This is a genomic window from Marinobacterium marisflavi (assembly GCF_982447095.1).
The window spans coordinates 1,771,598-2,694,343 of record NZ_OZ457898.1; the positions used below are offsets into that span (position 1 = coordinate 1,771,598).

At 52.9% G+C, this 922,746-nt stretch carries 877 protein-coding genes, 21 tRNA genes, 3 rRNA genes, 3 other RNA genes, 5 pseudogenes and 2 riboswitches (2 of these 911 only partly in view); of the genes and pseudogenes, 358 read left to right on the plus strand and 551 right to left on the minus strand.

The features are described from left to right. Window positions 1-857: the 5' portion of a 23S rRNA (cytidine(2498)-2'-O)-methyltransferase RlmM gene (gene rlmM / locus AC1WNR_RS08740; protein WP_481644119.1), read on the minus strand. Its footprint begins 211 nt before the window's first position; 857 of the gene's 1,068 nt are visible here — the first part of the coding sequence; it begins with the start codon at window positions 855-857; its stop codon lies beyond the left edge, outside the window. A gap of 423 nt (window positions 858-1,280) precedes the next feature. On the opposite strand from rlmM, the gene ccoN reads away from it, so the two are divergent. The 23 genes from ccoN (at window position 1,281) to AC1WNR_RS08855 (ending at window position 24,776) form a co-directional block, all read left to right on the plus strand. Further along, window positions 1,281-2,717, plus strand: a complete 1,437-nt coding sequence (gene ccoN / locus AC1WNR_RS08745) for a cytochrome-c oxidase, cbb3-type subunit I (RefSeq protein WP_481644120.1) — start codon at window positions 1,281-1,283, stop codon at window positions 2,715-2,717. A gap of 21 nt (window positions 2,718-2,738) precedes the next feature. Next, window positions 2,739-3,359 (plus strand): cytochrome-c oxidase, cbb3-type subunit II, encoded by a 621-nt coding sequence (gene ccoO / locus AC1WNR_RS08750; RefSeq protein ID WP_481644121.1) that lies wholly within the window; start codon window positions 2,739-2,741, stop codon window positions 3,357-3,359. 6 nt (window positions 3,360-3,365) lie between these two features. Beyond that, a complete protein-coding gene (locus AC1WNR_RS08755; RefSeq protein WP_481644122.1) occupies window positions 3,366-3,560 on the plus strand; it encodes a cbb3-type cytochrome oxidase subunit 3 in 195 nt (64 codons plus the stop codon). After that, window positions 3,557-4,447 (plus strand): cytochrome-c oxidase, cbb3-type subunit III, encoded by an 891-nt coding sequence (ccoP, locus tag AC1WNR_RS08760; protein ID WP_481644123.1) that lies wholly within the window; start codon window positions 3,557-3,559, stop codon window positions 4,445-4,447. The genes AC1WNR_RS08755 and ccoP overlap by 4 nt, the downstream gene beginning before the upstream one ends. A gap of 118 nt (window positions 4,448-4,565) precedes the next feature. Next, window positions 4,566-5,966 carry a cytochrome c oxidase accessory protein CcoG gene (gene ccoG / locus AC1WNR_RS08765; RefSeq protein ID WP_481644124.1) on the plus strand — a complete coding sequence of 467 codons (1,401 nt, stop codon included), beginning with the start codon at window positions 4,566-4,568 and terminating at the stop codon, window positions 5,964-5,966. Between the two features lie 96 nt (window positions 5,967-6,062). Then, window positions 6,063-6,572, plus strand: coding sequence for a FixH family protein (locus tag AC1WNR_RS08770; RefSeq protein ID WP_481644125.1), 510 nt, complete (start codon window positions 6,063-6,065; stop codon window positions 6,570-6,572). 8 nt (window positions 6,573-6,580) lie between these two features. Then, window positions 6,581-8,992: a heavy metal translocating P-type ATPase gene (locus AC1WNR_RS08775; protein ID WP_481644126.1), complete on the plus strand. Its 2,412-nt coding sequence runs from the start codon at window positions 6,581-6,583 to the stop codon at window positions 8,990-8,992. Further along, window positions 8,992-9,237, plus strand: coding sequence for a cbb3-type cytochrome oxidase assembly protein CcoS (gene ccoS, locus AC1WNR_RS08780; protein WP_481644127.1), 246 nt, complete (start codon window positions 8,992-8,994; stop codon window positions 9,235-9,237). The genes AC1WNR_RS08775 and ccoS overlap by 1 nt, the downstream gene beginning before the upstream one ends. After that, entirely contained in the window at window positions 9,234-9,899 is a 666-nt protein-coding gene (locus AC1WNR_RS08785) for a sulfite exporter TauE/SafE family protein (protein WP_481644128.1), read from the plus strand. The genes ccoS and AC1WNR_RS08785 overlap by 4 nt, the downstream gene beginning before the upstream one ends. A gap of 494 nt (window positions 9,900-10,393) precedes the next feature. Further along, the gene (gene hemN / locus AC1WNR_RS08790; protein ID WP_481644129.1) at window positions 10,394-11,782 is read left to right on the plus strand and encodes an oxygen-independent coproporphyrinogen III oxidase; all 1,389 of its coding nucleotides are present in this window, start codon (window positions 10,394-10,396) and stop codon (window positions 11,780-11,782) included. 139 nt (window positions 11,783-11,921) lie between these two features. Beyond that, window positions 11,922-12,689, plus strand: coding sequence for a fumarate/nitrate reduction transcriptional regulator Fnr (gene fnr / locus AC1WNR_RS08795; protein WP_481644130.1), 768 nt, complete (start codon window positions 11,922-11,924; stop codon window positions 12,687-12,689). Between the two features lie 36 nt (window positions 12,690-12,725). Next, window positions 12,726-13,268 carry an adenine phosphoribosyltransferase gene (locus tag AC1WNR_RS08800; RefSeq protein WP_481644131.1) on the plus strand — a complete coding sequence of 181 codons (543 nt, stop codon included), beginning with the start codon at window positions 12,726-12,728 and terminating at the stop codon, window positions 13,266-13,268. A 141-nt stretch (window positions 13,269-13,409) separates the two neighbouring features. Beyond that, complete coding sequence (locus AC1WNR_RS08805; RefSeq protein ID WP_481644132.1) at window positions 13,410-14,288, plus strand: alpha/beta hydrolase; 879 nt, start codon at window positions 13,410-13,412, stop codon at window positions 14,286-14,288. Beyond that, on the plus strand, window positions 14,260-14,715 hold the full coding sequence (locus AC1WNR_RS08810; protein WP_481644133.1) for a thioredoxin family protein: 456 nt from the start codon (window positions 14,260-14,262) through the stop codon (window positions 14,713-14,715). Before AC1WNR_RS08805 ends, AC1WNR_RS08810 begins: the two co-directional genes overlap by 29 nt. 167 nt (window positions 14,716-14,882) lie before the next feature. After that, window positions 14,883-15,791, plus strand: coding sequence for a recombination-associated protein RdgC (locus AC1WNR_RS08815; RefSeq protein WP_481644134.1), 909 nt, complete (start codon window positions 14,883-14,885; stop codon window positions 15,789-15,791). Between the two features lie 3 nt (window positions 15,792-15,794). After that, window positions 15,795-16,439, plus strand: a complete 645-nt coding sequence (gene queE, locus AC1WNR_RS08820; RefSeq protein WP_481644135.1) for a 7-carboxy-7-deazaguanine synthase — start codon at window positions 15,795-15,797, stop codon at window positions 16,437-16,439. Window positions 16,440-16,822: 383 nt separating this feature from the next. After that, window positions 16,823-18,001 (plus strand): cation diffusion facilitator family transporter, encoded by a 1,179-nt coding sequence (locus AC1WNR_RS08825; RefSeq protein ID WP_481644136.1) that lies wholly within the window; start codon window positions 16,823-16,825, stop codon window positions 17,999-18,001. Between the two features lie 95 nt (window positions 18,002-18,096). Continuing rightward, complete coding sequence (locus AC1WNR_RS08830) at window positions 18,097-19,077, plus strand: nucleoid-associated protein (RefSeq protein WP_481644137.1); 981 nt, start codon at window positions 18,097-18,099, stop codon at window positions 19,075-19,077. A 100-nt stretch (window positions 19,078-19,177) separates the two neighbouring features. Next, the gene (locus tag AC1WNR_RS08835) at window positions 19,178-21,133 is read left to right on the plus strand and encodes a DNA topoisomerase III (RefSeq protein ID WP_481644138.1); all 1,956 of its coding nucleotides are present in this window, start codon (window positions 19,178-19,180) and stop codon (window positions 21,131-21,133) included. 129 nt (window positions 21,134-21,262) lie between these two features. Further along, window positions 21,263-22,288, plus strand: coding sequence for an IS110 family RNA-guided transposase (locus AC1WNR_RS08840; protein ID WP_481642609.1), 1,026 nt, complete (start codon window positions 21,263-21,265; stop codon window positions 22,286-22,288). A gap of 350 nt (window positions 22,289-22,638) precedes the next feature. After that, a complete protein-coding gene (locus tag AC1WNR_RS08845; RefSeq protein ID WP_481644139.1) occupies window positions 22,639-23,079 on the plus strand; it encodes a YtoQ family protein in 441 nt (146 codons plus the stop codon). A gap of 111 nt (window positions 23,080-23,190) precedes the next feature. Then, entirely contained in the window at window positions 23,191-23,643 is a 453-nt protein-coding gene (locus AC1WNR_RS08850) for a DUF411 domain-containing protein (RefSeq protein WP_481644140.1), read from the plus strand. A 107-nt stretch (window positions 23,644-23,750) separates the two neighbouring features. Next, window positions 23,751-24,776, plus strand: coding sequence for an IS110 family RNA-guided transposase (locus AC1WNR_RS08855; protein ID WP_481643174.1), 1,026 nt, complete (start codon window positions 23,751-23,753; stop codon window positions 24,774-24,776). A 340-nt stretch (window positions 24,777-25,116) separates the two neighbouring features. Here AC1WNR_RS08855 and AC1WNR_RS08860 read toward each other — a convergent pair whose 3' ends face one another. Beyond that, window positions 25,117-25,515 carry a tetratricopeptide repeat protein gene (locus tag AC1WNR_RS08860; protein ID WP_481644141.1) on the minus strand — a complete coding sequence of 133 codons (399 nt, stop codon included), beginning with the start codon at window positions 25,513-25,515 and terminating at the stop codon, window positions 25,117-25,119. Continuing rightward, on the minus strand, window positions 25,516-26,796 hold the full coding sequence (locus AC1WNR_RS08865; protein ID WP_481644142.1) for a tryptophan--tRNA ligase: 1,281 nt from the start codon (window positions 26,794-26,796) through the stop codon (window positions 25,516-25,518). A gap of 203 nt (window positions 26,797-26,999) precedes the next feature. Here AC1WNR_RS08865 and AC1WNR_RS08870 point away from each other — a divergent pair, with 203 nt between their 5' ends. Both AC1WNR_RS08870 and yaaA read left to right on the plus strand, forming a co-directional pair. Further along, the gene (locus AC1WNR_RS08870) at window positions 27,000-27,275 is read left to right on the plus strand and encodes a hypothetical protein (RefSeq protein ID WP_481644143.1); all 276 of its coding nucleotides are present in this window, start codon (window positions 27,000-27,002) and stop codon (window positions 27,273-27,275) included. Between the two features lie 88 nt (window positions 27,276-27,363). Then, window positions 27,364-28,131: a peroxide stress protein YaaA gene (yaaA, locus tag AC1WNR_RS08875; protein ID WP_481644144.1), complete on the plus strand. Its 768-nt coding sequence runs from the start codon at window positions 27,364-27,366 to the stop codon at window positions 28,129-28,131. Window positions 28,132-28,209: 78 nt separating this feature from the next. Here the strand turns inward: yaaA and clpX are convergent, their stop codons facing one another. The 10 genes from clpX to AC1WNR_RS08925 form a co-directional block, all read right to left on the minus strand. Further along, window positions 28,210-29,484 (minus strand): ATP-dependent Clp protease ATP-binding subunit ClpX, encoded by a 1,275-nt coding sequence (gene clpX / locus AC1WNR_RS08880; protein ID WP_481644145.1) that lies wholly within the window; start codon window positions 29,482-29,484, stop codon window positions 28,210-28,212. A gap of 49 nt (window positions 29,485-29,533) precedes the next feature. Beyond that, entirely contained in the window at window positions 29,534-30,202 is a 669-nt protein-coding gene (locus tag AC1WNR_RS08885; protein ID WP_481644146.1) for an ATP-dependent Clp protease proteolytic subunit, read from the minus strand. Between the two features lie 93 nt (window positions 30,203-30,295). After that, the gene (tig, locus tag AC1WNR_RS08890; RefSeq protein WP_481644147.1) at window positions 30,296-31,615 is read right to left on the minus strand and encodes a trigger factor; all 1,320 of its coding nucleotides are present in this window, start codon (window positions 31,613-31,615) and stop codon (window positions 30,296-30,298) included. Between the two features lie 232 nt (window positions 31,616-31,847). Then, a tRNA-His gene (locus AC1WNR_RS08895) sits at window positions 31,848-31,923 on the minus strand. Between the two features lie 5 nt (window positions 31,924-31,928). After that, window positions 31,929-32,013, minus strand: a tRNA-Leu gene (locus AC1WNR_RS08900). Window positions 32,014-32,042: 29 nt separating this feature from the next. Further along, a tRNA-His gene (locus AC1WNR_RS08905) sits at window positions 32,043-32,118 on the minus strand. 21 nt (window positions 32,119-32,139) lie between these two features. Then, window positions 32,140-32,216 (minus strand) — tRNA-Arg (locus AC1WNR_RS08910). 520 nt (window positions 32,217-32,736) lie between these two features. Further along, window positions 32,737-34,125: a cysteine--tRNA ligase gene (gene cysS / locus AC1WNR_RS08915; RefSeq protein WP_481644148.1), complete on the minus strand. Its 1,389-nt coding sequence runs from the start codon at window positions 34,123-34,125 to the stop codon at window positions 32,737-32,739. 16 nt (window positions 34,126-34,141) lie between these two features. Then, complete coding sequence (locus AC1WNR_RS08920; protein WP_481644149.1) at window positions 34,142-35,035, minus strand: hypothetical protein; 894 nt, start codon at window positions 35,033-35,035, stop codon at window positions 34,142-34,144. Then, entirely contained in the window at window positions 35,035-36,711 is a 1,677-nt protein-coding gene (locus AC1WNR_RS08925) for a glutamine--tRNA ligase/YqeY domain fusion protein (protein ID WP_481644150.1), read from the minus strand. Before AC1WNR_RS08925 ends, AC1WNR_RS08920 begins: the two co-directional genes overlap by 1 nt. A gap of 174 nt (window positions 36,712-36,885) precedes the next feature. On the opposite strand from AC1WNR_RS08925, the gene AC1WNR_RS08930 reads away from it, so the two are divergent. After that, window positions 36,886-37,380 (plus strand): peptidylprolyl isomerase, encoded by a 495-nt coding sequence (locus AC1WNR_RS08930; protein ID WP_481644151.1) that lies wholly within the window; start codon window positions 36,886-36,888, stop codon window positions 37,378-37,380. A 3-nt stretch (window positions 37,381-37,383) separates the two neighbouring features. Beyond that, window positions 37,384-38,097, plus strand: a complete 714-nt coding sequence (locus tag AC1WNR_RS08935) for a UDP-2,3-diacylglucosamine diphosphatase (protein WP_481644152.1) — start codon at window positions 37,384-37,386, stop codon at window positions 38,095-38,097. Here AC1WNR_RS08935 and AC1WNR_RS08940 read toward each other — a convergent pair. Together AC1WNR_RS08940 and AC1WNR_RS08945 are read right to left on the minus strand one after the other, a co-directional pair. Beyond that, a pseudogene (locus AC1WNR_RS08940) lies at window positions 38,094-38,541 on the minus strand (HD-GYP domain-containing protein). The gene AC1WNR_RS08935 and the pseudogene AC1WNR_RS08940 overlap by 4 nt on opposite strands. 143 nt (window positions 38,542-38,684) lie before the next feature. Continuing rightward, a complete protein-coding gene (locus AC1WNR_RS08945) occupies window positions 38,685-39,317 on the minus strand; it encodes a MiaE family protein (RefSeq protein ID WP_481644153.1) in 633 nt (210 codons plus the stop codon). 327 nt (window positions 39,318-39,644) lie between these two features. Here AC1WNR_RS08945 and acnB point away from each other — a divergent pair, with 327 nt between their 5' ends. Continuing rightward, complete coding sequence (gene acnB / locus AC1WNR_RS08950; RefSeq protein ID WP_481645381.1) at window positions 39,645-42,242, plus strand: bifunctional aconitate hydratase 2/2-methylisocitrate dehydratase; 2,598 nt, start codon at window positions 39,645-39,647, stop codon at window positions 42,240-42,242. A gap of 100 nt (window positions 42,243-42,342) precedes the next feature. Here acnB and AC1WNR_RS08955 read toward each other — a convergent pair whose 3' ends face one another. The 4 genes from AC1WNR_RS08955 to AC1WNR_RS08970 all read right to left on the minus strand — a co-directional run bounded on the left by AC1WNR_RS08955 (window position 42,343) and on the right by AC1WNR_RS08970 (window position 45,350). Continuing rightward, the gene (locus AC1WNR_RS08955; protein ID WP_481644154.1) at window positions 42,343-42,804 is read right to left on the minus strand and encodes a DUF192 domain-containing protein; all 462 of its coding nucleotides are present in this window, start codon (window positions 42,802-42,804) and stop codon (window positions 42,343-42,345) included. Between the two features lie 16 nt (window positions 42,805-42,820). Further along, the gene (locus AC1WNR_RS08960; protein WP_481644155.1) at window positions 42,821-43,450 is read right to left on the minus strand and encodes a DNA-binding protein; all 630 of its coding nucleotides are present in this window, start codon (window positions 43,448-43,450) and stop codon (window positions 42,821-42,823) included. Between the two features lie 80 nt (window positions 43,451-43,530). Further along, window positions 43,531-44,382 carry a D-amino-acid transaminase gene (locus tag AC1WNR_RS08965; RefSeq protein ID WP_481644156.1) on the minus strand — a complete coding sequence of 284 codons (852 nt, stop codon included), beginning with the start codon at window positions 44,380-44,382 and terminating at the stop codon, window positions 43,531-43,533. Window positions 44,383-44,447: 65 nt separating this feature from the next. Beyond that, on the minus strand, window positions 44,448-45,350 hold the full coding sequence (locus AC1WNR_RS08970; RefSeq protein WP_481644157.1) for a LysR substrate-binding domain-containing protein: 903 nt from the start codon (window positions 45,348-45,350) through the stop codon (window positions 44,448-44,450). Window positions 45,351-45,459: 109 nt separating this feature from the next. Between AC1WNR_RS08970 and AC1WNR_RS08975 the strand changes: the two genes are divergently transcribed. From AC1WNR_RS08975 to AC1WNR_RS09000, 6 genes are all read left to right on the plus strand, one after another. Next, a complete protein-coding gene (locus tag AC1WNR_RS08975; protein WP_481644158.1) occupies window positions 45,460-46,803 on the plus strand; it encodes an aspartate aminotransferase family protein in 1,344 nt (447 codons plus the stop codon). Then, window positions 46,804-47,670: a beta-keto acid cleavage family enzyme gene (locus tag AC1WNR_RS08980; RefSeq protein WP_481644159.1), complete on the plus strand. Its 867-nt coding sequence runs from the start codon at window positions 46,804-46,806 to the stop codon at window positions 47,668-47,670. It begins immediately after the preceding gene. A gap of 44 nt (window positions 47,671-47,714) precedes the next feature. Next, window positions 47,715-48,680, plus strand: a complete 966-nt coding sequence (locus AC1WNR_RS08985) for a TAXI family TRAP transporter solute-binding subunit (RefSeq protein ID WP_481644160.1) — start codon at window positions 47,715-47,717, stop codon at window positions 48,678-48,680. A gap of 89 nt (window positions 48,681-48,769) precedes the next feature. Further along, a complete protein-coding gene (locus tag AC1WNR_RS08990) occupies window positions 48,770-51,352 on the plus strand; it encodes a TRAP transporter permease (protein ID WP_481644161.1) in 2,583 nt (860 codons plus the stop codon). A 10-nt stretch (window positions 51,353-51,362) separates the two neighbouring features. After that, a complete protein-coding gene (locus tag AC1WNR_RS08995; RefSeq protein ID WP_481644162.1) occupies window positions 51,363-51,794 on the plus strand; it encodes a universal stress protein in 432 nt (143 codons plus the stop codon). A 23-nt stretch (window positions 51,795-51,817) separates the two neighbouring features. Then, on the plus strand, window positions 51,818-53,752 hold the full coding sequence (locus AC1WNR_RS09000; RefSeq protein WP_481644163.1) for an acetoacetate--CoA ligase: 1,935 nt from the start codon (window positions 51,818-51,820) through the stop codon (window positions 53,750-53,752). A 95-nt stretch (window positions 53,753-53,847) separates the two neighbouring features. On the opposite strand, the gene AC1WNR_RS09005 is transcribed toward AC1WNR_RS09000, so the two are convergent. The 15 genes and pseudogenes from AC1WNR_RS09005 to AC1WNR_RS09075 form a co-directional block, all read right to left on the minus strand. Beyond that, a complete protein-coding gene (locus tag AC1WNR_RS09005) occupies window positions 53,848-54,771 on the minus strand; it encodes a patatin-like phospholipase family protein (protein WP_481644164.1) in 924 nt (307 codons plus the stop codon). A gap of 368 nt (window positions 54,772-55,139) precedes the next feature. After that, window positions 55,140-55,403 carry a class I ribonucleotide reductase maintenance protein YfaE gene (yfaE, locus tag AC1WNR_RS09010; RefSeq protein ID WP_481644165.1) on the minus strand — a complete coding sequence of 88 codons (264 nt, stop codon included), beginning with the start codon at window positions 55,401-55,403 and terminating at the stop codon, window positions 55,140-55,142. 10 nt (window positions 55,404-55,413) lie between these two features. Continuing rightward, window positions 55,414-56,544, minus strand: coding sequence for a class Ia ribonucleoside-diphosphate reductase subunit beta (gene nrdB, locus AC1WNR_RS09015; RefSeq protein WP_481644166.1), 1,131 nt, complete (start codon window positions 56,542-56,544; stop codon window positions 55,414-55,416). Window positions 56,545-56,635: 91 nt separating this feature from the next. Next, entirely contained in the window at window positions 56,636-58,897 is a 2,262-nt protein-coding gene (gene nrdA, locus AC1WNR_RS09020) for a class 1a ribonucleoside-diphosphate reductase subunit alpha (RefSeq protein WP_481644167.1), read from the minus strand. Between the two features lie 352 nt (window positions 58,898-59,249). Next, complete coding sequence (locus tag AC1WNR_RS09025; protein WP_481644168.1) at window positions 59,250-60,200, minus strand: sensor histidine kinase; 951 nt, start codon at window positions 60,198-60,200, stop codon at window positions 59,250-59,252. Next, window positions 60,193-60,735 carry a heme NO-binding domain-containing protein gene (locus tag AC1WNR_RS09030; RefSeq protein WP_481644169.1) on the minus strand — a complete coding sequence of 181 codons (543 nt, stop codon included), beginning with the start codon at window positions 60,733-60,735 and terminating at the stop codon, window positions 60,193-60,195. Before AC1WNR_RS09030 ends, AC1WNR_RS09025 begins: the two co-directional genes overlap by 8 nt. A gap of 21 nt (window positions 60,736-60,756) precedes the next feature. Continuing rightward, a complete protein-coding gene (locus tag AC1WNR_RS09035) occupies window positions 60,757-61,233 on the minus strand; it encodes an SPOR domain-containing protein (RefSeq protein WP_481644170.1) in 477 nt (158 codons plus the stop codon). 59 nt (window positions 61,234-61,292) lie between these two features. Beyond that, window positions 61,293-62,642, minus strand: coding sequence for a Do family serine endopeptidase (locus AC1WNR_RS09040; protein ID WP_481644171.1), 1,350 nt, complete (start codon window positions 62,640-62,642; stop codon window positions 61,293-61,295). A gap of 153 nt (window positions 62,643-62,795) precedes the next feature. After that, a complete protein-coding gene (locus AC1WNR_RS09045; protein ID WP_481644172.1) occupies window positions 62,796-64,001 on the minus strand; it encodes an FAD-dependent oxidoreductase in 1,206 nt (401 codons plus the stop codon). A 2-nt stretch (window positions 64,002-64,003) separates the two neighbouring features. After that, the gene (gene serS / locus AC1WNR_RS09050; RefSeq protein WP_481644173.1) at window positions 64,004-65,284 is read right to left on the minus strand and encodes a serine--tRNA ligase; all 1,281 of its coding nucleotides are present in this window, start codon (window positions 65,282-65,284) and stop codon (window positions 64,004-64,006) included. 27 nt (window positions 65,285-65,311) lie between these two features. Then, window positions 65,312-65,680 carry a fluoride efflux transporter CrcB gene (crcB, locus tag AC1WNR_RS09055; protein WP_481644174.1) on the minus strand — a complete coding sequence of 123 codons (369 nt, stop codon included), beginning with the start codon at window positions 65,678-65,680 and terminating at the stop codon, window positions 65,312-65,314. Beyond that, window positions 65,680-67,050 (minus strand): replication-associated recombination protein A, encoded by a 1,371-nt coding sequence (locus AC1WNR_RS09060; protein WP_481645382.1) that lies wholly within the window; start codon window positions 67,048-67,050, stop codon window positions 65,680-65,682. The genes crcB and AC1WNR_RS09060 overlap by 1 nt, the downstream gene beginning before the upstream one ends. Continuing rightward, on the minus strand, window positions 67,047-67,691 hold the full coding sequence (gene lolA / locus AC1WNR_RS09065) for an outer membrane lipoprotein periplasmic chaperone LolA (protein WP_481644175.1): 645 nt from the start codon (window positions 67,689-67,691) through the stop codon (window positions 67,047-67,049). Before lolA ends, AC1WNR_RS09060 begins: the two co-directional genes overlap by 4 nt. Before the next feature lie 2 nt (window positions 67,692-67,693). After that, a pseudogene (locus tag AC1WNR_RS09070) lies at window positions 67,694-69,190 on the minus strand (DNA translocase FtsK); the annotation flags it as partial. 429 nt (window positions 69,191-69,619) lie between these two features. After that, a pseudogene (locus AC1WNR_RS09075) lies at window positions 69,620-70,228 on the minus strand (DNA translocase FtsK 4TM domain-containing protein); the annotation flags it as partial. 108 nt (window positions 70,229-70,336) lie between these two features. Here AC1WNR_RS09075 and trxB point away from each other — a divergent pair. The 4 genes from trxB to infA all read left to right on the plus strand — a co-directional run bounded on the left by trxB (window position 70,337) and on the right by infA (window position 73,101). Further along, window positions 70,337-71,293: a thioredoxin-disulfide reductase gene (gene trxB, locus AC1WNR_RS09080; protein WP_481644176.1), complete on the plus strand. Its 957-nt coding sequence runs from the start codon at window positions 70,337-70,339 to the stop codon at window positions 71,291-71,293. A 1-nt stretch (window position 71,294) separates the two neighbouring features. Further along, window positions 71,295-72,005 carry a leucyl/phenylalanyl-tRNA--protein transferase gene (gene aat, locus AC1WNR_RS09085; RefSeq protein WP_481644177.1) on the plus strand — a complete coding sequence of 237 codons (711 nt, stop codon included), beginning with the start codon at window positions 71,295-71,297 and terminating at the stop codon, window positions 72,003-72,005. Further along, complete coding sequence (locus tag AC1WNR_RS09090) at window positions 72,006-72,740, plus strand: arginyltransferase (protein ID WP_481644178.1); 735 nt, start codon at window positions 72,006-72,008, stop codon at window positions 72,738-72,740. Window positions 72,741-72,882: 142 nt separating this feature from the next. After that, window positions 72,883-73,101, plus strand: a complete 219-nt coding sequence (infA, locus tag AC1WNR_RS09095; protein ID WP_481644179.1) for a translation initiation factor IF-1 — start codon at window positions 72,883-72,885, stop codon at window positions 73,099-73,101. Window positions 73,102-73,127: 26 nt separating this feature from the next. Here the strand turns inward: infA and clpA are convergent, their stop codons facing one another. Next, window positions 73,128-75,386 carry an ATP-dependent Clp protease ATP-binding subunit ClpA gene (gene clpA / locus AC1WNR_RS09100; RefSeq protein WP_481644180.1) on the minus strand — a complete coding sequence of 753 codons (2,259 nt, stop codon included), beginning with the start codon at window positions 75,384-75,386 and terminating at the stop codon, window positions 73,128-73,130. A 10-nt stretch (window positions 75,387-75,396) separates the two neighbouring features. Further along, window positions 75,397-75,762 carry an ATP-dependent Clp protease adapter ClpS gene (clpS, locus tag AC1WNR_RS09105; RefSeq protein ID WP_481644181.1) on the minus strand — a complete coding sequence of 122 codons (366 nt, stop codon included), beginning with the start codon at window positions 75,760-75,762 and terminating at the stop codon, window positions 75,397-75,399. Between the two features lie 427 nt (window positions 75,763-76,189). Between clpS and AC1WNR_RS09110 the strand changes: the two genes are divergently transcribed. Together AC1WNR_RS09110 and AC1WNR_RS09115 are read left to right on the plus strand one after the other, a co-directional pair. Continuing rightward, complete coding sequence (locus tag AC1WNR_RS09110) at window positions 76,190-76,396, plus strand: cold-shock protein (RefSeq protein WP_481644182.1); 207 nt, start codon at window positions 76,190-76,192, stop codon at window positions 76,394-76,396. 89 nt (window positions 76,397-76,485) lie between these two features. Continuing rightward, window positions 76,486-77,076 (plus strand): pseudouridine synthase, encoded by a 591-nt coding sequence (locus AC1WNR_RS09115; protein WP_481644183.1) that lies wholly within the window; start codon window positions 76,486-76,488, stop codon window positions 77,074-77,076. Window positions 77,077-77,175: 99 nt separating this feature from the next. Here AC1WNR_RS09115 and moaE read toward each other — a convergent pair whose 3' ends face one another. Next, window positions 77,176-77,628 (minus strand): molybdopterin synthase catalytic subunit MoaE, encoded by a 453-nt coding sequence (gene moaE, locus AC1WNR_RS09120; RefSeq protein WP_481644184.1) that lies wholly within the window; start codon window positions 77,626-77,628, stop codon window positions 77,176-77,178. An 86-nt stretch (window positions 77,629-77,714) separates the two neighbouring features. Between moaE and AC1WNR_RS09125 the strand changes: the two genes are divergently transcribed. The 7 genes from AC1WNR_RS09125 (at window position 77,715) to AC1WNR_RS09155 (ending at window position 84,486) form a co-directional block, all read left to right on the plus strand. Beyond that, window positions 77,715-78,182 carry an NUDIX hydrolase gene (locus tag AC1WNR_RS09125; RefSeq protein WP_481644185.1) on the plus strand — a complete coding sequence of 156 codons (468 nt, stop codon included), beginning with the start codon at window positions 77,715-77,717 and terminating at the stop codon, window positions 78,180-78,182. Between the two features lie 4 nt (window positions 78,183-78,186). After that, a complete protein-coding gene (mnmA, locus tag AC1WNR_RS09130; protein WP_481644186.1) occupies window positions 78,187-79,296 on the plus strand; it encodes a tRNA 2-thiouridine(34) synthase MnmA in 1,110 nt (369 codons plus the stop codon). Window positions 79,297-79,301: 5 nt separating this feature from the next. Beyond that, window positions 79,302-79,973: a high frequency lysogenization protein HflD gene (gene hflD / locus AC1WNR_RS09135; protein WP_481644187.1), complete on the plus strand. Its 672-nt coding sequence runs from the start codon at window positions 79,302-79,304 to the stop codon at window positions 79,971-79,973. 197 nt (window positions 79,974-80,170) lie between these two features. After that, entirely contained in the window at window positions 80,171-81,535 is a 1,365-nt protein-coding gene (purB, locus tag AC1WNR_RS09140) for an adenylosuccinate lyase (protein WP_481644188.1), read from the plus strand. A gap of 111 nt (window positions 81,536-81,646) precedes the next feature. Continuing rightward, a complete protein-coding gene (locus tag AC1WNR_RS09145) occupies window positions 81,647-82,372 on the plus strand; it encodes an RNA methyltransferase (protein WP_481644189.1) in 726 nt (241 codons plus the stop codon). Between the two features lie 131 nt (window positions 82,373-82,503). Next, the gene (locus tag AC1WNR_RS09150) at window positions 82,504-83,370 is read left to right on the plus strand and encodes a nitrate- and nitrite sensing domain-containing protein (RefSeq protein WP_481644190.1); all 867 of its coding nucleotides are present in this window, start codon (window positions 82,504-82,506) and stop codon (window positions 83,368-83,370) included. Between the two features lie 123 nt (window positions 83,371-83,493). Then, window positions 83,494-84,486 carry a methyl-accepting chemotaxis protein gene (locus AC1WNR_RS09155; RefSeq protein WP_481644191.1) on the plus strand — a complete coding sequence of 331 codons (993 nt, stop codon included), beginning with the start codon at window positions 83,494-83,496 and terminating at the stop codon, window positions 84,484-84,486. 25 nt (window positions 84,487-84,511) lie between these two features. Here the strand turns inward: AC1WNR_RS09155 and AC1WNR_RS09160 are convergent, their stop codons facing one another. The 3 genes from AC1WNR_RS09160 to AC1WNR_RS09170 are packed head-to-tail and all read right to left on the minus strand — an operon-like array spanning window position 84,512 to window position 86,431. Next, on the minus strand, window positions 84,512-84,946 hold the full coding sequence (locus AC1WNR_RS09160) for a GlcG/HbpS family heme-binding protein (RefSeq protein ID WP_481644192.1): 435 nt from the start codon (window positions 84,944-84,946) through the stop codon (window positions 84,512-84,514). Further along, on the minus strand, window positions 84,933-85,952 hold the full coding sequence (locus tag AC1WNR_RS09165; protein ID WP_481644193.1) for a DedA family protein: 1,020 nt from the start codon (window positions 85,950-85,952) through the stop codon (window positions 84,933-84,935). The genes AC1WNR_RS09160 and AC1WNR_RS09165 overlap by 14 nt, the downstream gene beginning before the upstream one ends. Next, window positions 85,952-86,431 carry an N-acetyltransferase family protein gene (locus AC1WNR_RS09170; RefSeq protein WP_481644194.1) on the minus strand — a complete coding sequence of 160 codons (480 nt, stop codon included), beginning with the start codon at window positions 86,429-86,431 and terminating at the stop codon, window positions 85,952-85,954. Before AC1WNR_RS09170 ends, AC1WNR_RS09165 begins: the two co-directional genes overlap by 1 nt. A 104-nt stretch (window positions 86,432-86,535) precedes the next feature. Here AC1WNR_RS09170 and AC1WNR_RS09175 point away from each other — a divergent pair, with 104 nt between their 5' ends. From AC1WNR_RS09175 to AC1WNR_RS09185, 3 genes are all read left to right on the plus strand, one after another. After that, window positions 86,536-87,681 carry a JmjC domain-containing protein gene (locus AC1WNR_RS09175; RefSeq protein WP_481644195.1) on the plus strand — a complete coding sequence of 382 codons (1,146 nt, stop codon included), beginning with the start codon at window positions 86,536-86,538 and terminating at the stop codon, window positions 87,679-87,681. Between the two features lie 514 nt (window positions 87,682-88,195). After that, entirely contained in the window at window positions 88,196-89,803 is a 1,608-nt protein-coding gene (locus AC1WNR_RS09180) for an isocitrate lyase (protein ID WP_481644196.1), read from the plus strand. A gap of 121 nt (window positions 89,804-89,924) precedes the next feature. After that, entirely contained in the window at window positions 89,925-90,311 is a 387-nt protein-coding gene (locus AC1WNR_RS09185; RefSeq protein WP_481644197.1) for a response regulator, read from the plus strand. A 7-nt stretch (window positions 90,312-90,318) separates the two neighbouring features. On the opposite strand, the gene AC1WNR_RS09190 is transcribed toward AC1WNR_RS09185, so the two are convergent. Further along, window positions 90,319-92,181 (minus strand): bifunctional sugar phosphate isomerase/epimerase/4-hydroxyphenylpyruvate dioxygenase family protein, encoded by a 1,863-nt coding sequence (locus AC1WNR_RS09190; protein ID WP_481644198.1) that lies wholly within the window; start codon window positions 92,179-92,181, stop codon window positions 90,319-90,321. A 344-nt stretch (window positions 92,182-92,525) separates the two neighbouring features. Here AC1WNR_RS09190 and AC1WNR_RS09195 point away from each other — a divergent pair, with 344 nt between their 5' ends. Continuing rightward, window positions 92,526-92,735, plus strand: a complete 210-nt coding sequence (locus AC1WNR_RS09195; RefSeq protein WP_481644199.1) for a cold-shock protein — start codon at window positions 92,526-92,528, stop codon at window positions 92,733-92,735. 536 nt (window positions 92,736-93,271) lie between these two features. Here the strand turns inward: AC1WNR_RS09195 and rimK are convergent. Next, entirely contained in the window at window positions 93,272-94,162 is an 891-nt protein-coding gene (rimK, locus tag AC1WNR_RS09200) for a 30S ribosomal protein S6--L-glutamate ligase (protein ID WP_481645383.1), read from the minus strand. A gap of 81 nt (window positions 94,163-94,243) precedes the next feature. Next, window positions 94,244-94,645, minus strand: a pseudogene (locus AC1WNR_RS09205) (ATP-dependent zinc protease family protein); the annotation flags it as partial. Between the two features lie 130 nt (window positions 94,646-94,775). Here AC1WNR_RS09205 and AC1WNR_RS09210 point away from each other — a divergent pair. After that, a complete protein-coding gene (locus AC1WNR_RS09210; protein ID WP_481644200.1) occupies window positions 94,776-96,041 on the plus strand; it encodes an MFS transporter in 1,266 nt (421 codons plus the stop codon). A gap of 154 nt (window positions 96,042-96,195) precedes the next feature. On the opposite strand, the gene AC1WNR_RS09215 is transcribed toward AC1WNR_RS09210, so the two are convergent. Further along, the gene (locus AC1WNR_RS09215; RefSeq protein WP_481645384.1) at window positions 96,196-96,552 is read right to left on the minus strand and encodes a GGDEF domain-containing protein; all 357 of its coding nucleotides are present in this window, start codon (window positions 96,550-96,552) and stop codon (window positions 96,196-96,198) included. A 283-nt stretch (window positions 96,553-96,835) separates the two neighbouring features. Here AC1WNR_RS09215 and AC1WNR_RS09220 point away from each other — a divergent pair, with 283 nt between their 5' ends. Beyond that, window positions 96,836-97,021, plus strand: a complete 186-nt coding sequence (locus AC1WNR_RS09220; protein ID WP_481644201.1) for a YgaP family membrane protein — start codon at window positions 96,836-96,838, stop codon at window positions 97,019-97,021. A 150-nt stretch (window positions 97,022-97,171) separates the two neighbouring features. On the opposite strand, the gene AC1WNR_RS09225 is transcribed toward AC1WNR_RS09220, so the two are convergent. From AC1WNR_RS09225 to ylqF, 3 genes are read right to left on the minus strand one after another with little or no spacing between them, the layout of a single operon-like run. Beyond that, window positions 97,172-98,362, minus strand: a complete 1,191-nt coding sequence (locus tag AC1WNR_RS09225; RefSeq protein WP_481644202.1) for a BaiN/RdsA family NAD(P)/FAD-dependent oxidoreductase — start codon at window positions 98,360-98,362, stop codon at window positions 97,172-97,174. Between the two features lie 9 nt (window positions 98,363-98,371). Continuing rightward, on the minus strand, window positions 98,372-98,692 hold the full coding sequence (locus AC1WNR_RS09230; protein WP_481644203.1) for a hypothetical protein: 321 nt from the start codon (window positions 98,690-98,692) through the stop codon (window positions 98,372-98,374). Window positions 98,693-98,713: 21 nt separating this feature from the next. Next, the gene (ylqF, locus tag AC1WNR_RS09235) at window positions 98,714-99,658 is read right to left on the minus strand and encodes a ribosome biogenesis GTPase YlqF (RefSeq protein ID WP_481644204.1); all 945 of its coding nucleotides are present in this window, start codon (window positions 99,656-99,658) and stop codon (window positions 98,714-98,716) included. 98 nt (window positions 99,659-99,756) lie between these two features. On the opposite strand from ylqF, the gene AC1WNR_RS09240 reads away from it, so the two are divergent. Then, the gene (locus AC1WNR_RS09240; protein ID WP_481644205.1) at window positions 99,757-100,968 is read left to right on the plus strand and encodes an EAL and HDOD domain-containing protein; all 1,212 of its coding nucleotides are present in this window, start codon (window positions 99,757-99,759) and stop codon (window positions 100,966-100,968) included. Window positions 100,969-101,031: 63 nt separating this feature from the next. On the opposite strand, the gene AC1WNR_RS09245 is transcribed toward AC1WNR_RS09240, so the two are convergent. From AC1WNR_RS09245 to AC1WNR_RS09275, 7 genes are read right to left on the minus strand one after another with little or no spacing between them, the layout of a single operon-like run. Further along, window positions 101,032-102,789 (minus strand): methyl-accepting chemotaxis protein, encoded by a 1,758-nt coding sequence (locus tag AC1WNR_RS09245; RefSeq protein WP_481644206.1) that lies wholly within the window; start codon window positions 102,787-102,789, stop codon window positions 101,032-101,034. 54 nt (window positions 102,790-102,843) lie between these two features. Next, the gene (locus tag AC1WNR_RS09250; protein WP_481644207.1) at window positions 102,844-103,554 is read right to left on the minus strand and encodes a M48 family metallopeptidase; all 711 of its coding nucleotides are present in this window, start codon (window positions 103,552-103,554) and stop codon (window positions 102,844-102,846) included. Further along, window positions 103,532-105,562, minus strand: coding sequence for a transglutaminase TgpA family protein (locus tag AC1WNR_RS09255; RefSeq protein WP_481644208.1), 2,031 nt, complete (start codon window positions 105,560-105,562; stop codon window positions 103,532-103,534). Before AC1WNR_RS09255 ends, AC1WNR_RS09250 begins: the two co-directional genes overlap by 23 nt. Then, window positions 105,555-106,541 (minus strand): DUF58 domain-containing protein, encoded by a 987-nt coding sequence (locus AC1WNR_RS09260; RefSeq protein ID WP_481644209.1) that lies wholly within the window; start codon window positions 106,539-106,541, stop codon window positions 105,555-105,557. Before AC1WNR_RS09260 ends, AC1WNR_RS09255 begins: the two co-directional genes overlap by 8 nt. After that, on the minus strand, window positions 106,528-107,466 hold the full coding sequence (locus tag AC1WNR_RS09265; protein ID WP_481644210.1) for an AAA family ATPase: 939 nt from the start codon (window positions 107,464-107,466) through the stop codon (window positions 106,528-106,530). Before AC1WNR_RS09265 ends, AC1WNR_RS09260 begins: the two co-directional genes overlap by 14 nt. A gap of 46 nt (window positions 107,467-107,512) precedes the next feature. Further along, window positions 107,513-108,493, minus strand: a complete 981-nt coding sequence (locus AC1WNR_RS09270; RefSeq protein WP_481644211.1) for an NAD(P)/FAD-dependent oxidoreductase — start codon at window positions 108,491-108,493, stop codon at window positions 107,513-107,515. A gap of 8 nt (window positions 108,494-108,501) precedes the next feature. Next, window positions 108,502-109,065: a glutathione peroxidase gene (locus AC1WNR_RS09275; protein WP_481644212.1), complete on the minus strand. Its 564-nt coding sequence runs from the start codon at window positions 109,063-109,065 to the stop codon at window positions 108,502-108,504. 184 nt (window positions 109,066-109,249) lie between these two features. Between AC1WNR_RS09275 and AC1WNR_RS09280 the strand changes: the two genes are divergently transcribed. The 6 genes from AC1WNR_RS09280 to AC1WNR_RS09305 all read left to right on the plus strand — a co-directional run bounded on the left by AC1WNR_RS09280 (window position 109,250) and on the right by AC1WNR_RS09305 (window position 115,825). After that, window positions 109,250-109,732, plus strand: coding sequence for an FKBP-type peptidyl-prolyl cis-trans isomerase (locus AC1WNR_RS09280; protein WP_481644213.1), 483 nt, complete (start codon window positions 109,250-109,252; stop codon window positions 109,730-109,732). A 153-nt stretch (window positions 109,733-109,885) separates the two neighbouring features. Next, the gene (locus tag AC1WNR_RS09285; protein WP_481644214.1) at window positions 109,886-110,281 is read left to right on the plus strand and encodes a BLUF domain-containing protein; all 396 of its coding nucleotides are present in this window, start codon (window positions 109,886-109,888) and stop codon (window positions 110,279-110,281) included. Beyond that, window positions 110,281-111,042, plus strand: coding sequence for an EAL domain-containing protein (locus AC1WNR_RS09290; protein WP_481644215.1), 762 nt, complete (start codon window positions 110,281-110,283; stop codon window positions 111,040-111,042). Before AC1WNR_RS09285 ends, AC1WNR_RS09290 begins: the two co-directional genes overlap by 1 nt. 73 nt (window positions 111,043-111,115) lie before the next feature. After that, entirely contained in the window at window positions 111,116-111,706 is a 591-nt protein-coding gene (locus tag AC1WNR_RS09295; protein WP_481644216.1) for a biliverdin-producing heme oxygenase, read from the plus strand. A gap of 7 nt (window positions 111,707-111,713) precedes the next feature. Beyond that, window positions 111,714-113,234, plus strand: coding sequence for a hybrid sensor histidine kinase/response regulator (locus tag AC1WNR_RS09300; protein WP_481644217.1), 1,521 nt, complete (start codon window positions 111,714-111,716; stop codon window positions 113,232-113,234). A gap of 2 nt (window positions 113,235-113,236) precedes the next feature. Further along, window positions 113,237-115,825 (plus strand): HWE histidine kinase domain-containing protein, encoded by a 2,589-nt coding sequence (locus AC1WNR_RS09305; RefSeq protein ID WP_481644218.1) that lies wholly within the window; start codon window positions 113,237-113,239, stop codon window positions 115,823-115,825. Window positions 115,826-115,885: 60 nt separating this feature from the next. On the opposite strand, the gene AC1WNR_RS09310 is transcribed toward AC1WNR_RS09305, so the two are convergent. Further along, window positions 115,886-117,094 carry an ammonium transporter gene (locus AC1WNR_RS09310; RefSeq protein ID WP_481644219.1) on the minus strand — a complete coding sequence of 403 codons (1,209 nt, stop codon included), beginning with the start codon at window positions 117,092-117,094 and terminating at the stop codon, window positions 115,886-115,888. A gap of 240 nt (window positions 117,095-117,334) precedes the next feature. Beyond that, complete coding sequence (gene rlmKL, locus AC1WNR_RS09315; RefSeq protein ID WP_481644220.1) at window positions 117,335-119,530, minus strand: bifunctional 23S rRNA (guanine(2069)-N(7))-methyltransferase RlmK/23S rRNA (guanine(2445)-N(2))-methyltransferase RlmL; 2,196 nt, start codon at window positions 119,528-119,530, stop codon at window positions 117,335-117,337. Window positions 119,531-119,801: 271 nt separating this feature from the next. On the opposite strand from rlmKL, the gene rmf reads away from it, so the two are divergent. Further along, window positions 119,802-120,008 carry a ribosome modulation factor gene (gene rmf, locus AC1WNR_RS09320; RefSeq protein WP_481644221.1) on the plus strand — a complete coding sequence of 69 codons (207 nt, stop codon included), beginning with the start codon at window positions 119,802-119,804 and terminating at the stop codon, window positions 120,006-120,008. A gap of 67 nt (window positions 120,009-120,075) precedes the next feature. Here rmf and AC1WNR_RS09325 read toward each other — a convergent pair whose 3' ends face one another. Both AC1WNR_RS09325 and AC1WNR_RS09330 read right to left on the minus strand, forming a co-directional pair. Beyond that, window positions 120,076-121,113: a quinone-dependent dihydroorotate dehydrogenase gene (locus tag AC1WNR_RS09325; RefSeq protein ID WP_481644222.1), complete on the minus strand. Its 1,038-nt coding sequence runs from the start codon at window positions 121,111-121,113 to the stop codon at window positions 120,076-120,078. 32 nt (window positions 121,114-121,145) lie between these two features. Then, window positions 121,146-121,418: a DUF2835 domain-containing protein gene (locus AC1WNR_RS09330; protein ID WP_481644223.1), complete on the minus strand. Its 273-nt coding sequence runs from the start codon at window positions 121,416-121,418 to the stop codon at window positions 121,146-121,148. 62 nt (window positions 121,419-121,480) lie between these two features. On the opposite strand from AC1WNR_RS09330, the gene AC1WNR_RS09335 reads away from it, so the two are divergent. Next, complete coding sequence (locus AC1WNR_RS09335; protein WP_481644224.1) at window positions 121,481-122,350, plus strand: potassium channel family protein; 870 nt, start codon at window positions 121,481-121,483, stop codon at window positions 122,348-122,350. Between the two features lie 6 nt (window positions 122,351-122,356). Here the strand turns inward: AC1WNR_RS09335 and AC1WNR_RS09340 are convergent, their stop codons facing one another. Continuing rightward, window positions 122,357-123,247: a TIGR01777 family oxidoreductase gene (locus AC1WNR_RS09340; RefSeq protein WP_481644225.1), complete on the minus strand. Its 891-nt coding sequence runs from the start codon at window positions 123,245-123,247 to the stop codon at window positions 122,357-122,359. 171 nt (window positions 123,248-123,418) lie between these two features. Here AC1WNR_RS09340 and AC1WNR_RS09345 point away from each other — a divergent pair, with 171 nt between their 5' ends. Further along, the gene (locus tag AC1WNR_RS09345) at window positions 123,419-124,030 is read left to right on the plus strand and encodes a riboflavin synthase subunit alpha (protein ID WP_481644226.1); all 612 of its coding nucleotides are present in this window, start codon (window positions 123,419-123,421) and stop codon (window positions 124,028-124,030) included. A gap of 81 nt (window positions 124,031-124,111) precedes the next feature. Beyond that, window positions 124,112-125,137, plus strand: a complete 1,026-nt coding sequence (locus AC1WNR_RS09350) for an IS110 family RNA-guided transposase (protein WP_481643174.1) — start codon at window positions 124,112-124,114, stop codon at window positions 125,135-125,137. A 364-nt stretch (window positions 125,138-125,501) separates the two neighbouring features. Here AC1WNR_RS09350 and AC1WNR_RS09355 read toward each other — a convergent pair whose 3' ends face one another. The 14 genes from AC1WNR_RS09355 to AC1WNR_RS09420 form a co-directional block, all read right to left on the minus strand. Continuing rightward, complete coding sequence (locus AC1WNR_RS09355; RefSeq protein WP_481644227.1) at window positions 125,502-125,888, minus strand: hypothetical protein; 387 nt, start codon at window positions 125,886-125,888, stop codon at window positions 125,502-125,504. 14 nt (window positions 125,889-125,902) lie between these two features. Then, window positions 125,903-128,515: an aminopeptidase N gene (gene pepN / locus AC1WNR_RS09360; protein WP_481644228.1), complete on the minus strand. Its 2,613-nt coding sequence runs from the start codon at window positions 128,513-128,515 to the stop codon at window positions 125,903-125,905. 50 nt (window positions 128,516-128,565) lie between these two features. Continuing rightward, entirely contained in the window at window positions 128,566-129,411 is an 846-nt protein-coding gene (locus AC1WNR_RS09365) for a DUF2797 domain-containing protein (protein WP_481644229.1), read from the minus strand. Further along, window positions 129,404-129,673, minus strand: a complete 270-nt coding sequence (locus AC1WNR_RS09370; protein ID WP_481644230.1) for a YeaC family protein — start codon at window positions 129,671-129,673, stop codon at window positions 129,404-129,406. Before AC1WNR_RS09370 ends, AC1WNR_RS09365 begins: the two co-directional genes overlap by 8 nt. A gap of 90 nt (window positions 129,674-129,763) precedes the next feature. Next, window positions 129,764-130,609 (minus strand): rhomboid family intramembrane serine protease, encoded by an 846-nt coding sequence (locus AC1WNR_RS09375; protein ID WP_481644231.1) that lies wholly within the window; start codon window positions 130,607-130,609, stop codon window positions 129,764-129,766. Beyond that, the gene (locus AC1WNR_RS09380; protein ID WP_481644232.1) at window positions 130,606-131,586 is read right to left on the minus strand and encodes a metallophosphoesterase; all 981 of its coding nucleotides are present in this window, start codon (window positions 131,584-131,586) and stop codon (window positions 130,606-130,608) included. The genes AC1WNR_RS09375 and AC1WNR_RS09380 overlap by 4 nt, the downstream gene beginning before the upstream one ends. Continuing rightward, window positions 131,587-132,474 (minus strand): NAD(+) kinase, encoded by an 888-nt coding sequence (locus AC1WNR_RS09385; protein WP_481644233.1) that lies wholly within the window; start codon window positions 132,472-132,474, stop codon window positions 131,587-131,589. A 65-nt stretch (window positions 132,475-132,539) separates the two neighbouring features. Further along, window positions 132,540-133,475: a 1-aminocyclopropane-1-carboxylate deaminase/D-cysteine desulfhydrase gene (locus tag AC1WNR_RS09390; RefSeq protein WP_481644234.1), complete on the minus strand. Its 936-nt coding sequence runs from the start codon at window positions 133,473-133,475 to the stop codon at window positions 132,540-132,542. A gap of 40 nt (window positions 133,476-133,515) precedes the next feature. Beyond that, a tRNA-Val gene (locus tag AC1WNR_RS09395) sits at window positions 133,516-133,591 on the minus strand. A 57-nt stretch (window positions 133,592-133,648) separates the two neighbouring features. Continuing rightward, window positions 133,649-133,725: transfer RNA gene (locus tag AC1WNR_RS09400), tRNA-Asp, on the minus strand. A 4-nt stretch (window positions 133,726-133,729) separates the two neighbouring features. Next, window positions 133,730-133,805 (minus strand) — tRNA-Val (locus AC1WNR_RS09405). A gap of 51 nt (window positions 133,806-133,856) precedes the next feature. Then, window positions 133,857-133,933, minus strand: a tRNA-Asp gene (locus AC1WNR_RS09410). A 4-nt stretch (window positions 133,934-133,937) separates the two neighbouring features. Beyond that, window positions 133,938-134,013: transfer RNA gene (locus AC1WNR_RS09415), tRNA-Val, on the minus strand. Window positions 134,014-134,030: 17 nt separating this feature from the next. Beyond that, window positions 134,031-134,107: transfer RNA gene (locus tag AC1WNR_RS09420), tRNA-Asp, on the minus strand. 204 nt (window positions 134,108-134,311) lie between these two features. On the opposite strand from AC1WNR_RS09420, the gene AC1WNR_RS09425 reads away from it, so the two are divergent. Continuing rightward, on the plus strand, window positions 134,312-134,872 hold the full coding sequence (locus tag AC1WNR_RS09425) for a SecY-interacting protein Syd (RefSeq protein WP_481644235.1): 561 nt from the start codon (window positions 134,312-134,314) through the stop codon (window positions 134,870-134,872). 6 nt (window positions 134,873-134,878) lie between these two features. On the opposite strand, the gene AC1WNR_RS09430 is transcribed toward AC1WNR_RS09425, so the two are convergent. Beyond that, window positions 134,879-135,547: a DNA-3-methyladenine glycosylase I gene (locus AC1WNR_RS09430; RefSeq protein ID WP_481644236.1), complete on the minus strand. Its 669-nt coding sequence runs from the start codon at window positions 135,545-135,547 to the stop codon at window positions 134,879-134,881. Next, window positions 135,544-135,957, minus strand: a complete 414-nt coding sequence (gene msrB, locus AC1WNR_RS09435; protein ID WP_481644237.1) for a peptide-methionine (R)-S-oxide reductase MsrB — start codon at window positions 135,955-135,957, stop codon at window positions 135,544-135,546. The genes AC1WNR_RS09430 and msrB overlap by 4 nt, the downstream gene beginning before the upstream one ends. 134 nt (window positions 135,958-136,091) lie before the next feature. Between msrB and AC1WNR_RS09440 the strand changes: the two genes are divergently transcribed. Beyond that, window positions 136,092-137,303 carry a pyridoxal phosphate-dependent aminotransferase gene (locus AC1WNR_RS09440; protein WP_481645385.1) on the plus strand — a complete coding sequence of 404 codons (1,212 nt, stop codon included), beginning with the start codon at window positions 136,092-136,094 and terminating at the stop codon, window positions 137,301-137,303. Window positions 137,304-137,717: 414 nt separating this feature from the next. Continuing rightward, window positions 137,718-138,608: a protease HtpX gene (gene htpX / locus AC1WNR_RS09445; RefSeq protein WP_481644238.1), complete on the plus strand. Its 891-nt coding sequence runs from the start codon at window positions 137,718-137,720 to the stop codon at window positions 138,606-138,608. Window positions 138,609-138,669: 61 nt separating this feature from the next. On the opposite strand, the gene AC1WNR_RS09450 is transcribed toward htpX, so the two are convergent. Both AC1WNR_RS09450 and AC1WNR_RS09455 read right to left on the minus strand, forming a co-directional pair. Beyond that, window positions 138,670-139,359, minus strand: a complete 690-nt coding sequence (locus AC1WNR_RS09450; protein ID WP_481644239.1) for a flagellar brake domain-containing protein — start codon at window positions 139,357-139,359, stop codon at window positions 138,670-138,672. Next, window positions 139,356-140,495, minus strand: a complete 1,140-nt coding sequence (locus AC1WNR_RS09455) for a 4-phosphoerythronate dehydrogenase (RefSeq protein ID WP_481644240.1) — start codon at window positions 140,493-140,495, stop codon at window positions 139,356-139,358. The genes AC1WNR_RS09450 and AC1WNR_RS09455 overlap by 4 nt, the downstream gene beginning before the upstream one ends. Before the next feature lie 237 nt (window positions 140,496-140,732). Here AC1WNR_RS09455 and AC1WNR_RS09460 point away from each other — a divergent pair, with 237 nt between their 5' ends. Genes AC1WNR_RS09460 through AC1WNR_RS09470 form a run of 3 tightly spaced genes read left to right on the plus strand, consistent with a single transcriptional unit; the run spans window position 140,733 to window position 142,213 of the window. Next, window positions 140,733-141,143: a hypothetical protein gene (locus tag AC1WNR_RS09460; RefSeq protein ID WP_481644241.1), complete on the plus strand. Its 411-nt coding sequence runs from the start codon at window positions 140,733-140,735 to the stop codon at window positions 141,141-141,143. A gap of 12 nt (window positions 141,144-141,155) precedes the next feature. Beyond that, the gene (locus AC1WNR_RS09465; RefSeq protein WP_481644242.1) at window positions 141,156-141,746 is read left to right on the plus strand and encodes an SCO family protein; all 591 of its coding nucleotides are present in this window, start codon (window positions 141,156-141,158) and stop codon (window positions 141,744-141,746) included. Between the two features lie 29 nt (window positions 141,747-141,775). Next, a complete protein-coding gene (locus tag AC1WNR_RS09470) occupies window positions 141,776-142,213 on the plus strand; it encodes a copper chaperone PCu(A)C (protein ID WP_481644243.1) in 438 nt (145 codons plus the stop codon). Here the strand turns inward: AC1WNR_RS09470 and AC1WNR_RS09475 are convergent. From AC1WNR_RS09475 to AC1WNR_RS09485, 3 genes are all read right to left on the minus strand, one after another. Further along, the gene (locus AC1WNR_RS09475; protein ID WP_481644244.1) at window positions 142,185-142,787 is read right to left on the minus strand and encodes an elongation factor P hydroxylase; all 603 of its coding nucleotides are present in this window, start codon (window positions 142,785-142,787) and stop codon (window positions 142,185-142,187) included. The two genes, AC1WNR_RS09470 and AC1WNR_RS09475, sit on opposite strands and share 29 nt — an antisense overlap. Then, on the minus strand, window positions 142,787-143,521 hold the full coding sequence (locus tag AC1WNR_RS09480; protein WP_481644245.1) for a hypothetical protein: 735 nt from the start codon (window positions 143,519-143,521) through the stop codon (window positions 142,787-142,789). The genes AC1WNR_RS09475 and AC1WNR_RS09480 overlap by 1 nt, the downstream gene beginning before the upstream one ends. A gap of 117 nt (window positions 143,522-143,638) precedes the next feature. Then, the gene (locus tag AC1WNR_RS09485; protein WP_481644246.1) at window positions 143,639-144,721 is read right to left on the minus strand and encodes a HupE/UreJ family protein; all 1,083 of its coding nucleotides are present in this window, start codon (window positions 144,719-144,721) and stop codon (window positions 143,639-143,641) included. Between the two features lie 159 nt (window positions 144,722-144,880). Here AC1WNR_RS09485 and AC1WNR_RS09490 point away from each other — a divergent pair, with 159 nt between their 5' ends. Continuing rightward, on the plus strand, window positions 144,881-146,782 hold the full coding sequence (locus tag AC1WNR_RS09490; RefSeq protein ID WP_481644247.1) for a 5'-nucleotidase C-terminal domain-containing protein: 1,902 nt from the start codon (window positions 144,881-144,883) through the stop codon (window positions 146,780-146,782). 247 nt (window positions 146,783-147,029) lie between these two features. Next, window positions 147,030-147,674: a c-type cytochrome gene (locus AC1WNR_RS09495; RefSeq protein ID WP_481644248.1), complete on the plus strand. Its 645-nt coding sequence runs from the start codon at window positions 147,030-147,032 to the stop codon at window positions 147,672-147,674. 155 nt (window positions 147,675-147,829) lie between these two features. On the opposite strand, the gene AC1WNR_RS09500 is transcribed toward AC1WNR_RS09495, so the two are convergent. From AC1WNR_RS09500 to recQ, 10 genes are all read right to left on the minus strand, one after another. Continuing rightward, window positions 147,830-148,261, minus strand: a complete 432-nt coding sequence (locus AC1WNR_RS09500) for a hypothetical protein (protein ID WP_481644249.1) — start codon at window positions 148,259-148,261, stop codon at window positions 147,830-147,832. A 12-nt stretch (window positions 148,262-148,273) separates the two neighbouring features. After that, complete coding sequence (gene soxA, locus AC1WNR_RS09505; protein WP_481644250.1) at window positions 148,274-149,134, minus strand: sulfur oxidation c-type cytochrome SoxA; 861 nt, start codon at window positions 149,132-149,134, stop codon at window positions 148,274-148,276. Between the two features lie 25 nt (window positions 149,135-149,159). Beyond that, a complete protein-coding gene (gene soxZ, locus AC1WNR_RS09510) occupies window positions 149,160-149,468 on the minus strand; it encodes a thiosulfate oxidation carrier complex protein SoxZ (protein WP_481644251.1) in 309 nt (102 codons plus the stop codon). 27 nt (window positions 149,469-149,495) lie between these two features. Continuing rightward, a complete protein-coding gene (gene soxY / locus AC1WNR_RS09515) occupies window positions 149,496-149,948 on the minus strand; it encodes a thiosulfate oxidation carrier protein SoxY (protein WP_481644252.1) in 453 nt (150 codons plus the stop codon). A gap of 25 nt (window positions 149,949-149,973) precedes the next feature. Continuing rightward, window positions 149,974-150,333, minus strand: coding sequence for a sulfur oxidation c-type cytochrome SoxX (gene soxX, locus AC1WNR_RS09520; RefSeq protein WP_481644253.1), 360 nt, complete (start codon window positions 150,331-150,333; stop codon window positions 149,974-149,976). A 93-nt stretch (window positions 150,334-150,426) separates the two neighbouring features. Beyond that, a complete protein-coding gene (locus AC1WNR_RS09525) occupies window positions 150,427-151,455 on the minus strand; it encodes a c-type cytochrome (protein WP_481644254.1) in 1,029 nt (342 codons plus the stop codon). Continuing rightward, window positions 151,439-152,779 (minus strand): sulfite dehydrogenase, encoded by a 1,341-nt coding sequence (gene soxC, locus AC1WNR_RS09530; protein WP_481644255.1) that lies wholly within the window; start codon window positions 152,777-152,779, stop codon window positions 151,439-151,441. Before soxC ends, AC1WNR_RS09525 begins: the two co-directional genes overlap by 17 nt. Window positions 152,780-153,048: 269 nt before the next feature. After that, window positions 153,049-153,984, minus strand: a complete 936-nt coding sequence (gene ttcA, locus AC1WNR_RS09535) for a tRNA 2-thiocytidine(32) synthetase TtcA (protein WP_481644256.1) — start codon at window positions 153,982-153,984, stop codon at window positions 153,049-153,051. Between the two features lie 84 nt (window positions 153,985-154,068). After that, window positions 154,069-154,497 carry a YqaA family protein gene (locus AC1WNR_RS09540; protein ID WP_481644257.1) on the minus strand — a complete coding sequence of 143 codons (429 nt, stop codon included), beginning with the start codon at window positions 154,495-154,497 and terminating at the stop codon, window positions 154,069-154,071. A 3-nt stretch (window positions 154,498-154,500) separates the two neighbouring features. Next, a complete protein-coding gene (gene recQ, locus AC1WNR_RS09545; RefSeq protein ID WP_481644258.1) occupies window positions 154,501-156,318 on the minus strand; it encodes a DNA helicase RecQ in 1,818 nt (605 codons plus the stop codon). Window positions 156,319-156,401: 83 nt separating this feature from the next. Here recQ and AC1WNR_RS09550 point away from each other — a divergent pair, with 83 nt between their 5' ends. After that, window positions 156,402-156,980, plus strand: coding sequence for a YecA/YgfB family protein (locus AC1WNR_RS09550; protein ID WP_481644259.1), 579 nt, complete (start codon window positions 156,402-156,404; stop codon window positions 156,978-156,980). Window positions 156,981-156,995: 15 nt separating this feature from the next. Here the strand turns inward: AC1WNR_RS09550 and AC1WNR_RS09555 are convergent, their stop codons facing one another. The 7 genes from AC1WNR_RS09555 to AC1WNR_RS09585 form a co-directional block, all read right to left on the minus strand. After that, entirely contained in the window at window positions 156,996-157,769 is a 774-nt protein-coding gene (locus tag AC1WNR_RS09555) for a 3',5'-cyclic-nucleotide phosphodiesterase (protein ID WP_481644260.1), read from the minus strand. Window positions 157,770-157,792: 23 nt separating this feature from the next. Beyond that, complete coding sequence (gene gloA2 / locus AC1WNR_RS09560; protein ID WP_481644261.1) at window positions 157,793-158,197, minus strand: SMU1112c/YaeR family gloxylase I-like metalloprotein; 405 nt, start codon at window positions 158,195-158,197, stop codon at window positions 157,793-157,795. Further along, the gene (locus AC1WNR_RS09565; protein WP_481644262.1) at window positions 158,184-158,645 is read right to left on the minus strand and encodes an outer membrane lipoprotein; all 462 of its coding nucleotides are present in this window, start codon (window positions 158,643-158,645) and stop codon (window positions 158,184-158,186) included. The genes gloA2 and AC1WNR_RS09565 overlap by 14 nt, the downstream gene beginning before the upstream one ends. A gap of 467 nt (window positions 158,646-159,112) precedes the next feature. After that, window positions 159,113-159,658: a GAF domain-containing protein gene (locus tag AC1WNR_RS09570; RefSeq protein ID WP_481644263.1), complete on the minus strand. Its 546-nt coding sequence runs from the start codon at window positions 159,656-159,658 to the stop codon at window positions 159,113-159,115. Next, window positions 159,655-160,359: an EAL domain-containing protein gene (locus AC1WNR_RS09575; RefSeq protein WP_481644264.1), complete on the minus strand. Its 705-nt coding sequence runs from the start codon at window positions 160,357-160,359 to the stop codon at window positions 159,655-159,657. The genes AC1WNR_RS09570 and AC1WNR_RS09575 overlap by 4 nt, the downstream gene beginning before the upstream one ends. Window positions 160,360-160,455: 96 nt before the next feature. Continuing rightward, complete coding sequence (locus AC1WNR_RS09580; protein ID WP_481644265.1) at window positions 160,456-162,126, minus strand: sensor domain-containing diguanylate cyclase; 1,671 nt, start codon at window positions 162,124-162,126, stop codon at window positions 160,456-160,458. A gap of 168 nt (window positions 162,127-162,294) precedes the next feature. Further along, window positions 162,295-162,537, minus strand: coding sequence for an HP1242/YdcH family protein (locus AC1WNR_RS09585; RefSeq protein ID WP_481644266.1), 243 nt, complete (start codon window positions 162,535-162,537; stop codon window positions 162,295-162,297). A gap of 175 nt (window positions 162,538-162,712) precedes the next feature. Here AC1WNR_RS09585 and aroA point away from each other — a divergent pair, with 175 nt between their 5' ends. Further along, entirely contained in the window at window positions 162,713-163,990 is a 1,278-nt protein-coding gene (gene aroA / locus AC1WNR_RS09590) for a 3-phosphoshikimate 1-carboxyvinyltransferase (protein ID WP_481644267.1), read from the plus strand. Here the strand turns inward: aroA and AC1WNR_RS09595 are convergent. The 5 genes from AC1WNR_RS09595 to AC1WNR_RS09615 form a co-directional block, all read right to left on the minus strand. Next, window positions 163,987-164,373 (minus strand): response regulator, encoded by a 387-nt coding sequence (locus tag AC1WNR_RS09595; protein ID WP_481644268.1) that lies wholly within the window; start codon window positions 164,371-164,373, stop codon window positions 163,987-163,989. The two genes, aroA and AC1WNR_RS09595, sit on opposite strands and share 4 nt — an antisense overlap. An 88-nt stretch (window positions 164,374-164,461) precedes the next feature. Further along, window positions 164,462-165,559, minus strand: a complete 1,098-nt coding sequence (gene dinB / locus AC1WNR_RS09600; protein WP_481644269.1) for a DNA polymerase IV — start codon at window positions 165,557-165,559, stop codon at window positions 164,462-164,464. A gap of 23 nt (window positions 165,560-165,582) precedes the next feature. Further along, complete coding sequence (locus AC1WNR_RS09605; RefSeq protein ID WP_481644270.1) at window positions 165,583-165,918, minus strand: BolA family protein; 336 nt, start codon at window positions 165,916-165,918, stop codon at window positions 165,583-165,585. A 35-nt stretch (window positions 165,919-165,953) separates the two neighbouring features. After that, window positions 165,954-167,270, minus strand: a complete 1,317-nt coding sequence (locus AC1WNR_RS09610) for a DUF3422 family protein (RefSeq protein WP_481644271.1) — start codon at window positions 167,268-167,270, stop codon at window positions 165,954-165,956. Between the two features lie 13 nt (window positions 167,271-167,283). Next, window positions 167,284-167,628 carry a hypothetical protein gene (locus tag AC1WNR_RS09615; protein WP_481644272.1) on the minus strand — a complete coding sequence of 115 codons (345 nt, stop codon included), beginning with the start codon at window positions 167,626-167,628 and terminating at the stop codon, window positions 167,284-167,286. Window positions 167,629-167,713: 85 nt separating this feature from the next. Between AC1WNR_RS09615 and AC1WNR_RS09620 the strand changes: the two genes are divergently transcribed. Then, the gene (locus AC1WNR_RS09620) at window positions 167,714-168,313 is read left to right on the plus strand and encodes a hypothetical protein (RefSeq protein WP_481644273.1); all 600 of its coding nucleotides are present in this window, start codon (window positions 167,714-167,716) and stop codon (window positions 168,311-168,313) included. 74 nt (window positions 168,314-168,387) lie between these two features. Here the strand turns inward: AC1WNR_RS09620 and AC1WNR_RS09625 are convergent, their stop codons facing one another. From AC1WNR_RS09625 to AC1WNR_RS09635, 3 genes are read right to left on the minus strand one after another with little or no spacing between them, the layout of a single operon-like run. Beyond that, window positions 168,388-171,813 (minus strand): SbcC/MukB-like Walker B domain-containing protein, encoded by a 3,426-nt coding sequence (locus AC1WNR_RS09625; protein ID WP_481644274.1) that lies wholly within the window; start codon window positions 171,811-171,813, stop codon window positions 168,388-168,390. Further along, window positions 171,800-172,570 carry a DUF4194 domain-containing protein gene (locus AC1WNR_RS09630; RefSeq protein WP_481644275.1) on the minus strand — a complete coding sequence of 257 codons (771 nt, stop codon included), beginning with the start codon at window positions 172,568-172,570 and terminating at the stop codon, window positions 171,800-171,802. The genes AC1WNR_RS09625 and AC1WNR_RS09630 overlap by 14 nt, the downstream gene beginning before the upstream one ends. Then, the gene (locus tag AC1WNR_RS09635) at window positions 172,570-173,970 is read right to left on the minus strand and encodes a Wadjet anti-phage system protein JetA family protein (RefSeq protein WP_481644276.1); all 1,401 of its coding nucleotides are present in this window, start codon (window positions 173,968-173,970) and stop codon (window positions 172,570-172,572) included. The genes AC1WNR_RS09630 and AC1WNR_RS09635 overlap by 1 nt, the downstream gene beginning before the upstream one ends. Window positions 173,971-174,169: 199 nt before the next feature. On the opposite strand from AC1WNR_RS09635, the gene modA reads away from it, so the two are divergent. The 6 genes from modA (at window position 174,170) to AC1WNR_RS09665 (ending at window position 180,500) form a co-directional block, all read left to right on the plus strand. Beyond that, window positions 174,170-174,907, plus strand: coding sequence for a molybdate ABC transporter substrate-binding protein (gene modA / locus AC1WNR_RS09640; RefSeq protein WP_481644277.1), 738 nt, complete (start codon window positions 174,170-174,172; stop codon window positions 174,905-174,907). After that, window positions 174,900-175,577 carry a molybdate ABC transporter permease subunit gene (modB, locus tag AC1WNR_RS09645; RefSeq protein ID WP_481644278.1) on the plus strand — a complete coding sequence of 226 codons (678 nt, stop codon included), beginning with the start codon at window positions 174,900-174,902 and terminating at the stop codon, window positions 175,575-175,577. The genes modA and modB overlap by 8 nt, the downstream gene beginning before the upstream one ends. Then, a complete protein-coding gene (gene modC, locus AC1WNR_RS09650; RefSeq protein WP_481644279.1) occupies window positions 175,574-176,656 on the plus strand; it encodes a molybdenum ABC transporter ATP-binding protein in 1,083 nt (360 codons plus the stop codon). The genes modB and modC overlap by 4 nt, the downstream gene beginning before the upstream one ends. Window positions 176,657-176,831: 175 nt before the next feature. Beyond that, on the plus strand, window positions 176,832-179,081 hold the full coding sequence (locus tag AC1WNR_RS09655; protein WP_481644280.1) for an Orn/Lys/Arg family decarboxylase: 2,250 nt from the start codon (window positions 176,832-176,834) through the stop codon (window positions 179,079-179,081). Window positions 179,082-179,237: 156 nt separating this feature from the next. Further along, window positions 179,238-180,086, plus strand: coding sequence for an RluA family pseudouridine synthase (locus AC1WNR_RS09660; protein WP_481644281.1), 849 nt, complete (start codon window positions 179,238-179,240; stop codon window positions 180,084-180,086). A 96-nt stretch (window positions 180,087-180,182) separates the two neighbouring features. Beyond that, window positions 180,183-180,500, plus strand: coding sequence for a hypothetical protein (locus tag AC1WNR_RS09665; RefSeq protein WP_481644282.1), 318 nt, complete (start codon window positions 180,183-180,185; stop codon window positions 180,498-180,500). A gap of 18 nt (window positions 180,501-180,518) precedes the next feature. Here AC1WNR_RS09665 and AC1WNR_RS09670 read toward each other — a convergent pair whose 3' ends face one another. Beyond that, window positions 180,519-181,088 carry a DUF3047 domain-containing protein gene (locus AC1WNR_RS09670; protein ID WP_481644283.1) on the minus strand — a complete coding sequence of 190 codons (570 nt, stop codon included), beginning with the start codon at window positions 181,086-181,088 and terminating at the stop codon, window positions 180,519-180,521. A 122-nt stretch (window positions 181,089-181,210) separates the two neighbouring features. On the opposite strand from AC1WNR_RS09670, the gene AC1WNR_RS09675 reads away from it, so the two are divergent. From AC1WNR_RS09675 to AC1WNR_RS09685, 3 genes are all read left to right on the plus strand, one after another. Then, window positions 181,211-183,817, plus strand: a complete 2,607-nt coding sequence (locus AC1WNR_RS09675; RefSeq protein WP_481644284.1) for a cation-translocating P-type ATPase — start codon at window positions 181,211-181,213, stop codon at window positions 183,815-183,817. Window positions 183,818-183,899: 82 nt separating this feature from the next. Next, window positions 183,900-184,565, plus strand: coding sequence for a cupin domain-containing protein (locus AC1WNR_RS09680; RefSeq protein WP_481644285.1), 666 nt, complete (start codon window positions 183,900-183,902; stop codon window positions 184,563-184,565). 232 nt (window positions 184,566-184,797) lie between these two features. Next, a complete protein-coding gene (locus AC1WNR_RS09685; RefSeq protein ID WP_481644286.1) occupies window positions 184,798-185,082 on the plus strand; it encodes a hypothetical protein in 285 nt (94 codons plus the stop codon). Between the two features lie 96 nt (window positions 185,083-185,178). Here the strand turns inward: AC1WNR_RS09685 and yghU are convergent, their stop codons facing one another. Then, window positions 185,179-186,057, minus strand: coding sequence for a glutathione-dependent disulfide-bond oxidoreductase (yghU, locus tag AC1WNR_RS09690; RefSeq protein WP_481644287.1), 879 nt, complete (start codon window positions 186,055-186,057; stop codon window positions 185,179-185,181). Window positions 186,058-186,260: 203 nt separating this feature from the next. On the opposite strand from yghU, the gene AC1WNR_RS09695 reads away from it, so the two are divergent. Then, window positions 186,261-187,850: an ABC-F family ATPase gene (locus AC1WNR_RS09695; RefSeq protein WP_481644288.1), complete on the plus strand. Its 1,590-nt coding sequence runs from the start codon at window positions 186,261-186,263 to the stop codon at window positions 187,848-187,850. Window positions 187,851-188,010: 160 nt separating this feature from the next. On the opposite strand, the gene arfB is transcribed toward AC1WNR_RS09695, so the two are convergent. The 5 genes from arfB to AC1WNR_RS09720 all read right to left on the minus strand — a co-directional run bounded on the left by arfB (window position 188,011) and on the right by AC1WNR_RS09720 (window position 197,909). Then, window positions 188,011-188,427, minus strand: a complete 417-nt coding sequence (gene arfB / locus AC1WNR_RS09700) for an alternative ribosome rescue aminoacyl-tRNA hydrolase ArfB (protein ID WP_481644289.1) — start codon at window positions 188,425-188,427, stop codon at window positions 188,011-188,013. Window positions 188,428-188,475: 48 nt separating this feature from the next. After that, window positions 188,476-188,862: a type II toxin-antitoxin system VapC family toxin gene (locus tag AC1WNR_RS09705; protein WP_481644290.1), complete on the minus strand. Its 387-nt coding sequence runs from the start codon at window positions 188,860-188,862 to the stop codon at window positions 188,476-188,478. Continuing rightward, window positions 188,859-189,092, minus strand: coding sequence for a type II toxin-antitoxin system Phd/YefM family antitoxin (locus tag AC1WNR_RS09710; protein ID WP_481644291.1), 234 nt, complete (start codon window positions 189,090-189,092; stop codon window positions 188,859-188,861). Before AC1WNR_RS09710 ends, AC1WNR_RS09705 begins: the two co-directional genes overlap by 4 nt. 342 nt (window positions 189,093-189,434) lie before the next feature. Beyond that, window positions 189,435-196,034 carry a retention module-containing protein gene (locus AC1WNR_RS09715; protein WP_481644292.1) on the minus strand — a complete coding sequence of 2,200 codons (6,600 nt, stop codon included), beginning with the start codon at window positions 196,032-196,034 and terminating at the stop codon, window positions 189,435-189,437. 135 nt (window positions 196,035-196,169) lie between these two features. Continuing rightward, a complete protein-coding gene (locus AC1WNR_RS09720; protein ID WP_481644293.1) occupies window positions 196,170-197,909 on the minus strand; it encodes a YcaO-like family protein in 1,740 nt (579 codons plus the stop codon). Between the two features lie 150 nt (window positions 197,910-198,059). Here AC1WNR_RS09720 and AC1WNR_RS09725 point away from each other — a divergent pair. The 4 genes from AC1WNR_RS09725 (at window position 198,060) to AC1WNR_RS09740 (ending at window position 199,486) form a co-directional block, all read left to right on the plus strand. Continuing rightward, a tRNA-Asn gene (locus tag AC1WNR_RS09725) sits at window positions 198,060-198,135 on the plus strand. A gap of 29 nt (window positions 198,136-198,164) precedes the next feature. Next, window positions 198,165-198,241 (plus strand) — tRNA-Pro (locus AC1WNR_RS09730). Between the two features lie 62 nt (window positions 198,242-198,303). Further along, a tRNA-Pro gene (locus AC1WNR_RS09735) sits at window positions 198,304-198,380 on the plus strand. Between the two features lie 353 nt (window positions 198,381-198,733). Continuing rightward, a complete protein-coding gene (locus tag AC1WNR_RS09740) occupies window positions 198,734-199,486 on the plus strand; it encodes a DUF4197 domain-containing protein (RefSeq protein WP_481644294.1) in 753 nt (250 codons plus the stop codon). A 12-nt stretch (window positions 199,487-199,498) separates the two neighbouring features. On the opposite strand, the gene AC1WNR_RS09745 is transcribed toward AC1WNR_RS09740, so the two are convergent. The 3 genes from AC1WNR_RS09745 to AC1WNR_RS09755 all read right to left on the minus strand — a co-directional run bounded on the left by AC1WNR_RS09745 (window position 199,499) and on the right by AC1WNR_RS09755 (window position 201,776). Beyond that, entirely contained in the window at window positions 199,499-199,936 is a 438-nt protein-coding gene (locus tag AC1WNR_RS09745) for a BLUF domain-containing protein (RefSeq protein ID WP_481644295.1), read from the minus strand. Window positions 199,937-200,067: 131 nt separating this feature from the next. Beyond that, window positions 200,068-200,958 (minus strand): sensor domain-containing diguanylate cyclase, encoded by an 891-nt coding sequence (locus tag AC1WNR_RS09750; protein ID WP_481644296.1) that lies wholly within the window; start codon window positions 200,956-200,958, stop codon window positions 200,068-200,070. 8 nt (window positions 200,959-200,966) lie between these two features. Beyond that, on the minus strand, window positions 200,967-201,776 hold the full coding sequence (locus AC1WNR_RS09755) for an alpha/beta fold hydrolase (RefSeq protein WP_481644297.1): 810 nt from the start codon (window positions 201,774-201,776) through the stop codon (window positions 200,967-200,969). Window positions 201,777-201,946: 170 nt separating this feature from the next. On the opposite strand from AC1WNR_RS09755, the gene AC1WNR_RS09760 reads away from it, so the two are divergent. The 3 genes from AC1WNR_RS09760 to AC1WNR_RS09770 all read left to right on the plus strand — a co-directional run bounded on the left by AC1WNR_RS09760 (window position 201,947) and on the right by AC1WNR_RS09770 (window position 203,140). Beyond that, window positions 201,947-202,357, plus strand: coding sequence for a DUF1499 domain-containing protein (locus AC1WNR_RS09760; RefSeq protein WP_481644298.1), 411 nt, complete (start codon window positions 201,947-201,949; stop codon window positions 202,355-202,357). Beyond that, window positions 202,354-202,647 carry a hypothetical protein gene (locus tag AC1WNR_RS09765; protein ID WP_481644299.1) on the plus strand — a complete coding sequence of 98 codons (294 nt, stop codon included), beginning with the start codon at window positions 202,354-202,356 and terminating at the stop codon, window positions 202,645-202,647. Before AC1WNR_RS09760 ends, AC1WNR_RS09765 begins: the two co-directional genes overlap by 4 nt. 169 nt (window positions 202,648-202,816) lie before the next feature. Then, complete coding sequence (locus AC1WNR_RS09770; protein ID WP_481644300.1) at window positions 202,817-203,140, plus strand: hypothetical protein; 324 nt, start codon at window positions 202,817-202,819, stop codon at window positions 203,138-203,140. A gap of 91 nt (window positions 203,141-203,231) precedes the next feature. Here AC1WNR_RS09770 and AC1WNR_RS09775 read toward each other — a convergent pair whose 3' ends face one another. Then, window positions 203,232-203,720: a redoxin family protein gene (locus AC1WNR_RS09775; protein ID WP_481644301.1), complete on the minus strand. Its 489-nt coding sequence runs from the start codon at window positions 203,718-203,720 to the stop codon at window positions 203,232-203,234. 278 nt (window positions 203,721-203,998) lie between these two features. Between AC1WNR_RS09775 and AC1WNR_RS09780 the strand changes: the two genes are divergently transcribed. Continuing rightward, on the plus strand, window positions 203,999-204,589 hold the full coding sequence (locus AC1WNR_RS09780) for a LysE family translocator (protein WP_481644302.1): 591 nt from the start codon (window positions 203,999-204,001) through the stop codon (window positions 204,587-204,589). A 9-nt stretch (window positions 204,590-204,598) separates the two neighbouring features. Here AC1WNR_RS09780 and AC1WNR_RS09785 read toward each other — a convergent pair whose 3' ends face one another. Next, window positions 204,599-206,089 (minus strand): methyl-accepting chemotaxis protein, encoded by a 1,491-nt coding sequence (locus AC1WNR_RS09785; protein ID WP_481644303.1) that lies wholly within the window; start codon window positions 206,087-206,089, stop codon window positions 204,599-204,601. Window positions 206,090-206,209: 120 nt separating this feature from the next. On the opposite strand from AC1WNR_RS09785, the gene AC1WNR_RS09790 reads away from it, so the two are divergent. Both AC1WNR_RS09790 and AC1WNR_RS09795 read left to right on the plus strand, forming a co-directional pair. Continuing rightward, window positions 206,210-207,034: an amidohydrolase family protein gene (locus AC1WNR_RS09790; RefSeq protein WP_481644304.1), complete on the plus strand. Its 825-nt coding sequence runs from the start codon at window positions 206,210-206,212 to the stop codon at window positions 207,032-207,034. A 44-nt stretch (window positions 207,035-207,078) separates the two neighbouring features. Next, window positions 207,079-207,411, plus strand: coding sequence for a DMT family transporter (locus tag AC1WNR_RS09795; protein ID WP_481644305.1), 333 nt, complete (start codon window positions 207,079-207,081; stop codon window positions 207,409-207,411). Window positions 207,412-207,438: 27 nt separating this feature from the next. Here the strand turns inward: AC1WNR_RS09795 and AC1WNR_RS09800 are convergent, their stop codons facing one another. Further along, complete coding sequence (locus AC1WNR_RS09800) at window positions 207,439-208,506, minus strand: mechanosensitive ion channel family protein (RefSeq protein WP_481644306.1); 1,068 nt, start codon at window positions 208,504-208,506, stop codon at window positions 207,439-207,441. 84 nt (window positions 208,507-208,590) lie between these two features. Then, window positions 208,591-208,908, minus strand: coding sequence for a hypothetical protein (locus tag AC1WNR_RS09805; protein ID WP_481644307.1), 318 nt, complete (start codon window positions 208,906-208,908; stop codon window positions 208,591-208,593). Window positions 208,909-209,539: 631 nt separating this feature from the next. Here AC1WNR_RS09805 and AC1WNR_RS09810 point away from each other — a divergent pair. Continuing rightward, window positions 209,540-210,208 carry a hypothetical protein gene (locus tag AC1WNR_RS09810; RefSeq protein WP_481644308.1) on the plus strand — a complete coding sequence of 223 codons (669 nt, stop codon included), beginning with the start codon at window positions 209,540-209,542 and terminating at the stop codon, window positions 210,206-210,208. Here AC1WNR_RS09810 and gcvA read toward each other — a convergent pair. Next, the gene (gene gcvA / locus AC1WNR_RS09815) at window positions 210,197-211,102 is read right to left on the minus strand and encodes a transcriptional regulator GcvA (RefSeq protein ID WP_481644309.1); all 906 of its coding nucleotides are present in this window, start codon (window positions 211,100-211,102) and stop codon (window positions 210,197-210,199) included. The genes AC1WNR_RS09810 and gcvA overlap by 12 nt on opposite strands. A 118-nt stretch (window positions 211,103-211,220) precedes the next feature. Between gcvA and AC1WNR_RS09820 the strand changes: the two genes are divergently transcribed. Further along, the gene (locus AC1WNR_RS09820) at window positions 211,221-211,406 is read left to right on the plus strand and encodes a hypothetical protein (protein ID WP_481644310.1); all 186 of its coding nucleotides are present in this window, start codon (window positions 211,221-211,223) and stop codon (window positions 211,404-211,406) included. Between the two features lie 79 nt (window positions 211,407-211,485). Here the strand turns inward: AC1WNR_RS09820 and tcdA are convergent, their stop codons facing one another. From tcdA to AC1WNR_RS09850, 6 genes are read right to left on the minus strand one after another with little or no spacing between them, the layout of a single operon-like run. Further along, on the minus strand, window positions 211,486-212,289 hold the full coding sequence (gene tcdA / locus AC1WNR_RS09825; protein ID WP_481644311.1) for a tRNA cyclic N6-threonylcarbamoyladenosine(37) synthase TcdA: 804 nt from the start codon (window positions 212,287-212,289) through the stop codon (window positions 211,486-211,488). Further along, window positions 212,276-212,491, minus strand: a complete 216-nt coding sequence (locus AC1WNR_RS09830; RefSeq protein WP_481644312.1) for a hypothetical protein — start codon at window positions 212,489-212,491, stop codon at window positions 212,276-212,278. The genes tcdA and AC1WNR_RS09830 overlap by 14 nt, the downstream gene beginning before the upstream one ends. Before the next feature lie 13 nt (window positions 212,492-212,504). Beyond that, window positions 212,505-213,221: a TIGR01621 family pseudouridine synthase gene (locus AC1WNR_RS09835; protein ID WP_481644313.1), complete on the minus strand. Its 717-nt coding sequence runs from the start codon at window positions 213,219-213,221 to the stop codon at window positions 212,505-212,507. Beyond that, on the minus strand, window positions 213,212-213,925 hold the full coding sequence (gene hda / locus AC1WNR_RS09840) for a DnaA regulatory inactivator Hda (RefSeq protein ID WP_481644314.1): 714 nt from the start codon (window positions 213,923-213,925) through the stop codon (window positions 213,212-213,214). Before hda ends, AC1WNR_RS09835 begins: the two co-directional genes overlap by 10 nt. Beyond that, window positions 213,922-214,986 (minus strand): AI-2E family transporter, encoded by a 1,065-nt coding sequence (locus tag AC1WNR_RS09845; protein WP_481644315.1) that lies wholly within the window; start codon window positions 214,984-214,986, stop codon window positions 213,922-213,924. Before AC1WNR_RS09845 ends, hda begins: the two co-directional genes overlap by 4 nt. 3 nt (window positions 214,987-214,989) lie before the next feature. After that, window positions 214,990-215,916 carry a hypothetical protein gene (locus AC1WNR_RS09850; protein ID WP_481644316.1) on the minus strand — a complete coding sequence of 309 codons (927 nt, stop codon included), beginning with the start codon at window positions 215,914-215,916 and terminating at the stop codon, window positions 214,990-214,992. A 137-nt stretch (window positions 215,917-216,053) separates the two neighbouring features. Between AC1WNR_RS09850 and purM the strand changes: the two genes are divergently transcribed. The 4 genes from purM to AC1WNR_RS09870 are packed head-to-tail and all read left to right on the plus strand — an operon-like array spanning window position 216,054 to window position 218,735. Further along, window positions 216,054-217,112, plus strand: a complete 1,059-nt coding sequence (purM, locus tag AC1WNR_RS09855) for a phosphoribosylformylglycinamidine cyclo-ligase (protein WP_481644317.1) — start codon at window positions 216,054-216,056, stop codon at window positions 217,110-217,112. A 7-nt stretch (window positions 217,113-217,119) separates the two neighbouring features. Then, window positions 217,120-217,770, plus strand: coding sequence for a phosphoribosylglycinamide formyltransferase (gene purN, locus AC1WNR_RS09860; RefSeq protein ID WP_481644318.1), 651 nt, complete (start codon window positions 217,120-217,122; stop codon window positions 217,768-217,770). Next, window positions 217,771-218,487 carry a DUF3108 domain-containing protein gene (locus tag AC1WNR_RS09865; RefSeq protein WP_481644319.1) on the plus strand — a complete coding sequence of 239 codons (717 nt, stop codon included), beginning with the start codon at window positions 217,771-217,773 and terminating at the stop codon, window positions 218,485-218,487. Beyond that, entirely contained in the window at window positions 218,484-218,735 is a 252-nt protein-coding gene (locus tag AC1WNR_RS09870; protein WP_481644320.1) for a hypothetical protein, read from the plus strand. Before AC1WNR_RS09865 ends, AC1WNR_RS09870 begins: the two co-directional genes overlap by 4 nt. On the opposite strand, the gene AC1WNR_RS09875 is transcribed toward AC1WNR_RS09870, so the two are convergent. Further along, complete coding sequence (locus tag AC1WNR_RS09875; protein WP_481644321.1) at window positions 218,710-219,132, minus strand: secondary thiamine-phosphate synthase enzyme YjbQ; 423 nt, start codon at window positions 219,130-219,132, stop codon at window positions 218,710-218,712. The genes AC1WNR_RS09870 and AC1WNR_RS09875 overlap by 26 nt on opposite strands. Before the next feature lie 142 nt (window positions 219,133-219,274). Here AC1WNR_RS09875 and AC1WNR_RS09880 point away from each other — a divergent pair, with 142 nt between their 5' ends. From AC1WNR_RS09880 to AC1WNR_RS09915, 8 genes are all read left to right on the plus strand, one after another. Next, the gene (locus tag AC1WNR_RS09880; RefSeq protein ID WP_481644322.1) at window positions 219,275-220,141 is read left to right on the plus strand and encodes an MBL fold metallo-hydrolase; all 867 of its coding nucleotides are present in this window, start codon (window positions 219,275-219,277) and stop codon (window positions 220,139-220,141) included. Between the two features lie 166 nt (window positions 220,142-220,307). Further along, on the plus strand, window positions 220,308-222,023 hold the full coding sequence (locus tag AC1WNR_RS09885) for a bifunctional protein tyrosine phosphatase family protein/NAD(P)/FAD-dependent oxidoreductase (RefSeq protein WP_481644323.1): 1,716 nt from the start codon (window positions 220,308-220,310) through the stop codon (window positions 222,021-222,023). Between the two features lie 29 nt (window positions 222,024-222,052). Next, on the plus strand, window positions 222,053-223,789 hold the full coding sequence (locus tag AC1WNR_RS09890) for a SulP family inorganic anion transporter (RefSeq protein WP_481644324.1): 1,737 nt from the start codon (window positions 222,053-222,055) through the stop codon (window positions 223,787-223,789). A gap of 3 nt (window positions 223,790-223,792) precedes the next feature. Further along, a complete protein-coding gene (locus AC1WNR_RS09895) occupies window positions 223,793-224,689 on the plus strand; it encodes a lysylphosphatidylglycerol synthase transmembrane domain-containing protein (protein ID WP_481644325.1) in 897 nt (298 codons plus the stop codon). Between the two features lie 99 nt (window positions 224,690-224,788). After that, on the plus strand, window positions 224,789-225,802 hold the full coding sequence (locus tag AC1WNR_RS09900) for a glycosyltransferase family 2 protein (protein WP_481644326.1): 1,014 nt from the start codon (window positions 224,789-224,791) through the stop codon (window positions 225,800-225,802). After that, window positions 225,799-227,262: a glycosyltransferase family 39 protein gene (locus AC1WNR_RS09905; RefSeq protein WP_481644327.1), complete on the plus strand. Its 1,464-nt coding sequence runs from the start codon at window positions 225,799-225,801 to the stop codon at window positions 227,260-227,262. Before AC1WNR_RS09900 ends, AC1WNR_RS09905 begins: the two co-directional genes overlap by 4 nt. Beyond that, a complete protein-coding gene (locus tag AC1WNR_RS09910) occupies window positions 227,262-227,942 on the plus strand; it encodes a phosphatase PAP2 family protein (RefSeq protein ID WP_481644328.1) in 681 nt (226 codons plus the stop codon). The genes AC1WNR_RS09905 and AC1WNR_RS09910 overlap by 1 nt, the downstream gene beginning before the upstream one ends. A 33-nt stretch (window positions 227,943-227,975) precedes the next feature. After that, the gene (locus tag AC1WNR_RS09915) at window positions 227,976-229,421 is read left to right on the plus strand and encodes an FAD-binding domain-containing protein (RefSeq protein WP_481644329.1); all 1,446 of its coding nucleotides are present in this window, start codon (window positions 227,976-227,978) and stop codon (window positions 229,419-229,421) included. On the opposite strand, the gene AC1WNR_RS09920 is transcribed toward AC1WNR_RS09915, so the two are convergent. Genes AC1WNR_RS09920 through AC1WNR_RS09930 form a run of 3 tightly spaced genes read right to left on the minus strand, consistent with a single transcriptional unit; the run spans window position 229,375 to window position 232,183 of the window. Further along, the gene (locus AC1WNR_RS09920; protein ID WP_481644330.1) at window positions 229,375-230,169 is read right to left on the minus strand and encodes a CLCA_X family protein; all 795 of its coding nucleotides are present in this window, start codon (window positions 230,167-230,169) and stop codon (window positions 229,375-229,377) included. The two genes, AC1WNR_RS09915 and AC1WNR_RS09920, sit on opposite strands and share 47 nt — an antisense overlap. Before the next feature lie 4 nt (window positions 230,170-230,173). Then, window positions 230,174-231,109 carry a PDR/VanB family oxidoreductase gene (locus tag AC1WNR_RS09925; RefSeq protein WP_481644331.1) on the minus strand — a complete coding sequence of 312 codons (936 nt, stop codon included), beginning with the start codon at window positions 231,107-231,109 and terminating at the stop codon, window positions 230,174-230,176. Between the two features lie 36 nt (window positions 231,110-231,145). After that, window positions 231,146-232,183 (minus strand): aromatic ring-hydroxylating dioxygenase subunit alpha, encoded by a 1,038-nt coding sequence (locus AC1WNR_RS09930; protein ID WP_481644332.1) that lies wholly within the window; start codon window positions 232,181-232,183, stop codon window positions 231,146-231,148. A 154-nt stretch (window positions 232,184-232,337) separates the two neighbouring features. On the opposite strand from AC1WNR_RS09930, the gene AC1WNR_RS09935 reads away from it, so the two are divergent. Continuing rightward, window positions 232,338-233,225: a helix-turn-helix domain-containing protein gene (locus tag AC1WNR_RS09935; RefSeq protein WP_481644333.1), complete on the plus strand. Its 888-nt coding sequence runs from the start codon at window positions 232,338-232,340 to the stop codon at window positions 233,223-233,225. Window positions 233,226-233,242: 17 nt separating this feature from the next. On the opposite strand, the gene AC1WNR_RS09940 is transcribed toward AC1WNR_RS09935, so the two are convergent. Both AC1WNR_RS09940 and AC1WNR_RS09945 read right to left on the minus strand, forming a co-directional pair. Then, on the minus strand, window positions 233,243-234,196 hold the full coding sequence (locus AC1WNR_RS09940; RefSeq protein ID WP_481644334.1) for a glucokinase: 954 nt from the start codon (window positions 234,194-234,196) through the stop codon (window positions 233,243-233,245). 4 nt (window positions 234,197-234,200) lie between these two features. Next, complete coding sequence (locus AC1WNR_RS09945; protein ID WP_481644335.1) at window positions 234,201-235,055, minus strand: MurR/RpiR family transcriptional regulator; 855 nt, start codon at window positions 235,053-235,055, stop codon at window positions 234,201-234,203. A gap of 344 nt (window positions 235,056-235,399) precedes the next feature. Between AC1WNR_RS09945 and gap the strand changes: the two genes are divergently transcribed. The 10 genes from gap to AC1WNR_RS09995 all read left to right on the plus strand — a co-directional run bounded on the left by gap (window position 235,400) and on the right by AC1WNR_RS09995 (window position 248,402). Continuing rightward, window positions 235,400-236,404, plus strand: coding sequence for a type I glyceraldehyde-3-phosphate dehydrogenase (gene gap / locus AC1WNR_RS09950; protein WP_481644336.1), 1,005 nt, complete (start codon window positions 235,400-235,402; stop codon window positions 236,402-236,404). A gap of 92 nt (window positions 236,405-236,496) precedes the next feature. Beyond that, window positions 236,497-237,945: a pyruvate kinase gene (gene pyk / locus AC1WNR_RS09955; RefSeq protein ID WP_481644337.1), complete on the plus strand. Its 1,449-nt coding sequence runs from the start codon at window positions 236,497-236,499 to the stop codon at window positions 237,943-237,945. 33 nt (window positions 237,946-237,978) lie between these two features. Beyond that, a complete protein-coding gene (locus AC1WNR_RS09960; protein WP_481644338.1) occupies window positions 237,979-238,437 on the plus strand; it encodes a methylglyoxal synthase in 459 nt (152 codons plus the stop codon). Between the two features lie 633 nt (window positions 238,438-239,070). Beyond that, window positions 239,071-240,174: an ABC transporter ATP-binding protein gene (locus tag AC1WNR_RS09965; RefSeq protein WP_481644339.1), complete on the plus strand. Its 1,104-nt coding sequence runs from the start codon at window positions 239,071-239,073 to the stop codon at window positions 240,172-240,174. Between the two features lie 112 nt (window positions 240,175-240,286). Further along, window positions 240,287-241,648, plus strand: a complete 1,362-nt coding sequence (locus AC1WNR_RS09970) for an ABC transporter substrate-binding protein (RefSeq protein WP_481644340.1) — start codon at window positions 240,287-240,289, stop codon at window positions 241,646-241,648. A gap of 78 nt (window positions 241,649-241,726) precedes the next feature. After that, complete coding sequence (locus AC1WNR_RS09975; RefSeq protein ID WP_481644341.1) at window positions 241,727-242,725, plus strand: carbohydrate ABC transporter permease; 999 nt, start codon at window positions 241,727-241,729, stop codon at window positions 242,723-242,725. Then, window positions 242,725-243,876, plus strand: coding sequence for a carbohydrate ABC transporter permease (locus AC1WNR_RS09980; protein WP_481644342.1), 1,152 nt, complete (start codon window positions 242,725-242,727; stop codon window positions 243,874-243,876). The genes AC1WNR_RS09975 and AC1WNR_RS09980 overlap by 1 nt, the downstream gene beginning before the upstream one ends. A 110-nt stretch (window positions 243,877-243,986) precedes the next feature. Then, a complete protein-coding gene (locus AC1WNR_RS09985) occupies window positions 243,987-245,573 on the plus strand; it encodes an alpha-amylase family glycosyl hydrolase (protein WP_481644343.1) in 1,587 nt (528 codons plus the stop codon). Window positions 245,574-245,628: 55 nt separating this feature from the next. Then, window positions 245,629-247,251: an alpha-amylase family glycosyl hydrolase gene (locus AC1WNR_RS09990; protein WP_481644344.1), complete on the plus strand. Its 1,623-nt coding sequence runs from the start codon at window positions 245,629-245,631 to the stop codon at window positions 247,249-247,251. 92 nt (window positions 247,252-247,343) lie between these two features. After that, window positions 247,344-248,402, plus strand: a complete 1,059-nt coding sequence (locus AC1WNR_RS09995; protein ID WP_481644345.1) for a LacI family DNA-binding transcriptional regulator — start codon at window positions 247,344-247,346, stop codon at window positions 248,400-248,402. 183 nt (window positions 248,403-248,585) lie between these two features. Here the strand turns inward: AC1WNR_RS09995 and AC1WNR_RS10000 are convergent, their stop codons facing one another. From AC1WNR_RS10000 to AC1WNR_RS10020, 5 genes are all read right to left on the minus strand, one after another. Next, window positions 248,586-250,184 (minus strand): phosphoethanolamine transferase, encoded by a 1,599-nt coding sequence (locus AC1WNR_RS10000; RefSeq protein ID WP_481644346.1) that lies wholly within the window; start codon window positions 250,182-250,184, stop codon window positions 248,586-248,588. 102 nt (window positions 250,185-250,286) lie between these two features. After that, window positions 250,287-250,682 carry a GtrA family protein gene (locus AC1WNR_RS10005; protein WP_481644347.1) on the minus strand — a complete coding sequence of 132 codons (396 nt, stop codon included), beginning with the start codon at window positions 250,680-250,682 and terminating at the stop codon, window positions 250,287-250,289. After that, window positions 250,679-251,635, minus strand: a complete 957-nt coding sequence (locus AC1WNR_RS10010; RefSeq protein ID WP_481644348.1) for a glycosyltransferase family 2 protein — start codon at window positions 251,633-251,635, stop codon at window positions 250,679-250,681. The genes AC1WNR_RS10005 and AC1WNR_RS10010 overlap by 4 nt, the downstream gene beginning before the upstream one ends. A 14-nt stretch (window positions 251,636-251,649) precedes the next feature. Continuing rightward, window positions 251,650-253,008 carry a glycosyltransferase family 39 protein gene (locus tag AC1WNR_RS10015; protein WP_481644349.1) on the minus strand — a complete coding sequence of 453 codons (1,359 nt, stop codon included), beginning with the start codon at window positions 253,006-253,008 and terminating at the stop codon, window positions 251,650-251,652. 699 nt (window positions 253,009-253,707) lie between these two features. Next, complete coding sequence (locus tag AC1WNR_RS10020; protein ID WP_481644350.1) at window positions 253,708-254,538, minus strand: hypothetical protein; 831 nt, start codon at window positions 254,536-254,538, stop codon at window positions 253,708-253,710. Window positions 254,539-255,106: 568 nt separating this feature from the next. On the opposite strand from AC1WNR_RS10020, the gene pgi (AC1WNR_RS10025) reads away from it, so the two are divergent. Together pgi (AC1WNR_RS10025) and AC1WNR_RS10030 are read left to right on the plus strand one after the other, a co-directional pair. Next, window positions 255,107-256,699, plus strand: coding sequence for a glucose-6-phosphate isomerase (gene pgi / locus AC1WNR_RS10025; protein WP_481644351.1), 1,593 nt, complete (start codon window positions 255,107-255,109; stop codon window positions 256,697-256,699). Between the two features lie 268 nt (window positions 256,700-256,967). After that, a complete protein-coding gene (locus tag AC1WNR_RS10030) occupies window positions 256,968-257,768 on the plus strand; it encodes an alpha/beta hydrolase (RefSeq protein WP_481644352.1) in 801 nt (266 codons plus the stop codon). Between the two features lie 407 nt (window positions 257,769-258,175). On the opposite strand, the gene sucD is transcribed toward AC1WNR_RS10030, so the two are convergent. From sucD to AC1WNR_RS10055, 5 genes are all read right to left on the minus strand, one after another. Beyond that, window positions 258,176-259,057 (minus strand): succinate--CoA ligase subunit alpha, encoded by an 882-nt coding sequence (gene sucD, locus AC1WNR_RS10035; RefSeq protein WP_481644353.1) that lies wholly within the window; start codon window positions 259,055-259,057, stop codon window positions 258,176-258,178. A gap of 2 nt (window positions 259,058-259,059) precedes the next feature. Then, entirely contained in the window at window positions 259,060-260,226 is a 1,167-nt protein-coding gene (sucC, locus tag AC1WNR_RS10040) for an ADP-forming succinate--CoA ligase subunit beta (protein WP_481644354.1), read from the minus strand. 106 nt (window positions 260,227-260,332) lie between these two features. Then, window positions 260,333-261,772, minus strand: a complete 1,440-nt coding sequence (lpdA, locus tag AC1WNR_RS10045) for a dihydrolipoyl dehydrogenase (protein ID WP_481644355.1) — start codon at window positions 261,770-261,772, stop codon at window positions 260,333-260,335. A 36-nt stretch (window positions 261,773-261,808) separates the two neighbouring features. Further along, window positions 261,809-263,020, minus strand: coding sequence for a 2-oxoglutarate dehydrogenase complex dihydrolipoyllysine-residue succinyltransferase (gene odhB, locus AC1WNR_RS10050; protein WP_481644356.1), 1,212 nt, complete (start codon window positions 263,018-263,020; stop codon window positions 261,809-261,811). 48 nt (window positions 263,021-263,068) lie between these two features. Next, window positions 263,069-265,903, minus strand: a complete 2,835-nt coding sequence (locus tag AC1WNR_RS10055) for a 2-oxoglutarate dehydrogenase E1 component (RefSeq protein WP_481644357.1) — start codon at window positions 265,901-265,903, stop codon at window positions 263,069-263,071. A 522-nt stretch (window positions 265,904-266,425) separates the two neighbouring features. Between AC1WNR_RS10055 and AC1WNR_RS10060 the strand changes: the two genes are divergently transcribed. Then, window positions 266,426-267,532 carry a hypothetical protein gene (locus AC1WNR_RS10060; protein ID WP_481644358.1) on the plus strand — a complete coding sequence of 369 codons (1,107 nt, stop codon included), beginning with the start codon at window positions 266,426-266,428 and terminating at the stop codon, window positions 267,530-267,532. Window positions 267,533-267,805: 273 nt separating this feature from the next. Here AC1WNR_RS10060 and AC1WNR_RS10065 read toward each other — a convergent pair whose 3' ends face one another. Genes AC1WNR_RS10065 through sdhC form a run of 4 tightly spaced genes read right to left on the minus strand, consistent with a single transcriptional unit; the run spans window position 267,806 to window position 271,020 of the window. Further along, the gene (locus AC1WNR_RS10065; RefSeq protein WP_481644359.1) at window positions 267,806-268,510 is read right to left on the minus strand and encodes a succinate dehydrogenase iron-sulfur subunit; all 705 of its coding nucleotides are present in this window, start codon (window positions 268,508-268,510) and stop codon (window positions 267,806-267,808) included. A 12-nt stretch (window positions 268,511-268,522) separates the two neighbouring features. Beyond that, window positions 268,523-270,298 (minus strand): succinate dehydrogenase flavoprotein subunit, encoded by a 1,776-nt coding sequence (gene sdhA / locus AC1WNR_RS10070; RefSeq protein WP_481644360.1) that lies wholly within the window; start codon window positions 270,296-270,298, stop codon window positions 268,523-268,525. Window positions 270,299-270,301: 3 nt separating this feature from the next. Then, a complete protein-coding gene (gene sdhD / locus AC1WNR_RS10075; protein WP_481644361.1) occupies window positions 270,302-270,649 on the minus strand; it encodes a succinate dehydrogenase, hydrophobic membrane anchor protein in 348 nt (115 codons plus the stop codon). Beyond that, window positions 270,643-271,020: a succinate dehydrogenase, cytochrome b556 subunit gene (sdhC, locus tag AC1WNR_RS10080; RefSeq protein WP_481644362.1), complete on the minus strand. Its 378-nt coding sequence runs from the start codon at window positions 271,018-271,020 to the stop codon at window positions 270,643-270,645. The genes sdhD and sdhC overlap by 7 nt, the downstream gene beginning before the upstream one ends. Before the next feature lie 469 nt (window positions 271,021-271,489). On the opposite strand from sdhC, the gene gltA reads away from it, so the two are divergent. The 3 genes from gltA (at window position 271,490) to AC1WNR_RS10095 (ending at window position 274,292) form a co-directional block, all read left to right on the plus strand. Then, window positions 271,490-272,773, plus strand: a complete 1,284-nt coding sequence (gltA, locus tag AC1WNR_RS10085; protein ID WP_481644363.1) for a citrate synthase — start codon at window positions 271,490-271,492, stop codon at window positions 272,771-272,773. A gap of 117 nt (window positions 272,774-272,890) precedes the next feature. Continuing rightward, complete coding sequence (locus tag AC1WNR_RS10090) at window positions 272,891-273,184, plus strand: antibiotic biosynthesis monooxygenase family protein (protein ID WP_481644364.1); 294 nt, start codon at window positions 272,891-272,893, stop codon at window positions 273,182-273,184. A gap of 82 nt (window positions 273,185-273,266) precedes the next feature. Continuing rightward, on the plus strand, window positions 273,267-274,292 hold the full coding sequence (locus AC1WNR_RS10095) for an IS110 family RNA-guided transposase (protein WP_481642805.1): 1,026 nt from the start codon (window positions 273,267-273,269) through the stop codon (window positions 274,290-274,292). 355 nt (window positions 274,293-274,647) lie between these two features. Here AC1WNR_RS10095 and AC1WNR_RS10100 read toward each other — a convergent pair whose 3' ends face one another. The 3 genes from AC1WNR_RS10100 to panD form a co-directional block, all read right to left on the minus strand. After that, on the minus strand, window positions 274,648-274,881 hold the full coding sequence (locus AC1WNR_RS10100) for a hypothetical protein (protein WP_481644365.1): 234 nt from the start codon (window positions 274,879-274,881) through the stop codon (window positions 274,648-274,650). A gap of 237 nt (window positions 274,882-275,118) precedes the next feature. After that, on the minus strand, window positions 275,119-277,011 hold the full coding sequence (locus AC1WNR_RS10105; RefSeq protein ID WP_481644366.1) for a propionyl-CoA synthetase: 1,893 nt from the start codon (window positions 277,009-277,011) through the stop codon (window positions 275,119-275,121). Between the two features lie 253 nt (window positions 277,012-277,264). After that, complete coding sequence (gene panD / locus AC1WNR_RS10110; RefSeq protein WP_481644367.1) at window positions 277,265-277,699, minus strand: aspartate 1-decarboxylase; 435 nt, start codon at window positions 277,697-277,699, stop codon at window positions 277,265-277,267. A gap of 204 nt (window positions 277,700-277,903) precedes the next feature. On the opposite strand from panD, the gene metH reads away from it, so the two are divergent. The 3 genes from metH to AC1WNR_RS10125 all read left to right on the plus strand — a co-directional run bounded on the left by metH (window position 277,904) and on the right by AC1WNR_RS10125 (window position 284,910). After that, window positions 277,904-281,614, plus strand: a complete 3,711-nt coding sequence (gene metH, locus AC1WNR_RS10115; RefSeq protein ID WP_481644368.1) for a methionine synthase — start codon at window positions 277,904-277,906, stop codon at window positions 281,612-281,614. 503 nt (window positions 281,615-282,117) lie between these two features. Then, complete coding sequence (locus AC1WNR_RS10120; RefSeq protein ID WP_481644369.1) at window positions 282,118-284,340, plus strand: NADP-dependent isocitrate dehydrogenase; 2,223 nt, start codon at window positions 282,118-282,120, stop codon at window positions 284,338-284,340. A 120-nt stretch (window positions 284,341-284,460) separates the two neighbouring features. Continuing rightward, on the plus strand, window positions 284,461-284,910 hold the full coding sequence (locus tag AC1WNR_RS10125) for a YaiI/YqxD family protein (protein ID WP_481644370.1): 450 nt from the start codon (window positions 284,461-284,463) through the stop codon (window positions 284,908-284,910). A 15-nt stretch (window positions 284,911-284,925) separates the two neighbouring features. Here AC1WNR_RS10125 and AC1WNR_RS10130 read toward each other — a convergent pair whose 3' ends face one another. The 5 genes from AC1WNR_RS10130 to AC1WNR_RS10150 all read right to left on the minus strand — a co-directional run bounded on the left by AC1WNR_RS10130 (window position 284,926) and on the right by AC1WNR_RS10150 (window position 293,464). Beyond that, the gene (locus AC1WNR_RS10130) at window positions 284,926-286,017 is read right to left on the minus strand and encodes a zinc-binding metallopeptidase family protein (protein WP_481645386.1); all 1,092 of its coding nucleotides are present in this window, start codon (window positions 286,015-286,017) and stop codon (window positions 284,926-284,928) included. Window positions 286,018-286,446: 429 nt separating this feature from the next. Continuing rightward, a complete protein-coding gene (locus AC1WNR_RS10135) occupies window positions 286,447-287,850 on the minus strand; it encodes an NAD(P)(+) transhydrogenase (Re/Si-specific) subunit beta (protein WP_481645387.1) in 1,404 nt (467 codons plus the stop codon). Window positions 287,851-287,867: 17 nt separating this feature from the next. Next, on the minus strand, window positions 287,868-289,433 hold the full coding sequence (locus AC1WNR_RS10140) for a Re/Si-specific NAD(P)(+) transhydrogenase subunit alpha (protein WP_481644371.1): 1,566 nt from the start codon (window positions 289,431-289,433) through the stop codon (window positions 287,868-287,870). 246 nt (window positions 289,434-289,679) lie between these two features. Beyond that, on the minus strand, window positions 289,680-290,540 hold the full coding sequence (locus AC1WNR_RS10145) for a DMT family transporter (RefSeq protein WP_481644372.1): 861 nt from the start codon (window positions 290,538-290,540) through the stop codon (window positions 289,680-289,682). 5 nt (window positions 290,541-290,545) lie between these two features. After that, window positions 290,546-293,464 carry an insulinase family protein gene (locus tag AC1WNR_RS10150; RefSeq protein WP_481644373.1) on the minus strand — a complete coding sequence of 973 codons (2,919 nt, stop codon included), beginning with the start codon at window positions 293,462-293,464 and terminating at the stop codon, window positions 290,546-290,548. A 274-nt stretch (window positions 293,465-293,738) separates the two neighbouring features. On the opposite strand from AC1WNR_RS10150, the gene AC1WNR_RS10155 reads away from it, so the two are divergent. From AC1WNR_RS10155 to aptA, 7 genes are all read left to right on the plus strand, one after another. Continuing rightward, the gene (locus AC1WNR_RS10155; RefSeq protein ID WP_481644374.1) at window positions 293,739-294,419 is read left to right on the plus strand and encodes a Bax inhibitor-1/YccA family protein; all 681 of its coding nucleotides are present in this window, start codon (window positions 293,739-293,741) and stop codon (window positions 294,417-294,419) included. Window positions 294,420-294,567: 148 nt separating this feature from the next. Further along, window positions 294,568-294,966, plus strand: coding sequence for a sulfurtransferase complex subunit TusD (gene tusD / locus AC1WNR_RS10160; RefSeq protein WP_481644375.1), 399 nt, complete (start codon window positions 294,568-294,570; stop codon window positions 294,964-294,966). Beyond that, window positions 294,963-295,319, plus strand: coding sequence for a sulfurtransferase complex subunit TusC (gene tusC, locus AC1WNR_RS10165; RefSeq protein ID WP_481644376.1), 357 nt, complete (start codon window positions 294,963-294,965; stop codon window positions 295,317-295,319). Before tusD ends, tusC begins: the two co-directional genes overlap by 4 nt. Next, complete coding sequence (gene tusB, locus AC1WNR_RS10170; RefSeq protein ID WP_481644377.1) at window positions 295,312-295,596, plus strand: sulfurtransferase complex subunit TusB; 285 nt, start codon at window positions 295,312-295,314, stop codon at window positions 295,594-295,596. Before tusC ends, tusB begins: the two co-directional genes overlap by 8 nt. Beyond that, a complete protein-coding gene (locus tag AC1WNR_RS10175; protein ID WP_481644378.1) occupies window positions 295,596-295,946 on the plus strand; it encodes a TusE/DsrC/DsvC family sulfur relay protein in 351 nt (116 codons plus the stop codon). The genes tusB and AC1WNR_RS10175 overlap by 1 nt, the downstream gene beginning before the upstream one ends. Before the next feature lie 89 nt (window positions 295,947-296,035). Continuing rightward, the gene (locus AC1WNR_RS10180) at window positions 296,036-296,602 is read left to right on the plus strand and encodes a chemotaxis protein CheW (protein WP_481644379.1); all 567 of its coding nucleotides are present in this window, start codon (window positions 296,036-296,038) and stop codon (window positions 296,600-296,602) included. Window positions 296,603-296,704: 102 nt separating this feature from the next. Next, window positions 296,705-298,039: an omega-aminotransferase AptA gene (gene aptA / locus AC1WNR_RS10185; RefSeq protein WP_481644380.1), complete on the plus strand. Its 1,335-nt coding sequence runs from the start codon at window positions 296,705-296,707 to the stop codon at window positions 298,037-298,039. A gap of 472 nt (window positions 298,040-298,511) precedes the next feature. On the opposite strand, the gene AC1WNR_RS10190 is transcribed toward aptA, so the two are convergent. The 12 genes from AC1WNR_RS10190 to AC1WNR_RS10245 all read right to left on the minus strand — a co-directional run bounded on the left by AC1WNR_RS10190 (window position 298,512) and on the right by AC1WNR_RS10245 (window position 307,500). After that, entirely contained in the window at window positions 298,512-299,291 is a 780-nt protein-coding gene (locus tag AC1WNR_RS10190; RefSeq protein WP_481644381.1) for a TatD family hydrolase, read from the minus strand. A 44-nt stretch (window positions 299,292-299,335) separates the two neighbouring features. Beyond that, on the minus strand, window positions 299,336-299,686 hold the full coding sequence (locus AC1WNR_RS10195) for a PilZ domain-containing protein (protein WP_481644382.1): 351 nt from the start codon (window positions 299,684-299,686) through the stop codon (window positions 299,336-299,338). A gap of 4 nt (window positions 299,687-299,690) precedes the next feature. Next, window positions 299,691-300,683 (minus strand): DNA polymerase III subunit delta', encoded by a 993-nt coding sequence (locus tag AC1WNR_RS10200; protein WP_481644383.1) that lies wholly within the window; start codon window positions 300,681-300,683, stop codon window positions 299,691-299,693. Beyond that, window positions 300,680-301,306 carry a dTMP kinase gene (gene tmk / locus AC1WNR_RS10205; protein ID WP_481644384.1) on the minus strand — a complete coding sequence of 209 codons (627 nt, stop codon included), beginning with the start codon at window positions 301,304-301,306 and terminating at the stop codon, window positions 300,680-300,682. Before tmk ends, AC1WNR_RS10200 begins: the two co-directional genes overlap by 4 nt. Then, a complete protein-coding gene (mltG, locus tag AC1WNR_RS10210) occupies window positions 301,306-302,343 on the minus strand; it encodes an endolytic transglycosylase MltG (protein WP_481644385.1) in 1,038 nt (345 codons plus the stop codon). The genes tmk and mltG overlap by 1 nt, the downstream gene beginning before the upstream one ends. Continuing rightward, entirely contained in the window at window positions 302,336-303,157 is an 822-nt protein-coding gene (gene pabC, locus AC1WNR_RS10215) for an aminodeoxychorismate lyase (RefSeq protein ID WP_481644386.1), read from the minus strand. The genes mltG and pabC overlap by 8 nt, the downstream gene beginning before the upstream one ends. Before the next feature lie 50 nt (window positions 303,158-303,207). Then, window positions 303,208-304,446: a beta-ketoacyl-ACP synthase II gene (fabF, locus tag AC1WNR_RS10220; protein WP_481644387.1), complete on the minus strand. Its 1,239-nt coding sequence runs from the start codon at window positions 304,444-304,446 to the stop codon at window positions 303,208-303,210. A gap of 84 nt (window positions 304,447-304,530) precedes the next feature. Further along, the gene (acpP, locus tag AC1WNR_RS10225) at window positions 304,531-304,764 is read right to left on the minus strand and encodes an acyl carrier protein (protein WP_173481599.1); all 234 of its coding nucleotides are present in this window, start codon (window positions 304,762-304,764) and stop codon (window positions 304,531-304,533) included. Window positions 304,765-304,951: 187 nt separating this feature from the next. Further along, window positions 304,952-305,695, minus strand: a complete 744-nt coding sequence (gene fabG, locus AC1WNR_RS10230; protein WP_481644388.1) for a 3-oxoacyl-ACP reductase FabG — start codon at window positions 305,693-305,695, stop codon at window positions 304,952-304,954. 9 nt (window positions 305,696-305,704) lie between these two features. After that, a complete protein-coding gene (gene fabD / locus AC1WNR_RS10235; RefSeq protein ID WP_481644389.1) occupies window positions 305,705-306,646 on the minus strand; it encodes an ACP S-malonyltransferase in 942 nt (313 codons plus the stop codon). Window positions 306,647-306,774: 128 nt separating this feature from the next. Next, entirely contained in the window at window positions 306,775-306,957 is a 183-nt protein-coding gene (gene rpmF / locus AC1WNR_RS10240) for a 50S ribosomal protein L32 (protein ID WP_481644390.1), read from the minus strand. Between the two features lie 27 nt (window positions 306,958-306,984). Then, window positions 306,985-307,500 (minus strand): YceD family protein, encoded by a 516-nt coding sequence (locus AC1WNR_RS10245; RefSeq protein ID WP_481644391.1) that lies wholly within the window; start codon window positions 307,498-307,500, stop codon window positions 306,985-306,987. 187 nt (window positions 307,501-307,687) lie between these two features. Here AC1WNR_RS10245 and AC1WNR_RS10250 point away from each other — a divergent pair, with 187 nt between their 5' ends. Next, complete coding sequence (locus tag AC1WNR_RS10250) at window positions 307,688-308,290, plus strand: Maf family protein (protein ID WP_481644392.1); 603 nt, start codon at window positions 307,688-307,690, stop codon at window positions 308,288-308,290. 426 nt (window positions 308,291-308,716) lie between these two features. Here AC1WNR_RS10250 and sppA read toward each other — a convergent pair whose 3' ends face one another. Then, a complete protein-coding gene (gene sppA, locus AC1WNR_RS10255; protein ID WP_481644393.1) occupies window positions 308,717-309,730 on the minus strand; it encodes a signal peptide peptidase SppA in 1,014 nt (337 codons plus the stop codon). Then, the gene (locus AC1WNR_RS10260; protein ID WP_481644394.1) at window positions 309,727-310,392 is read right to left on the minus strand and encodes an HAD-IA family hydrolase; all 666 of its coding nucleotides are present in this window, start codon (window positions 310,390-310,392) and stop codon (window positions 309,727-309,729) included. Before AC1WNR_RS10260 ends, sppA begins: the two co-directional genes overlap by 4 nt. A gap of 39 nt (window positions 310,393-310,431) precedes the next feature. Here AC1WNR_RS10260 and AC1WNR_RS10265 point away from each other — a divergent pair, with 39 nt between their 5' ends. Beyond that, window positions 310,432-311,151 (plus strand): lytic transglycosylase domain-containing protein, encoded by a 720-nt coding sequence (locus AC1WNR_RS10265; RefSeq protein WP_481644395.1) that lies wholly within the window; start codon window positions 310,432-310,434, stop codon window positions 311,149-311,151. Here AC1WNR_RS10265 and AC1WNR_RS10270 read toward each other — a convergent pair. From AC1WNR_RS10270 to ppsA, 6 genes are all read right to left on the minus strand, one after another. Further along, window positions 311,130-311,507: a PilZ domain-containing protein gene (locus AC1WNR_RS10270; RefSeq protein WP_481644396.1), complete on the minus strand. Its 378-nt coding sequence runs from the start codon at window positions 311,505-311,507 to the stop codon at window positions 311,130-311,132. The genes AC1WNR_RS10265 and AC1WNR_RS10270 overlap by 22 nt on opposite strands. A 434-nt stretch (window positions 311,508-311,941) precedes the next feature. Continuing rightward, window positions 311,942-312,427, minus strand: a complete 486-nt coding sequence (rraA, locus tag AC1WNR_RS10275; RefSeq protein WP_481644397.1) for a ribonuclease E activity regulator RraA — start codon at window positions 312,425-312,427, stop codon at window positions 311,942-311,944. 16 nt (window positions 312,428-312,443) lie between these two features. Next, on the minus strand, window positions 312,444-315,494 hold the full coding sequence (gene ydiJ, locus AC1WNR_RS10280; protein WP_481644398.1) for a D-2-hydroxyglutarate dehydrogenase YdiJ: 3,051 nt from the start codon (window positions 315,492-315,494) through the stop codon (window positions 312,444-312,446). Window positions 315,495-315,518: 24 nt separating this feature from the next. Next, window positions 315,519-316,349 carry a CvfB family protein gene (locus AC1WNR_RS10285; protein ID WP_481644399.1) on the minus strand — a complete coding sequence of 277 codons (831 nt, stop codon included), beginning with the start codon at window positions 316,347-316,349 and terminating at the stop codon, window positions 315,519-315,521. Window positions 316,350-316,385: 36 nt separating this feature from the next. Continuing rightward, a complete protein-coding gene (locus tag AC1WNR_RS10290) occupies window positions 316,386-316,541 on the minus strand; it encodes a hypothetical protein (RefSeq protein WP_481644400.1) in 156 nt (51 codons plus the stop codon). A gap of 90 nt (window positions 316,542-316,631) precedes the next feature. Then, entirely contained in the window at window positions 316,632-319,001 is a 2,370-nt protein-coding gene (gene ppsA, locus AC1WNR_RS10295) for a phosphoenolpyruvate synthase (RefSeq protein ID WP_481644401.1), read from the minus strand. A gap of 167 nt (window positions 319,002-319,168) precedes the next feature. Here ppsA and ppsR point away from each other — a divergent pair, with 167 nt between their 5' ends. Further along, window positions 319,169-319,987, plus strand: coding sequence for a posphoenolpyruvate synthetase regulatory kinase/phosphorylase PpsR (gene ppsR / locus AC1WNR_RS10300; protein WP_481644402.1), 819 nt, complete (start codon window positions 319,169-319,171; stop codon window positions 319,985-319,987). On the opposite strand, the gene AC1WNR_RS10305 is transcribed toward ppsR, so the two are convergent. Next, window positions 319,984-320,418 (minus strand): GNAT family N-acetyltransferase, encoded by a 435-nt coding sequence (locus tag AC1WNR_RS10305; protein ID WP_481644403.1) that lies wholly within the window; start codon window positions 320,416-320,418, stop codon window positions 319,984-319,986. The genes ppsR and AC1WNR_RS10305 overlap by 4 nt on opposite strands. An 84-nt stretch (window positions 320,419-320,502) precedes the next feature. Between AC1WNR_RS10305 and AC1WNR_RS10310 the strand changes: the two genes are divergently transcribed. Beyond that, window positions 320,503-321,072 carry a DUF2889 domain-containing protein gene (locus tag AC1WNR_RS10310; RefSeq protein WP_481644404.1) on the plus strand — a complete coding sequence of 190 codons (570 nt, stop codon included), beginning with the start codon at window positions 320,503-320,505 and terminating at the stop codon, window positions 321,070-321,072. Between the two features lie 2 nt (window positions 321,073-321,074). Then, window positions 321,075-321,623 (plus strand): hydrolase, encoded by a 549-nt coding sequence (locus tag AC1WNR_RS10315; RefSeq protein WP_481644405.1) that lies wholly within the window; start codon window positions 321,075-321,077, stop codon window positions 321,621-321,623. Between the two features lie 29 nt (window positions 321,624-321,652). On the opposite strand, the gene AC1WNR_RS10320 is transcribed toward AC1WNR_RS10315, so the two are convergent. Both AC1WNR_RS10320 and dsbD read right to left on the minus strand, forming a co-directional pair. Further along, on the minus strand, window positions 321,653-321,973 hold the full coding sequence (locus AC1WNR_RS10320) for a hypothetical protein (protein ID WP_481644406.1): 321 nt from the start codon (window positions 321,971-321,973) through the stop codon (window positions 321,653-321,655). A gap of 18 nt (window positions 321,974-321,991) precedes the next feature. Next, entirely contained in the window at window positions 321,992-323,857 is a 1,866-nt protein-coding gene (gene dsbD, locus AC1WNR_RS10325; RefSeq protein WP_481644407.1) for a protein-disulfide reductase DsbD, read from the minus strand. A gap of 228 nt (window positions 323,858-324,085) precedes the next feature. Between dsbD and AC1WNR_RS10330 the strand changes: the two genes are divergently transcribed. Together AC1WNR_RS10330 and AC1WNR_RS10335 are read left to right on the plus strand one after the other, a co-directional pair. Beyond that, on the plus strand, window positions 324,086-325,153 hold the full coding sequence (locus tag AC1WNR_RS10330) for a 3-deoxy-7-phosphoheptulonate synthase (protein ID WP_481644408.1): 1,068 nt from the start codon (window positions 324,086-324,088) through the stop codon (window positions 325,151-325,153). A gap of 143 nt (window positions 325,154-325,296) precedes the next feature. After that, on the plus strand, window positions 325,297-325,854 hold the full coding sequence (locus tag AC1WNR_RS10335) for a methylated-DNA--[protein]-cysteine S-methyltransferase (RefSeq protein WP_481644409.1): 558 nt from the start codon (window positions 325,297-325,299) through the stop codon (window positions 325,852-325,854). On the opposite strand, the gene AC1WNR_RS10340 is transcribed toward AC1WNR_RS10335, so the two are convergent. From AC1WNR_RS10340 to rluC, 12 genes are all read right to left on the minus strand, one after another. Beyond that, window positions 325,808-326,515: an alpha/beta fold hydrolase gene (locus AC1WNR_RS10340; protein WP_481644410.1), complete on the minus strand. Its 708-nt coding sequence runs from the start codon at window positions 326,513-326,515 to the stop codon at window positions 325,808-325,810. The two genes, AC1WNR_RS10335 and AC1WNR_RS10340, sit on opposite strands and share 47 nt — an antisense overlap. Before the next feature lie 41 nt (window positions 326,516-326,556). Continuing rightward, entirely contained in the window at window positions 326,557-328,662 is a 2,106-nt protein-coding gene (locus AC1WNR_RS10345) for a putative bifunctional diguanylate cyclase/phosphodiesterase (protein ID WP_481644411.1), read from the minus strand. 126 nt (window positions 328,663-328,788) lie between these two features. Further along, the gene (gene prpF / locus AC1WNR_RS10350; protein ID WP_481644412.1) at window positions 328,789-329,967 is read right to left on the minus strand and encodes a 2-methylaconitate cis-trans isomerase PrpF; all 1,179 of its coding nucleotides are present in this window, start codon (window positions 329,965-329,967) and stop codon (window positions 328,789-328,791) included. 408 nt (window positions 329,968-330,375) lie between these two features. Beyond that, window positions 330,376-332,985, minus strand: a complete 2,610-nt coding sequence (gene acnD, locus AC1WNR_RS10355; protein ID WP_481644413.1) for a Fe/S-dependent 2-methylisocitrate dehydratase AcnD — start codon at window positions 332,983-332,985, stop codon at window positions 330,376-330,378. 20 nt (window positions 332,986-333,005) lie between these two features. Then, complete coding sequence (gene prpC / locus AC1WNR_RS10360) at window positions 333,006-334,136, minus strand: bifunctional 2-methylcitrate synthase/citrate synthase (RefSeq protein WP_481644414.1); 1,131 nt, start codon at window positions 334,134-334,136, stop codon at window positions 333,006-333,008. Between the two features lie 71 nt (window positions 334,137-334,207). Next, window positions 334,208-335,101, minus strand: coding sequence for a methylisocitrate lyase (gene prpB / locus AC1WNR_RS10365; RefSeq protein WP_481644415.1), 894 nt, complete (start codon window positions 335,099-335,101; stop codon window positions 334,208-334,210). 3 nt (window positions 335,102-335,104) lie between these two features. Then, a complete protein-coding gene (locus tag AC1WNR_RS10370) occupies window positions 335,105-335,809 on the minus strand; it encodes a GntR family transcriptional regulator (protein WP_481644416.1) in 705 nt (234 codons plus the stop codon). Between the two features lie 166 nt (window positions 335,810-335,975). After that, window positions 335,976-336,851, minus strand: coding sequence for an alpha/beta fold hydrolase (locus AC1WNR_RS10375; RefSeq protein WP_481644417.1), 876 nt, complete (start codon window positions 336,849-336,851; stop codon window positions 335,976-335,978). 58 nt (window positions 336,852-336,909) lie between these two features. Then, window positions 336,910-337,527, minus strand: a complete 618-nt coding sequence (gene thrH / locus AC1WNR_RS10380) for a bifunctional phosphoserine phosphatase/homoserine phosphotransferase ThrH (protein WP_481644418.1) — start codon at window positions 337,525-337,527, stop codon at window positions 336,910-336,912. Window positions 337,528-337,597: 70 nt separating this feature from the next. Continuing rightward, the gene (cysB, locus tag AC1WNR_RS10385; protein ID WP_481644419.1) at window positions 337,598-338,572 is read right to left on the minus strand and encodes an HTH-type transcriptional regulator CysB; all 975 of its coding nucleotides are present in this window, start codon (window positions 338,570-338,572) and stop codon (window positions 337,598-337,600) included. A gap of 130 nt (window positions 338,573-338,702) precedes the next feature. Continuing rightward, a complete protein-coding gene (locus AC1WNR_RS10390; protein WP_481644420.1) occupies window positions 338,703-339,815 on the minus strand; it encodes a hypothetical protein in 1,113 nt (370 codons plus the stop codon). A 39-nt stretch (window positions 339,816-339,854) separates the two neighbouring features. Further along, window positions 339,855-340,841: a 23S rRNA pseudouridine(955/2504/2580) synthase RluC gene (gene rluC / locus AC1WNR_RS10395; RefSeq protein ID WP_481644421.1), complete on the minus strand. Its 987-nt coding sequence runs from the start codon at window positions 340,839-340,841 to the stop codon at window positions 339,855-339,857. 589 nt (window positions 340,842-341,430) lie between these two features. Between rluC and rne the strand changes: the two genes are divergently transcribed. Beyond that, window positions 341,431-344,262: a ribonuclease E gene (gene rne / locus AC1WNR_RS10400; protein ID WP_481644422.1), complete on the plus strand. Its 2,832-nt coding sequence runs from the start codon at window positions 341,431-341,433 to the stop codon at window positions 344,260-344,262. 165 nt (window positions 344,263-344,427) lie between these two features. Here rne and murB read toward each other — a convergent pair whose 3' ends face one another. The 8 genes from murB to AC1WNR_RS10440 all read right to left on the minus strand — a co-directional run bounded on the left by murB (window position 344,428) and on the right by AC1WNR_RS10440 (window position 351,276). Beyond that, window positions 344,428-345,447 (minus strand): UDP-N-acetylmuramate dehydrogenase, encoded by a 1,020-nt coding sequence (murB, locus tag AC1WNR_RS10405; protein WP_481644423.1) that lies wholly within the window; start codon window positions 345,445-345,447, stop codon window positions 344,428-344,430. Next, entirely contained in the window at window positions 345,444-345,929 is a 486-nt protein-coding gene (locus tag AC1WNR_RS10410; protein ID WP_481644424.1) for a low molecular weight protein-tyrosine-phosphatase, read from the minus strand. Before AC1WNR_RS10410 ends, murB begins: the two co-directional genes overlap by 4 nt. Before the next feature lie 3 nt (window positions 345,930-345,932). Continuing rightward, window positions 345,933-346,697 (minus strand): 3-deoxy-manno-octulosonate cytidylyltransferase, encoded by a 765-nt coding sequence (gene kdsB, locus AC1WNR_RS10415; RefSeq protein ID WP_481644425.1) that lies wholly within the window; start codon window positions 346,695-346,697, stop codon window positions 345,933-345,935. Continuing rightward, window positions 346,694-346,885, minus strand: coding sequence for a Trm112 family protein (locus AC1WNR_RS10420; RefSeq protein WP_481644426.1), 192 nt, complete (start codon window positions 346,883-346,885; stop codon window positions 346,694-346,696). Before AC1WNR_RS10420 ends, kdsB begins: the two co-directional genes overlap by 4 nt. After that, window positions 346,875-347,888, minus strand: coding sequence for a tetraacyldisaccharide 4'-kinase (gene lpxK, locus AC1WNR_RS10425; protein ID WP_481644427.1), 1,014 nt, complete (start codon window positions 347,886-347,888; stop codon window positions 346,875-346,877). The genes AC1WNR_RS10420 and lpxK overlap by 11 nt, the downstream gene beginning before the upstream one ends. Next, complete coding sequence (locus tag AC1WNR_RS10430) at window positions 347,881-348,294, minus strand: ExbD/TolR family protein (RefSeq protein WP_481644428.1); 414 nt, start codon at window positions 348,292-348,294, stop codon at window positions 347,881-347,883. Before AC1WNR_RS10430 ends, lpxK begins: the two co-directional genes overlap by 8 nt. A 9-nt stretch (window positions 348,295-348,303) precedes the next feature. Then, on the minus strand, window positions 348,304-348,924 hold the full coding sequence (locus AC1WNR_RS10435; RefSeq protein WP_481644429.1) for a MotA/TolQ/ExbB proton channel family protein: 621 nt from the start codon (window positions 348,922-348,924) through the stop codon (window positions 348,304-348,306). Between the two features lie 99 nt (window positions 348,925-349,023). After that, a complete protein-coding gene (locus tag AC1WNR_RS10440) occupies window positions 349,024-351,276 on the minus strand; it encodes a DNA internalization-related competence protein ComEC/Rec2 (protein ID WP_481644430.1) in 2,253 nt (750 codons plus the stop codon). A 131-nt stretch (window positions 351,277-351,407) separates the two neighbouring features. Here AC1WNR_RS10440 and AC1WNR_RS10445 point away from each other — a divergent pair, with 131 nt between their 5' ends. Continuing rightward, entirely contained in the window at window positions 351,408-351,923 is a 516-nt protein-coding gene (locus AC1WNR_RS10445; protein WP_481644431.1) for a DUF2062 domain-containing protein, read from the plus strand. Window positions 351,924-351,926: 3 nt separating this feature from the next. Here AC1WNR_RS10445 and AC1WNR_RS10450 read toward each other — a convergent pair whose 3' ends face one another. Both AC1WNR_RS10450 and AC1WNR_RS10455 read right to left on the minus strand, forming a co-directional pair. Further along, a complete protein-coding gene (locus AC1WNR_RS10450; RefSeq protein ID WP_481644432.1) occupies window positions 351,927-352,607 on the minus strand; it encodes an ABC transporter ATP-binding protein in 681 nt (226 codons plus the stop codon). After that, window positions 352,600-353,847: a lipoprotein-releasing ABC transporter permease subunit gene (locus AC1WNR_RS10455; protein ID WP_481644433.1), complete on the minus strand. Its 1,248-nt coding sequence runs from the start codon at window positions 353,845-353,847 to the stop codon at window positions 352,600-352,602. Before AC1WNR_RS10455 ends, AC1WNR_RS10450 begins: the two co-directional genes overlap by 8 nt. A gap of 61 nt (window positions 353,848-353,908) precedes the next feature. Between AC1WNR_RS10455 and AC1WNR_RS10460 the strand changes: the two genes are divergently transcribed. The 3 genes from AC1WNR_RS10460 (at window position 353,909) to AC1WNR_RS10470 (ending at window position 355,575) form a co-directional block, all read left to right on the plus strand. Further along, entirely contained in the window at window positions 353,909-354,499 is a 591-nt protein-coding gene (locus tag AC1WNR_RS10460; protein WP_481644434.1) for a PilZ domain-containing protein, read from the plus strand. Between the two features lie 5 nt (window positions 354,500-354,504). Further along, window positions 354,505-354,795, plus strand: coding sequence for a hypothetical protein (locus tag AC1WNR_RS10465; protein WP_481644435.1), 291 nt, complete (start codon window positions 354,505-354,507; stop codon window positions 354,793-354,795). A 66-nt stretch (window positions 354,796-354,861) separates the two neighbouring features. Further along, complete coding sequence (locus tag AC1WNR_RS10470) at window positions 354,862-355,575, plus strand: YebC/PmpR family DNA-binding transcriptional regulator (protein WP_481644436.1); 714 nt, start codon at window positions 354,862-354,864, stop codon at window positions 355,573-355,575. Between the two features lie 103 nt (window positions 355,576-355,678). Here the strand turns inward: AC1WNR_RS10470 and sthA are convergent, their stop codons facing one another. The 20 genes from sthA to AC1WNR_RS10570 all read right to left on the minus strand — a co-directional run bounded on the left by sthA (window position 355,679) and on the right by AC1WNR_RS10570 (window position 373,937). After that, window positions 355,679-357,079, minus strand: coding sequence for a Si-specific NAD(P)(+) transhydrogenase (gene sthA, locus AC1WNR_RS10475; protein ID WP_481644437.1), 1,401 nt, complete (start codon window positions 357,077-357,079; stop codon window positions 355,679-355,681). A gap of 53 nt (window positions 357,080-357,132) precedes the next feature. Beyond that, window positions 357,133-357,363 (minus strand): (Na+)-NQR maturation NqrM, encoded by a 231-nt coding sequence (nqrM, locus tag AC1WNR_RS10480; RefSeq protein ID WP_481644438.1) that lies wholly within the window; start codon window positions 357,361-357,363, stop codon window positions 357,133-357,135. 3 nt (window positions 357,364-357,366) lie between these two features. Continuing rightward, entirely contained in the window at window positions 357,367-358,413 is a 1,047-nt protein-coding gene (locus tag AC1WNR_RS10485) for an FAD:protein FMN transferase (RefSeq protein ID WP_481644439.1), read from the minus strand. Between the two features lie 2 nt (window positions 358,414-358,415). Next, window positions 358,416-359,648 (minus strand): NADH:ubiquinone reductase (Na(+)-transporting) subunit F, encoded by a 1,233-nt coding sequence (gene nqrF, locus AC1WNR_RS10490; protein WP_481644440.1) that lies wholly within the window; start codon window positions 359,646-359,648, stop codon window positions 358,416-358,418. 31 nt (window positions 359,649-359,679) lie between these two features. Beyond that, window positions 359,680-360,288: an NADH:ubiquinone reductase (Na(+)-transporting) subunit E gene (nqrE, locus tag AC1WNR_RS10495; protein WP_481644441.1), complete on the minus strand. Its 609-nt coding sequence runs from the start codon at window positions 360,286-360,288 to the stop codon at window positions 359,680-359,682. Then, a complete protein-coding gene (locus AC1WNR_RS10500; RefSeq protein ID WP_481644442.1) occupies window positions 360,288-360,947 on the minus strand; it encodes an NADH:ubiquinone reductase (Na(+)-transporting) subunit D in 660 nt (219 codons plus the stop codon). The genes nqrE and AC1WNR_RS10500 overlap by 1 nt, the downstream gene beginning before the upstream one ends. 2 nt (window positions 360,948-360,949) lie before the next feature. Continuing rightward, a complete protein-coding gene (locus tag AC1WNR_RS10505) occupies window positions 360,950-361,732 on the minus strand; it encodes a Na(+)-translocating NADH-quinone reductase subunit C (RefSeq protein WP_481644443.1) in 783 nt (260 codons plus the stop codon). Continuing rightward, window positions 361,722-362,930 carry an NADH:ubiquinone reductase (Na(+)-transporting) subunit B gene (locus AC1WNR_RS10510; RefSeq protein ID WP_481644444.1) on the minus strand — a complete coding sequence of 403 codons (1,209 nt, stop codon included), beginning with the start codon at window positions 362,928-362,930 and terminating at the stop codon, window positions 361,722-361,724. The genes AC1WNR_RS10505 and AC1WNR_RS10510 overlap by 11 nt, the downstream gene beginning before the upstream one ends. Window positions 362,931-362,942: 12 nt before the next feature. Next, window positions 362,943-364,283, minus strand: a complete 1,341-nt coding sequence (locus tag AC1WNR_RS10515) for a Na(+)-translocating NADH-quinone reductase subunit A (protein ID WP_481644445.1) — start codon at window positions 364,281-364,283, stop codon at window positions 362,943-362,945. A 251-nt stretch (window positions 364,284-364,534) separates the two neighbouring features. Continuing rightward, entirely contained in the window at window positions 364,535-365,845 is a 1,311-nt protein-coding gene (gene tolB, locus AC1WNR_RS10520) for a Tol-Pal system beta propeller repeat protein TolB (protein ID WP_481644446.1), read from the minus strand. Next, complete coding sequence (tolA, locus tag AC1WNR_RS10525; protein ID WP_481644447.1) at window positions 365,839-366,864, minus strand: cell envelope integrity protein TolA; 1,026 nt, start codon at window positions 366,862-366,864, stop codon at window positions 365,839-365,841. The genes tolB and tolA overlap by 7 nt, the downstream gene beginning before the upstream one ends. A 3-nt stretch (window positions 366,865-366,867) precedes the next feature. Next, window positions 366,868-367,284: a protein TolR gene (tolR, locus tag AC1WNR_RS10530; protein ID WP_481644448.1), complete on the minus strand. Its 417-nt coding sequence runs from the start codon at window positions 367,282-367,284 to the stop codon at window positions 366,868-366,870. A 13-nt stretch (window positions 367,285-367,297) separates the two neighbouring features. Then, window positions 367,298-367,978, minus strand: a complete 681-nt coding sequence (gene tolQ / locus AC1WNR_RS10535) for a protein TolQ (RefSeq protein WP_481644449.1) — start codon at window positions 367,976-367,978, stop codon at window positions 367,298-367,300. Between the two features lie 3 nt (window positions 367,979-367,981). Then, window positions 367,982-368,410: a tol-pal system-associated acyl-CoA thioesterase gene (gene ybgC / locus AC1WNR_RS10540; RefSeq protein ID WP_481644450.1), complete on the minus strand. Its 429-nt coding sequence runs from the start codon at window positions 368,408-368,410 to the stop codon at window positions 367,982-367,984. Between the two features lie 216 nt (window positions 368,411-368,626). Continuing rightward, window positions 368,627-369,643, minus strand: a complete 1,017-nt coding sequence (gene ruvB, locus AC1WNR_RS10545) for a Holliday junction branch migration DNA helicase RuvB (RefSeq protein ID WP_481644451.1) — start codon at window positions 369,641-369,643, stop codon at window positions 368,627-368,629. Between the two features lie 4 nt (window positions 369,644-369,647). After that, entirely contained in the window at window positions 369,648-370,274 is a 627-nt protein-coding gene (gene ruvA / locus AC1WNR_RS10550) for a Holliday junction branch migration protein RuvA (RefSeq protein ID WP_481644452.1), read from the minus strand. A gap of 55 nt (window positions 370,275-370,329) precedes the next feature. Then, complete coding sequence (gene ruvC, locus AC1WNR_RS10555; protein WP_481644453.1) at window positions 370,330-370,851, minus strand: crossover junction endodeoxyribonuclease RuvC; 522 nt, start codon at window positions 370,849-370,851, stop codon at window positions 370,330-370,332. A 117-nt stretch (window positions 370,852-370,968) separates the two neighbouring features. Then, on the minus strand, window positions 370,969-371,415 hold the full coding sequence (locus AC1WNR_RS10560; RefSeq protein WP_481644454.1) for a VOC family protein: 447 nt from the start codon (window positions 371,413-371,415) through the stop codon (window positions 370,969-370,971). 151 nt (window positions 371,416-371,566) lie between these two features. Further along, on the minus strand, window positions 371,567-373,330 hold the full coding sequence (aspS, locus tag AC1WNR_RS10565) for an aspartate--tRNA ligase (RefSeq protein WP_481644455.1): 1,764 nt from the start codon (window positions 373,328-373,330) through the stop codon (window positions 371,567-371,569). A gap of 163 nt (window positions 373,331-373,493) precedes the next feature. After that, window positions 373,494-373,937, minus strand: coding sequence for an HIT domain-containing protein (locus AC1WNR_RS10570; RefSeq protein WP_481644456.1), 444 nt, complete (start codon window positions 373,935-373,937; stop codon window positions 373,494-373,496). Between the two features lie 58 nt (window positions 373,938-373,995). Here AC1WNR_RS10570 and AC1WNR_RS10575 point away from each other — a divergent pair, with 58 nt between their 5' ends. Next, entirely contained in the window at window positions 373,996-375,126 is a 1,131-nt protein-coding gene (locus tag AC1WNR_RS10575; RefSeq protein ID WP_481644457.1) for a GNAT family N-acetyltransferase, read from the plus strand. Window positions 375,127-375,146: 20 nt separating this feature from the next. On the opposite strand, the gene AC1WNR_RS10580 is transcribed toward AC1WNR_RS10575, so the two are convergent. The 3 genes from AC1WNR_RS10580 to fabV form a co-directional block, all read right to left on the minus strand. After that, window positions 375,147-375,332 carry a hypothetical protein gene (locus AC1WNR_RS10580; protein WP_481644458.1) on the minus strand — a complete coding sequence of 62 codons (186 nt, stop codon included), beginning with the start codon at window positions 375,330-375,332 and terminating at the stop codon, window positions 375,147-375,149. Between the two features lie 68 nt (window positions 375,333-375,400). Continuing rightward, the gene (gene hemH, locus AC1WNR_RS10585; RefSeq protein WP_481644459.1) at window positions 375,401-376,486 is read right to left on the minus strand and encodes a ferrochelatase; all 1,086 of its coding nucleotides are present in this window, start codon (window positions 376,484-376,486) and stop codon (window positions 375,401-375,403) included. Between the two features lie 136 nt (window positions 376,487-376,622). Then, entirely contained in the window at window positions 376,623-377,816 is a 1,194-nt protein-coding gene (gene fabV / locus AC1WNR_RS10590) for an enoyl-ACP reductase FabV (RefSeq protein WP_481644460.1), read from the minus strand. Window positions 377,817-377,960: 144 nt separating this feature from the next. Between fabV and AC1WNR_RS10595 the strand changes: the two genes are divergently transcribed. The 3 genes from AC1WNR_RS10595 (at window position 377,961) to AC1WNR_RS10605 (ending at window position 380,785) form a co-directional block, all read left to right on the plus strand. Continuing rightward, window positions 377,961-378,389 (plus strand): MaoC family dehydratase, encoded by a 429-nt coding sequence (locus AC1WNR_RS10595; RefSeq protein WP_481644461.1) that lies wholly within the window; start codon window positions 377,961-377,963, stop codon window positions 378,387-378,389. 126 nt (window positions 378,390-378,515) lie between these two features. Then, the gene (locus tag AC1WNR_RS10600; protein ID WP_481644462.1) at window positions 378,516-378,977 is read left to right on the plus strand and encodes a 2-thiouracil desulfurase family protein; all 462 of its coding nucleotides are present in this window, start codon (window positions 378,516-378,518) and stop codon (window positions 378,975-378,977) included. A 92-nt stretch (window positions 378,978-379,069) separates the two neighbouring features. After that, entirely contained in the window at window positions 379,070-380,785 is a 1,716-nt protein-coding gene (locus AC1WNR_RS10605; protein WP_481644463.1) for a proline--tRNA ligase, read from the plus strand. 18 nt (window positions 380,786-380,803) lie between these two features. On the opposite strand, the gene AC1WNR_RS10610 is transcribed toward AC1WNR_RS10605, so the two are convergent. Beyond that, window positions 380,804-381,082, minus strand: a complete 279-nt coding sequence (locus AC1WNR_RS10610; RefSeq protein WP_481644464.1) for an acylphosphatase — start codon at window positions 381,080-381,082, stop codon at window positions 380,804-380,806. Window positions 381,083-381,085: 3 nt separating this feature from the next. Continuing rightward, window positions 381,086-382,318 carry a YihY family inner membrane protein gene (locus tag AC1WNR_RS10615; protein ID WP_481645388.1) on the minus strand — a complete coding sequence of 411 codons (1,233 nt, stop codon included), beginning with the start codon at window positions 382,316-382,318 and terminating at the stop codon, window positions 381,086-381,088. Window positions 382,319-382,409: 91 nt separating this feature from the next. Here AC1WNR_RS10615 and arsC point away from each other — a divergent pair, with 91 nt between their 5' ends. The 4 genes from arsC to AC1WNR_RS10635 are packed head-to-tail and all read left to right on the plus strand — an operon-like array spanning window position 382,410 to window position 385,359. Beyond that, window positions 382,410-382,757 carry an arsenate reductase (glutaredoxin) gene (arsC, locus tag AC1WNR_RS10620; RefSeq protein WP_481644465.1) on the plus strand — a complete coding sequence of 116 codons (348 nt, stop codon included), beginning with the start codon at window positions 382,410-382,412 and terminating at the stop codon, window positions 382,755-382,757. Continuing rightward, window positions 382,757-383,341 carry an NAD(P)H:quinone oxidoreductase gene (gene wrbA, locus AC1WNR_RS10625; RefSeq protein ID WP_481644466.1) on the plus strand — a complete coding sequence of 195 codons (585 nt, stop codon included), beginning with the start codon at window positions 382,757-382,759 and terminating at the stop codon, window positions 383,339-383,341. Before arsC ends, wrbA begins: the two co-directional genes overlap by 1 nt. A gap of 9 nt (window positions 383,342-383,350) precedes the next feature. After that, the gene (locus AC1WNR_RS10630) at window positions 383,351-383,734 is read left to right on the plus strand and encodes a DUF2069 domain-containing protein (protein WP_481644467.1); all 384 of its coding nucleotides are present in this window, start codon (window positions 383,351-383,353) and stop codon (window positions 383,732-383,734) included. Continuing rightward, the gene (locus tag AC1WNR_RS10635; RefSeq protein ID WP_481644468.1) at window positions 383,731-385,359 is read left to right on the plus strand and encodes a SufS family cysteine desulfurase; all 1,629 of its coding nucleotides are present in this window, start codon (window positions 383,731-383,733) and stop codon (window positions 385,357-385,359) included. Before AC1WNR_RS10630 ends, AC1WNR_RS10635 begins: the two co-directional genes overlap by 4 nt. 49 nt (window positions 385,360-385,408) lie before the next feature. Here AC1WNR_RS10635 and dnaQ read toward each other — a convergent pair whose 3' ends face one another. From dnaQ to AC1WNR_RS10650, 3 genes are read right to left on the minus strand one after another with little or no spacing between them, the layout of a single operon-like run. Next, on the minus strand, window positions 385,409-386,131 hold the full coding sequence (dnaQ, locus tag AC1WNR_RS10640; protein ID WP_481644469.1) for a DNA polymerase III subunit epsilon: 723 nt from the start codon (window positions 386,129-386,131) through the stop codon (window positions 385,409-385,411). 16 nt (window positions 386,132-386,147) lie between these two features. Next, window positions 386,148-386,606, minus strand: coding sequence for a ribonuclease HI (rnhA, locus tag AC1WNR_RS10645; RefSeq protein WP_481644470.1), 459 nt, complete (start codon window positions 386,604-386,606; stop codon window positions 386,148-386,150). Further along, window positions 386,603-387,361 (minus strand): class I SAM-dependent methyltransferase, encoded by a 759-nt coding sequence (locus AC1WNR_RS10650; RefSeq protein WP_481644471.1) that lies wholly within the window; start codon window positions 387,359-387,361, stop codon window positions 386,603-386,605. The genes rnhA and AC1WNR_RS10650 overlap by 4 nt, the downstream gene beginning before the upstream one ends. A 79-nt stretch (window positions 387,362-387,440) precedes the next feature. Between AC1WNR_RS10650 and gloB the strand changes: the two genes are divergently transcribed. The 10 genes from gloB (at window position 387,441) to ahpF (ending at window position 398,199) form a co-directional block, all read left to right on the plus strand. After that, entirely contained in the window at window positions 387,441-388,214 is a 774-nt protein-coding gene (gene gloB, locus AC1WNR_RS10655) for a hydroxyacylglutathione hydrolase (protein ID WP_481644472.1), read from the plus strand. A gap of 99 nt (window positions 388,215-388,313) precedes the next feature. Continuing rightward, window positions 388,314-389,894, plus strand: a complete 1,581-nt coding sequence (locus tag AC1WNR_RS10660) for a lytic transglycosylase (protein WP_481644473.1) — start codon at window positions 388,314-388,316, stop codon at window positions 389,892-389,894. Beyond that, window positions 389,894-390,136 carry a hypothetical protein gene (locus tag AC1WNR_RS10665; protein WP_481644474.1) on the plus strand — a complete coding sequence of 81 codons (243 nt, stop codon included), beginning with the start codon at window positions 389,894-389,896 and terminating at the stop codon, window positions 390,134-390,136. Before AC1WNR_RS10660 ends, AC1WNR_RS10665 begins: the two co-directional genes overlap by 1 nt. A 78-nt stretch (window positions 390,137-390,214) precedes the next feature. Beyond that, on the plus strand, window positions 390,215-392,008 hold the full coding sequence (locus AC1WNR_RS10670) for an extracellular solute-binding protein (RefSeq protein WP_481644475.1): 1,794 nt from the start codon (window positions 390,215-390,217) through the stop codon (window positions 392,006-392,008). A 9-nt stretch (window positions 392,009-392,017) separates the two neighbouring features. Then, entirely contained in the window at window positions 392,018-393,112 is a 1,095-nt protein-coding gene (locus AC1WNR_RS10675) for a microcin C ABC transporter permease YejB (protein ID WP_481644476.1), read from the plus strand. A 2-nt stretch (window positions 393,113-393,114) separates the two neighbouring features. Further along, the gene (locus tag AC1WNR_RS10680) at window positions 393,115-394,140 is read left to right on the plus strand and encodes an ABC transporter permease (protein ID WP_481644477.1); all 1,026 of its coding nucleotides are present in this window, start codon (window positions 393,115-393,117) and stop codon (window positions 394,138-394,140) included. Next, window positions 394,137-394,658 (plus strand): ATP-binding cassette domain-containing protein, encoded by a 522-nt coding sequence (locus AC1WNR_RS10685; RefSeq protein WP_481644478.1) that lies wholly within the window; start codon window positions 394,137-394,139, stop codon window positions 394,656-394,658. Before AC1WNR_RS10680 ends, AC1WNR_RS10685 begins: the two co-directional genes overlap by 4 nt. A 93-nt stretch (window positions 394,659-394,751) precedes the next feature. Continuing rightward, window positions 394,752-395,726, plus strand: coding sequence for an ATP-binding cassette domain-containing protein (locus AC1WNR_RS10690; protein ID WP_481644479.1), 975 nt, complete (start codon window positions 394,752-394,754; stop codon window positions 395,724-395,726). Window positions 395,727-395,934: 208 nt separating this feature from the next. Beyond that, window positions 395,935-396,498: an alkyl hydroperoxide reductase subunit C gene (gene ahpC / locus AC1WNR_RS10695; RefSeq protein ID WP_481644480.1), complete on the plus strand. Its 564-nt coding sequence runs from the start codon at window positions 395,935-395,937 to the stop codon at window positions 396,496-396,498. Between the two features lie 114 nt (window positions 396,499-396,612). Further along, on the plus strand, window positions 396,613-398,199 hold the full coding sequence (gene ahpF, locus AC1WNR_RS10700) for an alkyl hydroperoxide reductase subunit F (protein ID WP_481644481.1): 1,587 nt from the start codon (window positions 396,613-396,615) through the stop codon (window positions 398,197-398,199). An 82-nt stretch (window positions 398,200-398,281) separates the two neighbouring features. On the opposite strand, the gene AC1WNR_RS10705 is transcribed toward ahpF, so the two are convergent. The 4 genes from AC1WNR_RS10705 to nfuA form a co-directional block, all read right to left on the minus strand. Further along, complete coding sequence (locus AC1WNR_RS10705) at window positions 398,282-400,141, minus strand: SurA N-terminal domain-containing protein (protein ID WP_481644482.1); 1,860 nt, start codon at window positions 400,139-400,141, stop codon at window positions 398,282-398,284. A gap of 123 nt (window positions 400,142-400,264) precedes the next feature. Continuing rightward, window positions 400,265-400,540 (minus strand): HU family DNA-binding protein, encoded by a 276-nt coding sequence (locus tag AC1WNR_RS10710; RefSeq protein WP_481644483.1) that lies wholly within the window; start codon window positions 400,538-400,540, stop codon window positions 400,265-400,267. Between the two features lie 135 nt (window positions 400,541-400,675). Further along, window positions 400,676-403,099 (minus strand): endopeptidase La, encoded by a 2,424-nt coding sequence (gene lon / locus AC1WNR_RS10715; RefSeq protein ID WP_481644484.1) that lies wholly within the window; start codon window positions 403,097-403,099, stop codon window positions 400,676-400,678. A gap of 153 nt (window positions 403,100-403,252) precedes the next feature. Continuing rightward, complete coding sequence (gene nfuA / locus AC1WNR_RS10720) at window positions 403,253-403,846, minus strand: Fe-S biogenesis protein NfuA (RefSeq protein WP_481645389.1); 594 nt, start codon at window positions 403,844-403,846, stop codon at window positions 403,253-403,255. 157 nt (window positions 403,847-404,003) lie between these two features. On the opposite strand from nfuA, the gene AC1WNR_RS10725 reads away from it, so the two are divergent. After that, on the plus strand, window positions 404,004-405,170 hold the full coding sequence (locus AC1WNR_RS10725; RefSeq protein ID WP_481644485.1) for a cation:proton antiporter domain-containing protein: 1,167 nt from the start codon (window positions 404,004-404,006) through the stop codon (window positions 405,168-405,170). A 5-nt stretch (window positions 405,171-405,175) separates the two neighbouring features. On the opposite strand, the gene AC1WNR_RS10730 is transcribed toward AC1WNR_RS10725, so the two are convergent. Then, window positions 405,176-406,180: a glycosyl transferase family protein gene (locus AC1WNR_RS10730; protein WP_481644486.1), complete on the minus strand. Its 1,005-nt coding sequence runs from the start codon at window positions 406,178-406,180 to the stop codon at window positions 405,176-405,178. Between the two features lie 88 nt (window positions 406,181-406,268). On the opposite strand from AC1WNR_RS10730, the gene rlmD reads away from it, so the two are divergent. Together rlmD and AC1WNR_RS10740 are read left to right on the plus strand one after the other, a co-directional pair. Then, window positions 406,269-407,615, plus strand: coding sequence for a 23S rRNA (uracil(1939)-C(5))-methyltransferase RlmD (rlmD, locus tag AC1WNR_RS10735; RefSeq protein ID WP_481644487.1), 1,347 nt, complete (start codon window positions 406,269-406,271; stop codon window positions 407,613-407,615). 15 nt (window positions 407,616-407,630) lie between these two features. Further along, entirely contained in the window at window positions 407,631-408,260 is a 630-nt protein-coding gene (locus tag AC1WNR_RS10740) for a pseudouridine synthase (protein ID WP_481644488.1), read from the plus strand. Window positions 408,261-408,275: 15 nt separating this feature from the next. On the opposite strand, the gene AC1WNR_RS10745 is transcribed toward AC1WNR_RS10740, so the two are convergent. From AC1WNR_RS10745 to dapA, 4 genes are all read right to left on the minus strand, one after another. Beyond that, complete coding sequence (locus AC1WNR_RS10745) at window positions 408,276-413,087, minus strand: NAD-glutamate dehydrogenase (protein ID WP_481644489.1); 4,812 nt, start codon at window positions 413,085-413,087, stop codon at window positions 408,276-408,278. Window positions 413,088-413,295: 208 nt separating this feature from the next. Continuing rightward, window positions 413,296-414,012 carry a phosphoribosylaminoimidazolesuccinocarboxamide synthase gene (gene purC, locus AC1WNR_RS10750; protein WP_481644490.1) on the minus strand — a complete coding sequence of 239 codons (717 nt, stop codon included), beginning with the start codon at window positions 414,010-414,012 and terminating at the stop codon, window positions 413,296-413,298. A gap of 41 nt (window positions 414,013-414,053) precedes the next feature. Beyond that, on the minus strand, window positions 414,054-415,388 hold the full coding sequence (gene bamC, locus AC1WNR_RS10755; RefSeq protein WP_481644491.1) for an outer membrane protein assembly factor BamC: 1,335 nt from the start codon (window positions 415,386-415,388) through the stop codon (window positions 414,054-414,056). Window positions 415,389-415,402: 14 nt separating this feature from the next. Continuing rightward, the gene (gene dapA / locus AC1WNR_RS10760; protein WP_481644492.1) at window positions 415,403-416,278 is read right to left on the minus strand and encodes a 4-hydroxy-tetrahydrodipicolinate synthase; all 876 of its coding nucleotides are present in this window, start codon (window positions 416,276-416,278) and stop codon (window positions 415,403-415,405) included. A 183-nt stretch (window positions 416,279-416,461) separates the two neighbouring features. Between dapA and bcp the strand changes: the two genes are divergently transcribed. Continuing rightward, window positions 416,462-416,911: a thioredoxin-dependent thiol peroxidase gene (bcp, locus tag AC1WNR_RS10765; protein WP_481644493.1), complete on the plus strand. Its 450-nt coding sequence runs from the start codon at window positions 416,462-416,464 to the stop codon at window positions 416,909-416,911. 17 nt (window positions 416,912-416,928) lie between these two features. On the opposite strand, the gene AC1WNR_RS10770 is transcribed toward bcp, so the two are convergent. After that, window positions 416,929-418,002 carry an AI-2E family transporter gene (locus AC1WNR_RS10770; protein ID WP_481644494.1) on the minus strand — a complete coding sequence of 358 codons (1,074 nt, stop codon included), beginning with the start codon at window positions 418,000-418,002 and terminating at the stop codon, window positions 416,929-416,931. Window positions 418,003-418,008: 6 nt separating this feature from the next. Further along, window positions 418,009-418,245, minus strand: a complete 237-nt coding sequence (locus AC1WNR_RS10775; protein ID WP_481644495.1) for a sulfurtransferase TusA family protein — start codon at window positions 418,243-418,245, stop codon at window positions 418,009-418,011. Window positions 418,246-418,337: 92 nt separating this feature from the next. Here AC1WNR_RS10775 and AC1WNR_RS10780 point away from each other — a divergent pair, with 92 nt between their 5' ends. Continuing rightward, window positions 418,338-419,726 carry a M48 family metalloprotease gene (locus tag AC1WNR_RS10780; RefSeq protein WP_481644496.1) on the plus strand — a complete coding sequence of 463 codons (1,389 nt, stop codon included), beginning with the start codon at window positions 418,338-418,340 and terminating at the stop codon, window positions 419,724-419,726. A gap of 32 nt (window positions 419,727-419,758) precedes the next feature. On the opposite strand, the gene nadA is transcribed toward AC1WNR_RS10780, so the two are convergent. The 8 genes from nadA to AC1WNR_RS10820 form a co-directional block, all read right to left on the minus strand. Then, window positions 419,759-420,802, minus strand: a complete 1,044-nt coding sequence (nadA, locus tag AC1WNR_RS10785; protein WP_481644497.1) for a quinolinate synthase NadA — start codon at window positions 420,800-420,802, stop codon at window positions 419,759-419,761. Between the two features lie 84 nt (window positions 420,803-420,886). Then, complete coding sequence (queC, locus tag AC1WNR_RS10790; protein WP_481644498.1) at window positions 420,887-421,561, minus strand: 7-cyano-7-deazaguanine synthase QueC; 675 nt, start codon at window positions 421,559-421,561, stop codon at window positions 420,887-420,889. A 73-nt stretch (window positions 421,562-421,634) separates the two neighbouring features. Beyond that, window positions 421,635-422,372 carry a tol-pal system protein YbgF gene (gene ybgF / locus AC1WNR_RS10795; protein ID WP_481644499.1) on the minus strand — a complete coding sequence of 246 codons (738 nt, stop codon included), beginning with the start codon at window positions 422,370-422,372 and terminating at the stop codon, window positions 421,635-421,637. After that, window positions 422,372-422,893: a peptidoglycan-associated lipoprotein Pal gene (pal, locus tag AC1WNR_RS10800; protein WP_481644500.1), complete on the minus strand. Its 522-nt coding sequence runs from the start codon at window positions 422,891-422,893 to the stop codon at window positions 422,372-422,374. The genes ybgF and pal overlap by 1 nt, the downstream gene beginning before the upstream one ends. A 131-nt stretch (window positions 422,894-423,024) precedes the next feature. Continuing rightward, on the minus strand, window positions 423,025-423,888 hold the full coding sequence (locus AC1WNR_RS10805; RefSeq protein ID WP_481644501.1) for a Tim44 domain-containing protein: 864 nt from the start codon (window positions 423,886-423,888) through the stop codon (window positions 423,025-423,027). Then, complete coding sequence (locus tag AC1WNR_RS10810) at window positions 423,885-424,796, minus strand: DMT family transporter (RefSeq protein WP_481644502.1); 912 nt, start codon at window positions 424,794-424,796, stop codon at window positions 423,885-423,887. Before AC1WNR_RS10810 ends, AC1WNR_RS10805 begins: the two co-directional genes overlap by 4 nt. Further along, window positions 424,796-426,490 carry a potassium channel family protein gene (locus AC1WNR_RS10815; RefSeq protein ID WP_481644503.1) on the minus strand — a complete coding sequence of 565 codons (1,695 nt, stop codon included), beginning with the start codon at window positions 426,488-426,490 and terminating at the stop codon, window positions 424,796-424,798. The genes AC1WNR_RS10810 and AC1WNR_RS10815 overlap by 1 nt, the downstream gene beginning before the upstream one ends. A gap of 3 nt (window positions 426,491-426,493) precedes the next feature. Next, entirely contained in the window at window positions 426,494-426,877 is a 384-nt protein-coding gene (locus tag AC1WNR_RS10820) for a DUF6394 family protein (protein WP_481644504.1), read from the minus strand. Between the two features lie 143 nt (window positions 426,878-427,020). Here AC1WNR_RS10820 and AC1WNR_RS10825 point away from each other — a divergent pair, with 143 nt between their 5' ends. Together AC1WNR_RS10825 and AC1WNR_RS10830 are read left to right on the plus strand one after the other, a co-directional pair. Then, window positions 427,021-427,371, plus strand: a complete 351-nt coding sequence (locus AC1WNR_RS10825; protein ID WP_481644505.1) for an FUN14 domain-containing protein — start codon at window positions 427,021-427,023, stop codon at window positions 427,369-427,371. A 190-nt stretch (window positions 427,372-427,561) separates the two neighbouring features. Next, window positions 427,562-430,303: an insulinase family protein gene (locus AC1WNR_RS10830; RefSeq protein ID WP_481644506.1), complete on the plus strand. Its 2,742-nt coding sequence runs from the start codon at window positions 427,562-427,564 to the stop codon at window positions 430,301-430,303. Here the strand turns inward: AC1WNR_RS10830 and AC1WNR_RS10835 are convergent, their stop codons facing one another. Further along, on the minus strand, window positions 430,304-430,951 hold the full coding sequence (locus AC1WNR_RS10835) for a hypothetical protein (protein ID WP_481644507.1): 648 nt from the start codon (window positions 430,949-430,951) through the stop codon (window positions 430,304-430,306). Continuing rightward, a complete protein-coding gene (gene sbcB / locus AC1WNR_RS10840) occupies window positions 430,917-432,368 on the minus strand; it encodes an exodeoxyribonuclease I (protein WP_481644508.1) in 1,452 nt (483 codons plus the stop codon). The genes AC1WNR_RS10835 and sbcB overlap by 35 nt, the downstream gene beginning before the upstream one ends. Window positions 432,369-432,495: 127 nt before the next feature. Between sbcB and AC1WNR_RS10845 the strand changes: the two genes are divergently transcribed. Continuing rightward, a complete protein-coding gene (locus AC1WNR_RS10845) occupies window positions 432,496-432,912 on the plus strand; it encodes a YchJ family protein (RefSeq protein WP_481644509.1) in 417 nt (138 codons plus the stop codon). Between the two features lie 69 nt (window positions 432,913-432,981). On the opposite strand, the gene phbB is transcribed toward AC1WNR_RS10845, so the two are convergent. Both phbB and AC1WNR_RS10855 read right to left on the minus strand, forming a co-directional pair. Next, window positions 432,982-433,731, minus strand: coding sequence for an acetoacetyl-CoA reductase (phbB, locus tag AC1WNR_RS10850; protein ID WP_481644510.1), 750 nt, complete (start codon window positions 433,729-433,731; stop codon window positions 432,982-432,984). A gap of 306 nt (window positions 433,732-434,037) precedes the next feature. Continuing rightward, entirely contained in the window at window positions 434,038-435,390 is a 1,353-nt protein-coding gene (locus AC1WNR_RS10855) for an MATE family efflux transporter (RefSeq protein ID WP_481644511.1), read from the minus strand. A 106-nt stretch (window positions 435,391-435,496) separates the two neighbouring features. Between AC1WNR_RS10855 and AC1WNR_RS10860 the strand changes: the two genes are divergently transcribed. From AC1WNR_RS10860 to AC1WNR_RS10870, 3 genes are all read left to right on the plus strand, one after another. After that, entirely contained in the window at window positions 435,497-436,213 is a 717-nt protein-coding gene (locus tag AC1WNR_RS10860; RefSeq protein WP_481644512.1) for a 16S rRNA (uracil(1498)-N(3))-methyltransferase, read from the plus strand. Between the two features lie 98 nt (window positions 436,214-436,311). Further along, window positions 436,312-437,358: an extracellular solute-binding protein gene (locus AC1WNR_RS10865; RefSeq protein WP_481644513.1), complete on the plus strand. Its 1,047-nt coding sequence runs from the start codon at window positions 436,312-436,314 to the stop codon at window positions 437,356-437,358. A gap of 59 nt (window positions 437,359-437,417) precedes the next feature. Continuing rightward, window positions 437,418-439,112: an ABC transporter permease gene (locus tag AC1WNR_RS10870; protein ID WP_481644514.1), complete on the plus strand. Its 1,695-nt coding sequence runs from the start codon at window positions 437,418-437,420 to the stop codon at window positions 439,110-439,112. Window positions 439,113-439,151: 39 nt separating this feature from the next. Here the strand turns inward: AC1WNR_RS10870 and AC1WNR_RS10875 are convergent, their stop codons facing one another. Then, a complete protein-coding gene (locus AC1WNR_RS10875; protein ID WP_481644515.1) occupies window positions 439,152-440,207 on the minus strand; it encodes an ABC transporter ATP-binding protein in 1,056 nt (351 codons plus the stop codon). Between the two features lie 53 nt (window positions 440,208-440,260). Continuing rightward, the gene (ampD, locus tag AC1WNR_RS10880) at window positions 440,261-440,833 is read right to left on the minus strand and encodes a 1,6-anhydro-N-acetylmuramyl-L-alanine amidase AmpD (protein WP_481644516.1); all 573 of its coding nucleotides are present in this window, start codon (window positions 440,831-440,833) and stop codon (window positions 440,261-440,263) included. A 75-nt stretch (window positions 440,834-440,908) separates the two neighbouring features. Between ampD and nadC the strand changes: the two genes are divergently transcribed. Next, entirely contained in the window at window positions 440,909-441,748 is an 840-nt protein-coding gene (gene nadC / locus AC1WNR_RS10885; protein ID WP_481644517.1) for a carboxylating nicotinate-nucleotide diphosphorylase, read from the plus strand. On the opposite strand, the gene AC1WNR_RS10890 is transcribed toward nadC, so the two are convergent. Both AC1WNR_RS10890 and AC1WNR_RS10895 read right to left on the minus strand, forming a co-directional pair. Beyond that, window positions 441,745-442,011, minus strand: a complete 267-nt coding sequence (locus AC1WNR_RS10890) for a GNAT family N-acetyltransferase (protein WP_481644518.1) — start codon at window positions 442,009-442,011, stop codon at window positions 441,745-441,747. The two genes, nadC and AC1WNR_RS10890, sit on opposite strands and share 4 nt — an antisense overlap. A gap of 50 nt (window positions 442,012-442,061) precedes the next feature. Further along, a complete protein-coding gene (locus AC1WNR_RS10895) occupies window positions 442,062-442,676 on the minus strand; it encodes a LysE/ArgO family amino acid transporter (RefSeq protein ID WP_481644519.1) in 615 nt (204 codons plus the stop codon). Window positions 442,677-442,812: 136 nt separating this feature from the next. Between AC1WNR_RS10895 and AC1WNR_RS10900 the strand changes: the two genes are divergently transcribed. Beyond that, entirely contained in the window at window positions 442,813-443,145 is a 333-nt protein-coding gene (locus AC1WNR_RS10900; protein WP_481644520.1) for a hypothetical protein, read from the plus strand. A 520-nt stretch (window positions 443,146-443,665) separates the two neighbouring features. On the opposite strand, the gene rrf is transcribed toward AC1WNR_RS10900, so the two are convergent. The 5 genes from rrf to AC1WNR_RS10925 form a co-directional block, all read right to left on the minus strand. Continuing rightward, a 5S ribosomal RNA gene (gene rrf, locus AC1WNR_RS10905) occupies window positions 443,666-443,781 on the minus strand. Window positions 443,782-443,990: 209 nt separating this feature from the next. After that, window positions 443,991-446,876: ribosomal RNA gene (locus AC1WNR_RS10910) — 23S ribosomal RNA — on the minus strand. A 333-nt stretch (window positions 446,877-447,209) separates the two neighbouring features. Then, window positions 447,210-447,285: transfer RNA gene (locus AC1WNR_RS10915), tRNA-Ala, on the minus strand. Between the two features lie 98 nt (window positions 447,286-447,383). Continuing rightward, window positions 447,384-447,460 (minus strand) — tRNA-Ile (locus AC1WNR_RS10920). Between the two features lie 131 nt (window positions 447,461-447,591). Then, window positions 447,592-449,131 (minus strand): 16S ribosomal RNA (locus AC1WNR_RS10925). Together the 16S, 23S and 5S rRNA genes with 2 tRNA genes alongside form the textbook arrangement of a ribosomal RNA operon. A 356-nt stretch (window positions 449,132-449,487) precedes the next feature. Here AC1WNR_RS10925 and AC1WNR_RS10930 point away from each other — a divergent pair. Further along, window positions 449,488-450,495 carry an ATP-dependent 6-phosphofructokinase gene (locus AC1WNR_RS10930; protein ID WP_481644521.1) on the plus strand — a complete coding sequence of 336 codons (1,008 nt, stop codon included), beginning with the start codon at window positions 449,488-449,490 and terminating at the stop codon, window positions 450,493-450,495. Window positions 450,496-450,517: 22 nt separating this feature from the next. Here the strand turns inward: AC1WNR_RS10930 and AC1WNR_RS10935 are convergent, their stop codons facing one another. After that, window positions 450,518-451,159, minus strand: coding sequence for an MBL fold metallo-hydrolase (locus AC1WNR_RS10935; protein ID WP_481644522.1), 642 nt, complete (start codon window positions 451,157-451,159; stop codon window positions 450,518-450,520). 33 nt (window positions 451,160-451,192) lie between these two features. Beyond that, entirely contained in the window at window positions 451,193-452,080 is an 888-nt protein-coding gene (gene pbpG, locus AC1WNR_RS10940; protein WP_481644523.1) for a D-alanyl-D-alanine endopeptidase, read from the minus strand. A gap of 147 nt (window positions 452,081-452,227) precedes the next feature. Here pbpG and hexR point away from each other — a divergent pair, with 147 nt between their 5' ends. Together hexR and AC1WNR_RS10950 are read left to right on the plus strand one after the other, a co-directional pair. Continuing rightward, window positions 452,228-453,115 carry a transcriptional regulator HexR gene (gene hexR, locus AC1WNR_RS10945; protein WP_481644524.1) on the plus strand — a complete coding sequence of 296 codons (888 nt, stop codon included), beginning with the start codon at window positions 452,228-452,230 and terminating at the stop codon, window positions 453,113-453,115. Between the two features lie 134 nt (window positions 453,116-453,249). Further along, window positions 453,250-453,453 (plus strand): PA3496 family putative envelope integrity protein, encoded by a 204-nt coding sequence (locus tag AC1WNR_RS10950; RefSeq protein WP_481644525.1) that lies wholly within the window; start codon window positions 453,250-453,252, stop codon window positions 453,451-453,453. Between the two features lie 58 nt (window positions 453,454-453,511). On the opposite strand, the gene AC1WNR_RS10955 is transcribed toward AC1WNR_RS10950, so the two are convergent. The 7 genes from AC1WNR_RS10955 to AC1WNR_RS10985 form a co-directional block, all read right to left on the minus strand. After that, window positions 453,512-454,519, minus strand: coding sequence for a GlxA family transcriptional regulator (locus AC1WNR_RS10955; protein ID WP_481644526.1), 1,008 nt, complete (start codon window positions 454,517-454,519; stop codon window positions 453,512-453,514). Between the two features lie 171 nt (window positions 454,520-454,690). Continuing rightward, on the minus strand, window positions 454,691-456,025 hold the full coding sequence (locus AC1WNR_RS10960) for a branched-chain amino acid ABC transporter permease (RefSeq protein ID WP_481644527.1): 1,335 nt from the start codon (window positions 456,023-456,025) through the stop codon (window positions 454,691-454,693). Further along, entirely contained in the window at window positions 456,025-457,032 is a 1,008-nt protein-coding gene (locus AC1WNR_RS10965; protein ID WP_481644528.1) for a branched-chain amino acid ABC transporter permease, read from the minus strand. The genes AC1WNR_RS10960 and AC1WNR_RS10965 overlap by 1 nt, the downstream gene beginning before the upstream one ends. 3 nt (window positions 457,033-457,035) lie before the next feature. Continuing rightward, a complete protein-coding gene (locus tag AC1WNR_RS10970) occupies window positions 457,036-457,740 on the minus strand; it encodes an ABC transporter ATP-binding protein (protein ID WP_481644529.1) in 705 nt (234 codons plus the stop codon). Window positions 457,741-457,746: 6 nt separating this feature from the next. Continuing rightward, a complete protein-coding gene (locus tag AC1WNR_RS10975; protein ID WP_481644530.1) occupies window positions 457,747-458,517 on the minus strand; it encodes an ABC transporter ATP-binding protein in 771 nt (256 codons plus the stop codon). A gap of 64 nt (window positions 458,518-458,581) precedes the next feature. Further along, window positions 458,582-459,778 (minus strand): ABC transporter substrate-binding protein, encoded by a 1,197-nt coding sequence (locus AC1WNR_RS10980; RefSeq protein WP_481644531.1) that lies wholly within the window; start codon window positions 459,776-459,778, stop codon window positions 458,582-458,584. A gap of 349 nt (window positions 459,779-460,127) precedes the next feature. Further along, window positions 460,128-460,595, minus strand: coding sequence for an Lrp/AsnC ligand binding domain-containing protein (locus tag AC1WNR_RS10985; RefSeq protein ID WP_481644532.1), 468 nt, complete (start codon window positions 460,593-460,595; stop codon window positions 460,128-460,130). Window positions 460,596-460,739: 144 nt separating this feature from the next. Between AC1WNR_RS10985 and putA the strand changes: the two genes are divergently transcribed. Together putA and AC1WNR_RS10995 are read left to right on the plus strand one after the other, a co-directional pair. Next, entirely contained in the window at window positions 460,740-464,174 is a 3,435-nt protein-coding gene (gene putA, locus AC1WNR_RS10990) for a bifunctional proline dehydrogenase/L-glutamate gamma-semialdehyde dehydrogenase PutA (RefSeq protein ID WP_481644533.1), read from the plus strand. Between the two features lie 88 nt (window positions 464,175-464,262). Beyond that, complete coding sequence (locus AC1WNR_RS10995) at window positions 464,263-465,135, plus strand: DMT family transporter (protein ID WP_481644534.1); 873 nt, start codon at window positions 464,263-464,265, stop codon at window positions 465,133-465,135. 24 nt (window positions 465,136-465,159) lie between these two features. On the opposite strand, the gene AC1WNR_RS11000 is transcribed toward AC1WNR_RS10995, so the two are convergent. From AC1WNR_RS11000 to AC1WNR_RS11015, 4 genes are all read right to left on the minus strand, one after another. Continuing rightward, window positions 465,160-465,600 (minus strand): N-acetyltransferase family protein, encoded by a 441-nt coding sequence (locus tag AC1WNR_RS11000; protein WP_481644535.1) that lies wholly within the window; start codon window positions 465,598-465,600, stop codon window positions 465,160-465,162. A 6-nt stretch (window positions 465,601-465,606) separates the two neighbouring features. Continuing rightward, on the minus strand, window positions 465,607-467,430 hold the full coding sequence (gene glmS / locus AC1WNR_RS11005; protein ID WP_481644536.1) for a glutamine--fructose-6-phosphate transaminase (isomerizing): 1,824 nt from the start codon (window positions 467,428-467,430) through the stop codon (window positions 465,607-465,609). 2 nt (window positions 467,431-467,432) lie between these two features. Beyond that, window positions 467,433-468,797: a bifunctional UDP-N-acetylglucosamine diphosphorylase/glucosamine-1-phosphate N-acetyltransferase GlmU gene (gene glmU, locus AC1WNR_RS11010; RefSeq protein WP_481644537.1), complete on the minus strand. Its 1,365-nt coding sequence runs from the start codon at window positions 468,795-468,797 to the stop codon at window positions 467,433-467,435. A 130-nt stretch (window positions 468,798-468,927) separates the two neighbouring features. Next, complete coding sequence (locus AC1WNR_RS11015; protein ID WP_481644538.1) at window positions 468,928-469,206, minus strand: TIGR03643 family protein; 279 nt, start codon at window positions 469,204-469,206, stop codon at window positions 468,928-468,930. A 150-nt stretch (window positions 469,207-469,356) separates the two neighbouring features. On the opposite strand from AC1WNR_RS11015, the gene AC1WNR_RS11020 reads away from it, so the two are divergent. Then, window positions 469,357-470,382 (plus strand): IS110 family RNA-guided transposase, encoded by a 1,026-nt coding sequence (locus tag AC1WNR_RS11020; RefSeq protein WP_481642609.1) that lies wholly within the window; start codon window positions 469,357-469,359, stop codon window positions 470,380-470,382. 335 nt (window positions 470,383-470,717) lie between these two features. On the opposite strand, the gene AC1WNR_RS11025 is transcribed toward AC1WNR_RS11020, so the two are convergent. The 5 genes from AC1WNR_RS11025 to AC1WNR_RS11045 all read right to left on the minus strand — a co-directional run bounded on the left by AC1WNR_RS11025 (window position 470,718) and on the right by AC1WNR_RS11045 (window position 478,605). After that, window positions 470,718-474,428: a calcium-binding protein gene (locus AC1WNR_RS11025; RefSeq protein ID WP_481644539.1), complete on the minus strand. Its 3,711-nt coding sequence runs from the start codon at window positions 474,426-474,428 to the stop codon at window positions 470,718-470,720. Window positions 474,429-474,453: 25 nt separating this feature from the next. Beyond that, window positions 474,454-474,720 carry a hypothetical protein gene (locus tag AC1WNR_RS11030; RefSeq protein WP_481644540.1) on the minus strand — a complete coding sequence of 89 codons (267 nt, stop codon included), beginning with the start codon at window positions 474,718-474,720 and terminating at the stop codon, window positions 474,454-474,456. Between the two features lie 17 nt (window positions 474,721-474,737). Then, the gene (locus tag AC1WNR_RS11035) at window positions 474,738-476,042 is read right to left on the minus strand and encodes an HlyD family type I secretion periplasmic adaptor subunit (protein ID WP_481644541.1); all 1,305 of its coding nucleotides are present in this window, start codon (window positions 476,040-476,042) and stop codon (window positions 474,738-474,740) included. Next, a complete protein-coding gene (locus AC1WNR_RS11040; RefSeq protein ID WP_481644542.1) occupies window positions 476,035-478,167 on the minus strand; it encodes a type I secretion system permease/ATPase in 2,133 nt (710 codons plus the stop codon). The genes AC1WNR_RS11035 and AC1WNR_RS11040 overlap by 8 nt, the downstream gene beginning before the upstream one ends. 90 nt (window positions 478,168-478,257) lie before the next feature. Next, window positions 478,258-478,605: a hypothetical protein gene (locus AC1WNR_RS11045; RefSeq protein WP_481644543.1), complete on the minus strand. Its 348-nt coding sequence runs from the start codon at window positions 478,603-478,605 to the stop codon at window positions 478,258-478,260. Between the two features lie 164 nt (window positions 478,606-478,769). Between AC1WNR_RS11045 and AC1WNR_RS11050 the strand changes: the two genes are divergently transcribed. Both AC1WNR_RS11050 and AC1WNR_RS11055 read left to right on the plus strand, forming a co-directional pair. Then, entirely contained in the window at window positions 478,770-479,012 is a 243-nt protein-coding gene (locus AC1WNR_RS11050; protein ID WP_481644544.1) for a type II toxin-antitoxin system Phd/YefM family antitoxin, read from the plus strand. After that, window positions 479,012-479,272, plus strand: a complete 261-nt coding sequence (locus AC1WNR_RS11055) for a Txe/YoeB family addiction module toxin (protein WP_481644545.1) — start codon at window positions 479,012-479,014, stop codon at window positions 479,270-479,272. The genes AC1WNR_RS11050 and AC1WNR_RS11055 overlap by 1 nt, the downstream gene beginning before the upstream one ends. Before the next feature lie 34 nt (window positions 479,273-479,306). Here the strand turns inward: AC1WNR_RS11055 and AC1WNR_RS11060 are convergent, their stop codons facing one another. The 4 genes and pseudogenes from AC1WNR_RS11060 to AC1WNR_RS11075 all read right to left on the minus strand — a co-directional run. Continuing rightward, complete coding sequence (locus AC1WNR_RS11060) at window positions 479,307-479,990, minus strand: transposase (RefSeq protein ID WP_481644546.1); 684 nt, start codon at window positions 479,988-479,990, stop codon at window positions 479,307-479,309. Window positions 479,991-480,184: 194 nt separating this feature from the next. Continuing rightward, on the minus strand, window positions 480,185-480,544 hold the full coding sequence (locus tag AC1WNR_RS11065) for a type II toxin-antitoxin system PemK/MazF family toxin (protein WP_481644547.1): 360 nt from the start codon (window positions 480,542-480,544) through the stop codon (window positions 480,185-480,187). After that, complete coding sequence (locus AC1WNR_RS11070; RefSeq protein ID WP_481644548.1) at window positions 480,544-480,804, minus strand: AbrB/MazE/SpoVT family DNA-binding domain-containing protein; 261 nt, start codon at window positions 480,802-480,804, stop codon at window positions 480,544-480,546. Before AC1WNR_RS11070 ends, AC1WNR_RS11065 begins: the two co-directional genes overlap by 1 nt. An 878-nt stretch (window positions 480,805-481,682) precedes the next feature. Beyond that, window positions 481,683-481,791: pseudogene (locus AC1WNR_RS11075) on the minus strand (prepilin-type N-terminal cleavage/methylation domain-containing protein); the annotation flags it as partial. 367 nt (window positions 481,792-482,158) lie between these two features. On the opposite strand from AC1WNR_RS11075, the gene pilB reads away from it, so the two are divergent. The 3 genes from pilB to AC1WNR_RS11090 are packed head-to-tail and all read left to right on the plus strand — an operon-like array spanning window position 482,159 to window position 486,033. Then, entirely contained in the window at window positions 482,159-483,877 is a 1,719-nt protein-coding gene (gene pilB, locus AC1WNR_RS11080) for a type IV-A pilus assembly ATPase PilB (protein WP_481644549.1), read from the plus strand. Window positions 483,878-483,892: 15 nt separating this feature from the next. After that, the gene (locus AC1WNR_RS11085; RefSeq protein WP_481644550.1) at window positions 483,893-485,137 is read left to right on the plus strand and encodes a type II secretion system F family protein; all 1,245 of its coding nucleotides are present in this window, start codon (window positions 483,893-483,895) and stop codon (window positions 485,135-485,137) included. A gap of 32 nt (window positions 485,138-485,169) precedes the next feature. Continuing rightward, entirely contained in the window at window positions 485,170-486,033 is an 864-nt protein-coding gene (locus tag AC1WNR_RS11090) for a prepilin peptidase (RefSeq protein ID WP_481644551.1), read from the plus strand. Window positions 486,034-486,079: 46 nt separating this feature from the next. On the opposite strand, the gene AC1WNR_RS11095 is transcribed toward AC1WNR_RS11090, so the two are convergent. The 25 genes from AC1WNR_RS11095 to rsmI all read right to left on the minus strand — a co-directional run bounded on the left by AC1WNR_RS11095 (window position 486,080) and on the right by rsmI (window position 513,430). Beyond that, window positions 486,080-486,316, minus strand: coding sequence for a DNA gyrase inhibitor YacG (locus AC1WNR_RS11095; protein ID WP_481644552.1), 237 nt, complete (start codon window positions 486,314-486,316; stop codon window positions 486,080-486,082). Window positions 486,317-486,345: 29 nt separating this feature from the next. Further along, the gene (coaE, locus tag AC1WNR_RS11100; protein WP_481644553.1) at window positions 486,346-486,942 is read right to left on the minus strand and encodes a dephospho-CoA kinase; all 597 of its coding nucleotides are present in this window, start codon (window positions 486,940-486,942) and stop codon (window positions 486,346-486,348) included. Continuing rightward, the gene (gene mutT / locus AC1WNR_RS11105; RefSeq protein WP_481644554.1) at window positions 486,935-487,336 is read right to left on the minus strand and encodes an 8-oxo-dGTP diphosphatase MutT; all 402 of its coding nucleotides are present in this window, start codon (window positions 487,334-487,336) and stop codon (window positions 486,935-486,937) included. The genes coaE and mutT overlap by 8 nt, the downstream gene beginning before the upstream one ends. 84 nt (window positions 487,337-487,420) lie before the next feature. Further along, window positions 487,421-488,635: a bifunctional glutamate N-acetyltransferase/amino-acid acetyltransferase ArgJ gene (gene argJ / locus AC1WNR_RS11110; protein WP_481644555.1), complete on the minus strand. Its 1,215-nt coding sequence runs from the start codon at window positions 488,633-488,635 to the stop codon at window positions 487,421-487,423. Window positions 488,636-488,909: 274 nt separating this feature from the next. After that, window positions 488,910-489,395 (minus strand): fasciclin domain-containing protein, encoded by a 486-nt coding sequence (locus AC1WNR_RS11115; RefSeq protein WP_481644556.1) that lies wholly within the window; start codon window positions 489,393-489,395, stop codon window positions 488,910-488,912. A 220-nt stretch (window positions 489,396-489,615) separates the two neighbouring features. Beyond that, window positions 489,616-492,360 (minus strand): preprotein translocase subunit SecA, encoded by a 2,745-nt coding sequence (gene secA, locus AC1WNR_RS11120; protein WP_481644557.1) that lies wholly within the window; start codon window positions 492,358-492,360, stop codon window positions 489,616-489,618. A 140-nt stretch (window positions 492,361-492,500) separates the two neighbouring features. Then, entirely contained in the window at window positions 492,501-493,415 is a 915-nt protein-coding gene (gene lpxC / locus AC1WNR_RS11125; RefSeq protein ID WP_481644558.1) for a UDP-3-O-acyl-N-acetylglucosamine deacetylase, read from the minus strand. 108 nt (window positions 493,416-493,523) lie between these two features. Beyond that, window positions 493,524-494,720, minus strand: coding sequence for a cell division protein FtsZ (gene ftsZ / locus AC1WNR_RS11130; protein WP_481644559.1), 1,197 nt, complete (start codon window positions 494,718-494,720; stop codon window positions 493,524-493,526). 102 nt (window positions 494,721-494,822) lie between these two features. Next, window positions 494,823-495,659, minus strand: a complete 837-nt coding sequence (locus AC1WNR_RS11135; RefSeq protein WP_481644560.1) for a cell division protein FtsQ/DivIB — start codon at window positions 495,657-495,659, stop codon at window positions 494,823-494,825. A gap of 2 nt (window positions 495,660-495,661) precedes the next feature. Then, window positions 495,662-496,576, minus strand: a complete 915-nt coding sequence (locus tag AC1WNR_RS11140) for a D-alanine--D-alanine ligase (RefSeq protein ID WP_481644561.1) — start codon at window positions 496,574-496,576, stop codon at window positions 495,662-495,664. Beyond that, the gene (murC, locus tag AC1WNR_RS11145) at window positions 496,569-497,963 is read right to left on the minus strand and encodes a UDP-N-acetylmuramate--L-alanine ligase (protein WP_481645390.1); all 1,395 of its coding nucleotides are present in this window, start codon (window positions 497,961-497,963) and stop codon (window positions 496,569-496,571) included. Before murC ends, AC1WNR_RS11140 begins: the two co-directional genes overlap by 8 nt. 34 nt (window positions 497,964-497,997) lie before the next feature. Continuing rightward, on the minus strand, window positions 497,998-499,074 hold the full coding sequence (murG, locus tag AC1WNR_RS11150; RefSeq protein WP_481644562.1) for an undecaprenyldiphospho-muramoylpentapeptide beta-N-acetylglucosaminyltransferase: 1,077 nt from the start codon (window positions 499,072-499,074) through the stop codon (window positions 497,998-498,000). Continuing rightward, the gene (ftsW, locus tag AC1WNR_RS11155) at window positions 499,071-500,348 is read right to left on the minus strand and encodes a putative lipid II flippase FtsW (protein ID WP_481644563.1); all 1,278 of its coding nucleotides are present in this window, start codon (window positions 500,346-500,348) and stop codon (window positions 499,071-499,073) included. The genes murG and ftsW overlap by 4 nt, the downstream gene beginning before the upstream one ends. Further along, window positions 500,345-501,694: a UDP-N-acetylmuramoyl-L-alanine--D-glutamate ligase gene (murD, locus tag AC1WNR_RS11160; protein ID WP_481644564.1), complete on the minus strand. Its 1,350-nt coding sequence runs from the start codon at window positions 501,692-501,694 to the stop codon at window positions 500,345-500,347. Before murD ends, ftsW begins: the two co-directional genes overlap by 4 nt. Before the next feature lie 18 nt (window positions 501,695-501,712). Further along, window positions 501,713-502,795 carry a phospho-N-acetylmuramoyl-pentapeptide-transferase gene (gene mraY / locus AC1WNR_RS11165; RefSeq protein WP_481644565.1) on the minus strand — a complete coding sequence of 361 codons (1,083 nt, stop codon included), beginning with the start codon at window positions 502,793-502,795 and terminating at the stop codon, window positions 501,713-501,715. 1 nt (window position 502,796) lies between these two features. After that, on the minus strand, window positions 502,797-504,161 hold the full coding sequence (locus AC1WNR_RS11170; RefSeq protein ID WP_481644566.1) for a UDP-N-acetylmuramoyl-tripeptide--D-alanyl-D-alanine ligase: 1,365 nt from the start codon (window positions 504,159-504,161) through the stop codon (window positions 502,797-502,799). Beyond that, entirely contained in the window at window positions 504,158-505,651 is a 1,494-nt protein-coding gene (locus AC1WNR_RS11175; RefSeq protein WP_481644567.1) for a UDP-N-acetylmuramoyl-L-alanyl-D-glutamate--2,6-diaminopimelate ligase, read from the minus strand. The genes AC1WNR_RS11170 and AC1WNR_RS11175 overlap by 4 nt, the downstream gene beginning before the upstream one ends. Continuing rightward, entirely contained in the window at window positions 505,648-507,357 is a 1,710-nt protein-coding gene (locus AC1WNR_RS11180) for a peptidoglycan D,D-transpeptidase FtsI family protein (protein ID WP_481644568.1), read from the minus strand. Before AC1WNR_RS11180 ends, AC1WNR_RS11175 begins: the two co-directional genes overlap by 4 nt. Further along, the gene (ftsL, locus tag AC1WNR_RS11185) at window positions 507,347-507,703 is read right to left on the minus strand and encodes a cell division protein FtsL (RefSeq protein ID WP_481644569.1); all 357 of its coding nucleotides are present in this window, start codon (window positions 507,701-507,703) and stop codon (window positions 507,347-507,349) included. The genes AC1WNR_RS11180 and ftsL overlap by 11 nt, the downstream gene beginning before the upstream one ends. Beyond that, on the minus strand, window positions 507,700-508,638 hold the full coding sequence (gene rsmH / locus AC1WNR_RS11190; RefSeq protein WP_481644570.1) for a 16S rRNA (cytosine(1402)-N(4))-methyltransferase RsmH: 939 nt from the start codon (window positions 508,636-508,638) through the stop codon (window positions 507,700-507,702). Before rsmH ends, ftsL begins: the two co-directional genes overlap by 4 nt. Window positions 508,639-508,649: 11 nt before the next feature. Next, window positions 508,650-509,105, minus strand: coding sequence for a division/cell wall cluster transcriptional repressor MraZ (gene mraZ, locus AC1WNR_RS11195; protein WP_481644571.1), 456 nt, complete (start codon window positions 509,103-509,105; stop codon window positions 508,650-508,652). A gap of 568 nt (window positions 509,106-509,673) precedes the next feature. Then, complete coding sequence (locus tag AC1WNR_RS11200) at window positions 509,674-510,822, minus strand: aldose 1-epimerase family protein (RefSeq protein WP_481644572.1); 1,149 nt, start codon at window positions 510,820-510,822, stop codon at window positions 509,674-509,676. 9 nt (window positions 510,823-510,831) lie between these two features. Continuing rightward, window positions 510,832-511,818: a 2-hydroxyacid dehydrogenase gene (locus tag AC1WNR_RS11205; protein ID WP_481644573.1), complete on the minus strand. Its 987-nt coding sequence runs from the start codon at window positions 511,816-511,818 to the stop codon at window positions 510,832-510,834. Window positions 511,819-512,192: 374 nt separating this feature from the next. After that, window positions 512,193-512,559: RNase P RNA component class A (rnpB, locus tag AC1WNR_RS11210), an RNA gene on the minus strand. Window positions 512,560-512,590: 31 nt separating this feature from the next. Continuing rightward, entirely contained in the window at window positions 512,591-513,430 is an 840-nt protein-coding gene (gene rsmI / locus AC1WNR_RS11215) for a 16S rRNA (cytidine(1402)-2'-O)-methyltransferase (RefSeq protein ID WP_481644574.1), read from the minus strand. Between the two features lie 45 nt (window positions 513,431-513,475). Between rsmI and AC1WNR_RS11220 the strand changes: the two genes are divergently transcribed. From AC1WNR_RS11220 to AC1WNR_RS11235, 4 genes are read left to right on the plus strand one after another with little or no spacing between them, the layout of a single operon-like run. Continuing rightward, a complete protein-coding gene (locus tag AC1WNR_RS11220; protein ID WP_481644575.1) occupies window positions 513,476-515,335 on the plus strand; it encodes a penicillin-binding protein activator in 1,860 nt (619 codons plus the stop codon). A gap of 46 nt (window positions 515,336-515,381) precedes the next feature. Then, window positions 515,382-515,756: a YraN family protein gene (locus AC1WNR_RS11225; protein ID WP_481644576.1), complete on the plus strand. Its 375-nt coding sequence runs from the start codon at window positions 515,382-515,384 to the stop codon at window positions 515,754-515,756. Between the two features lie 21 nt (window positions 515,757-515,777). Then, the gene (locus tag AC1WNR_RS11230; RefSeq protein ID WP_481644577.1) at window positions 515,778-516,368 is read left to right on the plus strand and encodes an SIS domain-containing protein; all 591 of its coding nucleotides are present in this window, start codon (window positions 515,778-515,780) and stop codon (window positions 516,366-516,368) included. A 2-nt stretch (window positions 516,369-516,370) separates the two neighbouring features. Further along, entirely contained in the window at window positions 516,371-516,946 is a 576-nt protein-coding gene (locus AC1WNR_RS11235; RefSeq protein ID WP_481644578.1) for a BON domain-containing protein, read from the plus strand. A 322-nt stretch (window positions 516,947-517,268) separates the two neighbouring features. On the opposite strand, the gene AC1WNR_RS11240 is transcribed toward AC1WNR_RS11235, so the two are convergent. The 15 genes from AC1WNR_RS11240 to AC1WNR_RS11310 form a co-directional block, all read right to left on the minus strand. Next, complete coding sequence (locus tag AC1WNR_RS11240) at window positions 517,269-517,715, minus strand: ClpXP protease specificity-enhancing factor (RefSeq protein WP_481644579.1); 447 nt, start codon at window positions 517,713-517,715, stop codon at window positions 517,269-517,271. Window positions 517,716-517,723: 8 nt separating this feature from the next. Further along, window positions 517,724-518,356, minus strand: coding sequence for a glutathione S-transferase N-terminal domain-containing protein (locus tag AC1WNR_RS11245; RefSeq protein WP_481644580.1), 633 nt, complete (start codon window positions 518,354-518,356; stop codon window positions 517,724-517,726). Window positions 518,357-518,460: 104 nt separating this feature from the next. Continuing rightward, the gene (locus tag AC1WNR_RS11250) at window positions 518,461-519,237 is read right to left on the minus strand and encodes a cytochrome c1 (protein ID WP_481644581.1); all 777 of its coding nucleotides are present in this window, start codon (window positions 519,235-519,237) and stop codon (window positions 518,461-518,463) included. Then, window positions 519,237-520,493 carry a cytochrome b gene (locus AC1WNR_RS11255; RefSeq protein ID WP_481644582.1) on the minus strand — a complete coding sequence of 419 codons (1,257 nt, stop codon included), beginning with the start codon at window positions 520,491-520,493 and terminating at the stop codon, window positions 519,237-519,239. The genes AC1WNR_RS11250 and AC1WNR_RS11255 overlap by 1 nt, the downstream gene beginning before the upstream one ends. Further along, on the minus strand, window positions 520,493-521,089 hold the full coding sequence (petA, locus tag AC1WNR_RS11260) for a ubiquinol-cytochrome c reductase iron-sulfur subunit (RefSeq protein ID WP_481644583.1): 597 nt from the start codon (window positions 521,087-521,089) through the stop codon (window positions 520,493-520,495). Before petA ends, AC1WNR_RS11255 begins: the two co-directional genes overlap by 1 nt. 286 nt (window positions 521,090-521,375) lie before the next feature. Next, complete coding sequence (rpsI, locus tag AC1WNR_RS11265) at window positions 521,376-521,768, minus strand: 30S ribosomal protein S9 (RefSeq protein WP_481644584.1); 393 nt, start codon at window positions 521,766-521,768, stop codon at window positions 521,376-521,378. Between the two features lie 13 nt (window positions 521,769-521,781). Then, window positions 521,782-522,213: a 50S ribosomal protein L13 gene (gene rplM / locus AC1WNR_RS11270; RefSeq protein ID WP_481644585.1), complete on the minus strand. Its 432-nt coding sequence runs from the start codon at window positions 522,211-522,213 to the stop codon at window positions 521,782-521,784. 218 nt (window positions 522,214-522,431) lie between these two features. Next, window positions 522,432-523,550: a cell division protein ZapE gene (gene zapE, locus AC1WNR_RS11275; protein ID WP_481644586.1), complete on the minus strand. Its 1,119-nt coding sequence runs from the start codon at window positions 523,548-523,550 to the stop codon at window positions 522,432-522,434. A gap of 66 nt (window positions 523,551-523,616) precedes the next feature. Further along, on the minus strand, window positions 523,617-524,330 hold the full coding sequence (locus AC1WNR_RS11280) for an LrgB family protein (protein ID WP_481644587.1): 714 nt from the start codon (window positions 524,328-524,330) through the stop codon (window positions 523,617-523,619). Further along, window positions 524,323-524,688, minus strand: a complete 366-nt coding sequence (locus tag AC1WNR_RS11285) for a CidA/LrgA family protein (protein WP_481644588.1) — start codon at window positions 524,686-524,688, stop codon at window positions 524,323-524,325. The genes AC1WNR_RS11280 and AC1WNR_RS11285 overlap by 8 nt, the downstream gene beginning before the upstream one ends. 134 nt (window positions 524,689-524,822) lie before the next feature. Beyond that, window positions 524,823-526,175: a TolC family outer membrane protein gene (locus AC1WNR_RS11290; protein ID WP_481644589.1), complete on the minus strand. Its 1,353-nt coding sequence runs from the start codon at window positions 526,173-526,175 to the stop codon at window positions 524,823-524,825. 74 nt (window positions 526,176-526,249) lie between these two features. Beyond that, the gene (locus tag AC1WNR_RS11295) at window positions 526,250-527,158 is read right to left on the minus strand and encodes a phytanoyl-CoA dioxygenase family protein (protein ID WP_481644590.1); all 909 of its coding nucleotides are present in this window, start codon (window positions 527,156-527,158) and stop codon (window positions 526,250-526,252) included. Between the two features lie 359 nt (window positions 527,159-527,517). Next, window positions 527,518-529,464: a dihydrolipoyllysine-residue acetyltransferase gene (gene aceF, locus AC1WNR_RS11300; protein WP_481644591.1), complete on the minus strand. Its 1,947-nt coding sequence runs from the start codon at window positions 529,462-529,464 to the stop codon at window positions 527,518-527,520. Between the two features lie 37 nt (window positions 529,465-529,501). After that, window positions 529,502-532,165, minus strand: a complete 2,664-nt coding sequence (gene aceE / locus AC1WNR_RS11305) for a pyruvate dehydrogenase (acetyl-transferring), homodimeric type (RefSeq protein ID WP_481644592.1) — start codon at window positions 532,163-532,165, stop codon at window positions 529,502-529,504. Window positions 532,166-532,399: 234 nt separating this feature from the next. Continuing rightward, on the minus strand, window positions 532,400-532,762 hold the full coding sequence (locus AC1WNR_RS11310; RefSeq protein ID WP_481644593.1) for a GntR family transcriptional regulator: 363 nt from the start codon (window positions 532,760-532,762) through the stop codon (window positions 532,400-532,402). Window positions 532,763-532,867: 105 nt separating this feature from the next. Between AC1WNR_RS11310 and AC1WNR_RS11315 the strand changes: the two genes are divergently transcribed. Next, the gene (locus tag AC1WNR_RS11315) at window positions 532,868-533,767 is read left to right on the plus strand and encodes an AEC family transporter (protein WP_481644594.1); all 900 of its coding nucleotides are present in this window, start codon (window positions 532,868-532,870) and stop codon (window positions 533,765-533,767) included. A 62-nt stretch (window positions 533,768-533,829) separates the two neighbouring features. Here the strand turns inward: AC1WNR_RS11315 and AC1WNR_RS11320 are convergent, their stop codons facing one another. From AC1WNR_RS11320 to gyrA, 12 genes are all read right to left on the minus strand, one after another. After that, window positions 533,830-534,141 carry a ComEA family DNA-binding protein gene (locus AC1WNR_RS11320; RefSeq protein ID WP_481644595.1) on the minus strand — a complete coding sequence of 104 codons (312 nt, stop codon included), beginning with the start codon at window positions 534,139-534,141 and terminating at the stop codon, window positions 533,830-533,832. Window positions 534,142-534,260: 119 nt separating this feature from the next. Beyond that, the gene (gene pyrF / locus AC1WNR_RS11325) at window positions 534,261-534,977 is read right to left on the minus strand and encodes an orotidine-5'-phosphate decarboxylase (RefSeq protein WP_481644596.1); all 717 of its coding nucleotides are present in this window, start codon (window positions 534,975-534,977) and stop codon (window positions 534,261-534,263) included. 7 nt (window positions 534,978-534,984) lie between these two features. Next, entirely contained in the window at window positions 534,985-536,157 is a 1,173-nt protein-coding gene (lapB, locus tag AC1WNR_RS11330) for a lipopolysaccharide assembly protein LapB (protein ID WP_481644597.1), read from the minus strand. A gap of 18 nt (window positions 536,158-536,175) precedes the next feature. Next, the gene (locus tag AC1WNR_RS11335; protein ID WP_481644598.1) at window positions 536,176-536,466 is read right to left on the minus strand and encodes a LapA family protein; all 291 of its coding nucleotides are present in this window, start codon (window positions 536,464-536,466) and stop codon (window positions 536,176-536,178) included. A gap of 21 nt (window positions 536,467-536,487) precedes the next feature. Further along, complete coding sequence (locus AC1WNR_RS11340; protein ID WP_481644599.1) at window positions 536,488-536,784, minus strand: integration host factor subunit beta; 297 nt, start codon at window positions 536,782-536,784, stop codon at window positions 536,488-536,490. A 62-nt stretch (window positions 536,785-536,846) separates the two neighbouring features. Then, complete coding sequence (gene rpsA / locus AC1WNR_RS11345) at window positions 536,847-538,523, minus strand: 30S ribosomal protein S1 (RefSeq protein WP_481644600.1); 1,677 nt, start codon at window positions 538,521-538,523, stop codon at window positions 536,847-536,849. A 20-nt stretch (window positions 538,524-538,543) separates the two neighbouring features. Then, entirely contained in the window at window positions 538,544-539,236 is a 693-nt protein-coding gene (gene cmk, locus AC1WNR_RS11350) for a (d)CMP kinase (RefSeq protein WP_481644601.1), read from the minus strand. Beyond that, entirely contained in the window at window positions 539,237-541,444 is a 2,208-nt protein-coding gene (locus AC1WNR_RS11355; protein WP_481644602.1) for a prephenate dehydrogenase/arogenate dehydrogenase family protein, read from the minus strand. Beyond that, window positions 541,441-542,544 carry a histidinol-phosphate transaminase gene (gene hisC / locus AC1WNR_RS11360; protein ID WP_481644603.1) on the minus strand — a complete coding sequence of 368 codons (1,104 nt, stop codon included), beginning with the start codon at window positions 542,542-542,544 and terminating at the stop codon, window positions 541,441-541,443. The genes AC1WNR_RS11355 and hisC overlap by 4 nt, the downstream gene beginning before the upstream one ends. A gap of 10 nt (window positions 542,545-542,554) precedes the next feature. After that, window positions 542,555-543,376, minus strand: a complete 822-nt coding sequence (gene pheA / locus AC1WNR_RS11365; RefSeq protein WP_481644604.1) for a chorismate mutase — start codon at window positions 543,374-543,376, stop codon at window positions 542,555-542,557. A 2-nt stretch (window positions 543,377-543,378) separates the two neighbouring features. After that, window positions 543,379-544,461 (minus strand): 3-phosphoserine/phosphohydroxythreonine transaminase, encoded by a 1,083-nt coding sequence (serC, locus tag AC1WNR_RS11370; RefSeq protein WP_481644605.1) that lies wholly within the window; start codon window positions 544,459-544,461, stop codon window positions 543,379-543,381. 15 nt (window positions 544,462-544,476) lie between these two features. Then, window positions 544,477-547,152, minus strand: coding sequence for a DNA gyrase subunit A (gene gyrA, locus AC1WNR_RS11375; RefSeq protein WP_481644606.1), 2,676 nt, complete (start codon window positions 547,150-547,152; stop codon window positions 544,477-544,479). 180 nt (window positions 547,153-547,332) lie between these two features. Here gyrA and ubiG point away from each other — a divergent pair, with 180 nt between their 5' ends. From ubiG to AC1WNR_RS11390, 3 genes are read left to right on the plus strand one after another with little or no spacing between them, the layout of a single operon-like run. Beyond that, window positions 547,333-548,049, plus strand: a complete 717-nt coding sequence (gene ubiG / locus AC1WNR_RS11380) for a bifunctional 2-polyprenyl-6-hydroxyphenol methylase/3-demethylubiquinol 3-O-methyltransferase UbiG (RefSeq protein WP_481644607.1) — start codon at window positions 547,333-547,335, stop codon at window positions 548,047-548,049. 4 nt (window positions 548,050-548,053) lie between these two features. Continuing rightward, window positions 548,054-548,722 carry an HAD family hydrolase gene (locus AC1WNR_RS11385; protein ID WP_481644608.1) on the plus strand — a complete coding sequence of 223 codons (669 nt, stop codon included), beginning with the start codon at window positions 548,054-548,056 and terminating at the stop codon, window positions 548,720-548,722. 15 nt (window positions 548,723-548,737) lie between these two features. Then, the gene (locus AC1WNR_RS11390; RefSeq protein ID WP_481644609.1) at window positions 548,738-549,505 is read left to right on the plus strand and encodes a YciK family oxidoreductase; all 768 of its coding nucleotides are present in this window, start codon (window positions 548,738-548,740) and stop codon (window positions 549,503-549,505) included. 180 nt (window positions 549,506-549,685) lie between these two features. On the opposite strand, the gene rluB is transcribed toward AC1WNR_RS11390, so the two are convergent. The 4 genes from rluB to pxpB all read right to left on the minus strand — a co-directional run bounded on the left by rluB (window position 549,686) and on the right by pxpB (window position 552,891). Continuing rightward, entirely contained in the window at window positions 549,686-550,579 is an 894-nt protein-coding gene (rluB, locus tag AC1WNR_RS11395; protein ID WP_481644610.1) for a 23S rRNA pseudouridine(2605) synthase RluB, read from the minus strand. Between the two features lie 155 nt (window positions 550,580-550,734). Then, window positions 550,735-551,133 carry an H-NS family histone-like protein gene (locus AC1WNR_RS11400; RefSeq protein ID WP_481644611.1) on the minus strand — a complete coding sequence of 133 codons (399 nt, stop codon included), beginning with the start codon at window positions 551,131-551,133 and terminating at the stop codon, window positions 550,735-550,737. 143 nt (window positions 551,134-551,276) lie between these two features. Continuing rightward, window positions 551,277-552,197, minus strand: coding sequence for a 5-oxoprolinase subunit C family protein (locus tag AC1WNR_RS11405; RefSeq protein WP_481644612.1), 921 nt, complete (start codon window positions 552,195-552,197; stop codon window positions 551,277-551,279). After that, entirely contained in the window at window positions 552,187-552,891 is a 705-nt protein-coding gene (pxpB, locus tag AC1WNR_RS11410; RefSeq protein WP_481644613.1) for a 5-oxoprolinase subunit PxpB, read from the minus strand. The genes AC1WNR_RS11405 and pxpB overlap by 11 nt, the downstream gene beginning before the upstream one ends. A gap of 138 nt (window positions 552,892-553,029) precedes the next feature. Between pxpB and AC1WNR_RS11415 the strand changes: the two genes are divergently transcribed. The 4 genes from AC1WNR_RS11415 to AC1WNR_RS11430 all read left to right on the plus strand — a co-directional run bounded on the left by AC1WNR_RS11415 (window position 553,030) and on the right by AC1WNR_RS11430 (window position 556,133). Next, a complete protein-coding gene (locus AC1WNR_RS11415; RefSeq protein WP_481644614.1) occupies window positions 553,030-553,509 on the plus strand; it encodes a disulfide bond formation protein B in 480 nt (159 codons plus the stop codon). Window positions 553,510-553,705: 196 nt separating this feature from the next. Continuing rightward, window positions 553,706-554,137 (plus strand): rubrerythrin family protein, encoded by a 432-nt coding sequence (locus tag AC1WNR_RS11420; RefSeq protein ID WP_481644615.1) that lies wholly within the window; start codon window positions 553,706-553,708, stop codon window positions 554,135-554,137. A 59-nt stretch (window positions 554,138-554,196) separates the two neighbouring features. Then, on the plus strand, window positions 554,197-555,537 hold the full coding sequence (locus tag AC1WNR_RS11425) for a heterodisulfide reductase-related iron-sulfur binding cluster (RefSeq protein WP_481644616.1): 1,341 nt from the start codon (window positions 554,197-554,199) through the stop codon (window positions 555,535-555,537). Between the two features lie 11 nt (window positions 555,538-555,548). Next, window positions 555,549-556,133 carry a DUF3501 family protein gene (locus AC1WNR_RS11430; RefSeq protein WP_481644617.1) on the plus strand — a complete coding sequence of 195 codons (585 nt, stop codon included), beginning with the start codon at window positions 555,549-555,551 and terminating at the stop codon, window positions 556,131-556,133. Between the two features lie 98 nt (window positions 556,134-556,231). Here the strand turns inward: AC1WNR_RS11430 and tkt are convergent, their stop codons facing one another. From tkt to AC1WNR_RS11450, 4 genes are all read right to left on the minus strand, one after another. Continuing rightward, window positions 556,232-558,223, minus strand: a complete 1,992-nt coding sequence (gene tkt / locus AC1WNR_RS11435; protein ID WP_481644618.1) for a transketolase — start codon at window positions 558,221-558,223, stop codon at window positions 556,232-556,234. Window positions 558,224-558,362: 139 nt separating this feature from the next. Further along, entirely contained in the window at window positions 558,363-559,118 is a 756-nt protein-coding gene (locus tag AC1WNR_RS11440; RefSeq protein WP_481644619.1) for an SDR family NAD(P)-dependent oxidoreductase, read from the minus strand. A gap of 34 nt (window positions 559,119-559,152) precedes the next feature. Next, on the minus strand, window positions 559,153-560,199 hold the full coding sequence (locus tag AC1WNR_RS11445; protein WP_481644620.1) for a transketolase family protein: 1,047 nt from the start codon (window positions 560,197-560,199) through the stop codon (window positions 559,153-559,155). Then, window positions 560,196-561,044, minus strand: coding sequence for a transketolase (locus AC1WNR_RS11450; protein ID WP_481644621.1), 849 nt, complete (start codon window positions 561,042-561,044; stop codon window positions 560,196-560,198). The genes AC1WNR_RS11445 and AC1WNR_RS11450 overlap by 4 nt, the downstream gene beginning before the upstream one ends. 147 nt (window positions 561,045-561,191) lie before the next feature. Between AC1WNR_RS11450 and AC1WNR_RS11455 the strand changes: the two genes are divergently transcribed. Beyond that, window positions 561,192-562,154: a LysR substrate-binding domain-containing protein gene (locus AC1WNR_RS11455; RefSeq protein WP_481644622.1), complete on the plus strand. Its 963-nt coding sequence runs from the start codon at window positions 561,192-561,194 to the stop codon at window positions 562,152-562,154. 98 nt (window positions 562,155-562,252) lie between these two features. On the opposite strand, the gene AC1WNR_RS11460 is transcribed toward AC1WNR_RS11455, so the two are convergent. Continuing rightward, entirely contained in the window at window positions 562,253-563,287 is a 1,035-nt protein-coding gene (locus AC1WNR_RS11460; RefSeq protein ID WP_481644623.1) for an L-idonate 5-dehydrogenase, read from the minus strand. Between the two features lie 124 nt (window positions 563,288-563,411). Here AC1WNR_RS11460 and AC1WNR_RS11465 point away from each other — a divergent pair, with 124 nt between their 5' ends. Genes AC1WNR_RS11465 through AC1WNR_RS11495 form a run of 7 tightly spaced genes read left to right on the plus strand, consistent with a single transcriptional unit; the run spans window position 563,412 to window position 569,750 of the window. Further along, complete coding sequence (locus AC1WNR_RS11465) at window positions 563,412-564,173, plus strand: SDR family oxidoreductase (protein ID WP_481644624.1); 762 nt, start codon at window positions 563,412-563,414, stop codon at window positions 564,171-564,173. Between the two features lie 16 nt (window positions 564,174-564,189). Continuing rightward, a complete protein-coding gene (ltnD, locus tag AC1WNR_RS11470; protein ID WP_481644625.1) occupies window positions 564,190-565,077 on the plus strand; it encodes an L-threonate dehydrogenase in 888 nt (295 codons plus the stop codon). Further along, window positions 565,077-566,291 (plus strand): 3-oxo-tetronate kinase, encoded by a 1,215-nt coding sequence (gene otnK, locus AC1WNR_RS11475; protein ID WP_481644626.1) that lies wholly within the window; start codon window positions 565,077-565,079, stop codon window positions 566,289-566,291. Before ltnD ends, otnK begins: the two co-directional genes overlap by 1 nt. A 1-nt stretch (window position 566,292) precedes the next feature. After that, the gene (otnC, locus tag AC1WNR_RS11480; protein ID WP_481644627.1) at window positions 566,293-566,931 is read left to right on the plus strand and encodes a 3-oxo-tetronate 4-phosphate decarboxylase; all 639 of its coding nucleotides are present in this window, start codon (window positions 566,293-566,295) and stop codon (window positions 566,929-566,931) included. Next, on the plus strand, window positions 566,931-567,689 hold the full coding sequence (locus AC1WNR_RS11485) for a hydroxypyruvate isomerase family protein (RefSeq protein WP_481644628.1): 759 nt from the start codon (window positions 566,931-566,933) through the stop codon (window positions 567,687-567,689). Before otnC ends, AC1WNR_RS11485 begins: the two co-directional genes overlap by 1 nt. Window positions 567,690-567,692: 3 nt before the next feature. Further along, the gene (locus AC1WNR_RS11490; RefSeq protein ID WP_481644629.1) at window positions 567,693-568,619 is read left to right on the plus strand and encodes an AEC family transporter; all 927 of its coding nucleotides are present in this window, start codon (window positions 567,693-567,695) and stop codon (window positions 568,617-568,619) included. A gap of 15 nt (window positions 568,620-568,634) precedes the next feature. Further along, entirely contained in the window at window positions 568,635-569,750 is a 1,116-nt protein-coding gene (locus AC1WNR_RS11495) for a mandelate racemase/muconate lactonizing enzyme family protein (protein ID WP_481644630.1), read from the plus strand. Between the two features lie 7 nt (window positions 569,751-569,757). On the opposite strand, the gene AC1WNR_RS11500 is transcribed toward AC1WNR_RS11495, so the two are convergent. The 8 genes from AC1WNR_RS11500 to AC1WNR_RS11535 form a co-directional block, all read right to left on the minus strand. Beyond that, complete coding sequence (locus AC1WNR_RS11500; protein WP_481644631.1) at window positions 569,758-570,801, minus strand: Gfo/Idh/MocA family protein; 1,044 nt, start codon at window positions 570,799-570,801, stop codon at window positions 569,758-569,760. 37 nt (window positions 570,802-570,838) lie between these two features. Then, complete coding sequence (locus AC1WNR_RS11505; protein ID WP_481644632.1) at window positions 570,839-571,759, minus strand: DMT family transporter; 921 nt, start codon at window positions 571,757-571,759, stop codon at window positions 570,839-570,841. Between the two features lie 24 nt (window positions 571,760-571,783). Next, complete coding sequence (locus AC1WNR_RS11510; RefSeq protein WP_481644633.1) at window positions 571,784-572,506, minus strand: SDR family oxidoreductase; 723 nt, start codon at window positions 572,504-572,506, stop codon at window positions 571,784-571,786. 18 nt (window positions 572,507-572,524) lie between these two features. Further along, window positions 572,525-573,412 carry an NAD(P)-dependent oxidoreductase gene (locus AC1WNR_RS11515; protein ID WP_481644634.1) on the minus strand — a complete coding sequence of 296 codons (888 nt, stop codon included), beginning with the start codon at window positions 573,410-573,412 and terminating at the stop codon, window positions 572,525-572,527. Further along, window positions 573,412-574,902: a UxaA family hydrolase gene (locus AC1WNR_RS11520; protein ID WP_481644635.1), complete on the minus strand. Its 1,491-nt coding sequence runs from the start codon at window positions 574,900-574,902 to the stop codon at window positions 573,412-573,414. The genes AC1WNR_RS11515 and AC1WNR_RS11520 overlap by 1 nt, the downstream gene beginning before the upstream one ends. Window positions 574,903-574,985: 83 nt before the next feature. Further along, window positions 574,986-576,620: a TRAP transporter large permease gene (locus AC1WNR_RS11525; protein ID WP_481644636.1), complete on the minus strand. Its 1,635-nt coding sequence runs from the start codon at window positions 576,618-576,620 to the stop codon at window positions 574,986-574,988. Between the two features lie 6 nt (window positions 576,621-576,626). Beyond that, complete coding sequence (locus AC1WNR_RS11530) at window positions 576,627-577,433, minus strand: TRAP transporter small permease subunit (protein ID WP_481644637.1); 807 nt, start codon at window positions 577,431-577,433, stop codon at window positions 576,627-576,629. Window positions 577,434-577,557: 124 nt separating this feature from the next. Further along, entirely contained in the window at window positions 577,558-578,571 is a 1,014-nt protein-coding gene (locus tag AC1WNR_RS11535; protein ID WP_481644638.1) for a TRAP transporter substrate-binding protein, read from the minus strand. Window positions 578,572-578,827: 256 nt separating this feature from the next. On the opposite strand from AC1WNR_RS11535, the gene AC1WNR_RS11540 reads away from it, so the two are divergent. The 3 genes from AC1WNR_RS11540 to AC1WNR_RS11550 are packed head-to-tail and all read left to right on the plus strand — an operon-like array spanning window position 578,828 to window position 581,784. Then, window positions 578,828-579,496: a GntR family transcriptional regulator gene (locus AC1WNR_RS11540; RefSeq protein ID WP_481644639.1), complete on the plus strand. Its 669-nt coding sequence runs from the start codon at window positions 578,828-578,830 to the stop codon at window positions 579,494-579,496. 41 nt (window positions 579,497-579,537) lie between these two features. Then, window positions 579,538-580,383 carry a fumarylacetoacetate hydrolase family protein gene (locus AC1WNR_RS11545; protein WP_481644640.1) on the plus strand — a complete coding sequence of 282 codons (846 nt, stop codon included), beginning with the start codon at window positions 579,538-579,540 and terminating at the stop codon, window positions 580,381-580,383. A gap of 60 nt (window positions 580,384-580,443) precedes the next feature. Continuing rightward, window positions 580,444-581,784 carry an NAD(P)H-dependent oxidoreductase gene (locus AC1WNR_RS11550; RefSeq protein WP_481644641.1) on the plus strand — a complete coding sequence of 447 codons (1,341 nt, stop codon included), beginning with the start codon at window positions 580,444-580,446 and terminating at the stop codon, window positions 581,782-581,784. A gap of 61 nt (window positions 581,785-581,845) precedes the next feature. Here the strand turns inward: AC1WNR_RS11550 and AC1WNR_RS11555 are convergent, their stop codons facing one another. Then, window positions 581,846-583,015 (minus strand): pyridoxal phosphate-dependent aminotransferase, encoded by a 1,170-nt coding sequence (locus AC1WNR_RS11555; RefSeq protein WP_481644642.1) that lies wholly within the window; start codon window positions 583,013-583,015, stop codon window positions 581,846-581,848. Window positions 583,016-583,147: 132 nt separating this feature from the next. Here AC1WNR_RS11555 and AC1WNR_RS11560 point away from each other — a divergent pair, with 132 nt between their 5' ends. The 4 genes from AC1WNR_RS11560 to AC1WNR_RS11575 are packed head-to-tail and all read left to right on the plus strand — an operon-like array spanning window position 583,148 to window position 587,604. Further along, complete coding sequence (locus AC1WNR_RS11560; RefSeq protein ID WP_481644643.1) at window positions 583,148-584,401, plus strand: ribulose-bisphosphate carboxylase large subunit family protein; 1,254 nt, start codon at window positions 583,148-583,150, stop codon at window positions 584,399-584,401. Further along, the gene (locus tag AC1WNR_RS11565; protein ID WP_481644644.1) at window positions 584,401-585,759 is read left to right on the plus strand and encodes a four-carbon acid sugar kinase family protein; all 1,359 of its coding nucleotides are present in this window, start codon (window positions 584,401-584,403) and stop codon (window positions 585,757-585,759) included. The genes AC1WNR_RS11560 and AC1WNR_RS11565 overlap by 1 nt, the downstream gene beginning before the upstream one ends. Before the next feature lie 17 nt (window positions 585,760-585,776). Further along, window positions 585,777-586,613, plus strand: coding sequence for a phosphogluconate dehydrogenase C-terminal domain-containing protein (locus AC1WNR_RS11570; protein WP_481644645.1), 837 nt, complete (start codon window positions 585,777-585,779; stop codon window positions 586,611-586,613). A 52-nt stretch (window positions 586,614-586,665) separates the two neighbouring features. Then, window positions 586,666-587,604, plus strand: a complete 939-nt coding sequence (locus tag AC1WNR_RS11575) for a 2-hydroxyacid dehydrogenase (RefSeq protein WP_481644646.1) — start codon at window positions 586,666-586,668, stop codon at window positions 587,602-587,604. 67 nt (window positions 587,605-587,671) lie between these two features. Here the strand turns inward: AC1WNR_RS11575 and AC1WNR_RS11580 are convergent, their stop codons facing one another. The 5 genes from AC1WNR_RS11580 to AC1WNR_RS11600 form a co-directional block, all read right to left on the minus strand. After that, window positions 587,672-587,848, minus strand: coding sequence for a hypothetical protein (locus AC1WNR_RS11580; protein ID WP_481644647.1), 177 nt, complete (start codon window positions 587,846-587,848; stop codon window positions 587,672-587,674). 221 nt (window positions 587,849-588,069) lie between these two features. Further along, a complete protein-coding gene (gene denD / locus AC1WNR_RS11585; RefSeq protein WP_481644648.1) occupies window positions 588,070-589,032 on the minus strand; it encodes a D-erythronate dehydrogenase in 963 nt (320 codons plus the stop codon). A gap of 31 nt (window positions 589,033-589,063) precedes the next feature. Then, window positions 589,064-590,215 (minus strand): fumarylacetoacetate hydrolase family protein, encoded by a 1,152-nt coding sequence (locus tag AC1WNR_RS11590; protein ID WP_481644649.1) that lies wholly within the window; start codon window positions 590,213-590,215, stop codon window positions 589,064-589,066. A gap of 1 nt (window position 590,216) precedes the next feature. Then, window positions 590,217-591,593: an FAD-binding oxidoreductase gene (locus AC1WNR_RS11595; RefSeq protein ID WP_481644650.1), complete on the minus strand. Its 1,377-nt coding sequence runs from the start codon at window positions 591,591-591,593 to the stop codon at window positions 590,217-590,219. Further along, on the minus strand, window positions 591,593-592,510 hold the full coding sequence (locus AC1WNR_RS11600; RefSeq protein WP_481644651.1) for a dihydrodipicolinate synthase family protein: 918 nt from the start codon (window positions 592,508-592,510) through the stop codon (window positions 591,593-591,595). Before AC1WNR_RS11600 ends, AC1WNR_RS11595 begins: the two co-directional genes overlap by 1 nt. Window positions 592,511-592,613: 103 nt before the next feature. Here AC1WNR_RS11600 and AC1WNR_RS11605 point away from each other — a divergent pair, with 103 nt between their 5' ends. Beyond that, window positions 592,614-593,540: an NAD(P)-dependent oxidoreductase gene (locus tag AC1WNR_RS11605; protein WP_481644652.1), complete on the plus strand. Its 927-nt coding sequence runs from the start codon at window positions 592,614-592,616 to the stop codon at window positions 593,538-593,540. A gap of 76 nt (window positions 593,541-593,616) precedes the next feature. On the opposite strand, the gene nfsA is transcribed toward AC1WNR_RS11605, so the two are convergent. From nfsA to AC1WNR_RS11620, 3 genes are read right to left on the minus strand one after another with little or no spacing between them, the layout of a single operon-like run. Further along, a complete protein-coding gene (gene nfsA, locus AC1WNR_RS11610) occupies window positions 593,617-594,348 on the minus strand; it encodes an oxygen-insensitive NADPH nitroreductase (RefSeq protein ID WP_481644653.1) in 732 nt (243 codons plus the stop codon). Window positions 594,349-594,379: 31 nt separating this feature from the next. Beyond that, on the minus strand, window positions 594,380-595,144 hold the full coding sequence (locus AC1WNR_RS11615; protein ID WP_481644654.1) for an SDR family NAD(P)-dependent oxidoreductase: 765 nt from the start codon (window positions 595,142-595,144) through the stop codon (window positions 594,380-594,382). Between the two features lie 10 nt (window positions 595,145-595,154). Next, window positions 595,155-595,853: an RraA family protein gene (locus tag AC1WNR_RS11620; protein ID WP_481644655.1), complete on the minus strand. Its 699-nt coding sequence runs from the start codon at window positions 595,851-595,853 to the stop codon at window positions 595,155-595,157. Window positions 595,854-596,020: 167 nt separating this feature from the next. Between AC1WNR_RS11620 and AC1WNR_RS11625 the strand changes: the two genes are divergently transcribed. The 3 genes from AC1WNR_RS11625 to AC1WNR_RS11635 are packed head-to-tail and all read left to right on the plus strand — an operon-like array spanning window position 596,021 to window position 599,321. Beyond that, window positions 596,021-597,802 carry an IlvD/Edd family dehydratase gene (locus tag AC1WNR_RS11625; protein WP_481644656.1) on the plus strand — a complete coding sequence of 594 codons (1,782 nt, stop codon included), beginning with the start codon at window positions 596,021-596,023 and terminating at the stop codon, window positions 597,800-597,802. An 18-nt stretch (window positions 597,803-597,820) separates the two neighbouring features. Continuing rightward, a complete protein-coding gene (locus tag AC1WNR_RS11630) occupies window positions 597,821-598,558 on the plus strand; it encodes an SDR family oxidoreductase (protein ID WP_481644657.1) in 738 nt (245 codons plus the stop codon). Between the two features lie 13 nt (window positions 598,559-598,571). Then, window positions 598,572-599,321 carry an SDR family NAD(P)-dependent oxidoreductase gene (locus AC1WNR_RS11635; RefSeq protein WP_481644658.1) on the plus strand — a complete coding sequence of 250 codons (750 nt, stop codon included), beginning with the start codon at window positions 598,572-598,574 and terminating at the stop codon, window positions 599,319-599,321. A 345-nt stretch (window positions 599,322-599,666) separates the two neighbouring features. On the opposite strand, the gene AC1WNR_RS11640 is transcribed toward AC1WNR_RS11635, so the two are convergent. The 4 genes from AC1WNR_RS11640 to AC1WNR_RS11655 form a co-directional block, all read right to left on the minus strand. Next, window positions 599,667-599,894 (minus strand): hypothetical protein, encoded by a 228-nt coding sequence (locus AC1WNR_RS11640; RefSeq protein WP_481644659.1) that lies wholly within the window; start codon window positions 599,892-599,894, stop codon window positions 599,667-599,669. 172 nt (window positions 599,895-600,066) lie between these two features. Further along, window positions 600,067-601,278: a methyltransferase gene (locus AC1WNR_RS11645; RefSeq protein WP_481644660.1), complete on the minus strand. Its 1,212-nt coding sequence runs from the start codon at window positions 601,276-601,278 to the stop codon at window positions 600,067-600,069. A 158-nt stretch (window positions 601,279-601,436) separates the two neighbouring features. Next, window positions 601,437-602,456, minus strand: a complete 1,020-nt coding sequence (locus AC1WNR_RS11650) for a methionine synthase (protein ID WP_481644661.1) — start codon at window positions 602,454-602,456, stop codon at window positions 601,437-601,439. Window positions 602,457-602,598: 142 nt separating this feature from the next. Next, window positions 602,599-603,114, minus strand: a complete 516-nt coding sequence (locus AC1WNR_RS11655; RefSeq protein WP_481644662.1) for a gluconokinase — start codon at window positions 603,112-603,114, stop codon at window positions 602,599-602,601. 139 nt (window positions 603,115-603,253) lie between these two features. On the opposite strand from AC1WNR_RS11655, the gene AC1WNR_RS11660 reads away from it, so the two are divergent. The 5 genes from AC1WNR_RS11660 (at window position 603,254) to AC1WNR_RS11680 (ending at window position 607,331) form a co-directional block, all read left to right on the plus strand. Continuing rightward, complete coding sequence (locus AC1WNR_RS11660) at window positions 603,254-604,453, plus strand: mandelate racemase/muconate lactonizing enzyme family protein (RefSeq protein WP_481644663.1); 1,200 nt, start codon at window positions 603,254-603,256, stop codon at window positions 604,451-604,453. Further along, window positions 604,453-605,238, plus strand: coding sequence for an SDR family oxidoreductase (locus tag AC1WNR_RS11665; protein ID WP_481644664.1), 786 nt, complete (start codon window positions 604,453-604,455; stop codon window positions 605,236-605,238). Before AC1WNR_RS11660 ends, AC1WNR_RS11665 begins: the two co-directional genes overlap by 1 nt. A gap of 17 nt (window positions 605,239-605,255) precedes the next feature. After that, the gene (locus tag AC1WNR_RS11670; protein ID WP_481644665.1) at window positions 605,256-606,215 is read left to right on the plus strand and encodes a 2-hydroxyacid dehydrogenase; all 960 of its coding nucleotides are present in this window, start codon (window positions 605,256-605,258) and stop codon (window positions 606,213-606,215) included. 10 nt (window positions 606,216-606,225) lie between these two features. Next, window positions 606,226-606,699 carry a DUF2938 domain-containing protein gene (locus AC1WNR_RS11675; RefSeq protein WP_481644666.1) on the plus strand — a complete coding sequence of 158 codons (474 nt, stop codon included), beginning with the start codon at window positions 606,226-606,228 and terminating at the stop codon, window positions 606,697-606,699. A 74-nt stretch (window positions 606,700-606,773) separates the two neighbouring features. Beyond that, complete coding sequence (locus tag AC1WNR_RS11680) at window positions 606,774-607,331, plus strand: hypothetical protein (RefSeq protein WP_481644667.1); 558 nt, start codon at window positions 606,774-606,776, stop codon at window positions 607,329-607,331. Here AC1WNR_RS11680 and fliA read toward each other — a convergent pair. From fliA to flhA, 4 genes are read right to left on the minus strand one after another with little or no spacing between them, the layout of a single operon-like run. Continuing rightward, window positions 607,328-608,044, minus strand: coding sequence for an RNA polymerase sigma factor FliA (fliA, locus tag AC1WNR_RS11685; RefSeq protein WP_481644668.1), 717 nt, complete (start codon window positions 608,042-608,044; stop codon window positions 607,328-607,330). The genes AC1WNR_RS11680 and fliA overlap by 4 nt on opposite strands. Next, entirely contained in the window at window positions 608,044-608,865 is an 822-nt protein-coding gene (locus AC1WNR_RS11690; RefSeq protein WP_481644669.1) for a P-loop NTPase, read from the minus strand. Before AC1WNR_RS11690 ends, fliA begins: the two co-directional genes overlap by 1 nt. Continuing rightward, a complete protein-coding gene (gene flhF, locus AC1WNR_RS11695) occupies window positions 608,862-610,226 on the minus strand; it encodes a flagellar biosynthesis GTPase FlhF (protein ID WP_481644670.1) in 1,365 nt (454 codons plus the stop codon). Before flhF ends, AC1WNR_RS11690 begins: the two co-directional genes overlap by 4 nt. Before the next feature lie 21 nt (window positions 610,227-610,247). Then, window positions 610,248-612,365 carry a flagellar biosynthesis protein FlhA gene (flhA, locus tag AC1WNR_RS11700; protein ID WP_481644671.1) on the minus strand — a complete coding sequence of 706 codons (2,118 nt, stop codon included), beginning with the start codon at window positions 612,363-612,365 and terminating at the stop codon, window positions 610,248-610,250. Between the two features lie 300 nt (window positions 612,366-612,665). Between flhA and AC1WNR_RS11705 the strand changes: the two genes are divergently transcribed. From AC1WNR_RS11705 to AC1WNR_RS11715, 3 genes are read left to right on the plus strand one after another with little or no spacing between them, the layout of a single operon-like run. Next, window positions 612,666-613,127 carry an LPP20 family lipoprotein gene (locus AC1WNR_RS11705; protein ID WP_481644672.1) on the plus strand — a complete coding sequence of 154 codons (462 nt, stop codon included), beginning with the start codon at window positions 612,666-612,668 and terminating at the stop codon, window positions 613,125-613,127. Between the two features lie 19 nt (window positions 613,128-613,146). Next, the gene (locus AC1WNR_RS11710) at window positions 613,147-614,304 is read left to right on the plus strand and encodes a hypothetical protein (protein ID WP_481644673.1); all 1,158 of its coding nucleotides are present in this window, start codon (window positions 613,147-613,149) and stop codon (window positions 614,302-614,304) included. A 13-nt stretch (window positions 614,305-614,317) separates the two neighbouring features. Continuing rightward, a complete protein-coding gene (locus tag AC1WNR_RS11715) occupies window positions 614,318-614,755 on the plus strand; it encodes a LysM peptidoglycan-binding domain-containing protein (RefSeq protein WP_481644674.1) in 438 nt (145 codons plus the stop codon). 13 nt (window positions 614,756-614,768) lie between these two features. Here AC1WNR_RS11715 and AC1WNR_RS11720 read toward each other — a convergent pair whose 3' ends face one another. From AC1WNR_RS11720 to flgB, 35 genes are all read right to left on the minus strand, one after another. After that, on the minus strand, window positions 614,769-616,307 hold the full coding sequence (locus AC1WNR_RS11720; protein ID WP_481644675.1) for a hypothetical protein: 1,539 nt from the start codon (window positions 616,305-616,307) through the stop codon (window positions 614,769-614,771). A 22-nt stretch (window positions 616,308-616,329) separates the two neighbouring features. Beyond that, window positions 616,330-617,313 (minus strand): hypothetical protein, encoded by a 984-nt coding sequence (locus AC1WNR_RS11725; RefSeq protein ID WP_481644676.1) that lies wholly within the window; start codon window positions 617,311-617,313, stop codon window positions 616,330-616,332. 9 nt (window positions 617,314-617,322) lie between these two features. Then, window positions 617,323-617,925 (minus strand): hypothetical protein, encoded by a 603-nt coding sequence (locus AC1WNR_RS11730; protein ID WP_481644677.1) that lies wholly within the window; start codon window positions 617,923-617,925, stop codon window positions 617,323-617,325. A 16-nt stretch (window positions 617,926-617,941) separates the two neighbouring features. Continuing rightward, a complete protein-coding gene (gene flhB, locus AC1WNR_RS11735; RefSeq protein WP_481644678.1) occupies window positions 617,942-619,105 on the minus strand; it encodes a flagellar biosynthesis protein FlhB in 1,164 nt (387 codons plus the stop codon). After that, a complete protein-coding gene (gene fliR, locus AC1WNR_RS11740; protein ID WP_481644679.1) occupies window positions 619,105-619,878 on the minus strand; it encodes a flagellar biosynthetic protein FliR in 774 nt (257 codons plus the stop codon). Before fliR ends, flhB begins: the two co-directional genes overlap by 1 nt. Window positions 619,879-619,880: 2 nt before the next feature. Then, window positions 619,881-620,153 carry a flagellar biosynthesis protein FliQ gene (fliQ, locus tag AC1WNR_RS11745; RefSeq protein WP_481644680.1) on the minus strand — a complete coding sequence of 91 codons (273 nt, stop codon included), beginning with the start codon at window positions 620,151-620,153 and terminating at the stop codon, window positions 619,881-619,883. A gap of 12 nt (window positions 620,154-620,165) precedes the next feature. Beyond that, window positions 620,166-620,915: a flagellar type III secretion system pore protein FliP gene (gene fliP / locus AC1WNR_RS11750; RefSeq protein ID WP_481644681.1), complete on the minus strand. Its 750-nt coding sequence runs from the start codon at window positions 620,913-620,915 to the stop codon at window positions 620,166-620,168. Between the two features lie 4 nt (window positions 620,916-620,919). Next, window positions 620,920-621,285, minus strand: a complete 366-nt coding sequence (gene fliO, locus AC1WNR_RS11755; RefSeq protein WP_481644682.1) for a flagellar biosynthetic protein FliO — start codon at window positions 621,283-621,285, stop codon at window positions 620,920-620,922. A gap of 9 nt (window positions 621,286-621,294) precedes the next feature. Further along, window positions 621,295-621,654 (minus strand): flagellar motor switch protein FliN, encoded by a 360-nt coding sequence (gene fliN, locus AC1WNR_RS11760; protein ID WP_481644683.1) that lies wholly within the window; start codon window positions 621,652-621,654, stop codon window positions 621,295-621,297. Further along, window positions 621,654-622,655 (minus strand): flagellar motor switch protein FliM, encoded by a 1,002-nt coding sequence (gene fliM, locus AC1WNR_RS11765; protein ID WP_481644684.1) that lies wholly within the window; start codon window positions 622,653-622,655, stop codon window positions 621,654-621,656. The genes fliN and fliM overlap by 1 nt, the downstream gene beginning before the upstream one ends. Before the next feature lie 6 nt (window positions 622,656-622,661). Further along, window positions 622,662-623,261 carry a flagellar basal body-associated FliL family protein gene (locus tag AC1WNR_RS11770; protein WP_481644685.1) on the minus strand — a complete coding sequence of 200 codons (600 nt, stop codon included), beginning with the start codon at window positions 623,259-623,261 and terminating at the stop codon, window positions 622,662-622,664. 47 nt (window positions 623,262-623,308) lie between these two features. Continuing rightward, window positions 623,309-624,766: a flagellar hook-length control protein FliK gene (locus AC1WNR_RS11775; RefSeq protein ID WP_481644686.1), complete on the minus strand. Its 1,458-nt coding sequence runs from the start codon at window positions 624,764-624,766 to the stop codon at window positions 623,309-623,311. A gap of 215 nt (window positions 624,767-624,981) precedes the next feature. Continuing rightward, on the minus strand, window positions 624,982-625,422 hold the full coding sequence (locus AC1WNR_RS11780; RefSeq protein ID WP_481644687.1) for a flagellar export protein FliJ: 441 nt from the start codon (window positions 625,420-625,422) through the stop codon (window positions 624,982-624,984). Between the two features lie 3 nt (window positions 625,423-625,425). Beyond that, on the minus strand, window positions 625,426-626,817 hold the full coding sequence (gene fliI / locus AC1WNR_RS11785; RefSeq protein ID WP_481644688.1) for a flagellar protein export ATPase FliI: 1,392 nt from the start codon (window positions 626,815-626,817) through the stop codon (window positions 625,426-625,428). Next, window positions 626,814-627,836, minus strand: a complete 1,023-nt coding sequence (locus AC1WNR_RS11790) for a FliH/SctL family protein (RefSeq protein ID WP_481644689.1) — start codon at window positions 627,834-627,836, stop codon at window positions 626,814-626,816. The genes fliI and AC1WNR_RS11790 overlap by 4 nt, the downstream gene beginning before the upstream one ends. Then, the gene (gene fliG, locus AC1WNR_RS11795) at window positions 627,829-628,881 is read right to left on the minus strand and encodes a flagellar motor switch protein FliG (protein WP_481644690.1); all 1,053 of its coding nucleotides are present in this window, start codon (window positions 628,879-628,881) and stop codon (window positions 627,829-627,831) included. Before fliG ends, AC1WNR_RS11790 begins: the two co-directional genes overlap by 8 nt. Window positions 628,882-628,890: 9 nt before the next feature. After that, the gene (fliF, locus tag AC1WNR_RS11800) at window positions 628,891-630,672 is read right to left on the minus strand and encodes a flagellar basal-body MS-ring/collar protein FliF (protein ID WP_481644691.1); all 1,782 of its coding nucleotides are present in this window, start codon (window positions 630,670-630,672) and stop codon (window positions 628,891-628,893) included. A gap of 39 nt (window positions 630,673-630,711) precedes the next feature. Next, on the minus strand, window positions 630,712-631,041 hold the full coding sequence (gene fliE / locus AC1WNR_RS11805) for a flagellar hook-basal body complex protein FliE (protein ID WP_481644692.1): 330 nt from the start codon (window positions 631,039-631,041) through the stop codon (window positions 630,712-630,714). A gap of 30 nt (window positions 631,042-631,071) precedes the next feature. Beyond that, a complete protein-coding gene (locus tag AC1WNR_RS11810; RefSeq protein WP_481644693.1) occupies window positions 631,072-632,502 on the minus strand; it encodes a sigma-54 interaction domain-containing protein in 1,431 nt (476 codons plus the stop codon). A 310-nt stretch (window positions 632,503-632,812) separates the two neighbouring features. After that, window positions 632,813-633,928, minus strand: coding sequence for a sigma-54 interaction domain-containing protein (locus AC1WNR_RS11815; protein WP_481644694.1), 1,116 nt, complete (start codon window positions 633,926-633,928; stop codon window positions 632,813-632,815). Between the two features lie 167 nt (window positions 633,929-634,095). Further along, window positions 634,096-634,488, minus strand: a complete 393-nt coding sequence (gene fliS / locus AC1WNR_RS11820) for a flagellar export chaperone FliS (protein WP_481644695.1) — start codon at window positions 634,486-634,488, stop codon at window positions 634,096-634,098. 114 nt (window positions 634,489-634,602) lie between these two features. Next, on the minus strand, window positions 634,603-635,994 hold the full coding sequence (fliD, locus tag AC1WNR_RS11825) for a flagellar filament capping protein FliD (RefSeq protein WP_481644696.1): 1,392 nt from the start codon (window positions 635,992-635,994) through the stop codon (window positions 634,603-634,605). 240 nt (window positions 635,995-636,234) lie between these two features. Further along, window positions 636,235-636,600, minus strand: a complete 366-nt coding sequence (locus AC1WNR_RS11830; RefSeq protein WP_481644697.1) for a flagellar protein FlaG — start codon at window positions 636,598-636,600, stop codon at window positions 636,235-636,237. Window positions 636,601-636,925: 325 nt separating this feature from the next. Next, window positions 636,926-637,738, minus strand: coding sequence for a flagellin N-terminal helical domain-containing protein (locus AC1WNR_RS11835; protein ID WP_481644698.1), 813 nt, complete (start codon window positions 637,736-637,738; stop codon window positions 636,926-636,928). A gap of 203 nt (window positions 637,739-637,941) precedes the next feature. Continuing rightward, window positions 637,942-638,868: a flagellar hook-associated protein FlgL gene (gene flgL, locus AC1WNR_RS11840; protein WP_481644699.1), complete on the minus strand. Its 927-nt coding sequence runs from the start codon at window positions 638,866-638,868 to the stop codon at window positions 637,942-637,944. Between the two features lie 59 nt (window positions 638,869-638,927). Beyond that, window positions 638,928-641,036, minus strand: coding sequence for a flagellar hook-associated protein FlgK (gene flgK / locus AC1WNR_RS11845; protein WP_481644700.1), 2,109 nt, complete (start codon window positions 641,034-641,036; stop codon window positions 638,928-638,930). A 6-nt stretch (window positions 641,037-641,042) separates the two neighbouring features. After that, a complete protein-coding gene (locus AC1WNR_RS11850; protein WP_481644701.1) occupies window positions 641,043-641,507 on the minus strand; it encodes a rod-binding protein in 465 nt (154 codons plus the stop codon). A gap of 11 nt (window positions 641,508-641,518) precedes the next feature. Then, entirely contained in the window at window positions 641,519-642,715 is a 1,197-nt protein-coding gene (locus tag AC1WNR_RS11855; protein ID WP_481644702.1) for a flagellar basal body P-ring protein FlgI, read from the minus strand. Between the two features lie 11 nt (window positions 642,716-642,726). Further along, complete coding sequence (locus AC1WNR_RS11860; RefSeq protein ID WP_481644703.1) at window positions 642,727-643,416, minus strand: flagellar basal body L-ring protein FlgH; 690 nt, start codon at window positions 643,414-643,416, stop codon at window positions 642,727-642,729. A gap of 24 nt (window positions 643,417-643,440) precedes the next feature. Then, window positions 643,441-644,226: a flagellar basal-body rod protein FlgG gene (flgG, locus tag AC1WNR_RS11865; RefSeq protein ID WP_481644704.1), complete on the minus strand. Its 786-nt coding sequence runs from the start codon at window positions 644,224-644,226 to the stop codon at window positions 643,441-643,443. A gap of 55 nt (window positions 644,227-644,281) precedes the next feature. Then, entirely contained in the window at window positions 644,282-645,034 is a 753-nt protein-coding gene (locus AC1WNR_RS11870) for a flagellar basal body rod protein FlgF (RefSeq protein WP_481644705.1), read from the minus strand. A gap of 170 nt (window positions 645,035-645,204) precedes the next feature. Then, window positions 645,205-647,661 (minus strand): flagellar hook-basal body complex protein, encoded by a 2,457-nt coding sequence (locus tag AC1WNR_RS11875; protein WP_481644706.1) that lies wholly within the window; start codon window positions 647,659-647,661, stop codon window positions 645,205-645,207. Window positions 647,662-647,697: 36 nt separating this feature from the next. Further along, complete coding sequence (locus AC1WNR_RS11880; protein WP_481644707.1) at window positions 647,698-648,381, minus strand: flagellar hook assembly protein FlgD; 684 nt, start codon at window positions 648,379-648,381, stop codon at window positions 647,698-647,700. A gap of 19 nt (window positions 648,382-648,400) precedes the next feature. Then, entirely contained in the window at window positions 648,401-648,811 is a 411-nt protein-coding gene (gene flgC, locus AC1WNR_RS11885; RefSeq protein WP_481644708.1) for a flagellar basal body rod protein FlgC, read from the minus strand. Window position 648,812: 1 nt separating this feature from the next. Further along, window positions 648,813-649,196 carry a flagellar basal body rod protein FlgB gene (gene flgB / locus AC1WNR_RS11890; RefSeq protein ID WP_481644709.1) on the minus strand — a complete coding sequence of 128 codons (384 nt, stop codon included), beginning with the start codon at window positions 649,194-649,196 and terminating at the stop codon, window positions 648,813-648,815. 241 nt (window positions 649,197-649,437) lie between these two features. On the opposite strand from flgB, the gene flgM (AC1WNR_RS11895) reads away from it, so the two are divergent. Then, a complete protein-coding gene (gene flgM, locus AC1WNR_RS11895) occupies window positions 649,438-649,785 on the plus strand; it encodes a flagellar biosynthesis anti-sigma factor FlgM (protein ID WP_481644710.1) in 348 nt (115 codons plus the stop codon). 76 nt (window positions 649,786-649,861) lie between these two features. Here the strand turns inward: flgM (AC1WNR_RS11895) and AC1WNR_RS11900 are convergent, their stop codons facing one another. The 3 genes from AC1WNR_RS11900 to AC1WNR_RS11910 form a co-directional block, all read right to left on the minus strand. Then, the gene (locus AC1WNR_RS11900) at window positions 649,862-651,028 is read right to left on the minus strand and encodes a flagellar motor protein MotB (RefSeq protein ID WP_481644711.1); all 1,167 of its coding nucleotides are present in this window, start codon (window positions 651,026-651,028) and stop codon (window positions 649,862-649,864) included. Between the two features lie 17 nt (window positions 651,029-651,045). Beyond that, window positions 651,046-651,813, minus strand: a complete 768-nt coding sequence (locus AC1WNR_RS11905; protein WP_481644712.1) for a MotA/TolQ/ExbB proton channel family protein — start codon at window positions 651,811-651,813, stop codon at window positions 651,046-651,048. 123 nt (window positions 651,814-651,936) lie between these two features. Next, a complete protein-coding gene (locus AC1WNR_RS11910) occupies window positions 651,937-653,517 on the minus strand; it encodes a chloride channel protein (protein ID WP_481644713.1) in 1,581 nt (526 codons plus the stop codon). A gap of 195 nt (window positions 653,518-653,712) precedes the next feature. On the opposite strand from AC1WNR_RS11910, the gene AC1WNR_RS11915 reads away from it, so the two are divergent. Continuing rightward, window positions 653,713-653,937 (plus strand): hypothetical protein, encoded by a 225-nt coding sequence (locus AC1WNR_RS11915; protein WP_481644714.1) that lies wholly within the window; start codon window positions 653,713-653,715, stop codon window positions 653,935-653,937. A gap of 7 nt (window positions 653,938-653,944) precedes the next feature. On the opposite strand, the gene AC1WNR_RS11920 is transcribed toward AC1WNR_RS11915, so the two are convergent. Continuing rightward, window positions 653,945-654,973 (minus strand): ion transporter, encoded by a 1,029-nt coding sequence (locus AC1WNR_RS11920; protein WP_481644715.1) that lies wholly within the window; start codon window positions 654,971-654,973, stop codon window positions 653,945-653,947. Between the two features lie 84 nt (window positions 654,974-655,057). Here AC1WNR_RS11920 and flgA point away from each other — a divergent pair, with 84 nt between their 5' ends. The 4 genes from flgA (at window position 655,058) to AC1WNR_RS11940 (ending at window position 657,178) form a co-directional block, all read left to right on the plus strand. Then, the gene (flgA, locus tag AC1WNR_RS11925) at window positions 655,058-655,798 is read left to right on the plus strand and encodes a flagellar basal body P-ring formation chaperone FlgA (protein ID WP_481644716.1); all 741 of its coding nucleotides are present in this window, start codon (window positions 655,058-655,060) and stop codon (window positions 655,796-655,798) included. A 122-nt stretch (window positions 655,799-655,920) separates the two neighbouring features. Continuing rightward, window positions 655,921-656,241 (plus strand): flagellar biosynthesis anti-sigma factor FlgM, encoded by a 321-nt coding sequence (gene flgM, locus AC1WNR_RS11930; RefSeq protein WP_481644717.1) that lies wholly within the window; start codon window positions 655,921-655,923, stop codon window positions 656,239-656,241. A 20-nt stretch (window positions 656,242-656,261) separates the two neighbouring features. Further along, a complete protein-coding gene (gene flgN / locus AC1WNR_RS11935) occupies window positions 656,262-656,720 on the plus strand; it encodes a flagellar export chaperone FlgN (protein ID WP_481644718.1) in 459 nt (152 codons plus the stop codon). Then, window positions 656,720-657,178 carry a DUF2802 domain-containing protein gene (locus tag AC1WNR_RS11940; RefSeq protein ID WP_481644719.1) on the plus strand — a complete coding sequence of 153 codons (459 nt, stop codon included), beginning with the start codon at window positions 656,720-656,722 and terminating at the stop codon, window positions 657,176-657,178. Before flgN ends, AC1WNR_RS11940 begins: the two co-directional genes overlap by 1 nt. A 9-nt stretch (window positions 657,179-657,187) precedes the next feature. Here the strand turns inward: AC1WNR_RS11940 and AC1WNR_RS11945 are convergent, their stop codons facing one another. Both AC1WNR_RS11945 and AC1WNR_RS11950 read right to left on the minus strand, forming a co-directional pair. Next, window positions 657,188-657,472 (minus strand): EscU/YscU/HrcU family type III secretion system export apparatus switch protein, encoded by a 285-nt coding sequence (locus tag AC1WNR_RS11945; protein ID WP_481644720.1) that lies wholly within the window; start codon window positions 657,470-657,472, stop codon window positions 657,188-657,190. A 2-nt stretch (window positions 657,473-657,474) separates the two neighbouring features. Further along, entirely contained in the window at window positions 657,475-658,542 is a 1,068-nt protein-coding gene (locus AC1WNR_RS11950) for a hypothetical protein (protein WP_481644721.1), read from the minus strand. A 70-nt stretch (window positions 658,543-658,612) separates the two neighbouring features. Here AC1WNR_RS11950 and AC1WNR_RS11955 point away from each other — a divergent pair, with 70 nt between their 5' ends. Then, complete coding sequence (locus AC1WNR_RS11955) at window positions 658,613-658,966, plus strand: hypothetical protein (protein WP_481644722.1); 354 nt, start codon at window positions 658,613-658,615, stop codon at window positions 658,964-658,966. Window positions 658,967-658,993: 27 nt separating this feature from the next. Here the strand turns inward: AC1WNR_RS11955 and AC1WNR_RS11960 are convergent, their stop codons facing one another. From AC1WNR_RS11960 to AC1WNR_RS11990, 7 genes are all read right to left on the minus strand, one after another. Continuing rightward, window positions 658,994-660,127 carry an OmpA family protein gene (locus AC1WNR_RS11960; protein WP_481644723.1) on the minus strand — a complete coding sequence of 378 codons (1,134 nt, stop codon included), beginning with the start codon at window positions 660,125-660,127 and terminating at the stop codon, window positions 658,994-658,996. A 17-nt stretch (window positions 660,128-660,144) separates the two neighbouring features. After that, window positions 660,145-660,912, minus strand: coding sequence for a MotA/TolQ/ExbB proton channel family protein (locus AC1WNR_RS11965; RefSeq protein WP_481644724.1), 768 nt, complete (start codon window positions 660,910-660,912; stop codon window positions 660,145-660,147). 95 nt (window positions 660,913-661,007) lie between these two features. Then, window positions 661,008-661,550 carry a hypothetical protein gene (locus tag AC1WNR_RS11970; protein ID WP_481644725.1) on the minus strand — a complete coding sequence of 181 codons (543 nt, stop codon included), beginning with the start codon at window positions 661,548-661,550 and terminating at the stop codon, window positions 661,008-661,010. A gap of 66 nt (window positions 661,551-661,616) precedes the next feature. Then, window positions 661,617-662,159 (minus strand): Lcl C-terminal domain-containing protein, encoded by a 543-nt coding sequence (locus AC1WNR_RS11975; protein WP_481644726.1) that lies wholly within the window; start codon window positions 662,157-662,159, stop codon window positions 661,617-661,619. 60 nt (window positions 662,160-662,219) lie between these two features. Next, window positions 662,220-664,319, minus strand: coding sequence for a hybrid sensor histidine kinase/response regulator (locus AC1WNR_RS11980; protein WP_481644727.1), 2,100 nt, complete (start codon window positions 664,317-664,319; stop codon window positions 662,220-662,222). Next, window positions 664,316-664,942, minus strand: coding sequence for a response regulator (locus AC1WNR_RS11985; protein ID WP_481644728.1), 627 nt, complete (start codon window positions 664,940-664,942; stop codon window positions 664,316-664,318). Before AC1WNR_RS11985 ends, AC1WNR_RS11980 begins: the two co-directional genes overlap by 4 nt. Beyond that, window positions 664,939-666,387: a lytic transglycosylase gene (locus AC1WNR_RS11990; protein ID WP_481644729.1), complete on the minus strand. Its 1,449-nt coding sequence runs from the start codon at window positions 666,385-666,387 to the stop codon at window positions 664,939-664,941. The genes AC1WNR_RS11985 and AC1WNR_RS11990 overlap by 4 nt, the downstream gene beginning before the upstream one ends. A gap of 329 nt (window positions 666,388-666,716) precedes the next feature. Here AC1WNR_RS11990 and AC1WNR_RS11995 point away from each other — a divergent pair, with 329 nt between their 5' ends. After that, entirely contained in the window at window positions 666,717-667,253 is a 537-nt protein-coding gene (locus AC1WNR_RS11995) for a hypothetical protein (RefSeq protein ID WP_481644730.1), read from the plus strand. A 69-nt stretch (window positions 667,254-667,322) separates the two neighbouring features. On the opposite strand, the gene AC1WNR_RS12000 is transcribed toward AC1WNR_RS11995, so the two are convergent. The 3 genes from AC1WNR_RS12000 to AC1WNR_RS12010 are packed head-to-tail and all read right to left on the minus strand — an operon-like array spanning window position 667,323 to window position 669,432. Continuing rightward, window positions 667,323-667,646 (minus strand): hypothetical protein, encoded by a 324-nt coding sequence (locus tag AC1WNR_RS12000; RefSeq protein WP_481644731.1) that lies wholly within the window; start codon window positions 667,644-667,646, stop codon window positions 667,323-667,325. A 46-nt stretch (window positions 667,647-667,692) separates the two neighbouring features. Continuing rightward, window positions 667,693-668,619: a sugar kinase gene (locus AC1WNR_RS12005; protein ID WP_481644732.1), complete on the minus strand. Its 927-nt coding sequence runs from the start codon at window positions 668,617-668,619 to the stop codon at window positions 667,693-667,695. 9 nt (window positions 668,620-668,628) lie between these two features. Continuing rightward, window positions 668,629-669,432: an NAD-dependent epimerase/dehydratase family protein gene (locus AC1WNR_RS12010; RefSeq protein WP_481644733.1), complete on the minus strand. Its 804-nt coding sequence runs from the start codon at window positions 669,430-669,432 to the stop codon at window positions 668,629-668,631. Window positions 669,433-669,584: 152 nt separating this feature from the next. Here AC1WNR_RS12010 and kdgD point away from each other — a divergent pair, with 152 nt between their 5' ends. The 4 genes from kdgD (at window position 669,585) to AC1WNR_RS12030 (ending at window position 674,132) form a co-directional block, all read left to right on the plus strand. Next, on the plus strand, window positions 669,585-670,487 hold the full coding sequence (kdgD, locus tag AC1WNR_RS12015; protein ID WP_481644734.1) for a 5-dehydro-4-deoxyglucarate dehydratase: 903 nt from the start codon (window positions 669,585-669,587) through the stop codon (window positions 670,485-670,487). Continuing rightward, window positions 670,487-671,617 carry a mandelate racemase/muconate lactonizing enzyme family protein gene (locus AC1WNR_RS12020; RefSeq protein WP_481644735.1) on the plus strand — a complete coding sequence of 377 codons (1,131 nt, stop codon included), beginning with the start codon at window positions 670,487-670,489 and terminating at the stop codon, window positions 671,615-671,617. The genes kdgD and AC1WNR_RS12020 overlap by 1 nt, the downstream gene beginning before the upstream one ends. Window positions 671,618-671,666: 49 nt before the next feature. Then, complete coding sequence (locus AC1WNR_RS12025) at window positions 671,667-673,247, plus strand: aldehyde dehydrogenase (NADP(+)) (protein ID WP_481644736.1); 1,581 nt, start codon at window positions 671,667-671,669, stop codon at window positions 673,245-673,247. Between the two features lie 132 nt (window positions 673,248-673,379). After that, entirely contained in the window at window positions 673,380-674,132 is a 753-nt protein-coding gene (locus AC1WNR_RS12030) for a sulfite exporter TauE/SafE family protein (protein WP_481645391.1), read from the plus strand. On the opposite strand, the gene AC1WNR_RS12035 is transcribed toward AC1WNR_RS12030, so the two are convergent. The 3 genes from AC1WNR_RS12035 to AC1WNR_RS12045 all read right to left on the minus strand — a co-directional run bounded on the left by AC1WNR_RS12035 (window position 674,129) and on the right by AC1WNR_RS12045 (window position 677,782). Next, window positions 674,129-675,079 carry an AEC family transporter gene (locus tag AC1WNR_RS12035; RefSeq protein ID WP_481644737.1) on the minus strand — a complete coding sequence of 317 codons (951 nt, stop codon included), beginning with the start codon at window positions 675,077-675,079 and terminating at the stop codon, window positions 674,129-674,131. The two genes, AC1WNR_RS12030 and AC1WNR_RS12035, sit on opposite strands and share 4 nt — an antisense overlap. A gap of 39 nt (window positions 675,080-675,118) precedes the next feature. Further along, on the minus strand, window positions 675,119-676,267 hold the full coding sequence (locus AC1WNR_RS12040; protein WP_481644738.1) for a glycerate kinase: 1,149 nt from the start codon (window positions 676,265-676,267) through the stop codon (window positions 675,119-675,121). Between the two features lie 84 nt (window positions 676,268-676,351). After that, the gene (locus AC1WNR_RS12045; protein ID WP_481644739.1) at window positions 676,352-677,782 is read right to left on the minus strand and encodes a phosphomannomutase; all 1,431 of its coding nucleotides are present in this window, start codon (window positions 677,780-677,782) and stop codon (window positions 676,352-676,354) included. A gap of 160 nt (window positions 677,783-677,942) precedes the next feature. Here AC1WNR_RS12045 and AC1WNR_RS12050 point away from each other — a divergent pair, with 160 nt between their 5' ends. Beyond that, on the plus strand, window positions 677,943-679,169 hold the full coding sequence (locus AC1WNR_RS12050; protein WP_481644740.1) for an MFS transporter: 1,227 nt from the start codon (window positions 677,943-677,945) through the stop codon (window positions 679,167-679,169). A 115-nt stretch (window positions 679,170-679,284) separates the two neighbouring features. On the opposite strand, the gene glcF is transcribed toward AC1WNR_RS12050, so the two are convergent. From glcF to AC1WNR_RS12070, 4 genes are all read right to left on the minus strand, one after another. Further along, window positions 679,285-680,493 carry a glycolate oxidase subunit GlcF gene (gene glcF, locus AC1WNR_RS12055; RefSeq protein ID WP_481644741.1) on the minus strand — a complete coding sequence of 403 codons (1,209 nt, stop codon included), beginning with the start codon at window positions 680,491-680,493 and terminating at the stop codon, window positions 679,285-679,287. Window positions 680,494-680,517: 24 nt separating this feature from the next. Further along, complete coding sequence (glcE, locus tag AC1WNR_RS12060) at window positions 680,518-681,582, minus strand: glycolate oxidase subunit GlcE (protein WP_481644742.1); 1,065 nt, start codon at window positions 681,580-681,582, stop codon at window positions 680,518-680,520. After that, window positions 681,575-683,086, minus strand: a complete 1,512-nt coding sequence (locus AC1WNR_RS12065) for an FAD-linked oxidase C-terminal domain-containing protein (protein WP_481644743.1) — start codon at window positions 683,084-683,086, stop codon at window positions 681,575-681,577. Before AC1WNR_RS12065 ends, glcE begins: the two co-directional genes overlap by 8 nt. An 87-nt stretch (window positions 683,087-683,173) precedes the next feature. Then, on the minus strand, window positions 683,174-683,605 hold the full coding sequence (locus AC1WNR_RS12070; RefSeq protein ID WP_481644744.1) for a GlcG/HbpS family heme-binding protein: 432 nt from the start codon (window positions 683,603-683,605) through the stop codon (window positions 683,174-683,176). A gap of 207 nt (window positions 683,606-683,812) precedes the next feature. Between AC1WNR_RS12070 and AC1WNR_RS12075 the strand changes: the two genes are divergently transcribed. Next, window positions 683,813-684,547: an FCD domain-containing protein gene (locus AC1WNR_RS12075; RefSeq protein WP_481644745.1), complete on the plus strand. Its 735-nt coding sequence runs from the start codon at window positions 683,813-683,815 to the stop codon at window positions 684,545-684,547. On the opposite strand, the gene AC1WNR_RS12080 is transcribed toward AC1WNR_RS12075, so the two are convergent. Next, on the minus strand, window positions 684,544-685,191 hold the full coding sequence (locus AC1WNR_RS12080) for an HAD family hydrolase (RefSeq protein WP_481644746.1): 648 nt from the start codon (window positions 685,189-685,191) through the stop codon (window positions 684,544-684,546). The two genes, AC1WNR_RS12075 and AC1WNR_RS12080, sit on opposite strands and share 4 nt — an antisense overlap. A 180-nt stretch (window positions 685,192-685,371) precedes the next feature. Here AC1WNR_RS12080 and AC1WNR_RS12085 point away from each other — a divergent pair, with 180 nt between their 5' ends. The 6 genes from AC1WNR_RS12085 to AC1WNR_RS12110 all read left to right on the plus strand — a co-directional run bounded on the left by AC1WNR_RS12085 (window position 685,372) and on the right by AC1WNR_RS12110 (window position 690,062). Next, a complete protein-coding gene (locus tag AC1WNR_RS12085; protein ID WP_481644747.1) occupies window positions 685,372-686,553 on the plus strand; it encodes an acetyl-CoA C-acyltransferase family protein in 1,182 nt (393 codons plus the stop codon). Window positions 686,554-686,715: 162 nt separating this feature from the next. Further along, complete coding sequence (locus AC1WNR_RS12090) at window positions 686,716-687,282, plus strand: hypothetical protein (protein WP_481644748.1); 567 nt, start codon at window positions 686,716-686,718, stop codon at window positions 687,280-687,282. Between the two features lie 89 nt (window positions 687,283-687,371). Next, a complete protein-coding gene (locus tag AC1WNR_RS12095; protein ID WP_481644749.1) occupies window positions 687,372-688,292 on the plus strand; it encodes a hypothetical protein in 921 nt (306 codons plus the stop codon). An 8-nt stretch (window positions 688,293-688,300) separates the two neighbouring features. After that, window positions 688,301-688,438: a hypothetical protein gene (locus tag AC1WNR_RS12100; RefSeq protein WP_481644750.1), complete on the plus strand. Its 138-nt coding sequence runs from the start codon at window positions 688,301-688,303 to the stop codon at window positions 688,436-688,438. A 52-nt stretch (window positions 688,439-688,490) separates the two neighbouring features. Then, window positions 688,491-688,988, plus strand: a complete 498-nt coding sequence (gene tpx / locus AC1WNR_RS12105) for a thiol peroxidase (protein ID WP_481644751.1) — start codon at window positions 688,491-688,493, stop codon at window positions 688,986-688,988. A gap of 87 nt (window positions 688,989-689,075) precedes the next feature. Next, window positions 689,076-690,062 carry an aldo/keto reductase gene (locus AC1WNR_RS12110; RefSeq protein ID WP_481644752.1) on the plus strand — a complete coding sequence of 329 codons (987 nt, stop codon included), beginning with the start codon at window positions 689,076-689,078 and terminating at the stop codon, window positions 690,060-690,062. Here the strand turns inward: AC1WNR_RS12110 and AC1WNR_RS12115 are convergent. From AC1WNR_RS12115 to AC1WNR_RS12125, 3 genes are read right to left on the minus strand one after another with little or no spacing between them, the layout of a single operon-like run. Next, window positions 690,059-690,481, minus strand: a complete 423-nt coding sequence (locus AC1WNR_RS12115; RefSeq protein WP_481644753.1) for a PaaI family thioesterase — start codon at window positions 690,479-690,481, stop codon at window positions 690,059-690,061. The genes AC1WNR_RS12110 and AC1WNR_RS12115 overlap by 4 nt on opposite strands. Before the next feature lie 2 nt (window positions 690,482-690,483). Continuing rightward, complete coding sequence (locus tag AC1WNR_RS12120; RefSeq protein ID WP_481644754.1) at window positions 690,484-691,761, minus strand: M18 family aminopeptidase; 1,278 nt, start codon at window positions 691,759-691,761, stop codon at window positions 690,484-690,486. An 8-nt stretch (window positions 691,762-691,769) separates the two neighbouring features. Next, on the minus strand, window positions 691,770-692,285 hold the full coding sequence (locus AC1WNR_RS12125) for an FKBP-type peptidyl-prolyl cis-trans isomerase (protein WP_481644755.1): 516 nt from the start codon (window positions 692,283-692,285) through the stop codon (window positions 691,770-691,772). 123 nt (window positions 692,286-692,408) lie between these two features. Between AC1WNR_RS12125 and AC1WNR_RS12130 the strand changes: the two genes are divergently transcribed. The 3 genes from AC1WNR_RS12130 (at window position 692,409) to rpsA (AC1WNR_RS12140) (ending at window position 697,116) form a co-directional block, all read left to right on the plus strand. Beyond that, on the plus strand, window positions 692,409-694,463 hold the full coding sequence (locus tag AC1WNR_RS12130) for a carboxy terminal-processing peptidase (RefSeq protein WP_481644756.1): 2,055 nt from the start codon (window positions 692,409-692,411) through the stop codon (window positions 694,461-694,463). Window positions 694,464-694,491: 28 nt separating this feature from the next. Next, window positions 694,492-695,259, plus strand: a complete 768-nt coding sequence (locus AC1WNR_RS12135) for a hypothetical protein (protein ID WP_481644757.1) — start codon at window positions 694,492-694,494, stop codon at window positions 695,257-695,259. Window positions 695,260-695,439: 180 nt separating this feature from the next. Further along, window positions 695,440-697,116 carry a 30S ribosomal protein S1 gene (rpsA, locus tag AC1WNR_RS12140; protein WP_481644758.1) on the plus strand — a complete coding sequence of 559 codons (1,677 nt, stop codon included), beginning with the start codon at window positions 695,440-695,442 and terminating at the stop codon, window positions 697,114-697,116. A gap of 60 nt (window positions 697,117-697,176) precedes the next feature. Here rpsA (AC1WNR_RS12140) and AC1WNR_RS12145 read toward each other — a convergent pair whose 3' ends face one another. Both AC1WNR_RS12145 and AC1WNR_RS12150 read right to left on the minus strand, forming a co-directional pair. Further along, complete coding sequence (locus AC1WNR_RS12145) at window positions 697,177-698,499, minus strand: phenylacetate--CoA ligase family protein (protein WP_481644759.1); 1,323 nt, start codon at window positions 698,497-698,499, stop codon at window positions 697,177-697,179. Window positions 698,500-698,574: 75 nt separating this feature from the next. Next, window positions 698,575-699,117: a VOC family protein gene (locus tag AC1WNR_RS12150; protein ID WP_481644760.1), complete on the minus strand. Its 543-nt coding sequence runs from the start codon at window positions 699,115-699,117 to the stop codon at window positions 698,575-698,577. A gap of 169 nt (window positions 699,118-699,286) precedes the next feature. Here AC1WNR_RS12150 and AC1WNR_RS12155 point away from each other — a divergent pair, with 169 nt between their 5' ends. Further along, the gene (locus tag AC1WNR_RS12155) at window positions 699,287-700,051 is read left to right on the plus strand and encodes a citryl-CoA lyase (protein WP_481644761.1); all 765 of its coding nucleotides are present in this window, start codon (window positions 699,287-699,289) and stop codon (window positions 700,049-700,051) included. Beyond that, the gene (locus tag AC1WNR_RS12160; protein WP_481644762.1) at window positions 700,035-700,808 is read left to right on the plus strand and encodes an alpha/beta fold hydrolase; all 774 of its coding nucleotides are present in this window, start codon (window positions 700,035-700,037) and stop codon (window positions 700,806-700,808) included. The genes AC1WNR_RS12155 and AC1WNR_RS12160 overlap by 17 nt, the downstream gene beginning before the upstream one ends. Here the strand turns inward: AC1WNR_RS12160 and AC1WNR_RS12165 are convergent. From AC1WNR_RS12165 to ffs (AC1WNR_RS12195), 7 genes are all read right to left on the minus strand, one after another. Next, on the minus strand, window positions 700,786-701,232 hold the full coding sequence (locus AC1WNR_RS12165; RefSeq protein WP_481644763.1) for a YcgN family cysteine cluster protein: 447 nt from the start codon (window positions 701,230-701,232) through the stop codon (window positions 700,786-700,788). The two genes, AC1WNR_RS12160 and AC1WNR_RS12165, sit on opposite strands and share 23 nt — an antisense overlap. Further along, entirely contained in the window at window positions 701,232-701,519 is a 288-nt protein-coding gene (locus tag AC1WNR_RS12170) for a YcgL domain-containing protein (protein WP_481644764.1), read from the minus strand. Before AC1WNR_RS12170 ends, AC1WNR_RS12165 begins: the two co-directional genes overlap by 1 nt. After that, the gene (gene rnd, locus AC1WNR_RS12175) at window positions 701,516-702,709 is read right to left on the minus strand and encodes a ribonuclease D (protein ID WP_481644765.1); all 1,194 of its coding nucleotides are present in this window, start codon (window positions 702,707-702,709) and stop codon (window positions 701,516-701,518) included. Before rnd ends, AC1WNR_RS12170 begins: the two co-directional genes overlap by 4 nt. Further along, on the minus strand, window positions 702,706-703,314 hold the full coding sequence (gene recR, locus AC1WNR_RS12180) for a recombination mediator RecR (protein ID WP_481644766.1): 609 nt from the start codon (window positions 703,312-703,314) through the stop codon (window positions 702,706-702,708). Before recR ends, rnd begins: the two co-directional genes overlap by 4 nt. A gap of 2 nt (window positions 703,315-703,316) precedes the next feature. Further along, window positions 703,317-703,655: a YbaB/EbfC family nucleoid-associated protein gene (locus tag AC1WNR_RS12185; RefSeq protein ID WP_481644767.1), complete on the minus strand. Its 339-nt coding sequence runs from the start codon at window positions 703,653-703,655 to the stop codon at window positions 703,317-703,319. 9 nt (window positions 703,656-703,664) lie between these two features. After that, on the minus strand, window positions 703,665-705,656 hold the full coding sequence (dnaX, locus tag AC1WNR_RS12190) for a DNA polymerase III subunit gamma/tau (RefSeq protein WP_481644768.1): 1,992 nt from the start codon (window positions 705,654-705,656) through the stop codon (window positions 703,665-703,667). Between the two features lie 132 nt (window positions 705,657-705,788). Continuing rightward, window positions 705,789-705,885, minus strand: an RNA gene (gene ffs / locus AC1WNR_RS12195) — signal recognition particle sRNA small type. A 172-nt stretch (window positions 705,886-706,057) separates the two neighbouring features. Between ffs (AC1WNR_RS12195) and AC1WNR_RS12200 the strand changes: the two genes are divergently transcribed. Further along, on the plus strand, window positions 706,058-708,154 hold the full coding sequence (locus AC1WNR_RS12200; protein WP_481644769.1) for a hypothetical protein: 2,097 nt from the start codon (window positions 706,058-706,060) through the stop codon (window positions 708,152-708,154). A gap of 242 nt (window positions 708,155-708,396) precedes the next feature. Here AC1WNR_RS12200 and AC1WNR_RS12205 read toward each other — a convergent pair whose 3' ends face one another. Next, a complete protein-coding gene (locus tag AC1WNR_RS12205) occupies window positions 708,397-708,696 on the minus strand; it encodes a hypothetical protein (protein WP_481644770.1) in 300 nt (99 codons plus the stop codon). A gap of 741 nt (window positions 708,697-709,437) precedes the next feature. Between AC1WNR_RS12205 and AC1WNR_RS12210 the strand changes: the two genes are divergently transcribed. From AC1WNR_RS12210 to AC1WNR_RS12235, 6 genes are all read left to right on the plus strand, one after another. Then, window positions 709,438-710,241 (plus strand): DsbA family protein, encoded by an 804-nt coding sequence (locus AC1WNR_RS12210; protein WP_481644771.1) that lies wholly within the window; start codon window positions 709,438-709,440, stop codon window positions 710,239-710,241. After that, entirely contained in the window at window positions 710,241-711,632 is a 1,392-nt protein-coding gene (locus tag AC1WNR_RS12215; protein ID WP_481644772.1) for a multicopper oxidase family protein, read from the plus strand. Before AC1WNR_RS12210 ends, AC1WNR_RS12215 begins: the two co-directional genes overlap by 1 nt. 10 nt (window positions 711,633-711,642) lie before the next feature. Continuing rightward, window positions 711,643-712,368 carry a cytochrome c biogenesis CcdA family protein gene (locus AC1WNR_RS12220; RefSeq protein WP_481644773.1) on the plus strand — a complete coding sequence of 242 codons (726 nt, stop codon included), beginning with the start codon at window positions 711,643-711,645 and terminating at the stop codon, window positions 712,366-712,368. A 102-nt stretch (window positions 712,369-712,470) separates the two neighbouring features. Further along, entirely contained in the window at window positions 712,471-712,824 is a 354-nt protein-coding gene (locus AC1WNR_RS12225) for a c-type cytochrome (protein WP_481644774.1), read from the plus strand. A 37-nt stretch (window positions 712,825-712,861) separates the two neighbouring features. After that, window positions 712,862-713,209, plus strand: coding sequence for a copper resistance CopC family protein (locus AC1WNR_RS12230; RefSeq protein WP_481644775.1), 348 nt, complete (start codon window positions 712,862-712,864; stop codon window positions 713,207-713,209). A gap of 49 nt (window positions 713,210-713,258) precedes the next feature. Further along, window positions 713,259-714,158 carry a copper resistance D family protein gene (locus AC1WNR_RS12235; RefSeq protein WP_481644776.1) on the plus strand — a complete coding sequence of 300 codons (900 nt, stop codon included), beginning with the start codon at window positions 713,259-713,261 and terminating at the stop codon, window positions 714,156-714,158. 23 nt (window positions 714,159-714,181) lie between these two features. Here AC1WNR_RS12235 and AC1WNR_RS12240 read toward each other — a convergent pair whose 3' ends face one another. The 6 genes from AC1WNR_RS12240 to AC1WNR_RS12265 are packed head-to-tail and all read right to left on the minus strand — an operon-like array spanning window position 714,182 to window position 718,448. Further along, window positions 714,182-714,637 carry a c-type cytochrome gene (locus tag AC1WNR_RS12240; protein WP_481644777.1) on the minus strand — a complete coding sequence of 152 codons (456 nt, stop codon included), beginning with the start codon at window positions 714,635-714,637 and terminating at the stop codon, window positions 714,182-714,184. 55 nt (window positions 714,638-714,692) lie between these two features. Beyond that, a complete protein-coding gene (locus AC1WNR_RS12245) occupies window positions 714,693-715,043 on the minus strand; it encodes a cupredoxin domain-containing protein (protein ID WP_481644778.1) in 351 nt (116 codons plus the stop codon). 35 nt (window positions 715,044-715,078) lie between these two features. Then, window positions 715,079-717,331 carry a heavy metal translocating P-type ATPase gene (locus AC1WNR_RS12250; protein WP_481644779.1) on the minus strand — a complete coding sequence of 751 codons (2,253 nt, stop codon included), beginning with the start codon at window positions 717,329-717,331 and terminating at the stop codon, window positions 715,079-715,081. Then, window positions 717,318-717,743 (minus strand): MerR family transcriptional regulator, encoded by a 426-nt coding sequence (locus tag AC1WNR_RS12255; protein WP_481644780.1) that lies wholly within the window; start codon window positions 717,741-717,743, stop codon window positions 717,318-717,320. Before AC1WNR_RS12255 ends, AC1WNR_RS12250 begins: the two co-directional genes overlap by 14 nt. Window positions 717,744-717,781: 38 nt before the next feature. Further along, a complete protein-coding gene (locus tag AC1WNR_RS12260; protein ID WP_481644781.1) occupies window positions 717,782-718,132 on the minus strand; it encodes a hypothetical protein in 351 nt (116 codons plus the stop codon). Window positions 718,133-718,148: 16 nt separating this feature from the next. After that, window positions 718,149-718,448 carry an SHOCT domain-containing protein gene (locus tag AC1WNR_RS12265; RefSeq protein ID WP_481644782.1) on the minus strand — a complete coding sequence of 100 codons (300 nt, stop codon included), beginning with the start codon at window positions 718,446-718,448 and terminating at the stop codon, window positions 718,149-718,151. Window positions 718,449-718,539: 91 nt separating this feature from the next. Here AC1WNR_RS12265 and AC1WNR_RS12270 point away from each other — a divergent pair, with 91 nt between their 5' ends. Both AC1WNR_RS12270 and AC1WNR_RS12275 read left to right on the plus strand, forming a co-directional pair. Continuing rightward, complete coding sequence (locus AC1WNR_RS12270; RefSeq protein ID WP_481644783.1) at window positions 718,540-719,163, plus strand: class I SAM-dependent methyltransferase; 624 nt, start codon at window positions 718,540-718,542, stop codon at window positions 719,161-719,163. Between the two features lie 674 nt (window positions 719,164-719,837). Further along, a complete protein-coding gene (locus tag AC1WNR_RS12275; protein WP_481644784.1) occupies window positions 719,838-720,290 on the plus strand; it encodes a JAB domain-containing protein in 453 nt (150 codons plus the stop codon). 226 nt (window positions 720,291-720,516) lie between these two features. Here AC1WNR_RS12275 and AC1WNR_RS12280 read toward each other — a convergent pair whose 3' ends face one another. The 4 genes from AC1WNR_RS12280 to AC1WNR_RS12295 all read right to left on the minus strand — a co-directional run bounded on the left by AC1WNR_RS12280 (window position 720,517) and on the right by AC1WNR_RS12295 (window position 723,226). Then, entirely contained in the window at window positions 720,517-720,867 is a 351-nt protein-coding gene (locus AC1WNR_RS12280; RefSeq protein ID WP_481644785.1) for a hypothetical protein, read from the minus strand. Between the two features lie 139 nt (window positions 720,868-721,006). Then, complete coding sequence (locus AC1WNR_RS12285; protein ID WP_481644786.1) at window positions 721,007-722,347, minus strand: DUF6538 domain-containing protein; 1,341 nt, start codon at window positions 722,345-722,347, stop codon at window positions 721,007-721,009. Between the two features lie 82 nt (window positions 722,348-722,429). Next, window positions 722,430-722,526, minus strand: an RNA gene (gene ffs, locus AC1WNR_RS12290) — signal recognition particle sRNA small type. Window positions 722,527-722,602: 76 nt separating this feature from the next. Then, window positions 722,603-723,226, minus strand: coding sequence for a LysE family translocator (locus AC1WNR_RS12295; protein WP_481644787.1), 624 nt, complete (start codon window positions 723,224-723,226; stop codon window positions 722,603-722,605). 45 nt (window positions 723,227-723,271) lie between these two features. Between AC1WNR_RS12295 and AC1WNR_RS12300 the strand changes: the two genes are divergently transcribed. Together AC1WNR_RS12300 and trxA are read left to right on the plus strand one after the other, a co-directional pair. Then, the gene (locus tag AC1WNR_RS12300; RefSeq protein ID WP_481644788.1) at window positions 723,272-723,814 is read left to right on the plus strand and encodes a DUF2058 domain-containing protein; all 543 of its coding nucleotides are present in this window, start codon (window positions 723,272-723,274) and stop codon (window positions 723,812-723,814) included. Between the two features lie 32 nt (window positions 723,815-723,846). Further along, window positions 723,847-724,221, plus strand: coding sequence for a thioredoxin (gene trxA, locus AC1WNR_RS12305; RefSeq protein ID WP_481644789.1), 375 nt, complete (start codon window positions 723,847-723,849; stop codon window positions 724,219-724,221). Between the two features lie 83 nt (window positions 724,222-724,304). On the opposite strand, the gene AC1WNR_RS12310 is transcribed toward trxA, so the two are convergent. Together AC1WNR_RS12310 and AC1WNR_RS12315 are read right to left on the minus strand one after the other, a co-directional pair. Beyond that, window positions 724,305-725,639: a mechanosensitive ion channel family protein gene (locus tag AC1WNR_RS12310; protein WP_481644790.1), complete on the minus strand. Its 1,335-nt coding sequence runs from the start codon at window positions 725,637-725,639 to the stop codon at window positions 724,305-724,307. Window positions 725,640-725,699: 60 nt separating this feature from the next. After that, window positions 725,700-726,089, minus strand: a complete 390-nt coding sequence (locus AC1WNR_RS12315) for a RidA family protein (RefSeq protein WP_481644791.1) — start codon at window positions 726,087-726,089, stop codon at window positions 725,700-725,702. A gap of 141 nt (window positions 726,090-726,230) precedes the next feature. Between AC1WNR_RS12315 and AC1WNR_RS12320 the strand changes: the two genes are divergently transcribed. After that, window positions 726,231-726,986, plus strand: a complete 756-nt coding sequence (locus AC1WNR_RS12320; protein WP_481644792.1) for a TlyA family RNA methyltransferase — start codon at window positions 726,231-726,233, stop codon at window positions 726,984-726,986. Between the two features lie 91 nt (window positions 726,987-727,077). On the opposite strand, the gene ftsZ (AC1WNR_RS12325) is transcribed toward AC1WNR_RS12320, so the two are convergent. The 3 genes from ftsZ (AC1WNR_RS12325) to AC1WNR_RS12335 form a co-directional block, all read right to left on the minus strand. Continuing rightward, window positions 727,078-728,289: a cell division protein FtsZ gene (gene ftsZ / locus AC1WNR_RS12325; protein ID WP_481644793.1), complete on the minus strand. Its 1,212-nt coding sequence runs from the start codon at window positions 728,287-728,289 to the stop codon at window positions 727,078-727,080. A gap of 85 nt (window positions 728,290-728,374) precedes the next feature. Further along, window positions 728,375-729,652 (minus strand): cell division protein FtsA, encoded by a 1,278-nt coding sequence (gene ftsA, locus AC1WNR_RS12330; RefSeq protein WP_481645392.1) that lies wholly within the window; start codon window positions 729,650-729,652, stop codon window positions 728,375-728,377. 581 nt (window positions 729,653-730,233) lie between these two features. Further along, window positions 730,234-730,590 (minus strand): hypothetical protein, encoded by a 357-nt coding sequence (locus AC1WNR_RS12335; RefSeq protein WP_481644794.1) that lies wholly within the window; start codon window positions 730,588-730,590, stop codon window positions 730,234-730,236. A gap of 403 nt (window positions 730,591-730,993) precedes the next feature. Here AC1WNR_RS12335 and AC1WNR_RS12340 point away from each other — a divergent pair, with 403 nt between their 5' ends. Both AC1WNR_RS12340 and AC1WNR_RS12345 read left to right on the plus strand, forming a co-directional pair. Continuing rightward, complete coding sequence (locus AC1WNR_RS12340; protein ID WP_481644795.1) at window positions 730,994-731,632, plus strand: O-methyltransferase; 639 nt, start codon at window positions 730,994-730,996, stop codon at window positions 731,630-731,632. Between the two features lie 342 nt (window positions 731,633-731,974). Beyond that, complete coding sequence (locus AC1WNR_RS12345) at window positions 731,975-732,931, plus strand: hypothetical protein (protein WP_481644796.1); 957 nt, start codon at window positions 731,975-731,977, stop codon at window positions 732,929-732,931. On the opposite strand, the gene AC1WNR_RS12350 is transcribed toward AC1WNR_RS12345, so the two are convergent. The 6 genes from AC1WNR_RS12350 to AC1WNR_RS12375 all read right to left on the minus strand — a co-directional run bounded on the left by AC1WNR_RS12350 (window position 732,903) and on the right by AC1WNR_RS12375 (window position 738,127). After that, window positions 732,903-733,613, minus strand: coding sequence for a retropepsin-like aspartic protease (locus AC1WNR_RS12350; RefSeq protein ID WP_481644797.1), 711 nt, complete (start codon window positions 733,611-733,613; stop codon window positions 732,903-732,905). The two genes, AC1WNR_RS12345 and AC1WNR_RS12350, sit on opposite strands and share 29 nt — an antisense overlap. Before the next feature lie 13 nt (window positions 733,614-733,626). After that, window positions 733,627-734,001, minus strand: coding sequence for a translation initiation factor Sui1 (locus tag AC1WNR_RS12355; protein ID WP_481644798.1), 375 nt, complete (start codon window positions 733,999-734,001; stop codon window positions 733,627-733,629). An 8-nt stretch (window positions 734,002-734,009) separates the two neighbouring features. Continuing rightward, complete coding sequence (locus AC1WNR_RS12360) at window positions 734,010-735,329, minus strand: deoxyguanosinetriphosphate triphosphohydrolase (RefSeq protein WP_481644799.1); 1,320 nt, start codon at window positions 735,327-735,329, stop codon at window positions 734,010-734,012. Window positions 735,330-735,362: 33 nt separating this feature from the next. Further along, window positions 735,363-736,751, minus strand: coding sequence for a cryptochrome/photolyase family protein (locus AC1WNR_RS12365; RefSeq protein ID WP_481644800.1), 1,389 nt, complete (start codon window positions 736,749-736,751; stop codon window positions 735,363-735,365). A gap of 130 nt (window positions 736,752-736,881) precedes the next feature. Next, window positions 736,882-737,526 carry a ChrR family anti-sigma-E factor gene (locus tag AC1WNR_RS12370; protein ID WP_481644801.1) on the minus strand — a complete coding sequence of 215 codons (645 nt, stop codon included), beginning with the start codon at window positions 737,524-737,526 and terminating at the stop codon, window positions 736,882-736,884. Continuing rightward, on the minus strand, window positions 737,516-738,127 hold the full coding sequence (locus tag AC1WNR_RS12375) for a sigma-70 family RNA polymerase sigma factor (RefSeq protein WP_481644802.1): 612 nt from the start codon (window positions 738,125-738,127) through the stop codon (window positions 737,516-737,518). Before AC1WNR_RS12375 ends, AC1WNR_RS12370 begins: the two co-directional genes overlap by 11 nt. A 144-nt stretch (window positions 738,128-738,271) precedes the next feature. On the opposite strand from AC1WNR_RS12375, the gene AC1WNR_RS12380 reads away from it, so the two are divergent. Genes AC1WNR_RS12380 through AC1WNR_RS12400 form a run of 5 tightly spaced genes read left to right on the plus strand, consistent with a single transcriptional unit; the run spans window position 738,272 to window position 743,476 of the window. After that, the gene (locus tag AC1WNR_RS12380; protein WP_481644803.1) at window positions 738,272-739,624 is read left to right on the plus strand and encodes an NAD(P)/FAD-dependent oxidoreductase; all 1,353 of its coding nucleotides are present in this window, start codon (window positions 738,272-738,274) and stop codon (window positions 739,622-739,624) included. Then, a complete protein-coding gene (locus tag AC1WNR_RS12385; protein WP_481644804.1) occupies window positions 739,624-740,415 on the plus strand; it encodes a DUF1365 domain-containing protein in 792 nt (263 codons plus the stop codon). The genes AC1WNR_RS12380 and AC1WNR_RS12385 overlap by 1 nt, the downstream gene beginning before the upstream one ends. Further along, the gene (locus AC1WNR_RS12390) at window positions 740,402-741,637 is read left to right on the plus strand and encodes a class I SAM-dependent methyltransferase (RefSeq protein WP_481644805.1); all 1,236 of its coding nucleotides are present in this window, start codon (window positions 740,402-740,404) and stop codon (window positions 741,635-741,637) included. Before AC1WNR_RS12385 ends, AC1WNR_RS12390 begins: the two co-directional genes overlap by 14 nt. Window positions 741,638-741,642: 5 nt before the next feature. Beyond that, window positions 741,643-742,929 (plus strand): MFS transporter, encoded by a 1,287-nt coding sequence (locus tag AC1WNR_RS12395; protein ID WP_481644806.1) that lies wholly within the window; start codon window positions 741,643-741,645, stop codon window positions 742,927-742,929. Next, window positions 742,922-743,476: a DUF3833 domain-containing protein gene (locus AC1WNR_RS12400; protein WP_481644807.1), complete on the plus strand. Its 555-nt coding sequence runs from the start codon at window positions 742,922-742,924 to the stop codon at window positions 743,474-743,476. Before AC1WNR_RS12395 ends, AC1WNR_RS12400 begins: the two co-directional genes overlap by 8 nt. Here the strand turns inward: AC1WNR_RS12400 and AC1WNR_RS12405 are convergent. From AC1WNR_RS12405 to AC1WNR_RS12415, 3 genes are read right to left on the minus strand one after another with little or no spacing between them, the layout of a single operon-like run. Continuing rightward, window positions 743,427-743,882: a nuclear transport factor 2 family protein gene (locus tag AC1WNR_RS12405; protein WP_481644808.1), complete on the minus strand. Its 456-nt coding sequence runs from the start codon at window positions 743,880-743,882 to the stop codon at window positions 743,427-743,429. The genes AC1WNR_RS12400 and AC1WNR_RS12405 overlap by 50 nt on opposite strands. Continuing rightward, window positions 743,879-744,628 carry an SDR family NAD(P)-dependent oxidoreductase gene (locus AC1WNR_RS12410; RefSeq protein ID WP_481644809.1) on the minus strand — a complete coding sequence of 250 codons (750 nt, stop codon included), beginning with the start codon at window positions 744,626-744,628 and terminating at the stop codon, window positions 743,879-743,881. The genes AC1WNR_RS12405 and AC1WNR_RS12410 overlap by 4 nt, the downstream gene beginning before the upstream one ends. A 50-nt stretch (window positions 744,629-744,678) precedes the next feature. Next, window positions 744,679-745,365, minus strand: a complete 687-nt coding sequence (locus tag AC1WNR_RS12415) for a DUF6134 family protein (protein ID WP_481644810.1) — start codon at window positions 745,363-745,365, stop codon at window positions 744,679-744,681. 129 nt (window positions 745,366-745,494) lie between these two features. Between AC1WNR_RS12415 and AC1WNR_RS12420 the strand changes: the two genes are divergently transcribed. After that, window positions 745,495-746,049, plus strand: coding sequence for a peptidylprolyl isomerase (locus AC1WNR_RS12420; protein ID WP_481644811.1), 555 nt, complete (start codon window positions 745,495-745,497; stop codon window positions 746,047-746,049). A gap of 16 nt (window positions 746,050-746,065) precedes the next feature. Here the strand turns inward: AC1WNR_RS12420 and AC1WNR_RS12425 are convergent, their stop codons facing one another. The 6 genes from AC1WNR_RS12425 to AC1WNR_RS12450 are packed head-to-tail and all read right to left on the minus strand — an operon-like array spanning window position 746,066 to window position 751,824. After that, window positions 746,066-748,273, minus strand: a complete 2,208-nt coding sequence (locus tag AC1WNR_RS12425) for a heavy metal translocating P-type ATPase (RefSeq protein WP_481644812.1) — start codon at window positions 748,271-748,273, stop codon at window positions 746,066-746,068. A gap of 17 nt (window positions 748,274-748,290) precedes the next feature. Continuing rightward, a complete protein-coding gene (locus tag AC1WNR_RS12430; protein ID WP_481644813.1) occupies window positions 748,291-748,734 on the minus strand; it encodes a YiiD C-terminal domain-containing protein in 444 nt (147 codons plus the stop codon). Next, window positions 748,734-749,288 carry a nitroreductase family protein gene (locus tag AC1WNR_RS12435; RefSeq protein WP_481644814.1) on the minus strand — a complete coding sequence of 185 codons (555 nt, stop codon included), beginning with the start codon at window positions 749,286-749,288 and terminating at the stop codon, window positions 748,734-748,736. The genes AC1WNR_RS12430 and AC1WNR_RS12435 overlap by 1 nt, the downstream gene beginning before the upstream one ends. A 9-nt stretch (window positions 749,289-749,297) precedes the next feature. Beyond that, window positions 749,298-750,122, minus strand: a complete 825-nt coding sequence (gene queF, locus AC1WNR_RS12440; RefSeq protein ID WP_481644815.1) for an NADPH-dependent 7-cyano-7-deazaguanine reductase QueF — start codon at window positions 750,120-750,122, stop codon at window positions 749,298-749,300. Continuing rightward, entirely contained in the window at window positions 750,122-750,895 is a 774-nt protein-coding gene (locus AC1WNR_RS12445) for an ABC transporter permease (RefSeq protein ID WP_481644816.1), read from the minus strand. Before AC1WNR_RS12445 ends, queF begins: the two co-directional genes overlap by 1 nt. Continuing rightward, window positions 750,895-751,824, minus strand: a complete 930-nt coding sequence (locus tag AC1WNR_RS12450) for an ABC transporter ATP-binding protein (RefSeq protein WP_481644817.1) — start codon at window positions 751,822-751,824, stop codon at window positions 750,895-750,897. The genes AC1WNR_RS12445 and AC1WNR_RS12450 overlap by 1 nt, the downstream gene beginning before the upstream one ends. 106 nt (window positions 751,825-751,930) lie before the next feature. Here AC1WNR_RS12450 and AC1WNR_RS12455 point away from each other — a divergent pair, with 106 nt between their 5' ends. Beyond that, window positions 751,931-752,350, plus strand: a complete 420-nt coding sequence (locus AC1WNR_RS12455) for a PA2817 family protein (RefSeq protein ID WP_481644818.1) — start codon at window positions 751,931-751,933, stop codon at window positions 752,348-752,350. A gap of 68 nt (window positions 752,351-752,418) precedes the next feature. Here AC1WNR_RS12455 and AC1WNR_RS12460 read toward each other — a convergent pair. The 4 genes from AC1WNR_RS12460 to AC1WNR_RS12475 all read right to left on the minus strand — a co-directional run bounded on the left by AC1WNR_RS12460 (window position 752,419) and on the right by AC1WNR_RS12475 (window position 752,780). Continuing rightward, window positions 752,419-752,494: transfer RNA gene (locus AC1WNR_RS12460), tRNA-Gly, on the minus strand. A 4-nt stretch (window positions 752,495-752,498) separates the two neighbouring features. Then, a tRNA-Glu gene (locus tag AC1WNR_RS12465) sits at window positions 752,499-752,574 on the minus strand. 51 nt (window positions 752,575-752,625) lie between these two features. Next, window positions 752,626-752,701, minus strand: a tRNA-Gly gene (locus AC1WNR_RS12470). Window positions 752,702-752,704: 3 nt separating this feature from the next. Then, window positions 752,705-752,780: transfer RNA gene (locus AC1WNR_RS12475), tRNA-Glu, on the minus strand. A gap of 183 nt (window positions 752,781-752,963) precedes the next feature. Here AC1WNR_RS12475 and AC1WNR_RS12480 point away from each other — a divergent pair. Then, the gene (locus AC1WNR_RS12480; protein ID WP_481644819.1) at window positions 752,964-753,773 is read left to right on the plus strand and encodes a hypothetical protein; all 810 of its coding nucleotides are present in this window, start codon (window positions 752,964-752,966) and stop codon (window positions 753,771-753,773) included. Here the strand turns inward: AC1WNR_RS12480 and AC1WNR_RS12485 are convergent. The 3 genes from AC1WNR_RS12485 to AC1WNR_RS12495 all read right to left on the minus strand — a co-directional run bounded on the left by AC1WNR_RS12485 (window position 753,722) and on the right by AC1WNR_RS12495 (window position 756,353). Further along, window positions 753,722-754,789: a PilT/PilU family type 4a pilus ATPase gene (locus AC1WNR_RS12485; protein WP_481644820.1), complete on the minus strand. Its 1,068-nt coding sequence runs from the start codon at window positions 754,787-754,789 to the stop codon at window positions 753,722-753,724. The genes AC1WNR_RS12480 and AC1WNR_RS12485 overlap by 52 nt on opposite strands. A 97-nt stretch (window positions 754,790-754,886) precedes the next feature. Beyond that, window positions 754,887-755,738 carry a pirin family protein gene (locus AC1WNR_RS12490; protein WP_481644821.1) on the minus strand — a complete coding sequence of 284 codons (852 nt, stop codon included), beginning with the start codon at window positions 755,736-755,738 and terminating at the stop codon, window positions 754,887-754,889. Between the two features lie 27 nt (window positions 755,739-755,765). Beyond that, on the minus strand, window positions 755,766-756,353 hold the full coding sequence (locus AC1WNR_RS12495; protein ID WP_481644822.1) for an FMN-dependent NADH-azoreductase: 588 nt from the start codon (window positions 756,351-756,353) through the stop codon (window positions 755,766-755,768). A 97-nt stretch (window positions 756,354-756,450) separates the two neighbouring features. Here AC1WNR_RS12495 and AC1WNR_RS12500 point away from each other — a divergent pair, with 97 nt between their 5' ends. Further along, window positions 756,451-757,344, plus strand: coding sequence for a LysR family transcriptional regulator (locus AC1WNR_RS12500; RefSeq protein ID WP_481644823.1), 894 nt, complete (start codon window positions 756,451-756,453; stop codon window positions 757,342-757,344). A gap of 3 nt (window positions 757,345-757,347) precedes the next feature. On the opposite strand, the gene AC1WNR_RS12505 is transcribed toward AC1WNR_RS12500, so the two are convergent. From AC1WNR_RS12505 to AC1WNR_RS12515, 3 genes are all read right to left on the minus strand, one after another. After that, entirely contained in the window at window positions 757,348-758,595 is a 1,248-nt protein-coding gene (locus AC1WNR_RS12505; RefSeq protein ID WP_481644824.1) for an HDOD domain-containing protein, read from the minus strand. Window positions 758,596-758,774: 179 nt separating this feature from the next. Then, complete coding sequence (locus tag AC1WNR_RS12510) at window positions 758,775-759,392, minus strand: L-threonylcarbamoyladenylate synthase (protein WP_481644825.1); 618 nt, start codon at window positions 759,390-759,392, stop codon at window positions 758,775-758,777. A 9-nt stretch (window positions 759,393-759,401) separates the two neighbouring features. Next, the gene (locus AC1WNR_RS12515) at window positions 759,402-760,277 is read right to left on the minus strand and encodes a PHP domain-containing protein (RefSeq protein ID WP_481644826.1); all 876 of its coding nucleotides are present in this window, start codon (window positions 760,275-760,277) and stop codon (window positions 759,402-759,404) included. An 82-nt stretch (window positions 760,278-760,359) separates the two neighbouring features. Here AC1WNR_RS12515 and AC1WNR_RS12520 point away from each other — a divergent pair, with 82 nt between their 5' ends. The 4 genes from AC1WNR_RS12520 to AC1WNR_RS12535 all read left to right on the plus strand — a co-directional run bounded on the left by AC1WNR_RS12520 (window position 760,360) and on the right by AC1WNR_RS12535 (window position 762,434). Next, a complete protein-coding gene (locus AC1WNR_RS12520) occupies window positions 760,360-760,911 on the plus strand; it encodes a septation protein A (protein WP_481644827.1) in 552 nt (183 codons plus the stop codon). Beyond that, entirely contained in the window at window positions 760,911-761,210 is a 300-nt protein-coding gene (locus AC1WNR_RS12525; protein WP_481644828.1) for a YciI family protein, read from the plus strand. The genes AC1WNR_RS12520 and AC1WNR_RS12525 overlap by 1 nt, the downstream gene beginning before the upstream one ends. 117 nt (window positions 761,211-761,327) lie before the next feature. Beyond that, window positions 761,328-761,924, plus strand: a complete 597-nt coding sequence (locus tag AC1WNR_RS12530; RefSeq protein ID WP_481644829.1) for an OmpA family protein — start codon at window positions 761,328-761,330, stop codon at window positions 761,922-761,924. Between the two features lie 87 nt (window positions 761,925-762,011). Next, a complete protein-coding gene (locus AC1WNR_RS12535) occupies window positions 762,012-762,434 on the plus strand; it encodes a DsrE family protein (protein WP_481644830.1) in 423 nt (140 codons plus the stop codon). Window positions 762,435-762,818: 384 nt separating this feature from the next. Here the strand turns inward: AC1WNR_RS12535 and purL are convergent, their stop codons facing one another. Beyond that, window positions 762,819-766,721, minus strand: coding sequence for a phosphoribosylformylglycinamidine synthase (purL, locus tag AC1WNR_RS12540; RefSeq protein ID WP_481644831.1), 3,903 nt, complete (start codon window positions 766,719-766,721; stop codon window positions 762,819-762,821). 113 nt (window positions 766,722-766,834) lie between these two features. On the opposite strand from purL, the gene mltF reads away from it, so the two are divergent. Continuing rightward, window positions 766,835-768,280, plus strand: coding sequence for a membrane-bound lytic murein transglycosylase MltF (mltF, locus tag AC1WNR_RS12545; RefSeq protein WP_481644832.1), 1,446 nt, complete (start codon window positions 766,835-766,837; stop codon window positions 768,278-768,280). Here mltF and tadA read toward each other — a convergent pair. The 5 genes from tadA to guaB all read right to left on the minus strand — a co-directional run bounded on the left by tadA (window position 768,277) and on the right by guaB (window position 773,337). After that, window positions 768,277-768,777 (minus strand): tRNA adenosine(34) deaminase TadA, encoded by a 501-nt coding sequence (tadA, locus tag AC1WNR_RS12550; RefSeq protein WP_481644833.1) that lies wholly within the window; start codon window positions 768,775-768,777, stop codon window positions 768,277-768,279. The genes mltF and tadA overlap by 4 nt on opposite strands. A 133-nt stretch (window positions 768,778-768,910) precedes the next feature. Next, complete coding sequence (locus AC1WNR_RS12555; RefSeq protein ID WP_481644834.1) at window positions 768,911-769,207, minus strand: hypothetical protein; 297 nt, start codon at window positions 769,205-769,207, stop codon at window positions 768,911-768,913. A 191-nt stretch (window positions 769,208-769,398) separates the two neighbouring features. Further along, window positions 769,399-769,980: a hypothetical protein gene (locus tag AC1WNR_RS12560; protein ID WP_481644835.1), complete on the minus strand. Its 582-nt coding sequence runs from the start codon at window positions 769,978-769,980 to the stop codon at window positions 769,399-769,401. Between the two features lie 199 nt (window positions 769,981-770,179). Continuing rightward, window positions 770,180-771,760 carry a glutamine-hydrolyzing GMP synthase gene (gene guaA, locus AC1WNR_RS12565; RefSeq protein WP_481644836.1) on the minus strand — a complete coding sequence of 527 codons (1,581 nt, stop codon included), beginning with the start codon at window positions 771,758-771,760 and terminating at the stop codon, window positions 770,180-770,182. Window positions 771,761-771,867: 107 nt separating this feature from the next. Then, window positions 771,868-773,337, minus strand: coding sequence for an IMP dehydrogenase (gene guaB, locus AC1WNR_RS12570; RefSeq protein ID WP_481644837.1), 1,470 nt, complete (start codon window positions 773,335-773,337; stop codon window positions 771,868-771,870). Between the two features lie 158 nt (window positions 773,338-773,495). Here guaB and xseA point away from each other — a divergent pair, with 158 nt between their 5' ends. From xseA to AC1WNR_RS12590, 4 genes are read left to right on the plus strand one after another with little or no spacing between them, the layout of a single operon-like run. Continuing rightward, window positions 773,496-774,845 carry an exodeoxyribonuclease VII large subunit gene (gene xseA, locus AC1WNR_RS12575; protein WP_481644838.1) on the plus strand — a complete coding sequence of 450 codons (1,350 nt, stop codon included), beginning with the start codon at window positions 773,496-773,498 and terminating at the stop codon, window positions 774,843-774,845. Between the two features lie 2 nt (window positions 774,846-774,847). Beyond that, window positions 774,848-775,669: a peptidoglycan DD-metalloendopeptidase family protein gene (locus AC1WNR_RS12580; protein WP_481644839.1), complete on the plus strand. Its 822-nt coding sequence runs from the start codon at window positions 774,848-774,850 to the stop codon at window positions 775,667-775,669. Window positions 775,670-775,725: 56 nt separating this feature from the next. Beyond that, window positions 775,726-776,352 (plus strand): BamJ family beta-barrel-assembly machinery protein, encoded by a 627-nt coding sequence (bamJ, locus tag AC1WNR_RS12585; protein ID WP_481644840.1) that lies wholly within the window; start codon window positions 775,726-775,728, stop codon window positions 776,350-776,352. A 3-nt stretch (window positions 776,353-776,355) separates the two neighbouring features. Further along, window positions 776,356-777,114 carry an alpha/beta fold hydrolase gene (locus tag AC1WNR_RS12590; protein WP_481644841.1) on the plus strand — a complete coding sequence of 253 codons (759 nt, stop codon included), beginning with the start codon at window positions 776,356-776,358 and terminating at the stop codon, window positions 777,112-777,114. Window positions 777,115-777,145: 31 nt separating this feature from the next. Here the strand turns inward: AC1WNR_RS12590 and AC1WNR_RS12595 are convergent, their stop codons facing one another. Further along, window positions 777,146-778,039, minus strand: a complete 894-nt coding sequence (locus AC1WNR_RS12595) for a putative metalloprotease CJM1_0395 family protein (protein WP_481644842.1) — start codon at window positions 778,037-778,039, stop codon at window positions 777,146-777,148. Between the two features lie 19 nt (window positions 778,040-778,058). Next, window positions 778,059-778,331 carry a hypothetical protein gene (locus tag AC1WNR_RS12600; protein ID WP_481644843.1) on the minus strand — a complete coding sequence of 91 codons (273 nt, stop codon included), beginning with the start codon at window positions 778,329-778,331 and terminating at the stop codon, window positions 778,059-778,061. A 341-nt stretch (window positions 778,332-778,672) separates the two neighbouring features. Between AC1WNR_RS12600 and AC1WNR_RS12605 the strand changes: the two genes are divergently transcribed. Further along, the gene (locus tag AC1WNR_RS12605; protein WP_481644844.1) at window positions 778,673-779,041 is read left to right on the plus strand and encodes a hypothetical protein; all 369 of its coding nucleotides are present in this window, start codon (window positions 778,673-778,675) and stop codon (window positions 779,039-779,041) included. A 239-nt stretch (window positions 779,042-779,280) separates the two neighbouring features. Here AC1WNR_RS12605 and bioD read toward each other — a convergent pair whose 3' ends face one another. Genes bioD through bioB form a run of 5 tightly spaced genes read right to left on the minus strand, consistent with a single transcriptional unit; the run spans window position 779,281 to window position 783,681 of the window. Next, entirely contained in the window at window positions 779,281-779,961 is a 681-nt protein-coding gene (gene bioD, locus AC1WNR_RS12610; protein WP_481644845.1) for a dethiobiotin synthase, read from the minus strand. Continuing rightward, window positions 779,958-780,716, minus strand: a complete 759-nt coding sequence (gene bioC, locus AC1WNR_RS12615) for a malonyl-ACP O-methyltransferase BioC (protein ID WP_481644846.1) — start codon at window positions 780,714-780,716, stop codon at window positions 779,958-779,960. Before bioC ends, bioD begins: the two co-directional genes overlap by 4 nt. After that, window positions 780,706-781,449: an alpha/beta fold hydrolase gene (locus AC1WNR_RS12620; protein ID WP_481644847.1), complete on the minus strand. Its 744-nt coding sequence runs from the start codon at window positions 781,447-781,449 to the stop codon at window positions 780,706-780,708. The genes bioC and AC1WNR_RS12620 overlap by 11 nt, the downstream gene beginning before the upstream one ends. Continuing rightward, the gene (gene bioF, locus AC1WNR_RS12625) at window positions 781,442-782,620 is read right to left on the minus strand and encodes an 8-amino-7-oxononanoate synthase (RefSeq protein WP_481644848.1); all 1,179 of its coding nucleotides are present in this window, start codon (window positions 782,618-782,620) and stop codon (window positions 781,442-781,444) included. Before bioF ends, AC1WNR_RS12620 begins: the two co-directional genes overlap by 8 nt. Continuing rightward, complete coding sequence (gene bioB, locus AC1WNR_RS12630) at window positions 782,620-783,681, minus strand: biotin synthase BioB (protein ID WP_481644849.1); 1,062 nt, start codon at window positions 783,679-783,681, stop codon at window positions 782,620-782,622. The genes bioF and bioB overlap by 1 nt, the downstream gene beginning before the upstream one ends. A 97-nt stretch (window positions 783,682-783,778) precedes the next feature. On the opposite strand from bioB, the gene AC1WNR_RS12635 reads away from it, so the two are divergent. The 5 genes from AC1WNR_RS12635 to AC1WNR_RS12655 are packed head-to-tail and all read left to right on the plus strand — an operon-like array spanning window position 783,779 to window position 788,278. Next, a complete protein-coding gene (locus AC1WNR_RS12635) occupies window positions 783,779-784,471 on the plus strand; it encodes a phosphoribosyltransferase family protein (protein ID WP_481644850.1) in 693 nt (230 codons plus the stop codon). A 48-nt stretch (window positions 784,472-784,519) separates the two neighbouring features. After that, window positions 784,520-785,230, plus strand: a complete 711-nt coding sequence (gene tsaA, locus AC1WNR_RS12640) for a tRNA (N6-threonylcarbamoyladenosine(37)-N6)-methyltransferase TrmO (RefSeq protein WP_481644851.1) — start codon at window positions 784,520-784,522, stop codon at window positions 785,228-785,230. Between the two features lie 53 nt (window positions 785,231-785,283). Then, on the plus strand, window positions 785,284-786,594 hold the full coding sequence (locus AC1WNR_RS12645) for a DASH family cryptochrome (RefSeq protein ID WP_481644852.1): 1,311 nt from the start codon (window positions 785,284-785,286) through the stop codon (window positions 786,592-786,594). After that, window positions 786,594-786,743 (plus strand): DUF2256 domain-containing protein, encoded by a 150-nt coding sequence (locus AC1WNR_RS12650; RefSeq protein ID WP_481644853.1) that lies wholly within the window; start codon window positions 786,594-786,596, stop codon window positions 786,741-786,743. The genes AC1WNR_RS12645 and AC1WNR_RS12650 overlap by 1 nt, the downstream gene beginning before the upstream one ends. Further along, a complete protein-coding gene (locus AC1WNR_RS12655) occupies window positions 786,740-788,278 on the plus strand; it encodes a cryptochrome/photolyase family protein (protein WP_481644854.1) in 1,539 nt (512 codons plus the stop codon). Before AC1WNR_RS12650 ends, AC1WNR_RS12655 begins: the two co-directional genes overlap by 4 nt. Here the strand turns inward: AC1WNR_RS12655 and AC1WNR_RS12660 are convergent. Further along, a complete protein-coding gene (locus AC1WNR_RS12660) occupies window positions 788,275-789,108 on the minus strand; it encodes a MurR/RpiR family transcriptional regulator (RefSeq protein WP_481644855.1) in 834 nt (277 codons plus the stop codon). The two genes, AC1WNR_RS12655 and AC1WNR_RS12660, sit on opposite strands and share 4 nt — an antisense overlap. 376 nt (window positions 789,109-789,484) lie before the next feature. Here AC1WNR_RS12660 and AC1WNR_RS12665 point away from each other — a divergent pair, with 376 nt between their 5' ends. The 6 genes from AC1WNR_RS12665 to AC1WNR_RS12690 all read left to right on the plus strand — a co-directional run bounded on the left by AC1WNR_RS12665 (window position 789,485) and on the right by AC1WNR_RS12690 (window position 795,847). After that, window positions 789,485-790,150: a response regulator transcription factor gene (locus AC1WNR_RS12665; RefSeq protein WP_481644856.1), complete on the plus strand. Its 666-nt coding sequence runs from the start codon at window positions 789,485-789,487 to the stop codon at window positions 790,148-790,150. A gap of 56 nt (window positions 790,151-790,206) precedes the next feature. Next, window positions 790,207-791,601 (plus strand): ATP-binding protein, encoded by a 1,395-nt coding sequence (locus AC1WNR_RS12670; protein WP_481644857.1) that lies wholly within the window; start codon window positions 790,207-790,209, stop codon window positions 791,599-791,601. 94 nt (window positions 791,602-791,695) lie between these two features. After that, complete coding sequence (locus tag AC1WNR_RS12675; RefSeq protein WP_481644858.1) at window positions 791,696-792,943, plus strand: ABC transporter substrate-binding protein; 1,248 nt, start codon at window positions 791,696-791,698, stop codon at window positions 792,941-792,943. Between the two features lie 52 nt (window positions 792,944-792,995). Then, window positions 792,996-793,895 carry a carbohydrate ABC transporter permease gene (locus AC1WNR_RS12680; RefSeq protein ID WP_481644859.1) on the plus strand — a complete coding sequence of 300 codons (900 nt, stop codon included), beginning with the start codon at window positions 792,996-792,998 and terminating at the stop codon, window positions 793,893-793,895. Further along, window positions 793,885-794,748, plus strand: a complete 864-nt coding sequence (locus tag AC1WNR_RS12685) for a carbohydrate ABC transporter permease (protein WP_481644860.1) — start codon at window positions 793,885-793,887, stop codon at window positions 794,746-794,748. The genes AC1WNR_RS12680 and AC1WNR_RS12685 overlap by 11 nt, the downstream gene beginning before the upstream one ends. A 4-nt stretch (window positions 794,749-794,752) precedes the next feature. Then, window positions 794,753-795,847, plus strand: coding sequence for an ABC transporter ATP-binding protein (locus AC1WNR_RS12690; RefSeq protein ID WP_481644861.1), 1,095 nt, complete (start codon window positions 794,753-794,755; stop codon window positions 795,845-795,847). Window positions 795,848-795,901: 54 nt separating this feature from the next. Here the strand turns inward: AC1WNR_RS12690 and iolB are convergent, their stop codons facing one another. After that, window positions 795,902-796,729: a 5-deoxy-glucuronate isomerase gene (gene iolB, locus AC1WNR_RS12695; protein ID WP_481644862.1), complete on the minus strand. Its 828-nt coding sequence runs from the start codon at window positions 796,727-796,729 to the stop codon at window positions 795,902-795,904. Window positions 796,730-797,080: 351 nt separating this feature from the next. Between iolB and AC1WNR_RS12700 the strand changes: the two genes are divergently transcribed. From AC1WNR_RS12700 to iolE, 3 genes are read left to right on the plus strand one after another with little or no spacing between them, the layout of a single operon-like run. Continuing rightward, complete coding sequence (locus AC1WNR_RS12700; protein ID WP_481644863.1) at window positions 797,081-799,024, plus strand: bifunctional 5-dehydro-2-deoxygluconokinase/5-dehydro-2-deoxyphosphogluconate aldolase; 1,944 nt, start codon at window positions 797,081-797,083, stop codon at window positions 799,022-799,024. A gap of 25 nt (window positions 799,025-799,049) precedes the next feature. Continuing rightward, window positions 799,050-800,906, plus strand: a complete 1,857-nt coding sequence (gene iolD, locus AC1WNR_RS12705) for a 3D-(3,5/4)-trihydroxycyclohexane-1,2-dione acylhydrolase (decyclizing) (RefSeq protein ID WP_481644864.1) — start codon at window positions 799,050-799,052, stop codon at window positions 800,904-800,906. A 2-nt stretch (window positions 800,907-800,908) separates the two neighbouring features. After that, window positions 800,909-801,805 (plus strand): myo-inosose-2 dehydratase, encoded by an 897-nt coding sequence (gene iolE, locus AC1WNR_RS12710; protein WP_481644865.1) that lies wholly within the window; start codon window positions 800,909-800,911, stop codon window positions 801,803-801,805. 78 nt (window positions 801,806-801,883) lie between these two features. On the opposite strand, the gene AC1WNR_RS12715 is transcribed toward iolE, so the two are convergent. Genes AC1WNR_RS12715 through AC1WNR_RS12730 form a run of 4 tightly spaced genes read right to left on the minus strand, consistent with a single transcriptional unit; the run spans window position 801,884 to window position 806,293 of the window. Beyond that, entirely contained in the window at window positions 801,884-803,065 is a 1,182-nt protein-coding gene (locus AC1WNR_RS12715) for an NAD(P)/FAD-dependent oxidoreductase (RefSeq protein ID WP_481644866.1), read from the minus strand. Window positions 803,066-803,067: 2 nt separating this feature from the next. Further along, window positions 803,068-803,919, minus strand: a complete 852-nt coding sequence (locus tag AC1WNR_RS12720) for an ABC transporter ATP-binding protein (protein WP_481644867.1) — start codon at window positions 803,917-803,919, stop codon at window positions 803,068-803,070. Window positions 803,920-803,931: 12 nt separating this feature from the next. Beyond that, on the minus strand, window positions 803,932-804,927 hold the full coding sequence (locus AC1WNR_RS12725) for an ABC transporter permease (RefSeq protein ID WP_481644868.1): 996 nt from the start codon (window positions 804,925-804,927) through the stop codon (window positions 803,932-803,934). 40 nt (window positions 804,928-804,967) lie between these two features. After that, window positions 804,968-806,293, minus strand: coding sequence for a CmpA/NrtA family ABC transporter substrate-binding protein (locus tag AC1WNR_RS12730; RefSeq protein ID WP_481645393.1), 1,326 nt, complete (start codon window positions 806,291-806,293; stop codon window positions 804,968-804,970). 480 nt (window positions 806,294-806,773) lie between these two features. Here AC1WNR_RS12730 and AC1WNR_RS12735 point away from each other — a divergent pair, with 480 nt between their 5' ends. The 7 genes from AC1WNR_RS12735 to AC1WNR_RS12765 all read left to right on the plus strand — a co-directional run bounded on the left by AC1WNR_RS12735 (window position 806,774) and on the right by AC1WNR_RS12765 (window position 816,881). After that, on the plus strand, window positions 806,774-809,422 hold the full coding sequence (locus AC1WNR_RS12735; RefSeq protein WP_481644869.1) for a nitrate reductase: 2,649 nt from the start codon (window positions 806,774-806,776) through the stop codon (window positions 809,420-809,422). A 551-nt stretch (window positions 809,423-809,973) separates the two neighbouring features. Further along, a complete protein-coding gene (locus AC1WNR_RS12740) occupies window positions 809,974-811,047 on the plus strand; it encodes a LacI family DNA-binding transcriptional regulator (protein WP_481644870.1) in 1,074 nt (357 codons plus the stop codon). Beyond that, on the plus strand, window positions 811,041-812,285 hold the full coding sequence (locus AC1WNR_RS12745; RefSeq protein WP_481644871.1) for an extracellular solute-binding protein: 1,245 nt from the start codon (window positions 811,041-811,043) through the stop codon (window positions 812,283-812,285). The genes AC1WNR_RS12740 and AC1WNR_RS12745 overlap by 7 nt, the downstream gene beginning before the upstream one ends. Before the next feature lie 99 nt (window positions 812,286-812,384). After that, window positions 812,385-813,464: a carbohydrate ABC transporter permease gene (locus tag AC1WNR_RS12750; RefSeq protein WP_481644872.1), complete on the plus strand. Its 1,080-nt coding sequence runs from the start codon at window positions 812,385-812,387 to the stop codon at window positions 813,462-813,464. Beyond that, window positions 813,464-814,342: a carbohydrate ABC transporter permease gene (locus AC1WNR_RS12755; protein WP_481644873.1), complete on the plus strand. Its 879-nt coding sequence runs from the start codon at window positions 813,464-813,466 to the stop codon at window positions 814,340-814,342. The genes AC1WNR_RS12750 and AC1WNR_RS12755 overlap by 1 nt, the downstream gene beginning before the upstream one ends. 20 nt (window positions 814,343-814,362) lie before the next feature. Continuing rightward, the gene (locus AC1WNR_RS12760; protein WP_481644874.1) at window positions 814,363-815,448 is read left to right on the plus strand and encodes an ABC transporter ATP-binding protein; all 1,086 of its coding nucleotides are present in this window, start codon (window positions 814,363-814,365) and stop codon (window positions 815,446-815,448) included. Next, window positions 815,445-816,881 carry a glycoside hydrolase family 32 protein gene (locus tag AC1WNR_RS12765; protein WP_481644875.1) on the plus strand — a complete coding sequence of 479 codons (1,437 nt, stop codon included), beginning with the start codon at window positions 815,445-815,447 and terminating at the stop codon, window positions 816,879-816,881. The genes AC1WNR_RS12760 and AC1WNR_RS12765 overlap by 4 nt, the downstream gene beginning before the upstream one ends. Before the next feature lie 367 nt (window positions 816,882-817,248). On the opposite strand, the gene thiC is transcribed toward AC1WNR_RS12765, so the two are convergent. Continuing rightward, window positions 817,249-819,129 (minus strand): phosphomethylpyrimidine synthase ThiC, encoded by a 1,881-nt coding sequence (gene thiC / locus AC1WNR_RS12770; protein ID WP_481644876.1) that lies wholly within the window; start codon window positions 819,127-819,129, stop codon window positions 817,249-817,251. A gap of 80 nt (window positions 819,130-819,209) precedes the next feature. After that, window positions 819,210-819,312: riboswitch (TPP riboswitch) on the minus strand. 74 nt (window positions 819,313-819,386) lie between these two features. Further along, window positions 819,387-819,475, plus strand: a riboswitch (TPP riboswitch). 44 nt (window positions 819,476-819,519) lie between these two features. Here thiC and thiM point away from each other — a divergent pair. The 3 genes from thiM to thiD are packed head-to-tail and all read left to right on the plus strand — an operon-like array spanning window position 819,520 to window position 821,713. After that, window positions 819,520-820,305, plus strand: a complete 786-nt coding sequence (thiM, locus tag AC1WNR_RS12775; protein ID WP_481644877.1) for a hydroxyethylthiazole kinase — start codon at window positions 819,520-819,522, stop codon at window positions 820,303-820,305. Beyond that, window positions 820,302-820,922: a thiamine phosphate synthase gene (thiE, locus tag AC1WNR_RS12780; RefSeq protein ID WP_481644878.1), complete on the plus strand. Its 621-nt coding sequence runs from the start codon at window positions 820,302-820,304 to the stop codon at window positions 820,920-820,922. The genes thiM and thiE overlap by 4 nt, the downstream gene beginning before the upstream one ends. Beyond that, window positions 820,919-821,713, plus strand: a complete 795-nt coding sequence (gene thiD, locus AC1WNR_RS12785) for a bifunctional hydroxymethylpyrimidine kinase/phosphomethylpyrimidine kinase (RefSeq protein ID WP_481644879.1) — start codon at window positions 820,919-820,921, stop codon at window positions 821,711-821,713. The genes thiE and thiD overlap by 4 nt, the downstream gene beginning before the upstream one ends. A 57-nt stretch (window positions 821,714-821,770) precedes the next feature. On the opposite strand, the gene nirD is transcribed toward thiD, so the two are convergent. The 3 genes from nirD to AC1WNR_RS12800 all read right to left on the minus strand — a co-directional run bounded on the left by nirD (window position 821,771) and on the right by AC1WNR_RS12800 (window position 826,185). Beyond that, window positions 821,771-822,094 carry a nitrite reductase small subunit NirD gene (gene nirD, locus AC1WNR_RS12790; RefSeq protein WP_481644880.1) on the minus strand — a complete coding sequence of 108 codons (324 nt, stop codon included), beginning with the start codon at window positions 822,092-822,094 and terminating at the stop codon, window positions 821,771-821,773. 10 nt (window positions 822,095-822,104) lie between these two features. Next, window positions 822,105-824,633 (minus strand): nitrite reductase large subunit NirB, encoded by a 2,529-nt coding sequence (gene nirB, locus AC1WNR_RS12795; protein ID WP_481644881.1) that lies wholly within the window; start codon window positions 824,631-824,633, stop codon window positions 822,105-822,107. A gap of 301 nt (window positions 824,634-824,934) precedes the next feature. Then, a complete protein-coding gene (locus AC1WNR_RS12800) occupies window positions 824,935-826,185 on the minus strand; it encodes a nitrate- and nitrite sensing domain-containing protein (protein ID WP_481644882.1) in 1,251 nt (416 codons plus the stop codon). A gap of 193 nt (window positions 826,186-826,378) precedes the next feature. Between AC1WNR_RS12800 and cobA the strand changes: the two genes are divergently transcribed. Next, window positions 826,379-827,230, plus strand: coding sequence for a uroporphyrinogen-III C-methyltransferase (cobA, locus tag AC1WNR_RS12805; protein WP_481644883.1), 852 nt, complete (start codon window positions 826,379-826,381; stop codon window positions 827,228-827,230). 108 nt (window positions 827,231-827,338) lie between these two features. Here the strand turns inward: cobA and AC1WNR_RS12810 are convergent, their stop codons facing one another. From AC1WNR_RS12810 to AC1WNR_RS12825, 4 genes are all read right to left on the minus strand, one after another. After that, window positions 827,339-827,956, minus strand: coding sequence for a transglycosylase SLT domain-containing protein (locus AC1WNR_RS12810; RefSeq protein WP_481644884.1), 618 nt, complete (start codon window positions 827,954-827,956; stop codon window positions 827,339-827,341). A 67-nt stretch (window positions 827,957-828,023) separates the two neighbouring features. Next, the gene (locus AC1WNR_RS12815; protein ID WP_481644885.1) at window positions 828,024-828,971 is read right to left on the minus strand and encodes a ketopantoate reductase family protein; all 948 of its coding nucleotides are present in this window, start codon (window positions 828,969-828,971) and stop codon (window positions 828,024-828,026) included. A gap of 9 nt (window positions 828,972-828,980) precedes the next feature. Continuing rightward, complete coding sequence (locus AC1WNR_RS12820) at window positions 828,981-829,775, minus strand: 2-oxoadipate dioxygenase/decarboxylase family protein (protein ID WP_481644886.1); 795 nt, start codon at window positions 829,773-829,775, stop codon at window positions 828,981-828,983. A gap of 14 nt (window positions 829,776-829,789) precedes the next feature. Then, window positions 829,790-830,668, minus strand: coding sequence for a LysR family transcriptional regulator (locus AC1WNR_RS12825; RefSeq protein WP_481644887.1), 879 nt, complete (start codon window positions 830,666-830,668; stop codon window positions 829,790-829,792). 187 nt (window positions 830,669-830,855) lie between these two features. Here AC1WNR_RS12825 and AC1WNR_RS12830 point away from each other — a divergent pair, with 187 nt between their 5' ends. After that, window positions 830,856-832,355 carry a CoA-acylating methylmalonate-semialdehyde dehydrogenase gene (locus tag AC1WNR_RS12830; RefSeq protein ID WP_481644888.1) on the plus strand — a complete coding sequence of 500 codons (1,500 nt, stop codon included), beginning with the start codon at window positions 830,856-830,858 and terminating at the stop codon, window positions 832,353-832,355. A gap of 175 nt (window positions 832,356-832,530) precedes the next feature. Here AC1WNR_RS12830 and AC1WNR_RS12835 read toward each other — a convergent pair whose 3' ends face one another. Continuing rightward, complete coding sequence (locus AC1WNR_RS12835) at window positions 832,531-833,316, minus strand: 2-keto-4-pentenoate hydratase (protein ID WP_481644889.1); 786 nt, start codon at window positions 833,314-833,316, stop codon at window positions 832,531-832,533. An 89-nt stretch (window positions 833,317-833,405) separates the two neighbouring features. Between AC1WNR_RS12835 and AC1WNR_RS12840 the strand changes: the two genes are divergently transcribed. After that, complete coding sequence (locus AC1WNR_RS12840; RefSeq protein WP_481644890.1) at window positions 833,406-834,083, plus strand: haloacid dehalogenase type II; 678 nt, start codon at window positions 833,406-833,408, stop codon at window positions 834,081-834,083. On the opposite strand, the gene AC1WNR_RS12845 is transcribed toward AC1WNR_RS12840, so the two are convergent. From AC1WNR_RS12845 to AC1WNR_RS12860, 4 genes are all read right to left on the minus strand, one after another. Further along, window positions 834,061-835,272: an MFS transporter gene (locus AC1WNR_RS12845; protein ID WP_481644891.1), complete on the minus strand. Its 1,212-nt coding sequence runs from the start codon at window positions 835,270-835,272 to the stop codon at window positions 834,061-834,063. The two genes, AC1WNR_RS12840 and AC1WNR_RS12845, sit on opposite strands and share 23 nt — an antisense overlap. A 355-nt stretch (window positions 835,273-835,627) precedes the next feature. Beyond that, the gene (gene pobA / locus AC1WNR_RS12850) at window positions 835,628-836,833 is read right to left on the minus strand and encodes a 4-hydroxybenzoate 3-monooxygenase (protein ID WP_481645394.1); all 1,206 of its coding nucleotides are present in this window, start codon (window positions 836,831-836,833) and stop codon (window positions 835,628-835,630) included. 266 nt (window positions 836,834-837,099) lie between these two features. Continuing rightward, window positions 837,100-838,011: a helix-turn-helix domain-containing protein gene (locus AC1WNR_RS12855; protein ID WP_481644892.1), complete on the minus strand. Its 912-nt coding sequence runs from the start codon at window positions 838,009-838,011 to the stop codon at window positions 837,100-837,102. Between the two features lie 13 nt (window positions 838,012-838,024). Further along, window positions 838,025-838,483, minus strand: coding sequence for a MarR family winged helix-turn-helix transcriptional regulator (locus tag AC1WNR_RS12860; RefSeq protein ID WP_481644893.1), 459 nt, complete (start codon window positions 838,481-838,483; stop codon window positions 838,025-838,027). 191 nt (window positions 838,484-838,674) lie between these two features. Between AC1WNR_RS12860 and AC1WNR_RS12865 the strand changes: the two genes are divergently transcribed. The 5 genes from AC1WNR_RS12865 to AC1WNR_RS12885 are packed head-to-tail and all read left to right on the plus strand — an operon-like array spanning window position 838,675 to window position 844,801. Further along, window positions 838,675-839,445, plus strand: a complete 771-nt coding sequence (locus tag AC1WNR_RS12865) for a crotonase/enoyl-CoA hydratase family protein (protein WP_481644894.1) — start codon at window positions 838,675-838,677, stop codon at window positions 839,443-839,445. A gap of 18 nt (window positions 839,446-839,463) precedes the next feature. Beyond that, window positions 839,464-840,231, plus strand: coding sequence for a 3-hydroxyacyl-CoA dehydrogenase (locus AC1WNR_RS12870; RefSeq protein ID WP_481644895.1), 768 nt, complete (start codon window positions 839,464-839,466; stop codon window positions 840,229-840,231). Between the two features lie 31 nt (window positions 840,232-840,262). Beyond that, the gene (locus tag AC1WNR_RS12875) at window positions 840,263-842,038 is read left to right on the plus strand and encodes an acyl-CoA dehydrogenase family protein (RefSeq protein WP_481644896.1); all 1,776 of its coding nucleotides are present in this window, start codon (window positions 840,263-840,265) and stop codon (window positions 842,036-842,038) included. Window positions 842,039-842,048: 10 nt separating this feature from the next. Beyond that, on the plus strand, window positions 842,049-843,911 hold the full coding sequence (locus AC1WNR_RS12880) for a feruloyl-CoA synthase (RefSeq protein ID WP_481644897.1): 1,863 nt from the start codon (window positions 842,049-842,051) through the stop codon (window positions 843,909-843,911). An 11-nt stretch (window positions 843,912-843,922) separates the two neighbouring features. Beyond that, complete coding sequence (locus AC1WNR_RS12885) at window positions 843,923-844,801, plus strand: amidohydrolase family protein (protein WP_481644898.1); 879 nt, start codon at window positions 843,923-843,925, stop codon at window positions 844,799-844,801. 127 nt (window positions 844,802-844,928) lie between these two features. Here AC1WNR_RS12885 and AC1WNR_RS12890 read toward each other — a convergent pair whose 3' ends face one another. Together AC1WNR_RS12890 and AC1WNR_RS12895 are read right to left on the minus strand one after the other, a co-directional pair. Then, on the minus strand, window positions 844,929-845,522 hold the full coding sequence (locus AC1WNR_RS12890) for an HAD family hydrolase (RefSeq protein ID WP_481644899.1): 594 nt from the start codon (window positions 845,520-845,522) through the stop codon (window positions 844,929-844,931). Between the two features lie 92 nt (window positions 845,523-845,614). Then, entirely contained in the window at window positions 845,615-848,068 is a 2,454-nt protein-coding gene (locus AC1WNR_RS12895; protein ID WP_481644900.1) for a PAS domain-containing hybrid sensor histidine kinase/response regulator, read from the minus strand. A gap of 242 nt (window positions 848,069-848,310) precedes the next feature. Here AC1WNR_RS12895 and bioA point away from each other — a divergent pair, with 242 nt between their 5' ends. Beyond that, window positions 848,311-849,603, plus strand: a complete 1,293-nt coding sequence (bioA, locus tag AC1WNR_RS12900; RefSeq protein ID WP_481644901.1) for an adenosylmethionine--8-amino-7-oxononanoate transaminase — start codon at window positions 848,311-848,313, stop codon at window positions 849,601-849,603. Window positions 849,604-849,755: 152 nt separating this feature from the next. On the opposite strand, the gene AC1WNR_RS12905 is transcribed toward bioA, so the two are convergent. Continuing rightward, entirely contained in the window at window positions 849,756-850,940 is a 1,185-nt protein-coding gene (locus AC1WNR_RS12905; protein ID WP_481644902.1) for an MFS transporter, read from the minus strand. A 207-nt stretch (window positions 850,941-851,147) separates the two neighbouring features. On the opposite strand from AC1WNR_RS12905, the gene AC1WNR_RS12910 reads away from it, so the two are divergent. Beyond that, a complete protein-coding gene (locus AC1WNR_RS12910; RefSeq protein ID WP_481644903.1) occupies window positions 851,148-851,579 on the plus strand; it encodes an acyl-CoA thioesterase in 432 nt (143 codons plus the stop codon). Between the two features lies 1 nt (window position 851,580). Next, window positions 851,581-852,177, plus strand: a complete 597-nt coding sequence (locus AC1WNR_RS12915; protein ID WP_481644904.1) for a glutathione S-transferase family protein — start codon at window positions 851,581-851,583, stop codon at window positions 852,175-852,177. A gap of 22 nt (window positions 852,178-852,199) precedes the next feature. On the opposite strand, the gene dnaB is transcribed toward AC1WNR_RS12915, so the two are convergent. The 10 genes from dnaB to rpe all read right to left on the minus strand — a co-directional run bounded on the left by dnaB (window position 852,200) and on the right by rpe (window position 860,614). Beyond that, on the minus strand, window positions 852,200-853,585 hold the full coding sequence (dnaB, locus tag AC1WNR_RS12920) for a replicative DNA helicase (RefSeq protein WP_481644905.1): 1,386 nt from the start codon (window positions 853,583-853,585) through the stop codon (window positions 852,200-852,202). Window positions 853,586-853,677: 92 nt separating this feature from the next. Beyond that, on the minus strand, window positions 853,678-855,210 hold the full coding sequence (locus AC1WNR_RS12925) for an MDR family MFS transporter (protein WP_481644906.1): 1,533 nt from the start codon (window positions 855,208-855,210) through the stop codon (window positions 853,678-853,680). A gap of 137 nt (window positions 855,211-855,347) precedes the next feature. Continuing rightward, the gene (gene rplI / locus AC1WNR_RS12930; protein ID WP_481644907.1) at window positions 855,348-855,794 is read right to left on the minus strand and encodes a 50S ribosomal protein L9; all 447 of its coding nucleotides are present in this window, start codon (window positions 855,792-855,794) and stop codon (window positions 855,348-855,350) included. A 90-nt stretch (window positions 855,795-855,884) separates the two neighbouring features. Next, complete coding sequence (gene rpsR, locus AC1WNR_RS12935; RefSeq protein ID WP_481644908.1) at window positions 855,885-856,115, minus strand: 30S ribosomal protein S18; 231 nt, start codon at window positions 856,113-856,115, stop codon at window positions 855,885-855,887. Window positions 856,116-856,137: 22 nt separating this feature from the next. Further along, the gene (gene rpsF, locus AC1WNR_RS12940) at window positions 856,138-856,548 is read right to left on the minus strand and encodes a 30S ribosomal protein S6 (RefSeq protein WP_481644909.1); all 411 of its coding nucleotides are present in this window, start codon (window positions 856,546-856,548) and stop codon (window positions 856,138-856,140) included. A 283-nt stretch (window positions 856,549-856,831) separates the two neighbouring features. Beyond that, on the minus strand, window positions 856,832-857,239 hold the full coding sequence (locus tag AC1WNR_RS12945; RefSeq protein ID WP_481644910.1) for an OsmC family protein: 408 nt from the start codon (window positions 857,237-857,239) through the stop codon (window positions 856,832-856,834). A 37-nt stretch (window positions 857,240-857,276) separates the two neighbouring features. Further along, a complete protein-coding gene (trpC, locus tag AC1WNR_RS12950) occupies window positions 857,277-858,086 on the minus strand; it encodes an indole-3-glycerol phosphate synthase TrpC (protein WP_481644911.1) in 810 nt (269 codons plus the stop codon). Then, window positions 858,086-859,117 carry an anthranilate phosphoribosyltransferase gene (trpD, locus tag AC1WNR_RS12955; RefSeq protein ID WP_481644912.1) on the minus strand — a complete coding sequence of 344 codons (1,032 nt, stop codon included), beginning with the start codon at window positions 859,115-859,117 and terminating at the stop codon, window positions 858,086-858,088. Before trpD ends, trpC begins: the two co-directional genes overlap by 1 nt. Window positions 859,118-859,213: 96 nt before the next feature. Further along, the gene (locus AC1WNR_RS12960) at window positions 859,214-859,942 is read right to left on the minus strand and encodes a phosphoglycolate phosphatase (RefSeq protein ID WP_481644913.1); all 729 of its coding nucleotides are present in this window, start codon (window positions 859,940-859,942) and stop codon (window positions 859,214-859,216) included. Between the two features lie 3 nt (window positions 859,943-859,945). Next, entirely contained in the window at window positions 859,946-860,614 is a 669-nt protein-coding gene (gene rpe / locus AC1WNR_RS12965; RefSeq protein WP_481644914.1) for a ribulose-phosphate 3-epimerase, read from the minus strand. Between the two features lie 91 nt (window positions 860,615-860,705). On the opposite strand from rpe, the gene AC1WNR_RS12970 reads away from it, so the two are divergent. Beyond that, the gene (locus AC1WNR_RS12970; protein ID WP_481644915.1) at window positions 860,706-861,461 is read left to right on the plus strand and encodes a hypothetical protein; all 756 of its coding nucleotides are present in this window, start codon (window positions 860,706-860,708) and stop codon (window positions 861,459-861,461) included. Window positions 861,462-861,693: 232 nt separating this feature from the next. On the opposite strand, the gene djlA is transcribed toward AC1WNR_RS12970, so the two are convergent. From djlA to AC1WNR_RS12985, 3 genes are read right to left on the minus strand one after another with little or no spacing between them, the layout of a single operon-like run. Next, complete coding sequence (djlA, locus tag AC1WNR_RS12975) at window positions 861,694-862,485, minus strand: co-chaperone DjlA (protein ID WP_481644916.1); 792 nt, start codon at window positions 862,483-862,485, stop codon at window positions 861,694-861,696. Continuing rightward, window positions 862,485-863,177: an N-acetylmuramate alpha-1-phosphate uridylyltransferase MurU gene (gene murU, locus AC1WNR_RS12980; RefSeq protein WP_481644917.1), complete on the minus strand. Its 693-nt coding sequence runs from the start codon at window positions 863,175-863,177 to the stop codon at window positions 862,485-862,487. The genes djlA and murU overlap by 1 nt, the downstream gene beginning before the upstream one ends. Beyond that, window positions 863,177-864,202, minus strand: coding sequence for an aminoglycoside phosphotransferase family protein (locus AC1WNR_RS12985; RefSeq protein WP_481644918.1), 1,026 nt, complete (start codon window positions 864,200-864,202; stop codon window positions 863,177-863,179). Before AC1WNR_RS12985 ends, murU begins: the two co-directional genes overlap by 1 nt. Window positions 864,203-864,293: 91 nt before the next feature. On the opposite strand from AC1WNR_RS12985, the gene AC1WNR_RS12990 reads away from it, so the two are divergent. The 6 genes from AC1WNR_RS12990 to AC1WNR_RS13015 all read left to right on the plus strand — a co-directional run bounded on the left by AC1WNR_RS12990 (window position 864,294) and on the right by AC1WNR_RS13015 (window position 871,393). Then, window positions 864,294-866,957 (plus strand): LPS-assembly protein LptD, encoded by a 2,664-nt coding sequence (locus AC1WNR_RS12990; RefSeq protein ID WP_481644919.1) that lies wholly within the window; start codon window positions 864,294-864,296, stop codon window positions 866,955-866,957. Beyond that, complete coding sequence (locus AC1WNR_RS12995) at window positions 866,944-868,224, plus strand: peptidylprolyl isomerase (protein WP_481644920.1); 1,281 nt, start codon at window positions 866,944-866,946, stop codon at window positions 868,222-868,224. Before AC1WNR_RS12990 ends, AC1WNR_RS12995 begins: the two co-directional genes overlap by 14 nt. Beyond that, window positions 868,224-869,225: a 4-hydroxythreonine-4-phosphate dehydrogenase PdxA gene (pdxA, locus tag AC1WNR_RS13000; RefSeq protein WP_481644921.1), complete on the plus strand. Its 1,002-nt coding sequence runs from the start codon at window positions 868,224-868,226 to the stop codon at window positions 869,223-869,225. Before AC1WNR_RS12995 ends, pdxA begins: the two co-directional genes overlap by 1 nt. Further along, the gene (rsmA, locus tag AC1WNR_RS13005) at window positions 869,225-870,040 is read left to right on the plus strand and encodes a 16S rRNA (adenine(1518)-N(6)/adenine(1519)-N(6))-dimethyltransferase RsmA (RefSeq protein ID WP_481644922.1); all 816 of its coding nucleotides are present in this window, start codon (window positions 869,225-869,227) and stop codon (window positions 870,038-870,040) included. Before pdxA ends, rsmA begins: the two co-directional genes overlap by 1 nt. A gap of 16 nt (window positions 870,041-870,056) precedes the next feature. Beyond that, the gene (gene apaG / locus AC1WNR_RS13010) at window positions 870,057-870,446 is read left to right on the plus strand and encodes a Co2+/Mg2+ efflux protein ApaG (protein ID WP_481644923.1); all 390 of its coding nucleotides are present in this window, start codon (window positions 870,057-870,059) and stop codon (window positions 870,444-870,446) included. Between the two features lie 179 nt (window positions 870,447-870,625). Beyond that, window positions 870,626-871,393, plus strand: a complete 768-nt coding sequence (locus AC1WNR_RS13015) for a tetratricopeptide repeat protein (protein WP_481644924.1) — start codon at window positions 870,626-870,628, stop codon at window positions 871,391-871,393. A gap of 190 nt (window positions 871,394-871,583) precedes the next feature. On the opposite strand, the gene AC1WNR_RS13020 is transcribed toward AC1WNR_RS13015, so the two are convergent. Beyond that, a tRNA-Met gene (locus AC1WNR_RS13020) sits at window positions 871,584-871,660 on the minus strand. Window positions 871,661-871,865: 205 nt separating this feature from the next. On the opposite strand from AC1WNR_RS13020, the gene AC1WNR_RS13025 reads away from it, so the two are divergent. The 3 genes from AC1WNR_RS13025 (at window position 871,866) to AC1WNR_RS13035 (ending at window position 873,808) form a co-directional block, all read left to right on the plus strand. Next, window positions 871,866-872,933, plus strand: coding sequence for a sensor histidine kinase (locus AC1WNR_RS13025; RefSeq protein WP_481644925.1), 1,068 nt, complete (start codon window positions 871,866-871,868; stop codon window positions 872,931-872,933). Window positions 872,934-873,005: 72 nt separating this feature from the next. Continuing rightward, window positions 873,006-873,377: a response regulator gene (locus AC1WNR_RS13030; protein ID WP_481644926.1), complete on the plus strand. Its 372-nt coding sequence runs from the start codon at window positions 873,006-873,008 to the stop codon at window positions 873,375-873,377. Further along, window positions 873,374-873,808 (plus strand): response regulator, encoded by a 435-nt coding sequence (locus tag AC1WNR_RS13035; protein ID WP_481644927.1) that lies wholly within the window; start codon window positions 873,374-873,376, stop codon window positions 873,806-873,808. Before AC1WNR_RS13030 ends, AC1WNR_RS13035 begins: the two co-directional genes overlap by 4 nt. Window positions 873,809-874,128: 320 nt before the next feature. Here the strand turns inward: AC1WNR_RS13035 and AC1WNR_RS13040 are convergent, their stop codons facing one another. The 4 genes from AC1WNR_RS13040 to AC1WNR_RS13055 all read right to left on the minus strand — a co-directional run bounded on the left by AC1WNR_RS13040 (window position 874,129) and on the right by AC1WNR_RS13055 (window position 878,099). Continuing rightward, a complete protein-coding gene (locus tag AC1WNR_RS13040; protein WP_481644928.1) occupies window positions 874,129-874,917 on the minus strand; it encodes a DUF3530 family protein in 789 nt (262 codons plus the stop codon). A gap of 96 nt (window positions 874,918-875,013) precedes the next feature. Next, window positions 875,014-875,673, minus strand: coding sequence for a tRNA (guanine(46)-N(7))-methyltransferase TrmB (trmB, locus tag AC1WNR_RS13045; protein WP_481644929.1), 660 nt, complete (start codon window positions 875,671-875,673; stop codon window positions 875,014-875,016). After that, a complete protein-coding gene (locus tag AC1WNR_RS13050) occupies window positions 875,666-876,829 on the minus strand; it encodes a 3-hydroxyacyl-CoA dehydrogenase NAD-binding domain-containing protein (RefSeq protein ID WP_481644930.1) in 1,164 nt (387 codons plus the stop codon). The genes trmB and AC1WNR_RS13050 overlap by 8 nt, the downstream gene beginning before the upstream one ends. A gap of 58 nt (window positions 876,830-876,887) precedes the next feature. Then, on the minus strand, window positions 876,888-878,099 hold the full coding sequence (locus AC1WNR_RS13055; RefSeq protein WP_481644931.1) for a TsoY family (seleno)protein: 1,212 nt from the start codon (window positions 878,097-878,099) through the stop codon (window positions 876,888-876,890). A gap of 185 nt (window positions 878,100-878,284) precedes the next feature. Between AC1WNR_RS13055 and AC1WNR_RS13060 the strand changes: the two genes are divergently transcribed. After that, window positions 878,285-878,659: a PH domain-containing protein gene (locus tag AC1WNR_RS13060; RefSeq protein WP_481644932.1), complete on the plus strand. Its 375-nt coding sequence runs from the start codon at window positions 878,285-878,287 to the stop codon at window positions 878,657-878,659. Continuing rightward, window positions 878,659-878,982, plus strand: a complete 324-nt coding sequence (locus tag AC1WNR_RS13065) for a hypothetical protein (protein ID WP_481644933.1) — start codon at window positions 878,659-878,661, stop codon at window positions 878,980-878,982. The genes AC1WNR_RS13060 and AC1WNR_RS13065 overlap by 1 nt, the downstream gene beginning before the upstream one ends. A 7-nt stretch (window positions 878,983-878,989) precedes the next feature. On the opposite strand, the gene AC1WNR_RS13070 is transcribed toward AC1WNR_RS13065, so the two are convergent. The 5 genes from AC1WNR_RS13070 to AC1WNR_RS13090 all read right to left on the minus strand — a co-directional run bounded on the left by AC1WNR_RS13070 (window position 878,990) and on the right by AC1WNR_RS13090 (window position 884,030). After that, window positions 878,990-879,754 (minus strand): NRDE family protein, encoded by a 765-nt coding sequence (locus tag AC1WNR_RS13070; RefSeq protein WP_481644934.1) that lies wholly within the window; start codon window positions 879,752-879,754, stop codon window positions 878,990-878,992. 127 nt (window positions 879,755-879,881) lie between these two features. Then, window positions 879,882-880,742 carry a DUF7281 domain-containing protein gene (locus AC1WNR_RS13075; RefSeq protein ID WP_481644935.1) on the minus strand — a complete coding sequence of 287 codons (861 nt, stop codon included), beginning with the start codon at window positions 880,740-880,742 and terminating at the stop codon, window positions 879,882-879,884. Window positions 880,743-880,865: 123 nt separating this feature from the next. Beyond that, window positions 880,866-882,221 carry a ribonuclease J gene (locus AC1WNR_RS13080; protein WP_481644936.1) on the minus strand — a complete coding sequence of 452 codons (1,356 nt, stop codon included), beginning with the start codon at window positions 882,219-882,221 and terminating at the stop codon, window positions 880,866-880,868. Continuing rightward, window positions 882,218-883,447, minus strand: coding sequence for a multidrug effflux MFS transporter (locus tag AC1WNR_RS13085; protein WP_481644937.1), 1,230 nt, complete (start codon window positions 883,445-883,447; stop codon window positions 882,218-882,220). Before AC1WNR_RS13085 ends, AC1WNR_RS13080 begins: the two co-directional genes overlap by 4 nt. 70 nt (window positions 883,448-883,517) lie before the next feature. Then, window positions 883,518-884,030, minus strand: a complete 513-nt coding sequence (locus AC1WNR_RS13090; protein WP_481644938.1) for a DNA-deoxyinosine glycosylase — start codon at window positions 884,028-884,030, stop codon at window positions 883,518-883,520. Between the two features lie 67 nt (window positions 884,031-884,097). On the opposite strand from AC1WNR_RS13090, the gene AC1WNR_RS13095 reads away from it, so the two are divergent. The 4 genes from AC1WNR_RS13095 to AC1WNR_RS13110 all read left to right on the plus strand — a co-directional run bounded on the left by AC1WNR_RS13095 (window position 884,098) and on the right by AC1WNR_RS13110 (window position 887,199). Further along, on the plus strand, window positions 884,098-884,847 hold the full coding sequence (locus tag AC1WNR_RS13095) for a symmetrical bis(5'-nucleosyl)-tetraphosphatase (RefSeq protein WP_481644939.1): 750 nt from the start codon (window positions 884,098-884,100) through the stop codon (window positions 884,845-884,847). Window positions 884,848-884,918: 71 nt separating this feature from the next. Next, on the plus strand, window positions 884,919-885,239 hold the full coding sequence (gene glpE / locus AC1WNR_RS13100; RefSeq protein WP_481644940.1) for a thiosulfate sulfurtransferase GlpE: 321 nt from the start codon (window positions 884,919-884,921) through the stop codon (window positions 885,237-885,239). Window positions 885,240-885,273: 34 nt separating this feature from the next. Continuing rightward, window positions 885,274-886,368, plus strand: coding sequence for a tRNA nucleotidyltransferase/poly(A) polymerase-related protein (locus AC1WNR_RS13105; protein ID WP_481644941.1), 1,095 nt, complete (start codon window positions 885,274-885,276; stop codon window positions 886,366-886,368). A gap of 342 nt (window positions 886,369-886,710) precedes the next feature. After that, window positions 886,711-887,199, plus strand: a complete 489-nt coding sequence (locus AC1WNR_RS13110) for a hypothetical protein (RefSeq protein WP_481644942.1) — start codon at window positions 886,711-886,713, stop codon at window positions 887,197-887,199. A 79-nt stretch (window positions 887,200-887,278) separates the two neighbouring features. On the opposite strand, the gene AC1WNR_RS13115 is transcribed toward AC1WNR_RS13110, so the two are convergent. The 4 genes from AC1WNR_RS13115 to AC1WNR_RS13130 form a co-directional block, all read right to left on the minus strand. After that, window positions 887,279-889,045 (minus strand): SulP family inorganic anion transporter, encoded by a 1,767-nt coding sequence (locus AC1WNR_RS13115; protein ID WP_481644943.1) that lies wholly within the window; start codon window positions 889,043-889,045, stop codon window positions 887,279-887,281. Between the two features lie 125 nt (window positions 889,046-889,170). Beyond that, window positions 889,171-890,904 (minus strand): alpha-amylase family glycosyl hydrolase, encoded by a 1,734-nt coding sequence (locus AC1WNR_RS13120; protein ID WP_481644944.1) that lies wholly within the window; start codon window positions 890,902-890,904, stop codon window positions 889,171-889,173. A 31-nt stretch (window positions 890,905-890,935) separates the two neighbouring features. After that, window positions 890,936-892,150, minus strand: a complete 1,215-nt coding sequence (locus AC1WNR_RS13125) for a glycosyltransferase family protein (RefSeq protein WP_481644945.1) — start codon at window positions 892,148-892,150, stop codon at window positions 890,936-890,938. Window positions 892,151-892,153: 3 nt separating this feature from the next. Continuing rightward, a complete protein-coding gene (locus AC1WNR_RS13130) occupies window positions 892,154-893,014 on the minus strand; it encodes an HAD-IIB family hydrolase (RefSeq protein ID WP_481644946.1) in 861 nt (286 codons plus the stop codon). Between the two features lie 168 nt (window positions 893,015-893,182). Here AC1WNR_RS13130 and AC1WNR_RS13135 point away from each other — a divergent pair, with 168 nt between their 5' ends. The 5 genes from AC1WNR_RS13135 to AC1WNR_RS13155 all read left to right on the plus strand — a co-directional run bounded on the left by AC1WNR_RS13135 (window position 893,183) and on the right by AC1WNR_RS13155 (window position 898,211). Next, a complete protein-coding gene (locus tag AC1WNR_RS13135) occupies window positions 893,183-894,409 on the plus strand; it encodes an MFS transporter (protein WP_481644947.1) in 1,227 nt (408 codons plus the stop codon). A gap of 103 nt (window positions 894,410-894,512) precedes the next feature. After that, window positions 894,513-895,172 (plus strand): GntR family transcriptional regulator, encoded by a 660-nt coding sequence (locus AC1WNR_RS13140; protein WP_481644948.1) that lies wholly within the window; start codon window positions 894,513-894,515, stop codon window positions 895,170-895,172. A 13-nt stretch (window positions 895,173-895,185) separates the two neighbouring features. Further along, entirely contained in the window at window positions 895,186-895,974 is a 789-nt protein-coding gene (locus AC1WNR_RS13145; RefSeq protein ID WP_481644949.1) for a phytanoyl-CoA dioxygenase family protein, read from the plus strand. 12 nt (window positions 895,975-895,986) lie between these two features. Then, window positions 895,987-897,285 carry an NAD(P)H-dependent oxidoreductase gene (locus AC1WNR_RS13150; protein ID WP_481644950.1) on the plus strand — a complete coding sequence of 433 codons (1,299 nt, stop codon included), beginning with the start codon at window positions 895,987-895,989 and terminating at the stop codon, window positions 897,283-897,285. A gap of 41 nt (window positions 897,286-897,326) precedes the next feature. Continuing rightward, complete coding sequence (locus tag AC1WNR_RS13155; protein ID WP_481644951.1) at window positions 897,327-898,211, plus strand: PcfJ domain-containing protein; 885 nt, start codon at window positions 897,327-897,329, stop codon at window positions 898,209-898,211. A 16-nt stretch (window positions 898,212-898,227) separates the two neighbouring features. On the opposite strand, the gene AC1WNR_RS13160 is transcribed toward AC1WNR_RS13155, so the two are convergent. Next, complete coding sequence (locus AC1WNR_RS13160) at window positions 898,228-899,247, minus strand: pirin family protein (protein ID WP_481644952.1); 1,020 nt, start codon at window positions 899,245-899,247, stop codon at window positions 898,228-898,230. A gap of 132 nt (window positions 899,248-899,379) precedes the next feature. Between AC1WNR_RS13160 and AC1WNR_RS13165 the strand changes: the two genes are divergently transcribed. After that, window positions 899,380-899,631, plus strand: coding sequence for a DUF2164 domain-containing protein (locus AC1WNR_RS13165; RefSeq protein WP_481644953.1), 252 nt, complete (start codon window positions 899,380-899,382; stop codon window positions 899,629-899,631). Here AC1WNR_RS13165 and tsaA (AC1WNR_RS13170) read toward each other — a convergent pair. From tsaA (AC1WNR_RS13170) to rpsU, 6 genes are all read right to left on the minus strand, one after another. Then, window positions 899,624-900,109, minus strand: a complete 486-nt coding sequence (tsaA, locus tag AC1WNR_RS13170; RefSeq protein ID WP_481644954.1) for a tRNA (N6-threonylcarbamoyladenosine(37)-N6)-methyltransferase TrmO — start codon at window positions 900,107-900,109, stop codon at window positions 899,624-899,626. The genes AC1WNR_RS13165 and tsaA (AC1WNR_RS13170) overlap by 8 nt on opposite strands. Window positions 900,110-900,372: 263 nt before the next feature. Continuing rightward, window positions 900,373-900,449 (minus strand) — tRNA-Ile (locus AC1WNR_RS13175). A gap of 63 nt (window positions 900,450-900,512) precedes the next feature. Beyond that, a complete protein-coding gene (gene rpoD, locus AC1WNR_RS13180) occupies window positions 900,513-902,357 on the minus strand; it encodes an RNA polymerase sigma factor RpoD (RefSeq protein ID WP_481644955.1) in 1,845 nt (614 codons plus the stop codon). A 189-nt stretch (window positions 902,358-902,546) separates the two neighbouring features. Then, window positions 902,547-904,520, minus strand: coding sequence for a DNA primase (gene dnaG / locus AC1WNR_RS13185; protein ID WP_481644956.1), 1,974 nt, complete (start codon window positions 904,518-904,520; stop codon window positions 902,547-902,549). A gap of 36 nt (window positions 904,521-904,556) precedes the next feature. Continuing rightward, window positions 904,557-905,000: a GatB/YqeY domain-containing protein gene (locus AC1WNR_RS13190; RefSeq protein ID WP_481644957.1), complete on the minus strand. Its 444-nt coding sequence runs from the start codon at window positions 904,998-905,000 to the stop codon at window positions 904,557-904,559. A 75-nt stretch (window positions 905,001-905,075) separates the two neighbouring features. Continuing rightward, on the minus strand, window positions 905,076-905,291 hold the full coding sequence (gene rpsU / locus AC1WNR_RS13195; protein WP_169451420.1) for a 30S ribosomal protein S21: 216 nt from the start codon (window positions 905,289-905,291) through the stop codon (window positions 905,076-905,078). Between the two features lie 187 nt (window positions 905,292-905,478). Between rpsU and tsaD the strand changes: the two genes are divergently transcribed. From tsaD to AC1WNR_RS13265, 14 genes are all read left to right on the plus strand, one after another. Continuing rightward, window positions 905,479-906,543, plus strand: coding sequence for a tRNA (adenosine(37)-N6)-threonylcarbamoyltransferase complex transferase subunit TsaD (gene tsaD / locus AC1WNR_RS13200; protein WP_481644958.1), 1,065 nt, complete (start codon window positions 905,479-905,481; stop codon window positions 906,541-906,543). Continuing rightward, window positions 906,536-906,892 (plus strand): dihydroneopterin aldolase, encoded by a 357-nt coding sequence (folB, locus tag AC1WNR_RS13205; protein WP_481644959.1) that lies wholly within the window; start codon window positions 906,536-906,538, stop codon window positions 906,890-906,892. The genes tsaD and folB overlap by 8 nt, the downstream gene beginning before the upstream one ends. Continuing rightward, on the plus strand, window positions 906,892-907,371 hold the full coding sequence (gene folK, locus AC1WNR_RS13210; protein WP_481644960.1) for a 2-amino-4-hydroxy-6-hydroxymethyldihydropteridine diphosphokinase: 480 nt from the start codon (window positions 906,892-906,894) through the stop codon (window positions 907,369-907,371). The genes folB and folK overlap by 1 nt, the downstream gene beginning before the upstream one ends. A gap of 108 nt (window positions 907,372-907,479) precedes the next feature. Next, complete coding sequence (locus tag AC1WNR_RS13215) at window positions 907,480-910,269, plus strand: monovalent cation/H+ antiporter subunit A (protein WP_481644961.1); 2,790 nt, start codon at window positions 907,480-907,482, stop codon at window positions 910,267-910,269. Beyond that, window positions 910,269-910,619, plus strand: a complete 351-nt coding sequence (locus AC1WNR_RS13220) for a Na+/H+ antiporter subunit C (protein ID WP_481644962.1) — start codon at window positions 910,269-910,271, stop codon at window positions 910,617-910,619. Before AC1WNR_RS13215 ends, AC1WNR_RS13220 begins: the two co-directional genes overlap by 1 nt. Then, entirely contained in the window at window positions 910,619-912,127 is a 1,509-nt protein-coding gene (locus AC1WNR_RS13225) for a monovalent cation/H+ antiporter subunit D (RefSeq protein WP_481644963.1), read from the plus strand. Before AC1WNR_RS13220 ends, AC1WNR_RS13225 begins: the two co-directional genes overlap by 1 nt. Further along, window positions 912,127-912,618, plus strand: coding sequence for a Na+/H+ antiporter subunit E (locus tag AC1WNR_RS13230; protein WP_481644964.1), 492 nt, complete (start codon window positions 912,127-912,129; stop codon window positions 912,616-912,618). The genes AC1WNR_RS13225 and AC1WNR_RS13230 overlap by 1 nt, the downstream gene beginning before the upstream one ends. Next, window positions 912,612-912,881: a K+/H+ antiporter subunit F gene (locus AC1WNR_RS13235; protein ID WP_481644965.1), complete on the plus strand. Its 270-nt coding sequence runs from the start codon at window positions 912,612-912,614 to the stop codon at window positions 912,879-912,881. Before AC1WNR_RS13230 ends, AC1WNR_RS13235 begins: the two co-directional genes overlap by 7 nt. Beyond that, window positions 912,878-913,279 (plus strand): Na+/H+ antiporter subunit G, encoded by a 402-nt coding sequence (locus AC1WNR_RS13240; protein WP_481644966.1) that lies wholly within the window; start codon window positions 912,878-912,880, stop codon window positions 913,277-913,279. The genes AC1WNR_RS13235 and AC1WNR_RS13240 overlap by 4 nt, the downstream gene beginning before the upstream one ends. Window positions 913,280-913,411: 132 nt before the next feature. Next, window positions 913,412-914,290: a UTP--glucose-1-phosphate uridylyltransferase GalU gene (galU, locus tag AC1WNR_RS13245; RefSeq protein WP_481644967.1), complete on the plus strand. Its 879-nt coding sequence runs from the start codon at window positions 913,412-913,414 to the stop codon at window positions 914,288-914,290. 9 nt (window positions 914,291-914,299) lie between these two features. Next, complete coding sequence (pgi, locus tag AC1WNR_RS13250; RefSeq protein WP_481644968.1) at window positions 914,300-915,916, plus strand: glucose-6-phosphate isomerase; 1,617 nt, start codon at window positions 914,300-914,302, stop codon at window positions 915,914-915,916. A gap of 1 nt (window position 915,917) precedes the next feature. Continuing rightward, window positions 915,918-917,180, plus strand: coding sequence for a UDP binding domain-containing protein (locus tag AC1WNR_RS13255; RefSeq protein WP_481644969.1), 1,263 nt, complete (start codon window positions 915,918-915,920; stop codon window positions 917,178-917,180). A gap of 42 nt (window positions 917,181-917,222) precedes the next feature. Then, window positions 917,223-919,217 (plus strand): bifunctional tRNA (5-methylaminomethyl-2-thiouridine)(34)-methyltransferase MnmC2/FAD-dependent 5-carboxymethylaminomethyl-2-thiouridine(34) oxidoreductase MnmC1, encoded by a 1,995-nt coding sequence (gene mnmC, locus AC1WNR_RS13260; protein WP_481644970.1) that lies wholly within the window; start codon window positions 917,223-917,225, stop codon window positions 919,215-919,217. 1 nt (window position 919,218) lies between these two features. Beyond that, a complete protein-coding gene (locus AC1WNR_RS13265; RefSeq protein ID WP_481644971.1) occupies window positions 919,219-919,872 on the plus strand; it encodes a CBS domain-containing protein in 654 nt (217 codons plus the stop codon). A gap of 68 nt (window positions 919,873-919,940) precedes the next feature. Here the strand turns inward: AC1WNR_RS13265 and AC1WNR_RS13270 are convergent, their stop codons facing one another. The 3 genes in view from AC1WNR_RS13270 to ligA are tightly spaced (at most 46 nt apart) and all read right to left on the minus strand, a layout consistent with a single transcriptional unit that may run on beyond the window. Beyond that, a complete protein-coding gene (locus AC1WNR_RS13270) occupies window positions 919,941-920,561 on the minus strand; it encodes a DUF4126 domain-containing protein (protein WP_481644972.1) in 621 nt (206 codons plus the stop codon). 46 nt (window positions 920,562-920,607) lie between these two features. Continuing rightward, window positions 920,608-920,853, minus strand: coding sequence for a YheU family protein (locus tag AC1WNR_RS13275; RefSeq protein ID WP_481644973.1), 246 nt, complete (start codon window positions 920,851-920,853; stop codon window positions 920,608-920,610). 9 nt (window positions 920,854-920,862) lie between these two features. Then, window positions 920,863-922,746: the 3' portion of an NAD-dependent DNA ligase LigA gene (ligA, locus tag AC1WNR_RS13280; RefSeq protein ID WP_481644974.1), read on the minus strand. Its footprint extends 459 nt past the window's final position; only the last 1,884 of its 2,343 coding nucleotides appear in the window; the start codon falls outside the window, past its right edge; it ends in the stop codon at window positions 920,863-920,865.

The following is a 922,746-nucleotide window of genomic DNA, read 5'->3' on the forward strand; positions in this document are numbered from 1 at the left end:
TCAGTAACTTGCGATGGTTTTTCCACCACATCACACACCAACATATCCACCGGCTTGTTCGGCTTGAACGTGAAGGCGTCTTCGCGACGATGGTCCACCTGCCCGGAATCCATCAACTCTTGTGACATTGGGCCATTATCAACCGCTGTTACAAACATATTGCGATTGACCAACTGCCAGGTCCAACCACCCGGGGCAGCACCCAGATCAACGGCCGTTCGGCCACTCTCAATCTTATCTTGCCAATCCGCCTTGGGCACAAACCAGTGCCACGCCTCCTCCAACTTCAGCGTCGAGCGGCTCGGTGCAGAGGGCGGAAACTTCAAGCGCAGTATACCCTGCTCCCAGCGACAGCTGTTCTTGATCGGCGAAACACCCAACCAGAAAGTTTGCCCATCAATGACGAATAAATGGGTACGCCAGTCGGCACGCTGTTTGCGCGGCAACATCAGACCGGCTTGACGCATTGCACCTGAGAGCGCAGAACCAAACTTACGCGCAAAACCGTTAAGGTTGCGCCCATCTGTAGTGTCAGCCGTCTCAACATAGAGCTCAGCGGACTGCGGCAGCCCCTCAGCGGCCGCTAAGAGCGGCGTGATGCGGTCCTTGGTACTGACATGCGATAGAAGATCAGTGCAAGCGACCCATTGACGCGCGAAGATCAGGCGCCGAAATTTGAGCTGCGCCATCAACTCAAGCACATTCTGCTCACCCGTCAGATGAAAAAGCACATAGGCGCTATTGGGGCTAAACTTGGGATATCCAAAAAAACCGAGCTCTGCTGCACGAGTCGATATCTCGGAAGCCGCTTCAGATTCAAACCCTGCGCGGCAATAGATCAGTAGATGGTTAAGCACGCTCGGGCCTCGCTGTTTCACCGGTGATTGCGGCGCGAACTCTAGCATAGCTGAGATTTGCGGGAAACGAGCGTTGGTCGTACCACTGCTGCAGAACTGCGTGACAGCTTATATTGATTTGAATCAAGATATACCCTGTTTTATGACCTTCGCGTTAGCGGTAGATTGCTCTAATAGCCTATTATTATCAGCAAATAACCACCAGAACTATAAGAATAAACCATTTAATATCAGTAGCTTAGATTGCAAAGCTTCAAAGCAATTTTGGCTGATTGGCGTCTTTATGTCGGAACAGCGCATGCTGCACCGCACAAAAATGGGTGAGATAAATGGTCTCTAATTCATTGAAAAAGATCGACTCATCCAACATAATTCGCCCGAATTTCGACCTTTTCTATTCACAAAGCTTGATGAGAGCCTGAAATGAGCACTGCAACTGCAAATACGTACAACTATCGAGTTGTTCGCCAGTTCGCCATCATGACGGTTGTTTGGGGCATCGTAGGCATGGGCCTAGGTGTTCTGATCGCTGCTCAGTTGGTGTGGCCAGCACTTAACTTCGATACGCCTTGGTTTTCTTTTGGACGTCTGCGTCCTCTGCATACCAATGCGGTCATCTTCGCCTTTGGCGGTAGCGCCCTATTCGCAACGTCTTACTACGTTGTGCAGCGTACCTGCCAAACTCGCCTCTTCTCTGATGGCCTAGCGGCATTTACCTTCTGGGGTTGGCAGGCAGTTATCGTAGCTGCTGCTATCACACTACCGATGGGTATTACATCAACTAAAGAGTACGCTGAGCTCGAGTGGCCAATCGATATTCTGCTTGCTGTTGTATGGATCTGCTATGCAATCGTCTTCCTCGGTACTGTCAAAAACCGTAAGACGTCGCACATCTATGTGGGCAACTGGTTCTACATGGCGTTCATCATCACTGTTGCGGTGCTGCACATTGTTAATAGCATCCAGATGCCTGTTACCCTGTTCAAGTCATACTCAGTTTACCCAGGTACTGTCGATGCGATGGTGCAGTGGTGGTACGGTCACAACGCCGTAGGTTTCTTCCTGACTGCTGGCTTCTTGGGCATGATGTACTACTTCGTGCCAAAGCAGGCTGAGCGTCCGATCTACTCGTACCGTCTCTCTATCGTCCACTTCTGGGCGCTGATCGCCACTTACATGTGGGCGGGTGGTCACCACCTGCACTACTCTGCGCTACCTGACTGGGCGCAGTCTGTTGGTATGATTATGTCACTGATCCTGCTGGCACCCTCTTGGGGCGGCATGATCAACGGTATGATGACCCTCTCAGGCGCATGGCACAAACTACGTACTGACCCTATCCTGCGTTTCCTTGTGGTATCGCTGTCGTTCTACGGCATGTCGACCTTCGAAGGCCCGATGATGGCGATCAAGACCGTTAACGCTCTGTCACACAACACAGACTGGACTATCGGCCACGTACATGCTGGTGCTCTGGGCTGGGTTGCAATGATCTCGATCGGTGCGATCTACCACATGATTCCTAAGCTGTTCGGTAAGGCGCAGATGTACTCGACTGCCCTGATTAACACTCACTTCTGGCTGGCAACTATCGGTACTGTCCTCTACATCTGTGCGATGTGGGTAAACGGTATCCTGCAGGGTCTGATGTGGCGTGCAGTTAACGAAGACGGCACCCTCACCTACAGCTTCGTTGAAGCGTTGGAAGCGAGCCACCCAGGCTACTTCGTGCGTTGGTTGGGCGGTATGTTCTTTGTCGCGGGTATGTTCCTGATGGCTTACAACGTATGGCAGACCACCCGCTCAGGCAGCAAAGTGGCCCCTGCAGAAAACCCTGATCCGGCTGTAGCCGCAGCGTAAGTCAGACCGGAGAGAGTTAAGATGATTAAACACGAAACTATCGAAAAGAAAATGGGTCTGATGATCCTGCTGATCATCGTCGTAATTAGCGGCGGTGGTCTGGCAGAGATCGTTCCCCTCTTCTTCCAAAGCTCTACCACCAAGCCAATTGAAGGTCTGCGTACGTACAGCGCGCTTGAACTGGAAGGCCGTGATATTTACATCCGCGAAGGCTGTCATGTGTGTCACACACAGATGATTCGCCCTTTCCGTGCAGAGACAGAGCGCTACGGTCACTACTCAACAGCTAACGAGTTTGTTTACGAACACCCATTCCTCTGGGGTTCTAAACGTACCGGGCCTGACCTCGCGCGCGTTGGTGGACGTTACTCTGATGACTGGCACCGTGCACACATGTACAACCCGCGTGACGTTGTACCTGAGTCAAAAATGCCATCCTACCCGTGGCTTTTCGACGATAAGCTAACAGGGCGTGACACGGCAGCGAAAATGACTGCACTGCGCAAACTAGGCGTGCCATTCAGCGATGAGCAGATTGCCAACGCGCAGGAAGATGTTGCAGGCCGTTACGAGATTGATGCTCTGGTTGCCTACCTACAGGCGCTAGGCAAAATGCATTCTGAGTACACCAACAAACGGTAATTATCAGTGAGTTACGAAACCTACGGTCCATACATTCCGGTCATCATGCTACTGACCTTCATCGGCATCTTTCTGTGGGTGATTAACCCACGCAATAAGAAGCGCTTCGATGATGCGGCAGATCTACCCTTCCAGGATGAGGCGATTGACCAGCGCACACAGCAGGCCGACCAGGAGAGTAACGGAGGAGAAAAACGATGAGTGCTTTTTGGAGCATTTGGATTTCAGTCATCACCCTAGGCGTGATTATCGGTGTAACTTGGCTGCTATTCGCTACTCGTAAGAGTGAGAAATTTAAAGAGACAACAGAAGAGACTGTCGGCCACGCGTTTGACGGCATCGAGGAGTATGACAACCCACTGCCGAAGTGGTGGTTCAACATGTTCCTGATCACCGTTGTCTTCTCTTTGGGCTACCTTGCCCTCTACCCGGGTCTGGGTAATTTCAAAGGCCTGCTCGGTTGGACGTCTGCTAACCAGTGGGAGAAAGAGATGGCGCACGCGGAAGAGGTCTACAAGCCTGTTTTCGCGAAATACGCTGCCCTCTCAATTGAAGAGTTGAACCAGCCCGGCAACGAGAACGGCCTGAAGATGGGGCAACGCATGTTTGCCAACAACTGTTCGGTTTGTCACGGTGTGGGTGGTGTCGGTGCATACGGCTTCCCTAACCTAACTGACGACGACTGGCTCTATGGCGGTTCGCCAGAGACTATTGTTCAGACACTGATCAACGGCCGACAAGGTGGAATGCCAGCATTTGGTGCAACACTCGGTGAAGATGGTGTACAGGACGTATCGCACTATGTACGTAGCCTCAGCGGCCAGCAACACGATGCATCAGCTGCAGACCGCGGCCAGGCGACCTTCAACTCCGTCTGTGCGGCCTGTCACATGCCAACAGGCGAAGGCATGCAAGCACTGGGCGCGCCTAATCTGACCGATAACGTTTGGTTGTACGGTGGTGATTTCGCGCAGATCGCACACACTATCCGCGGCGGTCGTGCAGGTGTAATGCCGGCGCAGAAAGATCTGCTTTCAGAAGATAAGATTCAGCTGATTGCAGCTTACGTATACAGCCTGTCGAAATAATCTTTCTACAGGCTCCAAAAAGGGCGACTGATATATACCAAGTCGCCTTTTTTATCGGCGCAGTATACTGCCCCAATTGTTGAGCTAGTTGATCTCTCTTTGCAGCAGGACCCACTGAATGAGTCAGATACCAGTAAAAGATGTCACCCCTCAAGTAGAGGTTGTAAGCCTCTACGCAGAACGTGAGCATATTTATGTAAAGTTCTACAAGGGTATCTTTAAGAATCTGCGTATTATCTCGAGCGCCGTGATGCTCCTCGCCTTCTATGGTGCCTCATGGCTGCAGTATGATGGTCGCCAAGCGATTCACTTTGACCTACCGGGTCGACAGTTTCACGTCTTCGGTCAGACCTTCTGGCCGCAGGATTTCATGCTGCTCTCTTGGCTGCTGATTATTCTCGCTTTCACACTCTTCTTCGTGACGGTATTCGCTGGCCGACTCTGGTGCGGTTTCTCCTGCCCGCAGTTCGTCTGGACTTGGTTCTTTATGTGGGCCGAGCGCATCACCGAAGGTGACCGCAATGCACGCATGAAACGTGATAAACAGCCGATGTCGGCCAACAAGTTCATGCGTAAATTCGCCAAGCACAGCATCTGGATTCTGATCGCAGTGACTACGTCGATTGCGTTTATGGGCTATTTCACACCGATAAGGGAGCTGATCCCGAACATTCTGGTGCTTGATTTGGGTCCCTGGGAGAGCTGGTGGTTGGCATTCTTTGCGGTAGCAACGTACGGCAACGCCGGCTGGCTGCGTGAGCAGGTGTGTATCTACATGTGCCCCTATGCGCGCTTCCAGTCCGTGATGTTTGACCAGGACACACTGATCATCTCCTACGACGAGAAACGTGGTGAGAGCCGAGGCAAGCGCAAGCGTGATGCCGACTACAAAGCTGACGGGCTAGGCGACTGTATCGACTGTGGCCACTGTGTACAGGTTTGCCCAGTGGGTATCGATATTCGTGACGGTCTGCAGTACGAGTGTATTGCCTGCGGTGCCTGTGTCGACGCCTGTGATGACATCATGGAGCGCATGGGATACGACAAAGGCTTGGTGCGATACACCACCGAGCATGAGCTTGAAGGCAAGAAGACCCACCTCGTTCGCCCCCGTTTAATCGGCTACCTAGTCGCATTGATGGCGATGATGACTGCCTTTAGTTACGTGCTACTGACGCGCACACCGCTAGAGGTCGACACCATCCGTGGCCGCGGTGCCCTTTACACAGTTGCCACCGATGGGGATATCCGCAACACCTACTCAGTGAAGATTGCCAACAAATCGCAAAATGATGAAATCTATCGAATCAGCCTAGAAGGACTTGAGTATGCCGAGTTGGTCGGCGACACCGAGGTCCGCGTAAAAGCTGGCGAGCTTTACGATCACACGATTTACGTTGAGATCGATCCACGTGCGCTAGAGAAGCCGAATTATCCTATCGAGTTTGAAGTGACGGCTGTCGGTGACGAGAGTATCAGCGCCTCCTCCGAGAGTCGCTTTATCGGACCCACAAACTAATCGCTGGCGTCTCTTCGTAACAACCGGTTTATGTTAGACTTCGCGCCGAGCATCAGTGGTCTGAGCTCGGCGTGTACTTATCTCTAAGAGGACAGAATGGAGAATCAAACACGGGATATTGGTCCTTGGTATCGCCAGAAATGGCTACTATTCGTGTTGTCGCCACTGGTTGCAGTGGTGATTTACGCCAGTATCTTTATGTACATCGCAATTTCCACCAGCGATGGCATTGTTAAAGATGACTACTACAAGGTGGCACGCGGAACCAATGTCGATAACAGCCGAGTCCTAGAGGCTGCCAAACGCGGTATCCGCGGCGAGCTGCTGGTAGACGCCCTTACCGGCGATCTGCGTCTCAAACTTAACGCAGACACCCAGCTACCTTCGACGCTGACGCTGGATCTGGTGCACCCTGCGCATAAAAAATATGATCAGCAGATCACGCTGCGCAACGTTAACAGCTCTGATGTTTATCTAGGCAGCCTGCAGGGTAACCTCGAGGGCAAGCGTTATCTTATGCTCTCGGACGAATCCGGTGCCTGGGTGCTCAAACGTGAGCTATTGCCACCCTATGATCAACGCAGCTTTGAACTGCTGCCTGAATAGCCGCGCTTATGGTTGATCAGGCGAAGGTCTGTTTTCACTGCGCAACTCCCCTGCCCGCCTCGGGCCAGTTCCAGCTTGAGTTGAATGGCAAACTGGAGTCATTCTGCTGCCCGGCCTGTCGGGCGGTCACCCAAACTATTCTCGGTTCGGGGTTAGACAAATACTACCAACATCGTGACAAACCAGCGGTTGATCCTGGCAACAACACCTCAATCGATGCTGAGCTAAGTCTTTACGATTCACCTGAAGTGCAGCGCGAGTTCGTTCGCAGACTCGCAGATCGGAGTGAAGCGAGCCTGGTTATTGAGGGTATTAGCTGCGCAGCCTGCGTTTGGCTACTGGAAAAACACATTGGCACGCTGGCGGGTGTAGCGAGTTTCAACGTTAACCTAACAAACCACCGTGCTCGACTGGTCTGGAATCCAGAGGCCGCGCCACTGAGTGAGATATTCCGCCAAATCCTCGCGATCGGTTACACCCCTCATCCCTACCACCCAAACCGCGAAGAGCAACTATACCAGCAAGAGCACAAACGCGCCGTACGCCGCCTCGGTGTTGCCGGCGTCGGCATGATGCAGGTGATGATGATGGCGATGGCGCTCTACTTGGGAGAGAACTTCACGATGGAGCCGCATATCGAGCGCTTCATCCGCTGGACCAGTCTAATCGTTGCAACACCGGTGGTACTCTATGCAGCCCGCCCGTTTTTTATCGCGGCGCTGCGTGATATCAAAACGCGTCACCTCAGTATGGATGTGCCGGTCTCGATCGCGATTGGCGGCGCCTATATCGCCAGTGTCTGGGCGACCCTCTTTGGAGGGGGCGAAGTCTATTTTGACTCGGTGAGTATGTTTACCTTCTTCCTGCTGATTGGTCGCTTCTTAGAGATGCAAGCGCGCCACCGCACGGGCCTAGCCGGTAACGCTTTAGCCAATCTACTGCCAGCTAGTGCAATCAAACTCGAGTCAGGACAGGAAAAATTGATCCCTGTGGCGGAACTCAAAGCGGGTGATCGGGTACTAGTGAAGCCTGGCCACTCAATTCCCGCCGACTCAATCCTTTTCAGTTACAGTGCCAGCATCGACGAATCTGCGCTCACCGGCGAGCCCCTTCCTGTCAACCGCCATCGAGGCGATGCTTTGACAGGTGGCACGCTCAACGTCGATCAACCGATCGAGCTAGAGGTGGTAGCGGGTAGTGAGCAGGGACGCATGTCCGCCATTCTCAATCTGCTCGATCGTGCCCAAGCAGACAAACCCGAGGTTGCCCGTGTTGCCGATAAAGTGGCCAGCTACTTCGTCGCTGCCGTACTGCTGACGGCCTGTGTAGTCGGCTTTAGTTGGTACGCCATTCGGCCTGAGGATGCGGTATGGATAGTCCTCTCCGTATTGGTAGTAACCTGCCCTTGCGCGCTCTCCTTAGCGACACCCACGGCACTCACTGCCGCGATCGGTAGTCTACGCCAGATGGGCCTGTTGATTACCCGTGGACATGTGTTGGAGAGCCTGGCGCAAGCAGACATGGTTGCTTTCGATAAGACGGGTACGTTGACGACCGGCAAGCTAAGCATACGCAGAACCATTGCGCTTAACGGTGCACCTGAGGCTGAGTGCTTGGCGATCGCGGCGGCATTAGAGAGTCGCTCCGAGCACCCGATTGCTTCTGCTTTTGCCCCATTCTTCAGTTATGCGCCTCAGTCCGTTCAGACCCATATAGGCGCGGGTATTGAGGGCCAGGTCGACCTGCGGGACCTGCGCATCGGCAAACCTGAGTTCGCGGCCGAGATCTACCTCGGGCAGCCACCCCAACGACCCGAAGGGACCGGTCTTTGCCTGCTACTCGCCTCGTCTGATGGCCCTATCTGCTGGTTTATCATCGATGATCAAATTCGCCCTGAAGCGCCAGAAGCCGTTAGTGCGCTCAAGGCGCTTGGCCTCGAGGTGGTAATGCTGACCGGTGACGCCTCAGCGAACGGACAGCGTGTTGGAGCAGAGCTCGGTATTGACCGGGTTAAGGCGCAGATGACACCGGAGGCAAAACTTGAGTGGGTCAATCAACGTCAACAAGCGGGGCAGCGTATCCTGATGGTGGGTGATGGAATTAACGATATCCCCGTGCTGTCGGGCGCGCAAACGTCTGTTGCAATGAGTGAAGCGACCGATCTAGCCAAAACCAGTGCCGATGCGGTGTTGATCAGCGCTGATCTGCGTAAGCTCGCCGCAGCCGTAGCGCAAGCGCGCCGTACTCGCTCGATTATCAAACAGAATATTGGCTGGTCGTTAGCCTACAATCTGATAGCCTTACCCTTGGCTGCATTAGGCTTCATTGCACCCTGGATGGCGGCAATTGGCATGTCAGCCAGTTCGTTAGTTGTCGTAGGCAATGCGCTGCGTTTGAACTCAAATCCCAAAGGCTACTGATGGATATTATCTACCTGCTAATCCCTATCGCTATCGTCTTGATCGGTTTCGGTACCTGGGCGTTTTTCTGGAGCGTGAACACCGGCCAGTTCGATGACCTCGAATCGCCAGCCCATCGGATCCTCTATGATGATGACGAAGAGATGATTCCGGAGGATGCGCGCGTACAGCCCGCTAAATCAGATCGCGACAGTGATGGTGCTCAGAGCATCAATAACTCTTCTGAGCCAGAGTCTAAGGCGTGATACAGAGCTCGCTTAGCTTTACCGCAGCCATTCTCATCGGACTGTTAGGTACGACTCACTGCCTAGCTATGTGCGGCGGCATCGCCTCGAGCTTGAGCCTCAGCGACCAGAAGCCCAATGGGGCGTTTACACGCCTTTTTGCCTACAACCTGGGGCGTATCAGCAGCTACATGCTTGCTGGTTTTCTACTGGGGTTGGTTGGGGCAGGAATCTACCAGACCGGTGCGGCTACACTGCTGAGATCACTCGCTGGGTTGCTTCTGATATCCATGGGGCTCTATGTCGGCCAGTGGTGGCTTGGGGTCACTAAACTGGAGAGTCTGGGAAGTCATTTATGGCGTCTAATCTCACCACTGCTGAAGCCTCTGCTGCCGGCAGACAATCCGATCAAAGCGCTTCTACTGGGTATTGGCTGGGGCTGGCTACCTTGTGGATTGGTCTACAGTACGCTGATCTGGAGCGCTGCCGCCGGCAGTGCAACTGATAGCGCGCTTCTAATGCTGGGCTTCGGCCTTGGCACCCTCCCCGGCATGCTCGCAACAGGCCTTTTAGCCCGTGAACTGCAGGCACTGACCCGCAAAGCCGGCGTGCGCAGCGCTGCGGGTGTTCTGCTGATCCTGATGGGCCTCTGGACGCTACCTTGGGGCGCTTTTCTGGGCTAGAGGAGATCTGCCTTACTGCCCGTCTCCTGCCTCAGTATTCTTATAATTTCTCTCTCAATGCGGTCAATCATCAGACGCAATCGAATCTCTCTGATATCCGCGCCTGCGGACGCTGGACTCCGGTTTGTTTTTTTTAGCAATCTATAGTCACGCAAGGTTTTTCGAAACCCTTGCGCCGTTTTAATTAGCACATAGAGGTGGTCATCCTTGGCTCGAAAATGCTGGTGAGTATGGGACAGCTCGCGAGGGGGTATGTACTCGTCATTCAAGTAGCGAGTGATGACATCTGCTATCGTCTTCTCCATTGCGCCTCCAACCACAGAAAAGATATCCATCGTTACTACATGTCAGCGTAGTCGTAAATTGCCAAACCGAACTTAAAATTTGTTCAAGTGTTCAGCTAGCACAGGCTTAAAAAAATTTGATCGGTGTCAAAACCGAGCTGGTATATTTTGTGTAAGCTCGCGTAAAAGCTCTATTGGAAGGAGCTCTGCGTGAGCCACTCTGCTGCAATTCTTTGGGATACCGATCTTATCCGCCGTTACGACAAGTCAGGGCCTAGGTACACTTCCTACCCAACTGCGCTGTCGTTTACGCCGGTCGAAAAGCCGGCGCAGTATCTCAGACAAGCGCTGTTAGAGCGCGATACAACCAAACTACTGTCGCTCTACCTACACATCCCTTTTTGTGCACATGTCTGTTACTACTGCGGCTGCAATAAAGTGGTGACAGCCGATCGTGGCCGTGCTCAGCCCTACCTTGAAGTGCTACATCGTGAGATTGAGCTGCGTTCAGCAGAGTTGCCGGCGCGCCCGGTAGTCGATCAACTGCATTGGGGCGGCGGCACACCGACTTTTATCAGCATGGAAGAGACAGCTCAGTTGATGGCGCAGTTAAGAGCCAACTTCAATCTGCGCGATGACGATCAGAGTGACTACTCGATAGAGATCGATCCGCGCGAAATGAGCATTGAACGCCTTAAGCAGCTGAGGCAGCTAGGTTTCAACCGGCTTTCGCTCGGAGTGCAGGACCTCAATCCAGACGTTCAGAAAGCGGTTAACCGTATCCAGCCGCTGGAGATGACGACAGATCTCATAACGGCAGCCCGTGAAATGGGTTTTCGTTCAATCAATATCGACCTGATATACGGCCTTCCACTACAGACTGAAGGGAGCTTCAAAGAGACCCTCAATACGGTGCTGAAGATCCGACCCGACCGGCTCTCGGTGTTCAATTACGCCCACCTGCCCGAGCGCTTCAAACCTCAGCGCCGTATCAATGCTGAGGACCTTCCCGATGCCAGCACCAAGCTGGCGATTCACCACAATGCTATCGCCCAGTTGACCCAAGCCGGCTACCGCAATATCGGTATGGACCATTTTGCGCTACCGCAGGATAGCCTCTCTGTGGCGCAGCAGTCGGGCGAGCTTCATCGTAACTTTCAGGGTTACACCACTCACGGCAACTGCGACTTACTCGGCCTTGGCGTCTCATCGATCAGCCAGATTGGCGACTACTACCTACAAAACAGTCCTGATCTTCCAACGTACAACGCCATGGTGATGAATCATGGCAGCGCGCTGACAAAGAGCTATAAGCTGAATAGCGACGACCACATCCGTCGTACTCTGATCACTCGACTAATCTGTGATTTCGAACTGAACTACGCCCAACTCAGTGAGCAGACTGGGGTTAATATCAAGCGCTATTTTGCGGACGAACTCTACCAACTAGAAGCGATGCAAGCTGAGGGTATGCTGCAATTACGCGCGGATGGGCTGGAGGTACTTCCACTGGGTCGTTTGTTGATTCGACGTATCTGCATGGTGTTCGACGCCTACATTAACCAACCAAGTGAGCGGCGCTACTCAAAGATTATTTAATCGCTTCTCTTCAATTTATAAATGATCTCGCTAACTCGCTGGTTCCCCACATTTCGCAATTTGCGTCTGGTGTTAGGAATTTTTCTTACAACCTTCTCGCCACAGCGACTATACTTAGCTTCCGAACATCGGAGGTTTTATGGCGTCTACCATCACCAATATTCGCTCAGTCTCAGCGCAATCTCACTGCCAGACCTGTAGCCTGAGCTCTTTATGTTTACCTGTTTCTCTGCAAAAGGACGAAGTTGAGAAGCTTGATAATATCATCGAAAAGAGCCGACCACTGCACAAAGGCGATCTACTGTTTCGCCAGGGCGAGCCACTCAAATCGATCTATGCACTGCGTGCTGGCTCAGTGAAGACCTTCACTGTGACACATGACGGCGAGGAGCAAATCAACGGCTTCTACTTCCCCGGCGAACTCGTCGGCCTCGCCGGTATAGATGAGGGCGAGTACCCGATGAGCGCGAAGATGATGGAGACCACAACCGTGTGTGAGATCCCCTACGAACGCCTCGATGAGCTATTAGGCCAAATGCCAGAGCTGCGCCGCTCAATGATGCGCACAATGGGTCGCGAAATTCGTGATGATCAGCAGATGATGATGCTCCTATCACGCAAAACAGCTGAACAGCGCATTGCGACCTTCCTGCTAAAGCTCTCTTCGCGTTACCAAGCTCGCGGCTACTCAGCCACCCAGTTCCGCCTCTCCATGTCACGCAATGAAATCGGTAACTACCTAGGGTTGGCGGTTGAGACAGTCAGTCGTATCTTCACTCGCTTCGCCTCTTCAGGTATGGTGCGCGTTGAAGGAAAGGAGATTGAGCTGCTCGACCTCGCGGCGCTCAACGAGGCCTCGGGTGACTGCCACGGCGAAGGATGTACGAAAGCCGCACAGCTAGGCTGAGGCTCAATCAGACCAAAGCTTGCATAAGGACCTAGAATGTCTTACGACGAGTATTACGTTAAGTCGGTAATTCGCACCATTTCAGATTGGCCGGACCCGGGTATTGAGTTTCGTGATATCACGCCTATTTTCAAAGACCCTAAAGCTCGCCGGATGGTAGCGCACGCTTTTGTGCAGCGGTACATGGACATGGACCTCTCCGCGATCGCCTGTATCGATGCGCGTGGTTTCCTATTCGGGGCCATCATCGCACACGAGCTGAATCTACCTCTGGTATTAGTGCGCAAGAAGGGCAAGTTGCCGGGTGAGTGCCTTCATCAAGAGTACACGCTCGAATACGGCACCGCATCGGTAGAGATGCAGTCCGATGCGCTGGTCGCCGGCGATCGTGTCGTTTTGATTGATGACCTGATCGCCACAGGCGGTACTATTTTGGCGGCGATGACACTGATCAAAAAGCTCGGTGCCGAAGTCGTTGAAGCGGCAGCGCTCATCAATCTACCCGACCTCGGTGGTGCCACTAAGATTCAAGACGCGGGCTCTCCTGTCTTTACGCTAATGGCGTTCGAAGGGCACTAACCGCTGGCGACGCGCCCCTTCGACGGAGTGGCGCACCTCTCCTCTCCATCCGCGACTAATTTCGACTACAAACGCGGATCGAATTGGCTTACAGTTACGTAGAGACAATTCGCTATAACGATATTCCAACAGGAGATACCAATGCGTCGCTTTGCCGCCCCTATCCTCGCTTCCGCAATTCTCGCTACGCCAGCCTTGGCTGAGACGATCGAGATCGATCACAACGGCTTAACCCTTAATGCTGAGCTGCAGCTAGCGGACGGCAGCACACTAGCGGACGGAGTACTGGTGCTTACGCATGGCACCCTGGCACATAGTGGTATGGAGTTGATCGTGGCGCTACAGGAACTGTTTGTTGATTACGGCATTAACACGCTGGCGGTCAACCTCAGCTACGGCATCGATAACCGCACACCAGCTATGTATGACTGTGCCGTACCAGCGCGACACACCATGCAGGATGCGGTTGCCGAGATCGCTGCCTGGCAGGATTGGCTCGACAGTCAGGATGCGGGGCCACGCTGGATGATGGGCCACTCTCGCGGAGGTAACCAGACAGCGCAGTACACCCTTTCAGACCCTGAGCGCGTTAGCGCCCAGATTCTGTTAGCACCTGCTACCTGGGACCTTGAGAAGACGCTGAGCGGCTACCAGAAGCGTTATAACGCTGATGTAACTGAGCTCCTAGCCAAAGCAGAAGCGATGGATGCCAGCGCCATGATGGACGGTGTGAGCATGCTCTACTGCGAGGGCAGCGGTGCAACAGCTGCAAGCCTGATGAGCTATTATGGAAACTATCCGAATTACGATACGCCGACAGTTCTGAATCAGACAGATACACCAACACTGGTTATCGCCGGTACCTTGGATGATGTAGTGGCAGATCTTCCAGAGAAGATGGCGAGCGTAACCCGAGACAACATTGAATTGGTGGAAGTTGAGGATGCGGACCACTTCTTCCGCGACCTGTTCACCGACGAGGTAGTCGACTATGCGAGCGAATTTATTGAAGCTCAGTAAGCTTATCTTGCTGCTGTTCGCACTTAACGCGCACGCAGCCGATGAGTTGACTGATGCAGCAGATCTGCAACGGTTGGCCGCTACCAACCCCAATGAGGTCATCGTTCTGATGATCTCACAGGAGAACTGCGGCTACTGCTCGCGTGTAAAAGAGGACTACCTGAAGCCGTTGATGAAGAGTGAGAACCATCCGCCGCTACGGATTCTGCATCTGGACCGCAGCGATAAGGTGGTCGACTTCGATGGTGAGAAGCGCTCAGGAAGCATCATAGCCAGCAAGTTAGGTGGACGATTCACGCCCACACTGCTGTTCGTTGATGGCAAAGGGAATAAACTGCACGAGCCTATAGTGGGCCTGACCACACCGGAGTACTTCGGCTACTATCTAGATGAAGCGATCGCCAACGCCCGCAAACGCCTGAACTAGATTGTGGTCGCGAACATTCGCTACGCGCAGATCGCTCTTACACAGAGCTGTCTTGTACGAGGGACGTACGCCAAAGGCGTATTTCCCGACTAGGCACCAACCCCCACTTGCATCTACCCCCTAGCCCCCGGATAATTCCGCCCTCAATTTAGTTAAGCGGTCTTTTCATGCTCTGGTTTCGTAATCTTATCTGGTACCAATTCACTCCTACAGCCAACTTTAACGAGGCATTGCTCAGTGACGCGCTCAGTGCTGCTCCCTTTGTCCCCTGTCGCGGGGCCGAGGCTAAAAGCGCTGGATTTGGAGCGCCAGCAGCTGTTCTGGATGAACCTGTTTTCACCAGCCAGGGCTTCCATCTGATCGCTCTGCACTCTGAAGATAAGATTCTTCCAAGCTCAGTGATCAAAGAGGCTGTCGCGGAGAAGGTTGCCGAGATTGAAGCGAAGGAGTCACGCAAAGTGTTTCGCCGTGAACAGCAGCAACTCAAAGAGGAGATGGAGCTTACCCTTTTGCCACGCGCCTTCACTCGCAAGCGCATGACCCGAGCATTGATCGCGCCACAACAGGGCTGGATCTGTGTCGACGCCAGCAGCCATACGCGCGCCGAGGAGCTTATGAGTGCGCTGCGTGAAGCGCTGGGCAGCCTGAAAGCGGTGCTGGTCAATACCAAACACTCCCCTGCTCGTCTTATGACAGATTGGGTACTCGATGCTCAACCGATTGCCGCCAACTTCGCCCTTGGCGAGGATGCTGAACTGGTTGATCCTCTTAACTCCGGTAGCCAGATCAAACTCAAAGGCCAGGTGCTCAACCAAGCCGATGTGCAGACTCACCTTCAAGGTGGCCTGATGGTCGATCGACTAGCACTCGGTTTTGATGAGCAACTGGAGTTTGTGCTGCACTCAGATCTGAGTATCAAGCGACTACGGCCAACCGAGACGGCTGCCGAACGTCTGGAGTCTGATCAGGATGATCCATTGGCTGCCCTGGATACCGAAGTTGCCCATCTGGGTCTGGAACTCACTCGCCTCCTGCCCGAGCTCGTTACAGCCTTTGGCGGACCGGCTGAGGCCTGATCTATGTACAGCGTTAAAGAGATCTTCTACACCCTGCAAGGCGAGGGGGCACACACGGGCCGTCCAGCAGTCTTTTTGCGCTTTGCTGGCTGTAACCTCTGGAGTGGCCGCGAACAGGATCGTGCTGCTGCCGTATGTCGGTTTTGTGATACTGACTTCGTTGGTGTTAATGGGCAGAACGGCGGCAAGTTCGCCACAGCACACGAGCTAGCCCAGCGAGTTGCCGACTTCTGGCCCTCGATAGAAAAGAGCAGTGGCAAACCCTATGTAGTCTGCACCGGTGGCGAACCGGCGCTACAACTCGATGAAGCACTCATCACAGCTCTGCATCAGCAGGGTTTTGAGATCGCAATAGAGACCAACGGTACCGTCGAATTGGCAGAGGGGATCGATTGGGTCTGTGTGAGCCCCAAGGGAGCCTCTGAACTCGTTGTACGCAGCGGTAACGAGCTTAAACTCGTCTTCCCCCAGGTCGAGATTCAGGCGTCCCCAGCAGTGCTCGCCAGCCTGAAGTTTGATCACTACTATCTGCAACCGCTTGATGATGAATCCCAAGGTGAAAATACCCGCAGTTGCATCGACTATTGTATGCAAAATCCGCAATGGAAAATTTCACTTCAGACGCACAAAATCCTTGACATCGACTGACTAAAAACGACCTGAATATTAGCGATTTCTGTTAAACCCCGCAGTTATGCGGGGTACAGCCGCCTACCCACACGGCCTGTGGATAAGTCTGTGAATAACATATTTAAAACGTCTCAAAACCTACACAATCTGGTAACTGACCTTAAATTGATTATTTTTTGACCATAAAACCATATTCATTAAAAACAATTACTTACACAAAGATTAACCAATATTTTAGGAATTAATCTTAATGAATGTCACTATTGTCGTTTTCAATGATCGACATTGTGAAAATACCGCCATTGTTAATAAATAATCGACAGCTTGTTGACAGACAGTAAATAACTAGAGCTCGGGAGCGGGTTTTCGTACACTAAACCCAAGCAACTAAGGAAAGCCTCATGCAAGAGCAACTCGATCAGCGTCGTAAGGCCGCTGAGCGCGTCACCCTCATTGGTTCTCTAGTTGACCTCCTTCTGGGCGTCAGCAAGATTGTTATCGGTTTTATTGCCAACTCCAGCGCTTTGATTGTGGATGGCGTTCACTCGCTATCCGATCTAGCCACCGATTTTATGGTCATTGTGGTGCTGCGCATTTCGCATCAAGAGCCCGATAAGAACCACCCCTGGGGACATGGTCGCTTTGAAACTGTCGGTACGGTGGCGCTGGGCGTCATACTGATTGCTGTAGGCGCTACGCTCGCTTACGAGATGATCGTAAAAGTACTAACCACAGACGAGATCGCGATTCCAACTTGGCCCGCACTGGTTGTTGCAGCCCTTTCGGTTATCTCTAAAGAGGCGATTTTTCGGTACAGCTTAAAGATTGGTAAAGAGCTTAAATCTGATCTGCTAATAGCCAATGCCTGGCACAGCCGCAGCGACGCGCTCTCTTCAATTGTCGTTTTTGTAGCATTGATCGGCGCTATGATGGGTGTGTGGTGGCTGGATGCCGTAGCAGCCATATTCGTCGCCGGTTTCATCGGTAAGATTGGTTGGGGACTGGTGACGCAGAGCTTAACCGAGCTGGTTGACACAGCCCTGCCACCTGAGCGCGTCAAAGAGCTGCGTGAGACGGTGTTAGAGGTTGAGGGTATAGTGAATGCGCACGACTTTAAAAGCCGCACAATGGGGAACCAGGTGCTCTTAGAGATGCACGTGCAAGTCGCACCGCATCTCAGTGCATCTGAGGGGCACTATGTTGGCGACCTCGCTGTCTATGCACTGCAGAACCGCTTCGACGACCTGAGCCATATCATCTTTCACATCGATACCTACGATGACGAGCCGTTCCATGGCGAGGCGATGCCCGTTATGCCATCACGTAAAGAGATCAAAACGGTGCTCTATCAACAGATGGATCAACTACTGGGCTCACACGAAAACTTCCAGCTGACGCTCTACTACGATCCAAGCTATGTCGATATCGAACTTAAACTACAGCCGGAGTTTATGGCGACACTGGACCAAGTTGGGCTGTCACTACCGGCGTTCCGCGCGCACATCGAACAGGAGATGGGGCGTACTGGCTGGTTCCGCACGCTAACGCTTTGGCTACCCGAACCGCAGATGCGTCCTTAACTGGGATCTAGCCGAAATAGGCGACCTACTATGGCACCATCCCAGCAGATCGGCCTTCAAGCCGCCCCAAATCGAGAATTACAAGGCAGTAAACAATGTCCGACATACAAGCGATTGCTCACCGACTGACGCGCCGCACCGGTGAGCAGTCCTACAGCCTCAGCGAAACCCCAATCGACTCAGCGACCCTGGCCGGTCGACTAATTTCAGAGGTAAAACCGCTGTTTTCCCGACGGGCCACCAAACGCTACGGTCGTTTTGCTGATGAGGCGAGCACATTCAAGGGTCTGCTACTTAACTGGCTAGACAACGCGCAGAGCTTTGAAGCCTTCAGTGCTCGCGCACTGGAGCAGTTGGCGATGCTGATCGAAGAGCAAGACCTAGAGACTGACGGACACTGGCTCTTCGCCACCGAAGAGCTGGTACACACTCGCCACCTCTGGATTGTGAACCTAAAGCAGCGTGCAGGATTGAGCATCAATGCCGACAACGCCGTTAGCGAGACCGACTACATCGACTTCTCAAAAACCGGACTCTGTGCGCGCCTTGATCTCAACAATATTCATCGGCCGGAGCGCCAGCGCTACCTAACCCTCAGCTTTGGCTTTGGTGATCGTCAGATGCAAGGGGCTCTGTTTGAGTACTTTGGCTTCTTTGACACCGTTGATACTCAGGCTGACACAGAGCGCTTTATGGCCGCGGTAGATCAGTACAGCGCCGGCATGCCTGAAGAGAATGCCAAACGCTTTCAGAAGGATGTGGCGGAGTTCTGCATGGAGCAGTCGGCTCAGGGAGAGTCAGTGAACTACCGCGAACTCGCTGCAGAAGTTGAGTCCGTTGCTGAGATGAGCTTTGACTCATTCGTTGCCGAGCAGGCACCAGAGCTGCAGGAGGAGTTTATCCCTGATCGCTCAAGCTTGAAGAAGTACATCCGCTACACCGGCCGTACCAAAGAGGTGTCGATCAGCTTCAGTAATGAATCGCTCGGCAAAACCATCGCGTGGGATGAGCACTCGGAGACGCTGACGTTGCGTGAGCTGCCCTCGTCATTGATAAAGCAGTTGAAGAAGAAATGAACACTGTAGGAGGAATCTTGGCGCAGCCAAGGTCGCGACCCACCCCAGACAAGGTCGCGACATTCGCTACGCTCATATCCCTCCTACAGGCATAACAACCATGCCACGCCTATTCATCGCCGAAAAGCCCAGCCTGGCCCGTGCCGTTGCCGCCGCCCTTCCGGGCCAAACCCGCAACGCCGAGGGTCAGATCCGCTGCTCTAACGGCGATGTCGTTACCTGGTGCCTCGGCCACCTGCTCGAGCAAGTAGAGCCCGACAGCTATGACGAGCGCTACAAGCGCTGGAACCTAGCCGATCTACCGATCGTCCCGACCGAGTGGAAACTGCGCCCACGCAAGGCCTCATCTAAGCAGCTCAGTGTGATTCGCAAACTCTTAAAAGAGTTCGATGAGATCATCCACACCGGCGACCCGGACCGCGAGGGTCAGCTACTGGTTGACGAGGTGATCGACTACTGCCGAGTCAGCAAAAAGAAGCGCGATGCGATGCTGCGCCTACTCATTAGCGACCTGAACTTGCCGGCCGTCAAAAAAGCGCTGGCACAGATGCAGAGCAACCGTAACTTTATTCCGCTCTCAATTTCGGCTCTGGCACGCTCACGTGCAGACTGGCTCTACGGTATCAACATGACGCGTGGCTACACTCTGTTGGGGCAAAAGGCGGGCTACAAGGGGGTGCTTTCGGTTGGACGCGTTCAGTCTCCTGTATTGGGATTGGTAGTGCGACGCGATGAGGAGATTGAGAGTTTTGTACCCAAAGATTACTTCACGCTGGATGCACTGATCCCGCACCAAAGTTCTGAGATCAAAGCGCGCTGGCAACCCAGCGAAGCCTGTGAGCCTTGGCAGGATGAGGACGGGCGCATCCTAAACCGCAAGCTGGTGGAGAACGTTGCTCTGCGCATCGCAGGTCAGCCTGCAGACGTGGTTGAGTCTGAGCAGAAACTCACAAAACAGGCACCGCCGCTGCCCTACTCACTGTCAGCGCTGCAGATTGACGCATCTAAACGCTACGGCATGAGTGCTCAGCAGGTGCTAGATATAGCGCAAGCGCTTTATGAGCGACACAAACTGATAACCTATCCCCGCTCAGATAGCCGCCACCTTCCGACGGAACACTTTGCCCAAGCAGCCAGCGTTGTCGCCGCTATCGGTCAGAATGATGCCGACTTTGCCACCGCAGTAGCGAACGCCAATACCCAGCTCAAATCCAAAGCGTGGAATGATGCCAAAGTGGATGCTCACCACGCCATCATCCCCACACCTAAGAAACAGCCAATCAGTTCACTAAGTAGCGATGAACAGAAGATCTACCGCCAGATTGCCCGCCAGTACCTAATGCAGTTCTATCCGGCGGCCGAGTATGCCGACTCTAAACTGGTATTTGAGATCGTCGGGGGCCGCTTTATCGCCAAAGGGCGCCAGCTCGTCGAGGCGGGCTGGAAATTGCTGATGGGCGCCGAGGTAGAGGATGATGAAACGGAGGCACCCGCCAGTGTTCCGGCACTACCCAAGGGTACGATACTAACCTGTCGCGAGGGGCTGATCAGCGATAAGAAGACTGAGCCGCCTAAGCATTTCACTGAGGCGACGCTTCTACAGGGGATGACGGGTATAGCCCGATTTGTAAACGACAAAGAGCTGAAGAAGATTCTGCGAGAAACAGACGGACTAGGCACCGAAGCGACGCGCGCGGGCATTATCGAGACGCTGATGACCCGCCAGCTGCTGAGCCGCTCGGGCAAATCCATACTTAGCACGGCTGCCGGTAGAGGCCTAATTCATGCCCTACCGGAGCAAGCCACTTACCCGGATATGACCGCACACTGGGAGTTTCAGTTACAGGCGATGGCAGAGCGCGGACAGGCCTACGCCCCCTTTATGGAGACTCTCCAAACACAGGTGCAAGAGCTGATGGAACAGATCAAAGATGGTAAGGTTCCGCCATCACTGCGCAGCTTGCCTGCGGTTGAGACTTCGAAAGGAAAAAGCCGCCGCAAGAGCTCGGGTAAACGTAAACCCACAGCCCGTCGTACCACTAAAGCGCCCAAGTAAGAGCGATCTGCGCGAAGCGCACGTTCGCGACAAATTAAACTCTGTAAGAAATGAGATGGACCCACCCACTCTGTGCCAAGATTGGTTTTTGAGAATCAATCAAGTACGGCATCCAAGAAGGGGGTCCACATGAATAAGACTAGCATTATTGGTATCGATCTGGCGAAGAGTGTTTTTCAAGCTCACGGTATGACGAGCAGTGGTAAGCAGACGTTTTCGCGTCAGCTCAAGCGCGCTGAGGTCGCCAAGTTTATAGCTAAACAACCCAAGTGCATTATTGGTATTGAGGCGTGCAGCGGTTCTCACTATTGGGCCAAGTTATTCAAGCAGTATGGTCATCATGTGAAGATCATCCCGCCTGGCTACGTAAAGGCGTACGTGCGGGTTAATAAAAATGATAAACGGGATGCCGCAGCGATTGCGGAGGCAGCGTCCCGAGAGCAGGCGCCGGTAGTAGCCGTCAAAACAACTGAACAGCTCGACCTACAGGCTCTGCACCGAGTCCGCGAAGACTCGGTTAACAACCGTACGCGCATCGGTAATCGGATACGGGGACTACTTGCTGAACAGGGCGTCGTAGTTAAGCGTGGACATGCTGCAACTCGCTATGAGGTCGCTTTGATACTTGAGGACGCTTCGAACGGGTTAAGTTACGGTTTAAGAGAGATCATTGCCGATCTCAGAGAGGAGTGGCTACGCTGCGATGATCGAGTTGATTACTACACCTCACGGATCGAAAAGATCGCTAGGTCTGATGCGCGCTGTAAACGGTTGATGACGATACCTGGTGTAGGCCCAGTCATATCGACCCTGCTGGTTGCGTATGCGGGGAATGGTCAATCATACCGGGGCAGTCGCGACCTAGCCGCCTCGTTAGGCTTGGTGCCCGCCCAGCACTCAAGCGGTGGTAAGGACGTGTTACTGGGGATCAGTAAACGAGGAAATCGACAGTTGCGCAAGCAACTGGTACACGGCGCGAGGGCTGCATACCGCTCACTAGAGAAATGCCCCGAAAGCAGCCGACTTGGCTTATGGGCACAGAGCTTGAGGGCTTCAGGCAAACACGTAAATAAGATCGTGGTAGCGATCGCAAACAAGCTGGCCCGTATCGCCTGGAGCTGCTTAGTAAACGAAAGAGATTACAAAGCGTTGTAATCAACGCAGTACGGAGCCTGCCCAAGGCAGGATAAATAGAGTTAAACCCAACCAAAGAGTTGCGCAGAACGTTAAGACACGACAGATAAGATCGACTTGCTGAAAATCTGAAGATCCCTGTGGCTCACCAAGAAGCCGGGTAAGAGATAAGAACAGCAAGAGCACATCTCATAATGGCCCGGGTGGATACGCCCAAACTGAGAGGCCGGATATAAGCGTGCAATCTACTTCTATCGAGCCAAAACGGTCTTGCAACAAACGGGTGGGTCCATATAAGGGATATGCAGCAAAGCTGCATGTCGCGACATCCGCTTCGCGGATATCCCTCCCACAAAAGCAAAGGAGACCCCATGAGCTACAAAGTTTACATGTCTGGCGAGATCCACACCGACTGGCGCGAGGCTATCCGCAAAGGCACCGATGCCCTCGGCCTGGACATCACCTACCTCGCCCCCGTTACGGACCACCCAGCCAGCGATGCTGCGGGTGACCATCTGGGTGAGCAGAGCGATAACTTCTGGCGTGATCACCAGTCATCAAAGGTGAATCTGATCCGCACAAAGAACCTAATCGAGCAAGCGGATCTGGTTGTCATCCGATTCGGCGATAAATACAAACAGTGGAACGCCGCCTTCGATGCCGGCTATTGCGCCGCGCTAGGCAAGCCATATATCACCCTACATGCCGATGACATCATTCATCCACTCAAAGAGGTTGATGCCAGTGCGCTAGCTTGGGCACAAACCAATGAACAAGTGATTGAGACGCTGCGCTACGTCCTACAACCTTAATCTGGGCGTGCACAAAGCATCGAGTGTACGCCCCAGAGTGACGGACAGCAGATCGGCAAAAAACAGATTCGGCGTGTAGACTGAAGTCAGGACTGAATAGTTGGAGGCTAAATGAAACTCTGCAAACTGCTACCGATGCTTACCTTTGCCGCTCCAGTGGCACTCGCTGAGGGGGTAATCACCGTCAACAAAGACCCAAACTGCGGCTGTTGCAACGCTTGGATCAATCATATGGCCAGCAAGGGATACAAGCTTCAGGCCCGCAATGTCGCCAATCTTAACGAGATCAAGGCCGACTATGGTGTCGACAGCACCGTCTCGAGCTGCCACACAGCGGTTACTCAGCAGGGCTATGTGATAGAGGGCCATGTACCTGCACGCTACGTTGAACAGTTTCTCAACAATCCAATCGAGGGCGCTATTGGCCTGAGTGTGCCGGGTATGCCTGTAGGTTCACCCGGTATGGAGATGGGCGACAGATTTCAACCTTACGACGTGGTGCTGATCATGGAAAATGGCAAGCACCGGGGGTTTGCGAAAGTGAACGAACCCAATGAACAGTGATACTCTGGAGTCGTCAGCCAAAGTAGGAAATGAGATGGACCCACCCACTCTGTGCCAAGATTGGATTTCGCATTCAATCAAGTACGGCATCCAAGAAGGGGGTCCACATGAACAAGACTAGCATTATTGGTATCGATCTGGCGAAGAGTGTTTTTCAAGCTCACGGTATGACGAGCAGTGGTAAGCAGACGTTTGCGCGTCAGCTCAAGCGCGCGGAGGTCGCCAAGTTTATAGCTAAACAACCCAAGTGCATTATTGGTATTGAGGCGTGCAGCGGTTCTCACTATTGGGCCAAGTTATTCAAGCAGTATGGTCATGATGTGAAGATCATCCCGCCTAGCTACGTAAAGGCGTACGTGCGGGTTAATAAAAATGATAAACGGGATGCCGCAGCGATTGCAGAGGCAGCGTCCCGAGAGCAGGCGCCGGTAGTAGCCGTCAAAACAACTGAACAGCTCGACCTACAGGCTCTGCACCGAGTCCGCGAAGACTCGGTTAACAACCGTACGCGCATCGGTAATCGGATACGGGGACTACTTGCTGAACAGGGCGTCGTAGTTAAGCGTGGACATGCTGCAACTCGCTACGAGGTCGCGTTGATACTTGAGGACGCTTCGAACGGGTTAAGTTACGGTTTAAGAGAGATCATTGCCGATCTCAGAGAGGAGTGGCTACGCTGCGATGATCGAGTTGATTACTACACCTCACGGATCGAAAAGATCGCTAGGTCTGATGCGCGCTGTAAACGGTTGATGACGATACCTGGTGTAGGCCCAGTCATATCGACCTTGCTGGTTGCGTATGCGGGGAATGGTCAATCATACCGGGGCAGTCGCGACCTAGCCGCCTCGTTAGGCTTGGTGCCCGCCCAGCACTCAAGCGGTGGTAAAGACGTGTTACTGGGGATCAGTAAACGAGGAAATCGACAGTTGCGCAAGCAACTGGTACACGGCGCGAGGGCTGCATACCGCTCACTAGAGAAGTGGCCCGAAAGCAGTCGCCTTGGCTTGTGGGCACAAGGCTTGAGGGCTTCAGGCAAGCACGTAAACAAGATCGTGGTAGCGATCGCAAACAAGCTGGCCCGTATCGCCTGGAGCTGCTTAGTAAACGAGAGAGATTACAAAGCGTTGTAACCAACGCAGTACGGAGCCTGCCCAAGGCAGGATAAATAGAGTTAAACCCAACCAAAGAGTTGCGCAGAACGTTAAGACACGACAGATAAGATCGACTTGCTGAAAATCTGAAGATCCCTGTGGCTCATCAAGAAGCCGGGTAGGAGATAAGAACAGCAAGAGCACATCTCATAATGGCCCGGGTGGATACGCCCAAACTGAGAGGCCGGATATAAGCGTGCAATCTACTTCTATCGAGTCAAAACGGTCTTGCAACAAACGGGTGGGTCCATATAAGGGATTTACGCCGCAGGCGTATTTCCCGACCCAATCGCGAACATCCGCTGTGCGCAGATCGCGCCTACTGCGTGTGAGTCTCTAAATACGATTGCGCTAACGGGTGGCCAGCATCCGCGGCCTGCAGGAAACAATCTCGCGCTTTGACCAGATCTTTTTCGAAGAAGGGTGCCAGCCCCTCCTCGTAAAACTTACCGACCAGCCAAAGCGCCTTCGCATCGCCCTGTTCTGCCGCGGCCTTTAGATAAAGCGCGCCCTGCGTGCGGCTTTGCGGATCAGCCCCACGAAAGTGCAGCAGTGAACCATAGGTTGTCAGCGAACCGCGATCACCCCGCTCTGCACCATAGCGGAACAGCTTCATCGCCAGCGTGTGGATGTGCGAAGAGCGGCGCGCCAGCGGCCCCCGAAAGAGTCGGTACGCAAACCAGGCAGCGACGCGCCCTAACAGTGTTGGAGTGGCCACCTAGAGATACTGAGCAAGCTCAATTCGCAGTGCGTCGAGTTCATTCTCTGCCTTCTGCTTCGCTTTCTTCTTCAGACCTTCAAGGTCCTGCTCTTTCTGAGCAATCAGCGCCGCCGCTGCAGTAGCCTTATCATCTGCCGCAGCAACAGCATCAATCAGGTGCTGCACCGGGCGCAGAATCGCGCGACGACGCCCCTCTTCGATCCGTGCCAGCTCTTCAGGCGTCAGCTCTTTCTTCTTCGCTTCAGCTTTTTCAGCTTTAGGAGCCACATAAGTGAGGGGACGAATACCGGCAGCGATACGAACTTGATCAAGCAGTGGCGCGGCCTCGGCGCGGGCTTTTTCAGCCCCTTTCAGCAGCAACTCTTCCACCGCACCCAAATCATTCATTAGCTCATTGTAACGGGCACGCGGGGCGCTCAGCTTAGCATCCAGAAACTCGTGAAGTTCGCGCTTAGCCTCACCCCAGGCGATACCATTCTCGAACTGACGACGCATAGCAACGCTCTCATCCGCCGATGCGAAGAGGTTGTAGAGTTGGAAAATCGTGCTGTTATCTGCGTCCTTCGGCTCACCCGGCTCGCGCAGGTCGGTTTTGATGCGGTTGATCAGCGTGCGCAACTCATCCGATGAGCAGAAGAGCGGTATGGTGTTATCGTAGCTCTTCGACATCTTGCGGCCATCAAGGCCCGGGATTAGCTGAGTCTCTTCATCAACCTGCGCCTCAGGCAGAACGAACAGCTCTTTGTATGTATGGTTGAACTTACCCGCGATATCACGCGCCATCTCAATGTGCTGAATCTGATCCTTGCCTACAGGGACCTTGTGCGCGTTGAACATCAGAATGTCTGCGGCCATCAGGATGGGGTAGCTAAACAGCCCCATGGTGATACCGTCATCTAAGTCCTCTTTGCCACCATCACGATTAGCGTCCACTGAGGCTTTGTAGGCATGCGCACGGTTCATCAAGCCCTTGGAGCACATACAGGTGAGGATCCAGGTCAATTCCGGAATTTCTGGCACATCAGTTTGGCGGTAGAACGTTGCCTTATCGGTATCGAGGCCTAAAGCCAACCAGGTCGCAGCGATCTCTTGGGTCGAACGCGCAACACGCTCCGGATCGTGACACTTAATCAGTGCATGATAGTCGGCCAGGAAGAAGAAGGATTCGGAGTTGGGTTGCTGACTGGCTTCAATCGCCGGCTTAATGGCGCCAAGGTAGTTACCAATGTGCGGGGTACCCGTGGTTGTGATACCGGTAAGAACGCGATTGTTGCTCATTCCATCTCTCTGTTATTTCTGTCAGGCGCACAGGATTAAGTGCAGAAAATTTTGGCGCCCATCATACACTTTTGCGCCCTGCCCTCCCAGACCCAAAAGCCTCGCAAACAGGACCAAAGTACCAGAAACCAAGGCTGGTCCTGTGGACTAAAAAGTCCGTATACTAGACCCAATAAAAATAAAAAATATCGGAGAACAACATCATGAGCGATACTGCATCGTCCATCATTATTCTGTGCGCATTTATACTGCCTGCCGCTGTCTTCCTGGCTCAACTCGAGCGCTTTGAAACCACCGCCGTGGTCCATGTTTTTATTATGGCCTTCATCTGTTTAGCGATTGGTATGCTATTCGCGGGAATGATGATTACCCTGAGTCATATCGAGTCTCAAACCATGATGGCCGCCAGCGTGGTTGTCGGTTCGGCGCTAGCTGCAACTGTACGCGTCATTCAGATTCGCAAAGCGCGTCGCAGTTAATAAAGCGATCGCTAAATCGCTGATCCACTTCAGTCTGAGGTCGTAAAGCATTAGTCTATAGGCATTAATGCAATGAGATTTTGGACTGATGTTAGTACTGCTTTCGCCCGCGAAAACCCTAGACTTCGAAACACCACCGGTCACTGATGCCCACAGTCAACCTGAGTTCACTTCTGAGGCTGAACCGCTGATTGATGTGTTGCGTGAGAAAGCGCCGCAAGATATCGCTGATTTGATGAAGCTCAGCGATAAACTGGCGGCGCTCAACGTCGCTCGCTATCAGGGCTGGACACCTAAGCACACCCAAGAGAACGCGCGTCAGGCACTACTGGCGTTTAAAGGGGATGTTTACACTGGGCTAGACGCTGAAACACTGAGCGAGGCGGATCTTGAGTACGCTCAGTCGCATCTCAGAATTCTCTCGGGCCTCTATGGGTTACTCAAACCCCTAGACCTGATGCAGCCCTATCGTCTAGAGATGGGTACCAGCCTGACGACTGATAAAGGCAAAACACTCTACGCCTACTGGGGCGCTACTATCACCGACCGTCTCAATACAGAGCTTGGCAGCGATGATTTTGTCGTAAACCTGGCTTCCAATGAGTACTTCAAATCAGTGCAACCGAAGAAACTCAATGGCCGTCTGATTACCCCAGTATTCAAAGATCAGAAGAATGGTCAGTACAAGATCATCAGCTTCTGGGCTAAGAAAGCCCGCGGCTTAATGGCGCGCTACATTATCGATAAGCGCGTGGAGCAGCCTGAGCAGCTCAAAGCCTTCGACTACGACGGCTACGCCTTTAATGAGGCGATGTCAGAAGGTGATACTTGGGTGTTTACCCGCGATCACGTGTAGGAGCGATCTACGCGAAGCGTATGTTCGCGACCTAGGGGTCGGGAAGTAGCGCTTTGCGCTACATCCCTCCTCCAGCGATCAGGCGTCAGGCGAGGCTTTCGCCATCTCCTGTTTTTCGTAGATCAGAATTGGCTCGGAAGAGCCTTCAATCACACCGCGATCGATGACGACCTTGCTGACCGACTCGAGTGACGGCAGTTCGTACATGATCTCCAGAAGCGTAGCCTCAAGGATTGAACGCAGACCACGGGCACCGGTTTTGCGCGCGAGCGCTTTTTCAGCCACAGCGATCAACGCATCTTCACGGAACTCGACATCAGCCCCTTCCATTTCAAACAGTGCTTTATACTGCTTTACTAGGCTGTTTTTCGGCTCAGTCAGAATCTGAATCAGCGCGTTTTGATCAAGCTCGGATAGGGTCGCGATCATAGGCAGACGCCCGATGAACTCTGGAATCAGACCAAACTTAACCAGATCCTCAGCTTCCACCTCTTGCAGACGCTCAGACCCCTTGTCATCGTCTTTGCTGCGTACAGTCGCACTAAAGCCGATCGAGCTCTTCTCGCTGCGCTCTGCAATTACCTTCTCGAGGCCAGCAAAGGCACCGCCAACAATAAAGAGGATGTTGGAGGTATCGACCTGCAGGAACTCCTGCTGTGGATGCTTACGTCCACCCTGAGGCGGTACGGAAGCAACCGTACCCTCAATCAGCTTCAGTAACGCCTGCTGCACGCCCTCGCCCGACACATCGCGTGTGATCGAGGGGTTGTCAGACTTGCGGGAGATCTTGTCGATCTCGTCGATGTAAACAATGCCCAACTGTGCCTTCTCAACATCGTAATCACACTTCTGCAATAGCTTCTGAATGATGTTCTCGACGTCTTCACCGACATAGCCCGCTTCTGTCAGCGTAGTAGCGTCAGCCATAGTGAAGGGCACATTAAGCATGCGCGCTAGCGTCTGTGCCAGTAGAGTTTTACCTGAGCCTGTCGGACCGATCAGCAGAATATTGGATTTACCCAACTCTACTGCATCTTTATCTTTGCTTTTATAACGCAGGCGTTTGTAGTGGTTATAAACCGCTACCGCCAGTACCTTCTTGGCACGCAGCTGGCCGATAACATACTCGTCGAGGTTCTCTTTGATCTCTGCCGGCGTGGGCAGACGGTCTTCATCAGAAACATCTTCAGCTTCTTGAATCTCTTCCGTGATGATGTCATTACACAGATCAACACACTCATCACAGATAAACACGGATGGGCCCGCAATGAGTTTGCGAACCTCGTCCTGACTCTTACCGCAGAAAGAGCAGTAGAGCTTAGAGTCGCCCTGGCTCTTATTTTCGTCAGACATTTAACATCCTCTTACTCCGCCACCGATGTGCTGGTAGCGGTTTTTAAAATCAACCCGCGTCGCGGCTCGTTAACACTTTATCCGCTAGTCCAAACTCTACAGCCTGAGTCGCTGACAGGAAAGTGTCATGTTTCATGATCTCATAGAGCTCGTCGTAGGTCTTGCCAGCCGTATTACGCTCAGCATAGATCTCGGTCAGACGCTCATTTAGTCGCTTCGCCTCTTCCATATGACGACGAGCATCTTCAAATTCCAGCTCTTGTACATGCACAGAACCGCTGGTACCCGGCGTACCCGAACTCACACGGTGCACCATAGTACGTGATTCAGGAAGCACAAAGCGCTTACCCTTCGCACCCGCCATAGCGAGGAACGACCCCATGCTTGCTGCCTGACCCAGCACCATCGTGCTAACGTCTGGCTTTATGAACTGCATCGTATCGTAGATCGCCATACCTGCAGTGACAGAACCGCCAGGTGAGTTGATATACAGGTGAATGTCTTTATCCGGATTCTCTGCTTCTAAGAATAGCAACTGAGCAACAATCAGGTTGGCCATATGGGTCTCGACAGGGCCCACCAAAAAAATCACTCGCTCTTTTAACAGACGTGAATAAATATCGTAAGCGCGCTCACCGCGTGAACTCTGCTCCACAACCATGGGAACCAGCGCTGAATTTACAGTTTGATCAGAACGTCCTGTAAAGATATCGGTCATTCAACTCTTTCCTTATCTCGGCACGAGAAATAAAAAACGACAGTTAGCCAAAGCCAACTGCCGTTCTCAGTACATCACAGGTTAAGGGTGGGATTACTCCGCAGCAGCCTCAGCCTGTTCTGGTTTGATTGCGTCTTCGTAGCTGACTTTTACTTCGTTCACCTTAGCAGAAGATAAAAGCTGGTCAACGACCTGCTCTTCCAATACTAGGCTACGAACCTGGTTCATCATGTCCTGGTTCGACTTGTAGTACTCAATCACTTCCTGAGGATCCTGGTAGCTATCAGCCACTTCAGCCAGCATCGCATCTACGCGAGCTTCGTCTGGCTGGAGTTCATTCGCTTTGATCACTTCCTGCACCAGCAGACCGATCAGAACACGGCGCTTGGCCTGATCTTCGAACAGTTCCTTAGGAAGAGTAGAAGGATCGATCTGAGCGTTGCCACCAAACTGCTGTACAGCCTGCTGTGCCAGGTTCTTAACTTCATCTTCTACCAATGCTGCAGGTACGTCGATTTCGTTCGCAGCGATCAGTGCGTCAAATACCTTGTTCTTCAGCTTGTTCTTCAGCGCTTGATTCATTTCACGCGCCATGTTTTTGCTAACTTCCTCTTCGAAAGCAGCCTGATCAGCAACTTCTACGCCGAACTTAGCGAAGAACTCTTCATTCAATTCTGGCAGTTCTGGCTTCTCAACGTTGTTGAGTTTGATCTTGAACGTAGCTGCTTTGCCTTTAAGGTTTTCAGCGCTGTAGTCTTCAGGGAAGGTTACTTCGATGTCGAACTCTTCGCCTTTCTTGTGACCGTCGATGCCCGCTTCAAAGCCAGGAATCATCTGACCAGAACCCAGTACAAGGTCCTGACCTTCAGCCTTACCGCCTTCAAACGCTTCACCGTCGACGAAACCTTCGAAGTCGATGTTAACTTTGAAGCCATCTTTAGCCATGCCGCGAGTCTCTTTCCATGCAGACTGCTGCTTCTGCAGAGTCTCTATCATGGTTTTGATGTCGGCTTTCTTAATAGTTGCAGACTGCTTTTCGATCTCAACGCCACTCAGATCTTTCAATTCGATCTCTGGGTAAATTTCAAAAGTCGCCGTAAACGAGAAGTCTTCACCCTCTTTATCGTTTTTGAACTCGATCGTTGGAGTGCCCGCTGGCTGCAGAGACTGCTCCTGTACCGCTTCAAAGAAGCTCTCCTGTACTACACGGTTCAGCACATCGTAGCGAATCGCTTCGCCGTACATACGCTTAATCACTTTTGGCGGAACCTTACCAGGACGGAAGCCATCCATTCGACGGGTGCGCGCCTGCTGTGCGACCTGCTTATTTACATCGTTATCGACACGCTCAGCTGGAACTGTAACAGTCAGTTGGCGCTCGAGGCCTGAAGTCGCTTCAACAGAAACCTGCATGGAAATCCTCATCAATTTTGTACATCAGTTTTATTGGGAACCTCTGCTCTATCCTTGAACATCCCGCTGAAATTGGCTGTGAGCCAAAACGAGAAGCGACTACAGAGGTCAAAAATACAAGCGCGAAATTTTCCGTGATGGAGGCGCAATAGTCAAGTAATGCGACGCATAGAAGGGCGCAATTTTGACGAATGAGCGATCAACGTATTTGGAAAGAGAAGGAAGCACGAAATGGGGTGGCTGATGGGGCTCGAACCCACGACCACCGGAATCACAATCCGGGGCTCTACCAACTGAGCTACAGCCACCATAATGGTGCGGACGGAGAGACTCGAACTCTCACACCTTGCGGCACCAGAACCTAAATCTGGCGTGTCTACCAATTCCACCACGTCCGCGTGTTTAGTTTTACATCCCTGTGGAGAGATGGGGTGGCTGATGGGGCTCGAACCCACGACCACCGGAATCACAATCCGGGGCTCTACCAACTGAGCTACAGCCACCGTAGCAACTTCGTCGAATTATGGCGCGCCCGGCAGGGTTCGAACCTGCAACCGCTCGCTTAGAAGGCGAGTGCTCTATCCAATTGAGCTACGGGCGCTCTGCCCGGTCTCTCAAGGTTTGCTTGCTGCACCCCTCGCGAAGTGGTGCGTATCCTATCCACGCCCTGCCCTCTGGTCAATAGCTTAGTTGAGATATTTGTAAAATGTTTGGAGATTATTTGTCTCGATACCTTTATAGGCGCAATTCGCACCAGCACAGATGATTTGCAAATTGCAAATATATTCGCAATTTGCAACGCATTTTAACAACCATGGCCTCGGTCGCATCAAGAGAAACAATCGCGCCCCCTGTTAAAACCAGGTCAAACAGACAAATGAATCGTCATGTCGGCTGAAAAGCCGACCTAGTCAACTCGGTGGCGATCGTAGAGTGACAGCTGGCACGAGGGTTGCTGTATCTAAAATGCTGTTGTTACCCAGTTTCCATCGGGAATTAGGGACGCGGCCACGGAGCGGCCGCTATTTTTTAAACACAGGATTTCAGTTTCGGGGCAGGCCGGATAACAATAACAAACGGCCTGTTTTTTATCTCGCGAGATTCCTACTGCGAGACCGATATTACTGGTCTCGGTACCACTGAGTCCCTTCAGGACCATCCTTCAATACGACACCTTGAGAAGCTAATTGATCGCGAATCTCATCGGAACGGGCAAAATCTTTTGCCGCACGCGCCTCTTTACGCTCGACAATTAACGCCTCAATAGCGTCTGCGCTTATTTCCCCGTCAGCTGCATGCTGCAGGTAGGCATTGGGCTCCTGTTGTAGCAGACCTATAAGCCCACCTAAGGCACGCAACTGAGCGGCATAGTAACCCGCTGTCTCCAGACCTTCGGCTTTAGCTCGGTTAAGCTCACCCGCGAGATCAAACAGCACTGCCATCGCACGCGGCGTGTTGAAGTCATCATCCATCGCCTCGAAGAAACGTGCAGCGTAATCGCTCTGCTCGTCCAACTGCGCTGGGCCTGCAGGTGCACCCTCCAGTGCCTGGTAGAAGCGATCCAGAGCGGCCTTAGCCTCTCGCAGGCTGTCGACGCTGTAGTCAATATGCGAACGGTAGTGCACACTCGCAAGGAAATAGCGGACGACCTCGGGGTTGTGCTCCTTCAATACGTCGCGAATAGTGAAGAAGTTGCCCAGGGATTTAGACATCTTTTCAGCGTTAACACGCACAGGGCCAGCATGCATCCAGTAGTTGACGTAGGTCTGACCGTTGGCCGCCTCCGACTGGGCAATCTCATTCTCGTGATGCGGGAATGGCAGGTCAGGGCCCCCACCATGAATATCAAAGGTTTCGCCAAGGCAGCACTTCGACATCGCTGAACACTCGATATGCCAGCCTGGGCGGCCAGCACCCCAAGGAGATTCCCAGCTCAACTCACCCTCTTTAGCAGCTTTCCACAGCACGAAGTCGAGCGGACTCTCTTTAGCCGTCTCCACCTCTACACGAGCTCCGGCACGCAGTTCGTCCACTACCTTGTTGGTCAACTTACCGTAGCTCGAGAACTTCTCTACGCGGTAGTAGACATCGCCGTTGGTTGCAGCATAAGCGAAGCCCTTATCGATCAACGTCTGCACCATCGCGATAATGTCATCGATATGACGGGTTGCGCGCGGCTCCTGATCAGGACGCAAAACACTGAGTGCGGCTTCATCTTCATGCATCGCTGCAATCATCCGGGCTGTCAGCTCATCAACGGACTCACCGTTCTCCGCAGCACGGCGGATAATCTTGTCGTCCACATCGGTGATGTTACGCACGTAATCCACGTCCCAACCGCGTGCGCGCAGGTAGCGAGTAATCAGATCGAAGCAGACCATCACGCGCGCGTGACCGATGTGACAGAGGTCATAGACGGTGATCCCACAGACATACATTCGAATCTGGCCGGGATTGATCGGCGTGAACGGCTGTTTTGATTTCGTCAGTGTGTTGTAGATCTGTAACATTTCTAACCTTACTAAATTATTGACTCAGTGCCGCATTCGGCAGACTGACACGGGCAATCTCTGCACCGCCTAAAACGCTCTCTTCACGGCTGATCAGCAACTCGGATCCACGCCAGACAATCGCTTCCCATTGACCCGATTCATTGAGCAAGTAACGCTTTGCTCGACCCCACTGGGGTGCACTCTGCGTCACAGGCACTAGCCAGATAAACGGCTGCAGCACACGCAGCCCCTTACCATAACCGAGTAACGCCAGCATCTGGTGCGTTTGGCTGTAATCGGCACCGGTGACCAGCCCATCAGCATGGAACTGCTCGCTACTGCTCAGCTGCTGCTTGTCTGCACCCGGTACCATTCGGTAAAGCCGAGTTGCCTGATCGTCCCAATTCTTGGTGAATAACCAGAGTTGATCGTCAACCCAGGTCGCCGCTTCGCAGTCGTTATTGTGTGCGCGGCGCTTTACCGCATATTCAACATCAGCGAAACGAAAGTCCGTGCGTGCCACCGGTGCGCTCGATTTATCCAGCGCGGCCATCTCAACCTGATAGAGCTGTAACCAGATCCGATCGCCGCGATTATTGCCGCAGTCGACGATGTAGAGATGCTCGGCGCTCTGGGCCAGAGCCTCCCAATCAAAATTTGTCGCTCCGTCTAGCGCGACAGCGGTACTGCGCCCCGCGGGCAGATCCAGACGCGCAAGCTCGGCATCACCACCCGAGTCATTCATCGTCCAAAGCCGCTCACCAACCCAGGCCAAACCCGAGCTTTCATGCAGATGTGTCCCCAACTCCGTTACCCTGTGCGGCGTCAGGCGCTCTGCCTCGGCACGCACGTAGGGCGAGCCGTCCGGCGCTGTTACGCAGCCCTGTAGCAGAGCCAACGCGAATAACAGAGCGGCGGCAGTGCGCATCAGCCCTTAGACTGTTTCGCCCAAGAGTCGCGCAGACTCACGGTACGGTTAAAGACCATGCGCTCGTCGGTTGAATCTTGATCGACACAGAAATAACCCTGACGCTCAAACTGGTAGTTACTTTCGACGGCTGCGTTGGCCATACCGACCTCAACCCGCGCGTTAGGGAACGACTGCAATGATTCAGGATTAAGGAACTCGGTAAAACTGCGCTCTTTATCGGCCTCAGGGTTCGCCTCTGTGAAGAGACGGTCGTACTGACGCACTTCACAAGGAATTGAGTTATCGGCGCTTACCCAGTGGATTACACCTTTAGGCTTGTAATCCGTTGGGTTTTCACCCTTGGTTGCCGGGTCGTAGCTACAGCGTAACTCAATGACCTCGCCCGCATCATTGGTAATGACCTCTTCACAGGTGATGCAGTAAGAGCCACGCAGGCGCACCGCAAAACCGGGAGCCAAACGCTTCCACTTCTTCGGTGCCTCCATGGCAAAGTCTTCACGCTCGATCAGCAGGTTCTGAGTCAGCGGAACGAGACGGTGTCCTAGAGTCTCGTCTTTCGGGTGTACCGGCACCTCAAACCACTCCTCCTGCCCTTCGGGGTAGTTAGTCAGCGTGAGTTTGATCGGGTCAATGACACACATAGCGCGCGGAGCACTCTCGAGGTCTTCACGAATTGCTGCTTCGAGCATACTCATATCGACGGTGGAGTTTGAGCGGGTTACGCCGATCATGTCACAAAAATTGCGGATTGATGCTGGCGTATAACCACGACGGCGAAGACCTGAGATGGTTGGCATACGTGGATCATCCCAACCAGCCACATGCTTCTCATCCACCAACTGTTTCAATTTACGTTTCGAGGTAATGGTGTAGTTGAGGTTAAGGCGCGCGAATTCATACTGACGCGGCTTAGCCGGTACCGGTAGATTTTCGACGAACCAGTCGTAAAGTGGACGATGGTCCTCAAACTCCAGCGTACAGATTGAGTGAGTGATCTCTTCGATGGCATCCGACTGGCCGTGAGCAAAATCGTAGCTTGGGTAGATACACCACTTGTCACCGGTCTGGTGGTGATGAGCTTTGCGCACTCGGTAGATCACTGGATCGCGCAGGTTCATGTTGGGTGCGGCCATATCAATTTTGGCACGCAGCGCAGCCTGCCCCTCAGCGAACCCACCGGCGCGCATCTTCTCAAACAACTCGAGATTCTCCTCAACGCTACGATCACGGTAAGGCGAGTTCTTACCCGGCTCAGTTAAGTTGCCACGGTATTCGCGCATCTGCTCAGCATTGAGCTCACAGACAAACGCTTTGCTCTCTTTAATGAGGTGCACCGCCCAAGCATACAGCTGATCAAAGTAGTCCGAGGTGTAGCGTATATCGCCGGCCCAGTTGAAACCGAGCCACTCAACATCGCGCACGATAGCGTCGATATACTCCTGTGACTCCTTCTCTGGGTTGGTGTCATCGAAACGAAGATTACAGACACCGTTGTACTTCTGTGCAGTACCAAAGTTTAGGCAGATCGACTTGGCGTGACCAATGTGAAGAAAGCCGTTGGGCTCAGGCGGAAAACGGGTGACAACCTTGCCGCCGTGCGTGCCCTGCTGCAGATCCTTTTCAACGATCTGATGAATGAAGTTGGTAACCTGCGGCGCTTCGTTAGTGCTCATTGCTGTCTCTTGATGGGCTCTTGAATGGGGTATTACTCTAAAGGGCCGACATTATATAGAAGAGGCGCAAAGGATCACAGCGAGCAATTGCGCTTTTGCGCTGATATAATCGCCCCCATTCAGCGGCTTTATCGCACTTTACTAACGGACTCTTGACTGACAGGAACTGAGACTATGATCGTTCTACACACCAACATGGGTGACATCAAAATCGAACTCGATTACGAAAAAGCACCGAAGACATGCACTAACTTCGAGCAGTATGTCAAGGATGGCTTCTATGACGGCGTTATCTTCCACCGTGTCATCGATGGATTCATGATTCAGGGCGGCGGTTTTGAGCCCGGCATGAAGCAGAAAGAGACCCGTGAAACGATCGAGAACGAGGCAGACAATGGCCTGAGCAACGATCGTGGCACACTGGCAATGGCACGCACCCCTGACCCGCACTCAGCTTCGGCACAGTTCTTTATCAACGTCTCTGACAACGACTTCCTCAACCACACGGGTAAAACCATGCACGGCTGGGGCTACGCAGTCTTCGCTAAGGTTGTTGAGGGCATGGAGACAGTCGACAAGATCAAAGCGGTTCGTACAACCAATGCCATGGGTCACTCAGACGTACCTGCTGAGGATGTGATCATCGAAACAGCTGAGATTGTGGAATAAGCGTTGCTACGCTACTTCATTTCAGATCTACATCTGCAACAACAGCGCCCAGATATTACCCGGGCGCTGCTCTATTTTCTCGAACAAATCGCACCGGGCGCTGACGAACTCTACCTACTAGGAGATATCTTTGAAGCTTGGATTGGCGATGATTACGCCGACCCCGTGCTTGATGAAATCTCACCCGCCCTGCTCCAGCTAAAAGCCACCGGCACGGCGATCTTCTTCATGCACGGTAATCGCGACTTTCTGCTGCAGGCGAAGGGCGCAGAGAAACTCGGAGCCGAGCTCCTTGAGGCTCCCCACAGGCTGCAGCTTGACCAAGGCACTGCAGTACTTATTCACGGTGATGAGCTCTGCCTCGATGATACTGAGTATCAAGCATTTAGGGCTCAGGTCCGTAACCCAGACTGGCAGGCCCTGTTCCTTGGCAAACCCGTAGAAGAGCGTTTGAAGATCGCAAGAGCGCTGCGCGAAACCAGCAGAGAGGCTGGGGTGATGAAAAGCGAGGAGATAATGGATGTCACACCTGAGGCAGTGACGGAGCTTTTCGACCAGAGCGGCGCCAAAGTGATTATTCACGGCCACACTCATCGGCCTAAACGACACCACCACGAACAGGGTGAAAGAATCGTCTTAGGAGACTGGGGGACTACGGGCTGGTACCTAGTGAGTGACTCGCAGCGTCTGGAGCTAAACGAATTTAGCCCCGCTTAACTGGCCTGCGCCACTGCATCCCACTTCGCTTTAACAGCCACAACCTGCGGCAGAGTACCCACAAAAAGCTTAACGAGATCGGGATCAAAATGGGCTCCGCTCTCCTTTTGAATATGAGCTATCGCGTCGTCCACGCTCCACGCTTTTTTGTAGGACCGCACTGATGTTAGCGCATCAAAGACATCGGCAAGTGCGACAATTCGAGCCGACTCTGGTATCTTTGCCAGCTTTTTCATTGGGGTAGCCGCTTCCATCCCAACGTTCGTGGTGGCCAAGTGCAATCTCAGACGCGAGCTGAAATACGGGCGCATCACTGACGGAGCGCAGATCAGCCTTGGTGAGTTCATAAAGAACATAGAAGACAAACAGAAGCACAGCGGTGCTGGCGACCGCAAGGATCGCACCTAATTTATGCCCAGCAGATTTGGTTGGCTGTGGCGCCATCTATGCCTCGCACCCTGTCTAAGCTAGCGCATCCCTTGCTCGGCTTCAAAAAAAACAACAGGGCTACCCCATGGCCCACTAGGTAAAACTCTTAGTAGAATAAATTTAGCCTAGAGACCCGATAAATACGAGTTTTTACTGCTTCAGGCCGTGGCTTTGAGCGAATTCGGAACGGGGACCCCACTGTGAAACCGGAATACACTGTCCGCAGACTGGATCAGGTCTGCTTCAATAACACGGAACTGAGCAATTCGCTCAGAAATATCTGTACTTGTATACGCCTGCGCCAGCTTTAAGTAATCCTGATAATGACGACCTTCCGAGCGCAAAAGAGAGCGATAAAACTTAGCCAGTTCATCATCTAAATAGGGAGCCAGCGCGCTGAAACGCTCACACGAACGAGCCTCAATAAAAGCACCCACGATAAGCACATCAACAAGGCGATCAGGCTCGCCAGAGCGGACATGCTGATGCAGGCCCGACGCGTAGCCCGACGAAGAGAGGTGGCCATACTTCAAACCACGATCTTTCATGATGGCCAAAACCTGCTCAAAGTGGATGAGTTCTTCTCGTGCCAGACGAGACATCTTATTCAGCAGTTCGGGCCGATCAACATAGCGAAACATCAGCGTCATCGCGGTTGATGCCGCTTTCTTTTCACAGTGGGCGTGATCGGTTAGCAGCAGCTCGAGCTGGTCCGGATCTTTTGCGAAATCAATCCAGGCTTGCGGTGTTTCACAGCCCAAAAACTGCTTAATTTCGTCGAGAGCGTCCAACTGAGTTCTCCTGTCAACAAGATCATGATGGTCGATGTGTAAAGGTGGCCCGCATTATAAGGGTTGAGCAGGCTGAGTACAGCCTCTGAAGGGCGCAGCGCCCAGTTCTACTTCGCGACCACCCCCAATCGCAGCCTTATATACCCGATCATTTTAATCAAAGACCAATTGGTTCTTACCACCTCATTACTCTCAGCCAAAGTATTAAAGCGCCGCTTTCGCACTTGCGGTAAAATATGCGCCGGAATTTACACCATCGATATCCACAAGGGGTATCGACCCAGGCCTCACAAGGGTTTGGGCAATGTTATTGATGAGGGCGAAATCGTGCTTGAAGCTTACCGTAAACACGTAGAAGAGCGTGCCGCAGAAGGCGTGCCACCAAAACCACTGGATCCTGAGCAGACCACTGTTCTCGTTGAACTTCTGAAAAACCCACCTGCGGGTGAAGCGGAGTTTCTGCTGGACCTGATCACTAACCGTGTACCAGCAGGTGTCGACCAGGCGGCCTACGTAAAAGCGGGCTTCCTTGCTGCAATCGCGAAAGGCGAAGCAAGCTCACCTCTGATTGATGCTGTTAAAGCGGTAGAACTTCTGGGCACTATGCTGGGCGGTTACAACATCCAGCCCCTGATCGACTGCCTGGACGTTGACGCCCTTGCGCCTACAGCTGCCAAAGCCCTGTCTCATACCCTGCTGATGTTCGATGCATTCCACGACGTTCAGGAGAAGATGACTGCAGGCAACACCTACGCTAAGCAGATCATGGAGTCTTGGGCTGCAGGCGAATGGTTCACCTCGAAGCCAGAGCTGGCTGAGAAGATCACCGTTACTGTATTCAAAGTACCGGGCGAAACTAACACTGATGACCTGTCACCAGCACCAGACGCTTGGTCGCGTCCTGACATCCCTCTGCACGCGAACGCGATGCTGAAGATGGAACGTGAAGGCATCAACCCTGAAGTCCCTGGATCTGTTGGTCCTCTAAAGCAGATCGAAGAAGTTAAAGCTAAAGGCTTCCCAGTTGCTTACGTCGGTGACGTTGTAGGCACAGGTTCTTCGCGTAAGTCTGCTACTAACTCTGTGCTATGGTTCTTCGGCGACGATATCCCCAACGTGCCTAACAAGCGCGCTGGCGGCTACTGCTTCGGCGGTAAGATCGCTCCAATCTTCTACAACACCATGGAAGATGCAGGCGCTCTGCCGATCGAGATGCCAGTGGATGAGCTGAACATGGGCGACGTAATCGACGTTTACCCCTACCAGGGCAAAGTAACTCGCCACGGCACTGACGAAGTGATCAGCGAGTTCGAACTGAAAACTCAGGTTCTGATTGACGAAGTTCAGGCTGGCGGTCGTATCCCACTGATCATCGGTCGTGGTCTGACTGAGAAGGCACGTGAAGCACTGGGCATGGGTCCTTCTGACCTGTTCCGCAAGCCACAGCAGCCTGCTGACACTGGCAAGGGCTACACCCTCGCGCAGAAGATGGTCGGTAAAGCGTGCGGCATGGACGGTGTACGTCCAGGCATGTACTGCGAACCTAAGATGACTACCGTTGGCTCACAGGACACTACCGGTCCTATGACGCGTGACGAACTGAAAGACCTCGCATGTCTGGGCTTCTCAGCTGATCTGACTATGCAGTCTTTCTGTCACACAGCGGCTTACCCTAAGCCAGTTGACGTAAACACTCACCACACTCTGCCAGACTTCATCATGAACCGCGGCGGTGTATCACTGCGTCCAGGTGACGGTGTAATCCACTCATGGCTGAACCGCATGCTGCTGCCGGATACTGTCGGTACTGGCGGTGACTCACACACCCGTTTCCCACTGGGTATCTCATTCCCAGCAGGTTCGGGTCTGGTTGCATTCGCAGCTGCGACTGGCGTAATGCCACTGGATATGCCTGAGTCTGTACTGGTTCGCTTCAAAGGTAAGCGTAACCCAGGCATCACTCTGCGCGACCTGGTACATGCGATCCCTTACTACGCAATCAAAGCCGGTCACCTGACCGTTGCTAAAGCCGGTAAGAAGAACATCTTCTCTGGCCGCGTACTGGAGATTGAAGGTCTGGAAGATCTGACTGTAGAGCAGGCGTTCGAACTGTCTGACGCATCTGCAGAGCGTTCAGCTGCTGGCTGTACTATCACTCTGGGCGAAGAGTCAGTTGCAGAGTACCTACGCTCTAACATCGTAATGCTCAAGTGGATGTTGGCTGAAGGTTACGGCGATGCGCGTACCATTTCACGCCGTATCAAGGGCATGGAAGAGTGGCTGGCGAACCCAAGCCTGATGCGTGCTGACGCTGATGCTGAGTACGCAACTGTTATCGAGATCGACATGTCTGAGATCAAAGAGCCAATCCTCTGTGCTCCAAACGATCCAGATGATGCTCGACTGCTGTCTGAAGTACAGGGCGCAGAGATCAACGAAGTGTTCATCGGCTCTTGTATGACCAACATTGGTCACTTCCGCGCTGCAGGGAAACTGCTGGAAGCGTCTGGTCAGTCAATCCCAACACGCATGTGGATTGCACCGCCGACTAAGATGGATGCCGCTCAGCTGACTGAAGAGGGTTACTACAACATCTTCGGTAAAGCCGGTGCGCGTATGGAGATGCCAGGTTGTTCACTCTGTATGGGTAACCAGGCACGTGTTGCAGCGAAGTCGACTGTAGTCTCTACTTCAACGCGTAACTTCCCTAACCGCCTGGGTGATGGCGCTGACGTATTCCTGGCATCTGCTGAACTGGCAGCTGTAGCAGCTCTGGAGGGCAAACTGCCAACGGTTGCTGAGTACATGGAGTACGCGCAGAAGATCGATAGCATGGCTGGCGATATCTACCGCTACCTCAACTTCGATCAGATGGAAGCATACGTAGGCAAAGCCTCTTCAGTGATCCCAACTGTCGAAGCCTAAGACACTGTAGGAGGGATGTAGGCGCAGTCTATTTCCCGACCTCAGACAAAAAACCGGCCTAGTTGGGCCGGTTTTTTTATTCCTAGATCACGCTGATTTCTCACAAGTCCCCGGACATAGGCAGCAGCGAAAAAGTGTGTCCTACCTCAATTTGATGCCTCTCAAGCCAACCCGAATTTACCTCCAATGCATAAAGTGCTGGCACTCTGCTAGCGGTTGTTCGGCTATCTAGCGCTGTAAGTTCAGCAACATCTACCAAACGTTTATGTCGATCAAAAAAGGCGATATCTAGGTTGAAGTGGGTATTGTGCATGCTGAAGTACTGCACCTCCTCACGCGCAAAGACAAACAGCATTCCGTGGTCGGCCGGCAGGCTGGAGCGCAATGAGAGGCCTTGTTCTCGAGCCTCTTCACTGCTGGCAACTTCTACGACTAGACTCTGTCCATTGAGCTTTATGATGGCCCTCTCAAACAGGGAAAGGGTTTGGGAGTGACCCTGGATGGAAACCAACCAAATCAGAGCAGCCGCAAGGCTTTCAACAGCGCTAAGCCTTATCAGCATTTGCACGTCGAGAGGCTTAGTCTTGAGTAGGTTCTGATTGAGCCGGCGCGCGTTTCAGCCGTTTCAGTTCCGCTACCTCCGCTTTGAGGGTGTAGATCTCTAGCTGCGCTTTCTTGAGACGATCCGCGGTCTCTAGTCGACGCTTCTCGGTTGCAGCCAGGTTCTCTTGAGAGGTCGCTAATTCTGACGCCAGGTGTTTTTGCTCCACGGTAAGACGCGCCTGCTCTTGCGCTCGGGTTGCGCCTTTGTCGCTCAGTTCAGCGACTTGGGTCTCCAGTTGGATGCAGCGCTGCTGCAGCGCATCGCGCTCTTGCTGCAGTTTAGTGACAACGTCATTGTGCTGCTGCGCCGCGCTGCGCAAAGATTCGGAGTTCTCGATAGTCTGCTGGTGCGCGGCCTTCTCCGCTTCAACCGCGGCCTTGGCCTCGCTCAAGCTCGACTCAAGCTCAGTTCGCTGCGCTTCGAAAGCAGCACGATCGGCAGCAAGTGCTTGTTTTGCGCTCTTCAAATCGGCGGCGGCTGCCCTGTGAGCTTCCTGCATTACCAGACTCATGGCCTCAACAACGGGCCCGGGGATTTTGCCGAGAACTGGAGGTGATTCGGCACCCTGTGGTGCTTCATCTCTATCCATGTTGTCGCTCTGCATACTACTTTCCTCTGTGGCACTCATTACAGTATAGAACGCGCGCGCTGTTATTACAGTGCAGTATTTGCATGCAGGCTTAGCTACAGAGTGCTTGCCGTACCGATATATATCTGCCGCAATTGCCGTGCGATCGGTCCCACACTGCCTTCGCCAATGCGGTGGGAATCTATTTCCACAACAGGCATAACGAAGGTTGAAGCCGAGGTCGAGAAGGCCTCTTTCGCGTTATACACCTCCTCGGGTGTGAACGGGCGCTCGACCAGCGTTAGTCCCGTACTCTCAGCTAAAAGGATAACTGCCTGACGCGTGATGCCGTGCAGAATGTCATGGCTGGTATTGCGCGTTAGCAGCTCATTCTCTTGAGTCAGGATAAACGCGTTACTTGAGGTCGCTTCGGTAATATAGCCCTGATCGTCAACCAGCCAGGCATCCTGAGCACCCTGCTTCTTGGCTTCGGTCTTGGCCATTGACGAGTATAAAAGACCGACCGTTTTGATATCGCGTCGCCCCCACCTTAGGTCGGGCAGCGTTATAACGCGCAGGGCGGATTGGTCGATATCCAACGCGAGAATATTTTTACGTTGGGTGAACATGACCAGTGACGGCTGTGGCTTCTCGGGGAACAGAAAATCGCGATCAGCGACGCCGCGAGAGATCTGAAGGTATACAACACCTTCAGTCAGTCCATTCTTCTCTATCAGCGTTTCTTGAATCTTAACCAGCTCTGCATTAGAGCAAGGTTTGGGCATAGAGAGCGCCGCTAGCGAACGATCCAAGCGCTCAAGATGAGATTTATTATCAATGAGTTGCCCGTTTATTACAGAAGATACTTCATATACCGCATCACCAAAAAGTGTGGCTCGATCAAAGACCGACAGCTTTGCTTCTGACTCAGGCAATAGCTCGCCATTGACGTAGACTACGGAGCTCATCGGAGCTAACTCCCTCTCTCAATTTTGGCGCGAATATACTCCCGAGGCGGCCCGATAAGGAAGCTCTATTTTGCGGATTGCAGCGCGAGTTCAGTTTTCAACCAATCTAAAAACTTCAGTATGGTGGAGTTGTGCGCTTGATAGGTAGGCGTCAAAAAGTAGAAGCCATATCCACTGGGGTAGTGAATATCGAGCGGCGATACTAGCTCTCCACTCGCCAAGGCATCATTCGCCATAAAGTCCGGTATCAACGCGATTCCCTGCTTCAATTTCGCGGCCTCTAGAGACATGTAAAAGTGTTCGAACCCATGCCTGTAATAGGGTTCGGACAGATTAGTAATACCGAGATTCTTCAAGAAACTGATCCATAGCTGAGGCCGTGTGATGTGCGCCAGCAAAGGGGGTTTCAACAGATCTTCGGGCTCTACAATCGGATTCTTCTCGAGCAGGCTGGCATGAATCACCGGCACTAATGTCTCGGAGGCGAGAAGCTCAGCATTATGCATAGAGAGCGAAAGTGGCAGGCAGCGAATCGCCATGTCGGCGCTATTCGCTTCGAATTTGTAGGGGCCATCGCCCACTACTTGGGTGAGGTTCAACTCGGGAAGGTAAGCCTGTAACTGCTCGAGTCGTGGTATCAGCCAGAGCATGCTGAACGAAGGGATAACGTCGAGTCGGAAATCTGTTTTATCACCTTTTGACTGCTGCACGCGCGTAGTTGCTTTGCGGATGGTCTCCAGTGATTCGCTGATAGCGGAGAGATACTCCCGCCCCTCATTCGTGAGTTTTAGCCCCGCCGCACTGCGCTCAAATAGCGCGCGTTCAAGATACTCCTCTAGCAATTTGATCTGTTTGCTCACCGCACCTTGAGTGACGTAGAGCTCTTCAGCTGCTTTAGAGAAACTGAGGCGGCGTGCTGCAACTTCAAAAGTTTGCAGCGCTTTAAGTGGCGGGAGTGCACTTGCCATATAGAGAGACTCACTCAGGGTATGAATTTAAGTAATACCCTGCGAGATTATATCGTTTGGCTCATCGAGGGAAGCCACGTTTAATGGCATGCTCAAATTGGGAGCGCTTATGAGCCACGTTCTGCACAGACACTGTCACACCCCTCTAGCTACGGTCGCTCGCGGCGACGGTGTCTATCTCTTTGATACCAACGGTAAGCAGTATTTGGATGCCAGCGGTGGTGCTGCGGTCTCTTGTCTGGGTCATAGCCACGCGGGCGTGCGTGCAGCGCTGCACAAACAGATTGATCAGGTTGCCTACGCCCACACCTCGTTTTTCACCTCAGAGCCTGCCGAGCACTTGGCTGATCGACTGATCGCTCGCGCGCCAGGCCAGCTCAACCATGTCTACTTTGTTAGCGGTGGCTCAGAGGCGATGGAGTCGGCGCTGAAGATTGCTCGCCAGTACTTTGTTGAGCGCGGCGAACCCCAGCGTAAACACTTCATTGCACGTCGCCAGAGCTACCACGGCAATACTCTGGGCGCACTGGCGGTTGGCGGCAATGCATGGCGCCGGGCGCCCTTCGCGCCCTTGCTGATCGACGTAGAGCATATCTCGCCCTGCTACGCCTATCGAGATATGCGCGCCAATGAGAGCGAGTTTGAATATGGCCAGCGTGTCGCCGATGAACTAGAGCGACAGATTCTAGAGCTGGGCTCAGATAGCGTCATGGCATTCGTCGCTGAACCGGTCGTCGGTGCTACAGCTGGGGCAGTGCCTGCCGTTGAGGGCTACTTCCAGCGCGTACGCCAGATCTGCGACAGATACGGTGTGCTACTGATCTTGGACGAAGTGATGTGTGGCTCTGGCCGCACCGGCACCTTCTACGCGCATGAACAGGACGATGTCACCGCAGATATCGTTGCAATCGCTAAGGGCTTGGGTGCTGGTTACCAGCCGATCGGCGCCATGCTTCTGACCTCCGAGATTCATGACACGATAGCCGGTGGCAGTGGCTTCTTCCAACATGGCCACACCTACTTGGCGCACACCACAGCAATGGCCGGCTCAATTGCGGTAATGGACGCGCTTGAGCACGAAGGCGTGCTCAAGCGGGTAACCCCCACGGGCGGCAAGCTGCTAGAGATGCTTAAACAGCGCTTTGCTGAGTGCCCTTATGTTGGAGATATCCGTGGTCGCGGCCTGTTTTTAGGGGTAGAGCTTGTCTCGGATAGAGAGACTAAGGTACCTTTTGGCCCGGCCAGTAAACTGGACTCTAACATCAAGCGTAAAGCGATGGAGTTGGGTCTGATGTGCTATCCCTCGGCTGGAACCATTGACGGAAAACTTGGCCACCACATTCTACTGGCACCGCCTTACATTATTGATGAGCCTCAACTGGACGAGCTCGTAACTAAGCTTGGAGAAGCTATCGACAAGCAGTGTGCTATTGCTGCTGGAGAGTGTAGTTAAGTGGCTCCATCCTCTACTCGCCCGTTTGTAATTGTCGCGCCCAACGGTGCGCGCCGCACCAAAGATGATCATCCGGCTCTGCCGATGACGCCGGCTGAGCTGGCTGAGGTCGCACTGGCCTGTGCCGATGCGGGCGCTGCAATGATTCATATGCACGCGCGCAAAGCGGACGGTAGCCACTCACTTGAGATCGATGACAACCGTGCCACCTACGCCGCGGTAAAAGCTGCTGTTGCTGACCGGATGCTGGTGCAGGTTACAACCGAGGCTATAGGCATCTATCGCCCCGAAGCCCAGATGCAGTTGATCCGTGAGCTCCAACCCGAAGCGGCCTCTTTTGGCTTACGCGAGCTCATCCCGTCTGAAGAGCATGAACAGCGCGCTAGTGAGTTCTTCACCTGGGTCAGTAATACCGGAATTATTGCGCAATATATTCTCTACTCTGCGCAAGACCTGCTTTACTACCTTGACCTGCGCGAGCGCGGCCTGCTGCCTGCGCAGAACCACCACCTGCTGTTCGTTTTGGGTCGCTACTCACCCGGCATGCACTCGACACCCGAAGATTTAACACCCTTTGTTCCGCACCTCTGGAAGCTAAAGCCCGTTCGCTGGGCTGTGTGCGCTTTTGGAGAGCGTGAGCATGACTGTCTAGTCGAAGCCGTACGTCTGGGCGGTGATGCGCGGGTAGGCTTTGAGAACAATCTCTTCGCCGGTGATGGCCGTCTTGCACAAGACAATGCCACTCAGGTGAAACAGCTCTACCGCAGTATTCAGATGGAAAAGATTCAGCCGCTCTCTACCAAGGAGGTGCGAGAGCAGCTACTAGCAACTGGTGAGACATCCGACATTAGTGCGGTTCTCAACTAGACTAACGTGGATAGTATCCACATATTAACAACGAGGAAAAAAACATGACAAAAATGAAATCGGTGTTAGTTGGTGCAGGCCTTGCTGCAGTACTCAGCACTGCGCCAGCTCAGGCACAGCAGTTTATTACCATCGGTACCGGTGGTGTTACTGGCGTCTACTACCCAACGGGTGGTGCGATCTGTCGTCTGGTAAACAAAGATCGTAAAGATCATGGTATTCGTTGTTCGGTAGAGTCTACCGGCGGTTCGGTTTACAACATCAATGCCATTCGCGCAGGCGAGCTGGATATGGGTGTTGCCCAGTCTGACTGGCAGTTCCACGCTTACAACGGCACTAGCAAGTTTGAGGAAGCGGGTAAATTTGAAGATCTGCGCGCGGTATTCTCGGTTCACCCTGAGCCATTCACCGTTGTTGCTCGCGCTGATGCCGGCATCAAAACCTTTGACGACCTCAAAGGCAAGCGTGTCAACGTGGGTAACCCAGGTTCAGGCCAGCGCGGCACTATGGAAGTCCTGATGGCAGCCAAAGGTCTGACTATGGATGACTTTGCTCTGGCTTCAGAACTTAAGTCAGCTGAGCAGTCTAAAGCGCTATGTGATAACAAGATCGATGCGATGGTCTTCACTGTTGGTCACCCAAGCGGCTCTATCCAGGAAGCGACAACCTCATGTGACAGCGTCCTCGTTGATGTTTCTGGTCCAGCTGTAAAAATGCTGATTGATGAGAACGACTACTACCGCTCAGCAACCATTCCAGGCGGCATGTACAACGGCAACGCGGAAGATGTAATGACCTTCGGTGTGGGCGCAACCTTTGTTAGCTCAACTGCAGTGCCAGAAGAGGTTGTTTACCAAGTCGTTAAAGCGGTCTTCGAAAACTTCGACGACTTCAAAAAGCTGCACCCAGCATTCGCTAACCTGAAGAAAGAGGAGATGATCAAAGATGGTCTTTCTGCGCCTCTGCACGCAGGTGCTGCGAAGTACTACAAAGAAGCAGGCCTGATGTAATACTGCATCATCGCTGATTTACACGCGTCACCTAGCAGGGCCTGATAATCTCAGTGCCCTGCTCTGTTTTACCCCCTGAGGATAAGAGTATGAGCCAAACCAACAGTGCAGCCACCGACAATCAGGTTGTTGATGATCTTCTTAAATCTGAAACCGGTGCGCGTTCACTCTTGGGCTTTCAGCACAAACTGGTCATTACGCTGCTGATCGCTTGGTCAGCTTTTCAGCTCTGGTACGCCTCCCCCCTGCCGTTCATCTTCAACTTCGGCACGTTGAATGAGGATCAAGCGAAGTTTATCCACCTCTCTTTCGCTATTTTCCTGACATTCTCCCTATTTCCTGCGGGCCGTCATTCGGACCGCACACGCATCAGCACGCTAGACCTGCTGCTTGCGATTGGCGGCGCAGCCGCCTGTATGTACCTCTTTATCTTGCGCAATGATATTGCCGATCGGCTTGGCGCGCCGACCACCACCGATGTCGTTGTTGCCGTAGTGGGCATGGTCGCGCTTCTAGAAGCCGCACGTCGCGCGTTGGGGCCACCACTAGTTGTCGTTGCCGTTGTATTTCTGATCTACACCTTCGGTGGGCAGTACATGCCCGACGTCATTGCGCACAAGGGCGCCAGCCTCAACAAAGTTGCGTCACATCAATGGCTAACTACCGAAGGGGTATTTGGCGTCGCGTTGGGCGTATCCACCGCCTTCGTCTTTCTTTTTGTCCTACTCGGGTCACTGCTTGATAAGGCCGGCGCGGGTAACTACCTCATCAAGGTGTCATTTTCCCTTTTGGGACATATGCGCGGCGGTCCTGCTAAAGCGGCCGTTGTCGCTTCGGGGCTCAGCGGGATTATCTCGGGCTCGTCCATCGCCAACGTTGTCACCACTGGTACGTTTACTATTCCGCTGATGAAGCGTGTGGGCTTTCCATCAACCAAAGCGGGCGCGATCGAGGTAGCTGCATCGACCAATGGCCAGCTAACACCACCGATTATGGGCGCCGCAGCTTTCTTGATGGTTGAGTATGTGGGCATTCCCTACATTGAGGTCATTAAACACGCAATTTTGCCGTCGCTGATCTCATACATTGCGCTGGTCTACATTGTTCACCTCGAAGCGCTGAAACTTAACATGCAGGGCATTGAGCGCTTACACAAGCCAACTCTGGCGCAGCGCATGCTCTCTTGGTTTAGCAGCACTCTCATCCTCATGGTACTTGGGACTGTGGTCTATTACGGCTCTAACCTGCTTGAAGCTTGGTTGGGCAGCCCGGGTTACCTCGTTATGCTGGCCGCGTTAGTTGCAGCCTATCTCTGGCTTATCAAAGTCTCAGCCGCTTACCCGGATCTGGCCGAGGACGACGATAGTATTGAGCTTGATCATCTACCCGAGGTGAAACCCACAGTAAATTCAGGACTCTATTTCGCACTGCCGATCGTTGTGCTGCTTTGGGCACTCGCGGTCAAACAGTACTCTCCGCAGCAGTCCGCTTTCTACGCTCTGGTATCGCTGATCGCTGTGGTACTGACGCACAAGCCGTTAAAGGCTTGGTTCCGCGGCGAGTCAGACTGGGGCTCGCTCTTTGGTGTCTGCTGGAGCGACTTCATCGAAGGGTTGATCGCCGGCGCACGTAATATGGTGGGCATCGGTATCGCCACTGCTGCAGCGGGTATTGTGGTTGGTACCGTGACGCTAACCGGGCTTGGCCAGATGATGACTGAGTTTGTCGAGTTCATCTCTGGCGGTAATCTGCTACTGATTCTAATTTTCACGGCCATTATCTGCATCATCCTAGGGATGGGGCTGCCGACAACAGCAAACTACATTGTTGTCTCGACGTTGATGGCACCGGTCATCGTTAACCTCGGAGCCGAGAATGGGCTGATTGTACCGCTGATTGCCGTGCATCTATTTGTCTTCTACTTTGGCATTCTGGCGGACGACACGCCGCCGGTGGGGTTAGCGGCTTTTGCAGCTGCAGCGATTGGCCGCTCTGATCCAATCAAAACCGGTATTCAAGGTTTCACCTACGATATCCGCACGGCCGTGCTGCCGTTCATGTTTATCTTTAATACCCAGTTGTTGCTGATCGGTATCAACTCGGTGTTCGATCTGCTGTTAACCGTGGTCAGTGCGATTGTAGCCATTCTAGTCTTCTCGGCGGCCACCCAAGGGTACTGGCTGGTTAAGAGTCGCCTGTGGGAGTCTCTGGCGCTGGTGCTGATTGCTTTTACGCTGTTCAGACCCGGTTTCTGGTGGGACGAAATCTATCCTCCCACTCAATCGCTGCCGGCAAGTCAGCTAGAGGCCGAAGTTGAAAAACTGGGGGCTGGCGAGTTTATCCAACTCACCATCAACGGTATCGCCATCGAGGGTGATGAGGTCAATAAGACCGTGGCGCTGCAGCTTGATGATACGAGTGGCGATGCAACCGCGCGCCTGCAGTCGATGGGCCTAATGATCAACGCCATCGGTGATGAGCGTATAGTGCAGATGGTGAACTTCGGTAGTGCCGCTGAAAAAGCGGGAGTCGACTTTGGCTTCGATATCACCGGCATAACGGTAGAGACCAAGCGCCCTGCAAAAGAGTGGATGTTTATCCCCGCGCTGCTGGCACTTATTGGCATCGCCCTACTTCAGCGTCGCAGACGCGCCCAGCTGGCGAGCATCTGAGGAGACTCCTATGTACAACAAAATTCTCGTACCCGTGGATCTCTCTGAAGAGGGATTCGCAGACCATGCGGTTGCAGAAGCAACGAAGGTCTGTGCGGCCGGCGGTACACTTGTTCTTCTAACTGTCGTAGCTGGCTATCAGATGCCGGTCGTGGGCAGTTTTTTTCCTGACGGCGCTTTTGATAAGGCATTTCATGCTATCGAGCGTCAGCTTAAGGATTTCGCGGATACCCATCTGAACGATGCTAACTTGACCCTGGAGTTGGTCGTTAAAGAGGGCGGTAGAGCGGAAACCATTCTGCAGCAAGCGCAGAGCCACCAAGCGGACCTAATTGTTATGGCCAGCCATAAACAAACAGGTGTTAAGTCAGGTATATTGGGATCGGTGGCGAATAAGGTGGTTAACCTGTCACCGATCCCAGTCATGGTGGTCAAATCCTAACGCCCTGAATAGTTGGAAGAACGATGTCTAAACTCTTGTGGCAACCCTCGCAGGAGCGCTGCGCGTCAACGCGCTTGAGCGCCTTCACTCAATATGTGAGTGCAGAACATCAGCAAAATTTTACAAACTACGCAGAACTCTGGCAGTGGAGCGTCGACGGTTCAGGAGACTTCTGGCAAGCGATCTGCGAATTCTGTGATATCGAGTTCAGCGCGCCCGCACAACATGCTCTTCATAGCGGTGTGGGTATTCGCGATGCGAAGTGGTTTGAGGGTGCTCGGCTAAACTTTGCGCGCCACCTCTTAAAACGCCGAGATAATGCCGAAGCGCTTGTGTTCCGGGGTGAGAACGGAGCGCGCCGCGCTCTCAGTTACGCCCAGCTCTATATCGCGGTAGCGCAGCTGCAATCCTATCTTAAAGCACAGGGTGTAACCGCCGGTGATCGTGTTGCCGGCTATCTGCCCAACGCGCCCGAGGCGGTTATCGCGATGCTGGCGACTAGCGCACTGGGTGCTGTTTGGACCTCCTGTTCGCCCGATTTTGGCGTCAACGGTGTGGTCGACCGCTTTGGTCAGGTTGAACCCAAAGTTCTGATTACCGTGGATGGCTACCACTACTCGGGTAAGCGCATCGATAACTTGCCAAAACTTCCCGAAATTGTTGAACGAATTCCAAGCGTCCAAGCTTTGCTGGTCTACCCCTTCCTACAGGAGACGCCTGACCTATCGGCAATAGACAAAGCGATCAGTTGGAATGATGCGTTGGACAGAAGCGCGACTGAGGTTGAGTTTGTTGAACTCCCCTTCGATCACCCGCTCTATATTCTCTACTCTTCCGGCACCACAGGCGTTCCTAAGTGTATTGTGCACGGTGCAGGTGGCACGCTGCTGCAGCATGTTAAAGAGCTAGCGTTGCACACTGACCTAGGGCCAGATGGCCGGCTGATGTACTTCACCACCTGCGGTTGGATGATGTGGAACTGGATGGTTTCTGGGTTAGCAGTGGGCGCTTCTCTAGTGCTCTTCGACGGCTCACCCTTCCACCCGGGTGCGTCAGCACTGTGGAAGATTGTCGATGAGGAGGGTGTAACCGCCTTTGGCACTAGCGCTAAGTATCTGGCGGCTGTTCAATCAGCCCGCTATCTACCGAAAGCTAATGTAAATCTCGATCGCCTAAGATCAATTCTCTCTACCGGCTCTCCGCTCTCACCCGAGAGTTTCGAATTTGTCTATTCAAACGTCAAAGCTGATCTGCATCTGGCATCTATCTCGGGCGGAACCGATATTGTCTCCTGCTTTGCGCTTGGTGTACCCACACTGCCGGTCTACTCTGGTGAGTTGCAGGCGCGCGGCTTGGGTATGGCGGTCGATATCTTCGACGATGAGGGTCAGCCCTTGCGCGAAGAGAAAGGCGAACTCGTCTGCACGGCCCCTTTCCCTAGCCGCCCTATCGGCTTTTGGAATGACCCTGAGGGTAAGCGCTACCAGGCTGCCTATTTTGAGACCTTCGACAACATTTGGGCACACGGCGACTACGCTGAACTGACGGCACGCGGTGGACTGATTATTCACGGTCGCTCAGACGCGGTGCTAAATCCAGGTGGTGTGCGTATAGGCACGGCAGAGATCTATCGTCAGGTTGAGAAGATCAGCGAGGTGGTCGATAGCATCTGTGTTGGGCTGCCTAAAAACGGTGACGTGGTCGTGGCGCTCTATGTAGTACTGAGGCCTGAAGTTGAGCTCAGCGCTGAGCTTATCAGCCGTATCAAAAGCACAATCCGTGACAACACCACCCCGCGTCATGTGCCAGCCATTATCAAAGCGGTAGCGGATATCCCTCGGACAAAGAGCGGTAAGATTGTGGAACTCGCCGTGCGCAATGTACTGACCGGCCAGCCGGTGAAAAACATTGAGTCACTCGCGAATCCAGAAGCGCTAGAGCTGTTTAAGAATCTCTAGGAGGGATGTACGCGAAGCGTATTTCCCGACCCCTCGCTAATTTTCGCGAACATGCGCTGCGCGCAGATCGCTCGTACGAAAGCGTATTACCTGATTTATAGCCAATGCTCTTGCAGCCACTCTGTCATTTCGCCCAGATGATGTTGGCTGGCGATGCGATCCATTAGGTGAATCTGATTTGGATCGTCGAGCTCTATCGGCTCGTCTAATGCAACCTGTAGTCGCGCGTAACGCTCGCCCAGCAGCTGCTTACATTGGTAATCAGAAATCCCCGCCATACCATCCATCAACAGATCGATCAGATGGCCACCCCACTGTGTAAGGCCCCAATCGAGAGTCTCGCCCTCAATATAACTTTTCGCGGCTCCGGTACCGATGGAGAGCAGAACCACCTCACCAAGCTCAGCCCGCTCAGAGTGGTGATTATCCTGTGCAATCGCCTGCGCCAAAGCTACCAGACTCGGGTTATTCGCAAAAACGCCACCATCAATATAACCATCAGCCGATGGAAAATAAGTTGGTGCAGCACTGGTGTAGAGCGCTACCTTGGCAACATTTTGATCTCCGTCGGAGTCATCCCCGATGAAGTTATGAAAGATCTTCGGCTTCCAGCTGCGTTTGTCCGGATCTTCGGCCTGGTTATCCAGATCGAACGCCGGTATCGCAACTTTTTTCTCGAGCTCTGCTAAGCTCAGCTGCCCAAAGGTACGCTCAAGCTCCTTCTGCAGTGGCGCACTCGAGTAGTCCGCGCCCACTAGCCGACCTAGGTCTTTTAGATCGTCTAGCAGAGAGTCATCAAAGATCGATTCGCCGGCGTTTGCGTAGAGTTCACACACCTCTGACGGTGATTTACCACTCGCAAGCGCAAGCGCTAGTAAACCTCCGGTTGAGGTGCCGGCGATCAGATCGACCTGCTCTAGCCAACCGGGATGCTCTTGCTGCAGGCGTTCAATTAGGCGGGCTGTTATAAAACCTCGAATACCGCCACCATCGAGGCACAAAATCCGATATTTTTTCATACCAGTAAAAAAGCAGGATATGTGCCAGTTTTGACGATATGAGAGAGCACCATTGCAGTGCATAACCAAAAACTTATCCACAAAACAGGTTACCCACAGCATCTGTGGATAACTCTGTGAATTGTTTTTGGATTAGTAGCGCAAAGGCAGGAATTACAGGGGTTTCAGCGAATTGGTGCAAAAATCACCACGAAAATAAAACCCTTATTTTTCAATAGGTTGTGTATGTCAACGGGGATTTTTAAGAAAATTTACAAAATAGCCCTAATTGATGGCATAAATGTCATGCCCTGTGTAGAACTAAAAAAAGCAAGTCCGAAAACCTGCTTTTTTTATAATTTTTTGCGCTTTATTTTAGTTTCAACAACTTACTCAGGTAACTCAATTTCGATGTGGCCTTTAGGTCTGCAGCTGCAAGTGAGAATCTCATCGTCAGCCAGATCAACTAAGATATCCTGTACCTCCTCGACCTCACCATCTATTAGCCGCACTTTACAGACTCCGCAGTAGCCACCCCGGCAGTTATACTGTGCCGGTATCTCTTGCACCTCCAACGCATCAAGCAACGAAAACTCGTACTGATAGTAGAAGGTGTGGTGATGGTTTACCTTGATACGTGGGATACCGGACATCGACAGCCTCTTAGAGATCGAAGTCGTCGAAGTCTTCGGTATCTACATCCGCATCGATCTGGCCCACAAGGTAAGAGCTGATCTCAGACTCTTGAGGCGCCACCTGCACGTTATCACTGACCAGCCATGAGTTCATCCATGGCAGAGGGTTAGTACGTACCGGGAAGAGCTCTTCGAGGCCAATCGCCTTCATGCGAACGTTGGTGATGTACTCCACGTAATCGCCAAGAATGCGCGCATTCAGACCGATCATTGAGCCCTGACTGAAGAGGTAATCGGCCCATTCCTTCTCCTGCTCAGCTGCTTCGCGGAACAGATCAATTACTTGAGGTTTGCACTCCTCAGCGATCTGTTTGAAGTCAGCATCATCACGGCCTGAACTCATCAAGTTGATCATATGCTGGGTGCCGGTCAGATGTAGTGCCTCGTCACGCGCGATCAAACGAATGATCTTGGCATTACCCTCCATCAGCGCACGCTCAGCGAAGGCGAACGAACAAGCAAAGCTGACATAAAAACGGATGGCCTCGAGTACGTTCACCGAAACCAGCGTCAGGTAGAGCTTGGTTTTGAGGTTGTACTCAGAAGTGTCGTACGTTTTGCCATCAATGGTGTGGGTGCCAGCACCATGCACGGTGTGAATATTGACCAGCTCGATCAGCTCATCGTACAAACGGGTCACCGACTCGGCACGACGCACAATCTCAGGGTTGGTGACGATCTGATCGAACACTTCTGACGGCTCGGTTACGATGTTGCGGATGATATGCGTGTACGAACGACTGTGGATCGTCTCTGAGAACGCCCAGGTCTCAAACCAGGTCTCAAGTTCCGGCAGCGAAGTGATCGGCAGAAACGCGATGTTAGGTGAGCGCCCCTGCACAGAGTCCAGCAGTGTCTGGTACTTCAGATTTGACAAGAAGATGTGCTTCTCGTGCTCTGGAAGCGCCATAAAGTCCTTGCGGTCGGTGCTTAGGTCCACCTCTTCAGGGCGCCAAAAGAACGAGAGCTGTTTCTCGATCAATTTTTCGAAAATTGGGTATTTCTGACGGTCGTAACGGGCCACGTTTACGCTGCGCCCAAAAAACATCGGCTCGAGCGTAGCATCATGAGAACTAGCACTAAAAGTAGAGTAAGACATACGCTTAAAACCACTCCATTAAAAAGATCAATTGTGTATACGCAGACCGCAAACCGCCGGTCTACAAACCCATTTTCTATAGCTGCACGCCTTAAAGCTTACATGCTCCACCTTCACAACCTTCATCCTGCTGATCCGACGCACCATCACGGGTGTTGTGGTAGTAGAGCGTCTTCAAACCGTACTTGTATGCGGTCAGCAGGTCTTTGAGCAGCTGCTTCATCGGCACCTTGTCATTCGGAAACTTCACCGGATCGTAGTTGGTGTTCGCCGAGATCGCCTGATCGACAAACTTCTGCATGATGCCAACCAACTGCAGGTAACCTTCATTGTTCGGGATGCTCCAGAGCAACTCGTAGTTACCTTTCAGCTCAAGGTACTCAGGTACAATCTGCTTCATCACACCATCTTTGCTCGATTTAACTGATACGAAACCACGTGGGGGCTCGATACCGTTGGTCGAGTTAGTAATCTGTGATGAGGTCTCGCAAGGCATCAACGCGGTCAGCGTTGAGTTACGCAGACCGAATTCACGAATATCCTCGCGTAGAGTCTCCCAGAAGTAGTGCAGCGGTTCTTCACAGAACTCATCCACTTCACGCTTGTAGGTGTCGATCGGCAGCAGACCTTTAGCGTAAGTGGTCTCATTAAATTTAGGGCAGGCACCCAGCTCTTTCGCGAGACCGTTAGAGGCCTTCAACAGGAAGTACTGAATCGCTTCAAAAGTGCGATGCACCAAACCATTCGCCGAGCCATCTGAGTACTTCACGCCATTTTTCGCCAGGTAGTATGCGAGGTTAGTCACACCCACACCCAGAGTACGGCGTCCCATTGTCGCGTTGTATGCCGCAGGGACCGGGTAGTCCTGATAGTCCAGCAGGCTATCGAGAGCACGCACGATCAAATCTGCGAGGTTCTCTAACTCATCTAGGTTACTCAATGCGCCTAGGTTAAATGCAGAGAGAGTACAGAGCGCGATCTCGCCCTCTTCGTCATTCACATCGTTGAGCGGTTTGGTTGGCAGCGCAATCTCTAGGCAGAGGTTTGACTGCTTAACCGGCGCAACAGCCGGATCGAATGGGCTGTGGGTATTACAGTGGTCTACGTTCTGAATGTAGATACGGCCTGTTGACGCGCGCTCAGAGGCCAGAATACCGAACAGTTCGACCGCCTTGATTGTCTTCTTACGGATGTCTGGATCAGCTTCATACTTGACGTACAGCTCTTCAAACTTCTCTTGATCCGCAAAAAACGCCTCGTAAAGACCAGGTACCTCATGGGGGCTGAACAGTGTGATGTTGCCACCCTTGATCAGGCGCTGGTACATCAGACGGTTGAGCTGTACACCGTAATCGAGGTGACGCACGCGGTTCTCTTCAACACCGCGGTTGTTCTTCAACACTAGCAGTGACTCAACTTCGTAGTGCCAGATTGGGTAGAAGAGGGTCGCAGCACCACCGCGCACACCACCCTGCGAACAGGATTTTACCGCGGTCTGGAAGTGCTTATAGAACGGAATACAGCCAGTGTGGAAAGCCTCTCCGTTACGAATTGGACTCCCGAGCGCACGAATGCGACCTGCATTGATACCAATACCTGCTCGCTGTGAGACGTATTTAACAATCGCGGACGACGTTGCGTTGATCGAGTCCAAGCTATCTCCGGTCTCTATCAGCACGCACGAACTGAACTGGCGAGTAGGTGTGCGCACGCCCGCCATGATCGGGGTGGGGAGTGACAATTTGAACTCGGAGCACGCGTCATAGAAGCGCTTGATGTAGTCGAGGCGCGTCTCTTGTGGGTATTTAGAGAAGAGACAAGCCGCCACCAACATGTAGAGCTGCTGTGGGCTCTCATAGATCTCGCCGGTTACTCGGTTCTGTAGCAGGTACTTACCCTCAAGCTGCTTGACGGCCGCGTAGCTGAAATTCATATCACGGTCGTGCTTGAGGTAGTCGTTCATCTGATTGAACTCTGCCTCGGTGTAATCCTCAAGCAAGTGCTGGTCATAGCGCTTATCGCCAACCATTTTCTGCACATGGGCAAAGAGGTGTGGAGGTTCAAAATCCCCAAACGCTTTTTTGCGCAGGTGGAAGACTGACAGGCGAGCAGCCAAGTACTGATAGTCCGGTGCTTCCTCCGAGATCAAATCCGCAGCGGATTTGATCAGCGTCTCGTGGATATCACTGGTGCTGATGCCTTCGAAGAACTGTAAGTGCGAACTCAGCTCAACCTGGGAGACCGAAACTGTATCAAGACCAGTGGCAGCCCACATCAGTACCTTGTGAATTTTCTCCAGATCGATCGGCTCTTTGCGTCCGTCGCGTTTGGTAACCATTAGATCTTGTTGCATGTCGCTGACCCGCTCTGTGACGCTCGCAATGTCGATCTAATCGGGGCCAGGTTAGTATTTCCTAACGCTGCAGATTAGCGACTGTCGCAAATGTCTTCTTGATGCTTAAAAAACAGACAAAACACTATATATAGTGCCTCGTGTAACCCGTGACACCCAATATAGTGATATGAGTATTCATTTCAATACTTGTTTTTGGATCTGTTTTCTGGGTTTCGACGGGAAATCAGGCCAACGCTAGAGCTGACGCGGGCTGAGTGAGAGTTGGTTTTTTTCAACCTGAAATTAAAAAATTTTTATCGTTATAAACGGCTCGATAGCGACTTTTTTGTGATCTATTTTCAACATCGGTTTAACCGTCTATCGGCAGCGTGATTGTAAAGGTGGTCCCCTCACCTTCAGTCGATTCAACTTCAATTTCGCCACCGTGGTCGACGATGATACCGTAAGCGATCGACATCCCCATTCCGGTACCTTTACCGACGGGCTTTGTGGTGAAAAAAGGCACGAAAATTTGCTCCTTAACTTCCTCACTCATGCCAATACCGTTATCCCCAATCTTGATGATCACTTTGTCCTTGGCTACTGCAGTAGCGATACTGATGGTCGCACCCTTACGACCCTCGACAGCATGACCTGCGTTAACCAGCAGATTAAGAAACACCTGGTTTAGCTCAGATATATTGCAGTGCACCAGCGGCAGAGGCTGAAGGTCTTGCTGCAGTACCACCTCGGTACGAAACTGAGAATTTAATAGCTTAAGTGTCGATTGCAGGCCCGCCACTATATCCTCAGGGTGGCGTTCCTGCGTGTGTGTACGTGCAAAGCTACGAAGGTTAGCCACTATTTCACGCACGCACTGAAGTCCATCGCGCGTGTCCTCCATCAACTCGGGAAGCTCCTCTTCAAAAAACTCCAGATCAGCATCAGCCATATGTTTGGCGATCTTAGCTGCAGCAGCCTCTTGCTGCTCGGGTGAGAGCGTTAAAGCCTCTCGCTGCAGCACCACGAGCTTTTGATAGGGCTCAAGGTAGTCCGATAGTGATTCAAGGTTGGCATGAACAAACGCCATAGGATTGTTGATCTCATGGGCAATACCAGCTGCCAAAGTCCCTAACATCGCTAGCTTCTCGTTTTGCACCAGCACGCGCTGCTGCTCTTTGAGTTGCTTAAGCGACTCCTCCAGCTTTTGGTTCTGAAGGTAGAGTTCACGCGTGTGGTTCTCTACGATCTGTTCTGCAGCTTTACGCGCCTCGCGCTCACGCTCGTAGGCCTTGCGATAGAGCTCGGCTTCATCACTCATGCGTTACACTTACCCGCATATCACAGTGGTCTGAGCCCTCATGCATACAGACAGGGTGCTCTATTTTGATCGGTGTTTTGTAGTGTTCTGCGGCACCATAAATCAGCCCCTCGGCCAATACACAGAGGCGGCGCGGCGAGCGGTAGTCCATAACTAACTGCTCATCGCCGATACGTTCACATTTTATGGAGGGAAGGTTGGTCTCGGTCATTAGCTTCCTCACTTCGAGATGAATCACCGAGTCGATACTCTCAAGAAAGCTGAACAGGTCATCGCAGGAGTCGACAAAGACGGGGTAGCGGCTGGCCAGTTGGCCAAACATATAGGTCCCGAAGGCGCTGATCACGGTCTGGGCTGGCAGCTCAAGCTCTTCCACCACGGCACCGACTATAGCGAATAGCTCGTCATCGTTGTATGTCGATACCGCGGTGTAACCACCGTCGACACCGGCCTTATCGATAACCTTTTGCCACATCATCAAGCCACCCTTCTCGGTGACCATATCCTCGAGGATATTAAAAACCACACCCTTCATTGCGCATCCTTTACGTCGTTATTAGCTATCCGCTACTAGATCGACTCTCAGATCCACTCGATCAAAGGTGGTGGCGAAGCAAGCTTCAGAGTGCTGGCGCAGCAACTTACAGAAGGCATCGGCGACACTGGGATCACTGAAAGGTCCGAGAATGACTCTATAAAGTGTAGTCCCATCCCGCTCGATTGCACGGATAATTGGAGATCTGCTTTCAAAAACAACAGGATAGTTAGTGCTGAGGCGTTGAATCAGTTTACTGGCACCGATGGGCTCTTTAAACGCGCCAAGCTGTAGACCGGTTGAAGAGGACTCCCGCTCTATGTACTCCTTTAGCAACGGCTTTACCGCCTCGGCTTTGCATGCCTCAGAGCAGACAGGTTGAGGTTCAGCGACAGTTGCAGTGGTATCCGGCTCAGTTTTGAACGGATTGTAGGTGCAGCCCACTAGGGTGAGCAGCAAGCTGCAGAGTGCCAGTTGTTTAATGTTCATCTGTGACATATGGAACACTTATTAACTAATCACTCCGATAGTGTCACAGATGAACGCCAACGCCAAGCTTATCGCAGCACCAGATAAAAGGCCGAACGAGCCCGCTGAATCTGCAGTAGCAGCTCTCCTCGACGCCCTGCCAGCATCGAACGCAACTCACCGACATTATTTATGCGCTGACGATTGATGCTCAGTATTCGGTCTTCGATCTCCAGCCCCGCCAGCGCTGCACGCGAGTCCGGCGCGAGGCTGACGACACGTACTCCGCGTCCATCGGGGGTATTATCAAAGCGCGCCCCCTCCAATAGGGGATGGACATCTTCTGCTGTCTCGTTGGTGTAGCTGCGGCTTACCCGAACCTGTAGATCGATACGTTGGCCATCGCGCAGTACCCGCAGAGGTACAGAGCGATCGGTCGGTGCAAAAGCGATCTGATTACGCAGTTGCCCAATATCAGGAGTCGCTTTGCCGTCAACACTGATAATCACATCACCTGGCTGCAAACCCGCTTGCTGTGCTGGGGAGTCATCACTGACGCCGGTCACCAACACGCCTGATTCGCCGTTACGCATTTTGAAGGCGCTCTGCAGATCCGGCGTAATCTCTTGGATTGAGATACCGATCTGACCGCGTGATACGCTGCCCTGCTCTAATATCTGATCCGCCACCTGACGCATCATATTTGACGGAATCGCGAATCCGATCCCGACGTTACCGCCGCCTGGTGCGATGATCGCAGTGTTGATACCCACCAACTGGCCGTTCAAGTCGACGAGTGCACCACCGGAGTTGCCCGGGTTGATTGATGCGTCGGTCTGTATAAAGTTCTCGTACCCCTCAATTCCGAGGCCTGAGCGTCCTAGGGCGCTGACGACGCCAGTCGTAATTGTCTGACCAAGACCAAAGGGGTTACCGATAGCAACCACGAAATCGCCAACGCGGACCTGATCCGAATCGCGCAAATCCAGCTGCGTCAGCGACTGCGCTTCAATATCAAGCACAGCGATATCCACCTCAGGATCCGCACCAATTAAAGTTGCTTCATAGCTGCGACCATCAGTCAGTTGGATCTGAATCTCATCAGCGCCTTTGATCACATGGAAGTTGGTTACGATCGTACCCTCAGCAGCATCGACAATAACGCCGGAGCCAGCTGAGTTTTGCGAACGCCGCTGCTGCGGCTGGAGCTGCTGGCGAGGAATGTTGAAGAAGCGTTGGAAGAAAGGGTCATTCAGCAGCGGGTTAACGCCTACCCGGCGGGTCGAATAGGTGGCAATGTTCACCACAGCCGGATTCACCCGCTCCAGCATTGGCGCAAGAGTCGGCAGCTCCTGCCCCTGAGAGTCAGCCAACGGTAGCGCCGCGTTAGCCATCGAACCCAAACCCAACATCAGTGTAATCAGAGCAGTTCTAAACATAACAGCACCTCTCAATTCTTCACCTAGTACGAAGATTGGGCACCCACCCGATTTTTTCAAGGTTTTCTGGGACGTATATGTGGTGTAAGGGAGTTGTCCGCTGTAGGAGGGTTGTCCGCCAAAGGCGGATTACCCGACACGCGCAGATCGCTCTTACAGGCCGGAGGCGAGTTTGATGATCTGTTTGCGCAGGGGTGGTAAGTTGCCGCTGAGGCCGAGGATTAGATTTCGAGCGAGCTTCAGCGGGCCAAGGTTGTTACTGAAGCCACGGTAGAAGGCATCCATCGCTTGCACCATAAGTAGATTGGCGTTGCGGCGCTGTTTCTCATACTGGGCCAGAGGTGTTGGGTCGTCGATCCGCAGACCCTGATCGAGCGCCTCTTTGAGCGACTCCGTCAACGCCTTCACGTCTTGGAAGCCCAGATTAACGCCCTGCCCGGCCAAGGGGTTGATCTGGTGTGCAGCGTCACCAACCAGAACCACGCCCGGCTTATAGTAGTTCAGGGCATGCAGGCGGCGCAGCGGAAAGGCACCGCGCGCATCAATGGATTGGAGCTTACCGAGACGCCGAGGGAACTCAAGCGCCAAAGCTTCTTCCAGCGCTGCATCACTCAGCTTCAACAGCTGATCAATGCGTGCCGGAGAGTCATACCAAACCAGAGATGCATGATTACCCGGCAGGGGCAGAAGAGCGTGCGGGCCTGAAGGGGTGAACTGCTGCCAGGTGATATCCTGTTGCGGCGCCTCGGTGGTGACATTGATCACCATCGCCTTCTGCGCATAGTCCCACTGATGCACCGATAGAGCTGCCGCACTGCGCACCATCGAATTGCCGCCATCAGCCGCAACCAGCAGACGTGCCACCAGCACCTGATCATTAGCCAGCTCAACCAGGCTCGCACCGGGCGAATAATCGATAGAGCGAACCTGCTCGCTGAGCAGCTCAACTGAACTCTGCTGTAGCTGCTCGATCAAAGCACGCTGAATCAAACGATTCTCAACGATATAGCCGAGCTCGCTGAGCCCCATATCATCGGAGTTGAATTCGGTCGCCAGTTTATCGGCCAGTTTACCTTGCAGACCGACAGCGTCTTCATCCAGCTCCCAAACACGCATACGGCGGTACGGACAGGCGCGCCAATTGAGAATCGTCGACCAGACATCCAGCTGATCCAGCAACTCGACTGAGGCCGGGCTAAGGGCAGAGACTCTTAGGTCCAGTGGCTGACCAGTATCAAAGGGCTGAGGTATTTGATGTTCGATGAGGGCAATCTTCAGACCAGTCTGCGAGAGCGCAAGCGCAGTGGCGGCACCGACCATGCCACCACCCACTACGACCAGATCATACTGCTCGCCCATCGTTAAGCCTGCAGAAGCTCTAGACCGCCAAGGTATGGACGCAGAACTTCTGGTACGCGCACGCTACCATCGGCATTCTGATAGTTCTCTAGCACCGCTACTAGCGTGCGACCCACAGCGAGGCCTGAACCGTTGAGCGTGTGTACCAGCTCTGGCTTACCTGTCTCGGGGTTACGCCAGCGCGCCATCATGCGGCGGGCCTGATAGTCGGTCATATTAGAGACCGAAGATATCTCGCGGTATTTCGCCTGACCTGGTAGCCAGACTTCAATATCGTAGGTCTTAGCTGCGGAGAAACCTAGGTCGCCACCACAGAGCGTCACGACGCGGTAAGGCAGCTCTAGTTTCTGCAGAATCGCTTCAGCATGGCCAACCATATCTTCGAGTGCTTGCCATGAAGTTTCAGGCGCAACCACCTGCACCATCTCAACTTTTTCGAACTGATGCTGACGGATCATGCCGCGGGTATCTCGCCCAGCTGAACCTGCCTCCGAGCGGAAACAGGGGCTGTGGCAAGCGTACTTCATCGGCAGCTTCTCTGCTTCAACAATCGAGTCACGCACCACATTTGTCACGGGTACTTCAGCCGTTGGAATCAGGTAGTAGTGGCGCTCACCGAAAGGTACTTTGAAGAGGTCCTCTTCAAACTTTGGCAGTTGCCCGGTACCAACCAGAGACTCAGAGTTCACCATAAATGGAACATTTATCTCAGTGTAGCCGTGCTCGTCACACTGAGTATCAAGCATGAACTGCGCTAGCGCGCGGTGCAGTTTTGCCATGTTGCCGCTCATTACGGCAAAGCGCGATCCGGTCAGTTTAGCTGCGGTCTCAAAGTCCAGACCGCCAAGACCCTCACCAATACTCACGTGATCCTGTGCTTCGAAATCGAACTCAGCCGGTGTACCCCAGCGGCGTACCTCGACGTTATCCTCTTCGTCTGCACCCGCAGGAACTGAATCATCGGGCAGGTTCGGAGTGCTTAGTAGAATCTCATCAAGCTTGGTCTGAATCTGACTCAGCTGCTCTTTGGCGGCATCTAACTGCTCGCCTAAAGCACCTACCTCTGCCAGTAGCGGAGCGATATCCTCACCCGATGCCTTCGCCTTACCAATCGATTTAGAACGGGTATTACGCTCGGCCTGTAGACGTTCAGTATCTACCTGCACCTGCTTGCGTTCAGCTTCGAGCGCGTTATAAGCGTCGAGCGGAAAGTCGTAGCCTTTCTTCTTCAGTTGTTCAGCAATAGCTTCAGCGTTATCACGGACCAGGCGTGGATCTAACATGGATCTATTAATTCCTTAAAAAACGGTTCAGAACATGCGTGTCAGGCCAACAGCTAAGGCCAGTGCCGCAATGCACAAAATGACGCTCAATAGTACATAAAAGAGGGCCGCGATTATATGGCCTTCGTGGATCAGCGTCAGGGTTTCGAGCGAAAAAGTGGAGAAGGTGGTAAATGCACCGAGAAAACCGGTCATCAACAGCGGACGCATCTCAGGTGGAAGTTTGGCCTTTTCTAAAATCAGCACAAACATCACCCCCATCAGAAACGAACCCAGCACATTGGCACTCAGCGTTCCCCAGGGCAGTTTTGAGTCGCCAGCATTAAGCCAGCCACTAAACCAGTAGCGTGCCACCGCTCCCAGGGCACCACCCAGTGCCACACTCAATACGTGCATCAATGTGGTTTGCCTCCTGTTTTAGAGAAGCGGGAGTAACGGCGTTTCGGGCTAGACTCATCCGCCTGACGCAAACGCTCTAGCTTCTCTCGAAGTTTGATCTCAAGGCCACGATTCTCTGGCTCGTAGTAACGCCGTTCGCTGATCGCCTCAGGCAGATAGACCTCACCTGCCGCGTAAGCGTTAGGCTCGTCGTGAGCGTAACGGTAACCCTCGCCCATACCCTGCTGCTTCATCAGTTCAGTTGGGGCGTTACGTAGGTGCATTGGGACCTCGTAACTGGGATCTTTCGCCACATCAGCACGGCACTGATTGTAAGCTCGGTAGAGTGCATTACTCTTGGGCGCCATGGCGCAGTAAACTGCCGCTTGCGCAATCGCTCGCTCACCCTCAGCCGGTCCAACCCGCTCAAACGCATCCCAGGCCGAGAGCGCCACCTGCATCGCACGCGGGTCGGCGTTGCCAATATCTTCAGAGGCGATCGCAACCAAACGGCGCACGATATAGAGCGGATCACAGCCCGCATCTAGCATGCGGCAGCACCAGTAGAGCGCACCGTCAGCATTGGATCCGCGCACCGACTTGTGAAACGCTGAGATCTGATCGTAAAACAGGTCGCCACCTTTATCGTAGCGCCGCGCTCCAGCACCGAGCACCTCTACCAACGACTGCTGCGTTACGTACTCAACACCGTCGCGCTCTTCAGCCAGATCGGCAGCGATCTCTAACAGACTGAGAGCGCGGCGGCCATCACCGTCAGCCGTACGAGCCAGAGACTCTAAGACTCCATCCTCGAACTCCAGCTTACGCTCACCCAGACCGTTCTCCACGTCGTTGAGCGCCTGAGTAATCAACTTCAACAACACAGGCTCACCTAGGGATTTGAGCGGATAGACGCGAGCGCGCGACAGTAGCGCGTTGTTGAGTTCAAATGAGGGGTTCTCGGTGGTCGCGCCAATAAAGATCAGCGTACCCTCCTCAACAACGGGAAGAAAAGCGTCCTGCTGCGCCTTATTAAAGCGGTGCACCTCATCCACAAACAGGATCGATTTACGTCCGCCCTGCATGCGATTGTGGCGCCCGCGCTCAACCGCGGCACGCACCTCTTTCACCCCGTCCATTACGGCTGAAATAGAGATAAAGTCAGCATCAACATATTCGGCAATCAGGCGCGCCAAGGTTGTTTTTCCAACGCCCGGTGGACCCCAAAGAATAAGCGAGTGGATGTTGCCCTGCTCTAACTGCTTGCGTAGCGGCTTACCCTCGCCAAACAGATGCTCCTGTCCAAGGTACTGCTCCAGCTTGCGCGGGCGCATGCGTGATGCAAGAGGCTCATAGCCCGCTGGGCTCGCATCGAACAGGTCCATCAGTTGGCCGGCGACTGGAGCGGTTGCGCCTCAATCAGGTCGGTACCTGGTGGCGGCGTAAAAACGAAGCGAGCGGGGTCTATCGCAACAGGAAAGCTCAGATTTTTGAACATTATCAGCGAGCGTTGCCCCAGACCATCTTCAATTAAGATCTCACTAAGCGAGCGCGGACCAAAGAGCATACGCAAGCGCTCGAACTCGGCATTTTCAGACGCTTTGGGCCTTAATTCGAATAGGTTGTCTGCGCCGCCAGCCTCAATCTGACTGACGAAAAAGCGTGCTTCTAATTCAGCGCGGCTGGCTCCGAGAACGCTCGCCGGGGTAAACGCAAACTCCTCGGACAGTGAACGGCGAGTTGCCTGTTCGAGGTCAGGATCGTAAATCCACAGATTATCACCATCACCAACGATCAGTTGCGGAAAGGGCTGCTCTGTCTCCCAGCGCACACGGTTCGGTGTCTCAATCCACATCCGCCCCTGGCTCAACTCCTCTCGACTACTGCCGTCGCCTAGCGTGTATTGCTGAAACTCAGCAGTGAATCGCTGATGCTCACCGAGCCGATCAGCGAGTAACTGAGCCGCGTCCTGTGCCTTAGCTACTCCAGATAGCGCAAGCGTTAACAGTGAAACAAGCAGATATCTCATTATTAATCCCTTGGTGGGGGCGGAGCCAAAACTTCGCGCTGACCATTGCTGCCCGCCTCACTGACAACACCAGCCGCTTCCATTGTCTCGATCATACGAGCGGCACGGTTGTAGCCGATCTTCAGTTTCCGCTGCACCGACGAGATCGACGCTTTACGTGACTCAGTGACAAAGGCGACCGCCTCATCGTAGAGCGCATCTGACTCATCGTCGAACAGACCTGCACCACCACCCGCTGCGCCAGTATCACCGCCACCTTCGTTGAGGATGGCATCGATAAACACCGGCTCACCCATCGCCTTCCAGGCCTCAACGACGCGGTGCACCTCATCATCACCAACAAACGCGCCGTGCACACGGTTTGGCACCGAAGTGCCCGCCGGTAGATAGAGCATGTCGCCGTTACCGAGGAGGTTCTCGGCACCCGCCTGGTCGAGGATCGTACGTGAGTCGATCTTCGATGAGACTTGGAAGGCGATACGCGTTGGTACGTTGGCTTTGATGAGGCCGGTAATAACATCAACCGATGGGCGCTGAGTCGCAAGAATCAGGTGGATACCTGCAGCGCGCGCTTTCTGTGCAATACGTGCAATGAGCTCTTCGACCTTCTTGCCAACAATCATCATCATGTCGGCAAATTCGTCGATGACCACCACGATATATGGCAGGGTTTCAAGGTCTGGCGCGGGCTCACTCGGCGACAAGCCCATCTCCATCGGATTCCACAACGGGTCTTTGAGCGGTGTGCCAGCGGCTTCAGCTTCGCGCACCTTATCGTTGTAACCGGCTATATTACGTACGCCTACTTTTGCCATCAGACGATAGCGTCGCTCCATCTCGGCGACACACCAGCGTAGGCCACCTGCCGCCTCTTTCATATCCGTAATAACCGGCGTCAGTAGATGCGGAATACCGTCGTAGATAGAGAGCTCGAGCATCTTCGGGTCTACCAGCATTAGACGCACCTGCTCGGGCGTCGCTTTGTAGAGCAGACTGAGCAGCATCGCGTTAACACCAACGGACTTACCCGACCCGGTGGTACCCGCCACCAACAGATGTGGCATCTTCGCCAAGTTCGCAACAACGGGGTTACCGGCGATATCGTTGCCCAGCGCCAGCGTGAGTTTCGAAGCCGCATCCAAGTACGGTTTGGAGTTGAGAACCTCTGACAAACGCACCATCTGACGAGAATGGTTCGGAATCTCGATACCCACCACCGATTTACCCGGAATCACCTCTACAACACGCACAGCGGCAACCGCCATCGAGCGTGCCAGGTCGCGCGCCAGGTTGGAGATCTTGCTCGCTTTGACGCCCGGTGCCGGTTGAATTTCAAATCGGGTGATCACCGGTCCGGGGTTAACTTCAACCACCTCGGCAACAACGCCAAAGTCTTTGAGTTTCTGCTCTAGCAGACGCGAAAGCTGCTCCACCTCCTCTTCGGTGTAGCCCTGGTCGGTTTGTAGCTCCGGTGGATCAAGCAGTTCGAGGCTCGGCAGCTTCATCTTCGCCGGTGCGCTCGGTTTAACATCCTTGTCGTCATCGCTCTCTAGCGGCTTGTGAGTCTGTGACAGCGGCACAATCTTAACGTTGCGCTTTGCATCAGCATCGGCCGCTTTGGTAGGCGTGTCCCAAGGCGGGGTATCAGCAGCCGATTGCGCAGCAACTGGAGTAGTCGCCGGCTTCGCTATCTCTGCTTGGGTAACATCTGGCGTAAACGAGACAGGTGCAGGTTTCTTAGCAGCCGGATTCGGATCGGTTGCTGGGCCAAGGTCCATCTCGGGTTCGATGCGATCCACTTTTCGCACTTCAACGGGACGCTCGGCACCGGCACCCGCGACTTTGGCCTTGGGTCGCTCAGGCACCGAGACCTTCACAGAGGTCAGCTTATCGCTCACCCAGAAAACGGCGTTACCTAGACCATCCAATACCTGCGCCCAACTGGTATCAACATAGAGTGTCAGGCCCAACAACAGTGCAATCCAAAGCACGACGGTGGCGCCAATCAAGTTCAACCAATGTACTGCAAACTCTCCAAGCGCTTGACCCGAGAGGCCTCCCGCCGAGAACGGGAATTGCAGCGCCTCGTTGGTGAAGTGCAGCGAAGCGAGTGCTGAGAGCGAGATCAGCATCAAGGTCGCCCCGAAGAGGCGCAGAAGAATAAAGGGTAGCTGTTGCAACGTACCCAACTGACGACGGCGTAACCAGCGCCAGGCCGGCACGATAATCAGCAGCGGCAGCAGGAAAGCCGCGGCACCCAACCAAGCGACCGTGTAGTCAGCTATCCAGGCACCAAAATTACCCACCCAGTTATTTACCTTGGCTTGATAAGCGTAGTGTGACCAGCCGGGGTCACGCGGGTCGTAACTGAAGAGAGCGAGCAGTAGCAGTACGTTGGCACCGATTGCTAAAACCAGAGCTGATTCACGCGCGATGCGGCCCAACTGCTGGGCAACGGTAGGTGTATTAGCGTTTTCCTGAGTACTCAACGAGCATCCCTTATGTCGAACAGGATCTATTAGTTGCCAAAATAGCATAAACAGGAGGTGAAGGTCTTGCCCTATCTGGGGTTGAATTGCGGCCCGCCAGCCCCATAAACTATGCCACAACTTATATTTCTATCTTACTCCACTGGACTCCTAGCAATGAGCGAAATTCAACACCACCGCCTGATTATCCTGGGTTCCGGCCCTGCGGGTTACACAGCTGCTGTTTATGCCGCGCGCGCCAACCTCAATCCAATCGTTATTACCGGTATGCAGGCCGGTGGCCAGCTAACCACAACTACCGATGTCGACAACTGGCCGGGTGACGTTGACGGGGTTCAGGGCCCTGAACTGATGCAGCGCATGCAGGCGCATGCGGAGCGCTTCGATACTCAGGTTGTGTTTGACCACATCCACACCGCTGAGCTGCAGAGCCGCCCATTCATCCTCAAAGGCGATATGGGTGAGTACAGCTGTGATGCGCTGATTATCTGCACCGGCGCATCGGCGCAATATCTGGGGCTGGACTCCGAAGAGGCGTTCAAGGGCAAAGGCGTCAGCGCCTGTGCGACCTGTGACGGCTTCTTCTACCGCAACCAGAAAGTTGTCGTGGTCGGAGGTGGTAATACAGCCGTGGAAGAAGCGCTCTACCTCTCAAACATCGCCGCTGAGGTGACGCTGGTGCACCGCCGCGACTCTCTGCGCTCAGAGAAAATTCTTCAGGACAAATTGTTTGAGCGTGCTGAAACTGGCAACGTTAACATCGTTTGGAACCACCAGTTAGACGAAGTTCTGGGCGATCAATCTGGCGTCACCGGTATTCGTGTTAAGAGCACCGAAACCGGCGAGACTCAGGAGTTAGATGCACAGGGCGTATTCATCGCGATTGGCCACAAGCCCAACACCGATCTGTTTGAAGGTCAGTTGGATATGAAAGATGGTTATCTGAAAATCCACTCTGGGACTGACGGGAATGCGACACAAACCAACGTTGAGGGTGTCTTCGCGGCCGGTGATGTGTGCGACCACATCTACCGTCAGGCGATCACCTCCGCGGGCTTTGGCTGTATGGCGGCCCTAGACGCAGAGCGCTACCTCGACTCGCTCGAGAAGTAATATGCTCCCTTGGCTGGATCCGGGATTCCCGGCCTTTCCGCCAACCGAATGGGCTCTTAATGAGCCCAACGGATTGCTCGCAGCCGGCGGCGAACTTAACGCGGACTGGCTGCAAACCGCTTACCCTAAGGGTATCTTCCCTTGGTTCAACGACGGCGAACCGATCCTCTGGTGGAGCCCATCGCCTCGCTGCGTACTTTTTCCCGATCAATTCCACCCCTCTAAATCACTGCGCAAACGGATGCGCCAACTCAATTATGAAGTGCGCATCGACAGCTCCTTCACCGCGGTAATGAGAGCTTGCGCTGCACCTCGCTCAATGCAAGAGGGCACCTGGATCAGCCCGGCGTTTATCAGCGCCTACACCGAGCTTGCCAAACGGGGTGTGGGCCACAGCGTCGAGCTCTGGACAGATGGTGAGTTAGTTGGTGGGCTCTACGGCCTAGCCATAGGCAAGTTATTCTTCGGCGAATCAATGTTCTCAGCGATACCTGACGCTTCAAAGATTTGTCTCTACCATCTGGCTGAAAAACTTGGCCAAGCAGGCTATGCTGTAATTGACTGTCAGGTCTATAACCCACACCTGCACTCCTTGGGTGCAGAGGAGATTGACCGCGAGCAGTTTGAGCAGCTGCTACTAAGCTGCAATAATCGTCCTGAGACGGACGTCTGGCGTGATCCGATATGGCACCAGCAGTCCGGGAGCAAATAGATGTCTACTCTTCAAACACTGCGTTTTTTTGCCACCCCAGAGCATGAGTGCAGCTACCTTGACAATGAGAAGGCACGCACGCTCTTTGTCGACCCTCAGGCAGATGTAGACGCAGACATCTATGCCCAGCTGACCGATATGGGCTTTCGCCGTTCAGGTTCGCACATCTACCGCCCACACTGCATCCAGTGTGATGCCTGCATATCCGTTCGAATACCGGCGTATGAGTTCCAGATGTCAAAGTCTCAGAAACGCATCTGGAACAAGAATCGCGATCTTAGCGTCGAGAGCATCGACCCCGCACTTACGGATGAGATCTACAAACTCTACGAGCGTTATATCAAAGAGCGCCACTCTGATGGTGATATGTATCCCCCTTCGCCGGGTCAGTTCTCTGGATTTCTGGCGGACTCCAACCAACAGAGCCAATTTCATCTGATGCGTGACGCTGAGGGTAAACTCCTAGCTGTTGCCGTCTCAGACAGTCTGCAGCGGGGGCAATCAGCGGTTTACACTTTTTACGATCCTGAGCATGAGCATCGCAGTCTAGGGACCTATGCAGTCCTTTGGCAGCTGATGCAACTGCGTGAACAGCGCGGCGGCTACCTCTACTTGGGTTACTGGGTAAAAAACTGTCGCAAGATGAGCTATAAAGCCCGCTTCTACCCGCTTGAGCGTCTCGAACAGGGCGTCTGGATCCGAGTTGGCGACGCTGAGCGCCAAGAGTCTCTCTAACCGAATCGACAAATTGCTCAGAAAACAGGCAATTCATTTCACATTAGGCTGCGATTAGTGCAGAATATGGCGCTTTCCAAATCCGGGTACAGCGACGTGCGCCCAATCCGGAGTGATGACAAACACCTAAGGTTAAGAGTGAATGGCTAAAGAAGAAGCTTTTGAGATGGAAGGAACGGTTGTAGATACCCTTCCTAACACTATGTTCCGTGTAGAACTTGAGAACGGCCACGTTGTGACCGCACACATCTCGGGCAAAATGCGAAAGAACTACATCCGTATTCTGACAGGCGACAAGGTTAAGGTTGAGCTAACGCCATACGACCTCAACAAAGGCCGTATCGTCTACCGCGCTCGCTAAGCCAAGACTCAGGAGCAGGTGGCCGCCTAAGCGACCACCTCTTCTATCTCCAGTGTTAGCTCGCCATCGGCGCCGACACGAATCTCTACTTCACCACCCTGCTCAGCCAACTCACCAAAGAGTATCAGCTCAGCCAACGGCTTCTTGATCTTCTCTTGAATCAAGCGACGCATGGGGCGCGCACCCATCTTCTCGTCGTAGCCGTGTTCAGCCAACCAGTCACGCGCCTCAGATGTTGCGTGAATCATGACCCGCTTCTCATCTAACTGCGCCTGCAACTCGGTCAGGAACTTGTCGACCACGCCGCGAACGATCTCGAGCGATAGTGGTTTAAACTGCACCACTGCGTCCAGTCGGTTGCGGAACTCCGGCGTAAACAGACGTTTAAGCGCCTCCATCCCGTCGGACGAGTGATCCTGATTGGTAAAGCCGATGCTCGGACGACTCATCGCTTCGGCACCCGCGTTGGTAGTCATCACCAGGATGACGTTACGGAAGTCGGCCTTGCGACCATTGTTGTCGGTCAATGTACCGTTATCCATCACCTGCAATAGCAGGTTGAATACCTCAGGGTGAGCTTTCTCGATCTCATCAAGCAGAAGCACCGCATGTGGATTCTTGGTAACCGCTTCGGTTAGCAGGCCGCCCTGGTCGTAACCAACATAACCCGGAGGCGCACCGATCAAACGAGAGACAGTGTGACGCTCCATGTACTCGGACATATCGAAACGAATCAGTTCGATGCCCATGATACGCGCCAACTGCGCGGTAACCTCTGTCTTACCGACACCCGTAGGGCCGGCAAACAGAAAGCTACCCACCGGTTTGTTCGGCTCTTTAAGCCCAGCACGCGACAGCTTGATCGCAGCTGACAGCGTATCAATCGCCTCGTCTTGGCCCAACACCACCATTTTGAGGCTGGAGTCGAGCTTGCCGAGCTGCTGCTTGTCTGAGGTCGATACACTCTTCGGTGGTATGCGTGCAATCTTGGCTACAATTGCCTCAACCTGCTCAACACCAATAACCTCCACCCGGTCTTCAGGCTTCAACAGGCGCTGATAAGCGCCCGCTTCATCGATCACATCGATCGCCTTGTCTGGCAGATGTTTCTCGTTGATGTAGCGCTCCGCCAGCTCAGCGGCAGCACGCAGCGCCTCATCCTCGTAGCGGATCTCGTGATGCTCTTCAAAGCGCGATTTCAGACCACGCAAAATCTGGTAGGTGTCATCAACGCTCGGTTCCATCACGTCAACTTTCTGGAAACGACGTGCTAGTGCACGATCCTTCTCAAAGATGCCGCGGAACTCTTGGAAGGTGGTCGAGCCGATACACCGGATCTGACCAGAGCTGAGCAGCGGCTTAAGCAGATTGCTCGCATCCATTGAACCGCCGGACGCAGCGCCGGCACCTATAATCGTGTGAATCTCATCGATGAAAAGGATCGAATGAGGCTTCTTCTTAATCTCATTGAGCAGCGCCTTGAGTCGTTTCTCAAAATCACCGCGATACTTGGTACCTGCCAGCAACGCACCTAGGTCGAGGGAGTAGACGACAGACTCAGCGATAACACTGGGTACCTGCTCCTCGACGATTAGCTTCGCCAGACCTTCAGCGATGGCGGTTTTGCCGACACCCGCCTCGCCGACGAGCAGCGGATTGTTTTTGCGGCGGCGCGAAAGGATCTGAACGACACGTTCAACCTCAGAGTCACGTCCGACTAGCGGATCAATCATACCCTCAGCAGCCTGCTGGTTGAGATTCACGGCGTACTGTTTTAGCGGACTCGAAGCGTCATTGGGGGACTCCTCTGCAGTCTCTGTTGTCTCATCAGCCTGCTCTTCGCTGCTCTGAGTTTCAGAGATACCGTGCGAAATAAAGTTCACCACATCGAGGCGCTCAACACCCTGCATCTGCAGCACGTAAACGGCGTGGCTCTCTTTCTCACTGAAGATCGCTACCAGAACGTTAGCGCCTGAAACCTCAGATTTGCCCGAGGATTGAACATGGAAGACCGCGCGCTGCAGCACGCGCTGGAACCCTAGCGTCGGCTGAGTCTCGGCCTCTGGGGTATTCTCAGGCAACAGTGGCGTCGTCTCTTCGACAAAGCGCTGCAGTTGCTCGCGCAGACGCTCAAAGTCGACGCCGCAAGCGTGCAGCACTTCGGCTGCTTGGCGGTTATCTAGCAGTGCTAGCAACAGATGTTCTACTGTCATGAACTCGTGGCGGCGGTGAAGCGCGTCACGGAATGCACTACTGAGTGTCTCTTCTAACTCACGGTTCAACATATTTCGCCCCTTACACCTTCTCTACTTCACAGAGCAATGGGTGCTTGTTCTGTCGTGAAAACTGATTTACCTGTGTTGCCTTAGTCTCAGCCACATCGCGGCTATAGATACCACAGACCCCTTTACCCTGCTGGTGAACCGCGAGCATTACCTGCGTCGCTTTCTCCTCATTCATTGCAAAGAAGGTCATTAAAACTTCGACGACAAACTCCATCGGTGTGTAGTCATCGTTCAGCAGCACCACCCGGTACATTGGGGGCTGCTTTAACTCGGGCTTTGCCTCTGCAACAGTCGTAAGGGGGTTGTACTCCGGCCCCTGCTCCTCATCGTCCTGTTGGTCGTAAATTCCGAACTCTTTAATGCCGCGTAGATTCATCTTGTTCCAAAAACGCTGTTGTCTCTATCTTCAGTTTCAGGACAGTGCCTGTGTCAATCTAATCGGCTCTGCTTAGCAGTATAGATGGTGATTGAAACCTCGCTATGCAACCCCGGCTGCAAAACCCATGCAAAATTCTAACTTGGTGAAATTGCATGTAAGCCGATAACCGTTACCACTTTCTCTACCGCTCACCTCTTAAAACTACTCCAGTGCGAGCCGAGCCGCAATGGGAGAAGTTCCTATCGGCTAATCCGAGCAGTTTCTCTTGAACTCTTACTATATATCAGTATCTTAGACGCTTAGATGTCCCTTGTGACAGGGGTACGGAAACAGAGGCAGAACGGATTTAGCCTTAAGTACAGATCGCTGATGACTGTTCGTAATTGAAAGTCATTAAACTGCAAGCACAGATGGAGTTTCTGCTATGCACACCGGAACCGTAAAGTGGTTTAGCAACGCTAAAGGCTACGGGTTTATTATCTCTGATCATATCGAAGGTGAGGTTTTTGCCCACTTCTCGGCCGTTCAGAGCGATGGTTTTAAATCGCTGCGCGCGGGCCAACCCGTTCATTTCGAACTGCAGGACGGCCCAAAAGGGATGCACGCAATCAACATCAGTCCTGCAAACTAATGACCACTCCGGTTTTCATGCGGGGTGGAATTGACAGGAAGCACTAGGGGCTAGTAGCGCTCGGAAGGCGCGGGCGCCTCGAGGTTTTAATGTCCGAAATTTACCTGCTTAACAAGCCCTTCAATGTGCTCTCCACCTTTACTGATAGCGAGGGTAGAGAAACACTCGCGGCCTATGTAGACACACCAAATATCTACGCTGCTGGTCGACTCGATTATGACTCTGAGGGTTTGCTTATCTTAACGGCCGACGGCGCGCTGCAGCACCGACTAGCCAATCCCAAGTTTAAATTCGAGAAGAGCTACTGGGTGCAGCTGGAAGGCGAGATTAGCGAAACGGCACTGCAGCAACTGCGCAGAGGTGTGGAGCTCAAAGATGGCAAAACTCGTCCCGCCTACGCTGAGCGTCTAAGAGAACCAGAGCTGTGGCAGCGTAACCCGCCGATTCGGGAACGCAAAAACCAGCCAACCAGCTGGATTGAGCTGCGCATTTCGGAGGGTAAAAATCGTCAGGTAAGGCGCATGACCGCCGCCGTCGGTTTTCCGACCCTACGCCTCGTGCGTGTGGCGATCGGCCCTTGGCGAGTGGATGGTTTACAGCCCGGCGAATGGCGCAAAGAGCAGGTAAACCTACCGACAGAGCGCCCACGCAAACCGCAGAGAAATCAGAGAAGACGGTAGGAGCGATCTGCGCGCAGCGCATGTTCGCGACTGGTCAAGCCTCAGGAAATCGCGTGATGCGGCTTTGCCGCATAACCTTCCTACAACCTCAGGAATGCGTTAGTCCCAGCTATTCGCGGCGTCCAGATCGGTGCCTTTCTGCTCCACCCAAACCGAGCCTTTATCACTCACTTCGCGTTTCCAGAAAGGCGCGTCACGTTTCAGATAATCCATAATGAAAACCGCCGCCTCGAATGCGGCTTTGCGGTGGGCTGAGCTCACACCGACCTGCACTACCTCATCCGCCAGCGTCATGCGCCCAACACGATGCACAATCCAAACGCGCTTAAGTGGCCAGCGTTCGCGGGCCTGATCAATGATCTTCTGCAGCGCCTTCTCAGTCATACCCGGATAGTGCTCGAGCTCCATCGCTTCAAGGTCCGCATCATCGAGCTCGCGCACCAAACCGGTGAAGGTCACCAGCGCGCCAACCCCCTCAGGAGACTCTTTTAGCCAGGCATTGACGTCCGCACTATTCAGACTCGCTTCAGTAACCTCGATATAATCACTCATAGATATTCAATCCTGCGCTAATTTGCTCCGCCCGACGGCGCCAAAGCTGGTATGATATGCGCTCTTTTTATTTTGATAAACCGTCGATGTCGAACTATAGCAATTCGCCCTATTCTAACCGTTGGACTCCGCGTAGCACCGTCGCCGCGATAATCGAACGCGACGGCGAGTTCTTACTGGTCGAAGAGATGATCAAAGGCGAACGCCTGATTAACCAGCCCGCTGGTCATCTGGAAGAGAACGAGACCTTCGCTGAGGGTATGGTGCGCGAGGTGCTCGAGGAGACCGGTTACCAAGTTGAGCCCGAGGCACTACTGGGCCTCTATGTCTATCGAACCACAGATAAAACACTCACCTTTCATCGAGTCTGTTTTATCGCTCGTATCACTGGGCAGGTCGAAAACGCCGTGCTTGACGATGGAATTATCGGACCGGTCTGGATGACTCGGGATGAGGTGGCAGCAGCCACAAATCTTAGGGCGCATCTGGTGCTAGAGTGCATCGACGACTATCTGCGCGGGATCAATTACCCGCTCGATTTTTTGAAAGATTAAATTGATGACCGAAAACAGCAGTAAGAAAGTAATTGTTGGCATGTCGGGCGGCGTTGATTCGTCCGTCTCAGCCTACCTGTTGCAGCAGCAGGGGTATCAGGTTGAGGGACTGTTTATGAAGAACTGGGATGAAGATGACGGCACCGAGTACTGCACCGCTATCGAAGACCTAGCAGATGCACAAGCGGTCTGTGACAAGCTTGGCATCCATCTTCACACCGCCAACTTTGCTGCTGAGTACTGGGATAACGTCTTTGAACACTTTTTGGAAGAGTACAAAGCGGGCCGCACGCCCAACCCAGACATACTCTGTAACCGAGAAATCAAGTTCAAGGCGTTCCTTGAATATGCACAGATGCTTGGCGCCGATCTAATCGCCACGGGTCACTACACCCGCCGTGCAGAGCGAGACGGCAAAGCTGTACTTCTCAAAGGGTTGGACCCCAACAAAGACCAAAGCTATTTCCTGCACCAGGTTGGCAACGAAGAGCTAGCCATGACGCTCTTCCCTGTCGGCGAGCTAGAGAAGCCCAAGGTCCGCGAAATCGCCGATATGCTAGATCTAGCCACGGCGAAGAAGAAGGACAGCACCGGTATCTGTTTTATCGGCGAGCGGCGTTTTACCGACTTCTTAAAGCAGTATCTACCCGCTCAGCAGGGCAAAATTGTTACGCCTGAAGGGGATCAGATTGGCGAACATCAGGGGTTGATGTACTACACCCTCGGTCAGCGCCAAGGGTTGGGAATCGGTGGACTTGCCAACTACCCTGAGGAGCCCTGGTTTGTAGCCGGTAAAAACCTCGACAAAAATGAACTGATCGCGGTGCAGGGCATCGACAACGAACTGCTCTACTCAGACTGGCTATTCGCTCGTGAGATCTTCTGGATTAGCGGTGAAGAACCAACACTGCCACTGCGTTGCAGAGCCAAAGTGCGTTATCGTCAGCCAGATCAGGCGTGTCTTATCGAGGCGATTGAGGGCGGCTACCGCGTTACCTTTGATGAGCGCCAACGCGCCGTAACACCCGGTCAATCTCTGGTGTTATATAGCGATGATCTCTGCCTCGGTGGCGGGGTAATCGAACATAGCTCACGTGATCTTTATTGGAAGTAAGTTAAATGATGCGAGCATCTGTTGAGCAGACCATCGCCCTAGCGGGCGTGTTTCAGGCAGCGTCACTGGTAGACCAGATCGCCCGACAGGGGCTGGTGAGCCAAGACGCTCTAGAGGCGAGTGTTGCCAGTCTCTTTGTTACCAATCCGAATAACACCGAGGATGTCTACGGCGGTGCTGACCAGCTTCGCTTTAACTTGAGCACAGGCCTGAAAGAGCTGCAGAAAACAGTCGATAAAAAGGGCAGCACGCTCACTCCGCATATGACACGCTACGCCCTGAGCATGATTGCGCTGGAGCGAAAACTTGCGAAGAACCCGCAATTTCTGCAGATAATTGGGGAGCGGCTCGATGCCCTGGAGCAGAAAGCGCGTTACTTCTCCTCCACCAGCGATTCTCAAGATGAAGATCTCGGCCCCAGTCGCTACGCGCACTCAGTTGTCATAGCCGGCCTCGATCAGCTCTATCAAGAGACAATTAGCCAGTTCAGTTTCCGTATTCAGGTGCAGGGCGACCCACGCAATCTACAAAATTCGGAAAACGCCGCACGCATTCGCGCGCTCCTGCTCTCTGGTATACGCGCCGCAATGCTCTGGCGTCAGGTAGGCGGACACCGCTGGCACTTTATCTTCCTGCGGGCACGCCTGCGCGCGCCGCTAGCGCAGCTATTGAAGTAGAAGCGATCTGCGGCGCCAGCCGCACGTTCGCGACCTGTACGTAAAGCGCCGGGAAGGCTATTCCATCACGAGCGTTTTTGTCGGGAAATACGCTGCGCGTACATCCCTTCCACAGCACTCCCTTGAGGGTGCTTTTAGCTCCTTAATTTGCTAGAATTCGCACCCTTCGAAATTCACCAATCCGAGACTATTGAGACATGGAACTTAGCGCACTTACCGCCGTTTCTCCGGTAGATGGCCGTTACGGCAGCAAAACCTCAGACCTCCGTTCAATCTTCAGCGAATTCGGCCTTATCCGCTTTCGTGTCGAGGTTGAGGTTCGCTGGCTGCAGAAACTGGCGTCACACACTGAAATCGCTGAAGTTCCATCACTAAGCAGCGAAGCTAACGCCCTGCTGGACGAGCTAGTTGCTAACTTCTCGGTAACCGATGCCGAGCGCATCAAAGAGATCGAACGTACTACCAACCACGACGTTAAAGCGGTTGAGTACTTCATCAAAGAGCGCATCAGCGCTAACGCTGAGCTCGCTGCGATTGGTGAATTCGTGCACTTCGCGTGTACCTCGGAAGATATCAACAACCTGTCACATGCACTGATGCTCAAGAATGGCGTCGCGGTAATGCGCAAAGAGATGGCTGAAATTGAGAGCCAGATCGCGAAGCTCGGTCGCGACTTTGCTGGCCAGCCAATGCTGTCACGCACACACGGCCAGACAGCCTCACCTTCGACACTGGGCAAAGAGATGGCGAACGTCGCTTACCGTCTGCGTCGCCAGATCAAACAGCTCGATAACATCGAGTTCCTTGGAAAGATCAACGGTGCCGTGGGTAACTACAACGCACACCTCAGCGCTTACCCCGAGATCGACTGGGAAGCGAACGCCAAAGATTTTATCGAATCACTGGGTCTGGACTACAACCCATACACCACACAGATCGAGCCGCACGACTACATCGCTGAGCTGTTTGACCTGGTCTGCCGCTACAACACCATTCTGATCGACTTCGATCGTGATGTCTGGGGTTACATCGCATGGGGCTACTTCAAGCAGAAAACCATTGCCGGTGAAGTGGGCTCATCAACGATGCCGCACAAAGTTAACCCGATCGACTTTGAGAACTCTGAGGGCAACCTCGGTATCGCCAACGCGATCATGGGCCACCTCACTGCTAAATTGCCGATCTCTCGCTGGCAGCGCGACCTGACTGACTCAACGGTTCTACGTAACCTAGGTGTTGGTTTCGGTCACTCGCTGATCGCCTACGCGGCGACACTGAAAGGCATCAGCAAGCTGGAAGTAAACGCTGAGCGCCTGAATGCAGATCTGGATAACAGCTGGGAAGTTCTGGCAGAGCCAATTCAGACGGTAATGCGTCGCTACGCGATTGAAGAGCCGTACGAGAAGCTCAAAGCACTGACGCGCGGCAAAGGGATGACCAAAGAGGTGATGCTCGACTTCATCGAGACACTAGAAATTCCTGAGTCGGCAAAAGCTGAACTGCGCACTCTGACGCCGGGCACCTATGTCGGTAACGCGGCTGAGCAGGCTGCGAAGATCTAATAAACCGTAGGAGGGATCTCGGCGCAGCGGAGGTCGCGACCTCAGCCAAACCCAGCTGGAATATCGCGTCATGCGGCTTTGCCGCATAACCCTCCTACATCGGACAATCCTATGCTCTCGAATATCCGCATCGTTCTGGTTGAAACCTTTCACCCCGGTAATATCGGCGCCGCTGCACGCGCACTTAAAAACATGGGGTTGGAGCAGCTCTGGCTGGTTAACCCTCGTGAGTTTCCGTCTGAAGAGGCTGATTCACGGGCGGCTGGTGCGAAAGATCTGCTAGACAATGCGCGGGTAGTTAACAGCGTTGAAGAGGCGATTGCCGACTGCCAGTTAGTGGTGGGCACGAGCGCGCGTGAGCGCGCCTATGATCTGCCGCTGCAAGATCTAGAGACAGCTTCAGCGCAGATTTGGCAGGAGGCTCAGGAGGGCCAGATTGCGATTCTGTTTGGGCGTGAGACCAGTGGACTCAATAACAGTGAGATGTTGCTGTGTAATCGTCACCTGTTTATCGACGCCAATCCCGAATACCCTGTTCTTAACGTATCCCAAGCGATTCAACTGGTCTGCTATGAGTTGCGCCGAGCGACTCGGGTAATCGATAGACAATCACTCGAACCTGCCCCCTATCCACGTCAGCACGAGATGGTGCTCTTCTTCGAACACCTTGAAAGGGTACTACGCCGGGTTAACTTTATTATTCCGCAGCATGAGGGGCGCGTGCTCGACAAACTACGTCGCTACTTCAACCGCACCCGCCCGGAAAAAGCCGAGATGGGGATGCTGCGCGGTATTCTCAACGCCGTCGAGGAGACACTCGACAACGAGAAGAAGTAAGACACTTCAATTGCTCAAGCGGCTCGCTAAGCAGCACACCTCAAAACCCTAGACTATATTTCAATCCATTAGATTCTAACATTGATACCGCGCACGCCGGCTGCGGTATCTAGATATAGTGGAAATTCCAAATGAAGCTACTAGGCCGTTTCTCACTCGTTAAGATCAACTTCGCCAGTTCCATTCTAGCTGCGATCGTAATTCTGCTACTCGCCGCCCTTGCGATTAGCGTTGAGCTAACAGAGAGACGCAACGCCTTGAATGACCTGCGTTTGCTCGAAGCGCTCAAAGCCCTCGACAATGTTGCCCATCAACATGCAGTTGAGCGCGGTCTTACCGCCGGTTTCCTCGGTAACCCCTCCGATGAAGCCCGCGCCAAGGTAACTAAACAGCGCTCTAACGCAGATGCTGCTGTACAGACTCTGGACGAGGTGATCGCTACGCTCTCCAGTGATTTTCCCGCGGTTGCAAACTCAACAGAGCTGCTGCGTCAGCAATTAAATGGAAAACCCAAACTACGCCGTGAAGTTGATGCCCTCTCAGGCGCCAATGCTTTTGGCTTCTACAGCCAAGCTAACCGTCTCGCGATTGATGCCCTTGGCAGCCTCACCAACGAAATTAGCTCTAACGCGGTCAATACCGACCTAGCAATGGCACAACTACTCGGGAAATACAAAGAGCGTGCGGGCCAAGTCCGCGGCAAGATCAACGGCACACTTGCACGTAAGGCGATCAACGATGCTACCCGTGCAGAGGTACGGGGTTACCAGCAGGAGATGGAGTTGATTGTCAGTTACCTAGAGAATCAGGTGAGCGGCGATCGCTTAGAGAAGGCTCGCGCTGTGCTAAGCGACTCCACCAGCCAGCAGATCTCCGCCATCCTCCAACAGGTGCTGGGCGACTCTCCCAACTTCGATCAACTTCCAGCCCCTGCGGAGTGGTTCCCGCTGGCAACCAAGCAGATCGGCGGCGTTAAAAAGCTTCTTGATGAGGAGTGAGCCGCCATTGAAAGCCAGGCGCAGAGAAGTGCTGCAGCAGCCAATCTAAAACTTTGGCTTACTATAGGTCTGCTGATTATTGCGATTATTCTTTTGAGTTGGGTCAACCTAGGATTCGCCTCCGTGCTGCGCAACTCCCTGCGTCGACTAACACAACAGCTGCAGCAGATCGCTGGTGGGAGAGACCTGAGCATCAAACTCGATACCGACTCAAAAAATGAGTTGGGAGAGATCGCTCGAGCGGTTCAGCAGACACTGGATGCAGTTGAGTCGACACTGAAGGAGTTGATCGACTCTGTCAGCGCCAGCGGCACCCTGGTGACCGAGCTGGATAGCTCTAGCGATCATTTGCTCGGCAACGCCAGGGAGACTCAGCGCGTCTCTACTAGCATCTCCTCGGCGGTTGAGGAGAATGCAGCAACCGCCTCCGAGATCGCCAACGCGGCTGCCTCCACTCTGGATGCTGTGCGTGAGCTCGGCGATAGCAGCAACGAAAATCAGCAGCGCTTCAGCGACACCTTGCAGAAGATGGACGCACTGCAGCAGAGCGCGCAGGATATCGCCGGACTCAGTAACAAACTCGACTCTCAGGTCGACCAGATAACCGACGCAGTAAAAACGATCAATGTGCTGTTTGAACAGACCAACCTACTGGCCCTAAATGCCTCGATTGAGGCTGCTCGCGCCGGTGAGCAAGGACGTGGTTTCTCGGTGGTTGCAGATGAGGTGCGCAGTCTGGCCCTGAAATCGCTCGAATCTTCTGAGCGCATCTCCGAAGTGCTTGCCTCTCTGCAGCAGGCTAGCGCCGCAATTAGTCGCAGCTCCGAACAGAATGGTGAACTAAACGCTCAGGCTGCCGAGCAGATGCTGGCATCGCAAGCATCGATGGCGCAGATGAACGAGGTGATGGCCAATCTAGAGTCCATGGCGACCAGTGTCGCGACGGCCTCAGAGGAGCAATCCACAGTTTCAGCGGTGATTGCTCAGGATACAGCCTCTGTACTGGACGCCTCAAACGCCAGTTTGGAACTCTCTGAAAAGTTGCAGACGATGAGTAAAACCTACCGCGACTCAAGCGAGCATATGCTAGGAGTCGCACGCAAATTCAAGGTGTAAAGCGCAGAATAAAAGGCTCTGCAGCTCAATCCTGCTGTTCAGCCAGAAACTTATCCAGCGCCGCTTGGGCCACCTGATGGTCCTCTGGCGCTTTAGCTCCGGCAACACCGATGGCCCCGATCGTCTCCCCTTCAACCTGCACAGGAATACCCCCGGCAATTAAGCTCACTTTCGGATTCTGCGCTAATCCCTGCATCACTAACGGTCGCTCGCCAACGATATCGTCCCATTTAACAGTCGGCCAGCCATAGCTCGCTGCGGTATAGGCTTTACGCTGAGCAAACTCAAGCGAGGCGTCAGGCGCTTTGGGATTACGCAGGAGTGCCAGGGGCAGGCCGGCACTGTCTACCACAATCACATTCATCGCAAAACCCAGCTCATCAGCACACTGCTGGCCAAGCTGGGCCAATCGGTGTGCAGCCTCCACTGTCAAACTGCGCTTGGTCTCAAATAACGCCATGGGTACTCCCCTCGGTATGCTTGTGTTGTTTATGGTAGAGCTCGATCAGCAGCCCCATCAGCAGCAGCGCTAGCAGTAGAAGCGACAGATAGCTCAGAAAACTACTCGCCATGTCAAAATCACTGCCGACTAGATAGCCCAGCCCAAAATAGATAAATAACCAGACCACCCGCCCAAGCACAGCGTAGCTCAGAAACAGGCGCAAACGGATACCCGATGAGCCAGCCAGTAGGCTCGCAACCGCACTGATGTGAGCCACCAGCGACCGTGTCAGCAAAAGCGTTAAGCCACCCCAACGCTCAAACAGGTGCAGCACGCGCACGCGATTCGCGGCGGTGTAACCGACCCAACGCCCATATCGAACAAGCTTGGCATCATCCGTCTTGCGGCCCACTAAATAGATCAACAGATCACCGGCTACCGCCGCTGCCAAGATTGTTAGAGCGGTCGGGATACCCGACATCAAACCATCAAACGAGAGCACGCCGGTCAACGCCGCCAACGGCCCTGCAGGCACCGGCATTCCGAGCGCGCCAAGAAAGACGATAATGACTAAGACCACTAATCCGTATGTCTGAAGCCAATCAAGGAGTAAGGTCTCAAAACGCTGATAGAGGCTTGGCTCGCCCTGCTCTTCCATCTGCTGTTCAAGCGGTACCAACCGCTGAAGCTGCGCAATCAAAATCAGCTCATCCAGCCCCATCTCAGCGGCCAGGGTTTTAACCTTGGTTACTGAACTCGGCAGCTCGGTGCGCCCCAATGCCTGTAGTAGCGCACTCTCCCTGATACCGAAACGCGAGATCAGCTCGTCGACGCGGGTGTAAGCGCGCAGGTCTGCTGCCTGCTCAACCCCAAGGGTACGTGCACTCGAGAGCACCTGATAGGTACGCCAAGTTTTGTTGGCCAGATAGATTTGCGCCAGCGCCAATAGCATTAGCAGGGAAACAAGCACCTTAAGACTGATGGGAGGCAGGTGCGCAAGGCGATGAAAACGCGGCAGGTGCATTAACGCAGTTTTTTCTGCCAGAAGAGAGCTTCACCGCCAGTTTCACCTACCTCATAGCCTTTGAAACCGAGTCGACGATAGGCTGACTGTGCTCTACCGTTGTCCTCCAGGACCTCTAAGGTGATCTTGCAACAGTTAAGCGCGCGCGCCTGCTGTTCAACCGCATCAAACAGCATCTCAAGTGCGCCGGCACCACGCACCGACGGCGCTACATAGACATCATGAATATTGATCAGAGGGCGGGCATTAAAGGTGCTGAATCCAGTGAAAGCGTTGAGCAGCGCGACGGGCTCCCCTTGCTCGCGGACAACAAAGGAGTAGGCACCCGGAATTTTAGCGAGCTCCGCCGGCAGCGATTCGCGTACCTGCTGACTAAGCGAAACTCCACCGCCTAACGGCTCTTCGGCATAGGCATTGAGCAGGCTGACTAGCGCAGCTGCATCTTCAGAATCGCGGTAATCAACTCGTTTAATCTGCATCGTTCACCTCAAAGAAAAATAACGCGCAAAGTGTATCAGACTATGGCTGCAGAAGCGGCTGAGATACACTGCGCACTTCAAAACTGAAACAAGTGAAAAGTAACATGAGCGAACTATATGAGATAAGTTGGGGCGAACTAACCCCCGAACGCTTTCTGGCGGAATTCTGGCAGAAGCGACCTGTACTGATTCGCCAGGCTTTTCCTGACTTGGAGCCGGTTCTAGAGGCGGATGAGCTAGCTGGCTTGGCACTTGAACCAGAAGTGGAGTCACGTCTGATCAGCTTCAAACCCCAAAGCGGTGCGTTCGACCTACGCAAAGGTCCATTCACTGAGGAGGACTTTGCCACGCTGCCCGAGTCTCACTGGACTTTACTGGTTCAAGCAGTGGATCACTACGTAGAGGCCGCGAGTGAGCTTTTAGAGAGCTTCACCTTTATCCCGCGCTGGCGTATTGATGATTTGATGATCAGTTATGCGACAGTCGGTGGCGGCGTCGGTCCGCACTACGACAACTATGACGTCTTTCTGCTGCAGGCCGGCGGCAAGCGCCGTTGGGAAATCGGCGGCATTGAGTCTAGTCAGTCGCCACGCATTCCAGAGATTCCACTGATGATTCTGAGTGAGTTTGAGGCTTTGGAAAGTTACGAGCTCGAACCCGGCGATATGCTCTATCTACCACCTCAGGTTGCGCACAACGGCGTTGCCACCTCACCGGACTGCGTCACCTACTCTATTGGCTTCAGGGCCCCCTCGGATGCAGAGATGCTGAGGTCATTCTCTGATCAAATTGGCGAGAAGCTCAGTAGTGAAGCGCGCTATACAGATCCTGAATTAACTGTAACTGCGAATCCGGGCGCTATCGACCCGGCAGCACTCGCGACGGTCCGTTCACGCCTGAGCGCGCTGCTCGATGATTCTGAGGCGCTGGCGCACTGGTTTGGCCAATATGTCTCTGAACCGAAATACGCTGAGGATTGCTACCAACCCGATGAGATGGAGACTGCGCACTGGCTCGAGAGCTTGGACGCTGATGAGGGTGTCTATGCACTACCCGATGCGCGCCTGCTCTACATCGAACAACCCGGTGGTCTTCTGCTCTTCTGCAATGGAACAGAGTTGGATACGAGCGGGTGCGACCCAGAGTGGATCACTCAGCTCTGTGATCATCGCGTGAGTGGGCCAATCAATATTTCAAAAGCGAACTGCAAACTCATTAGCAAATTGCACCAAGCAGGTGGGCTCAGCTGAGCCCTATCTGCCCAAATTTCTGCTGGTCAGGATCGCCTCTCTTCGCCCTCAATACTCTACTTTTTTCGTAATACGAAAGACTAAAGCACAAAAATGGTGCGCCGCAATAATCCGTTCAATGTCGCAATAATTACATTAGCGATATCTAATTAGACAAATACCTGAACTCGTTTTTAAGACTCTTTAGGAATTTGATTAGATTATTATCTATTAAAAATGTGATAAAAAAATGCCAGAAAACCTGTACTACTTAAGTTGATGATACTTATTAACAACTATTTATATTATTGTTTTTATTAATTTTTATATAAAAAAATAGCAAACTCGTCTTGTAGTCTGACTACAAAAAACAACCCCGCCTTTTCGCAACTGCAACAAAGCCAATGCTGCTCTGCACAACACCCCTTTGACAGCTTTGCAACCCGCACCCAATATGTCGCTTAACTTAAAGAGCGAATTCACACCGCACTTTAGCAACATGTGAAACACCACATCCCGATAGAGGAAGAAGTAAATGTCGAACTACAAACAAGAGATCGAATCTATCCAGCAGACGTGTAACAAGTACGGTGCTACTTGGGGCGCAATCAGCGCCGAATCTGCGACCCGCATGAAACTCCAGAACCGTTTTAACTCTGGTCTCGATATCGCTAAGTACACTGCAGCGATCATGCGCAAAGACATGGCTGACTACGATGCAGATAGTTCACAGTACACTCAGTCGCTGGGTTGCTGGCACGGTTTCATCGGTCAGCAGAAGCTGATCTCTATCAAAAAGCACTTCGGCACTACCGATAAGAAGTATCTCTACCTCTCAGGCTGGATGGTTGCTGCGCTGCGCTCAGACTTCGGTCCACTGCCAGACCAGTCTATGCACGAGAAAACCTCAGTACCTATGCTGATCGAAGAGCTATACACTTTCCTCAAGCAAGCTGATGCCTGGGAACTGAACCACCTCTTCCGTGAGCTGGACGCTGCGCGTGAAGCGGGTAACCAGACACTCGAAACTGAAACTATCGCTAAGATCGACAACTTCGAAACTCACATCGTGCCTATCATTGCCGACATCGACGCTGGTTTCGGTAACGCTGAAGCAACCTACCTACTGGCTAAGAAGATGATTGAAGCCGGCGCTTGCTGTATCCAGCTGGAGAACCAGGTATCTGACGAGAAGCAGTGTGGCCATCAGGACGGTAAGGTAACTGTTCCTCACGCTGACTTCATCGCTAAAATCAACGCAGTTCGCTACGCATTCCTCGAGATGGGCGTCGATGACGGTGTAATCGTTGCACGTACCGACTCACTCGGTGCTGGCCTGACTAAACAGATCGCTGTAACCAACGAGCCAGGCGACTTGGGTGACCAGTACAATTCATTCCTCGACGGCGACGTTATCAGCAGCGCTGACGACATTGCTAACGGTGACGTTGTAATCAAAGCAAACGGCCAGCTGATGAAACCTAAGCGACTGCAGAGCGGCCTGTTCCAATTCAAGACAGGCTCTGGTGAAGATCGCGTGGTTTTGGACTGTATCACTAGTCTGCAGAGCGGTGCTGACCTGCTGTGGATCGAAACTGAGAAGCCACACGTGCAACAGATCGCTGGCATGGTTAACCGTATCCGTGAAGTGATCCCGAATGCGAAGCTTGTTTACAACAACTCACCATCATTCAACTGGACGCTGAACTTCCGCCAGCAGGTATTTGATGCTTGGAGTGCAGAAGGTAAGGATATGGCTGCCTACGATCGTGCCAAGCTGATGAGCGCGGACTACGATGAGACTGCACTGGGTCAGGAAGCTGATGCACGCATCCAGAGCTTCCAGGCGGACGCTTCTCGCGAAGCGGGTATCTTCCACCACCTGATCACTCTGCCTACGTACCACACCGCGGCGCTCTCTACTGACAACCTGGCAAAAGGCTACTTCGGTAACGAAGGTATGCTGGCATACGCCGGTGGCGTACAGCGCAAAGAGATCCGTCAGGGTATCGCAACGGTTAAGCATCAGGATATGGCTGGCTCTAACATCGGCGACGACCACAAAGAGTACTTCGCGGGTGATGCTGCACTGAAAGCCGGTGGTAAAGATAACACTATGGGGCAATTTGAGAACATCGGCTAAGGCCTAGTCTCTCGAACTCTAAAGCCCGTCTTCTGACGGGCTTTTTTGTGCCTTAAAGTTGGCAGGCAATATGCAAGGCTCTCTATGATCAACACACCGAGCACGAAAAGTAGGAGGGTCTATGGTTGTTGTAATAGATGATGATGGTACCCAAGGGCGGGTGCTGGCAGAGACGATAAAGAACCGTGGTGTGGACGCGCAGAACATCACACACTGGGATCAGTTACAGAAAATATTGATGCGCAAAAGCATCTCTTGCTTAGTGATCGATTACTACCTGCAGGATGGTTGGGCTGGCCCAGAGCTCGCCAAACTACTGCGCAGTTTCGGGCTCGGTGAGGTTCCAATTTTCTTCACCAGCAGCGACAACTCTGAGGTTGTGCGCCGCCAGTGTGAGGCAAGCGGTTTCCCATTTGTTCCCAAGAAGTGGCGCTGGCTGCTAGCTAATCTTGTTGTTGCTCGCGTTCTGCGCCAGCTATCATCAGGGGTAATGCAGCAAGCGCGCTGATAACGCCCTACAGTGTTAGAAGCGCATTCCACTCGTTCAGGTAAGCCTGCGCGGCGAAGCGAATATGAGCGTTCGGTTCGCCGTACCCCTGATAGTTCCCGACACGCTGTACCACCTCAAAGAAGACGCCCTGTACTTCACGGGTGTAGCAATGAAAGAACTCACCCTCGTCATTGCGATCGAACAGTACATTCGCCGCTTTGAGCTTTTCTATCTGCTGCGGCGGCAGTTGGAAGCGCGCCTCAATATCGCGGTAGTAGTTCTCTGGAATCGGCAGAATATTCTGCTCACCGATCTGTGCCGCCATCTTAAAGATATCCTCACAGGCAAAAGCGATCTGCTGCACACCCGATCCGCGTGAGCGCTGAATAAAGCGCTGCGGCGATGCCTGACGCGCCTCGGTCATATTGATTGGTAGTCGCACCTTGCCATTGGGGCTTGAGGCAACCCGACTTGTCACCAAACCATAGATATCTGGTAGGTCCTGGGCGGGATCAATTTTGAAATCGAGCACCGATTTGTAGAAGAAGCTGGCCGAGAGAAACTCAGTGTTGCTGACCGACTGAGCGACATGGTCGACACGCTGGAGGCCAAGATCCGCTGTTTCGACACCTTCAATCTGTTCAAAATCGATATCGAAGAAGCGAAATTTCTTGGAGCGTTCCACCAGATAAACCAGCGAGTCACCAATCCCTTTAATGGCTGGAATATTGAGCTCACCGGGGCCTGTTTGGTTATTGAAGCGACGCATGCGGTAACGGTCCGCGCGCTTCAGAGAGCCTTTGGCATCATTAGTGGTAAACGCCAAAGCACAGACTGAAGCGCCGTGACGCTTGTAGTGCTGATGCGCAGAACTCTCTCGCTCGCGATTGAGCACTAAGTTGATGTCGTTCATCTGCATCAATCCGACATCTTTAGAGACATGGCTGTAGTTCTCTTTGAAGCCGAGCGCCTCCAGCATCTTCAGCAGCGCGTCGCCCTCCTCGCCCTCAATCGCAAATTCGATAAATTCGTAATCGGTCACCTCAGGCTTCGGCTCTTGAATAGCCTCAGGTTGCTGAAGCTGCTCATCTAGCCAGATCATCGAGCGCATACCATCGACAGCACGCTCTCTGGCCGAGGATGCACGGAACTCATCATTGAAGATCTCGTGCGAGATATAGTCATCAAAGCCTTTATCACGAAGTACCTGCATAAACTCTACTACAGGCAGATCACCCTGCCCCGGGAAGCAACGGAAGTGACGGCTGTACTGCAGAAAGTCGTGCATCTGCAGCAGCGGTGCATCTGCGATCTGCACCAATGCAATTTTATCGTTGGTGATCTCATCGCGTAGGCAATCGAGTGTGTTACCGCGCGAGAACATATGGAAGGTATCAAGGTTGATACCCAAAGCCGGATGATCGGCCAGTTTGACGATATTCCAGGCATCTTCATAGTCAGCAGTATGGCGTCCCCAAGCCAGCGCCTCATATCCGACTGTAAAGCCCTCTTTTGCAGCTAGGTCGGCAATATGAGCAAGATCAGCGGCTGCGCGAGCAGGATCATTGATACACAGGGGCGACACGTTTGAGCAGCAGAGCATACGGCGAGTGCCGAGTTCATGCATCATCTCGAACTTGCGCTGGACATAGTATATTTTCTGTTCGCGTATAGGATCGGGGTTAGCTTCTAGATCGCGAAACGGTTGGAGCGCGAGGATATGCAGGCCTAGGTCATCAGCGATCTGCCGTACATCAGCTGGCGTCCCCGAGAACTGTATTAGGTCGTTCTCAAAGATCTCCACAGCATCAAAACCAGCATCAGCTGCGGCTTGGAGCTTATCTGGCAGAGAACCAGACAGAGTGACTGTGGCGATCGCTGTTTTCATAATCCGAATCCTCAATATCCAACGCAGGGACGCTACTTAACCTTCCTTTTAATATTACTAAATTAATTAAATAGTATCTAATAACTTTTGTTATACATGTGCTAGGGCATCGTGAAGCGGACAAATCAATAAATAAAATTGATCAAAAAATTAAAGACAATTGACTTTACAAATATTAATGAGTAACCTTCATTCTGCTCGACGTTTTATCGACTATTTATGCCCACCGTTTCGAAGTATTGCCCAATTCCTCGTCCTGTTTTCATAAGTACACTTAAAAATCTAGCAAGCCGACCGCCTCGATATCGAGACGGAAATTTTTACGAAAATAGGATATCTATCCCATGTCAAATACACATACTGGAACCGTTAAATGGTTCAACGACGATAAAGGTTTTGGTTTTATTGAGCAGGCTTCAGGCCCTGATGTCTTTGCCCACTTCAAGGCGATCACGGGCGACGGCTTCAAAACCCTTAAAGAAGGTCAGCAAGTAGAGTTCACTGTCTCTCAGGGCCAGAAAGGGCCACAGGCTGACAATATTCGTGTGATCTAACACCGATTGCCCGCTTCAGGGGGGCTTTTAACAAGTCCCCCAAATTTTCCTTGCGACCTCTCTTGTTTCAAATCTAATTCAACCTGCTTGGGTTGTGACCTGAGTACTCATTTGCATCCGATGCGGCCACCTCGGCACCGCGGATCGCAAATTCCCCAGAACATACAGATTTCACACTCTTGCTCTCATTGAAAAAGAGAGATCATCGCTCAACCCAACGTCTAGGTATGCGCTTGAAAGGGCTCCATACCACTAGGTGTTACTGAGACAGAACAACATGGACAACTATCTGATTACACTGCACTCTGATGGTAGCATTATGTGTGCGGAAAACCGGCACGGGCTTCTGTGCTTCAAAACAGACACAGAAACACTCGAACAATGGACACTGCGATGTTCGCAGCAATTGAGCACTGGCTCATCGCTGAGCGAGGCGGCTGAGATCCGGCGCTGACCCTTGTAGACACCTCGCCGCCAGACTAGGTGTCACAGAGCTTTTCGCGTCAGCAAGTCGTAAATGCACCTCGCTGTTTAGGCTACTTACGGCGTTTAGCGATGCGCTTCTCTATTTCAGCGATCATCGCGCCGGCCATATCCATGCCAGTTGCATACTCTATGCCCTCAAGGCCGGGAGATGAGTTCACCTCGAGCAACAGCGGACCTCGACTCGAACGGATAATATCGACACCGGCGACCTGCAGACCAAGAGTCTTGGCAGCTTTGATCGCCAGTTTACGCTCATCCGGTGTGATCTTAACAACAGCCGCGCTACCACCTTGGTGGATATTGGCACGAAACTCACCGGGTGCTGCTGTGCGTTGAATCGACGCGACCACCTTGCCATCAATCACGAAGCAACGCAGATCCTTACCCTGAGCCTCTTTAACAAACTCCTGCACCAACAAGTTTGCTCGTAGAGATTTAATTGCATTGATCACCGACTCCGCCGCTTTATCGGTCTCAGCGAGCACTACACCGCGCCCTTGAGTACCCTCCAACAGTTTCACAATGAGTGGCGCACCACCCACCATCGAGATCAAATCCTCAGTCTCCATTGGCGAGTTAGCAAAACCACTGACCGGGATGTCCAGGCCACTTTTTTGCAGTAGCTGCAGCGAGTAGAGCTTATCGCGGGACATGGTAATGGCGTCAGCCGTGTTCTGAGTGTAAACACCCAAACTATCGAAGTGACGCGTCAGCGCACAGCCATAAAAAGTGATAGACGGACGGATGCGCGGGATAACCGCGTCCAGGCCAGTCACTACGTCTCCACCGCGGTAGTGAATCTCTGGATTCTCGGCATCCAGCTTCATGTAACACTGTTTGATATCGAGGAACACCATCTCATGCCCACGCTCCTCGCCCGCTTCCATCAGGCGGCGGTTAGAATAGAGCTCGGGGTTGGAGGCCAGCACACCGATACGCAGACCTTTCGCCGCGCGCTCAGAGACACCGTACATCTTGCGCACCTCTGTGATGGAGAGATCGCCCAGGTTAAAGTGGGCGCTTGGGTCGACCAGCATCCGACCCTGCATCGCCTCGCGTCCCAGCAGCATGCGGTAGCCCATGGTATCGCGATTGGTCAGCGTCAATTCGATATCCCAGTTCTGACCACCGAGAAACATGGGTACACGAATCACATAGCGCCGCTCAGATGTGCCGTTGGAACTGCGAATAGTGCGACGATCCACCACGGGGGACTCACAGCGCAGCACTGTGGTGTCACTCTTCTGAATGGGGTGGATATCGAAACTGACCCACTGCTCGCCGTTACGGTTAAATGAACGGATATTGAACGCGTGTAGCGCCGAGGTTTTTGCACCCGAGTCTACGCGGGCTTTGACAGCATGAATGCTCAGCGTTGGAAACGCACACCACTCTTCACTACCAACAATAATACGATCTTCCATTAATTCTCCTCCGTGGGAGCATATATCCGGGTAAAAAAGTTCCGCGAGAATAGTGTAAAAAGTAGACACTTCATAGGAATTTTTCCGCCAAACTGGTTATAGTTCGTCAATTGTTTGCGGAGAAATATTCATGTCAGTTGCAGCCACCTCCCAAAGCCGAATGATCACGCCGGTGTTGATCGCAAGCTGTATCATTCTGCTGCTCGGATTCTCTATCCGTGCCTCCTTTGGCTTGTTCCAAATTCCGATCGCTCAAGAGTTTAACTGGTTGCGAGCTGACTTCTCCTTTGCAATCGCTATCCAAAACCTCGCCTGGGGCATAGGTCAGCCGCTCTTTAGCGCGATCGCCGAGAAGTTTGGTGATCGTAAAGCGATCGTTCTTGGTGTGGTCTGCTATGCGATTGGTCTGTTTATCTCAGCTTTCGCTATCACGCCAGGGCAGCATCAATTCCTGGAGATTTTAGTTGGATTTGGTATCGCCGGTACTGGCTTCGGCGTACTGCTAGCGATTGTTGGCCGCGCAACGCCCGCTAAGCACCGTTCAATGACGCTGGGTATCACGACCGCAGCGGGTTCCGCAGGTCAGGTTATCGGCCCTCCTGTCGTACAGATGCTGCTAAACAACTTCGTTTGGCAGGAAGTCTTTGTAATTATGGCGGTGGGTATTTTAGCTGTGATGCTGCTTCTACCGTTCATCAAAGCGCCCTCGGATGACAGCAGCGCACCCACCACAGACTCCATGGGAACAGTGGTCAGAAACGCCATTAAAGATAAAACCTTCATCTTTATATTTATCGGCTTCTTTAGTTGCGGTTACCAACTCGCCTTTATCACCGCGCACTTTCCCGCCTTTATTACCGAAGTGTGTAGCGTTATAGAACCAACGAGCCTAGTTCGCTCGCTGGGGATCACCACAGCTTCAGGCCTGGGAGCAGCAGCCATCGCGTTTGTCGGCTTCGCCAATATTGGCGGTACTATTTTGGCCGGTTGGTTAGGCGCGAGACATTCGCGTAAGTATCTGCTGGCGAGTATCTACGCGGGACGCACGATCGTTGCCGCGGTCTTTATTCTCTCGCCTATCACACCGGAATCGGTGGTTATCTTCTCCATTCTGATGGGTGCTCTGTGGCTTGCGACTGTACCGCTAACGTCGGGGCTGATTGCCCAGATCTACGGCCTGAAGTACATGGGCACACTTTACGGACTGGTCTTCTTCTCGCACCAGCTAGGTGGATTCATTGGAGTCTGGCTGGGCGGCACGCTCTACGACGCTTACGGCAGCTACGACGTCGTCTGGTGGGTCGGCATAGGCGTCGGGGCACTCTCAGCGATTATCCATCTGCCGGTGGATGAGCGCCCAATGGCTGAGCGCAATACGGGGCTACAGCCCGCCTAACTTCTCGTCAGGGTCAGGCGATTTGAACGCGGTCGCGCCCTTTAGCTTTAGCTAAATAAAGGGCGCCATCGGTGATCTCAATCTAGCGCTCGAGGTTCGCCAAACTAGCCTGATGCTGGCTCAATCCAATTGAGACAGTGACGGCTGGCACATTTTAGAGCTTCGTTTCGCGAATGGCAGTTCTGAGCCGGTCTGCTAATGTTTCCGCCTCCTGCTCTTCGGTGTCGGGTAAAAGAATCAAAAACTCCTCCCCTTCGAAACGCCCCAAGAGATCGGATTCACGTAACTGCTGCTGCGCGATTTTCACAACCTGTTTTAAAACGTTATCCCCGACTAGATGCCCGTAGTTGTCGTTAACCTGTTTAAATCGGTCAATATCCAACATCAACAAAGTACTTGTGGTCTGATCGAGCTGTCGCTTCAAACGCGAGAACTCCTGTACAGCAAGACGTTCCCACCCCTCACGATTAAGGCAGCCAGTTAAACCATCCAGATCGGCCCGCTTGGCAATTTATGCGAGTTTCTGATTCTCAAGTTCAAAGCGTGAAAGATGCTGCGCCATCCACAGGTTGCCAGCACTCGATATCGAGAACAGTGTACGGGGACTGGTTGAGTTGCATGATCTTCTCTATCTTAAACAAAAAGAGCGCAATAACTGCATATGTACTCTCCGAGTCTCCTGTCGATGCCGTGCTCTGTCGGTAATAAGATTTACTCAGCTTAGTCTAAAATTGTGCTTTCGCGAGCGCAGAATCGCGCTATGCTTGATACAAATCACAAAAGGGAGAGTTCAGATGAAACTCAATGTTGGCGGTATCGATAAAATTCTACGCGTTATTCTGGGTGTAGCGCTGATCGCGGCTGCGGCAACCGGTGCGCTGCCTGTGTGGGGTTACATTGGCATCGTGCCGCTGGTGACCGGTCTAGTGAACTTCTGCCCGCTCTACACGGTGCTCGGTTTTAGCTCACGCAAAGGGTAAATGTAGGTCGCCTCTTGAGGCGACACACTGTGGGAGCGATCTGCGGCACCAGCCGTAGGTTCGCGACCTTGGAGTAGATGTCGGGTCGACACCCGACCTACCATCAATCTAGGTCGCCTCTTGAGGCGACATCTGGCCTTTGTAGCGACCCTAAACAGCCTGCCCGCAGCAAAACCCGCTGGCCCAAGCCCACTGGAAGTTATGCCCACCCAGGTGGCCAGTAACATCTAGACACTCCCCTATAAAGAAGAGCCCCGGCGCCTTTTTAGCTTCGAACGTCCTCTGTGAGACCTCATTCGTCTCTATACCACCGATGGTAACCTCGGCCGTGCGGTAACCCTCAGTCCCTGAGGGTTTAACCTGCCAGTGTTTAAACGCTCTCGCGATCTCATCGATGCGTTCGTTGCTTAACTGAGTGAGCTCGCCCGATAGCTGCCAAATTTCGCACAGAACCTGTGCCGTTCGTTTACTCATATGTTCGCTTAGGCTGCGCTCGAGGCTCCAACGCGGATGCTCGCCGCGCTGATTTTTCAACAGCTCAGCCAGATCCAGATCCGGTAGAAGATCGATCTCAACAGTCGACCCCGGTGCCCAGTACGAGGAGATCTGCAGCACAGACGGCCCACTAATACCGCGGTGAGTAAACAGAATCGGCTCTTTAAAGCTCATACCGTTGCAGCTCACTCTGGCCGGCTGCGCCACACCCGAGAGCTCTTTCAGTGGTGTCAGCAGGTCGGGTTGCAACGTAAACGGAACTAGCGCAGCGCGTCGATCGGTGACAGCCATGCCAAAGCGCTCGGCTAACTCATAGGCAAAACCGGTTGCCCCACCGTTGGGGATAGAGAGACCACCGGTGGCAATCACTAGCGATTCACAATCAACAACGCCGCGTGCTGTGGCCACTTTGTAGCCAGACGCCTGCGGATCAACCTGTTCAATCGCACAGCCGATCTCAAGCTGCACGCCCGCCCAATCCGCCTCTGTCAGCAGCATCTGAAGAATCTCTTTCGAAGAGACATCGCAAAACAGCTGCCCCGGTGTCTTCTCGTGATAGTCGATACCGTGACGATCGACCATATCGACAAAATCCTGCGGCTTATAACGGCTCAACGCGGACTTACAAAAGTGTGGATTAGACGAGAGAAAGTTAGCCGGTGTTGAGAACATATGAGTGAAGTTACAGCGCCCGCCACCCGACATCAGGATTTTGCGACCGGCCTTATTGGAGTGCTCCAATAGCAGCACCGAGCGCCCACGGTAACCGGCCGTGATTGCGCACATCAGCCCCGAGGCGCCAGCACCAATAACAACAACATCAACCTGTTGCGGCAGACTGCTCATGCTTGCTACTTATACCTGTTCGGCGCTGTCGTCGCTGTTGCTCTGTTCCTGATCCCGCTTCTGCGCGTTGAGCTTGCGGATCTTATCGGCCAAACGTCCGCCACTGCGCTCTCCTCGGCGACCCGCTTCGGTATCGCGCTCAATGGCAGACTTAGTCGGTTTAGCTTTGATGCGTTTCTGCTCCACCGACTGATGCTTTTTCTTCTTCGCCATTGCGCGCTGTTTGCGGCTTTCATAGCTATCCGGATCGGCCAGACGCTCCTGTTTTTTGGGCGTCTTGTCCAGCACGATCTTGTTCGCCATACGGCGCTGTTTCTTTAAACGTGTCATATTAAATCTCTACCTAAAACCTTAGCGCTGGCGCTTATCAGATTGTTTTTCAGACTGCTTAAGCGCAGCTTCTGCAGCAGCAGCTTCTGCCTCAGCGGCAGCGATTTCTGCCGCGATGCGGTCTTTCTCGCGCCACTCCTCGACCTGTTCAAAGCTGATACGGCCCAACTTACCCGAGCGCATTTCGTTCATCAGGATCTCTGCCGCTTTGTGAATATCGACAACTCCGCCAGCACGCAAACAGCCGCGCTTACGGCCAATCGCGTCCAACAACTTTTCACCGGTTTCGGGCATCGCTTTGAGCTTGTAGCGCTCCTGAAGTCGCTCTGGATACGCGTTTAGAATAAAACTCGCCCCGTACACAGCAACCATTTCGTAATCGATCGCTGTATCCTTGATAGCACCACTAACCGCCAATCTGTAACCCGAGTCCTGATCCTCGATCTTCGGCCAGAGAATCCCGGGCGTATCCGAAAGCACCATCCCCTGAAACTCGGAGTAGCGTTTGTTTGCCTTGGTTACGGCGGGTTCATTACCCACCTTGGCGATCTTGCGTCCCAGCAGCGCGTTAATCAGCGTTGATTTGCCGACATTGGGAATACCCATAATCATCGCCCGCACAGGACGATCTTTATCGGCGCGGGCTGGCACAGCCTGCTTACAATGCTGAGGAATACGTTTAACAGCCGCTTTATCCGCGGTAGTCAGGGCAATCGCCGTAACCTCTGGCTGGGCATTGAACTCATCCAACCAGCTCTGCGTCACCTCCGGGTCAGCAAGATCGGCTTTGTTGAGTAACTTCAGTACCGGCTTGCCGCGACGCAGTTGCTCTACCAGCGGGTTCTCACTAGAGCGCGGCAAACGCGCATCCAGCACCTCAATAACTATATCGACCTCAGCAATCAGCTCAGCAATCTCTTTGCGAGCCTTGTGCATATGTCCGGGGAACCAGTTAATCCGTTCCATAACTAACCTGAAAAATAATCCAGCGCGCAGTATACCAGCTCAGCCGGTGCGAGACTTCTGATCTATACTCATTTTATCAACCCCGATGGAACAGACTCATGACCGCTGCAAACTCCCAGGTACTGCTTGTTCGCCAACCCATCTTCGACCATGAGCAACGCGTTGTCGGCTATGAACTGCTTGGCAGTGGCGCCGCTTCTGATCTCAATTTGATGGCAGAAGATGATTCGGGCGAACTGATTCTGAGTGTCTACACCACCCTGTCGGAGCACGGTGAAGAGAAGCGTGTACCGGGGTTTGTCACTATCCCTGAGAGTATGATTCTTAACGATCAGCTACCCCAGCTTCCTGCTCGCCAAGTCGTTATGCAGGTCCACTCAGCCGAAGCCACTCGACCTCAACTGGCTGAAAGAGTCCGAAGCTTAGTAGCCGACGGCTACCGCATCGCTATTCAGGTTGACCGACTCACCAAGTCGATTGTGCCACTGCTTGATGCCGTGCAGATCGCGCGCGTTGATGTGAGTACTAAGGATGCCGCCGAGATTGCTAAATGGGTCAAGGTACTGCGCGGTCATAAAGTGGCTGTGATGGCGGTACAGATCGCCAGTATGGATCAGCTCGGAGAGTGTATCGAAGCCGGTTGTAAACTGTTTGAGGGCAGCTTCTTAAGTAAACCGAAGGTGGTTAAAGGCCGCAAGATCAACGCCAATGAGGTGGCGCTGATGCAGCTAATACAATCACTTCAAAAACCTAACGTAAAGCCCGAGGAGATCGAGCAACTGGTCATGCGCGACCCTGTGCTCACCTACAAACTATTACGCATCGTCAACTCCGCAGCCTACTCGCTGGTGCGTAAAGTCGAATCCATCGCAGAAGCGGTAGTGATGCTGGGTATGGAACAGGTAAAAAAGTGGGCCACACTGATTGCAGCGACCAGTCACCAGGAGAAACCTGAAGAGCTATCACGTGCACTACTGATACGCGGACGTATGTGCGAGCTGATTGCTGAAGGGTTGAAGTACCCTAACCCTTCAGGTTTCTTTATGGCCGGTATGATGTCAGGTTTTCATCTAATGTTGGATATCACGCCGGAAGAGCTGATGGATCAAATACCTCTAGGTGAGGACATTCAGCAAGCAGTGCGTGACCGTGCGGGCTTGATGGGCAAAACCATTACCCATGCCATCGCATACGAGGCTGGTGATTGGGATCAGCTACCGGCCGACTTTGATTCAAACGTCTTTGAAAGCGCCTATCGACAGAGCCTGCAGTGGACCAAAGAGGCAATGTTGGCAATGCATGAGGGCTAAGTCGTGTACCTGCAATCTGCGACGCCAGTCGCACGTTCGAGAAACTGGTGTATTCCTGACGTTCTACTCATCCAATAACTGCTTCGGATCAAACCCCATAATCAAGCCACCCCAATGCTGGCCACCGACATAGAGCGGAATCGACAGGTCGTTGAGTACCTCTCCGGTGTCACGCACAAAGGTCTGTAGCAGGAAGGGTTCGGTATGGCTGGCACGGCGTATTTCCGCGCGGTTGCCAGCAAAGATGCGGCGATGACGGCTCTTCAAATTATCCACATCAAAGTTGCCAGTGAGCGCATTGGAGACCTTAGTGTGGTGCGCCGGCGCATACCCTTTACGATCAACCGCAATCGCGTAGATAAACTCCGGGCGCTGCGAGATGAAACTGTCGAACATCGGCCGCAGCAGGCGCTCATAGGCATCCGTGTAGCTCAGGTCGTACTTCTCGGGCTTTTGCCCCTCGTTAGTACGCTGATACTTTTCATCGAAAAGGTTCAGCCCCTGCGCCTGTAGCGATTCTAGCGCCTTACTCACCTTCTCTGCCCAACCGCGTCCGGTCTGAATCATATTTTCGAAGCCGCCGAACCCGATAATAAAGCGCGATAGAAGCTCCTGTGTCTGTTCAGTCGCCAACTCTAGCTCATCGGAGTACACCTTAGACTCCTCCATCTCATCACGGATACCCTCCGACATACGGGTGATTTCAGAGACATTGCTGTGCGACTCTTTGTTGGTGTACGCCAGCTCATCTAGCGCAGCGCTGATACCGGTGAGCTGTCCGCCGACGGCTTCAAATTGATCAATCAGCGCGCCAAAATTGTCGGTTGTATTGCTAATATAATCCTCGGTGTTCTCCACATACCCCAAAATTTGCTTGGCACTGTCGTTGGTATGACCCACCAGCCCCTTCATGGTATTGATGCTGGCGTCGATTTCGCCGGTAGCCTGACTCACTTTCTGCGCCAGAATACGCACCTCATCGGCAACAACTGCAAAGCCACGCCCTGCTTCACCGGCGCGCGCCGCCTCAATTGAAGCATTCAGTGCCAATAGATTGGTCTGGTCGGAGAAGCTCTGTACCGTAGAGACTATCTCCGTCATGCTCGCTGAGTTATCCAGCAGCTTATCCACTGACCCCTGAAAACCAATCACCTGCTCGCGAATCGCACGCACCTGCTCCAGCACTTTGCGCAGCTCGTCACCGGACTGGTTAACGCGCTCTAGGTTGTCGGCATTGTTCTCATTGATGTGCAGCGTCGTCGTGGCAATTTCGCTAATAGCCGTTGTCGCCTCAGAGCTTGATTGAAACACCTGCTGCGCCTGCGACTCCTGTTGTGCTGCCACCACACCCGCCTCCAGCGTCACCTTACGCACACGGGTGGCGCCCAGCGCCACTTGCACTGACCGCCGGCGAGTTTCGGCGATCATTTTCTTTAGACTGTCGGCAAAGGCGTTGTACGCCTGCGCCATCTCAGCAATTTCATCTTGGGTCTGTACTGGTAAGCTAGCCGAGATATCACCATTGCGATCACGTATGCCGGTCAGAACCTCAATCATCGCCCGCACCGGCTTGAGAAATAGATGACGCATAAAACCGATGGTAAAGAGACCTGCCAAAACCGAAAAGGCGATGAGCAGGTAGAGCATCCCATTGATCCATAGTGTAGCGCTCGGATCTAGCGTTTCTCCCTCTGACGGGAGGTGTACCAGGACCAGTAGTGCGATCAGTATGGGCGGGATAGAGACGAAGAGAAGATTACCCACAATCTTCTTCGTCAGACTATTGAAGAAGGTTTTCTCGATACTGCGATACAGGCTCATGAAGGACTCCGACCGAAACTATCAACAAGTTGCCGATGTGAAGAGCTCCGAGCGCTACCACATCAGACAGGCGCCGTACTGTTTCAGCTGTTTGCGCCGCTGTACGTAGTCTGGGCAGTGCTGCTCGACCAAATTCCAAAAGGCCGAGCTGTGGTTCATCTGGAGAAGATGGCAGAGCTCATGCACGATTACGTACTCTTGAAGTGTGGTTGGTAAGTGCAGAATTCGCCAGTTCAGAGTGATCTCTTTACGTGAGCTGCACTGCCCCCATTTACGCTTATAGTTGCGTACGTGGACAGCCGAGGGTATCAGGCCTGTGCGTTGGGCAATCTGCTGAGTTAGCTGTTCTAGGTGAGATCTACCCGCCTCTCTCAAAAGGCGTTTTAGGCGTTGCTCTAATTTCATTGGATCACTGAAGCTATCACGCCCGCTCAGGTAGATAAGCCGCGGCTCTCTATCCACGGCTTCTGAGGGTGCGCGTCGCACGGGTGAATGAACAAGATGGTAAGCCTCACCGAACAGCTGGATCTGGCCACTGCTTAGATCAATCTGGTGTCGCTCTAAATCTGCTTGCTGACGCCGTAACCTTGGATAGATCCACTGCGCTTTACTCTGTACCCAGCCATCGATCCAGAGTGTGTCGGCCGAGGTAGGAGCGCGCACCACAACCTCTCCCGCATCAATCTGAATACTGACGGTGCGGCGTCGGGAACTGCGCTCGATGCGGTAGCTAAACTCGGCATTATCGGCCAGTTGAACCTGCATCTCTCTCCTTACTACTCTTTAAGCTGGCTAGTGCGTTCTGCCGCGAGACCTTCATTGACTCCAGCCGCAGATCTTTGGCAACTCTGTTCAGGGCTCGAATCAGCTCAGCTCGATCCACCTCGTCGGGCGAGTAGCGCATGCGCTGTTCTATAAACGCCAGCAGATCCAATGCTGGGGAGATCTCAGAATACTGGGTTTTAAGGCGTCTGGCGAGTTCGCCGAGTGTCTCACTCGGTTGGCGCTTGTACCCCAACCCTGCGGCTACACGTTCGAACCTCTGCTGCGCTCGGATTAACGCATCTTTGCTGCGTCTTGGGCGCAGATTGAACCCGACAAACCCCATAATCAGCGCAGCCGGTATCAGTAACGCCAGCGCCATGCGCACAGGCGTAATTTCACCGAGCAGCGATCGCAGCAGGTCGGTCTGTTGATTCTGGTAGTTCAGCACCCAGCGATGCCAAGAGAAGTTAAGCGCATCGATTGCCCGTCGCGCCTCAAGCAGCCACCCGCTGTTGGTAAAGCGCAGGGGCGAGAGGGGTCTGTCCGCTAGGAAACCTGGCTGATCCGCAAACAGATCCTCAGCGGACTGTTCAATGCGTTCGGGCGCAACTGCTGCCGTAGGATCAAAGCGTACCCAGCCGCGTTCAACATCGTGATACTCCACCCATGCGTGAGCATCCCACTGGCGCACCGTTAGATACCCCGCGCCAGCGTTGTATTCACCACCCTGATAGCCACCGACCAAACGCGCCGGTACGCCCGCAGCCCTCAGCATAAGCGCCGTCGCACTGGCAAAATGACCACAGAAGCCGCGCTGACTCTCAAACAGAAACTGGTCGACCGAGTTGGCGCCTAATAAAGGCGGCTGCAAGGTATAGACAAAGCTCTGATTGAAGTGGGCTGCGATACGGCGAATATAGATCTCAAGGTCAGCGTCAGCCTCCTGCCACCACTGACGTGCCAGCACTTGAGTCCGTAGGTTTTGATCCGTTGGGAAAGCGAGGTTCCGCTCTCTCGACTCTGCATCAAGTTCAGACTGCAGCTCGAAGCGTGATGCCGAGGTCACTCTGTAGCTCGAGCGCTTATCAATCGGACTTTTAGAGACCGCCTGCCGGGCTCCACGCAGATCCGCGCCCTGCACAGAGACCGGAACATCCAGCACTGGTAGCCAAGGTCGATGACTCGGCTCCATAATAATCTCATAACTGAAGCGCCCTAGGGGGTTGTTTACAGTCTCAAGCGGACGTCCCAAACGTTTAGACAGGCTCCAACTGCGCCCATCAAAGTCCGAGTAGACCAAGGCGCGCCAGTAGCGCTGGGAATTGGCAGGGACAGGCCCGTCGAAACCGGCTCGGAATGCCAACTCATCAGAGCGGGTCATCGACGATATATCCCCCGGTGATACTGAATCAGACAGACCGGTCGCTGCTGCACCCGTATCCAGCGGGACACTCCAGAGCGGTCCGATGCGCGGTATCAATAGAAACAGTAAGACCATCATCGGCAGCGCCGGAAGTATCAGTTTGAAGGTGTTGCGCAAACTCGGCAGAGGCGCTCTCAAGCGCGGGTCAAACAGCGCTACTTGTGAGCCCATAACCACGGCAAACGCGACAAGTGCGTAGAGTCCAGAGAGAATGCCCTGCTCAAACAGAAACTGAATCGCGATCAGCAGATAACTCAGATAGATAATTACCAGAGCATCGCGGCGCGTGTGTATCTCTAACAGCTTGAATGCTGATCCACCAATCAACAGGGCAACGGTACCGCGCATCAAGGTATCGCGGTCAAAACTAAAAATCAGCCCGAGCCAAAGCAGCCCGAGTAACGCAAGCTTGACGTACCAAGGTGGGAAGCGCCATATACCCCGGTAAATCTGTATCCGCACGCCCGAACAAGCAACCAGCATCAATGTGCTCCAGAGCGGTAGAATCAGCAAATGGGGGAGTACGGCGGCCCAGAGCGCAGCTAACTGCCAGTTCAGGGCTCTGGGAGTGAGCCAATTATTCATCATCTGCACTCCTTTGCTGCGAGTTATGCGAACCCTCTTGCGCCAGCGCCAACAGTGCTGCCTGCACCTGACCAGTCGCCACAGGCAGGGTCTTTGAGGGCAACTCAAGTCCAAAAGGCTTACCCTCACGCTCCAACCGCAGCACCCAATAGCAGAGGCGACTATATCGCTCCTCCCCTCCTAGCTCCGGCCAGAAACTCCAGCGCAACCAGCGTGAGTCACCCACCGGTTCAGTAAACTCTTTGACCTGCAGCGGCAGCCCGCGCGCTAACGTGCCCCAAGCCACTCGCCCCAAAGGCATGCCCGGCTGATACTCCTGCAGCCCGCTGAACTCCTCATTTCCGACCACCTCAGTTAACCCCGTATCGCTCTGTGCAGCTGAAGGTGGGAGTTCGCCACCCGGCTCCGGTTTAGGGTAGATCCATGCCTGCTGGCCGAGGTTGACGTAACTCCAAGCGCGAAACAGCCCCATTGGGTAACGTGCCGAGAGTCTCAGTATTCCCGGATGGTGGCGTCCTCGTTGACCTGCAGCTGCAGTTAGCTCCACCGTCAACTCATCGCCCGCACCCAGGGTCACTACAGCGGTCTCTCCACCTTGGTAACTCAGATTCAAGCCAACCACCGGATGCTCAGGTGCACGGATGTGCACCCTGTAACGCGTCTTTTCACCCGCATAGACCGACTCATGTCCGCGCGACGAAACCAGCGTATCGCGCAGATTATTGTGGGTATGAACCATCGAAACCAACAGCACAGAGACCAGCAAAAATGTGAGACCGTAGATCAGGTTGTTTTCGTAGTTGATCGCCAGCAGCAACATTACAAGCAGCAGCAGAATGAACCCCGCACAGGCGGCAGTGGGAAGAATGTAGATTCGGCGTTTGTCGATGCGCTGCTGCTCAACCCTCGGATGCCGGCGTGCAATCCAACGCTCGCGTCGCCGTTGATAGAGCGAACTGAGCCGCTTAACGAATAACATCGACCTCGTCCAACAAGAGGCTCACCAATCGCTGAGCACTGAGATCTGAGCGCTCATCGGCAGAGCGAATACGGTGCGACAGCACCGGCAACAGCAGTTGCTGTATATCCTCTGGCACCACGTATTTACGCCGTTTCAACCAGGCCCTTGCGCGCGCTGCCCGCAATAGCGCCAACCCACCACGAGGCGAGACCCCAGTATGAAAGGCTTGCGAGTCACGCGTGAACTGCAGTAGCCGCTGCAGGTAGTCGATCAGATCGGGCGCTGCATGCACCTTGGCGCACTCAGCCTGAATCGCCAACAGTCGAGACCGATCCAGGGTTGGGCGCAGCGCGGCAATGCGACCACGGCTATCGCCTTGGGTCAAAATTTCACGCTCAGTTTCAGCACTGGGGTAACCCAGAGAGATACGCATCAGAAAACGGTCTAGCTGCGACTCTGGCAATGGAAAGGTACCGAATTGTGTCTGGGGGTTCTGTGTCGCGATAACAAAGAAGGGGTGATCAACCCGATGCACTTCACCGTCGATACTCACCTGTTGCTCCTCCATCACCTCTAACAGAGCCGATTGAGTTTTGGGTGTGGTACGGTTAATTTCATCGGCCAGTAGCAGTTGCGTAAAAACTGGGCCTGGGTGGAAGCGAAAATCTGAACTCTGTGTGTCGAAGATTGAAACGCCCAAAATATCAGCTGGCAGCATATCACTGGTAAACTGAATGCGCTGATGCTCCAGGCCTAGTGCTGCAGACAGAGACTGCGCCAGCGTGGTTTTACCCATACCAGGCAGATCTTCTAGCAGCAGGTGGCCACCGGCGAACAGCGTTACTAGCGCCAGCTCGACCTGCTCGTGCTTACCGAGCAGTAGTGATTCGACGGCGTTAAAGGTATCTTCAGCCGCTTGGTGCAATGACGCTGTAACAGACACAGGGTTTCTCCTAAAAACAGGGCTCCTTCCCAGTGTAGTTCAAGCCTCAGGCTGCGCTCTGGCCACTCTTCAAGAGTTGATCGGCTAGATGCTGCGCACTCAAAAAGCTCCCCTCCAGGCCTGACGGGCCAATCCAGTCGCCACACGCACCGATACGCGTATCTGGGTCCCAGAGTGAAAGCTGCTCCTGCACAGGCTGGTATGAACAGTTGTACAGCCACCGGTGCGTGCGTTCCACCTTGACGACCAACTGTTCCTGCACCCAAGACTCTAGCTTGCTTTTGATCTGTCGCCCTATCTCGTCAGCCGGCAGATCGATATGTGCCTCGGACCAATCTCGCTCCATCTCTACTTTGATGACCGAGCCGCTACGGCCCGGTTTATTCGACTCGACAGATACCAGCGAGATGCTGGGGTGGCCCTGCGTTACTCGATCGACATCTTTGAGTCGCTCCGGCAGTTGAGCTAGGGATGCCGCGTAAACCCAACCGGGGTCTGTTACTGACTCCTCGGCAAGGTGAGCGAACCTGGGCACTGCCTCAAGTAGTCTGCAAGCCTGTGGAGCCGGTGCTGTGCAGATGACGGCGTCGAAATAGCCGAGCATTTGCCCCTCATCATCTCGGAGTAGCACACCCTCTCGGTCCGGCCAAACAACGCCAATTCGCCGCTGGGTTTCGAGTTTTGCACTGCCGATCAGCTCACGTGTCAAACTGGAATTGCGTCCTTTACCAACCCAAACCGACTCGCTCTTGATCGGCTCGCCACGAAAATTGGCTGCACGAGGCTGCCAAACTTCGACGCGGCCTAACTGCTCCTGACGTGTCAACCAAGCGCGAAATAACTCACCGTCAGCGTTGATCGCTGGGGCCCCGAGGTCAGCGCTCATATCGCCGAGCCGAGCTGACGCCAAACGCCCACCCGTCCCGCGACTCTTCTCAAATAAGGTGACATCCATTCCAGCTTCTATCAGCCGGTCTGTTAAAACAGCGCCGGCCAGGCCAGCGCCGATAATTGCTATGTTTTGCATCGTTTTCCTTAGCCCTTTGGTGCTTCTGCCAAAGCCGCCTCAATCTGTTTTACCACGGTACCCGACTCTGGGCCGGTGAAGCTCGCGTAGCTATTAATCACTTTGCCGTCGCGACCAATCAGGTATTTGTAAAAGTTCCACTTGGGGGAAGTTCCGCTCTGTGCGATCAAGTGTTTCCAGAATGGGTCTGCAGAGTCGCCTTTAACGCGCGCTTTTGCGAACATTGGAAATTGCACCCCATAGGTGGTGCGGCAGAAATCGGCGACTGCAGATTCCTCACGAAACTCCTGGTTTCCGAAGTCTGCCGACGGAAATCCCAATACCGCGAAACCTTGATCAGCGTACTTCGCTTGGAGCGCCTCGAGACCTTCATACTGCCCGGTGAAGCCACACTTACTCGCCGTATTTACGACTAGAAGCACCTTACCCTTGTACTCCTGAGCTAGGTTTACACTGACATCCTCGTTCAGCTTGCGTACTGTATAGTCGAGCAACTCGCCTTCAGCGACTGCCTGTTTAACTCCGAAAATTCCAAACACAATCATCCACCCTGCTATTAATATCCCACGCATAGCCCTAACTCCTATTTAATTCGAAGAAGATACGCGCATCCAAGCTGCTCCGATTAACCGGCAAATCCGGAAAAACCCCTCGTTCGCCGCAGAAATCAGCGCGAAAAGTTGCACCTGTGCGTGGTGACCTCTAGCATACGGCACTTATATTCACTCACAGGCATTCACTCACAGGAGCAACCTGATGCAAATCGCGGACAAAACCGTCGTCTCAATTCACTACACTCTCACCAACGCAGATGGCGAGACACTGGACAGCTCTGTGGGTCAGGATCCACTGGTTTACTTGCACGGCTCTAACAACATTATTGCAGGCCTTGAAGCAGCCCTTCTGGGAAAATCTGCAGGCGACAGCCTGCAGGTGAGCGTCGAACCGGGTGACGGCTACGGCGAACTGCGTGATGAGCTAGTACAGGAAGTTGACCGCAGCGCATTCCAGGGTGTTGATGAGATCGACGTGGGCATGCAGTTTATGGCGCAGACCCCATGGGGTGAGCAGCCCGTAACAGTCGTTAAGGTTGAAGGCGACAACATTACGCTGGATGGCAACCACCCGCTGGCCGGACAGGTACTGAACTTCGATGTTGAAGTCGTTGAAATTCGCGAGGCCTCAGCCGAGGAGCTTGACCACGGGCATGTGCACGGTCCCGGTGGGCATCACCACTAATCTCAATTTCAAACATCTAACGTTAAAGGCCGCTTATTCAGCGGCCTTTTTTGTTAAATTTTTAATTTGGACTAACCTGTCATGTGAGACCTAATTTTTGCAGTCGAAACATAGATCTAGCAGGGACTTGCGCTAATCATTACGGAGAAGAGCATGTCCAATCAAATTTTGAAACAGTTGATATACACCAGCGTCAGCTCGCGTGGGCTGTTTGAGGTGATGTCTCCGGACTCTTTACGGCGAATTAGAGCCAACAACATTGCAGCTGAGATAACCGGTGCCTTGGTCTGGAAAGATCCAAAGTTCATGCAGGTGATTGAAGGTCCCGCCGATAACATTAATCGTCTCTTCTCAACCCTACTCAAAGATGATCGCCACAGCGATCTTGTTCTGATTTCTGAGCGGATTATCCACGAACGCGAGTTTCCGAACTGGGCGATGCAGAGCTCGAGTCTGGATCAGGACCCTGTTCAAAATTTAAGCCGGCACACCGAATTAAACAGCCGCGCCAGCCGAATTTTGGCCGCTTTCGCCCGAGGGAGTTGGTGATGGGAGTGCCACTTAGTCGCCCTGAGGTCAGCGAGTTCACATCACCAGAATTTGAGCACGCTTTTCAGCCCATTATCGATATCCACACGGGCGATGTTTTTGGCTACGAAGCTCTGCTACGCGGTGTTGAAAACCAACCTCCCTGGTACCTTTTTGAACAGGTCGAAAAAAAGCACGCGGCTAACTTCGAAAAAAGAATCAATACCGCTGCACTGCGCAAACAGCGGGAACTGGGTAACCCTTACCACACTTTTCTCAACGTCACGTCCAGTTCGCTGATTGAGGATTCGGGCCAATACCTGATCGACTTCACACCAAAAGCCTCGTCGATTAGCGCATCAAACGTTGTGTTAGAACTCAGTGAGGGCTCGATCATTCACAATTTCAAACATTTTGTCCGCACGCTAAACAACCTGCGTAGCGCAGGCTTCTCTATCGCTATGGACGATTTTGGCGCTGGTTACGCCGGGCTCAATGCGTTGGTTGAAGTGCACCCAGACATTATCAAATTGGATATGTATCTGATTCGCGACATCCAAGAGAGCGGGCCGAGACAAGCAACGGTAAGGGCGATCGTAAGCCTGTGTGAAGCGTTGGGAATACTGGTTTTGGCCGAGGGGGTGGAGAAGCTCAAAGAGTATGATTTCTTGTGTAATCAAGGCATCCACCTCTATCAGGGCTTCCTGTTTGCCAAACCTGAAATCAACTATCTGGAAAAAAGTATTGAACTGCCCAACCGGACCCGTTCAACACTGAGCTGATTTGGCATGATGCGTGCAGAGAAAAGTTTAGCTAAGGCGCTAACAGATCAAGTTCACAGGACGTCGTTATCACATGATTACTGCCCATAAAGCCTTGAAAGAGACGACTAAAAACCTTCATGCAGAGTTGGACTCGATGCCAGCGATGCGCCAACTGATGCGCCCGAATCTCACGCTATACGAGTATCGGACGGTTCTCCTTAACCTCGAGAGCTGGTTGCACGAAATGGCAGCACATCTCCACCTGTGTTCAAAGCCCTCTTTCGCAGCGATTGATCGCAAATTAATCGCCCTACGAACGGATCTCGAAAACCTAGGAGAGTCCCGCCCAACTCTAAAGCTTCATCTGGCATCCACAGATCCATACTACGCGCTGGGTGTACACTATGTTATCGAAGGCTCCACCATGGGAGCACGCATACTCGCACCGAGAATCGAAACAACTCTCGGACGCACCGATATCACCCACTTCTACCGCCTCTACGGCGAAGATACGTTGGCGAACTGGGCTGAGACAATCGATCTGCTTGAACAGGAATTGGTAGACCAATGCCAGCGGGATAGGGCCGTCGAGGGCGCGAGTACTGCGTTCAGATCACTGATTGAGCGATTCTCTATGCAGGTACAGCCCCTGCCCACCTTAGAGAGAGATCTTCTCGGATGACGCTCCTATGATCAAAACCATGCAGCCCCAAGCCGACATTAACGTGATGAGCCACGAGATTCGCACACCGCTCAATGGGCTGGTTGGTCTGCTGGCTATGCTCAAAGAGTACGAACTACCCGAGCCAGCGATGCAACTCTTGGAGCGCATGGATATCTCCGCCGAGACGCTGCTTGGAGTGCTGAACAATACGATTGAAGTACAGCGCATTCAGAACAATCAGGTTGTTTTCTCCCAGCGTGAGTTTTCACTGTTGGAGATCGCGGAGAACTGTGTGCGTATGTACTCTGCGGATGCCGAATCTAAAGGGGTAGAACTCGGCCTGCAGTTCGATCCAAGATTGATAGGTAAATCCTACATCGGCGATAGTGAGCGCCTGAGTCAGATAATCTCTGCGCTGGTCTCAAACGCGACCAAATTTACTCAAAACGGCTCAGCTATCCTGACGCTCGCTTTGAAAAAAGAGAAGGTCACATCGACTCAGATCGTCGTGAGGGTACTAGATACCGGTGCAGGTATTGAGCCGCACGAGCTGGATAAGATTTGCGCACCTTACTATCAAACTTTGAAAGCCGATGGCAGTCGGCCCTCAGGCACCGGTGCTGGCCTCTACATCGCAGATAATCTCCTGCGCCTGATGGGCTCCCAACTGGTAATAGACTCAGCGTCCTCCGGCTCTTCCTTTAGTTTTACGCTAGACCTTCCAGTCAGCAATAGGTCCCAGCAGAGCTGGGTTGCGACCGGCTCGGCTACCAAGGTCAATATTTATGCGCCGGCCGATGCTCAGATCGAGCTGGTGATGATGATCTTATCTCACTACGGTCTGGAGGCGGAGCGCTTCGGCGAGCTCACAGCAGAAGCACTGCACAGCCCAGCAGCATTGAATCTAGTCGATTATCGTGTGGCCGCGGCGAATCTTGTGGTTTTTCGCAAAATGGTTGAGACGCTACCCGGCCAGGCTCTCTGCGTACTGACATCTGAATTTGAACCGGCAACTGCTCTGCTCGCAAAGGGAGCCCAGCAATGGTACGCCCCGTATCTACCTAGCGCCCTATGCAAACTCTGCCAAGAGGCAGATCTGGTCGAGCTGGAGCAGCATGATGCTGCCGACACCACCCACGCTCCAGAGCTGCCAGAGGATCTGTCGATCTACTCAATTCTTTGTGTCGATGACAGCCCTACAAATCTGATCGTTCTGGTTGGCGCGCTGACAAAGCTGGGGTTCAACAAGGTTTTACGGGCCGCGGACGGCCAGCAGGCGGTCGAAGCGATGCTTGAACACCCCGAAGTAGACCTCGTGTTGATGGATTTCCATATGCCCCGCCTTAACGGCGCAGAGGCGGCGCGCAAAATTCGGGAGAACGGCGCCAGTGTGCCAATTCTCGGAGTGACCGCATTGTCAGAAGCGGACATCAATAACCAGATCAGTGACACAGACTTTGAGCAGGTTATTACCAAACCCGTTCGCAGTGAGACTCTTGAGACAGCGCTCGCGCGCTGGCTACCCAGACATAGCAAGGACGTGTAGAGATGAACACCTCAGTAGAACCAATGACCTACGACTTATCAACCTGTGACAGGGAACCCATACATCGCCTAGGCAAAATTCAGTCAGGTGGCGGAATGCTAGTACTGAGTGCGGATTGGTTGGTTGTCGCCTTCTCGGAAAATGTGCCAAAAATTCTACGGCGTGAGGAAAAAGACCTCTTAGGCCACCCCCTGGTCGATCTTATCTCTCCTGAAGCGACGCGCGCGATTACCGGTTTAGTGAAACGCTTTGAAGACGAGGATCAACTGGAGCGAATCCTCGACATTAAACTATTTTCAAGCCCGGACTGTTACGACCTGTCAGCCCACTTCAGCTCAGATAAACTGATTCTTGAGTTCACGCCAGCTCACGCTGAGGCGAGTGATACGCTGTCGCAAGATCTACGCAGCGCACTCAGACGGCTCGGGAAAGCAGAAGGATCGCTGCAACTTTGCGATCAGGCCGCTCGTTCGGTTGCCAGCATGGTCAGGTTTGACCGGGTCATGATCTACAAATTCCATCCAGATGGATCAGGTGAAGTAGTCGCAGAACATCGACTGTCTGATATCGACTCCTTTCTTGGCCTACGTTATCCACCGTCCGATATTCCACAACAGGCACGCGCACTCTACAAGCGCTCGATACTGCGGGTGATACCCGACATTGACGATACGGGACTGCTGATAACGCCCTGTGATGCAGAGGTTGATCTCTCACTCAGCACGCTACGCACAGTTTCCCCAGTGCATATCGAGTACTTGCGTAATATGGGCGTTCAAGCCTCGATGTCTATCAGCATCATGGTCGATGGTGAGCTCTGGGGGCTAATCGCTTGTCACCACTACAGCCCCCGTGATCTGAGCATGATAACCAAAAGCTACACAGAGCTCTACGCTGAGAGTTTCGCGCTCGAGCTGCGCAGTCAACTGGAGCGCGAAGCGCGTACCGGTGAGGGTGGCGGACAAAAGCTGCACGTGCAGATGATGGCGAGTTTAGATCCTAGTTTGCCCCTTTTTGAAAACCTCAGTGCGTTTGGCGGGCGCATAAAGAGCCTGATCAAGTGTGACGCATTGGTACTGTCTATTGATGGCGAACGCGCAGTCTTTGGTGATCCTGTCAACAATGAGGATGTCGATTTATTAGTCAAACGTTTAAACCGCCAAGCGACTACCCGTGTCACAGCTGTAGAGAACCTAAGAAACTGGTTGGATATGGATGTGACCATTGCTGAGCGATTCGCCGGCGTATTGGCCGTACCGATCTCTAAACGCCCACGAGACCTTCTACTCTTTTTACGCCGTGAAGAGGTTACCGAAGTGCAGTGGGCAGGCAACCCAGAAAAACCGGTCGAATTGGGTCCTAACGGCTCTCGTCTAACACCACGCAAAAGCTTCGCTGCATGGCAACAACTCAGGGAGGAGTTCTGCGCTCCTTGGTCGCCACTGGACCTCAACTTGGCCAACGATCTGCGGGGCACACTGCTTGAGCTGGTTGTACGCAATATCGACGAGCGCAATAAACTCGCAGCCGAGGCGCAACAACAACAAGATATGTTAATCCACGAGCTCAACCATCGGGTACGCAATATCTTAGGCCTGATTAACTCAATCGTAGGCCAAACTGCCACCTCTGTGGAAAGCGTTGACGAGTTTAAAGGGATACTCGCCGGGCGTATTCAGGCTCTGGCGCTGGCCCAGAATATGTTAACCGAGGGCAACTGGGCCAACACGCCGTTCACCACCCTCATCCAGACCGAGCTTAACGCCTTTGTAACCGAACCCGATCGCGTGAAGGTGATTGGGCCTGATGTCCTATTGACACCGAAGGCGTACACCACAATGACTCTGCTCGTTCATGAGCTGATCACCAACTCGATCAAATATGGGGCGCTATCAACCCCCACCGGATCCATTGAAATTCAATGGACGGTCGACGCTCACTCCAGCATGATCCTGACTTGGAAGGAATTAGGGGTGACGGTGGAAGAGCCTCCTACCCGACGAGGTTTTGGCTCGCTAATCATTGAACGCGCCATCCCGCTGGATCTTGGGGGAGAGTCGGAGCACAAGATCACCCGCGACGGTGCGCGTGCGCGGTTTATTATTCCCGACAAGCACTTCACCTATAGCTATGAAGATCATGAGCCTAGTGGCCTTAGTGGAGAGACCCGCTTAGATGAACAAGTACCGGAGTCGGTTAAATCAGTCGGTGATAATAATGAATTGAGCGTAGCCTTAGTTGTTGAAGACAACATGATCATCGGACTGGATGAAGAGAGTGCACTCAGTGAGATGGGCTTCAAAGAGGTTCATCTTGCCGCTAGCGTCGCATCCGCTATGCAGATCATTGCTCGCGGCCAGCTTAGTTTCGCAGTGTTAGACGTCAACCTTGGCGTTGAGAGCAGCGAACCGATCGCTGAAGAGCTACACAAACTCGGCGTGCCATTCATATTCGCTTCGGGTTATGACGAAGGTTTGGAGCGGCTTACACAGCGTTTTAGCGCGCCGCTACTGCGCAAACCCTTCACCAGTGCAGATATAAAACTAGCTGCCAGAAACTGCCTCGATGCGTTTCATAATGCTGAGGCTTAACGGATAGTGAGTCGCAAAAAAAGGCCGCTCACTGAGCGGCCTTTTTTGTGCAAAGAAGACTTAGTCGTTAGAAGAAGCTTCGATACGGTGGATTGACAGGTCGGCACCGCGGAACTCTTCCTCTTCGGAGAGACGAATACCAGCAACCTTGTTCACCACTGAGTAGACAACAAAGCCACCGACCAGCGCCACAGCAACACCCGCTGCAGTACCAATAAGCTGTGACATGAAGCTTACGCCGCCCAGGCCGCCGAGCGCTTCCGCACCGAAGATACCTGCCGCAAGACCGCCCCAAACACCACAGATACCGTGCAGTGGCCACACACCCAGCACGTCATCGATCTTCCACTTGTTCTGTGCCATCGTGAACATCCAAACAAACAGCGCACCTGCAACACCACCAACAACCAGCGCACCGATTGGGTGCAGCACGTCAGAACCAGCACAGATAGCTACCAAACCCGCCAGCGGACCGTTGTGGATGAAGCCAGGGTCATTTTTGCCCAGCAGAGTCGCAGTCAGAATGCCGCCAACCATCGCCATCAGGCTATTCACAGCAACCAGACCAGAGATACCGTCCAGGGTCTGAGCCGACATCACGTTGAAGCCGAACCAACCGATACAGAGGATCCATGCCCCCAGAGCAAGGAACGGAATGTTTGAAGGTGGGAATGCAATAACACGGTCGTTGCGGTAACGGCCGTTACGCGAGCCCAGTACTAGTACAGCCGCCAGACCAATCCAACCGCCAACAGCGTGCACTACTACGGAACCTGCGAAGTCATGGAAGCCTGCGCCGAAGCTCTCCTCCAGCCAGCCCTGGAAACCGTAGTTGCCGTTCCAGATCACGCCCTCGAAGAAGGGGTAGACCAGTGCAACGCAGAGTGCAGCAGCAATCAGCATTGGGTAGAAGCGTGCGCGCTCCGCTACACCGCCAGAGATGATGGCAGGGATAGCCGCCGCGAAAGTCATCAGGAAGAAGAACTTAACAAGGTCGTATCCGTTGCCTTCAGCTAGCGTTGCGGCGTCGCTGAAGAAGGTCACGTCATACGCGACATAGTACCCAATAAAGAAGTAGACCACGGCAGATACGCCGAAATCTGTCATGATCTTAACCAGTGCGTTAACCTGGTTCTTGTGACGTACGGTACCGACCTCAAGGAATGCGAAGCCTGCGTGCATCGCGAAGACCATGATGGCACCCATCAGAATGAAGAGCGTATTCGCACTCTGCATCAGCGTTTCAACGGCGCTGTTTACTGTTTCCACGTTAAATTCTCCCAAAAGTGCACCACAAGGGCGCTTTTAACATCCACACGCACTCTTTTGGTGCGTTAATCGAATGATCGAACGGCTCCGTGCCGATCCACCTAACGGGTTTTGATTTCATCTATTCCATTTAAAATCAATGAGTTAGGAAGGAAATCTTGATGCACCAATTTGATGCAACCGCGTTAGGGTTGCACCAATTTAGCAATGGGTATGCCAAACAGAATATAACCAATAAAATCAATCAGTTAAATGATCAAGCCGACGAACCTCAAAGCAGACATGGATCTTCGCGTTACGCTTGAAGTCCTGATCGATCGTCTGAGGTGTGATCTCTTTAATGTCGAACTCTGAGAGCGCCTCATAGTCCATTTTGAAGCGGCGGTAGTTGTTGGAGAAGATCAACAGACCACCCTGTTTCAGAAGCTCCACAGCAGCGCGCACCAGGAACTGATGATCGCGTTGCACATCGAGGATATCCTGCATGCGCTTGGAGTTGGAGAAGGTCGGAGGATCCATAAAGATCAAGTCAAAGCGCTCACGCCGTGGGCGATCGAGCCACTGCATGCAGTCGGCTTGAATAAATTGATATTGCGCACCCTCGAGCTTATTGAGTGCAAAGTTACGCTGTGCCCACTCCAGATAGGTGGCCGACATATCGACGCTGGTGACCGACTTTGCACCTCCCACAGCCGCATGCACACTCGCGGTTGCGGTGTAGCAGAAAAGGTTCAGAACATCCTTCCCTTTTGCGAGCTCTTGGATACGTTTACGCACAGGACGATGGTCAAGAAACAGACCGGTATCGAGGAAATCACGCAGGTTAACCTCAAACAGACAACCCTTTTCGCGCACCAAATCGGTGCGTCCTTGCTGCGCCTGACGCTGATACTGATCAGCACCCGCCTGACGCTTGCGCTGTTTTAGGATAATATTGTCCGCGCCCACCTCGAACACACGCCCTACGACATTGACCGCATCCTGCAGACGCCGGAAGGCTTTAACTGGGTCCACCGATGCCGGTGGTGCATACTCCTGAATCACCAACTGCTCGCCGTAACGATCGATCGCGACAGCATATTCAGGCAGATCCGCATCATATACACGATACGCCTCTAGCTGTTCTCGCTTAACCCAACGCGATAGCGCTTTGAGGTTTTTGCGCAGGCGGTTTTCAAGCATCTGCGCCTGTTCAGAGATCTGTGCAGGCTGTTGGTTATTCTCAGCTTGAGCAGCCTCTCTCTCGGTCTCTACCTCAGCTCGCTGCTGTTGCGAAAAGACCGAGAACAACAGTAGTTGGCTAGGAAGTGCACCATTAAATAGTTTGTAGATCTTTTCGGCACGTAATCCCATCACCTTGCCTAGTTCGGGATTGGAGGTGAATACGGCGGCTCGCCATCCGCCGCACTGGGTTTTCAAGAAGCTGCCCAACTCGGCATAGAGAAAACGTAGGCTAGACTGCTCGCCGAGGCGCTCACCATAGGGAGGGTTACTAACAACTAAGCCCGCCTGCGCCTGTGGCGCTTTTAGGCTCGCCAGATCACAACGCTCGAGCGTTATCAGGTGCTCAATGCCGAGCTCTACGGCGTTAGCGCGTGCTCTGTCTAACACCTGTGCATCGGCATCATAGCCTTGCAGTTGCGGCAGCGACTGCTGCAGACCCGCCTCACGGCGCGCTTGCGCCTCCTCTCTAAGCTGATTCCATAGCGGTGCTTGGTGCGGCACCCAGCGGTCAAAACCGAACTGACGTCGTTTCAGCCCTGGGGCGATATCCGCCAGAATCATGGCGGCTTCTGTCAACAGCGTGCCCGAACCACACATTGGATCGAGAATCAGATCAGGTAGGTCGCTCACACCCGTCTTCACACCCGCGCGTGCCAAAATGGCGGCCGCAAGGTTCTCTTTCATCGGGGCAGCACCTGCCAGCAAGCGATAGCCGCGACGGTGCAGACTCTCGCCGGAGAGGTCGATGGCGATCTGCGCCTGCTCGCGCTTTAGGTGCACGTTAATGCGTAGGTCTGGACGTTTACGATCAACCGAGGGCCGGCTGCCGGTCTTATCACGCACTGCGTCAACAATGGCATCTTTAACCTTAAGCGCGCCAAAGTGGGTGTTGTTTATCGCATCCGAGCGGCCGTTAAAATCCACCGTCAAAGTACCTTCTGGGCGCAGGTGTGCGAGCCAGTCGATAGCATACACACCCTGATACAGCGCCTCAGCGTCAGCCGCTGGCACCAGGTCGAGCAGCAGCAATACGCGGTTAGCTAGGCGCGACCAGAGACAGGCGCGGTAGGCGAACTCAAGATCCGCCTCCACCCGAACACCGGCTTGAGTCAGCTTAAATGTGTGCTCACCATCGGCATTTGCAGAGAGTAGCTGAAGCTCCTCTAGCAGAGGCTCCTCTAACCCTTTGGGGCAAGTGATAAAAAGTTCCAAATTGGCCTCGCAGGACGCAAAAAAACGCCCAAAGTTGAATATATTTCAGCTATTTTACACTCGATCTGATCGCGGCGCTAAGCTGCTGAAAACGCTCTCTATTTTGCTGGTGCGAAAGTGACGAATTTATTGCAACTCTGTTGCAGATAGCATTTTTAAATCGCACACCCTCAATTTTTACGATAGAAATAGAGTGTAGGCGAACATTATTGCCTGCCGCCGAGGGTAGCGCCGAGCTACCTAAGAACGATCAAAAAATGAGGCGTTGTTTATGAGAAAACAGAAACGAGATCGTAGCTCTACTCTTTACAAGCGCGGTTTTACCGCGGGTTTGGAAGGGAAATCACAGTCTGACTGCCCTGTCGAATCAACGGATCTTCGCAGTTATTGGATGAACGGCTGGCGCGAGGGCAGAGACGCCCACTGGAGCGGAATGTCCGGCGTTTCTGCTATACAGGCCAACCCGGCCTTGCACTAACTCAAATTCTCAACTCAAGCAAAGAAAAGCGGCTCCCTTTTGGGAGCCGTCTACGTTTTAGACTAACTCAGCCCGCTTTGATCGTTGCTCTATCTCGAATTGCTTCTGCACACTCACGTACCAACTGCGGTCCACGGTAAATAAAGCCCGTGTAAAGCTGCACTAGGCTAGCCCCCGCTTCAATCTTTTCGACAGCGTCAAAACCCTCGGTGATACCGCCGACACCGATAATCGGCAACGCACCGTTTAGCTCTGCAGCCAGCATCTGAATGGCTTGAGTCGATAGATTGCGCACAGGCGCACCACTGAGGCCACCGGCCTCCTGCGACAGGACCGAGCCCTCGACACCCTCACGTCCGATCGTCGTGTTGGTTGCGATCACGGCATCCATCTCAAAGCTCTTCAGCGCACCCGCGGTTGCGACAAAACCATCCTCGTCCATATCCGGGGCGATCTTAACCGCTACCGGAACATAGCGCCCGTGGATACCGCAGAGGCGAGCCTGTTCGGTTTTGAGCGCATCCAGCAGCTGATTCAGGCTGTCACCCACCTGCAGGCTGCGCAGCCCAGGCGTATTCGGTGACGAGATGTTTACCGTAATGTAGCTGGCGTGCGGGTAGACCTTGCGCATGCAAAGCAGATAATCATCTGCAGCGTTTTCGTTGGGCGTATCTTTGTTTTTACCAATATTAATGCCGAGAACACCCTTGTAGTTGGCCTTCTCGATATTGGAGATCATCTGATCCACACCCAGGTTGTTGAACCCCATACGGTTGATAATGGCACTATGCTCTGGGATGCGGAAAAGGCGCGGTTTTGGATTACCCGGTTGTGGACGCGGCGTTACCGTACCCACCTCAACAAAGCCAAAGCCCATGGCGGCCATACCATCGATCGCGGCAGCATTCTTATCCAGACCCGCAGCTAGGCCGACTGAGTTGGGGAAGCGGATACCCATCACATCCACCGGAGCCTCAACCTTCTGTGCGCCCATCAGACGCGGTAGGCCAAATTCCGCTGCATAGTTCATGCTGGCGAGTGCGAGGTCATGCGACTTCTCGGCATCCATACGGAACATCAGGTTACGGGCTAGGTCGTAGAGCATTATCAATCCGCCAAAAATTCAAAGTGGCGCGATTATACCAGCTTCTCAATGGAGCTAAAGCGCCCTTCGGTATCGAAGCGAATCCTAAAGCGACCACGGATACCGGTACGCGTCACATAGGGCTGGAGGATATTGGCCGGAAAACTGACGCGACGCCCATCAATGCTATAGGCGAGCACCGTCCTAGCGCTGCCGCGGTAGACACGCAGAAATTCATCTTCGGAGATATTTAGATCCACCACCACCTGTTTGGCTTTAGTGAAATTAAATTCGGGCGTCTTGGCCATTTTTCGTTTAATACTCAACAAATTGCGCCACTCGCGCTAATCTTAATAGATAAAGATCCAGAGCGCATTCAAGGAGCAGCGTGAGCGACCACAAGCAACATGACAAACTGATGCGCTTTATCGGCTTAGCCGGGGTAGACCCGCGCGAGAACGAAACCGCTCAGCGCTGGGGTCGCGCACTTGAGTGGCCGCTGCTGATTCTAGCCTTCTGGATTCTAATTGACTGGTATCACCAAACCTCAGGAACCGGTAACGCCAGTTACCTTCCGCTTTCAGACTGGATCATCTGGGGCTTTTTTGCCGCAGAGCTCACGTTAATGCTCTGGTTAGTGGATAGCCCTGCGCGCTATCTGAAGCAGAACTGGCTCAGCCTATTCATTGTGCTGGTCGGTATTCCATTGACGATTCAGGCGGTTGCGTTTAACTCAGGCCTTCTGCGCTCACTGCGGCTGCTGCTCTTCTTCGGCATTCTCTTTAGGCTATCGGCAGACCTGCGCTCCGTACTAGGACGGCACAACTTAGGCATCACTCTGATGGTCGCTTTCGGCTTTTTGGTGCTTTCAGCCTTCTTAATATCGGGCTTAGACCCGGCGTTTAAAAACCCCGTAGACGGCTTCTGGTGGGCCTGGGTCACCATGACCACCGTAGGTTACGGGGACCTGGTACCAACAACGCTTGAGGGGCGTCTTGTCGGGATGTTGTTGATACTGGTTGGCGTAGCCCTATTCTCACTACTGACAGCGAGCTTCTCGGTCTTTTTTATCGAGAGAGATGAGAAGGAGATGGTTGATCGTGAGCAGGCGACCTTGCTAAAAATCCAGATGCTGGAGGCGCGTCTGGAGCGCATTGAGAGTCAGCTGCATACGGCAGTATCGGCGCTGCAGCGTATGGAGACACTCGAAGCGGATCGGCGCGCTCCGAAGCGGCAGCATCCATCGGATGAGGCCTAATCGGTATCAGTAGCTTTTAGCAACCGCTAGCAGCGCGTTCTCCAGAATCGGATAGGTAAACTGAAAACCACTCTCCTCGAGACGCTGGGGTACGACTCGCAGCCCCTCGGTCAACAGTGCACTGGCCTCTGAACCCAGCATCAAATCAACCGCGAAACCAGGCATTGGCATAAACGCAGGCCGTTTCAAACTCTCAGCGTAGGCTTTTACGAAATCACGATTACGCGACGGGTCAGGCGCTGTCAGATTGAAGGGACCGCTCAAATCGTCGCGATCGAGCAGATGTAGAATCGCATCCACCTCGTCCTGCAGGTGAATCCACGGCATCCACTGTTTGCCTGAAGCGATCGGACCGCCGCCCCCCATCAAGAAGGGCAGACGCATTTTGGCAAGCGCCCCGCCCTTACCCAGCACCACACCGGTGCGCAGCAGACAGACGCGCACGCCAAGACCTTCTGCTCTCATTGCCTCAGCTTCCCACTGCTGACAGAGGTCAGCCGAGAAGTCCTGACACAGAGGCGCAGAGGCCTCTGTAATCTTCTCATCGCTAGTGCAAGCGCCGTAAAAGCCGATGGCAGAGCCTGAGATCAGCGTTTTCGGCGGCTCTTTTTGCTGCGACATCCAATTAATCAGAGCATCGGTGGTGTCCAACCGGCTTGAGAGCAGTAGCGCCTTGCGCGAGTCGCTCCAACGCGCATCCGCAATCGGAGCGCCAGCAAGATTAACCACCGCATCTATCAGCCCCTCTAACTGATCAAGCTGATCGATACGTTCTAGGCCCGTCACCTCTGGTTCGCTTTTGTGAACCCAGGCAACAACTTGATCACCGCGCTTTAATAGCGCTCTACAGAGCGCTGTGCCGATAAAACCGCTGGCACCCGTAACAAGAACGCGCACGCATCTCTCCTCAGAAAACTGTTAACACTTAAGTTACGCACCCGCCCGATGGACAGACCATATCCCCGTGGGAGCGATCTTGGCGCAGCCAAGGTCGCGAACAACAAGGGAATCTGTGTGCTAGGATTGCGCGTAACTCAGGGTCACAAACAGAGAACTAAAGGATTGCGCATGTTTACGGGTATTGTTCAGGGTACAGCCGAGGTATTAGCGATAGAGCCAGCCGATCAGTTCATCGCGCTGAATCTGGTGTTTCCGACTAGCGCGGGAACCGACTTTGCGCACGGTGCAAGCATAGCCCTCAACGGCACCTGCCTGACGGTACGCAAGTTTGAGGGCAGTCGTGTCTGGTTTGACGCGATCGCCTCAACACTAAAGCTTACCAATCTGGGTGAACTGGAAGTGGGCAGCCATGTAAACTTTGAGCGCGCGGCAAAGATTGGTGATGAGATTGGTGGCCACCTGATGTCGGGTCACATTATCGACACCGTCAAAATCACGGCGATTGAGCGCACCGAGACCAACTGCTGCATCAGCTTCGAGCGCCCAGCCAAATATGCTCGCTATCTGCTGGATAAGGGATTTGTCGGGCTCAATGGTTGTAGCCTGACGATGACCGATGTTACCGACCAAACCTTCAGTGTTTGGCTGATTCCAGAGACACTGGAGCGCACCCTGTTTGGTCAGGCGCAGGTGGGTGACAGAGTGAACCTGGAGATTGATCCGCAGACGCAGGCGATTGTGGATACGGTGGAGAGTTATTTGGCCAGCCGGGAGTTGTAGGAAATGAGATGGACCCACCCACTCTGTGCCAAGATTGGATTTCGCATTCAATCAAGTACGGCATCCAAGAAGGGGGTCCACATGAACAAGACTAGCATTATTGGTATCGATCTGGCGAAGAGTGTTTTTCAAGCTCACGGTATGACGAGCAGTGGTAAGCAGACGTTTGCGCGTCAGCTCAAGCGCGCGGAGGTCGCCAAGTTTATAGCTAAACAACCCAAGTGCATTATTGGTATTGAGGCGTGCAGCGGTTCTCACTATTGGGCCAAGTTATTCAAGCAGTATGGTCATGATGTGAAGATCATCCCGCCTAGCTACGTAAAGGCGTACGTGCGGGTTAATAAAAATGATAAACGGGATGCCGCAGCGATTGCAGAGGCAGCGTCCCGAGAGCAGGCGCCGGTAGTAGCTGTTAAAACGACGGAACAGCTCGACCTACAGGCTCTGCACCGAGTCCGCGAAGACTCGGTTAACAACCGTACGCGCATCGGTAATCGGATACGGGGACTACTTGCTGAACAGGGCGTCGTAGTTAAGCGTGGACATGCTGCAACTCGCTACGAGGTCGCGTTGATACTTGAGGACGCTTCGAACGGGTTAAGTTACGGTTTAAGAGAGATCATTGCCGATCTCAGAGAGGAGTGGCTACGCTGCGATGATCGAGTTGATTACTACACCTCACGGATCGAAAAGATCGCTAGGTCTGATGCGCGCTGTAAACGGTTGATGACGATACCTGGTGTAGGCCCAGTCATATCGACCTTGCTGGTTGCGTATGCGGGGAATGGTCAATCATACCGGGGCAGTCGCGACCTAGCCGCCTCGTTAGGCTTGGTGCCCGCCCAGCACTCAAGCGGTGGTAAAGACGTGTTACTGGGGATCAGTAAACGAGGAAATCGACAGTTGCGCAAGCAACTGGTACACGGCGCGAGGGCTGCATACCGCTCACTAGAGAAGTGGCCCGAAAGCAGTCGCCTTGGCTTGTGGGCACAAGGCTTGAGGGCTTCAGGCAAGCACGTAAACAAGATCGTGGTAGCGATCGCAAACAAGCTGGCCCGTATCGCCTGGAGCTGCTTAGTAAACGAGAGAGATTACAAAGCGTTGTAACCAACGCAGTACGGAGCCTGCCCAAGGCAGGATAAATAGAGTTAAACCCAACCAAAGAGTTGCGCAGAACGTTAAGACACGACAGATAAGATCGACTTGCTGAAAATCTGAAGATCCCTGTGGCTCATCAAGAAGCCGGGTAGGAGATAAGAACAGCAAGAGCACATCTCATAATGGCCCGGGTGGATACGCCCAAACTGAGAGGCCGGATATAAGCGTGCAATCTACTTCTATCGAGTCAAAACGGTCTTGCAACAAACGGGTGGGTCCATATAAGGGATCTTGGCGCGGCCAAGGTCGCGACCCTGTCGCCTCGTTCGGCTCTGCCTCACAAGCCTCTCACAAAGCGCAGGTCGACTACGTCCTACCGATACAAGCTATCGTTAAACGGATCTAGAGGGTTATCGAGCTTGAGATCATCTTTGAAGTAGAGCACCCTGCCCTCAAACTTAAGCCCCTGAGACGCAAACCAGCGCTCGGACTGCTCACGTCCCTCTTGTACCTTGGTAACCTCGATGTACGCGACGCCGATACGGTAAAAGTAGAGACCAAAGAGCGCCGCACTGGCACCGAGGAAGAAGTCAGACGCCAACGCAAACAACAACATGATCAAAGCCGCTACCCACACCTTGGAGGCGCGCGCTAGCTTCAGCTGGTCAGAGTCAGCGCCGTACTGATCAAGAAAACGCAAGTAACGGCGGTAGTTCTGCTGCAGATCAAATTTTATCGAAGCGTTCAGGGTACGCTGCATGGGGTCAAATCCTCTTAAGCCAGACTCTTGCTGACAACTTCATAAACATCTGGTGAAAGCTTAGGCTCCGCTAGCAGACGCTGCAACTGCTCGCGCATAAGTACCTGTTTAGCTTCAGGGTAACGCTTCCAGCGCGTCAGTGGCGTTAATAGGCGGGAGGCCACCTGGGGATTCTGCTCATTTAGGCGGATAATCCAATCGCCCAAGTAAGCGTAGCCCGAGCCATCCTCTGCATGGAACTGGGTTGGGTTGGTGCCGGCAAAGACGCCAATCAAACTGCGCAGCTTATTCGGGTTCTTCGCATCGAAGAGCGGATCTTGCTCTAGAAGACGGATGCGCTCCAACGCACCCGGATTGGATTCACTCGCCTGAATTGAGAACCAGCTGTTCATCACCAATGCCTGATCCTGCCAACGCTCACGAAACTCGGTGAGTGCGTCAGCCGCCGCTTCGCGGTGCTCTGAGTGCACCAACATCGACAGCGCGGCCTGCTCGTCGGTCATATTATCGGCGTTGGCGAACTGCTGGCTGGCCAGCTCCGCGTAGACTGCTTTACCGGTTGCTAGTAGGTAGCCCAGCGACAAGTTCTTAAGGCTGCGCGCAGCGATCTGCTCGGCCGTTGGCGCGTATGGCGCATCACTCTGCAGACGTTTATAGAGTTCGATCCACTCACTCTCCAGCGCCGTCGCTAGCTGTTTGCGCAACTGATCACGTACGCTATGGATCGCCTCAACCTCGATCACTTCAGCCAGCTCACTTAGGTAGGCCTCGCTGGGCAGTGTGAATAGCTTGGCCAACATCGCCGCATCAAGCGAGGTATCTGCCATCAGCTCGCGCCAGCTTGAAATCAGCTGATCAGGAGCTTGAGCCGGTTTGTCAGGATACGCCGCAATGGCGCTCTGCATCAGATTGACCAAGTAGCGCTGAGCTGCATCCCAGCGGTTAAATCCATCGCCATCGTAGCGCACGAGGTGCAGCAGTTGCTCTTCGCTGTAGTCATAGCTGAGTTTGACCGGTGCCGAGAAACCACGCAGCAGCGACGGCGTCGGCTCTTCGCTCAAACCATCAAAGCTGTAGCTCTGCTGGGCTTCGTGCAGCTCAAACATACCCGCTTGTATCTCATGACCGCGTGAGTCGATCAGACCGTAGCTCACAGGTATATGAAAGGGCTCTTTCTCGCTCTGGCCCGGCGTTGCGGGGCAGCTCTGTGTGAACGTTAACGTATAACGGCGCTGCTCAGCATCCCAATCTGAGGTCACCTCAATACGCGGTGTACCCGCCTGGGAGTACCAGCGCTTGAACTGAGTCAGATCCCGCCCAGACGCATCCTCCATCGCCTGCACGAAGTCATCCGTCGTTACCGCCTGGCCATCATGTCGCTCAAAGTAGAGGTCTGAGCCCTTGCGGAAGGTATCGGCACCCAAGAGTGTATGGATCATGCGTACCACTTCTGCGCCCTTCTCATAAACGGTGAGGGTGTAGAAGTTGGAGATCTCGATAAAGGAGGCAGGACGCACCGGGTGCGACATCGGGCCGGCATCCTCAGCATACTGGGCGGTACGCAACAGGCTGACATCTTCGATACGCTTCACTGTGCGCGAGTTCATATCGGCGGAGAACTCAGAGTCGCGGAATACGGTAAAGCCCTCTTTGAGGCTCAACTGGAACCAGTCACGGCAGGTAACACGGTTGCCCGACCAGTTATGGAAATACTCATGCGCGACCACCGCCTCCACACGCTGGAAGGCCATATCGGTTGCTGTTTCAGGGCTCGCCAGCAGACAACTGGTATTGAATACGTTAAGACCCTTGTTCTCCATCGCCCCCATATTAAAGAAGTCGACCGCAACAATCATGAATCGGTCCAGGTCGTACTCGCGCCCGTAGACCTCTTCATCCCACTTCATCGCGCGCTTAAGCGACTTCATCGCATATTCAAGCTTGTCATGATCTTTTGGTTCGGAGTAGATCTCCAACTTCACGTCGCGGCCGGAGGCGGTCGTAAAGCTATCTTCAATCAGGCTCAAATCACCCGCCACCAGTGCAAATAGATAGGCCGGTTTGGGATGCGGGTCCTCCCACTTCACCTGGCGGCGACCGTCATCAGTCTCGCCCTGCTCTACCAGATTGCCATTCGAGAGCAGCACGGGGTAACGTTTAGGATCAGCAATAATAGTGGTGTCGAACAGCGACATTACATCAGGACGGTCGGGGTAGAAGGTGATACGACGGAAACCCTCGGCCTCACATTGAGTGCAGAAGACACCGTCAGACTTATAAAGCCCCTCCAGTGCCGTATTCAACTGCGGCTGGATTCTTGTCAGCGTCTCAAGCGTGAAGCTGTCTGGCACTTCTGCGATGGTCAGTGTCTCATCCGTGCGCTGGTATTCGCGCTCTGGCACTATCTGGCCGTTGATGCAGATACGCTGCAACTCTAGGGATTCATGACCGTGCAGTACCAAAGCCGGGTTTTTCTCATGGCTGGCCGGATTGCGCGTCACCTTGAGACGACTGCGGACCAACGTCTCCTCTTCATCGAGTTCGAAGCAGAGAGAGACCTGATCGATCAGGTAGGCAGGAACACGGTAATCTTTTAGGTAGATCGTTTTCGGTTGACCGTCACGCACGTGCGCCGCTCCTTAAAGAGTCGAGCACTAAACCACCCATCAAGCGTGATTTAGGCGAAAAACTTAATGTTGTAAGCGCCGAACTTTCTGAGGTTGATTACACCGGTATCGAGCATCAAATATTGACCCTTGATTCCCTGCAATACACCTTCAACGACCGGATCCTTGTCTAAATTCAGGCTTGAGACTTTAGTAGGATAATTAATCACTGGGTAACTAATTTCAAGTGGCTGAGCGTCTAATTCGCGAATCGCATCAAATCCGTTCTCTGCACGCAGCTCCTCAAGCCCTGCGGCACAGAGTTGCATCAAGCGATCGCGCTCTGCGATTAGATCAAGCTGATCCACCTGCCCCTTCAGCATGGCCCGCCAATTGGTTTTATCCGCTGCATGCTTAGCAAACAGCGTCTCAACCAAACCGGACTGTAAGCGGGTATCAACCTCAAGAATGGGTAGTGCTTGAATCGCACCCTGGTCTATCCAGCGTGTTGGAACCTGTGAGCCACGGGTGATGCCCACCTTCAAACCACTGGAGTTAGCTAGGTAGACAACATGAGGGGTAAAACAGTTGCGCTGCCCCCACTCTGGATCGCGGCAGGTCCCTAGCGCAAAGTGACAGGTCTCAGGCTTGACGATACAGGAGTCACACTGCGGCAATTTGGTGAAACAGGGGTAGCAGTAGCCTTGGGAGAAGCTCTTCTTGGTTTTACGATTACAGGCCAGACAGTTAATCGCGCCTTGATACTCTAAACGTACCGGTTTGCCCAAAAACTGATTAAGGATTGGACCCTCATCGGCACCATCAAGCGCCAACTGGTACTCAACGGGGTCGCCAAGGCGCACGCGCATCTTTCGCAACACTCCCTGGTGCTGCATCTGCATTGGAATATCAGTCATCAGTCAGGATTCGCAATACGTCAGGTTGCAGAGGGTCACTACCGTGTTGAGACCCATCAGGGCGCGAACGATTTATATAACCAACACGCTCTTCGGCAGGTAGATCACGTTTAACTTCGTAGGCGATAACGGCGCGTAGACTGGTTTCGCGCTGCTCTGGTGTGAGGCGCTGACCATTGGGCCATTTACCCAACTCAACCGCCTGCTTGAGGGAGGCGTAGACCTCGGGGGTCATCGTCTCGATCATGCGTTCGTAGTTCACTGAACTCTTCCTTTTTTGCTTTAGTAGCAATACGAATAGATTAACCTGAGTGTATCACAGCCCTGAGGGTGAAACGGACGTTGACGGGCTCTAACGGCGCAGAATCAGCCCCATCAATGCCGCCCAAATCAGACCCGCGACCAGACCAATCAGGTGAGCCGTATTGGCGATAGCACCCAGCCCCATAAACTCAAGCGCACCCGAGTAGCCCAACGCCAACCAAAAGAGCATAAAGCCCATTAGCGCCGGTGGCGTGTAGAAGATGGGCCGGTGCAGTCGGTCCCAGACCCAGGAGTAACCCAGCACGGCAAACACCACTCCAGACATACCGCCAAAGAACGGGCCACTGACAACAAATTGTGCAAAGTTCGAGGTCACACCACTAAATAGCGCCAAGCCAATCAGCGCCATCGCCCCCTGTAGCTGCTCAATACGCCGGCCGATAACCCAGATCCACAACAGATTAAATAGGATGTGTAGCATGCTGAAGTGCAGAAAGATCGGTGTAATCAGACGCCAATACTCACCGCTGCCTAGCAGCGTTGCGAAGTCGGAGTAGTAGATCTCATTGCCACGTATATCGAAAGGGGAAAAGCTGAGTCGACCTAGCCAATCGGCGTTAGCGCCGAAGTTAATCGCCAACGTTGCTAAAATAGAGAGCGCTATCAACGCTAAGGTCACCGGCAGACGCTTTAGATCGCCGACAGAAACAGCCTGTCGACGCGCGGCGCTGTTCACCTGAATACGATTCAGATCGCCGCCCTGCTCCCAGTACGCGTAGAGCTCAACCACTCGCTCACCACTGACGCGCGGAGAGACCCAAAGCGTCTGATCGGTCTCATCTTCGGTGACGCGATGGGGTACCTCGTTGGCCCAGAGAAAACGGGTGAACTCGCTAAGGTCCTGACTTAATGGAACTTGCAGGACGGGCCTCATCCGTTCGCTCCGTCGCGCGGAAACTCCTGATCCACATCGACCCAGACAAACTTGCTCTGATCGATAAGCGGTTCGCCATCAAAGCGGTATGCGACTAGCTTGCCATACTTCACGGCACTGTAATCTAGACAGGCGATATTAGGTGCAACGGGTTTCGGCTCCCCCTCACACCAGAAGTGGCCGATAAAGAGAGCGCGCTCATTAGGTGCGTAATACTGAAGCTGTGTCAGGTTGCCCGCCGTCAGCGGCTCCATCGCTATATGCTCGGGGAGTGGATCGGGCTGGAACACCACGTCGATCATCTTCTGCGGCTCTTGTGCCCAGAACTTGGTGCGGAAGAAGGTGCGTTTAAAGCCATCCTTACTCACCATCACCTCATTATTCGGCAGGCGCATATGTGTGCCCCGCAGCAGGCGATCCATAACCAGATACTCGAAAGATTCATGCACCGTCGAGCGGTGCACAAACTCCATATCGATACGCGCATCGGCCGAAACCCCGGCGCGCAGACGCTTGATTAGCGGCTTGTGCCAACAGGCGTGTACCACACGTAAGCTGTCGTACTCGAGTAACAGAGGAATATCCAGAATCCAGCTCAGTAGGTCCTGTTCATCGGCCGGATGATTGGCATACTGATCCAGTGTTTGCTGAACGATGCGAGTATTGCGTGGCGTATGGTCGCGCAGATAGCGACCCGGTTTCGTGCGTGATTCGGTACGAAAACAGAGGTAGTTGTACTCGTGGTTGCCCATCACAATCTCGGCCTGACCCGCCTCGACCATCGAGCGCACGATCTCAATGGTTTCGCGAATTCGAGGTCCGCGATCGATCAGATCACCCACAAAGATCGCTCTTCGCGCTGGATGTCGGTAGACGCCCGCCTGCTCGCTGTAGCCCAAACGCTCCAGCAGCAATCGAAGAGAGGCCGCACAACCGTGGATATCGCCAATAAGGTCGACACCCTGATCCAATCGCATCTAAACATTACCTCCAGGCTTAGAGCTCCAGCCCAGCTTTTCACGACAGGTCTGATAGAAGTCGTAATCCAGCGGATGCAACAGCTTAAGCTTCTGCGGTTTCTTGTGAATGGTCACCGTATCACCCGGCGCCAGCGCGATATTCATCTGGCCATCACAGGCGATTGACGGATAAGTCTCGTTGCTTTCGCTGACAACCAACTTAAGTTCGGAGTTACCCTCTACCACGATAGGTCGGCTCGAGAGGGTGTGCGGGAACATCGGCACGAGCACTAGCGCATCCAATTTAGGCTGCATCAGCGGTCCACCACCGGAAAGCGAGTAAGCCGTAGAACCGGTAGGCGTTGATACAATCAAACCGTCTGAGCGCTGGTTGTAGACATACTGCCCCTCAATCCAGAGCTCAAATTCAATCATACGCGTCGCTTTACCCGGGTGCAGTACACAGTCATTCAGCGCGGTCGCCTCTGCGATAGGCTCACCGTTGCGCTTAACCACCACATCCAGCAAGAAGCGTTTATCCACTGAATAGCGACCTTCGAGAACGTCACCCACCTTCTGCTCGATTTCGTCGGGTCTGATATCTGTTAAAAAGCCGAGGTTACCGCGGTTGACCCCAAGGACGGGTACACCGGTTGCCGCAAGCACTCGCGCAGCACCCAGCAACGAGCCATCACCACCGACAACAATCACCAGATCACAGATCTCGCCGATCATGCGCCCTTTGGCAACCTGATAACCGTGGCCGGGCATTAGATCGGCGATCGCAGCATCAACAACGACCTGCAAGCCACGCTCTTCCAGAAAACGTCCAAGCTGCTTCAGTGTATCGATAACTGTGCGGCTTCCAAGACGGCCAATCAGGCCTATCTTCTTAAATTCAACCATCAGATTTCCCTTGTACGGTCGCAGATAAGCTCTCTAAAGTGGAGCTTTAGATAAGTATTACTGGATTATAGAGGGATGGGACCACAATGGGCAGAGGCCAAACGGCTAAGACGCTCTTGCTGGCCCCGCAGCCCCTGAAGCCCCCCGGTGTGCACCAGCATAATACGGGAACCCGGCTTGTATTCACCTTTAAGAAGCCGTCGAATCAGTGTATGCAGCATTCTGAGCGTATACACGGGATCTAGCTCTAGGTTCTGCTGGGACGCAGCCATCCACAGCGCCGCAAGCTCTGCATTTAAACGCGCAAAACCTAAGTCAACACCGGGCAGAAGCGTCCAACTGACGTCTGGATTCAGCCTGCGTCCCAACAGTACGGCACCAATGGCAGGTCTGAGATAGTTGAAATCCGTAATAGCAGCAACGCCTTCCAATCGGGTTCCTGCCGGCGCACCCAAGACCAGACCCGCAAGGGTGGTACCGGTTCCGACGCTTACCATGACAAGATCTGGACGGTAATCATTAGGCACCAAGCCCCATATCTTTGCGCAGCCCTGCAGAGCGCTGCCGGTAGCTCCGCCCTCCGGAATCAAATCGAATCGACCGAAGCGCGCAGTTAACTCACGTATAACGTTTGAGCGCTGCACAGAGTTTGAATCCCGCATTGCCCGATAGTTATCGCGGTCAATAAAGTGGAGCTGCATACCCCAGCGCTCTGCGTCCTCAAGGGTCGGCGTATATTTACGCTCACCGCGTACCACGCCGATGGTTGGAATCTCATAGCGCTGTCCGAAGCGAGCGAGGGCGTGTAGATGGTTTGAGTAACTCCCGCCGAAGCTGAGTATCGGACGCTTAGCTTTTCGGCCAATTAGAAGAGGCTGAAGTTTGAACCATTTGTTCCCGCTGATCAGCGGATCAATTTTATCGAGACGTAGAACATCAACGCTGACCTGGTGCCGGTCAAAAAGCGGGTGATCAAAAGGGTTCAATAAGTCGGGTTTCATGAGCGAGCTTTAGCCCATTAACAAAAAGCTGCATAGGTTATGGTGGGCGAAGAGGGGTTCGAACCCCCGACCCTCTGCTTGTAAGGCAGATGCTCTCCCAACTGAGCTATTCGCCCATAACCTTGGAGGCGTGCCACTGTCACGTGGCGATGCTTTTTGTGAAAAAGCGAAAATGGCGGAATGGACGGGACTCGAACCCGCGACCCCCTGCGTGACAGGCAGGTATTCTAACCAACTGAACTACCACTCCGTTTTGGTGGGCGAAGAGGGGTTCGAACCCCCGACCCTCTGCTTGTAAGGCAGATGCTCTCCCAACTGAGCTATTCGCCCAAAACGTACGGTGTCTTGCGACTTAATTTCTCTTACCGGTTTAAAGAGAAATGGCGGAATGGACGGGACTCGAACCCGCGACCCCCTGCGTGACAGGCAGGTATTCTAACCAACTGAACTACCACTCCGTTATGGTGGGCGAAGAGGGGTTCGAACCCCCGACCCTCTGCTTGTAAGGCAGATGCTCTCCCAACTGAGCTATTCGCCCATAACGTTTTGAGTAAGTGGCGGAATGGACGGGACTCGAACCCGCGACCCCCTGCGTGACAGGCAGGTATTCTAACCAACTGAACTACCACTCCAGCTTACTCTTGCTCCCAGTCGCCCGAGAACAGGTGCCGAATTTTAATGGCTTTTGGATAAGTGTCAAACGCTTTTAACACTTTTTTTGTAAATCAGTACGCGGTTGGTCAAAGAGTGAACGATCGCGTTCAAATTTCAATCAACCAAGCGATTAGGGCATACTCTGCGCTGGTTGAGCAACTGAACCCGAGGAAGTGAGTGCGATGACATTAGAGGCCCAGCTTGATAGTTTCATCAGTCAATACAGGGAGCTTCAGGAACCTCTCGGCTGGCCGCAGCTACCCTGGGAAGCCGAATGGCAAAGTCCCTGCCTTGTGAGTGAGGCGCAAGAGGGTGATGATGTAGGCTGGCGGCCTGTTGCAATCGATACGCCTATCGATATGTTCGAGCGTCTCGGCGAGGCACTGGATACCCCTATCCACCCTGACCTAGCCAACTATTACAGCCGTTACTGGTCTGATCCTATCTATGCTGAGCATCCGGATGGGGAACTGACACTCTTATTTGCTTGGAATCTGGAGGAGTTCGAGCGCTTACGAGCCAACTTGATTGGTCATGCGCTGAACAAACGCCGTATGCGCCAGCCGCTCACACTCTTTTTCGCCTGCACCGAACCCGATGGCGAGGAGTTTATCTCGCTGATGAATGAGGATGGCAGCATCTGGCTGGAGGCGCCGGGGAAGCGACCGCTGCGACGCCTTGCTGAGAGTTTGACGGCCTTTCTAGCTGAGTTAAAACCCCTGCCACACCCCTCTACTCGCTGAAACCAATCAACCGATCGAGTGCGCCAGCAAACGGCTAATCTGACACTGATCCAGACCCGACTCCTGCTGCCACTGATTGAAAGCCTCTTGCACTAGCTTGAGATCGCGCTGTGCCGTGGGGCGTTTATCAACAACACCCTGCGCCTTCAATGCAGTCACCACATCATCTGTAAGCACCGGCGTGTCGCGCCCTATGATTCGCAGCGAATAGGCACCTGAATTACCCCCGAGCTGACTCCCCTCTTTCTTGAAGAACTGCCAAAGGCCAACGGTATCCTTCACCGGCCAGTCAGCTAGGAAGCGGCCAAATCCGCCCGCCTTACGCGACGCCTCCTCAATCATCAACGCATTAATACGGGTCGCTTTGATCTTACCCAGGTGACGAATCAGATCGCGATTCTGCATCAACTTCTCGAGATGCTCGTCACTCATCAATGAGACTTTCTCGGGTACAAATCCAAAGAACGCCTTCTCAAATGCCGGCCATTTACCATCAACCACCGACCGTTTGAGTCCAGCGCAAAAGATGCGCCAAGACATGGCACTGAGAATGCGGTCGTCCGGCACGGCGCAGAGTTCGGCATGAGTTCGGGCGCGCGGCCCCAGCAGCGCTTCGAGCGGTGTTCCCTTGTGATGATTTAGCGTTTGGTCTTTAAGCTGCTCGAAGGATTTCATTCATCCTCCGGTATGAAGTTGAGCGATGCTGAGTTAATGCAGTAACGAATACCCGTCGGCGCCGGACCATCAGGGAAGACGTGCCCCAGATGGGCGTCGCAGCGACTGCAGCAGACTTCGGTGCGAATCATGCCGTGACTGGTATCGCGGTACTCATCGATCTTCTGCTCATCAGCCGGCTGGTAGAAGCTCGGCCAACCACAACCGGAGTCATACTTGGCATCGGCTCCAAACAGCTGTTCGCCACAGCACTTACACAGGTATGTGCCTTGACGTTTCTCATTGTAGAGAGCTCCTGTAAACGCACGTTCAGTGCCTTTGAGTCGACAGATATGAAACTCTTCGGGTGTCAGTTCCAGCTGCCACTCAGCGTCAGATTTTCGGATCTTTTCAGGCTTATCGTTAGCCATAATTCCTCTCTTAAATTCAATCAGTTGTTGCGTGCATCTGTGCATAGTGGTGCTATACGCAAGCTCAGCAAACACGTATCATTGCCGGCTGAATTCGCCATTTAATGGCACAACTGACAGGTATTGAGAACGAGATGTCTGTAACACGCAAATCCAACAAACTTAACAACGTTTGTTATGACATTCGCGGCCCCGTCATGCAAGAGGCTAAACGCCTTGAGGAAGAGGGCCACCAGATCCTTAAACTGAACATCGGTAATCCGGCGCCTTGGGGCTTCAACGCGCCAGAAGAGATTGTTCAGGACGTCATCTATAACCTGCCTTCGGCCCAGGGTTACTGTGACTCCAAAGGTCTGTTTGCCGCCCGTAAGGCGATCATGCAGGAGTGTCAGCGTAAACAGATTGCCAACGTGGGTATCGAGGATATCTATATCGGTAATGGCGTCTCTGAGCTGATTGTTATGGCGATGCAGGGTCTGCTGAACGACAATGACGAAATGCTGATCCCGGCGCCAGACTACCCGCTTTGGACCGCAGCTGTGAGCTTGGCGGGCGGTAACCCGCGCCACTACCGTTGTGAAGAGGAGAACGGCTGGTTCCCGGATATCGAGGATATCCGCTCGAAGATTAGCGATAAGACTCGTGGCATTGTGGTTATTAACCCGAACAACCCAACAGGTGCCGTCTACCCCGCTGAGTTGTTAGAGCAGATCATCGATCTGGCGCGCGAGCACAACCTTATCCTCTTCTCTGACGAGATCTACGACAAGATCGTCTACGATGAGGCGCAGCACGTCTCTACCGCTTCACTCTGCGACGATGTGCTCTGTGCAACCTTCAACGGCCTATCCAAAACCTACCGTGCGGCAGGCTTCCGTTCAGGCTGGATGATCATCAGCGGTCCTAAGCACCGCGCTCGTGATTACATCGAGGGTTTGGACATGCTGGCCAACATGCGCCTGTGCGCCAATGTACCGGCGCAAAACGCAATCCAGACCGCTCTCGGTGGTTACCAGAGCATTAACGAGCTGATCGTTCCCGGCGGTCGCCTTTGGGAGCAACGCGAGCTCGCCTACAATATGCTCAACAGCATTGAGGGTGTCAGCTGCGTTAAACCGGCCGGTGCCATGTATCTGTTCGTGAAACTGGATCCAGAGATCTACCCCATCGACAACGATGAGAAGTTTGCACTCGACCTGCTGCAGCAGCAGAAGGTTCTTATTGTGCAAGGTAGCGGGTTTAACTTGCCTGATACACAGCACTTCCGTTTGGTGTTCTTGCCGCAGGTGGATATGCTGGAAGATGCATGCAATCGTATTGCTAAGTTCTTGAAAACGTATAAATAAGATCTTGCGGTTAGCGCTGGGAATACCTGTTACAAACCCGCCGTGGATACATCCTTGTAGGCTTCGTGGCAGCATCCCTGCTGCCAAGAGTTTGTAACAGGTATTCCCAGCGCTTCTGGCCCGCGATGTTGTCTTCAGAGAACTAGTCGGCTCGGTGTATTCGGTGTACGAGCGATGTAGTGCGCAGCGCTATTTCGCGACACCTACTCTTGTCGGGTCGTGTCGGGGCAAGACCAGACACACAAATCCAAGTAGGTCACCTGTTGAGGCGACGTTGAAGCCTATGATTGGAGAGGCGTTTAAAGCGCCCTTTCAGCTTCGCTAGACTAAGCTTCGGTTCGCGAGCTGCGGCTTGAAATTAGCTGCCCTGCCCACACTATTTTTGTAACGAAACTTAATGAGGATGTGCGCATCATGATGCGAATTGGACTCTTTCTTTTAACTAACCTAGCGATCATTTTGATTGCCAGCGTGACTCTTTCACTGCTGGGGGTTAACTCGTATCTGACCGCTAACGGGTTAGATCTGACGTCGCTGATGATCTTCTGTCTGGTGTTCGGAATGGTCGGCTCGTTCGTGTCGCTGTTCATGTCGAAGTGGATGGCAAAGCGCTCTACCGGCACGCAGATCATTGAGCAGCCGCGCAACGCGCAGGAGAAGTGGCTGGTTGATACCGTGGCCGAACTGGCTGAGAAAGCGGGCATTGGGATGCCTGAGGTCGGTATCTTCCCATCAAACGCTCCGAACGCTTTTGCGACTGGCTGGAACCGCAACAACTCTCTTGTGGCAGTGAGCTCCGGCATGCTGCAGCGCTTTAAGCCCGAAGAGGTTAAGGCAGTTATGGCACACGAGGTGGGCCACGTTGCGAATGGTGATATGGTGACTCTGGCACTGATTCAGGGTGTCGTGAACGCCTTCGTTATGTTTATGGCACGCATTGTTGGCTACGCTGTGGACTCTTTCCTGCGCCGCGGCGACAACTCGGGTGGCGTCGGCATCGGTTTCTACATCACCACATTTGTAGCAGAGATCGTCTTCGGTATTCTTGCGTCTGTGATCGTCGCTTGGTTCTCGCGTCGTCGCGAGTACCGCGCCGACCAAGCAGGTGCACTCTACGGCAGCCAAGCGGGTATGATCAGCGCGCTGCAGCGCCTAAAAATGGAGAGCCAGCGTCAGTCTGAAGACCTAGGCGGTCAGCTGACCGCCTTCGGCATCGCCAGCGATACTAAACAGAGTCTGATGGCGCTCTTCGCAAGCCACCCACCACTGGATGATCGCATCGACGCGCTGCGTAACTTGAAATAATCCGTCTCATTTCGACTCGAGTTCAGATACCGCCCAAGCAGGTCGGTATCTGAATGTTATTCTACAGCTCGTAACCCAGATAACTCAGTCGCATCTGCGCAAGGTACCCCTGCAGATAGACTCGTGTCTCGTCATCCATCGGATCAAGACGCAGGCCATACTGCTCGGTATAGATAGCACCGGGGTCAGCACTACGATGATTAACGATATGCGCCGCCAGCATCACTAGGTTTTCAGTCTGCGCAAAACTGAGGCGAGTTGTCAGAAAAATGTGATCACCTACTTCACCAACGGGAACATGGGTGAGTAGTGCAGCCCCCCGCATGTGCAGATCACTGACAAGGCCATTCCCCCCCTCTGGCCCCTCAAGCGGGTCACTGCCGTCTACTCGAACACGAATAGCCACCGGCAGACGTGTCTCTTCACGCAAGCGTGCAACTTCGATACTCGAGGGATAGGCCAACAGCCATAGCGCTTCCGGCTGCGCCAGATGGTGTTGAATCTCAGTAGTGAAGGCGCAGACCCAGTTATCTTGCAGCACCCTCACTCTGACGCGCGTTCCGGGCACCAGACGACCAGCGCCTTTGGGCGCACGAATATAGATCAGATCTTTTGCGCTGGAACCTATCCACTCACTTTTGTAACGCTGCGACTTGCTGACCAACTCCAGCTGGATCTGCGTGCCGGAGTGAATCTGCAGGTCACTGAGCGCCTGAGGCACAAAACTTTGCAGGATCTCTGGTCGACTCAAGACTGCAGCTCAACCTGAAAGCCCATTGCCGTCAGTTCAGCCTGCTGTGCTGCCGATGCAACGGCTATACGTAGCGCGGCAAATTCGCGGCGGTAGGGGTAATTTTTGCGCAATTGATCGAAATTAGTCCGTTGCTGAGATAAATCAGCTACCAAAGACGCACGGAATCGACGGTCGTCAGCCCACTGATCATAAACCAACTGCAACAGACGGTGAGGCTCAGCATCCTCTGCCAGCGTAACGCCCAAAATACGGGGCGCCGGCAAGATATCCTCGAGTTTGAAACGCTGCTCAATGCCAAATCTTTTACATACCTGATCGTAGAGCATCCAGGTGCCGCGCAACTTACCATCGATACTATGGCCGGCAATGTGGGGCGTGGCGATAAAGCAGCGCTGGGCCAGCTGCAGATTGACGCTTGGCTCGTGCTCCCATACATCCAGAATCAGCACCAGATCAGGACGTTCAGTCGCCACACGCAGCAGTGCCGCGTTGTCGATCACGGCACCTCGACCGGCATTTAGCAACATGGCGTTGGTTTTGAGTTGGCGTAAGCGCGACTCGCTCAGTAGATGCTCACTTGGCTCTTCACCCTGCTTGGTAAGCGGGGTATGAAGACAGATAACATCGGCCTTGCGCACCACTTCATCGATCGGAGTATGTTGGAAACCAGGTTCGTCTGCACGAAAGGGGTCACAGCTAAGGGGCTTATGGCCTAGTGCCCGCAACCGTTCCAGCAGGCGTGAACCCACCTGACCACAGCCAACTACGGCAAAGCAGAGCTCGCTTAAGTTCTGACCGCGGACCTGAGCATCTTTATAAATTCCGCTCAACGTGTAATCGACAACCGCATCAGCGTTACAGCCGGGTGCATTGGTGTATTGAATAGCGCGCCTCTCGAGGGCGTGGGTATCGAGGTGATCGATTCCAATCGTTGCGGTACCAACAAACTTCAGTTGCTCGGCCTTGGCTAAAAGCGACTCATTTACCGAAGTAATCGAGCGCACCAGCAGAATATCGGCATTCGCTAAATCGCCCGCCTGCATCTGCCGACCGGCTAAGCGAGTCACTTTGGCAAAATCGCCAAAGAGCGCCTCAACGGCGGGCATATTTTCGTCGGCAACAAGGTTTAGCATCGCTTCGAATCTCGAAAGGCAGTTGGGCTGGTGTTAAACCGGGATTATACGCAAAACCTAGATCGAGGTTTACCTCTGATCTAGCGCAATTGAATTTCAATAAATTAGACCATTCTAATTTAACCACTTCCGTTTTTGTGGCACACTCGACGCTGTTTTTCCAAATGCATACCCTAAACGAGGTGCAGGATTAAAACCAGCAACCGCAAATTCAGTCTGCTGGGCGCAGCGCTTCTGTTGGCAGCTGCGCTGGGAAGTGCGCTCTGGCTACAACAGAGAGGAGAAAGCGACGCTACTGTGGTAGATTGCGATCTGCTCGTTGGACCTTGTGAATTTACAACCAATGCCGGTGTAGCGTGGCTCGAACTTAGCCCGCGCCCGATCTCATCAGCATCGCCATTTCAGGTCAATGTCAGCTACCCCGGCGATGCTCCGAGCAACATCTGGATCGACCTTCAGGGTAAAGAGATGTACATGGGCATTAACCAGGTGACTCTAGAGCGGACAGATGAGAGCCAGAGCAAACATTGGGAAGCAGAGGCTAACCTCGGTATCTGCACAACCGGCATAATGCGCTGGGTGCTTAATCTGATACTCGAACAGAAGGATGGACAAGAGGTCTATCAATTCGAATTTGACGCACGCTGATAGGGAGCAACGATGCGCAACCTTTTACTCTACACATTTCTCGGCCTAGCCGTTGCCGCAGGCGCGTACGTTAGTTTTGAACTGTTTGGCCCAAAAGCTCCGCTACCCAAATATGCTCAAGCGGGCATCGGTGGCGACTTTAAACTCACCTCAGTCGAGGGCGAGATTAATCTCAGTGACTACAAGGGTGAGATCGTACTGATCTACTTCGGCTTTATGTCCTGCCCCGATGTCTGCCCAACCTCGATGGGTGTGATGGGCACGGCCATTCGCCAACTTGACGATGCGCAGCAGCAGAAGGTTCGCGGCCTGTTTATCTCGGTCGATCCCCAGCGCGATACGCCCGCGGAGTTACACGCCTATACCCAGTACTTCTCAGATCGTATCTTTGGCGCAACCGGCACCAAAGAGCAGATCGACGCGATCGTTAAACAGTACGGGGCCTACTACTCCTTTGTGCAGATGGAGGATTCCGCCTTGGGCTATACAGTTGACCACTCCGCCCGAATCTATCTGATAGATCCAGACGGCCAGCTCGCTGATATCTTGGCTCACGATATTAATCCGGTTGAGCTGCATGAAAAGCTCGCCGCTTATCTCTAAGCGTTAAATTGTACTCTGAAGGATATCTAATGAAGTTTTTGATGCCTGCGCTGCTTCTAAGCGCATCTCTGACCCAAGCAGCCGATCTAAACATTGAAGATGCGATGGCTCGCGCAGTACCACCTACAGCCAAGATGAGTGCGGCCTTCATGACGCTGACCAACAATGCCGATACTGATTTGGCAGTCATAGGCGCTGAATCCAGTGTCGCTAAGGCGGTTGAGCTGCATAACAACACGATGACCGATGGCAAAATGAAAATGCGCCAGGTAAATCAGATCGACCTGCCCGCCAACCAGACCACTGAGCTAAAGCCCGGCGGACAGCACGTGATGCTTATTGGCCTAAATAGGGCTCTGGTAGAGGGTGAAACGATCGACCTTAAGCTCAACTTTAGTGACGGCTCATCAGAATCGATGGAGATCCCGATCCAGCAAATTAAACCGATGATGCAGCACAAACACTGAGCCTTTCAGCAAAATTTGCAGCCGCGCACGCTAGAGGCTCTGGTTGAAGTTCAAACTGCGCTGCGCGTAGCTCAGGTTGCCCATAAAATTCTCGAAGCTTATCACTCAACGCTTGCAGCCGCGGATTCATGCCCTGCTCTATCGTTTGCTTAGCGCGGTCTGCAACCGAGTGTTTAAACCTATCGCTCGGCCCAACTCCACCACTGAGGTTATCCGCACTGAAGTGGAAACGTTTACCGGCAGAGACAGAGAGAATCCACTCATAGGCTTGTGGACGCTGTTCTACCTGTTCGAACTCCTGCTGCTCTAGTTGCGTTCGTCCATCGGGCTTGTACCAGTACCCAAAGTCCTCGAGCGTGCGACGCTCGGGTCCTGCAACACACCAGTGGGCGATCTCGTGCAGAGCGCTGGCAAAAAAGCCGTGTGCGAAAATGACGCGGTGATGAGGATACTCCGCCGAGGCCGGTAGATAGATTGGCTCATCGTCACCGGCCACGAGCTCGGTGTTAAGCGTGTCAAGAAAGAGCCCGTTAAATAACGGAATCAGATCTTCGATGCGGTGTTGCTCGCTCACTAGTAGGCCTGCCAGGTCCTGTCGTTGAGCCACCAGGTTGTGCCGCTGGAGCGGTCCAGACGCACAGCGACATAGCCTTTGGAATCGGTATCGCGACGCTCTATTTGCACATTATATGCACCGCCCGTCGGCGTACTCTCTTCTTTGAGCAGAGTCCAACTACCCTTCTCTGCAATCCAGCTCTCACCGGTATCTATGCGGTAGCGAATCAGAATCCAACCTTTGTTTGTGACCGCACTCGCCACACCCCAAGGAGAATCGATGCTCTGTTGCGATCTGTTCACCTGCATCTCATTGGCGATCTGCAGCAGTTGATTCAGCGCGGCATCAAGCTGCTCGCTCTGCGCATCAGAGACCGCGTCAGCTTCAGCGGCCGGTTTAGTCTCATCGATCAGTGCGGTATTGGTCATCAATTGCACGCGCTGCAGAATCGCTTGGCTCAACTCTAACTGCTGCTGCGCTAAAGCACGCTGATTGATCACCTGCTCCTGCACCAGCGTCAGACGCCCCATCAACTGATCAATCTGGTTAGCGATATTGGAGGATTCGCGCTCTACGACCACCTGCTCCACGGTAGTATCAGACGCTGCCGCTTGCGCTTGTGGCGCAGGCTGCTCTGCTGAAGCTTGCGCAACCAGCTGTGGTTCAGCAGCCGCTTGAGGCTCCGAACCAGAACCTAGGCAGCCGCTCAGTAGCAGAGCCGAAGAGAGCATAAGTAGAATGCGATGATTCACAGTAGTTTCCTCAATGGGATCGCTTTGACGAAATTCTATCAGGAGCACCTAGGAGCGATCTACCGCGAAGCGGTACGTTCGCGATTTTACACTCCTGTCGGGAAATAGCGCTGCGCGCTACATCCCTCCCACAATTTCTAAGCGCTCTATAAACCAGAACAGCCCCATCACAGCAATTACCAGCGAAGCGGGTGTCACCACCACTCGCTGATAAAGCGCCTGAGACTTGAACCAGTAGGCAACACCAAAGAAAGCGACCAACACAATCGCCAACTGGCCTAATTCGACACCCACATTGAAGGCCACCAGCGCAGCGATAAAGTCATCAGTCGGCATACCGAACTCGGTTAGCACGGTGGCAAAGCCAAGCCCATGCAGAAGACCGAAACCAAACACCAGTGGCAGACGGAAGGCGCTGACTTTATGAACAAAGATATTCTCCACCGCAACATAAGCGATAGAGAGCGCGATCAGAGGCTCAACAATGCGCGGCGAAACCTCCACAAGCCCCAACACGCCCAAAGCTAGGGTAATCGAGTGAGCCAGCGTAAACATGGTCACCTGCAACAGAATCGGCTTGAGCCGACGGCTGAGCAGGAAGATACCGAGCACAAACAGAATGTGGTCCAGCCCCATCGGTACGATATGTTGAAAACCACTCACCGTGTAGGTGTGAATCACTTCGGTAAAAGTCGGCTTAGAGAACACTTCGTTTAGCGGGTACGGCTTGGTGGGCACATCCTCTTTGACCCACTGATGCGAGGACCAGTGGTACTCCTCAGTCTCCACATTTACCTGCCTAACTCGCGTCGCATGGTCACCAAAGGCCAGAGGGTAGTACCAAGTGAGGGATTTACTGTTGCGCGGGATCGCCCCCTCAAGGGTGATTACTGAATTACGCGGCACCTTGGTATAGCCCTTTTCGGCTATGTAAATCTCTTTAATCCGAAGCTCAACCGGCTGCCCATCTGCTGCGAGCTCTACACCATCAAGCAGCGTTTGCTCAAAGGGCTTGAATGCTTCTCGAAGGTCCGCCGGTTCCATTTGTCTATACTGGTCATACTCATCGGCATTGGGTGCCTCTTTGGTGTTGCGATAGCGGCCATTAATTCCGGTCAGCAGAGCCTCTACACTGGCGCGAATCTCCACCTCTACGACTTCAGTCGTGTAGGCGCTAATCTCGATCAGTGCTGGCTTCACAACATCTGCCCTAACAGGGTAGAATAAGGATGTGACTAAAGTGCATATAACTAGAATGCTGGATAGATAGTTCAACTGAACTCCTCTCGTTCTAACGGGACCAGTAATTTGCCGAAAATGGCCCTTTGGCCCATTCGCAGACAGGAACCTAAGGTAACTATGAATCGTCGTCAACTATTGAAAGCAATGGCCGCTGCCGCTGCAGCGGGTTCAATCCCAGCTATCTACAGCGCGCGCGCACTCGCGAACAAAAGCGCTCCAAACGGATTCTATGACATACCCATGTCAGGTGATGCGCGTATTCTTCATATCACTGATGTACACGGCCAGCTTAAGCCGGTGTACTTTCGCGAACCCAACGTAAACCTCGGTGTGGGCGACGCTTATGGCCGTGCGCCACACGTTGTAGGTAAGAACTTTCTAAAAGAGATGGGGCTGGCCGAGAACTCACCAGAGGCTTACGCATACACCTACCTCAACTTCCTAGAGCAGGCGAAAAAGTACGGCCGCACCGGTGGTTTCGCACATGTTAAAACTCTGCTGGATATGCTGCGCGAGCAGGCTGGCGGACGCCAGAACACTTTGACCCTTGATGGTGGTGACCTCTGGCAGGGTTCAGGTACTTCACTTTGGACACGCGGTGTCGACATGGTAGAGGCGTCAAACATCCTCGGTATCGACGTAATGGTTGGCCACTGGGAGTTCACCTACCGTGAAGAGGAAGTCCTTTCTAACGTTGCGCTGTTCAAAGGTGACTTCATCGGTCAGAACGTTAAAGTCCTCGAGGACTCACTCTTTGGCGACGAATACTACGAGATGGTTGAGCGCTACGACGGTCGCGGTCTTTACGACGAAGATACCGGCCACGCTTTCCAGCCGTACGTTATCAAAGAGATCAACGGCGCACGCATCGCGGTTGTTGGTCAGGCTTTCCCACGTACCTCTAACGCCAACCCGAAAGAGTTCTTCCCAGACTGGTCGTTCGGTCTACGTGAAGATGACATGATCGAGCTGGTCGCGCAGATCCGTGAAGAGGAGCAGCCAGATGCCGTAATTTTGGTATCGCATAACGGTATGGACGTCGACATCAAGATGGCTGAACGCGTACCGGGTCTGAACGCGGTATTCGGTGGCCACACCCACGACGGCGTACCACAGCCAATCAAGGTTAAGAACGTTGATGGCGGTGAGTGCTGGGTAACCAACGCCGGCTCTAACGGTAAATTTGTCGGCTGTATGGACTTCTCTATTGAAGGCGGCCAGATCAAGAACATGGTCTACAAGCAGCTGCCTGTTATCACTGACTGGCTCGAAGCTGACAAGGAGATGGAGTCATTCATCGACCAGATGCGTCAGACCAAGTATGATGATCAGGTTATCGAAGCACGTAACAAGAAGTGGCAGAACAACCCCGCTCGCGTAGGCAAGACCTACGAAGAGATCCTATCTGAGAAGCTGGCTAAGGCTGACCGCACTCTCTACCGCCGCGGTAACTTTATGGGTACCTGGGATCAGGTAATCTGTAATGCTCTGCGCTGGGAGTACAAAGCCGATATCGCGCTGTCAGCGGGTGTGCGCTGGGGTACTACCACGCTGGAAGGCGACTGGATCACCATGGAAGATGTGATGAACCAGTGTGCTACGACCTACTCTGAGACTTACGTCCAGGATATGACCGGTAAGGCGATCAAAGACATGCTGGAAGGCGTCGCTGATAACCTGTTCGATCCAGATCCATACCTGCAGTCAGGTGGTGACATGGTGCGCGTAGGCGGCCTGGACTACACCATCGACCCAACTGAACCGCTGGGCTCACGTATCTCTGAAGTGCGTCTGGACAACGGCGAAGTGATCGAAGATGACAAAAACTACAGCGTCTCTGGCTGGGCGACGGTTAACCGTACGCCAGAAGGACGCCTGCTGTGGGATATCATCGCTGACTACCTGCGCTCTGAGCGTGATGGCAACATGGTTATCAACCTGCCTAAGGTCAACAATCCTAAAGTAGTTGGCGTATCGGACAACCCAGGCTTCGCTGACTACCCAGGTGAGTGGGCTTAATTCCCGCCCCTCCCCTAACCCTAAAAAGCCCGCATCCGCGGGCTTTTTTGTGGCCGCATGTCGATGTCGCCTCAAGAAGTGACCTACTGTACGAGGGATCTTGGCGTAGCCAAGGTCGCGACCCCGCGCTCTGCGCGAGAGACCTTCTACATCGCACAAATCAATCTATATCGGCTCTGTTACGTATCAGATTTCGATGCCCAATACTGGGCTCACCAACCTATTCAGCCTTAAGCGGACTCTATAAATGGATTCAATTTTTAATAGCTACCTTGACCTCTACACACTCAAAATTCTGATCCCAAGCATGATACTGATCCTCTTCGTGCTCTTTCTTGCAGGCTATGGTGTCGCCAAATTAAAGATGCTGATGAGTATTGATCACGAGAGTGTTGGCTACCAGCAGGAGGCCGAATATATTTCCAAACGTGGACGTCATTTGGCTCGCTACTTCATTCGCGCCTATGTAATAACTGTGCTTGCTATTGGTGCAGCACTCATACTGATGGCTCAAAAACCACCAGCGGCACTCAACCCGGAGCTAGTAGCGAAAAACATAATGCCCGATGGTTCGGTCTGCGTAGCTGGAGATGAGTGTGCCGAGGCACCGACTGCAGTGGCAGATACCGAGATGGTAGCTGCAGCCACATCAGAGGGCGAACTACCCGGTAAAGCCAAATACGCTGGCTGTATGGCCTGCCACGGCGCTGATGGTTCAGGTGGAGTAGGTCCTGCCCTCAAGGGACGGGAAGCGAGTTATATCATCGATCGTTTGAATGCCTACAAAGCCAAGGAGACGGTTGGACCGAGCAGTTCTCTGATGTGGGGGCAGGCGGCAGGGCTCTCAGACACAGATATCTCTGAGCTCGCAGACTATATCTCTACACTCTAGTGGGGTCGCCTTAAGCGGCGAACTACGATGGCCGGTTATACAAGTCGCGAACTTGCCGCTTCGCGACCGATAGCTCCTACACTGGTCTGTCGCACCGAATAAAAGGCACAAAAAAGCCCGCTGAATTGCGGGCTTTTTGGGTGTAGCTTGAACGCTTAGTTCAGCGGTGGTACCGCTAGAATCCATTCGTTCTTCGCAGTCTCAGCCTGCTCTAGGCCGATGCGTGACTGCAGGTGTGAACGTGCAGCTAGATCCATCGACTTCTGGTATTCACCAGCTTCCAGAGCTTCTTTAGCCTGCTTGAGGTACTTAACGTTGTCACGCCAAGCGAAACCGGCTTCACGAACTTCTGCCAACTTAGCTTTAGCAGCGTCGAACAGAGCCTGTGCATTAGCCTGGTTAGCTGGTTTTGAAGCCAGCTCCTCTTCAATGTAGTTGGTGTTGTAGCTCTTACCATTCCACTCGAAGGTAGCGCCAGCACCGTACATCGCGCGGTTCATGTCGAAAGCTTCCTGGAATGACTGCGCCATTGTCAGTGAGCTTGCGGTCAGGGCAGCAACTGCTGCGATCGTAGCGATCTTTTTCATCAGTTCTGCTCCTTACTTACGTGAACCTGGACCGTTAACAACGAGACCGTTAGACATGTAAGTCTGGAAGTACTCGAGGTTACGGTAAGTTTCGCTCTGCACTTTCAGGAACTCTGAACGTGAATCGCGGTGACAGCCTTCGTAACGGCGGTGGATAGTACCGATATCACCCCACTTAGAACGAACCACTGGGAAGTGCGTAGAGTGACCCAGCGCTGGGCTAGGCAGGTCAGCACGTACCAGACGGTTAGTACCCGTCAGGTGACAGTCAGCACAAGAGAGGTTCAACTGACCACGCTTGGTGTAGAAGAACTTCTTGCCGTCGAGGTAAGCCGCTTTTGCATCGTCATTCGGGATGTCGATTGCAAACTCGTTACCACGTGAAGTGTACGCCATGTAAGCAGAAACCTTAGCGATTGGACCTTTTTTCCAGCCGTATGGTTTCTCACCGTTCTGTAGACGACATTCATTGATTGCCATCTCAAGAGTTACAACGGTCTTACGCTCGTCGTTCCACATTGGGTAGTTCTGGCGGATACCTTCACCACCGTTATCAAAACAGTCAGCCAGGCTCTTGCCGTTTGCGAACTGTTCGTTAAACAGGGCTTCACCCTCTTCCAGATCCAACTCGTAAGGAGGGAACTCTTCGATCTCCTCCCACTGTGCACGAGATGCAGCATCAACTGCGTAGATACCGTTTACGTACTCAGAGATTGGAGTGTCTGGGAAACGGTTCTTCATGTACTCTTGAAGTGCAATACGGTCCGCCTCTGGATCAACAGTTGCCAGAGTCGCTCCCGTTTTCGCAGCCATCGCCGTCTGGCTCAGGGCTGCAACGCTCATAGCGAGCAGTGTCGTTTTTATAATTTTCATAAGTCCTCCGGGCTCCGAACCCTGATTACTTGATATCGCCAGATTCTGTGCCTGATGCACCTGAGTTTTCAGTCCACGCGATGTCGAGGGTTTCGCCCTTCGCGCCGCCCTCGAAAGAGAACGCCAGGTATGGGTTTTTAGAAACCGCAGTACCGAGGTTTGCTTCGAAAACCACTTTGCCACCGTGAGAAACGGTTACAGTGTCCAGGAATTTAGCAGGGATCAGGTTACCGTCTTTGCCTTTGCGCTGACCAGTTTCCATATCGTGCTTAGCCATCATTTTGACATCTGTGCTGCCTTTACGGGCTTTAGCTTTAACTCGAAAAATTGCCATTGTAGTGACTCCTATTGAACTCGCTGATTAACCGCCACAACCACCGATGGTGACTTTAACTTCTGAAGTAGCGCTGTAAGTGTTGCCACCCGCTTTAACAACTGCAGTTACGTTAGTGGTCTTACCCATACGTACGCGAGTTGAGAAATCAGCGTTAGTGCCCGCTGGCACCATGAACTGTGCAGCCAGAGGAGTTGGGTTGTTCTCGATGAAGATAGCAACTGACTCAACATCTGCGAGGTCTGTGCTTACAGACAGAGGTACTACTGCACCGTTCTCAGCGATTGCTGGCGCTTTCAGCATTACGTTAGCGCTAGCTTCTGCGCTGCCACCGTAGAGGGCGTTCATTGCTGACGCCTGATCTTTCGCGGAAAACGCATCTTTGTTCCATGCTGCCAGCGCAACGCGCGGCATCAATGCACCCATGCCCATCAGCGCACCGCTTGCAGCGATCGCTTTGACAACTGTACGACGATTCATACTCATTTTACTCCACCTGCTCGTATCAGTACTGATAAATGTATTCGACAACAGCGTCGATTTCGTCTTCTGTCAGAATGTTATGCTTACCCATAGGCGGCATGATTGACAGAGGATTCTTAGCTGTTGCATCCCAAATCTGTGCACGAAGCTCAGCTTTACTTGGGTAACGTGCTTTCATTGCGATGATCATTGGTCCCTGATTACCTGCCTGATTGGCGATCGGATCAGGGATCTCGTGACAAGCAATACAGTTACCGCGAGATTTACCGTGGTAAATGTCCTGCCCCTCTTTGATCATATCTCCGTGTGAACCCGCCACTGCAGTACCGGCAACACCCAGTGTTAGACCAGTAATCGCGAGCGTTGATATCAACTTACGCATGGTCACTCCTTCCAGTGATAAATGCGCCTTGAGGCGCTCTTTTTATAATATCGAGGGTACTCGGCAAACCCAAGCACCCCCGCATCTCGTCATTTACTGACTAGATTCTGCCATGTAAGCAACTGCGTTGGCTACCGCCTCGTCAGAGAGATCTGCACGACCACCCTTGGCAGGCATCACACCATTGTCGCCAGCGTAGCCGTTGATCGCGTTGCTGATCATTGACTCCATACCACGTGCAATGCGTGCTTTCCAAGCACCTTTGTCACCTACTTTCGGTGCACCTGCAATTCCTGCGCCATGACAAGCTACACATGCCATGTTGTAGGTTGCTTCACCGGCTACTGCAGCCTCAGAGAGAGCAGCGGGTTCAGAAGAAGCTTCTTCCTCTTCAACCTCTACGCCAAGCTCTTTCAGACGCTCCATCTCCATCTTCTTCTCGAGTTCATGCTGAGCCTCGTGAGATGCCGCTGGGCCATCCGCACCTTCGATGAAGTGACCTACAGGTGTAACACCACCGATAGAGCCAGTCACCTGCAGCGCAGCTGGGTCAGCACAGTCAGACATACAACGCGTGTTTGCTACGTCTGGACGTGGATCAACAAAGAAGTTCGGCTCGTTCGGCATTTTGACGTCAGCCAGATTTTCGTTGGTTAGCACGAAGTCTTCATCAACGATCTCGTTCAGGTACAGCACGTATGCAGAGATTGCATAGGTCTGATCTGGAGTCAGAGAACGTGGCGCTGGGAACGGCATCGCCCGGTAGATGTAGTCGTACAGCGTCGAAGCATAGGGCCAGTATGAACCAACAGTCTTAGTCGGACGCTCATCAGCCAGTGTACCCTGTCCACCAGAGAGTACTGGCCAACGGCCTTCGCCTTCACCGAACAGACCGTGACAAGAAGCACACTGTGCTTCGTACAGGCCCTCACCGTCGAGAACGCTACCAGAACCTACGGGCAGACCCATGCCGTCAGGACGTACATCGATGTCCCAACCTGCAATCTCTTCTGCAGTTGCAGTGCGGCCGAAACCGAACTGCTCGCCTGCATTTACCGCACCCGCTACTAGCGAGCCTGCAACAGCTGCAGCTACTAGGGTGGGCTTAGCTAACTTGAACATTCTTAACCTCCCCAGTGTTTGATACCTGCCAAGTGTGGATGGAGTTCTTGTGGTAGATCGACTCCGTACCACGTACGTCACGCAGCTGCTGCAGCGTTGGCTGTACGTAGCCGGTTTCATCGATTGCACGTGCCTGGAGCAGCCAAGGCTGACCATCCCACTTAGTAACCAAACTGAAGCGAGTCAGAGCCTTATCCAGCACCAGCCCCTTCAGGTTGGCTGGGGTCCAAGAGACACCACCATCAAACGAGATATCAACCTGCTTGATCTTGCCGCGGCCAGACCATGCGATACCTTCGATTTCGAGCATGCCAGAGCCTTTGATTGGGTTCTCAGGACAAGGTGAAGTGATAACCGAGTTACACTCCTGAACGAAAGTAAACTTACGTGCAGTACCGTCGGCCATCAGGTCGGTGTACTTCGAAGTCTCTTCGCGGTGGTACCAAGGCTTATCACCAACTTCCAGTCGACGTAGCCACTTGATAGAGGTGTTACCTTCCCAACCTGGGTTCATCAGACGAACTGGGTAACCCTGCTCTGGACGCAGCATCTCGCCGTTCTGAGCGTAAACGATCAGAGCATCGTCAAGACACTTCTCCAGAGGAATTGAGCGGCTCATGTGCGCACCGTCAGCGCCTTCAGCCAGTACCCACTTACCTTCTGGTTTAACACCAGCTTCTTCAAGCAGTACTTTCAGTGGTACACCGGTCCATTCACAGCACGACAGCATGCCGTGGGTGAACTGCAGTGCCTCCATCTGAGTACCGCGCCACTCCATACCACCGTTAGCAGGACACTCAAGGAATTTGATCACTGAGACAGAAGGGAAGCGCATCAGATCTTCCATAGTGAAGATCAGTGGGCGCTCTACCAGACCGTGAATGATCAGGCGGTGCTCTTCTGGGTTTATCGTAGGTACACCACCGTGGTAACGCTCAAAAACCAGACCGTTAGGGGTGATGATACCTTTAAGTTCGTGCAGCGGAGTCATCGAGATAGAAGAGATAGACTCAGCTGTTAGCCATGGCACTGTACGACGTACAACGTGGCTTTCGTATTTAGATGGCTGACCGTATGGGTACTCGATTACACCGTGACCCAGCATGCGACCCCATGATGGCTCGTTTGGTGGCAGGTTAGTCGAGTTGATCATTGCATCAGCGGCGTTTGCGCCGCCAGCAACAGTCGCTGCGGCCATACCGCCCACTGCTGCAATACCCTTACGGAGAAAATCGCGACGATCGTTGACAGTCATTCCTTCAGAATCTGTCACCAGCTGCTGCATCAGCTCACGAGTCGACGGCCCTTTGATGATGTTTCCCATCAATGCCTCCCGGCTATGTTAGTTTTTTGTGTCCCGGCGCGAATGTTAGTGCTGTTGCATATAGCATTCAAGAATAAGCTAACCATATTACTAAATGATCTATACGAAGATCGCTTAGCTGAAAACGTGCTAACCACAAACGCATTTGGTCATTACACCATACTAAAGATGAGTGGAAATGGTACTGAAAAAAGTCTTAGGTCGACTAAAGCGCTAGGCGCGACGGCGACTGGCCTGACCAACCATCAAGGGGCATTAGCCAGCCGCTTTTAGGCGAGATTTTGCAAATCGATTTTATCAACCATCTGCACACCTGAAGCTTGTTGCGGCTCCTGCGCGTGTGAAGTGGTCAGGCGCAGCACAGTGTCTGGGTCGGCAATCCCGTGGGCATAGCCCTGCTGCAGGCCTTTGAAGTCAAACAGATTCTCGTCTGCCAGATGGGAGGGCACAACGTTGCACATCGCTTTGAACATCGTCTCGATACGGCCCGGGAAGCGCTTGTCCCAATCCTGCAGCATCTCTTTAATCGAGGCGCGCTGCAGATTCTCCTGCGAACCGCAGAGATTACACGGTATGATCGGGTAGCCCTTGAGTTGAGAGAACTCGGCGATATCTTTCTCACGCGCATAGGCCAGAGGTCGAATCACCATATTTTTTCCGTCATCTGAGACCAGCTTTGGCGGCATCGCTTTGAGCTTTCCTCCATGGAACATATTGAGGAACATCGTCTCAATGATGTCATCACGGTGGTGACCCAATGCAATCTTGTTACAGCCGATCTCATCAGCAAAGCCATAAAGCGTACCGCGGCGTAGACGTGAACAGAGGCCGCAGGTGGTCTTACCCTCTGGGATCACTGACTTCACAACCGAGTAGGTATCCTTCTCGATAATGTGGTACTCGATATCAAGCTGGTCGAGATAGGCAGGCAGAATATGCTCCGGAAAACCCGGCTGTTTCTGATCCATGTTGACGGCAACCAGATCAAATTTAACGGGTGCACTCTTCTGTAGGCTCATCAGTATATCGAGCATTGTAAAGGAGTCTTTCCCCCCGGAGAGGCAAACCATCACCCGGTCGCCCTCTTCGATCAGGTTGAACGCCTCAATCGCCTGCCCAACTTCACGACGCAGGCGCTTCTGCAGCTTATTAAAGCGCAGCTTCTGTTTGCGATCGAACTCTTCCTGATGTGCTTGGGCGGTCATAATATCGGGCTACTCCTTTGAACGGCGCGGATTATAACTCAAGCTTTAGCCAGTGACACTGAGCACTTCTCATTTGGTTTCCAATCAACCAAACAGACCTAACGCCAAGAGCGCAACCACGAGAAAACGCAGCAGCTTACCGATCAGTATCGCCACAAACGAGTAGAACAGATTGAGGCGCAACCAGCCGGCAATTAAACAGAGTGGATCGCCAACAACGGGCAACCAAGCGAGCAGTAGCACCCAGGGACCTCGCTGAGCTAACCAGCGTTTCGCTTGAAGGTGAGTGGGCTTATCGAGCGCTTTAAATGGATAGAAGTGAGCCAGTGCGGCCCCCATCCCAAAGGTTAAGTAGGAGCCGAGCGTATTTCCCAGAGTCGCCACAGCGATTAACAACAGGGGCGAGCTAGTCTGCTCGCTCACTTGATAAGCTAGTAACGCCTCTGCCCCACCGGGTAGCAAGGTTGATGAGATGAACGCGCTGATAAATAGGGTCCAGAGCGACTCTAGCATCGTCTAGGCCTCAGTCAGGTGGTCAGAGATCACTTTAAGAAATGCGGGACCGTAAGCCTCCAGCTTGCGATCGCCGATCCCGTTGATACGGCGCAGCTGAATCGCCGAGGTAGGTTTAAGCGACACCATCTCCAGCAGCGTTGAGTCATGGAAGATGACATAGGGCGGTACATCTTTTTCATCGGCGATATCACGTCGGCAATTTCGCAACGCTTCCCACAACCCTTGATCGGCATGGGTGAGATTAAACTCTGGCCGTTTACTGCTGCTGCTCTTGGTAAAGCGTTTAGCCGGGCGTACATCTCGGCGCAGTTCGATGGTCTCTTCACCCTTCAACAAGGCTCTACAGCTCTCTGACAGATAGAGTGAGCCAAAGTTGTCCGGTGTTACGCGCAGCAGACCACGCGCCACCAACTGCCGAAAGACAGAGCGCCAGGTCGTTTTATCCAGCTCGCGCCCTATTCCCCAGGTTGAGAGCTGATCATGACCGCGCTGACGACTACGGTCACTCTGCTCCCCGCGCAGGATTTCGATGACGGCATTAACACCGTACTGCTGGCCACTTCGGTACACAGCAGAGAGCGCCTTACGCGCAACCTCAGTTCCATCCCAGACTTCAGCCGGCTCTAAACAGTTATCGCAGTTACCGCAATCGGGATGCTCAGGCTCACCGAAGTAACTCAGCAGCGCACGCCGACGACAGCTAGTGATTTCACAGAGGCCCAACATCGCCTCGAGTTTCTGCCGCTCTATCTGCTTCTGCTCATCAGCAGCCTGCCCCGCTTCAAGCATCTGACGTTGGAAGATCACATCTTGCAGGCCGTATACCATCCAAGCATTCGCAGGCAGACCATCACGCCCGGCACGCCCTGTCTCTTGATAATAGGCCTCAATCGACTTAGGCAGATCCAGGTGCGCAACGAAACGTACATTGGGCTTATCGATCCCCATACCGAAGGCGATAGTCGCCACCATGATGACACCCTCTTCCGTCAGGAAACGGTGCTGATTATGGTTGCGCAGCTCAGGCGTCAGGCCCGCATGATATGGGAGGGCGTTGAAACCCTTCTCGGCCAACCAGGAGGCAGTATCCTCTACCCGCTTGCGGGACATACAGTAGACAACTCCGGCATCGCCAGAGTGTTCAGCCCGAATAAAGCTTAGGAGCTGCTCTTTTGCACGATCTTTCTGGGCAATGCGATAACGGATATTCGGACGATCAAAGCCCTTAATAAAGTGCTTGGCTCCCTCGAGATGGAGACGCTCAGACATCTCTTGGCGAGTGCGCGCATCGGCAGTTGCCGTCAGCGCAATACGCGGAACATTCGGGAAGCGTTGGGCCAACTCACCCAGCTGCAAATACTCTGGACGGAAGTCGTGTCCCCACTGTGATACACAGTGCGCCTCGTCGATCGCAAAGAGCGCCAGCTTCGTACGCGCAAGCAGATTCAGCGTGCGCGGCTGCAGCAGCCGCTCAGGCGCTATATAGAGCATATCCAGCTCGCCATTCACCAGCGCTGCCTCGGTGCGCTGTAGCTCGTCAAACTCGAGCGAGGAGTTCAAACAACCCGCCTTGATACCCAGCAGCGACAGTGCATTCACCTGATCCTGCATCAGCGCGATCAACGGCGAGACAATTATGCCGGTTCCCTCTCGCACAATAGAGGGCAGTTGATAGCAGAGAGATTTACCCCCACCGGTCGGCATTACAACCAACGCATCACCGTCTGCTAGCAAGGTCTCGATGACCTGCTGCTGAGGGTCGCGAAATTGGTCAAAACCGAAAGTTTGGATGAGGGTTTGGCGGGCCTGTTCGATCATGGGCGCTATTATCCGCGAAGCAACGCTGCAAGTCACTGTAGATTCGCGCTACACTAGCGTCATATCAATTAGGACAGACTACGATGACAAATGATCTCGCCCTGATCACCGAAGATGAACTGGATGATCTGGAAGCTTTTCTTATCTCCGATGCGGTCCCAGAAACAGCGCTGGATCTGATTGGGGCTCACGGTCTTCTGTGTGCTTTAAATATTGCCCCGAAGCCGACACCGGCTTCAGAGTGGATGGCGATGGTATTTGATGGCCAGCCCAGTTGGGAGAGCGATGCGCAGCGCGCGACCATTGAAGAGCTACTCTCCAAACTGGATAAAACCATCAGCAACGATCTGTCGTCCGAAGAGGAGGTACCTCTACCTCTGGATCTGACACTCGAGACTGAGAGCGACGATGAGACCGCCGAGACGACCCTCTGGGCTGAAGGCTTTATGGAGGGTGTTTTCCTCAACGAAGCGCTCTGGTTCGAGCGTGACGAAGAGACTGTAGCCGGTCTGTTGCTGCCGATTATGGTTGCATCAGAACTGTTTGACGATCCGGAGATTCAGGATATCCGCAAAGACCGCTCACTGAGCCAAGAGATGTGTGATCAGATTCCTGAAGTATTGGTCGACCTCTACCTGCTCTACCACGCGCCAGAAAAGTAGGCCGCCATCCTCGCCTCAGAGCACGTTAATCCGCTGCTCTAACTCACAGTGCTGCACCTGCATGGACTGCAGCACTGGATTAGCTTTCACCGCCTCAATTAGTTTCTGCTCGTAGCCCGGTTTGGCGTGCATCAATTGCACTGTTAGAGGCCGCTCTAACTTACTGAGGTCGTGCGCCAAACTTGCCAGATCGTAGTGGCCCGAAACCTTCGCGATCTCCGCCTCCTCTGCTGGGTAAGAGAGCTCTATAAAGAGCTGTTCGATATCACCGCGCTCGTTGATACGCTGCCAGAGTTTATCAGTCGGTCCCGTATCACCACAAAAGCAGAAAGCCCTGCCAGCGCGCTCAACAAAATAGGCAAAGCTCGGAACGGTGTGACTAAGAGGTAGCGCCTCGATCTGCAGCTCACCCAGCTCGAATGGCTGACCAGGACTAATCGGGTGGTACTGCAGCACGGGGCTATCTTCGCTTGGAAGTACGGCGAAATCGGGCCAGATCTGCCAGTTGAAGATATGTGCCTTCAACACATCAAGTACTTCAGAAGGGGCGAAAATAGTGAGCGGAGTTGTGCGTCTATCGATCACTGACGCCAGCATAAGCGCAGCGCCAGCAATGTGATCAAGATGAGCGTGTGTCAGTAACAGCGTATCAATCAGCTCCATCTCGGATAGATCAAGTGAGCCAACGCCCGTACCACCATCCAGAAGAATTCGCTGGTCCAACAAAAACGCTGTTGTCTCGCCGGTTTTTGTAACGCCACCCGACGCGCCAAGTACTCTTAGTTCCAATTCTGCTCCAACTGTATTTTGCGTTACGTTTGATAGAGTTCGAGCGGTAAGTTATCGGGATCTTTGAAGAAGGTAAACCGTTTGCCGGTATAGGGATCGACTCGGACGGGCTCAACATCGATATCACTCGCCTCAAGATAGCTGATCCACCCCTCTAAATCATCGACACCGAAACAGAGGTGGCGCAGCCCCTGAGCCTCAGGCCCCGAGGGACGTTTTGGCGCTGCGGGAAAACTGAAGAGTTCGAGCTGTGTGCCATCTGGGGCTCGCAGGTCCAGCTTCCAGGAGTCACGCGCCTCACGATAGTTCTCATCAACCACCTCAAGCCCAAGCAGCTGTGCATAAAACTGTTTGGACTTGGTGTAATCACTACAGATCAGGGCAACATGGTGTACCCCGTTGAGATCCGGACGCTTAGTAGCTGACACGTACTGTGCCACCCTGGGTTGTTAGCACTCGAACACGGTCACCGGAGCGGAACATCATATTGTTCTGCACCTCTTGAACCACCGAGAAGAGACGACCCGAGTCGGTGCGAACGACAATCTCCTGCCCCTGAACAGTAGTAGCGTTCTCTTCGATCGCCTGACCGGCCATACCACCTGCGACGGCACCTAATACAGTCATGATGCTGCTACCTTTGCCGCCCCCCATGGTGGAGCCTGCAATACCGCCGATGATTGCTCCCGAACCCGCTCCGACAACACCATCGGTGCGACCTTGAATAATGACCGGCTGTACCGAATCCACCACGGCATACTCAATCTGCTGCGCCTGCTGTACCTGATTGCGGCTGTAAGCCGAGCCGGAGAGATTCTGCTGAACACAGCCGCCAAGTAGGGCTGTAGCAACCAAAATAGTGATGATCCGTTTCATCTTTAGCTCCTGGATAGATTTGTATTAAGGATAGCTAACATGAGGGGGTTTGGGTAATGGTGAGCATACGAATTTTGTTTGGCTGCTGCGCCGCGCTCGCACTTGAGATCAAACGAACTTTGTTCGCCTACGACGCCGCTCTCGGGCTTCACGCCTGAAGACTTTGTCCGCCTACGACGCCGCTCTCGGCCATCCATGGCCTTCGCGGCATAAGTGCGTCCATGCACAAAAAAACCCGCCAGGAGGCGGGTACAATTCGAGAGCGACCAATATGAATCAAACAAAGGTGTTTGAATTCAAAGTCTGTAGCCTGATCAGTTCGGAGAACAACACGCGGGATTAGGGCGAGAGGTACCAACCAAGCTATAGGTATAATCTACGCGCTATTCGGGTGGGGGTAATTGATATAAATCAACAAAGCTTCGGCAAGTTAAAAACGGCGGAGTGATCGGTCGCTATTCAGAAGGCTATTCGTCGCCCATCATCAATTCAGAGACGAGAGCAGCGGATTCACGAATGAGCCGGCGGTCATTAATTGTGCGTGCAACAATACGCGCCAATGTCTTCAACATCTCCTTCTCGCCTTCGCTCAAGCCTTCTCTCTTTTTATAATCGAGCATGCACAAGGCACCGATGTTAAAGCCTCGAACGGTTATCGGTGCCCCGGCATAATATCGAAGCCCTAGCTCGCCAGTCACCAGCGGATTGTCTGCGAAACGAGGGTCTGTCTGAGGATTGTCCACCTCAAACACCTCTGTATCCATTATTGTGTAGTTACAAAAAGCAACATCCCTATCAGTCTGTTGCGCGGGCAGACACTGCCGACTCTTAAACCACTGTCTCTCGGAATCAACCAACGAAATTATCGCGGTTGGGATATCAAAAATAGACGCAGTTAAAGCTGTAATCTCGTCGAACACCTCCTCGGCAGACGTGTCGAGGATCTTCAGTTCGTGCAGCACTTCAATGCGCTGTTGGTCATTATCCGCTTTCGGAAAAGTTCGTTGGGTCATCTTATGTCCCCCACGTTCTCGGGCCGATGAAAGTGGTAGCCCTGAAAGGTCGTAAATCCAAGATCAACCAGGTTCTGATACCGTTCTTCTGTCTCGACACCCTCGACAACGTGTGTTTTGTCCAAAGCATCAAGTAACTCACGTATGTGATGCAATATCTTCTGTTTTTGGGGTCGTGATTCAATACCTGAGATCATCGAGCGGTCTATCTTGATGATGTCAAAGTCATAATCAGCAAACACAGACATTCCATTAAAACCGGTACCAAAATCGTCCAGTGCTATCGTAATGTCGTTCAGTTTAATATCGAAGAAGAGCCGATTTATCTCGTCGGCAGGAGGCATCGGACGTAACTCGGTGAACTCTAAGATCATCGGATATCGATAGCGTTCACACATCTCCAACAGCCGCTGTTGCAGCTGCTTTTCCACCAGCACGCTGTTGTCTACGTTTATTGAGACGGAGATACCCGTTTGTGAGTGCAGAATGGAGCCCGCGAGCATCTGACGTTCAGCCACCTCTAAAGTTTGAGCTGGGGTCATCTCACGGAAAAGATCCTCAAGAGCGATATTACTCTCTCCGATCTCGAGTCGTGACAGCAACTCAACCTTTTGAGTATTACCCGCTGTATCAACGATTCTCTGGGCATAAATTTGCAGATTCTGAAGCGCTCTGTCGCAAAATTCTTGATCGATAATCATGCTCACTCCCGAAACACACCCTCACTTACAGTTTAGTGCAAGTCACACATTTCGCGAGTGTCAGACTGGGTATTACGCGCGTGATGGACGGACCCTTTAGCTCGCTGTCTTCACGTCCGCTAGGGTATCAAAGTGGGTGCAGCAGTTGCGTCCAGCACTTTTAGAGCGATACATCGCTTCGTCTGCCCAAGTTAGCAGCTTCTCTACGCCTCCCTCGAGCTGGGATTCGGTCGTTGCAACACCGACAGATATCGTCACTTTGAGACTGTCTGAATAGAGCGGGATGCGTTGGGCTTCCATGTGTTTTCTCAGCTTCTCGCCGATAACCATGGCATTGGTCTTAGAGGTGTCAGGTAACAGCACTACAAACTCTTCGCCACCCGATCGGAAGAATAGGTCGTTTGTACGCAAAACTTCTGCGCAAAAGCTGGCAACGTTTTTCAGGACCAGGTCTCCAACGTCGTGACCATAGGTGTCATTAACGAGCTTGAAGTGATCTAAGTCGAACATTAATGCGCTGAGCGGGCGCTGGTTACGCAAAAAAGATTCGTATTCGTGCCGGGCGCACGCCTCTAAATGTCTGCGATTGTAGAGTCCGGTTAAGCTATCATGAGTCGCCTGATAGTAGAGCTCGCGCTCGGCATCACGAAAATCGCTAATATCCATCAAGTAAATGACTGCTTGTTCAGACTCTTCACTTTTGATCCAAATTCTGCGCATCAATAATTGAACTTCAACTCCATCGGACCGGTAACCCGTAATTTCACAATTAAGAACCGAGCCCTGATCACCGGTGAGTGCGTCGTAGTTAGGGAGCAATTGGCTAATCGCCGAACCCCGTATTTTATCTTTGTCGATCTTAAATAGTTGCTCGGTCTGAGCATTGATAGATTCGATCTCGTTATTTGAGTTAACGACTATCACGGAATTTAAACCCTCCGTTATGATCGTTTTTAACTGCGCACGGCTTACATTCAACTCCTTCAGATTTATTCGCAGTTTCGTTATCAAAGAGGTAGAAAGGCCGATCCCAACCGCTGCAATGACGCCAAGAAAGATGATAACCCCTAGGTAGGCCCGATCGACACTGTTAGACACCCCCATCATGTCTGCTGAGGCTATGACTCGTACTGATTTCATCCCCTCGTAGTGCATTCCCGTAATGGCCAAACCGAGCAAAGCGCCACCCACTAGATGGGCATACAAGGTTTGCCACCTTGCTCGCAACTCCTCATCCGCCCATATACCAATGTAAGAGAGCAGGATTGCGATTAAAATCGAATAGGTGAAGTCCATCACCTCAAACCGCAATAACGCTTCCATCTGCATCGCAACCATTCCGGTGTAATGCATTACGCCTATTCCCACGGCGATAAGCAGCGCTGTAGTCGCACGATTGGCCTGACTGCGCTCCCGCCCCGCAGTCCAGCGTATCGCAAACCACGCAGCGATGATTGCGGGGAAGGATGAAACTAGCGTCATCCAAGGCGAGTAACTCATCGAGACAGGGATAGACACAGCGAGCATGCCGACAAAATGCATTGCCCATACGGTCACGCCAAAGGTAACCGCTCCAGCCAGTTGCAGGGAACGTCGAGTCAACGTATGTTTGATCTGTTTAGAGAGGTCGGCGATCGTCAATCCGGCGATCGATCCTACCACTGCAACAAGAATTGAAAATCCGATCCAAAACCCGTCATAGGTAATGGGAATGACAGGCTCCTGTCCCGCATAGAAGAAGCCTTGTAGGAATTGCGGTATATCCATACTTAAGTCTCCTCTTCTGACTTGCGTTAATCAGCGCTCTAGATTCGCCAATCAAATATTTCAAGCATAGACCAAAGTGGAGATCGGAGGCGGATGACGTAAAAACGGTTCACCCATATACAAAAAAGGGGCTTACGCCCGTTTTTTTCGTGAGAGTCTCTCTCACTCTTAAACAGCTGCCTGTAACATCGCGTGCAGCTCATCTTTAAGTTGCAGGCGGCGCTTTTTGTACTCCTCTTCCACCTCTGTGGTTACTGGCTCAACCTCCGCCTCCATCTTGTACACTTCGCGAGTGACCTCGTGGTACTGATCGAACAGTTTGGCAAAGTGGTTATTACTGGTTTTCAGCGTATGGATCTGGTCGCGAAATTGTGGAAATTCATTGGCTAGATCGTGATGCTCTTCGCTCATGGGAGCTCCTTGTTTGTCACATTAAATATGATGTTGTGTACTAAGTATTATCTAAGTTCCAGAATAAGCTATTGATGTCGGTCAATATCCCGTCAAACAGCAGTAAATATGGACTTAGAGGGCGTTTACCTGTAACTTCTGGCCCCTAATTTTTAGCTCTACAGATCCGGAAATCATGGAAACTTTGACGCTCCAACCCCGCAATTTCGCCAACGGCGAAGTACAACTTCCCGGCTCCAAAAGCCTGTCGAACCGCATCCTGCTGTTGGCCGCTCTGGCTGAAGGTAAAACGACGGTGACCAATCTGCTGGACAGCGCCGATGTAACGCACATGCTAAACGCTCTGACCGAGCTTGGCGTGAGTTACGAGCTGGCGGCAGATCGTCGCAGTTGTGTAGTAGAGGGTGTGGGGGGGGCGTTCAAATCCTCTGGTGCAGAGATGTTCCTGGGTAACGCCGGTACCGCTATGCGCCCACTGACTGCTGCGCTCTGCCTCGGACAGGGTGAGTTCACCTTGACGGGCGAACCGCGCATGTATGAGCGTCCAATTAAAGATCTCGTTGATGCCCTGCATCAGCTCGGAGCTGACGTGGAGTACCTTAAAGATGAGGGCTACCCGCCGCTGAAGATTAACGCCAACGGCCTTAACGGCGGTCGTGTCAGCATTCGCGGGAATATCTCCAGCCAGTTTCTAACTGCCCTACTGATGGCAGCGCCACTAGCACAAGAGGACCTCGAGATTGTGATGGATGGCGAGCTAGTATCAGTGCCGTACATCGATATCACCCTGCATACGATGAAACTCTTCGGTGTTGAGGTTGAGAACAACAACTACGAGAGCTTTGTAGTCCGTGCCGGCCAGACCTACCGCTCGCCGGGCGAGGTGATGGTTGAAGGTGACGCATCCTCTGCCTCTTACTTCCTTGCAGCAGCCGCTGTCGCAGGCGGTACTATCCGTGTTTATGGCGTGGGTTCTGAGTCTGTACAGGGCGATAAAGCCTTCGCTGAGGTGCTCGAAAAGATGGGTGCTAAAGTGACTTACGGTCCAACTTGGATCGAAGTAACCAAAGGCGAGCTTAAAGGGGTCGATCTCGACCTGAACGCCATTCCCGATGCGGCGATGACAATCGCCACCGCCGCGCTCTTCGCTGAGGGCAAAACTGCGATTCGCAACGTCTACAACTGGCGTGTTAAAGAGACCGACCGTCTGAATGCTATGGCTACTGAACTGCGCAAGGTGGGTGCTGAAGTTGTCGAGGGTGAGGACTTCATAGAGGTGACTCCTCCGGCGAAGATCCAGTCAGCAGCAATCGATACCTACGATGACCACCGCATGGCGATGTGCTTCTCCATTGCCGCCTTTGGTGATGCCGCGATTACGATCAACGACCCGGGCTGCACCAGTAAAACCTTTCCTGAGTACTTTGACCTGTTCGAGCAGGTTACAAGCTAAAGCGCTTCGTTTATCTGTAGGTTGTGGGATTTCAGCAGAGATTCCACTTCAAATAGCAGCGCATCAGCCGCTACCGGTTTGATCAGCGCTGCGTGTATCTGCAAGTTGATCAGTTCATCCCCGGATACGTCCTGCGGGTAGCCACTAATCATCATCACTGGAACCGAGGTGTAGCGCCGAAGCTTACGAACGACACGCGGACCACTCTCTCCGGGCATGCGAACGTCAACGATAATTAGATCAGGTGGGGTTTGATCGATAATCTCTATAGCCTGTTCGCCGTTAAGCGCAAAGCGTACGTTGTACCTGTCACCCAGAACGTCACGATACTGTGACAGGGTCACTGGATCATCATCAATCGCTAGAACTACTTTTTGAACCATCCTTGGTGCCTTTATTAAAGCCTACGTTTGAGACTACTCTCTGAAAACAGCCTTTGCAAACCCGGCTTTTGGTTAATTTTTGTACTGACTAGAGTTCTAGATTGAGTTGAGGATCCTGACCGATCTCATCATCTTCTACTAAATTGGATAGCGATACACCGACTAAGCGTATACCCCGCTCAAGTGGCAGAAACTTCTGCATCTGAGCCAGTGCGGCCAGCTTGAGCGCCTCAGCCGAGTCGATCGGATCACTGAAACTGGCTTGTCGAGTGTGCAGTTCAAAGTCTTGATACTTTATCTTCAGTGTCGCTGTTTTGCCTCGCAGATGAATTCGATCTGACCTAGCGAACACCTCATCCGCAACGCGTTCAATTGCAGCCGTTAACAGCTCTTCCGTTCGAATATCCTCAAAAAAGGTGCGCTCAGCACCCACTGACTTACGTATTCGGTTAACTCGAACGGGCCGATTATCTATACCCCTGGCAGCGTTGTAGAAATAGCCCGATGATTTGCCAAAACGCGATCGAAGCTCGTCTAACGAGCGCTCGCGCAGGTCAGCACCGGTAAAGATACCCAGCTCATGCATTCGTTCAGCTGTACGGGGCCCAACACCATGAATCTTTGCGACATCACAGCCGGCGATATAGTCGGCTCCCTGCTCGGGTCGTATGACAAACAGACCGTTGGGCTTGTTCTCTTCGCAGGCGAGTTTGGCTAGCAGCTTGTTGTAGCTCACACCCGCACTAGCGGTTAGTCCTGTCTCGGCAAGAATCTCGGCTCTAATCTGCTCGGCAATCAGGGTTCCACTACCGATCCCTAGCTTGTCTTCGGTGACATCAAGATAAGCCTCATCGAGCGCCAAAGGCTCAATCAAGTCTGTGTGACGGCGAAAAATCGATCGGATGGCCTGCGAGATCTCGCGGTAGACCTCAAAGCGGGGTTTAACAAAGATAAGGTCGGGGCAGCGCTTCTGTGCACTGACGGAGGGCATGGCCGAACGCACACCATACTTGCGCGCCTCATAACTCGCCGCGGCAACAACACCGCGCTTAGAACCACCTCCCACGGCAACCGGCTTACCCCGCAAATCGAGATTATCGCGCTGCTCAACACTGGCGTAAAAGGCATCCATATCGACATGGATGACCTTACGCTGCCTACTCTGCTGAGCGCTCTCTTCGGACATGAGTCGGAAGGATTGAGGACTGATTAGTGCTTGGTCTGTTTCTGCTTATCATGTTTGGAACCACCCAAACATTTAGGGCTCAGCGGTACTTCACCGGCACGCTCTTCCCACTCATCGGCTGTGTAGAGGTGCATCGAGAGGGCGTGAATCGGGTTCTGCATCAGATCTCCGAGCAAGCCAAAGATCGCCTGATGACGCTGAATGAGTCGTTTCCCAGCGAAGTCATCGCTGACAGCGACCAGTTTGAAGTGAGTATCCATGCGTGTGCCAGAGTGCATATGACTCTCGTTGACGATATCCAACACCTGCAAGCTAAGGCCGGCGGTTAATTTCTCTTCAATCTGCTGTTCAACACTCATCACTGCTACTCCACAAAACACGTCTACTCTGCACACTAAGATGCGCCCCGCTCCTCTTTTGCCAGCTCATGAAAACGGCGATGAATACGGCGGGTCACATAAAAAACTGAGCCAAGAATAATCGGCACAGAGATGCCTGTCACTAGACTCTTATCAAACTGCACACCGGAACTGGCTGCGGCATCGGTCAGATACTTTACCAAACCGACCAGGTAGTAGCTGATTGCGGCGACCGAGAGCCCCTCCACTGTGTGCTGCATCATCAACTGTACCTTAGAGCGGCGATCCATTGAGCCAAGCAGCTCGCGGTTCTGATTCTGTATCGCCAACTCAACGCGAGTACGCATCATCACAGAGGTACGATGAATTCGAGTAGAGAGGTCATCGAGGCGCTTTTGCATTGTTTCACTCGAGCGCACAGCAGGAGAGAGTCGGCGAGTCAGGAACTCGCGCATGGTCAGATGGCCCGAGACTTCATCTTCCCGCAACTCGTCGAGGCGGGTTAGCATGATGTCGTGATAGGCACGTGTCGCATTAACCCTAAAGCTTGTGCGTGCACGGTGTGCCTCAATTGACGCTGCCATATCGGTGAGTTCGCGAAGAATGCCGGCATCGTCATCATCATTGTTATCGGCCAGGCGATTGGTCAGTGCAACCAGTTGGTTATCCATCTGCGCCAGCACCGGCGTCAGCGCCCGAGCATCAGGAAAACCTAATAGTGCCATCATACGGTAGGTCTCAACCTCAATCGTGCGCTGTACCATCCGCCCCAGCTGTGTAACTGACAGGGATCGGTTGAGCACCAAAAAACGACCAAATCCACCCTCATGCAACCGGAAACTAGTCCATACCTGAGCCTGACCGCTTAGCGGCGAGCTCCCTACCAGCATCTGATCATTAAATAGAGGGCGCACCTCATCCGGTGTAGGCAGCGGATCGGTAGCATCGTCAACCCGCACATGGAAAGCGGCGACCACAGTGCCCGGCATCTGCTCCAGCCAACCCTGTGGCAGGCGCTCGAGCGCTGTCTTATCAAAAGGCTGCTCCAGCGTCTGCTGAGTGCCATCAGTAAATGTAAGACTCGTAAATTCGAGGTGGCGCTCCATGCGAACATCGAAACTACCGATGGAGAAGGAGTTCAGCGCGCCTGACGATACACTATGGTCAGCTCCCAACTCTTCAATCAGCGACTGCAGATGTTGCGCCTGTGCCTCTTTGATCGACTCATCGCTGAGCAGCGCCAGATGGGTAATTGACGTACCACTGTTAATAGCGCGAAAGGGCCGCGAATGCAGTTCATTGATCAACGCGCCGCGCTGCGGATGCCACTCTAGGGCTTGGTTATTACTCATCGCATTCGTACCCTTAACTTTTCAACGGCGCACGCATCAGAGCAGCGTCACTCAAATCGAAGCTCATCAACTGAATATCGAGTTCAAACCAGACCTCAAACATCTCAGGTGTTAAAGGTTCGGGCCAGTTGTCACCAAACTCATCCCAGGCTTCTAACTCATTCTCAAAGATGGTACGCCAGTGACGATCTATCGCTTTGGCGAAATCCTCCTCGGCCTCAACCTCATCAATTAGGTAGAGCATCGCCTCAGCCCGAAGCTCGTCCAGCGACGGCGCTTCAGCGTTGAAACCCTGCAACCAGTCCGCAAAGGGCTGGAGCGGTCGAATTGATAAACCGGAGCGGTTCAGTAGTTTCATCTGTTATCCTAGCCGTCGGTCCGCGATAAACAGCGGGCCCGTAAAAAAGTAGTTATAAACTTATTACAAAAACTACACTAAAGCGATGATGATTCCTATCCTGCCAGCGCTGGAAAACCGTAAACAGTGGATTGAGTTCTTTCAGCGTGAGCGCTCTTACGCCCAAGTGCGCACACCTAACTGCCGAATAGACCTGCAGACCACCTACCTGCAGCTGACTCGTTTCGACCAGCAGAAGGCGATTCGCTACACACTAGGCTCACGAACAACGCTGGAGCCCGTATGGGAGATTATCAGCCGCTGTAACTGGTCGTTAAAAAAGCTCGTTGCCGGCTTGGATAGCCTAGAGCCAGGCTCAACAGTGCGAGATAAAGGGTTTAGCGATTGGAGCCCTGATTTGACTGTACGCCGCTCGATTCCGAGGGAGCAGCAGCTCTACTCTGAGGCGGCTTTAGGGGCCTGGCCTGAGCCAACAGATATCATGGCTATCGACTCACTTGATGCGGTCTGCTCGCTAGTTGCTTGGCGCAAAATCGAAGAGTGGGAGTCAGTGTTGGCACCGCTACATTGGCTGCTGGAAGCTCAGGATATGCCTGAAGGCTGGGAAGTCCGGTATTCCCGAGATGGGACCGTTCGGGTGGAGCACCCAGAACGGCCCAGCGCGAATTTTAAGGTACGGTTGTAGGAGGGATGTCCGCGAAGCGGATTTCCCGACCCGACGAGATTGTCGCGAACATGCGGCTGCACCGCAGATCGCCCCTACAGCAACTCCTCTTCGAACTCTTCGTCCTCTTCGGCCATCAGCTTTTTGGGGCTGTCAGACGCCAGCAGCGCCTTGCCCAGATCAGTCGGAAACTCAACATCCACATCCACTACACGGCCATCACGGCAGACGTTAACGATTGTGTCCATGCAGGTTGAGAGCAGCGAGTACTTCTCATCCGGTGCAGCGATGATGGTCTGTAGACCCAGGTCGCTCATAAAGCCGAGTGAAGTCACGGTATTCTCCGAGTCGAGCTTGTTGAACGCCTCATCGAATACCGACAGGCTAAAGCCACCTACAGGCCGGCCATCACCGCCCTCTTTCAAACGGTAGGTGGCACCCAGTGCCGCTGCCATTGCAACGTAGAACGGCACCTGGTGCTCACCACCCGAACCGGTTTTGATACGCTGCGTCAGCGTTGTCTTACGGTTGCCGTCCAGATCCTTAACCACCAATTCGAAGTTGTAGAAGTTACGGTAATCCTGCAGCAGGCTCGACTCGCCCTCATCCTTGAGCACATCATGAATCCGCTCAAGTGCCGACTTGTGGCGGGTGTCCTGATCAAACTTCATATCGAAGAGTGAACCCACATTGGCCGAATCCAGGCTAGTGTATGCCTCTACCAACTCCAGAATCTCTTTGAGCTCTGGGTTTGGCGTCATCTCAAAGCTGTACATCTCTTTGTGGAACGGGCGGTTCTTAAGATGCGAGTTCAGTTCACGAATCAGATCCCGGATCTTGTTGATCTGGTCATTCAGGTGAGCAACGAAGTCAGAACGGAAGGCTGACTCAGCCTCCATCCGCGCACGTTCCGCCTTAGCGGTGTATTGCGCCAGCTCCGACTCTTTCAGCGAGTCGACCGTCTCGTTTACATACTGCTCAAGCTCGGCGTGGGTTGAGTCAGGGCCAACTTTGTCGAGCTCTTGGTGACTCAGACCACCGCCGTGATGACGCGCCTTGTACTGGGCGACGCCGTCGCGTACACCATTCTTCTTGCGCTCATGCAGCGACAATTCAGACTGAGCCTTTTTGGCCGCTTCAAAGATGATGCGCTCTAGCTCACCGCCACAGCTCTCATCCAGGTAGTCGCGCTTCTCTTGCGCAGATTGCGGGTCAAACTCAGCATTGCCTTCACACTTGGCACGCGCCTCGGCGTGCTCGGTAAGATCTTTCTCAAGCACCTCAAGCTGGGCACCATCTTTAATCAGACCGGTGCGCGCCTTCTGCAGCTTATCCATCAACAGCTGTTGCTGCTGTTCTGTCTCTTTCTGCAGGTTCGCCAGGTCAGCGATGCGCTGCTGGATGCCGGAGTCATCATGGTTCCGCAGATCGGTGATCGTCTGCTGATGCCCCTCAATCTGGTGCGTCAGCTGCTTACGTTGCTGTACCAGATCGAACACTTTTTCGTTTACCTGCGTCAGGCCACCATCAAGACTGATCAGCGCGTCACGCAGTTTTTCCAACGAGTCGTGCTGCTTACCGAGCAGCGTAAACTCGTTGATCATGTCGTCTACCTGCTTACCCTGCAGCGCCAACTGATCACCGCGACGACGTATGCCCATGATTGGCGTCATCTCGTTGATTGATGTAGTTGAACCCTCTGTCTGCAGCATGCAGTCATAGGTCAGTGCGCGCTCGTGGCGCAGCAGTTCAGTTTCGGTCTCAACCGCCATCACCCCGCCCAGCGCACGGTTCATGTAGGCCATAGCGTGCTCGTTATCGGTCTCAACAAACTTCGCCAAGGTACCTGGCTTAGAGCGGTTGGCCCAATCAGCCGACTTGGTCGTGTTGATGATTCGACAACCCTTAAGGTGGCGACCTTTACGACGATAGAGCGTGATCGCCTCTTTCACGCGATCTGGATCAACAATCAACGCTTCACGACGCGCACCCAGGAAGGACTCAATCGCGATACGCCACTTATCTTCGGTGATATCCACCAGCTCACAGATTGGTGTGGACTCGATGCCATACTCATCCAGCAGCTCCATTAGCTCAGCAGTGTTACGTCGCACTGGCGCACGCCCCTGCTGTAGCTGTTCAACCGCAGACTTCTGGCTCTGAATTTGGTTACGCAGCTCGGAGATACGGATAACCGACTCTTCGAAACGGCGTGAAACTTTTCGACGCACGTTCTCAATCTGCTTGCGCAGTGCATCCAGCAGATTATCAACGTCAACCGGCTCATGCGGCCAAGCATCCGCCATCAGGTTCTCGCCCGAGCGCCAGAGCTCAACAGCCTGATCAACTAACGCCTTGAACTCGTCGGGCAGCAGGTCGCGATGGTGGTTAAATCCAACCGCGGTACGCATCAGTGAATAGGATTTCTGAATGCGCTCTTGCACTACATTGAGCTCATGCTGGTTCGCACGAATCGATGATTCGAGTGCGTTCACCTGGTGGGCTGAGTCGGTGTTATTTAGCGCAGCTCGGGCATCAGCGAGGTCCTGCATCACTTGGTTCAGCTGCTGGCCAACCTCAGTTAGCTGCTCTTGAACCTCGGTCTCCTGCTCCTGCCAAGTCTCAAGACGCTCTTCGGCCTCCTCTTTGCGCAGGTCGGCATTTTCGAAGCGGGTCTCATGTACCACCCACTCGTACTCAACCGCATTCTTAAGATTACGGCTGATACCGCGGCAGAGCTCCTGCACCTTCTCGAGCTCGTCGATACGATCGGCCACCTCTTTGGTTTTGGCCTCCATCGCACGGTACTCATCGAGTGACTTGCGGAAGGCACCGACGTGTACCACGTTTTCATCCAGCACAAACTCACGCACAAAGCGTGTTGGACTATCGATAGGGACAAACTTCAGCGCGTTCTTAAAGTTTTTGATGAACTTATCATCATCATTCGGCATCGCGGCATCGTGACTCAGATGCGTCACCAGCTCTCGAATGTAGCGGCTGGCACGCTTCTCCAGAATCATATCTGGGCACTGCTTCATCAGTGAGTCGCGCACTTCAGGCCAAGGACGCGGCATACGGCCGTTGCCCTGTTTTACTGTGAAATCATCGAGCGATACGGAGAAGTCTGGCAGGATAAAACGCCCCAAGATCTCCTCTTCTGCGCTAGCAGTCGATGCACTAATGGCGATACCGACACAGCTCTCTTTCGCTGTCTCAGTATCAAAGAAACTCATCGCCAAGTAGGTGATTGAATCTTCACGAGCACTTGCAGCCTTACCGCCGTCATCCAGATAACCCAAGCAGTAGGTGCGCAGTGAGCGCTCTGATTTCTCGCCCGCTGAGGCGTTGAAACTCAAATGGCGTTTGTGGCCACCCATCAGGATGGTCTGCATCGCATCCAGCAGTGACGACTTACCCGAGCCGTTGGGACCGACAATCGCAACGCTACCTTTGATCGGTATCTCTTGGGCGCCCAAGACATACCAGTTAACCATGACTAGACGATTAAGCTGTTTCATCGTTCGCCTCCTGTGCGTCCGCTTTCTCGGCGTTCACTTCCTCTGTAGCAGAGTCTGCCTGTTCGTCCGCACTCTGGGTGCCGTCCTCGGCAGCGTTTCCTGCCTCTACTTCGGCTGCACCCTCTTCAATCAACTCGGCGTCAGTCTCTTCGGAGCTCAACTCCATATCACGGTTTTCGGTATCGCAAAGCGCTTCGAGCTGACGAATATAATCCTCAATAACCACCTGACGCACAGTTGGATAGATACTCAGCGGTACATTTTTGGGGTCAGTTTCATCAGGACGGCCGCGATCTATCAGGCCGTGACGCGACATCAGCGAGAGGATCTCTTTTAGACGCGTCTCGTTGGGAATCTCTTTACCGGTCAGACTAACGTACAGGTTCAGCAACTCATCACTGCTGGTGTAGGCCAGTCCGCTCTCAACCTCAAAGTTTTCCAGCTTCTGTTCGTAGATCTGACGCACGCATAGCAGCAACAGCGACTCATCTAGTTTGAGGCGCATCACGCGCTCTTCAGCCGCCGGGATAATGCCGAGATAGGCCTCATCCGGCTGGTAAACCAGCGTCCAGCCAATCGCGCGGAACAGGTTACGGAAGTAATCGATATTGTGTGACACCAAAAAGTAGAGGTCACGCTGCGACGGTTTATCAGCGTAGACAAACTGATTGGTCAAAATCTGATTAGCGGCGCGCACGAAATCATCTTCGGTGGCTTTCTCGTTGCGCTCTAGCGCTCTCTTTAAATCAGCAAGCATTAGGCATTGCTCCTGTGAATCGTAAAGCCACGGCACTCAACCATGTCGGCGACGCAAACGTAGCTATCATCAAACTCTATCTGGTAGCGCGCCGCGGTCTTGCGCGCTTTTTTACCGAGGGAATTAAGGTGTCGGACGTAACTGAAGCAGATGTAGTCCTCAATCGAGTCGATCGCAAAATCGGTTGCCGCAATCTGCTGCTGACCCGCTTCGAAGTGGCGTTCTAGGTAGGCCTCAATACGATCCACCTTCACCTCACGACGCGCTTTCCACTCTTTGAATAGTTCGCGCTGACGCAGCACTTTCGGATCGATCTGCTGCTGCGTAATTACGCGCGGTTCAGTCGCCACACGACGCTTGATGGGTGAGCGGATACTGATAGGCGAAATGAAACCGTACTGATCGAGCGTGCGAACCGGCGGAATTTCGCGGCCATCTTTCTGACCGAGCTGGGTAATCAAACGCGACAGACGCGACGCCATACCCGGCGTGGTCTTGTCCATGTAGCGCACGGTATCGGCGACGCGCTTCTCGAGCTGGTAACGGAAATCATCAATCGCCTGCAGGCGCAGATCCACTGACTCAAAGATACGAATGATACGGCTGATGTGCTGATGCACCATCGCCTCGGCCGTCTCCTGCTCCACTTCGTACTGCATCTGATAGTGCTGCGTCAGCTGCTCGAGCTTGAGCGTATCGAACTGTAGATCGCGCAGTATCGACAGAATCTGCCGGCGGAAACGGAAGGGGTTGTTCTTAGTCTTCAGTGTCTTGTAGTCAGAGACCAGAATCTGTTCAACAAAGCGCTCGAAGAAGCCGCGCACAATCTCTTGTGGGTTGTGACTCTCAGCCAGATTGATCTTTAGCTCACGCAGACCCAAGAGCATATCAGTCAGATGCGCACTAAACTCGGCCGCAGTCTCTGAAGCCTCAGACAGTGTAATGCCTCGACCGAGCGGATCGTTGATCGCCGCTTCGAGTGAGGAGAGCACGTTCAGAACGGCGCCACCATAACTGCGTTTTTCGAAACGCGCGATGGAGACTAACGAGCGCATCAGATAGCTCACCGATGGCTGCAGTAGCACATAGGTGCGGTAGATCTTCTGCTCTTCCTCGAGCCAACCGGTCTGCACAAGACGGCGGTAGATGCGATTGGTGTAGTCGGCGCTACTGCTGGGCAGCTCCGTCTCCTCTTCAGACTCCGCGACCCAACGGCGGACGCCGAGACGTACCACCGCACCCTCGATAGTCGAGCGCACCATATCCTTGGGTATAAATGGATCGATCAGGTCTTCATCGAAGAAGAGGTCCGACAGTTCAAGCAGTACAGCCTGGTAAACCTGACGGTTCTGCCCGGAGAGTGGCGAGAATATATCTTCGGGTAACTTACTAAAAAGCACTTAAATCTGGCCTTAAAATCTCTGTAGCAGTGCCGCAACGACCCACTACTTTTCTAATCATTAGCGCTCGATTCTAGCCTAAAAGAGAGAGCGGTATAAGTGTCACCTCAGGGATAAATTAGCAGTGACTTAAATTCACTGTATAATCAGCCGCTTGGCATCTTAACCTGTCTCTGGACACGAGTTCACTTTGATTTGCATGCTGCGCGTTACACTGTCTCTTTTGCTTGCTTTGAGCCTGCCGTTGCAGGCTGCAGAGCTGCGTGTCGCTGTTGCGTCCAATTTTCTGATTACCCTAGAGAAACTAGCTGACACGTTCGCCTACGAGACTGGGCATCGTGTAAAGGTGAGTTCCGGTTCGACCGGGAAGCTCTACACCCAGATCCGCGCAGGCGCACCCTATGACCTCTTTCTTGCAGCGGACAGCGAACGCCCGAGGCTACTGGAGAGCGAGGGTCGAATTTTGCCCGAGAGCCGTATGACTTATGCACGGGGACAGCTGGCGTTTTGGAGCAGAGAGGCGGGGATTGAGATCAGCTTTGATGTACTCCAATCTAATCCGCCCAAACGACTGGCTCTGGCCAATGCTAAAACTGCTCCTTACGGCCGCGCCGCTGAGCAAGCCTTGAAGAGCCTAGATCTAGACTCTCTTGGGAGCCTGCGTGTGCGAGGCGAGAACATAAGCCAGACCTTTCAGTTGGTCTATTCCGGCGCAGCTGAACTAGGCCTAGTCGCGTACAGCCTAGTTTTGGCGCAACAGAGCGGGAGCAGTTGGTTGATACCCACGGAAAATTACGAGCCGATTGAACAGCAGATGGTGATTGTGAAACGGACAAAACAGCCCGAACTTGCGCGCCAGTTCCAGCAGTGGATGCTGACCAAAGGGCGTCAGATTATTCTGGACGATGGCTATCTGTTGGAGCCACAGGATGGCTGAGTTGTCCCTGTTTGAGCCAATTTGGTTAACGCTTAAGCTTGCGCTAGTGAGTACGCTAGTGCTGCTAGTACTGGGCATTCCCTTTGCTTGGTGGTTAGCCCAGCGTCGCGGCTGGTTTATCGATACCCTGAACACCCTAGTGGCACTGCCACTGGTGTTGCCACCGACGGTGATCGGTTTCTATCTATTATTGGTGATGTCACCCGAGTCGCCGCTGGGAAGTTGGCTGGATAACACTTTCGGACTGATATTACCGTTTAGCTTCACCGGTCTGGTGATCGGTTCGGTGATCTACTCCCTCCCTTTTGTTATCCAACCGGTACGAAATGCTTTTGCTGCCATCGGCCCTGAACCCTTGGAGACGGCAGCTACCTTGCGAGCCAACCCCATCGACGCTTTCTTTACCGTCGCACTGCCATTGGCGCGCCCCGGTATATTAACAGCGGCCGTGTTGGGCTTCGCCCATACCCTAGGGGAGTTTGGCGTCGTTTTGCTGATCGGCGGTAATATTCCAGGTGAGACACGGGTGGTCTCAATCGCTATCTACGATCAGGTAGAGACACTTGAATGGGCCAATGCACACTGGCTCTCTGGCATTATGCTGGTGATCTCGTTCCTACTGCTACTCGTGATGCAGCGCCTGCAGCGCCGCTCACAGGGGATGCTATGAGTCAGATAAAACTTAGCTCTCAGTTGCAGCGCGGGGACTTCAAACTCGACTTTGAACTCTCAATTCCCGAGACCGGTATCACCGTTCTCTTCGGCCCATCAGGTTCGGGCAAAACAACGCTGCTCCGTATGTTGGCAGGGCTAGAGCAGTACGACCACACCCAGATGAGCTGGGGTGATGAAGTGTGGCAGAGCGCCGAGGCGTTTATACCCTGTCATGAGCGCGATATCGGTATGGTGTTTCAGACGCCGCGGCTCTTCCCACATCTGAATGTCGAGCAAAATCTACGCTACGGCATGACACGTGCGAGCAAACCAGCCAGTGAGTATGAGTTCAATGAACTTATCCGTTTGCTAGGGTTGGGCTCTATGCTCGAACGCGACCCGAACAGCCTCTCGGGCGGTCAGCAGCAACGTGTAGCCATAGCTCGCGCGCTACTGATGCAGCCCTCACTACTGCTGATGGATGAACCCCTCTCTGCGCTGGATGCAAAGAACAAAGCGGAAATTCTGCCCTACCTTGAACGCCTGCATCAGGAGTTGAGGATCCCGCTGGTTTATGTCACACATGATCTAACCGAGATGGCGCGCCTAGGCGATAGCCTGGTCCTGCTTGATGAGGGCAAAGTTATCGCCGCTGGTCCCATGTCCTCACTCCTGACCGACCCGGATCTTCCGCTGGCCAACCGCCAGGACGCCTGCATGCAGTTTGACCTACCGGTGGTCAGCTCAGATCGCGAATACGGCCTGTGTGAGCTGCGCTTTAACGATCGTGTAAATCTTGAGTTCGCCTGCACCAGCAGCACCCCCGGAAGTCTCAGACGCGTATTGATTCAGGCCGAAGATATCACCCTGTCGAACAAGAGCCACAAAACCTCTGCACTCAACCAGATACCTGTGTTTGTGCGCGAGAGCTGGTCGGTCGGCTCTAGCCACGAGCATGTGCTGCTTGAAACTATTGGCGATCAGCTACTCATTGCGCGCATTACCCGCAAATCTGCACGTAAGCTGGGTATTGAGGTGGGCAGTACACTGATCGCTTCTATAAAAACCTCGGCACTACGCGGCAGTATTCGCTAAATATTGATCTCCAACCGCCCCGCAAGGCTTTACCTACCGACTAGCACTGATAGAATGCGCTAAAATTACCTGGTACCCAGTGCTCAATTACTGAGTGCCCCAAGCGACCGCCTGACTAGGCTCTACCCTGATGCCAGCGCGCGGATTTTTTCACCACCTCAACTAGGGTTTGTGGATGAAATTTCGTTTTCCCGTCATCATTATTGACGAAGATTTCCGCGCCGAGAACATCTCGGGTTCTGGTATTCGTGACCTTGCCGAAGCGATTCAAAAAGAGGGTATGGACGTCACTGGCCTCACCAGTTACGGCGACCTAACCGCCTTCGCACAGCAAGCGAGCCGCGCCTCATGCTTTATCATCTCGGTCGACGATGAGGAGTTTGAGAGCGGAGAGTCTGAAGACCTCTCCGCACAGGTTCTGGGTAACATCCGTGATTTCATCGGCGAAGTGCGCAAGCGCAACGCTGAGATTCCGATCTTTCTCTACGGTGAGACACGGACCTCGCGCCACGTAACCAACGATATCCTGCGCGAGCTGCACGGCTTCATCCACATGTTTGAGGACACGCCAGAATTCGTAGCGCGTCACATCATTCGTGAAGCGAAAGTCTACCTCGACTCTTTGGCACCGCCGTTCTTTAACGCCCTGATGGATTACGCCAGTGACTCATCTTACTCTTGGCACTGTCCGGGTCACTCAGGTGGCGTGGCATTCTTGAAGAGCCCTGTCGGTCAGATGTTCCACCAGTTCTTCGGTGAGAACATGCTGCGCGCTGATGTCTGTAATGCGGTGGAGGAGCTAGGCCAACTGCTGGACCACACGGGCCCAGTGCATGACTCTGAGTCCAATGCTGCGCGTATCTTCGGCGCTGACCACCTATTCTTCGTAACCAACGGCACCTCAACGTCTAACAAAGTCGTTTGGCACTCAACAGTAGCACCCGGCGATATCGTGGTCGTAGACCGTAACTGTCACAAGTCGATTCTGCACTCCATCATTATGTGTGGTGCGATTCCGGTCTTCCTGATGCCGACGCGCAACCACTACGGCATTATCGGCCCAATTCCGAAGAGCGAGTTCGACCCAGAGACGATTCGTAAGAAGATTGAAGCGAACCCCTTTGCGCGAAACGCTGCGAATAAGAAACCGCGTGTGCTGACGATTACACAGAGTACCTATGACGGCGTGCTGTACAACGTTGAGACGATCAAAGAGATGCTCGGCGATACCATTGATACGCTGCATTTCGACGAAGCTTGGTTGCCGCACGCGGCGTTCCACTCATTCTACAACCATATGCACGCAATAGGTGGTACCGAGGCACGTCCGCGCTCTGACGACACCCTGGTGTTTGCAACCCAGTCTACGCACAAACTGTTGGCCGGTCTGTCACAGGCGTCACAGATTCTGGTGCAGGATGCGAAGAACCGTCAGCTGGATACCTACCGATTTAACGAGTCCTACCTGATGCACTCATCCACCAGCCCGCAGTACGCGATTATCGCCAGCTGTGACGTGGCGGCGGCGATGATGGAGCCTCCGGGTGGTCAGGCACTGGTTGAGGAGTCTCTGCTCGAGGCGATCGACTTCCGCCGCGCAATGCGCAAGGTGGCTAACGAGTTTGAAGATGACTGGTGGTTCAAGGTCTGGGGCCCAGAGAAGTGGGCTGACGAGGGTTTGGGTGACCGCGACGACTGGATTATCCACGACGAAGACACCTGGCACGGCTTTGGTGATATCAAGTCGGGCTTCAATATGCTCGACCCTATCAAAGCAACCATTATCACCCCCGGGCTTAACATCCACGGTGAGTTTGATGATGAGGGTATCCCTGCTGCGATTGTTAGCAAGTACCTGGCTGAGCACGGCATCATCATTGAAAAGACGGGGCTCTACTCCTTCTTCATCATGTTCACTATCGGTATCACAAAAGGCCGTTGGAATTCGATGGTAACTGAGCTGCAGCAGTTCAAAGATGACTTCGACAAGAACCTGCCGATGTGGCGTGTAATGCCAGAGTTCGCCAAACAGCATCCGCGCTACCAGCGTGTAGGCCTGCGCGATCTCTGTCATCAGTTGCACAACATCTACCGCAAGTACAACGTGGCGAAGATCACCACCGAGATGTACCTCTCTAACATCGAGCCAGCAATGACCCCTGCTGATGCCTGGGCGAAGATGGCTCACCGCGATGTAGAGCGCGTCTCAATAGATGAGTTAGAGGGTCGTACTACTGCGATGCTAGTCACACCTTACCCACCGGGAATCCCACTGTTAATTCCGGGCGAGCGCTTCAACAAGACGATTGTTGATTACCTCAAGTTTGTGCGTGAGTTCAATGCCCAGTTCCCAGGGTTTGAGACCGATTGTCACGGCCTGGTGCGCGAGAACGAGCAGTACTTTATTGACTGTGTGAAAGAATAATTCTGTCGCGACCTTCGCAGCACGAAGATCCCTCCTACTCCGACGTAGGAGGCTTATTCGGCATAGCAGAATGACGCGACCACCTCTAAATCATCGGCCTACGTAGGAGGGATGTACGCGCAGCGTATTTCCCGACAAACCAAGTATGAAACTGCTGTGAAACTAGAACAAACCTACACCATAGACCCAACAACCGCCGGCCAGATCGCCTGCGATTTTCTGGCCGATGCCACCGGCATCTCCAAACAGAAAATCAAAGACGCAATGACCAAAGGGGCTGTGTGGCTAAAACGCCACAACAAGTCCCGTAAGCGCCTGCGCCGCGCTAAAGAGGTGCTGCAAAATCGCGACAAGCTAGAACTCTTCTACGATGAGACCCTTCTGGCTCGCAAAGCCCAGGGGGCTATCTGCCTGCTGGACGCCAACGGCTACTCGGTCTGGTTTAAACCCGCAGGCGTTGTCGCCCAAGGGAATGATTGGTGTGATCATCTGTCGATTCAGCGTATCGCCGAGCAGACTCTTGAGCCCAAACGCACCGCCTTTGTGGTGCACCGCCTCGACCGGGAAACGGCCGGGCTAATGCTATTGGCACACTCTCAGGCTATCGCCGCAAACCTATCCGAGCAGTTCCAAAAGCGCAGCGTGACCAAACACTACCTCTGCCAGACGCTGGGCGAGACACCCGCGCATGGCGAGATCAGTACAAAGCTTGATGGCAAAGCGGCACAGACTCGCTTCACTCGACTTAGCTACGACTCTGCCAGCAATACCAGCTGGCTCGATGTAGAGATTCTGACGGGACGCACCCACCAGATTCGACGTCATTTGGATCGAATTCAACATCCGGTCATGGGTGATCCGAAGTATGGCAAGGGCAATAAAAACAAGCTGGGCTTGCAGCTGTTTGCCGTGAAATTAGCCTTCACCTGCCCGACTACGCGCGAGCTTAAAACCTTTGAGCTGTCGCGCGAGTTTCTTGAGAAGAACTGCTCTATTGCAGATTGATTAAAATTTAACCAAATCTTCCTGATAATGTTTCGATAGGTCTGAGGCTTTGCTAGACTAGTAACCAGTTTCGCAACGCACTTTGAGAGAGTCTGAATGCTGTTTAACCGCAAAACCAAAGCCGAAATTCGTGCTGAGCTGCAAGCTCAGATGGATGCGTACGTGCGCGCCGGCGGTGAGGTTAAGCAGATTCCTCGCGGGCTCAGCGGCGTAACCCAAGGTAATCTGATTCGCCCGGTATTCCATGACGGTAAGCCCAAAGAGAGTCGCACCCCCTGCGATAAAGTGCTGCAGACCATCGATGCGCGCCGTGTCGCCAAAGAGAAGCCCGGCCTGCTGAAGAAGCTGCGCAAGCCGCAGCGTAAAGTGATCTACGACGACTTCGGCGAGCCGCTGCGAGAAGTCTGGGACTAAGCCTAAACACTCAACGGGCTATTCGCCTGTAAATTCAATTGCATCAAACCAAGCCGTAGTACTCTGCCCGGTATTATCGCCATCAACCATAATGGCGTAGCCATCCAACGTATCAACCTCTTCGCCGAAGTAGGTTTTGAAATCCTCAATCACATTGCGGCTATGAGACTGCCAGAGGTTAATATTCTCCTCGCCCGAGTCAAGCACCACCATCACTGCTTTGTCGGTAAAGGCGTTCTTCCAGCTGGTACCCATCGGCTGATTCGATGACCAGACATAGTTGAGCGCGAGAGTTTGCCAGGGTAAGAATCCCGTTTTCACCACCACATAGAGCCTGGCTGGATAGTCATCACCGGATTTACTCTGCTCATTATGTTCGGTGCCATAGGTATTTGAGATCTTCCAACGCCAGTTCACGACAGGCGTCTTGCTGAGGTCGATCTTCTCCTCTTTATAAAGCACCGAGGCTGTGCCGCGAGTCTCGCCACGAATAGCCGTGCCGTCATGCGAATAGTCAGTGTTGCCGTCAAACGAGCGCTCTTTCCAGTCGCGCAGATCCATCGCCTGAACCGAGCTGGCTATCAACACTAATGAACTGATAAAAAGTTTGATCTGTCTCATGCTTTTAGTATGGCACAACCGGCTGAAAGCTGAGTGAACGGGCATCTGGACTATACTGCTGCTAGATTCAGCCAAAATGGAACATATCGATGGAACAGACGGGGCTAAGCGCAGGGGAAGCCGCTCACCGGCTGGAGCAATTCGGCCCCAACGAACTGCCGCAAAAAGCCCAGCAGACACTGCTCTCTATCGCATTAAGCCAGTTTAAAAGCCCGTTTATCTATGTTTTGCTCGCCGCCTCTGTCGTCTCGCTTGCGCTTGGACAGACGGTTAATGCTTTTTTTATCTTTGTCGTTCTATTGCTGAATGCATTGATCGGAACCCTTCAAGAGCACTCGGCTGAACGCTCGGCAGCCGCACTGCGCTCGATGGTGCCTCAGTTCGCTAATGTTATCCGCGACGGCGTAACGCTGCGCGTTGACGTGAGCCAGTTGGTACCGGGTGATCTGGTGATGCTCGTCAGCGGCGACCGTGTGGGCGCGGATATGCGGCTGGTACGTTGTCAGGATCTACTCGTTGATGAGTCGCTGCTAACTGGCGAATCGGTTGCGGCAGAGAAGTCAGCCACACCGCTTGAACAACCCTCACTGTCACTGGCAGAACAACGCGATAGACTCTTTGCCGGCACCATCGTGACGCACGGCAGAGCCTACGCGGAGGTAACAGAGACGGGCATGGCGACCCAGCTTGGACAGATTGCTGAAAGTATTACCCAAGAGCAGACCGCCAAGCCACCACTGCTGAAACGCATAGAGGCCTTCACACTCAGAATTTCAGTTGCTGTTCTACTAATTATCGCCCTACTCTTTCTGATCACACTATCGCGTGGCGAGCCTTTGGCGCAGGTCTTCCTGATGGGCGTTGCTCTGGCAGTATCCGCAATTCCCGAAGGCTTACCCGCTGCAATCACCGTCGCACTGGCCATCGGCATGCGTCGTATGTCGCGCGCGGGGGTTATTGTGCGCCGTCTGGTTGCCGTTGAGTCGCTAGGCTCATGCACGTACATCGCCTCAGATAAAACCGGCACGCTGACAGTGAACGAACTGACCGCTCGCGAGATTTGGTTGGCGAACAATCAACGCTATCGTGTCAGTGGTGAGGGCCTGGACGCGCATGGCGAGATTGAATCACTGGACGGTGAAGGCGTTGATGACGAGCCACTGCGGGCGCTTGTTGAGTGTGCCTCGCTGACAAATGAAGCCGAGTACCGGCTTGTGGAGGGCGAGCTTATCGCCAACGGAGATGGTGTGGACCTAGCCTTTTTAGTATTGGCGGCGAAATTCGGTGTAGACCATATTGAACTCCAGCATCGCCATACTGAACTACAAAGTATCCCGTACGAATCGGAGCGAGGCTTTAGTGCCAGCCTAAACCAATACGCTGACGGCCCACGCCTGATGGTCAAAGGCAGCATGGAGCAGGTATTGGCGATGTGCCCGAACAGTGAGTCGGTCCAGCTGGAGGTTCAGCAGCAACTCATCGCGATGGCTCAGCGCGGCTTGCGTGTGCTGGCCTGCGCCAGTCGTGAGGCGGATGCCAGTATCGACATTGAGGAGCAACTTACCGGCCTGGATTTTCTGGGTTTAGTCGGCATGATTGACCCGCTGCGCGCAGAGTCCGCCGATGCTGTGGCCCAGTGTCGTGCGGCGCATATCGAGGTAGCAATGATCACCGGCGACCATCCACAAACCGCTCTAGCGATCGCGCGCGAGTTGAAGATTGCGGATCAGCAAACAGAGGCGGTAACCGGTGTACAGATCGCCGCTGCTGTTGCCCAGGACAAGCAAGACGATAGCGGAGCGCTCAGTAGACTGGTGGCGAGTACCCGCGTATTTGCACGTATTGAACCCACACAGAAGCTGCAGATTGTGCAGCAGCTCATCAAAGACGGAGAGTTCGTTGCGGTTACCGGTGACGGCGTTAATGACGCGCCGGCACTGCATAACGCCCATGTGGGTATCGCGATGGGTAAACGGGGAACCGATGTCGCGCGCGAGAGCTCGGACTTGATAATCACCGATGATAACTTCGCTTCAATTGTCGAAGGGATCAAACAGGGACGTATCGTCTACAACAATATCCGCAAAGTGATCTTTCTACTGATCTCCACCGGGGCAGCCGAAATCACCCTGTTTATCCTCAGCGTGCTGTTCGGTTTACCTATTCCACTCTTCCCTATTCAGTTACTCTGGCTCAACCTTGTAACCAACGGTATTCAGGATGTGGCTCTCGCCTTTGAACCTGAAGAGGGTGACGAGCTCAAACGCCGTCCAAGACCACCCAAGGAGCCGATATTTAACCGTTTGATGGTAGAACGCGTGCTGATCAATGCAGTGGTTATGGGTGGGTTAGCCTTCGCAGTATTCGCTTGGCAGATCGGCAACGGCGTTGATGTGGAGAGTGCTCGCAATATCACGCTGCTGCTGATGGTGCTGTTTGAGAATGTCCATGTGCTCAACAGCCGCTCTGAGACACATTCGATATTTAGAATTTCACTGCTAACCAACCCCTTTTTGATCGGCGGAATGCTGGCCGCACAGAGTATTCATATCATTGCTATGCAGACGCCTGGGCTCTCATCTCTATTGGATCTGGAACCGGTTGACCTGACCACCTGGTTCACCCTGCTTGGCATCGCTTTAATTCTGATCATTGTCGATGAACTGCATAAGCTGCTGAAACATCGCTCAGCCTAGTGTTTAAGAAAAGCGGCGAACCAAAATCGATCGATTACCTTATAATCACACCGACCCTCAAAGCCCTTTAAAGGAGTGATCTGTGCGCCTAAACGCCGACTTTGACCGTGCCGTTGTCATTCGTCCCGATCAGTATCAGTGGAGCGCCTCGCCTATGCCCGGCGTCGAGCGCATGATGTTGGACCGTATAGGTGATGAGGTTGCGCGGGCAACGAGCATAGTGCGGTACGAGCCCAACACCACCTTCTCCCAGCACCGCCATGATGGCGGCGAAGAGATCCTAGTTTTGGAGGGCGTCTTTGGTGATGAGCACGGCGCTTACCCTGCCGGCACTTACCTACGTAACCCTATCGGCACTGCGCATACACCAGTAGTGGGCGATCAGGGTGCGACAATCTTCGTTAAACTCCATCAGTTTGATTTAGAAGATCAAGATCAAAAAGCGATCGACACCAATCAGGCAACCTGGCGCCCCGGACTTGTAGAGGGTCTAAGCGTAATGCCGCTGCATCAACACAAGCATGAGAACGTAGCGCTAGTTAGATGGGCCCCCAACACACAATTTAACCCACACCGCCACTGGGGTGGCGAAGAGATATTCGTGCTGGAAGGCACCTTTTACGACGAGCATGGTGTATACCCCGCTGGTAGTTGGCTGCGTTCACCACACTTGAGCCAGCACCGCCCATTTACCAAGGAGGATGGCGCGCTGATCTATGTAAAAACAGGCCATCTGCAAAGTCTATAGGGGGGCGCCCGACCCCGATTTAGCTATCTATTTTCAGGGCAACGCTGTACTCTCAGGGTTACTTTGGCATATCGGTGAAGATCGCTAGCTCGAGCGCAAAGCAATCTTTGAGGTATGCCGCAAAATGAATCTTTTCATAAACTCTAAAATCATCGGACTTCGTCCTTCCTATATACTGTTGGTCAACGCTTCCAACACGACTGACGCGCTGTTTCACTCGAACTCCTTCTCATTGAACAGATCGCTTTTTGTAGCGAGCAGCCTCAGAGACGGGATAGAGAAGTTCAAGACTGAAAGAACAAAGTTCGTCTTTATCGATGAAAGACTGCTGCTATCAGACCCAGCAATGTCGGATCAGTTCCTGCAGCTATTGAAGAGTGACAGCGATAGCATCGTCACAGTGCTGGAAGAGGCTGGTAACTCTCGCCTTAAGGAGGATATTCTCTCGATGGGCTTTGGCTATGCCGAGAGGCCATTTTCTGTCTCTCAGATGACGAGTCTATGTAGCCTGAGGTAGGCTGCACAGCCTACCCACACCAGAGCTAATCAATCAGCGTGCCCCGAGCGCAGATCAATCAAGCGATCGTTTGCCCGCACGTCAAAATCGCAACACTTACGAGTTTTCAGGCTTTTCAGTGAGTTCAGCAATCGCCTGGTCAATATCTGCGCCAGAATGGCGTTCTCTCAGCTGGCCGTAGGTTTCGCCCCAAGTGCGATTCACAATCGCCCCGCGGCGCACGGCAGGACGGGCCTCAATCTCTTTCGCCCAACGCTGCAAGTGGGTGTAACTCTGCACATCCAAAAACTCGGCTGCGTTGTAGAGATGGCCGAGCACCAATCCACCATACCAAGGCCACACCATCATATCGGCGATTGAGTACTCATCGCCGGCCAGGTAGGCGTGCTCTGCCAGATGTTTATCAAGAACGTCTAATTGACGCTTACTCTCCAACGCGAAGCGATTGATTGGATACTCGAACTTCTCTGGCGCATAGGCGTAAAAATGCCCGAACCCGCCACCAAGAAATGGCGCCGAGCCCATCTGCCAGAAGACCCAGTTCATACACTCTGTTCGTGCGGCAGCATCCTGTGGAATAAACTTACCGAACTTCTCTGCCAGATAGAGCACAATCGAACCCGACTCAAACACCCGCTGCGGTGGGTTGACACTATGATCCATCATCGCCGGAATCTTAGAGTTGGGGTTAGCTGCAACAAAGCCCGAGCTGAACTGATCGCCGTTCATAATGTCGACAAACCAAGCATCGTACTCCGCCTCAGTTACACCTGCGGCCAACAACTCCTCGAACATGATGGTGACCTTGATGCCGTTGGGTGTGGCCAATGAGTAGAGCTGAAACGGCTGCTCACCAACAGGCAGCGGCTTTTCATGAGTCGCCCCCGAGATAGGACGGTTAATGTTGGCAAACTTGCCACCATTTCCGGGTTCCCATTTCCAGACTTTAGGTGGGGTATAGGTCTCGTGAGTCATGATAATTCAACCTTGGCGTATAAGATCAGTTGGGTAGCTTACGCGACATAATCGCGCTCAGACTATAGCTCAAACCCGGGATTAGACCCCAAATTAAATAATCGTCTGCGCCATTTTGGTCGACTCTGTACTGTCACCCCCCTATACTGCGCGCCACTTTGACGTTGCCGCAGTGCACCCCTCCAGATTTTCGGAATTTCACATTGATCACGACCGCTAACATCACCATGCAGTTTGGCCCTGTGCCGCTGTTTGAAAATATCTCTGCCAAGTTTGGTAACGGTAACCGCTACGGCCTGATTGGCGCCAACGGCTGCGGCAAGTCGACCTTTATGAAGATTCTTAGCGGTGCACTAGCACCCACATCAGGTAACGTCTCTTACTCACCTGGCTGCACTTTGGGTACACTGAGTCAGGATCAGTTTGCCTTTGAAGAGTATAGCGTTATCGACGCTGTGATAATGGGCAATACAGAGCTATGGCGCGTGAAGCGGGAGCGAGATCGCATCTACTCTCTACCGGAGATGAGCGAACAGGACGGTATGGATGTGGCACATCTGGAGGTGGAGTTTGCCGAGCTTGATGGCTACAGCGCCGAAAGCCGCGCGGGAGACATTTTGTTGGAAGCGGGTATCCCTGAAGAGTATCACTTCGGTCTCATGAGCCAGGTCGCACCGGGCCTTAAAGTGCGAGTGTTGCTGGCACAGGCACTCTTTGCCGAGCCCGATATACTGCTGCTTGACGAACCAACCAACAACCTGGATATCCACACCATTGAGTGGCTCTCGGACGTACTGAATCAGCGCAAGTGCACCATGGTGATCATCTCGCACGACCGCCACTTTCTGAACTCCGTCTGCACCCACATGGCCGATATCGACTACGGCGAATTACGCATCTACCCGGGTAATTACGAAGCCTACCAGGCTGCCTCGTCTCTGATTCGGGAACAACTCCATACGGAAAACGCCAAAAAGAGTGCGGAAATTGCCGAACTTCAGGACTTTGTAAATCGGTTTGGGGCAAACGCCTCTAAAGCTAAGCAGGCCAGCTCACGCGCCAAACGCATGGAGAAGATCAAACTTGAGGAGGTTAAACCCTCAAGCCGCCGATCGCCCTCCATCCGCTACCGCCAAAACAAGAAGCTACACCGCCAGGCCCTTGTACTCGAAGGCCTCACACATGGCTACGACGAGCAGCCCCTGTTTAAAGAGATCGATATGATCCTTGAAGCAGGCGCTCGCCTCGCCGTAATCGGTGAAAATGGTGCCGGTAAAACCACTTTCCTGCGCTGTCTGAATAACGAACTATCGCCACGTAGCGGCGTAATCAAATGGTCAGAAAACGCTACCATTGGCTACTGCCCACAGGATAGCAGCGCCGATTTCAACAACGATATGACCCTGTTCGAGTGGATGTCCCAGTGGCGCACCCCCAAACACGACGACCTCGCCGTACGCGGCATGCTCGGCCGCATGCTATTTGGTGCCGACGACCTCAACAAAAAAGTCCGCGTCTGCTCTGGTGGCGAGAAGAACCGTCTGCTCTTCGGTAAATTGATGATGCTGGAGATCAACGTGTTGGTTATGGACGAGCCGACCAACCACTTGGATATGGAGTCGATAGAAGCGCTCAACCGTGCGTTACTGGATTGGGATGGTACGTTGGTGTTTGTTAGCCATGATAGGGAGTTTGTATCGTCGTTGGCGACAAGGGTGTTGGAGATTAAGGCTGATCGGGTGGTAGATTTTCAGGGGACTTATTTGGAGTATATGGGGGAGCGGGTGCATTAAGTGCGGCCCTCCCACTCTGGTTATTCGTAATGTCCGCCGATGGCAAATATATAAATCGTTTCGCTATCAAATCGATAAATAAGTCGATCTTGCTGTGACAATCTACGTGTATTGAACATCGACTATTTTAGCCGATCCGCCCTGCAAGGGTCGGACCTCCTCAGCAGTCACTAACACGACCACGCATCGATTTTGTTTTGCCCCTGAGTGTCTTCTTGTCCATGCGCTTGCGCTGCGAGCTTCGCGTCGGTTTCGTTGGACGTCTCACCTTCTCAATCTTGGTGACGCTTTGAATCAACTCAGTCAAACGTTGCAGCGCATCAATCCGATTCTTCTCTTGGGTACGAAACTGCTGCGCTTTGATAACAATAACGCCATCACGGCTAATGCGGCTGTCTCTCAGAGCTAACAGGCGCTCTTTGTAAAACTCGCTCAGAGACGAATTTTTGATATCAAACCGCAGGTGTATCGCAGAAGCGACCTTATTAACATTCTGCCCACCTGCACCTTGCGCTCGGATTGCAGTGAGCTCGATCTCGTCATCTGGGATTGAGATTGTGTTGGAGATTATTAGCATCGACAGACCGAATGGATTACGTACCGTTACACATCCAATTAATCAGCGTTATTTAAAGGGATTTAGTGTCCGAATACCGTATTTCTTAATATTTGAATCATGAGTGACCAATACCAAACCCTCAGCCTGAGCCTGGGCTATCAGCATTCGGTCGAAGGGATCTTTATGAACATCCGGCAGCAGTCCAGCTTGGTCTCCGTGAAAGAACGTAATTGGCAGTTCAATAAAGCCGTTCTCTTCAACTACAGAACTCATATCCTCTGGCGCGCTCAGTTTACCTACTGCACGTTTGATCGAGATCTCCCAGGTGGTGGCTGCACTCACAAATCCCTCGTTTCTAAAATCGGATACTTGCTCAACTAACTGTGAACCTAAGCGCTCATCGCCCTGCAACCACCACAGAAAAGCCGCTGTATCCAGTAGAAGACGCTTCATAGCTCCCCTGCAAACAACGCTACAACCTGCCCATCAGCCGCATCGAAATCTTCGTGGATCTCTATAACTCCTTTGAGAACCCCTGGAGTTCGTGGCTTCAACTTAGGTTTGTGGGGAACCAAATCTAAATAAGGCTTCCCCGCCTTTGCGATGACAATCTCTTCACCTTTCCAGGCTAGTTCACCCAGTTTCGAGAGACTCGATTTGGCTTCATGCATATTGACCTGCATTTACGGCTCCATTGGCTTAGTTCGACTTAGCTTAGTATGAGCAAGAAGATAGGCTAGTCAATTTTCTGATTCGCGCGCATCGTTATTATTACAACGAAACGCTGGAGGCGTAAGCTATTCAATCGCCGCACCCTCGAGAAACACGACAATTATGCCTTGAAGGGGTTTGACCACTCCACTCCAAAGGAGTGGCAGGACTTTCCTATCTCAAAGGGCCTAACCCCATTTAGTTGCGACATTTATGCCTAAAAGGGGTGCCACCCGTTTATAATTTCACTGATATTCAAAAACCCGACGACTGTCGGGTTTTATTATGATGGAAATTAACAAGTTAAGAATTCCTCAAACGCTACCGTCGTCGATATTACCGCTATTCAGAAGACTCTGAACAAGCGCAGCGTCATATGTAACACCCTCGAGCTCGACTGCCTGTACCACGGCGTCACTGTTGTTAGTATCAACTACTTTCAACAAAGTACCACCGGTGGTGGTGTCCTCGGCACGCAACTCGTACCCAGAATTGGAATCTAATAGATCCGAGAAGTCTAAAACATCACCCTCGCTAGCAGAAAAGTCTGTCACAGTATCGGTACCTCCATCTGCATCAGAGCTAAGCCAGAAGAATGTGTCGGCTCCCGCAGCGCCTGAGCCATCTGTAGTATCCCCCGTAAGCGTATCAGAACCGCGATTACCGAAGATGAAATCATCACCCTCATTACCGACTATCAGGTCATCACCATCTCCGCCAACAAGCACATTGCCTTGCAAGTCTCCAGTCAGGGAGTCTGCGCCCGAGGTACCTTGAAGATGTGGGTAGGTAACGGATGCAGTTCCGTTGTCTACGTCGTACTGAATTCCTTGTCCATCGGGGACAAGAGCGAAGCTCAAATTCGAATCAATCGCGTCACCATCGCCATCAACTAATTCAATTGCCCCTGGCAAGTCTATTGGAAGAGGGAGTTCTGATTCGATCATCGCTCCAAAGTCGCCAATTTTAAATGTATCTCCACTGACATAAGTGTACTCAAGCGTTGTGTAACCAGTAGCGGTAAATACCGAAATCATTGGAGATCCAAGATCATCAGAAACGTTGTTAACGTTTACAGTACCATCAGCGTTCCAGCTTACTACGAAATCAATCGCACCGATTGTGTATGTACCGTCCGTGTTGATCGACTGAGATTCACCGTTATGAGCTATGGCGATAGCTGTAATATCAACACGAACCCCGTCACCAACGACATCCTCTCCCGAAGTATTTACTTCCTGGTTTAGGGTGGCTGGATCTGGATTCACACTACCATCAAAATTCGCATCGCCATCGTCATCAAGGAAAGCAGCGAAATTGATCATGGTGCCAGATGTCGCAGTAAACATTGCAGATGCACCATTGGTAACGTAGTGCCCGTCAAACAAGTGGTCACGTTTGGTAATAGTATCGTAATCACCACCGCCCGTTGACTGAGGGTCACCCTGCAAATTCCAAACGAAATCAACACGAAAACTCTCTCCATCTCCTACACTCGCTCCACCGGAAATACCGCCGGTGTTTGCTGTTGTGTTGATGGTGCCATCATTGACGTATTCGGTACCATCGTCGATAGCAGGAGTAAGCAGCAAATCTTGCGTATCAATGGTTACATCTCCAACGAAGCCAGCCCACGGAGCATTGCCCCCGACAAAGTCATAACCTGAATTATCGTCAGCAAAACTAACCAGAGTTGTCGTATCAATTTCTTGAACTGTTGTCACGGTATAACTAGCAGTGTCAACGTCTAGCGCTACACGTATCACCTCATTTGAAATAGAGACCCAGTCCACTGGCGCCACCGAATCTGTGGTACCAACTAGGGTCAGTCCATCATCACTCACATAGAAATAGATCGGCTGGTTGTTCGAGGTGTAAATCGAGGGATTATTGATCTCTATAGAGTCTTTAAATCGAACGGTGAGTCCATCGCTGTCTGCGCCAGCATTATCTGTGAGGCTATTATCTATATCTAGATAGCCTGTAAATGAGCCAAGTTTATCCAGAAGACCGTACTCCGTTTGCAACGGAGTGACTGGAAAATCGTCAAGGATCGTAATACTGCCTGAGCTCACCGATACATCCTCGAATTGCTCGGCTCCAGTAGTAACTACTCCCGTAATATCTATATTCAACTCACTATCTGTCGCTGAACCAGGAGTGCCGTGTTCAATAACCGGAATGTTGAAGCTAGCGGAGGTAGTATCGCCACCTGCAACGAACGTCGCATTTGCAACCAAAGTCGTTGTATCGTTTATCACAATAGAGAGGGCGACCGTAGTCTCTTGAATTGGAGCGTTCGTGATCGATAGATCCACTACAGCGTTATTGCCCTCGAGAACTGTGACATTGCCAATTTGAATTGTCGTTAGATCAACGCTGTCCACCAGGGTTTCACCCGTCGCATTGTTAGTCAGCGTCAGTGACTCGTAGTTACTTGCACCGTCTGCATCAGTGGCCGCGAAGTTGCTCGCAACACCCACGGTCTCAGCATCCTTAAATACATCAGGGTCACTGTAGGTAACCGTCGTATTACCGGTAGTCCCGCCCGCCGCTACATTGATCGTCCGCTCAACACCGTCAACGTCGAACGTGAACGTCTCAGCAACAGCCGTTGGATTCGTCAACGTTACGGTGTACGTCACTGTCGCACCGTCTTCATCACCTACGATCGCTGAACTCAACGTCGCTGTCGTTGGATCAACGCTGTCCACCAGCGTCTCACCGGTCGCATTGTTGGTCAGCGTCAGTGACTCGTAGTTACTTGCACCGTCTGCATCAGTGGCCGCGAAGTTGCTCGCAACACCCACGGTCTCAGCATCCTTAAATACATCAGGGTCACTGTAGGTAACCGTCGTATTACCGGTAGTCCCGCCCGCCGCTACATTGATCGTCCGCTCAACACCGTCAACGTCGAACGTGAACGTCTCAGCAACAGCCGTTGGATTCGTCAACGTTACGGTGTACGTCACTGTCGCACCGTCTTCATCACCTACGATCGCTGAACTCAACGTCGCTGTCGTTGGATCAACGCTGTCCACCAGCGTCTCACCGGTCGCATTGTTGGTCAGCGTCAGTGACTCGTAGTTACTTGCACCGTCTGCATCAGTGGCCGCGAAGTTGCTCGCAACACCCACGGTCTCAGCATCCTTAAATACATCAGGGTCACTGTAGGTAACCGTCGTATTACCGGTAGTCCCGCCCGCCGCTACATTGATCGTCCGCTCAACACCGTCAACGTCGAACGTGAACGTCTCAGCAACAGCCGTTGGATTCGTCAACGTTACGGTGTACGTCACTGTCGCACCGTCTTCATCACCTACGATCGCTGAACTCAACGTCGCTGTCGTTGGATCAACGCTGTCCACCAGCGTCTCACCGGTCGCATTGTTGGTCAGCGTCAGTGACTCGTAGTTACTTGCACCGTCTGCATCAGTGGCCGCGAAGTTGCTCGCAACACCCACGGTCTCAGCATCCTTAAATACATCAGGGTCACTGTAGGTAACCGTCGTATTACCGGTAGTCCCGCCCGCCGCTACATTGATCGTCCGCTCAACACCGTCAACGTCGAACGTGAACGTCTCAGCAACAGCCGTTGGATTCGTCAACGTTACGGTGTACGTCACTGTCGCACCGTCTTCATCACCTACGATCGCTGAACTCAACGTCGCTGTCGTTGGATCAACGCTGTCCACCAGCGTCTCACCGGTCGCATTGTTGGTCAGCGTCAGTGACTCGTAGTTACTTGCACCGTCTGCATCAGTGGCCGCGAAGTTGCTCGCAACACCCACGGTCTCAGCATCCTTAAATACATCAGGGTCACTGTAGGTAACCGTCGTATTACCGGTAGTCCCGCCCGCCGCTACATTGATCGTCCGCTCAACACCGTCAACGTCGAACGTGAACGTCTCAGCAACAGCCGTTGGATTCGTCAACGTTACGGTGTACGTCACTGTCGCACCGTCTTCATCACCTACGATCGCTGAACTCAACGTCGCTGTCGTTGGATCAACGCTGTCCACCAGCGTCTCACCGGTCGCATTGTTGGTCAGCGTCAGTGACTCGTAGTTACTTGCACCGTCTGCATCAGTGGCCGCGAAGTTGCTCGCAACACCCACGGTCTCAGCATCCTTAAATACATCAGGGTCACTGTAGGTAACCGTCGTATTACCGGTAGTCCCGCCCGCCGCTACATTGATCGTCCGCTCAACACCGTCAACGTCGAACGTGAACGTCTCAGCAACAGCCGTTGGATTCGTCAACGTTACGGTGTACGTCACTGTCGCACCGTCTTCATCACCTACGATCGCTGAACTCAACGTCGCTGTCGTTGGATCAACGCTGTCCACCAGCGTCTCACCGGTCGCATTGTTGGTCAGCGTCAGTGACTCGTAGTTACTTGCACCGTCTGCATCAGTGGCCGCGAAGTTGCTCGCAACACCCACGGTCTCAGCATCCTTAAATACATCAGGGTCACTGTAGGTAACCGTCGTATTACCGGTAGTCCCGCCCGCCGCTACATTGATCGTCCGCTCAACACCGTCAACGTCGAACGTGAACGTCTCAGCAACAGCCGTTGGATTCGTCAACGTTACGGTGTACGTCACTGTCGCACCGTCTTCATCACCTACGATCGCTGAACTCAACGTCGCTGTCGTTGGATCAACGCTGTCCACCAGCGTCTCACCGGTCGCATTGTTGGTCAGCGTCAGTGACTCGTAGTTACTTGCACCGTCTGCATCAGTGGCCGCGAAGTTGCTCGCAACACCCACGGTCTCAGCATCCTTAAATACATCAGGGTCACTGTAGGTAACCGTCGTATTACCGGTAGTCCCGCCCGCCGCTACATTGATCGTCCGCTCAACACCGTCAACGTCGAACGTGAACGTCTCAGCAACAGCCGTTGGATTCGTCAACGTTACGGTGTACGTCACTGTCGCACCATCTTCATCGCCTGTGATCGCCGAGCTCAACGTCGCTGTCGTTAGATCAACGCTGTCCACCAGGGTTTCACCCGTCGCATTGTTAGTCAGCGTCAGTGATTCGTAGTTGCTCGATCCATCTGCATCCGACGCCGCGAAGTTACTCGCAACACCCACCGTCTCTGCATCTTTGAACACATCCACATCATCGTAATCAACCGTGGTGGTACCTGTGCTGCTATTCGCGTCAACCGTAATACTGCGCTCAACACCGTCCACGTCGAACGTGAACGTCTCCGCGACATCCGTCGCATTCGTCAGTGTGACTGTGTACGTGACTGTCGCACCATCTTCATCGCCTGTGATCGCCGAGCTCAACGTCGCTGTCGTTAGATCAACGCTGTCCACAATCTGTGCGGTCGCTGATGCAGTTCCGATATCTAGCTGCTCAAAGTTACCGCCGGTAGCTGCGATGATCGTCGCTGTAATGCTATCGGCATCCAGGTAAACATCGCTGTCTTGGGTCTCAACCACCAACGTACCGGTCGCTGCACCATCAGCGATGGTGATATCGCCCAAGTCTGTGGTGACTGTCACTGCACCCTCAGCGGGGTTGGTCAAGGTCGCGGTGAACGTCACGCTTGCGTCATCCTCAGTCACATCCGAGGTGCTCAAGCTGACGATTGTGCTGTCATCATCATCAATGACTGTGATTAAAGCGTTTGCATTTGATAGATCAAAGGTTTCACCCGAGCCCCCCGTCACACTAGTCACAACCAGAGCAAGTGCGTCATCACCCTGCAAAAAGAATTCATCTTCTCGGGTACTTATAGCCAAATCAGCCGCAAGGCCTCCCGCAGGTACCAAGACCGAACCGAATTCGGTGTTTATGGTTATAGGTGAGCTCGATGCCTCGCTCAAAGTAAATCGAACGATAGCTTGATTTCCTTCAACTACAGTATCGTTTTCGGCATTAATGAATGCTGCAGAAATCACGATTGTGACGTCCTGAACAGGCTGCTCCTCCTGAGGCGTTTCAACCGAAGTCGTAAACGTCCCAGTCTGGTAACCCGCATCCGGATTAACCTCTCCACCAGTACGATCGAGTGATACAAAGTCAGAGCCACCACCATCAGTAGACGCAGTATCACCACCCGCTGCAGGTGCACCACCTGCTGCAGATGCTTCGCCCACCTGCGTAGGGTCGGCGCCGGCCAAGATCGCTTGTTGCAGGGCGTCGATATCGGAGTTGACTGCGGTGGTCTGATCAAACTCGCTGCTTGGGGTGTAGGTGTCGCTTGTTGCTAACCAGCTCTGGCCGTCTTGCAGGACGATGGGTTGGCCGCTTTCGTCGACGGTTGTTAGTTGTACGGATGCACCTGGGTCTGTGCGAATCACTTCGTCGGCGAAGATCTGATCGCCGTTCTCAAGCACGCGCTCGTTACCCTGCGCATCTACAGCAACTACTGTGCCGTTGGTGATAACAACGGTGCCGACGGATTCTTCAGTGGTGTCGAATGGAGAGTTCGGTGTGGATGAGTCTGCGTTAGCGAGCCAGCTTTGGCCATCTTCAACGACAACAGGCTGGCCACCGTTGGATGAAACGAGTGAGATAGATGAGCCAGGAGTAGTTCGGATAGTCTCATCAGCAAAAATCTGATCGCCCGGCTGCAGAATACGCTCGGAACCATCGGCCGATACAGCAATCACTTCGCCAGTGATTTCGTCTACCTGAGCGATCGGTTCAAGCTGCTGCAACAGCGCTACGGTTTCAGGCGAGAGTGCATCAACACCTATCCAGTTGACGCCATCGGCTAGGCTAACCGATTCACCATTACTAAGGATGATCTCAATTTCGCCGCCTTCGGCAACACGTACGACATCATCGTTGAGGACCTGGTCGCCAACACTTAAGCCGCGTTCTGCACCATCTGTTGAAACTGCTGAGGCCTGACCAACGAGAAAATTAACTGTACCAATTGTGAAACTCATAACCTGTCTCCACCGAGAATCATCCAAACTTATGATTAAAGGTAGAGCAATCTGCGGGCCAGCTTATTGTACCGTGGTACAGTATTTACGATTTATTTTTGATTTAAGTCGTTGTTTTTAAACAAATTTAGCGACTTATGAGCAACTAGTGACAGTTGCGACATGATCAGAGAGGCGGCGGTATGTCCCTAACAGTGACTGGTAGAGTTGAGAGCGGTTCAGTGACTCAAGTTTCTCAATAAAGGGCGCAAACACCCCCTCACCCTTTAACAGGGCTTTCACTTCTGAGTAGAGCTCCTCACCGTAGAGCGATAGGAAAATACGTTCAAAGTCTATCTGCTTATGATTGGTATCCAGCTCAATCTCCACCATCTGCGCTAGCAACTCATAGCGTTTATCAGATTCAACAGCCAACCCAGGTAAAGCGCGCACCTGTTTGATCATGCTGGGCAGGAGCTCCAACTCGCGTGTCGCGAGCGCCAGCAGTAGTTTGAGTTCGGCGAGATAGAACGCATCATTTGTCCGGGCATCTACAACAAGCCCCAGCAACTCCGACAGCCGCTTGTCGTTGGCGTAGACCGGCTGATCTAACTCATCGAGTAGGTCTAGCAACTCATCCCTATCCAACTGGGGCGCTGCGAGCAGCAACGGGCGCAACGGGATTACAGCGTTATCGTTGTTCCACACCAGCTGATCGACCGGGCGCACTTCAGACATCCCTGGCACGAGTATGCGACACACAGGCAACCCGAGGTGGTCATATTCGGCGATGTATATCTGCACATCCACTGCATGGACACGCCTTGCCATTTCAGCAAACTCAGCCTCAGCATCACCGTCAATATTCCACTCAACAAAAGGGTAAGCGGATTGATCGGAGTACATGTCCCAAGGCAGTACTCCATCACCTGTGAGAATATGCTGAGTCAGGTTGGCTGCTGTCGCGGCCTCAGACAGATCAAAGGTCAGCGTTGGTAATTCGACCAGATCATCGAGCGCTCGTCCCTGGAGCAGAGTGGTAAGCGCACGCTCCAGAGCGATATTGAATTTTGGATGGGCGCCGAAGGCAGCGATTGCACCCCGCGACTGGCGATCGAACAGGGTAATGCTCACCATTGGGTATTTACCGCCAAGGGAGGCGTCGCGCAGGTCCACCACAAAGCCTTTAACTCTCAACGCTTTTATCGCCGCTTCAACTTTTGCATTTTTCGCCAGCACCTTGGCCGGTATGCGCGGCAGCGCTATGCCGTTGGCGATAATTGTCGATTTTATGTGGCGCTCGAACACCTCAGATATCGCCTGAACCCGCGCCTGCTCAACGGTGTCGCCCGCAGCCATACCGTTACTGTCGTAGAGATTATTGATCAGATTGACTGGAAACCAGACCTTCTCACTATCGCTCTGACGAATAAACGGCAAAGCACAGACACCGCGCACCTCATTAGAGGAGTTGATCTCGACCAGTTGATCACCACAGATCTGCTCTTGCGGGTCGAAGTGGTTGCGACAGTGCGAGTCGAGCAGGCCGGCCGGTAAACCGCGTCTTGAGGCCTTAAACCAGCACTCACTCGGGTGGTGTACAAACTCGGCTTGCGCAATCTCTGCTCCCAAATAGTAGGGGGCGAAGTAGTGGTTCGTTGCCAAGCGCTCGATAAACCCACCCAGCGCACTCGCTTTAGCCGCTTCGGGTGTTGTGCCCTTACCTAAACTGCTGAGCAAAGTGCAGTTAGCGTCGCGCACTTCAACTGACCAAACATGCGCCACCGGGTTGTTCCAATTGAGCTCTTCCAGCTCAAAACCCAGCTCACTTAGCCGAGTGATCATCAGCTCGATTGATGCCTCAACAGGTGGCTTGGCGGGCGGCAATTCGGTCATTTATGAGTCTCGTTGTTCAAAAAACAGACAATGGCGCAAGCGCTTGTGGTTACTGGGAATTCTACCTCAGTATCAAAGCAAAAAAAGTGTAATCCTAACCTTGACGATGCCGCTACTGGTCATTAGTATACGCGGCCTCAGATGAGCAATTCCTCGATAGCTCAGTTGGTAGAGCAGTAGACTGTTAATCTATTGGTCGCTGGTTCGAGTCCAGCTCGAGGAGCCAATCTTCATTGGATCATCTGAACTTAGTGTCGGAGTATAGCGCAGTCTGGTAGCGCATCTGGTTTGGGACCAGAGGGTCGGGGGTTCGAATCCCTCTACTCCGACCACTTATATTTTACCCCTCATATTCATCCGAATATTCGCAGCGGGTCGCTCGCAAGAGCATCGTCGGAGTATAGCGCAGTCTGGTAGCGCATCTGGTTTGGGACCAGAGGGTCGGGGGTTCGAATCCCTCTACTCCGACCATTTATTTATTACCACCCCACTCGATACACCTTCTGCCATAAATTTAGTGTGCCCGAGTTATTTGGTAGAGGGAAATTCGAACCCAATAAGGGGGTTTGACAAAATCGCCTGGAGCGATTTTGAACGGACTTTAGTCCGGGCCCGAAGGGCCGAGGGCAGGACAGCCCGAGTAGCGGTTGCACAGCGATTGAGACCGCCGAAGGCGCCCGAAGGGGATTTGGACCGCGCGAGCGAGCCAAAGAGTCAATCCCTCGTTACCCACTTTTACGATTTCCCTTTCACAACAAAACTCACCACCCCAATATTTAGCCTATCTTTAATCTCAAAGGTTTTATTCAAATGAGACGACCAAGATGCGCAAAACTCCTATAACGATAGCACTACTAACCCTAACCCTCAGCCTTCCAGCCAGCGCCTTTAACCTCGGCGATCTAGTCAAACAGGGTGAGAAACTCTTGGAACAGAAGCCCGCCACATCCGCTCCTTCACAAACCACAGGCCTGGACTCAGCTACCCTATCCAGGGGCCTAAAAGAGGCGCTGACTATTGGAGGCGAACGGGCCATCTCCCGACTCTCAACCAATGGCGGCTTCCTTAACAGTGCAGATGTAAAAATCCCTCTGCCCGGCTTCCTTGATACTGCAGGCAACACACTGCGCCGCTTCGGTCTATCAAGCCAGGTCGACGCCTTTGAGAGAAGTATGAACAGCGCTGCCGAGCAGGCCGTTGGAGAGGCAACACCGCTCTTCGTTGACACCATTTCCAATCTAACACTGGAAGATGCCCAAGCGATTTATAACGGCGGTGATACGGCCGCCACGGAGTTTTTTCAAAACAAAATGTCAGACAGACTGGGAGAGAAGATGCGACCATTAATCAACCGCGCCATGGCCAAAACAGGCGTGACTCGCTACTACGATGCTTTAATGGATAAAGCTTCTTCGACACTCCCCATGCTGGGAGCGAAGAAGACAGACCTCGGCTCTCACGTTACAGACGCCACCCTGAAGGGCCTGTTCCTGCGGCTCGCCCAAGAGGAGAAGCAAATCAGACAGAATCCTCTAGCTCGCAGTACTGACCTACTTAAATCCGTGTTTAGTCGTTGAGAGTTGATCCTCTCAACGCTTCCACTCCGGTAACTCGCGCATCATCTTAATATCACTGATAAATGCGAGTGCCGCCCACTCCTCAAGTGGAAAACGAATCCCGCCATCCTCCTCGCCGTACTTCTTTTTCAGCGCGAGTTCGAGTTTGCTATTCAGGTCGAAGACCCCAATTCCCCGCATTCCCCAACCACCGAACAAACGCGCATCGATCACCGAAAAGGCGATCACCGTAAAATCGAAATGGCGCTCATCTTTGACGATCCTCTGGAAGACTCGATTCACTTCCTCAAAGGTCCCTTCGATAACCTGTAGATAATGTGTTTGAGTCGCCAACAAAACCCCTGTGAGGCCCGCTTGTTCATTTCGTGCCTCACTCGGAGTTGCGATAGAGCGAATCAGATCTAACGACATCTGCTCCGTCGAGCGGCTCTTATAAATCATTCTGTACATCTTTGTTCCTTAAAGATTTCCGTATGACTAACTCATATGGCGCAAGCAAAAGCTGTGCCGTTCTTTTAGTGTTGAGGGTGTAATACGGCACAGAGCGTGTAGCCGAAACAGTGCTGGGGTAACCCGCCAGCCTAACTATTTTTCGCCAGAATTGTTCGATTTCGACCAAACTCTTTGGCTTGGTAAAGCGCCTTATCTGCAGCCAGCAACGCGTGATCAATCGCGACCGAGGCAGAGTCCAAGTCAAGGTCCACTGCAGCCACGCCAACGCTGGCATGGACGGTAAATCCATCCAGTAGCACGCTTTCCAGGCCTTTATGAATTCGTGGACTAAAACCGGCCGCGCCCGCCAGATCGGTATCGTATAAGGTGATCAGGAACTCCTCACCGCCCCAGCGCGCACCTATATCGACGGTTCGCAGGGTTGAGCGAATCACCTCTGCAATCTCAATCAAGATCCGATCCCCTTCGATATGCCCGTAGCGATCGTTGATCTGCTTGAAATGATCAATGTCGATCAATAAGAGTGAGATCGGGCTATCCGTTCGCTTACTCTGTTGAAATAGCGTTTCAAACCTCTGTTCGGCGGCGCGTCGATTCAAAAGTCCTGTCAAAGAATCTGAGGATGCTAGGGCTTTCAGCTCTTGGGCTTGGCGCTGAAGCTGGTCACGCGCAGCGATTAACTCCTGATACATCTTGTCGCGTTCAATCGCACTGAACAGTGCCCAATGCAGAAAACCCTGCTCATTTGCACGAATGTTCGCCAGCACGGGGATACGCTCTCCGTCACGTCCTAATAGCACTAACTGAAGCTCAGAATGCTCTCCGTCATCGAGAAGCGAGGGGTAGACATAACTATCCATAAAAATTAGCGAAGCTTTGGAGAGAAACTTCTCCAGTAACTGACCCGCCATCTCCTCGCTGGTGTATCCCAGCATCGAGGCGACGTACTCATTCGCAAAGGTCAGCTCGCGTTTGGAGATATCGCTTACCATCAAACCACAGGGGAACCGATCTGCCATATGTTAAGTTACTTAAATTTCAGTATCTCGCGTGCGACATTTGCTGGATGTGTCATGTGCAGACAGTGTCCCGTCGCCTCAATCAGCGCAAGTTTGGAGTTGGGTAAGTTAGCGTGAACATAGTCACCAATTTTCTGGCTAGCGAGCGCATCATGCGCACTTTGCAATATAAGACAGGGCACAGTGCAAGCGCTCAGATCGGCGCGATGGTCGGAGAAGAAAGTCGCCATGGCAAAGGGTTTAAGATAGGTCGGATCTGTCGAGCAAAAACTATCAGATAATTCTGTTACCATCGTGTCACCGTTGGTTTCACCCATGACTACAGGTGCCAGGTAATTCGCCCAGCCCATATGGTTCTTATCCATTAAGTTGATTAACTCCTCCAAATCCTCTCTTTCAAAACCACCTTCATAATTCGGGGGTATGTTGAGAAAACAGGGAGAGGGACACACTAACACCAGCCCAGAAAATAGGTCAGGTCGTTGAATTGCAGCCAGGATACCAATGGTGGCACTGACGGAGTGCCCCACAAGACAGACATTTTTGAGCTCCAGAGCATCGCAAATCTCAATAATATCGAGCGCGTAACCGTGCAAGGTTTCATAGCGTTTGGGGTCATACTGCGTGACGTCTGAGCCGCCTGAACCGGTGTAATCGAATAGCACCAAACGAGTATTCTCTTCGATCTGGGGCGTTAAAAAACGCCACATGGTTTGGTCACATCCAAACCCATGCGCTAAGAGGTACGTTTTCTTACCCTCGCCGTACACATTAATGTTGTTCCGCAGTACTACCGGATGCTCTAAGGTATTGCTCATCAAACAAACCTCCGATGAACTTGTTTGAAATTTAGGATAGTCGAAATCTGCGACGACGAATCGTGAAATGAACTTCCACCAGTTTGTTTTCATTAAGATCTACCGGCTGGTGCTATCGTAAGTTATGACTCAATCACTAAGTTTTTAACTGACAACAGAGAACACAGGCTATGCGCTTACCTCTAATCTTTACCTCCGTCGCAATACTCGTTGGTTGCAGCGGTACGCCACCGACAAATCTTGGCGTCGTTGATAGTCGGTTGGCTCCCTGCCCCGATTCACCCAATTGCGTCTCAAGTTTCGCAACAGCTCCCGATCAAGCTATCCGACCGCTCGCCGCAAACCTTGTACAGATACAAGACGCTATAGCTCAGCTTGATGAGGCAACGATCGTAGAAAGCACACCTGAATATCTGCATGTGGAGTTCACCTCAGCAGTGTTCCAATTTGTTGATGATGTCGAATTTCTTTGGGATGCAGAACAAGGTGTGACGCAGCTGCGCTCAGCGTCGCGTCTGGGCTACAGCGACCTGGGGGCGAACCGCGCGCGCATCGAAGATCTGTGTGGGATGCTCAAATGAGCAGCGCTCAAAGCGATTTGAAAGAAGCACTGTTAGCGGCAAGAGCCGAACTAAAAAAACTATTCACCGACGTGCTCGACAAAAGCAGTGCTGACTGGCCTGTAGATACAACTAAATACCGGTTCTACCGTCTGGGAGAAGACCATATACCACAGCCAAATTACGGATTTGGTGTCTACCTTAAGCGGACAGCGCAATACGGACTCTGGTACAGAGATAGCCTAGAGCCGCAACGTCCGCTGAAAATTTTCCGCTCAAACAAAACATTTACCCTCAGAGAACCGCTTTAGGCTCCGCAGACTCAAACATAGGCACCTCTGTCACAAAAGGCTTAAAGGCCACTTGAAAGCTTTTGATATAGGCCGAGATTTGCGTTGAAAAACCGCAATTCGGAACACCTAAGCCAATCGACATATAAGAATTAATCGTACGTTGAATCAAAGTGTGGGGGCGCAAGCTATGCAACTGGTCAAAGATATTCAAGACTCTAAAGTCGTCTACTATTGGGGCAAACCCGGTAAGTTAACGAGTCCGGCTTTCGGCCAGATAGAGCAGGCACGCAACTGGTTGGTCAGCAAAATTTGGAGTCGCTACACTGGGCCTGAACGTCGAAAAGTAGTCGGTGATCGCAGACGCGATTCAGATACTAGTCTGGAATTCAGTCAGAACTACAACTTGAAGCGGCAACGTCCAAAAGGACGTCGGATGACCGACCTAATCGAAACCCGTATCTCAGTGGATCTTTGCCCAACTCGGTTGCAGGCGGCCCTAAAAAGCGCCTGACACTTACCCGAGGCGCCGGTGAAAGCGCAGACACAAAAACGCCAAGCAATTTACAGACACCTGCTCGGCGTTTGTTTATTAAAAGCGAAGGTTAGGCCTTGTCGCCCTCTAAAGCAGACAACATCGCCTCGGCCTTACTCACCTCAAAGGCACCACCCTCTTCAACGTTGAGTGCGGACACAACACCGTCGTCAATTAGCATCGAATAGCGCTGAGAGCGCACGCCGCCGAAGCCCGCAGTATCCATATCAAGACCCAACGCCTTGGTGAAACTCGCATCTCCATCACCCAGCATCATCAGCTCAGAAGCATTCTGCGCCTCGCCCCAAGACTTCATAACAAAAGCATCGTTCACCGACAGGCAGATGATGGCATCAACACCCGCAGCTTTGAACTTATCAGCGAAGACCACGTAACCGGGCAAGTGTGCCTCTGAGCAAGTGGGTGTGAATGCACCCGGAACCGCGAACAATACCACTTTTTTGCCTGCAAAAAGTTCATCGGTGTTGTGGTTAACCATGCCATCAGCGGTAAGTTGGCTGAGGGTGGATGAAGGAATACGCTGGCCTACTTCTATCATTTCTATGTACCTAAATTATTGAATGTGTGGGGAAGTTTACGAACGGCTTTGGCGCCCTAGATCAGGGCGTCTGGTATGGATGACAAAAAGTCACGATCCGATGAAAAATTGATCAATATTTTGTACCGCTCTGGTGTGCGATCCTACACCTATCTAGGAATTAATGGGAGATAGGTTATGATTGACGATACATTTCTGTTCACTGCCATCTCTGCCCTTCTGCTTATCGCGCATAGCCTGATTATCGAAGAGTAGAGTGCACACTAAAGAGCCGCACTTTGCTGACATTCGCGCTTGCTGTTTTTCTTCTGATAGTCACCCCTGGTCCGGGGGTTCTTTCGTTGGCGGGTGTCGGTGCGGCCTTCGGCTGGAACCGCGGCTTGCGCTACATGATGGGACTATGGCTCGGTACTAACCTGGTGTCACTTGCCGTAATCACTGGCGTAGCAGCGGTTATACTCGCTGACCCAATTATTCGTACTATTTTGTTGGTCGCATCGGCCGCCTATCTGGGTTATCTAGCACTGCGTATAGCCTTTGCCGGTGCAAAAATCGCCTTCATGCATATGGAAGCGCCGGGCTTCACAACCGGCGTTATGTTGCAGCTGATCAATCCAAAAGCCTACGCTGTAAACACCACCCTATTCAGTAGCTTCGCCTTCTACCCTGAAAGTTACGCGGTAGAGACCGGGATAAAACTCGTTATCACCAATATTATCTGGTTGATTCTGCATGCGCTCTGGCTGGCTGCGGGCGTCAAAGTTAATAGTCTCGATCTGCACCCGCGAACGCAGAGGATCATCAACCTAGGGATGGCGACTTGCCTGACGGGTGTCGTTGGCCTGTCGCTCTGGTCGCTCTTTCGTTAACAGCCTCTGCTAGAACTTAAAGCTTTGGGTACTGCGGTTGAGGCTCTCAGCAAGCTCACGCAACTCTTGAGTCACACCGGCCGAGTCAGCTGAGTTCCGTGCAACCTGCTCCGCCCGCTCAACCAATCGATCGAGATTTGATGAGAGGTGATCAAGCACGGCACTCTGCTCGGTAGAGGCCGCTGCAATCGACTCGTTCATTGAGCTCACATTCTGGATAGCCTGAGACGCATCCTGCATCATCTGAGATGAGCTCTCGACGTTACCGACACAGAGATCAACATTCGATTTGGAGTTACGAATCTCCGCCACGGCAGAGTTGGAAGCACTCTGTAGCTTGCCAATCATCATCTCGATCTGCTCGGTCGATTTTTGTGTGCGCTGCGCGAGTTCACGCACCTCATCAGAAACCACCGCGAAGCCTCGTCCATGCTCTCCTGCTCGTGCCGCCTCGATCGCCGCATTCAATGCCAGAAGGTTGGTCTGCTCGGTGATATTCTGAATAACCGTAAGCACCTCGTTAATCTCTTGAGTATGCCCATCAAGCTCTTCGATGGTTGCTGCTGCAGCGCTGATCTGCTGCGCTAATTGATCGATACTCGCCTTGGTTTCACCGCTGAGTTTTGCAGCACTACGCGCATTGTCATCAACATCTCGTGCACTGTCCGAAGCAAGATTGGCCGACTGAGAGACCTCTGCAACCGCCTGATTGATCTCGCGTATCGATGAGCTAATCACATCATTCTCTTGCTGCTGTTCAGAGGCAGCATGACGCATCATATCGGTTACGCTGGAGAGCTTCGCGCTCTGTTCAGTAAGCGTGTTTGAGCCAGTGCTGATGTTTGCCAGCAAGTCCGAGAGTTTGTCCAAGAAGGCGTTATAGGAGTTGATTAGTGGCGCCTCGCCTGAAGCACGCACACGAAGGTCGACCGCTTTCGATTCGGTCATCTGAGTGATGGCGCTCAGAAGAGCATTCGACTCATTGGTCTGTTTGCGCATCTGCACTGCCAGCCAAACGAGAACCGCCGTCTCTACCACAACATAAGCGGCGTGGAGCAAAATTATTCCAATCCCCATCGACATATCCTGCATTACATAGACAGGCCAGCCGGACATCTGCATAAAGTGGAAACCAAGGTGGTGCACAGCGATCACACCCGCAGCCACCACTATCGGTCGCCAGTCTTGATAAGCCAGTAGAAACGCGAGGAGTACAAAGATCCCAAAATGAATTTCGATCAGCCCCTTGGCTTGCTGGATATGCAGCGCGCACATCAGCATAAAAACGGTCGCACCGATTAGTCGGGTCAGCAAACTGCCGGGCGCTATCTTGTAGGCGGCACCGAGAACCGCAACGAGCAACCCTCCTACTATCATTGCTAGCAGCCAAGAGTCGGTAAAGTAGGCAAGAATAAGGGCGTAAGCGAAGAGCCCGAGCGTGACCCGAAAGACTAGTCGGTCAGCCGTGACGTACAAAAAATTACTCAGGGATTCAGACATACTAGCGCACCTCAAAATATTTCAGCGGTCAGCAGATCCGTCTACTATAGGTTGTATCGCTCCTTAGTGTTGTAGCATAGTCTGTGATCTTGAGATCTGCCGAGAAAATGAATTCTAAGCATGCAGCGTACATACAAGCTTTACCTTATCAGTCTGCTGACACTGAACTCTCTCTGCCTGAGTGCCGAGCCCATCCCTCTGTTTGATACCCATCTACACTACAACACCGATGCTGTGGGGCAGTTCGATCCGCAAGCGGTTATACAGAAACTTGATAGCGCGGGAATTGAGAAAGTACTGGTATCGAGTACCGACGACAGCGGAACACAAGAATTACTAAAGCTTGCACCCAGTAGAGTAGTTCCTGCGCTGCGCCCCTATCGGCAACCCGGCACTATCAAAACCTGGATGTACGATGAGAGCGTGATTGAACACCTTGATTCCAAGCTTGCGCAACACACCTACATCGTATTTGGCGAGTTCCACGCATTCGAGGAGCATATCGATCTGCCGGTTGTACAGCGCTCCGTTGAATTGGCAAAAGCACATAATCTGATTCTACACATTCATGGGGATGCACGAGCAGTCGACAAACTCTTTAAGCAATGGCCGCAAGCTCGAGTTCTATGGGCACATGCCGGTTTCGATGACCCGGAGAATGTGACAGCGTTACTAAGGCGCCACGCAAATCTCTGGGTCGACCTTTCCCATCGATCAGATATCTCTACCTGGGCCGGACTGGCAGCTAATTGGGAGGAGGCCTTCATGACGCACCCCGATCGTTTTATGGTGGGCAGCGATACCTACTCTATAGAGCGCTGGAGTAAGCTTAGAAATATCGTCCTTGATACGCGAGATTGGCTCTCAGTGCTGCCGCAAGAACTGGCGCGTAAAATCGCTTATCAGAACGCGCAGGCGCTCTTTGATCAAAAAACGACCGACTAAACCACCTTCAACTACAACTCTCAAATAAACATCGAGGCCTAAACGTGATTACCTGGTTTTATCTATTCATCGCGATCGTCGCGGAAGTAATTGCTACTTCGACCCTACCGGCTACACAGAGTTTCACTAAATTCTGGCCATCGGTTATCGTAGTTTCAGGGTATGGAACTGCAATCTATTTTCTAACGCTAACACTCAAAGCGATGCCTGTAGGCATAGCCTATGCAGTTTGGTCGGGTGTTGGAGTAGCGCTAGTGGCGTTGATTGGCTGGCTATTACTGGGACAGAAGCTAGACACGCCGGCGATGATCGGTTTGGCCTTTATAGTAACCGGCGTACTGACAATTCACCTCTTCTCGGGTAATGCTCCAGCCTAGCCTACCAACGAAGCCTGGTCAGGCTATTCACAACCTAGAGGGCGGTAGCTCTTTGATATAAAGATCCTGTTTGCTGAAGGGGATTTCGATCCCCTCGTGGTTAAAGCAGTTATAAACTGCCGTGTTTAGAGCATCGATCACGCGACCGCGAATTTCAGGATCATCGATCCAGACAAGCAGTTCCAAATCCAATCCCGAAGCGCCAAACGTACGGAAACGTACTCGCGGCTCGGGGTCTACACAGATTTGCCGTTCATCCGCAGCGACCTCAAGTAACAGCTTTTTCACCCGCTCCAGATCAGAACCGTAAGCAACGCTAACCGCAATACGGGTGCGTGACTTTACGTGACGTCCAGAAGATTCATTTATGATTTTACCGTTGGCAATGATCGCGTTCGGTATATTAATTTCTAGGTCGTCTCGGGTGAGGAGCCGGGTGGAGCGCAAGCCAATGTGTGTTACTTTGCCTCGCTCGCCTGAATCGATAACGATGTAGTCACCAATTTTGTAAGGCGAGTCTGCCAATATAAATACGCCGGAGAGAAGGTTTGCAATCGTATCCTTTGCGGCAAAACCGACTGCGATACCGACTATACCCGCCGATGCAAGCCAGGCGGTCATATCAATTTTCCAGACTAGAAATATCAGATAGACCACTAACAACACGTTTAGTACGGCCGCGACGTTTTCTAGCAAGGGTAAAGTCTGCGGACGAATGATCCCCTCTTCAGGGCTCTGCAAACTAATGTTCTTGAGAACGTACTGAGTCGCTCGGTAAACAAACTGGCCCCATGCCAAGACCGCGATTGTAAGGAAGATGGAGGCTAGAGACTCTACCAATCCCAGTGGAAGCATACGACTGGTGAGCTGCGTTCCCCCAATCAACACTATCGATACCATTACCGGGTATCGGGCCATCGTAACGACATGACGTGTCCGAACTCGGCGTCCCTGCGATTGCCAATGTGCTGGCAGGCGTTTGAGAATTGATCCCGCAATAAAGAGAGCGAGCAGTGTCGAAGAGATGATGGCTAGGCTGTCAGCCCAGAGTCGATTATCACTAATAAAGTTACTAAGCGCTTGAAGTTCAACCATTTAGCCAAATCCTATGTCGACGGGTCGAATTTCGATACTAGATCAGCGTCTTGTTTTTGTGAACAGAATTTGGGGCGGATGGGCTCAGTTAAACTTGCCGTCAGCCTCAGTCCACCAGCCGCACTCATCACGTCGATCGGCACGGAATTTATCCATCAACGTGCGAAAACGGATGTTGTCAGGATCAACAATATACTGCGCAAGTAGCGCGTTGCGCGCAGCGGAATCGGAGCTCATGTCGCGCAGCAGCACACGATTTTCTCCATATTTCAGATCGAGATTGGATTTGAGCTGGATAACTTCCAAGCGGTATGCATTACAGGCTTCGCGACTATCCGCCAACACCACCCCTGAACTCAATGTGCTCGTTGCAAATATTAGAGCTGCTAGCGATCCCTTCATTCGATCTTCCAAATTCGATATTTCATTACCTAAAACTTAGATCAAACGGCCAGATAATCCAGCGTCTACCGCATATCACCGTGAAAAAATCATGCAAGAAATGACAAAAATGGGCTAAAAACTTTTAGTTATACGGTCAATAGTTCGATCTACGCGTTAGTCAGCGCCACTGAAAAGGATTGTGGCGAATGCATCTCTTACTTATTGCTGAGGGCATCAACACGTGACCCCTGCAGCTCACTGTTTCGCTGTAACTGTATTGTTGGACAGATCTCTGCTGCCTCTCATTATTCGTCGCAAAATAAAAATAATAATTGCAATTTGCAACGCTTTTACGCAAGCCCAAGCTCGGGTTGGTCAATCTTCTCTCGTTTGAACCAGCACACGGTATCTCCAAAAAAACTGGGGTTCTTGCTTGCGGATCCGTCGCGATTAAGTCCAGATATCTCCTCCTAACTATAGTGTGCAAAACACCTTTAACCAGCCAGCTAAAGCGCATTTTGTTCAAGTCATAATTGAACGAAAACGTCAAAAGGCATTTTTGTCACTAGAACAATAAAAGTCGGCACAAATATTGCGTTAAATCCATCAGAAAAAGACCCTGACAACCCTAAAACGGGCGGTACACCCTATGCAGAGCATCGAAACTGAAAACATCGAAATTAAGCTGAGTGACGAACTCTGGGAGATCTTCACTCTACAGGCCCAGATTGAGGCAATGCGACAGTGCGGGCGCAACTATGCCTCGACGCCTGACGAGATGAGAAGAGAGCTCATCATTGAGGCTGCCCAGCTTAGGGTAAAAGCCAAAGCCAAATTAGATAACCTGCGTCGACGACCTGTTGATGTCTCCGACCTACTGCACCTGGCACGAGTCTGTTTTATCTCGACTGAACTGGAAGCAGCAAACCTCTCAACCGAACAAAATTCGGTTGAACAGCATTCACTGGAACAGCGTATATCAGAGCTGGAGACGAAAGCGCAAGAGAGCATACATGAGGTGGTATCAGATTGGATGATGCTGCGCTGTGGTGATTGGATAAAGGTGTCGGTACTCTCTGACGAGGACCCAACTGAGTTAATTCGCCACAACATCACGATGCTAACCGAGGAGGATGTAGATCATCCTGCCATAGAAGCGCTCACGCAGGCGCTGGTGATGATGGCGCGCGACTACAAAAAAGAGTTCGAGTACCTCAGCGCTACTGCGGATGATGAAGGCTGGGAAATTGTGCCGCTACAGCCGTCGATCAAACCTACCGATTACCGCGCACTCGCCGAAGCCGCTCTAGCCAGCTAGAGCGCGCTTATCTTCCGCCATCTCTTCAAGAATCCAATCGCGGAAGGCCTCCATCGCTGCTGTCAGCGACCGATTCTCTTTGTAGACAAGGTAGAAGGCGTTGTGACTGTCGAGGGACACATCGAAGGGTGCAACTAAACGACCACTATCTAACTCGCGCTGTAGCAATGAGCGGTCTGCCAACGCTACACCTATCCCCTCGGCCGCAGCTGAGACCGCCAACGAGGTACTCGAGAACGAGATGGTATGGGCGATGCTGGAGATACTTACGCCCAGCTTCTGTAGCACCTTGCTCCACTCGTGGTTACGCCCGGTCACATTGATCAACGTAAAGTTGGCCAGATCGCTCTCACGTTTCAGACCACCCTTCTCTTCCAGTAATTTAGGCGATACAACCGGCGTCAGGTCGATATTACGCATCAGATGCGTCTCAATGCCGCTCCAGTGCCCTTTACCGTAATAAACGGCCAGATCCGTATCCGAATTCTCAAAATCGATGTAATCGATCGACGATTCAAGTCGCAGTTCAACCTCTGGGTGACGCTCTTGAAAGCGTGCGATGCGCGGCACCAACCAGCGTGTCAGAAAGGCCGGTGCGACGCTCACATTGACGACATTTGAGTTCGGCGAGGTGATCAACTTTCGCGTTGCAAACTCTACCTCATCGAGTGCCATCTGCACCGAAGGCAAGTAGCGCTCCCCAGCTGGCGTTAACGCGATGCTGCGCTTTTCGCGTTTAAACAGCTCCACACCCAAGAACTCTTCCAGCGACTTGAGCTGATGGCTGACTGCTGATGGGGTAACACACAGCTCTTCACTGGCACGGTTGAAGCTGCCATGACGGGCCGCTGCATCAAAGACTCGCAGCGCGTTAAGCGGAGGTAGACGGCGCATCGATTTTTCCTGAGATGAATTTTACTCAACAATACCCTAAGAAAGCATCGTTTGTCGATCCAAACTCTCAACTTTAGTATTAGCCTTAATTGAACAGGATTAAACCGAGGTACCGGAAATGTCTAACTACGAAGCGATCAATATGGAAAAAATCGACCTAGCTGCACGTCGCGAGCGCGCTGCTTTTATCGCTGAACTAGCGCAGGGCGTATCACGCAAACTCGACAGCCTGCTTGGTAAAGTATTTGTAAGCGAACTGCGCACCTCACGCGCTAAAACTCTGGCTCGCCTGAAGGCTGCATAAGCACCCGAGTTTGTCCCTTCTTTGGTGGGTACGCAGCCCTGCGTACCTGCCTGTTTTATTCCGCCAACACTTCTTGACGCTACACCCGCTCTCGATTGCGTGCATCGCGCTCACTGATTTTTAACAGAACTCGACTAGCAGCTGCAAAACCAAAGCTCGCTGTCACCATAGTGACTGCACCTAGTCCACCTGCGCAGTCCAAACGCACATCACCATCGACAAACTGCTTTGTGCTGCACACCTCGCCATCACTTTTGGGGTATCTTGCCTGCTCGGTTGAGTAGACACACTCTACTCCAAACTTACGACCCGAGCGGCTGAAACCGAAGTGACGCTTGAGAATAGAGCGCACTTTAGAGGCGAGCGGGTCATGCTCGGTCTTGGTTAAATCAGCCACAGCAATACGCTGCGGATCGATCAAACCGCCAGCTCCACCCGTGGTGATGATAGGGATTTTATTGCGTTTGCAGTAACTAATGATGGCCGCTTTTACACCAGCACTGTCGATGGCATCGACAACGTAGTCAGGCTTGGACTCAAACAACTCAGCCAAATTATCCTGAGTTGCAAACGACTCAACCTCATTAACGATCAGATCGGGATTGATATCGCGCATCCTATCTGCGCTCACCAATACTTTTGACTGACCTACCGAAGAGCTGAGTGCGTGCAATTGTCGATTGATGTTGGTGACACACACATCGTCGAGGTCAACCAGTGTTATCTCACCTACACCCGAGCGCGCCAAAGCTTCGGCCACCCAAGAACCAACACCACCAATACCCACAACAACGACATGCGCCTTGTGAAAAGCCTCGAGGGCGTTGACACCATACAGGCGTCCGATGCCGGCAAAACGATCAAGGTAATCAGAATTCATCATCACTCAACTCAGTAAACACCACCTCGCCGCAAGCTTCGCAACGCCCTTCAACGAAGCGCAGCCCAAACTGCTCGTACTCTTGCGGGTCGGTCATACCGAGATCTGCCTGCTGACAGTTGTCACACCAAGTGTGCTGCAATAGTGAGGCCTGCTCTTCGGCACTGCGCTGGGTAAAGTCGAACTCTACTCTGTCGTCACTCATTCCTATTTACTCTCTAATTCTCGCTCGCCGTTGACGGTCTCAGCAGTGGCAGTGACCAGTGCTTCGGTAAGTTTTCCAGATCAACTTGGTTAAGTACGCCAGCCGCGGTGGCTTGTATAAACAACTCACCCGACTCGGGATCAGCGCGAAAGCAATACGCTGCATCCTGATAACGAAATCCGAGTTGCCAAGCATGCAGATAGCCGCGATCACTCACTGGCGCATCCGGCTCATAGCGACTATCCCCTAGTATGGGTGCCCCTTCACTTTTCAGGGCCACGCGAATTTGATGGGTTTTACCGGTCAGCGGATGGCAAAGTATCAAATTGTACCCGGGAGCAAAATTTTTGCAGATAAACTCAGTGCGCGCCGGATTCGAACCCCCGCGCGTCAGCTTCCAATTACCTCGGCGGGCCGACTCCATATCACCCGAGATCATACCCTGCTTGCGTTTGGGTTTATGACAGCTTATCGCTAGATAGAGCTTATCAACCTGTCTGTCGGCAAAACAGCCGCTCAGCGCTGCGGCCGCTGTTTGATTGCGCGCCAATAACAGCAGACCAGAGGTCATTTTATCGAGTCGATGCACGAGCCACAGAGGCTCTGCGCGCGACTCACTCAAAGCCCCCACATACCCCTGTTCAGTATCGTCCTTGTGAACACTGACGCCAGCCGGCTTGTTGACCAGGATAAAGTCAGCATGTTCATAAACCAGTCCGCCTAGCTCCACCCCAACACCTGTTTTACGAAGGGTATGGTGACACGCCGCTTCTGCTCGAGCGAGGCGCTATCGAGCTGATCCAATTGCCGCATTAATATCCGCAGATTACGATCAGAGTGGTTTAACAAAAATTGCAGAACATCCTCGGCGATCACTAAGCCGCGTGCACGAGCCTGCGCATCGAGTGCAGCCAGTTTATCGGCGTCATTGAGTGGTTGTAACTGGAACACCAGGCCCCAAGTCAGCCGCGAGGCTAGATCTGCTAAGCCCACTGCAAGGTGTGCGGGGGTGTTATTCGCCGAAATCAGTAGACGACGACCGGTATCGCGTAGACGGTTATAGAGGTGAAACAGCGCCTGCTCCCACTCCGGTTTACCCAACAGCAATTGCAGATCATCAATACAGACGAGATCGTAGGACTCTAGCGCTTCAAAAATGGCCGGATCCAGAGTTTCAAGCTCCTCAGCCGGAAGGTAAAGCGCTGCCAACCCAGCCTGCTCAGCCTCATGACAGCTCGCCTGCAAAAGATAAGTGAGCCCCGCACCGTTTGGGCCCGCTAAAAAGATATGCTGCTCGCTGAGTTCCGAGCGGCTAAAACGCTGCAACTGCTCGACGACCAGCGCATTTTGTCCGAGTGTGAAATTCTCAAACCGAGCATCAGCACGTAGGTGAACGCTCAGCGGCAGTTGAGTTGGTTGAATCGAAGCGCTCACTGCGAATCAGTATCCGGTTTGGTATACAGACGACTGGCAACATAGCCTCTATGTAGGTGACTCAAGAGTACGCGAATCACTGCAGCCACCGGCAGAGCTAGCAGCACGCCGACAAACCCGAATAGCTGCCCGCCCGCCATAATCGCAAAGATCACAGCAACAGGGTGTAGGCCGATACGATCACCCACCAATTTTGGCGTCAATACCATCCCCTCAAGCACCTGCCCAACGCCAAAGACAACAGCAACGCCTAGCAGAATCATCGGATCCTGCATCTGCACGTAGGCCGCGACACCCGAGCTGACGATGCCAACGATAACGCCGAGGTAGGGAACAATACTGGCCAAACCCGCCGTAATGCCCAGCAGCAACGCGAGATCCACACCCAGCAGGGCTAATCCGATCGCGTAGATGATACCGAGCACCAGCATCACGACCAGTTGCCCCTTCATGAACGCACCCAGTACCCCGTCGCACTCACGCGCCCAGAGTGATACGACCGGTTCGATGTTGCGAGGTAACAGGTCGCGGATACGATCCATCATCAGATCCCAGTCACGCAGCAGGTAGAAGGTGACTACGGGAATCAGCACCAGGTTTGCGAACCAGGCAACAACCGCCAGACCCGACTGGGTTACCGAGCTGAGCACCGCGGTAGCGATGCTACCCGTTGCTTGCCAGTGCTGCGTCAGAATCGATGCAACCTGTTTAAGGTCCGGTCGACCGAGCTCAACCCCAAGATTGGCCTCGATAAACGGAAATATTTCACTATTCAAAATCTCGATTACGCGCGGTACGCGCTCGATCATCAACTGCACCTGAGTCAGCAAGTGCGGTAACAGCAACAGGAAGGCGATCACCACCAGCGCACTGAGCACCAAGAATACGATCGCCACGGAGCCCGTGCGACTCAATCCACGCGCCTCAAGACGATCTGCCAGAGGGTCGGACAGATAGGCCAGCAGAGCACCAACGAGAAACGGACTGAGGATAGGCGAAAGCAGATAAACCAACGCGAAGCTGATAAGTCCAACCGTCAATATGAACCAACGCTGCTGCATGGATTACTCCGCGGGGGACGCTATCGCGGGGGCCGAACCGGCAGGAGCCTCGGCACTAGTTTCGACCGCTGTAGCGACCGGCCCCTGAGCTGTTTGTCCTCCGGGAAGAGGTAGCGCCAACGCATCCCACCGCAAGCCGCCCTGCTCTGTCCGTCGCAACCAAGGCTGCTGAGCGAGCAGCGATTGAAGCTGAGACGAAGAGAGGCTGTCGCTGCCCAAAACTAACTGCACATCGGTTCCATTGATGCTCGCAGGATAGACCCGATCTACACCCTCCAAGGCGCGCAGTCCTTGCGTCAGGCGCAAGAAATCCGGCGCATCAAAAACGCCGCTGACGTTAATCTGAGTCCCTTTATGCTGATAAGCCAGCGCTGCAGGAACCGCAGGAGTCGTTGCGGGCACGGCTACACCAGTCTGCGGCTGTGTCGTAGATGGAGCAGAAAGCGGACCCGTCGCTGCCGGCAGCAGTGGCTGAGTGGACTGGTCTGCAGAATCAGGAGTGGCCATGCTCAACTGCATACCCATCCAGTTGAGACCCAGTGCCAGGCCATCACTCGTTGCGGGTGTACGTAACTGCTGCGCTTCACCATTCTGTTCGAGTACCCACTCCAAACCGTTCGCATTTAGCTGAACCCAAAGTGCGGCATCTGAACCTGTTGCCAACCGACTGGTCATCAATGCGCCAACATCGGCTTGTGCCGCCAGATGCATCGGATAATCCTGAGCTACGCCGGCCTGCGTTGGCGTCACCAGCGGGTTGCTTGCCTGCGACTGGCTCTGCAGATAGCGCAACCACTCGGCCTGCTCAGCACGAACCGGCTGGCCAGAACGGTTATCACTCGCCCAAATAAGAACGTCAGCTGAGAGGCTAGAAATCGACATCAGTGGCAGCAGTGCACCGAGCTTAAAAAGGGTTTTGAAACTGCGCATCGACCTTCCCTAGGTGTTTGGCATTAAATATTGCCGAAACTGTAACACACAATGGCTCCTACCGGTGCAAACTGGTAGAATCCCCCGCCAACAAATCGTACCCCTTTTGCACACCCGTTTTATGAGGTCTTACACCCATGTCTGATGCGTCAAACAACCAATCTATTAGCTACAAAGATGCCGGCGTCGATATCGATGCAGGTAACGCGCTTGTTGAGCGCATCAAAGGTGTAGCTAAGCGTACAGCGCGCCCAGAAGTGATGGGCGGTCTGGGCGGCTTTGGCGCTCTGTGTGAGATCCCCGAAGGCTACCGTCAGCCAGTACTGGTTTCAGGTACAGACGGCGTTGGCACCAAGCTAAAACTAGCAATGGACCTGGGCAAGCATGACACCATCGGTATCGACCTAGTCGCTATGTGTGTCAACGACCTGGTTGTCGCAGGTGCCGAGCCACTGCTGTTCCTCGACTACTACGCAACAGGCAAGCTTAACGTCGATATGGCCGCCGATGTTGTTACCGGTATCGGTGCAGGCTGTGAGCTCGCAGGCGCCGCCTTGGTGGGTGGTGAGACTGCCGAAATGCCGGGCATGTACGAGGGTGACGATTACGACCTAGCCGGCTTCTGTGTGGGTGTGGTTGAGAAATCCGAAATCATTGATGGCTCAAAAGTGGCTGCAGGCGACGCAATCATCGCCCTGCCGTCTTCTGGACCGCACTCAAACGGCTACTCTCTGATTCGTAAAATCCTCGAAGTGACTAATGCCGATCTGAACACACAGATCGGTGACCGCTCACTGGCCGACGCACTGATGGAGCCGACACGCATCTACGTGAAATCACTGCTGCAGCTGATCAAGTCATCTCAGGTCAACGCCCTGTCACACATCACCGGTGGTGGTCTGCTAGAGAACATCCCTCGAGTACTGCCAGAGAACACCAAAGCAGTCATCGATACCCAAAGCTGGGCTATCCCTGAGGTGTTCCGCTGGATTCAGGCAGGCGGTAACGTGGCTGATCGCGAGATGTACCGCACACTGAACTGTGGTGTTGGCATGGTCATCTGTGTTCCTGCAAGCGAAGCTGAGAACGCACTGGCAATCTTGAAAGACGCAGGTGAAGCACCTTGGGTTATCGGCCAGATTGCCGACGCTGCTGCCGACGAAGAGCAGGTAGAATTGGTAGGACTTGGTGCCTAACAGCTAAATGAGCAAAAAATCTGTTGTAGTCCTGGTCTCCGGATCAGGCTCGAACCTACAGGCAATTATGGATGCCGCGGCCCAGTCCGACGGTTTCCAAATTGCCGGTGTGCTATCAAACCGAGCCGACGCCTATGGCCTGGTCCGCGCCGCAAACGCCGGCATTCCCACGGCACTCATTGAGCACACACTCTACGCTAACCGCGAGACTTTTGACGCCGCTCTGATTGAGCAGATTGATGCTTGGCAGGCCGATCTTGTTGTACTTGCCGGTTTTATGCGCATTCTCACCGACGGTTTTGTAGAGCACTACAACGGCCGGCTGGTCAATATTCACCCTTCGCTCTTACCTAAGTTCAAAGGGCTCAATACTCACGCTCGGGCACTGGAAGCTGGCGAAGCGGAGCACGGCTGCACTGTCCACTTTGTCTGCCCTGAACTGGATGCGGGAGCGCCGATTGTGCAAGCCGCCACCACTATTCGCGCCGATGATAACGTCGAGAGTCTACAACAACGCATCCACCACCTAGAGCACTGTATCTACCCCTTAGCGGTTGAGTGGTTCGTGTCAGAGCGCCTGACTCAACGACGCGGTTTGGCCTTTCTAGACGGCGAACAGCTTCCCCCTGGAGGCAAGCGATTCGAGGCGGATCTCTAAATGCCTCTTCGGAGCCGCGCTATCGTCAAGCTGACTGCAGCCAGCTTGCTCCTACTCGCTGCTCTAACGATCCGGGCCCAAGCACAGCTGGCGCCATTCTCAGCGCAGTACAGTGCGACGCTTGATCTCTTGATTGATCTGCCGGTGACTGCGACTCGAAAACTTGAACAGTCGCCCAGCGGACTCTGGCACTTCTCCAGCGAAGCTAAATCAACCTTCGCCTCTCAAAGCGAAGCCTCGACACTGGGTTATAAAAACTCGCGCTGGACCCCACTGAGCTACAAGTTCAATCGCTCGGTATTTGGACGCAAACGTAACCTCAGTATCAGTTTTGATGCCGAGCGCCAGCGCATCACAACCGTGGCCAAGCAGCAGCCTTGGGCGCAAGCCTATGAAGCCGATGTCCAAGATAAACTGAGTTATCAACTGCAATTGCGTGAAGACCTGATCGCAGGACGCGAGGAGCTGAGCTACCGCATCGCTGACGGCGGCAAGATAAAAACTTACCGGTTTGTGCGCTCGGGCGAGGAGACACTAACCACGCCTGCCGGCACCTTTGTCTGTGTGCGCCTGCAACTCGAGCGTGCTGCAGATCAGCAGCAGACCCTGATCTGGATGGCGCCAGCGCTGGACTATCTAACGGTACGCCTGCTACGCGTGGATGCATCGGGCCGAGAGCACTTCCTCAACCTAAAATCCCTGGAAGCCAACCGATGACACAGAACTACGAGCAGATCTCAGAGCGACTTGGACAACTAGAGCAGCAGGCGCTTGAGACACCCGAGCAACTCTTCGCCCTCTCCTATGTTCGCAGCCACCTGGATCTACTGGACCTAGAGCAGATAGATAGTTCGATAACCGAAGCGCTATTGCTGGCGGTAGAGAATACCTTTGACGCAGACAGAATGTCTGAGCAAGATCGAACAGATGTAGTGGCTATTATTCGTAGTTTAGCGTCGCGATAAGGCTGCGCGAGCCTGCGTGGTCTCGATGTTCGCCTAACCAGATCCCCTGCCAGATTCCTACCAACAATTCCCCCTGCCCGACCGGCAGCAGTAGGCTAACGCCGTTCAAACTCGATTTGATATGCGCAGGCATATCGTCCGAACCCTCGAGCGTATGGGTATAGTCAGGATGGTTTTCAGGGGCGAGACGATTGAAGGCTCCCTCCATGTCACGTCGCACATCAGGATCAGCGTTCTCATTCAGTGTGAGTGACGCGGAGCTATGCTGGAGGAAGAGATGTAACTGCCCAACCCTCACCTGCCGGAGTTCAGGCAGAGCTGACAATACCTCGTCAGTGATTAGATGAAAGCCACGTGTTCTGCGCTTCAGTTCGATTCTGCGTTGTAGCCAAGCCATATTGATCCTAGTCAAACTACTGGTAAATATAGGTGGATTGAACTTCCAGTGTACATTTTTTCATCCTCAAAGCGATTGACTTTCCATCAGCAAAAGCTAATATATGCGAAATTGTGATATAGATATAACTTTTTGGAGAAGTATGATGACACCTTTAGTTAAGACATTCTTCGACGAACCAACCTTTACTTTTAGCTACGTTGTTTCAGACCCTGAGACCAAACGCTGTGCGATTGTCGACTCAGTACTGGATTTTGACTACGCTGCTGGCAGGACTGATACCGTATCTGCTGATCAGATTGTTGACTATGTAAAAGCTGAAGGTCTGACGGTTGACTGGATTCTGGAGACCCACGTGCATGCTGACCACCTGTCAGCAGCACCCTACCTCAAAGATAAGCTGGGCGGTCAGCTCTCTATCGGTGAACACATCACCACCGTACAGAATGTTTTCGGCAAGGCGTTTAACGAAGGTAGCGCCTTCCAGCGTGATGGCAGCCAGTTTGACCACCTTTTCAAAGATGAAGAGCAGTTCAAAATAGGCACGATCGAAGCGCGTGCCATGCACACACCGGGTCACACTCCAGCTTGCATGAGCTACCTAATCGGAGATGCTCTGTTCGTTGGCGACACGCTATTTATGCCGGACTACGGCACAGCGCGCTGTGACTTCCCAGGTGGCGATGCGCATACACTCTATATCTCTGTGCAAAAGATTTTTTCGCTGCCTGATGAGACACGCATGTTTATGTGTCATGACTACAAAGCACCAGGGCGTGACCATTACCTGAATGAGACGACTGTGGGTGAAGAGCGTCTTCACAACGTGCATGTCGGTGAGGGTAAGTGCGAACAAGAGTTTATCAAGATGCGCACCGAGCGTGATGCGACACTGTCAATGCCGCGTCTAATTCTGCCGTCGGTACAGGTCAACATGCGTGCTGGCCATATGCCAGAACCTGAGGAGAACGGGCAGTCATACCTCAAGGTGCCGGTAAACCTTTTTTAAGATGCTGACTTTAAAATTGGACTGCTGGCAAAAGTTACCCTCATCGGCGACTATTGCCAGCAGCACTCACTCTATGAACCGTGAAATTGAACAGCCCGTGAAATTTCAAACAAAGTGCAAATCTAAAAAATAACTATAAAACACCTTTTCCCACGGAGAACAAACCATGGATGCACGTAAACTAACGCCCTTTTTAAGTGTGGCCCCACAGATCAGTGTTGAAGATGTCGGCATTGCCGCTTCAATGGGCTTCAAAACACTCATCTGCAACCGGCCCGAGAACGAGAGCGAAGACCAGCCTGAAATGCAGGCAATTATTGATGCGGCTCAAGCTCAGGGTATGGAGTGGCGCTTCCAGCCAGTCATCTCTGGCAAAGTTACGGACGAGAACGCAGCCGAGTTTGGCGCTCTCCTAAAAGAGGTACAGGGCCCCGTTCTGGCCTTCTGTCGTACCGGCACACGCTGTACAACGCTCTGGGCACTGTCCGAAGCAAACCATTTGGCACCCGATACACTGTTAGAGACTGCTAAAGGCGCCGGCTACGACCTAGCGGGATTGCGCTCGCGTCTTGAAGCAATTCACCAAGCAAACAACCCAGCGGTAAAGATCGCGGGGCGTCGTCATGAGATTGTAATCGTCGGCGGCGGTGCCGGCGGACAGGCCGTTGCATCGAGCCTTCTCAAGCGTCGCCCCGACCTCGATATCGCGATTATTGAACCGCGCACTGAACACTACTACCAGCCTGGCTGGACTATGGTTGGAGCCGGCGTCTTTAACCGCGCTGAGACGATTCGCCCAATGGCTGATGTGATGCCGAAACAAGCCACATGGATTCAGTCCGCAGTTTCCAGCTTTGAGCCGGATCAACACCAGGTAATTTTGGAGGATGGCGAGTCAGTCGGTTACCGCTTCCTCGTAGTCGCGCCCGGTCTATCGCTGAACTGGGACGGGGTGAAGGGCCTTAAAGAGACCTTGGGCAGTAACGGCGTTACATCGAACTACATGGTGGATCTGGCTCCTTACACCTGGGAGCTCGTGCAGGCACTCAAGAAAGGTAAGGCGCTATTCACGCAGCCACCTATGCCAATCAAGTGTGCCGGCGCGCCACAGAAGGCGATGTACCTATCTTGCGACCACTGGTACCGCAACAATCGCATCAACGATATCGATGTCGAGTTTTGCACCTCTACTCCAGGGCTATTTGGCGTGGCTGACTACGTCCCTGCACTGATGGAGTATGTGAAGAAGTACCAGGCACAATTGAACTTCCAAACGACTCTGGTTGAGGTAGATGGCGCTAGCAAAACAGCGCACTTCAAACAGACCAATGCCGAAGGTGAAGTGACCGATATCGAGAAAAGCTTCGATATGATGCACGTTTGCCCACCGCAGAAGGCACCGGATTTCATCGCCAATAGTCCACTAGCAGATGCTGCAGGCTGGGTAGATATCAGCCCTGAAACCATGCAGCACGTACGCTACGGCGATATCTTTGCGCTGGGCGATGCCGGCAACTCTCCAAATGCCAAAACTGCAGCTGCAGTACGCAAACAGGCACCCGCTGTCGCAGAGAACATCATCTTCGCACTCAATGGTGAGTCTCCGCGCGCTGTCTATGACGGCTACGGTAGCTGCCCATTGACAGTCGAGCGCGGCAAGATCGTTCTGGCCGAGTTTGGCTACGGTGGCAAACTGCTCCCAAGCTTCCCGAAATGGCTGGTTGACGGTACGAAACCCTCTACTCTGGCCTGGTTGCTGAAAGAGAAGATGCTGCCTTGGCTCTACTTCGAAGCGATGCTGGAAGGGCGCGAGTGGCTGGCGGGTCCAAAGATTTTGCCGAAATCTCCAAACAAACATGAGGCTCTTGAGAGCCAGAAGTAAACGTGTAACTAAGTTTTAGAGAGACACCGATGCTAGAACGCTACCTACCTATTCTGCAGTGGTTACGCACCTACAATAAGGGCACTCTGACTAGTGATATGGTCGCCGCCCTTATAGTAACCATCATGTTGATCCCGCAATCGCTCGCTTATGCGCTACTTGCGGGATTACCTGCCGAGGTGGGCTTGTATGCCAGTATCTTGCCACTGGTCGCGTATGCGATCTTTGGCACCAGCCGCACTCTGGCAGTAGGTCCAGTGGCGGTTGTCTCTCTAATGACTGCAGCTGCAGTGGGTAATCTTGCTCTGCAGGGGACCGCCGAGTACCTAACAGCAGCTATCGCCTTGGCGTTTATCTCCGGCTTAATCCTGATTCTGATGGGCGTTCTGCGTCTTGGTATGCTGGCAAACTTTCTGAGTCACCCCGTAATCTCAGGCTTTATTACTGCTTCAGGCATCATTATTGCCGCCAGCCAGCTGAAACACATCTTTGGCGTCGACGCATCAGGTCACAACTTGCTTGAGCTGATCGTCTCTATCGGCGAGCATGCTGACCAACTGCATTGGCCCACGCTCATTATCGGTGTTAGTGCAACAGCCTTTCTCTTCTGGGTACGTAAAAACCTGAAGCCCCTGCTAATCAAAAGCGGCATGAGTCAGGGCATCGCTGACATTCTTGCGAAAGCGGGCCCGGTTGCGGCTGTGGCAGCGACGACACTGGTTACATTCGCATTCTCACTAGATCAAGGTGGTGTGCGCGTTGTAGGTCAGGTGCCGACCGGACTTCCCGGTTTTGCGCTACCGAGCTTTGATATGGATCTGTGGCAACAGCTGTTTATCTCAGCGCTGCTGATCAGCATCGTCGGCTTTGTTGAATCTGTTTCGGTCGCCCAGACCCTGGCAGCCAAACGTCGCCAGCGGATCGATCCAAGCCAGGAGCTTATCGGACTGGGGACCTCCAATGTCGCGTCGGCTGTCTCCGGTGGTTTTCCTGTAACCGGTGGTTTCTCACGCTCAGTAGTCAACTTTGATGCGGGTGCCGAGACCCCAGCGGCCGGCGCATTCACTGCGGTGGGAATCGCTTTAGCAGCGATATTCTTGACGCCACTGCTCTACTTTTTGCCAAAGGCGACACTGGCAGCAACGATCATTGTGGCGGTTCTCTCTCTGGTAGACCTGGGTGCGCTAAAACGTACTTGGAAGTACTCTCGGCCGGATTTCGTGGCGATGGCTGCGACCATCATTCTGACACTCGTTTCTGGTGTTGAGGCAGGTATTATTGCAGGTGTTAGCCTGTCGATTCTGCTCTACCTGCACCGCACCTCCATGCCGCATTCAGCCGTTGTAGGACGTGTGCCAGGCACTCAGCACTTCCGTAACGTTGAGCGTCATGAAGTTGAGACCTGTCTCGATGTAATGAGCCTGCGTATTGATGAGAGTCTCTACTTCGCAAATGCACGCTACTTGGAAGATCGTGTCTACGACCTGGTTAGCCGCAATGACTGCGTCAAAGACTTCATCCTGATGTGTCCAGCGATCAACCTGATTGATGCCTCAGCTCTCGAATCTCTCGAGGCGATTAACCAACGCCTCAAAGATAGCGGCGTGCGCTTCCACCTCTCGGAGGTAAAAGGGCCTGTGATGGACCGGTTGAAGCGCTCTCACTTCCTTGATGAGCTGACGGGTCAGGTTTTCTTGTCTCAAAACGATGCCTGGGAAGCGCTCAAACCGGTTGAAGAGTGTCCGTCAATGCGAACCAACGCTTAATCGATGAGTATCGCACTACGCTGGATTCTGGCATCGCTGATTTTTGCGCTGCTGATTCTGCTAGTGGAGCACTACTATGGCTGGGCCGGTATTCTGGCCCAGTGGTCAGTAGTTGATCTATCCGATCTACTGCTACTTACACTACTGACACTGCTCTCGTATGTGCTGCGAGCTGAGCGCGTCTATCGCTACTTCGGCCAACGCATGCAGCACCCTCGCAGGGCTTATCTCAAGATCAGCTTTCTGCACAACGCTCTGAACAACTTTCTACCCATGCGGCTGGGTGAAGCGGCCTTTCCACTGCTGATGAAGCGCCAGTTTAAACAGTCGATGCTCAGCTCAACTGCCGGTTTAGTCTGGATTCGTTTGATGGATCTGCATGTACTGCTGTTGCTGGCCGCTATTGCGCTCGGCGCCCTGCTGCCGACTATCGGCTATCTAGCGCTGGCCGCATTGATAATCGGGCCTATTGTGATTGGGTTATTTCGCCGTCATTTGCTTGCGCTACTGCCGGAGCGTTTACAGGTAAAGCTTACTGAGCTTGAGCACCTACTCCCCCACTCGCGCGGGCTGATCGTCGCGACCTACCTGCAAACACTGATTATCTGGATCGTTAAGCTTGTAGCCCTAACACTGGTACTAAAAGCCTTTCTCTCCATCGATTTCATCTCAGCTTGGGTGGCAGTGACGACTGCAGATCTTAGCGGAGTTCTGCCAATCCACGGCATCGCCGGTTCAGGCACCTACGAGGCTGCTATGTTAGCGGCACTGATCCCCCTCGGCTTCGGAGTAGAGGCGGCCTTGAGCGCCGCAATCAACCTGCATATTTACCTGCTCGGTGTCAGCGCACTGTCCGTACCTCTAGCACTGCTAATTCCAACTCAGCGCCAAACATCCTAGCTAGGTCTGCAAAACCTACTCGAGACTCCCCTTCAGGGTGAACCTAACGCCGCCGTGGTGTAAAATCGCCGCATATTTTGACCCATCTGAGCCGATTAAATGACTGAATCATCTAGCCTTTCGATTGTCGTTCCCATGTACAAAGAGGAGGCTAACGCTGCCCGCCTCGTTGAACGCGTGCATGAGGGCATGGCCAACTACTCTGGCCCCTGGGAGTTAGTGCTGGTCGATGACGGCTCGCCGGATGGGACAGTTCACGCCATTAAGGCGGCACAAACTCAATGGGGTGAGCACGTTCGCTTGATCGAGCTGCAGCGCAACTTCGGCCAAACCGCAGCCATGCAGGCTGGTATTGATGCGGCTCGTGGTGAGCTGATTGTGACAATGGATGGCGATTTACAGAACGATCCGACCGATATTCCTCGCATGGTGGAGGAGCTAGTTGAGCGGGACCTCGACCTGTTACAGGGCTGGCGAGTTAACCGTCAGGACGCGGCTATTAAGCGCAAACTCCCATCCAAGATCGCCAACCGACTTATTGCCAAGATGACCGGCGTTGCGCTGCACGACTACGGCTGCAGTCTCAAGGTGTACCGCGCCAGTGTACTTAAACAGGTTCGGCTCTACGGTGAGATGCACCGCTTTATCCCAGTCTGGGTCGCAGGCGTTACCTCGCCATCTCGCATAGGCGAAACACCTGTAACCCACCATGCGCGCGAGTTTGGCGAATCCAAGTATGGTATCAGCCGCACCTTCCGCGTGATTCTGGATCTGATCTCGGTGTTCTTCTTTCTCAAGTACCGCGCCCGCCCGGGCCACTTCTTTGGTTACCTTGGTCTAAGCGCGGGAACTATCGGCGGCTTAATGCTCAGCTGGCTGCTCTTCGTTAAAGTATTCCTAGGCGAAGATATAGGTAACCGACCGATGCTGATGATCGCTGTCTTCCTTGTTTTGATGGCGTTCCAGTTCTTAACCACGGGCGTCGTTGCTGAGATGCTCAGTCGCATCTATTTCCAGGGTACAGAGAACCGTAACTTTGTGGTTCTGAAACGCCCCGAAGTGGATCCGTCTGAGGCTTGGCACAAACAGAAGGCTGTGGAGAGCGCTGAGTGAGAGCAGAGCCGAGAGCTTATGGGCTCTATGTCACACTCTTAGCGCTAGCACTATTCGGCTACCGCGAATGGATTACCCTGAGTCAGCCTATTCGACTTTTTTTCGATGAAGCCTACTACTACGGCTGGTCGCAATCACTCGACTGGGGCTACTACTCCAAGCCGCCAGTTGTTGCTTGGTTGATACGCCTGACCACAGACCTATTCGGAAATGCCGAGTGGGCGCTAAAGCTCTCGGCACCGGTGCTCTACAGCCTCACTGGTGGCGTGCTCTATCAGATCGGCAAACGTCTCGCCAACGCCCGCGCCGGTTTCTACACCGCGGCCATTTTTCTAACGATGCCTCTGGTGAGTTTCAACTCTCTGTTTATCACAACGGACGCGCCACTACTTTTCTGTTGGGCATCTGCACTCTGGCTCTTCCTGCGGGCACAAGCAACCAACCGGTGGCACTTCTGGTTAATGGCCGGACTAGTTGGCGGGTTGGGCCTGTTATCGAAGTACACTTTTATTCTCTTTCCTGCGGCCTTTTTAATCTACGCTCTGTTATCACCTCAGGGACGGCTGATTCTTGCCAATCCGCGTTTTTGGGTCGCCTGCGGATTAGCAATCACACTACTGCTGCCGAATCTCTGGTGGAACTATCAGCACGATTTCATCAGCTTTCAGCACACGGCTGAGATATCAAAACAGAGTGAGAGCCAGATTGAGCTGAGCCGTTTGTGGGAGTTTTGGGGCACTCAATTTGTCGTCTTCGGCCCAATCGCTATGCTCCTGCTGCTAGTTCGATTGTTCAAACCGCGGGCAATTGAGGCTGGACACCAAGAGGCGCTGCTCTGGTCGCTCTTTATTCCAATCTTCGCAGTTATCTCAATTCAGGCGCTTACAGCACGGGCCAATATCAACTGGGGCGCACCAGCCTATGTCAGCGCCAGCCTGATTGTGGGGATCTACCTAGCTAAACTGCGCTGGAAACATTGGTTTAAGGCTGCGTTTGCAATCAACCTCGTGCTGATGCTCGCCTTCTATCACTACGGCTCTGTGCTCAAAGCGCTCGATATCGAGTCGAAAAACGGCAACGACCCCTATGTGCGAATCCAAGGCTGGAAAGAGTTGGCCGATGAGATCCAGCCGATCTTCGATCAATATCCCGATGCGCCGTTACTCAGTGAATCACGCAAAGTACTCGCCTACTTCGGCTACTACCTAGAGCCAAAGCAACTGAACGGCAGAGCACTGAACTTTGATGACCATATCAAGAATCAGTACGAACTGCTCTACCCCATTGAGACAAGTCCAGCGAGCCAGCACCTCTTTGTCAGCGAGCATATGCAGGCCCAGCAATTGCAGCGCTACTTTGAATCGGTTGAGGAGCTTACCAAAGCCGATGCCATCGTGCGTTCAAACCTGACCCGCTCCGTTCGCGTTTTCCTGGTTAGCAATTTTAAGGGTTACAACTGATGCTACTGCGCCGTTGGGATATGCGTCTTTTCCTACTGTCGCTGGTCCTGTTTACCTTTGGCTGGCAACTCGACCTGATCAGCTCGGGTTGGTTCTATGTCGATGGCGATTTTGGACTGGGTCGAACGCTCTTTTTCGTCGTTATTTATGAAGTGTTCGGTTTTCTGCCCTACCTGCTTGTGCCGGGACTCTTGGCAGCAGCACTCTGGATGCTCTGGCACTACCGCGATGGCCGCAACCCTTTTAAACGCAAGATCTTTCTATTCCTGTTTCTATCACTGTTGATAGGACCGGGCCTGCTGGTTAATACCGTTTTTAAGAACAATTCAATTGGTCGCGCGCGTCCCTCCCAAATTGTGGAATTTGGTGGCGAGAACCAATTTACTCCGGCGTTCGTCTATTCGGGCGCTTGCGAGAAGAACTGCTCATTTGTCAGTGGACACGCATCCATGGGGCTCTACTTCATCGCACTGGGGTGGCTGCTGCGCTCGCGCCGCTGGTTCTGGATCGGTCTGGGAATCGGCTCAGTCGTTGGCCTTACTCGTATCGTGCAAGGGGGGCACTTCCTCTCCGATACTGTTTTCGCGTTCTGGAGCGTCTACTGGGTCAATATTGCACTCGGCTACTGGCTTGGCATAGCTTCCCCCTTCGATAGAAGTGTTACGCAGCCCGCTAAGTGATCTAAACGCTCTGCTGCGGCGCTATACAGGGCCATGAACTCTGCGATCAATATACTCTGGTTTAAGCGTGATCTGCGCCTTGCCGATCACCGCCCGCTGCTCGAAGCGATTGCGGCCGATAAACCGCTACTTCTGCTTTACATCTTTGAGCCAGAGCTACTCAGCGACCCGCACTACTCGATGCGCCACTGGCGCTTCATCTGGCAGTCGCTAGAGGATCTAAACCTAGAGTTAGCCCGCTTAAATTCCCGTATTCATATCGTAGAGGGTGAAGCACTCGATACGTTCAAACAGATCCAGCAACAGCATCCGATCGACAGGATCTTCAGCCATGAAGAGATCGGCTTGCAACTCACTTTTGAGCGCGATCTGCGCATAAAGGCCTGGTGTAAGTCTGGGGGTATTCACTGGCACGAGAGCCCTTGCGGAGCAGTGATCCGCGCAGCGCGCGATAGACGCGACTGGCAACGCAACTGGGATAAGCAGATCAAGCGGCCGTTATTAGATGCACCCAGCGCTCCAATTAACTCAGCCAAAATCGACCTTAAGGCGTTCCGACCACCCACCGAATGGCTTGAGCATCACTCAGCATTTCAGCACGGGGGAGAACGCGCTGCCAGACACTGCCTAGAGAGCTTTATAAACGAGCGCGGCAAACCCTACTACAAACATATATCTAGCCCGATGCTGAGCCGCAAAAGCTGTAGCCGCCTCTCACCTTACCTAGCCTGGGGCAACCTCAGCCTCGCGCAGGTCTACAATGCAGCTAAGAACCACCAAGGTACAGGGGAGTGGGAGCGCTCGATGCGCGCGTTTCGCTCGCGCCTGCATTGGCACTGCCACTTTATGCAGAAGTTCGAGAGCGAAACGAGCATGCAGATGCGCTCGATGAACGCCGGTTATACCGAGTTTCCTTGGCGCACCGATGAGAAAGTATCTGCAGATCTAGAGCGCTGGAAGTTTGGGCAAACAGGCGTCCCCTTAGTAGATGCCTGTATGCGCGCACTCAACGCCACCGGCTATATCAATTTTCGGATGCGGGCGATGCTGGTCAGCTTTCTCTGTCACTACCTCAAAATCGACTGGCGCCTAGGCGCTGAGCACCTCGCCTCACAGTTTTTAGACTTCGAACCCGGCATACACTACCCGCAGATGCAGATGCAGGCGGGTGTCACCGGTATACATACACTACGAATCTACAACCCAACCAAACAGGCGCAAGAGCAGAAGCAGGTTGACCAATTTATCCAGCGCTGGGTGCCCGAGCTTGGTTGCCTACCCGAACAACTGCGAATGACACCTTGGGAGCTGACACCAATGGAGCGCCTGATGCTGGACTTCCCATTGGAGTACCCAGATCCTATAGTGGACCTGAAACAAGCAGCCAAAGAGGCACGGGATCTTTTCTGGGGTTGGCGCGAGCGCGAAGCGGTTAAGATTGATGGGGAGCGGATTCTGGCTCGGCACGTGATGCGCTAAGTGATCGACCCAGCGCTGCAAAGTAATCTGTAAACGCCCAATTAATTTGCTCGCGCTGCTCTCCCCGAGGGTATGGGTCAAACCCGCGCTCTTGTCGACGCGTACCGTAGGCTAAAAACTGGTTACTGATATGAGCATCTTCGATAAACGACTCAAACGCCCGCGCGCATAGCTCTTCCGGCTTGCTCCAATAGAGCCCACCCTCAGAGCGGTCATGCGCGATCGCACGCTCAACGAACTCGCTAGGGCCCTCACCGGCCTCATTCAACAGAATCAAACGGTAACAGTGCGCCAAGAGCTGACAGAGCCCATGCGAGCGCAGTTCAAAATCGGTCAGCCAAGCAATAGATGCAAAGCGACCACCGGTCTCGCGTGTGAAAATATGCTCAGCGATATAGTGATCGAAGGCGTGAAACCACTCATGCGCCAAACTCCCAGCGCCGGCATTCTTAGCCAGCGCCAGTACGCGCGCTGCTGGCATGTAGTGCGCCGAAACTCCGGGCTGCCCGCCGGTACCGTAATGCAACGACAGCTGTCCACGCAGGGATATTACAAAGGGGGGAACCTGCAGGATCTCTTGGAGATCGAGCAAGGCGATAAAAAAGTCGCGGGCGCGCAGCTGCTGCTCTTGCTGTTTAACCCAGCCACCTATCTTAACGCCACGAAAATCAAAGAAGTTGCGGACTTCATTGAACCCGGGTGCAGCGCCAAGATGACGCGGCGGACCCGAGCGGTTATAGCTTCGCATTACACTAGATATCGACGACCAACAGGTCCGATTTGGCACGTGAACAGCAGAGCGTAATCATATCGCCCTCTGCATGCTCAGCCGGGGTCATAAAGAGATCGCGATGTTCCGCTTCGCCCTCTAACAGCGGAACCATGCAGGTACCACACACCCCCTCCTCGCAGGAGAGCGGTACGAAGTGACCTGCCTCATCGAGCACTTCGGCAATACTGCGATCTGGCGGAATCTCGTACTCTTCACCGGAGGACGCGACGCGAACTTTGAATATATGCTGGGGATTCTCTGACTCAGCCAGCGTTGCACTGAAATACTCGCGATGCAGAGACTCCTCAGGCCAGCCCGCTGCGGCTGCCGCTTCCAGCACCGGATCGATAAAGCGCTGAGGGCCACAAACATAGAGCTGTTCCCCATCGACGGGATCAGCAACCAGAGAAGCAATATCAATTGCGCCATCGCAGGAGTAACTCTGCTGTACTGAAGCGGCGAAAGGCGCCTCAGCCAACTCAGGACCAAAGGCCGTCAACGCGGGGGATTTGGTGCGGTAGTGCATCGTAAAATCTTTCGATTCTCTGTGCAGCTCTAGCGCCATTGCCCAGATCGGCGTGATGCCGATACCGGCCGCCAAAAGACGGTAACGGCTGCCATCAACCAGCTCGAAGTGGTTGCGCGGTGGCTCCACTTCAACCTCGTCACCGACCTTGAGCTCGCCTACAGCTTTGGAACCGCCCTTTGAGTCAGGATCGATATAAACCGCAAGCTCATAATACGCAGGCGTATCAGAGGGGTTACAGAGCGAATACTGTCTCGAGAGATCGGGACGCAAATGCAGGTCTAGATGAGCGCCCGCGCGAAAACCTGGTAGCGGCTCGCTCTCTGATACCAGTCGCAGCGCTACAGTTGATTCGGTCAACATTCGACGCTCTGATACACGTACTTTCATCTCAGTATCCACTCCATAATTAACTTAGTTAGCCTCTCAGGCCGCTTCGCTCTCAGCCTTAATTAGCTTATCGATCATACGACGCGCAGCGACACCGCCCGCATCGATATCGAGCTTAAGTAACTGGCGATCCGGGTAGAGCTCCAGATTACGCTGCTGCGCTTCGAGCACTGCCAAATCCTCGGAGAAGATAGTGTTCTGCCCTTCACGAATACGATCAGTAAGCTCAGCATCATCCACTTTGAAGTTACGTGCCATACCCCAGAAGTACCACATAGAACCATCGGTTTGAGGCGTCAGGAAATCTACAACGACACTGCCCGCACGCACCTCTGCAGGTGCTTCAAAACCGCCTTGGCCGGCAAGCGCAACACCCACATCAATCATAATATGGCTCGGCGCATTGAAGCGGCAGATCTGCCAACGATCAACGTCCGCATCAGGGTCTAGGCCCTGAGACTCCATTGCCATACGCCAGAATGGCGGCGCCTTGATATCGTTCATGTAACGCTCGGTCACTACCTGGTCACCATTCATGCGGGTACGCACCGGTGCCTCATCAATCTCTTTCTGGCCGATACTGCCACTGTGCACGTAGTTCTCGTGGGTAAGATCCATGAGGTTGTCGATCATCAGACGGTAATCGCATTTGATATCAAATACACCGCCACCAAAGACCCAACCCTCTTTGGTGTGCCAATCAAATTCGGGGATAAGAGAAAGATCAGCCGTTTCAGCCTCGCCCGCCCAGTACCAGACAAAGCCGTCCCGCTCTTCAACTACTGCACGTTTCACACAGGGAAAACGCTCTGTGCGCTGCTTGGGCATTGAGAGAGTTTTACCATCCTCACCCATACGCAGACCGTGATAGCCACACACCAGCTCGCCATCGTCGATAGTTCCTAATGACATAGCAGCGCCGCGGTGCGGGCAAAAGTCTTCAACAGCGGCGACTTTGCCCTGTTTATTGCGCCAAAATACCAGCGGTGAGCTACAGATAGTGCGTCCCATCGGTTTATCAGCACTGATCTCATCTGACATCGCAGCCACGTACCAAGCATTCTTAATGTGCATTAGAGCGTCCTCTTATTTTTCCTATGCTGACAACTATAATGGTGCGGCCAGCCAACACGCACTGTATTTACTGCACAGATTTTTGTACTTTTAGATCATATTCACGGATATTCTGACGACTAATAGCAAAACACTTGTATTTTAAGCTTAAATCATGAACGAAAAGCCCGTCCCATCCTATGCACTCTACGGTAGCGAGGCTGCGGCCGATGACCCCGGCTTTCTACATATTGAGACGCTGGCAATCTCGAGCCGCCCTTTTGCCGGTCGAATAAAAGCGCATCGTCATCGCGACCTGTTTCAAATCTTGTTGTTACAACAGGGCGAGGCGCAGGTTGAGGTTGATGGCACTGATCTGTACCTGTCGGAACCCACGGTAATCACACTCCCTCCAGGATATGTTCACAGCTTCAGGTTCTTTGAGGGCACCGACGGTTTTATCCTGACTCTGGCCCTACCGTTGATGTCTCAAACAGACAGTGCCTCGCGCTTCTCGTTTATGACGCTCGACCCAATGATTATTCCGCTGCAGCGACAGAGTCGTGCTGCGCAACAAATTGAGGGACTGATTGAGATGATGGCCCAGGAGTTGAGTGAACCGGATAACTGGCGAACGGAGATCTGCGGCCACCTAGTGCGCGCGCTGTTGATTTGGCTTCAACGGGCCACCCAAGATTTGGATAAAACCAAAAACGATCAGACCTTCTCGCCGCTATTAAATGACTTTAGACATCTGGTCGAACTGAAATTTATTGAACACCTGAGTCTAAGCGCCTATGCCGAGCAGTTGAGCACTTCAGTAGCGACACTCAATCGCCACTGTCGTAAGCACCTGAATCTAAGCGCGCAGGAACTGGTGCATCAGAGATTGAATCAAGAGGCGAAGCGCCGGCTCAGTTTTACCCAGCGAACACTGGAGCAACTCGCTACAGAGCTGGGTTTCGAGGACCCCGCCTATTTTTCGCGCTTCTTTAAACGTATCAATGGACAGACACCCAGCCAGTTTCGGCGCGCAAACAACTTCGGCACCGAAACCCGCTAATTGGCTAAGAGTCTGCGTCAGTCGAGAGCTGCAGCAGCAGCCCCAAGCAAGCCAGGTTGCTTATGCGTAACTACGTAAGTTGGAATGCTCTGCATGTACTCTACAAAGCGCCCCTTAGCCTCAAAGCGCTGGCGGAAACTACTCTGTGCAAAGAACTCCAACATACGAGGAATAATCCCGCCGGTGATAAATACTCCACCCTGAGCACCATAAGTGAGCGCCGTATTACCGGCGACACTCCCTAGAATTGCACAGAACTGATCGAGCGTCGCCAAAGCTAACTCATCCTGAGAATCGAACGCCAACGCACTGATTTGGGCGGGCTTGAGCAGCTCAACCCTCTCACCACGAATCTGTGCGAGTGCTTGGTAGATATTTTCTAACCCCATGCCGGACAGAAGACGCTCGGCAGAAACATGCTCATGCTTTTTCAACAGAAAACGAAGGATCTCAATTTCTTGCTCATTAGTCGGTGCAAAGTCGACATGACCACCCTCTGTCACTATCGGAGTCGCATGGCCTTGATAATGCGCCAGACCTGCCACGCCCAGACCTGTACCGGGCCCGAGTACCGCGACTGGAAAGTTCGGTAGCGGCTCGCCTGTTCCGACCTTGATGCGATCTGCATCAGTCAGATTCGGTGCAGCCAGCGCCATAGCAGCGTAGTCGTTGATAACGTCCAGTTGCTGGATACCCAGATCGCTCTGCAGAGCTGACTTGGAGAATACCCAACCATTATTGGTCATGCTGATTCGATCATTGTGCGTCGGGCAAGCGATAGCGATACAGACACGCGGCGGCATTACAACGCCCGCCTGCTCAAGGTAGCTTTTTATCGCGAGATCGATATTGGTGAAATCATCAACCGCTAAATTAATAATCTGCTGCGCCTCAAGCGACTCGCCAAAGGTGAGCGCAAAACGCGCGTTGGTACCGCCGATATCAGCAATCAGAGCACTAGGTGTTGTCATTGGGTTAGTTACTCGCCGGGTGGCGAACCTCTTTCAAACTGTCTTTGATCTTTTTCAGATGCTTGAGGAAATCAGGACCGCGGCGCAGCGTGACGCCAGTCGCTAGAATATCGATAACGGTCAGGTGCAACATACGCGAAGTCATCGGCATATAGACGTCGGTATCCTCTGGCGGGTCGACCTCTATAACAATCGAACACTTCTCAGCCAATGGAGAGTTCGCCGCGGTGATACCTAGTACGGTTGCACCCGATTCACGCGCCAGCTCGGCTACATCGACAATCTCTCGAGTTCGACCTGTGTAAGAGATCACCACGATTACATCACCAGTGTTAGAGGCCGCTGAGACCATCCGCTGCATCAGAAAGTCATCGTATGCAGTCACCGGGATATTAAACCGGAAGAACTTGTGCTGCGCATCCGCAGCGACCGGGCCTGATCCACCTAAGCCAAAAAAGATGATCTGCTTCGCCTGAATCAGTTGGTCTACCGCGAGGTTAATGGTCTGCGGGTCTAACGACTTCTTCGCCGTGACCATCGCTGCGATCGCTGCATCGATAATCTTACCGGTGTAGCTATCGGCGTCGTCATCGGGTTCTACGTTACGGTTAACATAGGGGACGCCGCTAGCGAGCGCTTGCGCTAGGTGTAGTTTAAAGTCAGGAAAACCGGCCGTGTTGAAACGCTTACAGAAACGGTTGACCGTGGGCTCACTGACTTCAGCCGCTCGCGCGAGTACCGCTATAGAGGAGCGCGTCGCTGCTTGCGGGTCGGCTAGAATCACCTCTGCTACTTTGCGCTCGGAGCGATTCAGCGAATCCAGTGCGCTATTGATCTCTTGGACAATATTAGAAGCCACAATACACCTCGGTTATCTCTATCGGGCTAGCTGAATTCGGCGTCCGAAAGAGTTACGTAATTTAATACCGAACTTTACAACGAATCCGGTAAGAATTGAACAAACTAGATACTAAATTACAAATAGGTAAGAGAATTTCATCGTATTTAACATCATAAATAGAACGTAAATTTCATCAGAGACCGCTTACTAACTGGCTATGCGACTTCTAATTACCCCTATTTATATGGTTATGCCGTGAATTTTTCTCGTTATTAAGGCTATTGAACTAAGGTCGCCCCGCCGTCACAATAGATGTAAGTTTACAACATCAATTTATTAGAAAACTTTCACAGGTGGATAGGATGGCAATTCGAGTAGGGATTAACGGCTTCGGACGTATCGGTCGCATGGTATTTCGCGCAATCGCGCAGGACTTCAATCAGGATATTGAAGTTGTAGGTATTAACGACCTGCTTGAAGCAGATTACCTTGCATACATGCTGAAGTACGACTCTGTACACGGCAACTTCAAAGGCGACATCGCCGTTGAAGGTAATAACCTAGTCGTTAACGGCAAAACCATCCGCCTAACCGCTGAACGTGATCCAGCACAACTCGCGTGGGGCGATATCGACGTTGACCTCGTACTTGAGTGTACCGGCTTCTTCCTAACCGAAGAGGGCTGTCAGAAACACGTTGAAGCGGGCGCGAAGAAAGTCATCATGTCTGCACCTTCAAAAGATGGCACGCCGATGTTCGTTTACGGCGTTAACCACGAAGAGTACGCCGGCCAGCAGATCGTCTCTGCCGCTTCTTGCACGACTAACTGTCTGGCACCAGTTGCAAAAGTGCTGCACGACAACTGGGGCATCAAGCGTGGCTTGATGACCACCGTACACGCAGCAACTGCGACTCAGAAAACCGTTGATGGTCCATCTGCAAAAGATTGGCGCGGTGGCCGCGGCATCTTGGAAAACATCATCCCTTCATCGACGGGTGCTGCAAAGGCTGTTGGTGTAGTAATGCCTGAACTGAACGGCAAGCTGACCGGCATGGCTTTCCGCATCCCAACCTCTGATGTCTCAGTGGTCGATCTGACTGTCGAGCTAGAGAAAGACGCAGATTACGATGCAGTCTGTGCCGCTATGAAAGCAGCCTCTGAGCAGGGTGCGCTGGGCGAAACTCTCGGTTACACCGATGAAGCCGTTGTTGCGACTGACTTCCGCGGCTGTGATAAGTCATCAATCTTTGACGCAACAGCAGGCATCCAACTGGACGGCACCTTCCTCAAAGTTGTCTCTTGGTATGACAACGAGTACGGCTACACCTGCAACATGCTGCGCTTCGCTAAAGTTGTCGCTGCCTAATTAGCCTGTTGCAAACGGCGCTGCTGCACTTTTGCTGCACTTTGGCTGCATCAGTGGCAGCGCTAATTTATTGAGTTAAGGAGCTTCCTTTTATGGAACGCAGAACCAAAATTGTAGCGACACTCGGCCCCGCTACAGATACGCCAGAGATGATTGATCGTCTGGTACAGGCCGGTGTAAACGTGGTGCGTTTGAACTTTTCGCACGGCAGCCCGGAAGATCACAAAAACCGTGCGCAGATGGTACGTGACGCAGCGAAACGTCGTGGCAAATTTGTGGCGATCCTCGGCGACCTTCAGGGCCCCAAGATCCGCATCGCACGCTTTGTTGAGACCAAAATTCAACTCGCCGTTGGCGACCGCTTTGCGTTGGATGCCAGCCTGGATAAAAACGCCGGCAACCAGTTCGAAGTTGGTATCGACTACGAAGCATTGGTTGAAGATTGTTCAGTGGGTGACATCCTGCTGCTCGACGACGGTCGCGTACAGCTGAAGGTTATCGAAAAACTACCAAAACGTCTCGAGTGTGAAGTGACAATTGGCGGCCCGCTATCGAACAACAAAGGCATCAACCGCCAAGGTGGTGGCCTTTCAGCAGGCGCACTGACTGAGAAAGACATGGCGGATATCAAAACCGCTGCCGAGATAGACGTTGATTACCTCGCAGTATCTTTCCCGCGAACAGGCGATGATATGCGTCAGGCGCGCGAGCTAATGATTGCTGCGGGTGGTGACGCCGGCCTGATCGCTAAAATCGAGCGCGCAGAAACGGTAAGCTGTGTTGAAAACATCGACGAAATCGTAGAAGCCTCTGACGGCGTTATGGTTGCCCGTGGCGACCTCGGTGTCGAGATTGGTGATGCAGAGCTGATCGGTATTCAGAAGCTAATTATTGCCCGAGCACGCTCACTTGATAAGACTGTTATCACGGCTACTCAGATGATGGAATCGATGATTAGCTCACCGATGCCAACACGTGCCGAAGTATTCGACGTTGCAAACGCGGTACTCGATGGTACCGATGCTGTGATGCTCTCTGCGGAGACAGCTGCCGGTGAGTACCCCGTCGAGACCGTTGAAGCGATGGTGCGTGTGATTGTTGGCGCTGAGAAGAATCGCCTGTCGCAAGTCTCTAAACACCGTATGGATGAGACTTTCGAGCGTATTGATGAGTCTATCGCGCTTGCAGCAATGTACACCGCTAACCACCTCAAAGGCGTCAAAGCGATCATCGCGATGACCGAGTCCGGCGCTACGCCACTGCTGATGTCGCGCATTCGCTCGGGTATTCCGATCTTCGCCTACTCTGCTCGCCCTAAAACGCAGACACGCGTCGCTCTGTACCGTGGCGTTAAGACGATTCCGTTCGATATCTCAGAGATGGAGAACTCGTCTGTCAACCAGTTGGCTGTACAGAAGCTGGTTGATCGTGGCGATGTGGTTGAGGGCGATATCGTACTGATCACCAAAGGCGATTACGTTAATGCGCTAGGCGGCACTAACACAATGAAGATCGTCAAAGTCGGCGGCACGATTCAGTAACTCGCGGCCAACTTGGCACGAAGGCAGATAACGATGATGCAAAACACCGAATACTCAGTCCCATCGAAGAAGTCGATCGCTTTAGTGGCGCACGACAACCGAAAGCCGGATCTGATCGCCTGGTGCCAGCGTCATCGTGATCGCCTGCTACACCACAACTTGGTTGCCACCGGCACAACCGGCCATAAATTGGCCGATGCGCTGGGCCTGCAGATCACCTCACTGATTAGCGGCCCGATGGGCGGTGACCAACAACTGGGGGCACTCATTGCCGAACAGAAACTCGATCTACTGATCTTCTTCTGGGATCCAATGAACGCTCAACCGCACGACCCCGATGTAAAAGCGCTGCTAAGGCTCGCCGCCGTCTGGAACCTACCAGTCGCCTGCAACGAGAGCACCGCCGATTTCATGTTCAGCAGCCCACTGCTGGACAACCCGCACAAACGGATAGTCCCCGACTACCAGAGCTACCTCGCCGAGCGCGTCTAGCTCAAACTCAATTTCTTAGTTTTACCTGCGAAAGCATTTACCCCTCCTCGGAGGGGTATTTTTTTGGCCAAGGATGGCCTTATGCCGCGAAGGCCATGGATGGCCGAGAGCGGCGTCGCCAGACCTTTAGACTATAGCTCGGGCTCTCACCTGCGAGAGCGGCGTCGTAGGCACCAAAAAGTCATCAAAAATACCAAAGAGCACACTGCCGGGGTTCGTAGGCTAGCTGTATTGCAGAGGCAGGATGGCCTTATGCCGCGAAGGCCATGGATGGCCGAGAGCGGCGCCGCAAGACAAAAAAGATCATTTTAAAAACCAAAGAGCAAACTACCGAGCTTTACAGCCCCTTTAATCTTGGTAAGACCAATCACCAATCCCCCCACACTTTGCTGCACTGCAGTTAAATTTAAGTAACGTTTAAGATGAGTAAAAGTATCGACAGACAAATTTTATCTGCTAGGATGTGCATCATTCTAAAACGTTTAAGTAATCTAGAAACTTGGCTCTTAGATAAAAACTGCTAGCCATAACTAGAACGTTTTACAAAATCAGCAACTTACAGACAATTCAAGCGGCTGAACGTTAAGACACACAGTTAAGTGCGCATGAGCGCACTGTTATTGGAGGTTATTGGTGGCATCGGTACAACTGGTCAATCTCAACAAGATCTATGGCGAGGGCACTAAGCAGCCCGTGCACATTCTGCACGACGTCAATCTGGACATCGCCGATGGTGAGTTCGTTGTATTCGTTGGCCCATCCGGCTGCGGCAAATCCACGCTTCTGCGCTGTATCGCTGGCCTTGAAGATATATCCTCAGGCGATCTAAAGATTGCAGGCGATCGTGTCAACGACCGCACACCCAAAGAGCGTGGCATCGGCATGGTGTTTCAGTCTTACGCGCTCTACCCACACATGAGCGTGTACCACAACATGGCGTTCGGCCTTGAGCTGGCAGGCATGCCAAAAGAGCAGATCCGTGAGCACGTTACTGCAGTTGCAAAAACGCTGCAGCTTGACCATTTGCTTGATCGCAAGCCGAAAGCTCTGTCTGGCGGTCAACGTCAGCGCGTAGCAATTGGCCGCGCCATCGTTCGCGAACCCAAAGTATTCCTGTTTGACGAGCCGCTATCCAACCTCGATGCAGCGCTGCGTGTACAGATGCGTATCGAAATCGCTCGCCTGCACGGTGAGTTGAAGAACACCATGATCTATGTAACACACGATCAGGTTGAAGCGATGACGCTGGCCGATAAGATCGTTGTGCTGAGTGCGGGTCGTGTTGAGCAGGTAGGCGCACCACTCGAGCTCTACCACCGCCCTGCCAACCGCTTTGTAGCAGGCTTCATTGGTTCGCCTAAGATGAACTTTATCGACGTCGACACACAGAACGGAACAGACAGCTCGGTCACCCTCAACCTCGATGGGCAATCAATGGTTCTCGCACGTCAGGCTGCCGATGTTAGCGGTAAAGCTGTGCTGGGCATTCGCCCTGAGCACTTTACCGTGGACGGTACTGGCGACCTATTTATCGAAAGCACCGTTAGCGTGGTTGAGCACCTGGGCGACCAGTGCATGTTATACATGGAACGCGATGGGCTCGAAGGCCCGCTTGTTGCTGTAGCGGACGGTGACTTTATGGCGAAGAAAGGTGATGTGATTAAACTGGGTATTCCAGCTAGCCGCGCACACCTGTTCGATCAGAGCGAGCAGCGCGTACTGCCACTCGACGAATAACATTCGCATAGGATTAGATTTCATGCCTCGGCATGATCTTTTTGAGGACGGGCGCCTCAGCATGTTGCAGACAGCCCAACATAATAAATGAAGAAGATAGAGGTTTGCTCTAATGAAAAATCTACGTAAGACCCTTGCAGTCGCTGTCGCACTGGCAACCGTTTCTGGTGCTGCTTCAGCTGCTGGCCTGAAATTCGACAAGGCTGACAACCGTTTCTCATGGGACTCGCTGGCTAAATTTGAAGCGATGGACCTGAGCGGCAAAACTATCCGTTTCGATGGTCCTTGGATCGACGGTGATGCTGATAACCTGCTGACCGTACTGGCTTACTTCGAAGAAGCAACTGGTGCAACTGTTGAGTACAACGGCTCTAACGACTTCGAGCAGCTCGTGCTGGTTGATATGAAGGCGGGCAACCCACCAAACCTGGCAGCTTGGCCACAGCCTGGTACCGTTGCTGAGCTGGCTTCACAGGGCAACCTGGCGCCGCTACCAAACAGCGTTGAAGCCGCTGTAAAAGAGAGCTACGCAGCGGGTCAGAGCTGGGTTGATCTGGGCACTTACGCTGGCGCAGACGGCAACGAAGCGATGTTCGGCCTGCCTTACAACGTAAACCTGAAATCAATCGTGTGGTACGTACCTGAGAACTTCGAAGAAGCAGGCTACGAAATTCCACAGACTATGGAAGAGCTGATTGCACTGAGCGATCAGATCGTTGCTGATGGTGGCACTCCATGGTGTATCGGTATGGAATCTGGCGGCGCGACTGGTTGGGTCGGCACTGACTGGATGGAAGATCTGATGCTGCGTACTCAGACTCCTGAAACGTACGATGCTTGGGTATCGAACGAAATGCCGTTCAACGATCCTAAAGTGATCGAAGTTATGAACACCTTCGGCCAGTTCGTACTGAACGATGACTACGTAGATGGTTCATCTTCTGCTGTTGCATCTATCTTCTTCGGTGATTCACCTAAGGGTCTCTTCGAGACTCCACCTAAGTGTTACATGCACCGTCAGGCTTCGTTCATCCCTGCGTTCTTCCCAGATGAGTACAAAGAGACTGTCGGAACTGATTCTGACTTCTTCTACTTCCCATCTTACGCAAGCAAAGACCTGGGTAACCCAGTCCTTGGTGCGGGCACGCTGGTAACTATGATGAAGGACTCTCCAGAAGCACAGGTGCTGATGGACTACCTCACAACTCCAGTAGCACACGAGCTATGGATGGCTGGCCAGGGCTTCCTGACACCACACAAAGGCGCGAATCTGGATGCTTACTCAAGCGAAGTACTGCGCAAACAGGGTGAAATCTTCCTGAATGCAACAACCTTCCGCTTCGACGCATCAGACCTGATGCCAGGTGCGATCGGTGCCGGTGCATTCTGGACAGGTATGGTTGACTTCACTTCAGGCAAGTCTGCTGAAGAAGTGACTGCCGACATCCAGAAAGCTTGGGATGCTATCAAGTAAGTAGCCCTACGCTAATCCGGAGCCGGCCTCTCATCAGGGGCTGGCTCCTCTCTCTGAAACAACTCTCTCGAGACCAACATGACTGAACAGATCTATTCAGCCCTGATAGCAATACTCGTCGGTGTAACGGCGGTCGTTGTCTATTTTTGGGGTAGTAACTGGATTCTCGATACGCTTATCTCGCGCTCATCCCGTGACAATAAAGAGGTACTGCGCGAAAAGATCCGTCCATGGCTATTTGCCGGTCCAGCGATCTTCTTCTTGACGCTCTACCTTGTATACCCCGTTTTCGAAACGCTCTGGCTCTCGTTTCACAACTCGGACTCCAGTGCGTTTGTTGGCCTAGCCAACTACGAATGGCTTTTCGCTGATCGCGAATTCCACCAGACTCTGCAGAACAACCTGCTGTGGTTGATTATTGTACCGACTCTGTCGACTGTATTGGGTCTTGCTGTAGCTGTGCTCGCAGACCGCTCTAAGTTCGGCACCGTCGCGAAATCAATCGTATTTATGCCGATGGCGATCTCATTTGTGGGTGCTTCGGTTATCTGGAAGTTTGTCTACCATTACAACGGCGAGGGTGATATCCAGATCGGTATCCTCAACGCGGTCATCGTAGCCTTTGGCGGCGAACCACAATTCTGGCTCTCAATCACCACGTGGAACTCGGTTCTGCTGATGCTGATTCTTGTATGGATTCAAACGGGTTTCGCCATGGTTATCCTCGGTGCAGCGCTGCGTGGCGTGCCTGAAGAGACACTCGAGGCCGCTATTATTGATGGCGCTTCGCGTCGGCAGCTGTTTTTCCGCATAACGCTGCCGCAGATCATGCCAACCGTGATCGTTGTCTGGACGACCATCGCAATTCTCGTGTTGAAAGTCTTCGATATCGTACTAGCGATGACCAATGGTCAATGGGAAACCCAGGTACTCGCGAACCTTATGTACGACTGGATGTTCCGTGGTGCCGGTGATTTCGGTCGCGGTTCTGCTATTGCAATTATCATTATGATCTCTGTTATTCCGATTATGGCGTGGAACATCTACCGTTTCCGCAAAGATGAGGCTGGACGTTAATGAGTGTTTCTAAATCTAAACTTCCGGGTTTCTTTAACGGTACGGCACTGATCGCTCTGGTTATCTTGTGGTTGATACCGACTCTTGGACTGTTTGTCAGCTCAATCCGTGACAAAGACGCGCTTGCTGCATCAGGCTGGTGGACTGCCTTTAACGCCTCCACTCAGGTTACCTTCGCTCGCACCGCGACTCCCTCAGAGCAGGTTCAGACGGACAAGGGATATGTACTAGCGGGGCAACTGACGAGCAACGAAGGTGACACGTACACCAATATAGTGGCGTTTGGTAGCACCTCAAATACGCCGCAAGAGGCTGAACCCGGCTCACAGATCACACTCAAAAATGGTGACTTGCTGCAGGTCAACGCTGATGGTAGCTATGAGTACCTATCAGATGAGCCGATCAAAGGTAGTCGAGGCAAGCGAATCTTCTTCGCCTATGCTCAGCCGGCTGAATTTACGCTGGAAAACTATGACAACGTCATTTCTAACGGCGGTATCGGCCAGGCATTCCTTAACACCCTTGCGGTAACCATTCCAGCAACGGTCATTCCGGTTCTTATCGCCGCGTTTGCAGCCTATGCTTTCAGCTGGATGCGTTTTGCTGGTCGCGAGTGGCTCTTCGCTGCAGTTATCGGACTGTTGGTGGTGCCTCTACAGACTTCACTGGTGCCGTTGCTACGTCTCTACTCGGATCTGGGGCAAATGTTTGGCTTCGAGTCTAAAGGCTACGTTGGCGTGTGGATGGCCCACACCGGGTTTGGACTGCCTTTGGCGATCTATCTGATGCGCAACTACATGCGCAGCCTTCCTGGCGATCTGATTGAATCAGCGCGTGTGGACGGCGCGAGTCACTTCCAGGTGTTTGTGCGCATCATTCTGCCACTGTCTATCCCCGCGTTGGCAAGCTTCACCATCTTCCAGTTTCTTTGGGTCTGGAACGACCTGCTCGTGGCGATGGTATTCCTAGGCCAAGGCGAAGATCAGATTGTATTAACGGCCCAGCTGCGCGCCCTTCTCGGGACACGCGGGTCGAATTGGGAAGTGCTTACCTCGGGTGCATTCATCAGCATCATTCTACCGCTGGTTGTCTTCTTTGCACTGCAGCGCTTCTTTGTGCGCGGCCTCGTGGCGGGTTCCGTCAAAGGCTAAGTTTTGGGGTGGCCGAGCTTCGCTTGGTTGCCCCCGTTTATTTTTATTTTTTGAGCTGGGGTCAGACCCCTTTAAAAGATTAAAAGGGGTCTGACCCCGTGGAGAGATTCATGAGCAATAATTGGTGGAAAGGTGCGGTCATTTATCAGATCTACCCGCGCTCTTACCAAGATTCCGATAACGACGGCATTGGTGATATTCCAGGGATCACATCACGTCTGGAGCATATTGCGCAGCTGGGTGCTGACGCAATTTGGCTCTCACCGATCTTTACCTCCCCGATGAAAGATATGGGGTACGACGTCTCCGATTACTGCGATATAGATCCAACCTTTGGCACGCTCGCCGACTTCGATGCAATGGTTGAGAAGGCGCACTCTCTGGGTCTGAAAGTGATGATCGACCAGGTTATCAGCCACTCATCTGATCAACACCCGCTCTTCCAGCAGAGTCGTCAGGATAAAACCAATGATAAGGCCGACTGGTATGTATGGGCTGACCCAAATCCAGATGGCAGTGCACCGAACAACTGGCAAGCGATCTTTGGCGGTAATGGCTGGACCTGGGAACCGCGTCGTCGCCAGTACTACTTGCACAACTTCCTAGCAGAGCAGCCCGACTTCAACTTCCACAATCCTGAAGTGCAGCAGTATCACCTCGATAATATGCGTTTCTGGCTTGAGCGCGGAGTCGACGGTTTCCGCCTGGATACCGCAAATTTCTACTTCCACGATAAGCATCTGCGCAACGATCCTGCGAACCCAAAAACTGATTTGTCTGTTGGCGAGTGGAACCCGTACCACTATCTGTACCACATCTACTCTAAGAATCAGCCGGAAAACCTTGCGTTCCTGGAGAAAATGCGTGCGCTACTCGATGAGTATGACAACCGAACTCTGGTTGGCGAAATCGGTGAGGCGCACCACCCGATTGAAATTATGGGCCAGTACACCTCCGGCCGCCGTCTCCACATGGCCTACTCCTTTGAGATGCTTGGCCCAACATTTACGCCTGAGCACTTCCGCCATCAGATTGAAGCCTTCTTCCAGGGCGCACCGAATGGCTGGCCCTGCTGGGCACTGTCAAACCATGACGTTGTGCGCCACACCAGTCGCTGGCATCGGGACGGCATGGATTGGAACGACCTAGCAAAACAGGCCGGTGCTCTCCTTCTGACTCAGCAGGGCTCTATCTGTATCTACCAGGGCGAAGAGCTCGGCATGCCCGAGTCTGACCTCGAGTATCATGAACTGACAGACCCTCAAGGCCTTAATTTCTGGCCTGCGGATAAAGGCCGCGACGGTTGCCGCACGCCAATGACTTGGAGTGCCACTGAGAGCCATGGTGGTTTTGCCGAGGCGAAACCTTGGCTGCCCGTAAAACAGCCACAGCAGCAACGTGCCGCTGATACGCAGGTCGGTGTAGACGGATCGGTGTTTGAGACCTATCGCGAATTGCTCAAGATACGCGGCAATAGTGAAGCCCTGCGTACCGGTGCAACTGAATACCTGCACTCCGGTGATGCGATTCTCGACTTCGTTCGTGGCGACCAGGTGCAGTGTATTTTCAACCTATCTGCGCAGTCTCAGACATACACGGCAAGAGCAGGAGAGGTGCTCCTCAGCAACGCTGCCACGCAGAACGGTAACGAGTGGCAATTAGAACCCAATGGCTTTGTATTGCTGAGTCTGGGCTAACGGATATGGGGTCAGACCCCGTTAAAAATTTAAAGGGGTCAGACCCCGCAGGAAGATGTTTATGAGTCAGACTTGGTGGAAAGGCGGGGTTATTTACCAGATCTACCCACGCAGCTTTATGGATAGCCGCAGCGACGGTATCGGTGACCTTAAGGGCATCACCATGAAGCTGGAGTACGTCGCATCACTCGGTGTCGATGCGATCTGGCTCTCTCCATTTTTCACCTCGCCAATGGATGACTTCGGCTACGATGTCTCCGACTATCGTGATGTGGACGACATGTTCGGCTCGCTGGATGACTTCAAAGCCTTGGTGGATGAGGCTCATCGCCTGGACCTTAGGGTCATCATTGACCAGGTGATCAGCCACTCATCTGACCAACATGAGTGGTTCAAAGAGAGTCGTGCCAGCCGCGATAACCCGAAGGCAGATTGGTACGTCTGGGCTGATCCCAAAGAGGATGGCACGCCACCCAACAACTGGCTATCACTCTTTGGCGGCTCGGCATGGCAGTGGGATACGCGCCGTGAGCAGTACTACCTGCATAACTTCCTAACCAGCCAGCCCGACCTCAACTTCCACAACCCTGAAGTGCGACAGGCTAATCTAGACAACATGCGTTTCTGGCTGGACCTGGGCGTTGATGGCTTCCGTTTGGATACCGTTAACCTCTATTACCACGACGCCGAACTGCGCAACAACCCGCCATTACCGGCCGATGAACCAACCCCGGGTGGTATTCATCGTAGTAACCCCTTCTCGCGTCAACGTCACATCTACAACCTGAGCCGTCCAGAGAATCTCGAGTTTTTGAAGGACATGCGCAAGTTGATGAATGAGTATCCCGGCTCCACCACTGTGGGTGAGATTGGGGTGGATCCGTACAGCGCCCTCGAGCGCATGGCCGAGTACACCAGCGGTAGCGATAAGCTCCATATGGCCTACACCTTCGACCTGCTAGAAAATGAGAGCGGTGCGGAGTTTGTGCGTGGCGTGTTGAAAGAATTCAAAGAGAAGGCTGGTGACGCTTGGCCCTGCTGGGCGCTGTCGAACCACGATGTTCAGCGCAGCGCCACGCGCTGGGGCAAGAACGAAGACCCAACGCTTTTTCCTGCCATCTCTTTAGCGATGCTGATGAGTCTGCGCGGGAGCGCTTGTCTTTATCAAGGTGAGGAGCTCGGTCTTCCCCAAGCGGAGGTTGCATTCGAGCGTCTGCAGGACCCTTACGGCATCACCTTCTGGCCAGAGTACAAAGGCCGTGACGGTTGCCGCACGCCCATGCCTTGGTCCGATGCCGATCATGGTGGCTTCGCGATCGTAGAGCCTTGGCTACCAGTGGACGAGCGCCATTTGCCATTGTCGGTTTCAGAGCAGGAAGATCGCAAGAGTTCAACGCTGCGCTCTGTACGCCAGTTCATCAACTGGCGTAAACATCAGCCAGCATTGATCGATGGCGACCTAGACCTGATTGAGGGTACAGGCGAAGCTCTGGTGTTCACGCGCAGCTGTGACCAACAGAAGTTATTGGTCGCAATCAATATGACCGGTGAGAGCATTTTCGTGCAATACAGCGGCGAGATTCAGAAGGTACATACCGAGCACGGGTTCACTGGCCGTTTTGTTGATAACCAGATCGAACTACCACCGTACCAAGCGCTGTATGCCGACCTCCCGTAGTCGCTCCGTAGGAGGGTTATTCGGAACAGCCGAATGACGCGACCGAACAAGATAAAAGGCCTCTTTTGAAGAGACTTTTAAAGGTAAACCAAATGCCAACAAGAAAAACAAAAAAACTAACGATTAAAGACGTTGCCCGAATACTCGAAGTATCCACCGCAACCGTCTCTAACGCCTTCAACCGCCCAGACCAACTCTCTGAGGCGCTGCGCGAGCGCATTTTAACCGAGTGCAAGAAGCTCGGTTATGTTGGCCCCAGCGCAGCTGGGCGTTACCTGCGCACCGGCCGTTCAGGCGTAGTCGGCGTAGTACTCACCGACAGCCTCGCCTACTCCATGAGCGACTACGTCGCCTCGCACTTCTTGGCGGGTCTTGCCGAAGTCTTCGACGAGGCTCATCTCAACATGCTGCTGCTATCGGCGCGCGATATGGACCAATCCGGCCGCCAGCGTCAGCATGAATCGATGGTCGATGGCTATATCGCTTACGGCATGATCACCGCAGATGGCCGCACCTACGAGCACCTCCTGCGCCAGCAGAAGCGTCTTATCGTTGTCGACAACCTGATCGAGGGATACCCGGCAATCAACGTCGACAACCGCGGCGCCGCTTATGAAATTGCCCGCTACGCACTGAAAGAGAAACCCCAAAACTTGGGTATTCTTGGCCTGAGGGTTACCAGCTTTCCGCGCATCTCACGCCTCACCGAAGAGGATATAGATGGCGCACCCGAGTCGATCTCAATCGATCGCCTCAACGGCTACTTCGATGCAATCAAAGACGCGGGAATAGAACTCCCGCTGGACCGTATCTGGAACATCCCACTGAATACCCACCGCTGGGCCTATCAGGCGGCCAGAGAGGCGCTAAACACCGTCCCCCGCCCTGACCTACTCCTGTGTATGTCAGACGTCATAGCGATGGCAACGCTGCAGACCGCGCTGCAGATGGGCCTCAGAGTACCTGAGGATCTGAGAATAGTCGGCTTCGATGGCATTCCAGAAGCACAAAACCTGCATCCAACCATCACCACTGTGCAGCAGCACTCGGTCGAGAAAGGACGTCGTGCAGCAAGGATGTTCTTGGAAGCGGATAATAATGAAAATGTGGTTTTACCTACCGAGCTGCTGATCGGGGAGTCTTGTCCCTGAAAGATGCCGCCGGTCGGTTAATTCGCTGCGCGAACAAACCTCCTACATCAAGCTCTGTAGGAGGCTTATCGACCAACGGGAGATGAGGCGACACCTTTCGGACGCTCCCTTAATCGTTCGCCAACAAAACCCTACCTATCAGCCTATTCTAAATTAGCCAAAAATGGGTCTGACCCTGATTTCCTATCCTCGACACCCACTCAACAGATCCAAGTCAGGCTGATAAATAGAAGTCTCCACTCCGGTAATGCTCAACATAGTGTCAAACAAATTATCATGCGAGTAACCACCCTGCTCGGCTCGAGTCTTCAGGCAGTTCACATCAATCGCTAGCTCTCGCTGAGCAGCATCAGAGAACCAGAGCAACCAGGGAACATGCGTCTGCTCATCAGGCGCGATCGCGTAAGGCATGCCATGTAAGTAGACGCCATTCTCACCCAAAGACTCGCCGTGATCAGAGATATACACGACCCGCGAAGCATATTGCGGATACTGATCTCGAACCTTCTTAATGGTCTCCGCAATCAGATTATCGGTGTGCAAAATAGTGTTGTCGTAGGTGTTTATAATCTCGTCACTTGAGCAGTTCTGAATGTCGGCACGCTGGCAGTCTGGTACAAATCGACGAAACTTATCGTCGTATCGCTCAAAATAGGTTGGCCCATGACTACCATTGGTATGCAAGGTAATCACAATATCCCCTGTGGATCGGCTCGCAATTGCTCTATCCAACTCTGAGAGCAGAATATGATCATCACAAAACTCGTTGGTACAGAACTCTGAATCCGTGTCTTGGGTGTAGTTCCAAGTTTCAATACGATCACACACCCCTTTACATCCGCCATCTGTGTCTAGCCAGAGGGGATCAATCTGAGCGTGAGCCAACACATCCATCAACTGGTCTTGATAGCGAACCGCCCTACCATCAAAGTTATCCTTGGACATGCGCGCAAACATACAAGGGACAGAGAGCGCAGTTGCTGTTCCGCATGTACTCACATTCTGCACAGCAACTACACCCAGTTGGGACGTAGAAGGGTTAGTCGCTCGCGCATAACCATTAAGCTGAAAGCTCTGAGCACGTGCAGTTTCACCCAGAATAAGCACCGTGAGTCGCGGTTTGGAGCTCGCTAGCAAACGAGCGTCGTTTCCAAGAGTTTGATACTCCAAGGGCTGAGCAAGAACATTACGATTAACATACTTAATCGTTGCAGCAATGTACTCCACCGGAATGATCATCTTATTGAGATAAGAGTTATTCCTTCCAAACGCGGAGTAATCTTTAAAGTAAAGCGCCGCAATCACTCCAATCACAGCCAAGGATGCGAGCATTGCACCCCCTTTATACAGGCACTCACGCAGAATTGGCTTGTAGATGACCCGAGTCCGCATTATCACAAATGCTGGAACTATACCTAGCAGAACAAAGCTACCAGTTGCCGATAGGCTTAAATACGAACTTGCCTCGCCGTAATTGGTCTCGAAGACATTCTGAATCATCGAGTAATCAAACAACGTACCGTAGGAGTACATCGCATAGGTCACCAGTGCCGATACCAAAACCAGCCCAATACTCAAAGGCTTCAGCAGCCACCGAACGGTGATAAACGAGAACAGGAAGTAGAACAGCGCCCCAAAGAAAAACGGAAGTGAAATTAAAAATCCGACTGAAAGCTCACTCTCTCTGTTTGCGATGATTTTGTAGAGCTGTAGCGTTAACGGGATATTGAGAACGAGCAGAAAATAGAGCGTAAGCCAGAGGGTAAAGCGGTTTGCGGTCATGAGTCAGCCCCCGAGGCTTTCAAAGAGTGGCGAGTCTAGCACAGATACCAATCGACTGAGTTTACAGATTTGTAAGGCTATCCCCACAGAGTGCCCGCGCTGCTATTTAAAGGCCCATACCCGAGATAGGCCAAAGGTGGCAAGCGGTACTAAAAAGACCATCGGCAAAATAGCCAGCAAATAATGAAGCCCGACAACATCTGTGGTTAGCCACACCGCGAGCGAATTTAGACCTAAGCCGAGCAGCGCAACAAGGAAAAACCGCAGTTGAATACCAAAAGAACTGTGCAGGCTGCGCCCTTCCATCTCTTTAGCGAAGGTGATTTTAAAATGCCCCACATAGGAAAAGACGAAGGCTAACAAGAACGCAAAAAAGTTTGCCAGCAGGGGTGATATGAGCGCCATCCCCCCAAGCAGCGCGTAGGCCAAGGCGTGGACACCGGTAGCGACCAATCCGACAGTTGCAAATCGTGTGATCTGACTCAGCAGTTCTCTCATGGGTAATCGTCGGAAGAATCAAAACCGACGGTTTCTCGCACCAAATAGATTGGACGGCGTTTCGTCTCCAAAAAAATGCGACCCACATATTCACCCATAATGCCCAGGCCCATCAAAATTGCACCATTAAAGAAGAGCGAAATTGCAACGAGGGATGGGTAGCCATCGACTGGATTTCCGTAAATTAGCGTGTCAGCGACTACGTAGACCAAATAGAGCGCAGAGAAGGCTGAGAGCAGAAAACCGACATAAGTCCAGATACGCAGAGGTGCTGTGCTGAAGGAGAAGATTCCATCCAAAGCAAAGTTCCAGAGTTTCCAACTACCCCATTTGCCCTCGCCGGCGCTGCGTGCTTCGCGCTTGAACTCTATTGAGGTCGTTTTGAAACCGAGCCAAGCAAAAAGCCCTTTCATAAAGCGGGTGCGTTCTGGCAGCCGCTTCAACGCCTCAACCACCCTACGGTCCATCAATCGAAAGTCGCCCGCATTACTCGGCATATCAACCTGACTAACTCGACCAAACACTCTGTAGAAACCGTTGGCCGTGAGTCGCTTCATGAAGGAGTCAGTTGAGCGGTCTGAACGCAAGGCGAGAACCACGTCATAACCCTCTTGCCATTTCGCGATCATCTGAGGAATGAGCTCAGGCGGATCCTGAAGATCAACGTCGATGGGAATAACGATGTCTCCGCTGCAAATATCTAGACCTGCGGTTAGTGCTGGCTCCTTGCCGAAATTACGCGAGAGATCCACTACTTTGATCTCTGGATACTGCTCTCGCAGCTCGCAAAGCAGATCAAAGGTGTTATCCCGGCTACCGTCATTAACACACACTATCTCATACGCTAGCCCCGTAGACTCCAATATAGGCCTAAGACGTTCGAAAAATAGCGCTAAGGCTTCCGACTCATTGTAAGCAGGTGCAACGATTGACAGAAAGGGAGCGGTATTCATCAATAATTTGGCCTTCAGGGCTTAGCAGGTGGAACACTAATGTATTGAATTACAATTGGTTTGTCAGCCTTATCTGGATGCCAAACAAACTCCGCCTGTTGTGATTGTGCCAAATCAGCGTTCAGCGACACAGCGAAAGCGACCAACGAGTCTGTAGGATTCCCCTGCCAAACTATTAGTGCCCCCGATGTTCGAGCAACCTCTGGAGTTATCCACGGCGATTTAAGTGCATCTCCATCGATACTAATCCGAGGCTTATCAGCCATACCTGCAGCCATACCTCCAACGATAGTACCGCTGAGCCAATCAGAACCAGCAATAAGCCGCAACGGCACACCCGTCTCCTGCTGATACCGCTGCTCAAAAAGCTGTGCCATTTCAGCTTGCGGCCAGAGTGTCCGCATTGGCTTATCACTGAACTCTGCGCGCCAGATATGTTGGGATATGTACAACAGACCGATTAAAGGGATAAGACACAGTGCAGCAATTTTTATCCGGCGTTCCCTCAGGTCATTCATTCGATTGCCACCGAAATAGAGCAGCAAAAGCCCGGAGAAGTTAAACATCGGCGTGCCCCACATGGACTTCAACCCCTTCCCAGACAACAGGGGTAGCAAAGCCACCATGACTACCGGCATCACAACAACCAGAAGCAGAAACTTGGTTTGACCAGCTACTCTCTGGGACTTAGGCACCAACATCCCTCGACCCAGAAGAGCACCAATCAATAGCAGAACAATGAAGAAGAGATGATTCGCCAGCTGTGATAGTACAAACTTCAAACTATCGCTTATCCCACCGGTTTCAGCGCGCCGCGCCGCATACTCGAGCGGAAGGAAATCGGAGCCAATTAGATACTGAGCTTGCGGTATGGCCGCCAAAATGAAAAGTGCAGCGGTTAAATAAGGTCCGATAACTCTGAAGCGACCTCTACCTGCACTACTCGATAGCATCCAAATAAAGATCCATAACAGCAAGATGCCAGATGAATACTTTGTCCAGACCATCGCACCAGCCACGACACCCAACCCAATCCAACTGGACAAGCGATTGTAACGAACTGCTTGCCAAGCGAGATGGGTAGCCCAAGCCCAGAGCGGGATCTGCAGAATATTGTGATTAAACTCAGTAGTCGGCCAATGATAGTAGAAGATCGCACTTGTCAGTAGCACTGCAACAATAGCCTTACACTCACCTACCAAGGCTTTTGCTAGCAAATAGATAGCAATATATGACGCAACAATAGAGAGTTGAGACAGCAGGTAGACCGATCCGAAGCTGCCGGTCAGCCAAGCCACCAGTTCATAAAGTAACCCAGGCAAATTTGGGTGTTTGTAGTTGGCGATAACGCCCTCTCCCGAGAAAGCGACCAACTCAGCAATATCTAAAGGTAGGGAAGTATGAAATAACGGAACTATTAATCCCCAGATCAAAACCTGGAGAGAGCAGAGTAAGAGAAGTGTTCGCGAAGCACTAGACATAAAAAAAAACCGGCGACTGACCTAGCACGGTCAAATACACATTAGTTTATCAAACCTATGCGATTCCTGACATGCTCTAGATTAAAACCAATAATGACCCCCAATTCATTAGGGGAATCTAAATTAGCGAAAAACTGGGTCTGACCCCAAAAAAGCACAAGAATCGTCGGCTTCGATGGCATTCCCGAAGCACAAAACCTGCACCCAACCATCACCACTGAGCAGCAGCACAGCGTCGATAAAGGACGTCGGGCAGCAAGAATGTTCTTGGAAGCGGAAACAAATGAGAATGTAGTACTGCCGACTGAACTGCTGATCGAGGAGTCTTGCCCCTAAGTCCTGTCACTGGCCGGCTAATTCGCTGCGCGAACAAGCCTCCTACATCAACAGGGGAATAGCCCTGTTGGATGCTTGTCGACCAAAGGGAGATTAGCCGACCAAACCTAGAGCGCCTATCTACTCACCCTCCCACGTAGTCAGAAGCTCGGATATAGACGTGGACTGACGCCAGCAAAAGACTAAAAAGAAAAGGGAAGCCACAGCTTCCCTTTCCTAGGTTTCTAACAAGAGCAGGTTTAAACCTGCGCTAGATTAGAATGCGTAGTCGAGACGTACGCCGTAACGAGTGTCACGGCCAGGAGCGTCAGAGTCACCAGCACCAACAGTCACTGTGAAACCTTCGATACCAGCAGCGTTAGCTACAGCGTAGGCACCGTAAATTTCCTGCTCGTCAGTAGCGCCAACTTCATCGTTCTGTACAGCCAGGCTGAAGCCCATGTAAGAAGCATTGATGTTAGTTGAGTTGTTATCACCCTGTGAACCGTAAGACGCGTTTACAGCAACACCACCCAGAGTAGTGCCAGCAGTAACAGATGTCAGGTTGTCACCGCCATCGATGTTCTCAACTGCACCAGTTACTGAGAAAGAACCGAAGTTGTAACCAACTACCAGACGTGTGTCATCTGTGTTGTCCATGTCAGTTGAAACCTGAAGAGTCAGACCTTCAACTGCAGTAACGTTAAGACCAACGTTCTGCATGCTACGAGCGCGCAGTGAACCTTCAGTAGAAGCAACAGCAGCGCCGTTCTGGAATGCATCAGCACCTGAAGAGAACGCACCAGCAGGTTCGAACGCACCAAGTACAACGTTTGCAGCCGCGTTACCAATAGTAATAGCGTTGTCACCGTCGCGAGTTACGCCAGCGTTGCCAGTCATCTGCAGAGTTGCGCCTGCAGAAACGAACATGCCTGACTCAGCAGTAGTAGAACCAGCGACAGAAACCAGAACACGGTTAGTTGTTGCAGCCCAGTCAGCGCCGTTACCGTTGTCAGCCTGGTAACGAGCAGAACCACCAATAGTCAGGTCAGCCATAGCAGGTGCAGAGATTGCAGTAGCAACTGCAAGTGCAATAATTTTTTTCATGAGAATTTTCTCCAGTTTGTAAGCCTCAAATGTCCCCTGCCTGATCTTGTCCCTCCGCGCTACACGTAACGAAGAAAGGCCCGCCGGCTCGGGATACGACAGCATCTTATGCAATGCTTTGCGGGTTGGTCAACTTAATAAGAGGAAAAAGTTCCCCGGTTTGGGCACTTTTTTACACTTTTTTTTGCCGCACATTCAATTCGAACAATAAAACACAATAAAAACATATACTTATGAATTTCGTTAAGTTTTCGTTAATTTATAAACGCATTTGTTATATGCATAGGGATTTTAAGAATATGCTGATTTTTCGCTACTTGAGGTATGCTCTTGCTGGAAACCGCAGCAATTCAGATCCTTGTACTATTCCTACATTTGCTTATCAAAACCTGTCCAAAGCTCCCATTTATTTAGTAAACTTACCGAAATTTCGAACAAAACCGACTAAAAAACGCGGTCTTTGCTTCAGTTTTTGTTAAGATTGCAACAAAGATGTAGTACCCGCTGATAGTTAAAGTGCTACATATGTACGCAATCTACCGAAGACCTTTTTAAGGATTGAATCGCAATGAACCTACTCAGCTCTTCTGTTTCATGGAAAAAGCTCGCCAAGCTGGCAGAGGATACACGCAACGACAATATCTCGGATTACTTTGCCCAGGATGAAAAACGTTTTGACAGGATGAGCCTGCGTTTAGGTGAGCTGTTCCTCGACTTCTCGAAGAACAAGGTCAATGACGAGATCATGAACGCCCTGATCGACTTGGCCGAGCACTCACCACTGCGCCAACGTCGCGCGCAGATGTTTTCGGGCGATATCGTCAACGTCACCGAGAAGCGTCCAGTACTGCACACCGCTCTGCGTAACCGCGGCGACGAGCCTGTGGTTGTAGACGGCGAAGATGTGATGCCAGCTATCCGCGCGAGCCTTGAGAAACTCAAAGAGTTCAGCGAGAAGGTTCGCAGTGGTGAGTGGAAAGGCTGTAAAGGCAACCGCATCACCGACATCGTCAATATCGGTATCGGTGGATCAGACCTCGGCCCTAATATGACGGTGCGCGCGCTGCTTCATGCTAAGCATCCAGACCTCAAACTCCACTTCGTCTCAAACGTTGATGGCCAGCATATCAAGAAGGTGCTGAAGAGCCTTAAGCCAGAAACCACCCTCTTTATTGTCTCTACTAAGACCTTCTCGACTCAAGAGACGCTACTCAACGCTCAGACAGCACGTAAGTGGTTCTTCAAGAACGCCGGAGATGATGCCGATATCGGCCAGCACTTTGTCGCGGTGTCGACTAACCAAGCTGCGGCAATGGAGTTCGGCATTCGTCAAGAGAATATCTTCGAATTCTGGGCTTGGGTTGGCGGTCGCTACTCTCTATGGTCAAGCATTGGCCTACCAATCGCACTATCGATTGGCTACGAGGGCTTTATCGAGCTGCTGGAAGGCGCCTATGAGATGGACCAGCACTTCCTCAATGCGCCGCTCGAGCAGAATATGCCCGTGGTGATGGCATTGATCGGCATCTGGTACATCAACTTCCTAGGCGCAGAGACCCAGGCGGTGATCCCTTACGATCAGGCACTGCACCAGCTACCTGCCTTCCTGCAGCAGCTCGATATGGAGTCCAACGGCAAGTCGGTTGATGTTGATGGCAATCAGGTTGATTACGCTACCGGCCCAATCGTTTGGGGTCAGACTGGCTCGAATGGTCAGCACGCCTTCTTCCAGCTTCTGCACCAGGGCACGCGTTTCGTTCCGATCGACTTTATCGGCTCACTCGAGACTGATGACCAGACGGCAGAGCACCACTTTGCCCTGTTAACTAACATGCTGGCCCAGGCGAACGCCTTTATGAACGGTGACAACTCTGATGGCTTGCTGGAGTACCAGACCTGCCCAGGCAACCGTCCGTCAAACGTGATTCTTCTCGATCGCATAAGCCCGCGTAGCCTTGGCGCGCTGATCGCCCTGTACGAGCACAAGGTCTTTGTTCAGGGTGCAATCTGGAACATCAACTCGTTTGACCAGTGGGGTGTACAGCTCGGCAAGCGTCTGGCTAATGAGATCAGCCAGAATATCGATGAATCTACTAAGGACTACGATCAGTCTACCCAAGGATTGATGAAGCTAGTTCGTGCGGCTTTTGATAAAAGGTAGTAACCACTGTAACTGGCAAAAGGGATCTAGCGCGAGCGGGTCCCTTTTTTGTTGGCGCTTGAAAGCTCGCTGTCGCGACCTTCGCTTCGCTCAGATCCCTCTCACTGAAGTAGATCCCCTGTACGAGGGTTGTGAGGCGCAGCCGAACGACGCGATTTAGAACGATGTCGGGAACGTACGCTTTGCGTAGATCCCTCATACGATCGGTTTCGTAGTATTCTCGTGAAATTGTCGGCTTTAAAGCCGACCTACTTTTGGAGTCGATGGTGTGAAGCGTGTTGTAGCTGGAATTGTGGGACTGGGTGCAGCCTTATATTTGGGTGCAAGTGGGTATATGTACGCAGCGCAGGAATCGTTGATTTTTAAACCAGACTCTAAGGTTAATCCAATCGATAGTGTCTTTCCTGGCGCAATTGAACACTGGATCGACACACCCGATGGCGAACGCCTCCAACTTTGGCACCGCCCTGCTCAACCAAACCAGCCCACCCTCGTCTATCTACACGGCAACGCCGGCAACCTGAGCACCCGCAAACGCCTAATAACCGACCTAGGTAACGATGGACGCGGGTTGGTGATATTCAGCTGGCGAGGCTACGGCCAAAGCACCGGCACCCCGAGTGAAACTGGAATGTACACCGACGCCCGCGCTGTGTTTGATTGGCTTGAAACCATGCAGCTTCCAGCTGAGAACCTCTATTTATACGCCGAGTCTCTAGGCACCGGTGTGGCAGCACAGCTGGGAACTGAGCGTGACTTCGCTGGAATCATCTTCGCCGCGCCCTACACCAGCATCGCCGCAATGGCGAAAGCCGACTACCCTTGGCTACCTGTCGATTCGCTACTGAATCACCGGTTCGATTCAATCACAAAGATTCAAGAGATCACCGAGCCCATGGTGGTGATGCACAGCGAGGATGACGCCGTTATACCCTATCGATTTGGTATCGAGCTCTTCGAAGCGGCCACCGAGCCCAAGCGTCTGCAGGCATATACCGATCGTAAGCACACTGCCTTTACCGAAGGCGATATTGAAGAGGCTCTCAGCTGGCTGATACAGCCAGAGTAGGTCGACTCTTGAGTCGACGAAAGGCCGGGGTTATTTGACCAGCCAGTGTAAGAGGTAGTTAGAGGTAATAATGTCAGCTCAAGAGCTGACCTACTTTGCTTCGGAGGCAACCTCAGCGCCGTGTTTATTCGGCTGTATACACAGGGACACCGGCCGGCTGGGACTACCTATCCAGACCGTTGATTTACAAGGATGTAAATCACCGAGCGCCCACGGATGGCTCGCAGCGCGTCTGGATAGGTAGTTCCAGACGGCGTGAGGCAGTCAGGTTTAAGCCAGATAGGGTCGGGAACATACGCTTTGTGTAGATCCCTCCTACCCAGAGCCCCAAACGAGCATCATGGCGGGCCTAAAAAAGGCGACGCTCTTAAAAAGAGGGTCGCCTTTTTTCATAGCAGGTAAATGACTTACTTCATTTCCCAGCCAGTGATCTCAGCCAGTGCAACACCGATATCAGCCAGTGAGCGAACAGTCTTAACGCCAGCGTCTTCAAGTGCAGCGAACTTCTCGTCAGCTGTACCCTTACCGCCAGAGATGATCGCACCAGCGTGACCCATGCGCTTGCCTGGAGGTGCAGTTACACCAGCAATGTAAGAGACAACAGGCTTAGTTACGTTAGCCTTGATGTATGCCGCAGCTTCCTCTTCAGCTGAACCACCGATCTCACCGATCATAACGATCGCTTCGGTCTGTGGGTCGTTCTGGAACATCTCCAGAATGTCGATGAAGTTAGAACCAGGGATTGGGTCACCACCGATACCAACACAGGTAGACTGGCCGAAACCAGCATCAGTCGTCTGCTTAACCGCTTCGTACGTCAGAGTACCTGAACGAGAAACGATGCCGACTTTACCTGGCAGGTGGATGTGACCTGGCATGATACCGATCTTACACTCCCCAGGAGTAATAACACCTGGACAGTTAGGACCGATCAGGCGAACGCCTAGCTCGTCACACTTAACTTTACACTGCAGCATGTCCATTACCGGGATGTGCTCAGTAATACATACGATCAGCTCGATACCTGCGTTAGCCGCTTCTAGGATAGAGTCCTTACAGAAAGGCGCTGGAACGTAGATAACAGATGCAGTTGCGCCAGTCGCTTCAACAGCTTCAGCAACGGTGTTGAATACAGGCAGACCCAGGTGAGTAGTACCACCTTTGCCTGGTGTTACGCCGCCAACCATTTTGGTGCCGTACGCAATAGCCTGTTCAGAGTGGAAAGTACCCTGACCGCCAGTGAAACCCTGACAGATTACTTTAGTGTCTTTGTTAATTAGTACTGACATGATTAGTTGCCTCCTGCTGCTTTAACTGCCTGCTGTGCAGCATCAGTCAGACTGGTAGCCGCGATGATGTCGAGTCCAGACTCGGACAGCAGTTTAGAGCCGAGGTCAGCGTTGTTACCTTCAAGGCGAACAACGACTGGTACTTCAACGCCCACTTCTTTAACAGCGCCGATGATACCTTCAGCGATCAGGTCACAACGTACGATACCGCCGAAGATGTTAACCAGAACCGCTTTAACTTTAGAGTCTTCCAGGATGATCTTGAACGCTTCAGTAACACGCTCTTTAGTCGCGCCGCCACCAACGTCCAGGAAGTTAGCTGGGAAACCGCCGTGCAGAGAGACGATATCCATCGTACCCATCGCCAGGCCAGCACCGTTAACCATACAACCGATGTTGCCAGTCAGGGCTACGTAGTTAAGATCCCACTCAGCCGCGCGTGCTTCACGCTCGTCTTCCTGTGATGGATCTTCCATCGCCTGAATATCTTTGTGACGGTAAACAGAGTTGCCATCGATAACGACTTTAGCGTCCAGACAGTGCAGGTTGCCGGCATCAGTGATAACCAGCGGGTTGATCTCGAGCAGTGCCAGATCTTTCTCTTCGAACATCTGCGCCAGACCCATGAAGATCTTAACGAACTGCTTGATCTGATCACCTTCCAGACCCAGTTTGAACGCCAGTTCACGGCCCTGGTATGGCTGTGCGCCAGTCAGTGGGTCGATAGTTGCTTTCAGAATTTTCTCTGGAGTCTCGTGTGCAACTTTCTCGATCTCTACACCACCCTCAGTAGACGCCATGAAAACGATACGGCGTGAAGAGCGGTCTACAACCGCACCGAGGTACAGTTCGTTAGCGATATCAGTGCAAGTTTCAACCAGGATTTTAGAGACAGGCTGACCGTTAGCGTCAGTCTGGTAGGTCACCAGGTTAGTACCGAGCTTATCTTTAGCGAACTGTGCTGCTTCTTCTGGGCTATCAACCAGTTTTACACCGCCCGCTTTACCGCGGCCACCGGCGTGAACCTGTGCTTTTACAACCCACTTGTCGCCACCAATCTGCTTGGCTGCTTCAGCGGCTGCTTCTGGAGTGTCCACTGCAATGCCCTTAGACACTGGCAGACCATACTCGGCAAACAGCTGTTTACCCTGGTACTCATGAAGATTCATACTTTGATCCGTTTCTCAATCTCGTTAGTCGTACGGGAATACCCGTCGAAAGGCCGAACTGAATCGCCCTCTGGCTTGTGGCCAGAGGGTGAGCAGTTAACGGCACTTAGCGTTTTTTGCGGTTGGCGATGTGGATAGCGTGGTTATCCACTGCCAGTGCAGCTTCGTGAATCGCTTCCGATACAGTCGGGTGAGCGAAGACAGTCAGCTGTAGATCTTCCGCACTAGATGCGAACTCCATTGCGATAACACCCTGAGCGATCAGCTCAGATGCGATGCCACCGACAATGTGCACACCCAGGATACGATCGGTGACTTCATCAGCCAGGATCTTAACGAATCCTTCAGTTGCGTTCGCCGCCATGGCACGACCAGAGGCCGCGAACGGGAACTTGCCACTCTTATACTTAACGCCTTCCGCTTTGAGGTCCTGCTCGGTCTTACCGACCCAAGCCATCTCAGGGAAGGTGTAAATCACGTTAGGGATGCAGTCGTAGTTCATTGCAGCTTTGTGGCCCGCAATGATGTCTGCAACCATGATACCCTCTTCTGACGCTTTGTGCGCCAGCATTGGGCCGCGCACTGAGTCACCGATAGCGTAAACGCCTGGGACTTCAGTACGGCAGTTTTCGTCAACGAAGATAAAGCCGCGCTCGTCCAGCTTAACGCCAGAGTCAGTGCCCAACAGGCCCTGAGTCTGAGGCTTACGGCCTACCGCTACGATCAGCTTATCAACAACCAGCTCTTTGTCACCTTCAGAGTCGGTGTACTTAACTTTAACCTGCTTACCGTCAATCACCTCAGTGCCAGTACAACGCGCACCCAGCTTGATATCTAGACCCTGCTTGGTCAGCAATTTCTTAGCTTCTTTAGCAACATCAATGTCGGCCAGTGCCAGGAAGTCATCCATCGCTTCCAGCACAGTCACTTTAGAGCCACAACGCGCCCAGATAGAGCCCATCTCAAGACCGATAACACCGGCACCGATGATGCCAAGATGCTCTGGAGTCTCATCAATGTCGAGTGCGCCAGCGTTGTCGAGGATCAGACCCTCGGTCAGTGGTGCTGGTGGGATCTCAACAGGTACAGAGCCTGAAGCCAGAATTACGTTCTCAGCTTCGTGCGTGCTCTTGCTGCCGTCAGCGGCAGTCACTTCGACAACCTTGCCACCAAGCAGCTTACCCATACCCTGAAGCAGAGTGACACCGTTGGCTTTGAATAGACCTGTGATACCGCCAGTCAGGTTCTTAACGATGCCGTTCTTACGCTCAACCATCGCTTTGGTGTCGATACGAACGTTTTCGGCAACGATACCCTGAGCCGCGAAGCCGTGCTGGGCTTCATGCAACTTATGAGTGGTTTCCAGCAGCGCTTTAGATGGGATACAACCGACGTTCAGACAGGTACCACCGAGTACCGCTGTACCTTTGTCATCAACCCACTTCTCAACACAGGCCGTCTTCAGACCGAGCTGTGCTGCACGAATAGCCGCCACATAACCACCAGGGCCGGCACCAATTACAATTACGTCAAACTTGTCAGACATTAACTTTTCCTGTCTCTTGAATTCTTTATCGAGGCCTTAGACGTCAAGCAGCATACGTGCTGGATCTTCCAGCAGGTCCTTGATAGTCACAAGGAACTGTACTGCCTCTTTGCCATCGATCATACGGTGATCGTATGACAGTGCCAGGTACATCATTGGCAAAATCACAACCTGACCATTAACCGCCATGGGACGCTCTTGGATTTTGTGCATACCCAGGATTGCAGTCTGTGGTGGATTCAGGATTGGAGTAGACATCAGTGAACCGAATACACCCCCGTTAGTGATGGTGAATGTACCGCCCTGCATATCATCAATGCCGAGCTTACCTTCACGACCGCGCTTACCGAAGTCAGCGATAGTCGCTTCAACTTCAGCCAGACCCATCTGGTCAGTATCACGCAGAACGGGAACCATCAGACCACGCTCAGTCGATACCGCCACACCGATATCCTGGTAACCGTGGTAAACCATATCGTTACCATCGATAGATGCGTTCACCGCTGGGAAGCGCTTGAGTGCTTCAGTCGCTGCTTTAACGAAGAAGCTCATGAAGCCCAGACGTGTGCCGTTATGAGTCTTCTCAAACAGGTCTTTGTACTGCTTACGCAGATCCATAACCGGTTTCATGTTCACTTCGTTGTACGTTGTGAGCATTGCAGCGTTCTGCTGCGCTTCTACTAGGCGTTTAGCGATAGTGGCGCGCAGGCGTGTCATCGGTACGCGTTTCTCTACACGCGCGCCAGTGTCAACGCTGACAGCAGGAGCCGCGGCTGCAGGCGCAGCCGGCGCTGCCGCAGGAGCAGGCGCTGGTGTAGAAGCCTTGTTCGCCATGTAGTTAACAACGTCTTCTTTAGTGATACCGCCGTTCTTGCCAGTACCCGGGATCTGTGAAGCATCCAAACCGTTCTCGTCGATCAGCTTACGTGCTGCTGGACCCACTTTATCCGCATCGCCCGCTGGAGCCGCTGCTGGAGCCGCAGCGGCCGCTGGAGCTGCAGCGCCTGCTGCGCCCGCTTCAAAGTGCGCGATCACTTCGTCACTCAGGACAGTCTCGCCTTCGCCCTTAACGATCTCTTTGATAACGCCGTCCGCTGGAGCAACAACCTCCAGCACAACTTTATCTGTTTCAATATCAACAATCAGTTCGTCCGCCGATACAGCCTCACCAGGCTGCTTGTGCCAGGTAGCGACGGTGCCGTCTGCTACAGATTCTGGAAAAGTTGGCGCTTTGATTTCGATTGACATGTTTTACCCTTTCTAAAAGTCGTGTACTCGTTTCGAGTTAGCTTAGGCTTAGTTTGTGCCCAGAGCGTCGTTTACCAGTTTGTCTTGCTGTTCAGCGTGAACCGACATGTAACCTACTGCCGGTGCAGCGGCGTGCGGACGACCCACACCTTCAAGATGCAGATCAGGATGCGCGGCACGCAGCGATGCACGCATGTGGTGCTGCGAACAGTACCAAGCGCCTTGGTTCATAGGCTCTTCCTGACACCAAACGACCGTTTCGAGATTTTCGTACTGTGCCAGCTCGTCCGACAGAATTTTCTCTGGGAATGGGTAGAGCTGCTCAACACGCAGAATCGCTGTATCGGTCTTCTCTAGTTCTTCGCGACGGTTGTAGAGGTCGTAGTAGACCTTACCGGAACAGAGAACCACACGTTTCACTTTCTTATTGTCGAGTGCATCTGCTTCGCCGATGACCGGCTTGAAGCCACCTTCAGCCATCTCTTCGAGTGAAGAGATCGCCTGCTTGTGACGCAGCAGAGATTTAGGTGACATAACCACCAGCGGTTTGCGTAGTGGACGTGCAACCTGACGACGCAACAGATGGAAGATCTGAGCCGGCGTCGTTGGTACACACACCTGAATGTTGTGCTCAGCACAAAGCTGCAGGAAGCGCTCCAGACGTGCTGATGAGTGCTCAGGGCCCTGACCTTCAAAGCCGTGTGGCAGAAGCATCGTCAGACCACAGAGGCGCTGCCACTTGGTCTCACCTGAGGTGATAAACTGGTCGATCACAACCTGCGCACCGTTAGCGAAGTCACCAAACTGTGCTTCCCAGATGACCAGTGCGTTAGGTGTAGTCGTTGCGTAGCCGTATTCAAAGGCCAGTACCGCCTCTTCCGACAGGAATGAGTCGTACAGATCAAAATCTGGCTGCCCTTCTGACAGGTGACAGAGCGGCGTGTAGGTTGTCGCATCGCGCTGATCGTGCAGCACGGCGTGACGGTGCGAGAAGGTACCACGACCTACGTCCTGACCGGTAATACGCACCGGATGACCTTCAGCCAACAGCGTGGCGTAAGCTAGAGTCTCAGCGAAGCCCCAGTTAGCTGCCATACCACCGTGTGCCATCTTACGACGGTCTTCATAAATCTTAGCCACCTGACGCTGGACACTGAAGTTCTCTGGCAGAGTCGCAATCTTGCTCGCCAGCTCAGTTAGCAGCTTAATGTCCACGCCGGTGTCGCAATCAAAGCTCCACTCATGACCCAGGTAAGGACGCCAGTCAACGAACAGCTCTTCGTTTGGCTCAAGCACCAGCGAGTGCGCAACGTGCTTGCCGTTTTCGAGGTCAGACCGATACTGCTTCTCGAGCTCTTTGCTCTGCTCTGCGGTCAGCACACCTTCGGCGATCAACTGCTCCGCGTAAAGCTCACGCGTAGTCTTCTGCTTCTTGATCTGGCTGTACATTACTGGCTGAGTGCCAGATGGTTCGTCTGCTTCGTTGTGACCGCGACGGCGGTAACACACGAGATCGATAACCACGTCTTTCTTGAACTCGTTGCGGAAATCAACTGCCAATTGAGTCACGAAACGGACCGCTTCAGGGTCGTCGCCGTTGACGTGGAAAATAGGTGTCTCAACCATCTTCGCAACGTCAGTACAGTACTCCGTAGAACGTGCATCTTCGGGCTTGGACGTGGTGAAACCAACCTGGTTGTTGATAACGATGTGGATGGTTCCGCCGGTCTTATAAGCGCGAGTCTGAGACATCTGCAATGTCTCCATCACAACGCCCTGACCCGCAAACGCAGCATCACCGTGGATATTTACTGGAACAACGGTCGTGCCGACCGGATCGTTACGGCGATCCTGACGTGCACGCACAGAACCCTCAACTACGGGCGCAACGATCTCAAGGTGAGACGGGTTAAACGCCATCGCCAAGTGAACTTCGCCACCCTCTGTCATGACGTTTGAAGAGAAGCCCTGGTGGTACTTCACGTCACCCGAACTAGTAACAAGCTTCTTGCCTTCAAACTCACCAAAGAGGTCAGATGGGTTCTTGCCAAAGATATTTACAAGGGTGTTCAGACGACCACGGTGGGCCATACCGATGACAACCTCTTTCGCACCGCGTTTACCGGCGCGTTGAATCAGGGTGTTCAGTGAAACGATTAGCGACTCACCCCCTTCAAGACCGAAGCGCTTAGCACCTGCGTACCGAGAACCGAGGTATTTCTCGAGGCCCTCAGCCGCTGTCAGACGCTCGAGCACCATCAGCTTGCGCTCTTGGGTCGCTTGAGGATGGGCACGCACAGGCTCTAGACGAGACTGCAACCAAACACGCTGTTCGGTGTCGACGATATGCATGTACTCAGTCGCAAGGGTGTCACAGTAGGTCATCTCAAGGTCGTTAACGATCTCACGCAGAGTCGCCTCTTCCTTGCCAAACTGCAGATCACCCAAACGGAAAACTGTATCGTAATCAGCTTCGCTCAAACCGTGGTAGCGCAGACTCAAGTCAGCAACCTGCTCACGATTAATCAGATTCAGCGGGTCAATCTTCGCGTGCTGATGGCCGCGCTGACGGTACGCATTGAACAGCGCCAACGCCTGAACCTGCTTCTTCTCGTGCTCAGAGCTTACACTCGACACGACAGCTGGCTGGGCGCGCTTGGAGTTCTTTGCTAGATACTGAAAGTGATCGCGGATGGGAGCGAGGGGAATATCTTGGCTGTGGTTGCCTTCAACCTTCGGAAGCTGATCAAACTCATCACGCCATTGCGGCGGGATCGAGTTGGGATCGATCAGGTACTGTTCGTATAGTTCTTCAACGTATGAGAGGTTGCCGCCGTAGAGATGAGCATTCTTCCAAAGATGCTCCATCATACCGTCTTGCATTTCACATTTACCCTGCGTTTGGGGGATGCTGGACCCGCGACGACTCTTTTGAAGTCTGTCTGTTCCATGCCCTAATGGTTCGAAATGTTTTCAGGCGATCTGTACGATCTTATATTTTTTGTGCTTGTAGCAGTGCTATCGCTGTAAAAACGTGCATAGTTTACGCCTTTTTGCCGGACTTTACAGTTCGAATATACTTTATTAATACTAAAGTAATCAGATGTTTATAATGATTTAGAATAACTTAAGATCATAAGAAATTAAGAAGCGATCCTTAACTCATTTCCGCCTAAAACCGGCTAACTTCGGCGTAGTAACGACATAACTACAGTGACCATACTCAACTCAAACATCGCTATCAGAGCCAGCGGGTGGTTTCTTCTAGTCGCCATCCTTTTGACGGCGGATTCGCAGATACGACTAAACAGCACCAGCGCAGCGGCCGGGATTGCTATCTGGATCTTTTTTCTACTGAATATAGGCAAACTTAATCGCCGTCAAAAGGTGCAAAATATCGCTGTAATGTCACCTGGAATCGCACTTTTGGGTTACTCACTCTGGCTCTCACCCGACGCAAACTGGCTCAACCCACTACTGAATGCAAATCAATTGATCATCACGTTACTCGCAGCAATCAGCTTTCTTCAGGTGACCACAAAACTTTCGAGCGATACCGGCCAGAAGAGCGGAAAAAGTGGTTTCAAGCGTACCTTTCTGAGCACTCTCTTAATCTCTACGGTGATCAATGTGTCGGCTATGGTACTGGTTGCTGAGCGACTTAAGAGGGAGGGGAAATTAACTTCAATTCAGGGAGTTACACTAACCCGCTCGTTCGCGATTTGCGCTTTTTGGTCGCCCTTTTTTGCAGCAATGGGTGTCACACTCATTAGTGCACCGGGCTCAGAACTAGCACGTTTCTTACCCTACACAGCCGCAGCCGGAATTGCCGCTCTCGCCATCACCTATCTACAACTTACTCGCCGATCAGATATCGCCCAGTTCGAGGGATACCCAATCTCTGTCGACAGCCTGAAACTACCCCTCGGGCTTGCGGCAGCGGTATTACTGCTGCACTACCTGCTGCCACAATTCTCAGTGATCATGCTGGTCTCGTCACTATCGATCCTACTGGTACTGGCAATACTGTTTATTCAACACCCTGCTCGCGAGGCAAGCAGGCGCTTTAGCAATCACATCAGTGAAGGCCTTCCCAACATCCGTGGAGAGATAGCGCTATTCATCTCCTCAACCGTACTGGCGGCCGGCACCAGCGCCATTCAGAGCGCTCTGCAGATAGACCTTGCACCTAACAACTTCGACGCCCTCGCCGCCTGCATCACCCTAACGCTTCTGGTCGCCCTATCCCTCGTCGGCGTCCACCCTGTCACCAGCAACCTAATCGCCGGCGCCACACTGATGCCCGCAACCGAAGACCCCAACCTCCTCGCCATCACCCTGCTAATGTCCTGGTCGATGGGCTCCACTGCCTCGCCACTCGCCGGCAACCAGATCATCCTGCAGGGGCGCTATGGAGTCCGCGCGCGCGACCTCCTGCGGGCTAACATCCCCTACACACTCGCACTCCTACCGGTCTGCTACCTCATCCTCTGGCTCTATGAAGCTACCTGAATAGCGACAGCCCAAGGCCGCTTTACCCGCAGGCAAAAGCGCCCGGTGATAGCTACTCTGGAGTCTTGTTTTCAGGGATGAAAACACGAAGCGTACAAGGATGTATTTATAGCGTCTCCAGAGCAGCTATCACCGGGCGCCACTGCCGGAATCTGTTAACCAGGGTTAGACCCGGCTTTACGCTAATACAGCAAAGGCTGATTTGGGAGAAAACCCGGTCTGACCCCAATAAAAAACCCGCCGGATGGCGGGTTTCTTTGGAGGAGGTAGAGATCAGGTAGCCTGCTGAATCAGCATGTTACGGATCTTACCAATCGCCTTGGTCGGGTTCAGGCCCTTAGGACATACGTTCACACAGTTCATGATGCCGTGGCAACGGAACACTGAGAACGGATCATCTAGGTCTGCAAGACGCTCGCGAGTCGCTGTATCACGGCTGTCCGCCAAGAAGCGGTAAGCCTGCAGCAGACCTGATGGACCGATGAACTTGTCTGGGTTCCACCAGAACGACGGACAAGAGGTCGAACAACATGCACAGAGAATACACTCGTACAGGCCGTCCAGCTCAGCACGCTCTTCAGGCGACTGCAGACGCTCGATAGCAGGCGCTGGTGTGTCGTTGATCAAGAACGGCTTGATCTTCTCGTACTGCTTGTAGAACTGGGACATATCGACAACAAGGTCACGGATAACCGGTAGACCAGGCAGCGGACGTAGTACCAATTTGTCATCTTTCACCACAGCAGAGAGCGGAGTGATACATGCCAGGCCGTTGGTACCGTTCATGTTCAGACCATCTGAGCCACACACACCCTCACGGCATGAGCGACGGAAAGTCATTGATGAATCTTTCTCCTTCAGGAGGTGAAGAAGGTCCAGCACCATGATGTCTTTGCCACCCGGGATATCGATGTGGATATCCTGCATGTATGGCTTGTCATCACTCTCAGGATTGTAACGATATACACTAACTAACATCGTGACCGCTCCTTAGTATGTACGAACTTTTGGTGGGAAAGCTTCCATAGTCTTCGGCGCGAAGTTTACGGCACGCTTGCCCAGCGTTTTAGTTTGTGGGTAGAAGACAGAGTGACAGAGCCAGTTCTCATCATCACGCTCGGTAAAGTCGTTACGGGCGTGTGCGCCGCGTGACTCTTTACGCTCATATGCAGCGATCGCAGTTGCTTCAGCAACTTCCATGAGGTTTTCCAGCTCCAGCGCCTCAATACGTGCTGTATTGAAGTAGCTGCTCTTGTCTTCCAGGTGTACGTTGGCAACGCGCTCGCGGATTGACTTCAGCTTCTTAAGGCCCTCTTCCATCGCATCACCATCACGGAACACGCCGAAGTAGAGCTGCATAGTCTGCTGCAGGTCTTTACGAACATCGGCAACCTTCTCGCCGCCTGTTGTGCTATTGAGACGATCAACGCGCGCCAGCGCAGCAGCGATCTGCTCGTCAGTTGCATCATTAACTTCGTAGCCATCTCGCATCTGCTGCTCAATCTGCAGACCACAAGCGCGACCGAATACAACTAGGTCGAGCAGTGAGTTACCACCGAGGCGGTTAGCACCGTGTACAGATACACAAGCAACTTCACCACAAGCGAACAGACCGTTAACGATCTTATCTTCACCCGTCTCTGGATCTGGGTTGATAACCTGACCACCGATGTTGGTGGTCACACCACCCATCATGTAGTGACAGGTTGGAACAACTGGGATCGGTTCTTTAACTGGGTCAGCCGCTGCGAATGTCATAGACAGCTCACAGATACCTGGCAGACGCGAGTGCAGAACTTCTTCACCCAGGTGATCGAGCTTCAGGTATACATGATCGCCATCAGGACCACAGCCTCGACCCTCAAGAATCTCAAGAATCATCGAGCGAGCAACGACGTCACGACCTGCGAGGTCTTTAGCGTTTGGAGCGTAACGCTCCATGAAGCGCTCACCATCTTTGTTGACCAGGTAACCACCTTCACCGCGACAGCCCTCTGTTACCAGAGTACCTGCACCGGCAATACCGGTTGGATGGAACTGCCACATCTCCATATCCTGCGCCGCAACACCTGCACGCAGTGCCATACCCATACCGTCACCGGTATTGATCAATGCGTTAGTTGTTGATGCGTAGATACGGCCGGCGCCGCCTGTTGCTAGAACAGTAGCTTTTGCCTTGATGTATACGGTCTCGCCAGTCTCGATACAGATTGCGGTACAACCCACAACCGAGCCATCAGAGTTCTTGACCAGATCGAGTGCATACCACTCGTTCAAGAAGGTCGTTCCCGCCTTCATGTTCGCCTGGTACAGCGTGTGCAGCAGCGCGTGACCAGTACGGTCAGCTGCAGCACAGGTACGAGCAGCCTGACCGCCCTCACCGAAGTTCTTCGACTGACCACCAAATGGACGCTGGTAGATACGGCCGGTTTCAGTACGAGAGAAAGGCAAACCCATATGGTCAAGTTCGAATACTGCGCGTGGACCTACAGAACACATGTACTCGATAGCGTCCTGGTCACCAATGTAGTCTGACCCCTTGACGGTGTCATACATGTGCCAGCGCCAATCATCGTTCGGATCAGCACTTGCGATCGCACAGGTGATACCACCCTGAGCCGATACAGTGTGAGAACGAGTTGGGAAAACTTTAGTTACACAAGCAGTGTTTAGACCTGACTGTGCAAGTTGCAGTGCGGCACGCATACCTGCGCCACCACCGCCAACAACGATCGCATCAAAAGAGAGCGTACGTAGCTTAGACATCGATTAAACCCCCCAAAGAATCTGGATGCCCCACACGACGTAAATAAACGCCAGCAGGCCACACACGGACTGGAATACAAAACGGATGCCAGTCGGTTTGATGTAGTCGGTCGATACAGACCACATGCCGATCCAAGCGTGCGCAACCATAGAGAGCATAGCGAGCAGCGTGAAGATCTTCATAGCCGTGCCTTCAAACAGGCCTGACCACTGCGCATAGTCCAATTGAGGGTTAAGTAGCAGGTAGCCCAGCATAAAGACGGTGTAAGCCGCCAACACAACCGCTGTAACGCGCTGCATCATCCAGTCGTAGAGACCACTACGACCAAAACTTGTAATAGAAGTTACCATATCCATACTCCTGCCAGCAGAATGGCTACCACAGCGATCGCAAGTGTCGCTTTAGCGGCTGCTTTTCCAGATTCGATCTCTTCCCAGTAGCCAGCGTCCATCACGAGGTGCTTCAGACCTGCGAAGAAGTGGTACAGGAGCGCCGATGTCAGACCCCAAGCGATGAACTTCGCGATAAAAGAGTCAGTAAGCATGGCGGCTGCTTGGTCGAAACCTGCCTGAGACTCAAGCGAGAGGCTCAGTGCGTACATCATGAAGATTGCGCCAACGAACAGCACAACACCTGACACACGGTGCAGAATGGAGGTAATAGCCGGTAAAGGCTGTTTGATTGTACGTAGATCTAGGTTTACAGGTCGTTTTTTGTTCACGGCTCTAGTTCACACTCTACTGCCCTCTTGCGGGGCCTCGGTTACTAGGTAGTACCTAAAACGCGGCGCTTCGTTAATAAGCTCTAGAAGGAACCTTTGAAGCGTCCGTCAGGACCATTAAGAAATAGCCTGCCAGCATAAGCTTATGCCATATTGCAGTGCGCAATTTCACGGGGCCGCATTATATCAATTTGTTTCAGCGTGACAACGCAAATGGACCATCCATAGCCTATTGTTTAATGCGCAAATATTGGATTTCAGACCTTAGTCGATATTTATAAATCGTTCGGAATAACCTCATTACATATTGGTCTAGTTGCCGTGCTGCAGCGCAAAAAGTTGGATTGACAAAAAGTTTGCCCTCTCTATAGTGGAACAGCCTTTTTTGTCGCTGGTTTATCCACGAGCGACTTCACAGATGCAGCGGTAACCTCGCCTTGCATTTCCAGATAGTAAAGAGGAGCCACACATGGCTGAAAAAACAGCACGTCTAAGCGTCGATGGTATCGACAAGGATATCGAACTGCCGATTTACTCCGGCACCGAAGGTCCAGACGTTATCGACGTACGCCCACTGACGGGTGAAGGTCTGTTCACTTACGACCCAGGTTTCGTTTCAACCGCCTCTTGTGAATCTAAGATCACATATATCGATGGCGGCAAAGGCATCCTGCTCCACCGCGGATACCCCATTGAGCAACTGGCTGACCACGCTGACTACATGGATGTCTGCTTTCTTCTGTTGAATGGTGAACTGCCAAATGCAGAGGAGAAAGCAAAGTTCGTTCATACTGTGACTCACCATACTATGGTGCACGAGCAATTGAGCCAGTTTTTCCGCGGCTTCCGTCGTGATGCTCACCCCATGGCGATCATGTGTGGTGTTGTTGGTGCTCTCTCTGCCTTCTACCACGACTCACTCGATATCAACGACCCGCACCACCGCGAAGTCTGTGCATACCGTCTGATCGCGAAAATGCCTACACTAGCAGCGATGTGTTACAAGTACTCAATCGGCCAGCCGTTTATGTACCCACGCAACGACCTGGGTTATGCCGAGAACTTCTTGCGCATGATGTTTGGCACACCTTGTGATGACTACAAAGCGAGCCCAACCCTAGCCAGAGCGATGGATAAGATCTTTATCCTTCACGCTGACCACGAGCAGAACGCATCAACTTCAACTGTTCGCCTGGCAGGCTCTTCAGGTGCTAACCCATTCGCCTGTATCGCTGCCGGTATTGCTGCCCTGTGGGGTCCTGCACACGGCGGTGCAAACGAAGCTGTACTGCACATGCTGAGCGAAATTGGTGATGTTAAGAACATTCCTGAGTTCATCCAGAAAGCGAAAGATCCTAACGATCCGTTCCGACTGATGGGCTTCGGCCACCGTGTTTACCGTAACTTTGACCCACGCGCCAAAGTTATGAAGAAGACCTGTGACGAAGTACTGGCTGAACTGGGTATCGAGAACGATCCACAGTTGGCTATCGCCAAAGAGCTGGAGCGCATCGCACTGGAAGATCCGTACTTCGTAGAGCGCAAACTCTACCCGAATGTCGACTTCTACTCAGGCATCATCCTGAAAGCGATCGGTATTCCAACCTCGATGTTCACAGTAATCTTTGCACTGTCTCGAACCATCGGTTGGATCTCTCACTGGAGCGAATTCCACTCTGGTCCAAACAAGATCGGTCGCCCACGTCAGCTCTACACTGGCGAGAAGATGCGCAACCATCCGGACGCGAAGTAACCGACTTAGTGTTAAAAAAATCCCCGCCTCGGCGGGGATTTTTGTTTTATGCTCCGCTTGGTACCGCAATCGTCACCTCTTCGAGGCGGCTCCAACAAAAAGTCGTGAGGAGTAGCTATGTACATTGTGATATTTACCGCGAAAATTGCTGAAATCGATGCGAAATACTCCGATTTGGCAGCAAAGTTACGTGATCGGGCGATAAACGACTATGGCTGTACTGAATTTGTCAGCGCCACCCAAGGCAAACAGGAGATCGCGCTCTCTTACTGGCCCGATCTGGATAGCATCAAACGTTGGAAGGCGGATGAGCTTCATATTGAGGCGCAGCAACTGGGTAGATCAGCCTGGTACCAAGGCTACCGTGTGGAGATTTGTGAGATAACCCGAGGCTATGGCGAAGGGCTGTAGGAAATGTGATGGACCCACCCACTCTGTGCCAAGATTGGTTTTGAAAGATCAATCAAGTACGGCATCCAAGAAGGGGGTCCACATGAATAAGACTAGCATTATTGGTATCGATCTGGCGAAGAGTGTTTTTCAAGCTCACGGTATGACGAGCAGTGGTAAACAGACGTTTTCGCGTCAGCTCAAGCGCGCAGAGGTCGCTAAGTTTATAGCTAAACAACCCAAATGCATTATTGGTATTGAGGCGTGCGGTGGTGCTCACTATTGGGCCAAGTTGTTCGAGCAGTATGGCCATCATGTGAAGATCATCCCGCCTGGCTACGTAAAGGCGTACGTGCGGGTTAATAAAAATGATAAACGGGATGCCGCAGCGATTGCGGAGGCAGCGTCCCGAGAGCAGGCACCGGTAGTAGCCGTCAAAACAACTGAACAGCTTGACCTACAGGCTTTGCACCGAGTCCGCGAAGACTCGGTTAACAACCGAACCCGCACCGGCAACCGGATAAGAGGACTGCTTGCAGAACAGGGCATCGTAGTAAAGCGCGGACATGCTGCAACTCGCTACGAGGTCGCGTTGATACTTGAGGACGCTTCAAACGGGTTAAGTTATAGCTTAAGAGAGATCATTGCTGATCTGAGAGAGGAGTGGCTACGCTGTGATGATCGAGTTGATTACTACACCTCACGGATCGAAAAGATCGCTAGGTCTGATGCGCGCTGTAAACGGTTGATGACGATACCTGGTGTAGGCCCAGTCATATCGACCTTGCTGGTTGCGTATGCGGGGAATGGTCAATCATACCGGGGCAGTCGCGACCTAGCCGCCTCGTTAGGCTTGGTGCCCGCCCAGCACTCAAGCGGTGGTAAAGACGTGTTACTGGGGATCAGTAAACGAGGAAATCGACAGTTGCGCAAGCAACTGGTACACGGCGCGAGGGCTGCATACCGCTCACTAGAGAAATGCCCCGAAAGCAGCCGACTTGGCTTGTGGGCACAAGGCTTGAGGGCTTCAGGCAAGCACGTAAACAAGATCGTGGTAGCGATCGCAAACAAGCTAGCCCGTATCGCCTGGAGCTGCTTAGTAAACGAAAGAGATTACAAAGCGTTGTAACCAACGTAGTACGGAGCCTGCCCAAGGCAGGATAAATAGAGTTAAACCCAACCAAAGAGTTGCGCAGAACGTTAAGACACGACAGATAAGATCGACTTGCTGAAAATCTGAAGATCCCTGTGGCTCACCAAGAAGCCGGGTAGGAGATAAGAACAGCAAGAGCACATCTCATAATGGCCCGGGTGGATACGCCCAAACTGAGAGGCCGGATATAAGCGTGCAATCTACTTCTATCGAGTCAAAACGGTCTTGCAACAAACGGGTGGGTCCATATAAGGGATATCCGCAAAGCGGCTGTCGCAACTAATAAAAAGGAGGCCGAAGCCTCCTTTTCGAAACTCAGTAGCCGAGCTACTTAGTGCTGTCCGCGCATCAGCGGTGAGCTAAAGATCGTCTGCAGTGCACGGTGGTTGATCACCTGATCAACGATGGTTTTCCAAACCTTTACAACCAGGCTTGCACCCTCAGAGTAGTTCGCTTTGCGTTGCTGTGCTGTGTAAGCACGCGCCAGTTCAATTTTCTGCGCTTCAGTCAGAACGTTGCTATCAAGCAATTCCATCAGAGTTTCTTTATCAATGTAACGAGACATATTGGCGTCCCTCCTTTCCACTAAGGACAACTAAATTAAGATGGCGCTAATATATTCGACCTTAGTACTAGACCTCAAACGATCTATTTTCACTAGATCTGTGAAAAAAATTTCATCGACAACTGGAAATCAGACAAAGAAAAGGGCGCCGAAGCGCCCCAACAATCGCCGTTCTCGGCCATCCATGGCCTTCACGGCAGAAGTAAATCTATCTACAAAACAGCACAGAGTTCTAAGTTAAGAAGCGATCATGCCATTCTCACGCATAATGCCCTCGATCTCAGGCAGGCTGGCAGGATCATCGATAGTTGATGGCACGACGTAGTCCTGACCATCAGCAATCTGACGCAAAAGTTTACGCAGGATCTTACCTGAGCGTGTTTTTGGAAGACGCTTAACGACTGCGGTGCGCTTATAGCAAGCGATAGGACCAATCTCTTTACGGATGTTAGCCACCAGCTCAGCTGCCAAATCCTCATCAGCGATATCCACACCATCTTTCAGAATGACCAGACCAACAGGCTCCTGGCCTTTGAGCTGCTCAGCGATACCGATAACAGCACACTCTGCTACCGCGGGGTGCGCTGCAACGATCTCCTCCATCTCACCGGTAGAGAGGCGGTGGCCAGCAACGTTGATCACATCATCCGTACGACCCATGATGAAGACATAACCATCTTCGTCTTTGTATCCACCATCACCTGAAGTATAGAAGCCCTCGACATCGCTTAGGTAACCCGACTTGAAGCGATCGAAGTCGCCCCAAACTGTTGGTAGGCAGCTTGGTGGCAGCGGTAATTTGATTGCGATAGAACCCTGCTGTCCCGCTGGTAGCTCATTCCCCGCCTCATCAACGATCTGTACGTTGAAACCCGGGCTTGGCAACGCTGCAGAACCTGGCTTAGGTGGCATCGGCTCAATGCCCATCAGGTTGCCACAGATCGCCCAGCCGGTCTCAGTCTGCCACCAGTGATCGATAACAGGCTTGCCGGTTTTCTCTACCGTCCAATCATAAGTTGGTGGATCAAGACGCTCGCCCGCCATAAAGATAGTATTGAGGTTGGACAGGTCGTATTTGCCGACTTCCAACGCGTCCGGATCCTCTTTCTTGATCGCACGGAAAGCCGTAGGCGCCGCAAAAAGGATCTTCGTCTTGTACTCTTCACAAACACGCCAGAATGCGCCTGCGTCAGGTGTGCGGACTGGCTTACCTTCGTAAACAATCGTGCTACAACCTGCCAACAGAGGTCCGTATACGATGTAAGAGTGACCAACGACCCAACCCACATCCGAAGCAGCCCAGTAAACGTCGCCCGCCTCCACGTTGTAGATCGCCTTCATTGAGTATTTAAGTGCGGTCGCGTGGCCACCATTATCACGAACAACACCCTTAGGTTTACCGGTGGTACCCGAGGTATAAAGAATGTAGAGCGGGTCGGTACCTTTAACAGCAACAGGCGCCACAGCTTCAGCTGAAGCCATCTCAGTAGCCCAATCACAGTCGCCGGCATTATTTAGCTCTGCTGTGACCTGCTCACGTTGGAATACGATTACAGAATCAGGTTTATGCGTTGATAGCTTAATACCTTCATCCACCATCGGCTTGTACGGCAGCACCTTAGCAATCTCGATACCACAAGATGCGGTTACGATAGCCTTGGGCTCAGCATCGTCGATGCGAACTGCCAGCTCGTTTGGCGCAAAACCGCCGAAAACAACCGAGTGGATCGCACCGAGGCGAGCCGTTGCTAGCATTGCAACTATAGCTTCAGGAATCATGGGCATGTAGATAACAACACGATCACCCTTCTCTACGCCCTTCGAGCGCAGCACACCGGCGAAGCGAGCAACTTGGTCCTGCAGTTCTGCGTAAGTGACAGTCCGCTTGGTACCGGTTACTGGAGAGTCATACAGCAGTGCAGCCTGTTCACCACGCCCTTGCTCTACATGGTAATCGACCGCCATATAACAGGTGTTCATCTCACCATCAGCAAACCAGCGATCGATGCCGTTCTCGTCTTTGGAGAGAATGGTCTGTGGCTGTTTAAACCACGGCAGATCTGCTGCTTTCTCAGCCCAAAACTTCTCTGGCTGCTCAATCGATGCTTGGTATTCGCTCTGGTATGACATGGATGTCGATCCTTTTCGATCTTGTTTAAGTGCGCAATTTTCTTGAATTAAGTAATCAAACAGGGAGATTGTTGACACTTTTATTCAGTAACTGGCGCTCACCTTATCTAAAGTGGAGCTCCAAACCGATACGACTTAAGGCGAAAAGAGTTAAATATCCATTATTTTCAGATGGTTAGAATACACTATCCAAAGGTATGAGACAGTTTCCTAAATAGAGAAATTGTCGACAATCTCTAGATACAGCGGCTTTTTACATCGCTGCGCTCTGCGTTGGGATCGCACGTTTGAAGTCTGTCATCTTATTGCGCGCACGTAGTTCAGCATCGCTAATGCCCTCACCGCTATCGTTCTTCGCATTCTCGAAGTAGCAGAGTCTAGGCTGGTGGCTCTTTGCCTCCTCCTCGTCGAGTTGCACATAAGAGCCAATAATCAGCAGGTCACCCTTGTTAGCTCGGTGTGCGGCCGCGCCGTTTACCGAGATCACACCGCTGCCCCGCTCTGCACTGATGGCGTAGGTGGTGAAGCGCTCGCCGTTGTTGATATTGTAGATGTGGATCATCTCGTATTCGTGAATGCCGGAGGCATCAAGGAGGTCTTGGTCGATTGCGCAGGAGCCCTCGTAATGCAGTTCCGCATGGGTTGCAGTTACACGGTGTAGTTTGGCTTTGAGAAAGGTCTGATACATTGCTGCCCCGTTGAGCCTGAATCCAGGCACCCGTTAAGTTGAGCGCATTCTACCGAGTCGAAACTGATTACGCACTTGCACAAAAGTAAGGCGTAAGATGAGTTGGATTCACAGATAGTTGAATAGCCCTCAGCCCACAAAGAATCGCTTTCGTTTAATATATGCGCCTCGAAATTCAATGATCTAGCTTCCACGAGGTTCTGCGTGCGCAACTACAGCGAAACTTTTGACCGCCTTAAACAGCTTCTGAACGAGAGCATTTTGATGCTCGATGGTGCCATGGGCACGATGATCCAGGCTTATAAACTGGAAGAGGCTGACTACCGTGGTGAGCGTTTCGCAGACTGGCAGTGTGATGTGAAGGGCAACAACGACCTACTGGTACTGACACAGCCACAGATCATTGAGGCGATTCATCTCGAGTACCTCAAAGCCGGTGCCGACATTGTAGAGACCAACTCGTTTAACGCCACGTCGATTGCGATGGCCGACTACGAGATGGAAACGCTGACGCATGAGATCAACCTTGAAGCTGCACGGGTTGCACGCCGCGCCTGTGACCAGATGACCGCTGAGACGCCAGACCGTCCACGTTTCGTAGCGGGTGTCCTCGGTCCAACAAACCGTACAGCAACCATATCTCCGGATGTGAACGATCCGGGCTTTCGCAATATCACCTTCGATCAGCTAGTAGACTCCTACATGGAAGCTATCGATGGTCTCGTAACAGGTGGCGCCGACCTCCTGATGATCGAAACAATCTTCGACACGTTGAACGCCAAGGCGGCTATCTTCGCCGTCGAGAAGTATTTTGACGAAAACGACCTACGTCTTCCACTCATGATCTCCGGTACCATTACCGATGCGTCTGGACGTACACTATCGGGCCAGACTACTGAGGCGTTTTGGAACTCCGTACGGCACGCACAACCTCTGACGATCGGTCTTAACTGTGCCCTCGGCCCGAAAGAGCTGCGCCAATATGTTGAAGAGTTATCTCGCATCTCACAGACCTACGTCTCAGTGCACCCCAACGCCGGTCTGCCAAACGCCTTTGGCGAGTACGATGAGACCGCACAAGAGATGCGCGACGAAATCGCCGAGTGGGTTGAGTCCGGTTTTGTAAACGTTGTTGGCGGTTGCTGTGGTACTACACCCGAGCACATCCGTGTTATCCGCGAAGGTATTATCCAACACCCGCCACGCCAGTTGCCTGAGATTGCTGTTGAAGCGCGTCTTGCTGGCCTTGAGCCTTGCAACATCGGCGCCGACACCCTGTTTGTGAACGTGGGTGAGCGTACCAACGTCACCGGTTCAGCGCGTTTCCGCCGCCTGATCAAAGAGGGCGACTACGAAACTGCACTTGAAGTTGCCCGCCAGCAGGTAGAGTCCGGTGCGCAGATCATCGACATCAACATGGATGAAGGGATGCTGGATGCCGAAGCGGCGATGATCCGCTTCCTCAACCTGATCGCTTCCGAGCCTGATATCTCTCGCGTGCCAATCATGCTGGACTCATCCAAGTGGGAGATCCTTGAAGAGGGTCTCAAACGCATCCAGGGCAAGGGCATCGTCAATTCGATCAGCCTTAAAGAGGGTGAAGAGAAGTTTATTGAGCAGGCGCGCCTGTTGCGCCGCTACGGTGCCGCCGTGGTTGTTATGGCGTTTGACGAGACAGGTCAGGCTGACACCTACGAGCGCAAGATTGAGATCTGTGAGCGCTCATACCGAGTGCTAGTCGACAAGGTTGGTTTCCCACCCGAGGATATCATCTTCGACCCGAATATCTTCGCGATCGCCACCGGTATCGAGGAACACGACAACTACGCTGTCGACTTTATCCGCGCGACCGGCTGGATCAAGAAAAATCTGCCTCACGCTAAGGTCTCTGGCGGCGTCTCTAACGTCTCCTTCTCTTTCCGCGGCAACGACAAAGTGCGTGAAGCGATTCACTGTGTGTTCCTCTACCACGCTATCCGTGAAGGGATGGATATGGGTATCGTCAACGCCGGTCAGCTGGCGATCTATGACGATCTGCCAGAGGAGCTACGCGAGCACGTTGAAGATATCGTACTCAACCGTCGCCCAGACGGTACAGAGCGTATGCTGGAGCTCGCCGAAAAGTACCGCGGTGACGGCAGTGCAGAGACAGCCAAACAGGATGCCGCTTGGCGTGAACTGCCTGTGAACGAGCGTCTGTCACATGCACTGGTTAAGGGTATTGCTGATTACATCGACGAAGACGTTGAAGAGTGCCGCCACCAGTTCGATCGCCCTCTGCAAGTGATTGAAGGCCCATTGATGGCCGGTATGGGTATCGTGGGTGACCTCTTTGGCGAAGGCAAGATGTTCCTGCCACAAGTGGTTAAGTCGGCCCGCGTTATGAAGAAAGCGGTTGCCTACCTCATGCCGTTTATCGAAGCCGAGAAAGAAGGTAACGAGAGCAGCTCAGCCGGCAAAGTGATCATGGCAACAGTCAAAGGCGACGTACACGATATTGGCAAAAACATTGTGGGCGTGGTCTTGCAGTGTAACAACTTCGAGATTATCGACCTGGGCGTGATGGTGCCGGCAGAGACCATTCTGCGCACCGCGCGTGAAGAGAACGCAGACATCATCGGTCTCTCTGGATTGATTACACCATCACTTGACGAGATGGTACACGTCGCCAAGGAGATGCAGCGTCAGGGCTTTGAGATTCCGTTAATGATTGGTGGTGCTACCACTTCGAAAGCACACACCGCGGTTAAGATTGAACCTGCCTACCAGAACAATCTTGTCGTGCATGTCACCAACGCCTCGCGTTCGGTGGGTGTTGCCTCTGCCCTGCTCTCCAAGGAGAAGCACACCGCCTTTGTCGAAGAGACACGCACCGAGTACGAAGCGGTCCGCGAGCGTCACAAAGCCCGCCAAAACGAGCAACGCCGCGTTGCTATTGAGGCGGCACGCGCTAACGCTGAACCGATCAACTGGGACGGATACTCAGCACCTAAACCAAAACAGCTCGGCGTTCAGGTATTTGAGGATATCTCTTTAGAGAGCCTGATCGACTACATCGACTGGACGCCATTTTTCCAGTCTTGGGAGCTGGCTGGTCGCTTCCCGCGCATTTTAGAAGATGACGTTGTGGGTGAGCAGGCAACCAAACTCTACGCTGACGCCAAAGCGATGCTTGAGGATATTGTCGATAACAAAAAACTGCAGGCGCGCGCCGTAATCGGTTTAGTACCCGCAAATGCAGTTGGTGATGATATCGAGCTCTATACAGATGAATCGCGTACCGAAGTTCTGACAACGGTGCACCATCTGCGCCAGCAGACGCAGAAGATCGAAGGCAAGTACAACCACTGTTTGAGTGATTACATCGCACCGAAAGAGAGCGGTATCGCCGACTACTGCGGGGCCTTCGCGGTAACAGCAGGTATCGGGGTAGATGAGATGGTTGCCGAGTTCGAAAAAGATCACGACGACTACAACTCCATCATGGTCAAAGCGCTGGCCGATCGTCTGGCTGAAGCGCTCGCAGAGAAGATGCACGCCGATGTACGTCGCGAGCACTGGGGCTATGGCGCCAACGAGGGCCTAGATAACGAAGCTCTGATCCGCGAAGAGTACCAAGGCATCCGCCCTGCTCCGGGCTACCCGGCCTGTCCAGATCACACCGAGAAAGGCTTGCTGTGGGACCTTCTCGATGTCGAAAACAACATCGGCATGACGCTCACCGAAAGCTACGCCATGCTGCCGACAGCAGCTGTATCAGGCTGGTACTTCAGCCATCCTGATGCCAAGTACTTTGGTGTGGCGAAGATCAGTGAAGATCAGGTTGAGGACTACGCCAAGCGTAAGGGCATGTCGATGTCAGACACAGAACGCTGGCTCGCTCCAAACCTAGGCTACGAACCGGAATCGCTCTAAATCCTTCAATGGATATGGGGAGCACCGGGACTACCTCTTCAAGACACGCTGCGAGCCATCCTTGGGCGCTCGGTATTTTACATCCTTGTAAAATAACGGTCTTGAAGAGGTAGTCCCGGCACTCTACCGTGCACTTGATCAAGTGCCACATCATGCAACTAGTTCGGTAGCAGCAAATCACAGGAAAAGCGGTGCTCGCAGCCTCTTTCAACCGTTGATTTACATGGATGTAAATCACCGAGCGCCCATGGAAGGCCCGCAGCGTGTTGAAAGAGGGTGTGAGGGCCGCTCGACCGCGGAAACACCTTATTCGCTTGGCATATAAACTAGTAAGATCTAGTCATATTCTCCATTGGAAGCAATACCCCTACTTCTTATATCCAAAAGCCCCCTCCATCGGTATAATCTCCGGCGCGAAATTACCACTGTGGAAGCTGGAGATAAACAGCGGGTCACAAACCCTCTGTTGATGGCTCCCTTCCCGCCACATTTTGGGGATCAGAATGGCTAAAAAACCAAGCAAAATCGTCTACACACTGACAGACGAAGCACCAGCCCTCGCTACATCATCACTACTTCCAATCGTACGTAAATTCACTAAGAGCTCTAACATCGAAGTGGATCTGTGCGACATCTCTCTGGCCGGACGTATTCTCTCGTCTTTCCCTGAGTACCTGAACGACCAGCAGAAAGTGGAAGATGGACTGGCTGCACTTGGCGAACTGACTGCGGATCCGCAGGCAAACATTATCAAACTGCCAAACATCTCTGCATCTGTTCCTCAGCTGAAGGGCGCGATCAAAGAGCTTCAGGGCCAGGGCTACCATGTTCCTGATTTTCCAGATGATCCACGCAACGATAAAGAAGCTGAAATCAAAGATCGTTACTCTAAGATCCTCGGTTCTGCGGTAAACCCAGTTCTGCGCCAGGGTAACTCTGACCGTCGTGCGCCAGCGGCTGTTAAAGCCTTCGCACGTAAGCACCCGCACTCGATGGGCCCGTGGAGCAAAGCTTCACGTACTCACGCTGACTACATGAACGGCGGTGACTTCTTCTCTAGCGAGCAGTCAGTAACCATGGAAGAGGCGAACAAAGTTCGCATCGAGTTCATCTGTGGCGATGGCAACATCACTGTTCTGAAAGAGCTGGCTCTGCAGAAAGGCGAAGTGCTAGACGGCATGTTCATGAGCGCAAAATCACTGCGTAACTTCTTCGAAGAGACACTGCAGGACTGTAAGGAGTCTGGCGTTATGTGGTCTCTGCACGTTAAAGCGACCATGATGAAGGTGTCTCACCCAATCGTATTCGGTCACGCTGTAACTGTTTTCTACAAAGAGGTGTGGGAAAAGTGGGGCGACAAGTTCAAAGAGCTGGGCGTTAACCCTAACAACGGTCTGAACTCTGTTTACGAGAAGATCGCTGAGCTGCCAAACTCTATCCGTGAAGAGATCGAACACGACATTCACGAAGCTGCACGTCACCGTCCAGAGATGGCGATGGTTGACTCAGTTAAAGGTATCACCAACCTGCACATCCCATCAGACGTTATCGTTGACGCCTCTATGCCAGCAATGATCCGCAACTCTGGTCACATGTGGGGCCCGGATGGTAAGCCTAAAGACACTAAAGCAGTTATGCCTGAGTCTACTTACGCACGCATCTACCAGGAGATGATCAACTTCTGTAAGACTCACGGTGCGTTCGACCCAACGACTATGGGTACTGTACCTAACGTTGGTCTGATGGCGATGAAAGCTGAAGAGTACGGCTCACACGACAAGACTTTCGAAATGACTGAAGATGGCATCATGCGTGTCGTTGCTGAAGACGGCACCGTACTGATGGGTCACAAAGTTGAGAAGGGCGATATCTGGCGTGCATGTCAGACCAAAGACGCTGCAATCCGCGACTGGGTTAAACTCGCTGTGACTCGCGCTCGTCAGTCTGAAACTCCAGCAATCTTCTGGCTTGACGCTGAGCGTGCTCATGACCGTGAACTGCGCAAGAAGGTAGAGTTCTACCTGCAGGAGCATGACACCGAAGGTCTGGACCTGCGCATCATGTCTTACGTGCGTGCTATGCGTACGACTTGTGAGCGTCTGCGCCGCGGCATGGATACCATCTCTGTTACCGGTAACGTACTGCGTGACTACCTGACTGACCTCTTCCCAATCATGGAACTGGGCACTTCTGCGAAGATGCTCTCTATCGTTCCTATGCTTGCGGGTGGCGGCATGTACGAGACAGGCGCAGGCGGTTCTGCACCTAAGCATGTACAGCAGGTTCAGGAAGAGAACCACTTACGTTGGGACTCTCTGGGTGAATTCCTAGCGATCGCTGTCTCTCTGGAAGAGACGGGCATCAAAGAGAACAATGCACGCGCTAAAGTCGTTGCTGCAGCTCTGGATAAAGCGACCGGTACTCTGCTGGATAAAGGCAAGTCACCGTCACGTCGTACGGGCGAGCTGGACAACCGTGGTAGCCACTTCTACCTGGCAATGTACTGGGCACAAGAACTGGCTGCACAGACTGAAGATGCTGATCTGGCGAAAGAGTTTGCTCCTGTGGCTGAGGCACTGGTTAGCCAGGAAGAGCAGATCCTGTCTGAACTGGCGTCTGTTCAGGGTGCACCAGCAGACCTGCAGGGCTACTACCACGCGCCACTGGAGATCGTTGATCAGGTGATGCGTCCAAGTGCTACACTGAACGCGGTTATTGATGCATAATTGCTGACATAACGTGAGAAAAACCGCGGCTTGCCGCGGTTTTTTTTGACCAAGGGAAGCGGGGTCAGACCCCTTTTTACCAAAAAGGGGGCTGACCCCACCTCAAGGAACCCAAGTAATATGAAAATCTGGGTCGACGCCGATGCCTGCCCCGTTCCCGTCAAAGAGATTCTATTTCGCGCGGCTGAACGCCAAAAAGTTGAAGTGACACTGGTCGCCAATCAGCGCCTGAGTGTGCCTCAATCGGCCTACGTACGCATGCTGCAGGTGGAGAAAGGCTTTGATGTAGCTGACAACGAGATTGTGAGGCGCATCGAGGCTGGCGACCTTCTAATTAGCTCCGACATACCGCTGGCAAGCGAGGTACTGGAAAAAGGCGCCCTAGTCATTACCCCACGTGGTGAGCGCTACACCGAAGATAACATCAAGGCGCGCCTGAATATTCGCGACTTTATGGAGACCCTGCGCTCCAGCGGTATCCAGAGTGGCGGCCAACCCTCCTACAGCCAGACTGATCGTATGCAGTTCGCCAATCAGCTCGATCGCATCTTGGCAAAACGCCCTCGCTAACACGCGGATACAAAGCTACTCGCCAACAGTCTCATCAAGATTTGGTACCTCAGCCTGAGTCAGATCGCTCAACCGCGCCAGCAGACGAATAAAGGCATCAACCGACTCCACAGAGGCTGATTCAGACATCGTGTGGTAACCGGTAGTCGGGACCTGAATAGTTGAGCCATCAACCAAACCATTAGAGCTTGCGATGATACGCCCTAACTCTGTGCTGCCGAGCGACTTAGGTCGCTCACCACGCTCTTCCGCGCTTTTGTTGGCGGCCTCCACATACTTGTCCTTGTAGACCACACTGATCCCAAGCTGCTGGCACATCTGCTCAACAATCTCAGTCGCCTCGGTGTTAAATTCAGCGTTGGCATCCTTAGTGCGCAGCACCAACTGCTGCTTGTCAGCGGCTTCCACATCTGGGAACGGACTGGTATCCACCACGTAGAGACGGTTAGTTGAGCCACCAAAGCGGCGGAACCACTCCAGCAGATAGCGCCAGCTTTTACCCGCCTCCTCTTGCGCCGTAAAGAACGCAGTACCCTGAAAACCCAACGTAAACAGATGCACCAACGCCGCCGCTGAGAGCACGTTGTCCAGCTGGCCACTCAAACGCCCATCCTCAAGTGTAAGCTTGTCCTTAAACGCCACCGGCGTGCCGGCCACCACAGACTCCAGGCCCTCAATTTCAAAGATCAGGTTATTGCGAAATTCACAGACATAGGAGTTCTTGATCGCTCCCTGACCTCGATAGGCGCCAGACCAGGGCTCATAGGCAAAGACATCTTCCGAGCTAAAGCGCTCGCTGACCTTGTCCATCAACTCTTCGTTAACCGAATTGTTCAGCAAATCAGTCCTGTTACCCGCTACGAAGGCGGCGTACTGAAACTCATTCGGTCCGGTACAGACCAAACCATGGCGATCAATATGTGCCGAAAACATCAATCCAAAGGGATCCGCACCCTGCGCCACCAATAGACCCTCATACCAGGTAACACGGGCACCGCGATCCTCCAACTCACGCTGCAACACCCGAAAAAACGAATGCTCCGCCCCCACCACACTCGGTTGACGAATAAGCGTCTTTAAAAGATCAATAAACTCACTATTAAGCACAGACAATCACACTCCAATTTCAAGAGCGCATATATAACGCGAGATCCACATATTACCTAGCGAAAAATTGCGAAGTGGATATGAATTTTTCGCGCCTATGCACTTCCGTGACCAATGCCTAGGGTCGCCACCCTTTCAGGGGAGCTCCTACAGAGACGCTACCACAACATTCAAGAATCACGAGCTCCCAAGTGATTTCCGGTAAAGAACCGGTCTGGGATACCTATCTCAACCGTTGATTTACATGGATGTAAATCACCGAGCGCCCATGGATATGTTCAGGGATGAACGGTATGCCGCGCGACGCAGGAGCAAGCGCGCGGCGGGCTCGCAGCGTGTTGAGAAAAGTATTCCAGACCGCCCCTTTCCGATAACCACAAAAAAGCCCCGCATTCTCACGAACACGGGGCTTTTAGAAATAGCGAACGCTTAGCTAATAACTTTCAGGATCTGATCCAGCCGTTCTTTAGCATCACCAAACAGCATGCGCGTATTCTCTTTGTAGAACAGCGGGTTATCCACACCGGCATAACCTGTACCCATAGAGCGCTTCATCACGATAGTCTGCTTACCGTTCCAAGGCTCCAGTACTGGCATACCCGCGATTGGGCTATCCGGTACTTCCTGAGCTGCAGGGTTTACGATGTCGTTGGCACCGATAACGATAGATACGTCAACTTTGGGGAAATCTTCGTTGATCTCTTCCATCTCATAAACGATATCGTAAGGTACTTTAGCTTCTGCTAGCAGTACGTTCATGTGGCCTGGCATACGACCCGCAACGGGGTGGATACCGAAACGCACATTGATGCCTTTTTCGCGCAGCTTCTTAGTAATCTCGAAGACTGTATGCTGCGCCTGAGCTACTGCCATACCGTAGCCTGGCAGGATCATAACCTCTTTGGCGTTCAACAGCATGTCTGCAGCTTCTTCCGACTCAACCGAGCGAATATCCTCTGCGTTACCCGCAGGACCCGAAGCGCCAGCGCCACCTGAAGTTTTGCTGCCGATACCACCGAAGATAACGTTGAAGAACTTGCGGTTCATCGCCTTACACATAATGTAGGAGAGGATTGCACCGCTCGAACCAACCAACGCACCGACCACGATCAGCAGGTCATTGCCGAGCATGAAGCCCATTGCCGCAGCAGCCCAGCCCGAATAGCTGTTGAGCATCGACACAACAACTGGCATGTCTGCACCACCGATCGCCGCAACCATATGGATACCGAAGATCAGTGCAACAATCGTCATGATGGTCAGCTCGAGCACACCACCTGTAGCCGCTGTATCCATGTACTGCAGCATGAAGTAGAACGCGATCAGACCCAAAGCGATGTTAAACAGGTGACGACCCGGCAGGTGCAGCGGCTTACCGCCCACCTTACCACTCAGTTTGAGGTAGGCCATCACTGAACCTGAGAAGGTCAGTGCACCGATCATAATACCGAGGTAGGTCTCGACAGCATGAATCGACAGCGCAATACCCACCAATGCCGGGTCATGCTCAAGCGCATTTGCCCAACCAACGAATACCGCTGCCAGACCCACTAGCGAGTGCAGTACAGCTACCAGCTCTGGCATCTGCGTCATCTCAACGCGCTTAGCCAAAATGTAACCGATGATGCCACCCACAACGATGCCTGCAACAAGCATGAATTCGTTGTTTTCTACGAACCCAATGATCGTTACAACAACCGCAATACCCATCCCGAGCATACCGTAGAAATTACCGCGACGGGCTGACTCCTGATGAGCCAAACCACCCAGCGCCATGATAAACAGGGCGCTAGCAGCGATGTAGGAAGCTGTGATGATTCCTTCATTCATAATCTTTCTCCAAAGCTCCCTTACTTACGGAACATGCGTAGCATGCGCTGAGTCACAGCGAAACCGCCGACTATGTTGATACTGGTGATAAAGACCGCGAGCCCAGCCAACGTGGAGACAACTAGGTTATCACTCGAGATCTGTATCAAAGCACCGATAACGATGATTGAACTGATTGCGTTGGTTACTGACATCAGCGGTGTATGCAGCGAGTGCGAGACACCCCAGATAACCATGTAGCCGATAAAGCACGACAGTACGAAAACAGTCAGATGGCCAATAAACTCAGGTGGTGCCACTGAACCCAGTCCAAATAGAGCGCTGCCGGCAATCAGCAGAGGAATTAGGAACGCCAGCGGATGAGCCGGTTTCTCCTCTTTTGCAGCAATCTGTTGCTGAGCCTTCTCGCCGACATCCGCTTTAGGAGCGACTGAGAGACGTGGCGCTGGTGGTGGCCAAGTGATGTTACCCTCTTTAACAACCGTTGCTCCGCGAATCACTTCATCTTCCATGTTGATGTCGATCTCGCCGTTTTTCTCTGGGCAGAGCTCGCTCAACAGGTTGAACATGTTAGTCGCGTAAAGCTGTGAAGACTGTGCCGCCAAACGGCTCGGCAGGTTGGTGTAGCCGATGATAGTTACATCGTGCTTGCTAACAACCTTGTTCGCTTCGGTCAGCTTGCAGTTACCGCCCGCTTCAGCAGCGAGGTCAACGATAACCGAACCTGGCTTCATCGCTCTCACCATGTTCTCAGTGATGAGCTCAGGCGCCTCTCTACCCGGAATAAGTGCGGTAGTGATGATGATATCGACCTCTGCAGCCTGAGCTGCAAACAGGTCCATCTCCGCTTTGATGAACTCAGGGCTCATAGTCTTAGCGTAACCGCCAGAACCGCTGCCATCTTCATCATCCGGGAAGTCGAGCATCAGGAACTCAGCGTCCATCGACTCAACCTGCTCTTTAACCTCAGGACGGGTATCGAATGCACGAACAATCGCCCCCATACCCTTGGCTGCACCGATAGCTGCAAGGCCCGCAACACCTGCACCAATAACGAGTACTTTGGCTGGCTGGATACGGCCTGCTGCCGTGATCTGGCCAGTAAAGAAGCGACCAAAGTGCTGCGCTGCTTCAACGACCGCACGGTAACCCGCGATGTTGGCCATTGATGACAACGCATCCATCTTCTGCGCACGCGAGATACGCGGCACAGAGTCCATCGCCAGTGCATTGATGCCGTGGCCAGCCATCTCTTCTAGCATCTCAGGGTTCATCGCAGGGTAGAGGAAGCTGATGATCGTCTGATCCCTCTTCATCAACTCTACGCCGCTGAAACCCAACTCTGGATGCGGCTTAGGTGGACGCACCTTCAGAATAATATCTGAAGATCCCCACAACGCTTTCGGATCCTCCACGATCTCGACGCCAGCTTTAGCGTACTCCTCATCAGAGTAACTCGCCTCTGCGCCAGCACCGCTCTCAATTGCGAGAGTAAAACCCAGCTGCTGCAGTTTCACCGCAACATCTGGGGTAAGAGCAACGCGCTTTTCGCCCTCTTCGTTCTCTCTTGGTACACCGATTCTCATCGATCTGCCCTCTTCTCGAGTGCGACACCCTGATTGAGGCGCCGCAACTTGCAAATGGTCGTTTATAAACCTAAGACTTTCGGCCTAGATAAGGGCCAAACAAAAATAAGCTTATAACTATTTTTAATGAATCCGAGTAATGTAACAAAAGGATTGAAGGTTTGACAGCCGGTCAACCTGACAAATAGGTGAAAAAAAGTGAAGTCTAGATGAGAGATACTTAAGAAGATTTGCGTAAAGTTGAGATTAATTTGATTTGGCTCGTGCAGTCAGCGCCCCGCCCACTAAAATCAGCAACATGCCGAGCAGCGTCAGTGTGCCGAGCGACTCATCCCAGATCAGCCAGCCAAGCAACGTGGCGATGACAACCGAAGAGTAGGTAAACGGGCCAAGGTAGCCCGCGGGTGCGTTGTGATAAGCACGCGTCATGGAAAGTTGCGCCAAGGTCGAGAGCCCACCTATTGCCGCAACCGCGATCCATTGCCCAAGAGTCAGCGGACTCCAACTACTCAGCGCAAAGGGCGCACTGAATAGCGCACCGAAGAGTGCGAAGTAGAACACGATGCGCCTGGAAGGCTCAGTCTCTTTCATCTTCCGAATGTAGATCTTCGCCAGTGCGCTTAGCGCTGCACCGACCAGCCCTATAACAACGGCGAACTGAAGCGTTGAGTTACTGGGCTGCAGCACAAGTGCTACGCCAATAAAGCCAATTGGCAAACTCCAACGCAAGATAGGACTAATACGCTCACCGAGCATCCAAAGCCCTAAGATCGGGATAAACAGAGGCGCGGTCTGTTTCAGCAGAGCGGCGGTACCGAGAGGTAAGTGGGTCCAGCCGTAGTAGAGACACCCCATGGCGCTGACGCCAACAGCAGCACGCATGAAGTGCAGGTGTAATCGGGAGGTGCGCAAACTGACATTTCTCTGCACGCCCACCAACACCAGCATGTAGCCTAACCCTAGGATATTGCGCAGAAATACTAGCTGCGCGACACCTGCGTCAGAACCGAGCTCACGAACAATAATTCCGTTAAAAACCAGTATCGCTTCAGCGGCGATAATTAGGAGAACGCCCAGCAGCGGGCGTTCAACTCGAGCAGTAGACAATCAGACTAAACCTTGAAGCGAGCAAACTCAGCCGGCATCGCCTCAGCCGCTTTGGCATGTGTCACCAGGGCAACACGCGCTTTGGACGGGTCAGCGAGGTAAGTCTGAGCTACGCGATGAAGATCATCAAGAGTGACGCCAAGGATCGACTGACGGAAGGCAGCACGCTGCTCCGGCGTACGTCCAAAAAGCGAATTAAGGTACGTTGCCTTTGCCTCACCAGCCGGTGAGCCTGGCTTATCGATTGAACTGACGACGCCAAGAATCGCCTCCTCCAGCTGAGATGCATCGGCACCACCCTCGAGCAACCAACGGATCGAGCGGTCAAAGTCCTCCAGCGTTTCAACGGAGCGAGGATCACGGTAAGAGAAGAAACGGAAGAGCGCATCACCGCTATCCTGACTCGCACCGCCACCGTATGCGCCACCTTTTTCACGGATTGCACGGTGTAGATAGCCGTTACGCAGCAACTCACCCAACACGGTCAGCGGAGCGGCATCAGCGTGGCCGACCGGAACCGTTGGGAATACCTTGGCACAGAAACTAACCTGAGTATTTGCCACCCAAACCTGCGCAGGTTCCGATTCAACAATCTCACCGGTGAAGCCAGCGTCCGCGCTGCTCGGAGCCAGGCGCTCAAGTACCGCTGTCAGTGACTGCTGGTACTGAGCTTTGTGTTCAGCCTCACCAACCAAGAGCGCACGGCGCGGCATCGCCATTACCTTTGAGTGCAGGGCTCGCAGCTCAGCGCTAAGCGCTGCGACACCCTCATCACTGGCGATAGACTCTTTTAGCGCTCGCGTTTTCTGAATCGATGGCAGACCGCGCGACTGTGTAGATAGACTCGCACCCGCAGCTATGCCTGAGCTCGCCGCCAGCATCGCCAGCATATGTCCCTGCCCGGAAACGCTCTGCTCCTTGCGCGACAGCGCGTGTGCAACCAGTTCGCGGATGCGACTATGCTCATCAAAGCGCGGAGAATCGAGCATATCGAACATCAGATCAGACATCGCAGCTTGATTCGGTGCCAAGGCCTTTCCTGAGAGTACCATCAGCGTCTGCAGCTGATTAGCGTTCTCAACACGGCCACGCGCACTAACGTACGCACTGATACCGCCAGAGATAGCACTCTCCAGTGCCTGATGCTCTTTATACGAGCGTCCAGCAGAGCCCAGCTCAGAGAGGCACTGAGTGTAGAGGGGTAACAGCGCCTGCTCGCGCTGACTCAACTGCGGCAGGTCGAAGATAATCTGCTGGTACACCAGTCCATTGGTGCCAGCATCAAACCAGTGCAACGAAGGGGAAGTGCTGAGTACCTCACCTTCCGGTAGATGCATCTGAGCAGAGACATCATCTAAGGTCACCTTCGGCAATAGACCTGGATCGTCCTGCTGCCCCTGGCGCGCCTCAAGTGCTTCTGCCAATTTGATCAACTTCTGTGAATCAGACTCCGACAGACCCGTCTTGATCTCAGCGAGGCGCGCGGCTTCAGCCGCCTCTTTGCGTTCAGACAGATCGGGATCTGGGCGCAGGGTCAGGCGCACACGGTGCGGGTTATCGATCAACCAATCGCGCACCAGGTTGGGGATATATTGATGATCCTCGATATCCTGGCGCATCTGCTCCAGCACAGCATCGATATTGAGGCTAGCGATAGCATCGCCACGATGAATCGCATTCGACAGTGATGCCAGTATCAGCGACATGCCAAAGGGGTAGTGGTCGCCAGTAATCTCGCGCTGCTGCAGCTCTAGCTGGTGAAGTTGGGCCGCAACCATCTGCTGATCGACACCCTGCTCTACAACCTGCTGCAAGGTATCCATAACCAGAGTTTCAAACTCTGCAGCCTGCTGCGGGTCACTGCCCTCAATGCCACACATAAAACTCATCTCACGGTTCGAATCTTCGATTCCGCACAGCGGTGAGGGGGCAGCGCCGAGATCAGTCGACTCAAGCGCCGCACGCAGTGGCGAGCTCGAGTTGTCCAGCAGCACACGCGACAAAAGTTGCGCTTTGAGCTCCGCTTCGAGATCGATCGAGCGTGGCAACAGCCAGCCCATCACGTGGTGAGTGCGCCCCTCAAGTTCATCGCCATCTAAGGCATAGGCTTCCTCAACCCGCACAGGCGAGAAGTAGCGCTGCTCATCCGGCACGCTCAACTCGATATCAGAACGCTCAAAGCGGCTCAACGCTTGAGCATCAAAGCGCGCCTGCAACTCTTCAACGGGTTGGTTACCGAACGTCATAAAGATGGCGTTGCTCGGGTGGTAGTGCGTGCGATGGAACTCGACTAGCTGCTCGTAACTCAGATCTGGGATCTGCATCGGCTCACCACCGGAGTTGTGATGGTAGGTTGTCGTCGGAAAGAGGTATTTGGTCAGCGTCTGCCACAGCACCGATGAGGTTGAGCTCATCGCCCCTTTCATCTCGTTAAATACAACACCCTTGTAAACCAGATCAGAAGCGCTGTTGCCCGGCTCAGCATACTCTATGCGATGCCCCTCTTGGGCAAAATCAAGCGGATCCAGACGGGGGAAGAAGACTGCGTCTAGGTAGACATCCAGCAAGTTGTAAAAGTCTTTGACGTTCTGACTTGCGAAAGGGTAAGCGGTCCAGTCGCTACTGGTGAAAGCGTTCATGAAGGTGTTGAGTGAACGACGCGTCATCATAAAGAAGGGATCGCGTACCGGAAAACGTTCGCTACCGCACAGAGCTGTATGCTCTAGGATGTGGGCGACACCGGTCGAATCCTCTGGCATGGTGCGCAACGCGACCAAAAAGACATTCTCATCGTAGTCGCTGTGCATATGAAAGTGTTTGGCACCAGTGCCATGGTGCTGGTACTCCGCAACTTCAACACCCAAGGAGGCGATCGGCTGTGAACGGAGAAACTCAAAACTTGCATGTGCATTCATGGCGGTCATCTACAGAAGTACCCTTCTAAACTATTAATTCATTCGCTGCGAAACTGCGCCGTATTGTAGCGACTAAACACCCAATACGCACTTCGCTACGCTCTGTATCAGACTAGTTCTTTCAGCTTCTCGTCAGTCTCTGAGGTAAAACTGTATAGGACTTGAATTTCTCGTAAAAATACCCAAGATAAAGGGTAGGAAAAGGCGAAGCCTCTGGCATGCAGAGCTTTTGCGGAGTCATCGCCCCGACGAGACCGATCAAAAACAAGGAATTGAGGTACATATGGCAACCTATAATCACGTGACACCTGCTTCAGCGGCATCTGCACGCGATACCAATAAGGTGATTCGCAACACCTACACGCTGCTGGCGATGACCATGGTGTTCAGCACCATCATGGCGGCCGTCTCTATGGCGATGAACCCACCGTTCATGGTGTACCTGGGCAGCATTATCGGCAGCTTCATTCTGCTGTTTGTCATTAACAAAAAACAGAACTCAGCTGCGGCACTACCGCTGACCTTCCTGTTTACCGGGCTGATGGGCTTCGGTATCGGCCCATTGCTCAACCACTACTTGGCGATTCCAAACGGTGGTCAGGTAGTCATGACAGCACTGGGCATGACCGCTTTCACCTTTTTTGGACTCACCGCCTACGTGATGAGCACACGTAAAGATTTCAGCTTTATGGGTGGTTTCTTGGCAGCGGGCTCAATGGTGCTGTTGGTATCTATGCTAGCGCTGTTTGTCCTGCCGATGTTCGGCGTTAACATTTCTGGCCTGCAGTTGGCGTTCTCAGCAGCCGTTGTTGTGCTGATGGTAGGCTTCTTACTATACGACACTAGCCTGATCGTTAACGGCACACACACCAACTACATCATGGCAACCGTCGGCCTTTACCTGAGCATCTACAACCTGTTTGTACACCTGCTTAGCCTCGTCGGCGCGTTTAGCGACGACTAAAACTTGGTTAAGCCGGAGCGTTTAGCGACGACTGATAGCTACATAAGCCGGTGCGTTTAGCGACGACCAACCCGCTCAATCAAGAAAAATCCCCGCATGTGCGGGGATTTTTTATGGCTCAAACTCAGAGCTTTGATACTATTACCCAATGAAATTTACACTCCTGATTCAGTCCGCACCTATAGATTCGCAGAGCAGTGCGACTGCGCTGCGATTTGCACGCGCCCTTCTTTCTAAAGGACATGAGATCGAACGTCTCTTTTTCTATCGCTCTGGTGTTCAAAGTGCCAATCGCCTGGCGTTAGCACCTCAGGACGAGACAAATATTCCAGCCGACTGGCAGCAGTTGATCAATGAACATGAGCTAGATGCAGTCGTTTGTATCGCCGCTGCGATTCGCCGTGGCGTGGTCAACGCGACTGAAACGGCGCGCTATGGCGTTGAAGGAGATAATTTACTGGAGAACGCTGAGCTTTCTGGACTTGGCCAACTCGTTGCCGCCTGTGCCGCATCAGATCGTGTGGTCACCTTCGGAGGTGGTGCATGAACTCCTTCTTGATCATCTCAAGAGCAGCACCCTACGGCAGCGCAGCAGCGCGCGAAGCGCTCGAGCTAGCCTTAGCTTGCGCGCTCTTCGACCGAGAGGTCGCGCTGTTATTGCTGGATGACGCGGTTTACCAGCTTCTGCCCGACCACAGTCCTACGGGCATAGGTCAGAAGAACCTCGCAGCGATGCAACAATCACTGCCGCTTTACGACGTAGAGAAGATCTACGTCTGCCAGACCAGTCTTGAGGCGCGCGGTTTGACTACAGAATCACTCGCACTACCAGTGACCCCAGTAGACCCACAGAGCTTAAAGGCGTTACTACGAGAGTACGAGGCGATTATCAATGTCTGACTCCACCCTACATATCCTTAATCGTGGGCCGAACCAGCCAGATCTGTTGCAGCACCTACTCGATGCGATGTCCGAAGGTGATCAAATTCTTCTGATTGAGGATGGTATCTACTGGGCCAGCGAACACTTCGCAGAGCGATTCCTGTTAGCCCGACCTAAGGTCCTTGCTGCAGATGCCGAGGCACGCGGCCTGACAAACCTCTCCTTCGAAACCGTCGATGATGGCGATTTCGTCGAACTTTGCGTTGAACATCGACGCTCTGTGAGCTGGTGTTAATGACTCAAATTAGTGTTGCAGGCCAAAACTTGGCGCTTGACCCTGAGGGTTATTTGGTAAATCTCGATGAGTGGTCACCAGAGGTAGCCCAAGCCCTGGCCGAGGATGAGGCGCTGGAGCTGCGTGATGAGCACTGGGAACTGATTGAGCTGATTCGACAGTTCTATGCCGAGTTTGACCACTCACCCGCCATGCGTCCCCTGGTGAAATACATCAGCCTACATCTGGGCAAAGAAAAGGGGCGCAGCATCTATCTGATGCAACAACTGCCTCCCAATGATAAGACCGGCAGCCCGCCCAAACGCCTGGCGCGAATCGCTGGCCTACCCAAACCCGATAACTGCCTTTAACTTCTGACGATTATGAGTCGTTTTCGGGCGAGATTCCTAATTCAGTTCTATACTTTTACTACTCTTAGAGGCCAGCCTTTGGCCAGTCGTTGAAATACGGGGTAGTACTTATGGGTCTGGAAGCGGCTGCAGAAGAACTTCGAATGATGGAGGCGGTTCATCAACGCCAAGAGGATGAGCGCAAACGCAAATCCCAACAGGAAGAGATTGTCTACCATCAGTGGGCCACTTTTCGCGTAGATAACGAGCGCTATGGCGTCGACGTGATGCGTGTGAAAGAGGTGCTGCGATACTCTGATATCACGCCGGTACCCGGCTCCGATAGGTCGATTCTAGGCATCTTGAATCTACGCGGTAACGTCGTGACCGTTATTGATACTCGTACCCTCTTCCACCTTAGCCCTGCGGAGCCAGACGATGCAACCCGTGTCATCGTGGTGGAGCTGAATGAGCACGAGGTGATTGGATTGGTCGTATATTCAGTGGATGAGGTGATCAACCTACCGCAGAATGAGGTCGACCGTGCCCCAAGCGCTGTGAATGAGGAGTCGACCCGACGCTTTGTGCAGGGGGTCTGCTACCACAATAAGGTGCTTATTATCCTTCTCGATCTGGCCAAAATGTTGGTTAGTATCACTCCTGACACTGACGACTGAACAACGTCGCGGGCGAAAAGCACTACAGCAGTTCGCTCGCCTACATCGCCAAATTCATCTACTCTAGGCGCTCTAGGATAAACGCTGTTTGAGATCTCATAGATGAACCAAGCTGAGCTTGCGGGTTTGACCCAAAATCAACTCGACTCATACTGGATGCCGTACACCGGCAACCGCGAATTCAAAGCTGACCCGCGCATTATTACCAGCGCCAAAGGAAACTACCTAACCGACGCTACAGGGCGTCAGGTACTCGACAGTCTCTCCGGGCTCTGGACCTGTGGTGCGGGACATAGCCGACCTGAGATCGCAGAAGCGGTTTATAAACAGCTCAACACCCTAGATTACGCACCGGGTTTTCAATTCGGACATCCACTTGCCTTCCAGCTATCCGAGCGGTTGGTAGACCTCGCACCCGCAGGTCTAAACCGAGTCTGTCTGACCAACTCCGGCTCTGAAGCAGCCGACACTGCTACCAAGATTGCTCGAGCCTACTGGCGCCAGTGTGGCCAAGGCTCAAAGACGAAAATTTTGGCACGCCAAAAGGGCTATCACGGAGCGAGTTGGGGCGGTATCAGTTTCGGCGGTATACCCGCCAATCGTAAGCTCTGGGGTCAAGGACTAGAGACCGACCTGCTCAACCACACCTGGCGCGCTGAATCCGCCTTTTCCAAGGGCATGCCAGAGCACGGTGCGGAGATGGCGGACGAGCTTGAGATGCTGATCGCTCTGCACGATGCCTCTAACGTAGCTGCCGTGATCGTTGAGCCCTTTTCCGGTTCCGCTGGCGTGATTGTGCCCCCTCAAGGCTATCTGCAACGCCTGAGGGAGATCTGCACTAAGCATAATATTCTTCTGATATTCGATGAGGTGATCACAGGCCTAGGACGCTCTGGTGCAACCTGGGGTGCCGATGCCTTTGGCGTAACGCCCGATATGCTCACCTTCGCTAAACAGGTCACTAATGGCGCTGTACCTCTTGGCGGTGTGCTGTTGCGCCAAGAGATATATGACGCATTTATGGCTAAGGGTGGCGCTACGCACGCAGTTGAGCTGCCGCACGGCTTTACCTATTCGGGTCACCCCGTTGCCTGTGCTGCTGCGATGGCGACCCTAGATATACTCGAGTCAGAAAAGTTAATTGATCGAGTTGCGCAAAGAGCGTCTGAGTTCGAGACCAAGATACACAGTCTCAAAGGCACCGAGCATATCGTCGATATCCGCAACTTTGGCTTCGCTGCTGGTATTACGCTATCACCTAAAGATGGAGATCCGACTCTGCGCCCTTATGAAGTCGCGCTGGAGTGTTGGAAGCGCGGTGTTTATGTCCGATGGGGTGGCGACACTCTGCAGTTTGGCCTACCGTTTCAGATAGAGTCTGAGGAGATGGATCGTATAGTGGCGACGGTGGCAGAGTCGATTGAGGCGTTAGGGTAGATCAGGCAACCTGCGACGCCGCTCTCGGACTTCCCAAGCCGTGGAGAACTGCCTTCCTGCGAACCCCGGCAGTGTGCTCCTGCACTGCCGGGATACAGTACATCCATGTACATAAAAAAGGGCGATCATATTGATCGCCCTGAAGTGCCCCTTACGGGGAGAACAACACTGGTAAGGACAGTGCAGGTTGCTTGTGCCATAACACTTTGCGGTCTGCACTGTTGACCTAATCTCGCTGTATGACCGAGGACTTAATGTCATTGGTTATAACGATAGAACAGATAATACGTATGAGAATCTCTTTTGGCAACCACAAACGCAAAAAACCCGCCGAGCTTATCGTCGGGGTATCGGGTGGATTCTTTGCTGGAACTTTTGTAGGAGCGATGTAGCGCGCAGCGCTATTTCGCGACAAAGAGTAGTGAGCAGGGTCGGGTAACACGCTTTGCGTATAACCCTCCTACACCAAACCCTACCCTGCGCGCTTAAACAGACGGTGGAAATTGTCGGCGGTGCGCTCAGCAACCTCCTCCACTGAGATGCCTTTCAGCTCTGCCACACAAGCTGCGACTTCGGCTACATAACCCGGCTGATTGGGTTTGCCGCGGTAAGGGATGGGCGCAAGATAGGGGGAATCAGTTTCGATCAACAGGCTCTCCATAGGCACCGCTTTTACCACCTCGCGCAGATCCGCTGCATTCTTAAAAGTGATAATCCCGGAGAAGGAGACCATGAAACCCATCTCAATAGAGCGCATCGCCATCTCGTGGGTCTCGGTGAAGCAGTGCATCACACCGGCACTGTTTGGATCTGAGTGCTCTGCCATCACCCGTAGTGTCTCCTCGCGCGCATCTCGCGTATGGATGATCACGGGTAGATCCAACTCGCTGCCGAGCTTGAGATGGTTGGCGAAACTCTCAACCTGCTGCTCTTTAGTATCAGCCGTGTAGTAGAAGTCGAGACCGGTCTCCCCTAGAGCCACTACGCGATCATTTGACGCTACCGCCTGACGTACAAAGGCCTCATCCCACGGGCTCTCAACCACATGACAGGGGTGCACACCGACTGAAGCGTAGACATCCTTCTGATCGGCAATCGCCTCTAGCATCTCAGGGTAGAGATTAAAGTCTATACCAACACAGAGCATCTTATGTACGCCGCGCCCGCGAGCGTCATCGAGAATATTGCTCAGGGAGTTGTCATGTTTAGAGAGGTCGAGTCTGTCTAGATGACAGTGAGAATCGATATACATAGGAGCGCAATGAGACCTGTATTAAGCGCTTCAATAAAGCGCTCTTAAAGTGTATTGGTACGACGACCGGAGGCCAAAGCCCCGGCTAGGTAGGTCTCAATTTTACCAACAAGGGCCGCATCATCGCTAGAGAGCTGAATACCGATTCCAGGAGTTTTGCCACCCTGCGCCCCTTTCGGGGTCACCCAGACCACTTTGCCGGCCACTGGAATTTTATCGGGCTCTTCCATCAGAGTTAGCAACATAAACACCTCCTCACCGAGCTGGTAGGAGCGTGTTGTGGGAATAAACAGACCGCCGCTACCGATGAACGGCATGTAGGCGCGGTACAGATCTTCCTTATTGCTAACGGTCAGCGACAAGATGCCGTGACTGATCCTTGGCATAATGGCCATAGTTCTAGTCCGTCTGAGTCAAACTCTTCCAGTCCATAAACAGCTTCTCTAAAAGCAGCTGCTTATTGGGGTTTTGATGATACATCAGGGCTGCACGCTCCTGATGTATCTGATCGTTAAGTTTAAAGATAGCATCTGATTGGCAGCGTTTCGCTAAAGCGGTGACTAATTTTGCCATATCCAAGTTTGTTCTCGGACCCTCAGCTCCTGCAAGCTGCAGATGAATCACATCACTCATCAGTGTTCCCCACCAATTGAGCATCAATGCGACGTCCTCTTTCTGCAGTTGCTCGGCGAGCGTTAATGGGCTCTGGCGATTGCGAATCAGGTCCGCCAGCCCAGTCAAGAATTTGGCCCTAAGGTCTTTGACACCACTAAGCTTCCAGTCACGTGCCAACAGCGGCGCACCCTGAGCTAAGGCTAGAAACTTACCGGCCTCATCTTCACTAATCTGAGCCTCAGCAGCGAGCCAACTCGTTGCTTCAGCGGGTTGAGGTCCAGGGAAGTCGATACGCTGACAACGACTACGAATAGTCGGCATTACTTTACCCAACTGATCAACCACCAACATAATCAGTGTTGCATCGCCCGGCTCCTCAAGCGTCTTGAGGATCGCGTTTGCAGCCGCAACGTTCATCTCTTCGGCGGGGTGGACAATCAATATCCTGTACCCGCCCTGCTGAGCTGTGCCATGTAGCTTGTCGATCATCTCGCGCACAGGATCGACCTTAATCACCTTGCCCTCTTCCTCGGGAGAGAGGCGCAACAGGTCTGGATGACTGCCACCTTTGATCAGCTCACAGGATTTACAACGACCGCAGGCGGCGCCATCCGAGGGTGCGTGACACAGCAGTCCAGCACCAATGGCCTCAGCGAACTGGACCTTACCTACACCCTTAGCGCCAGCAAAGAGCATCGCATGCGGCAAACGCCCTTCAGCCTGCTGTTTCACTAGTCGTTGCCAGAGTGGCCGATGCCAAGGAAGAACAGCGTTCATCGGCCAACTCCTAACGTCTGCAGGGCTGCTGCGATCTGCTCCTGCACCTGCTCGAGAGCGGGAGCGGCATCGATTATAACGACACGATTGGGGTCTGCTTGAGCTCTAGCCAAGTACGCACTGCGCACCGCCTCAAAAAAACTCATCTGCTCTTGCTCAAACCGATCAAGTTCCGCTCGAGCTCGCGCACGCGCCATACCTACTTCAACAGGAAGGTCGAGCAAGAGAGTCATATCCGCTTTGATGTCGCTGAGAACCAACTGCTCCAGGGCTGCGATGACGTTAAGGTCCATCGCACGGCCACCCCCCTGGTACGCGTATGTAGCATCAATAAATCGGTCACAGAGCACCCAGGCACCGCGCTCAAGCGCAGGCTTTATCAGTTGCTCTAGGTGCTGTGCTCGGGCAGCAAAGACCAGCAGCAACTCAGACAGCTCGCAGATAGGCTCATCGGAGGGGGTCAGTAGCAGTTCGCGGATCTTCTCAGCGACCTCGGTACCACCGGGTTCGCGAGTCACCACTAGATCGACACCCGCAGACTCTAGCTGCTGCTGGATAAATGCTAGGTTAGTCGACTTACCAACACCTTCACCGCCTTCAACGGTGATTAGCTTGCCTCTCATCAATTCGCCTCTGGTGTGGAGCGGTAATCTTTACGCCGCTTTAACTGGTACTCGCGCACGGCACGGTTGTGGTCATCAAGGGTATCAGAAAACTGATGCGAACCATCGCCTTTGGCTACAAAGAAGAGCGCAGTACCCTCTGCAGGATTTAGCGCGGCCTCTATCGCCTCCTCACCCACAGTCGAGATCGGCGTGGGGGGCAGCCCTTTGATGACATACGTGTTGAACTCGGTCTTCTCACGCAGATTCTTACGGGTCAGGTTACCTGTGTAGCGGTCACCCATACCATAGATAACAGTCGGGTCAGTCTGAAGGCGCATCTTCTTGTTGAGTCTGCGGATAAACACCCCCGCGATATCTGGGCGTTCACTACTTAGCCCAGTCTCTTTCTCAACGATTGATGCCAGTGTCAGAGCCTCATATGGGCTTTTCAGAGGCAATTTAGTATCGCGCGCTTGCCAATGTTTATCGAGCGTATCCAGCAGCATTCGATGCGCTCTTAACAGCAGCTCACGGTCGCTCATACCCGTCTCAAACTGGTAGGTTTCAGCCAGAAACAGCCCCTCTGCAGAGGGGAAATCAAGCTCTAGCTCGGCCGCTAACTCTTGCGCACTATTCGCGTTGAGCTCTTTCACCAAAATTTCATCCTGACGCAAGCGCGCCAGCATCTGTGGAATCGTATTTCCCTCAATCAGAGTAAAACGATACTGAATCGCCTCACCTCTATTGATACGCTGCAGCAGATCCATCAAAGTATCTTGCGCCATCACGCGATACTCACCTGCTTTCAGTCCTGTCAGTTCAGGGCGCAGCTTGAACAAACCACGTAACCAGCGAGCGTCTTCAATCCAGCCTCGCTGCTCCAGCGTCTGAGCTAACTGATAGGCTGAGGTACCACGCTCCACTTTTAAAACGCTATCCTCACTCAACTCCAATGGCTGCTGGGGTAGCGCTAGAAGCTGCTGGTAGCCCCAATAGGCGACGCCTGCGCCGACCGCTGCTATCAAGGTTAGCGCTAAAAAAAACTTCTTAATCATAGAGAACTCGTGCCAGGTCAGCCTGTAACTGCCCCGTAAATGTTTTGCTACCCACAGCATACTGGTTTTGAGCCAAAGCTTTAACCGGCAATATACCTTCAGCACTGTTACAGAAGAAGAGCTCATCGGCCAAGTTCAACACATCAGGAGTTTCACGCACCTCATGCACTGCCAGCCCCTGTTGCTGAGCGAGACGAATCACTGCCGAGCGCATGGCCCCGCGGATACCGCTTCGATTCAGATCGGGCGTAAACAGTTTGCCTTGCTTGACCCAAAAGAGATTGGAACGGGTACCCCCAACCAGAACACCTGATGTATCAAGCATTACACCTTCACGTATACCCGGATCACGCCATTCGGCGCGCGCTAACACCTGTGCCATCCGATTGAGATGTTTGATTCCCGCTAATCTTGGCTGAATCGCCAAAGGCGTCACACACAAGATCGCCTCTACGCCCTCAACCGGCGGCTCAGAAAAATGACAGGGCTCAATCTGCAGGATACGTGTTGGCTGCAGATCTACAGGCGTAACCAGGCTATTTGAGCCCAGCCCAGCGGTTAGAGTGATACGTAAGCTTAGGTCCGCTTTGGGAATCAGACCGAGGTCACGCTTAACTAACTTCTCTACTGCATTTATGTGGAACCCAAGCGCACTGCAGCCGTGCTGTAACAGCGCCATATGCTCGCGCCAGAGTTGTGTCTTACCAGCCACAACTTTGACCCGCGTGCTAACGCCCTGACCAAAATTTAGTCCACGATCGGATGAGGCCAGAGTTCGTGTGGCGCTACCGTTAATAAGCGTGAGAGGTTGCATCAGGTCTAAAATCAATCAGGCCGAGAGCTCCCCTCGGCCCGACATTGGCTTTAGATGCGGTTGAAAACCAACGTACCGTTGGTGCCGCCAAAGCCGAAGGAGTTAGAGATAGCGGCCTCAAGTTTGGCCTGCTGTGCTTCATGCGCCACGTAGTTGAGGTCACAACCTTCGGAAGGGTTGTCAAGGTTGATCGTTGGTGGAGCAACCTGATCCCGCAGCGCCAGCACGCAGAAGGCCGCCTCAACAGAGCCTGCAGCACCAAGCAGGTGACCAATCATCGACTTAGTCGAACTCATGCGCACCGATTTAGCTGCATCACCCATGACGCGCTTAGCTGCATTAGATTCGGCAATATCACCCGCCGGTGTAGAGGTACCATGAGCATTGATGTAACCGATCTGCTCTACAGCAAGACCCGAGTCTTTGATCGCGTTGCTCATGGAGAGCGCCGCGCCTGCACCATCTTCTGGTGGTGACGTCATGTGGAAGGCGTCATCGCTCATACCAAAGCCACTGAGTTCACAGTAGATGTGCGCGCCACGCGCCTTGGCGTGCTCGTAAGACTCCAACACCATCATGCCAGCACCATCGCCAAGCACGAAACCGTCGCGATCGCGATCCCAAGGTCGGCTAGCCGCTTGCGGGTTGTCGTTGCGAGTAGAGAGAGCACGCGCTGCTGCGAAACCACCCAGGCCCAGAGGCGTGGTGGCCATCTCAGCACCACCCGCCACCATCACATCAGCGTCGCCATACTGGATCATGCGCATTGCATGCCCGATGTTGTGCGTACCCGTAGTACAGGCAGTGGTAATAGCGATATTTGGACCGCGGAAGCCGTATTTGATCGCCAGGTTACCGGCAATCATATTGATAATACTGCCAGGCACAAAGAATGGAGAGATACGGCGAGGACCTGAGTTGTTTAGCGTGTCGTGAGTCGCCTCAATCATTGGCAAACCACCAATACCTGAACCGATCGCACAGCCGATACGTGGAGCGTTCTCTTCAGTAACCTCTAGTTTGGCATCCTCAACCGCCTGAATCGCAGCGACCATGCCGTACTGAATAAACAGATCCATCTTGCGAGCTTCTTTGGGGTTGAGGTAGGGCTCAAGCTCAAAGTTCTTCACCGATGAAGAGAAACGAGTACCGAAGCTCGATGCATCAAAATGGCTAATATCAGCCGCACCGCTTACGCCGGCAAGAATGTTCTTCCAAGTATCTTCTACGTTATTACCAACGGGAGTCAGCAGACCCAGTCCGGTGACAACGACTCTCTTACGAGTCATTAGCGATCCTCCATCACGCCTTAAACAGAAAAGCCGCAACTACACTAGGCAATTGCGGCTTCAGAACCATACAGGGTGGTTCGATTACTGGTTAGCGTTTACGTAATCGATAGCCAACTGAACAGTAGTGATCTTCTCTGCTTCTTCGTCAGGAATTTCAGTCTCGAATTCCTCTTCCAGAGCCATAACCAGCTCTACAGTGTCCAGAGAGTCAGCGCCAAGATCTTCAACGAAAGAAGCTTCGTTGGTAACTTCTTCTTCTTTTACGCCCAGCTGTTCAGCGATAATTTTCTTAACGCGATCTTCAATATTGCTCATATCGATTCCTATAGTGTTTCTAATCCCATCGCATCCCAGGTGCACTGGGATTGATAAATTTTGCCGTAATTCTTGTCTGCATCCACTGCTCGCAAGCGACAACGTTTTTCAACTGGAGGCAATTATCCTGAAATCGGGGAAAATTACAATCTTTAGATGCTTAATTCTCCCAATCACCTCCAGAGTTTTAGCCCATGTACATGCCGCCGTTTACATGCACTGTTTCACCGGTCACATAACCGCCCGCTTCGCTGCAGAGGAAACCGACAACTGCAGCCACCTCTTCCGGCTGACCTAGCCGTGACAGGGAGATCTGCGACTGCAGCATCTCTTTATGCGCTTCAGGAAGCTCAGCAGTCATATCGGTAGCGATGAAACCTGGCGCCACACAATTAGCAGTCACATTACGGCTACCGATTTCGCGCGCTAACGCACGAGTAAAACCTTCCATGCCTGATTTCGCCGCAGCGTAGTTGGCTTGACCGGCATTACCCATGGAGGCAACCACAGAGCTGACGCTGACGATTCGACCCCAACGCGCTTTTGTCATACCACGCAGAACCGACTTAACCATACGGTAAACTGAGTTGAGGTTGGTATTAATTACACCGTCCCACTCATCGTCTTTCATGCGCATCATCAAGTTATCACGCGTGATGCCGGCATTGTTGACCAGAATAGTCACGGCGCCGAAATCCTCTTGGATCTGTTTCATGCAGCTTTCAACAGACTCGGCATCCGACACGTTGAGCACGTACCCTTTGCCCGGATTACCTGCAGCGGCAAGGTACTCAGAGATCGCTGCAGCGCCGTTTTCACTCGTTGCAGTACCAACAACCGTGGCACCCTGGGCAGCGAGGTTCTCAGCAATCGCTTTACCGATGCCACGTGTTGCGCCGGTCACCAGCGCGATTTTGTTCTCAAGACTCATAGCAATTCCTTACGCATTTAGCAGCTCAAGCGCTTTCGCCAGACCCGCCACATCGCCTATATTGGCGATATTAAGGGCGCGATCAACTTTCTTATTCAGACCCGAGAGGACCTTACCTGGCCCACACTCGATCAAGGTTTCAACACCCGTCGCCTGCATCGCCTGCACAGACTCGGTCCAACGTACCGGGCTATAGAGCTGACGGACTAACAGGTCACGCAACTCGGCAACATCATTGGCGGTCGCCGCATTCACGTTGTGGATCAGACTGATGGCTGGCATGCGCACATCAATGTTCGCTAGCGCCTCGCCAAGTTTTTCAGCAGCAGGCTGCATCAGCGCACAGTGTGAAGGTACAGATACTGGGAGCTCAACGGCACGCTTGGCGCCAGCTTCTTTACAGGCCTCCACACCACGCGCAACCGCGGCTTTCTGTCCGGCGATGACAACCTGACCTGGGCAGTTGAAGTTAACTGCAGAGACGACCTCCCCCTGAGCTGCTGCTTCACAGGCAGCAACCACATCAGCATCGGCCAGACCCAAGATAGCGGCCATCGCACCGCTACCCGCTGGTACTGCTGCCTGCATCAACTGACCGCGCAGCTGTACAAGCTTCACACCATCTGCGAAGTCAATCGCTCCCGCACAAACTAGGGCTGAATATTCACCCAAGCTATGACCAGCAACAGTGGCTGGAGTCTCACCACCCTGCTGTTGCCACAAACGCCACAAGGCTACGCTCGACGTGAGTAGAGCAGGCTGGGTATTTTCAGTTGAGTTCAGATCAGCTTCTGGCCCCTGCTGGACCATAGACCAGAGATCAAAACCCAGAGCTTCTGACGCTTCGGCGAAAATCTCTTGAATAATGCTGTGTTCAGCAGCTAGGTCGCCGAGCATGCCGAGCTGCTGTGAGCCCTGACCCGGGAAAACCAATGCTAAAGATTGGGACATAACTTCCTCTGCATAGATGGTGCGGTAAATCGCATGGTGAAATCTGCCCGCCAGTTTACATCATCTGGCGCTAGAAATAGAAACGGGGACCGAAGTCCCCGTTTACATAGCCGATTACAGCAGCGAGATTACTCTTCGCCTTTAGCTGCAACAACCTGACGGCCGCGGTAGAAACCGTCAGCGCTTACGTGGTGACGACGGTGAATTTCACCTGTGGCCTGGTCTACCGATAGAGTTGGGTTACCCAGCGCATCGTGTGAACGACGCATGTCGCGACGTGAGCGTGACTTCTTGCTTTTCTGTACTGCCATTGTTAGTTAACTCCTAATCAATCTCTGTTAGCGTTTCTGTTTTAGAGACGCCAACACACTAAAGGGGTTGGGTTTCTCATCCGCCTCGCTCTGTTGCACTTCGTCCTCTCCGTAAGAGAGTTGTACGCTGCAATCCTCGTGGTAAGCCACCGCTGGCAGAGTGAGGATCAACTCCTCTTCAACCAGTGAAGCTAGCACCACATCCTCTTCAACCAGCAGAGGATCATAGTAGCGAGGCAGGTTCTTAGCCTGTTCTTCGTTCAGTACTACCGCCAAACTAAATTCAGCTTCCAGCTCAACCTCAACCGGTTCAAGACAACGCTGACACTGCTGTCTTACCCGTGCTTTGGCCTGACCGGTAACAGTCCGGAGTTTCTGCTCATCGAGTGCGAAGGCTAGCTCAACGCTAACTTCGCCCTCATCATCAACCAGCAGCGATAACAGTTCGGGCATCGATTTAAGCTCGACACTACCCTGCAACTGCACCTCTCGCTCGGCGAGTTTTCGAGGATCAACTCTTTTCGGTAAGGGGCCGTACGACATAAGCGCGCAATTCTAGGGATGTCGAGTGCCGGTGTAAAGTGAAAGCTGGCTTTTTTACTGCTAATCTGGCGCTAGTTTAGCATTTTGTAGCGAATTAACGGACAGAGGGATGCCTAGCTAACCTCAATTCGAGATTGATACGCCTGAAACAGCCTATTCACATATCAATACCCTTTTTTGAGTCATCATGAAAATTCACACACCAGAGATAATCCTCGCCTCAAGCTCCGCCTACCGTAGAGAGCTGCTATCGCGGCTAGTGAAATTCTTTGATATATCCTCACCTAATATTGACGAATCGATTTTAAGAAACGAAAACCCTCATGACTATGTATCTCGCTTAGCCCGCGAGAAAGCACAAGCAGTAGCTGATTCCGGACCTAGCGGACTCATCATCGGTAGTGATCAAACTGCAGTGACAGATACCGGCATTCTGGGCAAACCCGGTGGATTTGATCGAGCAGTTGAGCAACTGACTCAATGTAGCGGTAAAGAGGTAAGGTTTCTGACAGGTCTAGCGTTGCTCGATACAGAATCGGGACGCACTGAGGTCGAGGTAGACGAAGTAATCGTGCGGTTTCGTCAACTGACACCCCTTGAGATTGAGAACTATCTACTAGCAGAGCAGCCCTACGATTGTGCGGGCAGCTTCAAATGCGAAGGCTTGGGTATCTCTCTGTTTGAGTCTATCGAATCTAGCGATCCAAACTCTTTGATAGGCCTACCTCTTATTCGACTGAATAAGATGCTAATTCGGTTTGGGTACAATCCGCTTCTGCACCAAGGTTAATTTACCGGTAACTTTTCAGGGCAAGCCCACCGGCGAGGAGGGTTATCGAACGCGCTCGAGTCTGCCGCGCGCTTGCTCCTGCGTCGCGCGGCATACCGTCCATCCATGGACATATCCCTGAGCGCTCCGTGGCTGTTCCATACGGCCAAGGGTTCGAAAACCCTTCTACCCAGCAAGTTCAGCCCACAGGATCCCTAGGCTATGTGATCGCATCTAACCGAGGCTAACTCAGATCGAGGCTGTTGCGGCCGAACTAGGGTCTGAAGACCCTTGGCGGTAGGGAACCGCCACGGAGCGACCAGGGATATGTCTAAGGATAGACGGTATACCGCGCGACGCAGGAGCAAGCGCGCGGTGGGCTAGAGCGAGTCTGAAGCCCCTAGTTCGGTTGCGACAGCCGCGGATACTGATGAAATCGAGTTTTAATCACTTAATTGGAGATGTGGCAGAAAACCCAAGCTGATTAATAACGGCAGTTGCGACGCCGAGTCCGAAACGTTCTGCCAGTTGCTCGATTGGGCTCGCCTTACGTGAGTAGTCGATCAACTTTTCGATATCGAGCTTGTCGCGCGCTAGCGCTGAGGAGCTTGAGAGACCATCGATAAGGCCGAGCTCCACGGCTTGTTCGCCGGTCCAGATAAGGCCTGAGAAGATGCGTGGATCATCTTTGAGTCGATCACCACGACCCTGTTTGACCTGATCAATAAACTGCTGATGCGTTGTCGCCAGCACCGTTTGCCAGAACTCTTTTTGGTCCTGTTGCAGTGGCTGGAAGGGATCTAGCAGCGCCTTGCTCTCGCCAGAGGAGAGCGCACGGCGCTCTATGCCAAGTTTATCCATCAGGCCGACAAAGCCAAAACCTGAGGAGATAACACCAATGGAGCCGACCAGAGAGGCTTTATCAGCGTAGATCTCGTCAGCTGCAGCAGCGATATAGTAGGCACCTGAGGCGCCCATATCGGTAATGACAGCGTAGGCGGGCTTGTCAGGATAGAGCGTACGCAGGCGTTTTATCTCGTCGTAGACATAGCCTGATTGGACCGGCGAGCCGCCAGGGCTGTTGATGCGCAGTATGACTGCTTTGGAATTTTCCGCCTCAAAGGCGCGTCGCAACGACCAGATTAGGCTATCGGCGTTCGCTTCGGCACTGGAGGCGATAGCCCCTTTGACCTCAACAATGCCGACATGGTCGGGCTCGGTGAAACTATCTGTGGTGAAGTTCTGTTGCCACAGCAGATAGCCGGCGATGCCGAAGAGGTAGAGAAAGGTAAGCGACTTAAAAAAGATACCCCAGCGGCGCGAAGCGCGCTGCTCTTTCATGACCGAGTTAGCCCACTTGTGCAGTAGTCGCTCCTCGTCGCTCTGTGTTGTATCACGGCTTGCCTGAGCGCGTTCTGCTCTTGCTAGCTGATTAGACGGGCCCCAAGGGTCCTGATTCATACCTCTATCCTCTGTCGATCCTGAATCCAATCTATAAAGTCTACGAAACTATCAACCCTATGGGTCGGTTGAGCCTGCTCTAAACGACTCAACTCATGAGCACCATAGGTTACTGCTAGCGCATCCATACCGGCGTTCGTTGCCATATTTAAATCATAGTCGGTATCGCCGATCATGAGCGCCGAATCGACTGAAACCTTGGTATGAGCCAAAATTTCCTCAAGCATCCTTGGATGCGGCTTAGAGCGCGTCTCGTCAGCACAGCGGGTAACTTCGAACAGATGTCCAAGTCCTGTCTCCTGCATCACTCTGTCGAGCCCGCGGCGGCTCTTACCTGTCGCAACAGCCAATCTGAAGCCGCGAGCGCGTAAGTGCTCTAACCCCTCTGCAACCGCATGAAATAGCGCTGTCGGAGTTTCGTCTAGCTCAAGATAGTGCCGAATGTAGGCCTGCGCCAGAGCATCCACTTGTGTGCTATTCAGTTCAGGCATTACCTGCTCAATCGCCTCTTTAAGACCCAATCCAATGATATTGCGTACATCCTCGTCAGGAGGAATACGCAGACCTAGCTCGCGAGCACCGCCTTTAAAACTGGAGATAATGCGACCGGTTGAGTCGATAAGTGTTCCATCCCAATCGAAAATCAGTAGTTGATAGGACAACTGCCCTCTCCCTTTCTTAGTATGTGCTATAACTGTGGCATGTATAGATGGACACCCACTCTTGCGCTTAACGCTAAAGCCGTAGGCCAAGCCACAATTCTTGCGACCCTACTGCTTGCTGGAGTAGCTCAGGCCGAGATCGTTAAACGCACTCTGCCCGACGGTCGAGTCGAGTATACCAATGTCCCCTCCAAATCGGGCAAGACCAAGGGCGACACCATCTATAAGTACCGCAACAAACTGGGGATTCTCTCGTTTAGTGATCGCAAACCAACTGGCAATTTAGACTTCGAGGTGATGCGTTTTGACTGCTTCGCTTGCCGCGCTCAGCCGGGCGTAAATTGGCAAACAACGCCTCTAAACTTGCAGAGCTATCGTGACCAGACTCGCACTTTGGCGCGCGTCACCGGCGTCGATGAAGCACTTATCCGCGCGGTAATTCATGCAGAATCTGCATTTAACGCCGGTGCAATCTCATCCAAAGGCGCTACCGGGCTAATGCAATTGATGCCGGCTACGGCAGCGGACCTGGGGGTAGATGATCGTTTAGATCCGAGCAAGAACATCGCCGGCGGTAGTCGCTACCTGGAGCAGCTGCTCGCGATCTACGATGGGGATGAGAGACTGGCTACCGCGGCTTACAATGCCGGCCCCGGTGCCGTAGCGCGCTACTCAGGAATACCCCCCTACACTGAAACTCAGAACTATGTCAGCCGAGTTCAGATTCTGCGGGGCCGCTATGCACGGGCGCTCGACTGAGCCATGCCTGTCGCCAGACGTTCATAAACAAAGCGCTGCACTATATCTGATTGATGCTCGGGAATAGAGCTCCAGCGCAGTCCCATTACACATCGACTCTGCCGTTCGCGTCGCTGATAGACCACTCGACAGAAGGTGTGAATCGGACAGCCATCTAAACCAAAGTGCAGGTTGAACTCCATGGGAGCGCCACTGGCGACAGACTTCAAACCCATCAACTGCTCATCCCCGACTATCTGACAGCCAGAGATCGACAGATCGACGATCTGGACGTTGATGCTGTCACCAAAGAGCATGTGCACCTCAGCTGCGATCTCACAATTTACTCGAGGGGCAATACGACGGTCAGACTGCATTTGCATCTCCAAACTTGGAAAGATACTCACATTATAGGCGCTGCCTAGAAGTATAGGTGGCAAACTGCAGGCAATAAAAAACCGCAATCCGAATTAAGGGGGAGATTTCGGATTGCGGCTAGCGTAGTTACCGCTAATTTTTTGGAGGCTTCAAGCTGGCAGAAAAACTAAACAACCTTTTACAGTTCAACCTTTTACAGTTGGGTCTGCAACCTAGTGCACACCGGTGTGGTAATGCTGCTCAGTTGAATGCTTGCTTGTAAACTATAGACCATCTACGTGGCCTTAAAGTTCCGAAGAAATCAAAAAAAATCAAAAAAAATTTAAAAACAACCTAGATATGGTCCTAAGCTGTTGAATTGATTCATATAAAAAAATTTAAAATTTTCTTATCAGCAAGCGGCCTTGGATATTAAAGCTTTATCCAACCTTAATCAATCAGTTTCTAACGGCTTGGGCGATACCAACACACCGTTGTTATCGGCATAACAGTACTCGCCCGGGACAAAGTCGACGCCGCCGAAACGCACTGGCACATTCAACTCACCCACCCCCCTCTTATCGGTTTTCAGCGGATGAGCACCCAGCGCCTGAACGCCAATGTCTAGATCTGCGATCGCATTCACATCACGAATACAGCCGTAGATGATAATACCGGCCCAGCCGTTCTTCGAGGCCTTCTCCGCCAGCATATCCCCTAGCATGGCGCGACGCATGGACCCGCCACCATCAACCACTAAGACACGTCCCTCCCCTGGCTGTGCAACTTGCTCACGCACCAGAGAATTATCCTCGAACGCTTTAATTGTGACAATTTGACCGAAGAAACGCTCGCGTCCGCCAAAATTACCCAGCATAGGCTCCAAAATACGGACATCGTCTGGGTAGCGGTCGCAAAGTTCAGGTAGCAAGTCTTCCATCGATTCGATCCTTCAGTTAGCGCATCAGCTCAAGCAGCGCTTGAGCAGGGTGTTTTAGCTGTTTCTGATCCAGGCGTTTCACCTGAGAGCGACAGGAGTAGCCGGTTGCCAACAACTCATCATCTACAGCGGCGAAATTTACGATCGGCTGCCAACTCTGCGAGTAGATCTCTTTCGATGCAGCCTGGTTAGCCGACTCATGACCAAAGGTTCCGGCCATCCCACAGCATCCCGTTGCCACAACGCTAAGATCCAGACCGAGGTCAGCGAAGATGGTCTGCCACTGCTTAACGGACGGCGCTGCATTGGTCTTCTCTGTACAGTGCGACATCAAACGGTAGTTCGCGCGGCCCTCGAGTTTGATTTCCGACAGGGCTTCACGCTGCTGCGATAGCCACTCCTGTAACAGTTGCACCTTGGGCAGTTCGCCAGAGACAACCTGCGCATACTCCTGACGGTAGGTCAGGGTCATAGACGGATCGACACCAATAAGCGTAACACCCTGAGCCTCAAACTGACGCAGCATCTCTACGTTTTGCTGAGCCACCTTGGTGAATCGCTTCATAAATCCGTGCACGTGCAGAGGCTTACCGTTCGGCGCGAACGGCGCCAACTGTACGTTAAATCCCAGTCGTTTGAGGAGGTCTGCAATATCGAGTACCAGTTGCGTCTCGAAGTAGCTGGTGAAAGCGTCCTGCACGATCACCACCGTCTTCGCTCGCTGCTCTTCACTGAGTGCGCTCAGCGTGGCGGCTGAGGCTACTGGAACACCACGCGAATCCATCTCTTGCTTCAGACCGAGCTTGCAGATGGTTGGCGAATCGACCAGACCGGCAAAACGTGCAGTCAGGCCTTTCACAACGGAGTTAGTCATCGCCCAGTTATACGGCGCCGGGAACTTCGCCAGTGTCGGCATCATAAATTCAAGACTCGCCACCATATAATCCTTCACTGGACGCAGATAACGGGTGTAGTAGAGCTCGAGGAAACGAGCGCGAAAGTCGGGCACATTGACCTTGATAGGACACTGGCCCACACAAGACTTACAGGCCAAACAGCCCTGCATCGCCTCATGCACCTCATTGGAGAAGTCGTACTGGCCGCGTTCACGCTTGAGTGTGTTCAACGCACGTTTGGGCCAACTCAGCAGCGGAGACTCATTTCGCATCGCCTGAGCATAGCCGTCAGCCTCAACGCCGTGCTGCGATAGCAGACGTAGCCACTCACGCACTAGCGACGAACGCCCTTTGGGCGAGTGAATACGCTCGCGTGTACCCTTCCACGACGGGCACATCGCGTCATTCGGATCGTAGTTATAGCAGGCGCCATTACCGTTGCAGTTCATTGCGGTGTCGTACGCTTCGCGAGTCACCGCCGGAATCTGACGGTCATGCTGACCACGCGTTGGCACCTCATCAATTTTAAGCAGCGCAGCACCGTCAATCGCCGGCGAACAGATCTTCCCTGGGTTCATCTGGTTACGCGGATCGAAGCCCGCCTTTACGCGCTGAAGAACGGGATAGAGGGGACCAAAAAACTCTGGAGCATACTCTGAACGCACACCCTTACCGTGCTCGCCCCAGAGCAGACCTTTATATTTCTGCGTTAACGCGACGACTTCATCGGTCACTTCGCGGATCAGCTTCTCCTGTTCAGGGTCTTTCATATCAATGGCCGGACGAACGTGCAGTACACCGGCATCAACGTGCCCGAACATGCCGTATGTCAGACCACGGCTATCGAGTGCCGCACGAAACTCCATAATGAAGTCAGCCAGATTTTCTGGAGGAACAGCGGTATCTTCCACAAATGCGATGGGGCGTTTCGGGCCTTGCGCATTACCCAGCAGACCAACTGCACGCTTGCGCATACCCCAAATCTTATTGATCTCGACGGCACCACGCGCAACGGTGTAGCCAAAGCTTTTGCCTGGCTGTCCTGCTACCGCATCGAGGTGTGCCGTTAAACGGTTCAGTTTTTCATCGATCTCAGCTTCGGAGTCACCGGTGTACTCCACCAGGTTGATACCTTGAATCGCCGGCTCACCTTCATTCGCCGGGAAGTAGCTAGAGACCGTATCCCAGGTGATATCACCCATCGCTAGGTTGAGCACCTTAGAGTCGATCGTTTCGATCGACGTAGCATCCCAACCCATCAGGTCGTTGGCATCGCGCAGTGAAGATTCAAAACTATCGTACTTGATATTGACCAGCACAGAGACTTTCGGAATTGGCAGCACATTCAGCTTCGCTTCCGCGATAAAGGCGAGCGAGCCCTCGGCACCGCAAAGTACTGAGTTGAGGTTAAAGCGCCCTGATTCATCGCGTATGTGCGCTAGGTCGTAACCGGTCAAACAGCGATTGAGTTTCGGGAAACAGGCGTCAATCTCATCACCATGCTGCTGTTGAATCTCATCCAGCAGACGGTGCATTTCGCCGATACGATCCTCACGTGCGCTGTATTGCGTCAGTTCTTCATCAGAGATCGGACCCGATTCCCAGGTTTCACCGCCAAGCCAAACAGACTTGAGCGCCAGCACATGATCTCGAGTTTTTCCGTAGAGCACCGAACCCTGGCCGCTGGCATCGGTGTTGATCATGCCACCGATGGTTGCGCGGTTCGAAGTCGATAGCTCAGGTGCAAAGAAGAGTCCGTAGGGTTTGAGCGCCGCATTGAGCTGATCTTTAACCACACCTGTCTGGACGCGCACCCAACGCTCTTCTGCGTTGATCTCCAAAATCTGATTCATGTGTTTAGAGATATCAACAACCAGACCGTCGGTGAGCGACTGGCCATTGGTGCCGGTACCGCCACCACGAGCGCTCAGTACAATCTCAGCAAACTCTGGCAGATCAGCCAGGCGCGCTGCAAGCTGCAGATCTTCAATACTGCGCGGGTAGATAACACCTTGAGGGAGCACCTGATAGATCGAGTTATCGGTAGCCAGCACAACGCGATTGGCATAGTCAGGATTGAGATCGCCGGCAAAACCCTCAGCTTTAAGGCGCTCGATAAAACGTAAATAGCGCTGCTGGGTAGCGTTAATCTTGTCTAGGCGTGGAATCATTAAACAACCTCATCCTTGGGGATATTACTCGACCAGGTGCAGACCTTTGTCGTCCTGATCGATCTTCTCTTTTTTCAACAACTGGCCGATCGCCATCTTGAACGCTTTCTTGCTACAGCCGTAGCGCTCATTGATTGCGTCTGGTGCACTCTTATCGTTGAGCGCTACAAAACCGCGATTCTCACGCAAATCTTCAAGAATCTGATACGCCAGACCATCTACCCGACCATAACCGGGCGCTTGCAGCATCAGGCCGATACGCCCATCTGCGCGCACCTGCTTGATATAACCGGGGGTGCGGTAACCCAGTTTCAGATGCTGGGTCAGATCCTGACGGTGAATTAGCCCCTCATACCGATGATCTACGATACAGAGCATTCCCAGATCAGTCATACGCCACGGCATCAACTCTACCATGTCGCCCACGTTGAGATCTGTCGGGTTCTGCTCTAGATAGCGATCTGTTTTAGTCGTCGCCGCTATACGGCCCGAGTTATCCACGTACAGGTAGACATTGACCCAGAGTCCGGGCCGAACGGGCTGACGCTGCTCGGCGTAAGGCAGAAAAAGGTCCTTTGCCAGTCCCCAGTCCAAAAAGGCACCAATATCGTTGACCTCTTTAACTTTCAGACGAGCGAACTCACCCACTTGCGCCAACGGGTGCTGCAGCGTTGCGATCTCTTGATCTTCCGAATCGAGATAGACAAACACACGCAGGCGATCACCGATATTGGCGTCCTGGGGCACTTCATTATTGGGTAGCAGAATACCGGTGCCGTCACCGGCATCGAGATAGAGCCCATAGGGGCTTGCGCGCAATACTTTCAGGAGATTACGTTTACCGAGTTCAAACACTGGAAGGTCCGGTTAAATTAACTGGTGCGTATTCTACTACAACAGCGCAGCTAACAGAAAAGCGATAAGCGCAATTGCATAAAACACCTCCTCAATGCGTTTTGCGATCGGATTCTCATCACTTTTCCCGACACGACCAGCTAGATAGCCAAGTGCGGCAACAACAACGGCAACGCCAAGATAGGGGCTCATAGCAGTGGACTCTCAAAATAGCGGCAGCTGACCAAAAAGGCACGTTGGTTAAACGTGCCTCTTGGTGCAGCGGATCAGCGGATCACCGAATCAAACTTCTTCGTTTGCCAAGTAGAACCAGGTATCCAATACCGAATCCGGGTTGAGTGAGACGCTAGCAATACCTTGGTCCATCAACCAGCGAGCAAAGTCCGGATGATCTGATGGGCCCTGACCGCAGATACCCACATACTTGCCTTGCGCTTTACAGGCAGAGATCGCCATCTCAAGCAGCTTCTTAACCGCCTCATTGCGCTCATCAAAGAGGTGGGCGATGACCCCCGAATCACGGTCCAGACCGAGGGTCAGCTGAGTCAGGTCATTTGACCCGATCGAGAAACCATCAAAATACTCGAGGAACTGATCAGCCAGCAGAGCATTAGACGGAATCTCACACATCATAATGAGCTTCAGTCCATTCTGCCCCCGCTTGAGGCCGTTCTCAGCCAGAAGGTCAACGACCTGTTTGGCTTCACCCGGCGTACGCACGAACGGCACCATGATCTCGACGTTGGTCAGTTTCATCTCATCCCGGACGCGTTTAAGCGCACGGCACTCGAGATCAAAACAGTCGCGGAACTGCTCAGAGATGTAGCGCGCAGCGCCGCGGAAACCGAGCATTGGGTTCTCTTCATGTGGCTCAAACGCCTCACCGCCGATCAAATGACCATACTCGTTCGACTTGAAGTCGGACATGCGCACGATCACCTTTTTCGGGTAGAAAGCGGCAGCCAGGGTCGAGATACCTTCCACCAGTTTATCAACATAGAAGTCGACTGGTGATGCGTAACCTGCTATCCGACGCTCGATAACCTGGCGCACCGAACGTGGCTGCTCTTCGATATTGAGCAGCGCTTTTGGATGCACACCAATCATACGGTTAATAATGAACTCTAGGCGAGCCAGACCCACACCGGCGTTGGGTAGAGCCTGGAAATCAAAAGCGCGATCGGGGTTACCGACGTTCATCATCACGTCAAACGGCAGCGACGGCATGGTCTCGACATTGCTGGTCTGGTGTTCGAACTCCAAGCGACCTTCATAGACGCGACCGGTATCGCCTTCAGCACAAGAGACAGTCACTTCGACGCCATCTTTCAAGAGCTCAGTGGCATCGCCACAGCCAACAATGGCAGGGATACCGAGTTCACGCGCGATAATCGCCGCGTGACAGGTACGACCACCACGGTTAGTCACAATCGCTGATGCGCGTTTCATCACCGGTTCCCAGTCTGGATCGGTCATATCAGTAACTAGTACATCACCATCCTGCACGTGGTGCATCTCTTCGAGACCGGCGACCATACGCACAGGACCTGAGCCGATACGGTGGCCAATTGAGCGACCCTCTACCAGCACACTGCCGGTCTCTTTCATCAGGTAACGTTCTATCACAGTGGCCTGGGTCTGGCTGCGAACCGTCTCAGGGCGCGCCTGCACAATGTACAGCTGACCGTCATCACCATCACGCGCCCACTCGATGTCCATAGGGCGGCCGTAGTGATTCTCGATAGTGACAGCGATGCGAGCCAACTCTTCGACATCCTGGTCAGAGACGCAGAAGCGATTGCGATCAGCGTAAGGTACTTCAACCGTCTCTACCGCCTTACCTGCGCTACCCTCATCGGTGTAGATCATCTTGATCGCTTTTGAACCCAAAGTGCGGCGCAGAATCGCCGGCGCTTTCTGTTTCAGTGTCGGCTTGTAGACGTAGAATTCATCTGGGTTGACTGCACCCTGCACAACCGTCTCACCTAGACCGTAAGCAGCGGTGATAAATACGACGTGCTGGAAGCCAGACTCAGTATCGAGCGAGAACATTACACCTGAGGAGGCTGTCTCAGAGCGTACCATGCGTTGAATACCGGCAGAGAGTGCCACTTCAGCATGCGTGAAACCCTTGTGGACGCGGTAGGAGATAGCCCGGTCATTGTAGAGTGAAGCAAACACCTCTTTGATCGCGTGCTTGATATTGTCCAAACCACGAATATTGAGAAAGGTCTCCTGCTGGCCCGCAAAGGAGGCGTCTGGCAGATCCTCCGCGGTTGCCGATGAACGTACAGCAACACTGATCTCCTGCTGACCGCCGAGCATCTCTGCGTAAGCAGTTTCAATCGCAGCGTCGAGTTCAGGCTGAAAATCAGCCTCCATAATCCAACCACGAATCTGAGCGCCGGCCTGTACCAGTGCGCGAGTATCGTCGACATCGAGCGCATCCAGACATGCATTGATGCGGTCTGCAAGACCGCCATAGGCGAGGAACTCACGATAAGCGTCAGCAGTAGTTGCGAAGCCACCTGGTACACGCACACCCGCTTCGCTCAATTGAGTGATCATCTCGCCCAGCGATGCGTTCTTACCGCCCACTTTATCAACGTCGTCCATGCCTGCCTGATCAAGGCGCAGTACATACTCAGTCACAGCTTCTCTCCCTTAGGGTCGTGGTTCGCTTTAGCAGCAACTCTGCTTTCGATTGCTAGGCATACTAGACCCAGATCAACTAAAAAAAACCCTCTTTTGATTTTGTAATTTCGCTACAAAAACTTCTGTTATAGTCGAGCCAACCACCTATCGACTGAGACTGTTTGATGAAACGTACCGCCTACTTTATCTCCGATGGCACCGGCATCACTGCCGAGACACTGGGTAATTCACTGCTGACACAGTTTGAAAATATCGACTTTGAAGAGATCACCCTGCCCTATATCGATACCGTTGAGAAAGCGAAGCAGACTGTAGAACGGATCAACAAGAGCTGCGAAGACGATGGCGGAGCTGCGATTGTGTTCGACACTATTGTGAACGAGGAGATTCGTGCGCTGATCTCTGCGTCTAACGGCTTTAAGATCGATGTCTTCTCCACCTTCCTTAAGCCGCTCGAGCGCGAACTTAATACAGAATCGACCTACACCGTGGGTAAGTCACACGCCATCAATGAGGTCGACAAATACCGCGCGCGTATCGAGTCAGTAAACTTTGCGTTGGATAATGACGATGGCGCGCGCACTAAACAGTACCAGCATGCCGATATCATCCTGGTGGGCGTATCACGCTCCGGCAAGACTCCCACCTGCCTCTATCTGGCACTGCAGTTTGGTATTCGCGCAGCAAACTACCCACTGACTCCGGAGGATATGGAGGCTCCAGATATCCCTGAGATTCTCAAGCAGCACCGTCATAAGCTGTATGGGCTCACCATTGACGCTTTCCAACTAGCCGCGATTCGCAATGAGCGCCGCCCCAATAGCCGGTACTCATCTTTGGATCAGTGTGATTTTGAGACTCGAACCGTTGAGCGCTATTTCAAGCAGAATCGCATCGGCTATATCGACACGACTAACGCATCAATCGAGGAGATCTCAACTCGCATCATGGCTGACGCGGGGCTGATGCGTAGGATTGTTTAACAGCCTTCGATCAGCATTGGATAGTGCGGGATACCGCCCTCATCAAACTCATCGCCACAGATGCTAAAACCAAGCTCCTCGTAGAACCGGCGAAGATAGGCTTGGGCACCGATTTTAATCGGTGATCCAGGCCAGCGCTGCTGACAGTAGTCGATAGCCGCCTGCATCAGCGCCTTACCCTGCCCTTGACCGCGGGCCTCGCTGGCTACAACGACACGGCCAATCTTGCAGTAACCCTGCTCGGGCCCAAAGATGCGGCAGTATCGATCTACTGGATCCCCAGCAAAAAGATGCATGGCTTTTTGGTCTAGATCGTCCATATCTTCGCAATCGACCTTCTGTTCAAGAAAGAAGACCTGCTCGCGCAAACGGAAACATTGATAGAGCTCATTGACGCTAAGCTGTTCAAACGGCTTTATTGTCCAAGTCATCTACGGCACACTCAGTTTAGGTTTTTACATAACTTGTAAGTTTGCCCAGATTTATCCATTTATGCACTAAGGAGTCAAAGCTTCATGGCACTACCCACCCCAAAAGCACGTGAACAGGTACATCGACGCCAAGTCACTTGCGACGGTTTTCTGCGTCAGGACGGGCTCTGGGATATCGAGGGGCACCTTCGGGATACCAAAAACCAAGAGATCAAGATGCCTGACAGACCGGGCGGTATCATCCCAGTGGGTGAAGCACTGCACGACATGTCGATTCGTATCAGCGTTGACTTGGAGCTACGTATTCATGAAGTTGAAACTACAATGGATGCCACGCCATTCAACCACTGCCCCAGCATTGCACCGGTCTACAAAAGACTGATCGGCGAACAGATTCGACCCGGTTTCACGAAACGCGTTCGTGAACTCTTCGGTGGTACTGCTGGCTGTACCCATCTCGTTGAGCTGATGGGTCCCGTCGCAACGACGGCGATGCAGGTCACTTTTTTTGCTCGCATGCAGGCTCACGAAGATCCACGTAACGCACCGGCTGAGCACCTTCTCGGCAGTTGTCACGCCTACGCGCCCGACTCGGTTGTGGTCGAGAAGTACTTTCCTAACTACTACGTCCCAGATCACTCGGAGGAGGCATAGCCATGTTGATTAACACGGAGACCAGTGCACTATTGGTGATCGACGTTCAACAGCGCCTACTACCTGCTGTGCAACAGAGCGACACTATTGAGCAGACTGTCTGTGACCTCATTGGTGTTGCCCAAGAGCTGTCGGTCCCAACACTCTACTCCGAGCAGTACCCCAAAGGTTTGGGGCCGACTTCAGACAAAGTGGTTGCAGCTCTTGCAGATTCAGCGCTGCGTCTAGAGAAACTGACCTTCTCCTGCGCCGCCGATGCTCAATGCACTAACCAGATCAAAGCGGTCAATCGTTCTCAGATCATCATCTGTGGCATGGAGACGCACATCTGTGTGCTACAAACCGCACTCGAGCTAAAGACTGATGGGTTCGAGGTTTTTGTAGTGGCGGACGCGGTTAGCTCACGCACCGAGCAGAACAAGGAGCTGGGCCTCGCTCGAATGCGCCAAGCAGGGGTTGAGATTGTCAGCAAGGAGATGGTGATATTTGAGTGGCTAGAGCGAGCGGGCACTGAGAGTTTCCGCTCGATCAGCAAAGGGTATCTGCGCTAGGGGCGCTTACTGCACCTCCAGAGCGGGGCTCACTCCTCTGGGAACTTGTAGAACTCGCGGTTGAGGTAGGCAGTGACATCATCGACCTCCTCTGGGAACCAGGCGGTATTCATCGCCTGATTACACGCATTTACCCACCAGTGCACACCACGGTAGTTCTCCGCTTTACGATCTGCTTTGGTGAAATCATTGGGAACATGACAGCTCGAGCAGGTCGCATCGCTCATCATTTCACCGTTGATCTCTTTTTCGAACTCAGTCTCTTCATAGAGCTCTCTGCCTGAATCAGCGTCAGCACCGAAAGCAAAAGGCGAGATTGCAAGAGTTAGGATCAGTGCGTGTATTTTCATCTTCTCAAATCCTCAGGGTTATAGACGTTGGAGATTATTCAGTAACTCCTGCGGCGCAGGAACACCAATCAGCGTTAAATCTTTACGCCACTCACCAGCGCTGTTAATCAACTGTAGGGTAGGTGGCCCCAGTACCTCATACCGCTGTGTCAGCTGTTTTGCTTCAGCGTCGTTGGCGGTCACATCGACTTTGATCAGTAGTACGCTCTGCAAGGCTTGTTGTACCTGCGTGTCAGCAAAGGTGACGTAATCTAGCTCCGAACAGGACACACACCAATCCGCGTAATAGTCCAACATCACCGGCTGTCCATTGCGCTGAGCAACGGCGAGCATACGATCCAGCTCGGCGTTGGTGGTAATGGTTGCGAAGTTAAGCTTGCTGGTTGAAGCAACAGCTCCACCTGCGCCGTTACCTGTGAAACTCTGTAGTGGATAGATGAAGCTCTTGCCGCCCGAAAGCAGCCCCAACAGCAGCGCAATACCATACACCAGCAACACAACGCCCAAGCCGCGGAAGAACTTAGCCCAGCCCTGCACACCTTCGTAGTTAGTGTTGAAGACACCCATATAGATCGAGCTGACAATCAGTACCAGTGCGCTCAGCAGCATGCTGACCTCAGTAGGCACCACACGATCCAGCATCCAGATCGCCATCAACAGCAGCACCACACCAAAGCCCGCTTTGACTGACTCCATCCAGACACCCGCTCGCGGCATCACTTTCGCTGCCGAAGTGCCGATCAGAATCAGCGGTACCCCCATACCCAACGACATCACAAACAACGCCATGCCGCCGAGCAGCGGATCACCCGTCTGCCCAATATAGATCAGCGCACCCGCGAGAGGTGCCGCCATACAGGGACCGACAATCAGTGCCGAGAGGAAGCCCATCACTGCGACTCCAGCGTATGTGCCACCCTTCTGACGGTCACTACCGCGTGTCAACCAAGTCTGGAAAGCGGAGGGGAACTGCAGGTCATAAAAACCGAACATCGACAGCGCCAGCCCGACGAAAATCAGACTGAAGATGCTGATAACCCAAGGCTCCTGCAGCGCAACCTGCAGATTCGCACCGAATAGCCCGGCGATTACCCCTGCGATGGTGTAGGTCACAGCCATCGCCAAAACGTAGACAACTGAGAGTGCCAGGCCCCTGCGGGTGTTCACCCTATGCCCCTGTCCAGCAATGATACCGGACAGAATTGGGATCATAGGGAAGACGCAAGGTGTCATAGACAGGGCGAGACCGGCAACGAAAAAGATTGCCAACAAACTCATCAGAGAGGCTTTTGTCAGCGTCTCGACAAATTGATCTTGAGCGGAGAGTGGCGTCGCGGGGGTTGAACTCGCCCCAGACGTATCAACCTGAGCACCTGCTGGAGTTTCAGCAGACTCAGCAACGGTGGCCGCTATCTGCCCTACTTTGATTAAACCAACATCAGCAAGGCTTAGTTCCTTAGTCACCGGCGGATAGCAGATACCCCCTTCCCAGCACCCCTGATAGGTCACTTTAAAGCTGCTCGATGCCGGAACTGATTGGTCGGCACGTCCGATCGTTAGACCAACCTGGGCAATCTTATGAAATACTTGAACCTCTCCAAAGAGCGGGTCATCTTTGGTATCCGTTGCAGAGTCTTCGCGCGAAAGAACATCGATGCCGGGTGCAAACTCAATCTCGATCCGATCCTGATAGAGGTAGTAGTCATCCGCCACCTGCCACACCAGGTCTACTCGATCAGATGCCGTCTGCCCGCCTGTCAGAACGAACGCCTGCTCGACGTCCAATGGCTGATTGGAGCTACCCCCAAAAATTGATGCCTGTGCTGATAACGTCATTAGCATCAGCGCAAAAATTTGGAGAGTGGATGCAAATCGTCGAATCACCGAAAACCTCTAAAATAAAACCTACTTAACCCGTTAACGAAGACGTAAAAATCGCTGTGATATCTATTATTAGCTTTTCCGCTAAATAGTTCACTATAAATACGTTTTTCCGCGTTTTCAGCCCTTATATAGCGACTACCCTTGTGTTACAACAACGCCTTTCGCGTAGTTTCGCGTAGTTTCGCGTAGTTTCGCGTTCAACCGTATCCGAGAGTTTGGAAATTAATAATGTCTGATATCCGCGTCGACGATCTAAATATCGCCTCCAACGCACCGCTGATTACACCTGATCAGCTCAAAGCCAAGTTACCGCTGAGTGAGAAAGCAGCAGCGAGTGTTATGGCTGGCCGCCAGGTGATTCGCGATATTCTTGATCGCAAAGACCCACGCCTCTTCATCGTAATCGGCCCCTGCTCAATCCACGACCCGGAAGCAGCGATCGACTATGCTCGCCGCCTCAAAGCGCTGCAAGAGGAGGTCAAAGAGTCCTTGGTACTGGTTATGCGCGTCTACTTTGAGAAGCCGCGCACAACAGTAGGCTGGAAAGGTCTGATCAACGACCCGCACATGAACGACAGCTTCGAGATTGAAGAGGGTCTGCATATCGGTCGCAAACTCCTGCTCGACCTTGCAGAGATGGGGCTCCCGCTAGCTACTGAGGCGCTGGATCCAATCTCTCCACAGTACATGCAGGACCTGATTAGCTGGTCAGCGATTGGGGCACGTACCACGGAATCGCAAACTCACCGCGAGATGTCATCTGGTCTGTCTGGAGCTGTTGGCTTCAAAAACGGTACCGATGGCGGTCTGGAAGTCGCCGTGAATGCAATGAAGTCGGTCAGCCACCCACACTCATTCCTCGGGATCAACTCTGAGGGTCAGGTATCGATCGTACGTACCCGAGGTAATCAGTACGGTCACGTTGTTTTGCGTGGCGGTAATGGCCGCCCGAACTACGATACCGTCTCTGTCAGCCTGACTGAGCAAGCGCTAAAGAAGGCAAAGCTACCACAGAACATCATGATCGACTGTAGCCACGCAAACTCAAGCAAAGACCCTGCACGCCAGCCGATGGTAGCTAAAGATGCCACACATCAGATCCTGCAGGGCAATAAGTCGATTGTTGGCCTGATGATCGAATCTAATATTGGTTGGGGCAACCAGTCGATTCCTCAGGATCTGAGCGAACTCAAGTATGGTGTCTCTGTCACCGACGCATGTATTGATTGGGAGAGCACCGAGTCTTGCATGCGCGAAATGAACGAGGCGTTAAAAGACGCTTTAGCAAGCCGCTAACTCGCCGCTAATATCCGTACTAAGGCGCGACCAGTAATTGGTGGCGCCTTTTTTTCAACGAAATATAACGAGTTATCTCCAAAGATAAGTGATACTCTGAGAAGTTCACACCCAGGTTGTTATCGATATCGACAGGGAAACGAATGACTGCTGCGCTTAAGTACAAACAGGGTAAGACCCCTATGGGGTACCTGCTCATCGCCACCGATGAGGATGCTCTGGTCTATGCCGAATTCGGTGAAAACCCCGACACCCTGCTTGGGCAGTTCCAATCTGAGCACCCGGAAGAGAGCCAGAGCGTGACAACAGACCCTCTACTAAATCACGCCTGGGATGCCTACAGTAACTACCTACTTCGGCCTGATGGACTCAAAGATATCCCAGTAAGAATGGGTGGCACTGAGTTTCAGCGACAGGTGTGGAGCGCACTTCAACGGATGCCTGCTGGCAGCCGACAAACCTACTCAGACCTTGCGGTATCTATCGGACAACCTACGGCAGTGCGTGCCGTAGCATCAGCCTGCGCGCGCAACTCGATTGCACTGCGCATCCCTTGTCATCGGATACTGCGCTCTGATGGCGGCTTGGGCGGCTACCGTTGGGGACTGGCTCTAAAGCGCCGGTTACTCAGCACAGAGCGCAAGATCTACGGTACTAAACCATCTGCTGCCGAGCCATCCAACCCAGCAGTAGCTGACTGAACTCTTGCGGCGCCTCTGCCTGCAGAAAATGGCCAACGCCATCTAGTTGATACACCTCAGAGGAGCTGACTCGCTCTGCCATCTGCGAATGCTGTGCGGGCGTGCTCCAGCCATCATGTTCTCCAGCCACAAATAGGGTGGGAACACTCAGCTGTTGTAGAACATTCGTCGCATCTGGACGGTTGATCAGAGCGCGAATCTGTCGCTCGTGCAACTCTACACCAGCGTCCAACACCATCTGTTGCAAGGATTGGTATAGCGACGAATTTGTCTCTTTGGTACCCGGCGCAAGCATGGGCGGTAACCACTGATCACAAAGAGCCTGCATGCCTTGCTGGTTTGCCAGATCAATAACACGCTCTCGATTAGCAACCTCCCCCGCGACTAGCGGATGGGCGCCCGTCGCGACCAAAACCAACCCGACCAAACGATCTGGCGCTTGTCGTGCTATCTCCATCGCAACCCGTCCGCCCATAGAGTGGCCCACTGGCAGCATCGGTCCATCAAACTGAGACAACACTGCAGTTGCCATCGTTTCAATCGAGTCCGCCGCAGACAGATCAGCAATACCAGTTTGCACACCTGCAACGGTTACCAGCGACTCCACGGCCGACCAAGCTCGATTATCAGAGACCAGCCCCGGAATAAAAATGCACTTCATAAAGTTCGAGTCCAAGTGTTGAAGTGAGAGGTAGTTGAGCGCTAAGTATCTAAGTTGAGTTTTTCACGAGCGCTCTGATCTTCCAGCAGTCCAATAAAGGCTTCTGCGCTCATTGAGCGACCAAAGAGATACCCTTGCAGGTAGTCACAATCGAGCCCCTGCAAAACCAACTGCTGCGACTCAGTCTCAACGCCCTCTGCGACTACCGTTAAACCGAGTGTGCGAGCCAGACTGATAATTCCGGCACAGAGCGCCTGACTACTGGCATCGCTCTCTATACGTTTTACAAAGCTCCGATCAATCTTGACCTGATGAATATCGAGATTCATCAGATACGTTAGCGCACCATAGCCCGTACCGAAATCGTCGAGTGAGATAGTAAAACCTTGCGTGCTAAGCTGATTAAAGAGGGATAAGACATCATCACTCGCATCGAGCAGTAAGCCTTCGGTGACCTCTAAAACTAGCTGCGACTGATAGACACCCAGAGCCTGTAACTCATCTTCCAGGCCAAAAAGTCGCTGTGGCTCGCGCATGATTCGCCGAGGGGATATATTGACCGAAATCCTGACCGGTGACACGCCCGACCGGTTGACCCACGCCAACTGCTGAATGGCCGTATCAAGGATCTTATCCTCTAAGCGCTGTATCAATCCTGTCTGCTCAGCTATCGGGATAAACTCCTCGGGGCTAACCGAACCAAGCTCCGGGTGATACCAACGGCAGAGTGCTTCAGCGCCAACAATGCGATCATATTTGGCTGCAACAACCGGCTGATACTCGACCTGAATCTGCTCGGTATCGATGGCAGAACGCAGGTCGGACGCAAGGCGCAAGCGGCGTTTACTTGTTGCGGAGAGCGCGGCGGAGTAAAGGGTATAGCCGGCGCGCCCCTGATCTTTGGTCGAGTACATCGCCTCATCCGCGCGCGAGAGTAGCGCCTCAGCCGAAGCGGCGTCCTGAGGGTAGATGGCAACACCGATGCTGGCGGAGACAACCACTTGCTCATGGCCCAGCACAACCGGTTGCTCAATTCGCTCTAAGAGGCGATTCAACAGCGGACGAATCTCCTCGGCGTCCGAAAGCTCCATAATGATCGCAAACTCATCACCACCCAAACGGCCAACTAGGTCAGTATCACGCCGTTCGCCGGTAATACGCTGAGCAACCTGAACCAATAACTGATCCCCTTGAGAGTGTCCGAGCGTGTCGTTGATCTCTTTAAAACGATCAAGATCAAGCAGCAAAACGGCAAAACTATCATGCTGGTTTCGCGCCTTGATGAGACGGGAGTGAAGCGACTCTAGGAAGAAATTACGATTCGCCAAGCGAGTCAAACCGTCATAGTTCGCTTTGTTCCAAGCGTCAGCCTCGCGCCGCTTGTGCTCGGTAATATCGTGCGAGATCCCGGCGATGCCAATCACATCACCTTCGGCGCTGTAGATTGGCATCTTGGTACAGACGTTCCAACTCTCCCTTCCATCCCCCCAGTGCTCGTGGTGCAGCTGGTTAAAGACAGGCCGTCGTTGCTGCATCATCTCCAACTCTTCGCCTCGAGTCAGCTTCGCATGCTCGGCGCTGTAGAAATCGGCATCGCTCTTCCCTATTGCCTCGGCGGCGGAGTCAAGACCATAGCGTCTAGCCAGAGCCGGATTTATCCGGGTGAAGCGCGACTCTAGATCCTTGAAATAGATCTGATCAGGTACCTGATTTATCAATTTAAGTAGCAGATCGAGTTCGGTCTCGATCTCCCGAAATGCTCGCCCGACCGTTGAGTGGTCAACCCAATGCTGCACATTGATATCACCGAGTTCTGGAAGAGATAGTTGCTGATACAGGACCTCAATAACTCGCCCGTCTTTGAGGTGCCTGAGATTAGCCTGCGGGGATACCGCTGCGCCAAAGACACCCTCAGCAGCAATGCGAGCGGGCTGCGCTTCTAATTCGAGGAGATGAGCCTTCAAACCAGCAGCGTCTAATACTTCTAGCTCAGAAGGGCTTAACGAACAGAGAGTTTGAAAAGCGTAGTTGGCAAACAGAAAACTGCCATCTGTCCCGAAGCAGATGGTTGCTACGGGTAGCATCTCAAGACAGTCAAAATAGCCTGCCTCTGTACCACCAATCTCTGGCCTTACCCTCTCTTGCATATATGAGACAATTCGTCGTGTAATTCTTCGGTCTCTTAAGAGTGGTCCTTAATGGACTCGAACACAAGTAAAACCGAAAAAGGAGGCTAAGCCTCCTTTCTACATCACGAAATTGACCATCGAGCGCTAGAAAGTATCTCCTGGCACATGCACCCAACCCGTCATCATCAGACGCGCACTGCGGCTCATGATGGCAGCCTTAGCCGTCCACTCACCATTGACCTCTTCAGCCTTAGCACCCACGCGCAGAGTACCGGAGGGGTGACCAAAGCGCACCGCATCACGCTCACCACCACCGGCAGCAAGATTCACCAGCGTACCCGGCACTGCTGCTGCAGTAGCGATAGCAACCGCTGCAGTACCCATCATCGCATGGTGCAGCTTACCCATAGAGAGTGCGCGCACGAGTAAATCTACATCGCCTGTGCCTATCTCTTTACCGCTTGAGGCTGTGTAAGCCTTTGGCTTGGAGACAAACGCAATCTTCGGCGTATGTTGGCGCGTTTCCGCCTCTTTTAGATCCGTGATAAGACCCATCTTCATAGCACCGTAGGCACGCATGGTCTCAAAGCGCTCCAGCGCCGCAGGATCATTATTGATAGCCTCGCGCAGCTCAGTACCCTGGTAGCCAATCTCCTCAGCGTTCAAGAAAATCGTAGGAATCCCTGAGTTAATCATCGTCGCCTTAAAGATACCGACGCCGGGAACCTCAAGATCATCAACGAGGTTACCTGTAGGGAACATCGAGCCCTCACCGTCGGCCGGATCCATAAACGAAACCTCGATCTCAGCCGCCGGGAATGTCACCCCATCCAGCTCGAAATCACCGGTCTCCTGAACCTGACCATTGGTGATCTGTACCTTACCGATGATGGTCTTCTTGATATTCGCCTGCCAGATCTTAACCTCGCAGATGCCGTTCTCAGGAATCTTAGCCAGATCCACCAGTCCTGCATGAATCGCATATGGACCCACTGCAGCAGACAAGTTACCGCAGTTACCGGACCAATCAACAAACGCACGATCAATCGCCACCTGACCAAACAGATAGTCCACATCGTGGCCAGGCTGAGTGCTCTTCGAGATAATCACAGTTTTCGAGGTCGACGAGGTCGCCGCACCCATACCATCTATCTGCGCACCATACGGATCAGGCGAGCCAATCACGCGCATCAGCAACTTATCACGCGCCTCACCTGGCACCTGACACGCCTCTGGCAGGTCAGTCAGACTAAAGAAAACACCCTTCGAAGTACCCCCACGCATGTACGTAGCCGGCACTTTAATTTGAGGAACAAAAGCCATGGGCTCTCTCCTATTTCAGTTCAGGTGAGCACAGGGCTGTGCATTTCAGAAGACGCCGTAAACACGTCCGTGTGGGCTTCGTGACAGCATCCCTGCTGTCAAGACTTCTGAAACGCACACCCCTGCGCTTCCCTCAAGATTAGGAATCTCCGGCCATGAGAGCCAGAGATCTGTATTCACGGCGAGATCATAGGAATTGTCTCTCCGCTAGGGCCTCAAGAGAGCGTCGCGAAGCGCGCGTGTCTTCAATCCCAGACCGTTAATCGCACGGACGGCGATTACCGAGCCCCCATGGGTATGTTCATGGATGAACGGTATGCCGCGCGACGCAGGAGCAGGCGCGCGGCCGTGTTTACGGCGTGTCTGGGATGAAGATGCGGGCGATTCGCGGCGCTGGCATTGACCCGATTACGCGTTTCCTTCGAGGAAGTCCTGAGCAAAGCGCTGCAGTACGCCACCCGCTTTATACACGCGAACTTCCGCCGCGGTATCAAGACGACAGGTCACAGGAATGCGAACCTCTTCACCGCTACGACGATGCATAATCACAGTCAGCGTTGCACGTGGAGAGATTTCGCCCTCAACGTCGAACGTTTCTGTACCATCAATCGCGTAGGTGTTGCGCGTCTCGCCCTGCTGGAACTCCAGCGGCAGAACACCCATGCCGACCAAGTTAGTACGATGAATACGCTCGAAGCCTTCAGCTACGATCGCTTCAACACCGGCCAGACGCACGCCTTTGGCTGCCCAGTCACGTGATGAGCCCTGCCCATAATCAGCACCAGCCACGATGATCAGGTTCTGCTTACGCTCCATGTAGGTCTCTATTACCTCCCACATGCGCTGCTGCTCACCTTCCGGCTCTAGGCGTGCCAGCGAGCCCTGGATGATCTCGCCGTTGGAATCACGGCACATCTCGTTGAGCAGTTTCGGGTTAGCGAAAGTTGCGCGCTGAGCTGTCAGGTGGTCACCGCGGTGAGTGGCGTAGGAGTTGAAGTCCTCCTCTGGCAGACCCATCTTCGCCAGGTATTCACCTGCAGCAGATGAAGCCAGAATCGCGTTTGATGGCGACAGGTGGTCGGTGGTGATGTTGTCACCGAGGACCGCCAGTGGACGCATACCTTTGAGGGTACGCTCGCCGGCGAGTGCGCCTTCCCAGTAAGGAGGACGACGGATGTAGGTAGACATCTCACGCCAGTCGTAGAGCGGGCTAGGCGCTTTTTCAACTTCACCGAGGTCAAACATCGGGATGTAGATCTGCTTGAACTGCTCAGGTTTCACCGCCTTCGCAACGATCGCATCGATCTCTTCATCCGAAGGCCAGATATCTTTGAGTGTTACTGGGTTGCCGTTGTTGTCGGTACCCAGAACGTCGTTCTCGATATCAAAACGTACGGTACCGGCAATGGCGTAAGCAACCACCAATGGCGGTGATGCCAGGAACGCCTGCTTAGCGTACGGGTGGATACGGCCGTCGAAGTTACGGTTACCCGAGAGAACTGCTGTAGCGTAGAGGTCGCGGTCGATGATCTCCTGCTGGATTACAGGATCAAGCGCACCCGACATGCCGTTACAGGTCGTACAGGCGTACGCCACGATACCGAAGCCCATCTTCTCCAGTTCTGGCAGCAGACCCGCCTCTTCGAGGTAGAGTTTGGCAACTTTAGAACCTGGCGCAAATGATGATTTCACCCAAGGCTTACGGATCAGACCCAGCTCATTGGCGCGCTTGGCAACGAGGCCAGCAGCAACAACGTTGCGTGGGTTAGAGGTGTTCGTACATGAAGTGATCGCTGCGATGATAACTGCACCATCAGGCAGCAGACCTTCAGCCTCTTCCTGCTTGGCAGAGGCGAGCATAGCTTCGTCAGCGATACCGCGCTCAGTCAGTGCCGACGTTGGCAGACGACGGTGCGGGTTAGAGGGACCGGCCATGTTGCGTACAACCGTAGACAGATCAAACTCCAGTACGCGCTCGTACTGCGCTGCAACCATATCCGTTGCCCATAGGCCCGTCTCTTTAGCGTACTTTTCTACCAGAGCAACCTGCTCTGGCTCACGACCGGTGAGCTTGAGGTAGTCGATAGTCTGGCCATCGATGTAGAACATCGCCGCAGTCGCACCAAACTCAGGTGTCATGTTGGAGATAGTAGCGCGATCCCCAATAGAGAGTGAATCAGCACCCTCACCGAAGAACTCAAGGTAAGCACCGACAACGCGCTCCTGACGCAGGTACTCGGTCAGTGCCAGTACGATATCAGTCGCGGTGATACCTGGGTTACGCTTGCCGGTCAGCTTTACGCCGACGATGTCCGGGAGACGCATCATAGATGGGTGGCCGAGCATCACAGTTTCAGCTTCCAGACCACCGACACCGATCGCGATTACGCCCAACGCATCAACGTGCGGAGTGTGCGAGTCGGTACCGACACAAGTATCTGGGAAGGCTACACCGTCACGCGCCTGAATCACTGGAGACATCTTCTCTAGATTGATCTGGTGCATGATGCCATTACCGGCTGGAATCACATCAACGTTCTCAAACGCTGTTTTAGTCCAGTCGATAAAGTGGAAACGATCCTCGTTACGACGATCCTCAATGGCGCGGTTTTTTTCGAACGCCTCTGGATCAAAACCAGGCGCTTCAACTGCCAGTGAGTGGTCAACAATCAACTGCGTAGGTACAACTGGGTTAACCTTGGATGGGTCACCACCCTGATCTGCAATGGCGTCACGCAGACCGGCAAGGTCAACCAGTGCGGTCTGACCAAGGATGTCATGACAGACGACGCGCGCTGGGTACCAAGGGAAGTCGAGATCGCGCTTACGCTCGATCAACTGCTTCAATGAATCAGTTAGTGCTTCAGGCTCGCAGCGACGCACCAGCTGTTCAGCCAGAACGCGTGAGGTGTACGGAAGCTTGGCGTAAGCGCCCGCTTCGATCGCCTCGACAGCTGCACGGGTATCGAAGTAGTCGAGACCTGTGCCGCCCAGTGATTTACGGTATTCAGTATTCATTCTCTAAATTACCCTCTCAATTAAGCGCGATCAGCGATATCAACCCACTCAGATGACTCTGGGCCGGTGTAATCAGCGCTTGGGCGGATGATACGGTTGTTAGCACGCTGCTCCATTACATGAGCAGTCCAGCCTGAGACGCGCGAACAGACAAAGATCGGCGTAAACAGCTTGGTTGGGATACCCATGAAGTGGTAAGCCGAAGCGTGGAAGAAGTCAGCGTTACAGAAGAGTTTCTTCTCACGCCACATCACAGCTTCAACGCGCTCAGAGACAGCGTAGAGATGAGTATCACCAACCTGCTCAGAGAGCTTCTTCGACCACTCTTTAATGATCGCGTTGCGCGGATCGTTATCTTTGTAGATCGCGTGGCCAAAGCCCATGATCTTATCTTTGCGCGCCAGCATGCCCAGAATCTGCTCTTCAGCTTCATCAGCTGATTTCCAGTTTTCGATCATCGCCATCGCCGCTTCGTTGGCACCACCATGCAGTGGGCCACGCAGAGAACCGATCGCGCCGGTTACACAGCTATGGATATCAGACAGCGTAGATGCACAGACACGCGCAGTGAACGTAGAGGCGTTGAACTCGTGCTCAGCATAAAGAATCAGCGATGCGTGCATCACCTGAGAGTGTAGCGCTTCAGGCTTCTTGTTATGCAGCGTCCAGAGGAACTGCTCAGCGATAGAGTCAGCATCGGTTTCAGTCTCGATGCGGATACCGTTATGAGTGAAGTTGTACCAGTAGTTGATGATCCCCGGGAACACCGCCAGCATGCGATCGATATGATCGAGCTGCTCACTGAAGTCCTCTTCGGTCTCGAGGTTACCCAGCATAGAGACACCGGTGCGCATCACATCCATTGGGTGCGCATCTTTAGGGATGTTCTCTAGCACGGTTTTGAGTGCAGCTGGCAGCGCACGCATGCCCTTGAGGCGAGCTTTGTAGGCATCCAGCTCAGCCTGGTTTGGCAGTTTACCGTAGAGCAGCAGGTGAGCAACCTCTTCAAACTGCGCGTTGTCCGCTAGATCTTTGATATCGTAACCACGGTAGGTCAGGCCAGCACCTGATACACCACAGGTACACAGAGCTGTCTGACCCGCAGACTGACCACGTAGACCCGCTCCACTTAATACTTTAGCTTCAGCCATTTCTCATTCTCCTTACACAAACAGAGAGGCGGCGCCTCATAGATGTACCTGCGCCGCTTCAGTGGATTTTGTTACTTGTTTTTACCTTCCTGGAACAGCGCATCAAGCTTCTGCTCAAAGTCGTGGTAGTTGAGGAAATCGTAGAGTTCCATACGCGTCTGCATGGTGTCGACAACGGCTTTCTGATCGCCATCTTTGAGCAGGTGCTCGTAGACATTAAGCGACGCCTTGTTTGCAGCACGGAAGCCTGAAAGTGGATAAAGCACCATAGTACAGCCGTTCTCAGCCAGCTCATCTTTGTGGAACAGTGGAGTCGCACCAAATTCAGTGATGTTGGCCAGCAGGTGACCGCCGTTGATGCCATCAGAGAAGGCTTTGTAGTCTTCCAGCGTGTGCACAGCTTCAGCGAAGATGCCGTCAGCGCCCGCTTCCAGACACGCCTGCGCGCGCTCAACAGCGGCGTTCAGACCTTCCATCTGGAAGGCATCAGTACGTGCAACGATGAAAAAGTCGTCATCTGTTTTAGCGTCGACAGCTGCCTTGATACGGTCGACCATCTCAGCCATAGAGACGATCTCTTTGTTTGGACGGTGACCACAACGCTTCTGTGCAACCTGATCTTCCAGGTGACATGCAGCTGCACCACCGCGGATCATCTCTTTAACGGTACGAGCGATGTTGAATGCGCCACCCCAACCCGTATCGATATCCACCATCAGAGGCGTATCACAAGCAGCGGTTACACGACGTACATCTTCCATTACATCGTTCAGTGAAGTCATACCCAGATCTGGCAGACCGTAAGACGAGTTTGCAATGCCACCGCCAGAGAGGTAGATCGCCTGATGGCCTACACGTGTTGCCATCATTGCGTTGTAGGCGTTGAAGGTACCTACAATCTGCAGGGGCTTGTTATCGGCCAGCGCTTTACGGAATTTAGCGCCTGGGGACATAGATTGAGCCATTGCTTACTCTCCTCTCTCGTTTAACTTTTCATTCAATTTGGATTCGATGTTACGACGCGATGCGCTGATATGTCTGCGCATCAGTAGTTCGGCCAGCTCCTCATCACGCGACTCAATCGCATCGAGGATCTGATGGTGCTCGCGCAACGCTAGGGTTGGGCGCGAGCTAGAAAGACTGAATTGGTAGCGGTACATGCGCACCAGGTGATAAAGATCCGCAGCCAGCAGCTCTTGCAGCTTGGAGTTACCTGATGCCATGACAATGCGGTAGTGGAAGTCGAGGTCGCCCTCTTTCTGAAAGTAGGCCTGCCCCTCCTGCTCTTCGATGTTGCCCTGATGCTGGTCCAGCAGCATGCGCAGGCTATCGATCTCACTCTGGGGCATATTGGATGCGGCCAGACGACAAGCCATACCCTCAAGCGCTTCACGTACGCGGTAGATCTCTAGCAGCTCTTTGACGCTGAGCTCAACCACTCGCGCGCCGATATGCGGTTTACGCTCTATCAGACGCAGACTCTCCAGACGCCCCATCGCCTCACGCAGCGGCCCACGGCTTATACCGTAGGTGCGCGCCAGCTCGGGTTCAGAGATCTTGCTACCAGTGGGGATCTCACCTTTAACTATGGCAGTAATGATCTGCTGACAAACACGGTCTGCCAGGGTCAGAGTCTGCTCAGAGTTAGTCATTGGCGTAGCGGGCTGAGTCATGGATTGTCGACAATCTTATTGAAGTGGAACCATTATCCACGCCCAAAACCGCTAAACAATCCACCAAAAGGCTAAGATTGTCGACAATTTTGACTAAAGAGGTAGGTAAGCTGCGCGATGATGAAACTTAAGGCTAACACGCGGGTCGCGCAGAGAATCTGCGCACCTACGCACCAGTCTGGAGATATCGTTCTAGCTCAGCATTCATCAGCTGCGCAATCTGCCTTGGCTTCTGATAGGGCAAGGAGTGGTCGGTACCGGGTATCATAAAGTAGTGCCAATTAGGCATCTGCTCGGCCAGACAGCGATGCAGCTCATGCATTGGATCAACACTGAGACTGCCAATAAAGCTACTCACATCGCCTTGAGCGGCCAACAGACGTTCGCGCTCAAGCTGATTAATAGCAGCGTTAACGGCTTCCAGAGAGTGCGCAAAACCTTTGGCGCGCTCCCCTAAGCGCTGAATGGTTAGCTTCTCTACCTGCTCGCTGACGCGACGATTAGGCGAAATAGTATCAAGAAAACGCTTGATGCCGGTCTCTGCGTCCTGCTGGTGCAGAACTTGAGCCGCGGCCGCGAATTGCTGACGCACGCTAACCGTCTCCTGCCAATCAAGCCGATCGAGCGCCGCACTCTCAAGCAGGTACTGCTTCTCTACTTGATCTCGCAGGTTCTGTTTTAGCAGCAGCGAAACCAAACCGCCCAGCGAGTAGCCACCCAGGTCAAAGCGGGTCCAGCCCAGATGACTCAATAGTGCCTGCAGGTCGGCCACCAACTCCTCAACCAGAAACGGGTGTTCGTGAGAATCTAAGCTCTGAGTATCCCCAGCACCGCGAAGATCTGGCACAAGAATCTCGGACCAGCCGCTCAGAAAGCGCTGCAGCGCCTCCCAGGTATAGCGCCCTGCAACACCAGCACCATGAATCAGAACTAGGCGTCGGCTCGTTGTTACACCGGGGTGGGAGTAAATTCTATAAGCAATAGAGTGCCCAGCATGCTCAAAGCTGTGCTGCGCCGATTGAGTTTGATTTTGAGGAGTCATGTGCCAAATAAGCATCTGGTGGGAGCGTCACCCCCACCAGCATGGGTAACCGAGCTATTTATAGACTCAGATCGCGGTTACTAGCAGCAAGGAACGCCTTCTTCAGGTCTTCGTAGTTGTGTACCGCTGGGAACTGCGGAAACTCATCAATCACGTTCTGCGGTGCGTGGAACAGAATGCCCTGCTCTGCCTGACCTAGCATTGTTGTATCGTTGTACGAATCACCAGCAGCGATCACACGGTAGTTGAGCAACTGGAATGCGCGTACAGACTGACGCTTAGGATCACGCTGACGCAGAGTGTAATCGGTAATTCGACCCGTCTCATCTACCTCAAGCTTGTGACAGAAGAGCGTTGGGTTACCGAGTTGAGCCATCAGTGGCGCAGCAAACTCGTAGAAGGTATCCGACAGGATGATCAGCTGAAAGCGCTCGCGGAGCCAGTCAACAAACTCCTGCGCACCTGGTAGCGGGCTAAGACGGCTAATCGTCTCTTGGATCTGTGGAAGCTTAAGACCGTGCTCATCCAGAATACGCAGGCGCTGCTTCATCAGCACATCGTAATCAGGAATGTCACGGGTAGTTGCTTTAAGTTCTTCAATACCGGTCTCTTCTGCAAATGCAATCCAGATTTCCGGGATCAGAACACCTTCAAGGTCAAGACATGCAAGTTCCACTAAATCGCCTCCAGCTAAAATGTGTTGGCACTCTAGCGATTTAGTGGCGTGGTTTCAATGCATAAGACGTTTAGCGGCGTGGCAAATCCAGACCGGCAAAGAGCTCGTCAACTTCAGCTCTGTTTGAGCAGGCCTGAACATTTTCAACCACCTCAGCAGTGAGGTGCGGGGCAAAAGCGCGAATAAACTCGTACATGTAACCACGCAGGAAGGTGCCTTTTCGGAAACCGATCTTGGTAACGCTGTCAGGCACAAGATGACTGATATCCAGAGCCACGAGATCGGAATCCAGCTCTGCATCAAACGCCATCGATGCGATGATGCCAACACCCAATCCAAGTCGCACGTAGGTTTTGATAACATCCGAGTCCACCGCGGTAAAGACGATCCGCGGTTCAAGGCCCTGTTTGCGGAACGCTTTGTCTAAATCACCACGGCCGGTAAAGCCGAAGGTGTAGGTGACAATAGGTACCGTGGCCAAATCTTGCAGTGTGATCTCTTTAAGCTGGGCTAGTGGATGGGTCTTAGGCACGACAACCGAACGGTTCCACTTGTATACCGGCATCATGACCAGATCAGAGTGGCCGCCAATGGCCTCCGTAGCGATCGCAAAGTCTACGTCACCATCAGCCGCCATCGTCGATATCTGCACTGGGTTACCCTGATGCATGTGCAAGGACACGTCAGGGTAGCTCTTGATGAATTCGTTAATGATGGGTGGCAGCGCATAACGAGCTTGAGTATGAGTAGTCGCCACTGAAAGGCTACCTTTGCGCTCATCACTGTGCTCTTGAGCAACCTGACGAATCGAGTCAACCTTCTGCAGAATGTCACCGGCAATCTCAAGAATCGATTCACCAGCAGGTGTAATACGAGTGAGGTGCTTACCACTGCGAGCAAATACTTCTACGCCCAGCTCATCTTCAAGCAGACGAATCTGTTTGGAGATACCCGGCTGTGATGTGTACAGGCTCTGGGCCGTCGCAGAGACGTTAAGATCGTGTTTTGAGACTTCCCAAATGTAGCGCAGCTGCTGCAGTTTCATTATGTACCCCGAATAAAGCAGTGGTGGGCTGTATATCGTTAGCACGAAGTAATATAACACTTCAGAACAAGCATATCAAAATAACATATGCTTATTCTTTATACTTACATCTGGTCAGGCCGTGATTTTGTTAGAGCTTAGCGTTGAGTCGACGAATTTGATCTTCCTGTGTCGTGATACGCTTCTCTAGCGAGTTAACACGCGCATTTGCACGGGTTAGTTGCTCATCACGCTCTTTAATCTGTTGACGCAGCGTATTCTCGCGCTTGGACTGCTCGTTAGACGAAACAGCTGCGCGCTGATTGAGACGACGATTGTCCTCCTCCAGCTCGGCAATCTGCGCTTCCTGGCGCCGCGCTGTGTTGCCCTCGCGTAGCAGTTTGGAGTTGAGAGTAGCAATCTCTCGGCTGTAGCTCGTCAGGGTCTCTTTCAACTGCTCGACCTCTTTCTCGAGGTCCGACAGGGTCGCATTTTGCATATCGATACGGGCATCTTTGCGAGCGGTCTGTGCTTGCAACTCATGCACCTGACGCGTCAATTCAGCTTCACTACGACCTGCATCATCTCGCGCTTTCTCCAGCGCATTTCGGTAGTGACGCGCTTCAACCTCAGCGCGGCTCACCGCCTCTAGTGCCTGACGTTGCTCCTCCTTGATACGCTGATCAAAGAGCTTCTTACCGTCCTCATACTGCTTACGAAGTTGCGATAGTTCGGACTCAACGTTGGCGCGCTGCTGCTCAAACTTCTTACGCTGGTTAGTTTCCGAGGCTAAATTGGCTTTAAGAACGGTAATTTCAGCTTCGAGTGTGCGCACGTGCTGCGCTTCTTTCTCCATCGCTGCAGTCTGATCGCGATATTTGCGCTCCAACTCACGGTAACGGGCCTCGGAATCACGCACCTGATCCTGTGTTGCCCTGCGCTCCTCTTCGTCACTGACACGGGAGGCGCTGATCTCATCGCGTACGATGCCGACAGCCTCATCCAGCGCCGCGGTCCAGATTTGGCGCAACTGCATCTGTAGCATCTCAGGCGGATTGTGCTGTTTCTTGGCGCTGACCGGTAAGGCCTTATTTTGACGCTCGATGAACTGTGTCGTCCAACGCGCGAAGGGGAGCTCTACCTCGTGCACCTGAAGTGCCGTCTCTTCAATTAGACGCTCCAAACTTGGCAATTCGCCCTGTTCCACCAGTTGATCGGCGATTTCAAAAATACGCTGTTCTATATCAGGCATCTGCTCGTTCATATCCAAACCCAGCTAGTAAGATCGGTTCCGCTTGGGCTATTAAAGTTTATCCATTAAATCGGTCAGTGCAGAATCTAACGGCGCACTCACCTCCAATCGTTCACCCTGTGGAAGGCTAACCACCAGACCTGCAGCATGCAACATCAATCTTCGAAATCCGAGATCGCGGAACTGTTGATTATCCTCATCAGCGGTGTACTTGGTGTCGCCGACAATTGGATGCCCGGTAAACTGACAGTGCACACGAATCTGGTGGGTACGGCCGGTTTTAGGACGAGCCTCCACCAGCGTCGCCAAATCACCAAAACGGCGCAGAACTTTGTAGTCGGTGACGGAGGCCTTTCCTTCAGCGTCCACTTTAACGAAACGCTCACCGGAACGGACCTCTGCGCGCAGCAGTGGTGCATCAATCCGCTTGTGCCGCGATTCCCAACGTCCAACGACAAGCGCCTGGTAGACCTTTGTGACCTTTCGCTCTCGCAGCGCCTCGTGCAATACGCGCAACATGGAACGTTTTTTGGCGATCATGATACAACCCGAGGTGTCCCGGTCTAGGCGGTGTACTAGCTCAAGAAAACGGGCATCTGGACGCAGCTTACGCACCGCTTCAATCAGACCTAGGGAGACGCCACTCCCTCCATGCACAGCAAGGCCCGAAGGTTTGTTCAGCACCATCAGGCGATCATCCTCAAACACCACAGCTGATTCGAGATGCGCGAGCAGCGAATCGCTAACCGGGGCAGCCTCGCCTTTTTCCGGCAAGCGCACCGGTGCAATACGCACCGTATCGCCGCCCTGCAGCTTATACTCAGGTTTAATGCGCTTCTTATTGACACGCACCTCTCCTTTACGCAGCAACCTGTAAATCAAACTTTTTGGAGCTCCTTTAAGAGCCGTTCTCAAAAAGTTATCGATGCGCTGCCCTGCCTGATCGGGCTCGATATCGATGTACTGAACTTTGGGCGCGTCTGATTCGGCTGCAGCAGGAGCCAAAGCGCTGCGTTTTTGGTGCTGAGGTTGCGTCATTAAAGGGACTGATTAGTAAATGATTGATTGCTGATATACAGCGTTGTTGCTATATTCTACCGTTGCTGATTGGAGAAAGCCGCAAAAAGTTGTCCGGCTGTCCGCCACGACCTCAGACGAGCCCCCTGCAGAAACAGAGCAGGGCCACGCAGTGAGGCGATGTAAGAGCCCTGATTTAATCCAGTGTGCCAGTCGCTCAACTGGTTGTTGAACTAATCGTCGAAAGATTCGTCGCGCCTCCCTCCAGCCCATGGGCTTCGCACACTGAGTGCTGAAGTTAATAGAAGAGTTTTTATCTAGGCTACGCCTGCTAGATTGCTGATGCGCTCAGCGACTGGTTGCAGGTGGAGATGCACGCTTACCAGGAACCTGCGCAACAGGGAGCTATTGATCGACCATTTGAATCGGTCACCAAAGGCTGCGCAGTAACAGCAAGAAACTATAACGATATAGGTCAGCGTTTCCTCCACCGTATGAGATCCGTTTTAAGGTTGCGGCACTGCCCCAGCCTTTGCGTTGATTGTGAAAGACCAGCACCGCCTTTGCGCACCTCAGCCTCTACAGATGCAGCTGCAAGAGACTGATTTTAATGAAAAGAATGCTAATTAACGCAACTCAACCAGAGGAGTTGCGCGTAGCGTTGGTCGACGGCCAGCGCTTGTACGATCTGGATATCGAATCGACCAACCGTGAGCAGAAGAAAGCGAACATCTACAAGGGTCGAATCACCCGAGTAGAGCCCAGTCTCGAGGCTGCTTTCGTTGACTACGGCGCCGAGCGTCACGGTTTCCTCCCCCTGAAAGAGATTGCTCGCGAGTACTTCAGCGGCTCACCTGAGCGTGGCCAGCGTCCGAATATCAAGGAGCTGGTTAAAGAGGGAAGCGAGATAATCGTACAGGTCGAGAAAGAGGAGCGCGGTAGCAAAGGTGCTGCACTGACGACATTTATCAGCCTCGCCGGCCGCTATTTGGTACTGATGCCTAACAACCCACGTGCCGGCGGTATCTCGCGCCGTATCGAGGGTGACGAGCGCACCGAATTGAAAGACGCAATGTCTGGTCTGGAGATTCCAAAAGGTATGGGCGTTATCGTTCGTACCGCGGGTATCGGCCGCAGCACAGAAGAGCTGCAGTGGGACCTGAACTACCTAGCAACCGTCTGGGATGCCATCACCAAGATTAACGACCGCCCTGCTCCATTCCTGATTTACCAGGAGAGTAACGTGGTGATTCGTGCCGTACGTGACTACCTGCGAGCTGACATTGGTGAAGTCCTCATCGATGACAGCAGTGCACATCAGCAAGCACTTGAGTTCGTTCGCCAAGTAATGCCGAGCTACGAGGCGCGCATTCGTGAGTACAAAGAGCAGACTCCACTGTTCAACCGCTTCCAGATTGAGAGCCAGATTGAATCCGCTTTCGAGCGTGAAGTTAAACTGCCATCTGGCGGTTCAATTGTTATTGATCCGACCGAGGCACTGGTCTCTATCGATATCAACTCAGCGCGCGCTACCCGCGGCGGTGACATAGAAGAGACAGCACTGAACACCAACCTGGAAGCGGCTGATGAGATCGCTCGCCAGTTGCGTCTGCGCGATATGGGTGGCCTGGTAGTTATCGACTTCATCGACATGACGCCGATTAAACATCAGCGTGAAGTCGAGAAGCGTCTGCAAGAGGCTCTCAAGCTAGACCGCGCACGTGTTCAGATGGGTCGTATTTCGCGCTTTGGCCTACTGGAGATGTCGCGCCAGCGTTTGCGCCCATCACTGGCTGAGAGCCGCGGCCACGTCTGTCCTCGCTGTCACGGACAAGGCACCATCCGTGATACCGAATCATTGGCGCTCTCTATCCTGCGCCTGATCGAAGAGGAGTCAGCGAAAGATCGCACGGCTCAGATTCGCGCGATTCTGCCGGTCTCTGTGGCGACCTACCTACTGAACGAGAAGCGTCATCAAGTGCACGACATCGAAGTGCGCAACAAAACGCGCGTCGTTGTGGTACCCAACCCGAATATGGAGACCCCTCACTACGAGGTCGTTCGCCTGCGTGATGACAACACGCTGACCACACTCAACGATGCTAGCTACACGCTGCAGCCGGAAGAGATGGAAGAGGACACCAGCGAAGAGCCTAAAGTTGTGCGTCGTGAGCAGGCCGCCGTACAGGGTGTACTGCAGACTGCCAACCCTCCTCAGCCAGCCGCTCCTGCCACACCAGCTTCGGAGCCAGCAGAGCCTCCACCAGCTGCACAGGCCGAGCCAGCGCCAGCACCTGCGGCTGCGCCATCACTCGGCCAGCGCATTATGCGTGCACTGAAGAACCTGTTCGGTGGCAGCAGCGAAGCTGAGCCAAAAGCCAAAGCCGAACCCGCAGAGAAAACTGAAGAGAAGAGTGACGAGAACCGTAACCGCTCCAACCGCGGCAACCGCGGTGGCCGCAACTCCAACAACCGCCGTCGGAACGACAATCGCCGTGGTGGCCGTCGGGGCCAGCAGGAACGTCGTGATAGCGATGAGGTGATCACTGTTGAACAGGAGTCAAACCTTCCTGAGATTGGTAAGTCTGACGAGCAGAACAGCGAAGAGCGCAGCGAAGGCCGCTCACGTCGCCGTCGTCGCGGCGGTCGTAACAACCGTCGCAACAACGATGAGGAGCAGGGCAACAACAACGCCGCTGAGAACTCGGATGAGAATCAGGAACAGCAGCCTAAACGTGAGCGCAGCAAGCGTCGCGGCCGTTCACGCCGTGCCAATAGCGATCGCCAGGCTGAACGCACCAATCCGTTCGTAGCAGAGGCTCAGGAGGAGCAAATCCAGCAGACGGATGAAGGCACAGCTGAGGCAGTAGCTTCTACCGAACAGGCTGAGGTAGCTACAGCTGAAGTTCAGAGCGAAGTCCCCGCAGAGGCAGAAGTTACTGCTGAAGAGACTGCGACTGAAGCTCCTGCGACTGACGTTGCTGAAGAAGCGCCCGCAGCAGAGGCATCTGATACCGAAGCCACAGCTGAGACGGAAGAGCCTTCAGCTAGTGGAGAGCCTTCAGCTGGTGAAGAGCCTTCAGCTAGTGAAGAGCCTTCAGCGGACGAGGAGCCCTCAGCTAACGAGGAGTCAGTGGACGAAGAGCCTTCAGCAGAATCAGAAACTGAAACTGCTGAAACTGCTGAAACTGCTGAAACTGCTGAAACTGCTGAACACGCAGCAGAGCCGGAAGCAGCGCAAGCTACAACAGAAGAGGCACAGACAGAAACCGCAGCGGCAGAGACCCAACAGCCAACTGAAACGGCTGCAGAGGAGTCTGAGGCAGCTCCAGAGTCCAGCGAAACAGCTGAGCCGGCAGCACCTGCAACACGCCGTCGCCGTCGCGCTGCCAACGATCCGCGTCTGAAGCGCAAACAGCAGGAAGAGACCTCATCTAATTGAGAGACCTCATCCAATTGAGAGACCTCATCTAGTTAAGGGCGTTCTCAGCAACCCGCAGACAATAAAAAAGCCCCACTACATCAGAGTAGCGGGGCTTTTTCTTTGGCTGCACAACGGTGTTTATTTAGCCCGAGATAACTCGACAAATTACACCCTCAGCTTCGTTCAGCTAAGCGGGTAAGAGATGGGCTCCTGCTCTAGAGCGATACCAAACTTCTGCTGCACCCTTTCAAGCACCAGCGTGGATAACCGCTGGATATCGGCTTTGCTAGCACCACCGTAGTTAACCAGCACTAGCGCCTGCAGCTTATGCACTCCAACCGACCCATCGGTGTACCCCTTAAGCCCTGCCTGCTCGATCAGCCAGCCGGCCGCCAGCTTGCGACCTGAATCAGCTGGGTAATTCGGAATTGCAGGATACTCCGCGAGTAACTCCTCGAATTGCGCCTGAGTTACAACCGGGTTTTTAAAGAAACTACCGGCGTTACCCAGTGTCGCGGGGTCCGGAAGTTTGGCGCTACGAATTTCACACACAGCATCAAACACGGCTAGAGCATCGACTTCCGACTCTTCTCCAAAGCGCTGCGCCAGCGGTGCATAATTAAGTTTGGGGTGGTACTTGCGGCTGAGGCGGAAGGTGACGCTAGAAATTACAAAACGCCCGGGATTGCGTTTGAACAACGAATCTCGATAGCCAAACAGGCAATCCTCTACAGTCAGGTTAACCCACTGCTGAGCCTGACTGTCATAGGCGTCGACGCACTCGATAAGCTCGCACACTTCAACGCCATAGGCGCCAATGTTTTGTACCGGCGACGCGCCGACAGAGCCCGGAATCAGCGCCAGATTCTCTAAACCGTAGTAACCCTGTTCCAAAGTCCAGCGTACAAAAGGGTGCCAGACTTCACCAGCGCCAACACGTAAAAGCGCACTTTGATCGGTCGACTCCAACAGCTCAACACCTTGGAGTTTCAGCTGTGCGACGATGCCCGGCACTGACTCAGCCAGAACTAAATTGCTTCCACCACCGAGCCAGAGCACCGGTAGACTCTGCTCTGCAGCGTAGCTGAACAAACGTGGAATCTGCTCAGGCTCAGTAATCGCAATATAGGACTCTGCAACGCTGCGAAGACCAAGGGTGTTGAGGGCGGTAAGGTCAAACTGAGGTTGTAGCCTGAGGCTCATCGTCCGGCCTTTAACAGGTGCTCGAGTAGACCATCGGTCGCAGCTTCTATCAAATCAACCACCTGATGGAAGCCTTTATCACCGCCGGTGTAGTAGGGATCGGGGACCTCAGCGAGACCGGTATCTGCGTAATCCAGAAACAGCCCCAAGTGCCCTGAGTAATCCGCCGGCATCATCTGCTGAAGATTTGCAAGGTTACTCTGATCCATCGCCAGAATGTAATCAAACTGTTCGAAATCCTCAGGACGCACCTGACGAGCGCGCAGATCGGCCATAGGATAGCCACGTTGGGCACCGACCTGTTGTGAGCGTTCATCAGGACTCTCACCCACATGCCAAGCGCCGGTACCGGCAGAGTCAATACTCAGGTCAAGCTGCGGATAATCGCTGACACGCTGACGAAACACCGCCTCAGCTGTGGGCGAGCGGCAGATATTTCCAAGACATACAAAGAGCACCGATTTCGAGATTTTGCCCGCCACCGCTTAAGACCCCATCATCGCCCGCAGACGCTCGAGGTCCTCAGGGGTATCCACACCTGTAGGCGGAGCTATCAATGCATTATCGACGTGAATCTTGGCGCCATTCCACAGCGCACGTAGCTGCTCCAGTGACTCACAGGTCTCAATCGGTGCCGGCGACCAATTCACGTAGTCGTTGAGGAAACGCACACGATAGGCGTACATGCCAATGTGACGTCGCCAGTTAAAACTATCCGGTAGCTCTGTGAGGGGCTGACCAGCTACCATCGCGTCACGTGGCCAAGCTATCGGCGCGCGTGAAAAGTAGAGCGCCATGCCATCTCGATCGGTCACAACCTTAACGACGTTGGGGTTCATCAACGCTTCGACAGACTCAATCGGCTCGCACAGAGTCGAGATAGCAGCTTCGGGACGCGCAGCCAGATTGTGGGCAACCTGATTAATGATCTTTGCGGGAATCAGCGGCTCATCACCCTGTACATTGACGATGATCTCATCGGCGTAGAACCCCAGCTTCTCTGCAACTTCTTGCAGGCGATCAGTACCGCTGGGGTGCTCGCTCGAGGTCATCACCACTTCGGCGCCAAAACCCTCGGCAACAGTCGCAATACGCTTATCATCAGTCGCGACGACGACCCGCGTAGCTTCACTTTCGCAGGCGCGCAGATAGACATGTTCAATCATCGTCTTGCCGCCCAGGTCAGCCAGTGGCTTCCCAGGAAATCGACTAGAGGCGTAGCGTGCCGGTATAACGACGGTAAAACTCATGACTCTTCCTGCGATCGCTCTTCGCTGGACAGTGCTCGAGCTTCAGACTCCAACATTACCGGAATACCATCGCGCACCGGATAAGCAAGTCCGCTAGCACGGCAGATCAACTCGTTGCGCTCCTTATCCCACTCCAGTGGCGCTTTACTCACCGGACACACCAAAATATCGAGCAGTTTAGGATCCATGGGTCTCTCCAACTTGGGGTGCAGCAACTCTACGCACCGCCTCGGTTAACTTCTGTTGCGAGCGCTCATCTAAACGGGCTTCAACGCCCAGCGCCCAGCAATTTTGATTTGCAATGTCCGCGCATTTTACCGCATCTTTCTCGGTCATCACCAAGGTTTCACGCGAAAGCTCTGTCACGAGTTGCGGATCGATCTCGGCATGATCAGACAGCGGAGTTGGTTTCACACTAAAACCTAGCTGCACCAAAGTATGGAAAAAACGCTGCGGATGGCCGATACCGGCAATAGCGTTGACCTTTGTACTCCCCAGAGCTTGAGCACTGGCCTCGCGCACCTCGCCGGTTTTCAGATTTCTTAGGTGAATCGGCTGCAACTCATAGCGCAGCGCGTTCGGGTATTCGAACCGGCCGCACCCATTAAGCACAACAAAATCGACCTCAGCGAGCCGTTCGGGCGACTCGCGCAGTGGGCCCTCCGGCAATAACTGCGCATTACCCAATCCGCGAGCTGCGTCGACCACCGCGATCTCGAGCTGGCGTGAGAGGCGGTAGTGCTGCAAGCCGTCATCGCTCAAAATCAGATCTACCGGCTCAAGTCTTATCAACATACGCGCTGCCGCAACTCGATCCGGATCGACTACAACCGGCACACCCGTTAGCCGCGCAATCATCGCCGGCTCATCGCCGCAAATACTAGGATCAGTACTGGGATTTACTTGGATCGGATAGAGCGGTGATTTACCACCATAGCCGCGACTGATCACACCGACGCGTAGCTTCTCTCGCTGGCAGAGCTTAATCAGTTCGATCAGCAACGGTGTCTTGCCACTGCCACCGACAGCAATATTGCCAACCACAACAACCGGAATATCTAAACTTATGGCTGCGGCAGATAACCGCTGACGGCGCGCCCGGCTGAGCGTGCCAAACAGCAGCGACAGTGGTCGCAGTACGAGAGTCCAAGACGCCTTGCCGTACCAGGCTCGCTCTAAGATACTACTCACTTTCGCGGGTGGTTATACTGAGTTTAGTGAAGCCGAGTCCACCCGCGACGTCCATCGCGGTCACAACAGCCTGATGAGGTGTACGCGCGTCAGCGCTGATAGTCAGCGGTAACTCGAAGTTATCAGCTGCGGCTTTAGCGAGCGCCGTTCTGAGCGTTCGCGCTTGAGCATTCACCAGCCCCTGACCATTGACTCGATACTCACCCTCTGCGGTGATAACCACTTCAACCGGACGCTCAGCACTCACTTCAGCGGTGTTATCCGCCTGCGGCAGATCAACCTCGAGCTGGGTTTCACGGGTAAAGGTGGTAGAGACCATAAAGAAGATCAACAGCAAAAACACCACATCGATCAGCGGTGTTAGGTTGACGTTGATCTCATCGGCCTGATGGCGTTGGAACTTCAACAGCGACCCCTACTTCAGATCAACTTCACGGTGGCCATGCATGATGTCCACCAATTTGATTGACTCCTGCTCCATCTCAATCACAAGCTCGGAGATACGGCGCTGAAAGTAGCGATGCATAACAACCGCTGGAATCGCAACCGCCAAGCCCGCCGCCGTTGTCAGGAGCGCTTCAGAGATGCCGCCGGCCAGCACACTCGCGTTACCGGTACCCTGAACCATGATCTCAGTAAACACCTTGATCATACCGATAACGGTACCGAGAAGACCGAGCAGAGGCGTGATCGCAGCAATGGTACCGAGGAAGTTGAGGTAGCGCTCCATTTTATGCACCACACCCGAAGCAGCCATCTCAATAGCCTCTTTCATCTGGTCGCGGCCATGTTTGGCGTTATTCAGACCCGCCACTACTAGGGTACCCAGCGCACTCTTATTGCGGATCTGATTCAAGTGTTCAGTGGTCAGTTGCTTCTCTTTGTAGAGGGCCCAGACATACCCCAATAACCCCTTAGGCAGAATAATTTCACGACGCAGTGCGATCAGACGCTCTACACAGATAGCCAAAGCGATAACAGAACAGAGCAGAATCGGTAGCATCAGCCAACTGCCTGCCTTAATTAGCTCAAACACTGAGCTCCCCCTAAAACGCACATTCTTATCTAGTTTTCTCGACTCTAGCACAGCCCCCAGAGACTGTTAATGGCTGTTGGCTTTCGTCGGTGTGAAAGGTCAATGCCAATATCGTCGGTTTGTCTCAAGAAAGCTCGTGGTACTGCAACCCGAGCCGTCAGCCTGTAGGTGGATAGCACCAACTTTAGCGGTATCCAACAGCGGAATCGCACGTTGTTTAAGGCGCGCTGTTACGCTCGAATGTGGGTGGCCGAAGTGGTTATTTCTCCCGCGTGAGTTCAACGCCAATCTGGGTTGCCAAAAATTGAGCCACCCGTCACTGGTTGAGGTTTTGCTGCCATGGTGCGATAGGTGTAGCCAAGTAAGCGGTTGCCCTACCCCCTCTGATTCCAATTTGCGCATCAAGCGCTCCTCAGCGGCGGTAGAGAGATCGCCTGCAATTAACAGAGAGCACTCCCCGTTGGACAGATAGAGCCAACAAGAGGCGTCATTGTCATCTCGCACCTGGGTTAACCCTCCGACCCGTATATGCACACCTTCGATCTCTCGCTCATATCCCAAATGGCACGCTCTCCCCTCCACCTGCTCCGGTTGGCCGCTAAGTCTCAGTTGGGGTCGATGAAATCGCCGCAGTGCTGCGACACCACCCGCGTGATCGCGATCGCCGTGGCTCACGACCAACAGCACCGGCTTGCGATCAACTCTGCGTTTGAGCTCGGGTATCAATGTGAGTTGCGCTACGGCAAAGTTATCACCAAAAGCCGGGCCGGTATCATATACCCATCGCTCTGTGGGCAGATCGATAACTGCGGCCTGCCCTTGTCCTACATCCAAGAGGGTTACCGCAAAGCCTGGATGCTTTTCTGGTGTATAGAGGAGCGCGGGTAAGAGCAGTAGTACGCCAACTAACCTGAGCCTAAGTGGTACCAGTAGCAAAATCATACCCACCAAGCTCAACAGAGTGAGTGCAAGCGGTGCCGGTGTCCACAATGGACTGAGCCCGATCTCTGCATTGATTGATAATCCACTCCAGAACAGTGCGACCCACTGCTCAACCAACCACTCCCCCCAGTCGGTATAAAAGCCCAACGGCAGCATCAGCGGCAGGACCAACACGCCACTACTGACCCAAGGAATTGCCCATAGGTTACTTAGCACAGAGAGCAAGTTGAGTTGTGAGAGCGCGAAGAGCAGCACCGGCAGTAATAGCAGGCTGAGTATCAGTTGAACCCGCATCGCCTGAAACATAGCTGACGGGCGATCGCGCAGTCGTCCCAGCTGCATCAAGATCCAGACCAACCCAAAGGAGAGCCAAAATCCGAGATCCAGCACCGCCAGCGGATCAAGCAGCGTCACTAGCAACAGTGCCAGTTTGAATCTTAGACTGAGGGCAGGTGTGCGTCTGAACAATTGCCCCACGAGCAACAGGCTGATCAATACCCAAGCCCGCTGCAGCGCAAGCCCTGCACCGCCAAACCAGAGATAGAGGGTTGTCAGTAGAAGCGCTAAAAGCCAGGGCAAACGCTGCGTCAGGGCAGCCGAGTTGGGATAGCCCAACCGCAGCACCCATGCCAGCATGCGCCCGATATATACCCCCGCAAGCGCCAACACGCCCAAATGCAGCCCACTGACGACCACCAGGTGAACAGTACCGGTGGTTGATAGCAGCTCCCATTGGTTCGCATTCAGGTCGACGGAGTGACCCAATACCAACGCCGAGAGGAAGGCGGCTACCGGGGAGCTAAAGCGCTCGTTTAAATGATCGTAGATCAACTGACGCAGACCGCTTGCGCGGGCCGGAAGCGACTCTAGGTGCGTCTGCAACTCACGCACATACCCGGTGGCATCAATTCTGCGTTGCAGAGCCCTGCGCCGTGAGTCGGGTGAAAAGGGATTCAGATAGCTCTGCGGAGTCTGTAGCCGAGCCGTTAAATGCAACTTATCTGACTGCGTCAGCGGCGGCTCATGTGCGTAGAGTCGTAAGCGAACCGTTCGTAGTCGCGGATAGAGGGGATTGGGCTCGGACAACTGCAGAAGAAACTGCTGACTCCCCTCCTCTACCCTAACAATAGAGGTAATAACACCTTTAAGTTCGAGATCAACTTTGCCAACTTCATCCGGTAGACGGTGGCTGAGCTGATACTGTCCCCAAAGACTGGCATAAAGAGCTCCAAACAGCAGGCCGATGAGCTGCGTTACGATAAACGCCGCTCCAAACCAGCGCAATCCTGGCCCCCACCGAGCGCGTACTAAAAAAACAACGCAAACAACAACAGCTGTAATAACAAGTAGCGCCCAACTCAGCTCACTCATCCGTGCAACACCGAGCAGGCCCGAGATAAATCCGATCATCCTTGATCTTCCCTCTTATCTAGAGCTCACTCAATTGAGTCTAGCAGGCACCTTTGCGCTTGGCTTATAAGGGCAGGCTGGGCATAATCCTACTTCACTTTTTTGTGCACTATTTAGTCAAGTAAGTATTCATGCCTCGTCGTATTTTTAAGCGCTACATGCCAGCACCCGAGACGTTAAGGCAGAACAAAAGCCTCAGCTGGTTAGGCGAGCATCTACACAACCCGAACCTCTGGCATCTTAGCCGACGTTCAGCTGCACGCGCGTTTGCTATTGGACTCTTCTGTGCATTTTTGCCCATACCTGGACAGATGGTTGTCGCCGCGTTTCTGGCGCTCTGGTTAGGCGGTAATCTGGCGGTATCGGTTGGACTCGTATGGCTGACCAACCCTATCACCATGCCACCGATCTTCTTCTCAACCTACAAATTGGGTGCTTGGATACTGGGCTCTCAGCCAGTTGAGGTGCACTGGAGTATCGCGGGCATTGAGGCCCAGATAGCCGCCATCTGGTGGCCGCTGCTATTCGGTTCGGTCCTTTGTGGGATACTCTTTTCTGGGATAGGCTACACCGTCGTAAATCGACTCTGGATCTGGCACGTTCAGAACAACCGCAAACGTGCCTTAAAACGCCGACTGAAAAGCTAAAAGCTACAGCGCCTCAAGCTTGCCGCCTGTCAACACAAGCGCGCGATCCATCCGCTGAGCCAGCTGGTGATCATGGGTCACCATTACAAAGGAGATCCCTAGCTCACGATTGAGCTGATGTAGATATCCCTCAACCTCCTGTGCTGTCTGCGGATCGAGGTTGCCTGTTGGCTCATCCATCAATACACATCCCGGACGGTTAGCCAAGGCGCGTGCAATCGCGACACGTTGACGCTCTCCGCCGCTGAGTTTGGCAGGTCGGTGTGTCATACGCTGCGCTAGGCCCACCTGAGCCAACAGATCTTCAGCACGCGCTCGCGCTTCAGTGACCGACCGCTTGGCCAACAACAATGGCACAGCCACATTTTCTAGCGCGCTGAACTCAGGTAGCAAGTGGTGGAACTGGAAGACAAACCCAAGGTGTTCATTGCGCACGCGAGCTCGAGCCTTTTCAGAGAGACCGTTGAGCAGCTCGCCACCCACTCGTACTTCGCCAGCATCCGGCTTATCAAGTCCAGCGAGCAGATGAAGCAGTGTACTCTTCCCGCTACCCGAGCTACCGATAATCGCCACGCGCTCGCCAGTCTCCACCTTTAGCTCGAGATTATTCAAGATCTCCAAACGGCGCTCAGCATCGACAAAGTGACGGTTCAGACCTGTAGCCTGTAATACTGCACTATTCATAACGCAGCGCCTCCGCGGGCTGGGTTCGCGACGCGCGCCAAGCTGGGTAAATAGTGGCAAAGAAGCTGATCCCTAGGGTAACGCCGACAACGGTCAATAGATCACCCATCTGCAATTCAGAAGGCAGATAACTGATGAAATAGACCTCAGACGATAGAAATTCGATACCAAACTGGCGCTCGACCCAGGCGACCAGATCTGACACGGTCAGCGCCAGAGCAACGCCCAAAATAGACCCTAGTAGAGTTCCGAGTATGCCGATTAGAGAGCCCTGAATCATAAAGATGCGCAAGATAACTGCGGGCGTTGCGCCGAGTGTGCGCAATATCGCGATATCTGCGCGTTTATCGGTAACCACCATTACCAGCGTGGAGACGATGTTAAAAGCGGCGACAAACACTATCAGGAACAGCAGCAGCCCAATCATCCGCTTCTCCAGCTGAATCGCCTGAAACAGATTACCGTGCGTGCGAGTCCAGTCAGAGGTGTAAACCGGCGTCGGCAACTCTCGCGCCAACTCCCGTACCCGCCAAGGGGCCTCAAACAGGTCGACAAACTTGATACGCAAACCCTCAGCACTGCCGGCACCCATCCTTTTTAGGCGAGCAGCATCCTGCATATGAATATAGGCAAGATTAGCGTCGAGCTCTGCACCCACTGAGAATATCCCACTTACCGTAAAGCGCTTCATTCGAGGCACCACCCCAGCAACACTAACCGACGCCTCTGGCAGCACCAAATTGACCTTATCTCCGGGCTGTACGCCCAGAAAACGGGCCAGTAATTCGCCCAACACGATCTTGTATTCACCGGCCTGCAAGTCATTTAAATCGCCTTCTGTCATCTGCTGCGCAGCAATCGAAACGCTCGCTTCTAGATCAGGAGCAATACCGCTAACCATCACGGGTTGCACTCGACCACTGGCGCTGAGCATCCCCTGCGCTTGCGTGTAAGGCGCCACACCCTCAACCTCAGGCGAAAGCAGTAGCTGTTGGCGTAGTGGCTCCCAATCACTCAAAGGGGCGTTGTAGCCATTTATCACAGCGTGAGGAACCATGCCGAGAATACGCTGCTTAAGCTCTCGATCGAAACCGTTCATTACGCTAAGTACGACAATCAGCGCCGCCACTCCTAGCATCAGCCCGAGCATGGAGACTAGTGAGATAAACGAGATGAACAGATTACCTCGCGCCGAGCGTGTATATCGCCAACCCACAAAGAGGGAGAAAGGGGAGAACATTTTTGCTAAATCATCCTATACTCAAAGCAAAACAAGCGATTTGAACGCGCGAGGAGACATTTTGGCTACACATGAGCGCCGAAGCTACTACCGTATCAATTATCCCGTTGCACTGGAATATCATGCAGTCGATATGGACACTATTTTAGCTTCAGAACAGCCAAAGCAGTTCAATGTATCACCCTATTTCACCTTGCAGTTGCAACTGGCTGAGCTTGAGACCGAGATGAGTCAGATTCTAACTCGCGTCAATGACACCCAACCGCACGTAGCTAATGCACTGGACCTACTAAACCGCAAAGTGGAACTGATAGGTCGAACACTCGCAGTGGGCGACCTCCTGGTTGAAGACGCCCATATTGTCGAGGCCAATATTAGCGAATCAGGGATGTCGTTTGCGTCGAACGAATCATTTTCTGAAAAGAGCTTTCTGGCCCTTAAGTTGATCTTCCCAAACGATGCGCTGGGACTTCTGCTCTACAGCGAAGTGGTCCGCTGCGAAGCTAAGGAGAAGGGATTCGAAGTAAGCATTAACTTCATGAAGATGCCGGAAAGCTGCCGCTCTATACTGGCGCGCACGCTGATGCGGGCGCAGATGCGTCAGCGCCGTCTTGAAGCGCTAGACCGCGAGGATGAAGATCTGCGACACTAGGCGCCATGATTCAAGACAACACCAAACTACTCCATCACTTAGGCGCCGGTGCCGGCTTTCTCGGGCTTATCCTCTGGGGCTATCTCGCCGATCGCTTAGGTCTTTTTACGCTACTGAAGCAGTTCTTCCCCGAATCACACTCGGGTGCCGCCGTCATGCTTGGAATCATGCTGATAATGACACCGGGATTTTTCCTCTGGAAGCATTACAACCGCTGGCTTGAGAAGCGACTTGAGATCAGAGGGCGCTACTACGAAGATGACTTCTATAAACAGGATTCAGACAAGTTAAAATAACTTGGTTGTACCTCACTAGATTCCCTATAATTACGGCTTCGAATAACACCAAGGAGCACTAGCCTTATGGGCCGAGCGTATCAAAACCGAAAAGATTCAATGGCGAAAACTTCGGACATGAAGGCGAAGTTGTACAGCCGTTTCGGGCGCGAAATTTATGTCACTGCCAAAGCTGGCGGTACTGACCCTGCGGGCAACCTGGCACTGCGCAGCCTGATGGACAAGGCGAAGCGTGAGCAGGTACCGGCACACGTTATCGAGAAAGCGATCGCTAAAGCGGAAGGCGGCGGTGGCGAAGACTTTGCTCCCGCGCGCTACGAAGGCTATGGCCCAGGCGGCTGTATGGCGATCATCGAAGCACTCACTGACAATCCAACGCGCACCTTCGGTGACGTTCGCCAGGCGTTTGTTAAATCCAAGTCCAAGATCGGCACACCTGGCACCGTTGCACATATGTTCGACCACTGCGCCATCTTTGTCTTCCCACACGATGATGAAGATGCGGTGCTGGAAGCTCTGCTAGAGGCTGATGTCGATGTAACTGATGTCGAGAACGAAGAGGGCAAACTGACCGTCTTCGCGCCGAACACTGAGTACTTCAAGGCAAAAACCGCACTGACCGAAATGGGCATCGAAGAGTTTGAAGTGGACGAGATCCAGTTTGTCCCTCAGAGCTACACCCAGATCAGCGACGAAGATATGCCGATGTTCGAGAAGTTCCTGGCAATCCTCGACGACAATGATGACGTACAGCAGGTTTACCACAACGTAGAGTTGTAAATTGTCACCGGTATAAAAAGAGGGGAGCTTAGGCTCCCCTTCTTAGTCTCACGCCGGCGTACCGCCGTCACTGACCACTGTTCAGGTTTTACTCGTCACACAACTAAATATGCTCGATGCGGTTTAATCCGGCGAGCGCAGCCACACGGTAAGCCTCTGCCATCGTTGGGTAGTTGAAGGTGGTGTTAACAAAGTACTTCACCGTGTTCGCCTCACCCTCTTGTGCCATGATCGCCTGACCGATATGGATAATCTCTGAGGCTTGGTCGCCGAAACAGTGTAGGCCTAGGATCTCAAAGGTCTCACGATGGAACAGGATCTTCAGCATACCGACCGGCTGACCAGAGATCTGTGCACGCGCTGTATCTTTGAAGAATGCTTGACCCACTTCATAGGGTACCGCCTCTTTAGTCAGCTCCTCTTCGGTTTTACCGATCGAGCTGATCTCAGGGATGGTGTAAATACCAGTAGGAACTTCGTTCACGAAGTGGAAGTCCTCAGAACCGAGTAGATCGGTCGCAGCAGCACGGCCCTGATCGATCGCAGCGGAAGCGAGACTTGGCCAACCGATAACATCACCGACAGCGTAGATCCCCTCAACTGCAGTACGGTAGTGGCCATCTACCTGAATCTGTCCACGAGAGTTGGCTTTAAGCCCCACTTTATCCAGGCCCAGGCCTGCAGTATTACCCGTGCGCCCGTTACACCAGAGGAAGGCGTCACAACGCAGGCGTTTACCCGATTTGAGCATCACAGTGACCCCCTGCTCGTCGCCCTCTACCGAATCGTACTCCTCATTGTGGAATATGCGCACACCGGAGTTACGGAAGTGGTAACTCAGAGAGTCTGATATCTCGCCATCCAGGAAGGAGAGTAGACGGTCGCGGTTGTCGATCAGATCGACTTTTACGCCCAGTCCACTAAAGATCGACGCATATTCACTACCGATAACGCCCGCGCCATAGATAACCAGTGTACGAGGTGTGTGGCTCAGTTTAAGGATGGTATCTGAGTTGTAGATTCGACCATGAGTGAAATCAATATCCTTGGGTGTCCAGGGGCTAGATCCGGTCGCGATAATAATGTTAGTCGCCTTGAGAGTGTCCACTGCACCTTTGTTAGAGGTGACACTCAACTCCCCTTTAGCTACGAATTGAGCGCGTCCGAAAAATACATCAACACGGTTACGCGCGTAGAAGTTAGTTCGCAGCATCACCTGATTTGACATCACCTTCTCCGCACGGCTAAGCACGCGTGGGAAAGAGAACCAACGCGGCTCGCCGATGTCTCGGAACATCGAGTTGGTGTTGAACTCAATGATCTGCTTTACGGAGTGACGTAGCGCTTTCGATGGAATGGTGCCTTTATGAGTACAGTTACCGCCAACCTGCGCCTGCTCTTCGATCACTGCGACGCGACGTCCGCGCTTGGCCGCGTTCATCGCCGCGCCCTCGCCTGCAGGACCAGATCCGATAACTACAACGTCATACTCATACACTGCCATTGAATTCCCCTTAAATAACGGCAAAGGGCGCCGAAGCGCCCAATAAATCTCTGTTACTTGGCCTCGTAGGCCAGATCGCTCGTGCTAGTTTTGGCCTGTTTCTGGCCCTCTTCGCCGTCGCAATCTTCCGGGCGGCCACCGCAGATATCACATACGGTATCCATGCCCAGAGCGCTCATACCACCGCATGAGCCCTTAATCGGTTTGTTTCCCAAGAGTACGCCCACCGACATCCCTACAATGATAAGTAGCAATACAGCAAACGTCATAAACATCACTTCCATGACTTACTCCTGTGTTTGTACAAATTCTTCGAACTCAGGGGTCGCCTTCTCAACGAAGCCCTCTGAGTTGGCGTCCTTCACCAAGAAGTAAGCCGCTATACCGCGCTCCTTAGCAAATTCAAATCCCGCCTCTTCACCCATAACCATCAGTGTCGTAGCCAAAGCGTCAGCTTCTGCACAGGTTGGACGCAACACAGTGACCGAAGCCAGCTTGTGCGTAATAGGTCTAGCGGTAGATGGGTCTATTGTATGCGAGAAGCGAACACCGTCCTCTTCAAAGTAGTTACGGTAGTCGCCGGAGGTGGCAATACCCGTATCTTTAACATTGATGATGCGGCCAATAGAGCGCTCCATCGTATCGGGCGACTCGATGGCGATACGCCAGTGTTCTCCCTCTGGCTTAACACCCTTAGCTCGCAACTCACCGCCGATCTCTACGAGATAGTTTTTGATGCCAGCCTCTTCGAGCATTCGAGCTAGCTGGTCAACCCCATAGCCTTTCGCGATTGCTGAGAGATCCAGGTACTGATCGCCCGCCTTTTTGAGCCGGGTTGGATTTTCCAGAACGCTAATATTGGCGTAACCGATACGCGGTTTGAGCGCCTCGATCTCTGCATCTGTTGGTGCTTTCTCGATACGGCCATTCGGCCCAAAGCCCCAGAGATTTACCAGTGGGCCGACAGTCGCATCAAATGCGCCCTTTGATTCGGCGCTGATACGCAGGGCTTCAGCAGTTACGAACGCCAATGCGTCGGAAACTTCCATCTCACTGCCGCCTGGCAGTTTGTTAAAAGTCGACAGTTCTGAGGTCGGATCATAGGTGGACATCTGCTTGTTTACAGTCGCTAGCACCTGATCAGCGCGCACCTGCAGCCCCTGTACGCGCGCGGCGTTCTTATCCACCCATTTTACTGAGTAGGTCGTCCCCATGGTCCGGCCCTCAAAGCCAACCACGGTCTCCTGATAAGCGAAGTCGCATCCGGTTAGAACGAAAACGGCCAGTAGCATTGCTACCGGCCATCTAACCAGGCGTTTAAGGCCTGCCATCATGCTTAACCACCGAAATCGTCAAGCAGGATGTTTTCACGCTCTACACCCAGATCCAGCAGCATGTTAATCACCGCTGCGTTCATCATTGGTGGTCCACACATGTAGTACTCACAATCTTCCGGAGCTTCGTGATCCCTCAGGTAGTTTTCGTACAGTACGTTGTGGATAAAGCCGGTGTAACCGTCCCAGTTATCCTCTGGGAGAGGATCTGACAGCGCCAGGTGCCACTCGAAGTTGTCGTTTTCAGCCGCGAGCTGATCGTACTCTTCACCGTAGAAGGCTTCACGCATAGAGCGTGCGCCGTACCAGAAGCTGATCTTACGCTTAGAGTTAAGACGTTTCAGCTGGTCAAAGATGTGCGAACGCATAGGCGCCATACCCGCACCACCACCGATGAATACCATCTCAGCGTCGGTCTCTTTCGCGAAGAACTCACCGAAAGGTCCGTATACAGTGATCTTATCACCTGGCTTGAGGCTGAAGACGTACGAAGACATCTGGCCAGCAGGCAGGTCATCACGGCCTGGAGGTGGCGTCGCGATACGGATGTTGAACTTAACAACACCGCGCTCTTCTGGGTAGTTCGCCATAGAGTAGGCGCGAATTACCGGCTCAGTTACTTTAGAGCTGTAGCGCCATATGTTGAACTTATCCCAATCCGGGTGGTACTCCTCCTCAATATCGAAGTCCTTGTACTGGATTTCGTGTGGAGGACATTCCAGCTGTACGTAACCGCCAGCACGGAAGTCTACGTTTTCACCTTCAGGCAGACGCAGGGTCAGCTCTTTGATGAAGGTTGCCACGTTGGGGTTAGACTCTACAGTACATTCCCACTTCTTCACGCCGAAGACATCGTCTTCAACCTGAATCTTCATGTCCTGCTTCACTGCCACCTGGCAGCTCAGACGCCAGCCCTCTTTGGCTTCGCGCATAGTGAAGTGAGACTCCTCAGTCGGCAGCATAGAGCCGCCGCCTTCGTGTACTTCACACTTACACTGCGCACAGGTACCACCGCCACCACAAGCTGATGCTAGGAATACACCCTTGTCAGCCAGTGTCTGCAGCAGCTTACCACCTGCTGGAACTGTAATTGTTTTCTCCGGATCACCATTGATCTCAATGGTTACATCGCCGGAGCTTACCATCTTAGCGCGGGCAGCGAGGATAACGGCAACCAGTGCCAGTACCACCACTGTAAACATCACCACGCCGAGGACGATTACTTCTGCATTCATTGCTTAATCCTTCCTAAATTGACCTGGTTGCTTAGAGCTGTACGCCAGAGAAAGACATGAAGCCCAGTGCCATCAGACCTACTGTGATAAAGGTAATACCCAGACCACGAAGACCTGCTGGTACATCACTGTACTTCAGCTTCTCGCGAATACCCGCCAGCGCAGTAATCGCCAGCGCCCAACCGACACCGGCACCTGCGCCGTACACAACTGACTCGCTGAAGGTGTAGTCACGCTCTACCATGAACAGCGCCGCACCCATGATGGCACAGTTAACTGTAATCAGTGGCAGGAAGACACCCAGCGCGTTGTAGAGCGCAGGAACGAACTTATCCAGGAACATCTCAAGGATCTGTACGATCGCCGCGATAACACCGATGTATGAGATGTAACCGAGGAAGCTCAGATCAACTTCTGGGTAACCCGCCCAAGCCAGAGCACCTTCACGCAACAGGTTGTTGTAGATCAGGTTATTGACTGGAGTGGTGATAACCAAAACCACGATTACCGCGATACCTAGGCCAAAGGCTGTCTGCACCTTCTTCGAAATCGCGAGAAATGTACACATCCCCAAGAAGAAGGCCAGCGCCATGTTTTCAACAAAGATCGCCTTAACGGCGAGGCTAATGAGCTGTTCCATTAGTGCGCCGCTCCTTTAGTGTTGGGTGCCATCTCGTACTCTGGTTTCTCAACCTGTTTAGGATCGTAGGTGCGGATCAACCAGATGAAGATACCGATCAGGAAGAAGGCACTTGGCGGCAACAGCAGAAGACCGTTGCTCTGATACCAGCCACCGTTAGTCACCAGTGGCAGAATCTCGATACCGAAGAGTGAGCCTGAACCGAACAGCTCACGGAAGAAACCAACGAACAGCAGAACTACGCCGTAACCAATACCGTTGCCGATACCGTCCAGGAAGCTTGCCATTGGCGGGTTTTTCATCGCGAAAGCTTCAGCGCGACCCATTACGATACAGTTGGTAATGATCAGACCTACGAACACTGAGAGCTGCTTAGAAATTTCGTAAGCGAACGCTTTCAGAAACTGGTCAACCACGATTACCAGTGATGCAATAATCGTCATCTGCACGATGATTCGAATGTTACCCGGAATGTGGTTGCGGATAACTGACACGAACAGGTTGGAAAATGCAGTAACAACAATTACAGCCAGTGTCATAACCATGGCCGTAGCCATGTTAGAGGTAACCGCAAGTGCCGAACATACACCCAAAATCTGCAGTGCTATCGGGTTATTCGCAACGATTGGATTCGTCACGATCTCTTGTGTCTTAGCCATGCTTAGGCACCTCCTGCACGTAGGTTAGCCAGGAACGGTGCATAGCCGTTCTTACCCATCCAGAACTGTACAAGGTTTGTCACACCATTAGCGGTAAGCGTTGCACCTGACAGCCCGTCGATCTTGTACTCAGCATTTGGCGTAGATGAGTCTACCTTGCCTTTGATAAGACCAATTTCTGGGCTCATCATGTCATCTGCGTAGACTTTTTTACCTGGCCAAGAGGCTTTCCACATGGGGTTATCCACCTCACCGCCCAGTCCCGGAGTTTCAGCGTGTGAGTAGAAACCCAGACCTACAACAGTGTTGAGATCGCCTTCGAGTGCCAAGAAACCGTAAAGAGTCGACCAGAGACCGTAACCGTGTACCGGCAGGATAACCTTATCCATTTCACCATTCGCACCCTCTACGATGTAGACAGGCATGTACTTAGGCTGGCGCTTGATAGACGCTTTGTCATCAGCACGATCAAGAGTTACAGACAGCTCAGGGTCTTTAGCTGCTTTCTGGATATCGAAAGTGGCGCCATCTACTGCATCAGTAAACTTACCAGACTCCATATCAACCACTTTAGTGGTGATCTGAGCGAAGAGTTCGTCAACAGACTTACCCTGCTCCATCAAACCCGCTGCCGCAAGAATGTTGCTCTTACGGTCCAGGTCTTTATTTGCCACCTGTTTAGGCTTGAGAATAACAGCGGCTGCTGAAACTACTACCGAACAGATAACACACAGCAGAACGGTAACCGTGACCGTCTTGCCGATAGTATCGTTATTAGCCGACATTACGTGCGAGCCTCCGTTTAATGTTTGCCTGAACAACAAAGTTGTCGATCAGTGGTGCGAACAGGTTGGCAAACAGAATCGCCAGCATCATGCCCTCTGGGAATGCAGGGTTCACGACGCGAATCAGAACAACCATCACACCGATCAATGCACCGAATACCCACTTACCGGTGTTGGTCATAGAGCCTGACACTGGGTCAGTCGCCATGAAGAACATACCGAAAGCGAATCCACCGATAACCAGGTGCCAGTAGAATGGCAGACCGAACATCGGGTTGGTTTCAGAACCGATCAAGTTAAACAGAGTGGACATCGCCACCATGCCGAGGAATACACCTGCAACGATGCGCCACGCAGCGATACGTGCGTATACGATTACGGCACCACCAATCAGGATCGCCAGAGTAGAGACTTCACCGATTGAGCCCTGGATCGAACCTAGGAAAGCGTCCATCCAAGTCACGTTTGCAGCCAGGATAGCGTCTACGCCGCCCGCAGCAGCCAGACCCAGCGGAGTCGCGCCAGAGAAGCCATCAACTGCAGTCCAGATTGCATCACCCGACATCTGCGCAGGGTATGCGAAGAAGAGGAATGCACGGCCTGTCAGCGCAGGGTTAAGGAAGTTTTTACCGGTGCCACCGAAAACCTCTTTACCGATAACCACACCGAAACTGATACCCAGAGCAACCTGCCAGAGTGGCACGGTTGGAGGCAGAATCAGAGAGAACAAGATAGAGGTTACGAAGAAGCCTTCGTTAACTTCGTGGCCACGTTTCATGGCGAACAGTACTTCCCAAAAACCGCCGACAATAAAGGTCGTCGCGTAGATTGGAAGCCAGTACATGGCGCCGTGAATCATGTTATCCCAGGTGCTTGAGGCGTCGTAGCCCGCCAGCGCTGAAATAATCGCACCGCGCCAGCCTTCAGCCTCGGTCAGACCCAGACCGGCCATTGCCGTGTTCGCCTGGAAACCGACGTTGTACAGACCTACAAAAACTGCAGGGAAAGTACACATCCATACCAGGATCATCATACGTTTAAGGTCGATAGCGTCACGCACGTGCGAAGCCGCGCGAGTCACCTTACCCGGAGTGTAAAAAATGGTATCCACCGCTTCATACAGCGCGTACCAGTTCTCGTACTTACCGCCCTTGTGAAAGTGCGGTTCCATGTTATCTAGAACAGAACGAATACTCATACCAGACTCTCCTTAAGCTTCTTTCTCAATGCGAGAGAGGTTGTCGCGCAGGATTGGACCGTACTCGTACTTACCCTGACACGCGAAGGTGCAGAGTGCGAGATCTTCCTCATCCAGCTCAAGACAGCCCAGCTGCATTGCAGTAACAATGTCGCCAGTAACCAGAGAGCGCAGCAGCTGTGTCGGTAGGATATCGAGCGGCATTAGACGCTCAAACTGACCTACAGGCACCATTGCACGCTCAGAACCGTTAGTGGTGGTAGTGAAATTAAACTTCTTACCCGGTGAGAACATTGACGCGAACATATTAAGAACAGAGAACTTCTCTGTACCTGGAGCGACCCAACCCATGAACTCACGCTCACGACCTTCGCGCAGCACGCTGATCTGAGTCGCGTAACGACCGAGGTAAGCAAGTGCACCGCTCGCCGCGGTACCGTTCCAGACTGAACCGCTGATGACACGGTTATCACCTTCGTTCAGGCGTCCCGCTGTCAGCTCATTCAGATCAGCACCCACGCGCGTTTTCAGCAGCGTAGGCTCTTTAACCTGTGGACCACCAAGCGCGACAACGCGATCTACGTTGAGCTTGCCGGAAGTGAATAGCTTACCGATGGCGATAACATCCTGGTAACCGATGTACCAAGCAAGTTTGTTACGCGATACTGGGTCAAGGAAGTGAATATGCGTACCAGGGTTACCCGCTGGGTGCTTGCCTTCGAAGGTCTCGGTGGCAACACCGTTCACCTGAGGCAATGAAGCGCCAGGCGCAGTACAGAGGAACACCTTAGCAGCGCCAAGACGAGTCAGAACCGTTAGACCCTGAGCAAAAGCTTCGCTCTCAGCAGAGATAACAACCTGCGGATCAACCGCCAGAGGGTTAGTATCGATTGCGGTGACGAATATAGAGCTTGCAACTGAGCCCAGAGCAGGCACCTTGCTGAACGGGCGTGTACGCAGTGTGGTCCACATACCAGAGGCAACCAGGTTTTCTTCAACCTGCTCGCGGCTCAGTGAGCCGAGCTGGTCTGCACTGTACGATGCAAATTCAACCGCCTCTTCCTGTTCGCTCAACTCAATCACGACCGATTGCAGAGCTCGGCGCTCGCCACGGTTGATCGCCTTTACGACACCCGCGCCCGGTGCTGTAAACACCACGCCTTCGTTTTTCTTGTCGGCAAAGATCACCTGCCCCAGTTTGACCTGGTCGCCTTCGCGTACAGACATCGTGGGTTTAAGCCCTACGTAATCAGTACCTACAATGGCTACAGACTTAACCGCTACTTCCGCCGAAACGGTCTGTGCGGGTTCACCTGTGATAGGTAGATCCAGACCTTTGTTGATCTTGATCATTCGCTAAATCCAATCCCCAAAAATTTTTCAGGCTTATGCTCATCCGGATTATATGTGTAATAAACCGACATAATGAGCACAAACCCACCCTAAATTCGCGCAGCATTATACCTGAGCACAAGCTTTTATCGCTACCGCACAACCGGGCTGAACCCCTATATTTTGTGGGTTTACGGACCAAACAACCAACTAATTTGGCATAAGATTGGCGGTATTTGTTATATGTAACAAAACTACCGCCATAGAAGGGATTAGTTTAGGAACGGACTCCAGGCAGGCTCACGCACGTCGCCTTGACGCAACGGCATGCGAAAGCGAACGAATCCATCGAGGGATACCGCAGAGAGCACACCGCGAGTGCCTTCTTGAGTTGCATAGAGCACCACACTTGCGTTTGGTGCAATTGTTGGCGACTCCTCTAGACCGGTCTCAGTCAGGATATCAAGCCGATCGGTTTTCAGATCCAGTACGGCAACCGCAAACTTGTTACCCGAGCCGGAAGAGCGATGGATCAAGGCCAAGAAGCGCCCATCAGGAGTGAGACTCGCCTTAGCGTTGTAGTTACCTTCATAGGTCAAACGGGTAAGCTGGCGACTGGCAATATCTAAACGGTAGATCTGCGGTGAGCCGCCACGATCTGAGGTAAATACAATGGAACGACCGTCCGGTGCCCAGCTTGGCTCGGTATCGATACCGTAGTGGTTCGTCACACGCTGCAGGTCGCTGGTTGTCGTATCTAGAACATAGATCTCTGGGTTACCGTCTTTCGACAGCACCATAGCCAACTGACGCCCATCGGGTGACCAAGCCGGCGCACCATTGATACCGGCAAATGACTGAATACGCTCGCGCTTGCCACTGGCCAAATACTGCACGTAGATCGCTGGGCGGCCTGACTCGAACGAGACGTAAGCGACCTTCTTGCCATCAGCCGACCAACTTGGAGACATAATCGGCTCTTGAGATTCCAGAATGATGCGCGGACGATTACCATCCCAGTCAGCCATCTCCAGACGGTAGCGGCTGCGCTCATTGCCAAACTGCTCTGCGGTAACGTAAACAATCCGGGTTGAGAACGCACCGCGATTACCGGTGAGCTTTTCGTAGATTTTATCAGCCATAAAGTGCGCTGCATCACGCAACTGACTGATATCCGCCTCCAATGGCTGAATCATTAGATTCTGCTCTTTAAGAACATCGTAGAGTTCGTATGTGATACTCACGCGATTCGCATTGACAGGCTCAATTCGACCAATCACCAGGAAGTCCGACTGTGTCATGCGCCAATCACGGAAAAATACCTGCTCGCGCACAGAGGGCAGACCCAGCATCGCTGAGCGTGGCAAGGTACTGAAGAGCCCCGAGCGACTGAGATCCTCATCAATGATCTGGGCAACGTCTTCCGGCAGCGCTGCGCTGCCCGAGTATTTAAACGGCACAACAGCAACCGGGGTCGGCTCTGAGACACCCTGCGTAACCTCGACCACCAACTCAGCTTTTACCGCCAGCGGCAGCAGAAGCACCAGCACCATGCACGCCTTTAACACTCGCAAAATTACCATCTCAATCCCTCTGGTCTAAAGGTTACCAGGATGCGCCTCAGACGCCTCTCAAACAGAATAGGGTCGACATCAGAGACCCGTTCGAATCGTTCTACGCGGAAGACCGCCTGCAGCGCTGAGCGATCAAACGCCTGATCACCACTACTTGTCTCTATATACGCCTGATCGATCTCCCCGCTCGGGAAAAGATTGATCGCTACAACGGCACTCATACCGTTGCGTGCCGTAGAGGGTATACGCCAGGCTTGTTGCAACAGCCCCTGTATGTACCCCTGAATATCTCCGACGACACGGTTGGCACGCTCTTCGGCTGCAGCCTGTTGACGCGCAGCCTCCTCAGCTCGGCGCTTGGCTTCAGCGTCAGCTTTTGCCTTGGCTTCTCGCTCTGCTTTGGCCTTGGCATCCGCTTTACGCTTCTCTTCAGCTTTCGCTTTAGCCTCGGCTTTTTTCTTCGCCTCGGCTTTTTTCTTCGCCTCAGCCTTTTTCTTGGCGTCCGCTTTCTTCTTCGCTTCAGCCTTAGCTTTAGCCTCAGCTTTTAACTTCGCATCCTCTTTGGCTTTAGCTTCAGCCTCTAACTTCGCCTCTGCTTTCGCTTTAGCTTTAGCCTCAGCCTCAGCCTTGGCTTTGGCCTTCTGTTCGGCGAGCTTCTCAGCCTCTTGCTCAGCCTTGGCCTTAGCTTGCGCTTCTGCCTTAGCCCTCTTCTCGGCATCAGCCTTCGCCTTGGCCTCAGCCTTTTGCTGCTGCTCACGCTTGCGCTGTTCAGCTTCACGCTGCTGTTTCTGCTGCGCTTCGCGCTGCTTAGCAGCCTCATCTTGCTTGCGTTTCTGCTCTGACTGCTGCTGCGCAGCCTGCTTATCACTGAGTGCCGTAAGATCAAACATCTGCGCCTGTATATGGCGCGGACGCTCCGTTTGACTCTGTGCGGTACCGATCCAGAAACCAGAGATCACCACTAGAACCACTAGATGAACTAGGGTGGCGAAAGCGGCCGGCAGAATGTAACTCTGATCAAAACGCACAGACTACTCCGTCACCAACCCGACGCGCTCGGCACCGACTCCCTGTAACAGCACCATCAACTGTACCACCTGCTCGTAGCTCGCATCGCGGTCGCCACGTACCAACAGTAACTTACCCTGATTAACCTGCAACACTCTTCCAACCGAAGTAGCTATATCATCGGCTGTGCGAGGACGCATCTCATCCTCACCCAGATTAATGTAGTACTGACCTTCGGCATCCACGCTGACAATCAGCGGCTCATTATCTTCAGTCTCTACCGGCTCAGCTGCTGCTTTAGGCAATTCAACATCGACACCCTGAGTCAGCATCGGAGCCGTCACCATAAAGATAATCAGCAGCACCAACGTGACATCAATGTAAGGAACGACGTTGATTTCGGCGTTGAGTTTGCGCTTCGAGCGCGCTCGTCTAATCATTCCAACCTCTTAATCAGCCGCTCGCATGGACGCGGCGGTAGAGGATGCTTGAGAACTCGTCCGCAAAGGTCTCGTAGCTCGCCAACAGATTATCAGCCTGAGCTGAGAAGCGGTTGTAAGCGACTACAGCGGGAATCGCTGCAAACAGACCAATCGCCGTTGCGACCAGTGCCTCTGCAATACCCGGTGCAACTGAAGCAAGGGTCGCTTGCTGTACGTTTGCCAGCCCACGGAAGGCGTTCATTATCCCCCAGACCGTACCAAACAGGCCGACGTAAGGGCTCGTTGAGCCGACAGTCGCTAAGAACGGCAGGTGGCGTTCAAGACGCTCCTCTTCTCGCGACATCGCCACACGCATCGCGCGCTGCACACCGTTCATAACCACGTCTGGGTCAGCGGTGCCGTGCTGAGTTAAGCGCGTGAACTCTTTAAGCCCCGCCCGAAAAAGGTTCTCTGCGCCACTTTCAAGGTTTGGATTCGCGGTAGATTCACGATAGAGCTGTCCGAGATCCACGCCTGACCAGAAACGGTCTTCAAAAGCTTTAAATGCCCTTTTGGCTTTGCTGAGCGCCGCTCGACGCTGGAAAATCATCACCCAGGAGAGAAAGGAGGCGGCCATCAGTGAAAGCATCACCAGCTGGACGATAAAACTCGCCTCCAGCACCAAACTCCAAATCGACATCTTATCGTCCACAAACTACTCCTGTTCAGACCATGCCTGGGGCACCTTTGCCCGCATGGTGTCTATCAATTCCGTTGGCCAACGTCGTGGTTTCATGCTGACTGGATCAACACAGATCACCTCAACTGTCCCCCTACTGAGCTGCTCTGCTTTTTGCGCATCATCTACGGACTGAGCAAATATCAACCGTGCGCCTTTCACCTGTTGGATACTTGTACGCACATAAAGTTCCTGATCCAAGCGAGCGGGCGCACGAAACTGAACATCAACTCGCCCAACAACAAACAGCAGCCCTGAGTTGATCAACTCCGCCTGCGACCAGCCGGCCGCTCGCAGGCACTCAGTGCGGGCGCGCTCCATAAATTTGAGGTGATTTGCGTAGTAGACAAGACCACCAAAATCGGTGTCTTCGATGTAAACCCGCAGAGGCCATTCGAAGGCCATAGACTCCCCCAAAAATCAGAAACTTGGCTCACAATAACAGCGCCAGTTTTTAATACAAGCATCCAGTAATAAGCTCGGAATATCAGATACTTGTTTCAAATTAGCGCAGAGGATATCAGCAGCGGATTAACCCGGGCTTAAACCCAGACTAGGTGTAGGGCATTCCGGTCACTGAACACAATCAAGCGAAGAATTAGTCGGATCTGAAACCTCGCTCTAATCCTCTAGACGAGTGCGATCCACACCGAAGTACTGATAGGCAAGGTCCGTCAGAACTCGCCCCCTCGGGGTACGCATCACAAAACCTTGCTGAATAAGATAGGGTTCAAGGACATCCTCTATGGTATCGCGCTCCTCGCTGATTGCAGCGGCCAAGCTGTCGACACCTACTGGCCCGCCGCCAAACTTCTCAAGCATCGCCAGCAGCATGCGTCGGTCCATATGATCAAAGCCTTGCTGGTCAACATTGAGCATATTTAGAGCTCTGTCGGCGATCTCTTCAGTGATGCGACCATCGCCCTTCACCTCGGCAAAGTCACGGGCACGGCGCAGCAGGCGGTTGGCGATACGCGGTGTGCCGCGCGAACGCCGAGCAATTTCATGCGCACCGCCCGGTTCGATATCACAGCCACTGAGGTTAGCTGTGCGGGTAACGATATGGCTGAGATCTTCTACCGAGTAGAACTCGAGGCGCTGCACAATTCCGAAACGATCACGCAGCGGCGAAGTCAACAGGCCTGCGCGTGTCGTGGCGCCAACTAAGGTGAACGGTGGCAGCTCCAGCTTAATAGATCGAGCCGCAGGACCCTCACCAATCATAATATCGAGCTGATAGTCCTCCATCGCCGGATAGAGAACCTCCTCAACATTGGGGCTCAGGCGGTGAATCTCGTCAATAAAAAGCACGTCACCGGGCTCGAGGTTGGTGAGCATGGCGGCGATATCGCCAGCCTTCTCCAACACCGGACCCGAGGTTGTTTTAATCTGGCCACCCATCTCATTCGCGATGATGTTCGCGAGCGTAGTTTTACCCAGACCTGGAGGGCCGAAGATCAGAGTATGATCGAGCGCTTCGTTACGCTTGCGTGCCGCATGGATGAATATCTCCATCTGCTCACGTACACGAGGCTGCCCCTCATAATCAGCGAGTGTCTTGGGGCGAACAGCACGGTCCTGCGCCTCTTCTCCGGGCGCCGTTACCGGCGATACAAAACGGTCAGCATCGATCTGCATCTAACTACCCCGCTACCATGGTTTTCAGCGCCTGACGAATCAGATCCTCAGTGGATGCTCCCGGCAGCTGCTCCGCTGCGGCCTCGATCGCCTTAGTCGCCTGCAGCGGTTTATAACCCAATGCCACTAACGCAGTCTCAGCATCAGCACGATTATCCACAGCTGCAGCTTTGGCGCCGGGCAACTCGACAGCACCCAGTTCAAACTCAACAGCGGTCGGCATCTCCAGTTTATCGAGTTTATCTTTAACCTCTATAATCAAGCGTTCGGCCGTCTTTTTACCGACACCCGGCAGGCGAACCAGTGCCGCAGTGTCCTCAGCATGTACACAGCGCACGAACTCATCGGCAGAGATACCAGAAAGTATTGTCAGTGCGAGTTTTGGACCGACTCCATTCACCTTGATCAACTGGCGAAACAACGAGCGCTCCTGCTTATCCGCGAAGCCGTAGAGCAACTGGGCATCTTCACGCACCACAAAGTGAGTGTAGATAGTGACGAAGGTGCCAACCTCAGGCAGCTTATAGAAGGTGTTCATCGATGCCTCCACCTCATAACCGACGCCTGATACGTCGACCATCAGGCCTGGAGGTAGCTTCTCAATCAACTCACCGGTTAAGCGTCCAATCACTCGGGATTCCTTCTGTTAAAAATCTGTGAAAACTCAAATAACTGAGCTGGCATTATTACAGTCGCCAGCGATTGCTGCGTACCGTTTTGCGTGACCCTGCCGTTGCTATCAAGCCCTGTCGAGTGTACGCATGACAGAGTGCGATAGCGAGACCATCCGCGGCATCAACCTGCGGCAAACCCGGCAGCTTTAAAATGCGCGCAACCATCTGTTGAACCTGAGACTTATCTGCGCCCCCTGTACCGGTCACTGCCTGCTTAACCAGCCGCGCCGCATACTCATGCACATCAATACCGCGAGAAGAGGCCGCGACAATAGCAACGCCACGGGCTTGCCCAAGCTTGAGCGCTGAATCAGCATTGCGCGACATAAAGACCTGCTCAATCGCAACCTCTTGCGGCTGATACTGCTCTACGATCTGACCAATACCTTGGAAAACCTGATTAAGCTTGTCGGGAAGGCTGGCGTCGGCGATTCGAATACAGCCGCTGGCGACATACTCGACCTGATTTCCCAGTGCGTTAATCACACCGTAACCAGTAATTCTGGAACCTGGATCGATTCCTAATATCAGCATCTGCGCCTCATTCGCCCACCGGGCGCCACCTGTTTAGCTGCATGATAACAGCCTTAACCAGCGACCCCAACGCTAGGTGAGCTTTTGAGGGATTCTGTTGAGTAGCTCAAGGAGAGCCTAGAGGTAGAGTTCGTCATCTTTGGCGAACAACATCTCGATGTTGCGAAAGCTCTTGAACTCAAGATGGTTGCCACTGGGATCTGCGATAAACATGGTAGCCTGCTCCCCTTTACGGTTCTCAAACCGCACATAGGGCTCGACCACGAACTCAATGTTCGCCGACTCCAATTTAGCCTGCAACGCCTCAAACTCATCCCAGGCGAGAATTGGCCCAAAGTGCATCGCCGGAATTGCCTTGCCATCCACGCCATTGGTTGCCGCGGCTGGGTGGTCTTGCGGAGCAACAAGATGCGCAACAACCTGATGACCCCAAAAATCGAAGTCGATCCATTTATCTGACTCCCGGCCCGTCTTGCAGCCGAGGATATCAATGTAGAACTTACGCGCTGCTTCCAGATCGGTCACAGGGAAGGCTAGATGAAAGAGGTGACTTACACTGTTCATGATGGCTCCGAAATAAAACTAGTGATTGATCATCGTACGAAAAAAGATGGCTGTCAGCCCCCTCGACTTTCAGATCGTGCACAAAACAGAAAAGGGGCTAATGCCCCTTTTCAATTTACCCTGCGGTCAGTAGCGCTCGAGCGCTACCCATTTAAGGTGTTTTACGCAGCTTAATATTCAGTTCACGCAGCTGCGCTGCGCTCACCTCTCCCGGTGCATCAGTCATCGGACAGGCCGCACTCTGGGTTTTAGGGAAGGCGATCACTTCGCGGATTGAACTAGAATCAGTCATCAGCATGATCAGGCGATCAAGACCGAAAGCCAGACCACCATGTGGCGGTGCACCGTACTTGAGTGCATTCAACAGGAAGCCAAACTTCTGTTCAGCCTCCTCGTCGGAGATACCCAGCACTTTGAATACCGCTTTCTGCATCTCCTGATCGTGGATACGAACAGAACCACCGCCGAGCTCAGTACCGTTTAGCACCATGTCGTAAGCACGTGAGAGCTTGCCCTCTGGCTGCTCCAGCAGCTCCACAGGTGTGCAGCTTGGTGCTGTGAATGGGTGGTGTAGCGCCGTCAGGCTGCCATCTGAGTTCTCTTCGAACATTGGGAAGTCGACAACCCATAGAGGCGCCCACTCGCGTTCGAGCATGTTAAGATCTTCACCGACTTTGATACGCAGCGCACCCAGAGCTTCGTTGACGATCTTCTCTTTATCCGCACCGAAGAATACCAGGTCACCATTCTGCGCACCCAGGCGCTGCATAATAGCAACGGCAACTTCTTCACCGAGGAACTTAACGATTGGAGACTGCAGACCCTCTGATCCAGCAGCCAGGTCGTTCACCTTGATCCACGCCAGACCCTTAGCCCCGTAGATAGAGACATACTTGGTGTAGTCGTCGATCTGTTTACGAGTCAGTTCTGAACCGCCCGGTACTTTGAGTGCTGCTACACGACCCTTAGGGTCAGTTGCAGGGCCAGAGAACACTTTAAAGTCGACGCCGGCAACGAGATCGGCCACATCAACCAGCTCCATTGGGATACGCAGGTCGGGTTTGTCTGAACCGTAACGGGACATCGCCTCAGAATATGGCATGTGTGGGAACTCACCGAGATCCACACCCAGCTGATCCTGGAACAGACCACGAATCATGCGCTCAGTGATACCCATGATCTCTGCTTCGTCACAGAAAGAGGTCTCAATATCGATCTGAGTAAATTCTGGCTGGCGGTCAGCACGCAGGTCTTCGTCGCGGAAACATTTAGCGATCTGGTAGTAACGATCAAAACCCGAAACCATCAGCAGCTGTTTAAACAGCTGGGGTGACTGTGGCAGTGCGAAGAAGCTGCCTTCGTGAGTACGGCTAGGAACCAGGTAGTCACGCGCGCCTTCTGGAGTAGCACGCGTCAGGATTGGAGTCTCGATATCGAGGAAACCCTCGTTCTCGAGGTAAGCACGTACCTGATGCGTCACTTTCGAGCGGAAACGCAGCTTCTGCTGGATTTCAGGACGACGCAGGTCAACGTAACGGTGGCGCAGACGCACATCCTCACCCACCTGCTGATGCTCATCAAGCTGGAACGGAGGTGTCTCAGCCTTGTTGAGGATCTCCATCTCTTTGCCAAGAACCTCAATCGCGCCTGTACCCATGTCAGCATTTGTCGTGCCTTCTGGACGCGCGCGAACTAAACCATTCACCTTCACGACGAACTCATTACGGCAGCTATCAGCCAGCGCAAAGCTCGCTTCACGGTCAGGGTCAAATACCACCTGTGCGATACCTTCACGATCACGCAGATCGAGGAAGATAACACCACCGTGGTCACGGCGACGGTGCACCCAACCAGTTAGAGTAATCTCTTGTCCAATATGTTCTTCGCGAAGGTCGCCGCAATAGTGGCTGCGCATAGTTTGCTAATCCTGTACTTTCGCCGAGCGCCGTTAAACGCTCGTGCCCAAAAATCGTGCTGAAAATTAAAGGCGCAAAGTATACCTGAATTATGCGGCTCTGACAGGCCCAAATTAGGGCCTGCTCATCCGAGAAAAGGATAAGAAAGGGACAAGGCGGAGATTAGGCGGGTGTGAAGGCGAGTTCCCCTTCAAGGAGCGTATCGAGACGCGACTCTATGCGTTTCAGCTCCTCATCGGTGTACGCTTGCGTAGGGACTTTACCCCAAACCGGTCCCGGCCATGCGGCATCTGACTCTTTGCGCACAATGACGTGAACGTGTAACTGAGCCACCATGTTCCCCAGGTTGGCCACATTCATCTTTCGAGCGGCAAAGATATCTGCGAGGTTTTCAGCCAGAGCTGCGGACTCACGCATCAACTGGTGCCGATCTTTCTCCCCTAGGTGGTAGATCTCAGTCACGCCGGCGCGACGTGGTACCAGAATAAACCAAGGGTAATTGGAGTCGTTCATTAACAGCACTCGAGAAAGCGGAAAGTCACCCACGTGCACAGTATCAGCGGCCAATTGCGGATCAAGCTGAAATTCGAGTTCTAATTCATCCATTTAACCTAGCTCCTCGTAGCGCTACTATCACCTAACTACTTTTCCACTATAGCGCATTATGTTTGAGATCAGCACGCACAGTTCCATTGCCGAGATCGGCCAGCAACGCTGGGAAGAGCTCAACACTGAGGCTTACCCCTTCACCCGTTACGAGTTTCTCAATGCGCTCGAGACGACCGGCTCGGTATCACCTAAAACTGGCTGGCAGCCCCTGCATGTTGAAGTGCGACAAGACGGTGAGACTGTCTTGCTCATGCCGCTCTACCTAAAACAGCACTCCTGGGGCGAGTACGTCTTTGACTGGTCCTGGGCTGAAGCCTATGAGCGTGCAGGTCGCAACTACTACCCAAAACTCCTGAGTGCAATTCCATTTACGCCAGCCACAGGACCACGCTGGTTCTCTAGCCTCAATAAAGAGCAGATTGAGCCACTAATAGCGCAGATTCTGTCGCAACTCTGCGAGGAGTATCGCATAGAGACAGCTCATCTACTCTTCCCCCGCACTAGCGATAAACCCTTTAAGGGCACCGGCATGATGCAGCGCATGGGATGTCAGTACCACTGGTTTAATCAGGGTTTTAAAGATTTCGATGACTATCTGGCCAGCTTCAATGCGCGTAAACGTAAAGACCTCAAAAAAGAGCGTCGCAAGGTGGCCGAGCAAGGTATTAAATTTGAGCAGCTAACAGGTGACGAGATCAACGCGCAAGTCATTGAGACCTTCTACGACTTCTATGTGATGACCTATCTGGTTCGCGGCCAGCAGCCCTATCTCACCAAAGCCTTCTTTCTCGAGCTGAGTGAAACGCTTGCAGATCAGATGTTGCTGGTGATGGCCCGGCATGAAGATGAATATGTTGCAGGTGCCTTGAGCTTTTTTGACGACTCAACGCTCTATGGACGCTACTGGGGCTGTACTCAAGAGTTTGATAGTTTGCACTTCGAAACCTGCTACTACCAGGGTCTAGACTATTGTATTGCAAAGGGTTTATCACGTTTTGACCCAGGCGCGCAGGGAGAGCACAAGATCAAACGAGGCTTTGTTCCGACCCCCACCTACTCCTATCACCATATCAAAGACCCGCAGTTCAATTTGGCGATAGAACGCTTCCTTGATGAGGAGAAACGCGCCATGGAGCATCGTATGCTGCAACTACAGGATCACCTCCCCTTCCGAAAGGAGGGATGACCTCTTGCATGCAGGCTCGCCTAATGAAGCGGCTGCTCGTACTTTTTCTGGATCGCAATCAACTGGGGTTGAATATCAAGAGGAGCATAGGCGATCGCCTGCTCGAACAGCTCTCTGTTCTGTTCAGAGAGCCGCTCTTCTTCGGACATAGCGGAGAGTTTGCGCATGGCATCCATAAATTTTGGGTGCGGTGTATTTGCAGACATAACGAGCCCTCCACTCTTCGTTAGATATCACCATTCTTGTCGCAGACGCGCCAAGGTGCAAGTGAATTTTACTTGTCTGCACCCATCGCGACCGCACGATCGCCACGTGCCTGAACATCATCACCGGCTGACTCAAACCAGTGACCCACTTCAGCGCGGATTACATCCTCCAACGCATCGATGTGAGCAGGCTCGTCATTCAGGGCGCTGATATACTCGTAGCGCTCACCACCTGACTCCATAAAGTACTCACGGTTCTCCTCACCAATCTCCTCGATTGTCTCGAGACAGTCAGAGGAGAAACCCGGGCAGAACACTTGAACAGACTTAACACCCTCATCCGGCAGCGCCTTCAGCGTCTCATCGGTGTATGGCTTTAGCCACTCTTCGCGGCCGAAGCGTGACTGGAAGGTGGTTTTGTACTCACCCTCCTTGAGTCCCAAACGCTCAGCCAATAGGCGGGACGTTTTGTGACACTCACAGTGATAAGGGTCGCCCGACATCAGATAGCGCTTGGGCACGCCATGGTAGGAGAGCAGCAATAGATCGGTCCGGCCATGTTCATCCCAGTGTCGCTGAATACGCTGTGCCATCGCGTCGATATACTTATCGTTTTCGAGGTAACTGCGAACAAAACGAAAATCGGGAATCCAACGACGCTTCTGAAAATCGGCAGCTACGGCGTCAAAGGTAGAACCCGAGGTTGACGCGCTGTATTGCGGATAGAGAGGCAGCACAACCAGTTTTCGCACACCCTGAGCCTGCATCTTATCCAATACCGACTCGATCGATGGGTTACCGTAGCGCATCGCGAAATCGACCACGACACGCTCACCGTACTGCGCCTGCAAGCGCTCGCGAATAGCGTTCGCCTGATTTCGCGTGTGAATTAGTAGCGGAGAGCCACCCTCAGTCCACACCGTCTGATAAGCCTCAGCGGAGCGTTTCGGACGCACATTCAGGATGATCAGGTTGAGTACCATCCACCAGATCGGCCGCGGTACTTCCACTACACGCGGATCCCACAGAAACTCCTTTAGATAGCGCCTCAAGGCCTTAGGAGTCGGCTCATCGGGCGTACCCAAATTGGTGACCAGAACTCCGATGCGGTCAGCTTGGTAGTGGCTAAATTCGGGAAAACCTTTGTATTTCATGCGTCCGTGACTCTTCTTCAGTTGCTCTGTGGTGACTTACCGTAACTTGCGATTGTGCTACGGAATATGGTCAGTCCAAGATCAGTCGAGCTATAAAAAAGGCCGCAACTTAGCGGCCTTTATCTAAGAGAATCTATTAGATCTCAACCGGCTCGAAGCTCACTTCAGGGCTGACATCCGCTTCATAGTCGACACCTTCGCAGCCAAAACCGAACAGCTTGAGGAACTCATCTTTGTAGAGCTGATAATCCGTCATCTCAAACAGATTTTCGGTGGTAATCTGCGGCCAGAGATCGCGACATGCCTGCTGTACATCATCACGCAGTTCCCAATCATCCAGGCGGAAGCGGTTACCCTCATCCATCTGCGCCGAATCGCCATACAGACCTGTTCTGAACAGACGATCAATCTGCTCCTGACAGCCTTCATGCAGCCCCTGCGCTCGCATAATCTTGAACACCATAGCCAGATAGAGCGGCATAACGGGAATCGCGGACGAGGCCTGAGTGACTACCGATTTCAGAACCGCAACATTTGCCTGCCCGCCCTGCTGTTTCAGACGCGCATCGAGCTCAGCAGCGGCACGGTCCAGATCCTGCTTTGCCTTGCCGAGCGCACCGTGCCAGTAGATTGGCCAGGTGATATCAGTACCGATATAGCTGTAGGCGACAGTTTTACAGCCTTCTGCTAGAACACCGGCGTCGGCCAAAGCATTGACCCAAAGTTCCCAGTCTTGGCCGCCCATAACCTTGACGGTCGCTTCCACCTCTTCCTCGGTCGCTGGCTCTACTTCTGCCTCAATGATCTGGTCTTTGTTGGTATCAATCGCTGTAGAGCGATAGGTCTCACCGATCGGTTTGAGCGCAGAGCGGATCAGTTCACCCGTCTCAGGCATCTTACGAACAGGTGAGGCCAGCGAGTAGACCACTAGGTCAATCTGACCCAGATCCTGTTTGATCAGATCAATTGTCTTCTGCTTCGCTTCGTTAGAGAAAGCATCGCCATTGAGTGATTTGGAGTAGAGACCTCCCTGCTGTGCTAGAGCGTCAAAGCTTGCTGCATTGTACCAACCTGCAGTTCCCGTTTTACGCTCTGTGCCGGCTTTCTCAAAGAAGACACCGATAGTTGATGCGCCAGCGCCAAAGGCAGCAGTGATACGCGAACTCAGTCCGTAGCCGCTTGATGCGCCAATCACCAACACGCGCTTAGGGCCGTTTTCGATAGTGCCCTGAGCCTGAGTCTTAGCGATCTGCTCACGCACATTGGCTTCACAGCCCGTTGGGTGAGTCGTTGTGCAGATAAACCCGCGAATCTTTGGAGTGATGATCATGGTTGGTCAAACTGTCCTGGTTAATCAAAAGAGCGCTAAAGATACCCGATTTGTCGCCCCAAGAACATAAATAGCCGTACAAATGGAGTTGATATCTCTGGCCAACCATATGAAGATGCGAGCAGATTTTTAAGGAGAGTCCAGATGGATCAGCTACACGGTTACTACCTAGAAGACCTCGAAGTGGGGATGAGCGACAGCTTCGCAAAGACAATCTCTGAGGCCGATGTCTACGGCTTTGCCGGGATCTCTGGAGATACCAATCCAGTGCATATCAACGAGGAGTACGCTAAAACCACAATGTTCGGTCAGCGTATCGCACACGGCATGCTCAGCGGCGCATTGATATCTACTGTCGCCGGCACCAAACTCCCGGGACCCGGCGCAATCTATGTTGATCAGACCCTAAAGTTCAAAGCGCCGCTTTTTATCGGTCAGACAGCGCGAGCTGAAATAGTGGTGACAGAGGTTGATCAGCGTCGTCGTCGTGTTAAGTGTGACACCCATGTTTGGGTGGGCGACAAACAGATTGCAACCGGTACGGCGACCTTTATGGTCGATAAACGCCCCTAAAGCATAAGTCTCTAAACGGGGATTTTTGTAGTTAGCCATTTGAGAAGGCGGACGCACTTCGGTATAGTGCGCCGCCTTGGATAACTCCAAAAGGTAACAACAATAATTACTACTCCGTTTTGAGATATGTCAGCTATTAAAGTACTTGTTAGCGCCTGTTTACTGGGCGAAGCGGTTCGTTACGACGGCCGCGATAATCAAATATCCCACCCGTTTTTACGAGATCTCCTGGACAAAGATGCGATCGTGCCGGCCTGCCCTGAGACTCTCGGCGGCTTACCGACGCCACGCCCCTATGCAGAGATCGTGCAGCGCTTTCCCATTCAAATCATCGCCAGTGACCAAGCTGATGTTACCGATGAATTTGTAACGGGTGCCGAGATCACGCTTGAACTTGCTCAGAAACATGGCTGTGTAGCCGCGCTAATGAAGGCGGGCAGCCCCTCCTGCGGCAACAAAGCTGGATCAACTGGGGTTGCTGCCGAGGAGCTACTGCGTCACGGCCTGCCAGTGTTCAATGAGGATCAGATAGACGAGCTTGAGAGCTTCTTGCTGCAATCCACTGCAGACTTAGCGATTACTGCTTAGCTCATCTCGCCAATGGGGCTGGCGCTTGGCGCCTTAGCCCCATAAAATACGCACTCTTTTTTCGACTCTAATACTACCGGGAAGCCCAAAAGATGCGCGCGAGCCAATTTCTTATCGCCACAGTCAAAGAAACACCCGCCGACGCAGAGGTGATTAGCCACCAGTTGATGCTGCGCTCAGGCATGATCCGCAAATTGGCTTCTGGCCTTTACACTTGGCTACCCATGGGTCTGCGCACACTGCGTAAAGTTGAACGAATTGTGCGCGAAGAGTTGGACGCATCGGGCGCCCAAGAGCTACTAATGCCGGCCGTTCAGCCCGCCGAACTTTGGCAAGAGTCAGGGCGTTGGGAGCAGTACGGACCTGAACTGCTGCGCCTGCACGATCGCCACAACCGTGAGTTCTGCGTGGGCCCTACTCACGAAGAGGTGATCACAGACCTGATCCGTCGTGAGTTGAAAAGTTACAAACAACTGCCCGGTAACTTCTACCAGATTCAAACGAAATTCCGTGATGAGATCCGTCCTCGCTTTGGCGTTATGCGCTCTCGCGAATTCATAATGAAGGATGGCTACTCCTTCCATATCAACCATGAATCTTTGCAGCAGACCTACGACATCTACTACGACACCTACTGCAAAATCTTCGATCGCCTCGGCCTGGACTACCGCCCAGTGATCGCCGACAACGGCTCGATCGGTGGTACTGGTTCACACGAGTTCCACGTACTCGCAGACTCGGGCGAGGATGATATCGCCTTCTCTGACAGCAGCGATTTTGCAGCCAACGTAGAGATGGCAGAGGCAGTCGCCCCAGAAGGGCCAGCTGCACCATCACAAGAGATGCACCTGGTTGATACGCCAAACGCAAAAACAATTGCAGCGCTGGTAGAACAGCACAATCTGCCAATTGAGAAGACCATCAAAACACTGTTCGTGCGCGCCTCCCAAGAGGTAGAAGCGGACCTAGTCGCACTGCTGGTTCGCGGTGATCACACGCTCAATGAGATCAAAGCCGAGAAGCAGCCTGAAGTCGCATCGCCGCTGGTGATGGCAACTGAAGAGGAGATCCGTGCTCTCGTTGGCGCAGGACCGGGCTCACTCGGCCCTGTTGGCCTCACTGTTCCAGTTATCGTTGATCGCGCTGTTGCAGCTGCCTCTGACTTCGGTGCCGGCGCTAACATTGACGGCAAACACTACTTCGGCATCAACTGGGGTCGCGACGTCGAATTGGGTCGCGTCGCCGATATCCGCAATGTTGTAGCGGGTGATCCCAGCCCCTGCGGCAAAGGTACGCTCAACATTCGTCGAGGTATCGAGGTGGGTCATATCTTCCAGCTTGGCCTGAAATATTCCCAAGCGATGAATGCGACTGTTCTCGATGAGAATGGTAAAGCGGTACCGATAACCATGGGTTGTTACGGCATTGGCATTACCCGAGTTGTTGCTGCGGCTATCGAGCAAAATTACGACGATCGCGGCATTATTTGGCCTGAGGCATTGGCGCCTTTCACGGTTGCACTGGTTCCACTGAACTACGACAAGTCTGAGGATGTGCGCAACCTTGCTGACCAGCTCTACAACGAGCTGAAATCTCGTGGCGTTGATGTACTGCTGGATGATCGCAAAGAGCGCCCCGGCGTGAAGTTTGCCGATATGGAGTTGACGGGTATTCCACACCGCTTGGTTATATCGGATCGCGGTATCGCTGCGGGTCAGTTGGAGTACAAGGGCCGTCGTGACGCCGACTCCTCAGATATCGAGCTTGCCGATGCGGCGAATCAACTGATCGCCAAACTAGGTCAGTAATTAGGATTGAGGTCAGGCCTAGCGCCTGACCTCAAAACTCTCAAACGGTTGAAACGGGACTTCGGCTGATACGACTTCCGCCACCTGTGCCAGCTCCGGCCCCTCACCCAGCCAAGCCTCTACCTGACGCACCGCAGCCGCTTCCCCACTCAGGACAGCCTCGACCCTACCATTGGGCAGATTGCGAACGTACCCAGTTACCCCATAAGCCTCAGCTTGTTGGCGGGTGAATTGACGAAACCAAACACCCTGCACCCGACCATTGACCAATAGGTGCAGGGTTAGCGGTTGTTCCATATCTTAGAGCTCCTTTATTTTTTGCTTTGGATCTGACTTTGCTGACTCAGCGAAAAACAGCTCAGCCAAACTCAGTTCAAACTGAGCATCCCGCCCCTCCTGCAGCGCCTGCAACCGAAGTGATAGGTTACGCTCCCAAGCTTCAGCTGAATCTGCAACTTGCAACGCGGTTTCGTTAAACATCTGATCGACCTGCTGTAGCTTGACCTGATGCAGTTCGCGTTTAATCAGCCAACTGCCATCCTCATCCCGCGCCAGCAACTCCAACGGCTCCAATTTCAACCAGATACGCTCCAGTGAAGCCGCTGTCATACCTTCAACCTGCTTCAACAGATGCGCCGGTTTGACACTTTCGCCCGCCAATTGCGCATGCGCCAGACGCTGCAGCAGGCGCAACGTAAGGTAGAGCTCCGATGTTGGGCTCTTGGTCGCCCCAACCGGTGTACTCAACAGCCGCGACAGAGTGCCGCCTGCAATAAATATCGACCAGCAGATAAAGATCCAAACAAGGAAGATTGGTACTGCGGCAAAGGCCCCATAGATCAGTTTGTAGGTCGGAAACTGGGTAATGAAGAAGCTAAATCCGCGCTTGGATAGCTCGAAAGCAAGTGCAGCAACAATGCCTGAGATAAGCGCCGCTCTCCAGGGCACAGGCGCATGGGGCACCACAGCGTAGATCAGAGTGAAGGCCGCAGCCGTCATCAGCCAGGGCAGCACCACGAGCAGATCGGCGGCACCGGTCAGCTGATCCAACCGCGCGAGCCCATATAGATAAGAACTCAACGCTAACCCAACACCAATAAGCAGCGGCCCCAGCGTCACCACAGCCCAGTAGATCAGTAAGCTGGCGAGGAATTTACGTCCCGAGCGCACCTGCCAGATACGATTCAACGCAGCCTCGATACTGCGCATCATCAACAGTGCCGTGATGAACAGGAAGATCACGCCGACCAGCGTCAGCGAGCGCGCCTGCTCCGCGAACTGAGCCAAAGAGGATTGGATCGCCGTACCTGTATCCGGTAGAAAGTTGGAGAAGATCATATCTTCAAGCTGCGTGCTGAGCCCTTGGAACGACGGCACCAACGCCAGCATCGCATAGCTGAGCGTCATCAGCGGCACTAGCGAGAAGAGCGTGGTGTAGGTCAGAGCAGCGGAGTGGAGTATCCCCTGTTCAGCCATGAAGTGCCCCGGAAGCCGCGCTAGGTTGCGCGGCAGTTGTTGCAGAATCGAGCGCATTTCAGACAATTTAAACTCCAACTGGTTCATCCAACTCACTACTTATACAATAGAGCGCTCTTGGCAATGTCACAAAGCTATCGAGAAACTTATGTCTATCACGATCTTGCACAATCCTCGCTGTTCTAAATCCCGTCAAACGCTCGCTCTCATGCAGGACCAAGGCATAGAGCCTGACGTGCGCGAGTACCTCAAAGAGCCGCTAAGCGCTGCTGAACTTAGCAACCTGGTTGAGTTGCTGGGCGTCGAGGCTAAAGCCCTGGTACGCAGTAAGGAAGATGAATTCAAAGCCACAGGTCTTGATCTCAATAGTGCCGGTGCCGATGAGTTAATCGCAGCAATGGTCGCAACGCCGAAACTTATGGAGCGTCCTGTTGTGATCAGTGACAAAGGCGCCCGTATCGGGCGCCCACCCGAGCAGGTGTTGGAGATTCTCTAATGTCCGACTACGTACTGGTGCTCTACACTAGCCGCCACGGCGATACCGCCAAACTGGCAGCGCACATTGCTCGCGGTGTTGAGGAGTCCGGTATGGAGGCGCGCCTGCGCACCTTGCCGCACAATCCCGGCGATACTGGTGAGCAAGCCGAGGACGGCACCCTCTATTGCACGTTGGACGATCTGAAAGGCTGCGCCGGCCTCGCTCTCGGTAGCCCCACTCGCTTTGGTCATATGACCAGTGCGATGCACCTGTTCCTAGAAAAGACCTCAAACCTGTGGATCAGCGGCGCACTCATCGATAAGCCGGCAACGGTCTTCACCTCTAGCAGCACGCTGCATGGTGGCCAGGAGAGCACACTACTCAGTATGATGCTGCCGTTGATTCACCACGGCATGTTAATTCACGGCATTCCATTCAGTGCTGAGCCACTGCATAGCGGCAGCGGCGGTGGATCACCTTATGGCGCGGGACATGTGGCCGGTGACAATGGTGAAAACCCCATCAATCAAGATGAACGCCAGTTGGCGCGCCTACAGGGTAAGCGCCTCGGTAAACTAGCGCAGCAGTTGGCTGCCGACTAAGGAGTCAGAGTGACACTCGAAGCTAAAGCCCGTATCTCGGGGCAGATCACCCGCATCAGTTTTGTGCTACTGCTAATCTTCTACACCGCTCGTTTTTTGTGGCTGGCACCTGCAAGTACCGGTAATTTTTGGGTGATCTGGCTGGTCTATCTGCTACCGTTGATCGGATTCACGCCTTCGGTTTTGTCTGGCAAGCCTCGCCCTCACGCCTGGCTGTGCTTTGTACTGCTAATCTACTTCCTGGGTGCCGTGATCACGGCAACTCAGCCACATCTGGCCCTTTATGGTTGGATCGAGGTGCTGCTGCTAGTGACTTTGTTTAACGGTGCAATGCTCTTCGCTCGCTGGCAGAGCCAGTGGAATCGAGCCCAAGCTGAGATCGCGAGTCAATGACCGAGCAGGAGCTCAAACGCCTGCGCACCGAGTTCCCAATACTCTCCACCCGTGTGGGGCGAGAACATCTGGCCTACTTCGATAACGCGGCGACCACTCAAAAGCCGCGCGTTGTTATCGATGCGCTGACAAACTACTACCGTAAGCACAACGCCAATGTACATCGCGCCGCTCACTATCTCGCGGCAGAGGCGACTCAGGCTTATGAAGCAGCGCGCAGGCGTGTGGCCGGTTGGTTGAATGTCGAGGCGCGCGAAATCGTCTGGACCCGCGGTACCACGGAAGCGATTAATCTGGTCGCCCAAACGTTTCTTGCACCCAAACTATGCGCTGGTGACCGCATCCTGCTGCTTGTCTCCAACCACCACGCAAACATTCTACCCTGGCAGCAGATCGCAAAAACTAAGGGCGCCCAGCTCGATGTAGTTGGGCTGACAGAGACCGGCGATCTTGACCTGCACCAGTACACCGAACAACTGAAGCAGCGGCCTAAAATGGTGGCATTGACGCATGTCTCAAACGCACTGGGAACCATCTACCCTATTGCAGAGATGGTGACTCAAGCCAAAGAGGCTGGTGCTTACGTGCTGGTCGACGGTGCTCAGGCCGTTGCGCATTTTGATGTAGACGTCAAAGCGATGAATGCAGACTTCTACACCTTCTCTGGCCACAAAACCTTTGGCCCCACCGGCATCGGCGTGCTCTTCGGTCGCTACGAACTGCTTGAAGCTATGCCGCCCTGGCAGACAGGCGGTGAGATGATTGAGCACGTCAGCTTTGCCGAAGCGGTGTATGCCGCCCCGCCTCTGCGGTTCGAAGCCGGGACCCCCAATATCAGTGGTGCTATTGCACTAGATGCAGCACTGCAGTACCTACAGCAGCGTGATCGCACAGCGCTCGAAGCCCATGAGCAGCGACTCATACGCCGGGCAGAGGCAGCACTTCAAGAGTTGCCCGGCCTACACCTGCTGCCTGCTGGTAGCCAACGCGTCGCGCTGCTTAGCTGCACGTTCGAGCAGTTCCAGGTGGCTGATGTTGCTGCCTATTTGGACAGCCGTGGTGCCGCTGTTAGAGCGGGCCACCACTGCGCACAGCCGCTATTACAAGCACTGAATATCGATGCGAGTCTGCGTATCTCGTTCGCGTTCTACAACACTGAACAGGAGGTCGATAGCCTTGTTAGCGCGGTGAAAGAGCTACTTCTACAGCCGTACCGCAGCAGTCAGGATGATCTCGAGACCCTAGTTACACAAGTCTACGAAGCAGCAGATTGGCCGAGTCGCTTTAGTTCACTGATGCGCCTTGCTGCAGGGCTACCGCCGGTGGCGACAGACCTGAGAGCACCTGAGTGGGAAGTTTTCGGCTGCGCCACCCGCACTTGGATGCGAATAGAGAGAGATACCAGCGAAAAAATCCACCTGCAGACCGATGCACAATCAAGGTTGATGCAGGGGCTGCTCTACCTGATCGCCCATGAAGTTAACGGAAAACAGGTTGAGCAGATCAATGTCGAACAGGTTGAAGACCGTTTGATTGAACTAGGTTTTGCATCTCAGCTAAGCCAGACGCGGGGCAACGCCATCCGTCACCTACTGTCGCACTTAAGGTCGCTGATTGCCGGTTGATAGCAACCCGACTAGTTTTTGCTATCAACAGGCACTGGTCGCTTCTGAGTCAGTGGACCGATTCCGGTGTTTGGCGCCAGACAGCACCCTCACTTTTTTTATCCAACAGGTCGAGAAATTGCTCGTGAGCGCTCAACTCCTCATCGTCGGCCATTACAACAGGTAGGCCTTGCGCCAGTTCAGCGGCAACTCGGCGAATCGCCTCACCGCCATCAGCATCCTCTTGCTCACCCGAGGAGAGCATCAGGGATGTCTGCCCTCCGGTAATCGCCAGATAGACATCCGCAAGGATCTCTGAGTCCAACAGTGCGCCGTGAAGTTCACGGTGCGAGTTATCAATATCGTAACGCCGGCAGAGTGCATCGAGGCTGTTCTTCTGTCCCGGATGTTTTTTGCGCGCAAGCAGCAGGCTATCGGTTACCGTGCAGATATCCTCAATACGCTCTTTGACGCCGTTACGGGCCAACTCAACATTAAGAAAGCCGACATCAAACGCCGCGTTGTGGATGATCAGCTCAGCCCCTCGAACGAACTCGACGAAATCTGCCATCACCTCTTTGAACTTCGGTTTGTCGTCGAGGAACTCATGGGTAATGCCGTGAACTTCCATCGCCTCAGCGTCGATCTCGTGATCGGGTTTTACATACTGGTGATAGGTGCGGCCAGTAAGCTTGCGCGCCTCCATCTCGACACAACCGATCTCGATAATGTTATGCCCTGCGTCAGGTTCCAGACCGGTGGTCTCTGTATCCATTACAATCTGACGTGCCATGCTCTATGCACCTCTATTACGCATTCTTAAGGTTCTCTTCAACTCCGCGATTGGCCAACTCATCAGCCTTCTCGTTACCGGGATCGCCACTATGCCCTTTGACCCAACGCCACTCTATTTGATGGTCCGCGCGCGCCGCATCAAGGCGCTTCCACAGGTCAGAGTTCTTCACAGGGCTACCTGAAGCGGTCTTCCAACCCTTTTTACGCCAGTTAGCCAACCACTCAGTGATGCCTTTGCGCAGATATTGAGAGTCTGTGTACAGGTGTACCGTTGAAGGGCGGTTGAGCAGCTCCAGCGCAGAGATCGCTGCAAGCAGCTCCATGCGGTTATTGGTAGTCTCGCGCTCTCCCCCCCAGATCTCTTTTGCGGCACTGCCATAGCTGAGCAGCGCTCCCCACCCCCCTGGACCGGGGTTTCCTTTGCAGGCACCATCGGTATAGATGGTGACCACCTTTTCTGAATGTGACGTCAAGTTTGGTTTCGCCTGATTCCGGAAGTTCTCGCGTTGGATTCTATCACTTGCAGGCCGCCAAGTAGACGTCTGTTCCACTCAGGTCGCAGCGGCGTCATACCTGCCACATCTTTTCGCGCCGTCATCAGCAGTAAATTCCCACTATGCCCGGGCAGCAATCGCACCAGCGATCCGAGCCAACGCATACGCCTGCGCCACTTCTCCTTTTCAAATGGGTAGTCGTAGCCTTTGGAGCGGGTTTTCAAGGAAGTTAGCTGCAGCAAGCGAAACCAGTCATGCAGGCGGCCCGAAGCCAGCATCTGACTACTGAACGGCGCCACTTCGCGCCCTTTGAAAAGCGAATGTAGCCCCATCAAACTATTCGGGTTGAACGTCAACAAGATCAGCGTTCCGCCGGGCCTCAGCACGCGTGCTGCCTCTCGCAGCACCTGATGGGGGTCATCAGAGAACTCCAACGCATGGTGCAGCACCAGAATATCGATCACTGCAGACTGCACCGGTAACTCCTCGGGTGTCGCTATCAGCGTATTGGACTCCATTCCCAGCTCAACCTGGGGTGCCAACAGCACGCCATGCTTAGCCCGGGCATGCTCACAAAACCAGCGACGCCCATCCAAGCTCACCTGCAACAGCCGATTGCCCTGTACCTCTGCCAGCGCCCGGTCAATCATCTGGCGCTCTTGCTCCAGCATCTGCTGACCCAAAGCTGTATCGTACCAGTGCTTCAGCTGGGATATTTGATTGCGAATATCCATCGTTAACGCGCCCCTTTTGCGTATACTGAACAGAAGTATTTATTATAGCTCTGTGCAGATCAACTCACGGGAGAGACCTATGCTACACGCCCACCCTATACCTGCCTTCGACGACAACTACATCTGGGCGCTGCGTGGCCATGCCCAGGACCAGGTCGCCGTGGTAGATCCGGGTGATGCAGAAGCGGTGTTTCACTACCTGCGTCAAACCAATGCCCAGCTCGCAGCTATCTTGATTACGCACCACCACTGGGATCACGCTGGAGGCGTTGCAAAGTTAGCCGCGCATTTCAAAGTGCCAGTCTACGGCCCGGCAGATACGCCGTTCAGTGGCATCACGGAGCCGCTGGTCGACGGAGCGGAGATTGAGTTGTTAGATAATCGCCTTCAAGTGCGAGCTGTACCGGCACACACGCTGGATCATATCGCCTACTTCCAGCCCGATGAACGGCCTCAGCTCTTCTGTGGCGACACGCTCTTTTTAGCCGGTTGCGGCCGGCTGTTTGAGGGTACGCCGAAGCAGATGCAAGAGGCGATGGACTACTTCGCCGCCTTGCCGGGCGAGACTGAGGTCTACTGTACCCACGAGTATTCGCTCACCAACCTGCACTTTGCAATTAAGGTTGAACCAAAGAACCGCGATATTCTTGCCGAGATGGAGCGCTGCACCGAACAGCGTCAGGCTAATCAACCTACTCTGCCAAGCAGCATCGCCACAGAACGTAAGATAAACCCCTATATGCGTACCCGCGAAGCCAGTGTTCGAGAGGCTGCAGAGCAGTTTTCAGGGCAGGCTCTACACAATGAAATTGAGGTGCTTGCAGCCGTGCGCGAATGGAAGAATAGCGCCTGAAAACTTTCCTTAATGCAAAATTAACAAATTTGACGTTGAGCGATCTGACACGTAAAATCTGGCGTACTTTTTCGGGTCACATTTGTCAGGTTTTACTTAATGGTTCGTCACGCCAAAATAGCAGTAGCATCACTCATAGTGCTGTTTATAGCCGGCTGTCAGACCGTCGCGCCGCAGAAGGATGCTGCGGTCTCTTCGCAGGAAGCGCCGGTCCGATACGTCAAACGCCAGAGCGCAACAGCGCCGGATCAGAAGGTTAAATCCGTTCTTCTTTCGCTAGAAGAGAAGCAGCAGAACAAAGATCTATGGCAGCTGACGCGTGAAAACATGGCACTGCCACGTTCACTTGATAACGAGAAAGTTCAAGCACGTATTAAGTGGTACGCGAAGCACGACCGTTATCTCGACAAAGTAGTGGTTCGTGCATCACGTTACTACCACTACATCCTGCATGAAGTTCTTAAGCGGGACATGCCTGCTGAACTCGCCCTCCTGCCGGTTATCGAGAGCAGTTACGACCCGATGGTCAAGTCACCTGCTCGCGCTGCCGGTCTCTGGCAGTTCATCCCAAGCACAGGCGACCACTTCGGTTTGAAGCGCAACTGGTGGTATGACGGTCGCCGGGATGTTGTCGCATCAACCGACGCAGCGTTAGATTACCTTGAGTACCTACACGGCTATTTTGATAACGACTGGTTATTGGCACTGGCTGCCTACAATGCTGGCGAGGGTAACGTTCGCAAAGCGATTAAAAAGAATCTAAAGCGTGGCAAGGCGACCGACTTTTGGAGTCTCGACCTGCCAAAAGAGACACGCGCCTATGTACCCAAGCTGTTGGCCGTCTCGGAGATCTTCCGCAACCCCGAAGCTCAGGGTCTAAGCCTCGCACCACTGGCAGATGAACCCCAATTTCAGATTGTTGAGACCGGTGGTCAGATCGACCTGGCACGTGCAGCCGAATTTGCTGGCGTTGAGATCGAACAGATCTACCAACTCAATCCAGGTTTTAGCCGTTGGGCAACCGATCCCGAAGGTCCGCACCACCTCCTTATACCTGCAGATAAAGCACCGCTCTTTGCCGATCGTCTGGCACAGATCGACGGCTCCGAACGAATGAGCTGGGCACTATACGAAGTTAAGCCAGGTGACACCTTGGGCGGTATCGCACAACGATTCAACACGAGCGTCGCCTCGGTACAGAGCACCAACAAGATCAAGGGTCACCTGATCCGTGTAGGCCAGTCTCTTCTGATCCCTGCTGCACTGGTTGACGCATCGGCTTATGCTTTAAGCGCTGATCAACGAGCTGAAAAGCGTCTGGCGCGCAAGGCTCCTAGCGGCAAAGCAAAACAGATTCACACCGTCGCATCGGGCGAGTCTCTCTGGAGCATCTCTAAGCTCTACAATACAACGCCGAAACAGATAGCACGTTGGAATGAGATGGGCGTCAAACAGACTCTCGGAATTAACCAGCAGCTTGTTGTCTATATTGATGCGCCACGCATCAGTGATGCTCTGGCTAAGGCTTACACGGTACAATCGGGGGATAACCTGGGTGCCATTGCTGCGAAATACTCGGTCAGCGTAGCGCAATTGCTGGAGTGGAACGATCTTCGCATTGACTCCCTCCTGCGGCCGGGCCAAAAGCTGGTTGTATCCGCTTTACCTGAGCAGAGCTAATGGACTGGCTTGCGATCACAATAATTGTGATCTCAGTACTGCTCGCTTTTCTTTTTAAGTTCGTATTTATCAAACGAGTGCGTCAGTGGGTCGATAGAGACCTGCTGAAAACCCTGTCGTCCGGGGATGCGGCCAAGCTTCAACAGCTGACACAACTCGACAACGAACTCAAACATCAGGGTGTCTCTCGAACAGAGCGCCACCTCCAGCTTGAGCAACTTGCGAACCAGCTGAAACAATAACTGCTGACAGAGTCGACAGATCCGGATTTTTAACGTTTACTTATAAAATAATAAGTTGCGATAGATAAGGAGTCTTAGATGAAGTTTTGCTGGCGTCAGAGTCTCGCGTCACTCGTGTTAATCAGCTCTAGCTTGGTGCAGGCAGCCGCTCCTGAATCACACGGCTTGGCGATGCACGGGGATCTGAAGTATCCCGCTGATTTCACCCACTTTTCCTATGCCAACCCCGATGCGCCCAAGGGCGGTAGTTTCCGTCAGGCCGCTATAGGCACCTTCGATAGCTTCAACCCCTTTATTGTCAAAGGCACCTCAGCCAGCGGCATCGGTCTGCTGTTCGACAGCTTGATGGGCCGTTCACTCGATGAACCCTTTACCCAGTACGGACTTCTCGCCGAGACCATCCGTATGCCGGAAGGCCGCAAATGGGTCGAGTTTGATCTGCGCGAGGCGGCTCAGTTCAGTGACGGCTCGCCAGTGCGTGCCGATGATGTAATCGAGACCTTCCGCCTACTGCGCGAAGAGGGTAGTCCTTTCTACAAGGCCTACTACAAAAACATCAGCAACATCTCCTCGCTAAACGACGGTTTGACCGTGCGCTTCGATTTCGGTGAGGAGGAGAACCTTGAATTGCCGTTGATTGTTGGCGAAGTGCCGATCATGAGTGCCGAGTATTGGGCTTCGCGTGATTTCGCTGCTCCTTCACTGGACCCTATTCTTGGATCTGGCCCCTATCTCGTAGGTGACATTGATCCCGGACGTAGTATCACGTACCAGCGCAACGCCGACTACTGGGGTGCTGACCTCGCAGTCAATAAAGGGCGCTACAACTTCGATCAGATGATCTACGACTACTACCGCGACAGCACGGTAGCCCTTGAGGCGTTCAAAGCGGGGCAGTATGACTTCCGTGAAGAGAACTCATCGAAGAACTGGGCGACCGGCTACACAGGCCCTGCGTTTGAGGATGGTCGCGCTAAACGTGAACTGGTAGATGACGCTAACCCGGCGGGGATGCAGGCGTTTATAATGAATACCCGTCGTAATCTATTTGAAGATAAACGTGTACGTCAGGCGATTACACTCGGCTTCGACTTTGAGTGGACCAACGCCAACCTCTTCTATGATGCCTACACCCGCAGTCACAGCTTCTTCTCTAACTCAGAGATGGCAGCAACTGAGCTGCCGACAGCTGCTGAATTAGAGATCTTGGAGCCACTTCGCGGCCAGATTCCAGATGAGGTATTTACTGAGGTCTATCGTGCCCCGACCACGAACGGTGATGGCCGTAACCGCACGCAACTGCGTGAAGCTCTGAAGCTACTGCGCGCAGCGGGCTGGAATCTCGATGCGGGCACACTGAAAAACAGCCAGGGTGATGAGTTCAAGTTTGAAATTCTTCTCGTCCAGAAAGATTTTGAGCGTGTAGTAGCGCCGTTCATCCAGAATCTTGAAAAGCTCGGAATGGAGGTGAGTATCCGCATCGTTGATGTCTCCCAGTACATCAACCGCCTGCGTGAAACTGACTTCGATATGATCGTCGGTAGCTTTGGTCAGTCGAGCTCACCGGGTAACGAGCAGCGTGAGTTCTGGGGATCTGAAGCGGCTGATCAACCGGGTAGCCGCAACCTTATCGGTATCAAGGATCCTGCTATCGACCGACTGGTAGAGCTGTTAATTCAGGCGCCAAATCGCGAACAACTGGTGCTGCGTGCGCGCGCACTCGACCGTGTTCTGCAGTGGAACCACTTCGTTGTGCCGCAGTTCCATATCGCGTCGCACCGAATCGCCTACTGGGATAAATTTGGCTTCCCAGCAACCCGCCCAACCTATGCGCTGGGCCTGGATACCTGGTGGTCTAAAGAGGCCAACTAAGGAGACAAGATGGCCGCCTACATTGTTCGGCGTCTGTTACTGATCATACCGACCCTGTTCGGCATACTGCTGCTGAACTTTATGATTATCCAACTGGCCCCGGGCGGGCCAGTGGAGCAGGCGCTCGCGCATATGCAGGGTATCGCGGTCGATGCCACAAGCCGCATAGGCTCTGGCGAAAAGTCGGACATCAGCGCGGATGCTTCCTCGGGCAGCGATAGTAAGTATCGCGGAGCCCAGGGGATGGATCCTGAACTGGTTGCCGAGATTGAGAAGCTCTATGGCTTTGATAAGCCCGCACATGAGCGCTTCTTCAAAATGGTTGGCGACTATTTAACGTTTGATTTTGGCCGCAGTTTCTTTAGTGACAAACCGGTTGTTGACCTGATTATTGAGAAGATGCCGGTCTCAATCTCTCTAGGGCTCTGGACGACATTGATCACCTATCTAGTCTCCATCCCGCTCGGTATCAGAAAAGCCGTTAAAGATGGCACGCCCTTCGATGTATGGACCTCCTCATTCATCATCGTAGGTTACGCTATACCCAATTTCCTTTTCGCTATTCTGTTGATCGTTATATTCGCGGGCGGCACCTATCTCGACTGGTTCCCATTGCGCGGACTCACCTCTCCCGGATGGGAGGAGATGAGCCTGATCGAGAAAATTGGCGACTATTTTTGGCATCTGGCACTACCTATTCTGGCGTCTGTCATATCGAGCTTCGCGACTCTGACGATGCTGACCAAAAACGCCTTTCTCGATGAGATACACAAGCAGTACGTGCTCACAGCGCGTGCCAAAGGGTTGAAGATGAAGGAGGTGCTTTACGGCCACGTCTTTCGTAATGCGATGCTGCTGATCATTGCCGGCATGCCAGCAGCCTTGATTGGGATCTTCTTCACCGGCTCGATGCTGATAGAGGTTATCTTCTCGCTTGATGGACTCGGACTGCTCGGTTATGAAGCGGTCATCAACCGTGACTATCCGGTGATTTTCGGCACGCTCTTTATATTTACGCTGGTAGGGCTGCTGCTGAAGCTGGTCTCTGATATCACTTATACCCTAGTCGATCCGCGGATCGACTTTGAGAGCAGGGATATGTGAGTATGGAATTAACACCATTACAGCGAAGACGCTGGCTAAACTTCCGCTCTAACAAACGAGCCTGGTGGTCACTGTGGATCTTCGGAGCTCTTTTCATACTGTCACTCTTTGCCGAGTTGCTTGCCAATGATAAGCCGCTGGTCATTACAACGCCTGAAGCCAACTTCTATCCGCTCTTCAGTGAGTACACTGAGCTCGATTTCGGCGGTGATTTCGATGCCCGAGTCGACTATCGCGACCCCTATGTTATCGAGCTTATCGAGGAGCAGCAGGGGCAGATAGTATGGCCGCTGATCAGGTTTACTTACGATACAATCAACTTCGATCTCGACCAGCCAGCACCCTCCCCGCCTACCGCTGTTAACTGGCTCGGTACTGACGATCAGGGGCGCGATGTGGTCGCGCGGCTGATCTACGGCTTTCGCATCTCAGTGCTCTTCGCGCTGGTGCTTACACTAGCCAGTTCGGTGATCGGAATCGTCGCCGGGGCCATGCAGGGCTACTACGGAGGCCGTCTGGACCTACTGATGCAGCGCTTTATCGAGATCTGGTCGGGACTGCCGGTACTCTTCCTGCTGATCATCCTCGCCAGCCTAGTGGAACCGAACTTCTGGTGGTTGTTAGGCATCATGCTTCTGTTCTCTTGGATGAACCTGGTTGACGTGGTGCGAGCCGAGTTTCTGCGAGCCCGTAACCTGGAGTATGTGCGTGCCGCCCGCGCACTCGGTCAGCCCAATCGCGTCATCATGTTTCGCCACGTACTGCCTAACGCGATGGTCGCCACGCTTACGTTTATGCCGTTTATATTCAATGGATCGCTGGTCACGCTAACGGCACTGGACTTCCTCGGTTTTGGCCTTCCGCCAGGCTCACCCTCGCTAGGTGAACTTGTGGCTCAAGGTAAAGAGAACCTACACGCGCCCTGGTTGGGTATCAGCGCCTTCCTTTCGCTCTCAGTGATGCTGACATTGCTGATCTTTATTGGGGAAGGGGTTCGTGACGCCTTTGACCCGAGGAAATCGATATGAGTCAGGATGCTCTGCTAAAGGTCGACAACCTGCATATCCGCTTTGCCGGACAAGCTGAACCGGTTGTAAAAGGGGTTAGTTTTGAGATCAAACCTGCTGAGACGCTTGCGCTGGTTGGTGAATCAGGGTCGGGCAAATCGGTCACTGCACTCTCGTTGCTAAAACTACTCCCCGAAAGCACCGAGTACCCTGAAGGCGAGGTGCGCTATCACGAGCAAGCACTGGTGCACGCGACTGAGCCGCAACTGCGTAAGCTACGTGGCAACCGTATTAGCTATATATTTCAGGAGCCGATGACCTCGCTCAACCCTCTGCATACGCTGGAGAAGCAGATTGGTGAGACGCTGCGGCTGCACAAGGGACTCAGTGGTAATAAAGCCCGCGCACGCGCTCTGGAGCTACTCAACCTCGTCGGTATCCCTCAGGCTGAGCGGCGTTTAAGCTCTTATCCTCACGAACTATCTGGCGGGCAACGCCAGCGAGTTATGATCGCGATGGCACTGGCCAACGAGCCCTAGTTATTAATCGCCGATGAGCCCACAACCGCGCTGGACGTCACCATTCAGCAACAGATTCTTGAGCTGCTGCAGGAGTTACAGCAGAAACTAGGTATGGCGATTCTGTTGATCACCCACGACCTCAACATCGTGCGTCGCTACGCCCACCGGGTCTGTGTGATGCATCAGGGCGTGCTAGTCGAACAGGCAGAGACTGCCAAGATCTTCAGTCAGGCAGAGCACCCCTACACGCAGAGCTTGCTGGATGCAGAGCCCAGCGGGCAGCCAGAGCCCGTCAGCGACACCGCGCCGGTGCTACTCAATGCTGACCAGATGAAGGTCTGGTTTCCGCTCACACGTGGTCTGTTTAAGCGCGTCTATGATCATGTCAAAGCGGTTAATTATATTAGTCTGCAGCTACGTCAGGGCGAAACGCTTGGCATTGTTGGCGAGTCCGGTTCCGGTAAGAGCACTCTAGCGATGGCGATTCTGCGATTGATCCGTAGCGAAGGTGAGATCAGCTTCGAATCCAACCGCATCGACGCGAAAACTCAAGTTGAGCTGCGCCCTCTGCGTCAGTCGATGCAGATCGTATTCCAAGACCCCTACGGCAGCCTCAGTCCGCGTATGACGATTGAGGAGATAGTTGCCGAGGGGTTGGAGGTGCAAGGAGTTACCGACCGTGCTGAGCGCGCGCGCAGAGTGATAGACGCACTCAATGACGTACAGCTAAATCCAAACATTCGTGATCGCTACCCGCACGAGTTCTCCGGCGGACAGCGCCAGCGTATCGCTATAGCGCGCGCGCTGGTTTTAAGACCTAAACTGATTGTTCTCGATGAGCCCACCTCAGCACTGGATCGCAGCGTGCAGAAGCAGATTGTTGAGCTACTGCGTGACCTGCAGGCACGCTATCAGCTGAGCTATCTATTCATTAGCCACGATCTTGCCGTGGTACGCGCGTTGAGCCATCGCATTATGGTGATGCAGGGTGGTGAGCTAATTGAGGAGGGTGAGACCGAGCGACTCTTCCACGCTCCTCAGAGTCCATATACCCAAGCGCTGATCGAGGCCAGCGGGATCGCCTGAACGGAGGAGCCCCCTCGAAGAGCTAGCGATCAAGTTCTCGCACCAACACCCGCTCATTTTTTAATCAATTCTATTACTTACCGTAATTCTCATAAAATTTTCTTATCGACTATCTAAAAACTATTAATTTTGACTCTTTAATAGATTTCATTAACATGCGCTCCGTCTTAAAGATTAAGCAACCAACCTATAGATGGAGTTTTACTGAATGTCTTACATCAATTCTGAAGTTAAGCCGTTTAACGCTACCGCTTTCCACGCTGGCGAATTCGTTGAAGTTTCTGAAGCTGACCTCAAAGGTAAGTGGTCTGTAGTTTTCTTCTACCCTGCTGACTTCACTTTTGTATGTCCTACTGAGCTGGGTGACCTGGCTGACAACTACGAAGAGTTCAAAGCTCGCGGCGTCGAGATCTACGCAGTTTCTACTGACACGCACTTCACTCACAAAGCGTGGCACGACTCTTCAGAGACAATCAACAAGATCCAGTACCCAATGATCGGCGATCCAACAGGTACTATCACTCGCAACTTCGGTGTAATGATCGAAGAAGCTGGTCTGGCTGATCGCGGTACTTTCGTAATCAACCCAGAAGGTCAGATTCAGATCGTTGAGATCTCAGCTGGCGGTGTCGGCCGTGACGCTCAGGAGCTGCTGCGCAAGATTAAAGCAGTTCAGTACGTTGCTGCTAACCCAGGCGAAGTGTGCCCAGCTAAATGGAAAGAGGGTGAAGAGACTCTTGCTCCTTCGCTGGACCTAGTTGGCAAGATCTAAGCGATCGCTAACCGGCTGTACCCGGGGCCGCCAGTCGGCGGCCTCACTTTTGAGCGCTTCTGCGCTGCTCGCCACACCTTCCCTTAAAAACTTAAGCAATAGATCGAGGTCTATATGTTAGATGCGAACATCCTTAAACAACTTGATGCTTACCTTGGCTACATCAAACAGCCAATCACCCTGCACCTCGCTGCGGATGAGTCTGCAAAGGGACAGGAGTTGAGCAACCTGGCAAACACACTGGCCGAGCGCTCTGCGCTAATCAGCGTTGAGAGCTGGGAAAACAATCGTAAGCCAGCCATGTCGATCTCTGCACAGGGCGACAAAACCCCGCGCGTAGTTTTTGCTGGCGTACCTATGGGTCATGAGTTCACCTCACTGATCCTGGCACTGCTACAGGCGGGCGGACATCCGTCTAAGGCCTCGGAGCAGGTGCAACAACAGATTAAAGGTCTACAGAGCAAGATGAACTTTGAGATTTATATCTCACTGTCGTGCCAGAACTGTCCTGACCTGGTACAGGCGCTTAACCTGATGGCGCGTCTGAATCCAAACGTAAGCGCCACCATGATTGACGGTGCGCTATTCCAGCAGGAGGTCGATTCACGTCAGGTGATGGCTGTACCTGCGGTATTTTTGAACGGTGAGCTGTTCGTACAGGGCCGTACAGAGCTGGAGGAGATTCTGGCGAAGCTGGACACCGCCGGTGCCGATCGCGCCGCAGCAGAGCTCTCAGAGCGCGAGCCATACGAAGTGATGGTTGTGGGTGGTGGCCCTGCGGGCGCTGCAGCGGCGATCTATGCGGCTCGTAAGGGTATTCGCACTGCGTTGGTCTCCGAACGTTTCGGTGGTCAGGTGCAGGAGACTATGGGCATCGAGAACCTCATATCTGTACCTTACACCGAAGGACCGAAGCTAGTTGCAGCGATGGAACAGCACGTCAAAGAGTACGATGTCGACCTGATTACCCATCAGCGTGCAGCAGCACTCGGTGCGGCGGATGGTTACCACGCGCTAGAACTTGAGAGTGGTGCAACGCTTAAAGCGCGCTCTGTGATTCTTGCAACTGGTGCGCGCTGGCGCGAACTGAATGTACCCGGCGAACTAGAGTATCGCGGCAAAGGCGTAGCCTACTGCCCTCACTGTGATGGCCCGCTATTCAAAGGCAAACGCGTTGCTGTTATTGGTGGTGGTAACTCGGGTATCGAAGCCGCGATTGATCTGGCCGGTATCGTTAAGGAAGTCACCGTACTGGAGTTCAGCGATACCCTGCGTGCCGATCAGGTGCTGCAGGACAAAGCTAACTCTATGGGCAACATCCGCATCATTAAGATGGCTCAAACTACCGAAGTGGAAGGCGACGGTCAGCGTGTGACCGCGATCAACTACACCGATCGCAAAAACGCAGAAAATCATCGCATTGAGCTTGAAGGTATCTTTGTGCAGATCGGTTTGATCCCGAACACCGAGTGGCTTAAAGGCGGTGAGCTGGAGCTTTCAGCGCACGGCGAAATTCAGATCGATGCCAAGGGTGCGACTAACATCCCAGGCGTATTCGGTGCCGGTGATGCTACCAGCGTGCCCTACAAGCAGATCGTCATCTCAATGGGCGCTGGTGCCACTGCTGCACTGAGTGCATTCGATCACCTGATTCGCACTCCTGCACCCGTGGTCGAAGCCGAGGAAGCGGCGGTCGCCTAACTGAAACCAGTCTAAATGCTGCAAGCAATAAAAAGGCGAGCTGAGGAGCTCGCCTTTTTCGTTCTCTGATCGAACCGATCTATCAGTTAATCTCGATCTCTGCTGACGCCTTCAACTGTTCAAAGTAAGCGTTGAACGCCTTCTCTCCTTGCAGATTAGCCAGCATACGACCGATCTGCTGACGCTGCTCAGCTTCGAGCTGCTCACCGGCAACACCCACCGCGTCAACGGTTAGCACGGCAGCACTCCCATCAATCAATTTGATGCTGGTGAACACCGGTGTGGTACCAGGTTTGGCCTGAGCGAAAGCGCGAGAGACCAACTGCGGTGGTAAACCAGCATCAGCACCACGCATCACCGCCTCAGCAGTTTCAAACACGAGGTCAGTCGTTTCACCTGCGTTCAGCTGCTTCGCTAGCGCATCCGCTTGCTCAGCAACGGCTTTTGCTGCCTTCTCCTGCTTGAGCTGTGCAATCAGGTCTTCGCGAACATCGTCCAACGTCAGCTGACGTGCAGGGATCTCCTCATTGAGGTGCAGCACCATCGTGCGGCCGGAATCGAGCTCGACAAGATCAGAGTTGAGTTGCTCTTTGAGGACGGTATCTGAGTTCGCCGCACGGATAACGCGCTGATTGGCAAACAGCCCCTCACCGCCACTCTTAGCAAAAGGCTCTGAGGTCAGAATCTTCAGTCCGAGCTCTTCGGAAGCTGCCACCAAGTCACCCGATGAGAAGGCCAAATCAGCCAGACGCTCTAGCGCAACCACATAGGCCGCCTCGGCCTCCTGCTGGGCGATCTGTTCACGCAGGTCGTACTCTGCTTCAGCAAAGCTCGGCGCCTCAGTCTGGCGAATCGAGTCCAGTTTAATCAGGTGAACACCAAACTCAGTGGTAACAGGTTCAGACACTTCGCCTTCATTCAGCGCGAACAGCGCATCATCGAAAGCACCAGCAAAGAAGCCTTTTGTCATGTAACCCAGCTCACCACCCATAGGTGCAGAGCCGATATCCTGAGATTCTACTTTAGCCAACTCTGCAAAATCAGCACCAGCTGCAATCTGCTGACGCAGCTCCGTAGCTTTAGCCACGGCCTGCTCGGCGCTCTGAGAGTCGTTAACCTCGAGTAGGATGTGACGGGCGAAGCGCTCCTCTTGAGCCTGGAAATCTGCCTTGAGGTTCTCGTATGCGGTATTGAGTTCAGCTTCGCTAACCTGATCAGGGAAGGAGAACTGCTCAAGCTCGAGCAGGACGTAATCCATAACGAGCTGTTCTGGTGTCTGCATCAATGCCGAGCGCTCATCGTAAGCGGCTTGTAACTCTGCATCACTAATCTCAACACTCGCTTCATCCGGCGCGATCAGCGCATAGCGAATGTCACGTGTCTGGCGATTAAGTTCCAGCATGCGGTCCAGCTCAGCCGGCGTAACAAAGGCGGAATCTGCATAGGCACGACGCTGCTGGTCGACGAGTGTCATTGTGCGGAGCAGATCACGGTAGCTCAGCGGTGTGAAACCGGCACTACGCAGCGTAGCTTCAAACTGGTTGCGATCGAAGCGACCCTCAACCTGGAAGTCTGGCGTATTGACGATCAACTGATCGAGCATCTCTTCAGACACAAATAGACCACGGTCATCAGCGGTTGTCTCTTGCAACGTACGGTCTACAAGGCTCTCGAGTACCGATTTGCGCAGTAGGTTGTCGTCCAACATCGCAGGGTCCGCATCCGCACCCATCTGATTCAAAATCTGTCGGCGCTGTAACTCAACACCACGGAACAGCTCCTGCTCTGTAATTTCAGCACCATTTACCTTAGCTGGCGCAGGCTTCGCTGTCGCCAAACCAACGAGGGAATCCACACCCCAGAGAGCAAAGACAACAATAATCAAACCCACAAGGATCTTCGCGATGATTCCTTGTGAGTTGTCGCGCATAGATTGCAACATCTCTATATCAATCCTTAAAACTAAAAAAAGCGCATCCGAAGGTGCGCTTTTTCTTGGTTAGCTGAACCGGCTACCAATCAAATCCTTCTGTAATTGATCGGCTGCGGCCAGCTAACAGATGTCTTACTTGTTTACAGCGTCTTTCAGCGCTTTGCCTGGCTTGAAAGTAGGCAGAGTCGCAGCAGCGATCTTGATAGTCGCACCAGTCTGTGGGTTGCGACCGTCGCGTGCAGCACGCTCTTTAGTAGTAAATGTACCGAAGCCTACCAGTGCAACAGACTCGCCCTTTGTCAGAGCAGCAGTTACAGCATCGAGAGTAGCGTCCAGTGCACGACCAGCAGCAGCTTTTGGAAGATCAGCAGATGCTGCGATTGCATCAATTAGTTCAGACTTGTTCACATTGTTCCCCTTTGTGAAAGAGTTTTCTTTTAATGTTGTTGTGTTTGTTCAAATGCCAGCGCAGTTGTGAGTACTTTATAGCAACCCCTCGGCAGAGCGTCAACAGCTTAAAGCCAGAAAATACGCGGCTTCTACTTAATGTCGACTCACTGCCTCAGCTTTTGCATCACTCTTGGCCGCCTCGGTTGCCAACGCCTCCTTTTGCTCTTCAGTCAGCGGTTCTGGCTGGCGCATCAGTGCGATGCTAAGAACCTCATCAATCCACTTAACTGGCCTTATTTCGAGATCTGCCTTGATATTGTCAGGAATTTCCTTCAAATCGCGGCGATTTTCATCAGGTATGACCACTGTCTTGATACCACCGCGGTGCGCTGCCAATAGCTTCTCTTTGAGCCCGCCTATCGGCAACACCTGTCCGCGCAACGTGATCTCACCGGTCATAGCAACATCCGAACGTACTGGGATGCCGGTTAGAGAGGAGACTAAAGCAGTACACATTCCTATACCCGCACTAGGGCCATCTTTAGGCGTCGCGCCCTCAGGCACGTGTATATGTAGATCTTTTTTCTCATGAAAGTCTGTCGGAATACCCATAGACTCTGCTCGATTGCGGACGACCGTCAGAGCCGCCTGAATCGACTCTTTCATCACGTCACCGAGTGAACCCGTCAGAATCTGGCGACCTTTACCCGGTACAATTGCTGCTTCAATCGTCAATATGTCACCGCCAACTTGCGTCCAAGCTAGACCTGTCACCTGACCAACCTGATCCTGCTCTTCTGCACGACCAAAGTTATGTTTCTGCACGCCAAGGTAGTGTTCCAACTGCTCTTTGGTAACGGAGAGCGATTTACCCTCAGCTGTACCCAGCGCCAGCTCCTTGACCACCTTGCGACAAACCTTAGCTAGTTCGCGCTCAAGACCACGCACACCGGCTTCGCGGGTGTAGTAACGAATGATATCGATGATCGCATCATCGCTAACCTCCAGCTCCTTAGCTTTCAGACCATTTTGCTTAATCTGCTTAGGCAGAAGGTAACGACGGGCAATATTGAGTTTCTCGTCTTCGGTGTACCCAGGAATACGAATCAGCTCCATACGGTCCAGCAATGGACCCGGTATGTTCATCGAGTTGGAGGTACAGACAAAGAGCACCTCAGACAAATCGTAATCCACTTCAAGGTAGTGATCGTTGAAGCTTGAGTTCTGCTCTGGATCGAGCACTTCAAGCAGCGCCGAAGCAGGGTCACCGCGGTGATCCATACCCATCTTGTCAATTTCATCCAACAGGAACAGCGGGTTTTTCACACCAACCTTCGACAGCTTCTGGATCAGCTTACCTGGCATGGAACCAATGTAAGTACGACGGTGGCCTCGTATCTCAGCCTCGTCACGTACGCCTCCCAGCGCCATGCGAATGTATTCGCGGTTGGTAGCACGGGCTATTGAACGACCCAGAGAGGTTTTACCCACACCTGGAGGTCCAACCAGACAGAGAATTGGACCACGCAGCTTACGCACGCGCTTCTGTACCGCCAAATACTCAATAATGCGCTCTTTAACCTCATCCAGACCGAAGTGATCCTCGTCCAGAATCTTGGTTGCACGTTTCATATCCAAGCGTACCTTGGTGCGTTTTGACCAAGGAATCTGCAGCATCCAGTCTATGTAACCACGCACAACGGTCGCCTCCGCGCTCATCGGAGACATCATCTTGAGCTTATTGAACTCAGCCATGGTCTTGTCGAGCGCCTCTTGCGGCATGCCTGCGCCTTCAATCTTGCGCTGCAGCTCATCCAGGTCGCTACCGCCAGACTCATCCAGATCGCCCAGCTCTTTCTGAATGGCCTTCATCTGCTCATTCAAGTAGTACTCGCGCTGGCTCTTCTCCATCTGCTTCTTAACGCGGCCACGAATGCGCTTCTCAACCTCAACCAGGTCGATCTCCGCCTCCATAAGTGACATCAACTTTTCCAGACGCGCTTTAGAGTTCAGCAGCTCCAAAAGCTCCTGCTTCTGCTCGAGTTTGAGCGACATATGCGCAGCGATAGTGTCCGACAGACGGCTCGGGTCATCGATATTGTTGAGCGATGTCAGAACTTCATTCGGGATCTTCTTATTGACCTGAATGAACTTCTCAAACTGATCCAAGACGGTGCGTTTATAGATATCGGCTTCGGCACTCACTACCTCCTCTTCATTGAGCTGATGGAGGCTAGCAGCATAGTGCTCCTGCTCTTCATAGAGTGTATCGATACGTGCACGGTACTCACCCTCTACAAGCACTTTAACTGTGCCGTCGGGCAGCTTGAGCATCTGCAAGATAGTCGCGACGGTACCGCAGTCAAACAGATCCGACATGCGTGGCTCGTCTTCCGATGCACTGCGCTGAGCGACAAGCAGGATCTGCTTATCTCGTAGCATCGCCTCTTCGAGCGCCTGAATCGATTTCTGACGCCCAACAAAAAGCGGTATCACCATGTGCGGGTAGACAACTACATCGCGAAGCGGCAATACAGGTAGTTCCAGCACGGGGGAGTTTGTTGCGTTCTGATCCATCTTGGATGCCTCCGGTAGCGGCGCGGAAGAGATATAAACAGCTGCGCCAAATGTTCCTTACTTTCACTATGGGGTCTGCGCCAGAAAAAGCAAGGGAGAGTCTTTCACTCTCCCTTAACATTTTGATCTATGGCTAGTGCAAAGGCGCTAGGATCACTTGAAGTAAGCGTTCTCACGCTGACTGTGATCAGTCTCATCACGCACACCGACTAAGCCTGGAAGTTTCTCAACCAGAGTCTTCTCTACACCGTCTTTGAGCGTCATATCGACTGCGCTGCAACCCTGGCAGCCACCACCAAACTTGAGAACAGCAATCATGCCTACGTCCTCTTCTACCAGTTCGATCAGCTTCACTTCACCACCATGTGAGGCAAGGCCTGGATTGATCTCAGAGTAGAGGATGTAGTTGATCTGCTCCTCCATTGGGCTATCGGCTGAAACCTTGGGCACCTTGGCATTTGGTGCTTTGATGGTCAGCTGCCCGCCCATGCGATCCTGAGCGTAGTCAATAAAGGCTTCATCAAGATACGGGATGGAGTTGCGCTCGATGTAGAAGCGCAGCTGCTCAAGATCCATAATCTCATCTTCAGCATTCACCTCTTCTGGACGGCAATATGCCAGACAGGTTTCTGCATAGGTTGTACCAGGCTGGGTTACGAACAGACGAACCGCGATACCTTCAACGTTCTGTTTTTCCAGCAGCTCCGCAAGATAGTCCGCGGCACCTGGGGTTACTTCGATATTCAGCATTTCACTGAGTCTCCGCTATGATTCTGTATAGACCAAGAATACAGTCTATTAATATCTGAGTAAATTAATCGGTTATTATTTGTACGCTCGCCTATGGACTATCCTCTGATACACTCTTATTAAAATTGTGACTCTACCCTAGGATCTTTCCGGCATGCCCGAGCACTCGCTATTTACCTCCTTCTTTCTAATATTCAGCGGTGCAGCTGTTCTCGCCTCAATCGCTCTCTATACCCGCCAACCTCTACTCGTCGCCTATATCGTTTTGGGGGCCCTTTTAGGACCTTCAGGCTTGGAAGCAGTGACTGATACCGGATTACTCTCAGATATTGCGCATATCGGGATTATCTTTCTGCTGTTTTTATTGGGCTTGGATATGCAGCCCTCGCACCTGATTCACATGCTAAAAAAGGCGACTTTAGTGGCGTTAGTAAGCTCACTGATCTTCTTGGCACTGGGGTACGGAATGACCTTAGCCTTCGGATTCACCCAGACCGAAGCGCTGGTTGTGGGCGCAGCGATGATGTTCTCAAGCACGATCATAGGCATAAAGCTGTTACCGACAACGGTGCTACATCATAAGCATACCGGTGAGCTCGTAGTGGGACTCTTGCTGCTGCAGGATGTAATCGCAATCCTTGTGCTGCTGCTACTGAATTCTGGCGGCGACGCGAGTCCAGCCATGGGCTTCGTAAAGTCCATGGTCGCGCTGCCCGCGATGGTACTAATCGCTTACTTGGCGGTGCGGTACGTGATTTTGCCGCTGTTGATGCGTTTCGACAGATTCCACGAATATATCTTTTTGGTCGCGATCGGCTGGTGTCTGGGTATGGCTGAAGCGGCCGAACTGGTCGGTCTCTCTGCCGAGATGGGCGCATTTATCGCCGGGGTCACCCTGGCCACTAGTCCAATATCACAGTACATCGCTACCAGTTTGAAGCCCCTGCGTGACTTCTTCCTGATTCTCTTCTTCTTCTCGGTCGGCGCCAGCTTTAACTTGACGTTGCTGGATGACATTTTGCTACCGGCACTGGCAATGACGGTTGCTGTATTGGTGGTGAAACCGGTCGTCTTCAGAACCTTGCTCAGAGGTATCAGCGAAAGCAAAGAGACCGGCTGGGAGATCGGCTTTCGTCTGGGGCAGACCAGTGAATTCTCTCTGCTGATCGCCTATCTTGCGTTTGCCTCTCAATTAATTGGTACTGAGGCATCGCATGTGATCCAAGCGACAGCGATTCTTACCTTCCTATTATCGACCTACGTGGTGATCTTCAGATTCCAGTCCCCCATAGCGATCAAGGATTCGTTGCGGCGCGATTAAGCCGCCTAATTGAACCGCGCCCTATCGCGCTGATCCCAGCGCTCACGCGCCTGCAAAATCAACTCTGAAGGGGTTAGCTGGGCATTACCGGGCAGCAGCCGGAGTACCGTCGCTAAGGTTGTAATAACCGCCCCCTCACCGTAGGGGTGGTCTAACTCGCCGCGCCAAAGGGCTTTCATCTGATCAATACTCAGATCTTCGCTTTTTACCAAGCGCTGGGGATAGAGTCTGGGCCAATCAGAGAGGCTCAGTTCGCCCTCTATGATCCAGTGCAGCTCTGTTTCGCTATCCGGCTTAGTCTCTGCCTCACCACCATCACCGCGCACTGTTACCGAGTTCTGGGTACCCAGTAGCAGCGCAGTATGCTGATGCATTGGGGCATAAGGTGGGTGAAAAACACCATCAACACAGGCGCGAGCACTTAAAGGGTTTAGCAGACGACAGAGCGTATGTACTGGCGAGCGCAATCCGAGAATATGCCGCAGCTGAATGATCTCACCCAGCGGCGGGCAGAGCTGATCTATTCCCATGAAGCTAAAGCCGGTTTGATCGAGTTGTTGCTCAACCTCCTGCCAACTTGACGCAGCGCGAATTCCCAACTGAGCCAGTGCATCCTCAGAGTAGATACGGCCCAACGTATGGCCTCGCGCTCCATGCATAAAGACTCTGATGCCCTGCTCTGCCAACAATAGAGCAGTTAATAAAAACCATGGCTGGTGACGCTTTTTGCCGGCATAACTCGACCAATCCAAATCGACTTTAAGTTGCTCAGGTATTGGAAAGCGAATACGCACAGCGTCAATGAAGCCGGCGAGCTCTTCAGGCGCCTCCTCCTTGATACGCAGAAGCATCAGAAAAGCGCCGAGCTGTTCGGGTTCAACCTCTGCATCCAAGATCATACCCATTGCTACACGCGCTTCTTCTCGGGTCAGGGAGCGGCTCCCCTTCTTGCCCTTACCCAGTATGCGGACAAACTGTGCAAATGGGTGTTCTACTGGACTCTCTGGCATTAAGGCTATCCCGTTAACGGCTAAAATTCGGTAAAATCAGATTATACCCAATGCTAGCCTCAATACTCATTCAGCTCTCAGGTCTTTTATGAAGCATCGCCGCATTCGTTATGGTGGCCCTCGCCAGGCTGCGAAAAAGCCAACCCACCTCGATACCCCGGTAGAGATACTGTCTTTGTCACTTGATGGGCGCGGTGTTGCTCGGCCTAACGGCAAGACCCTCTTCGTGCGCGATGCGCTGCCGGGCGAACAGGTAGAAGTGACCATCGAGAAGAGTGGTAAGCGCTTTGACGAGGGCAGCTTAGCTCAGCTCATCACAGCCTCCGAACAGCGTGTGGAACCCGCCTGTCAATATTATGGGCGGTGTGGCGGCTGTGATCTTCAGCATCTTGATTCACAGGCCGCTGTAGAGATGAAGCAACAGGAGCTTTTGACTCAACTAGCGAAGCGCGCCAAGGTCGAACCGAAAGCCATAGATAGTCCGCTGCAGGGAAAAAACAGTCTCGGGTACCGGCGTGCTGCCCGTATCGGTATCAACCAGCGCGAAACCGGTGAACTGCTAATCGGTTTTCGCCGCCGCAATAGTTCAAAACTGGTCGATATAGAGCGGTGCCCGGTGTTAACTCCCGGCATTAACAACCTGCTGGCAGATCTGCGCAGCACGCTCGAGCAGTTTGATCGCATCAAACACCTGACCCAGATCGAGTTGGTCGAAGGCAAGTCTGGAGTAGTCGTAGAGCTGCGAGCGACTAAAAATCTCAGCGACGAGCTACGGGCTGCACTCACTGACCTTGCCCAACAGCACCGAGCAGACTTTGTATTGAGCGTTAAAGAGGGCGCAAAAACCAAGCTAAACGCGAATCCCGCGGCGACAGAACTTGAACTTGCGAAATCGCTCAACCTAGAGTTCAGCGCGCGCGACTTTGTGCAGGTGAATAGCGAGGTTAACGAGCAGATGGTTAGTCGCGTAATCGACTGGTTAAACCCTCAAGCCGATGAAAGCGCGCTCGATCTATTTTCTGGACTGGGTAACTTCTCACTGCCGCTGGCGCAGAAGCTCAAACAGGTCACTGCTGTCGAGGGCAGTAGTGCAATGGTTGAGCGCTGCCTGGCTAACGCCGCCACGAACGGCATCAATAATATTGACGCCTACAGTGCCGACCTATCTCAGCCTAATCCAGCCGCCCCGTGGTTGGCACAGAACTACGATCTGATTCTGCTCGACCCCCCACGCCAGGGTGCGGCAGATATCATCGCTCAGATTGAGCATCTGCGCCCCCGGGCACTCGTCTACATCGCCTGTGATCCGTCATCCCTCGTACGCGACGCCGAAACACTCACTGCACAGGGTTACCGCATGAGCAAACTCTGTATCGCGGATATGTTTCCGCAGACTCACCATATTGAGTCCTTGGCCCTGTTTGAGCGAGGCTGAAGATTGAAGCCTAGGATGCAGTGCCACTATGAAGACACCGAGATGCTGATACTGGAGAAACCCCAAGATCTGCTCTCCGTTCCTGGCCGAGGTGAAGAGAAACAAGACTGCCTCTGGAGGCGCGCACAGGAGATCTGGGATGATGCCTTGATCGTTCATCGTCTCGATTGCGCCACTTCAGGTCTGATGGTGCTCGCGCGCAACAAAGAGTCTCACCGCGAGTTGAGCCGCCAGTTTCAGCAACGCCAGAACTTCAAACGCTATCAAGCACTCATTGCCGGACAGCCCGATCAAAATGAGGGCGTCAGACGCGAACCGATGCGTTGCGACTGGGAACGTCGCCCGCTGCAGATGATCGATTTTGAGCAGGGCAAAGCGGCAACCACTTTCTGGCGCACTCTGGATCAGGGTCAGATTGGCGAGCTCGATTACACCCGCGTCGCGCTCTATCCAATTACGGGTCGTTCACACCAACTACGGTTGCATATGCAGGTTCTTGGACATCCCATTCTTGGGGACAACCTCTACGCTGCGGGAGCTGCACTCAGCAGCGTTGACAGACTGATGCTGCATGCGGATCTGCTTGAAGTGTTTCATCCGGTAACTCAGGAGCGAATGAGTTTCAGCTCACCCGCTCCATTCTGAGGTTGCGATTGACTTTCAATTCGACGATTGACTGAACGCCTGCAGTTCACGCATCGCCACCGTCAGTATCGCAGAGTCAACGGCGTTGGTCTGAAGCTCTGATGTGAGCTTCTGCCAACGCTGCAGCAGCAGCTCATTGCTATGCTCCCAACTACTCACCGGTGCAAGGTCCTCATCAGCGTTGGCCAGGTGGGTATCCAATGCACTGAGCGCCAACAGATGCTGCTGCCGGTTGAGATCCTCACGGAATACCTCGCGCGCCTGCACTTGCCAACGCGTGGTCGCATTGAGCTCTTTTATCTGCTCTTCTAGCCAATCCAGTGCCAGCAGGTCGCTGACCGCAAAATAGGTTTCGCACACCGTTGCTAGGCTGTGCTCATCTCGCTCAGCGATTAAACTGATATCTAACAGTGAGAACGAGGCCTCTAGCGAGGCCGCCTCGTGCGCTAAGGACTCTGGCAGACCTGCATCAATCAACTGTTTATTTAGATCTCTCCAGGCTTGGAGTGGCGCACCAGCCAGATGGTTCTCAAGTTCGCCACGTAGAGCCGCTACTGGAGCGGCAAAGCGCTCAACCAGCTCAGCCGGACTCGGCAGTTGCGGGTACTGGCGCAGAATCCAGACACAGACCCGGCGCATCAACCGTTGGATATCACCCATGACCTGATGCAGTACTGCAGCTGAGACAAAGTTATCTTGCTGCTCCAGAGCCTCCCACAACGCATTGATCCCGAAGATATCCCTGGCCGCAACCCAAGCTCGGGCAATATCTACGCTGGAGCGTCCCGTCGCCTGCGCTACGCGCATGACAAAGGCGATACCCATCTGATTGACCAAGGCGTTGCCTAGATGTGTGGCGATGATTTCAGAGCGCAGTCGATGCTCACTGATAGCCGTAGGGAAGCGCTCGACTAGCGCACCGGGAAAACCCTCAAACAACACCTTGGCGACGTACTCATCGCCGGCAATTAGCTCGTCATTGAGGCTCTGTTTTAGCTCCCCTTTGACGTACGAGATCAGCACCGATAGCTCGGGGCGCGTCAACACTCTGCCCTGCTTAACCCGCTCCTCCAGCTCTTCATCCGATGGAATATACTCCAACGTTCGATTCAGCCGCGCACTCTGCTCCAACTGACGAATCAGCGCGGGGTAGTCGTCGTTTTGACGTGGTAGCTGTCCTTCAGATAGCGCTAAAGCGAGTGCTTGACGATAGTTATTGGTCAGCACCAACTCGGCGACATCATCGGTCATCTTGGCCAGCAGTTGATTACGCTGTTTCTCCGTCAGATCACCCTCTTGCAGTACCGCTTGCAGCGCAATCTTGATATTGACCTCATGGTCCGAGCAGTCGACGCCACCGGCATTGTCGATAAAGTCGGTATTACAGGCGCCGCCATTGAGCGCGAATTCGATACGGCCGCGTTGAGTCAGGCCGAGGTTACCACCCTCACCGACGACCTTCGCGCGCAGTTGACACGCATCAACCCGCAGCGCGTCATTCGCTTTGTCTCCCACCTCGGCATGGGTCTCATCGGTCGCTTTGATATAGGTGCCGATACCGCCATTCCACAAGAGGTCTACTGGTGCGCAGAGCAGTGCAGAGATCAACTCGGTTGGCGACAGCTTATCCGCTTTAATATCGAAGGCTACCTTCATCTCTGGAGTGATATCAATCGACTTGGCTGCGCGCGAGAAGATGCCGCCACCCTTGGAGATCAGTTTGGTGTTGTAGTCACTCCAGCTAGAGCGTGGCAATTCAAATAGACGCTTGCGCTCAACAAAGCTCGTGGCTGGATCCGGGTCCGGATCGACAAAAATGTGCAGGTGGTTGAAGCCGGCTTGCAGGCGAATGTTTTCTGACAGCAACATACCGTTGCCAAAAACATCGCCGGACATATCTCCGATACCAACAACGGTGAAGGGTTCAGACTGTATGTCGACTCCCTTTTCGCGGAAATGCAGCTTAACGGATTCCCAGGCACCGCGCGCAGTGATACCCATTTTTTTATGGTCGTACCCCTGCGAGCCACCTGACGCGAATGCGTCATCGAGCCAAAAACCATAATCCTGTGCAATTTGGTTGGCGATATCGGAGAAGGTGGCTGTGCCTTTATCAGCGGCAACCACCAAATAAGGGTCATCCTCATCCAGTCGCACCACCGAATCAGGTGCGATCACGGCGCCGTTCTGCAGATTGTCGCTCAGATCTAGTAGGCCGCGAATAAAGGTCTGATAAGCGGCCACACCCAAGCGCTGCATCTCATCCCGGTCAGCCTCCTCAGGAATAGTCTTAGCCACAAAGCCGCCTTTGGCTCCGACCGGCACAATCACCGCATTCTTCACTTGCTGCGCCTTAACCAGCCCCAGCACTTCGGTGCGATAGTCCTCCAGACGATCGGACCAGCGCAAACCACCACGCGCAACCTTGCCACCGCGCAGGTGTACGCCCTCTACCTGAGGTGAGTAAACGAACACCTCAAATTCTGGCCGGGGCAGCGGCATCTGCTCGATACCGCTGGGACGGATTTTAAATGAGAAGTAATCGCGTAATTCGCCCTGCTCATCGGTGCGGAAAAAGTTTGTTCGCAAAGTTGCACGAATTAGCTCGAGGTAGCGACGTAAGATTTTATCATCGTTGAGGTTTTCAACCTTCTCTAAGGCCTCCTCAATGCTGCTAATTAGTCGGACACCCAGTGCTTTAACCTTATCGGAAGCCTGACGTTGAGGCTCAAACTGAGCTCTAAAGAGTGCAACCAATAGACGCGCGATCTGTAGGTGGCGCGCCAGCGTTGCTGCGATGTACTGCTGACTAAAACCGAAACGAATCTGCTGATTGTAACGCGCGTAGGCCCGCAACATCGCCACTTCACGCCAGCTCAGATGGGCGCCAATCACCAAGCGGTTAAACGCGTCACTCTCAGCCTGTCCGTGCCAGATATTCTCGAAGGCGTCCTGAAAGAGGTTTTTAACCACATCCATATCGACCTGTTCAGCCCCTTGATACTCAAGAGAGAAGTCGTGAATCCAGTAGGTGTTACCTGCTTGCATTCGCACCTTGTAGGGGTGCTCGCCAAGTACCCGCAGACCGAGATTCTCGAGAATTGGGATTACATCAGAGAGCACCAGAGCTGAATCGGGTGCGAACAGCTTGAAGCGTAATAGGTCGTTGGACTGTTCAATTTGACGATAGAAACTCAGAGCGATATCTCGCCCGGTGCGCAGTTGTTCCAGATGCTCGATATCTGCCGCAGCTGAACCTGAATTGAAATGTTCACGGTAGGCTGCAGGGAATGCCATTCTGTATTGACTGGCGAGTCGGCTGCCTCGCTCCTCACCATAAAAATCTAACAAGGCCCCAGTCAGCTCATCGTCCCAGGAGCGACTTAGCGCAGCCACCTCCTCCTCTAGCGCTTGTGGATCAAAATCGTTGAACTGCCCGTCACGACTTGGCAGTACGAAATAGACACGGGTGAGCACGGATTCGCTGTAATAGCTCGTGAACTCTGAATCCTCAACGCCCAAACGCTCACAAAGCAGTTGCTGTACTTGGCTGCGCAACTGAGTATTAAAGATATCGCGCGGTACATAGTAGAGGAATGCTATAAAGTTGCCGCTTATATCGCGACGATGCAGAAGACGAACTTTGCGACGCTCTTGCAGATTGAAGATCCCCATAACATTTAGCGCCAACTCATCTTGAGTAGAGAGCATCAGCTCATCGCGCGGCATCTCGATAAAGGTCTGCTGCAGCGTTTTATAGGCGTGACCGCCATGTGGGAAGCCACTCTGCGCAACAATCTTTTCGATCCGCTTGCGCACTACCGGTATCTCCCAGGGCGCTTTCACATACACTGGTGAGGTGTAGAGACCAATAAAGCGATACTCGCCGCTTACCTGCCCTTTCTTGTCGCGCGCTTTGACGATCACCATATCCTGATAGGCAGGTCGGTGAATACGTGAGCGGTGGTAATCCTTGGCAAAGAAGATAGGCGATTCAGACGTCCGAAACTGCGCCTCCACTTGCGAGAGAGTGCGCAGCCGCTTAGGCCCTTTAGGCGCATAGATTCGCATAATGCCAAGCTCCGTGCCGGGATCACGTTCTACATGAATCTCGCTCTTGGAGCGTTTGTAGTCGACCTTATCAAATCCCAAAAAGGTGAAGTGGTTATCACACATCCAACGCAGCAGCAGCGCCGCTTCAGCGCTCTCCTCACCGGATTGAGTCTCTAACTCTGCGGCCAAGTTCTGCGCCTGCGCAAGCATCTGCTCGTAATCATCGACGGCGGCACAGAGATCATCTAGCACCTCAAACAGCCCCTCTTGTAGCTGTTTGAGTACCTGAGGGTCAGTTGTGCGATCAATCTCGATATAGAGCAGACTGATTTCTACACCAGTATTACTACCCGGATCAGTCACCTGACAGCTATCTGAATCGACCTGCAGCACACCGGAGTGAACCACATGGATACCGACACCCCGGCGATTTAGCTCCATGCGCACCGAGTCAACGATAAACGGCATATTCTGATGCAGCAGTTGAATTACCGTATGTGAGCAGTGCCAGCCATGAGCTTCAATGCTGGGGTTGAATACTCTCAGTTTGCGCTGCTCGCACTTCCACTCTTGCAGATAGGCGTAGCAACTCAGAGAGGCACCGTAGAGATTCTCCGGTGATCGCTCTTTCAGCTCCTCGATTGGTGACACGCCATAGTAGCTTTCGACGAACTTGATGATGGGTTCAACGTCGCTCGCATCGAGACGCTCTCTTATCGTTGAACAGAGTGATTTGAGCAGTTTAGTTTTTTGCTCTAGGCGTTGCTGTGGCATTGTGCGCTCCAAACTTTCAGTCCGGCTATCTATCAGAAGAATAGCAGGTGCCGCTGGTTCTGCCGGTTTGGAAGCGGATTAGAGGGTCTTCACCCTCAATCTACAAACGATTATTTCTCCTCAGGTATTCCTCAATCTCATGCGGCTTAAATGTTGAGCCGGAAACAGAAACGGCGCCCGAGGGCGCCGTTTTATTGAAAGATTACCTTTAAGCGTCAAAATCGATGCCCAGTCTGGCACCCACCTCTTCGTAAGCTTCGATGACACCGCCAAGACCCTGTCTGAAGCGGTCTTTATCCAACTTTTTGCGAGTCTCTTTATCCCAAATACGACAACCATCGGGCGAGAACTCATCACCCAATACAACCTCGCCTTTGAACATACCGAACTCAAGCTTGTAGTCCACCAACAACATTCCGGCGTCATCAAACAGTTTGCTGAGAACTTCGTTCGCTTTGTATGTCAGCTCTTTAGAGCGTTGCAGGTCTTCCGGCTTTGCCCAACCGAAAGTTTCAACCAGAGACTCGTTTACCATCGGGTCGCCCAACGAGTCGTTCTTCAGAAAGAGTTCGAAAGTAGGTGGGTTCAGCTGCTGCCCCTCCTCAACTCCCAGACGGCGGCAGAGTGAGCCCGCAGAGATATTTCGGATGACACACTCAACAGGCATCATATCCAGGCGTTTAACCAGACACTCGTTATCTGAAAGTAGCTTTTCAAAGTGCGTTGGAATCCCGGCATCAGCGAGTTTCTGCATAATGAACGCGTTAAACTTGTTATTCACCATACCTTTGCGGTCTAGCTGCTCGATGATTTTGCCATCAAAAGCTGAGGTGTCATTGCGGAACTCAAGCACCATGTAGTCGGGGTCATCAGTCTTAAATACTGACTTCGCTTTGCCCGCGTATAGCTCTTCACGTTTTTCCATTTAAATCTCCAGTAACGCCCGGTACCCAACTACCCAGCGTCTTAAATTCCGATATTGTCTTTGATGGTCCAGAGCAACTCAGCGGCGGTGCTCTCTGACACTAGGTTGCCTTTGCGATCATGCACAGAAATTAGTACACCCGAGCGTGCACGATTGAAGACCAGTTGATAACGCTTCACGACGATGAGATCACCGTCTTCGTCTGTACGCTTTTGGTTATCCTGCCCAAAAACTTTGACTACTCGTTTACCCACGAAGATCTTAAACCCATCCATCGCCAACAGCTCTTCCTGAGTCGGCACAGAGCCCACAACCGGAGCATCAGGATCGCTCGTGTAGTTAATGTTCTCGTCCACAGGCTCTGGCGCCGCGGCTGGGTTCCAATCCAAACTGATCGGACCCGACTCACGATTTCTCAACCAGTCAAACAGCCCTTGAGGTTTCTCTTCCGGCGTCTTACCCACGTACGTTAGGTAGATTCTGCCGCTCTCCTCTTGGCGGGTACCAACGTCCACGCCGGCTCGATCAAGCGCCGCATTCACTAATTCCCATGCTTGCTCTGCTGGAGCCTTAACGCTCAACAATGGACGATTACGAGAATCCCGACCCACCTCGCTCTCGAGGCGATCTCCCTGCTGAAAGTCTGACAGAGTCGGTGCCGTTTCACTGCTACGACTCAGAAAATCAAGCATAGTGAACATAATTTCGTTGGTGTACGGAAGCTCCTCGGCATCCAACAACCAGTCGACCTCACGCCCCTGAGCACTCAGCGGTATCTGTACCTGCTTCATGCTAATTGCTGTACGGCCCTCAACTTCAGGATCCGGACGAACCTGAAGGCGCAATTTATTCAGTGAAGGCTCGTTGGCTTCGGAGTTAAATTTGAGCGTATTCAAAACCTTCTCGAAAGGCGAAAGATCTTCACCCTCAACACGTATCCACTCGGTCTCCATCACGCCAGTGCGGGCATCCTGAGTGACCAGTTGCACTCCAGCGTCACTCCAGTAACCCAGCACCTCGGTCCAAACACGATCGATCGACTCATCGACTAGGATCACGCGCTCGCCCTCGAGAGGACGAATCGATGCACGCTCACCACCCTCAGTGGCGAAGAAGAACTCGGGGCGCGGCACGTCCGCAATAATTTCGGCTTGCGCCATACTGGCTGTATTCAGCTGCGGTACCCGCAAACCGTCGCGGGTCTGCTTCGCATCCATACCTTCAGGGATCTGCAAACGCTTACCAGCTTGTGCCTGTGCGTACTCAGTCTTGCGATCTTTAATAATCCCCGATTCGCCGTAAATCGGGTTATCCGGCAGTGACTCACAACCGGCGATCAGCGTAGCTGCAGTCAACAGAACGAGGCGTTTTGCCATAGCTAAACCCTCTCTTAGAGCAGTTCGGACTGTTTCAATACATCGACCAGCGAAGCACGCAGGTTGGCCGATAGCGGCGTCAGCGGTAGACGAATACCGGTGTCACACCAGCCCAACTCATGCATAGCCCACTTCACTGGGATAGGGTTGGACTCGGTAAACATGGCACTGTGTAAAGGCATCAATTTAGCCTGCAAAGCACGCGCCTCGTTGGCTTTGCCCTCTAGGCCAAGACGGCAGAGTTCGGACATCTGCGCGGGCGCAATATTCGCCGTCACCGAGATGTTGCCCTGGCCGCCTGCGAGAATTAGCTCAATCGCAGTACCGTCATCGCCTGAGTAGATAGCGAAATCATCTGGCGTGTTCTCAACTAGGAAACGAGCACGGTCAATATCACCAGTCGCCTCTTTGATACCAACAATGTTCTTTACAGCGGACAGACGCACCACCGTCTCAGGTTGCATATCACAGGCAGTACGACCTGGAACGTTGTAGAGGATCTGCGGAATATCTACCGCTTCAGCAACAGCGGTGTAGTGCAGCACCAAACCCTCTTGGGTTGGCTTGTTGTAGTACGGAGTCACCAACAAGCAGGCGTCAGCACCCGCCTCTTTGGCACCACGCGTCATCTCAATCGCTTCACGCGTAGAGTTGGCACCTGTACCGGCAATTACAGGGATGCGGCCGGCAACACGTTTAACAACACGTTTAACAACCTCCAAGTGCTCGTCGTAGTCCAGAGTTGCCGATTCACCCGAAGTACCCACTGCTACAATTGAGTCAGTGCCATTCTCCAAATGAATATCGACAACGCGGTCGAGCGCTTCCCAATCGAGATCACCATTGGGATGCATTGGGGTGGCGAGTGCTACCATACTGCCGCGAATCATGCTGTTTCACCTTTTGTTGTCTTACGCTCGAGAACCGACGAATTCAGCTCTCTGGCAAAAATAAACCAATGCGACATTTTAAACGAAATAGCGCTAACATTCGTAGTCTCAACACACACTTTTTCGGTCAAAGCGCCGATAAAAGTGAAACAATCGCACTACACAGCCGTTAAGGAGAGATAGATGTTAGAAGTTGGCCAGCAGGTACCCGATTTTACCGCCCGTGACCAGAACGGCGACCCCATCACCCTCAGCCAGTTTAAAGGCAAAAAAGTGGTGATCTACTTCTACCCCAAAGACAATACTCCGGGCTGTACTGCGCAGGCATGCGACCTGAGAGATAACATCGATCGACTGACCGCCGCAGGCTACCAGATCATCGGTGTTAGTCAGGACAAAGAGGCGTCGCACCAGAAGTTCATCGCGAAGTACGATCTGCCATTTCCACTCATTGCTGATACCGAGCATGAAGTACACGAGATCTTTGGCACTTGGCAGCTGAAGAAACTCTATGGCAAGGAGTACATGGGTACGGTGCGAACCACTTTCATTATTGATGAAGAGGGTAAGCTTGAAGAGGTGATCTCTAAGGTGAAAACCAAAGAGCACGCGAATCAGATCCTGCCAGCTTAAGCTAGCAGGTGCCGCTACTACTCAGTAGCGGCCTCCTCTGCCGCATGGTTCTGCGGCCAAGCGGTTACCACTGCCTTAACTAAGGTTGCTAGCGGGATAGCGAAGAATACGCCCCAGAATCCCCAGAGGCTCCCGAAAACCAGAACCGCCACAATAATGGAGACTGGATGCAGGTTCACCGCCTCCGAGAACAGCAGCGGTACCAAGACGTTGCCGTCCAGCGCTTGAATCACGCCGTAGGCGATCATCAGATACATGAAGTCTGAAGAGATTCCCCACTGGAAGAAAGCGATCAGCGCTACCGGTACAGTCACCAGCGCCGCACCAATGTATGGAATAAGTACAGAGAGCCCCACCAGCAGCGCCAGCAGAGCTGCATAGTTGATCCCTAAGATCGCGAAGGCGATGTAGGAGGCGACGCCGACAATCAGTATCTCAATCGCCTTACCGCGAATGTAGTTGGCGATCTGATCATCCATCTCATGCCAGACCTGATTCAGCACATCGCGCTTTTCGGGCAGCGCAGCGGTCCAGCCACTAACTAGAGAGTCGCTGTCTTTAAGGAAGAAGAAGACAAGGATAGGTACGAGTACTAGGTAGATGAGCAGCGCCATCACACCGGTTACCGAACTCAGGGAGAAGCTCAGAATGAGCTGCCCCAATTGACTCACCTCGGCTGCAGCCAGACCAAAGAGTTGTCGGATCTGTGTCTCAGAGATCATGTCGGGGTATTTCTGCGGCAGCAGAAGCAACAGATTCTGAACCTCAATCACCATCCGCGGCAGCTCGTTAAATAGAGTCACAGACTGACGCCAAGCGATCGGCATAACAAACAACAAAAATGCTGCCAGAAAACCAACAAATCCAACAAACACCAGGATAACGGCCAGCATCCGCCCGACCCCTAGGCGAGTAAGACGATTAACAGCCCCCTGCATCATAAAGGCGAGGATCAGACTGGCGAATACAGGGATCAGAGCACCGCCGAGGTAGAATATCACCAACCCAGCAGCGATCAGCAATGCGAAGAGCAGCAGAGCCCCCTCATCAGAGAAGTAACGCTGGACCCACTTGCCCAATATTTTCTGCATCTTTGCTTAGCCTCTGCGAAGAATATGAATGTAGACCTGATCAACCTCTTCGGTCGAGATCAGCTCGTGCGCTGACAGATCAGCATAAGCTTTAAAATCACGGACGGAGCCTGCATCAGTAGCCCGCACCTCGAGTACTTGGCCCGCGCTCATGGCATTGAGAGCTTGCTTAGCTTTTAACAAAGGGAGTGGGCACGCCAAACCACAGGCATCCAATCTCTCGTCAATTTGAATCTCTGTCATACTCTATTAAGGCGCCTTATGTAATATCAGCGCAATGTAACCTAGTTTGGTTCTAAAGACCACGATACGCCGCGTATAGGCACAGGGACAAAATGTACAGATACCTGATTTTCCTGACACTTTTGTTAATCACTCTCGGGGCTCGCGCAGAGTTGCCAAGTATTAGCTCGGCTAATAGCTCGGCACTGCAGATGGATCAGGAGTATCGACTTGGACAAGCTTGGGTGCGTATGGTTCGGGGACGAGCCAATCTTTACGACGATCCTGTCGTGGAGTCCTACCTGCAGGGACTGTTGAGTCGCCTAGCACCCGTGTCGGAGCTAGAGGATCAACGCTTAACGCTGGTGCTTATCGATAGTGCAGAGGTTAACGCCTTCGCCGCACCTGGCGGTATTATCGGCATTAATGCGGGGCTCATGCTGGCTGCTCAACGAGAGGATGAACTCGCATCGGTGATCGCACACGAACTCGCCCACCTGAGCCAGCGTCACTACGCTCAACAGCAGGCTGCGTCAGAGCGCAGTAAACCGCTAGTATTAGCGGGCATTTTGGGTGGCATCCTACTCTCTTCAATCAGCACTGACGCTGGCATCGCTGTTATGCAGGGTACCGTTGGTGCGACCGCCAGCACTCAGCTCGCCTTCAGTCGCGCCAACGAAACAGACGCCGACCAAGCGGGCATGCGCACACTAGTGAACGCCGGATTTAGCGCTACGGCGATGCCCCGGATGTTCACCCGCCTTCAAGAGGTGCACCGGTTCTCTGGTAACGCCGTGCCCGAATTTCTGCGTACTCACCCGGTCACACAAAACCGAATCGCTGACACCAGTAATCGTGCACTGAGTATGCCGCAACCGAGCGTCTACAGTGATAGCACCGAATTTCTGATTGCCCGGGCACGAGTAATGGCCCACCTAGCCGATAAAGGTCGTACGCTGGAGGGCTCTAACCAACCCCTGAACGCTTACATACTGGCTGTCAAAGCTGAACAAGCAGAACGGGCTGAGTCACTCTGGCAACAGCTCAACCCAGCGCTGCGCCAGAGCCCCTGGTTGCAATTGACGCGTATCGAGCAGCTTGAAGCCAAGCAGAGCGAGGGGGCCCAAAGCCTCAAAGCGGAGTTGCTAGACCTCTACCCCGATGACTATGCTGTGCAGCGGGCTCAAGTAGATTGGGCACTACAGGAGGGGCGAGTCGCGGACGCTGTTTGGGTTTTAAGGGATCTGACACGCGAGCATCCAGACAACCCCGAACTCTGGTACCAACTTGCCGAAGCCTCGGGGTTGGAGGCGGACCGCGTAGGCGTACACCGCGCGCGAGTGGAGTACTTTCTGGTGCGTGGAGACTACGATTTGGCGCTGCGCCAACTCGACTTTGCCCGCCGTGACGCGCGACGCCAACCGGATCAGCTAGAGTGGGTCAGTCAACGCGAGCTAGAGGTGCTCGCGCAACGTGATGAGGTCGACAGGCTTTTCAACTAGACGTTATCAGCCGATTTACTGAACGCTTGAGCCTACTGCGCCTGAAAGCTGAGCATACGCTCAAGTGGGCGCAACGCATTCTGGCGCAGGTCAGCATCAACGAACACCTCTTCTTTACCCTGACGCAGACCATCGAGGATGTTTTGCAGACCGTTCATAGCCATCCAAGGACAGTGCGCACAAGAGCGACAGGTAGCACCTGAGCCTCCGGTTGGTGCCTCAATAAAGGTCTTACCGGGCGCCGCTTGCTGCATCTTGTAGAAGATGCCACGATCAGTCGCAACGATCAGGGTCTCATTGGGAAGCTCTTGCGCTGCTTTGATGAGCTGGCTGGTAGAACCGACAGCATCGGCCAATTGCACTACCGCATCGGGCGACTCGGGATGGACCAGAATTGCCGCGTCTGGGTAGACCTGTTTAAGATCCAGCAAACCTTTGGCTTTGAACTCCTCGTGAACGATGCAGGCCCCATCCCAGAGGAGCATATCTGCACCAGTCTCTTTTTGAACATAAGTGCCTAAATGCTTATCTGGAGCCCAGATAATCTTCTTGTCCTGCTCAGCTAAGTGCTCGATAACCTGTACCGCAATACTCGATGTAACCACCCAGTCAGCACGCGCTTTTACCGCTGCTGAAGTATTGGCGTATACCACGACTTCACGATCGGGGTGCTGATCGCAGAACGCACTGAAATCGTCTACGGGACAACCCAGATCCAGCGAGCAAGTCGCCTCGAGGGTTGGCATCAGAATACGCTTTTCCGGACTAAGGATCTTTGCCGTTTCGCCCATAAAGCGAACCCCGGCAACGACCAGAGTAGAGGCGGAGTGTTTGGCTCCAAAGCGGGCCATCTCGAGCGAGTCAGCTACACAACCGCCGCTCTTCTCAGCGATAGCCTGCACCAAAGGATCGCAGTAGTAGTGTGCAACTAAGCAGGCATCCCGCGCTTTGAGCTCAGCGATAATCTCGTCGTTCAGCTGCTCTATTTGCGCCTCGGTCAGCTCATGCGGCAGGTGCTCTTTGGCAAAGTGTTCCTGCACAAGAATACGCTTATCGAGTTGTTCCTTACTGAGCATGGTCAAATCCTGAGATATTTAAAAGCGGCGCTAGTGTACTAGAGCTGAGCAAGTCAAACTAGAGTCGCCCAGACTGGCTTGGATCTAGCTCTGATAGCGAGTTGGATCGGCAAGGCCTGCATCGGCAAAGCCTTTCGCTCTCAGATGACAACTATCGCAGTTGCCGCATGCCCGCCCATCGTCGTCGGACTGATAGCAAGAAACGGTAAGCGCATAATCCAGACCTAGCGCTGTGCCCTGCTGGATTATCTCTGCTTTTGTCAGGTCGATCAGCGGCGTCTCTATTTTGAACGGCTCACCAGTCACGCCATTACGCGTTGCCAGATTAGCCATCTGCTCGTAGGCAGCAATAAATTCGGGACGACAGTCTGGGTAACCCGAGTAGTCTACGGCGTTAACGCCGATAAAGATCGCATCTGCGTGCAGCACTTCGGCCCAGGCTAAAGCGAGCGAGAGAAAGATTGTATTGCGGGCGGGAACATAGGTAACAGGAATTCCCTCCTCGGCATCCGAGGGTACATCAATGCTGCTATCTGTCAGTGCCGAACCACCAAACTGTGCTAGATCAAGATTGAACACCCGGTGCTCCTTTGCACCCAATGATTTCACTAGAGCACGTGCGGCATTGAGTTCCGTCTGCGCACGTTGACCATAATCGAAACTCAACGCATAGCATTCGTAACCCTGGCTTGCAGCTATCGCCAGCACCGTCGCGGAGTCCAATCCGCCAGAGAGCAATACTACAGCTCGCTTATTCATCGGTTAAATCCTATCAACGGTTTTAGGAGTGACAGCTTTGCTACCAATAGCTACGCGATCGGCAGCTCTGCTGTTATCGACTCTGATAATTCCGTGCAAGGCCAGCAGCGGAACTCTTGGGATAATTCGCAATCAACTGCTCAAACGTCGATGTACGGGCAGCAACATCGCCCAATCGATCTTGAGCCACACCCAACTTGTACAGAGCGTCAGGACGCTTTGGGTGCTGACTAAACTGGTCGACCACCAGCTGAAAGGCTGCACGCGCTGGCTCAAGCTTCTGCTGCGCAAGCTGCACTTCACCAATCCAGTAGTGTGCATTTGCCAAACGATCACTTGATGGATAGGTTGCGACAAATCCCTCAAAGGCGGTCAGTGCCTCTTCAAATCGACGCTCGCGCACCAGAGCAAAGGCAGACGCATAAGCTTCGGAATCGCTCACAGCCGTTGCTGCAGGCGCTGGTGCGGCCGGCGCAGGCGCAGCTGCAACAGGCTGTTGTGACGGAGTCGGCTCAGTCGGCTCAGGTGCCGCAGCCGTAGCAGCCGGCTGAGGCGCGGGCGCCGCAGCCGAACCGCCACTGAGGATAAGCGCACTGAGGCGGCGATCCACATCACGGTAACGTTCAAGCTGCTCACGCTCGAGCTTCTGCACGCGATACTGCTGAGTCTCTATTTCCCCACGCAGCTGGCGTACTTCAGCCTGAAGCTGCTGAATCATCAGTACCAGCTCGCTCTGAGCAGACTGGGACAGAGATTCTGCTTGCACCAGACTTGAGGCAGCCAGTGCGACTACAAGGGTCAATTTCTTCATTAGCGGCTAGTGTAGCTCAGCTCTACGCGACGGTTCAGAGACCACTCGTTCTCAGTGTGGCCCAGCATCGCTGGCTTCTCTTCACCGTAAGAGATAGTTTCGATCTGGCCATTACTTGCACCGTTGACGATCAGCAGACGCGCAACAGCATTGGCACGAGACTCACCCAGAGCGATGTTGTATTCACGCGTACCGCGCTCATCAGCATGCCCTTCAAGGCGGACTTTTGCACTTGGATTGTTGGCTAGGTAGCGCGCATGACCCTCGAGGTCTGCGAAGCCTTCTTGACGAACAACAGACTGGTCAAAATCAAAGTAGAACGTGGTGCGTAGGCGCGCAACATCAGCGTAGCTAGTGCCCGCCTGTACGTTGGAACCGTCAGCACCCTGTGTCTGTGCAGCGTTGTTAGCATCAGTCACATCTGCGCCACCATCTGTAGTCGTACTCGTAGAGCTACAGCCAGCAATAAGTGCAACGGCAGCAGCGAGTGCTGCGGCACGAGTAAGGTTGATTGCACGCATGATTTTTCTCCCCGAAAAATGTTTTGTCGTTTGCTTTCTTATTTAGGTTTTTGCAAACCTTATTATGAGTGGTCTTAAACTATCGATTAACCCCTCATTTTTCAACTATTTGCCCCAAAAAGGGGCGATTTTTACGGCTGTTCGATTCCCAGGATAACCCAGTTAACATCCTCTTCGGTCGCAACCCGCCCCAGGTGCCAAATCTCTGAGAACTCGGAAGGCTCTTGTTCACCCTGCTCGCGGATCCAACCGTGGAAGTGAATACTGACTACAGTCTCAGCACGGCTCTGCTGGAAACCGACCAATTCCGCCATACAAGAGACCACTTCAGTCTGCTGCTGTTCTGGAAGGACTGCGCGGTTTGTCTTTAACTGCGCCAACAGCTCAGCTGAGGTGTACTCGGCAATCTCCTCCCAGTCCTGCGCATCCCAAGCGCGCTGCAACTGAGTGAAGTGCTCTGGCGCCTGTGCCAGAAAGGCATCTGCATCAAACCAATCAGGCGTCTCGACTACCCTGGTATCTTGCTCAAACTCAGCATCCCCCGACGCGGAGGGTGCTGAAGTCGTGCTCTGACGATTCTGCTGCTGAGCGCTGGTGCTGTTGGCACTGTTGTTACCTGCGCCAGCATAGGCAGGCTCACGCCGTCCGCCCATCAGACGCATCAAAAAGAATATCGCCAACCCGATCAGTAGAATATCCATTAACTGAATACCCTCGAAAGCGCCGCCAAAAATCAACGCACCTAAAAGTCCGCCAGCAAGAAGACCGCCAAATAGACCACCCATACCCGGCTTAGCCGGTTGCGTAGCAGCACCACTTTTGGTGCCATCAGCTTTGGTTGTGCTGGTCTGCTTAGTGGGTGCAGGCGCTACTTTTTTCTGTGTACTGAAACTTTTACCCAACGAAAAACCGCCGCCAAAGCGCTTCGCTTCAGCCTGCTGCGGCACTCCTAAAACCAACATCAATGAGAAACAGGCGATCAAAAAACTTTTCATGACAACTCCTTTGCACGTCGCTGCTTTAGATATCCAGAGATACGGCGAATCATCGCCAACAAGATTCCAGCAGCAATCAATAAAATTCCGGCCAAATGATACCCATGAAGGGACTCATTTAGGAAGAGGATAGCGAGTACTAAACCGAAAACAGGGATCAGATAGATGAATAAGCCGGCCGTTGCTGCGCCGATCTCAGCCACACCACGATTCCAGAAAAGGTAAGCTAAGATCGATGGAAAGATCGCTATGTAGCCAACCACAGCCCAAACCCATGTATTCCAGTGCGGCACCACCAAACCACCCTGCTCCCATATAGCGAAAGGCAGAAGGGCAACAACACCGAAGGCGACAGAGAAGCCGAAAAAACCGAACGGGCTGACTGTTGTCGGACGATGACGCAGCGTCACCGAGTAGATCGCCCAAGAGACCACTGCCACCATAACCCACAGATCTCCCGGATTCATCCGAAAACCCAGCAGGCGCGATAGCTCTGCCTTGGAGACGATTACTAATACACCGCTAATCGATAGGAGTATTCCCAGCCCCTGTAGGGCATTGACTCGCTCGGAGTAGAACATCCAGCTCAGTAGCAGGATCAACACCGGAATGATCGCCTGAAAGATCGCCGCATTACTGGCCGTGGTGCTCTCAACCCCCAGGTAGATCATGGTATTAAAGACAGCGACACTCCAGAAGGAGAGCCAACAGAGTATCGGTAGGTTCTGCCGCATCGCCGACCACTCGCGTCTGACCACCGGCCACCACCAGGGCAGTATCAACAGTAGCGCAACCAGCCAACGCAACAGCGCCAAGAGCAATGGATCAGTCTCAGGTGCGATTGCACGGGCACTAATAAAGTTACCGGCCCAGAACATCGGGGTCAGTATCAGCAGAAAGTAAGCCATCAGGCGTTAAAGCTCCGAATCCAGCGAAGTACGGGGTTGGGGTTGTCGTCTTGACCAGTCAGTACATAACTGAGCGTTTGATGATTCTCTAACGTCCAGAGCTGAGATTTCAAGTGCGCGTACTGACCACAAAAGAGCAACTCATCACCGAGTTTCAGCTCCAGCAACTCGCCGGGAGTCAACTGCACCTCAGCCTCTCTCTTATGCAGCAGGGCAAAGCACTCCAGATCTTTAGTCCGGTCATTAGGCCGCTTCATCAGAGCTCGCAAGTTGACGCTCTCTCCCGCTCTGATAGCGGCAGCTAGGGCTGGTGTCTGCTCATCGCTAATAATGAAGCTGCGGCTATCCACGCGTGCGTCGCCAACTGCATCTGAGATACGGTTAATCAATGTATGTGACCACACCTCATCCATCTGACGCAGGCGCTCAAAAAAAAGCCCCAAGAGCGGCGTACGCAGGTGTGCCAGGATCTGAATAGCGACAGTGTGCCCAGGCTGCATCACGTAATCTGCATTTGAGTTGTCGAATATCAATCGGTTCGCAGCGTGATTCTGGCGCACCACGGTAGTCAGCTTGGGATTTAGCTCACGTGCAGTCATCAGGATTGAGAGGTTATCTGCATCATCTGGGGTACCGGCGATGATACCGACAGCATCAGCAACGCGGGCGGCTTCGAGTGTTACCGCTTCTGTTCCCACACCCTGCACATAATCACACCCCTCTTCGACTCGCATTGCATCAGGCTCAATGATTGTGATCTCAGTCTGATCCCCCGCCATCGCGCGCGCCAATGCTTGCCCAAAACGACCATAACCACAGAGCACCCAGCGCCCTTTCGCATGTTTATAGATACTCGAGAGCGGCCGGTGGTCAGGGTTCAGGAGCCAGTCGATAACCAGATGCTGGTGCGGATGGCGCACGGCTAAGCCGAGATAGTCCGCGAACTCTTTGAACGGGTCGATCACGAGATCAGTACCGAAGGAGGCGAGATTCGCCGTCGTTACCTGATTCTCACTGCGGCTAATCACCAAGCGCTGCGGCATCACTAGCTTGCTCGCAATCGCGATCGCGAGGTTGACGTTATCTCGATCGGTCAGCGCCAACACACCAAGACAATTTGATTTACGCAGGCCAGCCATATCGAGGTTGTCGGGCAACGACGCATCAGCACAGAGGCTGTACGCGGGCAGCGCCCACTCCTCGAGCTCAACACTGTCGATGCGCTCTTGGCGTATATCGATTACCACTGAGCGAATCCCGCGGCGCTCAAGTCCCAACACCACTTCACGGCCTGTCGTGCCGTAGCCACACACCAGATAGAAAGGCTCCTGCAGGGCCTTCACCTTCTGCGCAAAGCGGCGCGAGCGCATCAAACGCAGAAAGCCATTGTCCTGCAAGATCGCCAGTGACGAACCGATCGCATAGAGCCAAGCGATAACCGTGGCGTAGATGCAGACCAACGTCCACATGCGTTGACCCGGTGTAAATGGATAAGGAACTTCACCAAAACCGATGGTCGACCCCATAAACGAGACGAAGTAGAAGGCGTGGAAGAAATCCATGCGCCAGGGCTGTCCCTGGTCATCAACTCCAGGGATCAAAACCAACCCCAAAGTTGAGACGGCGTAAACTGAAATCGGCACGATCAGCGGCATACGCAGCCGCCGCAGCATCACGTAGAGAAGCGCATTCATGCCTTAGCGGCGCACCAAAACTGTTTCGATAACCAGCAGCACGACTGAAATAATGTTAGCCACAAGTGCGCCAGCTGCAAACGAAACCACGCTGGCCATCGCATCACCGGTCATTCCCGCTGCGGCAATATGGGCGTAATAGCCCCAAATGGCCCCCGCTGCGATCAACTGCAAATCAGCCACGAGACTGGTCGCCAACATCAGCGCGCCGAGGTGACTGCGATCACCAAATTTGAGCACGGTACAAACGAGAGACACTACAATAGCGAAGAAGAGTTCCAGCACTTCGTGGTGCGCCGGATTGTCGACATCACCCACAACAAAGCCGACGTTTAGGGTCAGCGCCAGTACGATAAAAAAGGCAAAAATAACCTTTTCACGATTCATTCGAATCTCCTTATTGGACTTATACACCAAGACTACACCAGATAATCTGTTACAGCATCTGGGTAAACTGCTGTTTTTGGTGGAATTAAGCTGACAAATTGCTCAGACTAGGCGGTATCATTTTTATTGGCCGCTGATCAGCTATGGAACCACAAACAGCAGCAACAACCACCGCTGACACTGACTTTCTCTCGAGCACCTTCCTACTCGGTAACGTAGGTGCACCCTTCGTCATCGGTCTGGCCGTCGGTTACTTTGCGAAAAAGATGCTAAAACTAGCGCTTCTTATCGGCGGTGGCGCACTGATTCTAATGTTTGCCGCCGAGTATTACGGTATCGCCACCGTCAGCGATGAGAGCATCGAACAGGCCGCAACCGCAGCGACCGAGTTTGCTAGCCAATCCGGCAGCTTCCTCATGGATCGCCTCTCCACCTTCACCGCCCGAGGCGCCAGTGCCACCACCGGTTTCCTCATCGGTCTAAAGCTCGGCTAGCCGAAGCATAGTATTCGATTCTAGTTTTTCCGCTTAGCACAATCTCAAAAGAATTGGCGCTGCAGAATTCCTGCTCCGAGGTCAAAGGAAATTCATAACCATTTCAGCTGAAAACTAGAAACTCTAATCACTGACCTAATCTTTTCAGAGCCTCGCTCGTATACACTAGAAGTTGGAATAGGAGTTGTCTGTGAAGCTGTTAAGCATCTTTGTTACCACGATTGCGATCTCTACTGCTCCGTTTATCTCTGCGGCAGAGGTGATCAAGAGCGAACTCGATCAGCGCGAATACCGAGTCATCGAACTTGATAACCGAATTAAAGTTGCGCTGGTATCCGACGAGCGTCTGCAAAAAGCTGCTGCTTCACTGAGCGTAGGTGTGGGCTCTAACGCGAATCCTCGGGGCCGCGAGGGGCTCGCCCACTTTCTCGAGCACATGCTTTTTCTCGGTACAGAGAAGTTTCCTGAGGTCGACGCCTACCAAAGCTTTATTAGTGCTAACGGCGGTAGCCACAATGCGTTTACCGCTTACGACAACACTACCTACTTCTTTGACATCAAAGCGGACTCACTAGAGCCAGCACTCGATCGATTCTCACAGTTCTTCATCGCCCCACTCTTTACACCAGAATACGTCGAGCGAGAACGCAAAGCGGTGCATTCGGAGTTTGAGTCGAAGCGTTTGGAGGATGGCCGACGCAACTATGTAGCCGATAAGCTACTGATGAACCCCGACCACGCCTGGTCAATGTTTACCGTCGGCAACCTGGATACGCTGTCGAACGATGCCGACAATCCAATCCGCCCGGACCTTATCGAGTTTTACGAGCGCTACTACTCGGCCAACCTGATGACCGCCGCGCTCATCGGACCCCAATCAATCGACCAGCTCGAGCAACTGGCTACCAACTACTTCGGTCCTATTGAAGACCGAGATGTTGAACCCTACATTGACCGACTGCCGCTCTATGATGAGCAGCAGTTGCCTCTACAGCTGGACGTAAAAACTGTCAAAGCGATGCAGCAACTGAGCATCGCCTTTCCGCTGCCGGAGCGAACGCCTCACTGGAGGACCAAGCCCCTCTACTACATCGCAAACCAGCTCGGTTATGAGGGTGAGGGCAGTCTGCTCTCCTATCTCAAAGCACAAGGCTGGGCTGAGAGCCTAGGCGCTTGGATAGGTATAGATCTCGATAACCAGAGTCGTTTTGATATCAACATTGATCTGACACCCGAGGGCCAACAGAATGAAGCGAAGATCATAGAAGCGCTGTTCGCCAAGTTGGAACTGATGCGTCAAGAGGGGCTACAGCAGGCACTATACGATGAGCAACGCCAGCTCGCCGAAATTGACTTCCGTTTTCAACAGCCAGGCGAACCCTCGCATGAAGTAACACGGTTTGCGCGCATGCTAGCCGAGTATCCCGCCGAAGAGCTGCTGCACGCAGGGTATCTGTTTGAGCAGTTCGATCCACAACAGATCAGCACCTACCTCGATTTGATGCGGCCTGAGCGCATGATTCTGTCACGCTACTCCGATCAGGCGCAGACCGACGCAACCGAAGCCTTCTACGGCATTGAGTACCGCATCTCGAAACCTGATAAGAGCCTGATAGCTGAGTGGCAAACACCTGAGCAGATCGACGCACTGCAGATCAAAGCGCTCAACCCCTTTGTAGCAACCGCTTTCGATATGAAACCGGGAGACATTGCTGACAAACCGCAACGCTTGGTGGAGACCGATCTACTCGAAGTATGGCATCTACAAGATCGAGACTTCGGTCAGCCTCGAGGCGCTATCAACCTAGCAATTTTCACACCGCAGGTTACTGCGTCTCCACAAAATGCAGTCGCGAGCACCTTGCTAACCCGAATGCTTAAAGAGCTGGCAAACGAGACACTCTATGATGCCGCCTTAGCGGGACTCGAAGCGGACCTTTACCCACACCTGCGAGGCCTGTCCATCAAAGTCAGCGGCTATGATGACCGCCTACCCGCACTGTTTGAAGCAGAGCTCGACTCCCTCAATACACCGCTTACTGACATCGCTCTATTTGAGCGTCTCAAACAGAGCTATGCAGAAGAACTTGCCAACAGCCTGAAAGATAAACCGTACAACCGCACTTTCGCGCTGCTATTCGATAATCTGATGGAGGGTTGGAGTGTTGAGGAGAGATTGGCAGTCCTTCCAGACGTCAGTCTGGAACAGCTCAATCAGCAGCGTGACCGCCTGCTCGCTGAAGGTAGCCTCAAACTTTTCGTTCACGGCAACCTGACCGAATCAGAGGCGCAGAATCTCGCTCAGATGGTAGAGGCCCAATTCAGTCAGATGCAGCCTATCCCTGCTCCGCAACTTAAAGTGGAGCCACTGAGTGAGACGCGAGAACTGCAAGTCAGCGTTGATCACACAGACACAGCACTGCTGCTCTACTTGCAGGGCAGCAATAAGAGCTTAGAGCAACGAGCAGAGATTTCGCTGTTAAACGAGATGCTCTCGGCACCCTTCTACACCAGTCTGAGAACAGAGCAGCAACTCGGATATATCGTATTCAGTAACTATCTGCCGATGAGCGAGCAACCGGGCATCGCTTTGGTCGCGCAATCACCGGTCGCGAATAGTGCTGAGCTGCGCGCAGCGTTCCAAGCATTCCTTGACGACTGGCGTAGAGATCTGCCGAACCTTCTGGAGCGACGCTTAGATGAGTTCAAAGCTAGCTTGGCGTCACGTATCAGCACGCCTTCACAACGCCTCAGTGATGAGACCGCGAGACTGTGGCGTGAGATAGACCGCGATAATCCTAGCTTCGATACCCGTGAACAACTGTTGCAGGCGTTGAATGAAGTTGACGCCGCTTCACTGTTGCAACGTATTGATGAGCTGCTAGAACGGCGCGCCTGGGTTGAGACCAATAGCGTCGTCGCCCAAAACTAATTAGGCGTCGGGGAAAGGCAGCTGGTCAAGCTCAGGGATTGGCGAGAAGGGTGAGATCAGCTCAGTTTCAAAAATCTCAAAGCTGGGCTTGGATGTTCGCTCATCCTCTGGCCATGGGGGCAGATCTATGCTGCCCGCGCCCTCAAGCCCCACTCTGTAGTCCAGATCGATTTGGGCCAGTACCTGCTCCTCATCTGCCACTCCGTTTGTCTCAGCCTGGTAAAGCAGCCACTCAGGCTCCAACGGTGCTGCCTGGGGTTCAAACAGAATCCACTCGGGTGGCTGGTTTGCAATCAATGCTGGCTCACCCGGAGGAACGATGGTTGGCGTCGGAAGTTGCTTGGGTGAGGGTAGGATTTCCAGCATAGGCGGCAGCGGGTCCTCACCCGCCACGACTGACCTATACTCTTGCGAGTCCGGAACGTAGTCATCTTCGCGCAGCAGAAGGCGTTGATCATATTGACGCGCGAACTCCGCAGCGAGCGGGTCCTCTGCCAGATCTATATCGGGGGTATCATCCGCGGCGATCGTTGGCTGCAAGCTGATCAAACAGATCGCCGCTAGCGATATCGCGTATCGCCAACCGGTGTGTTCGCGCGCGCTTGGGCCCGGCTTAGATAAACTCCATCGGATAGATCGACTCGGCATAGAGCGCCAACTCCTCCAAAATCATTCGCTGCTGATCAGTGGTCGCAGGGTCCGCCGCCAGTCGATTCATCTCGGCATAGAGGGCTTCAAAGCTGAGGTGGCCATTTTCGCCTGTTAGAAGTTTCTGACTGCGGTACTCCTCCCAGCGCTGACTCTCCTCTTCCGACAACGTATGCGGGTAGTTACGCGCTTTGTAGCGCAACAACATCTCCTCCAAACGCGTGTCCTGAAATGGCAGATCCAGTGTAGCTAGGGTATCGGCATCAGCCGCGCGAACTTTATCCATCAGTTTCTTGTCATCAGCACTGAAAAAACCACCCGAATAGATCGCTAGATCCGGGTCAGACTCAGGTTCACGCTGCTCATCATAGATCGCTTGAACCTTTTGGATTAGACCGGGCGCATTGCGCAGCATTGCAAGATGTCGGCGACAAGTCTCTCCATCTATCTCAAAGCGGCTCGCCTCGTCGGCACTGAGCATATTTGCCGGAGCCAGAATTGGACAGCGGTTCGCATGCACCGCCTTCAGCGCAATCTTCGGTGAACCCTCAGGCAACTGATCATGACGAGTAAATAGCAAGTGGCGCAGCTCCTCAGGCGGCAGATCAAAGAGCGGCTGAGGGTCAGCGCGCAGGTCCCAAACGAGCGTCGCATTAGGATTACCCGGCTGGCTAACTATTGGCGCTACTAGGGCGAGATTTCCCTGCTCAATCGGATACTTCGATGAGACATGCAGGATAGGCTTCATACGCTCCGTATCAAGCATCGCCTGCACCCGCTGTTTAGTTCGGTTCTGCAGCACATAATCGTAGAGTTTCGGCTGCGCCTGCTTGACCAACTTAGCCACAGCGATGGTTGCCAATACATCGGAGAGCGCATCATGCGCCTGACCGTGATCAAGTCCGTTGGCCGCGGTCAGATCCTCAAGTCTGAGGCTCGGCGTACCATCTTCGTACTGGGGCCAATTGATCCCATCGGGACGCAGTGCACGGGTCAAGCGCAACATGTCGATAATGTCCCAACGTGAACAGCCGTTCTGCCATTCACGAGCATAGGGGTCAAAGAAGTTACGGTAGAGGGTGTTGCGGGTTACCTCATCATCGAATCGCAGAGAGTTATAGCCGACTGAACAGGTACCGGGACGTGCCATCTGCTGATGAATCAGATCAATGAACTCTGTCTCCGGATACCCCTCATCCAGCGCTTTTTGCGGTGTAATACCGGTAATTAGGCAAGCCATTGGGTGCGGTAACAGATCATCAGCCGGTCGAGCGTAGATAACTAATGGGTCCTCAATTAGGTTGAGCTCAGCGTCCGTGCGCACGCCAGCAAACTGCAGCGGCCGATCGCGCCGAGTATCAGTGCCAGAGGTCTCATAATCGTGCCAAAAAAATGTATCTATCTGCCCGCCGGCCATGTCATTTCCTATTCAATCAACTCTGTTCGCGTGATAATGCGCTCAAAATAATGCGTAAAGAGTATCAGGCGTAACTGCGTCTGGCTAAGAGTACCCCGTTTTAAACATCAAATTATTGAGTACCAAGATGTCGACTGAAGATAACGCGCCCTGCCCCTGCGGCTCAGAGAAAGCACTCAAACAGTGCTGCGGGCCATTTTTAAGCCAAGAGCGCCTAGCTCCCACAGCAGAGCAGCTCATGCGCTCGCGCTTCAGCGCATTTGCTTTAGGTGCAGCAGACTACCTCATCTCAACACTTGCGCCAGAGCGGCGCTCCCCCAACGAGCGTCGTATGCTGGAGCAGGAGTTGCGCCAGACTCAATGGGTCAAACTGGAGATTGTCGAAACGCTGGCGGGTCGTGCAACGGACGCAACCGGTGTGGTCGAATTCAACGCCTATTTTATCGCGCCCTCCGGTGCTGGCTGTCTGCATGAGCGCTCTAACTTTCGCAAAGAGGGCGAAAAGTGGTTCTATGTTGATGGCCAGGTTGAGGTCAGCAAATAGCGATAATTAGGCAAAAAAAGAGGCGCCCACTTTCGCAGACGCCTCTCTTCAGATTCTTCAGCGAACGCCTTAGAACATATGCAAACCGCCGTTCACGGAGAAGTCTGCGCCGGTGATGTAACCGGACTCATCATCTGCAAGAAACGCGACCGTACGGCCGATCTCATGCGGCTGGCCAAAGCGGCCGACAGGAATAGTTGAAGTAATCGAATCCTGGATCTTCTGATCAATCTTGGCAACCATCGCAGTCATGATGTAACCGGGTGATACGGTGTTAACCGTTACGCCTTTGCGAGCCACTTCCTGCGCCAGCGCTTTGGTGAAACCGTGAATACCCGCTTTGGCAGCAGAGTAGTTTGCCTGACCAAACTGACCTTTCTGTGCGTTTACAGAAGAGATGTTGATGATACGGCCAAAGCCCTTGTCGAGCATCGGATTGATCACCAAACGGGTCATATGGAACATCGAGTCTAGGTTTGCAGAGAGCACCTCGTCCCACTGTTCCCAGCTCATTTTCTTAAACATACCATCGCGCGTGATACCGGCATTATTCACCAGCACATCAACGCTACCGCCCGTCAGCGACTCAACGGTTTCGATACATTTCGCACAAGATTCCGCATCAGTTACATCGCCGTAAGCGACCTCAATTTCGTAACCATCTTTACGCTGCTCTTCCTGCCAGGCTTTCGCTTTGTCGTGGTTACCACCTGAGTTGTATCCTGCGACAACTTTGAAACCCGCATCTGCAAGTTCACGACAAATAGAAGTACCCAGTCCACCGGTACCACCGGTTACTAGTGCGATTTTTTGGCTCATAGCTTTTTAACACCCCATGGTTTGAGTAAGACAGGTACTCCTTACCCGCCTGAAAGTTAGCGGAAGCTCCCTAATCCCTGAGTCTCTTCGCCGGTTTAAACTACCTTCGAATAACAAGAACTATGCCAACCTGACGAACCTTGTCAGGCTCCGCAAACCACTCTTAACGGGGTCTGTAGCGTGCCTTTGTCAGCATTGCTGCGCTATTGTAGTGCAAGCCTAAGAAAAATTCGCACTAGAATGCAGCATTTTTGTGACACTAACATGATACTCAGTTGAAGGAGATTCGACTTTCAGCCAGAGACTCTATTGCTGGACTTCTCGAATCAAGCGGCCCTGCACGCGCAGCATCCAGAACCAGGCGAAGAGCGCAGTCAGTGCATTTGCAACGACCAGCGCCACAAACATCCCCTTGAGCTCGAACAGATGGTTACCCAGCCAACCGAGCGGTACATAGAGGATAAACAGTCGCACCAGACTGATGCGCAAGGCACGCAGTGGCTGGTGTAGCGCATTGAACGTTGAGGAGGAGAGAAAGGTCGCCGCCTGAAAACCAAACCCCAACGGCACAACCAAAATCCACAGTGTCAGCCAACGCAGTACTTCAGGGTCATCTGTAAAGAGCTGTGCCACCCAACCTGCTGAAAGTGCCAGCAGTAGATAAACAAGCAACTGCCATATGAGCGCAAATTGGATCGCACTCTGATAGGCACCCTGCACTCGGTGTATCAATCGGGCACCAAAGTTTTGCGAGATAAACGGCGGTAACGTCATCGAAAGCGCTAAACAGACAAGTAGAGAGAGCGACTCCAAACGATTACCGACACCGAAGGCCGCTACTGCCTCAGGACCATGACGGGCAACAACCGCGGTGAGCACGCCATTGGCGACTGGGGTCATCATATTAGAGAGCGCTGCAGGCAGGCTGATGCGCAGAACAGAGCGCCAGTTATCCCAGATATCGGGCCAGCGCAGCCACTCGAGCAGCAACAATCCCTTCAGACGTTTCAGTAGATAAAGCGCCACAAACGAAGTACTTGCCCAAGCGATCAAACTGGCCAAGGCGGCACCTTCAATTCCCAACGCCGGAACTGGCCCCCAACCAAAGATAAGGATGGGATCAAGAATAAAATTCATCACCGATGAGCCGAGCATAATCACGGCTGTAATACGGGTATCACCTGAAGCTCGGAAAGTGGCGTTGCACACCATATTCAGCACCATAAAGATCGATCCGAAGAACCAGATACTCATATACCCCTCTATCAGCGGGTAGAGGGCATAAGGCGCACCCAAGAGCTGCGCCAGAGTCGGGAGTAAAAACTGTCCGAGCAAACCGACAAGGGCCGTGATCAAAATAGCCATTAGGTAATTATCAGTCGCTACCCGAGCTACACGTGCGGTTTGACCGCTGCCAATTAATCGCGCGAGGGTCGCTGAAGTACCAACGCCTAGCCCGATCGCCAAGCTCGTAACGGAAAAACTGATTGGGAACGTAAACGATAGTGCCGCCAAGGGATCGGTACCCAACTGCCCCACAAACCAAGCATCCGCAAGGTTAAATAGCATCAGACTGACCATGCCGAACATCATTGGCACGGTCATACGCACCAGGGTCGGTCGGATCGGATCTTGAATCAGGTCGGGTGCGTTGCTCATTCCGCTCTTGCTAGCTTATCGAAAGTGAATCGGCACCACCCATCCATTAGGTGACCCCAAGTAAAGATGGGTAGAATAACGACCTTAGACGATGGAGGCACCCTTTTTGAACCTACTTCTACTCGAACCCGCAGATTTTGTTGCACAAAATCGAGTTCTACTCAGCGGCCGACGCCTCAAACATATGTTGGAGGTGCAGCGCGTTGAACAGGGCGACCAACTGCGTACCGGTGTAGTTAATGGTCGACGCGGCCACGCCCTCGTTGAATCGATCAACACCTCCGAGGCGCGACTCTCTGTCGAGCTAACTCATGATGCACCAAGCCCTTTGCCTCTGACTCTGGTATTGGCCCTGCCCCGACCCAAAATGCTCAAACGCATCCTGCAAAACTGTGCAACCTTGGGTATTAAAGAGATCTTTCTGATCAACGCCTATCGTGTCGATAAGAGCTACTGGTCCACCCCGATACTGCAACCGGAGAGTGTTGACGAGCTGTTCAAGCTTGGACTGGAGCAAGCGGGCGATACCTTGATGCCAAGATTACATCTACGTAAGCGCTTCAAACCCTTTGTCGAGGATGAGCTTCCAGCCTTGGCTGAAGGTAAACGTGCACTCATTGCTCACCCCTATGATGCATCCCCCTGCCCGGAACCCAGCCTAGATCAATCCTTGGTGGCGATTGGTCCAGAGGGCGGTTTTATAGCGTACGAAGTTGAGCTAATGCAGCGCCAAGGCTTCTCTGCGTTTCACCTCGGGGAGCGAATACTGCGCGTTGAAACAGCGATCCCTGTTATAGCAAGCCGAATTTTTCCGGTCATTTAGAGATATCAAATGAGAATCATTAACATTTAGGTTGACAGTCTAAATATAAATGATAATCTTTCTCATTATCGTTTACGTTATCTTTATTGGAGAGCAAGATGTCTGTTGTTTCAACTAAGCCACTGTCTACTGTTTTTGCTATTAGTTCCCTCGCAGTCCTCACCGCAGCCCCACAGGCGAGCCTGGCGGATGAAGTTAATATCTACTCCTACCGTCAAGAGTTCTTGCTGCGCCCTCTACTGGATGCGTTCAAAGAGAAGACGGATATTGATGTAAACATTATATACGCGTCCAAAGGCCTGATAGAGCGAATCGAAAATGAGGGGCGCAACACCCCGGCTGACATTCTGTTAACCAGTGACATTGGCCCCCTACACGACGCTAAAGCGCGTAACCTACTGGCTAAAATAGACTCAGCAGAGATTAACGCCAACGTTCCTGCACAGTACCGTGATGACGATGGTACCTGGGTGGGTCTGACTGCACGCAGCCGTATCATCTACACATCTAAAGAGCGTGTCGCAGAAGGTGAGATCGGCAGCTACGAAGATCTCGCGGACCCCAAATGGGCGGGTCGCATCTGTACTCGCAGCGGTAAGCACTCCTACAACCTATCACTTATTGGCTCGATGATTGAACACAAGGGTGAGGCCGAAGCTGAGGCCTGGTTGGAAGCGGTGAAGGCTAATCTGGCACGCAAGCCTCAGGGTAACGACCGTGCACAGGTTAAGGCAGTAAAAGAGGGGCAGTGTGACGTAGCCCTGGGTAACAGCTACTACTTCGGTGCGATGCTCACAAACGAAAAAGAGCCAGAACAGAAAGAGTGGGCCAACTCGGTTAACCTGCTCTTCCCTAACCAAGCCGACCGTGGAGCGCACATGAATATTTCAGGTGCAGCTATCACTGCAAATGCACCCAACCCCGAATCAGCTCAAGCGTTGCTGGAGTTTCTGACATCCGAGGAAGCGCAGCGTATCTACGCAGAGGTTAATTACGAGTTTCCTGTGCGTCCCGGTGTTGCACGTTCAGCGCTGATCAACGAGTATATGGGCGAATTCAAAGCCGATGAGGTTAGCCTGACGCGCGTTGCTGCCAACCGCAGTGCTGCAGCGAAAACGGTCGACCGTGTCGGATTCGATAACTAACTGAAAAGGGCTTAAAGCCTAAGCAAGGCCCGGGGCATTAACACTCCGGGCCACTTTATATGCAGACCATTGAAACCAAGCTAAACACTCAGGCTCCGGCAGTGCGCACTGCAGGACTGCGCTTACCCAGTAATTGGACCGCTCTAGGTTGGCTGGTCGCGTTACTTGTAATTATGCCCATAGCGGCGGTTATCTGGCTGGCATTCAACCCCAGCGAGAATATCTGGCCTCACCTCATTAGCTCCGTGCTGCCAGTGTATGTGGAGTCGACTCTGCTGTTACTGGCTGGCGTCGGCGCGCTATCGCTCTTTATTGGCGTCTCTACCGCTTGGCTCGTGACCCTCTGCAACTTTCCGGGGCGCCGAGTGTTTGAGTGGGCGCTACTGCTCCCATTTGCCATCCCCGCTTATGTGATCGCCTACATCTACACTGATCTACTCGAGTATGCAGGACCGGTGCAGAGCGGATTGCGTGAGTTCTTTGGTTGGAGTAGCGCACGCGATTACAGCTTCCCAGAGATACGATCGCTCGGCGGTGCTGTGCTGATGCTCAGCCTGGTGCTCTACCCCTATGTTTACCTGCTGGCACGCTCCAGCTTTCTCGAGCAGTCGATCAATATCCGTGATGCCAGCCGTACGCTGGGTTGCAGCGCCTGGCAGAGTTTCTTTCGCATCTCGCTGCCCGTTGCACGTCCAGCAATTGCTGTGGGCTTGGCGCTGGTTGCGATGGAGACACTCAACGATTTCGGAACCGTAGATTTCTTCGCGGTTAAGAGTCTCTCTGCCGGTATTTACGATGCTTGGCTTAACATGTCCAACCTGGGTGCGGCAGCACAGATCGCCACATTGATGATGCTGTTCGTGGTGCTATTTATCTGGCTCGAGCGCACCAGCCGAGCGAAAGCCAAGCAGTTCAGTGGCGCTGATCGCTTCAAACGCCTTGAACGCTACAATCTGACCGGTGGTAAAGCCGTAGCAGCGACTCTACTCTGTTTAGCCCCGGTACTTTTCGGTTTTTTGGTCCCTCTGGCCGAGCTGGGCAGTATGACGCTGAACCACCTAGATCAGTTCAGTGATTCGCGCTTTCTACAGCAGGCAAGCAACTCCTTCCTGCTCTCCAGCGGAGCCGCCATCTTTACGGCTATCCTTGCACTACTGCTCGCCTACTCTCAACGCCTTAACCCAAACCTTGCCGGGCTCAGGTTTGCAGCAAAACTAGCGCACTTGGGTTACGCCCTGCCAGGTGCAGTCTTGGCCATCGGCGTAATTATCCCGTTCGCTGCCTTCGACAATACGCTCGATAGCTGGATGCGCGACACCTTTGATATCTCCACAGGGTTGCTCCTGAGTGGTACCCCATTTGCGATTCTATTCGCCTACTCCGTGCGCTTTCTCGCGGTATCCTCAGGTAGCATTGAAAGCTCTCTAGCTAAAGTGACGCCAAGTATGGATATGGCTTCGCGCTCCCTAGGGGCGAACTCCTTTGATACACTCAAGCGCGTGCATCTGCCGCTGATTCGCACCGGTCTGCTAACCGCACTACTGGTGGTGTTTGTCGACTCAATGAAGGAGTTGCCCGCGACGCTGATCCTGCGGCCGTTCAACTTCGATACCTTGGCAACAGCGGTTTATCAGTTTGCGTCTGACGAGAAGCTAGAAGCGGCAGCGCCGGGCTCGCTTCTTATCGTATTAGTGGGAATCATTCCGGTGATTCTGCTAAGCCGTACGATTACCGCAACGCGCGATGCGTCTTAACGGCTATTTAGGCAGCTCAACGGGTAGCTGGTAAGCGTTCTAAGCAGATTTTGAGAAAATCAATGGACGGTGGGCGTTCACATGCACACCGACATGCTGCCCGGTCTCAAACTGACTGATACCCTGTTCTGCTACCTGTAGAGTCCTACCAGAGCGAGTGCGTAGATGATAAAGCGTGTGTATCCCTTGAAACTCAATCTGCTCGATCAGACAGGGAGCATCGAGCTCCTCCGTTAGCGCTAAATCGAGCGGACGCAGATACATACTTACGGTCTCGCCCACTGCGGCTTGCACCGGTTCAGCAAACTCGATCACACCTAATTCAGTCTCTAGACAGGCTTCATCGCAGACTAGGCCGTCGATCAGCGCCCCCATACTCAGGAAGCGCGCAATTTGCGGCGTGGCCGGCTGGTAGAACAGTTCGGCTGGCGAGCCCCACTGATGGATAACGCCGCCAATGATGACGCCTACTTTATCACTGAGCGTAAACGCCTCCTGCTGATCATGGGTCACCAAGATAGCCGCAATGCCCTGACGCTTGAGAATCTGCTTCATCTCCAGCGATAACTGGCGACGCAGATCCGCATCTAGGTTCGAAAAGGGCTCATCGAGCAACAAGAGATCAGGCTGGGGGGCTAGGGCTCTAGCCAAGGCAACACGCTGCTGTTGACCGCCAGAGAGTTCATGCGGGTAGACCTCAGCTTTATCGCTCAGACCAACCAGAGCGAGCATCTCGTGAACGGTCGCATCCCGCTCGCTCTTGTCGACTCCGTTCAGACCGAACGCTACGTTGCCGGCGACACTCAGATGCGGAAACAGCGCGTAGTCCTGAAACACCATACCAATACCGCGGGTCTCTGGAGGAACCATAACGCCGCGGGCACTGATAGCCTGACCTTTTAGCTCGACCGTGCCACTATCGGGCTCAAGAAACCCTGCGATTGCGCGCAGTGCCGTAGTCTTACCACAGCCACTCGCACCGAGCAGACAGGCGATTTCGCCCTGCTGCAGTTCGAAACTGAGTCCTGGAAGAATTGTAGTCTTACCCAGCGTGCAGTGAACATTGTTTAGGCGCAGAAGCGGCGCGTTAGACACAAAATATCCCTAATGGTCGGAGGTGATAGACCGATTGTAAATGATATTGATTATCAATTAGAACTTTTTAACAGCTTATTTAGATAAAAGTCCCAATCAAACAGATGGCCAGGGTCCGTTTTACGACCGGGGGCGATATGCTGATGACCCGTTATCCGCTCTTTAGTGATAGCGGGATAGGTTTCCATCAATGCCTCTGACACCCGAATCAACTGTTTATACTGTGCTTGGGTGTAGGGCAGATCATCGGTTCCCTCTAGCTCTATCCCAATAGAGAAGTCATTACAGTTATCGCGCCCATCATAGCAAGATGCACCGGCATGCCAGGCGCGCTTATCAAAGGGCACAAACTGTGTAATCTCACCGGATCGGTCGATCAGCAAATGGGCCGACACCTCGAGACCGCGAATCTGCTGAAAATAGGGGTGGGCATCCCAGTCGAGTTGATTGGTGAACAGTTGCTCTATGGACGCCGAGCCAAACTGCCCCGGCGGTAGGCTAATGTTGTGAATAACCAGCAACGAGATCTCTCCCTCGGGGCGCTCGTTGAAGTTCGGCGAGGTGAGAAGGCGTACCCCCTGCAACACACCCTGATCGATAACGAGCTCAGTTTCACGCTCAAACAACACCTAGTTCCTTAACTTTTGCAGTACGAATCCCGTACAATGCGCCCAGTTTATTGACCGCCAGCGAGACTGTAAATGCAAACCTTAGATCAGCTTAAACCCGCCATCATCGCCAACGTAGAGGCTGCAATCGCCGAAGATATAGGCTCGGGTGACATCACTGCAGAGTTGATCCCCGCGGAAGAACAGGGTGAAGCACGCATTATCACGCGCGAGCAGGCGGTGATTGCTGGCACGGCTTGGGTTGATGAGGTTTTCCGTCAAGTTGATCCTGAAGTTGTTGTGAGTTGGCAAGTTAAGGATGGCGACCGGGTAGAGCCAGATCAAACGCTATTTACACTCAAAGGTCGTTCACGCAGCCTACTAAGCGGTGAACGAACTGCCCTAAACTTCCTTCAGACCCTCTCCGGTACCGCTACAGTTGCGGCGCAGTATGCGGACAGAGTTGCCGAGACAGCGGTGCGCCTTCTGGATACGCGTAAAACTATTCCTGGCCTGCGCCTGGCGCAAAAGTATGCTGTGACCTGTGGCGGTTGTTATAACCACCGTATCGGGCTGTTTGACGCCTTCCTGATCAAAGAGAACCATATCCTCGCCAGTGGCGGCATAGCAGCCGCAATCAGCACGGCCAAAACTAACCATCCGGGCAAACCTGTCGAAGTTGAGGTGGAGGGGTTCGGCGAGCTTAATGAGGCGCTGGACGCTGGCGCGGATATCATCATGCTGGATAACTTTACGCCAGAACAGATGGTCGAGGCTGTCGCAACCGTAAATGGCCGAGCAAAGCTCGAAGCATCAGGCAATATCACCGATGCTACCTTACTGGATTACGCCAGGACAGGTGTGGACTACATCTCGATTGGTGCGCTCACCAAACACTGCCGCGCAATCGACCTCTCCATGCGGTTACTTTAAGCGACCGCATTAGCAAGATAACTATCGAAAAGAGCCGCTCCCAGTGGGCTAATCGGCTCTTGAGGGCTCGGCAGTCGACCCGTCTGTGCTTCCACAATTCCAAGCAAGCGCCGCCCTAAACCCTGACCACGATAGTGGCGGCGCACAAAGATATACTCAATTTCAGCTTCAGCCGTATAGCGCACAAAACCAAGCGTGGTGTTGGCATTTTTGAAGGTGATCACACCGGGCTGATGGTCAATAAAATAGTCAGGCAACTGCATATATACACCTCTAATTATGTTCAGAGATACGCAGTGGGGGCGCGTTTTGATTAGCTAAGTAGAGGCAGAACTAACGATATGGCCAGACCAAACATAATCAAGGCGATCAATGAATCGAGTAGTTTCCATGCAATTGGCCTGCTAAACATCGGTGCCAGCCACCGAGCACCATAGCCGAGCGCAAAGAACCAAGCGAAAGATGCAACAATGGCCCCCGCTCCAAACTGGACCCGTTCTACCCAACCGTACTGTCCAGCAATACTACCGAGCAAGATGACCGTATCGAGATATACGTGGGGATTGAGGTAGGTGAAGGCCAGCGTGGTAAGCAGTGCAGTTTTTAACGGAGTAGCTACTAGAGCTCCACTCGCTGCATCCAGATACTCACCTTTGATGGCCGCTTGAGCCGCGCGAACCCCATAGACAGATAGGAAGAGCGCTCCACCTATACGAACTAACGTCAAAAGCGTTTCAGAGCTCGCAACCAAGGTTCCAGTGCCAGAGACACCAATGGTGATCAGCAGAGCATCGGAGAGCGCGCAGACCAGGCAGATCAGTAAGACATGCTCACGCTTGAGACCCTGACGTAGCACATAGGCGTTCTGACTACCGATCGCAATAATCAGTCCCGCTCCAAGAACGAACCCTTGAAAAAACGCTGCCAACGCCATACCTCATGATGAGATGGATGAGAATGTGATGCCCTCTAAATGCCCAATAATTGAAGATCAGAAGGGCCAGCAATCACGTAATAGTAAACAGCAACCAACCACAGAGGAATAGTAAAGCGGTTATTTCCAAATGAATAGTCAAGAGAATCAGATACAGCTGACCACCGGCACCGGTATGCCCAATGAACCCTTCGAGGTCCTAGCCAGCGAAAATACCACGTCATCAGAAGTCACCGCCTACATGCGCGACCACATCCAGCAGATGGCGGCTCGTCAACATTGGCGCGCACTTGAGTTGTTGGAGACTAAAATTCATACCTACGGGCTACGCAAACTCTACTCAGTAGAGGTTAATTACGAAATGGAAGAGCACGGCGAAACCGACTACTACAGCGCCCTAATCTGGTACGACATCACCCAACCCTTCACGCAGATAGAGGCAGCTGAGCAGCCTAAACACTAACCTGAAACGCATCTGTAGGAACTGACTGTAGGAGCTCACTTTAGTGAGCGACACCGATCTCTGGCTTTAGTCGCCCAATAATTGCATCGTTGAGACCGCTAGTGGGACACCAAATAGGTGGCAACCCAACCGGCAGATGTCCTAAGACCCGCTCGAGACGTCCGTGTATCGCTTCGTGATTTACATCCCTGTAAATCAAGAGTCTCAGGACACCTACCGGTTGGGTTTCGAATTTAGGCACAAGACATCTGAATACAAGGAGTATCGGGATAAGGGATCGCGCAGCGATCGGCAATTAAAACCAGGATGGTTTTATGTCGCCGAGCGCATGGATGCGCGAAAGGCGACGCCCTACTCTGCAGCCTGCAAGGCTGCCCTCTCCGAAGTGCTACCCAGCGTACGCTGAGGTAGATATTCAGTGTGACTTCACCTTGAACTTGTCGTGTAGCGTCCGTTTACGGACGCCACAAAGCAAAAACCCCCACCAGCGTAGCTGATGGGGGCTTTTGTTTTGTTAGGTGCCTGGCAATGACCTACTCTCACATGGGGAAACCCCACACTACCATCGGCGATGACGCGTTTCACTACTGAGTTCGAGATGGGATCAGGTGGTTCCACGGCTCTATTGTTGCCAGGCAAAACTGGTTGCTAGTTTTGCGTTTGCTTTCTAGCTAAATCTGGATCTTGTCTGTCTGACACTTCTTAGGTCAGATCAGTGAAAAAGTCTGTTTGTCTTTCTGTTGTATTGGTTTGCTACAAGCAACAACCGTAATCAATCTTAAACCACTCAGTTGTTCATCTTGATGCGCTTCTAATCAGCACACCTCAGACAACTTTGGCGTTATATGGTCAAGCCTCACGAGCAATTAGTACTGGTTAGCTCAACGCCTCACAACGCTTACACACCCAGCCTATCAACGTCCTAGTCTTGAACGGCTCTTTAGGGACCTTAAAGGTCCAGTGAGATCTCATCTTGAAGGGGGCTTCCCGCTTAGATGCTTTCAGCGGTTATCCCGTCCGAACGTAGCTACCCGGCAATGCCACTGGCGTGACAACCGGAACACCAGAGGTTCGTTCACTCCGGTCCTCTCGTACTAGGAGCAACTCTTCTCAAATCTCAAACGCCCACGGCAGATAGGGACCGAACTGTCTCACGACGTTCTAAACCCAGCTCGCGTACCACTTTAAATGGCGAACAGCCATACCCTTGGGACCGGCTTCAGCCCCAGGATGTGATGAGCCGACATCGAGGTGCCAAACACCGCCGTCGATGTGAACTCTTGGGCGGTATCAGCCTGTTATCCCCGGAGTACCTTTTATCCGTTGAGCGATGGCCCTTCCATACAGAACCACCGGATCACTAGAACCTACTTTCGTACCTGCTCCACGTGTCTGTGTCGCAGTCAAGCACCCTTATACTCTTGCGCTCATTGGCTGATTTCCGACCAGCCTGAGGGTACCTTCGTGCTCCTCCGTTACTCTTTGGGAGGAGACCGCCCCAGTCAAACTACCCACCACACACTGTCCTCGATCCCGTTCCGGGACCTGAGTTAGAACCTCAACGTTACCAGGCTGGTATTTCAAGATTGGCTCCATGAAGACTGGCGTCTCCACTTCAAAGCCTCCCAGCTATCCTACACAAGTAAGGTCAAAGTTCAGTGTGAAGCTATAGTAAAGGTTCACGGGGTCTTTCCGTCTAGCCGCGGGTACGCTGCATCTTCACAGCGAGTTCAATTTCACTGAGTCTCGGGTGGAGACAGTGTGGCCATCGTTACGCCATTCGTGCAGGTCGGAACTTACCCGACAAGGAATTTCGCTACCTTAGGACCGTTATAGTTACGGCCGCCGTTTACTTGGGCTTCGATCAAGAGCTTCGCCTAAGCTAACCCCATCAATTAACCTTCAAGCACCGGGCAGGCGTCACACCCTATACGTCCACTTTCGTGTTTGCAGAGTGCTGTGTTTTTAATAAACAGTCGCAGCCACCTGGTATCTTCGACCGGCCTCAGCTTAGGGAGCAAGTCCCATCACCAAAACCGGCGCACCTTCTCCCGAAGTTACGGTGCCATTTTGCCTAGTTCCTTCACCCGAGTTCTCTCAAGCGCCTTGGTATTCTCAACCTGACCACCTGTGTCGGTTTGGGGTACGATCCCACATAACCTGAAGCTTAGAAGATTTTCCTGGAAGCCGGGCATCAACTACTTCACTTCATATAGAAGCTCGTCATCAGATCTCAGCCTTAAGAGGAACCGGATTTACCTAGCTCCTCAGCCTACATCCTTAAACGCGGACAACCAACGCCGCGCTAGCCTAGCCTTCTCCGTCTCTCCATCGCAGTTATGCGAGGTGCAGGAATATTAACCTGCTTCCCATCGACTACGCTTTTCAGCCTCGCCTTAGGGGTCGACTCACCCTACCCCGATTAACGTTGGATAGGAACCCTTGGTCTTCCGGCGAGGGAGTTTTTCACTCCCTTTATCGTTACTTATGTCAACATTCGCACTTCTGATACCTCCACGGTGCCTTACAGCTTCCGCTTCAACGGCTTACAGAACGCTCCTCTACCATGCCCTAAGGCATCCGCAGCTTCGGTGTCTAGTTTGAGCCCCGTTATATCTTCCGCGCAGGCCGACTCGACTAGTGAGCTATTACGCTTTCTTTAAAGGGTGGCTGCTTCTAAGCCAACCTCCTAGCTGTCTGAGCCTTCCCACATCGTTTCCCACTTAACTAGAACTTTGGGACCTTAGCTGGCGGTCTGGGTTGTTTCCCTTTTCACGACGGACGTTAGCACCCGCCGTGTGTCTCCCATGATTGCACTCTTGGGTATTCGGAGTTTGCATCGGGTTGGTAAGTCGGGATGACCCCCTAGCCGAAACAGTGCTCTACCCCCCAAGGTGAGACATGAGGCGCTACCTAAATAGCTTTCGAGGAGAACCAGCTATCTCCGGGCTTGATTAGCCTTTCACTCCGATCCACAGGTCATCCGCTAACTTTTCAACGGTAGTCGGTTCGGTCCTCCAGTTGATGTTACTCAACCTTCAACCTGCCCATGGATAGATCGCCCGGTTTCGGGTCTACTCCCAGCAACTATGCGCCCTATTAAGACTCGGTTTCCCTACGCCTCCCCTACTGGTTAAGCTTGCTACTGAAAGTAAGTCGTTGACCCATTATACAAAAGGTACGCAGTCACCGAACTAAGTCGGCTCCCACTGCTTGTACGTACACGGTTTCAGGGTCTATTTCACTCCCCTCACAGGGGTTCTTTTCGCCTTTCCCTCACGGTACTGGTTCACTATCGGTCAGTCAGGAGTATTTAGCCTTGGAGGATGGTCCCCCCATATTCAGACAGGATAACACGTGTCCCGTCCTACTCGATTTCACTGTAAAAGACTTTTCATATACGGGGCTATCACCCACTATGGCCACACTTTCCAGAGTGTTCTATTAAGACTTAAACAGCTTAAGGGCTGGTCCCCGTTCGCTCGCCGCTACTAAGGGAATCTCGGTTGATTTCTTTTCCTCTGGGTACTTAGATGTTTCAGTTCCCCAGGTTCGCCTCTCTAAACCTATATATTCAGTAAAGAGATACCCGCAAGCGGGTGGGTTTCCCCATTCGGACATGTCCGGATCAAAGCTTGTTTACCAGCTCCCCGAACCTTTTCGCAGGTTACAACGTCCTTCATCGCCTCTGACTGCCAAGGCATCCACCGTGCACGCTTATTCACTTGACCATATAACCCGAAGGTGTCTGATCAACTTAATGGTTCGTAACGATTGATTACGCCGGTTGGCGCTTGTATCAAAACAATACAAGACAATCTTGTGCTAACACCCTACCCGGCTAGAGTAGGCCAATTAGCACGACTTTTTCAGATCCAAATTTTTAAAGAGCGAGAGCATTCGTAAGAAAGCTCTATAAGTTAGTCATCAAATGTTGCTGATGAGTAATTTATAGAGCTCTGATCACAGAGTGTTTACAGTCACCATTTTGCGCAGATCAAGGCGAAGGGTGAGGAAGCATAGTGAACTATGCGACGAATCCTTCAACGCAGAGATGCGTGAAATGGTGGAGCTATGCGGGATCGAACCGCAGACCTCCTGCGTGCAAAGCAGGCGCTCTCCCAGCTGAGCTATAGCCCCATTGTATGTGCCGTCCGCATTTTTCGATTATCGAGGCGGTTTGTGAGGAAGCATAGCCTGCTATGCGACGATCAAACCAACGAAGAGAATCGGAAAATTGGTAGGCCTAAGTGGACTTGAACCACCGACCTCACCCTTATCAGGGGTGCGCTCTAACCAGCTGAGCTATAGGCCTATTATCTCGGCATACACTCGAGCTAATCTTGCTAAAGCTTGCTCGGCTCGAGTTGCTGCGAACAACATTTTGCTCTCTTTACATTCGATCAAGTAATGCGTGTGAACGCTTGCCAGGACTCGGCTATCGTTTAAGGAGGTGATCCAGCCGCTGGTTCCCCAACGGCTACCTTGTTACGACTTCACCCCAGTCATGAACCCCACCGTGGTAACCGCCCTCCCGAAGGTTAAGCTAGCTACTTCTGGTGAAGTCCACTCCCATGGTGTGACGGGCGGTGTGTACAAGGCCCGGGAACGTATTCACCGCGACATGCTGATTCGCGATTACTAGCGATTCCGACTTCATGCAGTCGAGTTGCAGACTGCAATCCGGACTACGACCGGTTTTCTGGGATTAGCTTACTCTCGCAAGTTCGCAGCCCTCTGTACCGGCCATTGTAGCACGTGTGTAGCCCTACTCGTAAGGGCCATGATGACTTGACGTCGTCCCCACCTTCCTCCGGTTTGTCACCGGCAGTCTCCTTAGAGTTCCCACCCGAAGTGCTGGCAAATAAGGACAAGGGTTGCGCTCGTTACGGGACTTAACCCAACATTTCACAACACGAGCTGACGACAGCCATGCAGCACCTGTCTCAGAGTTCCCGAAGGCACCAATCCATCTCTGGAAAGTTCTCTGGATGTCAAGAGTAGGTAAGGTTCTTCGCGTTGCTTCGAATTAAACCACATGCTCCACCGCTTGTGCGGGCCCCCGTCAATTCATTTGAGTTTTAATCTTGCGACCGTACTCCCCAGGCGGTCAACTTATCGCGTTAGCTGCGCCACTAAGTAATCAAGTTACCCAACGGCTAGTTGACATCGTTTACGGCGTGGACTACCAGGGTATCTAATCCTGTTTGCTCCCCACGCTTTCGCACCTCAGTGTCAGTATCAATCCAGGGAGTCGCCTTCGCCACTGGTGTTCCTTCCGATCTCTACGCATTTCACCGCTACACCGGAAATTCCACTCCCCTCTATCGTACTCTAGTTCCGCAGTATCAGGTGCAGTTCCAAGGTTGAGCCCTGGGCTTTCACATCTGACTGACGAAACCACCTACGCGCGCTTTACGCCCAGTAATTCCGATTAACGCTCGGACCCTCCGTATTACCGCGGCTGCTGGCACGGAGTTAGCCGGTCCTTCTTCTGATGTTAACGTCACAGTAAGCAGGTATTAACTACTCACCTTTCCTCACATCTGAAAGTGCTTTACAACCCGAAGGCCTTCTTCACACACGCGGCATGGCTGGATCAGGGTTGCCCCCATTGTCCAATATTCCCCACTGCTGCCTCCCGTAGGAGTCTGGGCCGTGTCTCAGTCCCAGTGTGGCTGATCATCCTCTCAGACCAGCTAAAGATCGTCGCCTTGGTGAGCTCTTACCTCACCAACTAGCTAATCTTACGCAGGCTCATCTAATAGCGAAAGGTCCGAAGATCCCCTCCTTTCTCCCTTAGGACGTATGCGGTATTAGACCAAATTTCTCTGGCTTATCCCCCACTACTAGGTAGATTCCTACGCGTTACTCACCCGTCCGCCGCTCGTCAGCAGATAGCAAGCTATCCCTGTTACCGCTCGACTTGCATGTGTTAGGCCTGCCGCCAGCGTTCAATCTGAGCCATGATCAAACTCTTCAGTTAAAAGTTTTCGATTTCAAACCCGAAGGCTTTCCATCTAAATCTGCTCAAGAAAAACATTACGCTAAATGAATTCACATATAGGTTGCTTGTCTTGATTAAGCTTTGTTGCCTAATCCCAACAAGCGCCCACACGCATTACTTGATCTGTTTGTTAAAGAGCGTTGCCTCTGAGAGGCTATCGAAAGCGCGTCTGTGCGTCTCAATGTGGGGGCGCATTATAGAGATCCCAGCAGGGGCGTCAACGGCAAAAAAGGCTTTTTTTAAATTAATTTTCGCAACTGGTTAAAGGGTGATCAGTTTACTCGACAGAATCACTATTTCACGTTAGAACTGAAGAAAGTTTTAGGGAAAATTCGATGCTACAGACACCTAATTTTCGACCCAGCCTCAAGCTCAGACGAATTGCTGTTCTAACCAGCGGTGGTGAAACACCCGGGATGAACTCGGCTATTCGCGCTATTGTGCGCACTGCTGATAAAGAGGGCATCGAGGTCATCGGTATTCATCGCGGTTTCTCTGGCCTCATCCAACAGGACTTTGCGGTACTGACTAGTAGTAGTGTTAGCCGTATCAGCCAAGGCGGAGGCTCCATTCTCCATTGCGGCAGTTGCCCTGAGTTTTATCAATCCAACTTTCGGCAGCTTGCAGCTAGCGTACTTCAAGACCATGGGATTGAGGCGCTTATCGTGATCGGAGGTAAAGGCTCGATAGAGGGAGCTTCTCTACTTGCCCAGGAGTCAGGGATACCGACCATCGCCCTACCCGGCACAATCGACAATGACATTGCCGGATCGGATGACGCGATCGGTTTTGACACAGCTATCAATACGGCAGTGGATGCGATCGATAAACTGCAGGACACCGCCTACTCGCATCAACGTCTGTTTCTTGTTGAAGTCGCCGGAACCACATCCGGGTTTATTGCCGCACAAGTTGCGATCGCTATAGGTGCTGAGATGCTAGTTGTCCCTGAGCACTCAGTTGATATCTCTGAAGTTGCTAAAGAACTTAGTCAGAACCAGCAGTCCGGCATCTCAGCTAACGGCATGGTAATCTTGGCAGAAGGTTCGGCGGAGCCGAAGATGATTCGCAACTTAGCCAATGAACTGAAAGCCTGCGGAGAGGATCCAAGAATCTGCGTACTCGGGCATATACAACGTGGCGGCGCTCCAACAGCGCATGATCGCGCTTTAGCAGCCGCACTCGGCAACTGCGCAGTTCATGCTCTGTTGGCAGGGATGCATTCAAGCCTGATCGCTGTCAAAGAATCAGCCCTTGTATGCCTGCCGTTTGATCACGCAATACAGCAGATAAAACATCTACCTGAATCCGCGTTGCGTTTGGTGGCAGAGACGGGTCGCTAAGAGAGAGGCTTAGAGGAACTGCTCAGCCCCAGCGCCCTGAAACGTATGGATTGGTCTTACGCTCATGACCAAAGGTAGACTCGGGACCGTGCCCGGGTACAAAACGAATCTCGTCACCGAGTGGAAAGAGCTTATTCTTAATCGAGTCGATCAGAGTTTGATGATCGCCCTGTGGGAAATCGGTTCGACCGATAGAGCCTTGAAACAGCACATCCCCAACCTGGGCCATTGAATTTTCTTTGTCGACAAAGACTACATGACCTGGCGTGTGCCCTGGACAATGCACCACATCCAAACAGAGATTGCCGACTTGAACCTGTTCACCATCTTCCAGCCAACGATCCGGCAGGAAACCTTCGACTTGCGAGAATCCAAACATCGCACTCTGCTGCTCCAGTCCATCTAGCCAAAACTGGTCAGCTTTATGCGGTCCGATGATCGATACACCCAACTGACGCGCCAGTGTCGCCGAGGCGCCAGCATGATCGATGTGCCCATGGGTTAGCAGCACCTGTGTAACCTGCACTCCCTCTTCGGCGATCGCCCGCTCAATCAATTCAATATCACCACCTGGGTCTACCACTGCCGCCTCAAGGGTTTCAGGGCACCAGATCAGCGTGCAGTTCTGAGCGAAAGGGGTAACAGGAATTACTCGATAAGCCATAGGGTTTACTCAACAGTCCGGTTTTGCCGAGGATTAACGTTTCGCCAAGGCTCTGAGTTTGGTATCTCGGTAGTTCGCAGCGCCCTTAGGCACTTTCCCCGAGTTACCGGTCTCCAGCCAGCGTTTGATGCGCTGTGCATCGGCCAGATGGGTCTTCTTGCCATAGGAGTCTAGGAGCACAATACCCACATCACGCCCAGCAATGCGTGCGCGCAAAACCAAACAGCGCCCCGCAGTGTCAGTGTACCCGGTCTTGCTGATCTGCACACTCCAGCTCTTCTTATTCACAAGCGAGTTCGTGTTAAAGAAGGCGAGTATGTAGCGCGGTTTGCTGAAGATCACATCGCGCTTTGACGCAGAGGTCGCCTGACTTATCAACGGATAGAGATCGGCCACCTCAAGGAGGCGCATCAGGTCTGAAGCGGTCGAGACGTTCTCGGAAGAGAGCCCCGTTGGCTCAACAAACCGAGTATTTTCCATACTCAATCCTTGGGCCGTCAGATTCATATTCTCAATAAAAGCCGCCATACCGCCCGGGTAGGCATGCCCAACTGTTGCAGCAGCTCGGTTCTCTGATGCCATCAACGCAATGTGCAAAGCATCCTGACGCCGGATGGTAGAACCGATACGGATGCGCGAGTGGACGTTGTGCATGATTGGTACATCCTCCACCGTTACGCGTATCCGCTCTTTCATGGGCAGACCCGCGTCTAACACCACGAGGGCCGTCATCACCTTGGTGATTGAAGCGATCGGCTGGACCAAATCAGGATTGCGCTGGTAAAGCACTTCACCCGAATTTAAATCCTTAATCATCACAGAGACCGAAGCCAGATCGAGCTTAGCAGGATCTGGCTGAGCAGCTTGCGCAGGAGAAATAACAGCGAGCAGCGTGATAAATAGGCTCAGTAGCGGAAACATCGGCGCTTTAGAAAACATAGATAAACGGGTAAAAAGTTGTATTGCTCAAATTGTTAAAGCAGGTAAGGATACTTGGGCAGGCTTAAAATGTCTCGCTCGATGTCGAGTTATACTGACACCTGTGTCGCATCCCAATAAGGACTTACCGTGCAAGCATCGAATGTGTTGAAGTTAATCGCAGATACCCGCGAAAAACTGCGTAAATCTGAACAGAAAGTTGCGGACTTCGTGTTGGCACAGCCCAACGAAGTTATTCACATGCGTATCGTTGATCTGGCATCTGAGGCCAATGTCAGTGAGCCAACAGTTGTGCGCTTCTGCCGCGCTCTGAATTACGATGGCTTCCAAGACTTCAAGCTAACGCTTGCCCAGGCTCTAGCAAGTAACAGCGCTTTCGAGCAGTTCTCTATGAACCGCAAAGACACGGTACTCGAGTTCAAGCAGAAGATTTTCGACTCGATGATCGGCAATCTCATGAGCACCCGCGAGCAGCTAGATGATAACGCCCTTGAGGAAGCGATCTCCGCGCTGGCGAAGGCGGGTCGCGTGGAGTTCTACGGTTTTGGCGCCTCAGCACCAGTCTGTACCGATGCCCAACACAAGTTCTATCGGCTGATGATCGCGTCAGCAGCACACTCTGATCCGCATATGCAGACCATCTCAGCCGTTACCCTGCGCGAGAATGATGTAGTCGTCGCCGTCTCGCAGACCGGCCGCACCAAAGATCTTTTACATACCGTTAAACTAGCCCGTGATACGGGCGCCACTGTAATCACAATCTGTCCGGCAAATACGCCTCTCTCAGACCTAGCGACCATACCCATCCATGTCGACGTCGAAGAGGATAAAGATCTAAATACTCTGATGTCGTCACGAGTTGTTCATCTTGTCGTGATAGATGTATTGGCTGTCGGCGTGGCGATGCGCCGCGGGCCGAAGCTGGTAGACCACTTAAAGACGATCAAACGTAGCCTCAGAAACCTGCGCCAGACCGACAAGCGGTTACTAATGCGTCGTGAATTTGGGGATGACTAACGCCGAAAATCACGATTCGCCTTTTTCGCCCGTGTGCAGTACATTTAGAGGAACAGCAAAGCTCTTAACGGGCAGACAGCCTAGTCGACCAATAACTATAAACACGACATGCAGTCAGAGAGAGGAACTTTCTTATGCTGATTCGAAAGGAAGAAGATCTAGACGAGATCAAAACTGAGATTTTTGATGCGGCGATCGGTTTCGAAACCGAACGATCTTTAGAGGCTAAAAAGACGCACTCTCAGCGTCTACTGCAAGCACGGCGTGCGATTGAGCAACGGCGTGAAGAGGCAGAGCTTCAGACCTATTTCGATCAAGACAGCTGGTTTGACGAGTAACTCGTTCTAATCAGCGCCTAGTCGGTAACATCTAGAGATACCCGACCACGGGACATCTCTAGTCTCGCTCACCCAGCTCTATCATGCGGTGCACCCCAGTTCGCGCCTCGCGCGGAGTGACACCAAACTGCTTACGATAGCAGCGCGAGAAGTACGAGGTGGAACTAAACCCAGCGCCACGCGCGATCGCCTGAATAGGCAAAGCTGAGTTCTTTAGTTGTTGGCGAGCGTTTTCTAGCCTCAAACTCATGTAGTAAGCCGTTGGCGAAGTATTTAGATGCTGCCTAAACAGCCGCTCTAACTGACGCGTCGATAGTCCGATACGATCACAAATCTGATCACAGGTCAGCACATCGTCAAGATGCTCCCGCATCAACTCCAATGCCTGAGTCAGGCGCGGATGACTTCCGTGCTGTCGCAACTGCAGCTTCATACGCTGTTTGTCATGCGCAGGACGTATATTGGGGTGAATACAGTTTTCTGCCACCTGGTGCGCCAGGGACTCACCATGCTGCAACGTAATGAGCTGCAGAATCAGATCCAGACCTGACAGACCGCCAGAGCAGGTCATCAGATTGCCATCGATTTCATACAACTCTTCACTAACATTCAGGTTAGGGAATGCTTTAGTCAGACGATCCCGCTCCTCCCAGTGAACGGTACAGGTTTTACCCTCAAGAACACCGGCTTGAGCCAACAACAGACTACCCGTTGACGTCGCACCAATACTGACACCATCGCGGACCAGATTACGCAACCAGCTACAGAGACTCTCCTCGGCCACTTGGTTCGCACCAATGCCGCCAACCACGAACATACGATCCACCTTTTCGGTGTCACGCATCATGCGAGTGGGTGTGAACTGAATCCCGGTACTACAGGTGACTGTTTGATCAGATGGGCCATAGAAGTGCCACTCGTACAAATTTTGACCGCTGAGCTGGTTAGCCAAGCGCAGCGGATCAATAGTGGCTGCAAACGAGATAATCGAGAAACCCGGCATCAAAAAGAAACCGTAGTGCTCGGTCTGTACAGGTGCTGCTGTTGTGGCGCTGCTCTTTGGCATTTCGATTATGTCGCTATTGTGTAACTTTGTCGGATTATATGCCTATCCTAAAGTATAAAGAAGCACAAAAGCGTCATTTTTAATACAAAGGCGAAAATACCGAACTAAACAGGCGTACAACTGGCAACAAAAAAGGCAGCCGAAGCTGCCTTTCATCGTGTAGCCACCAAATTAGGCTTTACGCGCCGTTCTCTCTGGAATGAGGCCCTCAGGGAAGTAGCGTAGAGCCACCAAGAGCACAATACCGACAGTCATCAGACGCATATGCGCAGCAGAGTCCATCAGGTGCAGACGAAGCGGGTGATCACCATCCATAAATGAGGTGAGGGTATCGATCAGCCAGAGACCAATCGGCTCCGCTTCAATCCAGAAGAACCAGATAAAGAAGCCACCCAACATCGCTCCCCAGTTGTTACCCGACCCACCAATAATCACCATAACCCAGATAAGGAAAGTGAATCGCAGTGGCTGGTAGCTGACCGGTGTGAACTGACCATCCAGCGTCGTCAGCATCGCGCCCGCTAAGCCGATCACGGCAGAGCCGATAACGAAAATTGCCAGATGACGCTTCACAACGTTCTTACCCATCGCCGCCGCCGCAGTTTCGTTATCACGGATGGCGCGCATCATACGTCCCCAGGGTGAGCGCAAAGCAGTCTCGGAGAGGTACATAAGAATGGCGATCACAGCGATAAACAGACCGGCATAGCAAAGCTTCACGAAGATAGATGAAGCCTCAGTAACGGACATACCCCAATCAGCCGCTAGCTTCTGGAACCACTCAGCCTGCTGTAGGTCAACTTCGTAAGGCACTGGTCGCGGTAGACCGTTCACGTTTTTAACACCGCGAGTGAGCCACTCTTCGTTCTTGATGAAGTAGAGAATGATCTCTGAGATACCCAGCGTTGCGATCGCTAGATAATCCGAACGCAAACCCAGTGCAACCTTACCAATCACGAAGGCAGCACCTGCGGCGAATAGACCACCCACCGGCCAAGCCAATACGATTGGCAGCCCCAGTCCTCCGAGGTAGCCGGAAACTGATGGATCTATCGCCTCAATCGCCTCGACCGCTGGCAGGAAGAAAACCCGGCCCAACACGTATCCAACGGCGATGACCGCAAAGATCAACCAGTAGGCCAGCTTCTTGTTCTTGTTGAACTGCTTCCAAACGAAGATCGACGCAAAGATTGTAGCAACCAGAATCAGTAGACCGATCAGAATACCTGAACCACCGGCAGCCTGAGCTTCATGAATCGGGGGCATAGAGACAATTACCGCCGCCAAGCCACCAAGCGCAGCGAAGCCCATTACGCCAACATTGAACAGCCCGGCATAGCCCCACTGCATATTGACGCCAAGTGACATGATCGCACTGATCAGACAAAGATTAAGAATAGAGAGCGAGACAGACCAACCCTGCCCGACCCCGACGATTACCAGCAGTAACGCCATACCGGCATAGAGCACCGGCACACGGTTTTGAGAAAAGAAACTTTGGTTCATCACAACGTCTTCCCGCTAAATATGCCGGTCGGGCGCACAATCAGCACGATAACCAGAATGATAAAGGACACGGCGATCTTGTAGTCCGTACCCAGCAACTGCACCAGAGACTCTGGCTCGTATGCAGTAACGTAGGTCACCACTTTCTTGTAGGCGAAAGTCACGGCGATCTCAGAGAACGCGATCACATAGCCACCTGCAATCGCACCCAAGGGATTACCCACACCGCCGACAATGGCGGAGGCGAAGATTGGCAACAGCAACTGCATATACGAGAACGGCTTAAAGCTCTTATCAAGTCCGTATAAAGACCCGGCGATGGTTGCCAGTGCACCTACCAAAATCCAAGTAATCAATACAACACGGTCAGGATTGATACCCGAGAGCAGCGCAAGGTTCTCGTTATCCGAGAAGGCACGCATCGACTTACCGGTGCGGGTCTTATTGAGGAACCAGAACATCGCAGCAACGACCAAGATCGCTGTAACGATCGTCACGGCTTGCGTCATTTTCAGCGCCAAGCCCTCATCCAAGCCTGTCGCTTTTTTGAAGTCACGCGCCGAGAAGATAAAGCGCGTACCGTCAAAGAAGATCTGATCTCCGGGGCCGATAACAAAGCGCACCAGACCACCAATAAAGAACATCAAACCGATTGAAACGATCAAGAAGGTGACCGGACTCGCTTTGCGCTGACGGTGATACTTATACACCGTTTTATCTAGCAACAGCGACAGCACTACGGCACCAAGGATACCCAAAGGCAGAGCGAGCAGCGCTGTCGGGAGCGGTCCCGCCGATACACCCATCGACTGCAGGCCCCAGGTGCCGAAGATCGTGATCATCGTACCGAAGGCCATCGTTTCACCATGGGCGAAGTTGGAGAAGCGCAGTACGCCGTAGACCAGCGTAACACCCAGAGCACCGAGCGCCAGCTGGCTACCGTAGGTCAGCGCAGGTACCAGCAGAAAGTTAGCGAGCACGACGAGCGCATTGATAATATCAGTCATCGCTTAACCTCCCAGGAACGAACGGCGGACATCAGGGTTAGCGAGTAGCGCTTCGCCTGTGTCGGTGAATCGGTTAGCGCCTTGAACAAGGACATAGCCTTTGTCCGCAATCTCTAGCGCCTGTTTAGCATTCTGCTCAACCATCAGAATCGCCACGCCCATGCGCGCGATCTCAATGATTCGGTCGAACAGCTCATCCATCACGATCGGGGATACACCCGCCGTTGGCTCGTCGAGCAATAGCACCTGCGGATGAGTCATCAGCGCGCGGCCAACCGCCACTTGCTGACGCTGACCGCCCGAGAGCTGGCCCGCAGGTTGTTTGCGCTTCTCTTTCAAAATCGGAAAGAGATCGTAAACCTGCGCAATGGAGTCGGAGATATCGTCGGTGCGGATGAACGCACCCATCTCGAGATTCTCCTCAACGCTCATCGAGGTAAACACGTTGTGGGTCTGTGGAACAAAACCCATGCCCTTCAGAACGCGTTCTTCAGGCTTCAGATGAGTAATATCCTCGCCATTAAACTTCACGTGCCCTTCGCGCAAATTCAGCATCCCGAAGGTCGCCTTCATCGCGGTGGATTTACCCGCGCCATTGGGGCCGACGATCACTGCGATCTCGCCCTTCTCCACACCGATGGTGCAGTTGTGCAATATGTCCGCGGAGCCGTAGCCACCCGTCATATTTTCGCCAATCAAGAAACTCATCAACAACTACCGTTTATGTTTGAGGCCGGTACCGAGGTATGCCTCAATAACCTGTTCATTGTTCTTAACTTCATCGACAGTACCTTCAGCCAGCACTGTGCCCTCAGCCATACAGATGACGGGATCACAGAGGCGAGCGATAAAGTCCATGTCGTGTTCGATAAGGCAGAAAGTGTAGCCACGCTCTTCATTCAGCTTCAGAATCGCGTCACCAATCTTGTAGAGCAGTGTACGGTTTACACCTGCACCAACCTCATCGAGGAATATGATTTTGGGCTCCACCATCATAGTGCGCCCCAGCTCGAGTAGCTTTTTCTGACCGCCGGAGAGATTACCAGCCAGCTCATTTGCGACATGACCGATTTCGAGGAAATCGATAACCTCATCAGCCTTTTCGCGCACACGCTGCTCATCAGCGCGAACTCGATCTTTGTTAAACCAGACATTCATCAGGCTCTCGCCCGCTTGATCGCCCGGCACCATCATCAGGTTTTCACGCACCGTCAGCGACGAGAACTCGTGCGCTAACTGGAACGTACGCAAAACGCCTTTATTGAACAGCTCATGCGGTTCCAGACCGGTGATATCCTCACCATCCAGAAGAACGCGACCCGATGTCGGTTTGTAGTGACCGGCGATACAGTTGAACAACGTGGTTTTACCCGCGCCATTAGGACCGATCAGACCGGTAATAGACCCTGTCTTAATGTGCAGGGATGCGTCATTAACGGCGTGGACACCGCCAAAACGCTTATGCAGATTTTCTACAACTATCATAATGCTCAGATGTAAAAAGGGCCCGGAACCCTTGCGAGTACCGAGCCTCTAGTGAGGTTACCGATTAACGGTAACGTACAGTCGTGTTCTGCTGGTCTTTAACCAGAATCTCACGGTAGCTACCCGCAGACTCACCGCCACCGATCAGTTCAACCGCAGTTGCACCTACGTAGTCGATGTCGCCACCAGCAGCGAGGATTTCAAGACCTTTCGCCAGCTCTCCTGGGTAGATTTTTTCACCCGGAGCGTTAGCGATATCAAAGACTTTGTCTTTGAACACTTTAGAGTCTTTAGTACCTGCTGCCTGCATAGCCAGCAGAGTCATAGCCGCTGCGTCGTATGAGTAGTCAGAGTATGGACCAGGTGCTGCACCGTTAGCCGCAGTGAACATCTCGATGTAAGACGCTGACCCTGGGCTATCAGTACCTGGAACAGTACCGATAGAACCGTTCAGATCTGCACCGATTGCAGTTGTGAGGCTCTCACCGATCATCGCATCAGGTAGGAAGAAGTGATCGAATGCACCTGCGTCCAGTGAAGACTGGATGATGCCCTTACCACCCTGATCGAGGTAACCCGCTACCACGAGGATGTCGCCGCCAGCCTGAGCCAGTGCACCCACTTCCGCACCGTAGTCGCCTTTACCATCTTCGTGTGGTGAATTGATTGTTACCGTGCCGCCGGCAGCAGTAAAGTTAGATTCGATGCTGTCAGCCAGACCCTTGCCGTAGTCGTTGTTGGTGTAGGTCATCGCGATTGACTTGTAGCCTTTCTCAACCAGCATCTCAGCAATTACCTGACCTTGACGAGCATCAGATGGAGAAGCACGGAAGAAGTAGCCGTTATCTTCCAGCGTAGAGAGCGCTGGAGATGTCGCTGAAGGCGAGAACAGTACAACACCCTGAGGCATCGCTACGTTCTGCAGAATAGAGATAGTCGCGCCTGAACATAGTGCACCGACGATCGCATCAACTTTCTCAGCTGAGATCAGACGCTCTGCAGCAGCCGCAGCAGCAGCTGCGTCAACACAGGTAGAGTCAGCGCGTGCTACTGATACTTTCGCGCCACCCAGCAGCATGCCAGAGTTAGACACTTCAGAGATTGCCATCTCAGCACCAGCAGCCATATCTGCAGCCAGTGATTCAGCAGGACCGGTAAAACCAAGCGCGATGCCAAGTTTTACGTCTTTAGAGTGACCGCCTGCAACGGCTGCACCAGACACCATTGATGTAACGGCTAGGGCTAGGGCCAATTTCTTCATCGTTTTCTCCTAATAATTCGTACGACTTGAAGTCATTTTGCACTGCATAACATGAGGGTCGTCATCGCAAGCCGGAACTCGTTTGCCCGACCTCATTAAGGCACAAGAGTACCTAGGTTTAGACTGCGTAACAACTGGTTATTCAGCAACTTTGCTCAATACGCGACCAAACTTGAAACCGATTGCAACAACTTCACCTACGCATCTTACCGTCTACCTAGTGTACACAATATTCAACATACCTTACTTCCCAACATTCTCACAAAAAGAGGATATAAATCTAAAATCAGACCAATCTTCAGAACAATTAACCTCGTTATGTGGAATTTTAGGAGAAATAAGCGAGGTACTACTCGAAAACCTGACCGTGCTCTTTGACAGCCTCCATGCAGACAAAGGTTGAGGTGCTCGCGACATAAGGTAACTCGGAGATTGTCTCACCCAGAACGGTGCGATAGCTGGCAATATCTCTGGTGCGAACTTTGAGGATGTAATCGAAACTGGCAGCCATCATGTGGCACTCCTCGATCTCCGTAACGTCCGCTACTGCCTCATTAAAGGCTTGCAGCGCCGCCGCTCGGGTGTCAGTGAGCCTGACCTGCACAAACGCGATGTGGTTGGTATCCAACAAACCATAATCCATCACTGCAGCGTAACCACGAATGTAACCGCGCGCCTCCAAACGTTTCATACGGATCTGACAGGGTGTCTTAGACAGACCCACACGCTCCGCTAAGTCGGTAACCGTAATACGGCCGTTGCGCTCCAACGTTTTTAGAATCGCGCGATCGTAGCCATCCAAATCTAGCTTAGACACTTTCACTACCTAAATAAATTTTTAATAAACTTATCACCAATACTAGTAGTTATTTTAACCTTTAGCACCAAGTATTGATCTTAAATTAGACGATAAGTTTAAACACTCAGACTTATACTGGCCGTATCTATTTGAGGATACGCTATGAACGCTAAAAGCCCACATATTCAACTACCCACAGACTCACTCTGCGAGCTTGCTCAACTGCAGCAACTTATCGAGAAGGAGAAGCTCTTAGAGCGGGTGTCATCAGAACTCCAAAATGAGGCGAGCCGTCTCGTCTCGGCGATTCGTGATAACGCCAAACCCTCCATACTTGAGCAGTTTCTCCGCGCCTACCCCTTAGACACCCAAGAGGGCCTGGCGTTGATGACTCTGGCTGAGGCCTACCAGCGCGTACCGGACCACCGCACTGCCAACGAACTGATCATTGATAAGCTCGGTAACCGTGACTGGTCCGTGAAGGCCGCCCAGAAGAGTGCACTGGTTCGCGGCGCTAGTCTTGGCCTGAAGCTCAGCAGCGCTAGCCTCAAAGTGAAACCCCTTCGTAGCGCCATACTCGCAGCAATGCGAATCGGTGTGGGTGCAGGTATGCGCCTTATGGGACGAGCATTCGTACTTGGCGAGAGTATCAAAGGCGCTCAAAAGCGCGCCACCAAACTTGAGTCGCAGGGCTACACCTTCTCTTATGACATGCTGGGTGAGGCCGCTTACACCCAAGCGGATGCTGATCGTTATTTCGATTCCTACCGCAACGCCCTGCTAGCCCTTATCGAGCAATCAAACTCAACTCAGATCGAGAAGAACCCCGGTATCTCAGTAAAACTCTCGGCGCTACACCCGCGCTACGAGCTATTCAATGAGAGCGAGGCGGTAACTCAGCTGAGCGAGCGCATGCTGTCACTCTGTTTGCTCGCCAAAGAGCACAATATCGGCCTTAACATTGATGCTGAAGAGTGTGCTCGCCTGGAGATATCACTCAATATCATTCGCAATCTGATTGAGGCGCCTGAGCTATCCGGTTGGGATGGCCTCGGTGTCGTTGTGCAGGCATATAATCGCAAAGCCTACACGGTACTTGATCAACTCTACGCCTGGGCAGAGCAGAGTAACCGCAAACTGATGGTACGTTTGGTTAAAGGCGCCTACTGGGATACCGAAATCAAACTTGCTCAAGAGCAAGGGCTGGACCATTTTCCAGTGTTTACCGCGAAGCACCACACCGATATCAGCTACCTTGCCTGTGCGCGCAAACTGGTGCGTTACGGCGACCGCATCTACCCGCAGTTTGCGACTCACAATGCGCAGACAGCCGCCTGTGTGCTCGACTGGGCCAAAGAGGCCGGCATTGCCTTCGAGATGCAACGACTACATGGCATGGGTGAGGCACTGCACCACGAACTGCTAGACAAGCACCAAACAGGCTGCCGTATTTATGCGCCCGTTGGAACGCACAAGGATCTACTCGCCTACTTAGTGCGCCGCCTGCTTGAAAACGGAGCGAACTCTTCGTTTGTCAGCCAACTCGCTGATGAAGCCATTGCGCCACAACAGGTCGTTGCGAGCCCAGTGCATCAACCACTGATCGAGCAAGCGGTCACACCCGGAAGCGCGATATTCGGCAAGCGACGCAACTCGCGCGGTTTTGACTTGGGCGAACAGGCAGAAGTCGATGCTCTAATGGCCAGCCGTTCTCTATTTATGGAGACGATCTGGGGCCATGAAGGAGATATCACAGTCGTGTCGCCACACACCGGGGAGCTAGTCGGCAATTACCAGACAACTGCTCTGAACAGCATTGATTCAATCTATGAAGCAGCCAAACGCGCGCAACAAGAGTGGAGGCTAGAGCCGTTGAAAGGCCGTCTACTGCGCATTGTTGCGGACCTTTACGAGCGTGATACGCCCGAGCTGTTGGCTCTGCTTGCGCGTGAAGCAGGTAAAACACTGGCAGACGCTATCAACGAAATTCGCGAAGCAGTCGACTTTTTGCGCTACTACGCCGATCAAAGCGATGTGCTCAGCAAAAATCGAGAGGCACGAGGAGTTGCTGTCTGCATATCTCCTTGGAACTTCCCTCTGGCAATCTTTACCGGTCAGATCGCAGCATCCGTCGGTGCGGGTAATGCGGTGCTGGCAAAACCCGCCGAACAAACCAGTCTAGTCGCACGCAAAGCGATCGAGCTTTGGCACGAAGCGGGTATGCCCGCTGAATTGGTGCAGTTGGTGCTAGGTACCGGCGCACAACAGGGTAATGCACTGGTCTCGCACCCAGACGTGAACGCGGTGATCTTTACCGGCTCTACAGCCACTGCGAAGCGTATCGAAGCGGCACTGGCGCAGAACGCTGCGCCGGATACTCTACTGGTCGCTGAAACAGGTGGTCTGAATGCGATGATTGCCGATGCATCGGCGCTGCCCGAGCAGGTGGTAAAAGCAGTGATGGCCTCGGCTTTTCAGAGTGCCGGCCAGCGCTGCTCAGCGCTGCGTATGCTCTATGTGCAGCGCGAGGTTTACCGGCAGATTCTCGAAATGATTAGTGGCGCTATGGCGCTGTTGAAAGTGGGCGATCCGAGCGAACTGAAGAGCGATGTGGGTCCTGTCATTGATGCCGCAGCTGCGACTGCGCTTAACACGTATATCGAGCAGCAGCGCTCGAAAGTTGTTTACCAATCGCCTGCCGCAGAGCTCGACGGACACTTTGTTACTCCGACGCTACTTGAGGTTGAGGGTATCAACGATCTGGACTTCGAACGCTTTGGCCCGATCCTGCATATTGCGCCATACGATGCCGATCAACTCGACAAGGTGGTCAGCGATATTAACGCGCGCGGCTACGGCCTAACCTTCGCAGTGCATTCACGCATTCAGAGCAGAACCGAACAGCTCTGTGCTGATCTACGAGTTGGTAACTGCTACATCAACCGCAATCAGATCGGTGCGATTGTCGGCTCACAGCCCTTTGGTGGTGAAGGGCTCTCTGGAACCGGACCTAAAGCAGGTGGGCCGAACTACCTATCTAACTTGTTTAAGCCCGAATCTGTGGTAAGCGATTGGCAACCGGGAGCGGGGACTGGCGATAGCGAAGTGCAGAACGCTTGGCAGGGTCTCAAGGAGACCTTTGAAGCAAGTGCGCGCGAACTTGAGCTCAACTGCCCGGGTGTAACCGGCGAGAGCAACAAACTCTACCGAGCGGGTAGGGGATACTGGCTCGCTGCCGGTGACCAGCAGTGCTGGAAGCAAGCTATTGCTGCTGCGCAGGCGGGCAACCCGACACTGGTGGTATGCGGTGACAAGCCCGATTTTGATATCGATCCAAAGCTGCCGATTCACCATCTGGAGCAGGATTTACCCGTTAATGTGATCAGCCAGCTAAACGATCTGGCTGGGGTGAGCTTGAGCGCAACACCTGAGTATCTGAGCGCAGCCCGCAAGGCGCTGATTTCCGAGACTGGTGCTATCAAACCGCTTCTTACGGACTGCTCTAGCTCGGTACGTCACTACCGTGAACAGCATATCTGTGAAGACACGACTGCTTCAGGCGGCAACGCAGCATTGATGATGGGTAAAGCGTTATAAATCCCTCTGACTAACTACAGACAGAGACGGGGGTGGTTTGCTATAAACGCTAGCACACTGGCAACTCACCCCCTGACAGGATTCACACATGCAGCGCTCCACCATCGGCATCTTGTTGTGCATGGGCTCAATGCTCTCGTTTGCCGTGCAGGACATCATCACCAAGATCCTGCTAACAGGGGGTATTCCGCTGGGCCAGTTGCTGACGGTGCGCTATTTCACCTTTGCACTTTTTGCGATGGTCGTTGCCGGCGGCATTCAAGGTATTCGCGTGGCTATGCGCTCAAACGCTCCTGCGGGCCAAGTGGGTCGCGCGTCACTGTCGATGGTTGAGATCGCGTTGATCAACTATTCGTTCGTGCTAATGCCCGTTGCCAAAGCGCACTCCATCGTTGCACTTTTCCCGCTGATCGCCCTAGTGATGGCTTGGTTTGTCTTAAAGGAGACTTTCCAGCCCAAGCATCTAATCGCAGTTTTGCTCGGGTTTGCTGGCACGCTGTTTATCGTGCAGCCGGGCAGCAGTAATTTTGATTCAGACCTGCTCTATCCACTTGCCGGCGCAACGGCGCTAGCTAGCTACACCATCGCCAGCAAATACCTAAGCGCCAAAGATAAGCTGCGCACTCACCTACTCTATCTCGGCCTGGTTGGATTCCTGATCGCCCTCCCCTTTGGATTAATGCACTGGGAAGAGCCGTCATTAACGCAGTGGGGACTGCTGGCGTTGGTGAGCCTGATGAACATCGGCTCGCAGTTGCTCTTCATTCGCGCTATGGAGTTTGCCGATGCGGCGACGCTGCAGCCGTTTAACTACACCTTACTGCTATTCGCCACCTTGGCGGCGCTGATTATTCTGCAGGAGGTGCCAACACTGCATACTGTACTGGGCGGCGCACTGATTGTAGTGGGTGGATTGATCACGATGATCAGACGACGATCATCGACCTTCAAGATTCAGTAGCGCAAGACAGTCGCTACTGCGGTGCTAACCGGCGGGAGCATCATAGATAATAAAATTGCTCTTCTGTGCCAGCTTGTCATACAGCGAGCGAGCACGGTAGTTGTCCTCAGCTGTCACCCAGCGCAGCTTTTCAAAACCTTCGTTCTGACAGATGGTGATCAGCGTCTCGATGATTGACCCAGCACAGCCACGTCTACGATAGGTTTTATCGACATAGAGGTCATTCAAGTACATGCGATAGCTAGCCGTGAGCGGGTTGGGATGCACCTGATAGTGCGCCAGCGCCACGAGCTTACCCTCACTCTCAACCACAAAGCCGTACTGCGGGTGGTTTTCGTCCAAAATCCAATCGAACGCAGCGCGTAGATCCTCATCAGTAGCGGCCAGGTTGTAGAAAGCTTTATAGCCAGAGTAGAGGGCTGCCCAGCCCTCATAATCAGCAGGTTCGAGTTCACGAATGTTCATGCTGACCTACTCAACAGTCACCGACTTTGCCAGATTGCGAGGCTGATCCACATCGGTACCTTTGAGTACAGCGACATGATACGAGAGAAGTTGCAGCGGGATGGTGTAGATCAGTGGCTCAATCCAGTTCGGCACTTTCGGCAGCTGAATGACATGCATACCCTCTCGGCTAACCAAGGTCTCTTCACCAGCAAACACATAGAGCACACCGCCACGGGCACGTACCTCTTGCAGGTTGGCTTTGAGCTTGTCGAGCATATCATTACGTGGAGCCACGGTGACAACCGGCATCTCTTTATCAACCAGCGCCAGTGGGCCGTGCTTCAGTTCACCGGCTGGGTAGGCCTCTGCGTGGATGTAGGAGATCTCTTTAAGTTTCAGCGCCCCCTCCATAGCAATCGGGTAGAGCGCACCGCGACCCAGGAACAGAGAGTGATTCTTTTCGGCAAAGTCGGCCGACATGGCGCGAACTTCGAGGTCTAGATCGAGCACCTCCTGCGTCAATGACGGCAGTGTCCGTAGCTGCGCCACAATCTCTGCTTCTGCCTCAGCCGAGAGCCCATTGCGACGACCCAGCGCGATTGTGGTCAGCATCAGGGCGACCAGTTGCGAAGTGAACGCCTTGGTCGACGCCACACCTATTTCGGGGCCCGCGTGAGTCATAAGCGAAAGCTCGGATTCACGCACAAGCGAGCTACCTGGAACGTTACAGATCGCTAACGAGGCTAGTACTTTATCCTGCACATCGCGCAGCGCTGCAAGCGTATCAGCGGTTTCGCCCGACTGAGATATAGTCAGCAGCAGCGTACCCGCGGGGATAACCGACTTGCGGTAACGGAACTCAGAAGCGACCTCCACGGTACAAGGTACACCGGCGATCTCTTCGAGCCAGTAGCGCGCAACCATGCCGGAGTGGTAGGAGGTGCCACAAGCGAGAATCAGTACATTACGAGTTTGATCAAACAGCTTACCGGCTTCGGTACCGAAACACTGCTCGAGCAAACGATCACCTGAAATGCGACCTTCCAGAACATTCGCCATCACTTCCGGCTGCTCAAAGATCTCTTTGAGCATAAAGTGCTTGTACTCACCCTTCTCAGCCGCGCTGGTTGAGTGCTCAAAGCGGGTCACCTCACGCTCTACTGCGGCCCCCTCTGCGTTCCACACCTGAATCGACTCGCGACTCAGACAGGCGATATCACCATCCTCGAGGAACATAAACCGGTCAGTAACCGGCAGCAGCGCGAGCTGGTCTGAGGCGATAAAGTTTTCACCGATACCCACGCCGATTACCAGCGGCGAGCCTTTGCGAGCGGTATAGAGTTGAGTCGGGTTGGAGAGTTCGATAACACCGAGGGCAAAAGCCCCTTCCAAGCGTTTGATAACCGCGGAGAGCGCTTCGCCAAGCGTTTTACCAGCATCCAATTGATCCGCGATTAGATGGGCGACAACCTCGGTATCTGTTTCCGAGGTGAACTGCATGCCCTTGGCCAGCATCTCTGACTTGAGTGCTTCGAAGTTCTCGATAATACCGTTGTGAACCACCGCGACTGTGTCGCCGGACATATGCGGATGAGCATTGTGCTCGGCTGGAATACCGTGAGTCGCCCAGCGTGTGTGTGCGATACCCAGAATCCCGGTGATGGGTGCATCGTTCTGAGCATCAGCCAGGGCCTGTACCTTACCGATGCGACGCAGACGGCCAATGCTCTCACCATCATGAATCGCCATACCGGCTGAGTCGTAGCCGCGATACTCGAGGCGACGCAGCCCCTCTAGCAAAATTCCGCTGACCTGACGCTCCGATACTGCGCCAACAATACCGCACATAGTTAAACCTTCTTAGTGGGACGTTCCCACGTATCAATATTGCGCTGCTTACCACGGGCCACAGCGAGTTCACTTTCACCGATCTCTTTAGTGATCGTTGAACCGGCACCCACGGTCGCACCTTTGCCCACTTTGACTGGGGCAACGAGCGACGTATTCGAGCCAATAAAAGCGTTGTCGCCGATCTCTGTCAGCGACTTATTCACGCCATCGTAATTACAGGTGATCGTTCCAGCACCCACATTTACATCGCTGCCAAGCTGAGCATCACCGATGTAGCTGAGGTGGTTAACCTTCGAACCGACTCCGACTGATGCCTTTTTAATCTCAACAAAGTTGCCGACCTTGGTCTTCTCAGCAAGGTCTGTGCCAGGACGTAGGCGGGCGTAAGGTCCGATCTGCGCGCCTGCGGCAACGACGGCGCCTTCGATATGGGAGTTGGCCAAAATTTCTACGCCATCACCAATCTTTGAGTCTTTGATGACACAATTCGGGCCGATACTCACGTTTGAGCCAATCTCCACTTCACCCTCGATAATTAGATTGATATCGAAGCTACAGTCAGTACCGGTAGATAGGTTACCGCGCACATCAATTCGTGACGGGTCAGCAAGTGTTACACCCGCATCCATCAGACAATTAGCCTGCTGTAGTTGGTACCAGCGTTCGAGCTCTGCCAACTGGCGGCGGTTATTGACGCCTTGAACCTCAAACTCTGAGTCAGGGTTCAGTGTATTAATCGCAACGCCCGCCTGCGCGGCCATCGCTATAAGATCGGTGAGGTAGTACTCGCCCTGAGCGTTGTTGGATGAGAGCTTGGGAAGCCACTCCATCATCAGTTGGGTAGGCAAGGCTAGAATGCCGGTATTCACCTCGGTGATTCTCAGTTGCTCTTCATTGGCATCTTTCTGTTCAACGATACCGACGACATCATTTACCGCGTTGCGCTCGATGCGACCGTAGCCGGTTGGATTTTCCAGCACTACTGTCAGCAAAGCGAGATGTCCGCGAGCCGCGATTTGAACCATAGCTTGCATCACAGCGGCAGGTGTCAGCGGCACATCACCGTAGAGGATTAACGAGACGCCCTCGGCATCGAGACCCGGAACCGCTTGTGCTACCGCGTGTCCCGTCCCGAGTTGCTCTGCCTGCAGGTAAAAAGCGGCCTCTTGATTGGCCAAGGCAGACTCGACTTGATCGGCACCGTGTCCAACGACGATGTGCATCCTCGCACCTGCGATGGTACTAGCTTGATCAATCACATGCTGTACCAGCGGTTTGCCGGCTAGAGGATGAAGAACTTTGGGGAGTTTGGATTTCATGCGGCTGCCCTGTCCGGCAGCCAAAATCACAATGTCGGCCTGCATTAAACGCTGTCCTTAGAGATAGATCGCCTGATGTGCAAAACACACAGCAAATGTAGTGCCAGAGACTATAGCCGATCAGCGTTTCTAGGTTAAGGCCAGAGCCTGCATTTAGAAAAGATTTAGCGCTTAATTAACGCTTGTTACGCGGTTTGGAGTTGATCTTGTACTGGCGTGAGCAGTAACCGCGATCTATGCCTTCAGGACGCACCTTCGCGTGCTTGGTGTTGCGGCCACTGACACGCGCGCGCCACATTCGAAATGAGCTCGGTTTCATCTCACGACGCATGAGTTTAATGACTTCGGGTTCAGAGAGACCAAACTGCTCTTTGATGGACTCAAATGTAGTGCGGTCTTCCCAGGCCATTTCGATAATGCGGGAAGTGGTTTCGTCGATCAGTTGTTCTTGCATGGTGCTTAGCTAAATAGTAATTCGGTGGAACTTACGCACAGTTCAAGAAATCGGATGTCCCCTTGTAAGAAATGAGATGGACCCACCCACTCTGTGCCAAGATTGGTTTTTGAGAATCAATCAAGTACGGCATCCAAGAAGGGGGTCCACATGAATAAGACTAGCATTATTGGTATCGATCTGGCGAAGAGTGTTTTTCAAGCTCACGGTATGACGAGCAGTGGTAAGCAGACGTTTTCGCGTCAGCTCAAGCGCGCTGAGGTCGCCAAGTTTATAGCTAAACAACCCAAGTGCATTATTGGTATTGAGGCGTGCAGCGGTTCTCACTATTGGGCCAAGTTATTCAAGCAGTATGGTCATCATGTGAAGATCATCCCGCCTGGCTACGTAAAGGCGTACGTGCGGGTTAATAAAAATGATAAACGGGATGCCGCAGCGATTGCGGAGGCAGCGTCCCGAGAGCAGGCGCCGGTAGTAGCTGTTAAAACGACGGAACAGCTCGACCTACAGGCTCTGCACCGAGTCCGCGAAGACTCGGTTAACAACCGTACGCGCATCGGTAATCGGATACGGGGACTACTTGCTGAACAGGGCGTCGTAGTTAAGCGTGGACATGCTGCAACTCGCTATGAGGTCGCTTTGATACTTGAGGACGCTTCGAACGGGTTAAGTTACGGTTTAAGAGAGATCATTGCCGATCTCAGAGAGGAGTGGCTACGCTGCGATGATCGAGTTGATTACTACACCTCACGGATCGAAAAGATCGCTAGGTCTGATGCGCGCTGTAAACGGTTGATGACGATACCTGGTGTAGGCCCAGTCATATCGACCCTGCTGGTTGCGTATGCGGGGAATGGTCAATCATACCGGGGCAGTCGCGACCTAGCCGCCTCGTTAGGCTTGGTGCCCGCCCAGCACTCAAGCGGTGGTAAGGACGTGTTACTGGGGATCAGTAAACGAGGAAATCGACAGTTGCGCAAGCAACTGGTACACGGCGCGAGGGCTGCATACCGCTCACTAGAGAAATGCCCCGAAAGCAGCCGACTTGGCTTATGGGCACAGAGCTTGAGGGCTTCAGGCAAACACGTAAATAAGATCGTGGTAGCGATCGCAAACAAGCTGGCCCGTATCGCCTGGAGCTGCTTAGTAAACGAAAGAGATTACAAAGCGTTGTAATCAACGCAGTACGGAGCCTGCCCAAGGCAGGATAAATAGAGTTAAACCCAACCAAAGAGTTGCGCAGAACGTTAAGACACGACAGATAAGATCGACTTGCTGAAAATCTGAAGATCCCTGTGGCTCACCAAGAAGCCGGGTAAGAGATAAGAACAGCAAGAGCACATCTCATAATGGCCCGGGTGGATACGCCCAAACTGAGAGGCCGGATATAAGCGTGCAATCTACTTCTATCGAGCCAAAACGGTCTTGCAACAAACGGGTGGGTCCATATAAGGTATCTACCCGAAGGGTAGTTGCCGACCCGATAATCTCAGGCCGACAACTCACTGGCCTTAACTCGCCTTCAAGTGCCAACTCTCACTGAGCGTATTGCTCAGATGCAGCTGCGCATCAGCCAATTCCGACTCAGTCTCAGCCGCATCAAACGCGACCATCGCCTCAACCATGCGCTCAATATCCGTGGCGTAGGCTTGCACCTCTTCCATTTCAATCGCATCCAAAGTTGCACTGTCGGCAAACCAGTCATCAACTTTGATAGAACCAGCCTCTGACCTGAAACTGACGATCAGGTCATCGTCGCGCTGTGTCAGCCAGAGGTCGCCTTGGTCGAAGTTCTCTATCGCAAGTATATCGAACCCCTCGGGATCTCCCGAGCGCAGGATCTGATCATCGCCATCACCAGCACGGTAGAGGTAGGTATCGTTGCCCCGCCCACCCTCGAGCTGATCGTTGCCGACGCCGCCGATCAAAGTATCCATGCCCTCATCCCCGAAAAGCTGATCGTTCCCAGACTCACCCTCAATGAGGTCATTACCCCGACCACCATCCAAAAAGTCACTCTGGCTACCGCCAAAAAGCTGATCATTGCCGCGCTCGCCATAGAGTGTGTCCGCGCCAGCGTTACCCTTTAAAAGGTCATCCTCGGCTCCGCCAAACAGTTGGTCTTCACCCAACCCACCGGTCAACTGATCTTGCCCGGCACCGCCGTCCAACCGATCATTGCCCGCATCACCAAAAAGCTGATCGGCACCTTGTTCGCCGTAAAGGTGATCATCTCCACTGCCGCCAAACACTAGATCATTGCCAGCTTGGGCCGAAATTCTATCGGTGGAGTTTAACCCTTGAATAAAGTCATCCCCTTGGGTGGTCTGCATCGTCAGATCAGCAATTTCGTTTAATCCGAGCGTTGAGCCATCGGCGAAGCGAAACTGATCCACCGCGGTCTCGCTAATTCGATCGCCATCAAAATAGCCGTCAAGCAGCATGCTCTCAGCATTGCGGTTGTGGCTGATAAAGAGGTCATCGCCGAGCCGGTTGATTTGCAACTTTTTCTGACTGATATTCGTATCAAACTCAATCCTGTCGAAACCTATATTGTCGGTGTTCTGCACACGATCGTGCCCCATACCCACACTGAACCGATAACAATCATCTCCACTGCCGCCATTGATAAGGTCATTGCCTTCTCCACCATCAAGGAGATCATCTCCGGCTTCACCAAAGAGTTGGTCATCACCTCCTCCACCCTGTATGCGGTCATTACCGCCGGCAGCATGAACAGTATCGTTGCCAGAGCCCGCATCTATCGTGTCGTCAGACTCAAAGCCGTAAACCAGATCATCGCCATTGCTGATGCCGAAGGCTTTGATCAGGTCCATCAACGCCAAGGGTGGTGTGTCGGGGAGGTCATCCTCAAAGGTGAGCCACTCAATTTGGTTATCGGACGCGGTCAGATTTTGGTACGCCTTACGGATAAGAACGCCATCGTTGGTGGGTTCGCCAAACTCATCCAACAGTTGTACCAAAATATCTTCGCCCTGTTCACCGGTTCGAATGAGCTGCAGAGATTCGGGCCCTACCCCCGCCCCAAAACTGAGTGTATCGCTACCGGAGTGCTCGAATATTTCGTCCTGACCGTCACCGCGCTCGAAGAGATAGGTGTCATCACCGGCGCCGCCGTAAAGCTGGTCATCACCCTTTTGTCCGCTAAATTGATCGCCTTGTTCGGTGCCATAGAGTTGATCAACGCCGTCAGTCGCAATCTGCTCAATACGTTCAATCACCTGCACTAGAGAGAGTTCGGTGCCATCTGCAAAGGCGAGGGTTTCTATTGCACCCTCCGCTACTGAACCATCGAAGTCGAACAAGTTCTGTAGCACAATTTGATCCGTTGTCGGATTACCAAACTCATCCAAACGCGTGATGATTAGCTCAGATGCTGTGCGTGTGATCTGCAGGTTTTCAGCACTGATTCCCTCCCCAAATTTCAGTGTATCGGCCCCAGCACGGTCGTAGATCGCGTCCGCCCCATCACCTAGTTCAAAGATATAGGTATCGTCGCCCGCCCCACCGGCGATCTGATCATCACCGGCTTGGGCATTGATAAGGTCTGCTTCATCACTACCCTTCACTAGGTCATCGCCCGCTGTGCCCTCTACCAGGTTAGATGCGAGTAATAGCATCAGAGCAGGCGCTGCGGCGACTTCACGAGCAGCGGCGGTGTAGGTTGAGGAGAAAGCCCCCAAATCCTCGAGCAGCTCGTGCGCTGTGATTACTCGAGCGATATCACCCTGATTCACTAGTGTTTCGAGCGCAGCAATGAATGGGGCCATATCAGGAGCAAACGAGAGTGACTCTGCGTCCCAGCGCACCCCTATCTGATCAAATAGATCGGCTTGGCTGGTCTGCGCTTCTAGCTGTGCAAAGACAAAGTCAGCGAACTGCTGATACTGTGCAATCAAAACTGGCGCCGCTCGCCCGTGAGGATTGGGATCGCGCTCGCCCCAGCACCAGGTGCCGAGATACTCTTGGCCTACAAGCTCCTCCAGTGTTTCTAGCTGCCTCGCATCCATGACATGGCCGTAGATCCGCGTTGCGTCACGGCTATTCGGGTCGACATCAGCAACCCCAGCCCACTGATAAATAAGTGCGTCGATCATCCCTCGACGTTCGTCCACGCTCACTGTCGCGACATATTCTGAAACGAGACCCGCCAGCACCGAGTCGCGCGCCATCGCCTGATCAAGATTGTGCAGATTACCGAAGCCTTGAGCAGTCGGTAGCGCCGCTATCTCAGGCGATAGATCCAGCCGTTGAACCGTTTGTGTTAGACCCGTATTGGATTGAAACCAGACATCGTTTGCGGCAACTTCGGTGCCATCAGCGAGGGTGGCAGTGCCAGCTTGAAGCGTGCGATTACCGTTAACATCGAGGGCGTTGGTGGACTCATACCCCGTTCCAATCGCAGAAACACCAGCCTCATCTAGCGTGAATAGTTCGTCTGCCTGCGACACACCATCTTGGTTAACGTCGCGCCATACGCGCAAGTCCGCGTAGCGTTCGTCATCAGCATCGATAACCCCATCAGCGTTCGAATCGAACTCCGCTAGAGCCTCAAAGCCATTGGCAGCATCGGTTCCGTCACTGAGTTCAGTGTTGTTACCAAAGAGTTCCGCGCCGGAGTCGATAACACCATCGCCGTTGCGATCTATTGCCAGCAAACCGTCATCAGATGCGGCCCAAGCAGTTTTCTCAGCCAAGCCGTTACCGTCATGGTCAAAGTAAACGCCGTTCCTAAGGGTAGTTGTTTCAACACCATCGCCGTCTAGGTCGATGATGATTGGCGACGTGATCGTTTCAGCGTTAGCGAAGGTGGGTTGCTGGTCGTAGACGTCGTGAGCAGCGAATTCCCATTCAAAAGGATCGTCACCATCAATAGGGACATAACTAATAGTCGCACTGACATCGAACCAGTCTTTTATACCAATGCCCAGGCTTACAACTGCTTGCTCAGAGTCAGGCGGGGCAAAAGAAAGCACAATCGGAGAACCGCTTGGAGTGCCAAAAAATTCAGTGCTAACGACCGAGTCAAATTCTACCCCCCAGTCTTTTATCTCCCATACTCCAGATATCTGAGCTTCATAGCCTACCGAAAGCCCTGTTCCAACAGCAACCTCACCACTGAACGTGCCATCATCATTCGCGCGCAATCCAATCGATACGCTTTTGTTGAAAAAAGTAAACGTAATTGAATATGTATCCATGTTTTACCATCCTTGGTTTTGGGTTTTATTTTTCGATAATAAAGAAACCGATCTTCTCCTTTATTGTTCTCCGGCTCTGATCATCCTTGACCAGAACGTAAAAGAAGAGAGACATGTACATACTGCCCAAAGACAAGACAGCTGGCATGAAACTGAACAAGAGCGGCAGTGTCACAAACAGATAATGTTTTCCTGTGCCATCGGGAACATGAATAACCTCATCAGCCACGTACGCTAAAGATATCAAACCTATTGCCGTACCAGTGTTCCAAAAGAATGTAGTCGTTTTCATACTCGAAGTCCCTTTGCTCACCGCTCCCTCAAACTCTCATTCCGATACCGCATCAGCGGATCGAAAACATAATCAATCACGCGACGCTTCCCAGTTCGTATTTCAGCTGTCACGCCCATCCCCGGCATCAGCGCGACAATCCGATTATCAATCTCTATTTCGCGACTGTTCAGCGCTATGCGTGCTTTGTAAATCAGCCCCGTGTCTGTTTGAGTTGCGTCGGGAGAAAGGTCTAATACCTCGCCATGTAGCACGCCGTATTTTGTAAACGGGAAGGTTTCTAGCTTTATTTCTGTTTGATCACCTCGCTCGACGTAGCCAATATCTCTATTGGCCAACCAGGCCTCAATCTCAAGCTGTTCGTCCTGAGGAACAATGGTCATCAACTCTTCACTCGCACTTATCACCGCATCGACAGAGAACACCTTGAGATCCTTTACCCGACCGCCAGTAGGCGCCCTTATTTCAAGCTTAGACCGTCTCTGCAGTAGTTGGGTCCGAATTTGTTCCTGACTTGCGATGGCACTTCGGTATTGTTCAATCGCTGCATACTTTTCTGCTTTGGCTTCATTGATATAGGCCGCGAGCTCACTCTCACGCGCTTGAATCTCTGCCTTCAACTGGCGCTGCTGTAGCGCAGAAGCACGACGTTGATGCTGCAGATCGATCAATCGTTCTCGCTGTTCAAGCAAGGCTATACGTGATGCGTGTTTTTGAGCTTGTAGCATTTCGAGGGCATCCACTTTTTCTTGAACGATCGGTTCGAGTGCAGTCAATCGAGCGAGGGTTTGAGCGGCACTCTCTTGCGCAGCAACACGTTCAGCAATCGAGCGTTGCATCTGGAGTACACGCTGCTGATAGGCACCAAAACTGCGCTCAAGCTGACGATCACCCCCTGCCGGAATCAGATCGCCTTGTTCATTTAGGTTGATATAGTCGAGTAGTTTCTGTTCGCGAGATTCGAGTTGTTGGAGTCGCTCAATCTCAATTCGGGTGCGTTCTAACTCGGAATTGATTAGCTTGGGTGATAGACGCAGAAGTGGCTCCCCCTCTTTTACGGTTTCACCTTCAATAACCAAAATTTCACTAACCACACCTGCTTCTGCAGACTGCACCGGTCGCACCTGGCCCAACGGAATAATCTTCCCCTCGGCCCGGGCAACGATATCGATCTCAGCCAAATAAGCCCAAGCGCAGAGCAGCACCAACAACGTAATGATTGTGCCTGCGGTATAGTGCGAGGCTGGATGGGCGGCGCTCTCCCTCACCTCCAAAGCGGCAGGCAAAAAGTCAGAAATATGTTCATTTTTGTTTTTACGCACAGCGCACCTCCTTGTGACTGTAGCCCTCGGTTTGCAGGTGCCAGAGGTCTGCGTAAAGCCCGTCTCTGCCAAGCAGTTCCTTATGCGTCCCTCGATCAATAATTTGCCCTTTATCCAGCACCAGAATTTGATCGCAATCACGCACTGACGCTAGCCGATGAGCGACGATTAACAACGTTCGATTGGCACCAATTTGATGCAGGTTTCGCTGGATCAGCGCTTCAGATTCGTAATCGAGCGCGCTGGTGGCCTCATCCATGATCAGGACTGCCGGATTCGCGATAAGCGCTCGAGCGATGGCAATGCGTTGACGCTGACCACCCGATAGGTTGCATCCACCCTCACCTACTGAATAATCGAAACCCTGAGGTAGACGTCCGATAAACTCGGTAGCGCCCGACAGCTCTGCCGCTCTCAGCACTTCCGTTTGAGTCGCTGTTGGCCGAGTGATCGCGATATTGTCTCGGATGCTGCCATCAAAGAGTCGACTCTCTTGAAGGACAACGCCAACATTTCGTCGAAGCCAATTTAGGTCCGCTTGCGCGATATCTTGGCCATCCACGAGGACTCGACCCGACTCGGGACGATAGATGCGCTGCAGCAGTTTAGTCAGCGTACTCTTACCCGAGCCCGAGCGGCCAATAATCCCTATTTTCTGACCGGCGGCAGCGTTAAAACTAAGTGACTCTAAGACTTTGCTAGTTTCAGACCCATAACGAAATGAAACCCCTTCAAAGCTGACAAAGCCGCCCGGGCGCAACGCAGGCGCTCCAGTCACAGCCTGCTCTGCCGGAGTATTCAGAAGCTCAGCTAAACGACGCATACTGATACCGGCCTGCTGGAACTCCTGCCATAATTGCACCAGTTTCAATATGGGGGCCGAGACCCGTCCGGCCAGCATGTTAAAGGCTACCAACTCGCCCACCGTCAACATGCCATCAATGACTAAATGAGCTCCGAAAAAGACAATTCCTAACGTGGTAAGTTTGTTTATCAGTTGCGCACTCTGATTGGCGATATTATTCAAATTCGCTGCTTTAAAGCTCGCTTTTACATAGCCCGCTAGCTGCTCCTCCCAGCGACGCTGAAACTGATTCTCTAGCGATAAGGCTTTCACTGTTTCAATACCGCTGACTGACTCAACTAGCAGCGCCTGGTTCGCCGCCCCGCGCTGGAAACTTTGATCTAAACGGCGACGCAGAACCGGCGTAATCAGTATCGATAGCAAGATATAAAACGGGATCGCCGCAGCCACGACCGCAGTGAGTAGCGGACTGTAGAGATACATCACGCCGAAGAATACAAAGGTGAAGCTAAGATCAACAATCAGGGTTAGAGCCGTACCCGTAATGAAATTGCGAATAGTTTCCAGTTCTCGAACACGTGCAACGCTCTGGCCAACCTGACGCGCCTCAAAATAGGCTTGTGGTAGTCGTAAAAGATGCTGATAAAGTTTAGCTCCAAGCTCCACATCCACGCGGTTGGCAGTGTGTGCGAACAGATAGTTACGGAGCCCGCCCATCACAGCATCAAATAGCGCCAGCGCCAGAAAACCAACAGCCAACACCTCCAGCGTCGTAAAACCGCGATGGACCAACACCTTATCCATCACGAGTTGGAAAAAAAGCGGTGTCATCAACGCAAAGAGCTGTAGGAAAAACGATAGAACCACCACCTCGGCAAAGAGGTGCTTGTAGCGTTTCAAAGCGGGAATAAACCAACTGAAACCGAAGCTATCGCTTGTAGCCTGAGCGGCATTCTTTCGCAGAACTATCCAGCTATCGACGTTTAAACTCTTGAGTTCATCGACAGTCACAGTCTTAGTATCTGCGGTTTCCGGGAAGTAGCCCAAAAACTCCTGATCAGAACGTCTGCGCAGAATCGTGAAAAACTGACCTGTTGACGACTGTCCAATTATCGGCAGCAGTGATTGTTCGATTTTTTCGATATCGATTTGCGCTGGTTTTGCAGACATGCCGAGTGTTTTTGCCGCGCGAATCAGCTCATCGCTATTGAGCGAGCGGTCTGCCAGCGCAAAACGGTTGAACAGCTGCTCAGTGTCGACCGCACCCGAGTGCAGCCGCGCAATCGCAGCAAGAGAGAGTAGACCTGTATCCTTGGTCATCGCACCACACCATCCTTGTGAGTTCCTTTAAAGGTCTAGCACAGGGATTGGAGTGGCGCTAAAAATCGAGCGAGATTTCGTTCTTAAGTATTACTTTGAGCAGACTGCAGCACCGACCTGCTCCCAGTCATCATCGTTCTGAATTTTAAGCACATCAAAGACTTGCACAGTCGCAGGGCGCACACCGTGCTTATCCAGAATCTGGCAGACGCGGCGAGCATCACCATCATGGTTTTGTCCCTCAAAGATCACACCAACGCCCAGTAGGTGGCCCTTCTCCCACCATACAGGGCGTGCAGGAAAAGTCGGATCCTGAGCTAGTTCGGCTTCAACCTTCGCCCGCGTCTCCAGCGATACCTCTTTCTTGTTCACCTCAATGTAATAGGTCACCCCGATGGAGAGGATAATGAGGATTAGAATCATTAGGCGTTTATTCATGGGGAGTACCGGTGAGTTTAAGTGTTTGCCGAATTGTAGAGAAAACGGGTTCCGTTCGCATCCCGACCAACGTTGCAGCTTTTCGGAATGCGTGAGACAAAACGTACGTTTTGACGTACGTTGTATTTTGATCTACCCTGAAGACGTATAACTGGGAGAAATATATGGACGGAATTAGTGCTACTGAAGCTCGCGGAAACCTCTACCGATTGATCGACGAAACCGCCGAGCACCACCGCCCAGTCAAAATTCAGGGAAAGCGCAACAGTGCTGTGTTGATCTCGGAAGAGGATTGGAACGCAGTCCAAGAGACCCTTTACCTCCTGTCTATACCAGGCATGCGCGAGTCTATCCGCGAGGGTATGTCAGACGATACGTCGAACTGTGATGAGACGCTCGACTGGTGATGTACAGACTGCTTTACACCAAGCAAGCCCAGAAAGATGCGAAGAAGCTCAGCTCAAGTGGTCTTCGGCCTAAAGCACAACAGTTGCTCGATCTTATAGCCAACGATCCTTACCAGAATCCTCCACCCTTCGAGCGATTGATTGGTGATCTTGCAGGAGCAATTTCCCGAAGAATAAATATCCAACACCGATTGGTCTACCAGGTTTTGGAAACCGAGAGGTGCGTGAAAGTTCTGAGGCTGTGGACGCATTACCAGTAATGGCAAAGTGCCAAAGGGGTCAGACCCGTTTAAGTCACTTTTGCCGCAAGATGTCTATTCGAGGCTGCCTGCCTACCGACCTGAGCGCCAATCGACGGCCCACCATCTGCTCGATCTGAGAGATAAAACCAGAATCTCCCATGGGTAGGCCCTGGCTCGTGGTATCGCGAATATGCTTGACCACCTCTCGCGTCAATGTTTCTTGAAAAAGTGCCTGATAAGTTTGCGCTCGGCCGGTAGAGTTGGAGCCGAGCCTTAAAAAGGCCTCATGGGGTGTAACCAGTTCTGAGGGACAAAAACCAGCATTAAACTTATAGCTGGACCACGGGTAATGCGATGGATCTGAGACCATTTTGGCGCGAACTGGGTTCAACTCTATATAGCGATAACAACTGAGCAAATACTTATCGGTGCCCACCAACGCTGTTTTGTAGCGTCCTGACCAGAGTGGTCCGCAGCGACCATACAACCGATTAATCCGTTGCACATAAATCTGTGTCAGTCGCTTCATGGCAGGTGACAAGTCATCTGCTTGTGCAGGAGTAAGAAGAAGGTGAATATGATTTGTCATGAGACAGTAGGCATGAACGCTAAGGTCAAATAACCCAGAGACCTCGCGCAGTAGCTCCAGATACAGCAGATAGTCTTCAGCAGTGAAGAAGGTAGCCGCACGATCGACACCGCGCTGAACGACATGTACTGCCATACCGTCGATCAAAATCCTAGGTTTCCTTGGCATAGGTACTCCATCAACTCCGTTTGATGATGTTTTAACACTAGACCAAAAAAGAGAAGGCCGCATATAGCGACCCTCCTATAACGTCTCGTGACATTTGTCCCATAAAGGGGTCTGACCCCTTTAAGCTAGATCACGCTAAATTAGCTGAAAACTGGGTCTGACCCCGATTTTCCTTACAGCCGGCCAAGTACCTCCGCTGCACCAATTAACGGCAGCAATTTCAGTACAACTTGATCGAGCACGCCGTCATCAGCAATAGCTATTTTTTTCGCTTTGCGTTCTCTCCAAGACAAGGTCTGAACGAGACTAGCTGTCACTACCGAGGGCTTCTCGAGCCCATTAACGGGCACTTCTATTGGGCCTCCGCGGACACTGGTGCTAATTGGACAACAGATCAATAGTCCTGTTTGCTGGTTGTACACCTTGGAGGATAAAACCAAGGCCGGCCGATACTTGCCGATCTCCTTCCCTTTTGTTGGCTCAAAATCCAGCCAAATAATATCGTTCCGCTCCGGCACGTAGCTTCTACCCATCACTCGCCCCACTCACTGCTAAGTGGAGCCGCAACAGCGTCAGCATGTGCAGTATTCTCGTCAAGGCCCGCTAGAAGTTCGGCCTCTGAGTAGGGCAGCTTTAATCTGGTAATAGTGGAATCCAAAGGCTCAATAATGATCTTTCCATTGTCTACCTGTATGTCGATTGTACTGTGAACGGACAGTCCCAGTTCGGCTAGGACGCTGGCTGGGATACGTACCGCGGCACTGTTACCCCATTTGTTGATCTGCGACTGCATAACTCGACCTCAAACGATATCTACTATGTAGATACCTAGTCTACCATTTGCTCGATCTGTGTAAACACTGTAGATACAAAAAAACCTAGCGTCTCTGCAAGGGCTTGATATTCGGTCGAGATATCAGATCAAGCTAAATAAGCCAAAGACTGGGTCCGACCACGATTTTCTCTGCCCCCCCCGATTTTCTCTAGTCTAAAAAAGAGAAGGCCGCCTAAAGCGACCCTCCCACAACGTCTCGTGACATTTGTCCCATAAAGGGGTCTGACCCCTTTAGGTTTGGTTTAAAAAAGAGAAGGCCGCCTAAAGCGACCCTCCCACAACGTCTCGTGACATTTGTCCCATAAAGGGGTCTGACCCCTTTAGGTTTGGTTCTGACCTCTTAAGGTTCAAGGCGCTACGCGCCATGCCTGGCGCACAAAAGAGAAGGCCGCATAAAGCGACCCTCCCACAACGTCTCGTGACATTTGTCCCATAAAGGGGTCTGACCCCTTTCGCATTTGCCCCCTTTCGCATTCGACCCCTTTAGGTTACTCCCGGTTAGAACGGACAGCGCGCTGCGTCGATATCGCCCTGACTACAATCGTAAGTCCACGACAGATTACCTGCGCTTGTTGCGTTAGCTTGGAAGTAGAATGACTCGTCGGTCGCATCTGGGTCTGTTCCGTTCGATTCAGCGTTTATGAATTCGAAATCACCACCGGATGCATCTAGGTTGGTTGCTGTAACGTCGCCCGAAAGATAAGTACCCTGTAAGGTGGTGGTATAGCCTGCAGCCGAAACAACTCCCGCCAAGGTGCCGTTCTGTGACCAGAATTCTTCTATAATAATTTTGTTTTGACCAAAAATTGATCCGGCCTCAGCCAACTTAGACCGAATCGTATAATTCTGATAAGCCGGCAAAGCAATCGCGGCCAAAATCCCAATAATCGCCACAACGATCATCAATTCAATGAGCGTAAAGCCCTTCTGCATCTGTTTCTTCATGATATTCTCCAGCGAGTAATTTTCTCTCACTGCAGCTACGACGTCCTGCCGAACCACAGCGACTGCTTCTTAATTGTTTAAGTCCCAGTCGACCGATTTGCTTGCGCTCAATACGACCCACTTGATTTCAAATATAGACGCAATCTGAGATTTGCAAAGTGCAGTCAAAAACTTTTTTCGACACCAAAAGTACGTAAGTCACAAACGCATCTAGATAAAAAGCCAATATGCAGACGTTTCGCGACGAATGCCTCAAAACCCCTTTAGAACAGAATTAGGCAATGGCGACACAAATTGCTTATGTAGCTAGTCTTTGCCATTTTTGAGCTAAACTGAAGAGTAAATTAGAGCGATCGGAGCCAAGACGTTGGCACAAGGTTTTCAACCCCTAAGCGGTCTGGCCAAGCGGCTGGTTAATGACGGTGTATTCACTGCCGAGACGGCGATGGATGCGCTGAGCAAATCACGCACTGCGAATCAATCCTTTGTTACCTTCATTATTGCGCAGCGCCTCGTCAGTGCTCATCGCGCTGCGTGCGCCGCAGCAGAAGAGTTTGGCCTTCCTCTTCTAGACCTTGACGCCTATAACTCCGAGTCTATTCCGCAGGGCCTAATCGCTGATGCGTTGATTACCAAACACCGCGCACTCCCATTGATGAAGCGCGACAATCGTCTGTTCATCGGGATTGCTGACCCGACAAATATCCAAGCCCTCGATGAGATCAAATTCAGCACCGGTATCACTACCGAAGCGGTTATTGTTGAAGAGGATAAGCTAGAGCGCCGTATCGACCTGCTGTTGGATGCCGACGATGGTTCTGGTGCATTGGGCGATCTTGAAGATGGTGACCTTGATAACCTAGAGATCGGCGAGACTCAGCGTGCTGCTGAAGAGGAGAGCGCCGAGGACGCCGCTTCGGATGCCCCCATCGTCCGCTTCATCAACAAGATACTATTGGATGCGATCAAAAACGGTGCTTCGGATATCCACTTCGAGCCCTACGAAAAGACCTACCGCGTGCGCTGTCGTATCGACGGCATCCTAACCGAAGTCAGCAAGCCACCGATCAACCTCGCCTCGCGTTTGGGCGCTCGCTTGAAGGTTATGTCTAATATGGACATCGCAGAACGGCGCGTGCCTCAAGATGGACGCATAAAACTGAAGGTCTCGGCTAAACGCTCAATCGACTTCCGTGTGAACACCCTACCCACCCTGTGGGGCGAAAAGATCGTACTGCGTATTCTCGACCCGACGAGCGCAACCATCGGTGTAGATGCGCTCGGCTTTGAACCCGAGCAGCGCGAACTCTACATGTCGAACCTCCACCGCCCGCAAGGGATGATTCTGGTCACCGGCCCTACCGGCTCAGGTAAGACGGTTACCCTCTATACAGGCCTGAACATTCTTAACGAAGTTGAGCGCAATATCTCCACGGCCGAGGATCCGGTAGAGATCAATATGGAGGGGATCAACCAGGTTCACGTGAACCCCAAAGTTGGCCTCACCTTTGCCGAGGCGCTACGGGCCTTCCTGCGTCAGGACCCTGACGTCGTCATGGTGGGTGAGATTCGCGACTTGGAAACCGCTGAAATCGGCATCAAGGCAGCACAGACCGGCCATATGGTGTTATCAACACTGCACACTAACTCCGCACCGGAAACGCTTACGCGTCTGCGCAACATGGGGGTACCCGCATTCAACATTGCAACATCGGTGTCACTGATCATCGCTCAGCGTCTGGCACGCCGACTCTGTACTGGGTGCAAGCAGCCTGCACAGATACCCGAAGCTGCGCTGATCGAGGAGGGCTTCAAAGCTGAGGATATTCCCAAACTGCACCTGTTTGAGCCCAATCCCAGTGGATGTCCCAAATGTAACCGCGGCTATAAAGGGCGTGTGGGTATCTACGAAATGATGCAGATGACGACAGAGATCGCTGAGACCATTATGCAGAACGGCAACTCACTCGATATCCTGCGCAGAGCTCGCGAGCAGGGATTCAAGACACTGCGTGAGTCCGGATTGAGGAAAGTTGCCGAGGGTTTGACTAGTCTTGAAGAGATGAACCGCGTTATTAAAACCTGATCAGGACGATAGACTATGGCAACGGCCACCGCTACAAAGACCAAGAAGGCTGAAAAATTCATCACCTTCGAATGGACCGGTCGCGACAAAAGCGGCAATATTTCAAAAGGCAAGATCGACGCTAAAGATGTGGCCGGTGCCAAAGCCACACTGCGTAAACAGGGTATAATTCCGCAAAAGATCGCTAAAGAGCGCACCTCGATTCTCGGCAACAAAGATAAACCGATAAAACCGGTTGATATCGCCTTTTTCACCCGCCAGATGGCCACTATGATGAAATCTGGCGTCCCTATGCTCAAGGCGCTGGAGATCGTTGCTGGCGGTGCTGAAAAGAACAAACTTAAGAAACTCGTATACGATATTCGTGCCGATGTGAACTCCGGTACTGACTTCTCTCGATCACTCGCGAAATATCCTGAGTACTTCGATGATCTCTACTGTTCGCTGGTCGCAGCCGGTGAGCAGTCCGGTGCGCTTGAGACCATGCTTGATCGTATCGCGACCTATAAAGAGAAGATGGAGTCGCTGAAAGCGAAAATCAAAAAGGCACTCACTTACCCGATCGCCGTTATCGTGGTGGGTGTTCTGGTTACCGCGATTCTACTCGTGAAGGTCGTACCCGTATTCGAAGATGTATTCTCGAGCTTCGGTGCTGACCTCCCAGCATTCACCATGTTTGTCGTCAATCTCTCGTACTGGGCCCAAGACTGGTGGTGGGTTGGTTTACTGGGAACTATCGCTGCCGGCTTTGCTTTCAAGCAAGCTCATTTACGTTCAGAGAAGTTTCGTAACTGGTTAGATAAAACCGTGTTAAAGATTCCAGTGATCGGCAACGTACTCTACGAAGCGGCGATCGCCCGCTTTGCCCGCACCTTATCGACCACTTTCGCAGCGGGTGTGCCGCTGGTGCAAGCACTGGACTCCTGTGCCGGCGCCTCAGGTAACTATGTGTTCCGCGAATCTATTTACCAGATCCGAAACGGCGTCGCCGGTGGCCAGTCGCTCACAAACGCCACCAATATGACCGGCATCTACCCCGCCATGGTGGTTCAGATGATCTCTATTGGTGAAGAGGCGGGTTCACTTGAGGGGATGCTGGACAAAGTCGCTGCCTTCTACGAGGAGTCAGTCGATAACGCTGTTGATAACCTATCGAGCCTACTCGAACCCCTAATTATGGTGATTCTGGGTACTCTGGTCGGTGGCCTCGTTGTCGCCATGTATCTACCGATCTTCCAGCTGGGTAATGTCGTTGGTTAAACCATTCGGCTGAGACAGATTAAGGAAAAGAAATGCCCGAATTTCTCTTGGACGGAGCTCTAGCTTGGCCCATCGCTGCCGTACTCTCACTGATGGTCGGCAGCTTTCTGAATGTAGTGATACTGCGCCTCCCAAAAATAATGGAGCTGGAGTGGCAGGCCGAAATTGACGAAGCGGAAGGCAAGGAAACCGCCGATTCAGAACCACAAACCTTTAACCTCTCCAAGCCCAGATCGCGCTGCAATAACTGTGGTCATATGATCACTTGGTACGAGAACGTTCCCGTCATCAGTTGGCTGATTCTTCGTGGCAAATGCTCCAACTGCAGCACCGCCATCTCAGCACGCTACCCGCTCATCGAAGCACTCACCGCACTGCTCGGCGGTTTTATTGGCTGGCAGTATGGCCTCGGTCTAGAAGGCGCAGCCCTGCTGTTATTCACCTGGTCACTTATCGCACTAACCTTCATAGATATCGACCACCAACTCCTACCTGATCGCATCACGCTACCACTAGTCTGGCTGGGCCTACTCCTTAACACCCAAGAAGTGTTCACCACCCTCTCCAACGCAGTCTGGGGCGCTGCCATCGGATATCTCGCTCTTTGGACTGTTTACTGGGTCTTCAAGCTGCTCACTGGCAAGGAAGGTATGGGCTACGGCGACTTCAAACTGCTGGCCGCGATCGGTGCCTTTGGGGGCGTCGCAGTGCTACCGCTCACTATACTGCTCTCGTCAGTCGTCGGTGTTGTGCTAACACTTGCGATCTCCGCCACCGGAAAACGCTCCGCTTCTGAACCTCTGCCGTTTGGCCCTTATCTGGCGATTGCTGGATGGGTGGCGATTATTTGGGGTGGGAAAATTAATGCTTGGTATCTTGACTTGCTGATGCATTGAGCAATCTTTGGCTTGGTCGCCCGATAAATCGGGCTCCTACAGAGATCTAGTGTTTGGTGTAGGGCATCTCTTCCGGAGTATCACCAATAGAGAAGTCCTCAATATCAGGCTCAGCCGGGATTTGATAACCCTCCGACGCCCACTCACCTAAGTCGATCAACTTACAGCGTTCAGAACAGAACGGACGCCACTTGTTATCGGGTGTAAACGGACTCTTCTTACCGCAGGTAGGACAATCAACAAAGGTAATCTTGGTAGTGCTCTTAGTCTTACTTTGGGACAAATCTTAACCTCTCTTTATCCTAACTATGCCTAGCGCTCGGCCACAAGCTCAGCGTACAAGGAATCTACCTTAGCGAACAGCTGCTCCAGTGTTCCGCTGTTCTCAATGACTCGGTCCGCTTTTTCCAGCCGCGCTGCGCGACTCATCTGTGCACTGAGAATCTGTTCAACCTGATCTTCAGACACAACATCACGCGCAAGCACGCGTTGGCGCTGCAGATCTACCGGCACATCCACAACCAGGTTCAAATCTGTATGCTGATATTGACCGCTCTCAAAAAGCAGCGGCACAACCAGCACCGCGAGTTGAGCTTGCGAGCGCTGAGCTCTATCCAAAGCCGTCTGCCGAATCACGGGATGAAGCAACGCCTCCAACCACTTACGCTCACTTGGGTTGGCAAACACCTTTTCACGCACAACCGCGCGATTGAGCGTGCCGTCTTCAGCGATCACTTCAGGCCCAAAATGCACAGCAATCTGGGCGAGTGCAGGCGTGCCCGGTTCAACCACTTCGCGGGAAATGAGGTCGGTATCGATAATATCAGCGCCCAATTCGGCCAAGCGATTGGCGACGGCACTCTTGCCCGACGCTATACCACCGGTAAGGCCGATTAGCATCCTAGCCATGCTGAGCGCGCTCTAGAACTGCAGCGATGATCGGCTCATTCGCTGCGGGGAAATCGTAGTCGGTCAGCCGATCAACCGAGACCCAGGCCAGCGGCTGCCCTTCAACGCCACGCGCTTCACCACTGAATGCTGTAACGCACCAGACATCCAGTACAACCGATTTGTCGGTGTAGTCGTGCGCAATTCGAACCAGTGGTTCAGAGGCGCTTACCTTGATTGCTAGCTCTTCGTAAAGCTCACGCGCCAGCGCCTGCTGAGCCGATTCACCCTGCTCGATCTTACCGCCGGGAAACTCCCACAGACCGCCCTGATGCTGATTATCAGCCCGCTTGGCTATAAGAATTTCGCCTTCGGGGTTGTAGATAACACCGGCAGCAACTTCGACTATCTTCATCGGTAACTCTAAACTCCTTAAACCTGGTTATTAGCGACTGCTCTTAACTACGGTTTCTTGACTACGGGCTCTTAACTGCGGCTCTTAACTACGATAGTCCGCATTGATCGCGACGTACTCTTTGGAGAGATCCGTTGTCCAGACCGATTCTGTTACCTCACCGCGGTTAAGCACCACGTGAATCAGGATATCCTCTTGATTCATTACCGCCTGGCCCTGCTCTTCGGTGTAGCTGGCAGCACGACCACCGTTCTCTACAATACAGGTCTGGTCCAGATAGATCTGCAATGCATCTAAATCCAGATTCTCAACACCCGCACGACCCACACAGGCCAGAATACGGCCCCAGTTTGGGTCCGAGGCGAAGAGCGCTGTTTTGGTCAGCGGTGAGTGCGCAATGGTGTAGGCAACATCCAACGCCTCTTGCACCGTTGCGGCTTTAGAGACGCGCACCTCAACAAACTTAGTGGCGCCCTCACCATCACGAACAATCAGTTGCGCAAGCTGCAGCATCACGCGGTTCAACGCCGCTACAAAAGCATCTGCGTCAGCACCTGAAGCCGGAACCTCAGTGCCTGAAGCGCCCGTAGCAACCAGCACACAGGAGTCATTGGTCGAGGTATCGCCATCTACTGTAATGCGGTTGAACGATTTCTCTGTCGCCGCACTCATCCACTGCTGCAACAGAGCCTGATCCACTTTCGCATCGGTCGCTACGTAGCCTAGCATGGTCGCCATATTGGGCTTAATCATGCCGGCACCTTTAGAGATACCGGTCAGGGTAACCGTCTTACCACCAATCTCGACCTGCTCGCAGGCGCCCTTAGCGCGAGTATCCGTTGTCATAATGCCCCAAGCAGCGTCGAGCCAGTTATCCTCTTTTAGATCAGCAATTGCCGCATCCAACGCGCCGGTAATCTTGCCAACAGGGAGTGGTTCACCAATAACGCCAGTCGAGAACGGCATGATCTGCTCCGCACTCAAACCGACACGTGCTGCCATCTCGTTACAACAGGTGATCGCATCCGCCATACCTTGCTTGCCAGTACCTGCATTCGCATTACCGGTGTTGGTCAACAGATAGCGAATCTGACCGGCCTCGAGGTGCTTTTTACAGAGTGTGACCGGCGCTGCACAAAACGCGTTTTTGGTGAACACAGCCGCCACCGAAGCGCCCTCGGCCACTTCCATCACCACAATATCGCGACGCCCCGGCTTTTTGATGCCCGCCGAAGCGATACCGATTTTGAAGCCTGAAATTGGGAGCAGAGTTGGAAGAGTATCTGGACCGACAGCCATGGAGTGTTCCTTTCGAAATAGATAGCGCTACACAGTTGAGCGCGATGCGAAGATTTTAAACTAGCGGATGTTTCAGGGCTATTGCTCGGGGGCGATTTGTTGGCAGAAGGTCGGGGTAGGCAAATACGCTTCGCGAAGAAGCCTCCTACCGTGGGTACTGAACAGACCGACGGGGTCGTGACTCTCTCCGACACTTGATTGCGGGCAAAAGCGGCTGGGAACAAAAAAACGCCTGCTTGCAGGCAGGCGTTTCGGGACACTCAGCTAAAGTCGCTTATGACTTCGGTAGAATCACCTTATCAATCACGTGGATGACACCGTTGCTCGCCTCGATATCCGCGCCAACAACGGTAGCACCATCAATCTTAACGCCGTTCCAACCCGTCACAGTTGCGGTGTCACCATTCAGCATCTCAACACCCATACGTTTGCCATTAACGTCCGATGCCATCACCGCACCGGGCAGTACATGGTAGGTTAGGATATCTACCAGCATAGCTTTGTTCTCAGGCTTCAGCAGATTTTCTACTGTGCCCTCTGGTAGCGCTGCAAACGCCTCGTCTGTTGGTGCAAATACGGTTAGCGGGCCATCACCTTTGAGTGCGTCGACCAAGCCTGCTGACTGAACCGCTGCAACCAGCGTATTAAATTGTCCGGCACCGACTGCAGTGTCGACAATATCTTTCTTCATCATATCGCCAGCGAACGCGCTTGAGGCCATACCCAGTGTCAAAGCCATTCCTAAAATTGTCTTTTTCATCATGTCGCTCCAAAAAATTATTCGTTCCGTTGTGCATTCCACCTTCGCTTACGGACGAAATTTTCGAGGCGGATCCCGATAAAAAAGATCGAACAAACTGAATTAGAACAGTTATGACTTAACCCTGTAAAAGCTACCGGAGCATCACTAAAAAGTGACTTTTTCCGACTACAAAAAGCAAAAAACCCCGCAAGTGCGGGGTTTAACAATTTTTTTTGGCTTAAGCCAGCTTACCGTGACACGCCTTATACTTTTTACCTGATCCACAAGGGCAAGGGTCGTTACGGCCCACTTTTGGGGTATCACGGACAACCGTGCCAGCGCTCTGCTCCGGCTGTTCTGCGCCCTCTTCACCCTCTGCACCCATACCTGACGCATTGGCGTGCTGGAACTCCATCGCCTGACGCATGGCCGCTTCGCGACGCTGACGCTCAATTGCCTCAACGTCTTCTGGCTGACGCACCTGCACGTGACTGATGATCTTAACCACTTCACGCTTGATGTTATCGAGCAGCGCCGTGAAGAGTTCAAACGACTCCCGCTTGTACTCCTGCTTCGGGTTCTTCTGCGCGTAGCCACGCAGGTGAATACCGGCTCGCAGCAGATCCATGGTCTGTAGATGCTCTTTCCAGAGGTTGTCGACGACCTGCAGCATGACCTGCTTCTCGAAGGTACGCATGCCCTCAACGCCAACCTGCTCCTCTTTGGCTTTGTACTCATCCAACAGCTGGTTCAAGATGCGCTCACGCAGGGTCTCTTCGTAGAGCGCTTCATCCTCATCCAGCCACTGCTGCACCGGCATCTCAGTGTTGAACTCACGTTTGATCGACTCTTCAAGCCCGGCAATATCCCACTGCTCCGCCAACGACTGTGGCGGAATGTGATCACTGATAATGTCGTTCACAACCTCTGCGCGCACCGCTTCGATGGTGTCAGAGATATCATCAGAAGCCATCAGCTCGTTACGCTGACCATAGACAACGGTACGCTGATCGTTGGCCACATCATCGTACTCAAGTAGCTGCTTACGGATATCGAAGTTGCGGCCCTCAACTTTACGCTGCGCCTTCTCGATCGCATTCGACACCATCTTATGCTCGATCGCTTCGCCCTTCTCCATACCTAGGGCTTTCATCATGTTGCGCACACGGTCAGAGGCGAATATACGCATCAGGTCATCTTCTAGCGACAGGAAGAAGCGCGATGAACCCGGGTCACCCTGACGACCCGCACGACCACGTAGCTGGTTATCGATACGACGCGACTCGTGACGTTCAGTACCAACAATGTGTAGACCACCTGCTTCCAGAACCGCCTCATGGCGCTGGCGCCAATCTGCAGTCGCAGCTTCAATCTGCTCTTCGGTGGCGTTTTCACCTAGCTCAGCCAGTTCAGCTTCAAGCTTACCGCCCAGCATAATGTCGGTACCACGACCGGCCATGTTGGTGGCGATAGTCACCGCACCCGGACGTCCCGCTTCAGCGATAACACCCGCTTCACGGTCGTGCTGCTTGGCGTTAAGAACGTTGTGCTTAATCTTCTCTTTGGTGAGCAGCTGGGACAGCAGCTCAGAGGCATTGACTGATGCAGTACCGACCAGAACAGGACGGCCATTTTCCTGGCAGTGCTGAATCTCTTTAACGATCGCCATGTACTTATCTTCAATCGATAGGTACACCAGATCGTTGTAATCGATACGGGCAATCGGGCGGTTGGTGGGGATAACCACAACGTCTAGACCATAGATCTGACGCAGCTCGAACGCTTCGGTATCGGCCGTGCCGGTCATACCGGAGAGCTTCTCGTAGAGACGGAAGTAGTTCTGGAAAGTTGTTGATGCGAGTGTCTGACTCTCCTGCTGGATTGTCACACCCTCTTTCGCCTCAACTGCCTGATGCAGACCATCTGACCAGCGACGGCCAGACATAATACGACCGGTGTGCTCATCTACGATAACCACCTGACCGTTCTGCACGATGTAGTCACGATCTTTTACAAACAGATGGTGCGCACGCAAGCCTGCCAGTACATGATGCAGTAAGCTGAGGTTAGCAGGCGCATAGAGGCTATCGCCCTCCTGCAGAACACCCAGCTCAATCAACAGACCCTCAACCTTCTCATGACCCGCTTCGGTCAATTCGATGGTGCGGTTCTTCTCATCCATATGGAAATCTTCGTTAATCACCTGGGTGGTGTCTTTAACGTCGATCTCACCCTCAAACTGAGTCAGTTGTGGGATGATGGTATTGATCTTGCGGTAGGTCTCCGAGCTATCTTCAGCCGGACCCGAAATAATCAACGGCGTGCGCGCCTCATCGATCAGGATTGAGTCCACCTCGTCGACAACGGCAAAGTTAAAGTCGCGCTGCACCTTGTCATTGATGCTAAACGCCATGTTGTCACGCAGGTAGTCGAAGCCAAATTCGTTGTTGGTACCGTAGGTGATATCACAGTTGTAAGCCGCGCGCTTGGTCTCACCATCTTGGCCCGAGACCACGACACCCACAGTTAGACCCAGTGCTTCATAGAGTGGACGCATCCACTCTGCGTCACGGCTCGCTAGGTAGTCGTTGACGGTGACAACATGAACACCTTTAGCCGTCAGTGCGTTGAGGTATACCGCCAGTGTCGCCACCAGGGTTTTACCCTCACCGGTGCGCATCTCAGCAACCTTGCCCTCATGCAGCGTCATACCACCGATCAGCTGAACATCAAAGTGGCGCATACCCATGACGCGCTTCGACGCCTCACGACAGGCTGCAAACGCTTCAGGCAGAATTTGATCGAGCGACTCGCCCTGCTCTAGGCGGGCGCGGAAGTCTGCAGACTTTCCTTTGAGTTCATCGTCGCTCAGGGCTTCGAAACTTGGTTCGAGCTCGTTAATCTGTTTGACCACCTTCCCCATGCGTTTTAGTTCGCGATCGTTTTTGCTACCGAAGAGTTTTTTAAGAATATTTGTCAGCATGGTTTGGTCATCTAGAGTTTCAGTTTGTATCTAATTGGGGACGGTGAAGCGACAAATCAACTAGCGCTTAAAAATCATCGACCCCTGAATGAAAACAGGGCCTCATCACGAGGCCCTGTTTTATACCATAAGTCGATCCGTTAAACAGCCGCCGCAGGGCGCTGATAGGAGATTGGCGCTTTGTGCTCGTCGGTTTCGAAGGTGACGATCTCGTAAGCCGACTCATCCGCCAACAACGTACGTAACAGGCGGTTGTTGAGGAAGTGGCCCGATTTCAGACCGTAGAACTCGCCGATCAGGCTCTTACCAAGCAGGTAGAGGTCGCCGACAGCATCCAGAATCTTGTGTTTTACAAACTCATCCTCGTAGCGCAGGCCGTCATCATTAAGAATGCGGTAGTCGTCTACAACGATGGCGTTATCGAAGCTGCCACCGAGTGCCAGATTTTGCGAACGGAGGTACTCGATATCGCGCATAAAACCGAAGGTACGGGCGCGAGCCACCTCTTTTACGAACGAGGTGCTGGAGAAATCCAGTGCCGCTTCCATCGTGCCATCTTTGAAGGCTGGGTGATCAAACTCAATCTGGAAACCGACTTTGAACCCATCGAACGGTTTGAACATAGCCGCTTTGCCCTCAGCTTCAACCCGCACCTCTTTCTTGATACGGATAAACTGCTTGGCCGCTTCCTGCTCTTCAATACCGGCTGACTGCACCAGGAACACAAACGGAGCCGCACTACCGTCCATGATAGGCACCTCTTCAGCGCTCAGTTCAATGTACGCATTATCGATGCCCAGACCAGCCAACGCAGAAAGCAGATGTTCGATAGTCGCTACACGCACACCGTCTTTAGCAATATTGGTGGAGAGAGTGGTATCGGCAACGTTCAACGCCAGCGCCGGGATCTCAACCACGGGATCAAGGTCAACACGTCGAAATATGATACCCGTGTTTACAGGAGCCGGACGAAGGGTCAGATAGACTTTCTGACCGCTATGGAGACCGATACCCGTCGCTTTGATGCTGTTTTTGAGGGTGCGTTGCTTGATCATGCGAAGCGATTACCAACTTAAAGTTCAACTAACCACTTATGATATAGCAAATAACCGCCTGATCCTAGGGATCAGACGGCCATTGCTTAAAAAATATTCAGTTTCGGTTCAGCGACGAGCGAAAGCTGGAATATCAAGAAGATCGAGATCAAGTTCCGCAGTTTCGGATTTTGGACGGTCCAAAAGCGCCTCTTTACGATCGCGACGCAGGATCTCTGGCAATTCGATTTTTGTCAGATCGATCTCTACACCCGACTGAGTCGTTGTAGATACGAGCACCGGCGCTTCAGTCGCAAGCGTAGTCTGCTGCACAACTGGCGCATCCTCTACCGGCGCTACAACGGCTTCTGCGCGATCCAGACCTGTGGCTACGACGGTCACCTTAATCTGATCACCCAGAGATGGGTCGATCGCCGTACCGATCACGACAGTCGCATCATCGGCAGCGTACTCGTGAACGATCTCACCCACTTCCGAGAACTCACCGAGGCTCAGGTCTTCACCGGCAGCGACATTGACCAACACACCCTTGGCGCCCTTGAGGCAGACGTCCTCAAGCAGCGGGCTGTTCACAGCCATCTCAGCCGCTAACGTTGCACGCTCATCGCCCGAAGCGATACCGGTGCCCATCATCGCCATGCCCATGGAGTCCATAACGGTGCGCACATCGGCAAAGTCGACGTTGATCATGCCCGGTGCAGTGATCAGATCTGCGATACCTTGAACGGCTCCCTTCAGCACATCGTTCGCTTGACCAAAAGCGTCAATCAGCGACGCTTTACGTCCCAACACAGGAACCAGCTTGTCGTTGGGGAGGATAATTAAAGAGTCGACGGCAGCGCGCAGCTCTTCAATGCCTTTGTCCGCCACATCGGTACGACGACGGCCTTCAAATTTGAACGGGCGGGTTACCACCGCAACACTCAGTGCGCCGACATCACGCGCAAGCTCTGCAATTACTGGTGCAGCACCTGTACCTGTGCCGCCGCCCATACCTGCTGTGATAAATACCAGATCTGCACCCACAAGCTGCGCGCGTAGCATATCGGCATTCTCGATCGCTGCCTGCCGGCCGATATCAGGATTAGCACCGGCACCCAGTCCGCGTGTCAGATCCTTACCAATATGTACGACAGAGCTCTGCACCAAACGCTCAAGCGCCTGTGCATCGGTATTGGTGCAGATAAACTCGACCCCCTCGAGCTTCTGCGCCAGCATATGCGCAACCGCATTACCACCAGCACCACCGACTCCTATCACCTTGATCTTTGCGCCAGTTTCTACCTGATCAACCAATTGAAACATGTTTAACCCCCTTCTGTGACGGCCCCCAAATTTGCTGCCACAGCTGTTTTGCTTCTTTTTAGTGTGTGAGCCTGGCTTCTCTGTCCAGCGCTCGAATTTAATCTATTTTTTTGCCGTCTCTTGCGCCTTCCAGCGCACCGCTACGCCATTGGTGTAACGAATATCGACCTCGGCTACCTCACTAGCGCGATCCACTAGCTGGATTTTGTAAACATCCAGAAAACGGCGCAAACGCGGCATCAAATCCTCACGTCCGGCGATAATGTGCATGCCGTTCTCAAGCTCGATATTCCATGCACCACGCGCCTCTAGCACAAGGCCCACTATGCGCAGCTCAGAGCGACTGAAGAGCTGACTCAAATCGTGATACTGCTGCATGATGCGCACTGTCTCATGCGACGGCCCATTCAGTTTCGGTAGCGACATGTACTCCGCTTTAAGATTCGGCCAGAAGATATCGCCCTCATGGTTCAACAGACCGCGATCACCCCAGCGCGCGACCGGTACCTCTTCGATCACCTGCACCTCTATCGCCGCAGGCCAGCTGCGCTTGACGCTAACTTCGTTAATCCAAGGCTGCTGCACTAAGGTTTCGTGCAACTGCTGCAGATCGACGTCGAGCAGCGGTGCATCCATCTGCGCCCAGAGCCCCTGTTCTACCGCGGTTTTATCGATATGACGAGTCGCACCCTCTACACCGATGAAGCCGATCTGACGATCAATCCAACCCACATACTCACGTACGCCGGCATACCAGAGCATCAACACACAACCGGCCAGCGTGAAAGCGAACAGCGGCTTCCAGATCCACTCACTCTCCTGCTGGACCTCTGCCTCAATGGTTACCTCACTGGTTTCAAATAGCAGGTTGGCATCTACCTCTACCATCGGTTCGATGCGCTCATCAGTCTGGCGGCTCCACGGCATAGAGATCGTCATGGTCAGCAAGCTCCCTTCAAGATCTCAACCACCAACTCAGAGAAGCTCATGCCCTTACGTTTCGCAGCCATCGGCACCAACGAGTGATCTGTCATGCCCGGAGCAGTGTTCACCTCCAGCAGTTGAAACTGCCCATTGGCATCCAGCATCAGATCAACACGCCCCCAACCACGACAGCCCAGCGCCTCAAAAGAGTCGACCACCAACTGTTGCATCTGTGTAACGCGTTCTTCACTCAAACCTGTGTCGAACTCATAACGTGTGTCGTTCGCCTGATACTTGGCATTGAAATCGTAGAATTCGTGCGGTGTCTCTAGGCGAATCACTGGCAGTGCTTGGCCATTGAGAACGGCGACAGTAAATTCAGGACCATTGACCCACTGCTCGGCGATAACACTGGAGTCATACTGCTTGGCGTCAACGTAAGCCTGGCGCAGCTCCTCAGCGCTAGTCACGCGGCTCATACCGATACTCGAGCCTTCATGTGCTGGCTTAATCATCATCGGGAAGCCCAAAGATTGAGCAACAGCGGCTAAATCAGAGCGATCATTGAGTACGGCGAACTTGGGGGTCGGAAGACCCGCGCCAATCCAAACCTGTTTGGTACGCAGCTTATCCATACCGATCGCTGACGAGGCCACACCACTCCCCGTGTAGGGTTTACCGAGCATCTCGAGGGCAGCTTGCAACAGACCATCTTCACCGCCCGGGCCATGGACAATAAGAAAGGCACGGTCAAACTCAGCCTGCAGCAGCTGTTGCAGAGGATTAGCACCCTCAGCGCCGAGGTCTATCGCGAAGGCATCAACGCCGGCTTCTAATAGTCCTTTGAGTACCTCAGCACCCGAGCGCAGTGAAACTTCACGCTCCGCAGAGGTGCCGCCCATAATGACGGCCACGCGACCGAAATCACTCATATCCGGCCTCCCAATTATGCTTAAGCTGATGCGCCAGCGTGGTGATATTGCCAGCACCCTGAGTCAACAAGAGATCGCCCGGTTGCAACACCTGACGCAGCACGTTGGCAATTTCGGCATCGGACTCGACGAAGATAGGTTCACGACCGCGCTGCCGCAGACTACGACAGATCGAGCGACTATCGGCTCCGGGAATCGGCTCCTCACCAGCCGCATAGACATCAAGCAGTAACAACTGATCTGCCGCCTGCAGCACATTAACGAAATCTTCGTAGAGGTCACGAGTACGGGTGTAGCGATGCGGCTGATACACCATCACCATACGGCGACCCGGCCAACCTTCCTGTACGGCACTAATAACCGCCTGCACCTCGGTAGGGTGATGACCGTAATCATCAACCAGCGTTACGCTGCCGCCTTCAAGTGGCAGCTCACCCAACACCTGAAAACGACGACCTACACCCTGAAACTGCTCGAGCGCGCGACAGATCGCGCCATCATCCAGCTCTTCATCGGTTGCAACAGCGATCGCAGCTAACGCGTTCAGCACGTTGTGACGGCCAGGCATATTAAGCGTTACATTAAGATCGGACAGACCGCCTGGACGGATCACGCGGAAGTGACTCTGCAAGCCAGTCTGGCGCAGATCCACAGCGCGAAAATCAGCACCCTCATTAAAGCCGTAGGTCAGTACCGGACGACCGATATCTGGGATCAGCTCGGAGACCACGTCGTCGTCCGAGCAGACAACGGCGAGGCCATAAAAAGGTAGGTTTTGCATAAAACGAATAAAGGTCTGCTTCAGCTTGCCGAAGTCACCATCGTAGGTGTCCATATGGTCGGCATCGATATTCGTAACTATTGCCACCATCGGCTGCAGATGCAGGAAAGAGGCATCAGACTCATCAGCCTCAGCCACCAAGTAACGGCTGCCGCCCAGCTTAGCATTGGTTCCCGCGCTGGTTAGACGCCCGCCGATAACATAAGTCGGATCCATATTCGCTTCAGCCAAAATAGAGGCGACCAAACTGGTCGTTGTGGTCTTACCGTGCGTTCCAGCGACGGCGATGCCGTGGCGGTAGCGCATCAGTTCGGCCAACATCTCAGCACGACGAACTATTGGCAGACGCAATTCAAGTGCCCGTTCGACTTCAGGGTTCGCTTTAGTCACCGCCGTCGAGGTGACCACCACATCAGCCTCCTCAACATTGCTTCCCTCGTGGCCGATGAAGATCGTAGCGCCTAGTTCACGAAGACGTTCCGTCACAGCCGAGTGGCGAATATCCGACCCGGAGATCTCATACCCTTGGTTGAGCAGCACCTCAGCAATACCGCACATACCCACACCACCAATACCGACAAAATGAATCGCACGAATACGACGCATCTCTGGCACTTCATAATCACGACGATGACCGGCCTTAGGACTCACGGCATACCTCCAGGCAAATATCTGCGACGCGCTGCCCGGCATCGGGGCGCCCCTGCTCACGTGCGCGCTCAGCCATAGCGAGCAGCTTGTCACGCGAGCTGTGTTGTTTGAGCCAATCGAGCAGGCGCTCAACCGTTAAATCTCTCTGCTGAATCAGGTCGGCACCGCCAGCGGCAACCAGATATCCAGCATTCTCAGTCTGATGGTCATCCACGGCGTACGGGAAGGGCACAAAGAGAGCTGCCACCCCAGCTATTGCGATCTCCGACACTGTCAGTGCACCTGCACGGCAGATCACCAGATCCGCATCGGCATAAGCGGTGTTCATCGCCTCAATAAAGGGCACAACCTCTGCCGTCACACCGGCTCGTTTGTAAGCGTCCTGAGTCGCCGCCAGGTGCTTTTCACCCGTTTGATGAAGCAGTTCTGGACGCTCATCCTCTGGCAGCTGAGCCATCACTTTAGGCATCAGTTCATTAATCGCCAGAGCACCGAGACTGCCACCCACCACCAGAACCCGCAGTCGACCGGTGCGTCCGGCAAAACGCTCTGCCGGCGGCGACATCTCTAAAATAGGGCCGCGAATCGGGTTACCCACCACTTCACCCTGCTCGCCCGTTTTAAAAGCATTAGGGAAGGCCTGCAGAACTCGTCGCGCAAAGCGGCGCGATTGGGTATTAGTCACGCCGGCTATCGCGTTTTGCTCGTGGATAACCAGTGGACAGCCCTGCAGATACGCTGCAAGTGCACCAGGACCAGACGCGAAACCGCCCATACCGAGCACCACATCGGGGTTGAATCGACGCACTACAGCGCGTGCTTGCATCACCGCCTTGATGATCTTGAGTGGCGCTAGTAGCAGACTAAGTTTGGACTTGCCACGCACACCTTCGACGGATATGGAGTTCAACTTAATGCCCGCCTCCGGTACAACACGCGCCTCAATACGTTGGGCTGTGCCGAGCCACTCAATTTCATGGCCCTGTGCCCGTAGCAGATCAGCAACAGCGAGGGCCGGGAAGACATGTCCACCCGTTCCGCCAGCCATCACCAGTACGCGACTCATGCGGCACTCTCCTGACTCGTTGCGGTGTTGCCTCTGAAGCGCTGCAGCAGTCGCCCTAGCAGACCGGGCTTGGTCTTGATACCCAAGCGCTCACGTTTGAGTTCAAGGTCGATGCGCTGCACAATGGCGATCATGCCGGCACACACAAGCAGCGAGGAACCGCCATAACTCATCAATGGCAGCGTCAGCCCCTTGGTCGGCAGTGCACCGACGTTTACACCAATATTGATCAATGCCTGGCCCGCCAAAATAAAGCCGAAGCCGTAAGCCACATACGACATAAAAAACTGACGCTGACGTTCAGCCTGGCGGCCGATCAAGAAGATACGGACGATCAGAATGCAGTAGAGTGCGACAATCGTCAGCGCGCCGATCAAACCCAGCTCCTCGGCCAGCACCGAGTAGACAAAGTCAGTATGTGCCTCTGGTAGGTAGAAGAGCTTCTGCACTGAGTTACCCAAACCGGCGCCAAACCAGTCACCGCGCCCAAAAGCGATCTGCGCCTGCGAAAGCTGATAACCCGCGCCGTAAGGGTCAGCCCAAGGGTCTGCAAAAGATTTCAGACGCGCCAACCGATAAGGTTGGGCAAGCGCCATCGCGCCAACCAACGAACTTACAATCGTTACCAGAGTGACGAGCTGTAACGGCTTCATACCACCCAGGAAGATCATCCCCATCACGGTCGCCGTGGTAATAACGATTGCGCCGTAATCAGGCTCTAGGTAGAGCGCGAACACATAGAAGGCGAGCGGTACTGCAGGCTTGATAACACCCTTCCAGGTAGAGCGCACCTCGTGCAGACGTCGCACCAGATAGCCTGAGATGAACATCACCATACAGAGCTTGGCGATCTCTGATGCCTGCAGGTTAAAGCTACCCAAACCGATCCAGCGACGCGAACCGTTCACCTCGCGGCCAATCCCCGGAATCAAAACAATGACCAGCAGGAAAAGCCCGATAAATAGCAACCAGACCGAGAAGCGCTCCCAGACATGCATCGGAATACGCACTAGCATCGAGAAGGCTAGTAGCGACATCAGCACGAAAAGCCCATGACGGAATATAAAGAAGAAAGGTCCGCCGAAGTTGTCCGCCGCAACATCCATTGAGGCAGAGGAGATCATCACAAAACCGGTCAGCATCAACGCCAGCATGCTGGCGATCATCAACCCATCAAAGGGCAGCGTCCCCTTAGGTAGGCGCATCAGAGCCGGTTCAGCCGGAGCTCTCAATTTTGCGAGGGGCCTCTTTGGCACATTCAGATTGATCTTCATGCCAACGCCTCCACGAGTTCAACAAATCGATCACCGCGCGCCTCATAGCCACTGAACATATCGAAGCTGGCACAAGCGGGTGAGAGCAGAACAAGATCGCCAGCAACAGCGGCAGAGGCTGCAAGCCTGACCGCCTCATCCATATTGGCTGCATACTGAGTATTGGGGTGCTCAATCTGTGCACCGATCTGCTGAGCATCCTCGCCGATCAAAATCACCGCGCGCGCTGCACTTATAAGCGGCTGCTTCAAATCAGCAAAACTCTGGCCTTTACTCTGACCGCCTGCGATTAGAACCATCTTAGCCTCGCCCGTTTGAGTGGCGTTGAGCCCATTGATGGCGGCAAGCGTGGCACCCACATTGGTACCCTTGGAGTCATTAAACCAACTGACTGCGCGATGTTCTCGCACCCACTGACAGCGGTGCGGGAGCCCGGCAAACTGACTCAAAGTCTGTACCATGGAGTCCAGCGGTAGTCGCACCGCCTCACCCAGAGCCAGCGCCGCCAGCGCATTAGCAATATTGTGTTCACCACGAATTTTCAGCTGATCTGTGTTCAGCAGCGCCTGAGCCCCTTTGGCCAGCACAGCACCTTTATCAGATCGAAGCAGGCCGTAGTGCCCGAGATCAGGCGCGCCCAGACCAAAGCTAATCTGTACAACATCCTTCGCAACCAGAGGCCGGCTTAGCGAATCGTCACGGTTGTAGACTGCAACCTGGGTCCGGCGATAGATGCGGTGCTTCGCCTGATGGTACTCCAGCATGTTCGCGTAGCGATCCATATGGTCCGCTGAGAGGTTTAGAACGGTTGCAACACGGGGTCGTAGTTCGGAGCAGGTCTCTAATTGGAAACTCGATAACTCCAAAACATAGAGTTCAACGTCCGGATCAATCAGGTCCAAAACCGGCACACCGATATTACCGCCAACGGCAACATTCACACCGGCATCTGCCGCCATCTGACCGACCAAGGTGGTTACAGTGGTCTTCCCGTTTGATCCAGTGATCGCAACAACCGGAGCGTTTACTTCACGGGCAAATAGATCGATATCTCCAAGTAGACGGGCGCCGCGGATCTGAGCTGTCTCAATTGCTGGGTTGGACTTGGCCAGACCCGGACTAATGATCAATTCGGTCGCGCGCCCCAACCAATCGCCATCTAGCTCACCGGTGCGCAGTTCAACTTGAGGAAACTCCTGACGGAAGCGCTCGATCGCAGCGCCCGATTCACGCGTATCGCAGGCAGCGAACACCAGGCCTCGTGAGGCGAGGTAGCGTGCCACACTGAGGCCGGTCTGCCCGACTCCAATGATGATTCGGAATTGATCGCTCGTTATTAACGCCACTCTCGTCCCTTTGCCCGATTAACGAAGTTTCAGCGAGGCCAAACCGACCAGCACCAAGATAAAACTGATAATCCAGAATCGCACAATGACGCGCGGCTCCGGCCAACCTTTGAGTTCAAAATGGTGGTGAATCGGTGCCATTCGGAAGATGCGACGTCCGGTTAGCTTGAAAGAGCCGACCTGAAGCATCACCGATACGGTCTCCAATACAAAGATTCCACCCATTACGAACAGCACCAACTCCTGCCGCACGATAACCGCGACCACGCCCAGAGCAGCTCCAAGCGCCAGCGCACCCACATCACCCATAAAAACCTGCGCTGGATAGGTGTTGAACCAGAGGAAACCGAGCCCCGCACCGATAATCGAACCGAGGAAGATAATCAGCTCACCCGAACCCGCCACATACGGAATGTCTAGGTAACTCGAAAAGTTTACGTTGCCGCTAAGATAGGCAAATACCGCTAGCGCACCCGCCACCATAACTGTGGGCATAATCGCCAGGCCATCAAGGCCATCCGTCAGGTTAACTGCGTTGGAGGTGCCAACAATGACGAAGTAAACAAAGGGGACAAACAGCAGGCCGAGCGGCAACGCTGTATCCTTAAGGTATGGAATGAGAAGATCGGTATGCACCGGCTCATCGGCTAGGGTATAGAGCGCGACTGCCGCCGCAATACCGCCGATCGATTGCCAGAAGTATTTCCAACGCGCGGGCAGACCTCGCGAATCCTTCTCCACCACTTTTCGCCAGTCATCAACCCAACCGACAGCGCCAAAAATAGCCGTAACGCCAAGCGTAATCCAAACATAGGCGTTTGTTAGATCGCTCCAGAGCAGCGTGCTGATCGCAATCGCAAGTAAAATCAGGCCACCACCCATCGTTGGTGTACCCGCTTTACTCAGGTGCGACTCAGGACCGTCCTGACGCACCGCCTGACCAATTTGCTTAACCTGCAGCTTGCGGATCAACTTAGGTCCAATCAACAGCGAAATCGCCAGCGCTGTCAAAATTCCCATAATTCCGCGCATCGTCAGGTAGCGAAAAACATTGAACGCACTAAAGTGATCCGCCAACCAGTCTGCAAAAAACAGCAACATGCTAGGCATTCCCCTCAATCAGAGCAGCGACAACCTTATCCATGGCTGCACTGCGTGAACCTTTAACCAAAATTGCACCCTCAGAGACTGTAGAGAGAAACGTCATTATCTCTTCGTGATTGGCACTAAAATGTGCTTCGACACCTGCTGCCGCTGCAGCCTCTACGGTATCGCGCATCAACTCGCCAGTAGCTATCAAGGTTTTAATACCGGCTTTACCAATGTATTCACCCAACTCACGGTGCAGCTGACGCTCGCTCTCGCCCAGTTCAGCCATCGCCCCAAGCACCAGCGTATGAGGGCCCGCTAACGAACCCAACACGTCCACAGCGGCACGCATTGAACCTGGATTAGCGTTGTAGCTATCGTCGATCAGTTGCAACTTGGGTGTGAGTTGATGCGACTGCATGCGACCCTTGAAGCCGCAATACTCAGACAGCGCTCTAACCGCCCGCTCTAGCGGCAACTCCAATGCTACCCAAGCGGCGATCGCGGCGAGCGCGTTGAGCACCATATGGCGCCCCATGACATTGAGAAAAACGGGATAGCTCTCACCGCGCACGCGCAGACGGAAGTTAAAACAGCCATTGCCACGTTGCACCAACGCTTCCGCGCGCACATCTGCGGCCGCATGAGTACCAAAGGTGATCACCCTACGCTGGAGTTTTGCCAGTTTCGCACTCCAAACATGCGAGGCGGGGTCATCCAGATTTACAATACCTATGCCGCCGTCCTGCAAACCTTCATAGATCTCCGACTTAGCCTGGATAATATTCTCGAGGCTGCCGAAGCCCTCAACGTGAGCCTCCATCGCGTTATTAAGGATGGCAACATGCGGCTGTGTCATCGCAACGGTACGGGCAATCTCACCGATACCACTGGCACCTAGCTCGATAACGGCATACTCATGTTCAGGTGCAAGTTCTAGCAGCGTGAGTGGCGCTCCGATCTCGTTGTTAAGGTTACCTTTGGTCGCCAGTGTCCCCGCGCGGCTCGCAAGCATGCTTGCCAGCATCTCTTTCACTGTCGTTTTACCGGCCGAGCCAGTGACCGCTGCGACCTTGCCGTCAAACTGGTCGCGATTAAACCGCCCTAGATCGCCCAGCGCCTTTAGACGATCATCAACCACCAACTGTGCAATCGTTGCCTCTTGCGGCTGTGAAACCAGGGCTGCAGCGCCACCGGCTTCTGCCACCTGCCGAACAAATTGATGAGCATCAAAGCGCTCACCCTTGAGCGTGACAAACAGACTGCCCTCGCCCGCTTGACGGCTATCGGTTGTGATTGCGGAAATAGTCTGATCACTCCCCACCAACTCGGCACCGCAGGCCTGAGCCAATTCAGAGAGCAGATATGAGCGCATCATAAGTAGCCTCCGGCACGCAGTGCATCTGTGGCCACCTCAGCATCCGAGAACGGCATGCGTTCGTCATTAATCTCTTGGTAGGTTTCGTGCCCCTTACCGGCGAGCAAAACAATATCCCCCTCGCCCGTTGCGCGAATAATAGAGGCGATAGCACGTCCACGATCCACCTCTGTAACCAGTTGTACTCCTTCGGAGAAGCCGGACAGGGCATCGCTGATAATCTGCTCTGGATTCTCTGTTCGCGGATTATCGCTAGTTAGCCAGATCAGATCAGCGTTCTGCTCCGCTGCGGCCGCCATCAATGGGCGCTTGCCTCTGTCACGATCTCCACCACAGCCAAACAGCACAGCCAAGCGGCCCTCTGACATATGGGCTCGGCAGGCGTTCAAAGCCTTAACGAGAGCGTCGGGGGTATGGGCATAATCCACCAGCACCACTGGCCCTTCACGGTTAGCCAGCCGCTGCATGCGCCCTTCAACCGGCTGAACTTGGTTCAGTGCCGGCTCCAACTGTTCAGCGCCGTAGCCCAATTGGTGCATTAGACCAATCACTAACAGCAGATTGGAGATGTTGAACTCACCCAGAAGTGGCAGTTCGAGCTGGAGCTTGTTTGCACCGAGTTTAATCTCAAGATCCATGCCACCAGTTCGCAGAACTTTTGAGACTAGAGCAACCACCTGGGTCTGATCCGTGAGGGAGAAGCCGACGCGATCAACACCCACTGCAGGGGTGCATAAGAGTGCCGCCGGACGCAGATCATCAGCATTCAACACCTGACGGCCCACGTTACAATCTGTAAACAACTTCGCCTTAGCCGCCGCATAAGCCTCTTCAGAGCCGTGGTAATCAAGATGATCTCGCGTCAGATTGGTGTAACCGACAACATCAAAATCGATACCATCAATACGTCCCTGATCAATCGCGTGACTAGACACCTCCATCACTACCATCTGCGCGCCCTGCGCCTCATACTCGGCAATCATACGGTGCAGGGAAACGGCATCGGGCGTGGTGTGAGTCGCTGTGTCTAAACAATCGAGAAAACCGTTACCGAGCGTTCCAATCATCGCAGCACGGCGACCCAGAGCATTAGACACCTGAGCAGAGAAATGCGCTGACGAGGTCTTACCATTAGTACCCGTGATACCAATAACCTGCAGTTTGCGACTCGGCGATTGATAAAACCGATCCGCCAAGGCTCCCAAGCTCAAGCGCGCAGGTGTCCATGAGATAACAGGCACATGTAGAATCGATGCAAGGTATTCGGCACTGGTTCGGTCGGTCTCAAGGAGAACGGCGGCGGCACCCTTGTGTACTGCATCGCGCGCGAACTCAGCTCCGTCAGTTCTGAACCCTGTGCGGGCTACGAAGAGATCACCCTTCTCCACGGTGCGGCTATCTTGGGTGAGCCCCGTCACCTCAGTGGTATCCAAACAACCTAATTCGGGCAACAGCTCCGCCAATGTCCAGCGCAGATTCAAACCACTCATTTCGACACCACCTGCAGCTCGGACTCCTCCCAGTTATCAGGTGGTACATTCATCAAGCGCAGCACCCCGCCCATAACACGTGCAAAGACTGGAGCCGCGACTTCGCCGCCGTAGTACTCCTGACCCTTAGGATTATCGACCATCACCGCCATAATGATGCGCGGGTTGCTGATCGGTGCGATACCGGCGAATACGGAGATGTAAGCGTCATCGTCATAACCGCCAGCAACCGCTTTGTGCGCCGTACCGGTTTTGCCACCAACCCTGTAGCCAGTCACTGCCGCTTTGCGCGCGGTACCCTGAGGTGAAATAACGGTCTCCATCATCTGTAGTACAGAATCCGCAACCTCTTTGGGCATCACGCGCTCACCAATGGGCGACTCAGACTGCTTATACAGCGAAACCGGCAAGAGCCGGCCACCATTTGCGAAGGGAATATAGCTCTGGGCGAGTTGCAGCGGCGTGACCGATAGGCCGTAGCCATAGGAGAGCGTCGCTTGCTCTACCTCCTGCCGCTCACTTAAATAGGGTAAGACGCCGGTTCGCTCCCCAGGAAAGCCAGTACTTGTCGGCCGACCCAAACCGAGGTTGGCCATCAGGTTACGTACCGAGTCATGCTCCATTGAGCGCGACAGCTTCACCACACCGACGTTGCTCGACTTGGTAATAATTCCGGTAATATCCAGTTCACCATAGTTACGGTGGTCACGAATTGAGGCACCCCGCACACGAATGTAACCAGGCGAGGTATCAACCACATCCTGAACTTGGTAGTCACCACTCATCAATGCTGCTGCAACCGTGATGGGCTTCATCGTTGAACCCGGCTCGAAGGTATCGGTCATCGCACGATTACGCAGTGCATCGGTGGTCAGCCTCGAGCGATCATTGGGGTTATACGATGGCTGATTGACCATCGCCAACACCTCGCCGGTGTGTGCGTCCAGAATCACCGCTGAAGCTGAGTCAGCTTTGTGCGTCTGCACCGCATCTTTGAGTTCGCGATAAGCGAGGTACTGCAGTCGCAGATCAATACTCAGCGCCAGATCTTCACCGGGCATCGCCTGCTGCAGATTCTGCAAGTGTTTAACCGTGCGCCCTTTGCGATCCTGTAGCACCAACGAGCGCCCCGGTTCGCCACGTAGCACCTCATTGAAAGCAAGTTCCAGCCCCTCCTGCCCCTCACCATCGACATTGGTGAAGCCAACCAGATGAGTCGTCACCTCTGCAGCTGGATAGAATCGCTTAAACGATCGATCGACATGAATGCCACGAATATTAAGTTCATCAATCCGCTGTGCAACTTCAGGAGTCACCTGCCGCTTGATATAGAGGAAGCGACGTTTGGGGTCTGATTTAAGGTCGCCCAACAGCTCTTGCGGGCTCAGATCCAACAGGCGTGCCATCAGCGCGATGTTTGGATTCTGTAGATCGGTCTCTTTGGGGTCAGCCCAGATGGTAGCAACCGGAGCACTCACCGCCAGAGGCTCGCCGTTACGATCAGTAATAAGACCGCGGTGTGCAGGCGTTAGACGTGTACGCAGAGAACGGGCATCGCCCTGCTTCTGCAGAAATGCTTGCTCCGAGGTGTAGAGCGAAACCATCTTAAACAGAATACCGCCGGAGACCAGCACCAGCAGAAAACCAACAATCCAGAGCCGCCAACTACCGGCAGCGTGTATTTGCACAAGCTGCTCATCTTTCATGGCGAATCAACCTAATCTCTTTCGGGTCCGGCGCCCGCATGTCGATATTTTCAGAGGCCAGTTTCTCTACGCGTGAGTTAGAGCCCCAGGCGCTCTGCTCAAGCAGTAACTGGCCCCACTCAATCCGATAGTTATCGCTCTCACGCACCAGTGTCTGCTGTTGATGAAACAGGCGACGGTACTCATAAGAGGTGTAGATAACCGCTAGCGCTGAACCGATCACCAGCAAAACCAGCAACGTCAGCGCAAGCAACTGTTCAAAAATCTGTCCAAGCGTCAGCAACGGTGCCTCTTTACGCGACACTTTAACCGGCGCAAGTTCAAATTTTGGCAGCGAGAGATTCATTTAACCTTCTCCGCCACACGCATCACCGCGCTACGAGCGCGCGGGTTCTCCTTAAGCTCGGCGCCACCGGCTTTTATCGCCTTACCCACAGCCTTAAGACGAATGCGTAGCATGTCATTGGTAAACGGAATACCCGGCGGCAGATGCTCATCCCCTTTCACGTGGGTGCGGATGAAGCGTTTAACGATCCGATCTTCCAACGAGTGGAAGCTAATCACCGCCATTCGACCGCCTACTGCCAGCACTTCCAATGCCTGATCGAGCACCGACTCAACATCTTCAAGCTCACGATTGATATGAATACGGATTCCCTGAAATGCTCGAGTTGCCGGATTTTTACCCTTCTCCCATTTGGGGTTTGCAGCAGCCACGATGGCCGACAGGCGGGCAGTGGTTTCGATTGGGGCGTCTGCACGTTCGCGAACAATCGCCGCCGCCATCCGTCGACCGAAGCGCTCTTCGCCATACTTAAACAGAACATCGGCGATTTCACCCTCTGGAGCGCTATTAACCCAATCAGCAGCGCTGGGGCCACGCGTCGTGTCCATGCGCATATCCAGCGGGCCGTCAGTCTGAAAACTAAAGCCGCGAGTAGGGTCATCCAACTGTGGCGAACTCACACCCAAATCCATTAGGACGCCAGCAACCTCACCCTCTAGCCCCCGCGCCTGCATAAACTCCTGCAGTTGCGCGAAAGAGCCATGCTCTATCTGAAAACGCGGCTCTTCGCCAAAACGATGGTGCGCGTATGCGATCGCTTCAGGGTCTTTATCGATAGCAATCAAGCGACCTTTATCACTAAGACGATCGAGAATTAGCTGCGAGTGACCACCGCGGCCAAACGTGCAGTCTACATAGACACCATCTGGGTCGTGCACTAGCGCATCGACCGCTTCGTTGAGCAGGACGGTGATATGACTGAGGGGCTCACTCATGGCGCACCCCTTTATAAAGAGAGAGTTTGTAGCTCATCCGGCAATCCTTGAGTCTGATCTGACTCGGCCAGATATTCGTCACGCTGAGAGCTCCAGAGCTCTTCGCTCCAGATCTCGAACTTGCGCCCCTGCCCCATGACCACGAGCTTTTTGTCGAGCATCGCATACTCACGTAGCGGCGCAGGTAGAAGAAGGCGGCCGCTCGCATCCAATTCAATATCGGTCGCATGACCAATAAGGAGACGCTGGATGCGGCGAGCCGCAGGGTTAAAGCTGGGTAGAGCTTCAAGCTTCTTCTCAATCACCTCCCATTCGGGCAGCGGATAGAGAAGCAGACAGCGAGCTTCGGTATCGATTGTGACGACTAGTTCGTTTTCGCAGCAGTCAGCAATCTGCTCGCGATAGCGGGCCGGCATTGCCATGCGCCCCTTCGCGTCCAGATTGATTTGATTAACCCCACGAAACATATCGTCACGTACTCCTGTCAGTGAAGCCCTGGAGCACACTCTACGGTGTTGCTCCTATGGAAATTATCTCCCCCAAGAAATTTCCACATTGACCCACTTTGACCCACTTTTTACCACACAGCGACACTATAGGGCCTAAATCTCCCCTTTGCAACTAAGGAAATAACCGCACACCTCAACTGTAAAAAGCGCAACACGAGGACGAAAAAAGACTCAGAAAAACTAAAATAACTCTATTTATCAAAGTGTTAATAAGATTGTACCCATGCTCTGCTGAGGCAGTTAAGGTGAGACATCTGGTAAGTGGTAGAAAAGTGGGAGAGATTTGAACGAAACCCTCGGTTTCGTCCATTCTCATATGCAGAAATAGTCTATGAAATTCAGCGAGTTGCAGGCGCAAGGCAGCCAATTCCAGCTAAGATGAAAGATTCTCAGGTTACACGCCGGTAGTTTGAACAAAATTTATACAGCCCTGAGCGCATAGAAACCGCCCTGAGCTTATGACAACAGCCATGAGCACATAAAAACAGCCATGAACTTATAAAGCTGAAAAAGCCTAAAGCGCGCCTTATAGCGTTACCAAAGGCTCTGCACGAAGTTCCAACTCAGATTCACCCTGCAGCAACTCCACCTTGGCTTCAGCGTTCGCAACCGCCTGGGCATCCAACAGAAGATCAAAATTGACAACAAAGTTACGACTCTCACCAGCCCCTATAGATGGCACCAAACCTAAGTCGCGTTGGTATCGCCGATTGTAGGCAAAGCTTGTACCGGGCTCTAACCCAACCACATAACCCTGCTCGGGAGTGTCACAATTCTTCCAGAGCGTCAGTACCGGTAACTGCCGCAAGTTGAAGCCCATCGCAACTCCCCTATCAGCTGCAGCATTATGGAGGAGCGTCAGCGTATCACCCTCAGAGTCGCCGATAGGCCTGATGTTAAATACCTCCTCATCAAACCCCGCTGTTGGAGCCGGCATACTTGCCCAGCTTGCAAGCCCCTCGGCCGCTCTCGCATTAAATGGCGAGACCTGACTCGCAGGCACGCGTACCTGCGCCCCCTCCTCCAATATCGGCGCACCGAAGTTGTTGTGGTAGAGCGCTTGATACTCTTTTGGGTAGGAACTGCGATTGATCAACTCATCTTCAAGTGTGAAACGAGCCTCCCCAGGAGTGATGACCAGATGCGTCCACACCTCGAACTCCACTTTCTTAAAACAGCGCTCATCAACACGACCCGAGAGACGAACACGGTAAGGCGGTGTGTCCTCTACCGTCAAACGAACCACTGAAGCAGGGATGTTCTGGATCTGACCATGAAGAGTTAACATCTCATCGCCATCCAGACCCGGATGTCCGGACCACTGGTATCCGCAGCGCGCAACGAGCTCATTAAACCCCTCAAGCCAGCCTAGACCGTTATGTTTCGAGAGCTCAATAAAGCTCGGATTCACCACCTCCTTCACCGGAGAATCCCAGCCTAAGCGCAGATCGCCCTGCTGCGCATAGAGCACACCCATACCACGACTGGGCGAGACGGCGACCGAGAGCGCGCCAACATTCAGCGTGATCACCTCGGAGCCCTCCTGCTTACCACCACGCAGAGTCTGGTGACGGCAATCAAAGGCAACTGGAAAATCAGCCGGCAGCGCGCTGTTGTCGAGCCTAAAGTCTCGTTCAGCGACGCCCGTGCGGGTATCGGTAATCAGGTATTCCATAGAAACTCTCTAGAGCAGGTTTTCACAAGGCCGTGCTTGTGCCAGCAGCGTTAAATTTGAGACGGTGGTCTGAGCAATATTCTGCAGCGCCTCGCGGGTGAGGAACGCCTGGTGCCCAGTAATTATAACATTGGGAAAGGTGGTTAAGCGCATTAGGTCGTCATCTGCAATAACCTGATCTGAGAGATCCTCGAAGAAGAGATCCGCCTCCTCCTCATAGACATCTAGCGCAAGCCCGCCCAAGTGTCCGGATTTTAATCCTTTAATAACTGACTGGGTATCCACTAAACCACCGCGACTGGTATTTATTAGCAAGACTCCCGGTTTCATTCTGATGATCGCACTATTATCAATGAGGTGGTGGGTCTGCGGTGTTAACGGACAGTGCAGACTTATCACATCCGAACACCGGTAAATCTCGTCGAGCGCAACATAGCTGACACCGGCATCGATGAGACTCTGATTAGGATTGGGGTCAAAGGCCAATACCTGCGAGCCAAATCCTCGCATAATTGAGCAGAAGACCTGACCTATGGTGCCGGTACCAATAACTCCGACAGACTTACCGTGTAGATCAAAACCCACCAACCCATCCAGAGAGAAGTTACCCTCGCGTACACGATTGTAGGCTTTGTGAATATGGCGATTGAGTCCTAATAGCAGTGCTGCTGCGTGCTCAGCGACCGCGTAAGGCGAGTAGGCTGGCACCCGAACAACCTGTATAGAGAACTGCTTGGCCGCCTCTAAATCAACGTTGTTATACCCGGCACAGCGCAAGGCGATTACGCGCACGCCCATTGTGGCTAGTACCTCAATGACACCAGCATCCACCTGGTCATTAACAAAAACAGAGACCGCCTCATAACCCTCAGCAAGAGCAGCGGTGCGCGCGTCGAGATGGATCTCTTCAAATTGGGGTAGCAAATCTGAGCCAGAGAAGGCATCAGCCAAGAACGCACGCTCATCTTTGCGCGTGCTATAAACAAGAACTTTCATTGGAGGCAATTCCTAGACGCGGAAACTATAACCACCGAGGAGTAGTGGACAGCGCTGTCAGGAGGAGTGTGCCTAATCAGTTTCACGTCGTCCTTGCGGCCGCACCCTGCGTTCAAATTGATTTACGCGTGTGCGCCTCTCATACCCATCACGTCGATCGCCACCTTTGCGTCTCTCCGGGACGTTGCTACCCATTCTATAGCTCTCCGTAAAGTTTTCCGTGCTCAACTTCGTTTCGATTTTCAAAGTATAGTTAAGAAATTCAAATGTATGGAGCGGTTCACTCTGAACCAAGCAAGTTCGAGGCCAAGTTTTAACCCGCGTTGACTATGTAATGCGAGACCCGGTAATTTCAGGGAAGGAAAAAGAGGGAAAAAGCGAGTCTGCCGATAAGCCGGGTTCTGTCGTGGACAGTCATTCCTCTAGGGCTAGCATCACTACTAGCCTCAAGCGACCTACCCGGACCCGGCATGGGCCATGCCTTAGTGGGTCCCTATTTGGTCTTGCTCCGAGTGGGGTTTTCCATCGCCGTAGAGTGTTGCCACCTACGCGGTGCGCTCTTACCGCACCATTTCAACCTTACCGGTCACGCCTCCGAAGAGAGCGCCACTTAGGCGGTATACTTTCTGTTGCACTTTCCGTCGGCTCACGCCGCCCAGACGTTATCTGGCACTTTGCCCTGTGGAGCCCGGACTTTCCTCCCCTCCAGCAAGCTGAAGCGGCGACTGCCTGGCAGACTCGGCGGCGATTCTATCACAGCTGCCCCTAGGGTTTAGCCTTTTTTATCGAGTAGCAATTGATAGAGCGCTTTTTTGTTAGCTCCGGTAATCTCAGCAGTGAGCGCCGCCGCTTTTTTCGGAGGTAGCTCCGCTACTAGCAGACCGAGAATCCGTTCCGCCTCAATACTGATACCTGTATCCGCTCGCGCTGGAGCGCCATGCACAATGACAACGAACTCCCCGCGCTGCTGATTAGAGTCCGCCTGAATCCACTCAAGCAGCTCATTGAGCGGCGCCCCTTTGATTGTCTCAAAGGTTTTAGTCAGCTCCCGGGCCACCAGCACAAAGCGATCGGCCCCAAGAGTGGCTTGCATATCTCGAAGTGAATCGACAATACGATGGGTGGACTCATAGAAGATCAACGTCTGTGTCGCCTCGGCCAGCTCGGAGAGAGCCTGTTGACGAGCGCCCGATTTGGCCGGCAGAAAGCCTTCAAAACTGAAACGATCTGAGGGCATACCGGAGGCACTTAGGGCTGCAACAAAGGCACAACATCCTGGTACTGGAGAGACCTCAAAGCCCGCCTCGCGTACCGCTCGCACCAGCACAAAGCCGGGGTCAGAGATCAACGGCGTGCCTGCATCAGAGACCAACGCAATCTGCTGCCCCTGCTGCAAACGATCAATAATCATATCGGCACGCTGACGTTCGTTATGATCATGGACTGAAATCAGATTGGCTTTAATGTTAAAGTGCTGCAAAAGCCGACCCGTATGGCGCGTATCCTCAGCTGCAATCAGATCAACCTCTGCTAGAATTTGCTGAGCGCGAGGCGAAAGGTCCGCAAGATTACCTATGGGCGTTGCGACAACGTAGAGTCTCGGCGCTGACATAACTGAATTTTCCATCCGTACTGATCACAGGGTGTGAACTATACCATGACAGGCAACAGATTTAGGCTGCTCTGGGCCGCCGGCATTACCACAGCACTTCTCGCGGGCTGTGCGGCACCCCCGCAATCCACTCAGGCACCGAGCGTCACTGAAAAGACGTTGAGCGTCGAGCAACTGCTGAGCAGCGCAGCAACTGCTCAACCTCTGCGTGCAGCCGAGCTTAGACTGCAAGCAGCACAAATGCTGAAGCAGCGCGGTGATATTCAAGGGGCAACTCAAGCACTCGAAACGGTTGATATCGCTATTCTGCCGCCCAACCTCGCATTCGAGATCACCAGCCTGCGCGCCGGCGCAGCTATCGACCGCAAAGATGCTAATGGCGCCTTACAGTTTCTCGATGCGGCGCAATTTCCAGACCTAAGCGTGACGCAACGCGTCGAGTTTAGCCGCCTGCGCGCCCAAGCCTACGAACAGCAGCAAAACCCACTTGCGGCTGCGCTAGAGCTTATCAATGTTGCCAAAACCACCGAGGGCGCTGAGCTTGAACGGCTCAACAATTTGATCTGGCGCCAACTGTTGGACGTCGATTCAGAGCGCCTGGTCGCCGCTAGTCTGAATAACTACGGTTTTTATGAGCAGGGCTGGATCGAGCTGGCACTTAGCCTAGCAAAACAGGCGGACCTATCAACCCAGCGTGACGCTCTGACCCAGTGGCAACAACTCTGGGCAGCTCACCCAGCCAACACGAATCCACCCCAGGCACTTGCAGCACTGCTGAATGCCGATCTCCTGGTACCGAAACGCGTTCTACTCGCGCTGCCCTTTGGTGGACAGCTTGCAGAGCCCGCTCGCATCATCAGTGAAGGGGTTAGCGCCGCCCTCTATCAGCGCCAAACACAGAACCTGCCGGTACCCGAGCTGCTGACGCTTGATACTAAGCAGATTCAGAGCGCACAGGCGCTGTTGGACTACGCCCAGAGAGAGCGCATTGACCTGATTATCGGACCGCTCAAGGGCTCTCTGATCGATCAACTGACTGCTCGTCAGGCTTTACCGGTTCCAGTTATTGTGTTTAACCAGAGCCAAAACACGGCACCCAACATTTACACACTGGACCTCTCCTCCGACCAAGAGATCACGCAAGTGGTTGAGCGCGCGGTACTCGAAGGCAACAGGCGTTTTGCTCTAATTACTCCAGCTGCTGCTTGGGGCCTAAAAGCACGCGAGGATTATCTTAAGGCGATCACGGAGTTTGAAGCGGAGGTTGCGACAGAGCTGCAATACCAGAGCAGCGAGGACCTCTCGAGCCAAGTATCCGAACTGCTAAATACCCAGCTTAGCTCCGCGCGCTACGATGAGCTGCGCAAAACGCTGGGCCAGAAGCTAGAGTTTGATGCTCGTCCACGACGCGATATCGATGCAATTCTACTAACAGCATCTGCGCGCGACGCGCGACAGCTTAAACCGATGCTGGCTTTCCACTTTGCGGGTAACTATCCGGTCTACGCGACCTCGCATCTGTTCGATGGCAACCCGGATCCCGTGCGTGATATCGACCTTAACGGTGTACAATTTGCTGATACACCTTGGCTGCTAAACCCGGTTTCACCGATTAACTTGCAGCTCGGTGCCGAACGTCCCGATACCCAAAGTCGTCTCGGTCGTCTCTATGCGCTAGGGGCTGACGCTTTCACGCTCCACCCCTTCCTGCGCCAGCTCGAGGGCTCTGATGAGATTTTCTTCGACGGGCTGACAGGTCGGCTAACACTGGGAACCGACCGTCGGGTGCGACGCGAACTGGTATGGGCGGGGTTTGATCAGGGACTGCCTGTACTACTCGGCCCACCGAAGATCCCGGTCGAAGAGCCGATAGCTGAAGAGGCACTTTTTAGCTCCAGCAACTAAGCTAAGACTATCCAAATTATCCAACGACGCACTCAAGGAGGAGAGCATGGATAGTCGAAACGACACTCGGGCACGAGGTGCTCGATACGAGCAACTCGCGGAGCAGCACCTAATAGGGCAAGGTTGTCGGGTACTAGCGCGCAACGCCAACTACCGACTTGGTGAATTAGACCTGGTAGTTACCGATGGCAGTTGCTTGGCGTTTGTAGAGGTGCGCTACCGCCAGCACGCTGGTTGGGGCGGTGCACTTGAGTCAGTCGACTGGCGTAAACAACGTAAGCTTATCCGCGCCGCTCAACTCTGGCTGATGCGCAATCCTGGATATGCTGACTCGACCTGTCGCTTTGATCTGGTTACCATCGACTCAAATCAACAACCCAATCAGTGTCTGTGGTATAAAGATGCCTTTCGACCTGAATAACGACGCACAAACAGGGACTTAATGGAACTCGAAGAGCGCATAATCAGCCATTTCCACAGCACGATGGATACCTGTGCTCAGACCATTGAGCACTACACTCCAATGATCGCTGAGGCCTCGGAGCTTATCCTCCCGTGCCTGGTTTCAGAGGGTAAGATCCTCTGCGCCGGTAATGGCGCTTCAGCGGCAATCGCCGCGCAATTTAGCGCCCAACTACTGAACCGTTTTCGCCATGACCGTCCGGGTCTCCCCTGCAGCGTACTCAATGCAAGCTCAGCCGTAATGACGGGCATTGCACACGATTCAGGTTACGCAGAGGTCTACGCGCGGCAAATTCAGGCACTTGGCCACGCCGGTGACATCCTGCTTGTCATCTCCACAGGCGGACGCGATGCCAGCCTAGTACAAGCCATTCAGGCAGCACATGACCGCGACATGCAGGTGATTGCACTTACCGGGCGTGATGGCGGTAATATGACCGCTCTTCTTCGTCCTGAAGAGATCGAATTTTGTATCGCCAGTGATGATGATCCCTGCATCCACATGGCTCATACCCTAATACTTCACAGCCTTGCTGACCTTATCGAATTTCAACTATTTGGAGCTGAATAAGCATGAAGAAACTGGCCATCGCCCTACTCGCAAGCACAACACTGATCTCCGGCTGCTCTAACCTGGTCAGCGCCACTCGTGAGGAGCCGATCCGCGAGAACCAAGGCAACCGCACCATCGGTAATTACATTGAAGATGAGGCTATCGAGCTTAAAGCTCTGGTCAATATCAGCAAAGGCTCTGCGCCACTGTCGCAGTCTCATATCAACGTAACCAGTTTTAACGGCCAAGTACTGCTGACCGGCCAGGTACCAAATGAGTCGATAAAGCGTGAGGCTGAGGATGTCATTAACAAGACACGTGAAGTGAAACGCGTTCACAACGAACTTGAGATCGCAGGCCCAACCTCAACAATCGTCCGTTCAAACGACGTCTACCTCACCAGCCGTATCAAATTGCAGCTGCTAGCGGACAAAAGCGTTGAAGGACTTCGAATCAAGGTCATCACTGAAAACGGCATAGTTTACCTGATGGGCCTCGTAAGCCAGGCCGAAGCCGATAGAGCTGTAAACGTTGTTCGTGCGGTACCAGGCGTTCAGCGAATCGTTAAAGTATTCGAGTACGTCCCTCTCCCGTAGACGGCGTTCACCCGTCTAACTAAAGGCTAGCTTCCCAAAACTCGAGTGCGACCGCGCACTCGGTGTTACCTTCTAGGACCGCTTCAAGTTCATCCCTGAAACGCTTTTGCTCCATCTTCCCTGGCTACGAAAATCCTAGAAGGTAACACCGAGCGCACGGCCACTCCTAAGAGCTTTACCAAGCCTCGGCGGCAATTGATCTTTCCAACCTTGAAACATTAGAAAACCCATTACAGAAATGAGCCTTCAACCAAAACCAAGACTTAGGGCTTTTTCGACTGCCGGAAACGGCAACGTTGGGAGGCTAGTGTATCCGGTGGTGCTATTTAACGACTCGAAGACCAGGCTTCTTCGGTTTTGTAGTCTTGGGAGTCTCAGGCGCTTCGGTCGGAGCTACTGGTTCACCAGCCTCAAGAGCTGCTTCAATCTGAGCTTGAAGCAGATCCGCACCAGGTTCCATACCAAAACCCATGCCCTGGCCATTCTCTCGTGCAAAGATCGCAAGAATAGATGCCGTAGGCACATAGATCTGTGTAGGTACACCACCGAAGCGAGCGTTGAAGCTAACCGCATCTGCGTCCATGTAGAGGTCACGGACCGCTGAGGGTGCGATATTGAGGGTGATCTGCCCATCTTTGACATAGGCATCAGGTACATCGGTGCCAGGCACCTCGGCCGCAACAACCAAGTGAGGCGTCAGATCGTTATCGATAATCCAATCAAATAACGCTCTAACGAGGTAGCCGCGGCTCGGGGTGATATCAGACATATCAGCGTTTAGTCGCGCAGTTCGCGCTCAACCTCTGACAGACTCTCTTGGAAAGACTCACGGTTAAACAGACGCTCCATGTATTTAACCAGAGGCTTGCACTGCGCTTCTGGGATCTCAATACCCATCGCTGGCAGACGCCAGAGGATAGGAGCAATACAGCAGTCAACCAAGCTGAACTCGTCGCTCATGAAGTATGGCTTCTCAGCGAAGATCGGTGAGATAGCGACCAGGCTGTCACGCAGCTCTTTGCGCGCCTCTTCGATCTCGGCGTCGGTACCATCACTGTTCAGAATGGTGTCTGCGTAACGTGACCAGTCGCGCTGAATACGGTAGATGTAGAGACGGCTCTCGGCACGTGCTACCGGGTACACAGGCAGTAGTGGCGGATGTGGGAAACGCTCGTCAAGGTACTCCATCATCACACCCGGCTCAAACAGCACCAACTCGCGGTCCAGCAGTGTAGGCAGGCTGTTGTATGGATTCAATGCAGCAACATCTTCAGGTAGTTCATCTTCCTGACAGTCAATTACATCAACTGCAACGCCTTTCTCTGCAAGCACAATGCGCACACGGTGGCTGTATTGGTCACCCGCATCTGAGAAGAAGGTCATTGAAGATCGTTTAGCTACTACGCCCATTTAAGGTCACCCCATAAAATTCAACGGCAAAAATAAAAAAATCTACGCGACCCCGAAGGATCGCGTAGTTGTCTTTTCCTAAGAGAACTCTACAAGAGCGACTCTTAGTGGATGTCTCTCCAGAACTCTCGCTTCAGGGCATAAGCCAGGAAGAAGAAGAAGAACAGGAAGACAAGTACATAAGTACCGATGCGGTGAGCGTCCTGCTTAGACGGCTCCGCCATGTAGGCCATAAAGTTTACCAGATCATAGATAACTTTATCGAACTCTTGTGCGGTCAACTCACCGGTTGCAGCATCGTGACTCAAACAACCGCCTACGCGGGCTCCAGTCAGAGGATCGATGTCGCCCTCGATACCGTAGCGCAGCAGCACTTCTTCAGTACATGCTAGTTTTTGAACACCCTGCAGATCTTCCAAAACGTTAGGCATACCAACGTCTTTGAAGACTGCGTTGTTAACGCCCCAAGGACGAGAGGGATCTTCATAGAAACCTAGCAGGTAGGTGTAAACCCAATCAGCACCGCGTAGACGTGTTTCAAGAGTCAGATCAGGCGGTGGATTACCGAACCAAACCTGCGAATCCTCTTTCGCCATGGCGATAGTCATCTGCTCGCCAATTTTCTTGTCTTTATCGAAGATCAGATACTCTTCTACCAGGTTGTTTGGCATACCCAGATCCTGAGCAGCGCGTTCGAAACGCTGGAACTCAGCTGAGTGACAACCCATACAGCGGTTTACAAATGTCTGCATACCGCGTTGCAGTGAAGCCTGGTTTGTGTAGTCTGTTTCGATGTGCTGCAGCGGCAGTTTTGCACCGCCCGCAGCGAGCGCTCCGATAGGCAGCAGAGCGACTAAGAAAGCAACAATAAACTTTTTCATTAGCCTGTAACCCTCTCCGGAACTGGTGACGTTTTCTCTTTGCGCGTGTACCAAGGCATCAGAATGAAGTACGCGAAGTAGAGCGCAGTACAGATCTGAGCAACTGTAGTACGGCCTGGGGTAGCCGGAATCGCACCAAGAATACCCAGGATTACAAAGCAGACCGCAAATATCAGCAGAGCTGTCTTGCTGTACCAACCTTTGTAGCGCATTGAGCGTACAGGCGAGCGATCAAGCCAAGGCAGAACAAATAGGATCGCGATCGCAGCACCCATTGCTACTACACCCCAGAACTTCGCATCAAGACCAAAGAGCGGGAAGGTGATCGCACGCAGAATCGCGTAAAACGGCGTGAAGTACCATACAGGCGCTATGAACTCCGGTGTCTTCAGCGGGTTTGCCGGCTCAAAGTTCGGCTTCTCGAGGAAATAACCGCCGCCCTCTGGGAAGAAGAAGACCACAAAGCAGAAGACGAACAGGAACACCACGACACCCACGATATCTTTGACCGTGTAGTACGGGTGGAATGGGATACCATCTAAGGGTACGCCGTTTTCATCTTTCTTATCTTTGATGTCAACGCCGTCAGGGTTGTTAGAACCCACCTCGTGCAGCGCGATGATGTGCAGCACAACAAGGCCGAGGATAACAATCGGCAGAGCAATAACGTGTAGCGCAAAGAAGCGGTTCAGCGTGATGCCTGATATCAGGTAGTCACCACGAATCCACTGCTGCAGGTCTTCACCGATAACAGGGATAGCGCCAAACAGGGATACGATTACCTGTGCACCCCAGTAAGACATCTGACCCCATGGCAGCAGGTAGCCCATGAAGGCTTCAGCCATCAATGCCAAATAAATAGTCATACCGAAGAGCCACACCAGCTCACGTGGTTTCTGGTACGAGCCGTACATCATTCCGCGGAACATGTGCAGGTATACCACCACGAAGAAGGCTGATGCACCGGTAGAGTGCAGATAGCGCAGAAGCCAGCCAAATTCGACATCACGCATGATGTACTCAACAGAGGCGAATGCACCTTCTGCTGATGGGTTGTAGCTCATAGTGAGCCAGATACCCGTAACGATCTGGTTTACCAGCACTAACAACGCCAGTGAACCGAAGAAGTACCAGAAGTTAAAGTTACGCGGCGCGTAGTACTTCGCAAGGTGATCGTCCCACAGCGCAGTTGCTGGGAAGCGATCATCAATCCAACCCATGAAGCCTGGGTTACCCTTATTACGTGAACCAGCCATTATGCAGTCTCCGTGTCTACGCCGATGACGAGCGTGTTATCGCCCTCATAAGAGTGAGGTGGAACAACCAGGTTAGTTGGTGCAGGTACGCCTTTGTATACACGACCAGAAAGGTCAAAGCGTGAACCGTGACAAGGGCAGAAGTAGCCACCCAGCCAATCGGCACCCATATCATCTGGCGCAATCTCAGGACGGTAAGTTGGTGAACAACCTAGATGCGTACAGATACCCACCATCACCATGAACTCAGCACGAATCGCACGAGTCTCGTCAGCAGGTACATACTCAGGCTGCTGTGGCTTCTCAGAGTTTGGATCAGCAACAGCATCGTTAAGTTTCGCTAGGTTAGCCAGCGCTTCCTGGGTACGGCGAACAATCCAGACTGGCTTACCGCGCCACTCTACGATCATCTGCTGGCCAGGCTCAAGCTTACTGATATCGGCTCTTACCGGGGCACCGGCCGCCTTCGCTTTTGCACTGGGATTCCATGAAGCAACAAAAGGTACCGCCGCACCAATCGCACCCACCGCACCAACTGCTGAGGTGGCTCCGATTAGTAGTCGACGCCGGCCCTTGTTTACGCCGTCATTGCTCATCAACTAATCTCCCTTGAGCCCTATAGATCGCCTGCCTATCAAACGATTTAGGACGCGTGATTTTTGAAAACATGAATTCGTTTTCCGCGATTCCGTGGCTTATAACCATAGAGTCGGATTCTTGGCGCGGATAATAAAGAAAACACCCTATTTTTACAAGGTGAAACAGGACCTTACCGGACCAAATACTAAGACCATTAGGCTAACTTTTTTGGAATAACCTAAGAACGAAAAAGCCCGAGCGGTAAGGCTCGGGCTTTTCTTGACTGCATATACAGTAAGCGAATTAACGCTTCGAGAACTGTGGCTTCTTACGTGCTTTACGCAGACCCACTTTCTTACGCTCAACTTCACGTGCATCGCGAGTAACGAAACCAGCCTGACGCAGTGAAGGACGCAGAGTTTCGTCGTACTCCATCAGCGCGCGAGTGATACCGTGACGGATCGCACCAGCCTGACCGAAGCCGCCGCCACCTGTTACGGTAACGTATACGTCGAACTTCTCTACGTTGTCAGTCAGCTCAAGTGGCTGCTTAACGATCATGCGAGCAGTTTCACGACCGAAGTACTCTTCGATAGTGCGGTTGTTGATTGAAATGTTACCAGTGCCTGGACGCAGGAATACGCGAGCAGTGGAAGTTTTGCGACGGCCAGTGCCGTAGTACTGAGTAGTTGCCATGTTCGCTTTCCCCTTAGATGTTCAGTTCTTGAGGCTGCTGTGCAGCATGCGGGTGGTTACCACCAGCGTACACTTTCAGCTTGCTGTACATAGCACGACCCAGAGGGCCTTTTGGCAGCATGCCTTTAACCGCGAGCTCAATAGTACGCTCAGGGAAAGTCTGCATCATCTTCTCGAAGTTAGCTTCCTTCAGACCACCTGGGAAGCCAGAGTGACGGTAGTACATTTTGTCTGAACGCTTGTTACCAGTAACGTGTACTTTCTCAGCGTTAACAACAACGATGTAATCGCCTGTATCAACGTGCGGAGTGTATTCCGCTTTATGCTTACCGCGCAGGCGGCGAGCGATTTCAGTTGCCAGACGGCCGAGGGTTTTACCTTCAGCGTCTACAACGTACCAGTCGCGTTTTACTTCGGCTGGCTTAGCACTAACTGTGTAAGACATTTTAAGTTTCCTATCTATAAACCTCGAATCAACCAGTGGGTTGGTCCCGGCTTACCTTATAATTATTGGTTGCAAGCCCACTAACTCCGGGGAGTCAGCTTTAGATACAACTTTCTAGTTACGACCACTATTTCTAGCGGAGCGCGGATTATACATGAATCGCAGAAATATAGAATAGCCTAACTCTATAAAGTTTTGTCTCGCTAGGCACTGGGGTTTTACGCGCGGTGCTCTCTGGCCAGGTATTCGGTGGACTGCATCTCAAGGAGGCGGGATTTGGTTCTTTCGATTTCGAAGTTGAGTTTGCCTTCAGTGTAGATCTCGTGGATCGGTTTTTCCGCTGAAATGATAAGTTTCACGCCAGAATCGTAGAACTCGTCGACCAAATTAATGAAGCGGCGGGCAGCGTCATCTCGGGCGCGGCCGAGTTGTGGGACGTTACTGAGCAGAACCGCATGATAGAGCTTGGCGAGTTCGATGTAGTCGTTCTGCGAGCGTGCGCCCTCGCAAATAGCATCGAAATCAAACCAGATAACATCCTCACACGCCTTGCGGGCTAGGATGTGACGATTGTTGATCTCGATCTTAATGTTCTCTTCCAACTCCTCTAGATCGGGTGCGAGGCTCTCAAAGCTTGAGTTAAGACTCACATCGGCCTGCGCATCGAGGGGCCAGTGGTAGAGTTCTGCCTGTTCTAGAGTGCGCAGACGGTAATCAATTCCGGAGTCGACGTTCACAACCTCGGTGTATCTGTTCAATAGATCGATAGCCGGCAGAAAGCGAGCGCGCTGTAGACCGTCTTTATAGAGACCATCAGGCACAATATTGGACGTTGCGACTAGAGACACGCCGCGAGCGAAGAGCTCCTGCAACAGACTACCCAGAATCATCGCGTCCGTAATGTCCGACACAAAGAACTCATCAAAGCAGATGATGCGAGTCTCCGCCGCGTACTTGTCGGCAATCGTTGTCAGCGGGTTCTTGGTGCCGTCGAGCTCTTTTAGCTCCTTGTGCACGCGCTGCATAAAGCGGTGAAAATGCGTACGCATTTTGCGCTCAAACGGCAGGGTGTCGTAGAAGGTATCCATAAGGTAGGTCTTACCGCGGCCCACCCCACCCCAGAAGTAGAGACCTTTGACCGGCTCAACCTGCTTGGCCTTACCCATCTTAAAGCGGGTGCGAATACGTAAAAAACCGCCGGGGCGTGGTGCGTTCTCAGCCGCAACGAGCTCATCAAATAGACGCTGGAGGTGCTGAACCGCCATCTCCTGGGTGGCATCGTAGGAAAAATCATCACGCTGCAGATCTTTCTTATAACGCGCTAGCGGAGTTGGCATCGACTTCTCACCTCAACAGTTCTAAAAACTGCGCGCACTTTACTGCGCCTCTCGGTGAATTTCAATTCAGAAGAGGGCCACCAGTAGCGGTAGCATCAACGCCGTAATTAATCCCGTCAGCCCCATAGCCAGGCCGGCAAAGGCTCCGGCCAAGGCTCCCGTCTCTAGCGCCAATGCCGTGCCAAATCCATGGGAGGTGAGGCCGAGCACAAAGCCTTGGGTCTCCTGATCGGACACCCTTAACACCTTCAATACGGAGGGTACTAACAGACTACCTAGCACCCCAGTTACAAGGCAGAGCGCAGCAGATAGCTCGGGGAATCCTCCTATTTTCTGGGAGATACCGAGGGCGATAGGCGAAGTGACGGACTTCGGCGCGATCGATAGCAGTGTCTCTATGCGAGCATCAAATAGCCAGGCCACTCCCACCGCTATCGCTGCCGCACTGAAGGCACCAACCAGACAAGCAACCAAAATAGGTAACCAGAGCTCTCGTATTTTCTCGAAGTAGTCGAACAGCGGCACCGCTATCGCAACGGTAGCCGGGCCTAGCAGGAAATGAATAAACTGCGCACCGCTAAAGTAGGTTTCATAAGGGGTAGATGTCAGTGACAGCAGACCGATCAACACTGACATACTCACCAGCACCGGGTGCAAGAGCGGGGTTTGACCTGACAATCTATGTACAACCAGTGCTGCGCTGTACACAGCCAGCGTCACCACAATCCACAGTAGCGGCTGAGCTGCAAAATAGACCCAGAATTCAGTCGCGCTAAGCATCGCCTCTCCCCTTAGCTCTCTGACGCTTAAGCAGTAACGAGAAGACCATAGCCGTTGTTAAAGCTGCACCAATAGAACTAATAATCAGCGCCAGCAGGATAATCCACCACTCGGACCTTAGCAGTTCAAAGTGCAACACTAGCCCAACACCGGCAGGTACAAACAGCAGCGCGAGATTCGATAGCAGCGTATCCGAGGTGGTGCGCAATGACTTTGGTACTCTTTTAGTGAATAACAACACTAATAGCAGAAACACCATACCCAGCACTGGCCCGGGTATCGGTAGACTGAGAGATACGACGATCAGTTCGCCGATCAACTGAAACAGCAACACCAACAACAGGCCATGTATAATCATACCTCTCCCTCCACTAATTGGAGATTAGAACCAGGCACCAACCAAAACAATCACATTATGACATTTAAATTTCGCAATGTGGCAGGTGACACAAAAAAGGCCAGCAAAGCTGACCTTTTCTCTAACGGCACCAACTACTCTGCACTGGCGACTTCCACTGATTCACGAAGTTCTCCCCGGTCATTGCGATGCTCGGGATGCTCTGGCACTCCTAGCTCCATGAACTCTAGCAGGCGACCTACGCGCGCTAGCAGGGTATAACGCGCAAGTTGCTCATCAATCTTGGCAGAGATCAGCTCGTTATTTGCGCTGAAGAGTTCGTTCTCTGAGTCGAGCAGATCCAACAGTGAGCGCTGACCGATATTAAACTGCTGCGCGTAGGCATCGCGCGTGGCCTGAGCTTCAGTTTGACGACGTTCAAACTCAGGAATTTGCAGGTAGATAGACTCCAAGTCGTACCAAGCGATCTGAGCATCCGCCTCTAGATCTCGACGATCTTTTTCACCCTGAGCGCGGGCGACACCCGCCAAGTGCTCATTGGCTGCGATACGCGCCTCGTCAGATCCGCCGCGGTAGACGTTCTGCCGAGCTCGCACCATGGCCGATAGTGTCTGCGCGCGCTCAGCGACACCATTTGCCCCTTTGTTGCTGGTGTAATCCACCTCGAGAAAGACCTTCGGATGCATAGCCGATTTAGCGACACCCACCTGTCCTAGCGAAGATTCATGATCAGCAACAGCGGCCGCAAAACGCGGGTGCTCCATAATGGCAACATAGCGCGCATCCTCAGCGGTGTAAGGAAGGTGTGTACAGCAATCATCCGCTGGCATCTCAAGGTCACCCGGCTTGTAACCAACCACGCGCTCAAAATTGATCTCGGATTCCCAAAGGTTGCCCTCAACAACGCTGAGGTTGTAGTTCGCCAGCGCTAACCGACCGCGAGCTTGAGTCTCATCAGCCTTACTGCCGACGCCCATCTGCGCTCGGCGAGAAATCTTATTGAAAGTATCTTGGTGAGCCGCCAGGTTATTTTTGGTGCTCTCCAATAGCTGCCGTTGACGGATTACATCAAGGTAGACAGTTGCAACCTCTAACCCCAACACCTCGGCCTGCTCAGCACTGCGCGCCTCTTGAGCTCGCGCACCCGCTGAACTCGCATCAACACGAGACTTAGTTTCATAGCCATCATAAAGCATCTGCGTCGCGCTCAGCCCAGCCTCGCGACGCGTATACCAGTCATTATCTGAGCTGCGAAAGGCACGCTCGCGCCCGATACCAGCACTAAGATCCAGCGTCGGACGATAGCCTGCCTCATCCATCTCAACCATCTCTAAAGATGCAGCGTGTCGCTCAACCGCACGCAACTGTTGCGGGTGCGACTCTAGCGTTTCGGCAATTGTCTGCTTGAGCGGTTTACTCTGCGCAGATGTTGAAAGCAGCGCAATCAGCGCAGCGGCTAGAATAGTGTGAGACGAGGGCATACGCATGCTGATGTTTCCTTACGAGCAAAGTACCTTCAGGATAGACCCTGCTTGCGAAACCTGCCAACTCCTGACTCGAGCTACTTTTGAGTTTCAGGCTTGGTAAAGGCGCTCTTTGCGCCACCGTAGCGCTGCTGCTGGAATATCGAACCGATTCCCACTGAGGGCGGTAGCGGCATACGTACAGGTACGGACTCCAGCCGAGGGACTATGCAGGGCTCACCAATAATTGTGCGGTCTTGCAGATCCTCCCAGAACTTCTGCTGGCCCAGCGCATGAATGTAGGAGGAAGCACCGAGGATAGGCCAAGCATCAGCCTTAGCAATTTCGTAAAACAGGATGAGCCGCGGACGATCACTCAGGTTCGGAGCCGAACCATGCAGAGTCCTCGCATGATGCACCGTCATACTTCCCGCCCTCCCCGTAAGCGTCACAGCCTGACTTACGTCAAACTCTGGGTCATCGGCATCAACCGCACCACAGAAGCGTCCTTCATGCATATGACTAAGAACGGGACCCCGATGGGATCCTGGAATCACCTGAAGCGGACCATTTTGTAGGTCTACATCCTCTAACATGAGCCCAAAGGCGAGCAGATCATCGTTTGTATGCGGATAGAAGGCCCAGTCTTGATGCCACTCCACTGCGGCCCCACCGCCGGGCGCCTTGGTATTTAGCTTGGCCGTAATCAGATTCGCATTGTCGCCCAACAGTTCACGCAACACCTCAGTTACACCGGAGTTTTTCAGAATCTCATCAAAGTAGGGATGCTGTTTATGTGGTAGCTTGATTCGAGTCAGACGTGGAGTTTCAGCGCTATGCCCCTCATCAAGATCAAACACCTCATCGCTCTCATGGACCTGACGCGACGCCTCAATAAACTCATACGCGATAGCACGCATGCGCTCCAGCTGCTCAGCCGTAACCACATTCTCGACAAGCAGGTAACCGTTCTCTCGGTAGAAACTGATCTGTTCCGCGCCAAGCATGTTTCACACCCTCGATTTTTTCTTCGAATTTACTTAGTTTTCTTGAGCGTGAAAAGCGAACTTACCTGTATTGTGGTCAACGACGGCTAAAACTGGTTACTCGAATACACTGCTAAAGTAGGACCTTGCGCTGAGGGTAATTGCGGATCCGGGGAGTGTTTCTCGGATCTTGTTTGCCATGGAAGGCAAACACGAAGCGTCCCATGGATGGGCTCGAAGCGTGCCGAGAAATACTCCCCGGATTTGCCCACCGCCGAGTTAGTAAGCCACTACCCGACATGCAGTCCAAATTGGGACCATATAACAAAAAAGCGGGCCCTGAGGCCCGCCTTCACTACTGCATTGACTCTGAAGCTAGATCAGAGAAGCAGACGACGTACGTCGCTGAGCAGCCCATTCATCTCTGTAAGGAAGCGACCTGCATCACCACCATTAATCGCACGGTGATCGTACGACAGGCAGAGTGGCAGCATTAAGCGTGGCTCAAACTCTTTGCCGTTCCAACGCGGTTTGATATCCGCCTTAGAGACTCCGAGGATAGCAACTTCTGGCGCATTAACGATCGGCGTAAATCCGGTACCGCCGATGCCACCGAGGCTAGAGATAGTGAAACATGCACCCTGCATCTCGTTTGGCTTGAGCTTGCGATCTTTCGCTTTACCCGCCAACTCCATCGCTTCGTTCGAGAGTTCGTAGATGCTTTTCTTATCCGCATCCTTGATCACCGGAACCATCAGGCCGTTTGGCGTATCAACCGCAATACCGATGTTCACATACTTCTTGTAAACAATGTGCTCGCCGTCAGCATCGAGTGAAGCGTTAAACTTCTGATGACGTGACAAACAGACTGCCGCCGCTTTAATCAGGAACGGTAGCGGAGTGAGCTTAACGCCCTGCTTCGCAGCCTCATCCTTCATCTCCTTGCGGAAAGCCTCGAGCTCGGTGATATCCGCATCATCAAACTGAGTCACATGCGGAATATTCAGCCAGCAGCGCGACATGTTGTCACGGGTGATCTTGTCGATCTTGCTGAGCTTAACCTTCTCGATCTCACCGAATTTGCTGAAGTCCACAGCCGGGATTGCAGGAATACCGGAACCACCGGTCACTGCACCGCCAGCGGGCGCTTCGGCCAGTTTCTTCAGCGCGCCCTTAACGTACGCCTGAACATCCTCTTTTACGATACGACCCTTGCGACCAGAACCGCTAACCAACGTCAGATCGACACCGAACTCACGTGCGATTGCGCGCACGGCAGGACCAGCATGAACTGAACGATTCTTCTGCTCAAGTGCAACCAGATCAGTGCTCGCTGCCGGCTTAGCAGCCGGAGCCGGAGCCGGAGCTGATTGAGCAGGAGCTGATGGAGCTGAAGCTGGAGCCGCTGCCGCAGGCGCCGCCGCTGGTGCTGCACCTACCACTTCAAGCTCGAGCAATAGGTCACCTTCGTTGACCTTATCGCCCTCTTTGATCTTCATCGACTTAACCACACCGCCCTTAGGCGCCGGCACTTCCATTGAAGCTTTGTCTGTCTCCAGCGCAATCAGGCTATCGCCCTCTGCGATCGTGTCGCCATCCTTCACCAGAACTTCGATAACGTCGACATCTGTCGCGCCACTCAGATCTGGAACAAGGACATTTTCGACACCACCAGACACCGGCGCTGCCGCAGCAGCTGGAGCAGGGTCAGCAACAGGTGCCGCAGCAGCTGGAGCTTCGGCAGGCGCAGCACCAGCCACCTCCAGATCCAGCAACAGATCACCTTCGTTAACCTTACCGCCCTCACTGATGTGAACCGCTTTCACCACACCGCCCTTCGGCGCTGGCACTTCCATTGAGGCCTTATCGGTCTCCAGTGCAATCAGGCTATCGCCCTCTGCAATGGTATCGCCTGCCTTTACGAGGACTTCGATAACGTCGACATCTTCAGCACCACTAAGATCTGGTACCAGCACCTGCTCGACAGCAGAAGCTGCAGGCGCAGTTGCCGGTGCCGCTGCTGGTGCAGGCGCTTCAGCAGCTGCAGGAGTAGCCTCGGCTGCAGGCTCAGCAGCCGGTGCAGCAGCACCGCCAACCTCGAGCTCCATCAGCAGATCGCCTTCGTTAACCTGATCGCCCTCTTTCACAGCGATTGAAACAATTGTACCCGCCTGTTCAGCCGGTACTTCCATAGAGGCCTTGTCGGTCTCCAGTGCAATAATGCTGTCACCCTCGGCTACAACGTCACCTGGTTTCACCAGAACTTCGATTACGTCGACGTTCTCAGCTCCACTCAGATCCGGGATGCTAACTTTAATTGTGCTCACAAAAATTCTCCTTTCGGGTTGTGACTAGTTAGCCGAATCAGAGCGTCCAAGGCGCTGCTTTTTCGGGGTTAATGTTGAACTTCGCAATTGCCTGAGCAACAACGGAAGCCTTGACCTTGCCCTCTTCCTGCAGAGCTTTGAGTGCTGCAACCGCCACATAGTGACGATCGACTTCGAAGAAGTTACGCAGTTTGGTGCGTGTATCCGAACGGCCGAAACCATCGGTACCCAACACCTTGTAGCGACGTGGAATGTACTCACGTAGCTGATCTGCATACATGCGCATGTAGTCAGTTGACGCAATTACCGGACCCTCGTGACCTTTCAGGCACTGCTCCAGGTAAGACTCGCGAGGCTGATCTTCTGGGTGCAGCAGGTTCCAGCGAGCGACTTCCATCGCATCGCGCTTAAGTTCGTTGATAGAGGTGGTGCTCCATACATCGGACTCAACACCAAACTCTTCACGCAGAATTTCAGCACCGGCTTCCACTTCACGCAGAATAGAGCCACAGCCGAAGAGCTGTACTTTAAGGTCAGCTTTTTTGCCTTCTTTCAGCAGGTACATACCCTTAACGATCCCCTCTTCAGCGCCCTTAGGCATCTCTGGGTGCTGGTAGTTCTCGTTAAGTGTGGTGATGTAGTAGAACTTGTTCTCCTGCTCCTGATACATGCGACGCATACCGTCCTGTACGATCACAGCAACTTCGTAGCCGTAAGTCGGATCATAAGAGACACAGTTTGGAATCATCTGCGCCATCAGGTGGCTGTGGCCATCCTGGTGCTGCAAACCTTCACCGTTGAGCGTAGTACGACCAGAGGTTGCACCGATCAGGAAGCCACGTGCTTGCGAATCACCCGCAGCCCAAGTCAGGTCCATTACACGTTGGAAGCCGAACATTGAGTAGAAGATGTAGAACGGCACCATGGTGCAGTTGTTGTTGGAGTACGAGGTCGCACAGGCGAGCCATGCAGAGAATGCACCCGACTCGTTAATACCCTCTTCGAGGATCTGACCGTCTTTGGACTCTTTGTAGAACATGATCTGATCAGCATCGACCGGCGTGTACTTTTGACCGCCTGATGAGTAGATACCGAGCTGACGGAACATACCTTCCATACCGAAAGTTCGTGCTTCATCAGGAACGATTGGCACTACACGCTCGCCCATCTGTTTATCTTTAACGATCACACTCAGCACACGGTTGAGCGCCATCTGCGTAGAGAGGCTACGCTCACCGCTTGATTTGAGCTGACCTGCAAAGGCTTCAAGCGCAGGCGTATCGAGTTTTTCACACTCAGTACGACGCACTGGGTAGAAGCCGCCGAGACGCTTACGCGCTTCGAACATGTACTTCATCTCTGGTGAGTCAGGTGACGGGCGGTAGTACGGCACCTCTTTGAGCTTGTCGTCTTCAACAGGAATGTTAAAGCGATCACGGAAATCTTTAAGATCATCCACACCCACTTTCTTCATGGAGTGGGTGTCGTTTTTCGCTTCGCCAGACTTACCTGTGCCGTAACCTTTCACAGTCTGAGCCAGGATCACTGTCGGCTGACCTTTGTGCTCTACAGCCGCTTTAAATGCAGCGTAGACTTTGTATGGGTCATGGCCGCCACGGTTGAGGTTCATAATGTCGTCATCCGACATGTCCTTAACCATCTCGAGCAACTCAGGGTATTTACCGAAGAAATGCTCGCGGGTGTATGCACCACCGTTGGCCTTCATATTCTGAAGCTCGCCGTCAACCACTTCGTCCATGCGCTTCTGCAACAGACCTTGAGTGTCGCGTTCAAACAGTGGATCCCAGTGACGACCCCAGAGGCATTTAACAACGTTCCAGCCCGCACCGCGGAATACGCCTTCCAGCTCCTGAACGATTTTACCGTTACCACGCACAGGGCCATCGAGGCGCTGCAGGTTACAGTTGATTACAAAGATCAGGTTCTCGAGGCCTTCACGACCTGCTAGCGAGATAGCACCGAGTGACTCAGGCTCGTCACACTCACCATCACCGAGGAATGCCCATACCTTGCGATCACCACGCTTAACGAGGTCACGCGCAGAAAGGTAACGCATTACGTGAGCCTGGTAGATTGCCTGAATCGGCCCCAAACCCATAGATACCGTTGGGAACTGCCAGAAGTCAGGCATCAACCAAGGGTGTGGGTAAGATGAAAGTCCGTTGCCATCAACTTCGCGGCGGAAGTTATCCAACTGCTCTTCGGTCAAACGGCCTTCGAGGTAGGCGCGAGCGTAGATACCCGGAGAGATGTGGCCCTGGAAGAAGACCATATCCGCATCCTGCTCACCCTCGTTACCACGGAAGAAGTGGTTGAAACCGATATCATAAAGGGTCGCTGAAGAGGAGAATGAAGAGATATGACCGCCAAGGCCCTCATCATTGTCGTTGGCGCGCATAACCATTGCCATCGCATTCCAACGGACAAATGAGCGGATACGGCGCTCCATGAATAGATCGCCAGGAAGCGGCGGTTCGTCTTTCGGGGAGATTGTATTTTTATACGGGGTAGTCAAAACGGAGCTGTTGTCTACGCCCAGCTCAGCCGCTTTGTGGCCAAGTTTGGAAAGGATGTACTTCGCGCGCTCGTTACCGTCGCTATTGGCGACAGATTCGAGTGCTTGCAACCATTCGTCCGTTTCAATCGGATCGATATCGTTAGTTAAGTCTTGCACCAGCAATCTCCCTTATGCGCCGAGATCATCGGCGACCAGTCTGAGTTCGTTGAATCTTTTCTTTCGGGCGCTAAAGCGCCTCTTATGATGAGAATAAGTAGTAGCGACACTACACCCGACTTAAACTTTAGTCCAGAAAAAAGAGGAAAATTTGCGACAATGTTAAAAAAATTGCGCCATGACTGTAGTTTTACTACGTGGGAAAATAAGCTTACTGCTCTGAGTTATTAAAATTCGCTGCTAGTGAGTTGATAGCTGCTCTAGACGCTGCAACAGTGCCGTGATGGAAGCCGGATATTGCCCCTGCTGCGTGCTTGAGAGCTTCTCGACAAACTCAGAAAGGTCAGCCCTCACCCCAGGCTCCATCTCCATCAAGCGCTCAAGTGCCAGCGGTGAATCCTGCTTGACCGCGACACGTGGACAGTGGCCTGCCTGATGCTCGACGACCCCCTCGGCGATTAACTGCAGTATGGCTCGTTTAATACTCGCGCGTGAAACATCATAATCCTGAGCTAGGGCACGCTCGCTCGGTAGACGTTCGCCCGGCTCTTTACTCTGTAGAACAGTACGGATCTCTTCTACTAATCTGCTGTGCTCTTCCACCTTCTCACTCCCGTAGTTTGGAACCGACCAAGCTTCCCACTTGAAACTGTATAGCGTACCCTGCGCCGCTAATTCTAAACGTCAACCGAGGCAGAGCACTCGCTAATGTCCAACCCTCCCGAGCTGTATCCACTCTTAGAGCGCGTCTTCCTGACGGTCTTTCCGCTTGCAGTGATAGTGCTTATCGCTTTCATATACGCACGAAAGTACGAAACGGATATGCGGATTCCCAACCGGCTCAATATGGATATCTTTCTGCCGGCACTGATATTCGCCGTTATGGCTTCTGAGAGTTTTGACCTCTCCACCTACTCAATGCTGTCTGCAGGCGCTCTGGTCACCGTACTCGGTTCGGGCTTGATCGCTCTACCAATCGCGCGAGCGCTAGGTTTGGGCGCCAAAACCTTTGTGCCGCCGATGATGTTTAACAACTGCGGCAATCTCGGCCTTCCACTGGCTCTGCTCGCTTTTGGTGAGTTAGGTCTCGCTGCAATGATGGCGATGTTCTTGATCAGCAACACCCTCCATTTCACCCTAGGTTCTTATATTGTCAGCGGATCTGCCTCGCCACGTAAGATCCTGCTAAACCCGATGATTATGGCGACACTACTGGGGCTGGCATGGAACCTTTTAGGATTGCCCTTCCCTGAATTTATCCAAGTTCCGCTGCGCATGCTTGGAGATATCGCGATTCCGCTGATGCTGTTTGCACTCGGGGTACGCATGAGGGGTATCGATCTATCGAACTGGAAGATGGGAGCTTATGGCGCAGTGCTTTCGCCGTTGACCAGCCTAATATTCGCAATCCCTTTTGCAATCATTTTTGACCTCTCGACGGAGTTCACGGCTTACCTGATACTCTTCTCCGCCATGCCACCAGCCGTACTGAACTATCTTGTTGCAGAGCGTTACAACCTCGAGCCGCTTGCGGTCGCTTCGATTGTGATGATCGGAAATATGGCGAGCCTCATCATCGTTCCAATCACGTTATTTTTTATCATCTGAATCAAAAAAGGGCGGCCTCGTTATTGAGGGCGCCCAAATTTAATTACTGCTGGGATCACTGCTTATTCAGTCGCGAGCAACTCCGGATCTGAAGTCAGTAGAATGTAGTCGAGATTTTTCTCTAGCGTAGCCGGTCCAATACCTCGCACAGCGACTAATTCAGAAGGCTCCATAAAGGGGCCAAACTGCTCACGATATTCAACTATCGCTGTCGCTTTGCTCATGCCGACACCGTCAAGCGCATCGGCTAGCTCCGTCGCACTAGCAGAGTTGATATCAACCGGAAAACCGGCAAAAGTCTGGGATGAGGCTGCCAACAGTGCGCCGGCAATCAGTTTTGTAACCAGAGAAAAACGAGAAGTAAGAAGTTTCATGATAACTACCTCCATGTAGTCTTAGTGATTCTGCGACACACTCCTTGCGCCGCTAATTTCACTATAGACCAGTCTGAAGCCAGTGCCAGAAATTCACCAAAGATTCGGTGCCAATCACTTTAACTCAGAGCAGCACTGACCTCTGCCTGAATCGCTGCGGCAGCAGCGGAAGGATCTACTGCCCCCGTTATTGGGCGACCCACAACTAGGTAGGTACTACCTGCAGCTATCGCTTCAGCCGGGGTCATAACACGACGCTGATCACCCTTTTCGGCATTGGCTGGGCGAATCCCAGGTGTGATCAATTCGAACCCATCACCAGCCTGCGCGCGCAACGCAGCAGCCTCTTGCGCCGAGCAGACAACGCCATCTAGGCCAGACCTCTGGGTCAGCGCAGCCAACCGTTTGACCTGCTCAAGAGGATCAATATCCAACCCGATCTCCTGTAGATCAGAGCGTTCCATACTGGTTAGCACAGTAACAGCGATCAATTTAGTGCGCTGATCAGCCGAACTACTCTTCTCCACCGCTTCGCGAGCAGCCTCCATCATGCGACGGCCACCACTCGCGTGGACATTAACCATCCAAACACCCAGTTCTGCTGCAGCCGCACAGGCTTTGGCAACCGTGTTGGGGATATCGTGAAACTTGAGATCGAGAAAGAGTTCAAAACCGAGCCCGTGCAGGGACTCTACGATAGCTGGACCGCATCGAGTGAAGAGCTCTTTGCCCACCTTAACTCGACAGACTTCAGGATCGAGCTGCTGCGCCATCGCCATCGCCTGCTCTGCTGTTGGATAATCCAGAGCCACTAAAATGCGCTTATTGTCGGTCATGGCGGTGCTACTCTCCCTCAAGTCCAAAAATCGGACGAATACTACCCCATTGGCGGCAGCTTGGACACTGCCACACAAGATTGCGGCCAGCAAAACCACACTGACCGCAGCGGTATATAGGCTTAGAGATCTCAAGTTGCTGAGTCAAAGAACGCAGGCTCATCAAGCTCTCACGTGCACTCGAGGAACCATACTCCAAATGCATATCGATTAGGCGATTGAAGCCCTTAACCGAGGGTCTAGATTTGAGCGCCTCTGTAATGAAGAGCCCGGCACTTAAAACCCCCTCACGGTCGCGTTTCTGCTCAGCGAGCGCCAACATCGTACTGGTTGCAGGGTGTGCCTCTTGGAGTCGGTTCAAGCAATCGCGAAAGCCCGCCTCATCATCGCAGGCTTCATAAGCACGGCGCAGACCTCGCAAGGTTTCAGGTATGAATTGTGGATCCTGCTGCGCCACCTGTTGCAGCGCATGAATTGAAGCGCGCCACTGTGACTGCTGCTGGAGTATTCGCGCCAGCGTGAGGTTGGCCCGCACACACGCGGCATCCTCCGATAACGCCTGCTCCAGCCTTTGCCGTGCGGCCTCAGCCTCACCCTCGGCCATCAACTGTTCACCGCGCTCACAGTAATAGTGAGACAGCTCGACCTTCAACAATTCACGTTCAGCCGGTGGTAGCTGTTGCGCTACATCCAGAGCGGTCTGCCACTCCGCTTCCTGCTCATAAAGCCGTATCAGCAAGCGTAGAGCACGCACTCGCAGTTTCGAGTCTTTGGCCTCATCCAAAAGGGTATTGAGTGACTCCTCAGAGCGATCAAGCAGACCAAGCGCGTGGTAGTCCAATGCAAGAGCTAAATTAACGCGCTGGCGGTCAAATTGGCTCAGGCCGGGCCGGGACAACAACATCTCATGAATGCGAACCGCCCTATCCACATCCCCCTTACGCCGCAAGAGTTTTGCCAGCGCAATATGAGCAGATAGCGTATCGGAGTTCACCTCCAAAGCCTCAATAAAGCTCTCGATCGCCTCTTCGGTTCGGTTATCAATCAGATAATCTAGACCACTCAGATAGGCATCAGGTAGCGCGCTCTTTGCTTGACGCAGTTGCTGCCATCGGGCGACACCCCATCCCGCAAAGACAGCAACCAGGAGTAGGATGAGTAGTAGAAGTGTGTTGTCCATCAAGGTTAGAGAGGGCGCTTAGTTTGGCTGTTGCAGTCGCTTAAGCTGCTCTTCCGCTTTCCGCTGTTTACGGTTAGTGCTACTTAGACGCGCGCTCAACATCAACGAGCGAGTACTGGTCAGGATCATGCCCAGTAGCGTACCGGCCACAAAGAAACCGATGAGCCAGAGTGATAAGCTCGCCTCGGGTAGCTGCAACCAGATCAGGTCGATACTGACTTTATCGGTGTTATGAATAGTGAATAGCACGCCAAGCAATAGCACTAAAAGGCCAACGGCTAGGGTTAAGATCAGTTTAATCGTGCGCACACTGCTACCTGTGGGCTGGGCTTATCGCTCGTGCTTGAGGCTATCGTTAACCTGTTCGCGCAGCTCTTTGCCGGGTTTAAAATGGGGAACAAACTTGGCTGGGAGTGACACCGACTCACCGGTTTTAGGATTACGTCCCACACGGGGCGCTCGATAGTGCAAAGAGAAGCTACCAAAGCCGCGAATTTCGATTCGCTCACCCTCAGACAGGGTCTCAGTCATATGCTCCAGCATTATCTTCACGGCCAACTCGACATCTTTGACCGATAACTCAGGGTGTTTATCTATCAGCTGTTCAATCAACTCAGACTTCGTCATGCCCACTCCAGCTATCAGGTAGATAGAGCGGCCTCAACGAGACCGCCCGTCTTTGATGGATCCTATTTTTTGTCCATCTGCTGTTTGATCAGATCACCGATGGTTGTCGGGCCAGCCTCTTCAACACTCTGCTGCTGCACAGCTTCAAGTGCTTCTGACTGCTGCTTAGACTCCAACTGCTTGATCGATAACTGAATCGTGCGGTTGCGACGGTCAACATTACTGATCATCGCCTCAACGCTATCACCCACCTTCAATTCAGCACTCAGATCCTCAGTACGCGCAGTGGAGAATTCAGAGACGCGAAGCACCGCCTCAACGCCCTCAGCTAGCTGCACTGATGCCTGACGCGCATCAACCGCGGTCACCGTACCGGCAACTACCTGACCTTTAGAGTGAGACTCTGCAAAACCAGAGAAGTCATCACCGGTAAGGGCTTTGATGCTAAGAGAGATACGTTCGCGTTCAGCGTCGACTGACTGCACCACCGCCTCAATCTCTTGGCCTTTCGAGTAGGCCTTCACCGCCTGCTCACCCGGCTCATCCCAAGAGATGTCAGAGAGATGTACCAAGCCATCGATACCACCATCTAGGCCGATAAAGATACCGAAATCAGTGATAGAACGAATGGCACCAGTTACTTTTTCGCCTTTGGCATGAGCTGCTGCGAAGCTATCCCAAGGATTGTCCTGACACTGTTTGATACCCAAAGAGATGCGACGGCGTTGCTGATCGATATCGAGAATCTGTACCTCGACCTCATCGCCCACCTGCACCACTTTCGATGGGTGAATATTGCGGTTTGTCCAATCCATCTCAGAGACGTGTACCAGACCTTCTACGCCATCGCCGATCTCAGCAAAGCAGCCGTAGTCGGTTAGATTAGTGACGCGTGCTTTGATGCGTGAGCCCACAGCGAACTGGCTTGTCATTGCAGTCCACGGGTCATCCTGAAGCTGTTTCATACCAAGAGATACGCGCTGGCGTTCAGCGTCATACTTCAGCACTTTAACATCGATCTCATCGCCGACATTGAGCACTTCACTCGGGTGCTTCACGCGCTTCCAGGCGATATCAGTGATGTGCAGCAGACCATCAATGCCACCAAGATCAATAAAGGCACCGTAGTCTGTCAGGTTCTTCACGATACCCTTGAGAACCGCGCCCTCTTCCATCTGCGCTAGCAGCTTCTCGCGATCTTCGCTGTTAGCCTCTTCCAGCACAGCACGGCGAGATACGACAATGTTGTTGCTGCGTTGATCGAGCTTAACGAGTTTGAACTCAAGATCCTGGTTCTCTAAGTGGGTAGTGTCGCGCAGAGGTCGCACATCAACTAGAGAACCGGGTAGGAAAGCGTTAATACCATTGAGGTCGACGGTCAGGCCACCGCGTACGCGACCACTGATTCGGCCTGTGACGATCTCACCTTTCTCATACGCTGCTTCGAGCACCTGCCAAGCTTCGGCTCGTTTAGCTTTTTCACGCGAGAGTTTAGTTTCGCCGAAGCCATCCTCGAAGGATTCGAGTGCAACACGCACCTCATCTCCGACCTGTACTTCGATCTCACCCGCATCGTTTTTGAACTGTTCCGCTGGGATGGCACCGTCTGACTTCAGACCGGCTGATACCACAACAAAATCGTTCTCGATTGCGATAACCGTTGCGACAACGATCGCACCCGGAGTCATCTCTACTTGTTGCAGGGACTCTTCGAATAGGTCCGCAAAACTCTCGCTCATGTTTTAACCTCAGTTTGGGGTTAACGCACCCCTCTGTGTCGTGCTTCTTCCAGTACGGCAGCCAGCACCTCATCGATGGTCATCGAAGTGCTGTCCAACCGAATGGCATCTTCTGCAGGCTTGAGCGGCGAGGCTGAGCGGTTCATATCCCGATCATCACGTGCCCGCAGGTCCTGCAATATATCCTCAAGGCTAGCACCCACTCCCTTATCTATCAACTGCTTATAGCGACGTTGCGCTCGCTCCTCAGCACTAGCATCCAGATAAATTTTTAGCAGTGCTTCGGGAAACACCACGGTTCCCATGTCGCGACCATCAGCAATTAAGCCAGGCTGTTGGGCAAAATCTCGCTGGCGGCTCAACAGTGCTGTACGCACCGGCTGAATCGCAGCCACTTTAGAAGCATCCAAACCCACATCTTCAGCTCGAATCGCTTTAGTCACCTCTTCACCCTCAAGGAAGATCTGTACCTCAGACTCAGCATCAGACGCAACAAAACGCACATCCAAGTGCGCTGCCAACACCTGCAGCGCCTCTACATCATTTGGATCGACACCATGGTGACGTGCGGCGAGAGCCGTGAGTCGATAAAGCGCGCCGCTATCTAATAGATTCCACCCGAGTTTCTGGGACAGAAGACGGCAGATAGTGCCCTTTCCTGACCCTGAAGGCCCATCCACCGTTATCACGGCACTCATTGTTGTTGGGCTCATTTAACTCTCCTTTAACAATCGCATTCCCACACGTCGAGCCTGCTCAACATACTCAGGAAATACGCTACTTAGTGCTCGACAGCCGGCAATACTAAGCCCCTTCTGTGACACTACTCCTACAATCATCAGCGCAAGCGCGGCAACTGGGTGCTCATACGCATCGAGCTCAATACCGCCCTGAATATCAGTTGGCACAATCTTTACACTGCCAGCCAGACGCTCTACGCCCACACCAAGTTTTTGCAACTCGCTAAGCAACTGCTCTAACAACTGCTGATGTCTTTGCGGCAGGCGATCGACACCCGAAAGCTCCGACACACCTTCTGCACAGCTCATCGCGACTAGTAGCAGTGGCAGATCATCGCCTAAACCAGCCAACTCGGTACTCGTGCAGTCAGCACCGACCAACTGGGAAGACTGCACACGGATATCGGCGATCGGCTCACCGTTCGATGAAGAGTCGTTAAGAAATTCATAGCGAGCCCCCATGCGGGACAAGATTCTCAGTAGCTGCTGACGGGTTGGGTTCACTCCCGTGTGCTCAATAATCAACTCCGTTTGCGGAATCAAACTGGCCGCCAACACAAAAGCAGAGGCAAACGAGAGATCCGCCGGTATCTGAATATTTTGAGCTTTCAGCTGTGCTCCCGCTGCCAGTCGCAGCGAGCGCCCCTCACGCTTCAAATCAACACCAAAACCGTGCATCAAGCGCTCAGTGTGGTCTCGGGTTGTGTTGGACTCATACAGATCCAACGAGATGCCAGAAGCCATCGACGCCAGAATCAGCGCCGCTTTTACTTGCGCACTTGCAAACCCCGGTGCGTATTCGATTGGCGTCAACCTTTTACCAGCGATGACGCGCACGGGAACACCCGCAGCGCTTAGCTCAAACTGTGCCCCCATCTGCTGTAGAGGTTCGAGCAGCTCGGTATAACTCTGCTGCATCAACTGTGCGCTGCCCGCGATCTGGCTATCGAATGGCTGAGCGGCCAACAGACCCAACAGCATACGCAGAGAGGTCGATGAGTTACCAAAATAGAGGGGACCTGCAGGTTGCTGCAGACCATTGAGTCCTACGCCATAGACGCGTACCCGCCCCTGATGCGGCCCCTCGATCACCACACCGAGATCACGAAACACCTGAATAGTTGCCAAGCTATCTTCGCTTTCAACAAACCCATCGATGTCGCTGACACCCTCAGCCAAAGCTGCGAGCATAATTGCGCGGTGGGAGATAGAGCGGTCACCCGGAACTCGCAGGTGGCCAGACAGCGCAACTGCCGGCTGCACAACCAGAGTCTCTGGGGTGCTGCTCGCCTGCAGGTAGCCTGCGCGCTCAAGAATACGCGAGAACTGCTCACGCGATGCCCGAGCTCGGGTAAAGATGCCCGTCAGGCGCTGACTATCACCGGCATCAACAGCAGCACGCAGCTGCGCCAGACCTTCAGTGAATCGATCAATCTGCGCCAAGATCGGCTCGCGGTTGGCAAAACAGACGTCATGCCACATGGTCGGATCGCTCGCTGCGATCCGGGTAAAATCACGAAAACCGCCCGCTGCATAACGAAAAATATCCGTACTCTCAGCCTCAGCCGCCAGCGTATCCGCCAACGAGAAAGCCAGCAGATGCGGGAGGTGACTCGTTGCTGCAAGCACCTCATCATGGCGCTTGGGCTCCATTTGAAGCACCTCAGCACCCATGGACTGCCACAGGCGCGCCAGTGTGAGACGCGCATCTTCAGGAGTGGTGGCGAGCGGGGTAAGTATAACTTTGCGCTGCACGAAGAGCTCAGCGTCAGACGCGGCTACACCCGACTTCTCAGCGCCAGCGATAGGATGTCCGGGAATAAAACCGGCGGGCACATCTGACCAGATTCGCTGCGCAGCCTCAATTACATTGACCTTGGTGCTACCCACATCAGTAATCAGTGCAGTCTCTTTCAGCCAAGGCGCTATTTGAGCTAGAACATGCTCAATCGCCTTTACAGGAACAGCCAGCATCACCAGATCCGCCTGACGCACTTCGGCTTGCAAATCCTCGGCGACACTATCAATTACCTCAAGCGCAACGCCCAGCTCACACTCCTCACGATTTAGGTCAAAGCCGACAACCTGATCCACTTTAGGGAGGCGACGCGCGGCGCGCGCAAACGAGCCACCAATCAACCCTAGGCCGATGACCAAGATTCGCGAGGTCTCAAAGCTCACCCGGCCAACACCTCAGCTAGCGCTTCAAGAAAACGACGATTCTCTGCTTCTGTGCCGATGCTGACACGTAGGTGATTCGGCATTGCATAGATGCCGACTGGACGCACGATCACTCCGCGACGCAGCAGCGCATCGTAGATCGGCACAGCGTCGGATTTGAACTCAACGGCGATAAAATTACCGTAACTCTCAATGTAGGTGACACCCAGCTGATCCAACCCCGTATAGAGTTGCTGCAAGCCGGCGCGGTTCACTTCAACGCTGCGACTCAGATATTCCGTATCATCAAGTACCGCTTCAGCGGCAACCAGCGCTGGAATATTCACGTTAAATGGCTGGCGCAGGCGATTGAGAAGATCAGTAATCTCGGGCGAGGCGGCAGCAAAACCAACACGCAAGCCGGCTAGACCCCAGGCTTTAGAGAAGGTGCGTGTAACGATCAAATTCGGGTAGTCTGCCAGTAGCTCCAAACCGTCCGGTAAGGAACCATCATCGACATACTCGGTGTAAGCCTCATCCAGCACAACCAAGGTTGTCGGCGCTACAGCGGCCATAAACCTGTGTAGTTGCGCTGCTGTGAAGGCAGTACCTGTTGGATTGTTCGGATTAGCTAGGAAGATCAGCTTGGTGTTGGCTGAAGCAGCTGCGGCCATAGCCTCAAGGTCATGAGCATAATCCTTCGCTGGTATCTCAACAGCCTTGGCATTGATGGCCTGGCTCACCAGCTTATAGACAATAAATGCGTGCGCCGAATAGATAACCTCGTCACCTGGATTCAAAAAGACTCGCGCGATCATATCCAGCAAGTCATTCGAGCCATTACCGAGGGTCAACTGCTCGGCGCTCAAACCATAAACTGCACTCAGCTTCTGCTTCAAGCGGTAGCCCATTGCGTCGGGGTAGAGCGTCAATTCGCTCAACGAACCTTGCACCGCATCGAGTGCCAACTGACTCGGGCCAAGGGGATTCTCGTTACTTGCTAGCTTGATACTTTCAGAGATACCGAGCTCGCGTTCGAGCTCCTCAATCGGCTTACCAGCCTGGTACGGATGCAGTCCCCGGACACCAGGAACTGCTAGTTGGATAGCATCGCATGCCATAGATTGGTTCCTACAAAACCGCTATTGGGAAAGAGCCTAGATTTTTACAACGCAGCACCGTCTGCTCCACGGTTGCGCAAAGTTGCTGCACTGCATCCGAGTTACAGTGACCGATAAAATCGATATAGACCTGACAAACGTCATCAGCCGTATTTTCAACAATCGCCGTTGGGTGAACGCCGGCCTGCTGAAAGATCTCATCCAGCTGTTCAACGCTCCCGCGGAGCTCAACTAACAGAGCGGTCTTATCTTCACCGGATGGGCCAACCAACTGGTCGCCAATAACGAGATAGCGTGAACCCAACTCAGAGACTTCACCACAGAGCGCCAAATCAAACTTCGCCAGCGCGCTAACTGCCGCTTCGCTGAGTCGCGGATCCACACCCTCAATCGGTACTATGCCGTAATGGGCAGAACCCTCGGCCACCTCTGAGAAGATCGCTTCGATACTGTCGACCGGCACAAACTCGGCCGACTGACCGAACTGTTTCATCGAGGCTTGATGCGACTTCGAACAGAGAGAACCGGGAAAGACGACACGCAGCGGCTGCTCGAGCGCCAGACACGACGACATTACCTCACGAAACAGGCGTGCAATCTCCGCATCAGGTAGCGGCCCCTCATTACGCTCCATCGCACCGCGTAGCACCTGCGCTTCGCGTTCAGGACGGTAAAAAACCACCTCATCTTGCTCAAACTGAGCCTTAACCTCAGCCACCTCTTGGGCGCACTGAGCACGCTCATTCAGCAACTGATGAATCTGACGGTCTAACGCATCAATTCGGACACGAATCTTAGCGAGTGCGATCTCTTGCTCTGTCTGCTGCGACATATTCAGCCCCAACGTCTCTCGAAATCAGCCATAAATTCAACCAGAGCATCGACAGATGACTCTGATACTGCGTTGTATATGCTCGCGCGCATGCCACCCACCGAGCGATGGCCCTGCAAATTCAACAGCCCTGCCGCCTCTGCTTCAGCGAGGAATTTCGCATCGAGGGAGGCGTCGGCCAGAGTAAATGGCACGTTCATAATTGAGCGGTTATTAGGTGCTACTGGGTTAGCGTAAAAACCGCTCGCATCGATTGCGGCATAGAGTTTGGCAGCCTTGCGCTTGTTAATTTCAGCAATCGCTTCAACACCGCCCTTTGCCTTCAACCACTTGAACACCAGACCAGCCAGATACCAAGAGTAAGTTGGCGGCGTGTTGTTCATCGAGTCCGCTTTCGCATGCACCTGATAGTTATACATCGTCGGCATACCGGGCAGCGCATTACCAAGCAGTGACTTGCGCACAATGACAACTGTGATACCGGCTGGACCAATGTTCTTCTGCGCACCGGCATAGATCAGGTCAAAGTTATTTACATCCATCGGGGCGGAGAGAATGTCGGAGGACATATCAGCCACCAGCGGACGATCCTGCGCATCAGGAATGTAGTCAAACTGCACACCGCCAATGGTTTCGTTGGTGGTGTAGTGCAGGTACGCCGCGTTGCTATCGATCAGGAGTTCCGACTGAGCGGGCACCCGTGTGAAGCTCTCAGCTTCTGTCGACGCCGCTAGGCAGACATCGCCAAAGCGTTTCGCCTCTTTGATCGCCTTAGTCGACCACATGCCGGTATTGATGTAAGCGCCGCAGCGCTTATCACCCATCATATTGACGGGCACCATGGCGAACTGACTGGTCGCCCCGCCCTGCAAAAACAGCACCGCATACTCATCGGAGATGTTCAGCAGATCACGTAGATCCTGTTCGGCGGCGGTCGCAATGCTGACATACTCAGCACTGCGGTGGCTCATCTCCATTACGGAGAGGCCTTTACCCTGCCAATCCAGAATCTCAGCCTGGGCTTGCTCTAGTACAGCCGTCGGCAGCGCGGCAGGTCCCGCGCTGAAGTTGTGTTTACGACTCATTGAGATGTGCAGTCCTTACTCTTCAGATGCGCTATCATCACCCGCTGCTTCGCCACTTTCGTCAGCGGGAGCGCTGTCGCTAGCCGCCGTTGCATCCGCTTGAGGAGCATCTGATGCAGCACCGTCAGCTGCCTCACCCTCAATAGCTTCAGACTCATCCTCTTCAGGCTCTTCAATTCGGGCGATACCGATCAGCTTCTCACCTTCAGCGACGCGGATCAGGCGAACACCCTGAGTGTTACGGCCCAGCTCGGAGATCTCGGAGGTGCGAGTACGCACCATCGTGCCCATATCGGAGATCAGCATGACGTCGTCGCCATCAAGTACCTGAACCGCACCAGCCAGCTCGCCGTTACGCTCAGTGCACTGCATCGCAATCACACCCATACCACCACGACCACGCAGCGGGAACTCGCTGGCAGCTGTCTTCTTGCCGTAGCCATTCTCCGATGCCGTCAGAACCATGCCATCTTCCTGCGGAATGATCAGAGCGATAACGTTGGCCGTGCCGTCCAGTTTAACGCCGCGGACACCGCGGGCTGTTCGGCCCATCTCACGCACATCACCCTCGTGGAAGCGAATCGCTTTACCAGCACTCGTCACCAGCATTACGTCGTTTTCGCCTTCAGTCAGTGCGGCACCAATCAGGCGGTCACCTTCAACGATATCCAGCGCGATTAGACCTGTGCTGCGCGGACGAGAGAAGGCTGATAAACGCGTCTTCTTAACCGTACCTTGTGCCGTGGCCATAAAGACACAGCGCTGATCGTCGAACTCTTTAACCGGCAGAATGGTGCTGATGCGCTCATCCTGTGCCAACGGCAGAATATTGATCATCGGACGACCGCGAGATGCACGGCTCGCCTGCGGAATTTCAAACACCCGCAGCCAGTAAACCTTACCAAAGTTGGTAAAACAGAGAATTGTATCGTGGCTGTTGGCCACCAGCAGATGCTCGATGAAGTCCTCATCTTTCATCGCCGTCGCCGATTTACCCTTACCGCCACGACGTTGCGCTTGGTAGGCCTCTACCGGCTGAGTCTTGGCATAACCACCATGAGAGATGGTAACCACCATCTCCTCTTCGGCGATAAGATCAGCCACCGACAGGTCTGCCATCGAGGCGGTAATTTCGGTACGACGCTCGTCCGCGTACTCTTCAACCAACTTAGTCAGCTCTTCGCGAATCACTTCCATCAGGCGCTCGTAAGAGCCCAGAATCTCCAGCAACTCAGCGATCTTCTCGATCAGCTCGCGGTACTCCGCGATCAGCTTATCGTGCTCGAGACCCGTCAAGCGGTGCAGACGCAGCTCAAGGATCGCTTGAGCCTGTGCCGGTGACAGGTAGTAAGACCCGTTACGCAAACCGTACTGCTCTTCTAGGTCCTCAGGTCGGCAAGCGTCCTCGCCTGCACGCTCAAGCATCTCTAACACATCACCCGGAGCCCAAGCGGTAGAGATCAGTGTCTCTTTTGCATCCGCCGGCGTTGGTGACTGCTTAATCATCTCGATCACAGGATCGATATTCGCTAGTGCAATCGCCAAACCTTCGAGTATGTGACCACGCTCGCGCGCTTTGCGCAGCAGGTATACAGTACGACGAGTAACAACCTCGCGGCGGTGACGCACAAAGCTCTCAAGCGCAGATTTGAGATCCAGCAGCTTAGGCTGACCATCAACCAGCGCCACCATGTTTATACCGAAAACGCTCTGCAGCTGCGTCTGGGCAAAGAGGTTATTGATGACTACATCAGGCACTTCGCCACGGCGCAGTTCGATGACGATACGCATACCGTCCTTATCGGACTCGTCACGCAGCTCAGAGATACCCTCGATCTTCTTCTCTTTGACCAGTTCCGCGATCTTCTCAATCAATCGCGCTTTGTTGAGCTGGTATGGAATCTCGTCGATGACCAGCATCGGACGGCCATTTTTTGGGTGATCTTCGATGTGGTGCTTGGCGCGAACGTAGATACGGCCGCGGCCAGTGCGGTACGCCTGCAGAATACCTGCCCGCCCGTTAATGATGCCGCCTGTTGGGAAATCCGGACCCGGGATAAACTCCATCAACTCATCGATGCTGATATCGGGGTTATCGATCAGCGCCATACAACCACGCACAACCTCACCGAGATTGTGTGGCGGAATATTGGTCGCCATACCGACGGCGATACCGGCAGAGCCATTCACCAGCAGATTAGGGACGCGAGTCGGCAGCACTGCCGGAATTTTCTCGGTGCCGTCATAGTTATCAACGTAATCCACGGTCTCTTTATCGAGGTCAGACAGGAGCTCATGCGAGATCTTGTCCATACGGATCTCGGTGTAACGCATCGCTGCTGCGGAGTCGCCATCCACCGAACCGAAGTTACCCTGACCATCAACGAGCGTGTAACGCATCGAAAAGTCCTGAGCCATACGAACAATCGTGTCGTATACAGCAGAGTCACCGTGTGGGTGGTATTTACCGATTACATCACCGACTACACGAGCCGATTTTTTATAAGGTTTGTTCCAATCGTTGCTCAGCTCATTCATCGCAAACAGAACACGGCGATGGACCGGCTTCAGGCCGTCTCGAGCATCAGGGAGAGCACGCCCAACGATTACGCTCATTGCGTAGTCCAGGTAGGACTGTTTAAGCTCATCCTCAATGTTAACTGGTAATACTTCTTTAGCTAGGTCACCCATTAGCTGGCGTTCCTTTTTTGCAGGCTAGTGCACCTCTTGATAGCCCCAAAACGGGACCTTGGCGAGATGCCAAAAAAATCTGCCCAATCATATCACAAATTACTGAATCAAATCAGCTTTTGGGACTGATCAAAGGCAGTGTTAAACTAACGGCTTTAGAGCCCTAAACAGGACAGCTTAATGAGCGAACAACCGCGCATGAATATCGATCCGGACGAGATTGCCAAGTTTGAGGAACTCGCCTCACGCTGGTGGGACAAAGAGAGCGAATTCAAGCCCTTACACGACATCAATCCGCTTCGTGTCGGCTTTATTGATCGTTATGCGCAGCTTGGTGGGCAGCGAGTATTGGACGTTGGCTGCGGCGGCGGCATTCTGGCCGAGTCGATGGCGCAACGCGGCGCTGAAGTAACTGGTATCGATATGGGCGAGGCCCCACTAAAAGTCGCCAAACTTCATGGCCTAGAGTCCGGAGTTAAAGTGAAGTACCAGCGCACAACCGCTGAGGAGTTTGCGGCGGAGCACGCAGGCGAATTTGATGTAGTGACCTGCATGGAGATGCTTGAGCATGTACCCGACCCAGCATCAGTTGTGCAGGCCTGCCAACAACTGGTGAAACCAGGCGGCAAAGTGTTCTTCTCAACGATCAATCGCAATCCGAAAAGCTATCTGTTTGCCATTCTAGGTGCTGAGCGCGTCTTGAAGCTGGTCCCGGCCGGCACGCACGATTTCAACAAATTCATCCAGCCTGCAGAGCTCGCAGCATGGATGCGTCTGGCTGGATTGGATCTCGATATCACCAACGGCATGACCTACAACCCGATCACCAAAGAGTACGCACTGAGTGCGACTGATGTGAGCGTCAACTATCTGGTTGCCAGCACCCGCCCGGAATAGACTCATGCCCGAGTTCAGTGCAGTACTTTTCGACCTCGACGGAACCCTTCTCGATACAGCACCTGACTTCTATCAGGTGCTCGTTGAGATACAGCGTCGTCGCAATCACACACCCGTCGATTACAGCCTAGTCAGAACCCGAGCATCGGATGGGTCACGCGCAATGCTCAAGCTCGCGTTTGGAGAAACTATCTCCGAGGCGCAACTCAATCCACTGGTGACTGAATTTCTCGAACTTTACGCGTCAAATCCAGTCGCCCATGGTGCTCTGTTCGAGGGTATAGACGAGTTACTGCTGCAGCTGGAGAAACAACAGATTCCCTGGGGCATTGTGACCAACAAACCTCGCAATTTGAGTGAGATAGTGCTTCGCAATCTGCAACTGACGGAGCGCTGCTCGGTACTGGTTTGCCCGGAGGACGTAAGCCAATCCAAACCCTCGCCCGAGGGGTTAGTTTTGGCTGCTGAAGAACTGGGCTTGAGCGCAGAGAACTGCCTATATCTGGGCGACCACCAGCGTGATATCGACGCCGGACGCGCTGCAGGCATGACGACCATCGCCTGCGGTTTCGGCTATCTGAAACCGGGTGAATCGGCGCATGATTGGAACGCAGACCACCTAGTGGAGAGATCCGCTGACCTACCTAACTTTATTCGCGAGCTGATCGCATAATTCTCTGGAGAGAGCATGTTTAACTACACCGCCCCCGAATCCCTGCTAACTGGCCGCGTGGTTTTGGTCACTGGTGCTGGAGACGGCATCGGCCGCGCAGCCGCGCTGAGCTATGCCAAAGCTGGAGCGACGGTGATTCTTCTAGGACGCACCACAGAGAAACTTGATGCGGTCTATGACGAGATCGAGAACGCAGGCTATCCGCAGCCGGCCATGGTACCTCTTAACCTGGATACCGCCGGCGAAGCCGCCTATGTTGAGCTGGCAAACATGATCGATTCAGAGTTCGGCCGCCTCGATGGCATTCTGCACAACGCCAGCCTTCTCGGTCAGCGCACACCGCTGGAGAACTACGACCCGATCACCTTTGAACAGGTAATGCGCGTCAATGTAAACGCCGGCTTCTTGCTGACTCAAGCACTGCTGCCTCTCGTTAAGCAGTCCGAGGATGCATCGATCATCTTCACCAGCTCTAGCGTCGGCCGCAAAGGCCGAGCCTACTGGGGGGCTTACGCGATCTCGAAATTTGCGACCGAGGGGATGATGCAGACCCTGGCTGATGAGTACAGCAACTCGGGCAACATTCGCGTTAACTGCATCAACCCAGGCGCCACAGCAACGAATATGCGCTCCTACGCTTACCCAGCCGAAGATCCAAGCACCATTGCCTCAGCAACAGACATACAGCCTGTTTACCTCTATCTCATGGGGCCTGACAGCAAAGGTGTTACCGGGCAGTCTATTGATGCTCAGAGTGATAGTTCCCCCTCGGATTACGTCTAGCTAAACCTTGGAGAGTATTGTCTCTATCTGACACTCCGGCAGAGAGGCACTTGCCATCTCATCTTCAGACTCGCTCGAGTACATCCCTGTAACGCTCCGTATTTGCCGTCCTGGCAAATAAGGGTCTGAAGAGGAGACGCCAAGCGCCTTTTAGCCAGCGTATATCGCCAGCTTTAATGGCTAGCCGCGTTTACCCACGACACGCACCTTGCGTTTCTTGCGTTCGGCTGGCGTATGAGGATTGCGGGCGTCGTCACGCTGACGGACGCGTTGACGTTTGTATTCGCGCTCTTGGTCCTTGGCAGCGTGAGGGTCGAACTTTGGCAGTGAGCGACGCGACAGCTCAAGTTCGTCAGTTAGAACATTGAGCTCCTTCTGCGAGAGGTCACGCCAGGTTCCGACTTTGACGTCGCTAGGCAAGAAAACCGGGCCAAAGCGCACTCGTTTTAGGCGGCTGACCTGAACATCCTGCGACTCCCATAGACGGCGCACCTCACGGTTACGACCCTCCATCACGACACAGTGATACCAGCGGTTAGCGCCTTCGCCGTCGAAATACTGCACGTCGGTAAACTTCGCCATACCGTCATCTAGCAGCACACCCTGCTTCAAGCGCTCCAGCATGTCGTCATCGACATTTCCAAGCACTCGCACAGCATATTCGCGGTCGATATTGCTGGAGGGGTGCATCATTTTGTTAGCGATCTCACCATCGGTGGTGAAGATCAGCAGACCTGAGGTGTTGATATCCAGGCGACCGATAGCCACCCAGCGCCCCTGCTTTAGCTTGGGCAGCGCATGAAAGACAGTTGGACGCCCCTCAGGATCGTGGCGAGTACAAACTTCGCCAAGGGGTTTGTTGTAGATGATGACGCGCGCTTCAAGCGCATCGCCAGCAGTAATTTCAATCTGCTTACCATCCACAACAACTTTATCTTCAGCTGATACACGATCACCCAATTTAGCCGTCTCATCGTTTACCTGAACACGGCCTTCATCTATCCAACGCTCCATCTCACGACGTGAGCCTAAACCGGAGCGTGCCAATACCTTTTGTAACTTCTCATCAGACATATGACAACGCCTTACTATTTAGAACTACTTAAGCGGCTTTTACTCTTCAAGCCGCTATCAAATCGGTGTTCAACGCGATATCTATCGACTGTAAAACCCAGAAACAAAAAAGGCCCGTACAAACGGGCCTATTTGCAGTGCGGTAATTTTATACCTTATTCAGCGCTGGGCAACTGATCTTTGCTAATGCCTTTCGCTGCCATGTACTCAGCAAAAGCCGTTGGCGTGCGACCGCGACCCGACCAAGTGTGAGTTTCACCCTGCGCATCAGTGATCTGGTACTTCGCTTTTACCGCTGCCTTTTTAGGTGCAGCTTCAACCATACCCATCAAATCAGACAGATCGACACCGGCACTGCGCATCGTTTCGCGAATTGCATCAATAGCTGCCATTTTAGCCTGCTGTTCAGCCTGCATTGCAGCCTCTTCAGCCTTACGCTCTTCCAAGATATCTCCCAGATCAGCAATCACTTTCTCGATTTCAGAACCTGAAAGATCCTGACACTGTTTACGCAGAGAGTTTTTACGCAGAAGAGTTTTCACGAAGTCGCTCATAGACAATCCCACCAGTTTTGGTAAAAGATATTAATTAAAAGGTTCGGGGAAATTATGGTTAATAAAAAATAAAATTCAATATTTATCTTTATTCGCTTTTAAAAGAACTAATTTAAAGTGAATTTTTTAAACCATAAAAGCGATTAAGTCTCAAATTTTAAATTAAAATTTTCCGCCCTATTTTGCGCCTCGTGCAAAGAGATTTTTCTGAAACTTATCTGTTTGCCCGGCAACTGCTGACTCAATCGATCCAAATCCAAACTAAATACCCGCCCTAACTTGGGATAACCTCCTAAAGTTTGGCAGTCCGCCATCAAAACAATAGGCTGTCCGTCAGGGGGGACCTGCATGGCACCTGGCAGGACGGGTTCCGATATCAAGGATTGATTAGATGCGCATATTTCAGACCCACTCAGTCGATAACCCATACGATCACAATCTTTAGACAATTTAAAATCTAAGTTAAACAGTTTTTCACGCTCCCCAAACGCAAAATCCGAAAATTGAAATCCGGGTATCACGGCGTATTGATAATCAGCGTTAAAATCTGGGATTAACCAGGCTGGCATTGAGCGTAAAATGTTTTCATCGCCACCTACGGAATCCAGAGTATCTCCCTGCGCAAGGGGCAGACCCTCTCCGCACAAGCCGCCTAGATTTTCTCGCATATGAGTAGAGCAGCTACCCAGTGTGCTTGGCGCTTTCCAACCGCCGGTCACGGCTAAATAGGCACGCAGGCCATTCATCGGTTTCGTAAACAGCAGCTCATCACCCTCTTTCACTGTGAAGGGAGACCAGAGCTCCAAACTCTTGCCATTGAGTGTCGCTGCCAGATCCGCTCCGGTCACCACCAGTTGGCCGGGCTGCGTGACCTCTAACTCGGTTTGACCCAGCGTAATTTCGACAACAGCAGCATTGGCATCATTACCCAGTAACCAATTGGCCCAACGAAAGCTACTACGATCCATCGGCCCACTAATACTGACACCTAGGTGCCTAAACCCCCAACGTCCACCGTCTTGCAACAGGCAGAGACCCGCGTTGCGTTTGACCTTAATCTGCATCTAACACTCCACCCAGGGTCAGAAACTCTTCACGGGTGATAGCATAGAACTGCACCTGATCACCGGCATTGACCCGCATGGGCAACTCTCTATTCCAATCAACCATCTCAATGGGTGAGCGTCCTATTATCTGCCAACCTCCCGGAGAACTAGCCGGATAGATCGCGGTCTGACTATCCGCCAGTGCGACACTGCCTTTGGGCACAATCAATCGAGGGGTGCTCTTACGGGCTACTCTGATCGCTTCTGGCGTCGCCCCCAGGTAGGCAAAGCCCGGCGCAAAACCTATTGCATATACTCTGTAAGCCTGACGCTGATGCAGTTCGCAGATCTCATCAAACCTAAGACCGGTTATCTGCTCCACGTCAGCACGATCCAGTGCAACCTCGTCGCCATAGTAGACGGGAATCTTTACCAACTCCCCAGAGATACCTTCGAGCTGCGTCTGCATTACTTCGCTCACCAGAGCTTCGAGAACCTTCGCGAGCAAGCGCCGGTCTTGCACTGGCGCTCTAAAACTTAACAACACGCTGGTATATGAAGGAATAATATCGACTAACTGCTCACCGAAGCCGCGTCGAGCTAGATCTACAGCCAGGCGTACGCGGCCAGCACAAGGTTCACTAATCTGATCACCCAGTCGCAAAAGCCAGTTCGACTCATCTATTGCTTCTACCTGATTCAGAACAGCCATTTTTTCGCCAAACCTCCGACAAGCTGAACTCAGGGTAGTAGACGCCCGAAAAGGATTGGAAGTTTCATATTGAGTTCATTCAAAAGATAGACAATCCTACCCCCTGAGAACGAAAACCACACCTACTAGGACAATCTGATGCTGAAAGACCGCACTGCACAGCTCTGGCTTGCTCTTCTATCAACCAGTATTGCGCTCGAGATCGCTGCTCTCTATTTCCAATACGTGCTCGATTACGGTCCCTGTATCCTTTGCGTCCAGATCCGGGCCGTGCTCTTCGTTGTTATCCTACTCGCGGCACTTGCACTACTGCTGCCCGTTGCCCGCAAACTCACTACTGTACTACTGACTCCCTGCACACTCACCTTTGCTTGGTTCTGTTATCAGGTGCTGGGCATCGAACGCGGTTGGTTTGAGGGGAGTTGCACATTTGAACCCGCTTTTCCCGCTTGGATACCTTTACACGAGTGGCTTCCATCAGTGTTCGAACCCTGGGAGTTATGTGGCTATACCCCCGATATACTGCTCGGTATCACTATGGCCGAGACACTCGTTGGCTTGGCCGGGCTCTTCCTAATAGCGAATATTTTTCTTTTGAAAGATTTTCGCAGACAGTGATTTGGTCAGACCGCACGCCATTGCTGGAACACAGGGCAGTGGCGCGGATCAATTAAGATTTTTTATGACCTATATCCTTAAATTTTATTGGGCAATTGTCTCTAAACCGATCTAAGGTCTTACTGCAGACGTAAATTGACCGAGCCTAAGCTCTGGCAATTTTCATGCTATTAACCCAACAAAGAGGCAAGTAGAAATGTCACTGAAAGGAACAAAAACAGAAGAGAACCTGAAGGCAGCATTCGCTGGTGAATCCAAGGCTAACCGTCGTTACCTCTACTTCGCCAACATGGCTGACATCGAAGGCGCTCCAGAAGTTGCTAACGTATTCCGCAACACTGCGGAAGGTGAAACAGGCCACGCACACGGCCACATGGAATACCTGATCGATGGTGGTTCAGGCGATCCAGAAACCGGTCTGGCTGCTGGCAACGTTGCTGAAGCACTTGAGTCAGCAATTGCTGGTGAAACTCACGAGTACACTGACATGTACCCAGGCATGGCTAAAGCCGCTCGTGAAGAGGGCTTCGACGAGATCGCCGATTGGTTCGAAACTCTGGCTAAAGCTGAGCGCAGCCACGCGAACAAATTCCAGAAGACTCTGGAAGCTTACAAAGCAGAAGCATAATTCTGCCAGCGGACTGGAGCTCTCCAGTCCGCTCTATCGCCAACCTCCGAGGATTCATCATGAGTGATAAACGAGAAGGCAATCTGGAAGCACCGACGCGCCACGCGCTTGACTGGAAATCTGAAGAATTTTACGACCGCGACAGCCTCAACGCTGAAATGGAGCGCGTCTTCGATATCTGTCACGGATGCCGCCGCTGCCTGAGTCTGTGTCAGTCATTCCCAACCCTGTTCGATCTAATAGATGACAGTGAGACGATGGAGGTCGATGGCGTCGACAAAGCTGATTACAAGAAAGTGGTCGACGAATGTTACCTCTGTGATATGTGTTACATGGCCAAGTGCCCTTATGTACCACCGCACCAATTCAACCTCGATTTCCCGCATCTAATGCTGCGTGCTAAGGCGGTCGAAGCGAAGGAGAATGGTCTTACAATGCGTGACAAGGTGCTATCGAGCACCGACATGACCGGCAAACTAGCCGGCATACCTGTGATTTCTGAAACGATCAACACCGTAAACCATTGGACGCCAACCCGTAAGGTACTCTCGGCTACGCTAGGTATCGATGAAGAGGCTTGGCTTCCGCCTTTCGCCAGCAAAAAGCTGCGCAGCAAAATGAAGCCGAACGAGGCACCTGCTGTTGTTGATGGTGATCGCACCAAAGGTAAGATCGCGATCTTCGCTACCTGCTACATCAACTACAACGAGCCAAGTATCGGTGAAGATCTGATCGCGATTCTTGAACATAATCAGCTGCCGTGGACCTTTGCGCAGAAAGAGGTGTGCTGTGGCATGCCGAAACTTGAGCAGGGTGATCTGGAAGCGGTCGAGAGCCTCAAGCGTATCAACATTCCACAACTGGCCAAGCTGGCCCGCGAGGGTTACGCGCTGATGTCAGGTGTACCGAGCTGCACGCTGATGTTCAAACAGGAGCTACCACTGATGTTCCCAGACGATGAGGAAGTTCAACTGGTAAAAGAGGCGTTTTGGGATCCGTTCGAATACCTGATTGCACGTCAAAAAGACGGTCTACTCAAAGCTGAATTTAGCCAGGCGCTAGGCAAGGTAGCCTACCATGTTCCCTGCCACAGCCGTGTGCAAAACGTCGGCAAGAAGACCGAGGAGATGCTCAAGCAGATCCCTGACACCGAAATCAAGACGATAGAACGCTGTAGCGGCCACGCCGGCACCTATGGTGTGAAGAAAGAGTACCACGAGCACGCGATGAAGATTGGTAAGCCTGTCTTCAGAGCTATGGCCCAGGCTGAACCGGACTACATCTCCAGTGACTGTCCGCTGGGCGCTGCACATCTGGCTCAGGGTATTGAAAAGAACCACGACAAAACGCCGGAAAAAGCGCACCCGCTGAGTTTGTTGCGCAAAGCCTACGGCATATAGAGGAGGCATAAATGGGTAAACTTGCACCTAGCTCACTGATGTCACTCGAGACCTACCACAAAGAGCGTCCAGAGTTTCGCAAGCGTGCGCTCGAGCACCGCAAGCGCCGCACTGTGTTTGTAGGCCCTCATGTGACACTGCAGTTTGAAGATGAGCTGACTATTCGTTACCAGATTCAGGAGATGCTGCGCATTGAGAAGACCTTCGACACTGAGGGTATTCAAGATGAATTGGACGCATACAATCCTCTGATTCCTGACGGCGCGAACTTCAAGGCAACTCAGTTGATTGAGTTTACTGACCCTGATGAACGTAAAGTGATGTTAGAGAAGCTGGTTGGGCTGGAGCACAAAACCTACGTACAGGTGTTCGGCCATGAGCGTGTCTACGCAATTGCTGACGAAGATATGGAGCGCAGCACAGCAGACAAAACCTCAGCGGTGCACTTCATGCGCTTCGAGCTAACACCTGAGATGGTTGCAACACTCAAGAGTGGTGCGGCACTGGGTATGGGCGTGGACCATCCTGAGTACAAGCACCACCTCGAGGAGGTTGCCCCAGAGACTCAGACTGCTTTGGTCGCCGATCTCAAGTAAGCGCCTCCAAGCGGTTCGCTGCAGCTAACCAAAAGCGCCCGACACTGCAAAGTTGTCGGGCGCTTTTTTGTGAGCGAAGCACGCAATACAACAGCCGCTTATTTCATGCGTTCTATAACCTGAAGCACGACATCCTTAGATGTGATGCCGAAGTGCTCGTAAAGCTCCTCTGCAGGGCCAGACAGACCGTAGCCAGTCATACCCACAAACAAGCCATCAATACCGATGTACTGATCCCAGCCAAAGCGCATCGCAGCCTCTATACCCACGCGCAGCGTGCCCTCACCGAGAACCTGCTGACGGTAGGCTACGGGCTGCTGATCAAATAGTTCCCAGCATGGCAGAGAGACAACGGCAGCACCGATCCCTTGAGCCTCAAGCTGAGTCCGCGCCTCTACAGCGATTGCAACCTCAGAACCCGTTGCCAGCAGCGTAACCTGATGCGCACCACACTGGGCCTCCTGCAGCACATAACCACCCTTGGCAGATAGATTATCAGCCAGCATCTCTGTGCGGACGAGTGGCAACTCCTGACGCGCAAACACCATAGACGACGGGCTCTGCTTGAGCTCCATTGCCGCTTCCCAACACTCTGCAGCTTCAACTGCATCTGCAGGACGGAAAACGTACATGTTAGGCATAGCGCGCAACGATGCGATGATTTCAACCGGCTGATGGGTCGGGCCATTACGCCCCACACCGATGGAGTCGTGGCTAAAAACGAACTTGGTCGGCAAGCCCATTAGCGCTGCCATACGCATAGCAGGGCGCTCGTAGTCAGAGAACGCTAAATAGGTTACCGCCAGCGGCATTACACCCCCATGTGCGGCCAGACCGTTAGCCATAGCACCCATAAGGTGTTCGCGTACGCCACAGTGAATATAGGAGCCAGAGTTATCAGCGGCGGTAAAAGCTGTCAGAGCCCGTTTATGGGAAGTGGGGGCTTCGAGGTCGGCACATCCGACCAGGCGCTCCGGCATCAGGTCGGCAAAGAGGTCATTGATCTCTGCCGACGCAAAGATACCCGCTTTAGCACCACCCTCTTCTATGATTTGCTGTTTATAATCGGCCAGCACGGACTGCCAGTTTGCTGGCAACTCACCTGCCTGAATACGATCCCATTCAGCACGTAATTCTGGACTCAGAGCAGCCAGACGCTCATGCCACGCAATGTATTCGCTATCGCTGCGAGCACCGGCAGCATGCCAGTCGGCAAGTGTTTCGGCAGGCGTTTCAAAGGGTGCATGCGGCCAGTTGAGTGCTTCGCGAGCTGCCTGCGAGTCTTCGTCAAACAGACGCGCGCTGTGACCGCCACGCTGCCCCTGCACACGAGGGATACCGCGACCAATGACAGTGCGACAGGCGATCAACGATGGACGCTCATCCTTCTTGGCTTCAGCAATCGCCGCCGACACGGCCTCAACATTATGCCCATCAACCTCAATCACGTGCCAATTGGCTACGCGGAAGCGCTCCGCCACATCTTCACTGATGGAGAGTTCTGTACTGCCGTCGTCGGTGATCTGGTTGTCGTCCCAAAAGAGGATCAAACGTCCGAGGCTAAGATGCCCTGCTAGAGAGATCATCTCTTGGCCTATACCCTCTTGCAGACAGCCATCCCCAACGAACGCGTAGGTGTAGTGGTTCACCAGATCGGCACCAAAGCGCGCACGCTGATAGGCTTCGGCTACCGCCATACCCATCGCATTGGCAATACCCTGCCCCAATGGCCCCGTGGTAATTTCGATACCTGCTTCAGGTTCATACTCAGGATGGCCAGCACAGACAGAACCGAGCACACGGAAACGCTTAATCTCATCCAGACTCACCTTCTCGTAACCGGTCAGGTAGAGCAGCGAGTAGATCAGCATTGAACCGTGGCCGTTGGAGAGCACAAAGCGATCACGATCCGGCCACAACGGGTCCTTCGGATTAAAGCGCATGTGCTCGCCAAAAAGTGCAGTAGAGATCTCGGCCATACCCAGCGGCACACCCTGATGCCCCTCCTGGGCACGCACTATCGCGTCAATCGACAGAAAGCGAATCGCGTTCGCCATCGGGTTATCAACTTTGGGCATCTGCTCAGACATGCCAAGACCTCACAATAATTTCAAAAACTGACTCTAGATTGGTGCGCCGACAGACGCAAAAAAGAGAGCCGGGCCTCTTTTTAGGGAGGGGTCCGGCCCAAATCCAGAGTTTCCACAAGCGTAGATATGGAAAAGGGTATTAGTGGATCAGTGAACCACCGTTCACATCCACCTCAGAGCCTGTCACATACGACGACAGCTCAGAAGCCAGGAATAGGCAGCAGCCCGCAACTTCATCAGCACGGCCTGGACGACCCAGTGGGATGCCCGCTTTGATGCCTTCGAGCATCTCAGGTGTCAGTTTGCCCGCCGTGATGTCAGTCGCAATAAAGCCAGGACACACAGCATTTACACGGATGCCGTCTGTAGCCAACTCACGTGCAGAGGCTTTCGTCAGACCCAAAATACCGGCTTTAGCCGCTGAGTAGTGTGGACCACCAAAAATGCCACCACCGCGCTGTGCAGAGACAGACGAGATGTTAACGATAGAGCCTGTCTGACGGCCCCGCATGTGCGGGATCAGCGCCTGAGTCATGTACAGAGTACCGCGCAGGTTCACATCCAGAACCGCATCGTAGTTCTCAGGCATGATATCCATCATCTTCAGCGGCTGAGTGATACCAGCATTGTTAACCAGAATATCGATCTGGCCCCACTGAGCGATCAGAGCGTCAGCCGCTTTCTGACAATCATCTTTGTTAGTTACGTTACAGGCCAGACCCACATGCTGCGCACCCAGATCTGCCGCAGCAGCCTGTGCCGCTTCCAGATTAAGATCGAGGATTGCCACGGTAGCGCCGTGCTCTGCAAACAGACGTGCAGTCGCTTTACCCAGACCATTTACTGATGCAGCACCGGTGATAACTGCAAACTTACCTTCAAGAACTCCAGACATTTTTCTATTTCTCTTCTTCAATAGGGATGACCGATCAGGCCATCCACCCTTTAACTTTTGTGATTACTGCTTCAGTGGAGATACCGTATTGATCATGCAGCACAGGCAGTGCACCAGCATCGAGGAACTCATCCGGCAGGCCCACCATACGGAAGGCAGGTGTTACGCCATTCACCATCAACTGAGTCGCGACCGCTTCACCCAGACCACCTATGATTGAGTGGTTCTCTGCAGTCACAACTAGACGACCCTCTTTGCGGCACTCCGCCAGAATCGTCTCGACATCCAGTGGCTTAATCGTTGGGCAGTGCAATACCGCACAGTCAATGCCATCTTTCTGCAGTGACTTGGCCGCTTCTAGCGTGCGCATTGTCATAAAGCCAGATGAGATAAACAGCACATCCTTACCGTCACGCAGCAGCTTGGCTTTACCCAGTTCGAACTCGTAATCGTAGTCTTGCAGCACAGACGGCACGTTGCCGCGCAGTAGACGCATGTAGACTGGGCCCTCATGAGCTGCAATCGCCTTGGTCGCCTGGTAGGTATCCAGAGCATCACAAGGGTCAACAATGGTCATGTTCGGCAGACCGCGGAAGATAGCGATATCTTCAGTAGCCTGGTGGCTAGGACCGTAACCAGTCGTCAGACCCGGCAGCGCACAGACGATTTTCGCGTTGAGGTTGTCCTCTGCGATCGCCATAGCGATAAAGTCATAAGCACGACGTGAGGCAAATACCGCATAGGTGGTCGCGAAAGGCGTGAAGCCCTCTTTCGCGAGACCTGCAGTGGCACTAATCATCACCTGCTCCGCCATACCCATCTGGTAGAAACGATCTGGATAAGCTTTAGCAAAGACATGCAGATCGGTGTATTTCGACAGGTCAGCTGAAAGGCCAACGATATCTTCGCGCTCAGCTGCCAGTTCAACCAGCGCCTTGCCGAAAGGTGCGCTAACTGTCTCTGCACCCTCAGCAGAGAGCGACGCGATCATCGCAGAGGTGAGCTGACGCTCGCTAGCATCTACCGGCTTGCGCGGCTCCCACTTAGACTTGCGACGGCTGTTTGGTGCGTATCCGCTCATGCTGATTTGTCCTCTTCAAGTACTGCCAGGGCTTTATCCCACTCATCCTCATCAACACGAACGAAGTGAGTAATTTCGCGTGCCTCAAGGAAGGGCACCCCCTTACACATCACTGTGTCGCAGATAATTGCGCGCGGCTTGTCACCGTCGTAGTTGCGTGCATTGTCGAATGCTGTCAGCAACGCATCCATATCGTTGCCATCAACGCGCTGAGCGTACCAGCCAAAGGCTTCAAACTTGGCATCAACCGGCTCTGACGAAAGCATCTGCGTAGAGGCACCGTCCGCCTGCTGATCATTGAAATCGACAATACAGATTAGGTTATCAAGCTTGTGATGAGCTGCTGACATTGCCGCTTCCCAAGTAGAGCCCTCGCCCAGCTCACCATCAGACATCAGGTTGTAGATGAAAGACTCAGAGTTTTTACGTTTCAGACCCAGCGCCATTCCAACGCCAATGCCCAGGCCGTGACCCAGCGAGCCACCGGTGATCTCCATGCCCGGCGTGTATGAAGCCATACCTGACATCGGCAGACGGCTATCATCAGTACCGTAAGTCTCCAGCTCGTACTCGGGCAGCACACCCTTCTCAATCAGTACTGAGTACAGTGCGATGGCGTAGTGGCCGATAGAGAGCAGGTAGCGGTCGCGACCCTCCCACTCTGGATCTTCAGGCTTCATATTAAGTGCATGGAAGTAGGAGACGGCCAATACATCAGCGACGCCCAGCGCCTGGCCGATGTAGCCCTGTTTCTGTACTGCGCCCATACGCAGCGCTTTGTGGCGGATAGCCCAAGCGCGGCGCTTCAACTCGGCAAGCAGTTCATTACGATCTGTTTGAGTCATCAATCTGTCTCTCAGGTTTATTTGCGCCCTATTCTTCACCCGAGTAGGCAATCATACAAGCAGTTGCTCGTAAGCATTTGTTAAGCTGTACTTAACAAAAAAACGTATTAGACTAAGCTGAATTAACACTCAAAGGCCGATTTATCTATGTCCCGCGACCCCCGTCTCAACGCCATGATCTACTTTGAATCGGTCGCCCGCCAGGGCCGAGTGGCGCGTGCAGCAGAGGAGTTGCATGTCTCTGCCTCTGCTGTCAGCCAGCAGATCAAGCAGCTTGAAGAGAACCTGGGGATCAGTCTTTTCCGACGCGAGAAGCGTCAACTGAGCCTGACGCAAGAGGGTGAGCAGCTTTATATGGCTGCCACATCCGCCTTTACAGCGCTGCGTGATGCACGCAAATCTATCTCGCGCCAGCGCGAGAGCCACCAGATCATTATGCGGGCATCTCCAAGCTTCGCCGTACGCTGGTTGGGGCCTCGACTGAGCCGATTTATAGCCGAGCACCCTACCTGGGACTTCCGCGTGGATGCCTCACCCGACCCATCCAACTTTGAACGTGAAGTGGTCGATCTAGACCTGCGCTATGGCCGAGGCAACTGGCCCGGTCTTCATTCAGAGGCGATCGTCTACGACTACCTGATGCCGATGTGCAGCCCGGACTATCTTGTCCAGCTAGAGGACCACGGCACCAGCCCAGAAGAGCGACTGACCCAAGCGCGGCTGATAGACAGTGTAAAGACCACGATGCAGTGGGATAACTGGCTAGCGCGCCACCGTATTCAGCGGCGCAGCGACACCTCTGCCCTGCGCTTTGACCGCTCTTCGATGGCGATACAGCAAGCGATCAATGGTTTAGGCGTGGTACTGGACTCAACGACACTGGCGCGTGACGAACTGCTGGATGGAACTCTGGTGCCGCTGGTGCCTGAGCTTGGCGCCATACGTTTTCCGGGCTACTGGATTGTAAGCCCGGCTCGCCACCAGAGCCGACGTCTAGTTAAGGTGTTCTCAGAGTGGATTAAAGCTGAGGCTCAGCAGCACTCACGGGAAGTAGAGAGGTATCTGGCGCAACATAAGATCGCCGTTATCGACGAGGAAGCCGTTGTATAGGAGCGCAGTACGCGAAGTGTCTTGCCCGACCTCAATGCCAAGAGGCTGCAGTCGCGAAATAGCGCTCTGCGCTACATCGCTCATACACCGTAAATTTCCTACTGATCGAAAGCGACCTGAACCTTCATCGCCGCTTTGCGATCGACCGCCATCTCGAAGGCGTCGTGGAAGGCATTAAGGCCGTAGGTGTGAGTCAGGATCGGCTTAACATCAATCAGACCAGCCGCCATAAACTCAACCGCTTTGCGGAACTCCTGATGGAAACGGAATGAGCCACGCAGCTCTAGCTCTTTTGCGGTAACTGCCATCATCGGCAAGCTCATTGGACCACCCAGACCGAGCTGCACAATCACACCACGAGGGCGCATGCAGGTGATGGCATTTGTCAGCGCAGCTTCAGAGCCAGAACACTCGATCAGGGCATCAACCTGCCCTTTGCCCTCGCGCAGTTCATCAAAAGAATTTGGCTGAGTCAAAGAGTTTATCACCAGATCGGCGCCAGCGAGTTTGGCAAACTGCAGGGTAAAATCTGAGATATCTACGGCAACCACTTTAGCGGCACCGGCGCGGCGAGCTGCCAGCACACACATCACACCGATGGGGCCACAACCGGTCACCATAACGGTTTTGCCAAATACGTTGCCTGCACGGCTCACCGCATGCAGACCAACCGACAGAGGTTCAGCCATCGCCGCCTCTTCAGGAGAGATACCCTGAGCAGGAACTGCCTGAGACGCATGGATCACTAGAGAGGTGCGGAAAGCGCCTTGAATGTGAGGGAAAGGCATCGCCGAACCGTAAAAGCGCATGTTCATACAGTGGTTCTGTAGACCCTGCTGGCAGTATTCACACTCACCGCAAGGGCGTGATGGAGAGACAGCCACCAAATCACCAACGCTGAGCCCTTCAACACCCTCACCGATCTCAGAGATGTAACCTGAAACCTCGTGCCCCAGAATCATCGGTTCCTTCAAGCGCACGTCGCCAAAACCACCGTGATTGAAGTAGTGCAGATCCGAGCCACAGATACCGCCTCGGGCCGTGTTAACACGCACTTCACCGAGCTGAAGTGGCTCAGCCTCGATATCAGTCAGACGTATATCTTTTGGGCCGTGGGCGAATATCGCTTTCATCAATGGTGCCTCGCTAAATGAGCAGCCGCAATTGGGCTTTAACTCGGTTTCTATTCAATGAGCAGATGGTATACCATCGACCTTTAATAGAGAACAACTACTACACAGCAGTGCAGAGACGAACATGAAACTTTTTGATCTTACTGGACAAACCGCCCTCGTAACCGGTTCATCTATGGGTATAGGTTTTGCCTTAGCTCGCGGCCTCGCAGAGGCGGGCGCGCGCGTCATTCTGAACGCTCGCAACCCCGAAAAACTTGAGGAAGCAGCGAAGACCCTGGCTGATGAGGGGTTCACTATCGACACCCTCTGCTTTGACGTCACCAAAGCTGACGAAGTCAAAACCGTTATCGATGACTACGAAGCCAACAAGGGGCCAATATCTATCCTGATCAACAATGCCGGTATGCAGTTCCGCACCCCGCTGGAAGAGTATCCGGTAGATACGTTCGATCACCTGATGCGAACCAACGTTAACTCTATTTTTTATGTGAGCCAGGCAGCGGCCAATCATATGATCCCGCGTGGGTATGGCAAAATTGTGAATATCGCTAGCGTCCAAACAGCGATGGCGCGCCCGGGCATTGCCCCTTACACCACCTCCAAGGGTGCGGTAGCTAATCTCACTAAGGGTATGGCAACCGATTGGGCCAAACATGGTCTGACATGCAACGCCATTGCTCCGGGCTACTTCGATACGCCTCTAAATGCCGCCCTGGTAGAAGATCCGGAGTTCTGTGCTTGGATTAATAAGCGCACGCCAACAGGTCGTTGGGGACAGATTGAGGAGCTCGTGGGCGCTTGTGTCTTTTTGACCTCAAGCGCGTCTTCCTTCGTAAATGGGCAGACACTGTTTGTTGATGGCGGAATGACCGCCTGCCTCTAATTCTTGGAGAATATAGATGAATGTAGTTGTAGTGGGCCTCGGCTCAATGGGCTACGGCGCGGCGAGTAACTGCGCCAAAGCCGGCTTGAACACCTGGGGCTTTGATCTAAATCCAAGTTCAGTTGAGCGCTTTCAAAGCGAATACGGTCAGGCAACCAGCGACTGGAGTGATATCGATGCCATCGATGCGGTTGTGCTTTTTGTGGTGAACGCACAACAAGCTGAGTCCGTACTGTTCGACTCTCCACTGATGGATAAACTTTCAACCGGCGCTACGGTCATCAACTGTGTGACCATTCCGCCATCAAAGGCGACTGAGATCTCCAGCAAGGTGATTGACGCAGGTTTCGGTTACATCGATGCCCCGGTCAGCGGTGGTGCAGGTAAAGCAGCGAGCGGTGAGATGTCGATCATGGCCTCAGGTGCGCCCGAGTCGATGAGCCAAATCAAACCGATTTTTGATGCAATTTCGGCAAACGTCTTCGACCTCGGGGCTGAAGCTGGCAACGGCTCGCGCATGAAACTAATCAACCAGTTGCTTGCGGGTGTTCATATCGCCTCTACTGCAGAGGCGCTAAATATGGCTGCCTCATACGACATGGACCTGCAGCAAGTATTCGAGATCATCACTAAGTGTGCCGGTAACTCATGGATGTGGGAGAACCGCGGTCCACACATCGTCGAGGGTGACTACACGCCGCTCTCTACCGTGAATATTTTTGTTAAGGACATGGGTATCGTCACTGACGAAGCAAACCTCAAAGGTGTCGAAACACCGCTGTCGCAGACCGCATTAGACCTCTATAAAGAGGCCTCTGAGTCTGGTTTGGGGCTCGAAGATGACAGTGCGATCGTGAAAATTCTGGCGCAGAAATCTGGCGTCAAAGTGCCGGGGATGGATTGATGAAACTAGGTTGTATTGCAGACGACTTCACCGGCGCGACCGACCTAGCTGGCCTACTGCGTCGCAGCGGCGCCTCGGTAAAACTCCATTTTGGTCTGCCTGACCAGCCTTCAGATGGCAGCGCAGATATCGAAATCGTTGCGCTTAAGTGCCGCACCGAACCTGTCGAAAAGGCGGTGGCTGACTGTTCAGAGGCCGCACACTGGCTGCTAGCAGGTGGCGCTGAATCGCTCTACTGGAAGTACTGTTCCACCTTCGACTCTACAGCTGAAGGTAACATTGGCCCCGTAGCCGAGGCATTAATGGCTATTACCGGTCAGACACAGGCGCTCTACTGCCCCGCGTTTCCAGAAAACGGCCGTTCAGTCTTTATGGGCAATCTTTTTGTGGGTGAGCAGTTACTCAATGAATCGAGCCTCAAAGATCACCCACTAACACCGATGACTGACTCAAACCTGGTCCGTGTTTTAGAGCCTCAGGTAAAGGGTAGCGTGGGTCTGTGGAACCGAATCCAACAGGCTGATGATCAGCCAATGCCAAAGACAACCCACATAATTGCTGATGCAGTTGAATTCAACGATCTTGTGCGACTGATAGAGCGGACACCTGAGACGGTGCTGCTCACCGGCGGCAGTGCGCTGGCAATGCCCATTCCAGATAAGCTTGGCTTGAGTTCAACCGACCCCGTCGCTGACCCTCAGCCGGCTAAAGCGGCCATCATCTTCAGCGGTAGCTGTTCGCAGATGACCAACAGCCAAGTTACTGAGTGGAAAGCCTCAAATCCAAGCTACCAACTCAAACCGAGCGAGTTGAACGCAGAGACAATAGAGCAGTGCTTGAACTGGATTGATAGCCTCGATGCCAATCAAGTGGGGCTCATTTACGCAACGGATACGCCCGAAGCGGTAAAAGCCTCACAGGCGCAACTGGGTGTAGCTGCAGCGGGAGAACTCGTTGAGCAAGCGATGGCGACTCTTGCACAGCAGGCATATATCCGTGGCGTGCGTCGATTTGTGGTTGCCGGTGGTGAAACCTCGGGAGCCGTGACTCAGGCACTGGGTGTGCGTGAGGTCTTGATCGGCAAAGAGATCTGTCCAGGCGTGCCTTGGGTCTACTCAGGCAGCAGCAAGGATCCGGTTGCACTGGCACTCAAGAGTGGTAACTTTGGCAGTCCAACCTTCTTCAAAGATGCATTGAGCCTACTGGAGCAATAGAGTGGATATTCGTGAGCAGCTATGCGAGTTGGGGCTCAGCCTCTATAACCGCGGCCTTACCCACGGCAGTACCGGCAATCTCTCGGCCCGCTTACCGGACGGTAACATCATTGTTACACCCACGGGCTCCTCGTTGGGCCGTCTGACTCCCGAAGGGCTTAGTGTGATCAGCCCAGAGGGCGAACTAATTTCGGGGGCTAAACCAACCAAAGAGGTGCCACTGCATCAGGCGTTCTACAATACGCGCGGCGACAAAGCGGGTGCCGTGGTGCACTTGCACAGTTGCCACTCAACGGCACTCTCTTTGCTGCCTGCGCAGGACGAAACGGACTGGCTACCGCACCTGACGCCATACGGCATTATGCAGTTAGGCAAGGTGCGCCTGCTGCCCTACTACATCCCCGGCAGCCCCGAAATAGGCAAAGCGATAACGGGTCTCGCCGGTAAACATGCTGCCGTTATGCTGGCTAATCACGGTCCCGTTGTGACCGCAAAAAATATTGAAGCAGCTGTGTATGCTGCAGAGGAGCTAGAAGCGACGGCAAAGCTCGCCTTCTTAACTCGTGCGCTTGAACCCAACGGACTCACCCCTGAGCAGGTTGATGCTCTGGTGCGCCAATACAATGTGGAGTGGAACTGATGCCCGCTTTTTCAGCCAATCTTGGTTTTCTCTGGACGGATCGACCACTTGCCGACGCAATTCGCGCGGCAAAAGTGGCAGGTTTTGACGCCGTCGAGTGTCATTGGCCCTACGATCAACCCGTCGCTGATGTACAGTCCGCCTTGAGCGAAACCGGACTCACCATGCTTGGGCTCAATACCGTTCGTGGCCCACTCAATGCCGGACTGGCTGCACTGCCTGATAGTGTGAATGAAGCGCGCGCAGCCATCGACCAAGCGATCGCTTACGGCGCAGCGATTGGCGCGCTTAACGTTCATGTAATGGCCGGACAAACTGAAGGCGACCTCTCAGAGCAGACCTATTTAGACAACCTGCGCTACGCATCTGAGCAAGCCCAGGCTCAGGACATGGGAATACTGATAGAGCCACTCAACGCCTTCGATATGCCGGGTTACTTCTTGCGTGATACGGTGCACGCTGTTGAGTTGCTCGAGAAACTTAACTTGGCAAACGTTAAGCTGATGTTTGACTGCTACCATGTCGGCAGAATGGAGGCGGATGTAATAGCCCGCTTTGACGCCTGCCTGCCCTACATCGGCCATGTGCAGTTTGCGGCCGTTCCTGACCGCGGTGCTCCCGATCATGGTGAGGTCGACTATGCCGAGATCTTTGCCCACATCGATAACGCTGGGTGGGAGATACCTCTCGGAGCAGAGTATAAGGTCGCGGGAAATACCGATGAGACCTTGGGTTGGATGAAGAGCCTCGGCGCCTAATCGATGCTGACAGTCTTTCTAAATACGCTGCCATTTTTTGGTCTGATCGCGCTCGGGTTCTTTGCCGCATTTAGTGGCAATTTCTCTCGTGAAGCGACGGCCTATCTAACCAAATTCGTCTTCTACTTCCCGCTCTCTGCGATGATCTTTAACTTCGCATCCGAGCTAAGTCTGGGCGAAATCTTTGAGTTTAGATTTACCGCTGCCTACCTAATCGGCTCTTTCGTCGTCTATCTAGGCACACTCTGGCTGCGTCGCCTTCGCGGCGACAGTTTTGAGATGGCACTGGTAAGCGGGCACTGCTCTGTCATCGGCAATATGGGCTGGATGGGGCTCGCCATGCTCCCTATTCTGCTGGGTGAAGAGTCCATCCCCTATGTAATCATGGTGCTGATTTGTGACTTGGTTGTCTTCTACCCACTGATCGTTAGCCTGATTGTTGCCCACCGCAAGGGTAAGTTCGATATCAAACTGGTTTTCAGTGTGCTCGCAGGTCTGCTGAAAAACCCCATGGTGTTGTCGATTCTAACCGGTCTGATCTGGTCCACCTTCAGCTTTAACACTCCTGATGTAGTTCATCAGTTCCTGGTAATTCTCGCCGGAGCCTCTACACCGGGTGCGCTGTTCGCGATCGGTGCATCGATGATGTATGCCCAACGCGGTGAATATGGCGGCACCGCACTGATATCGGTAAATAAGCTGCTAATACATCCGCTAGCCGTCGCTTTAGTAGCACTCTACCTGTTTGACCTCCGACCCTTTGAAGCAGCAGTGCTAGCAGCCTGCGCGGCGATGCCTGTGGCCGGGAATATCTACATGCTGGTGAGCCACTACAACATCCCATCGGATAGGGTATCCTTCTCTATATTGGTCTCAACAGTCGTAAGCATACTGACGATTCCGTTGATTATTGGACTATCCTTCGGCTAAATTTCGAGGCGTTTCATGAGCAAAATAGTAAGAGTTGTTAACCAGGTCTTCGACATTCCCCTCGCTGAGATTTTGGTGGATGCCAAGCACGGTGATCACACTCACTTCGAACTGGTTACGAGTACCCTCTATCTCCAGGATGGCAGCGAAGGCACCGGCTATACCTATACTGGCGGCAAAGGCGGCCGCTCAATTCTTGCGATGCTCGAGCATGACCTCACACCCTTTCTACTCGGTAAAGAAGCGACCGATGTAGAGGCGCTCTATGAAGCCATGCAGTGGCACGTTCACTATGTCGCACGCGGCGGTATCGCCTCCTTTGCCATCTCGGCTGTTGATATCGCACTCTGGGATCTGCGCTGCAAGGCCGCCAACAAGCCACTCTGGCAGATGGCCGGTGGACACTCAGATCGCTGCAAAGCTTATGGCGGGGGTATCGACCTAGGTTTTGACCTGGATAAACTCCTGCGCAACATGCAGGGCTATCTCGATCAAGGCCTAAACGGCGTGAAACTAAAAGTAGGACGACCGACCATCGCCGAAGATATCGAGCGTGTTGCTGCGATTCGTGAACTTATTGGACCGGATCGAGCACTCGCTGCAGATGCCAACTACTCCATGAGTGTCGAACAGGCGATTGAGGCTGCTCGCGGGTTTGCCGAGCATAACATTCTCTGGTTTGAAGAACCGACCATCCCTGATGACTATCTCGGATTCGCCAAAATTGCCGACGCCACCGGCGTACCCTTAGCCATGGGGGAGAACCTGCACACAATTCATGAGTTTGAGTACGCCTTCGAACAGGCGAAACTGAGTTTTATCCAACCCGATGCATCCAACTGCGGTGGGGTCACTGGCTGGCTACAAGTGGCCGAAATGAGTCGCAAATATGGCATCCCGGTGTGTAGTCATGGCATGCAAGAGCTACACGTCAGTCTGCTATCGGCGCAGCCCAACGCGGGCTGGTTAGAGGTTCACTCATTCCCAATCGACCAATACACCGACCGGCCGCTGGTAATCGAGAACCATATGGCAGTGGCTCCAAACGAAGCGGGAACCGGCGTACGCTTTGACTGGGAGAAATTGCGCGAAGCAGACAAATGCATGAATCAGGCTAGCGCAACTCGTTAAATACCCGTTAGAGCGCTATTAGCTTACCACTGGCAATAGAGCGCTCTATCGCATCCACCACACGCAGATTCTGCATACCGTCAAAGGCACTGACCCTGGGCTCGGCCAAACCTAGCGCTAGGTCACAGAAGTGGTCTAACTGAAGAATCAACGGGTCTTCACGCTGAAGTTGATGTACCGAGCACTCCAACTCTTTCCACCAGGAGCGCTCTACCCCATCAGCAAAGCGTTTAATCCGCATGGTGGGCACAGACAAGGTCCCTTGAGTTCCTGAGATCACGTAGCAATCCTCATCCTCGTAGGTTGAGTAGGAGGGGTTCTCCTGCGCGGTCTGCTCCCAAGAGCGAGCTGCAGCCGTCGCATCGGACACTAGGAAAGTTGCTAGTGCTCCACTGGTGAAACGCAACAAGATCGCGGCAGTATCCTCTACCTCAAACTGCCGGGTGGCGTTCGAGCTGATAGCCTCCACCGCCTCGATCTCACCGGCAATTTGACGCAGATTGCCGATTTCGTGGATCAGGTTAATCAAGATCGGACCACCACCTTTGCGGGTACGCCAAGGCGCAGCTTCGAAGTAGTGCTCGGGTTTGTAGAAGGTCGCGCTGCCTTGGATACCCACCAAGCGCCCAAGAGTCCCCTGTTCAACGATCCGCTGAGCCTCACGCATAATCGGACTGTGCGCACGGTGGTGACCCACAAGGACTCGCCCCTGCCTTGCTGCAACTAGATCAACAAGTGCTCGAGCAGTCTCAAGACTGTGTGTAATCGGTTTTTCAACCAGAACAGTGAGGCCTGCTTCAACCAACTGAGTCGCTTGCGGCGCATGCAGGTGGTTGGGTGTAGCAAGAATAACTGCATCGGCTAAACCAGCGTCGAGCAGCGCGTCAAGGTCGGTAAAGTGCGGACAACTTAGCTCATTGGCGTACTTAGCAGCCTCAGGTGTCGGATCAACTGTAGCCGTCAACTGTGCCCGTTCAGAGGCGATAATTCGAGCGATATGCTCCCGACCGATAAGGCCACAACCTGCTACCGCTATTCGCACCTGATTCATGCTAATCTCCAACGCTATTATAAGACCAACTCTATCGTTAAGTTTCCGGCTGGGTTTCCGGCGTCGGCGGCAGCGGCTGCTTGCGCTTGCGTCGCTCGCGATGCCAGATGTAGATCCCGGAGCAAATAATCACCATACCACCTGAGAGCGTCCAGACAGTTGGCCAGGTATCGAAAATCAGCACACCGACCACCGCGGCCCAGAACACCTGGGTGTAGAACATCGGCGCCAAAATAGATGCATCCGCCAACCGATGCGCTTTGGTAGAGGCCATATGTCCAAAGGCACCGAAGCAACCGATAGCCAATACGATAATCCACTGATGTAGGTTCTCAGGCCAAACCCAGACATAGAGCGCAAAGGGTGCCAGGGCAATACTGGCGACACCGCTGCCCCAGATCTGCTGCGTAGCGTTACTCTCGATACCGGCGATCATCCGCGTCATGATGAAGTAACCCGAAACAATGATGAGGTTACCCAGACTTAACATCATCGCTGGATGGAAGGTAGCGCTCCAAGGCTGAATCACCAGCACGACCCCGAAGAAGCCCACGCAAACCGCGATAATACGGTGAATTCCCACCTTTTCGCCAAGAATTGGAATCGCCAAGAGGGTTGTAACTATGGGCCCGGCAAACGCGATGGTGGTGGTGACCGTGATCGGTAGGTACTTCAACGCCCAGAAGTTAAAAACCGTGCTCAGAAACAGGAAGATCGAGCGCAGAAACTGCTTTTTCGGAGCGTTTGAACGAAATATCGACAGTCCATCCTGTGGAATGTAGATCAGCATCGCCAACAGAAAATGCACAAAGTAGCGTAGAAAAACGATCTCCAACACAGGTAGACCCGCAATGGAGAGCCATTTTGCTGAGGTATCGATGCCAGTGAAGAGGATGACAGCAAGCACCATCATCATTACACCCACCCCAGCACGATCCTCGAGAGGTTTTACCGCCAAATTTAGGCTCCTGAAAACAGGTTGTTAAAGCGTCATGCCGCCATCTATCGCAACACACTGGCCGGTCATGTAGCGGCTCTCATCAGACGCCAGATAGACAACGAGGTCAGCGATCTCCTGCGCTTCACCAATACGGCCCATAGGCTGACGGGCAATAAACTGCTTCATAGCCTCAGCGTAATCACCAGTAGCCCGCAATCGATCATGCAGCGACGGACTGTCCACGGTGCCCGGTGCGATACAGTTACAACGCACGCCCTGCGCAATATAGTCAGCAGCAACCTGCTTTGTAAGGCCAATCGTTGCAGCCTTAGAGGTACCGTAAATAAAACGATTAGGAAGCCCCCGCAGGTGTGAGCAGACCGACGCGATATTAACGATTGAGCCGTTACCCTTTTCTAGCATTCCCGGCAGCGCCGCTTTGATTGAGTGCATATGCGCGCGAACATTAAGGTTCATCGCAAAATCGAACTCTTCGTCCTTTGCATCCATGATCGTACCCGCATGAACCACACCGGTACAGTTGACCAGAATATCCACATCCGCCGCCGCAACAGCCCTCTCCAGCGCTGCACTATCCAGTGCATCCAGCGCGAAAGTTTCAGCCACATCCAGCCCCTCTAGTAACTCAGCTTTCAGGTCCGTCGCGATAACATGCGCACCCTCTTTCGCCATCGCCTCCGCAGCTGCGCGGCCAATACCCTGACCGGCTGCTGTAATGAATGCGCGTTTACCCGCTAATCTCATTGAAATAACTCCCGTACCCTATTTTTGTGGCTCGCTATCCAGATGATCGCTGAACCAGTCAACAATCGCAGGTACCATCATATTGCCATCTCCGCTCTCGCATACTTCAGACAGAAGCGCGTAGGTCGATGCTGACATGCGGCTATGTTTACCAAGGTCATCCGCCATTTGGCGGTAGTAACCGATATCTTTGCGCGCATTGGCTGCTGAAAATGCCAGATCAATCTTGCCCTCAACGGCGTAATTGCGAATGAACTCCATCATACCCGAACGGTTCGGTCCGGCCGCGAGCACATTGAACAGCGCATCGCGCTCGATACCGGCAGCATCAGCCATAGCAAAGGCCTCAGCCATCGCGTTTGCGCTGGTCATGGCGTAGTAGTTGTTAAGCAGCTTAATCGTGTGACCATTACCGAGTTTACCAAGGTGAAATGCGTTTTCACCCAACACGTCCAAGACCGGTTTAACCTTGGCGTAAGCCGCCTCATCACCGGCACACATGATATTCAGCAGACCCTCTTTTGCGTGCGCGGGTGTGCGCCCTAGAGGTGCATCCAGATAGGTAGCACCCTTCTCAGCCAGATCCGCGCCGATCTTTAGAGTCGAAGCCGGGAGCGAGGTACCAAAATCGATTACAATCTGCCCCGCCTTGGCTCCTGCCAAGACCCCTTCGTCACCATAGATGCGCTGCTCAACCTGATCTGAGGTGCCGACACAGATCATCACAATATCGCTCGACTCAGCCAGGGCTTTGGCCGATGCGGCCTCAATGCCGCCGCGGCTGATAGCCTCCTCTACGCCCGTACGATCGCGATTACCAAGCACCGTTAGCTCAAAACCTGCCTTCTGTAGACACTCAACCATCGCCCGGCCCATTAGACCAAGGCCGATAAATCCTATCTTCATCACATCACCGCTCCTACCTGCCAAGGGACAAATTCATAATCTCCCAATCCCTGAGCCTCAGATTTGGTCGCCTCACCTGAAGCGACCTTAAGCCATAAAGCGTAGATCTCGCGACCCACATCCTCCACCGAAGCTCCTTCAGTTAATACACGACCGGCATTTACATCCATGTCTTCAATCATGTGCTCGTACATGGGTGTGTTGGTGGCAACTTTTACCGTTGGTGAGGGCTTAGAACCAAAGGCCGATCCACGCCCGGTAGTGAAGGTCACCAGATTACAGCCCGAAGCGATCTGACCGGTCACACTGGCCGGGTCATACCCTGGGCTATCCATAAAGTTGAAGCCCGGAGTGCGAACGGGTTCGCCGTATTTATACACGCCATTGAGTGGCGTAGTGCCGCCCTTCGCTACCGCGCCTAGCGACTTCTCTAAAATGGTAGTGAGCCCCCCCTTCTTATTACCCGGCGAGGGATTGTTATCCATCGATCCGTGATTGCGGGCGGTGTAGTCCTCCCACCAGCGAATCAGACCCACCAGTTTGCCGCCAATCTCTGTGTTTCGCGCCCTCGCTGTTAGCAGATGCTCAGCGCCATAAACCTCAGGCGTTTCGGCCAGCACCACAGCGCCACCCTGAGCAACTAGCAGGTCACTAGCGTAGCCCAAAGCTGGGTTTGCGGTGATGCCGGACAACGCATCCGAGCCACCACACTGCAGTGCAACCATGAGCTCAGAGGCAGGACACTCTTCACGCTGAGCCTGATTAACCAGCGGCAGCATCTCCTCGATCTGCGCGATACCGCGCTCAACGGTTTTACGCAGGCCACCTACATCCTGAATATTCATTGTCTGGAACAGTGGGTTGTGGGAGAGGCCATAGAACTCCAGCAGTTTATCCAACTGCATCGTTTCACAGCCCAAACCCGCTATCAGAGCTGCGCCAACATTGGGATTATGCACATAACCCCAGAGCACGCGTTGCAGGATGCCAAAGCCCGTGCCGTCACCACCCATTGCACAACCTGTACCGTGAACAAACGCCACTACGCCATCAACGTTGGGGTATGCCGCCAACTTATCATCAGTAAAGTGTTGCGCGATCATGCGCGCAGCGGTAGCGGAACAGTTCACACTGGTCAGCACTGCGATGTAATTACGAGTACCGACCTTACCCGTAGGACGGCGATAACCCATAAAGGTGTCAGGCGTCTCGACTGGAGTGACCTCTCGCAAGTTCGTCGAGAAGTCATAGACTGCAGAGACATTTCGAAACTCAAGGTTGTGGGTATGAACATGAGCGCCCGCAGGAATGTCCACGGCCGCATAGCCGATCACCTGCGCGTACTTGTGTACCGGCTCGCCTTGCTTAATTTCACGCAGCGAAACCTTGTGACCTTGCGGAATAGCCTCAATCGCACCTGATTCACCCGGCTCAATCGCTTTAACAGCTACCGCAACGTTGTCCTGCTCTGATAGACGAACTGTACTCATACTTAACCCAATCGAAATAAAACTCTATGCCTAAACGAAAAGTGACGCTTCACAGAAGCGCCACTTTGAACTGCATGCTCGAATTAATCGAGCATCAGGGTAACGATCTCTGGCCAAACAACCAGCAAGGTTAGCGCTGTCAGCTGCAGACCTATGAATGGCAGGAAGCCACGGAAAATCTGCGTCAGCGTGATATGCGCTGGTGCTACAGACTTCAAATAGAAGGCTGCAGGACCGAATGGCGGTGACAGGAAGCTCACCTGCATGTTCATACAGAAGACCACACCAAACCAGATAGCCACCTGACGTGGATCTAGCGCCTCACCAAAGTAGCCAAGCTCTTCAACGGGCAGTTTCAGTACGATGGGCAGGAATACCGGCATGATCAGCAGTACGATACCAACCCAGTCCATGAACATACCCATGATCAGGAAGATCACCATCATCGTGAAGATGATGCCCATAGTTGGCAGATCAGCCGCCACTATCATGTTGGCTACATAAGTAGGACCGCCCGCCAGCGTATATGCCGCTGCCAGTGCTGCCGCACCAATGGTTACCCAGATGATGGTACCGGTTGATTTGAGTGTACGAACGAGCGCATCCCACACCACCTCAAAGGTCATCTCGCGGCGAATCACACCGAGTACGAATACAGCTATTACACCCATACCCGCAGCTTCAGTGATGCCGGTGATACCCATGTAGATTGAACCCAGAACCACGCCGATAACGATAATAGGCGCGACTAGACCGCGACCCATCTCCCAACCCTCAGCCGTACGCTGCGGGCCAACGAGGAAGCGGGTAATCACCAACATACCGACAATGAAACCGATCTGGAACGGCAGGTCAGAGACCATACCCCAACGCATCGGCTCATCAAGAATCGCAGGATCGTTCTGCCCGGTCAGCGTCAAGAAAACAGTACGTAGCAGCACTACGCTCATCACGTACATCGCAAATTTGGCTACAAAACCAATAAAGCGCAGACCTTTCTCCAGACCCTCAGGGTCATCAGGTTCAGCCTCCGGCAGTGGTGCCAAAGATGGATTGATACGTGTGCGGATAAAGATGTACGCCATGATCAAACCAGCCAAAATAAAGCCTGGCAGGAACGAAGCAGTGAACAGCGCTTTAATCGAAGTCTCAGTTACCAGACCGTAGAAGATCAGAACGATAGACGGTGGGATCATGGTGCCCAGCGAGCCCGACGCACAAATAGTACCGATTGCCAGGTTCTGGTTATAACCCAGACGCAACATCTGCGGCAGAGCGATAAGACCGAGCAGTACAACCTCGCCGCCGATGATCCCTGACATCGCTGCCATGATTACCGCCATCAACGAAGTGACAATTGCGATACCACCACGGGTACGGCTGAGCCACATGTTGAGCGAGTTGTACATGTCGCGTGCGATACCCGAACGCTCCAATAGCGCCGCCATAAATATGAACAAGGGTATGGATATGAGCACATAGTTGGTCATTTGCCGGTATACAGCCTGAGCGAGTACCGATAGAGGACCCTGACCGAAACTTCTGAACGAAATTTCCGGACCAAACTTCATAACAATAACCGCAACCGCGAGGAATGCCGAGGCAAAGCCCAGCGGCATACCGATCGCGAGCAGGATGAACATCCCGATCAGCAGCACAATGGAGAGGGTGGCAACGTCGCCCACCTTCATCCAGGAGAATAGTTCTAAGAATTCCATAACGTCTTACTTCTCCAGTGTCCGTCGGATGTTATCGATCTCACTCTGGTCGATATCATCGAGCGGAGAGTGTGATTCGGGCGCCTTATTCCAGTCTGCAATCAAATTTGAGATCGCCTGTACAGCCACCAGCACAATAATGATCAGGATGGCTGGCTTAACGATACCCGGAATCGGTGGATCCCAAGCCGTACCAAAGGTCTCCATACGCAGGAAGCGACGCATCGCATCAGCGTAGTTACCCCACACCAGCGCAAACGCGAAGAAGACAATTAGGAAACAGGAGATTACGTCTGCAGTTTTCTGCATCCAGCGTGGCATCAGATCGTAGATAACATAGATGCGGATGTGGCTGCGCTGCTGCATGGCGTACTGGCCAGCAAACAGGAAGATGAATGACGCCATCCACAAAGAGAGTTCATTTGCCCAAAGCGTCGGTGCTGAGAAGAGGTAACGCAGTATTACCTCATAGAACATCACCAGTACGGTCAGCGCTGTCAGCACCATAGCAGTGCGCGAAACTACCAATGACAGAATATCGAAGAAGCCCTGCGGGTGTCCTTCAATGCTCTCGACTGTGTCAGAGAGATAGAGTGAAGAGGTCAGCATAGTGCCGGCCAACAAGAAGAGCATAATGCCAACCATGGGACGTCCCTCAGGACGAATCATCTCATGGACGCCAAGAAACTCCTCAGAAAACAGGTTAGAGACAAGAATGACGCCAAACATCACCACCGTCAGGGAGATGAAAGCGATCATCAACTTGCGCATGGGTTGTCGGAGGGAACCAAGCCAAAGGCTTTCAGTATTCATACCGAAGATCCTACTCAGGATTGTTCTTATAGTGCAGAGCCAGTGCAGCTCTGTAGTGTAGCGTGAGAGGCGGGCTCAGGAAGAACCCACCCCTCTACAGAGTTACTTCAGATGAAGTGCTCTATTACTTGATCAGACCAAGCTCTTTCAGGTAGGCCTTGTGGCTTGCAACCAGTGCGCCTGCTTCCGGTGAACGAGTCGCCCAGTCATCCCATGCAGCCTGTGCAGCTTTACGGAATTCAGCGCGATCTTCTTCAGACCAAGCGTGCAGAGTAACGCCCTGCTCTTTCAGCATTGCAGCAGCTTCGGCGTTCTTCTTACCGTTAGACAGTGCTACCTGGAATGACAGTTTCTGCCATGCAGTGTCGATGATGCGACGCTGCTGGTCAGTCATGCCGTTCCATACGTCCAGGTTACATGCCAGGTGGTCAGAAGGCATAGAGTGGAAGCCTGGGTAAGTCGCGTGCTTAACGATGTCGTACAGACCCAGACCTACGTTGTTGTACAGGCCTGATGCGTCAGCACCGTCGATGATACCAGTCTCAAGCGCGGTAAAGATCTCGGTGAAGTCCATTACGATTGGAGATGCACCCAGTTTTTCGAAGATCTCAGTTTCCATACCTGGTGGTGAACGGAACTTCCAGCCTTTCAGGTCTTCAAAGCCACGGATTGGCTTAGATGAAGACATAGATTCCTGGCCGTAGATAGACCAACCGATCAGCTGCATGTTCTGTGCGTTGTATAGTTCCTGTGCAGCGGCGTAGCCGTCACCGTAGTACAGCCAAGAGTACTGCTGCCATGGAGTGTCGTAGCCACCCATGATGTCACCAACGAACTGGAACGCTGGGTTTTTACCAGTCTGGTAAGCACCGCCAGTCGCGTCACAGTCGAGGATGCCGTTGATTGCAGCATCGAAAGTTTCGGTAGTCGCTACAACTGAAGATGAGTAGAACATCTCAACAGTGATTTCGCCGCCAGACATAGTCTGAACGTCGTCAGCCCAAGTAGCCAGCATCTGACCAGTTGGGTGTTCGGTAGCGTAGTGAGTCTGTACACGCAGAGTCATTGGATCTGCGATTGCAGCGGTAGAGACTGCTGCAGCAACAGCAGTAACGAGCATGGATTTCTTCAGGTTCATACCTTCATTCTCCGTTGTCTCGGCACATCAAAAATTAGCGCCGATTATTATTTTTGTTCTACCCCAACAGGTGAGGTTCTTCCGATGCTATACAATTCCGAAAGCAATTGGTATACCATTCAACAACCAAGACTAACCAAACAGAATCTCAGTTACAACACTTTGGTTTAGTAAAAAATACAATTTTTTTAACGTTACAAATGTGTTTCAGTAATAAAACTCTTATAACAAGAAAGATATTTAGAGACCTTCCGATATGCCGAAAAACACCCTTGCTGAGCGTATAGCGGCCACCTTGAGGCGCGACATTCTGCGCGGGAAACTCAAGCCCGGCGCACCAATCAAAGAGCGCGACAACGCCGCTGAACTCGGTGTAAGCCGCACCCCGATGCGCGAAGCGATTCGCATCTTGGCCAAAGAGGGACTTATCGAACTTCGCCCTGCTCGCAGCCCGATAGTTGCTCAACCCGGCTTCAAAGAGGTTGAGGATCAGGCCGCAGTCTTGATTGCGCTGGAAAAACTTTCAGTCGAACTGGCCTGTTCGCACGCCACAGCAGCAGACCTCGAACTGATCGAAGCTTTAGTGCAGCAGATGTCAGATACCTTTGATGAGACGGATCCGCTAGACATGTTCGAACTGGATATGCAGTTCCATTCAGCGATTGCCAAGGCTTCACACAACCAGCCGCTGATCAACACCCACACTCAATATCTACAGAAACTCTGGCGCGCTCGATATATCGCCGCCAGCCAGCGCCGCAACCGCGAGCGCGTGGTTTGTCAGCACACAGACATCGTTGACGCACTGCGAGCCAAAGACTCAAAGGCGGCACTCGCCGCTATCGAAACTCACCTTGATCATCTGGCGGAAGATGTCCGCGAGGTGATTGAACTTGAATCAAATAACAGTGCGCTCTCTGCCTAAAAACAGTTCAGCCCAAACGAGACAAATAGGAAAAGAACAACATGAAACTACTGCGATTTGGCCCTAAGGGTCAGGAAAAACCTGGTGTGATCGATCAGGAAGGCAACATCCGCGATCTCTCTTCAGCGGTTGCTGACTACCAGGGCGCGAACATCTCGCTGGACGCTATCGCGAAAATCAAAGCACTCGACCTGACACAGTTTCCTGTTGTGGAGAATCCAGAGCGTCTGGGCTCTTGCGTGGGCACACCACCAAACTTCTACTGCGTTGGCCTTAACTACGCTAAGCACGCAGCAGAGTCTGGTCTCAACCCGCCTGCTGAGCCTGTACTGTTCAACAAAGCAACCTCCTGTCTCTCAGGCCCGAATGACGATGTAGTCATTCCGCGCAAATCATCGAAGGCGGACTGGGAGGTTGAACTGGGTGTGGTTATAGGTAAAGAGGCGCTCTATGTCAGCGAAGAGGACGCGTTGGACTACGTTGCCGGCTACTGCATCATCAACGATATGTCAGAACGCGAGTTCCAGATTGAGCGCAGCGGTCAGTGGGTGAAAGGCAAGTCAGCGCCAACCTTCGGTCCAACAGGCCCTTACCTGGTAACGACCGATGAGATCCCTGATCCTCAAGTACTCAACCTGAAACTGAGCCTCAATGGTGAAGTGCTGCAGAACTCGAACACCAGCGACATGATCTTCACAGTACGTCAGATTGTTTCGCATATGAGCCAGTTCATGCAGCTGATGCCGGGTGACATTATCTGTACCGGCACACCAGAGGGCGTTGGCCTAGGTATGAACCCACCGCGCTATCTTAAAGCGGGCGAGGTGATGGAGCTTGAGATTGATGGTCTTGGCTCACAGCGTCAAACCACAGTAGACGCACAGTAAACTCTTAAAACGCCGGCTCACTCAGCCGGCGTTTTCAATTCAGTCGCAGAGAAAACAACAATGAATCTCCACGCAAAACTGGCCGAGCGCAACGCGCAAGGCAAGCCTGTTCGCATCGGCCTAGTCGGCGCAGGCAAGTTCGGTTCAATGATTCTGGCTCAGGCTAAACACATAGAGGGTTACCACATCGTTGGCATCGCCGACCTGGATGTAGCGAAAGCGCGGCAATCACTCGAGCGCGTGCACTGGGATGCGGAACAGTACAACGCAACCTCGATCGCAGAGGCTTACGCCAGCGGCAAGACCTGCGTGCTTGACGACGCCAACAAACTCTTTGAGGCGGGCGAAATCGAGGTAATCATCGAAGCGACTGGCCACCCAACTGCGGGCACCCGCCATGCGATTAAAGCGATTGAGAACGGCAAGCATGTGGTGATGGTGAATGTTGAGGCAGATGTGATGTGTGGCTCCTACATCGCGGAACTCGCCCGCCAGAATGGCGTCGTCTACTCAATGGCTTACGGTGACCAGCCAGCGGCTATCTGCGAACTGGTCGATTGGGTGCACGCCTCAGGGTTTGAGCTCATATCTGCCGGCAAGGGCATGAACTTCGCTCCACACTACCGCTACTCCACCCCTGACACCGTCTGGGGTTTCTTCGGCTGGACCGATGAGGAGGTGGCAGCCGGCGACTTCAATCCGAAAATGTATAACTCGTTTACCGATGGCACCAAAGCCGCCATTGAGATGGCTGCAGTGGCCAACGCAACCGGCTTAGACTGCCCCGATGATGGCTTGGACTTTCCGCCTGCCGGCCTGCACGACCTAACTCGCGTATTTAAACCAACCTCAGAAGGTGGGCGCCTGCCGAAGAAAGGACTGGTCGACATCGCTGCCAGCCGTGAACCCGATGGCCGAGTGGTGGTGAACAACATTCAATACGGCATGTTTGTCACCTTCAAAGCGCCCGACGAGTACACTCGCGCCTGTTTCAAGCAGTACGGTATGCTCACCGACGAGTCCGGCTGGTACGGCTCTATGTGGCGTCCATTCCACCTAATCGGCCTGGAGACAAGCATTTCAGTGCTGTCAGCGGTACTTCGCAATGAACCGACTGGCTGCTCACATGAGTTCCGCGGCGATGCCGTGGCAACCTCAAAAGGGGACTTTGCAGCCGGTGAGTTTCTGGATGGTGAGGGTGGCTTTAAGGTTTGGGCGAATGCGATACCGGCAACCAAGTCAGTTGCGCACAAAGCCTTGCCAATCGGTTTGGCACACAACGTGAAGCTCAAGCGCCCAATTAAGAAAGATCAGATAGTGACGCTGGATGACGTAGAGATCGTCGATGATCTAGATATCCACGCGATTCGAGAGAAGCAGAACAAGCTGCTGGCGGGGTAAAACTAAAACGGTCGCGTGCTGCGCTGGTAGCACGCGACCTCTTCACCTATTACAGGGAAGCTTACATTACATCCCGAATACGATTTATCGCAGTCTGAATATTCTCCAGCGAGTTAGCGTAGGAGAAGCGCACGTAACCTTCACCCCAAGCACCAAAGGCTGTACCACTCACGGTAGCCACACCCGCCTTCTCTAGGAACAGGTTCTGAATCTCAGTCGACGACTTACCCGTACCGGAAATATTCGGGAAGGCATAGAAAGCACCCGCCGCATCGGTACAGGTAACACCCGGCAGGGTATTCAACTCAGAGACAATCAACTGCCGACGCTTATCGAACTCTGCGAGCATGCTGTGTACTGCATCCTGAGGTCCATTCAGAGCGGCAATCCCGGCATATTGAGTGGCTGCATTCACACAAGAGTGATCATTGATACATAGGCGTGTCACATGCTCCACACAAGAGTCTGGCCAAACGGCATAGCCAAGACGCCAGCCGGTCATGGCGTAGGTCTTAGACCAGCCATCTAGCATAATCAGTCGATCGCGGATCTCTGGATACTGCAGTAGGCTGACGTGCTCCCGACCGCCGTAGAGCATGTTGGAGTAGATCTCGTCTGACATCAGACAGACGTGAGGATGATCAAGCAGTCCGGCTACAAGCTTGTCGATCTCTTCACGCGGCGTCACACCACCCGTTGGGTTTGCTGGCGAGTTAATGATAATCAGACGCGTCTTATCGGTGATCTGCGACAACACTTCTTCCGCCGAGAAGGCAAAACCGTTCTCCTCTTTCAGCGCGATAGGCACTGGCGTCGCACCGGTGTACTTAATGACAGACTCATAGATTGGGAAGCCCGGATTCGGATACATGATCTCGGCCCCTGGCTGACCAAACAACATCACCGCAAAGAACATGGTTGGCTTACCGCCCGGCACAACGACAACATTATCAGGGTTCACCTCAACGTTATGACGACGGTGCAAATCCGCAGCAACAGCCTCACGTAGCGCAGGAATACCATTGGCCGGTGTGTAGCCATGATGGCCATCTTTCAGCGCTTTGATACCCGCTTCAACAATGTGTTCAGGGGTTTGAAAGTCCGGCTGACCGATCCCTAGGTTAATGATGTCCTGGCCTTGGGCCGCAAGCTTGTTAGCCCGAGCAAGGATTTCAAAAGCGGACTCTGTACCCAGACGAGACAGACTATCGGCAAATATTGGTTGGAACACGAGACAATCCTCTTCTTGTTTTGAAGACCTAATTTGGTATACCATTTCGTAAAATAATGGTATACCATTTGAACCATACTACTAAACGCGCTCGAGCATACGCTCGCGTGCAGGCGAAAGAAAGGTACTTTTATGAGCTGTGTCGACGACCGTTTTGAAGCGGATTACATGATCGAAACACCCGTTAACCCCGAGCAAGCTGCCGCAGCCATGGCGGGTGAGCAAAGCTCGGGAACCTTTGTTACCGTCCCCGGTGACACGCCTGAGTTGCAAGAGCGCTCAGCCGCACGCGTTGAATACCTAGAGGTGGTCGGTACAACACTCACCCCTTCACTACCCGGTCGCCACAACGGCGATACCTACTATCGCGCTAAAGTAACGCTATCCTGGCCAATGGCAAATATTGGACCAGACCTACTAAATCTGATGGCGACAGTTGCCGGCAACCTGTTTGAACTGTCACAGTTTTCCGGGCTTAGAATTCTCGATATACGCGTGCCAGAGGATTTTGCGGCAGCCTATCCGGGGCCAAAGTTTGGCATCGAAGGGACCCGGAGGCTGAGTGGCGTTGAAACAGGGCCATTAATCGGCACTATCGTTAAGCCTTCAGTTGGATTTGACGCACAACAGACGGCCGACCTAGTAAAGACATTGGCTGATGCTGGCATCGATTTTATCAAGGACGACGAGCTGCAGGCTAACGGCCCGAACTGCCCATTCGACGAGCGCGCATACAAGGTGATGCGCGCTATAAATGAGGCCGCCGATCGTACCGGCAAGAAAGTGATGTACGCTTTCAACCTCACAGGCGAGATTGATGAGATGCGCCGTCGCCACGATCTGATACAAGAGCTGGGCGGCACCTGTGTGATGGCAAGTCTCAACTCGGTCGGCCTAGCCGGCATTATTGCTCTGGCTCGCCATACGCAGCTACCGCTGCACGCCCACCGTAACGGTTGGGGATATTTGTCCCGCGATCCAATGCTTGGTTGGGAGTACACGGCCTGGTCTAAATTCTGGCGTATCGCCGGCGTAGACCACATGCATGTAAATGGTCTGCGCAATAAATTCAGTGAGTCGGACGAGAGCGTCATCCGCTCGGCCAAATCTGTGACTGAACCTCTATTCAAATCCAAGAGCTGTGCGATTATGCCGGTATTCTCGTCGGGGCAGTCGGCCGTACAAGCGAGTGAAACCTATGCTCAGCTCGGTCATGCAGACTGTATCTATGCAGCGGGGGGCGGAATTATGGCGCACCCTGACGGCCCAGCAGCCGGTGTACTCGGTTTGCGTGAAGCTTGGGATGCGGCAATCCAAGGTTACACTGCCGATGAGTACGCTAAGACTCACCCAGCTCTCGCTGCAGCCCTAGGAAAGTTTAAATAATGTTGGCGCTACCCGAAGGGCTACTGGTTAGCTGGTACGGTGATGACTTTACCGGCTCCGCCGCGACCATGGAGGTGCTGGAGTTTGCCGGGCTCCCATCGGTGCTGTTTCTAAAACAGCCGACCGATGAGCAGCTCGCCCGTTTTCCGGCCGTGCGCGGTTTGGGAGTCGCCTCAACCGCACGAGCGCACTCGCCCGAGTGGATGGATAAGCACTTGCCAGCTGAATTTGAATTTATTAAATCGACTGGCGCGCCAATCTGTCACTACAAGATCTGCTCCACCCTGGATAGCTCACCCTCTTCAGGGTCGGTCGGACGAGCGATTGATATCGCCAAGCCCATCATGCAAAGCCCTTGGATCCCGTGCCAGGTAGCAGCACCGGTTATGCGTCGTTATCAGGCGTTCGGAAATCTGTTTGCAGCAGCGGGGAGTGATGTTTACCGGCTCGATCGTCATCCAGTTATGGCGCGTCATCCAGTCACACCCATGGCCGAGGCCGATGTTGCCAGACACCTAGCTGAGCAGACCCGTGCACAATTTGGCCTGATGGACGTTGAGAACCTTCAACAGCGTGCAGAAGAGCATCTGCAGCAGCTTATTGACGAAGGTGCCGAGGTTATAAGCTGTGATGCTATGTCACAGCAGGATATCGAGACACTTGGTCGCCTCTACTGGGATAGCGCGCCACTCTTTGCAGTGGGATCTCAGGGCATCGAGTACTCACTGGTCGCCTACTGGCGCAAGCAGGGCTGGATACCGGCAACCGATCGCAACCACTCAGCAGGACCGGTTGAGCAGATGCTGGCCGTCTCTGGTTCCGTCTCACCCGTTACAGCGCTACAGATCGATTGGGCCGCAGAGAATGGTTTTGAGCTGATCGAGCTCGATGCCTCGCGCGCTGCACTGGACGACCGCCATTTAGAGGCTGAGGTTAAACAAGCAGCGCTGGATGCTTTGGCACGGGGTCTGGACCCTCTGATATACAGCGCAAAAGGTCCTGATGATCCGGCCGTAACACGCATGCGCGAAACACTTGAGCGCCAGCAGATATCTATGGATCTGGCCAACAGCCGTATTGGTGCTGCGCTGGGACGCGTGCTGGCGGACCTTATTCACACCACAGGGATTCGTCGAGCCGTGATATCAGGGGGTGACACCTCGGGCTACGTCTCTCGAGAGCTAGACCTTTACGCTTTCACGGCACTTGCACCGACCATACCGGGGGCGTCTCTACTAGAAGCACACTCCGACAACCCAAAACTGGCAGGGTTACAGCTTGCACTTAAGGGCGGTCAGATGGGCAGTGCTGATTACTTTGGATGGATTAAACGCGGCGCTGGCGCCGTAAACTGTTAAAACAAGAGGATAAAAAGATGACAAAAGTAGCACTTTTAGGCGCGGGCGGAAAAATGGGCGTCCGTTTGGCGCAAAACCTAGCCAACTCACGCTTTGAACTGGATCCAGTCGAGGTTTCTGAGTTTGGCCGAGAGCGCCTCAAAGAGGCCACTGGCCTCGAGGTTGTAGAACAGGATGTGGCTCTAGCTGGAGCCGACGTTGTCCTGATGGCGGTACCCGACAAACTGATCGGTAAGATCTGCCACACCTTCATAGATAAACTGAAGCCTGGTACTGCGGTTATCGTATTAGATGCGGCAGCGCCTTACGCTGGCGAGATGCCAGTTCGTGATGATGTCACCTACTTCTGTGCTCACCCGTGTCATCCACATATTCTTGAGGCACACGACTCAATCGAAGCGCAAAAAGATTACTTCGGTGGTATCGCCGCTCCTCAGGGCATCGTCTGTGCGCTGATTCAGGGTCCTGAAGAGCATTATGCGCTCTGTGAAGAGGTTGCTAAGGTGATCTACCAGCCTGTATCACGCGCGCACCGCTGTACATTGGAGAACATTGCTGTACTTGAACCGGCTTTGTCGGAAACAGTGGGCGCAACCTTCGCCATGGCGATGCGCGAAGCAACAGACCGCGCTGTAGCGATGGGCGTGCCAAAAGAAGCAGCACACGACTTCCTGCTAGGTCACTTGAAGATCGAACTGGCAATCGCCTTCGGCATCTTTGAAGGTCGTTTCTCCGATGGGGCACTGCTAGCAATCGACCAAGCTAAGTCAGTCGTATTCAAAGAGACTTGGCTCGATGACGTGTTTAATCTGGACGCGATCAAAAAGTCAGTTCAAGATATATGTGCCGATTGATCGGCACTTTTTCTTAATTCAGGTAAAACCGCCACAGTAGGAGCAACATCCAATGTCAGATGTACTGGTAATCGGTAGCTACGCCCAGAACGACGTCGACGCATTCAACAGCACCTTCAATCCAACTTGGTGCGCCGCTCCCGCTGATGTGGCCTCGCTTGATGAACTTGCCCGCGCTGCGATAAAGGTGGTTGGTTTTAAAGGCCATATCGCCTTTGGTGCTGCAGAGATGGATCTACTGCCGAATTTGCAGCTGGTTGCCAACTTTGGTGTGGGCTACGACGCGATCGATACCACAGCGGCTTCTGCTCGCGGTATCAAAGTAACTAACACGCCCGATGTACTTAATGATGATGTAGCTGATCTCGCGGTGCTGCTGCTGTTGGCACACGGCCGCAAGTTTGAACAGGCGAGCCAGTGGGCGCGCGACGGTAGCTGGGCAGCCAAGGGCGAATACCCGCTAGCGCGTAAGATATCGGGCGGTAAAGTGGGCATCCTAGGACTCGGTCGTATCGGCCGAGAGATTGCTAATCGCATGGCGGCGTTCAAGATGGACGTACACTACTTCGCTCGCTCGGAGAAAGAGACGCCTAACTGGACCTATCACAGCGATCCAGTCGCCCTGGCTGCAGCTGTCGACTACCTTGTGGTCGCACTTGTAGGTGGCGAAGAGACCAAAGGGTTTGTCTCCAAAGAGGTGCTCGAGGCTCTGGGGCCACGTGGCATCATCGTTAATATCTCTCGCGGCACGACGATTGATGAAGAGGCGATGATTCAGGCGCTAACAAACGGCGCGCTTGGCGGCGCAGCACTGGACGTGTTCCTGAATGAACCGAAGATCGATGAGCGTTTCTACGCACTCGACAACGTTACCATTCAACCGCACCAAGGTTCTGGTACCGTTGAGACCCGCGCAGATATGGGTCAGCTGCAGCGTGACAACATCAGCGCTCAGCTCGCGGGCACAGCACTGCTGACACCGGTGAACTAACCCCCCCGACGGGTCCATAAGAAAGGGAGCACTAGGCTCCCTTTTTTTGTGACTCAGGCTCATTACTTCAGATTGGTAAACCCAAGACCGGATCATAGCTGCGCGCGCGCATATCAAACTCTTTGGCGGCTCGCTCCAGAAAGTTGTCGGTCTCTTCATCCGTCTTTGGAAAGACCAACATTTTGTCGCGTTCTGCACAGATCAACTTACCGGAAGCGGTAACAATCACTTTAATATCGTTCATAGTTCTACCCTCACTTCTCTACGCTATCGGCCAAGGGCGCTATATATGAAGCGCGCTCTCTGGCGAGTTACTCTTTACTCTCAGTCGTTAGCAAAGTGCGGGCCAACTTTCGTACATCGATAGTTTAAAGCGTAAAAAAGCCCTCATAGCTTACGCCATAAGGGCTCTCGTTTCTCAATGTGCTGCGCGCCTATCGATTCAATGATGCGCTACTAAGGTGACTAGGGACGATCATCCTCAATATAGTAACGGATGTTATCCTCGAAAGATTCGTCCGCAGTCAGGCCTAGCTTCAGCGACTTCTCGGGACGCAGATCAAAGCGCCAGCCTTTAACAATTTTCTGAATCTCCGGCTGAGCTTCCCATTTAATGAGTTTGGCAGGTTCAGGACCTGCTACCTTGGTCATCGCATCGATGAGCTGGCCAATAGTCCACATACGACCGGGCATCATCATGCATCGGTTCTGCCCCAGATCTTGTGCCTTAAGCTCAGCACCTTTGATAAGGTTCTCCACACACTTACGTGGCGACAGGTAGTAGTGCGGGAAGTCTGCATCAACTGGACAGACCGCTTCCTCGCCATTCAGCGGCTCGCGCAGGATGGAGGACATGAAGCTCGATGCTGCGCGGTTCGGTTTGCCGGGGCGCACAGAGATAGTGGGTAGACGGAAGCCCACTCCATCAATGTATCCCTTGCGGCTGTAGTCGTTGATTAGCAGCTCACCCACGGCTTTCTGCGCGCCATAAGAGGTCTGCGGATTGAGGAAGCTGTGATCAACGATTGGATCCGGTACCTCACCGCCATAGACAGCGATAGAGGAGGTAAACACCACGCGAGGTTTGTTACCCAGCTCACGCGCTCGCTCCAGCACGTTGAGCGTACCCATCATATTGATGCTCCAACCGGCGTCAAAATCCTCTTCCGCATGCGCAGAAACAATCGCAGCGAGCAGGTAGATCACATCAGTATCGGCCGTTACCGCTTCTGCAACAGAGGCGGTATTGGTGATGTCACAGATGCTGGTGTTTACCGCAATAGAGCCACCATCGATGGCACCAGGCTCCATTACATCAACTAGATTAATGCTGCTGAGGGCTTTGCCGTTGAGTTCACCACGAGCAACCAGTGCACGTGCCAGCTTCTGGCCGACAAAGCCGCCACCACCGATAATCAGAACGTTCATATTGTTATTCTCTCCAATTGCAGACCCGCTATTACAGCAAGTCTCGTTTAGCTAAATTGCGGATCAGAGCAGAGGTTCCGAAGGTCCACTCTGGACACTCAGTGGAGTAACGCACACGGTTGCGCAGCTCACCCAGGTTCGGCTCTGTAATTTTGACGATATCATCGCTGTGATGGGTAAAGCCCTGCCCTGCTGCATCGCGGTCTTTGACGGGCGCGAACATAGTGCCGAGGAACAGGAAGAATCCATCTGGGTACTGGTGATGACGGCCAATGGTCTGCTTCACGATGCTGGCAGGGTCTCGACTGATCTTAGTCATTGATGAGAAGCCATCGAGTTCAAACCCATCGACACCCTCAACGCGCATCGACAGATCGGCTTTGCGAATAGAGTCCAGCGTGAACTCACCATCGAACAGACGCACGAAGGGACCGATAGCACAGGAGGCGTTATTATCCTTCGCCTTGCCCAGCAGCAGTGCCGAGCGCCCCTCAACGTCACGCAGATTCACATCGTTGCCGAGTGTTGCGCCAACGATATCGCCGCGCGAGTTCATCGCCAGCACGATTTCCGGTTCAGGGTTGTTCCAGGTTGAGATCGGGTGGATACCGACATCAGCGCCAAAGCCCACCGCGGCCATCGGCTGACACTTGGTAAACACCTCAGCATCAGGCCCGATACCCACTTCCAGGTACTGTGACCAGAGCCCCTCTTGCTGCAACACGGCTTTAACCTGCATCGCCTGATCTGAACCAGGTTCGATACCCGAGAGGCTGTCGCCAATGACGGATTTCACCCGTTCACGAATCGCCTCAGCGCGGTCTGCATCGCCGGCCGCTTGCTCTTCGATCACACGCTCAACCATGCTCTCGGCAAAGGTGACGCCCGAGGCTTTAATCGCCTGCAGGTCGGCAGGGGCTAGCAGGTGAATATGCTGTTCACGATCCTCTCGCAGCGAATTCTCAGTGAGTTGCGCCAGCGAGCAGAGTTCTGTGCCCGCGGCGTTGCGCGCTACAGATACAAGGTCGTCACTCTCCAGCAGCGCCTGCATCGTAGGCACCGCTTTGCTGGTGATATTGATCACCTGTTCGCCATCAATACGCACCAGCGCCGGGCCAACTGCAGGTATCCAAACGCGCCCAACCAAGAGCGCATGAGGTGTGGGGTTTGAGTACGGCAGCATTTTAGGCCTCCGCCGGGATCATTTTGCCCGGATTTAGAATGTTGTTCGGATCGAAGCTCTTCTTAATCATGCGCATGTACTGAAGCGACGCACCGTGCTCGGCATCCATAAATTTGAGTTTACCCAGGCCGATACCGTGTTCGCCCGATACCGTGCCCCCCAATCGCAGAGCGGTCTCGGCCAGCGCAGTAATAAACTGCTCACAGCGCTCCATCTCATCGGCATTATTTGGATCCACGCTCACACCGGCATGGAAGTTACCCTCGCCCACGTGACCGACAATAGTCGAGGTAAGACCCAAACGAACAGCATCATCTTTAGCCTGCACAACGGCCTCAGCCAGTTTAGAAATAGGCACACAGACATCGGTTGGCCAAAGGTGACCGCCCTCGCCCAGTGCAGCACTGGCGTAGTGTGATTTGTGGCGCATCGCCCAAAGCTTGTTGCGATCCTCAGCCAGGGTCGCCGTGGTCCAACCTTCAGCACCAAACTCTTCAGCGATCTCGCCAAAGGCTTGCATCTGCTCTTGGACGCCCGAGGTGGTGCCGATGAACTCCAGGAAAAGATGCGGTGTTTCAGGCAGCTCAGACTTGGAGTAGTTATTGAAGCCGCGCACCATCATCTCGTCGACCAGCTCGATGCGCCCCACAGGCAGGCCGCACTGGATCGTCATAATGACGCAGTTCACCGCATCTTCAATGCTTGGGAAGCGGCAAGTGGCCGCAGTTAGCGCTTCAGGGATACCGTGCAGTTTCAGCGTAAGCTCGGTGATAATGCCCAGTGTGCCCTCAGAGCCAACCATAAGGTGAGTCAGGTCATAGCCAGTTGCGGATTTCTTCGCCTGGTTACCGGTACGCATGATGGTGCCATCTGCCATCACCACTTCCATCGCCAACACGTTATCACGCATGGTGCCGTATTTCACCGCTGCAGTACCCGATGCACGTGTAGCGGCCATACCGCCAACAGAAGCGTCAGCACCTGGATCAACCGGGAAGAACAGGCCCGTGTTACGCAGCTCGTTATTCAGCGTTTTACGGGTAATACCCGGCTGAACAATCACGTTGAGATCTTCAGCGTTGACCGCCAGCACTTTACTCATGCGAATCATATCGAGGCTGATACCGCCCTGTACTGCTAAGTGCTGACCCTCTAGGGATGACGCAGCACCGTAAGGCACAACCGGGCAGAGCTCTTCGTTACAGATCTTGACGATCTGCGACACTTCTTGGGTTGACTCTGGATACACTACAGCGTCGGGCAACGCCTTCTGATAGTAGGACTCGTTTTCACCATGCAGCTCGCGCTCAGCGAGACTGGTAACAACGCGATCACCCAACAAGGCTGAAATTTTATCGATAGCAGACTGGATAGACATTACTTACCCCAACGCAGAACAAGCGGATCAAGAGGCTGAATAAGCTCCATCAGCAGCGCTTTGGTATCCGGGTGCAGTGGAGAGATAGGGTGGCGACAGAAGTCAGATTTAATGACGCCACCGGCAACCATCGCCGCTTTGGCAGACTGGAAGCCACACTGGCGGTTCTCATGATTAACAGCGGGAAGCACGCGGGCATAGCCTTCAACGGCTGCAGCACGGTTACCGGCAAGAAAATCGCGCACGATAGGACCGATAAGATCAGGAATCATTGCCGAGGTCATCGTACCCGTTGCACCCGCATCGAGATCGGCCAGCAGCGTGATCGCCTCTTCACCATCAAATGGCCCCTCAATAGCGGCGCCACCTTCGGCAATCAGAGCACGCAACTTGGCAGCGGCGCGTGGACACTCAATCTTAAACAGCTTGAGCATCTCAATCTCTTGCGCCATTTTTACCAACAGCGGGACAGGAAGGTCGACGCCTGAGAGCGGTGCATCCTGCAACATAATAGGAATACCGACCTCACTGACTGCCTGGAACTGCTCGAAGGTCTGCTGAGCGTTCCCTTTGAGCAGAGCGCCGTGATACGGCGGCATCATCATGACAATATCGGCACCGAGATCCTTGGCGAAGCGCGCACGATCAACAACGATCGGAGTCGCAAAGTGGCTGATGGTAACAATAACCGGTACACGACCAGCCACATGCTCAAGACAGAGGCGCGTCAACGTTTCGCGTTCGGCATCGGAGATCAGAAATTGTTCTGAGAAGTTAGCGAGGATACAGATACCATCCACACCCTGATCTATCATCAGATCCAGGACGCGCTTCATCCCCTCCAAGTCGACGGTGCCATCATCACTAAATGGGGTTGGCGCAACCGGCCAAATGCCGGTGTAAGTAGCGTGTGTCATACTTCCTCTTAACGGGCGGTTTGCAAGCCCCCTAAAATGGTATACCGTTTATAAAAAGTCAAACAAATTCGCGGCCCGCGCCGCGCCTTATAAGGAAAACAAGATGAGCGCAAAACCCACAATTGGCTTTATTGGTGTCGGCTATATGGGCCATGGCATGGCGAAGAATATTCTCAAAGGCGGCTACCCTCTGTGGATCAAAGGAAACCGCAACCGTCAGCCGATCGATAGTCTGGTTGGCATAGGCGCAAATGAAGCGAGTAGCATCAAAGAGCTGGCCGAGAGGTGCGACATCATTCACCTCTGCCTTTCCAACTCTGAACAGGTACAGGCCGCTATTCGCGACAACGGCATTCTGGCTGGCGCGCGTCCCGGCACGATTGTAATCGACACCTCAACATCCGACCCTACAGTCACCCTCGCATTGGCTGCGGAACTGGCCGAAGCCGGCATGCATATGGTGGATGCACCACTGGGCCGTACACCGAAAGAGGCTGAATCGGGCGAGCTGGATGCGATGGTGGGTTGCAGTGAAGAGATCTTTGCGCAGGTACAGCCCGTTATCGATTGCTGGGCGGGCACCATCACGCGTATTGGCGAGGTGGGTACCGGCCATAAGATGAAGCTGCTGATGAACTTCCTCGGCGCCAGCTACGCTTCACTCTACTCCGAAGCGATCTCACTGGGCGCCGCCGTTGGTATCTCACCGCATGCATTCCGCGAGGTGATCGCGCCGAGCCGCCTCGGCTCCGGCTTCTTCAACACCTTCATGCAATATGTCTGCGAACGCGACGAGAACGCCCACAAGTTCTCCATCGACAATATGGCCAAGGACATCCGTTACGTTAACGCTATGGCAACCGATGCCGGGGTTATGAACGTTATGGCCTCAGCGGCACGCCACTACTACACCCACACCCAAGCAATTGGTGCCGGTGGCGACTTCGTACCGATGCTCAGCGACCACGTTGGCCGACTCAATGGCCTGGATATTGATGCAATCGCCCGCGAAAGCATGCCGAAGACGTAAACCGGCGTACTAAAACAAAAATCAAAGGGAGCGTTATGCTCCCTTGTGATTTTTATAAAGCACATTCGCAACCCTGCTAAGATCTGAAAAATCCGGAGTCATTCAGCATCTCGCGCATGTGCTCGCGGCGTTTCAGCTGGAGCGCTTTTGACACAGAGTCACTCCAATTGGTTCCAGCCACTCCACGATCTGCGTAGTAAGCAGCCATCACCTCATCGTAACCATCGACAAGCGGCTGAATCTTTTCGCTGTCATAGCTATCGGTATGAAGCACTGCTTCAAGCGGCAAGCGCGGCTTGGTAGCGTTACGCTCTTTCGGTTTACCCAGACACATTCCAAACAGCGGGAAGACAAACTCGGGCAGTTGGAGTTGTTCAATGACCACATCCGGTGCGTTACGGATACCGCCAATAAATACACCACCCAGTCCTTCAGACTCCGCAGCTAGAAGCACATTCTGAGCAAATAGGGCCACATCAACAGCTGCAGCCACCGAGTGCTCGGTCAGTCCTTCAAGTTCACCCATACCCGCTTTGGTGCAGGCGTAGTTAAGTCGGCGAAGGTCAGCACAGTAGACCAGAAACTCAGGGGCGCTGATCACCCACTTCTGGCCTCCTGCCGCTTCACTGATGGCTTGGCGTTTGGCCGGATCCGTCACTCGCACAACCGAATAGGCTTGCACATGGCTCGAGGTGGAAGCCGACTGACCCGCTTCAATGATATTTAACAGCGTCTCCTGCGCTACCGGCTCATCGGTAAAAGATCGAACCGAGACGTGGGATCTCATTAACTCTCTAACTGAACTCATTGTAAATCCTTGTATACCGGGGTTGTGGGCATCAATACGTCGCGCGACCACCAGAGAGATCAAAAACCGCTCCAGTCGTAAACGAGTTCTCGGGGCTTACCAAGAAGCCGATCATCGACGCCACCTCTTCCACTTCTAGGAATCGATTACGCGGAATTTTTGAGAGCATGTATTCGATAAACTCTTCTGAGAGCTGGTCGAAGATTGGCGTACGTGCTGCCGCCGGCGTAACGCAGTTACAGGCGATATCGAAACCAGCGAGCTCTTTACCGATCGATTTAGTCAAACCGATTACGCCTGCTTTGGAAGCCGAGTATGGACCTGCGTTAGGGTTACCCTCTTTACCGGCAATCGACGCGATATTAACGATGCGACCGAAGTTACGCGCCTTCATACCGGTGATAACCGCTTTATTCGTGTAGAAGGTGCCCATCAGGTTGATATTGACGATCTGCTGGAACTCCATAACATCGTAATCTTCGATCGTCGCGTTTGAACCGGCGATACCTGCAGAGTTCACCAGAATATCCACACCGCCAAGCGCCTCCTCAGTTTGCGCTAGTGCCGCTGTTACGCTGTCATAGTTGCTGACGTTACACTCAACGGCAACGGTCTCTCCCAGAGTGCTAAGGTTTTTCGCAGCCTCCTGAGCCTTCTCTACATTCAGATCCCAGAGTGCAACACGTGCACCGTTGGCCAACAGTTTGGCCGCAACCGCAAAACCGATGCCTTGAGCACCACCGGTCACTACCGCGATACGCCCTGCAACTGCATATTTGTTCTCAGTAACTGACATGGTGCGCTCCTCAATCCACAACTACGGCACGGCCGTCAGCAATCATCTCTTCAATAGCGGGCATCTCGCAGTAGCCAGACTGCACCTTGGCATCCAACTCATACTCCAGCGCTTTGATGTCTTCGAGCTTGGCAATTATTTCGTCGATGCGAGCAAAGGGAACGACCGCGACGCCATCACCATCAGCTACGATAATATCGCCACTCTCAACATAACGGCCTGCCACTACAGCACCAAAGCCGACTCGGCCAGGACCCTTAGAGTAAGGCGAGTTAGGGTTAAGACCCGCACACCAAGCTGGTAGCCCTACTTCGACAATACCCACGTAATCACGCATCTCGCCATCGGTGACGAAGCCAGCAGCGCCCTTGTTTTTCAGCATGCCGCAGAAACGGTCACCGGCAGCCGAGCAATTTGTGTGGCCATGCACCGCAGAGACGATGATGTCCCCAGGTTGCATAATGTGGATAGCGCCCATAGTGGCCAGGATCTCAGCGGGGCCATTTTCAGCAACCACCGCTACACCTGTGGCGACGCACTTAATATCGCGACCACCGCCGATGGGCTTAACACTGGAGTTCATTGCCGCTTGGCCATCTAGCGCGTCGCAGATGAAGCCAGTTGGAATGTCTTTGAAGGCAGCGACTTGCTCGGCGGTTGGGCGAGGGAAATTCTTGCGAATGGTTAGCAAAGCGGGTTCTTTAATCATGGGAATCTCTAATTTTTCTTGTCGGTTTCTATCAGAAGTTTCCGGATAAACAACATCCAGAATTATTAATTTGTAATGGTTGCTTTTGGTATACCAGCTTCACATAATGATGCCAACTAAAGACCGATAAAAATCACAATTACAACCATCAGCCAGGAGTTCATGGCATGTCCAATACCAAGGCCAACAAGCGTTTTCGTTCCCAAGAGTGGTTCGACAACCCAAACAACCCAGGTATGACCGCGCTTTACTTAGAGCGCTACCAGAACCAAGAGTTCACCCGCGAAGAGCTGCAGAGCGAGAAGCCCGTTATCGGTATCGCGCAGACCGGTAGCGATATCTCTCCGTGTAACAAAATTCACGTCTTCCTGATGGACCGCATCAAGGCCGGCATCCGTGAAGCTGGCGGCATCCCGATGGAGTTCCCAGTTCACCCGATTCAGGAGACAGGTAAGCGCCCTACCGCTGCGCTAGATCGCAACCTATCCTACCTCGGTCTCGTTGAAGTGCTGCAGGGTTACCCACTGGATGGCGTTGTTCTGACAACTGGCTGTGACAAGACGACCCCGGCGATGCTGATGGGTGCTGCCACTGTTGATATCCCAGCGATCGCCCTCAATGGCGGTCCAATGCTGGACGGTTGGTGGAAAGGTAAGCGCGCGGGTTCCGGCGCTATCGTCTGGGAGAGCCGCCGTCTGCTGTCAGCTGGCGAGATCGACTACGAAGAGTTTATGGAGCGCGTCTGCTCGTCGGCTCCATCGCTTGGTCACTGTAACACTATGGGCACGGCCAGCACGATGAATGCCATGGCCGAAGCCCTGGGTATGTCACTGAGTGGTAACTCCGCGATTCCTGCACCCTACCGTGAGCGCATGGCGATGGCTTACCAGACCGGTAAACGCATCGTTGAGATGGTTTACGAAGACCTTAAACCATCGGACATCATGACCCGCGAAGCGTTTGAAAATGCGATTATTGTGAATGCGGCGATTGGCGGTTCAACGAATGCGCCACCACACCTGCAGGCCGTCGCTCGTCACATTGGCGTAGAGCTCAATGTGAAAGATTGGGAGAAGATCGGTTTCGACGTACCACTGATGGTTAACATGCAGCCAGCCGGTGAGTACCTCGGTGAGAGCTTCTTCCGCGCCGGCGGTGTACCAGCTGTGATGGGCGAGCTGATCAAAGCAGGCCGCATTCACACTGACGTAATGACAGCGACCGGCAAAACCATGGGCGAAAATCTGCAGGGCGCTGCAAGTGAGGACCTCGACGTAATCACCACGTACGACGAGCCGCTGCGCAAAAACGCGGGCTTCAAAGTGTTATCGGGCAACCTGTTTGACTCGGCGCTGATGAAGACCAGTGTTATCTCAAAAGACTTCCAGGAGCGCTTCCTATCACAACCCGGCAACGAGGGCGTATTCGAAGCCAAAGCTGTTGTCTTTGAAGGCCCCGAGGATTACCACGACCGCATCAACGACAAGAGCTTGGGCATCGATGACCATACCATTCTGTTTATCCGCGGTGTAGGTTGTGTTGGTTACCCGGGTTCTGCCGAGGTGGTCAACATGCAGCCACCCGATGAGATCATCAAACAAGGCATCAACCACTTACCTACCGTGGGTGATGGGCGCCAGTCTGGAACCTCTGAGAGCCCTTCAATTTTGAATGCGAGCCCAGAGTCAGTCGTCGGAGGTGGCTTGGCCTACCTGAAGACCGGTGACAAGGTACGTCTGGATCTGAACAACTCAACACTTAATGCGCTGGTATCAGACGAAGAGTGGCAGGCTCGCATCAAAGCGTGGAAGAAACCTGAACTCATTCATATGACACCTTGGGAAGAGATCTACCGTACACACGTTGGCCAATTGGCGGATGGCGGTTGTCTGGAGCTTGCAACTAAGTACCAGAAGACCGGCCGTAATATCCCTCGGGATAACCACTGATAAGGAAGAATAATAACAATGTCCAAATCGATTATCGTTACGGGCGCCGGTTCAGGTATCGGCCGTTCGACCGCTGAGCATTTCCTCGAAGCTGGCTGGAAAGTCGGCCTGGTGGGCCGTCGTAAAGAGCAGCTCGAAGAGACTGCCGCGGGCAACCCCAATGCACTGGTAATGCAGTGTGATATCACCAACGAAGATGATGTAGAGCAGTCATTCAATAGGGCGCGCGATACCTGGGGCCGAGTTGACGCTCTGTTTAACAACGCAGGTGTCGCACTGCTGGGCAAAACCATTGATGAGCTTAATGTTGATGAGTGGCGCAACCTCATGGATATCAACGTAACTGGCTCATTCATCTGCGCCCGCAAGGCGTTTGCGATTATGCGCGCGCAGGACCCTCAGGGTGGCCGCATTATTAACAACGGCTCTATCTCCGCGCATGTACCGCGTTGGGGTTCTGCACCTTACACCACGTCTAAGCATGCGATTACGGGTCTGACGCGCTCAATCAGCCTCGATGGACGCCCCTACTCCATCGCCTGTGGTCAGATCGATATCGGCAACGCGCTCACAGCAATGGCAGCATCGATGACAACCGGTATGCCTCAGGCTGACGGACGTATTGAGATTGAACCCGTCATGGATGTAAGCCACGTCGCTAAATCGGTACTGCATATGGCTGAGCTACCGCTGGACGCCAACGTGCAGTTTATGACGGTGATGGCAACCAATATGCCATTCATTGGCCGCGGTTAATCGGAGAGCTGGCATGACTAAACCTGTAGCGCTGGTTACCGGCGGTGCTCGCGGCATCGGTATGGCGACAGCAAAGCTGTTCCTGGAAAACGATTATGAGGTGATCATCCTCGACCGTGATGAGCCTGCACTGGAAGAGGCCGCCGCTGAACTCGGTGCCAGCGCCTACCTCTACGATGTCTCCATCATTGAAAACACAGCCAAAGTAGCTGAGCAGATTCGTGCTGAGTTTGGCCGTTTAGATGCGCTGGTTAACAACGCCGGCGTCGCAGACTTCGGACCGATTGAAGAGTGCGATGAGAAGCTCTGGCGCAAGATTATGGACACCAACCTCGATGGTCTTTTCTATCTGAGCCAAGCACTAACGCCGCTGCTAAAAGAGAGTTCAGGCGCTATTGTAAATATCGCCTCCATCTCTGGCCTGCGTGCCTCAACGCTGCGCGTTGCCTACGGCACGTCTAAGGCGGCTGTGGCGCACCTGACTAAGCAGCAAGCCTGTGAACTCGGCGAATACGGTATTCGTGCCAACTGTGTTGCACCGGGTCCGGTAAAAACCAAACTCTCGGTTGCGGTGCACTCACCCGAGATCATCAAGGCGTACCACGACTCTATCCCTCTGAACCGCTACGGCAGCGAACGTGAGCTCGCGGAAGTTATCTACTTCCTCTGCTCGCCCAAAGCATCGTTTGTCAGCGGTCAGGTGATTGCAGTCGATGGCGGTTTTGAAGCGACCGGCGTGGGGCTGCCAGCACTGCGCGTTTAATCGATCGCACACTCGATATCGAGTAACTAAAAAGAGGGCGAATGCCCTCTTTTGTTTTTTAAGCACCCGTTTATACAGCTGTACGAGCGCTGTACGAGCGCTGTACGCAAAGCGTATCGCGCGGCTGCTTACGGCACTTAGGCGCCATTTAGCGGAATGACTTGGTGAAACTCTCGCGAATAACCGCCGCCTGAATCAATCTGCATCACGCTCAACAATTTCAAACACTGCGTGTTTGCCCAATGCGAAGATCAACACATACTGCAGGGTTACGACGCGAAGGCTGCTATAAATTACGAAAAAGGATACGGAGTTTCTTGCCGCAGCCTCGCTATAGCGACAAGCTTAGCGTCCAGCGCCATATTGAGCTTCGATGCGCAAACCCTCCTGCTCAATAGCCTCAGCCGCTCGCCGAGCAGACTCTGCCATCAACTCCAGCGCTGCAGCCTGATCAGCTAATGAGCGTTTATTCGGCAAGGCTTTAGCCATCATATCGAATCCAGCGCGGCACTGTTTGACCAGTTCTTGCGGAGTCACCTCGCCCACAATATTTAAGTGATTGATATCGTTCATATTCGTGCATCCATCCATGTTGCCTTAGTAGTGCGTATACTGATTTCAAGGAACGAGAGACAATGGTCGCGCCCGGTAGCAGCTCTCAGCTCTCTACACAGCTCCTCAAGTGCGCTCTGAATGAGGAGGCCTCAATGCACTGCTTCCATAAGAGACTATTCGACTTCTGACGCTAGCGTCCTAACCCCAGGTTTTTTTTAACCGCGACGATGGCTAAATTTCGTGGGGTGACTTCTCTTGGGCAAAACTCTGTGATGCTAACTTGAAAGCCTCGTTCCTCCAGATAACACCCAAGATCAAGAACAATCAAATGCTCCAAAAAGCGTTTTAGCCCCTGACGCACAATGCCCAATCGTTCGCAGAGCAAGAACCGCTCTCTGCCGACGATTAAGTAGGATTCTAAATCTTTCTCTTCCCATTCCAGACCGTGCTGCTGTGCTGCCCAGTGAAAAAAACCAGACGGATCTTGATTGAAGATCGCTTTAGGAACCGATGCGAGGGAGCGATAGCTCGTGTCACCCGTAGTCTCTACACGCCAGTTTTCATACGCCAGACGCCAGATTAGTTCGGTAGCACGTAGGCGTTGTACTCGTACACCGCCGGTTACTGTCTCGAGCAACGGAAGGCGTAGGGTATTTCGATCAAACACTAGGGAGAGTTTCTGCGCGGCACTAGAGAGGCGACTGTCCGTCTGATCGCTATACAGGTGGTAACAACAGGGGGCCAGAATTATCTGTTCCGCCACCTCGCTCGCCTGCCTCAGCATACTGCGATGCAGACCACCGCAGGCGTGCAGTGCGGTATGCCTCTGGCCAAGGGTAAGCAGATCGCTATCCAAGGGTTGCAACACATCACAATAGTGGAACTGGGTTTGGAGGTTGAAGCTTTGTGCCCGCGCGCGACCAGAGCAGCAAAGATGGTTATCAATCTCCAGACAGTGTGAGCTCTCGATATTGTGAGTATGCTCCAGCGTCGTTGCCAAATAGCCTTTACCCGAACACCAGTCGAGATGACTTCGAAGCGGAGTTAGGGGTTTAATCAGGTCACTGAAGTAATTGATCTGCTGCCACTTGCGGCCCGGAATACCCGCTGCGATAGCCGGCTGACTGATATCGACTCGATGGTTATTAGTGGTAGGTTCCCAGGCTAATAGCGGCTCAATGTAATCAGGCACAAGATTCTTTAGCCACTGCGTGCACAGTTCAGGGGACTTAATAAGCGCCTCTACCTCATCATGGGTCAGAGCCATCAGCGCAGTATCTAACTTTGACTCACTTTCACTCCAGGGCGATGCACTGCATAGAAACGGCTCTGGCTGCCAAAGGTGCTGGCAGGCATGCAGGGCCGATCCTAGTTTAAGTAACTGATCGCTGAGCGAGGTCATCAAAACTCCGTGCACTTCAGACAAACCCAAACTTGGGTCGATAATGTGCGTATTGTGCCTACTCGAGAATCAGCTGTCAGTGGCGCAGCGGATTTACCAAGTCCCAAAAAGCAAAACGCGCAGCCTGGACCGCACGTTTTTGCTAGGAACCGGCTAAATTAGCCAAACTTTTCGCTGGCTAGCTTAGCGCCCTCAGCCAGAGCCTCAAGCTTCGCTTGGGCAATATCGCGATTCATGGGCGCCATACCGCAGTTGGTACAGGCGATAAGATGATGCTTAGGCACATATTGCAGTGCCTGCCCGATTGTCTCAGCGATCTCTTCCGGTGTCTCTATAACCTCACTAGCGACATCGATCACACCGACCATGACGTCCTTGCCCTCAAGCAGTTTCATCATTTCCATCGGCACATGCGAGTGCATGCACTCCAGACTTACTTGATCGATGCTGCTTTTCGCCAAGGCTGGAAAAACCTTTTCGTATTGGCGCCACTCATGACCCAGAGTCTCTTTCCACTTATTGTTGGCTTCGATGCCGTAGCCGTAACAGATGTGTACTGCGGTAGTACAAGTGAGTCCCTGACAAGCACGCTCTAATGCAGCAACCCCCCAGTCAGCGGCCTCTTCCATGTAGACATTAAAAGCAGGCTCATCGAACTGAATAATATCAACGCCATCAGCCTGCAGCGCCAGCGCCTCTTGGTTCAGTAGCTCGGCAAAAGCCATCGCCATTTTGACTCTGTCACCGTAGTAGCGGTCGGCCACGGTATCAACGATGGTCATCGGACCTGGGAGGGTGAATTTCAGCTTTCTCTTGGTATGCGCGCGTGCAATGCGTGCTTCAAACTCGTGCACGCGACCTTTTAGACGCAGGGGCGCGACCACCTGAGGTACCTGAGCGTCGTAGCGATTGTTACGAATACCCATAGTCACCTTGTTGTCGAAGTCGATACCCTCAACGTGCTCAACAAAACCGTGAACAAAATGCTGGCGAGCCATTTCACCGTCACCGATCACGTCCAGCCCCGCATCCTCCTGCGCTTTAATCCAGAGCAAGGTTGCATCAGCCTTTGCCTGCAGCAACTCGTCACCATCGTACTTCCACTCTGGCCAGAGCTTCTCGGTTTCAGCAAGCCAGTTTGGCTTTGGCAGGCTGCCAGCAATTGCAGTTTTGAACATTGGAGTTCCCCTCGAATTAAAAAGCACCCACAGCTATACGGTCCAGCCAATCTGGCGGGTCAACTAATATGGATAATAAGCGGAAAATGGATCGAAGCGACCACAGCAGACGGTAATTTTGGATCCGCTGTACGCCTAAAGATCAGCTAAGAAGGTCTACAATCTGAGTCACAATCTGATCAACCCCAAGTGCAATATCCACCTCAACGGCCAGCTCGTTTTCGTTGGGCGTCTCTAAGGTCTCAAACTGTGACTTCAACAGCGCGGGTGGCATAAAGTGCCCACCGCGGGCATTCAAGCGCTCGGAGATCAACTCATAGCTACCTGCCAGATGAACAAACAGAACAGGCTGCCCCGCAGCTTCAGTAATTCGATCACGATAGGCCTGGCGCAGCGCCGAGCAGGCGGCGACTGCACCACTAGACGCACCCGCCTCAGAAGCGAGCTCTTTGCCGACAATATCTAGCCAAGGCCAGCGATCATCATCACTCAAGGGTACCGACTGACTCATCTTAGCAATGTTGGCTGAAGGGTGCAGATCGTCGGCATCAATGAAGGACATACCCAAGCGTTTTGCAAGTTCAATTCCAACAGTCGACTTGCCGCAACCGCAGACACCCATGACGACTATCGCTTTTGCTTGTTGAAGGTCACTCACGCTTTTTTCCATCCTATATACGCCGCTATCACTTGCCGCTTTATTCAACCCGTCAGAAATGGTATACCATTCTTAAGAAAAATAACATTGCCGGAAAGGCGCGAACCTTCGCTTCCGGTTTGACCCCAAAGAGCGCTTCATGAAGATCACAGGAATCCGTACCTACCGTGTCGACGAATTTGCCAACGTCCTCTGGGTGCATGTCGAAACCGATGCCGGCATCACTGGCCTAGGCGAAACCTTTTACGGCGCCGAAGCCTGCGAAGCGCACATTCACAACACGCTAGCCGTACGTCTGCTAGGCAAGAATCCACTCAATATCGAAACACTGCACAAAGAGATGATCTCTTTGCCGAATGCGCAGGCCTCGACGGGTGTCGAGTATCGCGCCGCGTCGGCGATCGATATCGCCCTCTGGGATATTTTCGGAAAGGTCGCAGGCCAGCCGGTACACACCATGTTGGGTGGGCAATCCTGGGACAAGGTGCGCATCTACAACACCTGCGCCGGCACCCGCTATGTGCGCTCCAACGATATTAAACCGGTCAACACCTGGAACTTAGGTGAGTCAGGTCGCTACGAAGATCTTGATGCCTTTATGACCAATGCCGGCGCGCTCGCCGAGGACCTGCTGGAACAGGGCATCACGGCAATGAAGATCTGGCCATTCGACCCACCGGCTATTGAGAATCAGGGACAGTTCATCACCGTGGAACAGATGCGCACAGCACTGCAGCCATTTGAGAGCATCCGCAAAGCGGTCGGCGACCAGATTGATGTGATGGTGGAGATGCACTGCTTGTGGAACTTGCCGGTTGCACAGGATATCGCCCGCGAACTGGTACAGTTCAAGCCGCGCTGGTGTGAGGATCCTATCCGCATGAACAACCCGCAGGCGCTAGCCGATTTCCGCGCTGCCACGCCGATCTGGAGCTGTGCATCCGAGACACTGGGCTCACGTTTCGCTTACAAGGACTACCTCGACAAAGACGCGATAGATGTTGTGATGTCCGACCTCTGCTGGACCGGCGGTCTAACAGAGGGGCGCAAGATTGCGGCCCTGGCCGACCTGCACCACAAACCCTTTGCGCCGCACGACTGCATAGGTCCAATTGGCTTTGTTGCAGCCATTCATATGAGCATCAGCCAGCCCAACACCTATATTCAAGAGTCGGTGCGCGCCTTCTACAAAGGCTGGTACCTGGAACTCGTAACCGAGATGCCAAAAATCGAGGGGGGCTACGTCTACCCCATGGAGGCACCTGGACTCGGCGTTGAACTACTCCCCTCTTTCTTTGAACGCGGCGATCTTACCACTCGACAGAGCGAACTGAACTAATGAGCACAACTCAATTAAATATCTCTGGCTTATTTGATCTATCAGGGCAGACAGCCCTAATCACAGGCTCGTCACGCGGGCTGGGCTTCGCCTTTGCGCAAGGGCTAGCGCAAGCGGGTGCACGCATCGTACTCAATGGCGTTAATCCAGAGCGACTTGAAGAGAGCGCAAATAAGCTGCGCGAATCCGGCTATGAAGTTGTTACCGCCGCCTTCGATGTCACGGATGAGAGTGCAGTAAAGGCAGCCTTCGAGCGCTTTGATAACGACGGCATTGAAGTCTCAATTCTGGTGAATAATGCTGGTATCCAGTTCCGTAAACCGATGGTTGAGCTGGAGACAGCAGACTGGCAACGGGTGCTAGACGCCAATCTGACATCGGCCTTTGTGATTGGCCGCGAAGCGGCCAAGCGAATGATCCCGCGCGGGCGTGGCAAGGTCGTTAATATCGGCTCACTCACCTCTGAGCTGGCACGCGCAACTGTCGCCCCCTATACCGTCGCCAAAGGCGGTATCAAGATGCTGACCAAAGCGATGGCAGCCGAGTGGAGCGAACACGGCATCCAGGCAAATGCGATTGGCCCGGGCTACATGATCACCGATATGAACGAGGCGCTGATCAACAACCCTGAGTTCGATGCCTGGGTTAAAGGGCGCACGCCAATGCGCCGCTGGGGCAAGCCCGAAGAGCTTGTGGGCACCTGTGTTTATCTTGCATCCAATGCGTCTAACTATGTTTCAGGCCAGATCATCTATGTCGACGGCGGCATGATCTCCGTTCTCTAATTTGGGTTATTAAACGAATGAAAATCGTCTTTCACGGGGCTAATGCCCAAACCTTTATGCCGCAGTTTGAAACTCTGTTGGAGCAGGATCACTCAATCAGCTATGTACCGGATCAGATCGACAGCGCAGAGAATATTGCGACCTATCAGGCGGCGGATATCGTTATTGGTATTCGCTACGACAATGCTCTGCCACAGCTGAACGCCAAACTCTACCAGTTACCCAGCGCCGGCTACGACAAGGTCGACCTGAATGCACTGCCGCCTAGCTGTGACGCCGCCAACGTCTTCGGTCATGAGAAGGCGATAACCGAGTATGTGATGATGGCGCTACTTAGCCGCCACGTGCCGCTATTCGAAGCAGACTCTCAGCTGCGCGAGCGCAATTGGCACTACTGGGCCGGTAAGCCAACAGGCCTGCGTAGCGAGCTGGGTAGCGAAACCATCGGCATTGTAGGCCACGGCCATATCGGTAAAGAGATTGCCAAAAGAGCACAAGCCTTTGGCATGAAGGTGATGATGGCAAACCGCTCTGCGATTGATGTGCAGTACAATAAGAACTTTGCGCTAACGGACCTCGCTCAGATGGCAGCTGAGGTCGATATTTTGGTTAACTGTCTTCCCCTAGCGCCAGCCACTGAAGGCTTGATCAACGCCGAGATCTTTAACGCAATGAGGGCGGACGGGGTCTTTGTGAACGTCGGACGCGGTGCCGTTGCCGATGAGCAGGACCTGTTCAGTGCGCTGAAAAATGGCAATATAGGTTCGGCGATCATCGATACCTGGTACCAGTACCCGAGCCCAGATAACGCCAATCCAAACCCGTCTGCCCTGCCCTTTGCTGAGTTAAACAATGTGTTGATGACGCCACATATGTCAGGCTGGACCGAAGGCACTATTGCACGGCGCCAGCAGCAGATGGCGGACAATATCAACCGACTCGCACGTGGCGAAGCGATCCTTAACTCACTGAAGTAGAGCTAAAAAAATGAACCTATCCCCAATTGAACTCGGCATTCTTATGGGCATCGGCGGCACGATCGCTATGGATATCTGGGCCCTGATTCAACATTGGATCTTCAAAATGCCACTGCCTAACTGGGGCAATCCAGGCCGCTGGTTTGCGCATCTACCAAAGATCTTTCATGAGGACATTAGCAAATCACCCGCGGTGAAAAACGAGGTCGCGATTGGCTGGGCATTCCACTATGCCGTCGGCATCAACTACGGCGTTTTCTGGATACTGATCGCCGGTGAAGCTTGGATTGCAAACCCATCCTTCCTGCCGCTGTGGATCTTTGCACTCGTTACGATAGCCGCTGGATGGTTTCTGCTGCATCCGGGAATGGGGTTGGGCTGGGCTCTATCGAAGACACCAACGCCCTGGAAAGGCCGTTTCCTTGGTCTGGTTGCTCATACAGCCTTCGGCCTAGGGATGTACCCCCCGGTGCTGTTTATCTGACTCCTGATGTTCTTTAGCTCGAGCATCAGCCTTGGTATGCTGTTGTTCAGAGGTTTCGTTATTTAGGAGTCAGCATGCGCGCCTACGCTATACTTCCGAGTACACTGTTAGCCACACTACTAATCTCAGGTTGTTCGGTAAGTATGGCGCCGACGAAAAACTCAAACTCCGTAATCAGTACGCAGAGCGCCTGCAGCACTCTGAACTCAACACAACCGAGTATAGAAAAGCTGACTGTGCTCAGTCAGTGCTACGCCGATTACACCCAATCGATCGCAATGCACCTCGACCTAGATACCGAGCGCGCTCAGCTTCATCATTTGCAAGGTTCACTGAATGAACTCAATGGACAGACACGTGCCATCGCTTCTATCTACTGTGAACTGCACGCACAGTGTAAGTTGGAGGTGCGTGCGGATCAGCCGATCTATAACGACTACTATGAGATCGGGCGGGCAATTCAGAAGATGAACTCAGCCGAGGGAGAGACCAAACGACTCAGCCGTCTAATTCGACAGCTGAATGATAAAGTGCGCAACGAAGTATCGCGGCTAAAGGAGTCTAATTCCAGTTTGGGTCGCGAGCTGCTAGAAGGCCTCGAGGCGTGCAATAAGGCCGCCAGCCAGTCTTAATCGATGTGCTCGGCTAAGAGCGTCTGAAGTTTTTTGATCGCCTGACGTTGAATTTGGCAGACTCGAGACTCTGTCACGCCCAGGATTAGCGCAATCTCTTTGAGGTTCATCTCGTCGTTGTAGTAGAGCGAGAAAATCAACTGTTCACGTTCACTAAGCTCACCGATTGCCGTCGCGAGAGCGGTGCGAAATTGACCATCAGCCAACTGTTTACTGATACTCAAGCCTTCGAAGCGCAGTTCAGACTCGCTCCCTGATTCGCTATCCGTAAGTGAAACCGTCTGGTATTGATGGTTTTTACTAGAGTTAGCGTGATAATCCTCAAGCGAAACTCCCATATAGTCCGCCATCTCTGAGTCATAGGCAGCACGACCGAGGCGCTGCTCCAACTCCCCGCGAGCCTTTGTAGTCTCGCGAATATTGCTCATAACACTGCGCGGAAGGTTACTAGTGCGACGAACTTCATCAATCATCGCTCCACGAATACGGAAGCGTGCGAAGGTTTCGAACTGCGCCCCTCTAGTCGGATCGAAAGTCTGATCAGCTTCAAGCAGACCGATCATGCCCACCTGAATCAGGTCATCCAGCTCAATACTCGCCGGTAAACGAGCAATCAGATGCATTGCAACCTGCTTAACAAGTTGCGCATGCTCCTCTAGCGTGGAGCTTGCTTTGACTCGCGCATTCTCTCTGTAGAGGCTAAGATCACGCATTAGGCTGATGCCCTCTCAATTAGACGCTCAACAAAAAATTCCAACTGACCTCTGGCGACTGTTGGCTTCGTCCATTTGGCAATTTTGTTCGCCACATTGAGGTAAGACTGAGATGACTTCGCACTCGGTGTTGCTTCAAAGACTGCACGCTGCTGACGGTTCGCCTCACTTAACAGGCGATCCCGGGGGATAGCGCCCAAGTAGTTAACACCCTGACCTAAAAAACGCTCAACTACAGAGTTCAACTTATCGAACAGTTTCTGGCCGTGTAGGGCGTTGTCCACAAGATTGGCAACCAACCAGATGTTGTTAACATCATAGTCACGGCGCAAAATTTTGATCATTGCGTAGGCGTCTGTCACGGAGCTTGGCTCATCGACCACCACAACCAACACATGGTGAGCAGCCTGCAGAAATGAGAGCACACCCGCTGAAATTCCTGCGGCTGTATCCACGATCAAATAGTCATAGGCATCGTTAAGTTCGCTGAATGCCTGAATAAGATGACCAATCTGCTGTTCACTCAGTTCGGCCATACTCTTAACCCCGGAGGAGGCAGGCACTATCTGTATTCCAGCGGGTCCCTCAATTAGAATCTCACCTATCCGCTTCTCACCTGACAACACATGCGATAGGTTGTGTCTGGCATAGAGACCCAGCATAACATCGACGTTAGCAAGGCCTAAATCAGCATCGAGTAGGAGTACTCTGTTCCCCGCCCGCTGCAGGGCGATAGCAGTGTTAATAGCAGCGTTTGTCTTACCAACCCCCCCCTTACCTGAGGTCAGCGCAATCACTTGGACACTTGGGCTCTGGTTCATTGGGCCGCTCCTACTTTAAAGTCAGTCAGCGCACTAAAGCCAAGGTCAGTATCGGCGGTTGAGACTTCTGAAGACCCCGGGGTCTCGGTGTCAAGATCAAACCAGTGAGCAACTAACTCAGTGCTGGTCATCGGCGTATAACACCCAGGAATTTCAGGTCCCTCACAAGCACCCACCAATCCGATACCCGAATCGACAAGGGCCGATACAACCCCGCCGCAGTCTAGTGTCTCATCTAGTTTGGTCACAATAGTTCCTGCCGCTTTACCGCGCAGCGCGTCACAGTTCTGCTGGTTGATCGCAGTCTGATTGTTAGCAGCAAGCGTTAGCAGTACCTTCAGCCGGGGATGGCTCGACATCAATGAATCCACAAGTACCGATAGTCCGTTGGACCTGAGGCTAACGCCCGCAGTGTCTATCAGAACCAAACGTTTGCTTCCTAGTGCTGCTAATCCGCGTTTTAACTCTGCCGTACTTGAGGTGTTTATGACATCCACACCCAGCATCATGCCGAACAGCTTCATCTGCTCACGTGAGCCAATTCTATTGTGGTCCAAGGTAATCAAAGCAATATTACCACGGCCATGTATTAGCGCCGCCTGTGACGCAAGTTTTGCGATAGTCGTCGTTTTTCCGACACCCGAAAGTCCAACAAGGGCATAGATACCACCCTCTTCAATCGGATTAAGATCAGATGTACACAAGCGCTCGTTAAACCAATCCAGAGTGTCATCAATCACCTGGGCGTCCTCAACACCATTGAGGTGTGTCTGCAGCCGCGCCAATTGCTGTTGCTGGACGCTCTGCTGCTCCAGTGTACGCAACATATCTTTAGCAGACAGCCCAAGTGCATTGCGCTCCTGTGCCATTTGATTCTCAATATGACTTTGAAACAGATCCCGCAACATCCCCATCTCCAGCGCAAGACTTGCGAGTGAAGGTTCAGGTTTTGGTGCCACTGCAGTCGGTGAAGACGCCTCAGCCTCAGGACGAGTTTTTTCCAGCAGCTTGCGAACTTGGTCAATACTCTCCTGTTCGCTGAGTGGAGCTGCATGAGGGCGCTCGGATTGATCGCTTGTACGTTGTTCTGCCGCTCGTCGAGCCTGCATCCAGTCGACAGTCGGTGCATCACTATTCTGGGATTGCACACGGGCCCGCGGCTTTGACACCACCGCCCCGACATTCGCGTGCGGATCATCCTCCAGTGCGTAACTGCCATCGTTGAGATCGATCGCGACAACAACTTCAACCTGTGAACCGACCTTCTTATTAGAGAGGATTGCCGTGTCTTCACCGTACAAGGCTTTGATCTTCTCAAAGGCGGTACGGGTATCTTTCTCGACTACACGTTTAATATTCATAACTCGGCCTCAAACTACTCACTAATTTTCCAGTTGATCGCTTACTTTGCGGTCTATGGTTCGAACAACACGTATGCCCTGCTCATCCGGTATTTCATTGAATCCCAACACCACAAGCCCAGGTACACGGTGCTTCACAAATTTAGCCAACCAGGGGCGCACGGTCGGCGACACAATTAGCACTGGCTGAATTCCCTCTTCTACCAACTGCTCACTGCTGGCATAGAGGTTTGTTAACAGTTGCTCAGCTAAGGTTGGTTCAATGTTGTCGCCACCCATACCGCCCTGCTGCAGAACAGTGTGCAGTAGTTGTTCTAGGTCTGGTGCGAGCGTCATCACCGAAAGATCCTCACCAATATCTGCCAGCGACTGCACAATCATGCGACCTAAACTGGGGCGCACGGCAGCGGTAAGATCCTCGGCATTTTGGGTACTATCAGCGCAGTTCGACAGCACCTCGACAATGCCTTTAATGTTACGGATGGGCACCCCCTCCTCTAGGAGGTTCTGCAGTACCGCGGCAAAAACACCGAGCGAAATTTTCTTCGGCACCAGACTTTCGACTAACTTAGGCGCGCTGGCGGCCAACTGATCCAGCAACTGCTGCGCCTCATCATGACCGATGAGGTCGCTTGCATTCTCTTGAAGGATTTTATTTAAATGCGTAGCCAGTGCAGTGGAGGCGTCCACGACTGTATAACCTAGCGTCTGTGCGTACTCGCGCTGATCTGGGGTAATCCAAATTGCTTCCAAACCAAACGCTGGATCACGAGTCTCAATCCCGTTCAGCGCCCCATGGGTAACGCCCGGGTTGATCGCCAGCTCGCGCCCCGGCATCAACTCGGCCTGACCGCGCGTCACGCCGTTGATGTTGATTCGATACTGATTCGGGGAAAGGTCCAAATTGTCGCGGATATGAACAGTTTGAATCAGGAAACCAAGCTGGTGTGACAGCTTTTTGCGCACCCCTTTGATCCGCTGCATTAGATCGCCACCCTGGGCCTTATCAATCAGCGGAATCAAGCCATAACCCACCTCCAGGCCAATCACATCAACTTTAGGCACATCATCCCACGACAGCTCGACCATTTCTGCACTTTGCTCTTGCGCCTCGTCGGCCTCCTCTTGCGCCTCCTCCAACTGGTCACGCCGATAGGCGAGGTAACATAAGCCGGCCGCTAGCGCTGCCATCGACAGGAAGATCAGATTCGGCATGCCCGGAATAACACCGATGATCAGCAGAATACCAGCGGTCAATGCAAGCGGCTGGAAGCTTCCCATCTGCGTTTTTATTTGGCTATGCATGGTGGTGTCTGCTGAGACACGAGTCACGATTATCGCCGTGGCAGTTGCCAAGAGGAGTGACGGGATCTGGGCCACTAGACCATCACCAATTGTCAGTAGTGCGTAGGTCTGGGCTGCATCGCTGAGGCTCATGCCGTGGAATGCCATCCCAATAATCAATCCACCCACGATATTAATCACTAGAATAATGATACCGGCGATCACATCACCTTTGACGAATTTGCTGGCACCATCCATCGAACCGTAAAATTCTGACTCTGCAGCCACCTCAGCACGGCGAGCTTTAGCCTCCTCTTTGGTAAGGATACCTGCATTAAGATCTGCATCGATCGCCATCTGTTTTCCGGGCATCGCATCCAAGGTAAATCGTGCTGTCACTTCCGAGACACGCCCGGCACCCTTGGTAACCACTACGAAGTTAATGATCATCAAAATTGAAAAGACGATGATACCAATCAGGTAGTTACCAGCGATGATGAACTGGCCAAAGGCTTCAATCACGCTGCCCGCAGCATTACTCCCGGTGTGCCCTTCAACCAACACTACACGGGTTGATGCAACGTTAAGCGCCAAACGCAACAGCGTGGCAAAGAGCAGCACTGTAGGAAATGAAGAGAAGTCGAGTGGTTTCAGTGCGCTGATACAGATCATTACAATGATCAACGAGAGCGCGATATTCGCTGTGAAAAAGATGTCTAGCAGAATGGCGGGTAACGGAATTACCATCATAATGATGATGCAGAAGAGCACCGCTGGGATCGCCAAAGAGGCGCCCCCAAAGGCCGCCATGTGACGCCAAATATTTGACAGCTGTGATGTCAGCGCATCGACCATTATTCTGGTTCCAATCCGCTTGTAAAGCGGCTAAAACTGATAAAAAAGCCTATAAACAACTGATTTTATTATGAATAATAGGCCACTCTGCAATCCGTCTCTTTTGCCTCAATTTTCACTAAAGTCACTAAAAATCGGACGCAATTGAAGAATTGCAAGCACCATGCCAGATCTGCGTTGGTCCCAAAGAATAAAGCACTAAAGTTCTTCAGATGCCTGCCGATAACCAATGTATAGAAGCGGAAGCGTTGTAAACCTGGCGAGTTGAGCTTGGCCAACACATTTTTGGAGATTGTCTTGATGAAACATCTACTAATTCTGAGTCTCTGCCTAGGGGCGCTGGGCGGTTGTAATCATCTGCAACCTCAACAAACAGTGGCAAATAGTATGCAAGTTGAAGTTGCCCAGGAGGCGCTCCCGCTTTATGAAACGCGTGTACTAACCAGTAGCGGTTACGCCAACATCAGCGCTCAACTCTCAGACAACCCTTCGCAACGCCGCCTGATGGCAATCCGCGCCTCGAAGATCGATGCCTACCGCAACCTCACTGAACAGGTGTATGGTCAAAATATTAACGCTACCACAACACTGCAAGAGGCGGTCACTAGTCACGATGCCATCCGTGCCCAGGTAGAGGGTCTGGTCTATGGCGCTCGACTCGTCAGCATCACACCGATCGGTAGCGACAGCTATGAGACGCGGCTAGAGATTGAGCAGAGTGCAGTAGATGAAATCCGTCAGCGTTATCTGTTCATAAACTAATCGGCTACCGAGACACGCTATGGCAACTTTCCACGCTCACCTGTCGCCCAAACTCCTAATCCAGACACTAACGCTGGCGGTGACCCTAAATGCTGGGCCGACACTACTGAGCGCACCGATCACAGCGACAGGCGCTGCTACCGTTGATGATGTGGAATCCGACCTTGAGGTGCGCAAAGCGCGCCAGCGTGCGATTGCCGATGGTTTGCGTCAGATTGCGATAAGCCAACCTACGCGGGTCAGCAGCACATCGTTTGTCGCAAACAACTTGCAGCTACACGAGAGCACACACCTCGCCAGTGATTTCAGACTTGCAGGACTTGAAATAACTAGCGAGACCCTACTCGGTGGTGTCTATCAGGTAAGACTCAAAGCGCAGGTAACCGACTCGAACTCCGGCCAAGACTGTGAGCGTTCAGCCAGTGGAGTGCAGCAGCTAGTTAGGTTGCAGATTGAACCTTCCAGCATATTTCTCGATATCGATGCCAACAGCATGCTCTTAGCAGCTAGCAACGACCTGCAGCAGCGTCTGCATCTGAAGGGATATTTGGTAAGCGAAACAGTTGCACTCGGACCGCCCCAAACTCGATCCACTTACAGCGCTAGTTATATGCCATCGCGTAGCGAGCAGGATGAGTTAGTGATTGCTTTGACCCTGCAGGCAAATCGGCAACAGGCATTAGCTCGAACCGTGAGGACACTTGATCTGATTCACTCGATCAATGCTGCCGGAGTGCTGCCCATCAAACTTGATAGCGCTCGACCGAAAGTCCCTGCAGAGTACTCACTAGAGGTCAAACTTCCTACGGGCAAGTCGCTGATTTCACCTCAGTATAGCGCTTCGGATTTGCAGCCTGGTTTGACGCTGTGGCTTGATAAGCAGGTGCCAGCGGTTAGTCGGGCTTTGGATTGTCAGCCACTCGCGCTGACCACTCGAGAGCTTAATGATGGGAGTCTAAGATTGGCAGCGGGCAGTGTCCAAGGGGTCGTTAAAGGCCAGCGGTTGTTGTTGCTTGATCAGAGTGGCCATTTAAGTTATGGCCTAGATGATATGAGCCAGGCGCATTTTGGCCTCTACGAAGTGGCGAGTTTGGGTCGCAACCACGCGCGGCTTGAGTTGATGCCCGGATCGGCTAAAACGAGCAACCCGGGCCCTAAAATCGTAATACCTTTTTAAACGGAGTACAGCGATGAAGATCAAACAACTAGGAGCGGCAGCCTCAATGACACTCGTGTTAGCCACCAGCCCCTTAGTCGCAGCTCCGTTGATGGGGCCAAACGACCCACTGGGCGTTTTAACGAGCGATTTTGATCAGACTCAACGAATGATGAAACGCGAACCGGCTGAACTTTCACCCGGAAGCGAATACACCCTATTAGAGAGTGACACCCTGCGCACGCTAGCTAAGCGTAGCTACGGTAACACGCCCTTAAACCAAGAGATCATTCGTAAGTTGATATACGACCTCAACCGCAAGGCTTTCTTTCGCAACAATCCAGACTTCCCTATTACTGGAAAAGTAATCCGCATCCCTAATCTTAACGACGTGCGAGACTACGTATTCACCTATGAAGCCGGCACCAAATACCCATACGACTCCCCTAATAGCTGGATCTCCTATCCCTGAAGGAGAATCAGCACTACTCAAAGCCAGGTAGCGGTTTGATCCCGAAAAGGGACTCAGGTAATGGATCGCCCTGCGGTAGATCTTTTTTGGGCTCATCGAGTTTTTCAGGCTGGGAATCCGCCATAACGCTGCGATCTACAATCACCACCTTGGCCGGATCATGTGGCAGTTCGGGGACAGACCTTGCGGCTACCGGTTTTTCCGTCGGAGTTTGCTTTGGCACAGGCTTTGGTGCAGGTTTTGGTGCAGGTTTTGGTTGCAATTTCGGCACAGGTTTGGGTGTCGGCTTGAGCTCTGAGTCAAGTTTTGGCTTGGTACCGGGCTTAGCCTCAGGTTGTTTCTGCGCGGCTTCCGCTGGCGCAGATACCGTATCAACAGCTCTACCTGAATCTGGCTCTACCATCTCACTCGTTTGCCCAACTGGAGACTGCACAGGTCGATCAGCTGAGCGTTTTAATGAAAGGTTGTAAACCTCGGCCAGCGAGATGCGCGGCGCATCTGGAGCTCGCAAAGGCACCGTAGAAGTCACCTCTGCAGCAACCGCTTCGCTCACTAAGTTACTTGGCTGTCCAACTAAGTTCTCCATACTAGGAGTCTTCGCTATATCGCTAGCAAGCACCGCTGGATCCCGGGGACCTGGCTCTGGGCTCTCTGGCGTCGCTGGCGGCTCTACCAATTCAGCCGGAGCTTCAGACTCTATCGGCGGCTCGGGCTCTTCTAGTTCAGGCGGTAAATCAATCGATTCTGCTAATCCGGGCTCAACTTCAAGCGGCTCTACAGTCTCGAACTGACCTAGGGAGAGCTCACCGAGGCGGATTTCGACCGTCGAACTTCTCGAAGGCTCTTCTTCACCCTCCTGCTCTGTACTCGCCGCAGGAGGGGACTCACTGGCCAAGGCCATGTTTAATTCAGCGGTTGTTTCGCTGATCGCCTCAGACTGTTCACTCTCGCTCAGCTCAGGCGCTCTGTCAGTCGCGGCTTGGGTCGTAGGCGTGGGTTCAGCAACGGTAGCTGCTAGCTCAGCAGCTGGCTCAGTTATTGCCTCAGCTACTATTCGAGCAGCAGATTCCGAAGTTGGTTCCGGAATAGGTTCCGGAATAGGTTCAGGAATAGGTTCCGGAATAGGTTCAGGAATAGGTTCAGAAGTTGGTTCAGGTACTGGTACTGGTACCGGTTCAGCTACTGCTTCGGTCCGAGCCACCTCTAGAGCGATTGGCGCCTCCTCAACGACTTGCACATCTACCTCGGACTGGGTCAAAACCAACTCAGCAGCAGTTGATGGACCCACTAAATCTGCCACCGGCGTCGGCCCTATTATCGAACCAACTGCCTCAATTACAGGCACTAGGACTGTTCCCAGCGAACTGCCAGCAAAAGCATCATATTGTGCATCAACAAAACGTTCTCCTGCAGAGGCCAGGGCCCGTGCAGGGTCGTAGAGGGGATCACTGAAATCAAGCGGCGCAGGCGCCGGCCCTCTAACCAGAAAACCGGTTAGCAAGACTAGGGCCGCAGCGGTCTGAACCAGGATTAACTTAAATAACGCGGTCATAGCCTAATCTTAAATAGGTTCTCTAACAGGGGAAACCTAGCACCGGCTTACACTCTGCTTCGCTCTCATCCGCCGACTCTCCATTTTGGGGGTCCCCCTTGCCAACAGAGGGAGTCGGGGAAGGTGCAGCCGGTTGAGCATTACGTTGCTTCTGCAGGTTAATTAGTGAATCCACTTTTTTGGTTAAACCCGAATCTTGGAGCTGGTTGATTACCACACGCAGCTCTGCCAATTCATCACCTGCCGCTGCAAAACGTACTTCGCTCGCTTTTACCCGATCATCTAACGTCTGAGTCTGCTTGGCCAACTTATCAAACTTCAGCTCGACCCGATTGGCAATTCGTTCTATCTGGTCGCCAGCGCGTTTTATACCAGCCTCTTCACGCCCTTTCGCATTTTTCTCAAATTGACTCATGGTTGCCAGAGCAGTCTCAACTTGCTTATTCAACTCAGAATTGACCTTAGTCAGTTGATCTAATGACTTGCGCAGGTTCTCAACGCGTTTAATATCGGCGTCGAGTTGCACAATTCGTTTACCCACCGTCAGCATAATCTCATCAGCCTGCAGGGCACTCTGAGTGAACCGCTCCATCAGGACGCCACTCACCGAAACGGCGACCAGCATAAAGACCAAGAAACACCAGAACATGATGTATTGGCGTTTCTGCACCCGCCCCATCGTCTCGTTGAAGGCAGCGACGCTATTAATCACCAACTCGGAAGAAGCGTTGGCATTGCGCGCTGCTTCGTGTGCGGTCTCGGCTGAGTCGATTACGATCTCAGTGAGCACCTCCACTGTGCTCGGTCCACCCTCTTGAAGATCCTCAGATTCAGCAGGCGCTGCGTCATCCAACGACTCAAGAGCTAAAGCATCGCGCTCGTCAGACTGGTCTTCAGCGCTGTCCAATTGCTCAATTTCAGCCGGATCTTGCTGTGGTTGTACAGCCGCCTCCGCTTGCTGCTGTTCTTCGGTCGACTGGTCGACCTTATTATTCTCGTCACTCATAGTCTTTACCTACTTCAACGCCTTACGCGCCTCGTTCAGTCTCTCGGTCTCGGCCCGAATATTCTTCACTTCTGACTTAACCTGACCGATACGCCCCGCCAACTCTTCGGATAATTGAGTTGCATCGTGCAAGGCTTTTGTTCGACGGAGATCGCCAGCCAGTGTCTGCATCTCGGACTTCAAACCCCTGAGCTCAGCTTCAGCGAAGCTATAGGCCCCTCCGGCTGATGAGGAAACCTCCCCCTCTTTGAAGCGCAGGTGGCTATTGATACCTTCATTATCAAGATCGCCATCGAGCACGATATCCGTCCCCGCGCTCTCTGGGTCGGCATCAAACTTTAAATCCGATGCCTCTCTCTGTTTATCGCCTGATTCGCCAGCAAAGTTTATATCAGACACCCCGCCTTGCGACTGACCTTCAAAGGCAATATCAGAGTTAGCGTGGCGACTCTCATCCTGGGTGAGGATGGTTTCACCGATCGGCCCTTCAATTGGCTCACCGGTCTCTGCGTTGATTGCTAAACGACGCCGACCGGAGTGATCAATCGCCGTCTCTTTCGGATCCGAGATTACACGCCGAAACTGTTTATCGTCTCTATCCTTGTCGCTCATAACACTCTCCCAAACTCTAGATCGCCGCGCCATCAGCGGCTGGCTTTCCTTCACTATCAAACTGGTAATCCACCGGAACATCAATATCTGGCATCTGCGGCGCACTACGCGCGCTGTATTGGCTGTCATTCATCGCAAAGACATAGCTCAACACCTGCGCCACGGCGAGATAGAGTGGTTCCGGTATCTCCTGCTCAAGCTCAGTGGTGTAGTAGATCGCCCTTGCCAAAACGGGAATGCGAACGATCTCAATCCGATTTTCCGTCGCTACCTCACGAATCCGCTGACTCATATGTTCAACCCCTTTCGCCACCAATACCGGTGCGCCCTCGGAGTCTTGGTTATAGGCCAGAGCCACAGCGTAGTGCTGCGGGTTAACAATAACCACATCCGCCTCGGGTACAGCATCAATCATCCGTTGCGACGCGAGCTCACGCTGTTTCTGTCGAATCGCCGCCTTCACCTCAGGGCGACCTTCAACCTCTTTAAACTCATCCTTGACCTCCTGCAGCGTCATCTTCAGCTTCTTGGAGTGCTGATAGAGCTGAAACGGCACATCAATAAATGCGATGACCAGCAGTGACAAGCACATGTAGAACGCGCTCCAACTGAGAATGGAGCCTGCCTCCACAAAAGCCGCATTGCCGCCTACCCGACCCAAGTGCAAAAACGAATCCGAGAACCACAGTAGTACCAGATAGGCTACCGTCGCGACCAACCCAAACTTGGCAATGGCTTTAAGCAACTCCACCAGCGCCTGTACCCCAAACATCCGGCTGAATCCTTTTGCCAAACTAAGTCGGTTTAGTTTTGGTAGGGCTGACTTACCGGAAAACACCCAGCCACCCAGTACCGCCGGTGTCGCTAAACTAATCACAAAGGTCACCAGCAGTAGCGGCGTGATAACCAATAGCGCATCGCTTGCGAAAGTCCCGAAACTGAGCTGCATGCTGCTGACATCAAAAATCTGCGCCCGTTCAATACTCAGTCCCCGTTTTAGCATTTCACTTAGCCCGATAACCAAGTCATCACCGATGAAAAGCATAAGACTGGCTGAAGCGATCATAATCATCGCCATAGCTAACTCTTTCGAGCGGGCAACATCCCCATCTTCGCGAGCTTTCTCTAAGCGCCTTGCGGTGGGGAGTTCCGTCTTTTCCTGTGCGCTATCTTCAGCCATTACTCAACACCCATGTAAGTCTGTAACTGTTGGTAACTCTCGACCCAAATTTGCTCCATACCACTGGTCATTGACGGTATCAGAATCACCAGTGTTACAAAGCCAACCAGCATCGCAGCGGGAAAACCAACCGCAAAGATATTTAGCGTAGGCGCTGCACGCGCCACCACACCCATAGCCATATTGGTTACCAGCAGCGTTATCATCACTGGCAATGCAATCATCATCCCGCCAGCAAAAATGATACCGGACCACTGAATGAAGTCGTTCACCATCGCTTGGTCGAAGCGTACGCCATCAATGGGCATCAGACGGAAGCTATCTAGCAGCATCTCGATCAAGACTAGATGTGCGCCTAGCGTCAAAAACAGTAGGGAGGCGAGGATCACAAGCAGTTGTGATAACACTGGCGTTTGATGACCGTTGTTGGGGTCCGACATCATTGCAAAACTGAGTCCCATAGAGATCGCGATAAAGTCGCCTGCAGCGCTAATTGCTCCAAAGGAGATCTGGAGGATCAATCCCATCAGTATCCCTAGCGCGATCTGTTGCAGTAGCAGAACCAAACCTAGGCCGCTGAGTACATCGATGATAGGCCAGTCATAGAGTGGATAGACCACAAAGGTCAGCGCTGCGACTAGCGCTAACCGAAAGCGTAGATTAACTGAGCGAGCGGAGAAGATCGGAGCGACCAAGAGCGCTGCACTGATGCGAGTGAATGGCCACAGCAGTGTGTAGAAAGCGCCGAGGATGTCGTTCATCACCGCAAACATGGCTAACCTCCTAGCAACAGCAGGATTCGCTCATATTGGCGGGCGGTGAAGTCAGTCAGAACCGCCAGTTGCCAACTGCCAAAGAAGTAGATCGCGATTGCTAGCGCAGCGAGTTTAGGAATAAAACTAAGAGTCATCTCATTGATTGAGGTTGCTGCCTGAATAATACCGATGAAAAGACCTACGACCAGCGCTGAGATAAGCAGGGGACTAGAAATCATCGCAACCACCCACAAGGTTTCGCGGCCAATATCGAGAACATCACCCTGTGTCATTCGAACTCTCCTTTAGGTCGCCGGATAGAAGCTGCCGGCGAGCGTTCCCAACGTCAACTGCCAGCCATCAACTAGCACAAACAGCATTAATTTAAAGGGCAGTGAAATCATCATGGGTGAGAGCATCATCATACCCATCGACATCAGTACACTGGCAACCACTAGATCTATCACGACAAACGGAATAAAGATCATAAACCCGATCTGAAATGCGGTTTTCAACTCGCTTGTGATAAACGCAGGAATCAGCACACGCAGCGGGATTTGATCACTGTCCTCGATCAGTAGCTCACCGGCTAAATTGGCAAACAGTTCAACATCGGACTCGCGCGTTTGAACTAACATAAACTCGCGCATGGGCACGACCGCTTTCTCTAGGGCTGCAACCGGCGCAAGATCACCCGCCAAGTAGGGCTGTAAAGCATCATCATTTACGCGTTCAAACACCGGGGCCATAACAAAGTAAGTCAAAAAGAGCGCAAGTCCCAGTAACACCTGGTTAGGCGGGGTCTGCATTGTGCCCAGTGCCTGGCGCAGGATAGAGAGCACAATAATAATGCGAGCAAAAGAGGTAGTAGCAAGGAGCACCGCTGGCAACAGCGTCAGCAGCGTCATCAACGCCAGAATCTGTAGGGTTAGACTATAGGTCTGCCCTCCATCGGCGCTATTCTCCACCACGACACCAGGGAGAAATGCGGTCTCAGCCGATACCGGCGTGGTGCTTGCAAAAAGAACGATTAGCGTAAGATAGATAAAGCGCATTGTTCTATCCCTGACCACGCGATTTGGGGAGCTGACCCAGCGAACTGAGCAGACGAGCGCGAAATGAAATCGCTTCCCGAGTCGGCACAGAGGCCTCAGCCGCTTCTGATACTGGGTCGGCCTCGATTTCTGTCAATAGATTAATATTTTGTGCCGTCACCCCTAACACCAGCCGCCGCCCAGAAACATCTGCGATGACAATACGCTCACGTGTCCCCACTGAAGCCGCCTCTATAACTTGAATCGTGCGCCCATCAAAGATATTGCGCTTGTTCTGTAGCGCTTTTACACCCCAAAGCACCAGCCCCAAAACGGTGAAGGTGATCAGCAAACCGAGCAGCGGTTGAAGTAAAGAGGTGGAGCTATCCATAGCCGGTTCCTAGATTTTGCGCAGTCGTTCGGCGGCATCAAGAACTTGCGTCAAACGAACCCCGTAGCGCTCGTTAACGACCACCACTTCGCCGCGGGCAATGACTGTGTTATTGACCAGAATATCGATCGACTCACCGGCGACCCGGTCCAACTCTATGACGCTCCCTTCGCTGAGTTTCAGCAGATCGCGGATCTGCATACCGGTACGACCCACCTCTACGGAGAGTGTTACCGGGATATTTTGCAGAACATCCAGATCCATCTCATCTTCGAGCGTTGCCAATGTGGGTTCAGCGCTGTCCTCGAACGGCGGGTTTTGTGAATCCTGCGGATTCTCAACCGCTTCGCTTTCTAGCTCGTTACTCATTAGATCTCTTCCTCTTTTTTTAGGCCCAGCAGTCGGATCGCCGCATGCCCGTTAACGGAGCCGTAGATCCCTTCATAGGTTGGAACACCCGCCACCTGCACGACCACTGTTTCGGGCATTTTAATTGGAATCACATCCCCTACCTTTAACTGCATTAGGTCGTAGAGCGAAATGCGCGGATAAGCCAGGTCGCACTTTATGTCCATCTCCACACCCTTAATACAAGAGCGCATTTGGCGTTTCCACTCACGGTCACGCTCATCGGCGTAATCGGCCTGAACCTGGTTTTTAAGGAGGTGGCGAATTGGCTTCATCGCCCCAAACGGGTAGACCAACTGAATCCGTCCACTGATATCGTTGGCCATCTCGATTTCGTACTCACTGACGACCACTAGGTCGTTGTCATCCACGATCTGAGCAAACTGGGGGTTGATCTCGTCGCTGAGATGCTCAAATTCGAGCTGATAGACAGGCTTCCACGAAGCCTCCAGATCATTGATAACGCCTGTAATGATCATCTGAATCACACGATGTTCGGTCGGCGTAAACTCGCGCATGCCTTCAATCGATGTGCGCGATTTACCGCCACCACCAAAGAAACGATCTAGCGCATTAAAGATGATGCGAGGGTCGACACAGAATAGAGCATTACCGCGCAGACCGTTGAGTTTGGTAATGCTCAAAGAGACCGGCAGCTCCAACTTTCTTCGATACTCAGCAAAGGTCTCAACCCGCAGCTCGAACACCTTAATTTTCGGCTGGTAGTGCAACATGCTCGCTAGCGTTACGCGGAACAGTCGCGAGAAACGATCTGAAATCATATCCAGTGCACCGAGATGAGCGACGAGTGCACTATCCTCTGCAGCGAGGTCATAGTTGACGGCATCAGGAGCAGAGCGGTAGATACCTGGGGTGCTAAAACCCGAACTATCACCGCCGGCACTGGTTACCAGCGCATCGATCTCCTCTTGCGATAACAACTGTGACGTAGTTGAGCTCATACCGACCTACTGTATTACAAACTCAGTGAAGTAGACCTCTTCAATGCCACCAAAGTCCTCAAACTTCATCAACACTTTATTTAGAGCATCACGGATTCGGAGGCGTAACCCGTCCATCCCGTCAACACTCTGATAGGTCTCAATTGGCTCTAGTGACACGAGGCTAATGACTGCCGAGCGCAACGCTGTCTCGTGCTTATCTACGTTTGAGAGCACCCGCTCGTCGTAGAAGGTCATAATAGAGAGCGAGAACTGAACATACTTCTTACTATTTGGTACGTTCACAGTGAATTTGGCTTTGAAGTCCTGGTAGGACTGCTCAAATTTCTGCGGATCTGGATACTCTTTGACCTGCTTCTCGGGGCCGATATCGGCAATGGGCTCACCGTTCTCATCGAGCATGGTGTTCTCGAGCTCTTCGATCACCTCGGTCGAGGTTTGCTCTTTTTCTACATCAAAGAAACCGGTCAGATAGAGGGTTGCACCCACACTGACAGCGATGACGATGATCAAACCAAAAACGATGGCTAGTATCTTAAAGATACCTCCGCCTCTCTTTTTGCCACCCTCTTCCTGGGTATCGTCTGTCTTATCTTCTTCTGCCATCTCGGCGTTCCTCGTTACCAGTGTCCAATATGTAAATCAGCTTTATCCTAGGCGAAAGTATCGAGTTCACCATCGTGACTGCCGCCAACATGGCCACCCGCTTTCAGTTCAGTGCCATGCGCATCGCCCAGCTCGTTACTGCCACTATCGCTAGCGGCGCCATTCTGAGCAAATTGTGAACCACTCTGTTGGCCAGCACTCTCCTGCTGTACGCTGGAGTTAGCCAACTGAATGCCTTGCTCCTGCAGACTGTCACGCAGGCGCGGCAGACCTGCTTCGAGCAACTCTTTAACCGCTGAGCTCTGAGATGTCATAACCAATTGCAGCTCGCTATTCTCCATCGACATACGAATACGGACAGTGCCCAAACGCGCAGGGTAAAGCTCCATCTCCGTATCCCATTTACCGGACTCAACCATCTGCAATACCCGCTCACCCATCGCCCGCTGCAGACGCTCTTGGTTCTGAACGGTATTAAAGTTCTCTGCCAGCGGTTGTTCAGTCACGCGATGAAGCTGAGCATTGGCGTGCTGACTCGTATCTAGAGCGGTCAGTTGCACGGCTGCTCCCGAAAAGGGAGTTGTCGTGACTGGACGCTCGGTCAGTTGAACCTGTCCCGCACGCGTCATCGGTGCAGTGAGTTGACCCTCTGACTGCAACTTTGCTTGTACCAATTGCTGCGCGCCCAGTGCCCGACTGGTGAGGAAACTATCGGCTGTCACAGCCGTAGCTGACTTTGACACCGCTTCGCCGGCTACGCTCAGCTCCGCTTTAACTCTCAGACGCCCCTGCATCTGCTGCAATATCTGTCCAATATCAGCACGTGCGGCATTCTCTGTGTTCACTGCAGCAGCTACGCTAGCTTGTACTTTGCTCAAGGTTTGCTGAGTCGCCGCTTTAGCGAGTACAAGAAGATCCTCATCGACTAAAACCTTTTGCCCATCCGATCCGGCTATCACCTGCCGCGCAACCGATTCAGCACTGCCAAAGCGCTGAGCAACCTGCAGCAGCTGTGTATCTGTAATTGTAGGTTTTGCCGTGCCCTGTGGCATTACAAGAGAGCTTGTGTTCTCTGCAGGCACAGTAAGCTGCTGCGCCAGCGGCACAGCCGACTGAAGACCGGTCGCGTTTTGAATACTTTTAATCAGCTTAACAATCGCCGTCTGCGCATCTGAGTCAGCCATCTGCGGTGGTAACGCCTGACCCTCAGTACTGGCCAATGCCAGTTGCTGCATGACCTCAACCAACTGCTCAGCACTGAGCTCTTTCAGCTCCGGAAAGGTATCTAACAGTCCTGCTGCCATCTTTTGCCCCTGAGGCGGCAAATTTTTGACACCCTCCAGAAGCAGCTTGGACTCGTCACCCTGGGCTGTTCCAGCCAATAATGACTTAAATGCCTGAACCGGCGAATTTTCGCTAAGTAATTGATTTTTAGAACCTTTAATATCTGTCGCTGCAGTTTTATCCAGCGAGATTCCAAAAAAGTTGAGGCTCGAATTGTTCACAGGCATACCACCTTAGTAAATCGCTATTCGTTCTGTTGTCACTAACGATGCAATTAGCTTGCCAACAGGCTGTTTCAACCCCAATATATTCTGCAAAATTCTTTGTAAGTTATTGAATAATAATACATAAAAAACGATATATAAAAATCGTGATGTGCATCAAATCAGATTAAACGGCAGAGAGGAAAAAGCAGACAGAAGATAATTTATCATCATTATGTCGATAAATTGGCCATATATTGCCGCCTGGCCATCTCGTCCAGCTCCTTCGCCTCGGCAACTTGCCGCAACCGCCGCTGCGATTGTACGGCGTTGTCCTGCAATTTCTCGACCGCACGCAGCTTTGCACTGCACTCGATCAGATATCTCTCGTTCTGTTGCAGCACGAAACTGAGCTGCACTAGCAGTTGCTCCTGCTGGGCCGCCGACTCAGCTAGCTGTTTAATCGCCGCACGGGTGCGAATAATCGTTGCGATCGGAGCGCCCTCAGCTTCAAGTTGGCTCAGGCTAAGCTTATATTCACTAAGGAAGGAGAGAACCTGGTTGAGCGACGCGAGTGTTTTCTCTTCACCTAGCCTGGTCTCCTGTACCCGAATTTTCGCCTCTTCCTGCTCCCGCAGACGCAGGTCGTACACAACTTGCCAGTTAGTACTCATCGTTTAACCCTCCAGAACCTGAGGTTCAGTGGTGCGATTAGGTGCCTCGCGACCAGTCGTAGGTGACTCAACCTCCTCTGGTATGTTCTCTAGAAAATGAATCGACTCTTTAAAACTCACAGAACGATTGATCTCCTGTTGCAGAAAGCTACGCATAAACGGTAGTCGACTAATCGCCTGATCAACCTGCGCATTACTGCCGCGCTGATATGCACCCACACTGATCAGATCCCGATGCTCCTGATAGGCCGCGTACAGGCGTCGAAACTCATTAGCGCTCTCGAGGTGGTCAGGGCTCGCCAGTTGCGGAATCAGACGGCTTACCGACTGCAAAATATCGATCGCTGGGTAGTGTCCCTGAGCGGCCAACTCACGTGTGAGGACAATATGACCGTCAAGGATCGCCCGGGCCGAATCGACGATAGGATCCTGTTGATCGTCCCCCTCCGCCAGTACGGTGTATATCGCCGTAATCGAGCCGTTTGCCACCTGCGTATTGCCGGCCCGCTCAATCAGTGAGGGTAAGAGGGTAAATACTGACGGCGGATAGCCCTTGGTTGTCGGTGGTTCGCCAACGGCCAGCCCTATCTCTCGCTGCGCATGGGCGACGCGGGTGAGCGAATCCATCAGCAGCAGTACGTTTTTACCCTGGTCGCGGAAGTACTCGGCAATTGCGGTGGCTAGCGATGCGGCATGCAGGCGCGAAACGGGCGAAGTGTCGCCCGGTGCAGCAACGATAACGGCCCGTTGCAGCCCCTCTTCACCGAGTGTATCGCGAACAAACTCATGCACCTCACGGCCACGCTCGCCGATTAAACCGATAACCACCACATCGGCCTCGGTGAATCGGGTTATCATGCCCAGCAGCACACTTTTACCGACGCCGCTACCCGCCATCAGGCCGACACGCTGCCCGCGCCCAAGAGTGAGTAGTGAGTTAATTGCACGGATGCCGACGTCTAGAACCTCAGCGATCGGACGGCGCTGCAGCGGGTTAATTGGATCGGCACTAATAGGACGGTAGCTGGTCGCTCTAATGGGCTCGCCACCATCCAGCGGTAGGCCCATGCCATCAATGACCCTCCCCAACAGATCTGGAGAGAAGCCAAAACTATTGCCTGTGGTACGCACGACCACGGGCTGCCCCGGGGCGATCCCGCGCGTCCGTTCAAACGGCATCAGTAGCAGGCGATCATCGGAAAACCCAACCACCTCCGTTTGAATAGACTTACCGTTGGGTGCAAGTACATCACAGCGCGAGCCGATCGGCGCGTTGATCCCGGTCGCCTCGAGCGTCAGCCCAACCACGCGGGTCAGTACCCCTTGTGCTTTAGGCGGTGCGATCTGAATCTCATTGATCCACTGATCGACCTTGGTACCGAAGCGCGTGCTCACTCTTGCGGCTCCCTAGAATCAGTATCAGAGCCTGCGTCACCCCCTGTCTCCGAATCTTGTGCACGATCTAAGGGTGACTCAGACTGATCCTCAGGCGATGCAATCGGAGTAAGCGGGGTCAGCACACTAGGATCTACCTCAGTTAATAGGCGCTGCGCCAACTCTGACAGCCGCTGTTCCATCAGATCTTCGGTGCGTCGCTCGCCCTGCTGTAAACGAATACTCCCCTGACTCAAAGTTGCATCCGCCACGAATTGTAGATTACTAGATGTACGCGGTTCGAGCTGCTCCAACGCAGTCTTGTCGCTGGGGCTAACGAAGAGTTTAAGAGCACCATCAACCGGGAACTCACCCAAGGCGCTTTCGACCAGTTGAGCAACCACTGGAGCGGGCGTGCGAAGCTCACCCCGGACTAGTTGGCGTGCAAGATGCAGCGACAGACGTGCTAGCCCTTCATCAACCCCTTCTGCCAGGGCTGCACCTGCAGTTTCCAGTTCGTCCAGCACCTGCTCCACTTGCGTGCGAAGAGTCGCCATCTGCTCATTGGCCAACCGCTCGGCATCGACTGCCGCCTGCTCTAATCCTTGTGCAATACCGGCATCGAAGCCGGCGGCATATCCAGCGTCGTAACCCTCTTGCGCCTCCACTGAGCTAACCTCACCCGATAGCTGCTCAAGCTCAAGGAGATCTGACTCAGAAGCTGTCTCATCGACGCCCAACGTCGACTCACCGTCGACGGGCTCAACCTGGTGTTCAAGCGCAGCGAACTGACTCTCGTTCTCTGGCGGTTGAGGAAGTTGGCGCAGCGGCTTCCAGCGACTACTCGCTGTATTTGAGTGATCCACCCGATCAGTTGATTGATCGGGTTTAAAGTTGTTTTTAGAAGGCTCGGAGCCAAGCGCTAGAAAGGGGCGAAACTCTTTACTCTCCTCCCCATTTTCAAGGATCCAAGCACTGAGTTCCAGGTTCCAGTCGCCGATCCCATCGCCGATGTGCCCTGCTTTAACAATCTTAGACAAAATCATCGCCGCGACCTGACAAGATTATCTCACCTGCATCCGATAATTTACGCGCCTGGCGCAGTATCTGTTTCTGCGCCTCTTCGGCCTCGGTAATACGAATCGGCCCTTTGGCTTCCATATCATCAATGAACATCTCAGCTGCACGCTTCGACATATTCTCGAGGAACTTATCTTTGACCTCTTCGTCGGCACCCTTCATCGCGGTCATCAGCATATCGGGTTCGATATTGCGCATCAGCACCTGAATAGACTTGTTGTCGATGCCGGCCAGGTTATCAAACACGAACATATTGTCCTGAATCCTCTGCGCTAGATCCTCATCCGCCTCTTCAAGGTTACCCATGACCGCCGTCTCAAGTTCGGCTTTGGTGTAGTTCATAATCTTGGCAGCGGCTTTCACGCCTCCGACACTCGACGACTTAACCGCCGAGTTGTTGGCAAACTGCTGTTTCATGATAACTTCAAGCTCATCGAGCGCTTCGGGCTGAATGGTTTCGAGGTTGGCAACACGCATAATCACCTCAGCTCTAATCTCCGGCGCGAGGTAATTCAGCACATCAGCGGCCAAAGAGTAATCTAGGAACGCAAGAATAATGGCGATAATCTGAGGGTGTTCGTTGCGGACCATTTCAGAGATGGAGCGAGCGTCCATCCAGCGCAGAATTTCCAAGCCACTGCTGCTCTTGCGCGGCATGATCCGCCCCATAACACTGGAGGCTTTATCCTCTCCGAGAGCACGAACCAAAACGGTCTCAACATAATCAGAGGTACCAAAGCCGAGGCTAGTTTGATGTTTAATGGTGGAGATAAATTCATCGAGTACGGCACTAACCGCCTCTTGTGAAATCTCCGATACTGACACCATCGCAGCCCCCAAGTGCTGCACCTCACGCGGCTCAAGGTGGGTCAAAATATTGGCCGCCTCCTCTTCACCGAGCAGCATCATCAGCAGCGCAGTTTTTTGAGTCGGCGAGAGCAGTCGCAGCTCTTCCTCTAGTTCAGGGGTACGCTCCTGGATACCGTCCATGCCAAGTTCTGCCATGATGACCTCTTAACCTATATCGCGCTTGAGCCAGCCGCGCATCACATTGGCAACGCGGCGAGAGTCTTCGGACACCAGCATCCGCACAAGAGCAACCTTGTCGTCGTAAGTGTTGGCTGTGTCCAGCATATCCGCAGAGATCTGCGATTTTTTCTTCGGTTTCAGGCGAGCCTTCATCTCCTCGAGCGTTTCACCCTCACGCAGCCCCTCTTCATGTTCACCCGCTGGCGGAATAGCGATTGGCTGACCATCCGGGCCTATGGCGATCTGCTGACCACCCACCAGCGTGCCAGGGTTGATCACATTGCGGATAAGTGGTCGGAAGACGAAGAAGATCAGCAGAATAAAGGCTAGAGCTACCATCAGCTGTCGGGCGATGCTGAGCACCTGCTCATCTTTCCAGAGCGGCACAGGCTCAGCCAACGGCAGCTCTTCAAAGGCAGTAGACATAACTGTTACCGAGTCACCACGTGCCAGATCAAACCCGATTGCACCTTTCACCAGAGTTTCAATCTCGTCCATTGACTTCTGAGGTTTCTGAACGCCATCTTCACTCTCCAGCGGCTGATCCACCACCATCGCGACCGTTAGCTTAGTGAGTTCACCGGCAACCTTCTTCTCGTGGCGAATAGTGCGGTCTACCTCAAAGTTACGGGTGGAGTTGCGATTAACCGTACCCGACTGCCCCTGAAGCGCCACCGTTGCATTGGCCAATGCCTGTTTATCGGCCTCCTGCTGGGTGGCTAGGGTCGCCTCCGGCGGCGGATTATTCGATGTAGCGCCCGGTGTACCCACCGCTTCGGCACTGCCGTTGCGCCGCTCTGAAACCTGTTCACTGCGGACCGCGTTGGCACCGGGGAAGAGCTCACTCATACTCTCGACGCTGGTGAAGTCGACGTCAGCATTGACCTCAACGTGGATATTCTCCTGACCTAGGAAGGGGGTTAGCAGCGCAACGATACGGCTGCGGTACATCTCCTCTAGGTCACGGCGGTAGCGCATCTGTTCGTTGCTGATGCGTAGCTCCGCGGAGTTAGTATTGGAGTGCAGCAGGTTGCCGTAGCGATCTACCACCGACACCGACTGTGCATCCATAAAGGGCACACTGGAGGAGACCATGTGAATAATGGCCTGCACCTGGCTGTTGGAGACGCTGCGTCCGGCCTGCGGCCAGACGACAACGGAGGCTTTGGGTTTTTCGCGCTCGCGAATAAAGACCGACTGACGCGGTATTGCCAGATGCACTCGCGCCTGCTTGATTGAGTTGATAGTTGCGATGGATCTAGCTAACTCCTCCTCAATCGCTAAACGGTAGCGCATCTGCTCCATAAACTGGCTGGTGCCCAGCGACTGATCACCACGAATCATCTCATAGCCACCAGTATCCACGCCTTGCGGTAACCCCTGTGCAGCAAGTAGCATCTTCGCTTGATGATAGGCGTCATCAGGTACCGTAATGGCGCCGGTCGTCTGCTGGATCTGGGCGTCTATGCCCGCCTCCTGCAGAGCGGCGTAGACCGCGGCGCTATCTTCACCGTTGAGGTTATCGAATAGCACTCGATTGGCCGAACCGGTAAACAACGAGTAGACCAGCAACGATATCATCAACAGCACAATCGCGATGATCGCGGGAATGGCTCGCTGCACCGCAGGCTGCGCCATAAAATTGGTAATCTGCGCACTGCGGGTAATCTGTTCAGCCGGCGGATTAGCGCTCTCAACAGGGCCGACTGCGGTGTCCGCGGCCCCCTCTTGGAAATGTTCGCGATCTGCTGTGAGTTGCTCTGCCATATCTCTTCAGCCTTACTAACTAGACTCTGTAACAACCGTTTATACGGGCATCTGCATAATTTCTTGATACGCAGACAACACCTTATTTCGAACTTGGAGCGTCGCCTCGAAGGCGATTGATGCGCGCTCTTTCGCCAGCATCACCTCTGCAATAGAGACATCCTCACCCATCTCAAATGCCACACGTTTATCTTCGGCGACGCCCTGAAGTTCATTGACCCTTTGCAAAGACTGGGTCAGGGTGTCTGAGAAACTCGTCGCCTTAGTTGCGCTGGAACCTTGCAACCCATCAGTCGACACCTGCTCTGCCATCACCCGCATACGGGTGATCATCGCTTGCATATTGGCGTTTGAAATTGGCGAACTCATCCTCTAATCCTCTCTGACTGCGCTAACTCGTTAAGGGATAGCAACCCCTTCATTTTTCAATTTGGCCAATTTGTAGCGCAACGTACGTGGGCTGATACCCAGGGTCTCAGCCGTACTTTTACGGTTACCACTATTGCGCGACAAGGTGTTGATGATCATGCGTGACTCGCTCTCCCAGGCCAGATCACTCAAGGTGGTTGGTTCATCGAGACGTTCAGGTTCGGGGGCAGATTCAGGTGCAACGGGCGCAGGGCTAGAAACAGCCGCAGTGGACTGACCTGTATGCTCCGGTGTTGACTGTGTCGATACAGATTGGGAGGACGCTAGGTTAGCCGACAGATCACCTTCGAGTAATAGATGCTCAATCTCAATGACCCCATCAAAGGCGAGCACCATAGCCCGCTGCAATACGTTCTCGAGCTCACGCACATTACCCGGCCAAGGGTAGGCCTTAAGAAACTGCTGGGTCGCTTTGGAGAGGCGGCAACGATTGCCAATACTTTTGCGATGTTTCTGCATCAGTACTCGCGCGATAGGCAGGATGTCCTCAACGCGCTCGCGAAGTGGGGTAATTTTTAGGGGGAAGACATTCAGACGGTAGAATAGATCCTCACGGAACTCACGCTCACGCACCCGCTGTGCAAGGTCACGGTTGGTCGCAGCAATCACACGCACATCCAACTTAATCAGCTCAGAACCACCCAAGCGCTGGAGTTCACGCTCTTGTAGTACCCGTAGAATCTTCGCCTGCAGCATGATTGGCATCTCACCAATCTCATCAAGGAAGAGCGTGCCGCCGTTGGCCTGTTCAAACAGACCTTGATGGCTCTGATGAGCACCGGTGAAGGCCCCCTTCTCGTGGCCAAACAACATGTCCTCAAGCATTGATTCGGGAATAGAGGCGCAGTTGAGCGCTACAAACGCCTGAGTGTTGCGGTTAGAGCACTGATGAATCTGGCGTGCGAGCACCTCTTTACCGGTACCAGAATCGCCGTTTATCAGAACTGTAACGTCCGTCGCGGCAACACGCTCGGCCAGCATCACTAACTGCCGTGACTGCTCTGCTTCGCAAGTAAAGCCGTTGTTCCCCCCCGAGGTATTCAGTTCCAGTAAACGCTCCAGCAGCTGTTCCTCACTACCAGGTAGGGTCAACACATCCGCCGCGCCCTGACGCGCAGCAGCCACAGCCAGCGGTACCGCGCCAGGATCAACTAACACTATAAATGGACAGTCAATGATCGATAGGGTGCGCTGACGCAAGGCTGCGTCCAGAAACTGTTGATCACGCTGGGCATTGATCACCAAACCCGAAATTCGGCTCTGGTTTGCCAGCTCAAACAGCTGATCTATGTCGTTTAGCAGCACCACAGGCGCACCACTACGGGAAAGCATATCGCTTAGCTGTGTCGCCTCTTCACCGCGAGGGTCTAAAAGGGCTATCTGTGCGTTGGCATTTAACATAGGTGCACTTACTCTCAAAAATTTGACGCTGAGGCGCCTTTGCTGAGAGATTTGCAAACAGTGGGCCAATTAACTTTAAATGCTACATTTCAATAACTTAAATTAGTTTTTACTTTAAAGTAGGGACAAAGATCACACCAGATAACAGGCAAATTTTGAGGCTTTAGTGTTAAATAGGCGCCGTTTTGACAAAAAAATGACACCCATCGGCAGGCCAGATGGAGGTCGAAAGGGGAAATACGACGATAAGAGAGGTATTGGGAGAAAGCGCTGCGTTTAGCCCAATCGCGCCGGCTAGACATCGAGTCGGCTAGGCGGCGCTGCTAAGACCGTACTTTTTGATCTTTTCAATCAGGGTGGTGCGACGTAATCCAAGCAGACGCGCTGCAGAAGTGACATTGCCCTTTTCAGAATCTAGCGCTTGGCTAATACAGGCCACCTCGATCTGTTGCAAATGTTCCTTCAGGTCAATACCCTCACTAACATCTACAGCGGCAGCAGGGTGCTGAGCTGCAACAACGGGCTCTGCAAAGGTTGGCTCTTCACGCCCCCTCAGGGCAGCGTGCTCAGAGGCAGTTGTAGCTGAGGCCTGCACTGCCGTTAGCCTGTCAGGAGATGGGTGTATAGCCGTCGCCATCTGCTCTTGCAGTTGCGTTTCGCGCCAACCAGCAGGTGGTAGCATCTCCAGCGTTATCTCTTCACCCGGGTAGCGAATTGATAGCCGCTCAACGAAGTTGCTCAGTTCGCGCACGTTACCCAGCCACTGGCGCTTCTGCACCTCTACCCGCGCATACCCGCTCAGACCTATCGGCGCCTGATCTGCTTCAGCGAACTTAACCGCGAGCGCATCAAAGAGCTCAATGATATCGCCATCACGCTCGCGCAGTGGCGGCACAAAGATTGGAAATACATTGAGTCGGTAGTACAGATCCTCGCGAAAAAGACCAGCGGCTATAGCAGTCTCTAGGCAGCGATTGGTAGCGGCAACAATGCGCGCATTGACGGAGATAGATTTAGCGCCACCGACACGTTCGATACACCGTTCTTGCAGGGCGCGTAACATCTTAACCTGCATCTTCAGCGGCATCTCGCCTATCTCATCGAGGAAGAGCGTGCCTTCAGACGCCAGCTCGAACCTGCCAACGCGGGCCGCAACAGCGCCTGAGAATGCACCCTTCTCATGACCAAACAACTCGCTCTCGAATAGATCTTTCGGAATCGCACCACAGTTCAGCGGTACTAAATTGGCATCTTTGCGCCCGGATAGAAGATGAATACCGCGCGCGACCAGCTCTTTACCTGTGCCGGACTCACCGAGCACAAGCACAGTGGCACGGGTTTTGGCCACCTGAGCGATTTGACTTCGCAGCTCTTGCATCGCTGCAGAGCTGCCGATCAGGATATCGGTAAGAACTTCGCGCGCCATCTTTAACTACCTTTTGACGGGACCTGAGATCCAACACGCTCTGGTATAAACGTCTACCATAGCACATGTGTCATAAAATACACAAAAGCGCCACGATGTGAATGGGTAGAAACTACCCAAAAATGCACAGAATTAGAAAAAACTGCCAGTTTTTTGACTTTTCAGCGCTAACCACGCAACTCAACCGGGATCTGACCCCAAGCGTCGTCGATCTCACCGAGCAATGCACGCACCTTGCGCACCGCTTCGGGCTCCTTCGCGCGATGCGCGCGTAACACCTCGCGTGCCATGTACTCGTAGAGTTGATAAAGGTTCTCGGCCAACTCACCCTGGCTTAAATCCAGCGATTCACGTAGCCCGTTAATAATGCCCACCGAGCGCGAGACCTCTTTAGCACAGTGTGCATACTCCTGACGCTCCATCAGCACCGGCACCAGCGCCAGCGATTTCATCGCACCCGAGAAGAGCATTTGGGTAAGCTGGTAGGGGGTCGCGAAGCTCGCCTTGGCATCGGTATCTACCGTGTTGTAGTTATGAAGTGCACGCTTGGCAAGGTACATTGTGTTAGCTCCATCAGTCCTATTCTGACCGGTTCTGGTTGCAGAACCCTTCCATAATAGTATCGGCTGGGGAGCTCGTTTCTTTAGCCCTTACTCGGGCTAATTCTGTACTAATTAATCATTTTTTGCCGTGAATGGCAGGTTGCTCAACTGGCTGTCGAGGTAATCTTTGAGTGAGTTCATCTCGCTGACGATCTGGTTCATCGTGGTGAACTGTTTGGTGTAGCGCGCCTCGAGCGTGGCACGTTTAGAATCGAGCTCAGCCTGATCATCACTGAGCTTTGCAACGGTTTTGCTATTAGCCGACTCGCGCGTGGAGACCAGACCGTTAAAACCAAGGTAATCATCCATCTGCTTTACCAGATCGCCGGCGAAGCCGCGCGGCGCCACACTGAAGTCCGACTGATCGTTGCTCGAGCCGGTAAAGAAGGCCCTAATCTCGGCGTAGTGTTCACTCACTGAGCTTGCGAGCTGAGCCTCATCGACCTGAAAGACGCCGTTGCGATCTACACTGACACCCAAATCGCTCATGCGCTTAATGTTATCCCCCGCAACTGAACCCTCAGCGAAGAAGAGCTCGCGCGCCTGGCTAAGGATGCTACGAATGGTTGGGTCACCGGCAAAAGCACCGCCCTCGCCCGACTCATCGACCACAGCAGTCAACTCTGTCATTACGCTACTGAAACTATTAAACGCATCGACCAGATCATACACTGCGCTGGCGGCAGCGAAGTTATCCTGGCCTATATCTAGCGTTGTGCTCTCACCAGCGCTAAGCAGGTTAAGTGACACCCCCGGCACCAGATCATCAATCAGGTTAGCGCTGCGCGAAATGGCCACGCCGTTATAGGTGAGGGTGGCGTCCTGCGCGCTCTGGGCCAGGTTGGCATTGTCTCCAAGCTGAAGCGAGGCCAGATCTGTATCAATGCTAATGCTATTGGCCAACCCCGACTCATCCGCCTGCAGAAAGAGGCGATAGGCGCCCGAGCCCACCGTTACAACGCGGGCATTAACCGGTGCATCCGTGGCGTTAATCGCCGTGGCCAGGTCCTCCAGCGAGTCACCGGCGTTGAGTGTAATAGAGCTCTGCATGCCGTTAACGCTAAAGCTAAAGGTTGAGCCGCCCTCACCAAGGTCCGCGGTTTTGTCGGCCACCGTGTTGGAGACGCGAATCTCCTCGCGCGCTAGCGTATTAACCGTGATTGCTTGACTTCCAGCCTGGGTGTCGCCACCGCTCATGACCGCGCTGATGGCAGTGCTGTTGGAGTTGGTGAGGTAGTTAAAATCGAACTCGCGCTCATCATTCAAGGTCTCAAAGGCGCTCTGCAGATTCTGCATCGCCGACTTCAGTGTCGCCATACCCGAGATATTCGTTTCAGCGGCCGTAAGGCGAGTCTCAATACTCGATTGGCGCGGGGCGACCTCGGCATCCACAATCGCCGTAACCAGGGCAACGGTGTCTAACCCCGCCCCTACGCCTAACGCCTTTAAGTAATCTGTTGCCATCGAAAACACACCTCTAATAGCCTAGGTATCGGCACAAAAGCGGCAATCTATAGCCGCTGCGGCCAATAAAGGCCTCTCAAACGGAAAGACTTGAGGCCTTTAGCCCCTAAAACTCTCCCTTTTAAGGGGTAATACAGAAAACGTGCCAACTCATTTATGGGCAAAACGGCGGGCATAAAAAAACGCCAGAAGCGCAAGCCTCTGGCGTTTTATCTGCTTCGAGCTTCAATCGCGAACCGGTTAAGTTCGACTGTCGAAGATCATTCCCACCATATTTTCCATGTTGCGGATAAACTGGAGCATATCCTCATTTGGAAGCTGGCGTACCGTTTGACCGGTGTTGCTGTCAGTTACGCGAACCACATCCTTGCCACTCGCGCTATCCACTGAGAAGTTTACACTGCGGTTCATCTTCTGCATCTGATGATTGAGCTGGTCAATCGCAGCCTGCAGATCTTCCCCGGAGATCAGCACCTTCTCATTGGCCTCAAAGCTCGCTGCTGGCGGTTTAACCGCCTCTGGCGAGCTACTTGACGATTGTGCTGCTGCACGGGCCAAGTCGAGAGACTGAACAGCAGAGCCTTTCACGGCCTCAATACTACTCATAAGTTTCGTCTCCACGCTTGCTACGCAAACGCTGTGTAACACTCTTGCCAAACTCTCCCTCAATCGCTGTAAGAGTAAGTTCGAGTGAAGCGATTCGTTGTTAAAGAGCGTTTGAGTAGTTCACTCCCCAAGTACCTGTTCGTACTCAGATCCAGATCCACTTGGTGGGTTACCCTGACACCAGGCCTGAATCTTTTGCCCTCTCAACCGCGGCTGAGAGTTTGGAGAGTCTGCTCTCATCTCTGAGAGCTTTAGTACCCTTCAGGGCACCTGACTAAGATTTTTATCTTAACCAGGTGTTAACCCCTAGCCGGCGTACCGCCCGTTACTTCAGCAGTGACAGCACGTTCTGAGTGCTGGCATTCGCCTGTGACAGCATCGCTGTACCTGCCTGCTGCAGTACCTGTGCTTTCGCTAGGTTCGCAGATTCAACCGCGTAGTCAGCATCTTGGATACTCGAACGAGCAGCAGATTGATGCTCTACACGCGACATTAGGTTCGACGCTGAATGCTCCAAACGGTTAGCTGTGGCACCCAATGTTGCCCGATATGAATCCACAGTTGCTATCGCAGCATTGACCTGCCCTAGTGAGGTAGATGCGTTTCCTGAAGTTGTAAGATCAGAGGCAATTGTCAGGGTGGTTGCGTCCATTTCTTGTGGAGTAAGGCTAATTGCATCTGCTGCTGCGTCACCCACAGCAAAGGAAATAGCAGTTGTTGAGTTCAGAACATCAATTCCATTGAAATCTGTATGGGTTGCAACTCGAGTTATTTCGGTACTCAGAGCCGTATACTCGGCACTAAGGTTAGTCAAATCTGTAGAGCTATATGTACCGTTTAGTGCTTGGGTCGACAACTCTTTCATACGAGTAAGCATCGAACTGATCTCTTCAAGAGCGCCTTCCGCTAGATTTATCATTGCAATACCATCATTGGCATTTCTGACCGCCTGATTCAAACTCGCAATTTTACCATCTAGGCTATGGGCAATCGTCAGGCCCGCAGCATCATCCATTGCTGAGTTGATGCGTTTGCCTGACGACAGACGTTCCATCGCCTGCTCCATATCTGCACGAGAGGATGCAAGGTGACGTTGTGATGCGAGTGACGCTACGTTTGTGTTAATTACCATTGACATAATATGTCTCCAATATTTTTAAGTTTTCACCGCTTCGAGTCCCTGAGCATTCTCTCAGGTCTTTCCACTAGAAGCTGCGACTGGCAACTCCTGTACCCTTAATATCGGATGGCGTTTGGATAACTTTAATGGCGATTTAGAATTTATTTTCCAGGACCGTTAAGCGCTTAGCTAGTACAGGGGCTCGTTAAAGGCCGGCGGAGCTACTTTATGTAGTTGAACAGCGAGAGGTTGGAGATCTGGGCAAAGCTCGATTGGCCCGCTTGCAGCGCTAGGCTCTGGTTCTTAAGTTCGGTCACGGCGGAGATGTAGTCTAGGTCCTTCACCGATGAGATCATCCCCTCCAAAGTGAGTGTGCGCTCATCGAGTATCTGTGTCTGAGTGTCGGTGACGCGCATTTTGGCACCCACCTGAGTCAGGCGCACATTAATATGCTCAAAGCCACTACTCACTCTATCAATCGCAGCACGAATGCCCGCCTCATCGTTGGCACGCAGCGCATTGCTCGCCTCTTTTATCACCTTAAAGAGGTGTGTGGTATCGCCGTTCTCATCGCTAAAACCGGAGAAGAGGCGTGAGCCAGGAAGACCCACATCGACCGCATAGCCGTCATCTATCGCCACGCGCTGAATCGCATCATTACCGGCAAAAAAATCTGTAAACTCACCGACTAGCGGATCGTTTCCCGCACTGAACGGGGGGACACCCTGAATAAAACCGGAGAAGAGGTAGCTGCCATCCGTATCCTTGGCGTTACCGACGGAGATCAGATTGTTGTAGATTGAGTCTAGCTCTATCGCCAGCGCCTCTTTGGTGGTCTTATCCAGGGTACCGTTGGCGCCTTGAATTAACAGCTCTTTGGCGCGTATCAGATCATCATTGACGGCAGTAATTGCAAGCTCCTGCAGGCTCAGTTTGTCGTTCACCGCGGCGATATTTTTAAGATACTGATCCGCCTTGCGCACCGAGCTCTCTAGCCTATCTAAGGCCGCGACCTGATCGGGCGCATCGGATGGCTTGAGGTAGTTACGCCCAGTTGAGATACGCTCCTGCGTTTGGGCCAGGCGCGCCTGCTGCTGCCCTAGCTGGGTGGTTATGCGGTCAAAAATGGTACTGGTGGTTACTCGCATCTTGGTTCCTGCTCTACATCCTAGTTCGGCGCTGCCCGTTAACTGCTCATCGGCGGTTGTTAGCGGATCTGTAGTATCACATCAAAAAGTCGGTTAGCCGCCTGAATCACCTGCGCGTTGGCCTGATATGCCTGCTGAAAGCGCAACAGGTTGGCAGCCTCCTCATCTAAACTCACCGCCGATACCGAGTCACGCTGCTGGCGCGCCTCATCAGTTAATACCGACTGGGCGTCGCGGCTAATCTGCGCCTGCACCACCACCGACCCCAGGTCGTTAATCACATCGGCGTAAACCTCGCCCAGCGTACCGCGGCCGTTAAAGATATCGCGGTTGGACTGCAGCTGCGCCAGTTGCAGCACGTTACGGTTATCGCCCTGCGGCGAGGCGTTGGGAGCGACGGTAAAGCTATCTCCGGCCAGCGGGTTGTTCTGCAGCTGCGCACTCCAGCCGTTGATCTCGATCAGATCACCCGGCGTGTAGCTGCGCGTACCGATCGAGGTGCCGGTGGTGATATCGGTTATCGTGTAGCTATCGGCTGTAGTGAACTCAATGCGCACCTCAGAGAGCAGCTGCTGGCGCGTCTGCGCCTCATCTTGAGGGTACCAACCGCCGGAAAATTCAGTGGTACCATCGGTCACAAAGACCAGCAGGTCATCGCTGATCTGGCCGGTCATCATTAGGTGAGTTTTGCCGTCGGCATCAGTGGTGAGAGTGAAGGCATCTTTGTAGCTGGCCGCCCCCTGCTGATTTAGATAGCTGTTGTTGTAGTTGGCCACATCACTGGTGTTAAAACCGTTGGCGGTAGAGATCAGCGTCGCTTTCAGGTCCGCGCTAATACCGGCATCGCCAAAGATGTGGCGCCCATCACGGGTAAAGATCTGCACGCCGCTGGCGTTATCAAAGGCGAGGTCAAGTCCGCCAATTTTATTCCCTTCAACCACGAAGGCTTTAGCGGGTATTTCTGCTGAGCCCAGCACCTTTTTACTGCTCACAGCACCCAGTACCTGCTCGATACTCTGCTCGCCTTTGCGCAGAGATCCCTCATTAATTGCCGACCAGCTAGTTAGCTGCAAGGTGGAGTGGCTGCTGCGTTGGTCCACCATCAGCGGGGCTGCAGTGGCGATATCATCACCCCCACTGATCAACACCTCAATCTCGCCTGCAGCGTGCGCGCTGGCGTCCGTCACGCCAAACATATCGCGACCGTAGTTACCGGAGGCGTCCCAACCACTGCGCTGCACCTCATTCACAGCGTTCATAAATCCCAGTGCCAACGCATCAAGCTCATTGCGCGCCTGTTGCAGCGCGTTGTTACGAAAATCTTGCAGGCCCGCCAGCGAGCCGCTGGTAATACTGGATAGCGCTTTGGGTGAGCCGTACGCGTCCAGGGTAAAGCCAATGCGTTCCGGATCGCTACTCAGGCGTTTTGCTGACACGATCTTGGAGATATCACCGTTAACTATCTGAGTGTCGGGCGACTGAAAACCGAGATAGACATCAACCACACCGCTCTTACGCTCAACCACCGCGAGTTTTGTTAGCTCAGACATCTGTTGGAGTAGATCATCACGCTGGTCCAGCAGCGCGTTGGGCTGCTTACCCACTTCGCCATTTTTATAGAGCGACTGGTTTACCGCCGCCAATTGCTTCGCGAGTGTGTTGAGGCTGCTCACTTTGCTTTCGATCTCTAAAAAGGAGTCGGTATCGAGCTGATCGAATTGGCGTGCCATCGATTGGAAGCGCTCAGAGACGTTGCGCGCCTCATTCAGCAGCCCTTCGCGGGCACTGGCTGACGAGGGGGACACCGAGAGATCCTGCGCAGCGGAGAAGAAACGATCCAAAATTGTGGTGACCGAAAGTTGCGGATCACCCAGAATATTCTCGAGCTTACGCGCATAGTCATAGAGCGAATTCTGCTGCTCTAACGCCGAGGTGTTCTTGCGCAGTGTCTCTGTGGCGAAGCTATCATAGGCACGGCGCACCGCCTCCGACGATACACCGAGGCCCACTTTGATCATGCCTGAGCCGGAGCCGATCTCTTGACGGGTCTCATGACTCTGCCGCGAATAGCCTTCGGTATCGACATTGGAAATGTTGTTGGCAACGGTCGCCAGCGAGCGCTGGTAAATTTTTATCCCCGAGGTACCAACCGACAGCAGATCAGCCATAATCTGTTACCACCCTTTATCTATACTTTGATAGACATCTAGCGCCATTTCGGCACTACCCGCCTTTGGCAGTTCAAACGCTTGCGTGGCGCTGTTTAATTGGAAAGCACGCGCGCTCTGCTGCAGATGTTGCAAGGCCGCTTCAAACTTTATTTCAGACTCACCCGAGGGGAGCTGACCCGCCAAATTCTGTTTCAGCATATCGGCAAAACCTAGCGGCCCCTGTTTGGCCATCGCCATCGCCATCTGCTGGTCCTGCATATCGGTAAACATGCGCAGTGCTGAGGAGTTAAACAGCTCGCTTTCGGGCACCGTCTTACGCATCTCTTTGAGCATCATATTGAGGAACATTCCCTCAAATTGAGTCGCCACCTCATCCAGGGCGGCACCCTGATCGCGCTGGGCTTTCGCGCGCAGCTCCGCCATCCCTTGGAAGTCGTTGTAGCTCGAAATCTTATCGCTAACGTCCATGCCGTCCACCGTTAGATGATGATCAGTTCAGCCCGCAAGCTGCCTGACTGTTTCAGGGTTTCGAGGATTGCCACCAAGGCACTTGGGGAGGCCCCCACCATGTTCACCGCATCCACGATTTCACGCAGCTCTACACCCGGCTCAAACAGAAACATCGGTTTCTCCTCTTCGGTCACTGTCAGATCGGTATTGGTCACCGGTACGGCTTCTGCTTGGGTAAAGGGGCCCGGCTGGCTCACCTCATTACGCTGCATAATCTTTACCATCAGGCTGCCATGGGTCACGGCCGCGGCGCTAACACGCACATTGCGGCTAATCACGACGGTACCCGAGCGCGAGTTAACGACTACCCGCGCAGGTGGCTCACCCGGATCGATCTCCAACCCCTCGATCATAGAGACGAAACCGACCCGCGCGCTCATCCCCTCGGGCGCAACTACGCGTACTGATACTCCATCAATCGCCTCAGCGGTACCCGCACCAAAGGTGTCGTTAATCGCTTCCACGACACGCGTGGTAGTGGTGAAGTCGCGACTCTTCATATTTAGAACCAAATAGTCACTGCTGCCAAAAGGGGTATCGACCAACCGCTCTACCGTTGCTCCGGATGGTACGCGCCCTACGGTGGGCACATTAACCACCACTTTTGACCCCTCAGCGGCGGCACCCAAACCGCCCACAGCGAGGTTTCCCTGCGCCATGGCGTAGACCTCACCATCTACGCCCAACAGGCGGGTCATTAGTAGCGTGCCGCCACGCAGGCTGGTCGCTTCCCCGATCGTGGAGGCGGTTACATCAATACGCTGCCCCGGTTTTGCAAACGCGGGCAACTCCGCGGTTACCATGACTGCCGCCACATTGACCAGGTCCATATCCTGCGCCCGCGCGGCGATAGAGTTGTAGGCCGACTGCGAGAGATCAGAGGTCACATCGTTAATATTTAAACCAAAACGCGACAACATCGAGCGCAAACTCTGGTTGGTGAAGTTGATCGCCCCATCGCCGGTGCCATTTAAACCCACCACCAGACCGAAGCCGATCAACTGGTTATCCCGAATTCCAGCGATATCGCTGAGGTCTTTTATGCGGTCGGCATTCGCACCGCTCGCCCAAGCCAGCACGAGAATCAGAGCTAAACCACGTAGAAACAGGGTTGCACTGATCAGAGAGGATGTCAGCACCGCTTTTTCGAGTGAAATTTTAGACATAGTACCCTCGCTTAAAATGGCCAGAATTTGAGGAAGAAGGCGTTACCCCAGGCGAGCTTGGTGGCATCGTTCAACTGCCCTGAGCCGCTGTAGGTGATCTGTGCGTTGGCGATGCGCTTGGACAAAATAGTGTTGTCCGGCTGAATATCATCCGGGCGAATCACCCCGGAGACCTGCACATACTCATCGCCGTGGTTTAGCGTGATGAGCTTCTCACCACGAATCACCAGGTTGCCATTGGGCAAGAGGCTCACCACACTGACGGTAATATCACCGCCAAGCTGGTTGCTCTGGGTAGCCGCACCGGTGCCATCATTACTGATGGTTGAACCCATTGTGGAGTCGCTCGAGAAGAGGCCACCGGCCGAGCCAAAGCGCGCTAACTGCAGCGGTGAGAGGGCGTCATTGGAGGAGCTGCGTTCAACCGAACCGGACGCCTCTTTCACCGCGTTGGTGCGCTCGCGCAGCAAGATGGTGATAAGGTCACCCGCCTGGTAGGCCTTGCGATCACCAAAGAGGCCGCCATTTACCCGACTGGAGTAGATGGAGCCATCCACCACCTTCTCGGTAATCTGCGCCTGCGGCATCACCGGCTCAAAGTTGTTAACCCGTTGCGGCATCGGCTGATTACCACCACAGCCCACTAACAGCCCCAACGCTGCCGCTACTGCCACGCGCTTAACCCCTGCACCCATGCTCATGCTACCCCTCCTTCAACCACTGCCTTAGAGGTTGTTATTGACGAACTTCAGCATCTGGTCAGCCGCCGAGATCGCCTTAGAGTTAACCTCGTAGGCGCGCTGTGTCTCAATCATATTGACCATCTCCTCCACCACGTTGACGTTGGAGGCCTCTAGCGCACCCTGTACTAACTTACCCGCACCAAGCTGGGCCGGTGTGAGTAGCTGGGCAGCGCCGCTAGCAGCGGTCTCGATATACATGTTCTCCCCGGTCGCTTGCAGACCCGCGGGGTTTACAAAGGTTGCCAGCTGCACATTGCCAACAATGGTCGGTTGCGGCTGACCAAAGCGCATCACGCTCACGGTGCCATCCAGGCCAATAGTGATCGACTGGGCATCGGCTGGAATGGCAACGGTCGGCTGTAGTTGAAAACCGTTAGAGGTAACGAGACTGCCATCAGCGCTGAGCTTAAACGAGCCATCGCGGGTGTACCCGATGGTGGCGTCAGGGCGCAGAATCTGGAAGTAGCCGGGACCATCAATAGCGACATCCAGCGCATTTTCGGTCTGCACCATGTTGCCCTGCGTGTGCAGTTTCTCGGTGGCAACTATACGTGTACCGGTACCGAGCATCAGGCCGGTTGGAGCCTGGCTGTTGGCTGCGGTATTGGCGCCTGCCTGACGCACGTTCTGGTAGAGCAGATCCTCAAACACGGCACGGTCACGTTTAAAGCCCATGGTGTTGACGTTCGCTAGGTTGTTCGAGATCACAGACATACGCGTCTGCTGCGCATCAAGTCCGGTCTTTGCAATCCATAATGTAGCGTCCATTGTTCTATCCTCTTTTTATTCAGTGGTCTTAAGCCACTTACCCCTGATCTGTACGTTAACTATCCAAGCGCATCACACTGGCACCGGCGGTGGATAGCTCTTTTGCATTTTTCATCACACTGATCTGCATTTCGTAGGCGCGCGAATCACGTATCATCTGCACCATGGCATCAATCGGTGTCGCTGAACTCCCTTCTAAAGCACCGGTGGTTACACTGATCTGAGCATCAACAGGTAACTGGGTCTGTGCAGCCGACTGATAGAGGCCATCCGAGCGAATCTGCATCACCTCGCCCTCAGCGTTTACCAGCTTCAGTCGGGCGATGGGCTCCATCACATTACCTTCCTCGCCCTGCGCCAAAATATTGACAGTGCCATCAGCCGAGATCTCGATCTTCGACGTTGGCGGCAGCGTGATGGGACCGTTATCCCCCAGCACCACGTGGCCGGCACCGGTCGTCAAGACGCCATTGTCGGTGATCTTCAGATCCCCCCGGCGGGTGTACACTTCAGTTCCATCGGGAGCCTGCACGGCAAGTAAGCCCTGACCGGAAATATAGAGATCCAACGGATTACCCGAGCGCTGCACTGGACCGGGTGTTAAGTCCACCACGTTTTCAGTTTTCAGAATTGGAATGGCACGCGAATTGAGCCCGGTGGGTGCCACTAGGTCGCGGGAAATCACCGCCGAGTTGAAGCTCTTTTTAAAGCCTACCGTACTCACGTTGGCCAACTCGTTAATGGTGTTGGCTTGGCGCTGCTCTGTTACTTTCATACCGTTAAGCACGGTATATATCATCTTGTCCATCGGTCTTTACCCTGTGGTTTGCGGCAATCTTTTGCCGCTTTGGCGACGTTTTTATGACAAAACGTCACGATTACAAAGATTGATACAGATAGCGTGCCATAAACAAAAAAAGCCCTCATATCAATAAGATAGAGGGCAAAAGATCCAAACCTAATATTCAGATGGAGGGGTTATCCGCGAATATTAATAATGGCCTGGGTCAGGGTATTTGAGGTTTCAATTGCCTTAGCGTTGGCCTGGAAGTTACGTTGTGCGGTAATCAGGTCAACTAGCTCCTGAGTCAAATCCACGTTAGAACGCTCGATTGCACCGGCGCGTATTGAACCGAAACCCGAGGATCCCGCTTCACCGATCTTCGCATCACCCGATGAAGCTGAGGCTAGGAAGCTTGAGTCACCCATCTGGCGTAGACCTGATGGCGAGGCAAAGTTAGCGAGGATAATCTTACCCAGCGACTTCTGAGTACCGTTGGAGAACGAGGCGTTCACCAGACCGTCACCACCGATATCCAGACCCATCAGGTCACCTTCAGGCTGACCATCTTGCGACTGGCTCAAAACCGAGAAGGTGCCGGTGTACTGACTGGATCGAGTCAAGTCTATGGTCATGTCGCTGATTGGGATATTGGTATCCTGGCCCGCCACAATGCGTGCAGTGAATGGGATACCCATAAAGGGCGATAGCGCCTCACCGTTGAGTGTAAAGGTCAGCTCACCTGGGTCTAGGAAGACAGGCTTCCACGTCTCTGAGTTGATGGTTGAGTCCACACCTGAAGGGTCAGTCACCTCCTCGTAGTAGCCATCATCACCGAGCTCCACAAAGGTCTGAGTACCGTTGACCGTATGCTGCGACAGGTTAACCCAGGGGTTAGTCACACCGACGGCTCGGGTGGTATTGGCAAAACCGAACAGCTCAGGCACCTCAGCTTTATCACCCGTTGTTTCAGCAATCTTTACGATATCGATAACAGAGGCCGAACCTGTGGTAGGGCTGGTGACGGTAAACTGGTTGGTGGTCTCATCAAACTCCACGGTTACACCACGCAGCTTTTGCCCCGATTCCGTCACTGCTGTGCCAGCATCCTGCAGAACCTTCGTATCGATGGCCGCATCTGGGTAGTTAATCCCCTGCTCTAGCAGACCGGCGATGACACTTGGTTTGAGACTTGAGTTACCGATATCGAGTGTAAAGTTAGACTTCACACCGTTCACCACCACCTCGATATCTAAGTCAGAGGCGATTGTCATGGTTCCGTCCGACTTCAAAATGACCGGATCGGATTTGAGCACCGCCGGGTCCGATACCTTACCGCGCACGGCGTTATCGGTTGCGCCAATAGCGTAGACAGCGTTATCGGTACTCACACCCAGAATCTGCGACGCACCGGTCGAGGTATCAATACCCTGAACATCGTATTTATCTACATCGGAGAATTCGATGCTCGAAGAGTCACCCGTAGAGCCAGAAGAGAAGGAGAACTGCCCCTCTTCATAAACCACTTTCATGCCGTATTTCGGTTCAACTGCGGGGGTTGCATCTGAGGTATTTGCTGGATCAGAGAAGGCGTTGTTGATCGCCACTGTCAGCTTAGAGGCCAGATCATCCCCAGCGATTTCGTGGTCAACGACATCATCATCACCGGTCAGATCAAGGTTTATGGCCTGCGAAACCCCATCGACGGTCAGTGTGAAGTCAAACTTTAGGTTGTCTCCGGTAACTTCGATGTTGTCATCCGCATCAATAATTGTTGACGCACTCGGCACTGATGAGACGGTCGTTGCCGGCACAGAGTTCTGCTTGGTGACGTTCTCGTCATAGCGGAACATACCGACTTTCTGCGATGCCCGAGCAGTCACATAACGCATATCACCGTGACCATTCATCTCCAAGTACTGTCCCGACTCATTGGTCACCTGCTGCAGGCGTGAGTTAAAGGCCTGATCTCCGATAAAGAAGTAGGTCTGCCACTTACTCTCCGGCGTGCCAATATTTGCCGTCTGTGTCTTCACGTAATAGATGGTGGCCAGATACCCCTCACCGGAGTCGTCGTAAACCGTCAGTGCCGTGGATTCGTTATAGGTGGACGGATCAGTTCGGTCGAATTTCGCATCGATCACTGCGGCATCCGCTGGCAGGTTAAGGCCCAGCTTCACCTCGGTTGTTTTTTGCGCCTCGCCCGTTGTTTGTGACGGAATTGTAAGAGCACTCAGGTTACTCAAATCCGCCGTGCCGGATGAGTCGACCGATGCCGCCATCAGTCGCTGTCCAGTCGAGTTCACCACGTTATTCTGCTCGTTGAGCATGAAGGCACCGTTACGGGTGTAGATATCCTGCAGACCGTCGGCGGTTTTTAGTGGGAAGAAACCGTCACCGGTAATCGCCAAATCGAGCGAGTTACCTGATGTCGAAATGTTACCCTGGCTAAACTCCTGGTTAACCCCCTTGAGGAGTACACCCTGACCAATCTGGGCCGACGATTTCTGCAGCGGCGAGGTGGAGAAGATATCACCAAAGTCGGCCCGTGAGCGTTTAAACGCTGTGGTACCGGAGTTGGCAATGTTGTTTGAGGTTACCGCCAACTGAGAGGTGGCCGAGTTAAGTCCTGTAAGTGATGTATAGAATGACATAGCTGTTGTCCCCTAAGTGTATCGTCTCTAATCGCTCTACTCGCCGACGCGATAGACCTCGTTAAATGGAATGTTGCCGACACCAGCGACCTCCAGCAGAAGTTCGCCCGCGGGGCTTGTCGAAATTGCATTTACATTGGCGTAAACCAGTGTGGTGGGGGTATAAGCCTCACCATTTTTCAGTGCCACTGGCTCAACAAAATATTCACCCGGTTCGGCCGGGTAGCCGTCATTGGTGATGCCATCCCAAGAGAACTCATGGATTCCAGGAAACATGAGCCCCACATGCTCGGAGTAGACCACCTCACCCTTGAGGTTCTTCACCACAATCTGTGTGCCATCAGTCGCCTGATCTAGGCTAATTGCTCCTTTGAGTCCCTTGGTCGCATCGAGCTGGGCGAAGGCCCCCTCAACCAAGGCACTCTTATTGATAAGGCCACTGGCCTGCATCAACTGCTGCGAACGGAAGCTGTCTGACATCGACTGCATCGAGGTGTTCATCTCGGTTATGCCACTGACAGTCGAGAACTGCGCCATCTGCGCCAAGAACTCTCCATTCTCCATCGGCTGCAGGGGATCCTGATTCATCAACTGAGTGGTCATCAGCTTCAAAAAGTCACTCTGGCCAAGCGTTGATGAGGTGCGTTCGGCCTCTGCCTCTTGAGCCTTAAGATAGTCGTCGGTCGTGCGCACCGCGCTGCTAATTCCTGTTGCTAACATTGGGGCAACCTCCTAGCCTCTACTGTCCTAGGCGTAGCGTCTGTAACACCAACTTTTTCGCGGTGTTAATCGACTCCACGTTGTTTTGGTACGAGCGTGACGCCACGGTCATCTCCACCATCTCTTCGATTGAGTTGACGTTGGAGATATAGATATTGCCATCGGCATCGGCCATTGGATGGTTGGGCTCAAAACGCCGATCATTGGGTTTATCGCTGTTACCGATACTCTCTACCGACACACCTGCCGCGAAAGTTTCGGTTGTTTGATCCATTACCGTGCGAAAGATCGGCCGCTTCGCTTTGTAAGCTTCTTCGGCACTCGAGGCTGCCACACCCACGTTGGCAAGGTTGGATGAGATGGTGTTCATTCGAACCATTTGGGCATGCATGCCCGAACCCGCTACCCCTAACACATTAAAAAATGACATTTTATTCCCCTCTCAACGCGGTCTTAATGCCTTTGATTCGGCTGTTCAAAAAGGTCAGTGTTGCCTGATAACGCATGGCGTTGTCGGCGAATATGCCCTGCTCTGTATCGATCTCAACCGTGTTTCCATTTAGGGAGGGGTTGGTTGGGATACGGTAGAGCAGGTCCCCGCCCTGTTCGCCATAGGCACTCTGGATATGATCACGGTCACTCATCCTTAACTCACCTACAGAGTTGCCGGATAACAGCGGTTTGAAGTCGATATCACGCGCTTTGTAGTTTGGCGTATCGGCGTTGGCAATATTTGCTGCTAGCACGGTAGAGCGCATAGACCGAAGCGTGAGCGCCTGAGCGTGAATACCAAATGGATCTTGTAATAAAGACATTTTTTGCCTCTTTTCTTATACCCTTGCCAAGCAAAAGCAAACAGCAGGCCAAAAATAATTTAAATAATTAAATCAATATTTTATCGTAAGATTTACTGACTTTTTGGCTCATCTATGTCTACAAACAGGCGTTGTAGTAGGCAGAGGAGGCAACCGTTTGCCGCCCACAACGGCACTCCTCGCTAAAGTTTTATCAGGGGTTGCCGATAAGAGAGTGAGAAACTATATCTAGGAACGATTGATGGCTGATAACGTGCACTTTTTAACTCGCAATAGCGCTACGAGAACTGAGACCAGTCCGCGTAAAAGTAGCGCTGGCGAAACTGTGCCCGCTAAGGATCCAATCGATCTACAACAGCAGCGTGAGCTGCGTGCAAGTTCTGATCAGGTCAGCCTGACCCATACGGCAAAAAGTGCGAGCAGCACAAATCAGTTGGCGGCGCAGTTATCAGGCGTCGATATGGAGAAGGTAGAGATGATAAAGCGGGCTATAGCCGAGGGTCGATACCCGCTAGATCCCGATGCAATCGCTGAGCGGATGCTCAACCTAGCCGATCTGATCGATCCCCCGCCGGGCATCAAACGCTAACCCACTTAAACAAAAAACGCAGACCGGTGAATCGCTCTGCGTTTTACTTTTCTCTACTTAAGATTCAGATTAGCTGTCAGTTTACGTCCATTACAATTTCAATACGCCGCTCGCCCAACGCACTCCCCTGCGCGGGTGGTTTGGTGTCCCCGTAACCCTTAACAGTCAAACGCTCAGGGTCAATCGCATATTGCCCAGACAACGAGTTTGCGATCGAGGAGGCTCGAGCAATCGACAAATCCCAACTCGACGGGAACTGACCATCCAATTGGACTGGTTCAGAAGAGGTGTGCCCCTCGATCGTAACCGGGCCGTCATTCTTAGTGATCACACTGCTCACTTTGCGCAGCATGGCTTCAGCGCGGCTGGTATTCATCTTGGAACCGCCTGATGGAAAGGTAGCACTCTCGGCCAAGCGAACAATTATCTGATCTCCCTGGCGTTCCACCTCAGCAATCCCGCTCTCTATTTCGCGCGCCAGCTCATTGTTCAACTGCTCAATCTTATGTGTAACCGCGTCCATCGGCTCATCTGTTGGCTGCTGGTCGGCCCAATTCGGTGTATCAGCGTACTCAAGAACCTCGATCGGCGCTTGCGCACTCTTCTGGAACTCTGCAACTCGCCGCAGCAACTCAACTTTCTCTTGTGGAATGACACCACCAACCTCTTGCGAGCTCTGCTGTTCATTTGCCTGAGCCGAACCGAAGTTCTGAATCTCTACTAGGACACGCTGATCATCTTGGCGGACCGCCACCTGCCCCCTAGAGATATACTCCGCCAACAAGGACTCAAGCTGCTCACTCGGGCTATTCTCGCTGGACTCACTCTTCTGTTTGCGATTGCGGTCCAGCTCCTTCTCGGGGTCGTCTTCATCGACCTTACTCTGCTCTACAGAACTGACAATAGTGGGGTTGGCGTTTGATGAACTGAACGAGTTATTGATAATCATGGTGCCATCGGGTCGCTCAAAGGTCTGTACCTCTTTCTGCACACCGAAAGCCTCTGAGAGGGCACCGGCAGCCTGTAGATACTGCAGTCGACGGGCTTCTGTAAAGGAGAGAATAAGGACAAAGAAGGCCATCAATAGAGTTGCCATATCAGCAAACGTGGCCATCCAGAGAGGCGCGCCGGGTTTACACTCCTCGCACTCAACCTCTTTTTCGGGTGGGGCATCCTCTGCGACTGCAGTGCCAATCACCTCTTCTGGTGCGTTCTCTTGGACGGTCTCTTCGTTCGTGGCCATAACTCTCTCAATGCCGTTTAAGCGTTGGCAAATTTCGCCCGGGTGGCCGGATCAAGATAGATCACCAATTTGTCGGACAATACACGAGGGTTGCCGCCATCCTGCATAAAGTTCAGGGCGCTTAGAATCAGCTCATTATTTAGCGCTTCATCCACCAGACGCTGCTTCAACTTCTGCTGAATCGGAAATGCAATAATATTGGCCAGAAAGGCACCGTAAAGCGTCGTTAGCAGCGCCACCGCCATCGCCGGACCAATCGACTTTGGATCACTCATGTTAGCAAGCATCTGCACTAGACCCACCAGTGTCCCAATCATACCCATCGCCGGCCCAAAATCCCCAATGGCGGACCAGACATCCGCGCCGCGCTCGTGGCGGATCGTCATAATTTCGGTCTCTTTGGTTAGTTGAGTCTGTACAAAGCTCTTATCCTTACCATCCACCAACATCTCTAGACCGTTCTTGAGGTAGGCGTTCTTCTCTTCTGCCACCTTGCTCTCCAGCGCGATCATGCCATCTTTGCGCACCATTTCGGCGTACTCGACGAACTTTTCAATCAGCGCCTCGGGTTTCTCCAGTGGGTTGCCAAAGCTGCGTCCAGCAACTTTCACCGCACCCACAAAGTCCCCCATCGAGGAGCGCATCATCGTAACCATCAAGGTACCACCAAAGACGATAACCAAGGATGGTACGTTTATGAACATGCCAGCAGAGCCGCCTAATACGACCGCCATCACGATGGTACCAATGGCACCTAACAAACCTATGAGCGTTGCGATATCCATGACTCAACCAATCCTGAAATACTATTAACCTTTCAAACTAAAGGAGAAACTCTGGTTTAAACCTCTAGACTCATATCGGCACTTTAGCGCACTACTTTAGCCCCAAGTCGCCCAACAGTGGCGCTAATCTTCCGCATTAAGATAGTACTCCTCGATATGCTGCTGTGAAATGACACCTTGTGTTACCCCGTGCTTTTGGACCACTAAGCGCTCGCACCCGTTAGTCTGCATCATATCGATCGCTTGAAGTAGCGACGCACGCGCATCAATGGTGCAGAACTGGCATTTTTGACCAGGTTCATCGGATCGCTCATGCAGCTCTTCACGATGGAGAATAGAGTGCTGTTCGGTGTGACTGACAAGGTGCCAATTGGCATCCGCTAGGAGATTTAGGCTATCCAACGCACGATGGTCATGGACCGAGGGGTCCATCAGATCTCGTACATTCATGCTCATCATTAAACGGCGATAGATATGGGTATCACGAGACAGCCCCTGCACCTGCAACAGACGCTCAAATATAGAGGGCAACCGGAATACCGAGCGCATTAACAGATCAGAGAGCACAATCACAGCCATCGCCAGCGTCAGTGTCTGTACGCTGCCACTGAGCTCAAATACCGCCAAAAGCGCTGCCAGCGGTGCATGAATCACGGCCGATAGCAGTGCCGCCATACCGATCAGAGAGAGTGTTGTTGCATCCACAGCTTGCGCCCACTCCCCCATCGAAACACTTAACAAAGCACCGATTAGAGCCCCTAGGGTGAGCGAAGGACCGATCAACCCCCCGGGTACACCCACTCCCAACACGATCGCCGGCACGAGCAGATAGAACAGGGTATATTTCCATAATTCCGCCACGCTGTAATTCACCTCCAATGCATTCTGCATCACGTGATGCACTGGCGTTACAAAAGCCGGTTCAAAGGCCAACAGTAAGCCGACCAAAACCCCTGCAAAGAGACAATTCGCGAGTAAATTTTTGGAGCGATGCCGAGCCAGCGTAATAATCAGTTGCTGAAACAGATAACCAGCCAGTGCCACGCATAGGGTAAGTACCGCCAATACCGGAAACTGAGACAGGGTATCGCTGCTCTGAATAGCGTGCCCCAACACCTCAGGCGAGCCAAAGATATAGCGGGTCAGTGCATCGGCACTCACCGCCGCCACAATAATAGAGGTAAACCCAGCAAGACTGTACTCCAGCAGAATCACCTCCATCGCAAACAGTACCCCGGCCAACGGCGTATTAAACAGCGCAGCGATAGCCGCCGCCGCGCCACATCCAAAAAGCAGGCGTTGATGATTGAACGAGATACCACATTTTACCCCGAAGAAACTGCTTATCGCAGCACCGATGTGTACGCCCGGCCCTTCGCGCCCAACCGGCTGGCCGGTGCCAATAGCTATGGCGGCACCCACCAACTGATTCACCAAATTACGGAAAGGGAGCTCGCCATGATGGTAGGAGAGATGTTCATAAAGGTGTGGCACACCGACCCGCCGAGAGGCTGGGGGTTGCGCACGCCAGTAGAGCCAGAACAGAATCGCGCCAACAACAGGAATTGAAAAGCGCGCCCAGAAAGAGCTGTGATCTAACCCCATCGAGGTATAGAGCGCTGCCGGCAGCTCAATCAACCAGCGGAAGAGACTTATGGCTATGGCGCTTACCAGACCGGATCCTAGTCCAAGAAGAACCAGCATCGGCAACTTCGAAAACTGGTTATGCGCTCCTACATTTTTTCCGGATCTATTTGCGCTCATTGCTCCGCCCTTTTTATTTTTGCTGATGACACAGCCATCAAGCCTAATCGGCCAACTTGTATTCTTGCGACTATTTGCCTCTTTGGACCTTTGTGCTAACTTGAACCCAGAACGGAATTGATAGGCACAGACTCTATGTTCAAGCGCCCACCAACCTACAGACGCAAAGATTGCAGCTTCTGCAAAACCATTCGCGTGGTCATTGCGCTTTCGGTTCTAGTCCTGATGCTCGCGTCATTCTCCTTCGATTACGGCGTTCTTAAAGGAATCCAGTTTACCGACTTTTTTGCAGCCCTTATTGGCATCGCCTTTGTGTCGGTTATCTCCTACAAAGTATGGGATGAATACTACCGCAAATAAGCACGCTTCAAAGGGCGCCACCGCAGTGCGGGCAACACTTCTGCGCAGCCGAGGTCTGCGCGAGTTGCTTGGAAGACTCTATCCGTAAGGCTGTGGTTTCATTGATCTCTAGACTTTCTCGGGTCTCGCGCAGCAGCTCCTCCTCCTGAGCATCAACAACGCCATCTTCATAGACCGTATCTAACACTTCCTCATACATTTTCTCCCGAAGACGGAGCTGCTCGGAGAACGCAGACGCGAGTATGCCGGCGGGCAGCGCTACCATACCCACGCCGACTACAGTAATCGCCGCACCGAACACCTTCCCCATCGTAGTGATCGGTGTAACATCGCCGTACCCCACCGTCGTTAGGGTCGCAAAAGCCCACCACATTGCATGAGGGATACTGCCGAACGCCTCGGGCTGTGCCTCCTTCTCGAACACATACATACCGCTAGCTGCAAGCAACATGACGATGAGAAGAATAAAAATCGCGGCAACAAAGGAGCGAATATGCCCACTTATAGCATTGAGCATCAGCGCCATACTCTGAGAGTAGCGCGTCAGTTTAAAGATACGCAGCAGCCTGAAGGCTCGCAGAATCCGCAGGTCGGTATCAGATGAACCTAATAGGCCAATATAGAAGGGCAAGATCGCAATCAAATCGACGAGAGCAGCCGGTGATCGCAGATATTTCAATCGCGCGCGCCAGGTCGATACCCCCTCATGCTGATACGCTGGATTCTCCACACTGACCCAGATACGTGCTGCATACTCGAACGTAAAGATGACAACGGAGAAAGTATCAAAAACGCTAAACCAGTCGCCGTAAACGCGATTAATCGCGGGTACCGATTCAAGCAGAATCGCCAAAACGTTTGACAGAATCAGCAGAATTAGCACCAAATCAAACAAGCGACTAGCGACATCACCGGGTCGTGCCACCTCTAAGATCTGAAATAGGCGGCTGCGCAACGGGTTAGACACTGCCGAAGTAGGTAGCTCCGTTTGGCTCGTCATAATCTGCGTACCTTCGTTGAGTTCAGTTGCTTTCACAAAAGGTAGTCGTTACCGTACTAAACACCATTTAACCGCATTTCGCTAGTTTTAGAATCTTTCAAACGCGGGGCAATACATTCTATGAAGCACCTCACCTCACTCCTGTTATTGGTCATCTCCAAGGCCTTTTTAGTCAGTGCAGCGCCTGCTTTGGCAGATGAACAGGATCACGAACAGGTCTATCAGGCGGTGCATAAGCTGACCGGACCAAGTGTTGAGATTCAAAAAGTCGACTCGCGTCTGCGTTTAAAAGCCTGTCAGGGTACGATTACCGCTCGATACCCCTTTGCACGCTACAGCACCGTTGAGGTGCGATGTATGGATAAGAATGGGTGGAAGATCTACCTCAGTGTCAGTGGTGTTGTGCAACAACAGCTGGACGACGACCCGGTTGAACGTCCGAACGCAGAGCCACACAGGAGTTTGGAACCCCAGTTTCGTCAAACTGAAGCCGTTGTTGCTCGGACTCTTCTACCACGTGGCGTCCCGATAAAAGCCTCAGATTTAGTAATTCAGGCATTTCCAATCCACCGCATCAGGGCTTCGAACTTCAGCTCCCCAGAGGAGATCATCGGATTCGAACCGATCCAGACGATCACAGCAGGCACTCTTCTCTCGCTAAATATGCTGGCTCCACCCTACCTCGTGAAGAAGGGGGATGCAGTCACACTGGTCTACCAGAGAGGCGGAATACAGGTTAGTAATGAGGCGTTAGCGCTCGAAAGTGGAGTACTCAATAAGAAGATTGACGTTCAAATCCCCGAGACCGGAAAAGTGGTCTCCGCCATCGTTACCGAGGCTGGTGTGGTGACTGTTCAATAAATTTTGAAAACCCGCTAAAGTAATTTAAAACGCAGTCGATAAGATTACCGAGGGCTTCCGTGTCCAACGAGACGCACTGAATGTCAGGGTAAAATGAGCCCCGTAAAAATGGGTATACAGTCATGATTGATTCAACATCAAATGTCACGAGAGCAGGTGTTCTTAGCACCAATAAAGTCAACCGCACACAAGAACCAAACGCTAAAGATAACGCGTCTAGCAGTGCAGCGATTACAGCAACAGATTCAGTCGATATTACGGCTCAGTCTGAGGAGATGCTTGCTGCCAGCGAAATTAGCAAAGGGGTTGATGGGGTCAATTTGGATAAAATCGAGCATATTAAGGCCGCGCTTTCAGAGGGCAGCTACCCACTCGACAGCGAGCGCACAGCTAAAAATATGATTGAACTCGAGGGACTATTGTCCGATATTGGTAAGCAATAGATCAGCGGACTTGAGCGCCATTGAACAATTTTACTGAGCAACTTATCCAGGCTAACGCCAGTATCGACTCACTCCACAGCGTGTTAGAGAGCGAGTTTACTGCGCTAAGCGAACAGGCTCTCGACCAATTTCAACAGCTTCAAGAACAGAAGCTCGGACTACTTCAACAGATCAAGGCGTTTGATGGCCAAAAGCGGCAGTTCCTCAGTAGTTGTGGCTCGACCAATCCTGATAACGCCAATCTAGAAGCCTATCTTAGCCCCGACCAACAGCAGCTTTGGTCACACTTTTTGCAACAACTCAAAGCCTGCGATGAACTGCACCGCAAGGTTGATCTCTACCTCAACCAGAAATTAAAAACTGCCAACGAAGTGCTGGAAATCCTGCAAGTCAGCGCGAGCCACAGCGCCACCAAACTCTACGATGAATTTGGTACCAGTAAGCTCAGCACTATTGGCAACAAAATATCGGAAGCCTGATGGACAATCTCTTCTTTATCACCGTCGCTGTTCTGATTCTTGCCATTCTATTCTCTATGATACTGGCCTACCGCCTCTATCAAGATAACCAGCGCCGTGAAGCCAACCTCAAGAACGAGGTTCTCAGCCTACTCGCAGAGAAAGCAGGAGCCGACCGTGAAGAGTTGCAAGAGATTCGTGAACTGGTGAATGCTTTGAGACGCGAGCTGAAAACTCAAGGAACCGCACCTAACCTTGCACCGGTGATGAGCGCGCTAATGCATAAGCTAGAGATGGCAGAGAAGGCCGCATCAAGCACACCAAATCTCTCTCCCAGCGGCAACCGGGACGACCATTCAGTCTTTAACCATGCGATACGCCTTGCCAAAGAGAACCACAATGCGGAGAAACTGGTGGAGATCTGCGGTATCGAGCTGGCTGAAGCCGAGCTAATTGTGCGGATGCACGGCAACACCTAATTCCAATTTCTAATTGTCGCTCGAACGCTTCTCGTCTCCTGGCTTCATACCCCTTATCCAGTAGCTATAGGCTAGCACCTCGGCGACGACCCGATAGAGAGATTCCGGAATCGCTTGCTCCACCTCGAGGAGACTCAAAAGCCCAGTAAGGTCGGCATCGGTATGTATAGGAATCCCAAACTCTTTAGCAGCGGCGATGATCGCCTCGGCCAACTCCCCTCTCCCAGAAGCTGTGACGACCGGGGCATCGTTTTTGCCGTATTCGAGAGCGATTGCCAGTTGTTCTCTCTCCATCACTACACCTTCAAATCAAATATACTGGGGTCCAGCTTTCCAGTGCTGTAGGGATCTGGACGATCCGCTTTAGACAATACCGCCGAAATTCGCTCAGCCGTCAATCCGGCATCCGCTACTGCATCAACTAACCGCTGCTGATTATTGTTAATGGCGTCTACGACCCACTTTTGGTCTGATTTAAACAGAAGCGTGACACGGTGCATGTACAAAAGGATATCAACCACATATTGCCCAAGCTCAGCACTATTGTGACGCAGATGAACCCGGTACTGATCACGCTCCATCTCTGCAGCTGTTTGTTGAATTTGCGCCTCTATGAAGCCCTGGCCAAGAAAAGGCATTAAAAAATTGTAGAACAGATTTCCATTGAGCTGGGCATCAAGCGCCTTGATTTGTGACGAGACGAGCCCCTCTAACGCTCCGTGCAACAGTTGAGAATCGACGCCCTCCTGCCCCATCAGTGAAATGAGTAGCGACTTGAGATCCTGCACTTGGACTCCGGACTGCTGGCGTTGGTGGCCATCCCCAAATAGCCCGGAGCGCGCCAACCACTTTTTTAACTGTGCAGCATCAGTGCCATCCAAGCGACCGATTAGCCGTTGCAACAGCTCACGAGGCTGCTCAACTTGAGCAGACGAGGATTTCAAACCACTAGCAGTAAGCAGTTGCTGCAGAAAAGCCTGTGTTGGCCCGAGTGATTCCTGGCGAAAAAGTAGGCTACGCATAGCCGGGCCAAGGCTTGCAATTAGCGAAGCTGGTAACTCGTCATCACTCAGGAGCTTTAAACGAGGAGGGGTGGTAGTGGGGTCTAATACTTTCAATAAAAGGCGCTCGCCGACCACTGCACCCATCGGTGGGGCAGCCGCCCGCAGCATATGGTTGGCGCTCTGTAGCCAGAGTTCGGAAGCCGAAGCACGTACCACCGTCACCTCTAAAATTTGACCCAGGAACAGCCGCCCGCCGGAGCCGCTACCAGCCGCAGCAGCCCCATTGGGGTCGACCGGCTTGCTAGTCAAACTATCTGAAACAACACCCGAGTAGCGGGTATCTATCGGTGGTAGTGCCATTAAGTGCCCCAATTGCCATCTCATCCAGACTGGGATACAGTGATTCTAGTAACAAAACGAGATACCTGTCATGGAAGTATCTAACTCAAGCCGCCCTTTTCCGCCGCTGCCTGACAAACCCGCGCCACTAAGAGAAGCCCAAGAGTCTCTCAATGAAACCGCTGCTCAAGACAGTTTCAAAGCGGTTGAAGAGAGTGCCGAATCAGCTGCAGCTAAGGCTTACGCTGACAATGACACGAGTCTGATTGAGGCAGAAGCTCAGCGATTTGCTGATAGCCAAGCGACTGATCGATTCCTACAAGATCGGATTCAACCGCAGGACACACCAGCGAAAGTTCAAGCCAACGATCTCATGGAGCGTTACCAAGCAAGTGAAGAGGGCAGCCGTGACCGCGCTAGCCACCGACTTGACGAAGTGGTCTAACGCCCAGTACAACGCCCGCCTAAACAACTAGGCAGCAGGTCGCATAAGGATCTCAACCCGTCGATTTTTACGCCGGCCCTCCTCGGTCGCGTTATCAGCGATCGGTCGAGTATCTGCATGCGCCTCTACTTCTAACCGCTCAGCAGGCACTCCCAATAGCTCGGTCATCGCATGAGCTACAGCGGCGGCTCTAGAGGACGACAGATCCCAATTGGTCGCAAACAGTCCAGACCCAGTAATTGGAACGTTATCTGTGTGGCCAGCAATCACCACGGTGCCAGAGCTGCTAAGGATAACATCGCGCACCTCTTTCAAGGCGTTCACCGCAGCTTTACTGATCACCGCAGAGCCTGAGTCGAAAATATCCTCTTCAGAAATCACCAAAGCGACAAGATCATCGCGCCGCTCAATGCTCACTTTACCTGACACTAACTGGCTCTTCAGCGTCTCTAACATCTGGGCCACCTGCTGCGTCTGCTGCGCATCAAGCTTCACCGGTGCCTTGGGCGCAGACGTGGCCAATTCAGTTTCAGCCGCCTGCTCACCCTCTAGCTCTACTCGTACCTCGGTCTGCGCCTTCACGGTCTGCTGCGCCCGAGAAACTTTTGCCATCAGGCCTAGCCGCTCTGGTGTGTAAAGACCCGCACGTTTAACCTGGTCAGACTCAATCTGATCAGCACCGGTCATTCCGTCGCCTTTCAGTTGAATGACGAGTTTTTCACCCTCAACCTTCACATCGACCTGCCCCTTCACAATCTCCTGCTGTAACTCCTGTTCAAGCTTGCGCTTCTCAAGCTTGATATCAAAGTCCGAGCTCTCTGGGCTATCCATTCGCATCGGGACATCCTTATCAGGGTCCTCGACCTCTTGATTCATCTGATTGATCGGAGTCGGTTGGGAGATAGAGGGGCTAAAGTCGGACTGAATAACGGTGGTACCCATCGGAACAATCTGTACTTTGGGCATACCAAAGGCGTTCTCTAGCGAACCCACTACCGCCTTATATTTGTCGACTTTGGTCTCTGAGAATGAAAGGATTAGAACGAAGAACGCCATGAGCAGCGTCGCCATATCTGCAAACGTAGCCATCCAAAGCGGTGCGCCCGGTTTACACTCGGGGCACTTTTTCTTTTTTTGAGGATTATTGTCTTCGTCAGCCATCGCTACTGCCTATCGATTTACGCGTTGGCAAATTTCGCCCGCGTGGCCGGATCCAGATAGATCGCCAACTTGTCGGACAATACACGAGGGTTGCCGCCATCCTGCATAAAGTTCAGGGCGGTTAGAATCAGCTCATTATTCAGCGCCTCATCCACCAGACGCTGCTTCAACTTCTGCTGAATCGGAAATGCAATAATATTGGCCAGAAAGGCACCGTAAAGCGTCGTTAACAGCGCCACCGCCATCGCCGGACCAATCGACTTTGGATCACTCATGTTAGCAAGCATCTGCACTAGACCCACCAGTGTCCCAATCATACCCATCGCCGGCCCAAAATCCCCGATGGCGGACCAGACATCCGCCCCGCGCTCGTGGCGGATCGTCATAATTTCGGTCTCTTTGGTTAGTTGAGTCTGTACAAAGCTCTTATCCTTACCATCCACCAACATCTCTAGACCGTTCTTGAGGTAGGCGTTCTTCTCTTCTGCCACCTTGCTCTCCAGCGCGATCATGCCATCTTTGCGCACCATTTCGGCGTACTCGACGAACTTTTCAATCAGCGCCTCGGGTTTCTCCAGTGGGTTGCCAAAGCTGCGTCCAGCAACTTTCACCGCACCCACAAAGTCCCCCATCGAGGAGCGCATCATCGTAACCATCAAGGTACCACCAAAGACGATAACCAAGGATGGTACGTTTATGAACATACCAGCAGAGCCGCCTAATACGACCGCCATCACGATGGTACCAATAGCACCTAACAAACCTATGAGCGTTGCGATATCCATCTAAAGCACAATCCAACTAAATTAAAAAAGTATCCTAGCGTTACGGCTAGCATGAGATATATCGACTCGCTTCGTGAAAACTTAACCCATTCAAACTAAGCGTGTTCATCTCGAATCGCCTGCAGTGCAGCCAGATAGCGCTCTTTGCGACGTTTGAATGCTTTCAAACGCCGTAGTTGCGTTATCAGCGGCACTCCGAGAGGTAACACCAGCAGAGCAGTCTGATAGAGACGTCCAGGTGTGCCGAGCGAGTCACTCGCCCACTGATCCAGATCCTCAAGGGCATCCTTGGCGAGAAGATTCACCAGCAAGAACAGCGAAAAAAAGATCCAGAGGCTCTGCAGCAGTTTGTCACCGTCCGTCTCAATCACCAGTGAACCTGAAATCGCCCAAGGCAGAAATACCCAGACTGTCCACGCAAAAAAGGTCAGCACCAGATAACCCACGACTCCGACCCCAGGAGAGAGCATCTTCACTTTAATCAACGAACTGAGGAGTACACTTAATCCCCATAGCAGCAACCCAACCATTACTACTGCACCAAGCATTGCTGCAACGGTCACTCCAGCCTGAGCGAAAAGCGGCCAGGTTGATATATCGGGTGCCCATTCGATCAGAGCGACATACCAACTATCCATGCGTTAATCCCCGTTCTGATAACGCTGCAGGACCCACTCGAACCGGAAGAACACTCGCCATAATCATCAGGGATTACGCACCAATAATAGGAGATACTCACTCTCCTTAGAGTGACGTCCGAAGTCGGTAGCGTTAAACATATACACCCCCCACCCGAGAAACTTGTTAAAAAAGTTTTGCTCGCTGGTCCAGTACACTTCGGTCTGAGCGGTAGGGAAAACAAAGGTATTCATTGAGGGGTTTACACACTTCTTCTCCACAATGGAGAGCAGTTCTTTAACAGTTGGTACGCGCCAATCGGTATAGCCTGCCAGCTCAAACTTACCTGCCGCTTCGGCGGCTTGATGCCAATTTAAGCGTTTTGCCACGCCTCGACATTCACCATCGTGGAAAAACTCACCAACGCTGCAGCGGTACCAGATCAAACCCGTGCGGGTATCAATCGCTGTACCGCTTCCAGTGAGCCGAAACTCAGTCATCGGGTAGTTTGTTTTAAAGTAGATTGCACAATCTTCTTCAGGCACACCCAGTGCGAAAGCAGACGAAGCCAGTGCAGCCATAAACACACCAATAAAGGTTTGAAGAAGATAGTTCAGTAATCTGGGCATCGCTCCTCCGTTAGATATTCAAACCCTTACCTCTGTGTTATCGACCCAAAACGCTCTTTCTTAAGAGGCTCTAGTGTCTATATTCACCTCTTTATCCACCAATTTGACCAAAATTTCTAGACTATCGCCCAACTGCGCCAAGGAGAGTGAGGTATCGCTTACGTCGGTTTCGATCTCCCCACAGACACGCTGCAATTTGGTCAGCCCTAGCATGGCACTGTTACCTTTGAGCTTATGGAGTTCTTGCCCAAGCGCGTCACGATCACCGCGCTCAACTGCAGCGCGTGCAGCCAAAATAACCTGTTCTAGAGTCTCTCTGTAGCCTTCGGAAATTTGCGCGTTGATCACATCTTGAGGTTCAGGAACCTCGGAGGCTAGCGAGGTATCGAATGCGCGGTTCAAGATTCTACTGAGCTCGCCAACTTTAAAAGGCTTGGCTAAGAAGTGGTCTGCACCTGCGTCGATGGCATATTGCTCATTCGCTGGACGATTATCAGCTGACTGGACAATGATCAGTGCCGGTTGATCATCCAACCGCTTCTCTAATGCGCGAATCTCGCGGCAAGCTGTAAGACCACCCATTACTTCCATCTGCATATCCAGAACCACTACCTGATAGGTCTCAAGCATATACGCATCCACAGCCTCCTGTCCCGAACGCACCTGTGTGATACTTTGCCCCATACGAGCAAAAAAACTCTTAAAGAGTTCCAAGTTCAGCTCTGAATCGTCAGCAACGAGAATCGAAAGTTTACCAATATCTGCAGACTGCTCTGCACTCAAATAAATGTGTTCCTCATCAACCTGATTATGGGCCAATTCCAGGGGTAGCTCCGTGGTAAAGATTGTGCCGCGTGACGGTTGCGACTGAACTTCAATCTTCCCACCCATAAGCGTTACCAGCCGATTGACAATAGCGAGTCCAAGGCCCGTGCTGTTTGGCGTCTCGACACCTACCTCAGATGCTTGATAGTAGGGTTGAAAAATGTGTCTAAGATCCTCCTGAGAAATTCCGCAGCCCGTGTCACTTACGCGTATCTGCACGAAACCGGGAACCGCTTGATCACTCAAACTTATCTGAATTTCACCTGCATCAGTGTACTTCACAGCGTTGCTGAGCAGATTAATCAGTATTTGGCGTATATACCGAATGGGGCCGACGTAGAACTGATAATCCAGTTGGTCAGTGACAAACTGCAATTGCACTCCTTTCTGAGCTGCCTGAATCTGATACTGGGAAACCAGACTTTCGCTCAGTTCGAGGATATCGAAACGGCGATTTTCAACAGAGTGTTTATTGGAATCAATACGCGAAAAATCGAGTACATCCGTCACTAAAGAATTAAGGTGTTCGGCTGAGTCAGCAATGATATCAATCTTATGTGAAAGGTCAGGATCTAGGGGCTCAGGATACTGCTGTAACAACTCAGCCATACCTTGTACAACGTTCAGAGGAGTACGAATCTCATGACTTAGTGATGCGACAAACTGACCACGTAACTCAACAGCATGCTCCGCATTGAGTCGCGCAGACTCGAGCTCACGCTGCTTATGTTCAAGTTCAAAGGTGCTTTTCAAATTTTTCTGGATTCCTCGTGCCATCACAATGGATGTGAAGACTAGCGCTCCCAACATAACCAGCAATCCCAGTCCTTCGTAGTTATCCAACTGCCTTCTGTTTGAAAATAGAGCGCTAATCATTGGCAGTAGAGTAAGAGTAGCCGTCATGACAGCAAGATTTCGTAATGGGGCGTAAGCGAGTACGACAATGCCGGCAACGATGGCGGTGTAAAGAGTAATCAGCCCGATCAAGCCTGCTGAGCCTGAGCCTAACTGCAGAGTATAAAAGGCGGCACCCCCTCCCCAAACCAGCGCGTGAAGCAGCAAAAGAGCTTGATAAATTGGGTAACTTCGATTCTGAAATTCAGCCCCGAATATATTGGTGGCACCATACAGAGCCACTTGAGCCGTTACGATAGTACATATACTAACGTACCAGACCAGGCCAAAATCCTCACCAAATGTATATTTGAGTTGATAACTAAGCAGGCCCGAGACAAAAACGATAAGAATTGATGCAACGATGGATTGCCGATAGATCAGGTTCAGCAAGTTGTGCTTTATAAAAACCGTCTGCTCTTCATTTGAACTAACAATCAAATGATCAACCCCTCGACTTTCGCTCTCCTCAGGAGCGCACTGACGGAGTGGGTATCAAATTTCTCATTCAGCGATGCTCGATACTTTTCAACCGTTCTTACACTGAGGTTTAGCACGGGAGCCATCTCTACGTTCGTATACCCCTCAGCTAGCAACTCAAGCACCTGAAGCTCGCGTTTAGTGAGTTCTAGAGCTTCTACGCTCGATGCATCCAAGTGAGTGTCGCTATCAGCAAAATAGGGGGTGCCCAGGATCACCTGCTCAAGCGCGGCAACAAAGGTTTCCCTATCACTGTGCTTGACGATGTATCCATCGCAGCCCGCCGTTCGGGCCTCGGCAATCTGTTCGGTGTGGGCAAAGCCACTTAACATCACAATTTTGGCCTTATGCTCAAGTCGCTTCAGACGAGAGACCACCTCCAGTCCACGCATATTCGGCATCATCAAATCAACTAGAATCAGTTCGGGCTGGTGTTGCTGCGCCATCTCTAGACCATCCAGCCCTGAATAGGCCGTCGCCACAACCTCAAACGCAATACCACTCTGAGGGGCCTCTAGCAAAAGTTTCACGGCTTCAGCGACTAGTTGCTGATCATCAATTACGACAACCTTAACGACTCTCAAGGGTAAACCCTCAGTTCTTGTCCGGGCAAAATCGCAGAACTCTGTGTCAAGCCGTTCCACTTCAACAAACTGTCTAACATTACCCCGTACTTCAAGGATATACGATACAGATTCTCCCCCTTAGCAACTCTGTGCGTAAGCATAGTTTCACCGATGTTGGTATCCTCTGGTGAACTCAGGCTCGGCGTTACCGACATCCCAACGAGAATCTCATCTCCCTGAGCAAATGAGCCGATCGCCGACAACCCATTCCACTCTACTAACTCATCGGTCGTAACATTAAACCGGCGCGCCACAGACCATAGCGACTCCCCCGGTTCCAAAAGGTAGGGGGTCAACTGAACCGTTTCGAGCGGCACGTCCGCCTGACCTTGATCGGCTAACTCTGCTGGCGCTATCGCGAGCTGCGATTTTTCCTGAAGTTCGGTGGGAATCATCAATATCTGCCCCACGCTTAGGCGAGTGCTCTGTAGATTGTTAGAGCGCTGAATACTGCGAATATTGCTGTCGAACTTCCGTGCCAATATGGAGATAGTTTCCCCCTTAGCCACTGTGTGCCGGCGCCAGGTGACCAGTTCTCCCCTCTCTGCCGAGGCGAGTGATAACCTGAACTGCTGAGCACTCGCTACAGGTAACAGCAGAGTGTAGGGACCATCAGGATCGGTTGCCCAGCGGCGATATCCAGCATTCAAATCGTAAAGTTCTTCAATCTCAATACCACTGAGTTCCGACGCTTGGGCGAGCTCAATCTGAGTTCCCAGATCTACCACCTCGAAGTACGGGGTATCTGCTAAGGGCGCCAGGGCTAAGTCGTATTTTTGCGGCTGGCGAATCAGCTCACTTAACGCTAAGAGTCGCGGCACGTAAATCCGGGTTTCATCGGGTAAGTCTAGACTCCAAAAGTCCGTAGGTAGACCCTGACTGCGGTTCTTCTCAATGGCTCGACCGACTCGCCCCTCCCCAGCATTGTAAGCCGCAAGCGCCAACAACCAGTCTCCATCAAAATAGTCATGAAGATATTCAAGATAGCTTAGAGCCGCATCAGTGGATGTCAGCACATCGCGCCGACCGTCAAACCACCAGTTATCCTTTAACCCATACTGAGCTGCAGTCGCGGGCATAAACTGCCAAAGTCCAAGCGCCCCCGCCGAGGACTTTGCCTTGGGATCATAAGCGCTCTCTATCGCGGGTAGGAGCGCGAGCTCTGCCGGTAATCCGCGCTCAATTACACGGTGAAGAATGTAGTGATAGTAGAGCGCAGCACGGGCCGCCAAACGGTTGAGGTATGCGTCACTCTTCGCCATCCAGCGAATTTCGCGCTGCACTCGCGGACGATCAACGCTTGCAGGTAGTACCATCGACCGCCGAGTACGCTCCCAGATATCTGTGAGCTCAGCATTGTTGGTAAATTTGAGTCCCTGACTCTGCAGAGTACTCCAACTCAAGCGAGAACCAACAGGGGCACGTTGGACTAAGCTTGTTTTCGACAGCTGCGTTTTAACCTCGCCGGTGTCCTCTACAGCGCAAATTTCTGGCTGAGTAGTGGCACAGCCCGCCAGCCATAGGAGGCCAAAAAGGGTAAAAACTCTTAACGGAGTGGAGCTCATAGTTAGTCCAGTGCGCTACCCAGTATCGGCTGCGTTGAATGGGTATTCATCCCAACCCAACGATCACCGGCGATCCATAAGTAATCGAATTCTCAATCTAGCAATTGAGACATTTCGCCGCAACCGATAATCTACAGCAACTGATGCGAGACGAGGCGACTAGCGCAATGAGAGATATACAACTTCCTGTCGATCAACAAACGATATTTCTAGATAAGAGTTTCCTCTCTACCTGCTGGTGCTTGATGGTCACGTACCCCATAGCGGTCTACAACAATCTATTTGCCCACACAAACTTCTATCAACTGACCTTTGTCACCTGCCTTGCAATCTCGACAGCAATATTGCTGTCAATACATGAACGCCTCTCTCAGATTGTGAAAAGGGGATGGTACCTGCTAGCGATCAGCTCGTTTGCAACGACCGTCATCCTTCGAAACTTTCAGGATGCAGCCCTGATACTGGATATTTTGTTGATCGTCCTGTATGCCCCAGTTTTTGGTTTGAAAAGGACTTTCGTAGGCTTCTCCGTACTGATGACCATACAGGTAGTGCTGATCATCACACTCTTACCTGAACGCAACGGCGCCTACATAACGGTACTCTGGGGTATAATCGCCTACACCGCTGGTGTTGCGACACTTTTTCCACTGCACTTTCTGCTAACGCAAATCAACAGGCACTCGAGAAACGAGGAGGGTTAGTTTGGCTTTGGCACCGCAGCGCATAGACACGACCTGTATCAATGGTTGCCAACGCTTCCAGGAGAGCTCTTACTGCTGGGAACTGAGCTGATCGATAAGCTTCTGAGAGTGGGCTTGGCGCTGCTGATCCCACACTTTAAAACGTCGGTTTGTCAGGAAGAAGATCAGGTAGCCAAAGGGAACAGCGGCCATAGGCACTAGATCAACGCCGTCAGTTCTGCGCAGTAAAAGCAGCGCAAAAAAGAGCGTAACTCCGGCAACCACCCCTAAGGGTTTAGGGTAACGACCCGCTTTGTCGATAGGGTTCTCAGCTTCCCAAAGTTTCATCAGGCGAATCCACTCAGCTTGCTGTTCATCAGAAAGTTCCGAGGCGTTTGGGGGTAGTTTATTCATCAATGCTTAACTAATTTCAGTTCCGCTTAGTTAAAAATGGGTGTGATCAGATCGCGCGCAACTCAGCATAGGGCACCAATGCACCGCGCTGCTGCACAACTCTAGCAGAGATAGCCTGTCCTTTACGAATAGACTCTTCGACTGAGGCACCCTGAATATAGGCGCTTAAGAACCCTCCATTGAAGCTATCTCCTGCCCCTGTTGTGTCCACCGGGAGCACCGGGCTACTAACTTCAAAACTGGCCCGCTGCTGGCTGTCCGCACTGAGAGTCGGTTCTGTGCCGTTCTTCACAATAATTTGCTTTGCCCCCCACGAGAGCAGACGGTCGGCCGTCTCATCCGGCGACCTATCACCAAAAGCCGCTATTTCGTCATCAAAGGTTGGCATCACCAGCTCACTCAAGCGCGCAATCTCGCGGGAGAAGTCCCTCATCTGAGCAAGGTCACCCCAGAGCTTGGGCCGAAAGTTGGGATCGTAAACAAACTTCACACCTCGTGCTCGCAGCGACTCAACCACGCTTAGTAGGTTTTTACGTCCGCCGGACTCTATAACCGCCGCGCTGATACCGGACAGGTAGACCCAGTCCATATCGGACAATGCGCGCTCAAGCGACTCGGCATCGTCGGCAAGGAGCTTGGCCGCTGACTGACTGCGCCAGTAGTCAAACGTGCGCTCACCTTGAGCATCTGTTTTGATGGTGTAGAGGCCAAGTGTCCTCTCTGGGTCACGGCCAGTACCCGCGCTGCCTAGATCGGCCTGCGATAAAAATTCGAGCAGATCATCAGAGACGCCATCCCGACCAACTCGGGTCACATAATCCACCGACCAGCTATCTGGTAAAAGTGCTCTCAATGCCCAAGCCACGTTCAACGAATCGCCAGCGAAACCGCGGCGCCAGCAGTTATTCCCGGTATCGAAAAACTCAACCATCGCTTCACCCAAGGTGGCGATACGCTGCCTATTGTTGTTCATTTATCTGTTCTACTTGGTGATTAGAGGTGCTTTGAGCCAGACACCTCCCTGATAGGTTAATAATCCTTGCTCTATTGCTGAGGCATAGGGTGTTAAATCAGAAAACTCCGCAGCAAACTGCTCGGAATCATCTTTGGGCTCCCAGCCTAGGTTCGCTGCGAGCTTATCATCCCAAAAACGACGCGTATTGGCCGAAGCACCGTAAACAATGGTGTAACCAAGATGCTGCACTGTAAAGGTGCGATCGATCAAACTGATGAAATCTTCAGGACTAAGCCAGGTAGACAGCATGCGTGGATCTTTTGGCTTAGGCAGACAAGAGCCAATGCGCACCACCAGCGTCTCCTGCCCAAACTTATCGTGGTACATGCTGGCAACCTGCTCGCCAAAGGCCTTCGAAACGCCGTAGTAGCCATCTGGACGCGGCAAAGCCGAAGCATCGAGCATATCAGTGAACTTATAGGCACCCATCGCATGGTTGGAGCTGGCAAAAATAATGCGCGGCTGACCGAACTTCTGCGCAGACGTATAGAGGCAGTGCATGCCGATAATATTGGAGACCAGGATCTTCTCCCAGGTATCTTCAACCGAAATACCGCCCAGATGCAGCACCCCATCACAACCTTCAACAATGGCATCCACCTGTGCCTGATCACTCAGCTCTGCAGCGACAAACTCTTCATGCTCGGCCAGATCTGTGATCTCACGAATGTCGCTTAGGCGCACCTTTTCCGCGATCTGAGTCAGCAGCGCGCGTAGCTGAGTTGCGACCCCACCCGATGCACCGGTTACTAATAGTCTTTTTAACAACACCCTATCCTCTCTGATACAGCTGCGGCAGCCCGGTTGAACACTCAATTTGCACTACTCTGACACGTCTAAAAATGGTATACAATTCTGCATCAACAAAAACAAACGCCAATTGAGCGACTCCGCGGGGGTATACGCTCAACTTAGGAAACAGCATGTCCCCAGAAGAACTTAAGGTCGCTCTAGGCTCAGGTCTACTCTCTTTTCCGGTCACCCCGTTCGATGCTCAGGGTGAATTCAATCCAGCACCTTATGCTAAACATCTGGAGTGGCTCAGTCAGTTTCCGGCAAAGGTCCTTTTCGCAGCGGGGGGAACCGGCGAATTTTTCTCTCTCGCGCCTGAAGAGATCCCAACAATCGTTGCGCACGCAAAAGCCTCAGCGGGCACCATTCCGATCGTAGCCGGCTGCGGTTACGGCACTCGAATGGCTATACAGATTGCCCAAAACGCTGAAAAAGCTGGCGCAGACGGTATTTTGCTACTGCCACACTACCTAATCGACGCAGGCCAAGAGGGGCTCTATGCACACGTCAAAGCCGTCTGCGATAGCGTAAAAATCGGGGTGATGGTCTACAACCGCGATAACGCTGTTCTGCGACCTGACACGTTGGAACGACTGGCAGTAAATTGCCCTAACCTTGTTGGCTTCAAGGACGGTACTGGGCATATCGGCTTGGTGCGAGAAGTAACCGCTCGCTTGGGCGATCGGCTAACTTATCTGGGGGGTATGCCCACAGCGGAACTCTTCGCAGAAGCCTATCTGGGGGCAGGTTTTACCACCTACTCCTCAGCGGTGTTCAACTTTGTGCCGCAGCTCGCTTGTGACTTCTATCGCGAACTACGTGCCGGTAACACCGAACACACTTCCAAGGTACTCAAATCCTTCTTCTACCCCTTCATGGAGATTCGTGATCGCGGCAAGGGATATGCGGTCTCAGCGATTAAAGCGGGTGTGAGACTGCAGGGCTTTGAAGCCGGCTCGGTACGCAGCCCGCTTACTGATTTGAAGCCAAACGAATTAGAGGATCTGCGCGACCTGATTGAGGCACACAGCTAATGAAAATCGTTGATGTACGCACTCATCTACTCGACTTCAAACTCGACACTCCATTTGAGAGTGCATCAATGCGTTTCGATCGCCGCCAACATCTGCTGGTTGAGATCGTGTGTGATAATGGCCTAGTCGGCTGGGGAGAGTGCCTGGGGCCGGCACAGATGAATGCCGCGGTGGTGCAGGGCTATAGAGCCCGTCTACTGGGGCAAGATCCGCTGCAGTCTGAGGTACTCTGGCTCGATCTATATCACACCTTCAGAGATCAGGGGCAGCGAGGCCTCAGCCTCACAGCGCTATCAGGTATAGATATCGCGCTCTGGGATATTAAGGGCAAGTTCTTCGATGCGCCAATTTCCACGCTGATGGGTGGCCGCTTCCGCGAGCAGGTTGAGGCCTATGCCACAGGCTCGTTCCGCCGTGAAGGTGTTGACCGCATCAGCGATGTCGTTTCGGAAACCAAGCGCTACCTCGCTGAGGGTTTCGCAGCGACCAAAATGAAGATCGGCTTCAACCTCGAGGAGGATCTGGAGCTTATCCGTCAGGTTCGCGCGGCCGTAGGACCGCAGATGCAACTGATGATCGATGCAAACCATGGATACCAGGTGGATGAGGCAATCCAGTTGGGTCGTGCGGCAGCAGCTCACGATATCGCCTGGTTCGAAGAGCCGGTGCTACCCGAGTGGATCAGCGCCTATCGCGAAGTTAAAGATAAACAGCCCATTCCAGTGGCGGGCGGTGAGACCTGGCACTCTCGCTGGGGCATGCTTGAACCTATTACAACTCGGGCGGTCAGTATCATCCAGCCGGATGTCTGTGGTGTTGGCGGCTTTAGCGAGTTTCGTCGTGTTGTTGATATGGCCCAAACCCATGGCATCCGTGTGGTGCCGCATGTTTGGGGCACGGCAGTTCAAATCGCCGCGAGCCTGCAGGCGCACGCCAGCATTGCGCCGGCCCCTGTGCGACAGAGCCCTTTGGATGCGATGTTTGAATTTGACCGCACAGAAAACCCCTTCCGCCAGGCTGTTGTAATCCAACCGCTTGAGCATGAGAACGGTGTTATCCAGATACCGACGGGGCCTGGGCTTGGCATAGAGATAAACCGCGAGGCACTTGATGAGTTCAGACTCGTTTGAGTGCTCTAATGAGTTAGAAAATTACCCAGTTAATTTATAAGGAAAAGGTATGCAGACTTTAGGCGAGATGCTGATAGGTTCACGTTCAGTAGTAGGTACAAAAGCACCCATTCAGGCGGTTAACCCTGCAACCGGCGAACTGCTTGAGCCAGTTTACGCGGGTGGCAGTCAGGCAGAAGTTGACCAGGCTTGTGAGCTTGCAGCAGCTGCGTTTGATACTTACCGCGAAACCTCACCCGAAGCGCGCGCCGCTTTCTTGGAAGAGATCGCAGATCAGATCTTGGCCTTAGGTGATGACCTTATTGTTCGTGCTATGGCTGAGTCGGGTCTGCCGCGTATGCGCCTAGAGGGCGAACGTGGCCGTACTATGGGTCAGCTGCGCATGTTCGCTGGCGTTGTGCGCTCAGGTAACTTCCTGGATGTACGTATCGATCCTGCGATGCCAGATCGCGCGCCACTGCCACGTGCTGACCTGCGCCTGCGCAATATTGCGCTGGGTCCAGTTGCTGTATTCGGTGCCTCTAACTTCCCATTGGCATTCTCTGTTGGTGGTGGCGATACCGCCTCTGCTCTGGCTGCGGGTTGCCCTGTTATCGTTAAAGCACACTCTGCACACCCGGGCACTTCAGAGCTGGTTGGCCGCGCAATTCAGGCAGCTGTGGCGAAATGTGGCATGCCAGAAGGCACCTTCTCTATGCTGTTTGGTTCAGGCCGTGACGTCGGCGCAACGCTGGTTGCTCACCCAACTATTAAAGCGGTTGGATTTACCGGCTCACGTGCCGGTGGTACTGCGCTGATGACGATTGCAGCTAACCGTCCTGAACCGATTCCCGTGTACGCTGAGATGAGCTCTATCAATCCAGTATTCCTGATGCCAAACGCACTGGCAGCTCGCGGTGAAGCGATCGCTAAAGGCTTTGTCGGCTCACTCGCTATGGGTGCAGGTCAGTTCTGTACGAATCCAGGTCTAGTGATCGCCGTTGAGGGTGAAGGCTTGGATAACTTTCTGCAGGTTGCAGCAGTTGAGCTCGAAGCAGTAGCGGCTCAGACGATGCTGACTCCGGGCATCTGTGATGCTTATGGCAAGGGCGTAGATCGCCTCAAAAACCATGCAAAAGTCACTCAGGTTGGCGAAGGTCAGGCAAGCACGGATCCTAACCGTTGTCAGGCCGGCATATACGTAACTAATGCTGCAGACTTCATGGGTGATGAAGAGCTCTGCGAAGAGATCTTCGGCGCAAGCTCACTGGTGATTCGTTGTGCCAACCTGGATGAGTTCAAAGCTGTTGCTGAGTCTCTGGAGGGTCAGCTGACCGCCACACTACAGCTCGACGAAGGCGATTACGCTGCGGCTCGCGCGCTGGTTCCAACACTTGAGCGTCGCGCAGGTCGTATCCTGTGTAACGGTTTCCCAACAGGTGTAGAGGTGTGCCACGCGATGGTTCACGGTGGCCCATTCCCAGCAACCTCTGATGCGCGCACAACCTCAGTCGGTAGCGCTGCAATCAACCGCTTCCTGCGTCCTGTCTGCTACCAGGATTTCCCGGCTGAGCTTATGGCTGATGCGATTCAGGACAGCAACCCTCTAAGGCTACGTCGCCTGATGGATGGAAGCAATACGCTAGCCTGATCCGAAACCTGCAATCTCAGCCAAAGCCGCGCAGACTTGCGCGGTTTTTTATTTCGGATTTGAGCAACGATATGCTCTAATTCCGATGACCTAGTGTTAACGCTCCAGAATTAGGACCACCTCGTGTTAGATATGCTATTTTTGCTGGCAGCCGGACTGATAGGTGGCGTTATAAACTCCATCGCGGGTGGCGGTTCATTCATCACCTTTCCTGCTCTTCTGATGGTGGGAGTTCCACCGATAGCTGCAAATGCGAGCAACACTTTTGCGGCCTGCGCAGGTTACATCTCAGGGACCTGGGCACTGCGCTCTGAGATCAAAACACCCCGCAGACGTCTGATTTTCCTATCGCTCTTGTCAGCACTCGGCGGAGGTTTGGGGGCCTACCTGCTCACCTTGACCGATGACAGCGGTTTCGAAGCAGCCATTCCCTGGCTACTGCTATTTGCCACGGTTGTTTTTGCTTTTGGATCACAACTCAACCAAGCGCTTCAAACCTGGAGCCAGAAGCGGCCCCATCTCGGCTTGATCCACCTAGTATTGATGCAACTTATGTTTGTAGCCGTATCGATTTATGGTGGCTTCTTCAATGCTGGGTTAGGAATTATTATCCTCAGTTACTTGAGCCTGGCCGGTCACACACAGATTAACGAGATGAACGGTCTTAAACTGCTCTTCTCCACTACAATTTCACTCTGCGCAATTCTGCTGTTTCTGTTCAAAGGTCTAATCGTTTGGCAGGAGACGATGGCTGTCTTGGTGGGGACATTGATTGGTGGGTATCTGGCTGGTCATCTCTCGAAGCGGTTGCCACAAGCGATCGTTAGACGCGCTATTCTGATCGCGAGCATAGGTATCACTGGCTACTTTTTCATTACTGGCTAGACATAGCCGAAGTATTTCAAAACCATCAATCCCGTGGGAACAGTCACTACGGAACCCAGCGTCGCCAACACCACGATAGTCGCAGCCAGACCATGATTTCCCTGCGCGGCGCGAACCATAACAACGCTGGCTGCAGCTGTTGGGCTCGCCATAAAGAGTACCAGCGCACCTAGCACCATTCCCTCAACGCCCATAGCGATCAGCACTACCGCGCTGATCCCGGGTATCCAGATCAGTTTCACCAGGGCCGCCGACAGGGCTACTCCGCCAGAGACTCTAACGCTACTCAGACTCAAGCTCGCACCCACACAAATGAGCCCGAGCGTGAGGGTTAACGAACCGAAACTCGTAAGACTCGTCTCGATCCAGGGTGAGAAGCGTATTCCCAGCAAATTGAGCGCAATGCCGACAATGACTGACAGTATCAATGGGTTTTTTACGATGTCGAGTGTGAACTGAGCAGGTTTTAGCTTGAGGGTACTACTGTAATAGCTCAGAACAAAGATCGACATGATATTGAAAATAAATGCATGTAGGGCAAGTAAAAAACTCGCTATGCCTAAGCCCGCCTCGCCGTACTGATTAACAACAAGCGCTAAACCCACCATACCACAGTTGTGACGAAACGCCCCTTGGACATAGACGCCTCGATCAGCTCGAGGTTCAACCCGAAGGCGCGCCCAAACCCAAATCAAGCCAAAACTCACCACCGAAAATAGTGTGAAAAGGATACCCGCCTGAACATCAAATGCGGTACTGATGTCAGTCTTCATCAGTCCGACAGCGATCATAACCGGCATAGTCGCTCGAAAAACGAGGTTGGACGCCTGCTGAACGAAAACTTCATTGATGAGTTTCGTGCGCCGCAAAACCAGGCCCAGAAGAACGAGCACAAACACAGGCCCGGTTACGTTGAGAACCTGACTAAATAACTCACTAAATTGCACGGCAGCTCCTCAACCCACATCAACGGAGATAGAACTTTTTCAATGAAGATTTAGCGCCAGAGTACGCGCTAGCTGCGCAGCTGTACGCTCCAAATTCACCGCCGCCTCAGCCATCGCCTCATCTATAGTGCAGACGCCAGGAACGACAGTGAACAGCGCATCGATACCGACCTTGTGCACACCCTCAGCGCCCGCGCCAATCGAGCCACACAGAGCAATCACAGGTAGATCATGACGTTTAGCCCAGCGCGCAACCCCTACAGGGGTTTTACCGCTCAGGCTCTGGCCATCCACTCGCCCTTCTCCGGTAATCACCAGATCAGCCCCCTGCAACTGCTCGTCGAAACAAACGGCTTCAAGAACGAGGTCGATTCCCGGTGCCATGCGCGCATTCAAAAACTGCACTAAGGCATAGCCTAGCCCGCCCGCAGCGCCAGCACCGGCAACCTCACGACAATCTCTGCCCAGTAGTTTGGCGCTGATATCCGCAAGATTAGCCAACGCTGCATCGAGTTGCTCTACCTGCTCGGGCGTAGCCCCTTTTTGCGGGCCGAAGATCGCTGATGCACCGCGCGCACCCAGCAAGGGATTATCAACATCACAGGCCACCAGAAACTCCGTCTCTGCGACCCGGCTATCCATCTGACTAAGATCGATACTCGCTAAGCGTGCGAGTGCGGCTCCGCCGGCCTCCAACACCTCGCCCTTAGCGTCCAAAAAGCGCGCGCCTAGCGCACTTAACAGCCCCATACCACCATCATTGGTTGCGCTGCCACCCAGGCCGAGAATTATGCGACGTACTCCGCGCTCAAGTGCGGCCAAAATAAGTTCGCCAGTGCCGTAGGTCGTTGCACGCAGGGCATCCCTTTGAGCTGAACTAATCTTGTCCAAACCCGATGCAGCCGCTGTCTCAACAACCGCGGTCAACGCCGTGTTTGGCTGTTCGCCTAGCAATCCCCAGATCGCATTCAAGGGTTCGCCGAGAGGACCGCGTACAGACTCAGAAATCTGCACACCCGCAGTCGCAGCAACTAGGGCCTCGGTTGTGCCTTCGCCACCATCCGCTACCGGAACACAAACCGTATGAATCTCAGGAAAGATGGATTGGAAGCCGCGTTCGATGGCAAATGCGACCTGCTGCGCATCCAGACTCTCTTTGAACGAGTCTGGGGCGATGACTAATTTCATATTGGGTCTCTACGAGGATCGACAGAACAGTTAGCTATAGCTTACACCCCTGTTCCCCGACCGTCAGTAGCTCCAGTAACGAAATTAAACGGCCGCTGTTTCGCTGTTTTGGTAGTAGGTGGCGATGTTAGCCAGCACCTGCTGACATAAGTGTTGCGCACGCTCGATATCATCTGCTTCAACGTAGCAGCGCAGCTCTGGAGCGTTACCCGAGGGGCGCAGGTGGACGATTTCTCCACTGGCAAAGGTTGTGCGCACGCCGTCTGTCGTGTCGACGGACTCAACCGTACCAAGATCCAATTGAATCAGCTCAGTGAGTGCCAAATCTCCGGCGGTTAATTCAGCAACCCGCTCCAAACTCCACGCAGTCGGTATGCCCGGAATCCGATCGCTGGCAGTAAAGCGCGCCGGTAGGCTGGATAAGAGTGAACTGATTGGCGTGCCTGACGCTTTAGCTAGGGCTATTAACGCCAGCATTGGCAATACTGCGTCACGCGTCGGCAGCGCTCTTAGCAGAGAGCTCTCTCGTTGAATATCGCTACCCAACAAGAAACCGCCATTCGCTTCATACCCGGCGACCTGGCCACTGGCCTCTGCCATACCTGCCAGTACGTAGGGCGAGCCAATTCGCGTTCGCGACGTATTGGCAAACCAGTTAGAGCGCTCAAGTAGGGTGTTGCTGCTGACCGGTGTGACAACTGTATCGACACCGAGGGCACGGGCACAGAGCACGCCGACAACATCGCCGCGCAGCCAATTACCCTGCTCGTCACCTATCAGGGGGCGATCCGCGTCACCATCAGTCGAAACAATCAGATCAAAACGGTGTTCATTAGCCCAGCTCCGCGCCTGTTCAATATCCTCAGGGCGAACCGCCTCGGTATCGATAGGTACAAAACTATCTGAGCGCCCCAGCGGAAGAACTTTAGCACCCAACTGAGTAAAGAGCTCAGTCAACAGGTCGCGTCCTACGCCTGAGTGTTGGTAAATAGCGATACGCATTCCGGCGCACAGGTCAGAAGCGAAAAACTCTGTGTAGCGTTGCAAGTAGGCCACTCCCGCTTGGCTGTCCAACAACGGCAGAGGGGCCAGCAACAGTTCGTCCGATACCTGGATTTCTGACGCTAAAATTGCCTGTTCATCGGCTTTAGTGATCTCACCTTCGGCACGATAGAACTTAATACCGTTGCGGTCGAAGGGGATATGACTGCCTGTGACGACGATTGCCGGAGCACCCTGCTGCATCGCATAGTAGGCGATCGCTGGCGTCGGTAGTGCGCCCACGTAGATCACCTCTATACCCAGATCAACACAGGCCTGAGCGCAGGCTTGGGTGATCTGCGGGCTAGATGGCCTCAGATCGTGTCCGATGACCATCTTCGAGGGTTTGTCGATCGCTCCAATAAACGCCTGGGCATAGGCGTAGCAGATGGAATCTGTCAGATCACTGACCAATCCACGTACTCCAGATGTACCAAAACTAACTCCACAGCTTTTCAGGGCGATTACAGGCATTCGAGCGTCCAACTTTCAGAATAGTCTGGTTATTGTCTGCAAAAGCTTTGCCAAGTTCTACCCAAAGATGAGAGCCGCGACCTGAGCCTTTGTCGCACATCCCTCTTACATCGGGATGGATCCTACTTCAGAATATGATCTCCTCTGTCGGAGAGCTTCAATGAAACTTCCAGCGCCTTTTGATAACCGCCACTTCAGCCAGTACTGGATAGGTCAGATGTGTGGTTCTCTTTCCCAGCAGATGTTGTTGGTGGGTCTGGGCTGGCAGGTATACCTCCTAACGGAGAGTGCGCTGGCGCTGGGTTTGGTGGGGCTTGCGCGATACATGCCGCTACTACTGCTGACCGTTCATGCCGGGCATATGGCAGATCGCCATAGCCGTGTAAAACAGATGCTGTTTGCTCGTTCCATAACCGGTGTTGCCGTGCTAACACTTGCCGTTACCAGCTACCTGGACCTAATAACGGCGAATATCATCTACCTCTGTTGTGTCGCGCTGGGCGTCGCACAAACGTATGGCATGTCTGCAGGCTCTGCTGTTGTGCCTAACCTGGTTAGCAAACGGGAGCTGGCGCAGGCAATGACGGTAACTGCCGCCGGCCGCGAATTCTGTACCATTGTCGGCCCAGCGATCGGTGGTTTCATCTACATACTTGGCGCCAGCACGCTCTACTTCAGCAGCTTCGCATTGATACTGGTTTCGCTCTCTGTGATCTTCTTGATGCCGCCAATCCCACAGGTAAAAGAGACACGCAAAACCAACGTGGCGGAACTTCTAGCCGGCTTTACCTTTGTCTGGCGCACGAAACAGGTGCTGGGCTCTATCTCGATGGACATGCTGGCAGTTCTGATAGGCAGTGTCACCGCTCTGCTTCCAATCTTTGCCAAAGATATCTTGGAGACCAACTCGGTCGGGCTTGGGTTTCTGCGCAGCGCGCCTGCGGTGGGTGCCCTGCTTATGTCGCTCTACTTGGCACGTAACCCCATTCGCCGAACTGCTGGCCACAAACTCTACGCGGCTGTCGCTGTGTTTGGCCTCGGTACTATCGGATTTGGGTTCTCAGAGAGCTTTGCGTTTTCAATGCTGATGCTATTTGTGCTCGGAGCAGCCGATATGGTGAGCGTGGTGATTCGTTCGACGCTGGTTCAGATTGAGACGCCAGATACCATGCGGGGGCGTGTCTCTTCGGTTAACTCTCTGTTTATTGGTACTTCAAATCACCTAGGTGAATTTGAATCGGGGGTTCTGGCCGCACTGGTAGGTGCCGCGCCCGCCGTATTGATTGGTGGGGTTGGCACACTGTTGATTACAGCGTTTTGGATACCGCTCTTCCCCGATCTGTGGAAGCGCGATGCGCTAGTGCCTGAAGAGGATGGTTCTTTGTAGGACGTACGCGCAGCGTATTTCCCGACATCCTAATTAGGGTCGCCCAACAGCGCTGCGCGCTACAGGCCTACTACCCGTCGCGAACATGCGGCTTGCGCCGCAGATCGCTCATACCTTACTTGTCCAATAGTTCTATCCAGTGCGACACAGGTACAGGAGCCTTGGTCTCAATATGCAGCTGACAACCGATATTCGAGGTAACGATCTGGGTTGGATTATCACCCGTCAACGCCTTCACCTTGTTGTCCAGTAGTCGCCCACTCATTTCAGGTTGGAGAATCGAGTAGGTACCGGCTGAACCACAGCACAGATGCTTATCCTTGGTCACCGCCAGATCAAACCCAAGTTTGCTCATCACCTGTTCAACAGCAGTGCCCTGTTTCATAGCATGCTGCAAAGTACAGGGGCAGTGAACCGCAACCTTCTCACCTGAGGTGGTCGGTTTGAGTGCACTCAGATCTTCATTTAGCAGCACCTCAGAGATATCTTTCGTCAGCTCTGATACCCGTTTGGCTTTCTCGGCATACTCCGGATCATTGCGCAGTAGATGACCATACTCTTGCACCATCGCACCACAGCCAGAGGCGGTCATAACGATCGCCTCGCAGCCACCCTCCACCGCTGGCCACCAAGCATCGATGTTGCGACGCATAAAGTCCAACCCCTCATCATGTGCCGAGAGGTGGTAGCTGACGGCACCACAACAGCCTGCATCAGGCGCTTCAACCAATGTAATACCCAGCTTGTCCAAAACGCGAGCGGTCGCCGCGTTAGTATTGGGCGCGGCACTCGACTGGGCACACCCAGCAAGAGCCATCATAACGCGCGCGTGACGTTGCTTTGGCCAGGGTGATGCCTTGCGCTTCGGCGGAATCTTAGCGCCGAGTTTCCCAGGGATCAGCGGCTTGAAAACTTGCCCAACAGCAATCGCTGCACCAAAACGTTTTGAGTAGGGCAGCAACTGACGCAACCCCCAACGCACGGCTTTCTGCGGAGCTGAGCGCGGCAGTTTTTTCTCAACAATCCCACGGCCGATATCAACTAGGCGGCCATACTGCACACCTGAAGGACAGGTTGTCTCACAGCTGCGACAAGTCAGACAGCGATCCAGATGGGTACGCGTTTTCTCGGTGACCTCGTCGGTCTCTAACAGCTGTTTGATGAGGTATATGCGCCCTCGTGGGCCATCACGCTCATCGTTAAGCTCCTGATAGGTTGGGCAGGTCGCGGTGCAAAATCCACAGTGCACGCAGGTACGCAGAATCTGTTCTGCCTCTTGGCCGTCCGGTGTATTCAGGAAGGTCTGTACTATGTTCGTTTTCATTCTGTCGGTTCCTAATACAACCTGTTACAACCAGCTGTAAGCACGGCCTGGGTTGAACACCCCCGCCGGATCAAATGAAGCTTTTAGTCGCTGCTGTAGCGCCTGTATCGCTTCGCTCTGAGGGTGCAGCACCTCAGCAACGCGATTGCCACCCCGATAGAGCGATACCTGGCCACCCGAGTGTTTAGCGATAGATACCATCTGATTCCAGTCGAAGTCGCCGGCATACCAACGCTGCGCGCCACCCCAATCAATTAGTTTTGCCCCTTTGAGGTTCAACTCGGGCGTTTTGGAGTTGATCGACAGGCGCCAAATTGGCTCTTGAATCGCAAAAAACTCATGCTGCTGATTCGCCAGATTGCTCCAGAAAAGCTCTGCATCCTCAAGCTCGCTGCCTCCCAAAGCCTTAGCCGCCGCTTCAACTGCTGATGCAGCGCCTGCCAAACGCGTATAAAGTGTGCCTTCGTACCAGGTAGCGGCGGTGATCGGTTTAGGCTCACCGGCACGCTGATTCATCAACTTCAGCGCTTCGGATTGGCTGCAGTCGGTCACTAGGGTGCGCTGCATCGCAGGTTTAGGTAGTACCTTCAAGCTGATCTCAGACATCACCCCCAAACCACCGAAAGCCCCGGCTTGAAGACGAGAGACATCATAACCGGCTACATTCTTCATCACCTGGCCACCAAAACGCAGATGTTCCGCTTTACCGTTTATCAAACGCACGCCCAACACATGATCGCGCACCGAACCCCACCATGGACGGCCGGGACCCGACTGATTGGTCGCCAAGGTGCCACCCAAAGTCGAAGCGTCAGAAAATACGGGAGGCTCAAAAGCCAGCATCTGGTTCTGCTCGTCTAATGCCGCTTTGAGCTCCGTTAGTGGGGTCCCGGCGCGCGCAGTCATAACGAGCTCGACCGGTTGATAGCTCACGATACCACTGTGCTCAGCGAGGCTTAGCACCTCTTGATCGGCATCAATAGCGCGTCCCATGAAGGCTTTCGTGCCGCCGCCCTGAATCGCCAATTTTCGGCCCGCATCTGCAGCAGCGCGAACCTGTTCAATGAGCTGAGAAGTCTGATCAGCCATGGGTAGCCCCTTTCGTATCTTGCTGTGACTCCACAGTCGCATTAGGTGTGATGTTCATATCGAGCGAACGGTACTCCTGACAGCTACGCAAGGTTGGAATACCTTTGCCCGGGTTCAGCAGCTCTTTCTGGTCAAACGCACGCTTGAGTTCATGGAACTGCACAATTTCAGCATCGTTGAACTGAGCTGGCATCTGGCGCAGTTTTTCGTAGCCAACGCCGTGTTCACCGGTGATACAGCCGCCAACCTCTACGCAGAGCTCAAGAATCTTTCCACCAAACTCTTCGGTGCGTTCCAATTCACCCGGCACGTTCGCATCAAACAGAATCAGCGGATGCAGGTTGCCATCGCCAGCGTGGAAGACATTAGCAACACGCAGGCCGTAGTGATCAGACATCTTCTGCATCTCTAGCAGGACGTGACTCAGCTGACCACGTGGAATCGTTCCATCCATACAGTAGTAGTCAGGGGAGATACGACCCACCGCGGGGAAGGCTGATTTTCGGCCCGCCCACAGGCGTGCGCGCTCCTCTTCGGACTGAGAGGTGCGAACCGAGGTCGCTCCGAGTTTATGAAAAAGGGCTTCAACGGCGGCAATGTGCTCATCGACCTCTTCGTTGGTGCCATCCACTTCACACAGAAGCAGCGCCTGAGCATCCAAGGGGTAGCCTGCCTTAGCGAAGTCTTCGGCAGCCTGAATAGCAAAGCCATCCATCATCTCGAGTCCGCCAGGGATGATTCCTTGAGCAATGATCTCTCCTACCGCATCGCCGGCTTTAGTTACCGAGTCGAAACCGGCCACAACGACCTGAGCGCGCTCAGGTCGAGGCAGCAGCTTAACCCGCACTTCAGTGACGACACCCAGCAGACCTTCCGAGCCCGTAAACAGTGCCATCAGATCCATACCGCAGCTGTCTAGCCCTTCGGAACCGATGGTGAGCAGCTCGCCTTCCATCGTCAGGAACTGCACACTCAAGAGGTTGTGTACGGTGAGTCCGTATTTCAGACAGTGCACACCACCCGAGTTCTCGGCGACGTTACCGCCAATAGAACATGCGATCTGTGAAGATGGATCCGGACCGTAGTAGAGCCCCATCGGTGCTGCCGCTTCACTGATAGCCAGATTGCGAACACCAGGTTGCACCCGAGCCGCACGCGATTCTGTATCGATCTCTAGGATCTTGTTGAATTTCGCCATCGACAGCACCACACCCTCTGAGTGCGGCATCGCGCCAGCGCAAAGTCCGGTACCCGCGCCACGCGCGACCACAGGCACATTCTCGGCGTGACAAATCTGTAGCACTCGTTGCGCCTGCTCTACGGTCTCGGGCAACACAACAATAAGCGCCTCTTCGCAGTAGGCTGATAAGCCATCACACTCATAAGGCTTCAGAGTCTCCTCATCGGCAATTACATAGTGTGGATCGATAAATTCAGCAAAGCGCTGCGCCAGCGACTGGCGCTGGGCAAACTGCTCCGCGGTACGGGCTGTCGAAGTTTGCATCCGAACCTTCCTTTCTCTTAGTCGGCGCTGTCATACGCCTGACGCGGTCCAAGTGACAGCGGACCGCCATAATTTAGCGTTAAAGTTCTAGCCCAGTGAGGCTAGAAAGTGCTCCACTCCTGCTGTGGCGCACTCCAAATCCTGGCTTGGGGTCCCACTGCTGATACCCACACCACCAACGCAAACGCCATCAACGAAGATCGGCAAACCACCGCCAACGATACAGAGGCGTCCTCCCATTGCGGTGTGGATACCAAACAACATGTTGTCCGCTCCGGGGATACAACCCGCGTTGTAGTCGTGTGTCGCTTTGCGCGCTGATGCAGCGGTGAAGGCTTTGTCCTGCGCCAGTGTAATACTGTGAATCTTGCCACCATCCATACGCTCAAAAGCTAGAAGGCTGCCGGACTCATCGGTGACTGCAATACACATCGGCACACCGATCTCCTCAGCCTTGGCTCGCGCTCCGGCTAGAATTACTTGGGCATCACTCTGGTCCAAACGCTGTACGGTCAACATAGGTCTCTCCTGCGCCCACTGCGGGCATGATTGCTAATGTCCGTAAGTGTACGCCAACAGTCAAAGGGGACAGACACTGGTCAGACCAGTATTTTGTAAACTATAATTTCACGATGTGGGTAATAACGACCTACACTGATTTTGTCAGCAACCTTGGCGCCAGCCGGCTACAGATGCCCACTGGTCCTACCAGATGAGAACAGCCCGTTGAGTGAGAAAACCAAGACCATCTCTCAATCCATCGCGTATCGTTTGGAACAGATGATTATGGATGGCAGTCTGCCGCCCGAGAAAAAACTACCCTCAGAGCGTCAGTTGGCCGAGCGTTTGGGTGTTTCTCGTTCTGTGGTACGCGAGGCGTTGCGCGAGCTAGCCGGGCGAGGCATCGTCGAGACGATTCATGGGCGCGGCTCGTTTGCCAAAAAAGTGATCGAAGAGATCGGTGAGACAAGCCCGCTGATGGAGCTCTACAACACTCACGCACGCACATTCTACGACCTCTACCAGGTCCGCGCGCTGCTAGAAGGTGAGGCCGCTGCTTTAGCGGCTGAAAACGGCACTCAGGAGGAGCACTACGCGATTACCAAGGCGTTCAAGGAGATGGAGGCCGTACCCGCTCCTGCCAATTTCGCGCTGGACTACACCTTTCACCAGCGTATCGTAGAGGCGTCGCACAACCCCGTGCTCGTGCATCTGCTGGCAAGTCTAAAGAACCCACTGCTTAAAAGTGTAGCGACCTCGCTCAGCAACCTCGTGCATCGGGAGACCTTCCGTGAGCAGATAGAACGCCACCACAAGCAGATCTACAATGCGATCATAAGCCGCAATGCCGCCTGGGCTCGTAAATCCGCTGCTGCACACGTCAAACACGTCAGCGACGCACTGCAAAACTTGGAGGCGAGCGACCAGCCGGTTATTCGCGACTTTAAAATCGAACTTTAACTCAGATCTCCTCGCTGGAGCGCTGCCAGAGACTCCTCGAGGTTTTTGTCGATACGGTTCGCAATCGAAAAGTGCTCCATCGGTGAGTAGTTAGTTGCGGGAACCGCAACGACCTTCATACTCGCAGCACGTGCTGCAATAACTCCATTAAGCGAGTCTTCGAACACCCAGCAATCAAAAGGGTCAGCATTCAGGCGCTCAGCGGCTTGAAGGAACACCTCAGGATGCGGTTTGGAGGCTTTTGCCTCAGCACCCGAAGTAATGACTTCGATCGGCAGTTGGTGCCGTTCCACCACCGCTTCAACTAGCATGCGTGGGGTCGATGAAGCGATGGCCATAGGAATACCTTCAGCTTGAAGGAAATTGATCAGCTCTCGTGCACCGGGAAGCAGGGGCGCATCCACGATGCGCTGTGCCATCATCGACAAAATCAGTTCGATCAATGCAGGCTCATCGACGCTTAATTGCGGATTATCTAATGCCACCAAACGCACAAAGTCACGCGTTGCCCGCCCGGTGAAGCGCTTCAACTGTTCGGGTGTTAGCTCCAGCCCAAGCGCGCGCTTCAGCGCTTCACTCTCTACTCGTTTCCAAGTGGGCTCTGAATCGATCAGTAACCCATCCATATCAAAAATAACGTTCATCACAGCGGTAGCGCCTACTCATCTATAGGGTGAGAATTAATCAGCTAAATATTCTCCTTTTATCTCCCTAATTAGTCGATAGCGTCATGTAATTGTCTTTTTAATGTCATATGCTCTTAAGCAAATTTCTTAACTCGTTTTTTGCAGACGCAAATTGATACATATTAAAGGGAGTCATAGATGACACGTGAAGTTGTAGTACTTAGCGCAATGCGCTCACCCATCGGTGCTTTTGGCGGTAGCCTGAGCTCTATCGAACCGGCTGAACTCGCCGGTACCGTAATGAAGGAAGCAGTTTCTCGCTCAAAAGCTGACCCCGAGAAGATTCATTACGTGACAGTCGGTAACTGTATTCCGACTGAATCGCGCTACCCATACGTAGCTCGCGTTGCCTCGATTCAGGCGGGATTGCCAATGAACTCCGTAGCGATGGCAGTCAACCGCCTCTGTGCGTCGGGTCTTCAGGCTGTTGTATCAAGCGCCCAGCAGATTGAACTCGGTCAGTGCGACTACGCCGTAGGTGGCGGTGTTGAGGTGATGTCACGCGGCACTTATATGGCGCCTGCGATGCGTACCGGTGCGCGCATGGGTGATACGGGTATGATCGATGCAATGGTCTCTGTTCTGACCGATCCGTTCGGCGCTGGCCATATGGGTATCACTGCAGAGAACCTCGCTGAGAAGTGGGAAATTACTCGCGAAGAGCAAGATGAGTTTGCGGCTGAGTCACAGCGTCGCGCAGCAATCGCTATCGAAGAGGGTCGTTTTAAAGACCAGATCGTACCGATCACGCTGAAGTCGCGTAAAGGCGAAACCATCTTTGATACTGACGAGCACCCAAAACCGGGCACCACGGCTGAAAAACTTGCCGGCATGCGTCCAGCATTTAAGAAAGACGGTACAGTGACAGCGGGCAACGCCTCAGGTATCAACGATGGTGCTGCTTTCCTGGTACTGGCTGACGCTGAAACGGCGAAAGCTAACGGTGAAACTCCAATCGCTAAGATCGTCTCTTACGCAGTTGCCGGTGTACCTAACCACATCATGGGTGAAGGCCCAATTCCAGCTTCGAAGAAAGCCCTGGAGAGCGCCGGCCTGACCATTGCTGATATGGATGTAATCGAGTCTAACGAAGCCTTTGCGGCGCAGGCGATTGCGGTATCTAAAGGCCTAGGTCTACCGGCTGACAAAACCAACCCGAATGGCGGTGCCATTGCACTGGGCCACCCCGTTGGCTGTTCAGGCGCGTTTATCGCGACTAAAGCGATCCACGAACTGCAGCGTATCAACGGCAAATACGCTCTGGTAACTATGTGTATCGGTGGTGGTCAGGGTATTGCGGTCGTGTTCGAACGCATCTAGTCAGACTTTTACAATCCAAAAACCGGCTACAAGCCGGTTTTTTTTATTGTCTCGTATCAGCTACTAGATTAATTCTCGTTTTACCGCGGGCAAAGATCGCGTTTTGCGACTACTTTTAAAAGGTCGAGTCATCTAACTTTTGACTGAGCCCAAACCCCGTAGATGAAATCAGAACCCAAGCTATCCCCACTTGCGGAAGTCCAAATACCCGAGGATATCCTTGCGCGCTTTGCTGCGCTCTTCGTGCGCATCTGTCTGCTGATCTACTTGGCCCCTGTTGCTATCTCGGTGTTTCGCAATCTAGTACTCGAACCCTCATTACTCGGTGTACCCATAATTGCAATCTACCTATTTACGGCCTTGCTCGCTTTACGCCAAAACCTTTTTAGCCCGCGCGCGCAAATAGGCGCAATGATCCTCTTGCTTTGCTTAGGATCTATAGCCGTCACAATCCGTAACGAATCGATCATGTCGTCATCGACAACGGTTTTATTCGCTTCCATCGCGCTGATGATGCTTTACGGGTTTCGTTGGGCCGTGGCAGGATCCTTGCTATTCCTAATTGCCCTGTTTGCACTCTATCTGAGCCTCTCCCCCCTCAACCTGATCTATGGAGTTATCCATATGGCGTTGGCTGTGGGTATACAGATCGGGCTACTGATTGCGATAAACGCCTTATGGAATAGTTTATCAGTAGTCGCCACCGCCTCGAGCAGACACTGCGATTAACCGAAATAGCCTCAACTCAATCCCGCATCGGTCTGTTTCGCCAAGACCAAAAAACCGATATCTGGATGGTCAATGAGGTGTACCGCCAGATGTACGCTATTAAGCATGATGAGCCCATACACGGGCGTGAGCACGTAATCGCGGCAGCTGACCCAAGCGATATCCCGGAGATTGTTAAATCCCTTAAAAAGGGCTTGGCTGTGGGCGAATCACTATCACTCGTTCATCGACTGATCGGGGACTTGGGGCCTCGCTGGGTTCGAGTAAATATCAATATGCTCGAAGAGGATGGCCATCACGTGTCATACGGCAGCATTGTCGATATCCATGAACACAAACTTCGTCAAATTGAGCTTGATCAGATCCATCAGCAGAATGCTGAGCTGCTGGACCACCTCAACCTTGCGACCGAAGAGCCTGATATCCGAATTATTGAGGAGAATCTAACTCAAGGGACAGCAGGCTTCCTCGCCCGGGGGAAAAGCCCTCTCCCCGAGGCGCCAACTTTTAAAGATCGTCTTGAACTCGTCGCCCCAAACTATCGAGAGTCCCTCGAGCACGCCTATGCAGCGCCCGGTAATGTTGCGGAATATCCTATCATCGGCAATAAATACATAACCGGTATCGAGTGGCTAAGGCAACGTTATGTGCGAAAGATCGAGCGTGATGGGGATGAGATCGCACTATTCATGGTGACTGCGGTTACTAAAGAGAAGAAATCACAGTTGCAATTAGAGCGTAGTCTGCAACATTTGGAGGAGGCGCTCAATCGCCAGGATGAGATCGCCAAGTCCGGAGAGATTGGGCTCTTTGAGTGGGTAATCGATAGCGATATTATCCGCTCCAACAGTATCTTCAGAGAACAGACAGGACTGGATGAAGAAGGCTACCCGCTCTTAACCATACAGAATCTAACCGACCTAGCGTGTGATGAAGAGTGTCAGGGCTTTGTTAAGAAGCTCTGGCTCTCGTCGCAATCGAACACTCTGAATCCCCGCTTGGACAGCTAACGGTTAGTTTGGGAATCACCACGCTAAAACCGATGGAATTAGCTTCTACTCAGGCACTCGTCGATGCAGCAGACGGCGCCCTCTATGCTGCAAAAGAGAGCGGCCGCGACCGCACAGAATACAGGGCAGTTTCGGAGCTAATTTAGAGATCCCAGATCGAACCAATTGCGTATCTGTGCTTGTTGAAAGGAGCACAGCATGCAAACAACTCGTTTAGATATAGTAATGAACACTTGCGGCGACCTACCCTCGGTTGGCACAGCCGCACCAGACTTCACCCTCGCCGATACAGCGCTCAACGATTTGAGCTTAAGCGATTTCGCCAACGAGACACTGGTTCTGAACATCTTCCCCAGCATTGATACACCGACCTGCCAAAAGTCGGTGCGTCAGTTCAACGAGCGTCTGAACGCAATTGAAGGGGTAAAAGTGTTGAATGTCTCTGTCGACCTCCCCTTTGCGCAAGCACGTTTTTGTGCGGCAGAAGGTCTGGAGCGTGTCGCTAATGCATCAGCATTCCGCTCGCCCGAGTTTGGCAAAGATTACGGCATTGAGATTATCGACACCCAGCGTCGCGGACTATTTGCACGTGCTGTTGTGGTGATTCGCGATGGCACAGTGATCTTCTCTGAACTGGTTAAAGAGCTAACCGAAGAGCCCAACTACGAGGCTGTCTTGGCTGCTGCCCAGAGCTGATACCCTTACTGGCAACCTAGAGTTCAATTGGCAGCTCTTCCCTGCTAGGCTAAGCGCACAATTTAGCTAACAGAAGAGCTGCCTAATATGAGCGACAAACTCGAGCTTTTTAAATCCTCTCCTATCGGCCTGGGTTGCATGAATATGTCCCACGCCTACAACACACCGGTATCGGATGACGAAGCGATCCACGGCTTCCGCGAAGCCTTTGAGATGGGCTACCGTCACTTTGATACAGCAACTCTATACGGCGGCGGCAAGAACGAAACACTCGTCGGCGAAGCACTGAAATCGGTCCGCAACGATATCTTCCTCGCTAGCAAGTGCGTGCTCTACGTCGAGCCCGGTAAAGGCAAAGCTTTGGATGGCCGCCCTGAGACAATCAAAGCCCAGTGTGAAGAGAGCTTGCGACGCCTACAGACCGATCATATAGATCTTTATTATCTACACCGTCTGGATACAAACGTGCCGATTGAAGAGTCCGCAGGCGCACTGGGAGATTTAATTCGCGAGGGTAAGATTGCTCACTACGGTGTATCAGAGATGTCCGCAGAAACCATCCGTCGCGCACACAAGGAACAACCTGTCGCAGCGGTACAGACTGAGTATTCGCTCTGGACCCGCAACCCAGAGATCGCAGTTCTGGACGCCTGCAAAGAGTTGGATATCACCTTTGTCGCGTTCAGTCCTCTGGCACGTGGCTTCCTGAGTATGACCTTTGATGACCCAGCTGAACTGGTAGAGAACGATATTCGTCGTGCAATGCCACGCTTCTACCCAGAGAACTTCCCTGCCAATAAAGCGCTACTGACAGAGTATGTCGAGATTGCCAAACAGCAAAACTGTACACCGGCACAGCTCGCGCTGGCTTGGATTCGCACCAAGGATCCGGCAATCGTATCGATCCCGGGCACCCGTTTTGTCGAACATATGCGCGATAACCTGGCAGCGGCAGATATTCAGCTCTGTGCGGATGTAGCCGCGCGATTGGATCAACTGATTAATAACGACACGGTCGCAGGCCCTCGCTACAGCGCAGGTCAGCAAGTTGAGATCGATACTGAGCAGTTCTAGTCAGTGAGTTGACGAGACGGGATCGAGTAGTTGGCGGTGACATGAGCCACCATCAACTCCTCCGATCCTGAGTAGATCCAGCACTCTCCAACGCCGCTGCGTTTGCCTACACGCAGCACGCGAGCACGAGCAAGCATATCAACGGGCTGCGGTTTAGCGAGGAAATTGATATTTAGATTGCTGGTAACGGTGAGCGGAGACGGACCGATTTTAGTCTGTAGTGCGGTCCAGATGGCCACATCAGCCATACCCATCATAGTTGGACCCGATACGGTCCCTCCGGGGCGCAGGTGTGAATCAGCCACGCTCAGTCGCATCAGCACCCAGCCGTCGCCAACCTCATCCAAAGATCCAAACTCCACTCCTTGTGGGAAGTTTTCCTGCATAAACTGATTGAGCTCTGGGATAGTTCTGAGCATGGTTAAACCCTCGCCTTAGCGTAGAAGCGCTTCAGAATACGGTAGAGCGAGTGCGCATCGGTAACACCAGCCAGTTCGCGAATTGAGTGCATAGCAAACTGCGGCACACCGATATCCACAGTTCTGACACCCACTTCAGCTGCAGTGATTGGGCCGATAGTGCTACCACAGCCCATATCAGAGCGCACTACAAAGGCTTGCACCTCAACCTCCTCCTGTAGCGCGAGCTGTTTAAAGGTTGCACTGGTCTCGCTGTTTGTGGCGTACCGTTGGTTAGCATTGAGCTTGATAACCGGGCCCCGATTCAGGATCGGGCCGTGATTCTCATCATGTTTATCCGCGTAGTTAGGGTGTACACCGTGGGCGTTATCGGCCGAAATCAGCATTGATGCTGCCAGCGCCCGGTTGCGCTCTTCGTTGTTGGGCATTACACGCTCGAGCCACTGTTCCAACATGGGGCCAGCTGCACCACAAGCACTCTGGCTACCGATCTCTTCGTGATCTGTGCAGATCAGCACCTGTGCCTGCCCTAGCTCAGCCTGCAACAGCCCCTGCAATCCGATGTAGCAGCTTAATAGATTATCCAGACGCGCCGACGCAAGAAACTCCTGTTTCAGGCCGATCAGTGCGGCCGGTTGGGTATCGTAGAAACTTAGCTCGTAGTCTAAGACCTGCGCTACTTTTATCCCCTCGGCCTGCAGCTTTTGCGCCAGCATGGCGCGCAGATCAAGTTTCTCGTCTCCCTGCCCCAGCAGCACCGGCAGATGCAACTGAGCATTCACGGTGCGACCGGTGTTAGCCTCACGATCAAGGTGGATCGCCAAACTCGGCACAGTGCCAATCGCAGTTTCAAAATCGACCAACTGATGCTGGAGTTCACCCACCTCATCCAGGAAGCTGACCCGACCGGCCAGGCTCAAATCACGATCGAACCAGGGGTTGAGTAGCGCACCTCCATAAACCTCGACACCGAGCTGATGATAGTTTGTGCGATGCAGCTCGGGGGTCGGTTTAACTTTCAAGCAGGGCGAGTCGGTATGCGCACCAACCAATCTTAAGCCTGCATCGAAGCTTTCGGGTTGGCGCCAAGCGAGAATCGACGAGTCATTACGCAGCAGGTAGTAGCCCTGCCCCGCTTTCAAGCTCCACGCTTCATGCTCTTTAACCTCGTCGAAGCCTGCCAGTTCAAGGCGACTAGCGAGATTGCGAGCTGCGTGAAAGGGCGTTGGGCTAGCATCAAGAAAACTGAGTAGCTCAGCATTGAAGGCATCTAAGTTCATCACAGCTCCTATTGGGCATCGTCGAGAATATCAACCAATTCGACTTTAAAGATAAGGGTGGAGTTGGCAGGTATCAACTCAGCAGGACTGGTTGCACCATAAGCTAGATCCGCAGGAATGTAGAGCTCCCACTCGGCCCCTTTCGGCATCAGGCTCAACCCTTCGCGCCAGCCTTTAATAAGTCCTTTCAGTGGAAAGGTCGCCGTTCTACCTTCGGCGGTACCATCAAAAACAACGCCATCCACTCGGCGGCCCTCGTAATTCACTACCACCAGCTGATCGAGCTGCGGCTTTTCACCTGAACCGGACTTCAGCACTTTGTACTGCAGTCCACTTGGACGTGTTACTACACCCTCAGCCGCGGCATTCTCTGATAGGAACTTATCACCCATTTTGCGCGTATCATCATTTAACGCTTTGTCGATAAGCTGCTGACGAAAGGCCTCGCGTTCGGCTTCACTCTTTGAATCTGAATCACAGCCGTTCAGAGCAACGACAGCAATGAGTGCCAAAATTAGACGCAAACTTGTATCCTCATCAAAGACTTAACTCGCTGGGTATTTTACATCTTCCCAGCGGCTGGCCTACACTCAATTGACCAGTTTTCCGTTTTGATGAGAGAAAACGGAGCATTAAGGAGAGAGACCGTGCGTTTCGGACAGCGACTGATCCTGATAGCAGTGGCGGCGCTACTGCCATTTACCGCCCATGCCACACTAGAACCTAGCAAGATGCACGAGAGTGCCGTGAAATCTGTGGCTCGCGCTTTTGAAAAAGGGCACTACCGTAGCCAGAAGCTCGATGACAATTTGTCCGAGATCGTATTCGACCGCTACATCGAACTCCTCGACCCGTCGCGTTCCTACTTCCTCAAGAGCGATCTGGATAAGTATATTCAGTACCGCACCCAGCTTGATAATCAGATCCGCAAAGGCGATCTCTCCATTGCTTATGCCATCTACGATCTATACCTGACACGCTTCAACAACCGCCAAGAGTATCTGCTCGAGAAGCTCAGTCAGGGGGTGGACTATGAATTCACCGAAAACGAGACACTGCCCGTTTCCCGAGAAGAGGCCCCCTGGTTTGCGAGTCAGCAAGAGGCTGACCGCTACTGGGACAAGCGCCTCAAGAGCGCTTTGCTAAACCTCAAGCTGGCGGATCGCAGTCGCGAAGAGGCGGTAGAGACACTCACTAAACGCTTCACTGCGCAGCGTAACCGCGCGCTGCAGTCTGAATCAGACGATGTATTTCAGACCTTTGCGAATGCGCTGGCCAACTCCTATGACCCGCACACATCCTACTTTTCGCCACGAGTCTCTGAGAACTTCCAGATCAACATGAGCCTGTCGCTTGAAGGAATTGGCGCGGTGCTGCAGACCGAGGACGAGTTCACCAAAATCGTCAGCCTGGTACCCGCAGGACCTGCCGATAAGAGCGGGCAGCTCAGTCCTGCTGATCTTATCGTTGGTGTTGCACAGGGTGAGGATGGTGAGTTTGAAGATGTTGTTGGTATGCGCCTAGACGACGTTGTTCAGCTGATTCGCGGTCCAAAGGACTCAATCGTTCGCCTCGAGGTAATTCCTGCCGGCTCTCAAGAGGGAGCCAGTCGTCGAATTGTTAGCCTTGTTCGTTCAAAAGTTCAGCTCGAAGAGCAGGCCGCGCAGAGCAAAGTGATTCGTATCGATCGTGATGGTAAGAACTACAAACTTGGCGTCATCGAAGTGCCCGCGTTCTACATCGACTTCGCTGCACTCCAGAAAGGTGATCCCAATTACCGCAGCACGACGCGCGATGTCGCCGTGTTGATTGAGGAGCTGAAACAGCAAAACGTGGACGGTTTAATTATTGATCTTCGTGACAATGGCGGTGGCTCACTGCGCGAAGCCAACGAACTGGTCGGTCTATTTATCAGCCGCGGCCCAACAGTGCAGATTCGTGACTCCAATGGTCGTATCGATGTACTGGGCGACTATGACCCTGAGACACTCTGGACCGGGCCGCTTACGGTTATGATTAACCGTCTCAGCGCCTCAGCGTCAGAGATTTTTGCCGGCGCCATTCAGGATTATCGTCGTGGTCTAGTTGTCGGAAGCCGCACGTTCGGTAAAGGCACGGTTCAGACCTTGCAGCCGCTACAGCACGGTCAAATCAAGCTCACAACCGCCAAGTTCTACCGCATCTCGGGTGAGAGCACACAGCATGAGGGGGTCAGCCCTGATATTGACTTCCCGAGTCTGATTGATGAAGAGGAGATCGGTGAGAGCGCTTTGGATTTCGCACTGCCTTGGGACCAAGTTCGTCCAGTACGCTTCGGTCGCTACTCTGAGTTAGATCGCTGGATTCCCGAGCTGACCAACCGCTCGCGAGCACGCACCTCCGATAACCCCGACTTCACTCACATGTGGGACGAGCTACAGCTAATCAACCAGCAGAAGGCGCTCACCGAACTGCCCCTAAACGAAGCCGCACTGCGACAGCAACGTGACCAGTTTGATAAGGCTCAGATCGATATCGAGAATCAGCGTCGGATGGCTAAAAATCAGTCCCCAATCAGCTCGCTGGATGAGCTATTGGCAGAATCTGCTGAGGGTGAAGAAGCCGTCAACGCAGATGCCGAAGCGCTACTGCGCGAATCGGGAGAGCTCACAATCGACTTGATTGAGTTGCAGATTGAGCATGGGCGCCAGCTCAAAAGCTAATAGCTAGAGGCTGAACATGAAGGGTTGGATGAAGATCACTATCGGGGTTACGGCCGTGTCGCTGATCGGTGTAATCGGCTACTTCGTCTACCCCTTGATCGCCTCACAGCAGAGCAGCAACTCCATTCGCTTTGAAAAGTTTGGTTTGGCGGTTCTACCTGGCTCGCAGTTTACAACAACCGTCGGCGAGCTCGGCGCCACTCAGCTTCCTGCGACCTTCGCAGAGAACGAACTCACGCCTGAGGAGAGAGTCGTCGAAAGTCTAGTGCGCAAGCGCAATGCGCTGTTGGAGGAGAACGAACTCTTTCGTCTCAAAATTGAACAACTAGAGCAGCGCGTCGCCGAGCTAGAGAACTACAAAGAGACGAACGAACGCTACGCGCCAGAGCAGTTCAATATTGAGTTGGAACGTGTACGCCGCGAGATAGAGGAGCGTTTGCGCGCGCTGCCAGAGGCGGAAAACTACTCCAGCTTAATGATTGAACTGATGGCGGTCGCGGCACAACAGGAGTACACCCATACCGTCCGCGAAAACGACCGCATGATGGATGAGGCGCGCAAGGCGATACTGGTGCAGCGCTACTTACCCACTTACGCTTTCTGTGTCGGCAATGCCCTAAGTATCGCTGCCAATAACAGCGGCGAACTCAGAGCCGTAGCAAGCTGGTTGCAAGAGCCGGCACTTAACCCACTACCCAATGAACTGCGAGCGGATTTAGACATCGTCTTACCACCTTGCCAAGTCAGCTTTCGTGAGGCGTTGGACCAAGTTCTCAACGCGGCGATAATTCGCTGATCCTCATAGAAAAAATTACCCTTCCCTGCTGGTTTTCTGTATAATTTCGCACCACTTAACGTCTTAGCACTGGACATACATCGGCCCAGTCCACTGATAAGGCGTATTTAAAACCGACCCTACGCAGCCGATGGTGTAGGCAAGATCGCCGTAAAGGCATCTTTTTAGTAGGAAAATTTCATGAGCGAAAGCTTTGCTGATCTGTTTGAAGAATCCCTCCAAGACCTCGCGATGACTCCAGGCACACTGGTAACTGGTGAAGTTGTTGATATCGACAGCGACTGGGTTACTGTTAATGCTGGTCTAAAATCTGAAGCCGTTATCCCACGTTCACAGTTCCTGAACGATGCGAACGAACTCGAAATCGCTATCGGTGACAGCGTCAAAGTTGCACTGGAAGCTGTTGAAGACGGTTTCGGTGAGACTAAGCTGTCTCGCGAAAAAGCGAAACGCGCTGAGGCATGGGAAGTTCTGCAGGCTAAATTTGAAGCTGAAGAAGTTGTTAAGGGTTACATCTCTGGCAAAGTCAAAGGCGGCTTCACTGTTAACGTCAATAACATTCAGGGCTTCCTGCCAGGTTCACTGGTAGACGTTCGCCCAGTACGTGACGTTGATCACCTCGAAGGCAAAGAGCTTGAATTCAAACTGATCAAGCTAGACCAGAAACGTAACAACGTTGTTGTATCTCGCCGCGCAGTTCTGCAGGAAGCGAACAGCGAAAAACGTGATGAGATCCTCGCGTCTCTGGCTGAAGGTCAGGAAGTTAAAGGTTACGTTAAGAACCTCACCAACTACGGTGCATTCATTGATCTGGGCGGCGTTGATGGCCTGCTCCACATCACTGACATGGCTTGGAAGCGTATCTCACACCCAAGCGAAATGCTGACTCCAGGCGACGAGATCTCTGTGAAGATCATCAAGTTCGATCAGGAAAATGGCCGTATCTCACTGGGTCTGAAACAGCTGTCAGAAGATCCATGGGAAGCTATTAAGAACCGTTACCCAGCGGGCACTCGCGCAACTGCGAAAGTGACTAACCTGACTGACTACGGTTGCTTCGCATCTCTGGAAGATGGCGTTGAAGGTCTGGTACACGTTTCTGAAATGTCTTGGACTAACAAAAACATCCACCCATCTAAGATCGTACAGATCAACGAAGAAGTGGAAGTTATGGTACTGGACGTTGATGAAGAGCGTCGTCGTATCTCTCTGGGTATCAAGCAGTGCACACAGAACCCATGGGCTGCATTCTCTGAGCAGAACGCTGCAGGTGACAAAGTCTCTGGTACTATCAAGACTATCACTGACTTCGGTATCTTTGTTGGCCTAGACAACGACCTAGACGGTCTGGTTCACATGTCTGACATCACTTGGGAAGCTGACGCTGAGACTGCTCTGCGCGCTTACAAGAAAGGCGACGAAGTTGAAGCGGTTATCCTGTCTATCGATGCAGAGAAAGAGCGTATCTCTCTGGGCATCAAGCAGCTGGCTAGCGACCCATTCTCTGAGTACCTCGCAGCTAACGACCGTGGCGCTATCGTAACCGGTAAAGTCATCGCAGTTGACGCAAAAGCAGCAACTGTAGAGCTGGCTGAAGGTATCGAAGCTGTACTGAAAGTATCTGAGCTGTCTGTTGACCGCGTTGAAGATGCATCTTCTGTACTGAGCGTTGGTGACAGCGTTGAAGCTAAGATCGTAAACGTTGACCGTCGTAACCGCGCTATCAACCTGTCTATCAAAGCGAAAGACCAGGCTGATGAGAAAGCGGCTCTGAAAGCAGTTCAGAACGCTGAGGTTGAAGTTGAAGGTCCTACCACCATCGGTGACCTAATCAAAGCACAGATGAACAACAAGTAATTCTTGTTGAGCATCAAAAAAGAGCGCCTCGGCGCTCTTTTTTTTCGGCTGCAATCCAACCTAGTTATCCAGATGTGAGTAATCTACCAGTTTTGATTTGTAGGTCTCTCGCGCCACTGTCCCCTGAGTCACCAGCTCTATTCGAGTAGTCACGAGTAGACGCTCTTTGATCTCTGCTTTGATCGCATTCGCAAGCTCCGTATTGTGTAGATCAGCGTCATTCTTGACCTCGACCTGTATAGGTAAAGGCGGATCCTGCTGTACGCCTCGGCTATTCGGTCTAATGCGGAACATACCCGTTAAACTCTCTAGGTGATTCTCGATAACGCTTCGTACCGCGGTTGGGAACAGATTCACACCACGCACGATCAACATGTCATCGGTGCGACCCACACAACGGATACGGGGGCCGGTGCGTCCAGTGGGGTTTGGCTTCATATTGACGACAACATGATCGCGACTGCGGAAGCGCAGCAATGGCATCGCTTCACGCTGCAGTGCGGTGTACACCAACTCACCTTGAGCGCCGTCCTCCCAAGGGATCGGCTCGCCGCTCTGCGGGTCAATTAGCTCTACGTGCACAAAACCACGCGCCATAAAGTTCATCCCTTGAGCATCGTCATCTTCCGCCCATACTGAAAGCGAAATATCGCCGATACCCATGGACTCACGCACCTGACAACCCAGCGCTGACTCAATTTGGTTGCGTATCATTGGATCGCCACCACCGGGCTCACCCGCGGTGATAATGTTTTTAATCCCTAAAGACTCAGGCGCAATATTGTGCGCCTCACACCACTCGATTAGGTATAACGCGTAGCTCGGAGTACAGCTGATACCGGTTCCACCCAACTTCTGAATCGCGGTAACCATACGCTCGGTATTGCCGGTACCCACCGGAATAACGCTACAGCCGATCTTGTCGAAGCCATAATAGACAGCCCCGGCAACAAAGGGCCCCGCATTAAATCCAACGACGATCTTCTGCCCTTCACGAAAGCCAGCCGCGGTGTAACCACGCGCAACGTTGGTGGCATACATATTCAGGTCATTAGTGGTGAGCCCGAGGTAACAAGGCACTCCCGTGGTACCACTGGTACTAAATACGCGGCGCAAAGCTGACTCATCACAAGCCAAGTGCGAGCCAAATGGAGGATAGTCAGCTTGTGAGCTGCGTAACTCATCCTTCTCGGTAAATGGCAGCGTCTGTATCTGCTCAAGGGAGGGAATATCAGCAATATCCGTCAAGCCCACCTCAGCCAACTTTTTCTTGTAAAAGTGCGAGTTCTTAAGCAGATACTCCATCTGGTTCCGGAAGGCCTTAGCGTCATCTTTGAACTGCTCAGCAGGGTCTCGCGTCTCAACGCTAGGATCATAGATCATTCTGAACGTACTCCTCCCGTATTCTGGGAACTGAAGAAAAAATGGGGCGCTTCGCACCCCACTTCTAATAACCGCTTAACGGTGGAACTGGGTGTTATTCGGGGTGTGGTCACCGGCTAGCCAATTGGCCAACTCGGCGTGCGCTTTCGCTGCGCGCTCGGCGTTGATTGCCTCTACATCATCATGATCAACGGTAAACTCAACAATCAGACCATTAGGATCAACCACGTATAGTGAGTAGCAGTATCCGTGGTTGAGGATGTAGGTCTGCGGCTCTTTGATGCCAGCTGCCGCTAGACGATCACGAATACCGTCCTGAGTCTCTTGGTCGACCTTCATGGCCAGATGTCTGAAAGCAGAGGGCGGCAGTTCAGGGCCAAACTCCTGAGCATCTTCCTCGTCTGCGAACTGAAAGAACGCTAGGCTGGAGCCGTCGCCGATATCAAAAAAGCAGTGCGCATAGGTGCGCTCTTTACCGAACAGGTCCGCTTTCTCCGCCCAAGTCGCTGACAGCTTGTAACCGATGATATCCTCGTAAAACTGGCGGGTCGCCTCCAAGTCACGCGTAACATAGGCGTTGTGGTGCATTCTGCTGCGAATCTGACCAACTGAACTCATTGCTTTACCTCTTCTTAGAATTGTATGGGGCTCTGCCAACTGTAAAAGAGTTGCTACGAGAACTGTCTGGCGACTAGTCTCGTATTGGCAGTGTAAAAGTTACGCCGCAACTGCGGTTCCAGATTAGCGATAGTCAAATACCCATTTCGTTATATGAAAAGGACAATTCATGGTTAAGCCCGAGGCTCCAACAACACAGATAGCAGGCTACGATGCAGACTCAGTCAAAGTTCGAGGCAAAGATCTTGTTCATGAAATTATGGGTAATTTCGGGTTTGTCGAGTACGCTCTGTTTCAGGCCCTCGGTGAGCACCCCACCCCCACACAGGTTCGCTTAGTTGAGGCTGTGATGGTCTGTATTATGGAACACGGCCTCATACCCTCAGCTGTCGCTAGCCGTCTAACCTACAGCGGTGCGCCTGAGTCGTTTCAGGGTGCTGTGGTTGCGGGTCTTTTGGGCGTGGGTGATCGCTACGCAGGGACCTCAAGTGCCTGTGGGAAACTACTTGAAGAGATTGTAGCCGCTGCTGACGCGAGTGCATGTGCAGATCAGATAGTAAAAGATCATAGAGAGAGGCGAGCCCCTCTTCCCGGTTTTGGTCACCCTGTCCACAAGGGATTAGATCCGCGTGTAAACAAGCTGTTAAAGATCGCACGCAGTGAGCCGATTGATGGACAATTCTTAGCGGCTCTCGAGACCTTGCAGCAATCACTCAACCAAGTCGTTAGCAAACCACTCGTAACTAATATTAGTGCCGCTATCCCTGCGGTGCTTGCCGAGGCAGGCATTCCGTCTAACCTGATGCGCGGCATCATCCTGATTGCACGCTGCGCGGGGCTAGTCGGACACGTCTTCGAAGAGCAGGCAAACCCAATAGGCGATGACCTGTGGCACGCCGCGAGTGACTCAGTGACCTATGACGAGACGCCCTAAACTTCTACTGCTTCACGGCTGGACGCTTGATCACCGTTCGATGCTCAAGCAAGCGCGAGCGCTTGAGGACTACTTTAAAGTGATCAACCTGGATCGACCTGGCTACGGCTCAAACGACTGTAAGCCGGACCTTCCAAACGAGCACAGCTACTGGTTCGATTATATAGACCGAGAACTAAACGCCGAGCCCGTTCATCTCTTGGGTATATCCCAAGGTGCTCGGGTTGCGCTTCGAATGGCGGCAACCCAGCCATCTAAAATTGCCTCTCTGGCTCTTCACGGAGCAGCAGTGGACGGCGTTAAAGCTCCAACGCAACAGCAAGCAATACCGCTAAACAACTTCATAGATCTGGCTAAGGCCGGTCAGCTTGAACGCCTAAAGCAAGAGTGGCTATCTCATCCGATGATGCGCGAGGGACTGACAGGTGCGCAGTTAAGCGAGGTTTCAAAAATAGTTGCCGATTACGCAGCAGCCGATCTCAAGACCCCGGCCGGGCACAACTTTGAATTCAGCTCAGATCTAATTACAAGTCTAAAAAAGTACGAGGGACCGGCACTAATAACGACAGGCTCACTAGAAGCCAGTGAGCGTCAGTTCCACGCCCTGTGGTTGCGCGAAAATTTAAGAAACGCAAGCTTCCACAGCTTAGACGACGCTGGGCACTTGGCTAATTTCAGCCACCCCGATACGTACAATGCAATTTTGACGAAGTTTTATACTCATACGGGAATTATCACCCCTCATCCGGATCGATAATGTAGTCGATGATCTCATCTTCTGAGATCTCGTTATCTTTGACTTCGTAGTAGCTCAAGACTGAAGCATTAGCCTCCATCACCGAGCGAGGATTGCCGGTTTCGAGGGGATGCCACGCGGGTAGCTGGTGGCCTTCATACAACAATCGATATGAGCAACTCGGCGGTAACCAGTGAAACTCGGCTACATCGTCGGGACGCAACTTCACACAGTTCGGCACAAGCTCGGAGCGACGCTCATACTGGGTACAACGGCAGGTGTCAGTATCAAGTAGATTGCAGACTACGGTGGTGTAGAACACCTCCTCAGTGTCTTCGTCCTCAACCTTGTGTAGACAGCAGAGTGCGCAACCATCACAGAGTGACTCCCACTCCGTCTCGGTCATCTGCTCTAGCGTTTTGGAACGCCAAAAAACCTCGGACATTAGCGCACACCGGTCTCTGGGCGATCGATGTGGATATCGAGCATATAGTCCTCTTTCGGTGGTGGCATCTGCAGATAGAAGCCCTGATCACGGATGCCATCTAGCACCTTTGCCGTATCGGCACGCGCTAGCTTGCGCTCTGCCGTGAGCGGCATATCCATCACATGTGCCGGTGCACCAAACATCTCTTTGAGCGCATCTGGGACGCGATCTAGACCATCACGCTTATCCACATAGAGGTACATCTCCTCTTTTTTCGGACTACGATAGATAGAACAGACAATCATTCACTTCTCTCTTCAATAATTCGTTGCAGCTCAATGGCCAAAGGCTCACCAATGAGGTTTTGACGCCACCCCTGCAGGCTTGGTGGCAGAATTGAATCACCTTCAACGCCCTCATCAAAGGCACGAATCAGATCTTCAATATCGCGCTTGCGCAGTAGCAGCTCTTGCGGGATATCCTGCTGTTCACAAATCTGTTGTCCGAACTTACGAAGCTGTTTCACCACACCGTGCCACTTAAAGTCGAGTGGTTTTGGCATTGGCGGCGCTGGATTAATTTTGTGCGCCGTACGCGCCTCTCGCAGCATCGAAACAATAGTCATCCCATAGGTACCCACCACTGAACCGCGCATCTCTTTGATCTCTGAGAAATCTTTCAAGCTCTTAGTCCAGCGTTTAAAGACCTCGACGATCAGGTGGTTCGACAGCAGAGAGTTACGCGTACGATCTTCCTCGCGCACTACACGCTCGCGCCAAGCACACACATCCCGTAGCGCTGTTTGTCGATGCGGAGCCAGATTAGCCAACTGTGTAAAACGCTGGTAGTAAGTGTCGACCTCCGCCTCGGCGTTAGCAACGTTTGCCACCATCTGCGCCGTCTCTTCACTCGCCCAAGGGCCACGACCATTCGCAACCAGTTTGGCCTGAATACGACGGTAAAGCTCAACAAGGTGCGCCACATCGAGCGCTGCGTAGCGCTCCTGCTTGGCCGTCAGCGGACGCTGCAGCCAGTCGGAGCGCGTCTCCTCTTTATCGAGATCAACATCCAACACCAACTTGAGCAATTTCTGCAAACCGCGGCTGTGTCCCCAGCCCGCAAAGGCAGCTGCAATCTGAGTATCAAATAGTGGTTGTGGCACCACCTGATAAGAGTGACGAAAGAGTTCGATATCCTCACTCGGAGCGTGGAACAGCTTCAAAACATCTGGATTAGTCAGAAGTTTGCGCAAGGGATTCCAGTCATTAATAGCAAGTGGGTCAATCAGATAACAGTACTGATCATCCGCTAATTGGATAAGACCCGGGATCGGATAAAAGGTTTTAGTACGGATGAACTCAGTGTCCAGCGCAATTAGCGGACAGTGACTCCACTGCTCGCACTTCTGCGCGAGAGTTGCGTTGTCAGTAATCCAGATCGGCGCGTCGGCCGATTTGATCAGTGATTCGGAGTTGTACTGCTCTAATGGAATCACCTGCCGCGCTCCATCTGACGGCGCCCAGCCAATGCGTGGGCCAGTGTTCCGCCATCAACGAATTCGAGTTCTCCCCCAACAGGTACACCATGTGCGATCCGGCTTACCTTGATATCTAGGTCACCCAACTGCTCAGCGATGTAGTGCGCCGTCGCTTCACCTTCAACGGTCGGGTTGGTCGCGAGCACTAACTCTCGCACCTCGCCCTGCTCTACACGATCGAGGAGTTGATCTATCCCCAACTCCTCTGGACCTATGCCATCAATCGGCGATAGATGGCCGCCAAGCACAAAGTAGAGCCCTGAGAATCCACCGGTCTGCTCAATCGCCATTAGGTCTATTGGCGACTCCAGAACGCAAAGTGTGGTACGGTCGCGGCCCGGGTGCTGGCAGATATCACAGACTTCGGTTTCAGAGAGTGAATGGCACTGCTGGCACTCGCCGATATCGCGTGCCGCCGCTGCAAGTGACTCGCTGATCATTAGCGCCGCATCGCGGTCGCGCTCGAGCAGATGCAACGCCATGCGCTGCGCCGTCTTAGGTCCGACACCCGGTAGACGACGCAGTGACTCAATAAGCGCCTGAAGCTTTGGAGTTAACGCCATCGTTAGAACGGCATCTTAAAGCCAGGAGGCATACCCATGCCCTGAGTGATCTTACCCATTTTCTCCTGGGTATTCGCCTCAACCTTACGTACCGCATCATTGATTGCAGCAGCGATCAGGTCCTCGAGAATCTCTTTATCATCATCCATCAGCGCGTCATCAATTGAGACGCGTTTAACGTCGTGACGACCGTTCATCACTATGCTCACAAGGCCTGCACCCGACTCACCTGTCACCTCAGCTGCAGCAACCTCTTCCTGCGCCTTCTGCATCTCTTCCTGCATCTTCTGGGCCTGCTTCATGATGTTACCCATGCCGCCCATACCGCCTTTATTAAACATGCGATCTCCTTACTCTATATTCAGTGGTTCAACCGAATCGCTGAGGATTTCGGCCGAAAAAGTTTCGATAATCTGTTGTACCGCCGGATCAGCTTGCAGATGAGCCAGGGCTGCTGCACGGCGTTCACGGTCTCTACGCAGGCGATACAATTGCGGCGTCTCCTGCAACTGCTCGCCTAATACAAATTCAATCGCCAAAGGCTCTGCGAAATAGCCCTGCAGAGCCTCACTGATACGCGCCTTGTGTACATCATTCAGCAGGGCCTCCTGCTCGCGAGTGTAGTGCAAAGCTAGTTTGTTGCCGCGAATCGACTCAAGCGAGAGGCTGCGCGCTAGGCTCTCCGTCATACCGCTTAACCCCAGTGCTTCTACCAGCCGCAGCCAGTGCGGCAGTTGCAGCGCGGCGAGCGACGTCGCCGGTTCAGGTGCTAGGCCTGAGGATAGATTGATTGAGGAGGTATCCGTAGCAGCCTTGAGGTCAGCAGTATCAGCTTCGACTTCAGGTAAAGCATCCTGCTCGGAATCCTGTTCAGACTCTTCAGCAACATCCGCCTCTTCAAAGCTCTCCTGAGAATCTTCTGCAACACTGCCCTGCGAATCACTAACCGACGCAGAGCCAACTGCCTCTGCGTCAGGCGCAGCAATGACAGGTACGTCGGTTTCAGGCTTTTTTGATGCTTCGTCTCCATAGGCGTCAACCGGCATCGGCTCTTCATCCCAGGGGGGTGGCTCATTGCTGGACACTGGAGGCCTATCAACAACCGAAGGTTCTGGCGCAGAGTGAGTTGGCGCAGGGGGCTCGGCCCGAAGCGCGGGTGCGCTCTCTGCAGGTGCAGGTGCAGGTGCAGGTGCAGGTGCAATAGGCGTGGAAACGGCCGCAGATTCAACCACCGGAGCGGCGTTAATCGGACGCTGATCAGCAGGACGGAACGCCAACATACGCAGCAATGTCATCTCCAGCCCCTCGCGCGGCTGCGGTACCATTGGCAGATCTTTACGGCCGGTCAGAGCGATCTGGTAGTAGAGCTGCACCTCTTCTGCACGCATCCTGGCTGCCAGATCAACCACCTGTGCCTTATCACCCAGGGCGTTATCAATGGCGTCTGGAACAACCTGTGCCAGCGCAATACGGTGAAGAATGCTGATCATCTCTGCCAGCACGCCTGCATAATCCGGCGCAAACTCCGACATGGAGGCGACCAACTGAACAAGCTTCGCACCATCAGACTCTGCCAGAGCATTGAGCAGTTCAAATACCACGCGATGATCAATAGTCCCGAGCATGGCACGGACGTTGTCATCGGTGATTGAGCCAGCGCCAAAGGCGATCGCCTGATCGGTCAGACTCAACGCATCACGCATCGACCCCTCGGCCGCACGCGCCAGCAACCAGAGCGCCGCCTCATCAGCCTGAATACTCTCTTCGCCGAGAACGAAACTGAGGTGCTCAACGATGCGTTCAGCAGCTAGATTCTTGAGGTTGAACTGTAGACAGCGCGACAGAATAGTGACAGGTAGCTTTTGCGGATCAGTCGTCGCTAACAAGAATTTGATATGTGGAGGTGGCTCCTCCAAGGTTTTTAGTAGGGCGTTAAACGAGTGCGTAGAAAGCATGTGCACCTCGTCTATGAGGTAAACCTTGTAGCGTCCCTGAGTAGGTGCGTACTGGACATTCTCCAGTAGTTCGCGAGTATCCTCTACCTTGGTACGCGACGCCGCATCGACCTCAATCAGGTCAACAAAACGCCCCTCGGCAATTTCTGTACAGGCCGAACACTGGCCACAAGGCTCTGAGCTGACGCCCTGCTCGCAATTAAGTGACTTCGCAAAAAGACGCGCAATCGAGGTTTTACCCACCCCTCGAGTACCAGTAAACAGATAGGCGTGGTGCAGCCGATCATCATCGAGCGCATTCACCAGGGCCTTGAGCACGTGCTCCTGCCCTACCATCTCTACAAAGCGTTTTGGACGCCACTTGCGCGCCAGTACCTGATAACTCATCCGTCTTCCCTAGGAGCGGTTTTTTGTAGTTCAGATACTACCACACTCAGTGTAGTGCTCGACATTTTGAGAAGGAATCAATCGGGGAAATTTAACTGAAATTTTGACAGTAGCGGCCATAAATGGAGATGGCCCCACCAGCCACATCCCGGCACATGAGTCCACCGCTGTGGCTGCTCCCTTCCGGGCCTGACCAGGTTCACGGTTTATCATTGCGAGAGGACCAATATACTGGACCTGTAGCCAACTTATTGTTTACGAATGCACAATTAATTTTCATAACTATATAACCATATCCACACATACAGGTTCAAGTGAAAGTGTCTCACTTTGTGCTTAAGTTCCAATCCTTTTGTTTTTTATTTATATTTGGAAGAAATGGAACGATCTTGGGTGTAAAGATGAGTCAATCAAGTAGAGTAAAACGAATTAATCAGGTCGAGCAAAAGCTGCTGACATCAACTACACCAGTAGATCCAGCCATTTTTACTGAAAAGGTCACATCATTCTTAAAAAAGCATGGCGTTCTAGTTTCTGAAGACACACCAAAAGTTATCGATAAACTTTGTAGGCTCCTTAACTACTCAATCACCAACCCAAAGTTAGGCGGCTTACTCAACAGAAAAAACATCCTGATTTATCCTGCTCAGACTGGTATCGGGAAGTCTGTATCCATACAACACTTTGCTGCAATGTTAAAAACAGAGTCTTCTTTAATTGTCGTAAACACTGTAGAGGAGGCACGCGAATACTGCCAGACAATTAACAAACTTAAAGCACAACCAAACTACGCGCAGTTTTTTTCAACAAAGAAGCTAAAAGATCCTAACCAGCACAAAGACCCAATCGCCAATAAGATGCGGTATATCCAGTGCTTGGTAATCACCAATAAAATGTTCAAAAGTTTACATTCGTATTCAGTGCACCCAGTGGAAGAGTTTTTGTATTACCTGCCTGATGATGCTGAATATTCGTCACCCCGAGACTTAGTAGTCATAGATGAAAGACTATCTTTCACGTCGAAAAAAAAGATCAGCTTTAATGAGCTAGAGGGTATTGCTAAGTTTTTGGAGCAAGCTCACGGTAACTCACCAGGTTTTAAGGGTGATAAAAAACTCAAGACATACCACGAAACATTACAAGTAATTCTTGACGTAATAACTGATGAACAGCAAAAACATCCTGACCATGCGGCTGTCATTGATCAACTGACTATTGAGCCTCACTTAGAAGCAAGAAAATTGCCTGTAAGAATTAATTATCAGGGAATCGCTAACGCTGTTGCTGCAAGGCTAGATGAAATCAATAGCGAAATCTCATTTTTGAAACCCTCAAAAATCGCAAACCTTAAAGAGATAAAAAACACAGTTGTAGATCATCTAAATACATTGATGGACATAGCTCGCCCACTAGATGATCCAAGCATTACCTTTTCAGATAGCGAGGAGGTTTTCTTGCCATTTGCTGTGTACAACAAAGATTTGTATCGAGTAAAAACACTCTACAATCAATTTGGAACGGCGGTAGTGCTCGACGCCACAGCAGAGGTAAATAGCTTCTTTAGTCTGTCCTCCCAAAGCAACTCCCAGATAGATGTTATTCCAGCACCTAAAATTCGAAAGTATAAAAACCTGACCATCAATCTAGCAAAGGGCGTTAGACAATCAGCTGCAGCCATCAACCAAGTAGACACAGCAAAAGCTGCAGAGGTGAAGTTTTATTACAGCTCAATAATCAACGAGATTCTCCAAGACGGCGATAAGCTACTGGTCATTTCATTTAAAGAATTCATTGAAAACCACCTAGAGAAAGAGTTCGCACTTAACGAGCAGGTTGTATTCACCAATTGGGGTAAACATGTTGGAAGAAACAACTGGAGTGATTGCAATAAGGTTTTATTGATTGGATGGCTAAGACTTCCCGAGGAGGAGTACATATCTCGGCTCTTCAATATCTCCGCTACGGGCACTTCAGACTTTACTGCAATGAAAAAAATCTCATCTGAAGCAATTAAGGAGCTTAAGACATCTGAGATAGCAGATGACCTTGTTCAAGGAGCAATGCGTTGTTGTGCAAGGATTATTGATACGGATGATTCTGATTGTAAGCCTGCTTCAATATATTTGTTCCAAGACGAACTTGATGGTAGCTCTGAAGTCATTGACTTATTCATGCACCAATTTCCGGGCGCAGCACTCCGAGATTGGAAACCTAAAACACCAAAACCACGAGGCTCATTAACCAAGCCGAATCAGAGAAAGCAGGATGTGCTAGACAGCATGGCTTCCAAAATCTATGAGGAGGGTGTTTACATGAGAAACCAGCTCTGTCTTGATCATGACCTCCCACAAGCAACGCTGACAGCATGGCTTAAACCAGGCAACTATTTTAGTGATCGTATGTTTGAATTAGGTATAGAGTTCGATGACTCAGTTAAGAAAGGGCATAAGTTTACTTCAAAGGGAACTGCTTCTCAGAACAGCGCAAAAAGCGAATAGATGAAGAATTTTTTATTCTGTTTTATTTTTATCTTCAGAGAAAACAGAACAATAATTATATGTGCGCAAAACATAGACAGCTCTAAAAGTCGGTTCGATGTGAAGTGCGCAATCCTGCGTACCCTCCTGAATTACCTACACGACCATACACCTAGCTCTCACGTATCCATTCAAGAACCTTTACATACAAGCCTCTACACAGAACAGGTTTAGACGTACTCGAGCGTACAGATAACTTTGGACTATTCAGTATCGAACACAAAGTCAGACATATCCCGCTTGGTAACCATCGAAACTAGTCTGTATCCATCCTTAGGCAGTGCAGTAAAGACCAGAGAGCTTGATCGATGTACCCAGAACTCGAGCCCTGGTGAGGGTACAGGTATTACTAGCTGATCTATCTCTGCACTTTGTAAAATACGTATAGCGTCATTCGTGGCGGTTGTTTCATCACCGTCAGCCTGCTCTTTAATGAAGTACCTGACGACGTGCTTCGATATTGATACTGGACCTAGGTTCGGTGTTTGAATAAGTGGTTGCATACAGTGTCCTAGATCTCTTGATTACCGGTTTGTACACAACCACATTTTAGAACCATTAACGGATGGATAATCAAATACCTAGCGACACTAAATCCGTCCGCTTTGCATAAATGTTGAGCGGCAATTCACGACCCTAGGCGGGCATTTCCTAGGTCGGCGTGAATGGCTAGTTTTGGCCCATTTCGGACCGTTAGCATTATCTAATGAATCGGTTAAGCAGACGTACTTGTCGGTGACTACGACAAGCTGAACCCTTTGGTATCTCATAAGTTCAGCGGTTCAGTTCTCAGTCAGACTAATAGCTGTAAAATTTAAAAATTCGTTTTAGCCAGATGTTTACTTACTTACTTTAGTGATGAAGCTGCTTATTTCCACATTGCTGTCATTTTTGCTGCTGGGGTTTGCCTCCCTGAGCATAGCTGATGTGTCTGGTGTAGAAATGACCGAAGTGATGTCGTCATCTGTTCATATGAGTCAGCACGCTGCGCAGCATGGCTGTTGTAATCAACAATCGCCGAGGTGCTCCTCCGTCTGTACCAGCCTGTTTGCTACAACTCTACTACCCGTCGATTCGCGCATCAGATTAGCTGATGTGCCATCCTTCCAAACCTCAGTGCCTGCGACACTTACCGGGCACTACATGATTACTGTCCCGCCACCGCGCTGATAACTCTGAAACTTATCCATCTTTAAGTAGTTTCTGCCGACTTGTATCGGCATCTATTGTTTCGGAGAATATTAATGGACGGGATTTTAAGCCGTGTGCTCTGTAGCCTGGCAGTAATAGTAAGCGTTGCGATGACCCCTGTTTACGCAATCGATAACAGCGATGAAATCGAACGTATAGTTGATCAGCGCATCAGTGAGTATCTAAAGAGTGATGACTTTGACAGAGAAGTTGAAGCATCGATCAATCGCTACATAGCTAAGCAGAATCAAGCGAGAGCAGATCAAGAACGTCAGGCGTTGGAGCAAGCAGCCAAGAATCTGGCAGCTGTTGATCCTGATAAGGATCACATTCGCGGACGTGAGGATGCGGACTTTACGCTGATTGAGTACTCCGATTACGAGTGTCCTTTCTGTAAACGATTTCATACTACTGCGATCGAGTTTATCGAGAAACATCCAGACGTAAACTGGGTGTATCGACACTTCCCGCTCGATTTCCATAACCCGGGTGCCCAAGCTCAGGCTGAAGCGTCTGAATGTGCGGCTGCGGTGGGCGGATCTGATGCGTTTTGGCAGTTTTCAGACCTTATCTATGAACGAACGACCTCCAACGGGAAAGGTTTCCCTATAGAGAACCTGGTTCCACTTGCTGAAGAGATCGGGCTGGATCGTGGCGCTTTTATCGCTTGTATAACCGAAAGACGATTCACAGACAAAGTCGAGGCAGACTACCAGAACGGCGTGGTGTCAGGCGTGAGCGGAACGCCGGGTAATTTCTTGCGGGATAATCGTAACGGTAATGTGATTCCAGTCAGTGGCGCACAGCCTCTGCAAAAACTGGAACAAATACTTGCTCAGATGAAAGAGGCTCGCTGATGAAGCTGAACCGCAGAGACTTTGTGCGCCTAGCGGCCATGAGCGTATTCGCTCAGCCCGTTCTGGCTGCGCTTCAGTCAGTCACAGAGGTGCGTCGTTTTCGGTTGGAGTTAAGGCCCGAGCAGCGGAATTGGATTCCTGAATCAGAGATGCCTGTTGATCTCTGGGGGCTAAGCGATACCCAATTAACCATCACACAAGGGGAACCGGTGGAGATTGAGGTGGTCAATCAACTCCACGAGCCCACCACTCTTCATTGGCACGGATTACGAATTGAAAACGCAATGGATGGTGTGAGTGGTTTGACCCAGGAGCCGATTCCACCCGGCGGCACGTTTACCTATCGCTTTACGCCCGAAGATGCCGGAACCTTCTGGGCGCATTCTCATCACAAAACGTACGAACAGTTGGCTCGGGGGCTATACCTTCCCGTAGTCGTAGAAGAGAAGATGGCCTCAGATACCGATCAGGATATCCTAATGGTTATCGATGACTGGCGCGTGAACAATGAAGGGCAACTGGATACGGAGAGTCTTGGGAGTCTTCATGAGTGGGCGCACGGTGGTCGGCTAGGCAACTTTCTGACGATCAATAAAGAGGTACAGCCAAGCTTTACCGTAAAAGCAGGATCACGCGTGCGTTTACGGCTACTGAACACCGCAAATGCGCGCATCTTTGCTGTCGATCTGCCGGAAGTTCCTGCTTGGATCCTAGCCAAAGACGGTCAGCCGCTTGCTAACTTGATGCAAGTTACACAAACGTTGGTGATGGCACCGGCCGAGCGATACGATCTTATCTTGGATATTCCCAGAGATGCAGAAGGCCAGCTATCCGTGACGATGCCCACGGATAGAGCTCCCATCGAGATGGCCTATCTTCAGGTAGAGGGTTTGCATGAATCGAAGCGAGTGCAGTCTCCCAACCGCTTACCGGCTAACCCTATAGACGAGATATCACCCGATCAAATGCCGGATCACAAGGTGGTGCTCGACATGACTGGCGGAGCCATGGGCTCAATGACTCAGGCTGTCTATAACGGGAAGCAGATGAGCATGCAGGAGTTGATCCAGCACAAGCAGATCTGGGCGTTCAACGGTGTGGCAAACCAACCGCTTGAACCCTTACTTGAGGCGCGCTCGGGTGAACTGATTGAGATAGAGATTATCAACAACACCGGTTGGGCACATGGCATGCATCTGCATGGACACCATTTCAAAGCTGATCTGGCGCGATACAACCCCGATTTGTGGCATGACACGCTGCTGATGGATAGCGGTGAATCAGCCCGAATTCGCTTTGTTGCGGGTAAGCCCGGTAGCTGGCTGCTTCATTGTCACATGATAGAGCATCAGGCGGCGGGCATGGTTAGCTGGATCAAAGTGATTGGTTGAGGGAGATGTAATGGAAAACCTCACCCAATTAGGCGTGCTGGCCGCCTTTACCGGCGGAATTATATCCTTCCTATCACCCTGTACGCTGCCGCTCGTGCCCGGCTACCTCTCATTTGTTGCAGGTTCTGGCGACAAAAGCCACTCCGAGCACCACTGGCCTCATATGGTGCTTAGCCTGTTTTTTGTGATGGGCTTCTCTATCGTATTTGTATCCTTAGGTGCCAGTACCAGTTTTCTGGGACAGATGCTTACCGAGTATCGATACGAGGCCAACCTCGTCGGAGGTAGTTTGGTTATCGTATTTGGGCTTTTCATGACAGGAGTTCTAAAGCTGAGCTGGTTGTACCGTGATATTCGACTGCATCCTGTGATCCGCTCAGCAAACCCAACGACAGCCTTTATATTGGGAATCTCGTTTGCGTTGGGTTGGACTCCATGCATTGGTCCAATATTGGCAGTTATTCTCACCCTGAGTTCTTTAAATGCTGATCCTCAGGGTGCTGTGATTCTTCTGACATTTTATGCGCTTGGGCTCGCTATACCGTTTCTGCTGGTTGCGATGTTTATGGGTACCTTTAAAAAGCGGATGGCTCGCTTGGCGCGATTCAGTCGTCATCTTCACGTTGGTGCCGGTATCACAATGGTGATTATGGGGATTGCCATGGTTACCGGGCGGATGACGCTCTTTGCGGTTTGGGTGATGGATGCGTTCCCGGTTTTAGGCACCGTCGGATAATTTCATACAACAACTTAGGAAATAAATAAGAGAAAAATTAACATGAACACTAAACAGCTATTCAAGAATCTTTTTTTCACCGCCGCATTAGGCGTGAGCGCGATGGCCAATGCGGACCATCGCGACGGGCATGTTAACGTGACCGTCGGGGAACTTTCGGGCCGTGCTGAATTTGGGCAGAAAGTCTTTAACGGTACCTGTGCAGCCTGTCACGGGGAGAACGGTTCAGGCTCACAGAAGGGACCGCCACTCATTCATGATATCTATAATCCCGGACACCACTCCAATCAGGCGATAATGAATGCAATCAAGCACGGCGTCCGAGCGCATCATTGGCCATACGGAGATATGCCTGCTCAGGAGAAAATTGGATTTGCAGAAACCATGGCCGTGATCGAATTTATTCGCGAGGTTCAGACACAAAATGGCGTGGAGCGTCGGGCACACAATATGTAATTGGCGGGTACATCCAAACTAAATCAGGAGAACAGAGATGAAACGATTGAAATTATTGCTTTTAAGCTCAGCTATGTTGCTGTCTACCAACCTATTCGCGCATGGCGTTATGCATGAAACCTTTCCGGCCAATGGCGCGTCAATGTCGGCGCCGACAGATCGTGTAGAGCTGACCTTCAAGAATCCTACGAAGCTGATCAGTATCAAAGTACTCGACTCAAATGAGAACTCCGTACCGGTTAACTTTGCGCGTTCGACGGAAGCAGGGACTCACTTTGAGTCGATGTTTCAAGCACTACAACCCGGTAGTTATACCGTTCAATGGAAGGCCATGGGTGAGGATGGGCATATGATGAAGGGAGATTTTGGATTTAAGCAGGAGTAACTCTACAAAGTAGGGTAGCCATAAGAAAGCTAGTAAAGGGAGTTAACGTATGGAATTGATTGTTTGGGACGGTCTTGTTGTTGGTACGCGCTGGTTACTTTATATCGGCGCTGCGGCTGCGATTGGTGGTACAGCCAGTCTATGGCTGATGCAGCAGCAGATTTTGCTCAAACCGGCGTTGATGCGTTATTCCCTGATAGCGACACTGTTGGCGGTCAGTGCCGCGATTCTGCATTTTCTGGTCCGGGTGGGCAAGGCCTATGACGAAGGGTTAAGCGGGATGTTCGATCCCGATATGATCGGATTTATGTGGGAGTCGCCGCTGGGTGAAGCACTGTTTCTAAGAAGTATCGGTTTGCTAATGATTCTTGGAGGTCTTCTGTTTCTAGCATTAGTTCGCAGTGGGAACCGTGAGCAACGTATTGAGCTCGGATTGATTGAGGGACTCTTTGTGCTGGCCGGTATGGGGCTTATGGCGCTGTCGTTCAGTGAGGCGGGGCACGCAGTTGAACAGCCACTGTTATTTCAAAGTGTTCTGACAATCCATGTTGTTTTGACCGCCTGGTGGATGGGTTCGCTCTTTCCACTCTGGTTGGCCTGTCATCACCTTGAATTTAGCGAAGCCTACAGGTTGCTTGATCGTTTCGGCCAGCTAGCGGTAACGGCCGTACTGGTGTTGCTTGCTGGTGGCGTGTATATGAGCTACCAGTTGACCGGTTGGTCGAATCTTTTTACCAGCGATTATGGCATTTTACTTCTGGTTAAAGTCGCTCTGGTGGGGGTAATTCTGTCGCTGGCTGCGATTCATAAATTGGTGTTGGTACCCCGGCTTCAACACACTCAGGATGCAGGTGTATTGAAGCGTTCTATCTTCCTGGAGAAGATCATCGGGGCATCAATCTTTGCAATAACGACCGTTCTGACCACGTTGGTCGGACCGGTTCACTGATGTGTCTGTACTATTCCAGATGATCATTTATCTATGAAGATCTGGGTGTGCCGTTGCGCTATTTCTTGAGGCCACTCGGATTTGATATACGCCAAAACCGACCAGATTTGGTCATCGGTCAGCTTGCCGGCGAAAGCCGGCATCTTTGATTTATAATCCGCACCGGCGATCGACTGCACACCCTCTTTGGTTAACTGGAACAGAAGCGCATCATCGTGATGCCAGGTGTGTCCTGTTTCATCGTGTGGTGGTGCTGGAAGATAGTCATTCTCGTCACGCTTCTGCCAATCAGGCTCTCCCTTCAGATCGACACCGTGGCAACTAGCACACTCGTTTTGATAAATCGTTTTACCTGCACTCACCGCCTTGGCATCAGTGTAGGGAATTTTGCCCCCAGCGCTGTTCGACGAAAGGAATGCAACCGCTGTACCCAAAACGACTACACCAGCAGCAACGCCTAATTTTGCTCCGTTATTCATAATCCATCCAAGTTAAGCCTTTAAAAACAAGAACTTTGCTGAGAACTCAATCGATCTATTCAATGGTAATATCACCCCGGTACATCTGCATCTGGCAATGAAACGCGTAGCTGCCAGCAGGGCTCTCCGGTATCTGGATCGCTTTTACCTTGTTGATCGGTAGCGATTCGCTGATGCCGAGATCGGGCACCAGCAGCATTTCAGAGCAGGGCGCTTTATCTTCGCGCAAAAAATTGAGCGTTACAGGTTTGCCAGCCGGTATCTTGATATGTGCGGGCGTGTACACACCGTCAGCGACTTTGATGGTCTGCTTCGCTGACGCAACCGAGGCGACAGGCTTGTATAGCCAGAACCACCAGACAATCAGTCCGATTAATACCAGGCCAGCTAGGTTGATGAGTATCATCGGTTATTCCTCCTCAGCGCTCTAGCGCCCAAAAATTAATGCTGCTGCGCTTTAAACAGGCGCAATCGATTGGCATTGGTGACGACCGTTAGTGACGAAAAGGCCATCGCACCACCGGCAACAATCGGACTGAGTAGTACGCCAAAGACTGGGTATAACAGACCGGCTGCGATGGGTATGCCCGCAATGTTGTAGATGAACGCGCCAACAAGGTTCTGTTTGATGTTCGTTAGCGTAGCCTTGCTGACCGCAACGGCATCGGCCAGTCCGTGCAGCGAACCACGCATTAGGGTGATATCTGCACTCTCGATCGCAATATCCGTCCCGGTGCCGATGGCGAAGCCAACATTGGCCTTAGCGAGCGCCGGTGCATCGTTGATACCATCCCCCGTCATGCCAACAATCTCGCCCGCCATCTGCAACGTTTCGATATGGGCAAGCTTATCCTCAGGCATTACTTCGGCATGGTACTCATCGATACCCACCTGAGCGGCTACGGCTTTAGCTGTGGCACTGTTATCACCGGTTAGCATAACGACCCTCATACCCTGAGCTTGCAGGCGCTGAATGGCTAGTTTGGAATCAAATTTGATAGGATCAGCGACGGCAACAATTCCCGCAAACTGATTGTCGATCGCAATAAACATCGGCGTTTTCGCCTGACTGGCAAGGCGCTGGGCTTCATCGACCTGAGCACTGACCTCGATCTCGTTATGCTTCATAAATGAAGCGTTACCCAGTAACAAGGTTTTCCCACTGACGTTGCCAGAGACGCCCTGACCGGAGTGCGCTTGAAAATCTGTGACTTTCTTCAGGCTCAAACTTTGCGCTTTTGCGGCTTCGACAATGGCTTCTGCCAGTGGATGCTCTGATCCAGTTTCGAGGCTGGCAACGAGGGCTAACAGATCTGATTTGTCTAGGTCAGATGCCGGTAAAATATCGGTCACAGCCGGTTTGCCTTCAGTGATAGTGCCGGTTTTATCAAGGACCATCGCCGTGATCTGAGAGGCGGTTTGCAGTGCTTCACCATTGCGAATTAGGACACCGGCTTCAGCGGCTTTACCCATCCCAACCATGACGGACATCGGTGTTGCCAGCCCAAGTGCACAGGGACAGGCGATAATCAGCACGGTTGTTGCTGAGATAATCGCGAAGGCAATCGTGGGTTCGGGTCCAAAGTTGGCCCAGATCAGCGCGCTGACAATTGCGATGATCATAATCGCGGGTACAAAGTACTCGCTGATCTTATCGGCAAGGCGCCCAATCGGTGGTTTGGAGTTCTGTGCTTTTTTAACTGAAGCGATAATCTGCGACAGCGCGGTGTTCTTGCCCACACGCGTCGCTTCATAGAGTAGCGAACCTCTCTTATTTAGTGTGCCAGCGATAATCTCATCACCGATCTCTTTGACGACTGGAACAGGTTCACCAGTCAGCATCGATTCATCAATAGAGGAGTGCCCTTCGACAACGCGGCCATCGACGGCAATCTTTTCGCCTGGGCGAACGCGTAGCTTGTCGCCCATAACGACATCATCGATAGGGATATCTATCTCTTCATCACCACGGAGGACACGGGCTGTTTTGGGTTGCAGGCCTATCAACCGCTTTATCGCTTCTGAGGTACGTCCCCGCGCTTTAACTTCCAGTGCCAGACCCAGATTGATCAGACCAATGATCATCGTTGTCGCTTCAAAGTAGATGTGTCGTGCCATTTCTGGGAAAAGCGAGGGTGCAGCCACTACAGCAAACGAGTAGAGCCAGGCGGCTCCTGTTCCCAGTGCGATCAAGGTATCCATATTGGCTGAATGGGTACGAAACGCCTTCCAGGCTCCGACATAGAAACCACGACCGGCGAGCACCATTGTTGCCAGCGTAACCAGGCCGATAATGCCCCAAACGAGTCTCTCCGTACCGGTGGTGACAGACATTTCACCTATGAACAGCCCATAAATCATCAGAGGCACACCGAGGCTCAGGGAGATCACGACGTTGCGAATCAGTAGCCGGTAGTACTGCGCGTCAGCGGCTTCTTTCTCTGCCAGACTGTCAGCTTCCGACTCGTTTTCAGATTCTTTTGCACCGTAACCTGCCTGAGTTACCGCATCTATCAGGGTATCGGACGCTACGTCGCCTTCGATCGTCGCGGTGCGATCCGCAAAGTTCATTTCAGCCGAAGTCACACCGGGTACTGCTTTCAAAGTTTTTTCGATTTTGGCGACGCATCCGGCGCAACTCGCGCCTTGAATATCCAGAATAATTGGATGCTTCGCGACCTTAATGCTCTTCATGGCCTTCCTCCTCTGTAAACGTTTCAATGAGGTGGCAAATAGACGCGTTGGTAGGACACTGGTCTTCCATCTCGTTCCAGGTTTTAGCCGCTGCAATCATGCGGTTTCTTAGCGCGACCATGTCACGGAACCTGGCTTCAGTTTCTTCCAGGCGCTGGTTGATAATGTCCCTAACCAGACCACAGGCAGAATGCTGATGATCCGTCCGGGCGAATATCTCTCTAACATCATCGATACTGAATCCCAGGCTTCGCGCAGCTAGGATAAACTTGAGCCGGTTGATGTCCGATGGACTGAAATGTTTGTACCCATTGTCTGGATTGATCTGAGGTTTAAGAAGACCGGCGCGAGTGTAAAACCTTACCGTATCGGGCGTAATAGAGAGTAGCTTCGCGACTTCATTTACCTGCATGAGAGACTCCTTTTTATATCGGGGTTTAGTCAGCCAGATCAGTGCCCGGTTGGGGGTTTACTACAGCAGTGGGGTACGTGCTTTGCGTTGTCGCGCACGTTCTGATCGATCTGTTTATCCCAGCTTATCTTGAGCCGGTTCCACCAGTCAGATGCAGGCTCAATACCCTGAGTTTGAAGTATGTCCAGAATAGCGCTGATACTCGTAATAGACGCGTCGTACGAGACTGACAATCGGCCGCTCTTTACGCTCAGGTCCACCCTATCAACGCCTCTTATCGACTCTACCTCTAGTTTGGCAAGCTCTACACTTTGCTGTGTCAGGCCGGTCAATTTGAGTTTGCGTTTAACCAAAAATGCTTCGTTAATACCCACTTTATGCGTATCCATATCGTCTCCGTCGATTTCACTCGGATTTGCTAAGTACACGTTTACGCTTCTCATATTCCTCTTCGTCAATCTCGCCGCGAGCGTAGCGTTCATCGAGAATCCGACGGGCATTATTGGATTCTTTGGATCCAGCGCGAACAGATTTGACAGCCAGTACTATGATGAAAATGAAAATACCCCAGAACAGTAGCATCCCGAAGCCACCAAACATTCCAAATCCCCAGGCCATTGGGTGGTAGTCACTGTCAGGATCTGCGACCGTAATTCCGCTGAGGAATATTGACGTTGCTGCGTATAAGCTTAATCTTTTATCCATGAGTGGTTCTCCTGCTTGTGCATTACACTATGAAACAGTCGATCTATTGTTAGCCTAAACCTGTGTGTCGCTCACAGGTCAAGGATTGAAAATGAATAAATTAGAAGTACATTGGAATGAGCGGTACCAAAACCGCGTTGATGAAGAGCTCTCATGGACCGAGAATAGGCCGGACCTTTCCCTTCAATGGATTGAAAAGCTTGCCCAAAAAGGCGACTCGATTATCGATATCGGTGGCGGTCGCTCATCATTGATAGTGTGCCTGTTGGAAAAAGGTTATACCCAGTTGACCCATCTTGAGCTATCAAATGTAGCCAGTAGTCAACTGCAAGAAAGGTTGGGAGCAAGGGCTCGTCAGATCAATTGGATCTGCGGTAGTGTATTGGAGTTCTCGTCGGGAACCACATTTGATGTTTGGCATGATCGGGCAGTGTTTCATTTTCTGACGGACGCTCATGATCGCTGGCAGTACGTTAAGGTACTTGAGCAACATCTATCACCAGAAGGCAGAGTGATTCTCGCGACTTTTCATACCTCGGGGCCTGAAAAATGCTCCGGACTCCCAATTTGTCAGTACACACCTGAGAGCTTGGTGCAGGAGTTCAATCAGTGGAGTGAGATTGAATGGGAACTAGAGATGGATGCGATTCACGATCATGTCACGCCATCAGGGAATGTTCAGATTTTTCAGTACAGTTGTTTAAGAAAAGGTTGATAAGGAAGCAACGTACAAAAAGTGCTATTGACGCTTGTTTTAGAAGCTCGGATAGCACGGCTTTCCCAGACGATTCGTGGTTTGTCTAAGGTCTGCTTCAGGGAAATCGAGTCATCTCTGTTTTGACTGCTAAGTGCGCAAACGGTCATCTTTTCTCGGCGACGAGATGACGCATATGTGCCGGTAACAGCCGCTGAACCAGTCACCCTTCTCGCAACGTTTGCCACTCCTAACGGAGTGTCATCATCTCTTATATTTCGCGCTTATGGAGTGGCGTAGCTCCGTGTCGCTTCGCTAACTCCGCTACTGTTCCAGCGCTCAGTAACGAGCTGAACAGCATTGGCGGCTAGTTCTGAAGTTTAGTTTTGTTTTTATTTTTACTTATATAAAAATGGAACGATATTGGGTGGCATGATCATGTTGGGCTGTTTATGAAACTAGGGAGGTAGGTCCAAGTCTTTAACGGCGAGGAGCAGCTGGGCACTTATCCCTAGATCCCCTTCAGTGCTAACCTGAACTCGCCATACCTGAGATTGCTCGCGTTTTGTCAGATGGTATTACTTACCGAAGTGATAACTGTATTCAAAGCTACCCCCGGGTGCTTTGTAGATGCCGGGCATGTTGTTCTGAGGTCGTTGGTTGTTGGTGGATTCCGATAACTAGAGGCAATACCCGTGACCAACTTCACCAACCAAGAACAGCAGGCAATCGACGCTGCACTTTTCATCATCCACACAAAGCTCAGCAACCAGAATGCAATAGCTTTACCGGTCGAGATTAAGAACTATCTGCACATCAGACTGGCGTGCGATACGGATGAGTGGCTATGCGCTATGTTGATGAACAATCAGTACAGGATGATCAGCTTCCAGAGACTCTTTAGAGGCCCTGTGAGCGTATCTAGCATCATGCTGAGATTAATTGCCCGTAAGGCTCTAGAACTCAATGCTGGGGCTGTGGTGCTGTGTCAGAATCATATTGAGGGTGACTTAGTACCTAGAGATAAAGACAGGGAGTTAACAGGTAAGGTTAGAGATGTCTTGGTATTGTTTGGGGTACAGCTGCTAGATCACATCTTCGTATCAAGGCATGACTCATACTCGCTAGCCGAATACGAACTATTGTGATTTAGCCATTCTCAGCTTCGCAGCACGATAGGAAGCACCATTGAAAAATGATGCTTTTAAATGGATCAAAAAGCGGACGGATTAGGAAACACCAGGGCGATCCGCATCCGTCCGTCGGCTATTCGAGGAGCCGTAATTACTTATTTTGAGCAGTTGAATAATCAACATTGTAGACTTCGAACGTCTGATTTTGAGTTCCGAAGAGATGTAGACCTAGTGACTTCTCTCAAACAACAGCAGAAAGGGAGGGTCTTCCTCCCTTACTAACTGGAAGTCTCTCAACTAGGTAACGATTGTGACCGTCCTCGACAGACCAACCCTCGGAATGACGTTCCGGATTGTTGTAGTTCAGACTGTCACTGACAATCGGTAGGTTAAAGTCGATTTCCAAACTGTGTTGATTTGATTCGTTATCAAAATGGACAACGATCCGATCAACTACACCGTTCAGAAATTCACGCTTCTCCTCGTCGGTGTACTGATTCTTCGATTCAATCTCGGACTCAAATTTCTCCAACCAGTTAACCCAACGAAGTCCATCATTGAACCGTTTCTCTTCTGACTCTAAATTCCCCACCCGCTCTTTGATCGACTGAAACTCTTCATTGAGTTTTTGACGAATCAGACCTGGATCACCATGACCTCTTAACTAAAAAGTTCAGACAGCACAAAAACCTCAACTCCAAAGCTAACCCTGCGCACAACACCAAATAATTTCAATTGTTCTGCTTTTTATTTCTTGTAGGGGAAATGGAACTATTTAATTCCATTAACTCCACTATTTTGACCAATATTTCAGGCTGGAAATCTTTACCATAACGACCAAATGTAATCCCACCTGAGGTATGACCCAGCAACGCACCGGCTAGACTTTCAGAAACACCCTGCTGTTTCAACTGATCAGCAACCGTGTGCCTGAAACTATGGAAATCTTTGCACCCTTCCCCACTCTTTAAACCTAATTTACGAAGATAACGACTGAACCACTTTGAAGGTGCTGCTGCGTAACCGTGATATTCGCTCCACTTTAGCTCTGGGAACAGCCTAACCTCTCCCCTAGCTCTAAGGTCAGCAACATAATCAAGCAATCCAATTTTTCTCAGTTCACTATGAAGTGGCACCAGTCTTTCAGAGCTAAAGGATTTCAACCTCTGCTCTTCCCGCCCTTCTCGAATATGAATGCACTGAAGACCTTTTATGGTGACAAAGTCATCAAGGTACAACTGGCAGAGCTCATTCAACCTAGCACCAGTAAAAAGCCCTAAATACGGTAACCAGTAGCGGTAAGGATACTTTTGATCTTTCACTGGGTAATGGGCCAAATCGAAAACTGATTCTAAGTCAGCATCACTAAACCGATGCCTGAAAGAACTAACTTTTACTCGCTGCTTTACCTTCAACCCTTCCAGCGGGTTGTTATGGCTATACCCTTCACGAATGGCAAATTTGAATACCGTAGTTAAATTCTTAACGTAGTTGTTGAACGTAGTGGTGCTGATAGTAGTTTTGGTATTCTGTATTAATTGCTTTATCGACTTCCCTGCTAAGTTTTTACAGCTAGGCGGGAGTTGCTGAGCAATCTCCTTAAAAAACCTCGCCTCTTCACGACCAAAGTTACGTATTGGAATATCGCCTACGATTCTAATTAAAAGGGCAACCTGGGCATCTTTATCACAGATTGTCTTTTCACGAACACCTTCGTGTTGCTGCTCAAGTCTATACCTTGCCCACACCTCTGAAAGCTTAATACAAGGCATTTGAGGATGTTTAGAGGCAGAATCATCTTCCAGCACGGGTAAAGGCAAACTAACTTCTAGTGGGCGGCTTAGAAGCTTCCTAGTGTCCACAAGATCACCTCTTATTGCAGCATCAAACAACGGTTCTAATTGCGATAGCATTTCAGCACTACGCACAATGGCTTCACGCCTAGATTTAGTGTTTAACGATCGACGAATGTGTGTACATGCAATTGCTGCTCTTGCAGCTAGTGGTACACGGATACGGAAGTAGTAAACAGAGTGTCTTGAGGTCTCTAAATAGGCTGTTGTTCGAGGCATGTGTCTCACCTTGTGTCTCACCAAGGCATTCACAAACAACAAAGGTATACTAAATCAATAGGTTACCCAGAAATGGAGATGGCCCCACCAGCCACATCCCGGCACATGAGTCCACCGCTGTGGCTGCTCCCTTCCGGGCCTGACCAGGTTCACGGTTTATCATTGCGAGAGGACCAATGGAGCCACCACAACAGCCTCGTTTTGAGGAGCGCGAAGTATAAGCAGCCCCCCGGCTGATTGCAAACGGACTGGGTACTAAATCTCAGCCAAGCCGATCAGCAGCAGCACCGCAATTAGCACCAGCGCTAACGCCAATACACGGTTGATAACCTGTTGACGCTGCTCGAGCCATGCGAGGCTAGCCGGACGACTGAGCAGCACTGCGACAACCAAATACCAGAGCGTATCCGTCGCCCAGGGCGTTAACACCAGCAGATACTGTTCACTGAAGTCCCGCTCAGCATCGACAAACGGGGTAAAAAGCGCCAAAAAGAAGAGGGCTAATTTGGGGTTAAACAGCGCAATTGCCGCACCGTCTGATACTGCCGAGGCAAGGGATTTGGCCCTCTGTGTACGCTGAGTGTTAATCTGCATCTTGCCACCGCGCCAGGCGCCTTGTGCCAGATAGAGCAGATAGATCACCGCGAATATCGATAGCAAGATCTGCAGAAAGGGTATGTGCAGCAGCAGTTGGCTGATTCCAAGCACTGTTACCAACGCCCAAACGCCAACCATCAACCCATGACTGATAGCCGTTAAAATACCATTTAAGCGCGAACCATTGAGTGTCTGATTAACCACAACCAACACACTCGGACCCGGCGAAACAGCACCCATCAGGCAAACAAGAGCCAGACTGAGCCACTCTACAAAAGTCATACTATGATACACTCGCGCGACTAATTGAATTTGGACACAGAGGCTATGGCAGGTTCACTCCAAGATCAACTGCTCAAGGCGGGTATCGCCAACAAGCAGCAGGCAAAGAAAGCGACCATCGATAAGCGCAAGCAGAAAAAGCAGGCGCCTCAAGAGGCAGAGGCTGAGCGCCAACAGCGACTCGATGCGATCGAAGCGCAACGCAAAGAGAAGGCTGAGCGCGACCGCCAACTGAATGAAGCGCGCAAAGCAGAACAAGATCAGAAGGCGATCGATGCGCAGGTTAAACAGCTGATCGAGCGCCATCAGGTAAGGCCCTCAGACAAGGCTGAGACACGCTTTCAGTTCGTCGATGGGACTACAATCAAGTCGCTCTACGTTGATGCCGATATGATGTCACCGCTTGCGCGAGCGCAATTACGCCTGGCTCGATCTGGTTCATCCTACGCACTTGTACCTGCGGTTGTGGCTGAGAAAATTGAAGCGCGCCGCCCAGAGGTCATCATCCCACTCTCGAGTGACCAGCAAGCATCTGATGAGGATGATCCCTACGCTGAATACGTCATCCCTGACGACCTGATGTGGTAATAGCAATTTAACCCTACCGAAGGAGGCCAACAGTGGCTGTAGTTGAACTAAACGAAGAGAATTTTGAAGCCACCGTATTTGGCAACCCTTTTGTCATCGTCGATTACTGGGCACCCTGGTGTGGTCCTTGTAAGGCGTTTGGCCCTACATTTGAAGCCGTATCTGAAGAGTTTCCCGATGTTGTTTTTGCCAAAGTGAATACTGAGGAGGAGCAGGCGATTGCAGCGCACTTCCAGATTCGCTCTATTCCAACGCTCATGGTCTTTCGCGATAACATCCTGCTCTATAACGAGGGCGGCGCACTGCCTGCAGGTGCTCTACGCGAACTGCTAGCTAAAGCAACAGAGCTGGATATGGATGAAGTTCGTAAGCAGATCCAAGAGTCTCAAAGCGCTGAAAATAGCTGAACTACAACGACGAAGGAACGCGTCTTGGCGCGTTCAAACCTTCCAAGCGTTTTTCAAGCGGCTCGGGTACACCCTATCTAGACTTAGCGCCCAACCACCTGCGATTGCCCTGTGCCCTCACCAATAATTCGTACTTCGCGCTGTGGGTACGGAATTTCTACATTTGCCTGTTTTAGCGCATGCCAGATCATCAGTAGCAGGTCACCACCCACCCTATTCTGACCATCGTCGATCCCCTCCATCCAGAACTCGATAAGAATATCGATACCAGAGCCACCGAACCCTTTGATCTCAGCATCTGGACGCTCCTCTAACGGAACCTCATCACCGCTGATGACCTGAGGGTGCTCAGAGACAACCTCACGCAGCAACGGGAACAATCGGTCCAGATCAGTGCTATAGGCCACCTGAAGGTTAATTGAGTAGCGCTGTTTGGAGTTTTTGTGTGTCCAGTTGGTAAAGGTGCTGCTCATAAAGCGCTCGTTCGGCACCATGATATCCTTACCATCAAAGGTCTCGAGCGTAGTCGAGCGCATCTTCAGCTCGCGAATCACTCCTCCTTGCCCATCATCCAACTCGATATAGTCGCCAATTTTAAGTGAGCGATCGAGAAGCAGGATAATGCCCGATATGAAGTTAGAGGCGATAGACTGCAATCCAAAGCCCAGCCCGACACCGACAGCACCTCCAAAGACAGCCAATGCAGTTAGGTTGATACCCATCACCTGCAGCAGCAACAGGAAGATAATGACCGTCAACACCACTTCAAACAGCTTGGCGAAAAGCTCTCGGGTTCCCGCATCAAGCTCTTCTTGGCGACGGATAATCCGATTACCCGCAGTGCGTGATAAGCGACCCAGCCAGAATAGCAATGAACCAAACACCAACATTCTCAACACGCCGTAGGCCGAGATTTTGATATTTCCGACTTCAAGTGCGACCTGATCCAGATATTGAATCACCGCGCCCAGCAGATCGAACACATGCAGTACGGCGGCCGGTATCAGCAACCAGAGTATCAGGGTCCGCAGCAACTTGTGTTGTACAAAATTACGCACAAAGGTGAAAAGCAGAAAGACAAGCGCAGCACTCTCGCTGATACGAACCAGGTAGCTCTGAGCAAAAAAGTGATCACTGGCATCCACTGCCAGCGCTAGCGTGATGATCAGCAGTAACGGAAATAGTAGAGGACGGGCACTGGCCAGCAGATCTCGAAAGCCGCCGACAGCCTGCTCGTCGCGTTTGTGGTTAAAGATCGCCGCACGGGAGCTCAGAACCTGCGAGAGGGCGTACGCAAAAATCAACGCCACAAACACTAGACCCAACTGGATGTAGAATCCTGGGCTGTTAAACCAATCGATTAGGGTTAAAGAGAGCGCCTCAAAATGAGCAAAAAACGCATCGTTAGATAGTGTCACACAGCGACTCCTGAATATTTAACCCTAATACGTTGTTGTCCAGTATAGCTCCGATCTAGCCTAGTCGTTGGTCAACATCACACCTTCAATCTCGATATCTGCGCCTTTCGGAATCGCCTTTACTGCAAAGGCAGCACGCGCTGGATATGGCTCATCAAAGTAGCGTGCCATTACCTCGTTCACCTGCGGGAAGAAATCCATATCGGAGAGCAGAATCGTCAACTTAACGATGTCGTTAAGTTCGCCTCCAGCAGCATTTGCCACAGCCTTGAGATTCTCAAACACTCTTACGGCCTGAGCTTCAAAGCTCTCAGTTACCAGCTCCATCGTTGCTGGATCAAGTGGAATCTGCCCCGACATGTAGACGGTATTTCCAACCTTAACAGCCTGAGAGTAAGTACCGATAGCGGCGGGTGCATTAGGCGTGCTGATCGTACTGCGGTTAGACATATTCATAGCTCCAATTCAAAAAGTGAGTAACAAGCAAAGGTTACATGCATTATCCCGCTAACAAGAAGGGTAGCAAGCATTTTCCAGCGATAACCCGCACTGTTAAACTAGCCTGGTCAATCGATACGAGATGTAGTCACCGTGCCAATCCGTCTAGATCAACTCCTTGTAGAGCGTCAGCTTGTCGCCAGCCGTGCACAGGCTCAGCGCGTCATCAAAGAGGGGCGCGTTGAGGCTGACCTCAGAGGTTGGCAGGTGCTGGATAAGAGTTCATTCAAGCTTGATGCTGACACCCCCATTCGCATTAAACCCGACGAGTCAGACAAGTACGTTTCACGCGGCGCGCTAAAACTGAAAGCGGCGCAAGAGCAGTTCCACCTGGACTTCAACGATCTCGTTGCGATCGATGTTGGCCAGTCTACCGGCGGGTTTACCGACTACCTACTTCAACACGGCGCTGCGGCCGTGATCGGTATCGAGGTGGGACAGGATCAACTTGCAGCCCGCTTACGGGAAGATCCGCGGGTAACCTGTATCGAGGGGTATAACGCTAGAAATCTGGAACCCGACCTGGTTTCAAAAAGCCCAACCATGAAGTTCGATCTGGCGGTTATGGATGTTTCATTCATCTCACAAACGCTGATATTGCCCGGACTTTGCAGCTTACTTAGCCAAGGCTCCCAACTCATCACACTGATCAAGCCACAATTTGAGCTTGGCCCAGAGCACATTGGCCGCGGCGGACTGGTCCGCTCGCAACACCTCTACCCACAACTGAAACAGCAGATGTGCGAACTGGTTACAGAGTTGGGAATGGAAGTTGAGGGATATATCCCCAGCCCAATTAAGGGTGGTGATGGCAATCAGGAGTTCTTGCTCGTCGCGCGCAAAAGTTGAACCCCAAGCACTGGGCCCTGCGGCAAGAAAAGACCCGCCACCCCATACGAGGGGCGGGTAAACCTGGACGGTTTAAAAAACGTTAAATCTGTTAGTCCGCCTGGCGACGCAAGAAAGCTGGAATATCCAGAAACTCCATGTCGTCAGTGCCGGTCTTCTGCACTACTGGCTGCTCTAACGGCAGGTCCTGCTGTTCAGTTTTGCGGTTACGAATAACAGTCGGTGTATCAAGATCAGTAAAACCAGCCGTTGTTGGTGCAACAGCAGTACGCGTTGGCTGGGTCTGCGGTGCTGGCTGTGCAGACACCTGAGCATCTGAGTTTACAACCTGCGCTTCCATCTGCCGTGCACGTGCAAGACCGGTAGCTACAACAGTGACTTTGAGCTCTTCGCTCATATCTGGATCGATAACTGTACCCACAACAACAGTAGCGTTGTCAGAGGCGTACTCCTCAACGACTTCGCCCACTTCAGCGAACTCACCCAGACTCAGATCCATACCCGCAGTGATATTAACTAGGATGCCGCTGGCACCCTTAAGATCTATATCCTCCAGCAGCGGGCTGTTGATAGCGGCCTCGGTCGCCTCGCGCGCACGCTCATCACCACGCGCCACCCCCGTACCCATCATCGCCTTGCCCATTTCGGACATAACGGTGCGCACGTCAGCAAAGTCGACGTTGATCATACCCGGACGGATAATCAAGTCAGCAATACCCTGCACAGCGCCCTTCAGCACGTCGTTTGCCGCGCTGAATGCCTTAATCAGGCTGGTGTTTTTGCCGAGCACTGGGAGGAGTTTTTCGTTTGGAATGATAATCAGCGAGTCAACGCGATCCTGTAGCTCACGGATCCCCTCTTCAGCGATTTTCATGCGCTTGCGACCTTCGAATGGGAAGGGTTTAGTCACAACAGCGACCGTCAGAATCCCCATCTCTTTCGCCACTTCTGCAACGATCGGCGCGGCGCCGGTACCCGTGCCACCGCCCATGCCGGCAGTAATAAAGACCATGTCTGCACCTTGTAGTGTCGCCATAATCTGTTCGCGATCTTCCATCGCTGCAGAGCGACCCACTTCAGGATTCGCACCAGCACCTAGGCCTTTGGTGAGCTCACCACCAATATGCAGGGCTGCGTGTGAAGCAATTTTAGCCAGCGCCTGCGCATCAGTGTTGGCACAGATAAACTCTACGCCATCCACGTCCGACGACACCATGTGTGATACTGCGTTACCACCGCCTCCCCCGACGCCGACAACTTTGATCACAGCACTTTGAGTCGCGCTATCTACCATCTCAAACATAAAACACCTCCAGGTTTCTTTTTAATGGCTCCGATCTTTGCCGGCTCGCCACACTCAGCACTCTGTGAGTGCAAATTTCATTGGATCAGAAGTTACCCTGAACCCAAGTCTTAATACGCGACACCCAGCTCCCCTGCTCGGTATCACGGGATTCTCTCTTTTCAACACGATGCTCTAAACGCTCATCAGCGGTCAGGCTCATATCGTCCACACTGTGCGTGTCGACTGACTGGACTAACTCATTGTCAGCTGAGTAGAGCAATAGGCCGATCGCGGTGGCATAGATTGGATTAGTCAGCAGGTCATCGACTCCGGCGACACCGGTTGGACGTGCCAGACGCACCGGCATATGGAAGATCTCCTCAGCCAGTTCGACAGCGCCCTCCATTTTGGAAGTACCGCCAGTCAGAACCAATCCTGCGGCAACCAGATCTTCAAAACCGCTGCGGCGCAGTTCAGCCTGCACTAGGGTGAACAACTCTTCATAGCGCGGCTCTACCACTTCAGCCAGCGCCTGCCGTGACAGGTCACGCGGCGCACGATCACCCACACTCGGGACCTTGATCGTCTCATCGGCACGGGCCAACTGTGCTAAAGCACAGGCGTACTTCATCTTGATCTGCTCGGCGTGCTGCATCGGTGTACGCAACGCCATAGCGATATCGTTACTGACCTGATCACCAGCGACCGGAATGACTGCTGTATGACGAATAGCACCCTGAGTGAACACAGCGATATCGGTGGTACCGCCACCTATATCCACCATACATACACCGAGATCTTTCTCATCATCAGTGAGTACGGCATAACCTGACGCTAACTGCTCAAGTACGACAGCATCAACTTCTAGCCCGCAGCGGCGAACACACTTTTCAATATTCTGGATCGCGTTAGTTGCACCGGTTACTAGGTGAACCTTCGCTTCGAGGCGCACACCCGACATACCCAGAGGTTCTTTAATGCCCTCTTGGTTATCGATCAAGTACTCCTGAGGAAGAATATGGAGAATGCGCTGATCAGCAGGAATGGCAATTGCCTGGGCTGCCTCAATAACACGTTCAAGGTCAGATTCGGTCACTTCGCGGCTCTGCAAAGCGACTATACCGTGCGAATTATGACTATCGATATGGCTACCGGAGATACCGACACTGACGGAGTGCACCTTACAACCCGCCATGAGCTCGGCGGCTTCAACTGCACGCTGAATAGATTGAACTGTGGATTCGATATTGACGACAACGCCGCGCTTTAGACCGCGAGAGGGGTGTGACCCAACACCGACGACATCAACGCTGCCATCTTGCCCAACTTCGGCGACCATACAGACCACTTTCGAGGTACCGATGTCGAGCGCAACAATCATTTTAGGATCTGTCACCTGTTTTAACCTGTCCAGAAAAAGGCGGTTACCCGCTGTGAGCGCAAAAACCATCTTTGTATTTGAATAAATAAAAGAGATTTCTGCGCTCTTATCATTAATATTAGCACAATTATCAACCAGCGCTGTTCATAAAAGCAACAACTAATTTAGTCATCGAATATCATCTAAAAAGTCTATAAATTCAACTTAAACTATTATTTATCAATCACTTAAAGATGACCAAAAGCATAAATAAAGGGCTATCAGATACATAAGTTGGATTATATTTTTCTATGAAATAGGAATATAAAATCAATATTAATTTTTGAATAATTATCGAAATATCAAAAATAGATATTGAATAAACATAATTTAATCAAAATCTAATATTGATAATTTAAATACAATTCAAAAATCGTTTTTGATTTTAAGAAAAACTAATACACAGCTCTATGAACATTTACTGCGGGCTCAGCAACGTCAATACCAAAAAAGCGCTTCTATTCAGAAGCGCCTGTTTAGTATGGAGGACGGAAGGGCGGAGCAACTCTAAATCGAAGCAAGAATCGCTCAGATGAGAAGGGTTAGGGCCAATTGATGTAGAGATAGATATCGGCCAGCACAGTCAGCGGTAACATCAGTATCAGCGTAGTCTTATCACCCAGCATGCGCTGCAACACAGCAATATGAATGATAGGAAAGGTCAGAAACATGCAGGAGAGCGGTATAGACCAGTGCTGAGTAAGAAAGCCATACGCCATCGCCCCCACTAAGCTTAGCGCAGCAAAGTTACCGGTAAGCACCACCGATACCTGCGCGTTCTTGCTTTTGAGCCAATCAGGCTTCTCGTCGTCAGTCAGTTTGTTCAGCGCGCTGGCGCTGAGCGCAGCAGACATTGAAACAAGACCCGCAGCAAGAAAGATGTATAGCGCTTCGTTCATCAGTATAATCCTAAACAGTTTCCGCAGATTGTACGAAGAGCGAAGCTTCAGCTCCAGACTTATACGATGAAAGAGTTAAGATTTTTACTATTAGCCCCGGCTTTGGCCCTAGCGAGCACAGCTACCTCAGCGCAGGAGTCACAGCATTGGGTGTGTCAAACTGAGCCACTCTACCGGCAACTACTCAGTGCCCGCCTCTATGGCGTTGGCAAGGATCCTGAGCAGGGTTGTCAAAAACTCCCTACGGGCGTTTCTATTGAACAACTCGAGTGTGTCACTTCGGATCTAGAGTTGTGCCAATACCGCTGGAAAGGCCTCGAGTCAGGCACGACTTTCTGGGGAAGCCCCATCATCAAAACTGTGAAACAGGCCAGCCAATAAGCCGCCCCACAAGGAGCCCCACATGCCCGACTTTCTCGTCGATGAAGCAATCGAGGATTACGCTTTTCTGGTGACCGGCGAAGAGCCGGCGCTGTTGCAGGAGCTGATCGACCAGACAAATCTCAATATGGGTTGGCCGCAAAAGCTCTCCGGCCGCCTGGTCGGACGCACACTGAAAATGCTTGCAGCGCTCAAGCAACCCAAGCGCGCACTCGAGATAGGTATGTTTACTGGTTACTCGGCTCTATCCATCGCAGAGGGGATGCCGCAGGATGGCAAGATCATCTGCTGCGAGACCAATCCACGTGCGATCGACTTTGCCAAAACGTTCTTTGAACGCTCAGAGCACGGGCACAAGATTGACGTAATTTTCGGCCGCGCGCTAGACACGCTCGACACGTTGGAAGGCCCGTTCGACTTCACCTTTATCGACGCCGACAAGCGCAACTATATGAACTACTACCTAAGGGTGAAAGAGCTGACGGAGCCCGGCGGCCTGATCATACTGGATAACGTGCTCTGGTCAGGGAAAGTGCTGCAGCCCGAATCTGAGATAGACGACGTGCTGGTCGAGTGCAACCAGTTTATCGCGGATGATCCAGAGGTTGAAAATGTCTTCCTCACGGTGCGTGACGGTCTCAACGTCGTTCGTAAGCTCTAGGCTTAAGGCTTCGCTATCCAAATGGCTCGGCTATCCTAGACGCTCTGCTATCCAATGAGCTGCGCTAGGACCCGCCCCAAACCGTGACACTTCGCTTCGCGGTTGAAGATTCTGGCCATCCATGCCGATGGATACGCGAACACCCGTTAGTCCATACAGCAGACCGGAACTGACCAACAACATGAAAACATCTCTGCAAATTGGTTTCAGGTGAGCTCCATATGAGCTGGACTCAGCTCATCAGTTAAACATTTCATGTTTAGAGAGGATCACTTGAAAATGATTCACCTATATACTTACACCCCACTGCATTCTGACGACAATACTGATTAAGGGGCTGGCATGTCTTTGACACTCGCCGAGAAACTGAGCAAACGCGACCTAGGGGTCTATCTAATCGGAACCACTCCACCCAAGGAGGGTACAGATGATGAGACCATGCGCGGGATCGCTCGGAAGCTGCTGGCCCGTTTGAGTAATAGCGAGTACGACGGCATGATCGTCTACGATATTCAGGATGAGAGTGCGCGAATTTCAACGCCTCGCCCCTTCCCGTTTTCGCGGACTCGCGATCCTCGCGAATATGCAAAAATTCTCGGCGAGCTGAACGGTTTAGGGACCGTTACCTACAACTCGGTTGCACAGGGCAGCAAAGCAGAATTTCGATCTTGGTTAGATGAGACGGTCCACGAATTTGATCAGTCAAATCTTGTGCTAGTTGGCAGCCCAGCAGCGAATTCCGCGAAAATGTCACTGCCAGAAGCTTATGAGACAACCCAAACATCAGCGACCGCAATCCAGCTGGGCGGTGTCAGTATCGCTGAGCGTCACGTAAAGAAAGGTGATGAGCACCTTCGCCTAATTGAGAAGCAGCGACAGGGTTGCAGCTACTTTATCTCTCAGGCCGTCTATAACCCCCAGGCCACCATCGATATGTTGACGGCTTACGCCCGTGAATGTCGTGAGCAAGATATTGAGCCGGCACGCATCATTCTCACCTTTACCCCTTGCGGAAGCCCGAAAACATTGGAGTTTATGCGCTGGTTAGGTATCTCTATTCCAGAAGCGACCGGTTACCGTATACTCGATGCCGAAAACCCACTGCTTGAGAGTCAGCGCATCTGTTATGCGAATCTCAGACAGATCCTCGCAGCGGTTATCCCACTGGGCTTACCCTTAGGATTGAATATCGAGAGTCTGACAAATCGCAAAGAGGAGATCGATGCAGCGATCGCCCTCTACCGCCTTCTGAAGGCTCGCATGGAACTCTCTATGGCTCAGGCGCAGATTGGGATCTAAGCTCAGGCTGTTGCCGCAGCGGTGCAATTCGATCGATAAGCGATTGACGCTCAACCTCAAGTTCTGCGATCTGATCTGGCGCCCACTGTAGCTTTTTTCCCTCCAGATCGAGTTGATATTCAACCTGGGAGAGCAGATCCATACCCAGCAGCCCCTGATGCGCTGAGCTACCACGAAACTCTAACAGTTGTACCTGAGCCGGACTAATTTCGAACGGGCCGATCTGCAGGCGATCAACTTTCGCCTGATAAAGAGGGATCTCCTCACCGCTTGCCGTACGGGCGCCACCGACCAATCGGTCCTCAGAGACTAAGCCTGAGAGCGCTTCGCGATGAAACACCGTACGGTTAGCACCGGTATCCAACAGCAGCTTCAAAGTGCGACTGCGATTACCTCGGCCTATTTCGACCGGCACAACTACCTGATTGTTGTTAAAACTGATCGGTGAACTGGCGTTAGCAAGCAGTCGATCGATGCGGCGCAAAGCCACCTCCAACTGACTGATCTCACGCAGCCTCTGCGCAGCAACACGTTCTAAGGGTGAGGATTGATAGGTTTCGCGAGATACGAGCTGATCACGATATTGCAGCGGGACTGCCGAAATACGATCGACAAACACACGCCGCCCCGTGTTATCCCGATACTCATAGAGTTGCGCCCAAACCAGTGTGCTGAGCGACATAGCGAGCAAAAAGCTAACCGCCGGCCAACTTAACGTGGTAGCCCTCTTTCTCCAGCATGGCTTTAATCTTGTCACGATGATCACCCTGTATTTCGATGACCCCTTCGCTTAAAGTGCCGCCGGTACCGCAGCTCTTTTTAAGACGCTTAAGGAGTGCTTTGAGCTCAGTATCAGGCTGAGCCACTCCTGAAATTGTAGTCACACCCTTGCCTTTTCGCCCCGAGGTTTCGCGACGGATTCGCACAATGCCGTCCAAACTGGACATACGCTTCTGATCGGCCAGTTCCGCGCAGACACACTGAGCTCGTGCCTCCCTGCACTCTGGACAGAGGTCGCCCTTTTCGGTTGAGTAGACTAGACGGCTAAGTTGATCTGATAAAGATGCCATGCCCCCTCCTATACTCGAATACCGCCGCCAATTTGGCGCGCAAGGTAACTGGCGTACGAGTCGGTCATACCGGAGATAAAGTCCAACGCACGCATATAACCCGAATAGAGTGAATCATCGGCGCTTGGCGCATGGATACCCATTAGGCTCATTATCTTCTCACTGCGATAGCAGAGGTTATCCGCCCCTTTGTCGTGCTGTTCCCACACTGCCTCAATGAAGGCTTCAACTAGAACGCCGAGAATTGTGTATGCGCCAACCTCCAACTCCGCCTTGCGGGTATCAGGGAAGACTCGCTGCTGCGCAATCCCTTTAGCTTCAGCCAGTCCATCACGCACCATTGGATCGCCATCACCGAGCAACTCTCCGTGATACTCTCCGGCCATCAAAGCATCCAAGTTTGATGCGAAAACATCGACCGATGAGTTAACCATGTTCTCCATCGCACGGCCACGCAGCGCCGATATTTTCCGGCGCGAGGAGGCCTGAGTCGCAAAGATCTCGTCATCGAAACTCAGATCGCCGCAAAGTTTCAACAGTATCGGTTTCACCTCATCAAAGCTGAGCAGCCCCAGTTCAATTGCATCCTCCAAATCGAGGATGGCGTAACAGATATCATCTGCCGCCTCCATCAAGAAATTGAGAGGGTGACGGCACCAGCGATCAGACTCTAAGCGAACCAAGCCTAGATCACGCGCCAAAGACTCAAGAATATCGAGCTCGGCTTGGTAGCAGCTATATTTGCCTTTTTTACCCCCATGGCGGGCCGACCAAGGGTACTTGAGTAGTGTCCCCAAGGTTGCGTGGGTCAGACGCAGGCCTCCATTCATCAAATGATTTTCAATACGCGTCACCACGCGAAACCCCTGAGCGTTACCCTCAAAGGTGGAGAGATCTGCCCACTCCTCAACACTCAGCTGGGAAAAACGCGCATCGCCTTGTCGCTGACGAAACCAGTCGCGAATGGCATATTCGCCCGCGTGGCCAAAAGGGGGATTGCCGATATCGTGTGCCAAGCAGGCTGACTGCACAATGGTGCCCAGATCATCTGCTGAGATTCCCTCAGGCAGACGATCTGCAATGAGTTCACCGGCGCGAATACCGAGGCTGCGACCTAAACTGCCCACCTCAATCGAGTGCGTCAGGCGAGTATGGATATGATCATTGAGGGCCAGTGGGTGCACCTGAGTCTTGCGACCCAGGCGACGAAAAGCACTGGAGAAGATGATACGGTCATGATCCTTGTGGAACTGACTGCGGCCAGCCTCCTGCGCACTCGGCTGCGCATGACCAAAGCGCTTAGCCGAGAGTAGTTTATGCCAATCCATCGTAGACTCTAATAGCGTGACTCGAAGTTCGTGTTAACCACTATTGTAACTGTCTAACGCTCGTTTGCGCGCACTTGAGTAATCAATAATTGGCGCCGGGCGACCGAACTCAGCACCTGCGCCCGGCAGATGACGTTGCTTGGCGGGTAGATTGGCCAGCTCCGGCAGCCAATGCGCTATAAACTCCCCTTGAGCATCAAACTTTTGACTCTGCGTTATCGGGTTAAAAATCCGGAAATAGGGGGCTGCATCAGCTCCAGTCGAGGCCGACCACTGCCATCCACCAAGATTAGAGGGGAAATCAGCGTCGATTAGGTTCTGCATAAAAAACTTCTCACCGAGACGCCAATCCACCCCAAGAAGCTTAGTCAGGAACGAACCTACGACCATTCTCAAGCGGTTGTGCATCCAGCCTGTCTCGAGCAACTGCTTCATCGCAGCATCAACAATCGGAAACCCCGTTTCACCACGGCACCAGGCATTAAAACCCTCGGGGTTTTCCAACCAGGTAATGCGAGCTTCAGTCTCGGGTCTGAAAGGTTCAAGTTTGTTGAGTTCTGGAAATGCGACCAGAAGATGACGATAGAATTCGCGCCAGATAATCTCATTGAGCCAACTGCCTTCCAACCAAGACTCATCTTTATAGTGGTTGCGCAACACATGCATCAACTGCAACGGCGAGACCGCTCCGATCGTCAGATACGGGGAGAGCTTGGAGGTACCGTCAACCGCAGGGAAATCGCGTTTCTCGGCATAATCCGCCTCGCGCTGCTCAACAAACTCATACACTCTGGCGCGAATTGCCTCCGAGTCAACAGGCCAGCGCTCTGCATCATGCCTCAGCGGCTGCCATCCCAGATCCTCAGGCACCTCATCAGAGGCGACACCGCTTGCGGGAAAGATCTCCTTAACTGCGCGAATGGGTCGATCAAAACGGTGCAACTGCCGACGCCAAGCGCGCGCGAAGGGGGTATAAACTTTGAAATCTGTACCCTGCCCAGTTTTCACCTCGCCCGGGGGAATGATCAACTCACCATGGAGGCTTTCGAACTGAAGTCCAGCTGAGGTCAAGGCCTGCTCCACTGCCAAGTCACGCAGACGTTCATTCAGTGGATACTCTTGGTTACACACAAGCCGAGTAGCTCCCAGCTCCTGCATCAGTTTCAGCAGCGCATCCGCGCAACCTGAAAAGTGCCCAACCTCCAACACTCTGAGGGGAATGCCTAACTGCTCGAGTTCTGCTTTGAGGGCGAGCAAGCGCGCGCGCCAAAAGCCCATGCGCACAACACCCTCATCGTGCTCACTCCAGCTCTGAGGGGTAAGACAGACAACAGCCACTGCTGCCTCGTTAGTCTCAGCCGCTCGCTCGATTGCAGGGTTGGCGTGCAGCCTTAGATCATTTCGAAACCAAATTAGATTCAACGCCAATTTTCCTTCTCTGTTCTTCTAAATCTTTCGGGACGCTTCTAAATCCATTATGCCAGTCAAAAAGAGCTTAAAAACAAAAAAACCGGCGCACTCGCACCGGTTTTTTAGAGGTAAGCAGCTCGCCCTAGAGACCGATAAACGGCTGAACCAGCTTACCCATCAGGCCACTGAACTTCAGCGGCGCGTCAGTCGCGATCAGACAGATACACTCGTGTTCAGTATCTACGATAGGCTGGTGCTCTAGCTGATCATCCAAATCTGCAACGTCACCGACCTGGAAACGGCCGATCTCATCGCTGTATGAACCGCGCAAAATAAGCGTCAACTCACTGCCCGTGTGCGTGTGATGAGGCACAGAGACCCCTGGCTGAATACGCAACAGTCGGGCTGCGCCTGTTCCACCCAGTTTGAGGTCGTACTGTTGAACACCTAACCCCATAGTCTTCCAGTCGAGCGCGTTCAAGTCATCGCCGATATACTCTACCAACGACGCTGGTACTTCTGCGTTGCGAGACCGAGAGACCGCTGGAACCTCAGGCTCCACATCGTCCAACATACTGAGCACCTGATCTAAGGAGCCGCTCTTCATGGCCACTGGCTCTATCTGACGCAACAGATCCCCGCCAATTCTATTCGACGTCTGCACCTGCTCCATGCAGTGCCCACACATCTCCAAGTGACTCTCAACCAGCAACGCCATCCCTTTGTTCAGCGTGCCACTTGAGTACGCAATTAGAGTTGCGTCGTCAAAATGGTGACTAATCTTCACTTTTCTCCCCCCAGTGCGCTTTCAACTTGGAAAACGCCAAACGTAATCTTGATTTAACACTGCCAAGAGGTATTCCGAGTTGCTCCGCAATCTCTGAGTGACTCTTGCCTTCATAGTAGGAAAGATAGAGAACCTGGGCCTGGGCCTCTGGTAGCTTAGCGATGGCATCCTCCATCCGCTGAGCGACTACTGCATGCTCGCCGTAGTGCCGTTGATCTGGATCGGCCTCCTCTTCGGGGAGCTCGTACTCCACTGCTTTTTCACGACGCAGCCGGTCAATGCACTGATTCCGCGCCAAAGTGAAAATCCACGTACTTGCACTCGCTTTAGAGCGGTTGTACAGATGGGCTTTGCGCCACACCGCCAGCATTGACTCTTGCGTTAGCTCTTCGGCCGCCGCTGGATTCATGCCAAACCGGATGATATAGGCTTTGACGCGGGGTGCGAAATATTCGTACAGTCGAGAAAATTCCAACTTATCACGAGACTCAGCTAACGAACTGAGGCACGCCGACCATTCGTCGCGTATTCTTTTCTTTTTATCTTCAACAAGCGCAGCTGCAGCGTTCACATCAGCTTCCTCGGTCTTATCTTTACTCACTGACCACCTCTACGCTCATTTTATTATGGCGGATCACTCACACTACTCTCATTTTACTTGATAAACCACCCTGTCACCGTTGATCCACAAACCGAGGCCAGCCCGTAAACCACACATTAGTTTTGTGGGATTAGAAGGAAGCTGATGAACATCCACTACATAAAGCCGCTCAAGATCGCTGTGATCGGTTCGGGAATTTCAGGACTGTCGGCGGCTTGGCTGTTGAACAAGCGACATGACGTCACGCTGTTTGAGAAGGATGATCGCCTCGGAGGCCACACCCACACGGTTGATATCGAAACGCCGGAAGGAAAACGTGGGGTCGATACCGGCTTCATCGTTTACAACCCGGTTAACTACCCCAACCTGATCAGCTTGTTTGACCATTTGGACGTTGAAAACACCGAAACCGATATGACCTTTGGTGTTTCAGTGGATAAAGGACGAATAGAGTACAGCGGTTCGGGACTGAGCGGATTCTTCGCCAAACGCTCTCAAATAGGCTCACCGCGTCACTGGCGACTGCTACGGGATATTCTGCGGTTCTACAAGGACTCAGATCGACTATTAAACGACCCAACACTCGAACAGTTATCGCTGGGCCAACTGTTGAAGCGGGAAAAATACAGCCACACCTTTATTCACGATCACCTTATCCCAATGAGCGCAGCCATTTGGTCGACACCCGCGCAAAAGATGCTGGAGTACCCAGCGCTGACGTTCATGCGATTCTGCATGAACCACGGGCTGGTACAATTAGACGACCGCCCCCAATGGCGAACAGTGGTTGGCGGGAGCCGTAACTATGTCGACAAGATCGCTGCAACTCTGGATGGCAAGATCCGCCTCAACGCCCACATCCACAAAGTACACCGTCGCGGTGGCAAGGTGATCCTTGAACACCATCACGGGAAAACTGAAGAGTTCGACCATGTTGTGATGGCCTGTCACGCAGACCAGTCTCTGGCGCTACTAGCCGACCCTACTCCAGAGGAGAAGCGCCTGCTCACAGCTTTCCCATATCAGCGCAACCGTGCAATTCTGCACACCGACGCGCGTCAAATGCCCAAACGCCGCAGCGCCTGGTCAGCCTGGAATTACCTTGCCGAATCCAAATCGGAAAGCGAGGATGTCGCGGTAACCTACTGGATGAATAAGCTCCAGCCTCTGAACACCAGTAAGGAGGTGTTCGTCACGCTGAATCCGCTGGAGGAGCCGAGTGAGGGTAGCATTCTTGGAAGTTACCTCTATGATCACCCAGTGTTCGATATGAAGTCGATTGCGGCACAGAGAGAGCTCTGGTCGCTCCAAGGCGTAAACCAAACCTGGTTCTGCGGCGCTTGGTGGGGCTATGGCTTTCATGAGGATGGTCTCCAGTCCGGCTTGGCCGTGGCTGAGAACCTTGGACGCGTTGAGCGCCCCTGGCAGTTGGACAACCCAAATAGCCGTATCCACGCGCCAACGCTTAAACGTCACTCAAAAGGTGAAGTCGCGTAATGCGCTCAAGACTCTACGCAGGGCAGGTGATGCATCATCGCTTTATGCCTAAACGTCATCGTTTCATCTACCGCGTCGTATCGATGCTGCTTGATCTTGATGAGGCGGCTACTAACAGCCTTCGTTTAAAGCTCTTCTCGATCAATCGGTTCAACCTCTTCTCCTGGCGCAACCGAGATCATGGAAACGGGACGGATGCGCCCCTCGCCGGACAAATCAGAGCGCTGCTGGAGGAGCGAGGTTTCTCGCAGTTCAAACACCGCATACAGCTGCTCTGTTACCCCCGAATTTTGGGTTTTGTATTCAATCCTTTGAGCGTCTACTACTGCTACGACACCAATGACCGACTCGGTGTGATTCTGTATGAGGTCTCCAACACCTTTGGCGAGCGCCACACTTACTGTATACCGGTGCCCGACCAAGCAAAAGTGGTACGCCAACAGGCGACCAAGGCCTTCTACGTTTCACCCTTCATGCCGATGTCGGCAGACTACCAATTTCGCATGGTGCCACCTGACTCGCAGGTCGCCGTCTGTATTCGCCAGACGGAGAATAAGCAGTCGCTGCTGCATGCAACCTTTACCGGTGAGCGCCGCGAACTGAACGACAAAGCGCTTTTGGGCGTATTTGTAAAATACCCGTTGATGACGCTAAAGGTGATCGCCGGCATACACTGGGAAGCACTACAGCTCTGGCGTAAGGGCGTCAAACTGCAGCCCCGCGTCGCAACAGAGAATAATAGAATTACCCTAGGTTCCCCGATGGAGGCGTCGCAACATGAAACCCTCTGAGTACTCAACAGCTACTCCAACTCAGGTTCTACCGCAAAGCGAAGGTTGGCTCGCTAAGCGCTATCTTTCGAAGGTATTGAGTCATTTACCGAAATTAGAATACGGCACCCTGAGTCTATTTCTGCCCAACGGCAAAGAGCTTCAGTTTGGTAACGCCTCGCCCGGCGAGCCTCGAGCCGAAGTAAGACTCAACAGTCTAAAACCCATTTCACGCCTGATCCGCTCAGGTTCGGTGGGCTGGGCCGAGAGCTACATGGCAGGTGAGTGGGACACCCCCGATCTTACCGAGATGATTCGCTGGGGTGCGGGCAACGAACACCAGATGGAGGAGGTTGTGGGTGGCAGCACGCTGCTCAATTTCTTTAACCGACTGATTCACCTAGCACGCGCCAACACCCGCAGTGGCAGTCGCAAGAACATCTCTTACCACTACGATCTTGGCAACGACTTCTACGAGCTCTGGTTAGATCCAAGCATGACCTATTCGTCAGCTCTGTACGATCAAACAGAGGATCTTTTTGAGGCTCAGCAGACCAAATATCGTCGAATTTGTCAGATGCTTGATATCCAACCTGGCGAGACAGTTCTGGAGATTGGTTGCGGTTGGGGTGGATTTGCCGAGCTCGCTGCGCGCGAATTCGGCGCCCAAATCACTGGTATCACGCTCTCTAAAGAGCAATTAGCTTATGCCAAAGCGCGGATTGAGCAGCAAGGCCTTAGCCAGCAAGCGCAGTTCCACTTGATCGACTATCGCGATGTTAGCGGACAGTACGATCACATTGTTTCCATTGAGATGTTCGAGGCGGTTGGCGAAGAGCACTGGCCAACCTACTTCAACCAGGTGAAGCGTCTCCTGAAACCGGGCTCAAGCGCACTGCTGCAAATTATCACCATCGCTAATGAGCGTTTCGATAGCTACCGCAAATCAGCCGACTTCATACAGAAATACATCTTTCCTGGCGGTATGCTACCTAGCCCCGAAGCCTTGGAGCGAGAGTTCGACAACGCGCAGCTAAGGTTTGAAGATTCGCTCTACTTCGGCAAGGATTACGCGCGCACCTTGGCACAGTGGCGCCACGCCTTCCTGGCACAGTGGCCACGCATTCAAGCACAAGGATTTGACGAGCGTTTTCGCCGAATGTGGCTTTACTACCTGTGTTACTGCGAGGGAGGCTTTGCGGAAAGCTCCATCGACGTAGGTCTATTCAAGATTAGCAACTGATCAGCATGCTACAGCGCCAGAGTTGGATTTACGCGCTGCCGGCCCTACCGCTGGCTTTGCCAACAATGGTGCTGTTTATCTACCTTCCCACGCTCTATGTCGAGGAGTTCGGCCTCAGCTTAGCCCTAGTTGGGACGCTATTGATGCTAGCACGCGTCTCCGATCTTGTGATCGATCCTTGGGTCGGGCGACTCAATGATAATCTCTCAACTACACAGCAGCGTCAGTTGATGCTGATCGGCGCAGCCCTGTGCGGCGTTGGCCTCTTCTGGCTGACCCGACCGATCAGCGGCTGGAGTGCGAGTTCTCTGCTGCTCTCCCTCTCGATTCTCTACTTCGGTTGGACGCTGGTGCAGATACCCTATCTAGCACTTCTCCCAGGTTTGAGCACTGACAGCCGAGCGAGGACTCAGATCGCTAGTCTGCGTGAAGGTATGGGTGTCATTGGCCTACTCTTCTCTGCCGCCTTTCCGGTATTCCTGATTAATGGTGGCAGCTCAACCCTGGAGGCGCTGCGCCAGCTTGGCGATCTGAGTATCCTGCTTGTCGCCCTCACTCTGGGCTTGCTACTGACGAAACTGCACTGGCCTGAGCGCATCACACCTAGCAGCAATGCACGCTGGCTCAGTCTCTGGCGCAACCGACCGGCGCGCGTTCTGATGTTTGCCTGGTTCAGTAACGGACTGGCCAACGGCATACCAGCGGTACTGTTTCCGCTCTACATCACCGAGGTACTGAAGCTCGATGAAGCAGCACGCGCCAACTACATCCTGATCTATTTTATCTGTGCCATTCTCTCGCTACCGCTCTGGTGGCTCGCTAGCCAGCGCATCAGCCGTAAGCGTCTCTGGCAAGTAGCGATGCTGATCGCTTTGATCTGTTTTTTACCGGCGAGTCTGTTGGGTCCGAGCGACGCTAATCTATTTATGCTCATCTGTATGCTGACGGGTGCCATGCTCGGGGCCGATCTCGCTCTACCGCAGGCACTGCAAGCTGATGTGTGTGACTGGCATCGTTTCCGTTTCAAACGCGACCAAAGCGCGTCTCTGTTTGCTATCTGGAATGTATTTACCAAACTTGCGCTTGCGTTTGCGGCGCTGGTTGCGTTTGGTTTACTGGATCTTAGCGGTTTCGACCAAGATACCAATCAGGTAGGTCTACTGGCGCTGATCTACGCTTTTTTACCCTGCGTATTGAAGTTATTAGCGATATTGATGATGGAGAAGTTCGCGCTGAGCGAGGCTCAACACACCGAAATCATCGCCCGAATAGAACGGAGAGAAGATGTATAAGCTGTTCCTCGTCGCGTTTTTAACTCTTACCTTGCAGGGTTGCACTACTATGGACATCGCCGACATGAGCAAACCAACACCCGAGCTTAGAATCGAAGAGTATTTCGATGGCAAGGTATACGCCTGGGGCATTTTTGAGGATCGATTTGGGCAGATACGACGCCAGTTCCAGGTCGAGATTGATGGCACCTGGGATGGTAAAGAACTTGTCTTAGATGAACGCTTTCTCTACGACGATGGTGAGCGTGATCAACGCATATGGACCATACGCTCAGCAGGCAACGGGCGCTACACTGGGACTGCAGCCGACGTTATTGGCGAAGCGCAGGGTATTGCCAAAGGCAATACACTCAATTGGAGTTACCAGCTCGACCTACCGGTCGGCGACTCCACCTGGAAGGTAACCTTCGATGACTGGATGCTACTGCAGGAGGGCGGCGTTCTGATCAATCGCGCGTTCGTTAAGAAGTGGGGATTTACTATCGGCAGCGTTACGCTTAGCTTCCAGCGAAGCGATCAACTTCAGGCAGTGCCATTCGCCCTTTAAGCCGGCGCAACAGTGCCCCAATTAAAGGCAGTTTCAGATAGATCGGCGCGCTATCCCAATAGTCTAGATGTTCACTGATCAGCCCTTGATTGTTGAACTGCAGGCGTGACACCCCCTCCACATCCAGACGGCCCAATACCGGCAATTGTGCACTGAAGTGCCAGCGTATAAAGCCTGTATCGCCGCCAAGACGGTGCTCCAACACACTAAACTTGGGCACTTCGCTGCGCTCAAACATATCCTGCAAGATCGCCTGCATCTTGCCTATGCCACGCACATCGTTGAAGGGGTCGCGAAAGTGAATGTCTTCGCTGACCCAATTGGAAAATTCAGGAATGCGCGCGGGAGTGAGGTTGGCGAAGAGTTCCAAATACCCCTGACAAACCTCTTCGTGTGGATGATTCATTGTGCGGTAATTCTCTTAATCAGAGCGAAGTAGAGCCTATAGGGTAGCATGCTAAGCGCTCTCAAAGTGCCGGCAAAGAGGGTGGGAAAACGAATCTCAAAGGCGGTACCGTCTAAGCCTTTTACAATGCGCTGAGCAGCCTCATCCGCATCGATAAGACTGGGCATCTCAAACTGGTTACGATCTGTTAATGGTGTTCTGACAAACCCAGGATTGATCAGGCGCAGGTCGACGGGCCCGTCCTCAAGCTCGACTCGCAAAGCCTCGGTGAGGTTGATCAGTGCAGCCTTACTGGCACCATAGGCCGCGGCCAAGGGCAGACCTCGGTAGCCCGCTAACGAAGCGACCACCGCCAACTGCCCGCCCTGCACACGCAGATCAGGTAGGATCTTTTCAATAAGGCGCGTCACCCCGTAAAAGTTCACATTCATTAGGTGTTCAACGGTCTGCTGATTAAACTCTGCCGCCGGCATTTCGCGATGATCGCCTGCGTTGAGGATAATTCGATTCACCTTTCCCGCTGCATCACTGACTTGCCGCCAAGCTTCAGCACAGGCCTGAGCGTCCGTTACATCTAGTACCACCGCAGAGACCTGTCCTTGCAATGACTCTGCTTCAGCCACAACCTGCGATAAAACCTCGGTGCGACGCCCACTGATCCAGACCTGAGCGCCACGGCGTGCATATGCCAGCGCTAGCTCGCGACCAATTCCCGTGCCGCCACCGGTAATCCAAACAGACTCCATGGAGCTCCTTAATTCTGCCTACAGTTATTTGTGCTCGATCGTTGTGCGTCTTAAATTTGAGCGCCGCGCCAGCGAACATCGATGGTTGAACCATCTTTCGCTTTGAAAGTCATACCGCGCCAGATTCCGCTCTGGTCATACCAACTCAACGTATTATCCAAATCGCCACCTAAACGAAAGCCGGTCACCGGTACTGCCAATCCATCAATCGTCCACACTTGTTCTGCCTCGGACTGCACGGCAATCTCACTCGTTTTACCATTCAAGGTGTTCAGTACTTGCGATTGAGTAAGAATCGTATCGAACCAGTGATGGGTAGTCAGCAGATTCGCAGGTAACAGACGCTCGCGGCCCTTTTGATCAATTACCTCCAGCAGATCGCCCTGCCGCCTGGCCTTAATCTGCTCTTCATCGCCATTGGTCACCATATTCACCACCAGCGACTCTAGCTGATCATCACGCCAAACCTCCTGCGCGCGGTAGTTATAGTCGTAACTGAACAGGCCAAAGATCCTGGTTTCGATCCTCATCTCAACCTCTACCTTCAACTGTTCCTGAGAGGGTTCAAAGTTGATTCGGTATTGGCCCACAGGCTTGTCATTGCGGTAGACATCATAGTTAACGATAGGGTCGTAGCGCTCGGCTCGCTCAAGCAGTAGTGAGGCGCGCGCATCTGCACCGACCAAACCAGTGCCAACCAAGACAACAAAAGCGAAGAAAGCCGAGAGAGTGCGCATCACTGTGCTCCTACTAGTTATCTATGCGTACGAGACAATATAAGTCTGCGGTTCATCTTGGCTCGATCGCCGAATTTAGCTAGTCTGAGCTACCTACTAATTGACTGTGTTAATCACTCGGAGATACAGATGCGCAAAGCCCTCTGCCTAGCCTTAGGTTTAACAGCATTTACCAGCCTGGCCGTACAGGCTGAAGTGACTGTAGTTATGGACACTAGCCTTGGTGAGATTGAGCTGAAACTGGATGACGAAAAAGCACCGATAACCGTGGCTAACTTTGTTCAGTACACAGAAGCTGGACACTATGACGGCCTGATTTTCCATCGCGTGATCCCCAACTTTATGATTCAAGCCGGCGGCATGAACGCGGATATGCAACAGCGCGACACCCAAGCACCGATTAAAAATGAGTCGAGTAACGGACTGCGCAACGTGCGCGGGAGTATCGCCATGGCACGGACCCAAGCATTGGACAGCGCCACGTCCCAATTCTTCATAAATACCAAGGATAATCCATCCCTGAACGATGGCGGCCCCTACGGTGGCTACGCGGTCTTTGGCAAGGTAAGCCGTGGTATGGATGTGGTTGATACAATCTCAGCCACCGAGACCGGCAGTGTCGGCTACTACCGCGACGTACCAGTCGAACCCATTGTTATCAACTCAGTGAAAGTCCTGGACTAGTACCGAAACTGACAAGCTAGTCCAGTTTCACTTTCGCGAGCCGGCGGGCGTTGCCGACGACAGTCACCGACGAAAGCGCCATCGCCGCGCCGGCGATCATTGGATTCAACAGCACACCGAGCAGTGGATAGAGCACCCCCGCCGCTACAGGTATCGCAAGTGTGTTGTAGATGAAAGCGCCGAAGAGGTTCTGCTTGATGTTGCGCACCGTTGCGCGCGAGAGCTGGATTGCATTCGCGACTGAGTGCAAAGAGTTCTGCATCAGCACTACGTCGGCCGACTCTATCGCTACGTCGGTACCCCCACCCATCGCATAGCCAACATCCGCTTGTGCAAGTGCAGGTGCATCGTTTATGCCATCACCGACCATCGCAACGACTTCACCCTTGGCCTGAAGCGCTCGAATTTCTGCAAGCTTATCTTCAGGCTTCACACCCGCCTTGTAGGTATCAATACTCAATCGCGTTGCCAGTGCCTTGACGGCTAGTTCGTGGTCACCGGAGAGTAGCACCAACTTAAGCCCTGCTTTGTGCAGGCGCTGGATCGCAGCCGCGCTATCCTCTCTAATCGCATCACTCAGTGCAAATAGCGCCCTAACTTCAGTGCCAACCGCTAGCCACACCAGCGAGCAGCCCTCTTCAGCCCAACTCTCTGCTTGTTGAAGAAACGGTGTAGAGTCGACACCCTCAGACTCCAGCCAAGTTTGACTGCCCAGTCGGATCTGCTGTGAATCAAACTGAGCTCTGACGCCTGCGCCGGTAATCGACTCAAACTGATCGAGACTGAGGTTCGACGCTGGCAGCGCATCCGCCAGAGCACGCGCCAAAGGGTGCTCAGAACGCTGGGCTAGAGCCTGGGCCAGGGCTTCAGCGCCACTGTCTTGAATATCCGAATGAGCGAGACTCGGCGCGCCCTCAGTGAGGGTTCCGGTTTTATCCAACACAACCGTGCTGAGCTCTTGAGCGCGTTGCAGTGCATCACCCTGACGTATCAACACGCCGAGATCAGCCGCCCGTCCAACGCCCACCATCACCGCCATCGGTGTGGCGAGGCCTAGCGCACAGGGACACGCGACGATCAGCACAGTCAGCGCCGCGAGAATAGCGTAACTCCAACTCGGCTCAGGACCATAATTGATCCAGACAAGGTAAGTAACCAACGCAATCAACATCACCACAGGAACAAATACCGAGGCTACTCGGTCTGCCAAACGCCCCAGTGCCGGTTTAGTATTTTGTGCCTGCCGGACGGCATCCATAATCTGCGCAAGACGTGTTTTAGCACCTACCTGAGTGACGCGTACCAACAGGCTGCCCTGCTGGTTTTGGGTGCCACCCGTCACACTATCACCGGCCCTTCGGCTCACCGGAACCGGCTCACCCGAGAGCATCGACTCATCAACGTAGGTCTCACCCTCAACAACTTCGGCATCAACGGGTACTCGCTCACCCGGACGAATACGCACCAGATCGCCTGGCACCAGCATCTGAATCGAGACCTCTCGCTCCTCGTTATCGCGCACGCGAAGCGCGTATTTGGGCTGCAAGTTCATCAATTTTCGCAAAGCTGAGGCTGTTTGGGTCCGCCCACGTGTCTCTAAAGCTTGGCCCAGTAAGATAAAGCCAATGATCATCAGTGTGGCTTCGTAGTAGAGGTGTCGAGCAGCTTCAGGAACCCACTCCGGCGCAATACTAATCGCTAACAGCAAACCAGAAGAGTAGATCCACGCGGCGCTCGTACCCAGCGCGATCAGCGTGTCCATGTTGAAGTTGAGTCGCTGCGCAGTCCTCCATGCACCTGTGTAGATATGCGCCGCTGTTTTACGCATCACCATCAGTGTAAGAACAGCTGTAATCAGACCAGAAATAAGCCCTTCAGACGCATCAAACGGAGGAATCCAGCCCAGCATCATCTGCAGCATCAGCAACAAACCCAAGCCTAAAGCGAGCCAAGCATGTTCAAACTGCTGCTTGAGTTCAGCGCGTTGCTGCTCATCACGCGCTTCGAGATCTTCATCATTCTCGATCAGCGTAGCGCCATAGCCTGCATTGGTAATTACTTCGATCACTTTGTCGGGTTGCGCTTCAGTGTCGATGGTTGCGGTGCGCTCAGCAAAATTGATCGCGTGATCTTTAATGTCGGTCTCGGCATCCAGAGCGCGCTCGATCGAACGGACACAGCCTGCACAACTGACTTTGGAGAGAGCAAACTGATAGATACTCATATTGACTCCGTTGGCGATCAGCGGACTTTAGCTGCGTAATCGCCGCTTAATTTTAGAACAGGCGCGTCGGCCTTACCCAGCGTTACCGTCAAAGGTAAGCGAGCGCGGCCCCGCTCTCTGAGGCGAGCTTCGAAGGTCTGCATCTGCTCTACTTCGGGCAGAGCGACTTGGGTCATCAAATCTTCACTAAGTGGCGCAAGGTACTCAATCTCAGAACGCGCGATCATCACATCCGCATCTATCCCGCGCGAGCGCAGCCACAGAGTAATCAGGCACCAACCACTGAGTGTCGCCAACCCCGAAGTGGATCCGGCGAAACCGGTCCCCTTATCGTTGAGGTTAGGCGTCAAAGGTGCGTGCAGACTGAGGTGCTGCCCATCAAACTCGACACGGTCAATCTGCATGGCTGCGGTCAGCGGTATCTGCTGATGCAGCCAGCTTAAAAATTCAGGCTGATGCATTAGCCCCAGCTCTGAGCCAACGTAGCGGCATCAAATTCTGGTGCTGCACGCACTTTGAGCGACTGCCCCAGGTAGACAAAGCCTACAATCTCTTCGTTGTCAGCAACGCCCAAACCCTCACGCACATCTGGGTTGTGCGTCATCGCGCCAGTACGCCACATCGCACCCAACTGCTGTGCAAAAGCGCTCTGTACAATGGCATGGGCAGCACAGCCAGCCGTGATTACCTGCTCAACTTCTGGCACTTTTGGATGCTCCTGCTTCACGGCGATGGTCACGATAATCATAGGCGCTCTTAGCGGCATGTTACGCAATTTCTTCTGCGCCATCTCGTCCAGTTCTGGATCTTTCTTCAAACCCGCAGCGAGGAAAAGCTCGCCCAGTTTTGCCAAGCCCTCTCCCTCAATTACAAGGAAACGGTACGGGCGTAGCATGCCATGATCCGGAGCACGACAAGCCGCATCCAGCATAATTCCCACCTGCTCTGCTGATGGCGCGGGCGCGCGCAGCGCAGGTGTTGATGTGCGTTGTGTCAGAAGCTCAAGAGCATCCATGATCGTCTCCTACTGGCGCGAAAGGCGCAGGTTTTTCGGCCGCTCGTTCAGACTCGAGCGGAAAGGGTTAATATCTAGGCCGCCGCGGCGCACGTAGCGCGCGTAGACACTCAATTTTTGCGGTCTGCAGCGGTTCCAGATATCCATAAAGATGGTCTCAACACACTGCTCATGAAAATCGCCATGCTCGCGATACGAAATAAGGTAAGCGAGAAGACCAGACTCATCAATCTTCGGCCCCTGGTAGCTTATTTGCACACTCGCCCAGTCCGGCTGACCAGTCACAGGGCAGTTAGATTTAAGCAGGTGGCTCACCAGCGACTCGGATACCGACTCTCCAGTAGAGCTAAGTAACTGGGGAGCGGGCTCATAATGCTCAATATCAACATCCAGCGCATCGATACAACGCCCCTCGAGCCGGCCTATCTCAGCGTTATCCTGAGGATAGGTAATCAGCACCTCAACCTCACCGCCGGCGGCTTTCGACAGGTCCTGCTGCATCAACTTCACCACCTCAGCCTCAGAAGCAAAGCGCGTCAAGTTGAACGAGTTGAGGTAGAGCTTGAACGACTTCGACTCAATGATGTGGGTAGAGCTTGCGGGCAGACGGAACTCAGCCAGAGCAACAACCGGCTTGCCTTTGGCATTCAGCCAGCTCACCTCATAGGCGTTCCAGATGTCGACACCACGAAATGGCAAGGCGGTGCGCTCTACGCCCTGACGTTTCCAGTTGATATCGCGCTCAATTGGGTAGAGCAACTCTGGGTCGTAGCGGTTTACATAGACCGTACCCTTGCCCAGAGGTGAATGAAGTACTGACTCGTGTTCAGACATTAGCTACGAATCCCCCGACCAATTTTAAGCAGATGAAGTGCGATTGCAGAGAGCACAACGACAAAGAGTCCAATCATCCCCAGTGCAAAACCAACATCGATATCGCTAACTCCCAGTACACCATATCTGAAGGTGTTTACCATGTAGAGAATCGGGTTGAGCTGCGACACCCACTGCCAGAACTCAGGCAGCATCGAGATGGAGTAGAAGACGCCACCCAGGTAAGTCAGCGGCGTTAGTACGAACGTCGGGATAATGGAGATATCGTCAAAAGTATTAGCGAACATCGCATTAAGGAAGCCGCCTAAAGCGAAAACAACCGCCGTTAGGAACACAATGACAACAGTGATCAGCGGGTGCGCCAGACTCAGGTCCGTGAAGAAGAGCGACAGCGCAGTAACAATAATACCGACCATCAAACCTCGCGCCACGCCACCGATAACAAACCCTGCCAGAATCACCCAGTTGGGTACCGGTGCAACGAGCAACTCCTCGATATGTCGCTGCATCTTGGTGCCAAAAAACGACGACACAACGTTACCGTAAGAGTTGGTAATCACCGACATCATGATCAGGCCCGGCGCGATATACTGCATATAATCATAGCCGCCCATCTCACCAATACGTGAACCAACCAGGTTACCGAAGATAATAAAGTAGAGCGTCATCGTAATTGCAGGTGGTACCAGTGTCTGAACCCAGATGCGTGTAAAGCGGCGCACCTCTTTCACTACAATCGTCCAGAAGGCCGTCCAGATAATTTGAGAGTTCATTAAGCGGCCCCCTCCTTCTGCTGTTCAACTAAGGAGACAAACAGCTCTTCTAGGCGGTTGGCTTTATTACGCATACTCAGCACTTTGATCTCTGCGCGGTTTAGGTGCTCGAAAACACTGTTAAGACCTAACTCTTTGGGCACATCAACTTCCAATGTATGTGGGTCACTTAAGCGTACCGTGAGACCAGCAATCTCAGGAACGTCAGCCATATCCTCGGCTAGATCGAGAACAAAAGTTTCCATATTAAGTTGCGCCAGCAGCGCCTTCATTGAGGTGTTCTGCACAATCTCGCCCTTATCAATGATGGCGATATTGCGGCAGAGTGATTCGGCCTCTTCGAGATAGTGGGTCGTCAGGATGATCGTCGTTCCCGCCGCGTTGATCTTACGCAGGAATTCCCACATTGAGCGACGCAGTTCGATATCAACGCCCGCTGTAGGCTCGTCAAGAATCAGTAGTTTAGGGTCGTGCACCAGCGCACGCGCAATCATCAAGCGACGCTTCATACCACCTGACAGCATGCGCGAAACGTTATCGCGTTTCTCCCACAGACCCAGCTCTTTGAGATAGAACTCAGCACGTTCCAGCGCCTGCTTGCGACCGATACCATAATAACCCGCTTGGGTGACGACGATATCCAGAACTTTCTCAAACTGGTTGAAATTAAACTCCTGCGGCACGATCCCCATGCTGAGCTTCGCTTCAGTCGGGTGGGTATCCGTATCAAAGTCAAAAACCTGAACGCTCCCCTGCGTCTTATTCACTAAAGAGGTTACGATTCCCAAGGTTGTCGATTTACCCGCGCCATTGGGCCCTAAGAGCGCAAAGAAGTCCCCCTTCTTCACTTCTAGATCTATACCTTTCAGTGCCTGAAAGCCGTTGTCATACGTCTTGCGCAGATTACTAATCCGCAGTGCGACATCCATAGGGTGAATCCTTCTGCTAACTTCTCGTTGAGATGGGGCCAAAAGCGGCGTAAATCAAGGTAAACTAGCCCCAATTTCCATTCTACCTGTTTCAGGAGCGCTTAGGGTGACCAGTTTTCATCAGTTCCACCTAAATCTACTCAAACTCGGCTACAACAACCTGATTAAGCAACCGCCGTTTAGTCGGTCTGAGGATGACTACTCTGCTGAAGCTGACGAGTTGCTTGCGCTGTTCCAAGAGACTATTACCCTCTACCAAGAGCATGCAGCCGAGGCTTTTGATCTGGGCCAGGTATTGATGACACGCCTGGTACGCAACTATCCACAACTGACACAGCTACTCGCGCGCGATCTTCTTTGGCTTTTTGGCGGTGATTGTATTCACTACCTAGCTGATGAGGAGATCAGTGATTTTCAGGCACTGGATGAGGCGCGCTACATTAAAGAGGCACAGAATGAAGCCTACGATTATCTTGAGTTGCGTAACGTAATGATTGGCGAAGTCCAAAACCCGCAGACGCATTAAAACCAGAGCGGACTGCCGTTTTGTTCAAATTTAGGTAGGTGAAACAGAGCTCTCGGAGTGAGAGAGAATGGAGCGGGATATCGGGCTCGAACCGACGACCTATACCTTGGCAAGGTATCGCTCTACCAACTGAGCTAATCCCGCTTAATGGCGTCCCATAGGGGGTTCGAACCCCTGTTACCGCCGTGAAAGGGCGGTGTCCTAGGCCACTAGACGAATGGGACGCAGCCTACGCGCTTTTAACACTCCCACATTGACCAAGAGTGCTGCGAATTTGGAGCGGGATATCGGGCTCGAACCGACGACCTATACCTTGGCAAGGTATCGCTCTACCAACTGAGCTAATCCCGCAAATGGCGTCCCATAGGGGGTTCGAACCCCTGTTACCGCCGTGAAAGGGCGGTGTCCTAGGCCACTAGACGAATGGGACGTGACCTTCGCATTTCGCGTTCCTCGTTGAGGAGGCGCAGATAATACGGAGCCCCCCTTTAAGCGTCAAGACTCGCAGCTAACTTTTTTACAAATTTATCTGCCTTTTATGGGGTGTGGGCGACAACTGTCTGAAAACCCAGAGTTTGACTATCCTTAGTGTAGGAAAAGCTAGGAGCGGAAAATGACGCCGACTCAAATAGGCCTGCTTGTACTGGGCGGGTTAGCGGTATTCATTGTTGCGGCAATGGTGATGCAGGGCATCGAAAACCAACGCCGACAAAAGCGCCTTCGCGTTTTAGCGCTCAAGGATCAGATACGTCGTGCCGACCACCTGTTTCATGCACTGCCAGCCGAATTACGCAGCGCAAACATGGACACACTGCTAATCAATTATCTCATTCAACATTGGCGCGAAATTGGTAGCCTAGATCGAGCTGCCGGAGCGCCTGCGCAGATCGAACGTCTAAACGAGCGGGCAAAACAGCTGAGCGAAGGGCCCGCAGCCGCAACAGGGCTGACCCTTTTTCCTGATCGGGATCTGGCGCGAGGCGCCCGCGCCATCATGCGCGAATTTGCTCAGTTTCTGACAGACCTAACCAAAACAGGTCGCTACTCGGTACAGCAGATCCAGCCGATAATGAACCAAGTAAAGATCGCTTATGCGCGCGCACGTCTGGATCTAGAGTTAATGGACGCTAAGCTTTTAGATCAAAATCGCGGCCCTGCTGTTGCTCTGCATCAGTACCGCTCCTGCATAAAAACTATCGAGAAACTCGGTAACTATGTCCGCATGGAGAACCAGCTTGCGCATGCAATGAATCTCTTGGAGCAGGCAGAGATCCGGGCAGAGCAGGCGCGCGAGCAGCAGCAACAGGCGCTTAACACTCCAGAGGAGCTCAAGCCTCTGCGCTCAGGTCCTGAGGATACATGGATAGCAACTCAGGCGGCACCGCCAAACCGGATTTGCAGATCCAAGTTATTCTTAGAGTAGGCATTGGCTAATGCCGTCTCACGACTGATCCTTCCAGCAGTAAATAGCTCAAACAGACTCGAATCAAAAGTGTGAGAGGCAGTATCAGAACTCTTCTCCATCGCTTCACGCAACCCTTTGTGCTCACCGTTGGCAATAAGTTCCGACATAAACGGGGTATTGATAAGAACTTCGGTAGCCGGAGCGAACTTCTGATCGACATCGCGTACCAAGCGCTGCGCCACTACCCCTTTGAGGTTTACCGAAAGGTCTGAATTGATACGCCTGAGTTCAGAGTCATTGAAGAAGTTACAGACATGCTGAATCGCCTGAGGTGCTGAGGTCGAGTGTAAAGTAGCTAAAACCAAATGACCCGTTTCGGAGTAGCGAATAGCCTGCTCCATTGTATCGCGGTCGCGAATCTCACCAATCATAATCACGTCAGGCGCCTCACGCATGGCGTTCTTGAGGGCTTGCTCGTAGGAGTGTGTATCGATTCCAACCTCGCGCTGATTAACGATAGAGCGCTTGTTAGCGTGGGAGAACTCAATAGGGTCCTCCACAGTAAGAATGTGTCCAGTAATATTGGTATTGCGGTGGTCGATCATAGCCGCCAGTGAAGTCGATTTACCCGAACCCGTACTACCCACTAACAGCACCAGACCAGTCTTCTCCATCACAAGTTTGTTCAGCACGGCCGGCAGACCGAGCTCTTCAATCGATGGGATCTGTTCGCGAATATAGCGGAATACTATGGCCAAATCGCCGCGTTGCCAGAGAATGTTCACACGAAAACGTCCGATACCATCGACCTCGTGAGCGAAGTTCATCTCTAGGTCGCGCCGAAAAACGGCCATCTCCTCATCACTAAGTAACTGCCTCACGACTTCAGCAGTTGCACCTTGCTCTAGACGGTTATCGCCAATGGGACGCATCACCCCATCAATTTTCAGCTGTACACAGGCACCCGTGGTGAAGAAGAGGTCGGATGCCTGCTTTGTCACCATGAGTTTTAGGTAGGGGTTTAGATCAATCATCGGTTCGTCCCGTTTGAACACAAAAAAGCCAAGCACTATGGGTCTATTCAGACTAGTAGCGCTTGGCCATTTTTTCCAAAACCGGGTCGAAAAGAGACTAGCCCGTCAGTCGGTTAGCCTGATAGTCGCTGATCGCTTGTTCAATCTCATCATGGGTGTTCATCACAAAGGGGCCATATTGAGCGATAGGCTCACCAATAGCTTTAGCCGCAACAATGAGTAGGCGCGCACCGCCCATACCAGCTTGCAGATCAACCTGATCACCACCATCAAGCTCAGCCGCTTCAGCGAGATTGAGGGGCTCATTCGGCAACCGAGCACCGCCCTCAAACAGGTAGACAAAACCGCTCAACTCAGCCGGCACCGGCAGGGTGTAACGGGTATTGGGTTGCATCTGTATTTCTGCAAACAGCGGCTGACGGCTGATTCCGTTGACAGGGCCTACCTGGCTGCTGCCCCCAATATCCATTAATTGACCTGCAACGAGGCGAACATGAACCCCCTCAGCTGCATCAAATTCGGCAACCTCTTCAGGTTCAATGTTTTGATAGGCAGCGGGCTTCATCTTCTCCGCTGCGGGTAGGTTGATCCAGAGCTGGAAGCCGCTCATCAGCCCCTCCTCCTGCTCTGGCATCTCTTCGTGAATGACGCCACGACCGGCAGTCATCCACTGCACGCCACCGGAGCGCAGAATACCCTCATTACCCATATGATCACGGTGGCGCATACGCCCCTCGATCATGTAGGTGACGGTTTCGAACCCGCGGTGCGGATGCGCAGGAAAACCTGCAATGTAATCGTCCGGGTTGTCCGATGAGAAGTTATCGAGCATCAAGAATGGATCTATGCGCGCGAATTGTGAGGCACCAACACTACGCTTGATGCGCACGCCTGCCCCATCCATTGAGTCACGACCGGCAATGCGACGTTTTATGCCTCGACTTCTCATCGAACTCTCCTGACTTAGTTAGGGCCGTTAGGCCAGCGCTGCGCGCGCTTTCTCGAGTGCTGCGTCTCGATGATCATCCATTGCAAGACCTTCGGCAACTACAAGCTGCTGGCTGTTAAGGCCCATGAAACTGAGCAGTTGCTTGACGTAGCTGATCTGCATATTAGAGCCCTCGTCACCATATACTCCGCCGCGGGTTGAGATCAGGTAGACAGGACGATCTTCGATCAACCCCTGCACACCCGTTTCAGTGTACTGGAAGGTCACGCCGGCACGCGCTAGGTGATCAAACCAAGACTTAAGTTGTGATGGCACGCTGAAGTTGTACATTGGCAGACCGATGACGATAACGTCAGCTGCTTTGACCTCAGCCAGAAGCTGATCAGCCAATTCCACAACAGCCTGCTGCTCTTGCGAACGATCAGCTTCTGGCGTATTCAGTGCTCCCATGCGGAATGCATCCAGATGTGGTACCGGATCTGCAGCCAGATCTCGCTCGATAACGCTCGAATCTGGATTTTCCTGTGTCCAACGGCTAATGAATGAGCCCGCCAACTGCGCTGACTGCCCCTGATCGCCAAACAGACTGCTTTTAACGTGAAGTAGTGTTTTCATGTGTATCTCCCGATGATTTTCATTTTATTTATTATTTGATCTACACTTTCGATAATAAATAGCTAAATATCGCTTAATTAGATCGAAAAAACTGATTATGAACATCACATTAGAACAGTGGCAGGCGCTCATAGCCGTGGTAGATCAGGGTGGTTACGCTCAGGGCGCGGAATCATTGCGCAAGAGCCAATCCACGCTGAGTTACGCAATACAGAAAATCGAGGATCAACTCGGTGTGACTCTTTTCAGGATGGAGGGACGTAAAGCAAAGCTCACAGATACCGGCGAGGTACTCGTCAGGCATGCTCGCGATCTTCTTAACCGCGCAGCACTCACCGAGGAGCTAGCGATTCAGTACGGCGAGGGAGCTGAGCCGTTAATTCGTCTTCAAGTTGAAGCGATCTTTCCTGAATCAGTGATATTCGAGGCTCTAAAAGAGTTTTCTCAAGCTCAACCGCAGACCAGGATAGAGCTTCGACAATCGGTGCTGAGCGGAACTGAGGAGGCGATACTCCAGCGCAGGGCTGATCTAGTTATTGGAGGTCGAGTTCCACCAGGTTATACCGGTGAACCTCTCAGTACAATAGAGTTCATCGCTGTAGCTGCACCTGACCATACACTCGTTCAAAGCGGCAACCAACTAGGCTTAGAAGACCTGCGACCCTATCGACAAATAGTTGTGAAAGACTCGGGACAACGCAATTTAGATGACGGTTGGCTGGGAGCCTATCAACGCTGGAGCGTTGATAGCATCGAACTCTCCATCAATGCTGTAATCGAGGGATTAGGTTTCGCTTGGTTGCCAGAGCTGAAAGTGCAAGATCATATAGACTCTGGCCGCTTAGTAGAGCTACCTCTGATTGAGGGTGCACGTCGCAACGCTCAACTTCACTTGATACTGACGAATGGCGAATACACTAGTGCCGGTGTTATCGAGTTGGGTAAGCTGATTAAGCAAGTCGTAGCACAACAGTGCCCACACCAGCGCTGATCATCAAACAGACCCAGAAACCGAGCGCTCAGCCTGTAAACGGAAGCCATTGGCTTCCATTTTCCATTTTGGCAACAACTCGTCGAGTCCTGCACGAATCAAAAACTCTCTATCCAGCTCCGCATTGATACGCACATCGACACGAGCTTCGAGTGGCGGCAGCAGAGCATCAGCGGCGTGCGCGATTGCCATCGGTGTTAGGCCGTTTTGGAAATAATCACCGGGACGATGGTGATAAAGCACCGCATCAACCACCATCGGTGGAAGGTTCCACTGGGTTAGCAGGTTGGCACCCAGTTGAGCGTGAGTCACTCCGAAAGCCTTCATCTCTACCAAATCGAGCGACTGCTGATGCTTGGCAGCGTAGCCAAAGATCTTGGTGTACGCCTCGCCCTGCTCTGTCGCCAGCATCACCATCCCAATATCTAATAACAGTCCCGCGAGGAATGCCTGATCGCGTACTAGAGGATCTTTGGTGGCAACCTTAGCCAACGTCTGAGCTAGCCGAGCAACCATCAGTGAACGCGCCTGTAGGGCCTCGAGGGAGAAGAGCCCCCAGCCCTTCGCATCTTTATAGTGACGCCCAAAATGACCGGCGAGCGCCAGTCCGCGGAGGGTTCGTGTTCCAATCAGTGTCACAGCTTGCTGGATATTGCTGACCGGGTTGCGCAGTCCAAAATAGCTAGAGTTCACAATTCGCAGTAACCGCGCTGTCAACGCAGGATCTTTCGCAACAACATTTGAGATGTGTTCTGAGGTTGTGCGCTCTGAGTTTAATTGTCGGGTCAACTCATGGAAGATCGAAGGTGGCGAGGGGAGCTGCTTGAAGGCCGCCATAGAACGGCGCACTTTCTCGTGTGACAGCATCCTGTTGGAGGCGATAGCCTGATCGACCAGCGCGACTGTCTCCTCGAAGGAGTTTGAATTTAGACAGACGCGATGCACCACATCCAGCGCCTTTACTAAGTAGTTTGAGGAGAGAACAGGCGTAAAAAGTACACGCACGCAATGGGGCGCAGCCTGCATTACCTGACGCAAATACCCAACTTCGCGGTCCGGCGTCGCAGGAGCCGCCACGACAATCGCATCGTAGCGACGAGACGCAAGCATCTGCAGACCTGCCTGCAAGTTATCGAAACGCTCTATATCCCAATTACACCCGGCGCGTTTCATATCCTCCGTCCAGTGCATAAAGCTACCGGACGGGTCGCAAAAAAGTACCTTAGATCGAGCCTGAGTGTTTTCACCCATCGCTGAACTCTCCAAACTGTCGCTAGCAGCCAGTCGCGCTTCGTCTTTTCGCGGTGGCGAGCGGAGCGCTTTGACTAGAAATTGATAACTAAAGGCTAGCAGTTTTGAGAGCGGCTTCCCGGTATATTAATTCAACTCATGCAGGAGCGATCTACAGTTGCGACATTCGCGACTGTTGATCAGAAATTTTCGATTGACCCCGCGCCCTCGCGCACGACACGGACCTCTTCATCGGTTAGGTCGACAACCGTGGTCGCCTCCATTCCACAGTAGCCACCATCGATAATGAGATCGACCTGAGACTGCAGAAGATCACGAATATCATAAGGGTCGGTGAGAGGCAGGTCGTCCCCGGGAAGAATCAAAGAAGTACTCATAATCGGCTCACCGAGCTCCTCGGCAAGGGCCAGCGCGATTGCATTGTCAGGAATCCGAATACCAATAGTTCGCCGTTTAGGGTGCATCAAGCGTCGCGGCACCTCGGTCGTGCCATTGAGTATGTAAGTGTATGCGCCCGGTGTGTGTGCCTTGATAAAACGAAATACTGAGTTACCCACCTTGGCGTAAGTACCAATTTCTGACAGATCTCGGCACACCAACGTAAAGTTGTGTTTGTCATCCAACTGTCTAATGCGCTGAATACGCTCCATCGCCTTCTTATCACCCAGGTGACAGCCAAGCGCATAAGCCGAATCCGTTGGATAGACAACAACCCCACCTTTATGGATGATCTCAACAGCCTGGTGAATAAGTCGTTTTTGCGGGTTTTCAGGGTGAATCTGAAAGAATTGGCTCACTAGGCCTCCTTAGGCACTGGCCGCAAGCAACCGCTCTGAGATCAGGCGCTCTGCTTTAAATTCAGGGTAGCGCCCAAGAGAAGTCCAGCGCTGGTCCGGGGAGTGGAAATCACTGCCTGCGGAAACATAACACTGGCGCTGCTGCGCCAGCTTGATTAATTCGTGCTGATGACCCGGTGTAACTCCTGGAAAGCTCACCTCTAAGCCGATTGCACCGGCCTCTAACAGATCAGTCATCAACTCACGGATCTTAGTGAAGGTGAAGTTGTATTTCGTAGGGTGCGCCAGCACAACCATACCGCCAGCGTTGGTAATCAGTTTGATAGCTTCACTATAGCTAGGCCAGGTCGCTTTCACATCGCCAATCGTGCCCTGTCCGAGATAGGCGTCAAACGCCTCTTGCATCGAGCCTACCTTACCCAACTGCATCAACGCTTTGGCGAAGTGTGGCCGACCAATCTGTGTATCACCCGCCTGCTCCCGAGCGAGCTCATACAGATTAGATCCCAAGCCGCGTTTCTCGAGTTTCTGCGCGATTACTCGGGCCCGATCATCTCGCAGTGTCATCAAGTTTTGCATGTAGGCCTCAAAGGCCGGGGCCTGCGCATCGAAGTTAAGGCCCACCAAATGAATAACACGCCCGCGCCAATCAGCCGTTAATTCAACACCATTAACAAATCGCATACCCTGAGACTCTGCAGCGACTCGCGCCTCGTCCAAGCCATCCAGCGTATCATGATCAGTCAGCGCAATGAGCTCAACACCGGCAGCCGCTGCACGCTGCATCACCTCCGCCGGTGGCAATGCACCGTCTGAGGCACTGCTGTGCATGTGCAGATCAAAATGCGGCCCGGCGTTCATCTCGGTTTCACTCTGTTGTAACAAACTCTTATACTCCCCCAACTGTCATGGCCTTACTCTGTTAGCCTGAGTCCGGCCCGATAAACAGCAACACTGGATATCTATAATGAAAATATTACTCGATTTTTTACCGGTTATCGTCTTTTTCGCGGTTTATAAATACACCGGCGATATTTTGATCGCCACTGCTGTGCTGATTCCAGCCACGCTGCTGCAGATGCTTTACACCTGGAGAGTGCAGAAAAAAATCGAAACCATGCAGCTCGTTACCTTAGCACTCGTCGTGTTACTCGGTGGCGCCACGCTACTGTTCCAAGACAAAGCGTTCATACAGTGGAAACCGACCGTTGTTAACTGGTTGTTTGCCGTTGGCTTCTTGGGGACCAAGTTTATCGGCAAGAAGACCGTGGTAGAGCGTTTGATGGGCTCGAGCATCGAACTACCTCAGCAGATCTGGCGACGCTTGAATCTAATCTGGGTGGTTTTCTTTATTGCACTGGGTATCGTTAACATCTACGTCGCTTATAGTTTCAGCGAGGAGACCTGGGTCAACTTCAAGCTATTTGGCATGCTGGGTCTCACCTTTGTATTTATCATCGCGCAGGGTGTATACATCTCGCGCCACGCAAAAGAGCCGGAACAGGAGGCTAGAAACTGATGTACTACGCCATAATCTCTGAGGATATTCCCAACTCTCTGGAGCGTCGCATGAGCGTGCGTCCGGCGCACGTTGATCGTTTGAAAACACTGGCTGACGAAGGACGTCTTATGATCGCCGGTCCACACCCAGCTATTGATAGCGAAGACCCGGCAGATGCAGGCTTCAGTGGTAGCCTTGTGGTAGCCGAATTCGCCTCTTTAGAAGCGGCTCAAGCCTGGGCTGATGCAGATCCCTACGTAGAAGCGGGTGTTTACCAAAGCGTAAAAGTAAAGCCGTTTAAAAAAGTTTTGCCTTAGACTACAAAAAATTCTGATTTAGGCTATTGTTTAACCTAGATTAAGGAATAACAGTGTCTAATAGGCTGCACCAGTTTGTATCCTTGGTCCTTACTCAATACAAAAGGAACTTATAGTATGAAAAAGATTGCTCTCGCAGCTAGCCTTGCCCTGATGGTCGGCTCTACTGCAGCGATGGCTCATGGCGACAAGCCAGGCTACGCGACTCACGCCACTGATGGTTACGTGATCACAAATGGCTCTGGCGATTGCTGGAAAACACCAAACTGGACTGCCGACTACGTAGCACCAGAGTGTGGTGGTGAAGCTGAAATGGCTGCTGAACCAGCACCTAAGTACATGACCGAAGACATGACCAAAACTTACGCACTGTACTTTGACTTCGACAGCACTGTTGTCGGTCGTACTAGCAACATCGTTGACTACATCAACTCACAGCAGACACTGAACTCTGTAGAGCTGACTGGCCACGCTGACCCACTGGGTGATGCAGGCTACAACTTTGCACTGTCACAGCGTCGCGCCGATGCGGTTGCAGCGAAGCTGGTTGAAGGTGGTGTTGCCGCTGACAAGATCGTTACTCGCGCTATGGGTGAGAACGCTCCAGTTGCTAACTGTACTGGTTCAGGTGCACAGCTGATTGCATGTCTGCGCCCAGACCGTCGTGTAGACGTGACTGTAAACAGCACCGTAGGCAAGATCGTATACGAGTAAGCCGAAACGCTGTTACGAAGAAGCCGGCTAATGCCGGCTTTTTTAATTGAGTATACAACAGAGATTTTCCGTTAGAGGTTGTCGACTATGCGCTATCTAATCAGCCTTATCTTCGCTCTCTCGACAAGTTTGGCAGTTGCCGATGAGTACGCCCCCCAAAAAGTCGTTTATCACATCAACTACAAAGATATGAGTCGCTTCAGCGCAACGCTCGCTAACATGGCCAACCATATTGCGGCGGTGGGTGAGGATCAAATAGACCTCAAAGCCATGGTCCACGGCGAGGCAGTTGAGATCTTTATGAATGCAGTTGACGATGACGGCCTGCAGATAACGCTTGATGCTGCCCGCTTCAATGGTGTCCAATTCATCATATGCGGCAACACACTGACTGGCTACAATATCACCTATGAAGACCTATACGACGTTAATGCCGAAGATGTTGTCCAGGCCGGCCTACCCGCGATTATCAAACTCCAACAACAAGGCTATTTCTACGTCCGCCCTTAGATTTGTGACTGGCTCACCGGGGAGGAATAGTTGGAAGACGCGGTAAATACGTCCATGTACGCTTCGTGACAGCATCCCTGCTGTCAAGACTTCCAACTACCCCTCCCCGGTGGCTACCCCATACTCCAAATAGCCACGCTCGCGAGTGGTTCATAGGCCCAGAGAGTTAAACCGAACTCCTTGGTTGAATACATTATTACTGCAGAAACTTAGGAGAGCCCTGCCCGGAAGGGGTGGTCGGGAGTCTTGTTTTCAGGGATGAAAACACGAAGCGTACATGGATGTATTTATAGCGTCTCCCGACCACCCCTTCCGGGTAGGCGATCAGCGAATCGCAGAAACAAAAACGGCGACTAAGAAGTCGCCGTTTGATCTGCGTGAGGATTAACCAACCCACTTGCGCGCGTTTCGGAACATTCGTATCCAAGCGCCATCTTCCGACCACTCGTCCGGTGCCCAAGAGTTCTGCACTGCGCGGAAGACACGCTCTGGGTGCGGCATCATGATGGTGACGCGGCCATCGCGCGTGGTCACACCGGTGATACCTGCAGGCGAACCGTTCGGGTTAGCCGGGTAGGTCTCGGTCGCGTTACCCCGGTTATCCACATAGCGCAGGGCGATAGTTCCGGAGTCACTGAGATTAGCCAGATGGGTCTGATCAGCGAACTCTGCTCGACCTTCACCGTGAGCGACAGCGATTGGCATACGTGAGCCAGCCATGCCGTCGAGGAATAGCGAGTCTGACTTCTGCACTTCAACCATGGCAACACGCGCTTCAAACTGCTCAGAGTTATTGCGCACGAAGTGTGGCCAGAGGTCTGCACCAGGGATGAGCTCGTGTAGGTTAGAAAGCATCTGACAGCCGTTACATACACCCAGGGCGAAGCTATCTTGGCGCTCAAAGAAAGCGCTGAACTGATCACGAGCAAGTGGGTTGAACAGCACCGATTTAGCCCAGCCCTCACCAGCCCCAAGCACGTCACCGTAAGAGAAGCCGCCACAAGCAACCAGACCTTTGAACTGATCCAGCGAGATGCGACCACTGAGGATGTCGCTCATGTGAACATCAACGGCGTTGAAGCCGGCGCGATCGAAGGCAGCTGCCATCTCAATCTGACCGTTTACACCCTGCTCACGCAGGATAGCCATCTGCGGGCGCGTACCTGTTGAGATATACGGTGCAGCAACATTGTCATTCTGATCGAAGGTCAGAGAGACATTCAGCCCTGGATCTTCAGCATCGAGCAGCGCATCAAACTCCTGCTGAGCGCACTCTGAGTTATCGCGCAGTGACTGCACACGGTAGGAGGTCTCGGCCCACCAACGCTGCAGTGTTACACGGCGTTCAGTGTAGATCTCTTCATCATCAAAGCTCAGGGTGACGCAATCGTCCGGGTTTGGTGCGCCGATAACAGCAGCGATATCACCCAGACCTGCAGCAGATAGCTCGGTCAGCACCTGCTCAGTGTTCTCACGCTTCACCTGAATTACCGCGCCCAGCTCTTCATTGAAGAGTGCGGCGGCAACGTCGGCACGATCCTGCGCGATGAGATCCAGGCTGATGTCCAGACCAGTACGGCCAGCAAAGGCCATCTCAGCCAGAGTCGCAAACAGACCACCGTCAGCACGGTCATGATACGCCAGCAGCAGGCCCTGATTGTTAAGCTCCTGTACCGCCGCAAAGAAGGTTGCGAAGGTCTCGGCATCATCAAGGTCTGGGACGGTCTGACCGACTTCGTTGTAGACCTGCGCCAGCGCAGAGAGGCCCATGCGATTTTGGCCGGCACCGATATCCAGCAGGATCAAATCAGTGTCGCCCAGATCGGTGCGTAGCTGAGGTGTCAGGACTTTACGCACGTCAGTTACAGGCGCGAAGCCAGAGATAACCAAGGAGAGTGGCGCGGTAACGCTCTTCTGCTCATCACCATCCTGCCAGACGGTACGCATAGACATTGAGTCCTTGCCCACCGGAATCGTGATTCCAAGCTGTGGACAGAGCTCCATACCTACCGCGCGAACAGTGTCGTAGAGTTTCTCATCTTCACCTGGGTGGCCCGCAGCACACATCCAGTTAGCAGATAGTTTGATATCCTCAACCGCACTAATGGGCGTGCCCGCCATGTTGGTCAGGGTCTCACCGATCGCCATACGACCTGACGCAGGACCATCGACGAGTGCCAACGGTGTGCGCTCGCCCATTGCCATGGCTTCGCCAGTGTATGCATTGAAGCCGGTTGTAGTCACGGCACAGTCAGCTACAGGCACCTGCCAAGGGCCAACCATCTGGTCGCGCACAACCTGGCCGGTAATCGAGCGATCACCGATGGTTATAAGGAATGACTTAGAGGCAACTGCGGGCAGCTTCATCACGCGCTCTACGGCGTCTGCCAGTTCAATCTTAGAGCAATCAAATTCACTCACTTCATAGGCCGCACGGTTAACCGAACGGTGCATTTTTGGCGGCTTGCCGAAAAGAACCGACATCGGCAGATCGACCGGTTTATTTTCAAAGTGTGTATCACCCAGCGTCAGGTGATGCTCTTCAGTTGCCGTGCCGACAACCGCATATGGGCAACGCTCACGCTCACAGATAGCCTCGAAACGCGCCATGTTTTCAGGAGAGACAGCCATGACGTAGCGCTCCTGCGCTTCGTTACACCAGATCTCTAGCGGCGCCATACCTGGCTCATCGTTGTTAACCTTACGCAGCGCAAAATCGCCGCCGCGGCCGCCATCTTTAACCAGCTCAGGAAAAGCGTTCGACAGACCACCGGCACCCACATCGTGGATAAAGGCGATCGGATTGGCGTCACCCAACTGCCAGCACTGATCAATAACTTCCTGACAACGACGCTCCATCTCTGGGTTACCACGCTGTACTGACGCGAAATCCAGATCTGCAGAAGAGCTACCTGAGGCCATCGATGAGGCAGCACCGCCACCCAAGCCGATAAGCATTGCCGGGCCACCCAGGCAGATCAGTTTTGCACCGACCTCGATTTCGCCTTTCTCTACGTGGTCAGCACGGATGTTACCCATGCCGCCAGCCAACATAATCGGCTTGTGGTAACCGCGAACCTCTTCGCCGTTTGCGCCGTTTACCTTCTGCTCGAAGGTACGGAAATAACCGTTAAGGTTGGGACGGCCGAATTCGTTGTTAAACGCGGCGCCACCAATTGGACCTTCAATCATAATATCGAGCGCAGAGACAATGCGCTCTGGCTTGCCATACTTAGACTCCCACGGCTGTTCGAAGCCCGGAATGTTAAGATCGGAAACAGTAAAACCAGTCAGACCCGCTTTGGGCTTAGCACCGCGGCCAGTTGCACCTTCGTCACGTATTTCACCACCAGAACCTGTAGCGGCACCCGAGAATGGGGCGATCGCAGTGGGGTGGTTGTGAGTCTCCACCTTCATCAGAATGTGCACAGGCTCTTCACTGAAGCCGTAAGCCTTGGACTCTGGGTTAGGGAAAAAGCGTGCAGCAACTGAACCCTCAATAACTGCAGCGTTATCTTTATACGCCGAAAGAACTCGGTCACCGGCCATTTCATAGGTGTTTTTGATCATGCCGAAGAGCGACTTCTGCTGCGCTTCGCCATCGATATCCCATGACGCGTTGAAGATCTTATGGCGACAGTGCTCTGAGTTCGCCTGAGCAAACATCATCAGCTCAACATCACTTGGATCGCGGCCCAACTCCTGGAACGCCTGCACCAGATAGTCGATCTCATCGTCCGCTAACGCTAGGCCCAGTGAGACGTTTGCTGCCTCTAAAGCTGGACGACCGCCCGCCAGGATTTCAACGCGAGACATTGGACGAGGCTCTTCATGGCTGAATAGCGAAGCGCCCTGCTCCATCTGTTCAAACACAACCTCAACCATGCGATCGTGCAAGGCCGCACTGACCGCGTTTAACTCGTCTGCGCTGAGCTCAGACTCGGCGCTGATGTAGTAGGCAACGCCACGCTCAAGTCGGTGTACCGCTTCAAGACCACAGTTATGAGCAATGTCAGTCGCTTTACTCGACCAGGGCGAGATAGTACCCGGACGCGGTACCACTAACTGGAGCTGACCCTGAGGTTCATGTGGCTCAGCTTTCGGGCCATAACGCAGCAATCGACCAAGAATTTCAGACTCTTCAGAAGAGAGGTCACGAGTGACTTCGGCGAAGTGGATAAACTCAGCATACAAGTCAGTGACTTTAGCTACACGCGACTGAACAGCGTTCAGAAGTTTGGCGTGACGGAAGGCTGAGAGAGCTGGAGCTCCACGCAATACGAGCATCTTGGTACGAACCTCTTAAGATTCCTGAAATCAGGCGTTGGAAAGCGCGTAATTTTATCGCAAACTGCGTCAATAAGGGAGCCCAAAACTGGTTGGAGGCTCGTAGTCCCCTAATGTTTCAATCGCGTCGAACACCTCATCTGCGCCAAGCGATCTACGTTGGCGGTATTCTGCTGCTTACCTTCTGGATTGTTCTGGCGGGTTTGAACTCGAAAACCCAGATTGAGCGCATCATCGAACGCGGCACACTGAGAGTTGCGACACTCAACTCCCCAATGACCTACTATTTCGATCGCGACCAACCCCAGGGTTATGAGTATCAGCTGGCACAAAGCTTTGCTGACTTCCTCGGCGTTAAACTGGAGATAGAGATCGCGACTGACCCCAAGCGGTTGTTTCAGAAGCTCGATTCGCGAGAAGTTGACCTGTTAGCGGCAAATCTAGCAAAACTCCCTGAAAGAGACCTAGAGCACAACTCAGGGCCGATCTACCGCAACGAGAGCCTTGTGGCTATCTATCGCGTGCAGCAGGGTTATACTCCGCCCGCCTCAATATCGGAAGCAAAGGATATGAAGATAGAGGTATTGGTGGACTCAGGAGAGAGTAGCTACCTCGCAAACCTGATAGAAAACGAACTGCGGAGCCAATTAGACGGTTCAAACAATTTGCGAGTTCGCGAGCTCACCAACACCAATCGTCTTGATCTGCTGACTCGGTTGCAGAATCGCGACTCACAGCTCACAATTGTTCCCGCATCACTTTGGAAGACCTATGCCTCCTATCATCCAGAGCTTGCTCTCGCTTTCGAAGTCGATGGGGAGCTACCGATCAGTTGGTACTTCGGCCCCAGCCAAGATGAGAGTCTGCTCGAGCGAGCCAACCTCTTCTTTGGAATCGATCAAACAAAGGATCTGCTAACTAAATTGGAGGCAGCGCCGCCCCCTCAATCTAACCCACTCAACTATTTCGATACCACCTCATTTCGTGAAGGCGTGGAGCAACGTTACACCGAACTACGCCCCCACTTCGCTGAAGCGGCTGCACAGACTGGCTACGATCCTCTGTTTCTGGCTGCCGTAGCCTATCAAGAGTCACACTGGAGGGCCGATGCCGTATCACCTACCGGTGTGCGCGGCATTATGATGCTGACTAAAGACGCGGCACAGGATGTCGGAGTAGCCGATCGTACCAATGCCCGCGAAAGCATCATCGGCGGGGCCAAGTATCTGCGCAAGGTAAAAGCGAAAATACCCGAGCGAATCGCAGAACCGGACCGAACCTACTTCGCACTGGCCGCCTACAACATCGGCTTCGGTCATCTTGAAGACGCGCGTATTCTGACACAGCGCGCAGGTGACAACGCAGACCTCTGGAGTGACGTTGCCAAACACCTCCCCAAGCTTGAACAGGAGGAGTACTACTCAATGACCCGCTACGGGCAAGCGCGGGGGAACGAAGCGGTTGGTTATGTTGAAAATATTAAACAGTATCAGAAGATACTGCCGACCGAGGCACTGCTTGCGGACATTCGAAAACTCCCCATCAAAATGCCGGATTAGCCTTTACGCTGAGCGCGTCGCTGCTTAAAAAAGTCACTTAGCTGTTGTGAACAGCGATCAGCTAGCACGCCTCCAACCTGCTCTACTCGGTGATTAAGCCAAGGACTGCTAAGAAAATTCTGCCGACTCTCCAGCGCACCCGCTTTTGGCTCGGATGCACCATAAACCACCCGCCCAACGCGCGCGTGCACCAATGCGCCAGCACACATTGCGCAGGGTTCGAGTGTTACGTAGAGAGTTGTATCGAGTAACCGGTAGTTATCGATTTTGGTCGCTGCCTCACGAATAGCGTTGATCTCTGCATGTGCCGTCGGGTCGACCCCACTGATTGGCGAATTAAACCCCTTACCAATAACCTCACCATCAAGTACCAGAAGAGCCCCGACAGGGACCTCTCCCGCCTCGGCAGCCTGCTCTGCCAACAGCAGCGCCTGCTCCATCCAGTATTGGTCTTGACCTTGAACCAGCTCTTGGCCTGGTTCCTGAACTCTACTCATCAGGGTTCCGTTACTATCACTAGTTCAACTGAGGACGATCCACCCTCTTAAGTCCCAAAGTATGGCGTACTCATCATAACGAAAAAAGGCCCCCATAACTTGGGAGCCTTCTCGACAGAGCGTTTCAGTGAACTTAGACGTTCAGCTTGTAACGCGAGCTACGTGGGCCAGCAACGCGCTCAATCAGCTTGCAATCTTCAAGCTTTTTCAGCGACTTGAAGAACTGTGAACGGGAGACTGAACCCTCCTCCACTTCGTTCTCAAGAAAACGCTCGTAGCTAAGTGCAGCCTCGCCAGAGTTTTGATCAGCTACTTTCCACAGCACATTTAGTACCTGACGGTCAGCTTCGGTCAGACCCTCTACCCCAAGCTCACGGGCGGTCGAGTCGATCAAACGAAGAAGGTCCAGAAAAAATCTCAAACTGCTCATACGGTCTCTCCTTGAGTACCTGCTGAAGTTTTCTGCTTGTAATTGCCATAAAGCAACCAGCAGCGCTTCTTAATCTTCATTACAGGAGTAAGAATAGCACGGAAGTAGTACGAAGCTACTCGGAAGGATGTCCACTATATGAAACAGATTCAACTTAGCGAATGATCGAGCCTGATGGCTTGGATGAGGAATTATTCGACCAAACGATGACTGAGACGAATAAACTGACGTTTAAATAGAACCAACAGCAGCAACACCGCAACCGTACCTCCGAGATCACCGGTTACATAGCGGAAGGCCAAAAGATCTATTTGCAAACCTTGGTGAATAGTCGAATGAATAACGGAATTGAGAATGGTAGCGATGAAAGCCAACAGCAGAATGATACGCGCTATGTTGTAATTACCCTGTGACAGATCAAGACGACCAAATAGAGGGCGTTCGCGACTGAAGTTGAAAAGCACGATCGGAAAGTAGACCACGAAAGCCCCTAGAGCGCCGTATAGCGCGACTTCAGATAGACTTTTACCGAAATAGAGATCCATCGTAGCGTGGGCGAAAAAGATCGGAACAATCGCTGCGGCGCCACCAAAGGCGGCGAATATCACTTTAAAACCGAACGGGATAAACAGCAGGCTCACTAAGCTCACGACACCTGAGCTAACAACCATCTGCTCGATCGGAAAGATGATATTGACCTGCACCAAAAAAGCGAGCATCAACACTGCATACATGCCCAGTTGGAAGATAATAGTTGACTGTAGGTATCTCAAGAATTTTGACGCTATTTTCGTCAAAAAACAGGGCAAGTCCTACGACATGGACAATCAACCTAGCCCCCCTAGATCAAGAAAACTCCGCGTCAACACCCCTGCAACCGATTGCAAATATTTCATGTTAATGGACATAGAAAGACATTAAATAAACACAAAAAAGCCCGCAAAAGCGGGCTTTTTTGTCAGGGAGTTTCGATTATTCCCACTCAATCGTTGCAGGCGGCTTCGACGAAACGTCGTAAGTCACGCGCGAAACCTGAGCAATTTCATTGATAATACGGCTCGAAACCGTCTCAAGTAACTCGTATGGCAAATGCGCCCAACGAGCCGTCATAAAGTCGATTGTCTCAACGGCACGCAGTGCAATGACATACTCGTAACGCCGGCCATCGCCGACCACACCAACAGACTTAACCGGCAGGAACACGGCAAAAGCCTGGCTGGTTTTGTGGTACCAGTCAGCCTTGTGAAGCTCCTCGATAAAGATCGCATCAGCTTCACGCAGGATATCGGCATACTCTTTCTTCACTTCACCAAGGATACGCACACCCAAGCCAGGACCAGGGAATGGGTGACGGTAGACCATATCGTACGGCAGACCCAGCTCAAGGCCGATCTTACGTACCTCGTCCTTGAACAACTCGCGCAGCGGCTCTACCAGTTCAAACGCCATATCTTCAGGCAGACCACCGACATTGTGGTGCGACTTTATAACATGCGCCTTTCCAGTTTTCGATGCAGCAGATTCAATCACATCGGGGTAGATTGTACCCTGAGCGAGGAATCGACAGTCTTGGAGTTTGGCCGCCTCTTGGTCAAACACCTCGATAAAGGTGTTACCAATGATCTTACGCTTGGCTTCAGGATCGTTCTCACCGTTTAGGCGACCAAGGAACATCTCTTCAGCATCGGCACGAATAACACGTACGCCCATATTCTTGGCGAACATATCCATAACCTGATCGCCCTCAGCTTTTCGCAACAGGCCGTTATCAACGAAAACACAGGTCAGCTTGTCACCAATCGCCTTATGCAGCAGCGCTGCCACGACGGATGAGTCGACGCCACCAGAAAGGCCCAGAAGAACTTTGTCTGTACCTACCTGTGCCTGAACACGCTCAATCATATCTTCAATAATATTTGCCGCTGTCCAGAGAGCTTCTGTGCCACAGACTTCACGCACGAAACGCTCTAGGATACGCAGACCCTGCTTGGTGTGAGTCACTTCAGGATGGAACTGCACGCCGAAAAGCTGGCGTGCCGGATCGCACATAGCCGCTACCGGTGCAGATTCAGTTGACGCGATACAGTGGAAGCCCTCCGGCATCTCAACCACCTTATCACCGTGGCTCATCCAAACATCTAGAGAGAGCACACCATTGTTGGCGATGTGATCCTCAATACCTTCTAACAGGCGGCTCGGGCTATCAGAGAGGCTTACTCGAGCGTAACCAAACTCACGCTCATCGGAGCTCGCTACCTTTCCGCCTAACTGTTCAGCCATTGTCTGCATGCCGTAGCAGATACCCAGCACTGGCACACCCAGATCGAACACCACCTGCGGTGCACGTGGCGAGTCAAGTTGAGTCACTGACTCAGGGCCACCTGCAAGAATGATCCCCTTAGGGTTGAATGCGCGAATCTCTGCCTCATCCATATCCCAAGCGTAAATCTCAGAGTAAACGCCGATCTCACGCACGCGGCGTGCAATTAGTTGTGTGTACTGCGATCCAAAGTCGAGAATCAGAATACGCTGTGCATGAATATCGAGACTCATTTCAGTGACTCCACCGAGGGGCGAATCTAGCCCGTAAATAAAAAATGGGGCAGTTCAGCTTTCAACTACCCCACTTGAATAAGTGTTTCTGGCGCTACCCTAGGCTCTTAACGAATACGGTAGTTCGGCGCCTCTTTAGTGATGCTAACGTCATGAACGTGGCTCTCACTCATACCAGCATTGGTGATGCGCACAAACTTAGGTTCGGTACGCATGGTTTCAATGTTGGCTGAACCGGTGTAGCCCATAGAAGCGCGCAGACCGCCCATCAACTGATGGATAACGCCTGCCAGAGGTCCCTTACACGGCACACGACCTTCGATACCCTCAGGCACCAACTTATCTTCGCCAGCCTTAGCATCCTGGAAGTAACGGTCAGATGAGCCAGTCGAACCCGACATCGCTCCAAGAGAACCCATACCGCGGTACGACTTGAAGGCACGACCTTGGAAAAGTTCAACTTCGCCCGGTGCCTCATCGGTACCGGCCAGCATCGAGCCAACCATGACAGCAGATGCTCCAGCTGCGATCGCTTTCGCAATATCGCCTGAGAAGCGGATACCACCATCAGCAATCAGCGGCACGCCACGCTCTTTAAGCGCTGCAGCAACATTGGCGACCGCACTGATCTGCGGCACACCGATACCTGCAACGATACGGGTAGTACAGATAGAACCTGGACCAATACCCACTTTCACACCGTCGGCACCAGCATCAGCCAACGCGATGGCAGCATCGGCAGTCGCGATGTTACCGCCAACAACCTGCACCTGCGGGAAGGTCTCTTTAACCCAACGCACGCGATCAATTACACCTTTTGAATGGCCATGTGCCGTGTCGACGACGATCAGGTCAACGCCCGCGTCAACCAGAGCGCGGACACGAGACTCGGTCTCGGCACCAGTACCCACAGCTGCGCCAACAATCAGACGACCGCGGCTATCTTTGGCAGCATTCGGATACTTCTGCGCTTTCTTCATATCCTTAACGGTAACCATGCCGGCAAGAGCAAACTTGTCGTCAACCATCAGGATTTTTTCAATACGATGCTTGCGCAACAACTCACTGATAACCGACTCATCTTCGTCTTCGCGCACAGTAACCAGACGCTCTTTTGGCGTCATGATGCTGTAGACTTTGGCGTCAGCATCGCTCTCAAAGCGCACATCACGGCTTGTTACGATACCGACCAACTCACCGTCATCAACCACAGGAAAACCAGAGAAGCCAACACGCGCGGAGAGCTCACGAATCTGACCCACCGTGGTATCAGGGGTACAGGTAACTGGATCGGATACGATGCCCGACTCATATTTTTTAACGCGGCGTACTTCGTCAGCCTGCTGCTCTGGAGTCAGGTTCTTATGGATGATACCGATACCACCCTCCTGCGCCATAGCAATTGCCAAGCGGCCCTCGGTTACCGTATCCATTGCGGCGGACACTACGGGGATGTTGAGGCTGATCCCTTTTGTCAGTTGGGTTTTCAGCTCGACGTTATTAGGCAGTACTTCAGAGTAAGCGGGGACCAATAGAACGTCATCATAGGTCAACGCTTCTTCGATAACTCGTAACATGAGAAAACCTGCAATCTTGGGGAAAAAATTAAGCGCGCGATTATATAAAAAACTACGCCCGCATTCAATCTCAAGCGCGTAAAACCTGCGATCACCACCGGACCGGTTTTAACTGACAAACCCTGTTCGACAGGGTCGAAGCTGGTTAAGATGAGTCTATGAATTCAAACACAAAATCAATCAGCGTCAGCGAGCTTAATCGGCAGGCAAAGTCCCTGCTCGAACACTCGTTTATGTCGCTGCGCGTAACGGGCGAAATCAGTAATATGGTGCGTGCCAGCTCGGGGCACTGGTACTTCACGTTGAAGGACGAGCGTGCCCAAGTGCGCTGCGCCATGTTTAGAGGGCGCAACGCCCAAGTGCGCTTTCGCCCGCAAGAGGGATCGCAAGTACTTTGCACCGCGAAAGTTAGCCTGTACGAGGGGCGTGGCGATTTTCAGCTGATCGTCGATGCGATGCAGGAGGATGGCCAAGGTCAACTACAGCAAGCTTTTGATCAGCTCAAAGCTCGTCTACAGGCCGAAGGCCTGTTTGCCCAAGAGCGCAAACGCCCCATACCCACCCATCCGCGAACAGTCGGCGTGGTAACCTCGGCTACCGGTGCTGCACTACACGATATTCTGACTGCATTTGAGAGACGTTACCCCGGCCTTCAGGTCAATCTATATCCAACACTTGTGCAGGGCACCGAAGCGGCTGATCAGATCGTAGCAGCGATTAGCTTGGCTAATCGTCATGCCGAAGCTGATGTTCTCATTGTGGGTCGTGGCGGCGGTTCGCTCGAGGATCTCTGGCCATTCAACGAGGAGCGCGTCGCTCGCGCCATCATCGCATCCGACATTCCGGTGGTTTCAGCGGTGGGCCATGAAGTGGACTTTTCGATCAGCGATATGGTGGCTGACCTACGTGCACCCACGCCTACAGCAGCTGCTGAGCTGCTCAGCCCCGATCAGCGTCAAATCCAACAGCGCCTGACCCAACTACAGCAAGGGCTACAACGGCGCTTCGACTGGCAACTGAAACGCCAGCGCGAACGTCTAGCGGCACTGCGCCGCCAGATGCGCCACCCGGGCGATCGTATCCGCGAACAGCAGCAGCGTTGCGATGATCTGGAGATGCGCCTGCAGCGGGCAATCCAACGCCGGTTCGAGCTTCGCCGTCAGCGTTTAGCTGCTGCTAGCGCAAGGCTCGAGCTGCAGAACCCCGTTCGTCTGCTGGGTAAACAGCGAGAGCGCCTGAGCGACTTGCACGCGCGCCTCGCTACCCGTATCGATGCGTTAATCGAGCGTAGACGCCTACAGCTGGGCCAAAAAGTAGGACGCCTTAACGCCATTAGCCCTCTAGCAACTCTTGAGCGCGGCTACTCACTGACGCAGACCGACAGCGGCGAATTGGTACGAGATGCCCGACAGCTCAGAACTGGCTCCGCAGTCAGAGTGAGACTGCAGTCCGGCGCCTTCAGCGCTGAAGTAACCGACATCGAACCCGCTACCAACAACGGAGATTGATCATGAGAAAGTTAGCCGCGATATTCGCCTTACTCCCCACGCTGCTGATATGGAGTGGTTTAAGCTGGGCTCTGCCAGCCGAGTCTCGCGTACCCGGCGGCGTAGCGCTGATCGATCTACCCGCGTCAGACCAGCCCCCAAAAGTTGATTACCAGGGCAACCGTGTGATGGTGGTCCCAAGGGAGAGTGGTAGTGGCTGGACTGCGGTTGTCGGTATACCGCTAAGTGCCAAAACCTCCGAAGCACAAAAGTTAAGTGTAAACGGCAATCCGATGAGCTTTGGTATCTCAGGCAAGGAATACCCAGAGCAGCGCCTGAAGATCAAGCAGAAAAAATATGTCGAGCCGGATCCTAAACAGGTTGAGCGCTGGCGTCGCGAATCCGCAGAACAGAAAGCCGCCTATAAACAGTGGAGCGAGCCGAGTGTGGCGGTGACTAAGTTAGCGATGCCAGCCCAAGGCCCCTACTCCAGCGCCTTTGGACTGAAACGCTTCTATAACGATCAACCACGCTCGCCCCACTCAGGCCTAGATATTGCCGCTCCTGACGGTTCTCCAATCACGGCCGCTGCACCCGGTGTAGTTACCGCCAAGGGACACTACTTCTTTAACGGCAACACCATCATCGTTGACCACGGCCACGGTCTCTCGACGATGTACTGCCATATGAGTGAGATCTCCGTGGAGCTTGGACAGAAACTAGAGACAGGTGACCTGATCGGTTTAGTTGGCAAAACCGGCCGCGTTACCGGACCGCATCTACACTGGGGAGTCAGCCTGAATAACACCCGTGTCGATCCGCTGCTGTTCGTTCAGCAAAACTGATCTGCCTATGGTAATCTGCGGCCTCTTTTTTCCACTCACACAGAAACGGACAGATAATGAGCGAAGTAAAACTCGATACCGTTGAACAGCGTGCTAGCTACGGCATCGGCCGTCAGATGGGCGACCAGCTGGCTCAGAACGGTTTTAAAGGCGCAGACATCGAAGCCGCTGCGCTGGGCCTAAAAGATGCATTCAACGGCGAGGCGCTGCGCATCGACGCTGAAGATCTACAGGCAGCTTTCAACGAACTGACAGAGCGTCTGCGCGCTGAGCAAGAGGCGGAAGCAAAAGCACAGGCTGAAGAGGGTCAGAAGTACCTCGAGACCAACGCTAAGCGTGACGAGATCACCGTGACCGAATCAGGCCTGCAGTATGAAGTGATTGAAGCGGGCGACGCGAGCAGCGACAAGCCACAGCACCAGTCAAAAGTGCGTGTTCACTATCACGGCACCTTCATCGACGGTCGTACCTTCGATAGCTCTTACGAGCGCGGTCAGCCAGCTGAATTCCCAGTAGGCGGCGTTATCTCTGGTTGGACTGAAGCACTGCAGCTGATGAATGTTGGCGCGAAATGGAAACTCTACATTCCATACAATCTAGCATACGGCGCACAGGGCTCACCCGGCGGCATCCCACCGTACTCAACTCTAGTATTTGACGTAGAGCTGCTGGACATCCTCTAAGCGATGCAACTGCACTATCACCGCAGCGGACAGGGACGTCCGCTGGTTATTCTGCATGGGCTTTTCGGCACTTGGGAAAATTTGGGTGCCAGTGTTAAAGCGCTAGCTGAACACTGGGATGTCATCGCACCAGACCTGCGCAATCATGGTCGATCTCCGCACTCTGACGAGCACTCCTACCCTCTGATGGCGTCTGATTTGGCTCAGCTATTGGATAGTTTAGAGCTTGAGACAGTCTCGATCCTTGGCCACTCAATGGGCGGCAAAGTGGCAATTGAGTTTGCCCTCACCTACCCAGCTCGGGTTGATAAGCTGATCGTAGTTGATATTGCACCCGTGCAATACCCGCCACATCACACCGATGTATTCGCCGGCATTGCAGCGATCAATCTGCAAGCGATTAAGAGTCGCAGCGACGCGGATCAGCAGCTCAGCCAACAGGTAGAATCGGCAGCTGTGCGTGCATTTCTGCTGAAGAATCTCTACCGCGAAGAGGGCTCTTTCAGGTGGCGCGCTAATTTTACCACGCTTGAGCGCCAGTACCCTCATATCGCAGCCGCACCAGCTAATGGCTCTTTCTCTCGACCGACCCTCTTCATCAAAGGGGCAAATTCCAACTACCTACTGAATGAGTATCAGCAGGCAGTCACTGAGCGCTTTTCAGATGTACAGCTGAAGATCATCAGCGATGCTGGCCACTGGCCACATGCGGAGAAACCAGAAACCTTTCTACGCCTAGTAACACGTTTTCTGACCAGTTGATGGTCTAGAGCCGGATGGAATGTAGGGAGCGTTAAGCGCGTTCCGTCAGTACGCTACCGGTCTGATAGATCTCTTCCAACACGCCCAGCTCAGCTAGACGTTGGTTCACCTCGACCAAACGCTGATTAACCTCGTTCATCGTCTGCTGGAATTCGGCTAAGGATTCTGCTGTTCGCTCACGCGTCTCAGCGATTCCTTCTTGAATATCTTCCGCTTTAGACTCATCGTCCCTGCTCGCCCCAGACTGGCTCTCAGCGAACAGGGTGGTCTCAAGACTCTCGCGGCCAGCATCTGAATCAGGCGCATCATCTGATGTCGTATCGCTCTGGGCCTCACTCCGAGCCCCAGCTAGCTCGGCTTGTGCTTCAGCCAACATCGCTCGTGCTTGCGCTGCCACCTGACGATCCTGGCTAGAGGGCTCTGCCGGTGCAAGAGCCGCCCGAATCACCTGTTCGGCATAGGCAACCACATCCGCCGGGTCACTGGATGCCGGCGTCGTGCGAATATCGACCTCGCCACCCACAGCGTAGAGCTTACCATCAGGTCCGCGCTGATAATCGAAACTGATCGCGCCGGCCAAACTGCCTGCAGCGCTCTTATGCGCTAATTCATGCTGACGGACCTCACGATCACGCGCCACCAATTCTCGGATCTGCGCGGCCTCTGCCGGATCGGGTGTAGAAAAACTAGAGTCCTGCGCACCGAGTGCTCTATCGCTAACGGATGCCTCATTCTCATCGGTTGGCGCCACCTCTTCGCTCAAAGTTGTTACAGAGACAACCTGTGCCGGAAGAATCGCGGATTGAGAAGGACGCTCAACCTGAGTGAGATCCGATGATGATTCAGAGCGCGTGGATGTGAGCGTAAGCTCCTGAACCGGGTTACGCGGTTGAATACTATTGAGTGATACGGCTGGAGTGATCATACAACCCTCCTACATCACTTCAGGCCGAAGTGCTGATCAGACTCCCCAATTGAGTGTCTGATGAGACTCCACCTGAGGGTGTTACCAGCTCAACACTTGCTGTTGAACTCTCCTCTACGGAATCGACTGCTGACTCCGCAACCGCCTGCTCTGTCGCTTGATCCTCATTGGATGTAGCCTGCAGACTAAATTCCGTCCCACTGCTCTGAATTTCAGAGGTACGACGACTACCATCAGTATTGGATGTCTGAGTCAGATAATTCGCTGCTGATAAATTCGCTACTGCGTCCATTGAACTCTCTCCGATTAGCCCCTTACTTCCTGCCAATCACTCGTACGACGATACCTGCTTGTTACTTGTCACCGGTCACTTGTCACCAGTCACTTGCTGCTTTCGCTGGTGTCAGATACGGCTGCGCACGAGAATATTATTTCCTTCTGTACAGCTTAGCGACTCAGCTCATTTTGTCAAAAAATATCTATATATTTTAATAACTTAGGTGACATTAAGCCGCAAGTGTCTCGACTGTCATCTGCTTATTCGAGGGAGACTGGTTGAAACCTCCCACATACCGTCCTATTCCTGTCATAATTTAGCGGTAACTTCTGCGCTTTAAACCAAGGTGAGATTCAATGTTTTTGAAGATTAAGAAAGATCGCGGTATTTCAATTAGCCACAACGGCATGGAGAAGGACTGGGTTCACGATGTTACCTCTGACTTCATAATCAACGTTGCGCATATCGGTGAGATCTCGTTCTACACCCAGCAGTCAGAGCGCGAACGTATCGACCTCCAAGGCAGACCGTTCAATCAAGCGCCCGGCACGCGCGTTATTCACCTACAGATGACTCACACCTACGCCACCTTTGACGAGAGCCTAGCTGCGGGCGTAGGACGCCGCCGTGTGAAGGTGTACTACAAACTCTACTTCGCGCCAGAAAATGTCGATGCCTACCAGGAGTTACGCGGCGCTATCGAGTCTCAGGTCGTAAATCTCTAACAAAAGGCTGGCCTTGGAAGAGAAGTGCCATCGTACGTTGCGAGGGCACAATCCATCAGGGCAACCTCTTCAGGCACGCTTTTCACATCCCTGTCGCTTCGTTCCGGCCCGCCGCGCGCTTGCTCCTGCGTCGCGCGGCATACCGTTCATCCATAAACATATCCATGGCCTTCAACGGTCTGGAGAGGGTGCTCTGACCGCTATCGCCTGCGCCACCTAAAACTATACCTGCAAAACAATCAGCCCAATGAAGAGAGATCTAGATACTGAGCAGCTTCTGCCGCCGAGGGTGTGGAGAGGTGTGGGATTGTGCCCAGCCGAGGGACGCCTATGGCTTTAGTGAGCCACTCAAGGTTGGCGTCAAACTCAGACATCTGCGGTTCTGCTCGGTTGGCTACCCAACCGGCTAACTGCAGCCCATCTCGACGAATCGCTTCGGCGGTCAGAAGTGCATGATTCAGACAGCCCAGCTTCATCCCAACCACCAAAATAACGGGAAAGCCGAGCTCTTGTGCGAGCCGCGATAGTGGCTCTCGATCATTTAGAGGTACGCGCCAGCCTCCGGCCCCCTCAACCAGCGCGCGGTCATATTTGCGCATCAGGGTGCCGCGACAGTAGGCCGCCAGACGGTCTGAGTTGAGGTTTACGCCCGCTTGAGCAGCTGCGATGTGAGGTGCAATAGCTGGCTCCAATGCAACGGGGTTTACCTGCGAGTAACTCAGCTCGATGCTCGCTTGCGCCATCAGCGCCAACGCATCGTCATTCTTCAACTCGCCATCTATCAGCTCGCATCCAGCCGCTACGGGCTTTATACCCAGTGTTTCTAGCCCCTGCTTGCTCCATGCGTGCAGCAACGCCGCGCTCACCAGTGTTTTGCCTGAATCGGTGTCGGTGCCGGTAACGAAATAGCTCTGTTTCATCGACGGATAAACTCCAAATAGTGCACTTCATAACTAGCAGGAATCCCCTGCTCGGTTCGAAACTGTTGATAGTGCTGCATCATTGCCTTGAGCTCTGCCTGACCGCCCAAACCCTGCCGGCGCTCAGGGTTCACATTATGCGCGCCGAGGGTACGCAGTTCTCTTAGCAGATGCCCGACCTCAGCATAGTATTCCACTTCGGTGCTCTGCTCGTGCCGAACAAGCTCTAGCGGTAATTGATAGCCAAGCCATTCAGACGGCGGTATGAAACGGTTCACGTGCTGCTGCTCATTCACCGAAGCCCAGGACTCACGCAGCTCGAACAGTGTCGAAGGGCCAAGAGTAGATATCAGGATCCGACCGCCAGGTCGCATAACACGACAAAGTTCCGTGATTAGCGCTTCGGGTTGCTCGCTCCACTGCAGCGCCAAGGATGACCAAAGAAGATCCAGGGTGTTATCAGCGAGCGGCAGAGATTCAGCATCCCCTGCGACATGGGAGCCCTTGCATCCCTGAGATTGGGCAAAACTCAGCATCCCCTCTGCCAGATCAACATTAACCAATTGCTCCGCACGTTCGCTGAGCCAGCTGTTGGCATAGCCTGTACCTGATCCAAGATCCAAAGCTCGCTCCACCCGCGAGTCCGCGAGCCAGGACGCCAGTTGATCGGCAATACGCCGCTGCAGACCCGCTACCCGATCATATCGGGGCGCAGCACGGCTAAACGAAGCGGCAACCAGCCGTTTATTGCGCATCTTGACCACTCTCGAGCCTACCAAGCCAACCCAGAACAGACGCTGTTAGCTGCGTTGGCTGATCTTGAAACAGTAGATGACTGGCGGATTCAATCAGACTCAGGTCAATCTCAGGCAACAGGGAAAGTATTCGATTGGCCAACTCTATCGGAACCAGTGAGTCCGAATCAGCCAGTATCATCAATGCCGGAACCTCGAGCTGGTTTAACTGCTCGCGGCGATCAATAGCCAGCAGTTCCAATAGCTGCGCAAGCACGACCTGCGGCTCTAACAGATTAGCTTTCAGCGCTCGCAACTGCCCTCGTGGCTCGGCGGCACCAGCCACTTGCAAGGAGGCGAAGCGCTGCAGGGTTTTCGCAGGTATCTCGCGGTAAGCCTGCAGAAAGCTAGCAAAGGTCGCGGCATCCATCCCGGGCCAGTCAGACTGCCCCACAAAGCATGGATTAGTCGCCAGAGTAATGACACCTCGGATAGATTGGGGCGCATAACTCGCGAGATCGAGTGCGATCGCCCCCCCGAGCGACCAGCCGAGCCAGTAGCTATTGGAGGGCGCCGATTGCAGCAATCGCCTAGACCGCTCTTCAACGCTAAGTAGTTGTCCGGCGTCTAAATCGGGTATATCCACCCGATGGATATCCATAGATTCTTCCAGCGTTTCAAGCCAAGGGCGCAAAATTTCTGGCGAGACACCCCAGCCACCCAGTACCGCTAACGAAGGACGTGCATCAGCCAAGAGCCAGCTCCTTCTGGGCAACCTCTAATGCGTTGAGCAACCGCGCCACCTGTTCGCGTGTGTGGCTGGCACTGAGCGTCACGCGCAGACGGGCACTGCCCGCAGGTACTGTTGGCGGTCGGATTGCCCCAACAAAAATACCCTGCTGCTCCAAGCTGCGACTCATCGCCATCGCCCTGTCGGACTCACCGATTACAATAGGTTGTATGGCTGTTTCGGACTCCATCAGCTCTAGACCGAGCTCAGACGCCCCCGCTCGGAACATTTTAATCAGCTCAGCCAGATGTTCGCGCCGCCACCCCTCAGATCGCACAATCGCTAAGCTCTCCAGCGTTGCATGCGCGACTGCTGGCGGCATCGCCGTGGTGTATATGTAAGGTCGGGCAAACTGAATCAGATACTCGATCAGCGCTTCACTACCAGCGACAAACGCACCGGCGGTACCGAAGGCTTTGCCCAGTGTGCCGATCAGAATTGGGAGCTGCTCTTGGTCCATGCCAAAGTGCTCTGCAATGCCTGCACCCGTTGCCCCCAAGGCACCAAAACCGTGCGCATCATCAACTAGTAAGTGTGCAGCTCGCGCTTCACAGATCTTGCTAATTTCAGGTAGCGGGGCTAGGTCTCCATCCATACTGAAGACGCCATCGGTCACGACGAGCGTATCGCTCTTTTGCGCACCCTCTAGCAGGGTATCCAGCGAACCAGCATCAGCATGGCGATAACGTTTAAAGCGAGCACCACTGAGCAGCCCGCCATCAAGAAGTGATGCGTGATTTAACTTATCCTGAAGCACCAATTCGCCACGCCCAGTAAGCGCAGCAATGCTGCCAAGGTTAGCCATATATCCGGTGGAGAAGAGCAGTACGCGATCGCGTCCCGTGTGTTCAGCCAGAGCTTCCTCCAACTGCTGATGTGCCCGGCTATGACCCAAAACGAGGTGCGAAGCACCGCTACCAGCTCCGTAAAGCTCAGTTCCCTGACGCAAGGCAGCAGCAATGCGCTGATCAGCGGCAAGCCCCAGATAGTCATTGGAACAGAACGCGAGATACTCACGCCCATCTACGCGCACTAGGGGCGTTTGCGCACTCTCGAGTGTGCGGCGCCGACGGTAGAGGTGCGCCTGTTCGCGCGCCTCAAGCTGCGGCTTGAGACGCTGATCTAACCGACTCATTAGTGACTCGCGTCGTAAAACTTCGGCTCGTCTGCCTGTTTGATAAGTTGCTGCTCGATCGCCTGCTGTTGTGTCGCGTCATCCTCTTCAATGCGCTGCTCAGGGCGCAGCCCCAAACGTTTGAAGAGCTGCAGGTCGCGGTGAGTCTCAGGATTTGGTGTGGTCAAAAGACACTCGCCGTAAAAGATCGAGTTGGCTCCAGCGAAGAATGCCATCGACTGCAGCTCGTCGCTCATCGACTCACGACCTGCCGAGAGGCGCACATGTGAGGTCGGCATCAGAATACGTGCGACAGCAATATTGCGAATATATTCAAACGGATCCAGATCTTCGACGTTCTCTAGCGGTGTACCCGCCACTTTAACCAGCATATTGATCGGCACGGACTCTGGCGGCTGCGGTAGGTTAGCTAGCTGCTGCAGTAGACCGATGCGATCACTCGCCGTTTCGCCCATCCCAAGGATCCCGCCGCTACAGATCTTCATGCCGCTATCACGCACATGCTGCAGCGTATCCAGGCGGTCCTGGTAAGTGCGCGTTGTGATGATCTTGTCGTAGAACTCAGGCGAGGTATCGAGATTGTGGTTATAGTAGTCCAGACCCGCATCGGCCAACTGATCGGCCTGCTCGGGCTTAAGCATACCCAGCGTCATGCACGTCTCCAGACCCATCTCGCGCACACCGCGCACCATCTGCAAAATGTATGGCATATCGCGATCAGTTGGGTGCTTCCAAGCAGCACCCATACAGAAGCGCGTGGCGCCAGTCTCTTTCGCCTGCTTAGCTTTGTTCAGTACAGCTTCTACTTCCATCAGTCGCTGCTTCTCAAGACCAGTATCGTAGTGAGCGCTCTGCGGACAGTATTTGCAGTCCTCTGGGCATGAACCAGTCTTGATCGAGAGCAGTGTACTTACCTGCACTTCGTTCGGATCGAAGTTCTCGCGATGCACAGTCTGCGCACGGAACAGCAGATCATTGAACGGCAGGTCAAAGAGCGCCTGAATCTCTTCAGTGCTCCACGCTTTCTTGGTGTTGGCCGTTGCAGATGCGGTTGCAGACATAAACGAAATTTCTCCTAAACTTATATGAAGCACCACTTCGGTGTGACTGCTCTCAAGGATACGAGCAGTTTAAAGTGACACGGAGAACTGTCAACTAATGAACCGTCAATTATTGAACAAATGCTTAAATATTAATCACACCTGTCCACTCTGTGATATCGCTCCAGCAAACCGTTATGGCGTCTGTAACGACTGCGAACTAGACCTCCCCTATCTCCAACAAGGCTGTGCGCGATGCGCCCTGCCCGGAAGGGGCGGCACGGATGGCCTCTGTAGCGAATGTCGGGACTCACCTCCCTGCTTCGATAAGGTCTTAGCAGGGTTTAACTACCGTTTTCCCCTCCCCCAACTTATCCATCGAGTAAAAACCAGCCGTGACCCAGAACCGCTCTATTGGCTGAGCTACCTGCTAGCGAAATTCATAGATCAGCGTCTGGACCCGGTTTCAACACTGATCCCAGTACCGATGCACTCGTGGGACCAGACCCTGAGAGGTTTCAATCAGAGCGAACTGATCAGTCGCAGGCTAGCTAAACTTCTGCATCTGAGGCACCAGCCTCGTCTACTAAGTAAACTGCATCGCACACCGCATCAGGCCAGACTCAATCGCACCGAGCGCAAAGCCAATCTACAGAACTGTTACGAACTAGGTGATGATATTCCTAACCGGGTCACGCTAGTTGATGATGTGATGACGACGGGTACGACTGTTGAACGGCTGAGCTCGCTGTTGATAAAAGCAGGCTGCCAAAAGGTTGATGTAGTCGTTCTCTGTCGCACGCCTGAGTGATATGAGACACAGCTAGCGCTATAGTTAGCCCTCATCTAGCAGACCGAGATGGATGCAATGCAGGTCCAGACAATCGCCCGTATCTCAAGCCCATTTACAGAGAAGTTTGGTATCCCGCGCCAACCCGGACTGGCACCATCGATCACTGCAGAGGTGATTCTCGAGCCCGAATTCTCTAGCCGCGAGGCTGTCTCAGGGCTAGAACGGTGCAGCCACATCTGGCTAGTGTTCATCTTTTCCAAAGCTATTGATCAGGGCTGGAAACCGCGTGTTAGGCCGCCTCGTTTGGGTGGCAATCAGAAGCTCGGTGTCTTCGCGACTCGCTCTCCCTTTCGCCCTAACCATATCGGCATGTCGGTGGTTGAGCTTCTGAATATCGAAATGCAGGGACAGACAGCTGTTCTGACGGTCCGGGGCGCCGACCTATTGGATGGTACGCCAATCATCGATATCAAACCCTACCTACCCTATGCCGACAGCCTTCCGGAAGCGACCTATGATTTAGCGAGTAGTGCGACCAAACTGGAGCTACCGCTAGAGGTCTCCAGTGAGGCACAGCAACAGCTCTCTCAAATAACCGCAGACTACCCCTCAGACTTGCAACAGCAGATCAGTGAACTTCTGGCCTGCGATCCGCGACCCGCTTATCAGCAGGACCCAGATCGCACCTACGGTGTTCGACTCTACGATCTCAATATTCGATTCCGAATCAGCGATACAGCAATACACTTAGTCAGCCTGGAGAAAACCCCAGTTTAGATGCTCCAAAGCCCCGCACACCGCGTAACTCAGGCTCTAAAAGGAGTACCCTGATGCCCGGCCCCACCCTTCTCTGGTTCACACATAACCTGCGTCTTGATGACAACCCTGCTGTCGAAGCAGCACTCGAGGCTGATCAACTCATCTGCCTATTCGTGGTGGAGCCGAGTTGGTTTAGAGCAAATCGATACTCTTTGCACTCTTTGGGAAGTCACCGGCGGGCTTTCTTGCAGCAGACACTGGACGATTTGAACGAACGGCTGAAACAGCGTGGGCAACGCCTGCTGCTGTGGCACGATACGCCACTGGAATCGCTAACACGCCTTGTGCAGCTAGCGAAGGTGAGCCGCGTCATTACCGCCGAACATCCCGGGCACTATGAGCGTCACGCCCTTAAACAGTTGCACAGCCGCTTCCCGCATCTCAAGTGTGATGCCATTAGCAGTCAGACACTCTTCAGCGCAAATCAGTTACCCTTTGAGTTGGAACAACTTCCGGAGAGCTTCAGCTCTTTCAGACGCAAAATCGAAAAGAAAAAGCTCGAGCCAAACACGCCAACAATCGCGCCTGAGCAATTGCCCCCACCCGTGCCTAACCTGAGCGATAAAGTCGTCGACCTACCGGCATCCGAAATGCCCTCACTTTTTCTGGGGGGCGAAACCGGTGCCAAGACCCAGCTGGATTACTACTTCGGCGGCGAACTACCACAAACCTACAAAGAGACACGTAACGGCCTTGACGGTTGGGACTACTCTTCTAAATTCAGCGCCTGGCTAGCGAACGGCAGTCTCTCTCCACGCCGCCTGTGGCACCGTATCAATCAATACGAAACAGAGGTTGTAGCCAACGAGTCTACCTATTGGCTGAAATTTGAGCTTTTGTGGCGCGAGTATTTTCAGTGGTACGGCATGCGTTTCGGAGCAAAACTATTCAAACTGCAGGGGCCGTTTAACCGCTCCCCGCTGACCTCTTTCTATCCGGAGCGTTTCAAAGCTTGGTGTGAGGGCACAACCCCCTATCCGATCGTGAACGCAGCAATGCGACAACTGAACGCGACCGGCTACACGTCGAACCGTGCTCGCCAGTTAGTCGCCAGTGCCTTTGTGCATGAACTTGGCCTAGATTGGCGATACGGTGCCGCCTATTTTGAGCAGCAACTGATCGACTATGACGTCGCGAGCAACTGGGGCAACTGGCAATACCTAGCCGGCGTAGGTGCTGACCCGCGCGGGCATCGCAAATTCGACCTCGATAAGCAGACCAAAATTTACGACCCGGACCAAAATTTTGTTAACGCTTGGCAGGGCAAAGAGCACGCACACCCGTTGCCGAATCGCGACTACTACGACTGGCCGGTTGCCTAATGCACAAGAAAGCGCACCTCCCCGAGAAGATCTGCCTGCACTGCCAGCGCCCGTTCACCTGGCGTAAAAAGTGGGAGCGCGATTGGGAGCAGGTGAAATACTGCTCCGAACGCTGTCGGCGCGCGCCAAAATCCAAGGATCAACAATGAAACGTCTGCGCCTAATACTGGGCGATCAGCTCAACGCGCGACATAGCTGGTTTCGCGAAACAGATAACGACACCTACTATCTGATTGCAGAGCTGAAGCAGGAGACTGGGTACGTACGCCACCATGTACAGAAGATCTGCGCTTTCTTCGCAGCAATGCAGCACTTCGCGCAGGCCCTAACCGAAGCTGGCCATCAGGTGATTCATCTAACACTCGATGAGACGAGTCAGCACACTGACCTTCCTGCCCTGCTGCGCGCTCTTATCTCCGAACATAGCATTGAACAGTTCGAGTATCAGCGGCCAGATGAGTGGCGTCTGCTGCAACAGCTGCGTGATTTTGACCCGGGTATTGCCATGCGCGAAGTCGATACCGAGCACTTTTTGCTACCTTTCGACGATATCTTTAAGCAATTTAAGCCGGGTAAATCCAGCCGCATGGAGGCTTTCTATCGCCGGATGCGCAAGCGCTACGGCTACCTGATGCAGGGTGACGATCCCGTAGGCGAGCGCTGGAACTTCGATAGCGACAACCGCCAAAAACTGAAACCAGCCGATATTGAGCAGGTACCTGAGCCGCTCGTTTTCAGCACCAATGTTAGCGGGATTCTAGAGCGTCTTGAGCGTCATCAAGTTGATCATTTCGGTGACGCACAGACTCAGCTGATCTGGCCAACCCGTCGCTCAGAAGCGCTCGAACTGCTGGAATTTTTCTGCGCCAATCAACTCGCCCTTTTCGGGCGTTTTCAAGATGCGATGACCGCTCAAACTCAGCACAAATGGAGCCTGTATCACTCTCGACTCTCCTTCGCGATCAACGCCAAAATGATCTCGCCACAGCAGGTGATCGAACGCGCAATCGCCGAGTGGCAGCAACGTCCGGATGAGATCGATCTCGCACAGATTGAGGGTTTTGTGCGCCAAATTTTGGGATGGCGAGAGTTTATCCGCGCCATCTACTGGGTCAATCAACCCGAATATGGGACGCTGAATGCGCTAGATGCATATAACCACTTGCCGAGCTACTTCTGGAGTGGCGAGACAAAGATGAAGTGCATGCAGCAGGCCATAAGTCAGTCACTTGAATACAGCTATGCCCATCATATTCAGCGCCTAATGGTAACCGGCAACTTCTCCCTCATCGCACAGCTTGACCCCAATCAGGTGGATGCCTGGTACCTTGGCATCTATATTGATGCGCTTGAGTGGGTTGAGCAGCCCAATACACGGGGCATGGTGCTTTTTGCCGATAACGGCATCGTCGCCAGCAAGCCTTATGCAGCCAGCGGCGCGTACATCAATCGCATGAGCGACTACTGCAAAGGGTGCTATTACAAGGTAACCGAGCAGACCGGCGAGCGTGGCTGCCCATTTAACAGTCTCTATTGGGGATTCATGCTGAAGCACCGCGACCGCCTAGCGGCAAATCCGCGCTTGGGGATGCTGTACAAAAATTGGGATAAGCGCGACGAGCAGAGCCAGCAGGCCGTGCTAGATCGCGCCCGCTGGTGTATCGATAACTTGGAGGCGCTCTAAGCGTCCTTCTCGGTGCGGTTGGCGAGACTGACCGACAACGCCTGCGCTATACAGAGAGAGGCCGACAGAGAGCGTATCCCGTGAACATCCGCCTCTTTAACGATCAGCATACTACTGGCTAGAGGCGCCAGCGGACTGAGTTGGCTATCCGTGATCAGAACGACGGGAACTCCTTTGCCAGCCGCATCGCGAACAATCTCCTGAGTTTCAGCAGCGTACGGGTGAAAGCTTACAGCAATAAGCGCATCGCCCTTGCGTACACTGCAACCCTGCTCCTTCGTCAAACCACCCACACTGTCGACAAGAAATGCGCGACGCTCCGCATGACGAAGGGCATAGGCAAAGTAACTTGCAACAACGAACGCACGCCGTACACCTATGATGTAAACGGTATCCGCTTCAAGTAAATACTGCTCAGCAGCGCGCAGCGCATCCATATCGACCTCGGAAACAAGCTGATCGAGCGTTGCTGAGTTGGCCGAAGCGAATTGCCCCAGCAGATTGACCGGATCTGCACTGTTCTCACCCAGCGACTCACGCGCTATGCGCATACGATCTGAGTAGCTAGGTGACTCCTGCAACAGCTGCTGCTGAAACAGACGTTGCATCTCGGAGAAACCAGAGAAGCCAAAAGCGTTGGCAAAACGCACTAAGGTAGAGGGGTGCACTTCGGCATCTTTAGCGATAGTGGCAACGGTGCCGAAGGCGATCTGATTGGGATGGTCTACCAGATACTGCGCAACCTGGCGCAGACGCTTACTCAAACTCTGATGTTGCTCAGCAATAACGAGCTTTAGCTCATTGAGCGTTTTTGGCAGTCCAGACGGCATCGCGATTTTCCCTAATTTTTTCTTTCATACTAGCTTTAAGCTTTAGCTTTTGGAATATTTTTTCCAGATAACGAAGAAAAATTCTAAAACACTGGTAGCATTCTGCCTAAATCTGCGAGAATCAACGGAAATCGAATCTTTAAGGAACCACTATGATTCGCGATCAGGACCTCGAGTTCTTCCGTCCCGTTAGCCGACGATACGGCATCACAATTTTCTTAGCTGCATGGACTCTCTACGAGTGGTTTGTTATCGGCAGCCCATTTTGGGGGATTCTGACTGGCGCCCTGACGACTTATTGCTACTTCAGGCTGATCCGAAATTTCCCGCGCGACGAAAGCTAGCTAGATAAACGCCGCGACCAATGGAACCCGATATGCACTCAGTAGTTTTAGTTGATGACGATCGTGAAATCCGCGAACTATTAACAGGTTATCTGGAAAAAAGCGGGTTCAGCGTATCAGCATTCCCATCGGCGGAGGCCTTAATGGCGACAGGCTTAGGGGCGAGCGATCTGGTGATACTCGATGTCGGGCTCCCGGGTATGGACGGACTGCAGCTGTGTCGAGAGCTGCGCAAAACCTCTGACCTTCCTATTATTATGCTCACCGCAGCCAGTGATGACATAGATCGGATACTCGGTCTGGAATTAGGGGCGGACGACTATATGGGTAAGCCGTTTAATCCGCGCGAGCTCCTAGCACGACTCAAAGCTCTGCTGCGTCGAAGTGCAGTTAGCGCGATAGATTCAACAGAGGGAGCTATCAAGCTAAATGCTAAACAACGCGTGGCTTACTACAATCGGGCCCCACTTGACCTGACCGGAGCCGAGTTTGACCTGCTGCAGGCACTCGTTAAACGACCCGGCGAAATTGTCAGCCGCGACCAACTCTCACTGGACCTAAAGGGCAGAACTGCCAGTGCTTTCGACCGCTCAATCGATACCCTTGTCAGTAGACTGCGCTCTAAGCTTACTCAACACTCAGAGCATGACCCAATAAAATCTGTGCGTGGCAAAGGGTATCTCTTGGTAATCGTATGATTGGTTTTTGGTCGAGACAGCGTGACAGGTTACTTCCTCAATCGATCATTGCCCGAATGACTCTTATTCTGCTTCTGGGAATTCTGCTAGCACAGCTAATGAGCGCGCTCATTTGGAACCGTCAGTTGCAAGCGACCGAACGTGCACGACTCACAGAAGTCTCCGAGTCAATGGGCGCGCGAATAGGACAAACCCTAGAGTTTTTTAGCCGTCTTCCAAAAAGCTATCGTCACATCGTGCTCGATCAACTCAGAGACATGGGGGGCACAAGATTCTTTGTATCGGTAAATCAAAATTACCTTGAGCTAGAAAAACTACCAGAAAACGACTTACAAGGCTTGGTGCGCGGTAGATTGATAGAGAGTCTCGCTGCCCAATTTGACGTGTCAAACCGCACAGTAGACGTGCAGTTTGTCTCCTTTGACGACCTGCGCATATTGAACAACCGCAATCGGATGGTTGAACTGCCACCTAAGTGGCAAAGTTTCGCTCTTCTCAATCCCGGAGACAACAGCCCTGCCGTAGTTGTACAACTGCCATTGGGAGAGCAGGAGTGGGTTTACTTAGCAACAGTGTTTCCTGAGGGCCGTATTCTTGTTGATACCGTCTTCAATGCTGAGCGAATACTCTCGATGGCTGTTGTGACTCTAACCGCGGCGCTTCTTACAATGTTGTTGGTCCTAGGGATCGTGCGACCTCTGCGGCGCCTGGCAAAGCAGGCAGACGCTCTTGGGCGGGGCCAAACAATGGAGACCATTCCTGTGGAGGGTACACGGGAAATGCAGACCACTATCCGTGCGTTCAACCAGATGGCGCAGCGTATCGAAAAATACATCTCGGACCGCGAGCGCCTTTTCGCTTCGATCTCCCATGATTTGAAGACTCCTCTAACTCGAGCACGTTTACGCGCGGAGCTGATAGATGATGAAACGCTCCGTAATGCGCTGACCAATGATTTGAACAATCTCGAAGCACTGGTCAAAGCTTCCCTACAGATGATCAAAGACGGAGCAATCCATGAAAATAGTGAACCGGTCAATTTAAGAGAACTGGCCGAGCGCTGCCTCAATAGCGCAAAAGTTGAGGACCTACCCTGCCGGAGCAATATTACAGCGGACCTCTGGATCAACGGACGGCCTCTATCCCTTGAAAGGTTGCTGACCAATCTGATTGATAACGCCCTGCACTACGGACGCGCAGCAGAGATAAATGGATGGTTAGAGGAGGACTCGATCGTAATTGCAGTATGCGACCGGGGCCCGGGGATCAGCAACGAACTCAAGGAGAAAGTGTTCGAGCCATTTTTCCGAATCGATAAGGCACCTACCTCCGTTCACGTAGGCTTAGGAATGGGCATCGTCCGTTCCATAGCACAACTGCATGGCGCATCGATAGAGCTCAAGGATCGCGAACCTAAGGGTTTAATTGTTGAAGTTCGATTCCCTTTGTAACACTTTGTAACGTTCGACAAATCTTCGTCATATACGGATTGATATATTTACTCTGTTCCAAAAAACCAATCCAAAACAAGAAGAGGAAATCTCAATGTTCAAACGTACACTCGCAGTTTGCGTGGCTGCAGCATCCATCTCAGCGACTAATGCTCAAGCAGCAGATGTAGAGGTTCTACACTGGTGGACGAGTGGTGGCGAAGCGAAATCAGTTGCATACCTGAAAGAGAAACTCGCTGAAGCAAACGTGGGCTGGGAAGACTTTGCAGTTGCAGGTGGTGGTGGCGAAAGCGCCATGACCGTGCTGAAATCACGTGCAGCATCAGGTAATCCACCTACTGCAGCGCAGATTAAAGGCCCTTCAATTCAGGAGTGGGGCGACCTCGGTTTCCTAGCTGATATCGACACTGTAGCAAAGTCCAACAACTGGGACGCTCTACTTCCTAGCGTTGTATCTGATGTTATGAAGTTTGATGGTAAATATGTCGCTGCTCCCGTGAACGTACACCGCGTTAACTGGCTCTGGGCGAACCCTTCTGTCTTCCAGAAAGCGGGTGCTACTATCCCTACAACTTGGGATGACTTCATCGTTCAGGCTAAAAAGGTTCAGGATGCAGGCTTTATCGCGCTAGCTCACGGTGGACAGGCGTGGCAGGATGCGACTGTATTTGAGGCTGTGGTATTGGGTGTAGGCGGCGCTGACTACTACCAGAAAGCCTTCGTAGAGCTCGATGCTGAGGCACTGAACAGTGCTACAACAGAAGAGGTATTCCGTGTCTTCGGTGAACTTCGCCAGTTTGTCGATAGCAACGCAGCCGGCCGTGACTGGAACATTGCAACGTCGATGGTTATCAATGGTGAAGCAGCAATGCAGATCATGGGTGACTGGGCGAAGGGTGAATTTACCGTCGCCGGCAAAACACCGGGCGTTGACTACGCTTGTGTTGCAGCTCCAGGAACCTCTGGCGCGTTCACCTTCAACGTCGACTCTTTCGCCTTCTTCAATCAGGGTGATGCGGGTGCTCAAGCCGCTCAGCAGGAGATGGCCAAGCAGATCCTCGGTGAAGACTTCCAGAAAGTATTCAACCTGAACAAAGGCTCTATCCCAGCTCGCCTCGGCATGGCTCGCGACGAGTTTGATAGCTGTGCACACGCATCTATGGACGCCTTCGTGGCAAGCGCTCAGACTGGCGGTCTGGTACCAAGCTTTGCTCACGGCATGGCGGTATCTGAAGCAGTTTCTGGCGCAATCTACGATACCGCCACTAACTTCTTCAACTCTGATCAGTCTGCAGCAGACGCTAAAGCTCAGCTGATCGCATCAATTCAGGCTGCGATGTAAGTCTGTGTGGGCCCCGTACAGGGGCCCTGTTCTATTTTTCAGGAGTCAAGATATGTCTGTGTCGAAGGCATCGAAGCCGCTGACGCTAGAGACCCTATTGCCTAAAATTGTACTCGCCCCTACAACTGTAGCGATGCTGGTATGTATGTACGGCTTTATGCTCTGGACCGGTGCGCTATCATTTACCAAGAGCCGTATGCTACCGCAGTGGGAGTTTGTAGGCTGGGATCAATACGGCCGTCTGTTCGCCAATCCTCGCTGGGATGTTGCACTCAATAACCTGCTTGTCTTCGGCGTTCTCTTTATCGCTATATCTCTGCTGATCGGTCTCGTTTTGGCAATATTCCTCGATCAGAAAATTCGCGGCGAAGGCGCTATACGAACCATTTATCTCTATCCCATGGCAGTCTCCTTCGTGGTGACAGGTACAGCGTGGAAGTGGATCCTAAACCCAGGCTTGGGCCTCGAAAAACTGATGGTTGATCTTGGCTTTGAGAGCTTTGAGTTTCGCTGGTTAGTTGAGCAAGACATGGCAATCTACACCATCGTTATCGCGGCTGTATGGCAGTCCAGCGGCTTCGTGATGGCAATGTTCCTTGCAGGTCTTCGCGGTGTAGACGACAGCCTTGTAAAAGCCGCCCAAATCGATGGTGCGAGCCCATTCAAAGCCTACTGGCATGTTATTTTGCCGATACTGCGCCCCGTGTTCTTTAGCGCTATTGTGATTCTGTCTCACATCGCAATTAAGAGTTTCGATCTCGTTCAAGCACTGACGGGCGGCGGCCCTGGCTACTCGTCAGATCTGCCGGCTAATTTCATGTATACCTTCGCTTTCAACCGGGCTCAGATGGGACTCGGTGGCGCTAGTGCGATGGTAATGCTGATGGGTGTGCTCGCAATTCTAGTTCCTTATCTCTACTCCGAACTAAGAGGACAGCGCAATGGCCAGTAAGACTCAACTGACTCCGGGCCGTGTACTGATATACGGCTTTCTTCTGATCATGGCGTTGCTCTACTTAACGCCGCTTTATGTGATGATCACAACCTCGTTCAAGGACATCGAAGAGATCCGTAACGGTAATCTGCTAGCGCTACCGCAAGATCCGACTCTCTACGCCTGGATTAAAGCTTGGAGCAGCGCATGCACAGGCTCTGAGTGTGAGGGATTGGCTCCATTTTTCATGAACTCAGTCAAGATCGTCGTTCCGGCAGTACTTCTGTCAACAGTCATTGGGGCACTCAACGGCTATGTGCTTGCCAAATGGCGTTTTCGCGGCAGCGAACTCCTTTTTGGTATGTTACTTTTCGGTTGCTTCATACCCTTTCAGGTCGTTCTGCTACCCATGGCACGTCTGCTGGCAGAGCTCGGACTGGCAAACACGGTAACGGGTTTAGTACTGGTTCACGTGGTCTATGGACTCGCATTTACCACGCTGTTCTTCCGTAACTTCTATGTTTCGGTTCCTACTGAGCTCGTCAAAGCAGCGCAGCTGGATGGAGCGAGTTTCTTCGCTATTTTCCGTCACATATTCTTGCCGGTCTCACTGCCCATCTTCGTGGTAACGATCATCTGGCAGTTCACTCAGATCTGGAATGACTTCCTTTTCGGCGTGGTTTACTCCGGTCCGGGCACCCAGCCCATCACTGTGGCACTTAATAACCTCGTCAACACCTCTGTAGGTGGTAAAGAGTACAACGTCGATATGGCCGCCGCCGTAATAGCCGCGCTTCCGACTCTATTGGTTTACATCTTTGCCGGAAAATATTTTGTCCGCGGCTTAACCGCCGGCGCAGTAAAAGGTTAATAACATGGGCGCACTATTAATTGATCAGGTCACCAAGTCCTTTGGTGATACGCAGATTCTAAAAGGGATTAACATCGATATTCAGGATGGTGAGTTCATCATCCTAGTGGGGCCTTCGGGATGCGGTAAATCGACCCTGATGAATATCATCGCTGGCTTAGAGGACGCGACCACGGGTCGCCTCGAACTTGCGGGTAGGGATGTCACAGATGTTTCACCCAAAGATCGAGATATTGCCATGGTGTTCCAGTCCTATGCGCTCTATCCAACGATGAGTGTTGCGCGCAACATCTCCTTTGGACTTGAGATGCGTAAGGTCCCAAAAGAGGAGCGAGACAAGGTGGTTGCTGAAGTTGCTAAGCTTCTTCAGATCGATCACCTGCTGGATCGTAAACCAAGCCAACTCTCCGGCGGGCAACGCCAACGCGTTGCTATGGGGCGTGCGCTAGCTCGCTCACCACGCGTGTTCCTTTTCGACGAGCCACTCTCGAACCTAGACGCAAAGCTGCGTGTTGAGATGCGCACAGAGATTAAGAAGCTTCACAAGCGTTTGGGCACAACTATCGTATATGTTACTCACGACCAGATCGAAGCGATGACGCTTGCTGACCGAATCGCCGTAATGAAAGACGGTATTGTGCAGCAGTTGGGCACACCCGATGAGATCTACAACGACCCATCGAACATGTTTGTTGCCGGTTTCATGGGATCACCACCAATGAACTTCATCGAGGTGGAGTTAGAGAATGGCCAAGCGGTCATTGAGAGCTGCTCAGAGCGTCACCTGTTACGCCTGCCGCAGTCAGAGTCACTTGCCGCACAGGCTCGCACAAAAGTGGTTCTTGGTATCCGCCCAGAGATGATCACAGAGCCCAAACCTGAGGAGGAGACTGAGTTTCTGCACCGTATAGTGATGGACTTTGAAGTGGTTGAACCTATGGGTGCGGATACTATGGCTATTGGTCAGTGGAACGGCGTCGATGTCCACTCAAGGCTGTCACCTAAAGCAGGCTCTCAAGCCGGGGAGCGTACAGACATTCAGGTCAATACGGCCCTCGCTGTTATATTCGACAAAGAGACGGGTGAGAGAATTCGTTAATCACAACGCACAAAAACGGGAGCTCTCTGCTCCCGTTTTTATTCCGATTCGACTTTACTGCGACGCTGCTCGCTTCTTGTCCGCTTCAATAATCCACTCGTGATCTGGATCGTTGTGGAAGATCCACTCGCGTGAAGGACCCGCCATCACATTAAGGTAGTAAGAGGTGTAACCGTGCGGTGCACCGACTGGGTGATAACCCTCAGGAACCATAACCACGCCGTTCATCTCAATCGCCATGGTCTCATCGAGTGAGCGGTCATCGGTGTAAACGCGCTGGAATACGAAGCCCTGCTCTGGATCCATCTTGTGGTAGTAGGTCTCTTCCAACAGTGTTTCAGCCGGCGCGATATCGCGGTCATGCTTGTGCGGCGGGTAGCTAGACCAGTTGCCGTCTGGCGTGATTACTTCACACACCAACAGCTTCTCAGCAGCCATATTGCCGAACAGGACGTTGCAGACGTGACGTGTGTTTGTGCCCACACCGCGCGTTTCGAAACTCGCTTTCTCTGGAGTAATCAGTCGTGCAGGGTATTCGCCTTTTGCCGGCGCTTTACACAGCGCGATCTCACAATCAGTAGTGGCGGTCACTTCATAGTGATCAGCAGGTGGAACATAAACAGCGTAAGGCGCCTTCTGCTCGAAAACGCTCATGCGATAACCGAGGTCCGTCCAGCTGTCGTTCGCGGTGCTTACGTTAGCCTTACCGGTCACCAGAACAACACAGACCTCTTTATCTTCGGTGTTCTGCTTCAGGCTCTGACCCGCCTTCAATTGGTACACATCAAAACCAACGTAGGTCCAACCAGCAGACTCTGGAGTGATGTGCTGAATACGACCTTCAGCATCCGGCGCTTGAGCGCGCGATAGCAGCTTAGACATCTTATACCTCGAATGTTTCGGCACCCCAAAAAGCAGGTGCGTTCAATATTTAAACGATGAAAGGGATACTAAAGCGGATCGCATCAGAACTAAAGACAATTTTGGAATTAACATTCCATTTACAGCTATATAAAGCCTATTTACAGCCTTTTTAACTGTTAAAGAAACGCAAAAATAAAAATTAAGCTACTGTTTTTATTATATTATTTATATTTTTGAAATATATTTTCCAAATCATTGACTAACACACCTCAACTTTCTATCCTGTCTTCTACAATTTTTAATTTGCAGAGCGTGCGCCTATGCGATCGCGCCTATCTGCTTCGATCACATCAAGTGGGAGTCCCTCAGATGAGCGACCTGAAAGCGAGTGTTGGCGAGCGCCAGCTTGACATCATAAGCATCGGCCGAGCAGCCGTTGACCTTTACGGCGACCAGATTGGTAGCCGCCTTGAAGATATGGGGAGCTTCTCCAAATACCTCGGCGGATCGTCTGGCAACATCGCTTACGGCACCTCACGTCTGGGTTTGCGCTCCGCAATGCTGACCCGAGTTGGTGACGAGCATATGGGACGCTTCGTGCGCGAAGAGTTCGAATCGGTTGGCGTAGATACCAGCAACCTAATTACCGACCAGGAGCGCTTAACAGGACTTGTTATCCTAGGCATAAAGGATCAAGACACCTTCCCGCTGATCTTCTACCGTCGTGACTGTGCCGATATGGCGCTATGCAAAGAGGATATTAACCCAGAATTCATCGCCTCTAGCCGCAGTATCCTAATGACCGGCACCCACCTGTCGACGCCAAAAACTTACGATGCTTGTATGGCAGCGATCGAAGCGGCTAAAGCTGCGGGCACAAAAGTGGTGTTGGATATCGACTACCGCCCAGTGCTTTGGGGCCTGACCGGTATCGGCGAAGGTGAGAACCGCTTCGTATCAAATGATAAAGTAAGCGCACACTTACAAACTGTACTGCCACACCTGGACCTCGTTGTCGGTACAGAAGAGGAAGTGCACATTGCTGGGGGCACCACTGACACTATTGCAGCACTGAAGAAAATCCGTGAACTGAGCAACGCTACCATCGTTCTGAAACTGGGCGCACTGGGTTGTACTGTATTGGATGGCGCAATTCCAGACTCAATGGATGACTTCGACGTATTCACCGGCGTGCGCGTTGATGTACTCAACGTACTCGGCGCTGGTGATGCATTCATGAGCGGCTTCCTGCGCGGCTGGCTGCTCGGCAAGGATTACCAGACCTGCTGTCAGTACGCTAACGCTTGTGGCGCGCTCGTAGTTTCACGTCACGGCTGCGCACCAGCGATCCCTTCCGCCGAAGAGCTGGACTACTACATCGCTCACGCCGAAGAGATTCCACGTCCAGATCAGGACACAGAGCTTAACTACCTGCACCGCGTAACGACTCGCCGTAAAGCAGAGTGGAACGAGATCTTTGGCCTGGCTTACGACCACCGTATCCAGCTATTCCAGATGGCGCGCGAAACCGGTGCTGATGAGAAGCGCCTCAAGAAGCTCAAACAGCTGCTGGTTGAAGCAACTCAGGCCGGCGCTGATGCCGAAGACCTGGAAGGCAACATTGGTGTACTGATTGATGATACTTACGGTCAGGATGCGCTGAACGACGTTACCGGCCGCGGCTGGTGGATTGGCCGTCCAGTGGAGATGCCAACCTCTAACCCAATCGAGCTTGAAGGTGGCCGTTCAATCGGTAGCCGTCTGAAAGAGTGGCCGCTGGAGCACGTGGTTAAGTGTCTGATCTTTTACCATCCAGATCAGCCAGTTGAACACCGTCTGGCGCAAGAGCGTCAGGCTCAGGAGCTCTACCAGGCGTGTTGTGCGTCTGGCCACGAGCTGCTACTTGAGATCATCCCACCTAAGGAAATGGAGCAGGACGAAGAGACGCTGGTTCGCGCTCTGACACGCTTCTACAACCTAGGTATTCGCCCTGACTGGTGGAAACTGCCTGCACCAAGCAAAGCCGTATGGCAGAAGCTGACAGACCTGATCAATGCGCGCCAGCCACACTGTCGCGGTGTTGTTCTGCTGGGTCTGGATGCACCAATCGAACAGCTCAAAGCGGACTTCGCTAACTCAGCTGGCTTCGATATCTGTAAAGGGTTCACTGTGGGTCGCTCACTCTGGGCAAAAGAGAGCCGTGCATGGCTGGCAAATGAGATTGATGATGCTCAGTTTGTAGCTCAGGTTAGCGGCAACTTCGTTGAACTGATTCAGAACTGGCGCCAACGCGGTCTGGCGGCAACAGCCTAGTTTCCGGACCTGAGAGAGATAAAAAATGAGTACAGTACGTCTTACAATGGCCCAGGCGCTGGTGCGCTACCTGATGGCCCAGAAAACAATGATCGACGGTGAGAAGCAGCCAATCTTTGCAGGTTGCTGGGCTATCTTCGGTCACGGTAACGTTGCCGGCTTGGGTGAAGCACTTCAGCCTGTACAGGCTGAGTTCCCAACGTACCGTGGTCAGAACGAGCAGACCATGGCACACGCTGCTATCGCTTACGCAAAAACCATGGACCGCAAGCGTTTCATGGCAGTGACTGCATCAGCAGGTCCAGGCTCAGTGAACATGGTGACAGCTTCTGCGGTTGCTCACGTTAACCGTCTACCTGTGCTGTTCCTGCCGGGAGATACCTTCTCAACTCGCCAGCCAGACCCAGTACTGCAGCAGGTTGAGAACCCACATGACTACACGCTGACTTCGAACGATGCGTTCAAGCCAGTAAGCCGTTACTTCGACCGTATCCACCGTCCAGAGCAGCTAATGGCTGCACTGCCAAACGTGATGCGTGTTCTGACTGACCCAATCGACTGTGGCCCTGCTTGTCTGGCAATCCCACAGGACGTGCAGACCATGGCGTTTGACTACCCTGAGAGCTTCTTCGACGAGAAGATTCACTACATGCGTCGTCAGGCTCCAGATACCGACGAATTGGCACGTGCGCTGGAGTTGATCAAGACGGCGAAGAAGCCAATGGCTATCGCTGGTGGCGGCATTCACTACTCAGGCGCTCTGAACGAGTTCGATCAGTTTGTTTCGAAATTCCAGATCCCAGTAGCCGAGACTCAAGCGGGTAAAGGTGCACTCCCTTGGAACCACGCGCAGAACCTTGGCACCATGGGTGTATCAGGCTCAGCATCTGCAAATGCCATGGCGCCTGAGACCGATCTGGTGATCGCTGTGGGTACACGTCTGGGCGACTTCGCGTCTGGCTCACGTGCACTGTTCCACAAAGATGCCAAGCTGGTCTGCATTAACGTCGGTTCATTCGACGCAATCAAACACAAAGCGCAGCCTCTAGTGGGTGACGCTAAGCTGACACTGGCTCAGCTAACTGAAGCACTGGACGGCTGGAGCATCGATAACGACTGGATCGCTAAAGGCGAAGCTGAGCGTCAGGCGTGGATTCACACCTGTGACGTCGCCATGTCTGACCGCGGTACCGATCTGCCAACCGACGCAGAAGTTGTCGGCGCTGTACTGCGTTCATCTGACATGAGCAAAGATATTGTTGAATGTGCCGCTGGCGGCCTGCCAGGCGAGCTGCAAAAACTCTGGCGTACCGAGCACTCCAAGGGTTACCACATGGAGTACGGCTACTCGTGCATGGGCTACGAAGTGGCTGGCGGTATCGGCGTGAAGATGGCTAAGCCAGACTCAGAAGTTTACGTGATGGTGGGCGATGGTTCCTACATGATGGCGAACTCAGAAGTGTTCACATCCGTAATGCTGGGTCAGAAATTCATTCTGGTGGTACTGGATAACCGCGGCTACGGCTGTATCCACCGTCTGCAGACTATGGGCTGTGGTGGCGCAGGCTTCAACAACTTGCTGCAGGACTGTCTGACGGCAAACGGCGCACCTGCTCCTAAGATCGACTTCACTGCACATGCAATTGCGATGGGCGCTAAAGGCGAAACCGTAAGCACCATAAAGGAGCTTGAAGAGGCGCTGGTACGTGCTCGCGCATCTGACACAACCTACATCGTCAGCATCGACACTGACCCACTGATCACCTCTCCCGGTGGCTGCTGGTGGGAAGTTGCGATTCCTGAAGTTTCAGGCCGCACCCAAGTGAATGAAGCGCGCGCGAAATACGATGAAATGAAAAAACGCCAGTTGGAGAACCTATAAACATGAGCGTACGCATTGGTATAAACCCGCTGACATGGACCAACGATGACATGCCAGCACTCGGCGCAGAGACGCCACTGGAAGTCTGCCTGTCTGAAGGTAAAGAGGCAGGCTACGCTGGCTTCGAGCTGGGCCAGAAGTTCCCACGCACACCTGAGATTCTTGGCCCTATCCTGGATAGCCATGGCCTCTCACTGGTATCTGGCTGGTACTCAAGCAACCTGCTTGAGCGCAGCGTAGATGATGAGATAGAGGCGATGCAGCCACACCTGCACCTGCTCAAGACTCTGGGCGCAACCGCGATGGTTTTCTGTGAAACCAGCCGCTGTGTACACGGCGAGATGGAAACTCCAGTTCGTAACCGCCCACAGATGAGCCCAGCAGAGTGGCCAGTGTTCCTCGAGCGCCTCAACGAAGTTGCAGAGTACCTGGAGACTCAGGGTGTATCTATGGCGTACCACCACCACATGGGCACAGTGATCGAAACTGAAACGGATATAGATCGCATGATGCAGGGTGCACCTGCAGTGGGTCTACTGCTGGACTCTGGCCACCTCACGTTTGCGAGCGGTGACCCAGTTGCCGTGGCTAAACGCTACGCCGATCGCATCAAGCACGTGCACTGCAAAGATATCCGCAAGTCAGTGATGGTAGATGCGAAGAACCGCAACCTGAGCTTCCTGCACGCAGTTCTCAACGGCACCTTCACCGTGCCAGGCGATGGCTGTGTTGACTACCCAAGCATCTTCGCTGTGCTCAAAGAGAGCAACTACGAAGGCTGGTTGGTCGTTGAAGCGGAACAGGATCCATCAATCGCACATCCGCTGACCTACGCCAAGCTAGGTTACGCAAATCTTACGAAGCTCTGCAGCGATGCAGGGATTTCAGTGAGTCAGTAAGCACTGCAATACTGCTGAGGTTGGCCCTCCACCAGCAATGGTGGGGGGCTTTTTTTCGCACCTTGGATGGCGTGGATACTACCAAATCAAGGCCTCAGCCCGATCCGCATCGGCGCGTTGCAACACTGCCTCAATCACATCCGGCCCGCGCGATGTATCGCCGTACATAACAGCGCCAACTAAACGATCATCGTCAAACCAGAATCGTCGGTACTGACCAAGCTCAGCGTCCAGGTAAAAAGCGGTCTCTTCAGACCGATCAATCTCACCGCAGGAGAAGAGCTCAACACCACTCACCTTCAACTGCGTGGCAAAGGCTTCATCCATATATTCATCACTGACTCCACTAAGCGTTGCCGCAAGAACTGCGGACTGACGCCAGATTGGCGCAACCAAGCCATAGGTATTGCCATTGAACTCAATACACTCACCCAGAGCGAAGATACGTGCGTCAGATGTGCGCATCTGCGCATCTACACAGATTCCTCTGTTGTGCTTCAAGCCACCAGTTTGCGCGAGTTCAGCATTGGGCAAAATCCCGGTGGCGAAGACTAGCAGGTCAGCACTAAGCCTCTCGCCATTAGAGAGAGTCACAGACTCAAGCTGACTATATTTGGTTTGAATCGACTGCAGTTGCTCCTGCGTGCGAACCTCCAACCCGCGAGACTCCATCTCATAACGCAACAACGCAGCGGCCTGCGGATCGAGTTGGCGATTGAGCAGATAGCCACTGCGATGCACCAAAGTGACACTCATACCAAGTTTGCGTAGTCCCTCGGCGGCCTCTAAACCGAGGAAGCCACCACCAACAACGACCGCCCTACCTCCGCGGGCAGCAACTTGCTGCATCCGTTCAACATCACTCCAGGAGCGAAAGGCCAGAACCCCGCGCGCGTGTACACCCTTGATATCCGGAATAATGGGGCGCGCACCGGTGGCAATCACCAGTTTCTCGTAGCCAAAACTCTCTCCAGACTCAGTTGTGACAGTTTGCAACTGGGCATTAATCGCCACCACACGGGCATCGGTGATTTGCTCAACAGCGTTTTGTGCTTCAGCTGGGTAATGCAATTGGAGCTGCGCGGGATCGATCTGTGCCGCCAGCAGTGGGGAGAGCAGAATGCGGTTATACGCCGTACGTGACTCCTCACCGATAACCCCCACCGACTTAGGCAACGCCTGGAGTGCACAGAGGTCGGTTATCAAGCGGTGCGCTGCGGGGCCGTTACCGATTATCAGAAGCTCATACCGCTTGGTCATCTTCAGGCACTCTTTGCTGTCGCTTCAGTCTGGCTCTTTTTTGCTGTCTGATGCTCTTTAATATCCTCAACCTTGCGCTGCTTCTCGTAGAGGAATGAGAGCACTTCGTGACGATAGTGGTTGTATTGAGGGTCATCGGCTAGCTGGATACGGTTGCGCGGGCGCTCCAACTCAACCTGCAGAATCTCTCCCACCGTAGCTGCCGGACCATTGGTCATCATTACAATGCGATCAGAGAGCAACACCGCCTCATCTACATCATGGGTAATCATAATGACGGTATTGTTAAGGTCTTTCTGTATCTCCATCAAGGAGTCCTGAAGATGGGCACGCGTCAGAGCATCCAGCGCCCCGAACGGCTCATCCATGAGCAATACACTTGGTTCCATCGCCAACGCCCGCGCTATTCCCACACGCTGCTTCATACCCCCGGAGATCTCATCCGGGCGCTTGTTCATCGCATGTGTCATGTGCACCAAATTGAGATTATGCTCAATCCACTCACGCATCTCGGCCTTGGACTTCTTCCCTTTAAAGACCTGTTTAACGGCCAGCTCTACGTTCTCATAGGCAGTGAGCCAGGGCAGCAAACTGTGATTCTGGAAGACTACGGCGCGCTCTGGACCAGGTTCATTCACCTCTTTGCCATCAAGTACAACACCGCCTGTAGTCGCACGATGCAGACCCGCCACGATGTTGAGTACCGTCGATTTACCGCAGCCCGAGTGACCAATCAGCGATATAAACTCACCTTTTTTGATCTTCAGATTGACGTCATCCAGGGCTTTAAAGCTCCCCTTCGGCGTTGGAAACTCGATTGATACGCCAGTCAGTTCTAAATGTGCTTTGTTCATTATCCTTACCTCTTAGCGAATCACTGCGGTTTTGTCCCAAGAGACAAAGCGTTGAACCATTAGCATGATTCGATCGAGTGCGAAACCGATTAGACCAATCACTAGCACCGCAACCATAATGCGACCCAATGAGTTGGAACTACCATTCTGGAACTCGTCCCAGACAAACTTACCCAACCCAGGGTTCTGCGCCAACATTTCTGCCGCAATCAGTACCATCCAGGCGATACCCAGTGATAGGCGCAGTCCAGTAAAGATCATCGGCACGGAAGATGGCAGCACGATCTTAACCACGTGAGTCATCCAGCTGAGGCGCAGCACTTTAGAGACGTTCTGTAGATCCGGGCTAATTGTCGACACACCTACTGAAGTGTTCAGCAAGGTTGGCCAAAGGCAGCACAGCGCTACGGTAAACAGTGAGGTGATGAACGACTTAGCGAACATTGGGTCGTCGCTGACATAAACCGCGCTCACTACCATAGTAACCAGCGGCAACCAGGCCAGCGGGGATACCGGCTTAAAGATCTGAATAACCGGATTAAGTGCAGCATTAAGACTGGCACTTAGACCTATACAGATACCCAAAGGAATAGCGATCAGTGACGCTATTACAAAACCGGCCAGCACGGTAACCAGACTCGTACCGATCTGATCGAAGAAAGTCGGCTTACCGATATACTCACGTATTTTGATCGGCGCGTTGGGATCCTTCTCCAGGCGTTTGGCATTGCGCTCCTCCTGGCGTTGATAAAACTCCTCTGCGCGCTGCTGCTCCTCAAGATGCTCAGCCACCAGTGCCTGAGTCTGCTCCCAAACCTCAACAGGGCCAGGAAAGGTACCCAAAGAGGTCTCGACTTTGCTTGCACCCGCCTGCCAAAACATCAGAAACAATGCGAGACCTAGAATGGGCAGCCCCAGGGTTCTAGCAACAAAGGAGATCACTCCTGCGAAACCATCTCCCTGAGCTATTCCTGCTGGCAACATCTGTACTAGTTTTCCACTACTCATCTTCAACTCCTGGCCCCGCACTAGGCGGGGCGGATAAACCTTAAAGCTTGGTGTCGCCTTTCAGACCGATGCTGAGGCTATCGAGATAGGCATTTGGCGCCGTGCCGTCAAAGGTGATGCCGTCGATGAAGGCACTCTGTGGCTCGCGGAAACCATCCTCGGTCGCAAAGTCAGGGAAGTCAGCCGCATCCATAACACCCTCATCAATCAGAGACTGAGCTGCTTCGGCGTAGATATCAGGACGGTAGACCTTCTTAGCCATATCCATGTACCAGCTATCAGGTTTCTGTTCAGCAATCTGGCCCCAACGACGCATCTGCGACAGGTACCAAACAGCGTCTGAGTAGTAGGGGTAGGTAGCGTTGTAGCGGAAGAATACGTTGAAGTCTGGTACCGGACGTTTGTCGCCCTTCTCGTACTCAAAGGTACCCGTCATGGAGTTAGCAATGACATCGTAATCAGCGCCAACGTAGTAGGGTTTAGAGAGTATCTCTACGGCCTCTGGGCGGTTAGCGTTGTCGTTCGCATCCAACCAATGCGCTGCACGAATCATTGCGCGCACTACGCGCAGGTGAGTGTTGGGAAACTCTTCAGCCCAAGCCTTAGATACTCCGAATACTTTTTCTGGGTTGTTCTGCCAGATCTCGTAGTCGGTAATAACTGGCACACCGATACCTTTGAATACCGCCTGCTGATTCCAAGGTTCGCCGACACAGTAACCGTAGATAGTGCCCGCCTCCAGAGTGGCTGGCATCTGTGGTGGAGGCGTAACTGAAAGCAGTGCCTCAGCATCAATCTGCCCCGAGGTATCACCCTTCTCCGGCGCATAGAAGCCCGGGTGAATGCCGCCGGCTGCTAGCCAGTAGCGCAGTTCGTAGTTATGTGTAGAGACTGGGAATACCATTCCCATATTGAAGGGTTTGCCTTCAGCACGGTACTTCTCGATAACCGGCTTGAGCGCATCCGCTTTTATTGGGTGGACAACCTTACCCTCTTTATCAACTTCCAGGTACGGCTTCATCTCATCCCAAATCTCATTAGAGACGGTGATGCCGTTGCCGTTGAGGTCCATGCTGAACGCCGTAATGATGTCGGCCTGAGTACCATACCCAATGGTGGCACCCAGCGGTTGACCCGCAAGCATGTGTGCACCATCCAACTGACCATCGATCACGCGGTCCAGCAACACTTTCCAGTTAGCCTGTGCTTCAAGCTGAACGTAGAGGCCTTCATCCTCAAAGAAACCTTTCTCGTAAGCTACAGCCAGAGGCGCCATATCTGTCAGCTTGATAAAGCCGAACTTGAGGTCCTCTTTCTCTGGGTAGCCAATCTCAGCCAAGCTCACAGCTGAGTAGCTCATTGTCATAGCAGTGGTTACAACTGCAACAGCTTTTGAGAGTGATTTAAATTTCATAGTCGCCTCCAATAAAACGAAAAAAGCGCTGCCAGCTGCAACTCAAAGGAGTTGGTTACTGATAGCGCCATTGCTAAATAAAATCTGTTTGTTGCAGATGAGTTAGCAGCAAGGATGCCAACATGTTTATTTCTATATTTTTCAGACAGTTAAAAACACAACCCTCGTACCAACCGGCAGCACAGCATGCTGCACCGCAAAATAACGCACCAGAGTAGTGCGACAGGCACCAAAAAAAGACAAATTTGGCGTCGCCATTCAGATGAGAAAGGCTATAGGGTGCAAAAAACATGGGTTTCCCCCAAGTTGGACTGATATCTGCAAGAGTCGGGGAAACAGATATTTCAAGCTATGACAGCTCGTTTCTTGGTCAGTTTCGATGCACTGACCGAGTGCGGGCTGTTGTTTTAAGTGTTGTTCTAAGGAGAGGCCATGAAATTGAGGTCTACCTGTGCATACTGCGGTGTCGGCTGCGGTATTGAGGTCAATATAGATAAGCAAGGCGTTAGCGTAGAAGGCGATACTACTCACCCGGCTAACTATGGAAAACTCTGTATTAAGGGGAGCTCGCTAGCCGAAACGTTGGGCACTCAGGACCGCCTAACCCACCCTAGCATCAATGGCGTACGCAGTGATTGGAGTGAGGCGCTTGATAGCATCGCCGCCAAGCTCAACCAGACTATCGAGCAGCATGGCCCTGATGCTGTAGCACTCTATCTCTCGGGACAGCTTCTGACCGAAGACTACTACGTAGCCAACAAACTGATGAAAGGTTTTATTGGCTCGGCTAATGTTGATACCAACTCACGACTCTGCATGGCCTCCACCGTCGTTGGCCACAAGCGCGCTTTTGGTGAAGACATCGTGCCCGGCTGCTATGAGGACCTCGAGCTTGCTGACTTAATTATCTTTGTTGGCAGCAATGCCGCCTGGAACCACCCGGTAATCTATCAACGGATCAGCGACGCAAAGCAACGCAATCCTAAGATGAAGGTGGTACTCGTAGATCCCAGACGCACAGCCACGGCCGACCTAGCCGATCTTCACCTGCAGATTAATCCTGGGAGCGATGCCCTGCTGTTCAACCACCTCCTTAGAGCAATCGCAGAATCTGAAGCACTTAACCCAGAGTATATCGGCAACTACACGCAGGGCTTCGACGCCGCACTGGAAGCCGCTAAGCTAGATACTGCCGACAGCAGATTGACCCTGGAACGACTCGGCATTGATGCTACTGAACTGGATACTTTCATTGAGCTGTTCATCTCAACTGAGAAGAGCGTCACCCTCTTCTCGCAAGGCATAAACCAGTCGAGCAGCGGTAGCGATAAAGTGAACGCAATCATTAACTGCCACCTTGCAACAGGTCGAATAGGTCGCCCTGGCATGGGGCCCTTTTCCCTTACAGGGCAGCCCAATGCCATGGGCGGGCGCGAAGTGGGTGGCTTGGCAAACCAACTGGCGGCGCATGAGGACTTTGCCGACCCCGATGGTCTGGCACGCGTTGAAGAGTTCTGGAAAGCTCCGCGACTGGCGCGTAAAGAGGGCAAGAAAGCCGTTGATATGTTTGCCGCGCTTGAGTCTGGCGAGATTAAAGTGATTTGGATAATGGGTACCAACCCGGTAGTCAGTATGCCAGACGCCAATCAAGTTAAACGCGCTCTCGCCAAAGCTGAGATGGTCATCGTATCTGAAGCAATGTCCGCCACTGACACTCTGAGTTTCGCCGATATCGCCCTACCCGCTTCAACCTGGAGTGAAAAACAGGGGACTGTAACCAACTCTGACAGGTTAATGAGCCGTCAGCGTGGATTTATTCCGCCACCGGGCGAAGCCCAGCATGACTGGTGGGCAATCTGCGAAGTGGCGAAACGCCTGGGCTTCAGTGACGCCTTCAACTTCAACTCTCCGGTAGAGATTTTCCGTGAACATGCGCAACTCAGCGGATTCAAAAACGGTGGTCGTCGCCTGTTCGATATCAGCGCAATGGCAGAGATCAGCGACGAGCAGTACGAACGCTTCCCTCCCATTCGCTGGCCCGTCACGGACAGCGCACCCGAGGGGACAGCCCGCCTGTTCGCTAATGGTGGTTACACAACACTAGAGAGCCGGGCACGTTTTCTACCGATAACAGCTAAAGAGCCGCGACAGCAGCCTGATGATACACAGTGCGTTCTCAATACTGGCCGTCTGCGCGATCAATGGCACACGATGACGCGCACCGGTCGTGCAGCCCGCCTGTGGCAGCACCGCCAGGAGCCCTTCGTTGAAATATCACCATCAGATGCGCAGAGGCAGGGCCTTGAGAACTCAATGCTTGTGAGGGTGCAACATCGTACTCAGGGTGAAACCCTGGTACGGGTAAGAGTTGAACCCGGACAGCGCGATGGCGAGCTGTTTGCCCCCATGCATTGGACTGAGCAGTTCAGTTCAAATGGCCGAGTAAATCAGTTGATCGAGTCGGTTACTGATCCCTTCTCAGGACAGCCGGAGCTGAAACAGGGACGAGTTTCGCTGAAGCCTGTGGCGGCAGACACCGAATATGCCTACCTACTCACTGATCGACCGATCGAAAGATCCGAGCTAAATCAGCTGACTTACTGGAGCCACTCGCTTATCGATCAAGGGCACCTTTACGCCCTCGCAGCGCCAAATGGGAAGATTAACTGGCAGGCTCTTTTCTATCGAGCCACAGAACAAGAGCCGAAACTAATTGCAAAGGGGCGCAATGCTTCAACCCTGCGCGCAGCCACACTCCTAAATCAGCGACTGACGGGCTTTCTCTACCTGAGCAAAACCCATCAACCACCCGAGCTCAGCTGGGTTAGCTCAAAGATTGGAACGACACTAGCCACGGCAGATCGCCAGCGTCTGCTCTCCTTGAAAGCCCCCTCGGGTGTTGATACTGGAAGAGTCATCTGTAGCTGTTTTCAGGTGAGAGACTCGCAGCTAAAGGAGGCAGGAGCAAAGACGCTTAAAGACCTACAGAAGCAGCTTCGCTGTGGCACAAATTGCGGCTCCTGCATCCCAGAACTCAAGGCGTTTTTACCAACTAACTTAGCGCTAGAGGCTGGCCAATAATCGCAACAAAGTATCAGCTAATGTAAAATACATATGCCCGTATCATTAACGAGCATTTTGATTTTCAGCCCTGTTCATCAGGGCTTTTTTCTTTTCGAGGGACTGACATTCGCAACAGAGTTTGACCAAGCCCTCGCTCAAACTAGTCGCTTTTCGGCACAGAGCCGCCATCTTAGCTAAGCAACAATATGGCTGTTGTACACACTTTACAGTCTTAACTAAGTGGCGAGGTTCTTCCGTCAGCAGGAGGAAGGTATAAAGTCCATAATTCTAGTCAGGTCGGCCCATTGTCGGCGAATGATGATTGAGCCGCCCTCACATAATCAAATATTTAATTGCTGCTAGCTTCCGGTAATTCTCGATCTTCCAGTGCATATGACCCCGCAACATTTATAAAGCAAGAATCTCAGCCAAAGCTCCGTATGAAGCAGTAAATTCCTTCTCCGAACAATTCGATCACTCAAACTTTATGGTTGCATTCAAATCTACTTTGAAGTTAAATGACACCGATGTCATGACACCGGTGTCATAAAAATAAAACGAGTTAGCCGATGCCAACGATCTACGATGTAGCCAAACTAGCTGGCGTGTCGCCCAAGACAGTTTCCCGAGCCCTTAACGCTGATGCCCCTGTTTCAGTATCAACGCTCAAGAAAGTTCAAGACGCAATTAAGACTCTTGGATATGTTCCTTCACGAGCGGCACAGTCGATGCGTTCCAACAAGAGCGGCCTAGTTGGACTTATCACAGGCGCAATCTCTGTATCGACGTCGAACAGCCAGGGGCCTGCCGGTCTACCCGACCTTTATATAGTTCAAGGCATTCAAAAGGCTTTTCTCGACTCTGGCTACACGTTAATGATTGCCGACACCGGCAACGAGCAAACACGTATCCCCGGGCTAATCGATACTTTCATCAACCATAGGGTTGAGGGTTTGATCATCGCCGCTGAATTCATGCAGAGAATTCGAGTTCCCCAGACCGCAAAACTCCCGCCTACCATTCTCGTTAATTGCTTTGATGAGGCTGATACCCCTTCAGTCATACCAGACGATTATGAGGGTGAGTACAAATTGGTTGAAAGGCTTATTAACGTTGGTCACAGACGCATTGCCTATTTGACGCTGGATCAGTCACTACACGCTACTGCCGCGCGCACACTTGGATACTGCGATGCACTCGAGGCTGCAGGTATCGCTTTTGACCCCGACCTTTTAATTGCGGGTGAAGACATCAGTGTGATTGACGATGAGAACCAGACAGCGAAAGCTCTTGAGGCATTACTGGCCCTTCCGGATCCTCCAACGGTCATCTGTTGCGGTAACGATAAGCTCGCGATGCGCTGTTACGGAATGCTCCGCGTCCGCGGCGTGAAGATTCCGGGCGATATGTCGATCGCTGGATATGATGATTATCGCTCAATTTCAACCATGCTCTTTCCACCGCTTACAACCGTTGAGCTCCCCTACTTCCGCATCGGTGAGACTGCGGCTCAAACTCTGATCAAAAAGATCAGACACTCCGAATCCGATCTTCCCACACTTCAAAAGGTGAGCGGATCAACGATATGGCGCTCATCCGTGAACGCTAATAACAAAAACCAAAATGGAGAAACACCATGCTAAAAAGATCCCTGTTGGCTGTTGCCGTAGTGGGTGTCAGCTTGAATCTGCAAGCTGCTACTGAACTTTCAATGTGGTACCACGGCGCTGGTAACGAAGTTGAAAGCCAACTGATTAATCAGATCGTTGGAGATTTCAACGCAAGTCAGTCCGACTACTCAGTGAAGCTGGAGAGTTTTCCTCAGGCGTCTTACAACGACTCAGTTGTAGCCGCGGCTCTTGCCGGTAACCTTCCAGATATTCTCGATGTTGACGGACCTGTGATGCCTAATTGGGCTTGGTCTGGTTACATGCAGCCACTGAACATTGATGAGAGCAAAATTGCCAACTTCCTGCCGGGCGCTCTCGGCAAATGGGAAGATAAGCTCTACTCAGTGGGTCTATGGGACGCTGCTGTCGCACTTGTTACTCGCCAGTCAATTTTGGATGAGCTAGGCCTGCGAACTCCGACGCTAGACAACCCTTGGTCTAAAGATGAGTTCATGGCGGCGCTGGATGCAGCCAAAGCCAGCGGCAAGTACGAGTACCCACTGGATCTGGGCATGGCTTGGACCGGCGAATGGTACCCGTACGCATTCAGCCCATTCCTGCAGTCATTCGGTGGTGACATCGTAGATCGCAGCAACTACCAGACAGCTGAAGGCGCCCTCAACGGCGACGCTGCGCTCGCATTTGGTGAATGGTGGCAGAACCTCTTTACCGGTGGCTATGCACCGGGCACTAGCCAGGATCCGGCTGATCGCGACTCAGGTTTCGTAAACGGTAAGTACGCTTTCACTTGGAACGGTAACTGGGCTGCGATGAATATCCTCGAAAAGTATGACGATACGCTCTTCTTGCCAGCACCAAACCTCGGCACTGGTCCGAAGATTGGCGGCGCATCATGGCAGTTCGGTGTATCTGCAGCGTCTGAGAACCCAGAGGGTGCGGCTGCATTCATCGAGTTCGCTCTGCAGGACAAGTACCTGGCAGCCTTCTCTGATGGTATCGGTCTGATTCCGCCAACACCAGGCTCTGCGGCAATGACAAAGCACTATAAAGAAGGTGGTGCGATGGAAGTGTTCTATGAGCTGAGCAAACAGCAGGCGGTCGTTCGTCCTGTAACACCTGGCTATGTAGTTCAGGCAAAAGTGTTTGAAAAGGCACTGGCTGACATCGCCAACGGCGCAGACGTTGCCGATACGCTCGATGCCGCTACCGACGAGATCAACCTCGATATCGAACGTAACTCTGGTTACTAATCGCTGATCCTGTCTTGAACGGCACCCGCTGATGGAGGCTGCGAAGTGAACTTTCGCAGTCTCCTGATGCGGGACATAATTTGTTTCTCCGGATTTACCATGAGCATTCAATCAAAACTGACTTCAGCCAACAGAACTGGGTGGTTGATGGCACTGCCGACGCTATCGCTGATAACCCTGTTTATCATAGTGCCGCTGATCTTCGCGTTCGGCTTGTCTTTCACTAATCAACGTCTGATTTCGCCGAATCCAACTGAATTTGTTGGTTGGAAGAACTACTACCAACTTCTCGATCTGAGTTTCGTAAAGTTATCGCCCGAAGTTGATGAAGCGGGCGCTGCAAAGGTTAATAATGACGGTAGCTATGAGTACCCGCGCATTAGAACTCTGAGCCGAAGCAACCCCGAGTACGAGCACTTGCGTGGCATGCGCGAATGGACCTCCTGGCAGCTTGGCGAGGATCGCCTCTACCTGATGGCGCGCGATGTGGTGTTTATGAAGGCCGTGGTAAACACACTATTTTTCGTACTGGTCGTCGCCCCACTGCAAGGAGGCCTTGCACTCGCATTGGCATTGCTGATCAATCAGCGACTGCGCGGTATCAACCTCTACCGCGCTATCTACTTTATGCCAGTAGTGGTCTCAATTGTTGTAGTTTCGCTACTTTGGCGCTTGATTTACGACGCCAATGACGGTCTGCTCAATAACCTGCTTGGCACCCTCTCATTTGGCTTAATACCGCCATTAGATTGGTTGGGTAGCCCCGATACAGCGATGGAGTCGATCATCGCCATGTCGATCTGGCAGGCAGTCGGTTTCCATATGGTCATTTGGCTATCGGGTCTGCAAACAATCTCGCCAACACTCTATGAGGCGGCAGCAATTGAGGGCTCGAATAAGTGGCAGACGTTCCGCTATGTGACCTGGCCAGGACTGCGTAACACTGCTGTGCTCGTATTGATTGTTATTACCATGCAGGCCTTCGCGCTGTTTGCCCAGATCGATGTAATGACCCAGGGCGGGCCACTGGACAGTACCCAGACGATCGTTTTCCAGGCCGTTGAACGCGGTTACGGTAAACAGGATATTTCTGGCGGCTCTACAATTTCAGTGCTGTTGTTCATCATTGTTCTGAGCATCTCTCTGATCCAACGTTACCTCACACGGGAGAAGCACTAATGGCTGTTGCTAATCCAGATGATCGCGGACTGCGCCTCTTTGTGCGCTACCTCGTACTGACACTTATCGCCCTGATATTCATTTTCCCGTTGGTCTTTATGGTGATGTCATCGCTCAAGCCGGATCTGCAACTACTGACAGATACAAACAGCTTGCGTGCCTTTTTACCGGTCGGCGACATAAGCTTCGAGAACTATTTCGCGGCATTCGAACGCGCGCCCGTTGGGCTCTTCGTTTTCAATTCCGTATTCGTCACCGGACTGACCGTAATCCTCTCATTGGCAGTCTGTTCACTGGCAGCTTTTTCATTCGTCTTCCTAAACTGGAAAGGGCGTGATCTGATGCTAACGGTCATTCTGGCCACACTGATTGTGCCGTTCGAGACGATCGCCATTCCGCTATTGCTAATTGCGTCGAAGCTCCCGTGGCTCGACTTTGATGGTCTAACCTTAGGCTGGTTAAATACCTACCGAGTGCAGATCATTCCGTTCATCGCCGATGGCCTAACTGTCTTTCTATTTGTTCAATACTTCAAAGATCTGCCACGCGAGCTCGTCGAGGCAGCACGCGTCGAAGGCGCAACCTGGTTCCAGATTTTCCGCCGCGTGGTGATGCCGCTCTCAGGCCCTGTAATCGCAACAGCAGCAATCTTGAAATTTTTGGCGATGTACAACCAGTACCTCTGGCCACTGATGGTGGTTCAGGAAGAGACCTATCGGCCAGTCATGGTTGGCTTACAGTACTTCTTCCAACTAAACCGCGCTTGGGGTGAGATCATGGCTTATTTGTCTTTAATCACCCTTCCGGTACTCGCCTTCTACCTCTACCTGCAGAAGGCATTTATCGCATCAATCGCGTCCACTGGCGTCAAAGGTTAACGAGATTTAAGAGAATTAAGATGGCAAATCTTTCACTACGTAAAGTTAAGAAATCCTACGGCGATACACCGGTTATCAAAGGCGTGGACATCGAGATCAATGATGGCGAGTTCGTTGTGTTTGTCGGCCCTTCCGGTTGCGGCAAATCAACGCTGCTGCGAATGATCGCAGGACTCGAGGATATCACCGACGGTGAGCTAGAGATTGGCGGCCATGTGGTTAACGAGCTTGAGCCCAAGGATCGTAAAATTGCGATGGTATTCCAGAGCTACGCCATTTTCCCGCACATGACCGTGCGCGAAAATATGGCATTTGGACTCACGATTGCTAAAGCCTCACAGGAGGAGAAAGACTCGAAGGTCAATGAGGCAGCTCGAATTCTGAAGATGGAGCATCTACTCGACCGACGTCCAAGTCAGCTATCCGGAGGCCAACGTCAGAGGGTCGCTATCGGACGTGCCATTGTACGCCAGCCCAGCGTCTTCCTATTTGACGAACCCCTCTCCAACCTAGATGCGGCACTACGTATGGATATGCGAATGGAGATCAGCAAACTTCATAAACAGCTGGACGCTACCATGATCTATGTAACTCACGATCAGGTGGAAGCGATGACACTGGCTGACAAGATCGTTGTCCTTAAAGATGGCGAGGTTCAGCAGATTGGCGCACCGATGGATCTATATCACAACCCGGTCAATAAATTTGTCGCCGGTTTCCTCGGCTCACCCTCAATGAACTTTATCGAAGTGCGCGTCAATGCTGTCCGCGAGGGCGAAGTAGAGGTTCAAAGCAACTCTCTAGATCCTATTTGGATACCATCAACTATAGACGCGCCTACCATAGGCGAGCAGCTGTCATTAGGCCTCCGCCCCCAGTATCTCACCCTCTGTACTGATACACATGAAGGTAAACTGCACGGCAAAGTAGTGATTACCGAGCGCTTGGGTACAGAGACGGTCGTGGATTTAAGTCTCAAGGATGAGAGTCGAATCATTGCATCAGTAGCTGAGGATGCAATCTTCGCAGAGGACCAGGAAGTCAGCCTTACATTTGACCCAACTCAGGCCCATCTGTTTCGCGATGTACGGAAATCAAATTCATGAATACTTTAACTGACACTCGCCCCAAGGCGCATTTCACGCCGCCCGCAGGGTGGCTGAACGATCCGAACGGGCTTGTCTTTTTTGAGGGTGAATATCACCTCTTCTACCAGTATCACCCTGACGGCCTTGTTTGGGGCCCGATGCACTGGGGACATGCTGTGAGTAGGGACCTAGTTAACTGGGAGCACCTTGACATCGCACTCTGGCCCGATGACTTAGGCACTTGCTTCTCAGGCTGCGCGGTGGTCGATATTAACAATACCTCAGGGCTTTTTCCCGATAAACCAGGCCTCGTGGCTATTTATACATGTCATCGTGATGCTCCAGGTTTTGATCGGGGCTACATTGAGGAGCAGTGTATTGCATACAGTCACGACAACGGTAGAAGCTGGATTAAATACGCTAAAAACCCGGTCATAAGCACAATTGGAAAATCAGATTTTCGCGATCCAAAAGTGTTTTGGCACGAAGCGTCACAGCACTGGGTTATGTCTCTGGCTGTTAGCCAGGAAGTGCACTTTTATCGTTCATCTAACCTGTTGGATTGGGAGTTTTGTAGTCGCTTTGGTGAAGGTCATGGAGCTCATACTGCACACCCTTGGGAGTGCCCAGATTTATTCCAGCTTCAAGTTGAAGGAACGACAGAAAAACGTTGGGTACTTGTTATAGGACTCGGAGCCAGTGAAGAAGCGTTCGGTTCGTTTACACAGTATTTTGTGGGCGAGTTCGATGGTAAAAATTTTATCAACGAGAACCCGCCTGAAACCATTCTCTTGATGGATGAGGGGCGCGACTTTTACGCTGCGCAGAGCTGGTCTGACGCGCCAGAGAAACAACGGCTTGCTATTGCGTGGATGAGTAATTGGAAATACGCCAACCAATTTCCAGCTAGCTCATACCGAGGCAGTATGTCGTCTGCTCGCACGCTTACGCTTTCTCAGCAGCGAGACGGCGTACGCATGAAACAACAGTTTTCAGCGCTAACTGCGCCGACAAATCAACTTAGCTCATCAGTATTAATTAATGACACATGGTGTGCTGAAACTGACACAGGCGCGCGTACTGGCTATGCTCACTTGAACTTAGCTACCGGTACCTCTGTAGAACTGTCGTTCTTTGATCCCGCGAGTGCTGACCTGAGAGTGACCCTCGATGAGTCTCGCTACAGATTTGATATCTTGCGAGCTTCAGCGCAAGGGGAAGCCACTTTTAAGGGATTGTTCGACCACGAATATTCGTGTGAATTACCCGCAACTGGCTCACTGAGACTTGAATGGACTACCGATCAAAATTCACTCGAGGTCTTGCTAGGGGGTGGTTTAATGTCCATTACACAGCTTGTTACCTACTCGGAAGCGGGCGCTCCTCTGCATATCCGTAGAATAGAGGGCGAGTGCTTACTAGAGGAACATGCAGAAGCTTTGATTGCTTGAGTCAAAGCTGCGAGTTCCCCCGATCTCGCTGCTTTAAAAAACTTGCACCTTAATCTTCCCAGTAATTGTCTCTTCAATGGATAAGATTAGGATCTCGAGTGTGCAGTTTTGGAGACTAGCCCTAACTGATATAGGCATATTGGATTGTTATCCGCGATGATCCCTGTGGTCTGTCCTAAGTGGCGTTAGCCGGTTTAATAGGGATCGAAACTGGCCGCTTAGTCACAGATTAAAAGGCAATTATCGTCTGGATTAAGACCAAAACTGCTCATATACTCAGATCCTGAAAACGGCCGAGAGGGGTCGTCTTTGACCACTCATCTTTATTCAAATGGGCGACAAAAACGTCGCCCCTTCATTCTGACTACTAGAGATACAGCGATGAGCCCAGCTTCTCGTACTTTTCAGACATCTCTTTAAAGCCCTCAGCCCTTGTTTCTGCAAGCGCTTTAACCTCCTGGCTTATTTTCATTGAACAGAACTTAGGCCCACACATCGAGCAAAAGTGTGCAACCTTTGCCGCAGGTGCTGGCATTGTCTCATCATGAAACTCCCTAGCCCTGTATGGGTCGAGTGATAGGTTAAATTGATCTTCCCAGCGGAATTCAAATCGAGCTTTTGACAGCGCATTATCTCTGATCTGCGCTCCGGGGAATCCTTTGGCTAGATCAGCAGCATGAGCTGCGATTTTGTATGTTACTAGGCCTTCTTTCACGTCTTCCTTGTTAGGCAGACCCAGGTGTTCTTTGGGGGTCACGTAACAGAGCATGGCACATCCATACCAACCAATTTGAGCTGCACCAATCCCTGAAGTGAAGTGGTCGTAGCCCGGCGCTATATCCTGCGTCAGTGGTCCTAGAGTGTAGAATGGCGCCTCATGACAGTGCTTTAGCTCTTCAGTCATATTTTCCTGAATACGCTGCATCGGAACATGGCCAGGGCCCTCTATCATGACTTGCACATCATATTCCCAAGCGATTTTCGTTAACTCACCGAGTGTTCGAAGTTCACTGAATTGAGCCTCATCATTTGAGTCCATGATTGAACCTGGACGCAGCCCATCACCCAGAGATAGAGCTACATCGTAGGCAGCACAAATTTCACAAATTTCTCTGAAGTGAGTGTAAAGGAAGTTTTCTTGATGATGCGCAAGGCACCATTTGGCCATGATGGAACCACCGCGAGAGACAATTCCAGTTAAACGGTTGGCAGTCATCGGCACATATTTAAGCAGCACCCCTGCGTGAATCGTAAAGTAATCTACGCCCTGCTCAGCTTGCTCAATAAGCGTATCTTTTATAACTTCCCAACTGAGGTTTTCCGCAATCCCATCAACCTTTTCTAATGCCTGATAAATGGGAACTGTTCCGATTGGTATAGGCGAATTTCGAATGATCCATTCACGCGTCTGATGGATATCATCTCCAGTCGATAGATCCATTAGGGTGTCAGCCCCCCATCGAGTGGACCATACAAGCTTTTCTACCTCCTCCTCTATCGAAGACGTTACAGCGGAGTTACCAATATTCGAGTTCACTTTTACCAGGAAATTTCGCCCTATAATCATTGGCTCCGATTCAGGATGGTTAATATTAGAGGGTATGATTGCTCGACCCTCTGCGACCTCTTTTCGCACAAACTCTGGAGTTATTTTCTCTGGAATATTGGCCCCAAAACTCTGTCCCGGGTGTTGTCTGAGCAGCAACTCGCTTTTAATCGCTTCCAAGTTTTGATTTTCACGGATGGAGATGAACTCCATTTCAGGGGTGATGACTCCCTGTCGTGCATAGTGCATTTGAGTAACGCATTTTCCCTTCAAGGCTTTACGAACACGAACACGCTTTTGAAAACGCTTAGCCTCCCCTCGAATATCTACCTGCTGTAGGCGAGCATATTCGGACGTTAAAGCGTTCAAGACTTCAGTATCTTCTCGCTCAGCAATCCATGCTTCACGGAGAGGCTCCAGCCCCTGCGTAACATCAATTGTTTCATTTGGGTCAGAGTAAGCCCCCGCTGTTTCGTATACATAGATAGGTTCATTCTGCTCCCAATTTGACGGATCTTTTTCACCAGCAATCGGTGTTGGATTGCAGCTGATTTTCCGCATGGGAACACGTATATCGGCCCTTGAGCCTTGAATATAGATTCGCTCTGAACCTGGGAAAGGATTAGATGATAGTGAATAGATAAAGTCTCGCGCAGACGCTTGATCTGATTGCGAGCTTTTGGATGTTGTATCTTCTGACATAAGCACTCCTGAGCTAACTGGATTGCTTGTCGAGTGGTACCGATTAGATACGTGGCGTACCCAAGAAAAGGGTAATTGCAGAATCAAGAAATCTTGTTCCCTACGCGGGTTCTAACCCGTTCAGGTTCTGCGGATCCCGCACAACGTGCGATCTCAGCCAATAAGGCACTCCGACAAGTTCACTCAAGATAGAGAGGAAAACGGAACTAATCAATTGTTTTTCTATTTGCATTAATAGGATTTGGTAAATATATTGTGATTCGCGACAGGGGCGCCGTAAGGCTGAGAAGCACCCTTAGAACCTGAACCAGATAATGCTGGCGTAGGGAGTCGGGGATCCACTAGCCATGAGGCTAGCGTTTTCCGTCTCTCTGTGGCCTTGGAGAGACCATGGAAACTATCGGACACTACCTCGATCAGATGCGTTCTGCATCACCGCTCGTACACAACATCACTAACTTTGTCGCCATGAACAGTATGGCGAATGTTTTGCTGTCTGCGGGAGCCTCACCTGCGATGGTGCATAGCGTAGAAGAAGTAGAGGACTTTGCCGCAATTTCAAATGCACTAACCGTAAATATTGGTACGCTGGAACCGGCCTGGGTTGACGCTATGTGCATTGCAGCGAAGCAGATGAATTCCCAAAGTAAGCCGTGGGTGTTTGACCCTGTAGGCGTTGGTGCGACCAAGTACAGACAACAAACCTCTAAACAATTGCTTGCTTTAAAGCCAACGGTTATACGCGGTAATGCGTCTGAAATTATGGCCCTTGCAGGTCTTGAAAGTTCAGCCCAAGGGGTTGATGGACGCGACTCAGTAGAATCCGCGGTTGAGGCTGCACGCAATTTAGCGAGGCAGTTAGGATCCGTTGTCGCTGTCACAGGTCCAACCGATGTCGTGACCGATGGCGAGCGAATTGTAGAGATCCCTCATGGTAGCCATTACATGAGTCGGGTGACGACCCTCGGCTGCTCTCTTAATGGCGTTATCGCTGCGTTCTGTGTCGGTCAGCCATCCTATGAAGCAACAGTTGCCGCGATAGCTTATTACGGCATTGCGGGAGAGACTGCAGACAATAAATGTCAGGGACCCGGTTCTTTCTGGGTAGAGTTCATTGACGCACTTGCGTCTCTCTCCGGAGATGATGTGACTAGTCGTTCACAGGTTAAATCGTGAACACACATGGCCCGATCTATGTCATCACAGACACTGCATCAAACTGGTCGATAAGAGATCAGGTTAATTTTGCGGCTGAAGGTGGAGCTCACTTAATTCAGTATCGTGACAAGCAGATCAGCGATGCAGGCTATTTCAGTACCGCTGTGCAACTGATAAAAGACCTCAAAGGATATGGATGTGAGTTGATTCTGAATGACCGAGTATCCATAGCTAAGGAGCTGCCCCAGTGTGGGCTTCATGTTGGTCAGAGCGATGGTGAGCTAGCTGCGATTAAAGCTTCACTGGCCTCTACTCAACTCTTGGGTCTATCCATCGAACACAGTTCGCAAATCACCGAAACGAATCAGCAACTGGTTGATTACTTCGGCATTGGTCCGATCAGAGCAACTCAAACAAAGTCAGATCATGCTCCACCTATTGGGTTTGAGGGTTTAAGAGAGGCTGTGAAGCGGTCCTCAATTCCAACCTATGCAATTGGAGGAATGTCAGCATCTGATATCCCAACCCTTATAAACCTTGGAGTAACCGGTATAGCAGTTGTATCAGCGGTTACTCGCTCGGATAACCCAAAACAGTCCGTAGAACAGCTAAGACAAGAGTGGAGCAAGTCATGATCAAGAACATTCTAACTATTGCAGGCTCTGACTCATCTGGTGGAGCAGGTATTCAAGCAGACATCAAAACGATTTCTGCGTTAGGGTGTTACGCAATGTCCGTAGTTACTGCCATTACCGCTCAGAACACCAGCGGTGTCAGGGCTGTAGATCTAGTTGATACAAAGCTAGTCCGAATGCAATTGGAAGCGATTTTTGATGATATCCGTGTAGATGCAATAAAGATTGGAATGCTTGGCTCAAGCGAGATTATTTATACCGTCGCAGACTGTTTGATAGATCGAAATATCCCGATTGTACTTGATCCTGTGATGGTAGCGAAAAGTGGTGATTCACTCCTGAATGCTGATGCAGTAACCGCACTCAAAGATGCCCTATTGCCCCTAACAACGCTGTTAACACCCAATCTTCCAGAAGCGGCTGTACTGCTTGGTCAGAAAGAAGCCGATAGCCGACTCGTCATGGAGCGTCAGGCTAAGGCCTTATTAAAACTCGGTGTTGGAACTGTTCTCCTCAAAGGCGGGCATCTTTTGGGCAGTGAGAGCCCTGACCTTTTAGCCACAGAGGCCGAGCTGATGTGGTTTGATGAGAAGCGTTTCCATACAAAGAACACTCACGGTACCGGTTGCACTTTGAGTTCAGCCTTAGCTACTTTTATTGGACAGGACTACTCAGTTCCTGACGCAACGTCATCTGCCAAAGAATATCTCACGAAAGCGATTCAGAGCGCGGATCAGCTGGATGTCGGATCAGGGCATGGACCCACTCATCACTTTTGGAAAAGAAGTTGATAGACCGGCGCGGCTGGTGTTTGATACGCCAACAGCGCCGCAAAGGCCGCCTCCCCCCTAAATGCGCACCTCAACCACGCCGTCACGGCTATGGACTTCATAGACCGGAATACTCAGTTCAGAATTCTCTAAGCAGACACCGGAGTTCAAGCAGTAGTGCTGCTTGTAGAGCGGTGAAGCGACGGTGAACTTATCACCTAATTGCGCCAGCAGACCGCGTGACAGTACGTTGGCGTTGCCGACGGGATCGTAGTTCCCAACCGCAAACAGCCTATCTGTTGAGGCTTGGCGGAACACCGCCACCTGTTCACCAGCTACCAAGGCACAGATACCAGTATCAGGTGCGATATCGTTCAATTTACAGACGCTAGTCCAGCTCATGTCCATCTCCTCAGCTCGCTTTAGCAATCAGTTGTAGTTTCTCTTCTGGAGTTGCCGGACGAATCTGCTCGCGTTCTTTAACGAAGCTAAGATTCGCATCAGTCTCGTCTGAGTTGATGAAGTGACTGAAACGTTTCAGTCGGTCCGGGTTATCCAGGGTTGTGGCCCACTCGCATTGATAGTTGGAAATATTCAGAGCCATCTCAGCCTCAAGCTGCTCACACAGTCCTAAGCTGTCTTCAATTATTACTTCTCGTAGATAGTCCAGACCGCCCTCAAGGTTATCCATCCAGACTGACGTGCGCTGCAGGCGATCCGCAGTGCGGATATAGAACATCATTAAACGGTCGATGTAGCGAATAAGGGTGTCGCGGTCGAGATCGGTGGCGAAAAGGTCTGCGTGACGCGGTTTCATCCCGCCGTTACCACAGACATAGAGGTTCCAGCCGTTTTCTGTTGCGATAACACCGAAATCTTTAGACTGAGCTTCGGCACACTCGCGCGTACAACCCGAAACAGCAAATTTGATCTTATGCGGTGCACGCACACCCTTGTAGCGATTTTCAATATCGATCGCCAAGCCAACCGAGTCATCCACACCGTAGCGACACCAGGTGCTACCTACACAGGACTTCACTGTACGCACTGACTTCCCGTAGGCATGGCCGGTTTCAAACCCGGCCTGAACCAGACGTTTCCAGATCTGCGGCAACTGGTGCAGCTGAGCACCGAACAGGTCGACACGCTGTCCACCGGTGATTTTGGTGTAGAGATCGAAGTCCCGCGCCACCTCACCAAGCACGATCAATTTATCCGGGGTAATCTCCCCGCCGGCAATACGCGGTACAACCGAGTAGGTACCGTCTTTCTGCATGTTGCCCAGATAGATGTCATTGGTGTCCTGCAGGCTGATATGCTTATCGTCCAGCACATAGTCGTTCCAGCAGCTTGCCAGAATCGAGGCGATCGCCGGCTTACAGATCTCGCACCCATCCCCTTTACCATGTTTGTGCAGCATCTCAGCGAAGGACTTCACTTCGCCAATACGCACCAGGTGGTAGAGCTCCTGACGCGTGTGCGGGAAGTGTTCGCAGATATCGCGTGACACCTCAACGCCTAGCTCCTCAAGCTCATGGTTCACCAGATTCGTAAGCAAGGGCACACAGCCCCCACAGCCGGTGCCCGCTTTGGTCGAACCTTTTACATCACCTACTGAGCAACAGCCGCCCTGCACCGCCTGACGCACATCACCTTTACTCACTGAGTGACAAGAGCAGATCTGAGCGGTTTCTGGCAGTGCAGCGACACCCAGACCTGTCTGCGCATCATCTCCACGATGAGGCAGGATCAGCGCTTCAGGAAATTCAGGTAGCGCGATGGCATTGAGTTTATACTGCAGCAGCGTTCCGTAATCCTCGGTATCACCGACTAACACCGCCCCGAGAAGGGTTTCGTTGTCCTGGCTGACTACTAGCTTCTTGTACACTTCATCTGGTTGGTTGTAATAGGTGTAGACGCGCGCACCCTGTGTCTGTGCCTGAGCATCACCAATGGATGCTACATCTACGCCCATCAGTTTGAGCTTGGTGCTCATATCAGCTCCAGCAAACTCTGTTGGCGTGCCAACAATCTGGTCAGCGGCGGCTTTCGCCATGGTGTAACCCGGGGCCACCAAACCAAAAATTCGACCCTCCCAGAGCGCACATTCGCCAATGGCATAGATGCTTGCATCACTCGTACGGCACTGATTGTCGATCTTAATACCACCGCGTTCGCCAAGTTCTAGCCCGGTTTCACGGGCCAGACTGTCCTCAGGGCGGATACCCGCAGAGAAGAGGATCAAATCGGTCTCAAGTGAGGTTCCATCTGAGAATTCGAGCCGATGAAGGTGCGCTTCACCATCAACAATCTGACTGGTCGCTTTAGAAAGATGCACTCCAACGCCGAGGTCCTCTATTTTCTGTTTCAGCAAGTCACCGCCACCTTGATCGAGCTGCACCGCCATAAGGCGTGGTGCAAACTCGACAACATGCGCTTGCATACCCAGGTCCTTCAACGCCTTGGCAGCCTCAAGCCCCAGCAAGCCACCGCCAATAACAACGCCTACTTTGGCGCCCTTCTCGGCGGCTGCAGTAATCTTTTCGAGATCATCGATAGTGCGATAAACGAAGGTATTCTCGCGATCATTGCCGATAATGGGTGGCACGAAAGGGTAAGAACCTGTGGCCAATACCAACTGATCGTACTCCACCGTAACTCCAGCCGATGATTTCACCGTTTTGGCGACCGTATCGATGCTTTCAACCGCATCGTTGAGATAGAGTTTCACGCCACGCTCTTGGTATGTCGCAGCATCTGCCAGCATCAGTTGCGAAGCGCTTTTAGTCTGAAAGTACTCAGAGAGATGCACGCGATCATAGGCGGGTAAGGCTTCAGCGCCGAACACGCTTAACTCAATCTGACCGGGCGCAGCCCGATCTAACAAAGCCTCAACGAAGTGGTGACCCACCATACCGTTTCCGACGACTACTACTCTCATACTGCACCTCTTACTTTGCGAAAAAAAAACGCCCACAGAAGCTGACTCTCATCAGTCTCTGTGGACGCCTTTGTCCGGGGCCCGAGTTCAACGGGCTATGTCATTTAGGTTTCGCTTCGCTGCTCACCTATTTACCTAATAGCCTCGATTTAGCAACGCTCGTGCCAGACCAACCTAAACCCCTGTATCTACTGCATTTTCATCAGTTAAGCGCTTTTTTAACTTACGAGAGTTGCCGCATTTCTGCTCCAGTTTGCGCCGCTAAATCGCTCACTTGCACCAGAGTAGTGCAATTGGATTTTTACTTTTCCACCTGTTTTGCCATGGCCTCCAGCACTCTCGCCGCCACATCCGCGACCGAACGACCTGAGCCCATCGCACTTTTCTGCAACTGACGATATGCAGCATCGTCGTCGAGCTTCATCTGCTGTTTGAGAATCTCTTTTGCTCGCTCGATCAGCTTACGCTCCTGCAGAGCTGTGCGCGCCCGCGTCAAATCGACCTGCAGTTGCTGGATCTGAGCGTTCTGTTCGCTAATAAGCTGATAGAGCGACCCTTGGGTACCAACAATCGCCGCATCATTGGCTGATGTCTGTGACAACGGATCTACAGGTTTACTCGGGATCAGCTCTTGCAGATGCCTCTCAATCTTCACTTTAGAGCGTTGCGCATCATCGATCTGCATCCGGCACTCGGCGTCAAGTAGCTGAATCGCTTTTGCCTCAAGCAAGGCTAACTGATCAATATACTCCGTTGCTTTGTCATACCAGGCCTCTGCAATTGCCGGATCGATACTCTGCCCCTTGCACAGTTGCGTGCGCAGCCCTCGCAGTTGTGTCATCTCACTAAAAAGCGAGCTAGCCTCTATCTGCTGCCAACTGGTAAGCAGCTCTTGGGCAGCACTTTGCTGAAAAATTGCGATCATCTGAGCCGTGTCAGATTGATTGCGCGCTAAGCGCTGGCACAACCGCTCTACGAAATTACCGCGGGCAAAACCAATCGCTGTCCAGGCGCGCTCCTGACCCGCTAGCTCCTTCACCTGAATTAGATGAACCAGAGCGATCATTGCACGGGCGGTTTTGGGCTCCCGAGCGGTTTCGGCTAGATCGAAGATCAGTGTCAGTATTTGTTGGATGAGGTGGTTATACCCCAGCGTAGCGTCGAGTGGCTGTAGCTTCATCGCCTGAATTTCAGTGCGGTGATGCGCCAGCGTGGATAGAGATAGCATCAACTGAGCTAGCGATGCCAAAAGCTTGGGCTCCTTCGCTAGTCTGCCCGAGTCAGTTGAATCCGAAATTTGCGCGCAGAACCGCTCCAACTCCTTATCAGCCAGTTTCAACTGAGCCTCGCGCTCCGCCCGCTTACGCGCGCCTTCACTAACCAACCAGATATTAGTCAGTCCACGTTCGCGCTGCAGTTGATGAATCAGGTTACAGGCGGCGCTAAGCCACTCCAAGTTAGACTCAAGCTCTTTCAGATTGGCAATTGCCGCATCCTTTGCAGCCAGAAGGTGCTGTTCAGCAGAGTTTAGATATCCGTTCATGTCAGCCATTTAAGTTCTATCGTCGAATAGTGCATCCACTGCAAAGCACGTTCCAACATCAATGCTGTTTTCAGTTTCGGCACGCCCTTTGCTAACACAGTAGTAACAATCTATTTAGGTGTTCAGCTGGCAAAGCTGAACATCGGGCAATGAAGCCCAGCACTCCCTAACGGAGCGCTGGGCTTTTTTATTGGAGTTTCCCATGTCAGCACTCAGTCTGAATCGCTACGCACGCACCCTGAATGATTCCAACAAATCTGCACGAAACACGCTTTTTAGCGGATTTAAACGCCTATTTAGCAACAAATCGGGGCGCGTAGATCTGGTGGGTGCAGGTCCTGGCGATCCGGAGTTGCTCACACGTAAAGCTTGGCGCTTAATGCTGGAGGCCGATGTTATCGTCTACGATGCCCTCGTCAGCCAGGCAATGTTAGCCGAGCTTCCGGACTCTATTCGGCAGATATATGTCGGTAAGCGAGCGGGGCAACACTCATCCAGTCAGGCTGAAATCTGCACCCTTATAGTGCACCTGGCAAAGCAGGGCCATAAAGTAGTGCGCCTCAAAGGCGGTGACCCACTGGTTTTTGGCCGCCTAGGTGAGGAGTTAGATGCGCTTTTGGCAGCTGACATCCCCTACTCCGTTGTTCCAGGCATCACATCGGCATCTGGAACTGCAGCTAACCTGGGTTTCTCACTTACAGAGCGGGAGATTGCCCCGCGCCTTCGCTTGGTAACAGCCCAATTTAGCCGCGAGAGAACTCACAACTGGCGGGAGCTGGCTCAATCTGGCGAAACGCTTGTCTTCTATATGGGGCTCTCAAAGGTGGCACAGATCAGCGCAGGCCTACTGGGGGCCGGCCTGCCAAGCGAGCATCCGGTTTTGCTGGTAGAGAACGGTACACTGCCGGAACAGCGTACGGTAAAGACCTCTCTCGCACAAATGGCCCAGGCTGTGGAGAAGCACCAGCTTAAAGCACCGACACTCATCTACATTGGCGAGGTGGTAAATCAGCGCCCGCTTCTCACAGACAAGACGACGGTAATCGCTCAGTAAACTGAGTTCTGGATGATTCGCCTGTAGGAGCGCACTTAACGTGCACGATTGTTGCTCTCGGTCTCTCATCGCGCAGCAAGCTGCGCTCATAAACGGGATTGGAACTGCCTAAAAAGGCCACCACCAAGATGAGGAGCCCAGGCTGCTTTTACAGTTTTTCAACTGTGCGCCGTACATCTGCGCGTTGCGCTCAACCTTTTTCGCCACACCAATCAACCACTGCTTCTTGTTGTAGCTCTTCTTTTTCCAGCCGCCGTGGCCCTCATGATAGGCCAGATATTGGTTATAGGCATCCCACTTGGAGATTCCCAGCGTGCGCTGCGAAATACTTGTGTACCAACCCATAAAATCGACTGCATCTGCGTAATTCTCGCGACTAGCAAACCAGCGACCGGTCTTATCCTTGTACCAATCCCAGGTGCTATCTTTAACCTGCGCGTAGCCGTAGGCGCTGGAGATACGCCACCACATCGGGATACCCAAGAGTGTATCGCGTGGCGGAGCGGCATCATGCTTGAAGCTGGACTCCTGGCGCATGATGGCTAGCTGAACCTGAATGGGTAGCCCGTAACGCTTCTCCACATCCAGTGAAGCATCAAACCAGTCTGGCTTCTCCTGGAAGATATAGCAGGCATTCTCAACATTAGAGGGCGGACTGGTAGCACAGCCCACTAGCAACAATGTCCCTAATAAAAACCCTAAAGCTCTCATGAAACCCATATCCATGTGGGTCGCCTCTTGAGGCGACAATTAACCAATATATAGTCGGCTTGAAAGCCGACCTACTTTTGATTCAACTAGAGGGCTGAGTGACCCAGAACGCTTTGGAGGCCTGCCGCGCGAGAACTAAACCGTAAATCAACTCATTACGCGGCACGCTGATATTGTGGCGTGCAGCGGCTGCAACAATATAGCCGTTGAGTGACTCTATCTCTGTCTCGCGATCAGCTCGCACATCCTGCAGCATGGAGGGCTGATGGTAAGTGTGCTCCTGCGCTGCGAAGTCAATCATGGTATGCAGCGCACCTGCATCGACCATGGCACCCTCGGCGTGCGCCACCGCAATGCCCTCGTCAGCCAGCGCATGTGCCTGACTCATCAACTGAGGCGTTCGGTAGACCAGCCCTGGCGGAGCATCCGCGAGGGCACAGATACCGTTCATCGCCACATTGAAACAGGCCTTGTGCCATACTCGGGTGCGAACCTCTGACTCGTACTCAGTGGTCAATCCTGAGGCGTTCAGCATCTGCGCAAGCTCTTGTCCCGCGGCTTGCTGTTTTGCGTTTTGCGGATCTAGCGGGCCCAGCCAACTAGTGTGTGCACCGTGCGACCGGACATGACCCGGTGCAACAAGCGTTGATGGAATCAGTGTGACGCCCTGCAACACTTCACGCCCACTCAGCTCAGCCAAACGTTCAGCATTTCCCAAGCCGTTTTGCAGGGTCACTATGACGGCCTCGGGGCTCAATTTAGGCAACACAGCATTGAGCGCCGCCTCGGTTTGATAGGCTTTGGTGACGAGCATCACAAAGCGCGCATCACTGGCACTGTCGAGTTGCGCAGCTGAGAGCTGAACAGTTTGATTGCCGGCATCCAACTCCATCAACAAACCACGCTTCGCGATCGCCTCAGATGTAGCCGCCGAGCGATTAACCAACTCCACCGAATAGCCCTGTGCAGCCAGGTGGCCGCCCACCAGACAGCCCACAGCACCAGCACCCAGAATCATTACGTCATTCATCACAGCTCCCTATCGGCTGTTGGTTGAGTCAAATATTTTGTCGGCGTTCCCTTCCACAAAGCCCTGGAACAGAGCTCCATCGGATTGAGGATAGCGCAGCGCAAACTCGTAGAAACAGGTTGCAATCAGGTGATCATCGCCGTCAGCAAACTCAACCTGCTGCTTATCTGCAAGTGTCGAGGCTTGCTCAAGGAACACCTCAGATGAGCCTTTTATCTCACCGCCGACGGTATTCAGTGCAAAACCTGCCTCTTTAACCGCCTGCACAACCTGCTGCAGCGTTCTGTAGTTCTCTAAATGATTTACACTGATCGTAAAGTGGTTGGCCCGTAACCCGATTGCCAACAACCAAGCGGCATATTCGCTCTCGGCTAACAGAGCCTGATATTCAGCCCAAGTTGGCATAGCCCAAGCCCGCCCTGAGTAAAAAACAGTGCTATCTAAAACTGCATCAGAGATCTGCTCAGTATAAGCCGCCAGAATGGCTTGCGCGCCCTCGCTTAACTCATTGACCAACAACTCAGACAGGAAAATCTTCGGTACACCCGATTGCGGATGAATATAGGAGCGCGCACGCAGCTTTTTCTGCTCAAAACGGTACTGCCCTTGAACCTGGTAGCCCAACGCCAACAGCAGCGGTTCGAGCCGATTAAGTTCAACAGGCGTTTGTGCGAAAGTTCGAAAAGCGACGTGGTCATTAACCACTCTACTCTCTCTGGCAAAGAGGTCTTGAATGATCTGCGCCTGCGGCGCGAGATACAGATAATCCTGCCAGAGCGCATCGAAAAACTGATCTGTATTCATAGTACCTTTATACGCTATTCAACACTTAAGCTGGAGATAAAATCGATCGCCGCACGAATACGCGGGATGCGCTCCGTACTCTGATGGTAGACGAGATAGAACTCACGTTCACGGTCAGCTTCGGGCAGCAGATGGACAAGGTCGTCAGCGGGCGATAACAAGAAGCGGTGCAACATTCCAATACCCAAACCTGCTTTGACCGCCTCCACCTGACCAATCGGCGAATAGATTGCCGCCTGAGATTGCCATGCAGTATAGACGGCCTTGGGAATATTCAGTTTTTCGGAAAATAGCAGATCCTCAACATAACCCACCAACCGATGCTGCCCAAGCTCGTCGAGTGACTTTGGTGCTCCCTGTTTCTCGATATAGCTCGGCGCAGCAAAGAGCCCAAGACTGTAGCCGCCGAGTAAAATAGAGTCGAGCTTAGCTTCGCTTGGCTTACCCACCATCACAGCTATATCCGCCTCACGCCTAGACAAGGAAAATCCACGTGACTGCGGTACAATTTCCACGCGAAGCTGTGGGTTCGGATCCAGCAGACGCCCAAGATTTGGTGTCAGCACACGCAGCGCAAAACCCTCGGGAGTAGCGATACGCACGGTACCGCTAACGGAGTTGGTATCTGTGCCGAAAATCTCACCCGCGGCCTCTATCTCGGCCTCGGCCCGCTCAAGATACTCCATCAGGCGTACTCCCTCATCAGTGAGTTTCAACCCTTTAGAGTGACGCGTGAACAGCGGTGTGCCAGTGCGCTGCTGCAGATAGGAGAGATGGCGCGACAGTGTAATAGTGGAGATATTCAGACTCTCTGCGGCCCTGCCCAAGGTGCCGCTACGCGCCACCGCCAGAAAATAGCGCGCATCTTCCCAATTAAATGTTCTAGGTTGCATAAGATCTCCACATCCTGTGTAGGAGCGAGCGCAGCACGCGACCCTAAAATCGCCACCTCTTGGAGGGGGCTCCTACTGCACCCCTACAAGATATATCATTTTTGATACATCATACACAAAACATTTTCTATTGTTGCAACATATTTGATGCTGTCTAATAGCCGCATACAAACAAAGGAGACACAGCATGTCTATCGTGGGTAACTTCATCGGCGGCCAGCACGTCGCTTCAAACTCAGGTCGTACAGCACCTGTATACAACCCCGCTACTGGTGCGCAGACAAAAGAAGTTGCGCTCTCAACTGCAGACGAAACGCGTACTGCCATTGCGACAGCACAGGAAGCATTCAAGAGTTGGAGCAAAGTCACTCCCCTACAGCGCGCACGCGTGATGTTCAAGTTTAAAGAGCTGGTAGAAGCGAACGCCGATGAACTTGCTGAGATGATCACATCAGAGCACGGTAAAGTATTCTCTGACGCAAAAGGCGAACTGACTCGCGGTCTGGAAGTTGTTGAGTTTGCTTGTGGTATCCCTCACCTGCAGAAGGGCGAGCACAGCCTGAACGTTGGCCGTGGAGTAGATAGCTACAGCCAGATGATGCCAATGGGTGTGTGTGCGGGCATCAGCCCGTTCAACTTCCCAGCAATGGTTCCAATGTGGATGTTCCCAGTTGCAATCGCCTGTGGTAACACCTTCGTAATGAAGCCCTCTGAGAAAGATCCTTCCACGACTATGCGCCTCGCTGAGCTGCTGAAAGAAGCAGGCCTGCCAGACGGTGTATTCAACATCGTAAACGGCGACAAAGAAGCGGTAGACGTTCTACTGACTGATGAAGCGGTACAGGCGGTAAGTTTTGTAGGTTCTACTCCAATCGCTGAGTACATCTACTCAACGGCGAGCGCGCACGGCAAGCGTGTACAAGCCCTAGGTGGTGCCAAGAACCACATGATCGTAATGCCAGATGCTGAACCATCACAGGTTATCAGCTCGCTGATGGGTGCGGCATACGGTTCTGCTGGTGAGCGCTGCATGGCGATCTCTGTTGCGGTATGTGTAGGCGACGAAGTTGCTGATCACCTGATCAAAGATATGACTGCAGAGATCGAGAAGATGTCTGTCGGTAACGGCATGACCTCTCCAGAGCCACATATGGGCCCTCTGGTAAGCCGTGTACATGCAGATAAAGTTCTAGGTTACATCGATTCAGGTGTAGAAGAGGGTGCAACTCTGGTCGTTGATGGCCGCAACTTCAAAGTTGTTGATCACGATAACGGTTACTTCGTTGGCCCAACCCTGTTCGACAACGTTAAGCCTGGCATGCGCATCTACAACGAAGAGATCTTCGGCCCAGTACTGGCGGTTGTTCGCGTAAGCAGCTACGAAGAGGCTCTGAAACTGATCAACGACCACGAGTACGGTAACGGTACTGCGATCTTCACCCGTGACGGTGACACTGCTCGCAACTTCTGTGAAAACGTGCAGGTCGGCATGGTTGGCGTAAACGTGCCAATCCCAGTACCTATGGCATTCCACAGCTTCGGCGGCTGGAAGCGTTCACTCTTCGGCCCACTGCACATGCACGGTCCAGATGGCGTACGTTTCTACACATGCATGAAGACTATCACTGCACGCTGGCCAACCGGCCTAAGCGCAGGCCCAGAGTTCTCTATGCCTACAATGAAATAAGCGATAGCTGAACTAAAAAAGGCGACCTCATAAGAGAGTCGCCTTTTTTATTGGTCCATGCAGGAGGGGTGTTCGCGAATGCGTATTTCCCGACTTTGCTTGAACTACAAATGGAGTCAGACCACCCAGGGTCAAGCTAGTCTCCCGCGAAATAGGGCTTCGCCCTATTTCGCTCCTAAATAAACGAGCAACTCACCTGCCCTAGAATCCCAAAATCTCCGACTACCGTATCACCCGGCTTGATCGGCATGGGTACGGTAGTGGTTCCGGTTGTAACGATCTGACCGGCTTGCAGCGTAATTCCGAGCGAGCTCAACTCATTCACTAGCCACACTAGCGCAGCTCGTGGATCGCCCAACACGTTAGACCCCTTACCCGGAGCATCCGGCAGACCGGTTACCCGCCCGACCGTCTCATGCGCAGCCAGATCTAGTTCACGCCAAACCTCTGGCGCTTTAGGGCCCAGAATGAAGTTGTAGGCGCAGGCATTGTCGGCGATTAGTTGCGGGCCGCCAGCCGTGACAAAATCTTCGAAACGCGAGTCAGGTGTCTCTATCGCTAGGTGAAGATCTGATACCGCCTCGAGCACTTCTACCATCTCGTAAGGGAGCTCACGCGGCTCAAGATCGCGCCCAATTTTGAACGCAAATTCAGCCTCAGCCACGGCCATGCGATTGGCACCAAAGGGTATTGCGTCACCATCCTGATATACGGTCTCTGCAAACACTCGGCCAGCTATTGGACCATCAATACCAATATGCGCCTGCCCTGCAGCACTGGTTGCCGCGATCTTCCAACCAAACACCGGCCGGCTGGAGAAGCCTTCGAGCTGCTGTTGAATTTGATAACCCTCATCGCGTGATGTCGGACGCAGTGCGTCAGGCATAGCATCTATCACCTCACCCGCTTTCCAGCTTCTATCCAGAAGTTCTGCGGCGGCACGTGCACTCTCAAGCTTCATCCCAGGGATCTCCTCAAATCGATGACGCTCAGCTTAGCAGATGGTGTACAGTGGAAAACAGAGATAAGCCAACAGACTAGAGTGTGAAAATGAAACGCGATACCATCCTGTTTGATATCAATGAAACCGTACTCGATCTCAGCTCGCTGAAGCCCCTGTTTGCCAAGCATTTTGGCAGTGAAGCGATTACCGCAACCTGGTTCTCTATGCTGCTGCACAGCTCCAATGTTTGTGCGTTAACGGGCGTGAAGAGCGATTTCGGCTCATTGGCCGGGATCATGCTGGAGACACTGGCAGCGCGCATGAAGCTAGCGCTGAGCGCCGACGCCAAACAGGAGATTCTGGGCGCTTTCGCTACCCTACCCGCTCACCCGGATATGCGAGCGGCGTTGGAGAAACTGAAAGCCGCTGGCTACCGCGCGGTCGCGTTCACCAACTCATCGATCAACTTGGTAACATCCCAGATCAGCAATTCAGGTTTGATGGAGCTTTTTGATCAGCGCATCTCGGTAGAGTCGACCGGTAGTTTCAAACCCGATCCGAAGGTATATCACTTTGCTGCCGAACAGCTCGGACAACCGATAGAGCAGCTGCGACTCATCGCCACCCATGACTGGGATACACATGGGGCACTGAGCGCGGGCATGCAGGCTGCTTATATAGACCGTTCAGGCGCACCCTACCACGCGCAGTACTTAAAGCCAGATGCCTTTGCCACAACGATGACGGAGCTAGTCGAGCAGATTATTGCGCTGGACGCTGGCTAAGCTGAGAGAGCCGCAGCGCCAGCATCACGCCAACCAAGGAGAGCAGACCAGTCATCCACCAGGTGTAACTCCAACCACCCATCTGCACGGCCACCCAAGCAAACAGCGGTGGTGTGCTGAGCTGCCCAAAGGCAGACACCTGCTGCACCCAACCGATAGTTGTAGGCACCAGATCCGGCCTTGGTGCGCGCTGCACGGCAACGGCAAAGAGCACTGCCGGTATAATACCGCCGATCCCTGAGAAGCTCAGTACCGCCGCAAATTGTAGCCAGACTAAACCTGAAAATAGCGGCGAGTAGGCCAGCCAGGTCATACAGCCCATTAACACAAAGACGAGCATAATAAGCCGCTCGCCCCCAAACCCTCTGTGAAGCAAGCGTCCACCCAACACATTTCCAACTGCATTCATCATAGCAACCAGGGCAGTGAGCAGTCCGATCCATAGGCCGCTAATACCCGCTTCGGCATAAATAGTCGGTAGAAATCCGATGACTGCCAGCCACTGGCCTGAATAAGCCCCGAACATGATCGCCAGTAACCAAGGGCTCTGCTTACGAAGGACATGCCCAAGATTTTCAAACAGATGCCCCAAAAAACCCGCTTGCGTACTCCCCTTGGGTTTCTGATCCACCGCCGGACTGATCTGTCCGCGCACCCAAATTAACGAAACTAGCGTAAGCACCGCACTGGCCCACCACCAGATATGCCAGTCAAAGTACTCCAGCAGCAAAGGGCCAAGGAACATCGCGCCACCGGCACCCAGCCCCATAAAGGTGCCCCACCAACCGATCGCGAGGTTTAGCCGTGCTGGCGGCACCAACGCACGCATCAAACCCGGCCCAGACAACACCACGAGCACGAACCCCAGCCCTTCTACTACCCGCAGTAGAAGCATCATCGTTGAGCCGGTCGAAAAACCACCCAGAAAACTACCGACCGTTAGCAGCGATAGCCCCGTCAGCACAGCCCGGCGCAGCCCAATACGCCCAACCGCAAAGCCCCAAAATACACCAGAGCTCATACCGACAAACTGAACTAACGACAGCAACAAACCCGCTTCAACCAACGAGATACCCATCTCGGACTGAAGTACAGGGATAGCGGGTGCTAACTTACCAATATGAAAAGCGGCTACGATGCCGGCGAAGAGAACGACCCATTCAGGTGCAATTGAAGTGCGCTTGGTCACAAGCTAATTTCCAAACCGAATTTCTCTCATTCTGCCGCATGTCATGAGATCTGCAAACCATTAACGGAGAGAGTCTACCCGCAGGTATTTTCCCGAGTCGCTGCTGGCCATCCATGGGCGCTCCGTGTTTTACATCCCTGTAAAACAAGGCTCGGGAAAACACCTACGGGCAGACCTTGATCCTTAGCTAGTGCATACAACTGAGATCAAAAGAGACCGAAAATTGTCGGGCGCTGATCTCGCGGAAGGGGGAATCAGGACTCTTGATTTACAAGGATGTAAATCACGAAGCGACCCATGGATGGTTCAAGCGGGTCCTGATCCCCCTTGCGGGAGATCAGCAAAGCGCATGAGCTTACTTCAAATCTTCGTAAGGAAGACCCACGTACTGCTCGGCAATGACCTTACGACCCGCCTCACTCTGCAGGAAGTAGTTCACTTCAGACGTCATGAAGCGATCGCGCATCTGTGGATCCATAGCGCTATCACCGGCCTCGTCACCGAACTCGTGTAGCAGACTCGTGAGCCACCAACTGTAACGCTCGGCATTCCATACGCGACGTAGAGCGATCTCTGAGTACTGCTCGGTGCAGCTTTTGTCACCCTGCTCGTACACGCGGCGGAAGATCTTTAACAGCGTTGCCACATCGCCGGCTGCAAGATTGAGGCCTTTGGCACCCGTTGGTGGAACGATGTGAGCAGCATCGCCGACGAGGAACAGATTTCCATACTGCATTGGCTCACAAACGAAAGAGCGCAGAGGCGCAATGCTCTTCTCGATGCTTGGGCCGGTCTGCATATTAGCGGCGACTTCAGGCGGTAGGCGTTTCTTCAGCTCTTCCCAGAAAGCGTCGTCTGACCAGTCTTCAACTTTGTCAGTCAGTGGCACCTGCAGGTAGTAACGCGAGCGTGTGGGAGAGCGCTGGCTGGCGAGGGCAAAGCCGCGTTCGTGTTTGGCATAGATGAGCTCTTCGTGACAGGGAGGCACATCAGCCAACAGACCCAACCACCCGAAGGGGTAAACACGTTCAAATTCAGTACGTAGCTCTGCTGGAATAGTCTGACGAGATACACCATGGAAGCCGTCACAGCCGGCAATGTAATCACAATCCAGACGGTACTGCTCGCCCTCATGCGTGAATGTTACATAAGGTGTGTCGCTCTTTACGTCCATTGGCTGCACGTCAGATGCTTCGTAGTAGGTTGGCAGATTCGCACCGCTACGAGCCTCCATCAAATCCTGAGTGATCTCGACCTGTCCGTAGCACATCACGACGTCACCGCCGGTCAGCCCTTTGAGGTCAACACGGGTATCCTTGCCCTGCACGGAGAAGATTACACCTTCATGAACATGACCCTCAGTCTCCATGCGCTGCTGCACGCCAGCCTCACGCACGAGGTTAACAAAGCCTTGCTCAAGAATACCCGCACGAATACGACCCAAAACGTACTCACCGGTAACACGCTCCAGAATAACGTTGTCGATACCGTATTTGTGCAGCAACTGACCCAGCAACAAACCGGACGGACCGCCGCCGATAATCGCGACCTGTGTTTTTATCGTTTTCATCTGACACTCTCAAACTTGGATTTATCACTCAGTGCCTACATTTTGCTCAGATAGAGCGGGTACGCACAGGTAGATATCAGACAAAGAATTGTACTTTTCCGTTAATATATAGCTTTAATTGACTAAATACTGCGATTTAGGTGTACTTTGCCGGAGGAATACTTCATCACCTTTGAGAGGGGCGCGTATTTCGATCGCGCAGCGTAGCTACGCTCATACAGGGGTGATTAGAGTAAGAGCGCAGCTAGGCTACGCGATTAAAGCGAGTCGTCGGGGGCGTCGTAGTGCTGGTCGCGGAACTGACCCGGAGCGCTGCCGGTTGCACGCTTAAACGCGCGGGAAAAGTAAGCAGGGTCTTTAAAGCCCAAATCAAAGGCGACCTCATCCAGACTCGCCCGGGTGTAGATAAGACGACGTTTCGCCTCCAACATAAGACGCTCTGCTATGAGGTTTTTTGCGGTGCTGTCAAAAGCCACTTTGGATTGACGATTGAGGCGATCAGCACTCATACCCAGCTCCTTGGCATAACGCTCGACCGTCCAGTGCTGCCGGTAGCGCTCCTCAATGAGTTGTCGAAAGCGCCGCATAGCCACTGAAAGGGTTTGCATCCCACCGGCCTCGGCATCCACCTGATCTAAGCGCCGCTTGAAGGTTAGCAGAGCGGCTCTGGTCAGCCACTCACACATCAGAGAGCGTCCTGCATCTGCACGTTCTAGCTCGCGGCCAATCTGCTCAAACAGTAAGACCAACTCGCCAAGTAGAGGATCCGACTCGGCATAGCATGTGAAATGGGCCTGTTCGAATAAGGCCGATAACTGCTGATGGATACGCGCCTCAGACGCCAAGACCATCGGTTCGGCCAACGTAAGCACATAACCTGAGGTGTTGGGCTTGAATTTAAAACCATGCACGACACCGGCCGGGACAGAGATGACACAGGGTTCAGCACTTGTATAGATCTGCTCATCCAAGCGAACCTCAACCTCACCCCGGCGCATGATCAGTAACTGAAACATATGAGCATGACGGTGCGGCTGAATCTGCCAGGCGTTCACACTGGAGCGGCTAGCGATGTTCTCGAGGTGGACGAACTGAGGATTGTCAGAGTCGGCCTCACCATAGAGGCCAAAAAGAGGGATGGCTGCAGTAGGCTTCGCGTCGGTCGCCATCACTACCCCTAGCTTACGCCTTAGCTGCGTTAAGCTTCTGCAGCAGCGCGAGCAGTTGATCGCGCTCCTGCATATCAAGATTGACTAACACACGCTCCTCTTGATCCTTCACTTTATCTTCCGCAGAGGGGTACCAGGAGAGACAGTACTCAGTGGCATAGAGAGCATAAGATCGTCGATCGTTAGCAGATGGACGACGCTCAATCAGGTTCATCGACTCTAACTTATCGATGGCCGCCACCATCGCGGAGCGGTCTGTATACAGCGCTTTTGAGACAGCAGTCTGTGTCAGCCCGGGGTTGTGGTACACGACCTCCAGCACAGCGAATAGCCCAGGGCTGAGACCTAGATCAGCACAAGCCTCGGAAAAGCCAGCGAAGAAGCTGAGCTGAGCGCGGCGCACATGATAACCGAGCAACTCCTCGAGTACTCCCATGTTCACTTCTGCTGCTGCACGCTTACGTCCTGCCATGACCTCTGCCCTATCCAAATATGTAGTTTCAGAAACAAGTGTAACTGAAAATTGTTGGATACATAAACAGTTTGTATAAGAAGATTTTAATTGATTAAGACCATAATTGTTTATATCTTTAACAATTATATAACGCACCAATATTCACCACGACGTGAGTGTGCCGACCGATCACAAATAGGAAGAAGATAATGAGCGATTACACCTACATTCAATTCAGCATCAATGACGGCATCGGCCACCTACACCTGAACCGCCCAGAGAAGAAGAACGCGATCAATGATCAGCTCTGCCTGGAGATCGAACAGGTGTTCATCAACATGCCTGAAGATGTACGCGTGGTTATCTTCTCAGGTGCCGGTCCAGAGTTTTGTTCGGGACTCGATCTGGCTGAGCACAAAGCGCGTCAGGGTTTGGATGTCGTTAAGCACTCAAACATGTGGCACCGCACCTTCGGGCACATTCAGAACTCTGGTCTACCGGTTGTTGCTGCAATGCAGGGCGCTGTAATTGGTGGCGGCCTTGAGCTGGCAACCTGTGCCCATGTCCGTGTCGCTGAAAAAGGTACTTACTACCGTCTGCCAGAAGGTCGTCACGGTATCTTCGTTGGCGGTGGTGCATCACGTAACGTTGCCCGTGTTATCGGTGCTGGTCGCATGACTGAGATGATGCTGACCGGTCGCGATGTTGATTCTGAAGAGGGTTACCGCCTGGGCCTGTCACACTATGTTGTAGAGAACGGCCAGTCACTCGAAAAAGCCAAGGAGCTGGCTGCCAGCATTGCTACAAACTCACCTTACTCTAACTGGGCGATGACTACTGGCCTGCGCCACATCGACTCTATGTCTCACGATGACGGTATGTACACCGAATCACTGCTGTGCGGTATTACCCAGACTCACCCGGACGTTGTTGCACGTCTGGAGAAGTTCCTCAACCGCAAGAAACAGCCACAGCAGTAAGAGTAGTCGGAGTTCAGCATGCAGATTCAAGACAAACTCTTTCTGGTCACCGGCGCAGGCTCTGGCCTAGGCGAAGCGGTAGCGCGTCGCCTCAGTGCCATGGGCGCCAAGGTATGCATTGCCGATATTAACGAAGCGGGCGGTCAGCGGGTTGCTGCGGATCTGGGCGGTTCAGCCCTCTTCTGCAAAACCGACGTGGTTGATGAAGCCTCAGTAGAGAGCTGCATCGCTGCGGCTACCGGGAAGTTCGGCGCACTCTCAGGTGTTATTCACTGCGCCGGTGTAGGTGGTGCTAAACGTGTCGTTGGCCGCGACGGTCCGCACGATCTGGCAAGCTTCCAGCGCATCGTTAACATCAACCTGATCGGTACCTTCAACATTACGCGTCTGGCTGCCAATGCAATGCAGAGCAATGAACCAGGCGAATCAGGCGAACGCGGCGTGATTGTTAACACTGCATCGGTTGCCGCCTTTGATGGTCAGATCGGCCAGGCTGCTTACTCAGCATCCAAAGCCGGTGTGGCAGCGATGACTCTGCCAATCGCGCGTGAACTGGCCAAACTCGGTATCCGCATCATGACTGTTGCACCTGGTCTGTTCCGCACACCACTGATGGACGAACTACCTGAAGAGGTTCAAGCTGCATTGGGTGCTTCAGTACCCTTCCCATCGCGCCTGGGTAAACCAGATGAGTTTGCGATGCTGGCCCAGCAGATTATCGAGAACCAGATGCTGAACGGTGAAGTGATCCGCCTCGATGGCGCGATCCGCATGGCGGCCAAATAAGACACAAACGATAAGTAGGAGCAGATCAACCATGAGTGATTACCGCGCCCCGCTAAAAGAGATGCAGTTTCTGGTAGAGCAAGCCGTTGCTGCTACCGGTGTACAACAGATTGAAGCGCTAGCCGATTTCGATATGGAGACAGTTGCTGCTGTCCTCGAAGCGGCTGGCGAATTTGCCAACCGTGGCCTGGCGCCGCTTAATGCAGTAGGCGACGAACAGGGTTGTAGCTTCGCCGATGGCAAGGTCACTACGCCTGAAGGCTGGAAAACCGCTTACGCTCAATTCTGCCAGGATGGCTGGATGGGTCTGGCTTTGCCTGCAGATTTTGGCGGCCAACAGCTTCCTAAATTTATCGCTCAGCCTGTCAACGAGATGTGGCACAGCGCCAACCTCTCATTCGTTATGTTCCATGCGCTGGTGCAGGGTTGCAGTGAAATCCTACTGAAATTCGGCACCGAAGAGCAGAAAGCACGCTACATAGCGAAGATGATAAGCGGCGAGTGGACTGCAGCGATGTCGCTGACTGAACCCAGCGCAGGGTCTGACCTAGGCGAGCTGAAAACCAAGGCGACCCTCCAGGATAATGGTCATTATCTGATCAAGGGTCAGAAGATCTACATCTCCTATGGCGAGCATGACCTAGCCGACAACAAAATCCATTTTGTACTGGCGCGTACGCCCGAAGCGCCCGAGGGCAGCCGCGGAATATCACTCTTTGCGGTACCGACTTACCGCATTAACGACGATGGCTCACTCGGTGAATTCAACGACGTACTCTGTACCGGTATCGAACATAAAACCGGCCTGCACGGCAGCCCAACCTGTTCTATCAGCTACGGCGATAATGACAACTGTTACGGCGAACTGATCGGCACTGAGAACAAGGGCCTGGCGGCGATGTTCATCTTGATGAACGAGGCACGCCTGTCTGTTGGCCTGCAGGGCGTTGCGCTTGGTGAGCTGGCCTATCAGAAAGCGGCGGAATACGCGCTGGAGCGCACTCAGGGTGCTCACTACGAGACCAAAGAGCGTCGTGTGCCTATCGTTCAGCACCCAGACGTTGCCCGTCTTCTGCTCACTATTAAGTCACAGGTGTTTGCTCAACGCGGCTTGGGTTATCTGGTGGCAGCCCTGGTTGATAAGTCAGAGTACTGCCAGGATGAAGCTGAAAAAGCGGCGATGGAAGCGCGCATTGCACTGCTTACACCAATCTTCAAAGCGTTCAGCACTGAACAGAGCAACTTGATGGCGGGTTCAGCAATTCAGGTGTTCGGCGGTATGGGCTTTGTAGAGGAGACTGGCGTCGCTCAGATTATGCGTGATGCGCGGATCACAACGATTTACGAAGGTACCACAGGCATCCAGGCGAAGGACCTGTTGTTCCGTAAGATTATGGGTGATAAAGGCGCTGCGCTTGAGTCCCTGCTGGCAGAGATCAATGAGACTGCTGATAAGCTCAAAGCTGAGGTAGATTTGGCAGCACTCGGCGGCAACCTTGGTGGCGCTATCTATGCCGTCCGGGGTATCGGCGCCCAAATGGCTAAAAGCAGCAACCTGCTGCAACTCAATGCCGGCGGCGTAGCGATGCTTGAAGCGCTCGGCTTCCTAACCTCAGCTTGGCAGTTGGGCGAATCGGCTCTGCGTGCCAAAGCCGCTCTTGCGCAAGGTTTGGATCCAAGGTTCAACACCAACATCATTGCTATGGCGAAGTTCCATGATGCTCACCTTCTGCCGCAGTTGCACGCTCGTTTGAGCACCTTCAGTCAGGCCGCAGCGGGTATTGCTGAGTACAGTTTTGCAGAGTAGGCATAAGAAGATGACAGCGAAGACACAACACGAGTTTCACGCAGTTAATATCAACAATTTCGGCGTTACCATTGAGAATGCTGCCGATGGTGTGCAGTACGTCACCAGCACAGAGCCGCTGAGTGACTACCCGGTAAAGCTGACCGATAAGCTGGTTCACTGGGCTACAGAGACACCTGATACCGTGCTGATCAACCAGCGTGGCGAGAGCGGCGAATGGGAGTCACTCACCTTTGCTCAGACGCTTGAGAGCGTGCGCGCTATTGCAAGCTGGATGCTGACGCAGAACCTCAGTAACGATCGCCCTGTGGTTATCCTCTCAGGCAACTCGACTGAGCATCTACTGGTGGCGCTGGCGTCTATGTACATTGGTGTGCCTTTCTCACCGATTTCGACGGCCTACTCCCTGATCTCCAGCGACTACGGCAAACTGCGGCATGTCTTCGACACTCTGACACCGGGCCTAATTTTTACAGACAATCTGGGCCCATACCGCGATGCTATTGATGCTGTTAACACGGCTAAAGTACCGGTGCTGACTTGCTCTTCAGACCATGCAACCGACGCTTTGCACTACAGGGTTTCAAACTTTAGTGATGCGCTGAGCACTACCGCTTCAACGGAAGTGGATGCAGTTCACGCGGGGCTGACCGGCGATGCAATTGCGAAGTTCCTTTGGACTTCAGGCTCGACGGGTATGCCTAAGGCAGTTATCAACACACAACGTATGATCTGTGCAAACCAGGAGATGGTGCGCTCAGTCTACGCTTTCCTCAAAGATGAGAGACCGATAATTCTGGACTGGCTCCCATGGAACCACACCTTCGGTGGCAACCAGAACATCGGCATGGCGGTCTACAACGGCGGCACCTTCTACATCGACGAAGGTAAGCCTGTGCCGAAGATGATTCACCACACGCTGGAGAACCTCAAAGAGATCTCGCCGACCATCTACTTCAACGTGCCTAAGGGCTACGAGTTGATGGCAAAAGAGCTGGAAGCTAACCCTGAGATTGCTAAGTCGCTATTTAAGAACCTCAGGATGTTCTTCTTTGCCGGTGCTGGCCTGGCGCAGCATGTTTGGGATCAACTGGATGCGCTCTCCGTAGAACACACCGGTAAAAAAGTCCCAATGGTGACTGGCCTGGGCGCTACCGAAACAGCTCCCTCGGTGCTTTTTGCCTCAGTAGAAGAGTCAGCATCCGGCGTAATTGGAAGCCCCGCCCCCGGCATCAAGCTGAAACTAGTTCCCAATGGCGACAAAACCGAGATCCGTGTTAAAGCGGTCACCATCACTCCGGGATACTGGCGCAATGAAGAGCAAACCCAAAAAGCCTTTGATGAAGAGGGCTTCTACTGTTTGGGCGACGCGGTTAAGTGGATTGACCCAGAAGCACCTAACCGAGGCATGCTATTTGATGGCCGCGTCTCGGAGGACTTCAAACTCGATACCGGCACTTGGGTCAGCGCAGGCACACTGCGCGCCAGCCTGATTCATCACTTTGCGCCTTATGTTCAGGATGCTGTGATCTGCGGTCGTGACCGTAGTTACATTGCAGCGATGATCTTCCCAGATTGGGCGCATCTGCAGGCGCTTGTACCCGGTGGTGAGGATATGGATAACGCGACTTTAGCGTCTCAGTCGCAGGTCAAAGAGGTAATAGCAGAGCGTCTGGAGCAGATGGCAGGCTCTAGCACTGGTAGCTCGACACGCGTGAAGCGCATCACGATTCTGACGGAGCTGCCATCCATTGATGGTAACGAGATCACCGATAAGGGCTCTATTAACCAGCGTGCTGTTATGAGTCGTCGCGAGGGTATAATGAACTCTCTCTACGAAGAGCACCCAGCCGACCACCTAATCTCACTTTAACGGAGCAGATAATGATTAATCTCGACGAAATTATCGCAATCGACTTCCACACGCATGCGGAAGAGCCCTGCTCCTGTGAGCGTGACGACGGCTACTTCGAGTTCCAGGAAGCGTTTGCCAAGTACTTCAAGAATCCCGCTGGCCACAACATGATGCCATCGCCGGATGAGACTGCAGCCTACTACCGTGAGCGCAAAATCGCCTCGGTTATCTTCCCGGTAGACGCGGAGCGCAACACCGGCTTTAAGCGTTACGAGAATGAAGAGGTTGCACGTATCTGTGCAGAAAATGATGACATTCTGATCCCATTTGCATCCATAGACCCTGCAAAAGGGCTTCTGGGCGCGCGCGAAGCGCGACGTCTGGTGCGTGACTTTGGCGTGAAAGGCTTTAAGTTCCACCCAACCATGCAGGGCTTCTACCCTAATGACCGCATGGCCTACCCACTCTATGAAGCGATTGCTGAAGAGGGTGCGATTGCGCTGTTCCACACCGGCCAGACCGGTGTAGGTGCAGGTGCTCCCGGCGGTATGAACATGCGCCTGAAGTACTCTCAGCCGATCTACCTGGATGATGTAGCCGCTGACTTCCCCGATATGCCAATCGTGATGGCGCACCCCGCCTTCCCATGGCAGGAGGAGCAGCTATCAGTACTGACGCACAAGCCCAACGTATACATGGACCTATCGGGCTGGTCACCGAAGTACTTTGCCCCAATTCTGCTGCAGTACATGAACAGCCTGCTGAAGAAGAAGATGCTGTTTGGATCTGACTGGCCGGTAATCACCCCAGATCGCTGGATTGCTGATTTCGAAAAACTCGACGTGAAAGAGGAAGTGAAACCTCTGATCATGAAAGAGAACGCCGCGCGCCTCCTCAAACTAAAATAAATCGTGTTCACGGAACGGGGTCTGACCCCTTTAGTTGCCCACGCCTCCTCAAACTAAAATAAATCGTGTTTACCTAAGGGGTCAGACCACGTGGGGTCAGACCCCTTTCCTTGCCTGGGGTCAGCCCTTAGCGCGGATAGAGCGTCAGACTATCCCCATCAATCAACACGCAATCCATACCCGCTGCATGCGCAGCTTGCAGGCCGATCTGCGTATCCTCAAACACCACACACTCTTCAGGCGGCACATCTAAGTGCTTAGCAGCCGTGAGGAAGGTCTCGGGGTGGGGCTTACCATTTTCGACATCGGTGCAGGCTACAACGGAATCAAAGTGATCAAGAATATCCACATGCTTGAGCATCTCTAGCGCGTGGTCACGGCGGCTACCCGTGCCAATTGCCATAGGTTTCAGGCCGCGATGCTCGCGCACAATTGCTGTTGTAAGTTCAATCAGGTCGGGTAGGCGCCCAAGTGACTCCCAGGTAGCGATCTTGTGCTGCGCCACCGCTTCAGGATCGTGATTTAGGCCAAACTTCTCATTCAGCATCGAAGCGGTGGTCACAGACGGCACCCCACCCAGCGCATGAATAAACTCACGATTCACCGCATAGCCATAGTGCTTGCAGGTGACCTCCCAGGCATCCAAATGGGCTGGCATGGAGTCGATCAGCGTGCCGTCCATATCGAAAATCAGGGCGTTGTAGGGGGTCAGGTCGATCATTACAGATCCTTAAAGAGTAGAGAGTGGCAGAGACGAGACTCTACCAGCCAACAGCTAGGGACAAAAGCACTCGCGCAGATTAGCGGTTCGATCTACACAGGATTCGACAACGCAACTAGCTCTGCCAATTTAGCAGATAATTTCGACAGAGTGATGGGTTTCAACAACACTGCACTTGCACCAGCAGCCAGCATCTGATCGGTCTCTTTACCAATCGTCGCTGCAGTCAGTCCTATCAGCGGCACTTTGGTATCAACACGCCGCACCTCGCGTGCGAACTCATAGCCATTCATCTCGGGCATAAAGATATCTGACAGTACTAGATCAAACTTACCCGACTCAAAGACCTCCAGAGCCTCTTTGCCGTTGTTAGCAATAGTCACCTGCGCACCCTGTTTACTGAGCATTTTCTGCGTCAGCATCTGAATCATTTTGTTATCCTCAGCCAATAGCACCCGCATCCCTTTCAAGGACGATTCGTTTGCCTGAGGCTTGAGCTGCTCGGATGGATCCGCTTTAGCCAGATCAACCTCCAACTCAATCACGAAGCAGGCGCCGCCCTCGGGGCGAGGCTCATAACGCAGTTCTCCACCCATATTTTGGATAATCTCACGGCAGATATGCAGTCCAAGGCCCGTGCCCTCGGCCTCGGTAGAGCCACGTACAAAGGCTTCAAACAACTGTTCAACCTTATCAGCAGAAACCCCTTTGCCGTTATCTGCAATCCAAAAACGCAGCGCCTTACGCTCTCCCTCCAGCAGCGTACCCGAGGCACCCACCTCGAGTTCTGTTCCGCCTGAATGGATCAAGGCGTTCTTGATGAGGTTTGAAAGCACCTGACGCAACAACGTTTTCTGAATATGGACTGGGTGAAAGGTCAATCCGGTTAAATCGGTCCTGAGCTCAATCCCTTGGCGCGTAGCCAAGGATTGGAAGCTCTCCGCTTGCTGCTGCAGCATCTCATCCAGCACCACATCATCAAAGGCTGACTGGGCCATACGCTGAGGCTGCGCCACAGCACGCAAGGTATCAATGACGGAGAGCAACTGCTCAATGTTAGCGCGCGCCAATGTCGAGTCCAGGCGTTCACCCTCACCCAGATCATCCAGCATCATCTGCAAACTAGCCGCTGGCGTGCGCAACTCATGCCCGATCACCGCATACATCTGCGCTTGGCGATCTTGCTCCTGTGCAAGTTTGATAGCCGCCGATTCGGCTTGCTCTTTGGCCTGCACCTCTTCAGTCACATCGACACTTGCTCCTACAAAGAATGGACGACCATCTCGCCGCTCTAGCTTTTCGAATATACGTATTTTATGGGCGGTACCATCACTGTGAATTTCTTCAATCATCCACGTTGAAAAGTATCCCTCAGACGCTGTTTTCCCCGCCTCGATATGTGCAAGTGCAGTGACTCGGGAATCGTCGGTGAGACTATCAAGCAGTTGCTGTTGAGTTATCACCCCAATATCTGGATCAACCCCATGTCGCTCACACAACACAGAGTTGGCATACATAACGCCCTCTTCGAGATCAAACTCATAAAGACCAATATTGCCCTGGACGGTAATTAGCTTCAGCTGATCGGCCTGCTTCTCTGCCTGCTGCCGAGCTACCACAGCGTCCGTAATATCAATCGACGCTCCCATGAACAGCAAGCGGCCATCGCGTTCAATATTTACACCGGTAACACGGAGGGTACTGGCAACTCTCTCCTCTCCTATGTACTGTTGGTGAACGAACGTCACTTTGGCGCCAGCAGGTTGTTGGCTCATTTCACCTATTTTCTGCTGTATCAACGCTAGACTCTCGGCCGGAAAGTCATCGAAGCGTCTGGAAAAATCTATTGCCCCATCATCCGCGTTGCGCCCAAATCTTTGCTGCAACGCCAGATCTCCATTTAGCATTCCCGTAGCGTAATCGTACTCCAGGTGGGCAATATCAGCGGCACTGGCAACAAGATCACGGCGTGCTTGCTCTTTACCCAACTCGGCAAGCGCTTCATCTATATCCTTGCGCAATTTTATCTCTTCCTGCACGCGTCCCTTTGCATGAGAAACAACACCCCCCACCAACATATTGGCGACAGCTGCCATTCCTGCCATTGCTAAGGCCTGACTGATGACCACCGCCCAACCCAACTGCCCGGTAAAATGTGAGATGACCGCCGCCGCAGGGAAAACAACGGCGATAAAAATGTAGCGGACAGGCCCAATCGTTATAGCGGACAGGAATATGCTGGCCACAATCAGCGAGGCCATCCCGACACCCGAATCCGGATTACGAATCACGGACCCTATCGCTATCGCAACGCCGATACCGACGAGGGAGTATGTACGTACCGTAAAACTCGTTCGGCTAAGTGGCAGCGCTAGATAGACGATCCATGCGAAGATCAATACTTGGAAGAAAACAACGCCATAGGCACCATCAGCGTTGAGGGCGCGTAACGTACTGGCTAGCAGCGCTGGTAACATGATTATCGCCAGCAGAACAACAACCCGCTGACTTAGACGTTGGAAAAACACTTCGGACGAATTCGTCATAAACTAATACTCATTTTGCTTCTCGTAATGCGACGCATATTGAGAATACCAGTGTAAAAAACAAAGCTAACAATGAAATAGGGTGGCACTGCACCTACAGTGTCGAATTACTACGAAGTAACCCATCGAATTTAGCAGCTATTAGCAATCAACATACCAACTTGTATAAATGTCACCAGACCATAAGAGCGCGTCTCTAAGTCTGCTACAATCAGCCCCAATCTGAATTAGCGAGAGCACACATGTCTATCACGCCCGAGCAGTTAGAGTTTGACCGCGAACACATCTGGCACCCCTACTCATCGATGATTAATCCACCCCCGATGACGCCTGTAGTTTCGGCCAGCGGTACGCGTTTGAGACTCAATGACGGTCGGGAGCTAATAGACGGCATGTCCTCTTGGTGGTCCACCATACATGGCTACAACCACCCAGCACTAAACGAGGCCGCGAAAAGCCAGATCAGCAAGATGTCGCATGTGATGTTTGGTGGAATCACTCACGAACCGGCCATAGAGCTCGCGCGCAAGTTGGTGCGCATGACGCCCACCGGCTTGGATAAGGTCTTTATCGCCGACTCCGGCTCAGTCTCGGTAGAGGTTGCGATTAAGATGGCACTGCAGTACTGGCAGAGCCTGGGACAGGGTAAAAAACACAAGCTGGTCACACTGCGCGGTGGCTACCACGGCGATACCTTTGGTGCGATGTCGGTCTGTGACCCGGTAACGGGGATGCATGAGATCTTTACTGGAGTACTGCCCAAACACCACTTTGTACCCCGCCCTGTTTCCAAATTTGGAGAGCCGCTACTGCAGAGCGATAGCGATGCACTTGAAGAGGTTCTGCGCGAGCATGCCGATGAACTTGCCGCCCTGATACTCGAACCGATAGTTCAGGGTGCCGGCGGCATGTATTTCTACAGCGCTGACTACTTGAAGCGCGCACGCGATCTCTGCGACCAGTACAACATCCTGCTAATCGCCGATGAGATCGCCACAGGCTTCGGCCGCACCGGTAAACTATTCGCTTGCGATCACGCTGGCATCAGCCCCGATATCCTCTGTGTCGGTAAAGCACTCACCGGCGGCTACATGACATTGGCCGCAACGCTAACAACCAACGAGATTGCCCAAACCATCTCATCCGGCGGTGCCGGCTGCTTTATGCACGGCCCCACCTTTATGGGCAACCCACTCGCCTGCGCCGTGGCCAATGCCAGCCTGAGGCTGATAGAGACAGGTGAATGGGAGAATCAGGTTGAGCGTATTTCCGATGGACTCAAATCAGGGCTTGCTCCGGCGGCAGAGCTAGATTCTGTTGCAGAAGTGCGTGTGATTGGCGCTATCGGTGTCGTGGAGCGAAAAGAGCCTGTGTCACTGGCTGAAGTGCAACCAATGTTTGTAGAGCGCGGCACATGGGTGCGTCCATTTGGCCGCAACGTCTACCTAATGCCGCCGTATATCAGCACTAGCAAGGATATCGCTGCGCTGACATCGGGAGTAGTGGATGTGCTCAAAGCGCTTGAGAGCGACTAATCGCCTCGTTCGGCTTTGCCTCACAAGCCTCCCACAAGGGCACCCCCTCTGCACGTATCAGATCGCGACCTTGGCTTCGCCAAAATCCCTTCTACATGAATAATTCAATTTATGAGGGTTATTCGGTGCAACCGAATGACGCGACCCTTCTTTTAAGCCGCAGCCGCCTCCAACGGGTAGCGACGCAACAGCAACATTACCGCCAGCACCAACGCACAGATAGGCATTACAACTAGGTTGAGCGTGTACCAGCCGCTTGCGTTAAGCAGCACGCCAGCCATGAACGAGCCCAGGGCCACGGTAGAGAAGATCATAAAGTCGTTAAACCCCTGAGCCAGACCTTTCTCTTCAGGGGTATGCGCTTCAGCCACCAGCGCTGTCGCCCCGATAAAACCAAAGTTCCAACCAACACCCAATAGGATCAGCGAGCCCCAGAAGTGCGCGAGCTCCAGCCCTTGTAGGGCAATGATACCGGCCAAGGCTATCAGGATAAGTCCTAGCGCCGTGATACGCGCTTTTCCAAAGCGCACCATCAATTTGCCAGTAAAAAAGGATGGAGCAAACATAGCCAGTACGTGCCATTGGATACCGAGCGCCGCATGCTTCACTTCATGCCCATGGTCTACCATCGCAATGGGTGCGGCTGTCATTACAAAGGCCATCAATGTATAGGAGACAACACCCGCTGCAACGGCAATGGTATAGCGTGGACGCTTAAGCAGATCGATTAAGCGGGTATCAGATGCTGACTTGACCCTCTTCGGTGCTGGACCCGCATCGCGGATTTGCATAATCACAGCAAGACCAATTAGCACCAATACGGCTTGACCGATGAAGGCGCCGGCGTACTGCACCTCCATCGCATCCTGCGTCCAGACAACCACTTGCGGACCTATAATAGCCGCTATCAAACCGCCGATCATAACCCTCGATATCGCTTTCGGTGCCTGCTCTTTGGGCAAGCCCTCGACCACGGCAAAACGGAAACTTTGCACATGCGCAGCGTAATAGCCCGCTAAAAGAGTACCGGCACAGAAGAGCGCAAAGGTTTGAGTCAGAATGCCAGTTGCACTCAACGAAGCAGATACCAGAGCGAAAATCCCGGCGATAATGTAGGCGGTCCTGCGCCCTAGTTTGGCCATCAAAAATGCCGCTGGGAGTGCGCTGAGCGCCAGTCCCAAGTTGAACAGGAACACGGGCAGGGTCATCAACTCGTGCGGCGCACCCATCGCCATACTTACTAGGCCGCCCAGTGAAATAATAATCGGTGGTGTTGAGGCACCGAATGCTTGTGCAGCGGTGTATAGATTGACGTTGCGGCCGAGGGAGTTGGACATGGTGGAGTTCCCATTTAATTCGAATGTGTCGCCTCAAGAGGCGACCTACGGCGAGTCGAACAAGCCCGACAGGTCGAGTCTCGACCCGACATTACGAGCGAAACGAGTTTATATCAGCTTTTGCTAAATAAGGAAAATCTTAAGCCCTCTGGTGTACACTTAACACCCTCTATTCGAGCACTGTTTTAAAATCTAGGGAGCCCAACCTTGGCACGTATTAAACTGGATATGCCAGAGAACTATCTCTTCACAACTGAAATCCCCTTGCGCATTACCGACATTAACTACGGTGGTCACCTAGGTAACGACGCCGTACTCAGCCTGATTCACGAAAGCCGCGTACAGTTTCTGCAACAGAACGGCTACACGGAAATGGATGTTGAAGGCTTCGGCATCATCATGACCGACACTGCCATCGTCTATAAATCCGAGGGATTCTATGGCGATCGCGTGAAAGTAGATGTTACGGTCGGCGACTTTAACAAGTACGGCTGCGATATCTACTACCTGCTGAGCAACAAAAAAACCGCCGTTGATGTGGCCCACGCCAAGACTGGCATCGTATTCTTCGACTATGACCAGCGCAAAGTGGTGCCGCTACCCGAAGCGTTTAGGGAAAATCTGCTGAAGGATATCTAAGATGCAACTGTTGCTATCGCCCACCTCACCCTATGCCCGAGCTATACGCATCGCCTTGATGCTCAAAGGCCTGGATGACGAATGTACAGTGGGTTGGGTTGATCCAGCCTCAGACACCCCCGAATTAGTGCAGGCCAATCCCATGAGTCGTGTACCCACGCTACTGCTGGATGATGGCACAGCGCTCACCGAAACAGCACTTATTCTGCAGTATCTCGATCGCAGAGCGCCTCACCCCCCGCTAATACCGAGCGCTAACGCCAATAGCGAGCTCGCCCTCGCTGGCCGCGCGCTGGCAATGCTGGACGCAGCCCTCTGGATAATGAATAACCGTAAGTATCTAGGTGCGACCGCGAACGACAACGCTCTCGGTGAACGCCGGATGGAAACACTAAAACGCACCCTTGCGAGTTTTAAAGAGACTCCACCTAGAGCTGTTGGCCAGGTGGTCGGTATGGGGCAACTTCTACTGCAGGTTGCCATTGAGTATTTAGAGTTCCGTTTACCCGAACTGGAGGCAACCAAAACAAGCGGCCTTGGTGACTGGGGCAAGCCGCTGCGCAAACTCGAAGCCTTCCAACTGACTGAGCCGCAATAAGAGTGCGAGCCTTGAATCGGGTTTAGAACTCCTCAGGTGGGATCTGGTAATCACGCGCTAGGTTTTCAAAGCGCGTGAACTTACCGATAAACGCCAAGCGAGTGGTTCCGATAGGGCCGTTACGCTGCTTACCGATAATGATCTCAGCGACACCCTTCTCCGGCGAGTCTTCGTTGTAGACCTCATCACGATAGATAAACATGATGACGTCTGCGTCCTGCTCGATCGCGCCTGATTCCCTCAGATCCGAGTTAACCGGACGCTTGTTAGGACGCTGCTCCAGCGAGCGGTTCAGCTGCGATAGCGCGACAACCGGACACTCCATCTCCTTGGCGATCGCCTTGAGCGAGCGGGAGATTTCGGAGATCTCGTTGGTGCGCGACTCAACTTTGCCGGTCTTAATCTGCATCAGCTGCAGGTAGTCGACCATGATCATTGAGAGCGGCCCATGCTCGCGCACGATACGACGCGCGCGGGTACGCATCTCGTTGGGGCTAATACCGGCCTGATCGTCGATAAACAGCGGTTTATTCTTCAGCATGTTGACCGCCGCGGTGAGCTTAGGCCAATCGTCATCTTCTAGCTGTCCGTTACGCACCTTGGTCTGGTTAATACGCCCCAGCGATGACAGCATACGCGTTACCAACTGCGCCGCCGGCATCTCCAAGCTGAAGACCAGCACTGGCTTATTACTCGCCATCAGAGCGTTCTCGACCAGGTTCATGGCGAAGGTCGTCTTACCCATCGAGGGCCTAGCCGCGACAATGATCAGGTCCGACTTCTGCATACCGCCGGTCGCCTCATCGAGATCATCGAAGCCGGTGGTTACACCCGTGAGTGAATCCGAGTTACCGAAGAGCTCATCAATACGCTCTACGGCCTCTTTGAGCAGCGGGTTGACCCCCTGAGGGCCACCCTGATTCGGACGATCTTCCGCGATCTGGAAGATCTTGCTTTCGGCTTCGTTGAGAATCTCTTCAGCACCACGACCTTCTGGGAAGAAGGCGGAATCGTTGATCTCATTCGATACCGAGATCATCTGACGCAACAGCGCACGATCGCGCACGATCTCTGAGTAGGCGCGAATGTTTGAAGCGCTTGGCGTGTTGCTAGCCAGGTCGACCAGATACTCGAGGCCGCCACAGGCTTCAAGCTCGCCAGTACGGTCTAACTCTTCAGAGAGGGTAACCACATCGATCGGGCGCCCCAGGTCGATCAACTTTTGCATAGTGCGAAAGATATTGCGGTGATTGCCGCTGTAGAAGTGCGAATCAACAACAATCTCCGAGACCACGTCCCAGGCGTTGTTATCTAGCATCATGCCGCCCAGTACAGACTGCTCCGCCTCCATCGAGTGCGGGGGTACCTTGGCACGCTCTACTTCACGGTCGTAATCAGCTCTTTCCACGCGTAACTAACTCAAATAAATCAGAAATATGTTGGGCCGCTCACTATAACACAGGCATTCCAGAGTAGGAGCGCAGTTTACTGCGCGACGCACTACTCCCTCTTTTCTGCCTCAGGTTTGACCATGCGGTTCTCAAGCCGTACTTCCTGCAGAAATAGCGCGGCGATAAGGCCCAGCACACAGAAACTACCAGCAACCCAGAAGATCGGATGCATTGCATCAACCACCACAGCGCCAATGGTCTGCTGCACCTCAGGTGAAAATAAAGCAAGCATGGCTGGGCTGATGACGAACTCACCGCTCTCACTGAATATGCCGTCAATTTCAGCAGTCTCAAACTGCGCCAACATACGCGCAGTGAAGATCGCACCAAGCACGGCAACACCCAGGGAACCGCCAACCTGACGAAACATCACGCCTGCGGCCGTTGCTGTACCCAGCTGTTGGCGCGGCACGACATTCTGTACAGACGAGGTGACCACGGGAAAGATACATCCCATGCCCAGACCAACCGTCAGCAAGTAAACAGAAAACGTTACTAAGCCGGTGGTCACATGCAACTGCGATAGCAACACCATACTCAGTGTTAGAAAGGCCATACCAATAATGGTGATGTAGTAGTAGCGCCCCGTTTTACCCATGTAACGCCCAGCGAGGGTAGACGAGGTGACGATGCCTAGAGTCATCGGAATCATCGCTAAGCCCGACTCAGTGGGCGATATACCCAAGGCGATCTGAAGATAGAGCGGCAAAAAGGTGATTGAGCTGAACATCGCCATACCCGAGATAAAACCTATGACACTGGTCAGCGTGAAGATATTCATTTTGAACAGACTCAGCGGCAAAATGGGTTCCGCGGCGCGGCGCTCAATCCAGACAAACAGTAGCAACGCACCAATCGAGATCAAGATTAACGCCTGCGCCTCGAGTGACGACCAGGGAAAGGAGCGTCCACCCAAACTAGAAACGAGAGTCAGCGCCGCCAATGTGATGCTCAAAAACAGAGCACCCGCCCAGTCGATTTTATGTTTTACCCTTTGGCCAGTGGGGTGAAAACCTGCGATAAAGCCTGCAATAGCCAAGAGCCCTACGGGAATATTGATAAAGAATATCCAGTGCCAGCTCGCCACATCGACCAGCCAACCACCTGCCAACGGGCCCACGACGCTGGCGAGCGAAAATATCGCCGCGAAGACTCCCTGCATCTTGCCGCGATCTTTGGGCGGCAACACATCAGCAACAACTGAGAGCGCTAGCACAAACAACCCACCACCACCGAAGCCTTGTATGACGCGAGCAATAATTAGCGCATTCATGCTGTATGCAAGACCACAGAGCACCGAACCAGTGAGAAACAAGCTGACTGAAACCATCACCATAGCGCGGCGTCCGAACAGATCGCCAAGCTTGCCATAGAGAGGGGCTGAAACCGTTGAGGAGAGTATGTAGGCGGTAACCACCCAAGATAGCTGATCTATCCCTTTTAGATCCGCAACGATGGTCGGAAGTGCCGTGGAGACAATCGTTTGATCGAGAGCTGCCAACATCAGCAACATACCGATCGAGAGTATAACCAGAGGAACCGATTTTGCCGGCGACGCTAAAGCTGTATTCGAATCAGACATGGGGACCTCGATTGGAATCCGGGAGTTTGCGTCTCCGGCGATCGCCGCGCTCGGCCACCCGGGCATTCGCGGCATACGTTACATCCCTGTACAAAAAAACCGCGCCGAAGCGCGGTTTTCTTATAACAACAAACTAATTACTCTGCTTCAACAGTCAGAGTAATTGATGCTGTAACTTCTGCGTGCAGCTGAACGTCAACTTCGAACTGGCCAGTTGTACGGATAACACCGTTTGGCAGACGAACTTCTGACTTCTCAACTTCAGTACCAGCAGCAGTGATCGCATCAGCGATATCTTTGCTACCGATAGAGCCGAACAGTTTACCTTCGTCACCAGCGTTGGCAGCGATAGTAATTGCCAGACCTTCCAGAGCTTCACCGCGAGCTGTAGCAGAAGCCAGCTTGTCAGCAGCCTCTTTTTCCAGTTCAGCGCGACGCTCTTCGAAGCGAGCCATGTTTGCTTCAGTTGCAGAAACTGCTTTGCCCTGAGGGATCAGGTAGTTACGGCCGAAACCAGCCTTAACATTAACCTTATCACCCAGACCACCCAGTTTGCCGATCTTCTCGAGGAGGATAACTTCCATCTCTCAAAACCTCATTTAGGCTGCAGGTATACCTGCAGTAAATACTTATGTTTCACTCAAAGCGCGATCAGATCGCGCTTAAAAGCAGTCTTACAGATCGTGACCGTCTGTGTACGGCAGCAGCGCTACGTAACGAGCGCGCTTGATCGCAGTTGCCAGCTGACGCTGGTACTTAGCTTTAGTACCAGTGATACGGCTAGGAACGATCTTGCCAGTTTCAGTGATGTAACCTTTCAGTACATCCAGGTCTTTGTAATCGATCTCAGTAACGCCTTCTGCAGTGAAACGGCAGAACTTACGACGACGGAAAAAACGTGCCATCTGATCTATCTCCTAATCTTAATTACTCTTCAGAAGCCGCTTCTTCAGACTTTTCAGCCTGAGGTGCTGGCTTCTCGCTGCGATCTTCACGACGTGGCTTGCGCTCTTCACGTGCTTCAGCAGCTTTGATTGGAGATGGCTCAGTGATCGCTTCTTTAGTGCGAAGAATCATGTTACGCAGAACGGCATCGTTGTAGCGGAACAGGTTTTCGATCTCGTCCATCACAGCCTGAGTAGCTTCCACGTTCATCAGAACGTAGTGTGCTTTGTGAACGTTGTTGATTGGGTATGCCAGGTGACGACGGCCCCAGTCTTCCAGACGGTGGATCTTGCCGTTATCGCCTTCAATCAGGGCAGTGTAACGTTCGATCATCGCTGGAACCTGCTCGCTCTGGTTCGGGTGAACCAGGAACAGTACTTCGTAGTGACGCATTGTAGCTCCTTACGGTTTTGCAGCCTCCGAGGTATGCAACTTCCAGCACCTTTTGAACTGGAAACCCCGAAAGCAAGGAGGTTGATATAAAAAAGGAGGCGTAATTATAGAGAGATTGTTTAAAAAAACAACAGTTAGTTGAGGCGCCGCGTCATCGCCTTATGGGCCATAACCCTCGTACAATTACTGACCGTCGCGGCATCGCCTACTCGGCGAAAACCCTCCTACAAACGTTCTGTGCGAGGCTTGTGCGCGCAGCGCATGAGGCGACCCTGAAAGGTGGTTATTCAGCCTCGAGAATCTCAACGCAGTGAGTGATCTCTACACCACCGCCCTCTAGCATCTTCGAAACCGAGCAGTACTGCTCAGCAGAGAGCTTAGCGGCGCGCTCCACAGCAGATGGTTTGAGGTTACGGCCGGTTACTTTGAAAATCAGGTGAATTTTGGTGAATACAGCAGGTACGGCATCGGCTCGTTCAGCATCGATAATTGCGACACAGTCGGTTACATCCTGACGACTCTTTTTGAGCATACTCATCACATCGACGCTAGCACAGCCGCCCAATCCAACTAGGATGTACTCCATAGGACGCGGACCCTGCTCTAGGTCGCGATCGATTACGGCTTCAAACTTTGAGTCGGTGGTCGCTTTGAAGCGCTCATCACCATCCCACTTAACTTCTACGTGCATGTTAATTTTCCTTAATTCATTCGCTCAGGTTCAGCGCTTATCCAAATAGTTCCGCCAAACGCTGGCCCGGATCATCAGCCCTCATAAAGGCCTCACCCACCAAAAAGGCATTCACCTGATTCTGACGCATCAAAGCAACATCATCCTGCGCCAGAATGCCACTCTCGGTAACCACTAAGTAGTCATCAGGAATACGCGCAAGCAGATCCAATGTAGTCTGCAGCGTCACTTCAAAATTGTGCAGGTTACGGTTGTTGATACCGAGGAGGCGATTGCCCAGCGGCAAGGTGCGCTCCAACTCCTCACCATCGTGCACCTCAATCAACACATCCATCCCCAGCTCTTGTGCTAATCCATTGAGATCGGCCATCTGCTGATCCTCCAGGCAAGCGGCAATCAGCAGGATACAGTCAGCGCCGATCGCACGGGCTTCATAAACTTGATAGGGATCTACAATAAAATCTTTGCGGATTACCGGCAGTGAGCAGGCGGCTCGTGCCTGCTGCAGGTAAGTTTCGTGCCCCTGAAAAAAGTCGGCATCGGTCAAAATGGAGAGACAGCTCGCACCACCTTGCTCGTAAGAAGCCGCGATCTCAGCAGGATGGAACGGATCACGCAGCACCCCCTTGCTCGGGCTCGCTTTTTTGATTTCAGCGATTACTCCAGCGCGACCCGCTGCGATGTTTGTCTCGAGTGAGCGCACAAAACCACGCGGATCAGTCTCTCCGCCTTTTTGCGACTCAATCTGCTGCTTCAACTGTTCAACGCTGACTGAAGGAGTACGCTCAGCAATCTCCTCGAACTTACGCTTTACGATACGCTCAAGTACTGTCGGGATTTTCGCCATCACTGAGCTCCCGCCGCAAAGTTCTGCGAGAAACTCGCCAGCTCTTCCATCTTCGCCTTAGCGGCACCACTTGCGATCACTTCAAGAGCTTTGGCAACGGCCCCCTCAAGCGAGTCGTATATATCCGCCGCATAGAGTGCAGCACCTGCGTTAAGTGCAATCATGTCGGCGGCTTTAGGGTTCTCGCCACTGAAGGCTGCGCGGATAACCTGCAGCGATTCGCTCGAATCCGCTACTTGCAGACCTTCGAGTGTCTGCGCCTCTAGTCCGGCCGTCTCTGCCGTAATGTCGTACTCGGCGATCATGCCATCCTTAAGTTCAGCAACGTGCGTAGTCGCAGCAAGACTGATCTCGTCCAGCCCATCTTCAGCGTGAACGACCAGTGCGTGCTTGGCACCCAGTTCCAACAGCGCTTCAGCCATTGGCCAGCAGAGCTCTTTATCAAACACGCCAAGCAGGTAGTGCTTGGCACCTGCCGGGTTAGTCAGCGGACCAAGAACATTAAACAGCGTGCGCATGCCCATTTCACGGCGTGGACCAATCGCGTGCTTCATTGCACTGTGGTGCTGCGGCGCGAACATAAAACCAACGCCCACCTCATCAATACAGCGTGCCACCTGCTCAGCATTCAGACCCAGGAATATACCGGCCTCCTCAAGCAGATCCGCCGCGCCAGACTTAGAACTTACCGAGCGGTTACCGTGCTTCGCTACCGTACCGCCCGCTGCAGCGACAACAAAAGAGGCTGCGCTGGAGACGTTGAAAAGGTTAGAGCCATCACCGCCGGTGCCCACAATATCAACCGCGTTATCAGTGGAGAGTTTCACGCCGATCGCCAATTCGCGCATAACCTGAGCCGCAGCGGTAATCTCGTCAACTGACTCACCCTTGATGCGCATAGCGGTGAGGAAAGCGCCGATCTGTGAATCCGTCGCCTGCCCCGTCATAATTTGCATCATCACCGCATGCATCTCATCACGGCTCAGATGTTCACCAGCAACGGCGTGCGCCAGTGCCTGTTTGATATCCATGGTTGTTCCTTCGCTCTTATCCTTGGGGAGAGAAATTAACTGCTCCAAAAATCATCTGCGCAGAGTGCCTGAAGCCATCTAGCACTTCAAGCTAACTCAATGTCCGCTCGGCTGCGGTTCCGTATCGTCGCCCTCTTCGGGCAAGTCTGCCACCAACGTGAGGTCAAGCTGATCTAAGCGATCAACTAACAGGTCCGGATGTGAGTCAGCGATGTTCTCACCGTGGTTGTAGCCATAGGTTACAGCCGCAACCTTACAGTCGGCAGCACGTCCCGCCTGTACATCATTCTTTGAGTCACCGACGATCCAACAGGCCTGCGGCTCAGCGTCTAGCTGTTCGATTACGTGCAGCAGCGGTGCCGGATCAGGTTTTTTCTGCGCCAGCGTGTCGCCACCAACAACGAAATGGAAGTAGCGTGAAAGGCGCAGGGATTTGAGTAGCGCTTTGGTAAACAGCATCGGCTTATTGGTCACAACGGCCAGCGGTACCCTCTGCTGCGTCCACTTCTCTAGCGCGGCTTCAACGCCCGGGTATATTTGAGCAAAACGCCCATTGGATTCAGCATAGGCTTTTAAGAAAGCCAGATAGGCAGCTTCATAAAGCTCACCCTCTTTATGACAATCCTGTGGATCCATTGAGTCAGAGAGCGCACGCGCCACCAACATAGAGGCACCGTTTCCGACCCAGTCACGCACTTTAGCTTCGCCGGCTTTCGGGCGATCAAGCTCGGTTAGCATCTGGTCAACGGCAACGGCCAGATCCGGCACTGAGTCCACCAGCGTGCCATCCAAGTCCAGCATAATGAGTTGCGGCAACTGCGCCATCGATTAAACCCCTGCCAATTCAGCGCGCATCTTGTCGATGGTCGCTTTGTAGTCGTCGGTGTTAAAAATCGCTGATCCAGCAACAAAGGTATCTGCGCCTGCAGCAGCGATCTCAGCGATATTATTGATGCCCACACCACCATCGATCTCAAGGCGAATATCCAACCCTGAATCATCTATGCGCTTGCGTGCTTCACGCAGTTTATCCAAGGTACCGGGAATAAATTTCTGGCCACCAAAACCGGGGTTGACTGACATCAGCAGGATCATATCGACCTTATCCATCACATGATCAAGGTAGTGCAGTGGCGTGGCTGGATTGAACACCAGTCCTGACTTACAGCCGCCATCGCGCACCATCTGCAACGAACGATCGATATGTTCAGACGCTTCGGGATGGAAAGTGATGTAGCTTGCACCTGCCTCGATAAAGTCACCGATCATACGATCGACAGGTTTAACCATCAGGTGCACATCGATCGGAGCCGTAATACCGTGTTTACGCAGTGCTTTACAAACCATCGGGCCGATTGTCAGGTTAGGGACGTAATGGTTGTCCATCACATCGAAGTGAACGATATCTGCACCTGCATCAAGCACCGCATTAACTTCGTCACCCAAACGAGCAAAATCTGCCGAGAGAATCGACGGTGCAACCTTGTAATCAGCCATTTCCAGATCCTTAGCGTTAAATCGGGCGCTATTGTACCCTGCAGTTTTCGAGAAAACAGCCGATAACCCGATTTCAACGGGAGATGCTGCGATGTACCGGATACTGCCACTTCTACTCTGCCTCTGGACACCGGCGCTGATCGCCGGAATCAGCACGTCTGCGCCAGAGCCGCTGGACTACCGTGCCCAGCTCAGCAAATTCACCGACCTGCTTACCGTCGAATCGAGCGGTGGCTTTCGTGCCTTACAGAATCAAACACTATCACCCGCTCTTTTAGGCGGCGCCGTGCTCCTGACCGACCAACGACCCGACTGGATTGAAACGACCCGCAACCTGCGCCTGGGACTTGCGCGTCAGGGGTGGGATACGATGACCCCCGAACCAAGCAACGATACTGAGCAGGTCCGTAGTCGTGCTCAAGCCCTGATCGATAACCTACGCGAAGCGGGAAACAGAAGAATTCTCGTGATCGCCCTCGAAAACCAAGCGGCGAACGCGATCGAACTGGTCAAAGAGGCCGGTGACCTGCGACTGGTGATGTACAACGCTAGCAGCGATACACGCCTCACCGAGGATCTAAACACTCAAATAGAAACCCTAGACCGAGCGCTCACCATCGAACTCTACACCCGCTCACCCGAACCCTCGGAAGCCTCGGAAGCCTCGGAAGCCTCGGAAGCCTCACGTCGACACATCTTGGCCAAAAAGAACAACCTAGCCACCTACAGAGCCCGCCCGCTTCTAGGCCCACCGGCAATGCCAGGCGATCTAAACCCCGCTCACACAAAACGCATCCTAGGCGCCATCAAAACCCTAATCGTTGAATTCGAACAACAGAAGTCCTAACCACCTGAGTGAGACTAGACGCAACAAAATCGCAGGCTGCGGCCCGCTCCTACTCAGGCTTAGCTGCACACGCAGGAACCGAACCCCTCAACATGAGTAAGCGAGCGGTGTTAGGTAGGGCTTGGAGGGGAGTACCCCTCTAGGGCGTTGAAGGCCAGGGAAGGCCGGAACCGAGCGACATGGAGGTGCATAGCGTTCCTAGAGGGGTACTCCCCTCCAAGTCCGATCTGTACTAACCCCGGACCTGACGAATCAGATCGTATGCCGCCTGTATCTCCTGCGTCTTCTCCTTAGCGATCTGCATCATCTCCTCCGGCAGACCCTTGGATACCAACTTATCAGGATGATGCTGCGACATAAGCTTGCGCCAAGCGCGTTTCACTTCACCATCTGAGGCGCTTTCACTGACACCCAGTACCCCATAGGCTTGGCTAATCTGTGCAGCAGTGGGCGCTCCGCCCTGCCCGCGATGGAAGGCACGCTCAGCTTGCATGCGCGCCAGCAGTGCCTCAATCTGATCAGCAGGCAGACCCAGTTTAATACAGACATCTGTAATGACCTTGCGCTCTGGGTCACTCATTTCTCCATCAGCAAGTGCCGCCTGCAGCTGAATCTCCAGGAAGATTAGACGAAGATTTGGCTGGTATTTGAACAGTGTTGTGAGCGGCTGTAGCACCGGATCTAAATCGAGGCCCGCGTCCTTACCCTCGGTAAAGAACTGAATCGCCTCACGGCGCTTCTCTTCATTGAGGCGCATCTGCCCCATGATGGCGCGGGCGAAATCGATCTCGTTTTCGGTCACCTGGCCATCGGCTTTAGCGATACGCCCCATAACGGTAAAGGTCGCCTTAAAGAAGATCTGCTGCGGCGCGACGGTCGCTGCTTTGCGGAAGATGCGCTCCACGCTAAAGCCAAGAATGCCTCCAAAAACAAGTCCGGGGAAGCCACCCGAAAAGAGACCAATTGCGGCACCCAGCAAAATGCCGGTACGAAATTTATAAAGGTCGGCGCCAAACGATTGCATCAGTTAGGATCCTTGTGCGAAAGAAAACGTTCCACCTGTTCTAAACGCTCAGGCGTACCTACATCATTCCAGTATCCGCTGAGAATTTCACCCTGAGCTCGATCATCGGCTATCAATTTTCTCAGCAAGGGTGCCAAAGGTTCTGGCCGATCCAAGGCAAAATGGGCGAACAGGGAGGGACGAAGCAGACTGATACCTGCAAAGGTAAAACGCAAACCTGTATCGGGACTCAAGCGGCCGTCCACACGCAGATGAAAGTCACCTTCCCGATGCCAGCTCGGGTTAGCCACCAGCCAAAGCCGGGCATCAGTAGCGTCAGGCAGCGCGAGATTGAAGCTAGCGTACTCGACATCGGTAAACACATCGCCATTGACCAACAGGAAGGGTGCGTCGCTCTGGGCTGCAAGCCAGGGTAGCGCTTTGCGCACTCCACCCGCAGTCTCAAGCGGTTCGTCCTCGGCAGAGTAGAATAGCTGCACCCCAAGGGCGCTACCGTCACCAAGCTCTGCTTCGATTTGCTCGCCCAACCACGCGTGGTTAATAACAATCTCGCTTATACCAGCCCGTTTCAGATTGTTGATCTGATACTCAATCAAACTTCGTCCAGCCACTTTTAGAAGCGGCTTGGGAGTTTTCAGAGTTAACGGCCGCAGCCGCGTGCCGAGGCCAGCTGCTAAAATCATTGCACGCATCAGTCGGCATCTCCGAAATGCTGTCCAAGTAGTGGATGAGCCTGCAATAGCGGACGCATCGCACTAAACGCCAGATCTAACTGCGCAAACTCGGGATATTTAGCGGCAGCACGGTGCAGGTAGTTGAACGTGCGAGGGATATCTTTGAGGTAGCCCTGCTTACCATCGCGCAGCCAAAGACGGCAGAATATGCCGACAACCTTCAATTGACGCTGCATCCCCATCAGGTAGAAGTCCTTTAAAAACTCACTTGGATCCGGCATTTCAAACCCAGCATGCAGTAGCTGTTGGCGGTACTCTTCAACCCAAACCTCAACCTGTTCATCAGGCCAGTCGATATAACTATCGCGCAGCAACGATACGAGGTCGTAGGTGATAGGCCCAAACAGAGCATCTTGGTAGTCGATAACTCCGAGTGAGCCATCGGCACAGAGCATCAAGTTGCGCGAGTGATAATCGCGATGAACCGGCACCTGTGTCTGCGCTTCAGCACGCTCTATCAGTTTGGCGTAGACAGGGTCTAATAGAGGCAACCAGTCCTTTACATCCAATCCCAAACAGCGACTTAGAAACCACTCATCAAATAGTCCCATCTCGCGCTGCAGCACTTCAGCGTCGTAGGGTGGGAGTTCGTTATCTTTGACTTGTTGCAGTTGCAATAGTGTCGCCAGCGCAGCTGAGTATGGAGATGAGGACTTCGCCTCTAACGTCGGCAGCAACATCCGATCACCAAAATCCTCCAGCAGCATAAACCCGAGTTCTAAGTCTGCTAGCAAGATCTTTGGCACCTTGATCCCCGCTGCTCGCCAGCGCTGACCTATAGCCACAAACGGGGCGGAATCCTCTTTATCAGGGGGGGCATCTACCGCTATGAACTGGCCGCCTGCTGTGCGCGCACGAAAATACCGTCTGAAGCTGGCGTCGCCAGAGACTACTTCCAACTCTGTGGGAGCTGCCTCGGTTGATTCTGCTGCCGCCCAATGAGTCTGCACCCACTGTGTTAACTGCGCTAAGCGCTGCCCCATTCTGCTCTATCCTCTGGCACTTAGTGGCCGTAATGCTTATCATGCTGGCACAGAATGTTACTCGACTTTGCTAGCCGGCGGAAACGGACGCATGCCTCTAAACAATAAGAGCCACAAAAAGCTTCTTCTCAGTGTAATTATTGCAGGCACCTTGCCGTCGGCTCAGGCAGCTGACGGGTGGAACTGCGTTCAGGCAGCTGACGGGTGGAACTGCACTGCAGCCGCTATTCCGCAGCAGCCATCTCAGCCTGTAGCGCAGGCGCAGCCCAAACCCGCGGTGACACCAAAAGCCGTTGAAACACCAAAGACAGAAGAGGCTCCTACCGCTGTTGCAACCGAGGAGCCTGAGGTTGTTGACTCACCCACATCGGCTGTTGAGAGCCAGCCCGAAAACAGCGCTGCGCAAGAAAGCCCAGCGAGCGTGCTGCCAGCTGCTGCGCTTGGAGAGCCTCAGCCCGCAGAAGAGCCTGTGCTAGCAGAAGAGCCAAAATCGCAGCAAGCGTCACAGCTCGTTGCTCCATCTAAACGCGAAGTCGCTGCCGTCGCTGAAGCACCAGCAGAAGCACCTAAGCCACCTCTCCCCGCTGGCTCTTACCTTAACCTCGATTGGGTTATTCGCTCTCCATTGGAGACCGCGAACGAGGTCTGTAAAGGTGCGTACGCAGAGCCACAGATTTGGAACGGACTGCTGACGCCAGGCAACAGTAACTCGGCAACAACAATCGATGCTGATAAGTCCTCATCACTGATCGGCGGCATCACAGAACTCGAAGGCGACGTCATCATTCAGCAGTCTGGCCGTCAAATGGAGTCTGGATACGCCGAATTTGATAGTGCCAACCGCCAAGCTCTGCTGCGCTCCAACGTGCGTTACCGCGAACCTGGCTTCTTGCTGCGCTCTGATGCCATTTCGGCAGATCTGGATCGAAGTATCGCCATCGCAAACGAGTCGAGCTATGTACTGCACGAGAACGAACTGCGTGGTGAAGCCTTAGCATTAACCCGCTACGCCGACAAATCGATCGAAACTCAACTGTCGCGCATCACCTATTGTGAGCCGGGCAATGATGATTGGGCCATTCGCGCGCAGGAGATGACCCTGTACCCTGCTGAGGGTTATGGTGAAAGCTGGCACACCCGTTTTGAGGTGGCCGGTGTTCCTGTGTTCTACCTGCCCTACTTCTACTTCCCGTTGGATGATACACGTCGCTCCGGCCTGCTCTACCCAACATTGAGCAGCAGTGAGACCGATGGCTATGACCTGGCGATTCCGTACTACTTTAATATCGCTCCGAATGTCGATGACACGCTCACCGCACGTCTGATTGAGCATCGTGGCTTGCTGCTCGAGAACGAAGCGCGCTACCTCAACCGTTATTCAATGAATACACTGAATACTGGCTGGATAAGCGATGACGATATCTACGGGGATGAGCGCTGGCTGCTCAACTTCAACCACAGTGGTAATCCTGCCCCCGGCTTCAGCAGTGCAATTGAGTACTCACGTGTCAGTGACAACGACTACTTCGACGATCTGATGCCGGTTGAGATTCGCGTACCGACCAGCGACAATCTTAACCAGCGCGCGAGTCTGAGCTACAGCGCAGCCACTTGGAATGCGTCGGTATTAGTGAATGACTACCAGACCATTGATGGCGGCGCTGAGCCCTACGCGCGTATGCCTCAACTTACACTCAGTGGAGCCGAAAGCTACAGCGACCTGCGTTTGGGCTACCTCGGACAGTTTACTGAGTTTAAGCACGATACACTTACAGACGACGGGCAGCGAGTACACTTACGCCCTGTTATAAACTATGACTTGAGCCGCACCTGGGGCTACCTTCGCCCAGAGCTGGGCCTTTGGCATTCAAGTTATGATTTGTCGGATGGAAATTCATATAGCGCTACCGCTAACTTTGCGTCACTCGACTCGGGTCTCATATTTGAACGCCAAGGCGAGTTGGCAACCCATACGCTGGAACCACGCATGAAGCTGATCAGTGTCGCAGGCGACGATACGGCGACGCTGAAGAACTTCGATTCAAGCCGTTTAGGCTTTAGTGCGGGTAACCTGTTCAACACACTTGGCTATTCCGGTAACGACCGTGTTGCTCAAACTGACCAAGCAACTCTAGGACTCACTAGCCGTGTATACAGCCTCTCAGGCCGTGAAATGGTGACCGCCAGTATCGCGCAAGCACACTACTTCAACGATCATGATGCGCGCCCAGGTGATGCTAGGGGTACCGAGGACTCATCGGACTACGCTGTCAGTGCAAGCTGGAAACCCTCTGATGTACTCAAGCTGAGCCATGACAGCCGCATCGACAAAGATGACGGCACACTGCTGTCGCAGAACTACGGGCTAATGTACAACCCTGATGATGCCAAACTTGTCTACGCTAGCTTCCGTCAGGCGAAGAGCAATGCCGACACAGTTACCAAAGAGCAGATCGACCTCGCGGCGAAATGGCCACTGAATCCTGCCTGGAGTGTTGTCGGTCGCTACACTGAAGATTTGAAAGAGAGCGAAAACCTCGAGACACTGCTGGGCCTTGAATATGGCAGCTGCTGCTGGAAGATACGCTTCACCGGCCAGCGCGCTGTGAAAGATGGCAGCAGCGACTACGAGCGTGAAAACGCCCTCTACCTACAATTTGTACTCAAAGGTCTGGGAACACTCGGCGGCGCTGAAGGCCGCGAATTCCTGAAAGATTTGACCGGTTTTGATGAGGATAAGAATGAGAACTTTTAAGCGTCTGCTAGCCACTGCTCTGCTACTGACTCCGCTCTACGCCCAGGCGCTAGAGCCGATCAACAGTGTTGCCGCGGTCGTTAACGATGGCATCGTGATGGCTTCTGAAGTGGATCGCCGCGTCGCGCAGATAACCCAGCAGCTGCAAGCTCGCCAAGCCAATATGCCACCGGCTGATGTGTTGCGCTCGCAGGTACTGGAACAACTGATACTCGAGAGCTTGCAGCAGCAAGTTGCCAAAAAACAGGGGATCCGCGTTAGCGATCAGGAACTGAACCAGGCGATGCAGCGTGTCGCGCAGCAGAACAATCTGAGCTTGCCGCAGTTTCGTGAAGCGGTAATTGCCCAAGGTGGCTCATACGCTGAAGTACGTGACCAGATCCGTCGTGAGCTGCTGTTACAGCGGGTACAGGAGACCAACGTTAACCGTCGCATAAGCGTGACCGACCTGGAAGTTCAGAACTACCTTAACTCTGAGCTCGCCAAAGGCAATGACAACTCAGAACTTCTACTGAGCAATATTCTCGTTGCGCTGCCCTCACCGGCCTCTCCACAGCAGATTCAGGCCGCTCAGGCGCGAGCACAAGAGCTCGTAGGTCAACTGCGACAGGGTGCTAACTTCGCCGATCTTGCGGTTAGCTCATCCGACGCTCCGAATGCGTTGAGCGGTGGTGACCTCGGCTGGCGTAAACTCGCGGAGCTACCCACCAATATTGCGATGGCCGCCAACAAGCTGGAGAACGGCCAATTTACCCAGCCTATCCGTACACCTTCGGGATTCAACATCATCTCGTTACGTGATCGCCGTGGTAACCAGCAAACGCTGGTTGAGCAGTCGCGCACGCGTCACATTCTTGTGCGTCCAACCGAGATCCGTACCCAAGAGCAAGCAAAAGCCTTTGCAGACGAGCTCTACACCCGTCTACAAGAGGGTGAACCTTTTGCTGAGCTCGCCCGTCGCTACAGTGATGACCCAGCGAGTGGCTCACTCGGTGGAGAACTCGGCTGGGTGCAGCCGGGGCAGATGGTTCCAGAGTTCGAGCAGCAGATGAACAGCCTCGCGGTCGGTCAGGTCAGTGCTCCGTTTGAGTCACGCTTTGGCTGGCACATCGTTGAAGTTGAGGAGCGTCGCACTGAGGACTTCTCATCTGAAATGCGTGAAAACGCCGCGCGTACCGAGATCCGCAAGCGCAAAGCAAGTGAAGAGCTACAGAACTGGCTCCGCGAACTGCGCTCTGAAGCTTATGTCGATATAAAGGCGCGTTGATGCAACCTCTGCGCCTAGCCCTCACACCCGGTGAGCCGGCCGGTATTGGTCCCGATCTGTGCGTGCAGATCGCCCAGCAGGGCAGCCCGCACCAACTGGTGCTGGTCTGCGACCCCGACCTGATTGTTGATCGCGCTCGCCTGCTAAACCTGCCCATCAAACTCCTTGAGTTTGATCCGGACCAGCCGGTTCAAGCGTGCAATCCCTCAGAGCTCTACTACCTCGGCACGCCGCTGGTCGAAGATGTGATCCCCGGGCAGCTAGATAAAACTAACGCACGTTACGTACTCAACGCGCTGCGTATGGCGACCGATGCGACCCTAGCGGGAATGTTCGATGCACTGGTAACAGCACCCATGCATAAAGGCGTAATCAATGACGCCGGCATCCCCTTCAGTGGTCACACCGAATTCCTCGAAGAGCGCTGCGGTGCTGACAAAGTCGTGATGATGCTGGCAACTGAAGGGTTGCGAGTGGCGCTGGCTACGACACATCTGCCGCTCAAAGATGTCTCAGCGGCGATTACTCCAGAGCTACTTGAAACGGTAATTCAGATTACACTCGACGAGCTGCGCCTCAATTTTGGTCTGCAGCAACCGCGCATTTTAGTTGCCGGATTGAACCCACACGCTGGCGAGGGTGGCCATATGGGTACTGAGGAGATCGATACGATTATTCCCGTGCTCGAGCAGTTCCGGGCACGTGGTGAGCAGCTAATCGGACCGCTACCGGCAGATACCCTCTTTACCGAACACCACCTCAAAGATGCCGACGCTGTGCTGGCGATGTATCATGACCAGGGTCTTCCGGTCCTCAAGTACAAAGGTTTCGGACAGGCCGTCAATATTACGCTGGGTCTACCCATCATCCGTACATCGGTTGATCACGGTACCGCCCTTGATCTAGTTGGCACCGGTGAGGCTGACTCTGGATCCCTGCTTACTGCTATCAACTGCGCAGCAGAGATGGCCGCTCACCGCGCTCAAATAAAGCAGTCTTAATGAGTAAAAAACATCTAGGGCACGTTGCCCGCAAGCGCTTCGGCCAGAACTTCTTACACGATCCAAGCATTATAGGACGCATCATCACAGCGATTCGTCCGCGCCCCGCAGATCATCTCATCGAGATCGGTCCCGGCCTCGGTGCACTGACTGAGGAGCTTCTCGAGGGCGCCGGTGCACTTGAAGCGGTCGAGCTCGATCGCGACCTTATCCCAGTGCTGCGTACTAAATTCTTCATGTACGGCGACAAGTTTCAGATTCATGAAGCTGATGCGCTGAAATTCGACTTCAGTTCCCTACAGAACGATGATCGTCCTCTACGAGTCGTGGGTAACCTGCCGTACAACATCTCTACGCCCCTCATCTTTCACCTGCTCAGTTTCAGCGGGCTGATTAGCGATATGCACTTTATGCTGCAGAAAGAGGTGGTGGAGCGGCTTGCGGCTCAGGCTGGCGACTCAGCTTACGGTCGGCTCGGTATTATGGCGCAATATTACTGCCGCGTTGAGAAGCTCTTTCTGGTCCCCCCCGGTGCGTTTAATCCGCCGCCCAAGGTAGACTCAGCGATCGTACGTTTGACGCCCTACACCGAGCTACCGTTGAAAGCAGAGGATACTGAACTGCTGCAAGAGGTGGTCCGTATCGCTTTCGGGCAACGACGTAAGACGCTGCGTAATAACCTTAAACCGCTCATCAGCGGCGAACAGTTAGAAGCAATCGGAATCGATCCGGGCCTGCGTCCTGAAAAATTGGAGTTGGCCGACTTCGTAAAAATTGCCGATACTGTCTACCATCAACGCCAACCGAAGAGTTAAGAGCAAGCGATACCGCATGACTGAAATGGACCTAGCCAAGTACGTAGATATCAGTGTGACCACCCACTACATCAGTGAGCAATCGGACCCCGAGACGCACCGCTACGTATTCTCGTACCACATCACCATCACCAACAACGCCTCCGTTGCAGTGCAGCTGATCAGTCGTCGCTGGCTCATCACTGATGGCAACGAACAGACCCAAGAGGTTGTGGGTGAAGGTGTAGTAGGTGAACAGCCCGTTATTGAGCCGGGTGAGAGTTACAGCTACACCAGCGGCACAGTGATGGCGACGGAAGTGGGGAGCATGCAGGGCCACTACTCAATGATTCGGGTTGAAGACGGTGCAACATTCGATGCGCCTATTCAGCCGTTTACCCTAGCTCAGACACACGCACTTCACTGAGTTAGCGTTCTACTCCAGACGCCTCAGCTCACACTCTTATTACCGAGCTGGCTACCCCACTTTAAATAGATATTCCATAGTGAAAACCTCCTGTAATTAAAACAGGAGGTTTGTCTAGGGTGTACTCCCCTTCCTGCTACTAGGCTTAAATAGAACTCCAATAAAGCAGGGGTCGTACGATGCTAGTATCTGAACGCTTCGCCCTCGCGCTTATGCTTTTCGTTATCCCTTGGGTCTCGCAAGCCTCCTATATGGATGAGTTGATTGATCAGGGAGACGCCGCTTTCTATGGCAGGGGCGCAACGCAATCTTACTCAACGGCAGCAGAGCGTTACCAGCTCGCCGCTGATCTTGGCTCGGCAAAGGCCGCACACTACCTAGGATTCATGCACGATAACGGGCTCGGCTTTGAGTACGATCCGCTAAAAGCTGTGGAGTACTACCAGATTGCCGCAGAAGCCGACCATGCCCCGTCCCTCTTCAGCCTGGGCCAGCACGCCGAGATGGGGGTTGGTCTAAAGCGTAACCTGCGCCGCGCTTTCCAACTTTACAGAGCCTCCGCGCACCTCGGATATGGTATGGCGCAGACACGACTTGCCTTCATGTACGCCCAAGGCCTGGGGACTTCGATCAGCTATAGTTGGGCAACCTACTACAGCGCTATGGCAGCGAGTAATGGCGATCAGCTAGCCGAGATTTTGTTGGAGCAGTTACTACCGCAGCTTCCCAGTTATACGACTGAACTGGAGTACTCAACGCTCTGGCCCATTCCTGACACTGACGCTAAGCCCGTAGGGCAGGTCTATTTAGGTAGCGAGGTCTATCAATTGGAGCGTGTCAGCCCTGAGTGGATGGTGGTCTACTCACCTGAAGCGCGGCGGGTGGCTTATCTGAATATGATGAGTTTTATACCAATGGAGGTTACGGCTTCTGGAGGGAACGAGTAGGATTTTACGGCTCAGGGCCAGATTTACGCGTGCACATCCTTGTGCACGCGCCCTTCGGGCCATCGCGCTGCGCGCGATGTTGCAAATGGCTCTCCTGCCATTTGCTGAACTGACTTCGTCAGTACTCTTTGCCCGGTAAACCAACGCAAAAAAGGGAAGTACACTTTCAGTGCACTTCCCTTTTTTACGTTGGTAGCGGGGGCCAGATTTGAACTGACGACCTTCGGGTTATGAGCCCGACGAGCTACCGGGCTGCTCCACCCCGCATCAACGTGGCGCGAATTATACAGGGATTTGCGGGTTTGACAACAGACTATTTGAAGAAATGTGATGACCCGCAACTCTTAGCTCGGATACCGCCCAACGCCTTTACGGTCAACATTCGCTGGACTATACAGATACAGTAGTGAAATGGCAGCACGTGTACAGCAAAGAGAGATGAAATGGCTGCAGCGACGAACCCGAATATCCGATGCTGGAAGAGAAGTTGGTAATAGCCGCCGATACTGGCGAACCAGCCGCACTCGTTTGGTTAGCGCAGGACAAGGGGTTCTTTGCTGATTTCGGTCTGGACGTTGAGGTGACGCCTCACTCTGCAGGCAAGTTGGCGGTGGACGCTCAGCTTTTCTGCTCTGGCGGTCCTACTAATCACGCTGTCTGTGGCGGCGATATCAATCGCCGCATTCTGCAGCCGATTCGACTGCAGGAGCGAGAGATCGCTCGTGTCACTGATACCAATCTGAGTTACCAACTCACATTGACTCATCAAGATGAGATCAGCTCACTGTCTGACTCACTCAAACTGATGATTCAGAAGCGCCGTGAGGCTGAGACCGACCTTCAAGCAGCTAACGAGACGCTTCAGGCTGCCAATAAAGAGCTAGAGAGCTTTGCCTACATCGCGTCACATGACCTCAAAGCCCCACTAAGAGGCATTAAAAGCTTGGTCAGCTTGCTGACACGCGAGCTTGGCGAAGATCTTAGCCCCGATGCGAGACGCTACGTGGATCTGATGGCTAATCGTACCGAGCGTATGCAGGCACTACTTGAGGGTCTGCTGCAATACTCCCGGATTGGTCGCACGCTCTCGGAGGATGAGGAGATCGACACAAGTAAACTCGTTGATGAGATCAGAACATTGATCGATGCTGGCGGTCAGTGGACCATCATCAACGGCGATAACCTGCCCCGCCTAACAACTCAACGCGCCCCTTTTGAGCTGGTACTACGTAACCTTATAGACAATGCGATTAAGCACCATGATCGCGAGTCCGGCACCATTCGCATCGATGCGCGTACTGTTGCAGAGCGCTATGAATTCATAGTGTCCGACGATGGTCCAGGTATCGCGCCGGAGTATCAGGAACGGATCTTTCAAATTTTCCACACGCTTAAACCTCGAGATGAGGTTGAGGGAAGTGGGCTAGGCTTGGCGCTGGTGCAGAAGACCGTAGAGCACTTTGGTGGCAGCATCAGAGTCGAGTCCGATCCTGAACGCGAGCGAGGCGCAAAGTTCCACTTTACCTGGCCGAAAGCATAGCGTTGGCGCAAGCAGCTCAATAAAAATGTTCTACACTTTCCAAAGTAAGTAACCACAAAAAGGATCGCTCGGTTGGCACATATTCTTTTCATAGATGATGATGAGGTGGATCGCCTTGTGCTGGCGGATATTCTGCAACGACACGGCTTCTCTTACACCTCGGCATCGGACGGTGAAGAGGCGGTACGCCTTGTAAGACAGGAAGGTGCACCAGACCTTTTGATCACCGACCTAATAATGCCAGGCAAAGAGGGTATCGAAACCATCCGCGAGATCAGAAAGCTCGTTGGTGATCTGCCCGTTATAGCGGTGTCTGGGGTGCCGAGCGCTGGAGAGTACCTAGATATGGCGAGCATACTAGGTGCCGATGCTGTTTATGAGAAACCTCTGGACGAGGCGGTGCTGATTGAAAATATTAACGCGTTAACCGGAGCACAAATATGACCCAGGGGCAGTTAGTAAACATTCTACTGGTTGACGATGATGAGATTGATGTCGAAACAGTAAAGATGGAACTGCGCGACCACCGCATCGCAAACCCTGTCCATGTTGCCCGTGATGGCGTTGAGGCGTTGGAGATCTTGCGTGGTGAGAATGGTCGGCAAAAATTGGGAGCGCCCTACCTCATTCTGCTCGATATCAATATGCCACGCATGAATGGTCATGAATTTCTAGAAGCGATCCGTCAGGACCAAGAACATAAGCGCGCAATTGTTTTCGTGCTAACGACATCAAATCATGATGCCGATCGCTTCAAAGCCTACCAGCACAACGTCGCCGGATATATTGTCAAAGATCACGCGGGAGATAACTTCCACAACGCAATCAAACTACTCGAGCACTACTGGAAGGTTGTCGAGTTTCCACCCAAGTAGGTGCGCACTTCTGTCAGTGTTTCAACCAGCGCCTTAACAAATTTATCGCTGTTCGATTTAGCTGCGGGCCTAGCGACCTCAATGTTCATTAGCGTGTCGCAGAGGTCTGAGGTGGTGATGTTTTTTCCAAGATTGCATCTCTGAGCAGGGCCCGGCTAACAGGGTCACTTCATCGGACTGCACGTCCAACTCAAAAATCGCCCAATCACATTAGAGAAAGAGTTCTTTAAACGATTTCTGGTATCTCACCAACGGATTACCGTTAGAGCTACTCTCTATTCTCCACTGCTCCCTAGCCGATAGTTAGACAAGTTAGTTGCTCACAAGAGATCCAGCCAACTTTGAATAGCTGTGATTAGCGCCTCATTCTGCCCTTTAAAGTAATGGTCGGCACCCGGTACAGCTAACTGCTGTGACTTCGGATTTCCCGCCCTCTCGATCATCTCCAATCGCTCTGGAGCCATACGCAATACCGCGGGGTAGTCGTTAAAACCGTAAAGGTCGAGCACCGGCATCGGCATTTTATCGAGCTGGAAGGGTTCAACCATCGGCTGCTTATAGTCGGTCGCGCCCATACCAATGCCGACATAGGCATCAAATTTAGCTAGTGCAGCCTCGGACTCATTCTTAATCCAACGCTGCGCCATATGCGAACCACAGCTGTGTGCCAGTAGTATCGTCTTCTCGCTCTCTTGTTCTTTGGCATAGTCTAAAGCTGCAGCAATGCGCGGGCCAGCCGCATCAAAGATCTCAGCGTAATCGAAGTATTTGGCGGACTTTTCGAGTACGGGCAACTGTATGCTCAGGGTATTCCACCCAGCTTCGGCCAAGCCCACACGTAGCGGATTAACAACGGTCTCCCAATCAGGATGGAAGCCGCGACCATGCGCAATGACCACCGTCCCCTGAGCCTCATCCGCCTCCATGTAGATGGCTAGGAAGCTGTGTCCCTCAGCCTCAAGTTCAATCGCCTCACCGTCCCAAATCACATCAACGATCTCATCAGCCATGCGCTGCTCACGCGCAAGGTCGGGTTCGGTCGCCTGCACGCTAACAGCCATCAACAGCGCGCTAGCCGGTAGTAGGAAAGAGAGCTTGGTTCTTTTCATTTGAGTATCTCCCGAGACATTCGGCGATCGAGCTTTCAGCTCAGTCTGTATCGTTATTGCCGTAGAATTACATCGACACCGAGCTTTGAGCAAGTATTAGCTTAACTGAGCCAGGCACTGCCAACTCTGTTGCCCACTCGCCCAGTACTTACGCTCAAAGGCGCTCATCGGCTCTACGGCTCTGTATTCCTCTACATCCGTTTGGATACCGGCTACACCCAAAGCGAGCGCAAACTCATCTATATAGGTTTTCCAGTTACTGCGTACACAGAGCTCTCCGCCCAGCTGCAGAAGCGAACTGAAAACCGGACTCGCATGCCACCGACGCTGCAGATGACCTGGTTTCGGATAGGGGTTTGGGTAGAGCAAAAAGTGATAATCCAGCCGCCAACCTGCCTTTTCAGCAAGACGCCAGAAGTCCATCAAATCAGCGCGTACAAAGAGCAAATTATCGACGGCGTCATCAAAACAGCGCTGATGTTTATCCAACCGTGCCTCGGAGCGATCCAACGCGATGACCGCATGATTCGGATAGCGTTGAGCGATCACCCGAGAGCTTTCACCGACGCCACAGCAAGAGTCAAAAATCAGCGGCTTTTGTTGCCCCTGGTACCACTCACTCGCCCGATCAAAAGCTGCTTGGGTGTGTTCGGCGATCGGTTTTTTGAAGGGGTGTTCCAAATTGCGCCGAACGACCTCCTCTAAACGTTCATGTATACCTGTCTGACTAGAGGTCACGACACGAGAGTTAGCCATATTGGTATAAACCTCCCAGATCAGAGTAACGTGCCAAGAGCTGTTGCAGTCGTAAACGTCCAATCGACTCAATATAACCCCACAAACCTCCTTCCTGATGCTGCGGAAAGCCAAGCCCTATGGCGGCAGCTAGTTGCAGATCGTCAGAGCACTTAATAACAGACTCATCAAGAGCACGCAGAGATTCAGTCAGCATCGGCAGCATCATGCGCCAAAAAATATCCTCATCGCTGATACTGCTTGCCTCTGAACCCCGATTAGACAGCAGATCCACATTAGGCTCGCGCAAGCGCTCTCCCTTCTCGTTTTGTGAATAGCTGTAGAATCCCGATCCGGTTTTCTGCCCTAGCTGGCCAACCTCGAGCAGTTTTTCAAAAACTGAAGGCTCTTTATGCGCCATGCGCTCAGGATAGCCCTCTTGCAGGACTCGGTCGGCCCCCACCATCACATCCATGCCGATCAGGTCAGCCAAATAAGCTGGGCCCATCGGCCAGCCGAAGGTCTCCATCACAGAGTCGATCCGCTCGATAGCGACCCCCTCTTTGACCAACAGATCAAAGCCGTGGAAGTAGGGAAAGAGAACACGGTTAACCAGAAAACCAGGACAGTCCCTCACAACCACCGGCTTTTTACCCAAGCTAAGAGCAAATTCGACACAGGTCTCGAGCGTTTGCTCGCTGGTCGCTGTACCCTGGATAACCTCAACCAGTTGCATCTGCGCGACTGGATTAAAGAAGTGAAGTCCACAGAAACGCTCCGGACGCTCTAGTTCTCCTGCAAGACGATCAATTGAAATTGTCGAGGTATTGGTGGTCAGAACCGCATCCGTCGCGAGCGTTCGTTCTGTTTGCTGCAAAACTGCAAGCTTTATCTGTTCACTCTCAACAACAGCCTCAACGAGTAGATCGAGCTGCCCAAAACCAGCCTGATCATTCTGAGTCACCAGACAGGATTGCGCCCTAGCCAAAGTCACTTGATCGATGCGTTGGCGCTCCAGTTGGCGTTGCAGAAGGTTGGTTATTTGCCGCTCAGCGCGCTTGAGGGCCTCGTCGGAGAGATCAACAAGGCGGGTTGGGATACCACAAAGCGATGCTTGATAGGCGATACCGGAGCCCATCACTCCGGCACCTAAAACGGCAAACTGCTTTACAGACATGAGAACGCCCCTAGGTATTCGCTTACGTAGGGGCGTTATTGTACGTCAAATAGCGACTTTATACTGCCGGTGCTAGTACCAGTTCACGGTGTTGCAGCAGGTTGCGAGTCAGGCGAACAAAAGCGTAGATAGTCAGCATCTGCACGGCAACCATTGTGGCCATTCCCATCCAGTAGACCAGACCAAATTTAGCAACCAGTCCGGTATTAACGAAACCGACATGCCACCAGAAAACACCCATAACGAAGAAGGCAACACCCGGACACACAAGGCCAAAGCTCACAGGGCTGCGGCTATCACCGTGCAGGTAGTTGGCCAGGTAGCCATTGAGCTTCATCACCCGGTAACCAAGCAGCAGCATGATAGCTTGCAGGCTGAAGAGCAGCGTTAGCATCTGAAAGCTTGAAGCCGCGTTAGCTTCAGAACCAAACAGATGCGCCAGGCCATGCTCCATGCGGATCCACTCGATACCCAGCAGGGTGATGATTGGGATCAGCATCCAGATACTCGGTGTCGCCTGCTCTTGCAGACCGTGTTGCATCATCGCCGTCAAACCCGAGACCAGCACTACCATTATCACCAGTACAGCCGCGACCAAGAAAACATACGAGAGCACGCTAGCGACAGCTGCAACTGAAGTGGTGTGCGCCATCGCAGCCGGTGCTGCGAAACCAACAGAGAGCATTGAGAAGGTGAAAGCTGCCATCAAAGGTGAGAGGTGATTATGCTCCTCTGAGCGGTATCCGCCTTGGGTCAGCATGCGGCCGAGGTAGCGTCCATAGATTTTAATAGCGGCGTAAGCAATATAGGCAAAGGCTGCAATGGCACCGGGGAAGAGATACTCAACGAAGTCCCAGAGGCCGGGCACAAATAGCGCACCAAAGACAAAACCTACATTTACCGTCATTGAGAAGGTCAGAGGCAGTGCCATCATCTGAACCTCAGCCGGAGAGTTCATCAACGCGTCAAATGCAGCAGTGCTCTTTGTTTCGCGGTATTCACGAATGTTCCAGATTAATAGTGCGATGTGCAGTAATCCGAAGATGAGCACACCCGCAATGGCCAAGCCAACAATCAGACTCATAGGCACACCCGACGCGATATCAGAACTCAATGCAGCCTGCCAATGATCAAAAGTTGGCATAGGAAAGCCTTTATGCGGCACAAGCCACATTAGATACATAAAAAATGAGATCGACAGACCGCCGGCACCGAGTGCGGCGAGAAAGTAGCTTGGATGCCAAGCCTGGCTAGCGTCACGTCTAAACATGTTTCACCTCAAAATTTGGTTGGCTCATCTGAGCTTTATATTAGGTATATCTAATTTAGACTAAACTTATATTAAAGTAAATACTAATTTAGCAATTACTAATTTAAATACTGCGCGAGGTTTTTAACGATTTAGCGTCTACACTACATCTAGGACAGTTATTACTACGGAGACAGATCATCCCTATGCCCTCTTACACTGCGCATCCCGTTATGTTCCGCAATCGCCCATTCAGTTTTATTATCTCTGTGCTATTGATACCGGCAGGGATCGGCATCCTGATTTTGCTCTACTGGTACCTGATGTGTAAGGCGACATCTCTAACGGTTGCGGACGGCCAGATCTATCTCGAAGAGGGGCTACTATCGAAGTCGCGCTCTGAGATCGACTGTGACTCAGTTCGCACAGTTAAAGTGTATCAATCCTTTATGAACCGAATTTTCGGTGTCGGCAGTATCGAGATCTACACTGCGGGCGATCAGCCCGAGATGCTGGTAAAAGGCCTACCTGACCCGAATGAAATTCGCGATGTGATTAAAAGGAACAAGGACGGTCTGTAATGAAACTCAATATCAACACGAGTGACTCAGCAGATAAACGTAGCGCCCGCACAACTGCAGTGCTTCTGGTGATGATTATCCTAGCGCTGGTTGCTGGCATTGTTTTGCTGGCACCAGAACTCTTCGCGGCGATCGAACCCGCGTTTAGTGACGGAGTCGGTCTGCGCACATCGGCGATTATCAGCTTCTTTGTTACACTGGTCGTCATGCTGCTGTTCACCCTGGCAGCCGGTGACGGATTAATCGGCGAGTTACAGTTTGTACTGCCCGCCTTCTTCGTCTTCTTTATGTTTTTCTGGCTCGGAATTGCTTGGCTTTTCTAGCCGCAGCTTAGGACTCGTCCCAGTTAAACTGCTGTACGGAATTGCGCTCACCCTCAGGCGAGTACTGCGCTTCCGTGACACTAATACGGTTGTTTTGATACAACCGCAGCCAGGTACGCGCTCGGGTTCCGTACTCCGCACCAACAATCGTCTGAGCCGACAACAAGGATTCCCACTCGACTGGAACACCCGTGCTAGGAAGCTCCGATTCGGGGTAACGCGCAGTGGAGCTCAAAACGTCGGTATTTATATTCCCTGCTTTCAGCAACCGAACAGAGTCGTACATCTGCTGGCGTGCTAACTGCACCTTAGGCCAAGGCGTATCCAAGGCGTCATTACTCAAAGCATGAACGCCCGCTTCGAGCCAACGCCCCTCGGGGTGATCGCTACTGAACCAGAATAGTTGCTCGCGATTACCGAGCAACAGGTTAAACCCACCATATAGGCCTATATCGGGCAATAAAGCTCGATGGAACGCTCTTATGTCGGCCCCTGTCTGGATAAACCGCGTTGGCAGCGCGCCGCGACTGAGCCCGGCGGCCTTGCCAACATAACCGGGACGAATGTTGGTAATCAGCGCGAAGTTCGACGCACGATCAACTGCAAACCAGGTACCACCCGCTTGTAGGTCGCGCCCAGCTAGCATCGGCGTGGGTTGATCGCTCCACCAGTGCATAATTTCGGTCGGACGCGCCCTAAACTCATCGCGGTTTGCCACAAGGACCAACGGCACATCAGCACCGGGCTCCCAGTTCAGAACAACCAAACACATCTAAGGTGTCTCCACGAGCTCAACGCCTCGAGCTGACTTTTAAAGGATTGACTGAGTAATCGACTAATAACAATGCGGTCTGTCATGACCGCATTCTAGAAAGGCTGATTGGAGTGTGTAAAGGCCACTACATCACTGTTTTGAGCGGCATCAGTAGCAGGCGCTCTTCCTGCTTAACCAGATCCTCCTGTGCCAGCGCCATCTTGTGACTCTTCATATGGGCTAACAGTGGGTGGAGCGCTTTAGGCGCAAACTCCTGCAGATAGACCAGCGCTTCAACTTGGGAAGTAAACAGCTCAGCGTGGTTATTGGCTCGGAAGAATCCATCCTGCGGCCCCATCTCTACCCAACGCGCCGGGATAAGTAGTGCATCGTGCTCAGCCAGCAGACCCATCTTCATCCCTTCGGGGGTAAAGTCATAGAAACCAACATTGAGTTTGGGACGCTGCTCATCAATCACGCTCATTAGTGTGACCGCATCACGCTCCTGACCACGAAATATAATCACTGCCGAACCGAGCTCTTTTGGCAGGTGTAGATTGCTCCAATCCCGAACCAGCGAGCCATTATCGACTACCAGAACCACCTCTGAGGATAGATCAATATACTCGGGTTCAACACTTAGCATTGCGCCGGAAGGAACCCTAGCGGCACCGGTTTTCATTGGAATTTCACCCCCACCAGCACGTGCAAGACGCAACATACGTCCAAATACGGCTCGTGGGCTAGGCTTTTGAAATTGTGGTTGTGCTGTGCCGTTTTTCGACGCGCCTGGAAGGTGCTCTCGCTGCAAGGGATCTATGCCAGTCTCGTCTTTGACCCAAAAGCGCAACTGTCCCTTCTCATCCTCATTAAGTGCCAGAGTGCCACGGTTGGTCACTTCGCCCACTTTCAGACGACGGTGAATGTCGTACCACACATCAGTCAGCTTTACCTGCCGAGTACCACGCATCAGCAACTCGCGAACAGCCTCAAACTCTTTACGCACTGGACTCTCCAAACTTCATCGAGTTCTTTGAGTCTAGTCCAACAAAACTGATTGAATACTGAAAAGGTAAAGCTATCTGCAGAAAAGTTGAGATCAGTACACAGATGTCACAAATGCTGATATCTAGCGCTCTGCGAGGGGGATACGACCGGCTTTCACGGCGCCAAAATGAACTCTCGCGCGCGGTGCTAGCTCGTATAGGTCACCATTAAGTCCGGTTAACTGGATCGGCACAGAGTAGCGTTTAGCAATCTGCGCATTGGCATGCATGTGCTCAGGTTCGCCATGTAGAGGCACGGCAATATCCGGCTGCACCATGGCGTACATATCCGCCAACTCAGCCTGACACGGGTGACCCGAGGCGTGGATTGGAGTGCTGCTCTGGGCTGATTCTATGACTTCAATATTTCGCGCACGTAACGCATCCACCATCCGCTCTACTAAACGTTCATTGCCTGGAATCAGGAAGGAGCTCATGACAACACGATCGCCTGCTTCAAGTTGTAACGGGTCAAACTGATCCTGCGCCAGTCGGTTTAACACCGCTCGCGGCTCACCCTGACTGCCAGTTGCCACCGCCAACACCTCGTTGCGCGGTAAAAATCCCAGATGAGCAGGGTCAATTGCCTCTAGATCAGCCGGCCAATAACCCGTCATGCGTGCAATGCTGTACATGTTCTGCAGCGACCGCCCCAGCAGCGCAAAGTAGCGTCCTGTCTGCTGCGCGACTCGAGCCACAGTGACTAGACGTGCGAGGTTAGAGCTGAAACAACTGACGACTATACGCCCTGGGTGGTTCTCAATTTGGCGCACCAAACCGTTGTGGCAGATCGACTCGGACAGAGATGCGCCGCTTTTTAGGGCATTAGTTGAATCACACAGCATCGCCCGTACGTTTCGCTCTGCCAGTGCCTCAAACTGTCCACGATCAAACGGCTCCCCAATCACGGGGTTGTGATCAATCTTCCAATCGGCGGTGTGGAACAGGTTGCCGGCAGGCGTTGAGATTAATAGCGCTTGGGGCTCGGGAATAGAGTGCGTAATCGGCAAAAACTCGAGCGAGAAATTCCCAACCTCAAAGCGTCCACCGGATGGAATTTCGTGAATGGGGACACGCGTCGCCAATCCATGCTGACGCAGTTTTCGCCTCAGCACTTCCGCTGCAAAAGGGGTGGCGTAGACTGGTGCTTTCAGGCGAGGCCAGAGATAAGGCAGTGCACCGAGATGATCCTCATGCGCGTGCGTCACTATAATTCCTTTGAGACGCTCACGCTGGTCAACAATAAACTTAGGATCAGCACCAACCACCGGATGGGTTCGATGCGAATCTGGAGTCAGCGGTTCATCGAATGTCACCCCACAGTCCACCATCAACCACTCACCATCATGGCCGAAAAGATTCATATTCATACCGATCTCACCCGTTCCACCCAAGGGCAGGAACCAAAGATCAGAGGAGCCGGGAACTAACTTATTCAATTTGCTGCGCTTACTTCAGACTGAACGTCCTCAGTGATAGGGTGTGCCGTGGCAAATCGGATCAGCAGCAATGATACAAAGGAGCAGACTGCGAAGCCCGCTAGCATCGGTATCAGAGTACCGTTAAAGCTCATGCCGATTACGCTGCCAGCCAATACACCGATGATCATGTTTAACGCGCCAATGGTGCCCGATGCCAGCCCGGCCAACCGACCAAAAGGCTCCATTGCCAGCGAGTTAAGATTGCCAAACAGCAGGCCAAAGCAGAAAGTAGTGATCGACATCATCACAATAAACACCCAAAGCGGTGGATGTAGATCAAAGAGGGCAAACAGCGCCGCTTCAGATGAAGTCACGACACTGAGAAAGACAAACACAGCCATCACCAGCGTGCGCAGTGAGTAGCGGTAGACGAGCTTTGAGTTGATAAAGGAGGAGACCGCCACACCGATCGCCATCATGCCGAAGTAGACCGGCATCATCGCGCCCGTATCGTAGATACCCTGCAGTATTGCCTGAATCGATGTTAGAAATCCGATCAACGCGCCGTGAATAAGGCCGCCAGCCAGTGTGTAAACCAACGCCTCAGGGTGCGCCAAAACTTCACGCGTGCCGCGCAGAATTGGCCGCAGTGAGAACTCACGTACGTTTTCGGGTGCCAGTGTCTCCTCTTGGCGCAACGCAAACCAGAGAGCGGTGGCAAGTGAGATCAGCAGCAACATCATGAAAATCGCCTTCCAACCTGCAAATAGCAACACCAATTGACCCAAGAGCGGCGCAACAACAGGACTGAAAATAAAGATCGTCATCACCAGAGACATAATGCGGGCCATCTCAGGTCCGGCGTAGCGGTCGCGGATAATCGCCACCATCATCACACGCGGACCGGCAGCGCCTAACCCCTGCAGCACTCGCCCGGCTAGCATCCACTCGAAGGTCGGTGCAAAAATACTGATCAGAGTACCGATAAGAATAAGCACAAACCCAAGATAGACTGCGGGCTTACGCCCAAAGGCATCCGAAAAGGGACCGTAAAAGAGCTGTCCGACGCCCATGCCTACCATCAGGCTGGTAATAACCCACTGATAACAGTTCCCCTCTATCGCATCAAACTCTTCACCGATCTGGCGCAGGGCCGGCAACATCGCATCGATAAATAGCGCCATCAGGCACATCATGGCTGCCATCAAGAGCAGAAACTCGAGGCGCACAGGGGATTTTGTCATGAACTACTCAATTCAAGGTTAGCGGGCGCTGAGTATAGCAAACCCAGAATCACAAACGCACTGAAGCGCTCTATCGGAGCACAGAGTTTAGTACTTTGGACCAGTGGCGATACTTGTCATCAAAGCTGAGTGCAGCATTGGCTGGACTGGTAGATGGCAGCCTTATTTTATCTACAGCACTCAGTGACTCGGCCCAGTGTTTCTCGGCTTTGCGAAAGAGTTCCTCGGCCGCACCGCCATTGAATACGATCAATTTGAGCTGCGGACACTCAGCGACGAGTTGCGGGATTGGGTTGTAGCGCACACTCTGCCTCACAATCGCACTATCAAGCGAGCCGGGCCGCTCGGCTTCACCCACCACATCCCAAAGTGCAACGCCGTACTCCTTCAAAGCAAAGAGGCGGGCTTCGTATGGCTGTTGATAATCGATACCCAAAAGCCGCCCCATGATCGGCCAGAAGGCGTTACGTGGGTGCGCGTAGTAGCCTTGCTCGGCGATCGAGCGTTTTCCCGGCAGTGAGCCAAGTATCAGAATTCGGGCGCCGGGGTCATATGCAGGGGCAAAACTTTGATCGGTAGACAATTGGGTCGGGCCTCAATTTCCGTTATGCTTCGATTTTCGAGCCTACAAAAGTGACCCTAATCCCGCAATGCCAACCTATGCAATCGGCGATATTCAAGGCTGCTACCGCTCTCTGCGGGCGCTACTGAAGTCAGTCGACTTCAATGCAGACGATCAACTCTGGCTCTGTGGCGACCTGGTCAATCGCGGACCACAGTCGGCTGACGTTTTGCGCTTCCTGATTGATCTTGGCCCACAGGTGCACACAGTACTCGGCAACCACGATCTCCACTTGCTCGCCATCTATCAGGGTGCAACCCAACGTAAACCCGGTAAAACGCTAAAGCATCTTTTGGATGCACCGGATCGTCATGAGTTGATGCACTGGTTACAGCAGCAGCCACTGCTTATCGATAGTAAAGAGCTTGACGCAGTTATGACCCATGCGGGAATACCCCACATCTGGTCACTTGAGCAGGCCAAGACCTACGCCCGTGAGGTCGAAACTGCACTGCAAGGCCGCAACGCCTATCAATACTTCGCTGCAATGTACGGCAATGAACCGCCTAACTGGAACGAGGGGTTGGAAGGCACAGATAGACTGCGCACGATCACTAACTACTTCACGCGTATGCGTTTTGTAGCGGCAGACGGCAGTTTGGACTTCGACGCCAACGGGGGACCGGAGTCTGCACCAAAAGGATACCGCCCTTGGTATCAGCAACAGCGAACCGAACCCCTATCAAGGCGTATAATCACCGGACACTGGGCTGCACTGGGTCTGTACCAAGACGAACTGGTATCTGCGCTAGACACGGGCTGTGTCTGGGGTAACTAATTAACTGCTCGGCGACTCGAAGATGGAACTATTTTTAGTGTTGCGAGCCAAGAGACAAACTAGGAGTACAAATGAGCAACTTTACCGCTGTTAGCAGCCAAGAGGCGCTGGAACTTATCGATGCTGGCGCGATCGTCGCTGACATTCGCGACGCTGGCAGTTTCGGCAACGGACACATTAAAGGTGCCGTCCCCCTGAGCAACGAGAATCTACAGCAGTTTATCGATGACACTGAGTTCGATCAGCCGATCATCGTCTGCTGCTACCACGGTGTCAGCAGCCAGTCAGCTGCAGCATTTCTGTGTGAACGCGGCTACGAAAAGGTCTACAGCCTCAATGGCGGTTTTGAAGGCTGGGTTCTCGGTATGCCCGACCACGTCGAGCATGGCTAAAACCGAAAGCAAGAAGCGATAGAAAGAGCCAAGAATGCAGATCTATCTCGTTGGTGGCGCCGTGCGTGACCAACTACTGGGGCTTGAAGTCAAAGATCGTGACTGGGTTGTGGTCGGTGCCACTCCAGAGGCGATGGCTGAGGCTGGCTATCGCCCGGTCGGCAAGGACTTCCCGGTATTCTTACATCCAGAAACACATGAGGAGTACGCCCTCGCCCGTACCGAGCGGAAATCAGGTAAAGGGTATAAGGGTTTTACTTTCCACACCTCGCCGGACGTCACCCTAGAACAGGACCTGATCCGTCGCGATCTGCGCATCAACGCAATGGCGATGAGTGAGGCGGGAGAGATCATAGACCCCTATGGTGGCCAAGCCGATCTCGAAGCACGCAAACTTAGCCATGTTTCTGACGCATTTAGCGAAGATCCCCTACGTGTGCTCCGCGTCGCCCGCTTCGCGGCGCGTTTTGCTCCTCTTGGATTCTCCGTGGCATCCGAAACATTGGAGCTGATGCAGCAACTGAGCAGCGATGATGAGCTGCAACACCTTAGTGCCGAGCGGGTCTGGCAAGAGTTTGAACGCGCACTTAACACCGCAACGCCAGCAACATTTCTGGAAGTACTGCACGCTTGTGGTGCGCTCACCAAGTTGATGCCTGAACTGGCAGAGAACGAAGCTGAGAGTTGGCAGCAACTCAATGCAGAGACCCTGAATCTGAGCACTGAGCGTTTTGCTGTTTTGGCACATCAGATCACTGAGCAAAAGTCCGAAGCGGCAGTTGAAGCGATGGCGCAACGCCTGCGCATACCAAAGCGCTACACCGAAGTTGCCAGAGACCTGCACCAATGGGGCGAGCAGCTGGTGCGCTTTGCCAAGCTTAAACCCCAAGCCAAGCTACAGTTAATTGAAGGACTCAAGCTGCAGCGCTCAGAGCAACGTCTAGCACCCCTTCAGGCACCTGCCGAACTGATCCATAACACACACGTCGACCGGCCTGCGATTACCCAAGCGATCGCCGCTGTTACCAACATCTCACCCAAAATCCTTCTCGCTGAGGGGTTCTCCGGACCTGCGCTAGGTGAAGAGCTGCGCCGTCGTCAGATTCACGCCCTAGATTCTGCTCTGTAGAAACGATCTGCCAAAAGCACGTTAGCCCCCTCGATGTAGAACGCTTAAGTCGGGAAGATGCGCCGGTGGCGCACATCCCTCCTACACCTGAGCTCCGATTCCACTCTGTCGGAGCGATCTGCCGAAGGCAGGTTCGCGACCAAGTCCAAAACCGACCAGAACTAGGAAAAATTCTTAGTGAAAGCCACAACTGTCATTTTTTACTGGTTAATTCTTGACCTAAATGTCACTTATTATTATATTTGTCACCAATTGGATACATTAGCTTACTTACACGAAGTTAAAATGTGTTGCTCAAGTCACACAGAGTGGCTAACCAAAGAAGAACCAAGGCGGTGAATCATGGCAATTGAAGGACTGGGACAGACAGCAGCATACAACCCATACGCAGGTATGCAGAGTGGCACTGCAACGTCAGCGGGCAGCGAACCTTCAGCGAGCAATGCAGTAAACGCTGCGTCTCAGACAGCCAACAACACATTGACTAGCGTTGTATCAGACACCAGCGGTGTAATCTCAGACAAGATGATGCAGATCGCACTGATTTACAAGATGGTCGCAGAAGCAGATGGTACGGACGAGCAAGGTAGCAATATGTTCCTACAGATGCTGCTTCAGAACATCCTCTTCGGCAGCGAGGGTGCAACACATCTTAGCCCGACTGAGCAGGCCGAGATGATCAACGAAGTGATCTCTGGCGGTCAACCAGGTTCAGTGGCTCGGGCGATGGGTCAGTCCACTGGCGGCGGCGCTCAGGGTGCGACCTACGGTGCCGGCGGTATGATGTCTATGGGCGGCGCTATTGGCGGCATGATCTCAACAGCGGCCTAAGCAGACACCTGCTGCAATACAAAATCCAGCGAATGTCCCTACGGGGGCATTATAGGCGCCAACACTGAGAAAAAAGGTGTTAGGCGCTATTTTTTTGCCCAGTTTCTGGGCCTTCGAAACCTGCACACTCGCCGAATACGCGTTTAGTGCAGCGAGAGCAGATAGTCTGGTCAACTCGTCCAAGCATCAACTCCAACGCCTCACCAGTGGTCTCGATAAAGTGCTGCGGGCCGATTTTTTCGAGCTGCCCCATCTTTTGAAGTTCGTCGCGTACATAGCCTTTGAGTGAGCTAATCAAAACCCGGCGTCCATCACGCTCGAGCCGTCGAATTTCTGTATCGAGCATCTGCGCGCCGGCAAGATCTATATGATTGACCCCCTTAGCGACGAGCAGAACATTCCCCTGCCCTAGAGCTAGTGCTTGCTGCAACTGATCCTGCAGGTGTTCGAGTGCGCCGAAGAAGAGCGAACCATCAATGCGAATAATCTGAACCTGCGGACACTGAGCGATCGCGTAGCGGCCGACGTTACGCAGGTATCGACCATTCTCTCGCTCAAGCGGGGCTATGAGGGTCAATTTAGGACGTGAGGTACGGCGCAGATAGAAAGCGAGTGACAGAAAAACACCGATATAGATAGCGAACTCAAGCTCAGCTAAGAGCGTCGCACTGAGTGTCACCAGCAATGTTATCGCCTCATTACGATGGGCTTTCGCTAGACCTAGCAGATGTTCGAAGTCGATTAGATTCCAAGCGATCAACAACACGATGCCACCCATCGCAGGCATAGGTAGGTAGGCGGTCATCCCCGGTATTAACAGCAAAATAAAGACGAGCAGGATGGCAGCAATAATGGCCGCAAGTGGGGTTACGGCACCGGCATCATAGTTGGCACCGGAGCGAGTAAATGATCCTGAACCTGCGTAACAGGAGAAGAGACTGCCAACAATGTTCGACAGTCCTTGGCCGATGAACTCTTGGTTACCATCGATACGCTGACCCGACCGCAGAGCAATAGAGCGCGCGATAGAGACCGCCTCAATAAGGCCGAGCAGCGCGACAGCAAAAGCCCCGGACAGCATTCGACTGACACTATTAGCATCCATCTCAGGAAGAGCGAAAGGTGGCAAAGTTCCTGGTAGTGCCCCGACCAGTTTTACACCATTCGCTGCACCATCCAGCGCAAGGCAAAACAGCGAACCAATCAACATAGCCAACAACATATAAGGCGCCTTTGGAACAAACCGCCGTATCAGAATTGCCGCGCCAAGTGTGACTAGCGCGATCGCCAGCGAATATCTATTTGTAGTGCCAGCAACGGCGATTAATTCGCCAATCTGCTCATAAAAATGCAGACCTGAAGGAATACTCACGCCGAGGATATGTTTGATTTGACTCGTGCCAATCAGCACCGCAGCGCCCGCCGTAAAACCAATAACAACGGTATGCGAGATGAAATTTACCAGCGTGCCTAGTCGTAACAGACCCAGACCGAGTTGAATAAGACCGGCTAACAGCGTCAGCAACATGGTCGTTGCAATGAAAGCTTCGCCCGGTGTGGCTCCGAGTGACGAGACCACACTCATCACAACAATAGAGATCGCTGCGGTTGGGCCTGAGATCAGATGATGAGAAGAGCCAAACAGCGCGGCGATAACCGGCGTAACGATAGCGGTATAGAGACCGTATTCAGGGGGCAAGCCAGCAATGAAAGCGTAAGCCACGCCCTGGGGTAGAACGATAATCGCACCCGTTAGACCCGCCATAAAATCTGCGCGCAGCGTCGCCGGGGTCATCTGAGTCAACCAACTCAGAAACGGAAACAGACGCAACAGAGAGGAGTTCATACGCGAAAAGTGCCAAACAATTTATGATCTTGGCATCATACCGCGGCGCCAACCATAAGAGTAATTCAATTATGGAGCGCTGAAATAAGATCTATGTATAGCTCGATGGCGTTCTCTGTGCGCGGCTAAATGTTAGTTAGCCAAACAAACTGATAGGGCAGAAGTTTGAGTTGAGCCCCTCGATCATCATATCGCTCGCCTGAAATCAGATCGGTCCAGACATCTGTTAGCGTCAGGTTCAGCTCCGATAGCGCCAAACTCTGTGGCTGATCACTGAAGTTGTACAGCGCGAAGATACTCTGACGGCGATCGATACTCTGACGCCAAAAGGCAAAAATCTGCTCGCCAGTATGCAGAGTAAACATGGTCGCATTGGGGTGAAACGCGGGTTGCTTGCGACGAATGCTCAGTAACTCTGTTAGCGCTTTGAATACACGTGCGTGATGGGTATCCGATGAGAGGGCAGTCTCTAGTTTGTCTGCATCCCAAATGTGACGATTGATCGAACGGAAGCTACCGGTATGCTCGACTCGCTCCTGATCATTCTCTGTACCGATCAGGGAGTGAATATAATAGGCGGGTACGCCTTCGAGCGCCGCCATGACTGCGGCGGCACACAGATAGCGAGCAAACTGCCACTTATCAGGCCCCCCAGCGGCCGTACCCGACATCGCATCCCAGAGGCTAATGTTGATCTCGTAGGGTTTGGCTTCACCATCCGCAGTCGTACGAGAGCTGACTCGCCCACCGAAACGCTGCATCGTATTGATCAACGTTTCCAACTCCCAATCACTTAGCAGCCCTTCCGCTGGCCGCAGACCCACCCCATCATGCGAGGCGATAAAATTCAGATATGCAGTGCCGTTCTGTGCCGGTGGCATGGTCATTAACCACTGTTTCAGATGCATACAGGAGCCTGTCACCAGGGAGTTAATCAATAGCGGTGGTAGGGAGAAGTTGTAGATCAGGTGCGCCTCATTGGCGTTACCAAAGTAGGTCAGGTTCTCGGCATTGGGAATATTGGTTTCGGTAATCACCACTGCGTCTGGGGTGTGGTGTTCAATCATCAAACGCAGCAGACGTATCACTTCATGGGTCTGTGGCAGATTAATCGAGTTGGTGCCCGGTTCCTTCCATAGAAAGGCGACCGCATCGAGGCGGAACCAACGAATTCCGTAATCGAGATAGAGGCGAATGATGCCTAAAATCTCGATCAGTACTTTGGGGTTGGCGAAGTTTAGGTCCACCTGGTCATGACTGAAAGTGCACCAAACATGCTTAACCCCATTGACGGTCTCAACCTCGCGCAATAACGGCGAGGTTCTAGGCCGCACGACTGCACTCAGGTCGGTCTCTGGAGACTCCTCAACAAAGTAATCGGCGCCCGGGTCGATACCCGCTCTGTAGTTCTCAAACCAGCGACTGCGAGCCGAGCAGTGATTAATCACCAGATCACCCATCACTTTATAGCGCTGGCAGATCGCACTGACATCATCCCAATCGCCCAGTGCCGGATTCACCGTGGTGTAATCCATTACGCTAAAACCATCATCCGAGGTGTAGGGGAAAAACGGCAGAATATGAACGCTCGAGACCGCCTCTTTGACCCGTTTATCGAGAAATTCAGTCAGAGTGTGAAGTGGAGTCTCGCCCTCACGTTTGATGCTATCACCATAGGTGATCATCATTACGTCACTCTGGTCCCAGAGATTTCGGTGCGGTTCAGGCGTTAAACTGTCAGCGGCGGTGCCAAAAACATCCAGACACTGAGCGACCAGCTCGTTGATATCGAGGTCAGGATAGATCTGTTTCAGGTGGCCAGCGATACGCTGTTCAAACATGCTCTGTTGTGACTGCATATCAGACCTCCGCGCGCTGCGGTGTTGTACTTTAGTCGCGCATATCCGCCGCTACAGCATCGAGAATTTCGTGCTGAAGGTTCGGGTAAGCGCTGTTTACACGGTTCCAGCTTGGGATAAACGGGGTCTCCATCGGGTTCTCGAGGAAGTGATTACCCGCTTTCATAATGTTGCGCGCGAACAGCTCTACCGCTTGCTCCTCGCCATGAACATCGAGTTTCAGACCGTTGATCTCCGCATCATTGCGATAGGTCTCAACAAAATCGAGCGCGATACGGAAATAGGTCGCCTTGATCGTGCGGAAAGTCTCTTGGTTAAACACCACCCCATTGGTTGCAAGTTTGCGGAACACCGCTTTGGTGATATCGATGGACATCTTCGACAGCCCGGTGCTGGCATCCTCTAGCGACAGGTCCTGATGTTTGTGATCGTAAATATCAGCAATATCCACCTGACAGAGGCGGTTGTTGGAGTAGTTACGTGTCATCTCAGACAGTACACCAATCTCTAGCCCCCAATCACTCGGAATGCGGATATCGCTCATAACATCACGACGGAAAGAGAACTCTCCTGCCAGAGGGTAGCGGTAGCTATCGAGGTACTCCAGATAGTCCATCGGACCGATCACTTTCTTCAGCGACCGCAGCAGTGGTGTTACTAACAGTCGCGATACCCTGCCGTTGATCTTGCCGCTCGCCACACGGGCATAGAACCCTTTGCAGAACTCGTAGTTGAAATTCGGGTTGGCCACGGGATAGATCAGGCGTGCCAGAAGTTCACGATCATAGGTGAGAATGTCACAATCATGCATTGCAATGGATTCGGCCTGCCCCGCAGCCAGGGTGTATCCCATACAGAACCAGACATTTCGCCCCTTGCCCGGCTGCTCCGGAGACAACTCCTCGCGCTGAAGCTTGGCGTCAATCGCGCGTAGTCGCGGACCATCGTTCCACAGCACTTTGTAATCCTGGGGTAGTTCTGAGAAGAACTCCAACGCGTGGCGATACTCTGCTTCATTCGCACGATCCAGTCCGATAATGATCTGCTTGAGATAGGGTACCTGCTTGAGATGACTCAGAATCAGCGGCATCGCCTCGGTCTGCAACTCAGAGTAGAGGCAAGGTAAGATCAGCGCCATCGGCCGCTTCTTAGCGAAACTCATCAACTCAGCTTCAAGCTGCTCTAGTGGTCGTTGTGACAGATTATGCAGCGTGGTAATGATGCCATTTTGGTAGAAATCACCCATGGTCTACTCCTTTGCACCCGTCACTGAGGATGCCTTTGAATCGTAAGTTGAAAGAATTTTCAGAATGGCTTCGTTCCATCCTGCCGGTCCCAGACCAGCAGTAACGAGCGCGTCGGGTCTATTGGGTAACTCAAGCGGTGGATGAACGGGCGAGCGAATAATTACCGGAATATCAGCGGCGCTGAGCATCTCGATATCGTTCTCACCATCCCCCAACGCCACAGTTTTCGCCCAGCCAAGTTGCGCGGCTAACCAACGCAAAGCCTCTGCTTTGTCGTGCTGCCCCATTAGATGAACAAAGCGACCGCCCCGCTGCACTTGCACCCCAGCCTCGGCAAGCTCTAGACGCAGATCGACCAAGGCTGTTTCGGTGTCGCGCCAGTGCAATGGCTCTGAGTAGTCGCGTTGCAATGCCTGTTGCGCTTGAACAGCACCGAGACCCGTCAGCTGTGCTAACGCCGACGGCGTCAGCTCTGAAAAACTGGTAAAGCGGTAACGGCTTCGAAGAGGTTCGAGCAGTTCCAATAGATCGCAACGCAGCTTTCCGAAACGCTGCACGGCATATCCATTGATTTTGTCTAGCGATGCGAATTGCGCCAAAGGGTGCTCACCCGGGATGTAGATTGCCGCACCGTTTTCGACAACAAACGGACCAGTATGCTCGAGTTGCGCGCGCAGTGGCTGCAGTTCTGCGAAGGTTTTGCTGGTGTTGGGTATCCATGGAATCTTCAGACGCTCCAATACATCCAACGCTAACTGAGCCTCAGCGAAGCTGTATGTGAAGTGGTCAAGTAGCGAGCCATCCAGATCGGTAAAGATCAGTAATGTCCTTCGACCCCGTTGTGGTGCAGTTTTATCGCTCATACCACTGACAACGCAATATGAGCGCCAGCCAGTTTTTATTAGATGTATTTCAGCTAGTTATAACTACTAACCGTCACTTACAGATATGATGAACGCACCAATATGGTGCACACATAGGCGTACTGGCCCAATTTTTTGCACCAGAAAAACCGTCTGGTAATTTCTCTCTTGCCAACCGATACTCAAACGATCCTTGCCGTTCAAATCTGGAGAGGGCCTATCAACTCTCACATTCGTCCAAACAGAATTCTGCCGCTGATCATACTGGCGCAATTTTTGGGTACCGCCAGTTGGTTCGCGGGTAATGCCGTTCTGCCGAGTCTGACTAACTTATGGGGCCTTGAGGTCGGCGCTCTGGCTCAGGTCACCAATGCAGTTCAGTTGGGCTTCATCACCGGAGCCTTGCTCTTTGCACTGTTCTCATTAAGTGACCGTTTACGACCTTCGCACCTCTTCTTTCTGTGCGCACTATTGAGCGCTCTAATCAACCTGGTCTCTGCATACCTAGTAGAGAACCTGATGCAGCTTACATTGCTACGATTTTTAGCTGGTTTTATGCTGGCAGGAATCTATCCGGTGGGCATGAAACTGGCAGCGACCTGGTATCCGGAAGGCCTAGGGCGAGCATTGGGGTTCCTTGTTGGCTCACTCGCACTTGGGACTGCTGCGCCGCACCTGTTTGCAGCCTATGATCAGATTGACTGGCGCCAAGTAATGGGGCTTGTTGGGGCGTTGAACCTATTCAGCGGGCTTATCATACTGCTAGCAGTTGGCGAAGGTCCTAACCGACTCAGCCCCGCTCCTGTGCGCCTAAGACAGATTCGCGGTCTATGGAATATGTCGAAACTACGTGCCAGCGCGCTGGGTTACTTCGGCCATATGTGGGAGCTCTACGCCATCTGGGCTATTGCACCTATCTGGATTGCAGCCTGGGCCAATTATCACCAGTTCGAACTCAGTATCTCTCTCGGAAGCTTCTCAATCATCGCTATCGGTGCGCTCGGATGCGCTCTGGGCGGGATCTGGTCACAACGTATCGCAAGCGCAGTGATCGCCGCGCGGATGCTAACCATCTCTGGGATCTGTTGCCTTCTATCCCCCCTCATCTTCGAGACAAACATTTGGCTTACGACTATATTTTGGGCTATTTGGGGCTTTGCCATAGTGGCCGACTCCCCGCAGTTTTCAGCCCTAAGCGCGCAGAATGCGCCCCCTGAAGCCGTAGGTACCGCGCTAACGCTGATCAATGCAATCGGCTTTACACTGACCCTGATCGCTATACAGCTTAGTGTCACTCTACTGCAGTGGCTGCCGGTGGCGTGGATCCCGCTGATACTTCTACCGGGCCCCATCCTTGGCGTCATCGCCATGCGCCCGCTGACTAGAAAACTCTGACTCTTCGACTTTTCATAGAAATTTTCTATTTGATGACAGGCTCTTTTGCTGGCTAACTACATTCTGAATTCAGAATTCAGAATTCACAAATAGAGTTCTCGCAATGCGCATTCAAAAAACCGATCTCGTGAATCAGGTATACGAGACGCTGAAGCAGAATATCCTCAACGGCAAATTAGCGCAGGAGACACCGCTGCGTCAGGAGGAGCTGTCCGATACGCTCGGTGTTAGCCGACAACCGATCAGCCACGCACTGGTTCTGCTAGAGCGTGAGGGCTTGGTATCGGAGTTGGGACGCAAAGGCAAAATGGTGACGAAGGTCGATGCCCAGCACTTGAGCGACCTCTATCAGGTGCGTGCTGAGCTAGATGGCTTAGCCGCCTACCGCTGTGCTCAAAACCCCTCGCCTGCCCTACGCTCCACCTTAGAGACGTCACTGCAGCAAGGTCGTGATGCGATTAAGGCACGCTCGATTGATGCTCTGCTGCAGGCCGATATCGCCTTTCACAGAGCCTTGTACGAGCACTCAGGCAACCCTGAAATTGGACGCATCGCAGATAACTCGTGGAACCATCTGGTGCGAGCTATGCATCAGGTGCTCAATGACGATTCAATCCACGACTCGGTCTGGAGTGATCACGAGCAGATTGCTCAGGCCATTCTAGCCGGTGAGGCAGATCAAGCTAGGGAACTGGCCCGCGTGCACGCAAATTCCAGCGGCAGGATGACCTTTCTGAGACTCAACTCACCAGTACAACAATAACAACGGAGCGACTATGAAACTCACCCCCGAACAGTTAAAACAGTTTGACCGTGAAGGCTACCTCTTCCTACCCGGTCTCTTTACACCGGAAGAGGCCGCACTGCTGAAAGAGGAAGCTGAAAATATCTACCAGCTCGATCGAGACGAGGTGTGGCGCGAAACGAGCGGTATCGCGCGCACCGCGTTCGCAGCTCACACCTATAACGAGGCGCACCGCCGCCTCGGAGCGCACCCACGCCTGATCGAACCAATCCAGCAGATTCTGGACGGTCCGGTCTACATGCATCAGTACAAGATCAATGCGAAAGCACCTTTCGATGGCGAGGTGTGGCAGTGGCATCAGGACTATGGCACCTGGGCGCGCGATGATGAGATGCCAGAACCACGCGCGATGAATATCAGCGTATTCCTAGACGATGTTACCGCTGCGAACGGTCCTTTGCTGTTCATTCCCGGCAGCCACAAGAAAGGCGTTGTCGATGCAGGTCACGACCTTGAAACCACTAGCTACCCACTTTGGACGCTAGACCGAGATACCGTCAGTAAACTGGCCGATGAGGGCGGCTGTGTTGCGCCGACGGGCCCAGCCGGCAGCGTATTGCTGTTCTCATCGCTACTGGTACACGCTAGCCCACCCAATATTTCGCCCCTAGGCCGTATTATCGTTTACCTGTCGCTCTGTCATGTCGATAACCACATTCGAGCATTCAACCGCAAAGAGTGGATCGCACACCGTGATTTCACCCCGATCGAAGCGCTGGAAGATGACTGTCTGACAGAGATGCTAACCGCGACCGCCTAAGGAACAGAGTGAATGTACATTTTTGATGATCTGGTAAAACGCCGTAACGATCCTGTGCGAGTAGGCCTTATTGGCGCTGGCAAGTTTGGCTCGATGTTCCTCAGCCAAGTACCAACCACAGACGGCCTCTGCGTCCACGGTATTGCGGACCTCGATCCAGAGCGCGCCAAAGCTGCGTGCCGCAATGTAGGCTGGAGCGAAGAGCTGATCGCGCAGACCAAGTTCTACCCCAGCACCCAAGCGATGATAGATGCCGGTGGCGTTGAAGTTTTAGTTGAAGCGACGGGCAACCCCATCGCCGGTATCGCCCACGCGAAGATGGCCATCGCCAGCAAGACTCACATCGTTATGGTGAACGTCGAAGCCGACGTGCTGGCTGGCGGTATCCTTGCTCAAGAGGCCCGTGAAGCTGGTATCGTCTACTCCATGGCGTACGGAGACCAACCCGCGCTGACCATCGAGATGGTTGAGTGGGCACGTTCAAACGGTTTTAAGGTAGTGGCCGCGGGCAAAGGCACCAAGTACCTGCCGGAGTACCACTACTCAACGCCCGATACGATCTGGGATCACTACGGTCTGACGCCAGAACAGGCAGCCGACGCAGGCATGAACTCGCAGATGTTCAACTCCTTCCTCGATGGCACCAAATCAGCGCTGGAGATGGCCGCCATCTCAAACGGAACCGGCCTAAAGGCGCCAGAGGATGGTCTCTCCTTCCCGCCTGCCGGCATGGACGACCTGGCACACGTGCTACGCCCTAAATCGGTAGGTGGTCAACTGGATGAAGCGGGTATGGTTGAAGTAGTCACCTCAATCGAGCGTGATAGCCGCCCGGTCTACCGCGACCTGCGCTGGGGTGTCTATGTGGTTATAGAGGCACCGAATGACTATGCCGCCGCTTGCTTTAAACAGTACGGTATGAATACCGACTCTACTGGTCGCTACTCTGCAATGTACAAACCCTTCCACCTAATCGGGCTAGAGTTGAACACCTCAATCCTCTCAGCGGCACTGCTGGGCAAACCGACCGGCTCAACTCAGTCGTTTAATGCCGACGTCGTGGCAACGGCTAAGCGCGATCTCAAAGCTGGCGAGATGCTGGATGGCGAGGGGGGCTTTACCGTTTACGGCAAACTGATGCCAGCTAAGCGCTCACTTGATCTGGGCGGTCTTCCGATCGGTCTCGCTCACCGAGTGAAGCTGGTCAACAATGTCGCCAAAGATAAGCCCGTTCGCTGGGCCGATATTGAGATCGACATGACAAGCCAGGCAGTGAAGGTACGTAAGCAGATGGAGGATGCAGCGCGATAACTGAACCACTGGGATACGCACAGGCTGCAGTATTGCGCTGGGTGGAGTCCGATAGACACGCAGCGCAACTTCAGCAAACAGCACCTACGCTATTGTGGTTGTTGATCGGCCGCCAACAGACTGTTGGTTGGCCTGATCAGCATGTGCAAACTCTTCTGCGCTCTTCGCGCGTGCATATTTTGCGAGCTGTGTGTGGCGTTGGCTACCGCTCCGCCCTCAAATGGCTTGCTCGTATTAAGTTGAGCGACGCTGACCTGACTGAGTTCAACACCCTGATAACCGGTTTGAGAGCAGAACTGCATCGCAGTCCCTGGGCGCACGCTGAAAGCATCCCGATTCACTGGGTAAGGGCAGCACTTGAACATCTCGAGCTGCAATCTTCACCGGCCTTTAACTCCTACTGTAGACATACAAATCTAGAGGGGGACAACTTTGTTGAGCATCTAAGACAAGCTGCACGCTTTTGGCAGGATGCGTTGAGAGTCGCTGAAATGCTAGGGATTCAGGATGCCGAGGTGGCGCTTAGTCGCAGCAGAGATTTCGCTGCAGTGCGGCGTCTACATGACCGCTGGACTGACCGATTGAATCAACGCCAAGCGCAGGTAATCGACGGTCCAACGCTATTCCCTCCTCCACCTGTACCCGGAAATGACGAGATCCACCCCATAACCTCTCTCGAGGATCTGCAGGCCGAAGGTCGATTGATGCACCACTGCATCACCGTTTATCAGCCAAAGATCTTGGCACGCGAGAGCTATATCTACAGAATGCTCGTACCAGAACGGGCAACCATCGAACTCAGAATAGAGAGCAATGTATTAAAAGTAGGTCAGATTTCGCTGGCCTATAACGCCCAACCGAGTGAGGCAACCCGAGCGACTGTCTCGAGCTGGTTAAGCTGTTTACACGAATCAAAAATTAGCTAGCTTATCACTTAGTTGCTCACGGCCGCTCTTCAGTACCATCAGCTAAACGCGCGAGGCGCGATTCTGTCTGAGGGTGCACGGGATCATTTCTACCCCATTCCCATCCCCCAAACTGCGTATTCTGGTAGTCGCGAAACGCTTGTTGAATCTCTGCATCAGAGTTCATTACAAAGGGGCCATATTGCGCCACCGGCTCAGCGATAGGCCGCCCCTGAAGCAGTAGGACTTTTGCCCCCTGCTTGCCCGCATTGAGCGCTGCTGGAAGATCAGACTGAAGCACAGCAGCGCTCATTTTCTGCAACTCGGTTCCGTCCACAGAGAGTGTTTCCCCCTCGTAAAAATAGAGCACGCGGTTGAGCCCAGAACTCGCTGCCGGCAGGATCCAGGTGGAACCAGGCTGCATATCAATCACCCAAACTGCGACTTCGTTTTCCGGCTCAGATGCCCATGAGGCAGGCGGCGGAGTTTGAGCCTCAGTACCGTCTAAAGTACCAGCAATGATTTCCACATCCACTTTGCGACCGTCTGCATCAGTAAACTGTCGACGCGGCGTCTGCTCATTCCAGAACATGACGAAGTGGGGATCGGCCAGCTTGCGTGCTTTCGGAAGGTTGATCCAGACCTGAAACAACACCAACGAATTGTCGCTGTCGGTATTCACCAGTGGAAACATCTCACTATGCTGCACACCACTGCCAGCAGTCATCCACTGGGTATCACCCGCGCCATAGCGCCCAGTGGCGCCCATGGAGTCGAAGTGATCGACGACACCTTGGCGCACAACTGTGATAGTCTCGAACCCGCGATGCGGATGGACGGGAAAGCCAGGCACAGTCTGACCGTGATACATACGCCATGAGCTACTCGGATCAAAGTCGCTGCCCATTGAGCGCCCTCTCAACGACTCCGCAGGCGGAGCCATTTGGGCATTACCGGCTGGATACTGATCCATATGAAAAGCACAGAAGAGGAAGGGGTCGAGCGTTGGCCAATGCATCTCGATGGGCACAACCTGTCGCACAGCACTATCAGACATACTCTTCTCCACTTCAGACTATCTGCTTCATCCAATTATGCTCGGTACGCAGCGAAGACGCACGCGAATCACACTTATGTTGATGAGGCGCTAGAATACCCAGACCCAGAATCAAAATCCTCGAGAAATTCCATGTCCAACATAGAGTTTAGCCAAGACGAAAAGCAGGCAATCATCCAGAAAATTCAGCTCTACTTTAGCGAGGAGCTCGACTCCGAGATTGGCGGTTTTGACGCTCAATTTCTACTCGACTTTTTCTCCGAGGAGATTGGCAGTTATTTTTACAACCGGGGACTTTACGACGCCCAAACAGCGCTAGAACAACGAATCGAAAGCCTTAACGAGGCGATCTTTGAACTAGAGAAACCAACCGGGGTCAGATAGGGTCGGTCGGCTTTGGCCGAGCTTTTGGAGTGAACAGTGAGCGCTCGGGTTTGATATCAATCAGCGGAGTGCCATCAATGCAGTCTAGCCCCCGCACGGTCAAGACATTCCCCTCTACTCGCTCGAGCTTTACGATAGAGGTCCCGATTGGATTGGGCCGCACGGGTGAGCGCAGAGCGAAAGTCCCGAATGTACGACCATCCTCTCGTGGGCTCTGTCGAATCAGATCTCGCCGGCTCAGGCTCATCCAATAGAGCACCTCCAGTTGGGGATACTCCTCAATGCCCTCTAACGCATCCTGCCAACGGGGATTAACGATGAGCTGGCATTCGGGCCCATCCATTTTACCTTGGCGCGGGCAGTCGAAGCGCTCTAGCCACGGCGTGCGCACCTGCCCAATAAACTGGATCGCTGCATCCTCAGACAGAGGAGCCTCGATCGCTTGCTCGTTCTCTCGAAGATCTGTGTCTTTATTCATCCTTGGATCTCTTACCTATGCGACTGTTGAGTGTCGTTCGTTTTGGCATAGTATTGAAACCCAGCGTTTTGCGCGACCTCCCTTGCCAAGAGTTGTCGCGAAATAGCGCGTCGCGCTACATCGCTCCACAAAAAAGGACCTACCAGTCTAAACCAATAAGTCCTTGAAATAAGTGGTCGGCCCTAACGGACTTGAGCCGTCGACCTGCCAAACTATAGAGAGCGAGTTGGATGCGATAGCATCCGAGAAAGGTGCTTTGGAAGTGGTGGGCCCTCCGGGACTTGAACCCAGGACCTGCCGATTATGAGTCGGATGCTCTAACCAACTGAGCTAAGGGCCCACAAAAGCGGTGCCCATCATACCCATGTATGACGGGCGCAACAAGATGAAAAATCTAGGATTTTTACTCGTCGATGAAGCTGCGCAGATGATCTGAGCGGCTAGGATGACGCAGCTTACGCAGTGCCTTAGCTTCAATCTGACGGATACGCTCACGGGTAACGTCGAACTGCTTACCCACCTCTTCAAGCGTGTGGTCAGTGTTCATATCGATACCAAAGCGCATACGCAACACTTTTGCTTCACGCGCAGTCAGACCTGCCAGTACCGCACGTGTAGATTCACGCAGACCTTCACCGGTTGCTGACTCCACTGGAGACTCCAGTGTTGTGTCTTCGATAAAGTCGCCCAGGCTCGAATCTTCATCATCACCAATCGGCGTCTCCATAGAGATTGGCTCTTTGGCGATCTTCAGAACCTTGCGGATCTTATCTTCAGGCATCTCCATACGCTCAGCCAGCTCTTCAGGTGTCGCCTCGCGACCCATCTCCTGCAGCATCTGACGTGAGATACGGTTGAGTTTGTTGATCGTCTCGATCATATGTACCGGAATACGGATGGTACGCGCCTGGTCAGCGATCGAACGTGTGATCGCCTGACGAATCCACCAAGTAGCATAGGTCGAGAATTTGTAACCACGGCGGTACTCGAACTTGTCGACCGCCTTCATCAGACCGATGTTGCCTTCCTGAATCAGATCAAGGAACTGCAGACCACGGTTGGTGTACTTCTTCGCGATAGAGATAACCAGACGCAAGTTCGCCTCAACCATCTCTTTCTTGGCACGGCGTGAACGTGCTTCGCCGATAGAGAGCTGGCGGTTAATCTCTTTAATCTCTGGCAGGGTTAAACCCACCTCTTGCTCAACCTGGATCAAACGACGCTGAGCGCGCTTGAGGTCAAACAGTTGTGCTTCAATCGCAGAGGAGTACGGCTTACCGCTAGCAACAACTTCGTCAAACCAATTTTCATTGGTCTCGTTACCTGGGAAGCCTTTAATAAAGTCCTGACGCGGCATACGACCGCGCTGGGTACACAGACGCATGATGGTACGCTCTTGCGTACGAACACGATCGATAAACCCGCGCACACGGCTAACAAGCTCATCGTAGTAACGCGGTGACAGTTTAATTGGCGAGAATGCCAGCATCAGCGCTTCAAGCGCTTCACCAAACTCTGCAGAGTCACGGCCTTTCTTGTTCTCAGCCGCCTGCAGCGCATCGTATGCCTCTTGTATAGCGCCGAAACGAAGCTTCGCCTCTTCTGGATCTGGACCACGCTCCTTCTCATCATCTGATGAATCGTCGCTATCGTCCTCATCATCATCGTCATCGTCGTCTGACTTTTCTTCGTCAACTTCGATGGTGTCTGGCTCAGCCTCTTCGATGTCTGAGTCTGGATCGATGTAGCCTGAGAAGATATCGCTGAGTCGACCCTCTTCCTGCAACACACGGTTGTAGGCTTCAAGAATCTCTTCCACACTGCCCGGGAATTGGGCTAGTGCCATCATCACACCACGAATACCGTCTTCTATGCGTTTGGCGATCTCGATCTCACCTTCACGAGTCAGCAGCTCAACTGTGCCCATTTCACGCATGTACATGCGCACTGGGTCAGTGGTTCTGCCCGCATCGGACTCAACTGCCGCAAGAGCTGCTACGGCCTCTTCATCCGAGTCATTGGTGGTATCACCATCGGTCATCAGCAGAGTCTCTGCGTCAGGCGCGACTTCAGACACGGATATGCCCATGTCATTGATCATGCGGATGATATCTTCAACCTGATCCGGGTCTGCTATATCTTCTGGCAGATGGTCATTTACTTCGGCGTAAGTGAGGTAGCCCTGCTCTTTACCACGAGCGATAAGCTCTTTAAGACGTGACTGCTGCGTTTCGGTATTGTCTGCCATACGTTTCCTGTGAAAATCCACGGTGGACGTTCAAAAAATCAAGCGCATAATTATAACAAATGTGACATTTGTGCGCCAACTTCAGTGCAACTGCCTCTTGCCGGGGAATTTAGCAGAGCGCAACTGCACTTGACGTCATAAACTTGCAACTAAATGTAGTTCATAATCCCCGATCTCGCACAAATTTACCTACTTCTTATTCGCCGACAATAAAAGGGTCTGAAGCCTCTGCTTCTCGGCATCTGTAAGCGGCCTTTCACGCGACCAGGTTTTTAGTTGTTCGAGCTCAGCTTTCAATTTGCGCTCCATAATGCGCGACATCGCATCGCTGAGTAATTTCTCGGCATCCACGCTCTCAAGCAGCGGATCCAAGTGCGATATCTCGTTTAGCACCAGCAGGCCCGGAGCCTTGGTCGCATCCTGCTCCCAATCAAACATCAGCGTACCAAAACTACGCTCTTCATCTTCTTGAAAATACTCTAAAAGATCGCGAAGTAGATCAAGATTCGGCCCCTGCACACCCTCAAGCTCTTCTGCCTTAAATGTTAGGCGCGCTAACTCAGGGCGGTGCAGTACAATCGAAATTGCACTGGCAATAAGATCGATGCGCGAGCCGCTCTGTTTTGCCGGGCGCTCTGCACGTCGGTTGGATGCACCCGAGGAGAACGGCATATCTGAGGACCCGCCTGCGAGTCCGGTGAACGCATAATCAGTCTCGGCATAATCAGTTGGATAGACAGACGGGGCATAGCCATCGGTAGGATAATCATCCTGCATCGGCATTCCGGTATACTCATCGGCCTGCACCTCAGCCCGCGGCTTAGCTCGCTGAGGCTGACTAACCTGCACAGCCAACTTAGACTGGAGTGCGACCACCGAGTTGATCTGCTCCATAGTCAAACCGGTCATATCGGAGATGCGATCCAGCATCATCTGCTGCAGCACCGATGGCTGCATCGACTGCAAGAGCGGCAGTGCCTGCGTACAGAACTGCGCTTTAGCATCCATACTCACCAAATCCAATCCTTCAGAGAGCGCCTTGAAGAAGTACTCACTAAAAGGGAGCGCCTCGTTCACACGTTCAGTGAACGCTTCCAACCCCTCAGCCCGAATCAGTGTATCTGGGTCTTCACCCTCCGGTAGGAAGAGGAAGCGCGCCATCAAACCATCGCGCATAACCGGCATGGCGTTATCCAGCGCGCGCTTCGCCGCTTTTCGACCCGCGGAGTCTCCGTCGAAACAGAAGATCACTTCGGGAACGACTTTAAAAATGCGTTCGAGGTGAGATTCAGTACAGGCGGTACCGAGGGTGGCAACTGACCAATCCAGGCCGTGTTGTGCCAGGCTCACCACATCCATGTAGCCCTCAACCACCATCAGGCGCGCAAGACTACCTTTACTCTGACGCGCCTCCCAGAGCCCGTAGAGCTCCCTTCCCTTGTGAAAAGTTTCCGTCTCTGGTGAGTTTAGGTATTTGGGTTTTTCGTCGGTGAGCACTCGACCGCCAAAGGCGATAGTTCGGCCGCGTACATCACGGATAGGAAACATGATTCGATCGCGGAAACGGTCATACTTGCGGCCACGATCTTCATTCTCAATCAGCAGTCCGGACTTCAACAGTAACTCTTCGGCATCGCTGCGCTCTGCGGAAATTGCACTGAGTAGGTTATCCCAGCCCGGCGGCGCAAAGCCTAGCCCAAAGCGTTTAGCGATGGCACCAGAGAGGCCTCGCCCTTTGAGATAGTCGACGGCTTTCTGCTTCTCGGAATGCTGGCGTAACTGCGCCTGATAGAAAGCACTCGCCTGCTCAAGCACGTCATACTGCTGCTTAACACGTTTCTCGCGCTCGATATCACGGCCACGATCGTGCTCGCGCGGCACCTCAAGACCTAAGCCTTTTGCCAGCTCTTCAACCGCTTCGGGAAAGCTGCAGTGCTCATAGTCCATAACAAAACCGAGCGCATTACCGCCGGCGCCACATCCGAAACAGTAATAGAACTGCTTATCGGGGTTTACCGAAAATGAGGGAGATTTTTCTTTATGAAAAGGGCAAAGAGCCGAGTAGTTCTTACCGGTCTTTTTCAGTTTGATACGCGCGTCAATTACATCAATGATGTTTACGCGTGCTAACAGGTCATCAATAAAGTGCTGTGGTATCGCCATCTGCTACTTCGCTGTTCTTTGTCAGCGAAGACGCTATCAGAGCTTCGCTTTGACCCGTTTAGAGACGTCGCCCATATCTGCACGGCCTTGGAGCTGCGGTTTGATGATAGCCATAACTTGGCCCATCGCCTGCATTCCAGTCGCGCCGGTTTCGGCAATCGCTGCATCGATAATCTGGTTTACTTCATCATCACTGAGAGGCTGCGGCAAGAAAGTTTTAATCACCTCCGTCTCTTGCTGCTCCTTATCAGCCAGCTCCGGGCGCTCAGCCGCCAGGTACTGGGCAATCGAATCCTTACGCTGCTTGACCATTTTATCAAGCACTGCAAGTACACGTGCATCATCCAACTCAATGCGCTCATCCACTTCGATACGTTTGAGCTCAGCGAGCATCAAACGGATAGTGCCGAGGCGCGCTTTATCTTTAGCGCGCATCGCATCTTTCATCTGTTCAGTTATCTGGGCTTTGATTGCCGACATCTGAGATGACCTAATCGTTGGACACGTGTGTGAGTTCGACTGCAAGGAACTCTATACGCGTCTCTGCGTTAATACTTAGTAGAGACGTACGCGGCGAGCGTTTTCACGCTGCAGCTTCTTAGCGTGACGCTTAACAGCAGCTGCTGCAGCACGCTTACGAGCAGTTGTTGGCTTTTCGTACGCTTCACGCTTACGTACTTCAGCCAGGATACCGGCTTTTTCGCAAGAACGTTTGAAGCGACGCAGTGCAACGTCAAATGGCTCGTTATCTTTTACTTTAACGGCAGGCATTGTTTCTATTACCTTGATTAGTTAACTTTGATAAACCCTAGGAGCAAAAACTCCAAGGGCGCCATATGATATAGATGAGCTTCTAGAGTGTAAACCCCGCTCAACTGCTTTTTAACGGTTTAACCGCCGCCCCAATTATTCGATAATACCCGGCCACAACCAAACTAACTTGAGAGCACCGCACACCATGCTTGTACTCGGTATAGAGACCTCCTGTGACGAGACCGGCGTCGCACTGTATGACAGCGAAAAAGGACTGTTAGGCGATGCCTTATATAGCCAAATTAAGATGCATGCAGAATATGGTGGCGTTGTACCTGAGCTGGCATCGCGTGACCACGTGCGCAAACTTATCCCGCTAATCCGTGAAGTGTGCCAGCAGGCAGACCTTAAATTGAGCGATCTTAATGCAGTGGCCTACACCTCGGGCCCGGGTCTTATCGGTGCGCTAATGGTTGGCGCTTCTACCGGTCGCGCTTTGGCGCTTGCGCTGGGTATTTCCGCGATTGGCGTTCACCACATGGAGGGCCACCTTCTAGCCCCCATGCTGGAGGAGACACCCCCGTCTTTCCCATTTGTCGCTCTACTAGTCTCAGGCGGCCATACCCAGTTGGTGCGCGTGGACGGTATCGGCAGATATGAACTGCTCGGTGAATCACTTGATGATGCGGCGGGCGAAGCCTTTGATAAGGCCGCCAAGATGATGGGCATGGACTACCCCGGCGGTCCATTGATTGCAAAAGCTGCGCAGAATGGTGACAGCTCAGCCTACAAATTCCCGCGCCCAATGACGGATCGCCCCGGTCTAGACTTTAGCTTCTCGGGGCTCAAAACTTTCACCCTCAACACAGTCGAGGCGGCAAAGGATGAAGATGGCAAACTGGACCCTCAAACGCTCAGCAACATTGCTGCTGCTTTTGAAGAGGCCGTTGTCGATACGCTGGCAATAAAATGCAAACGCGCCTTGCAACAGACGGGATTCAAACAGCTCGTTATAGCTGGGGGCGTCAGCGCTAACCGCAAACTACGCGAAAAACTTGATGAGATCGTGCGCAAGGAGCGCGCCGGTCTCTTCTATGCTCGTCCCGCTTTCTGTACCGACAACGGTGCTATGATCGCCTACGCCGGTTGCCAGCGCCTGATGGCTGGCGAATCAACGGGGCTTGCAATCCAAACACGCCCTCGCTGGCCGATGGATACACTTCACCCGCTTGGCGGTGTGCAAGCAGAGGGAGAGGCCCAGCGTGGATAAGATCTTCATTAACCAACTCGGCTTCGATTGCATCATAGGTATCTACGCGCGCGAGCGAATCGAACCTCAGCCTCTACTGATCGATCTAGAGATGGCCTGCGATATCCGTCCCGCCGCCGAAAACAATGATCTGGATGCGTCTCTCAATTATGCAGCCATCAGTGAGTCGGTTATTAGCTTCTGCCAACAGGCGCAAGCTGAGCTACTGGAGACCTTAGCAGAGCAACTCTGGGCTCATCTTAAATCTCAATTTGGCATTTTGGGGATCAGACTGACTATTCACAAACCCAATGCAGTTCCGGAAGCGAAGTCCGTTGGTGTCTCTATTACACGTGGTGACTTCAGCTGATGGCCCAGATCCTACTTGGACTCGGAAGCAACATCGAACCGCAAACGCGCCTTGAGAGCGCTGTTCGAGCTTTGCGTCAGAGCTTCGATTCAGTCACAGAGTCGCCCTGGTTCGAAAGTCACGCCCTTCGCGGCGGCGCTAACTACCTTAACCTGGTTGTAAGCGCTCAGACCCAACTAGGTATTGGCGAAGTCAATGCGCTACTACACAGCATCGAAGCTCAAAATGGGCGCGAGCGAGGCAACGAAGCTTCGGGATGTGCGCTCGATATCGATCTACTCTGCTTCGATCAGAGACTGATCGATACCCCTGACATTCGCCTCCCAAGAGCCGACCTGCTAGAACATGCACACGTACTCTGGCCAATAGCCGAGCTCTGCCCTGAGCTTAAACACCCTACTGCTGGCATGACCTATGCTGAGTTGTGGCAGGCACGTAAAGACGAGCTACTGAAGAATCAGACTCTCTGGCCAATCTAAACTGCCTCACTTTACGAAAATTACCTACACTAACTTAGTCTTTCACCTCTTTTTCAGTAAGATGTAATAAATAAACAACTAAGCGCTATAAAAAATAGGTATCAACGGTTGTACTGGATTCCATTACTGACGATTCTCGGCACTCTGGTGCCGATACTTACCCGCAATTGGTCGCGCACAGCCTGTGCGACGGCTACTGCATTTCTCCCAGCTATCTCCCTAATACTGGTACTCCTGAATGCACCCGAGGTGTTCAGTGGGGCTACCCTTGTAGAGAGCTATACTTGGGTTGAGCAACTTGGCTTAGAGATAGCGTTCAGACTCGATAGCTACGCCCTGCTCTTCACGCTACTCATTCTTGGCATCGGCCTGCTGATTATTCTCTATGCCCGCTACTACTTGTCGGCCAATGACAATATGGGGCGCTTCTACTCCTACTTGATTCTCTTCATGACAGCGATGCTCGGTATTGTGCTGTCAGAAAACCTGCTGCAGCTCTGGGCTTTCTGGGAGCTCACCAGTATCAGCTCCTTCCTGCTGATCAGCTTCTGGTCGGATAAATCGGAGGCGCGCAAAGGTGCGCGTATGGCGCTAACGGTCACCGGCATGGGTGGTCTGGCACTGTTAGCGGGCATACTGTTACTGGGCGATACCCTGGGTACCTATAACCTTACTGAGATACTCGCGCGCGGTGACGAAATTCGTGAATCAGAACGCTATCCATTTATTTTGGTGCTAATCCTGCTTGGCGCTTTCACGAAATCGGCGCAGTTCCCGTTCCACTTCTGGCTGCCTCACGCCATGGCTGCACCGACACCGGTCTCGGCCTACTTGCACTCAGCTACCATGGTAAAAGCGGGTATATTCCTAGTTGGCCGACTCTACCCTGCACTCTCGGGTACCGAGCTCTGGTTCTTCCTAGTGACGTTTACCGGGATGGCAACACTGCTTGTTGGCGCCTACATCGCTCTGTTCAAGCATGACCTCAAAGGGCTGCTGGCCTTCTCTACCATTAGCCACCTCGGTCTTATCATGCTGTTGTTCGGCCTCAACTCCGACCTAGCGGCAGTTGCTGCGGTGTTCCATATTATCAACCACGCGACCTTTAAGGCGTCTCTCTTTATGGCGGCTGGTATCGTTGATCACGAAACCGGCTCACGCGATATGCGCAAGCTGAGCGGACTGTGGAAGTATATGCCGCACACGGCGACACTCGCGATCGTTGCCGCTTTGGCTATGGCAGGGGTTCCGCTGTTGAACGGTTTCCTCTCAAAAGAGATGTTTTTCAATGAGACGGTACAGCAGAGTGCTTTGGGTGCGCTCTCTTGGATACTGCCGGTACTTGCCACCGTTGGCGCCACTTTCTCAGTCGCCTACTCTGCTCGCTTCATACACGACGTCTTCTTCGGCGGTGAGCCCACAAACCTGCCACGCACGCCACATGAGCCACCGCGCTATATGAAGGTGCCGGTCGAGATTCTGGTAGCTCTCTGTATCTTGGTGGGTATCGCCCCAGCCTTTGTAGTCGGAGACCTGCTCAACAGTGCCTCAAGTGCTGTACTGCAAGGTCCACTACCGGAGTACAGCTTATCCCTCTGGCACGGTTTCAACATCCCACTGATGATGAGTATTGCCGCGCTCATCATTGGTTTGATTATCTACAACATCCGCCGCCGTCTGTTCGCTTTCCAGGCGCAGTTTGTTGATCGCGATGCCAAGCTTGAGTTTGAACGTTTAGTGCAGCTCTGCGTTGATGCGGCCGGAAAGCTTTACACCCGAATCGAGACCAACAAACTACAGAACTACGTATTAACGCTGTTTGTGTTCACCCTAGCCGTTACTGCGCTACCTCTGATGGAAATTGCTGAAACTGCTGGAAGTCACCCGCAGCTCCCACCCGATCTAATTGGGTTCGGCGCCATTACCATTCTCTCCCTTGCATCCGTTATGACGCTGGTGTGGCACCGCAAGCGTGTCGTGGCACTAATCGCGGTTTCAGTTGTCGGACTGATCGTGTCATTAATGTTTGCGCGCTTCTCCGCGCCGGACCTAGCGCTGACTCAACTCTCGGTTGAAGTTGTCACCATCATTCTGCTAATGCTGGCACTCTTTTTCCTACCGCAACAGACACCGAAAGAGTCGAGCCCCGGCGTGGTGTTCCGTGATCTCGGTGTCGCCGTCGGCGTTGGTGGTGTAATGGCTACACTGGCGTACGCGATGATGACGCGCGACCTTGAGACCATCTCAACCTATTTCACTGCCAACTCGAAAACAGGTGGTGGGGGTACCAATATCGTTAACGTTATACTGGTCGACTTCAGGGGCTTCGATACCTTAGGTGAAATTACCGTACTCGGCATTGCCGGATTAGGTATCTACAAACTGATTCGCCGCATGAAACTGTTCATGCCAACAACCGACTCAGGCGGGCGCACTTGGTCAACGGACAGCCACCCAGTGATGCTGGCAATGGTGTCCCAAGCGCTACTACCACTTGCACTGCTGGTGTCTGCCTACATCTTCTTGCGCGGTCACAACCTACCGGGCGGCGGTTTCATCGCGGGTCTGATCACCGCAATCGCATTGATCCAGCAGTACATCGCGAATGGCGTGCTGTTTATGAAGGGCAAGCTTCGCCTCGACTACCAGTACCTTATTGGTTTCGGTCTGCTGATCGCGGTCGCGACAGGTTTGGGATCTTGGCTCTTCGGGCGCCCATTCCTAACCTCCTGGTTCGATTACCTCTACTGGCCAATCGTAGGCAAGTTTGAGGTGGCCAGTGCCATGCTGTTTGATCTAGGTGTCTACCTCACCGTTGTGGGAGCAACGCTATTGATACTATCGAACCTCGGTAAACTCAGTACCACAGAGCGTTCAACCGAAGGGGAGAATATCTAATGGAGATGTTAGTCGCTTTGGCTATTGGCATTCTGACCGCTACCGGCACATTTTTAACGCTACGCGGGCGAACCTTCCCGGTTGTTCTAGGCCTAACGCTTTTGGCATACGCCTGTAACCTATTTATCTTCTCATCCGGCCGCTTGGTGATCGATGGCGCTGCCGTGCTGAACCAGGATCTCCCGATACCCGACCCGCTACCACAGGCGCTAGTACTCACTGCGATCGTGATCGGTTTTGCCATGACCGCCTTCGCGGTAATTTTGGCGATGCGCGCACGTGCTGACCTAGGTAACGACCATGTCGATGGTACCGAGAAACAGGACGATCAGAACGGGGAGCAGCGTTAATGAACCACCTGCCCATTCTTCCAGTTCTGATCCCGATGCTGACCGGCATCCTGCTACTTCTGCCGCCGATCCGTACCACACTGACGCGCCAGCGAATCTTCGCTCTGACAGCGGCCGGATTGAACTTGCTGGTTGCCATCGTACTGATCAATCAGAGCGCTTCAGGTGAAATCGCGGTCTATGCGCTCGGAGACTGGCAACCGCCCTACGGTATAGTGCTGGTAGCCGATCGCCTCGCATCGCTGATGCTGTTGCTCACCTCTCTGCTACTCTTTGCTGGGCTCCTCTACGCCAGCGCAGGTCAGGATGAGGCCGGACGCTACTTCTACCCGCTGATGATGTTTCAGGCTCTAGGTATTAACGGCGCTTTCCTGACTGGCGATATCTTCAACCTGTTCGTCTTCTTTGAGATTCTACTGATCGCCTCTTACTCGCTACTGATTCACGGGGGTGGTAAACACAAGACGCGTGCTGCCGTGCACTATGTTCTGCTAAACCTGGTCGGCTCAGCCATCTTCCTATTCGCACTCGGTGTACTCTATGGCGCCATCGGCTCACTCAATATGGCGGATATGGCACTGCGTGTGCGTGAGCTTAGCGGTGCTGAGTTGCAGCTAGCGAAAGTGGGCGGCCTGCTTCTGCTCGTGGTCTTCGGCCTGAAAGCGGCAATGCTTCCACTACAGTTTTGGCTACCTCGCACCTACGCCACTGCTGCGGGCCCGATCGTGGCGCTGTTTGCGATTCTGACCAAAGTGGGCGTCTACTGTCTGCTGCGCGTGCACGGTATGATTTTCGGCGACTACGCCGGAGAGATTGCCGATATCATCCAGCCCTGGCTCTGGGGCACGGCGGTACTAACGATCGCGATTGGCGCTATCGGTGTGCTATCGAGCCCCAGCCTGAAGCGCTTAGCCGGTCACTTGGTTATCGTCTCTGTGGGTACTTTGCTATCGGCGTTGGCGATTAATACATCTGCATCGATCAGCGCAGGGCTCTACTACGCAGCCCATTCAACGCTAGCGGGCGCGGCACTATTCCTTGTCGCAGAGCTGATATCAGAGCAGCGCGGTGGTGCGCTCGATATGATTGTGCGCTCTCGTCCGGTCGCTCAACCAGTTGCCGTCGGCATCACCTTCTTTATTACGGCGCTTGCCCTGATCGGCATGCCGCCCTTCTCAGGCTTTATCGGCAAACTGATGGTGTTGCAGTCGGCCCAGAGCATTACTCAGATAGGTTGGACTTGGAGTACGCTTTTGATCGCAACCTTGTTCGCGCTGATCGCCTTCTCCCGTGCCGGCTCAACGATCTTCTGGCGTGCCAAGGGTAAGAACACCGACACCGTTGCGGGCAGCAGCACGAAGTTTGCCGCGATCTGGTTATTGCTGCTGGCTGCACCGCTGATGTCTCTGTTTGCCGGTCCGATTGTAGACTTCACGGCAGCCACCGCAGCGCAACTGGACCAACTGGCACAGACACCGCAGATCTTACTGAATGGAGGTGGCCAATAATGGTTAGACACTGGCTCCCTAACCCACTTCAGAGCTTAGTGCTGTTTGTCGCCTGGCTGCTTCTTAATAACAGCATTGCAGCGGGTCATATTCTGCTGGCACTGATCTTCGCCATAGCGATTCCGCGCTTTTGTGCACCGGTGCAGAGTCCACAGCCAAAGGCGCACAAGCCGCTGAAAATAGTTAACTACTTTCTGGTACTAATTTGGGACATCATGGTGGCGAACCTGCGTGTTGCTGCACTGATACTCGGGCGCAATCGCGACCTTTCACCTAGCTTTATTGCGGTGCCTTTGGACATGCGCGATGAACTACCGATCACCATTCTCGCTTCAACTATTTCACTGACACCCGGTACGCTAAGCGCCGATGTCAGCGAGGACCGAGAGTGGCTCTATGTCCATGCACTCGATGTGGACAATGAAGCGGAACTGATTGCCGAGATCAAACAGCGCTACGAACGTCCGCTAAAGGAGATTTTCCAATGCTGATGACCGCCCTATACATCGCTTTTGCGCTCATTGCTGTAGCGTTGCTGCTTAACGTGATTAGTCTGGCGCGCGGACCCAGCATTCCGGACCGCGTGCTGAGCCTCGACACCCTCTACATCAACTCAATCGCATTGATCATTGTATACGGCATTGCAGAGTCATCAACGATTCACTTTGAAGCTGCACTGTTGATTGCAATGCTCGGCTTCGTCAGCACCGCCGCTCTCTGCAAGTACATGGTGCGAGGAGATATTATCGAATGAGTGCACAACTCCCTATGCTGCTTGAGCTGCTGCTGTCGGTATTGATTGTCTTTGGTGCAGCGCTGGTTCTGATCGGTTCAATCGGCCTGATAAAGCTGCCGGATTTCTTCACTCGTCTGCATGCGCCAACCAAAGCAACGACGCTCGGCATGGGCTCGCTGCTAATCGCCTCGTTGATATTCACTAGCTTCGTGACGGGTGACCTGCATGTACAGCAGCTGCTAATTACGCTGTTCCTCTTTATCACCGCACCCATCGCCGCGCATATGCTGGCAAAAACGGCCCTGCACATGCGTATACAGACCGTCGAACGTACAGCCAATGCTGATCTGCAAAAAGCTGCACGCGAAAGAACCGCTCCGCAGCCTGCAATCGACAGTGCATCGCCAGATCAGTGAATTGATATCTAGCTGATCTGGCATGTATCCTGCTTCACAAAACAGACATATTTCTGTCATAGAGTTGTAGATTGGACATATACTCGTCGCGTTAAGGCTCTGCGAGTAGACCCCTGAATCTAAGGAAAAACAATGCTATCCAAAGTAATTATTCCTGTTGCCGGCCTCGGTACACGCGTACTCCCCGCCTCCAAGGCGATTCCAAAAGAGATGCTGCCAGTTGTTGATAAACCGGTTATTCAGCACGTCGTTGAAGAGGCGATGCGCGCCGGCTTCCGTCAGATTGTGCTGGTAACACGGTCGGGCAAAGAGGCGATAGAAAACCACTTTGATGCCAACTACGAGCTTGAGCAGATGCTCGCGCTGAAGAATAAAAAGGCGCTGCTTGATGCAGTAGAGAACACGCTTCCAAAGGGAATTGAGGTCATCTCCGTGCGACAGCCGAGCGCGAAAGGCCTGGGCCACGCTGTGCGCTGTGCCGCACACGTGGTGGGGAACGAAGACTTCGCGGTGATGCTACCCGACATGGTGATCGACGATGAAGGCCTCTCGTGTGACTTTTCTGAGATGGTGAAGCGCTACCAAAAGAACGGCGCCGGCCAGATCATGGTAGAGGGTGTTCCGCAGGAGCATGTCGATCGTTACGGTATCGTGGATTGTGGCGGCATTGAACTAAAAGCGGGCGTTGGCGCACCGATTCGGGGCATGGTTGAGAAACCCAAGCGCGATGAGGCGCCCTCTAATCAAGCAATTGTTGGACGCTACATTCTTCCTAACCGCGTTATGCAACTCCTAAAAACCACTGAGCCGGGTGCGGGTGGTGAGATTCAGCTGACCGATGCAATGCTCGCACTACTAGCCGAGCAGCCGATGGAGGCCTACTCAATGCGCGGTACCGTGCATGACTGCGGCAACAAGGCAGGACTGCTTCAGGCTAACCTTGCCTTCGGTCTGAAACACCCCGAGACCGGCGACGCGCTGCGCGACTTTATCAAATCAAAGAATTTATAGAGGCCGCTTATGAGCCCCGCATGGAATAAACTTCAGGCATCTGCCGAACGTTTGCGCGGGGTTCACCTGCGCGAACTGCTACAAAGCGAACAACGTTTCGACAAACTCTCCTTCAACGCCGCCCATCTGCTGCTCGACCTTAGTCGTCAACGCATTGATGACCAGGTGTTCGCAGAACTTCTGGAGCTTGCTGATGAGCGCCAACTCGAGAAAGCGATCCGGTCGCTGCTGAGCGGTGAGATCGTTAACCCAACAGAGAATAGACCTGCCCTGCACTCGGCCCTTCGCATGCCGCCAGGATCCGAGCTAATCGTTGATAACGACAACTTGGTTGATGGCGTGCAGGCCACGTTAGAGCGAATGTCAGAATTTGTCGACAAAATCCATGCCGGCCAGTGGCGCGGTTACAGCGGCCGAGCTATCAGTGAAGTGGTTAATATTGGTGTCGGTGGTTCAGATCTGGGACCATTGATGGTCTGCGAGGCGCTGCACGAGTTCAAACCTCAAACCGCAGAAGGTATCAATATTCACTTCGTCTCTTCGATGGATGGCAGCCAACTCTCAAATTTGCTGCTTGAGCTCAATCCAGAGACGACACTCTTCGTGCTCTCATCCAAATCATTCGGCACCTTGGATACACTGGCGAACGCCGCGACCGCTATAGACTGGCTAGTAGAGCGCAGTGGCCTGAATCGCGAACTGTTGATTCAGCAACACTTTATCGGTGTCACCGCTTCGCCGGAAAAGGCGATCGCTTGGGGTATCGCAGAAGAGAGCATTCTGAAGTTTTGGGACTGGACGGGTGGCCGCTACTCGCTCTGGTCCGGTATCGGTCTGCCGATCGCTCTCACCATAGGAATGCAGGGTTTTAGAGATTTGCTAGCCGGCGCTCACGCGATGGATAGCCACTTCGCCCAAGCGCCCTACAAAGAGAATCTACCGGTGTTAATGGCGCTCATAGGCATCTGGAATATCAACTTCCAGGATATACACGCCCATGCAATTCTCCCCTATGACGGTCGTCTGGCTCACCTGCCGGCGTACCTCGAACAGTTGGAGATGGAGAGTAACGGCAAGAGCGTCAAACATGATGGCGAGCTGACCGATCAGCGTACCTGTCCCATTCTCTGGGGTGAGATCGGTCCCAATGCGCAGCACGCTTTCTACCAGTTGCTGCATCAGGGGACTGAATCGGTCATGTCCGATTTTATCGTTCCTGCACGTCGCTATGAGGGACGTGAAGCCGGTCTGTTAGAGCAGCATCAGTTGGCACTCGCTAACTGCCTGGCGCAAGCCCGCGTACTGGCTCTGGGGGATGCAGCGCTGAATGACGATTCAGAGCGGCCACCCTGGCAGCGCTACGCCGGTAACCAACCGAGCAGCGTCATTCTGATGGAGACACTTAATCCCGAGAGCCTTGGCAGTTTAATCGCGCTCTACGAGCACAAGGTCTACGTCCAAGCGGTTATCTGGGGAATTAACCCCTTTGATCAATGGGGCGTTGAGCTCGGCAAAAAGGTCGCAAATGACTTAATCGATGCCCTTCGCCAGCGCACATCTGCTGGTTACGACCAGGCAACTAGTGGGCTGCTTGCCGCTATTCAGCAGCTACAGGAGGAGAACTAAGATGAAGATCTCTGTCTGGGGCAATGAGCTGAGCGCCTGGGTCGCACGCGCTCAGCTGGCAAGCTATGGCAACACTGTATTTCTTGAGTCCGGCGAGACTGAACCCGTCTCTAGCCAGTTAAGATCTGAACCGGGCCTTCTTGCCGCACTGCAGAACGCCGCGCTGCATGAACGCCTGAGCGTCAACAGCGATGCAGCGCTCAATGCAGAGGTGCATTGGCTGAGTATGGCACCCGACGAATCAGACGCAGCGCTAGAACTGATTGAACGCATCGCCAAGAACTGCAAAGGCCCTCTCCTCGTCGTCAACCAAAGCAATTTTGGCGTGGGAATGTGTGACCGAATGCAGGCACTACTGCAGGGTGAGCTGCAACAGGTGGTCTACTTGCCCGACCTACTGCAGGCGGGTCAGGCGATGCAGCAGTTTGTGAACCCTGAAGCGCTGCTGATAGGCACAGATAACCCAACGGCCAAAGCGCGTCTAATTGCACTCCTGCGTCCTTTTCATCTGGGTCAGCGCACTATCCAGCAGATGACCTGCCGCGAAGCGGAGTTTGTGAAGTACGCCATTACCGGCCTGCTCGCACTGCGTCTGGGCTATATCAATGAGATGGCTGGCCTCTGTGATCAGCTCAATCTGGATATGGATGCAATTCGCCGTGGCATGAGCACCGACAAACGTATTGGCACGCACTACCTACAACCGAGCTGTGGTTTCGGTGGACTCCAGTTCACCCAGTACTTACAGGGGCTCGCTGAGCTCCTCTCTGGACGCCAAGGTTCAGTATTGATCGACACCGTACTGGCTCAGAACGAAGTGAACAAAGAGTGGCCCTTCCGGACCGTCTGGCAACACTACAACTGTGATCTACGCGGTCGTAAGGTGGCTATCTGGGGAGCCGCGTTTAAAGCGGGCGTTGCCGATATCGATAACGCGCCGGCTCTGCGGGTTATCGATGCATTGTTAGCCCAGGGCGCAGAGATCTGTGTGCATGATCCTGAGGCGATGCAGGCCCTATCTGAGCGCTATGCCGGTGTCGCCGGCATCTCACTTGCCGCCAACGCTTATGAGGCTTGTACAGGTGCTGTGGCGTTGATGCTGCTGACAGACTGGCCTGAGTATGGGTCACCTGACTTTCCGCGTCTTAAACAGACCATGAATCAAGCGCTTATCATTGATGGGCGCAATCTGTATGATCCTCAGCGAGTACAACAGGAGGGGTTCGCCTACTACACCCGTGGCCGTAACTGCCTATCACGGTAGCCGAGCTAGCAAGGCAGCCCTTTAGTGAAAGTGTGAGAGTGAGTGAGCCAGCAAACCAACAAAACGAGTAGTAGACTGAGCAGCGCGCAGATCGACTGGAGTGAGGGCCAACCTCACTCTAGCCTGTTTGACGATATCTACTTCAGTCAGCAAAGCGGCATTGCTGAAACTGAGCACGTCTTTATCAATGCCAACAACCTAACCGCGCGCTTTGCACAACAGAATCCTAGCCGTCCGTTTGTGATCGGTGAAACTGGCTTCGGCACAGGACTCAACTTTCTCAGCGCCCGCCAGCTGTGGCTGAATACGGCTCCGAAAGCCGCTCAACTGCACTTTGTAAGCTGCGAGAAGTACCCCCTAAGTGAGGCTGACCTTCGGCAGGCTCACCAACTCTTCTCAGATGATTCAGAGCTCGCTAGCGGTTGCGAGCAACTGCAAAAACTCTGGCCCAAGCCTTTAGGCGGATTTCACCGCTTGAGCTTAGACGGGGGCCGCATTCAACTTACGCTCCTGTACGGCGATGCGACACAGATGCTTAGCCAGCTCAACGCTCAGATAGACTGCTGGTTCCTCGATGGTTTCGCGCCTTCGAAGAATCCAGAGATGTGGCGCGACGAACTTTTTGCTCAACTAGGCCGGCTGAGCCATGCGGATACCACATTGGCCACCTTCACCTGTGCTGGGCTAGTGAAACGCGGGCTAAAAGCAGCGGGTTTCGAGATTCGAAAAATACCGGGCTATGGGCGTAAGCGCGAGATGCTCTGCGCTAACTTCACAGCCCCGCTCGATGCGCAGCCCAACCTCTCCAAACAGCAGCCCTGGCTCAAACGCCCACCAACACAGACACACCAGGGGCCAATAGCGGTCATTGGCGGCGGACTAAGCGGTGCAACCACAGCCTTCGCGCTCGCCCGACGTGGCTACAAGGTCGATCTCTATGAGCAGCATTCACAGATTGCCTCTGAAGGCTCAGGCAACCCACAGGGGGCACTCTACGCCAAGCTACCGGCAAAACCGACGCCACAAAGTCGACTGCACCTTGCCGGCCTTGCCTACTCAACACAGCTGCTGCGCGGCCTCAACTTGGATGATGGCGAGACGGCTCAGCTTTGCGGCTTGCTACAGTTGGTCTTGGACGATAAGGAGGCGAAGCGCTTCGAACAGCTATCTGATGAAGGCGCTTATCCCGCGGAGCTCATACAGGCAGTTACTCAGCAGGAGGCGTCTGAGCTTGCCGGTACGGAGTGCGGTGGACCAGCCCTACACTTCCCCGACTCGGGTTGGGTCTCACCAGCACGCTTTAGCCAAGCCCTGACTAATCATCCCAATATTCAGTTGAAGACACTGGAGCGGGTCGATCACCTTCAACCGACAGACTCAGGCTGGCAAATCGGAGCTTCAGATCTGCATTATCAGAGCGTTGTACTCTGTACAGCCTGGCGTACAGATCTAATCGACAACTGGCATGCACTGGGACTCAAACCCATACGCGGGCAAACCACTTGGGCTGCAACGAGTGCAAATGTATCTCTGAATAAAGTGGTCTGTGGCAAGGGCTACATATCACCGCCCCTCAATGATCAGTACTGTTTTGGTTCGAGCTTTGTGATTGGTGATACGAGCATTGATCTGCGCAACGAAGAGCATGAGCACAATCTACAAATACTGGAAGAGTCGCTACCACAGCTCGCCGAATCACTTAAACACCAGAGTCTCAGTGGCAAGGCGTCGCAGCGGGCGGGCAGTCGTGACTACATCCCGCTGGTTGGTGCTCTGTGTGATCAGCAAGCGTTGAAGAGTCGGTATAACGCGCTAAATGTCGATGCAAGAACGGAGTTTGAGGGTGACGCACCTTGGCTTTCTGGACTATATGTAAATCTAGGACATGGATCGAAAGGGCTGATCACCTGCCCACTCAGTGCAGAAGTGCTGGCCGCGCAGATCAATGCAGAGCCCTACCCGATTGAACAACAGCTAGTCGATATTTTATCACCACAGCGCTTTGCGATACGGGACCTAATCAGAAGCGAGGGATAATATGACACTCGTGGTATTTGACCGAGGTACGCGGATTAAAACGCCTGTCTCCAGCATATTTCCACCCCGTCGGGTTGAGGCGAGCAGCTCATCAGCAGCCGAGTCTGCCATTCCCTCAGGCCAGAACAGCCCCCGAGCCGAATATGAACAAGAGGTCTCCGATTTCGCTCAACTCGCTGATTCGGCTGAACATATCAGCGCCGAGTACAGAGCCGCTGCCAAAGCCTATAAAGCGAATGCCGATACTCAGAGCACAGAGAAGCCGAAGTTACTCGCCCGGCAGATCATGAGCTCGCCGGTTATTAGCTGTCAGATAGATAGTACCGTCGCCGCGGCCATTCGGCAGATGAAAAATGCGGGTGTGCACTACCTGGCCGTATTCGACCGCCAAGCGGAACTCACCGGCTTGGTTAACCGCCAAGAGTTGTTAATCAATCCGCGCCCCGCCGGTGCTCTAATTGAAGAGGCGATACAACAGCACTTCCTCGCCGCAACGCCCGATACACCGGTGATTCAGATCGCGTCGAATTTACTTGAGTATCAGTGTGGTGCAGTACTGGTTTTGGACGAGGAAGATCAGCTCAGTGGCATCATTACCCGCACCGACCTTATCCGATTGCTGATCAGCCAAGCTCAGGTCGAAGGCTGGGTGTAAGCTGCGCGAAAGCTGCTGTGTATGAGCGCTGTAGGAGGCTTGTGAGGCGAAGCCGAACGAGGCGAGCGCTACGCCTCGGCGGACTTGCCGCTAAAGAAGCGCGCGATTGCACCGAAGACGCGTTTGATTCCTCGCCACAGCTTAGGCAATAGCCAAACAAGCAGCAGGATAAAGAGTGCCAAACCGAGTAGGAACCAGACAGGATGGTTGAGCGCTACCCAGAGACCGCCGATAACGGCAATATCTTCGGCTACGGACGCGGTCCAGTTTGTTACAGGTTCAGGCGAGGTGTTGATCAGCACACGAGAACCCGATTTAAAGGCGTGTGAGCCGGCAGCGATCGAGCCGCCGACTAGTGCCGCGGCCAGCTCTGCTCCAGCGCCTATATCGCCCACCGCGCCTGCGGCAAGTATGGCGCCTGCCGGAATACGGATGAAGGTGTGTAAGCCATCCCAGCCGGTGTCGACACCGGGAACCTTGTCGGCAAAGAACTCGACACAGTACATAAACCCGGCAGCGATCATCACCATCGGATCAGCTAGTATCAGCAGGTCTGGAGGAAGCGTGATATTACCTGTGTTGGCCATCCAACCCAGCATAAAGACCGCTGCATAGAGGTTGATACCGCTGGCCCAAGCCACTCCCATAGAGAGCGCTAATAGGCTACTAATCTCGGCTAACTGGTCCATAAGTTACACTCCCTCTCGGTGAATCGAACGACACTGACATCAGCCGTTACTCCGCCTGCTGATTCTGCGCCTGTATCTTAGCTAGATCGGCAGCGGGGATGATTGTTGTAGTTTCAGTTGCGCTATCAAAAAGAATTAAGGCTTCGCCGGTCTCTAACTGCTGACGCACCTGCGCAACGCGCTCCTGCATTGTGATCTCCGTCTCGCCATAGTCAGTGCCATCACGGGTAACGAACTCTTCGATAAGGCCAGTGAGTGCGCCGGGCGAAAGAAAATTAGCAGGTACTATCATAGTCTGTCCCTAGGGCTGCAAACCCTGCTCCTGTAAAAATTGCAGAAAGGCGCTCTCGTCCATCACGGGAACGCCCAGTTGCTCTGCTTTAGTCAGTTTAGACCCGGCTCCGGGGCCCGCAACCACTTGATCGGTTTTAGCCGATACCGAGCCGCTCACTTTGGCTCCTAAGCCGAGCAGCAATTTCTTAGCATCGTTACGACCCATCGTTTCCAAGGTACCTGTTAGCACCCAGGTTTGACCTTCAAGCGGTGCATCCGCACTCTGCTCTGGCGGTGGGCTATCCCAATGCATTCCATAGTCGAGTAGCTGCTGCTCATACGCGCGTTGGGCTGCGACCCAGTTCGCATCGGCTAAACGCTCTAGCAACCCCTGACGCCCCTTGGCAGAGAGTTTGGGTACCGACATCAGAGTCTCAGCATCTGCTGCTAAGAGTGCATCGAGGCTACCGAAGTGACCAGCGAGCTGTTTAGCCCCTGTCGCTGCCACCGCCGGTATCTGCGCACTGACCAGTAACTGTTCAAAACTGATGCTGGCACGCAGCTTATTTGCGATCTCGCCACTCTGTTGCAGCTCAATGCCGGCAGCAAGCAGTTGGTCTAGCACCTGTGAGTTGTGCTCATCCTGCATAAAATTGGAGATTTCGTGCGCCACCTCCAGCCCAATGTCGGGCAGGGTGACCAGCAGGGCCGGCAGAGCTGCTCGAATACGCTGCAAAGAACCCAGCTGAGTCGCCAGCGTACGTGCTGTCTCTTCACCCACTTCAGGGATACCGAGCGCGTAGACAAACCGCTCCAGCGCAACATTGCGGCTCTCGCTTACCGCGGTTAACAAGTTAGTGGCGGAGAGCTCGGCGTAACCTTCAAGCTCCAGCACCTGCTCTTTCGTCAGTTTAAACAGGTCTGCCGGCGAACTGACGAGCTCGCGGTCGACCAACTGCTCAATCGCCTTCTCGCCTAGGCCGTCGATATCCATCGCCTTGCGCGACACAAAGTGAATCAGCGCCTGCTTAAGCTGAGCACTACAGGCAAGGCGTCCAACACAGCGATAGATCGACCCCTCAGTGACCTGCTCTGACCCTTTACCACGTTTGATCAATTGGGTGCGCTCAATATCGGAACCGCAGACCGGACACTGAGCTGGGACTGCAACCATCTCCTCAGCGCCTGTCCGACGCTCTGCGACTACTTTCACAACCTGAGGAATCACATCTCCGGCACGGCGAATCATCACCCAGTCACCTTTACGGGCGTCTAGACGGGCAATTTCATCCATATTGTGCAGCGTGGCGTTGCTGACGGTCACACCGCCAACAAAGACTGGTTCAAGACGCGCTACTGGGGTAACTGCGCCGGTACGACCCACCTGGAAATCGACATCGAGAAGCTGAGTAATCTCCTCTTGGGCAGGGAACTTATAGGCCGTTGCCCAACGCGGGTCGCGCGCACGAAAACCCAGTTCAGCCTGATACTCCCGTGAATCGAGTTTCAGCACGACGCCATCGATATCGTAAGGAAGTGAGTCGCGTTGTTGACCCAGACTTTCAATATACTGCTGAGTCGCTTCCAGCCCATGGCATAGCTGGAGTTGGTCAGAGATACGAATACCCCAGCTGCGGATCAGCTGTAAGGTTTCAAAATAGCTCTCGGGAAGCTCATCACTGACCACGCCAGTTCCGTAGCAACAGAACTCTAACGGACGTTGGGCCGTAATCGCCGGATCAAGCTGGCGCAGACTCCCGGCCGCTGCATTGCGCGGGTTCACAAACACCTTCTCACCACGCTCACGCGAGCGCTCATTCAACGCTTCGAAGCCGGCTTTGGGCATGTAGATCTCGCCGCGCACTTCCAAACGCTCAGGCCAGCCCTCACCCATCAAACGCAGTGGAACGTT

Excerpts from the sequence above, each read along its gene's own strand:
- AC1WNR_RS10505 (WP_481644443.1), bottom strand. The coding sequence starts at position 361,732 with ATGTCGGCTAATAACGATACTATCGGCAAGACGGTCACGGTTACCGTT.
- AC1WNR_RS09610 (WP_481644271.1), bottom strand. The coding sequence starts at position 167,270 with ATGAGTAATAACCAAGCCCTAGAGTGGCATCCGCAGCGCGGCGCGTTG.
- dnaG (WP_481644956.1), bottom strand. The coding sequence starts at position 904,520 with ATGGCGATACCACAGCACTTTATTGATGACCTGTTAGCACGCGTAAAC.
- AC1WNR_RS09565 (WP_481644262.1), bottom strand. The coding sequence starts at position 158,645 with ATGAAACGGATCATCACTATTTTGGTTGCTACAGCCCTACTTGGCGGC.
- purN (WP_481644318.1), top strand. The coding sequence starts at position 217,120 with ATGAGCAAAAAATCTGTTGTAGTCCTGGTCTCCGGATCAGGCTCGAAC.
- galU (WP_481644967.1), top strand. The coding sequence starts at position 913,412 with ATGCTATCCAAAGTAATTATTCCTGTTGCCGGCCTCGGTACACGCGTA.
- AC1WNR_RS11225 (WP_481644576.1), top strand. The coding sequence starts at position 515,382 with ATGGATAGTCGAAACGACACTCGGGCACGAGGTGCTCGATACGAGCAA.
- AC1WNR_RS13140 (WP_481644948.1), top strand. The coding sequence starts at position 894,513 with ATGCGCATTCAAAAAACCGATCTCGTGAATCAGGTATACGAGACGCTG.
- AC1WNR_RS09110 (WP_481644182.1), top strand. The coding sequence starts at position 76,190 with ATGCACACCGGAACCGTAAAGTGGTTTAGCAACGCTAAAGGCTACGGG.
- AC1WNR_RS12295 (WP_481644787.1), bottom strand. The coding sequence starts at position 723,226 with ATGACTTTTGTAGAGTGGCTCAGTCTGGCTCTTGTTTGCCTGATGGGT.
- gap (WP_481644336.1), top strand. The coding sequence starts at position 235,400 with ATGGCAATTCGAGTAGGGATTAACGGCTTCGGACGTATCGGTCGCATG.
- AC1WNR_RS12665 (WP_481644856.1), top strand. The coding sequence starts at position 789,485 with ATGCACTCAGTAGTTTTAGTTGATGACGATCGTGAAATCCGCGAACTA.
- ahpC (WP_481644480.1), top strand. The coding sequence starts at position 395,935 with ATGTCTTACATCAATTCTGAAGTTAAGCCGTTTAACGCTACCGCTTTC.
- lon (WP_481644484.1), bottom strand. The coding sequence starts at position 403,099 with ATGGATCAGAACGCAACAAACTCCCCCGTGCTGGAACTACCTGTATTG.
- AC1WNR_RS11970 (WP_481644725.1), bottom strand. The coding sequence starts at position 661,550 with ATGGATAGTTGGTATGTCGCTCTGATCGAATGGGCACCCGATATATCA.
- AC1WNR_RS09975 (WP_481644341.1), top strand. The coding sequence starts at position 241,727 with ATGACTGAACAGATCTATTCAGCCCTGATAGCAATACTCGTCGGTGTA.
- AC1WNR_RS12300 (WP_481644788.1), top strand. The coding sequence starts at position 723,272 with ATGGCAGGTTCACTCCAAGATCAACTGCTCAAGGCGGGTATCGCCAAC.
- AC1WNR_RS11240 (WP_481644579.1), bottom strand. The coding sequence starts at position 517,715 with ATGTCTGATATCACCCCGAGCCGCGGCTACCTCGTTAGAGCGTTATTT.
- queC (WP_481644498.1), bottom strand. The coding sequence starts at position 421,561 with ATGAATAAGCGAGCTGTAGTATTGCTCTCTGGCGGATTGGACTCCGCG.
- AC1WNR_RS11545 (WP_481644640.1), top strand. The coding sequence starts at position 579,538 with ATGAAACTACTGCGATTTGGCCCTAAGGGTCAGGAAAAACCTGGTGTG.
- bioB (WP_481644849.1), bottom strand. The coding sequence starts at position 783,681 with ATGTCTGCAACCGCATCTGCAACGGCCAACACCAAGAAAGCGTGGAGC.
- flhF (WP_481644670.1), bottom strand. The coding sequence starts at position 610,226 with ATGAATATTAAACGTGTAGTCGAGAAAGATACCCGTACCGCCTTTGAG.
- AC1WNR_RS11635 (WP_481644658.1), top strand. The coding sequence starts at position 598,572 with ATGACTAAACCTGTAGCGCTGGTTACCGGCGGTGCTCGCGGCATCGGT.
- AC1WNR_RS13065 (WP_481644933.1), top strand. The coding sequence starts at position 878,659 with ATGAAACTCAATATCAACACGAGTGACTCAGCAGATAAACGTAGCGCC.
- AC1WNR_RS10845 (WP_481644509.1), top strand. The coding sequence starts at position 432,496 with ATGTCGACTGAAGATAACGCGCCCTGCCCCTGCGGCTCAGAGAAAGCA.
- AC1WNR_RS10330 (WP_481644408.1), top strand. The coding sequence starts at position 324,086 with ATGTCTGATATCCGCGTCGACGATCTAAATATCGCCTCCAACGCACCG.
- AC1WNR_RS13165 (WP_481644953.1), top strand. The coding sequence starts at position 899,380 with ATGTCCAACATAGAGTTTAGCCAAGACGAAAAGCAGGCAATCATCCAG.
- AC1WNR_RS09595 (WP_481644268.1), bottom strand. The coding sequence starts at position 164,373 with ATGGTTCAAAAAGTAGTTCTAGCGATTGATGATGATCCAGTGACCCTG.
- AC1WNR_RS11880 (WP_481644707.1), bottom strand. The coding sequence starts at position 648,381 with ATGTTAGCAACAGGAATTAGCAGCGCGGTGCGCACGACCGACGACTAT.
- nrdB (WP_481644166.1), bottom strand. The coding sequence starts at position 56,544 with ATGTCTTACTCTACTTTTAGTGCTAGTTCTCATGATGCTACGCTCGAG.
- AC1WNR_RS10770 (WP_481644494.1), bottom strand. The coding sequence starts at position 418,002 with ATGCAGAAAATATTGGGCAAGTGGGTCCAGCGTTACTTCTCTGATGAG.
- AC1WNR_RS12505 (WP_481644824.1), bottom strand. The coding sequence starts at position 758,595 with ATGGGTGAAAACACTCAGGCTCGATCTAAGGTACTTTTTTGCGACCCG.
- AC1WNR_RS10020 (WP_481644350.1), bottom strand. The coding sequence starts at position 254,538 with ATGAAAAAAATTATTGCACTTGCAGTTGCTACTGCAATCTCTGCACCT.
- AC1WNR_RS12915 (WP_481644904.1), top strand. The coding sequence starts at position 851,581 with ATGCAACTGTTGCTATCGCCCACCTCACCCTATGCCCGAGCTATACGC.
- AC1WNR_RS11875 (WP_481644706.1), bottom strand. The coding sequence starts at position 647,661 with ATGTCATTCTATACATCACTTACAGGACTTAACTCGGCCACCTCTCAG.
- AC1WNR_RS10560 (WP_481644454.1), bottom strand. The coding sequence starts at position 371,415 with ATGAACAGTGTAAGTCACCTCTTTCATCTAGCCTTCCCTGTGACCGAT.
- panD (WP_481644367.1), bottom strand. The coding sequence starts at position 277,699 with ATGTATCAGACCTTTCTCAAAGCCAAACTACACCGTGTAACTGCAACC.
- AC1WNR_RS10315 (WP_481644405.1), top strand. The coding sequence starts at position 321,075 with ATGTTGATTAACACGGAGACCAGTGCACTATTGGTGATCGACGTTCAA.
- rraA (WP_481644397.1), bottom strand. The coding sequence starts at position 312,427 with ATGGAAGACTTGCTACCTGAACTTTGCGACCGCTACCCAGACGATGTC.
- lapB (WP_481644597.1), bottom strand. The coding sequence starts at position 536,157 with ATGGACAACACACTTCTACTACTCATCCTACTCCTGGTTGCTGTCTTT.
- AC1WNR_RS12065 (WP_481644743.1), bottom strand. The coding sequence starts at position 683,086 with ATGCAAACTTCGACAGCCCGTACCGCGGAGCAGTTTGCCCAGCGCCAG.
- AC1WNR_RS11420 (WP_481644615.1), top strand. The coding sequence starts at position 553,706 with ATGTCACTGAAAGGAACAAAAACAGAAGAGAACCTGAAGGCAGCATTC.
- AC1WNR_RS12210 (WP_481644771.1), top strand. The coding sequence starts at position 709,438 with ATGGACGGGATTTTAAGCCGTGTGCTCTGTAGCCTGGCAGTAATAGTA.
- thiM (WP_481644877.1), top strand. The coding sequence starts at position 819,520 with ATGGAAACTATCGGACACTACCTCGATCAGATGCGTTCTGCATCACCG.
- nqrE (WP_481644441.1), bottom strand. The coding sequence starts at position 360,288 with ATGGAACAGCTCATTAGCCTCGCCGTTAAGGCGATCTTTGTTGAAAAC.
- AC1WNR_RS10650 (WP_481644471.1), bottom strand. The coding sequence starts at position 387,361 with ATGGATATTCGCAATCAAATATCCCAGCTGAAGCACTGGTACGATACA.
- AC1WNR_RS13255 (WP_481644969.1), top strand. The coding sequence starts at position 915,918 with ATGAAGATCTCTGTCTGGGGCAATGAGCTGAGCGCCTGGGTCGCACGC.
- AC1WNR_RS12960 (WP_481644913.1), bottom strand. The coding sequence starts at position 859,942 with ATGGCGCAGTTGCCGCAACTCATTATGCTGGACTTGGATGGCACGCTG.
- AC1WNR_RS10375 (WP_481644417.1), bottom strand. The coding sequence starts at position 336,851 with ATGACTCCTCAAAATCAAACTCAATCGGCGCAGCACAGCTTTGAGCAT.
- AC1WNR_RS13160 (WP_481644952.1), bottom strand. The coding sequence starts at position 899,247 with ATGTCTGATAGTGCTGTGCGACAGGTTGTGCCCATCGAGATGCATTGG.
- AC1WNR_RS10960 (WP_481644527.1), bottom strand. The coding sequence starts at position 456,025 with ATGAACCAAAGTTTCTTTTCTCAAAACCGTGTGCCGGTGCTCTATGCC.
- AC1WNR_RS12400 (WP_481644807.1), top strand. The coding sequence starts at position 742,922 with ATGTATAAGCTGTTCCTCGTCGCGTTTTTAACTCTTACCTTGCAGGGT.
- AC1WNR_RS10515 (WP_481644445.1), bottom strand. The coding sequence starts at position 364,283 with ATGATCAAGATCAACAAAGGTCTGGATCTACCTATCACAGGTGAACCC.
- AC1WNR_RS11455 (WP_481644622.1), top strand. The coding sequence starts at position 561,192 with ATGTCCCGCGACCCCCGTCTCAACGCCATGATCTACTTTGAATCGGTC.
- AC1WNR_RS09910 (WP_481644328.1), top strand. The coding sequence starts at position 227,262 with ATGCTACTGCGCCGTTGGGATATGCGTCTTTTCCTACTGTCGCTGGTC.
- AC1WNR_RS09150 (WP_481644190.1), top strand. The coding sequence starts at position 82,504 with ATGAAGCTACTAGGCCGTTTCTCACTCGTTAAGATCAACTTCGCCAGT.
- ccoS (WP_481644127.1), top strand. The coding sequence starts at position 8,992 with ATGGATATTATCTACCTGCTAATCCCTATCGCTATCGTCTTGATCGGT.
- rpsA (WP_481644758.1), top strand. The coding sequence starts at position 695,440 with ATGAGCGAAAGCTTTGCTGATCTGTTTGAAGAATCCCTCCAAGACCTC.
- AC1WNR_RS11535 (WP_481644638.1), bottom strand. The coding sequence starts at position 578,571 with ATGAACCTGAAGAAATCCATGCTCGTTACTGCTGTTGCTGCAGCAGTC.
- ccoO (WP_481644121.1), top strand. The coding sequence starts at position 2,739 with ATGATTAAACACGAAACTATCGAAAAGAAAATGGGTCTGATGATCCTG.
- AC1WNR_RS12680 (WP_481644859.1), top strand. The coding sequence starts at position 792,996 with ATGTCTGTGTCGAAGGCATCGAAGCCGCTGACGCTAGAGACCCTATTG.
- AC1WNR_RS11615 (WP_481644654.1), bottom strand. The coding sequence starts at position 595,144 with ATGTCAGTTACTGAGAACAAATATGCAGTTGCAGGGCGTATCGCGGTA.
- recQ (WP_481644258.1), bottom strand. The coding sequence starts at position 156,318 with ATGATCGAACAGGCCCGCCAAACCCTCATCCAAACTTTCGGTTTTGAC.
- pxpB (WP_481644613.1), bottom strand. The coding sequence starts at position 552,891 with ATGGCTGTTCTGAATCAGGTAGAAGCAATAGATGAGTCGAACTGGCTT.
- AC1WNR_RS09540 (WP_481644257.1), bottom strand. The coding sequence starts at position 154,497 with ATGCTAGAGTCGCTCTGGACCCTATTTATCAGCGCGTTCATCTCATCA.
- AC1WNR_RS11945 (WP_481644720.1), bottom strand. The coding sequence starts at position 657,472 with ATGGAGAGAGAACAACTGGCAATCGCTCTCGAATACGGCAAAAACGAT.
- AC1WNR_RS10890 (WP_481644518.1), bottom strand. The coding sequence starts at position 442,011 with ATGCAGTTGCCTGACTATTTTATTGACCATCAGCCCGGTGTGATCACC.
- AC1WNR_RS10815 (WP_481644503.1), bottom strand. The coding sequence starts at position 426,490 with ATGAATGCGCTTCTCTACGTGATGCTGCGGCGGCTGCGTATGCCGCTG.
- AC1WNR_RS09490 (WP_481644247.1), top strand. The coding sequence starts at position 144,881 with ATGAATCGTCGTCAACTATTGAAAGCAATGGCCGCTGCCGCTGCAGCG.
- AC1WNR_RS12255 (WP_481644780.1), bottom strand. The coding sequence starts at position 717,743 with ATGCAGGTAAATGAAGTCGCGAAGCTACTCTCTATTACGCCCGATACG.
- AC1WNR_RS11415 (WP_481644614.1), top strand. The coding sequence starts at position 553,030 with ATGCTGAAAGACCGCACTGCACAGCTCTGGCTTGCTCTTCTATCAACC.
- AC1WNR_RS10005 (WP_481644347.1), bottom strand. The coding sequence starts at position 250,682 with ATGAGAGAACTGCTGAGTCAGATCACACGATTTGCAACTGTCGGATTG.
- AC1WNR_RS09115 (WP_481644183.1), top strand. The coding sequence starts at position 76,486 with ATGTCCGAAATTTACCTGCTTAACAAGCCCTTCAATGTGCTCTCCACC.
- pgi (WP_481644968.1), top strand. The coding sequence starts at position 914,300 with ATGAGCCCCGCATGGAATAAACTTCAGGCATCTGCCGAACGTTTGCGC.
- AC1WNR_RS09805 (WP_481644307.1), bottom strand. The coding sequence starts at position 208,908 with ATGAAGGGATCGCTAGCAGCTCTAATATTTGCAACGAGCACATTGAGT.
- soxX (WP_481644253.1), bottom strand. The coding sequence starts at position 150,333 with ATGCGTAAGTTGATATCAACGCTCGCGATTACTGGTCTAACACTGGGT.
- AC1WNR_RS12405 (WP_481644808.1), bottom strand. The coding sequence starts at position 743,882 with ATGAATCATCCACACGAAGAGGTTTGTCAGGGGTATTTGGAACTCTTC.
- cysS (WP_481644148.1), bottom strand. The coding sequence starts at position 34,125 with ATGTTACAGATCTACAACACACTGACGAAATCAAAACAGCCGTTCACG.
- AC1WNR_RS11810 (WP_481644693.1), bottom strand. The coding sequence starts at position 632,502 with ATGTTAAATGCCAACGCACAGATAGCCCTTTTAGACCCTCGCGGTGAA.
- AC1WNR_RS10740 (WP_481644488.1), top strand. The coding sequence starts at position 407,631 with ATGCAGTGCCACTATGAAGACACCGAGATGCTGATACTGGAGAAACCC.
- AC1WNR_RS12070 (WP_481644744.1), bottom strand. The coding sequence starts at position 683,605 with ATGTTGACCGTACAGCGTTTGGACCAGAGTGATGCCCAAGTAATTCTA.
- AC1WNR_RS08885 (WP_481644146.1), bottom strand. The coding sequence starts at position 30,202 with ATGACCGATATCTTTACAGGACGTTCTGATCAAACTGTAAATTCAGCG.
- AC1WNR_RS11560 (WP_481644643.1), top strand. The coding sequence starts at position 583,148 with ATGAGCTGTGTCGACGACCGTTTTGAAGCGGATTACATGATCGAAACA.
- AC1WNR_RS13190 (WP_481644957.1), bottom strand. The coding sequence starts at position 905,000 with ATGTCGGCAATCAAAGCCCAGATAACTGAACAGATGAAAGATGCGATG.
- AC1WNR_RS11230 (WP_481644577.1), top strand. The coding sequence starts at position 515,778 with ATGGAACTCGAAGAGCGCATAATCAGCCATTTCCACAGCACGATGGAT.
- AC1WNR_RS08805 (WP_481644132.1), top strand. The coding sequence starts at position 13,410 with ATGCGTCGCTTTGCCGCCCCTATCCTCGCTTCCGCAATTCTCGCTACG.
- AC1WNR_RS12530 (WP_481644829.1), top strand. The coding sequence starts at position 761,328 with ATGAAAAAGATTGCTCTCGCAGCTAGCCTTGCCCTGATGGTCGGCTCT.
- AC1WNR_RS11815 (WP_481644694.1), bottom strand. The coding sequence starts at position 633,928 with ATGGCGCGCGAAGTTCTTACCGATATCCTGATCGGCAGCTCTGCAGCG.
- aptA (WP_481644380.1), top strand. The coding sequence starts at position 296,705 with ATGAACCAAGCTGAGCTTGCGGGTTTGACCCAAAATCAACTCGACTCA.
- AC1WNR_RS11295 (WP_481644590.1), bottom strand. The coding sequence starts at position 527,158 with ATGCTTGGCGCGGAACAGATCAGTTTCTACCGAGAGAACGGTTACCTG.
- AC1WNR_RS10150 (WP_481644373.1), bottom strand. The coding sequence starts at position 293,464 with ATGACCGCCATGAATGCACATGCAAGTTTTGAGTTTCTCCGTTCACAG.
- AC1WNR_RS10345 (WP_481644411.1), bottom strand. The coding sequence starts at position 328,662 with ATGCAAGAGAGGGTAAGGCCAGAGATTGGTGGTACAGAGGCAGGCTAT.
- AC1WNR_RS11570 (WP_481644645.1), top strand. The coding sequence starts at position 585,777 with ATGACAAAAGTAGCACTTTTAGGCGCGGGCGGAAAAATGGGCGTCCGT.
- murU (WP_481644917.1), bottom strand. The coding sequence starts at position 863,177 with ATGCGTGCAATGATTTTAGCAGCTGGCCTCGGCACGCGGCTGCGGCCG.
- glcF (WP_481644741.1), bottom strand. The coding sequence starts at position 680,493 with ATGAAAACGAACATAGTACAGACCTTCCTGAATACACCGGACGGCCAA.
- AC1WNR_RS11020 (WP_481642609.1), top strand. The coding sequence starts at position 469,357 with ATGAATAAGACTAGCATTATTGGTATCGATCTGGCGAAGAGTGTTTTT.
- AC1WNR_RS10000 (WP_481644346.1), bottom strand. The coding sequence starts at position 250,184 with ATGACCGCAAACCGCTTTACCCTCTGGCTTACGCTCTATTTTCTGCTC.
- AC1WNR_RS11460 (WP_481644623.1), bottom strand. The coding sequence starts at position 563,287 with ATGAAAGCGATATTCGCCCACGGCCCAAAAGATATACGTCTGACTGAT.
- AC1WNR_RS12160 (WP_481644762.1), top strand. The coding sequence starts at position 700,035 with ATGACGAGACGCCCTAAACTTCTACTGCTTCACGGCTGGACGCTTGAT.
- AC1WNR_RS09220 (WP_481644201.1), top strand. The coding sequence starts at position 96,836 with ATGAAACTCAATGTTGGCGGTATCGATAAAATTCTACGCGTTATTCTG.
- fabF (WP_481644387.1), bottom strand. The coding sequence starts at position 304,446 with ATGACTCGTAAGAGAGTCGTTGTCACCGGACTGGGTCTGCTGACTCCC.
- AC1WNR_RS11050 (WP_481644544.1), top strand. The coding sequence starts at position 478,770 with ATGGACGGAATTAGTGCTACTGAAGCTCGCGGAAACCTCTACCGATTG.
- AC1WNR_RS10470 (WP_481644436.1), top strand. The coding sequence starts at position 354,862 with ATGGGCCGAGCGTATCAAAACCGAAAAGATTCAATGGCGAAAACTTCG.
- AC1WNR_RS12390 (WP_481644805.1), top strand. The coding sequence starts at position 740,402 with ATGAAACCCTCTGAGTACTCAACAGCTACTCCAACTCAGGTTCTACCG.
- kdgD (WP_481644734.1), top strand. The coding sequence starts at position 669,585 with ATGTCCCCAGAAGAACTTAAGGTCGCTCTAGGCTCAGGTCTACTCTCT.
- AC1WNR_RS12880 (WP_481644897.1), top strand. The coding sequence starts at position 842,049 with ATGACAGCGAAGACACAACACGAGTTTCACGCAGTTAATATCAACAAT.
- mraY (WP_481644565.1), bottom strand. The coding sequence starts at position 502,795 with ATGTTGCTGTTTTTTGCAGACTGGTTGGCGGATCACTTTAGTGCGTTC.
- AC1WNR_RS10510 (WP_481644444.1), bottom strand. The coding sequence starts at position 362,930 with ATGAGTATTCGTTCTGTTCTAGATAACATGGAACCGCACTTTCACAAG.
- AC1WNR_RS10675 (WP_481644476.1), top strand. The coding sequence starts at position 392,018 with ATGGCCGCCTACATTGTTCGGCGTCTGTTACTGATCATACCGACCCTG.
- rsmI (WP_481644574.1), bottom strand. The coding sequence starts at position 513,430 with ATGTCAGCGCCGAGACTCTACGTTGTCGCAACGCCCATAGGTAATCTT.
- AC1WNR_RS12810 (WP_481644884.1), bottom strand. The coding sequence starts at position 827,956 with ATGGATATGGGTTTCATGAGAGCTTTAGGGTTTTTATTAGGGACATTG.
- AC1WNR_RS12095 (WP_481644749.1), top strand. The coding sequence starts at position 687,372 with ATGTACGCTATTAAGCATGATGAGCCCATACACGGGCGTGAGCACGTA.
- AC1WNR_RS08830 (WP_481644137.1), top strand. The coding sequence starts at position 18,097 with ATGTCCGACATACAAGCGATTGCTCACCGACTGACGCGCCGCACCGGT.
- AC1WNR_RS10450 (WP_481644432.1), bottom strand. The coding sequence starts at position 352,607 with ATGAATAGTGCAGTATTACAGGCTACAGGTCTGAACCGTCACTTTGTC.
- AC1WNR_RS11490 (WP_481644629.1), top strand. The coding sequence starts at position 567,693 with ATGCTGACAGTCTTTCTAAATACGCTGCCATTTTTTGGTCTGATCGCG.
- AC1WNR_RS12595 (WP_481644842.1), bottom strand. The coding sequence starts at position 778,039 with ATGATCACTCCAGCCGTATCACTCAATAGTATTCAACCGCGTAACCCG.
- AC1WNR_RS12690 (WP_481644861.1), top strand. The coding sequence starts at position 794,753 with ATGGGCGCACTATTAATTGATCAGGTCACCAAGTCCTTTGGTGATACG.
- AC1WNR_RS11870 (WP_481644705.1), bottom strand. The coding sequence starts at position 645,034 with ATGGACAAGATGATATATACCGTGCTTAACGGTATGAAAGTAACAGAG.
- sucC (WP_481644354.1), bottom strand. The coding sequence starts at position 260,226 with ATGAATCTTCATGAGTACCAGGGTAAACAGCTGTTTGCCGAGTATGGT.
- argJ (WP_481644555.1), bottom strand. The coding sequence starts at position 488,635 with ATGGCTGTCGGTCCAGATACTCTTCCAACTCTGCTCCCAATTTCAGGC.
- yghU (WP_481644287.1), bottom strand. The coding sequence starts at position 186,057 with ATGACTCACGAGACCTATACCCCACCTAAAGTCTGGAAATGGGAACCC.
- AC1WNR_RS08960 (WP_481644155.1), bottom strand. The coding sequence starts at position 43,450 with ATGCAGAGCGACAACATGGATAGAGATGAAGCACCACAGGGTGCCGAA.
- AC1WNR_RS12110 (WP_481644752.1), top strand. The coding sequence starts at position 689,076 with ATGAGCGACAAACTCGAGCTTTTTAAATCCTCTCCTATCGGCCTGGGT.
- ruvC (WP_481644453.1), bottom strand. The coding sequence starts at position 370,851 with ATGCTGATATTAGGAATCGATCCAGGTTCCAGAATTACTGGTTACGGT.
- AC1WNR_RS09125 (WP_481644185.1), top strand. The coding sequence starts at position 77,715 with ATGTCGAACTATAGCAATTCGCCCTATTCTAACCGTTGGACTCCGCGT.
- AC1WNR_RS11620 (WP_481644655.1), bottom strand. The coding sequence starts at position 595,853 with ATGATTAAAGAACCCGCTTTGCTAACCATTCGCAAGAATTTCCCTCGC.
- AC1WNR_RS12445 (WP_481644816.1), bottom strand. The coding sequence starts at position 750,895 with ATGAACTCTCAAATTATCTGGACGGCCTTCTGGACGATTGTAGTGAAA.
- ftsZ (WP_481644793.1), bottom strand. The coding sequence starts at position 728,289 with ATGTTTGAGATGGTAGATAGCGCGACTCAAAGTGCTGTGATCAAAGTT.
- AC1WNR_RS09190 (WP_481644198.1), bottom strand. The coding sequence starts at position 92,181 with ATGAAAACAGCGATCGCCACAGTCACTCTGTCTGGTTCTCTGCCAGAT.
- AC1WNR_RS08815 (WP_481644134.1), top strand. The coding sequence starts at position 14,883 with ATGCTCTGGTTTCGTAATCTTATCTGGTACCAATTCACTCCTACAGCC.
- gyrA (WP_481644606.1), bottom strand. The coding sequence starts at position 547,152 with ATGGGTGACCTAGCTAAAGAAGTATTACCAGTTAACATTGAGGATGAG.
- rne (WP_481644422.1), top strand. The coding sequence starts at position 341,431 with ATGAAAAGAATGCTAATTAACGCAACTCAACCAGAGGAGTTGCGCGTA.
- pabC (WP_481644386.1), bottom strand. The coding sequence starts at position 303,157 with ATGCAACCTCTCACGCTTATTAACGGTAGCGCCACACGAACTCTGGCC.
- AC1WNR_RS09605 (WP_481644270.1), bottom strand. The coding sequence starts at position 165,918 with ATGAGTGTTGAACAGCAGATTGAAGAGAAATTAACCGCCGGCCTTAGC.
- AC1WNR_RS11955 (WP_481644722.1), top strand. The coding sequence starts at position 658,613 with ATGGAAGTATCTAACTCAAGCCGCCCTTTTCCGCCGCTGCCTGACAAA.
- AC1WNR_RS13085 (WP_481644937.1), bottom strand. The coding sequence starts at position 883,447 with ATGACAAAATCCCCTGTGCGCCTCGAGTTTCTGCTCTTGATGGCAGCC.
- AC1WNR_RS12030 (WP_481645391.1), top strand. The coding sequence starts at position 673,380 with ATGCTATTTTTGCTGGCAGCCGGACTGATAGGTGGCGTTATAAACTCC.
- AC1WNR_RS13015 (WP_481644924.1), top strand. The coding sequence starts at position 870,626 with ATGCTAGTATCTGAACGCTTCGCCCTCGCGCTTATGCTTTTCGTTATC.
- AC1WNR_RS11830 (WP_481644697.1), bottom strand. The coding sequence starts at position 636,600 with ATGAGTAGTATTGAGGCCGTGAAAGGCTCTGCTGTTCAGTCTCTCGAC.
- AC1WNR_RS10570 (WP_481644456.1), bottom strand. The coding sequence starts at position 373,937 with ATGGATGAATTAGAACTCGAATTTCAGCTTGATCCGCAATTGGCCGCT.
- AC1WNR_RS12380 (WP_481644803.1), top strand. The coding sequence starts at position 738,272 with ATGAACATCCACTACATAAAGCCGCTCAAGATCGCTGTGATCGGTTCG.
- cysB (WP_481644419.1), bottom strand. The coding sequence starts at position 338,572 with ATGAAACTGCAGCAGCTGCGCTACATTTGGGAAGTCTCAAAACACGAT.
- AC1WNR_RS09165 (WP_481644193.1), bottom strand. The coding sequence starts at position 85,952 with ATGCACCTGCCGCGTTTTCATCGCCTTGCGCACCTGCCTCCCATCAGT.
- AC1WNR_RS08810 (WP_481644133.1), top strand. The coding sequence starts at position 14,260 with ATGCGAGCGAATTTATTGAAGCTCAGTAAGCTTATCTTGCTGCTGTTC.
- prpC (WP_481644414.1), bottom strand. The coding sequence starts at position 334,136 with ATGGCTGAAGCTAAAGTATTAAGTGGAGCGGGTCTACGTGGTCAGTCT.
- AC1WNR_RS12990 (WP_481644919.1), top strand. The coding sequence starts at position 864,294 with ATGCCTCTAAACAATAAGAGCCACAAAAAGCTTCTTCTCAGTGTAATT.
- AC1WNR_RS10335 (WP_481644409.1), top strand. The coding sequence starts at position 325,297 with ATGACTGCTGCGCTTAAGTACAAACAGGGTAAGACCCCTATGGGGTAC.
- AC1WNR_RS12045 (WP_481644739.1), bottom strand. The coding sequence starts at position 677,782 with ATGCCTGTAATCGCCCTGAAAAGCTGTGGAGTTAGTTTTGGTACATCT.
- AC1WNR_RS12495 (WP_481644822.1), bottom strand. The coding sequence starts at position 756,353 with ATGAAAACACTACTTCACGTTAAAAGCAGTCTGTTTGGCGATCAGGGG.
- glmS (WP_481644536.1), bottom strand. The coding sequence starts at position 467,430 with ATGTGCGGTATTGTTGGCGCAGTATCGGAGCGTCAGGTCAGCGGAATT.
- rmf (WP_481644221.1), top strand. The coding sequence starts at position 119,802 with ATGAGAAAACAGAAACGAGATCGTAGCTCTACTCTTTACAAGCGCGGT.
- AC1WNR_RS11250 (WP_481644581.1), bottom strand. The coding sequence starts at position 519,237 with ATGAAAAAGTTTATTGTTGCTTTCTTAGTCGCTCTGCTGCCTATCGGA.
- AC1WNR_RS12225 (WP_481644774.1), top strand. The coding sequence starts at position 712,471 with ATGGCCAATGCGGACCATCGCGACGGGCATGTTAACGTGACCGTCGGG.
- AC1WNR_RS11425 (WP_481644616.1), top strand. The coding sequence starts at position 554,197 with ATGAGTGATAAACGAGAAGGCAATCTGGAAGCACCGACGCGCCACGCG.
- AC1WNR_RS13105 (WP_481644941.1), top strand. The coding sequence starts at position 885,274 with ATGCAGATCTATCTCGTTGGTGGCGCCGTGCGTGACCAACTACTGGGG.
- soxC (WP_481644255.1), bottom strand. The coding sequence starts at position 152,779 with ATGGGAAACATCATCAAAGGGCCGTCGACTCGTGAGCTGATGCAGCAG.
- nirD (WP_481644880.1), bottom strand. The coding sequence starts at position 822,094 with ATGAGCTGGACTAGCGTCTGTAAATTGAACGATATCGCACCTGATACT.
- AC1WNR_RS12260 (WP_481644781.1), bottom strand. The coding sequence starts at position 718,132 with ATGGATACGCATAAAGTGGGTATTAACGAAGCATTTTTGGTTAAACGC.
- sdhA (WP_481644360.1), bottom strand. The coding sequence starts at position 270,298 with ATGTCTAAGCTACGTACGCTCTCTTTTGATGCGATCGTTGTTGGCGGT.
- AC1WNR_RS11975 (WP_481644726.1), bottom strand. The coding sequence starts at position 662,159 with ATGCCCAGATTACTGAACTATCTTCTTCAAACCTTTATTGGTGTGTTT.
- AC1WNR_RS09865 (WP_481644319.1), top strand. The coding sequence starts at position 217,771 with ATGCCTCTTCGGAGCCGCGCTATCGTCAAGCTGACTGCAGCCAGCTTG.
- AC1WNR_RS09715 (WP_481644292.1), bottom strand. The coding sequence starts at position 196,034 with ATGAGTTTCACAATTGGTACAGTTAATTTTCTCGTTGGTCAGGCCTCA.
- AC1WNR_RS12655 (WP_481644854.1), top strand. The coding sequence starts at position 786,740 with ATGAAACGTCTGCGCCTAATACTGGGCGATCAGCTCAACGCGCGACAT.
- aspS (WP_481644455.1), bottom strand. The coding sequence starts at position 373,330 with ATGCGCAGCCACTATTGCGGCGACCTTCGCGAAGAACATATTGGACAA.
- AC1WNR_RS12020 (WP_481644735.1), top strand. The coding sequence starts at position 670,487 with ATGAAAATCGTTGATGTACGCACTCATCTACTCGACTTCAAACTCGAC.
- trpC (WP_481644911.1), bottom strand. The coding sequence starts at position 858,086 with ATGGCGAAAATCCCGACAGTACTTGAGCGTATCGTAAAGCGTAAGTTC.
- nadA (WP_481644497.1), bottom strand. The coding sequence starts at position 420,802 with ATGCTCAGTAAGGAACAACTCGATAAGCGTATTCTTGTGCAGGAACAC.
- AC1WNR_RS12605 (WP_481644844.1), top strand. The coding sequence starts at position 778,673 with ATGTTTTTGAAGATTAAGAAAGATCGCGGTATTTCAATTAGCCACAAC.
- AC1WNR_RS09090 (WP_481644178.1), top strand. The coding sequence starts at position 72,006 with ATGTCTACTCTTCAAACACTGCGTTTTTTTGCCACCCCAGAGCATGAG.
- AC1WNR_RS11530 (WP_481644637.1), bottom strand. The coding sequence starts at position 577,433 with ATGAATACTGAAAGCCTTTGGCTTGGTTCCCTCCGACAACCCATGCGC.
- AC1WNR_RS09275 (WP_481644212.1), bottom strand. The coding sequence starts at position 109,065 with ATGCGTGGGATATTAATAGCAGGGTGGATGATTGTGTTTGGAATTTTC.
- AC1WNR_RS09230 (WP_481644203.1), bottom strand. The coding sequence starts at position 98,692 with ATGACACGTTTAAAGAAACAGCGCCGTATGGCGAACAAGATCGTGCTG.
- AC1WNR_RS09040 (WP_481644171.1), bottom strand. The coding sequence starts at position 62,642 with ATGTTTAGAACTGCTCTGATTACACTGATGTTGGGTTTGGGTTCGATG.
- AC1WNR_RS09875 (WP_481644321.1), bottom strand. The coding sequence starts at position 219,132 with ATGGCTTGGCTACAACGCAGAATCGAACTGAAGCGCAGAACACGTGGC.
- bioF (WP_481644848.1), bottom strand. The coding sequence starts at position 782,620 with ATGAGTCGGTTAGATCAGCGTCTCAAGCCGCAGCTTGAGGCGCGCGAA.
- AC1WNR_RS12825 (WP_481644887.1), bottom strand. The coding sequence starts at position 830,668 with ATGCAACCTAGAACATTTAATTGGGAAGATGCGCGCTATTTTCTGGCG.
- rpsA (WP_481644600.1), bottom strand. The coding sequence starts at position 538,523 with ATGAGCGAGAGTTTTGCGGACCTATTCGAAGAGTCCCTGCAACAAGTA.
- ccoN (WP_481644120.1), top strand. The coding sequence starts at position 1,281 with ATGAGCACTGCAACTGCAAATACGTACAACTATCGAGTTGTTCGCCAG.
- aroA (WP_481644267.1), top strand. The coding sequence starts at position 162,713 with ATGGAAACTTTGACGCTCCAACCCCGCAATTTCGCCAACGGCGAAGTA.
- trmB (WP_481644929.1), bottom strand. The coding sequence starts at position 875,673 with ATGGCTAACTCTCGTGTCGTGACCTCTAGTCAGACAGGTATACATGAA.
- AC1WNR_RS09915 (WP_481644329.1), top strand. The coding sequence starts at position 227,976 with ATGAACTCTGCGATCAATATACTCTGGTTTAAGCGTGATCTGCGCCTT.
- AC1WNR_RS09375 (WP_481644231.1), bottom strand. The coding sequence starts at position 130,609 with ATGAGGCCCGTCCTGCAAGTTCCATTAAGTCAGGACCTTAGCGAGTTC.
- coaE (WP_481644553.1), bottom strand. The coding sequence starts at position 486,942 with ATGGCTAGGATGCTAATCGGCCTTACCGGTGGTATAGCGTCGGGCAAG.
- AC1WNR_RS10965 (WP_481644528.1), bottom strand. The coding sequence starts at position 457,032 with ATGACTGATATTATCAATGCGCTCGTCGTGCTCGCTAACTTTCTGCTG.
- AC1WNR_RS12005 (WP_481644732.1), bottom strand. The coding sequence starts at position 668,619 with ATGAACAACAATAGGCAGCGTATCGCCACCTTGGGTGAAGCGATGGTT.
- AC1WNR_RS10810 (WP_481644502.1), bottom strand. The coding sequence starts at position 424,796 with ATGGCTTACTTTCTGCTGATACTGACCCCGATGTTCTGGGCCGGTAAC.
- AC1WNR_RS12500 (WP_481644823.1), top strand. The coding sequence starts at position 756,451 with ATGAACATCACATTAGAACAGTGGCAGGCGCTCATAGCCGTGGTAGAT.
- AC1WNR_RS08975 (WP_481644158.1), top strand. The coding sequence starts at position 45,460 with ATGAGCCACGTTCTGCACAGACACTGTCACACCCCTCTAGCTACGGTC.
- AC1WNR_RS12985 (WP_481644918.1), bottom strand. The coding sequence starts at position 864,202 with ATGGGGCAGCGCTTAGCGCAGTTAACACAGTGGGTGCAGACTCATTGG.
- ttcA (WP_481644256.1), bottom strand. The coding sequence starts at position 153,984 with ATGACCGCCCAAGCACATCAGGAAGAGTTCGATCGCAAACAGAAGCTG.
- AC1WNR_RS09790 (WP_481644304.1), top strand. The coding sequence starts at position 206,210 with ATGCAGCGTACATACAAGCTTTACCTTATCAGTCTGCTGACACTGAAC.
- AC1WNR_RS10855 (WP_481644511.1), bottom strand. The coding sequence starts at position 435,390 with ATGAGCAACGCACCCGACCTGATTCAAGATCCGATCCGACCGACCCTG.
- petA (WP_481644583.1), bottom strand. The coding sequence starts at position 521,089 with ATGAGCAATGACGGCGTAAACAAGGGCCGGCGTCGACTACTAATCGGA.
- putA (WP_481644533.1), top strand. The coding sequence starts at position 460,740 with ATGAACGCTAAAAGCCCACATATTCAACTACCCACAGACTCACTCTGC.
- AC1WNR_RS10270 (WP_481644396.1), bottom strand. The coding sequence starts at position 311,507 with ATGCAGTCTGACCGTCGTATTGCCCCTCGAGTAAATTGTGAGATCGCA.
- AC1WNR_RS12830 (WP_481644888.1), top strand. The coding sequence starts at position 830,856 with ATGTCTATCGTGGGTAACTTCATCGGCGGCCAGCACGTCGCTTCAAAC.
- nadC (WP_481644517.1), top strand. The coding sequence starts at position 440,909 with ATGCAAACCTTAGATCAGCTTAAACCCGCCATCATCGCCAACGTAGAG.
- acpP (WP_173481599.1), bottom strand. The coding sequence starts at position 304,764 with ATGAGCAATATTGAAGATCGCGTTAAGAAAATTATCGCTGAACAGCTG.
- AC1WNR_RS11960 (WP_481644723.1), bottom strand. The coding sequence starts at position 660,127 with ATGGCTGACGAAGACAATAATCCTCAAAAAAAGAAAAAGTGCCCCGAG.
- prpF (WP_481644412.1), bottom strand. The coding sequence starts at position 329,967 with ATGGCTTTTGTTCCTCAAATTAAAGTGCCGGCTACGTACATGCGTGGG.
- AC1WNR_RS11680 (WP_481644667.1), top strand. The coding sequence starts at position 606,774 with ATGCGCGCCTACGCTATACTTCCGAGTACACTGTTAGCCACACTACTA.
- AC1WNR_RS10665 (WP_481644474.1), top strand. The coding sequence starts at position 389,894 with ATGGACTGGCTTGCGATCACAATAATTGTGATCTCAGTACTGCTCGCT.
- AC1WNR_RS10950 (WP_481644525.1), top strand. The coding sequence starts at position 453,250 with ATGCTGATTCGAAAGGAAGAAGATCTAGACGAGATCAAAACTGAGATT.
- AC1WNR_RS09325 (WP_481644222.1), bottom strand. The coding sequence starts at position 121,113 with ATGCTCTACGACCTAGCCCGTAACCTGATGTTCCGTATGGATGCCGAG.
- glcE (WP_481644742.1), bottom strand. The coding sequence starts at position 681,582 with ATGGCTGATCAGACTTCTCAGCTCATTGAACAGGTTCGCGCTGCTGCA.
- AC1WNR_RS10995 (WP_481644534.1), top strand. The coding sequence starts at position 464,263 with ATGCAGCGCTCCACCATCGGCATCTTGTTGTGCATGGGCTCAATGCTC.
- AC1WNR_RS10730 (WP_481644486.1), bottom strand. The coding sequence starts at position 406,180 with ATGCCAGAGAGTCCAGTAGAACACCCATTTGCACAGTTTGTCCGCATA.
- AC1WNR_RS13230 (WP_481644964.1), top strand. The coding sequence starts at position 912,127 with ATGGTTAGACACTGGCTCCCTAACCCACTTCAGAGCTTAGTGCTGTTT.
- AC1WNR_RS09345 (WP_481644226.1), top strand. The coding sequence starts at position 123,419 with ATGTTTACGGGTATTGTTCAGGGTACAGCCGAGGTATTAGCGATAGAG.
- AC1WNR_RS10865 (WP_481644513.1), top strand. The coding sequence starts at position 436,312 with ATGTCTGTTGTTTCAACTAAGCCACTGTCTACTGTTTTTGCTATTAGT.
- AC1WNR_RS09290 (WP_481644215.1), top strand. The coding sequence starts at position 110,281 with ATGGGAGTGCCACTTAGTCGCCCTGAGGTCAGCGAGTTCACATCACCA.
- AC1WNR_RS12170 (WP_481644764.1), bottom strand. The coding sequence starts at position 701,519 with ATGATTGTCTGTTCTATCTATCGTAGTCCGAAAAAAGAGGAGATGTAC.
- AC1WNR_RS08990 (WP_481644161.1), top strand. The coding sequence starts at position 48,770 with ATGAGCCAAACCAACAGTGCAGCCACCGACAATCAGGTTGTTGATGAT.
- AC1WNR_RS12395 (WP_481644806.1), top strand. The coding sequence starts at position 741,643 with ATGCTACAGCGCCAGAGTTGGATTTACGCGCTGCCGGCCCTACCGCTG.
- AC1WNR_RS12360 (WP_481644799.1), bottom strand. The coding sequence starts at position 735,329 with ATGGATTGGCATAAACTACTCTCGGCTAAGCGCTTTGGTCATGCGCAG.
- AC1WNR_RS09760 (WP_481644298.1), top strand. The coding sequence starts at position 201,947 with ATGCGCTTACCTCTAATCTTTACCTCCGTCGCAATACTCGTTGGTTGC.
- AC1WNR_RS10820 (WP_481644504.1), bottom strand. The coding sequence starts at position 426,877 with ATGAATCGTGAAAAGGTTATTTTTGCCTTTTTTATCGTACTGGCGCTG.
- AC1WNR_RS12135 (WP_481644757.1), top strand. The coding sequence starts at position 694,492 with ATGAAGATCACTATCGGGGTTACGGCCGTGTCGCTGATCGGTGTAATC.
- sdhD (WP_481644361.1), bottom strand. The coding sequence starts at position 270,649 with ATGGTAACTTCTATTACAAGTTTTGGTCGTAGTGGTCTCTACGACTGG.
- fliF (WP_481644691.1), bottom strand. The coding sequence starts at position 630,672 with ATGGCAGAGCAACTCACAGCAGATCGCGAACATTTCCAAGAGGGGGCC.
- AC1WNR_RS09665 (WP_481644282.1), top strand. The coding sequence starts at position 180,183 with ATGCTGTTTAACCGCAAAACCAAAGCCGAAATTCGTGCTGAGCTGCAA.
- phbB (WP_481644510.1), bottom strand. The coding sequence starts at position 433,731 with ATGAGCCAAAAAATCGCACTAGTAACCGGTGGTACCGGTGGACTGGGT.
- pyk (WP_481644337.1), top strand. The coding sequence starts at position 236,497 with ATGGAACGCAGAACCAAAATTGTAGCGACACTCGGCCCCGCTACAGAT.
- AC1WNR_RS10930 (WP_481644521.1), top strand. The coding sequence starts at position 449,488 with ATGCTACAGACACCTAATTTTCGACCCAGCCTCAAGCTCAGACGAATT.
- AC1WNR_RS08825 (WP_481644136.1), top strand. The coding sequence starts at position 16,823 with ATGCAAGAGCAACTCGATCAGCGTCGTAAGGCCGCTGAGCGCGTCACC.
- AC1WNR_RS13035 (WP_481644927.1), top strand. The coding sequence starts at position 873,374 with ATGACCCAGGGGCAGTTAGTAAACATTCTACTGGTTGACGATGATGAG.
- AC1WNR_RS12220 (WP_481644773.1), top strand. The coding sequence starts at position 711,643 with ATGGAAAACCTCACCCAATTAGGCGTGCTGGCCGCCTTTACCGGCGGA.
- AC1WNR_RS10775 (WP_481644495.1), bottom strand. The coding sequence starts at position 418,245 with ATGACAGAGATTCAAATTGACGAGAGATTGGATGCCTGTGGTTTGGCG.
- AC1WNR_RS12700 (WP_481644863.1), top strand. The coding sequence starts at position 797,081 with ATGAGCGACCTGAAAGCGAGTGTTGGCGAGCGCCAGCTTGACATCATA.
- denD (WP_481644648.1), bottom strand. The coding sequence starts at position 589,032 with ATGAACGTTCTGATTATCGGTGGTGGCGGCTTTGTCGGCCAGAAGCTG.
- AC1WNR_RS10340 (WP_481644410.1), bottom strand. The coding sequence starts at position 326,515 with ATGAAGTGCATTTTTATTCCGGGGCTGGTCTCTGATAATCGAGCTTGG.
- AC1WNR_RS09430 (WP_481644236.1), bottom strand. The coding sequence starts at position 135,547 with ATGAAATCCTTCGAGCAGCTTAAAGACCAAACGCTAAATCATCACAAG.
- AC1WNR_RS12205 (WP_481644770.1), bottom strand. The coding sequence starts at position 708,696 with ATGCAACCACTTATTCAAACACCGAACCTAGGTCCAGTATCAATATCG.
- AC1WNR_RS13040 (WP_481644928.1), bottom strand. The coding sequence starts at position 874,917 with ATGAAAAGAACCAAGCTCTCTTTCCTACTACCGGCTAGCGCGCTGTTG.
- cmk (WP_481644601.1), bottom strand. The coding sequence starts at position 539,236 with ATGAGCCCAACAACAATGAGTGCCGTGATAACGGTGGATGGGCCTTCA.
- AC1WNR_RS08775 (WP_481644126.1), top strand. The coding sequence starts at position 6,581 with ATGGTTGATCAGGCGAAGGTCTGTTTTCACTGCGCAACTCCCCTGCCC.
- AC1WNR_RS11040 (WP_481644542.1), bottom strand. The coding sequence starts at position 478,167 with ATGACCAAGGATACAGGTCTACTCTCTCTTGCTGCGATTGCGCGGCTG.
- AC1WNR_RS10190 (WP_481644381.1), bottom strand. The coding sequence starts at position 299,291 with ATGTATATCGATTCTCACTGTCATCTAGACAGACTCGACCTCTCTAAA.
- AC1WNR_RS09710 (WP_481644291.1), bottom strand. The coding sequence starts at position 189,092 with ATGCAGGTCAATATGCATGAAGCCAAATCGAGTCTCTCGAAACTGGGT.
- tsaA (WP_481644851.1), top strand. The coding sequence starts at position 784,520 with ATGGATGCAATGCAGGTCCAGACAATCGCCCGTATCTCAAGCCCATTT.
- AC1WNR_RS10305 (WP_481644403.1), bottom strand. The coding sequence starts at position 320,418 with ATGACTTGGACAATAAAGCCGTTTGAACAGCTTAGCGTCAATGAGCTC.
- bioA (WP_481644901.1), top strand. The coding sequence starts at position 848,311 with ATGTCTATCACGCCCGAGCAGTTAGAGTTTGACCGCGAACACATCTGG.
- tusB (WP_481644377.1), top strand. The coding sequence starts at position 295,312 with ATGTCTGACTCCACCCTACATATCCTTAATCGTGGGCCGAACCAGCCA.
- AC1WNR_RS12670 (WP_481644857.1), top strand. The coding sequence starts at position 790,207 with ATGACTCTTATTCTGCTTCTGGGAATTCTGCTAGCACAGCTAATGAGC.
- AC1WNR_RS11030 (WP_481644540.1), bottom strand. The coding sequence starts at position 474,720 with ATGAAAACGACTACATTCTTTTGGAACACTGGTACGGCAATAGGTTTG.
- rpsF (WP_481644909.1), bottom strand. The coding sequence starts at position 856,548 with ATGCGTCACTACGAAGTACTGTTCCTGGTTCACCCGAACCAGAGCGAG.
- AC1WNR_RS10500 (WP_481644442.1), bottom strand. The coding sequence starts at position 360,947 with ATGGCTAAGACACAAGAGATCGTGACGAATCCAATCGTTGCGAATAAC.
- AC1WNR_RS09550 (WP_481644259.1), top strand. The coding sequence starts at position 156,402 with ATGACAAATGATCTCGCCCTGATCACCGAAGATGAACTGGATGATCTG.
- rpsR (WP_481644908.1), bottom strand. The coding sequence starts at position 856,115 with ATGGCACGTTTTTTCCGTCGTCGTAAGTTCTGCCGTTTCACTGCAGAA.
- AC1WNR_RS09160 (WP_481644192.1), bottom strand. The coding sequence starts at position 84,946 with ATGGCGTTATTTGAGACCAAGCGCAGTTTGACAGTGGAGGCTGCACAC.
- AC1WNR_RS12650 (WP_481644853.1), top strand. The coding sequence starts at position 786,594 with ATGCACAAGAAAGCGCACCTCCCCGAGAAGATCTGCCTGCACTGCCAG.
- flgC (WP_481644708.1), bottom strand. The coding sequence starts at position 648,811 with ATGTCATTTTTTAATGTGTTAGGGGTAGCGGGTTCGGGCATGCATGCC.
- AC1WNR_RS13070 (WP_481644934.1), bottom strand. The coding sequence starts at position 879,754 with ATGTGTTTGGTTGTTCTGAACTGGGAGCCCGGTGCTGATGTGCCGTTG.
- AC1WNR_RS09750 (WP_481644296.1), bottom strand. The coding sequence starts at position 200,958 with ATGGCAGATCGGTTCCCCTGTGGTTTGATGGTAAGCGATATCTCCAAA.
- pdxA (WP_481644921.1), top strand. The coding sequence starts at position 868,224 with ATGCAACCTCTGCGCCTAGCCCTCACACCCGGTGAGCCGGCCGGTATT.
- rpsU (WP_169451420.1), bottom strand. The coding sequence starts at position 905,291 with ATGCCTGCCGTTAAAGTAAAAGATAACGAGCCATTTGACGTTGCACTG.
- recR (WP_481644766.1), bottom strand. The coding sequence starts at position 703,314 with ATGGCGTTAACTCCAAAGCTTCAGGCGCTTATTGAGTCACTGCGTCGT.
- AC1WNR_RS10100 (WP_481644365.1), bottom strand. The coding sequence starts at position 274,881 with ATGTCTCGTTACATTGATAAAGAAACTCTGATGGAATTGCTTGATAGC.
- lolA (WP_481644175.1), bottom strand. The coding sequence starts at position 67,691 with ATGAGATATCTGCTTGTTTCACTGTTAACGCTTGCGCTATCTGGAGTA.
- rsmA (WP_481644922.1), top strand. The coding sequence starts at position 869,225 with ATGAGTAAAAAACATCTAGGGCACGTTGCCCGCAAGCGCTTCGGCCAG.
- AC1WNR_RS11850 (WP_481644701.1), bottom strand. The coding sequence starts at position 641,507 with ATGGACGTTAGCGATAAGATTTCGAGCTACAACGACTTCCAAGGGATG.
- AC1WNR_RS09765 (WP_481644299.1), top strand. The coding sequence starts at position 202,354 with ATGAGCAGCGCTCAAAGCGATTTGAAAGAAGCACTGTTAGCGGCAAGA.
- AC1WNR_RS10140 (WP_481644371.1), bottom strand. The coding sequence starts at position 289,433 with ATGAGAATCGGTGTACCAAGAGAGAACGAAGAGGGCGAAAAGCGCGTT.
- AC1WNR_RS12185 (WP_481644767.1), bottom strand. The coding sequence starts at position 703,655 with ATGTTTAATAAAGGCGGTATGGGCGGCATGGGTAACATCATGAAGCAG.
- AC1WNR_RS09185 (WP_481644197.1), top strand. The coding sequence starts at position 89,925 with ATGGTTGTTGTAATAGATGATGATGGTACCCAAGGGCGGGTGCTGGCA.
- AC1WNR_RS12355 (WP_481644798.1), bottom strand. The coding sequence starts at position 734,001 with ATGGCATCTTTATCAGATCAACTTAGCCGTCTAGTCTACTCAACCGAA.
- AC1WNR_RS09280 (WP_481644213.1), top strand. The coding sequence starts at position 109,250 with ATGCAAATCGCGGACAAAACCGTCGTCTCAATTCACTACACTCTCACC.
- AC1WNR_RS12490 (WP_481644821.1), bottom strand. The coding sequence starts at position 755,738 with ATGAGAAGTCGAGGCATAAAACGTCGCATTGCCGGTCGTGACTCAATG.
- AC1WNR_RS10745 (WP_481644489.1), bottom strand. The coding sequence starts at position 413,087 with ATGCCACAGCAACGCCTAGAGCAAAAAACTAAACTGCTCAAATCACTC.
- AC1WNR_RS09995 (WP_481644345.1), top strand. The coding sequence starts at position 247,344 with ATGCCAACAAGAAAAACAAAAAAACTAACGATTAAAGACGTTGCCCGA.
- AC1WNR_RS09570 (WP_481644263.1), bottom strand. The coding sequence starts at position 159,658 with ATGACCCAACGAACTTTTCCGAAAGCGGATAATGACCAACAGCGCATT.
- nqrF (WP_481644440.1), bottom strand. The coding sequence starts at position 359,648 with ATGAATGCAGAAGTAATCGTCCTCGGCGTGGTGATGTTTACAGTGGTG.
- flgB (WP_481644709.1), bottom strand. The coding sequence starts at position 649,196 with ATGTCTTTATTACAAGATCCATTTGGTATTCACGCTCAGGCGCTCACG.
- AC1WNR_RS11520 (WP_481644635.1), bottom strand. The coding sequence starts at position 574,902 with ATGAGTACAGTTCGTCTATCAGAGCAGGACAACGTTGCGGTAGCTGTT.
- iolE (WP_481644865.1), top strand. The coding sequence starts at position 800,909 with ATGAGCGTACGCATTGGTATAAACCCGCTGACATGGACCAACGATGAC.
- AC1WNR_RS12150 (WP_481644760.1), bottom strand. The coding sequence starts at position 699,117 with ATGAGTTCAGTTGGTCAGATTCGCAGCAGAATGCACCACAACGCCTAT.
- rplI (WP_481644907.1), bottom strand. The coding sequence starts at position 855,794 with ATGGAAGTTATCCTCCTCGAGAAGATCGGCAAACTGGGTGGTCTGGGT.
- modC (WP_481644279.1), top strand. The coding sequence starts at position 175,574 with ATGAGTCAGATAAAACTTAGCTCTCAGTTGCAGCGCGGGGACTTCAAA.
- AC1WNR_RS11910 (WP_481644713.1), bottom strand. The coding sequence starts at position 653,517 with ATGCTGGTTCTTCTTGGACTAGGATCCGGTCTGGTAAGCGCCATAGCC.
- flgG (WP_481644704.1), bottom strand. The coding sequence starts at position 644,226 with ATGGACGCTACATTATGGATTGCAAAGACCGGACTTGATGCGCAGCAG.
- AC1WNR_RS11730 (WP_481644677.1), bottom strand. The coding sequence starts at position 617,925 with ATGAGCGACAAGGATAGAGACGATAAACAGTTTCGGCGTGTAATCTCG.
- fnr (WP_481644130.1), top strand. The coding sequence starts at position 11,922 with ATGGCGTCTACCATCACCAATATTCGCTCAGTCTCAGCGCAATCTCAC.
- AC1WNR_RS09720 (WP_481644293.1), bottom strand. The coding sequence starts at position 197,909 with ATGACCGAATTGCCGCCCGCCAAGCCACCTGTTGAGGCATCAATCGAG.
- AC1WNR_RS11400 (WP_481644611.1), bottom strand. The coding sequence starts at position 551,133 with ATGAGCGACTTCGTGAAAACTCTTCTGCGTAAAAACTCTCTGCGTAAA.
- flgA (WP_481644716.1), top strand. The coding sequence starts at position 655,058 with ATGAAGCACCTCACCTCACTCCTGTTATTGGTCATCTCCAAGGCCTTT.
- AC1WNR_RS12715 (WP_481644866.1), bottom strand. The coding sequence starts at position 803,065 with ATGACCAAGCGGTATGAGCTTCTGATAATCGGTAACGGCCCCGCAGCG.
- AC1WNR_RS11665 (WP_481644664.1), top strand. The coding sequence starts at position 604,453 with ATGAGCACAACTCAATTAAATATCTCTGGCTTATTTGATCTATCAGGG.
- AC1WNR_RS11900 (WP_481644711.1), bottom strand. The coding sequence starts at position 651,028 with ATGGCCACGAACGAAGAGACCGTCCAAGAGAACGCACCAGAAGAGGTG.
- AC1WNR_RS10485 (WP_481644439.1), bottom strand. The coding sequence starts at position 358,413 with ATGATGGCAGGCCTTAAACGCCTGGTTAGATGGCCGGTAGCAATGCTA.
- AC1WNR_RS12385 (WP_481644804.1), top strand. The coding sequence starts at position 739,624 with ATGCGCTCAAGACTCTACGCAGGGCAGGTGATGCATCATCGCTTTATG.
- tusC (WP_481644376.1), top strand. The coding sequence starts at position 294,963 with ATGAACTCCTTCTTGATCATCTCAAGAGCAGCACCCTACGGCAGCGCA.
- arsC (WP_481644465.1), top strand. The coding sequence starts at position 382,410 with ATGTCTATCACGATCTTGCACAATCCTCGCTGTTCTAAATCCCGTCAA.
- AC1WNR_RS11770 (WP_481644685.1), bottom strand. The coding sequence starts at position 623,261 with ATGGCAGAAGAAGATAAGACAGACGATACCCAGGAAGAGGGTGGCAAA.
- AC1WNR_RS11940 (WP_481644719.1), top strand. The coding sequence starts at position 656,720 with ATGGACAATCTCTTCTTTATCACCGTCGCTGTTCTGATTCTTGCCATT.
- AC1WNR_RS09960 (WP_481644338.1), top strand. The coding sequence starts at position 237,979 with ATGATGCAAAACACCGAATACTCAGTCCCATCGAAGAAGTCGATCGCT.
- AC1WNR_RS11000 (WP_481644535.1), bottom strand. The coding sequence starts at position 465,600 with ATGAACATTCGTGAACTCGAACCTGCTGATTATGAGGGCTGGGCAGCC.
- AC1WNR_RS12865 (WP_481644894.1), top strand. The coding sequence starts at position 838,675 with ATGAGCGATTACACCTACATTCAATTCAGCATCAATGACGGCATCGGC.
- AC1WNR_RS13275 (WP_481644973.1), bottom strand. The coding sequence starts at position 920,853 with ATGATAGTACCTGCTAATTTTCTTTCGCCCGGCGCACTCACTGGCCTT.
- AC1WNR_RS09250 (WP_481644207.1), bottom strand. The coding sequence starts at position 103,554 with ATGCAGGTTCAACTGGCCGATAATGCCGAGTTTAGCTACCGCATCGAG.
- AC1WNR_RS09270 (WP_481644211.1), bottom strand. The coding sequence starts at position 108,493 with ATGCAAAACATAGCAATTATCGGCGCTGGCCTGGCCGGCGCTGTTTTA.
- AC1WNR_RS10065 (WP_481644359.1), bottom strand. The coding sequence starts at position 268,510 with ATGTTAGTTAGTGTATATCGTTACAATCCTGAGAGTGATGACAAGCCA.
- ubiG (WP_481644607.1), top strand. The coding sequence starts at position 547,333 with ATGAGCGAACAACCGCGCATGAATATCGATCCGGACGAGATTGCCAAG.
- tkt (WP_481644618.1), bottom strand. The coding sequence starts at position 558,223 with ATGTCTGAGCAGATGCCCAAAGTTGATAACCCGATGGCGAACGCGATT.
- AC1WNR_RS08850 (WP_481644140.1), top strand. The coding sequence starts at position 23,191 with ATGAAACTCTGCAAACTGCTACCGATGCTTACCTTTGCCGCTCCAGTG.
- rluC (WP_481644421.1), bottom strand. The coding sequence starts at position 340,841 with ATGACGCAACCTCAGCACCAAAAACGCAGCGCTTTGGCTCCTGCTGCA.
- purC (WP_481644490.1), bottom strand. The coding sequence starts at position 414,012 with ATGGAAAAACGTGAAGAGCTATACGCGGGCAAAGCGAAGTCAGTATTT.
- AC1WNR_RS12580 (WP_481644839.1), top strand. The coding sequence starts at position 774,848 with ATGAGAAAGTTAGCCGCGATATTCGCCTTACTCCCCACGCTGCTGATA.
- AC1WNR_RS09615 (WP_481644272.1), bottom strand. The coding sequence starts at position 167,628 with ATGAAACTACTGAACCGCTCCGGTTTATCAATTCGACCGCTCCAGCCC.
- AC1WNR_RS12420 (WP_481644811.1), top strand. The coding sequence starts at position 745,495 with ATGCGCAAAGCCCTCTGCCTAGCCTTAGGTTTAACAGCATTTACCAGC.
- AC1WNR_RS08865 (WP_481644142.1), bottom strand. The coding sequence starts at position 26,796 with ATGAGCAACAATCGCGTTCTTACCGGTATCACAACCACGGGTACCCCG.
- AC1WNR_RS11430 (WP_481644617.1), top strand. The coding sequence starts at position 555,549 with ATGGGTAAACTTGCACCTAGCTCACTGATGTCACTCGAGACCTACCAC.
- flhA (WP_481644671.1), bottom strand. The coding sequence starts at position 612,365 with ATGGTCGATGCGCTGACATCACAGCTGTCAAATATTTGGCGTCACATG.
- purB (WP_481644188.1), top strand. The coding sequence starts at position 80,171 with ATGGAACTTAGCGCACTTACCGCCGTTTCTCCGGTAGATGGCCGTTAC.
- yaaA (WP_481644144.1), top strand. The coding sequence starts at position 27,364 with ATGTTAGTACTGCTTTCGCCCGCGAAAACCCTAGACTTCGAAACACCA.
- rpsI (WP_481644584.1), bottom strand. The coding sequence starts at position 521,768 with ATGGCAACTACTCAGTACTACGGCACTGGCCGTCGCAAAACTTCCACT.
- mutT (WP_481644554.1), bottom strand. The coding sequence starts at position 487,336 with ATGAAGATAGTCGAAGTTGCTGCCGGTGTTATCTACAACCCCGAAGGC.
- AC1WNR_RS12040 (WP_481644738.1), bottom strand. The coding sequence starts at position 676,267 with ATGAAATTAGTCATCGCCCCAGACTCGTTCAAAGAGAGTCTGGATGCG.
- soxZ (WP_481644251.1), bottom strand. The coding sequence starts at position 149,468 with ATGGCAATTTTTCGAGTTAAAGCTAAAGCCCGTAAAGGCAGCACAGAT.
- ylqF (WP_481644204.1), bottom strand. The coding sequence starts at position 99,658 with ATGGAACGGATTAACTGGTTCCCCGGACATATGCACAAGGCTCGCAAA.
- AC1WNR_RS09630 (WP_481644275.1), bottom strand. The coding sequence starts at position 172,570 with ATGCTTGCTGATTTAAAGAGAGCGCTAGAGCGCAACGAGAAAGCCACC.
- AC1WNR_RS08835 (WP_481644138.1), top strand. The coding sequence starts at position 19,178 with ATGCCACGCCTATTCATCGCCGAAAAGCCCAGCCTGGCCCGTGCCGTT.
- fliQ (WP_481644680.1), bottom strand. The coding sequence starts at position 620,153 with ATGACACAGGGTGATGTTCTCGATATTGGCCGCGAAACCTTGTGGGTG.
- AC1WNR_RS12730 (WP_481645393.1), bottom strand. The coding sequence starts at position 806,293 with ATGACAATGAGCTACTCAGCTGTGAGCTTGGCTGAGATTGGCTACCCA.
- AC1WNR_RS11485 (WP_481644628.1), top strand. The coding sequence starts at position 566,931 with ATGCCCGCTTTTTCAGCCAATCTTGGTTTTCTCTGGACGGATCGACCA.
- AC1WNR_RS11950 (WP_481644721.1), bottom strand. The coding sequence starts at position 658,542 with ATGGCACTACCACCGATAGATACCCGCTACTCGGGTGTTGTTTCAGAT.
- queE (WP_481644135.1), top strand. The coding sequence starts at position 15,795 with ATGTACAGCGTTAAAGAGATCTTCTACACCCTGCAAGGCGAGGGGGCA.
- sucD (WP_481644353.1), bottom strand. The coding sequence starts at position 259,057 with ATGTCAGTACTAATTAACAAAGACACTAAAGTAATCTGTCAGGGTTTC.
- fliG (WP_481644690.1), bottom strand. The coding sequence starts at position 628,881 with ATGGCAGAACTTGGCATGGACGGTATCCAGGAGCGTACCCCTGAACTA.
- cobA (WP_481644883.1), top strand. The coding sequence starts at position 826,379 with ATGTCAGCACTCAGTCTGAATCGCTACGCACGCACCCTGAATGATTCC.
- bamJ (WP_481644840.1), top strand. The coding sequence starts at position 775,726 with ATGAGCGAAGTAAAACTCGATACCGTTGAACAGCGTGCTAGCTACGGC.
- AC1WNR_RS10595 (WP_481644461.1), top strand. The coding sequence starts at position 377,961 with ATGGATCAGCTACACGGTTACTACCTAGAAGACCTCGAAGTGGGGATG.
- AC1WNR_RS10635 (WP_481644468.1), top strand. The coding sequence starts at position 383,731 with ATGACCGAGCAGGAGCTCAAACGCCTGCGCACCGAGTTCCCAATACTC.
- AC1WNR_RS10445 (WP_481644431.1), top strand. The coding sequence starts at position 351,408 with ATGCCTCGTCGTATTTTTAAGCGCTACATGCCAGCACCCGAGACGTTA.
- AC1WNR_RS12425 (WP_481644812.1), bottom strand. The coding sequence starts at position 748,273 with ATGAGTATCTATCAGTTTGCTCTCTCCAAAGTCAGTTGTGCAGGCTGT.
- AC1WNR_RS10900 (WP_481644520.1), top strand. The coding sequence starts at position 442,813 with ATGAATAGTCAAGAGAATCAGATACAGCTGACCACCGGCACCGGTATG.
- AC1WNR_RS09775 (WP_481644301.1), bottom strand. The coding sequence starts at position 203,720 with ATGATAGAAGTAGGCCAGCGTATTCCTTCATCCACCCTCAGCCAACTT.
- AC1WNR_RS11500 (WP_481644631.1), bottom strand. The coding sequence starts at position 570,801 with ATGAATCAGGTGCGAATAGCGGTAGCAGGTTGTGGCCTTATCGGTCGG.
- AC1WNR_RS09495 (WP_481644248.1), top strand. The coding sequence starts at position 147,030 with ATGGATTCAATTTTTAATAGCTACCTTGACCTCTACACACTCAAAATT.
- odhB (WP_481644356.1), bottom strand. The coding sequence starts at position 263,020 with ATGTCAATCGAAATCAAAGCGCCAACTTTTCCAGAATCTGTAGCAGAC.
- AC1WNR_RS11280 (WP_481644587.1), bottom strand. The coding sequence starts at position 524,330 with ATGCTTAGCGCGACTGAATTCTGGGTCTATTTTGCAGCTCAGCCGCTA.
- prpB (WP_481644415.1), bottom strand. The coding sequence starts at position 335,101 with ATGGCTCAATCTATGTCCCCAGGCGCTAAATTCCGTAAAGCGCTGGCC.
- AC1WNR_RS10320 (WP_481644406.1), bottom strand. The coding sequence starts at position 321,973 with ATGAAAATACACGCACTGATCCTAACTCTTGCAATCTCGCCTTTTGCT.
- AC1WNR_RS10660 (WP_481644473.1), top strand. The coding sequence starts at position 388,314 with ATGGTTCGTCACGCCAAAATAGCAGTAGCATCACTCATAGTGCTGTTT.
- acnD (WP_481644413.1), bottom strand. The coding sequence starts at position 332,985 with ATGAATACTGAATACCGTAAATCACTGGGCGGCACAGGTCTCGACTAC.
- AC1WNR_RS11725 (WP_481644676.1), bottom strand. The coding sequence starts at position 617,313 with ATGAGTGACGAGAATAATAAGGTCGACCAGTCGACCGAAGAACAGCAG.
- iolD (WP_481644864.1), top strand. The coding sequence starts at position 799,050 with ATGAGTACAGTACGTCTTACAATGGCCCAGGCGCTGGTGCGCTACCTG.
- otnK (WP_481644626.1), top strand. The coding sequence starts at position 565,077 with ATGAAACTAGGTTGTATTGCAGACGACTTCACCGGCGCGACCGACCTA.
- AC1WNR_RS12835 (WP_481644889.1), bottom strand. The coding sequence starts at position 833,316 with ATGAAGCTTGAGAGTGCACGTGCCGCCGCAGAACTTCTGGATAGAAGC.
- AC1WNR_RS12885 (WP_481644898.1), top strand. The coding sequence starts at position 843,923 with ATGATTAATCTCGACGAAATTATCGCAATCGACTTCCACACGCATGCG.
- murG (WP_481644562.1), bottom strand. The coding sequence starts at position 499,074 with ATGAGTCGCGTACTGGTGATGGCTGGCGGAACGGGTGGACATGTCTTC.
- AC1WNR_RS08770 (WP_481644125.1), top strand. The coding sequence starts at position 6,063 with ATGGAGAATCAAACACGGGATATTGGTCCTTGGTATCGCCAGAAATGG.
- rpoD (WP_481644955.1), bottom strand. The coding sequence starts at position 902,357 with ATGGCAGACAATACCGAAACGCAGCAGTCACGTCTTAAAGAGCTTATC.
- AC1WNR_RS13235 (WP_481644965.1), top strand. The coding sequence starts at position 912,612 with ATGCTGATGACCGCCCTATACATCGCTTTTGCGCTCATTGCTGTAGCG.
- AC1WNR_RS09940 (WP_481644334.1), bottom strand. The coding sequence starts at position 234,196 with ATGACAACACCTAGTGCTCTGATTGCTGATATCGGCGGTACCAACGCG.
- AC1WNR_RS09355 (WP_481644227.1), bottom strand. The coding sequence starts at position 125,888 with ATGCAGCGTACCCTGAACGCTTCGATAAAATTTGATCTGCAGCAGAAC.
- AC1WNR_RS12720 (WP_481644867.1), bottom strand. The coding sequence starts at position 803,919 with ATGAACAAAGCACATTTAGAACTGACTGGCGTATCAATCGAGTTTCCA.
- AC1WNR_RS11440 (WP_481644619.1), bottom strand. The coding sequence starts at position 559,118 with ATGTCTGGAGTTCTTGAAGGTAAGTTTGCAGTTATCACCGGTGCTGCA.
- AC1WNR_RS12995 (WP_481644920.1), top strand. The coding sequence starts at position 866,944 with ATGAGAACTTTTAAGCGTCTGCTAGCCACTGCTCTGCTACTGACTCCG.
- AC1WNR_RS08970 (WP_481644157.1), bottom strand. The coding sequence starts at position 45,350 with ATGGCAAGTGCACTCCCGCCACTTAAAGCGCTGCAAACTTTTGAAGTT.
- AC1WNR_RS11715 (WP_481644674.1), top strand. The coding sequence starts at position 614,318 with ATGAAGATCAAACAACTAGGAGCGGCAGCCTCAATGACACTCGTGTTA.
- AC1WNR_RS11645 (WP_481644660.1), bottom strand. The coding sequence starts at position 601,278 with ATGACCTCGCTCAGCGATCAGTTACTTAAACTAGGATCGGCCCTGCAT.
- AC1WNR_RS09390 (WP_481644234.1), bottom strand. The coding sequence starts at position 133,475 with ATGAAACCCGACTTATTGAACCCTTTTGATCACCCGCTTTTTGACCGG.
- AC1WNR_RS09980 (WP_481644342.1), top strand. The coding sequence starts at position 242,725 with ATGAGTGTTTCTAAATCTAAACTTCCGGGTTTCTTTAACGGTACGGCA.
- AC1WNR_RS11660 (WP_481644663.1), top strand. The coding sequence starts at position 603,254 with ATGAAGATCACAGGAATCCGTACCTACCGTGTCGACGAATTTGCCAAC.
- AC1WNR_RS13130 (WP_481644946.1), bottom strand. The coding sequence starts at position 893,014 with ATGAGCGATAAAACTGCACCACAACGGGGTCGAAGGACATTACTGATC.
- AC1WNR_RS12855 (WP_481644892.1), bottom strand. The coding sequence starts at position 838,011 with ATGGCGACCGACGCGAAGCCTACTGCAGCCATCCCTCTTTTTGGCCTC.
- AC1WNR_RS09470 (WP_481644243.1), top strand. The coding sequence starts at position 141,776 with ATGAAGTTTTTGATGCCTGCGCTGCTTCTAAGCGCATCTCTGACCCAA.
- htpX (WP_481644238.1), top strand. The coding sequence starts at position 137,718 with ATGATGCGAATTGGACTCTTTCTTTTAACTAACCTAGCGATCATTTTG.
- AC1WNR_RS11650 (WP_481644661.1), bottom strand. The coding sequence starts at position 602,456 with ATGTTCAAAACTGCAATTGCTGGCAGCCTGCCAAAGCCAAACTGGCTT.
- AC1WNR_RS12430 (WP_481644813.1), bottom strand. The coding sequence starts at position 748,734 with ATGCATCAGCCTGAATTTTTAAGCTGGCTGCATCAGCAGATACCGCTG.
- AC1WNR_RS12750 (WP_481644872.1), top strand. The coding sequence starts at position 812,385 with ATGAGCATTCAATCAAAACTGACTTCAGCCAACAGAACTGGGTGGTTG.
- AC1WNR_RS09880 (WP_481644322.1), top strand. The coding sequence starts at position 219,275 with ATGATGACACCTTTAGTTAAGACATTCTTCGACGAACCAACCTTTACT.
- mltF (WP_481644832.1), top strand. The coding sequence starts at position 766,835 with ATGTTTCAATCGCGTCGAACACCTCATCTGCGCCAAGCGATCTACGTT.
- fliM (WP_481644684.1), bottom strand. The coding sequence starts at position 622,655 with ATGAGCTCAACTACGTCACAGTTGTTATCGCAAGAGGAGATCGATGCG.
- lpxC (WP_481644558.1), bottom strand. The coding sequence starts at position 493,415 with ATGATCAAGCAACGCACCCTCAAAAACAGCATCAAAGCGACGGGTATC.
- AC1WNR_RS12800 (WP_481644882.1), bottom strand. The coding sequence starts at position 826,185 with ATGGCTGACATGAACGGATATCTAAACTCTGCTGAACAGCACCTTCTG.
- sbcB (WP_481644508.1), bottom strand. The coding sequence starts at position 432,368 with ATGGCCGGCGGGCAGATAGATACATTTTTTTGGCACGATTATGAGACC.
- AC1WNR_RS11630 (WP_481644657.1), top strand. The coding sequence starts at position 597,821 with ATGTCCAAATCGATTATCGTTACGGGCGCCGGTTCAGGTATCGGCCGT.
- AC1WNR_RS12905 (WP_481644902.1), bottom strand. The coding sequence starts at position 850,940 with ATGTCCAACTCCCTCGGCCGCAACGTCAATCTATACACCGCTGCACAA.
- nirB (WP_481644881.1), bottom strand. The coding sequence starts at position 824,633 with ATGAGAGTAGTAGTCGTCGGAAACGGTATGGTGGGTCACCACTTCGTT.
- pgi (WP_481644351.1), top strand. The coding sequence starts at position 255,107 with ATGAACCTACTCAGCTCTTCTGTTTCATGGAAAAAGCTCGCCAAGCTG.
- ruvB (WP_481644451.1), bottom strand. The coding sequence starts at position 369,643 with ATGCAGATCGATGCTGACCGTTTTGTATCGCCGGTAACGGCGCCCGGA.
- AC1WNR_RS12265 (WP_481644782.1), bottom strand. The coding sequence starts at position 718,448 with ATGGATAAAAGATTAAGCTTATACGCAGCAACGTCAATATTCCTCAGC.
- AC1WNR_RS08965 (WP_481644156.1), bottom strand. The coding sequence starts at position 44,382 with ATGAGCTCCGTAGTCTACGTCAATGGCGAGCTATTGCCTGAGTCAGAA.
- AC1WNR_RS11285 (WP_481644588.1), bottom strand. The coding sequence starts at position 524,688 with ATGATTATACATGGCCTGTTGTTGGTGTTGCTGTTTCAGTTGATCGGC.
- AC1WNR_RS10290 (WP_481644400.1), bottom strand. The coding sequence starts at position 316,541 with ATGAGCCCCTATCTTGGCGTTGCCGTTGTTGTTGCCGCACTTGGCTAT.
- AC1WNR_RS10310 (WP_481644404.1), top strand. The coding sequence starts at position 320,503 with ATGGCACTACCCACCCCAAAAGCACGTGAACAGGTACATCGACGCCAA.
- AC1WNR_RS12860 (WP_481644893.1), bottom strand. The coding sequence starts at position 838,483 with ATGGCAGGACGTAAGCGTGCAGCAGCAGAAGTGAACATGGGAGTACTC.
- AC1WNR_RS10265 (WP_481644395.1), top strand. The coding sequence starts at position 310,432 with ATGTATAGATGGACACCCACTCTTGCGCTTAACGCTAAAGCCGTAGGC.
- AC1WNR_RS09705 (WP_481644290.1), bottom strand. The coding sequence starts at position 188,862 with ATGAAGCGTCTTCTACTGGATACAGCGGCTTTTCTGTGGTGGTTGCAG.
- AC1WNR_RS09575 (WP_481644264.1), bottom strand. The coding sequence starts at position 160,359 with ATGATTATCGATCAAGAATTTTGCGACAGAGCGCTTCAGAATCTGCAA.
- AC1WNR_RS10245 (WP_481644391.1), bottom strand. The coding sequence starts at position 307,500 with ATGTCGTACGGCCCCTTACCGAAAAGAGTTGATCCTCGAAAACTCGCC.
- AC1WNR_RS10670 (WP_481644475.1), top strand. The coding sequence starts at position 390,215 with ATGAAGTTTTGCTGGCGTCAGAGTCTCGCGTCACTCGTGTTAATCAGC.
- AC1WNR_RS08930 (WP_481644151.1), top strand. The coding sequence starts at position 36,886 with ATGATCGTTCTACACACCAACATGGGTGACATCAAAATCGAACTCGAT.
- moaE (WP_481644184.1), bottom strand. The coding sequence starts at position 77,628 with ATGAGTGATTATATCGAGGTTACTGAAGCGAGTCTGAATAGTGCGGAC.
- AC1WNR_RS09350 (WP_481643174.1), top strand. The coding sequence starts at position 124,112 with ATGAACAAGACTAGCATTATTGGTATCGATCTGGCGAAGAGTGTTTTT.
- clpA (WP_481644180.1), bottom strand. The coding sequence starts at position 75,386 with ATGTTGAACCGTGAGTTAGAAGAGACACTCAGTAGTGCATTCCGTGAC.
- AC1WNR_RS09005 (WP_481644164.1), bottom strand. The coding sequence starts at position 54,771 with ATGAAAAAATATCGGATTTTGTGCCTCGATGGTGGCGGTATTCGAGGT.
- AC1WNR_RS11170 (WP_481644566.1), bottom strand. The coding sequence starts at position 504,161 with ATGATGCGCTCATATCTGCTCTCTGAATTGGCTCAGGCCTGCGGTGCC.
- AC1WNR_RS09580 (WP_481644265.1), bottom strand. The coding sequence starts at position 162,126 with ATGGATATACCGCAATTCCTACAAGGCTTCTTCTATGCGGGACAGGAG.
- AC1WNR_RS09255 (WP_481644208.1), bottom strand. The coding sequence starts at position 105,562 with ATGAATAATTGGCTCACTCCCAGAGCCCTGAACTGGCAGTTAGCTGCG.
- AC1WNR_RS11450 (WP_481644621.1), bottom strand. The coding sequence starts at position 561,044 with ATGACTCAAACAGATCGTAATGAACTGCTTGCCGAGTTGAAGCGCCGC.
- ccoG (WP_481644124.1), top strand. The coding sequence starts at position 4,566 with ATGAGTCAGATACCAGTAAAAGATGTCACCCCTCAAGTAGAGGTTGTA.
- AC1WNR_RS11915 (WP_481644714.1), top strand. The coding sequence starts at position 653,713 with ATGTTCAAGCGCCCACCAACCTACAGACGCAAAGATTGCAGCTTCTGC.
- AC1WNR_RS11015 (WP_481644538.1), bottom strand. The coding sequence starts at position 469,206 with ATGCAAGAACAACTGATCGACGAAACCACTTCCCGCATTATCGAAATG.
- AC1WNR_RS09770 (WP_481644300.1), top strand. The coding sequence starts at position 202,817 with ATGCAACTGGTCAAAGATATTCAAGACTCTAAAGTCGTCTACTATTGG.
- AC1WNR_RS12435 (WP_481644814.1), bottom strand. The coding sequence starts at position 749,288 with ATGGATGCTCTTGAGCTTCTGACACAACGCACATCAACACCTGCGCTG.
- AC1WNR_RS11605 (WP_481644652.1), top strand. The coding sequence starts at position 592,614 with ATGAGCGCAAAACCCACAATTGGCTTTATTGGTGTCGGCTATATGGGC.
- dnaQ (WP_481644469.1), bottom strand. The coding sequence starts at position 386,131 with ATGGCACGTCAGATTGTAATGGATACAGAGACCACCGGTCTGGAACCT.
- AC1WNR_RS09465 (WP_481644242.1), top strand. The coding sequence starts at position 141,156 with ATGCGCAACCTTTTACTCTACACATTTCTCGGCCTAGCCGTTGCCGCA.
- AC1WNR_RS12555 (WP_481644834.1), bottom strand. The coding sequence starts at position 769,207 with ATGAGCAGTTTGAGATTTTTTCTGGACCTTCTTCGTTTGATCGACTCG.
- gloB (WP_481644472.1), top strand. The coding sequence starts at position 387,441 with ATGCTACACGCCCACCCTATACCTGCCTTCGACGACAACTACATCTGG.
- AC1WNR_RS11640 (WP_481644659.1), bottom strand. The coding sequence starts at position 599,894 with ATGAACGATATCAATCACTTAAATATTGTGGGCGAGGTGACTCCGCAA.
- gcvA (WP_481644309.1), bottom strand. The coding sequence starts at position 211,102 with ATGCGCCGTCTACCTCCGCTTAACGCGCTGCGAGTCTTTGATGCAGCG.
- AC1WNR_RS10825 (WP_481644505.1), top strand. The coding sequence starts at position 427,021 with ATGGAACCACAAACAGCAGCAACAACCACCGCTGACACTGACTTTCTC.
- AC1WNR_RS12970 (WP_481644915.1), top strand. The coding sequence starts at position 860,706 with ATGTACCGGATACTGCCACTTCTACTCTGCCTCTGGACACCGGCGCTG.
- AC1WNR_RS11675 (WP_481644666.1), top strand. The coding sequence starts at position 606,226 with ATGAACCTATCCCCAATTGAACTCGGCATTCTTATGGGCATCGGCGGC.
- fliN (WP_481644683.1), bottom strand. The coding sequence starts at position 621,654 with ATGAGTAACGAGCTAGAAAGCGAAGCGGTTGAGAATCCGCAGGATTCA.
- AC1WNR_RS09620 (WP_481644273.1), top strand. The coding sequence starts at position 167,714 with ATGATGATTCCTATCCTGCCAGCGCTGGAAAACCGTAAACAGTGGATT.
- AC1WNR_RS09525 (WP_481644254.1), bottom strand. The coding sequence starts at position 151,455 with ATGTTCAAGTTAGCTAAGCCCACCCTAGTAGCTGCAGCTGTTGCAGGC.
- AC1WNR_RS10605 (WP_481644463.1), top strand. The coding sequence starts at position 379,070 with ATGCGCGCGAGCCAATTTCTTATCGCCACAGTCAAAGAAACACCCGCC.
- fliS (WP_481644695.1), bottom strand. The coding sequence starts at position 634,488 with ATGTACCTTGCCAAGCGTGCACTTCATAACTACAACACGGTAGATACC.
- AC1WNR_RS09885 (WP_481644323.1), top strand. The coding sequence starts at position 220,308 with ATGGATGCACGTAAACTAACGCCCTTTTTAAGTGTGGCCCCACAGATC.
- AC1WNR_RS09740 (WP_481644294.1), top strand. The coding sequence starts at position 198,734 with ATGCGCAAAACTCCTATAACGATAGCACTACTAACCCTAACCCTCAGC.
- AC1WNR_RS11525 (WP_481644636.1), bottom strand. The coding sequence starts at position 576,620 with ATGGAATTCTTAGAACTATTCTCCTGGATGAAGGTGGGCGACGTTGCC.
- zapE (WP_481644586.1), bottom strand. The coding sequence starts at position 523,550 with ATGCCAACTCCGCTAGCGCGTTATAAGAAAGATCTGCAGCGTGATGAT.
- AC1WNR_RS11340 (WP_481644599.1), bottom strand. The coding sequence starts at position 536,784 with ATGACGAAGTCTGAGTTGATTGAACAGCTGATAGATAAACACCCTGAG.
- AC1WNR_RS09240 (WP_481644205.1), top strand. The coding sequence starts at position 99,757 with ATGACCGCTGCAAACTCCCAGGTACTGCTTGTTCGCCAACCCATCTTC.
- AC1WNR_RS10680 (WP_481644477.1), top strand. The coding sequence starts at position 393,115 with ATGGAATTAACACCATTACAGCGAAGACGCTGGCTAAACTTCCGCTCT.
- clpX (WP_481644145.1), bottom strand. The coding sequence starts at position 29,484 with ATGTCTGACGAAAATAAGAGCCAGGGCGACTCTAAGCTCTACTGCTCT.
- fliR (WP_481644679.1), bottom strand. The coding sequence starts at position 619,878 with ATGTTTGCGGTGATGAACGACATCCTCGGCGCTTTCTACACACTGCTG.
- AC1WNR_RS09850 (WP_481644316.1), bottom strand. The coding sequence starts at position 215,916 with ATGCGCAGTTTCAAAACCCTTTTTAAGCTCGGTGCACTGCTGCCACTG.
- AC1WNR_RS10935 (WP_481644522.1), bottom strand. The coding sequence starts at position 451,159 with ATGGCTTATCGAGTAATTCCTGTTACCCCTTTCGCTCAGAACTGCACG.
- AC1WNR_RS11540 (WP_481644639.1), top strand. The coding sequence starts at position 578,828 with ATGCCGAAAAACACCCTTGCTGAGCGTATAGCGGCCACCTTGAGGCGC.
- AC1WNR_RS10600 (WP_481644462.1), top strand. The coding sequence starts at position 378,516 with ATGTCAGCTATTAAAGTACTTGTTAGCGCCTGTTTACTGGGCGAAGCG.
- AC1WNR_RS11085 (WP_481644550.1), top strand. The coding sequence starts at position 483,893 with ATGGCAACGGCCACCGCTACAAAGACCAAGAAGGCTGAAAAATTCATC.
- AC1WNR_RS12755 (WP_481644873.1), top strand. The coding sequence starts at position 813,464 with ATGGCTGTTGCTAATCCAGATGATCGCGGACTGCGCCTCTTTGTGCGC.
- AC1WNR_RS09295 (WP_481644216.1), top strand. The coding sequence starts at position 111,116 with ATGATTACTGCCCATAAAGCCTTGAAAGAGACGACTAAAAACCTTCAT.
- AC1WNR_RS12525 (WP_481644828.1), top strand. The coding sequence starts at position 760,911 with ATGTACTACGCCATAATCTCTGAGGATATTCCCAACTCTCTGGAGCGT.
- folK (WP_481644960.1), top strand. The coding sequence starts at position 906,892 with ATGGCCCAGATCCTACTTGGACTCGGAAGCAACATCGAACCGCAAACG.
- AC1WNR_RS11065 (WP_481644547.1), bottom strand. The coding sequence starts at position 480,544 with ATGGGTAGAAGCTACGTGCCGGAGCGGAACGATATTATTTGGCTGGAT.
- AC1WNR_RS11135 (WP_481644560.1), bottom strand. The coding sequence starts at position 495,659 with ATGACGATCTCTATGCCGTGGAGCCGCCAGACTGATGAGCGCATCGAA.
- AC1WNR_RS11140 (WP_481644561.1), bottom strand. The coding sequence starts at position 496,576 with ATGAGTGATTTCGGTCGCGTGGCCGTCATTATGGGCGGCACCTCTGCG.
- AC1WNR_RS09845 (WP_481644315.1), bottom strand. The coding sequence starts at position 214,986 with ATGCAGCAGCGTTGGTTCATATTGACGGTTGGACTTATCAGCTTCGCG.
- AC1WNR_RS10105 (WP_481644366.1), bottom strand. The coding sequence starts at position 277,011 with ATGTCATACCAGAGCGAATACCAAGCATCGATTGAGCAGCCAGAGAAG.
- tcdA (WP_481644311.1), bottom strand. The coding sequence starts at position 212,289 with ATGATGAATTCTGATTACCTTGATCGTTTTGCCGGCATCGGACGCCTG.
- AC1WNR_RS09655 (WP_481644280.1), top strand. The coding sequence starts at position 176,832 with ATGAAATTTCGTTTTCCCGTCATCATTATTGACGAAGATTTCCGCGCC.
- AC1WNR_RS13055 (WP_481644931.1), bottom strand. The coding sequence starts at position 878,099 with ATGTTTAGACGTGACGCTAGCCAGGCTTGGCATCCAAGCTACTTTCTC.
- AC1WNR_RS12115 (WP_481644753.1), bottom strand. The coding sequence starts at position 690,481 with ATGCTCAGAACTATCCCAGAGCTCAATCAGTTTATGCAGGAAAACTTC.
- AC1WNR_RS11855 (WP_481644702.1), bottom strand. The coding sequence starts at position 642,715 with ATGTCTAAAATTTCACTCGAAAAAGCGGTGCTGACATCCTCTCTGATC.
- iolB (WP_481644862.1), bottom strand. The coding sequence starts at position 796,729 with ATGTCTAAGCTGCTATCGCGCGCTCAAGCGCCGGATGCTGAAGGTCGT.
- soxY (WP_481644252.1), bottom strand. The coding sequence starts at position 149,948 with ATGAATCGTCGTACAGTTGTCAAAGCGATCGCTGCAAGCGGTGCGCTG.
- AC1WNR_RS12890 (WP_481644899.1), bottom strand. The coding sequence starts at position 845,522 with ATGATCGACCTGACCCCCTACAACGCCCTGATTTTCGATATGGACGGC.
- AC1WNR_RS10010 (WP_481644348.1), bottom strand. The coding sequence starts at position 251,635 with ATGAATACCGCTCCCTTTCTGTCAATCGTTGCACCTGCTTACAATGAG.
- AC1WNR_RS09000 (WP_481644163.1), top strand. The coding sequence starts at position 51,818 with ATGTCTAAACTCTTGTGGCAACCCTCGCAGGAGCGCTGCGCGTCAACG.
- AC1WNR_RS11575 (WP_481644646.1), top strand. The coding sequence starts at position 586,666 with ATGTCAGATGTACTGGTAATCGGTAGCTACGCCCAGAACGACGTCGAC.
- AC1WNR_RS12415 (WP_481644810.1), bottom strand. The coding sequence starts at position 745,365 with ATGCGCACTCTCTCGGCTTTCTTCGCTTTTGTTGTCTTGGTTGGCACT.
- AC1WNR_RS09365 (WP_481644229.1), bottom strand. The coding sequence starts at position 129,411 with ATGACTGATATTCCAATGCAGATGCAGCACCAGGGAGTGTTGCGAAAG.
- AC1WNR_RS09145 (WP_481644189.1), top strand. The coding sequence starts at position 81,647 with ATGCTCTCGAATATCCGCATCGTTCTGGTTGAAACCTTTCACCCCGGT.
- AC1WNR_RS09425 (WP_481644235.1), top strand. The coding sequence starts at position 134,312 with ATGACATTAGAGGCCCAGCTTGATAGTTTCATCAGTCAATACAGGGAG.
- AC1WNR_RS09900 (WP_481644326.1), top strand. The coding sequence starts at position 224,789 with ATGACTGAATCATCTAGCCTTTCGATTGTCGTTCCCATGTACAAAGAG.
- flhB (WP_481644678.1), bottom strand. The coding sequence starts at position 619,105 with ATGGCTGAAGATAGCGCACAGGAAAAGACGGAACTCCCCACCGCAAGG.
- flgM (WP_481644717.1), top strand. The coding sequence starts at position 655,921 with ATGATTGATTCAACATCAAATGTCACGAGAGCAGGTGTTCTTAGCACC.
- AC1WNR_RS11905 (WP_481644712.1), bottom strand. The coding sequence starts at position 651,813 with ATGGATATCGCAACGCTCATAGGTTTGTTAGGTGCCATTGGTACCATC.
- AC1WNR_RS12155 (WP_481644761.1), top strand. The coding sequence starts at position 699,287 with ATGGTTAAGCCCGAGGCTCCAACAACACAGATAGCAGGCTACGATGCA.
- AC1WNR_RS11580 (WP_481644647.1), bottom strand. The coding sequence starts at position 587,848 with ATGAACGATATTAAAGTGATTGTTACCGCTTCCGGTAAGTTGATCTGT.
- AC1WNR_RS10805 (WP_481644501.1), bottom strand. The coding sequence starts at position 423,888 with ATGAAAAGTTTTTTGATCGCCTGTTTCTCATTGATGTTGGTTTTAGGA.
- AC1WNR_RS10835 (WP_481644507.1), bottom strand. The coding sequence starts at position 430,951 with ATGCCGAGTCGATCTATCCGATGGAGTTTATCTAAGCCGGGCCCAAGC.
- apaG (WP_481644923.1), top strand. The coding sequence starts at position 870,057 with ATGACTGAAATGGACCTAGCCAAGTACGTAGATATCAGTGTGACCACC.
- AC1WNR_RS09025 (WP_481644168.1), bottom strand. The coding sequence starts at position 60,200 with ATGAGTGATGAAGCCGAGCTCTATCGCAAGGCCTACGAGCGTGAGCGC.
- sthA (WP_481644437.1), bottom strand. The coding sequence starts at position 357,079 with ATGGCAGTGTATGAGTATGACGTTGTAGTTATCGGATCTGGTCCTGCA.
- AC1WNR_RS10175 (WP_481644378.1), top strand. The coding sequence starts at position 295,596 with ATGACTCAAATTAGTGTTGCAGGCCAAAACTTGGCGCTTGACCCTGAG.
- tsaA (WP_481644954.1), bottom strand. The coding sequence starts at position 900,109 with ATGAATAAAGACACAGATCTTCGAGAGAACGAGCAAGCGATCGAGGCT.
- purL (WP_481644831.1), bottom strand. The coding sequence starts at position 766,721 with ATGCTCGTATTGCGTGGAGCTCCAGCTCTCTCAGCCTTCCGTCACGCC.
- AC1WNR_RS11510 (WP_481644633.1), bottom strand. The coding sequence starts at position 572,506 with ATGAGATTAGCGGGTAAACGCGCATTCATTACAGCAGCCGGTCAGGGT.
- msrB (WP_481644237.1), bottom strand. The coding sequence starts at position 135,957 with ATGGCTAACGATAAGCCTGAAAAGATCCGAAAATCTGACGCTGAGTGG.
- AC1WNR_RS11045 (WP_481644543.1), bottom strand. The coding sequence starts at position 478,605 with ATGAATAAACGCCTAATGATTCTAATCCTCATTATCCTCTCCATCGGG.
- AC1WNR_RS13240 (WP_481644966.1), top strand. The coding sequence starts at position 912,878 with ATGAGTGCACAACTCCCTATGCTGCTTGAGCTGCTGCTGTCGGTATTG.
- ydiJ (WP_481644398.1), bottom strand. The coding sequence starts at position 315,494 with ATGATTCCACGCCTAGACAAGATTAACGCTACCCAGCAGCGCTATTTA.
- flgM (WP_481644710.1), top strand. The coding sequence starts at position 649,438 with ATGGCTGATAACGTGCACTTTTTAACTCGCAATAGCGCTACGAGAACT.
- AC1WNR_RS10390 (WP_481644420.1), bottom strand. The coding sequence starts at position 339,815 with ATGAACGAGCAGATGCCTGATATAGAACAGCGTATTTTTGAAATCGCC.
- AC1WNR_RS09455 (WP_481644240.1), bottom strand. The coding sequence starts at position 140,495 with ATGCTAAACCTTGTTGCCGACGAAAATATGCCCGCCGTTGAGGCGCTC.
- AC1WNR_RS13095 (WP_481644939.1), top strand. The coding sequence starts at position 884,098 with ATGCCAACCTATGCAATCGGCGATATTCAAGGCTGCTACCGCTCTCTG.
- AC1WNR_RS09930 (WP_481644332.1), bottom strand. The coding sequence starts at position 232,183 with ATGCACATTAAGAATGCTTGGTACGTGGCTGCGATGTCAGATGAGATC.
- AC1WNR_RS11255 (WP_481644582.1), bottom strand. The coding sequence starts at position 520,493 with ATGGCTGGTTCACGTAATAAGGGTAACCCAGGCTTCATGGGTTGGATT.
- AC1WNR_RS09990 (WP_481644344.1), top strand. The coding sequence starts at position 245,629 with ATGTTTATGAGTCAGACTTGGTGGAAAGGCGGGGTTATTTACCAGATC.
- AC1WNR_RS12635 (WP_481644850.1), top strand. The coding sequence starts at position 783,779 with ATGAACCGTCAATTATTGAACAAATGCTTAAATATTAATCACACCTGT.
- AC1WNR_RS09175 (WP_481644195.1), top strand. The coding sequence starts at position 86,536 with ATGAGCGAACTATATGAGATAAGTTGGGGCGAACTAACCCCCGAACGC.
- pyrF (WP_481644596.1), bottom strand. The coding sequence starts at position 534,977 with ATGACCGACAATAAGCGCATTTTAGTGGCTCTGGATTATCCAACAGCA.
- AC1WNR_RS09785 (WP_481644303.1), bottom strand. The coding sequence starts at position 206,089 with ATGTCTGAATCCCTGAGTAATTTTTTGTACGTCACGGCTGACCGACTA.
- xseA (WP_481644838.1), top strand. The coding sequence starts at position 773,496 with ATGAATTCAAACACAAAATCAATCAGCGTCAGCGAGCTTAATCGGCAG.
- AC1WNR_RS11320 (WP_481644595.1), bottom strand. The coding sequence starts at position 534,141 with ATGAAACTTCTTACTTCTCGTTTTTCTCTGGTTACAAAACTGATTGCC.
- AC1WNR_RS12875 (WP_481644896.1), top strand. The coding sequence starts at position 840,263 with ATGAGTGATTACCGCGCCCCGCTAAAAGAGATGCAGTTTCTGGTAGAG.
- AC1WNR_RS11070 (WP_481644548.1), bottom strand. The coding sequence starts at position 480,804 with ATGCAGTCGCAGATCAACAAATGGGGTAACAGTGCCGCGGTACGTATC.
- AC1WNR_RS12925 (WP_481644906.1), bottom strand. The coding sequence starts at position 855,210 with ATGTCTGATTCGAATACAGCTTTAGCGTCGCCGGCAAAATCGGTTCCT.
- AC1WNR_RS10980 (WP_481644531.1), bottom strand. The coding sequence starts at position 459,778 with ATGAAGAAATTGGCCCTAGCCCTAGCCGTTACATCAATGGTGTCTGGT.
- purM (WP_481644317.1), top strand. The coding sequence starts at position 216,054 with ATGTCTGATGCGTCAAACAACCAATCTATTAGCTACAAAGATGCCGGC.
- crcB (WP_481644174.1), bottom strand. The coding sequence starts at position 65,680 with ATGCACGTATTGAGTGTGGCACTGGGTGGTGCCCTGGGAGCGGTGGCA.
- kdsB (WP_481644425.1), bottom strand. The coding sequence starts at position 346,697 with ATGAGTTTTACCGTCGTTATACCGGCACGCTACGCCTCTAGTCGATTT.
- AC1WNR_RS09820 (WP_481644310.1), top strand. The coding sequence starts at position 211,221 with ATGTCTAACTACGAAGCGATCAATATGGAAAAAATCGACCTAGCTGCA.
- AC1WNR_RS09500 (WP_481644249.1), bottom strand. The coding sequence starts at position 148,261 with ATGAAAAAGATCGCTACGATCGCAGCAGTTGCTGCCCTGACCGCAAGC.
- AC1WNR_RS09920 (WP_481644330.1), bottom strand. The coding sequence starts at position 230,169 with ATGCGAAGCTATAACCGCTCGGGTCCGCCGCGTCATCTTGGCGCTGCA.
- tolR (WP_481644448.1), bottom strand. The coding sequence starts at position 367,284 with ATGATTAGACGAGCGCGCTCGAAGCGCAAACTCAACGCCGAAATCAAC.
- AC1WNR_RS10465 (WP_481644435.1), top strand. The coding sequence starts at position 354,505 with ATGATTCAAGACAACACCAAACTACTCCATCACTTAGGCGCCGGTGCC.
- AC1WNR_RS13120 (WP_481644944.1), bottom strand. The coding sequence starts at position 890,904 with ATGCAGTCACAACAGAGCATGTTTGAACAGCGTATCGCTGGCCACCTG.
- AC1WNR_RS11245 (WP_481644580.1), bottom strand. The coding sequence starts at position 518,356 with ATGGGCGTAGTAGCTAAACGATCTTCAATGACCTTCTTCTCAGATGCG.
- dapA (WP_481644492.1), bottom strand. The coding sequence starts at position 416,278 with ATGATTCGCGGCAGTATGGTAGCACTCGCCACCCCAATGCATCCCAAT.
- AC1WNR_RS12050 (WP_481644740.1), top strand. The coding sequence starts at position 677,943 with ATGAAACTTCCAGCGCCTTTTGATAACCGCCACTTCAGCCAGTACTGG.
- thiC (WP_481644876.1), bottom strand. The coding sequence starts at position 819,129 with ATGTCAGAAGATACAACATCCAAAAGCTCGCAATCAGATCAAGCGTCT.
- AC1WNR_RS11180 (WP_481644568.1), bottom strand. The coding sequence starts at position 507,357 with ATGAAAGATGAGCAGCTTGTGCAAATACACGCTGCCGGTAGTTGGCGG.
- AC1WNR_RS11445 (WP_481644620.1), bottom strand. The coding sequence starts at position 560,199 with ATGAGCGGATACGCACCAAACAGCCGTCGCAAGTCTAAGTGGGAGCCG.
- AC1WNR_RS11200 (WP_481644572.1), bottom strand. The coding sequence starts at position 510,822 with ATGGAATACCTGATTACCGATACCCGCACGGGCGTCGCTGAACGAGAC.
- AC1WNR_RS09305 (WP_481644218.1), top strand. The coding sequence starts at position 113,237 with ATGAACACCTCAGTAGAACCAATGACCTACGACTTATCAACCTGTGAC.
- AC1WNR_RS12315 (WP_481644791.1), bottom strand. The coding sequence starts at position 726,089 with ATGTCTAACCGCAGTACGATCAGCACGCCTAATGCACCCGCCGCTATC.
- rpe (WP_481644914.1), bottom strand. The coding sequence starts at position 860,614 with ATGGCTGATTACAAGGTTGCACCGTCGATTCTCTCGGCAGATTTTGCT.
- AC1WNR_RS12285 (WP_481644786.1), bottom strand. The coding sequence starts at position 722,347 with ATGCCTCGAACAACAGCCTATTTAGAGACCTCAAGACACTCTGTTTAC.
- AC1WNR_RS09245 (WP_481644206.1), bottom strand. The coding sequence starts at position 102,789 with ATGAGCCTGTATCGCAGTATCGAGAAAACCTTCTTCAATAGTCTGACG.
- AC1WNR_RS12765 (WP_481644875.1), top strand. The coding sequence starts at position 815,445 with ATGAATACTTTAACTGACACTCGCCCCAAGGCGCATTTCACGCCGCCC.
- AC1WNR_RS12820 (WP_481644886.1), bottom strand. The coding sequence starts at position 829,775 with ATGAATACAGATCAGTTTTTCGATGCGCTCTGGCAGGATTATCTGTAT.
- AC1WNR_RS12145 (WP_481644759.1), bottom strand. The coding sequence starts at position 698,499 with ATGATCTATGATCCTAGCGTTGAGACGCGAGACCCTGCTGAGCAGTTC.
- AC1WNR_RS12165 (WP_481644763.1), bottom strand. The coding sequence starts at position 701,232 with ATGTCCGAGGTTTTTTGGCGTTCCAAAACGCTAGAGCAGATGACCGAG.
- AC1WNR_RS08955 (WP_481644154.1), bottom strand. The coding sequence starts at position 42,804 with ATGCTGATAAGGCTTAGCGCTGTTGAAAGCCTTGCGGCTGCTCTGATT.
- nfsA (WP_481644653.1), bottom strand. The coding sequence starts at position 594,348 with ATGAGTTCAGTTAGAGAGTTAATGAGATCCCACGTCTCGGTTCGATCT.
- AC1WNR_RS12085 (WP_481644747.1), top strand. The coding sequence starts at position 685,372 with ATGACACGTGAAGTTGTAGTACTTAGCGCAATGCGCTCACCCATCGGT.
- AC1WNR_RS13060 (WP_481644932.1), top strand. The coding sequence starts at position 878,285 with ATGCCCTCTTACACTGCGCATCCCGTTATGTTCCGCAATCGCCCATTC.
- AC1WNR_RS12815 (WP_481644885.1), bottom strand. The coding sequence starts at position 828,971 with ATGAATGACGTAATGATTCTGGGTGCTGGTGCTGTGGGCTGTCTGGTG.
- guaB (WP_481644837.1), bottom strand. The coding sequence starts at position 773,337 with ATGTTACGAGTTATCGAAGAAGCGTTGACCTATGATGACGTTCTATTG.
- AC1WNR_RS13150 (WP_481644950.1), top strand. The coding sequence starts at position 895,987 with ATGTACATTTTTGATGATCTGGTAAAACGCCGTAACGATCCTGTGCGA.
- AC1WNR_RS09755 (WP_481644297.1), bottom strand. The coding sequence starts at position 201,776 with ATGAGCAATACCTTAGAGCATCCGGTAGTACTGCGGAACAACATTAAT.
- AC1WNR_RS12335 (WP_481644794.1), bottom strand. The coding sequence starts at position 730,590 with ATGAACGAAGCGCTATACATCTTTCTTGCTGCGGGTCTTGTTTCAATG.
- yfaE (WP_481644165.1), bottom strand. The coding sequence starts at position 55,403 with ATGTCCGGTATCCCACGTATCAAGGTAAACCATCACCACACCTTCTAC.
- AC1WNR_RS13265 (WP_481644971.1), top strand. The coding sequence starts at position 919,219 with ATGACACTCGTGGTATTTGACCGAGGTACGCGGATTAAAACGCCTGTC.
- AC1WNR_RS10440 (WP_481644430.1), bottom strand. The coding sequence starts at position 351,276 with ATGATCGGATTTATCTCGGGCCTGCTCGGTGTTGCACGGATGAGTGAG.
- bioD (WP_481644845.1), bottom strand. The coding sequence starts at position 779,961 with ATGAAACAGAGCTATTTCGTTACCGGCACCGACACCGATTCAGGCAAA.
- AC1WNR_RS12450 (WP_481644817.1), bottom strand. The coding sequence starts at position 751,824 with ATGGATGTCGCACTGCGGATTAGTAATCTGCGCAAGACGTATGACAAC.
- dinB (WP_481644269.1), bottom strand. The coding sequence starts at position 165,559 with ATGTCCGAAGAGAGCGCTCAGCAGAGTAGGCAGCGTAAGGTCATCCAT.
- AC1WNR_RS12090 (WP_481644748.1), top strand. The coding sequence starts at position 686,716 with ATGAAATCAGAACCCAAGCTATCCCCACTTGCGGAAGTCCAAATACCC.
- AC1WNR_RS11175 (WP_481644567.1), bottom strand. The coding sequence starts at position 505,651 with ATGAGTGGTTTGAATCTGCGCTGGACATTGGCGGAGCTGTTGCCCGAA.
- modB (WP_481644278.1), top strand. The coding sequence starts at position 174,900 with ATGGCTGAGTTGTCCCTGTTTGAGCCAATTTGGTTAACGCTTAAGCTT.
- AC1WNR_RS11710 (WP_481644673.1), top strand. The coding sequence starts at position 613,147 with ATGGCAACTTTCCACGCTCACCTGTCGCCCAAACTCCTAATCCAGACA.
- AC1WNR_RS13110 (WP_481644942.1), top strand. The coding sequence starts at position 886,711 with ATGGCAATTGAAGGACTGGGACAGACAGCAGCATACAACCCATACGCA.
- AC1WNR_RS10685 (WP_481644478.1), top strand. The coding sequence starts at position 394,137 with ATGAGTCAGGATGCTCTGCTAAAGGTCGACAACCTGCATATCCGCTTT.
- AC1WNR_RS12600 (WP_481644843.1), bottom strand. The coding sequence starts at position 778,331 with ATGGACGCAGTAGCGAATTTATCAGCAGCGAATTATCTGACTCAGACA.
- AC1WNR_RS12410 (WP_481644809.1), bottom strand. The coding sequence starts at position 744,628 with ATGGAGTCTGTTTGGATTACCGGTGGCGGCACGGGAATTGGTCGCGAG.
- serC (WP_481644605.1), bottom strand. The coding sequence starts at position 544,461 with ATGAGTCGTAAACACAACTTCAGCGCGGGACCTGCCGCGCTGCCGACG.
- AC1WNR_RS13270 (WP_481644972.1), bottom strand. The coding sequence starts at position 920,561 with ATGGACCAGTTAGCCGAGATTAGTAGCCTATTAGCGCTCTCTATGGGA.
- AC1WNR_RS13145 (WP_481644949.1), top strand. The coding sequence starts at position 895,186 with ATGAAACTCACCCCCGAACAGTTAAAACAGTTTGACCGTGAAGGCTAC.
- fabV (WP_481644460.1), bottom strand. The coding sequence starts at position 377,816 with ATGATCATCACTCCAAAGATTCGCGGGTTTATCTGCACAACGACTCAC.
- tusD (WP_481644375.1), top strand. The coding sequence starts at position 294,568 with ATGAAATTTACACTCCTGATTCAGTCCGCACCTATAGATTCGCAGAGC.
- AC1WNR_RS11600 (WP_481644651.1), bottom strand. The coding sequence starts at position 592,510 with ATGACACACGCTACTTACACCGGCATTTGGCCGGTTGCGCCAACCCCA.
- murC (WP_481645390.1), bottom strand. The coding sequence starts at position 497,963 with ATGCGTCGTATTCGTGCGATTCATTTTGTCGGTATTGGTGGTGTGGGT.
- ftsL (WP_481644569.1), bottom strand. The coding sequence starts at position 507,703 with ATGAATCTCTCGCTGCCAAAATTTGAACTTGCGCCGGTTAAAGTGTCG.
- AC1WNR_RS11115 (WP_481644556.1), bottom strand. The coding sequence starts at position 489,395 with ATGAAAAAGACAATTTTAGGAATGGCTTTGACACTGGGTATGGCCTCA.
- nqrM (WP_481644438.1), bottom strand. The coding sequence starts at position 357,363 with ATGGAAGTGATGTTTATGACGTTTGCTGTATTGCTACTTATCATTGTA.
- ahpF (WP_481644481.1), top strand. The coding sequence starts at position 396,613 with ATGTTAGATGCGAACATCCTTAAACAACTTGATGCTTACCTTGGCTAC.
- AC1WNR_RS13225 (WP_481644963.1), top strand. The coding sequence starts at position 910,619 with ATGAACCACCTGCCCATTCTTCCAGTTCTGATCCCGATGCTGACCGGC.
- tig (WP_481644147.1), bottom strand. The coding sequence starts at position 31,615 with ATGCAGGTTTCTGTTGAAGCGACTTCAGGCCTCGAGCGCCAACTGACT.
- AC1WNR_RS12200 (WP_481644769.1), top strand. The coding sequence starts at position 706,058 with ATGAGTCAATCAAGTAGAGTAAAACGAATTAATCAGGTCGAGCAAAAG.
- sppA (WP_481644393.1), bottom strand. The coding sequence starts at position 309,730 with ATGAATCAGGACCCTTGGGGCCCGTCTAATCAGCTAGCAAGAGCAGAA.
- AC1WNR_RS11290 (WP_481644589.1), bottom strand. The coding sequence starts at position 526,175 with ATGCGTATGCCCTCGTCTCACACTATTCTAGCCGCTGCGCTGATTGCG.
- AC1WNR_RS09970 (WP_481644340.1), top strand. The coding sequence starts at position 240,287 with ATGAAAAATCTACGTAAGACCCTTGCAGTCGCTGTCGCACTGGCAACC.
- AC1WNR_RS08840 (WP_481642609.1), top strand. The coding sequence starts at position 21,263 with ATGAATAAGACTAGCATTATTGGTATCGATCTGGCGAAGAGTGTTTTT.
- AC1WNR_RS10155 (WP_481644374.1), top strand. The coding sequence starts at position 293,739 with ATGGCAACCTATAATCACGTGACACCTGCTTCAGCGGCATCTGCACGC.
- AC1WNR_RS10095 (WP_481642805.1), top strand. The coding sequence starts at position 273,267 with ATGAATAAGACTAGCATTATTGGTATCGATCTGGCGAAGAGTGTTTTT.
- AC1WNR_RS12895 (WP_481644900.1), bottom strand. The coding sequence starts at position 848,068 with ATGACGAATTCGTCCGAAGTGTTTTTCCAACGTCTAAGTCAGCGGGTT.
- lpdA (WP_481644355.1), bottom strand. The coding sequence starts at position 261,772 with ATGTCTGACAAGTTTGACGTAATTGTAATTGGTGCCGGCCCTGGTGGT.
- AC1WNR_RS11835 (WP_481644698.1), bottom strand. The coding sequence starts at position 637,738 with ATGTCAATGGTAATTAACACAAACGTAGCGTCACTCGCATCACAACGT.
- AC1WNR_RS09180 (WP_481644196.1), top strand. The coding sequence starts at position 88,196 with ATGTCGAACTACAAACAAGAGATCGAATCTATCCAGCAGACGTGTAAC.
- mnmA (WP_481644186.1), top strand. The coding sequence starts at position 78,187 with ATGACCGAAAACAGCAGTAAGAAAGTAATTGTTGGCATGTCGGGCGGC.
- AC1WNR_RS11550 (WP_481644641.1), top strand. The coding sequence starts at position 580,444 with ATGAATCTCCACGCAAAACTGGCCGAGCGCAACGCGCAAGGCAAGCCT.
- AC1WNR_RS10055 (WP_481644357.1), bottom strand. The coding sequence starts at position 265,903 with ATGCAAGACGGTATGATGGAGCATCTTTGGAAGAATGCTCATCTCTAC.
- AC1WNR_RS12230 (WP_481644775.1), top strand. The coding sequence starts at position 712,862 with ATGAAACGATTGAAATTATTGCTTTTAAGCTCAGCTATGTTGCTGTCT.
- tpx (WP_481644751.1), top strand. The coding sequence starts at position 688,491 with ATGCAAACAACTCGTTTAGATATAGTAATGAACACTTGCGGCGACCTA.
- AC1WNR_RS09585 (WP_481644266.1), bottom strand. The coding sequence starts at position 162,537 with ATGAGCGAAGAGCATCACGATCTAGCCAATGAATTTCCACAATTTCGC.
- glpE (WP_481644940.1), top strand. The coding sequence starts at position 884,919 with ATGAGCAACTTTACCGCTGTTAGCAGCCAAGAGGCGCTGGAACTTATC.
- nrdA (WP_481644167.1), bottom strand. The coding sequence starts at position 58,897 with ATGCAACAAGATCTAATGGTTACCAAACGCGACGGACGCAAAGAGCCG.
- AC1WNR_RS12840 (WP_481644890.1), top strand. The coding sequence starts at position 833,406 with ATGAAACGCGATACCATCCTGTTTGATATCAATGAAACCGTACTCGAT.
- guaA (WP_481644836.1), bottom strand. The coding sequence starts at position 771,760 with ATGAGTCTCGATATTCATGCACAGCGTATTCTGATTCTCGACTTTGGA.
- AC1WNR_RS12685 (WP_481644860.1), top strand. The coding sequence starts at position 793,885 with ATGGCCAGTAAGACTCAACTGACTCCGGGCCGTGTACTGATATACGGC.
- AC1WNR_RS10970 (WP_481644529.1), bottom strand. The coding sequence starts at position 457,740 with ATGAGTTTCTTGATTGGCGAAAATATGACGGGTGGCTACGGCTCCGCG.
- AC1WNR_RS11590 (WP_481644649.1), bottom strand. The coding sequence starts at position 590,215 with ATGCTGCCGTACTCAAACCCCACACCTCATGCGCTCTTGGTTGGGCGC.
- AC1WNR_RS12080 (WP_481644746.1), bottom strand. The coding sequence starts at position 685,191 with ATGAACGTTATTTTTGATATGGATGGGTTACTGATCGATTCAGAGCCC.
- AC1WNR_RS10610 (WP_481644464.1), bottom strand. The coding sequence starts at position 381,082 with ATGGAACAACCGCTAACCCTGCACCTATTGGTCAATGGTCGGGTGCAG.
- AC1WNR_RS08920 (WP_481644149.1), bottom strand. The coding sequence starts at position 35,035 with ATGCGCACTGCCGCCGCTCTGTTATTCGCGTTGGCTCTGCTACAGGGC.
- fabD (WP_481644389.1), bottom strand. The coding sequence starts at position 306,646 with ATGTCCCAATCTTTAGCATTGGTTTTCCCGGGTCAGGGCTCACAGCAG.
- fliO (WP_481644682.1), bottom strand. The coding sequence starts at position 621,285 with ATGGATAGCTCCACCTCTTTACTTCAACCGCTGCTCGGTTTGCTGATC.
- AC1WNR_RS12870 (WP_481644895.1), top strand. The coding sequence starts at position 839,464 with ATGCAGATTCAAGACAAACTCTTTCTGGTCACCGGCGCAGGCTCTGGC.
- AC1WNR_RS11595 (WP_481644650.1), bottom strand. The coding sequence starts at position 591,593 with ATGTCTATCCAGTCTGCTATCGATAAAATTTCAGCCTTGTTGGGTGAT.
- AC1WNR_RS10780 (WP_481644496.1), top strand. The coding sequence starts at position 418,338 with ATGTACAGATACCTGATTTTCCTGACACTTTTGTTAATCACTCTCGGG.
- rplM (WP_481644585.1), bottom strand. The coding sequence starts at position 522,213 with ATGTCTTACACAGTTAGTGCTAAGCCAGCCGAAGTAAAACGCGACTGG.
- AC1WNR_RS09440 (WP_481645385.1), top strand. The coding sequence starts at position 136,092 with ATGTCTGTAACACGCAAATCCAACAAACTTAACAACGTTTGTTATGAC.
- ltnD (WP_481644625.1), top strand. The coding sequence starts at position 564,190 with ATGAATGTAGTTGTAGTGGGCCTCGGCTCAATGGGCTACGGCGCGGCG.
- mraZ (WP_481644571.1), bottom strand. The coding sequence starts at position 509,105 with ATGTTTCGTGGGGTTAATCAAATCAATCTGGACGCGAAGGGGCGCATG.
- AC1WNR_RS12215 (WP_481644772.1), top strand. The coding sequence starts at position 710,241 with ATGAAGCTGAACCGCAGAGACTTTGTGCGCCTAGCGGCCATGAGCGTA.
- AC1WNR_RS11055 (WP_481644545.1), top strand. The coding sequence starts at position 479,012 with ATGTACAGACTGCTTTACACCAAGCAAGCCCAGAAAGATGCGAAGAAG.
- fliA (WP_481644668.1), bottom strand. The coding sequence starts at position 608,044 with ATGCGTGATCTTAGCCTCTACAGAGAGAATGCGCGAGTCAAAGCAAGC.
- tolB (WP_481644446.1), bottom strand. The coding sequence starts at position 365,845 with ATGGTAATTTTGCGAGTGTTAAAGGCGTGCATGGTGCTGGTGCTTCTG.
- tadA (WP_481644833.1), bottom strand. The coding sequence starts at position 768,777 with ATGAGTAGAGTTCAGGAACCAGGCCAAGAGCTGGTTCAAGGTCAAGAC.
- infA (WP_481644179.1), top strand. The coding sequence starts at position 72,883 with ATGGCTAAAGAAGAAGCTTTTGAGATGGAAGGAACGGTTGTAGATACC.
- AC1WNR_RS10420 (WP_481644426.1), bottom strand. The coding sequence starts at position 346,885 with ATGGATCCTAAACTGCTCGATATTTTGGTGTGTCCGGTGAGTAAAGCG.
- AC1WNR_RS08845 (WP_481644139.1), top strand. The coding sequence starts at position 22,639 with ATGAGCTACAAAGTTTACATGTCTGGCGAGATCCACACCGACTGGCGC.
- bcp (WP_481644493.1), top strand. The coding sequence starts at position 416,462 with ATGTTAGAAGTTGGCCAGCAGGTACCCGATTTTACCGCCCGTGACCAG.
- AC1WNR_RS12590 (WP_481644841.1), top strand. The coding sequence starts at position 776,356 with ATGCAACTGCACTATCACCGCAGCGGACAGGGACGTCCGCTGGTTATT.
- AC1WNR_RS10975 (WP_481644530.1), bottom strand. The coding sequence starts at position 458,517 with ATGATAGTTGTAGAAAATCTGCATAAGCGTTTTGGCGGTGTCCACGCC.
- AC1WNR_RS13220 (WP_481644962.1), top strand. The coding sequence starts at position 910,269 with ATGGAGATGTTAGTCGCTTTGGCTATTGGCATTCTGACCGCTACCGGC.
- AC1WNR_RS09035 (WP_481644170.1), bottom strand. The coding sequence starts at position 61,233 with ATGTCACAGATGAACATTAAACAACTGGCACTCTGCAGCTTGCTGCTC.
- gltA (WP_481644363.1), top strand. The coding sequence starts at position 271,490 with ATGGCTGAAAAAACAGCACGTCTAAGCGTCGATGGTATCGACAAGGAT.
- AC1WNR_RS10455 (WP_481644433.1), bottom strand. The coding sequence starts at position 353,847 with ATGTTCTCCCCTTTCTCCCTCTTTGTGGGTTGGCGATATACACGCTCG.
- rluB (WP_481644610.1), bottom strand. The coding sequence starts at position 550,579 with ATGTCTGATGAGAAGTTACAAAAGGTATTGGCACGCTCCGGTTTAGGC.
- AC1WNR_RS09890 (WP_481644324.1), top strand. The coding sequence starts at position 222,053 with ATGCTAGAACGCTACCTACCTATTCTGCAGTGGTTACGCACCTACAAT.
- AC1WNR_RS12235 (WP_481644776.1), top strand. The coding sequence starts at position 713,259 with ATGGAATTGATTGTTTGGGACGGTCTTGTTGTTGGTACGCGCTGGTTA.
- AC1WNR_RS10955 (WP_481644526.1), bottom strand. The coding sequence starts at position 454,519 with ATGCCAAAGAGCAGCGCCACAACAGCAGCACCTGTACAGACCGAGCAC.
- AC1WNR_RS11465 (WP_481644624.1), top strand. The coding sequence starts at position 563,412 with ATGAAACTTTTTGATCTTACTGGACAAACCGCCCTCGTAACCGGTTCA.
- AC1WNR_RS11995 (WP_481644730.1), top strand. The coding sequence starts at position 666,717 with ATGAGAGATATACAACTTCCTGTCGATCAACAAACGATATTTCTAGAT.
- AC1WNR_RS09985 (WP_481644343.1), top strand. The coding sequence starts at position 243,987 with ATGAGCAATAATTGGTGGAAAGGTGCGGTCATTTATCAGATCTACCCG.
- ybgF (WP_481644499.1), bottom strand. The coding sequence starts at position 422,372 with ATGAAGAAATTGACCCTTGTAGTCGCACTGGCTGCCTCAAGTCTGGTG.
- AC1WNR_RS12760 (WP_481644874.1), top strand. The coding sequence starts at position 814,363 with ATGGCAAATCTTTCACTACGTAAAGTTAAGAAATCCTACGGCGATACA.
- AC1WNR_RS09030 (WP_481644169.1), bottom strand. The coding sequence starts at position 60,735 with ATGAAGGGTGTGGTTTTTAATATCCTCGAGGATATGGTCACCGAGAAG.
- AC1WNR_RS10195 (WP_481644382.1), bottom strand. The coding sequence starts at position 299,686 with ATGGCCATTATGCCAAGGATCAGTCACGGCATCTTGTCGCTGACCGTT.
- glmU (WP_481644537.1), bottom strand. The coding sequence starts at position 468,797 with ATGCAGGCCGACATTGTGATTTTGGCTGCCGGACAGGGCAGCCGCATG.
- AC1WNR_RS09675 (WP_481644284.1), top strand. The coding sequence starts at position 181,211 with ATGGAACAGACGGGGCTAAGCGCAGGGGAAGCCGCTCACCGGCTGGAG.
- clpS (WP_481644181.1), bottom strand. The coding sequence starts at position 75,762 with ATGAATCTACGCGGCATTAAAGAGTTCGGAATTTACGACCAACAGGAC.
- AC1WNR_RS08995 (WP_481644162.1), top strand. The coding sequence starts at position 51,363 with ATGTACAACAAAATTCTCGTACCCGTGGATCTCTCTGAAGAGGGATTC.
- AC1WNR_RS12480 (WP_481644819.1), top strand. The coding sequence starts at position 752,964 with ATGACGCCGACTCAAATAGGCCTGCTTGTACTGGGCGGGTTAGCGGTA.
- AC1WNR_RS13125 (WP_481644945.1), bottom strand. The coding sequence starts at position 892,150 with ATGGGTGATTTCTACCAAAATGGCATCATTACCACGCTGCATAATCTG.
- AC1WNR_RS09210 (WP_481644200.1), top strand. The coding sequence starts at position 94,776 with ATGTCAGTTGCAGCCACCTCCCAAAGCCGAATGATCACGCCGGTGTTG.
- AC1WNR_RS11780 (WP_481644687.1), bottom strand. The coding sequence starts at position 625,422 with ATGAGTACTAACTGGCAAGTTGTGTACGACCTGCGTCTGCGGGAGCAG.
- modA (WP_481644277.1), top strand. The coding sequence starts at position 174,170 with ATGCTGCGCGTTACACTGTCTCTTTTGCTTGCTTTGAGCCTGCCGTTG.
- AC1WNR_RS11515 (WP_481644634.1), bottom strand. The coding sequence starts at position 573,412 with ATGAAGATAGGATTTATCGGCCTTGGTCTAATGGGCCGGGCGATGGTT.
- flgK (WP_481644700.1), bottom strand. The coding sequence starts at position 641,036 with ATGGCTGATCTGCTGTCGGTTGGTACCTCGGGGATAAAAATTTACCAG.
- pbpG (WP_481644523.1), bottom strand. The coding sequence starts at position 452,080 with ATGTTTCCGCTACTGAGCCTATTTATCACGCTGCTCGCTGTTATTTCT.
- AC1WNR_RS10705 (WP_481644482.1), bottom strand. The coding sequence starts at position 400,141 with ATGTTGCAATCTATGCGCGACAACTCACAAGGAATCATCGCGAAGATC.
- ftsW (WP_481644563.1), bottom strand. The coding sequence starts at position 500,348 with ATGAAGATCAATCTGAATGTGCCAAAGAGGCCCCTCGCAAAATTGAGA.
- AC1WNR_RS11385 (WP_481644608.1), top strand. The coding sequence starts at position 548,054 with ATGCCCGAGTTCAGTGCAGTACTTTTCGACCTCGACGGAACCCTTCTC.
- AC1WNR_RS08985 (WP_481644160.1), top strand. The coding sequence starts at position 47,715 with ATGACAAAAATGAAATCGGTGTTAGTTGGTGCAGGCCTTGCTGCAGTA.
- AC1WNR_RS10120 (WP_481644369.1), top strand. The coding sequence starts at position 282,118 with ATGGCTAAAAAACCAAGCAAAATCGTCTACACACTGACAGACGAAGCA.
- flgL (WP_481644699.1), bottom strand. The coding sequence starts at position 638,868 with ATGCGAGTAACCACCAGTACCATTTTTGACCGCATAACCACCCAGCTA.
- AC1WNR_RS09870 (WP_481644320.1), top strand. The coding sequence starts at position 218,484 with ATGACACAGAACTACGAGCAGATCTCAGAGCGACTTGGACAACTAGAG.
- aat (WP_481644177.1), top strand. The coding sequence starts at position 71,295 with ATGCTCCCTTGGCTGGATCCGGGATTCCCGGCCTTTCCGCCAACCGAA.
- AC1WNR_RS12120 (WP_481644754.1), bottom strand. The coding sequence starts at position 691,761 with ATGAACTTAGATGCCTTCAATGCTGAGCTACTCAGTTTTCTTGATGCT.
- AC1WNR_RS12675 (WP_481644858.1), top strand. The coding sequence starts at position 791,696 with ATGTTCAAACGTACACTCGCAGTTTGCGTGGCTGCAGCATCCATCTCA.
- AC1WNR_RS13025 (WP_481644925.1), top strand. The coding sequence starts at position 871,866 with ATGCTGGAAGAGAAGTTGGTAATAGCCGCCGATACTGGCGAACCAGCC.
- AC1WNR_RS10725 (WP_481644485.1), top strand. The coding sequence starts at position 404,004 with ATGCCCGAGCACTCGCTATTTACCTCCTTCTTTCTAATATTCAGCGGT.
- serS (WP_481644173.1), bottom strand. The coding sequence starts at position 65,284 with ATGTTAGATCCACGCCTGGTCCGTGATAACGCTGAAGCTATTGCTGAA.
- AC1WNR_RS11390 (WP_481644609.1), top strand. The coding sequence starts at position 548,738 with ATGTTTAACTACACCGCCCCCGAATCCCTGCTAACTGGCCGCGTGGTT.
- AC1WNR_RS11690 (WP_481644669.1), bottom strand. The coding sequence starts at position 608,865 with ATGAACCAGAGCCCAAGTGTCCAAGTGATTGCGCTGACCTCAGGTAAG.
- AC1WNR_RS10580 (WP_481644458.1), bottom strand. The coding sequence starts at position 375,332 with ATGTCTGCAAATACACCGCACCCAAAATTTATGGATGCCATGCGCAAA.
- AC1WNR_RS11205 (WP_481644573.1), bottom strand. The coding sequence starts at position 511,818 with ATGAAAGTTCTTGTTTATAGCACGCGCAAAGATGAGCGTGCGTTCTTG.
- AC1WNR_RS09170 (WP_481644194.1), bottom strand. The coding sequence starts at position 86,431 with ATGCAGATTAAACGAGTTGATTACCGCGATTCTGAAGATGCAGCTGCG.
- AC1WNR_RS12945 (WP_481644910.1), bottom strand. The coding sequence starts at position 857,239 with ATGCACGTAGAAGTTAAGTGGGATGGTGATGAGCGCTTCAAAGCGACC.
- AC1WNR_RS10615 (WP_481645388.1), bottom strand. The coding sequence starts at position 382,318 with ATGCGCTCGATTCTGCAACAACTGCCGCGCAACCTAGCGCGGCTTCCG.
- AC1WNR_RS09380 (WP_481644232.1), bottom strand. The coding sequence starts at position 131,586 with ATGCGATTGGATCAGGGTGTCGACCTTATTGGCGATATCCACGGTTGT.
- AC1WNR_RS11495 (WP_481644630.1), top strand. The coding sequence starts at position 568,635 with ATGAGCAAAATAGTAAGAGTTGTTAACCAGGTCTTCGACATTCCCCTC.
- AC1WNR_RS12345 (WP_481644796.1), top strand. The coding sequence starts at position 731,975 with ATGTCTTTGACACTCGCCGAGAAACTGAGCAAACGCGACCTAGGGGTC.
- AC1WNR_RS09045 (WP_481644172.1), bottom strand. The coding sequence starts at position 64,001 with ATGGGCGAGCAGTATGATCTGGTCGTAGTGGGTGGTGGCATGGTCGGT.
- AC1WNR_RS09745 (WP_481644295.1), bottom strand. The coding sequence starts at position 199,936 with ATGTACAGAATGATTTATAAGAGCCGCTCGACGGAGCAGATGTCGTTA.
- AC1WNR_RS12660 (WP_481644855.1), bottom strand. The coding sequence starts at position 789,108 with ATGCCGTCTGGACTGCCAAAAACGCTCAATGAGCTAAAGCTCGTTATT.
- AC1WNR_RS11965 (WP_481644724.1), bottom strand. The coding sequence starts at position 660,912 with ATGGATATCGCAACGCTCATAGGTTTGTTAGGTGCTATTGGTACCATC.
- AC1WNR_RS11025 (WP_481644539.1), bottom strand. The coding sequence starts at position 474,428 with ATGGATACATATTCAATTACGTTTACTTTTTTCAACAAAAGCGTATCG.
- AC1WNR_RS09385 (WP_481644233.1), bottom strand. The coding sequence starts at position 132,474 with ATGGTTGAATTTAAGAAGATAGGCCTGATTGGCCGTCTTGGAAGCCGC.
- fliE (WP_481644692.1), bottom strand. The coding sequence starts at position 631,041 with ATGAGTTCGCCAATTTCAAACGCCAATATGCAAGCGATGATCACCCGT.
- AC1WNR_RS12240 (WP_481644777.1), bottom strand. The coding sequence starts at position 714,637 with ATGAATAACGGAGCAAAATTAGGCGTTGCTGCTGGTGTAGTCGTTTTG.
- AC1WNR_RS08800 (WP_481644131.1), top strand. The coding sequence starts at position 12,726 with ATGTCTTACGACGAGTATTACGTTAAGTCGGTAATTCGCACCATTTCA.
- AC1WNR_RS09625 (WP_481644274.1), bottom strand. The coding sequence starts at position 171,813 with ATGAAACAGCTTAATCGTCTAGTCATGGTTAACTGGTATGTCTTGGGC.
- AC1WNR_RS12350 (WP_481644797.1), bottom strand. The coding sequence starts at position 733,613 with ATGTCGCTCAGCACACTGGTTTGGGCGCAACTCTATGAGTATCGGGAT.
- AC1WNR_RS08870 (WP_481644143.1), top strand. The coding sequence starts at position 27,000 with ATGAGCGATACTGCATCGTCCATCATTATTCTGTGCGCATTTATACTG.
- AC1WNR_RS12025 (WP_481644736.1), top strand. The coding sequence starts at position 671,667 with ATGCAGACTTTAGGCGAGATGCTGATAGGTTCACGTTCAGTAGTAGGT.
- AC1WNR_RS10125 (WP_481644370.1), top strand. The coding sequence starts at position 284,461 with ATGAAAATCTGGGTCGACGCCGATGCCTGCCCCGTTCCCGTCAAAGAG.
- AC1WNR_RS12245 (WP_481644778.1), bottom strand. The coding sequence starts at position 715,043 with ATGATACTCATCAACCTAGCTGGCCTGGTATTAATCGGACTGATTGTC.
- AC1WNR_RS12000 (WP_481644731.1), bottom strand. The coding sequence starts at position 667,646 with ATGAATAAACTACCCCCAAACGCCTCGGAACTTTCTGATGAACAGCAA.
- tmk (WP_481644384.1), bottom strand. The coding sequence starts at position 301,306 with ATGAGAGGCAAGCTAATCACCGTTGAAGGCGGTGAAGGTGTTGGTAAG.
- fabG (WP_481644388.1), bottom strand. The coding sequence starts at position 305,695 with ATGAGTCTTGAGAACAAAATCGCGCTGGTGACCGGCGCAACACGTGGC.
- arfB (WP_481644289.1), bottom strand. The coding sequence starts at position 188,427 with ATGCTAATAATCTCCAACACAATCTCAATCCCAGATGACGAGATCGAG.
- queF (WP_481644815.1), bottom strand. The coding sequence starts at position 750,122 with ATGTCTGAACACGAGTCAGTACTTCATTCACCTCTGGGCAAGGGTACG.
- bamC (WP_481644491.1), bottom strand. The coding sequence starts at position 415,388 with ATGGCAAAACGCCTCGTTCTGTTGACTGCAGCTACGCTGATCGCCGGT.
- AC1WNR_RS12725 (WP_481644868.1), bottom strand. The coding sequence starts at position 804,927 with ATGAGTAGTGGAAAACTAGTACAGATGTTGCCAGCAGGAATAGCTCAG.
- wrbA (WP_481644466.1), top strand. The coding sequence starts at position 382,757 with ATGTCCGACTACGTACTGGTGCTCTACACTAGCCGCCACGGCGATACC.
- AC1WNR_RS10690 (WP_481644479.1), top strand. The coding sequence starts at position 394,752 with ATGGCGATTCTGTTGATCACCCACGACCTCAACATCGTGCGTCGCTAC.
- AC1WNR_RS10200 (WP_481644383.1), bottom strand. The coding sequence starts at position 300,683 with ATGAACGCTGTTCTTCCTTGGCATCGGCCACTCTGGCAACGACTAGTG.
- AC1WNR_RS09260 (WP_481644209.1), bottom strand. The coding sequence starts at position 106,541 with ATGTTATTCGTTAAGCGGCTCAGTTCGCTCTATCAACGGCGACGCGAG.
- AC1WNR_RS08925 (WP_481644150.1), bottom strand. The coding sequence starts at position 36,711 with ATGAGCACTAACGAAGCGCCGCAGGTTACCAACTTCATTCATCAGATC.
- dnaX (WP_481644768.1), bottom strand. The coding sequence starts at position 705,656 with ATGAGTTATCAGGTACTGGCGCGCAAGTGGCGTCCAAAACGCTTTGTA.
- pheA (WP_481644604.1), bottom strand. The coding sequence starts at position 543,376 with ATGTCGCAGCAGACAGAGCAAGAGATCGCACTCGCTAAGATTCGTGTC.
- trpD (WP_481644912.1), bottom strand. The coding sequence starts at position 859,117 with ATGGATATCAAACAGGCACTGGCGCACGCCGTTGCTGGTGAACATCTG.
- ftsZ (WP_481644559.1), bottom strand. The coding sequence starts at position 494,720 with ATGTTTCAATTGGTTGATCAGGTAGAAACTGGCGCAAAGATCAAGGTG.
- mltG (WP_481644385.1), bottom strand. The coding sequence starts at position 302,343 with ATGATTAAGAAGTTTTTTTTAGCGCTAACCTTGATAGCAGCGGTCGGC.
- AC1WNR_RS10060 (WP_481644358.1), top strand. The coding sequence starts at position 266,426 with ATGTCACCTGGAATCGCACTTTTGGGTTACTCACTCTGGCTCTCACCC.
- AC1WNR_RS11705 (WP_481644672.1), top strand. The coding sequence starts at position 612,666 with ATGAAACATCTACTAATTCTGAGTCTCTGCCTAGGGGCGCTGGGCGGT.
- thiD (WP_481644879.1), top strand. The coding sequence starts at position 820,919 with ATGATCAAGAACATTCTAACTATTGCAGGCTCTGACTCATCTGGTGGA.
- AC1WNR_RS09935 (WP_481644333.1), top strand. The coding sequence starts at position 232,338 with ATGAACGAAAAGCCCGTCCCATCCTATGCACTCTACGGTAGCGAGGCT.
- trxB (WP_481644176.1), top strand. The coding sequence starts at position 70,337 with ATGAGCGAAATTCAACACCACCGCCTGATTATCCTGGGTTCCGGCCCT.
- AC1WNR_RS11315 (WP_481644594.1), top strand. The coding sequence starts at position 532,868 with ATGTCCAACCCTCCCGAGCTGTATCCACTCTTAGAGCGCGTCTTCCTG.
- soxA (WP_481644250.1), bottom strand. The coding sequence starts at position 149,134 with ATGAAAATTATAAAAACGACACTGCTCGCTATGAGCGTTGCAGCCCTG.
- AC1WNR_RS10370 (WP_481644416.1), bottom strand. The coding sequence starts at position 335,809 with ATGACTCAGCCCGCTACGCCAATGACTAACTCTGAGCAGACTCTGACC.
- AC1WNR_RS09830 (WP_481644312.1), bottom strand. The coding sequence starts at position 212,491 with ATGAGTGACGACAGAGTAGAGTTCGACTTTACCCAGCGCAGTGCCGAA.
- AC1WNR_RS09285 (WP_481644214.1), top strand. The coding sequence starts at position 109,886 with ATGTCCAATCAAATTTTGAAACAGTTGATATACACCAGCGTCAGCTCG.
- AC1WNR_RS08855 (WP_481643174.1), top strand. The coding sequence starts at position 23,751 with ATGAACAAGACTAGCATTATTGGTATCGATCTGGCGAAGAGTGTTTTT.
- rlmD (WP_481644487.1), top strand. The coding sequence starts at position 406,269 with ATGAAGCATCGCCGCATTCGTTATGGTGGCCCTCGCCAGGCTGCGAAA.
- AC1WNR_RS11670 (WP_481644665.1), top strand. The coding sequence starts at position 605,256 with ATGAAAATCGTCTTTCACGGGGCTAATGCCCAAACCTTTATGCCGCAG.
- AC1WNR_RS09800 (WP_481644306.1), bottom strand. The coding sequence starts at position 208,506 with ATGGTTGAACTTCAAGCGCTTAGTAACTTTATTAGTGATAATCGACTC.
- AC1WNR_RS11565 (WP_481644644.1), top strand. The coding sequence starts at position 584,401 with ATGTTGGCGCTACCCGAAGGGCTACTGGTTAGCTGGTACGGTGATGAC.
- AC1WNR_RS11235 (WP_481644578.1), top strand. The coding sequence starts at position 516,371 with ATGAAGAAACTGGCCATCGCCCTACTCGCAAGCACAACACTGATCTCC.
- AC1WNR_RS11220 (WP_481644575.1), top strand. The coding sequence starts at position 513,476 with ATGACAGGCAACAGATTTAGGCTGCTCTGGGCCGCCGGCATTACCACA.
- fliP (WP_481644681.1), bottom strand. The coding sequence starts at position 620,915 with ATGCGCTTTATCTATCTTACGCTAATCGTTCTTTTTGCAAGCACCACG.
- hflD (WP_481644187.1), top strand. The coding sequence starts at position 79,302 with ATGATGCGAGCATCTGTTGAGCAGACCATCGCCCTAGCGGGCGTGTTT.
- ccoP (WP_481644123.1), top strand. The coding sequence starts at position 3,557 with ATGAGTGCTTTTTGGAGCATTTGGATTTCAGTCATCACCCTAGGCGTG.
- AC1WNR_RS10250 (WP_481644392.1), top strand. The coding sequence starts at position 307,688 with ATGAAAATTCACACACCAGAGATAATCCTCGCCTCAAGCTCCGCCTAC.
- AC1WNR_RS09810 (WP_481644308.1), top strand. The coding sequence starts at position 209,540 with ATGCAGAGCATCGAAACTGAAAACATCGAAATTAAGCTGAGTGACGAA.
- rpmF (WP_481644390.1), bottom strand. The coding sequence starts at position 306,957 with ATGGCAGTACAGAAAAGCAAGAAGTCACGCTCACGTCGCGACATGCGT.
- djlA (WP_481644916.1), bottom strand. The coding sequence starts at position 862,485 with ATGCAATCGTTTGGCGCCGACCTTTATAAATTTCGTACCGGCATTTTG.
- AC1WNR_RS13115 (WP_481644943.1), bottom strand. The coding sequence starts at position 889,045 with ATGAACTCCTCTCTGTTGCGTCTGTTTCCGTTTCTGAGTTGGTTGACT.
- AC1WNR_RS11090 (WP_481644551.1), top strand. The coding sequence starts at position 485,170 with ATGCCCGAATTTCTCTTGGACGGAGCTCTAGCTTGGCCCATCGCTGCC.
- AC1WNR_RS11860 (WP_481644703.1), bottom strand. The coding sequence starts at position 643,416 with ATGAGCATGGGTGCAGGGGTTAAGCGCGTGGCAGTAGCGGCAGCGTTG.
- fliD (WP_481644696.1), bottom strand. The coding sequence starts at position 635,994 with ATGGCAACAGATTACTTAAAGGCGTTAGGCGTAGGGGCGGGGTTAGAC.
- AC1WNR_RS09925 (WP_481644331.1), bottom strand. The coding sequence starts at position 231,109 with ATGAAAGTACGTGTATCAGAGCGTCGAATGTTGACCGAATCAACTGTA.
- hemH (WP_481644459.1), bottom strand. The coding sequence starts at position 376,486 with ATGAAATACAAAGGTTTTCCCGAATTTAGCCACTACCAAGCTGACCGC.
- secA (WP_481644557.1), bottom strand. The coding sequence starts at position 492,360 with ATGCTGACAAATATTCTTAAAAAACTCTTCGGTAGCAAAAACGATCGC.
- AC1WNR_RS12485 (WP_481644820.1), bottom strand. The coding sequence starts at position 754,789 with ATGATTGATCTAAACCCCTACCTAAAACTCATGGTGACAAAGCAGGCA.
- AC1WNR_RS12520 (WP_481644827.1), top strand. The coding sequence starts at position 760,360 with ATGAAAATATTACTCGATTTTTTACCGGTTATCGTCTTTTTCGCGGTT.
- AC1WNR_RS12745 (WP_481644871.1), top strand. The coding sequence starts at position 811,041 with ATGCTAAAAAGATCCCTGTTGGCTGTTGCCGTAGTGGGTGTCAGCTTG.
- tsaD (WP_481644958.1), top strand. The coding sequence starts at position 905,479 with ATGCTTGTACTCGGTATAGAGACCTCCTGTGACGAGACCGGCGTCGCA.
- AC1WNR_RS10575 (WP_481644457.1), top strand. The coding sequence starts at position 373,996 with ATGTTTGAGATCAGCACGCACAGTTCCATTGCCGAGATCGGCCAGCAA.
- AC1WNR_RS12735 (WP_481644869.1), top strand. The coding sequence starts at position 806,774 with ATGAAATTGAGGTCTACCTGTGCATACTGCGGTGTCGGCTGCGGTATT.
- AC1WNR_RS12740 (WP_481644870.1), top strand. The coding sequence starts at position 809,974 with ATGCCAACGATCTACGATGTAGCCAAACTAGCTGGCGTGTCGCCCAAG.
- ftsA (WP_481645392.1), bottom strand. The coding sequence starts at position 729,652 with ATGATTGTTGCGCTCGACATCGGTACCTCGAAAGTGGTCTGTATGGTC.
- AC1WNR_RS12270 (WP_481644783.1), top strand. The coding sequence starts at position 718,540 with ATGAATAAATTAGAAGTACATTGGAATGAGCGGTACCAAAACCGCGTT.
- AC1WNR_RS12340 (WP_481644795.1), top strand. The coding sequence starts at position 730,994 with ATGCCCGACTTTCTCGTCGATGAAGCAATCGAGGATTACGCTTTTCTG.
- AC1WNR_RS09225 (WP_481644202.1), bottom strand. The coding sequence starts at position 98,362 with ATGAGCAGTCTGCCGCAACAGGTTGATGTTGTTGTTATTGGTGCTGGC.
- hisC (WP_481644603.1), bottom strand. The coding sequence starts at position 542,544 with ATGGCATGCGATGCTATCCAACTAGCAGTTCCTGGTGTCCGGGGACTG.
- AC1WNR_RS12645 (WP_481644852.1), top strand. The coding sequence starts at position 785,284 with ATGCCCGGCCCCACCCTTCTCTGGTTCACACATAACCTGCGTCTTGAT.
- AC1WNR_RS09300 (WP_481644217.1), top strand. The coding sequence starts at position 111,714 with ATGATCAAAACCATGCAGCCCCAAGCCGACATTAACGTGATGAGCCAC.
- bioC (WP_481644846.1), bottom strand. The coding sequence starts at position 780,716 with ATGCGCAATAAACGGCTGGTTGCCGCTTCGTTTAGCCGTGCTGCGCCC.
- AC1WNR_RS13050 (WP_481644930.1), bottom strand. The coding sequence starts at position 876,829 with ATGTCTGTAAAGCAGTTTGCCGTTTTAGGTGCCGGAGTGATGGGCTCC.
- pal (WP_481644500.1), bottom strand. The coding sequence starts at position 422,893 with ATGCGTGCAATCAACCTTACTCGTGCCGCAGCACTCGCTGCTGCCGTT.
- AC1WNR_RS12250 (WP_481644779.1), bottom strand. The coding sequence starts at position 717,331 with ATGAAGAGCATTAAGGTCGCGAAGCATCCAATTATTCTGGATATTCAA.
- AC1WNR_RS12535 (WP_481644830.1), top strand. The coding sequence starts at position 762,012 with ATGCGCTATCTAATCAGCCTTATCTTCGCTCTCTCGACAAGTTTGGCA.
- ppsR (WP_481644402.1), top strand. The coding sequence starts at position 319,169 with ATGAAACGTACCGCCTACTTTATCTCCGATGGCACCGGCATCACTGCC.
- ybgC (WP_481644450.1), bottom strand. The coding sequence starts at position 368,410 with ATGGCCTTCGAATGGCCTCTGCGGGTTTACATCGAAGACACCGATTTT.
- AC1WNR_RS09895 (WP_481644325.1), top strand. The coding sequence starts at position 223,793 with ATGAGTATCGCACTACGCTGGATTCTGGCATCGCTGATTTTTGCGCTG.
- AC1WNR_RS10870 (WP_481644514.1), top strand. The coding sequence starts at position 437,418 with ATGCAGACCATTGAAACCAAGCTAAACACTCAGGCTCCGGCAGTGCGC.
- rsmH (WP_481644570.1), bottom strand. The coding sequence starts at position 508,638 with ATGAGTGAGCCCCTCAGTCATATCACCGTCCTGCTCAACGAAGCGGTC.
- murB (WP_481644423.1), bottom strand. The coding sequence starts at position 345,447 with ATGAGCCTCAGGCTACAACCTCAGTTTGACCTTACCGCCCTCAACACC.
- AC1WNR_RS11625 (WP_481644656.1), top strand. The coding sequence starts at position 596,021 with ATGTCCAATACCAAGGCCAACAAGCGTTTTCGTTCCCAAGAGTGGTTC.
- AC1WNR_RS11405 (WP_481644612.1), bottom strand. The coding sequence starts at position 552,197 with ATGCAGATTAAGGTCAAACGCAACGCGGGTCTCTGCCTGTTGCAAGAC.
- AC1WNR_RS09195 (WP_481644199.1), top strand. The coding sequence starts at position 92,526 with ATGTCAAATACACATACTGGAACCGTTAAATGGTTCAACGACGATAAA.
- AC1WNR_RS11720 (WP_481644675.1), bottom strand. The coding sequence starts at position 616,307 with ATGACCGCGTTATTTAAGTTAATCCTGGTTCAGACCGCTGCGGCCCTA.
- AC1WNR_RS10090 (WP_481644364.1), top strand. The coding sequence starts at position 272,891 with ATGTACATTGTGATATTTACCGCGAAAATTGCTGAAATCGATGCGAAA.